Origin of the sequence: Arthrobacter ramosus (assembly GCF_039535095.1) — a bacterium.
In the GTDB taxonomy this organism is placed as follows: Bacteria; Actinomycetota; Actinomycetes; order Actinomycetales; family Micrococcaceae; genus Arthrobacter; species Arthrobacter ramosus.
The window spans coordinates 4,528,331-5,251,250 of the sequence record NZ_BAAAWN010000001.1 but is presented as its reverse complement, the minus strand read 5'-3'; the positions used below and the strand labels follow the sequence as shown (position 1 = coordinate 5,251,250).

Annotated in this window: 646 protein-coding genes, 5 tRNA genes, 9 rRNA genes, 21 pseudogenes and 1 riboswitch (1 of these 682 only partly in view); of the genes and pseudogenes, 356 read left to right on the top strand and 325 right to left on the bottom strand. The window is 63.8% G+C overall.

Annotated features, from left to right (window positions below):
• From ABD742_RS24255 to ABD742_RS24235, 5 genes and pseudogenes are all read right to left on the bottom strand, one after another.
• Nucleotides 1-500, bottom strand: a pseudogene (locus ABD742_RS24255) (glycosyltransferase); the annotation flags it as partial.
• A gap of 93 nt (nucleotides 501-593) precedes the next feature.
• Nucleotides 594-1,489, bottom strand: a pseudogene (locus tag ABD742_RS24250) (DMT family transporter).
• Nucleotides 1,489-2,106 (bottom strand): annotated as a pseudogene (locus tag ABD742_RS24245) (CDP-alcohol phosphatidyltransferase family protein). The pseudogenes ABD742_RS24250 and ABD742_RS24245 overlap by 1 nt, the downstream one beginning before the upstream one ends.
• 157 nt (nucleotides 2,107-2,263) lie before the next feature.
• Nucleotides 2,264-2,845 (bottom strand): phage holin family protein, encoded by a 582-nt coding sequence (locus tag ABD742_RS24240; protein ID WP_344789282.1) that lies wholly within the window; start codon nucleotides 2,843-2,845, stop codon nucleotides 2,264-2,266.
• A complete protein-coding gene (locus tag ABD742_RS24235) occupies nucleotides 2,809-2,991 on the bottom strand; it encodes a hypothetical protein (protein ID WP_344789280.1) in 183 nt (60 codons plus the stop codon). The genes ABD742_RS24240 and ABD742_RS24235 overlap by 37 nt, the downstream gene beginning before the upstream one ends.
• Before the next feature lie 174 nt (nucleotides 2,992-3,165).
• On the opposite strand from ABD742_RS24235, the pseudogene ABD742_RS24230 reads away from it, so the two are divergent.
• The 3 genes and pseudogenes from ABD742_RS24230 (at nucleotide 3,166) to ABD742_RS24220 (ending at nucleotide 5,091) form a co-directional block, all read left to right on the top strand.
• Nucleotides 3,166-4,388, top strand: a pseudogene (locus ABD742_RS24230) (multidrug effflux MFS transporter).
• A 59-nt stretch (nucleotides 4,389-4,447) separates the two neighbouring features.
• The gene (locus ABD742_RS24225; RefSeq protein ID WP_344789278.1) at nucleotides 4,448-4,627 is read left to right on the top strand and encodes a hypothetical protein; all 180 of its coding nucleotides are present in this window, start codon (nucleotides 4,448-4,450) and stop codon (nucleotides 4,625-4,627) included.
• Nucleotides 4,628-4,687: 60 nt separating this feature from the next.
• Nucleotides 4,688-5,091 (top strand): annotated as a pseudogene (locus tag ABD742_RS24220) (hypothetical protein).
• A 706-nt stretch (nucleotides 5,092-5,797) separates the two neighbouring features.
• Here ABD742_RS24220 and ABD742_RS24215 read toward each other — a convergent pair.
• A tRNA-Asn gene (locus ABD742_RS24215) sits at nucleotides 5,798-5,869 on the bottom strand.
• Nucleotides 5,870-6,029: 160 nt separating this feature from the next.
• A pseudogene (locus ABD742_RS24210) lies at nucleotides 6,030-6,507 on the bottom strand (amino acid ABC transporter permease); the annotation flags it as partial.
• 264 nt (nucleotides 6,508-6,771) lie between these two features.
• Here ABD742_RS24210 and ABD742_RS24205 point away from each other — a divergent pair.
• Both ABD742_RS24205 and ABD742_RS24200 read left to right on the top strand, forming a co-directional pair.
• Nucleotides 6,772-8,720: pseudogene (locus tag ABD742_RS24205) on the top strand (FAD/NAD(P)-binding protein).
• Between the two features lie 113 nt (nucleotides 8,721-8,833).
• On the top strand, nucleotides 8,834-9,355 hold the full coding sequence (locus tag ABD742_RS24200; protein WP_234750905.1) for a GNAT family N-acetyltransferase: 522 nt from the start codon (nucleotides 8,834-8,836) through the stop codon (nucleotides 9,353-9,355).
• Here ABD742_RS24200 and ABD742_RS24195 read toward each other — a convergent pair.
• Nucleotides 9,324-9,934, bottom strand: a pseudogene (locus ABD742_RS24195) (DinB family protein). The gene ABD742_RS24200 and the pseudogene ABD742_RS24195 overlap by 32 nt on opposite strands.
• A gap of 44 nt (nucleotides 9,935-9,978) precedes the next feature.
• Here ABD742_RS24195 and ABD742_RS24190 point away from each other — a divergent pair.
• Both ABD742_RS24190 and ABD742_RS24185 read left to right on the top strand, forming a co-directional pair.
• Nucleotides 9,979-10,536 (top strand): dihydrofolate reductase family protein, encoded by a 558-nt coding sequence (locus tag ABD742_RS24190; protein ID WP_234750903.1) that lies wholly within the window; start codon nucleotides 9,979-9,981, stop codon nucleotides 10,534-10,536.
• 174 nt (nucleotides 10,537-10,710) lie between these two features.
• Nucleotides 10,711-11,703, top strand: coding sequence for a zinc ribbon domain-containing protein (locus ABD742_RS24185; protein WP_234751064.1), 993 nt, complete (start codon nucleotides 10,711-10,713; stop codon nucleotides 11,701-11,703).
• A gap of 26 nt (nucleotides 11,704-11,729) precedes the next feature.
• On the opposite strand, the gene ABD742_RS24180 is transcribed toward ABD742_RS24185, so the two are convergent.
• The 9 genes from ABD742_RS24180 to rpmB form a co-directional block, all read right to left on the bottom strand.
• The gene (locus tag ABD742_RS24180) at nucleotides 11,730-13,703 is read right to left on the bottom strand and encodes an NHL domain-containing thioredoxin family protein (protein ID WP_234750902.1); all 1,974 of its coding nucleotides are present in this window, start codon (nucleotides 13,701-13,703) and stop codon (nucleotides 11,730-11,732) included.
• Nucleotides 13,703-15,868 carry a bifunctional copper resistance protein CopD/cytochrome c oxidase assembly protein gene (locus ABD742_RS24175; RefSeq protein ID WP_234750901.1) on the bottom strand — a complete coding sequence of 722 codons (2,166 nt, stop codon included), beginning with the start codon at nucleotides 15,866-15,868 and terminating at the stop codon, nucleotides 13,703-13,705. The genes ABD742_RS24180 and ABD742_RS24175 overlap by 1 nt, the downstream gene beginning before the upstream one ends.
• 105 nt (nucleotides 15,869-15,973) lie before the next feature.
• Nucleotides 15,974-16,258: an HU family DNA-binding protein gene (locus ABD742_RS24170; RefSeq protein WP_184739845.1), complete on the bottom strand. Its 285-nt coding sequence runs from the start codon at nucleotides 16,256-16,258 to the stop codon at nucleotides 15,974-15,976.
• Between the two features lie 608 nt (nucleotides 16,259-16,866).
• Nucleotides 16,867-16,983, bottom strand: a 5S ribosomal RNA gene (gene rrf / locus ABD742_RS24165).
• Between the two features lie 183 nt (nucleotides 16,984-17,166).
• Nucleotides 17,167-20,305 (bottom strand): 23S ribosomal RNA (locus ABD742_RS24160).
• Nucleotides 20,306-20,895: 590 nt separating this feature from the next.
• Nucleotides 20,896-22,417 (bottom strand): 16S ribosomal RNA (locus ABD742_RS24155).
• A gap of 669 nt (nucleotides 22,418-23,086) precedes the next feature.
• Entirely contained in the window at nucleotides 23,087-23,392 is a 306-nt protein-coding gene (rpsN, locus tag ABD742_RS24150; RefSeq protein WP_234754509.1) for a 30S ribosomal protein S14, read from the bottom strand.
• A gap of 2 nt (nucleotides 23,393-23,394) precedes the next feature.
• A complete protein-coding gene (gene rpmG, locus ABD742_RS24145) occupies nucleotides 23,395-23,562 on the bottom strand; it encodes a 50S ribosomal protein L33 (RefSeq protein WP_003798558.1) in 168 nt (55 codons plus the stop codon).
• Complete coding sequence (gene rpmB, locus ABD742_RS24140; protein ID WP_078107326.1) at nucleotides 23,562-23,798, bottom strand: 50S ribosomal protein L28; 237 nt, start codon at nucleotides 23,796-23,798, stop codon at nucleotides 23,562-23,564. Before rpmB ends, rpmG begins: the two co-directional genes overlap by 1 nt.
• Nucleotides 23,799-24,227: 429 nt before the next feature.
• On the opposite strand from rpmB, the gene ABD742_RS24135 reads away from it, so the two are divergent.
• Genes ABD742_RS24135 through ABD742_RS24125 form a run of 3 tightly spaced genes read left to right on the top strand, consistent with a single transcriptional unit; the run spans nucleotide 24,228 to nucleotide 27,104 of the window.
• Complete coding sequence (locus tag ABD742_RS24135) at nucleotides 24,228-25,697, top strand: ferredoxin reductase family protein (protein WP_234754506.1); 1,470 nt, start codon at nucleotides 24,228-24,230, stop codon at nucleotides 25,695-25,697.
• Complete coding sequence (locus ABD742_RS24130; RefSeq protein ID WP_234754505.1) at nucleotides 25,694-26,254, top strand: FMN-binding protein; 561 nt, start codon at nucleotides 25,694-25,696, stop codon at nucleotides 26,252-26,254. The genes ABD742_RS24135 and ABD742_RS24130 overlap by 4 nt, the downstream gene beginning before the upstream one ends.
• A complete protein-coding gene (locus tag ABD742_RS24125; protein WP_308193904.1) occupies nucleotides 26,238-27,104 on the top strand; it encodes an FAD:protein FMN transferase in 867 nt (288 codons plus the stop codon). The genes ABD742_RS24130 and ABD742_RS24125 overlap by 17 nt, the downstream gene beginning before the upstream one ends.
• On the opposite strand, the gene ABD742_RS24120 is transcribed toward ABD742_RS24125, so the two are convergent.
• The gene (locus tag ABD742_RS24120; protein ID WP_234754503.1) at nucleotides 27,101-27,862 is read right to left on the bottom strand and encodes an SGNH/GDSL hydrolase family protein; all 762 of its coding nucleotides are present in this window, start codon (nucleotides 27,860-27,862) and stop codon (nucleotides 27,101-27,103) included. The two genes, ABD742_RS24125 and ABD742_RS24120, sit on opposite strands and share 4 nt — an antisense overlap.
• 99 nt (nucleotides 27,863-27,961) lie before the next feature.
• Nucleotides 27,962-28,441, bottom strand: a complete 480-nt coding sequence (locus tag ABD742_RS24115; RefSeq protein WP_234754501.1) for a MarR family winged helix-turn-helix transcriptional regulator — start codon at nucleotides 28,439-28,441, stop codon at nucleotides 27,962-27,964.
• A gap of 121 nt (nucleotides 28,442-28,562) precedes the next feature.
• Between ABD742_RS24115 and ABD742_RS24110 the strand changes: the two genes are divergently transcribed.
• Together ABD742_RS24110 and ABD742_RS24105 are read left to right on the top strand one after the other, a co-directional pair.
• Nucleotides 28,563-29,195: an NADPH-dependent F420 reductase gene (locus tag ABD742_RS24110; RefSeq protein WP_234754499.1), complete on the top strand. Its 633-nt coding sequence runs from the start codon at nucleotides 28,563-28,565 to the stop codon at nucleotides 29,193-29,195.
• 58 nt (nucleotides 29,196-29,253) lie between these two features.
• A complete protein-coding gene (locus ABD742_RS24105; protein WP_234754497.1) occupies nucleotides 29,254-29,538 on the top strand; it encodes a YciI family protein in 285 nt (94 codons plus the stop codon).
• Nucleotides 29,539-29,559: 21 nt separating this feature from the next.
• On the opposite strand, the gene ABD742_RS24100 is transcribed toward ABD742_RS24105, so the two are convergent.
• Entirely contained in the window at nucleotides 29,560-30,420 is an 861-nt protein-coding gene (locus ABD742_RS24100; RefSeq protein ID WP_234754495.1) for an SGNH/GDSL hydrolase family protein, read from the bottom strand.
• 2 nt (nucleotides 30,421-30,422) lie between these two features.
• Nucleotides 30,423-31,319: an SGNH/GDSL hydrolase family protein gene (locus tag ABD742_RS24095; protein ID WP_234754493.1), complete on the bottom strand. Its 897-nt coding sequence runs from the start codon at nucleotides 31,317-31,319 to the stop codon at nucleotides 30,423-30,425.
• Between the two features lie 523 nt (nucleotides 31,320-31,842).
• On the opposite strand from ABD742_RS24095, the gene ABD742_RS24090 reads away from it, so the two are divergent.
• Nucleotides 31,843-32,337, top strand: a complete 495-nt coding sequence (locus tag ABD742_RS24090) for an FBP domain-containing protein (RefSeq protein ID WP_234754491.1) — start codon at nucleotides 31,843-31,845, stop codon at nucleotides 32,335-32,337.
• Between the two features lie 82 nt (nucleotides 32,338-32,419).
• Here ABD742_RS24090 and ABD742_RS24085 read toward each other — a convergent pair whose 3' ends face one another.
• From ABD742_RS24085 to ABD742_RS24075, 3 genes are read right to left on the bottom strand one after another with little or no spacing between them, the layout of a single operon-like run.
• Nucleotides 32,420-35,884: an ATP-binding protein gene (locus ABD742_RS24085; protein ID WP_234754489.1), complete on the bottom strand. Its 3,465-nt coding sequence runs from the start codon at nucleotides 35,882-35,884 to the stop codon at nucleotides 32,420-32,422.
• Nucleotides 35,881-36,849 carry a DUF4194 domain-containing protein gene (locus ABD742_RS24080; protein WP_234754486.1) on the bottom strand — a complete coding sequence of 323 codons (969 nt, stop codon included), beginning with the start codon at nucleotides 36,847-36,849 and terminating at the stop codon, nucleotides 35,881-35,883. Before ABD742_RS24080 ends, ABD742_RS24085 begins: the two co-directional genes overlap by 4 nt.
• Nucleotides 36,842-38,299: a DUF3375 family protein gene (locus ABD742_RS24075; protein WP_234754484.1), complete on the bottom strand. Its 1,458-nt coding sequence runs from the start codon at nucleotides 38,297-38,299 to the stop codon at nucleotides 36,842-36,844. The genes ABD742_RS24080 and ABD742_RS24075 overlap by 8 nt, the downstream gene beginning before the upstream one ends.
• 245 nt (nucleotides 38,300-38,544) lie before the next feature.
• Here ABD742_RS24075 and ABD742_RS24070 point away from each other — a divergent pair, with 245 nt between their 5' ends.
• Nucleotides 38,545-38,847 (top strand): hypothetical protein, encoded by a 303-nt coding sequence (locus tag ABD742_RS24070; protein WP_234754482.1) that lies wholly within the window; start codon nucleotides 38,545-38,547, stop codon nucleotides 38,845-38,847.
• A gap of 64 nt (nucleotides 38,848-38,911) precedes the next feature.
• Nucleotides 38,912-40,864: an acyl-CoA dehydrogenase family protein gene (locus tag ABD742_RS24065; RefSeq protein ID WP_344789272.1), complete on the top strand. Its 1,953-nt coding sequence runs from the start codon at nucleotides 38,912-38,914 to the stop codon at nucleotides 40,862-40,864.
• A gap of 33 nt (nucleotides 40,865-40,897) precedes the next feature.
• On the opposite strand, the gene ABD742_RS24060 is transcribed toward ABD742_RS24065, so the two are convergent.
• Nucleotides 40,898-41,302 (bottom strand): YchJ family protein, encoded by a 405-nt coding sequence (locus ABD742_RS24060; protein WP_234754480.1) that lies wholly within the window; start codon nucleotides 41,300-41,302, stop codon nucleotides 40,898-40,900.
• Between the two features lie 192 nt (nucleotides 41,303-41,494).
• Between ABD742_RS24060 and ABD742_RS24055 the strand changes: the two genes are divergently transcribed.
• Nucleotides 41,495-42,259 (top strand): hypothetical protein, encoded by a 765-nt coding sequence (locus ABD742_RS24055; RefSeq protein ID WP_234754478.1) that lies wholly within the window; start codon nucleotides 41,495-41,497, stop codon nucleotides 42,257-42,259.
• Nucleotides 42,260-42,268: 9 nt separating this feature from the next.
• Here ABD742_RS24055 and ABD742_RS24050 read toward each other — a convergent pair whose 3' ends face one another.
• Nucleotides 42,269-42,760 (bottom strand): flavin reductase family protein, encoded by a 492-nt coding sequence (locus ABD742_RS24050; RefSeq protein ID WP_234754477.1) that lies wholly within the window; start codon nucleotides 42,758-42,760, stop codon nucleotides 42,269-42,271.
• Nucleotides 42,761-43,005: 245 nt separating this feature from the next.
• On the opposite strand from ABD742_RS24050, the gene ABD742_RS24045 reads away from it, so the two are divergent.
• The 3 genes from ABD742_RS24045 (at nucleotide 43,006) to ABD742_RS24035 (ending at nucleotide 45,248) form a co-directional block, all read left to right on the top strand.
• Complete coding sequence (locus tag ABD742_RS24045; RefSeq protein WP_234754475.1) at nucleotides 43,006-44,040, top strand: aldo/keto reductase; 1,035 nt, start codon at nucleotides 43,006-43,008, stop codon at nucleotides 44,038-44,040.
• Nucleotides 44,041-44,094: 54 nt separating this feature from the next.
• A complete protein-coding gene (locus ABD742_RS24040; RefSeq protein ID WP_234754473.1) occupies nucleotides 44,095-44,490 on the top strand; it encodes an RNA-binding S4 domain-containing protein in 396 nt (131 codons plus the stop codon).
• 140 nt (nucleotides 44,491-44,630) lie between these two features.
• Nucleotides 44,631-45,248, top strand: a complete 618-nt coding sequence (locus ABD742_RS24035; protein ID WP_059388685.1) for a uracil-DNA glycosylase family protein — start codon at nucleotides 44,631-44,633, stop codon at nucleotides 45,246-45,248.
• Nucleotides 45,249-45,256: 8 nt separating this feature from the next.
• Here ABD742_RS24035 and ABD742_RS24030 read toward each other — a convergent pair whose 3' ends face one another.
• Entirely contained in the window at nucleotides 45,257-46,276 is a 1,020-nt protein-coding gene (locus ABD742_RS24030) for a glycosyltransferase family 4 protein (protein ID WP_234754471.1), read from the bottom strand.
• 336 nt (nucleotides 46,277-46,612) lie between these two features.
• Here ABD742_RS24030 and ABD742_RS24025 point away from each other — a divergent pair, with 336 nt between their 5' ends.
• Nucleotides 46,613-48,736, top strand: coding sequence for a phosphocholine-specific phospholipase C (locus ABD742_RS24025; RefSeq protein ID WP_234754470.1), 2,124 nt, complete (start codon nucleotides 46,613-46,615; stop codon nucleotides 48,734-48,736).
• Nucleotides 48,737-48,933: 197 nt separating this feature from the next.
• On the opposite strand, the gene ABD742_RS24020 is transcribed toward ABD742_RS24025, so the two are convergent.
• A complete protein-coding gene (locus ABD742_RS24020) occupies nucleotides 48,934-49,551 on the bottom strand; it encodes a hypothetical protein (protein WP_234754459.1) in 618 nt (205 codons plus the stop codon).
• A 263-nt stretch (nucleotides 49,552-49,814) separates the two neighbouring features.
• On the opposite strand from ABD742_RS24020, the gene ABD742_RS24015 reads away from it, so the two are divergent.
• From ABD742_RS24015 to ABD742_RS23995, 5 genes are all read left to right on the top strand, one after another.
• Nucleotides 49,815-50,501, top strand: coding sequence for a FadR/GntR family transcriptional regulator (locus ABD742_RS24015; RefSeq protein ID WP_344789370.1), 687 nt, complete (start codon nucleotides 49,815-49,817; stop codon nucleotides 50,499-50,501).
• Between the two features lie 20 nt (nucleotides 50,502-50,521).
• Complete coding sequence (locus ABD742_RS24010) at nucleotides 50,522-51,547, top strand: asparaginase (RefSeq protein ID WP_372460988.1); 1,026 nt, start codon at nucleotides 50,522-50,524, stop codon at nucleotides 51,545-51,547.
• Nucleotides 51,548-51,582: 35 nt separating this feature from the next.
• On the top strand, nucleotides 51,583-53,007 hold the full coding sequence (locus ABD742_RS24005) for an aspartate ammonia-lyase (RefSeq protein WP_234754457.1): 1,425 nt from the start codon (nucleotides 51,583-51,585) through the stop codon (nucleotides 53,005-53,007).
• 126 nt (nucleotides 53,008-53,133) lie between these two features.
• Nucleotides 53,134-54,651, top strand: coding sequence for an amino acid permease (locus ABD742_RS24000; protein ID WP_234754455.1), 1,518 nt, complete (start codon nucleotides 53,134-53,136; stop codon nucleotides 54,649-54,651).
• Between the two features lie 198 nt (nucleotides 54,652-54,849).
• Nucleotides 54,850-55,521 carry a FadR/GntR family transcriptional regulator gene (locus ABD742_RS23995; RefSeq protein ID WP_234754452.1) on the top strand — a complete coding sequence of 224 codons (672 nt, stop codon included), beginning with the start codon at nucleotides 54,850-54,852 and terminating at the stop codon, nucleotides 55,519-55,521.
• Here the strand turns inward: ABD742_RS23995 and ABD742_RS23990 are convergent.
• From ABD742_RS23990 to ABD742_RS23980, 3 genes and pseudogenes are all read right to left on the bottom strand, one after another.
• On the bottom strand, nucleotides 55,518-55,622 hold the full coding sequence (locus ABD742_RS23990) for an L-rhamnose mutarotase (RefSeq protein WP_234754450.1): 105 nt from the start codon (nucleotides 55,620-55,622) through the stop codon (nucleotides 55,518-55,520). The two genes, ABD742_RS23995 and ABD742_RS23990, sit on opposite strands and share 4 nt — an antisense overlap.
• 1 nt (nucleotide 55,623) lies before the next feature.
• A pseudogene (locus ABD742_RS23985) lies at nucleotides 55,624-56,908 on the bottom strand (alpha-L-fucosidase).
• Complete coding sequence (locus ABD742_RS23980) at nucleotides 56,905-57,084, bottom strand: hypothetical protein (protein WP_234754448.1); 180 nt, start codon at nucleotides 57,082-57,084, stop codon at nucleotides 56,905-56,907. Before ABD742_RS23980 ends, ABD742_RS23985 begins: the two are co-directional and overlap by 4 nt.
• Before the next feature lie 95 nt (nucleotides 57,085-57,179).
• Here ABD742_RS23980 and ABD742_RS23975 point away from each other — a divergent pair, with 95 nt between their 5' ends.
• From ABD742_RS23975 to ABD742_RS23940, 8 genes are all read left to right on the top strand, one after another.
• The gene (locus tag ABD742_RS23975) at nucleotides 57,180-58,091 is read left to right on the top strand and encodes a fumarylacetoacetate hydrolase family protein (RefSeq protein ID WP_234754446.1); all 912 of its coding nucleotides are present in this window, start codon (nucleotides 57,180-57,182) and stop codon (nucleotides 58,089-58,091) included.
• A gap of 207 nt (nucleotides 58,092-58,298) precedes the next feature.
• A complete protein-coding gene (locus ABD742_RS23970; RefSeq protein WP_234754444.1) occupies nucleotides 58,299-59,615 on the top strand; it encodes an ATP-binding protein in 1,317 nt (438 codons plus the stop codon).
• Nucleotides 59,616-59,697: 82 nt separating this feature from the next.
• Nucleotides 59,698-60,357 carry a transmembrane-type terpene cyclase gene (locus tag ABD742_RS23965; protein WP_234754442.1) on the top strand — a complete coding sequence of 220 codons (660 nt, stop codon included), beginning with the start codon at nucleotides 59,698-59,700 and terminating at the stop codon, nucleotides 60,355-60,357.
• A 3-nt stretch (nucleotides 60,358-60,360) separates the two neighbouring features.
• Nucleotides 60,361-61,608, top strand: coding sequence for a low temperature requirement protein A (locus ABD742_RS23960; protein WP_234754440.1), 1,248 nt, complete (start codon nucleotides 60,361-60,363; stop codon nucleotides 61,606-61,608).
• A 213-nt stretch (nucleotides 61,609-61,821) separates the two neighbouring features.
• Complete coding sequence (locus tag ABD742_RS23955) at nucleotides 61,822-62,061, top strand: type II toxin-antitoxin system Y4mF family antitoxin (RefSeq protein WP_234754438.1); 240 nt, start codon at nucleotides 61,822-61,824, stop codon at nucleotides 62,059-62,061.
• A complete protein-coding gene (locus tag ABD742_RS23950; RefSeq protein ID WP_234754436.1) occupies nucleotides 62,058-63,251 on the top strand; it encodes a type II toxin-antitoxin system HipA family toxin in 1,194 nt (397 codons plus the stop codon). The genes ABD742_RS23955 and ABD742_RS23950 overlap by 4 nt, the downstream gene beginning before the upstream one ends.
• Nucleotides 63,252-63,421: 170 nt before the next feature.
• Nucleotides 63,422-63,568, top strand: a complete 147-nt coding sequence (locus tag ABD742_RS23945; protein ID WP_234754433.1) for a lmo0937 family membrane protein — start codon at nucleotides 63,422-63,424, stop codon at nucleotides 63,566-63,568.
• Nucleotides 63,569-63,872: 304 nt separating this feature from the next.
• On the top strand, nucleotides 63,873-64,310 hold the full coding sequence (locus tag ABD742_RS23940) for a DUF1003 domain-containing protein (RefSeq protein ID WP_234754431.1): 438 nt from the start codon (nucleotides 63,873-63,875) through the stop codon (nucleotides 64,308-64,310).
• A 27-nt stretch (nucleotides 64,311-64,337) separates the two neighbouring features.
• Here the strand turns inward: ABD742_RS23940 and ABD742_RS23935 are convergent, their stop codons facing one another.
• From ABD742_RS23935 to ABD742_RS23880, 12 genes are all read right to left on the bottom strand, one after another.
• On the bottom strand, nucleotides 64,338-64,871 hold the full coding sequence (locus tag ABD742_RS23935) for a phosphohydrolase (RefSeq protein ID WP_234754429.1): 534 nt from the start codon (nucleotides 64,869-64,871) through the stop codon (nucleotides 64,338-64,340).
• An 8-nt stretch (nucleotides 64,872-64,879) separates the two neighbouring features.
• On the bottom strand, nucleotides 64,880-66,007 hold the full coding sequence (locus ABD742_RS23930) for a serine hydrolase domain-containing protein (protein WP_234754427.1): 1,128 nt from the start codon (nucleotides 66,005-66,007) through the stop codon (nucleotides 64,880-64,882).
• Between the two features lie 17 nt (nucleotides 66,008-66,024).
• Nucleotides 66,025-67,041 carry an NADP-dependent oxidoreductase gene (locus ABD742_RS23925; protein WP_234754423.1) on the bottom strand — a complete coding sequence of 339 codons (1,017 nt, stop codon included), beginning with the start codon at nucleotides 67,039-67,041 and terminating at the stop codon, nucleotides 66,025-66,027.
• Nucleotides 67,042-67,950, bottom strand: a complete 909-nt coding sequence (gluQRS, locus tag ABD742_RS23920; RefSeq protein ID WP_234754419.1) for a tRNA glutamyl-Q(34) synthetase GluQRS — start codon at nucleotides 67,948-67,950, stop codon at nucleotides 67,042-67,044.
• A 661-nt stretch (nucleotides 67,951-68,611) separates the two neighbouring features.
• Nucleotides 68,612-69,202, bottom strand: a complete 591-nt coding sequence (locus ABD742_RS23915; RefSeq protein ID WP_234754417.1) for a TetR/AcrR family transcriptional regulator — start codon at nucleotides 69,200-69,202, stop codon at nucleotides 68,612-68,614.
• Nucleotides 69,203-69,276: 74 nt separating this feature from the next.
• The gene (locus ABD742_RS23910; RefSeq protein ID WP_234754415.1) at nucleotides 69,277-70,446 is read right to left on the bottom strand and encodes a pyridoxal phosphate-dependent aminotransferase; all 1,170 of its coding nucleotides are present in this window, start codon (nucleotides 70,444-70,446) and stop codon (nucleotides 69,277-69,279) included.
• A gap of 92 nt (nucleotides 70,447-70,538) precedes the next feature.
• The gene (locus ABD742_RS23905) at nucleotides 70,539-71,366 is read right to left on the bottom strand and encodes an SDR family oxidoreductase (protein WP_234754413.1); all 828 of its coding nucleotides are present in this window, start codon (nucleotides 71,364-71,366) and stop codon (nucleotides 70,539-70,541) included.
• A gap of 111 nt (nucleotides 71,367-71,477) precedes the next feature.
• Nucleotides 71,478-72,518, bottom strand: coding sequence for a 5-oxoprolinase subunit C family protein (locus ABD742_RS23900; protein WP_234754411.1), 1,041 nt, complete (start codon nucleotides 72,516-72,518; stop codon nucleotides 71,478-71,480).
• Nucleotides 72,505-73,302 carry a carboxyltransferase domain-containing protein gene (locus ABD742_RS23895; protein ID WP_234754409.1) on the bottom strand — a complete coding sequence of 266 codons (798 nt, stop codon included), beginning with the start codon at nucleotides 73,300-73,302 and terminating at the stop codon, nucleotides 72,505-72,507. The genes ABD742_RS23900 and ABD742_RS23895 overlap by 14 nt, the downstream gene beginning before the upstream one ends.
• Before the next feature lie 47 nt (nucleotides 73,303-73,349).
• Nucleotides 73,350-74,153, bottom strand: a complete 804-nt coding sequence (locus ABD742_RS23890; RefSeq protein ID WP_234754407.1) for a LamB/YcsF family protein — start codon at nucleotides 74,151-74,153, stop codon at nucleotides 73,350-73,352.
• Between the two features lie 118 nt (nucleotides 74,154-74,271).
• Nucleotides 74,272-75,621, bottom strand: coding sequence for an MFS transporter (locus ABD742_RS23885; RefSeq protein ID WP_234754405.1), 1,350 nt, complete (start codon nucleotides 75,619-75,621; stop codon nucleotides 74,272-74,274).
• Nucleotides 75,622-75,727: 106 nt separating this feature from the next.
• Nucleotides 75,728-76,360 carry an RraA family protein gene (locus tag ABD742_RS23880; protein ID WP_184741514.1) on the bottom strand — a complete coding sequence of 211 codons (633 nt, stop codon included), beginning with the start codon at nucleotides 76,358-76,360 and terminating at the stop codon, nucleotides 75,728-75,730.
• A gap of 266 nt (nucleotides 76,361-76,626) precedes the next feature.
• On the opposite strand from ABD742_RS23880, the gene ABD742_RS23875 reads away from it, so the two are divergent.
• On the top strand, nucleotides 76,627-77,085 hold the full coding sequence (locus tag ABD742_RS23875; protein ID WP_078107285.1) for an Lrp/AsnC family transcriptional regulator: 459 nt from the start codon (nucleotides 76,627-76,629) through the stop codon (nucleotides 77,083-77,085).
• A gap of 2 nt (nucleotides 77,086-77,087) precedes the next feature.
• Here the strand turns inward: ABD742_RS23875 and ABD742_RS23870 are convergent, their stop codons facing one another.
• Nucleotides 77,088-78,911, bottom strand: a complete 1,824-nt coding sequence (locus ABD742_RS23870) for an HNH endonuclease signature motif containing protein (protein WP_344789242.1) — start codon at nucleotides 78,909-78,911, stop codon at nucleotides 77,088-77,090.
• A gap of 39 nt (nucleotides 78,912-78,950) precedes the next feature.
• Nucleotides 78,951-79,406, bottom strand: coding sequence for an Lrp/AsnC family transcriptional regulator (locus ABD742_RS23865; protein ID WP_234751876.1), 456 nt, complete (start codon nucleotides 79,404-79,406; stop codon nucleotides 78,951-78,953).
• 103 nt (nucleotides 79,407-79,509) lie between these two features.
• Between ABD742_RS23865 and ABD742_RS23860 the strand changes: the two genes are divergently transcribed.
• Together ABD742_RS23860 and ABD742_RS23855 are read left to right on the top strand one after the other, a co-directional pair.
• Complete coding sequence (locus ABD742_RS23860) at nucleotides 79,510-80,145, top strand: LysE family translocator (RefSeq protein WP_234751875.1); 636 nt, start codon at nucleotides 79,510-79,512, stop codon at nucleotides 80,143-80,145.
• Nucleotides 80,146-80,253: 108 nt separating this feature from the next.
• Entirely contained in the window at nucleotides 80,254-80,529 is a 276-nt protein-coding gene (locus ABD742_RS23855; protein ID WP_344789239.1) for a hypothetical protein, read from the top strand.
• Between the two features lie 22 nt (nucleotides 80,530-80,551).
• Here the strand turns inward: ABD742_RS23855 and ABD742_RS23850 are convergent, their stop codons facing one another.
• Entirely contained in the window at nucleotides 80,552-81,544 is a 993-nt protein-coding gene (locus ABD742_RS23850; protein WP_234751873.1) for a hypothetical protein, read from the bottom strand.
• A gap of 197 nt (nucleotides 81,545-81,741) precedes the next feature.
• Here ABD742_RS23850 and ABD742_RS23845 point away from each other — a divergent pair, with 197 nt between their 5' ends.
• Complete coding sequence (locus ABD742_RS23845) at nucleotides 81,742-82,212, top strand: DUF4383 domain-containing protein (RefSeq protein WP_234751872.1); 471 nt, start codon at nucleotides 81,742-81,744, stop codon at nucleotides 82,210-82,212.
• Between the two features lie 84 nt (nucleotides 82,213-82,296).
• On the opposite strand, the gene ABD742_RS23840 is transcribed toward ABD742_RS23845, so the two are convergent.
• The 5 genes from ABD742_RS23840 to ABD742_RS23820 form a co-directional block, all read right to left on the bottom strand.
• On the bottom strand, nucleotides 82,297-82,971 hold the full coding sequence (locus ABD742_RS23840; RefSeq protein ID WP_234751871.1) for a response regulator: 675 nt from the start codon (nucleotides 82,969-82,971) through the stop codon (nucleotides 82,297-82,299).
• Nucleotides 82,964-84,343 (bottom strand): histidine kinase, encoded by a 1,380-nt coding sequence (locus ABD742_RS23835; protein WP_234751870.1) that lies wholly within the window; start codon nucleotides 84,341-84,343, stop codon nucleotides 82,964-82,966. The genes ABD742_RS23840 and ABD742_RS23835 overlap by 8 nt, the downstream gene beginning before the upstream one ends.
• 348 nt (nucleotides 84,344-84,691) lie before the next feature.
• Nucleotides 84,692-85,885, bottom strand: a complete 1,194-nt coding sequence (locus ABD742_RS23830) for an NAD(P)-dependent malic enzyme (protein WP_234751869.1) — start codon at nucleotides 85,883-85,885, stop codon at nucleotides 84,692-84,694.
• A 239-nt stretch (nucleotides 85,886-86,124) separates the two neighbouring features.
• Entirely contained in the window at nucleotides 86,125-86,727 is a 603-nt protein-coding gene (locus tag ABD742_RS23825) for a TetR/AcrR family transcriptional regulator (RefSeq protein ID WP_234751868.1), read from the bottom strand.
• Between the two features lie 121 nt (nucleotides 86,728-86,848).
• Complete coding sequence (locus tag ABD742_RS23820; protein WP_234751866.1) at nucleotides 86,849-88,168, bottom strand: MFS transporter; 1,320 nt, start codon at nucleotides 88,166-88,168, stop codon at nucleotides 86,849-86,851.
• A gap of 162 nt (nucleotides 88,169-88,330) precedes the next feature.
• On the opposite strand from ABD742_RS23820, the gene rraA reads away from it, so the two are divergent.
• The 3 genes and pseudogenes from rraA to ABD742_RS23805 all read left to right on the top strand — a co-directional run.
• Nucleotides 88,331-88,813 carry a ribonuclease E activity regulator RraA gene (gene rraA, locus ABD742_RS23815; protein ID WP_234751864.1) on the top strand — a complete coding sequence of 161 codons (483 nt, stop codon included), beginning with the start codon at nucleotides 88,331-88,333 and terminating at the stop codon, nucleotides 88,811-88,813.
• Between the two features lie 108 nt (nucleotides 88,814-88,921).
• Nucleotides 88,922-90,574, top strand: a complete 1,653-nt coding sequence (locus ABD742_RS23810) for an MDR family MFS transporter (RefSeq protein ID WP_234751863.1) — start codon at nucleotides 88,922-88,924, stop codon at nucleotides 90,572-90,574.
• A gap of 123 nt (nucleotides 90,575-90,697) precedes the next feature.
• Nucleotides 90,698-91,193 (top strand): annotated as a pseudogene (locus tag ABD742_RS23805) (MFS transporter); the annotation flags it as partial.
• A 77-nt stretch (nucleotides 91,194-91,270) separates the two neighbouring features.
• On the opposite strand, the gene ABD742_RS23800 reads toward ABD742_RS23805, so the two are convergent.
• The 3 genes from ABD742_RS23800 to ABD742_RS23790 form a co-directional block, all read right to left on the bottom strand.
• The gene (locus ABD742_RS23800; protein WP_234751861.1) at nucleotides 91,271-92,497 is read right to left on the bottom strand and encodes an MFS transporter; all 1,227 of its coding nucleotides are present in this window, start codon (nucleotides 92,495-92,497) and stop codon (nucleotides 91,271-91,273) included.
• 25 nt (nucleotides 92,498-92,522) lie between these two features.
• Complete coding sequence (locus ABD742_RS23795) at nucleotides 92,523-92,969, bottom strand: MarR family winged helix-turn-helix transcriptional regulator (RefSeq protein WP_234751858.1); 447 nt, start codon at nucleotides 92,967-92,969, stop codon at nucleotides 92,523-92,525.
• Nucleotides 92,970-93,050: 81 nt separating this feature from the next.
• Nucleotides 93,051-93,554, bottom strand: coding sequence for a GNAT family N-acetyltransferase (locus tag ABD742_RS23790; RefSeq protein WP_059388716.1), 504 nt, complete (start codon nucleotides 93,552-93,554; stop codon nucleotides 93,051-93,053).
• 158 nt (nucleotides 93,555-93,712) lie between these two features.
• Here ABD742_RS23790 and cycA point away from each other — a divergent pair, with 158 nt between their 5' ends.
• Entirely contained in the window at nucleotides 93,713-95,185 is a 1,473-nt protein-coding gene (cycA, locus tag ABD742_RS23785; protein WP_234751855.1) for a D-serine/D-alanine/glycine transporter, read from the top strand.
• A gap of 117 nt (nucleotides 95,186-95,302) precedes the next feature.
• Here cycA and ABD742_RS23780 read toward each other — a convergent pair whose 3' ends face one another.
• On the bottom strand, nucleotides 95,303-96,034 hold the full coding sequence (locus tag ABD742_RS23780) for an NAD(P)-dependent oxidoreductase (protein WP_234751852.1): 732 nt from the start codon (nucleotides 96,032-96,034) through the stop codon (nucleotides 95,303-95,305).
• Nucleotides 96,035-96,094: 60 nt separating this feature from the next.
• Between ABD742_RS23780 and ABD742_RS23775 the strand changes: the two genes are divergently transcribed.
• The gene (locus tag ABD742_RS23775; RefSeq protein WP_234751849.1) at nucleotides 96,095-96,583 is read left to right on the top strand and encodes a MarR family winged helix-turn-helix transcriptional regulator; all 489 of its coding nucleotides are present in this window, start codon (nucleotides 96,095-96,097) and stop codon (nucleotides 96,581-96,583) included.
• A 113-nt stretch (nucleotides 96,584-96,696) separates the two neighbouring features.
• On the opposite strand, the gene ABD742_RS23770 is transcribed toward ABD742_RS23775, so the two are convergent.
• The 3 genes from ABD742_RS23770 to ABD742_RS23760 form a co-directional block, all read right to left on the bottom strand.
• A complete protein-coding gene (locus ABD742_RS23770) occupies nucleotides 96,697-97,845 on the bottom strand; it encodes a mannitol-1-phosphate 5-dehydrogenase (RefSeq protein WP_234751846.1) in 1,149 nt (382 codons plus the stop codon).
• On the bottom strand, nucleotides 97,845-99,800 hold the full coding sequence (locus ABD742_RS23765; protein WP_234751844.1) for a PTS mannitol transporter subunit IICBA: 1,956 nt from the start codon (nucleotides 99,798-99,800) through the stop codon (nucleotides 97,845-97,847). Before ABD742_RS23765 ends, ABD742_RS23770 begins: the two co-directional genes overlap by 1 nt.
• Nucleotides 99,801-99,869: 69 nt before the next feature.
• Nucleotides 99,870-100,592: a TetR/AcrR family transcriptional regulator gene (locus tag ABD742_RS23760; protein ID WP_234751842.1), complete on the bottom strand. Its 723-nt coding sequence runs from the start codon at nucleotides 100,590-100,592 to the stop codon at nucleotides 99,870-99,872.
• Between the two features lie 117 nt (nucleotides 100,593-100,709).
• Between ABD742_RS23760 and ptsP (ABD742_RS23755) the strand changes: the two genes are divergently transcribed.
• The 3 genes from ptsP (ABD742_RS23755) to ABD742_RS23745 are packed head-to-tail and all read left to right on the top strand — an operon-like array spanning nucleotide 100,710 to nucleotide 103,534.
• Complete coding sequence (ptsP, locus tag ABD742_RS23755) at nucleotides 100,710-102,398, top strand: phosphoenolpyruvate--protein phosphotransferase (protein WP_234751840.1); 1,689 nt, start codon at nucleotides 100,710-100,712, stop codon at nucleotides 102,396-102,398.
• A gap of 39 nt (nucleotides 102,399-102,437) precedes the next feature.
• The gene (locus tag ABD742_RS23750) at nucleotides 102,438-102,716 is read left to right on the top strand and encodes an HPr family phosphocarrier protein (protein WP_234751838.1); all 279 of its coding nucleotides are present in this window, start codon (nucleotides 102,438-102,440) and stop codon (nucleotides 102,714-102,716) included.
• A 53-nt stretch (nucleotides 102,717-102,769) separates the two neighbouring features.
• Entirely contained in the window at nucleotides 102,770-103,534 is a 765-nt protein-coding gene (locus ABD742_RS23745; RefSeq protein ID WP_234751835.1) for a class I SAM-dependent methyltransferase, read from the top strand.
• 135 nt (nucleotides 103,535-103,669) lie between these two features.
• Here ABD742_RS23745 and ABD742_RS23740 read toward each other — a convergent pair whose 3' ends face one another.
• Nucleotides 103,670-104,935, bottom strand: coding sequence for an acyl-CoA dehydrogenase family protein (locus ABD742_RS23740; protein ID WP_372460942.1), 1,266 nt, complete (start codon nucleotides 104,933-104,935; stop codon nucleotides 103,670-103,672).
• 106 nt (nucleotides 104,936-105,041) lie between these two features.
• The gene (locus ABD742_RS23735) at nucleotides 105,042-105,797 is read right to left on the bottom strand and encodes a TetR/AcrR family transcriptional regulator (protein ID WP_234751833.1); all 756 of its coding nucleotides are present in this window, start codon (nucleotides 105,795-105,797) and stop codon (nucleotides 105,042-105,044) included.
• A gap of 60 nt (nucleotides 105,798-105,857) precedes the next feature.
• Between ABD742_RS23735 and ABD742_RS23730 the strand changes: the two genes are divergently transcribed.
• Entirely contained in the window at nucleotides 105,858-106,256 is a 399-nt protein-coding gene (locus ABD742_RS23730; protein ID WP_234751832.1) for a helix-turn-helix domain-containing protein, read from the top strand.
• Nucleotides 106,257-106,262: 6 nt separating this feature from the next.
• On the opposite strand, the gene ABD742_RS23725 is transcribed toward ABD742_RS23730, so the two are convergent.
• Nucleotides 106,263-106,823 carry a TetR/AcrR family transcriptional regulator gene (locus ABD742_RS23725; protein ID WP_344789226.1) on the bottom strand — a complete coding sequence of 187 codons (561 nt, stop codon included), beginning with the start codon at nucleotides 106,821-106,823 and terminating at the stop codon, nucleotides 106,263-106,265.
• A gap of 100 nt (nucleotides 106,824-106,923) precedes the next feature.
• On the opposite strand from ABD742_RS23725, the gene ABD742_RS23720 reads away from it, so the two are divergent.
• Together ABD742_RS23720 and ABD742_RS23715 are read left to right on the top strand one after the other, a co-directional pair.
• Nucleotides 106,924-108,027 (top strand): flavin-containing monooxygenase, encoded by a 1,104-nt coding sequence (locus ABD742_RS23720; protein WP_234751830.1) that lies wholly within the window; start codon nucleotides 106,924-106,926, stop codon nucleotides 108,025-108,027.
• Between the two features lie 137 nt (nucleotides 108,028-108,164).
• Nucleotides 108,165-108,315: riboswitch (cyclic di-AMP (ydaO/yuaA leader) on the top strand.
• A 2-nt stretch (nucleotides 108,316-108,317) separates the two neighbouring features.
• Nucleotides 108,318-109,391, top strand: a complete 1,074-nt coding sequence (locus tag ABD742_RS23715; protein WP_234751829.1) for a hypothetical protein — start codon at nucleotides 108,318-108,320, stop codon at nucleotides 109,389-109,391.
• Nucleotides 109,392-109,550: 159 nt separating this feature from the next.
• Here ABD742_RS23715 and ABD742_RS23710 read toward each other — a convergent pair whose 3' ends face one another.
• On the bottom strand, nucleotides 109,551-110,765 hold the full coding sequence (locus tag ABD742_RS23710) for a PucR family transcriptional regulator (protein ID WP_234751828.1): 1,215 nt from the start codon (nucleotides 110,763-110,765) through the stop codon (nucleotides 109,551-109,553).
• 220 nt (nucleotides 110,766-110,985) lie between these two features.
• Here ABD742_RS23710 and ald point away from each other — a divergent pair, with 220 nt between their 5' ends.
• Nucleotides 110,986-112,104, top strand: coding sequence for an alanine dehydrogenase (ald, locus tag ABD742_RS23705; RefSeq protein ID WP_234751897.1), 1,119 nt, complete (start codon nucleotides 110,986-110,988; stop codon nucleotides 112,102-112,104).
• 223 nt (nucleotides 112,105-112,327) lie between these two features.
• Complete coding sequence (locus tag ABD742_RS23700; protein ID WP_234751827.1) at nucleotides 112,328-113,776, top strand: HNH endonuclease; 1,449 nt, start codon at nucleotides 112,328-112,330, stop codon at nucleotides 113,774-113,776.
• 25 nt (nucleotides 113,777-113,801) lie between these two features.
• On the opposite strand, the gene ABD742_RS23695 is transcribed toward ABD742_RS23700, so the two are convergent.
• The 5 genes from ABD742_RS23695 to ABD742_RS23675 form a co-directional block, all read right to left on the bottom strand.
• Nucleotides 113,802-114,527 (bottom strand): hypothetical protein, encoded by a 726-nt coding sequence (locus ABD742_RS23695; RefSeq protein WP_234751826.1) that lies wholly within the window; start codon nucleotides 114,525-114,527, stop codon nucleotides 113,802-113,804.
• Nucleotides 114,524-115,075 carry an RNA polymerase sigma factor gene (locus tag ABD742_RS23690; protein WP_234751894.1) on the bottom strand — a complete coding sequence of 184 codons (552 nt, stop codon included), beginning with the start codon at nucleotides 115,073-115,075 and terminating at the stop codon, nucleotides 114,524-114,526. Before ABD742_RS23690 ends, ABD742_RS23695 begins: the two co-directional genes overlap by 4 nt.
• 133 nt (nucleotides 115,076-115,208) lie before the next feature.
• Nucleotides 115,209-115,880, bottom strand: a complete 672-nt coding sequence (locus tag ABD742_RS23685) for a hypothetical protein (RefSeq protein ID WP_234751825.1) — start codon at nucleotides 115,878-115,880, stop codon at nucleotides 115,209-115,211.
• Nucleotides 115,881-116,016: 136 nt separating this feature from the next.
• Nucleotides 116,017-117,063: a Gfo/Idh/MocA family protein gene (locus tag ABD742_RS23680; protein WP_234751824.1), complete on the bottom strand. Its 1,047-nt coding sequence runs from the start codon at nucleotides 117,061-117,063 to the stop codon at nucleotides 116,017-116,019.
• A 42-nt stretch (nucleotides 117,064-117,105) separates the two neighbouring features.
• Entirely contained in the window at nucleotides 117,106-117,717 is a 612-nt protein-coding gene (locus ABD742_RS23675) for a TetR/AcrR family transcriptional regulator (protein ID WP_234751823.1), read from the bottom strand.
• A gap of 123 nt (nucleotides 117,718-117,840) precedes the next feature.
• Here ABD742_RS23675 and ABD742_RS23670 point away from each other — a divergent pair, with 123 nt between their 5' ends.
• The 3 genes from ABD742_RS23670 to ABD742_RS23660 all read left to right on the top strand — a co-directional run bounded on the left by ABD742_RS23670 (nucleotide 117,841) and on the right by ABD742_RS23660 (nucleotide 119,790).
• Entirely contained in the window at nucleotides 117,841-118,407 is a 567-nt protein-coding gene (locus tag ABD742_RS23670; protein WP_234751821.1) for an NAD(P)H-dependent oxidoreductase, read from the top strand.
• Nucleotides 118,408-118,497: 90 nt separating this feature from the next.
• On the top strand, nucleotides 118,498-118,896 hold the full coding sequence (locus ABD742_RS23665; protein ID WP_234751819.1) for a DUF1801 domain-containing protein: 399 nt from the start codon (nucleotides 118,498-118,500) through the stop codon (nucleotides 118,894-118,896).
• Between the two features lie 138 nt (nucleotides 118,897-119,034).
• Nucleotides 119,035-119,790 (top strand): GerMN domain-containing protein, encoded by a 756-nt coding sequence (locus tag ABD742_RS23660; protein ID WP_344789219.1) that lies wholly within the window; start codon nucleotides 119,035-119,037, stop codon nucleotides 119,788-119,790.
• Between the two features lie 9 nt (nucleotides 119,791-119,799).
• Here ABD742_RS23660 and ABD742_RS23655 read toward each other — a convergent pair whose 3' ends face one another.
• Nucleotides 119,800-120,627, bottom strand: coding sequence for an isocitrate lyase/PEP mutase family protein (locus ABD742_RS23655; RefSeq protein ID WP_234751816.1), 828 nt, complete (start codon nucleotides 120,625-120,627; stop codon nucleotides 119,800-119,802).
• Between the two features lie 114 nt (nucleotides 120,628-120,741).
• Between ABD742_RS23655 and ABD742_RS23650 the strand changes: the two genes are divergently transcribed.
• The 3 genes from ABD742_RS23650 (at nucleotide 120,742) to ABD742_RS23640 (ending at nucleotide 122,968) form a co-directional block, all read left to right on the top strand.
• Entirely contained in the window at nucleotides 120,742-122,049 is a 1,308-nt protein-coding gene (locus tag ABD742_RS23650; RefSeq protein ID WP_234751814.1) for an aminotransferase-like domain-containing protein, read from the top strand.
• Nucleotides 122,046-122,474 (top strand): universal stress protein, encoded by a 429-nt coding sequence (locus ABD742_RS23645; protein WP_234751811.1) that lies wholly within the window; start codon nucleotides 122,046-122,048, stop codon nucleotides 122,472-122,474. The genes ABD742_RS23650 and ABD742_RS23645 overlap by 4 nt, the downstream gene beginning before the upstream one ends.
• 155 nt (nucleotides 122,475-122,629) lie before the next feature.
• Entirely contained in the window at nucleotides 122,630-122,968 is a 339-nt protein-coding gene (locus ABD742_RS23640; RefSeq protein ID WP_234751808.1) for a hypothetical protein, read from the top strand.
• Here the strand turns inward: ABD742_RS23640 and ABD742_RS23635 are convergent.
• From ABD742_RS23635 to ABD742_RS23615, 5 genes are all read right to left on the bottom strand, one after another.
• Complete coding sequence (locus ABD742_RS23635; protein WP_234751891.1) at nucleotides 122,965-123,594, bottom strand: phosphatase PAP2 family protein; 630 nt, start codon at nucleotides 123,592-123,594, stop codon at nucleotides 122,965-122,967. The two genes, ABD742_RS23640 and ABD742_RS23635, sit on opposite strands and share 4 nt — an antisense overlap.
• Nucleotides 123,595-123,604: 10 nt before the next feature.
• Nucleotides 123,605-125,152, bottom strand: coding sequence for a 2-oxo acid dehydrogenase subunit E2 (locus ABD742_RS23630; RefSeq protein WP_234751805.1), 1,548 nt, complete (start codon nucleotides 125,150-125,152; stop codon nucleotides 123,605-123,607).
• A 57-nt stretch (nucleotides 125,153-125,209) separates the two neighbouring features.
• On the bottom strand, nucleotides 125,210-126,190 hold the full coding sequence (locus tag ABD742_RS23625; RefSeq protein ID WP_234751802.1) for an alpha-ketoacid dehydrogenase subunit beta: 981 nt from the start codon (nucleotides 126,188-126,190) through the stop codon (nucleotides 125,210-125,212).
• Nucleotides 126,190-127,398, bottom strand: a complete 1,209-nt coding sequence (gene pdhA, locus ABD742_RS23620; protein WP_234751800.1) for a pyruvate dehydrogenase (acetyl-transferring) E1 component subunit alpha — start codon at nucleotides 127,396-127,398, stop codon at nucleotides 126,190-126,192. The genes ABD742_RS23625 and pdhA overlap by 1 nt, the downstream gene beginning before the upstream one ends.
• Nucleotides 127,399-127,542: 144 nt before the next feature.
• Nucleotides 127,543-128,661, bottom strand: coding sequence for a histidinol-phosphate transaminase (locus ABD742_RS23615; protein WP_234751797.1), 1,119 nt, complete (start codon nucleotides 128,659-128,661; stop codon nucleotides 127,543-127,545).
• A 106-nt stretch (nucleotides 128,662-128,767) separates the two neighbouring features.
• Here ABD742_RS23615 and ABD742_RS23610 point away from each other — a divergent pair, with 106 nt between their 5' ends.
• The gene (locus tag ABD742_RS23610) at nucleotides 128,768-129,196 is read left to right on the top strand and encodes a phage holin family protein (RefSeq protein ID WP_234751795.1); all 429 of its coding nucleotides are present in this window, start codon (nucleotides 128,768-128,770) and stop codon (nucleotides 129,194-129,196) included.
• A gap of 33 nt (nucleotides 129,197-129,229) precedes the next feature.
• On the opposite strand, the gene ABD742_RS23605 is transcribed toward ABD742_RS23610, so the two are convergent.
• Together ABD742_RS23605 and ABD742_RS23600 are read right to left on the bottom strand one after the other, a co-directional pair.
• Nucleotides 129,230-130,600 (bottom strand): hypothetical protein, encoded by a 1,371-nt coding sequence (locus tag ABD742_RS23605; protein WP_234751792.1) that lies wholly within the window; start codon nucleotides 130,598-130,600, stop codon nucleotides 129,230-129,232.
• A complete protein-coding gene (locus ABD742_RS23600) occupies nucleotides 130,600-130,908 on the bottom strand; it encodes a hypothetical protein (protein ID WP_234751789.1) in 309 nt (102 codons plus the stop codon). The genes ABD742_RS23605 and ABD742_RS23600 overlap by 1 nt, the downstream gene beginning before the upstream one ends.
• Before the next feature lie 192 nt (nucleotides 130,909-131,100).
• Here ABD742_RS23600 and purB point away from each other — a divergent pair, with 192 nt between their 5' ends.
• The 3 genes from purB to ABD742_RS23585 all read left to right on the top strand — a co-directional run bounded on the left by purB (nucleotide 131,101) and on the right by ABD742_RS23585 (nucleotide 133,889).
• The gene (gene purB, locus ABD742_RS23595) at nucleotides 131,101-132,543 is read left to right on the top strand and encodes an adenylosuccinate lyase (protein ID WP_234751787.1); all 1,443 of its coding nucleotides are present in this window, start codon (nucleotides 131,101-131,103) and stop codon (nucleotides 132,541-132,543) included.
• Between the two features lie 58 nt (nucleotides 132,544-132,601).
• Nucleotides 132,602-133,261 (top strand): histidine phosphatase family protein, encoded by a 660-nt coding sequence (locus tag ABD742_RS23590; protein ID WP_234751785.1) that lies wholly within the window; start codon nucleotides 132,602-132,604, stop codon nucleotides 133,259-133,261.
• A gap of 124 nt (nucleotides 133,262-133,385) precedes the next feature.
• A complete protein-coding gene (locus tag ABD742_RS23585) occupies nucleotides 133,386-133,889 on the top strand; it encodes a GNAT family N-acetyltransferase (protein WP_234751783.1) in 504 nt (167 codons plus the stop codon).
• A 52-nt stretch (nucleotides 133,890-133,941) separates the two neighbouring features.
• On the opposite strand, the gene ABD742_RS23580 is transcribed toward ABD742_RS23585, so the two are convergent.
• A complete protein-coding gene (locus ABD742_RS23580) occupies nucleotides 133,942-134,799 on the bottom strand; it encodes a cytochrome c oxidase assembly protein (RefSeq protein WP_344789218.1) in 858 nt (285 codons plus the stop codon).
• 262 nt (nucleotides 134,800-135,061) lie between these two features.
• On the opposite strand from ABD742_RS23580, the gene ABD742_RS23575 reads away from it, so the two are divergent.
• Nucleotides 135,062-135,496 carry an acyl-CoA thioesterase gene (locus tag ABD742_RS23575; protein ID WP_084784486.1) on the top strand — a complete coding sequence of 145 codons (435 nt, stop codon included), beginning with the start codon at nucleotides 135,062-135,064 and terminating at the stop codon, nucleotides 135,494-135,496.
• Nucleotides 135,497-135,618: 122 nt separating this feature from the next.
• Here ABD742_RS23575 and ABD742_RS23570 read toward each other — a convergent pair whose 3' ends face one another.
• From ABD742_RS23570 to ABD742_RS23550, 5 genes are read right to left on the bottom strand one after another with little or no spacing between them, the layout of a single operon-like run.
• The gene (locus ABD742_RS23570; protein ID WP_234751778.1) at nucleotides 135,619-136,368 is read right to left on the bottom strand and encodes an SDR family oxidoreductase; all 750 of its coding nucleotides are present in this window, start codon (nucleotides 136,366-136,368) and stop codon (nucleotides 135,619-135,621) included.
• A 56-nt stretch (nucleotides 136,369-136,424) separates the two neighbouring features.
• Nucleotides 136,425-137,765, bottom strand: coding sequence for an MFS transporter (locus tag ABD742_RS23565; RefSeq protein WP_234751775.1), 1,341 nt, complete (start codon nucleotides 137,763-137,765; stop codon nucleotides 136,425-136,427).
• 57 nt (nucleotides 137,766-137,822) lie between these two features.
• Nucleotides 137,823-138,836, bottom strand: a complete 1,014-nt coding sequence (locus tag ABD742_RS23560) for a 5-oxoprolinase subunit C family protein (RefSeq protein WP_234751772.1) — start codon at nucleotides 138,834-138,836, stop codon at nucleotides 137,823-137,825.
• Nucleotides 138,833-139,555: a 5-oxoprolinase subunit B family protein gene (locus ABD742_RS23555; RefSeq protein ID WP_234751771.1), complete on the bottom strand. Its 723-nt coding sequence runs from the start codon at nucleotides 139,553-139,555 to the stop codon at nucleotides 138,833-138,835. The genes ABD742_RS23560 and ABD742_RS23555 overlap by 4 nt, the downstream gene beginning before the upstream one ends.
• 1 nt (nucleotide 139,556) lies before the next feature.
• Nucleotides 139,557-140,345 (bottom strand): LamB/YcsF family protein, encoded by a 789-nt coding sequence (locus ABD742_RS23550; protein ID WP_234751769.1) that lies wholly within the window; start codon nucleotides 140,343-140,345, stop codon nucleotides 139,557-139,559.
• Nucleotides 140,346-140,856: 511 nt separating this feature from the next.
• On the opposite strand from ABD742_RS23550, the gene ABD742_RS23545 reads away from it, so the two are divergent.
• The gene (locus tag ABD742_RS23545) at nucleotides 140,857-141,789 is read left to right on the top strand and encodes a LysR substrate-binding domain-containing protein (RefSeq protein ID WP_234751768.1); all 933 of its coding nucleotides are present in this window, start codon (nucleotides 140,857-140,859) and stop codon (nucleotides 141,787-141,789) included.
• A 134-nt stretch (nucleotides 141,790-141,923) separates the two neighbouring features.
• Entirely contained in the window at nucleotides 141,924-142,145 is a 222-nt protein-coding gene (locus tag ABD742_RS23540) for a hypothetical protein (RefSeq protein WP_234751766.1), read from the top strand.
• Nucleotides 142,146-142,274: 129 nt separating this feature from the next.
• Here ABD742_RS23540 and ABD742_RS23535 read toward each other — a convergent pair whose 3' ends face one another.
• The 9 genes from ABD742_RS23535 to ABD742_RS23495 form a co-directional block, all read right to left on the bottom strand.
• The gene (locus ABD742_RS23535; RefSeq protein WP_059388748.1) at nucleotides 142,275-142,949 is read right to left on the bottom strand and encodes a 4-carboxy-4-hydroxy-2-oxoadipate aldolase/oxaloacetate decarboxylase; all 675 of its coding nucleotides are present in this window, start codon (nucleotides 142,947-142,949) and stop codon (nucleotides 142,275-142,277) included.
• Between the two features lie 45 nt (nucleotides 142,950-142,994).
• Nucleotides 142,995-144,203 (bottom strand): aspartate transaminase, encoded by a 1,209-nt coding sequence (locus ABD742_RS23530; protein WP_234751763.1) that lies wholly within the window; start codon nucleotides 144,201-144,203, stop codon nucleotides 142,995-142,997.
• A 352-nt stretch (nucleotides 144,204-144,555) separates the two neighbouring features.
• Nucleotides 144,556-144,981 (bottom strand): hypothetical protein, encoded by a 426-nt coding sequence (locus ABD742_RS23525; RefSeq protein WP_344789209.1) that lies wholly within the window; start codon nucleotides 144,979-144,981, stop codon nucleotides 144,556-144,558.
• A 118-nt stretch (nucleotides 144,982-145,099) separates the two neighbouring features.
• Nucleotides 145,100-145,936, bottom strand: coding sequence for an HpcH/HpaI aldolase family protein (locus ABD742_RS23520; protein ID WP_234751760.1), 837 nt, complete (start codon nucleotides 145,934-145,936; stop codon nucleotides 145,100-145,102).
• Nucleotides 145,921-146,706 (bottom strand): 2-oxo-hept-4-ene-1,7-dioate hydratase, encoded by a 786-nt coding sequence (hpaH, locus tag ABD742_RS23515; protein WP_234751758.1) that lies wholly within the window; start codon nucleotides 146,704-146,706, stop codon nucleotides 145,921-145,923. The genes ABD742_RS23520 and hpaH overlap by 16 nt, the downstream gene beginning before the upstream one ends.
• 53 nt (nucleotides 146,707-146,759) lie before the next feature.
• A complete protein-coding gene (gene hpaD / locus ABD742_RS23510) occupies nucleotides 146,760-147,848 on the bottom strand; it encodes a 3,4-dihydroxyphenylacetate 2,3-dioxygenase (RefSeq protein WP_234751757.1) in 1,089 nt (362 codons plus the stop codon).
• A gap of 111 nt (nucleotides 147,849-147,959) precedes the next feature.
• Entirely contained in the window at nucleotides 147,960-149,486 is a 1,527-nt protein-coding gene (gene hpaE / locus ABD742_RS23505; protein ID WP_234751754.1) for a 5-carboxymethyl-2-hydroxymuconate semialdehyde dehydrogenase, read from the bottom strand.
• A gap of 58 nt (nucleotides 149,487-149,544) precedes the next feature.
• Nucleotides 149,545-150,219 carry a GntR family transcriptional regulator gene (locus ABD742_RS23500; RefSeq protein WP_234751752.1) on the bottom strand — a complete coding sequence of 225 codons (675 nt, stop codon included), beginning with the start codon at nucleotides 150,217-150,219 and terminating at the stop codon, nucleotides 149,545-149,547.
• Nucleotides 150,212-151,669: a fumarylacetoacetate hydrolase family protein gene (locus ABD742_RS23495; RefSeq protein ID WP_234751750.1), complete on the bottom strand. Its 1,458-nt coding sequence runs from the start codon at nucleotides 151,667-151,669 to the stop codon at nucleotides 150,212-150,214. Before ABD742_RS23495 ends, ABD742_RS23500 begins: the two co-directional genes overlap by 8 nt.
• A gap of 186 nt (nucleotides 151,670-151,855) precedes the next feature.
• Here ABD742_RS23495 and ABD742_RS23490 point away from each other — a divergent pair, with 186 nt between their 5' ends.
• Nucleotides 151,856-153,772 carry an FAD-binding monooxygenase gene (locus ABD742_RS23490; protein ID WP_234751748.1) on the top strand — a complete coding sequence of 639 codons (1,917 nt, stop codon included), beginning with the start codon at nucleotides 151,856-151,858 and terminating at the stop codon, nucleotides 153,770-153,772.
• Nucleotides 153,773-153,846: 74 nt separating this feature from the next.
• Entirely contained in the window at nucleotides 153,847-154,551 is a 705-nt protein-coding gene (locus ABD742_RS23485) for an alpha/beta fold hydrolase (protein WP_234751746.1), read from the top strand.
• Here ABD742_RS23485 and ppgK read toward each other — a convergent pair.
• The 8 genes from ppgK to ABD742_RS23445 all read right to left on the bottom strand — a co-directional run bounded on the left by ppgK (nucleotide 154,548) and on the right by ABD742_RS23445 (nucleotide 164,359).
• Nucleotides 154,548-155,384: a polyphosphate--glucose phosphotransferase gene (ppgK, locus tag ABD742_RS23480; protein ID WP_344789203.1), complete on the bottom strand. Its 837-nt coding sequence runs from the start codon at nucleotides 155,382-155,384 to the stop codon at nucleotides 154,548-154,550. The two genes, ABD742_RS23485 and ppgK, sit on opposite strands and share 4 nt — an antisense overlap.
• A 66-nt stretch (nucleotides 155,385-155,450) precedes the next feature.
• Nucleotides 155,451-156,449 (bottom strand): aldo/keto reductase family protein, encoded by a 999-nt coding sequence (locus ABD742_RS23475; RefSeq protein WP_234751743.1) that lies wholly within the window; start codon nucleotides 156,447-156,449, stop codon nucleotides 155,451-155,453.
• A 111-nt stretch (nucleotides 156,450-156,560) separates the two neighbouring features.
• Nucleotides 156,561-158,813 (bottom strand): glycoside hydrolase family 31 protein, encoded by a 2,253-nt coding sequence (locus ABD742_RS23470; protein WP_234751741.1) that lies wholly within the window; start codon nucleotides 158,811-158,813, stop codon nucleotides 156,561-156,563.
• Nucleotides 158,810-159,988, bottom strand: coding sequence for a glycoside hydrolase family 15 protein (locus ABD742_RS23465; RefSeq protein WP_344789201.1), 1,179 nt, complete (start codon nucleotides 159,986-159,988; stop codon nucleotides 158,810-158,812). Before ABD742_RS23465 ends, ABD742_RS23470 begins: the two co-directional genes overlap by 4 nt.
• Before the next feature lie 94 nt (nucleotides 159,989-160,082).
• Nucleotides 160,083-161,333, bottom strand: coding sequence for an ABC transporter substrate-binding protein (locus ABD742_RS23460; RefSeq protein ID WP_234751737.1), 1,251 nt, complete (start codon nucleotides 161,331-161,333; stop codon nucleotides 160,083-160,085).
• A gap of 41 nt (nucleotides 161,334-161,374) precedes the next feature.
• Nucleotides 161,375-162,190: a carbohydrate ABC transporter permease gene (locus ABD742_RS23455; RefSeq protein WP_234751734.1), complete on the bottom strand. Its 816-nt coding sequence runs from the start codon at nucleotides 162,188-162,190 to the stop codon at nucleotides 161,375-161,377.
• Nucleotides 162,183-163,148, bottom strand: a complete 966-nt coding sequence (locus ABD742_RS23450; RefSeq protein WP_234751731.1) for a carbohydrate ABC transporter permease — start codon at nucleotides 163,146-163,148, stop codon at nucleotides 162,183-162,185. Before ABD742_RS23450 ends, ABD742_RS23455 begins: the two co-directional genes overlap by 8 nt.
• Nucleotides 163,145-164,359 carry an ROK family transcriptional regulator gene (locus tag ABD742_RS23445; protein ID WP_234751729.1) on the bottom strand — a complete coding sequence of 405 codons (1,215 nt, stop codon included), beginning with the start codon at nucleotides 164,357-164,359 and terminating at the stop codon, nucleotides 163,145-163,147. Before ABD742_RS23445 ends, ABD742_RS23450 begins: the two co-directional genes overlap by 4 nt.
• Before the next feature lie 185 nt (nucleotides 164,360-164,544).
• On the opposite strand from ABD742_RS23445, the gene ABD742_RS23440 reads away from it, so the two are divergent.
• Genes ABD742_RS23440 through ABD742_RS23430 form a run of 3 tightly spaced genes read left to right on the top strand, consistent with a single transcriptional unit; the run spans nucleotide 164,545 to nucleotide 172,019 of the window.
• Nucleotides 164,545-165,747 (top strand): ROK family transcriptional regulator, encoded by a 1,203-nt coding sequence (locus tag ABD742_RS23440; protein ID WP_234751725.1) that lies wholly within the window; start codon nucleotides 164,545-164,547, stop codon nucleotides 165,745-165,747.
• Between the two features lie 30 nt (nucleotides 165,748-165,777).
• Entirely contained in the window at nucleotides 165,778-169,113 is a 3,336-nt protein-coding gene (locus ABD742_RS23435) for a TIM-barrel domain-containing protein (RefSeq protein WP_234751723.1), read from the top strand.
• Entirely contained in the window at nucleotides 169,110-172,019 is a 2,910-nt protein-coding gene (locus ABD742_RS23430) for a TIM-barrel domain-containing protein (protein WP_234751720.1), read from the top strand. The genes ABD742_RS23435 and ABD742_RS23430 overlap by 4 nt, the downstream gene beginning before the upstream one ends.
• Nucleotides 172,020-172,228: 209 nt before the next feature.
• Here the strand turns inward: ABD742_RS23430 and ABD742_RS23425 are convergent, their stop codons facing one another.
• On the bottom strand, nucleotides 172,229-173,161 hold the full coding sequence (locus ABD742_RS23425) for an NAD-dependent epimerase/dehydratase family protein (protein ID WP_234751718.1): 933 nt from the start codon (nucleotides 173,159-173,161) through the stop codon (nucleotides 172,229-172,231).
• A gap of 249 nt (nucleotides 173,162-173,410) precedes the next feature.
• On the opposite strand from ABD742_RS23425, the gene ABD742_RS23420 reads away from it, so the two are divergent.
• Nucleotides 173,411-174,499: a hypothetical protein gene (locus ABD742_RS23420; RefSeq protein ID WP_344789195.1), complete on the top strand. Its 1,089-nt coding sequence runs from the start codon at nucleotides 173,411-173,413 to the stop codon at nucleotides 174,497-174,499.
• A gap of 62 nt (nucleotides 174,500-174,561) precedes the next feature.
• Complete coding sequence (locus ABD742_RS23415; RefSeq protein ID WP_234751712.1) at nucleotides 174,562-175,005, top strand: hypothetical protein; 444 nt, start codon at nucleotides 174,562-174,564, stop codon at nucleotides 175,003-175,005.
• A gap of 54 nt (nucleotides 175,006-175,059) precedes the next feature.
• On the opposite strand, the gene ABD742_RS23410 is transcribed toward ABD742_RS23415, so the two are convergent.
• The 3 genes from ABD742_RS23410 to ABD742_RS23400 are packed head-to-tail and all read right to left on the bottom strand — an operon-like array spanning nucleotide 175,060 to nucleotide 176,208.
• Nucleotides 175,060-175,152, bottom strand: a complete 93-nt coding sequence (locus ABD742_RS23410) for a carboxymuconolactone decarboxylase family protein (protein WP_425547592.1) — start codon at nucleotides 175,150-175,152, stop codon at nucleotides 175,060-175,062.
• Between the two features lie 32 nt (nucleotides 175,153-175,184).
• Nucleotides 175,185-175,724, bottom strand: coding sequence for a hypothetical protein (locus tag ABD742_RS23405; RefSeq protein WP_234751709.1), 540 nt, complete (start codon nucleotides 175,722-175,724; stop codon nucleotides 175,185-175,187).
• A gap of 52 nt (nucleotides 175,725-175,776) precedes the next feature.
• Nucleotides 175,777-176,208, bottom strand: coding sequence for a MarR family winged helix-turn-helix transcriptional regulator (locus tag ABD742_RS23400; RefSeq protein ID WP_234751707.1), 432 nt, complete (start codon nucleotides 176,206-176,208; stop codon nucleotides 175,777-175,779).
• A 101-nt stretch (nucleotides 176,209-176,309) separates the two neighbouring features.
• Between ABD742_RS23400 and ABD742_RS23395 the strand changes: the two genes are divergently transcribed.
• The gene (locus ABD742_RS23395) at nucleotides 176,310-178,190 is read left to right on the top strand and encodes an ABC transporter ATP-binding protein (RefSeq protein WP_234751705.1); all 1,881 of its coding nucleotides are present in this window, start codon (nucleotides 176,310-176,312) and stop codon (nucleotides 178,188-178,190) included.
• Here the strand turns inward: ABD742_RS23395 and ABD742_RS23390 are convergent.
• Nucleotides 178,180-178,342: pseudogene (locus tag ABD742_RS23390) on the bottom strand (winged helix-turn-helix domain-containing protein); the annotation flags it as partial. The gene ABD742_RS23395 and the pseudogene ABD742_RS23390 overlap by 11 nt on opposite strands.
• A gap of 248 nt (nucleotides 178,343-178,590) precedes the next feature.
• On the opposite strand from ABD742_RS23390, the gene ABD742_RS23385 reads away from it, so the two are divergent.
• The 4 genes and pseudogenes from ABD742_RS23385 to ABD742_RS24435 form a co-directional block, all read left to right on the top strand.
• Nucleotides 178,591-179,817, top strand: a complete 1,227-nt coding sequence (locus ABD742_RS23385; protein WP_234751703.1) for a hypothetical protein — start codon at nucleotides 178,591-178,593, stop codon at nucleotides 179,815-179,817.
• A gap of 595 nt (nucleotides 179,818-180,412) precedes the next feature.
• Nucleotides 180,413-181,339, top strand: coding sequence for a hypothetical protein (locus tag ABD742_RS23380; protein WP_234751701.1), 927 nt, complete (start codon nucleotides 180,413-180,415; stop codon nucleotides 181,337-181,339).
• Entirely contained in the window at nucleotides 181,336-183,495 is a 2,160-nt protein-coding gene (locus ABD742_RS23375) for a hypothetical protein (protein WP_234751700.1), read from the top strand. Before ABD742_RS23380 ends, ABD742_RS23375 begins: the two co-directional genes overlap by 4 nt.
• Before the next feature lie 129 nt (nucleotides 183,496-183,624).
• Nucleotides 183,625-183,792, top strand: a pseudogene (locus ABD742_RS24435) (IS630 family transposase); the annotation flags it as partial.
• A 73-nt stretch (nucleotides 183,793-183,865) separates the two neighbouring features.
• On the opposite strand, the gene ABD742_RS23365 reads toward ABD742_RS24435, so the two are convergent.
• Nucleotides 183,866-184,267 (bottom strand): Fur family transcriptional regulator, encoded by a 402-nt coding sequence (locus tag ABD742_RS23365; RefSeq protein ID WP_234751699.1) that lies wholly within the window; start codon nucleotides 184,265-184,267, stop codon nucleotides 183,866-183,868.
• A gap of 138 nt (nucleotides 184,268-184,405) precedes the next feature.
• Here ABD742_RS23365 and ABD742_RS23360 point away from each other — a divergent pair, with 138 nt between their 5' ends.
• From ABD742_RS23360 to ABD742_RS23320, 9 genes are all read left to right on the top strand, one after another.
• Nucleotides 184,406-185,344 carry a metal ABC transporter solute-binding protein, Zn/Mn family gene (locus ABD742_RS23360; protein WP_234751698.1) on the top strand — a complete coding sequence of 313 codons (939 nt, stop codon included), beginning with the start codon at nucleotides 184,406-184,408 and terminating at the stop codon, nucleotides 185,342-185,344.
• Entirely contained in the window at nucleotides 185,341-186,174 is an 834-nt protein-coding gene (locus ABD742_RS23355) for a metal ABC transporter ATP-binding protein (RefSeq protein WP_234751697.1), read from the top strand. The genes ABD742_RS23360 and ABD742_RS23355 overlap by 4 nt, the downstream gene beginning before the upstream one ends.
• Complete coding sequence (locus ABD742_RS23350) at nucleotides 186,171-187,061, top strand: metal ABC transporter permease (protein ID WP_234751696.1); 891 nt, start codon at nucleotides 186,171-186,173, stop codon at nucleotides 187,059-187,061. The genes ABD742_RS23355 and ABD742_RS23350 overlap by 4 nt, the downstream gene beginning before the upstream one ends.
• Nucleotides 187,058-187,990: a metal ABC transporter permease gene (locus ABD742_RS23345; protein ID WP_234751695.1), complete on the top strand. Its 933-nt coding sequence runs from the start codon at nucleotides 187,058-187,060 to the stop codon at nucleotides 187,988-187,990. Before ABD742_RS23350 ends, ABD742_RS23345 begins: the two co-directional genes overlap by 4 nt.
• Nucleotides 187,991-188,080: 90 nt before the next feature.
• Nucleotides 188,081-188,371, top strand: coding sequence for an ArsR/SmtB family transcription factor (locus tag ABD742_RS23340; protein ID WP_234751694.1), 291 nt, complete (start codon nucleotides 188,081-188,083; stop codon nucleotides 188,369-188,371).
• Between the two features lie 37 nt (nucleotides 188,372-188,408).
• Entirely contained in the window at nucleotides 188,409-188,708 is a 300-nt protein-coding gene (locus ABD742_RS23335; protein ID WP_234751693.1) for a hypothetical protein, read from the top strand.
• Between the two features lie 215 nt (nucleotides 188,709-188,923).
• Nucleotides 188,924-189,250 (top strand): ArsR/SmtB family transcription factor, encoded by a 327-nt coding sequence (locus tag ABD742_RS23330; RefSeq protein ID WP_234751692.1) that lies wholly within the window; start codon nucleotides 188,924-188,926, stop codon nucleotides 189,248-189,250.
• Complete coding sequence (locus tag ABD742_RS23325; protein WP_234751691.1) at nucleotides 189,247-190,086, top strand: cation diffusion facilitator family transporter; 840 nt, start codon at nucleotides 189,247-189,249, stop codon at nucleotides 190,084-190,086. Before ABD742_RS23330 ends, ABD742_RS23325 begins: the two co-directional genes overlap by 4 nt.
• A 579-nt stretch (nucleotides 190,087-190,665) precedes the next feature.
• The gene (locus ABD742_RS23320; RefSeq protein WP_234751690.1) at nucleotides 190,666-191,034 is read left to right on the top strand and encodes a hypothetical protein; all 369 of its coding nucleotides are present in this window, start codon (nucleotides 190,666-190,668) and stop codon (nucleotides 191,032-191,034) included.
• Nucleotides 191,035-191,260: 226 nt separating this feature from the next.
• On the opposite strand, the gene ABD742_RS23315 is transcribed toward ABD742_RS23320, so the two are convergent.
• Nucleotides 191,261-191,899, bottom strand: a complete 639-nt coding sequence (locus ABD742_RS23315) for a TMEM175 family protein (RefSeq protein WP_234751689.1) — start codon at nucleotides 191,897-191,899, stop codon at nucleotides 191,261-191,263.
• Nucleotides 191,900-192,141: 242 nt separating this feature from the next.
• On the opposite strand from ABD742_RS23315, the gene ABD742_RS23310 reads away from it, so the two are divergent.
• From ABD742_RS23310 to ABD742_RS23275, 8 genes are all read left to right on the top strand, one after another.
• Nucleotides 192,142-193,074, top strand: a complete 933-nt coding sequence (locus ABD742_RS23310) for a pilus assembly protein TadG-related protein (protein ID WP_234751688.1) — start codon at nucleotides 192,142-192,144, stop codon at nucleotides 193,072-193,074.
• A 197-nt stretch (nucleotides 193,075-193,271) separates the two neighbouring features.
• Nucleotides 193,272-194,423, top strand: a complete 1,152-nt coding sequence (locus tag ABD742_RS23305; protein WP_234751687.1) for a GGDEF domain-containing protein — start codon at nucleotides 193,272-193,274, stop codon at nucleotides 194,421-194,423.
• A gap of 253 nt (nucleotides 194,424-194,676) precedes the next feature.
• Nucleotides 194,677-195,300, top strand: a complete 624-nt coding sequence (locus ABD742_RS23300) for a TasA family protein (RefSeq protein ID WP_234751686.1) — start codon at nucleotides 194,677-194,679, stop codon at nucleotides 195,298-195,300.
• Nucleotides 195,301-195,386: 86 nt separating this feature from the next.
• A complete protein-coding gene (locus tag ABD742_RS23295; protein WP_234751685.1) occupies nucleotides 195,387-196,412 on the top strand; it encodes a signal peptidase I in 1,026 nt (341 codons plus the stop codon).
• 97 nt (nucleotides 196,413-196,509) lie between these two features.
• Nucleotides 196,510-196,944: a hypothetical protein gene (locus ABD742_RS23290; RefSeq protein ID WP_234751684.1), complete on the top strand. Its 435-nt coding sequence runs from the start codon at nucleotides 196,510-196,512 to the stop codon at nucleotides 196,942-196,944.
• A 98-nt stretch (nucleotides 196,945-197,042) separates the two neighbouring features.
• Nucleotides 197,043-198,476, top strand: coding sequence for a glycosyltransferase family 2 protein (locus ABD742_RS23285; protein WP_234751683.1), 1,434 nt, complete (start codon nucleotides 197,043-197,045; stop codon nucleotides 198,474-198,476).
• 2 nt (nucleotides 198,477-198,478) lie between these two features.
• A complete protein-coding gene (locus ABD742_RS23280) occupies nucleotides 198,479-198,757 on the top strand; it encodes a hypothetical protein (RefSeq protein WP_234751682.1) in 279 nt (92 codons plus the stop codon).
• 367 nt (nucleotides 198,758-199,124) lie between these two features.
• Nucleotides 199,125-199,250: a hypothetical protein gene (locus tag ABD742_RS23275; RefSeq protein WP_268819250.1), complete on the top strand. Its 126-nt coding sequence runs from the start codon at nucleotides 199,125-199,127 to the stop codon at nucleotides 199,248-199,250.
• 435 nt (nucleotides 199,251-199,685) lie between these two features.
• Here ABD742_RS23275 and ABD742_RS23270 read toward each other — a convergent pair whose 3' ends face one another.
• From ABD742_RS23270 to ABD742_RS23250, 5 genes are all read right to left on the bottom strand, one after another.
• A complete protein-coding gene (locus tag ABD742_RS23270; protein WP_234751681.1) occupies nucleotides 199,686-200,144 on the bottom strand; it encodes a nuclear transport factor 2 family protein in 459 nt (152 codons plus the stop codon).
• A 252-nt stretch (nucleotides 200,145-200,396) separates the two neighbouring features.
• Nucleotides 200,397-201,146, bottom strand: a complete 750-nt coding sequence (locus tag ABD742_RS23265) for an SDR family NAD(P)-dependent oxidoreductase (RefSeq protein ID WP_234751680.1) — start codon at nucleotides 201,144-201,146, stop codon at nucleotides 200,397-200,399.
• A 77-nt stretch (nucleotides 201,147-201,223) separates the two neighbouring features.
• On the bottom strand, nucleotides 201,224-202,417 hold the full coding sequence (locus ABD742_RS23260) for an MFS transporter (RefSeq protein ID WP_234751679.1): 1,194 nt from the start codon (nucleotides 202,415-202,417) through the stop codon (nucleotides 201,224-201,226).
• Between the two features lie 354 nt (nucleotides 202,418-202,771).
• Nucleotides 202,772-203,137, bottom strand: a complete 366-nt coding sequence (locus ABD742_RS23255) for an EthD domain-containing protein (protein ID WP_234751678.1) — start codon at nucleotides 203,135-203,137, stop codon at nucleotides 202,772-202,774.
• 82 nt (nucleotides 203,138-203,219) lie between these two features.
• Nucleotides 203,220-203,549 carry a YciI family protein gene (locus tag ABD742_RS23250; RefSeq protein WP_234751677.1) on the bottom strand — a complete coding sequence of 110 codons (330 nt, stop codon included), beginning with the start codon at nucleotides 203,547-203,549 and terminating at the stop codon, nucleotides 203,220-203,222.
• Nucleotides 203,550-203,705: 156 nt separating this feature from the next.
• Between ABD742_RS23250 and ABD742_RS23245 the strand changes: the two genes are divergently transcribed.
• Nucleotides 203,706-204,350 (top strand): TetR/AcrR family transcriptional regulator, encoded by a 645-nt coding sequence (locus ABD742_RS23245; protein ID WP_234751676.1) that lies wholly within the window; start codon nucleotides 203,706-203,708, stop codon nucleotides 204,348-204,350.
• Here the strand turns inward: ABD742_RS23245 and ABD742_RS23240 are convergent.
• Nucleotides 204,304-205,302 carry a GlxA family transcriptional regulator gene (locus tag ABD742_RS23240; protein WP_234751675.1) on the bottom strand — a complete coding sequence of 333 codons (999 nt, stop codon included), beginning with the start codon at nucleotides 205,300-205,302 and terminating at the stop codon, nucleotides 204,304-204,306. The two genes, ABD742_RS23245 and ABD742_RS23240, sit on opposite strands and share 47 nt — an antisense overlap.
• Before the next feature lie 102 nt (nucleotides 205,303-205,404).
• On the opposite strand from ABD742_RS23240, the gene ABD742_RS23235 reads away from it, so the two are divergent.
• The 3 genes from ABD742_RS23235 (at nucleotide 205,405) to ABD742_RS23230 (ending at nucleotide 207,159) form a co-directional block, all read left to right on the top strand.
• Nucleotides 205,405-206,043, top strand: a complete 639-nt coding sequence (locus tag ABD742_RS23235; protein ID WP_234751674.1) for an HD domain-containing protein — start codon at nucleotides 205,405-205,407, stop codon at nucleotides 206,041-206,043.
• Nucleotides 206,044-206,411: 368 nt separating this feature from the next.
• Nucleotides 206,412-206,759, top strand: coding sequence for a tyrosine-type recombinase/integrase (locus tag ABD742_RS24430; RefSeq protein WP_372460941.1), 348 nt, complete (start codon nucleotides 206,412-206,414; stop codon nucleotides 206,757-206,759).
• Nucleotides 206,749-207,159 (top strand): hypothetical protein, encoded by a 411-nt coding sequence (locus ABD742_RS23230; protein WP_234751673.1) that lies wholly within the window; start codon nucleotides 206,749-206,751, stop codon nucleotides 207,157-207,159. Before ABD742_RS24430 ends, ABD742_RS23230 begins: the two co-directional genes overlap by 11 nt.
• Before the next feature lie 193 nt (nucleotides 207,160-207,352).
• On the opposite strand, the gene ABD742_RS23225 is transcribed toward ABD742_RS23230, so the two are convergent.
• A complete protein-coding gene (locus ABD742_RS23225) occupies nucleotides 207,353-207,772 on the bottom strand; it encodes a hypothetical protein (RefSeq protein ID WP_234751672.1) in 420 nt (139 codons plus the stop codon).
• A 114-nt stretch (nucleotides 207,773-207,886) separates the two neighbouring features.
• Here ABD742_RS23225 and ABD742_RS23220 point away from each other — a divergent pair.
• The 6 genes and pseudogenes from ABD742_RS23220 to ABD742_RS23195 all read left to right on the top strand — a co-directional run.
• Nucleotides 207,887-208,531: pseudogene (locus ABD742_RS23220) on the top strand (DDE-type integrase/transposase/recombinase); the annotation flags it as partial.
• Between the two features lie 204 nt (nucleotides 208,532-208,735).
• A complete protein-coding gene (locus ABD742_RS23215; protein ID WP_344789171.1) occupies nucleotides 208,736-209,827 on the top strand; it encodes a tyrosine-type recombinase/integrase in 1,092 nt (363 codons plus the stop codon).
• On the top strand, nucleotides 209,824-212,259 hold the full coding sequence (locus ABD742_RS23210) for a site-specific integrase (RefSeq protein WP_234751670.1): 2,436 nt from the start codon (nucleotides 209,824-209,826) through the stop codon (nucleotides 212,257-212,259). The genes ABD742_RS23215 and ABD742_RS23210 overlap by 4 nt, the downstream gene beginning before the upstream one ends.
• A 40-nt stretch (nucleotides 212,260-212,299) precedes the next feature.
• Nucleotides 212,300-213,193 (top strand): annotated as a pseudogene (locus ABD742_RS23205) (transposase); the annotation flags it as partial.
• Nucleotides 213,190-213,978: an IS21-like element helper ATPase IstB gene (gene istB / locus ABD742_RS23200; RefSeq protein ID WP_234751668.1), complete on the top strand. Its 789-nt coding sequence runs from the start codon at nucleotides 213,190-213,192 to the stop codon at nucleotides 213,976-213,978. The pseudogene ABD742_RS23205 and the gene istB, both read left to right, overlap by 4 nt.
• A gap of 1,225 nt (nucleotides 213,979-215,203) precedes the next feature.
• Complete coding sequence (locus ABD742_RS23195) at nucleotides 215,204-217,765, top strand: LuxR C-terminal-related transcriptional regulator (RefSeq protein WP_234751667.1); 2,562 nt, start codon at nucleotides 215,204-215,206, stop codon at nucleotides 217,763-217,765.
• A 781-nt stretch (nucleotides 217,766-218,546) separates the two neighbouring features.
• Here the strand turns inward: ABD742_RS23195 and ABD742_RS23190 are convergent.
• Nucleotides 218,547-219,869 (bottom strand): ISL3 family transposase, encoded by a 1,323-nt coding sequence (locus tag ABD742_RS23190; protein ID WP_234751666.1) that lies wholly within the window; start codon nucleotides 219,867-219,869, stop codon nucleotides 218,547-218,549.
• A gap of 183 nt (nucleotides 219,870-220,052) precedes the next feature.
• Here ABD742_RS23190 and ABD742_RS23185 point away from each other — a divergent pair, with 183 nt between their 5' ends.
• Nucleotides 220,053-221,183: a glycosyltransferase 87 family protein gene (locus ABD742_RS23185; RefSeq protein ID WP_308193862.1), complete on the top strand. Its 1,131-nt coding sequence runs from the start codon at nucleotides 220,053-220,055 to the stop codon at nucleotides 221,181-221,183.
• 339 nt (nucleotides 221,184-221,522) lie between these two features.
• Here ABD742_RS23185 and ABD742_RS23180 read toward each other — a convergent pair whose 3' ends face one another.
• The 6 genes from ABD742_RS23180 to ABD742_RS23155 are packed head-to-tail and all read right to left on the bottom strand — an operon-like array spanning nucleotide 221,523 to nucleotide 229,404.
• Nucleotides 221,523-222,200 (bottom strand): response regulator, encoded by a 678-nt coding sequence (locus tag ABD742_RS23180; protein WP_234751664.1) that lies wholly within the window; start codon nucleotides 222,198-222,200, stop codon nucleotides 221,523-221,525.
• A complete protein-coding gene (locus tag ABD742_RS23175) occupies nucleotides 222,197-224,839 on the bottom strand; it encodes a DUF4118 domain-containing protein (protein ID WP_234751663.1) in 2,643 nt (880 codons plus the stop codon). The genes ABD742_RS23180 and ABD742_RS23175 overlap by 4 nt, the downstream gene beginning before the upstream one ends.
• A 54-nt stretch (nucleotides 224,840-224,893) precedes the next feature.
• The gene (gene kdpC / locus ABD742_RS23170) at nucleotides 224,894-225,505 is read right to left on the bottom strand and encodes a K(+)-transporting ATPase subunit C (protein ID WP_234751662.1); all 612 of its coding nucleotides are present in this window, start codon (nucleotides 225,503-225,505) and stop codon (nucleotides 224,894-224,896) included.
• Nucleotides 225,506-225,514: 9 nt separating this feature from the next.
• Nucleotides 225,515-227,653, bottom strand: a complete 2,139-nt coding sequence (gene kdpB / locus ABD742_RS23165) for a potassium-transporting ATPase subunit KdpB (RefSeq protein WP_234751661.1) — start codon at nucleotides 227,651-227,653, stop codon at nucleotides 225,515-225,517.
• A complete protein-coding gene (gene kdpA, locus ABD742_RS23160) occupies nucleotides 227,650-229,317 on the bottom strand; it encodes a potassium-transporting ATPase subunit KdpA (RefSeq protein ID WP_234751660.1) in 1,668 nt (555 codons plus the stop codon). Before kdpA ends, kdpB begins: the two co-directional genes overlap by 4 nt.
• A gap of 6 nt (nucleotides 229,318-229,323) precedes the next feature.
• Nucleotides 229,324-229,404 carry a potassium-transporting ATPase subunit F gene (locus tag ABD742_RS23155; RefSeq protein ID WP_231497388.1) on the bottom strand — a complete coding sequence of 27 codons (81 nt, stop codon included), beginning with the start codon at nucleotides 229,402-229,404 and terminating at the stop codon, nucleotides 229,324-229,326.
• 388 nt (nucleotides 229,405-229,792) lie between these two features.
• Between ABD742_RS23155 and ABD742_RS23150 the strand changes: the two genes are divergently transcribed.
• A complete protein-coding gene (locus tag ABD742_RS23150; RefSeq protein ID WP_234751659.1) occupies nucleotides 229,793-231,769 on the top strand; it encodes an APC family permease in 1,977 nt (658 codons plus the stop codon).
• A gap of 33 nt (nucleotides 231,770-231,802) precedes the next feature.
• On the opposite strand, the gene ABD742_RS23145 is transcribed toward ABD742_RS23150, so the two are convergent.
• Nucleotides 231,803-232,039 carry a hypothetical protein gene (locus ABD742_RS23145; protein WP_234751658.1) on the bottom strand — a complete coding sequence of 79 codons (237 nt, stop codon included), beginning with the start codon at nucleotides 232,037-232,039 and terminating at the stop codon, nucleotides 231,803-231,805.
• Nucleotides 232,040-232,227: 188 nt separating this feature from the next.
• Between ABD742_RS23145 and ABD742_RS23140 the strand changes: the two genes are divergently transcribed.
• On the top strand, nucleotides 232,228-232,863 hold the full coding sequence (locus ABD742_RS23140) for a hypothetical protein (RefSeq protein ID WP_234751657.1): 636 nt from the start codon (nucleotides 232,228-232,230) through the stop codon (nucleotides 232,861-232,863).
• A 291-nt stretch (nucleotides 232,864-233,154) separates the two neighbouring features.
• Nucleotides 233,155-233,787 carry a hypothetical protein gene (locus tag ABD742_RS23135; protein ID WP_234751656.1) on the top strand — a complete coding sequence of 211 codons (633 nt, stop codon included), beginning with the start codon at nucleotides 233,155-233,157 and terminating at the stop codon, nucleotides 233,785-233,787.
• A gap of 33 nt (nucleotides 233,788-233,820) precedes the next feature.
• Here ABD742_RS23135 and ABD742_RS23130 read toward each other — a convergent pair whose 3' ends face one another.
• On the bottom strand, nucleotides 233,821-234,855 hold the full coding sequence (locus ABD742_RS23130; RefSeq protein ID WP_234751655.1) for a LacI family DNA-binding transcriptional regulator: 1,035 nt from the start codon (nucleotides 234,853-234,855) through the stop codon (nucleotides 233,821-233,823).
• Between the two features lie 287 nt (nucleotides 234,856-235,142).
• Here ABD742_RS23130 and ABD742_RS23125 point away from each other — a divergent pair, with 287 nt between their 5' ends.
• From ABD742_RS23125 to ABD742_RS23095, 7 genes and pseudogenes are all read left to right on the top strand, one after another.
• Nucleotides 235,143-236,462 carry an extracellular solute-binding protein gene (locus ABD742_RS23125; protein WP_234751654.1) on the top strand — a complete coding sequence of 440 codons (1,320 nt, stop codon included), beginning with the start codon at nucleotides 235,143-235,145 and terminating at the stop codon, nucleotides 236,460-236,462.
• Between the two features lie 3 nt (nucleotides 236,463-236,465).
• Entirely contained in the window at nucleotides 236,466-237,368 is a 903-nt protein-coding gene (locus tag ABD742_RS23120) for a carbohydrate ABC transporter permease (protein WP_234751653.1), read from the top strand.
• Nucleotides 237,368-238,291 (top strand): carbohydrate ABC transporter permease, encoded by a 924-nt coding sequence (locus ABD742_RS23115; protein ID WP_234751652.1) that lies wholly within the window; start codon nucleotides 237,368-237,370, stop codon nucleotides 238,289-238,291. The genes ABD742_RS23120 and ABD742_RS23115 overlap by 1 nt, the downstream gene beginning before the upstream one ends.
• Before the next feature lie 34 nt (nucleotides 238,292-238,325).
• Nucleotides 238,326-239,519, top strand: a complete 1,194-nt coding sequence (locus ABD742_RS23110) for a Gfo/Idh/MocA family protein (RefSeq protein ID WP_234751651.1) — start codon at nucleotides 238,326-238,328, stop codon at nucleotides 239,517-239,519.
• A gap of 78 nt (nucleotides 239,520-239,597) precedes the next feature.
• Nucleotides 239,598-239,975 (top strand): annotated as a pseudogene (locus tag ABD742_RS23105) (sugar phosphate isomerase/epimerase family protein); the annotation flags it as partial.
• Between the two features lie 41 nt (nucleotides 239,976-240,016).
• Complete coding sequence (locus ABD742_RS23100) at nucleotides 240,017-240,715, top strand: ThuA domain-containing protein (RefSeq protein ID WP_234751650.1); 699 nt, start codon at nucleotides 240,017-240,019, stop codon at nucleotides 240,713-240,715.
• A complete protein-coding gene (locus ABD742_RS23095) occupies nucleotides 240,700-241,821 on the top strand; it encodes a Gfo/Idh/MocA family protein (protein ID WP_234751649.1) in 1,122 nt (373 codons plus the stop codon). The genes ABD742_RS23100 and ABD742_RS23095 overlap by 16 nt, the downstream gene beginning before the upstream one ends.
• Here the strand turns inward: ABD742_RS23095 and ABD742_RS23090 are convergent.
• From ABD742_RS23090 to xylA, 4 genes are all read right to left on the bottom strand, one after another.
• Nucleotides 241,803-242,126, bottom strand: a complete 324-nt coding sequence (locus ABD742_RS23090; protein WP_234751648.1) for an ROK family protein — start codon at nucleotides 242,124-242,126, stop codon at nucleotides 241,803-241,805. The two genes, ABD742_RS23095 and ABD742_RS23090, sit on opposite strands and share 19 nt — an antisense overlap.
• Nucleotides 242,127-242,244: 118 nt before the next feature.
• On the bottom strand, nucleotides 242,245-243,321 hold the full coding sequence (locus ABD742_RS23085) for a Gfo/Idh/MocA family protein (RefSeq protein WP_234751888.1): 1,077 nt from the start codon (nucleotides 243,319-243,321) through the stop codon (nucleotides 242,245-242,247).
• A complete protein-coding gene (gene xylB / locus ABD742_RS23080; protein WP_234751885.1) occupies nucleotides 243,305-244,807 on the bottom strand; it encodes a xylulokinase in 1,503 nt (500 codons plus the stop codon). The genes ABD742_RS23085 and xylB overlap by 17 nt, the downstream gene beginning before the upstream one ends.
• A gap of 19 nt (nucleotides 244,808-244,826) precedes the next feature.
• Nucleotides 244,827-246,017: a xylose isomerase gene (gene xylA, locus ABD742_RS23075; protein ID WP_234751647.1), complete on the bottom strand. Its 1,191-nt coding sequence runs from the start codon at nucleotides 246,015-246,017 to the stop codon at nucleotides 244,827-244,829.
• Nucleotides 246,018-246,219: 202 nt separating this feature from the next.
• On the opposite strand from xylA, the gene ABD742_RS23070 reads away from it, so the two are divergent.
• From ABD742_RS23070 to ABD742_RS23060, 3 genes are all read left to right on the top strand, one after another.
• On the top strand, nucleotides 246,220-247,485 hold the full coding sequence (locus ABD742_RS23070) for an FAD-binding protein (protein ID WP_234751646.1): 1,266 nt from the start codon (nucleotides 246,220-246,222) through the stop codon (nucleotides 247,483-247,485).
• On the top strand, nucleotides 247,475-248,701 hold the full coding sequence (locus ABD742_RS23065; protein ID WP_344789162.1) for an ROK family transcriptional regulator: 1,227 nt from the start codon (nucleotides 247,475-247,477) through the stop codon (nucleotides 248,699-248,701). Before ABD742_RS23070 ends, ABD742_RS23065 begins: the two co-directional genes overlap by 11 nt.
• Before the next feature lie 86 nt (nucleotides 248,702-248,787).
• On the top strand, nucleotides 248,788-249,738 hold the full coding sequence (locus ABD742_RS23060; protein ID WP_234751644.1) for an aldose 1-epimerase family protein: 951 nt from the start codon (nucleotides 248,788-248,790) through the stop codon (nucleotides 249,736-249,738).
• A 30-nt stretch (nucleotides 249,739-249,768) separates the two neighbouring features.
• Here the strand turns inward: ABD742_RS23060 and ABD742_RS23055 are convergent, their stop codons facing one another.
• The 7 genes from ABD742_RS23055 to ABD742_RS23025 form a co-directional block, all read right to left on the bottom strand.
• Nucleotides 249,769-250,971: a 4-hydroxybenzoate 3-monooxygenase gene (locus ABD742_RS23055; RefSeq protein WP_234751643.1), complete on the bottom strand. Its 1,203-nt coding sequence runs from the start codon at nucleotides 250,969-250,971 to the stop codon at nucleotides 249,769-249,771.
• 114 nt (nucleotides 250,972-251,085) lie between these two features.
• Complete coding sequence (locus tag ABD742_RS23050; protein ID WP_234751642.1) at nucleotides 251,086-251,838, bottom strand: IclR family transcriptional regulator; 753 nt, start codon at nucleotides 251,836-251,838, stop codon at nucleotides 251,086-251,088.
• Nucleotides 251,839-251,884: 46 nt separating this feature from the next.
• Nucleotides 251,885-252,448, bottom strand: a complete 564-nt coding sequence (locus ABD742_RS23045) for a hypothetical protein (RefSeq protein WP_234751641.1) — start codon at nucleotides 252,446-252,448, stop codon at nucleotides 251,885-251,887.
• Nucleotides 252,449-252,635: 187 nt separating this feature from the next.
• Nucleotides 252,636-253,736, bottom strand: coding sequence for a COG4280 domain-containing protein (locus ABD742_RS23040; RefSeq protein ID WP_234751640.1), 1,101 nt, complete (start codon nucleotides 253,734-253,736; stop codon nucleotides 252,636-252,638).
• 52 nt (nucleotides 253,737-253,788) lie between these two features.
• Nucleotides 253,789-255,000 (bottom strand): ABC transporter ATP-binding protein, encoded by a 1,212-nt coding sequence (locus ABD742_RS23035; RefSeq protein WP_234751639.1) that lies wholly within the window; start codon nucleotides 254,998-255,000, stop codon nucleotides 253,789-253,791.
• Nucleotides 254,997-256,835, bottom strand: a complete 1,839-nt coding sequence (locus ABD742_RS23030) for an ABC transporter permease (protein WP_234751638.1) — start codon at nucleotides 256,833-256,835, stop codon at nucleotides 254,997-254,999. The genes ABD742_RS23035 and ABD742_RS23030 overlap by 4 nt, the downstream gene beginning before the upstream one ends.
• Nucleotides 256,836-257,927 carry an ABC transporter substrate-binding protein gene (locus tag ABD742_RS23025; RefSeq protein ID WP_344789159.1) on the bottom strand — a complete coding sequence of 364 codons (1,092 nt, stop codon included), beginning with the start codon at nucleotides 257,925-257,927 and terminating at the stop codon, nucleotides 256,836-256,838.
• A 209-nt stretch (nucleotides 257,928-258,136) separates the two neighbouring features.
• Between ABD742_RS23025 and ABD742_RS23020 the strand changes: the two genes are divergently transcribed.
• On the top strand, nucleotides 258,137-258,709 hold the full coding sequence (locus tag ABD742_RS23020) for a Chromate resistance protein ChrB (RefSeq protein WP_234751636.1): 573 nt from the start codon (nucleotides 258,137-258,139) through the stop codon (nucleotides 258,707-258,709).
• Nucleotides 258,710-258,794: 85 nt separating this feature from the next.
• Here the strand turns inward: ABD742_RS23020 and ABD742_RS23015 are convergent, their stop codons facing one another.
• From ABD742_RS23015 to ABD742_RS23000, 4 genes are all read right to left on the bottom strand, one after another.
• Entirely contained in the window at nucleotides 258,795-259,565 is a 771-nt protein-coding gene (locus ABD742_RS23015) for a GAF and ANTAR domain-containing protein (protein WP_234751882.1), read from the bottom strand.
• Between the two features lie 93 nt (nucleotides 259,566-259,658).
• The gene (locus ABD742_RS23010) at nucleotides 259,659-260,708 is read right to left on the bottom strand and encodes an FUSC family protein (RefSeq protein ID WP_234751635.1); all 1,050 of its coding nucleotides are present in this window, start codon (nucleotides 260,706-260,708) and stop codon (nucleotides 259,659-259,661) included.
• A 47-nt stretch (nucleotides 260,709-260,755) separates the two neighbouring features.
• Nucleotides 260,756-261,010, bottom strand: coding sequence for a hypothetical protein (locus ABD742_RS23005; protein WP_234751634.1), 255 nt, complete (start codon nucleotides 261,008-261,010; stop codon nucleotides 260,756-260,758).
• A gap of 27 nt (nucleotides 261,011-261,037) precedes the next feature.
• Nucleotides 261,038-262,531 (bottom strand): PucR family transcriptional regulator, encoded by a 1,494-nt coding sequence (locus ABD742_RS23000; RefSeq protein ID WP_234751633.1) that lies wholly within the window; start codon nucleotides 262,529-262,531, stop codon nucleotides 261,038-261,040.
• Between the two features lie 229 nt (nucleotides 262,532-262,760).
• On the opposite strand from ABD742_RS23000, the gene speB reads away from it, so the two are divergent.
• The 12 genes from speB to ABD742_RS22940 all read left to right on the top strand — a co-directional run bounded on the left by speB (nucleotide 262,761) and on the right by ABD742_RS22940 (nucleotide 276,291).
• The gene (gene speB, locus ABD742_RS22995) at nucleotides 262,761-263,765 is read left to right on the top strand and encodes an agmatinase (protein WP_234751632.1); all 1,005 of its coding nucleotides are present in this window, start codon (nucleotides 262,761-262,763) and stop codon (nucleotides 263,763-263,765) included.
• Nucleotides 263,762-265,219, top strand: coding sequence for a purine-cytosine permease family protein (locus ABD742_RS22990; RefSeq protein ID WP_234751631.1), 1,458 nt, complete (start codon nucleotides 263,762-263,764; stop codon nucleotides 265,217-265,219). Before speB ends, ABD742_RS22990 begins: the two co-directional genes overlap by 4 nt.
• 76 nt (nucleotides 265,220-265,295) lie before the next feature.
• The gene (locus ABD742_RS22985) at nucleotides 265,296-266,828 is read left to right on the top strand and encodes an aldehyde dehydrogenase family protein (RefSeq protein ID WP_234751630.1); all 1,533 of its coding nucleotides are present in this window, start codon (nucleotides 265,296-265,298) and stop codon (nucleotides 266,826-266,828) included.
• A 28-nt stretch (nucleotides 266,829-266,856) separates the two neighbouring features.
• The gene (locus ABD742_RS22980) at nucleotides 266,857-268,149 is read left to right on the top strand and encodes a D-arabinono-1,4-lactone oxidase (RefSeq protein WP_234751629.1); all 1,293 of its coding nucleotides are present in this window, start codon (nucleotides 266,857-266,859) and stop codon (nucleotides 268,147-268,149) included.
• Between the two features lie 97 nt (nucleotides 268,150-268,246).
• Nucleotides 268,247-268,678 (top strand): large conductance mechanosensitive channel protein MscL, encoded by a 432-nt coding sequence (gene mscL / locus ABD742_RS22975; protein ID WP_234751628.1) that lies wholly within the window; start codon nucleotides 268,247-268,249, stop codon nucleotides 268,676-268,678.
• A gap of 122 nt (nucleotides 268,679-268,800) precedes the next feature.
• Nucleotides 268,801-269,655, top strand: coding sequence for an ACT domain-containing protein (locus tag ABD742_RS22970; protein ID WP_234751627.1), 855 nt, complete (start codon nucleotides 268,801-268,803; stop codon nucleotides 269,653-269,655).
• Nucleotides 269,656-269,729: 74 nt separating this feature from the next.
• On the top strand, nucleotides 269,730-270,677 hold the full coding sequence (locus ABD742_RS22965; protein WP_234751626.1) for a proline dehydrogenase family protein: 948 nt from the start codon (nucleotides 269,730-269,732) through the stop codon (nucleotides 270,675-270,677).
• Between the two features lie 457 nt (nucleotides 270,678-271,134).
• Nucleotides 271,135-272,487, top strand: coding sequence for an MFS transporter (locus tag ABD742_RS22960; protein ID WP_234751625.1), 1,353 nt, complete (start codon nucleotides 271,135-271,137; stop codon nucleotides 272,485-272,487).
• 103 nt (nucleotides 272,488-272,590) lie between these two features.
• Nucleotides 272,591-273,274, top strand: a complete 684-nt coding sequence (locus tag ABD742_RS22955; protein ID WP_234751624.1) for a GntR family transcriptional regulator — start codon at nucleotides 272,591-272,593, stop codon at nucleotides 273,272-273,274.
• Nucleotides 273,271-274,092 (top strand): aspartate/glutamate racemase family protein, encoded by an 822-nt coding sequence (locus tag ABD742_RS22950; RefSeq protein WP_234751623.1) that lies wholly within the window; start codon nucleotides 273,271-273,273, stop codon nucleotides 274,090-274,092. The genes ABD742_RS22955 and ABD742_RS22950 overlap by 4 nt, the downstream gene beginning before the upstream one ends.
• An 8-nt stretch (nucleotides 274,093-274,100) precedes the next feature.
• On the top strand, nucleotides 274,101-275,549 hold the full coding sequence (locus tag ABD742_RS22945) for an amidohydrolase family protein (RefSeq protein ID WP_234751622.1): 1,449 nt from the start codon (nucleotides 274,101-274,103) through the stop codon (nucleotides 275,547-275,549).
• A 7-nt stretch (nucleotides 275,550-275,556) separates the two neighbouring features.
• On the top strand, nucleotides 275,557-276,291 hold the full coding sequence (locus ABD742_RS22940) for a maleate cis-trans isomerase family protein (protein WP_234751621.1): 735 nt from the start codon (nucleotides 275,557-275,559) through the stop codon (nucleotides 276,289-276,291).
• An 18-nt stretch (nucleotides 276,292-276,309) separates the two neighbouring features.
• Here the strand turns inward: ABD742_RS22940 and ABD742_RS22935 are convergent, their stop codons facing one another.
• Entirely contained in the window at nucleotides 276,310-276,513 is a 204-nt protein-coding gene (locus ABD742_RS22935; RefSeq protein WP_035743560.1) for a cold-shock protein, read from the bottom strand.
• Nucleotides 276,514-276,777: 264 nt separating this feature from the next.
• Between ABD742_RS22935 and ABD742_RS22930 the strand changes: the two genes are divergently transcribed.
• Both ABD742_RS22930 and ABD742_RS22925 read left to right on the top strand, forming a co-directional pair.
• On the top strand, nucleotides 276,778-277,452 hold the full coding sequence (locus tag ABD742_RS22930) for a response regulator (protein WP_234751620.1): 675 nt from the start codon (nucleotides 276,778-276,780) through the stop codon (nucleotides 277,450-277,452).
• Nucleotides 277,453-277,490: 38 nt separating this feature from the next.
• Nucleotides 277,491-278,183, top strand: a complete 693-nt coding sequence (locus tag ABD742_RS22925; protein WP_308193861.1) for an SDR family oxidoreductase — start codon at nucleotides 277,491-277,493, stop codon at nucleotides 278,181-278,183.
• 74 nt (nucleotides 278,184-278,257) lie between these two features.
• Here ABD742_RS22925 and ABD742_RS22920 read toward each other — a convergent pair whose 3' ends face one another.
• From ABD742_RS22920 to ABD742_RS22885, 8 genes are all read right to left on the bottom strand, one after another.
• Complete coding sequence (locus ABD742_RS22920) at nucleotides 278,258-279,310, bottom strand: iron ABC transporter substrate-binding protein (protein ID WP_234751619.1); 1,053 nt, start codon at nucleotides 279,308-279,310, stop codon at nucleotides 278,258-278,260.
• Nucleotides 279,311-279,359: 49 nt separating this feature from the next.
• Entirely contained in the window at nucleotides 279,360-279,782 is a 423-nt protein-coding gene (locus ABD742_RS22915) for a recombinase family protein (protein ID WP_425547597.1), read from the bottom strand.
• 442 nt (nucleotides 279,783-280,224) lie between these two features.
• Entirely contained in the window at nucleotides 280,225-280,515 is a 291-nt protein-coding gene (locus ABD742_RS22910) for a hypothetical protein (RefSeq protein ID WP_234751618.1), read from the bottom strand.
• Between the two features lies 1 nt (nucleotide 280,516).
• On the bottom strand, nucleotides 280,517-280,936 hold the full coding sequence (locus tag ABD742_RS22905; RefSeq protein WP_234751617.1) for a hypothetical protein: 420 nt from the start codon (nucleotides 280,934-280,936) through the stop codon (nucleotides 280,517-280,519).
• Between the two features lie 474 nt (nucleotides 280,937-281,410).
• Nucleotides 281,411-281,728, bottom strand: a complete 318-nt coding sequence (locus tag ABD742_RS22900; RefSeq protein WP_234751616.1) for a hypothetical protein — start codon at nucleotides 281,726-281,728, stop codon at nucleotides 281,411-281,413.
• Complete coding sequence (locus ABD742_RS22895; protein WP_268819241.1) at nucleotides 281,725-289,101, bottom strand: RHS repeat-associated core domain-containing protein; 7,377 nt, start codon at nucleotides 289,099-289,101, stop codon at nucleotides 281,725-281,727. Before ABD742_RS22895 ends, ABD742_RS22900 begins: the two co-directional genes overlap by 4 nt.
• Nucleotides 289,098-291,944: a LamG-like jellyroll fold domain-containing protein gene (locus ABD742_RS22890; protein WP_234751615.1), complete on the bottom strand. Its 2,847-nt coding sequence runs from the start codon at nucleotides 291,942-291,944 to the stop codon at nucleotides 289,098-289,100. Before ABD742_RS22890 ends, ABD742_RS22895 begins: the two co-directional genes overlap by 4 nt.
• A gap of 766 nt (nucleotides 291,945-292,710) precedes the next feature.
• Nucleotides 292,711-292,929 carry a hypothetical protein gene (locus tag ABD742_RS22885; RefSeq protein ID WP_234751614.1) on the bottom strand — a complete coding sequence of 73 codons (219 nt, stop codon included), beginning with the start codon at nucleotides 292,927-292,929 and terminating at the stop codon, nucleotides 292,711-292,713.
• Between the two features lie 170 nt (nucleotides 292,930-293,099).
• Here ABD742_RS22885 and ABD742_RS22880 point away from each other — a divergent pair, with 170 nt between their 5' ends.
• The 3 genes from ABD742_RS22880 (at nucleotide 293,100) to ABD742_RS22870 (ending at nucleotide 295,003) form a co-directional block, all read left to right on the top strand.
• Nucleotides 293,100-293,753: a hypothetical protein gene (locus tag ABD742_RS22880; protein WP_234751613.1), complete on the top strand. Its 654-nt coding sequence runs from the start codon at nucleotides 293,100-293,102 to the stop codon at nucleotides 293,751-293,753.
• A gap of 54 nt (nucleotides 293,754-293,807) precedes the next feature.
• Nucleotides 293,808-294,242 carry an SRPBCC family protein gene (locus ABD742_RS22875; protein WP_234751612.1) on the top strand — a complete coding sequence of 145 codons (435 nt, stop codon included), beginning with the start codon at nucleotides 293,808-293,810 and terminating at the stop codon, nucleotides 294,240-294,242.
• A 131-nt stretch (nucleotides 294,243-294,373) separates the two neighbouring features.
• Nucleotides 294,374-295,003 (top strand): DUF502 domain-containing protein, encoded by a 630-nt coding sequence (locus tag ABD742_RS22870; protein ID WP_234751611.1) that lies wholly within the window; start codon nucleotides 294,374-294,376, stop codon nucleotides 295,001-295,003.
• A 92-nt stretch (nucleotides 295,004-295,095) separates the two neighbouring features.
• Here the strand turns inward: ABD742_RS22870 and ABD742_RS22865 are convergent, their stop codons facing one another.
• The 4 genes from ABD742_RS22865 to ABD742_RS22850 form a co-directional block, all read right to left on the bottom strand.
• A complete protein-coding gene (locus ABD742_RS22865; RefSeq protein ID WP_344789137.1) occupies nucleotides 295,096-298,869 on the bottom strand; it encodes a fibronectin type III domain-containing protein in 3,774 nt (1,257 codons plus the stop codon).
• A gap of 230 nt (nucleotides 298,870-299,099) precedes the next feature.
• The gene (locus tag ABD742_RS22860; protein ID WP_234752835.1) at nucleotides 299,100-300,482 is read right to left on the bottom strand and encodes an NAD(P)(+) transhydrogenase (Re/Si-specific) subunit beta; all 1,383 of its coding nucleotides are present in this window, start codon (nucleotides 300,480-300,482) and stop codon (nucleotides 299,100-299,102) included.
• A complete protein-coding gene (locus tag ABD742_RS22855; protein WP_234752837.1) occupies nucleotides 300,479-300,835 on the bottom strand; it encodes an NAD(P) transhydrogenase subunit alpha part 2 in 357 nt (118 codons plus the stop codon). Before ABD742_RS22855 ends, ABD742_RS22860 begins: the two co-directional genes overlap by 4 nt.
• Nucleotides 300,835-302,025 (bottom strand): Re/Si-specific NAD(P)(+) transhydrogenase subunit alpha, encoded by a 1,191-nt coding sequence (locus ABD742_RS22850; RefSeq protein ID WP_234752839.1) that lies wholly within the window; start codon nucleotides 302,023-302,025, stop codon nucleotides 300,835-300,837. The genes ABD742_RS22855 and ABD742_RS22850 overlap by 1 nt, the downstream gene beginning before the upstream one ends.
• 227 nt (nucleotides 302,026-302,252) lie before the next feature.
• Between ABD742_RS22850 and ABD742_RS22845 the strand changes: the two genes are divergently transcribed.
• From ABD742_RS22845 to ABD742_RS22830, 4 genes are all read left to right on the top strand, one after another.
• Nucleotides 302,253-302,495: a helix-turn-helix transcriptional regulator gene (locus tag ABD742_RS22845; RefSeq protein WP_234752841.1), complete on the top strand. Its 243-nt coding sequence runs from the start codon at nucleotides 302,253-302,255 to the stop codon at nucleotides 302,493-302,495.
• Nucleotides 302,488-303,816 carry a type II toxin-antitoxin system HipA family toxin gene (locus ABD742_RS22840; RefSeq protein WP_234752842.1) on the top strand — a complete coding sequence of 443 codons (1,329 nt, stop codon included), beginning with the start codon at nucleotides 302,488-302,490 and terminating at the stop codon, nucleotides 303,814-303,816. Before ABD742_RS22845 ends, ABD742_RS22840 begins: the two co-directional genes overlap by 8 nt.
• Nucleotides 303,817-304,029: 213 nt before the next feature.
• Nucleotides 304,030-307,671: an RCC1 domain-containing protein gene (locus ABD742_RS22835; RefSeq protein ID WP_344789133.1), complete on the top strand. Its 3,642-nt coding sequence runs from the start codon at nucleotides 304,030-304,032 to the stop codon at nucleotides 307,669-307,671.
• 134 nt (nucleotides 307,672-307,805) lie between these two features.
• Complete coding sequence (locus ABD742_RS22830; protein WP_234752846.1) at nucleotides 307,806-311,495, top strand: RCC1 domain-containing protein; 3,690 nt, start codon at nucleotides 307,806-307,808, stop codon at nucleotides 311,493-311,495.
• A gap of 34 nt (nucleotides 311,496-311,529) precedes the next feature.
• Here the strand turns inward: ABD742_RS22830 and ABD742_RS22825 are convergent, their stop codons facing one another.
• The 12 genes from ABD742_RS22825 to ABD742_RS22770 form a co-directional block, all read right to left on the bottom strand.
• Nucleotides 311,530-312,351 (bottom strand): IclR family transcriptional regulator domain-containing protein, encoded by an 822-nt coding sequence (locus ABD742_RS22825; RefSeq protein ID WP_234752848.1) that lies wholly within the window; start codon nucleotides 312,349-312,351, stop codon nucleotides 311,530-311,532.
• A gap of 95 nt (nucleotides 312,352-312,446) precedes the next feature.
• Nucleotides 312,447-313,133, bottom strand: a complete 687-nt coding sequence (locus tag ABD742_RS22820; protein WP_234752850.1) for a 3-oxoacid CoA-transferase subunit B — start codon at nucleotides 313,131-313,133, stop codon at nucleotides 312,447-312,449.
• A gap of 1 nt (nucleotide 313,134) precedes the next feature.
• Nucleotides 313,135-313,794, bottom strand: coding sequence for a 3-oxoacid CoA-transferase subunit A (locus ABD742_RS22815; protein ID WP_234752852.1), 660 nt, complete (start codon nucleotides 313,792-313,794; stop codon nucleotides 313,135-313,137).
• A 4-nt stretch (nucleotides 313,795-313,798) separates the two neighbouring features.
• Complete coding sequence (locus ABD742_RS22810) at nucleotides 313,799-315,043, bottom strand: thiolase family protein (protein WP_234752854.1); 1,245 nt, start codon at nucleotides 315,041-315,043, stop codon at nucleotides 313,799-313,801.
• Nucleotides 315,044-315,125: 82 nt separating this feature from the next.
• Entirely contained in the window at nucleotides 315,126-315,587 is a 462-nt protein-coding gene (gene pcaC, locus ABD742_RS22805; protein ID WP_234752855.1) for a 4-carboxymuconolactone decarboxylase, read from the bottom strand.
• Nucleotides 315,584-316,399 (bottom strand): alpha/beta fold hydrolase, encoded by an 816-nt coding sequence (locus tag ABD742_RS22800; RefSeq protein WP_234752856.1) that lies wholly within the window; start codon nucleotides 316,397-316,399, stop codon nucleotides 315,584-315,586. The genes pcaC and ABD742_RS22800 overlap by 4 nt, the downstream gene beginning before the upstream one ends.
• A complete protein-coding gene (locus tag ABD742_RS22795; protein WP_234752857.1) occupies nucleotides 316,392-317,837 on the bottom strand; it encodes a lyase family protein in 1,446 nt (481 codons plus the stop codon). Before ABD742_RS22795 ends, ABD742_RS22800 begins: the two co-directional genes overlap by 8 nt.
• Nucleotides 317,834-318,400: a protocatechuate 3,4-dioxygenase subunit alpha gene (pcaG, locus tag ABD742_RS22790; RefSeq protein ID WP_234752858.1), complete on the bottom strand. Its 567-nt coding sequence runs from the start codon at nucleotides 318,398-318,400 to the stop codon at nucleotides 317,834-317,836. Before pcaG ends, ABD742_RS22795 begins: the two co-directional genes overlap by 4 nt.
• Before the next feature lie 3 nt (nucleotides 318,401-318,403).
• Nucleotides 318,404-319,279: a protocatechuate 3,4-dioxygenase subunit beta gene (pcaH, locus tag ABD742_RS22785; protein ID WP_234753033.1), complete on the bottom strand. Its 876-nt coding sequence runs from the start codon at nucleotides 319,277-319,279 to the stop codon at nucleotides 318,404-318,406.
• 54 nt (nucleotides 319,280-319,333) lie between these two features.
• Complete coding sequence (locus ABD742_RS22780; RefSeq protein ID WP_234752859.1) at nucleotides 319,334-321,286, bottom strand: bifunctional sugar phosphate isomerase/epimerase/4-hydroxyphenylpyruvate dioxygenase family protein; 1,953 nt, start codon at nucleotides 321,284-321,286, stop codon at nucleotides 319,334-319,336.
• Nucleotides 321,286-322,209 carry a shikimate dehydrogenase gene (locus ABD742_RS22775; protein ID WP_234752860.1) on the bottom strand — a complete coding sequence of 308 codons (924 nt, stop codon included), beginning with the start codon at nucleotides 322,207-322,209 and terminating at the stop codon, nucleotides 321,286-321,288. Before ABD742_RS22775 ends, ABD742_RS22780 begins: the two co-directional genes overlap by 1 nt.
• Nucleotides 322,210-322,376: 167 nt before the next feature.
• A complete protein-coding gene (locus ABD742_RS22770) occupies nucleotides 322,377-323,147 on the bottom strand; it encodes an IclR family transcriptional regulator (protein ID WP_234752861.1) in 771 nt (256 codons plus the stop codon).
• A gap of 207 nt (nucleotides 323,148-323,354) precedes the next feature.
• Here ABD742_RS22770 and ABD742_RS22765 point away from each other — a divergent pair, with 207 nt between their 5' ends.
• Nucleotides 323,355-324,671: an MFS transporter gene (locus tag ABD742_RS22765; protein WP_234752862.1), complete on the top strand. Its 1,317-nt coding sequence runs from the start codon at nucleotides 323,355-323,357 to the stop codon at nucleotides 324,669-324,671.
• A 176-nt stretch (nucleotides 324,672-324,847) separates the two neighbouring features.
• Nucleotides 324,848-325,084 carry a hypothetical protein gene (locus tag ABD742_RS22760; RefSeq protein ID WP_234752864.1) on the top strand — a complete coding sequence of 79 codons (237 nt, stop codon included), beginning with the start codon at nucleotides 324,848-324,850 and terminating at the stop codon, nucleotides 325,082-325,084.
• Nucleotides 325,085-325,100: 16 nt separating this feature from the next.
• On the opposite strand, the gene ABD742_RS22755 is transcribed toward ABD742_RS22760, so the two are convergent.
• From ABD742_RS22755 to ABD742_RS22745, 3 genes are read right to left on the bottom strand one after another with little or no spacing between them, the layout of a single operon-like run.
• Nucleotides 325,101-325,388 carry a MoaD/ThiS family protein gene (locus tag ABD742_RS22755; RefSeq protein WP_234752866.1) on the bottom strand — a complete coding sequence of 96 codons (288 nt, stop codon included), beginning with the start codon at nucleotides 325,386-325,388 and terminating at the stop codon, nucleotides 325,101-325,103.
• A gap of 8 nt (nucleotides 325,389-325,396) precedes the next feature.
• Nucleotides 325,397-326,560 (bottom strand): WD40/YVTN/BNR-like repeat-containing protein, encoded by a 1,164-nt coding sequence (locus tag ABD742_RS22750; RefSeq protein WP_234752868.1) that lies wholly within the window; start codon nucleotides 326,558-326,560, stop codon nucleotides 325,397-325,399.
• 57 nt (nucleotides 326,561-326,617) lie between these two features.
• Nucleotides 326,618-326,818: a hypothetical protein gene (locus ABD742_RS22745; protein ID WP_059388808.1), complete on the bottom strand. Its 201-nt coding sequence runs from the start codon at nucleotides 326,816-326,818 to the stop codon at nucleotides 326,618-326,620.
• 661 nt (nucleotides 326,819-327,479) lie between these two features.
• On the opposite strand from ABD742_RS22745, the gene ABD742_RS22740 reads away from it, so the two are divergent.
• From ABD742_RS22740 to ABD742_RS22725, 4 genes are all read left to right on the top strand, one after another.
• A complete protein-coding gene (locus tag ABD742_RS22740; RefSeq protein WP_234752870.1) occupies nucleotides 327,480-328,964 on the top strand; it encodes a sensor domain-containing phosphodiesterase in 1,485 nt (494 codons plus the stop codon).
• Nucleotides 328,965-329,037: 73 nt separating this feature from the next.
• On the top strand, nucleotides 329,038-329,388 hold the full coding sequence (locus ABD742_RS22735; RefSeq protein ID WP_234752872.1) for a metal-sensitive transcriptional regulator: 351 nt from the start codon (nucleotides 329,038-329,040) through the stop codon (nucleotides 329,386-329,388).
• Nucleotides 329,389-329,437: 49 nt separating this feature from the next.
• Entirely contained in the window at nucleotides 329,438-329,677 is a 240-nt protein-coding gene (locus tag ABD742_RS22730; protein ID WP_059388821.1) for a heavy-metal-associated domain-containing protein, read from the top strand.
• A 35-nt stretch (nucleotides 329,678-329,712) separates the two neighbouring features.
• A complete protein-coding gene (locus ABD742_RS22725) occupies nucleotides 329,713-332,316 on the top strand; it encodes a heavy metal translocating P-type ATPase (RefSeq protein WP_234753034.1) in 2,604 nt (867 codons plus the stop codon).
• A 95-nt stretch (nucleotides 332,317-332,411) separates the two neighbouring features.
• On the opposite strand, the gene ABD742_RS22720 is transcribed toward ABD742_RS22725, so the two are convergent.
• A complete protein-coding gene (locus ABD742_RS22720) occupies nucleotides 332,412-332,684 on the bottom strand; it encodes a DUF2277 domain-containing protein (RefSeq protein ID WP_234752874.1) in 273 nt (90 codons plus the stop codon).
• A gap of 40 nt (nucleotides 332,685-332,724) precedes the next feature.
• Nucleotides 332,725-333,756 carry an EamA family transporter gene (locus tag ABD742_RS22715; RefSeq protein ID WP_234752876.1) on the bottom strand — a complete coding sequence of 344 codons (1,032 nt, stop codon included), beginning with the start codon at nucleotides 333,754-333,756 and terminating at the stop codon, nucleotides 332,725-332,727.
• Nucleotides 333,757-333,826: 70 nt separating this feature from the next.
• Between ABD742_RS22715 and ABD742_RS22710 the strand changes: the two genes are divergently transcribed.
• A complete protein-coding gene (locus tag ABD742_RS22710; protein WP_234752878.1) occupies nucleotides 333,827-334,375 on the top strand; it encodes a CGNR zinc finger domain-containing protein in 549 nt (182 codons plus the stop codon).
• 132 nt (nucleotides 334,376-334,507) lie between these two features.
• Here ABD742_RS22710 and ABD742_RS22705 read toward each other — a convergent pair whose 3' ends face one another.
• The 3 genes from ABD742_RS22705 to ABD742_RS22695 all read right to left on the bottom strand — a co-directional run bounded on the left by ABD742_RS22705 (nucleotide 334,508) and on the right by ABD742_RS22695 (nucleotide 336,833).
• Nucleotides 334,508-334,858: a hypothetical protein gene (locus ABD742_RS22705; RefSeq protein WP_234752880.1), complete on the bottom strand. Its 351-nt coding sequence runs from the start codon at nucleotides 334,856-334,858 to the stop codon at nucleotides 334,508-334,510.
• A gap of 67 nt (nucleotides 334,859-334,925) precedes the next feature.
• The gene (locus tag ABD742_RS22700) at nucleotides 334,926-335,480 is read right to left on the bottom strand and encodes a DUF308 domain-containing protein (RefSeq protein WP_234752882.1); all 555 of its coding nucleotides are present in this window, start codon (nucleotides 335,478-335,480) and stop codon (nucleotides 334,926-334,928) included.
• Between the two features lie 9 nt (nucleotides 335,481-335,489).
• Complete coding sequence (locus ABD742_RS22695; protein WP_234752884.1) at nucleotides 335,490-336,833, bottom strand: MATE family efflux transporter; 1,344 nt, start codon at nucleotides 336,831-336,833, stop codon at nucleotides 335,490-335,492.
• Between the two features lie 40 nt (nucleotides 336,834-336,873).
• Between ABD742_RS22695 and ABD742_RS22690 the strand changes: the two genes are divergently transcribed.
• From ABD742_RS22690 to ABD742_RS22675, 4 genes are all read left to right on the top strand, one after another.
• Nucleotides 336,874-337,443: an antibiotic biosynthesis monooxygenase gene (locus ABD742_RS22690; protein ID WP_234752886.1), complete on the top strand. Its 570-nt coding sequence runs from the start codon at nucleotides 336,874-336,876 to the stop codon at nucleotides 337,441-337,443.
• A gap of 154 nt (nucleotides 337,444-337,597) precedes the next feature.
• Complete coding sequence (locus ABD742_RS22685; protein ID WP_234752888.1) at nucleotides 337,598-338,032, top strand: DoxX family protein; 435 nt, start codon at nucleotides 337,598-337,600, stop codon at nucleotides 338,030-338,032.
• Nucleotides 338,033-338,223: 191 nt separating this feature from the next.
• Nucleotides 338,224-339,192, top strand: coding sequence for an acyl-CoA thioesterase (locus tag ABD742_RS22680; RefSeq protein WP_234752889.1), 969 nt, complete (start codon nucleotides 338,224-338,226; stop codon nucleotides 339,190-339,192).
• Nucleotides 339,193-339,233: 41 nt separating this feature from the next.
• On the top strand, nucleotides 339,234-339,887 hold the full coding sequence (locus ABD742_RS22675) for a hypothetical protein (protein WP_234752890.1): 654 nt from the start codon (nucleotides 339,234-339,236) through the stop codon (nucleotides 339,885-339,887).
• 52 nt (nucleotides 339,888-339,939) lie between these two features.
• Here ABD742_RS22675 and dnaB read toward each other — a convergent pair whose 3' ends face one another.
• Nucleotides 339,940-341,322 (bottom strand): replicative DNA helicase, encoded by a 1,383-nt coding sequence (dnaB, locus tag ABD742_RS22670; RefSeq protein WP_234752892.1) that lies wholly within the window; start codon nucleotides 341,320-341,322, stop codon nucleotides 339,940-339,942.
• A gap of 626 nt (nucleotides 341,323-341,948) precedes the next feature.
• Here dnaB and ABD742_RS22665 point away from each other — a divergent pair.
• Together ABD742_RS22665 and ABD742_RS22660 are read left to right on the top strand one after the other, a co-directional pair.
• The gene (locus tag ABD742_RS22665; RefSeq protein WP_234752894.1) at nucleotides 341,949-342,428 is read left to right on the top strand and encodes a hypothetical protein; all 480 of its coding nucleotides are present in this window, start codon (nucleotides 341,949-341,951) and stop codon (nucleotides 342,426-342,428) included.
• Nucleotides 342,429-342,431: 3 nt separating this feature from the next.
• Nucleotides 342,432-343,007, top strand: coding sequence for a hypothetical protein (locus ABD742_RS22660; RefSeq protein ID WP_234752896.1), 576 nt, complete (start codon nucleotides 342,432-342,434; stop codon nucleotides 343,005-343,007).
• 28 nt (nucleotides 343,008-343,035) lie between these two features.
• Here ABD742_RS22660 and ABD742_RS22655 read toward each other — a convergent pair whose 3' ends face one another.
• The 6 genes from ABD742_RS22655 to rpsF form a co-directional block, all read right to left on the bottom strand.
• Entirely contained in the window at nucleotides 343,036-343,662 is a 627-nt protein-coding gene (locus ABD742_RS22655; RefSeq protein ID WP_234752898.1) for an FMN reductase, read from the bottom strand.
• 100 nt (nucleotides 343,663-343,762) lie between these two features.
• Nucleotides 343,763-344,599, bottom strand: coding sequence for a PhzF family phenazine biosynthesis protein (locus tag ABD742_RS22650; protein ID WP_234753035.1), 837 nt, complete (start codon nucleotides 344,597-344,599; stop codon nucleotides 343,763-343,765).
• 111 nt (nucleotides 344,600-344,710) lie between these two features.
• Nucleotides 344,711-345,163, bottom strand: a complete 453-nt coding sequence (rplI, locus tag ABD742_RS22645) for a 50S ribosomal protein L9 (protein ID WP_234752901.1) — start codon at nucleotides 345,161-345,163, stop codon at nucleotides 344,711-344,713.
• A gap of 17 nt (nucleotides 345,164-345,180) precedes the next feature.
• The gene (gene rpsR / locus ABD742_RS22640) at nucleotides 345,181-345,420 is read right to left on the bottom strand and encodes a 30S ribosomal protein S18 (protein ID WP_003800144.1); all 240 of its coding nucleotides are present in this window, start codon (nucleotides 345,418-345,420) and stop codon (nucleotides 345,181-345,183) included.
• 123 nt (nucleotides 345,421-345,543) lie between these two features.
• Nucleotides 345,544-346,122 (bottom strand): single-stranded DNA-binding protein, encoded by a 579-nt coding sequence (locus ABD742_RS22635; protein WP_234752903.1) that lies wholly within the window; start codon nucleotides 346,120-346,122, stop codon nucleotides 345,544-345,546.
• A 55-nt stretch (nucleotides 346,123-346,177) separates the two neighbouring features.
• Nucleotides 346,178-346,483, bottom strand: coding sequence for a 30S ribosomal protein S6 (gene rpsF, locus ABD742_RS22630; RefSeq protein ID WP_028267876.1), 306 nt, complete (start codon nucleotides 346,481-346,483; stop codon nucleotides 346,178-346,180).
• 260 nt (nucleotides 346,484-346,743) lie between these two features.
• Between rpsF and ABD742_RS22625 the strand changes: the two genes are divergently transcribed.
• Together ABD742_RS22625 and ABD742_RS22620 are read left to right on the top strand one after the other, a co-directional pair.
• Nucleotides 346,744-347,082, top strand: coding sequence for a YnfA family protein (locus ABD742_RS22625; protein ID WP_234752905.1), 339 nt, complete (start codon nucleotides 346,744-346,746; stop codon nucleotides 347,080-347,082).
• Between the two features lie 166 nt (nucleotides 347,083-347,248).
• On the top strand, nucleotides 347,249-347,920 hold the full coding sequence (locus ABD742_RS22620) for a DUF1345 domain-containing protein (RefSeq protein ID WP_234752906.1): 672 nt from the start codon (nucleotides 347,249-347,251) through the stop codon (nucleotides 347,918-347,920).
• Nucleotides 347,921-347,952: 32 nt separating this feature from the next.
• On the opposite strand, the gene ABD742_RS22615 is transcribed toward ABD742_RS22620, so the two are convergent.
• The 6 genes from ABD742_RS22615 to ABD742_RS22590 all read right to left on the bottom strand — a co-directional run bounded on the left by ABD742_RS22615 (nucleotide 347,953) and on the right by ABD742_RS22590 (nucleotide 354,901).
• A complete protein-coding gene (locus ABD742_RS22615; protein ID WP_234752908.1) occupies nucleotides 347,953-349,254 on the bottom strand; it encodes a M18 family aminopeptidase in 1,302 nt (433 codons plus the stop codon).
• Nucleotides 349,255-349,310: 56 nt separating this feature from the next.
• Complete coding sequence (locus tag ABD742_RS22610) at nucleotides 349,311-350,006, bottom strand: response regulator (protein WP_234752910.1); 696 nt, start codon at nucleotides 350,004-350,006, stop codon at nucleotides 349,311-349,313.
• A complete protein-coding gene (locus ABD742_RS22605) occupies nucleotides 350,003-351,289 on the bottom strand; it encodes a sensor histidine kinase (protein ID WP_234752912.1) in 1,287 nt (428 codons plus the stop codon). The genes ABD742_RS22610 and ABD742_RS22605 overlap by 4 nt, the downstream gene beginning before the upstream one ends.
• Before the next feature lie 64 nt (nucleotides 351,290-351,353).
• A complete protein-coding gene (locus ABD742_RS22600; protein WP_234752913.1) occupies nucleotides 351,354-352,244 on the bottom strand; it encodes an ABC transporter permease in 891 nt (296 codons plus the stop codon).
• Nucleotides 352,241-353,239, bottom strand: coding sequence for an ABC transporter ATP-binding protein (locus tag ABD742_RS22595; RefSeq protein ID WP_234752914.1), 999 nt, complete (start codon nucleotides 353,237-353,239; stop codon nucleotides 352,241-352,243). Before ABD742_RS22595 ends, ABD742_RS22600 begins: the two co-directional genes overlap by 4 nt.
• Nucleotides 353,240-353,404: 165 nt before the next feature.
• On the bottom strand, nucleotides 353,405-354,901 hold the full coding sequence (locus ABD742_RS22590) for a bifunctional phosphatase PAP2/diacylglycerol kinase family protein (RefSeq protein ID WP_234752915.1): 1,497 nt from the start codon (nucleotides 354,899-354,901) through the stop codon (nucleotides 353,405-353,407).
• A 159-nt stretch (nucleotides 354,902-355,060) separates the two neighbouring features.
• Between ABD742_RS22590 and ABD742_RS22585 the strand changes: the two genes are divergently transcribed.
• Genes ABD742_RS22585 through ABD742_RS22570 form a run of 4 tightly spaced genes read left to right on the top strand, consistent with a single transcriptional unit; the run spans nucleotide 355,061 to nucleotide 359,048 of the window.
• Entirely contained in the window at nucleotides 355,061-356,599 is a 1,539-nt protein-coding gene (locus ABD742_RS22585; protein WP_234752917.1) for an efflux RND transporter periplasmic adaptor subunit, read from the top strand.
• 6 nt (nucleotides 356,600-356,605) lie between these two features.
• Nucleotides 356,606-357,334, top strand: coding sequence for an ABC transporter ATP-binding protein (locus tag ABD742_RS22580; RefSeq protein WP_234752919.1), 729 nt, complete (start codon nucleotides 356,606-356,608; stop codon nucleotides 357,332-357,334).
• Nucleotides 357,331-358,578, top strand: a complete 1,248-nt coding sequence (locus tag ABD742_RS22575) for an ABC transporter permease (protein WP_234752921.1) — start codon at nucleotides 357,331-357,333, stop codon at nucleotides 358,576-358,578. The genes ABD742_RS22580 and ABD742_RS22575 overlap by 4 nt, the downstream gene beginning before the upstream one ends.
• A gap of 56 nt (nucleotides 358,579-358,634) precedes the next feature.
• Complete coding sequence (locus tag ABD742_RS22570) at nucleotides 358,635-359,048, top strand: hypothetical protein (RefSeq protein WP_234752924.1); 414 nt, start codon at nucleotides 358,635-358,637, stop codon at nucleotides 359,046-359,048.
• 60 nt (nucleotides 359,049-359,108) lie between these two features.
• Here ABD742_RS22570 and ABD742_RS22565 read toward each other — a convergent pair whose 3' ends face one another.
• From ABD742_RS22565 to ABD742_RS22530, 8 genes are all read right to left on the bottom strand, one after another.
• Nucleotides 359,109-360,302, bottom strand: coding sequence for an MFS transporter (locus ABD742_RS22565; protein ID WP_234752926.1), 1,194 nt, complete (start codon nucleotides 360,300-360,302; stop codon nucleotides 359,109-359,111).
• A 268-nt stretch (nucleotides 360,303-360,570) separates the two neighbouring features.
• Complete coding sequence (locus ABD742_RS22560) at nucleotides 360,571-362,253, bottom strand: ABC-F family ATP-binding cassette domain-containing protein (RefSeq protein ID WP_234752927.1); 1,683 nt, start codon at nucleotides 362,251-362,253, stop codon at nucleotides 360,571-360,573.
• A 45-nt stretch (nucleotides 362,254-362,298) separates the two neighbouring features.
• Nucleotides 362,299-362,901 carry a TetR/AcrR family transcriptional regulator gene (locus ABD742_RS22555; RefSeq protein ID WP_344789107.1) on the bottom strand — a complete coding sequence of 201 codons (603 nt, stop codon included), beginning with the start codon at nucleotides 362,899-362,901 and terminating at the stop codon, nucleotides 362,299-362,301.
• Nucleotides 362,898-364,178 (bottom strand): FAD-dependent oxidoreductase, encoded by a 1,281-nt coding sequence (locus tag ABD742_RS22550; protein WP_234752931.1) that lies wholly within the window; start codon nucleotides 364,176-364,178, stop codon nucleotides 362,898-362,900. The genes ABD742_RS22555 and ABD742_RS22550 overlap by 4 nt, the downstream gene beginning before the upstream one ends.
• A gap of 115 nt (nucleotides 364,179-364,293) precedes the next feature.
• On the bottom strand, nucleotides 364,294-364,584 hold the full coding sequence (locus tag ABD742_RS22545) for a hypothetical protein (protein WP_234752932.1): 291 nt from the start codon (nucleotides 364,582-364,584) through the stop codon (nucleotides 364,294-364,296).
• 178 nt (nucleotides 364,585-364,762) lie between these two features.
• A complete protein-coding gene (locus ABD742_RS22540) occupies nucleotides 364,763-366,757 on the bottom strand; it encodes a penicillin-binding transpeptidase domain-containing protein (RefSeq protein ID WP_234752934.1) in 1,995 nt (664 codons plus the stop codon).
• Nucleotides 366,758-366,853: 96 nt separating this feature from the next.
• The gene (locus ABD742_RS22535; RefSeq protein WP_234752935.1) at nucleotides 366,854-367,513 is read right to left on the bottom strand and encodes a response regulator; all 660 of its coding nucleotides are present in this window, start codon (nucleotides 367,511-367,513) and stop codon (nucleotides 366,854-366,856) included.
• A complete protein-coding gene (locus ABD742_RS22530) occupies nucleotides 367,510-368,817 on the bottom strand; it encodes a sensor histidine kinase (RefSeq protein ID WP_234752937.1) in 1,308 nt (435 codons plus the stop codon). Before ABD742_RS22530 ends, ABD742_RS22535 begins: the two co-directional genes overlap by 4 nt.
• Before the next feature lie 194 nt (nucleotides 368,818-369,011).
• Between ABD742_RS22530 and ABD742_RS22525 the strand changes: the two genes are divergently transcribed.
• Nucleotides 369,012-370,103, top strand: coding sequence for an ABC transporter permease (locus ABD742_RS22525; protein ID WP_234752939.1), 1,092 nt, complete (start codon nucleotides 369,012-369,014; stop codon nucleotides 370,101-370,103).
• A 40-nt stretch (nucleotides 370,104-370,143) separates the two neighbouring features.
• Nucleotides 370,144-370,914 carry an ABC transporter ATP-binding protein gene (locus ABD742_RS22520; protein WP_234752941.1) on the top strand — a complete coding sequence of 257 codons (771 nt, stop codon included), beginning with the start codon at nucleotides 370,144-370,146 and terminating at the stop codon, nucleotides 370,912-370,914.
• 49 nt (nucleotides 370,915-370,963) lie between these two features.
• Here the strand turns inward: ABD742_RS22520 and ABD742_RS22515 are convergent, their stop codons facing one another.
• The gene (locus ABD742_RS22515) at nucleotides 370,964-371,356 is read right to left on the bottom strand and encodes a winged helix-turn-helix transcriptional regulator (RefSeq protein WP_234752942.1); all 393 of its coding nucleotides are present in this window, start codon (nucleotides 371,354-371,356) and stop codon (nucleotides 370,964-370,966) included.
• 82 nt (nucleotides 371,357-371,438) lie between these two features.
• On the opposite strand from ABD742_RS22515, the gene ABD742_RS22510 reads away from it, so the two are divergent.
• A complete protein-coding gene (locus ABD742_RS22510; protein WP_234752943.1) occupies nucleotides 371,439-372,044 on the top strand; it encodes an NAD(P)-dependent oxidoreductase in 606 nt (201 codons plus the stop codon).
• Nucleotides 372,045-372,245: 201 nt separating this feature from the next.
• On the opposite strand, the gene ABD742_RS22505 is transcribed toward ABD742_RS22510, so the two are convergent.
• Together ABD742_RS22505 and ABD742_RS22500 are read right to left on the bottom strand one after the other, a co-directional pair.
• Nucleotides 372,246-373,691 (bottom strand): phytoene desaturase family protein, encoded by a 1,446-nt coding sequence (locus tag ABD742_RS22505; protein WP_234752944.1) that lies wholly within the window; start codon nucleotides 373,689-373,691, stop codon nucleotides 372,246-372,248.
• Entirely contained in the window at nucleotides 373,684-375,255 is a 1,572-nt protein-coding gene (locus tag ABD742_RS22500; protein ID WP_234752946.1) for a glycosyltransferase family 87 protein, read from the bottom strand. Before ABD742_RS22500 ends, ABD742_RS22505 begins: the two co-directional genes overlap by 8 nt.
• 202 nt (nucleotides 375,256-375,457) lie before the next feature.
• Here ABD742_RS22500 and ABD742_RS22495 point away from each other — a divergent pair, with 202 nt between their 5' ends.
• Nucleotides 375,458-375,772, top strand: a complete 315-nt coding sequence (locus tag ABD742_RS22495) for a glycoside hydrolase family 15 protein (protein ID WP_308193873.1) — start codon at nucleotides 375,458-375,460, stop codon at nucleotides 375,770-375,772.
• A 6-nt stretch (nucleotides 375,773-375,778) separates the two neighbouring features.
• Here ABD742_RS22495 and ABD742_RS22490 read toward each other — a convergent pair whose 3' ends face one another.
• Nucleotides 375,779-376,465, bottom strand: coding sequence for a glycoside hydrolase family 25 domain-containing protein (locus tag ABD742_RS22490; RefSeq protein WP_234752947.1), 687 nt, complete (start codon nucleotides 376,463-376,465; stop codon nucleotides 375,779-375,781).
• A gap of 354 nt (nucleotides 376,466-376,819) precedes the next feature.
• Between ABD742_RS22490 and ABD742_RS22485 the strand changes: the two are divergent.
• Nucleotides 376,820-377,113, top strand: a pseudogene (locus tag ABD742_RS22485) (IS1634 family transposase); the annotation flags it as partial.
• Nucleotides 377,114-377,228: 115 nt separating this feature from the next.
• On the opposite strand, the gene ABD742_RS22480 reads toward ABD742_RS22485, so the two are convergent.
• From ABD742_RS22480 to ABD742_RS22470, 3 genes are all read right to left on the bottom strand, one after another.
• The gene (locus tag ABD742_RS22480) at nucleotides 377,229-377,369 is read right to left on the bottom strand and encodes a hypothetical protein (protein ID WP_234752948.1); all 141 of its coding nucleotides are present in this window, start codon (nucleotides 377,367-377,369) and stop codon (nucleotides 377,229-377,231) included.
• 579 nt (nucleotides 377,370-377,948) lie between these two features.
• Nucleotides 377,949-378,533 (bottom strand): histidine phosphatase family protein, encoded by a 585-nt coding sequence (locus ABD742_RS22475; RefSeq protein ID WP_234752949.1) that lies wholly within the window; start codon nucleotides 378,531-378,533, stop codon nucleotides 377,949-377,951.
• Nucleotides 378,534-380,030 (bottom strand): CCA tRNA nucleotidyltransferase, encoded by a 1,497-nt coding sequence (locus tag ABD742_RS22470; RefSeq protein ID WP_234752951.1) that lies wholly within the window; start codon nucleotides 380,028-380,030, stop codon nucleotides 378,534-378,536.
• Nucleotides 380,031-380,246: 216 nt separating this feature from the next.
• Here ABD742_RS22470 and ABD742_RS22465 point away from each other — a divergent pair, with 216 nt between their 5' ends.
• From ABD742_RS22465 to trxA, 5 genes are all read left to right on the top strand, one after another.
• Nucleotides 380,247-380,747, top strand: a complete 501-nt coding sequence (locus ABD742_RS22465; RefSeq protein ID WP_234753036.1) for an NUDIX hydrolase — start codon at nucleotides 380,247-380,249, stop codon at nucleotides 380,745-380,747.
• A 60-nt stretch (nucleotides 380,748-380,807) separates the two neighbouring features.
• Complete coding sequence (gene murJ / locus ABD742_RS22460) at nucleotides 380,808-382,889, top strand: murein biosynthesis integral membrane protein MurJ (RefSeq protein ID WP_234752952.1); 2,082 nt, start codon at nucleotides 380,808-380,810, stop codon at nucleotides 382,887-382,889.
• A 143-nt stretch (nucleotides 382,890-383,032) separates the two neighbouring features.
• On the top strand, nucleotides 383,033-384,697 hold the full coding sequence (locus ABD742_RS22455) for an ABC transporter substrate-binding protein (protein ID WP_234752954.1): 1,665 nt from the start codon (nucleotides 383,033-383,035) through the stop codon (nucleotides 384,695-384,697).
• Nucleotides 384,698-384,973: 276 nt separating this feature from the next.
• On the top strand, nucleotides 384,974-385,930 hold the full coding sequence (gene trxB, locus ABD742_RS22450; protein ID WP_234752955.1) for a thioredoxin-disulfide reductase: 957 nt from the start codon (nucleotides 384,974-384,976) through the stop codon (nucleotides 385,928-385,930).
• Nucleotides 385,931-385,966: 36 nt separating this feature from the next.
• Nucleotides 385,967-386,293 carry a thioredoxin gene (trxA, locus tag ABD742_RS22445; protein ID WP_078107075.1) on the top strand — a complete coding sequence of 109 codons (327 nt, stop codon included), beginning with the start codon at nucleotides 385,967-385,969 and terminating at the stop codon, nucleotides 386,291-386,293.
• Between the two features lie 5,969 nt (nucleotides 386,294-392,262).
• Here the strand turns inward: trxA and ABD742_RS22440 are convergent.
• The 8 genes from ABD742_RS22440 to rpmH all read right to left on the bottom strand — a co-directional run bounded on the left by ABD742_RS22440 (nucleotide 392,263) and on the right by rpmH (nucleotide 397,863).
• Entirely contained in the window at nucleotides 392,263-393,450 is a 1,188-nt protein-coding gene (locus tag ABD742_RS22440; RefSeq protein WP_234752957.1) for a ParB/RepB/Spo0J family partition protein, read from the bottom strand.
• Nucleotides 393,451-393,517: 67 nt separating this feature from the next.
• Nucleotides 393,518-394,573, bottom strand: a complete 1,056-nt coding sequence (locus ABD742_RS22435) for a ParA family protein (protein WP_234752959.1) — start codon at nucleotides 394,571-394,573, stop codon at nucleotides 393,518-393,520.
• A gap of 86 nt (nucleotides 394,574-394,659) precedes the next feature.
• Complete coding sequence (rsmG, locus tag ABD742_RS22430) at nucleotides 394,660-395,310, bottom strand: 16S rRNA (guanine(527)-N(7))-methyltransferase RsmG (RefSeq protein WP_234752961.1); 651 nt, start codon at nucleotides 395,308-395,310, stop codon at nucleotides 394,660-394,662.
• Nucleotides 395,311-395,316: 6 nt separating this feature from the next.
• Nucleotides 395,317-395,892 (bottom strand): Jag family protein, encoded by a 576-nt coding sequence (locus ABD742_RS22425; RefSeq protein WP_234752962.1) that lies wholly within the window; start codon nucleotides 395,890-395,892, stop codon nucleotides 395,317-395,319.
• Nucleotides 395,892-396,869 carry a membrane protein insertase YidC gene (gene yidC, locus ABD742_RS22420; protein WP_234752963.1) on the bottom strand — a complete coding sequence of 326 codons (978 nt, stop codon included), beginning with the start codon at nucleotides 396,867-396,869 and terminating at the stop codon, nucleotides 395,892-395,894. Before yidC ends, ABD742_RS22425 begins: the two co-directional genes overlap by 1 nt.
• Before the next feature lie 17 nt (nucleotides 396,870-396,886).
• Nucleotides 396,887-397,285: a membrane protein insertion efficiency factor YidD gene (yidD, locus tag ABD742_RS22415; protein ID WP_372460961.1), complete on the bottom strand. Its 399-nt coding sequence runs from the start codon at nucleotides 397,283-397,285 to the stop codon at nucleotides 396,887-396,889.
• Nucleotides 397,278-397,685 carry a ribonuclease P protein component gene (gene rnpA, locus ABD742_RS22410; RefSeq protein WP_234752964.1) on the bottom strand — a complete coding sequence of 136 codons (408 nt, stop codon included), beginning with the start codon at nucleotides 397,683-397,685 and terminating at the stop codon, nucleotides 397,278-397,280. Before rnpA ends, yidD begins: the two co-directional genes overlap by 8 nt.
• Before the next feature lie 40 nt (nucleotides 397,686-397,725).
• A complete protein-coding gene (rpmH, locus tag ABD742_RS22405) occupies nucleotides 397,726-397,863 on the bottom strand; it encodes a 50S ribosomal protein L34 (protein ID WP_011776797.1) in 138 nt (45 codons plus the stop codon).
• Between the two features lie 465 nt (nucleotides 397,864-398,328).
• On the opposite strand from rpmH, the gene dnaA reads away from it, so the two are divergent.
• The 12 genes and pseudogenes from dnaA to ABD742_RS22345 all read left to right on the top strand — a co-directional run bounded on the left by dnaA (nucleotide 398,329) and on the right by ABD742_RS22345 (nucleotide 411,597).
• Nucleotides 398,329-399,750: a chromosomal replication initiator protein DnaA gene (gene dnaA, locus ABD742_RS22400; protein ID WP_234752965.1), complete on the top strand. Its 1,422-nt coding sequence runs from the start codon at nucleotides 398,329-398,331 to the stop codon at nucleotides 399,748-399,750.
• Between the two features lie 535 nt (nucleotides 399,751-400,285).
• Nucleotides 400,286-401,410, top strand: coding sequence for a DNA polymerase III subunit beta (gene dnaN, locus ABD742_RS22395; protein ID WP_234752966.1), 1,125 nt, complete (start codon nucleotides 400,286-400,288; stop codon nucleotides 401,408-401,410).
• A 72-nt stretch (nucleotides 401,411-401,482) separates the two neighbouring features.
• Nucleotides 401,483-402,391, top strand: a pseudogene (gene gnd, locus ABD742_RS22390) (phosphogluconate dehydrogenase (NAD(+)-dependent, decarboxylating)); the annotation flags it as partial.
• A 23-nt stretch (nucleotides 402,392-402,414) separates the two neighbouring features.
• Nucleotides 402,415-403,608 carry a DNA replication/repair protein RecF gene (gene recF / locus ABD742_RS22385; RefSeq protein ID WP_234752968.1) on the top strand — a complete coding sequence of 398 codons (1,194 nt, stop codon included), beginning with the start codon at nucleotides 402,415-402,417 and terminating at the stop codon, nucleotides 403,606-403,608.
• Nucleotides 403,595-404,149: a DciA family protein gene (locus tag ABD742_RS22380; RefSeq protein ID WP_234752970.1), complete on the top strand. Its 555-nt coding sequence runs from the start codon at nucleotides 403,595-403,597 to the stop codon at nucleotides 404,147-404,149. The genes recF and ABD742_RS22380 overlap by 14 nt, the downstream gene beginning before the upstream one ends.
• A 396-nt stretch (nucleotides 404,150-404,545) precedes the next feature.
• Entirely contained in the window at nucleotides 404,546-406,621 is a 2,076-nt protein-coding gene (gene gyrB, locus ABD742_RS22375; RefSeq protein WP_308193874.1) for a DNA topoisomerase (ATP-hydrolyzing) subunit B, read from the top strand.
• A 63-nt stretch (nucleotides 406,622-406,684) separates the two neighbouring features.
• Nucleotides 406,685-409,420 carry a DNA gyrase subunit A gene (gyrA, locus tag ABD742_RS22370; protein ID WP_234752972.1) on the top strand — a complete coding sequence of 912 codons (2,736 nt, stop codon included), beginning with the start codon at nucleotides 406,685-406,687 and terminating at the stop codon, nucleotides 409,418-409,420.
• Nucleotides 409,417-410,112: a DUF3566 domain-containing protein gene (locus ABD742_RS22365; RefSeq protein ID WP_234752974.1), complete on the top strand. Its 696-nt coding sequence runs from the start codon at nucleotides 409,417-409,419 to the stop codon at nucleotides 410,110-410,112. The genes gyrA and ABD742_RS22365 overlap by 4 nt, the downstream gene beginning before the upstream one ends.
• A 113-nt stretch (nucleotides 410,113-410,225) precedes the next feature.
• Nucleotides 410,226-410,299: transfer RNA gene (locus ABD742_RS22360), tRNA-Ile, on the top strand.
• A gap of 57 nt (nucleotides 410,300-410,356) precedes the next feature.
• On the top strand, nucleotides 410,357-410,473 hold the full coding sequence (locus tag ABD742_RS22355) for a DLW-39 family protein (RefSeq protein WP_234752975.1): 117 nt from the start codon (nucleotides 410,357-410,359) through the stop codon (nucleotides 410,471-410,473).
• A 72-nt stretch (nucleotides 410,474-410,545) separates the two neighbouring features.
• Nucleotides 410,546-410,621: transfer RNA gene (locus ABD742_RS22350), tRNA-Ala, on the top strand.
• A 67-nt stretch (nucleotides 410,622-410,688) separates the two neighbouring features.
• On the top strand, nucleotides 410,689-411,597 hold the full coding sequence (locus tag ABD742_RS22345; RefSeq protein WP_234752976.1) for a DMT family transporter: 909 nt from the start codon (nucleotides 410,689-410,691) through the stop codon (nucleotides 411,595-411,597).
• Nucleotides 411,598-411,612: 15 nt separating this feature from the next.
• Here ABD742_RS22345 and ABD742_RS22340 read toward each other — a convergent pair whose 3' ends face one another.
• Both ABD742_RS22340 and ABD742_RS22335 read right to left on the bottom strand, forming a co-directional pair.
• Nucleotides 411,613-412,497, bottom strand: a complete 885-nt coding sequence (locus tag ABD742_RS22340) for a glycosyltransferase family 2 protein (RefSeq protein ID WP_234752978.1) — start codon at nucleotides 412,495-412,497, stop codon at nucleotides 411,613-411,615.
• 122 nt (nucleotides 412,498-412,619) lie between these two features.
• A complete protein-coding gene (locus tag ABD742_RS22335; RefSeq protein ID WP_234752980.1) occupies nucleotides 412,620-413,600 on the bottom strand; it encodes a hypothetical protein in 981 nt (326 codons plus the stop codon).
• Nucleotides 413,601-413,753: 153 nt separating this feature from the next.
• Between ABD742_RS22335 and ABD742_RS22330 the strand changes: the two genes are divergently transcribed.
• Entirely contained in the window at nucleotides 413,754-414,296 is a 543-nt protein-coding gene (locus ABD742_RS22330) for a peptidylprolyl isomerase (protein WP_234752982.1), read from the top strand.
• Between the two features lie 21 nt (nucleotides 414,297-414,317).
• Nucleotides 414,318-415,187 (top strand): rhomboid family intramembrane serine protease, encoded by an 870-nt coding sequence (locus ABD742_RS22325; RefSeq protein WP_234752983.1) that lies wholly within the window; start codon nucleotides 414,318-414,320, stop codon nucleotides 415,185-415,187.
• Nucleotides 415,188-415,202: 15 nt separating this feature from the next.
• Here the strand turns inward: ABD742_RS22325 and ABD742_RS22320 are convergent, their stop codons facing one another.
• The 3 genes from ABD742_RS22320 to ABD742_RS22310 form a co-directional block, all read right to left on the bottom strand.
• On the bottom strand, nucleotides 415,203-415,673 hold the full coding sequence (locus ABD742_RS22320; protein WP_234752984.1) for an SRPBCC family protein: 471 nt from the start codon (nucleotides 415,671-415,673) through the stop codon (nucleotides 415,203-415,205).
• Nucleotides 415,648-416,052: an ArsR/SmtB family transcription factor gene (locus ABD742_RS22315; protein WP_344789090.1), complete on the bottom strand. Its 405-nt coding sequence runs from the start codon at nucleotides 416,050-416,052 to the stop codon at nucleotides 415,648-415,650. Before ABD742_RS22315 ends, ABD742_RS22320 begins: the two co-directional genes overlap by 26 nt.
• A 527-nt stretch (nucleotides 416,053-416,579) precedes the next feature.
• A complete protein-coding gene (locus ABD742_RS22310; RefSeq protein WP_234752986.1) occupies nucleotides 416,580-417,011 on the bottom strand; it encodes an FGGY-family carbohydrate kinase in 432 nt (143 codons plus the stop codon).
• Nucleotides 417,012-417,073: 62 nt separating this feature from the next.
• Here ABD742_RS22310 and ABD742_RS22305 point away from each other — a divergent pair, with 62 nt between their 5' ends.
• Entirely contained in the window at nucleotides 417,074-417,217 is a 144-nt protein-coding gene (locus ABD742_RS22305; RefSeq protein WP_234752987.1) for an SDR family oxidoreductase, read from the top strand.
• 46 nt (nucleotides 417,218-417,263) lie between these two features.
• Here ABD742_RS22305 and ABD742_RS22300 read toward each other — a convergent pair whose 3' ends face one another.
• The 9 genes from ABD742_RS22300 to ABD742_RS22260 all read right to left on the bottom strand — a co-directional run bounded on the left by ABD742_RS22300 (nucleotide 417,264) and on the right by ABD742_RS22260 (nucleotide 423,789).
• Nucleotides 417,264-418,619, bottom strand: coding sequence for an FtsW/RodA/SpoVE family cell cycle protein (locus ABD742_RS22300; protein WP_234752988.1), 1,356 nt, complete (start codon nucleotides 418,617-418,619; stop codon nucleotides 417,264-417,266).
• A gap of 141 nt (nucleotides 418,620-418,760) precedes the next feature.
• Nucleotides 418,761-419,843 (bottom strand): cation diffusion facilitator family transporter, encoded by a 1,083-nt coding sequence (locus ABD742_RS22295; RefSeq protein ID WP_234752989.1) that lies wholly within the window; start codon nucleotides 419,841-419,843, stop codon nucleotides 418,761-418,763.
• Nucleotides 419,840-420,202 (bottom strand): ArsR/SmtB family transcription factor, encoded by a 363-nt coding sequence (locus tag ABD742_RS22290; protein WP_234752990.1) that lies wholly within the window; start codon nucleotides 420,200-420,202, stop codon nucleotides 419,840-419,842. Before ABD742_RS22290 ends, ABD742_RS22295 begins: the two co-directional genes overlap by 4 nt.
• Before the next feature lie 309 nt (nucleotides 420,203-420,511).
• Nucleotides 420,512-421,114: a DNA-3-methyladenine glycosylase I gene (locus ABD742_RS22285; RefSeq protein ID WP_234752991.1), complete on the bottom strand. Its 603-nt coding sequence runs from the start codon at nucleotides 421,112-421,114 to the stop codon at nucleotides 420,512-420,514.
• A 56-nt stretch (nucleotides 421,115-421,170) separates the two neighbouring features.
• On the bottom strand, nucleotides 421,171-421,866 hold the full coding sequence (locus tag ABD742_RS22280; RefSeq protein WP_234752992.1) for an alpha-ketoglutarate-dependent dioxygenase AlkB family protein: 696 nt from the start codon (nucleotides 421,864-421,866) through the stop codon (nucleotides 421,171-421,173).
• On the bottom strand, nucleotides 421,863-422,483 hold the full coding sequence (locus tag ABD742_RS22275) for a methylated-DNA--[protein]-cysteine S-methyltransferase (RefSeq protein ID WP_234752993.1): 621 nt from the start codon (nucleotides 422,481-422,483) through the stop codon (nucleotides 421,863-421,865). The genes ABD742_RS22280 and ABD742_RS22275 overlap by 4 nt, the downstream gene beginning before the upstream one ends.
• The gene (locus ABD742_RS22270) at nucleotides 422,480-422,986 is read right to left on the bottom strand and encodes an RNA polymerase sigma factor (RefSeq protein WP_234752994.1); all 507 of its coding nucleotides are present in this window, start codon (nucleotides 422,984-422,986) and stop codon (nucleotides 422,480-422,482) included. Before ABD742_RS22270 ends, ABD742_RS22275 begins: the two co-directional genes overlap by 4 nt.
• Nucleotides 422,986-423,495 (bottom strand): methylated-DNA--[protein]-cysteine S-methyltransferase, encoded by a 510-nt coding sequence (locus tag ABD742_RS22265; RefSeq protein ID WP_234752995.1) that lies wholly within the window; start codon nucleotides 423,493-423,495, stop codon nucleotides 422,986-422,988. The genes ABD742_RS22270 and ABD742_RS22265 overlap by 1 nt, the downstream gene beginning before the upstream one ends.
• Nucleotides 423,496-423,537: 42 nt before the next feature.
• Entirely contained in the window at nucleotides 423,538-423,789 is a 252-nt protein-coding gene (locus ABD742_RS22260; RefSeq protein ID WP_234752996.1) for a cell division protein CrgA, read from the bottom strand.
• A 176-nt stretch (nucleotides 423,790-423,965) separates the two neighbouring features.
• On the opposite strand from ABD742_RS22260, the gene ABD742_RS22255 reads away from it, so the two are divergent.
• Entirely contained in the window at nucleotides 423,966-424,814 is an 849-nt protein-coding gene (locus tag ABD742_RS22255) for a class E sortase (RefSeq protein ID WP_372460962.1), read from the top strand.
• A gap of 170 nt (nucleotides 424,815-424,984) precedes the next feature.
• Nucleotides 424,985-425,626: an aminodeoxychorismate/anthranilate synthase component II gene (locus ABD742_RS22250; protein ID WP_234752997.1), complete on the top strand. Its 642-nt coding sequence runs from the start codon at nucleotides 424,985-424,987 to the stop codon at nucleotides 425,624-425,626.
• On the opposite strand, the gene pknB is transcribed toward ABD742_RS22250, so the two are convergent.
• The 7 genes from pknB to ABD742_RS22215 are packed head-to-tail and all read right to left on the bottom strand — an operon-like array spanning nucleotide 425,623 to nucleotide 435,185.
• Complete coding sequence (gene pknB, locus ABD742_RS22245; RefSeq protein WP_425547590.1) at nucleotides 425,623-427,593, bottom strand: Stk1 family PASTA domain-containing Ser/Thr kinase; 1,971 nt, start codon at nucleotides 427,591-427,593, stop codon at nucleotides 425,623-425,625. The two genes, ABD742_RS22250 and pknB, sit on opposite strands and share 4 nt — an antisense overlap.
• A gap of 6 nt (nucleotides 427,594-427,599) precedes the next feature.
• A complete protein-coding gene (locus ABD742_RS22240; RefSeq protein WP_234752999.1) occupies nucleotides 427,600-429,405 on the bottom strand; it encodes a protein kinase domain-containing protein in 1,806 nt (601 codons plus the stop codon).
• Nucleotides 429,402-430,859: a peptidoglycan D,D-transpeptidase FtsI family protein gene (locus ABD742_RS22235; RefSeq protein ID WP_234753000.1), complete on the bottom strand. Its 1,458-nt coding sequence runs from the start codon at nucleotides 430,857-430,859 to the stop codon at nucleotides 429,402-429,404. The genes ABD742_RS22240 and ABD742_RS22235 overlap by 4 nt, the downstream gene beginning before the upstream one ends.
• Nucleotides 430,856-432,223: an FtsW/RodA/SpoVE family cell cycle protein gene (locus ABD742_RS22230; protein WP_234753001.1), complete on the bottom strand. Its 1,368-nt coding sequence runs from the start codon at nucleotides 432,221-432,223 to the stop codon at nucleotides 430,856-430,858. Before ABD742_RS22230 ends, ABD742_RS22235 begins: the two co-directional genes overlap by 4 nt.
• Nucleotides 432,220-433,950 (bottom strand): PP2C family protein-serine/threonine phosphatase, encoded by a 1,731-nt coding sequence (locus tag ABD742_RS22225; protein WP_234753002.1) that lies wholly within the window; start codon nucleotides 433,948-433,950, stop codon nucleotides 432,220-432,222. Before ABD742_RS22225 ends, ABD742_RS22230 begins: the two co-directional genes overlap by 4 nt.
• A 3-nt stretch (nucleotides 433,951-433,953) precedes the next feature.
• Nucleotides 433,954-434,436: an FHA domain-containing protein FhaB/FipA gene (locus ABD742_RS22220; RefSeq protein WP_234753040.1), complete on the bottom strand. Its 483-nt coding sequence runs from the start codon at nucleotides 434,434-434,436 to the stop codon at nucleotides 433,954-433,956.
• A gap of 5 nt (nucleotides 434,437-434,441) precedes the next feature.
• The gene (locus tag ABD742_RS22215) at nucleotides 434,442-435,185 is read right to left on the bottom strand and encodes an FHA domain-containing protein (RefSeq protein ID WP_234753003.1); all 744 of its coding nucleotides are present in this window, start codon (nucleotides 435,183-435,185) and stop codon (nucleotides 434,442-434,444) included.
• A gap of 362 nt (nucleotides 435,186-435,547) precedes the next feature.
• Between ABD742_RS22215 and ABD742_RS22210 the strand changes: the two genes are divergently transcribed.
• Nucleotides 435,548-435,630: transfer RNA gene (locus tag ABD742_RS22210), tRNA-Leu, on the top strand.
• Between the two features lie 105 nt (nucleotides 435,631-435,735).
• On the opposite strand, the gene ABD742_RS22205 is transcribed toward ABD742_RS22210, so the two are convergent.
• Nucleotides 435,736-436,419, bottom strand: coding sequence for a TetR/AcrR family transcriptional regulator (locus ABD742_RS22205; protein WP_234753004.1), 684 nt, complete (start codon nucleotides 436,417-436,419; stop codon nucleotides 435,736-435,738).
• Between the two features lie 139 nt (nucleotides 436,420-436,558).
• Between ABD742_RS22205 and ABD742_RS22200 the strand changes: the two genes are divergently transcribed.
• From ABD742_RS22200 to ABD742_RS22180, 5 genes are all read left to right on the top strand, one after another.
• Nucleotides 436,559-437,950: a flavin monoamine oxidase family protein gene (locus ABD742_RS22200; RefSeq protein ID WP_234753005.1), complete on the top strand. Its 1,392-nt coding sequence runs from the start codon at nucleotides 436,559-436,561 to the stop codon at nucleotides 437,948-437,950.
• Between the two features lie 164 nt (nucleotides 437,951-438,114).
• A complete protein-coding gene (locus tag ABD742_RS22195) occupies nucleotides 438,115-438,873 on the top strand; it encodes a LamB/YcsF family protein (protein ID WP_234753006.1) in 759 nt (252 codons plus the stop codon).
• Entirely contained in the window at nucleotides 438,870-440,495 is a 1,626-nt protein-coding gene (locus ABD742_RS22190; protein WP_234753007.1) for a 5-oxoprolinase subunit B/C family protein, read from the top strand. The genes ABD742_RS22195 and ABD742_RS22190 overlap by 4 nt, the downstream gene beginning before the upstream one ends.
• Nucleotides 440,492-442,225 (top strand): acetyl/propionyl/methylcrotonyl-CoA carboxylase subunit alpha, encoded by a 1,734-nt coding sequence (locus ABD742_RS22185; protein ID WP_234753008.1) that lies wholly within the window; start codon nucleotides 440,492-440,494, stop codon nucleotides 442,223-442,225. Before ABD742_RS22190 ends, ABD742_RS22185 begins: the two co-directional genes overlap by 4 nt.
• A 35-nt stretch (nucleotides 442,226-442,260) precedes the next feature.
• Nucleotides 442,261-442,947, top strand: coding sequence for a GntR family transcriptional regulator (locus ABD742_RS22180; RefSeq protein ID WP_234753009.1), 687 nt, complete (start codon nucleotides 442,261-442,263; stop codon nucleotides 442,945-442,947).
• Nucleotides 442,948-442,975: 28 nt separating this feature from the next.
• On the opposite strand, the gene ABD742_RS22175 is transcribed toward ABD742_RS22180, so the two are convergent.
• Nucleotides 442,976-443,593 (bottom strand): hypothetical protein, encoded by a 618-nt coding sequence (locus tag ABD742_RS22175; protein WP_234753010.1) that lies wholly within the window; start codon nucleotides 443,591-443,593, stop codon nucleotides 442,976-442,978.
• A gap of 150 nt (nucleotides 443,594-443,743) precedes the next feature.
• Nucleotides 443,744-444,193, bottom strand: a complete 450-nt coding sequence (locus ABD742_RS22170; protein WP_234753011.1) for a DUF5997 family protein — start codon at nucleotides 444,191-444,193, stop codon at nucleotides 443,744-443,746.
• 133 nt (nucleotides 444,194-444,326) lie between these two features.
• Between ABD742_RS22170 and ABD742_RS22165 the strand changes: the two genes are divergently transcribed.
• The 4 genes from ABD742_RS22165 to ABD742_RS22150 are packed head-to-tail and all read left to right on the top strand — an operon-like array spanning nucleotide 444,327 to nucleotide 447,619.
• On the top strand, nucleotides 444,327-445,130 hold the full coding sequence (locus ABD742_RS22165; protein WP_234753012.1) for an ABC transporter permease: 804 nt from the start codon (nucleotides 444,327-444,329) through the stop codon (nucleotides 445,128-445,130).
• The gene (locus ABD742_RS22160; RefSeq protein ID WP_234753013.1) at nucleotides 445,127-446,191 is read left to right on the top strand and encodes a sulfate/molybdate ABC transporter ATP-binding protein; all 1,065 of its coding nucleotides are present in this window, start codon (nucleotides 445,127-445,129) and stop codon (nucleotides 446,189-446,191) included. The genes ABD742_RS22165 and ABD742_RS22160 overlap by 4 nt, the downstream gene beginning before the upstream one ends.
• A gap of 48 nt (nucleotides 446,192-446,239) precedes the next feature.
• Nucleotides 446,240-446,995 (top strand): LysR family transcriptional regulator substrate-binding protein, encoded by a 756-nt coding sequence (locus ABD742_RS22155; RefSeq protein ID WP_372460963.1) that lies wholly within the window; start codon nucleotides 446,240-446,242, stop codon nucleotides 446,993-446,995.
• Nucleotides 446,996-446,998: 3 nt separating this feature from the next.
• A complete protein-coding gene (locus ABD742_RS22150; protein WP_234753014.1) occupies nucleotides 446,999-447,619 on the top strand; it encodes a LacI family DNA-binding transcriptional regulator in 621 nt (206 codons plus the stop codon).
• A 95-nt stretch (nucleotides 447,620-447,714) separates the two neighbouring features.
• Here ABD742_RS22150 and ABD742_RS22145 read toward each other — a convergent pair whose 3' ends face one another.
• Genes ABD742_RS22145 through ABD742_RS22135 form a run of 3 tightly spaced genes read right to left on the bottom strand, consistent with a single transcriptional unit; the run spans nucleotide 447,715 to nucleotide 450,654 of the window.
• On the bottom strand, nucleotides 447,715-449,214 hold the full coding sequence (locus ABD742_RS22145) for a SulP family inorganic anion transporter (RefSeq protein WP_234753015.1): 1,500 nt from the start codon (nucleotides 449,212-449,214) through the stop codon (nucleotides 447,715-447,717).
• 6 nt (nucleotides 449,215-449,220) lie between these two features.
• Nucleotides 449,221-450,324 carry a GTP pyrophosphokinase gene (locus ABD742_RS22140; protein WP_234753016.1) on the bottom strand — a complete coding sequence of 368 codons (1,104 nt, stop codon included), beginning with the start codon at nucleotides 450,322-450,324 and terminating at the stop codon, nucleotides 449,221-449,223.
• 54 nt (nucleotides 450,325-450,378) lie between these two features.
• Complete coding sequence (locus tag ABD742_RS22135; protein ID WP_234753017.1) at nucleotides 450,379-450,654, bottom strand: hypothetical protein; 276 nt, start codon at nucleotides 450,652-450,654, stop codon at nucleotides 450,379-450,381.
• Nucleotides 450,655-450,835: 181 nt separating this feature from the next.
• Between ABD742_RS22135 and ABD742_RS22130 the strand changes: the two genes are divergently transcribed.
• The 4 genes from ABD742_RS22130 (at nucleotide 450,836) to ABD742_RS22115 (ending at nucleotide 454,060) form a co-directional block, all read left to right on the top strand.
• On the top strand, nucleotides 450,836-451,645 hold the full coding sequence (locus ABD742_RS22130; protein WP_234753018.1) for an alpha/beta hydrolase: 810 nt from the start codon (nucleotides 450,836-450,838) through the stop codon (nucleotides 451,643-451,645).
• A 69-nt stretch (nucleotides 451,646-451,714) separates the two neighbouring features.
• Nucleotides 451,715-452,683: a carbohydrate kinase family protein gene (locus ABD742_RS22125; protein ID WP_234753019.1), complete on the top strand. Its 969-nt coding sequence runs from the start codon at nucleotides 451,715-451,717 to the stop codon at nucleotides 452,681-452,683.
• On the top strand, nucleotides 452,680-453,204 hold the full coding sequence (locus ABD742_RS22120) for a YbhB/YbcL family Raf kinase inhibitor-like protein (RefSeq protein WP_234753020.1): 525 nt from the start codon (nucleotides 452,680-452,682) through the stop codon (nucleotides 453,202-453,204). Before ABD742_RS22125 ends, ABD742_RS22120 begins: the two co-directional genes overlap by 4 nt.
• A gap of 46 nt (nucleotides 453,205-453,250) precedes the next feature.
• Nucleotides 453,251-454,060, top strand: a complete 810-nt coding sequence (locus tag ABD742_RS22115; RefSeq protein WP_234753021.1) for an HAD family hydrolase — start codon at nucleotides 453,251-453,253, stop codon at nucleotides 454,058-454,060.
• A gap of 75 nt (nucleotides 454,061-454,135) precedes the next feature.
• On the opposite strand, the gene ABD742_RS22110 is transcribed toward ABD742_RS22115, so the two are convergent.
• Complete coding sequence (locus ABD742_RS22110) at nucleotides 454,136-455,410, bottom strand: helix-turn-helix transcriptional regulator (protein WP_234753022.1); 1,275 nt, start codon at nucleotides 455,408-455,410, stop codon at nucleotides 454,136-454,138.
• A 139-nt stretch (nucleotides 455,411-455,549) separates the two neighbouring features.
• On the opposite strand from ABD742_RS22110, the gene hxlB reads away from it, so the two are divergent.
• From hxlB to ABD742_RS22090, 4 genes are all read left to right on the top strand, one after another.
• Nucleotides 455,550-456,152: a 6-phospho-3-hexuloisomerase gene (hxlB, locus tag ABD742_RS22105; RefSeq protein ID WP_234753023.1), complete on the top strand. Its 603-nt coding sequence runs from the start codon at nucleotides 455,550-455,552 to the stop codon at nucleotides 456,150-456,152.
• A 54-nt stretch (nucleotides 456,153-456,206) separates the two neighbouring features.
• A complete protein-coding gene (hxlA, locus tag ABD742_RS22100) occupies nucleotides 456,207-456,830 on the top strand; it encodes a 3-hexulose-6-phosphate synthase (protein ID WP_234753024.1) in 624 nt (207 codons plus the stop codon).
• A 181-nt stretch (nucleotides 456,831-457,011) separates the two neighbouring features.
• The gene (locus ABD742_RS22095; RefSeq protein ID WP_284990232.1) at nucleotides 457,012-457,260 is read left to right on the top strand and encodes a hypothetical protein; all 249 of its coding nucleotides are present in this window, start codon (nucleotides 457,012-457,014) and stop codon (nucleotides 457,258-457,260) included.
• A gap of 38 nt (nucleotides 457,261-457,298) precedes the next feature.
• The gene (locus ABD742_RS22090) at nucleotides 457,299-458,084 is read left to right on the top strand and encodes a glycerophosphodiester phosphodiesterase family protein (protein WP_234753026.1); all 786 of its coding nucleotides are present in this window, start codon (nucleotides 457,299-457,301) and stop codon (nucleotides 458,082-458,084) included.
• On the opposite strand, the gene ABD742_RS22085 is transcribed toward ABD742_RS22090, so the two are convergent.
• Together ABD742_RS22085 and ABD742_RS22080 are read right to left on the bottom strand one after the other, a co-directional pair.
• Nucleotides 458,026-459,303, bottom strand: a complete 1,278-nt coding sequence (locus tag ABD742_RS22085) for an RNA polymerase sigma factor (RefSeq protein WP_234753027.1) — start codon at nucleotides 459,301-459,303, stop codon at nucleotides 458,026-458,028. The genes ABD742_RS22090 and ABD742_RS22085 overlap by 59 nt on opposite strands.
• A gap of 7 nt (nucleotides 459,304-459,310) precedes the next feature.
• Entirely contained in the window at nucleotides 459,311-459,661 is a 351-nt protein-coding gene (locus tag ABD742_RS22080; RefSeq protein ID WP_234753028.1) for a YciI family protein, read from the bottom strand.
• A 132-nt stretch (nucleotides 459,662-459,793) separates the two neighbouring features.
• Between ABD742_RS22080 and ABD742_RS22075 the strand changes: the two genes are divergently transcribed.
• On the top strand, nucleotides 459,794-460,936 hold the full coding sequence (locus ABD742_RS22075; RefSeq protein ID WP_234753029.1) for a glycerate kinase: 1,143 nt from the start codon (nucleotides 459,794-459,796) through the stop codon (nucleotides 460,934-460,936).
• Nucleotides 460,937-461,191: 255 nt separating this feature from the next.
• Nucleotides 461,192-461,656, top strand: a complete 465-nt coding sequence (locus ABD742_RS22070) for a GatB/YqeY domain-containing protein (RefSeq protein WP_234753030.1) — start codon at nucleotides 461,192-461,194, stop codon at nucleotides 461,654-461,656.
• A 51-nt stretch (nucleotides 461,657-461,707) separates the two neighbouring features.
• Here ABD742_RS22070 and ABD742_RS22065 read toward each other — a convergent pair whose 3' ends face one another.
• Entirely contained in the window at nucleotides 461,708-463,060 is a 1,353-nt protein-coding gene (locus ABD742_RS22065; RefSeq protein WP_234753031.1) for a uracil-xanthine permease family protein, read from the bottom strand.
• Between the two features lie 187 nt (nucleotides 463,061-463,247).
• Between ABD742_RS22065 and ABD742_RS22060 the strand changes: the two genes are divergently transcribed.
• Nucleotides 463,248-463,853: a malonic semialdehyde reductase gene (locus ABD742_RS22060; protein WP_234753032.1), complete on the top strand. Its 606-nt coding sequence runs from the start codon at nucleotides 463,248-463,250 to the stop codon at nucleotides 463,851-463,853.
• 68 nt (nucleotides 463,854-463,921) lie between these two features.
• Here ABD742_RS22060 and ABD742_RS22055 read toward each other — a convergent pair whose 3' ends face one another.
• Nucleotides 463,922-464,911 (bottom strand): DDE-type integrase/transposase/recombinase, encoded by a 990-nt coding sequence (locus ABD742_RS22055; protein WP_344789068.1) that lies wholly within the window; start codon nucleotides 464,909-464,911, stop codon nucleotides 463,922-463,924.
• Between the two features lie 32 nt (nucleotides 464,912-464,943).
• The gene (locus ABD742_RS22050; protein WP_344788531.1) at nucleotides 464,944-465,348 is read right to left on the bottom strand and encodes a coiled-coil domain-containing protein; all 405 of its coding nucleotides are present in this window, start codon (nucleotides 465,346-465,348) and stop codon (nucleotides 464,944-464,946) included.
• Nucleotides 465,349-465,594: 246 nt separating this feature from the next.
• Between ABD742_RS22050 and ABD742_RS22045 the strand changes: the two genes are divergently transcribed.
• On the top strand, nucleotides 465,595-466,098 hold the full coding sequence (locus ABD742_RS22045; protein ID WP_234754876.1) for a 2'-5' RNA ligase family protein: 504 nt from the start codon (nucleotides 465,595-465,597) through the stop codon (nucleotides 466,096-466,098).
• A gap of 6 nt (nucleotides 466,099-466,104) precedes the next feature.
• Here ABD742_RS22045 and pgm read toward each other — a convergent pair whose 3' ends face one another.
• Nucleotides 466,105-467,781, bottom strand: a complete 1,677-nt coding sequence (gene pgm / locus ABD742_RS22040; protein WP_234754877.1) for a phosphoglucomutase (alpha-D-glucose-1,6-bisphosphate-dependent) — start codon at nucleotides 467,779-467,781, stop codon at nucleotides 466,105-466,107.
• A gap of 207 nt (nucleotides 467,782-467,988) precedes the next feature.
• Here pgm and ABD742_RS22035 point away from each other — a divergent pair, with 207 nt between their 5' ends.
• Nucleotides 467,989-468,597 (top strand): DUF4190 domain-containing protein, encoded by a 609-nt coding sequence (locus tag ABD742_RS22035; RefSeq protein WP_234754878.1) that lies wholly within the window; start codon nucleotides 467,989-467,991, stop codon nucleotides 468,595-468,597.
• Nucleotides 468,598-468,678: 81 nt separating this feature from the next.
• Here ABD742_RS22035 and ABD742_RS22030 read toward each other — a convergent pair whose 3' ends face one another.
• The 3 genes from ABD742_RS22030 to ABD742_RS22020 are packed head-to-tail and all read right to left on the bottom strand — an operon-like array spanning nucleotide 468,679 to nucleotide 472,406.
• On the bottom strand, nucleotides 468,679-470,148 hold the full coding sequence (locus ABD742_RS22030; RefSeq protein WP_234754879.1) for a peptide MFS transporter: 1,470 nt from the start codon (nucleotides 470,146-470,148) through the stop codon (nucleotides 468,679-468,681).
• 58 nt (nucleotides 470,149-470,206) lie between these two features.
• Nucleotides 470,207-471,664 (bottom strand): amidase, encoded by a 1,458-nt coding sequence (locus ABD742_RS22025; RefSeq protein ID WP_234754880.1) that lies wholly within the window; start codon nucleotides 471,662-471,664, stop codon nucleotides 470,207-470,209.
• A complete protein-coding gene (locus tag ABD742_RS22020; protein ID WP_234754881.1) occupies nucleotides 471,657-472,406 on the bottom strand; it encodes a Type 1 glutamine amidotransferase-like domain-containing protein in 750 nt (249 codons plus the stop codon). The genes ABD742_RS22025 and ABD742_RS22020 overlap by 8 nt, the downstream gene beginning before the upstream one ends.
• Before the next feature lie 204 nt (nucleotides 472,407-472,610).
• Between ABD742_RS22020 and ABD742_RS22015 the strand changes: the two genes are divergently transcribed.
• From ABD742_RS22015 to ABD742_RS22005, 3 genes are all read left to right on the top strand, one after another.
• A complete protein-coding gene (locus ABD742_RS22015) occupies nucleotides 472,611-472,937 on the top strand; it encodes a rhodanese-like domain-containing protein (protein ID WP_234754882.1) in 327 nt (108 codons plus the stop codon).
• Between the two features lie 30 nt (nucleotides 472,938-472,967).
• On the top strand, nucleotides 472,968-473,915 hold the full coding sequence (gene pheA / locus ABD742_RS22010; protein ID WP_234754883.1) for a prephenate dehydratase: 948 nt from the start codon (nucleotides 472,968-472,970) through the stop codon (nucleotides 473,913-473,915).
• Between the two features lie 129 nt (nucleotides 473,916-474,044).
• Complete coding sequence (locus ABD742_RS22005; RefSeq protein WP_234754884.1) at nucleotides 474,045-474,293, top strand: hypothetical protein; 249 nt, start codon at nucleotides 474,045-474,047, stop codon at nucleotides 474,291-474,293.
• Nucleotides 474,294-474,320: 27 nt separating this feature from the next.
• Here the strand turns inward: ABD742_RS22005 and ABD742_RS22000 are convergent, their stop codons facing one another.
• Entirely contained in the window at nucleotides 474,321-475,367 is a 1,047-nt protein-coding gene (locus ABD742_RS22000) for a diacylglycerol kinase family protein (protein ID WP_234754885.1), read from the bottom strand.
• A 111-nt stretch (nucleotides 475,368-475,478) separates the two neighbouring features.
• On the opposite strand from ABD742_RS22000, the gene serS reads away from it, so the two are divergent.
• From serS to ABD742_RS21985, 3 genes are all read left to right on the top strand, one after another.
• Nucleotides 475,479-476,759 carry a serine--tRNA ligase gene (serS, locus tag ABD742_RS21995; protein ID WP_234754886.1) on the top strand — a complete coding sequence of 427 codons (1,281 nt, stop codon included), beginning with the start codon at nucleotides 475,479-475,481 and terminating at the stop codon, nucleotides 476,757-476,759.
• 86 nt (nucleotides 476,760-476,845) lie between these two features.
• The gene (locus ABD742_RS21990) at nucleotides 476,846-477,880 is read left to right on the top strand and encodes a hypothetical protein (RefSeq protein WP_234754887.1); all 1,035 of its coding nucleotides are present in this window, start codon (nucleotides 476,846-476,848) and stop codon (nucleotides 477,878-477,880) included.
• Between the two features lie 254 nt (nucleotides 477,881-478,134).
• Nucleotides 478,135-478,980, top strand: coding sequence for an HAD family hydrolase (locus ABD742_RS21985; RefSeq protein WP_234754888.1), 846 nt, complete (start codon nucleotides 478,135-478,137; stop codon nucleotides 478,978-478,980).
• Between the two features lie 39 nt (nucleotides 478,981-479,019).
• Here the strand turns inward: ABD742_RS21985 and ABD742_RS21980 are convergent, their stop codons facing one another.
• The 3 genes from ABD742_RS21980 to ABD742_RS21970 all read right to left on the bottom strand — a co-directional run bounded on the left by ABD742_RS21980 (nucleotide 479,020) and on the right by ABD742_RS21970 (nucleotide 481,452).
• Nucleotides 479,020-480,102 (bottom strand): FUSC family protein, encoded by a 1,083-nt coding sequence (locus ABD742_RS21980; protein ID WP_234754889.1) that lies wholly within the window; start codon nucleotides 480,100-480,102, stop codon nucleotides 479,020-479,022.
• 66 nt (nucleotides 480,103-480,168) lie between these two features.
• Nucleotides 480,169-480,768, bottom strand: a complete 600-nt coding sequence (locus tag ABD742_RS21975) for a hypothetical protein (protein ID WP_234754890.1) — start codon at nucleotides 480,766-480,768, stop codon at nucleotides 480,169-480,171.
• Nucleotides 480,769-480,963: 195 nt separating this feature from the next.
• Entirely contained in the window at nucleotides 480,964-481,452 is a 489-nt protein-coding gene (locus tag ABD742_RS21970) for an inorganic diphosphatase (RefSeq protein WP_344789058.1), read from the bottom strand.
• Between the two features lie 136 nt (nucleotides 481,453-481,588).
• Here ABD742_RS21970 and dacB point away from each other — a divergent pair, with 136 nt between their 5' ends.
• The 24 genes from dacB to rrf (ABD742_RS21850) all read left to right on the top strand — a co-directional run bounded on the left by dacB (nucleotide 481,589) and on the right by rrf (ABD742_RS21850) (nucleotide 512,480).
• The gene (gene dacB, locus ABD742_RS21965; RefSeq protein WP_372460990.1) at nucleotides 481,589-483,130 is read left to right on the top strand and encodes a D-alanyl-D-alanine carboxypeptidase/D-alanyl-D-alanine endopeptidase; all 1,542 of its coding nucleotides are present in this window, start codon (nucleotides 481,589-481,591) and stop codon (nucleotides 483,128-483,130) included.
• 76 nt (nucleotides 483,131-483,206) lie between these two features.
• Nucleotides 483,207-484,310, top strand: a complete 1,104-nt coding sequence (locus ABD742_RS21960) for a zinc-dependent metalloprotease (RefSeq protein WP_234754892.1) — start codon at nucleotides 483,207-483,209, stop codon at nucleotides 484,308-484,310.
• Nucleotides 484,311-484,414: 104 nt separating this feature from the next.
• The gene (tilS, locus tag ABD742_RS21955; protein ID WP_234754893.1) at nucleotides 484,415-485,452 is read left to right on the top strand and encodes a tRNA lysidine(34) synthetase TilS; all 1,038 of its coding nucleotides are present in this window, start codon (nucleotides 484,415-484,417) and stop codon (nucleotides 485,450-485,452) included.
• A gap of 31 nt (nucleotides 485,453-485,483) precedes the next feature.
• Nucleotides 485,484-486,035 (top strand): hypoxanthine phosphoribosyltransferase, encoded by a 552-nt coding sequence (gene hpt / locus ABD742_RS21950; RefSeq protein WP_059388924.1) that lies wholly within the window; start codon nucleotides 485,484-485,486, stop codon nucleotides 486,033-486,035.
• A gap of 289 nt (nucleotides 486,036-486,324) precedes the next feature.
• On the top strand, nucleotides 486,325-488,394 hold the full coding sequence (gene ftsH, locus ABD742_RS21945; protein WP_234754894.1) for an ATP-dependent zinc metalloprotease FtsH: 2,070 nt from the start codon (nucleotides 486,325-486,327) through the stop codon (nucleotides 488,392-488,394).
• A 10-nt stretch (nucleotides 488,395-488,404) separates the two neighbouring features.
• The gene (folE, locus tag ABD742_RS21940) at nucleotides 488,405-489,070 is read left to right on the top strand and encodes a GTP cyclohydrolase I FolE (protein WP_234754895.1); all 666 of its coding nucleotides are present in this window, start codon (nucleotides 488,405-488,407) and stop codon (nucleotides 489,068-489,070) included.
• A gap of 8 nt (nucleotides 489,071-489,078) precedes the next feature.
• A complete protein-coding gene (gene folP, locus ABD742_RS21935) occupies nucleotides 489,079-489,984 on the top strand; it encodes a dihydropteroate synthase (protein WP_234754896.1) in 906 nt (301 codons plus the stop codon).
• Nucleotides 489,985-490,013: 29 nt separating this feature from the next.
• Nucleotides 490,014-490,373: a dihydroneopterin aldolase gene (gene folB, locus ABD742_RS21930; RefSeq protein ID WP_234754897.1), complete on the top strand. Its 360-nt coding sequence runs from the start codon at nucleotides 490,014-490,016 to the stop codon at nucleotides 490,371-490,373.
• Nucleotides 490,370-490,909 (top strand): 2-amino-4-hydroxy-6-hydroxymethyldihydropteridine diphosphokinase, encoded by a 540-nt coding sequence (folK, locus tag ABD742_RS21925; RefSeq protein ID WP_234754898.1) that lies wholly within the window; start codon nucleotides 490,370-490,372, stop codon nucleotides 490,907-490,909. The genes folB and folK overlap by 4 nt, the downstream gene beginning before the upstream one ends.
• Nucleotides 490,910-490,912: 3 nt before the next feature.
• Complete coding sequence (locus ABD742_RS21920; protein ID WP_234754899.1) at nucleotides 490,913-491,434, top strand: DUF3180 domain-containing protein; 522 nt, start codon at nucleotides 490,913-490,915, stop codon at nucleotides 491,432-491,434.
• The gene (locus ABD742_RS21915; protein WP_234754900.1) at nucleotides 491,415-491,927 is read left to right on the top strand and encodes a PH domain-containing protein; all 513 of its coding nucleotides are present in this window, start codon (nucleotides 491,415-491,417) and stop codon (nucleotides 491,925-491,927) included. Before ABD742_RS21920 ends, ABD742_RS21915 begins: the two co-directional genes overlap by 20 nt.
• Nucleotides 491,924-493,423, top strand: coding sequence for a PH domain-containing protein (locus ABD742_RS21910; RefSeq protein WP_234754901.1), 1,500 nt, complete (start codon nucleotides 491,924-491,926; stop codon nucleotides 493,421-493,423). The genes ABD742_RS21915 and ABD742_RS21910 overlap by 4 nt, the downstream gene beginning before the upstream one ends.
• On the top strand, nucleotides 493,416-494,366 hold the full coding sequence (locus ABD742_RS21905; protein WP_234754902.1) for a Rossmann-like and DUF2520 domain-containing protein: 951 nt from the start codon (nucleotides 493,416-493,418) through the stop codon (nucleotides 494,364-494,366). Before ABD742_RS21910 ends, ABD742_RS21905 begins: the two co-directional genes overlap by 8 nt.
• A 2-nt stretch (nucleotides 494,367-494,368) precedes the next feature.
• Nucleotides 494,369-495,271, top strand: a complete 903-nt coding sequence (gene panC / locus ABD742_RS21900) for a pantoate--beta-alanine ligase (protein ID WP_234754903.1) — start codon at nucleotides 494,369-494,371, stop codon at nucleotides 495,269-495,271.
• Nucleotides 495,272-495,409: 138 nt separating this feature from the next.
• Nucleotides 495,410-496,858: a DHA2 family efflux MFS transporter permease subunit gene (locus ABD742_RS21895; protein WP_234754904.1), complete on the top strand. Its 1,449-nt coding sequence runs from the start codon at nucleotides 495,410-495,412 to the stop codon at nucleotides 496,856-496,858.
• 604 nt (nucleotides 496,859-497,462) lie between these two features.
• Nucleotides 497,463-498,984 (top strand): 16S ribosomal RNA (locus ABD742_RS21890).
• 590 nt (nucleotides 498,985-499,574) lie between these two features.
• Nucleotides 499,575-502,713 (top strand): 23S ribosomal RNA (locus tag ABD742_RS21885).
• Nucleotides 502,714-502,896: 183 nt separating this feature from the next.
• Nucleotides 502,897-503,013 (top strand): 5S ribosomal RNA (rrf, locus tag ABD742_RS21880).
• A gap of 171 nt (nucleotides 503,014-503,184) precedes the next feature.
• Nucleotides 503,185-503,904, top strand: coding sequence for a GntR family transcriptional regulator (locus tag ABD742_RS21875; RefSeq protein ID WP_344789039.1), 720 nt, complete (start codon nucleotides 503,185-503,187; stop codon nucleotides 503,902-503,904).
• A gap of 85 nt (nucleotides 503,905-503,989) precedes the next feature.
• Nucleotides 503,990-505,180 carry a CaiB/BaiF CoA transferase family protein gene (locus ABD742_RS21870; RefSeq protein WP_344789037.1) on the top strand — a complete coding sequence of 397 codons (1,191 nt, stop codon included), beginning with the start codon at nucleotides 503,990-503,992 and terminating at the stop codon, nucleotides 505,178-505,180.
• Nucleotides 505,181-506,341, top strand: coding sequence for an acyl-CoA dehydrogenase family protein (locus tag ABD742_RS21865; RefSeq protein ID WP_344789035.1), 1,161 nt, complete (start codon nucleotides 505,181-505,183; stop codon nucleotides 506,339-506,341).
• 588 nt (nucleotides 506,342-506,929) lie between these two features.
• Nucleotides 506,930-508,451, top strand: a 16S ribosomal RNA gene (locus tag ABD742_RS21860).
• 590 nt (nucleotides 508,452-509,041) lie between these two features.
• A 23S ribosomal RNA gene (locus tag ABD742_RS21855) occupies nucleotides 509,042-512,180 on the top strand.
• Between the two features lie 183 nt (nucleotides 512,181-512,363).
• Nucleotides 512,364-512,480 (top strand): 5S ribosomal RNA (gene rrf, locus ABD742_RS21850).
• Nucleotides 512,481-512,649: 169 nt separating this feature from the next.
• On the opposite strand, the pseudogene ABD742_RS21845 reads toward rrf (ABD742_RS21850), so the two are convergent.
• From ABD742_RS21845 to ABD742_RS21805, 9 genes and pseudogenes are all read right to left on the bottom strand, one after another.
• Nucleotides 512,650-512,967 (bottom strand): annotated as a pseudogene (locus ABD742_RS21845) (integrase core domain-containing protein); the annotation flags it as partial.
• A 62-nt stretch (nucleotides 512,968-513,029) separates the two neighbouring features.
• Nucleotides 513,030-513,329 carry a DUF6262 family protein gene (locus tag ABD742_RS21840; protein WP_234750898.1) on the bottom strand — a complete coding sequence of 100 codons (300 nt, stop codon included), beginning with the start codon at nucleotides 513,327-513,329 and terminating at the stop codon, nucleotides 513,030-513,032.
• Nucleotides 513,326-515,230, bottom strand: a complete 1,905-nt coding sequence (locus ABD742_RS21835; protein ID WP_234750899.1) for a tyrosine-type recombinase/integrase — start codon at nucleotides 515,228-515,230, stop codon at nucleotides 513,326-513,328. The genes ABD742_RS21840 and ABD742_RS21835 overlap by 4 nt, the downstream gene beginning before the upstream one ends.
• Nucleotides 515,196-516,281, bottom strand: a complete 1,086-nt coding sequence (locus tag ABD742_RS21830; protein WP_234750900.1) for a tyrosine-type recombinase/integrase — start codon at nucleotides 516,279-516,281, stop codon at nucleotides 515,196-515,198. Before ABD742_RS21830 ends, ABD742_RS21835 begins: the two co-directional genes overlap by 35 nt.
• An 84-nt stretch (nucleotides 516,282-516,365) precedes the next feature.
• Nucleotides 516,366-517,040: a DDE-type integrase/transposase/recombinase gene (locus ABD742_RS21825; RefSeq protein WP_344788530.1), complete on the bottom strand. Its 675-nt coding sequence runs from the start codon at nucleotides 517,038-517,040 to the stop codon at nucleotides 516,366-516,368.
• Nucleotides 517,041-517,072: 32 nt separating this feature from the next.
• Nucleotides 517,073-517,477: a coiled-coil domain-containing protein gene (locus ABD742_RS21820; protein ID WP_344788531.1), complete on the bottom strand. Its 405-nt coding sequence runs from the start codon at nucleotides 517,475-517,477 to the stop codon at nucleotides 517,073-517,075.
• A 188-nt stretch (nucleotides 517,478-517,665) separates the two neighbouring features.
• Entirely contained in the window at nucleotides 517,666-518,499 is an 834-nt protein-coding gene (locus ABD742_RS21815) for an alpha/beta fold hydrolase (RefSeq protein ID WP_234753896.1), read from the bottom strand.
• 31 nt (nucleotides 518,500-518,530) lie between these two features.
• A complete protein-coding gene (locus tag ABD742_RS21810; RefSeq protein WP_234753898.1) occupies nucleotides 518,531-519,385 on the bottom strand; it encodes an alpha/beta fold hydrolase in 855 nt (284 codons plus the stop codon).
• A gap of 4 nt (nucleotides 519,386-519,389) precedes the next feature.
• Nucleotides 519,390-520,271, bottom strand: a complete 882-nt coding sequence (locus ABD742_RS21805) for an alpha/beta fold hydrolase (RefSeq protein ID WP_234753899.1) — start codon at nucleotides 520,269-520,271, stop codon at nucleotides 519,390-519,392.
• 77 nt (nucleotides 520,272-520,348) lie between these two features.
• Between ABD742_RS21805 and lysS the strand changes: the two genes are divergently transcribed.
• From lysS to dhaM, 9 genes are all read left to right on the top strand, one after another.
• The gene (gene lysS, locus ABD742_RS21800) at nucleotides 520,349-521,878 is read left to right on the top strand and encodes a lysine--tRNA ligase (protein ID WP_234753901.1); all 1,530 of its coding nucleotides are present in this window, start codon (nucleotides 520,349-520,351) and stop codon (nucleotides 521,876-521,878) included.
• 2 nt (nucleotides 521,879-521,880) lie between these two features.
• The gene (locus ABD742_RS21795) at nucleotides 521,881-522,057 is read left to right on the top strand and encodes a hypothetical protein (protein ID WP_234753903.1); all 177 of its coding nucleotides are present in this window, start codon (nucleotides 521,881-521,883) and stop codon (nucleotides 522,055-522,057) included.
• A gap of 162 nt (nucleotides 522,058-522,219) precedes the next feature.
• A complete protein-coding gene (locus tag ABD742_RS21790; RefSeq protein ID WP_059390281.1) occupies nucleotides 522,220-522,546 on the top strand; it encodes a histone-like nucleoid-structuring protein Lsr2 in 327 nt (108 codons plus the stop codon).
• A 366-nt stretch (nucleotides 522,547-522,912) separates the two neighbouring features.
• Entirely contained in the window at nucleotides 522,913-525,405 is a 2,493-nt protein-coding gene (locus ABD742_RS21785; RefSeq protein WP_234753905.1) for an ATP-dependent Clp protease ATP-binding subunit, read from the top strand.
• 149 nt (nucleotides 525,406-525,554) lie between these two features.
• Nucleotides 525,555-527,657 carry a S9 family peptidase gene (locus tag ABD742_RS21780; RefSeq protein ID WP_234753907.1) on the top strand — a complete coding sequence of 701 codons (2,103 nt, stop codon included), beginning with the start codon at nucleotides 525,555-525,557 and terminating at the stop codon, nucleotides 527,655-527,657.
• Nucleotides 527,658-527,685: 28 nt separating this feature from the next.
• Nucleotides 527,686-528,195, top strand: coding sequence for an amino-acid N-acetyltransferase (locus ABD742_RS21775; protein WP_059388339.1), 510 nt, complete (start codon nucleotides 527,686-527,688; stop codon nucleotides 528,193-528,195).
• Nucleotides 528,196-528,686: 491 nt separating this feature from the next.
• Complete coding sequence (dhaK, locus tag ABD742_RS21770; RefSeq protein ID WP_059388341.1) at nucleotides 528,687-529,688, top strand: dihydroxyacetone kinase subunit DhaK; 1,002 nt, start codon at nucleotides 528,687-528,689, stop codon at nucleotides 529,686-529,688.
• 2 nt (nucleotides 529,689-529,690) lie between these two features.
• A complete protein-coding gene (gene dhaL / locus ABD742_RS21765) occupies nucleotides 529,691-530,341 on the top strand; it encodes a dihydroxyacetone kinase subunit DhaL (RefSeq protein WP_234753990.1) in 651 nt (216 codons plus the stop codon).
• Entirely contained in the window at nucleotides 530,338-531,033 is a 696-nt protein-coding gene (gene dhaM, locus ABD742_RS21760; protein ID WP_234753909.1) for a dihydroxyacetone kinase phosphoryl donor subunit DhaM, read from the top strand. The genes dhaL and dhaM overlap by 4 nt, the downstream gene beginning before the upstream one ends.
• Nucleotides 531,034-531,088: 55 nt before the next feature.
• Here the strand turns inward: dhaM and ABD742_RS21755 are convergent, their stop codons facing one another.
• Nucleotides 531,089-531,649 carry a hypothetical protein gene (locus ABD742_RS21755; protein ID WP_344789022.1) on the bottom strand — a complete coding sequence of 187 codons (561 nt, stop codon included), beginning with the start codon at nucleotides 531,647-531,649 and terminating at the stop codon, nucleotides 531,089-531,091.
• Between the two features lie 109 nt (nucleotides 531,650-531,758).
• Here ABD742_RS21755 and ABD742_RS21750 point away from each other — a divergent pair, with 109 nt between their 5' ends.
• A complete protein-coding gene (locus ABD742_RS21750) occupies nucleotides 531,759-532,427 on the top strand; it encodes a class I SAM-dependent methyltransferase (RefSeq protein ID WP_234753911.1) in 669 nt (222 codons plus the stop codon).
• Between the two features lie 36 nt (nucleotides 532,428-532,463).
• Here the strand turns inward: ABD742_RS21750 and ABD742_RS21745 are convergent, their stop codons facing one another.
• Nucleotides 532,464-533,432 carry an HhH-GPD family protein gene (locus tag ABD742_RS21745; protein WP_308193895.1) on the bottom strand — a complete coding sequence of 323 codons (969 nt, stop codon included), beginning with the start codon at nucleotides 533,430-533,432 and terminating at the stop codon, nucleotides 532,464-532,466.
• Between the two features lie 162 nt (nucleotides 533,433-533,594).
• On the opposite strand from ABD742_RS21745, the gene ABD742_RS21740 reads away from it, so the two are divergent.
• Nucleotides 533,595-534,314 (top strand): hypothetical protein, encoded by a 720-nt coding sequence (locus ABD742_RS21740; protein ID WP_234753912.1) that lies wholly within the window; start codon nucleotides 533,595-533,597, stop codon nucleotides 534,312-534,314.
• On the opposite strand, the gene disA is transcribed toward ABD742_RS21740, so the two are convergent.
• Nucleotides 534,311-535,387 (bottom strand): DNA integrity scanning diadenylate cyclase DisA, encoded by a 1,077-nt coding sequence (disA, locus tag ABD742_RS21735; RefSeq protein ID WP_059388344.1) that lies wholly within the window; start codon nucleotides 535,385-535,387, stop codon nucleotides 534,311-534,313. The two genes, ABD742_RS21740 and disA, sit on opposite strands and share 4 nt — an antisense overlap.
• 256 nt (nucleotides 535,388-535,643) lie before the next feature.
• Complete coding sequence (locus ABD742_RS21730; protein ID WP_234753913.1) at nucleotides 535,644-535,928, bottom strand: hypothetical protein; 285 nt, start codon at nucleotides 535,926-535,928, stop codon at nucleotides 535,644-535,646.
• Between the two features lie 337 nt (nucleotides 535,929-536,265).
• On the opposite strand from ABD742_RS21730, the gene ABD742_RS21725 reads away from it, so the two are divergent.
• Entirely contained in the window at nucleotides 536,266-537,879 is a 1,614-nt protein-coding gene (locus ABD742_RS21725) for a peptide chain release factor 3 (protein WP_234753914.1), read from the top strand.
• A 132-nt stretch (nucleotides 537,880-538,011) separates the two neighbouring features.
• On the opposite strand, the gene ABD742_RS21720 is transcribed toward ABD742_RS21725, so the two are convergent.
• From ABD742_RS21720 to ABD742_RS21710, 3 genes are read right to left on the bottom strand one after another with little or no spacing between them, the layout of a single operon-like run.
• Complete coding sequence (locus tag ABD742_RS21720; protein ID WP_234753915.1) at nucleotides 538,012-538,383, bottom strand: Pr6Pr family membrane protein; 372 nt, start codon at nucleotides 538,381-538,383, stop codon at nucleotides 538,012-538,014.
• Nucleotides 538,384-538,412: 29 nt separating this feature from the next.
• A complete protein-coding gene (gene radA, locus ABD742_RS21715) occupies nucleotides 538,413-539,786 on the bottom strand; it encodes a DNA repair protein RadA (RefSeq protein ID WP_234753916.1) in 1,374 nt (457 codons plus the stop codon).
• A gap of 41 nt (nucleotides 539,787-539,827) precedes the next feature.
• Nucleotides 539,828-540,958: an FUSC family protein gene (locus ABD742_RS21710; protein ID WP_234753917.1), complete on the bottom strand. Its 1,131-nt coding sequence runs from the start codon at nucleotides 540,956-540,958 to the stop codon at nucleotides 539,828-539,830.
• Nucleotides 540,959-541,240: 282 nt separating this feature from the next.
• Between ABD742_RS21710 and pstS the strand changes: the two genes are divergently transcribed.
• The 4 genes from pstS to pstB all read left to right on the top strand — a co-directional run bounded on the left by pstS (nucleotide 541,241) and on the right by pstB (nucleotide 545,371).
• Nucleotides 541,241-542,362, top strand: coding sequence for a phosphate ABC transporter substrate-binding protein PstS (gene pstS, locus ABD742_RS21705; RefSeq protein ID WP_234753918.1), 1,122 nt, complete (start codon nucleotides 541,241-541,243; stop codon nucleotides 542,360-542,362).
• 139 nt (nucleotides 542,363-542,501) lie between these two features.
• Entirely contained in the window at nucleotides 542,502-543,434 is a 933-nt protein-coding gene (gene pstC, locus ABD742_RS21700) for a phosphate ABC transporter permease subunit PstC (RefSeq protein ID WP_234753919.1), read from the top strand.
• Nucleotides 543,434-544,543, top strand: coding sequence for a phosphate ABC transporter permease PstA (gene pstA / locus ABD742_RS21695; RefSeq protein ID WP_234753920.1), 1,110 nt, complete (start codon nucleotides 543,434-543,436; stop codon nucleotides 544,541-544,543). The genes pstC and pstA overlap by 1 nt, the downstream gene beginning before the upstream one ends.
• 48 nt (nucleotides 544,544-544,591) lie before the next feature.
• Nucleotides 544,592-545,371 (top strand): phosphate ABC transporter ATP-binding protein PstB, encoded by a 780-nt coding sequence (gene pstB, locus ABD742_RS21690; protein ID WP_234753921.1) that lies wholly within the window; start codon nucleotides 544,592-544,594, stop codon nucleotides 545,369-545,371.
• Between the two features lie 143 nt (nucleotides 545,372-545,514).
• Here the strand turns inward: pstB and ABD742_RS21685 are convergent, their stop codons facing one another.
• The 3 genes from ABD742_RS21685 to ABD742_RS21675 all read right to left on the bottom strand — a co-directional run bounded on the left by ABD742_RS21685 (nucleotide 545,515) and on the right by ABD742_RS21675 (nucleotide 548,045).
• A complete protein-coding gene (locus ABD742_RS21685; protein WP_234753922.1) occupies nucleotides 545,515-546,528 on the bottom strand; it encodes an inorganic phosphate transporter in 1,014 nt (337 codons plus the stop codon).
• Between the two features lies 1 nt (nucleotide 546,529).
• The gene (locus ABD742_RS21680) at nucleotides 546,530-547,147 is read right to left on the bottom strand and encodes a DUF47 domain-containing protein (RefSeq protein ID WP_234753923.1); all 618 of its coding nucleotides are present in this window, start codon (nucleotides 547,145-547,147) and stop codon (nucleotides 546,530-546,532) included.
• Between the two features lie 238 nt (nucleotides 547,148-547,385).
• Complete coding sequence (locus ABD742_RS21675; protein ID WP_234753924.1) at nucleotides 547,386-548,045, bottom strand: hypothetical protein; 660 nt, start codon at nucleotides 548,043-548,045, stop codon at nucleotides 547,386-547,388.
• A gap of 268 nt (nucleotides 548,046-548,313) precedes the next feature.
• Here ABD742_RS21675 and ABD742_RS21670 point away from each other — a divergent pair.
• Nucleotides 548,314-548,386: transfer RNA gene (locus ABD742_RS21670), tRNA-Lys, on the top strand.
• Nucleotides 548,387-548,421: 35 nt separating this feature from the next.
• On the opposite strand, the gene ABD742_RS21665 is transcribed toward ABD742_RS21670, so the two are convergent.
• Nucleotides 548,422-549,816: a CoA transferase gene (locus ABD742_RS21665; protein ID WP_234753925.1), complete on the bottom strand. Its 1,395-nt coding sequence runs from the start codon at nucleotides 549,814-549,816 to the stop codon at nucleotides 548,422-548,424.
• Nucleotides 549,817-549,911: 95 nt separating this feature from the next.
• On the opposite strand from ABD742_RS21665, the gene ABD742_RS21660 reads away from it, so the two are divergent.
• From ABD742_RS21660 to ABD742_RS21620, 9 genes are all read left to right on the top strand, one after another.
• Nucleotides 549,912-550,520, top strand: a complete 609-nt coding sequence (locus ABD742_RS21660; RefSeq protein WP_234753926.1) for a DedA family protein — start codon at nucleotides 549,912-549,914, stop codon at nucleotides 550,518-550,520.
• A gap of 203 nt (nucleotides 550,521-550,723) precedes the next feature.
• Complete coding sequence (locus ABD742_RS21655) at nucleotides 550,724-551,026, top strand: urease subunit gamma (RefSeq protein ID WP_078106942.1); 303 nt, start codon at nucleotides 550,724-550,726, stop codon at nucleotides 551,024-551,026.
• A gap of 9 nt (nucleotides 551,027-551,035) precedes the next feature.
• Complete coding sequence (locus tag ABD742_RS21650; protein ID WP_234753927.1) at nucleotides 551,036-551,428, top strand: urease subunit beta; 393 nt, start codon at nucleotides 551,036-551,038, stop codon at nucleotides 551,426-551,428.
• Nucleotides 551,418-553,202, top strand: coding sequence for an urease subunit alpha (ureC, locus tag ABD742_RS21645; protein ID WP_234753928.1), 1,785 nt, complete (start codon nucleotides 551,418-551,420; stop codon nucleotides 553,200-553,202). Before ABD742_RS21650 ends, ureC begins: the two co-directional genes overlap by 11 nt.
• A gap of 19 nt (nucleotides 553,203-553,221) precedes the next feature.
• Nucleotides 553,222-553,701, top strand: coding sequence for an urease accessory protein UreE (gene ureE / locus ABD742_RS21640; RefSeq protein WP_234753929.1), 480 nt, complete (start codon nucleotides 553,222-553,224; stop codon nucleotides 553,699-553,701).
• A 207-nt stretch (nucleotides 553,702-553,908) separates the two neighbouring features.
• Entirely contained in the window at nucleotides 553,909-554,580 is a 672-nt protein-coding gene (locus ABD742_RS21635) for an urease accessory protein UreF (protein ID WP_234753930.1), read from the top strand.
• A 16-nt stretch (nucleotides 554,581-554,596) separates the two neighbouring features.
• Nucleotides 554,597-555,214 (top strand): urease accessory protein UreG, encoded by a 618-nt coding sequence (ureG, locus tag ABD742_RS21630; protein ID WP_078106937.1) that lies wholly within the window; start codon nucleotides 554,597-554,599, stop codon nucleotides 555,212-555,214.
• A gap of 71 nt (nucleotides 555,215-555,285) precedes the next feature.
• A complete protein-coding gene (locus ABD742_RS21625; RefSeq protein WP_372460980.1) occupies nucleotides 555,286-556,167 on the top strand; it encodes an urease accessory protein UreD in 882 nt (293 codons plus the stop codon).
• On the top strand, nucleotides 556,167-557,222 hold the full coding sequence (locus ABD742_RS21620) for a HoxN/HupN/NixA family nickel/cobalt transporter (RefSeq protein WP_234753932.1): 1,056 nt from the start codon (nucleotides 556,167-556,169) through the stop codon (nucleotides 557,220-557,222). The genes ABD742_RS21625 and ABD742_RS21620 overlap by 1 nt, the downstream gene beginning before the upstream one ends.
• A 165-nt stretch (nucleotides 557,223-557,387) precedes the next feature.
• Here ABD742_RS21620 and ABD742_RS21615 read toward each other — a convergent pair whose 3' ends face one another.
• Nucleotides 557,388-558,407 (bottom strand): PHP domain-containing protein, encoded by a 1,020-nt coding sequence (locus ABD742_RS21615; RefSeq protein WP_234753933.1) that lies wholly within the window; start codon nucleotides 558,405-558,407, stop codon nucleotides 557,388-557,390.
• Between the two features lie 251 nt (nucleotides 558,408-558,658).
• Between ABD742_RS21615 and malQ the strand changes: the two genes are divergently transcribed.
• A complete protein-coding gene (gene malQ / locus ABD742_RS21610) occupies nucleotides 558,659-560,863 on the top strand; it encodes a 4-alpha-glucanotransferase (protein ID WP_372460979.1) in 2,205 nt (734 codons plus the stop codon).
• A 75-nt stretch (nucleotides 560,864-560,938) separates the two neighbouring features.
• On the opposite strand, the gene ABD742_RS21605 is transcribed toward malQ, so the two are convergent.
• The 5 genes from ABD742_RS21605 to ABD742_RS21585 are packed head-to-tail and all read right to left on the bottom strand — an operon-like array spanning nucleotide 560,939 to nucleotide 565,740.
• Entirely contained in the window at nucleotides 560,939-562,009 is a 1,071-nt protein-coding gene (locus tag ABD742_RS21605; protein ID WP_234753934.1) for a lactonase family protein, read from the bottom strand.
• A 32-nt stretch (nucleotides 562,010-562,041) separates the two neighbouring features.
• Nucleotides 562,042-562,872: an aldo/keto reductase gene (locus ABD742_RS21600; protein ID WP_234753935.1), complete on the bottom strand. Its 831-nt coding sequence runs from the start codon at nucleotides 562,870-562,872 to the stop codon at nucleotides 562,042-562,044.
• 19 nt (nucleotides 562,873-562,891) lie between these two features.
• Nucleotides 562,892-563,896 (bottom strand): SDR family oxidoreductase, encoded by a 1,005-nt coding sequence (locus ABD742_RS21595; RefSeq protein ID WP_234753936.1) that lies wholly within the window; start codon nucleotides 563,894-563,896, stop codon nucleotides 562,892-562,894.
• Complete coding sequence (locus tag ABD742_RS21590; RefSeq protein ID WP_234753937.1) at nucleotides 563,893-564,864, bottom strand: aldo/keto reductase; 972 nt, start codon at nucleotides 564,862-564,864, stop codon at nucleotides 563,893-563,895. Before ABD742_RS21590 ends, ABD742_RS21595 begins: the two co-directional genes overlap by 4 nt.
• Nucleotides 564,865-564,894: 30 nt before the next feature.
• Complete coding sequence (locus tag ABD742_RS21585; protein ID WP_234753938.1) at nucleotides 564,895-565,740, bottom strand: aldo/keto reductase; 846 nt, start codon at nucleotides 565,738-565,740, stop codon at nucleotides 564,895-564,897.
• Between the two features lie 164 nt (nucleotides 565,741-565,904).
• Between ABD742_RS21585 and ABD742_RS21580 the strand changes: the two genes are divergently transcribed.
• From ABD742_RS21580 to ABD742_RS21570, 3 genes are all read left to right on the top strand, one after another.
• Nucleotides 565,905-566,810: a helix-turn-helix transcriptional regulator gene (locus ABD742_RS21580; protein WP_234753939.1), complete on the top strand. Its 906-nt coding sequence runs from the start codon at nucleotides 565,905-565,907 to the stop codon at nucleotides 566,808-566,810.
• A gap of 145 nt (nucleotides 566,811-566,955) precedes the next feature.
• The gene (locus ABD742_RS21575) at nucleotides 566,956-567,162 is read left to right on the top strand and encodes a hypothetical protein (RefSeq protein ID WP_234753940.1); all 207 of its coding nucleotides are present in this window, start codon (nucleotides 566,956-566,958) and stop codon (nucleotides 567,160-567,162) included.
• Nucleotides 567,159-567,431, top strand: a complete 273-nt coding sequence (locus ABD742_RS21570) for a hypothetical protein (RefSeq protein WP_234753941.1) — start codon at nucleotides 567,159-567,161, stop codon at nucleotides 567,429-567,431. The genes ABD742_RS21575 and ABD742_RS21570 overlap by 4 nt, the downstream gene beginning before the upstream one ends.
• 82 nt (nucleotides 567,432-567,513) lie before the next feature.
• On the opposite strand, the gene ABD742_RS21565 is transcribed toward ABD742_RS21570, so the two are convergent.
• The 3 genes from ABD742_RS21565 to ABD742_RS21555 form a co-directional block, all read right to left on the bottom strand.
• Nucleotides 567,514-567,723 carry a dodecin gene (locus ABD742_RS21565; RefSeq protein WP_234753942.1) on the bottom strand — a complete coding sequence of 70 codons (210 nt, stop codon included), beginning with the start codon at nucleotides 567,721-567,723 and terminating at the stop codon, nucleotides 567,514-567,516.
• A 343-nt stretch (nucleotides 567,724-568,066) separates the two neighbouring features.
• Complete coding sequence (locus tag ABD742_RS21560; RefSeq protein ID WP_234753943.1) at nucleotides 568,067-568,768, bottom strand: FadR/GntR family transcriptional regulator; 702 nt, start codon at nucleotides 568,766-568,768, stop codon at nucleotides 568,067-568,069.
• Between the two features lie 28 nt (nucleotides 568,769-568,796).
• A complete protein-coding gene (locus ABD742_RS21555; protein ID WP_234753944.1) occupies nucleotides 568,797-569,621 on the bottom strand; it encodes an alpha/beta fold hydrolase in 825 nt (274 codons plus the stop codon).
• A 119-nt stretch (nucleotides 569,622-569,740) separates the two neighbouring features.
• On the opposite strand from ABD742_RS21555, the gene ABD742_RS21550 reads away from it, so the two are divergent.
• The 3 genes from ABD742_RS21550 (at nucleotide 569,741) to ABD742_RS21540 (ending at nucleotide 572,652) form a co-directional block, all read left to right on the top strand.
• On the top strand, nucleotides 569,741-571,243 hold the full coding sequence (locus tag ABD742_RS21550; RefSeq protein WP_234753945.1) for a four-carbon acid sugar kinase family protein: 1,503 nt from the start codon (nucleotides 569,741-569,743) through the stop codon (nucleotides 571,241-571,243).
• A 24-nt stretch (nucleotides 571,244-571,267) separates the two neighbouring features.
• On the top strand, nucleotides 571,268-572,167 hold the full coding sequence (locus tag ABD742_RS21545; RefSeq protein WP_234753946.1) for an NAD(P)-dependent oxidoreductase: 900 nt from the start codon (nucleotides 571,268-571,270) through the stop codon (nucleotides 572,165-572,167).
• A 92-nt stretch (nucleotides 572,168-572,259) separates the two neighbouring features.
• Nucleotides 572,260-572,652: a DUF1304 domain-containing protein gene (locus ABD742_RS21540; RefSeq protein ID WP_234753947.1), complete on the top strand. Its 393-nt coding sequence runs from the start codon at nucleotides 572,260-572,262 to the stop codon at nucleotides 572,650-572,652.
• Between the two features lie 79 nt (nucleotides 572,653-572,731).
• Here the strand turns inward: ABD742_RS21540 and ABD742_RS21535 are convergent, their stop codons facing one another.
• Both ABD742_RS21535 and ABD742_RS21530 read right to left on the bottom strand, forming a co-directional pair.
• On the bottom strand, nucleotides 572,732-575,503 hold the full coding sequence (locus tag ABD742_RS21535; RefSeq protein WP_234753993.1) for an aminotransferase class I/II-fold pyridoxal phosphate-dependent enzyme: 2,772 nt from the start codon (nucleotides 575,501-575,503) through the stop codon (nucleotides 572,732-572,734).
• 370 nt (nucleotides 575,504-575,873) lie between these two features.
• Nucleotides 575,874-576,875 (bottom strand): Lrp/AsnC family transcriptional regulator, encoded by a 1,002-nt coding sequence (locus tag ABD742_RS21530; RefSeq protein ID WP_234753948.1) that lies wholly within the window; start codon nucleotides 576,873-576,875, stop codon nucleotides 575,874-575,876.
• Between the two features lie 148 nt (nucleotides 576,876-577,023).
• On the opposite strand from ABD742_RS21530, the gene ABD742_RS21525 reads away from it, so the two are divergent.
• The 4 genes from ABD742_RS21525 (at nucleotide 577,024) to ABD742_RS21510 (ending at nucleotide 581,508) form a co-directional block, all read left to right on the top strand.
• Nucleotides 577,024-578,442 carry an MFS transporter gene (locus ABD742_RS21525; RefSeq protein ID WP_234753949.1) on the top strand — a complete coding sequence of 473 codons (1,419 nt, stop codon included), beginning with the start codon at nucleotides 577,024-577,026 and terminating at the stop codon, nucleotides 578,440-578,442.
• An 11-nt stretch (nucleotides 578,443-578,453) separates the two neighbouring features.
• Complete coding sequence (locus tag ABD742_RS21520; protein ID WP_234753950.1) at nucleotides 578,454-579,665, top strand: amidohydrolase; 1,212 nt, start codon at nucleotides 578,454-578,456, stop codon at nucleotides 579,663-579,665.
• A 143-nt stretch (nucleotides 579,666-579,808) separates the two neighbouring features.
• Nucleotides 579,809-581,155 (top strand): acyltransferase family protein, encoded by a 1,347-nt coding sequence (locus tag ABD742_RS21515; RefSeq protein ID WP_234753951.1) that lies wholly within the window; start codon nucleotides 579,809-579,811, stop codon nucleotides 581,153-581,155.
• Nucleotides 581,152-581,508 carry a GNAT family N-acetyltransferase gene (locus ABD742_RS21510; protein ID WP_234753952.1) on the top strand — a complete coding sequence of 119 codons (357 nt, stop codon included), beginning with the start codon at nucleotides 581,152-581,154 and terminating at the stop codon, nucleotides 581,506-581,508. Before ABD742_RS21515 ends, ABD742_RS21510 begins: the two co-directional genes overlap by 4 nt.
• 115 nt (nucleotides 581,509-581,623) lie before the next feature.
• Here ABD742_RS21510 and ABD742_RS21505 read toward each other — a convergent pair whose 3' ends face one another.
• Complete coding sequence (locus tag ABD742_RS21505; protein WP_234753953.1) at nucleotides 581,624-582,040, bottom strand: hypothetical protein; 417 nt, start codon at nucleotides 582,038-582,040, stop codon at nucleotides 581,624-581,626.
• A gap of 121 nt (nucleotides 582,041-582,161) precedes the next feature.
• Here ABD742_RS21505 and ABD742_RS21500 point away from each other — a divergent pair, with 121 nt between their 5' ends.
• From ABD742_RS21500 to ABD742_RS21480, 5 genes are all read left to right on the top strand, one after another.
• A complete protein-coding gene (locus ABD742_RS21500) occupies nucleotides 582,162-584,780 on the top strand; it encodes a SpaH/EbpB family LPXTG-anchored major pilin (RefSeq protein ID WP_234753954.1) in 2,619 nt (872 codons plus the stop codon).
• 231 nt (nucleotides 584,781-585,011) lie between these two features.
• Nucleotides 585,012-588,395 (top strand): DUF7927 domain-containing protein, encoded by a 3,384-nt coding sequence (locus ABD742_RS21495; protein WP_234753955.1) that lies wholly within the window; start codon nucleotides 585,012-585,014, stop codon nucleotides 588,393-588,395.
• 44 nt (nucleotides 588,396-588,439) lie between these two features.
• Nucleotides 588,440-589,909 (top strand): SpaH/EbpB family LPXTG-anchored major pilin, encoded by a 1,470-nt coding sequence (locus ABD742_RS21490; RefSeq protein ID WP_268819559.1) that lies wholly within the window; start codon nucleotides 588,440-588,442, stop codon nucleotides 589,907-589,909.
• A gap of 101 nt (nucleotides 589,910-590,010) precedes the next feature.
• Nucleotides 590,011-590,967: a class C sortase gene (locus tag ABD742_RS21485; protein WP_344788992.1), complete on the top strand. Its 957-nt coding sequence runs from the start codon at nucleotides 590,011-590,013 to the stop codon at nucleotides 590,965-590,967.
• A 62-nt stretch (nucleotides 590,968-591,029) separates the two neighbouring features.
• Entirely contained in the window at nucleotides 591,030-591,239 is a 210-nt protein-coding gene (locus ABD742_RS21480) for a YegP family protein (protein WP_234753958.1), read from the top strand.
• A gap of 370 nt (nucleotides 591,240-591,609) precedes the next feature.
• On the opposite strand, the gene ABD742_RS21475 is transcribed toward ABD742_RS21480, so the two are convergent.
• The 4 genes from ABD742_RS21475 to ABD742_RS21460 all read right to left on the bottom strand — a co-directional run bounded on the left by ABD742_RS21475 (nucleotide 591,610) and on the right by ABD742_RS21460 (nucleotide 597,847).
• Complete coding sequence (locus ABD742_RS21475; protein WP_234753959.1) at nucleotides 591,610-594,600, bottom strand: alpha-mannosidase; 2,991 nt, start codon at nucleotides 594,598-594,600, stop codon at nucleotides 591,610-591,612.
• 68 nt (nucleotides 594,601-594,668) lie between these two features.
• Complete coding sequence (locus ABD742_RS21470) at nucleotides 594,669-595,574, bottom strand: carbohydrate ABC transporter permease (RefSeq protein ID WP_234753960.1); 906 nt, start codon at nucleotides 595,572-595,574, stop codon at nucleotides 594,669-594,671.
• Nucleotides 595,571-596,524: a carbohydrate ABC transporter permease gene (locus ABD742_RS21465; protein ID WP_234753961.1), complete on the bottom strand. Its 954-nt coding sequence runs from the start codon at nucleotides 596,522-596,524 to the stop codon at nucleotides 595,571-595,573. The genes ABD742_RS21470 and ABD742_RS21465 overlap by 4 nt, the downstream gene beginning before the upstream one ends.
• A 33-nt stretch (nucleotides 596,525-596,557) precedes the next feature.
• Nucleotides 596,558-597,847: an extracellular solute-binding protein gene (locus ABD742_RS21460; protein ID WP_234753962.1), complete on the bottom strand. Its 1,290-nt coding sequence runs from the start codon at nucleotides 597,845-597,847 to the stop codon at nucleotides 596,558-596,560.
• A gap of 163 nt (nucleotides 597,848-598,010) precedes the next feature.
• On the opposite strand from ABD742_RS21460, the gene ABD742_RS21455 reads away from it, so the two are divergent.
• Nucleotides 598,011-599,297, top strand: a complete 1,287-nt coding sequence (locus tag ABD742_RS21455; protein ID WP_234753963.1) for a glycoside hydrolase 5 family protein — start codon at nucleotides 598,011-598,013, stop codon at nucleotides 599,295-599,297.
• A gap of 4 nt (nucleotides 599,298-599,301) precedes the next feature.
• On the opposite strand, the gene ABD742_RS21450 is transcribed toward ABD742_RS21455, so the two are convergent.
• Nucleotides 599,302-600,303, bottom strand: a complete 1,002-nt coding sequence (locus ABD742_RS21450) for a LacI family DNA-binding transcriptional regulator (protein WP_344788986.1) — start codon at nucleotides 600,301-600,303, stop codon at nucleotides 599,302-599,304.
• Nucleotides 600,304-600,474: 171 nt separating this feature from the next.
• Here ABD742_RS21450 and ABD742_RS21445 point away from each other — a divergent pair, with 171 nt between their 5' ends.
• A complete protein-coding gene (locus ABD742_RS21445) occupies nucleotides 600,475-602,166 on the top strand; it encodes an EndoS/ChiA family endoglycosidase (protein ID WP_234753965.1) in 1,692 nt (563 codons plus the stop codon).
• Nucleotides 602,135-602,569 (top strand): hypothetical protein, encoded by a 435-nt coding sequence (locus ABD742_RS21440; protein ID WP_344788982.1) that lies wholly within the window; start codon nucleotides 602,135-602,137, stop codon nucleotides 602,567-602,569. Before ABD742_RS21445 ends, ABD742_RS21440 begins: the two co-directional genes overlap by 32 nt.
• A 49-nt stretch (nucleotides 602,570-602,618) precedes the next feature.
• Here ABD742_RS21440 and ABD742_RS21435 read toward each other — a convergent pair whose 3' ends face one another.
• Nucleotides 602,619-602,957 carry a hypothetical protein gene (locus tag ABD742_RS21435; protein WP_234753967.1) on the bottom strand — a complete coding sequence of 113 codons (339 nt, stop codon included), beginning with the start codon at nucleotides 602,955-602,957 and terminating at the stop codon, nucleotides 602,619-602,621.
• A 118-nt stretch (nucleotides 602,958-603,075) separates the two neighbouring features.
• Between ABD742_RS21435 and ABD742_RS21430 the strand changes: the two genes are divergently transcribed.
• Nucleotides 603,076-603,852, top strand: coding sequence for an SDR family NAD(P)-dependent oxidoreductase (locus ABD742_RS21430; protein WP_234753968.1), 777 nt, complete (start codon nucleotides 603,076-603,078; stop codon nucleotides 603,850-603,852).
• Here the strand turns inward: ABD742_RS21430 and ABD742_RS21425 are convergent.
• Nucleotides 603,818-604,900 (bottom strand): FUSC family protein, encoded by a 1,083-nt coding sequence (locus ABD742_RS21425; RefSeq protein ID WP_344788979.1) that lies wholly within the window; start codon nucleotides 604,898-604,900, stop codon nucleotides 603,818-603,820. The genes ABD742_RS21430 and ABD742_RS21425 overlap by 35 nt on opposite strands.
• Nucleotides 604,901-605,124: 224 nt before the next feature.
• On the bottom strand, nucleotides 605,125-605,988 hold the full coding sequence (locus ABD742_RS21420; RefSeq protein ID WP_234753970.1) for a sugar phosphate isomerase/epimerase family protein: 864 nt from the start codon (nucleotides 605,986-605,988) through the stop codon (nucleotides 605,125-605,127).
• Between the two features lie 240 nt (nucleotides 605,989-606,228).
• Between ABD742_RS21420 and ABD742_RS21415 the strand changes: the two genes are divergently transcribed.
• From ABD742_RS21415 to ABD742_RS21330, 19 genes and pseudogenes are all read left to right on the top strand, one after another.
• A complete protein-coding gene (locus tag ABD742_RS21415; protein WP_234753971.1) occupies nucleotides 606,229-607,224 on the top strand; it encodes a substrate-binding domain-containing protein in 996 nt (331 codons plus the stop codon).
• A gap of 70 nt (nucleotides 607,225-607,294) precedes the next feature.
• Nucleotides 607,295-608,344, top strand: a complete 1,050-nt coding sequence (locus ABD742_RS21410; protein ID WP_344788976.1) for an ABC transporter permease — start codon at nucleotides 607,295-607,297, stop codon at nucleotides 608,342-608,344.
• A gap of 13 nt (nucleotides 608,345-608,357) precedes the next feature.
• The gene (locus ABD742_RS21405) at nucleotides 608,358-609,284 is read left to right on the top strand and encodes an ATP-binding cassette domain-containing protein (RefSeq protein WP_344788974.1); all 927 of its coding nucleotides are present in this window, start codon (nucleotides 608,358-608,360) and stop codon (nucleotides 609,282-609,284) included.
• Nucleotides 609,285-609,315: 31 nt separating this feature from the next.
• Nucleotides 609,316-610,746 (top strand): aldehyde dehydrogenase family protein, encoded by a 1,431-nt coding sequence (locus ABD742_RS21400; RefSeq protein ID WP_234753975.1) that lies wholly within the window; start codon nucleotides 609,316-609,318, stop codon nucleotides 610,744-610,746.
• A 22-nt stretch (nucleotides 610,747-610,768) separates the two neighbouring features.
• Entirely contained in the window at nucleotides 610,769-612,718 is a 1,950-nt protein-coding gene (gene iolD / locus ABD742_RS21395; RefSeq protein ID WP_234753976.1) for a 3D-(3,5/4)-trihydroxycyclohexane-1,2-dione acylhydrolase (decyclizing), read from the top strand.
• Nucleotides 612,715-613,518 carry an HpcH/HpaI aldolase family protein gene (locus ABD742_RS21390; RefSeq protein WP_234753977.1) on the top strand — a complete coding sequence of 268 codons (804 nt, stop codon included), beginning with the start codon at nucleotides 612,715-612,717 and terminating at the stop codon, nucleotides 613,516-613,518. Before iolD ends, ABD742_RS21390 begins: the two co-directional genes overlap by 4 nt.
• 29 nt (nucleotides 613,519-613,547) lie before the next feature.
• Nucleotides 613,548-614,759 carry a Gfo/Idh/MocA family protein gene (locus ABD742_RS21385; RefSeq protein ID WP_234753978.1) on the top strand — a complete coding sequence of 404 codons (1,212 nt, stop codon included), beginning with the start codon at nucleotides 613,548-613,550 and terminating at the stop codon, nucleotides 614,757-614,759.
• Nucleotides 614,760-614,761: 2 nt separating this feature from the next.
• Nucleotides 614,762-615,778, top strand: coding sequence for a LacI family DNA-binding transcriptional regulator (locus ABD742_RS21380; RefSeq protein ID WP_234753979.1), 1,017 nt, complete (start codon nucleotides 614,762-614,764; stop codon nucleotides 615,776-615,778).
• Between the two features lie 88 nt (nucleotides 615,779-615,866).
• The gene (locus ABD742_RS21375) at nucleotides 615,867-616,799 is read left to right on the top strand and encodes a hydroxyacid dehydrogenase (protein ID WP_234753980.1); all 933 of its coding nucleotides are present in this window, start codon (nucleotides 615,867-615,869) and stop codon (nucleotides 616,797-616,799) included.
• A gap of 92 nt (nucleotides 616,800-616,891) precedes the next feature.
• Nucleotides 616,892-617,923 carry an inositol 2-dehydrogenase gene (gene iolG, locus ABD742_RS21370; RefSeq protein WP_234753981.1) on the top strand — a complete coding sequence of 344 codons (1,032 nt, stop codon included), beginning with the start codon at nucleotides 616,892-616,894 and terminating at the stop codon, nucleotides 617,921-617,923.
• A gap of 2 nt (nucleotides 617,924-617,925) precedes the next feature.
• Nucleotides 617,926-618,705: an SDR family oxidoreductase gene (locus ABD742_RS21365; RefSeq protein ID WP_234753982.1), complete on the top strand. Its 780-nt coding sequence runs from the start codon at nucleotides 617,926-617,928 to the stop codon at nucleotides 618,703-618,705.
• Nucleotides 618,702-619,589: a sugar phosphate isomerase/epimerase family protein gene (locus ABD742_RS21360; protein ID WP_234753983.1), complete on the top strand. Its 888-nt coding sequence runs from the start codon at nucleotides 618,702-618,704 to the stop codon at nucleotides 619,587-619,589. The genes ABD742_RS21365 and ABD742_RS21360 overlap by 4 nt, the downstream gene beginning before the upstream one ends.
• Nucleotides 619,586-620,611, top strand: coding sequence for a Gfo/Idh/MocA family protein (locus tag ABD742_RS21355; RefSeq protein ID WP_234753984.1), 1,026 nt, complete (start codon nucleotides 619,586-619,588; stop codon nucleotides 620,609-620,611). Before ABD742_RS21360 ends, ABD742_RS21355 begins: the two co-directional genes overlap by 4 nt.
• Nucleotides 620,611-620,793 (top strand): annotated as a pseudogene (locus ABD742_RS24425) (methylmalonate-semialdehyde dehydrogenase (CoA acylating)); the annotation flags it as partial. The gene ABD742_RS21355 and the pseudogene ABD742_RS24425, both read left to right, overlap by 1 nt.
• A 16-nt stretch (nucleotides 620,794-620,809) precedes the next feature.
• Nucleotides 620,810-621,403: pseudogene (locus tag ABD742_RS21350) on the top strand (aldehyde dehydrogenase family protein); the annotation flags it as partial.
• Between the two features lie 113 nt (nucleotides 621,404-621,516).
• Nucleotides 621,517-621,972 (top strand): SRPBCC family protein, encoded by a 456-nt coding sequence (locus ABD742_RS21345; RefSeq protein WP_234753986.1) that lies wholly within the window; start codon nucleotides 621,517-621,519, stop codon nucleotides 621,970-621,972.
• Nucleotides 621,969-622,511, top strand: coding sequence for a GNAT family N-acetyltransferase (locus tag ABD742_RS21340; RefSeq protein ID WP_234753987.1), 543 nt, complete (start codon nucleotides 621,969-621,971; stop codon nucleotides 622,509-622,511). The genes ABD742_RS21345 and ABD742_RS21340 overlap by 4 nt, the downstream gene beginning before the upstream one ends.
• A 31-nt stretch (nucleotides 622,512-622,542) precedes the next feature.
• Nucleotides 622,543-622,746: a hypothetical protein gene (locus ABD742_RS21335; protein ID WP_234753988.1), complete on the top strand. Its 204-nt coding sequence runs from the start codon at nucleotides 622,543-622,545 to the stop codon at nucleotides 622,744-622,746.
• Nucleotides 622,747-622,753: 7 nt separating this feature from the next.
• Complete coding sequence (locus tag ABD742_RS21330; protein WP_234753989.1) at nucleotides 622,754-623,227, top strand: Clp protease N-terminal domain-containing protein; 474 nt, start codon at nucleotides 622,754-622,756, stop codon at nucleotides 623,225-623,227.
• Between the two features lie 243 nt (nucleotides 623,228-623,470).
• On the opposite strand, the gene ABD742_RS21325 is transcribed toward ABD742_RS21330, so the two are convergent.
• Nucleotides 623,471-625,222 (bottom strand): IS1634 family transposase, encoded by a 1,752-nt coding sequence (locus ABD742_RS21325; protein WP_344788433.1) that lies wholly within the window; start codon nucleotides 625,220-625,222, stop codon nucleotides 623,471-623,473.
• 45 nt (nucleotides 625,223-625,267) lie between these two features.
• Between ABD742_RS21325 and ABD742_RS21320 the strand changes: the two genes are divergently transcribed.
• On the top strand, nucleotides 625,268-626,581 hold the full coding sequence (locus tag ABD742_RS21320) for an acyltransferase family protein (protein ID WP_308193897.1): 1,314 nt from the start codon (nucleotides 625,268-625,270) through the stop codon (nucleotides 626,579-626,581).
• Between the two features lie 142 nt (nucleotides 626,582-626,723).
• Nucleotides 626,724-628,037: a hypothetical protein gene (locus ABD742_RS21315; protein ID WP_234754076.1), complete on the top strand. Its 1,314-nt coding sequence runs from the start codon at nucleotides 626,724-626,726 to the stop codon at nucleotides 628,035-628,037.
• 21 nt (nucleotides 628,038-628,058) lie between these two features.
• On the opposite strand, the gene ABD742_RS21310 is transcribed toward ABD742_RS21315, so the two are convergent.
• Nucleotides 628,059-629,513 (bottom strand): DUF2142 domain-containing protein, encoded by a 1,455-nt coding sequence (locus tag ABD742_RS21310; RefSeq protein WP_344788964.1) that lies wholly within the window; start codon nucleotides 629,511-629,513, stop codon nucleotides 628,059-628,061.
• Between the two features lie 246 nt (nucleotides 629,514-629,759).
• Between ABD742_RS21310 and ABD742_RS21305 the strand changes: the two genes are divergently transcribed.
• Nucleotides 629,760-630,332, top strand: coding sequence for a GtrA family protein (locus ABD742_RS21305; protein WP_234754074.1), 573 nt, complete (start codon nucleotides 629,760-629,762; stop codon nucleotides 630,330-630,332).
• Here the strand turns inward: ABD742_RS21305 and ABD742_RS21300 are convergent, their stop codons facing one another.
• Complete coding sequence (locus tag ABD742_RS21300; protein ID WP_234754073.1) at nucleotides 630,333-630,734, bottom strand: VOC family protein; 402 nt, start codon at nucleotides 630,732-630,734, stop codon at nucleotides 630,333-630,335.
• A 487-nt stretch (nucleotides 630,735-631,221) separates the two neighbouring features.
• On the opposite strand from ABD742_RS21300, the pseudogene ABD742_RS24420 reads away from it, so the two are divergent.
• Nucleotides 631,222-631,710: pseudogene (locus tag ABD742_RS24420) on the top strand (transposase); the annotation flags it as partial.
• Nucleotides 631,711-631,814: 104 nt separating this feature from the next.
• On the opposite strand, the gene ABD742_RS21290 reads toward ABD742_RS24420, so the two are convergent.
• The 3 genes from ABD742_RS21290 to ABD742_RS21280 form a co-directional block, all read right to left on the bottom strand.
• Entirely contained in the window at nucleotides 631,815-633,767 is a 1,953-nt protein-coding gene (locus ABD742_RS21290; RefSeq protein WP_234754072.1) for a tyrosine-type recombinase/integrase, read from the bottom strand.
• Nucleotides 633,767-634,822: a tyrosine-type recombinase/integrase gene (locus ABD742_RS21285; RefSeq protein WP_234754071.1), complete on the bottom strand. Its 1,056-nt coding sequence runs from the start codon at nucleotides 634,820-634,822 to the stop codon at nucleotides 633,767-633,769. Before ABD742_RS21285 ends, ABD742_RS21290 begins: the two co-directional genes overlap by 1 nt.
• 239 nt (nucleotides 634,823-635,061) lie before the next feature.
• Complete coding sequence (locus tag ABD742_RS21280) at nucleotides 635,062-635,466, bottom strand: hypothetical protein (RefSeq protein WP_234754070.1); 405 nt, start codon at nucleotides 635,464-635,466, stop codon at nucleotides 635,062-635,064.
• A 580-nt stretch (nucleotides 635,467-636,046) separates the two neighbouring features.
• Between ABD742_RS21280 and ABD742_RS21275 the strand changes: the two genes are divergently transcribed.
• Entirely contained in the window at nucleotides 636,047-636,715 is a 669-nt protein-coding gene (locus ABD742_RS21275) for a vitamin K epoxide reductase family protein (RefSeq protein ID WP_234754069.1), read from the top strand.
• 268 nt (nucleotides 636,716-636,983) lie between these two features.
• Here ABD742_RS21275 and ABD742_RS21270 read toward each other — a convergent pair whose 3' ends face one another.
• The gene (locus tag ABD742_RS21270; RefSeq protein WP_234754068.1) at nucleotides 636,984-638,351 is read right to left on the bottom strand and encodes a sensor histidine kinase; all 1,368 of its coding nucleotides are present in this window, start codon (nucleotides 638,349-638,351) and stop codon (nucleotides 636,984-636,986) included.
• Nucleotides 638,348-639,067, bottom strand: a complete 720-nt coding sequence (locus ABD742_RS21265; protein WP_234754067.1) for a response regulator transcription factor — start codon at nucleotides 639,065-639,067, stop codon at nucleotides 638,348-638,350. The genes ABD742_RS21270 and ABD742_RS21265 overlap by 4 nt, the downstream gene beginning before the upstream one ends.
• Nucleotides 639,068-639,235: 168 nt before the next feature.
• On the opposite strand from ABD742_RS21265, the gene ABD742_RS21260 reads away from it, so the two are divergent.
• A complete protein-coding gene (locus tag ABD742_RS21260) occupies nucleotides 639,236-639,772 on the top strand; it encodes a hypothetical protein (RefSeq protein ID WP_234754066.1) in 537 nt (178 codons plus the stop codon).
• 97 nt (nucleotides 639,773-639,869) lie between these two features.
• Here the strand turns inward: ABD742_RS21260 and ABD742_RS21255 are convergent, their stop codons facing one another.
• Both ABD742_RS21255 and ABD742_RS21250 read right to left on the bottom strand, forming a co-directional pair.
• The gene (locus ABD742_RS21255) at nucleotides 639,870-641,456 is read right to left on the bottom strand and encodes an MFS transporter (RefSeq protein ID WP_234754065.1); all 1,587 of its coding nucleotides are present in this window, start codon (nucleotides 641,454-641,456) and stop codon (nucleotides 639,870-639,872) included.
• Nucleotides 641,457-641,709: 253 nt separating this feature from the next.
• Nucleotides 641,710-642,513 (bottom strand): putative protein N(5)-glutamine methyltransferase, encoded by an 804-nt coding sequence (locus ABD742_RS21250; protein WP_234754064.1) that lies wholly within the window; start codon nucleotides 642,511-642,513, stop codon nucleotides 641,710-641,712.
• Nucleotides 642,514-642,866: 353 nt separating this feature from the next.
• On the opposite strand from ABD742_RS21250, the gene ABD742_RS21245 reads away from it, so the two are divergent.
• Both ABD742_RS21245 and ABD742_RS21240 read left to right on the top strand, forming a co-directional pair.
• Nucleotides 642,867-643,094 (top strand): hypothetical protein, encoded by a 228-nt coding sequence (locus tag ABD742_RS21245; protein WP_234754063.1) that lies wholly within the window; start codon nucleotides 642,867-642,869, stop codon nucleotides 643,092-643,094.
• 72 nt (nucleotides 643,095-643,166) lie between these two features.
• A complete protein-coding gene (locus tag ABD742_RS21240; protein WP_234754062.1) occupies nucleotides 643,167-643,427 on the top strand; it encodes a hypothetical protein in 261 nt (86 codons plus the stop codon).
• 82 nt (nucleotides 643,428-643,509) lie between these two features.
• Here ABD742_RS21240 and ABD742_RS21235 read toward each other — a convergent pair whose 3' ends face one another.
• A complete protein-coding gene (locus ABD742_RS21235) occupies nucleotides 643,510-646,113 on the bottom strand; it encodes an ATP-dependent DNA ligase (protein ID WP_234754061.1) in 2,604 nt (867 codons plus the stop codon).
• 38 nt (nucleotides 646,114-646,151) lie between these two features.
• Between ABD742_RS21235 and ku the strand changes: the two genes are divergently transcribed.
• On the top strand, nucleotides 646,152-647,042 hold the full coding sequence (gene ku / locus ABD742_RS21230) for a non-homologous end joining protein Ku (protein WP_234754060.1): 891 nt from the start codon (nucleotides 646,152-646,154) through the stop codon (nucleotides 647,040-647,042).
• A gap of 152 nt (nucleotides 647,043-647,194) precedes the next feature.
• On the opposite strand, the gene ABD742_RS21225 is transcribed toward ku, so the two are convergent.
• The 4 genes from ABD742_RS21225 to ABD742_RS21210 all read right to left on the bottom strand — a co-directional run bounded on the left by ABD742_RS21225 (nucleotide 647,195) and on the right by ABD742_RS21210 (nucleotide 648,427).
• A complete protein-coding gene (locus tag ABD742_RS21225; protein ID WP_234754059.1) occupies nucleotides 647,195-647,461 on the bottom strand; it encodes a DUF7218 family protein in 267 nt (88 codons plus the stop codon).
• A gap of 27 nt (nucleotides 647,462-647,488) precedes the next feature.
• Entirely contained in the window at nucleotides 647,489-647,917 is a 429-nt protein-coding gene (locus ABD742_RS21220) for a hypothetical protein (RefSeq protein ID WP_234754058.1), read from the bottom strand.
• Between the two features lie 66 nt (nucleotides 647,918-647,983).
• Nucleotides 647,984-648,160, bottom strand: a complete 177-nt coding sequence (locus ABD742_RS21215; RefSeq protein WP_234754057.1) for a CsbD family protein — start codon at nucleotides 648,158-648,160, stop codon at nucleotides 647,984-647,986.
• Nucleotides 648,161-648,256: 96 nt separating this feature from the next.
• A complete protein-coding gene (locus ABD742_RS21210; protein WP_139359614.1) occupies nucleotides 648,257-648,427 on the bottom strand; it encodes a DUF2207 domain-containing protein in 171 nt (56 codons plus the stop codon).
• Nucleotides 648,428-648,756: 329 nt separating this feature from the next.
• Between ABD742_RS21210 and ABD742_RS21205 the strand changes: the two genes are divergently transcribed.
• Nucleotides 648,757-649,236: a Dps family protein gene (locus tag ABD742_RS21205; protein WP_234754056.1), complete on the top strand. Its 480-nt coding sequence runs from the start codon at nucleotides 648,757-648,759 to the stop codon at nucleotides 649,234-649,236.
• A 48-nt stretch (nucleotides 649,237-649,284) separates the two neighbouring features.
• The gene (locus tag ABD742_RS21200) at nucleotides 649,285-650,238 is read left to right on the top strand and encodes a DNA topoisomerase IB (protein WP_234754055.1); all 954 of its coding nucleotides are present in this window, start codon (nucleotides 649,285-649,287) and stop codon (nucleotides 650,236-650,238) included.
• A gap of 109 nt (nucleotides 650,239-650,347) precedes the next feature.
• On the opposite strand, the gene ABD742_RS21195 is transcribed toward ABD742_RS21200, so the two are convergent.
• From ABD742_RS21195 to ABD742_RS21170, 6 genes are all read right to left on the bottom strand, one after another.
• The gene (locus tag ABD742_RS21195; RefSeq protein ID WP_059388405.1) at nucleotides 650,348-650,626 is read right to left on the bottom strand and encodes an HPr family phosphocarrier protein; all 279 of its coding nucleotides are present in this window, start codon (nucleotides 650,624-650,626) and stop codon (nucleotides 650,348-650,350) included.
• Nucleotides 650,627-650,659: 33 nt separating this feature from the next.
• Nucleotides 650,660-652,369, bottom strand: coding sequence for a phosphoenolpyruvate--protein phosphotransferase (ptsP, locus tag ABD742_RS21190; RefSeq protein ID WP_234754054.1), 1,710 nt, complete (start codon nucleotides 652,367-652,369; stop codon nucleotides 650,660-650,662).
• Nucleotides 652,370-652,403: 34 nt separating this feature from the next.
• Nucleotides 652,404-654,440: a PTS fructose transporter subunit IIABC gene (locus ABD742_RS21185; RefSeq protein WP_234754053.1), complete on the bottom strand. Its 2,037-nt coding sequence runs from the start codon at nucleotides 654,438-654,440 to the stop codon at nucleotides 652,404-652,406.
• A gap of 2 nt (nucleotides 654,441-654,442) precedes the next feature.
• The gene (locus ABD742_RS21180; protein WP_234754052.1) at nucleotides 654,443-655,450 is read right to left on the bottom strand and encodes a 1-phosphofructokinase family hexose kinase; all 1,008 of its coding nucleotides are present in this window, start codon (nucleotides 655,448-655,450) and stop codon (nucleotides 654,443-654,445) included.
• Nucleotides 655,447-656,259, bottom strand: a complete 813-nt coding sequence (locus tag ABD742_RS21175) for a DeoR/GlpR family DNA-binding transcription regulator (RefSeq protein ID WP_234754051.1) — start codon at nucleotides 656,257-656,259, stop codon at nucleotides 655,447-655,449. Before ABD742_RS21175 ends, ABD742_RS21180 begins: the two co-directional genes overlap by 4 nt.
• Before the next feature lie 452 nt (nucleotides 656,260-656,711).
• A complete protein-coding gene (locus tag ABD742_RS21170) occupies nucleotides 656,712-656,903 on the bottom strand; it encodes a hypothetical protein (RefSeq protein ID WP_234754050.1) in 192 nt (63 codons plus the stop codon).
• 721 nt (nucleotides 656,904-657,624) lie between these two features.
• Between ABD742_RS21170 and ABD742_RS21165 the strand changes: the two genes are divergently transcribed.
• On the top strand, nucleotides 657,625-658,362 hold the full coding sequence (locus tag ABD742_RS21165) for a GAF and ANTAR domain-containing protein (RefSeq protein WP_234754049.1): 738 nt from the start codon (nucleotides 657,625-657,627) through the stop codon (nucleotides 658,360-658,362).
• Between the two features lie 9 nt (nucleotides 658,363-658,371).
• Here ABD742_RS21165 and ABD742_RS21160 read toward each other — a convergent pair whose 3' ends face one another.
• The gene (locus ABD742_RS21160) at nucleotides 658,372-658,803 is read right to left on the bottom strand and encodes an SRPBCC domain-containing protein (RefSeq protein ID WP_234754048.1); all 432 of its coding nucleotides are present in this window, start codon (nucleotides 658,801-658,803) and stop codon (nucleotides 658,372-658,374) included.
• A gap of 319 nt (nucleotides 658,804-659,122) precedes the next feature.
• Between ABD742_RS21160 and ABD742_RS21155 the strand changes: the two genes are divergently transcribed.
• From ABD742_RS21155 to ABD742_RS21085, 15 genes are all read left to right on the top strand, one after another.
• Complete coding sequence (locus ABD742_RS21155; RefSeq protein ID WP_234754047.1) at nucleotides 659,123-661,174, top strand: hydantoinase/oxoprolinase family protein; 2,052 nt, start codon at nucleotides 659,123-659,125, stop codon at nucleotides 661,172-661,174.
• A 10-nt stretch (nucleotides 661,175-661,184) separates the two neighbouring features.
• Complete coding sequence (locus ABD742_RS21150; protein ID WP_234754046.1) at nucleotides 661,185-662,858, top strand: hydantoinase B/oxoprolinase family protein; 1,674 nt, start codon at nucleotides 661,185-661,187, stop codon at nucleotides 662,856-662,858.
• A gap of 25 nt (nucleotides 662,859-662,883) precedes the next feature.
• Complete coding sequence (locus ABD742_RS21145) at nucleotides 662,884-663,906, top strand: sugar ABC transporter substrate-binding protein (RefSeq protein ID WP_234754045.1); 1,023 nt, start codon at nucleotides 662,884-662,886, stop codon at nucleotides 663,904-663,906.
• A 117-nt stretch (nucleotides 663,907-664,023) separates the two neighbouring features.
• Nucleotides 664,024-665,550, top strand: a complete 1,527-nt coding sequence (locus ABD742_RS21140) for a sugar ABC transporter ATP-binding protein (protein WP_234754044.1) — start codon at nucleotides 664,024-664,026, stop codon at nucleotides 665,548-665,550.
• 9 nt (nucleotides 665,551-665,559) lie between these two features.
• Nucleotides 665,560-666,543: an ABC transporter permease gene (locus ABD742_RS21135; RefSeq protein ID WP_234754043.1), complete on the top strand. Its 984-nt coding sequence runs from the start codon at nucleotides 665,560-665,562 to the stop codon at nucleotides 666,541-666,543.
• An 83-nt stretch (nucleotides 666,544-666,626) separates the two neighbouring features.
• Nucleotides 666,627-667,979 (top strand): hydantoinase/oxoprolinase family protein, encoded by a 1,353-nt coding sequence (locus ABD742_RS21130; RefSeq protein ID WP_234754042.1) that lies wholly within the window; start codon nucleotides 666,627-666,629, stop codon nucleotides 667,977-667,979.
• The gene (locus tag ABD742_RS21125; protein WP_234754041.1) at nucleotides 667,976-669,058 is read left to right on the top strand and encodes a DUF917 domain-containing protein; all 1,083 of its coding nucleotides are present in this window, start codon (nucleotides 667,976-667,978) and stop codon (nucleotides 669,056-669,058) included. Before ABD742_RS21130 ends, ABD742_RS21125 begins: the two co-directional genes overlap by 4 nt.
• Nucleotides 669,051-670,586 carry a helix-turn-helix domain-containing protein gene (locus ABD742_RS21120; protein ID WP_234754040.1) on the top strand — a complete coding sequence of 512 codons (1,536 nt, stop codon included), beginning with the start codon at nucleotides 669,051-669,053 and terminating at the stop codon, nucleotides 670,584-670,586. Before ABD742_RS21125 ends, ABD742_RS21120 begins: the two co-directional genes overlap by 8 nt.
• Nucleotides 670,583-671,038 carry a GAF domain-containing protein gene (locus ABD742_RS21115; protein WP_234754039.1) on the top strand — a complete coding sequence of 152 codons (456 nt, stop codon included), beginning with the start codon at nucleotides 670,583-670,585 and terminating at the stop codon, nucleotides 671,036-671,038. The genes ABD742_RS21120 and ABD742_RS21115 overlap by 4 nt, the downstream gene beginning before the upstream one ends.
• A gap of 67 nt (nucleotides 671,039-671,105) precedes the next feature.
• On the top strand, nucleotides 671,106-672,317 hold the full coding sequence (locus tag ABD742_RS21110; RefSeq protein WP_234754038.1) for a metal-dependent hydrolase family protein: 1,212 nt from the start codon (nucleotides 671,106-671,108) through the stop codon (nucleotides 672,315-672,317).
• 66 nt (nucleotides 672,318-672,383) lie between these two features.
• Nucleotides 672,384-673,001, top strand: coding sequence for an alpha/beta hydrolase (locus tag ABD742_RS21105; RefSeq protein WP_234754037.1), 618 nt, complete (start codon nucleotides 672,384-672,386; stop codon nucleotides 672,999-673,001).
• Between the two features lie 154 nt (nucleotides 673,002-673,155).
• Complete coding sequence (locus ABD742_RS21100; RefSeq protein ID WP_234754036.1) at nucleotides 673,156-674,166, top strand: LacI family DNA-binding transcriptional regulator; 1,011 nt, start codon at nucleotides 673,156-673,158, stop codon at nucleotides 674,164-674,166.
• Between the two features lie 17 nt (nucleotides 674,167-674,183).
• On the top strand, nucleotides 674,184-674,921 hold the full coding sequence (locus ABD742_RS21095) for an HAD family hydrolase (RefSeq protein ID WP_234754035.1): 738 nt from the start codon (nucleotides 674,184-674,186) through the stop codon (nucleotides 674,919-674,921).
• 39 nt (nucleotides 674,922-674,960) lie between these two features.
• Complete coding sequence (locus tag ABD742_RS21090) at nucleotides 674,961-677,351, top strand: glycoside hydrolase family 65 protein (protein ID WP_234754034.1); 2,391 nt, start codon at nucleotides 674,961-674,963, stop codon at nucleotides 677,349-677,351.
• Between the two features lie 184 nt (nucleotides 677,352-677,535).
• The gene (locus tag ABD742_RS21085) at nucleotides 677,536-678,309 is read left to right on the top strand and encodes a hypothetical protein (RefSeq protein WP_234754033.1); all 774 of its coding nucleotides are present in this window, start codon (nucleotides 677,536-677,538) and stop codon (nucleotides 678,307-678,309) included.
• A 39-nt stretch (nucleotides 678,310-678,348) separates the two neighbouring features.
• Here the strand turns inward: ABD742_RS21085 and ABD742_RS21080 are convergent, their stop codons facing one another.
• Nucleotides 678,349-679,572: an FAD-dependent oxidoreductase gene (locus tag ABD742_RS21080; RefSeq protein WP_234754032.1), complete on the bottom strand. Its 1,224-nt coding sequence runs from the start codon at nucleotides 679,570-679,572 to the stop codon at nucleotides 678,349-678,351.
• 108 nt (nucleotides 679,573-679,680) lie between these two features.
• Between ABD742_RS21080 and ABD742_RS21075 the strand changes: the two genes are divergently transcribed.
• A complete protein-coding gene (locus tag ABD742_RS21075; RefSeq protein WP_234754031.1) occupies nucleotides 679,681-680,214 on the top strand; it encodes a MarR family winged helix-turn-helix transcriptional regulator in 534 nt (177 codons plus the stop codon).
• Nucleotides 680,215-680,222: 8 nt separating this feature from the next.
• On the opposite strand, the gene ABD742_RS21070 is transcribed toward ABD742_RS21075, so the two are convergent.
• The 5 genes from ABD742_RS21070 to ABD742_RS21050 all read right to left on the bottom strand — a co-directional run bounded on the left by ABD742_RS21070 (nucleotide 680,223) and on the right by ABD742_RS21050 (nucleotide 683,782).
• Nucleotides 680,223-680,633, bottom strand: a complete 411-nt coding sequence (locus tag ABD742_RS21070) for a DUF6855 family protein (RefSeq protein ID WP_234754030.1) — start codon at nucleotides 680,631-680,633, stop codon at nucleotides 680,223-680,225.
• Between the two features lie 88 nt (nucleotides 680,634-680,721).
• Entirely contained in the window at nucleotides 680,722-681,360 is a 639-nt protein-coding gene (locus ABD742_RS21065; protein WP_234754029.1) for a hypothetical protein, read from the bottom strand.
• A 31-nt stretch (nucleotides 681,361-681,391) separates the two neighbouring features.
• Nucleotides 681,392-682,681 carry a macrolide family glycosyltransferase gene (locus tag ABD742_RS21060; RefSeq protein ID WP_234754028.1) on the bottom strand — a complete coding sequence of 430 codons (1,290 nt, stop codon included), beginning with the start codon at nucleotides 682,679-682,681 and terminating at the stop codon, nucleotides 681,392-681,394.
• Between the two features lie 207 nt (nucleotides 682,682-682,888).
• Nucleotides 682,889-683,602 carry a DNA alkylation repair protein gene (locus ABD742_RS21055; protein WP_234754027.1) on the bottom strand — a complete coding sequence of 238 codons (714 nt, stop codon included), beginning with the start codon at nucleotides 683,600-683,602 and terminating at the stop codon, nucleotides 682,889-682,891.
• A 33-nt stretch (nucleotides 683,603-683,635) separates the two neighbouring features.
• On the bottom strand, nucleotides 683,636-683,782 hold the full coding sequence (locus tag ABD742_RS21050) for a hypothetical protein (RefSeq protein WP_234754026.1): 147 nt from the start codon (nucleotides 683,780-683,782) through the stop codon (nucleotides 683,636-683,638).
• Nucleotides 683,783-683,915: 133 nt separating this feature from the next.
• Here ABD742_RS21050 and ABD742_RS21045 point away from each other — a divergent pair, with 133 nt between their 5' ends.
• Genes ABD742_RS21045 through ABD742_RS21030 form a run of 4 tightly spaced genes read left to right on the top strand, consistent with a single transcriptional unit; the run spans nucleotide 683,916 to nucleotide 687,030 of the window.
• On the top strand, nucleotides 683,916-684,719 hold the full coding sequence (locus ABD742_RS21045) for a hypothetical protein (RefSeq protein WP_234754025.1): 804 nt from the start codon (nucleotides 683,916-683,918) through the stop codon (nucleotides 684,717-684,719).
• On the top strand, nucleotides 684,703-685,452 hold the full coding sequence (locus ABD742_RS21040) for a LamB/YcsF family protein (RefSeq protein ID WP_234754024.1): 750 nt from the start codon (nucleotides 684,703-684,705) through the stop codon (nucleotides 685,450-685,452). Before ABD742_RS21045 ends, ABD742_RS21040 begins: the two co-directional genes overlap by 17 nt.
• Nucleotides 685,427-686,083 carry a 5-oxoprolinase subunit PxpB gene (gene pxpB, locus ABD742_RS21035; protein ID WP_344788927.1) on the top strand — a complete coding sequence of 219 codons (657 nt, stop codon included), beginning with the start codon at nucleotides 685,427-685,429 and terminating at the stop codon, nucleotides 686,081-686,083. Before ABD742_RS21040 ends, pxpB begins: the two co-directional genes overlap by 26 nt.
• A complete protein-coding gene (locus tag ABD742_RS21030; protein ID WP_234754022.1) occupies nucleotides 686,083-687,030 on the top strand; it encodes a 5-oxoprolinase subunit C family protein in 948 nt (315 codons plus the stop codon). Before pxpB ends, ABD742_RS21030 begins: the two co-directional genes overlap by 1 nt.
• Before the next feature lie 260 nt (nucleotides 687,031-687,290).
• On the opposite strand, the gene ABD742_RS21025 is transcribed toward ABD742_RS21030, so the two are convergent.
• Nucleotides 687,291-688,571 carry a DUF445 domain-containing protein gene (locus ABD742_RS21025; RefSeq protein ID WP_372460982.1) on the bottom strand — a complete coding sequence of 427 codons (1,281 nt, stop codon included), beginning with the start codon at nucleotides 688,569-688,571 and terminating at the stop codon, nucleotides 687,291-687,293.
• A gap of 188 nt (nucleotides 688,572-688,759) precedes the next feature.
• On the opposite strand from ABD742_RS21025, the gene ABD742_RS21020 reads away from it, so the two are divergent.
• Nucleotides 688,760-689,602: a glycerophosphodiester phosphodiesterase family protein gene (locus tag ABD742_RS21020; RefSeq protein WP_344788924.1), complete on the top strand. Its 843-nt coding sequence runs from the start codon at nucleotides 688,760-688,762 to the stop codon at nucleotides 689,600-689,602.
• 114 nt (nucleotides 689,603-689,716) lie between these two features.
• Here the strand turns inward: ABD742_RS21020 and ABD742_RS21015 are convergent, their stop codons facing one another.
• Nucleotides 689,717-690,454 (bottom strand): fumarylacetoacetate hydrolase family protein, encoded by a 738-nt coding sequence (locus ABD742_RS21015; RefSeq protein WP_234754019.1) that lies wholly within the window; start codon nucleotides 690,452-690,454, stop codon nucleotides 689,717-689,719.
• 184 nt (nucleotides 690,455-690,638) lie between these two features.
• Between ABD742_RS21015 and ABD742_RS21010 the strand changes: the two genes are divergently transcribed.
• From ABD742_RS21010 to ABD742_RS21000, 3 genes are read left to right on the top strand one after another with little or no spacing between them, the layout of a single operon-like run.
• The gene (locus tag ABD742_RS21010) at nucleotides 690,639-691,133 is read left to right on the top strand and encodes a DoxX family protein (RefSeq protein ID WP_234754018.1); all 495 of its coding nucleotides are present in this window, start codon (nucleotides 690,639-690,641) and stop codon (nucleotides 691,131-691,133) included.
• Nucleotides 691,130-691,882, top strand: coding sequence for an AzlC family ABC transporter permease (locus tag ABD742_RS21005; protein ID WP_234754017.1), 753 nt, complete (start codon nucleotides 691,130-691,132; stop codon nucleotides 691,880-691,882). The genes ABD742_RS21010 and ABD742_RS21005 overlap by 4 nt, the downstream gene beginning before the upstream one ends.
• Nucleotides 691,879-692,190, top strand: coding sequence for an AzlD domain-containing protein (locus tag ABD742_RS21000; RefSeq protein ID WP_234754016.1), 312 nt, complete (start codon nucleotides 691,879-691,881; stop codon nucleotides 692,188-692,190). The genes ABD742_RS21005 and ABD742_RS21000 overlap by 4 nt, the downstream gene beginning before the upstream one ends.
• A 55-nt stretch (nucleotides 692,191-692,245) precedes the next feature.
• Here ABD742_RS21000 and ABD742_RS20995 read toward each other — a convergent pair whose 3' ends face one another.
• Nucleotides 692,246-692,866 carry a TetR/AcrR family transcriptional regulator gene (locus ABD742_RS20995; RefSeq protein WP_234754015.1) on the bottom strand — a complete coding sequence of 207 codons (621 nt, stop codon included), beginning with the start codon at nucleotides 692,864-692,866 and terminating at the stop codon, nucleotides 692,246-692,248.
• Nucleotides 692,867-692,936: 70 nt separating this feature from the next.
• Here ABD742_RS20995 and ABD742_RS20990 point away from each other — a divergent pair, with 70 nt between their 5' ends.
• Nucleotides 692,937-693,263: a thiamine-binding protein gene (locus ABD742_RS20990; protein WP_234754014.1), complete on the top strand. Its 327-nt coding sequence runs from the start codon at nucleotides 692,937-692,939 to the stop codon at nucleotides 693,261-693,263.
• A 120-nt stretch (nucleotides 693,264-693,383) separates the two neighbouring features.
• On the opposite strand, the gene ABD742_RS20985 is transcribed toward ABD742_RS20990, so the two are convergent.
• Nucleotides 693,384-694,319 carry an Abi family protein gene (locus ABD742_RS20985; protein WP_344788919.1) on the bottom strand — a complete coding sequence of 312 codons (936 nt, stop codon included), beginning with the start codon at nucleotides 694,317-694,319 and terminating at the stop codon, nucleotides 693,384-693,386.
• Nucleotides 694,320-694,587: 268 nt separating this feature from the next.
• Between ABD742_RS20985 and ABD742_RS20980 the strand changes: the two genes are divergently transcribed.
• From ABD742_RS20980 to ABD742_RS20970, 3 genes are read left to right on the top strand one after another with little or no spacing between them, the layout of a single operon-like run.
• Nucleotides 694,588-695,271, top strand: coding sequence for an O-methyltransferase (locus ABD742_RS20980; RefSeq protein ID WP_234754012.1), 684 nt, complete (start codon nucleotides 694,588-694,590; stop codon nucleotides 695,269-695,271).
• A gap of 15 nt (nucleotides 695,272-695,286) precedes the next feature.
• Entirely contained in the window at nucleotides 695,287-695,790 is a 504-nt protein-coding gene (locus ABD742_RS20975; RefSeq protein WP_234754011.1) for a GNAT family N-acetyltransferase, read from the top strand.
• 56 nt (nucleotides 695,791-695,846) lie between these two features.
• Nucleotides 695,847-696,737 carry a spermidine synthase gene (locus tag ABD742_RS20970; RefSeq protein ID WP_234754010.1) on the top strand — a complete coding sequence of 297 codons (891 nt, stop codon included), beginning with the start codon at nucleotides 695,847-695,849 and terminating at the stop codon, nucleotides 696,735-696,737.
• A gap of 3 nt (nucleotides 696,738-696,740) precedes the next feature.
• On the opposite strand, the gene ABD742_RS20965 is transcribed toward ABD742_RS20970, so the two are convergent.
• Complete coding sequence (locus ABD742_RS20965) at nucleotides 696,741-697,637, bottom strand: LysR family transcriptional regulator (protein WP_234754009.1); 897 nt, start codon at nucleotides 697,635-697,637, stop codon at nucleotides 696,741-696,743.
• A gap of 129 nt (nucleotides 697,638-697,766) precedes the next feature.
• On the opposite strand from ABD742_RS20965, the gene ABD742_RS20960 reads away from it, so the two are divergent.
• From ABD742_RS20960 to ABD742_RS20925, 8 genes are all read left to right on the top strand, one after another.
• Entirely contained in the window at nucleotides 697,767-699,146 is a 1,380-nt protein-coding gene (locus ABD742_RS20960; RefSeq protein WP_234754008.1) for an MFS transporter, read from the top strand.
• Complete coding sequence (locus ABD742_RS20955; protein ID WP_234754007.1) at nucleotides 699,143-699,886, top strand: 3-hydroxybutyrate dehydrogenase; 744 nt, start codon at nucleotides 699,143-699,145, stop codon at nucleotides 699,884-699,886. The genes ABD742_RS20960 and ABD742_RS20955 overlap by 4 nt, the downstream gene beginning before the upstream one ends.
• 419 nt (nucleotides 699,887-700,305) lie before the next feature.
• Nucleotides 700,306-701,076: a GGDEF domain-containing protein gene (locus ABD742_RS20950; RefSeq protein WP_372460981.1), complete on the top strand. Its 771-nt coding sequence runs from the start codon at nucleotides 700,306-700,308 to the stop codon at nucleotides 701,074-701,076.
• A 162-nt stretch (nucleotides 701,077-701,238) separates the two neighbouring features.
• Nucleotides 701,239-702,675 (top strand): glycoside hydrolase family protein, encoded by a 1,437-nt coding sequence (locus ABD742_RS20945; RefSeq protein WP_234754005.1) that lies wholly within the window; start codon nucleotides 701,239-701,241, stop codon nucleotides 702,673-702,675.
• A gap of 46 nt (nucleotides 702,676-702,721) precedes the next feature.
• Nucleotides 702,722-704,056, top strand: a complete 1,335-nt coding sequence (locus ABD742_RS20940) for an ABC transporter substrate-binding protein (protein ID WP_234754004.1) — start codon at nucleotides 702,722-702,724, stop codon at nucleotides 704,054-704,056.
• A 46-nt stretch (nucleotides 704,057-704,102) separates the two neighbouring features.
• The gene (locus tag ABD742_RS20935) at nucleotides 704,103-704,984 is read left to right on the top strand and encodes a carbohydrate ABC transporter permease (RefSeq protein WP_059388447.1); all 882 of its coding nucleotides are present in this window, start codon (nucleotides 704,103-704,105) and stop codon (nucleotides 704,982-704,984) included.
• Nucleotides 704,981-705,886, top strand: a complete 906-nt coding sequence (locus tag ABD742_RS20930; RefSeq protein WP_234754003.1) for a carbohydrate ABC transporter permease — start codon at nucleotides 704,981-704,983, stop codon at nucleotides 705,884-705,886. Before ABD742_RS20935 ends, ABD742_RS20930 begins: the two co-directional genes overlap by 4 nt.
• A 121-nt stretch (nucleotides 705,887-706,007) precedes the next feature.
• Nucleotides 706,008-707,018: a LacI family DNA-binding transcriptional regulator gene (locus tag ABD742_RS20925; protein ID WP_234754002.1), complete on the top strand. Its 1,011-nt coding sequence runs from the start codon at nucleotides 706,008-706,010 to the stop codon at nucleotides 707,016-707,018.
• On the opposite strand, the gene ABD742_RS20920 is transcribed toward ABD742_RS20925, so the two are convergent.
• Entirely contained in the window at nucleotides 706,996-707,226 is a 231-nt protein-coding gene (locus tag ABD742_RS20920) for a helix-turn-helix domain-containing protein (RefSeq protein ID WP_234754078.1), read from the bottom strand. The genes ABD742_RS20925 and ABD742_RS20920 overlap by 23 nt on opposite strands.
• Nucleotides 707,227-707,228: 2 nt before the next feature.
• Nucleotides 707,229-707,513: a hypothetical protein gene (locus ABD742_RS20915; protein ID WP_344788911.1), complete on the bottom strand. Its 285-nt coding sequence runs from the start codon at nucleotides 707,511-707,513 to the stop codon at nucleotides 707,229-707,231.
• 312 nt (nucleotides 707,514-707,825) lie between these two features.
• On the opposite strand from ABD742_RS20915, the gene ABD742_RS20910 reads away from it, so the two are divergent.
• Entirely contained in the window at nucleotides 707,826-709,718 is a 1,893-nt protein-coding gene (locus ABD742_RS20910) for a polysaccharide deacetylase family protein (protein WP_234754000.1), read from the top strand.
• A gap of 73 nt (nucleotides 709,719-709,791) precedes the next feature.
• A complete protein-coding gene (locus ABD742_RS20905) occupies nucleotides 709,792-710,439 on the top strand; it encodes a hypothetical protein (RefSeq protein ID WP_234753999.1) in 648 nt (215 codons plus the stop codon).
• 28 nt (nucleotides 710,440-710,467) lie between these two features.
• On the opposite strand, the gene ABD742_RS20900 is transcribed toward ABD742_RS20905, so the two are convergent.
• Nucleotides 710,468-711,103: a LysE family translocator gene (locus ABD742_RS20900; RefSeq protein ID WP_234753998.1), complete on the bottom strand. Its 636-nt coding sequence runs from the start codon at nucleotides 711,101-711,103 to the stop codon at nucleotides 710,468-710,470.
• Nucleotides 711,104-711,141: 38 nt separating this feature from the next.
• Complete coding sequence (locus ABD742_RS20895; RefSeq protein ID WP_234753997.1) at nucleotides 711,142-712,647, bottom strand: amino acid permease; 1,506 nt, start codon at nucleotides 712,645-712,647, stop codon at nucleotides 711,142-711,144.
• Between the two features lie 299 nt (nucleotides 712,648-712,946).
• Between ABD742_RS20895 and ABD742_RS20890 the strand changes: the two genes are divergently transcribed.
• The 4 genes from ABD742_RS20890 (at nucleotide 712,947) to ABD742_RS20875 (ending at nucleotide 717,854) form a co-directional block, all read left to right on the top strand.
• Nucleotides 712,947-713,750 carry an IclR family transcriptional regulator gene (locus tag ABD742_RS20890; RefSeq protein WP_234753996.1) on the top strand — a complete coding sequence of 268 codons (804 nt, stop codon included), beginning with the start codon at nucleotides 712,947-712,949 and terminating at the stop codon, nucleotides 713,748-713,750.
• A 246-nt stretch (nucleotides 713,751-713,996) separates the two neighbouring features.
• Nucleotides 713,997-715,724: a urocanate hydratase gene (locus tag ABD742_RS20885; protein WP_344788906.1), complete on the top strand. Its 1,728-nt coding sequence runs from the start codon at nucleotides 713,997-713,999 to the stop codon at nucleotides 715,722-715,724.
• A gap of 94 nt (nucleotides 715,725-715,818) precedes the next feature.
• The gene (gene hutH, locus ABD742_RS20880; protein WP_234752815.1) at nucleotides 715,819-717,411 is read left to right on the top strand and encodes a histidine ammonia-lyase; all 1,593 of its coding nucleotides are present in this window, start codon (nucleotides 715,819-715,821) and stop codon (nucleotides 717,409-717,411) included.
• Between the two features lie 194 nt (nucleotides 717,412-717,605).
• Nucleotides 717,606-717,854, top strand: coding sequence for a hypothetical protein (locus ABD742_RS20875; RefSeq protein WP_059388455.1), 249 nt, complete (start codon nucleotides 717,606-717,608; stop codon nucleotides 717,852-717,854).
• Nucleotides 717,855-717,956: 102 nt separating this feature from the next.
• Here ABD742_RS20875 and ABD742_RS20870 read toward each other — a convergent pair whose 3' ends face one another.
• Nucleotides 717,957-718,178 carry a hypothetical protein gene (locus ABD742_RS20870; RefSeq protein WP_234752813.1) on the bottom strand — a complete coding sequence of 74 codons (222 nt, stop codon included), beginning with the start codon at nucleotides 718,176-718,178 and terminating at the stop codon, nucleotides 717,957-717,959.
• 99 nt (nucleotides 718,179-718,277) lie between these two features.
• Nucleotides 718,278-722,920: the 3' portion of an NAD-glutamate dehydrogenase gene (locus ABD742_RS20865; RefSeq protein WP_234752811.1), read on the bottom strand. 289 nt of this gene lie beyond the right edge of the window; only the last 4,643 of its 4,932 coding nucleotides appear in the window; its start codon lies off the right edge, out of view — the gene reads right to left on this strand; the stop codon is at nucleotides 718,278-718,280.

Sequence of the window (722,920 nt, the reverse complement as noted above, 5' to 3'; positions counted from 1 at the left end):
CTTTGCCCATGTCTTTCCACGACACCGCCCGATGATGTCCTTGAACCATTGCGGGAACGGCAGGAAGGGGTTCAGGTTTTCGGGCATGAAGTGGTTGGTGGCGATGATCCGAATGCCGCGTTCTTCGCCTCGTAGAGAACGTGTTCGCCGATCGAGTAGTGGCTCTGGATATGAACGACGTCGGGCTGGACCCTTGTCGAAGAGCAGCCGAATGTCGTTCTTGATTCCCAGGGGGTAGCAGATGCGGAAGTACTCGTGCGTGAAGACTCCGTGGGACTTCAGGCGGTGTACCGTGCCTTCATCCCGAATTCGGTGAAGCTCTTGCCGTTGTCCGCCCGGCAGGCCAGCACATGGACATTGTGTCCGCGCGCCTTCATGCCTTTGGCAAGCCGGTACCCGAACTGAGCAGCACCGTTGACCTGCGGGCGGTAGGTTTCCGCCGCAATCAGGATGGTGAGGGTTTGTTGGTTTCGGGAACGGTCACGTGGAGAACTCCTGATGGTCACGGTGCGAACATCGCAAAACGCCTGGCCCTGCGGTGTCTTCGCGGTTGCCTGCCGCGGGTGTGCGGGGCACGGTTGTCGAACTTTGCCCTAGGCCTTCCGGCTTGCAGCCGCCTTCGCGTCACGTTTTCGCTTGGTGACCTCCGGATGGTGCCGGCTCAGGGCAATAACCCCACGATAGCAAGGGAAGCGGCCACAGCCATGCCGATTGCAAGCACGGCGTGGACATCGGGACGAAGCTCACCCAAAATTGCGATCCCGATGGCAATTCCACAATGGGGTCCACCACAGTCAGCCCTGCGATCACCAAATCCGGCGGCCCACCCGAATAGCACTCTGCACGAACCAGAGCGAGCCCGCCTGCCGCGGCAATGGCGACTACGTGTACCACTGCACATTGAGCAGAAAGTGCCGTTGGGTCCAGCAGGTGCCGGCCGATGATACGTGTCAGGACCCGCGACGAATCCAACACACACCGGCTCCCAGGATGTACACGAAAGCACTCAAGCGGTGTCGGAACACCACGGCCAACGTTCCAAAGAGCCCGACGGCGAGGGTCAACAGGAGCACGATGGTTATTTCGTCCTCGCCGCTGACGTGGTGGTTTCTCCTGGGTGGCGTTGACGGCCAACAGGACGAACATCGCAGAGCCGGTCACGCAAGCGAGATCGCCACTACCGTGCCGCGATTGATTTTAAGTCCCTGGTCCTTGGCGTTGACCACCGGGTGATGACCAAGGCGATGGCTCCGATGGGCTGCACCACCGTCAGCGGTGCTGACACCAGGGCAATGGCGTTCATGCCCATGCCCAAGGCAAGCAACAGCAGGCCGAGCATCCACCGCGGATTTCGCAGAAGCCTCAGGAAACCGTGGAACTCAGGGCGAGGGCCACCGGTATCCGCTTTGACCGCGCTCCCCTGGCGCTGGGCGCCAATGGCAAGGCAAAAGGCGCCAAGCACCGCAAGAAGGACTGCGAACCAGACCATCAGCCGCGACCGCCGTCGTTGGCTTTGAGTTCTTTGCCCTTGCGGAGGATTGCCCAGAAATAGTTGTAGGCCGCCACCCAGTGCCCTAGCAGACCCAAGCCCAGGCAGACCCAGGCGATCACGAAGTAGACACGGGTGTGGGGAACCGCGAGCTTGGAGAGGACCAGAAGAGGCGTGCCCAGGAGCAGGAACGCCGTCGGATCTTGCCGATCCGGCTCACGGGGAGGTCGGGGTGGCTATGGAAATAGAACAATGAGGCTGTGGCAAGCACTGCGTCGGGCACCACCAGGGCGGCCAGGTACCACCAATCCACCACCCGGCGATGACGAGCGTGACAGCGACGGTGATGAGCGCCAGGCGATCCGCCACGGGATCGAGGATGCGGCCCAGTTTGGAGGTTTGGTTGAAACGCCGCGGACGTAGCCATCCACCCAGTCAGTGCCGCCCATGATGGCGAGAACCAACACGGCGAAACCATATTCCCTTTGCCACAGCACCAGCCCACGAACAGCGGGACGCCCATGAAGCGCAAAACAGTCAGAAATTGGGGACCGTGAAGATGAGTCATGGTCGATCTGTGGCTGGCCCGGGCGTGCGCCTGCACCGATGAACTTCACCTGTCCCCCTTTCCGTAGTCCGCAGCTGACGCTGCCGTCCCGATTACTTCTTGAACAGCTTCCGCAGTCCTACTGCGCCACCGTGGCGGAAGCGGCGAAGAGAAATAGCTCTTTCCAGCGTGCAGCGAGCCGCTCCGGCAACCCGGCCGGAACCTTCTCACTGAAATCTGCGAGTTTGTCGGCAGCGAACCGGCGTCCGTCGTCGAGCTTTTGCCCGCAGCGTCGCGGAGGACTTTTCCCTGGGTCTTGACGTCGAGCTCGACGCCGAGCTGATCGCGAACGTCGGCGAGGTGCTCGCGGCGCTGCTCCAGACGGCGGAGCAGCTCAGCTTCGCTTGGGGCGGGGGGTTGCTCGGCTTTGTGTGCTTCTGCCTTGGCGGCCTTTTCGCCTTGGCTTTCTCAGCTGCGGCGGCTTTCGCTGCCTCCGCTGCCTTGTAGGCTTCCGACGAGGGATCGAGGATACTGGCGTCGAAGGAAGTGCCCTCCTTGACTATGCCGAGATCGTGCTTGATGCCGCGGATGGTTTTCTCAGGCACAAGCGGCATGGCCCCCTTGAACGCACGGAAGGCGATGAGGGCTCCGATAAGAATGATCAAAAGGAACGCCGCCGCAACCACAAGCGCAGCCAACCACGGGGGCATGACCGTGGCCAGGCCCAAGATGGCAGCCACAACCAGGGCGATGACGAGCAAAGAGAAAAAGATCAGCGCAACGCCAACGAAAGCGCCGGCAATGCCCAACTGTTTGCTTTGCCCTTAAGTTCAAGCTTGGCAAGGCTGATTTCGTCGTTGAGCTGCCGCGGCGCGAGCCGGCTGCAAGTTTCAGGGTGTTCGGCAACGCCGAAATGCCCGGCCTTGGCCAACCGGCCGCTGTGACGTCCACTCATAGGTTCCGCCTCACTGCTTCCATCTTGCTCCTACCCGGCTCCGGCACGGAGACGAATACGACCGCCCGCGCACACCTGTCCACAAAACTACCATTCAGCTTCAGCCTCAACTTCCGGGACGGTCCTGCGGCGCGCCCCAGCCATCGCTGATAAATATGATCTGTCGCACATAGGATTGATAACCGTGAACACTCCCCTGTACCGGGCGATTCCCTCAGTCGACGCGAAAAACTCCTCTATATCCTGCTACTTGGCGCATTGACCGCCTTGGGTCAATTACCGTGGATCTCTATCTGCCGGCGTTTCCCGCGCTGGAGCATCATTTCGACGTGTCAGCGGCTGCGATCCAACTCACACTGACGGCACGACAGTGGGCTTCGCCATTGGCCAATTGGTGGTGGGTCCGTTCAGCGACAAGTTCGGGCGCCGCACGCCCTTGATCCTGCAACGCCCTGCATATCGGTTCCTCCCTCGGCGCAGCACTTTCCACGGACATCAGCACACTTGCCCTGTTCCGCGTCCTCATGGGCGTCGGTGCAGCGGCGGTGGCGTGGTGGCCATGGCGATGGTCCGGGACCTCTTCGCCGGTTACGCCATGGTGCGGATGTTCTCCCGCATGTCGCTGGTGAATGGCCTGGCGCCCATTCTGGCTCCGATCATCGGTTCACAACTGCTGTTGGTGATGCCATGGCCGGGATCTTCTACTTCCTGGCAAGCTACGGATTCCTCGTGATCATTGCTGCGGTGTTCCTCATCCGGGAAACGTATCCCGCCGAGCTCCGCCGGCAGACGACGTCGACGGCGGGCCAACGCTACAGGGCCGTGTTCGCCGACCGGATTTTTGTCGGGATGCTGCTGGTCGGCGGGTTCAACTTCGGCGGACTGTTTGCTTACCTTTCCGCGTCCACTTTCCTGTTCCAGCAGGTCTACAACTTCTCCCCGCAGGAATACGGCCGCTGTTCGGCGTCAACTCCCTGGCATCGTCGCCGGCGTCCAAATCAGCTCCAGGGTCATCAGGCGAGTGGCACCCCAATGGATCATGGCATTCGCCACGGCCTGGATGTTGCTGATGGCCCTTTTGATTGTGGTGTTCGATCTGCTCGCTTCGGCCTATGGGGCGTCATGGTCCCGCTGTGGTTCTACATCCTTGCCACCGGGTTCATGTTCCCCTGCGTCCAGGTGATTGCCCTGGCCAACCACGGCGCGCAGGCCGGAACCGCGGCTTCCTTGCTAGGTGCCTCGAACTTCCTGATGGCCGGCATCATCCCGCCCGTGGTTGGCTGGCTGGGCGTCAGCTCTGCCGTTCCCATGGGGCCGTCCAGGCAGTGTGTCTCGCAGGCGCCGTGTCGGCCCTCTGGCTCGTCGTGCGGCCGCGGTCCGTCCCGTCCATCCACTGATGCGCCCGTCCACTGATGCGCGTCGCCCGGCCGTCCGCAGGGAGAAGTAGGCTCAAGCCATGACGCGCAAACCGCACCGCAACGGCAGGGGCTTCTTCCTTGGAGCGATGCTTGGCGCCGGTCGTCGCTTCTTGCTGGGCCGCGGGGCCGGAAACCCTGTGCTCGGAGCCCTGCTGGGCGCCGTCGTCGGTTCCGCAATCCTTTACCGGATCAATCCCGGGCCATGGAAACGGGACTAAGCGGGCCTTCCGTTGCTTCGAGGCCTGTTGCCGGTCATGGCCCGGCGATAAAGTTGAGATGTGCCCCGTTGGCAGGAACTACAGCCTATTCCAGCCCCATGGCAGCGCAGGGATGATGGCATCCTGCCGCTGTGGTGGGATCGTCTGTGCACCGTGACAAGCCGCAATCCGCGGCCCTTTATGCGGCCGGGCTCTTCACGGAGGACCGCCGCCGCCCGATTGCGCAATGGTTCAATCCGACAAATGGCGCGGCCCTGCTCGTGGCTCCGGAGACTTCTCCCGAATGGCCTGTCCAACGCTTCGGAATCTTCTACGCACCCCCGGCGGCGGATTCACCCGCGTCCACTCCGCCGCCCACGAATGGCACCCGCGGGAGCCGAGGACGCGCCCACCGAGGACGACGCCTTCCAGTCCGCCGTGCCGAAGCGGCGAGATTCCTGCAAGTCGAAATGGACTTCGTTTGACGACTTGGCTATGGGATTCTGCGCATTCGAAATGATTGCGCAAATCAGGGTTATAGGACAAACGTGCGTATGGGAGGGGCTTGCTTCCCAGTGTTGACGGGTGAATTCCGGGATAGCTAAGCTTTGGAAGCCCAGGGTGGCCGGGGTGCTTGCATATCTCTGGAATGTCTGGTCTGCGGGGCCAGCCACGCCGGTGAACGCCGGACGTCGGCCGACGCTCAGAGCTCGAGGCGTTCCTTGGCTGGGATGGGCACCTCCAATCAGTCTTCGCTCACCTCGTTCGGCGCCGCCCGGTCATTCCGCCGCCGCATGGCCTAGTGCTGGAACGTTGCCCCGCGGATCCCGGTGCCGGGAGGTCCATGACCAGATCCAGGTCGACGGGATCTACGTCGGTTCGTGGTGCTGCCTGATCGCCGTTGTCGCCTTGCAATGGCTTCCCGTAAGCGAAGCTGGTTCGACGATCTATGGACACCGTCGGATTCTGCTGGATCATTCTCTTCGCCGAAGTTGCCGGTCCGTGATTCCGCGGGCCCGGAATTTATCCATTCGAATGATTGAGCAGAATCCGACATCCGAGCGAAGACGATCCCGGGACGAACATGACGCGCCCGGGATTTACGCACGTTTTGTCCTAATAACCGGCAAATCAGGCAAACCGAGGCAAAAAAACAGTCCCGCACCAATAAAATCGGGCGGGACCTTTGCGCTCCTCCGACTGGACTTGAACCAGTAACCTTCGATTAACAGTCGAATGCTCTGCCAATTGAGCTACGGAGGAATGAAGCGGTTATGACTTTAGCAAGGTTTTGCCTCAAGTGAAATCGAGCCCGGCACTGTGGGAAGGGCAGCAGAATACCCCTCCCGGGTATCACCAATGCTGCGGAGCCCACGCCTCACCGAGGATAGGATGGTCCGGCGCGCCTGAGGCGCGCACGTAACGTCCAGGACACCGAGAGCAGCAGCGGCGAGGCCGAGAGCCTCATGAGCGCCAGAATGAAGCGAGGACAAAGCCGAGCGCGCCGGAGTTGGCCGTCAGCTTCAGTGTCTCCACGAGGCCGTTCACCACGGATTGCGCGGTGAAACATTGCGCCACGACACCCCATTCCCAGCGCGGGTTAGTCGCGAGGGACCAGCCACGGCGACGACGCCAAGAGCGACCAGCACGGTGCCTACCCAGCGCCACGGATGCCGGGCAGGAACCATTTTGTAGCCGGAGTAGTCGGCTGCGGGCCGGGCGACGGCACTGTTGGCGTCGGCACTCTGGGCAGCGTCCGCCGTCGGGCTTTCCGCGAAGGCGCTGTGTTCCAAAAAGGCGCTGTGTTCCAAAAAGGCGCTGTGTTCCAAAAAGGCGCCGGGCGCCGGTTCCGGTGCAGATTGCTGTGCGGACTGCGCCACTGTGGTTGCTGCTGAACTCATGCGCCACCTCGCTTCGTATCGCTTGTTTTGTCGGATGGCTGCCAATCTAGGGGCGCTCTCGAAGGGGCTGCAAGGCGGATTTTTGCACTTCTTCATGGGGCTTCATGGCGCTTCGCGCGGCTTCATATGGAGCCACATGAGTCCGTTTTTTGCGCTTGTTGACGGGCCGTGACGCGGGGTGAACGGCCGTTACCTGCGCCTCGACCGAAGCCCCGCCGCGTCCCTAGGCTCGGGTACCACCAGCCACCGCCAACAGGAGTTGCCATGCCGTCCTTCGCCCCCACTATCGTGTTTATTGGCGGTGGTCCGCGCTCTGCCGGCATCCTCGAACGGCTCGCGGCCAACAAGCCCGGACTCTTCGACGGCCCACTCTCCATCCACGTCGTCGAACCGTACGAACCGGTTCCGGGAGGATCTGGCGCTATGACCAGAGCCGGGACTCCTGCTCAACTCGACTGCGGCGGACGTCACGATGTTCACCGACGGTTCCGTGGCCTGCGATGGTCCCTCGGTGGACGGTCCGGGTCTCGCAGCATGGGCGGCCGGCGTGCTGGACGGTTCCATCGGGACATCCCGCAGCTGGAGCCCCATCTCCTTGAGCAGCTCCGTGCGCTGACACCGGGGTCGTTTCCCAGCCGCCAGCTCCAGAGCAGATACCTTGAGTGGTTCTTCCGCAGGGCCGTCGCGGCACTCGGCCGGACGTCACGGTGACGGTCCACCGGGACACGGCTACCGCCGTCGAACATCTTGCTCCAGTGCCCGACGGCGGTGCGAAATACCGCGTGCGGCTCGCCTCCGACGGGGTGCTGGAGGCGGATCTCGTGGTGTACTCCCTGGGCCACACGGACTCCCGGGCCGATCCGGAATCAGCGCGGCTGGCCGATTTCGCCGCCCGCCACGGCGGATTCCACGCGGCGCCGTCGTACACCACCGACGTCGATTATTCGGCGATCGCACCCGGCCAGGACGTCCTGGTCTCGGGCATGGGACTCGCGTTCGTGGACCTTCTGGTGCTCTTGTTCGAGGGCCGCGGCGGCCGCTTCGAAGACAGGCCCGACGGCGGCCTGGACTATGTGCCGTCCGGCGCCGAACCGAGACTCTGGGCAGGCTCGCGGCGCGGAGTCCCCTACCACTCCAAGATCTCGTCGACCCTGCGAGGGGAACCCGTCGGCCTGCCCCGGTACTTAACCGCCGCCGCTGTGGAATCGCTGCTCGCCGCCCACGAGGAGCTGGATTTCCGGACCCAGCTCTGGCCGCTCATCGCCAAGGACGCCGGCTACGCCTATTACCGCGAGCTCTTCACCGGCTATCCGGAACGGGTCCACGGCGGCTGGGAGGAATTTTCGGCGCAATTCGATGCCCTGGATTGGTACAGCTGCGAACGCGAAGACCTCGTGGCCGCGGCCATCCCGGAACCCTCCCTCCGGCTCGACCTCGAAGCCCTGGACCAGCCTTTCAGCGGCTGCGCCTTCGCGGACCATGCAGCCGTGCAACGATCCGTGGTGAGCTACATCGAACGTGACCTCAACCTCCGTACCAGCCCGAACCATTCGGAAACCTTGGCCCTGTTCACGGCCTTGCTCCGCGTCTACATGGAACTCGGCCGGTTGGTCCCGCAGGAGCGGCTCAATTCGCGCTCCCAGCAAGCGGTGCACGGGTGGTGGCACGGTTTCTTCAGCTTCGTGGATTCCGGCCCGCCGCCCCACCGGCTGCGCGAAATCCTCGCCCTGCACCGGGCCGGATTGCTGCAGTTCCTGGGTTCGGGCATGTGGGTGCGCCCGGACGAGGCCAGCGGCCGTTTCGTGGCCGGTTCCTTCCAATCGCCCGTGGTGGTGGACGCAGCGGCGTACATCGAGGCACGGTTGCCGTCGCCGTCGGTGGTGCGATCGGCCAACCCCGCGCTGGCGGACCTGCACGACGCCGGTCGGGGCACCGAACAGTCGCTCCTCACCTCGGACGGCCCGCACTCCACCGGTAAGCTGTTGGTCTCGAGTTCGCACGAAGTCCTGGCTCCCGACGGCGGACGGCAGGCGGGCCTCTTCGCCGTCGGACCGTGGACCTCGGGTTGGGGCGCCGGTGCGTTCGCGCGGCCCGGAACGAACGCTGCATCGTTCCGGGAGAATGACGCCCTGGCCCGCCGCCTCCTGACCGAACTCTCCGCCCCTCACCCAAGCACCGGCCACCCAACTAGCTCGCAGTTGTTGTCGTTTTGACGCCTCAAAACGACAACAACTGCGAGGGCCCACGCCGCCAGGGTTCCCTGGCCGAGCTTGCGAGGCGAGGGTGGCGGTGGGGACTAGTTGGGGAAATTCACGAAAGGCATGTCATGAAAACAACGCCAACCCTGCCGTCGTCGGGCCTTTCCGTCCTGACCCTGCCCATGCGCGATCCACGGGTCAAGCCCCTTCTGGACGAACTCGCCGTCGAATACACCACGCGCTACGGGGACCTCTTCGGCAGCGGTGGCGCGGCCGAGGAGCTCAACAGGTACCCGGCCGGCGAGTTTGCCGCACCCCACGGCGCCCTGCTCATCCTGCAGGAGAGCGGCGAAACCGTAGCGGGCGGGGCATTCCGCCGCTACGACTCCGGTACGGCAGAGCTCAAGCGGATCTGGACGCATTCGGCCCACCGCCGTCGTGGGCTGGCCCGGGTGGTCCTCGCGGAACTGGAGGCCGAGGCGTCCCGGCGCGGCTACCGCCGGATCTACCTCACCACCGGTCCGCGGCAGCCCGAAGCCAAGAACCTGTACCTGGCCACGGGCTACACCCCGCTGTTCGACGTCGACGCGGATCCGGAAGAGATCAAGCACTTGGCGTTCACGAAGGATCTTGTGCCCGCTCAGGCGTGAGCCTACGCCCGGCCTGGCGCGCCGCGGCTTCGATCCGGGCCCGGTGATCGGCCCATTCTTCGGGGCTTCGCTGTGACAAATTCAGGTCCCCGGGGCCTTTCCCTGCCGAACCGTCGATAAGCTCACGAAGTATGTCGGCATGCCCCAAGTGCTGGGCCGTCTCGACGCACATGTGCACCAGGATCTGATGGAGCGTCACGTGTCGGCGTTCTTCCGGCCACCACGGCACTTCCCCGGGAGCGTCGAGTGGGAGCGACTCGATGGTTGCATCGCTGTGCTCGGCCGAGAACCGGTGCAATTCGATGATCTCGTCCCTGCTCTCTTCCGGGGGAACCCACAGGTCCGCGTCGGCTTCGGCATTGTCGGCGAACCACGGTAAGTCCCGGCCGCTGGGCCGGCCAAAGACTTCCCGAAGTACCCCAGCTCCACGCTGGCCACATGCTTGACCAGTCCCAGGAGGTTGGTGCCGGTGGGGGTCATGGGCCGGCGGACGTCGTACTCGTCGAGTCCGTCAAGCTTGGCGAGGAGCTCGGCGCGACGGGCGCGCAGGTATTTGAGCAGAACCGCTTTGTCATCCATCCGGGCACTATACCGTTGCCGTCGCGAGTGTGTACCGTCTGTGCATGACGAAACTGATCTACGCAGGGATCATGTCCCTGGACGGCTACACAGCCGATGCCGACGGAAAATTCGATTGGAGCATGCCGGACGAAGAAGTGCACAGCTTCGTCAACGACCTTGAGCGGCCCATCGGCACATACCTCTATGGCAGGCGAATGTACGAGGTCATGTCCGCATGGGAGGACATGTCCCTTTCCGAGGAGCCACCGGTCATGCGGGACTACGCGGAGATCTGGCGTGCCGCGGAGAAGATCGTGTACTCGACGAGTCTGGAGAGTCCGTCCACCGCGAAGACACGCCTCGAGCGGGAGTTCGACGCCGGAGCCATCCGCGCGCTCAAAGAGTCGTCAGAGCAGGACATGTCCATTGGTGGCACGGTTCTAGCCGCCCAAGCCATCAAGGCCGGACTGGTGGACGAGTTCTGTCTCTTCCTCACGCCGGTCGTCGTCGGAGGCGGCAAGCAATTCCTCCCCGACGGCGTGGGCCTGACCCTTGAACTGTTGGACGAACATCGCTTTGGCAACGGCGTCGTCTACCTCCGGTACGCCAAGCGGGCATAAGCAGTACGGCCCGGAATTGCTCCGCGGAGTGTTCGGAACCTCATCGCGCCGGCGCCGCTAAAAAGGAGCTGCCACCCGCCGTCGGGCCCTTCCCCAAAAGCATGTTCAGTTGTCACGTGAGGGGAGGGATGACGAGGTATTGCTGAACCGGCGGGTAACGTAAAGGGCGTGCAGTTGAGTCAAGCGTTGGTCAAGACCGCGGCCGGGTGGCTACTCGGCCTGATGCTTGCCGTGGCCGCTGCGATCGTTTCGATCAACCTGGTGAGCAACTCCATAGCCAGCCCGCAGCAGCAAGTTCGCGATTACCTCTCGGCCCTCCAGAAGGGGCACGGCGGGGAAGCCCTCGGGCTCCTGCACGCGTCCGTGCCCAACGCCAACGCCGCCATGCTGGACGGTACCGCCCTTCAGACGGCTGCGTCGAAGATCACCGATATCAAGCTCGGCAACGCCGAATCCCGTGGCGGCAACCGGGTGACGGTCCCCATGGACTATCAGATCGACGGCAAGGCGCTGCACTCGGACTTCCTGCTTGAACGGACGGGCACCGAGTGGCTGTTCTTCGGCAAGTGGTCGTTCGTGCCGTCATCCTTGCCGACGATCGAGGTCACCGTAGTGAACGCCAACGAGGCGACCCTGAACGGCGTCCCGGTGAACCTGCCCAATGGCCGAAACAGCTTTGCCGTGTTTTACCCCGGCCAGTACGAAGCCAGCCTCGCCGGCAAATACTTCTCGGCGCCGACTACGAGCACCTCGGTAACCACGGGCGCCCTGCCTCAGGCACCCCTCAACCTTCTGACCAAGCCCACCGACGCCATGATCAAGGTGGTGAGCGACAAGGTCAAGGAATTCCTGGACACCTGCGCCGCTGACGCCACCAAGCAGCAAAAGCTCCAGCCCGACTGCCCGTTCTACCACGTGACCAACAGCCGGGTGGTGGATGGCACCATCAAATGGCAGATCACGGAGTATCCCAAGGTCAGCATCGACCCCTTTAACGGACAGTGGGTCGTGGCGCCCCTCAACGGCAAAGCCAAGGTCACAGCCCGCGAAATCGACCTCTTCAGCGGGCAAGTCGGCGACCTCAGCGCCGTTCACGACTTCAGCTTCACCACACGTCTGGACATAGGGGCGGACACCATCACGGTCACCCCGCTGGTGAGCTTCTAGGCTGTGCCTCTGTTAACGGCCCCTGCCTAGTCCATCCCGCGCAGGTCAAGCACCAGCTCGGAGTCGCCGTCGGCCTGCAGGACCACGGGGATGCCCCAGTCCTGCTGGTAGAGGTGGCACGCCGCGTGATCGGGGATTTCGCCGTCCTCGGTCTCCGGGCCATCGCAGGCAGCCGCGCGGGCAGTGATGTGGAGGATCCCCTCAGGCACGTCGGCAGACAGCTCGAGGGTCCGCAGCAGCCCCACGGACGTGCCACCGCCGGAAAGCAGCAGTTCGGGCGGGGTCGACGAAATCTTCAGCTGAGTAGGGTCGCCCCAGCGGTCGTCGAGCTTCTGGCCGGTCGGGGCCGTGAAGCGCACGGTGAGCTCCAGGTTCCCCGGCGCCACGGGACTCTTTGGCCGCTGCGTCTGGGATGCTCCCTCGTCCACCTGCTGGGCTTCCTTGGGGATGGGAACCAGGACCAGTTGGTGCTTGTTGGATTCGACCACCACCAGCAGCGGTTCGCCGCCTTCCGGGTAGACCACGACGACGTCGCTCGGCTCGGCGAGCCCCCGCGCCAGGGTGGAAACCGTCTTAGTCGCGGGGTCGTAGCGCCGCACGGCACCGTTGTAGGTGTCTGCGATGGCGACGGAGCCATCGGGGAGCACTGTGACACCCAGGGGATGCTGCAGGCGAGCCGCGGTGGCCTCACCGTCCCGGAAGCCGAAATCGAACAGGCCCTTGCCCACTGCCGACTCAACGGTCACGCCGGTTTCGCCAAGGACCAGGCGGCGCAATGCCGAGGTCTCGGAGTCGGCCACCCAGATGTTGTCTTCCGCATCCACGGCCAGGCCGGAAGGTTGGGCGAACCAGGCTTCCTCGGCAGCTCCGTCAAGCAAACCTTCAAGGCCCGAGCCGGCCAGGATGGAGACCTCGCCGCTAAGAGGCTCGAAGGCAAAGATCTGGTGCGTGCCGGCCATCGCGATGACAACAAGCTGCAGCTTCTCGCTCCACACCACGTCCCACGGCGAGGACAGAGAGACCCCGGTCCCGACACCCAGTACCCCGACGTCGAGGGCGTCGGCCGCGAAGTCAGCCGGACCGGCGTCGTGGTGTTCAGCCCAAACGCCGGCACCGCTTTCCGTCACCCGGGCAGGGCCGGCGTCGAGCAGGCGCTGCACGCCGTTGCCGGCAACTGTTTGCACATAACCGGAGCTGAGCGTGACGCCGCGGAGGCGGTGGTTCACGGTGTCCGCGACAACTGCTTCGTACCCGAGCTGCCAGGCCAGCGACGACGGGAGCACCGCCACGCCCTGCGGCTCGTTGAACTGGGCAATTTCCGCCGCGCCGTCCAGGTAACCCTTCGTTCCGGAACCGATGACGCGCTCCACGGTCTCAAGGTCTGGACGAAGTTCCACCAAACGGTGGTGGCCCGAATCCACCACAAGGTAGTTGCCGTTGTCCAGCTGGGTCGCCTTGCCGGGGAAGCGCAGGGTGCCCGACGTCGGGACGGGAGCCACGTAGGGGCCGTCACCGCGGTGGAGGGTCCCCTTGGCTTCGTGCTCGGCAACCAGCTCTTCAAGAAGCACGGCGAGGCCGTCTGCGTGGCCCTCACCGGACAGGTGCGCCACGATGTAGCCCTCGGGATCAACCACCACCAGCGTCGGCCAGGCGCGGGCCGTGTAGGCCTTCCACGTGGCGAGCTCTGGGTCGTCCAGGACGGGGTGGTGGATTTCGTAGCGCTCCACGGCGGACGCGAGGGCCACGGGATCGGCTTCGTGTTCGAACTTGGGAGAGTGCACGCCGACCGTCACCAGGACATCGGAGTACTTTTCCTCGAGCGGGCGCAACTCATCGAGGACATGCAGGCAGTTGATGCAGCAGAACGTCCAGAAGTCGAGCAGCACGATCTTGCCGCGCAGGGCTTCCAGGTCCAGGGACTTCCCGCCCGTGTTGAGCCAGCCACGGCCCACCAGTTCAGAGGCGCGGACACGCAGTTGGGTGCGTACGGATTCGCTCATCAGCGTCCTTCCAGGTTGGTCTTGCTTTCGGGCTGCTTGAAATCCCGATCAGTCAGTTTCGCATCGCGGTCTGCAAGCCGCGCAAACATATCGTTGTAAGCATTAAGGTCGGCGTCGTTATTCCTGTCGGCCGCCCGGTCGGTGCGTTTGGTCTCCCGCGCGTCCGAACGCGACCACATGACCGCGACGCCGATCGCCACCAGCAAGGTGGGGACTTCGCCGATTCCCCAGGCCACGGCGCCGCCTGTCTGCTGGTCCAGCAAAGCCGATTGCCCCCAAGTCCGGCCGAGGTTGCCGAAGTAATCGGCAGCAAGCAGCCCGGTGCCTCCCATGATGGACACGCCGAAGAACGCGTGGAAGCCCATCGTGGCGAGCAAGAGGAGCAACCGCATGGGGTAAGGCGCCCGTCGGGGCAGCGGGTCGGTGCCGATCATGGTGAGGACAAAGATGTAGCCGGTCAGCAAGAAGTGCAGGTTCATCAGTTCATGGCCGACGTGCTCACGCATCGCCCAGCCGAACGCGTCCGAGAAGTAGAACAGGACGATCGAACCGGCAAAGTTCGCGGCGGCAAACAGCGGGTGGGTCACCACCTGGGAGAACTTCGAATGCACAAACACCAGAATCCACTCACGAAGACCACGTGAGCCGTCCCCGCGCGATCCCTCGCCGCGCGACGGCAGTGCCCGCAGCGCCAACGTGACGGGAGAACCCAGGACAAGGAACAGCGGGGCCACCATCGTCAACGCCATGTGGTCCACCATGTGCGCGGAGAACAGTACGCGACCATAGACCGACGGCGGTCCGGACGTGATGTACGTCAGGACTATCAGGCCGATCATCCAGTTCACGGCGCGGAACCATGACCAGGAGTCACCGCGGCGGCGGACCTTGACCACGCCAAGGATGTAGCTCGCCGCGCCGAAAAGGGCCACAGCCACCCAAAGCCAGTCGAAGCGCCACTCAGTCAGCCAGCGCGCGGGCGTCAGCTCGGGCGGCAGCTCGTAACCGGACAGGATAAATGCCGGCGAAGCGTCGGGCGCGTAAGTGGTGGGCAGCGGCGGTGCCGAACTAGCCAGCGCGACGGCGAGTCCCGACGTCGCGCCCATCACCAGAAGTTCAACCAACACCAGCTGCCACAGCACGCGACGCGTTGTCATGGACTTGCGGCCCAGCTGGGGGATCACCCACTGGCGATGCATGAAACCAATGCCGCCGAGGACAACAGTGGCCAACGCCTTCGCCAGGATGATCTGCCCATAGGGGGTGCCGACCAAGGCCGAAAAGCTGGTGACACGAATACTCGCGTTGACGACCCCCGAGGCGAAGACCAGCACGAAGGCAAAGCCTGCCAAAGCGGAGAACCGGCGGAGCGTCTGCTCGGTAATGTCCTTGGTGCCTGTTGCCTTGGAACCCCGCAGGAGGCTCGAGAGGACAGCAAGCATGATGATGCCGCCCACCCAGGTGGATACGCCCACCAAGTGAAGGCCAAGCGAATTGATGGCGCCCTCATGGTCGCTGGAACTCGCGGAGTGGCCGATCAGTGCGCTCGGCACCAGTCCGCCGAAGGCCAAGACAAGCGTCAGCGCCAGGCCCGCCAACGAGCGGACGCCGAACAGCGCCGTCGTGACAATCGCCGCGATGATCGTCACCGCGAGCCACGCCTGGCCCGTCTGGATGTCCGTCATGAAGTAGACGAGCGAAGCAGTGAACTGCGCGTCCCCGGAGAGGCTCTGCCCGGCCACATCCGCGTAGGTCAGCACAAGGACCGCGACAGCGGAGAGCGTCCAGACGGCGCCTGCTGCTGCCGCTACGGCCAAAGCACGGGTGAACGCGGGGTGTTCAGGGGCATCGTCGCCCCTGGATCGGGAGGTGTGCTTGGGAAGGATAATGACGGCGAAGATCAGCCCGCCGATCACAGTCGCCAAGGACACGTTGTGAATGGCTTTGGCGACGGGCAGCCCCCAGCGGACCAAGGCGCCTGGATCAGAGACCTGCCGCGCGGCCGAGGCGCCGGAGAAGATCAGAGCACCCGCGAGAGCCAGGAAGAGCGCAGCGAAGCCCGCCAGCTGCCACGGCAAGGAGATCCCTTCCACGGAAGCGCCTGCCTTGGTTCCCGGCTTGGAAGCGGGCGAAGGGGCAGTGGCGGGAGATTTGGCTGATGGCACCTATCCATTGTCCGCTAACGTCGGCGGCGCGGCGAATCGAGCGGATTAAAGCAGAAAGGCGGCAACCCGCAGGTTGCCGCCTTTCAGGGCGTTCGCCGAAGTGTCTTACTTCTTGGCGACAGCTGCCTTCAGCTTGGAGCCGGCGGTCAGCTTGACGCTGTGGCCAGCGGCGATCTGGATGGTCTCGCCGGTCTGCGGGTTGCGGCCCGTGCGGGCTGCGCGGTCGGTGCGCTCGATGGCGAGCCAGCCCGGAATGGTGATCTTCTCGCCAGCGGCGACGGAAGTCTCGAAAACTTCGAACAGGGCATCGAGCACGGAGTTGACTGCAGCCTGGCTGGTGCCAGCCTTGCCAGCTACCTCGGAAACCAGTTCGCTACGGTTCTTAGCCATTTGTGTCCTCCTGGACTTTACGATTTTGGAGCTCACACACGGCATGCGTGCGAGCCACTGTTCGAAAACTTACCAGCTTGGGAGGACGCAGCCAGCAAATTCCGCGTGTTTCCGCGCTTTTTTGACCAAATTCACCCTATTTCGGGCGCTTTTGGGGCTCAATTCCGCCGCGGGCGAACTCCCCGACCCTCGATCCTCGCTCACTTATAGGGGGTTCTGGGCGGACGCCCGCTCACATATGCCGGGTCCTGACCGGACGCCCGCTCACGTATAGGGGGTTCCGGCGGGACGCCGGCTCACATACAACCGGTCCCGGCCCGACGCCCGCTCACATACAACCGGTCCCGGCCCGACGCCCGCTCACTTCCGCTGAGGGCGGGTGGGGGCACTGGCCGGCCCGGCTCATGGGTGAGCCGGGGTTTGGGATTTCCGGGTCATACGTGAGCCGGGGTTTGGGTTTTCCGGCTCATGGGTGAGCCGGGGTTTGGGTTTTCCGGCACATACGTGAGCCGGGGTTTGCCCGTGAGGCCGGGTCCCTGGCCTGGGGTTGGGGTGTTAAATGGGTGCAGGCCCCGACACGTGGTGTCGGGGCCTGACCGTTAATGGTTGTCCGGCGGTGTCCTACTCTCCCACACCCTCCCGGGTGCAGTACCATCGGCGCTGTGGGTCTTAGCTTCCGGGTTCGGAATGGGACCGGGCGTTTCCCCCACGCTATGACCGCCGTAACCCTGTTACCCGGTCCGCCGCACGGGGTGCGGGGCGGGAAGACTGGTGGTTACAACTTGTCCAAACCCGTTTGAGGGGTTCGGTGGTGTTGTTATTCAGTTGTTCGGTTCCTGGAGCAACAAACCGGTGGCGGGTTGTTGTTCGGGAACCACATAGTGGACGCAAGCAGTGATCGTGTTTGTGTGGTGTAAGTTGTCGGCCTATTAGTACCGGTCAGCTTCAACAGTCTTTGGTCCTGTCTTCCACATCCGGCCTATCAACCCAGTGGTCTGGCTGGGGGCCTCTCACACACGAGGTGCATGGAAATCTCATCTTGAAGCGAGCTTCCCGCTTAGATGCTTTCAGCGGTTATCCCATCCGAACGTAGCTAATCAGCGGTGCACTTGGCAGTACAACTGACACACCAGAGGTTCGTCCGTCCCGGTCCTCTCGTACTAAGGACAGCCCTTCTCAAATTTCCTGCGCGCGCAGCGGATAGGGACCGAACTGTCTCACGACGTTCTAAACCCAGCTCGCGTACCGCTTTAATGGGCGAACAGCCCAACCCTTGGGACCTACTCCAGCCCCAGGATGCGACGAGCCGACATCGAGGTGCCAAACCATGCCGTCGATATGGACTCTTGGGCAAGATCAGCCTGTTATCCCCGAGGTACCTTTTATCCGTTGAGCGACGGCCATTCCACAATGTACCGCCGGATCACTAGTCCCGACTTTCGTCCCTGCTTGAGATGTCTCTCTCACAGTCAAGCTCCCTTGTGCACTTACACTCGACACCTGATTGCCAACCAGGCTGAGGGAACCTTTGGGCGCCTCCGTTACTTTTTAGGAGGCAACCGCCCCAGTTAAACTACCCATCAGGCACTGTCCCTGACCCGGATCACGGGCCGAAGTTAGATGTCCAAAGTGACCAGAGTGGTATTTCAACGATGACTCCACCCGAACTGGCGTCCGGGCTTCAACGTCTCCCACCTATCCTACACAAGCCACTCCGAACACCAATACCAAACTATAGTAAAGGTCTCGGGGTCTTTCCGTCCTGCTGCGCGTAACGAGCATCTTTACTCGTACTGCAATTTCGCCGAGTTTATGGTTGAGACAGCGGGGAAGTCGTTACTCCATTCGTGCAGGTCGGAACTTACCCGACAAGGAATTTCGCTACCTTAGGATGGTTATAGTTACCACCGCCGTTTACTGGGGCTTGAATTCTCAGCTTCGCCTTGCGGCTAACCGGTCCTCTTAACCTTCCAGCACCGGGCAGGAGTCAGTCCGTATACATCGTCTTGCGACTTCGCACGGACCTGTGTTTTTAGTAAACAGTCGCTTCCCCCTGGTCTCTGCGGCCCCGATCCCCTCCCACCAGCAAGTGGTGTTCAAGGTTGGGGCCCCCCTTCTCCCGAAGTTACGGGGGCATTTTGCCGAGTTCCTTAACCATAATTCTCTCGATCGCCTTGGTATTCTCTACCTGATCACCTGTGTCGGTTTGGGGTACGGGCGGCTAGAACCTCGCGCCGATGCTTTTCTAGGCAGCATAGGATCACCGGATCCCCCCATGACGGGGGTCCCATCAGATCTCAGGAACGTCATCAAAGACACAGCGACGGATTTGCCTATCGCTGACCCTACATCCTTAGACCGGGGCAACCATCGCCCGGCCCGGCTACCTTCCTGCGTCACACCTGTTAATACGCTTACCTCCCGGGATCAGGTCCCGCGCTCGGCCAAAACCCGCACACCACAAGGGTGATTGGGCAGGCTCCGGGCGGTTAGTATCCCCCGCTTGGCATGGGCGGTCCTTCGCCGGTACGGGAATATCAACCCGTTGTCCATCGACTACGCCTGTCGGCCTCGCCTTAGGTCCCGACTTACCCAGGGCAGATTAGCTTGACCCTGGAACCCTTGATCATTCGGCGGACGGGTTTCTCACCCGTCTTTCGCTACTCATGCCTGCATTCTCACTCGTGTAGGCTCCACCGCTGGTTTACACCGCGACTTCACCGCCCACACGACGCTCCCCTACCACTCCAGACGACTGAACCACGAAGGCTTGTCTACTATCTGAAATCCACAACTTCGGCGGTGTACTTGAGCCCCGCTACATTGTCGGCGCGGAATCACTTGACCAGTGAGCTATTACGCACTCTTTCAAGGATGGCTGCTTCTAAGCCAACCTCCTGGTTGTCTTCGCAACTCCACATCCTTTCCCACTTAGCACACGCTTAGGGGCCTTAGTTGGTGGTCTGGGCTGTTTCCCTCTCGACTATGAAGCTTATCCCCCACAGTCTCACTGCTGCGCTCTCACTTACCGGCATTCGGAGTTTGGCTGACGTCAGTAACCTTGTAGGGCCCATCGGCCATCCAGTAGCTCTACCTCCGGCAAGAAACACGCAACGCTGCACCTAAATGCATTTCGGGGAGAACCAGCTATCACGGAGTTTGATTGGCCTTTCACCCCTACCCACAGCTCATCCCCTCCATTTTCAACTGAAGTGGGTTCGGTCCTCCACGACGTCTTACCGTCGCTTCAACCTGGCCATGGGTAGATCACTCCGCTTCGGGTCTAGATCACGCCACTACACTCGCCCTGTTCAGACTCGCTTTCGCTACGGCTACCCCACACGGGTTAACCTCGCGACGTAACACTAACTCGCAGGCTCATTCTTCAAAAGGCACGCCGTCACAACTACAAGGTTGCTCCGACGGATTGTAAGCACACGGTTTCAGGTACTGTTTCACTCCCCTCCCGGGGTACTTTTCACCTTTCCCTCACGGTACTGGTCCGCTATCGGTCATTAGGAAGTATTTAGGCTTATCAGGTGGTCCTGACAGATTCACACGGGATTTCTCGGGCCCCGTGCTACTTGGGATCCTCTCCAGGCGGCACACAACATTACGGTTACGGGGCTAACACCCTCTCCGGCCGGCCTTTCAAGACCGTTCACCTATGTCTGCACTCTCACCCCACCGGTCCGGCAGAACCAGTACGGAAAGTCCCACAACCCCGCCCATGCAACGCCCGCCGGCTATCACACATGGAACGGTTTAGCCTCATCCGCGTTCGCTCGCCACTACTAACGGAATCACTCTTGTTTTCTCTTCCTGCGGGTACTGAGATGTTTCACTTCCCCGCGTTCCCCCCACGCACCCTATGTGTTCAGATGCGGGTCACCAGATCACGAAAAACGCGTCTGGCGGGGTTTCCCCATTCGGACATCCTGGGATCACCGTTCGGTTATCAACTCCCCCAGGCTTATCGCAGATTCCTACGTCCTTCTTCGGCTCCTAATGCCAAGGCATCCACCGTGTGCCCTTAAAAACTTGACCACACAAGATCAAAAAACTTCTCGAGAGAACCACGGAAACCACGCCACGCCACACACCCCGAAAGGATGCACCACGCGGCCGGATCCAGGTTCATAAAAAGAAATTGCTGTAAGACACACACACCCCACCACCCCCGAAAGGAAGCAATGACCATGCGCGTGCCTAGATGCTCGCGTCCACTATGTAGTTCTCAAACAACAACCCCGTACCACACCCCCCGCACCAACCACCCCCAAAAACAGGGACGGCCACCAACGCACGGACCATGCAGCCAGGAAACCAGAAACACCCAAACCCGCGACAAAAGACACGCAAACCCAAACAGGCCACGCACCCCACGCCACGGCCCTGTTGCCTCAGGACCCAACAGTGTGCCAAACACGAAAAACCGGCTCACCCCCACCCGCACCGTTCCAGGACACTCGAAAGCATCCGTACTAGGGGCGGGAAAGAACCAACCGGCCGCTATCTGCTGATATTCCACCCATGAGCACCCACCGCAGAACAGACGCCTGCGCAATGGGCTTTGCTTCCACACACCCCCACAGCCACCATGCGGCAACCACGGGAATGATAATGGTGCTCCTTAGAAAGGAGGTGATCCAGCCGCACCTTCCGGTACGGCTACCTTGTTACGACTTAGTCCCAATCGCCGGTCCCACCTTCGACGGCTCCCCCCACAAGGGTTAGGCCACCGGCTTCGGGTGTTACCAACTTTCGTGACTTGACGGGCGGTGTGTACAAGGCCCGGGAACGTATTCACCGCAGCGTTGCTGATCTGCGATTACTAGCGACTCCGACTTCATGGGGTCGAGTTGCAGACCCCAATCCGAACTGAGACCGGCTTTTTGGGATTAGCTCCACCTCACAGTATCGCAACCCTTTGTACCGGCCATTGTAGCATGCGTGAAGCCCAAGACATAAGGGGCATGATGATTTGACGTCGTCCCCACCTTCCTCCGAGTTGACCCCGGCAGTCTCCTATGAGTCCCCGGCCGAACCGCTGGCAACATAGAACGAGGGTTGCGCTCGTTGCGGGACTTAACCCAACATCTCACGACACGAGCTGACGACAACCATGCACCACCTGTAAACCGACCGCAAGCGGGGCACCTGTTTCCAGGCGTTACCGGTTCATGTCAAGCCTTGGTAAGGTTCTTCGCGTTGCATCGAATTAATCCGCATGCTCCGCCGCTTGTGCGGGCCCCCGTCAATTCCTTTGAGTTTTAGCCTTGCGGCCGTACTCCCCAGGCGGGGCACTTAATGCGTTAGCTACGGCGCGGAAAACGTGGAATGTCCCCCACACCTAGTGCCCAACGTTTACGGCATGGACTACCAGGGTATCTAATCCTGTTCGCTCCCCATGCTTTCGCTCCTCAGCGTCAGTTAATGCCCAGAGACCTGCCTTCGCCATCGGTGTTCCTCCTGATATCTGCGCATTTCACCGCTACACCAGGAATTCCAGTCTCCCCTACATCACTCTAGTCTGCCCGTACCCACTGCAGAACCGGAGTTGAGCCCCGGTCTTTCACAGCAGACGCGACAAACCGCCTACGAGCTCTTTACGCCCAATAATTCCGGATAACGCTTGCGCCCTACGTATTACCGCGGCTGCTGGCACGTAGTTAGCCGGCGCTTCTTCTGCAGGTACCGTCACTTTCGCTTCTTCCCTACTGAAAGAGGTTTACAACCCGAAGGCCGTCATCCCTCACGCGGCGTCGCTGCATCAGGCTTCCGCCCATTGTGCAATATTCCCCACTGCTGCCTCCCGTAGGAGTCTGGGCCGTGTCTCAGTCCCAGTGTGGCCGGTCACCCTCTCAGGCCGGCTACCCGTCGTCGCCTTGGTAGGCCATTACCCCACCAACAAGCTGATAGGCCGCGAGTCCATCCAAAACCGCAAAAGCTTTCCACCACCACCGCATGCGCGGAGCAGTCATATCCGGTATTAGACCCAGTTTCCCAGGCTTATCCCAGAGTCAAGGGCAGGTTACTCACGTGTTACTCACCCGTTCGCCACTAATCCCCGGCGCAAGCACCGGATCATCGTTCGACTTGCATGTGTTAAGCACGCCGCCAGCGTTCATCCTGAGCCAGGATCAAACTCTCCGTTGAAGTAAAACAAAAACAGACACAACCACAACCACCGGAAATAACGACGGAAGAGCTGCACAAAATTTGAAACCAGCTGTAAAAAACCAGCCCCGCACCACCGAAGCGACACAGAACCAGCCAAAACAACCAATTCATAAAAACAAATCGGTATCAACAAACTTGGCACACTATTGAGTTCTCAAACAACAGACACACCCGGCACCACCCACACCCACAACAGGGTCCAGGATCGCTCCGGAGCAACTTCCCAAACTTACCAGACCCGCCCTCTCCGCACAACTCCCGAACCGGGAACCGCGCCGGACAAAACACCATCCGAGACCCCCGGAAACCGCACCGGAACGCACAAAAGCGAACCAAGAATTTGGTTTCCATTTGGAAGGGAGTCTGTCGCAATTTTTCCGCATCAGCGGCGGCGACTCGAACTACTTTACACACCCACAAGACCCCACGCAAATCACCCCTCAGGCGACCAAGAACCGCGGTAATCCGGGACAAAACAGCCGGTTGCGCGCAAAAAGAAGCCACCGGCGTCGTAATTCGGCACTGTGTGCTGCACCACTTAATCGCAAAGCCGGAGACCCTCCGCATCAAAACCCGGAAACGGGCGCCTTAAACGCAAGAAGGGCCGGCAACCAAACGGTTGCCGGCCCTCCTAGTGCTTCTGGATTACCAGGAAGACTTGGTGATGCCCGGGAGCTCACCACGGTGAGCCATGTCGCGGAAGCGAACACGGGAGATACCGAACTTCTGGAAGGTACCGCGCGGGCGGCCGTCGATGATGTCGCGGTTACGCAGACGGATCGGGGAGGCGTTGCGGGGCAGCTTCTGCAGGCCGAGGCGAGCTTCTTCGCGTGCTTCGTCAGTCGCGTTGATGTCAACCAGGGTCTTCTTCAGTTCGAGACGCTTGGCAGCGTAACGCTCAACGATGACCTTGCGCTGCTCGTTGCGAGCAATCTTGGACTTCTTAGCCATGTTTAGCGCTCCTCTCGGAATTCGACGTGCTGGCGGATCTTGGGGTCGTACTTCTTCAGGACCAGACGGTCCGGGTCGTTACGACGGTTCTTGCGGGTTACGTAGGTGTAACCGGTTCCCGCAGTCGACTTCAGCTTGATGATCGGACGTACGTCCTTGTCTTTTGCCACTAGAGCTTCACCCCACGAGCCAGAACTTCGGCGACGACTGCGTCGATGCCGCGAACGTCGATGGTCTTGATGCCCTTGGCCGACAGGGTCAGCGTGACATTACGGCGCAGGGACGGAACCCAGTAGCGCTTCTTCTGGATGTTGGGGTCGAACCGACGCTTGTTGCGACGGTGCGAGTGCGAAATGCTGTGTCCAAAGCCCGGCTCGGCTCCGGTCACCTGGCAGTTTGCTGCCATGACGACTCTCCTAAAAAATAAAATGAAACGGCCAGCAGAGTTCCTGCTTCCCGTGCAATAGGCGACGTCCGCAACCAGTCCACACCGTTTTCGGTAGTTCCCGCAGGCTGGATCCCTCGACTGAAACCAGCCAATGATCACCGCTGCGGCGAAGGTAGTGGGTCCGGACAACAAGCCGGAATACTGGGCGAATACTGGAATGCACGCAACTTGAGCCCCTAACTACCGGCCCGCGGATATCCCGTTGTTACCAACAGTCACCGCCAACCGGAGCAATTGCACACGCTCCGCGCCACCTAGCGCCTAATAAGTCTAGGGGCTGGGGGAAATTAAGACCAATCGGGTGTATAAGAACCAACTCGCCCAACTCATAAGAGGGGGCTAGGCCCTTCACAGGAGAACGAAAGGTTGAGAGTTCAATCTTGAGACATGAAGTCACAACTCCTCGCCTCCCCAGGCCAACGTGTGGGTACGTCCCCGGGTCAGCCTCCAGTGCCCGCGCGGCGCAATCCCACCAGGGGAAGGTTCGCTGCGCAGCACCGCCGACGCATGTTCCGGACGGACATGCTCACGGTTGCGCTGTGGGCTTCCCTCGCAGCGGCGTTGGCTTTGTGGCTCGCCGACGGCGGGATGTCGTCCGTCGGGAACCTCACCCAGGCGGTCACCGCCGTCGGGATCCTGGCCGGGCTTGCCGGCATGGATCTGGTCTTCCTGATGCTTCTCCTCGCGGCACGCCTGCCGTTCGTGGACGGAGCGGTCGGGCATGACAGGGCGTTGGAGTTCCACCGGAAGCTAGGCAAACCGGCGCTCTACCTGTTGCTGGCACACGGACTTCTCCTGGCAACCGGCTACGGCATGGCCGAAGGACTGAACCCCGTGAGCGAGGCCGTCGCACTCTGGACCCTGGTACCCGATATGTGGCTGGCGTTCGTATCCATGGCTCTGTTCATTGCCGTGGTGGTCACCTCGCTTGTGGCTGTTCGGCACCGCTTTCCCTACGAATTCTGGTACTTCGTCCACCTGCTCACGTATTTGGCCGTAGCAGTAGCCCTTCCGCACCAGTTCAGTGTGGGCGGCTTGTTCGCCGAAGGCACTTGGCAGCGCTGGTACTGGCTGTTGCTCTACATCGGAACAGGCTCGGCGCTGGCTTGGTTCCGTATTGCCCGGCCGGTGATAGCCACCTACCGCCATCAGCTGACCGTGCGGCGGGTGGTGCCCCTTGTGCCCGGCGTCTTCAGCATCGAAATGAGCGGCCTGCGGTTGAACGAATTGTCGGGAAACGGCGGCCGGTTCTTCGTGTGGCGCTTCCTCGCTCCCGGCATGTGGTGGCAAGCGCATCCGTTCAGCCTGTCGGCGGAACCACAGGTCGGGAAATCATCGCGGCAGCCCACCTTGCGGATCACCGTCCGGAATCTGGGGGCCGGATCGGCCCGCCTCGCCTCCCTCAAACCGGGAACGAAAGTAGCCATCGAAGGTCCGTACGGGGTCTTCAGCACAGCAGCCCGAAGCCGGGAACACGTCGTGATGATCGGGGCTGGAATCGGGATCACCCCCCTCCGTGCGCTCCTGGAATCGACGCCGTTCGCGCCCGGCCAGGCGACCGTGCTGTTGCGCTGCAGCAGCACGGAAGAGCTGTTCCTAGGCGACGAGATCCTGGAATTGTGCCGGAAGCGGGGCGCCACGCTCTTCCATCTGACCGGCCCACGCTCCGCGAATACTCAAAGCGCCTGGCTGCCCGCTTCTGCCGGCACCTCGCGGCTGCGGGACTTCGTACCGGACATCACCGACGCGGATGTCTACATCTGCGGCCCGTCAGCTTGGGCCCGCCTAGTGCTGGCTGAGGCAAAAGCGTCCGGCGTGCGGGAGGAACAACTCCACTACGAAAGGTTTGACTGGTGAGACTCAGGGCAGGAATTTCAGCAGCGCTAGCGTCGGCGGCCATCCTCCTGGTCGGTTGGCAGGCGGGCGCGCAGGTGACGGAATCGAACGCATCGGCGGTCACGACCTCCGCAGCCGGAAACACAGCCGGAACCGCCGGCGGGACGGCCTCAGGTACGGGCTCGACGGCGAAGGGAACCACCGGGAGCAGCGCTTCCGGATCGTCCTCGGGAACCGGAGCCGGCTCGAGTTCCAGCACGGGCTCCAGTTCCAGTTCCACCCTGGGAGCTTCGGCCAAGGCGGGCGGCACCTACGCAGGAACCGCAGTGGAGACCCGCTTCGGAACAGTGCAGGTCCAGGTGACCATCAAGGCCGGAGTGATCACGGATGTCACAGCCCTGCATCTGACTGACCAAGAGCAACGATCCGTCCAGATCAGCGCCAGGGCAGCACCCCTTCTACGATCCGAGGTGCTGAGCGCCCAGTCGGCGAACGTGCAGACCATCGGCGGGGCCACCTTTACCAGCGAGGCCTATTTGACATCGCTCCAGGCGGCTCTCGATGCAGCCCATTTCTAAGCCCAACGGGCCCGGACAGGGCAGTGCGGAGCCCCGCCTTCGTTCCCGGACGTTCACCAGCATGGGCACTGTGGTGAGCCTCGCCATCCCAGCTGCTCCAGGGACCGCTCCCCAAGCTGCGGTGGAAGAACTCGAGGCGGCCACCGCCGTCGTCGAGCAGTTGTTCAACAGGCTGGACCGGACGTTCAGTCTCTACCGTCCCGACTCGGAGGCGATCGCGATGGCGCGGGGCGAGCTGACCCTGATGAATGCCTCGGCGGACATGCGCCGGCTGTATGTCGAGGCGGCAGAATGGCGCACCCTCACGGAAGGTGCGTTCACGGCGGAGCGGCCCGACGGTGTCGTGGACTTGGCGGGGATCGTCAAGGCACATGCCATACGGGAAGCCGGAACGTCACTGCTCGCGCTGGGCTTGAAGGATTGGTGCCTCAATGCGGGCGGGGACGTCCTCGTGGACGGTTCGCCGACGCCGGGCGGTACGCGGCCGTGGCTGGCGGGGATCGTTGATCCGGAGGACCGGACGACGCTCCTGACCGCGTTTCCGCTGGTCGGGCACAGCTTTGGCAACAGGGGAAAGCACGCGCTGGCGACCTCCGGGACCGGCGAACGCGGCCACCACATTTGGTCTGCGGGCCTCCCAGCCGCCCGGGATGAAGGGTTCCGCCAGGTTTCGGTGGCAGCGGCCGACATCATCACGGCTGATGTCCTGGCCACCGCCATCATGGCCGGCGGCGCCCGGACCCTCGAGCTGGCGACCTCCCACTGGGATGTGGACGTACTCGCTGTGAAGAACGACGGCGGACTGCTCGCCACGCAGGGCTTCCGGAACCTCGCTCCTCGGAACAGTTAGGGCCGGGTGAGCTGGGGGTACTTCGGGCTGAGGTTGTCACCTGAAGACTTGCCCGTAACGCGGCGGACGACCCACGGGGCGGCGTGTTCACGGGCCCAACGCGCGTTGGCCCACAAAGCTTCCACCCGCGCAAGCTGCGGTTGTGTGACGGGCGGCGGGACCTCAAGGGAACCTTCGTGCTCCAGGACGGCCAGGACCCGGTTGGCCATGTTGATATGACCAGCAGTGGACATGTGCATCCGGTCCTGCGCCCACATGTGCCAGTCGTGGTATTCGCTGAAGCGCCAATAGTCCACCAGCAGCGCACCGTGGTTTTCGGCGATTTCCCGCAACAATTCGTTGTAGATCGCGGTGCGTCCGCGCATGGTCCCGAAAACCTTGGAGCTGCGGGCGTCGAAACCCGTAAAGAGAAGCAACGTGGCTCCGGTGGCGCTTAGTTTCTCAATGCCGGCTTCGTATTCCGCCATGAGCCTGTCGATATCGACTTTGGGGCGGAAGATGTCATTCGCTCCCGCGTACAGGGTTACCAGCGTCGGTTGAAGCGCGACGGCGGCATCGACCTGCTCTGCCATGACTTGACGGAGCTTCTTGCCGCGGATGGCCAGATTGGCGTAACCGAAGTTGTCGTTGCTTTGAGCCAGTTGATGGGCAACGAGATCCGCCCATCCCCTCACTCCGTTGGGGCGCGAGGGGTCGGCGTCGCCAAGTCCTTCGGTGAACGAGTCACCCAATGCCACATACCGGGCAGAAAAATCCATGGCGTCAGTCTTTCATCAGTGCGGGGCGGCCGTCACGCGCGGCGCCGACTACGCAGCGGCACGGCTGTCGCCGCGGCCGTGCTCGTAGCCGGCCGCGGCTTAGCGTTCGCGCAGGATCCAGTGATCGTCGTCCAACCGGGCCACGATCTTCTCGCCGATCCGCGCGAGGTCCGCAACGTCGTCGTCGGTCATGGCGTCCAACATCAAGGCGCGAACGGCATCCACATGCCCCGGGGCGAGGGACACGATGGTGTCCATGCCGGCCTCCGTCAGGTGCGCCACAGTGACACGGGCATCGCCCGGATGGGCCTCGCGCTCCACCCAGCCGCGTCTCTGCAGCTTGGTGACGACGTGCGACAGCCTCGACAAGGAAGCGCTGGTGCGGGCGGCAAGCTCACTCATCGGCAGGAACCGCCCCTCCGCTTCGGACAACATGGCGAGCACGTTGTAGTCGAACAGCGACAATTTGCCGGCCGCTTGCAGTTGGGTGTCCAGAGCTGCTGGCAGCAGTGTGTTGATACTGAGGAGGGCCAGCCAGGCACGGCGTTCGTCGGCGTTGAGCCAGCGCGGTTCGGTCATGGGTTCATCTTAGAAGGAAATCAATGCTTGACACTTCAACTTAAGGTCATTATTATTTTAGTTGAAGCTTCAAGTAAATGAATGTGAATCAAACATGAGCACTCAAGCAAAGGAAACAACAATGACTGACATCACCATCATCGGCACCGGCAACATGGCGTCCGGCATTGCGGCCCGCGCGGCCGTGGCAGGCAAGAGCATCCAGGTCCTCAGCCGCGACGCAGGCTCCGCAGCTGCGCTTGCGGCGACGGTCAACGGAACCTCAGGCATCACGGGATCCCCGGTGGAAGGCAGCGTCGTGGTGCTGGCCACTCCGTTCGAAGCCTCCAAAACAGTCCTTTCTTCCTATGGCTCAGCGCTCAACGGCAAGACGATCGTGGACATCTCCAACCCCGTGAACTTCGAGACCTTCGATTCCCTCACCGTCCCCGCCGGAACCTCGGCAGCCGAAGAACTCCAGGCCCTGGTCCCGGGCGCGTCGGTGGTCAAGGCGTTCAACACCGTCTTCGCAGCCACTCTCGGTGACGGCGAAGTGGACGGCCAGACCCTCGACGTGCTGGTGGCGGGCGACGATGCCGAGGCGACTGCCGCCGTCGTCGACTTCGTCAAAGGCGCCGGGCTGCGCCCGGTGAACGTCGGGCCGCTGCGCCGCTCGCGTGAGCTCGAAGCCTTCCAACTGCTCGTCATGACCCTGCAGATCAGCGAAGCCCACCCCGACTACAACTGGAACTCCGCAATCAAGCTCCTGCCGTAACGCTTGCGGTTTCGGAGGGCGGCCCGTTGGCCGTCCTCCGCGTTGTAGGCTGGGCGGCATGTTCGTCGTTTCGCTGACATACAAAGTTCCCGACGAGATCGTCGATTTCCACCGCCCTGCACACATGGATTGGGTCAAAGAAGCGTTCGACGCCGGCACTTTCGTTGCGTCCGGACGTCGCGTTCCAGCCATCGGGGGCGTGCTGTTGTCCAACGTCGATCGTGCAACACTGGACGCTTCCCTGGCCACGGATCCGTTCTACGTCAACGGAGTGGCCGACTTCGAGATCATCGAATTCACGGTCACCACGGCATCCACGGGTTTCGAAAACCTGCTGGACTAGCCTCATTGCGGGTCCTGGGCGTCACGCAGAGCACATTTTTGGCGCCTCGCCTCGGCGAGAACCCCGGAAATTCGGCTGCTGCGATGCCCGTCCATCCCAAAAAGTTGTCAGGCGTGACGCTGGCAAGACCACCGGCCAGCGTGCGCTCAAGTGATCGCCGCTCGAAACTCCCCTGAAACGACGCGAAAGCCAGGGTGCCACATCGCGCCTGAGCCACGCGGCGTTGTCGGCCATGATCTCGGCGCGGCTCCGCGGTTGCAGGGCTCCAAGCACCGGTGAGCCCAGCGAGTGCGCGGCGCCCAACACCTCCAAGACCTTCTTCGCCATGTATTCGTGTCCGATGCCGGACATGTGCAGCCGGTCCGGAGCCCACATCCGGCGGTCCTGGTACTTTTCGAAGCACCAATGGTCCACCAGAAGTGTTCCGTAGGCTGCGGAAATGCGGCGGATGTGCTTGTTGAAAACGGCCGTGCGCAGCTTGAGCGGCTCCAACACCGGCGAGAGCGGCACGTTGTACTCAGTGAACAGCAGGACTTGGGCACCAGTTTGCACGATCCGGGCAACGGCGTCCTCGAATCCACGGACCAGTGTGCGCATGTCCAGTCGTGCGCCGAGGAGATCGTTGCCTCCGGCGTGGAAACTGACCAGAGTGGGAGCCATCGCGAGCGCCGGCTCAAGTTGTCCAACCACGATCTGCCTGAGCCGACGGCCGCGGAGGGCCAGATTGGCGTACTGCGTCCGCGGCCGATGCCTGGCCAGTTCCTCGGCCACACGGTCGGCCCAGCCGCGGCAATCGTTGGGAAGGCGAAGGTCGGTGTCGCCGACGCCTTCGGTGAAGGAATCTCCGACCGCGACGAATCGCAGCGGTGTATGCATGCCCATGGTCATGTCCCCCCGTTGTTTTGAGCTTGTCCTTGTGCCTTGCTTCCAGTACCGGCGGCGCCCGACCCCGCGGCTTGGCGTTCCGCGAGTTTTCGCAGCCCGGCTTTCCGCGGCACCTTCACGAGCTCCGGCCATCGGGGGCGCAGGCTGTCCCCGAGCGTGACGCCGCGAAGCTTCCGGCCGAACAAAGGCAGGACCCAGTCGTTCACCCAGCGGCGCTGGCGACGTTCCCAGTCGCGCAGCTTGAACCGCTGCGGCGGTTCCCAGTCCTTGGGCGAGAACTTGTGCGGTACGCCGAGGTGATCCAGGACCTGCGACGCCATGTATTTGTGTCCGGCTTTGGACATATGGAGGCGGTCCGAGGCCCACATCCGGCGGTCGTGGTAGGCGTCTAGACACCAATAGTCCACGAGCACGGCCCCGTATTTCGCGGCCAGTTCGCGGACGCGTTCGTTGTAAAGGGCGTTCCGCTTCTTGAAGGGTTCCAGCACGGCCGAGACCTTGACGTCATACCCCGTGAACAAGACCAACGTAGCTCCCGTGGCTGCGAGGCGGGCCACGAGCCTTTCGTACTCGGCCATGAGGAGGTCCATGTCCGTGCCGAAATCCAGGATGTCGTTTCCGCCGGCGTAGAGGGTGATGAGCGTGGGTTCCATGGCCAGGGCCCGGTCCAATTGTTCCTCGACGATATGGCGGAGCCGTTTGCTCCGCACGGCAAGATTGGCATACTCCCAGCCAGGTTCGGCCTTGGCCAGTTTCTCGGCGACGCGGTCGGCCCAGCCCCGGACGCCGTTCGGTAGGGCCTCGTTCCGGTCCCCCACGCCCTCGGTGAAGGAATCGCCCAAGGCAACAAACCGCCGTCGTCCGTTCTGGTCAGCATGAAGCACGTTCCCAGCCACCACGCCAGCCTAGCCCCACCCGGTTGCCCGCCGGCAAAGCCCAGGTTAATTCGACGCCCGCTCACTTATGGGGCATTTTGGCCAAACGCCCGCTCACATATGGTGCCTTTCGGCCAAACGCCCGCTCAGATGATCTGAACGGGCGTTCCGACTTTTAGCGAGCTTCGAGCTTCGGTGCTGCAGGGACTTCAACGCACGGGATTTTTGGACAGCGAGGACGCCGTTTGCAAAGATGACAGAGCCGGTTGATTCAACGAACCGCGCCAGGGCCGCGAAAGCGGCGAAGATCGAGAGGATGAGCATGCGCACTGCACACGTTGGCGCTGCCATGGTTGGCGAGGTGGCCGTGTTGGCCTACTTTGCATCCCCCTCTGCGTCGGCCATCCCGCTCGGCGGCCAGGGGAACTAACCCCACCACCGCCCCGCACGGGAAGCACACGAAGGGTTCCTTTGCTGTGCCCCTGATCGCCGGACGCCAGCGTCCTTCCTCTTCGGAGCCCAAACGATCTGAAAGAACTTCGCCGTGCAGAAAATCACCGCTCAACAAATCCGTTCCTCATTCATCAATGCGAGCCGCTCGGAGGCCTCCAAACTCAACCTCCCGAAGGACTTCCATTCCCTCGACTGGGACAAGCTCGAATTCCTAGGCTGGCGCGACGAAAAGATGCCGATGCGAGGCTACCTCGTCCTCCCGAACGATGGTTCGCTCACTGGCATCATGCTGCGTGCGCCCGAGGGAGGCTCCGGCAAGAAGCGCTCGGTCCTTTGCGAGCTGTGCCGCGACGTGTTTTCCAAGGACGATGTCTATCTTTGGGTTGCCAAGCGCGCAGGCCAATCGGGTCGCGACGGCAACACCGTGGGGACGTTGATCTGCGCAGAATTCGGCTGCTGCGCCAACGTCCGCAAGGAGCCCCCGGCGAATGAGATCAATCCGGACCCGGCCGCCGTCGTCGTTCGCCAAATCGCCGGACTGCAGTCCCGGACCGCCCAGTTCCTGGGGCGGGTCCAAGGAAAGTAGCCGCCCGCGGCGGCAAACGCCCGCTCACTTTTAGTGAGCGGGCGTCCGCCGAAAGTGCCACATAAGTGAGCGAGCGTCGGGGCTAGCGGAGCACGATGTCCACGGGGTTGGCTTCGGAACGCCATTCGCCAGGCACGCCCGGGGCGCCGATGACTGGAGCCGTGAGCACGCCGGAGCGGTTGGTCCGTTTGTCGCGCAGGATTTCCGTGACCGAACCAAGGTGCCTGGAGAGGTCGATGACGTTTTCGGGCGCGGCCAGCAACAACTGGAAGCCAAACTCGTGCAGGGCCTTGATGCCTGCACCGGCGAACTCCTCCGAGGCCAGGACGAACGCCTCGTCCATCATCACCGTTCCGTAGGTCGTGAACCCCTGCTCGGCGATACCCAACTGGTAGCTCAGGGCCGCTGCCATGATGAACGCCGTGAATCGCTGCCGCTCGCCGCCGGACATCGAGCCGGTGTCAGCGTGCATGTACACCTCGGTCTTCTTGCCACCCCTCGGGCCTTGGACGGAACGGTGCTCCTTGCACAGGATGAACAGATGTCCGCGGACATCCAGCACCTCGGCTCGCCACCGCCGGTCCTCGGGGGTCTGCGAACCGAGCCGCTTGACCAGGGTTTCGAGCGACTTGTAGCGGTTGGTGAGTTCGACGTCGTCGTCCGGCTCGGGCGAGGCCCCGGCACCCGAAGCTGCGCCAGCCGCGCGGGAAGGCCTCGAGTGACGCGTCTTCAACGCGTTGTGGATCGCGTCCTTGAACTGCTTCGCGGTGGCGGGCAGCGTCTGCTTGATGTCGAGTTCCAGGAAACTGCCCTCATGGAAATTGACCTCGGACAGGATGCCGTTGAGAGGCAGGATGCGGCTCGTGATGGCTCGGCGTTCCTCGTCGAGCAGGTGGAGCAGCGTGCTGAACGATTCGTGCGTGCGCTGGTTGAAGAACTGCCGGAATTCGGCTTCCTGGGCGGGCAACCCTTCGCTGACGATCTGGTGATAGCGGGACTCGAACTCCCCCGCGGCGCCGATGGAGGTGCCGTGGTCAGCGGAAATGGCGGTACCCCATTCGCGCACGAACCCTTCGAACATGCGCGTCAGCCGCTCGGCCAACGCCTGCCCGCGCGACTCGGTGGCGTGCAATTCCGCGAGGAGCGTGCTCCGGACTTCGGCAGCCAGGGTGTCGAGTTCGTGGAGCTCGCTCACCTCGCCGGATGCGCTGAAGTACGGTTCGAGGGCAGTGACAGTAGCGCCCGACGGCGGCGCCTGGTCAAGGCGGTTGCGCGCAGCATCCAGGAGGGCGTCAGCCGTGGTCATCTGGTGGTCGAGCGTCTTGTACTCGCTCTGTAACACCGCCGCCGACCCTGTGGAGGACTGGTGCTTTTCGCGCACGGCCTCGATGTTTGCGCGCAAAGGTTCCAAGTCGGCCTGCGCTGCCAAGGCATCCTTGAGCCGCTGTTCGATCTTCGCGAGCTCCTCGGCCGCCACCGCTGCAGAGACCTGTTCCCAGCCACGTTCGTCGTCGGCAATGCGGCGCAATGCTTCGAGCTGGCGCGTCATGCCTTGGTGCGAATCCTCGCGGCTTTGGGCGAGTTCGGCGGCCTTCAGAAGCTCGTTTTCGAGCTCGCCCACCTTCGCGGCCACGAGCTCCAGCTTGGAAGCATTGTCGAAACCGAGAACGTAGTCCTGCCGGCTCGTGAAGCGGTCGTCCTTCTCGACCGTGTGCCTGTTGCGCTTGACCACTCCGCCCAGGCTCAGGCCCTTGTCCAGCTTGGCGAGCTCGTCGAGGTCTTCCACGCACGGGTAGGCGAAATCGACGGCGATCCGCTCGCGGATCCACTCAGCCGCGTCGGCGTTCACCCCCAGCGTGAGGATGTTCAGCTTCGTCAGCAGATCGCCGTCAGACACGTCCTCCACAGCCAAAGCCCCACCCGCAAGCGGTTTGGAGACATCCACTGCCCGCAGCGCGCCGCGCACCGTGTTGTCGTTCAGGTAGCGCGTGACGGCGGCAAAGTGCTCGCCCGGAACCAACAGCGTCGTGGCGAGATTCCGCAGGGCACGCTCGGCCGCGGGCCGCCACTGTTCCTCCCCCTCGGCGAGGTCAATCAGCTCCCCTCCAAAGGGCATGCGGTCCTCGGGTACGCCCGTGGCTGCGGTGATCGCGGCGCGGTTTTCAATGCTCGACGGCGGCAGGAGCGACTTGCGCGTCTTCAGCGAGACCAGCTCCTGCTGGGCTGCGGCGAGCTCACGTTTCTTGGTGGCGTGGCCGTCGAACGCTTCGAACCGGAGTTCCCTCAGCGCTTCGGAATCGTCCTTGAGTTCGGCGGAGCGGCTCGCGGCCTGCTCGTGGGCCTGCTCCCAACCCTCAGCCGTCCACTCAAGGTCGAGTCCGGCGTCGGCCAATGCTTGGCGGGCCGCTTCCTCGACCTGCAGGCGGAGCTTGAGACCGACCCGGGCATTTTCGAGCGACTGCTCGATCGCCGAAATCGCATTGCCGCCCTGGTTGTTGTAATCCGATTCGAGCTGGCGAAGCTCCTTCGCGAGCCCATCCCGGACGCCTCGCTCAGCGCTGAGCTCCTTGGCTTTCGCCTGGGCAAGGTCCTTGAAACGGGCCAAGGTCTTGGCATGGACCGCAACCGAGAGCTGCTGCTTGTAGGCGTCGAATTCCTCGCCGCTAAGCTCCCGGAGCCGGTTGGCCTCCAGCAGCGACTGGGCATACTCCTTGTTCATCCCCGGAACGGGAGCGAGCTGATCGCGCTGCTGGCGGACGTCCTCCAGCCGCTGCCTGATGGACATGAGGTTACTGAATTCCTCGACGACGTCGTCGGCGGCAGTGAGCGTCGCGGGCGCGTCGAGCACCTGGTCGCGGAAGAACGTGTTGACGCTGCCGCCGAGTCCCTTACCGGCCTGGATAACACGCAAAAGCGGGAGTGCCTGGTCCGAGTTGATGCCGAGAAGCCGACGAAAACGCTCCGCAAAGGCCTTGTGGACATCGAAGATCTGGGCGTCCGGGAAGATGGTCTCCAGCGCGCCCTTGGTGAAGCGCTTCTCCGCGATGCCCTCGATCGCTCCGAGATTCAAGGGCTTGTTGTCAATCACGTAGAACCGGCCGACGCTGGACTCCGTGCCGTTCTTAGGCAGGTCAAAAAGGGCCGAGATAGTGATCTTGGTGCCGGCCGCGTTGTCGAACGTCAGCGCGACGGCGGACCATGTGGCACCGGGGCGCTGGAAGGCACTCGCCGACCCCTCGCCCACGGCCTTGTCGCCCACTTTTCCACGCATGTACGTGAACGTGGTCCTCTTGTCCTCCACAGCCCCGCCAGCCCGCTGTGCCGCAGCCTCGTTGGAGCGCGGACGGGCATCGAAGACGCGCAGCATGGCATCGAACAACGTCGACTTGCCGACGCCCGAATTGCCTGTAAGCAGCGTGCCGTTGCGGTCCACGTGCATCGTGTGGGCGCCATGGAACGTGCCCCAATTGACCACCTGGACCAAGGCAAGGCGCATCTGGCCCGGGTTCGTGAGTTCGCCGATCGGAAGCATGGTTGCGATGGTCACTTGGCTGCCTCCATTGTTTCGCTCTCGGTTGAGTCAGCTGTGGTTGCCTTTGCCTCCGCGGTGGATGCGTCACCATTTGTGTCGTCCACATCGGAGTCAGCGTCGTCGTTGGAGTTGGGGTCGTCGTCCGGTTCTGTTAGTTCGATGAGGGGTTCCGTGCCTGATTCGTCGGCTGCTACTGCGATCAGTGCTTCGATTTGGGCTGGGATGTCGCCGATGTTTTCGAAGGGGAGGGCTAGGGGGAGCGCTCTGGAGATCGCGAAGGTGTCTTCGATGCCCGTGGCCAGGAGGAGCTGGCGGGCAAGGAGCTTCGTGACTGTGCGGTTCACGACGTCGGTGTCGCGGAGGGCGTCTTGTTGGCCGGATGGCTGGTAGTGCGCCACGAGTTCGGCGATTTCTTCGCGAGTGATCACTGGGTCGGTCTGGGCCGTGACGTGGCGGTCGAGGAGGAGCCTCAAGCGCAGAAGCACGATGGTTTCCACCCGGCTCAACGCGCGTTGCTGGCGAAGGATGCTCGAGCGGGCGCTACCTCCAACGGCTTCTGGATCAACGGGTCGGAGCACCGCGATCTTGCGTTCGTGGTCCAGTTGCAGGTTCAGGAAAAGCTCCGAAAGCCGGCTGCGGAGAATCACTTGGTTGTCCAGAAGGGTGGTCCAGAGCTTTTCGTCGCGGTCGCCGTCGACATATGGGCCCTTGAGCAGCCGCACAAGGGCCTGACGGACCTTCATGGGCAGGACGCCGGTGTCGCCCGGGAATAGCGCCGCGCCGTCGACGAACGTGTCGCGGGGCGTGACTCGGAACGGATCCTGATGGACATGTCCATCCTCCGCCGCCGATGACGCCGCCGATTCCGCCGTCCAGGAATGCGCATGTCCATCCTGCGAAGCCTCGGACTGGACATGCTGCGTTATGTCCACTCCTTGCTCCGAAGAGGGGGCATGCTCGGTGGGGTGGGCGTCAGTCATCGGAATCCTTAGTCAGCGTCACGAGCGGCAGGTACGCGGTGCGTGTGCTGCCATCGATTTGTTCGAAGTCGATGTTTTCCCAGGCGGCCCGGTCGAACGCCGCGCCACCGTGCAGCGCTTCGGACAGGAGTGCCCGGACAGTGTTGATGTGCCGTTCTTCCTCCGGGAGGTTCGCCCAGGCCCCCGCCAGCGTGGAGGCGCCCGCCATTGCCGAGCGGACGACGTCGGGCCTTGCCTTCGCGGAGCGCAGCGAACGCACGCGGTCCGAATCGCTGAAGGCGATAGGGTCGGCGAGCTTTGGAGGAGCCGCGAACTCATCCGGATCGAAGAGCTTGACCATGGCGAGTGATTCGAATCCCGCATTGAACAACACCGGGCCGCGGACCAGGCCGGGACGGTCGCGTTCGTAGGGCATGGAGCGGATAGCCTGTTCGGCTTCGCGCAGGACCTGCCGGAGCCGGACGGACTGGCGGATGTCGTCGCTCTGGATGTAGTTGTTGAGACTTTCGGACAGCCGGCCGTAGATGCGCTGGATCTGGCTGTGCTGGGTACGCAATTCCGCCACGAGGTTCTTCAGGGTTTCCCGGTCCTCATGGCTGAGGTCGTCCGCGAATTGGCGGCTCAGCACATCACCGATCGCCGAACGGAAACGCAACTGTTGCTGCGGGTCCTCAAGGAACGCCGTGAAGGAACGGAACGTGCGGCCTTCTGGGCTCTGGCGCAGGCGTTTGTCCGCCTCAAGGACCTGTGCCATGGTGGCGCCCTTGCTGAGGGATTCCTCGATGATCTGGTTGCGGAGCTCGCCTACCAGTTCTTCGATGCGGTCGCGCATCTTCTTGTAGTCGGCAGGCAGGCTCGCCGCAAGGTCCAGGATGTTCCCGGCTGCCTCGACGGCTTCCTCATCGTCCAAGAGACCGTCGAAGTCGCCCGAGCTGATGTCCTCGATCAGCTGCTGGCGCTCCTGGATCTCCTCTTCAAGGGATTCCAAACGGGCGCTTTGATCCGGGTTCGTCTCGTTGGCGAGCTTTTCGACGTCGCCCAGCAACGTTCCGAGCCGGGAACCGTTGAGGGTGGAGCGTTCGCTGGAAAGGCTGTCCAGGAAAGCCAGGACGCGCGCGGCGGCCTCAGTGATTTCGTAGACGATCTGGCCGGACTGGCTGCGTCGGGTCAGGAACTGCTTGCGGGTCCATTCGTCGGCAAATGCCTTGCCGCTCCCCTGGCCGCCCAGCCCGGGATCCTGCCTGCGGAGCTGCTCAAGGAAAGCGTCGACGTCGGCATGGAACTCTTCGAGCGGAAGCTGCGGCCTTGTCCGGGTGAAGGATGCCTGGAGCACCGCGATAACCCAGGGAGCCGAGCGCGTGAGGGCCCACGCGGGGCCTTTGGTCAGGAGTTCGAGGTCTCTGAGCCGTGCACTGATGGCGTCGGCTGAGGACATTGCTGAGCGGGACACTTACTCTCCTTCAGCTGCCGCGGAACCTTCTGGCAGCGGAAATCCCGAAAACTGCCCCGTACAAGGTTAACGCAGGGTGCGCCGCAACCCTTCCGTGATCTACCTGCCGGTATGGTTTCGATCGCGTATCAACAGGGGCGACGCCGGTGTTGTTGCTGGCTGAACCATTGATGCCGCCCCTAGTGTCGACACCAACGACGTCGACACACCGACGTCGGCTTTGGCAGCGTTGCGGAGGGGACCCAATGCAGTTCGACTTGACGACCTTAGACAGCAGCACTTATGTCTTCGCGGGAACACTAATCCTTGGCCTGGTCCTGGCAGCCTTCATCGCGGTGGCGGCCATGGCCGCCCTTGCGTTGCTCGGAGCCGGGAGCCTTGCCTGGTACACCGTGAAGAACGTGCTGGGCGGGCTGGTCCACGGCATCAATTTTGCGTGGGACCAGCTGGTCCACCAGGCCGGAAAAGTGGAGCTGCCGGTGGAATTCCCATCGCAAACCGCCCCTAGCACAGGTACCTACCCGCGGGTAGCATTGAGGGACAGCTGAAGGGTCCCCCACCCGAGGCGGATCCTGGGCTCGAACCGGCACAACCGGCAAGAGGAGTCCTCCCATGACCTCCGCCACTGATAACAAGAGCAGCGGCGTCACGGCCGCAGAAGCCCGCGCCGTCGCCGAGGCCGCCCGCGACACCGAATGGAACCGCCCGAGTTTCGCCAAGGGACTGTATTTGGGAGACTTCGATCTGGGGCTGATCCATCCGTGGCCCCAGGCAAGAGCCGAAGACGTCGAGCGCGGCGAAGAGTTCATGGCGAAGCTGACGGAGTTCTGCGGCACCATGTCCGGCCGAGCCATCGAACGCGATGCCAAGATCCCGGACGAATACCTCGCAGGCCTCACCGAATTAGGCGTTTTCGGCATGAAGATTCCGCGCGAGTACGGCGGTTTGGGCCTGTCGCTGGTCTATTACGGCAGGGCGTTGGCACTATTGGGGTCAGTCCACCCGAGCCTTGGCGCGCTGCTTTCGGCCCACCAGTCCATCGGCGTCCCCGAGCCGGTCAAAGTCTTCGGCACCCCCGAACAAAAGCAGGAGTACTTGCCGCGTTGCGCGGCCGGCGCCATCACGGCCTTCCTGCTGACAGAGCCCGACGTCGGCAGCGACCCCGCCCGGATGGGCAGCACCGCAGTGCCAAGCGACGACGGCGAGTCTTACCTTTTGGACGGCGTCAAACTTTGGACCACCAACGGCGTGATCGCCGAACTGGTAGTGGTCATGGCGGTTGTTCCTGCCCGCACCGCCCCCGACGGCAGGGCACTCAAGGGCGGAATCACGGCGTTCGTCGTGGAAATGGACTCCCCCGGCATCACCGTGGAGAACCGCAACGCCTTCATGGGTCTGCGCGGCATCGAGAACGGCGTGACGCGGTTCCACCAAGTCCGCGTACCGGCAGCCAACCGGCTGGGCCGCGAAGGCCAGGGACTCAAGATCGCGCTCACCACGCTCAACACGGGCCGGCTGTCCATCCCCGGGCTGTGCGTGGCGGCGGGCAAGTGGTCATTGAAGATCGCCCGCGAATGGTCCAACGCCCGCACCCAATGGGGCCGGCCGGTCGGAAAACATGAGGCCGTCGGCAAGAAGATCGCCTTCATCGCCGCCACCACTTTTGCCCTTGAAGCTGTTTTTGAACTGTCTGCCGAGATGGCCGATGCCGGCCAGAAAGATGTGCGGATCGAGGCTGCGCTGGCCAAGCTTTGGTCCACTGAACTCAGCTACACGGTGGCTGATGAGTTGGTGCAGATCCGAGGTGGCCGTGGCTTTGAGACGGCGGATTCCTTGGAGGCCCGCGGGGAGCGCGCAGTGGCCGCCGAGCAGTTGCTGAGGGACATGCGCATCAACCGGATCTTCGAAGGCTCGTCCGAGATCATGCGCCTGCTCATCGCCCGGGAAGCCGTCGATGCCCACCTTTCTGCCGCGGGCGAGCTCGCCTCCGCGGACGCAACCCTGCAGGAGAAGGCGCGTGCCGCCGTCGGCGCCTCAGGTTTCTACGCCAAATGGCTCCCTAAGCTTGTGGCCGGCGCCGGCATGGACCCCCGGTCCTACGGTGAGTTCGGGCGCCTCGCGAAGCAACTGAGGTATGTGGAGCGGGCTTCACGCCGGCTCGCCCGGCAGACGTTCTACGGGATGGGCCGCTGGCAGGCAAGGCTTGAATACAAACAAGCGTTCCTCGGCAGGATCGTGGATATCGGGGCCGAGTTGTTTGCCATGGCAGCGTGCTGCTCGCGGGCCGAGATGCTGCTTCAGACCGCACCGGAGCAAGGCGGTGCGGCGTACGAACTCGCCGAGGCCTACTGCGAGCAGGCCAGGATTCGCGTGGACGGATACTTCGATCAGTTGTGGCGGAACACCGACGACGTCGATCATGAGTTGTCATCGAACGTCCTCGCGGGGGACTACGCCTGGCTTGAGGCCGGAATCCTTGACCAATCCGAAGGAACGGGTCCGTGGATCGCCGACGCCACCCCGGGCGCGTCGTCAAAGGAGAACCTGCACCGGAAGTACCGCTGAGGCCCACTGCAGATCGAAACAGCGAGGACAGGGCTAGCCGACGTCACCGTCGAGGTAGTACCAGCGCCGGTCGACTCGCAGGAAGCGGCTGTTTTCGCGCTGGACTCCGCGTTCGCCCTCGGAACGGTAGTGTGCCGCGAACTCGACCGTCCCTTCGGCGTCCAAGGGGCCGCCTCGGTGCGTCGCCAGGATGTCCAGCCGGCGCCATTCAATGTCCGGGTCCAGGTCCAGCGCGGCAGGCCTGGTGTCAGGGTGCCACGTGCGCAGAAGATAATCGCCGTCAAGAACCACAAAGGCCGAGTAGCGCGAACGCATGAGCTGTTCCGCCGTGGGCGCGTCGGCGTCTCCGCGGTGGAAGCGCCCACAGCACTCGGTGTACTGCTCTCCGGACAAACAAGGGCAAGCGCCTATGCGGAGGCGGGCCGGATCGAGTGGCATTGAAGCCCTATCTGGAAGAGAAGGTGAGAGCTAGGCAACAAATTCTGTCACAGCAGATAACAGCTTCGAAACAACCTCGGCGAGCCGGAGTTTGGCGGATGATTCATTCACATTTCGCCCTTAGGCTAGATGACATGCCCGCAGACCTTCGGTTGCGGCGCCCACCTCACAACTCTGGCTCGGGGAGGCTACGTGGAGGATCCAACAACACTCGGCCTCAATCTGACCTTTTTTGGAACGCTCGGGCTGGCTTTGCTGATGTTCCTTGGTTTGGCCTTCCTGATGGTTGTCACCTTGGTGCTGGCCGGCGTCGCGAAGCTGGTTTGGATCATCCTGCTCGCGATGGTGGGGATCTTCCCGAAGCGCGATGCTGTACCGGTTGTGCACTTGCCCCCGAGGCCTCGACGTGCTCCCGCCCCGCCGTCGGATTCCGAGGAATCGACGACGGCGGAAGACGGCTTGCCGGGCACGGGGCCATTCGTGCCCGGGAACCAGCGTCCTGGAATCGTTGGGACCACAAGGTTGCTATGGTCGGCGTCGTGGTCTGCCGTCCGGAACTTCCCGTGGAGGTCGCTCGTGAATCCACGGGCCTGGCCTAAACCCGCCGAGGTCAAGGCCGGAATCGCAGCCACGGCCACCGCCGTAGCCACAACCCAGGCCAAGGAACATCCCTTTGTGGTTGCGGTAAAGCAGGATCCTCCGGTCCTGAACAGCCAGTGGGCTGCCGCCGTCGCCGAGGCTGACGCCCGGGCCGCAGCGCGCGAGGCTGAACGGGCGCAGAAAGCGTCAGGCGATGAAGAAGCGCCTGCTTCTGACAAGGAACCCACCGAAGGGAACGCCGCGGAGTCGCCCGGGACTGCCGCGCCGGTCCGCGAACACCGGGGAGACCCCCATGGCGGCAAGCCTGTATCGTCCGGCCGTGTGACGGCCTCTGCCGGGGCCCGCCCCCGGGCATAGCGTCCAAGTTCAGGCAACCAGTTGCCTGAACCCGGCACCGTGGTAGATGAGGGGCTCGGCGTCGTGGTTGATCTCCACGGACTTCACTTCGAGGACGACGATCGCGTGGTCGCCTGCGGGCGTTTCGGACACCACTTCGCATTCAAGCACGAGCGCCGCGCCGTCGATCGACACCGCACCTGCGTCGCTCGTTGAGGTCGCAAGGCCGGCGAATCGGTCCTGCGTCCGCGAGGAGAGCTGCAGGCACACGGCTTCCTGGCCTTGGGCCAAGATGGAAACACCCAGACGAGGGGCGCGCCGGAGCTTGGGCCACGTCGTGGACGAATTCTGCACAGCAAACATGACCAGCGGGGGTTCGAGCGAGACTCCCACCGTGAAGCTCGATGCCACCAAGGCCTCCGGCGCGAAGCCGACCATGGCACTGAAGGCCGCCACGCCTGAGGGAAATTGCGCGAACGCCTGCTTGACCGACGCGGCTCCATCCACCGTTACCTGGGTCATGGCCGGTTCCTTTCTCTGTAGTTTCGTGTCTGCCTTTCTACTAATTCACTGGACGCCGATAACGGCAATATTTGTGTATTCGCGTGTCGATTCAAGTCAATTCTTAATTCGTCATGCGCTGTTTTCATTACCCCGCAATACGAAAAGCGAAGAATTTGTACGCTTTTCGAGTACCTCGGCCACGACATGTGTAGCGTCGTGTCAATCCATTGCACAGCCTTGATTCTTCACGGAGGAAGCCGGAGATGAGCCTCAGCGAGCTTCGAACCCTGGGACGCACAGGCGCCCTGATCAGCCCCCTTACCCTGGGAACCCTTAACCTTGGGACGGGCTCGGCGCCCACCGGCGCCGAAGAAAGCATCCGCATTGTCCATGCGGCCCTCGACGCCGGCATCACGAGCGTCGATACCGCAGACATCTATTCGCAGGGCGAGGCAGAGGCTATTGTGGGCCGGGCCCTCCATGGCAGGCGGGATGACGTTTTCCTTTCCACCAAGTTCCACGGACAAATGGGGCCGAATCCCGCCCACGCTGGGAATTCCCGGCGCTGGATCATGAAGGCCGTGGAAGGGAGCCTGCACCGCTTGCAGACGGACAGGATCGACCTTTACCAGGCACACCGTCCCGACTACAACACGGACGTCCTGGAAACCATCACGGCCCTCAACGACCTCATCCGGCAGGGCAAGATCCTCTATTACGGAACGTCTGTGTTCACGCCGTCGCAGCTTGTGGAGGCACAGTGGATCGCCACCACGAACCACCTCATACCGCCAGTGGTGGATCAGGTGCCCTATTCCTTGCTGGTCCGCGCGAATGAGCGCGACGTCTTCGCGATCACGCAGCAGTACAACCTTGGCGTGCTCAGTTATGGACCGCTCGACGGCGGCTGGCTCTCCGGGAACTACCGCGTAGGAGTTCCCCAGCCCGCAAGCTCCCGCGCGTCGGCCGTTCCCGGGCGCTTCGACGTCTCGGCACCTTGCAACAGGAACAAACTCCTGGCAGCCGATGCCTTGGCCCGCGTCGCCGAACGGCACGGGCTCACCCTCATCCAGCTTGCTGTCGGTTTCGCCCTGAATCATCCAGCCGTCAGCAGTGTGGTTATCGGTCCACGCACGGAGGACCATCTGGTCGATTACCTCAAGGCCGCGGATGTTGTCCTCAACGAAGCCGTCCTGAATGCCATTGACGACATCGTGGCGCCCGGCACCAACTTCCTGGAGCGGGACGCAGGGACCGTCGTCCCGCACCTTGAATACGCGGAACTTCGACGCCGGTAATCGGCTTTGCGGGGAACGGCCCAGGCCGCGCGCCGACTATACTCGTTCGCAATCATGACTAGCCTTCCGACTTCCGCCCAAACATCGAAAAGCGGCAATGTGCGCATTGACGCCTGGCTCTGGGCCATCCGTGCTTACAAGACCCGTTCCGCAGCCACAACCGCTTGCAGGGCGGGACATGTGCGAATCAACGGGAACCCGGTCAAGGCCTCGCAGTCCGTGATTATCGGCGACACCATCCGTGTACGGCAGCCCGGCTTCGAGCGCATCCTTGAGGTCCGGAGGCTCATTGCAAAAAGGGTAGGGGCTGAAGCAGCATCCCACTGCTTTACCGACCATACTCCGGAGCGCCCCGCCGCACCCGCCCTCGGGCTGCCGCAGCGCGATCGCGGTGCAGGACGGCCTACCAAAAAGGACCGGCGCGATATGCAGAAGCTGAAGGGACAGTAGCCCAAGGACAGTCGGGACGGGAAGCCCGCCGCAAGGCCCGGCGTCGGGCAGTTTTGCCTCTCGGCTCTGCAGGAGCGTGAGCGACGCGTAAAGTGACAAGAGACGCCGATTCTGGACGCCGCGCTGCCGAAGGAGAGAACGTGACCATTGACTGGGACGAAAAAAGGGCCTTGCTACAGGAGCCCAACATTGCTGCGGTGACGCAGCTGTGCGACGAACTGATGGCCAAAAGGCCAGGTTCTACCGTGCCTTACATCGATCCGGTGCATGACGAAGATGAGTGCCGGATCGTCACCCTCCAGACCAGCCCGGGGCGGGCTCCCACCTCGGGTTTCGTATCGCACCTCAACGACGACGACGCCGCCCGACGTGCGCAGCTGATCTATGACTCAGCCGACTTGGACGTCCGCTACGTGATGCCGTGGAACTGCTACCCGTGGGTCCGCGACCCGGAACTGCCGCCGGCACTGAGTGCACAGGAGAAGACCGACGGTCTCCGCCCGTTCCGCCAGTTCCTCAAGATCAACAAGCGCGTTTCCGCCGTCGTTGCTCACGGCGCGGAGGCCGCAGCTTTCCTGGCGCTCTTTGAGAAGACCTACCACTCGCCGCTCCGGCAGCACGGGATCAAGGTCTACAAGGCCAGCGCGCTCGGTGGACGGGCATTTGCCCTGTCCGAGGCGAAGCAACAGGAACTCCTGGCCAAAAACATCGAAACCTACCGGGACGCGATGCAGCGGGCAGGCATCCAGCACCTATAACTAAGCTCTTACGCCGCCGTGACGGCGCGAAGGACCGCCCGTGCGGTGTCTTCCCATCGCGGCAACACCCTGCTGGCTGCCTCGGCTGCTACCCGCCATCCCTCCCGCAGGGCAGGGTCGCCAAGCCATCTCCGCAGGAGATTCTCCAGCGATCCGATTCCTGCGGTGAGATCGATCGCTTCACCGGCACCGTGGGCCCCGAGCGCTTCGACGGCGCCGGTTCCCTTGCGGACGACTACCGGTATGCCGTGAGCCAAGGACTCCTGGACCACCATGCCGAAGGACTCCGAGTGTGAGATCAACAGACTGAGATCAGCACGGAGCCACTGCTCCTCCAAGGCCGGGCCGGAAAGCTCAGCTGTTGTTTCCGCCCGCTTTTCAAGTCCATTCCGGAGGATGCGCTCCCGCACGGCGGCGGCGTAGGAGGGGTTTGCTTTTGTGGAGCCCACAAGCGCTGCGGTCCACGCCAAGTCCTTGATCCTGGCCAGCGCGTCGACAAAGAAGATCTGGTCCTTATTGGGGAGTAGGGCGCCCACCATAATGAAATGCGGTGCCGCCGCAGCCCCTCGTGGACTTGGGCGGGCTCTCGACGGGAGATCTGCACCGGGGGTCGCCAGATGCACGTTGCTCAGGCCCAATCTTCTGGCCGCTTCAGCAGTACGGGAACCAGTGCAGAGAAGACCTGTTGCTGCGCGGAGCGCGCTCGTTTCCACTGGATCCTCACCGGAAGGGGGCACGTGGAGCAGCACCCAGACGCGGTGCCCGGCACCGGTTGCTGTCTCGATTTCCGTGGGCGCGCCCGAGGCAATCAGGCCGTCGACAATGTAGATGGGCGGGTCGCCTCCGGCAAGTGCATCGGCAAAGCGCCTCCGGTCTCCGGCAGTTCCGGAAGGCCAGTCGCCGTCGAGCTTACAGACCGAGACCTCTGCGCCCTGGGCGCGGAGGGCTTCCGCCAGCCTCGCGTTGTAGATATTTCCCCCGGAACGATGGCGCACATTTGCGGGCAAAATCATGCGGATCTCGACCAAGAGCTACTCCTCCATCACGCCGGTCGTTTGGCCTCACGGTCCTCAGACCATGGTGTTGACCATATAACCCGTCCAGCTGGCGTGGAAGGCAGCCGCTCGACGGGGCGCACCGCAAGCCCCTGTTGAAGCGGTGGTACAGGATCCACGTCCCCAGGCTCACAGCCAGCGCGGTTGCCCTGACCTCCGGAGACCCCTTAAAAGCTTGTCCGCGCGTTCGCTTTGCGCCACATATCTTTGATTTTTGTTCATTGTGTGTCAAGTGCTGGTTCATTGGCTGCCAGATGGGCGCTGACAAGATTCAGGGGGCAAACATCCAAAGCTAGGGAAGGTACGAACATGGTTACGGTGAACCGGAGGCAATTGCTCGGGGGCGTTGCGGCTGCCGCCGCATCAATGGCGCTGCCAGCATCGATCGGGAGAGCCTTGGCGGCTGAACCGGCCGTACGAAGCGGCACGATCGACGACGTCGAACATGTGGTCATCCTCATGCAGGAGAACCGGTCCTTCGATCACTACTTTGGCACCATGAGGGGGGTGCGTGGCTTCGGCGATCCACGCCCGTGGCGCCTTCCCAACGGCGACGACGTTTGGCATCAACCCCCTGCAACCGTTCAAACCGCTCGCTACCACGCACGCGGGTTGCCTGCAGACGCAAAATACGTCCTGCCGTTCTACATCGACTCAGCCAGGACATCCGAAAACATTGCCGGCACCGACCATGGCTGGAGCAGCGGCCACTTGGCTTGGAACGAGGGCCGCTGGGACCAGTGGGTAAACCAAAAACAAGACGTACTGACGATGGCCTATCTGTCCGAGAAAGAAAACAGCTTCCATCGCGCCCTCGCGGATTCATTCACCGTTTGCGATGCGTATTTTGCTTCCGTCCACGCCGATACCGCACCGAACCGCATCGCTCTGTGGACGGGCACAATCGACCCGCAAAACCGGCTCGGCTCGGCCAAGAACGGGCCCGGCATCGGGGAACGCAACGTCACTAACGGCTATACCTGGACCACGTACGCAGAACGGCTTCAGCAGAAGGGCATCAGCTGGCGCGTCTACCAGGGCGGAACGGGTGTTCCGGGACAACCGACGGACAACTACACCGACAATTCCCTTGAATTCTTCGCCAACTTCCAGAAAGCCCAGGGGGCCAGCGGGCCGCTCGTAGACAACGGCGCATCGACACACACCCTTGCCGAACTGAAACAGCACGTGCTCAACGGCACACTGCCCTCCGTATCGTGGATAGTTTCGCCCTACAAGTACAGCGAGCATCCCTCGGCTTCGCCCACGGACGGCGCGTACTACATCGACACGGTCCTGGACGCGCTTACCGCCGACCCTAAAGTCTGGGCAAAGACGGCGCTGATCCTGAATTATGACGAGAACGATGGCTTCTTCGACCACGTCGTGCCTCCCATGCCACCATTGAAGAACCGCCCGGGAACCGACGGCATGGTATCGGCGTCGCTGTCGGCTAGCTTGGCCGATGAATTCCTCGATCTGGACCTGCACCCGGGCGAAGCCCACCCCTTGGTGCCCGGCGCCGACCCCCACGGAAAACAACCCATTGGCCTCGGGCCCAGGGTTCCACTTGTGGTCATCTCACCCTGGAGCAAGGGCGGATGGGTGTGCTCGGAAGTATTCGACCACACCTCAGTCATCCGATTCCTGGAAAAGCGATTCCGCGTGCCAGAGCCGAACATCAGCGACTGGCGCCGTTCCGTCTGCGGAGACCTCACATCGGCGTTTGACTTCTCCAGGGCGCAGGCCGACTTCACGGCAATGAATCCGCCTGCTCCCATCCAAGGGCAGGGCCAGCCATTCTCGGTCCAGAATCCGCAGTCAATGCCGCAGCAAGCACCTGGAGTCCGGCCGGCGCGCCCGCTTCCGTATCTGTTCGGCGTCGAGTTCGTACGCTCCGGTAGCTCGGAACTCAGCCTGGAATTCGCAAATCAGGGAGAAGCCGGCGCCCACTTCTTGGTCCGGAACGGACGAACTCCGCAGGATGCGCCGCGCCGTTACCAGATTGCCGCGAAAGACACTGTCCGCGATTCATGGTCCGGCGACTCTGCCTACGACCTGGGGGTGTGGGGCGCAAACGGGTACCTTGCCGAATTCAAGGGCACTCTCACGGACCCGGACGAGCTCCAAGTCAAGGTGCAAGAGGACGTCGCTGGCACCCCGGTGCAGCTCGTGCTCAGCAATTCCGGAACGCGTCCCCGGAAAATCCGCATTTCCAATGCCTACGACCAAGGCAAAGCGCTCAAAGTGACGGTCCCGCCCAGGAAGACCGTTACCAGGGACATCGAACTGGAGTCCAGCCACGGCTGGTACGACGTGAGCGTTGCCGATGAAGACGCCCCGCAGTACCTGCGACGGTTCGCGGGCCACCATGAAAACGGGAAACCCAGCTACAGCGACCCCGCCGCAGCCGGCGCACTCAACCACCAGTAAAGACCCGTTGGCATCAGCCCTTCGGGTCCGCGGATGTAAGCGAGCCCGTGGACGTCCTGGTAGTCCAGGACGTCCACCGACCGTGCCGTACCCATTTCAAGCCCAGCACGGCGCATCACGGACGAACATCGCCTGGTGTGCAAGTTCGTCGAAACTGACGATGGCATCGAGGTGCTTATCGCCGCTTGCAGGTACCACTACGGCAATTGAGGGAAATGCTGGCGGTTCCGGATCCGCGATTCGCCGAACTCAACTCCGACCCGGCCAATCTCCCACGGTCCGCGACCCCTGTTCTTTGGCCTGCCCACAGCCACATGGGGTACCCAGCGAGGGGAGCGGAATCCAAGGGCAGGGGAGCTGAGGATGAAGTCGTCGATGTTGTCGACAAGCAGTTGATCCAGTAGTTCGTGAAGGGCGTGCACGAGGAAGACCTGATAGTCACGCACCGAGACGGGTACATCCACTTCCAGTCCGCAGACTCCGCCGCTGCCTAGGACGATCAGCCGTTCGGCGCTGCCGGAGAAAGCCTCCAGCACGGGCAGAGCCTCGAGCCACGCGACGATCCTGAGCAGGGCCGACTCGGCGCTGGTGTTGCCTTTGGTCCAATCGGCCACGTCCCGGCAAAAGTCATCCAGGACGCCTAGGTGCAACAGGGTCATGTGCAGTCCCCGCGGCCTGCGCAGCGCCACCGCGTAGCGCGCCAACTCCTCATAGTCCGAAGGCCCTGCACCGATCCCGAGGACCGGCACCTCGACCGTGATGGGCGGTGCTGTCTGTGTCGTTGAATCCCATCCCCCGCGCGGACGGTTGGCCATGGATGCAATTATGCTCCGGCAGGAGTTCGTTGGCCTCACAAATGCCGGTTCGACCGGCTGCCTATTCAGCATTTAAGTCGAGGGCTCACCCAGCAAGCCGGAGAATCTTGACACCACCCTGTGACCCGTGCCATATTCATAGCGTGAACCTGTCAGACAGCCGGACAGCCGGACAGGCCGCCACTGGACAGCCAGCCGTCAGCCAGAAAGCTGCGGCTGACCAGCGCACCGCCACAAGCGGCGCCGTCCCCCGGCCGGCCCAAGTGCCCGGGCCATCGAGCCCTCGGCCCCTCGCCCGCTTCAGTGCCGCGGAAGCCGTGTTCAGCTCCATCCGCCAGGACATCGAAGACGGAACCGTGGAAGTCGGGGCCAAACTCAGCTCTGAAGCCACCTTGGCCGCGCAGTACGGGGTGAGCCGCTCGGTTATCCGTGAGGCTCTCCGGTCCTGCACTGCGCTCGGGCTGACGGTCACCAAGACCGGAGAAGGCACGTTCGTCGTCGCGGACCGGGTGGCCAATGACCTCACACTCGGTCAGTACTCGGCACGGGACCTCAATGAGGCACGCCCGCATATCGAAGTCCCGGCAGCCGGCCTGGCGGCAAAACGCCGCAGCCCGGAAGAACTCGAACACCTCAAGGAAATCGTGAGTTCAATGGCAGCCGAGACCGACCCTGAGACCTGGGTCAGCCTCGACGCCAGTTTCCATTCTGCCATTGCCCGCGCAAGCGGCAACAAGGTCTTCGAAAGCGTTGTCGCAGACATCCGCGAAGCCCTGGCCCATCAATCAGAAACCTTGAACATGGTGGCCGACCGTCAGCATGTTTCAGACGATGAACACCTCCGCATCGTCGAAGCCATCGAAGCCGGTGACGCTCCCGCCGCCGAAGCCGCCATGGCCGACCATCTCAGCGCCGTCAGCGTTGCGTTGGACACCATCCTCAGCAAATGATCCACCAACTGAAGGAAGTCATGCCCACCCCGCATGCAACGCGCCCCGCTATGCCGCTAGACCCCCCGGCAGCAACCATTCCAACGACCCCGCGCCACGTCCCCCTCGCGGAACAGACCCGCGACGGCTTGGTCGAGAGCATCCACTACGGCTCCCTCATCGCCGTCGGGCCGGACGGCGAAACACTCCTCGAAGCGGGCGAGCCCGACGCCGCGTTCTACCCACGGTCCTCCCTCAAACCGCTGCAGGCGGTCGCCATGGTCCGGGCGGGGCTCAAGCTTCCGGAGAACCTCCTCGCCCTCACCGCGGCAAGCCACTCCGGCGCCGCGATGCACCTCGACGGCGCCGCACGGATCCTCGAAATGCATGGCCTGGACAAAAGCGCGTTGGAAAACAGCACCGACCTCCCCTACGGCACCGCCGAGCGCGAAGCATGGCTCCGCGCCGGCGGCCAGCCCACCCAGCTCGCCCAGAACTGTTCCGGCAAGCACGCGTCCATGGCCGCCACGTGCGTAATCAACGGCTGGCCCGTCCAGGGCTACCTGCATCCCGAGCATCCCCTCCAGGTGCTCGTGAAGGACACCATCACCGAACTCACGGGCGAAGAAGCAGCGGCCATCAGCACGGACGGTTGCGGCACCCCGCTCTTTGCCCACAGCCTGCACGGCATGGCCCGGGCCTATGGCCGTATGGCCGCGGCGGACAACACGGAAGCAGAAGGCCAGGTAGCCCACGCCATGCGCGCCTTCCCCGAGATGGTGGCCGGCGAGGGTCGCGACGTCGCAGCCATCATGCGTACGGTTCCCGGGCTGCTGGCCAAGGACGGCTTCGAAGGCCTCCAGCTCATCGGCCTGCGCAATGGCACCGGCATCGCCATCAAGATCTCCGACGGCGGCGACCGCGCACGCATGCCCGTCACCGTCCGCGTCCTTGAGGAACTAGGGCTCGACGGCGGCCAGCTCGCCACGCTCGCCAGTGCGCCCGTGTTGGGCGGCGGCCACCCTGTTGGCGTGCTGCGTGCCGCGAACTTCCTCGCATCCAACTGACGCAGTCAAACAAGCACAAAGACCAAAGGACAGCAATGACATCTGCCGTGCACTCCACGACAATTCCAGGGTTCCGCTCGGAACACGATCTCCTCGGCGACCGCGACGTCCCTGCTGATGCCTACTGGGGCGTGCACACGCTGCGTGCCATCGAGAACTTCCCCATCACGGGCCACCCGCTGGCCAGCAACGCCAACCTCGTCAAGGGCCTCGCCGCAGTCAAGCTCGCCGCCGCCCGCACCAACCGCGAGCTCGGCCTCCTGGACGACGAACGGGCGGACGCGATCGAGCAGGCCTGCCAGGACATCTTGGACGGCAAGCTCCACGAGGAGTTCATGGTGGATGTCATCCAGGGCGGTGCCGGCACGAGCTCCAACATGAACGCCAACGAGGTCATTGCCAACCGTGCCCTTGAAATCCTTGGCCACCCCAAGGGCGACTACGCCAGGCTGCACCCGAACGACCACGTCAACTTGAGCCAGTCCACCAACGACGTGTACCCCACCGCCGTCAACCTGGCCACCATTTTCTCCGTCCAGGGCCTTCTTTCGGCTCTTCAGGAACTTCAGGTCGCGTTCGCGGAAAAGGGCGAAGAATTCCGCACCGTGGTCAAGATGGGCCGCACGCAGTTGCAGGACGCCGTCCCCATGACCCTCGGTCAGGAATTCGGCGGTTACGCCGTGACTGTGGGCGAGGACCGGGCTCGACTGGCCGAGTCCCAGCTACTCATCCACGAGATCAACCTTGGCGCCACTGCCATCGGAACCGGCCTGAACGCCCCCGTTGGATACGCCGCAGCAGCCTGCAGGCACCTGGCTGAGATCACCGGCCTGCCCCTGGTCACGTCGGCCGACCTCATCGAGGCCACCCAGGATGTGGGCGCGTTCGTCCACCTCTCGGGCGTGCTCAAGCGCGTCGCCGTCAAGCTTTCCAAGATTTGCAACGATCTCCGCTTGCTGTCCTCCGGACCGCGTGCGGGACTGGGCGAGATCAACCTCCCGGCTGTGCAGTCGGGATCGTCCATCATGCCAGGCAAGATCAATCCGGTGATCCCGGAAGTGGTCAGCCAAGTGGCCTATGAAGTCATCGGCAACGATGTCACTGTCACCATGGCAGCCGAAGCGGGACAGCTGCAGCTGAACGCCTTCGAGCCGATTATCGTCCACAGCCTCCACAAGAGCATCTCCCACCTGGAAGCCGCGTGCCGCACACTCACGTCGCGCTGCATCCGGGGCATTACCGCGAACACCGAACGCCTGCGCCTCACGGTAGAGCAGTCGATCGGACTCGTCACGGCACTCAATCCGCACATCGGCTACGCCTCCGCCACTGCCATCGCCCAAGAGGCGCTGGCAAGCGGCAAAGGTGTCGCTGAGCTCGTTCTCGAACACGGCTTGCTGACCTCGGAGCAGCTCGATGAGCTCCTCCGTCCCGAACGCCTGGCCAACCTCAGCAACTAGGCTGAGCCGCGCAAAACGTCCGCCGACGGCGGCGCTCACTCGCCGCCGTCGGGCCTGAAATGCGCGAAAAGACAGGCCGGACGGCGAGATCCGGACCCCCAAACAGGACACCCCTTAAGGATTCCCATGACCAATGCACCCATCACGGACCACACGGTCCCGCCACAGGCGCACGCCACTGAAAAGCTCCTCCACGCCGAGGACAAGGGCTATCACAAAAGCCTGAAGCCGCGTCAGATCCAGATGATCGCGATCGGCGGTGCCATCGGCACCGGCCTGTTCCTGGGTGCCGGCGGCCGCCTCAACGCTGCGGGCCCCTCCCTCGTCATCGCATACGCGGTCTGCGGCTTCTTTGCCTTCCTGATCCTGCGCGCCCTCGGCGAACTCGTGCTGCACCGCCCGTCGTCGGGCTCGTTCGTCTCCTACGCCCGCGAGTTCTTCGGCGAGAAGGCTGCGTTTGTCTCCGGCTGGTTCTACTGGATCAACTGGGCCACCACCACCATCGTGGACATCACCGCCGCGGCCCTTTACATGAACTTCTTCGGCAAATACGTCCCCTGGATGGGCGTTGTTCCGCAGTGGGCATGGGCCTTGATCGCCCTGGTGGTAGTCCTGAGCCTGAACCTGGTTTCCGTCAAGGTGTTCGGCGAAATGGAGTTCTACTTCGCGCTCATCAAGGTGGCCGCGCTGGCGGCCTTCCTCGTGGTCGGCACCTTCTTCGTCATCTTCGGCACGCCGGTACCGGGCCAGGAGGTCGGATTCAGCCTCCTCACGGACCACGGCGGCATCTTCCCCAACGGCCTGCTGCCGATGATCATCCTCATGCAGGGTGTGCTGTTCGCCTACGCCTCGATCGAGCTCGTGGGCACGGCGGCCGGTGAGACCGAAAACCCCGAGAAGATCATGCCCAAGGCCATCAACTCCGTGGTCTTCCGCATCGCGGTCTTCTATGTCGGCTCCGTCATCCTGCTGGCCCTGCTGCTGCCGTACACCTCGTACGAGAAGGGCGTCAGCCCGTTCGTGACGTTCTTCGGCCACATCGGCATCCAGGGCGTGGACGTGATCATGAACCTCGTGGTCCTCACGGCGGCGTTGTCGTCCCTGAACGCCGGGCTGTACTCCACGGGCCGAATCCTGCGCTCCATGTCCGTGGCCGGTTCGGCTCCGAAGTTCGCCCAGCGCATGAACAAGGCCGGTGTCCCTTACGGCGGCATCGCGATCACCGCGGGCGTCTCCTTGCTCGGTGTTCCGCTGAACTACCTCGTCCCGGCGCAGGCGTTCGAAATCGTGCTCAACGTCGCTTCCGTGGGCATCGTCGTTACCTGGGCAACCATTGTCCTGTGCCAGATGCAGCTCAAGCGCTGGGCGGACAAGGGTTGGCTGAAGCGTCCGTCCTTCCGGATGTTCGGCGCCCCTTACACCGGTTACCTTTCGCTGCTGTTCCTGGCGGGCGTGCTGGTGATGGTGTTCATCGATTCCCCGCTCACCATGTTGGTCACGGCAATTGCCTGCGCCCTCATGGTGGTCGGCTGGTACCTGTGCCGCAAGCAGATCCACGAACTCGCCGCGGCTCGCGACGGCTTCACAGGCAGCTCTCCCGTGATCGCGAACCTGCCGGTTGCCGGTTCAGAGACCAAGATCTAGCCCTTTCAGCGCTCGCCCAAAAACTAAGTGCCCGACGGCGGCACCTGAGGTTCCGTTCGCGCGGAACCCGGGTGCCGCCGTCGTGCGTTAGGCCCCCCAACTGACTCGCATTTGTTGTCGTTTTGAGGCTCCTAAACGACAACAAATGCGAGTTAGTTGGGTGCCAGACATCGGATCATTCGCCGCTAGGATGTAGCCATGGCTGTCACAGATGAAGCGATCAGCAAGATCAAGGACATGCTGATCCGCGGCGAACTCAAGGCCGGGGACCGCCTCCCGCCGGAGAAGGAACTGAGCGAGCGGCTCGGCCTCTCGCGAAGCTCCCTGCGCGAGGCTGTCAAAGCCCTCGAACTCATCCGGGTTCTGGACGTCCGGCGTGGGGACGGCACTTACGTCACCAGCCTTGACGCCAAGTTGCTCAACGAGGCCGTGGCGTTCGTCGTCGATCTTCATCAGGACCGTTCCATCCTGGAACTCTTCGAGGTCCGACGAATCCTTGAGCCCGCCACCGCGTTCATCGCCACGGGCAAGATCACCCCCACGGCACTCACGGCCCTGCGCGCCACGATGGACGGAATCGACGAGAACACCGACGTCGAAGAACTCGTGGCCCACGACCTCGAATTCCACGGCATCATCACCCAGGCCGCCGGAAACGACTACCTCGCCGGCCTGCTCGAGGCGCTCTCCGGCAGCACTGTCCGGGCCCGCATTTGGCGGGGGCTGACCCAGGAAAAAGCCGTGGCGCACACCCTCGCCGAGCACAAGGCCATCGCGGACGCCTTGGAACGCGGCGACGCCGAGCTGGTCCGGGCGCTCGTGACGGTCCATATCAGCGGCGTCGAAAGCTGGTTGCGCCAGGCGCTCTAGCTCGCGCCGAAGAGCTCGGCGGGGATCCCGGCATGGGCATCCGCATAGTCCTGCTCGGCACCCGGTTTGAGCCGGGTGTGCAGGGCAAAGGTTTCCGGCACGCTACACCCCGGGCTTCAGGAAGAGTTCGACGACGGGCACCGCCACGTCCGGTCGCTGGACAGGCAGCTTCAGTGTCAGGGTACCTGCCGGTTGTCCTCCAGGGGTGGTGTTGATTGCCTCCCGGTCCGGTGAGATCTCAAGCATGGCGACTTCGGAGGCATCGTTGAGCAGCTGGGCGTATTCCACCTTGCCGGCTAGTTCGGGGAGGTGGACGTATTCGAACGGCCAAGCAAACAAATGCACGTAAAGGCGGTCACCGCGGCGCGTGTACCGGGCATCGGCTGGCGGGGTCCAGGCCGCAGGGCCTGCTCCGTAGATGGCCCGCGAATGCAGCTTCATCCAGTCGCCGATGCCGCGGAGGGACTCCACCGCCCGGGGATCGAAATTTCCGCGGCCAGTGGGGCCGACGTTGAGGAGCAGGTTTCCGTCCTTGGACACTCCATCTACAAGCATGCGCACCAGCAGATCCACAGACTTGTAGTCCAGGTTGTCCCGGTCATAGCCCCAGCTGCCGTTCAGGGTCTGGCATGCCTCCCAAGGCACCTCGGACGCCGTCCACCACCATGGGCCCGGAAGGCTGGTACTGCTCGGGCGTGGCAAAGTCGCCCGGAATGTCCAGGCGGTCGTTGACGATGATGCCCGGCTGGAGTTCCCGGACCATCTTCAAGAGTTCCACGGAACCCCACGCCTCTCGGCCTTTGCCGCCCCAGATGTGCCTGTGGTCCTCGCTGGTGTAGGAGAAATCGAAGAAGAGGTAGTCGATCTGGCCGTAGTTGCTGAGCAGCTCGCGCACCTGGCCATGGAGGTATTCGCGATAGCGGGCCATGTCGCGGCCCTCGTTGAGCTTTCCGGCGTCGGGGTTGTCCCGTTCGGGGTGGAACCCGTCGATGATGAAATCCGGATGGTGCCAGTCAATGAGTGAATGGTAGAAACCCACCTTCAGTCCGAATTCCCGCAGTGCCTCGACGTATTGGGTCACGAGGTCCTGGCCGGACGGCGTCTTGGTGGATTTGTAGTCGGTGAGTGCGGAATCCCAAAGGCAGAAGCCCTCGTGGTGCTTGGTGGTCAGCACCACGTACTTCATGCCGGCATCCTTCGCAGCACGGGCCCATTCCCGCGGATCGTAGAGATCCGGGTTGAAGTGCTGGAAGTACTCCTCATATTCCTCAGCAGGAATGCGTTCGCGGTTCATGACCCACTCATGCCGGGCCGGCAGGGCGTACAGGCCCCAGTGGACGAACATGCCGAACCGGGACTCCGTAAACCAAGGTGCTTGCTTTATCAACGGGATTCCTTCCTTGTATCCGCGGCCCACATCGGGCCGTCGGGAAAGCTGTAGTCGGTCAGCGAGCCGCCGACCATTTCACCGCCGGCCCCGGGTGCGGACGGAGGCCAGAGGCAGCCGTCGTGGACATACACCTTGCTTGGCAGCAGGTCGTTTGCTGGGACGAGCGTAAACATCCGATGTCTGCATTGTCAATGGGTCACATTTCCGTATTATGGAGAGCAACAGCAGACTAGAGCTCGGATGTTAGAGCCAGAGCACGGAGGAATACATGAACATGAAATTCGCCCGGCTGGGCACTGCCGGAAATGAAAAGCCGGTAGTCATCGCCCAAGACGCCAACGGCACCGAAAAATACTTCAGCCTTGACCCGCTGACGAAGGACATCAACGGAGAGTTCCTCGCCACGGACGGCATCGCACGCACCCGGGAAGCCCTTGCGGCCGGGAATCTGCCCGAGATTTCGGCCGAGGGACTCCGGATCGGTTCGCCCGTCGCCCGGCCTGGCAACATCGTCTGCATCGGCCTCAACTACACGGCCCACGCGGCCGAATCCGGCGCCACGCCACCGGAATCACCCGTAGTGTTCCTGAAGCCAAGCAACACCGTTAGTGGCCCTTTCGACGCCGCGCCCATCCCGCCGTCGTCGGAAAAGTACGACTGGGAGGTGGAACTCGGAATCGTCATCGGTCGCGAAGCGTCATACCTTTCCAGCACGGAGGAGGCCGCGGACTGCATCGCGGGCTACGTCGTCGCCAACGACCTCTCCGAACGCGACTACCAACTGCCCGGAGCCGCGGGCCAGTGGACCAAGGGCAAGTCCCTTCCGCAGTCCACTCCCCTGGGCCCGTGGCTGGTTCCGGCAGACCAGCTCGACGCCGGTCACCTCGGTTTGCGTACCTGGGTCAACGGCGGGATCCGCCAATCGTCGGACACTTCCGACATGATCTTCGACGTCCGCACCGTGGTCCACCACCTCAGCCAGTACATGGTCCTGGAGCCCGGCGATGTCATTCTCACCGGCACCCCGGAAGGCGTGGCGCTCTCCGGCCGCTTCCCGTACATCCAGCCCGGCGACGTGGTGGAGCTTGAGGTAGAAGGGCTCGGCCGCCAGAGGCAAGAGTTCTACCGGGCCCGTTCAGGTTCGCTTGCGGCAGTAGGCACGGACAAGGCCACGCGGTGAGCGCCGAGTTCGAAGGGAAGGGCTCGTAGCTCTGGTCACCGGTTCGACGTTCGGGCACGTCCCTGGCTATCGACGGCGGCACGCAGGGCTTGCGGTTGCGCCCGGTAGGGTAGCCGCGTAACGCAACGCCCGCGCAACCCCTCTCCACCACCAGTTCGCCTATGCTCAACACCAGGCAATCGATGGCGATCCACCAAGGAGCAGGGCATGAGCAATTGGCGTATCAGGGATTTCCATTCCTCGGACATGGACGGCATCCTGCACCTGTGGGAGTCGCTGAAGGCCGACAACGTGGAGCCGGTCTATGCGCTCTCCGAGGTCCTGGCCTCGTGCGAGAAGGACCACGCCGTGGTGGCGGTGCAGGGCGAGCAGGTCGTGGGCGCCGCCGTCGGACGCGCGGCCCATGACCAGGGCTGGATCGTCTTCCTGGCCACGCTGCCCGAGTTCCGCGGCCGCGGGATCGGCACCTCGCTGCTGGCCGCCGTCGAGAACCGGATGACCCCGCACGGGCTCAACAAGCTCTCGGCCCTCATGCCGGAGTCCGAAACCCGGGTTGAGGCGTTCCTGGGCCGGGGCTTCCTGCTCAAGCAAAACCTGCACTACTTCGAGCGGACCATCCCGGTCCAGCGCCAGGAACTCGAGCCGCTCAGCCAGCTCGGCGGCCGCATCCTGGCCCGGGACCTGTGGGAAAACGTCGCCGGCATGCGCCGCGAAAAGGAACTGCTGGAACGCCGCCTGGTCCTGCCCCTGGCCGAGGCCGACCTCGCCGACCAGTTCGGGGTGGTGCCGCCGCGCGCCGTCGTGCTCTTCGGCCCGCCCGGGACCGGCAAGACAACGTTCGCGAAGGCGATCGCGTCCCGGCTCGAGTGGCCGTTCGTGGAGGTCTTCCCCTCCCGGCTGGCTTCCGACCCCAAGGGCCTGGCCGGCGCCCTGCGCGAGACGTTCCTGGAAATCGCCGAACTGGAGCACGCCGTCGTCTTCATCGACGAGGTCGAAGAGATCGCGTCCCAGCGCTCCGGCGAGCCGCCGTCCCCGCTCCAGGGCGTCACCAACGAGCTCCTCAAGATCATCCCGGCCTTCCGCGAACAGCCCGGCCGCCTCCTGGTGTGCGCCACCAACTTCATCCGCGCCCTGGACACCGCCTTCCTGCGCCACGGCCGCTTCGACTACGTCATCCCCATCGGCCTGCCCGACATCCACGCCCGCGAGGCCATGTGGCAGCGCTTCATCCCCGCCAGCGTGGTGGACTCCGTGGACGTGCCGTTGCTCGTGTCGAGGACAGAGGGCTTCTCCCCCGCGGACATCGAGTACGCTGCACGCAGCGCCTCCCAACGCGCTTTGGAAAAAGCCGTGTACGACGACGGTGCCGGCGCCTCCGCCGGAGGCTCCGCACCGGCGTCGAACGGTCGCAAGGGACCGGTCACCCAGGACTACCTCGACGCCATCGCCGACACCCGCACCACCGTCAGCGACGAAGTCCACCAGGACTTCCTCGAGGACATCGACGCACTCGGCCGGGTTTAGTCATGCAACGCGGGGTCACTTACGGCCCATGTTCGGGCCCCGGATGGGCGCTAAGTGACCCCGCGTTGGAGAAGGAGGAACCATGAACCTGTTTCTGACCATCCTGAGCGGCGTTGCCTGGACGACGGTTTACATTTGCGCGATCCGGATCGGGTTTCGCGACAAGACGTACGCGATCCCCGCAGCGGCGCTTGGTCTGAACTTCGCGTGGGAGGTCATCTACTCGGTGCATTCGCTCAGCACGGGGCTCTCCGTGCAGGGCGTCATCAACATTGCCTGGGCGTTGGCCGACGTCGCGATTGTGTACACGTTCTTCGCGTTCGGCAGGCGCGAGCTTCCCGGGTTTCTCACCCGGCCGCTGTTCATCGGATGGGCGGTCCTGCTGGGCCTTGCATCCTTCGCCGTGCAGTGGCTGTTCATCGCCGAGTTCGACTGGGATCCCGCATCCCGGTACGCGGCGTTCCTGCAGAATCTCCTGATGTCCGGCTTGTTCATTGCCATGTTCGCGGCCCGCCGCAGCCTGCGGGGCCAATCCCTGGTGATCGCTGTGGCGAAGTGGATCGGGACCCTCGCGCCCACCATCACCTTTGGGGTCCTCGAGAGTTCACTGTTCATTCTGGGCATCGGCGTCCTGTGCAGCATCTTCGACCTGACGTACATCGGGCTGCTGTTGTGGTCCAAAAAGAACCCGGGCGCCCTCTCCAGGGATCGGGACTCGGGGGGCCTCCCGGCGGTACCCTGAACCATGTCCATGTATCCATTGCGCCATGCACTGTCGCGCATGGGCGGGCGCGATCCCCAGGAGCTGAATCGCACGGCCACGCCCTTGGAACTGTTCTTCGACTTGACGTTCGTCATCGCCTTCGGGGTTGCCGGCAGCCAGTTCGCGCATGAGCTGGCCGAGGCCCGTTTCGGCTCCGGTTTGATGGGCTTCACCTTCGCGATGTTCGCCGTCATGTGGGCCTGGATCAATTTCTCGTGGTTTGCCAGCGCCTACGACACTGACGACTGGGTCTTCCGGGTTGTCACCATGGTGCAGATGGTGGGCGTGCTCATCCTTGCCATGGGCATCGAACCGATGTTCCAATCGCTCGACGAGGGCCACCGTGTGGACAACTCCACCATGGTGCTGGGTTACATCATCATGCGGTTGGCGTTGGTGTTCCAGTGGCTGCGCGCGGCGAAGCAGGATCCGGAGCGCCGAAGCGCCTGCCTGACCTACGCGAAATTCCTGGTGGTGGCGCAAATTGGCTGGGTGGGGGTGCTGATCGTCCACGCCGACATCCTGACGAATTTCCTCATGGCTGCCCCGCTTTTCCTGCTGGAAATGGCGACGCCGACCATCGCCGAGCGCAAAGCCAAGACGCCGTGGCACGCGCACCACATCGCGGAACGCTACGGCCTCCTGGCCATCATCGCCCTGGGCGAGTGCCTGATCGGAGCCATCGAATCCCTTCGGGCAATTGTGGCCCTTCACGGCTGGTCCGTTGACGCCGCCCTCGTGGGTCTCGGCGGTACCGGGCTGGCCTTTGGAATGTGGTGGATCTACTTCATCCTCCCGTCCGGCCACGCCCTGCATCATCAACGGCACCGGGCATTCGCCTTCGGATACGGTCACATGTTCATCTTTGGGTCGATCGCCGCCACTGGTGGCGGACTTCACGTGGCCGCCCTCTTCATCGATCATGCCGCCCACATCAGCGCCACCGTTGTAGTAGCCACCATCGCCGTCCCGGTGGCCTTGTTCAAGGTAGCCCTGAGTTCGCTGTACGGCTACATGCTGGGTTTCGACCGCGGGCTCGTCGGAGTCACGGCCCTCGTGGTCGTGTTGCTCTGCGGCAGTGTGGGCTTGGCCGCGCTGGATGTATCTGTTCCTGTCTGCATGATGGTGATTGTGGCTGCGTTGGCGATCTCGATCGTGATCGACGAACGGCGCGGGTCCGCCCGCCGGGAAGCAGCGCTGGTAAGACTGAGGGCACGCCCGGCCACTTAGGCGGCTTCGTGGGTGTGGGCTCGGGACCGCTGTACCGGAACGCAGCGAACGGCCCGCACCCACGATGTCGACGCGGACACACCGGCACGAACGTACCGATTCTTCGCCACCAACCCTTGATTCGCTTCCCAAAGAGGCGGAAAATGGTGAAACCGGCACGAACGTACCGGACGCGCGCATGCGCATGCCCACAAAAGACTCAGAAGGGTGGACATGTCCCCCAGGGAATTCACCGAGTCCCTCGGCGCCAAGGTCCGTGCCCGCCGCAGCTCCCTGAGCCTGAGCCAGTCCGACCTCGCGGATCTCGCGGGAGTCTCGGAACGATTCGTCCGTTTCGTGGAGCAGGGGAAGACCACGGTCCAATTGGAACCACTCCTCGCGGTCCTCGGCACACTCGGCCTTGAGCTCATGGTGCAACCCGCGGGCAACCAGACTGCAAACAGCCGGCCATGACCTTCCACCGCATCGCCGACGTCTACAAGCAGGGAGTCCTGGCTGCGCGTATCGAGCGGCATGAAGGCGGCACCAAGTTCAGCTACTTGCCCCGGTATCTCGAATCCGGCGGTCCGGCCGTCGCCACGACGCTCCCGCTGACAAACGAAGCAGTGTTCACCCCTAGCGGCGCGGTTCCGCCCTACTTCACGGGCCTCCTCCCGGAAGGCCGCCGCCTGAATTCACTACGTCGGGCGGTCAAGGCCAGCGCCGACGACGAGCTCGCGCTCCTCATGGGCGCGGGCGGGGACGCCGTGGGCGATGTCCAGACGGTCCCCCACGGTGAGCCGCCCACGGAGGGAGGCTCCGCCGTCGTGCTCGATTCGAAACTGCCGCTCGACTTCGACGCGCTGCTCGGCGATTCAGACCTCATCGATCCTGTGGCATTGGCGGGTGTGCAGGACAAGTTGTCGGCCGGGATGATTTCGCTCCCGGTGGCGCAAGCGGGCAAGCGCTTCATCCTCAAACTGAATGCCCCCGAGTTCCCGTTCGTGGTGGAGAACGAGTTCCTGATGTTCCGTTATGCGCGCAAGCTCCGGATCCCGGTGAGCAGCGTGCGGTTGGTGCACGACGTCGGCGGGCGGGCCGGGCTGCTCGTGGAGCGTTTCGATCGCCTCACCGGAGCCGACGGCACCCCGCTGCGCCTCGCCGTCGAAGACGGAGCCCAAGTGCTGGGACTCTACCCTGCCGACAAGTACAGCGTGCCGTTCGGAGAGGTTTGTGCGGCTTTGGCGGCGCACTGTTCCGCGCCCCTCCCGGCCTTGCGTAACCTGGCGATTCAGCTGGCTTTCGCTTGGCTCAGCGGCAACGGCGACCTCCATGCCAAGAACGTGTCCATGGTTCAGTCGGCGCAGGGCGAGTACACCATCGCCCCGGTCTACGACATCCCCTCCACAGTGGTCTACGGGGACAAGACGCTCGCGCTGGGCATCGGCGGCAAGAAGAGCGGAATCTCCCGGAAGCACTTCCTCGCCTGGGCCGGCAAGCTCGGGCTGACGGAGCGAACAGCGGAGGGAGTCATAGGACTCGCGCTCAAGGCCTCGGGCCCGCTCATCGCAGAGCTCGACGCCGGCGCCTCACCTTTCGGGCCGCTGCAGACGAGGGACTGGGTCAAGGAGCTCAATCATCGGCGAAGGTTGATGAGCGGGTAGCTTTCCCAGCATTAAGCCACCAAATCGGAACCCGACTATCGATTATTGCTTGGCCGTTAACAGGAACCTGATACTGACATAAGGTGAGGGCACCACACGGTATCTGCGCGGGTCGCAGAGCGGCGGGGCGCAAATCAGCATTTCCATTTGTACACAAAAGGGAGACTCTTATGTTGCTTTGGATAGCCATCATTATCGCGGTTCTCTGGCTTCTCGGCTTTATCGGCAACATCGGTGGCGGGTTCATTCACCTGCTTTTGGTTGTTGCTGTGATCGTCCTGATCTTCCACTTCCTCCGTGGAAGATCCCGCGCCTAAATACAAACCGTCCTTCCGACCGGCGGGCGCCGGGACAGGGCAATGTCCTTGCCCCGCACTGCCCGGCCCCGCCCTAGCCTGCCCCGCCCCGCCCCGCCGGTTCTTGCACGAGCGTTCAATCCCAGGTCCACGCGCATGGCGACGCTAGGCTCGCACTCAGAGGCGAGATGGGCTCGCCGCGAGCCAAGGGATTGAACGTATGACGCAACAGGCCGGACACCAATCGACGTCCACGACGGGCACTTCTCCGCATTCACGCTCTTATTTGAGACCCACACGGTTGCTCTCTCAAAGCGAGCGGTCAATGCTCCACCCATCGGTCCTGGCAGAGGCGGAGCGCCGGGCCGCAAGCATTCAGCTTCGAGTCGCCGATGCAATTACGGCCTTCGCCGGATCGATGAACTTCGTCTACCTGCACATATTGCTTTTCGCCGTGTGGATGCTCGTATTCGAGCAGAGCCCGTGGCCGACGTTGACCTTGATCGTCTCGCTCGAAGCGATCTTCCTCTCGACCTTCGTCATGATCGGACAGAACCGTCAGGCGGCTTTCCAGCAGGTGAAGGCAGACCATGACTACAACGCCCAGGAGCATCTGCTCGAGGAGAACACCGACCTGACGCGTGCGATTCACGAGCTCACCGCCCAGATCCACCAACGGATTCTCGCGGACGTCACCGCATCCGCTACCCGGGAGGCGGCGGCCGCTGCCAACCCGATTCAGGACGAACCGACGAAACCGTAGACAGGCGAGACCTGCCGCGTCGAACTACTAGTCCGCCAGCCGGTCCATCTCGGACAGCAGATCAGGGTTGATGCGTTGCAGGACCAAGTGGATTTCACCCCGTGGCACCGCCTTGTAGAGCACTTCCCGGGCGTCTGCGTAGCGCGTGCTGGGTGCCTTGTCCGGCCACTTTTCGGCGAGCGCCCGCACGCGCTCCGGCACGGAGTTGTGGGCGTTGCAGGCGATCTTGACCAGGGTGGCGTCATGGTCCTGTGCGATATGCAGAACGACGGCTTCATCGTTGTCCGAATCATCCTGGAATCGGCGCGTCACGCGTTCGATGATGCCCACGGCACGCTCGGAAACACCCATGTCGAGCAGCGCCTGCTTGGTAATCGGCGTGTCCTTGGCGATGTCGTGCAGGTAACCTGCGATCCGGATGTCGTCGTCGAAGTCGGCGAGCGCATCCCCTACCGCCAGAACGTGCTCGCGGTACGGCCGCTTCAGCTTGTCCTTCTGGCGATTGTGCGCCACTTCGGCAAGGACCATGGCTGTTTCAACGGTGAATCTCGGTTCGGTCATGCTTCATCCTACTGAGCCAGTTCGGTGACTGCCTTCCGCACGGCGGCGCTCAGCTCAAGGTTGCGGCATCCCGCTCCGCCCGGCTCGGCCTGTTGCGGCACGTACCCGAAGGCGAGTTCATACACAGGGTCAGCGAACCCCAAAGATGCGCTGGCGCCGTCGTGCCCGAACGCCCGGTAGCTGCCATAAGGCGAGCGTGCATGCGATTTCATGAACACTGTCCCAAAGCAGCTCGTCTCGCCGAACACCCGGTCGATGCCGAAGACCTGCTCGGCCGTGACGGTTTGGATGGTCTCTTCGCTGAGGAGGGGCGCGACGGCGGCTCGGTCGCCGTTGGCGGCAAGTCCGGTGAGTGCCGCAGCGTAGACGCGGGCCATGCCTTCCGCGCTGGCGACTCCGGCGGCTGAACTCAGGCCGGCTGCGCGGACCTCGCGGAGGTTGGGCAGGTCAAGGATGTCCCCCACGGCCGAGTTTGCGGAAAGGCCGAAATGGCTGGCGGGATCAATCCACGGCTGGGAGGGGTCTGCAGCCCAACGGAGGGTGGCATAGCGGGGTTCCTCGGACTCAGGCAGTCCCAGGAAGAAGTGGGCGCCCGTGACCGAGCGGATCCGCTGTTCGTAGATTTCCTGGAGCGTGGACCCGGTGATCCGGCGGCAAAGCTCCTCCATGAAGACGCCGATGGTCAGGGCGTGGTACCCGAAGGCGGTCCCGGGCTTCCACAGCGGCCGCATCTGCGCGAGCTTGGCGGCGGCCAGTTCGGAGTTGTTGTATTCCGCGAGGGTGAGTCCGCCTTCGACTCCCAGAAGCCCGGCCTGGTGGGAGAGCAGCTGGGCCACGGTAATCGTGGCCTTTCCTTCGGCGCCGAATTCCGGCCAGTACTTGACCACTTCGGCGTCGAGGTCGAGGAAGCCGTCCTGGACCAAAAGTGCGATGACCAGCCCGGATACTCCCTTGGAGCAGGAGAAAACACCGGTCACGGAATCCGGGCGGCGGTGCGGCCCACCGCTGATGTCCAATACCTTGACTCCGCGGTGGTAGGCCGCGAGCTGGGCTGAATATTCCCGGTCTTCGCTCAGGAAACGGCCAAAGAGTTCGGCGACTGATTCGAATCCAGGGGCAATCGTCTGTGCATCCACCCGGACAGCCTAACTGCCTAACTGCCGCGCGTGTCCATGGTCACCACGATCTTGCCCTTGGCGCGTCCCTGCTCCAGCGCGGCGAAAGCGTCGCCGATCTTTTCGAGCGGATAGCTGCTGTCCACCACGGGTTGCAGTTTCCCCTCGGAAACCAGGCGTGACAGGAATTTCAGGTCCTCACCGCTGGGGTGCATGAAAAGGTAGCGGTACCGGACTTTGGCTTCACGGGCGCGGCTCCGGATTCCGAGGCTGATCGCCCAGAACAGCGCGGTCATCCAGGCCGAGGCACCAAGGTCTTTCAAGGCCGTCTGCGGTTCGGGCATCCCGGCGATGCTGACCACTTTCGCGCCCGGCTTGAGGATCTTGAACGTCTGGTCCAGCGTCTCCCCGCCCACGAGATCCAGCGCGGCGTCGAAGCCACTGAGCACTTCGGCCAGGTTTTCCTTCGTGTAGTCGACGACGGCGTCCGCCCCGAGCCGCCGCACCAACTCTTCTCCACGGGGAGACGCAGTGGTGGTCACCTCGGCGCCAAAGTATTTGGCCAGCTGGATGGCGAGGGTTCCCACTCCGCCCGCACCTCCGGAGATGAACAGCTTGGTCCCGGGTTTGACCTTGAGCTCGTCGCGCAGTGCCTGCAAGGCTGTGAGGCCCGCCAAGGGAAGGCTCGCGGCCTCGGTGTAGCTGAGCGACCTTGGCATGAGCGCGACGAGATCCTCGTGGACGGCGGCGTGCTCAGCAAAGGCTCCCAGCAGGGTCTTGTCCACGCGGGCAAACACCCGGTCTCCCGTTGAAAAGCGGGTGACACCCGGCCCTACGGCTTCCACGATCCCGGCCAGTTCGCTTCCGGCCACCAAGGGCAACCTTGGCCTGGTGATCACCCGGACTGCGCCTTCGCGTTGCTTGTAGTCCACCGGATTGAGCCCCGCGGCGAACACCCTGACCAGGACCTCGCCCGGACCGGCAATCGGCCTGGGGACGTCCTGCAGCTCCATTGCGTCGGCGCCGCCGTAGCGGGTCAGCACATAGGCGAGCACTTAGGCCCCTTTCCGGAGGGTTGATTGCTGAATGCCATTCCATATCCATGGCCCGCATGGCAATCGGGCCGGATCAAATCTATCCAAGGCCTCGCCAAGCGGCCCTCCCGGCAAGCCGAGCGATTCCAGGATCACGTCCCGCACCTCCCCGGCAGACAGCCCGACGGCGGCAAGGTCGCCGAGCGTCACCGCACCGTCGCGCTTGGCGAGGCGGGCGCCGTCGCGATTCAGTACCAACGGGACATGGGCGTATTCCGGAACGGCTAAGCCCAACAAGGAGGCCAAATAGGCTTGGCGGGGTGTGGAGGACAGGAGGTCGTCTCCGCGGACCACTTGGTCCACGCCCTGTTCCGCGTCATCCACCACCACGGCCAAATTGTAGGCCGTGACGCCATCGTTCCGTCGGAGTACAAAGTCATCCACGACGCCCGTGTATGGCCCGTGCAGCCTGTCCTCCACAGTCCATTCATGTGTTTCGGAGCGGAGTCGGATGGCGGCCGGGCGGGAAGCCCGTCGGATCTCAAGCTCCGCCGTCGAAAGGTTCCTGCACGTCCCCGGGTAGGCGCCTTGCGGCGCGTGCGGGGCCGACGGCGCGTCCTGGATCTCGCGTCGCGTGCAAAAGCATTCATACGTCAGTCCGGCGTCGGTGAGCTGCTTGATCGCGTCGTTGTACAGTCCGGCACGGTCCGTCTGGCGAACGACGGCGCCGTCCCACGTCACGCCGACAGCTTCCAAGTCGCGGAGCTGGACTTCCTCGGCACCGGCCCGCGCACGGTCGAGGTCCTCCACACGCAGCAGGAAGTCGCGGCCCGTGGAACGCGCGAAGAGCCACGCGAGCATGGCCGTGCGCAGATTGCCCACGTGGAGCTCGCCGGACGGGCTCGGAGCGAAGCGGCCAGCGGAAGTCATGGCACAAGACTATGCGCCGCCGGGCGCGCCTGCAGGATTCCGGCGAGGGTGCGGGACACGGGGAGAATTGCGTAAGTTCATTTTCCAAAGAGAGGACCCACGTTGAGCTCACCTCGAATGAAAGCGACGGTTTCCTTCTGGAAGGCCGAAGAAGGCTGGGGGGAACTTATTCTTCCCGACGGGAAGAAATGCTTCGGACATTTCTCGGTCATCGAGCAATCAGGCGGATACAGGTCCCTCGAGGCCGGTGATTCAGTGGAGGTCGAGTGGACGGCTGCCTCCCAAGATGAATACGACTATGTCGCGGTGTTGATTCAGCCTCTCTGAGAACACAACCAGGGCAGCACAAGAGCCCCTCAGCTACCGCAACGCGTTCGGTGGCTCAGGGGCTCTTATGGTGGTGCCGGCCGTTGTCATGACAGTGCCGGACGGGGTGCGGAAAGACGATGCGTGAACAAGAGTCAATCAGCGGCTGCGTCTTTGCGGGACGATGTTTCGGGTGGCCGGGTGGTGTGCCGGAGAATCCGTAGCCTGCGGGGTCCGGCGGTAGCCATTCCCTTCGTTGCCACTATTTCAACAGGAACACTACAACTGGCGCAACGGACTGAATCACCACTGGTCAATCTGACTAATTCCTCAACAGAAGACGAACAGCGGATGGTCACTTTGCCGAAGTCTGCTCCGCAGCGGCCCAAGCAGCCATCGCTCCTCGGAGCGCCGCACAAAGCTTGGTGGACACTTGGTCCTTGTCCAGGCCGACCGTGTTGAGCAGATCGAAAATTTCCCGGGGGTCAAAGAGGATGTTCCACAAGAACATTGCTTCGTCCCCGAGGGGCGGGAGGCCGAGTTCCTCACAGGCCTCGCGGAGTGGTCGCTCCAAAGCCTCGGCCTGGATGGTCAAGTAGTACGCGCCGGAGCGAAGACGGGCCAAGTACCCCTCGCCGGAACGGGTGTGGACCATGGAACCGCCATGCTTGATGACGAGGCCCACCCAATGCCGGCTGACTCTCTCCAGCAGTTCCACCCCGGACGTGGTCTGGGCAACGCTGAAATCGCGCAGCTTCTCGCCAACACCAAAACGGAACGCGGCCAGCACGTCATCCACCGAGGCGAAATGTCGATACGCGGTTGCAGGAGAGATCTCGGCTTCACGGGCGATGTCCGTCATGCTCACCGGGCCCTTGGCCTTGGCGAAGAGCTTCCCGGCGGCCCGTACCAGCTGGCGGCGGTTGCGTTGGGTGTCGCTGCGCATGGGCGCCCCCTTCCGTGTCAGATTCCAGCGTAGCGCCTGAGCGGCTTGCGCCACGCTGGCCACGTCCGCGGCACTCACCGGAGCTCGGCCAGCCCGGCCGCCAAGCGCTCCACACCGGCGGTAATTGCCTCGGAGCTGGCCGCGTAGGACAGGCGCAAGTGGAACTCTCCGTTCCGGCCGAACTCACTGCCGGGACGAACGGCCACGCCGTGGTTGCGAAGGTGAGCCACCATCGCGGCCGCCGGCAGCTCGACGTCGTACTTGGGGAAAAGGTAGAACGCGCCTTCCGGCGAGCTGACCGTGAGACCTGGAATCCGCTCGAGACCATTGGCCATGAGCTCCCTGCGCAACGCATAGGAGGCGTGCATGCGTTCGATGTCCGGTCCGCATGTCTTCAGGGCGGTCAACGCCGCGTATTGCACGGCCTGGTTCATGGAGCCGTTGAAGGTGTTGTGGACCCGGGCAGCTGAGGCGATGACGTCGGACGGGCCCCAGAGGTAACCCACCCGCCAGCCGGTCATGGCATAGCTCTTGGAGAAGGTCTGGCAGTAAATGGTCCGGCCGGCCAGGGCTTCGATTTCCAGCGCCGAGGTGAAGGGTTCGGGCGTGTAGACCAGATCGCTGTAAGCCTCGTCGGAAAGGATCAGGGTGTCGGTTCCGGCCACCATGTCTGCGAGGGCTTCGAGTTCGCGGCGGGAGTGCACGATGCCGGTCGGGTTGGAGGGGTTGCAGAAGACGAACATCCTGGCCCCTTCAAGCGCGGTGGCCAATGCCTCGAGGTCCCAGTGCAGGTCATCGGCCAGCGGCACGGGCACGGTGATACCCCCGGCCATGCTCACGAGGTCGGCGTACAGGGAATAAGTGGGGTCTGGAATGACCACTTTGTCGCCGGGGTTGACGATGCCAAGGATCGCCGCGGACAGGCCGGCCGTGCCGCCCTGCGTGATGAGCACGTCGCCGGGGCTGGCCACTCCGCGGAGGAGCTGGCCGATACGGGCAGCCAGCTCCTCGCGAAGCACCAGCTCGCCGAGCAACGGCGAGTAGTGGGTGAAGCCGTCCTCGAGGGCGCGGGCGGCTGCTGCTCGAACCTGGGCCGGGGTGTCGAAGTCCGGCTCGCCCATGGCCAAGGAGACAAGGTCCCCTTTGGATTGGGGCTGCTGCACCCGCAGCGACGTGCGCTGGATGCGCTGCACAGCTTCGGAGGGCTGGAAATCGGCGACGGCGGTGGCTGGCTCGAGTGTCATGAGGGTCCTGATCTGGGTGGTTGCTGAGGTTGTTTTGGCGGCGGCCGACTTGGTAGCTGCCCGCGAGGACTGAGCGTAGAGTCTGCGGGGTTTCATCGCTGCGGTGCCTGGTCTGCGGGTGCCTCGTCGGCAGGTGAATGCTCGGCGGGGGCTCCGGCCCAGCGGCTGATCTCGATGTCTCCGGAGGTGTCCCGCTGGATGGTGGGGGCGATGATGAGTTCCTGCACGACGGTGCGCTGGGGCAGCGTGGCCACGAGGTGGATGGCCCGGGCCACGTCCTCGGGCTGCACCATGGCATCGCGTTCCTCTGCGCGGGGCGGGCGTGCGCGGTTGTCCAGGATCGGCGTGGCGGTTTCACCGGGCAGGATGGTCACTGCGCGGAGTCCATCGTTGCGGAAGGTGTTGTGGAGATAGGTCATGAAATTCCGGACCGCGGCCTTGGCCGCACCGTACGCGGCGCCGCCGAGCAAGTTGGGGTTCACGGCGGCGAGCGAGGAGACCGTAATGATGGTTCCGGTCTTCCGGGCCAGCATGTCCGGAAGGACTGCCTGGCTGAGCAGGTAGACGGCGTTGAGGTTGACGTCCAGGACGTCATTCCATTCCTGCTGGCTGATCCAGCGGACGTTGAGGACCTTGCTGGAGCTGCCCGCATTGTTGACGAGGATGTCCACTTGGCCAAGATTCCCGTGGACCCAATCCAGCAGCGCGTCGACGTCGTCTTTGGAAGTGATGTCCGCGGCCCGGGCAACTGCGCGACCGCCCTCGGCAATGATTTCCGCGGCGAGTTCCTGCAGCACGTCTTCACGCCGTCCCACCAGCACCACCGCGGCACCCTCGGCTGCCAACAGGGCCGCCGTCGAGCGTCCCATGCCGGTACCGGCACCGGTGATGATCGCGAGCTTGCCGTCCAGAAGTCCCATGGTTTCAGTTCCTTGCGTTTTTAGTGTGAATCATTTGAGATGCTCATCACATATGAGAAGAGTTTCTCATTTCAGAAGATGATGGTCAAGTGTTTTCTTCGGGTGGGTGCGTCACGCCGCAGCGGGACTCGGCGAGGAGGCCGCTGCGGAGCTCGCGGAGACGGGGAGCCCGACGGCGGCAAACAGGGCGTGCACGCGCTCTTCCAGATGCGCCAAATGGCGTTGCTGTTCCCGGTACTGCTCCACTGCTTGGCCGTTGCCGATCCAGCGGAAGGTCATCTTTCGGCCGGGGCTGGCCTGGCCCAGCATGGAGAGGGAAGCTTTGGCTGCGACCGCCACAATCGGGTAGCCGGCGGTCAGCGTCCTTGAGCGGCCGAGGATGATGAGCTCATCGCCGTGCGGGATTTCGAATGCACCGATCGGCACACCATGGGACACGATTTCCCCGAGTCCCTCGGGATGCACCACGGGCCCGTCCAATCGCAGGCCCACGTGGTTGGATTTGGAACCGACGGTGTAATGGCTGGAGCTGAGCAGTTTCCGGATGCCGGGCGTCCGGTCCGTTTCAGGTCCGTCGACGACGTCGATAGTCCACACCTCGGGGCTGAAGTCCGGCACGGGAACAGGCAGCCGGAACAGGGGCTGGGTCAGGAACGGGTGCGTGAATCCGCGGTACCGGCTGTGGAGGGTGATCGTCTGCCCGGGAGCGAGCTGTTGCGGGAAGCCCATCCGGGATTCCGGTGCGGCGCTGCCCATGAAGCGGGCGGTTTCCAGTTCGCCGCTGAAGGCCAAGTAGTTCCGCATGCCGCCACTGGCCTTGGAAAGTACAACCCGGGCTCCGGCCGGGAGACATAACGGCTCCCACATGCTCACCCGATCCCCGTTGACCGTGACTTCCGCCGGGACTCCGGTCACGGCGCACATCACGTCGTGCGTGGCTGTGAACGCGAAACGTCCGCCCATGATTTCCAAGCACGTGGCCTTGCGGCTGTTGCCGACCAGGATGTTGGCCGCGGCCGCGGAGTGCTGGTCCGCCGCCCCTCCGCAAGGGACGCCCATGAACTCGGAATTCTCGCGGCCCAGGTCCTGGAAGGTGGACAGCCAGCCCGCTTCACTTACTTTGATGCCGATTGCGCGTTCAGGAAAGGTCACGGTTGCCCCCTTCAGGGCCGTCCGAGCTGGCGCCGGCGCTCGAGGCAGCCCTGAGGAACTGGCCTTCAAGCCGCGACCAATCGTGCTCCGGCACCACCTCGAAGCGCACCAAGTCCCCCGGCTTGTAGGAGGTGGCGGGATCTTCGCGGATGTCGCAAATAGTGAGCGGCGTCCGGCCGATCACTTTCCAGCCGCTCGGCCCCGGGAACGGCTGGATGATCGCGTTGGTGCCGGCCACCATGACAGACCCGGGTTCCACGTTGGTCCGCGGCTCGGCGCAGCGGCTGACCTGGCCCGGGAATCGGACGCCGCCCATCATGGGGGCCATGGCCGCGGCCAACAGGTTGATGGTCAGCACCGAGGACTGGAACTGCTGCAGCACTGCCTCAGGGCTCATGCCCAACTCCTCGGAAACACCCTGGAGGTCCGGGGAGAATTCCTCGCTCACGACCATCGGGATGACAAAAAGTGATTGCGAGGCGCCAGGGGCTCCCGGTTCCAGGGCGTTGCCGGCAACCGCCAAGCGAATGGTCTGGGCCAGTTGTTCGTGGGTCACGGCCAGGCAATCGAACTCGACCAATAGGGACTCAACGCCGGCCACGATGTCCAACACCCCGTACGGCCGCACCTCCAGCAGCACGTCGCGGAGCCGGCCGCCCGCCGCCCGGCGGAAGTCGGCGTCGTCGTTCTTCACCCGAAGCATGAGGGCTGAGTCGCCGAACGGCTCGGCTTCCAATTCGGGCGGGTGGTGCAGCCGCTCCGCGGGTGCTGTGTGCGTGGTCATGAGTCCTGCTCGGTGGTACGGGTGATGGATCCTGGGGTAGCTCAGCTTCAGACCGTGGCGAGCCGGGCCTTTTCGGCGAGGACTTCCTGGAGTCCGGTGGCCTTGATCCCTGCCTTGTCCAGGGCCGCACGGAGAGCCATACCGTTCTGAAGGACTTGCGGGTGGTCGCCGTGGAGGAGTACGACGTCGGCATCGTGGCCGAGCGGGACCACCTTGCCGGTGACGGCGCGGACAGTCCCCTCGGTCACTACCTGGACCACGCGGCGGCCGATCTCCTCGGGGTCGTGCAGGAGTGCGCCTTCGCTGTTGCGGGAGACGGGCATGCCGTCTTCGCCGTAGCCGCGGTCCGCCAGGAAGACGTAGCCAACCTGAAGGCCGCGCTTGCGGGATTCATCGGCCAGGAGGCCGTTCTGGCAGATCACAATGTAGGAGGGGTCGTAGGCCTTGATGGCATCCGTGATGGCCCGGGCGTGCTTGGCGTCGGTCTGGGCGATGCTGCCCATGCGGCCGTGCGGGGCCACGTGGCTGATCTTGCCGCCGTGGATGCGGGCGAACGCGTCCAGGGCGCCGATCTGGTAGAGCACATCGGTGCGGATTTCTTCTTCGCTGGCTTCGATGAGGCGGCGGCCGAAGCCAACCAGGTCCGGGTATCCCGGGTGTGCGCCGAGTTCGATGCCGCGCTCCACGCAGGCCTTGACGGTGGCATCCATGACCCGCGGATCGCCGGCGTGAAAACCGCAGGCGATGTTGGAAGCGGTGACGAGACCCAGGAGGGCGTCGTCGTCGCCGATCGTGTAGTTGCCGTAGCTTTCGCCGAGGTCTGCGACGACGGCGACTGAATTGATGCTCAAGGTGACTCCCGCTTCTGTTCCTGGTTAGGAGGTTCTGTTCGTTGCTTAGGGTTCGACGGCGGCGGCTGCCGTTTCGCTGGCTGGCGGCCGCCGCCGTCGGGGTTCTGGTGGTCCGTTACTAGTGCGTCTGCAGGGGCTGGCCCTTGGTTTCTTTCAGGAAGTAGACCGAGACAAGCGTGATGATGGCCGTGCCGATCGAGGCGTAGGCGGGAACCATGCTGTTGCCGGTGGCCTTGATGAGTTCGGTCATGACCAGCGGTGCGCTGCCGCCGAAGATGATGGTGCTGATGCTGAAGCCGATGCTGTACGCGCTGTAGCGGACCGTGGTGGGGAACATTTCGGTCAGCACGGTGTGGACGACGGCGGCGTGGCCGGAGAACGCGATGGCCATCACGACGGTGGCAACACAGGCCAGCGGCATGTTCCCGGTGGTGATCATGGCAAACATCGGGTAGGAAACCACGGCCATGAGCACGGAGGAGAGCGCCAACACGGGCTTGCGGCCGATACGGTCGGACAAGCGGGCCATGAGCGGGATCGCGATGATGATGGCCACCAGGCTGACGGCGGTCACGAGGAGTGCCTGGAGCATGGTGAAGTTGTTGCCTGCACCCAGCTGGGTCTTCAGGTACGTGGGCATGTATGCGAACAGGAGGTAGTAGCCGGGGCCGTTCAGTGCGGGGAGGAAGATGGTCAGCGCGATGGCCTTCAGGTGTCGCTTGGACGTGAAGACGGTGCGCAGGGGGTTGCGTTCCACCTCGTTGCGCTCACGGAGTGCCGCGAAGTGCGGGGTGTCTTCCATCTTGGAGCGGATGTAGAAGCCGACGTAGCCCAAGGGCAGGGCGAAGAGGAACGGGATGCGCCACGCCCAGGATTGCATGGTCGAGTCGCCGAGGGTGGTGATGAGGCCGGCGGAGAGGGCGCTACCGAAAAGCAGAGCGCAGAAGGAACCGACCGCGATGAAGCTCATGGAGTAGTTGCGGTGCTTGTTGTGGGCGTATTCGCCCACGAAGGCCATGGCGCCTGCCACTTCGCCGCCGGCGGAGAAGCCCTGAAGGATGCGGAACAGGATCAGCAAGGCCGGAGCGGCCCAGAAGATGACCGAGTACGACGGGATGAGGCCGATGCAGGCGGTGGCCCCGGAGATGAGGAGCAGGAGGACGGCGAGCAGGTTCTTGCGGCCCAGCCGGTCACCCAGGAAACCACAGATGACGCTGCCGAAGGGGCGGGCCAGGAAGCTCACCAGGAAGCCGACGTTGGTCAGGAGCAAGGAGCCGACGTCCTTGGAACCCATGATGTTCATGGCCAGGTACGTGGTCAGCAGGCCGTAAATGCCGTAGTCGTACCATTCCACGAAGGAACCCATGGTGCCGGCAAAGGTTGCCTTGCGCACCATCCTGCCGTCCGCGGTTACGACTTTGATTTGAGCGGTGTTCAGTTCCACTGAGTCCGTCGATTGCTTTGTCATGGTGGGTGCTTTCAGTCTATGAGGGGGCTGGGGTGGAAGAAAGCATGGGCCCCCGTCGGCAGGGTTCCCTGGCCGAAGCGGAGCGAGGCTAGGGGGCCGATGGGGACTAGCTGTATTCGCGGGTGATTTCCGCGGTCATCTCGGCCTCGTGCGCGGCCACAGCGATGACTCGTTCCAGGATTTCCGCTGCACGGGCCTGGGGGATGATGACGACTCCGTCGTCATCGGCGGCGACGATGTCGCCTGCCGAGCAGACGATGCCGCCGATTGCCACGGGCTCACCGATGACTCCCGGGCCGTTCTTGAACGGACCGGCAGGGGTGACACCGCGGGCAAAAACGGGGAACTTGATTTCCGTGATCGTGGCGCGGTCCCGGATGTAGCCGTCAATGACGGCTCCGGTGGCGCCGGCGGCTTCGAAGCGCTGGGACAGCTGCTCGCCCACCAAGGCGCGGTGTTCGTGGCCAAAGCCGTTGATCACCACCACGTCACCGGGCTGGATGTAATTCAGCGCCTCGATGACGGCGGCGTTGTCTCCAGCGGCGCCCAGGACGGGGAGGGCGGAGCCGACGCAGCGGGCGCCTTCCCAGACCGGGCTGATTCCGCCGTCGACGATTCCGAGCCGCTCCATGGCGTCACCGATGTTTGCCACGGGGAACGCTTCGAACGCCCGGACCAGTTCGCGGGGCGGCCGGGTCCAGGAAGCGGTGCGGACGGTCAGTTCGAGTGTTGTTGCCATTTTCTTCGCCTTTGGTTTCTTCCCAAGAGCCGGCGCTGTGGGCGTCGATCGTCTTGAGACGTCAATCACATATGAGAAGAGTTTCGCGTTTTAAATTCATGCCGTCAAGGGTTTCCCGTTACGGGCATGTAAATCATTCGCAACCATGGCTCGAGGGCGACCTGGTCCCGATGGCAGGCCGCTCGGCAGGGATTGTGCGGGAGAATAGCTTCGGTTGGACATTCTGACCAGTTAGATCTTCGGCGATTAGGCAGAAAGCGGCAGCGATGCAGGAATTGGATTCAACGGACAAGCGCATCCTGGCCGCGCTCGACGACGACCCCCGGGTGCCGATCATGGTCCTCGCCCAGCGCTTGGGCTTGGCGCGCGGGACCGTGCAGTCGCGCCTGGAGCGCATGTCGGCGTCGGGCGCTTTGCGTCCCAACAGCAGCCGGGTACTGCCCTCAGCTCTGGGCCGCGGCGTTGCGGCGGCGGTGAGTGCGGAGCTGGATCAGAGCCGGCTGAACGAGGCGATCGCTGCCCTGCGCGACATCCCCGAGGTACTCGAATGCCATGCGCCAGCCGGAGACACCGACCTCATCATCCGCGTGGTCGCCACGAGCCCCGACGATCTGTACCGGGTCTCGGAAGAGATCAGGCTGTGCCCGGGAATCGTGCGCACGTCCACGAGCATGTTCCTGCGCGAGGTGATTCCGTACCGAACGACAGGGCTGCTCGGGGCGTGAGCTCATATTTGGAAGTAGTGGTTTCTTCGGGGTGTCCGGTGCGGGTCGGTGTGGGGTGGCGGGATGAACCAAGGCACGCCTGCTTGGACTTGGATGTGCCAGTCTTCCTTGTGGATCAGGTGGTGGTGGTGGCTGCAGAGCAGGGTGCCGTTGGCGGTGCTGGTGGGTCCGCCCCGGGACCAGTACTCGATGTGGTGGGCCTCGCACCATGGTGCCGGCATGGTGCATCCGGGGAAGGCGCAGCCCTTGTCCCGCGCGGTGATGGCCTTGCGGATCTGCGGGGGGAAGATCCTTGAGGCCCGTCCGATGTCCAGGACCTGGCCCTCGCCGCCCAGGACCACGGGGATGATGTCCGCGTCGCAGGCGAGTTTGCGCAACGTCGCCGCCGGGACGGGCCCGGTGAACGTGAAGGACCCGGTGCCCGCGCCCTGCCGGGGTCGGTTGAACAGGGCGGGCTGCCCGGACTGCGAGGGCTGCCCGGACTGTGAGGCTTGCCCGGACCGTGAGGCTTGCCCGGATTGCGGGTCCTGGCTGTCGTGGGGGAAGAGTTCGCGGTGGTCGATGGTGGCCAGGATCTGCGGGCGGTGGCCGCCCGCGGCGGGCAGGGACCCCGTGGCCAGGGCGAGCCGGCAGGCGCCGATCAAACCGTCCAGGAGCTTCTGTGCCCTCGAACGCCGCTCCAGCGCCCCGGTACTCTCCGACGCCCCGGCATCGTCCGACGCCCCGCCCGGGGAATCGGCGGACGCATCGCCGGAAGGTTCCACGCAGGCAGGAACCGTGCCCTGGGGTGCCGTGCCTAGGGGTACTGTGCCTTGGGGGGTGCGGGGGTTGGCGGCGGTGTTCATGACCGTGAGCAGGTGTTCGTATTGCTCGGTGGTGGCGAAGATCTCCACATGCGCCAGCCCGTGCTTGGGACGGCGCAGGAACGCCCCTTGATAGTGGCGGAGGGATTCTTCGGACGGTTCCGGGCCGTCCTGGTCGATCGCCTCGACCCAGCGCCGGGCAACCCTGGCCAGGAAGTCCTGGTCGTTTTCCTCCGCGGTGCGGGCCAGGGCGTGTTCCATTTCCGCGGCCTTCTCCGGGCTGCACAGCGGACGCACCTTCGCCACGGCCATCGTGATGATCCCGGCCGAACCGGACCCGATCACCCCGGAGGCCAGCGCCGCGGCCGTTTCCCCGTGCCGGGCAGGGACGGTGTGTCCGGTGAGGCCGCGGCCCGGCAGCAGCTCCCGGGCCAGGGCGAGCCGGCGCCTGGCCTCGGCGGCACTGATCCGCAGCAACGACCGCAGATGCTCGGCCGTGGACCTGAACTCCCCGCCCCGGGCGCTCCCCGTCCCCATGGAAGAAGCCGCACCACCCTGCGCGTCCGTGTCGCCCGCCGTGGCCCCGGAGGTCCGGCCGGCGCCAGGGCCGGTATCCGCGTCAGCGGCCCAGCCCCCTGTCCACCCTGTCGTCCAGCCCGGCCCGGTGGCGGGTTCATCATTCCCGGTGGCGGGTTCATCGCTCCGGGCCTTGTCCAGCCCCGACGCGGCGAGCAGTTGGAGATAATCCAGGGTGCGGGAGAGTTCCTCCACCCCGGACGCGAACGCGACAGCCTCCTGGAAACCCGTGACTCCGACGTCGTCGGCCGCCTCTTCCGCCAGCGACCTCACTGCCGCCACCGCCCCGTCCAAAACGGCCAGCCGACCGCCCCCATCGTGCGGATCCACCAACGCCAGCCCGCCCGGGACCCCGGCAAAGCGCGGACCACGGGCATAACGGGACACGCCGAAGAACCCGCGGGACACGGGGCCCTGCCTGGTGTCGAAGTATCCGATCGCTTCCATGGAAACACTCTGCCAGGAGGCTACGACATTTAACCGAACTCAGACCGGCGGTCCCGCGTTCGGCTTCAGGTTCTTCATCACCAACGTCGAGTTGAGGCGCTCGACGGCGGGAAGTGCCGAGAGTTGGTCGTCGTAGAAGCGCTGGTAGGCCGGGAGATCGGCGGCGATCACGCGGAGGAGGTAGTCCGGCGAGCCGAACAGCCGCTGGGCCTCGACGATGTTCGGAATGGCCGCCACGCGGTCTTCGAACTCCGACATCGTGGCGCGGTCAGCCTGACGCAGGGTCACAAAGACTATCGCCTCGAATCCGAGGCCAATCGCACCCGGATCGATGTCTGCCCTGTACCCCCGAATGACGCCGGAAGCCTCGAGATCCCGCAGCCTTCGATGGCACGGAGCCACGGTCAATCCCACCTTGGCTGCGAGCGCGGTGGCAGTCATTCGGCCATCCTCTTTGAGGTGGCGCAAAATAGTTCTATCTATTCCATCAATCACGCAAATATCTTACCGAGATCCCGGCAAGTCTGGCTAAATATGGGAACACTTATGGGCCGATTTTCCATAAAGTTCATGGTGTAGACACCAACCAGGAGCCACCATGAATCCCCAGCTTTTCATCGCTTTCGTCATTGTCGCCGTCACCTTGGCGTGCACCCCGGGCGTCGACTGGGCGTATTCGATTGCCGCAGGCCTGCGGCAGCGCAGCTTTCTCCCCGCCGTGGCCGGCCTATGCAGCGGCTACGTGCTGCACACGGCCCTCCTGGTGGCCGGACTCGCGGCCCTTTTGACGGGAGTTCCGGGGCTTCTAGGCTGGCTGACGATCGCGGGCGCAGCGTACTTGCTCTGGCTCGGCGTGAGCACCATACGCTCGTGGCGAGGCGCAAGCTTCAGTGCGGATGACGCCGTCGGGCAGTCCCGAAACCAGTTGCGCACCTTCCTGCAAGGCATGGGCACGAGCGGCATCAACCCCAAGGGCCTGCTGTTCTTCCTGGCGCTGGTGCCCCAATTTGTGAGCCCGGAGGCGTCGTTGCCGGTGCCGGTGCAGTCAGGCGTGCTGGGCCTCACGTTCGTCGTGTTCGCGGGCATCATTTACACGGCGGTGGCACTGACCTCGCGAAAGCTGCTGCAGTCCCGGCCATCCGCGGCACGCGTAGTGACCCTTGGGAGCGGCATCATCATGATGGGGCTCGGGGCTGTTCTGTTGGGCGAACAGCTGCTTCCAATGCTCCGGTGACGTGGCCGTCGGGTGGGATCGCTCTGGCGCTCTTCGGCGGGGCAGCCTATCGTCGGCTTCATGTCCGATGACTTTTCAGCTCTCATAGAGGCCTTCAGGAAGGTCGGTGTGTCGAGGGCGTACGGTTCGCCCCTGCAGATCGGCGGAGAAGAACTGATCCCGGTGGCCCTGGTGTCCTTTGGATTCGGAGGAGGCAGCGATGGAGGCAATGCTGCCGGCGGTGGTGGGGGCGGTTTCGTGCTCCCTGTCGGCGTCTATGGCCGCAACGCCAGCGGACGCGTGACCTTCCAGCCGAACACCGTGGTTGTCTTGGCGATGCTGCTCCCGCTTGTCGGCGCCGTCGGGGTCTCCATTCGGGGAATCCTCCGCGCGCTTCGGGCCTAACCGGCCTGCTCCGGCCGTCGCCTCAGTCGCCCGGTTCGCCGAAATCCTTGTTCCACATCCGGCGCACCTCGATATCCTTACGGATGCCGTCGACGGCGTCCAACTCAGTCCCCTCCGGTCTGCCGCGCGGAACCCGCTTAGAGACAAGAGGCCGTGGGTTGGGTGTCCGCCGCCTGACCTCGAGCATCGACAGCGCCCGGTCCGTGAGCGCGTCATTGCGCAAGGCGAGGCTGGTCTTCTTCCTCCGGAGTACCTCCACGAGAGCGGCCTGTGCCGCTTCCCGCTCTCCCAGCACCCTGAGCGACTGTGCCCGAATCAGCAGCAGCGCAGCCGAAAGGTCGTCCGTGTTGCGGAGCCCCTCAGTCCAGGCGACGACGTCGGCGTGCCGCTCGAGTGCTGACGCCGCGGTGCAGCGAGCCAAGGCGGAGGGCAACGACGGCGGCAAGCCGGCCAGGATATCCAGCGCCTCCGCCGTCTGGCCCGTCTCCCGGAAGCAATGCGAGAGGGCAAGGTAGACGGATTCCTCGCTGAACAGGACGGGAACGTCAATCCGCTCCGCCACCTCGACCCGCGTGACCACCCTGCGAAGGTAGCTTGAGGAGAACTGGCTCGCGGCGTCGTCGATCCGTATGGACAAGCCGCGCTGCAGCAGTTCCGAAGCCCGGAGATATCCGGTGTGTTTGTACACAAGCAGCCCGGCGATCACGTAGCACAGGCCTGCCCAACCCGGGTAGGTGCGCGCCAGGGTGATGAGCCGGTCCGGTTCCGTGCTGGTGAAGACGGCGTCGTACACCGATTTGGCGGTCTTACCGGCCAGGCGTTTGAGTCTGGGAGCATCCCCGGCGACGTCGATCCGGCCAGCGGCCTTTCCTTTCAGGATGCCCCAAATCGCACCGCTCAAGCCCTCAGCCAGTCCACCCACCGACGTGCGGACATGTCCATTCCGGAACGGCGTGATGTCCCTGGGGTCCCCGAAAATCGCTCCGCGGACTCCGGGAGCCGATGGCTCACTCACGGTTGCCCTGCCATCGCAGGATAAAGCGTCGCAGAATTGGGCGTCACAGAACCATGCTAGCTGCGCTTTGTCCCACCCCCTCCCCTCTATTCCGGGGTTTTCGGGAGTAAGATATCCTCGTCGGCAGGGTTCCGACTCCTTGCCGCGATACGGCCCTCCATTTGAAGGGCCGATGGAAATCGTGATCGGGAGGAGCTATGACTACTGCTTCACACCCCGCGCAGCACCACGTGATGGGGCTGACGCTGCACAACACAGCACTGGTATTGGGCTGGGTTTTCCTGGCTGTTGGCGTCTTGGGATTTATCCCGGGCATCACCAGCAATTACGGCGCCATGACCTTTGCAGGACATGACTCGGGCGCCATGCTTCTTGGAGTCTTCCAAGTATCCGTCCTGCACAATATTGTCCATTTGCTATTCGGCGCGGCAGGCCTGTACTTCGCGAGGACTGGAAGGATGGCGCGCGGTTACCTCATCGGTGGCGGCGCAATCTACCTCGTCCTGTGGATCTACGGTCTCATCACCACGTCGAACATGAGCGCTGACTTCGTGCCCATGAACGCCGCGGACGACTGGCTGCACCTGGTTCTCGGTGTTGTCATGGTTGCCCTTGGCCTGTGGCTTGGACGCGACGCAAGAGAGGAGTCGAAGGGCCGCGCCATGTAGCGCACCCTGACTCTGCAGCACCCTGCAGTTGCACGACGGCGGCCGTCCCTTTCGAGGCGGCCGTCGCCTTTGCGTCCGGGTCGCCTACCCGAGGAGCCTGCGTTCGTAGGCGAAGGCCACCAGTTGAAGCCTTGTGCGCAGCCCGAGCTTGCTGAGCACACTGCGCAGATGGGATTTCACTGTCGCCTCGGAGACAAACAGGCTTTGCGCCATCTCCGCGTTCCCCAAGCCTTTGGCCGCCAGCAGGAACACATCCCGCTCGCGTGGAGACAGCTCGTCCATGACGGCGAGGTCCGGCCCGGCGACCGGCACCGTCCTCGCCGCGTGCTGGAAGAGTTCGTGAACCGAACCGGGGGCGATCACCGAGTATCCCGAATACACGGTCCGGATGGCAGCCAGCAGGAATTCCGGTTCCGCGCTCTTGAGCAGGTAGCCACTGGCGCCGGCCTGCACGGCTTCGACCACTGCTTGGTCCCTGTTGAAGGTGGTCAGGGCAATAATCTTTGGTTTGCCCACCCCGGCCGCATCTGCTTCCTCGGTGATGCGACGCGTGGCCTCGACTCCGTCCAGCACGGGCATCCGAAGATCCATCAGCATGACGTCCGGCCGCTGCTCGGCCGCGAGCGCCACGGCTTGTTCGCCGTCGTCGGCCTCCCAGGCCATGTCCATGTCCGGTTGGCTCTGCACCAGCATGCGGATGCCGGAGCGGAACAGTGGTTGGTCGTCCACTAAGGCAACCGTGATGGGCGTTTCAGCCACGTCCGACGCTTTCCCGCTCAGGGCCCGACGACGGCGAGGCGCCCTCGAGAGCCAGCGCCGGCTCCTGCTCCAGGCCCTTGCCGGACGGAACATCCTCCCGATCCGAGGCCACTTCCGGAAGGAGGGGTGCCGGGCGCGAGCCGTAAGGGATGAAGACCGTCACACGGAACTGCTCGCCGTCTGGCCCGGAACTGAGCCAGCCGCCGGCAAGGTGCGCACGCTCGCGCATTCCGGGAATGCCGCGCCCCACGCGCCCGGCGGCACCGCCGTCGTCCGTCCCCCCAATCGAAACGGACGCCGGCAATTCCGAAGCAACATGCATGGTCAGCCCTGGGCCGCTCCAGTCAAAGTGAAGGCGCACGGCCGTGCCACGTCCGCCGTGCTTGAGGGCGTTCGTAAGGCATTCCTGCACAATCCGGAATACTGCGAGCTGCTGGCCCGCGCCAAGCTCGACCGGGGTTCCGGTTTCGCTCTGCTGGACCTTGAGGCTCCCTTGACGCATCCGCTCGACAAGAGGCCCGACGTCGGTGAGCCGGGGCTGCGGTGCCACCAGGCCGTCGTCGCGCACTCCCTCAATGACGCGCTGTGCGTCCACGAGGGCATGGCGGGCGGATACCGCGATGTTCTCCAAGGCGTCGAGCACCGCTTTGGGTTGGTCCTGGCTGAGATAGCGCGTGCCGTCCGCTTGAGCGGCGATCACGGCGAGCGAGTGCGCCAGGACGTCGTGAAGGTCACGGGCGATCCGCGTGCGCTCCTGCTCCACCACGAGCTCGACCTCGGTCTCCTTGAGGCTTGCTTGGGCGAGTACCTTGGACTGGAATAGCTTGCCTCGGTCCTCATAAAGAGCCAAGGCAATGCCGACAGCGGCACAGCCGGCGGCGATCAAAATCAATGTGGAGAAGAGCTGCCAGCCGTAGTAGCTCATGGCGCCCCGGTCTCCCGAATATAGGGGCCTGAACCAGCCAACGCCATAGCCGTAACGCCATGACAACATCAAAAACGTTATGACAGCCGTGAACACGACGTTGGCTGCCCCCGCGATCGACCGCTGCCTGCGGGATCCGGTCCACAGAATGAATGCCAGTGCGATGAACGAGCCGATGTAGATTGCCCAATAATTGGGCCAAGGCGGCCGGATGAAATAGGTCAATTGGCCGAGCAAAAGGATGGCGGTCAGCCCCAGTGACGCATAAGGCTTCCAAACAGCCACTGCTATGGCCAAGGTCATCAGAACGAGCATCCACGTGCCGGGCCACGTGCTCAACCCCGACGGCCCCATTCTTCCAGCCTCGCCCACGCACCACAGCGCGAAGAAAATGACGGCCGCCACGGGGGCGCCCCAATGCCGTGCAAATTTCAGTGTCTGTTCCATGTCAGCCACCCTATCCACGGACAAGGACCCGGCGACGCCGATTCTGCCCTCCAGCGTCCGATCTCCACCTGGAAGCCAGCGGATTCATCCTCGGAGCCAACGCAAGATGTGAGCGAGCGTCGGCCAAAATGCCGATAAAGGTCGGCGAGCGTTTGCCTGCTCAAACCCTCGCTCACATATCGGGCCCAAATCCCAAACCCCCGCTCACATATCGGGCCCAAATCCCAAACCCGCGCTCACCAACGCTGAAGTTAGTCCCTGAGAACGACGACGGAACAAAAAACGACGGCGACGCTCCCCAGCACGGGAGCGTCGCCGTCGTCGGCTATTCGGGTTGGGCGCGCGGGATTATTCAGCCGCCGCGGCAACCGCCGCCGTGACCGCGGGAGCGACGCGGGGATCCAGCGGGCTGGGCACGATGTAATCGACGGAGAGTTCGTCCTCGGCCAGTGCGGCGATGGCACGGGCTGCGGCGATCTTCATGGCCGGGGTGATGCGGCGTGCGCCGGCGTCCAAGGCTCCGCGGAAAATTCCGGGGAACGCAAGGACGTTGTTGATCTGGTTAGGGAAGTCGCTGCGGCCAGTGGCCACGACGGCCGCGTACTTGACGGCGACCTCGGGCAGGACTTCCGGGTCCGGGTTGGACAGGGCGAAGACGATCGAATCCTGGTTCATGAGCTTCAAATGTTCCTCGGCCAGCTTGGACGAGGAAACGCCGATGAACACATCGGCGCCCTGCAGTGCCTCCGCGGGTCCGCCGGAAAGGGCGCGGGGGTTGGTGCGCTGGGCGAAGCGGGCCTTGACGCTGCCCGAATCGGCCACAAGGTCGGCGCGCTCGGCGTTGATGATGCCCTTGGAATCCAGAAGGACGACGTCCTCGACGCCCGCGGTCAGCAGGATCTCGGAGACGGCGATGCCCGCGGCACCCGCACCGGAGACCACAATTTTCAGTCCCTCAAGTTCACGGCCGGTCACCTTGGCGGCGTTCGTCAACGCTGCGAGAACCACGACGGCGGTGCCGTGCTGGTCATCGTGCATGACGGGGCAGTCGAGGGCTTCGATGAGACGCTCTTCGAGTTCGAAGCAGCGGGGTGCGGAGATATCTTCGAGGTTCACGGCACCGAAGCTCGGACGCAGGCGGACCAGGGTCTCGATGATTTCGTCCACGTTGGTGGTATTGAGGACCAAGGGAATGGAATTGAGATCGCCGAACGCCTTGAACAGCGCGGACTTTCCTTCCATGACAGGGAGGGAGGCGCTGGGTCCGATGTCGCCCAGGCCCAGGACCGCGGTGCCATCACTGACGACCACCACGAGACGCTCGGCCCAGGTATGCGTGCGTGCAAGCTCAGGGTTGGCGTGGATCGCGCGGCTCACCTCGGCGACACCGGGAGTGTAGGCAATGGAAAGGTCCCGCTTGTTCAAAAGCGGTACCGTGCTGGAAACGGAGAGCTTGCCGCCTTCGTGGGCGGTGAAGATTTCCTCTTCGCTCAGCGCCAGGGCAGTCAGATTCTGTTCAGGGGTGATGGTCTCGACGGACACGTCGTTGTCTCCTCAGGCTAGCCGTGAACCCACGGCACTATTCGGGCAGGTATAGAGGCTTCGGTGCCGGACCAAGGGTGGCTGGTCCGTGCGGTGAAACTCCTGCGGATATGGGCTGCTAGCCGCTTGGGTCCTGTCTTGGTAGACAGGGGCCTGATAGGAAGACTAGAGACATCCAGTCATAAACTCATACTTTTGGTCTTAGTGGTCTAGACCAATTACGGTGATTCCCGGAAAAGCTACGCGTCCGCAATCAGCTTGCAAGCGTTCTTCAGGTCCTTCTCTGCATCGAAAAGCGAGATCCGGCGGCAGTTGACCGACTGGACCAGACCACTGATCACGTGCAAGAGAATCCGGGCCCTCCCGGCGTCGCCGATCGCGGCCCCGACCATCTCGGCGGAGAGCACTTCGATATCGCGCAAGAGTACGGGGATGTCGCCGTCGCGGGTATCCCATGTGCGGGATAGACAGTGTTCGACGGCGGGCTGCATGACCCGCATGTGGAAAATCTCCATCCCGAGACCGGTGAGCTCCTGCTGGCTGCACCTCGAAGATGCCGGCTTGGCGTCATTGAGTTCCCGGAGCTGCTGCCGGTAGACCGCAAGCATCAGATGGACCGTGGACGGAAAGTAGCGGTAGAGCGTCCCAAGGGGAACGTGGGCCCTGGTGGATACGTCCGAAAGGCTCACGGTATCGAACTGCCGCTGGGCGAATCCCGCGGCAGTCTTCAGTATCCGGGCGTAGCGCAATAGCTGTCTCGGCGTGGTGGGAGCAGCCGCCATTTGGGGCAACCCCGCGGCCAGATCCAGCGAATACGGTTCCAAGGAGTTCGGTTCGGACATTTCCGGCGTTCTGTTGGTTTGGGCTTCGTTCTGGGAGATTGCGCGGCCCCCCAAAGACCGAGCGCGTCCTGACAATGATACGGCAGCAAGTTGTCAGTTCCCTGAGAACGGATTCGCAGGGCTACGCGACGCCCTTGATCTTCACCACGAATACCGCCCCCAGCAGACCGATCACAGCTGCGGCCACATACAGCGAGACGTAGCCACCCCAGAACGCCACAAAGGGGTACGCGATAAGAGGGGCGATCACCTGCGGCAAAGAGTTGGCCACGTTGATGACCCCAAGGTCCCTGCCCCGGTCCAGCGCAGAGGGCAGCACCTGGGTGATAAGGGCGAAGTCGACCGCCAGGTACGCACCAAAGCCGATACCGAGCACCGCCGCACCGGCAATGGCCCCCGTCCACGTGGGTTCGAACCCAAGGATCAGGGCAGCTATCGAAATGACGATGGACGAGACAATGACGAGGGGTTTGCGTTTGCCCATACGGTCGCTGATGGCACCGCCCACCACGCTGGTGATGATCACCATGACCGCATAGAAGCCTGTGAGGATCAGGACCCCGAGCTCTGGCTTGATCCCCTGCGCTTCCTCGAGGTGCACGGCATCCTTGAGGAAGAACAGCAAGTACAGCGTGACCATGTGGTTGCCGACATTGACCAGGAACCTCGTCAGCCAGGCCCACGCGAAGTCGGGATATTTGACGGGCGAGATCCAAAATCCCTTGACGAATGTCCAGAGTTTGAACGGCGGCCTGGCCTCCGGAACGAGAGGCACGTCGTCATTCTTGAAAAGATAGAGCACGACGCCGGCCAGCAGCGCGGCGGCACAGACAATGTAGCCGAGGGCAAAGTTCCCGGAAACCACGGAAGCGATCACCGCGCCCGCGAGAATGCCCACGGTCTGACCCATGGCCGCAAGGCCGCCGACCGCGCCGCGCTGCGGCACTGGCACTCGATCCGGAATAGCCGCTGTGATGGCGGCATAGGCTCCATTGCAACCGGCCTGGACCAGGCACCACAAAATGGCCATGACTGCCACGTTGGGAGCACCCGCCAGGGCCACAAGGGCTGCCGCGCCCAGGATGGCGCCGAAGAGCACCCAAGGTACCCGCCGTCCGAAGCGGGACGTGTTGCGATCGCTGAACGCACCGAAGATCGGGTTCGCCACGAGGGACACCGCAGCACCGCATCCCGTAACCAGCGCAAGGATGGCTTCCTTCTGGCCTTCGTCAAAGTGGATGGCTTGCTGCCCGAGCAAAACCTGAATCGGGCCGAAGAAGGCAGCGTTGATGCCCACATTGACGAGCACCACTCCGGTGACCCACAGCGAGCGGACGCGCTCCACGGGCTCGGCGAGCGCCGTCGTCGGGCCTGCCTGCATCCCCGCAGGATCCGTCGCCGGTCTTTCAGGCAATGAACCGGGCAGATCGGACAGGCTCATGGCGGTGCTCCCCTAGCGTCTGGACGTGTGGATTCAGCCTAGCGCCGTGGGAGTCTGTCCGGCTGTCATGAAGGCGCGCATGTGGACAACTGCCCTGTCCAGGACCGCCAAGGTAAGTCCGCACGCGTTAGGGTAACTCCAACGGACCGAGGAGGATCAACGATGAACAGCCCAGCGAACCCCATCAACACCGCCGATCTCTACGACGAGCGTGCCGAGGATGTTGAGTCGATATCACTGCAGTTCCAGGACCTCGGCGGCGTCTCGCACTTCAGCGGCACCGTTCGCACCATCAAGTGCTTTGAGGACAATGCCCTGGTGAAGACAATTCTGGCGACCCCTGGCGAAGGCGCCGTGCTGGTGGTGGACGGCTACGGCTCGCTGCGCACAGCCCTCATGGGGGACATGATCGCGGAGAGCGCCGTTGCGAACGGCTGGGCCGGCGTCGTGATCAATGGGGCCATCCGTGATCGCGTGGCGATCGCGAAGCTGCCTTTGGGCGTCAAAGCACTCGGGAGCAATCCCAAGAAGAGCTCCAAAGTGGGCCGTGGCGAAGTGGACATCCCTTTGGTGATTGACGGAGTGCACATCGAACCCGGCACCCTGATCTACTGCGATCCTGACGGGATTCTCGTGGAGCGGTGACATTTTTCCCGCCAATCGGGTAAGACAAGGAATACAGGAGCGATTAGGATAGTTACTGAAAGCAACTATCCCTGCTTAGTCCCCTTTTCATCCACCCTTGGAGAAGCAATGTCCAACGCCACGCCTGTGCGGGCCGCCGGAGAGGTCCTGACACACCGTCAGACGCTCACCGTCATGGTGGGCCTCATGCTCGGCATGTTCCTGTCCTCCCTGGACCAGACCATCGTGTCCACGTCCATTTACACCATCGCCAACGACCTGGACGGCCTGTCTCTGCAGGCGTGGGCCACTACGGCCTACCTCATCACCTCCACGGTGACCACCCCGCTGTACGGCAAGCTCAGTGACATCTTCGGCCGCCGCCCGCTGTACCTGGCCGCGATCCTGATCTTCCTCGCCGGCTCACTGTACGCCGGTTCCGTTCACTCCATGACCGAGCTCGCCATCGCCCGCGGCATACAAGGTATGGGCGCCGGCGGTCTGCTGGCCCTCGCGCTGACCATCATCGGCGACATCGTTGCCCTGAAGGATCGTGCCAAGTACCAGGGCTACTTCATGTCCGTCTTTGGCGTTTCCTCGGTCCTCGGGCCCGTGGTCGGCGGTGCTTTCGCAGGCTCGTCCAACATCCTTGGCTTCGACGGCTGGCGCTGGGTCTTCTTCATCAACCTGCCCATAGGCCTGGCTGCACTGGCCGTGGTGTTCTTCTACCTGCACCTGCCCGCGAAGCACGTCAAGCAGAAGATCGACTACTGGGGCGCGGGAGCCATTACGCTGGCAATCGTCCCGCTGCTGCTCGTGGCCGAGCAAGGCCGCAGCTGGGGCTGGACCTCCGGCAACTCGTGGATCTGCTACGGGCTTGGCGTCATCGGCATCATCGCGTTCCTGCTGGTTGAGCGGCGTGCCGGCGACTACGCGCTGATCCCCTTGCGGCTCTTCAGGAACATCACCTTCGGCTTGTCTTCCCTGCTGAACTTCATCATCGGTATCGGCATGTTCGGGGCCATCGCGATGCTCCCGATGTACCTGCAGCTGGTCAAGGGCCTCACCCCTACCGAAGCGGGCCTCATGATGATCACCTTCACAGTGGGCATCCTCTTCGGTTCCATTACAGCGGGACGGACCATCTCGGCGTCGGGCGTTTTCCGGATCTTCCCGATCCTCGGTACGGGCATCCTGACCGCCGCCGCCATCGTCATGGGCCTATCCCTCGGCGTCGACACCGGCCTCTGGGTTCCCGGTCTGATCGCCGTATTCTTCGGCATGGGCCTGGGCTTCTGCATGCAGCCGCTCACACTGGCCATGCAGGTCTCCGTGCCGCCGAAAGACATGGGTGTGGGCACGTCCACCGCTGCGTTCTTCCGTTCCATGGGTGGCGCGGTGGGAACCGCGGTGTTCATCTCGATGCTCTTCAGCCTGGCCGCCGACAAGATCGCCTCGGGCATGAAGGACGCCATGGGCAGCGCGGACTACCTCAAGGTGCTCAAGGATCCTGCGGTTGCCGCGGATCCCGCCAACGCCAAGCTGTACGACTTCTTCAAGAACGGCGCCACGAACGATTCGCTGAACGACACCAGCTGGCTGCACCACGCCAACCCGGCGCTCACACGGCCCATCGTTGAAGGCTTCGCGCAATCGATCGACACCGTGATGCTGACCGCCGCGGCGCTGACCGGCCTCGCGTTCCTCATCAGCTTCGCTTTGCCGAACAAGAAACTGATGGATCCGAAGGCGGCAGCAAAGGAATCCGTTTCCGCGCACTAGTTTCCGTCTCTTCGACCGCGTCACGGCAGGCAGTCTTTTGGACTGCCTGCCGTTGTCGTTTCCAGTGTTCGCGCCGGGGAGTGCCCGACGGCGGCGCAAAAGTTTGCGTGGCGTGACACGTCCGCCCTGTGGCTCGGAATTGAGGCCTGGCGTTGGATTGTTCATTGCCTGTGCCGTGCCCGCCGCGATATACGGCCTGATCGCGTTCCGGCTGCCTGAGTCGCCGCACTTCCTGGTCCTCAACGGTAAGGAAGACACCGCACGCAAGATCTTCGACGCCCTGATGCCCGGCGACGATACCGAACGCCACATCCGCGAAATCCGTGACTCCATCAAGCAGGACGAACTCTGCACCCAGAAGGGCTCGCTCCGCGCCCGCGCGCTCGGCCTGGCCGCCGTGGTGTGGAGCGCCAACTTCGCCATCACCTTGAGCTTCCCCATCATGGCGGCCGGTTCGCTGCCGCTGACTTACGGCATGTACGCGCTGTTCGCCGCGGCGTCGTTCTTCTTCGTCATGTTCAAGGTGCCGGAAACCAACGGCATGTCCCTTGAGCAGGCCGACACGTTGTTCGTCCCGAAGGGCGCCAATCCCGCAGAGCTCGCGATCACGCCCAAGTAATCCCCACCCAAGTAACTCGCAGTTGTTGTCGTTTTGAGCCCTCATAACGACAACAACTGCGAGTCAGTTGGGCCCTCCTACACGAGGTGCGGTTCGTGTGACTTCAGGTAGCGGCGGCCGCCGACGGCTACGAGGATCGCGAACGCGAGGGCAAGGGCCGCGGCGAAGAACGGGACCTGCGGGCCGAAGTGCTCACCGAGTTGTGCCGCGACAAACGGAGCCAGCGCGCCACCCATCCACCGCACAAAGTTGTAACCGGCCGAAGCCACGGTACGCGGCGAATCGGAGACTTCCATGGCCAGTTCGGTGTAGAGCGTGTTGTTGATGCCCAGCAGGGCGCCCGCCACAATGACGAGCACGACGACGGCAGTCACCGAGTGCCCCGCGGCCAGTCCCAGCCCGACGAGGTCCAGCAAAAGGGCCCCGAGGGTGCCGACCAGGACGTTGGTGGTACCGAAGCGACGCTGCAGCACGGGTGCCACGAAGACCGAGAACACGGCCACGGCCACGCCCCAACCAAAGAACACGGAGCCGATACCGTAGGCGTCCATCCCGAGAATGAAGGGCGTGAAAGCCAGGATTGTGAAGAAGCCGTAGTTGTAGAACAGGGCGCTGGCCGCGGTAGTGCGAAGGCCTTTGTGGCCCAGGGCGAGGAGCGGGTCACGCAAACGGGCCTTCGTGGCCGGCGTCGGGGTCTTGGGCAGCAGTGCCAGCAAGGCGATGAAGGAAATGGCCATGAGGACCGCGGTGCCAAAGAACGGTGCGCGCCATTGCCAGCCCCCAAGGAGTGCTCCGAGCAACGGGCCGAGGGAAATGCCCAGGCCAAGGGCGGCTTCGTAGAGAATGATCGCTGTGCCGGTTCCGCCGCTCGCGACGCCGACAATCACGGCAAGCGCGGTGGCCACGAAGAGGGCATTGCCAAGTCCCCAACCAGCGCGGAATCCGACCAGCTCACCCACGCTTCCGGACATGCCTGACAGCGAGGCGAACACGACAATCAGGGCCAGGCCGATCATGAGCGTCTTTTTGCCACCGATCCGCGAAGAGACGAACCCGGTCACGAGCATTGCGACCGCGGTCACCAGGAAGTAGCTCGTGAAGAGCAACGACACTTGGCTGGGGCTGGCTTGGAGGTTCTTGGCGATGGCCGGCAGGATCGGGTCCACCAGTCCGATACCCATGAAGGCGAAGACGGCGGCAATCGCCGTGGCCCACACAGCTTTGGGCTGCTTGAGGAACGAGGCCTTCTCGGCCTCGAGTGTTTCTTCCGCTGGCTGCAGTTGCTCTGCGAGCTGGCCTTTCATGGACTGCTCTCCTAGTTTTGGGTTATCAGATCTGGACTGAGTGGTTGATCTTGTCGAACACCGGAAGTGCGGCTTCGACGGCGTCGCGTTCCGCCTGGCTCAGCGTTCCGAGGATCCCGGCGATGAATTCGTTACGGCGGCGGTCTGCATTCTCGACGGCGGCTCGTCCCGCCGCGGTCGCGGCGACGCGTACGGCGCGGGAGTCGTCCGGGTCCGCTTCGCGTTTGACCAGGCCTGCGCGCTCAAGCTTGATGATCTGCTCCGTGGCGCTGGGGACCTTGACCCCAAGGTTCCGGGCGATCCCCCCGACGCGGGCACCGCCGTCGAGCGCCATCTTGAGGACCCCAAGCTGGGCCGAGCTGAGTTGCTCCTCGGAATCGAGGCGGCGCATCACGTAGACGCTCTGCCGCAAGGCTTCCCGGAATGATTGGGCGAGGGCGAGGAGCGCGTCGTCAGCTTGATTGGGGTTCATATTTAGGTATCCTAACAGTTAGGATACCTAAATATCAAGGCATGCGGGACTTTGTCTTGGGACCCCTCGAGGCTGCCAGAGCTACAGGGCCAGCTTCATTCCCTCGTGACTGGCCACGAAGCCAAGCCGCTCATAGAAGCGATGGGCATCCTTGCGGGACTTGTCGCTGGTGAGCTGGACCAGGGTGCAGCCCCGGTTCCGGGCCTCTTCGATGGCCCATTGCATCATTGCCGCACCGACGCCATGGTCCCGCAACTCTGCGGCGACGCGCACGGCCTCGATCTGGCAGCGCAGCGAGCCCTTACGAGCCAAGCCCGGGATGAAACTGAGCTGGAAAGTTGCCACGCAAGCACCGTTCAAGTGGCCTACCACCAACAACTGGGCGGGATCCTCGTTGATCTGCTGAAACGCCTGCAGATAGGGTCCGACGTCCTCGGCGTTTTCACGGGAACTACCCAATTGATCCGCGGCGAGCAATCTCAGAATGGCGGGCAGGTCCTCCCAGTGGGCCCGGCGGAGCGTGAAGACTCCTTCGTCCAGAACCATGCTCAATAGCGGCTTCACTCCTGGATTTGCGTGACTCATAACACTAGCCTGACACAAGCTGGCGGATTCGTTTTACGAGCCTTCATGAATTCTGGATGAAACGATCAATCACAAATTCTTGGACGGTTGGAGTTAGTTTGGACTAGCAGATTTGTTAGCCACGTCACCATGCGGCGAATCACCCGAAGGATGCAGATATGTCTCACCAGACAACAACGGGGCAACGCACTGCCTCCAGCAAAGACAGCGAGCCGCATCTGGCGCGCTCACTGAGCAACCGCCACATCCAATTGCTTGCCATCGGCGGCGCCATCGGCACAGGCCTGTTCATGGGCTCCGGAAAGACCATCTCCGTCGCCGGGCCGTCCGTGATCTTCGTGTACATGATCATCGGCTTCATGCTGTTCTTCGTCATGCGCGCCATGGGCCAGCTCCTGCTGTCCAACCTGAACTACAAGTCCTTCAGCGACTTCGCGGGCGACCTCCTTGGTCCCTGGGCAGGCTTCTTCACCGGCTGGACCTACTGGTTCTGTTGGGTAGTAACAGGGGTGGCCGATGTCATCGCCATCGCGGGCTACGCCAATGAGCTCTGGCCGGGGGTTCCGCTCTGGATTCCGGGCCTCGCGACCATCGCCATCCTGCTCCTCCTGAACCTCCCCACGGTGAAGGCTTTCGGCGAGACTGAGTTCTGGTTCGCCCTCATCAAGATCGTCGCCATTGCCGCTTTGATCATCGTGGGCATCGTGATGATCTCGACCGGCTTCAAGTCAGACGCCGGAGCCGCGAGCTTGACCAATCTCTGGAGCCACGGCGGCTTCTTCCCCAAGGAATTCATGGGCTTCGTTGCCGGTTTCCAGATCGCGGTCTTCGCCTTCGTGGGCATCGAACTCGTGGGCACAGCCGCGGCCGAGACCAAGAACCCGGAGCACAACCTGCCCCGCGCCATCAACGCCATCCCGGTCCGCGTCATGCTGTTCTACGTCGGCGCGCTCATCATCCTGATGTCCGTCATCCCATGGACGGAGTTCAAGGCCGGCCACAGCCCGTTCATCGCCATGTTCTCCCTGGCCGGGCTGGGCATCGCGGCAACCGTGGTGAACCTCGTGGTCCTGACCTCCGCCATGTCCTCGGCCAACTCCGGTATCTACTCGACCTCGCGCATGGTGTTCGGCCTGGCGAACGACGGCGATGCCCCCAAGATGTTCGGCCGCCTTTCCAGCCGCAAAGTCCCGCAGAACGCCCTGTTCCTGTCCTGCGTGCTTCTTCTCGGCGGCGTCGCACTGCTCTATGCGGGCAAGGACATCGGAGCAGCCTTCGACATGGTCACCACCGTGTCCGCCGTCTGCTTCATGTTCGTTTGGTCCATCATCCTGGCCAGCTACCTCGTTTTCCGGAAGCGCCGGCCCCACCTGCACGAGGCCTCGACGTTCAAGATGCCCGGCGGCATCGTGATGGTGTGGGTGGTCTTCGCCTTCTTCGCCTTCCTGGTCTGGGCCCTGACGACCCAACCGGACACCCTCACGGCTCTGCTCGTCACGCCGATCTGGTTCGCCGTCCTCGCCGTGGCTTACGCCTTGGTCCGGAAGTCGCCGCTGCACCAGGCCCGTGTGGCCGAGTGGAAAGCCATGGCCGAAACCGAAACGACCGCCGTCGAAACCGCCGCCCGCTAGGACGCCCGCTCACATATAGCGGCAATTCTTCCGACGCCCGCTCACATATAGCGGCGAAACCCGAAACCCTCCTTCACATCATCACGTGAAGGAGGGTTTCGTGTTTCCCACTGCGGTTCATGCCCGGTTACCCTCGGGGACGCTGTCCGGCGCGGCCTTCTTGCTGCTGGCCTCACGGAAAAGGAGCTGGATGAGGCTCGGCTTCTGCGAGAAAGTTGCGACCGCGACATTTTTGCGCACGAATTCGTCCGAGGTGAGTTGCCTCAGCATGGAGTCCGCAAGGTCGGCCCGCGACGTGAAAGTACCGGCTATGTAGTCAACGGCCATCTTGTATTCGGTGACGGACTCGGTCTCGAAAAGACCGGAGGGACGCATAATTGTCCAATCCAGGCCGCTGGCGGCGACGGCGGATTCCATCCGCCGCATGTCCTCATACAGCGTCTTTCCCAGCAGCTTGGTAACGAGGGGCTGCAGCACTTTGTCGAAGAGGAACCCGCCATGCGGGCCGGCGGTGATGTCGGTGGCGCTGGAGCTCACGCAGACCAGCCGGCGGACGCCGTGGTTGCCCATCGCCCGGATGATGTTGCTGGTTCCCACTGAATAGACCGTGATCGGCTGGCGGCTGTATGGAACACCAAGGGTTGAGAGAACGGCATCCTTTCCTTCGACGACGGCACTTACGTCCTCAAAGGTGTACACATCGCCGCCGACGACGCTTAGGCCGGGGGCGGAAAGCGGGAATTCGCGAGGCCTGCGCGTGACAGCAGTGACGACGTGTCCGGCGCCGAGCGCTTGCGCGGTCAGAATCCTTCCGGTGGGGCCGTTTGCCCCGAATACTGCGATCTTCATGTGATGCGGCCTCCGGTAGTCTTGTCCTAGGAAAACCATACAATACCGAAACGATATCATATGAGTTCCATATCAAATCGGGAAGCTGCGAATCCTCGCCTTCGGCGGCGTGCTGTTGCTGAGCTCAAGGCCGAGCTTCGCAGCGTACGAGTGCAACTATCCGTGCTCAATCACCAGGTCGGGGCCAAAGCCGAGCTGAAGGACGTTGACCTCGATTGTCTTGACCTGATCTCGAGCCGGGGGCCGCTTAGCCCGAGCATGTTGGCCAAACACGCCGGCCTGCACCCAGCCACCATGACCGGCATCCTCGACCGACTTGAACGCCGAGGCTGGATTGTCCGGGAACGCGATCCGTCCGACCGGCGCGCCGTGGTGATCCGGGTCCTTCCCGACAGTAACGCCGAGATGTTCCGGCTCTACTCGGGAATGAACAGCCTCATGGACACCATCTGTGCAGACTACGACGATGCTGAAATCGCCGTGATTACCGACTTTCTGCGGCGCGTCCAGGCCGCCGGACGAACGGCGTCGGAAGAACTCGGCAACTAATTGACGCCCGCTTACTTTTAGAGACCAAAGCGCTCACCCTCCTTCACATCAAGTGAAGGAGGGTGAGCTAGCGTTCGGCGAAAAACCCGTATATCTGAGCGAGCGTCCGGGGTTTAGGCCTCGGCCTTGCGGTCTTCGATCAGCTTCAGCACCTGGGGGAACAACGGGTGCGACGACGGCAGGTCAGTGATGCGCTCGACCGCCTCGGCGGCGTCCATCTCGGCAAGCATCCGGGCGAGTTCCACGGCTTCGTCGTCTGCTCCGTCGTCGAACCGCAGGGCAGCGGACATCGCGTCGAGCAAGGCAACGGGAGTGACTCCGCGCTCGGCGAGTTCCGCAGCCGGTCCGATGAACCGTTCGTGCCGGCCCAGCTTGCGGAGCGGAGCACGGCCTACCCGGTTCACAGTGTCCGGCAGGTACGGGTTGGTGAAGCGGGACAGGATCTTCTGCACGTACGCTTCCTGCTCAGCTTCGACGAAGCCGTGTTTGGCCACGAGAAGCTGCTTGGTCTCCTCCAACACGGCCCGCACCCGGGCGGCCACGGAGGCATCGGCCATCGCATCGGAGATCTTCTCGAGGCCGGCGCCGTAGCCGAAGTACGCCGCCGAAGCGTGTCCCGTGTTGACCGTGAACAGCTTCCGTTCGATATACGGACCGAGTTCGTCCACGAAGGTTGCGCCGGGGATCACCGGCGCCTTCCCCGCGAACGGCGTGCGGTCGATGACCCACTCGTAAAAGGTCTCCACAGTGACGTCCAGGCCTTGGCCTGGCGCCTGGTTGGGGACAATCCTGTCCACCGCCGTATTCGCAAACACAGCAGCGGAGGAAAGGTCACCGGCGGCACCGTCCCAAGCGGCTTCCACTTCGGAATGCAGGAGGTCCGTGGCGTTGATCGCGTTCTCGCAGGCCATGACTTGCAACGGAGCCAACGACGGCGAGCGGCCGGCGATCCCCCGCGCGATCACCGGCGCCACGAACTTGAGGATGTGCGGCCCCACCGCGGTGGTGACGAGGTCCGCCGTCGCGATTTCCGCGACGACGGCAACCTCTTCGGTGCCCGAATTCAGGGCCCGGAAACCGGACACGGTCTTGACCGCCGCGTTTTCGCCGACCTCGTGGACCTCGTAGGAGGTCGCGGAGGCGAGCTGGCTGATCAAGGCATCCGCAACATCGGCGAAGACCACCTCATATCCAGCCTCGTGCAGCAGCAAGCCGACGAATCCTCGTCCGATGTTCCCTGCCCCGAAATGGACTGCCTTCACTACGCGTTGACCTTTCCGAACAGATCCAGGACTTCCTGCACCGACGTGGCCTGCTCAAGCTGGGCCACTTGCGCCTTGTCCGTGAAGATCTTGGCGATGGAGGACAGGATGTGGAGGTGCTCGTTGTTGATGCCGGCGACGCCGACGACGAACTTGACCTGCTTGCCTCCCCAGTCGATGCCCTCGGGGTAGCGGACGATCGACACACCGGAGTGCAGGATGTGGTCCTTGGCAGCGTTCGTGCCGTGCGGGATGGCCAGGAAGCTGCCCATGTACGTGGACACGGATTCCTCGCGCTCATGCATGGCGCGAATGTAGCCCATGTCCACGGAGCCGCGGTCCAGCAGGAGCTTGCCGGCTTCGTCGATGGCCGAGTCACGGTCCGTCGCGGTGCCGTTGAGGATCACGCTTTCGGGGAGCAGGACACCCTTGCCCCCGACGGCGGCCGGCTGGGCGGCGTGGGCACCGGCGGCAGGTTCGGCAACCGTCGTCGAGCCCTCAGCGCCGGCTCCGGCGTTGCTGCTCTTGACCAGTTCCACAATCTCTTCGTACCGGGGACTGTTCATGAAGTTGTCCACGGAGACGTGCACGGCGCTGGAGGTGACCGGCCGGGCGCGTTCTGTCAGGTCCTGGTGCGTGACCACGACGTCGTAGGTGTCGCTGAGGTTGGCAATGGCCGAGTTCGTGACCTTGACGTCCGGGAAACCGGCTGCCTTGATCTTGTTGCGCAGCACCGAGGCACCCATGGCGCTGGAGCCCATGCCGGCGTCGCACGCAAACACGATGTTCTCGATGGGACGGGTCAGGACGGCGGTACCGCCACCGGCGCCCAGGAGGGCGGAGGAAACGGAACTCTTCTTGCCCTTGAGCTCTTCCATCCTGGACGTTGCCTGGCCCAGCGCGTCCACATCGGTGGTCTTGCTGGTCCGCAGGATCACGGAGGCGATCAGGAAGGACACTGTGGCTGCGAGGAGCACAGACAGTCCCACGCCAAAGTAGCTGTCCTTCGCCGTCGCGGCAAAGACCGCGATGATGCTGCCCGGGGCTGCCGGCGAACGCAAGCCCGCTCCGGTGACCACCAAGGTGAAGATGCCGGTCATGCCGCCTGCGATCGTGGCGAGGATGAGGATCGGCTTCATGAGAATGTACGGGAAGTAGATCTCGTGGATGCCGCCGACAAACTGGATGAGCGCGGCGCCGGGAGCGGATGCCCGTGCCAGGCCCTTGCCGAAGATCATGTACGCGAGCAGGACGCCGACGCCCGGGCCGGGGTTGGCCTCCAGCAGGAACAGGATGGACTTGCCGTTTTGCAACGCTTGTTCCGTACCGAGCGGCGTGAGGATGCCGTGGTTGACTGCGTTGTTGAGGAACAGGACCTTGGCTGGTTCGATGAAGATGCTGGTCAGCGGGAGAAGTCCGTTGTGGACCAGGAATTCGACGACGGCGCTCGCGCCGTCACTGAAGGCCTTCACCACCGGGCCGATGACCAACATGCCGAAGATGGCCAGGGCGGCACCGACGATGCCTGCGGAGAAGTTGTCGATCAGCATCTCGAAGCCCGGCTTGACCCGGCCTTCCCATACCTTGTCAAGCTTCTTCATGATCCAGGCCGTGAGTGGGCCCATGAGCATGGCACCGATGAACATCGGAATATCCGTACCCACAATCACACCCATGGTGGCGACGGCTCCCACCACGCCGCCGCGGATGCCATGGACCGCCCGGCCGCCGGTGTAGCCAATCAGGAGCGGCAACAGGTACGTGATCATGGGGCCCACGAGTTTGGCCAGGTCCGCGTTGGGCAAGAACCCGGCCGGGATGAACAGGGCGGTGATGATGCCCCATGCAATGAAGGCCCCGATATTGGGCATGATCATGCCCGAAAGGAACGTTCCGAACTTTTGGACACCAACGCGCACGCTGGTGCGCTGTTTCGCAACTGACGCTGTTGCCATTGTGTGAATTCCTAACGCGAGTCCCGCATCAGTGCGGGATCAGTCGATATCTATCGAAGGAGGACAGCTCTAGGAGCTGCTGGAGATTCGGTGAAGCCATTCAAGGAAAAGCTTCAGTTCCGAACTGGATAGCTGGTCTGAATGTGAGGCTTGGAGTGCCGCATTCAGCGCGATTGCCGCAACAACAACGGACGACTTGCCGGAGTCGTCTGCTGCGGCGCCACGGGCTGTTTCCGTGGACACGGCGAAAATCATGGAATCCCGGGTCATGGTGGAGAGCTCGAGGTTCCGGTCTTCCAAAGGCTCTGCAATGAGCATGAGCGTGACGCCAACGTTGGCCGCCAGGATGCTCCTGGCTGCCTCGCGCGGGGGTACGTTGATCTGCCCGGCAATGGCTGCCTTGCTCAGCATCTCCTCCAGAAGCGACTCGGCATCAGCCACGATGGCCGGCCTGCTTTCCGGACGGATGTTGCCGAACATCACCAGGTAAAGGTGCGGTTGGGTAAGTCCGAACTGGACGTGGTTGTCCCACATCCGGCGGACATCCTCCAGGGGTTCCCCAGAGGGTGCGAAGTCCCGCTCTCCCGCCACGTACTCCTCGAAGCCGGCTGCAACGACGGCGTCGAACAGCCCCTCCTTGTCGCCGAAGTGGTGGTAAAGCGTGGGCGCCGTGACGCCGGCAAGTTTGGTGATTTGGCGCGTAGAGACCGGTGACCCGTCCGAATTCGCCAGCAACTCGGCAGCTGCACGGAGCAGCCGAGTTTTGGGCGGAAGCTGGTCATCGAAACTCATAGCCGCTACCCTAGCACCTATAGCAACGCTATATGAAGTGAGTCACAGGAGATTTTTTCGGACCCCGAGGCGCCGCAGCCGGTGGGTCCGATCCGAGAGCAGGAACAGAGGATTTCAGTGCAGAATTTCCAAGGAGTAGGCGTCAGCCCCGGCCGTGTCATTGGCACTATCCGTCAGATGCCCAAACCAGTCAGCGAACCGCCTTCGGGCGAGCAGCTAGCCGTTTCCACCACAGCGGAAGAAGCCGTCGCCGGGCTGAAGGCTGCGGCCCAATCGGTCCACGACGAACTGAAAGCACGCGCGGACAAGGCCAGCGGAGACGGTAAGGCCGTGCTGGAAGCCACCGCGCTCATGGCTAAGGACACCATGCTCTTGAAGTCGGCCACGAAGCTCATCAACAACAACGGCAGCTCCGCCGAACGCGCCATCTGGGAAGCCGGCGCCTCCGTGTCCGAAATGCTCCACAACCTGGGCGGATACATGGCCGAGCGTGCCACCGATGTCTTGGACGTCCGCGCGCGGATCGTCGCCGAACTTCGCGGGGTCCCCGCCCCGGGGATCCCGGCGTCGGACACTCCGTTCATCCTGGTGGCCGAAGACCTCGCCCCGGCCGATACCGCAACGCTGGACCCAGCGATCGTGACAGCACTGGTCACCTCGGGTGGCGGACCGCAGTCCCACACGGCGATCATCGCGCGCTCACTCGGGCTGCCCGCAGTCGTCGCGGCCCGCGGAGTGGACGAAATTCCTGACGGCGCCGAAGCCTTTGTTGACGGCGCAGCCGGTTCACTCTCCCTCGAACCCACCGAAGAGCAGCGCGCGGCCGCCGTCGCGTGGGTCGAAAATGCCGCCACCCTGGCAGTTTTTGACGGAAACGGCACGACGGCGGACGGCCACTTGGTGCCCCTCCTCGCCAACGTCGGCGGGGCCAAGGACGCTGCCGCAGCCGCCGCGCTGGGCGCACAGGGCGTGGGCCTTTTCCGCACCGAATTCTGCTTCCTGGAACGCGACACCGAACCGACCGTTCTGGAACAAGCCGCCGCGTACAGAGGCGTGTTCGATGCCTTCCCGGGAAAGAAAGTGGTGCTCCGGACCCTCGACGCCGGCGCGGACAAGCCCCTTCCCTTCCTCACCGACGCCACCGAGCCCAACCCGGCCCTCGGTGTGCGCGGCTACCGTACCGACTTCACGACGCCTGGCGTTTTGGAGCGCCAGCTCGAGGCCATCGCCATCGCGGCCGGCGAATCAGAAGCTGAAGTGTGGGTCATGGCACCCATGATCTCGACTGCGGCCGAGGCTGCCCGTTTCGCCTCGCTGTGTGGCGCCGCGGGAATCAAGACACCCGGCGTGATGGTGGAAGTTCCCTCGGCGGCATTGACCTCGGCGTCGGTCCTGCGCCACGTGGGCTTCGCGTCGCTCGGCACCAACGACCTCACGCAGTACGCCATGGCCGCCGACCGGCAACTCGGACCCCTCGCCGAACTCAACACCCCCTGGCAGCCCGCGGTTCTCCGCCTCGTGCAGCTGACCGTCGCGGGCTCCGCCGAAGAGGGCAACGGCAAACCCGTTGGCGTCTGCGGCGAGGCTGCCGCGGACCCGGCCCTCGCCGTCGTGCTCGTTGGTCTGGGCGTATCGACACTGTCCATGACCGCCCGGTCTTTGGCCGCCGTCGGAACCGTGCTCAAGACGGTGACGTTGGAACAGGCGCAAGAGCTGGCACGGCTGGCGCTAAGCGCACCCGATGCGCTTGACGCAAAGGCCTGGGTCCGCGCCAAACTGCCGATCCTCGAGGAACTCGGGCTCTGAGCCCAGCCGTACCGTCCTACCTGAACACAAGGAGAAACCATGCCCGAACGCACCGCCACCATCGCCAGCCGCTCCGGACTGCACGCCCGCCCGGCTGCGATTTTTGCTGAAGCCGCGGGGGAATCCCCGGTTGAAGTGACCATCGCGATGGCCGGTTCGCCTGCCGACGACGCGCTCGACGCCGCGAGCATCCTTTCGCTCATGACGCTTGGTGCGGCGAAGGGCGACGTCGTGGTGCTTCGTGCGGAAGGCGACGGCGCCGACGCTGCCCTGGATTCCCTCGTGACACTGCTGGAAACGGACCTCGACGCGGAGTAGGCGGCCGGAAATGCGCAAGCCGGATGCCGCCGTCGCTTTCTATGCCCTGAACATTGCTGCCCGGCGTTCCTTGGCTGGGCAAGCGGCTGGCATTCTGGCCGACGATCTTCGCGCACCGCGTCACGGGCTTCGTCCCGAAGACCTTCCGGTACCCCTTTGACGGCGAGATACCTCCACAAGCCGAGGCGTCGGCCAGGGTCACGTTCTTCGACAACGCCGTAGAGCGCGCCCTTCCAGGGATCGATCAGTTGGTCATCCTCGGCGCCGGCTTCGACACACGCCCGTACCGCCTCCCGCGGGAGACCCCCGTCAACTCCTTCGAGGTAGATGCCCCAAAGACCCAGGCGGTCAAGCGCGAAATACTGGACAAGGCAGGAATCGACGTACACAAGGTCGCGTTCGTGCCCGCGGACTTCGAGAAGGATGATTGGCTCGCCAAACTCGTGGACGCCGGGTTCGACCTCGGGCGTCCGGCGCTTTTCCTCTGGGAAGGCGTCACGATGTACCTCGACCGGGAAGCGATCGAGGACACGCTGCGCAAGGTCGCGAGTTGCGCGAAGGGCAGTTTGCTCGCCTTCGACTACTTCACAACCGAGACTCTCGAGTCGGGCACGCTGTACTGGCGGTTCGGAAGGGCGGCGGCCAAAGCGGCCGGCCAACCGTTGAAGTTCGGCGTGGACAGGACACCGCCCGCGCGGGAGCGCCTATCGGGCCTTCTCCTATCCTCCGGGTTGGCGCTTCTCGAACAGCGTGGGCTTGGTCGCGAGACCAAGAAGAAACGTGCGTGGGGTGGCTTCGCGATCGCCGTGGTGGAGTAGTGCCCTGAGCGAGCGTTCCGTCGATTGGGCTCATATCTGAGCGAGCGTTCGGGATTTTGGCCACATAGGTGAGCGAGCGTCTCAGGGGGTGCGGCTGGGTCCGGGGTGCGGCTGGGTCCGGGGTGGGGGACCCCCTTAGGCGAAAGCGGAGATGCCCGTAATCGAGCGTCCGATAATCAACGCTTGAACAGTCTCTGTGCCTTCATACGTATGGATGCCCTCTATGTCGGCGAAGTGCCGGGCCACGCGGTTGGCCAACAAGATCCCGTTGCCACCGAGCAGGTCGCGTGCGTTCGAGGCGATGCCGCGGGCAGTCCGGGTGCACGTGAACTTCGCGAGCGCCGCCTGCGAGGGAGTCAGCACGCCCTCTTCGTCCAGCCTGGTCATCTGCATGACCATAAGCTGCATGGTGGCGAGCTCGGAATGCATACGGGCAAGACGCTCCTGCACAATCTGCGAGGCAGCCAGCGGCCGGCCGAACTGCCGGCGTTGAGCGGCGTATTGCACCGCGGTTTCGTAGCAGGCAGTGGCATGCCCGACGGCGGACCAGGCCACTCCCAGCCTGGTCGCCAAGAGCACCCGGGCCGTGTCCTTGAAACTCCGTGCACCCGGGAGCACGTTCTTCGACGGGACGAAGACATTCTCAAGGCGGATGTGCGCCTGCCAGATGGCCCGGAGTGACAGCTTGCCTTCGATGGTCGTGGCGGAGTACCCGGGGGAATCCTGCGGGACAAGGTATCCGTGAACCTGCCCGTCGTCACCACGGGCCCAGACGACGGTCAGGCCGCCGATCGAGCCGTTGCCGATCCATTTCTTTTCACCGTTGAGCACATAGCCGCCCTCGACGGGCGTCGCAGTCGTCTCGAGTCCCACCGAATCGGAGCCGTGTGCCGGCTCGGTCAGGGCGAAGGCGCCGTATTCCTCGGCTCGGGAAAGCGCTGGAAGCCAGCGGACCTGCTGCTCAGGGGAACCGCATTCGGCCACGGACCGCAAAGCCAAGCCGCCCTGGACCGCAACAACTGTACCGATGGATCCGTCCCCGCGGCTCAGTTCCATCGTGACCAGTCCGGCGGCGGTCTTACTCATGGCCGGGAACCCGTCGATGCCGATTCCGTCGCGCAGCAGATCAAGTTCGCCCAGGCGCTTCACCAGGTGCAGCGGGTACTCCGCGCGCTCCCAGTACCCCGTGATGACCGGGAGCACTTCGTCCTGGACAAAGGTCCGCGCACGGTCCCAGTAAGCGCGGTCTTCGCGGCTTATGTCCTTGAAAACGGAGGCCGGGTCCGGGTCCAGGGATTCGTTCAGGACGTACTCGGGCTCCATGGTCCCGGCCGGAAAAACAGTGCCCGCCGGGAAAACGGCATCCAGTTCTTCGGAAGTGCTATCGGACGTCGTCGTCATGGGAATCCTCGCTCTGGGTTTGCGATCTGCGACTCCCAGCATGCGCTGACACTCAGTTTCATGTCAAGGAACTCAATGTCAGCGAAGGATTCTGCTGAATCAAACGCTAAGCCAAGGCGTCCCGGACCGCCTGAAGGATCTGTTCCGTACCCGCTGCCGGATCCAGGACAGCAACCACGACGGCGGGACGGCTGCTTTTCTGACGAGGCTCACTACTCGGCTCGCCGGCTGAAACCCGGGCAAAAGTATCAGCCAGAGCTCCCAATTCACGCCCGAGCCGGGCGGCGAAACCTTGGGCTTCAGCTTCCCGCGCATCGCGTTCGCCACGTTCGACACCCTCGACGCGTTCGCCAGCAGCAACAGACCGCAGCCATTGGCGCAGGACGCTGTTGTGCACGGCGACTACCGATGCGGCGAAGGCCACGGCCGTAACCTCCCGACCCTCACCCTCGGGCAGCACAGAAAGGAGATGATTCCTAAATGCCCGCTGATAGCGATGCGTCATAACCAGTTCACGATCGCGAAGGGCCGGCACTTGATGCAGAAGTTCGTAGCGGGCAACGGAAGTCTTCCGGTTGCCCACGTGGTGGCCAAAGACCAAGAGCGCCGCCTCCACGACGGCGTGCAACGGATCCGCCGCCGTTCCCGCGAGGAACTCCTGAACCCGCGCCAGAATACGGTCGTGATCGGCGAAAACGATGTCCTCTTTGGATCCGAACTTGCGGAAAAACGTGCTTCGGCTGATTCCCGCGGCGTCGGCGAGGTCGTCCACGGAGGTCGCGTCGTAGCCTTGCCGCACCAGGAGCTCGATTGCCGCGGCCACGGCAGGGCCTGGATCCGGATTGGCGGGGTAGTTGACCATAGGCGTGAATCTAACACGACGGCGTAACCGCACAGCCTTGAGCGCGGCTAGGCTTCTGCCATGGCATTGATAGCTCCCCGCGTGACGCCTGGCTTGCCCGCGGACGACGCCCGGAACCTGGCGCGCTCACTCCAGGACAGCAACGACATCACCGTCTTCGTGGACGGCACGGTCCACCGGCTGCCGGATGAGGTGAGGGACGCCGTCGTCGACCTCCTTGGCAGGCTGGCCCGGGGCGAAGCGGTGACCGTGAGCAGCGTGGAGGAAATGCTCACGACGTCGAGGGCGGCCGAACTCGCGGGAATCTCGCACACCTACCTGCGGAACATGACCGACCGTGGCGAAATCCCGGTGGAATACCGCGGCACGCACCGCCGCATCAGGCTCGCGGACATCATGGCGTGGTTGGAGACCCAGAAAAAGTCGGCCGCGGGCAACGACGAAACCACGAGCGAGTAGCGAAAGCTAGGCGAGGGCCGCCTTGAGCGCCACGTGGACCCAATCCCGGTAGCGCTCCAGTCCCCAAGCGAAATCCAGCACGAGTGATCGGTAGGTGTCCGGGTGGCCGACCGACCAGATCACGGCCGCGGCTTGCTCGTCGCTCATGCCGGAAGTCAGTGCCCCGCGCCGCCTGAGCGCAGCCGCAGCTTCCGCATAGTTCCGCAGCCGGGTTTCGGCCCGGTCCCGCTCCACTTTTGCCGCTTCAGCGTCGACGGCGGAGGCCTGCCTCATGACGCTGAATAATTGGCTGCTTCTCGGATGCACCTCGGCGAACCAGTCGGCCAACAACGCTAGAACCGCCCCCGCGTCGGCGGCTGCGGCAGTCCGCTCGCGCATAGTCTCCGGGACGGTGCGGGGGGCATCCGGACCCGCGGCCGTCGCGTCAACCACGGCCGAGAGCAGCGCGGCCTTGTTGCCCACGGAGTTGTAGATGGTCTGGATAGCCACGCCTGCTTGCTCGGCAACGGCCCCGATGGTGGTGGCCACGTATCCCCTGCTCAGAAACAGCTGCCGAGCGGCTTCCACAACTGCAGCCTTGGTTGCGACAGCTTGAGCTACCCGCCTGTCATTGTGCCGGATTTCCACGAAAAAAGAATAGCATTCTAGTGACTGGAATGCTATTCTAATGACCTCGAACACCTCAGGAGGCTTCGCGATGGACAGCAATGAGCCAGTGAACACCGTGGTTGTGGGCGCCGGGCAGGCAGGGCTCGCCACCGGATTCCACCTGAAGAAACACCGGCAAGACTTCCTCATCCTGGACTCGCAGGCCCGCGTCGGCGACGTGTGGCGGAACCGATGGGATTCCTTGCGGCTCTTCACCCCGGCGCAGCACGATTCCCTGCCCGGCATGCCATTTCCCGCCGCCCGAGGCAGCTTTCCCGGAAAAGACGCCATGGCCGAATACCTTGAGGAGTACGCCAGGAACTGGGAACTCCCGGTACGCCATGGTGCCCACGTCACCGGCATCGAGCGGGAGGACGGCCGGTTCCGAGTGCAGTCAGGCTCCGGGTCGATCCTGGCCAAGAACGTTGTTGTTGCCACGGGCCCGAACGCGCAGCCAAGGATCCCGGCGTTCGCCGAGGATCTGGATCCCGGCATCCACCAACTCCACGGAGCGGAATACACCAACCCGGACTCGGTTCCACCCGGAGATGTCCTGGTGGTCGGCTCCGGCACCTCCGGCGTCGAAATCGCCCTGGAGCTCGCACCTACCCACCGCACCTACATTGCCGGAACCCCTCCCTTCCACATTCCAAGCCCCGTAACGCGATACGCCGGCGGGCTTTGGTGGCTCTTCATCCACAAGGTATTGAACAGATCCACCCCTATCGGCCGCAAAGTCGCGGTCGGGTTCACGAAGCACGGCGCGCCGCTGATCCGGGCCTCCACCCGAGAGCTCGACGCCGCGGGAGTCACCCGCCTGCCACGGCTGACGGGCACCCGCAAGGGCCAACCCCTGACCGACGAAGGCCACGCGATCCCCGTGTCCACGGTGATCTGGGCTACCGGTTACCAACCGGACTTTGGCTGGATCCGAGGACTTCCCGCGGATGAGGACGGCTGGCCGCTCACTTGCCGGGGCGCCGTTGAACAACTGCCAGGGCTGTTCTTCGTGGGCATGCCCTTCCAATACGGGCTGACCTCGGGCCTCGTGGGCGGGGTCGGCCGCGACGCCGAACACGTCGCAGGACTCATCGCCGGGCAGACTGAAGGTCCGCGGGACTAGGCTCGCGGAAGTTCTTGGCAAAACCGGTTACCCCGCCCGTTATTCAAATGTGACTTTGCATGCCGGCTGTTGTAGCGTCGAGGGGCGACCCAATCCCCAAATGGGCCGCTTCCGGGTTGACGCCGAGCTCTGCCGCAACCCGGAATCCGCCAGACCCGCGGCAGAGACGGGGGACCCAGAGTCTCCGGGCCTACTTCTCCACAGGCCCTCGGGGTGAAGCCGCCACGCGCGGCCGGACGGCCTCGTCCGAACCCGACAGCTAACCTCGAAGGCGTTGAGAGGCAATCACCATGTCCCCAATCATGGATCAGCCTCGCCGTGCCGAAGTGGCGGGCGAGAGCACCAAACCAACCGGACGTCGTCGGGCCAAAGACAGCGAACCGTTCATCGCGGCACCGGCTACTGAACCTTTGAGTTCGACAGCGGAACCCACCCCCGCGGCAACCCGGACGACGGCGGCGCCCACCACTCGCGCGGCCGCCCGCGCAGCCGAACGGAAGCGGGCTTCCCAAGCCAGCGAAACCGCCGCCATTCCGACGGTGCCTGCTGCGACGGTAGCTGCTGAACCAACAGAACCAGCGACCGCCGCCATTCCGACGGTGCCTGCTGCGACAGCTGAGCAAGCCAAACCTGAGAAGGCAGCCACAACGGCACTCCCGGCGGCACCCCGTGCCGCCGTCGGTCCGGCATCGTTCACCGGTTCGTCCTTCAGCCGTGAACCACACGCCGTCCTCAAGAAGGCCGCCAGCATCCGGACGATGAGCAATCGAATGGCAGTGGTTGCAGGTGCCCTAGGCATCTTGTTGACCGCCGGTTCCCTGGGCCAAGCCCTTGAGTTGCCCTTCTTCGGCCAGGAATCCCGCGCCCAGGACGCTGCGAGCGCGGACAACCAAGACTCCACGCAATCCGGCGCTCCTTCCGCGGTGGCAAGTACTTCCCCCAGCGCTGCTGCATCACCTTCGGCAGCTACCCCAAGCGCCAAGTCCGGCCAGACCTCCGCGGGCCCGGCGCAACATTCGCCGCAAGGACCCGCCGCTGTCGAACCGTCGAGTGTCTCGGCACCGTCGATCTCCGTCCAGGTTCCTGCCGTCCCGTCAGCACTGCCCCCAAGCCTTACCCCGGTGCCTGTTCCTTCCAATCCGGTTCCGACCGGGCCAACGACCCCCACCCCGGCTCCCACCCCGGGTCCGACGGGGCCAACCACCCCTACCCCGACTCCGCCCCAGACCGGCACGCCCTCCCCCGCGCCCACAGGTTCTTGGAAGCCGCGGACCCCGGCCAGTCCTAGTCCCACGCCACAGCCCACCCAACCGGGCGTGGATCTTGGGTCGGTTTTGGACGCAGCAACCAAGGCCCTGCAGTGAGGATGGGACAGCATCGAAAGTCTGCCGTCGAGTGGCACGGACGGTGCTGCCGACACACCCGGACACAGATGATTCAGCACCGCCCCGACCGCTGGCGCTGCAGCCTTCAGTTGCGGCAGTTCAACAAGTAAGCCAGCGCGGCTTCCGGTACCAGCGGCTTCAAATCCGCGGACGGCCCGCCCAGCGGCGCGCTTTGAGCGTTGCGTGGAGTTCGAGTCGGGTCGCGCCATTCAGCGGATCAGCACCGATAAGCTGGCGGACCCTGGCCAGCCGGTTGTAAATGCTGCTCCGATGCAGGTGGAGCTTCGCAGCCACGTCCTGCACGGAGCCGTCGCTGTCGTAGAGCAGTTCGAGCACGGGCAGCAGCTCGCCGTTGCGGTCCGCATCCTCGATCTCCTGGAAATGTGCCGAGCCCGAATCGTCCCAGCCACCGGGCGCCTGTAGCCGTTCGAACAATTGGTAAATCCCGGCCGAGCGGCTGTCCACGAGCTCTCCGAGTGGAGGATCGACGGCGGCAGCCTGGGCCGCGAGCTTCGATTGCCGGTACGCCCGGCTCAGCTGCCGGATGACTGAAAACGGCTCGCTGATGCCGAGAATGACGCGGTCCACCTTCCGTCCGGCGCGCTTGGCGAGTTCCAGCTGATAGTGGACCAAGACTTGGGCGTGCTCCGCCCGCCCGCCGGTTTCGCGGAACAACAGGACCGAGTGCGTCTCGGTGCCGGCGCTGAAAAGCACGGAATCGACCCCGATAGTTGCCTGCAGCGCGGCGGAACGGTGCGTCAGGGTCGCCGCGATCGGATCGGAGACGCCGCCACTGTCCTCCGCGTCGAGCACTGTAACCAGCTGCCACGGTCCCCGGCCTTGAATCTCCTTCCATCCCGCCACAGTTGCCACAGCATTGGACTCGCCCTGGCATGCAGCCAGGAATTCCTGCTCACGGCGGCGCCGGAACTCCGACTCGGCCGTATTGGAATCGAGCAACAACGCTGCGAGGAGGTCCAACTCGTCCCGGACGCCCGGCAACTCGGCGAGTATCGCCGTCGCGGTCTGCTCGTCAAGGTCTTGCTGGACCCACAGGTACCCGACGCGGAATCCGCGCACCAGCAGCGGGACGCAGACGCGCCCCACCATCCCGAGTTCCTCATTGGCGGGCACGACGACGGGACGCACGGCGGTGGCAATCCCGTGGGAGAGCTGCCACGCGCTGACGTCCACCGGGACCCGTTTGCTCAGGAGGAAATTCACTCGCACACGGTCGGCGTGGGACTGGTTGGAACTGTAGGCCAGCAGCACGCCGTCGAGGTCTTCCAGGGAGAGGCCGCGGCCCAACTTGAGTGCTACGTCCTCGACGATCTTCTCCACGTCTTGCTGCATGGAGAAAACACTACTTTGCCCCACGAACATCAGGCGACACCTGACGCTCTCAATATCGACAAATGTCGAGTCTTGAGCGGCAAAAACCCCGGAATTCCGGGGAAGCCAGCGACGGCGGCAATCGCCTTTCCTGTCGTCTGGCTCACAGCGGATTTATTCTGGAATCACAGTCCCCCGCAGAGAAAAAGGCCGTTGAAGCCTTTCGAACATGGAGCCCAAAATGATCATCGGTGTCCCCAAAGAGATCAAGAACAACGAATTCCGCGTTGCCATCACGGCCGCGGGCGTTAACGAGTTCCGCACCCACGGCCACACCGTGCTGGTGGAACGGGGCGCAGGCCTGGGCTCCGGTATCACGGACGAGGAATACGCCGTTGCCGGCGCGGAGATCGTGGCCGAAGCCGACGATGTCTGGGCACGCGCTGACATGGTCATGAAGGTCAAGGAACCCATCAAGGCCGAGTACCACCGCTTCCGCAAGGGCCTGATCCTCTTCACCTACCTGCACTTGGCCGCCGAGCCCGAGCTGACCCAGGAACTCATCAACTCCGGCGTCACGGCCATCGCCTACGAAACCGTCCAGGACGGCCGCACCCTGCCCCTCTTGGCACCCATGTCCGAGGTCGCCGGCCGCCTGTCGGTCGTCGTCGGCGCTTCCTCCCTCATGGCTCCGGCCGGTGGCAAGGGCGTGCTGCTGGGCGGCGTCCCGGGTGTCCGCCCGGCCAAGGTCGTTGTCCTCGGCGCCGGTGTTGCCGGTACCAACGCCGCCGCCATGGCCCTGGGCCTGGGCGCGGATGTCACCATCATGGACATCAACATCAACCGTCTCCGCGAACTGGATGCCCTCTACCAGGGCCGCCTGAAGACCGTCGCGTCCAACGCGTACGAGATCGAGAAGTCCGTAGTCGACGCCGACCTCGTCATCGGTTCTGTGCTGATCCCGGGCGCAAAGGCCCCCAAGCTCGTCACCAACGAGCTCGTCTCCCGCATGAAGCCTGGCTCCGTGCTGGTGGACATTGCGGTGGACCAGGGCGGCTGCTTCGAGGACACGCACCCCACCACGCACCAGGAACCCACGTACAAGGTCCACAACACGATCTTCTACTGCGTCGCCAACATGCCGGGCGCCGTTCCGAACACCTCCACCTACGCTCTGACCAACGTCACCCTGCGCTACGCGGTGTCACTGGCCAACCTGGGCGTGAAGGCCGCATTCGACCGCGACCCCGCCCTGGCAGCCGGCCTCAACATCGCCGCAGGCAAGGTCACGCACCGCTCGGTCTCCGAGGCGCACAACCTGCCCCTCGTCGCCGACTGGCACAACCTGGTTTCGGCCTAGTTTCTCTCCGCCTCTAGCGAGCGCGGTTTAACGAGCCCGACGGCGGGGTGCGGCTTCCATGGGAAGCGGCACCCCGCCGTCGGGGTTTTGGTGGAGACAGCGAGGGGTGCAGTTCACTATCGATGGCCTGTCTTATGTAGTTCTTCAATTTTTTTCTAAGTTCTTTCGATTGGACGGGTCTTTTCGGCCTAATAATGTCGTAGGTCCCTGAAATGCTTGGTTTATGGCCGGGATTCGGGGAACACAGCTGATCGGAGCGGGCGCGCTGTCGGGCGGCGCGGGTCCGGATGCTCCTGTGTCAGACGCCTGGGTGCGGGATCTGATCGATGCCGTTGCCTCGTTCCGGCCATACGCCGGCAGCACCGAACCGGGCGGGGGCACCGAACTGATAAGCCAGTTGCGTGCCCTGGAGGATTTGAAGTCCGCGGCCGCGGGTTTGCAGGCGAGGATTGCCGTCGCGTTCGATGCCGCCCAGCGCAGCGCCGAGGCGGCGGCCGGTGTACCGGCCGAGGAGCAGGGACGCGGGGTCGCGGCGCAGGTGGCCCTGGCCCGGCGGGAGTCCCCCGCCCGCGGAGCCCGGCTCCACGGCCTCGCCAAAGCCCTCGTGACCGAAATGCCGCACACCCTGGCCGCCCTGGACGCCGGACGGCTGAACGAATGGCGCGCGACCCTGTTGGTGAAGGAAACCGCCTGCCTGAGCGCCGAAGACCGCTGCGCCGTGGACGAGGAACTCGCCGCGGACACGGGGACCTTCGACGGCGCCGGCGACCGGGCCATCATCGCCGCGGCTAGGACCGCGGCCTACCGGCGGGACCCGCGCTCCGTCACCCAGCGCGCCGGCCACGCCGCGACCGAACGGCACGTCAGCCTGCGCCCGGCCCCGGACACCATGACCTACCTGACCGCCCTGCTTCCCGTCGCCCAGGGGGTGGCCGTGCACGCGGCCCTGTCCCGGCACGCCGACACCCTCCGCTCCTCCGGAGAGACCCGGAGCCGGGGGCAGATCATGGCAGACGCCCTGGTCGAACGCATCACCGGCACCCCAGGCGGGATCAGCGGGGTGGAGGTCCAGCTCGTCATGACCGACCGGACCCTGTTCCAGGGCGAGGCCGAGCCGGCACGCCTGCCCGGCTACGGGATCGTGCCGGCGGGCTGGGCCAGGACACTGCTCACCGGCTACCTTGAGGGCGGTCAAGAACTCAAGGTCTGGCTCCGGCGTCTCTTCACCGCCCCCGGATCCGGGGACCTTGTCGCCGCCGATTCGAGGACGCGGTTATTCCCAGCAGGCATGCGGCGATTCATCCAGGCCCGCGACGACACCTGCCGGACCCCCTACTGCGATGCACCGATCAGGCATTTCGACCATGTCGTCCCGTGGCACGACGGCGCCACAACGAGCCTGGACAACGGGGCGGGCCTGTGCGAATCCTGCAACCACACCAAAGAACTCACCGGCTGGAGAGCAAGAACCAGCCCAGGGACACGGCACGTCCTCGAAATCCGCACCCCCACCGGACATACCTACCGATCCACAGCCCCGCCCCTACCCGGAGTCGGGATACAAGGCACAGACCCACCCGATACCGCCCCGCATTCCAGACGCCGACGCAAGCTACGAAACCACGCCAAAGCACTGAGGTACGCCCGCGTCACCGAACTACAAGCCGCCTGAGCAACTCAGGCGAACACGACGCCGGTTACGGTTTGACCGGGTTTCCCGGGAGGATCTCCGAAGGAACGGGCTGGGGCAAGGGGAGGGTTGGCGTTGGGACCACCGGCGTCGGGATCGTGATAGGTCCCGGGCGGCCCTTGGCGATGTCTTGCAGTCCCTTACGCGGATCCGACTCGGACCCGGTAGTGCCGGGAGTGGCGTGCGGCGCTGGATGCGCGTTGTTTTTGGCCTCAGGGCTGGAGGACTCCGGAGAGGGCGATGCGGGAACGCTTGTTTCCCGGGTGGGCATCGGAACCGGCTCCGGGCGTGTTCCCTGCTGTCGCGGAGCGTTGCCGCCCGATCCAGGGGTGAGCTGGGAGACGACCGATCCCACCACGGCACCCAAGTGTTCAATCGTTCCTGGAATACCGCCGTCGGACGCGGCCGCAGCGGTAGCACCGGCGGCAAGGGAGGCGGCAACGGCAACAGCGGCGAAGGTCAAGCGGCCCTTTTTGCGGCGACGAGCGGCCAGTTCATCAACAGCGGTAACAACGGTAACAGCCTCAACAGGCGCAACAGTCTCAACAGGCGCAATCGCGACTCGGGCCGGTGCCATCAAGGCTTGCACAGCCGCCGAGGGCTGGGGTCGGGTGCTCGCAAGGGCGCGCAGTTCCAGCAACTCGGCCCGGATCTCGTACGCTTCGTCGAGCCCGGCATCAGCAAGCAGGCGGTCAATGCCTTGCTCGCCGAAGGATGCGGATTTTTCGCTCATGATGTGCCATTCCTTAGTAGTGCACGTTCTCTCAGTGCACTCAATGCCCTGCGCTGCAACTGCTTCACGGCTCCTTGGGACTTGCCCATGATGGCCGCTGTTTCTTCCAACGACAGGTCCGCCACGACCCGTAGTGCCAGGACCTCCCGGTAGTCGGGATTAAGGTCGGCCAACAGCTCGGTTACGCCCAGGCCTTCCCCATGCCCGAATGCCTGGTCCTCGGCCGAAGGCGCGCGCCGGGAATCCAGATCGGATTCGTAGGGCGCGGAATCAGGAGTGCGTTCCCGCTTTCGATAGTGATCCACCATTCGCGCGTGCGCTATGGAGAACAGCAGAGTCTTCGCCCCCTGGAGACCTCCCCGGAGGGAATCCAGTTTGGGATAGAGAGCCAGGAACACGTCCTGGGTAACTGCTTCCGGATCGTCTACGCCGCGGGCGCGTAGGTATCCAAACACCGGTCCGGAAAACTCGTTGTAGGCAGCCGTGAAGAGCAGAGCGGGATCTTCGTCGTCCGCCTGCAAATATTCATCAGCCAAAGGGTCAAGCACCCGCGACCCCTCCATCCCACGCAGCGCGGTCATCGTCCCTGGCCTGGGAAATGACCACTGCTGCAGTCTGTTGCGTCGCGGGGCTCCTTGTCATTTAGCCAAGGAGCCCCGCCGTTCAAGCGTAGCCGCAGTGTTACGGGCTAACTGAATCGGACGGCACGTGCACAGGTGCGGTCGGCACGTGGGACGGGACAGCCGGTACAGCAGGGACGGCCGGTGCGGACGGCACTGCGGGAACAGCCGGTACGGCAGGCGTAGCAGGCAGTGCGGCGGTTCCATCGGCGTCAGCCTTGGCGGAAGCGGATCCGTCAGCCTTCAAGCCGGCAGCCTTGCCTTCGGTCACTACAGTTGCGCAGTGCGCGTTGACGTTGGCCTCGCCGCCAGCGGCAACAACCAGTGAGGAGTAGCCGGGCACCTTGGCGTCAGCCTTCAGGCCGCCGTTGAGGAGAGCGGTGCAGAGGCCGAACGCCTCCGGTGAGGTGGCCTTGGCGGACGCGGCCGCTGCTGCGGCCTTGGACTTTGCGTCGTCGATGGCGTCCGTGGCCTTGGACTTAGCGTCGGCAGCGGCGTCAGTCGCCTTGGACGTGGCCGTCTGGGACGCCTCAGCCGTCTTGGACTGTGCAGACTCGGCCGCTTTGGAAGCGACCGGAGCCGGGGCTCCGAGCAGCTCGTGGGCGCTCTTCTGCAGATCGTTGGGAAGCGCTCCGTTGAAGGCCGCGACGCCGGTTCCGCCAACCGCTACAGCTCCGGCGGCAAGGACGCCGGCGGCGATTTTGCTGGTGGCAAGGACAGTGAACAAGGACATGAAACCCTCCGACAAACGTTTTGGGACTACTCCGGCAGCGGCTTTGTCGCTACCGGATGATCAGTGCGGACGTTGTCCACACTCCCCTTACATCGCTGGCGGTCCCGGCGAGGTTACGCCGATCCAAAAAAAACTTTCAGGCGAGCGCCCTGGCCTGCTCAATCAGCCTGAGTACCTCGACCGGCCCGGCCGGATCCACGGGGAGCGGCAAAGCGGAGGCGGCACCGCCGTCGGCGATCTTCTCACCAAGGATCCGGTAGAACTCCTGGTAGGCGCCGCGCTCGGTGGGTACCGAGGTCCGCACGCCGTCGATTTCCAGGGTGCCGTAGTGGTGCGGATCGTCGACGCCGTAGGCGCCGTCTGTGGGCAGCCCGCCCGCCAGGATGAACGGTTCCTGGGGATCGATCCCGAACTTCACGAAGCCGCCCTTGCTGCCCAGGACGCGGAAGCGCGGAGCGTGAAGCTGGCTGTTGACGTTCATGGCGACGTGGCTGGTCACACCGGAGGCGTGCTTTAGAACCAGGAAGACGTCGTCGTCGGCTTTTTCTTGCGGCCGGCGCGCCAGGATTTCAGCGTGGATAACTTCGGCGGGACCGAACATTTGCACGGCCAGGTCCAGCAGATGGGTTCCCAGATCGAAGAGCAGCCCACCGCCGTCGTCGGCCGTGGCGCCGGCCTTCCACGCCTTGCTGATTTCGGGCGCCCACCGCTCCATTGAAGCCTCGCAGCGCATGACCTCGCCCAGCGTCCCGGCGTCGAGCAGCTTCTTCACCGTGAGCGCGTCGCCGTCCCAGCGGCGGTTTTGGTAGACGGTAAGCACGCGGCCCAACCTCGTGGCCAGCTCGATCAGCTCCTGCCCCTGCGCGCTGCTCACGGCGAATGGCTTGTCCACGACGACGTCGACCCCGGCTTCCAGCGCGGCCTTCGCGAGCGGATGATGGGTCGCGGGTGGCGTGCCGAGCACCACGAGGTCCAGCTCCCCGGCAAGCGTCAAGACGTCTTCCGGACCGTCCACGATCCTCGTGCCCGGATACCGCTCCTGGGCTTTGGCCTTGCGGCCCGCGTCCGAAGTGGCTATGACGTCGAGGGAATACGCGGGATTGGCTGCGATGAACGGCGCGTGAAAGACGCTGCCTGAAAGGCCATAGCCGACGACGGCGGTGCGGATCGGTGTGAGGGTCATGCCGCTACGCTACCGGGCCAAGATACCCCTGCGTAGCTTATGTCAGCAGTCTTTCAGCAGGCGCGTAACGAGCTCGCGCCACGACGCCGCCAAGCGCTCCGGCGCGACTCCGTGGGCGCGAAGGGAATGGAGCATGCGCTCGGGATCCAGGGTGGCGCCGAGGGAAAGAGCCAGAAGCCAAGGATCGCGGTCAAGGCCCGCTTCCCGCAGCAGCATCTCGATGTGCCGATGCCACAACACGACCGGCGGGGCGTCGTGCCGGTTTTGCGGTGAATGCTCCGCCGCGGCGCGGGCCAGCTCGCCGTATTCTTCGACATATTTGATGCGCGCTTCGCCGAAGGCAATGAGGCGTTCAAGTGGGGGCGCTCCGGGACCCAGCGGCGGCGGACCGAAGATGAACTCGCGCTGGAATTCCGCTTCGGCGTCGCTCAGGAGGGTCATCATGAGTCCTGCCCTGCTGCCGAAACGGCGGAAAACCGTCCCCTTCCCGACGTCGGCCCGGCACGCGAGCATGTCCATGGTGACGGCGTCCACGCCATGTTCGGCCACGAGATCCCTGGCAGCTTGAAGGAGCCGTTCGCGGTTACGCGCGGCGTCGCTGCGCTCCGGCTGCGTCCCGAAAGGCAATCCGGGCCGGATGGGGATGAGGCTCACAAAAACATTCTAACCTTGGGAATATTAATCGGACCGCAGTCCGTTTAGAATCTACGAAGGCAGCAGAAGCCTCCAAAACCGAGCGCCTGCGGCACCGTCCGCGGCCAGACCCAAGGAGTTCCCATGTCCAAGAACACCGTCCTCGCCCTTGTTGGCAGCCTCCGCGCCGATTCCCACAACCGTAAGCTCGCCGAAGCCATCCAGCTCAACGCCCCGGAAAATGTCGAAGTACAGATCCACGGCTCGCTCGGCAACATCCCGTTCTACAACGAAGACATCGACGTCGAAGGCCAGGTTCCGGCCGAAGCCGCCGCCCTCCGCGCTGCCGCCGCCGCAGCCGACGCCATCCTGCTCGTCACGCCGGAACACAACGGCACCATGCCGGCATCCCTCAAGAACGCCATTGACTGGCTGTCCCGCCCGTTCGGCGCCGGTGCGCTGGCAGGCAAGCCGACCGCCGTCGTCGGTACCGCTTTTGGCCAGTTCGGTGGCGTCTGGGCGCAGGACGAGGCCCGCAAGGCAGCCGGCATCGCCGGCGCCAAGGTCCTCGAGGACGTCAAGCTCGCCGTTCCGGGCTCCATGATCCGCTTCGCCGAGCTGCACCCGAAGGACGACGCCGAAGTTGTTGAGCAGATCAAGGGCATCTTCGAGCCGCTGACCGCCTTCCAGGAAGCCGAAGTAGCAGCCTAGTCCCTGCGGTTCACCCCGCGCGCCGCGAGAATGCCCCTGTCCCGCCGTTGAGGCGTGGGCGGGGGCATTCTTTGTCGATACGATGGCGGCATGGCCGAATACAACCGCCATCCCGACGTCGACGCCTACCTTGAGGCCCTCCCGGGTTGGCAACAAGCCATCGCCGAGCAACTACGCGACCTCATCCATGAAGCCGAGCCTGAAATCGTCGAAACGATCAAGCGCCGCACACGGCCCTACTTCGTCCTCGACGGCAACGTCTGCGCATTGCTCGCGGCCAAGGACCACATCAACTTATTCCTTTACGACGGCGCGGTTGTCCCCGACCCGGACAACATCATCACATCGGGGCAAGGCAACAAGACCGCCCGAATGATCACCTTCCACGAGCACGAGCTGATTCCGCGGGCACCGCTCGTCACCATGCTGCGGCAGATCGCGGCGAACAACCGCGCCGGCGGCTGGCGGAAGATCAAGGGAACAGACTAGCCGGAACGCCCCTTCGAAGCGGTAGCAAGGCGTCACCGCACTGCTACCATTCCGTGACTGAGCTGAGGCCGAACCGTCATGGACGGAGCGGCCCACACCCGGGCGGCCAGCCGTAACGTTGAGTTACAGGCACCAGGGGTGATCAGGGCAGGAGCGGGGGCTGTCATGCGGGTCGGAGGCGGCGTGGAATGCACGACGGCGGCGGTCGCCGCGCTGTGCCTATCCCTCGCGCTCTGCCTGGCCGGCTGCGCCTCCCCCGGCGGCGGCGATCCCGGCAGCGGCGATCCCGGCGGGTCACCCGCCGCACAACCGGCCTCGACTGGTTTTGTCCAGGCGACGGAGGAGCCGGTAACCGGGCCGATTCCCATGCCCCTCCCGGCTCCTCCTCCGTATATCAATCCGTCACCGCCGGCATCGATTCCAACCAAGGCGAGCCCGCAGGCACCCGTAGCCGGGCCGGTTCCCACGCCCCTCCCAACCGCCGGCGGCGAATCGACTGGAACCACTGTGTATTTCGTGGCAATCGGCGACGGCGGCAGCCGCGGGGTGCGGTTCGGCTGTGACGACAGCCTCGTGGGCGTCCCCATCACTGCCCCCCCCGAGGGCGACCCGCTGGCCGTGGCAATGGGAGAACTGCTGGCGCCCGATGGAACCGCGTCGCGGGCAGGTTTGTACAACGCGCTCTCGGGCTCTGCGCTGCGCTACGTTTCGGGCTACCTCGACGGCACCACCGCCGTCGTGAACCTGAGCGGGTCACTTCGCCCTGGAGGCGTGTGCGACAAGCCGCGGATCGAAACTCAGCTGGCGCAGACTGCGGTGGCGGCTACGGGAGCATCCCAGGCCGCGATCTACATCGACGGGAACACCCTGGCAGACGTCCTGAGTTTGCGCTGAGGTGGCCGGTCACTCGAATAGCGCGTCCATGTCTGCGTAGCTCCGGGTTCCGGCGAGGCCCGACCAGTTTCCATCGCCAAGAACTTCCATGGCCAGCCTGGAGACCTTCGCGTAGGCGGCCCTGGCCGTGCTGCCGCCAATGCTGATTCGCCGCACACCGACGTCGTGCAATTCTCCGGGCGACGGCGAACCCAAGCCAGCCAGAGCATTGAGCGGTACGCCGATCCGCCGGGAGAGTTCGTGCAGAATATGGAGGTCTGTCAACCCCGGCACGAATATTCCGTCCGCCCCGGCCCGCTGATAGGCATCCGCACGGTGCAGCGTTTCCTCGTATGCGGTGTCCGGAAACTTTCCAGACCAATAAGTGTCCGTACGCGCATTGATGAACAGTCCGACGCCCGCATCCTCGGCCGTCTGTCTGATCAGGGTGATGCGCCTGGACTGTTCGGCGATCTCGCTCAGCGGTCGGTCCGCTGAGTCCTCGATGTTAATCCCGACGGCGCCCGCGTCCAGCACCGCTCGAACCGTGGCCTGGAGCTCTTCGTCAGTACGCCCGTATCCGGTCTCGATGTCCGCAGTTACCGGCAAGCGGGTGGCCTTTGCGATCCGCGACAGTGCTTCCATCGCGAGTTGGCGCGGAAGGTGGTCCCCGTCCCGGTACCCCAGACTCCAGGAGACTGCCGAGCTTGAGGTCGCCACCGCCGTCGCTCCCGCTTCCTCGACCATCCGCGCAGATGCCGCATCCCACGCATTCACCAGCACCAACGGCGCATGCGGCGCGGCATGGAGCTCGTGAAAGCGGAGGGCCTTGGACTCTAGTTCGGGATGCATCGTCATTGCTCTATTCCAGCCTTCCTGCGCCCGGACGTAAAGCGCTTCGCACCGCGAATCCCGAAATTGGGATGAAACATCCGTTGCTCAATTGGCAACTCCGGGGAGTATCCTTTCAATGTGACCCACGAAACATTGGACGCCGGGCCGGAGTTGCCCGCGGAAGCAATCGACGCAATAGAGCGAGCAGCAACTGCCGCCCACCGCCACGAGGAACTTTTCTCGGAGCGCGCCGCCAACATCAAGCAGTCCGCCGTGCGTGACGTCTTCGACATTTCAATGCGGCCCGGACTCGTGTCCCTCGCCGGCGGAAATCCCTACCTGCAGTCCCTGCCCCTCGAGAAGCTCGGCCAGACAGCCGCTCGCATCATCGCGGAAGAAGGCATGACGGCGCTGCAGTATGGCGGCGGTCAAGGCACCGAGGAACTGCGTACCCAGATTTGCGAGATCATGGCGGCGGAGGGCATCTTGGACGCCCGGCCGGAGAACGTGGTGATCACCGCCGGTTCCCAGTCCGCCCAGGACGTGGCCACAAAGGTATTCTGCAACCCGGGCGACGTCGTCCTCGTGGAAAACCCCACCTACGTGGGCGCACTGAACACCTTCGAGGCGTACCAGGTCCAAGTTGAGACGGTGGACATGGACGACGACGGCCTGGTCCCGGAACTCCTGGAAGCCAAGATCGCGGCGCTTCAGGCCGCGGGCAAGTCCATCAAGTTCCTCTACACGATCCCCAACTTCAACAACCCCTCCGGCATCACACTTGCTCCGGCGAGGCGTCAGCGCATCGTCGATATATGCCGCAGTGCGAATATCCTGGTCCTTGAGGACAACCCCTACGGTCTTTTGCGCTTCGACGGCAACCCGTTGGAACCAATGCGGGCCGCGAATGAGCATGACGTCATCTACATGGGCTCGTTCTCCAAGATCTTTGCCCCGGGACTGCGAATCGGATGGGCGCTTGTGCCCGAGCACCTGCAGCGGCGCTTCTACCTGGCCTCGGAAGCCGTGACCTTGTGCCCTCCCACCCTGAACCAGATGATCATCTCGGCATATCTTCGGGACTACGACTGGCGCGGCCAGATTGACACCTACCGGGCCCTGTACGAGGAACGCTGCAATGCCCTACTGGTGGCGTTGGAGGAGCACATGCCTTCCGGCCTCAGCTGGACCAAGCCCGAGGGTGGCTTCTTCGTCTGGGTCACCCTGCCCGACGGCGTCGACACGTATCCGCTGCTCAAGAAGGCAATCGAGGCAGGGGTCGTGTTCATCCCCGGCGCGGCGTTCACGCACTCTGACGAACCATCCAACAAACTGAGGTTGGCTTTCAGCGCAGTGCCACCGGAGTCCATCGCCGAAGGCGTCCGCCGATTGGCGCCGGTTTTGCAAGAAGCCATTGATGTCATCAGCAAAGGAGCAGTTATATGAGCGGAATAGTCCTCGTCGGAGTCGACGGCAGCGTAACAGCAAGGCGGGCCGCCGACTCGGCAAAGAATTTGGCAGCCGCACTGGGCGCGGAACTGCGCGTCATCACCGCTTTTGAAGGCGCCCACGTGGAGGTCGTCGAAAGCGGAGGCGACAAGTGGATTCTCTCCGACGCCGACGCCGCGGAGAAGGTAGCCAGCAAAGTAGCCGCGGAACTCGCCTCCGACCAGTTGACCACAAGCTATGGAGCCGTCTTCGGCAAAGCCGGAGAGGCCCTGGTCAAGGAAGCCGAACGTGTGGGTGCCAAAGTGATCGTGGTGGGCAACCGCCGCATGCAGGGACTGGCCAGGGTTCTCGGCAGCGTTGCCAACACGGTGGCGCACAAAGCGCCGTGCGACGTTTACATCGCCAAGACGGACGAACCTTGAGCGGCTCCCCGACCCCGGGACTTTGACGGGGATCACGCGTTGTGGTGGGCGGTCTCACCCCGATTTTGGCCGTGCGGCTGGGATGCCGCCGATAAAATTGAGGTGGCCCCCAAGGGCGCGAGCCGCCCATCACAACAACCCGTAGGGGATCCCTTTTGCTTACTCTGCAGCCGCGCCAACGCGTCGGACACGACATTCTGCTCGCCCGCCATGGCAACCACATCAGCTCCATGCGCTTCGACCGGGCAAATGACCGCATCGTGGCACTTCTCGACGACGGCTCAGTAGACAGCGCTCCGAATATGATCTCCCCGCTGCTCCAGATGCCGGAGACGTTCCGCAGCGTCCTTCGCTCGGACTGGAAATTGTTGCTTGTGGTTGCTTCCGCGATGCTCGCCGTCGGAGCCCTGGCCATGGTGTTGTCATTTGGAATGATCGGCAGCATGAGCGACCAGCAACTGCGCGACCTTGCGCTCAGCTACACGTCCTACTAGCTCAGCCAACCGCGCAGGACCCACCAAAGTCCTGCGATGACCACCCCGCCGAACAACGATCCGGCGATGACCTGGCCGCGGGTATGGTCCCGAAGGACGACGCGGGACCAGCCGACGGCCGGAACCAGAATCAGTAGCGGCAACCACGCCGGCCCGAACATGAGAGCCACTATGACTGCGGCCGCGGAAATTGCCGAGGCATGACCGCTGATCTTCCACACGAGGCTGACTGCGGCCAACACCGTGATGCCGCCCATCAGCGCAAGGATCATCGCCGAGACGCTCGTGGGGGCGTGGATGAGATTGAGAACCAACAACCCCACGACCACGGACACGAGCGCAAGCATCAGCAAGGGCGTACGCTCCCTGCGGTCGCTGACGTGGTGGTCCCTGAGTTTGCCGAGCCTCACCATGAGCAGGACGTAGGCCAGCGGCAGCACGCACACAAAGACCGCCCCCAGGACACCGAACCATATCGTCCCCGGGAAACCCGGTTGCACCGCAGGGCTGATGAGCAGCAAGACGGACACGACGGCGGGCGGCTGGAAGACTTCCGTCAGGACCCGGGCAGCGCGGTGCCGCCCCCCAACACCGCGCTGCTCTCCGAGGCCGCTCTGCTCTCCGATGCCGCTCCGCTCAGTCAAGCAGCAGAGCCGGCTCTTCGAGAATGGATGCGACGTCGGCCATGAAGCGGGCGGAGAGATCCCCGTCCACCACCCGGTGATCGAACGAACCGCCAAGCGTTGTGATCCAACGGGGGATGACCTCGCCGTCGAGCACCCAAGGCTTTTGCTTGATGGTGCCGAACGCGACGATGGCCACCTCACCGGGGTTGATGATGGGCGTTCCTGTGTCGATACCGAGGGCGCCGACGTTTGTGATGGTCAGCGAGCCGCCCTGCATCTGCGCGGGCTGGGTCTTGCCCGCGCGTGCCGTACTGGCGAGCTCGTTGAGCGCGAGGGCCAGTTCCTTGAGGGAAAGATCCTGGGCATCCTTGATGTTCGGCACCATGAGCCCTCGCGGCGTAGCTGCGGCAATACCCAGGTTCATGTAGTGCTTGACGTGGATCTCCGCGTTGCCGTTACCATCGGCGTTCTCCACCCAGGTCGCGTTAACGCTCGGGTTGCGTGCCGCGGCCCAAATCACGGCCTTGGAGAGAATCAGCAGCGGCGACACCTTGATGCCCTCAAAGTCCCTGGAGGCCTTGAGTCGCTTGACGAATTCCATCGTGCGGCTGGCATCCACGTCAACGAAGATACTCACATGCGGCGCCGTGAAGGCCGACTCCACCATGGCTTTGGCGGTGGCTTTGCGGACGCCCTTGACGGGGATCCGTTCCACTCGCTGATCCTGCGGTTTCTTGGACGCACCCCAGAACGTGTCTGCTTGGTCTACCTCGGCATCGCGCTGCGACTGGTAGCTGACCAAGTCCTCGCGGGTCACTTCGCCGCGGGCTCCCGTGGGAACGACGTCGGCCAGGTCAATCCCAAGTTCGCGGGCGATCTTGCGCACGGGAGGCTTGGCCAACACCCGGTTGACGAGGCCGCTGACCGTTGCGCCGAGGCCGGTGAGACCCGGCGCCTGGCTTGCGGTTCCCTGGCTTGCGGGCTGCTGTGCGGCAACGGGCGGCAGGGCCGAAGCAGCCGGCTCGACGACGGGTTCCACGGTGGGTTCGACGGCGGCGGGTGCCGTGCCCGGCGCGGCCGCGGGTACAGCGGTAGCGCCTTCCGGGCGCTTACGCGGGCGGCGCTTGACGGCGTCGGCCTTCGGACCGGAGCCAACCAGCGGACCGCCGGCGGGGCCGCCGTCGGACGTTCCGGCGTCGGCGGGCAACTTGCCGTACATCGAGGCTTCGAAGGCCTGTTCGGCTGCGGGCGCGGCGGAGGGTGCCTGTACGGCCGTAGGCGAGGCTGGCGCCGGCGTGGGCTCCAGCACTCCCGGCGCGTTGTCTGAAATACCGATAATCGCGGTTCCGACCTCAACCGTGATGCCTTCGTCGACGAGCAATTCCGCAACGGTACCGGCATACGGGGACGGCAATTCCACGAGGGACTTGGCGGTCTCGATCTCGCAGATGACGTCGTTGATGGCCACGGTGTCGCCGGGTTTGACCTTCCAGGAGACGATTTCCGCCTCGGTCAGGCCTTCGCCGACATCCGGCAGGTTGAATTTCTTAACAGTCACTTAGGTCCTCGATCTCGGCTGGCCCGTCGGCTTGGCGGCGGGTGCAATCAGGGGCGGCTAGTAGGCCAGGGAACGATCCAGAGCTTCGAGGATCTTGTCGATGTCCGGCAAGTAGTCCTCTTCCACCTTCGCCACGGGATACGGCATGTGGAAACCGCCCACGCGGATAACCGGAGCCTCAAGGTGCAGGAAGGCACGCTCACTGATCCGCGCAGCGATCTCGCCGCCGATCCCCCCGAACGTCGGGGCTTCGTGCGCAACGATCAAGCGGCCGGTCTTCTTGACGGAAGCAGTGACGGTGTCGAAGTCGATGGGGGAAATCGAGCGCAGGTCGATCACCTCGATGCTGCGCCCGTCCTCTTCCGCCGCCGCTGCGGCGGCCAGTGCGACCGGCACCAGCGGCCCGTAGGCCACGATTGTCGCGTCGGAACCTCCGCGCAGGACATGCGCCTGGAACGGGTCCGACGCCGGTCCTGGGTTTTCGGTGTCCACCTCGCCCTTGAGCCAGTAGCGGCGCTTGGGCTCGAAGAAGATAACCGGGTCCGTGCAGTCAACGGCCTGCTGGATCATCCAGTAGGCGTCGTGGGCATTGGACGGAGTGATGATGCGCAGACCGGCCGTGTGGGCGAACAGCGCTTCCGGCGACTCCGAGTGATGTTCGATCGAGCCGATGCCGCCACCATAGGGAATGCGGATGACTACGGGAACAGTCAGCTTGCCGCCGCTGCGGGAGTGCATCTTGGCCAGCTGTGTGGTGATCTGGTTGAAGCCGGGGAAGACAAAGCCATCGAACTGGATTTCGCAGATGGGACGGTAGCCGCGCAGGGCCAGGCCTATGGCGGTGCCGACGATGCCGGACTCAGCCAGCGGGGTATCCACCACCCGGTCTGCGCCGAACTCCTTGATAAGTCCGTCGGTCACCCGATAGACGCCACCCAGCGGCCCGATGTCTTCGCCCATGAGCAAGGACTTCGGATTGTTGGTGAGCGACGCCCGGAGGCCTTCGTTGATGGCCTTGGCAATGGTCATGGTGGTCATCAGTTGCCTGTCCCCTCTTCCTCGTCGCCTTCGAATCCGGCGGAGTATTCCTCGAACCAAGCAAGTTCCTCGGCCACCAGCGGGTGCGGCTCGGCATAGACCCCGGCGAATGACTCGCGGAAGTTCGGGCCCTGCAGACTTTGCGTGGTGCTACGGACATGGGCAGCGAGTTTGTCGCCGTCAACTCTGACTTGCTCAAAGAAAGCCTCGTCGGCCAAGCCCTCGTTGCGGAGGTACTTCTCCAGGCGGTCCAAGGGATCCTTGCCTCGCCATGCGGTTTCTTCGGCGGACTCGCGGTACTTGGTGGGGTCGTCCGCCGTGGTGTGGGCACCAACGCGGTAGGTATATGCCTCGATGAGCACCGGACCGCGGCCTTCGCGGGCGTGTTCAAGCGCCCACTCGGTGACCGCGTGGACCGCGATGACGTCGTTGCCGTCCACCCGGATGCCCGGGAAGCCGTATCCCTTGGCCCGGTTGAACAGCGGAACCTTGGTCTGCACCTCGGTGGGGACCGAGATGGCCCAGTGGTTGTTCTGGCAGAAGAACACCACGGGAGCGTTGTAGGACGCCGCGAAGACCATGGATTCGTGGACGTCGCCTTCGGAACTGGCACCGTCACCGAAGTAGGCCACAACAGCAGCCTTCGGATCGTTGGAACCATTGGCTTCCGCGAGCTTCTGGTCCCGCTGGATTCCCATGGCGTAACCAACGGAATGCAGCGTCTGCGCCGCAAGCACGAGAGTGTAGAGATGGAAGTTGTTCTCGGTGGGATCCCAGCCACCATTCGAAATTCCGCGGAAGAGCTTCAGGAGTTCCGCCAGATCCACATCACGGGTCAATGCAACGCCATGTTCCCGGTATGTGGGGAAGATGTAATCCTGCCGCTGGGTGGCGCGTCCGGAACCGATCTGGGCGGCCTCCTGGCCGGTGAGGGGAACCCAAAGAGCCAGCTCGCCTTGGCGCTGAAGGGCCGTGGCCTCCTGGTCGAAGCGCCGGACCTTGGCCATGTCGGCGTAGAAGCCCCGGAGCTGCTCAGGATCAAGGCGCTTGGCGTAGTCAGAGAAGACGGGATCCGTCCCTAGCTTGCCGTCCGGCCCCAGCAGCTGGATCATCTCGGCAGCGGGATCGCTTGAAGCGCCTGCCGCCGGAGACTGCTGATCCAGTCCCGTTCCGTTGATCCCGGGGGTGGGCAGTTTAGTTGCGCCCATTCCGTCTCCTTGCCTGCCGCAGCCCGATGCTGAGCAATATTCGCTGATATATGCCGATTCCGGAATGCATTCCGGAATCGGCATATCTTGGCTTTCGTCCCTTACTTTATCCGCAGTAAGGGACGCAGGGGCATTTGTTAACCGCTAGGAAGGCTGCGGCGCTTTTGTATAGGACGCACAGAGCTCGAGGAATCGGGTATTGGCCTCGACCTCTCCAATGCTGACCCGGACGCCTTCGTTGCCGAAGGCCCGCACGGACAACGCCCGCTCGCCTGCTAGTCCGGCAAATTCGGCGCTATTCTCGCCAAGATTCAGCCACACGAAGTTTCCTTGAGCCTCGGGCACGAACCATCCCAGCTCCCGGAGTCCTGCGGTAACCCGGTCCCGCTCGTCAACCAGGCTTTGTACCCTTTCCACAACTTGGTCGAAATTCTCCAACGAAGTAATGGCGGCGCGTTCGGCAATCTGCGAGACGGCAAACGGCGTGGCAGTGACGCGCAGGTGCTGGGTGAGATCCGGACCGGAAACGCTGTATCCAACGCGCAGCCCCGCAAGGCCGTGAGCCTTGGAAAAGGTGCGGAGGACCACGACATTGGGGTACTTGCGGTACAGCTTGATGCCCTCCACGGCGTTCTCGTTCCTGACGAACTCCTGGTAGGCCTCATCGATAACAACGACGACGCCTGCCGGCACTGACTGGATGAACCGTTCGGTTTCCTCGGCGGTGAGGATGGGGCCCGTGGGGTTGTTTGGCGTGCAAAGCAGAATCACCTTGGTGCGGACGGTCACAGCGGCCGCCATGGCCTCGAGATCGTGGCGTCCGTCGGGAAGCAACGGGATCTGGACACTCTCAGCCCCGGCCACCCCTACGCAGATGGGGTAGGCCTCGAAGGAGCGCCAGGCATAGATAACCTCATCAGCCTTGCCGTCGTGGTTCTGTCCGGCAAAAGTGGAAAGGATCTGATTCAAGGCCCCGAGGCTTCCGGCTCCAGTGACGACGTCGTCAGCGGGGACTCCCAGGAAGTCAGCGAGCGCCGTGCGCAGCTTGGTGGACAAAGGGTCCGGGTACCGGTTGATGTCCGACTGATCAGCGATTGCCTGGAGCACGGCGGGAATCGGGGGTAGCGGGTTTTCATTGGACGACAGTTTGTAACTGGTCAGGCCCTCTATGGCTACGGGAGGCTTGCCTGCAGCATATTTGGGGAGCCTGTCCACAACCGGGCGGGGACGCACGCCCTCCGGTGCGTTGTCAGAAGAATTCATGGCACCAGCCTACTTGCAGGGCTTCGGCCCATGCTGGCGAGCCCTCTGGTCAGTGCATGCGAAGAGCGGCGCAGGGGAAACCCAGCGCATGTGAAAGCATGGGCGTATGGGTTCATTCATTGTGCGTGTCCTGATCAACGGGCTGGCCCTCTGGGTTGCCAGCTGGATTCTGCCCGGGATGGGTATTTCCACTTCGGCTACCACCAACGCAGTAAGCAACGCGGGCGTCACACAAGGCGACGACACCTTGGGCCTGGTTCTTGCCTATCTCTTCATAGGGCTCATTTTTGGCATCGTCAATGCCTTTGTCCGGCCGCTGGTCAAGCTGCTCTCCCTTCCGATCACGATCCTCACCCTCGGCCTTTTCACGATTGTCATCAACGCGGCCATGTTGTCCCTGACAGCGTGGCTCAGTAGCTACACGCCGGTACACCTCACCATCGACCGTTTCTTCTGGACCGCAGTTCTCGCCGCGATCATCATCAGCCTGATCTCCATGGTGGCCAGCTGGATTCCGGGCGGTAACAGGCGTTAAGGAGCCTTGCGCCGGAATCTTCGTCCCTATTTCTCACCGCCCTCCCCGCGGGGCCGGGGGCGCTTCGCGGGTCAGCTTGAACCGGCTCACCTTGGCCACTCCACCAGCGCCCAGTATCCCGCCCAGAGTGGCTGTGGAAGCGGCCAGTGAAGGATCGGAACTGAGCTGCACCAGCTTTGCCCCTTCCTCGTAGCGTGAGAGCTTGTGCGCCGGCCCAATGCTTTGGTCTTCGCCGGGTTCCAGGATCACCGGATTGGTCATGGTCACCGTAACCCTGTCCTTGGTGTCCGGATTCGCTTTGCCTTCCGCACCGGGAACCCAATCCTGTTCGTGCTCCAGGTGCAGGCTCGCGATGCCGGTTTGCGGGGTGATCCCGCCGACGGGTGATCCAGCTGTCACCACAAACTTGAGGTCATACTCGGCGAGGAACGCTTTGTCCTTGCTCAAGTTCATGGCATGGATTCCCCCTTGGCTGTGGCCGACTGCCACCACCGTTTCGCCGGCTGCGGCACCTGCCTCGAGCAACGCCTGACGGATGGCCTTGCTGGTTTCCATTGAGTTGTAACCCAGCGCTTCGGCAATCCCGGCTTCGTCCAATGGATTGCTGCCTCCTGGCGGGTTGCCCGGCTGGGTGCCGGGAATCAAGACCACCCACGCCCGTTCTCCGTCCTTATCTACCTGCACCACTTCAATTTCGCCCTCTGAAGTGGCGCCGACGTGATCCAGTTCCCGGAGCATTCCTGCTGCCGAGAGGTCCACGCTCTTGGTGGCTGTCTCGCTCCGGCTGACCGAAATAGGACGTGGCCTGAGGAAAGCCAATGCGGGGACCGCCACGATCGCTCTCAGGACGGCGCCGACATCAGTTGGCCCGACCGTCGCCCCTGAAAGGTTGGCCGCTGCCGGGGGTAGCCCCATCATCAGCGCCAATATCCGGGTCAGATCCCGGACAGCTCCTTCTGTGGCACCCCTCAGGCCAGGGTCCAGGGGATTCGGACCAGTCGTGAGGACTGGCATTCCCATGCCCATCCGCAGCCTGATCGCCGCGTGTGATTCGGCAAACTCGTATTCACGGTGGCTTGCCCTGACATCGTTGCCAATCCGCTGAAGCTGTTCGCGGACCCGCCCAATGTCCCGGCCGCTATCGCCGACGGCTATGATGGCGTTGCTCCCACTCGTGTAGGACGAGGCCTGGTAAGGGAAGAGAGCCACCCTCACCGCTTCAGCTTCCACTTCAATGGCCTGCAGTTGGAGCACCAGTCCGTCAAGCGCGGCAGCGCCAGCAAGCAACTCTTCGAATTGGAAGCGGATTCCGCCGACTCCACCGCGTATCCGCAATGTGCCATCCGGCTCGGGTGTTCGAGGGTGGGGAGTTCCGCCCGCACCGATGGGAGCGACTTCGGCCATCAGAAGCCGGACTGGGGTTTCGATGCCACATTCCGGGCATGGCGGAGGGTCGCTGCAGCGGCCTCGCGCAACGCATCACGCCCCCTTCGAAGGGAGGCGGCGTGCAAAGCCAGCGTGGTCCGGTACGCACGGCCGGCCGACGACTCCCATTGCTCGAGTTGCAATTGCGCCAGCTTGGCGAGAACGGCGTCGGCTTGGTCGGCGCAGACGCTCATCCGCCATCCGAGCTTCTGGATCTCCGCGCCTCGTGGAATACATTGCTGAGAATCCAGATCCGGCCCTCCGGCCGCCATAAGAATGCCGCTCAAGACGTTGTCCTCCTCCATGTCCATTGATGTCGTGGCAGCGACGCTACGTTGTGCTCCGGTGGCGCGGAACCGCTGTGAGCGGCTATGTGGATAACCTGCCGAAAACACGGCCAGGAAGAGAGAGCCGCGATGTTATGCACATAGTGAAGTCCGGCTTAATGGCGCGAGCCGAGTTCATGAAAGAATTGCCTCATGCCTGAAACCGTCGCCGCCGCTGTTACCCGTACGCCCTCCGGACGCCTGGCTCTCGCCGCGTCGCCGGAGCCGATCGCCCTGGGCCCGCTGGACGGCCGGTACCAGTCCGCCGTCGCTCCCCTGGTCGACTACCTGTCCGAGGCCGCTCTCAACCGCGACCGCGTGGCCGTCGAGGTCGAGTGGCTCATCCACCTGACCAGCAACAACGTACTTCCCGGCGCCGGGCCCCTGACCACCGAACAGCAGGAGAAGCTGCGCGCCATCGTCACCGAGTTCGACTCCGCTTCGGTCGCGGAACTCGCTGAAATCGAAGCCGTCACGGTCCACGACGTCAAGGCCGTTGAGTACTACATCGGCCGCCGCCTCCCAGCGATCGGTATCGAGAACCTGACCGCCATGGTGCACTTCGGCTGCACGTCGGAAGACATCAACAACCTTTCCTACGCTTTGGGCGTCAAGGGTGCCGTGGAAGATGTCTGGCTCCCTGCTGCCAGCGCCTTGGTGAATCAGATCGAAGCGATGGCCGAGGAGAACCGCGCCGTCCCGATGCTTTCCCGCACGCACGGCCAGCCGGCCACTCCCACCACTCTTGGCAAGGAACTGGCAGTCATCACGCACCGCCTGAGCCGCCAGCTGGACCGCGTTTCCAAGACCCAGTACCTGGGCAAGATCAATGGCGCTACTGGCACGTATGCCGCACATGTCGCTTCCGTTCCCGGTGCCGATTGGGAGGCCGTAGCCCAGTCCTTCGTTGAAGGCCTGGGACTGACCTGGAACCCGTTGACCACCCAGATCGAGAGCCACGACTGGCAGGCCGAGCTCTATGCCGACGTCGCCCGCTTCAACCGCATTCTGCACAACGTCTGCACGGACATCTGGAGCTACATCTCGATTGGCTACTTCCGCCAGATCCCGGTTGCCGGCGCCACCGGCTCCTCCACCATGCCGCACAAGGTCAATCCGATCCGCTTCGAAAACGCCGAAGCCAACCTGGAGATTTCCAACGGATTGTTGGACACTCTGGGCGCGACGCTGGTTACCTCCCGTTGGCAGCGAGACCTCACTGATTCTTCCTCGCAACGCAACATCGGCGTCGCATTCGGGCACTCGCTCCTTGCAATCTCGAATGTTGCCAAGGGACTGAAGGCCCTTGACGTTGCCGAGGAAGTACTGGCATCCGACCTCGACACCAACTGGGAAGTCCTGGGTGAGGCGATCCAGATGGTCATGCGCGCCGAGGCCATCGCCGGCGTTGAGGGGATGGAGAACCCGTACGAGCGACTCAAGGACCTCACCCGCGGTCAGCGGGTCGATGCCGTCCGCATGCAGGAGTTCGTCTCGAGCCTGGGCTTGTCTTCCGAAGCCGAGGCACGCCTCCTGGCACTCACTCCGGGCAAGTACACCGGTATCGCGGACCAGTTGGTGGACCACTTGAAGTAGAACGCGGCGCTGCTCATGGACCCGGCGTTTCCGAATCGATGTAAGGAACTGTGTCAGCATGAGGCTCTTGCTTATCCGCCACGGGCAAACCCCCGGAAACGTCTTGGGGCAGTTGGACACGGCGTTTCCCGGTCCAGGACTGACTGAACTCGGTGAACGTCAGGCCGCTGCGCTCCCGGGGTCTCTTGCCAACGAGGACATCGCGGCCATCTATGCATCGACCCTGATCCGCACCCAGCTGACGGCTGCCCCGCTTGCAAAAGCCCTTGGGCTTGAGGCCACCGTATTGGACGGCCTGCAGGAGATTGAGGCCGGGGCCTTGGAGAAACTCACCGACCACGAGTCGCACCACCGGTACATGAGCACCGTTTTCGCCTGGACCGACGGTGAACTCGACGTCCGCATGCCGGGAGCGGGTGATGGCCACGAGTTCTTCGCCCGCTACGACGCTGCCATTGCCAAGGTGGCAGCGGCAGGCGACGAATCCGCCGTCGTGGTCAGCCATGGTGCTGCGATCCGCTGCTGGGCAGGTCGCCGTGCCGTGGATGTTGGCCGCGAGTTCGCCGCCACCCACCAGCTGCAGAACACCGGAATCGTGGTGCTCGAAGGCGATCCGGAGATCGGCTGGCGCCTGCTGCACTGGGACCAAAGCCCGGTAGGCGGACTTGCCTTGGCCGACCGGACGGTCGAAGATCCCACCGGTGACGCCGTCGAATGACGGCCGCGTGAGGCCAGCCCCAAAGCACCGGTATTTCTCCGGACGCTTACGCGTAGGAAACACCGTGGTAACCCCCGCTTCTTAGGCTTGATAGGCATAACCCCCTCCGGCGAAAGAGGTTCCGATGCAGACCAATCCGCGGCTCAACATCAGACAGGTCACTTGGGCTAACCCGGTGGGTGCAGACCTCCGCGCGGCGCAGCAAGCGGAACTGGACGCGCGTTTCGGCAACTCAGACCACGAGCCCGGACCCGCGCCATCGGAAGCTGATACTGCCGTTTTCGTCGTGGCCTACGAAAAGTGCTCCGGCCAGCCCCTGGGTTGCGGAGGGCTAAGGATTCTGGATGCCGAAACCGCGGAAATCAAGCGTCTATACGTCGTCCCTTACGCGAGGGGCTCAGGAGTGGCCAGCTCCATCCTTGCCGCGCTGGAAGCGCAGGCACATGCCCACGGTTTCAGCATGATCACAGCGGAAGCGGGGTCGGCCCAATCGGACGGCCGCAGCTTCTACGAGAGCGCCGGCTTCGCCGCAGTGCCCAACTTCGGTCCCTACATTGGTGTCAGCCACTCGCAGTGCTACGCCAAGCCGATCGATTCGCACAGCGCCTCGCACACGGCTATGGCCTAGGGAGCGGCGGCCACCGGCCACGGCCGCCCTCCGTCCGCGGCCGCCCTTCGGATCAATCCAGGCTGCGTCCGCCCTGCCCCAGATGTGCCCGATTCAGGGCTTCAATTTCTTCATCACTCAGGTCGTCGAAGCTCTTGGCCTCATGCTTGTCGCTCCGGGAGAACCGGACGAACATCAGGATGATGAGGGGAAGATCCACGATCTCCGCGAGGAACCACATCAGGTCTCCCGCGAGTTGCTGGTCCCGCAGCGGCGAGGGGAACCAGCCTGGCTGATTGCCCAAGACTGACGTGGCGCCGTCGAGAATTCCGGGGCTGAGCCGCATCAGGACCCCAGGCACCGCATCGGCGAGCAGCTCGATAAATACAAAGATGAATTCGACCACGATGAGCGATGAGGTGCGTCCCGCGCCGTCTTCCATGATCGGTACGGTCATGAGGAGTCCCATGACGGGCACCAGCAAAGTCAGGATGACGTCGGCGGCGGGGTTGGTCCGGAGCACGTAGAAGAACGGGGTCAGGAACACCGTGAACATGGCGAGCCCCAGAAGCGCCGCCACGAGCGTGTTGCTGAGCATCCGAACGAGCCGATGCCCGAGGACCGCTTCCACCCTCGCCGCGCCCACGGGGCCAAGGGTCTGCCTTGCAAGTGTTAGCGGCTTGCCCAGGCCAATCAACAGCGGGACCACAAACAGATAAGACGTCACTTTGAGGGTGAATGCCCACCGCAGATCGTGGCTGTAGGTTCCCGGGAATCCAAAGCTGAGGGCCGCGAAACTGCCCAGGCCAAGGAAGAAGAAGGCAAACGAGTTCCACAAGGGCCAGCGGATATCCCGGCGTTTAGCGGCAATCAGGCCCTTTGAATACAGGACGACTGCGGCAATAAGAATGACCAGGGCGGGCCAGTTCATTGACCAGGCGCCCAACACGGCGTCCAACGGCGGCATGGTCAGTGGTCCACGTCAGAAGACCGGGCGCTCAGCCCGGCGCTGTGGTCGGTTTTGTCGAGATTCATGGTGTTCCTCCAGCGCGTTCCCGGTGTGCCGCATGGTGCGCGAATCGGCGTGTCGTGTTGTGCCCTGAACCGGGTGCACCGTATCCATGTTACGGAGTCGCGCCGAGCATGGCACGTCGCATGAGACGCGGGCGCCCGGGCTCGGCTAATCTCGCATTATGGAAAAGGCCGACATCACATTCCGGACCCGCAAGTGGATACGCCCGGAGGACCTCAACGCCAACGGCACGCTGTTCGGTGGAAGCCTGCTGAAATGGATCGACGAGGAAGCGGCAATCTACGCAATCCTCCAACTTGGAAATGGCCGTGCCGTCACCAAGTACATCTCCGAAATCAACTTCGTCAGCTCGGCCGTCCAGGGCGATCTCGTGGAGATGGGCCTGACCGCAGTCCGCTTCGGCCGGACGTCGCTGACCATGCGCGCGGAGGTGCGCAACATGATCACCCGCGACAGCATCCTGACCATCGAGGAAATCGTGTTCGTCAACCTCGGGCACGACGGCCGGCCGGAACCGCACGGCTACACGGAAATCACCTATGACCGCGACCGCATCCCCACGCACCACTTAACGCAAGCGCTCCACGAGGACTAAGCGCCCGACGTCGGGCCCTCCTCAAGCGGCAGGCCCCCTAAAGCGGCGGCCCAGTCCAAAAGCCTTTCCCCCGGAAACGGGTGCTGGCGGCCGCGAAATTCGCGGCCGCCAGCTTGTTGCGGTCAGCGCCTGTCGAAGGTGAGACCGCCGGGGACCTGGAACGTCGGCATGAGTTCCAGCATGCCCACATTGACGTGGCGAGGGGTTTCGATGGCGTAGTCGAGGGCGTTGACGATGTCGTCAGTGGTCAGCGACTCGTAGCCTTCGTAGTAGGTCTTCCACGCTTCTTCCATGGCTTCAGGCGTGCCGCCCATGTTCCGGCCGAAGATCTCGGTTTCCACCCGGCCGGGGCAGATCTCGGTCACGCGGATGCGCTTGCCGACCGTGTCATTCCTTAGTTGCCGGGAGATCTGGTGCACGGCTGCCTTCGTGGCGTGGTACACCGTGTGGCCGTAGAAGTTGTAGACGCCTGCGATCGAGCTGATGTTGATGATGTGGCCGAGATCGCGCTCCACCATGCCCGGGAGGACCAGCCGCGTGAGCTGAAGCAGGCCGCGAAGGTTGACGTCGATGAGCTCGTCGATGTCCTGCTCGGACGAGTCCAGGAGGTTGCCGGGCCGGGAAACTCCGGCGCAGTTGACCAGGACGTCGACTTTCAGTTCGCTCACGACGGCGGTCAGGGCCGCTGTGTCGGTCAGGTCAACTACCTGCGGGATAGCACCCGTACGATCGGCCAGTTCGCTGAGGCGTTCCTCGTTGCGCGCCACGGCGTGAACGGTCAGGCCTCTTTTGGCCAGGCGCTCCGTGATCGCGGCACCCATACCGGTTGACGCTCCGGTGACGAGGGCGGTGTTGTAGTCGGAAAAAGACATCGGTTCTCCAAAGAGTGGAAATGGAAGGCACGAACTGTGCCCGAGGTCAGCGGCGCTTAAGCGTCGCGCAGGGGTTCGTGGGCCCGGTCCTTGACCGTGCTCACGGCTGCAAGCGTGCCGAGGGCCGTGATGACTGCGTAGAAGGCGGGCATGTAGATGTTGCCGGTGCTGCTGATGAGCCAGGTCATCAGCAACGGGGCCGTTCCGCCGAAGAGCGCGGAGGAGATGTTGTAGCCGAGACCGTAGGCGGAGTACCGAACCCGGGTGGGGAACAGCTCAACGATCAGGATGTGGATGACGGCCGTGTGGCCGGCGAAGACAACGGCCATGATCGAGGCGCCAAGGATGGCCAGGCCCATGTTTCCCGTTGCGATGAGGGAGTAGGACGGGATGCCCAGGATGGTCATGGCGATAGCGGAGCCGGCGATGACCTTCTTGCGGCCGATGCGGTCGGACAGGGCACCCATGAAAGGAATGGCGATGCAGATGACAACCAGGCTGCAGGCGGTAATGAACAGTGCCTCGCCGATGGTGAAGTTGAGCTGCTTCCCCTTGAGGAACGTAGGCATGTAGGAGAACAGGACGTAGTAGCCGGAGCCGTTCATGAGCGGGATGAAGAGGGCCAGAACCATGGCACGGCGGTGCTCAGCGGACTGGAAGGCCTCCTTGAGCGGGTTCTTGGAGAGACCGCCCTCTTCCTTGAGCTTTGTGAAGTTGGGGGTGTCCGCGATGGCCTTGCGGATGTACCAACCGATGACGCCCATGGGAATGGCGACCAGGAAAGGAATCCGCCATGCGAAGGAGCCGAAGCCACCGCCGTCGATCGCGGCCTGGGTGAGCCAAGGAGACATGGAGAACGCCACGAGGGTGCCGGTGAGCAGGGCTGCGAACGAAGCGATCTGTGCGTAGGAGGTGATGATGCCGCGCTTGCCTTCGGGGGCGTGTTCAGCGAGGAAGGTCATAGCGCCGGCGGCCTCGCCGCCAACCGAGAAGCCCTGCAGGAGCCGCAGGAGGACGAGCAGTATGGGCGCCGCGATGCCGATAGCCGCGTACGTGGGCAGGATTCCGATACCGGCAGTGGCGACGCTGATCAGCAGAATGACGAAGACCAGTAGCTTTTGCCTGCCGATCCGGTCACCCAAGTAGCCACAAACAACTGCGCCAAGGGGCCGGACGAAGAACGACACTGCGTAGCCGGCGAACACGAACAACAAGGCGTTGTCCGGGTTGCCCGGGGCAAGGAACACCAAGGCAAGTGTTCCGGCCATAAACGCGAAGATGCCGTTGTCATAGAGTTCCACGAAGATGCCAACGCAGCCTGCGGTGACAACCTTGCGCGTTTGACGGCCTGTGAGCCGTTCATGCTGCACTTGTGCAGCGTTGGTGTTAGCGGTCATGACATTTCCTTCTTGATGTTGAGCGTAGCAACGCCTATTGGTTTTGACGACAGGTTTTTAGCTGCATGCCGCAACCGGGAGGTCCTGCCACTGGGGTCGGCATCCAATGCCAAGGAGTCCGAAGACTGTGTTGACGGATTCGCGGAGGGTTTCAAGTTGCGCCCGCGAGCGCCGGTGGGCGGAAGTTGCCTCCGCCACCGTTGTTTTCCTGAAGTGGACCTTGTCGCCCGGGCGGGCTTGGGCAAGGACATCCAGGCCATTACTGGTGACCACAGCGAGGACCGGATATCCGGCGGTGACGCCGCGTCCCCGATGCAGTACCAGCAGTTCTTCCCGTGAGGGAACTTCGACGGCGCCCACCGGGACCCCGCGCGACAGCACTTCACCGCTTGAGGTTCTTTCCGGAAGTTGGCCGCCGAGCCTGAGGCCGATGTGGTTGCTCCGGCCACTCACGGCGTATTCCGACGTGAAGAGCAATTCGGCGGAATCGCCAAACTCGGCGACATCCGGACCGTCGGTCACATCGACCATCAGTTCCTGACCCATGTTCGGCCGTTCAAGGCCAAGGCGGAAGAGCGGAAGGTCGAAGTACGGTTGGCGAACAGGGCCCACGCTGCGGCGGGTCGGGAGTGTGGTTCCTTCCTTGAGTTGCAGGCCGAAGCCCACAACGGTGTCCGGGGCACAACTACCCAGCAGCGTTGGCGCCTCCACGGAGCCGTGGACGGCCAGGTAGGCACGGAGGCCCCGGTTGATTCCCCGGATGGCCACCGTCTCGCCCGCACGGACCGAAACCGGTTCCCACTGGCTGCACGGACGCCCACCGACGGTGAGCGCCAGCGGAGCGCCCGTAACTGCGATCAGGATGTCGGAGTCGGCCTTCATCCTGAAGTCGAGGGCCGTGATCTCCACCAGGGGATCGTTGTCCAGGTTGCCAGCCAGGATGTTGGCAGTCCGGGCCGAATACTGGTCCAGGGCGCCGTTGACCGGCAGTCCAAAGCGCGGTCCGCGGAAACGGCCAAGGTCTGTGACCACGGAGTTTCCCGGTTGCTGGATGAGGATGTGCCCGTTCATGGCCTTGGTTCCAATTCCATACCGACGTACGAGTCGAATTCTGCGGCCTCGATAGGACGGAACCGGAGAATGTCTCCTGGCTTGTAAGGGACCAGTGGTTCACGACGAATGTTCAGGACGGTCAAAGGGGTCTGACCGATAACGCACCAACCACCCGGCGCGGACGCGGGAGCGATGACGGCTTGGCGTCCTGCCACGGCCACGGCCCCTGCCGGGACGCTAAGCCGGGGATCCTTGAGACGCGGTACGGGCTTGGAGAACGCGGGGCCGTCCATCATGGGCGAGCCAGCCGGTGCACCCAGGCAGCGAACGGTGTAGGTCTTTTCGGTGTGGAGGCGGATGACTTCCTCGGTGGAGATGCCCTGGTATTCGGCTACCCGCTCCAGGTCGGGACCGAAGTCGCCGCCGTAGACCACCGGGACGTCAAACTCACGGGGTGCCGTGGCGGCGCCGGCGGAACGGCCCATTTCGAGGAGTCCCAGCTTGACGAACGCGCGCACCTGACGGGCCGACACGAGGACGGGGTCGAATTCCACCAACACGGAATCGTAGGTGGGTACCGCGCCGTGAAGGCCCTCGGCGCCACAGCTCTCCAGCCAGTCTGCTAGACGGTGGACTGTGAGCCAGTTGTCCTCGCTTGCTTCAGCAAGGGCGACAACGCGCAATGCGGAGTCTCCGGATTCATAGATCTCGGTGGGAGCCGCAGTGAGAACGGACATGTCAGGCCGCCTTCCTCTTGGCATCCATGACCTCTGCCAACGGGGCGATACGAACGCCGGCCGAGATGAGCTCCGAACGGATGAGCCGGGCGAGTTCGACAGCGCCGGGGTTGTCTCCGTGAAGCAGGACGGTGTCCGTGGAGATGTCGATGTCAGTGCCGTTGGCGCATCGGATCTTGCCCTCGCACACCATGCGGACCGTTCGCTCGACAATGGCCGAGGGATCGTGCAGTACCGCGCCGGGCTCGCTGCGCGGAACCAGCGTGCCGTCTTCCTGGTATGCGCGGTCGACGATGCCAACAATGGCCACGTCCAGGCCGGCGGAACGTGCCGCGTTGCCCAACTCGCCCTCCTGCGCTACCACGATGAGTTCGTTGTCCACGCGGGCGGCGGCCTCAGCCACGGCCTCAGCGTAGTCCGCACGGACAGCCACGAGATTCCCCAGCCGGCCGTGCGGCGCAATGTGGGTCACTTTGGTTCCGTGGAAGGCAGCGAAGCCGTTCAGGGCTCCCAACTGGTACAGCACGTCCGCACGTACCTCGTTGGCTGTCAGGCCCATGTCCCGGCGGCCGAAACCACGCAGGTCAGGGAAGCTGGGATGGGCCCCAATGCCCACCCCGCGGCGAACACATTCAGCAACGGTGGCGTCCATGATGTCGGGATCGCCCGCGTGGAACCCGCAAGCGATATTGGCGCTTGAAACGATCTCCAGAAGATCGGAGTCGCTGCCTATGGTGTAGGCACCGAATCCCTCTCCAAGATCCGCTACAAGATCAATTGTCGGGTTCACGTGGTTCTCTTTCCGTGGTTCTGCATTGGGGTCCGGAATTCCATACGAACGGCTGGAATATCGGAAGAATTCAGTTGCCTGTTCGATTGAAAGTGTTTGGCTAAAATTCGTCAATCAGAGGAACTGTCGGTAATTCTTTGGTGATAGAAGTCTCGCACCGACGAACTTCGGGCACAAAGACCTATTCGCTATCACGGGATAGCTCTCGGTTATGACCTACGGCACACATGCTGCTGGCAGGGACCGCATGCCGCCGAACCGCCGTCGTCGTCCTCCTTGTTGAAGGTTGACGACGGCAGGTCACCGAATGCGTCTATATTTGGGTATCGGGACAATTCGGTTGATGGGGAGTCAACGAACTGTCAGTAATGATTGGGAAACGCCACCATGGGGATGTGGATCTCAAATTAGTCGTTGAGAGACAGGTCACACAAAGACGGATTGTGTGTCCCTACATAGAATTTCCTTATGGTATCCAGGCCCCGATGAGGGCCTGGAGGAAGGCAGACCCATGGACACGCGGAAGCTCTCATACTTTGTCAAGATCGTTGATTCGGGGAGCATCACCAAGGCCGCCGCCGCGCTCCACGTCGCGCAACCTGCCCTCAGCCAGCAGGTGTCGGCGCTGGAAAGCGATTTGAAGCAACGCCTGCTGATCCGCAGTAAGCAAGGAGTCGAGCCGACCGCCGCGGGGCACACCCTCTATCGCCACGCCCAGACCATCCTGCGACTCGTCGAACAAGCACGGCAGGACGTAGCGACATCCGGGGCCGCGCCGTCGGGCAGGGTGTCCATTGCCATCGCCCCGTACAGCATGGCCTCGAGCCTGACGCCGCAGATCATCCGCGAGGTTGGCCGGCGATACCCGGACATTGTGGTGCACCTGACGGAAATCTTCGGCGGCGTGCTGAGCGAGGCAATCAAGAACGGCCGCCTCGACATGGCCCTGATCTATGAGCCGGGGAAGATCCGTGGAGTGCAGTTCACCACCATGATTGTGGAAGACCTGCACTTGGTGACCCACGAAGACGTCGACGTGGCCCAGGGTCGAACAACGGTCACCCTCGAAGAAGCCAGCGGCCTTGGACTATTCCTCCCCGAAAAGAACCACACCCTGCGCCAGATCATCGAGAAGGGACTGGCCGAGCAGGGGTTGCCCCTCCGGCTCGTAGGCGAAGTGGAATCGGTTCCGTCGCTTGTTCGGCTCATCCGCGCAAACCTCGGGGCCACCGTCCTTCCTAAGTCCGCCGCTGATGCGCTCTTCCCTGATGAGAACTTCAAGGTATTGCGGATCGTCGAACCGGCCCTGCAGAGCAAGATTGCCCTGTGCACCCCTGACCATGAGCCGCTGTCCGAGGCCGCCTCCGCCGTGCTCATCCTGGTCAAGGAGATGCTCCAGCAACAGTTGATCAGCAAGTACGCGGCCGATACACCCGAGGCTTGATCCATCCATAACATTGCCTTATCCGGACAGACATCTTTGGTCTTATTCACGGGCGTTTTAATTTCCTATTATCGAATTAGCAAGTAATTCGAAAGCGGCTCGCGGATTCCGTGAACCCAATCAAAGGAACAGCGGTGAAAAAGATCAGCCAGACCGGGTGGGCTTCGAATCCAACCCTCGGAGCCATCAGTGCACGGACCGGATTCCACTGCCCAAGGAACGGTTTCTGGCGGCCAGTGGGCGGCGTGGGCGAACCCCTCTTCGTCTTCGAAGGAAGCCTCATGCCGGCCCACGCGGGACACAGCATCGAGTGGTACCTGGTCGACGCACGGTCAGGACACCCCGGACTGGACTGACTCGGGGTTTCCTCAAACCCCTCGCACGACTCAAGGCGCCCTGCCCCCGGCAAGGCGCCTTTTGCGCGCCCGGAAACGGGCGCGCAAAAGGCCGGCCACCGCATTCGGTGACCGGCCCCAGCGAGACAATTAGTCTTCGACCAGAAGCCCCTTGGCCTTCAGCTTCTCCGTCAGCCCGCACAACTCGATGGTGGTGCCTCCCGCGTGGTAGGCCTTGATGAGCTCGCGTTCGGCGTCGTCCCGGGCCTGGGAGAGGGCAATGACCTCCTCGGCTTCCTCACGGCGCACTACCACGACGCCATCAGCGTCACCGCGCAGGATGTCGCCGGGGTAGATGATCTCATCGCCGAAGACGAGCGGGTGGTTGATCGGCCCAAGGGTTTCCTTGACCGTGCCCTTGATACAGACGCTGCCCGAGAACACCGGGAGGCCCAGTTCGATGAGGTCCTGGGTGTCCCGCACGCCCGAATCCGTCACCATCGCTGCAATGCCCTTGGCTTTCATGGCATTGCCCAAGACGTCGCCGAAGGTTCCGGCGTCGGAAAATTCCTGCGCACCGACCAGGACCACGTCGCCTGCCTGGGCGTAGTGGATGGCTACCTGCAGCATGAGGTTGTCCTGCGGGGCGCAAGCCACGGTCACGGCCGGGCCGCAGAACGACATGGAGCGGTCGATCGGCTTGATCTTCGAGCTCAGTGCGCCGCGGCGTCCCTGTGCTTCGTGGATGGTAGCGGAGGAAAACGCCGCAAGGCGACTGACGACGTCGGCGTCCGGCCTCTGGAACTTGGTCTTAACGTGGATCATTTCCTGAATCTTTCTCTTGGCTGGCTTCTGGGGTGCCCGTAGGGCTTAGTTGAGGACGCTGACTGCCTTGCGGATCGAGTCCACGCCGGCGTTGATGGTCTCCAGCGATGTGGCGAAGGAGATCCGGAAGTAGGGGCCAAGGCCATATGCCGAGCCCTGGATGACGGCGACCGCAGCCGCGTTGAGGAGGTACAGGGTGAAGTCCTGGTCGTTTTCGATGACCGTGCCGTCCGGAGTGGTCTTGCCGATGACGCCGCTGCAGTTCACGTACGCATAGAAGGCACCCTCGGCCGGGGCGACGGACAGTCCGTCAATGGCGTTGAGGCCTTCGACGGCGACGTCCCGGCGCTTGCGGTAGACCTCCACGCTGTCCCGGACGAACGACTGGTCACCGTTCAGCGCGGCTGCCGCGGCTGCCTGGCTGACCGAGGACGGGCACGAGGACGTCTGCGACTGCAGCTTGTTCATGGCCGCGATCAAAGGCGCCGGGCCCACGCCGTAGCCAAGGCGCCAACCGGTCATGGCGTAGGCCTTGGAGACGCCGTTGACCAGCAGGATGCGGTCGCGCAGGGAAGGAACCGCCGTGACGAGGCTCGTTACCCGGCCGTCGCCGAAGTGGATTTCGTCGTAGATCTCGTCGGTGAGGATGTAGACGTGCGGGAATTCCTCAAGGACGGCACCCAGCGCCTGCAGTTCTTCGCGTGAGTACACGGCTCCCGTCGGGTTGGACGGAGCGTTGAGGATGAGCCACTTGGTCTTGGGAGTGATGGCTTCTTTCAGAGCGGCCGGCGTGAGCTTGAAGCCGGTGTCTTCTCCACAAGCGACGATCACGGGCGTGCCGTCGTTGGCGAGGACCATGTCCGGGTAGGACACCCAGTACGGTGCCGGGACGACGACCTCGTCGCCCTCGTTGAGCGATGCCATGAGCGCAACGTAGAGGACTTGCTTGGCACCGCCGCCGATGGTCAGCTGGTTCGCTGCGTAGTGCACGCCGGTGTGGCTTTCAATCCGGCGGAGGATGGCGGTCTGCAGCTCGGGCGTTCCAGTCACCGAGGTGTATTTGGTCTCGCCGGCGTTGATCGCCTCGATAGCGGCCGCCTTGATGTGGTCGGGGGTGTCGAAGTCCGGCTCGCCGACGGTCAGGTCGATGATCGGGATGCCTTCGGCTCGTAGTTCACGGACGCGGGCGGCGGCCGCAACGCTCGCTGAGGACTTGATGCGTGTGACCCTCGACGCCGGCAGGTACTCGGACATTGTCTTCTCCAGAATCGTGAAACTCAGGATTCGGGTGTCGAATCCCCAATTTCGAGACTAGGCACTGCCGGGCGCCGTGGATAAGACCTAATGTGCGTGGATCAATAAGAGACCCTTATGACCGCCTGATCCATATGGGGGCTCTGTTGTCGTTTAGGGAAATTTCAAACACATATGGGAATCTTCCATGCACTTTCCGTATGGGTTCACGCGGTATTGGTATTTCCGCGGAGGAGCGCGCAGGCAGCAGGGTGTGCGACGACATCGAACTTGCATCGCTGACCGGCCTCACGCCGGACCACATCCGCAAGGCCACCCGCCGAATCCGACGGCCCGCCTAATCCTCGCGTCCTCACTCCTTCTTTGCCGGAGGCGTCCTGCAGCTAAACAGTTCCTGTGTTCCTGTTTTCCTGGCGATGAGCACTGTCAATGCGCGGGCTGACGTTGAAATCGGTTCAAAATGTTGGATCGATCGCGCGCCAACGTTCCAGATGCGCTTCACGCCCAGCACCCGGTCGTGCTCATCCGTGGCAACCAAGGGCGGACTTCCCTGCCCTGCCATGGGCCTGCGTTTCCAGCACAGACTGACTACCGTCGCGTGCTCCCAGAATTCCACGGCAGTGACGAAGAATTCGCGCCCCTCATCATCCAGAAACAGCCCGGACTGCGGGACGTAAACAGCCCGAAGATCGTACTCGACGGTGCCTGAACGGCTTGCACCCGGCGGTTGGGCGATGGCTGCAGCTTGTTGAGGATTGAGATCTGGTTGCGCGACCACGGCATGCTCCATTGAAGTTGCGGACGACCCCCTCCTCGACCGCCCCCGAGGGGCCTCGGGGATATCCAATGTAGCTCTGTCCAAGGACCTCCGGAAGAGTACCGACTACCTACCTACTTCAGTAGCTCGACGGCGTGTCACCTGTCCCGCCAACGGGCGCTCCGCCGTCGGGGGCTGTTGGGATGAACCTGTCGGCGAGGGCTTCCGTGCCGCGGGCGAGGAGCGCGACATCCGCGCCGACCAGCACGAACGACGCACCGGCGTCCATATACGCACGGGCCGTGGCCTCGTTGAAGGCGTTGACGCCGCCGGGCTTGCCCGCGGTCTTCGCCGCAGTAAGGCAGTGCTCGACGGCGGTGCGCACCTTCGGGTGTTCCTGCTGTCCCAGAAGGCCCATGGACGCCGCGAGGTCGGAGGGCCCGAGGAAGATGGCGTCGACGCCGTCGACCGCCAGGATCTCTTCCACGGCGGCGACGGCGGCCTCGGTTTCGATCTGAACCGTGACGCTGATGATTTCTCCGGCGCGGGCGAGGTAGTCCGGGATGCGGTTCCAGCGCGAGGCGCGGGCCAGGGCCGAGCCGACGCCCCGCATGCCATGCGGCGGGTAGCGGACGGCCGAGACTGCGGCCTTGGCTTCCGCGGCGGAGTTGACCATGGGGATGAGCAGGTCCTGCACGCCCAGGTCCAGGTATTGCTTGAGGAGCACGGTGTCGTTGACCGGAGGGCGGACCACGGCCTGGACGGGGTAGCCGCGGACGGCCTGGAGCTGGGCGAGGATGGATTCGAGGCCGTTGGGGCTGTGCTCGGCGTCGATCAGGAGCCAGTCCAGCCCGGCCCCGGCGCACAGTTCGGCGATCAGGGGGCTGCCGGAACACACCCACATCCCGACGAGGGGCCGGTCCGCTGCGGCCAGGGCTTCGCGGAACGTGCGGTCTGGTTCTACTCGAACCGGCATGTGACAACTCCCAAGGGTCCGTAGTCGGCGTGGACGGTATCGCCTTTGTACACCCACATGGGGCGGGTGAACGAGCCGGCGAGGATGATCTCCCCGGCCTTCAGTCCGTCGCCGTGCGGGGCGATCTTGTTAACGAGCCAATGAACGCCGTTAGCCGGGTGGTCCAGGACGCCCGCGGCGACCCCGGTCTCCTCCACGGTCTGGTTCTTGTACAGGATCGCCGAGACCCAGCGGAGGTCGACGGCGTCCGGGCGGACCGGGCGCCCGCCCACCACCATGGCGCCCATGGCCGCGTTGTCCGAGATGGTGTCCACGATGGTCCGGCCCTCCATCTCGATCCGCGAATCCAGGATCTCAAGGGCCGGAACCACGTAGTCGGTGGCGTTCAGGACGTCGAAGATCGTGCAACCGGGGCCGGAGAGGTCCTTCTTGAGCACGAACGCCAGCTCCACCTCCACCCGCGGGTGGGTGTACTGGTCCCACGGCACGGAGCAGCCGGTTTCCAGGACCATGTCGTCGAAGATGGCGCCATAGTCCGGTTCCGTGATGCCCGTGGCGTCCTGCATGGCCTTGGACGTCAGCCCGATCTTGCGGCCCACCAGCGTGCGGCCAGCCTCCTCGTTGCGGCGCCGCCACAACTGCTGCACGGCGTAGGAATCCTCGACCGTCATCTCCGGGTAGCGGGCAGTCAGGCGCGGAACCGGGGTCCGGCTCCGGCCCGCCTCCAGCAGTTCGTCCGCGATGGTTTCTATCGTCTTCGGGTCAAGCATCTCCACACTCCATTCGGCCATCCTGCGGTCAGCATACGTTGAGGGCTGTGGGCCTAGAGCTGCGAGCCGACCTTGAATCCCATCTTTTCTCCGGCGGGGCCGCCGTCGGGCTGGCGCGTGTAGGAGAAGCCGTCGGCACCGACGGTGACCGCCATTTCGCTCTTTTCCTCACGGATGATGACGGGCTGCGGGTTGCCGTCCAGGTCCAGGACGAGGGAGGCCTCGGTGTACCAGGACGGGACGACGGGATTGCCCCACCAGTCGCGGCGCTGGTTGTCGTGCACGTCCCAGGTGACGGTGGGGTTGTCCGGGTCACCCGTGTAGTAGTCCTGGGTGTAGATCTCGATGCGGTGCCCGTCCGGGTCCAGGATGTAGAGGTAGAAGGCGTTGGAGACGCCGTGCCGGCCGGGGCCGCGTTCGATCCGGTCGCTGATGCGCAGGGCGCCCATCTTGTCGCAGATCTGGATGATGTTGTGCTTCTCGTGCGTGGAGAACGCGATGTGATGCAGGCGCGGTCCGTTGCCGCCGGTCAGGGCGGTGTCGTGCACGGTCTGCTTGCGGTGCATCCACGCGGCGTAGGTGACGCCGTCGGAATCCTTGATGTCCTCCGAGACCCTGAAGCCCAGGTCCTCAAGGTACGCCCGGCCCCGGGGGACGTCGGGGGTGACCTGGTTGAAGTGGTCCAGGCGGACCAGTTCGCCGGCGGAATAGAGGTCGTAGCGCTGGGTCAGGCGTTCGACGTGCTCCACGTCGTAGAAGAACTCGTAGGGGAAGCCCAGCGGGTCCTCGACCCGGACGGAGTCGCCAACGCCCTTGGTGAAGCCGTCCTTGCGGCGCTCCACCCGGCAGCCGAGCTCCCGGTAGTAGGCCTCGGCGGCGTCCACTTCGGCGGGGGACTTCACCCGGTACGCGAAGGCGGCGGCCGCGGCGACGGGTCCCTTGCGCAGGACCAGGTTGTGGTGGATGAACTCCTCAAAGGAGCGCAAGTAGATGGTGTCCTCGTCTTCCTCGGTCACGTGCAGGCCCAGGAGATCCACGTAGAACTCACGGGATTTCGCAAGGTCCGTGACGACGAGTTCGAGGTAGGCGCAGCGGACGATATCCGGCGCCGGGACGGTGGGAGTGGGGACGAAGTTGGTCATGGGGTTCTCTCTTCTTTGAAAGGGGGGTCTTTGTTGAAAGTGCCACCCAACTGACTCGCAGTAAGTGTCGTTTTGGAGCCTCATAACGACAACAAGTGCGAGTTAGTTGGGTTAGGCGCCGAATTTAGGAGTATGAACAGCGCCGAGGGTGATGTGCACGGCCTGCTGGTCGGTGTAGAAATCGATCGAGCGGTAGCCGCCTTCGTGGCCCAGGCCGGAAGCCTTGACGCCGCCGAACGGCGTGCGCAGGTCCCGGACGTTATGGCTGTTGAGCCACACCATGCCGGCTTCGACGTTCTGGGCGAAGTTGTGGGCGCGGGTCAGGTTCTGGGTCCAGATGTAGGCCGCCAGGCCGTATTTGGTGTTGTTCGCGAGGGCGAGCGCTTCGTCGTCGTTCTCGAACGGGGTGATCGCGACGACGGGGCCGAAGATCTCCTCCTGGAAGATCCGCGCGTCGGGGGCGACGTCGGCGAACACCGTCGGAGCGATGTAGTTGCTGTTGTTGAGCCCTGCGGGCAGGTGTTCCGGGCGTCCGCCGCCAGCCAGCAGCCGGCCTTCGGACTTGCCGATCTCCACGTACGAGGCGACCTTGGCGTAGTGCTCGGGGTGGACGAGGGCGCCGACCTGGGTCCTGGGGTCGTGCGGGTCGCCGACGACGATGTTCTTCGCGCGGGCGGCGTACTTTTCGCAGAACTCGTCATAGATCGCGCGTTCGACGAGGATCCGGGAGCCGGCGGTGCAGCGTTCCCCGTTGAGGGAGAAGACCCCGAACAGGGCCGAATCGATCGCGGCGTCCAGGTCGGCGTCGGCGAACACGACGCACGGGGACTTGCCGCCCAGCTCCATGGACAGGCCCTTGAGGTTGGCTGCGGCGTTACGGAAGATCGTCTGGCCCGTGGTGGTCTCCCCGGTGAAGGAGATCAGCGGCACGTCCGGGTGCTTCACGAGGGCGTCGCCGGCTTCCTCGCCGAGCCCGTTGACCAGGTTGAACACGCCGTCGGGCAGGCCGGCGTCCTTGAAGATCTGGGCCCAGAGCGAGGCCGAGAGCGGGGTGAATTCGGCCGGCTTGAGGACCACGGTGTTGCCGGCGGCCAGGGCCGGGGCAAGCTTCCAGGACTCGAGCATGAACGGGGTGTTCCACGGCGTGATCAGGCCCGCGACGCCGATCGGCTTTCGGTTCACGTAGTTAATCTGGGCGCCGGGGACCTTCATGGCGTCGTCGAACTGTGCAACGATCAGGTCCGCGAAGAAACGGAAGTTCTCCGCCGCGCGCAGGGCCTGGCCCTTGGCCTGGGTGATCGGCAGGCCGGTATCGAAAGTTTCGAGTTCGGCGAGGCGCTCCTCCTGGGCTTCGACGGCGTCGGCGATCCTGTTCAAGACACGGGCACGCTCGCGCGGCTTCATCTTCGGCCACGGGCCGTTCACGAAGGCTTCGCGGGCTGCGGCGACGGCAAGGTCGATGTCTTCCTTCTGCCCGGCCGCGGCGGTGGCGTAGTTGCCGTTGGAGACCGGGTCCAGGACGTCGAAGGTCTTGCCGCTGACGGAGTCAACGAACTTGCCGTTGATGAAGTGCTGGATGTGGGTGGGAAGGTCCTTCGGGACGTAATGGGTGGTGGTTTCTGGTGCGGTGAACGTCATTGTTTCTCTTCCTTTACTTTTGGCAACGCGGGGTCACTTACGGCCCATGTTGGGCCGCTTAATGGGCGCTAAGTGACCCCGCGTTGCTTTGTGCGAGGTACGCGTCGAGGGTGGCGCTGCGGTGCCGGCGGGCGGCTTGTTCGATGGTGTCGGGGTCGGCGTTGCTTTCAATGAGCTGAAGCAGCGACTCGTGCTCTTTGACGGATTCCTGCGCACGGCCGGGGACGAAGCGGAACGTCGAGGCCCTGATCGAGGCGAGCCGGTTCCAGCCCCGATGCACGAGGTCCAGGATGTGCGGATTGGGGCAATGTTCAAAGAGCACGCTGTGGAAATCCTGGTTCAGCGCCGTGAAGCGGACCGGATCGAAATGCTCCAGGCAGTCGCGCATCTCGGCGTTCACCGCACGGGCCCGGGCGATATCCGCGGCGCCGATCAGGGGTGCGGACAACGCCGTCGCCGCTCCCTCGATGATGCTCAGGGTCTGCATCGTGTACAGGTATTCCGTGGGGTCGATCCCGGAGACCGTGGCGCCGACGTTGCGCTCGAACTTCACGAGCCCTTCGGCCTCGAGGCGGCGGATCGCCTCCCGGACCGGAACCACGCTCACACCCAGGTCCTCGGCGATCTTGGCCAGCACCAGCCGGTAACCCGGCGTGTAGATGCCCTCCACGATGCGGGCCTTCACGGCCGCATAAGCCTGCTCGGACTTGCTCCCGACGGCGGTTTCAGTCACCTTGGGCTCCTTCCCACTCCTCGTAACGGGCACGCCACTGCGCGTTCATCGGATACAAACCGTCCACGCTGTTGCCCTGCTTGACCATTTCGAAGATGAAGGATTCTTCCTTCTCCTGCTCGATGCACTCATCCACGAGTTCTTCGGCGATGGCCGGCGGGATCACCAGGATGCCGTCCGAGTCGGCCACGATGATGTCCCCGGGCTGGACCGTGGCCCCGCCGCAGGCGATGGTGATGTCGGTGTCCCAGGGGATGTGCCGGCGGCCCAGCACAGCGGGGTGCGGGTTGGCGAAGTAGGTGGGCATGTCCAGTCCTGCCACCGCGGTGTAGTCACGGACGCCGCCGTCGGTGATGATGGCCGCAGCGCCACGCATCTGGGCACGCAGCGCGAGGATGTCGCCGACCGTCCCGGTGCCCTTTTCGCCCCGGGCTTCCATGACCAGGATCTCGCCCTCGTTCACGGAGTCGATGGCACGTTTCTGGGCGTTGAAGCCTCCGCCGTGGGTCTTGAACAGGTCCTCGCGGTTGGGCACATAACGCAGCGTCCGGGCGAGCCCGACAACGCGGCGGTCCGGGCGCGTGGCCTGCAGCCCGTCGATGCTCACGTTGTTCAGCCCGCGCTTGCGCAACTGGCTGGACAACGTCGCGGTCGCGACGCTTTCGAGTTTCTTCTTCAGCTCCGGGGTCAGGACAGGCACGACGACGGCGAGGCCGGCGGCTTCGCGGGAACCGTACGCTTCCTCCCGCTGGATGTCATCGGCCTTGGGCCGGGCACCGAAGTCCGCGAACGGCGTCGTACCTTCCGTGACTGTTGTGGCCAGACGGCCGCTGCTGAGCCCGCCGGCGGTGACTTCAACCTCGACGACGTCGCCTGGCTGGGCGACCGAGGCGCCGGCCGGGGTGCCGGTCAGGATGATGTCGCCGGTTTCGAGCGTGAGGAGCTGGGAGAGATCGGCCACGAGGCGCGCGAACGGGAACAACAGGTCCTCGGTGGTGTCGTCCTGGACGAGTTCGCCGTTGTGCCAGGTGCGGATGCGCAGTTTGGAGGGGTCGACGTCGGCGGCCGGGATGAGCGCGGGGCCCACCGGGGTAAAGCCGTCGCCGCCCTTGGACCGGAGGTTGGAGCCCTTGTCCGCGTAGCGGAGGTCGTAGACGCCCAGGTCGTTGCTGGCCGTGATCCACTCAACGTGGCTCCACGCGTCCCCGGGGCCCACGCGGCGGGCAGGCTTGCCGATGACCAGCGCTATCTCGCCCTCGTACCCGAGGAGTTCACATCCGGCCGGACGTTCCACTGTCGAGCCACTGAGAGCAAGGGAAGTCGATGGCTTCAGGAAATACGACGGCTGCTCCGGCGTACGGCCACGCTGGGCCGCCCGGCTGGGGTAGTTGATATGCACCGCGATGACCTTGCGGGCCGCGGCCAGGATGTGGTCGGTGACCTTTTCCAAGATTTACTCCTCATCGAGTACGAAATCGTATACGATAACTATGACCCGGGAGCTTCGGGACGTCAACCCCTCTCACCCTTGTAACCCCCGCCACGCCTGCCGTACAGTTAGAATTCAATCCGGGGTTCAAATATAGAATTCACAGTTCCATAATTGAACAACCACACAATGAAGTGAGGAAAGCCCATGCAGTTCCACCACCACGGTTATGTATCCGGTGACCCGCGAGTCCAAGCGGCCGCCGGCGTTGGCATCGACAGGCCCGCTGATCTTCCCGACGAGGTCGACGTGCTCATCGTGGGCAGCGGCCCCGCCGGCATGCTCGCCGCCGCGCAGTTGTCCCAGTTCCCGGGCGTCACAACCCGGATCGTGGAGCGCCGCGCCGGGAGGCTCGCGATCGGCCAGGCCGACGGCATCCAGGCCCGGAGCGTTGAGACCTTCCAGGCCTTCGGATTCGCCGAGCGGATCATCGCCGAGGCGTACCGGATCACCGAGATGGCCTTCTGGAAGCCGGACCCCGCGGACCCCGCGTGCATTATCCGGACCGCCCGCGCCCTCGACGATCCGACCGGGGACATCAGCGAATTCCCGCACCTCATCGTCAACCAGGCGCGCGTGCTGGACTATTTCGCCGAGTTCATGGCGAACTCCCCTACCCGCATGACTCCCGACTACGGATACGAGTTCCGCAGCCTCGAGGTCAGCGGTGAGGGCGACTACCCCGTCACGGTTACCCTTCTCCACACCGCCGGACCCAACGAAGGCCAGGAGCGGATTGTCCAGGCCAAGTACGTCGTGGGGGCGGATGGCGCCCGGAGCAAGGTGCGGGAGTCGATCGGCTGCACGCTCGCCGGCGACCAAGCCAACCACGCCTGGGGCGTCATGGATGTCCTTGCCGTCACGGATTTCCCCGATATCCGCACGAAATGCGCCATCCAGTCCGGCACGGGCGGCAGCATCCTGCTGATCCCGCGCGAAGGCGGCCATCTCTTCCGCATGTACGTCGACCTGGGCGAGGTGGACCGGCATGACAACCGCTCCGTGCGCAGCACCACCATCGAGGAGATCATCGCCAAAGCGAACGACATCCTCCACCCCTACACGCTCGATGTGCGCAACGTCGCCTGGCACAGCGTCTACGAAGTGGGCCACCGCCTCACTGACAGGTTCGACGACGTCCTTCCGGACGAGCGCGGCACCCGCACGCCGCGCGTATTCATTACGGGCGATGCCTGCCACACCCACAGCGCAAAGGCCGGGCAAGGCATGAACGTCTCCATGCAGGACGGGTTCAACCTGGCCTGGAAGCTCGGGCACGTGCTCGAGGGCCGCAGCCCGGAGCACCTCCTGTCCACGTACTCGGCCGAGCGCCAAGTCGTTGCCAAGAACCTCATCGACTTCGACAAAGAGTGGTCCACGCTCATGGCGAAGAAGCCCGAGGAATTTGAGGACCCCACCGAGCTGGAGAACTTCTACGTGAGCACGGCAGAGTTCCCTGCCGGTTTCATGACCCATTACGCCCCCTCGCCGCTCATCGCCGGGCCCACACACCAAGGCCTGGCCACGGGATTCACCATCGGCAAGCGATTCAAGTCCGCGCCCGTGGTGCGCGTCTGCGACACCAACCCGGTGCAACTCGGCCACCAGGCCAAGGCGGACGGACGGTGGCGCATCTACGTCTTCGCGGACGCAAGCAAGGCCGGGACGGCACAAGGCGGAACGTCGCCGGTCGTCGACTTTGCCGAGTGGATCGCGAACTCGCCGGACTCGCCGCTGGCCGCAACGCCGTCGGGCGCTGACCGTGACGCGTGGTTCGACGTGAAGGTGATCTACCAGCAGGAGCACACTAGCGTCGACATCGGGGCCGTGCCGGAGGCATTCAAGCCGCAGGTCGGACCGTTCAAGCTCACGTACCTTGAGAACGTCTACGGCACCGACCCTTCCGCTGACATCTTCGAGTTGCGCGGCCTTGACCGCGGCGGCGTCGTTGTGGTAGTGCGGCCGGACCAGTACGTGGCGAACGTTTTGCCCTTGACCGCGACGGCGGAACTCGCCGCGTTCTTCGCGCCCCTCCTTCGATCGGGACGGACCGCGGCCGTGTGAGCTGTTGGGGAGGCCTGACCCGCCGAACCTGTCGAAGGGTTCATTCTGTCGGTGGCCCGTCGTAGGGTACCGGCATGGACATCATCATGGTTCCCGGATTCTGGTTGGACGCTTCTTCATGGTCGGAGGTCACGCCGCCGCTCGTTGCTGCGGGGCACACGGTTCACCCGCTCACACTGCCTGGGCTGGAGGCCGTTGACGCTCCACGGTCCGGCATCGGCCTCAGGGATCACATCGACGCCGTAGTGGCGGCTGTCGACGCTGTTGGCAATCCCGTTGTACTGGTCGGCCACTCCGGCGGAGGTGCCATCATCCACGGCGCCGTCGACGCCCGCCCGGACCGCGTGGTCCGGGCGGTGTACGTGGACAGCGGACCGCTTGGCGAGGGCGGCGTCATCAACGACGAACTGCCTGTTGAGGGCGACGCCGTGCCCTTGCCACCATGGGAGCTTTTCGAAAACGAGGACCTCGTGGACCTCAATGACGAGCTGCGGGCTGCCTTCCGCGCACGGGCCATCCCGGAACCAAAGAACGTCACCACAGATAAGCAGCGCTTGCACGATGTGCGCCGCTACGACGTCCCGGCCACCATCATCGCGTGCGAGTTCCCCTCCAGCCTGCTCGGAGAATGGATCGAATCCGGCCATCCCTTCGTGGCCGAGCTCGCGCGCATCAACGACGTCGAATTCATGGATCTGCCGACCGGTCACTGGCCCCAGTTCACCAAACCGATCGAACTCGGAAAAGCCATTCTTGCGGCGGTTGAGCGGACGGGCTAGGGCTGATTCGATCCAGTCGATCGCCTCGTGGGAGAAGTAGAACCCCGAAGGCCCGATGTGGCTGACGCAGCCTGGATGGCGGCGCCGACGATGCCGGCGTCGTTCCTGAGCTTCGCGGGAACGACGGGGGTCCTCAGGTTGAGGTGAGGCAGGTATTCGTCGGCTCGTTGGGAAATGCCTCCGCCCACAATGATGAGTTCAGGCGAGAACATGAACTCAAGTTCAGAAAGGTAACGTTGCAAGCGGACGCTGTATTCTTGCCAGCCCAATCCGTCACGTTCACGGGCGACGGCGGATGCCCTGGTTTCAGCGTCGTGACCGTCGATGGAAATGTGACCGAGCTCGACATTGGGCACTACGTTTCCGTCAAAAATCAGGGCTGATCCGATCCCGGTTCCTAGGGTAATGACCAAAACCGTGCCGCACGTTCCCTTTCCGGCGCCGTAGCGGGCTTCCGCGAGACCTGCGGCGTCGGCGTCGTTCAGGACGGCGACCGGTCGCCGAATGCGATCGGAGAAATGGGTGCCGATGTCGAAATCGATGAAGGTCCTGTCCATGTTTGCCGCTGATCGGGACGTGCCGTGCTGGACGATGCCCGGAAAGGTTACGCCAACGGTTGAATCACGTCCTGCTTCGCTTCCTGCGGTGAGCTCGTCCACGAGCTGCCGAACAACATCGCCGACGGATTCCGGATCAGCCGGTTGGGGCGTGGCTAGACGAACGCAGCCCCACAGGATCTCACCCTTTTCAAGGTTGACGATCCCGCCCTTGACGCCGGTTCCACCGATGTCAACGCCGATGAAATGGCCGGCACTTGTCATGTTTATAGACATATCGTTCCGATTCTTTGATCTGTTTAAGGGCGGCAGCTTTGTTGTCGCTGCTGCCCCTAATGGTCGTCAAGGCCTGCTGTGGCAGCTATCGACCTTGCGCGGGTCGCGTTCGATGACGGGTTCGAGGACTTCATCGATCTCTTTCAGGAGTGCGTCCTCCAGCGTGAGCCCGGCGGCCTTGGCGTTTTCCTTGATCTGCTCTGGTTTGGAGGCTCCGACGATGGCAGCAGATACATTCGGGTTCTGAAGCACCCACGCCAGACAGAGGGTACTAAGCGGAATCCCTGCGCTTGCTGCCAGGGGCTCAAGGCGCTGGACCCTGGCGAGAACGTCATCGCCCAGCCACTTACCCATCGTGTCTTTGCCTCCGTTTTGGTCGGTGGCGCGGGAACCGGCGGGGGCGCCCATTCCTGGTGAATATTTGCCCGTCAGTACTCCTTGGGCAAGGGGTGACCAGACAAGCTGGCTCATCCCGAGCTCTTCGCTGGCCGGGATGATTTCTGCTTCAACAACCCTCCATAGCATGTTGTACTGAGGTTGGTTGGAGACCAGCCCGACGTTGAGTTCCTTAGCCAAGGCAGCTGCTGACCGGATCTCATCCGCTGTCCATTCGGAGACGCCGATGTAGTGGGCTTTGCCGGCACGCACGACGTCGGCGAAAGCCTGCATCGTTTCCTCGAGGGGCGTTTCGTAGTCGAATCGGTGGGCCTGGTAAAGGTCTACGTAGTCTGTTTTGAGCCGGTGGAGGCTTCCATCGATGGCTTCCATGATGTGTTTCCGGGAGAGTCCGCGATCGTTCTTTCCCGACCCCGTGGGGAAATATACCTTGGTGAAGATCTCCACGCTTTCGCGCCGGACTCCGGCAAGCGCCGAGCCGAGTGCGGCTTCTGCGCGTGTCTCCGCGTATGCGTCTGCGGTGTCGAAAGTGCTGATGCCGGCGTCCAGGGCAGCATGTACGCATTGTCTTGCCAAGTCGTCATCAATCTGCGATCCGTGGGTCAGCCAGTTGCCGTAGGCGATCTCGCTGACATACATGCCGCTTCGGCCAAGTTTCCTGTATTCCAAGGACTTCCTTCGAGTTGGGTGTCCGGGGCGGATCCCGGCGAGTGTTCGCCCCTTCCGCGTCGAGGAACCATCATAATTCCCCAACGCGGAAGGGCTGACCGTCGGGTCTTGTTAGGCGGTCGGGGTGAAAATGTCCTTCATTTCGTCCCAGGCTTCCGCCCTGACGAAGACGGGAACGCGGTTCAACGGCGCAGGTACCTCGACGGTTCGCTGGCCGGCGTATATTTCTCCCGTCCAGGCATCGACCCAGTTGCCGCCCGGGAGGTAAGCCGTCCAGCTGCGGACTCCCTCGTCGACGACGGGAGATACAAGAAGGTCTTCGCCGAGCATCCATTGCAGTGGATGCTTCCATACCTCCTGGTCTTCGATGTGGTCGAAGTACAGCGGGCGCATGAGGGGGGCTCCGGTGTCGATAGCCCTGCGGGCCTGCTCTGCCAGGTAGGGCACGAGGCGTTCGCGCAGTTCGACGAGTTCCCGGAACACAGGGATGACAGTCTCATCCCCCGTCCGATCCTGAATGTTCCACGGAGTGCGATCCCTCGATGGCTTCCGGTGATGGTTGAACTCGGAGTGGTACTGCATGATGGGCACGAAAACCGCTGCTGCAGCCGACCGCAGGTATAGTTCCGAGGTCGGGACATCGCCTGAGAAGCCGGCGAAGTCCCAGCCCCAATACAAGACTCCGCTTGCTGACGCGGAGAGTCCGGCAAACAGGGACCAACGGAATGCGTCCCAAGTGGAATTCTCATCCCCGGCCCAGAAGGCTCCGTGGGCCTGGGAACCGGTGAACCCGGCGCGGCTGAAGGTGACGGGCGCCTTTCCTGCGGATTCAAGAAGGTCACCGTAGGCCTTGGCGTATGCGACCGGGAAGAGGTTGTTTCCTTCGTCTCCGCGCATTCCGTTCAGATACTGGAGTTCTTCGCCCCAGGCGTGTTCTCCGCCGTCGGTCTTGAACCCGTCGATGCCGATTTCTTCGACGAGGTAGCGTCGCTTCTCGGTCCACCATCGGGCGGCTTCCGGGTCGGTCAGGTCCGGCATCAGGCTGAGCGGGAACCACCATCCCCGGTTACGGTAGGGGCGCAGGCTGCCGTCCGGGGCCTCCTCCCGGATGAGCCGCCCCTCACGAACCGCAGCTTCAGCGTCGAAACGTGCTTGGCCATGTGGGTGCGGCCGCATTTTGATAAGAGGAATTTGCCACAAAACCACCCGGATGTCCCGGGAGTGAAGGCTATCAACCATGGCCTTCGGATCCGGCCAGGCACCATGATCCGGGAAGGTGAAGTCGCCGAGGCGGTGCGGTGAACCGTCGCGATTTGGTTCGTATTCTGCGTCGCGGAATGCCGTGAATGTAGACTCGTCGCTCCAGGCTTCGATGACGACGGACCCAACGGGAATACCTGTTTCCCTATGTAGATCCATCTGTCGCATGACCTCGGACTGGGTATTCCATTCGTTGCCGCTGGCCCAGAGCTTGAACACCCAGGCCGGAAGCTCCTTGGCGCTGCCGGCGACGGACAGGAAGGACTTCAGGACCGTCGTGGGCGTTCCTTCGAAGAACCTCAGGTTCAGAAGAGTGTCCCCGTTCAGGGGTTCTGGGCCGACTTCGGCTTCGATGACGAGGCGGTGTTCGTCGGAGGCACCGATGTCGTACCACGTGCGTCGGGAGGTTTCGACGTGAAATCCCCAGCCGTCTCCGCCTACTACATGGGCAAAGGGCATCGGCAGGTAGGTCTTCCGGTTCGCTCCTTGGCTCTTGTATTGCTCGAAGACGACCGCGTCCAGCTTGGTCCCGCGGTGGTCAAGGGCATCAAAGCGTTCTCCGAAGCCGGTGACACGCTCGTTAAGGGCCAACGGGAGAGCGAAACGAACACGCAAGGGCCGGACACCATCATGTAACACCTCGACGGAGTCGGCGATGACGCGGTCTGGTCCAATGATCTTTAGGGCCTGGCTGGCGGGAGCCCAGGTGGCGGCGCTGTAGTTGAACCACCGCGTCTTTTCCGTCCCGCCGTTCCGGGTCTGCGCCGTGAAACGGTACTTGTATGTTGTCTGGGGCTCCGCCGGCGCGAGGGTTACCTGCCAGCCGCTAGCTGAACGGGCGAGTTTGGCCTGGGCCGATGCCAGGTGGCCGCCATCGATGACCTGTCCGCGCGATGCCGCCGGTACACGTTGGAGGGTTTCGGTCAATTGCGTGACAGCGCCGCTGCGACGGGTGACTTCGAGTTCGCAGATCACGTCGGTCAGTTCCGGCGAGGTTCGTACGCCGAGGATGACGGGCTCCCCTGCGACGGGATGGGACGGGCTGCGCTGATCGGTGTCGGCGACGTAGGGGTGGCCGGAGCCGAATGGTTTGTGGCGGATCATTTAGCGTTCTCTTTCGCTGCTGGAGCCGGAGTCGGATCGGCGGTGTCGTAGGGGACGCCGAGGGCGATGGCGAGGCGGATGAACATGGCGTGGCTCCACAGCAGCGGGTTTGCAGAGGAACCCCAGCGCTCGTTCCAAGGTTGAAGATGATCGGGGTCAAGAAGGTGATGGTCAACCTGTTCGGGAAGTTCGTCGTTCGCGCCGGCGGTCGAGGCGGCCCATTCGAGGAGCTCGTGGGCTCTGGTTCGGTTTCCGGCAGCGGCCTGGGCCAGGCCGAGGAAGCAACTAAGTAAGGGCCATTGGCCGCCGCCGTAGTAGGTGTCGGCAAGATACCGGTGAACGCCGTTGTCGACGGTGAGCTGCTCTTCGATGACCGCGATGGTCCCTGCGCTCAGGGGACTGTGCGGGGGCAGGAAGTTCATCGGAGCAATCAGCGAGAGGAGGCTGGCGTCTACCGTGTCTGTTCCCAGCCATTTCGTCAGATGGATGTCCTGGACACCTTCGTCTTGGACTCGTCGGCGGATCTGGTCCGCGATCGAGGTGGCCTGTTCTGAGAGTGACTCCTCGATCAGCCCGGTTCGGGCGATGCTGGCCAATCCGGAGGCGACGCAACCCAAAGTGCTCACGTGCACGTGTTGGGCCGACTCTTCCCACCAGTCATAGCAGGGCCGTTCCCAGGAGGCCGATAGGTAGTCGATGGTGAGAGCCATGGCCTCGGTCCAGCGTTCCAGTGGCCGGTCATGGCGGGCGCTGTGTTCAGCCAGGGCCCAAAGCCAGGTGCCGTATCCGTCGAGCTGGAAATCCCACCAGTCGTCGTTTCCTTCGGCTCCGTCGAGAGTGAAACGCGTGGGCAGCATTTGGTCACCGGCCACCGGCCTGCCGGCGAGGCTTTCAGCCACGATATGGCGGATCCTTCCGGCGCGGGAAGTCAAGGCATTCGAGCACCAGTCGAAGAACAGTTCGGCGGATTCGATGTGTCCGGCGGCGGACATGGCGTCAGCGATGTACGAGCCGTCGCGGAACCAGCAGTACCCGGCGTAGGCGGAAAACGAGGGGCTTGCCGGGTAGGCGCCCCCGGAGGTCTGCTGTTCCAGGATGAGCCGGATGCCGGCTTCGACTATCGAACGGACCGCGGGATCTCCGTTGCGCATTACCGTTGAACCTTGCATTGTCATTGGCTTCTCTTTCAGATGGTGAGCGGGTCGCGGTGCCGGCAGCTCACGGTGTTACCGCGGCCCGCTCACCGGCTTTGTTCGGACTGTGCCCGGTTTACTTCAGCAGAGCGTTGATTTGGTCCGCGGCGCCCTTCAGGGCATCGGCCGCGCTGGAGCGTTTCGCTTCGACTTCGCCAAGAGCGTTGGTGATGATGTCGACCATTTTTTGCTGGTTGTCGCCGATGACCGGCGGGAGGGCGACGTTGTCAAGGGCGTCGAAGATGGCCTTGCGGTTTGCCGGCTTGTCCTTTGCGAGATAGGGCTTCAGGACTGAGTCATCGGAGGTGGCGGGGAGTTCCCATGCTGCGCTGATGCGGGTCTGTGCCATGACGTCTGAGCTGGTCATGTATTCGGCCCATTTCTGGGCTGCGGCCTTGTTCTTGGAGTTGGCGGATACCCCAATGGCGTTGGAGAACTCCGCGCTTGCCTTCTGTGTGTCTCCGGGTTCGACGACGATGTCCCAGCTCTTGGGTGAACCGGCGAAACTGCTGGCCACCCAGATGCCGCTGTGGAGCATGCCAAGTTTGCCGTCTTTGAACAGTTTCGTGTCGAAGTCCGGGGTTCCGGCGCCTTGCGCGGGTGTAGGCATGGTCGTTCCGCTCTTACCTGCCAGCCATTCGGCAGCTTTGATGCCCTGGGGCGAGTTGAAGGCGACCGATTTGCCGTCGTCGTTGAGGAATTTGCCGCCGGTTTGGGCCAGTGCTTTGTAGAACTCGTAGAAGCTCACGCTCTGGTAGTCCCCGTAGACACCCGCGGCGCTGTCCGTGATTTTCTTTGCAGCAGCCGTTTCATCAGCCCATGTCCAGCTGGACGTGGGGTAGGCGACCTTGGCAGCGTCGAAGAGCGCCTTGTTGTAGTAGAGGACAACGTCGGAGAAGGAACTGGGCAGCGCGTACTGCTTGCCGTCTGACTGGTAGGACTGCAGCAGGGACTGCTTGTACTTGGAACCGTCGACTCCGTCGAGGGGAGCGACAGCCCCACTGGCCACGTAGGAGCGCAGGTTCGCGTATTCGATATCGAAAGTATCGGCTTGGGTCCCAGCGGCCAGGTCTGTCTGGAGTGCCGTCGCGTAGTCCTTGTAAGGCAAGGTGGTGACCTGGACGGTGATGTTCGGGTTGGCCTTCTCGAAGGCCTGGACAATGGTGTCCAGATTCTTCTCGTTGCCTCCGTTCGAGATGAAGTTTGAGTATTTGATGGTTACTTTTTCGGTGCTTGAAACATTTGAGCTTGCCGCCGATCCACAGCCTGACATGGCCAGGATTGCGGTGAGAGCGAGACCCAGCGATGCCAGGGGTTTCTTGTTCATGTGTATCTCCATTGATAGGTGAGGAAACTGGCCGATCCGGTCTATTTGAGTCCGGTGCCCGCAACCCCTTGGATGATGTACTTCTGGGTGAAGATATAGAGGGCAAGCATTGGAAGGACGCTGACCACAGATCCGGCCATCACGATGTCCCACTGGGTTGTGTACTGGCCTTGCAGTCCCGCCAACGCCACGGGAAGGGTTTTCATTGCGGGGGTGCGCAGGATAATCAGCGGCCAAAGGAAGCTGTTCCAGCTATTCAGGAACGCGAACACCGTCAGTGTCGCCAGCGCCGGACGGACCAGGGGAAGCACAATGAGGCCGAAGATCCGGAAGTGGCCAGCACCATCCAATGTCGCGGCCTGATCCAGGTCCTGCGGCACAGAATTCATTGCCTGCCGCAGGAGGAACACTCCGAAGGCGCTGGCGATCCCCGGCATCAATACGCCGAGATAGGTATCGATAAGGCCCAGGCTTTTCATCTCGACAAACAACGGGACGACCAGCACCTGCATCGGGATCATCATGGTGGCCAGATACACGGCGAACACCGCATTTCGCCCCTTGAACGGCATCCGGGAAAAGACATAGGCGGCCAGTGAGCTGGTGACAAGCTGGAACACCGCGGTGAGGATGGCAAGGATCAGGCTGTTAAGGACGATCTGGGCAAACGGGAGCCGTTGGAGCAACTGAGCGTAGGCGGACAGTGAAGGATTCTCCGGGATAAGTTGCGGTGTCGCGGAGAGGCCTGCGCCGGGGCTGATGGACGTTACGAACGCCCAAAGAAAAGGGAAGACCATCATGAGGGCGCCAACGAGGACGAGGATGTTCAGGGTGATCGAGGGACGCTGCTTACGCATAGTGCACCCATTTCTTTTGACCGCGCACCTGAATCAGAGTGATGACCAGGATGAAAAGGAACAGTAGCCATGACAGAGCCGATGCTTCGCCGGCCCTGCCGTAGCGGAACGTGAGGTCGTAAATCTGCTCGACCACGACCTGGGAAGAGTTGTTGGGGCCGCCTCCGGTCATGGCATAGACCTGGTCAAAGACCTGGAATCCGTTGATCAGCGACAACACAACGACAAAGAATGTCGAGGGGGAAAGCATGGGAAGCGTAATGCTGAACAGCCGCCTCCACCGGCCGGCGCCGTCGACAGTCGCGGCTTCATAAAGGTCCTCCGGAATGGCTTGGAGGCCGGCGAGCAGAATCACCATGACAAAGCCAAGGTCCTTCCACGCCGAAGCCACGATGATCGAAGGCATGGACCATGCCGGATCTGTCCACCATCCCGGCCCTGTCACGCCGATGAGTCCAAGCAGCCAGTTGACGATTCCCGTGCTGGGATTCAGTAGCCAACGCCAGACGAGTGCAACGACGATCCAGCTGGTCACCACGGGGAGGAAGTAAAGGCCGCGCATCATGCTGCGTCCCCTGATCCGGGAATTGAGGGCAAGCGCTATGGCCAGCCCGCCGATGTACACAAGCGGCAGGTATCCGACGATGTAGTAGATGGTGTGCAGGAAGGCGCCCTGCGTGCCGGGGTCGCCGATGAGCTTGCCGTAGTTCCCAAGGCCAACCCATTTCATCGGACCGACTAGATTCCATTGGTTCAGGCTGATCCAGAACGCGGAAAACATGGGAATGATGGTGAAGAACAACAGTGGCAACGCGCTCGGCATGAGGAAAACGGCGACAGTCAGCCCGTATCTGAGACGATTGCCGGTTGCTTTACGCCGAATCCCGGGTCCTCGGTAGCGCTTCGTTGTTGCCGTGGGTCCGGGGCTGCCGGACCTCGAGTCTTGCAGAGCGGTCACAATCCTCCTACCTCCGCCGGTACGTGGGTGAGCCGGGCACGAACCCGTCTCCCCTGCTCACCTGAACTTTCTTCGCTGTAGAAGGGCGCAGACGCCACGAGCGCGGCGGCTCCGCGGGCCCAGGCCTCGTCGTCCCAGGACTCGACGATCACGGGGATGCTCCGGCGGTCTGCCGTCAGGGCACCCCGGAATGATCGTTCGAATCCTGCTGCCCAGTGGCGCCATCCACGGGTTCCTTCCCCGCTGACGATCACAATCTCCGGATCCAGGATCTGCACGAGACCAGCGACGATTCGCCCCAGCGGCTGACCGGCTCCCCTGAAAATATCTTGGGCGAGGGGGTCACCGTCGTTTGCGCGCTCTTGCAGATCTGCCATGGTCTCTGATGACGAAATGATTCCGGATTGCCGCGCATTCGCGACGAGTGTCTTTTCCCCAATCAGGGCCTCGATGCATCCGTGGTTACCGCAGGTGCAAAGAGGTCCATCCGCAACTGCGGGTATGTGACCGATTTCGCCGGCACCGCCTCTGCTGCCGCGCACGACCGCACCGCCGGTGACAAACCCCGCGCCGACGCCTTCGCCGATCGTCACAACCAGAAACTCGGCATGCTCGCGGCCTGACCCATAGAGCCGTTCGGCTACAGCGAGGGCGTTGACATTGTTCTCCACCAGGACCGGAACATGGAGTTCCCGGCTCAGAACCGCTCCAAGCGGTACCTGCCGCCACCCCAGGAGGCTTGAATCAACAACACCACTACCTTGCCCATCCACCGATCCGGGAACACCGACGCCTATTCCCAGGAGGGGGGTGACACGATCTTCGCCAACGAATGAATGGACCAGTGAGACGACGTCGGAAAGCGATGTGATCGAGGAAGCGTCGTATGCCCTATTGCCGGACCGGACTACATGCCCGCTAAGTTCCGTTTCAACGAAGGCAACATGATCCTTCGAGATCTTCATACCCACCACGCGCCCTGCAGCGGTGGCAAGGCCCAGCATCCGTGCAGGACGACCGCCGCTGGAGGGAGACATTGACAGCTCCCTCACGAGGCCGTCCGCGATGAGCTCTTTGATGAGCTGGGTCATAAGAGCCGGGGAGACTCCAAGTGCCCTTGCCAAGTCAGCCCGGGACGCACCACCGGAGGTACCAAGAAATGCCAGGATCGCAGACCGCGTAACGTCAGCGTTGCCGCTCGGCCGAACCATTGTATTCTCCTTTATTTACGACTAAATGAAGATTAGAACTATGACGCACCTCACGTCAAGGGGTCTCTTATGCTCAAAGGCTGCCTCCTGGTCCGAGCAGAAAATTCCTCTTGCGGAGCAGCCCGCTCTCCCCTAGCGTTTGTTCGGCGACTTAATTTAGTTACTTCGGAAAGGTTGGGTGCGCTGTGAGGATCGACCGTGCGGGCAACAAAGGGCTGATCAGGGAGATCAACGAGGCCCTCGTGCTCGCCGAGCTGCGCGGCGAGTCGCTCCATTCCCGCGCGGACATCGCCCGGAGTACCGGACTCAGCGGCCCGACGGTCACTGCCATCACGTCACGGCTCATAGACCGAGGCCTCGTCGAAGAGCGGGCCACCGGCGCATCGGCGGGAGGGCGGCCACCAGTGCTCCTTGGCCTGCGTCAACGCGCCGGCTACGTCGTCGGCATCAAACTGACCGAGAACCGGGCCATCGGCGTCCTGACGGACCTGGACGCCAACGTCGTGGCCCGAGCCGACGCCGCCCTGGCGCTACCGACGCCCGGCGCGGTAGTGGCAGGCATCGTCAGCACAGTCGAGGCGCTTGCTCCCGCCGGCCATGGCCGGATCCTCGGCGTTGGGCTGGGCATGGGCGGGGTGATCGACCGGGATGAGGGAAGTGTGCGCCACGCCACATACTTCGATTGGCACAACGAACCGCTCGCCAAACGGCTCTCAGATGCGATCGGGTTGCCGGTTCTCATCGACAACGACGTCAACGCCTTGGTGGCGAGCGAGCAGAGCTGGGGGGCCGGGCGGGGCGTGAAGAACTTCGCCGTCGTGACCATAGGACGCGGCGTCGGCATGGGCATGGTGCTCGACGGGCGCCTGTTCCGTGGCAGCCGCGGAGGTGCCGGCGAGCTCGGCCACATGAAGGTGGTGCCCGAAGGCCCGGAGTGCGAGTGCGGTGGCCGCGGCTGTCTGGAGGCCGTGATCGGCGAGCCGGCCCTCCTGGGATCCCTCGCGGGTGAGCTGGGACGGCGCGTCTCGGTCGACGAGGCCGGCACGATGGCCCGGGACGGGGACCAGCGTGCAGCACGGGTCTTCGCCGAGGCCGGCCAACATCTGGGGCGGGCTGTCGGCAACGTCGTGAACATCCTGAACCCTGACCGGCTCCTCCTGGCCGGCGAAGGTACGCATAATCTCGACCTCATCATGCCTGCGTTCCGCCGCGCTCTCAACGAGACCGTTTTTGACGGACTGCAGGACGGACTCTCGATCCACGCCGAGGCGTGGGACGACGAGGCCTGGGCACGCGGAGCCGCAAGCCTCCTGCTCAACGAGCTGTTCGAACCCAACCTCCGCTTGAACAGCGACGAGCCGACCCTCATCGGCCGCTCCGCTGGGTGAGCTTCACTCTCAAAAGAAAGCAGGGCAACGATGTCCGTTTCAGTCACGCCGACAATATCCCGCCGCACAGCCGTCCTCGGCATCCTGGGCGCGGTGCCCCTGGCCCTGCTACCGGCGGTCTTCGGCGCAGAATCGGCCAAAGCTGACACCCTCACCGGCGTCTTCCACGGGCCCACCGGCTACGACCAGCTGTACAGCACCACGCCGACCGAACGCGGTCCGCGCGACCCGATGTCCACCCAGACGGTCCAGCTGCACTCGACCACATGGCCAATCTCTCCCGGACAGACATGCTGGGTCTCCTGGACGAAGAACGGGGTCGCCCAGACCGACGTTGGCTGCTCCTTCGACTACAACAATGGCAACAACAGCTATTGGAAGGTCAACCTCGGCTCCTTCGCGAGGGGCGACCAGATCACCTACACCGTCCACGCCGACGTCGACGGCGCAGGCGCGATCACCAGCGGCCCGTTCAGCTTCGCCGTCACCGACTGGTCCGGCACCGGCAACGTCAGCGGCTACACCGACAACGGCACCTCGGTCGACGTCGCTGTCAGCGACACCTCCGGCAGCTTCTCCCCCAAGATCCGCTACACCTTCCCTGCGCCAGACCGCTTCCACGTCCAGATCGCACCCCACGGCACCGGCCTGAATATCACGGGCGCCACGGGCTACACCGTCACCGACACAGGCACCACGCTACAACTGGCCACCAGCGCGCTGAAGGTGAAGATCCAGAAGAGCCCCTACCGCGTTTCCGTCTACAAGGCCGACGGCACCACGCTGATTGCCCAACAGTACGACCCGGCCATATTCCGGAACACCGGATGGGCCAGCGACGGCGCCACCACAGTCACCAAGATCGAGGACCATTGGCTGACCCCCGCCGGAGAACGGTTCGAGGGCTTCGGCGAACGGTACGACTACCTGGACCAGCGCGGCCACGACGTCGACAACTACGTCTATAACCAGTACCAGGATCAAGGACCCACCCACCGCACCTACATGTCGGTCCCGTTCTTCACCAACTCCGCAGGCTACGGGGTGTACGTCCCCAGCACGCGCTACTCGCTGTTCAATGTGTGCACCTATCTCTCCGACATGGTCGGCTTCACCGTCGACACCGGCGGCGCGCTCGACTCCACCGTCGACTATCACTTCCTCACCGGTACCCAGGGAAACATCCTGGATGCCTACACCTCTCTCACCGGACGCCCATGGCTGCCCCCGAAATGGGCGTTCGGCCTGTGGATGTCCGCCAACGAGTGGAACACCCAGACCGAGGTCACGAACGAGCTCGCCAACGTCACAAGCAACAACATCCCTCACAGTGTCCTGGTCCTGGAGCAGTGGAGCGACGAGGCCACCTTCTACGTCTGGCACGGTGCGACTTACACCGCCAAGCCTGGCAGCGGCGCCCTGGCCTACACCGACCTCACCTTCCCGTCCGGCGGCGAGTGGAGCGACCCCAAGGCCATGGTCGCCGCCGCCCACGCCCAGAACATCAAAGTCGTCCTGTGGCAGATCCCCGTGCTCAAGCAGGACTTCAGCACCAACCCCGCCACCGCGCCCCAGCAGCACCTCAACGACCAGAGCTACGCCGCCGCCCAGGGCTACCTGATCGGAGACGGGGTCGGCGGGCAATACCGGATCCCCACCGGGGAATGGTTCGGGGACAGCACCATGCCGGACTTCACCAATGCCGCGGCGACGTCCTGGTGGATGAGCAAGCGCGCCTACCTCTTCGACGATGTCGGCATCGACGGGATGAAGACCGACGGCGGCGAGATGGTCTTCGGCCGCAACGCTTCCTTCTCCGACGGCCGCAAGGGCGACGAGATGCACAACGGGTATACCAACGCCTACACCGGCGCCTACGGCACCTATGTTCAGACCAAGAAGAACGGAGACGGGGTCCTGTTCAGCCGCGGCGGAACCGCGGGTGCGCAGGCACACTCCATCTACTGGGCCGGGGATCAGGCCTCGACGTTCTCGGCCTTCCAGCAGGCCCTGCGTGCAGGCCTGAGCGGCGGGGAGTCCGGCATTCCTTTCTGGGCGTGGGACATGGCCGGCTTCACCGGGACCTTCCCGAGCAGCGAGCTCTACCTGCGGGCCGCCGCCCAGCAGACCTACTCACCGATGATGCAGTACCACTCCGAGAAGTCCGATCCCAGTCCGTCAGAGGCCCGGACCCCCTGGAACGTCCAGGCCCGCACGGGCGACACAACGGTGGTCCCCACGTTCCGCAAGTTCGCCAACACGCGGATGAACCTGATCCCTTACATCTACACCGAGGCCAAGAACGCTTCCCTGACCGGGTTGCCCCTGCTGCAGACCATGCGGCTGGCCTTCCCCGGGGACGCCTCGGCGGCCCCCCTGGACATGCAGTACATGTTCGGCCGCCAGCTGCTCGTCGCCCCGATCACCACCCAAGGGGCGACCTCGGTCACGCTCTACCTCCCCGGCGGGGAATGGCACGACGTCACCAACGGCGGCAAGGCCTCCGGTCCCGGCAACAAGACCTACATCGCCGACACCTCCACCATCCCGGTGTACGCCCGCGACGGCGCCATCATCCCACTGAACCTCAACGCCAACTACGAATACGGCGGAAGCATCGGCAACGACGTTTACAACTACACGAACCTGGTCTTCCGGATCTACCCCGCAGGAACCACCTCGGCCGACTACTTCGACGACGCCGCCGGTACCGTCAAGCAGATCACCAGCACTGAGAACTGGAGCAGCCACCAGGTCATCGCCACCGTGCCGCCGCTCGCCACCACCGCAACCCTCCAGGTCAACACCACCGTCCCCAGCACCATCACAGTCGACGGAATCGCCCTGACCGCCTACAGCACGCTCAGCGGCCTCACCGCCGCGGCAACCGGCTGGTACTGGGATCCCGTCCAGCAGTTCACACTCATCAAGATCGCCTCCGGAACCACCACCCGCACCGTCATCCTCTCCGGGGTCAACAAGAGCGCATACGAAGCGGAATTCGCCACCGCAACAGGAACCACCACCAACACCAACCACCCCGGATTCACCGGCACCGGCTTCGTCGACGGCTTCACCGCCGCCGGTTCCTCCCTCACATTCGACGTCAGCGCCAACGCCACCGGAACCCACCAACTCACCTTCCGCTACGCCAACGCCACAGGCGGGCCAGCCACCCGGACCATCTACGTCGACGGAACCTCCGTCGGAACCCTCACACTGCCCACTCTGGCCAACTGGGACACATGGGGCACCGCAACCATCAGCACCACCCTCAGCTCAGGACGGCGCTCGGTGAAGATCTCCTACGACACGGCCAACACAGCCGCCATCAACCTCGACAACCTCACAGTGGGCAGGCCATGACCGCCCCGCGCCGAGACCGGCGCCGAAACCGCCTCAGCGGGATCCTCGTCGGAATGATGCTGCTGCTCTCCTCAACCGCCGGGGCCACCTTTGTGACCGCCGTCCCGGCCCACGCGGCAGGGATCCAACGCGTCCAGTTCACCGGAGCCGGCGACTACCTGGTCGCGGAGTTCCTCAGCGACGACCTGGTCCACTTCGAAATGGGCACCGGATCCGGGCCCGGCGCCGGAGTGGCCATCCCCACCACCGACCAAGTCGCATCGACCAGCTACGCAGGCCCCACCGCCTTCACCCAGACCGCCTCGACCGCCAGCAGCGCGCACATCCAGGTCAGCGTCAACACCACGACCATGTGCGCCGACGTCACGGATACGACCCGGACGCCGGCCCTGCTGCTGCACACAGTCTGCCCACGGAACCTGACGGCAGCGTGGAAGGGGCTGTCCTTCACCAAGTCCGCCATGCAGGACGCCTACGGCCTCGGCGAAGAATTCTTCACCGGCGGCAATGCCGATGGCGACAGGGTTGGAGTCGACCGCTCCTCCCCCGGCGCCTACGGCAACACCATGAACTACGACGTCGACAACGGCCCAGTCGGAAACACCCAGATCCCCGTCCTCTTCGCCGTCGGCGCCAACAATGCCAACTACGGCCTCTTCGTCGACCAGGTCTACAAGCAGGACTGGAACCTCACCGCAGACCCCTGGACCATGGACACCTACGGCGACCAGCTGCGCTGGTACGTCATGGCCGGTCCCAGCCTGCCGGACCTGCGCAAGAGCTACATGAACCTCACCGGCCACCCCCCGGTGCCACCGCAGAAGGCATTCGGGCTCTGGAACTCCGAATACGGGTACAAGAACTGGACCGAAATCGACAACACCTTGGCCGGCCTGCGCGCCGACAAGTTCCCCGTCGACGGATTCATGCTCGACCTGCAATGGTTCGGTGGCGTCACCGCAGGCTCGGACAACACCAAGATGGGTACCCTCCAGTTCGACCCGACCAACTTCCCCAACGCCGCGTCCAAGATCGCCGACTACCGCGACAACCAGGGCGTCGGCCTCATGACCATCGAAGAGTCCTACATCGGCAAAGGACTCCCCGAATACACCAACCTTGCCAACCAAGGCTTCCTGGCCCGCGCCGGCTGCCCCACCTGCGACCCCGTCTACCTCAGCGCCAACGACTGGTGGGGCCGCGGAAGCATGATCGACAGAACCCAGCCGGCCGCCGGCGCCTACTGGGCCGCCACCAAGGAACAGCCACTCGTCAACATGGGCATCCTCGGCCACTGGCTCGATCTCGGCGAACCCGAAATGTATGACTCCAACGACTGGACCTCCGGCCTGCTGCCCGGCAAACACGCCCACGCCGACTACCACAACCTGTATGCCCTGGAATGGGCCAACAGTGTCGCCAAGGGGTACACCGCCGCTTCGTCAACCCAGCGGCCCTTCCTGCTCTCCCGCTCCGGAGCCGCCGGTATCCAGCGCGACGGCGCAGCCATGTGGTCCGGTGACATCGCCACCCGCATGACCGCCCTTGCAGACCAAACCAACGTCCAGATGGAGATGTCGATGTCCGGCATCGACTACTTCGGCTCCGATATCGGCGGCTTCCACCGTGACGAGGCCATCGCCGGGTCCGACATCAACGAGATCTACACCCAATGGTTCGCGAATTCCGCATGGTTCGACGTCCCGATCCGCCCCCACACCGACAACACCTGCAACTGCCAGCAGACAGCCCCCGACAAGATCGGCGACGTCCCCAGCAACCTGGCCAACCTCCGCCAGCGCTACGAGCTCACCCCGTACTACTACTCCGTGGCGCACAACGCCTACAGCACCGGAGACCCCCTCGCCCCGCCGCTGGTGTACTACTACCAGAACGACCCCAACGTCCGCACCATGGGCAGCGAGAAGATGATCGGACCGAACATGCTTGTCGGCGTCGTCGCCGCATCAGGCGAACGGCAGAGGAACATGTACCTGCCCGCCGGCACCTGGTACGACTACCACACGAACAAGAAGTACGTCAGCACCGGCCAGTGGGTGAACAACCTGCCCGAATGGACCAACGGAGTCTTCCAGCTCCCCGCATTCGCCAAGGCCGGAGCGATCCTGCCCAAGATGTACGTCGATGACAAAACGATGAACGTCACCGGCGCCCGCACCGACGCCACCACCCGCAACGAGCTCGTCGCCCAGGTCTACCCCGACACCAACGCCTCCAACTTCACCCTTACCGAAGACGACGGCAAGTCGGTCAACTACCAGACCGGGGCGCAGCGCCTCACCGGCATCACCCAGCAACTGTCAGGGTCCACCGAAACCGTGAACATCGCCGCATCATCAGGCACCTACACCGGAGCGCCGGACAGCCGCCAGAACGTCGTCCAACTCGTCACCGACGAAACCCAGGCCTCCGCCGTAACGCTGAACGGAATGCCGCTGACCCAGTACGCGAACAAGGCAGCCTTCGATGCCGCCGCCAGCGGCTGGTACAACGCTGGAGGCAACCTCGTCGTCGCTAAATCCGACAGCACCGCGGTCGGGACCACGAAGTCTTTCCAGTTCACCCTCGGCCAGACCCCGGTATCAGCCAGCTTCACCTGCTCAAACGGCACCACCACGAGCGGGCAGTCGGTCTACGTCGTAGGCAACGTCCCCGGGTTGGGGAACTGGTCACCGGCCGGCGCCGTCAAGCTCGACCCCACCTCCTACCCCACCTGGACCGGAACGATCAGCGACCTCCCGCCGAACACTGCCATCGAATGGAAATGCATCAAGCGCCAGGAAGCCAACTACCCCGCATCCGCAGACGCCTGGCAACCAGGCTCCAACTCGACCTTAACGACCCCCTCGTTTGGGTCTGCCGGCGCGACGTCGGGAGGGTTCTAATGCCCGGGGACCGAAATGGTCCGTAGGGCCGCGGCGACCCCGAATGCATGACCATGAGGCCGTGAGCGCGTATCAACAATAGAAGACCGACAGGGCCAGAGAGGCCGCTCCTGTGATCGGAGTGGCCCTCTGGCAGGACGCGAAAATGCCCTGGCACTATGTGATGGTGCCGGGGCATTTATCGTGGATCACCGCGTGATCTAGGCGCTTTAGTTGCTTGTTAACGGCTTACGGTAGCTGTCCACCGTGACCTCCAGCGCTTCGTGCCATGGTGTTGCCGTGACACCCAGCATCTTCTGCGTCTCCGCGGAGTCGATCACGAAGGGCATCGTGAATTGGTAGCTTGAAGCCGAGATCTCGCGCAGGATGGGAATGACCGTGCCTGAAGCGCTGAGCAACCATTGCGGGATCCGCGCGACCCGACCATTGACGCCCCAGCGCTCGTTCACCTGCCGCACGATTTCCGAACGGGGGACGGATGCACTCGGCACATGCCAGGCGCGCCCCCATTCGCCCGTGTGGTCGGCAGCTGCGATCAATGTCGCGGCGATATCGGGAAGGAAGCTCCAACTGTGCTCTAGCGCAGGGTTCCCAACGACCCGCGCCGTTTTGGAAGCCAGGAGTGGTTCGAAGAAGCCACCGCCAAGGTGTGTCGACATCCCCGCAGCCCCGGGACCGAAGTAGTCGCTGGCACGAACCTCCACGGCCCGGATTTCACCGCGTTGGTGCGCGGCGAGCACTTTCTCCCAACCCGCCTTGCGTACCAGGCCCTTTTTCTCGGTGGTGGCGAGCTGTGAGTGCTCGGTCATCGGACCGGCCGGCGGTCCGTACGCATAGAGGTTGCCCATGAGTACAAGCGCGGCCCCGGAGTCACGGGCCGCAGTGATCACAGCGTCGAAGATCGGTGGCCAGTCGGCTACCCACTTGGTGTACGGCGGGTTGGTGCACACAAAGATCGCGCCGGCTCCGCACGCAGCCTGTGTCACATCGGCCGGGTTGCTGGCGTCCAGCTTCACGGGAGTCGCACCAGGGATCGTAGTGCCGCTGCGCGTGCCGAGTGTGACCTGGTCTCCACGGGCGGAGAGCTGCCTCGCGAGCGTCCCGCCTACCAGTCCCGCGCCGAGGATGAGATGGCTTACCACGATGGTTATCTCCTGAGCTGTCCGGCCACGCGTTGCTGGGTGACACGGCACACCCTACAACACGACGGAGCCCATCACCCTTGACAAGGTCCGACGGTGGAATGAATGATACGAGCCTCACCAGCTTTGTCCTTTCCGGTGGTCAATAGCTGAATTGGTGTCCAACAACGTCGAAAGAGCGCATTGACAGTAATCGTGTGGGCGTGTTTTTCAGTCGGGTTGGTTGGGTTGCTCCTGAACTGGATGAGTGTGATCGGAACGCTGATCGTGCCACGTCCGCTGCACAGCAACCTTTCACGGGTGACCCATTTGGTCACTGCGAAAATCTTCTTTGCCATCACAAAACCCGTCACCTCGTACGAAGCGCGTGATCGGATCCTTGCCTGGCAGTCTCCGATGGCGCTCTTCGTCCGCCTGCTGGTTTGGGTGATCCTGTTCGATCTGTCGTTCAGCCTCCTGCTCCTTCCCTTCGTCGACGGCGACTACTGGGCAGCTTCAAGCGAGGCCGGCTCCGCGATGTTCACCCTCGGCTACGCTGCGCCATCGAATGTCGGCAATACGGTGTTGGTTTACGTTGCCGCGTATACCGGGTTGATTGTCATCGCTTTGCAGATTGGTTACTTACCAACCCTCTATGCAGCCTTCAATAGGCGGGAGTCGGAGGTAACGCTCCTGGTATCGCGGGCAGGTTCACCTTCATGGGGACCGGAGCTTCTTGTGCGCACACGGTTTGGCATGGCCGCTCAAACCAGTACGAGCGAGCTCAGCGAGCTTTACCAAAGGTGGGAGCGATGGGCCGCGGATGTAGCCGAATCACACAGCACCTACCTCACCTTGGTGTGGTTCCGTTCACCTTCACCGCAATCCAACTGGCTCAACTCCCTCCTCAGCGTCATGGACGCGGCCGCGTTGCAGCTTTCCTTGAGTCCGGGGTCTGCCCCGAGCACCCGGGCGCGGCTGGTCCTTCGGATGGGTTTCACCTGCCTGAATCAAGTGGCGCGGGCTATTCGTATCCCGGTCGAGGAAGACCCAGATCCCGATTCCGAACTCGACGTGAAATTCGAAGACTTTCAAGCGGCCGTGGAGCTCATGCGGGCCGTCGACTACCCGGTTGAGGTGACGGCGGAACAAGCGTGGCCCCACTTCAGGGGCTGGCGCGTCAACTACGAGAAGGTCGCATACGCCCTTGCCTACGCGATCGACGCCCCGCCATCAATGTGGAGTGGCCCACGACGCTTCGCGTCCGAACCGATCATGCCGCACCGGCCAAAGAACCGCACTTCCAAGGACGTCAAGCCGGACGACCCGCAAATGATCGCCCAGAGGAAGACACGGTGACATCAAAGTGCAAGGATGGCACAAGAAATGACCGCTGACCCACATCGAAGAGGAGAAGCATCATGCCCATGATCGACGTGTACGCCACGACAGGAACCTTTGCCGACAAGCATCAGCTCGCCGTTGATCTGGCATCGACGGTGATGCGGGTGGAGCAGGTTCCGGATATCCCGATGTTCCGCAAGAACACGGCGGCATTTATCCACGAACTCCCGGAGGGGGATCTGTCGAATGTCGACGGCGACAGCAACTACGTGCGCGTCCAGGTGCTCACGAACGCGGGTGCACTGAACCGCGAAAAGCAGCTCGCTTTGGTCGAACAGCTCACCGCGCTCGTCGCGACGGCGGCCGCGGATCCGACACTGCCCGATCGAACCTGGGTCCTGCTCACGGAAGCCCCCGACGGCGGCTGGGGCCTCAACGGCCACGCCAACACTAACGAGGAGCTCATCGCAGCCGCGCGGGCACAGATTGCCTCCCTCCAAGGGCAGACCCCGCAGGCCTGACTTCGGCCAGCAACCGGGAAAGAGGGGGCCAAGCGCCCTCTGACGTGAACTTGGCTACTCGGCAAACACCTGCTTGGCGACCGCCATGGCGGACATCGCTTTCGGCCAGCCCGCGTAGAACGCCAAGTGCGTAATCGCCTCGCTCAATTCGGACTCGCTCAGTATCTCAGGGGCCGGGATTAGAGCGGCGGAAATCTTCTGAGGCCAACGACGCCGCCCGCGGCAATGAGGGTTCCGCCGAAGGCCACCAGGATTCCAGCCACCGAGACGGTTGGAGCGATGGGATGGTCGCTCTGGGCAGGGGCGCCGGGGTCAATGCGGGCGGCCGCCGCCGAGGCTGAATTTTGCGTCGAGGGGCTCGGATTGGAAACGATCGGCGACGGCACCGCAGCGGTGATCGTAGCGGGTGGCGCCACCTGGGTGGGTGCCGGTTCGGCGGTCACCGCCGGCGCGGTCGTTGAAGCGCCACCGGGAGGAACTGCGACGCCGGGATCCGGCTGGGGTTGCGGTTGTACCGGTGGGCTGGCCGTGGTGGACGGGGTTGCTTTGCCCGTCGGCCGGGGAGATGGGGAGCTGCCGGGAGAGCACATGCCAACTACCCCTAGAAGGCCTTGCGAATCGCAGGATGCGGCCCCTGCGGTCTCCGCTGGCGCAAGTGCGATAAGGCACAACGCGAAAGGGAGCGCGACGAGGGCAACTGGAACCTTCCGGCGAGTCATGGCTTCGACTCTACCTACTCTGCGGCAACTTGGGAGGGAAGCGGCGTTGGCTTCAATCCCTGAGCTGCCCCAGAATCCGGGCCAGCTCGTCGCGATCTTCTGCGCTGAGCCGGGCAAAGTACTCGGACGACTTGCCGCGACGTTCGGCGCTGATCTTCGCGAAGAGCTGCTGGCCGGCTGGGGTGGCGGCGACAAGGGTGGCCCGCCGGTCCGTGGGGTCCGGATCGCGACGGACGAGGCTTTTGACCTCCAGCTGGTCCACCACTTCCGTGGCCGAACGCGGCGCAATGCGCAGCCGTTCCGCCAGGTCTTTCAACCGCATCGGCTCCCCGGGCGCCGGGCGCATAAGCGTCATGAGCGCCCGCCACTGGTGCGGCGTCAGCTCCCAGGGCGACAGCTGCTCGGCCCAGGTCCGGCGCAGCCCTCGGAAAGCGGCATGGAAGAGATCGCCAAGGTCGGCAGAATCGGAGGGCTGTGAGTGCATTTTGCCAGTCTAGCAATTTGACCCGTAACCACATAGTGAGGTAGCCTCTGTATTAGAAAGGCGCGATTCCCGCGCCCCGCTCGCCACTGGAGGTGGTGCTTATGACGGAGAATATCCTCACCCAAAATCCCCATCGTCCGGGCGCTGGAGCCCGAAATCCCGGCCGCGGCCCCGCCCGCCTCAATCCTGCCGACCGCACCCAGCTAAAACAGCATCCCGTGAGCCTCAAACGGATCGCCGGGCTGTTCACACCGCACAAGGTGACCATTGCCGCCGTCGTGCTTCTCATCAGCGCGTCGAGCATCATCGGCTTGGCACAGCCGTTCCTCGTCCGCCACATCATCGACGTCGCGCTCCCCGGCAAGGATCTACCGCTTCTCGCGTGGCTGGCCGCCGGATTGATCGCCGTGGCAGCCGCAACCGCACTCATCGGCGTGCTGCAGACCTGGATGACTACGGGCATGGGCCAGAAGATCATGCACACGCTGCGCACGCGCTTGTTTACACACCTGCAGCAGCAATCACTGGGATTCTTCACCCGGACCCGCAGCGGCGAGGTGCAGTCGCGGTTGAACAACGACATTTCCGGCCTGCAGCAGGTCATCACCTCCACCGCGACCGGTGTTGCGTCCAACCTGACCACGGCAATTGCCACCGCCATCGCCATGGTCGCCATTTCGCCCGGGCTCTCGCTCCTGTCCCTGATAGTGATCCCGCCGGCAGTCTTGTTCACCCGCCGGGTGGCCCTGCTCCGGCGCAACATCACGTCCACGCTGCAGAGCGAACTGGCCACCATGAACACGCAGGTCGAGGAAGGACTGTCGGTCTCCGGCGTCCGGCTCTCCAAAACCCTCGGAACCACCAAGCGCGACGCACACCGCTACACGGAAAGCTCCAAACGGCTGATCGGACTGGAGATGCGCTCCCAGTTGGCCGGCCGCTGGCGGATGTCCACCATGGGCATCATCTTCTCGGCCATTCCGGCGCTCATCTACCTGGCCGCTGGACTGCCCGTCACGAGCGGAGGCATGACCATCGGGACGCTCGTGGCGTTCACTGCCCTGCAGGGTGCGATCTTCCGCCCCGTCATGAGCCTCCTGGACCTCGGCGTCCAATGGGTCACCGCGATGGCCCTTTTCAGCCGCATCTTTGAGTACCTGGACTTGGCTCCCGAGATCACTGCCCCGGCGCGGCCCGTCCCGGTGGATCCGGCCGCAGTGCGCGGCGAGGTCCGCTTCGAAGGCGTCCGTTTCGCGTACGACGGCGGCACTGAAGTCCTGCTCGGCATCGACCTTACGCTTCCGGCCGGCACCAGCACCGCAATCGTGGGCCCCACGGGCTCCGGGAAATCAACACTGGGCTCGCTGGTCCCCCGCTTGCATGACGCCACGGCCGGACGAATCACCATTGACGGTGTGGACGTCCGCGACATCGCCCCTGAGGACCTGACGAAAATCGTGGGTGTCGTGTCCCAGGAGACGTACTTGATTCACGACACCATCCGGGAAAACCTGCTGCTGGCCGCACCCGGTGCGGACGACGCAGTCCTGTGGAGCGCCCTGGCCTCCGCGCAGATCGCGGACCTGATCGCAAGCTTGCCCGACGGCCTGGACACCATGGTCGGCGCCCGCGGCCACCGGTTCTCCGGAGGAGAACAGCAACGCTTGGCCATTGCCCGAACCATCCTGCGCAATCCTAAAGTGCTGGTTCTCGACGAGGCCACTTCCGCCCTGGACAACGCCACCGAGGCCCAGGTCCAGGCGGCGCTCGACCGGCTGGCGGTTGGCCGGACTACGCTCACCATCGCCCACCGGCTCTCCACAGTGGAGAAAGCCGACCAGCTGGCAGTGCTGGCCCGGGGTGCCATCGTCGAGGCTGGAACGCCCGGACAGCTTCGCGATGCCGGCGGCGCGTACGCACGGCTTGTCGAGGCCGGAGGGACTGTGGAGTTCGCCGGCGCCGCAGCCCGCCTCACGGCATGAACCGGTATCCGATCCCCACCTCGGTGATCAAGTGGCGCGGGTTCCCGGGCTCCGCTTCCAGTTTCCGCCGGAGCTGCGCCATGTACACGCGCAGGTAGTTGGCTTCCTTGGCGTAGGCCAGGCCCCCAGACCTCGCTGAGGAGCTGCTGGCACGGGACTGGTCTGCCCCATTGAACCTCTCCCAGTGACCAAGGACCGGGAATTGCCGGTGTCCTGGTTCGAGGAAATGCCAGCTACCGGCATTGAAGGCCTTGTCTGCAAGGGGGCTTCCCAGGTTTACGTGGGCGGCAAGAAGCAGTGGTTAAGGTGAAGTACCGCCGGTCCGTGGACGTCGTGTGAACTCTCGCCATTTCGTACGTGTTGCAAGGAGGATTCATGAGATCGGTCGTACTGTCGGGCCATGGTCGAATCTGGCGGCGGGACGTGGTGGCTGCACTTCGCCAAGGACTCCGGCCCAGCACGGGATGACGGTCTCCTGGCCCGCGTTGGCCGGCTGGGTGTGCGGCTCGATGCAGGGCGCCCGTTGTTCCTGGATCACGAAGGCGTGCCGCATGACGCGGGCAACAAGTTCTTTGCCAGCGGGCGGATGCGGAATCTGACGGCGGGAACGAACCGACAGTACGCATTTGCCCTTCGGACCTGGTTCAACTTCCTCCAGACGCGGAGCAAGGAGTGGACAGGGGCAGCCGAAAACGATCTATTCGACTATCGCTTCTGGAGGACCTCGGCCTTGGATAATCCGCGTCGTATTTCCGGCGCGACATGGCAGGGCGACCTTGCCGCAATCCTTGCCTTCCACGACTGGGCCGCAGACCGGCTCGGCACGAACCGGCTCCTTCCCGCGGCTCAAAAGCAAGCGTGGGTAGGGAACCGGGTCGCGGTGCGAGACCCCCGCGCCAGAGCCTCGGCGATCCGTGCAGCAGACGTCAAATGGCTCTCTCCAGGAGCGTTCCGCCTGTGGCGTGACGTCGGGATCCACGGAAAGGAGCCCGGCGGGGCGGAGAAGACGCGCTGGAGGCCGCGGTCCCAGACCCGGGATGCGGCATTCGTTGACGGCCTCTACAGGACCGGACTGCGCATACAGGAGCTCGCCTCGATTTGCCTCATCGAGCTCCCTACCGACGGTGCCGCGAAAGCCTACGCCACGGCTCGCCTGGCGGGCAGCTGCGCAAAGGGCGGCCGGAGCCGACGGTACTGGATGGGCCGCGAGTCGCTCGACGGCATGTGGAACTACGTCCAGACCGACCGGGCCGCCGCGATCCTCCGCGGCCTCGAGAGCGGCTTGTACGAAAGCCTGGCCGGCAGGCGGATTGTCCAGGGGATAACCGACCGTGGCCTGGTGCGGATTGCCGAACCGGGTGGAAGTACCGTGCTCGCGAACCTGAATGACCTGTCCCCGGCCGACCGGAGCCTGCTGTTCATCAAGGGACCGGACGGTCTGGAGGACTTCCGGGAGCAGTTCGGCGACACATGGTCTCTGGTGCAGACGATGCTCGGGCATTCGGATGTGAACACGACCAGGAACATCTATCTTGAGCCTTTCATCGGACTGCGGGGACGAGGCGGACGATTCCGTCCGCCGACGGGCTCTTCGAAACCCTGCGTTCCTTCGCGAACCTCATCCTGACCAGGCCAAGACCGGCCGCATGCGTGGGCGAGCTGCGGGCCGGATATGTCCTCGAGCTGCGGATGCTGGGGACACGGGAAGGAAACGCGGTCGTGCTCGCCCTCACGACCGTGCTTCGAGGCGTCGACGGTGTCCCGAACGAGTTCCGCGATGCCCTCTACACCCCGGTCCGGGCGACGACCCCCCGCGCCGCTGTCCAGGCCTACACCGGGGCTGAGTTCCGCCAGATCCGGCGGGCGGCCAGGCGCATCGTCCGAGCCGGCGGTGACGCGTATCCGGGCTGCCCGGGCCGAGGCCGACTGATACCTGTCCGGGGACCCCCGGCCGGGAGACGCCTGTTTCCGGGCGGGAACGAGGGCAGCGAAGCTGGCATATATCGCAGTTCACGGGGGCGTCCCACGACGCGACAGCGGCAAGGTACGGTACTCGTCTTGCGCGGACCTGGTCTCGGAACTGCACCCTCTGAGGCACGAAGCCGAGGCCATGGCAATCCTGATGATGTGCATGACGGGCCTGAACGCATCGACGGTGCTGGGAATGAGTGCCGAGCATTCCGTGTCGACCGCCCTCGGTGAGGTTCCTGCCCTGGTCACACGTGGCAGCAAACCACGGCGCGGGACCGCTGCGGTCCGAGATGGACCTGACCCTCTCTGCCGCGCGGAGACCATTGGTGGACCGGGACGACTACGGCTCCGCCCACGGCGTTTACGAGATCGCCCTCGAGTTCGGCCGTGGCGCCCGGCAGTACCTCGCCTATCCCGATCTGATCGTCTACCACTCCTTCAGCTATCGGTTGGGAACCCCCGGGAATCTGGGCTACCGCACGCCGGCTGTGGGCCTCTTCGGGCCGCTGGAGGGTTTTTCAGATGGGGACGGCATGCCCCGGCGCGTGGATTCCCGTCGGATCCGGCGGACCTTCCTCGAGCTTCACCAGCGCCCGGTTGCCCAGGCCAGCGCCACGCTTGCCTCTGTCAACCTCGTCCGTGACCGAACGTCGCTCAGTAGCTATCAGGATGTCGTGGCAGTAGCTCTCAAAGGCGAGGTCGAGAGGATCCGCGCCGAGAACCTGGACCGCACCCTCAGCGATGAAGACTGCCGCGCAGCCCTTCACGACCCGGCAGAGGTAGCGGCGAGGTTCGGAGTCAGCGAGGAGATCCTTGGGAAAGTGCTCGCCGGGAGACTGGACACGGTCGGATCGGCCTGCGTGGACAACGAGCACAGCCCTTACAGCGAGCAGGGGCGGCCGTGCACGGCATCGTTCCTCCTTTGCCTCACCTGCCCGTGCTCGCGTTCCGAGCCCAGGCATGTGCCGGTCCAGGCCCTGATGCTCACTGAGCTCAGAGCCCGACGCACCGAGATAACGCCGTCCGAGTGGGATCGGCGTTTCGCCCCGGCGGCCGATCGGCTCGACGACGTCCTTCAGCTCCAGCGCGCAGATGTCCAGGCGGGGGCCGGGCGAGCCTCCGCCGAAGACGCCCGCCTTGTCCGAGCCCTCCTTGAAAATGAGTTGGAGATCCCATGAGCTTTTACGCCATCGACACCGGCCAGCCGGCACCGGTGTCCGGTACTCCGGTCCTGCTCGGCCGACCGATCCGGCCGGAGATCGCCCCGGAGACGCTGTCACGGTTCGGCGATGACCGTTGGGACCTCACTGCCGGGATCTTCGAGGACCACAGCGACTCCACGAGCATCAACTTCAAACGGCTTCCGCAACCATGGCGGGACGCGGTCAAAGGGTACCTGTGGCAGCTGATCAACGAAGACCATCCGCGCGCCCTGCCATCCGCCCGCGCCGGAATCCGCTGCTCCTTGCGATCGGTGTCGTTCGTGAAGGGACCTATCGAGCGGCTGATCATCTGGGCTGCGGGACGGGGTCTGGAATCTTTCGCGGAGCTGGACGCGGCGCGCCTCGATGAGTACTTGGCATTCCTGGGCGATTCGGGGGTCTCCTACGGGTCCAGGCGGCACTCCGTCGCGGAAGTGCGGCGGTTATGGGCTTACCGAGACGTGGTTCCGCCGCGGCTGGCGATGCCGGACGCTCCACCTTGGGACGATGCGCCCGCCAGAGAGCTGCTGGGCGCACGCACCGACGTCCAGCCGCACAACCGCATACCCCGGATCGGCGATGCAACGCTCGTCCCCCTGCTGGCATGGGCGATCCGGTTCATCGAAGAGATCTCGGCAGACATCGTCCCAAACTTCGACGAATACCGTAGGACCACCATGGGAGGACGCGGATACCGACAGGCCGGCCGAAGGCTGTATGAGAGGGACCGGCATCAAAAGCTGGTTCATGTCCTGGCCCTGCTGCGCGCGGCAGGCCTCGGGCTTCCCGGCCGCGTGCTGACCGACGGGACACACACCGCCTGCTACATCGTGATCGCCTACCTCTCGGGCATGCGACCGGGAGAGGTCCTGACCCTCACAACCGGGTGCCTCCACCACGATCCCGAGCGGGACCTGTGGACACTCACCGGCACGCGGTGGAAAAGAGCAACCGGATCCCACGGCGGCAAGGCAGAAGAAGGCGCAACGCGTGAGAACCCGTGGGTCATCCACCCCCTCGTCGCCCAAGCCTTCACCATCGCCGAGGAACTCGGTGACGGACGCTTTCTCTTCGGCAGGAGCATCCGACCCAAGGAAAACCGGCCGAGGACCCGCCGGTTAAGAACGCGGCCAGGCCAGGCCCGGACAGCCACGCAAATCGCAGGAGACATCGCTTCGTTCGCGGAATGGGTCAACGGCTTCTGCCGCGAGAACAGCCGTCCGGACACCATCCCGAATGACTCCGACGGGCGCATCGCCCCCAGCCGCTTCCGCCGAACCCTCGCCTGGCACATCGTGCGCCGGCCCCGCGGCTTGGTCGCCGCCGCAATCCAATACGGCCATATCAACGTCCACGTCACCCAGGGCTACGCCGGAAACCACGCCTCGGGCTTCCCGGACGACCTCGCCTTCGAACAATGGCTTGAACGGATCGACCAGGCCACAGACCTCGAAGCGTACCTCAACACCGGAGGACACCTCAGCGGACCGGCCGCCGGCGAACTCGAACAACGCGTCAGGGTAGCACGCGAGAAATTCGCTGGGAAGGTCCTCCTCACCGGCCGCCAAGCCCGAAAACTCCTCCAAGACCCCGTACTCCAGGTCTACCCCGGACGCGGGCTCCACTGCGTATTCGACCGCGCCAAAGCACGCTGCATCCCGGCCACGGATGGCGGCGGCCCGGTCCTGACCGGATGCCAACCCGACTGCGCCAACATCGCCCGCACCGGCTCTGACATCGACGAACTCCGCGCCCGGCTCGCCGGCATTCCGGACGACTCGCTGGCCCCGCTGATCCGTCACCAGCGCACGACCGCCATAAGAGAGTCCATCCAAAGCATCATCGAAACCCATCAGAACCATGACGACCCAGGAAAAAATCCGCCAAGCCCTCGAACGCAGCATGGACGATCTCCTGGACGGCCGCGTGCCCGGCCCCCTCACAAGCCTCCGCCTCGTCGAACTCGCCGGCGTCAAGCGCCACCGGCTCACCCACGACAACCCCGACATCAGCTCAAGGTTCCAGGAGCGGGCAAGAGAGCTGAACAGGACAAAACCCGAGGTCGAGAACCTGCGGAAGGCCCTAGCCGACGAAAAGGAGCGGAATGCCCGGCTCACCGCAGCCAACTGTGACTTGGACAAACGGCTCAAAACCTATGCGACTGCCCTCCTGGATGTGCTCGAGGAAAGAGACTCGCTCAGAGATACCCTCTCCCGCCGGGGGGCATTCCCATCCCAGCTGTGAATTAACCGCCCCTCCCAACTCACAGTCATACTTTTGCGACTTCGAGATTGGGGACCTGGCTGGAAAGACATCCAAGGTTCCACCCTGCATTTCACCCCACTTCATCTTCCTGGCTGAATCTGGGCTATCGGTGGTTCAGGGAACTGACAGCCAAGGCCCTGCGGCACGGCGCGTTCCGTTCCATGTCGCCGCCCTGGCCGTCGTCCGGTTTGAGGACGTGCAGGATCAGGGCGCGCGAGCGACTGAAGCCGCCTAAACTCATCGGTCGTCGTGCGTGCTGCAGGCTGCACACAGGCCGAAGACATCCCAGGCGGGGTCTGCCTGGACGAAACCCCGCTCTGCGGCCGCCGTGCGGAGGGCAGCGTCGGCTTCCGTCAGCTCCAGTTCGACGGTCCGGCCACAGGAGCGGCAGACGAGGTGGTGATGGATTCCCTGAGGCGAGTGGCAGGTGTGGTACAGGGTGGTGCCGTCGGGGCCGTGGAGCACGTCGGCAAGGCCTGCTTCGCAGAGTCCGGCGAGATTCCGGTAGACGGTGGAGAGGCCGATCGGTGTGCCCTGCTGCTCAAGGATCCGATGCAGGGCCTGGGCGCTCAGGTATCCTTCCCGGCCCTCCAGTGCCGCTCGCACGGCCTCCTGCTTGCGGGTCTTTCGTCTGTTCACAGCCGCGACGCCCCCTCGGTGCGCTCCAGCCCCCGACCGGAGGGCGGTTCAGTTTGATTGACAATGATAACCATTCTCATGTAACTATTTGAGTGTAAGGCACACACCGGCCCCCCAGCCCCGAAGAATGGACCCCTGATGTACCGTCGATTTCCCTCTGCCATTTTTGTTGCCGCCCTCGCGGCGATCGCCCTTGCCGGCTGCGGTACGGGAGCATCCGCTTCGTCTCCGGCCGCCGGAAGTTCTGCCGCATCGGTCCAGGTGATCCCCGTGGCGGCCAGCACGGACGCGTGGGGAAGCATCCTTTCGGAGCTCGGGGGGACCCACGTGCAGGCGACCTCGATCATCAACAACCCGGACACGGACCCGCACGCTTACGAGCCCACCCCGGCAGACGCTCGCACGATCGCGGCCTCCAAGGTGTTTGTTGAGAACGGGGTCGGCTATGACAGCTGGGCGGCAAAGGCCGTGGCCGCGAACCCGACCAGCGACCGGTCGGTGGTGGAGGTGGGGGCTGTGACCGGGACCCCGGATGACGGCAACCCGCACCAGTGGTACGCACCGGAGAGCGTGGGCAAAGTCGCGGACGCTATTACTGCGGCACTGAAGAAGGCCGATCCGTCGAGCGCGGCCTACTTCGACGCCCAGCGGGCCGAGTTCGATTCGAAGGCACTGGCGGATTACCACGCCACGATCGCCGAGATCAAGGCAAAGTACGCCGGAACGCCGGTCGGTGCGAGCGAGAGCATCTTTGCCCCGATGGCATCCGCGCTTGGCCTGAACCTCATCACACCGGCGAGCTTCCTGAAGGCCATCAGCGAGGGGACCGACCCGTCGCCGGCAGATCTGGCGACGATCAAGTCCCAGATCACGGGCAAGCAGCTGAAGGTCTACGTGTTCAACAGCCAGAACTCCACCCCCGACGTCGCCGCGCAGGTCGACGCAGCCAAGGCCGCCGGCATCCCTGTCAGCGCAGTCACCGAAACCTTGAGCCCCAAGGGCGCCACCTTCCAGGACTGGCAGACAACGCAACTCAAGTCCCTCGAGACGGCGCTGGCGCAGGCCACCGGGAAATGAAAAACGAACCGGCGGTCCGCTTCCGCAGCGCGGCCGCTGCGGTCGGGGGCCGAACCGTCTGGGCCGGCGTCGATTTCACGGTCGACGCCGGCCAGTTCGTGGCCGTCCTCGGACCCAACGGGGCCGGGAAGTCGACTTTGCTGAAGACCATCCTCGGCCTGGTTCCAGTCAGCTCCGGGACCGTCGCCGTTTTCGGCAGGAAGCCAGGGCAGGACCGGTCCACGATCGGCTACCTGCCCCAGCGGCACGCCTTCGGATCGTCCGTGCGCATCCGCGGGACCGATATCGTGCGCCTGGGCCTGGACGGCGAACGCTGGGGCACCCCTCTGCCAAGCTGGCTGCTAGGCCGGAAGGGCCGCGCGGCCACTGCGCGGGTGCGGGAAACTCTCCGGCTCGTCGGCGCCGAGGACTATGCCAACCGGCCGATCGGGCAGTGTTCCGGCGGCGAGCAGCAGCGGTTGCTCATCGCCCAGGCGCTCGTGCGCCGCCCAAAGCTGCTGGTCCTGGACGAGCCACTCGACTCCCTGGACGTGACCAACCAGAGATCCGTGAGCGCCCTCATCCAAGGCGTGTGCCGCAGCGAGGGTGTCACGGTGCTGATGGTCGCCCACGATGTGAACCCGATCCTTCCCTACCTCGACCAGGTGGTCTACCTCGGGCACGGCAGCGCAATCACCGGTCCCCCGGAGCAAGTGATCACACCCGAGGCCCTGACGGCCCTCTACAGCACACCGGTAGACGTCCTGCGCGACCGGGCGGGCAGGCTTGTCGTCATCGGCCAGCCCGACGCCCCTCCCGAACACCCCCACGGTCCTCAGGTGCACGCGTGAATCCCGCAGGCTTCCTCGCGGAGCTCTTCGCCTATCCCTTCATGGTAAATGCCTTCCAGGCCGGCACCATCGTGGCCGTTGCGGCCGGTGCGATCGGCTGGTTCATGGTCCAGAGGCGGCAATCATTCGCCGGCCACACCCTGGCCGTCATCGGATTCCCCGGAGCCGCGGGCGCGACGTTGCTTGGCCTGAGCCCTGCAGTTGGATACTTTGTGGCCTGCATCGGCGGCGCGCTGGTCATCGCTGCACTTCCCGCCACCGGCCGGGCAGGGGGCGAGCTCGGAGGCGCCAGCGAGGAATCAGCAGCCATCGGCACAGTCCAAGCCTTCGCCCTGGCCTGCGGGTTCCTGTTCGTCAGCCTCTACAAGGGCTTCCTGGGCGGCCTGAACAACCTCCTCTTCGGAACCATCACCGGGGTCACCACCGGCCAGGTGGCCCTGCTGGCCGTCGCCGGCCTGGTGAGCCTCGCAGCCCTGGCAAGCATCGCCCGGCCACTGCTCTTCTCCTCGATCGACCCAGCCATCGCCGGGTCACGCGGCGTCCCCGTCCGGGCGGTCTCGGCCGCCTTCCTCGTCCTCCTGGGAGTCGCCGCGGCCGGCACCAGCCAAGTCACCGGGAGCCTTCTCGTGTTTTCCCTGCTCGTCGCCCCCGCAGCCACCGCGACCCGGCTCACCGCCAGGCCGGTCCTGGGGATCGCCCTCTCGGTCGTGATCGCCCTGGCCGCGACCTGGGCCGGGGAAGCGATCGCATATTTCTCGCCATACCCCATCGGGTTCTGGGTTGCCTCCCTGGCCTTCGCCGCCTTCGTCGCCGCCACGGCCTGGCAGGCGGCCCGCGAGCACCACGGCCGCCGCCGGGCTCGCCCCAACGCGGGAGTGTGGGCATGACCGGCATCGCGGCCTTCGGCACCGGAGGGTGGATACTCTCCGAGCCCTTCATGCAGAACGCCTTCATCGCCGGGACCGCGGTGGCCCTGCTAGCCGGGCTCGTCGGCCATTTCGTGGTCCTCCGCGGACAGGTATTCGCCGGCGACGCACTCTCCCACGTCGCCTACACCGGAGCCCTCGCCGCCCTCGCCGCCGGCCTGGACCTACGCCTCGGGCTGTTCACCGCGACGATCGGAATCGGGTTCGCCCTCGGCCTCTTCGGCGGACGCGGAGCATCCGACGACGTCGTCATCGGCACGACCTTTGCCTGGATCCTCGGGCTCGGGGTGTTCTTTCTCTCGATCTACACCACCCGGAGCAGCACGAGCGACAGCACCGCCAACGTGAAGGTCCTCTTCGGCTCGATCCTGGGCATCAGCTCCGCCGCGGCCCAATCCGAGACATGGACAGCGGCAGGCCTGATCCTGGTGCTGCTCGCCATCGCCAGGCCCCTGCTCTTCGCCTCCCTCGATCCCGCCGGGGCCTCGGCCCGAGGGATCCCCGTGCGGTTCCTCGGCCCCTTCTTCCTGGCCCTCCTCGGCGCGACCGCGGCCACCGCCAGCCAGCTCGTCGGCGCGCTCCTGGTCTTCGGGCTCCTCGCCGCACCCCCCGCCGCGGCCCGCAAGCTGACCGACAGACCATGGACCGCCTTCTGGCTTTCCGGCGCCCTTGCCGTTGCCGCCGTCTGGGCCGGGCTGGCCCTCGCCTACTGGGTGCCCACCCTGCCCTCCAGCTTCACCATCACAGGCGCAGCCTCGCTCGAATACGCCACCGCGGCAACAGCATCCTGGATCCTCGCGCGCCGCGCACGCATCCCGGCGTCGCCGGATTCCTCCAACCCCGAAACCAGGCAGGGAGCGCGCGCGACCGCCGGTTCCCGGCACCGGTAGCGTGTCGCTTGGTGTTGGATTTTGGCGGGATTCCTCGAGCTTGCGCGGAAACCGTTGCCCTCTGGTATAAGAACATGCTTATATCTTTATGTGAGTCCAGACGAGGAGTCCCTTGCCGGGGCGGCAGAGCTGTTCAAAGCCCTGTCCGCCACCTCGCGGCTTCTCATCCTGTCCGCGCTTGCCCACGAGCCCTCGTCCGTAAGCGCACTGACTGAGGCGACGAAGTTGTCTCAGCCCTTGGTCTCCCAGCATCTGCGGTTGCTCCGGGGGCTCAATCTGGTCACGGCATCCAGGTCCGGGCGCGAAACGATCTACTCCCTGACCGACCATCACGTGGCCCACGTCATCCAAGACGCCATCACACACAGCCAGGAACGCTAGCGCCGGTCCACTCCCGGCGTAAGCGAAGGAGGACACCATGACCGAGGAAGTCAAGGCTGAACATACACTCGTCGAGCATCAGCACGGCGGCCCGGACTGCGAGCACGTCACGATCCAGCACGGGGACCACGTGGACTACATCCACGACGGTCACCGGCACGCCGAGCACGAAGGCCACTACGACGAACATGACGATCCGGCGGAGCACACCCCGGCCGAGCACCAGCACGGCGGACCGGACTGCACACATGAAGCCGTCCAGCACGGGGACCATGTGGACTACGTCCATGACGGCCACCGGCACGCCGAGCACGAGGGCCATTACGACGAACACTGATCCTGCACAGTGAAGGGCACGGTGGCAACGCTCCGTAGCCCTTCATTGTTGTTTGGCGTCCGATTTGGCTGCGGAATGGTGCTCCGGGCTCGCGGACCTTCCCCGCTCGTGGGCCAGGTTCGCATTGCGGCTCACCTAGGGCCTGTTGTCGCCGGAATTGGCGTGGCGATCAATACACAGTTGCGTGTATACATCGGTCGATGTACTTTTACTGCATGGAAACCCTCACGCATGCCCCGGTGCTGGCTCGCTTCGGCTACGCCGTCTCCGACCCGACCAGGGCGCGGATCCTTCTGGCCCTGGCGACGGAACCCGGCTACCCGTCCGATCTCGCAGACTCACTCGGGGTATCGCGGCAGAGCATGTCCAACCATCTGACGTGCCTTCGCGGGTGTGGGCTGGTGGTGGCCGTTCCTGACGGCCGGCGGACCCGGTATGAGCTCGCCGACGCCCGGCTGGGCCGCGCGATCACGGATCTGCTCGGCGTCGTGCTCGCCGTGGACCCGGCCTGCTGCGCCCCCGACGGCGAGTGCCTGGCATGACATCGAGCAGCCTTTCCTCGCCCTCCGTCGTCCGGCGCGCCGTGCTGAGCCGCCGCGTCCGCCTGTTCGCAGCAGCAACCATCACCTATAACGTGATCGAAGCCGTCGTGGCACTCTGGGCCGGTGGCATCGCGGACTCGTCTGCACTGATCGGCTTCGGACTCGATTCGGTGATCGAAGTGGCCTCTGCCGTTGCCTTGTCCTGGCAGTTTTCCGCCAGGGACCCCGAACGACGCGAGCACCTGACGCTGCGCATCATCGCGGTCTCCTTCTTCGCGCTGGCCGCGTTCGTCACCGTGGACTCGCTCCGCTCTCTTGCAGGCGGTGGCGAAGCGCAGCGCTCGGCACCGGGCATTGTCATCGCGGCCCTGAGCCTTGCCGTCATGCCCGTCCTGTCCTGGCTGCAACGCCGCACCGGCCGTGAACTCGGTTCACGGACTGCGGTAGCAGATTCCAAACAGACCCTGCTTTGCACCTATCTCTCCGCTGTTCTCCTCGCTGGTCTGGTGCTCAACAGCGCCCTGGGCTGGTGGTGGGCCGACGCGGGCGCCGCCATGGTCATCGCCCTGGCCGCCGCCCGCGAAGGCATCGATGCCTGGCGCGGAGAGGCCTGTTGCGTTGTTCCTCAACCCGGCAATCAGGGATCGGCGGTCGATCGGGACGCCGATGACGGTTGCGACGTCGTTCAGCCAGATACAGCGAAGTCAGCCGGAAACGATGTGGAACCAGGGACCAGCACCGGGACAACCGACGGGTGTTGCCCCGAATGTTCAACGGAAACGGCCCGCCGCGGCAGCCCGCCATCGCCCCGATTGGGCCTCCGGGAGATCCCGTAGACCGAGGTTCCGCAGTCCGGACTGCGGGGTGAGCCCCTGCTCAACAAATCCGTGGATCCCCGCCCTCAGCGATCAGGGGCGTCAATCCTGCCGCCTTAAGCGGTACACACGACCAGAAAGAGACCACTTCATGCCCGCCAGCAAAGTGCGCAAAAAAGCAAAGAACAAGCTAGCCGCGGAACGGGAACGCCGCCGCGAGCAAGAACTCTCCTGCACTTCTTCCTGCTGCCCACCCGCTGGGTCGGCCCCTGCCGCATCGACGCCGCGCCACGCACAAGCGGGAGCCGCACCCTCCCGAGGCCACAACGGGTCTACCTCGTCCACGCGTCCGGGGATGGAAGATTCCCTGCGAGCCTGACGGACACGGGGGCTTTCCACCGGACTGCCGTTAATGAGGCGAGGCCTGCGATCCAGTGTCCGACATTGATCACCCGCCCATTCCCCCAGGCATGAACGGCTGGCACCCGAGCGGCGCCGGAGCCCGGTAGCGGCTGAACCGACGCCTCACCGCGATTGTCACTTCCGAGCCGGAATCGACGGGGACGAATCAAAGCAACAACAGATTCCAGGGTACAGAACGTGTGTGCGGCGGTCATCGGCCCGCGAACACAGCCCACGGCTGCGGTGGTCGGCCTTCCGGTTGCCGGGCGGCTGCGGATTGTCGGCCGCTCCACTCCCCTGTCGGCGCATGCCGGCAGATCCCTTGCGATGCATTTGCGGGCATCTCGCGGGGATCATCCGTGGCCGGAAGAGATCACCGAGACGATGTTGGACAGGTTCAGCAAAGAACGGGGCACGGTGCGTCTGACGCTGGTGGAACCGCTTGTCGTGGAAGTCTCGGCGGACGTGGCGTGGTCCGGCCGCTCGTTCCGGCATCCAGTGCGCCTGCTGCGGGTCCGACCCGAGTTGCACCCGGATGAGGTTTCATCACCCTTCGATATCCCCTGAAATTCAAGGGACTCAGAATGACGATAAGAGTTTGATGTCAGACGCCACAAGTGAAGGCTTCCGCCATGTCTCAATGCTGTATTGAATGCAACAACGAGTGAGCCGACGTTTGGGAACGGATTGGCAGGCACCGGCACCACTCGCTCTAGTCAAGGACCTCAGTCTTCTGAATCCCGAGACTGCACAGCAACCCAACGGTGACACCAGAAAACGCCAGAACTCCGCCTTAAGATGATTGCGCGGCTGGCGCCAGCCGCGCGGCAGCTGATCGTCGATCGTAGACCCGCTGCAGTGGGACGGTCAGCAAAATAATCAACAGCGCGTAGAAGTTGACGGCCGGCACGAGCACTCCCACGATAAGGGCGATGAAGAACCCGATCGTCGAAACGGCGTTGGAGAACACTTCGCGGCCGGGCATGGGATTCTCTTCCATCTCAAGCCGCGGATGCTTCCGGATCAAGAGCGTCATGGCCGTGAGCGTGAGGCTGCTCGCTGCCATCGTCCCGATGTAGACGCCGACCGAGAGGGGCGAAGTCCTGAACTGGGACACCATTTCCGTCGGCAGCGGCAACACCACCACCGTGAACGCCCAAAACAAGTTGAGCAACAGGAGTGGACTGCTGTAGGACCTGACATGCTCGAACGTCGAATGGTGGGCAAGCCAGAGCCGGGCGATCACCACGAAACTCAAGGCGAAGCCAGAGATCGCCGCGTAATTGTTCCCGATGAATTGCTCAGCACTCAACCCGTCGTGGGCCGCCTGGGTGACGGAGTCGACCAGCGGCAGCACGAGCAGAGTGATGGCGATAGCCGTCACGGCATCCGTGAAGAAAACAAGCCTGTCCAAGCCGCGGGTTGTTTGCATTCATTCAGTATGTTCCGACAACCGTCCGAAGCGAACTCGGCGTCCGCCACCGCGACCGGAACCCTCACCGGAGTCCGGGGTGGTTGGTGCAGGTGACTAAAACGCAGGATTTGCGCAAGGCTTGCCAAGGACTTGCCTAGTACTTTCTCATCTTGGTCGGATCCAGCCGCGCGGCGGCTGCGGGCGGGGCATGATGGTTCCGGGCACCGTTCCTGCGCACGTTCATTGGGGGCTTTCTGTTGATGAGAGAGAAGGAACGTGGCGCGGTCGCGGTTATGGTGGCGCTGCTCATGGTCGTGCTGCTCGGGTTCGCGGCGATCGCCGTCGACGAAGGCATGCTTTATGCCCAGAAGGCCCAGATACAGAACGGTGCGGATGCGGCGGCATTGGCTATCGCCCAGGACTGCGCCAAACGGGGCACCGCACTGTGTGTGTCGGCAGCCTCCGGGACCGCCCTGCAGCTCGCGAAAGCCAATAGCAACAGCGGCATGGCCGACGCGCCGGCGCCGTCGTTTCCTTCACCCGGCACTGTCGTAGTGACATCGGCCGCCAGAGACGCTAACGGCAGCGGGGTAACGCTCTTGTTCGCGAGAATTTTCGGCATTCCGCGTGCCGACGTCCCGGCCTCCTCCACCGCGAAGTGGGGGTCCCCGTCCGGACTCACGACCGCACTGCCCGTGACCTTCTCCGAATGCCAGTTCGACCTCTCCGGCACGGTGCAGCTGCTGTCCCTCCACGGATCCACCACATGTATCAGCGACAGCCCGTCCGGACAGATCATTCCCGGCGGCTTCGGCTGGCTGACGCCGGACACCTCTGCCGTCTGCGGATCAACGGTGACCATCGCCAATCCGGCAGTTTCGTCGAAGAACGGCGATAGCATGCCGAACCAGCAGCTGTGCAAGCCGACGTTCACGTCCCTGGAAGGCCAGACGGTCCTTCTGCCGGTCTTCGACAGTATCGATGCCAGCGGAAATTTCCATATCAAGGGCTTCGCCGCGTTCCAGATCCTTGGATTCAACTTCCCGTCCCAGTCCTGGAACAACACTGGAACGCCAAGCTGCAGAGGCTCGTGCACGGGGATCATCGGTAAGTTCGTCAAATTCGTCTCACTCGCCAGCCTCCCCACGGGAGGAGCTGATCTTGGTGCGGAGACAGTGAAGCTCGGCCCGTAGGAGTCCGCGGCCATGACTTCCAGACCCGCAAGTCCCGTGGCGGAGACATGGACCTACCTGCCGGTCCGTCGCACACGGACGAAAGCGACCGCGGGGGTGCCGTCGTTTCGGTGCGTCACGCCCGGATTCCATCGCGGTGTGTGCGACAGTGACCACTCAACTGAAAACAGATTCCGGCGGACCGGCGGTACCTGGCAATGAACCTTGACACTGAAAGCCTCCGGGTGGCGTTCGCCGTGGTGGCATTCACGCTGGGCGTCCTGTTCTACTTCGCGGACTTCCGAAGCACCCGGTCCCCGTACAGTGCGTGGTGGTGCGTTTCAATGGCCCTGTTCCTGGCCGGATCCGCCACCTTCCTGCTCGAGGAGACCCCCAACCGCTGGCTGGCCAACCCTGTCGGGAACGCTCTGCTGGTGGGCGGGGCAGCCTCAATCTGGGCCAGCGCCCGCTCCCTGAGAGCAGTCCCGGCTTCTGCCTGGATACTGGCGGGAGGACCGGCATGCTCCGCGCTGGCCGCCGCCGTGGACAGCCCGGCCACCAATCCCTGGGCCGGTGATCTGGTGTTCCTGGTCACGATGTGCCTGATGATCGGGCTCGCAGCCCGGGAGCTGGCGTTGGGAGACACGGAAGTCTCAAGGCTCCGTATGGCCATGGCGATCGCCGCCGCTTCGGTCGCCGCGTTCTATTTCTGCCGCCTCCTCGCCTTCGTTCGCGACGGCCCCCGCGGATCCTGGTACAACGCCTATGTCGGCCCGGCGCCCACAACCCTGATGGGCATGGCCTTCCTGGCGGTCGCCTCGTTCAGCATGTTCGCGCTCAGCAGCGAGAACCAGACCAAAGTCCTCAGGACCGCCGCAACCCAGGACGGACTTACCGGGCTCCTCAACCGTGCCGGATTCCTTGACGCGGCCGGCGACAGGCTCCGAAGGTTCCGCGTGGACGGCAACCACGGCGCCCTGGTCCTGGCGGACCTTGACCACTTCAAATCCATCAACGACAACCACGGGCACGCGGCAGGGGACACAGCCTTGAAGGCCTTCGCTGGAGCGTGCAGGGCAGCAGTCCGTTCCGGGGACCTCGCCGGACGGATGGGAGGAGAGGAATTCGTTCTTCTCCTGCCCGGGGTCAGTGCCCTGAGGGCACAGGCGATCGCCGCCGACATCAGTGACCGCTTTGAAGCCGCGGGCGCGGCGGCCGGTTTCACGATGCCCACGGCCAGCTACGGCATCATCCCCATCGAGGAAGACGCCGCGGATCTGGAGCAACTCATCTCCGCCGCGGACATCGCCTTGTACATAGCCAAAAGCCTCGGCCGGAACCGCTCAATCATCGGGGCCTCCTACACCTAGCCTTGGGCGCGGGACTCATGGGCCGGCCGATCCCCGACGTCCACCGTGGCTAATGAGCCGGCTACTCGCTTCCACTACCCGGAAGGTACAGAGTGGCCGCCCCGACCACTCGAAAACTACTTGATCGAAAACTTAGCCAAACTTGAAGAATTCCTTGCGGGGTCCTTGCAGCTTCCTAAAACTCAACGTGGAAAGTAGAAATCAACGGACAGCAAAGTCCCGGTCTCACGGGCTTCAAGAAACGGAAAACATCATGGGTCTCAACCTGAAAACCACCACCGGCAAAGTCATTGCATCCCTGGCCCTGGTCGGCACTGCTGCCGGCGTGGCGGGACTGGGAACCTACGGTGCCTTCACCTCCAGCACCTCGGCCAGCAACACCGTCGCCTCCGGCACCGTCAACATCGCACTCGGCGCATCCAACACTGCGGGGAACCGGCTCAGCGTCGCCGCTTCGGGTCTGGTCCCCGGCGACACCGTGCAGCGCACAGCCACCCTGAGCAACGCCACCGGCAACCAGGGGCTCTCGGCGATCACCCTGACCACCTCGGCCCTGCCGACCTCGAAGCTGGACACTGACGCGACCAACGGACTGCAGATGGTTATCGACAACTGCTCCGTCCCGTGGACCGAGGCCGGCACCGCCCCCGCCTACACCTACACCTGCTCCGGCACCACCACCTCGGTACTGGCTTCCCACGCCGTCACCGGGTCGAACCTCGCCCTGAACAACCTCAGCACGGTCAACGCAGGCCAGACCGACAACCTGCGGGTCACGCTGACGCTGCCGTCAACGGCAGACAACACCTTCCAGGGCCTGAGCAGCACCGTCGCTTTCAACTTCACGGGCACCCAGCGCACCGCAACCAGCAAGTAAATAGCCATACCCCGGCCCTCCGCCGTCGCATCCAGCAGAAAGTACCGCGACGCGGAGGGCCACCCTTAGGAACGGAACCCCCAGCCATGACCGCATCACTGTTCCGCGACACGCCACCGGTCACCCGGGCTGACGCGACGACGGCGACGCCGGCCACCGAAAAGCCGGGCACCAGGGATAAGCACGGCACTGGCTCGAGGATAGCCCGGTCCTTCGTTCGGCTCATCACGACCACGTTGATGGTCGCGGCGGTTGTCGCGTTCCTGTTCCTCGCCGTCGGGCCCCGCGTCTTCGGCTACGAGACCAGCACCATGCTCACCGGCTCGATGTCGCCGCTGATCAACCCGGGAGACGTGGTCGTCACCGTTCCCGTGGCGGTCCGGGACCTGAAGGTCGGGGACATCATCACCTACCACATTCCGGTGGAGGACCAGCGGGTTGAGACCCACCGGATCATCGACTTGGCAGTGAACAGCCAAGGCACTGCCACCGTCCGCACCAAGGGCGACGCGAACAACGGCGCCGACCCCTTGACAGCAACCCTGGCAGGAGGCCACGTGGACCGGCAGGTATTCACGGTTCCCTACCTCGGCAACGCAATCCGGGCACTTCGTGATCCCGTCGTCTTGAAGGTCCTGATGTATGGCGCTCCGGCCGCCCTGGTGGTCATGGTGCTCGTCTCCATCTGGCGGAAAAAGCCCGAACACGACGACGCCGCCAGCCAAGCGCTACGGGTTGACCGCCGGGCGGAACGCCTCCTGCCGGCCTTTGATCGCCGCCCCCTCAAGCGCCTGGCACGGGAGCTGAGAAGCAAGGAGGCCGCCGGGAACTTTGCGGCCACCTACACCAGGATGCTGCCACAACGGGTGGACCGGATCAGCGATGCGTTGAGCACCGGGAACAGTGAACTGGCCATGAACGCAGTGCTCAGCCTGAAAACCAGCTCCTCGATGGTGGGGGCGCTCCGGATGGAACAGCACTGCGTCCGCCTGGAACGAGCCCTGGTGATGACCGATCACACCGCTGCGGTTGAAGCCGGCGAAGAAATACGGCGGCACCTGCCACAGTTGGAAAAAGCACTGGTCGCCACGAACGCCCGGCGCGCCGCCTGAGAATGTCCCGATAGAACCCAACCGGGCCCGCTGTTTTTGCCACATCAAAAGGTGAGAATGAGATCGGACCCCCGGGCCTGACAGAAAGCCGCTGACCTTGCGTAGAAGCCGGAGCACCGCCGACGTCGCGAAGACGCCTGCGTTGGGTCGGGTCGCGGCGGTCCTGGCGGCGGCTGCCATCCTGGTTTTCGCTCCCGGTATCGCCCAAGCTGCGTTCACTGGAATGGACTCCGATTCAACCAGCGTCGGGACGATGTCGCTGCCTGCACCGACCGGCGCAAGTGTGATGGCCACCTGCGTGGCACGCAGCCTCAGCATCGTTGTTGTTAGCTACGGAACGGTGCCACGCGCCACGTCCTACGATTTCACGGTGGCGAACCCCTGCGGTGGCAATACGAAGACGACCGCCGGAACGTTCACCAAACCCAATGCAACGCAGGGCACCTGGACCTACCAGATCCACGGGCTGTACCAGGTATCAACCGGCAATGTGTGGATAGGTCAACCCTTCACGGGCACCGTCGTGTGCTGACTCCGCGGCGTTCTAGGTCATGCCCTGACCAACCTTGCGGATCCGATGGCGGCGATTAATGAATCTTCCAGGTGAAGAAGCACTGTTAGCATTCGCGCATGGGTCAAGGTCTCTTTCAACGCATGGTCGGCATCGTCATCGCCGTCACGGTCGGCGGTGCGGCGGCCCTTTTGTGGTTCGCCATATCCGCGACGGGAAATTCAGCGGCCGAGTCGCGGGCCGAGGGCATCGTCCTGGGCGTCTGGAGGATTCTCTACGACTCGGAGGCGCCGCAACCCCGCGTGATTCTCGCGGCCATCGCCTTTGCACTTCTGCTCTCGGCCGGGGTGGCGTTGCTGGAGCGGCGCATCGCGAACAGATCACGCCGCTCCGCGAATCCCCGGACACCGCTTGCCCCGAAGATCGTCATGGCGGAAACCCGCGGCGTGTACGCCGGCCCGGTCACGGTGACCGTGCTGATCCCCGCACACAACGAAGAAGCTTCGTTGCCGGCCACCATTGCCTCCCTGATGTCTCAATCGCATCGCCCGGAACGCGTGATTGTGGTTGCCGACAACTGCACGGACGCAACTGCCGCCCTTGCCCGCGAGGCCGGGGTCGAGGTCTTCGAATCGGTGAACAACACGAAGAAGAAAGCCGGCGCACTCAACCAGGCACTGAAGTGGCTGCTCCCCGGCCAGGGCGATAACGACGTCGTGATGGTGATGGATGCCGACACAAGCCTTGACGATGGGTTCCTGGAGGCCGCGGTTGCGCGGCTGAGCAATGACAGGGCCCTGATGGCCGTGGGGGGCCTCTTTTACGGGGAAGAGGGACACGGAATTGTCGGCCAGTTCCAGCGCAACGAATACATCCGGTACTCCCGTGAAATCGGACGACGGCGCGGCCGCGTTTTTGTGCTGACCGGCACGGCCTCGATCTTCCGTCCCCGGGCACTGCGCACCGTAGCCCGGGGCCGGGGTGAATCGATCCCGGGAATTCGCGGAGACGTATATGACACCGCATCCCTGACCGAGGACAATGAACTCACGATTGCCCTGAAGTCCCTCGGTGGCCTGATGATTTCCCCCATGCAATGCACCGTCGTCACCGAGTTGATGCCGAACTTCCGCACCTTGTGGGCACAGCGGCTCCGTTGGCAGCGGGGCGCCCTGGAAAACCTCGGGGCTTACGGCGCCACGCCGCAGACACTTCGCTACTGGGCGCAGCAGTTCGGCATCGGCTATGGGGTCATTGCGCTCAGCGCCTACCTCCTGCTGGTCCTCTTGATGGTGCTGTCGCTCGATATCTGGGTCTGGTTCCCGTTCTGGCTGGGAATCGGCGTCGTTTTCTCGATCGAGCGGGTTGTCACGGCGTGGAAGGGCGGCTGGCGGGCACGCCTCCTGGCCGTCACGCTCTTTCCGGAGTTGTTCTTCGATATGTTTCTCAACGTTGTTTATGTCAGGGGAATCATCGACATCTCCCTGGGCCGGCAAGCCAAATGGAAACACCTCAACCATGCACAGACCGGCGAAACTTCGAAGGTGCAGTGATCATGGCTATTTCCGCTGCTCTTCCCGCCGGAATCCTGTTCCCCGAGGAACTCCTGCATTCCGACTGGTTCGCCGTCCTGGCGACCTTCGTTGCCATCAACACCCTGATGTACGGCGCGCTGACCATCGCCAAAATCCTCCCGAAACTGCACCCGGGCGACTGGATCCGCACCCGGAACCAGCGTTCGGAGACCCGGAGCATCCACCCCGATGCCCCGGCCGTGAACGAGGCCACGGACTTCGTCAACACCCGGTCAAGACAAGGACCCGGGTCCGGCTAAGCCCATTGGGTAGCTCCCGTGGCTGGAGACTGGAATATCGACGGCTCGGAATAACGGACTCCACCAGGAGCGCGCCCGGGGCTGGCTCCCACCGATGTCCGGTTTCCGGACCATCTGGCCCGCTAGGCCTGTCCCGTACCTGAGTTCTCCGGATCTGGGTGGACCGCAGCGGCGCGCCCGGGTTCCGGGGGCGCGCCGGGTCTTTTCTGTGGATGGTCGGGCCCGGGTTGTCCACAGTCTGTGGCTGGTTTGCCGCGGTGGTTGTGGGTATCGGGTGCACAACGCATCCGGGCTGCGGCGGCGGGCCGGTTGGGTGTCGTTCCTGGCTTCTAGGATGGTCTCCCCACTGGGTGAGGGAAGGGGAAGCATGGAGGATGGACGGCGGCCGCGGGCCAGTGCCTGGCAGATCGCCGGCGTCTGGATCGCGGCTGGGGCACTGCTGTTGACGGCGGCAAGGATGGGTCTGGAGCTGTGGCAGATGGCAGGGCATTGACCGGGGGGCTGGTTGGTGGTTAAGCAACCAGGGGCCGGCATGTGCCGGCCCCTGGGGTTTTCCCTCTGCAAAAGGAAATCTATGGATTCAGCTTAGCTGAACTGGTTGTTTCGTCCCTGACGACAATGCGGGTCCGGGTCGGTAGTGCCACCGGCCAGCTTCCTTAGGGCACTGGTGTGGGAGCTGATCGGGTCTGAAGTCCAGCATGAATGCTGTCTCTGACGTTGAGGTAGCGCGCGGCACTCCGGGGGCCGCGTTTGTTGGTGGCGGTGAACGGCGGGACGCCGCTGGTGACCAGCAGCGTTGGGTTCGCCGTGGTGCAGCGGCCCTCCCGACATTCGTTCGAGCCGGTTGGCCCGCGAAGAAAAGACCGGAGTGAAGAGAAAACCGGGGACGGGCCCGGGGAATCCGGTGCCGACGAGATAGGCCAGGTGGCTAGCGGCCCAGGAGAACGTTCACGTCTCCATCAACCCAGGCAGCGTCGGCGACGTTGCTCGTGACGAGCCAGACGCCGTCGACGCGCGCGACCCTCGACGTGTGTCGGTTCTTCATGAGGAAGTGGCGGCTGTGGTCGCCGGCCGGAAAATGAGCAGCCTCGATCAAGGTGGTGAGCACGACTTCACCATCCGTGACGGTGATTCGCGGGTTGGAGACCTGGTGGAAGGTGTCGAGGGCCCCCAGCGCGCCGATCAGGCCGCCAACGATCTGCTCGCGTCCCTCGAGCACCGGGAAGTCGATTCCGGAGAACCGGGCCGCGGGCCCGAAGTCGAACGTCGCGTCCTTGGCGAATGCGCTCGACAGCAGGTCGGAGTCGGCATTGTCCAGGCCGGCGCCGATACGGTAGAGAAGGTCCGCGATGTCGAGGCGATCCTCGGCTGTGAGTGTGGCTGTCATGGTGTGTCCTTTGTTTGCGTGATAGCGGATTGGAGGGGGCCTAGCTGTTGCGGAGGCCGCCGTCGACGGGAACGATCGCGCCTCAGGCGAGGAGTTCGGCGATTGCTCGCACGATGCCGCCGGTCGAGCCCGTGATGAGGGCGCTTTGTTCGGACGGCATCGTGTTCATTTCGGTGCCTTTCGGGTTGAGCGGGAGATGGTCGGGTGTCGGCGGCGGCCCCGACGCATGCCTGGGCCGCCGCCGCGGGTTGTTTAGACCGCGCCGTCGCCGCCGTCGACGGGGAGAATGACGCCGTGGATGTAGCGGGCGGCGTCGGAGACGAGGAACGCGACTCCGGATGCGATCTCGTCGGGCCGTCCGAGGCGTTCGGCCGGTGCGCCCGCGATCATGTCATTGAGGTTCGTGCCGAGGGGTGCGGTTCCTTCTGTTGCGATCGCACCCGGGCTGACCGCGTTGACGCGGACTCCGGCGGGGCCGAATTCCGCGGCCCAGGCTTTGGTGAGGAGTTCCACGGCTGCCTTGCTGGACCCGTAGAGCGCGGCGCCCCTCAGGCCTCGTGTGGCGAGGCCCGTCGAGATGTTGACGATTGCGCCGTGGCCGCGTTCTGCCATTTTTGGCGCGAGAACGCCGGAGAGGATGAACGGAGCCTTGACGTTGACGTCGTACACGGCGTCGAATTGATCGTCGGTGAAGTCGGCGGTGGGTCCGAAGGGGTAGATTCCGGCGTTGTTGATCAGGATGTCGATGTGTCCGCCGCTGATCGTGTGTGCTGTGTTCGCGAGTTCGCGGACGCTTGCGGGGTTGCCGAGGTCTGCGGCGAGGAAGTCAGCGTTTCCGCCGGTGGACCGGATCTCCTGCACGGCCGTGTTGCCCCGGTCGGTGTCGCGGCCGGAGATGATGACGTGCGCGCCGAGTGCGACGAGAGCGTCTGCTGTCGCGCGGCCGATGCCGCTCGTTGATCCAGTGATGAGGGCGGTTTTTCCTGCTAGCTCGGGAGCCATGGTGGTGCCTTTCGTTTGTGCTGTTGTGAGTGAATCGGTGTTGGACGTTCGCGACGGTGGCGCCGGCGAATTCTGGGTTAGAACTTGGCGGGGAAGGCGTGTGTCTTTCCGAGGGCGACCCAGATGAGGGTTGGGATCATGATGATGAACGCGAGCCAGGGGATCGAGATGACGCCGAAGCCGGCGAGGAAGATGCCGCCGATGAGGCCGCCGAGGGCGATGCCGATGTTGAAGACGGTGACGATCATGGCCTGGGCCACGTCCGCGGCCGCTCCGGCGGCGCGGGAGCCGGCGGTGAGGAACAGCGTCGTGGCCCCGCCGAAGGTCAGACCCCAGGCGGCGACGGCGACGTAGAGCAGGAGGGTGCTGACGTCGGAGAGTGCGATCGCGAGGGCGGCGAGGGCGAAGAGGGCCATGCTGGCCACGATCAGCTTCCGATGGTGCCGGTCGATGAAGGTGCCGATGATCCAGATGCTGAGAATGGAGGCGACACCGAAGGTGAAGAGCACCCACTGCAGCTGGTCGGCGATGCCGGCGTGGGCCACGAGCGGCCCGATGTAGGTGTAGAGGAGGTTGTGCGCGACGACGAAGCCTGCGAGGGTCCAGAGGATCGTGCGGATCCCGCGGAGCATAATGGCGTCTTTGAGCTTCACCCGGTCACCGAGTGCCTGGCCTTCGAAGTTGGGCAGTTTCCAGAGCACCCAACCAACGAGTAGCACCGAGATCGCGGTGACAATGCCGAAGACCCACCGCCAGTCGACGACCGTGCCGAGGAACGCCCCGGCGGGAAGTCCCAGCGAGAGCGCCACCGGTGTGCCTGCCATCGCGATGGCGATCCCGCGGCCCTGCAGTTTGCCGGGGACGAGGCGGGCAGCGTGGCCGCCGATGTTCGACCAGATCAGGCCGGCCGCGATCCCCGCGACGAAGCGGGCTCCGAAGGCGAAGCCGATCGTGGGGGCCAGCGCCGTTGCGGTGTTGGCGAGGATGAAGCCGATCAGCGCGGCCAGTACGACGTTGCGTCGCCCCCACCTGGTCATTGCGGTGCTCAACGGGATCGCGCTGACCGCGGAACCGACCGCGTAGATCGTGATCGTTTGGCCGGTGAGTGACTCACTTTGGCCGAAGGCGCTGCTCATTTGCGGGAGCAGCCCCGCGGGCAGCGTCTCCGTCAACACGGACACAAATCCCGCAGTGAAGAGCGCGAACAGCCCGGCCAGCGGCAACTTGTCCCTGACGGCGCTTTGCGTCTGCGGGGCGAGAGTGGAGGTCATTTCCGGCGACCTTTCATTTTGGCATGTTCCTTCCAATTGAAGGATGTGCCAACTCTGCGCCACTTATTTTAGAATGTAAAACCCAAAATAATGGAATGCACAAGCCATAAAGCTTGTCTCCGCGCCATCAATCGCGTGAACCCGACCCGGCGGCATGGCCTCGACGAGCGGGGTCGCATCGGTCGCAATGTTTCTCGAAGCCAAGCGCGCGCATGAGAAACGCCATTGCGCGGGTGGCATGCCACGCGCGCAGCGGCGTTGTTTCCGCGCAAGGCGCGACCCGGGGACTACTCGGCGGCCGTGGACGCGGCGATGTACTCCGGGGTGCCCGGAGCCGCTGCTCGATCCAACTCGCTACTCATGAGGCAACTCCTCCGCCGTCAGACGAACTATCGTCTGACCGGTGCGCCTTGTGAGCGCGTCGGTGTCAGTGAACGTCGCCGCTGAACCGGCGATGACCGTGTCGTAGTAGTCGTTGACGAAGAGTGCTTTGGCCCCGGCAAGGTCGTCGACCCAGACTTCGGCAATCCCGTCGTATGAGGCGGACGGCAGGCCAGGGATCTGCTCGCCGGTGCTGTGGAACTGTACGTATTTGCGGGCATTCTCGGCGTTCGCCGGCATCGCCGCGAGGAGCGGGGTGTGGGTGTTCGTCCAGTATTCGTTGAATTCCTCGCGCGTGAGGTCTGCTCGGCGGGTGAGGAACACGTTCATCTTGATCATGATTTTCCGTTCATTCGGTTGGCTGTGCCCTGGCACCGCGCGGTGTAGCGGCCCTGTCAGCACATCGGCCTCAGTGGAGCGATCACGAGTGAAAGGGCACCCAGATCATCTTCACGACCACGTTCAGCATGCCCGACTTCACACTCGGATCGTCCGCGCTGATTTTGGTCGCTTCATCGAGATCTGCGGCCTTGAAGATTGTCATGCCACCGTCCTCCAGCACGCCGTTGAGGCCGCCTGCCTTCTCCATAAACGGGCCGCTGAGGACGGTCCGGCCGCTCTCCTGCAACTTGGTCATGTAGCCGACATGATCCAGGAAGTCGGGCTGCCCGTTGTACTTCACTCCCTTGACCCATTTCGGGCCCGGCGTTTGGAACGAGACAAAATAGTGGGGGCCGTTTTCGTCAATCATTGTTCAGACTCCAGCAGATAAGCAAAGGGCGATTCCAGCCCGTCATTTTGGAAAACTCCTTCCAATTGAAGGGTGTGCCAACACTGCATCAGTTGTTTTGGAATGTCACACCCAAAATAATGGCATGCGTGATCCATAAGGTGTAGGGTGGTGACCATGGAAACAAAGACCCCGCGGGCGCCTGCGGTCTATTTCACGGCCAAAGGCCAGGCGACACGACAGAGAATCACCGAGGTGGCCGCGCGCCTGATGTTCGAGCGCGGCGTGGCAGGCACGAGCCTGGAGGATGTGTTTGCCGAGGCGGGCGTGAGCTCTTCCCAGATCTACCACTACTTCGGCGACAAGCACGGACTCATTCGCGCCGTCGTCCAATTCCAAGCGAAGGCGGCCCTGCTCTGCACCGATCCCCTGGCCAGCACACTCGATTCCTTCGAGGCGCTCCGGGCATGGGCTCGCTTTCACGTCGAGGTGCAGATAGAACGCCACTGCGTGGGGGGTTGCGCCTTTGGTTCACTCGTCAGCCAGGTCACCGAGATCGAGCCGGACACGCAGGCCGACTTCAGCGAAGGCTTCCAGACGTGGCAGGGCACCATCGCGTCCGGTCTGGCCGCCATGCGGGATCGCGGGGACCTTCCGGCAACGGCCGATCCCAACGACCTGGCCGTCTCGCTGTTCGCCGCTCTGCAAGGCGGATTGATCATGACCCAGGCGCAACGGAACCCGAGACTGCTCGAGATCGCGCTCGATACCGCGCTCAATCACATCGAGTCCCTCGCTCAAAGGACCCCGGAACTCGCATAGCCGGCTTGGTGGTGGCGAAGCGCGTCCGGTATTCGGTCGGCGTGATGCCCAGGTACCGGCCGAAAGCGCGGCGGAGGGTTTCGTCGCTGCCGAACCCGCTGCGCTCGGCCGCTGCGGTGATGCTGTGGCCATCGAGCACCAGTTGCCGGGCCCGGTCGAGGCGGACCCGTTCAACCCAGCGGGCCGGCGTGGTGCCCAGCTCCGCCTGGAACAGGCGGGTCAGGTGCCGGGCACTGACCGCTGCGGCCGCGGACATTGCCGGCAGCGTGTGCTCGGCCGTCGGATCGGCGTGCACTGCTGCGGTCAGCGACCGCAGCAGGCTGCTGCGGGCCGGAGGCATGGCAAGGGCCGTGGAAAACTGGGACTGCCCGCCCGGGCGCTGCATGAACACGACCAGCTCGCGGGCTATGTCCCGGGCTGACTCCGCCCCGTGGTCCTCCTCCACCAGCGACAGCGCCAGATCAATTCCCGCGGTGATGCCCGCCGAGGTGATGTACCGGCCGTCGCGGACATGGATGACATCCGGCTGCACGTGCACTCGGGGGTAGCGGCGGGCCAAGGTTTCGGTATGCCGCCAATGGGTGGTTGCCCGGCGGCCGTCGAGCAGGCCGAGCTCGGCAAGCACGAATGCACCGGTGCACACTGAAGCAACCCGTCCCGCCCGCTCAGCGAGCGTGCAGACGGTGGCCAGCAGCTCGTCGTCGAGGTCCGGTTCGGTGAGCCGGTCGGCGCCGACGACGACAACCGTGTCGAGGGGCCCGGCGTCGGCCGCCGCAGTGGTGCCCGCCATCACCAGCCCGGAGGATGCCGTGACACTGCCGCCGCGGGGGGAGACCAGGACCGACGTGTACGGGAGGCCGGCGCGGAGTGCCTGGTGCAGCACCTCGCCGGGACCGCTGACGTCGAGCATCGTCACGCCGTCGAAGACGATAAAGCCCACCCGCTGAGTCATGTCTGAAATTGTGGTTTTCGTGGCCGTATGGACATGGCACCACCCTACCCTGCCGGGCGAAGCTGGAGGAGACCACCAACCGAAGAGGAAAAGGAAAACAAGATGGCTGAATCGATCGTGGGCGTGGATATTCCCGACAGCGCTTTGGCGCGGGAGGCGACCGAACTGGTACGCGAGGTTGCATCGCCGCTGCTGTTCGACCACTCCCGCCGGGTCTTCGTGTTCGGGTCGCTGCGCGGCCGCGCGCAGGGCCTGGATTTCGACCCGGAACTGCTGTACGTCGGGGCAATGTTTCATGACCTCGGCCTGACCGAAAAGTACCGCCGCACCGACCAGCGATTCGAGATCGACGGCGCAGACGAGGCCCGTCGGTTCCTGCACTCCCACGGGATCACCGGCGAGGCGGCCGACAGGGTCTGGACGGGTATCGCGCTGCACACCACCCCGGAGATTCCGCTGCACATGGCCCCCGAGATTGCCCTGGTGACCCGCGGGGTCGAACTGGATGTCCTGGGCATCGGTTACGATGCCATCTCCGACGAACAGCGTGCCGCCGTGGTCGCGGCACACCCCCGGCCGGACTTCAAGAACCGCATCCTTGAAGCATTCACCGAGGGCATCAAGAACCGGCCGGAAACCACGTTCGGCAACGTCAAGGCAGACGTGCTCGCCCACTTCGTCCCCGGATTCCAGCGCGGCGACTTCGTGGAAGTCATCCAGGGCTCCGACTGGTCGGAATAAGCGCGGCGGCAGGCGCCCTGGAGGGCCTCCCCCAACTGGGGACGAGACACCAGGGCGTCTGCACGAACATTCATGGCCTCGCGTCTCCGTCCCCAGTACGAGCACGACCCCGATTCTCGACCTGACAGATCCATGGCAGGCCCTCGCGATCCTCTCCCCGCCATGTGGCGGCCGACGCCCGGCCAACATGTCCTCAACGTGCCATCAACACTTGCTATGAAAAGTCAGGGTCCTCTCGACCGGAGGACCAAGCAAGTAGCCCAAACCGAAATTTGACGCGTATAGGAGCATCGTCGTAGCCAAACAGGTGATGACGGGCAGGAGCTCTGCGACGGACCGTCAGCACCCAACAGCCGGCCACGGAGCTTGTGATCCGCCGGCACAAGGAAAGTCTTGGGACCATCCCCTTGATTCGCCGTTGGGACCCACAGGAGCGGGAACACAGCGAGCCGCTTCCTTTCCTTTTCCAGCATTCCCGCGGGCCGCTGCGCGGAGTGTTCAGCACCAGCCGGATCGCAAAACTCCTGCGCACAGCCTGCACCGCGGCCGCCGAAGACCGGCCCGAATTTGAAGGGCTTGCATTCACCCCGCACGACTTCAGACGGATCTTCGCGACCGACCTGGTCAACAACGGCCCTCCGATCCACATCGGAGCCGCCCTGTTGGGGCACGCGAACGTGCAGACCACCAAAGGGCTACGTTGCCGTGTTCGATGAAGACGTCGTCCGGCACTACCAGATGCACCTGGCCAACCGCAGGGCGATGCGTCCGGACCATGAATACGCCCGCGTCACCGATGCCGAGTGGCAAGAGTTCGAGGATCATTTTGATAAACGCAAAGTTGAACTGGGCGCCTGCGGCCGCCCTTACGGCACGCCCTGCGCGCACGAGCACGCCCGCGTTCGCTGCCCCATGCTCCATGTTGAACCCCGGATGATTCTTCGCTTGGACGAACTGGAAGCCGACCTGATCGCCAGAAGGGAACGAGCAGAGACGGAGGGGTGGAAAGGCGAGGTCGACGGGCTGGAACTTACCTTGGGACACCTGCGTGACAAACGTGACCGGGCCATCCGGCTGCAGAAGCAGACAACGGCCCCGTCCACTTCTGCACCCTGAACTCTGTTGTTGCGCGCGGCGGCAATATCAATCGCCTCCCCGCCGGACCCAGCCCTGGAGACTAGGGGACACCCCGGCGCCACCGAACCGTGGTGGTCCACGGCAAGGACCAAGCCGAGGGCGAGTGCCACAACGCCGAGTGCGGCGTAGGCCCATGGACTATAGGTCTCGACCATGGTCATAGAAGGAACCTCTACTTCTGGTGCCGGACCGGGTAGCCGAGCTCTTCGGCGGCTCCAACGACACCCTCAGGCCATTCGGCCAGAAATGTCCACGGCATGTTCTCCTTGGCGAGAAAGTTCACCCGTCCCCAGGAATAGAAGGGATGCGGACGGCCCGGATAAAGCTCGCGGACGGCGGAACGCTCGAGCCGCCAAGGGCCGAGGTGGCGCGCCCACCAACGGGATCTGGGTCGAAACTCAAGCTGCGAGGGGCTCATGGTGAGTATGACCCGCGGTCCTTGGATCCTGAACCGCCCGGGGATCTCAAACCCACCTCTAAAAACGTATTCCAACGGTCCCTCTTCGGATTTGTTAGCGGCCATGAAAAACTGCCCGTAGGCGGCCACGAAAATGCCCACTGACGGCCAGTAAAACTGCCCGACGGTGGCCATGAGATCTGCCCACTTCCTTACTGAACCTGCCGCGTCTTAAGCGGCGGGGGCCTCTCCCCGGGATTTGATGACGGTGTCTAGTCGCATCAAATGTCGCCCAGGAAGAGGCCCTGTATGAAGCATGACGGAGAAATCATGGAAATTCTTGCTGCCTACGATCTGACCGGATCGTTGCGCGCCACGGCGGAGCTCACTGGATGCTCGCACCACACTGTTGCCAGGCATGTCGCGGCCCGGGACGCCGGCCGGCCAATCGCCGAACCGGCGCTCCGGCCCCGCGTCACGGACGTATTCCTGCCCAAAATTGAGGAATGGATCGAGGCGTCCAAGGGGCGGATCCGGGCCGACAAGGCCCACGAGAAGCTCCTCGCCCTGGGCTATGCGGGGTCGGAGCGGTCCACCCGCCGTGCGATCGCGCAGGTCAAAGCCGCATGGCGGCTGGGCCACACCCGCGTTCACCGGCCATGGATCACAGAGCCAGGGATGTGGCTGCAGTATGACTTTGGCGACGGGCCACGCGTCGGCGGGGTGAAGACCATCCTGTTCGTGGCCTGGCTGGCGTTCTCCCGGTTCCGGATCGTGATCCCGTTGCGGGACAGGACCGCGCCGAGCGTGTTCGCCGCCTTGGACCGCTGCTTCCGCATCCTGGGCGGGGCACCGACCTATGTTCTGACGGACAACGAGAAAACCGTCACCACCGCGCATGTCGCCGGGGTCCCGGTGCGGAACCAGCAGACCCTGGACTTCGCCCGGCACTACCCGTTTACTGAACTACGACACGCGTTTGTGCTGGTTGACGCCTAGTTTCTGGTTCGCTGTCTACGGTTTTGTTTTGTGATGAGCGAAGACGTGGACAGAGACCTGGCTCGACTGTCGGTGCCGTTGGTAGGGGCGGTTGAGAGCACAGGGGACCCGGGTAGGCCGTGTCGGCTTGTTGATGCCGGAGGCGTACCGATCGCGGCGGTGTCGGCGTTCTTCGATGAATTGCAGGCGGCGGGCAGATCGGCCTCGACGCTGCGTTCGTACGGGATGGACCTGCTGCGGTGGTTCCGCTTCCTCTGGGCGATCGAGGTCGACTGGAACCGGGCGAGCCGGGTCGATGCCCGTGACTTCGCCCGCTGGATGCTGGTGGCGGGCAAGCCGCAACGATCTCATTGGCGCAGGCCCGATGAGTCGGTGCGGCGTTGGTCGAAGCCGGTCCCGTATTCGCCGGCGGTCCGGGCGCACAGCGAGACGGTGCTGCGCCGGTTCTACGACTTCCATCTCGAGACCGGGGCTGGGCCACTGCTCAACCCGTTCCCGTTGGAGCGTTCACGGCGCGGGGGTCGGGCGCATGCCCATCACAATCCAATGGAGCCCTACCGGAACGAGCGGAGCGGCCTGTTCCGGCCGCGACTTGCCTCGAGGATCCCGCGCAGCATTCCTGACGAGAAGTTCAACGAGATCTTTGCTCGCCTGCCCTCACACCGGGATCGCGCGATGGTCGCTTTCTATGTCTCGACCGGGGCCCGGGCCTCGGAGCTACTGTCGGCCCTGCGCAGCGGCGTTGATCCGGGCCGGCAGGTGATCACGGTGATCCGTAAGGGCTCGGGTTCGAGTCAGGAACTGCCGGCTTCACCTGATGCGTTCGTCTGGTTGCGGCTCTATGAGCTCGAGATGCAAGGACGCCTGCCAAAAGGACGGTCGCAGCCGGTCTGGTGGACGCTGCGTGAGCCCTATCGTCCCCTGACTTACCATGCGGTGCACCGAATGTTCGAACGGGCGGTCCGCGCGGCGGGGAGCGATGCGACGCTCCACGGACTGCGGCATACTGCGGCCTACCGGATGGCTGAGGACCCGAATCTGCCATTGACCGATGTCCAGTTCGTGCTCGGGCACGCGCTGCTGACGACCACGCAGATCTACCTGAGTCCGCGGAAGCAGGAAGTGATCCGGCGCGTCTTGGACCACCACGAGCAACAGACCCGCCAAGCCCCGCGGCGGGCGGCTCCAGTTCCAGCGCCGGGCTATGCTCCCGAGACCCTGCAAGTCCTGTTCGGAGGGTCACGATCATGACTGTCCTGATCATCGACGATCCCCAGACGCAAGGTGGTACGTCCGCCGCCACTGCGCCATTGCTGAGTGGGGCGCTTCGGGCCCGACCCGCCGATACCGACTGGCCCGCAACGATGCTGGACCGGGCGGCCGCCTTGACCCGCATGCGATCGCGGCATGCCGAGGCGAGCGATCACATGAGCGTCCCGCGTCAGGGCAGCCGATGGGTTCTCGACTGGCTCGGCGAACATCCGGGCGCGACCTGGCAGGAAAAGTGGTCGGCGACCGGCGTCGAAGCAGAGGGTCGATCCTGGCGGCAGATTCCCCTGGCCTGGCTGCGAAGCCTCGGCCGGGAGAGCCCATGGGATGAGGAGCAGTTCTTCCGTTCCCTCCACATCATGCTCGGCGCCGACCTGATCCGCCCCTCGCTTGCCTGGTTGAGCGTCGCGGCGTTCGGGGCGGGGTCACTGGCCCGGACGATGGCGGCCATGCGTGATCCCGACGGATTCGCCGAACTCCGGGCCCGGTGCTCAGCCGACCCGAAGGTCGCCCAGGCGGCGCTGACCCGTAACCTTTACCGCGCCGCGGCTTTGGTCTCGGCAAAGGGCGGGACGATCCGTGACGCCACCCCTGGTGACGTCTTGGAGGTGTTGGACGCCGAAGCCGCCGCGCGCGGCACCAATGTCGGCTCGACCGGCCTGTTCTACCGACTGCTGCACGAGATGGGGTCCTTCGGGCCCGCCGCACCAGCCACGTTGCGTCACTTGCGCGTCGCCGGACAGAAGACCCCTGAAGAGTTGATCGACCAGTACCAGCTCTCCTCCCGTCACATCCGCGATCTCTTGGTCGCCTACCTCAAGGAACGCCAGCCGACTCTCGACTACCGCAGCCTGACCTCGATCGCTTACCACCTGGCCGGCCTGTTCTGGGCCGACGTGGAGCGCCATCACCCCGGCGTTGACAGCCTGGTCCTCCCCACCGGGGTCGCCGGCGCCTGGAAGCGGCGGCTGCGCACCATCACCCGTACCGCCACCGGTCCCGACGGACGCAAGCGAAACATCGAAGTCGAGCGGGTCAACTACCGCGAATGCCTGACTCCTGTCCGTGCGCTCTACCTCGACTTGGCCCAGTGGGCCGTCGAGGACCCGGCCCGCTGGGCGCGCTGGGTTGCTCCCTGCCCGATCGGAAGGGAGGAGATCGACCGCCGCAAGTCCCAGCGGCACCGCAAGTCCCGCATGGACGCCCGCACGCGACAACGTCTGCCGGTACTGCCGGTCCTGGTCGAGAGCGTTAACCGGCACCGGAAGGACGCCGCCGCGCTGCTGGAATCGGCAAACCAGGCGGCCCCGGGAACGATGTTCACCGCGGCCGGTCAGACCCTGATGCGAGTGGCTCCATCACGATCGGCTGCCGCGAAGATCTGGGCAGTCGACCCCGACACTGGACAGCGGCGCGATCTGGGCCACGAGGAAGAGCACGCGTTCTGGGCCTTCGCCGCGGTCGAGGTCCTTCGTGCCACCGGGATCCGCGTCGAGGAACTAACCGAGTTGTCCCACCACAGCCTGGTCCAATACCGGCTGCCCACCAGCGGAGAGCTCGTTCCTTTGCTGCAGATCGCCCCATCCAAGACCGACACCGAGCGGCTGCTGGTGGTTAGTCCCGAACTGGCCGACGTCCTCAGCCTCATCATCCGCCGCGTCCAAGACCCCAAGACCGGAGCCGTTCCGCTAGTCGAGGCATACGACCAGAATGAGCGAATCTGGAGGCCAGCCGCACCAGTCCTGTTCCAGCGCAGCGTCGTGGGCGAGCAGCGGGCTATAAACCCAGGACTGATCCGCGATCTGCTCACCGAAGCCCTGGAGCAGTCGGGTCTGACGGACCCGGTCACGGGCGAGCCGCTGCACGTCACACCCCACGATTTCAGAAGGCTGTTCATCACGGACGCCGTCCTCAGTGGGCTGCCGCCGCACATCGCGCAGGTCATTGCCGGACACCGCGACATCAACACCACCATGGGCTACAAGGCTGTCTACCCCACCGAGGCAGTCGACGCCCACTTGGCGTTCCTCGCCCGCAGACGATCACTGCGGCCCAGCGAGGAGTACCGCACCCCCACCAACGAGGAATGGGAAGAGTTCCTCGGGCACTTCGAGAAACGCAAGGTCGCGACCGGGACCTGCGGGCGAGCCTTCGGAACCCCCTGCATCCACGAGCACGCCTGCATCCGCTGCCCGATGCTCTGGCCCGACCCTGCCCAACATGGCCGGCTCCTCGAGATCCGCGACAACCTCCTCGCCCGCATCGCCGAGGCCGAACGCGAAGGCTGGCTCGGCGAGATCGAGGGCCTACAAGTCAGTCTCGCCGGAGCCGAGGACAAACTCGCCCAAGCTCAACGGCGCCGCACCGGCCAACCGACCGTCTCGCTCGGATGGCCCTCCACCAAGAAAAGTTGAGCATCACCGGCACCAACGGGCACCCCTGTTGGGCGAGTTCAGAGAATACGGGATCACCGTGCTGACCTGCCAGCCCGCGGACCCTGCCACGAAGGGTGGAGTCGAAGCGTCCGTGAAACTGGCCAAGGCCGACCTCGTGCCGAAGGACACTAACCTCCGGCCTGAGTACGGTTCTTTCGCCGAGCTCGAGGCCGCCTGCCAGGCATTCATGGACGAAGTAAACAACCGTGAGCACCGTACCACTCGGCGTAAGCCGGCCGCGGTGCTGGCAGAGGAGGCATCCCGCCTGCACCGGATCCCGGAGACCGCGCACACGGTCGCGTTCGGACTGGCCCGCACCGTTCCGGAGAACACCCCGATGGTCACCTTCGAAAACGCCCAGTACTCCGTGCCCGCGCACCTGCTCGGAGCCCGGGTGTTCGTCCGCTGCCACGGCACCGGGCCCGACGAACAGATCGTCATCGTCCACCACGGCCCGTCCGGTCCGATCGAGGTCGCACGCCACGGCCGGGCCAGGCCCGGCAGCCCCGCGATCATCGATGAGCACTTCCCCGGGGCCAGGACCAGAATCCCGGGCGACTATGCCGTGAAGGCCCGCAGCGCCGGCGAGGCCGAGTTCCTGGCCATCGGTGAGGGCGCCAAGACCTGGCTTCTGGAGGCCGCGGCGGCCGGCACTGCCAGGATGAACGTGAAGATGGCCGAGGCCGTGACCCTGGCCAAAATCGCCGGGACCGCTGAAGTCGATAAAGCCCTGGGCAACGCAGCAGTCCACGGCCGATTCGCACACCCGGACCTCGCCTCGATACTGAACGCCAATATCCAACGCACCACCGCCCACTCCGCGGACGAGACCCGGTCCCTGACCCAGGGCACCGGCGCCTGGGCAGCTATGGGCGCCGGACCGTTCGCTACGCCGAAGGAGCAGAACCGATGAGCCCGGTCACCACCACGAACACCACCGCCCCGGCACTGCCGGCAGACCTCGAAGCGCTCATGCGCCAGCTGAAGATGCCCCACGCCCGGGCCCTCGCCCCGGAACTCATCGCCACCGCACGAGCCCAGCGCTGGGAACCGGCCGAGGTCATCAAGGCCCTGTTCACCGAAGAAACAGCCGGCCGGGCCCGGTCCATGCTCGCCACCCGCCGCAAAGCAGCAGGCTTCCCCACGGGTAAAACATTCGACGCCTGGGACCCCGCAGCCTCCTCGATCCCGGCCCCGACCCAGCAGGCACTGCGGACGCTGGAATGGATCACCCGGCGGGAAAACCTCGTCGTCTGCGGACCCTCCGGGACCGGGAAAACGTTCTTCCTCGAAGCCCTCGGCCAACAGGCCGTCGAAGCCGGGATGCGCGTGGCGTGGTTCCGGCTCGAGGACCTCGGAGCCCTGATCCGGGCCCACCGCACCGATGACAGCGTCACCCGCGCGGTCACCAGAATCCTCCGCGCCGAACTCGTGGTGATCGATGACATCGGCCTGCTACCCGTGGCCACCGACGCCGCCGAAGGCCTCTACCGGGTCGTGGACGCCGCCTACGAAAAACGCTCCGTCGCGATCAGCTCGAACCTGCACCCGGCCGGCTTCGACGAGCTCATGCCCAAAACCCTCGCCACGGCCACCGTGGACCGGCTCCTGCACCACGCCCACGTCTGCCAAACCAGCGGTGACTCCATCCGCCTCACCCAGGCCCTCGCCGGAAAAGGAGTCACCCAACTGAACTAACACGACCGAAGATGGCCAATCCCGCCGAACCATTCAGTGGGCAGATCTATTGGCCATCACCGGGCAGTTTTGCTGGCCACCAGCGGGCACATTCACTGGCCGCCGGTGGGCAGAAACTGATGGCCATTGACACGGATTGTTGTCGGTATGTCCCAGAGGTACCACGGGCGGACAGTGCAACGTCATTCCCGCTGACGGACGCGGCTGGGTCTAGAAACTGCGCCGTGGTGGCGGCAGGAATCTTCCCCTGCCACCACTGACGTCTATTGGCCGGCAAGTAGCTGCCCGGCAAACCAGTTTTCAAACCGCTTGGTGTCTCGGGCGAGATGTTTGGAAATGACAAATTGCCCTGGCTGCAGCTCCCATCCGATAGTGCCGGCGAGGGGCAGCACCAAGAAACTAATTGTGGTGAACCGACGCCGATCTTTACGTCGGAGTAACGCCCTAACAAGAGCCATGACCCTGAATGGCAAAAAGTTCTCGGCTCGCGGATCCTTCCAGCCATGAACCTCATCTACCTGGCCCCGATGCCAGGCTTCGGCGTCCTTGAGTATGGGCGCGGAAGCGTCCCGAAGGTCGGGCCGGGACTGAAGCCCCAAAGTCAACGCGACTGGATGATGCACTCCGGTGAGAGAGCGCAGGGTGCCTCCCATGAGTTCTGACCACCATGGGATCCATTGTGCAGAAACCAACTCCCCGGGCGCACAGACGGCCGAGCTAATTGGCACGCGACTGCGTTGTGCGTCGTCAGCTCTGCGGTGATGTGGATTGTTCGACCGGCAAGTGAGGCGAAGGCAGGCCTGCCGAGCGTGAACCGTGAACCGCACTGATAGGGCGTTGGAGCGCGGTGTCGATCTGGGCGATCTTTCCTTGGCTCGTGTCAGGCTGACTTTCAGTCCTTCCCGGTGGCATTGGAGTTGACGACGGCAGCCGGCACAATCACGGAATCTCACCGGTACGGTTGTGGATCGGTCCTGTCCGCCGACCAAAGCAGGGTGCGGGTCGCACCTACTCCGACGCAACTTCACCACTCACTTTCAGTGCAATGCACACTCATTTCCAGTGCTTCGCACACTCATTTTCAGTGCAATTCCCACTCAATGATCATTTTTGGCCGTAGCGTCGGATGTGTTGTCAGGCTAGCGCTTCGGGGCGCTCTCCTCAGATTTGAAGGGCCGCTAGGCTCACGCTTCAAAGCCTGGGTGTCTGCGTTAGGAGTTCGGAAGTGTTCGAAGAGGAAGCCCGACGGGCGCTTGCCTACGTGGCCCGCGGCGTCAGTGTTCGGATCGTCGGCGGCCCTGGTAGTGGAAAATCAACGGTCTTGGAGTCGATCGCCGCTGGCCTCGAAAAGGCCGGAGTCACTGTCTACAGCCTCTTGGGTTCGCGGCTCCTGAATGAGACCCCGTTCGCAGGGATTGGCGCACTCGGACTGGACGGGCGCGGGCAAGAGAATGGGCCGCTAGGAGTCGCGAACGTGCTCGCCGAACAGTTGGCGCAGCGAGGCCCGCGGGCCATCGTTGTTGACGATATCGATGAGCTCGACAAGGAATCAGCCGCGGTCGTTGACATTGTCCAGAGGCGGACCCAACGGCCGCTGGTGGTGACGATGGACGATGCCCCCCTGGGCTCAGGGGCCTCCGTGTTCACGCCTGCCCGATGGCCGGAGGCAACGATACGACTCAGTCCTCTTGATTACGATCAAGTCAACAAACTCCTGGCCCAGACGCTTGGGTCGCCGCCGGACGTGGATTTGACCACCGCCGTGCTCATGAAATCCGGAGGCAACCCGCGGCTCGTGGTCAGGATCGCCGAAAGCGCCGAGCTGAGCAAGCAGCTTATCCTCCGCGATGGACAGTGGACCATGTGCGGGAACACGCTCTGGAACGAATATCTCCAGAGCACCGTCCAGGCACTCCTTCATGGCCTCAGCGCCGATGAACGGACGGCTTTGCATACCCTGTCTGTGCTGGGTCCCCGGCCGCTGGGGTCCCTGAAGCCAGTAGTTGAGACAGATATCCTGGACAGGCTCGAAATGCGGGGGCTGGTTGCGCTCACCGAAGACAGCGGCGGAGCCATGTGGGTAGGAGTCAGTCCACACATTGTTGTCGACCATTTCCGTGACCCTCACGTGCGATCCTCCCGCAGGGTGCTGGCGGATCGGATTAGCCGGGAGATCGATTCCCCTGACCGGCCGGTAAAGACTTCCCCGCCTGAACTTCTGGCCGAACTGATCAGAGACCTGCGAAATGAAGCCGGCGCCGGTACGGCTGCGACGCAGCACTTCCAAGACCAGCTACGGGATCTGGAAGAGTCACAGTTCGACGTCTGGGACTCCGAAAAGACCATGTCCAACGCAGCAGCGTTCCTCAAGTTCTATTGGGGCGGCCCGATCGACCCCTCACGCATCGAACAAGTCTTCGGCGAAACTGAGACGGCCGGCGCTGATCCTGCCGACCATTTCTTCTTCGCCATGACCCGGGCGCTGTGGGCCATCGTCAGCGGCGGGCAATTAGCGGCCGCGACGGGCATACTCCAGGACATCGGCCAAGCTCACCCCGATTGGAAAGCAGAAGCCCAGGCGTTCGCGCTCTACCTCGAAGCGTCCTTCGACCGAATGCCCACAAACCTCGACGAAACCTTGGACGGGCTGGGCAGCCACCACCCCGAGAGCGGCGTTCTGCCGGTCATCCGGGGCATTCTGGAGCTCTACCGCTTCGATGCCCAGGCGGCCCTCCGGGCCCTTGACTCTGCGGACGGCTTCGAAATCGCCGCAAGCGTGGAACCCTTCGTCCGTGGACTCGCTCTCCATATTGCCGGCCACGGCGAGGAAGCACTGATCTTCTCCCTCAGCCAACGCGCTGCGGCGCGGCGCCGCCTTGATCAGTTCGGCTTCGTCGCGAGCAGCTACGTCGCGGTACTGGCCATGACGCAACAGGGACTCAGCAAGGAAGCTGACCGGGTGATGGCCAGTGTCTTCGCGCTCGGCCGGCCCGGCTTCCTGGTGAACTTCCTCCACGACGCCATGCTCAGAATCGCCGGCCTTCGCGTTTTGGCCAGCTCCGGTAAGAACGTCCCCTCGCTGGGGATTCAGGCACGCAAAGACGTCGCTGACATCGGCCCCCTGCCTGGAACCGGTAAAGCAGTCTATGAACTCGTTACCCGGAAATACGCCGATCCAGCCGACTTTGATCAAAACGCCGCGGACCTTCTGGAACAACAACTGGACCGCGGCTACATCACCGAAGCCGTGTATGCCTCATTGTTCATGTTGTCCCTCTATCCCGGATACAAGATCCTGGAGACCACCCAACGGCTACTGCAGGAAAACGGCGCGAACACCCATGCCCAGTTCCTCGCCATCGCCGGTGCCGTTCGTGACCGGGACCACCAACTACTGAAGATTCTCCTGGACCAATACGAAGCCGACTCCGACCTTCCCGCGATCACCAGGCTCCTGAAAAGCACATTAAGGCGCTTTCTCCACAAACGACACCATGGCTTGGCCAAGACCCTTCAGCGGATCACCTCAGTCTTCGAAGACCGCTTCCCGTCGCAAGGAGAACAACTGACCCTCGACACCGGAGGCCAACCCCAGGGCCTGACCGCCCGGGAAAGAGAAATCGCCATCCTGGCAGGCAGCCAACGCACCCCCGAAATCGCTGCCCTCCTGGGGATCAGCCCCCGGACCGTGGAAAACCACATCTCCAGGGCCCTTGGCAAGACCGGAACCACCACGCGCCAGTCCCTTTATGAGCACGCTCGAAACGCCCAAACAAATGACGGATGACTGAACCAGGGCGTAACGTCCTGCGATGGGGCCGGCGGAACCGGGCGCATCGCTGCTGATGCACCCCTTTCGGCCATGCCTTCTTCGATTTGATGAAAGTACTTAGACCACTTCCCACCCATCGGTGTCAAGAATTTTGCTCCCATTGAGTGGCCATTGCCCAAAATTGAGTATAGAAAGATCTCAAATTGAGTGGTTTATAAATAAGGACTGAGTAAGTGTCGAAACCTGACGCGCGGTCGATCGATTATGATTTCGAACCCTTAAATTAAAGTCTCCTGACCTGTTATTAAAAGGTCTTGACTAATACATCAGGCCTGCATACTTTCATCGTGAAGCCTCTGCTTCGCCGGGCGCCCTACCCGCCATCACTCGCAGGAGGACATTGTGAATGTGAAGTCAAAGACCTTGAAGAGGGTAGGTGCAGTCGGCGCCGCCACCATGTTGGGGGTCGCCGCTTTTGCGGTAGCGGCACCGGCGGCATCGGCCGCCTGGAGACTATGGCATTTGGGAGATCACGAATGCCTTCTACTTGCGAGGCTGCTAACCATCATCAAGACCATCAGCATTGACGGGCGTGGTCGGCGCCGCTCAGAGACGCCGGCCACGTAGTCGGCTGTAAAGCACCTGAATGGATTGGCAGAATGCATACTAAGATCCCTCGGAAACGTTATTTCACATCAGCCGAAACTTTGAGCATTGTTGGTCGGATGTGGCCAATAATGACAATTGTCCTGGTGTTGGGGATCCTCTTTGCCAGCCTGTATCTGGCTCTTCGCATTTAGGCATGGTTGGTCTGTTTGATCCGGTAGGGGCGGTGGCCGCCGGCGGCGAGTAGGCATCTGAGTCGGTAGTTGGTGAAGTTGCGGAAGCCGCGGGCGATTCTGCGGGTGGTTTCGATGACGCCGTTGATCGCTTCAGTGGGCCCGTTGGCCGCGTCGTGGGTGTCGAAGTAGGCCAGGATCGCTGCCTTCCATTGTTTGAGTGTCCGGCCCAGTCGGGAGACTTCCGGTATCGGGCAGGACGGGAAGGAGGAGATCACCTCGTTGACGAGTTCCCTGCCCCGCTCCGGCCGGGCGTGGTAGATGTTGCGGAGCTTCTGGTAGCACTGCCAGGCCAGGGTGACTTCGTGGTCCGGGTCCCCGAGGGTGAGTTTCGCGTCGAGCCGGGCGGATTGTTTGTCGGTGAGGTGTTCGGCGCCGATCTGCAGGGTCCGGCGGATCCCGTAGAGCGGGTCGCCCTTGCGTCCGCGGTGCCCGAGGGTGTCCTGCTGGACCCGGCGGCGGACCTCATCGACCATGGCTGATCCCAGTTTCACGACATGGAAGGCATCCAGGACGGTGATGGCTTCGGGCAGTTCGTCTCGGATCGCGTTCGCGTAACCGCGGAACGGATCCAGCGCCGCCGTTTTGATGCCGGCGGTGAATTCCTCCCCGCGGTCTTTGAGCCAGTCGGCGTAGGCCTTCCCGGACCGCCCCGGAACAAGGTCCAGCAACCGGGCATGCACCACACCGTTCGCGTCGCGGGTGTGGTCCACGATCCCGGTGACCATGCCGGAACCCGGCGGCCCGGTATGGGACCAGACATGCTCATCCACGCCTAGCGCGTTCACCCCTGCCAGCCGGCCGGCCGCTGCGATCCGCCGGGCGGCCTCTGCCTTGATGGCGTCCCAGGCCGTGTGCCAGGAGACGCCGAGCTGGTGGGCCAGGGCGGAGACGGAGGTGTCGAAACGCTGCAGGCCGTCGGTCGCCCACGCAACGGCCCGGGCAGTCAGTTTTGCCCGGGGCCCGGCCAACGCATGTTCTTCGGTGAACGTGGTTCTGGGGCAGTCAGGGTCCGGGCAGCGCCAGACACACTTGGCCCACAGCAGCCGCACCGGCCGCCCGAAACACGGGGTGTCATGGAGCCGGACCTGCCGGCGGCCGTGGCCAACCGCGACGACACCGCAGTCCGGACAACCGCTGACGGTTTCGGCTGTCTCAACGTGCAGAACCAGGCCGGAACCGGCCGCCGTGACAGAGCAGACGTGGATGCCGTCGACACCAAGAAGCGCGTCGGCCCGCTCGCACCAGCGACCGCCCGGACAGGAAGTAGCATTGGCCATATCAGGGTCTCTTTTTTATTTGGAAGCTTGGTCGCTACCAATTCAAAGAGGCCCTGACCTCTCTCCTCCCGCACCACGCCGCAGCGGCATCAGGACACGCTCCTGCCCTCGGCGGCAGACGGCCCTAACCACGCTCATCTGCGAAGGGCCCTGTATCTGCTTGGCCTCGGCGTCTACCCTCCGGTGGATTTCCTGGTTTATCGGTACGCCTCGGTGGCATCTTGGCCGGGGGAAGACGTTTATGCCCGCAACCTTTTTGGGGAACTTCTGCCCTCCGAGGGCCTGCCTTTCGTCTACACGCCGTTCTCAGCCGCGCTCTTATCCGTCACGAGCTTGCTTCCTGCCCAGACGTCCTTCGTGCTGTGGACCACCGGCTGCGTGGCAACCTTGGCGTTCATCATTGGTGTTTGCCTGCCGCGGTCCTTGCCCCGGCGACGGACGATATGGCTCACGCTTCTTCTTCTGGGCTGCTGTACCACGATCGTTGCGCAGCACTTGGTGTGGGGTCAGATCAATTTGTTCCTCGCCGGACTCTGTCTCGCGGATTTCGTTCGTCACACGAATGGACGGTGGTCCCGGTTCGTTCCGAAAGGGGTGTTGATCGGGATCGCGGCCGGTATCAAGCTGACCCCGGCCATCTTCATTCCATATCTCTTGATAACAAGACAATGGCGTATGGCGGTCTCGGCGGTTGCGGGTTTCGCCGGGACGGTCATTATCGGCGGGATCCTGTTTCCCACCATGTCGGTCACCTACTGGTTCTCAGACGTGTGGCAGCTCAGCTCAAAGGTTGATCTCGGCACCCAGTTTGCCAGCGCGGGTAACAACTCCATACAGGGGGCGGCCGCAGCGATCGGGCATTGGGCAGTCTCACCGTCCAAGGTGATCGTCATCGTTGTGGCCGTTCTCGGCCTGTTCGCGGGCGCGAAGATCTTCCGTGCGGGACAAATGCTGGCGGCAGTTCTGGCCGTTGGAATGACTGCCAGCCTTGTCTCACCTGTGAGTTGGTTGCACCACTGGGTATATCTGATCCCGGCTCTCGTCGTGCTTTGGTTCCTGGGCCGGAAGCCCACTCGCGTATTCGTAGCAGCTGCCGCGCTCGTTCTGCTGATCCATGGAACGGATCTGGGCGAGCACATGCTGCAGAACGGCCCGACCCTGCTCGCACCCTTGGGCATACTCCTTCGGGAGTCTCTGCTGCTCATTTCAGTCTCAACGATTGGCTTGTTCCTCGCGTTAAGAAGCCGTCCATCGCCTCCCGCGGCAGCAATCCTTGACCATCGTCCTGTGGAAGGTATCCCCGCCAGGACCTGAGGACTTCCGTTCTCGCTCCCAGCCGCCCGCTGCTGACTGATTGCCCTGCGGCGCACCCGGGCAGGGCGAAGAGCAGCCAGGGAACTGTCGCTGCGACCGTCAGGCCGGCAACCAGCGTTGGCGACTGCGTGACTTGAACGGCCTGCAGCGGCAGCGCAGTCTTGAAGACACCATCCGCGAGGTTGGACAGCCCGGATGAGGTCCACAGATTCCTGTCCGGTTGTGCTCAGCGCGCGTAGGCGAGGTTGCGCATGAGTATGATGTCCTCGGTCTTGCCGGCACGCCGGGCGAGCGATACTGCCGGAGGGACTGTGGAGTTCGCCGGCGCCGCGGCCCGCCTCACGGCATGAACCGGTACCCGATCCCCACCTCGGTGATCAAGTGGCGCGGGTTCCCTGGCTCCGGTTCGAGTTTCCGCCGGAGCTGCGCCATGTACACGCGCAAGTAATTGGCTTCCTTGGCGTAGGCCGGGCCCCAGACCTCGCTGAGGAGCTGCTGCTGGGTGATCAGCTTCTCGGGATTGCGCACGAAGAGATCCAGGATCCTCCACTCCGTCGGTGTCAGCCGAACGTCCTCGCCGTCGCGCGTCACGCGTCTCATGGCAAGGTCCGCAGTGAACGATTCCGTGACCAGCACGGGCGCTTCTTCGCCCGGATCCGCGGTGCGCCGCAGGATCGCCCGGAGACGCGCCAGCAGCTCATCGAGCCCGAAGGGCTTGGTGATGTAGTCGTCTGCGCCGGCGTCCAGGGCTTCAACTTTGTCGTCGGAGCCGTGCCGTGCGGAGAGGACCAGGATGGGCACACTGCTCCATTCACGCAAGCGGGTGATGACCGTGGTTCCGTCGATGTCCGGCAGCCCGAGGTCGAGGATCAAGACGCCCACCGGATGTTGGGCGGCAGAGCGCAAGGCCGATTCGCCGTCGGACGCGGTGGCTACGGTGTAACCGTGGGCTTGGAGCGTGATCCGCAGCGCCTTGACGATATGGGGATCGTCGTCCACCACCAGGACGTTGCTCATCTTGCCTCCCCGGATGCACTATCTGAGCTGCACGACGGCGGCACATGGCGGCGCTCCAAAAGAACCGATTGCGCTTCCATGGGAGCTTGCGCCTCCTCGTTCGGGAACGCGACCCCTGTGGACAGCGGAAGCCGAATGACCATGGTCAGGCCGCCACCTGGAGTCTCCTCGGCGGTGAGGGTGCCTCCCATCGCTTCCGTGAATCCCTTGGCCACGGCGAGCCCCAAACCAACCCCGGTGGAGGAAGGGACGTCGTTGAGCCGCTGGAACGGCTGGAACATCCTGACCACGTTTTCGGCGGGGACTCCTTGGCCGTGGTCGATGATGCGCAGCTCCCCGGACGGCCTACCGTCCAGGGTGGACGAACTGAAGCCACCCGCGGCTCCCACCAGTACAACATCGGAATCCGGTGCGTACTTAATGGCGTTCTCCACGATGTTTGCAATGACGCGTTCCAGCATCCCGGCGTCGGCGTCGATCTCCGGCATGTTTCCGGGCAGGTCGACGCGCACCCGTCCCGGCGGTATGCCATGCAGGGCGGTCGGGATCACTTCGTACCAGCGCAACGGGCGAATGAGGGCGTTCACCGAATCCGAGGTTATGCGGGACATGTCCAGGAGATTTCCCACGAGGACGTCCAGCCTGTCCGAACATTCCTCGATGGTTGCCAGCAGCTCCTGTTCCTCCTCGGGTGTGTAATGGACGTTGCTTTGCCGCAAGCCGCCCACGGCCAATTTGATCCCGGCCAACGGAGTCCGCAGGTCGTGGGAGACGGCGCGCAGGATGGAAGTGCGCATGGTGTTGCTCTCGGCCAAGCGCATGACCTCCCGTCGGCTCGCTGCCAGTTGTCGCCGCTCGAGCTGGGCCGAAAGGTGTGCCCCGAAGGCGCCGAGCAACCGGCGGTCGCTGGCTGGCAGGATGCGGCCGGACAGGACCAGCCGGGTTCCGGCGTCGATCTGTTCGGTGTTTTCGCCGCCGTCGGGAGGGAGTGGTGCGGCCTCTCCGGCCTTCGCGACGAGGCGCCAGCCGCCGGCCGCCCCGCCAGTGGAACCCGCGGCTCTGTAGAGTGCCGCCCCGCGCATCTGGAATACGTCCAGCGCTTGCTTCAAGAGTTCTTCGACGGTGTCCTCGGCGCTCGATGCCCCACGCGTGAGATCACCCAGGGTGGTGGCCTCGGCACGGGCCCGGGCGGCTTCCTTGGAGCGTCTGGCCGAGACGTCCACGACGGCGGCCACTGCGGCTGAAACGCCCACGAAGACCAGCAAGGCAAGGATGTTCTCGGGGTCGCTGATGGTCAGGGTTCCCACGGGCGGTATGGAGAAGAAGTTCACCAACAGGCTGCTCCACAGGGCACCAAGCAGGGCGGGCCACAACCCGCCGACCAGGGCAACGGCAACCGAGCCCGTGAGCTGGAGGAGCACCGCCGTCGCAATGCTGTGCGAAGGGCTCGCGGCCAGCAGGAGCTGCAACAGAACCGGAAGGACCACCGCCATTGCAAACCCGACGATCACCCTGGTGCGGCCAAGGTCCCGCTGCCGCGGACGGTCGACACCCCGGCCACCCAGAGGATGCGAAACCATGTGCACGTCAATATCGCCGGAGTCACGCACCACCCGGTTGCCGATCCCCTGGCCGGTCAGCCTCCCCACCAGGGACCGGCGCCGCGAAATCCCGACGACGATCTGCGTCGCGTTCACGCTGCGGGCAAAGTCAAGCAAAGCCTTGGCCGGATCCTCCCCCGCCACCGTATGGTAGCTGCCGCCCAAATCCCGGACCAACAGGCGCTGGGCCTCCAACGCTTGCGGAGATTCCGCGGCCACTCCATCGGCCGCGCGGACGTGCACGGCGAGCAAGTCGCCGCCGTTGACGCGCTTGAGGATCCGTGCTGCGCGGCGGACGAGGACTTCTCCTTCGGGCCCGCCGGTGAGGCCGATGACGATCCGTTCCCGGGCGGGCCAGCTCGCCTCGATCCCCTGTTCCGAACGGTACTTCGCGAGCCCTTCGTCCACGCGGTCAGCCAGCCACAGCAGTGCCAGTTCCCGCAATGCCGTCAGGTTGCCCATCCGGAAATAGTTGGACAGCGCGGCGTCGATCTTGTCCGCCGAATAGATCTTGCCGTCGCCCAGCCGTTGCCGCAACAGCTCCGGCGAGATGTCAACAAGGTGGATTTGATCGGCACGCCGCACGACGTCGTCGGGCACAGTCTCCGCCTGCCGGACGTCGGTGATTGCGCTCACGACGTCACCGAGGGATGCCAGATGCTGCACGTTGACCGTAGAGAGGACGTTGATGCCGGCGTCGAGCAGTTCCTCGACGTCTTGCCAGCGCTTGGCGTTGCGGCTTCCGGGGATATTCGAGTGGGCGTATTCATCGACGACGGCGGTGCTCGGCTTGCGTGCCAGGACCGCGTCGACGTCCATCTCTTCAAAGCTGGTGTCCCGATACGCGATGGTGTGCGGTGGAATGACTTCCAAGCCGTCCAACAAGGCACGGGTATCGCTGCGCCCATGGTCCATGGCGAAAGCCACCACCACGTCTTCACCGCGTCCGCTCAACCGGTGGGCCTCTTCAAGCATGGCGTAGGTCTTCCCTACCCCCGGGGCTGCCCCGAGGAAAATGCGCAGCGTTGCCCGTGCCATGTGGTCATTCTTTCACTTGTTGAACGCGGCAGTTGCCCGCGGGCCCGGCAACGCTCACTTAGCCGGCGCCGCTGCGGCCACGTCCAGGTTCAGCTCCGTGACGTTCACGGACGGCTGCCCCAGGAAGGCCTCAAGTCCCGTGACTGTGCGGCGGTCCACCATGGCCTGCACCGTTTCGGGACTCAGCCCGTGAGCCTTGGCCACCCTGGGCACCTGGAGCCGGGCGTAAGCCACCGAGATCTGCGGGTCCAGCCCGGAACCGCTCGCCGTCACGGCGTCGGCGGGGACGTCGGACTCCTTGACCCCCTCTGCGGCGGCGACGGCGGCACGGTTGGCTTTGACGGCGTCGAGCAGTTTGGAATCGTTGGGTCCCAGGTTGCTGGCGGTTGACGCCCCCGGGTCCCACTTGGCAGCCGAGGGGCGGGCGTGGAACCACAACGGGTTCTGGTTGCCAGCGTCGTTGGCAGAGACTTGCGCGATCAGGGCGGAAGCGGCGGGCTTTCCGGCCGAGTCTTTCACGATGGAACCATTGGCCTGGAACGGCGCAACAGCCTGGCCGACCCCGAAAATCGCCAGCGGGTAGATCAATCCAAGGACAACGGTGGCCAGGAGCAGGAACCGCAGCGCCGTTCCTGCTTGCCGAAGATAGCCGGGAAGGGTGTTCATGGTGGGCTCCTAGCCGATGCCGGGGATGAGGGAAATGAGCAGGTCGATGAGTTTGATCCCGATGAAGGGAGCTATGAGACCGCCCAGGCCGTAGATCGCGAGGTTCCTGGCCAGCGCCTGGTTTGCCGAGACTGCACGGTATTTGACGCCGCGCAAGGCGAGCGGAACCAGTGCGATGATGATCAGGGCGTTGAAGATCACCGCGGACAGGATGGCCGAGGACGGCGTGGACAAGCCCATGATGTTCAAGAGGCCGAGCCCCGGAAACGCGGCTGTGAACAGCGCCGGAACGATCGCGAAGTACTTCGCGACGTCGTTCGCCACCGAGAACGTGGTCAGGGCGCCGCGGGTGATGAGCAGCTGTTTGCCGATGCCCACGATGTTGATGAGCTTGGTGGGATCAGAGTCCAGGTCCACCATGTTGGCGGCTTCCTTGGCCGCCGGCGTACCGGAGTTCATGGCGACGCCGACATCCGCCGCTGCCAGGGCCGGGGCATCGTTGGTGCCGTCGCCGGTCATGGCCACCAGCCGCCCTTCGGCCTGTTCTTCCTTGATGACGGCCATCTTGTCTTCCGGGGTGGCTTCGGCAACGAAGTGATCCACCCCGGCTTCGGCGGCAATCGCCTTGGCCGTGATGGGGTTGTCCCCCGTGATCATCACAGTCCGGATGCCCATCCGGCGCAGTTCGGCGAAGCGGGCGTGCATGCCCGGCTTGACCACATCGGCCAGGTGGATGGTGCCCAGGACCCGGGCTCCGCCGTCGTTCCCGACGCCGGCCACCAACAGCGGGGTGCCGCCCTGGGCCGAGATTTCCTGCACCTTCAAGTCCACCTCGGCAGGCGTGTGGCCGCCGGCATCCGCGACGAACTTGGCGACCGCGGCTGCGGCCCCCTTGCGGATCTTAGTCCCGTCGAGGTCCAGGCCGCTCATGCGGGTGCTGGCGCTGAACTCGACAACGGCGAAGTCTTCCGAGCCCTTCAGGAGAGCAGCCAGGTCTGGGCCGCCGACACCCTTTTCTGCGGCGAGATCCACGATCGAGCGTCCTTCCGGGGTCTCGTCGGCCAAGCTGGAGAGCCGGGCCGCTTCGATGAGTTCCGTGCGGTCGACGTCGTTGGCGGGGAAGAAGTTGACCGCGCGCCGATTGCCGTAGGTGATGGTGCCGGTCTTGTCGAGCAGCAGCGTGGTGATGTCTCCTGCGGTTTCGACCGCGCGGCCGGAAGTGGCCAGGACATTGTGTTGCACCAGGCGGTCCATGCCTGCGATGCCGATGGCGGGCACGAGCGCCCCGATAGTCGTGGGGATCAGGCAGACCAGGAGCGCCACGAGGACAATCGGCGACGGGGTTGCGCCCGCCAGGGAAGCGAACGGGGCCAGGCTCATGGTGACTGCCAGGAACACGATGGTCAGGGAGACCAGGAGGACGTGGAGTGCGATTTCGTTGGGCGTCTTTTGCCGGACGGCGCCTTCCACGAGCTTGATCATCCGGTCGATGAACGTCTCGCCTGCCTCGGCCGTGATCCGGACGGCGATCCGGTCCGAGAGCACCTTGGTTCCTCCGGTCACCGAGGAACGGTCGCCGCCGGATTCGCGGATGACGGGCGCCGATTCACCTGTGATGGTGGATTCGTCCACGCTCGCCAGGCCCTCGATGATTTCGCCGTCGGAGGGGATAACGTCCCCGGCTTCGCAGATGACGACGTCGTTCTTCCGCAGTTCCGTTCCCGGTACCTCTTTGAGGGTGCCGTCCTCGAGCCGACGCCTGGCAACAACGCCTTTCCGGCTGGCCCGGAGGCTGTCTGCCTGGGCCTTGCCCCGTCCCTCGGCGATGGCCTCCGACAAGGTACCGAAGAGCACCGTCAGCCAAAGCCAGACGGTCACCGAGATGCCGAACACGGCCGGCTTGAAGATACAGATGGCCGTGCAAAGAGCCGCGCCGACCAGCACGGTGAACATCACCGGAGAATGAATCATCTGGCGCGGCGCGAGCTTCCGCACCGCAACCGGCAAGGCAGACCGGAGGCTGGCAAGGTCCAGCTTGGCCGGCGCCTTGGTGTGGTGCTTGTGCTCCCCCGGTGTACCCAGGGGATTGCCGTCGGCGTATGTCTGGGCGGCGGTGTCCGAGGCTAATGCCGTGTTGGACCGGGTCATTTGAGGAGTCCTTCTGCGAGGGGGCCCAGGGAAAGGGCCGGGAAGTAGCTCAACGCGGTCATGATCACCGTGACGCCGAGCAAGAGAGAACCGAAGAGCCAACCGTGGGTCGGAACCGTCCCGGATGACGCCGGGATCTTGGGTTGTTTCGCCAGGGAACCAGCCAAGGCAAGCACCAGCACGATGGGCAGATAGCGGCCCAGCAGCATGGCGAGGCTCATCATCACCGACAGGTACGGTCCGGAGGTGGTGATCCCGCCGAACGCCGAGCCGTTGTTGTTCGCGCCGGAGGTGAAGGCATAGAGCACTTCACTGAACTGGTGCGGTCCGGAGGCAGGTGCATTGGCCACGGCGTCCGGAAGAAGGACGGTGACCCCGGCCAGGGCCAGAACCACGGTAGGTGTCACGAGGATATACATGGCCGCGAGCTTCATTTCCCGGGGTCCGATCTTCTTGCCCAGGAATTCCGGGGTGCGGCCCACCATCAGCCCGGCAATGAACACGGAGACGATCGCGAGGATGAGCAGGCCATAGAGCCCGGATCCCGTGCCGCCGGGGGCCACTTCGCCGAGCATCATGTTCACCATGGCGACTCCGCCCGCCAACGGCGGCAGGGAATCGTGGGCGACGTTGACCGCACCGGTAGACGTCAAGGTGGTGGCCGTGGCAAAGATGGCGCTTTGGGCCGCGCCGAAGCGCTGCTCGAAGCCTTCCCCCAAACCTCCGGCAGCAGCGGTCGCCGTCCCCTGTGCGCCGGCAACGGCCCAGCCCATCAGGGCCGTGGAGCCCAACCAGAGCGTGCCCATGACCCCGGCTACCGTGTAGCCCTGCCGCTGGTCCCCCACCATGCGCCCATAGGCGTACGGCAAAGCAAAGGGGATGAGCAGGATCAGGAAGACTTCGAACATGCTGATGAAGACGTTCGGGTTCTCGAACGGGTGCGCCGAGTTGGCATTGAAATAGCCGCCGCCGTTGGTTCCCAGGATCTTGATGGCTTCCTGGGAGGCCACCGGGCCACCGGGGATCGTCTGGGTCACGCCCGTCGCCTGGTTGACGACGTCGGTGGACCAGAAATTCTGCACCACACCGCCGATCACCATCACGATGGCCGCGAGGACAGCCATCGGGAGCAGCACGCGGAAGGAGGTGCGGGCCAGATCGACCCAGAAGTTCCCTAGCTTGTCCGTCCGGGTTCTGGCGATGCCGCGGATCAGGGCGACCACCACCACGATTCCAACCGCGGCTGACAGGAAGTTCTGCACGGCAAGCAGACACATCTGCGCGAAGATGCCCATGGTGGTCTCAGGGGTGTACACCTGCCAGTTGGTGTTCGTCGCGAAGGAAATGGCCGTGTTCATGGCCGTCCACGGATCTACGCCAGGCAATGAATTGCTTCCGGGCAGCACGCCTTGGAGCCGCTGGAGCAGGAACACCACCAGGATGGACACGGCGGAGAAGACCAGCACGCTGCGCAGGTAGATGGACCATCTCTGCTCGGTGTTTGGGTCCACCCCGGATAGCCGGTAGAACAACCGCTCCACACGGGTCGATTTCTTGCCCTCAAACACGCGGGCAAGGTAGACGCCCAACGGCTTGTGCACCAAGATCAGCAACAAAAGCAGAACGGCCACCTGGGTGACGAAGGAGGCAATACTGAAAACCATCCGTCATCACCACTTTTCCGGGTGGATCAACACGGCCAACAGGTAGCCGAACAGACACAGCCCTGCGATGAACAGGACCAACCACATCACGGCGTCCGCGCTCACTGCCCGTTCACCGGCCCATCATCGCCGTCGACAATTTTGCCCAGAAGGTGGGCAATCCACATCACGATCCCCATGGACACCACAAAGATCCCCACAACAGCCACGTCGGCCACTGGAACGTCCTTTCATCCGCGCCCCGTTTGCGGGGCTGCTGCCAGTCAACTCCTTGGCAGGCGGCGAAAATCGGTTCCTGATGGTTCCTTAACACCCCAGGGCCGAATCTTGACGGCTTCTTAACGGGTGGGGGGTGGATTCCGGGAAGTCGACGTTAAGGATTCATCAAGATCGGATTCAACCAGCGAAAACATCTGTAGTCGGTGCTATGTTCAGCAATGATCGCGGTGCCTGCGCGTCGCGCGGAAAGGACACCATGACTACCTTGAGCAGGCCCCCGGCTGATCCTTCGGCGCCACGGCCCGGCGGTATGGCCTCCTTGCGGACATGGCTGTTGTTCGGACTGCAGGACTCCAAAGGATCGCACCAAGGCCCCGGCGCGGTGGGCGATCCCCATCTGAAGAAGCATTCGTGGTGGCAGGTCATGTGCCTCACCGGCGTCGACTATTTCTCCACCCTCGGCTACCAGCCGGCCATCGCAGCCTTGGCTGCGGGAGTGATCTCCCCCTTGGCCACCATCGTCCTGGTGGCCGTCACGCTGCTGGGCGCCCTGCCCGTGTACCACCGCGTCGCCGGGGAAAGCCACCGCGGCGAGGGATCCATTGCCATGCTTGAGCGCCTCTTGCCACGCTGGGGAGGGAAGATCCTCGTCCTCGTTCTCCTCGGGTTCGCCGCAACGGACTTCATGATCACCATGACCCTCTCGGCCGCGGATGCCACGGCCCACGCGATCCAGAATCCGCTCGCCCCGGGCTGGCTGCAGGGACAGAACATCCTGGTTACTTTGTTCCTGCTCGCCCTGCTGGCCGCCGTATTCCTGCGTGGATTCAAGGAAGCCATCGGCGTGGCCGTGGTCCTCGTCATCGTCTATCTGAGCCTCAACGTCGTGGTCGTCCTCTCAACCTTTGTCGAGGTGTTCGCCCATCCGGTCGCAGTAGGCGACTGGTGGCATGCCCTGTCGACGTCGCACGGAAACCCGCTCATGGTGGTCGGCATCGCCCTGCTCGTTTTTCCCAAACTCGCCCTGGGCCTGTCCGGATTCGAGACCGGAGTCGCAGTGATGCCCCAGATCCGCGGACGCGCTTCGGACACCGAGGAAAACCCTGCCGGACGGATCAAGGGAACCCGCCGCCTCCTGACCACGGCAGCAGTCATCATGAGTTCATTCCTGATCGCTACCAGTTTCACCACCGTGGTGCTAATTCCGGAGAAGGAATTCCAGCCCGGCGGCCAGGCCGATGGACGCGCCCTGGCATTCCTGGCGCACCAATATCTCGGCGTGGGGTTCGGCACTGTCTACGACCTCAGCACCATCGCCATTCTGTGGTTCGCAGGCGCCTCCGCCATGGCCGGGCTGCTGAACCTGGTCCCGCGGTACCTGCCGCGATATGGAATGGCACCGGGATGGGCCCGGGCGGTACGCCCACTGGTGTTGGTGTTCACCCTCATCGGGTTCCTGATCACGTTCCTTTTCAATGCCGACGTCGACGCCCAGGGTGGCGCGTACGCGACCGGCGTGTTGGTGCTGATGACATCGGCAGCCGTGGCGGTGACCCTCTCCGCGCGCCGCTTGAGGCAGCGCAAGCGCACGGTCGGATTCGGCATCATCGCCATAGTGTTTATTTACACCACCATTGCCAACATCTTCGAACGTCCGGAAGGCATCCGGATCGCCGCGATCTTTATCGTGGGGATCATTGTAATCTCCCTGCTTTCCAGGATCCGGCGCTCCTTTGAACTGCACGCCACCCACGTCCATCTGGACCGCCAGGCACTGGAATTCATGTCCACCAACCTGAGCGGCCCGATCGCGCTCATCGCCCACGAACCTCTCCGCCTCACCGCGGAGGCCTACCGGGACAAACTCACCTCAGCCATCGAGGTCAGCCACATTCCGGTGGATTACCAGGCGCTCTTCCTGGAAGTGATCGTGGACGATTCCTCCGACTTCGAAACGGCACTCGAAGTCCGTGGCGTGGTTCGGCACGGACACCAGATCCTCGAAGTCCACGGCCCCGTGGTCCCCAACACCATCGCCTCAGTGCTGCTGCACATCCGCGACGTGACCGGCCTCATGCCGCACATCTACTTCCGCTGGACCGAAGGCAACCCGGTCATCAATCTCCTTCGCTTCCTGTTCCTCGGCGAAGGAGAGATCGCCCCGGTCACCAGGGAAGTCCTGCGTGAAGCCGAACCCGACGTCAGCCGGCGCCCGTGGGTCCACGTTGGCTAACCACGGCGGCGAGGTGACCTCACGGCGGTGTTGTCAGGGCCGCTCGGGCACCTCGCCGTTCGCTACCGCCTCGATCCAGTCGACTGCCTCGTCCGAGAGGTAGAGCCCCGAAGGCCCACTCTCACCAACCCACCACGCATCGGAAGTAATGACGCCTCCAACTTGGGTGATCTCGGCGACCACATCGGAGGACACCGCGTCGCCGTTGTTCTCGATCAGCCATTTTTGGGTGGACCGCTTCAGCTTCGGCCACCAGTGCTCGATACTCATGGCCGAAGTCTGCCATGCCCGCCGCCAATGCTCGAGCCCTGCCCGTTAAGAGAGTGCTAAATCTGTGACTGCCGGCATATGGAACCCATTAAGACCCGGGAGGACGCCTCGTTTGGTGATGTGATGAAAGGGAGGAATTCACGGCCAACGGGGCCGTGGACGGGTCCTCCGCAGGAGATGAATTCACCATGAAGCGGATTGCCCTGATCAAGGGAACGGCATCCAATGCCACGGTCCCGGGCGCGCGTCCAAAAGATTACGTTGTAGTCGATGACATCGGAGAGTTCATCTACTACCCGTCCGAGGCGGCGATGCTGGAAGACCTTGAGTACGTGGACGAGGCGGCCTGCGTCCTTGACCGGGAAGGCAATGAGTGCCGCCTCACCTTGGATAAGGACAGGAACCTCTGCCTTGGCCGATCGTTCGGGCCGGTGGAATTCAGCTGGCTCCGCCAGGCATGGATGAACAACCGGCACCGGAATCTGCAGGCGCATCGTTTGCAACGCTTCTTCCCGGCAACCCGCGAGGCCCTCGTGGCCGAACTGTTCGAAACCCTTGCCCTCGAACGCGCCCGGAATGCCAACGGGACACCGTGGGTGCTGAATCTAGGTGGAGAAGAAACGCACCCGGCCACGCTGAATGACGTCGATGCGCTCCTCGCGGGGCTGGATCACCTTGAAAAGGCCACGGTGCGGGACCCCTCCGGCCATGAATACCGGCCAGTCCGCCACCAGACCCACCGGCACCTCGCCCCAGGTGCGGGCTCGATCTACTACGTCGAGATCACCCCTCGCGGGCGAGAGCTCCAGCACTCGGGCGCGTAACGCTGAGGCCCCACTCGCGATAATGGCCGGCGCCACTTTGAGGGCTTCGACGCTACAGCCGCTGCGGGTCAATTCCGCCATCGCCTGACGCAGAACCCCCGGTGCCTTGTCTGTACGTCAAGGAGTCCTCGCCGAAAGCGTCCAGCTGTTAAGAGAGTGCTAAATCTCAGCCCTGCCGCATATGGAAACCATAAAGACCGCCGGTGGCGGGTCCTTTCGGTGATCTGATCGAGGGAAGAATTCACGGCCACCCGGGCTGTGGACTGGTCCTCCGCAGGAGCTGACGTAATCATGAAGCGCATTGGCTTTACCAACGGAACGGCACCCGACACTACGGTTCCGGGCACGCGTCCAAACGACTATGTGGTGGTCGATGAGGGCGGTGACTTCTCGTACTATCCGTCCGAGGCCGCCATGCTCAAAGACTTGGAATACGTTGACGAAGCGGCATGCATTCTTGACCGAGCCGGAAACAACTACCGCCTGACCATGGATAAGGATAGGCACCTGCGTCTAGGCCCCTCATTGGGAACGGTGGAATTCAACTGGCTCCGCCAAGCATGGACGAACAACCAGCATAGGAACATGCAGACCCATCCCCTGCAGCGGTTCTACCCGACAACGCTGGAAGCCCTCCTTGCTGGACTATTTGAAATGCTCTACCTCGAACATGCCGGCAGGACCACGGACGCACCGTGGGTCTTGGAGGTGGACGGCGAAGTAACCCACCCGGCGACGCTCCAGGAAGTCAATAACCTCCTCACCCGCGTGGATCACCTCGAACGAGTCACGGTGCATGACCCCTTCGGCCACGACTACCAGCCAATCCGACACGCAGGGCACCGCTTCTTCTTTCCTGCCGCGGGGTCTGTCTACTACGTCGAGGTTCCTGGAAGATTCAAGCGGAGCGGCACACACCACTGACCCCCTCGCAACGTCCACGCCGATCCAGTGCGCCTACGCCAGCGGCGCCGTGGATTCGCGGACTACGAGGTGCGTAGCGAGTTCCACCCGCCGAGAGTCCACCGCGTCACCCCGCATTTGGCGCAGGACAAATCGCAGGGCGGCGCGGCCCATCTCCTGCAGCGGCTGGGATACGGACGTCAGTGGCGGGACCGATTCCTCCGCTTGGTAGGTCCCGTCGAATCCCACCACGCTGATGTCCTCCGGGATGCGGATCTTTTGCCGACGCGCCTCGGCGAGCACGCCCAAGGCGATGCTGTCGCTTGCGGCGAAGATTGCCGTTGGGCGCTCTTCGAGTTGAAGCAGGGTTTTCATTCCCGCCACACCATTCTCGGAGCGGAAGGGTCCCGACAGGATGTAGCGCTCCTCGACGGGCACCCCTTTCGCCATCAGCGCGGCCATGTAGCCGTGCAGCCGGGCCTGGTTGCACTCGGCCGCTTCCGGCCCGCCCAGGTAGGCAATCCTGCGGTGCCCTAGATCCAGCAGGTGGGCCGTGGCGGCCTTGCCCCCGGCCCAATTGCTGGCGCCGACGCTGACCACGTCACCCGGCGGGGGGTTGAGCGGGTCGATGACAACGATAGGTATCTGCCGCCGTCGAAATGGATCCAACTGGGCCGAACTGAACGCCGAGGTCACCACGATCATGCCACTGCGGCCTTCGTCGACGATTCGCTGCGCCCTCTGCTCGGGGCTCAGCGTCGACGCCGATTGCTGGCCGGTGATGTTGAGCAGTACTTCGACGTCGGAGGCGGCCGCGTGCTCCAGCACGCCATTGAGCACTTCCACCCCATACGCCGAGTTCAAGGTGTCGAGCACAACCTCCACCACGGGCCGGCGGTCGGCGACGTTCTTTCGCTGAAGCGGGGACTTATATCCCGTCCGCTCCAGCGCGGTAAGAACTTTGGCACGCGTGCCGGCGGCAACGTCCTCGCGCCCATTGACGACCTTCGAGACTGTCGGCATCGAGACTCCCGCCTCCCGGGCAATGGCAGCCAATGTCACCTTGGCGGGACGTTCATTGCTAGCCATGGATCCTCAACTCTTTCGAAATATTTCGTTGTCACAAGTCTGGGCGGCAAGGCAGACAGAGTCAATCTCTATTTCGTAAAAGAGTTGAACTTTATGTCCAAATCGCCTTGACGGTGACCCACGCCACAGCTAAATTTGCCTAACGGACCGAAAAGTTTATCGAAATATTTCGAAGATTCGGCTCAAGCATATTCAGCGGCAGTGCAGCCTCGCTCCCCGAAGGCCGGACTCCCGAAACCAATAGCCGGGCAATCAGCGTCGAGCCCGGAGGACGAATGGAATTGCAAATGGTAAAACTCGCGTTGCGTTCAGCAGCGATCGCCGTCACTGCTGCGGCCGTATCGATCTCCCTCGCAGCTTGCGGATCAAGTGGACCGGCAAGTTCGGCAGGAAACGCCGATTCGGCCACCATGTGGGGCCTTACGGGCGGTAACCAGCCCGTACTCCAGAAGTCCATCGACGCATGGAACAAAGCCCACCCGGACGAGGCCGTCAAGCTCGACTTCTTCGCGAACGACGCGTACAAGACCAAGGTGCGCACCGCCGTCGGCGCCGGGCAAGGACCCACCTTCGTTTACGGTTGGGGCGGCGGCGTCCTGAAATCCTATGTCGACGCCGGCCAAGTGGCCGACCTTTCGGACTTCGTAGCGTCAAACCCCGATGTCAAGAACCGCTACCTGCCGTCCGTGCTCAAGAACGGCGTGATCGACGGCAAGACGTATGCCCTGCCCAACAACAACGTGCAGCCCGTCGTCCTGTACTACAACAAGGAAGTCTTCGATAAGATCGGCGCCCAGGCTCCGAAGACCTGGGATGAACTGATGGCCCTGGTACCGAAGTTCAAGGCAGCAGGCATCGCTCCCTTCTCCCTGGGTGGCCAGTCCAAGTGGCCAGACCTGATGTGGCTTGAATACCTGGTGGAGCGCATCGGCGGACCCGACGTCTTCGCGAACATCGCCGCCAACAAGCCCGGCGCCTGGTCCGATCCCGCGGTCAAGGAAGCCCTGAGCAAGATCCAGAACCTGGTGGACGCCGGCGGATTCGCCAATGGCTTCTCCTCCATCGCCGCCGACAGTAACGCGGACCAGGCCCTCCTCTACACCGGCAAGGCCGCGATGATCCTGCAGGGTGGCTGGATCTACCAGAGCATGAAGAAGGACGCCGCGGACTTCGTCAAGAACGGCAAGCTTGGCTACGTCACTTTCCCCGCCGTTTCCGGCGGCAAGGGCGATCCGGCCAACGTCGTGGGCAACCCCTCCAACTTCTGGTCGATCTCTTCGAAGGCAACTGACAGCCAGAAGAAGGCAGCGCTCGACTACGTCAAGAGCGGAATGTTCACCGACGCCGACACGCAGGCATTGATCGATTCCGGAGCCGTTCCCGTGACCACGGGCATCGAAAGCAAGCTGGCCGCATCGCCGGACAAGGACTTCCTGAGCTACGTGTACGGCATGGCCAAGAACGCACCCAGCTTCACCCTCTCGTGGGACCAGGCCCTCAGCCCTGCCCAGGGAGACGCCATGTTGGCGAACCTGGACCAGATCTTCCTGAAGAAGATCAGCCCCGATCAGTTCGTCTCAACCATGAACGCCACGATCGGAAAGTAACCAGTGTCTACCTCAACCGGTTCTTCCCGGCGGGTCCTTGAAAAGGGCCCGTCGGGGTGGCTGGCCGCACCAGCCCTCGTCTTCTTCCTCCTCTTCGCCATCATCCCGCTCTTCGGCGTGCTCTTCCTCAGCTTCACCAAATGGGACGGGCTGGGCGAAATCAAGCTGGACGGCTTGTCGAGCTGGACCACGGTCCTCACTGATCCCGTCACCGGCAATGCGTTGTGGGTCACCGCCAAGATCATGTTCTTCTCGTTCATCGTCCAGGCTCCCCTCAGCTTGCTCCTCGGGGTCTTCACGTCCGCATCCCAGAAATACCGCGCTGCCCTCGCCGTCCTCTACTTCGTGCCGCTGCTGCTGTCCTCCGCGGCCGTCGCCATCGCCTACAAGGCCCTCTTGGACCCGAACTTCGGCCTTGGCCCGGGCTTGGGCCTTCCATTCCTGGCCCAGGACTGGCTCGGCAACTCGGATCTGGTGCTGTTCGTCGTCGTCTTCGTCATCGCCTGGCAGTTTGTCCCGTTCCACACGCTCATCTACCAAGGCGGCGTACGCCAGATCCCGGCGTCGCTGTATGAAGCGGCCCAAATCGATGGCGCCGGGCGCGTCCAGCAGTTCTTCGCCATCACCTTGCCCCAGTTGAAGTACACCATCATCACGTCCTCCACCCTCATGGTGGTCGGCTCACTGGCCTACTTCGATCTCGTCTTCGTCCTCACCGGCGGAGGCCCCGGCTACTCCACGCGGCTGCTACCGCTGCACATGTACCTGACCGGCTTCAAGGCCAACGACATGGGAGCGGCGAGCGCCCTGGGCGTCATCCTCGTGGTGATCGGCCTTGCCCTGGCCCTCCTCCTGCAAAGACTCGGTGGCAAGAACCGCAACGCAAGCCAATTGGAAGGTGCCTGATGGCTTCCACAACCCAGATTCCCGCACCGCCGGCAAGGCGCACCGCGCTAAGCAACAAGCAAGGCCACAAGCATGGCCCCCGAGCAAAACGGACCAAGGGGCCAGGACGCTTCCGTCCCAACTACCTCGGTGGCCTGGGCGGCTGGCTTTGGCTGGCGATCATCATCGTTCCTATCTACTACGTGGTGGTGACCAGCCTGAAGAACCAAGCCGGGTTCTTCACCTCGAACCCGATGATGCCGCCCACCGAGCCGACGTTGGACAACTACAAGTTGGTCCTGGACAACGACTTCGCCATGTACTTCGCCAACAGCCTGATCGTCACAGTGGGCAGCGTTGTACCGGCACTCTTCGTCTCGTTCATGGCCGCCTACGCGATCGTTCGGGGCAAGGGCCGCTTCCTGACGTGGACGAACAACACGTTCCTCCTGGGCCTGGCGATCCCCTTGCACGCCACGATCATCCCCATCTATTGGATGATCACCAAAGCCCATCTCTATGACACCTTGTTGGCGCTGATCCTCCCCTCCATCGCGTTCGCCATTCCCATTTCCGTCCTCATCCTGAGCAACTTCATGCGCGATGTCCCCAACGAGCTGTTCGAGTCCATGCGACTCGACGGCTGCTCGGACTGGGCCATGATGTGGCGACTCGCGCTGCCCATGACGCGGCCCGCCGTCGTGACCGTAGGCATCTACAACGCGCTCGGCGTCTGGAACGGCTTCCTCTTCCCGCTGATCCTGACCCAGAGCCCGTCCACCCGCGTGCTTCCGCTGTCCTTGTGGACCTTCCAAGGCGAATTCAGCGTGAACATCCCCGCCGTGCTGGCTTCCGTGGTGCTCGCCACCTTGCCGCTCCTGGTCATCTATGTGATGGCCCGCCGCCAACTGCTCAGCGGGTTGACTGCCGGATTCAGCAAATAGCCATCGCTCTCTTGAAATTCACGAAAGGAACACAATGACCACCGCAAAGCCCTTGCGCGTCGGCATGGTCGGCTACGCATTCATGGGTGCCGCCCACTCCCACGCCTGGCGGACAGCGCCGCGGTTCTTCGATCTCCCGTTGGACCCCCAGCTCACCGCGCTTTGCGGCCGGAACGATGACGGCGTCCGGGCCGTCGCGGGCAAGCTCGGCTGGGGATCGGTGGAAACTGACTGGCGCCGGCTCCTCGAACGAGACGACATCGACCTCATCGACATCTGCACCCCGGGCAACACGCACGCCGAGATCGCGATCGCAGCCCTCGAAGCCGGCAAGCACGTGCTCTGCGAAAAACCCCTGGCCAATTCGGTCGCGGAAGCGGAGCGCATGACCGAAGCCGCCCAGGCCGCAGCGCAACGCGGAGTGTTCTCGATGTGCGGCTTCAGCTACCGCCGCACCCCCGCGTTGGCCCTCGCCAAGCGGATGGTCGACGACGGCCGGCTGGGAAACATCCGGCACGTGCGGGCGCAGTACCTGCAGGATTGGCTCAGCGACGAAACCGCGCCCATGACCTGGCGGCTGGACAAGTCCAAGTCCGGGTCCGGTTCCTTGGGCGACATCGGAGCGCACAGCATCGACGCCGCGCAGTGGGTCACCGGGCAGCAGATCACGGGCGTTTCCGCGCTCCTGGAAACTTTCGTCCACGAGCGGCCGTTGACCGGTGACCTCGTGGGACTCGGCGGCCATGGCGACGTCGGCGCGGATGCGCCACGCGGCACGGTCACCGTCGATGACGCCGCCATTTTCACCGCAAGGTTCGACGGCGGCGCTACTTCCGCGGGCGCCGTCGGGGTTTTCGAAGCGACGCGTTTCGCGTTGGGACGGAAGAACGCCATGCGCCTCGAGGTCAATGGCACCAAGGCATCCCTCGCGTTCGACTTCGAAGAGATGAACGTCTTGTCCTTCTACGACGCCGCGGAATCCCCCGACGCCGGATTCCGCCGGATCTTCGTCACCGAACCCGAACACCCCTACGCAGGCAACTGGTGGCCTACCGGACATGGCCTCGGATACGAACACGGTTTCACGCACCAAGTGGTGGACCTCGTAACGGCGATCGGCGCAGGCGAGCAGCCCTCGCCGTCGTTCGCGGACGCCTTGCAAGTGCAAAAGGTCCTTGCCGCCGTGGAAGGCAGCGCCGCAGAATCCAGCCGCTGGCAGAAAGTCTAGGAGGGAACCCCGATGAAAAGGCCCATCACACTATTCACCGGCCAGTGGGCCGATCTGCCCTTCGAAGAGGTCGCCCTCGATCCATCCCACTTCATCTGGCAGGACCTGGATCCGCTGATGTTCCTCCAGGATTTCGCGCCGAAGATCTTCCATATGCACGTCAAGGAATCTATCCGCCAGCTCAATGGCCGCAATGGCCGGCTCGGATCCCATTTGCCATGGGCGGATCCGCGCCGTGGCTGGGACTTCGTCACCGCAGGCCATGGGGACGTGAAGTGGGAGCCGATCTTCCGGACCCTCAATGCCATCGGCTACGAGGGGCCAACCAGCGTCGAGTGGGAAGACGCCGGCATGGACCGACTCGCGGGAGCGCCGCAATCCTTGGCCATGGTCCGGGAACTCGCCGCTATCGCCCCGCCGGCCGCCGCATTCGACGCAGCATTCTCAAGCCGCTGACCATTCGTTTTATCCGGCCGTATTTCTAAGCAAAGGAAACCATGACTAACAAGAAGACCTCCCTCGTGGTCCGTGGCGGCTGGGATGGCCATCAGCCATTCGAGGCCACAGAACTATTTATCCCCTTCCTCAAGGACAACGGCTATGACGTCCGTGTGGAGGAATCCCCCAAGGTATATGCCGATTCGGCATATATGGCGGGCGTGGACTTGATCGTGCAATGCATGACGATGTCCACCATCGAGAAGGACGAATTCGAGGGACTCCGTGCCGCGGTCGAAAACGGCACGGGTCTAGCCGGCTGGCACGGCGGGATCGCCGATTCGTACCGGAACAACTCGGACTACCTGCACATGATCGGCGGCCAGTTCGCCTGCCATCCCGGCAAACATCCGGACGAACGCATCGGCGAGCAGTCGGACAACTACGTGCCGTACACGGTGAACATGCTCCCGGCTGCCGCCAGCCATCCCATCACGCAGGGGATCAGCGACTTTGAATTGGTCACCGAGCAGTACTGGGTCCTCTCGGACGACTACATCGACGTCCTCGCCACCACCACCCAGCAGGTCCGCGAATGGGACCAATGGAACCGGGAAGTCACCTCACCCGCCATCTGGACGCGGCAGTGGGCCGAAGGCCGGATCTTCGTCTGCACCCCCGGACACCGGGTGGAAATCCTCCAGGACAGCAACGTCCGCACGATCATCGAAAGGGGCATGCTTTGGGCAAGCCGTTAAGAGTAGGAATCATTGGCTGCGGCGCCATCATCGCCCAGTACCTCACAAACTTCCGCCGGCTGGAGGCCATCGACTTGGTGGCCGTGGCCGATCTCGATCCCGCACGCGCGCAAGCGGTGGCAGACTCCTACGACGGCGTCCGCGCGGTGACCGTCGACGAGCTCCTGGCGGCTGACGACGTCGAGCTCGTCCTTAACCTCACCATCCCGGCCGCGCATGCGCCGGTCGCTTTGAAGGCGATCGCCGCCGGCAAGAGTGTGTATGGGGAAAAGCCGCTCGCAGCGACGACCGCCGAGGCACGGCAAGTGCTCGACGCGGCGCGGGAGGCCGGCGTCCTTGTCGGCTGCGCGCCGGATACGGTGCTCGGCACCGGGATCCAGACCGCCCGCAAAGCGATCGACGACGGCCTGATCGGTGCGCCGATCTCGGCCACGGCAACCATGGTGACGCCGGGACACGAGCGCTGGCACCCCAACCCGGATTTCTACTACCAACCCGGCGGCGGACCGCTGCTGGACATGGGCCCCTATTACGTGAGTGCACTCGTCACGCTGCTGGGTCCGGTGGTCTCGGTCATCGGAGCCGCAAGCCACACACGGAACGCGCGCATCATCGGTTCGGGCCCGCGCGAGGGCGAGGTGATTCCGGTGACCATCGATTCGCACGTGACGGGGGTCCTGGTCCATGCCTCCGGCGCCCTGTCCACCCTTGTGATGAGCTTTGATGCGGTGAAAACCAAGTCGGCCAACATCGAGATCCACGGTGCGGCAGGGTCCCTCGTGGTTCCTGACCCGAACCACTTTGACGGCGACGTTGAGCTTTTCACGCTCGGCGCCGACTCCTGGCAGACCCTTCCGGTCTCGGCCGGCTATATCGATTCGGGCCGGGGCTTCGGCATCGCCGATCTCGCCGCAACCCCGGCCGGAGCCGAACCACGTGCTGGCGGCCAATTGGCGTTCCATGCGCTGGAGGTCATGGAATCTGTGTTGGCATCTGCCCACAGCGGCTCAGCGGTGTCGATCGAAAGCACGGTTGCACGGCCGGAACTCGTGGAACTGACCGCGTTGGCAGTCCCGGTTGCGGAGGTTCAGGGAATCAGTTCGTAGGCCTGGCCCAATATTCTCCGGACTGAGGTTGCCGCGGCGCCCCTGAGGGCCCCGGTCGGCCCCAGTCCGGAGAAGGCCAGGTTTCCTTCCGGAATTAGTCCTGGTGCGTGGTGGTCCAAGCTCCGGCGCAGCGCGGGAGCGATCCATTGCTCAAGTACAGAGAAATGACCCCCGAGCACGACGGCGGAAATGTTCGCCACCCGCGCCGTCGAGGCAACCGCGATTCCGAGGTAGTGCCCCGCCTGTTCCACCGCGGACACGGCCCGCTCATCGCAGTCGGCAACGCGGCTCAGCAACTGGTTCATCTGGGATCCTGTTTGGCAAGGTGATCTCCATCATCATTCAGGCATCCACGGTTGCGGGCCATTTGGACCGTGCCGTGCGGGCTGGCGATGATCCTGCGCCGCCAAGGCCCTGCCGCCCCTAGTCCGTTGGGTACCTGATTCCCGCTTGGGCACGCGCCGTATCCAGCAGGGACATGGTGGTCAAGGTATCTGCCAAAGGCATCGTGGGGCTCTCGAGAAGGCCCTGCTGCAGGCAGCGGATCACTTCACGCAACTGGTATGTGTAGCCACGGCCGACCGGGGTGAATTTCTCCAGCCGCTGCTCGCCGGAGCTGGAGATAATGGTCAGCTCGCTTGGATTGAACAGCGGTGCGTTGCAGCGGAGCATGCCCTTCGTGCCGCATACGATGGCCGTTTGCGGGGTTGCCGCGGTCAACGACGTCATGGCCTGGACTTGTGCACCGGAGGAATAGGACAGCGTCAGTGCAGTCTCGGAATCCACTCCGCCATCGGTGAGATGGGCCGTAGCCGTGATCGACTGGGGACCCTCAAGGCTAAAGAGCGCCCACGTCAGGGGATAGACACCCACATCCATCAGGGCGCCTCCCCCGTCTTCGCGCCTCCACAGCCGGGATTCTGGATTGTATGGCGCCGGAAATCCGAGGTCAGCCTGCACCCACCGGATCTCGCCGAGTTCGCCGGATGCGATGATTTCCGCCGCCCGTTGCACGCTGGGCAGGAACCGGGTCCACACTGCCTCCATCAGGAAGAGGCTTCTATCCTTCGCCAGCCGGACCAATTCGGCCGCCTCACGGGCATTGATGGTCAACGGTTTCTCGCACAACACATGCTTCCCAGCTTCGAGTGCCGCCTTCGCCACCACGTAGTGGCTCGTATGCGGCGTTGCCACATAGACGACGTCCACCGCGGGGTCCCGGAGCAGACGCTGGTAACCCGGAAGCCCGCCGTCGTCACCGTAGGCGCTCTGGAAGCCGTGCTCGGCGGCAAACGCCTCTGCGTTTTCCTGGGTCCGGGAACTGACGGACTGCAGAACGGCGTCGGGCAGGAGCGCGAGGTCGCTGACGACGGTGGAGGCGATCCGTCCGGTGGAAATGACTCCCCACCGGACGGGATCGCCCGATGCAGGTACCGGATCCTGGTTCAGGGAATCAACAAGCGGTGTCCTGACGAGCAGTGGTTCAGTTGCCGGTATCAACGCGAGCACTTACCTTCCGGTAGTTCTGGCCGATCGAAGCCCGGAAGTCCGGCTCGGGTGAGGCGTCCAGGGCCACGGGCCAGTCCGGGCGGAACCCGGCGAGCGCCCACGCCGCCTGCACGGCCGCCCCGCGGGCAACGTATTCGCCTGGACTCGGAACCACCACAGGCAGGTCGAACACCTGGGCCGCAATCCGTTGCACGGCAGGATTCTGCACTGCGCCGCCGATCAACAGCAATCGCTCCGCACGAACACCCTGGTCACGCAACGCGTCCAGGCCTCCAGCGAGTCCGCACAGCATGCCTTCGATGGCCGCCCGTGCGATGTTCGGCCGGGTCGTGGCGGCGATGCTGAGACCGTGGAAACTAGCCTTCGCATGAGGCAGGTTGGGAGTCCGTTCCCCCTCGAAATACGGCACCAGCACCACACCTCCCGAGCCCGACTCGGCCTCGAGGGCGAGCCGGGACAGCTCGTCAAAGTCGACGTCGAGCACTGCCGCAACCGAACTGAGCACACGGGCGGCGTTCAGCGTCACGGCGATCGGCAAGTACACCCCGCTCGCATCCGCGAAGCCCGCCACGGTCCCGCTCGCATCATGTCCGGGTGAAGAGTCGACGGCGAACACGGTGCCGCTGGTTCCCACGGACACGACGACGTCGCCGGGTTTGGCTCCGAGCCCAAGCGCCGCTGCGGCGTTGTCGCCCGCCCCGACACCGAGCAGGATCCCGTTCTCGGAAGCGTTGCTTGCGCCGGTGCCGCCGAAACACGCCGGGTGCACGCGGCCTGCGGTTTCGCCCGGACCCAGCACTCGGGGAAGAACGACGACGCCGGGCGCCGCCGTCGCCATCCCGCCCGAGGCTTCCCGTGCGTCCTGGCCGAACGCCAGTTTGAACAAGTCCAGGTCGTAGCGTCCGGTCAACGGGCTCCAGTAGCCGGTGCCGCTGGCATCCGAACGGTCAGTGGTCAGCTCGTCCAGGTCCGGCCCCAACGGGCTGGACCCCGCCGGGCCGTACCCGCGGAGACGCCACGTGAGCCAGTCGTGAGGGAGCGCGACGGCGGCCACCCTGGCCATGCTTTCTGGTTCGTGGTCCCTGATCCAGCGGATCTTCGTGATCGTGAACGAAGCCACTGGCACCAGCCCGGTCCGCCGGGCGAAGTCCTCCGCCCCTACTTCTGCGGTGAGATCTTCCGCGGAGCCGGCCGAGCGTGTGTCGTTCCACAGCAAGGCCGGCCGCACCACGTTGCCGTCGCGGTCCAGCAGCACCATCCCGTGTTGCTGGCCCGCCACGGACAGTGCGCTGACATCGGCGAGGCCGCCGGCGTCGTCGAACGCTTCGGAAAGCGCCCGCCACCACTCGTCCGGATGGACTTCTGTTCCGTCCGGGTGGCTTGCCCGGCCTGAACGGACCAGTGCACCGTTTTCCGCGTCGAGGACCACCACTTTGCAGCTTTGAGTAGAGGAATCAACCCCGGCTACCAGGTTCAAGGAAGCAGCGGCCACGGGATCAGCGCGCTCCGAGGAGGTGTTCGATGAAGAGCTGCTGGAGCTTCACGAATCCGAAGCCCTTGCCGCCAAAGTAGGCATCGGCGTCGAAGTCCTCATAGGCGGACTTGTCCGCACGCAACTGCTCGTACCCTTCGCCCGGGTTCAGGGTGGGCTCGTTGATTACAGCCACGCGTGAGGCTTGGAGAGCTTCCTGGACCTCGGGGTCGGCACGGAATGCCTTGGCGCGCTCCTTGAGGAGCAGGTAGGTCTGCATGTTCGCGGCCGCAGAGTCCCACACGCCGTCGATGTCCTCGGTGCGGCTGGGCTTGTAGTCGAAGTGGCGCGGACCGTCGTAGGCCGGGCCGCCGTCGGGACCGCCGTTTTCGAGCAGGTCCACCAGGGAAAAGGCGTTCTGCAGGTCGCCGTGGCCGAATACCAGGTCCTGATCGAACTTGATGCTTCGCTGGCCGTTGAGGTCGATGTGGAAGAGCTTTCCCTGGTACAGGGCCTGGGCGATGCCGTGCGTGAAGTTCAGGCCTGCCATCTGCTCGTGGCCGGTCTCGGGGTTGATGCCCACGAGCTCCGGACGCTCCAGGGTTTCGATGAATGCCAGGGCATGGCCCAGGGTGGGGAGCAGGATGTCGCCACGGGGTTCGTTCGGCTTCGGTTCGATCGCGAAGCGGATGTTGTAGCCCTTGTCCGTGACGTAGTCGCTCAGCAGGTTCACGGCCTCGCGATAGCGCTCCAGCGCGCCGCGGATGTCCTTGGCGGCGTCGTATTCGCTGCCTTCACGGCCGCCCCACATGACGAAGGTTTCGGCGCCGAGTTCAGCAGCGAGATCGATGTTGTCGAGCACCTTGCGCAGGGCGAAGCGGCGGACGCCGCGGTCGTTGCTCGTGAAACCGCCGTCCTTGAAGACGGGGTGGCTGAACAGGTTGGTGGTGACCATGGGAACGATCATCCCCGTGGCCTTGAGGGCCCCTTGCAGACGGTCGATTTCGCGCTGGCGATCGGCAGCCGAGCAACCGAAGGGGAACAGGTCGTTGTCATGGAAAGTGATGCCGTAGGCGCCAAGATCGCTGAGCCGGTTGATGGCTTCCACGGTGTCCAGCGGCGGGCGGGTGGCCGAACCGAACTGGTCCTGCGCCTCCCATCCCACGGTCCAAAGGCCGAACGAGAACTTGTCTTCACGGGTGGGCTGAATCGTCATTGAGTGCTCCGGGTAGTCGATGTGGAGTTTGTTTCGCTATCCAACATATTATGAATCTCTGTGATGTCAACCACTTGGAGTTAACAAGATCTTTCATCCAGACACCAAATAATTCGCAAAAGATCTGGCCCAGCGACTATCCAGACGTTATGTTGTTGTGGACATCAAATAGGCCGCGAGGCTCTCGAACGAAGGATTCACCGTGACTGATCAGCTGGTGGCGGAACGCAACTGGGCAGGAAACTACAGCTACCAGGCACCGCAGCTCGCCCATCCCGCCAGCGTGGAGGAGCTCCAAGGGCTCGTGGCAGGCGCCAAGAAGATCCGCGCGCTCGGGTCCCGCCATTCCTTCAACTCCATCGCGGACACGGCCGGCACACTCGTAGTGCTGGACCAGCTGGATCCTGGCATCAATGTGGATGCGGCCAACATGACCGTCACCGTGAGCGGTGGTACGCGGTACGGAACGCTCGCGGCAGAGCTCCAGCGCCAGGGCTTCGCCCTCCACAACCTCGCATCGCTCCCCCACATTTCGGTGGCAGGAGCTGTCGCCACCGCCACGCATGGGTCCGGTGACGCGAACGGCAACCTGGCCACCGCCGTCGCGGGCCTCGAACTGGTCACGGCGGGCGGAAGTATTCTCAGCGCGCGCCGCGGCGACGAGGATTTCGAGGGCATGGTGGTGGGGCTCGGCGCGCTGGGCATCGTCACCAAACTGACCCTGGACATCCAGCCAAGCTTCGACGTCGCCCAGAGCGTCTTCGAAAATCTCAACTGGGACCTCGTCCTGGAAAATTTCGACCGGATAACCTCCTCTGCGTATAGCGTCAGCCTCTTTACTGATTGGAGCGGAGAGACAGTGGGCCAAGCGTGGCTCAAGCGGCGCAGCGGCGATCCCGCACCGGAAACTTCAGATTTCTTCGGCGGCACCCCGGCAACGGAAGCCCGGCACCCCCTTCCCGGCGTGTCAGGCAGTAACTGCACGCAGCAGCTCGGCCTTGCCGGGCCGTGGTCCGACCGGCTGGCCCATTTCAGGATGGAATTCACTCCGAGCCAAGGCGACGAACTGCAGAGCGAGTACCTCATCCCCCGCGAACACGCCGTGGACGCCCTCCGCACCATGCGCAGGCTCTCCGACGTCGTGACGCCACTGCTGCTGATTGGCGAAATCCGCACGGTGGCTGCCGACGAGCTCTGGCTCAGTGCCAACTACGGCCGAGACGGCATCGGCTTGCACTTCACCTGGCGCCAGGACCAGCCCGCGGTCGAAGCCATCCTGCCGCTGCTAGAGGCGGAACTGGCTCCGTTCGCGGCGAGGCCGCACTGGGGCAAGCTGTTCGACGCCGGTGCCGCCGCCGTCGCGCCTTTGTACCCGCGCTTCGGCGACTTCATCGCCCTGGCTGAGCGCCTGGACCCTTCCGGAAAGTTCCGCAACGACTTCCTGGACCGAACGGTGTTTGGGAGCTGATATTGTCGCGATGATGCCCTCCCCCACCCCAAATCCCGTCACCGCCAGCGAGCCCGATCCGTCGCGGCGAAACAACCTGGCACTGCTGACCTCCCTTGTCCATCACAACGGTGGTCTCAGCCGCGCGCAGCTGACCAAGCGGACTGGCCTGAACCGGTCCACGGTAGGGACGCTGATAGGGCAACTCGTGAACTTGGAAGTGGTCTACGAGACGGCGCCTTCCGGTGAAGCCCAGGTGGGCAGGCCCAGCCCGATCGTCCATCCGCGGCCATCCATAGCCGCCCTTGCGGTCAACCCGGAGATCGATGCCGTCACCATCGGCCTTGTCGGCCTTGGGGGGAAGGTCCAGAAGAAGATCCGTTTCGACACCGAGCGGATACCGACGGCCAAAGAAGCCGTGAACATCGCCGCCGCAGTGATTGCCGGAATGCGGTCCGAGCTCGACACTTCGTACCGGGTCATGGGCGTGGGCATCGCAGTGCCCGGGCTCGTCAACCGCGACGACGGCGTGGTCCGGCACGCCCCGCACCTGGGCTGGCGCGATGAGCCCGTGGCCCGCATGCTCGGCGAGGCCACCGGATACCCCTGCCACGCGGCCAACGACGCATCGCTTGGCGCTGAGGGCGAGCTCCTTTTCGGGGTCGGCGCCGGCCAGAAGAACCTGATCTTCCTCAACGGCGGCGCCAGCGGCATCGGCGGCGGGATCATCGCCGACGGGGAGTTGCTTCGCGGAACATCCGGCTACGCCGGGGAACTTGGACACACGTTTGTCCGCTCGTCCGGCAAACCTTGCCACTGCGGAGCCACGGGCTGCCTTGAAACCGAAGTCTCCCAGTCATCGCTTTTCGAACTCGCCGGGTTGGGTGGCGGCGACGCGGGTCAACTCGAGCAAGCGCTTCGCGCGAACAGCAGCGAAACCGTTGGCGCGGAAGTAGCTCGCCAGCTCGAGTACCTTGGCATCGCCTTGCGGAATGCGGTGAACACTTTCAACCCGGAAGCGATCGTCCTGGATGGTTTCCTCGGCGTCTTGCACGCATTGTCTCCAGGGACACTGGACAGCTTGCTCCGATCCCAGGCGATGGACGGACCGGCAGGCCAGGTAAAGATCTACCGGGCTGCCCTCGGCTCGGATCTGATGATGATCGGAGCCGCGGAGCTGGCCTTCGCGCAGTTCCTGGCGGACCCCGCCGGCGCTTTCCCTATCCCTACTCCTTAGTCAGGCCGACCATGCTGAATCAGGCGCCCTCGCCCAATCAGGAACCCTCGCTTATTCGGGAACCGCGGCACCGCGCGGCATCGCCCATGGGCGAACACTTTGAACTCACGGCCAGCATCGGCGGCCACCACCAGCGCGTTGTGGTGACGGAAGTCGCCGCGAGCTTGCGGGAGCTCGACGTCGACGGCGTCGCCCTGGTCCAGGACTATCCCGCCGATGCCCAACCACCGTGGTGCGCGGGCTGGGTCCTCGTTCCGTGGCCCAATCGGGTGGCTGGCGGCACGTGGAGCTACGACGGCGTCGCCCAGCAACTGGACATCACCGAACCGGACAACGGCAATGCCTTGCACGGATTGCTGACTCACACTCCCTACGGGGTCAGTGCCCACACCGCTGACAGCATGACGCTCGACGCCAGTGTCTCACCACAGCCGGGATACCCCTTCGAGCTGTCGACGTCGGTCCGTTATCAGCTCGTGGAGGACGGCCTATTTGTCACGCACCGCCTGGAAAATACCGGATCCCGATCCGCGCCGGTCGCGCTCGGTGCGCATCCTTTCCTCAGACTGGGCAGCGTGCCAACGGAAGAACTCACGCTTTACATCAACGCCGATACCCACATCGAGGTGGATGAACGCCTGAACCCGAGCGGAATCACCACGGACGTCAGCGGTACCGGGAACGATTTCCGCACGGGACAGCTGGTTGGCGCTGTTGACCTCGACGATGCCTGGGGCGATGTCCGTCGCGAGGACGATGGAAGCTCCCTGCACTATCTCGAGGCGCCCGATGGCAGCCAAGTGCAGCTTTTTATGGATGCCTCCTTCGGCTACGTCCAAGCCTTCACCACCACGGAGTTCGCCACCGACGGCGGAATGGTCACCGCCGTCGCGCTTGAACCGATGACGGCGCCGGCCGATGCCTTCAACAGCGGCGAAGGCCTTCGCTGGCTGGAACCCGGCGCGGTCTGGGAAGCCAGTTGGGGCATCCGGTACCGGCCGACGCGCGAATTTCTCGCCGACACGGAGAATGCCTGACGACACGCGAATACTCGCCGCGCCAGGCATTCAGGGTGTCGCCAGGCCTCCGCGAACGGGCCACCCCGTGTACGACTCCGCAAGGTAGGCCCGCGCGTGCCGGGAGGAGACCACGGAATGGAGTTCGCCGAGCTGCCGGGCACGGCCGAAATCGTCCGAACCGGGAACGGTGTGCAGCATGGACGTCATCCAGTAGGAGAAGTGCTGGGCCTTCCAGACGCGTTCCAGGGCGCGGTCGCTGTAGGACTCGAGCAAGCCTGTGGAACCGTTTGAGTAGAAGGATTCGAGGCCTTCGAAGAGCACCTTGACGTCGTGCAGAGCCAAATTGAGGCCCTTGGCACCCGTCGGCGGGACGGTGTGGGCGGCGTCGCCGGCGAGGAACAGGTTTCCGTGGCGCATCGGGGTGTGGACGAAGCTGCGGAACGGCAGGACCATCTTCTCAAGGACCGGCCCCTCCTCGAGCTCAAAGCCGTTCCCGTTGACGCGCTTGCGGAATTCGGACCAGATGCGCTCGTCGTCCCAGTCGGCCACGTTTTCCTTGGGGTCGCACTGGAAGTACATGCGTTGCACATTCTCCGTGCGTTGGCTGATCAGGGCGAAGCCGTTCTCGGAATTGGCGTAGATCAGTTCGTCCGAACTGCGCGGGGCTTGGGCGAGGATGCCGAACCAGGCGAAAGGGTATTCGTGGAAGTACCACTTGCGGTTGGACTCGGGGATCTGGAAGCGGCAGTGGCTGCGGGAACCATCGGCACCCACGAGGAACTCCGCTTGGATTTCGAATTCCTGGCCCTCGGCGTCGGTGAACCACACTTTCGGTTTGCCTTCGAGGTCGTGGACGGTGGTGTCCGTGACGCTGTACCGGACGTCGCCGCCGTCGTCGTTGCGCCGTGCGGCGAGGTCGAGGAAGACGTCGGTCTGCGGGTAGAGCCACACCGACTCCCCCACGAGCTCCTTGAAGTCGATCCGGTGGCTTTCGCCGTTGAAGCGCAGTTCGATCCCGTCATGCCTGTCGCCGTCGCGCAGCACGCGGTCGGAAACGCCGCTTTCCACGAGCAGGTTCACGGAGCCGTGTTCCAGGATGCCCGCACGGACAGTTTCGGCGATCTGCTGATGGCTGCGGACCTCTACGACGGTGGATTCGATCCCCGACTTCGCCAGCAGGTGGGAAAGCATGAGGCCGGCCGGGCCTGCGCCCATGATGGCCACTTGGGTGGTGATGATCTTACGTGCCATGGTGTGCCTCGCTTCATTGCGGAACCGCGCCTGAGCGGCTGCGGTGGGTTCTGTTGATCAGTGTGACCCCCACCGCATGGTCGGTGTTATATGAATTCCGTTCAACGGAAACACTTAGGCGTTTCGCTGATCCCCGAGCTGGCGAGCGATGCCGCGGGCCGCCGTCTGCAGGGCGGGCACCAACGCCTGCAGGCGCATTTCGGCGAGGGGAACCACGACGCCGAGCGCAGCTACCGTACGCCGCTTGCCGTCCGTGACCGGCACCGCGATGCCCCATGTGTCCGGATCCACCACGCCGGCCAGCTGCGCGTACCCTTGCTGGACGGTTTCGGCCAAAAGGTGGCGGACGACGTCGGCCGTCACCTTTCCGGCGGGGTCGCTGAACTGCTTGAGGTACTCGGCCTGCAGTTCCCGCGGTTGGCTGGCCATCAACGCCAACCCGGCCGAGGAGATGTGAACCGGCATGCGGCCGGCAACGCGGGCGCGGTTGGCGACGGATCCCCGGCGGGACAGCCGCTCCACGAACAACGCCTCCCAACCGTCGAGCACGGCAAGGTTCACGTTCTGGTTCAGGACCTGCTGGATGTCTTCCATGAACGGGAGTGCCGCTTGCCGGAGGGCCAGGGTGGGTGAATTCCGATTGACCAGCTCCCACAACCGCAGGCCCAGGCCCACATTTCCGCCAACTCCGAGTTCCAGGAGTCCATGTTCGGCGAGCTGCCTGACCAGGCGATGGGCGCTTGTGAGCGGCAAGCCGGCGGTCTCGGCGAGTTCGGAAAGCCGCAGGGAACTAGAGCCTTCGGGGAAGGATTCGATGATCCGGACGATGCGATCCACCACGGAATCACCGGATGCCGAGTTGGCCATTGCGCTTCACCACTTCCACGAATTCCATTGAATGGTGGGCTCAAGCTTACTTCGGCTCAGCGGGATCCGCCGTGGCGTCCTTTGTTTCCCGCCGCGAGATCTCCAAGCCGATCGCGTCGTAGTGCGCCAGCACTACCGGAGAGGCAGAGGTGCCGGGCTGGTCCAGCAGGCCAAAGGCGAAATCACTGGCAGCAAGAAGTTCTTCATCCGAGCACTTGTCCAGCGGTTGGAATCCCGCCGCATCGATCGAGGCTCCGAATTCGCCCGTGATCTCGACCGATTTCGATCCCGTTGCGGTCCCGAACAGGAGACTTGCAGGCTTGTCCGTGAATTCCAGGGAAACTCCGGATCCCTTGGCGAGGCCCACTTCCGTGGTTCCGCCGTCGATCGCGTTGAGGTCGTTGCGGAGTCCCGCCAGGGCCTGCGATTCGACAATTGCGGCGTGGGAAAAGCCCACCCTGATGTGTGAGGTGACGCCCATTCGCCGAATCCGGCGAACGATGTGAACGAGCGCGGGCCTCGAATCTTGATTCAGGCTCCCCCGCACGTCGATTTCGACTGCGTCGGTGGAAACATCGAATTTTACGAGGGCGTGCAATCTACGGTCCATAGGTACTCCAAAAGAGGTGTCTATGGCCGGCGGCTCAACCTTGAAAAGCCTATCCTCTGGAACCGTGACTTGTACACCCCGCGACGACTTCAGAGTTCAGCCTTCCGGCGTTCGGCATAGGTGCCGGTGGAGGGATCTGTCCTGATCGGCGGGTTGTCCAGGCCAGGACAGATCCTTGGTCACCAGGTCAGGGCCTGCGGACGATTCGGGAGAGCGCCATGGGCAGGGTCAGGACTGCGACGGCCGGGACTATCCACCAGGTTCCGTTGCCCCCCGCGGTGTTCAGTGCGGCGGTGAGGGCGAAGGATGCGACGATCGCCAGGGCTACCCTCCAGTCGTCACCGACAATGAAGTCGTACCAGAACAGGCCAAACTTTTTCAGGGAGTTGCCAGCCGACGGTTCGCGGGGCGCATCGGGGGCCGTGTCGACGGCCACCGAGCGGGCGTGCACACCGGGATCGGTTTCTTGCGCGGAAGGCTCAATCGTTTGCGAATCGGGAAGATTGCCGGCGAATCCCATCGCGAATTCGCTTGGTTCAGAGGTGGCAGCGGTCGAGGCCACCGACGGATGGCGTCGAAGGACAGCGACTATTGCAAGTGCGATCACGGCCAGGGCGGGGATGATGACAAGCAGGGAGAGGTCGGCGGCAGGCCAAACGGCGCCGGCACCCTCGGCACCCCAGAAGATGCCGAAGCCTGTCAGCATGATGCCGACGATGAACTTCATGGTGTTCTCGGGTACCCGTGAGAGAGGCCCGCGCACAACGATGCCGGCGATGGCCACGAGAACGACGGCCGCGACCGCAGTCCAGGCGGCGAGGCTGAGTTGGCCCTGGATATTGCCGAAGGTGACCACGATAAACGCGACTTCTAGTCCTTCGAGCAGGACGCCTTTGAAGGAAAGGGTGAAGGCGTACCAGTCGCTGACTCCGAGGCGCGACTCCTCGGACGCGGATTGTGCCGCTGCGACTTCACGCTGATAGATCTCGTCCTCGTCATGGAGGGCTTTGTGGCCGCTGGCGCGGAGGATGGCCTTGCGCATCCACTGCAGCCCGAAAATGAGGAGCAATCCGCCGACGACCAGGCGAAGGACATCCATGGGAATCAGGGCAATCGCGGGGCCGAAGACGATGATGACGGCGGCCAGCACTACTAGGCCTGCGCCGACTCCGGTAAGGGCCGAGCGCCAGTCGCGGGCCGTTCCCGCCGCCAGAACGATGGTGGTGGCTTCCACGGCTTCGACCAGACAGGCCAGGAAGACGGATAGGAGCAACGCGGTGGTATTCAAGGGTGTTCTCTTTCAGTGGTGGACTGTCGTGACAAAAATTCGCTGAGCTTGGCTAGTGCGCGCCCGGCGTGGTCCCGAACGCGATCGCGGCTTCCGGGTCCACCGTGACGAGGCAGTCGGCGCCGCGCGGAAGTCCCGCCGGGGCAGACACTGAGGTGAGCCGCCCCCAGGGACCTTCCACCACGTGGTCATAGGTCCGCCCCCGGTAAGCGACGTCAAGGACGCGCCCGGCCAGTGTGCCGGCGGATCCCGGAAGGGACGCGTGGTTCGGTGCCTGGCCGGGGCGGGAATGTTCGGGAAGGCTGAGTCGGGTCGCCGCAGGCCGGACTTGGACGATGGCTTCGTCTCCGGGCTTCAGGTTCCCGGCGGGGCGGCAGTACACTTCGGAGTCTCCGAGCCGGACGGTGACCCTGTCGCCGTGGCCCTGGGTGACGATCCCTGCGAGGGTCCCTCCCACGCCGGTGAACCGGGCGACGAACGGGGTCGCCGGGTTGTTATAAATCTCCTCGGGCCGCCCGTATTGTTCCAGGGTGCCTTCTCGCAACACCCCGATCTCGTCGGCCAGCGCGAATGCCTCACTTTGGTCGTGGGTGATGTAGAGGGCGGACGCTCCCGTCTCGCGGGTGAGCGTGGATATTTCCAGCCGCAGCCGCTCACGCAGATCGGCGTCAAGATTCGACAGTGGTTCGTCAAAGAGGATCAGCGACGGACGTCCAACAAGGGCCCTCGCCAAGGAAACGCGCTGCTGCTGGCCTCCGGAGAGTTCGGGTGGATAGCTGGAGGCTTTACCCGTGAGCCCGACCCGTTCGAGCATTTCCGTGATCAGCATGGTTGCCGCGGCCGAGCGCAGTTTGCGGCGCCGCAGCGCGTAGCCAACATTCTGTGCCACCGTCATATGCGGCCAGAGGGCGTAGTCCTGGAAGACCATGCCCAGATCCCTCCGTTCCGGGGGCACGTTCATGCTCGCGCTGCTGACGGTTGTTCCGTTCAGGGAAATGCTTCCGCTGTCGAGCCGCTCAATGCCCGCGATAGACCGCAGGAGCGTTGATTTGCCCGATCCCGACGGTCCGAGCAGAACCGCGAACCGGCCCGGCTCGATCCTGAGATCAACCCCGGTCAGAGCGGGCGTGCTGCCGTAGGACTTGGCGGCTCCTTTGACCTCAATGAGACCCCCTGACATCCCCGGGTGTTCTGCGGGGCCGTCCGGGTTCGCCGGGGGCACGGCAGTACGGGGGCTGTTGCGTCCGAAGACCGTGGTGATCATGATTGTGGTCCTGTCTTTCGCCACCCGGCAGGGGTGGCCAATCGGAATATGAGCGAAGCCAGTCCTATGACGGCCAGCGAAAACGCGACGGCGAGAACCTCCACGGCCGTTCCGCCGCCGAAGTCGTACGTGCCCAAGGCCTGATTGATCCCTACCGCCACCGGCGGAGAACCCGGCGGATACAGGAGCTGGGAAATGGGCAGCTCAAGGATCGTTCCCGAGAAGGTCAGCAGCCAGGCCGAGAGGATAGGCCGGGCCAACACCGGAAGAACGACGGAAAGCCAGGTCCATACCGGTCCGCTGCCGTGTGCACGGGAGGCCTCACGCATCGATTCCTGCAGCTGGCTCATGCTTCCTGCCAGAAGGCGGGTGGTGGAAGGAAGCGCCGAGGCAACGTAGGCGAGTACGAGCAGCGACGCCGTGCCGTAAAGATGAATATTCAGTGCGGCCGTCACGGGAAGGTTGTAGGTGAAGATATACCCGGCGGCGAAGACGATGCCGGGAAGAGCGATGGCTGCCAGCAGGATGAAGTCCAGCACCTTGGCACTGACGGTGAGTGAGCGAGCCGCCAACATTCTGGCGCACAGCAACGCAAGCACCGCGGCCGCGGTGGCGGTGATCAGAGCCATCTGGGTGGAAAAGACCAGCGGTCCGAGAAGGTTCGGGCTGTGGAGGGCGTGGTCGTAGTTGGTCAGGGAAAGGGGGTGGTCGCTTTGCAGCGATCCCAGACCATCAATCATCGACGCCGACACGGCGCCGAAGGCCGGAACACCCAGTGCGATGAGGATCAGAACAGTCAGGAACCCTCCGGCCGCCGCTTTCCACGGGCGCGTAAGGCTCAACGTACGCCCGGACCGGCTCCGGCCGCCCAGCACGCGGTAGCTGCGTCCCTTCAACGCCATGGACTGGAGCAGCAGGGCTACCGCGATCAGGCCCAACAGCATCCAGCTGACAGCCGCAGCAACCGGAAATCGCACCGGGAACGCTTCCACGGCGTCGAAGATCGCGTACGTCGCCACAGGGAAGTGCGAAGTGCTGGACAGCGTGGAGGCCACTCCGTAGTCACTGACCGACTCGGCGAAAACGATGGCAAGAGCGGCCCAGACGGCCGGCCCCAGAAGCGAGACTGTCACGCGCAGCGAATCGATGAAGGTGCCGCCGTGGACCCGGACGGCATCGTCGAACTCGCTGCCCAACCCGCGCATGGCGGCGGAGATAGCCAGGAAACCGAACGGGATCCCCTTGATGCTGAGGATAAGGGCGATACCGACGGGGCCGTAGTAGATGTCGCGCGCCCAGGAGCAATCGATGCCGGCCACGGCCAGGACTCCGGAGGGTTCGAGCAGGCGCTGCCAGCCCATGGACAGCAGGTAGGAGGGTGTCAACAGCAGGGCAAAGACAGCACCCGTCCAGATTTTCCGTCCCGGGGCGTCAGTGCGGACAACGAGCCACGCCAGAGCAAGGCTGACTCCCACGGCCACGGCCGCCGCAACCAGTCCCAAGGCGGTCGAATCAGCCAGCGCCTGAAGCAGTGTGCCTTTGAATGCGGCACTGAAGGCTGAGAGGGTAAACCATTCATCGCCCTGACCGAGCAGACGGGGGCTGAAAGCAGCGAGCAGGAAAGCGCCGATAGGCAGAATCAGGACCATGACAATAGCGAGCCAGAACGCCAGAACGGGCGAGAACCTGACGGACCACGTCTTGCGGCCCTCCGGCGAACGCCACCGACGCGAGGACCCGGCAGACGCGAGACCGGGAACCCCAGTCCCGGCTACGGGAACGGCACCCGGTCCCGCCTTGAAGGGCGGAACCGGTTGCCTTAGCTGCTCGGTCATCTATTTGATGTTCGAGTCAAACCAGCTGACAATGTCGGCCTGCCGCGGGCCCCATGCGAAGGGGTCGATGTGCTGGTACCCGGCGGGGAACGACGGAACCCCGGCAGCCGGAGTGATTCCGGAAATGATGGGCCAGAACAACGAGTCACCGTCGGGGTTGCCGTTCTTCATGGCCTCCTGACCGGCCGGAGAAAGAACGAAATCCGCGAACTTTTTCGCCTGCTCCTGGGCCGTGGCCGGCGCGTTCTTGTCTATGCCGAAGACGCCGGGAAGCAGGGTCGAGGCTGAGAGACTGGCAACCTTGGGCTGAAAGTCTGCAGTCGGCTTGACCTTGAGAACTTCAGCCAGGGCCGCCGAGCTTTGGATCATGCCGTACTGGATCTGCCCGGTTTCCAGGGCATGCAGGGTGTCTCCGTTGGTGGGGTAAACCTTCATGCCGTTGGACTTCAGGTCCGAGAACATTTTCTTTCCCTGGTCAACTCCGCCCAGTTGGTTCATTACCCCGGCGATCAGCGGATAAGTCGGACCTGACTGGGAGGGATCGTTCATTCCCACCTTGCCCGTGTACTCGGACCCGGAGAGGTCGGCCAAGCTGGTGGGCACCGCACTGGTTTTCGCAGCGTTGTAAATCACCGCCGGGACCGTCGTCACGCCGGTGGGGATGTAGCTGTGGTCCCCGGGCACTACAGACTGTCCGGCCGGGGTGTACGGGGCGGCAGGAGTGTAGGGAAGCAACTGGCCCTGCTGGTCCAGGGAAGCGAAGGCCGTGTCGCCGTCGGCCCAGAAAGCGGTCCACTGAGGGTTGTTCTTCTCAGCGGCGATCTTCGTCAAAAGCGGTCCCGTGCTGTCATCCACCAGCTTGACCTGAATACCGGTCGCAGCGGTGAAGGCCTTCACCACGGGGGCGTCGTACCCCATCGCCGAATAGAGGACGAAAGGCGCCTGGTCGGAGCCTGCGGCACCAGTCGCCGTTGAGGAAGCTTGGCCAACCGCGGTTCCAGCCGCCTGGCCCCCGCACGCGGACAAAGTCAGGGCCGCGCCAGCTGCCATGGCAGTAACCGCAATCATCGCGGATTTGTTCTTCAGTTTCATCACAGGGTGCTCTCTTCGGAATATGCGCCGTTGGAAGACAAAGCTAACGGCCGTTAGCTTGATGCCGTAATGATCGTGACTTCAGAGGGCTAACACAGCGTCGTGCTTTGGTGAACGAGGGGTTAAGGCTGCTAAACGCTTCGCCAGCTGACAGGCACCCGGGAGTCCGTCCGGAGGGTAGTCAGTCATGCTCCGGATACAATCCGAAGATGTGCCCTCCCGAATCGACAGACGGTCCGGATGCGGCCGGGGCGGCCGAATGGCTGATCTTGGTCTACCGTGTCCCCTCCGAACCCACCCGGCTACGCGCGACAGTGTGGCGTCGTCTGAAAGGACTGGGCGCCGTCTACCTGCAAAACTCGATCGCAGCCCTCCCCAAGGCGCCCGCAGCCGAACGTGCCCTTCAGAAGCTCCGCCATGAAATCCTGCAAATGTCTGGAACAGCCGTCCTCATGTCCTCCACGGTCCTTGCCGGAGAATCTCACGTACTGAACCTCTACCAAAAGGCCCGCACCGACGAATACGAGGAGATCATCGACCGCTGCACCGATTTCCTTGCAGGAATCGAGAAGGAACACAACGCCCAGCACTTCACGTACGCCGAACTCGAAGAAAACGAGGTCGACCACACCAAGCTCATCAACTGGCTCGCCAAAATACGGGCTCGCGACACCTTCCAGGCACCCGGCTCGAACGAAGTAGACAACGCCCTGGCCAAATGCGCACAGGCCTTGGAAGACTACGCGGCACGCGTCTATACGGAAGAATCCGAAGCACACTGACGGCTCTGGTCTGCTGCGCGAAATGGCACAGCATGGGCCCTCGAAGGCATTACACCCCGTGCGCTGACCCATCAGGGGGCCGGACTCACCCCGCCCGGCTGCGGCCCGGCTCCTGGACCGGCTCTTCGAAGTGGGTCAGGGTGCCCGCTGAGTCAACGGAATCCACCAAGGACTTGGCGATATCGCGCAATTTCACGTTGCGATTGCTCGAGGTCTCCGTCAGGATCCGGACCGCGTCCTCCTGGCTGCAGCGGCTCTGTGCCATGACAATTCCAACGGCGATGTCAATGGCCGTGCGGGACTCCATCGCCGCCCGGAGATTCTTTGCGCTGTCCGCATGGAGGGCGATCCTGATGGCAAGACGCAGGGCCTGGGATACCTCACGGGTGTATCCGCGGGCCCTGTCTGCGGCCCTTTCGTCGAACTTGTGCGCAGCCTCGGAGTACAGGTTGAGCGCTGCTTTGGCCTCTCCCTCAAGGTTGAAAGGCAACGACAACACCGACCTCAGGCCGTGCGACGCAACGGCAGCCGCATAGTCGGGGCCCCAACGGTTCTCCTCAAGAAGATCCGGGACGTGGACTTCCCGATCTTCTTCGGCGGCCGTCAAACATGGCCCCTGGGCCAAGGAATACTGAATCTCGTCCACTTCGCGGGCCGCGTCACTGCTCCAACCAATCGTGAGTGCCTTCCGCTCGCGCAGCAGCGTGATCCCGCAGAGGGCATCATCGCCGTTGCCCGCCACCTGGTGGGCAGAAAACCGCGCGAGCTCGTTGAGGAAGTCCTCGAAGTCGGCACTCTCCAGGATCAGGTTCTGGATTCGGTCGATGGTGGTCCAAGTGGAATCTGTAGGAAGCATGGCACGTTCTCCCGGTGAATATGCTGATTGGGGCATGTGGAAATAATAAGTCCCCTTACATAAGGTCCCACACGGTTGGCAATTGGGAAACGCCTAGCCGGGCGCGAGTTCCCGGAACCGGGACCATGCCGCGGGCGCCAATACCACCGCGACGCCGACGGCGGCCCCGATCACGGTCTCGACGATGCGGTCCCGCAGCAACAGCCCGGGCGGGACGTTGGCGACCAGCAGAGTGGAAATGAGAGCCAGTGGCGTGACAAATATCTGTGCCACAAGATATTGGCGCGCAATGAAGAGCTCGGCCCCGAACTGGCATAAGGCAATTACCAACACCATCTGCCAGGGCGCCGGGCCGAGCCACAGGATTCCGGCCAACACCAGCAAACCGAGCAGGGTCCCAACGATCCTCTGGATTCCCCGTTGCACCCGATGCCGGGTACTGCGGCCCACCAAGGGAACCACTGCCGCCACCATGGCCCAATAGCTGTGTCCGAACCCGAGCCATTGCCCGGCCAAGGTAGCCAGCGTTCCGGCCAGCCCGGCAGCCACGAAGTAGCCCAAGCCTTCCAGCCACGCTGCCCGGACTTCCTGCGGCAATAACCGGTCCGACGGCGGTCGCTTCCAGGGCGTCCGGTGGCTCGGGACCACCCGTGCCGACATTCCGATCAGCAACGCCAGCACCGCAGTCAAAACGGCGGCCAACATCCCTTCCCAGAGCGGCGGCTGCTGAGGCACGGACGCGATCGCGGCGAAAGCGAAAATATGGAAGAGGGAACCTGCCGGGCGAAGCCGCCACAGCGCAGTCACCACGGAGCAAAATGCAGCAACCAAGGTGGTGCCGAGCGTGAGGATCCACACGTACACGTCCGAGCCCTGTCCAACCCTGGCCGTCAGGGTGGCGAGCAGGATGATGCCAAGCAGCAGCGAACCGGCCCGGAGTTGGCTTCGAAAACGGTGGCTGTGGGGCTCGTTGCGGCCAAAGATGTTGGTGAACGCAGCAAAGCTGGCGAAAACCACGAGGTCCAGGCGTCCGAACAAAACGAGGGTGATCAATGGCAGGAAGACGCCCACAGCGCAGCGCACAGCCGGGTGATGGTCCTTGTTGCCGGGACCGATCCTGAACATCTCTGCCAGGGCGTTCAATGGATTGCCTGCCTCTGCTTGCTTCTCTTGAGCGGCGTACTGCTCAACTAATACTGCCCGACGGCGGCACTGGCATCCGTTATGAGCTTACGTCGGGCGGCTCCAGGCTGCCCGACCGCCTTCCGTTGAATGGTAAACCCCGGGCGTCGGCATTCGACGACGTTGACGGCGAGCCCGCCCATGGCGGTTTCCTGCGCCGCCGTCCAGCCCGCCTGGCCCGCTACGCGAGGTTCCAGGAAGAGCTCCAGGCGGACCAGGATGCCGCAGACGTGTCCATCCGCGCGGATGCCCGGGGCGGACAACGACAGCCACCTCCCCGGGGCCGGGGTCTACTGATGCATCGCCTCATGAATCTGGAGCGCAAACCAGAGCTGGGCCAACGTAGACGTTTCGGTCATGTCGAGCCCCGTCAACTCGCTGATTTTCCGGATGCGGTAGATGATGGTTTGGCGATGGGCGAAGAGCGCCGCGGCGGTCTTTTGCCACGACCTCTGGGTGTCCAAGTAGGTCTTCAAAGTCACGATGAGATCGCCTTCCTCGCTCTGTTCATACGTGAAGATCGGGCCGAGCAGCCGCTGAACCAACGCCGTCCCCTCCTCGAAACTCGTGAGCCCCAGCCACGAGGGACCCTCGGCGTAACGGGACAGGTTTACGGCATTGCCTTTCGCTGAACCGAGCGCCCACAGCGATTCCTGCAGTGCACGTTGGACTCCCCCGGCAGACGTAGGCGAGCTGATGCCAATCCGGACCTCGGGCCCCGCGCAATGGATCAAAACGTCATCGGTCACTGCCGCGGATACCGCCACATGAAGTGTATTTAGACGCCGCAGGCAAGCGGCCTGAAGTCCGTGGCGCCACAGTTCGACGTGCATGTTCGCCAGCCGCTCGCCGTCGTCGGCCCCTATCGAAACCACCACGAAATTCTGCGCCGAAATCTCAAAAGCGGTGAGCCTGATCTCCAGTTCAGCGATCCCCAGGCGTCCATCGAACGCCTGCAGGAGGAATTCGCCCGCCAGGCGGTGCCGGCCCTCCAGAGACAGGGCCGTTCGCGAGAGTTCCAACCCCAGCACCGTCGCCGCATGCAGAAGCACGACGGCGTCAGGGTGCGGATCGCTTTTCGGCAGCACCACCAGCACCGCATTGGCGTGGGTGGGGATGTCCATCATCAACACGTGCCGGTCCCGCAGCCGATGCCATTGGAACTTCTTCCCGGTCATGGGTATATGCCCTGTCAGGGGGGCCAATTCCGCCTGCAGGAAGTCCGGCAGCGGCTCACCATCCGGATGCCAGGGATGAAGGCAGCGCCGGTCCACAACGAACAGATCCGCATCGAGCTCGGCCTCAAGGCTTTGGAGAAGGCCCTGCCAATGGTCCTCGGATGTTCCCGCCGTACGGAGCAGGTCATAGACCCGGGCGGTCTGACGCAAGCGCCGCGATTCCTCCAGCAAGGAGGCCTCAGCTACCGCTCGCGCGATAGCGATGAAGGGCAATGGATACGGAACGCTGATCAGCGGCAGCGGCAACTGTTCGCATGCCGCGAGGAACTCCGGCAACAGCTCAGGGGCATGCATCTTTTCCCCGATGGCAAGGGCACTGGCACCTGCATCGACGAGCGCCTCGGCGAGCGCTACTTGGCCTTGGGCGTCGGCCGGGATGGACAGGCCGTTGGTCATCATCAGTTCGCCGCCGGTGACCCATTCCCACAGCCTCGGCAGGTCGGAAGTGTGTGCCCACGTGATCCGGTTGTCCCTGCCCGCGGATCCGGCCAAAAGCGTGAGTCCGAGCTGAGGTTCCGCCACGAGCTCAGCCACAGTAATCGCCATGAAATATGCTCCCAGCGCGTTGGTTTCGGGCCAACTCAGGACCCTTAGACAAATGTATAAGAGCCTCGTCCATTTGTAGTCAATCGACCGCTATACGCCGTGATGCACGCCACTAAGAATTGGATTACCTACTTCCCGCTCAAAGGCGAGCACCCCCATCCCAACACCGAACGCTGCGGCATCGCCGCCCGGCAGCACTGAACAGCAGCACTGAACAAAGGACACCGGAATGACAACGCACAAGCCCATCGGCCCCGTCGACGCTACAAAAGTCCCCCGGTATGCAGGCCTCGGCACTTTCGCCCGGCTCCCCCAAATCGACCGCGTTCCGGACTACGACATTGCGATCGTCGGCGTACCGTTCGACGGCGGAACGTCCTTCCGGCCAGGCGCCCGGTTCGGTCCTGCCGCAGTCCGCGAAGCCTCCCGGCTGCTGCGTCCCGGCTACCATCCCGAACTGGACGTCGAGCCCGTCAACGAAGTCCAGGTTGTCGACGCCGGCGACATCGCCTACACCCCCTACGACATCGCCCGGGCCGTCCGCGAAATCGAGGAGCAGGCACTGCCCCTGATCGGTGAGGACAAGAAGCTCATCTCGATCGGTGGCGACCACACCATCGCCCTCCCGATGCTCAGGGCCCTGAACAAGGTCCACGGACCGGTCGCGTTGCTGCACTTCGACGCCCACCTGGACACCTGGGACACCTACTTCGACCAGCCGGTCACCCACGGAACCATCTTCCGGCGGGCTTTCGAGGAAGGCCTCCTCGTGGAAGACAGGTCCATGCACGTCGGCATCCGCGGGCCGGTCTACGATCGCAACGATTTCCTCCGCGACCACGAATTCGGATTCCAGATCATCCGCTGCTCGGACCTGGACGTCATAGGCGTTCCGGCGGCCATCGCACAGGTCAAGGAGCGGCTCGGCGACACCCCGGTGTACGTCTCCATCGACATCGACGTCCTGGATCCGGCCTACGCGCCGGGCACCGGCACCCCGGAGATGGGCGGGCTCCACTCGCGCGAACTTCTGGCCCTGCTCCGCGGCCTGAACGGCATCAACATCGTCGGAGCAGACGTCGTCGAGGTCGCTCCGGCCTACGACCACGCAGACATCACCACGCTGGCCGCGGCCACCCTCGTCTTCGACCTCCTCGCGCTGATGGTGAACCGCGGCAAAGCCTCCGCCAACGCCGTCCGCGAATTGCAAGCAGCCTCCTGGACCGCATCATGAACACCCGAAGCAATCCCGCCGCAGTCACCGAAGTGCCCCGGCTCGAAGACAAGACCATTCAACCCATCCCGTTGAACGAACGCCACGGAAAGGCGCGGGACCTCTTCACCATCTGGTTCGGTTCCAACATCATGATCATGACCATCGTGACCGGCGGACTCGCCACCACGGTGTTCGGGCTCAGCTTTGTGCCCGCCACCGTGGGAATCATCCTTGGCAACGTCATCGGCGCCATCTTCATGGCGCTCCACTCCGCCCAGGGACCGCAATTGGGCGTGGCACAGATGATCCAGACCCGCGGCCAGTTCGGCTCCTTCGGGGCGCTGCTGATCGTGGTCATCGTGGTGATCATGTACGTCGGATTCTTCGCCGCGAACCTGGTCTTTGGCGGCGAAGCAATGGCCGCGGTCAGCCCGGACATCAGTGTTGACGCAGGCATCATCATCATCGGCGTCGTGAGCGTTGTTGCCACGATTTTCGGCTACCGGCTCATCCACGCCTACGCACGCTTCCTCAGCATCGTGGCTGGTTTGGCGCTGCTGCTGGCCTTCGTCTGGATCATGTTCGTCCACGGGCTGCCTGCCACTTTCCTGTACCAGGGAAACTTCAACTGGGTTGGCTTCATGGCCACCGTCTCCGTATCCGCCTTGTGGCAACTCGCCTACGCTCCCTACGTCTCGGACTACTCCCGCTACATGCCGCAAGGCACCGGCTCGGGCCCGGCGTTCTGGGCCTCCTACTCAGGCTGCGTCCTAGGGACCCTCTTCCCGATGATCCTGGGTGCCTTGGTGGGAACCCTCGCGGTCACGATGGGCGCAGACGCCGGCAACGTCGAAATCGTCGGCAGCATGGGAGCGTTGCTCCAGCCATGGACACTGGCAGTCGTGGGAATCTTCTGCCTCGGCGTTGCAGCGTCGAACGCCATGAATCTCTACTGCGGCGTCCTGTGCAGCCTCACTATTGGGCAGACGTTCAAGCCGAACTGGTTGCCTCGCGCCAAGACCCGAAGCGTTGCGGCAATCATCCTCTTTACATTCGCACTCCTGATCTCTCTGTTCGCACGCGACAACTTCATCCTCTTCTACACCAACTTCCTCTCCTTCCTGATGTACGTCCTGGTTCCCTGGACAGCCATCAACCTGGTGGACTACTACCTCCTCCGGCACGGCGATTACAGGGTTGAGGACTTCTTCAAACGCGACGGCGGAGTGTACGGCCGCTTCAACTGGGTCGCCATCGGTTCCTACGTGGCAGGTGCCCTGGTCCAGCTTCCGTTCTCGGCAACAGCGATCTACACCGGACCCGTCGCGGCAGCCATGGGCGGCGTAGACCTCTCCTGGATTGTCGGACTCGTGGTAGTTGCTCCGCTCTACTACGTCGCGGCACGCACCTTCCGGAAGAAGACCGAGGCCACCCCGCTTCAGGCCCCCGCACTCGCAAGCGAATTGGTCTAACGCACCGCGGGCTTGGGCCCGTACTTCCCATAAACTCCCGACGCCACGACCGGCGCCAGAAAACAAAGGCAAAATCATGACACTCATCGACACCGAACAGTTCACCGTCCGTCGCGTCAGCGAAGACAACAACTCCCCTGCGGCCCACAACGCCCCGGGCATCTTGCCACTGCCTCTGCCTCCCGGCGGGCACTTTATTGGCGGATCGTTTGTTCCGGGCTCTTCCACCCACCTCATCGACGTCGTAGACCCCACCACTGAGCAGGTCATCGCGTCCGTGCTGGCCGGCACAGCTGCCGACGTCGATGCTGCTGTTGAAGCCGCGGTGGCGGCCCAGAAGTCCTGGGGCGCCACGACCCCGAAGGAACGCTCCGAGGTGTTGAACCTGATCGCCAACATCATCGAAGCCAATCGTGAAGCCTTCGAAATCATCGAGTCCGCCAACACCGGCAAGCCGCGAACCGTTGCCGAGGACGATGTCTCCAGCACTATTGATACTTTCCGTTTCATGGCCGGAGCGTCCCGTACGCTGACGTCCATGGCTGGCGGGGACTATGCAACCGGGCACACCTCGGTGATCCTCAGGGAGCCCGTGGGCGTCGTCGGCGTCATCACCCCGTGGAACTACCCGCTGCTGATGGCTGCCTGGAAGATCGCGCCTATCCTGGCCGCCGGAAACAGCATCGTCCTCAAGCCGTCCGAGCAGACACCACTCTCGACGCTCAAGCTTGCGGAACTCCTCGCCGGACGCATTCCGGACGGAATCCTCAATGTCGTGACGGGACAGGGCCGGACCGTCGGACAGCGGATTTCCGAACACCCTGACGTTGCCCTCGTCGCCTTGACAGGGAGTGTCGTTAGCGGACAGGCCGTGGCGGAGACTGCGGCCAAATCGGTCAAGCGCGTCCATCTCGAACTCGGCGGCAAGGCTCCGGTTGTTGTGTTTGCCGACGCCGACCTCCGTGCTGCCGCCGCCGGCGTGCGAAACGCCGGGTACTGGAATGCCGGCCAGGACTGTGGCGCTGCATGCCGCGTACTTGTGCACGAGTCGGTGGCTGCCGAGTTCACGGAACACTTGGTGCGCGAAGTCAGCACCCTAGTGGTCGGCGCTCCGGGGGCAGGGGACGACGTGGAAATCGGACCCATGATTTCCCGCCCACACTTCGAACGCGTCAAGGAATCGCTGGCCGAGGCAAAAGCTGCTGGCCTGCACATGGCCATCGGCGGTTCTGCGTTGGAAGGCCCGGGTTACTTCATCGAACCCACGGTCATCGGCAACGTCCCGGCCGGGGCGCATGTTGCCACCCACGAGATCTTTGGGCCCGTGGTCACGGTCGAGACTTTCAGTTCCACCGAAGAGGCCATCACACGGGCGAATGAGAGCCCTTATGGACTATCTGCCTCGGTATGGACCCGGGATTCAAGCCTCTCGTTGAGCGTTCCAAAGCAACTCGACTTCGGCACCGTCTGGGTCAATTCACACTTGGTGCTGGCTTGCGAGGTACCGTGGGGCGGATTCAAGGGATCCGGCTACGGCCGGGACCTCTCGCTTTACGCCCTGGACGATTACTCCCGCACCAAGCACCTCATGATCAACCACGGCGCATGAGCCTTCAGACAAGCAACGGAGCTTAGCAATGACCACCGCGCACCTTCCCCACACATCATCCTCGGCACGCTCAGCCACCCCGCCGGCCCCTTTCGGAACAGACGTCACCTGGACCAATTGGGGCGGGAACCAGAGCGCCACGCCGGCCTTCACCGTCCGGCCGCGCACTGAACAAGAAGCGCTCGACGCCGTTCGTTTCGCGATCCGCGAAGGCTTGCCCGTGCGGGCGGTCGGCTCAGGGCATTCATCCTCGCCGCTGGTCCAGACCGGGGGCGTCCTGATGGACATGTCCGCACTATCGGGGATCACCGGAACCGACCCTGTCCGGCGTCGTGCCAGAGCCCTTGCCGGCACCACCATCAATGCCTTCGGCGATCCGTTGTGGGAGCAAGGCCTCGCGCTGGCCAACCAAGGCGACATTGACAAGCAGCAGATTGCGGGCGCACTCTCAACCAGCACCCACGGCTCCGGGAAGGATCTGGGGAGCTTCTCGTCAAGCCTCCGTTGGGTGAAGCTGATCAATGGTTACGGCGAGATCGTCGAAATCGGCGAGGGGCAGCTCCGCGAACTCAGGGCCGCACAGGTGGCTTTGGGTACGCTCGGGATTTTCCTCGAGGTGGAGTTGGCCGTTGAGGACCGCTACTACTTGCAAGAACAAATCACGTATCCCACTTGGGACGAGACCACCGCAACCTGGCAGTCCGACATCGACGCGAACAGGCATTACTCGTTCCTCTGGTGCCCGGAGGAAGGCTCGTGCGAGCTCCTGGACCTCCCGGGCGCGCCAGGCCTGAGCATGGCAAACCGCAGCTACACCAAGCGCTACAACATCGCGCAGATCCAGGACGAGCAAATTTCGGGTACGGAAGGTGCCCGGCTGGACCGTTCGTACCGTATTTACCCGGGCGGATTCACCACGCCGTTCCATGAACTCGAGTACTTTGTGCCGAACGAGGTTGGACTGTCCGCCGTTGAGGCCGTCCAGGACCTGATCCGCACCAAGCACCCTGACCAGAAATACCCCGTAGAGGTTCGCTGGGTGAAGGCCGACGAAGGCTACATGTCCCAGTTCCCGGGACGCGACACCACAGTGATCACCCTGACTACCGAACCCGGGACCGACTACTGGCAGTTCTTCCGTGATGCCGATTCGGTGCTGCAGGACTTCGAGCCACGTGCGCACTGGGGAAAGATCCATTTCATGACGAGGAGCCGTTTGGAACGCCTCTACCCGGAGTTGGACACCTTTATCCAAGTACGGCGCGAGTTCGATCCGCGCGGAATATTCCTCAACGACCACACCCGCGCCCTTCTGGGTTGACCGAGCGAAATTGGGTCCGATACACCCGTTTGAAACTTTGGAGTGGTAGTTTGATCTCTGATTTAGCCAGAGACTCGTACCCACCGGAGGATATTCCATGCTCAAAGGTTTCAAGGACTTCGTTCTTCGCGGCAACATCATCGAGCTGTCCATCGCAGTCGTCATCGGCACCGCGTTCACGGCCCTGGTCGCAGCCTTCACCACCAACATCATCAACCCGATCATCGCCGCGGCCGGGGGAGTCAACGCACAGGGACTGGGCTTCTCCATTTGGCCGGACAACGCGAAGACCTTCGTCAACTTCGGCGCCGTCATCACCGCGTTCGTGACCTTCCTGATCACGGCCGCCGTGGTGTACTTCATCTTCGTTGCGCCCATGAACAAGATCAACGAACTGACCAAGCGCCGTGCCTCCATCGAAGAACCCGAGGACGAACCGCTGCCGGCTGACACCGCCCTGCTTGTTGAGATCCGCGACCTCCTGACCGATCTCGCCGCCGCCAACAAGAGCGACGAAAACGCCCGCTAGGTTCCGGGCATTACGGCCAGTTCGGCGCGTCCGGTCGGCGCCGAACTGGCCCACATCAGTGCTGCCTCAGATCGTGACGCAGGCGCAATCCACCTGAAACAGGGCTCGGGCACGATAGTGCCATGAAGCCGAACAAGAGGACTTCCGCTACAGCCGAGCTCTCCTGCGAAGTATGCGGCCAGATGCCCGAGGCTCCGAAGGCCCGGGTCACCGTGGCCCAAATCGCCGTGATGCTGCCCATCGAACTCCTTGTCCACGCCGCGGTGGTTGAAACGCAACTGCCTTACCTGGCCAAGGTGCTCCTCCTGACCGTCACCGCAACGGTCCTGGTCATTTGGGTCGCCGAGCCCTCCGCGGCCAGGATTCTGCGGCGCTGGATCCACGCACCTGCCCTCCGCCACCGCAGGAAGCTCCATTCGGCCCCGGCCCTTTGGCGGGCGAGGACCGTGCTCCGCGACCAGCCGGGTTCCCTCCAACGCATCACCCAATCCCTGGCGCGGACCGACATCAACATCCTCAGCATCCATGTCCACCCCATGGATGGAGCCGTCATGGACGAATTCGTACTTTCCGCTCCGGGCCACCTCGGCGAGCAGGAGCTACTGACAGCGCTCGACGACGGCGGCGGCCGGGATTCGCACGTTTGGCCTACCACTGCACTCGCCATGGCGGACGGCCAGACCAAGGCCCTGAGCCTGGCTGCCCGGATCGCCGACAACCCGCACGAACTGCCGCTGGCGGTTGCGGAACTCCTTTCGGCGAAAATCGTCACCCCGGAACCGGAAGGTCCGGCTGTCGAGGCGGGCGCCGCCGTCGGGCCCTCCACGACGCTCCTCAAGATTCCCACCGCCTGGCACGGGCCGCTCCTGTTCTCCCGGCCGGGCGAGCCGTTCACGCCGGCGGAATCAGCACGTGCACACCGGCTCGCCGAGCTTGCGGAAATCCTGGCGCACACCCGAAGGGGTACCCGATCCTGACCAGCCCAGCGCTGAGATTTCACATCGCGAACCCGACATCGTGGCCTGCAAACTCCGCAGGTACAGTTTGTCGGGTGACTACCAAGATTGATCTCGAGCGTGCTGCCGATACCCTCCGGGCGTGGGCATTGGATGAAGGCCTGAAGCAACGTGTCATGTCCACACCGGCCTTGGCGACAATGGCTTCGCGCGTGGCAAGGCGATACTCGGCCGGGGACACTGCCGCCGACGCCATCGAGGTAGCCGCAGCGGCGGTAGCCCGCGGGCATGCCGCCAGTATCGAATACGCCGGCGAGAGCGTGCGCGACGCCGACCTGGCACGCTCGGAAGCCGGGGTGTTCCTCGAGGTGGGCGCTGCACTCGGGAAGACCGGCCTGCCGAGCACGATCTCTTTCGACCTCTCCCACCTCGGCGCTCTCGTGGACCGCGATCTGGCGCTCAACCACGTACGCCGGCTTGCCGCGATAACTGAACCGTACGGGACGGGACTTATGATCTCGGCCGAAGGTTCCGATCGGACCGATCTGGTCCTCGACCTGTACGACGAACTCGCTGTCGAAGTCCCCCGCGTCGGCATCACACTCCAAGCCCGCCTGCACCGCACCCCGGGAGACCTCGAACGGGTCCTCCGCCACCCGGGTACCGTTCGCTTAGTCAAAGGCGCGTTCCTCGAACCCGAGTCCGTCGCCTACCCCCGCAACAGCGTCGAACTGACTGCTGCCTACCTCGATCTGGCAAGCAAGCTCATCCGCTCCGGCCACCCGCTTTCCCTCGCGACGCACGACGACGAGCTCGTCAACACGCTCATCACCAGGCACGGCGAGGCGCTGAAGACCGACGCGATCGAATTCGAGATGCTCCTCGGACTGGGGACCGATCTTCTCGACCGGCTCCAAAGGGACGGCTACCGGACGCGCGAGTACGTCATCTTCGGTGGCGAGTGGTGGTTGTACGTCCTCAACCGCATCGCGGAACATCCGGACCGGGCGCTGACGGCTCTCGCCGACCTCAACCCGAGCTAAGCGCTCCACGATCCGGCCCTAAACGCCTGACGACACGGAAAATCCATGGCGACACCGGAATTCCAGCGTCGCCGGACTTTCTCCGCGCCCCGTAGCCAGTTGCGCGTCTTGAGGTAGGAAGCGCGTCGGCAAGAAGGCACGCCCCAAGCCGAGCCTCCGGTATCCCATCCGTCGCCCCGTCACCGAGCAACACCGCCAATCCGGGCCTCACAACCCCCGGTCACATTCCGCTTCTTCGCTTTGTATACCAAAACCCTTGACAGTGCGCCGGGTCACATCTAATTTTGATTTTGGGATCCCAAAACGGACTCAACGAACCGGCAGCGTCCCTCCTCCCGGAAGAAGGACAGGGCCGCTACTGCTGCCGCAGGCGCGAGTCCGGCTGCCGCGGCAACCCGCACCCAGCGCAGCAATTCAAGTCTTTCCCCGCTCCTCAAACTCCCCTGAAGGAGAAACTGTGTCTCTCCAAAACACCGAAACAGAAGCGCATGCCTTCGAAGGAAAAGCAGAAGAAAAAGCCGGCAAGGACGGCGTGCAGCGACGCACGGGTGTCCGTTGGAGGCTCTTCGTCCTACTGCTGATCCTGGTAGCCGTCAACTACATCGACCGCGGCTCCATCTCCGTGGCATTGCCCATCATCCAGAAAGAATTCAACCTCGCGCCGGAGCTCGTCGGGCTCCTGCTTTCCGCATTCTTCTGGACCTATGCCCTCATGCAGATCCCCGTCGGCTTGCTCATCGACAAGTTCGGCCCCCGCAAGGTCGTCACGGCGTCGTGCATCGGCTGGGGTGCCGCAACGGCCGCATCCGGCCTGGCCGGCGGCTTCCTCAGCATGTTCATCGCGCGCCTGGGTATCGGCGTCGCCGAGGCCGGAGTCATGCCGGCCGGCGGCAAGCTCAACGCCATCTGGATGCACAAGAAGGAGCGCGGCCGCGGCGCCACGATCCTTGATGCAGGCGCCCCGCTCGGCGCCGGCCTGGGCGGCATCCTCATCACCTGGCTCATCGCCTCAACAGGCAGCTGGCGCTACTCGTTCATCATCGCCGGCGCCGCCACCGTCCTCATGGGCCTGGCCGTCTGGTGGTACGTCCGCGACAATCCCCGCAACCACAAGCGAGTCAACGACGCCGAGGCCAGCTACATCGAGGCCTCCCACGCCGAGGAAGACGCCGAGGCCAAGAAGGACGGCGTCAAGGGCAAGCGCGCTCTCCTCCCCTACCTGAAATTCCGTTCCTTCTGGGCCATGTGCTTCGGCTGGCTTGGCTTCAACGGCGTGTTCTACGGCCTGCTGACCTGGGGCCCGCTGTACCTGGCCCAGGCCAAGCACTTCAACCTGAACACCATCGGCTGGTCCACCTTCGTGATCTTCGGCGCCGGTTTTGTCGGCGAAATCCTGGGCGGCACCATCGCGGACAAATGGCGTGCAGCCGGCGCGTCGGCAAACAAGGTCATGCGCACCCTGCTGGGCATCTCCAGCATCGTGGTGATTGGCGGCCTGGTAGGCGTCACCATCGTGGCAGACCCGACGACGGCGGTTGTCCTGCTGTCCGTGGTCATGTTCTTCCTCCGCTGGGTTGGCCTGTTCTGGAGCATCCCCTCCATTCTTGGCGGGCGCACCAACTCGGGCGTCCTGGGCGGCGCCATGAACTTCAGCGGCAACATCTCAGGCTTCGTCACCCCGATTGTGGTAGGTCTGATTGTCGGGGCCACAGGCTCCTACACCTGGGCCCTCCTATACTTTGTCGGATCCGCGATCATCATGGGCGTATCCGTGCTGACGCTGGACTACGGCAAACGACTTCCGGTCTAACTCGCCTGACCGGTCTGGCCGGACGGTCCTGAACCACCAAAAGGCCAGACGCCCGCCGGGAATGCCGGGCGCAATGACCCAAGAGAACACGAATGGAGCAAAGATGCTGATTGCAGATGAAACCCCCACCACGGACCGCCCCCTCCGGGAATCCGTGCGGGACGCCATCCGTTCGCGAATCTTCGAGGGTCATTACGCGCCCGGCACCCGGCTGGTGGAGCGGGACCTCGCCGCCGAATTCAACGTGTCGCGACTCCCCATCCGCGAAGCCCTCCGCATGCTGCGGCAGGAAGGCCTCATCCAGGACCGCGCCTCCCGCGGTTCCGAAGTGGCAGGATTGAGCCCCAAAGACGTCGAGGACCTCTTCGACGTCCGTCAGTCGCTCGAAGTCCTGGCATGCCGCCTGGCAGCGGCCCGCGCCACCGACAAAGACCTCAAGCACTTGGCCGGACTCCTCCATGAGGCCGATCGCTTCCTCGCGAAAGGCTCAATCCTCGAGGCCCACCGCGCCAACAGCGAATTCCACGATGCCATCACGGCCATCGCCAACAACGATTTTCTGCGCACCGCGCTGGAACCGCTCCAAGGCCGCATGCACTGGCTCTTCCGCCACGTTGACGACCTGCCCGAACTGATCCAGGAACACCGCGATCTCTACGCCGCCATCGCCAGCGGCGATCCCGAGCGGGCCGCAACCCAATCGGCGTCGCACATTGGAAAGTACCGCGAGCAGTTCCCTCAGGACGCGCCCGCCACCGAACTCACGTTGCAAGGCAAACGAACATGAAATTGCTAGTCATCAATCCCAACATCAGCTCCGATGTCACTGCGTTGATCGCCGCCGAAGCGCACCGCTCCGCGGGGACTGACACCGAGCTGATCGTCCGGACCGCAGGACATGGCGTCGAATACATCGAGACCCGTTTTGAAGCCCTCATCGCAGCCGGCGCGGTCGCCGAAATCATCGCCGAGCACTGCGGCGGAGATCCGGCAACGGACCACATAGACGGCGTCGTGGTGGCAGCATTCGGCGACCCCGGAATGCCTGCGCTCAAGGAACTCACGGACGTGCCGGTCATCGGCATCACGGAGGCCGCCCTCTGCGCCGCGGCCCTGCAGGGCCAACGCTTCTCCATCATCGCCATTTCGGACCGCATCACCGCTTGGTACCGGGACTGCGTGGAGCATTTCGGACTTGGCAGCCGTCTTGCCTCGATCCGGTCCATCAACCAAAGCCTCAACGGCATCGGCACCGTGCAACAGGATTTCAAGGAAACCCTCCTGGCACTAAGCCGGCAGGCCGTCGCGGAGGACGGCGCCGACGTCGTCATCCTCGCAGGTGCCCCGCTTGCCGGACTCGCGCGCGAGCTCGAAGGACAGATCCCCGTGCCCGTGGTGGACGGAATCTCCGCCGGGATCCGCATGATCGAAGCGGTCGTGGCGCTGCATTCCGGTTTCCACCGCCAAGGCGCTTTTGCCCCGCCGCCCGTCAAGCACCGCCGGGGGTTGTCCGAAAACCTCGACGCCGCCCTGACCGCTATCCAGGCCGCCGCCAGCACTTCCGTTGCTGCCAACGCGACTGCCGCCGTCCCAGCCGGAAAGTAGGAGCCACCGTGACCATTCCCGATCTCGTCATCGCCCACGGCACCGTGGTCAACAGCCGTCAATCCACTGGGCCGGCCCGGCAAGCAGCCCACGTCGTGGTCGACGACGGCCGCATCACCCAGCTCATCGACGCCGCGGAACCGGTCCCCGCCGCCTCCCGCATGATCGACGCGTCCGGCAAGTTGGTCATCCCTGGCGGCGTGGACGGCCATTGCCACGTGGCCCAAGTGACCGGCCGCTTCCGCACCCTGGACGACTACCGCGCCACCTCCACCGCGGACCTGTGGGGCGGCACCACAACCATCATCGATTTCGGTATTCCGCGTGACGCCCAGGAATCCCCGCTGGACGCGGTCCTGAACAAGAAACGATTGGCGGCCGAGTCCCGCTGCGATGTCGCGCTGCACGGCTCAGTGATCTGCTGGGACGAGACCGTGCCCTGGCAGCTGGAGCAGCTCGCCGCCGAGGGCGTCCGTTCGGTGAAGATGTACACCACCAATCGCGGCTCCACCATGGCCGACGGTGACACCATCCTGAAGGTCATGCGCGAAATGGTGCGCCTGGACGGACTCACGTACATCCACGCCGAGCACGATCCCATCATTGCCGACTGCACCGAACAACACGCCGCGGACGGCCGGATCGGCATCGAGCACCTGCATTCCACGCGGCCCGAACTCGCCGAGGAAATCTCCGTCAAAGAGACTCTCGCCATGGCCGAGTACACCGGAGCGCCCGTCTACTTCGTGCACCAGTCGACCCCCGGCGCGGTGGATCTTGTCACTGAGGCCCGCGGGCGCGGCCAGGAAGCCTACTCCGAGACGTGCCCGCACTACTTGACGCTGGATGACACCGTCTACGGCAGCGATTTTCCCGAATGGTATGCGTGCTGCCCGCCCATGCGCAGCGCTGAAACAGTAGAAGCGCTGAAGGAACGCCTCGCAGCCGGAGCCATCCACACCGTGTCCTCGGACCACTCCTGCTACGACCTCTCGCAGAAGCGCGAGCGCACCGACGACGTCCGCTTCATGCCGCACGGATTGCCCGGCGTCGAAACCCGGATGCCCGTGACGTTCACCGCGATGGCGGCCAACAGCACAGTGGAGGACTTCGTCGAGGTCTTCTCGGCCGGTCCGGCGCGGATCAATGCCGTGCCCGACAAGGGCACTATCGCGGCAGGGTTCGACGCCGACCTGGTCATCTTCGATCCCGCCGAGGAACGCGAGGTCGACGGCGGCGCCCTCCACATGGGAACTGACTTCTCGCCTTTCGAAGGGAAGACGCTGAGCGGCTGGCCCGCCGTCGTCGTGTCCGCCGGACGCGTGGTGGTCGACGACGGCGGTTTCCACGATCCCGGACCGGTTGGCCGTTTCGTTGCCCGCAACGGCTTCGCCGCCCACCGCGACGCGCTGTCCGTTCGAAAACCGCCGTCCGTTGCCGCCACCGTTTCTGCTTAGGAGAACCATGCCTTCCGCACACCGCCCCACCCGCATCGGCATGATCGTGCCGTCGTCCAACACCTGCCTGGAGCCGCAGAGCTACCGGATCCTGGGTGACCGCCAGGACGTCACCATCCACTTCACGCGGATTCCGGTCACCCGGATTGCGCTGGATGATTCTTCGGACAAACAGTTTGATTCGGCCGTCATGCGGGAGGCCGCCGCATTGCTCGCGACGGCGGACGTGGACGTCATCGCGTGGAACGGAACTTCGGGTTCCTGGCTCGGTTCAGCGCACGACGAAGCCCTGGTCCGGGAAATCACGGAGGCCACCGGGATCCCGGCCACCACCTCCACGTTGGCCTACCTGGAGGCCTTCAAGACGTTCGGCACCGAAAGGATCGGCATGTTCACGCCCTATACAGGGGACGTGAACCAAGCCGTCATTGAGTCATATGCGCGCGAAGGAATCAAGACGGTGGACCACCGTCACCTGGACCTGAGCAACAATGAATCCTTCGCCCGGGTCACGGACGCGGAAATGCTGCCCGGGTCCTTGGAACTTGCCGCCTCGAACCCGGACGCGCTCATTTATTTGTGCACGAACCTTTACGGCGCCAACATCACCGCGGAAGTGGAGGAAACCACCGGAGTACCGGTGCTTGATTCCGTGGCGGTGACGCTGTGGCATTGCCTCAAGCTTGCCGGAGCGCCGTTACTGGCACCCAAGTGGGGCCGGCTGCTTGCAGAACTGCCTTGATTCGTAAGTGGTCCCCTCTTAAAGAGGCTGGATGTTCTCCGCCTGGGGGCCTTTCGGGCCCTGCACGACGTCGAACTGGACCCGCTGATTCTCGTCCAGTGATCGGTACCCACTCGAGGCGATCGCCGAGTAGTGGGCAAAGACGTCCGCCGAACCGTCGTCGGGGGCAATGAAGCCGAAACCCTTTTCGGCGTTGAACCACTTGACAATACCTGTTGCCACGGCCATGTTCCTTCTCTGAATCTGACTGACCATCGGCTTCAAACCCGATGCCCCCGGACGCATACGTCCGCTTCCTCAAACCTACGGTGCGGGGTTCAGGGGCGCAAGGATCCGCGTGGACTCATTGAAAACCTCCGCGTAGCCGCTGTCCTTGCGGGCGCCCGAATCTTGAGGATTTCTTGCTCCTCTGCAGTGCGGGATCTTGAAATTGGGACGGCAGAGTGGTTGACGATTAGCGTCGTCGGCCATGAAGGAGAACACCAAGTGGGGCTGTTCCGGCGCCGGTTCGAAGCGGCAACGCCAAAGATCCACGTGGACATCCTCGAAGACCACGCACTGCTCCGGGAGAGTCTTGCTTCCTGGCTTGAGGCCAACGCCGCGACCGTGAAGGTGGTGGGCAGGTTCAGTTCCTGGTCCGAGCTCGCCGCCTCGCTGGGAAAGTTGTCTGACGTTGTCCTGTTGGACATCATCCTTGGTGACCGGATCCCGCTGCGCTCCAAAATCCAGGCCATTCTCTCAACCGGCTCACAAGTGGTGGTCTGCAGTTCCCTCGCGACGCCCCTGGTGATCCGCCAAGCGTTCGACGCCGGCGCCCTGGCCTACATACCCAAGACGGCGGGGGCCGAAGTGCTCACCACAGCCGTTCTCGCCGCGGCGCGCGGCGAGAAGTTCGTCCTGCCCGAGCTTGCCGGCGTCTTTGACGTCCCCGGGCCGCGGATCCGCCTCACCCCACGCGAACACGAAGCCGTCACGCTGTACCTAGGCGGCTCGGGCGGGACAATGGCCGATGTCGGCGCGAGCCTGGGCATCAGCGCCGACGGCGTGAAGAAGCTCCTCGTCTCAGTCCGCCGCAAAGCCCATAACGGACCGGAACCCCTCAGCCGGCCCGCGCTCCGGGAACTGCTGATCGCCGACGGCTGGCTGCTCCCTGATCAGTGACGGGCTGTGCCGCGCGGCGACTCACCGGGGAACGCGGCGTGGCCGTCGACGGGGACCTCGCCCTCAACTATTGGCGGCCGTACGACGATCGCGTCGGACTGGAGCGCAATCCCGACGACCCGGAGTCGATCGCCAGCGAATGCCGCGCGTTGGGAGTCGCCGTCGAACTCGTCCCGGGCGACTTGAGCGATCCAGCGGTACCGGCTGAGGTCATCAGGGCTGCCGGGACCCTTGGGCCGGTGACCGGTTTGGTGATGTCGCACTGCGAATCAGTGGACAGTGCCATCCTGACGACCGACCTTGAGAGTTGGGACCGCCACTTCGCTGTCAACGCCCGCGCGACGTGGCTCCTCATCAAGGCGTTCGCGGAGCAACTACGGGAACCCGTTGTTGCGGGCGACGTCGGCGGCCGGATTGTCGCCTTGACGAGCGATCACACTGTTCACAATCTGCCGTACGGCGCGAGCAAGGGGGCCCTCGACCGCATCGTCACAGCAGCCGCCGTGGAGCTGGCAGGCCGGGGTGTGCGTGCGAATGTGGTGAACCCGGGCCCGATCGATACGGGGTGGATGGACGACGCGACGCGGCGCTCGGGCATTGACGCGACGCCGGCCGGTCGACTCGGCACGGCCGAGGACACGACGGACCTGGTGAGGTTCCTGTTTTCCGAGCAGGGCTCGTGGATGAATGGCCAGATTCTTTACAGCAACGGGGGCTTCAAGGTCGGCTGAGGACTGACGGACCGCCGCCCCCGCCCCTTTGCGGGACAGGAGTGGCGGTCGGCAGCAGCAAGGCGACGCTGGGGCTAGAGAAGCCCGACCTTGGTCATCAGCTCGGTGACCTTCTCGCTGTTGAGCTTGGCGGGGTCCACCGAAGGTGCCTGGAGGTCCTTGAGAGGCACAAGCTTGGAGTTCGCCGGCACGTCGGAGCCAACCGTGTATTCAAAGGAGTCGCCGTTCTGGAGGACCTGCTGACCCGCTTTGCCCGTGATGAACTTCAGGAACTGCTGGGCTTGGGCCTGCTTCTTGCTGGATGCCAGAACAGCCCCGCCGGAGACGCTGACGAACGCACCCGGGTCCTGGTTCTTGAAGTAGTGGAGGTCAACGTTCTTGCTGTTTTCTCCGGTCTGGGCCTGATCGACGAAGGAGTAGTAGTGGTACAGGACTCCCGCGTCGACCTCTCCGGCGTTCACGGCCGCGAGTACCGGGGTGTCGTCCTTGTACGACTTGAAGTTGGTTTTGGCCGCCTCGAGCCATTTCTGGGTGGCGTCCTCTCCCTTGAGCGCAAGCATCGCGCTGACAATGGCCTGGAAATCAGCTCCGCCCGTGGACGCACCGATGCGTCCCTTCCATGACGGGTCCGCGAGGTCCATCAAGGACTTGGGAAGCTGGTCTGCGCTGAGCTTGGTCTTGTTGTAGGCCAGAACGGTGGAGCGGGCCGCGATGCCCGTCCAGTCGCCGGTGGAGGGCCGGTACTGGGCAGGGACTTGGCTGAGGGTTGCCTGGTCCACGGGGGCGACCAATCCGGCACTCGCGATGCGGACCATGGCCGGGGAGTTTTCCGTGAGGAAGACGTCCGCTGGGGAGTTCTTGCCTTCCTCGCTGAGCTGGTTGCTCATTTCAAGGTCGTCACCATTACGGAGCGTAACCTTGATTCCCGTCTCCTTGGTGAAGGCGTCCACCCATGCGCCGGTGAGGTTTTCATGCTGCGCGTTGTATACGACGATGCCCTCGCCGGACGCGCCGGCCGTGGAACCACCGCTTGCGGTACCGCTTGGTGCGCCGCTGCACGCCGAAAGTGCCAGCAGCGTGGCCGTGGCGGAGGCAAGGGCCGTAGCGGGTTTGATGCCGAATTTCATAGGGGCCTTTCAAGGGTTCCGGCTGGGACCGGACTGGTCGGGGGTAGCCCTACCCTTCATGCAGAGCGAGCCCGAGGAGTCGGGGGAACGGTAGCGAGATAGGCAAGGCAATCCTTACTGTAATAACAACATGCCGTTGTTGCGTAATTCTGGGCACGCTGAGGCCGACTGTTACAAACGTTCTCCTGCGGCGGCGCGTCTTGCCAGTTCTGCCGCCTGAGCCGTTGAAAGGGCATTTTTGCGTCCTCGGTGGGCTCCGCGTTTTTTGGCCAGGGCGATGCCCTCGGTTGGCGTTCGCCGATGAGGGAACGCTCGAATTCTGCAGATTCTCTACGACGGAGCGCAGGTCGTCGAGGTTTCTCACCAGTCGGTCCATGCCGTGCACGATGACGGGGTCACCGTCGCAGGCGAACTTCAAGAGTTCCTCCAGTTGGGGACGATTGGTGTTGCCGGACGCTTTGTCCGTGAACACCTTGCCCACCTCGACGCCCTCCCGCTGGCGCTGGCCGTTCTAGTCCAAGCCGCTGACCCTCACGTATCCGACACGTTAGCCGACCATGTTCCACTCCTAACGAAGAGTGTCAGGTTGAAATCCAAGACTTCGGGCAACTTGCGTCAAGAAAACGCTAAAGCCACTCTAATCTGACAGTATTTCCGGCTGTTTCCTGACGTCCAATTGGGGTGTACCCCAAACTGACACTCAAGGCTTAGCGTTCAATTTCACGCCGCTACCAGCCTGCCGAGAGCGCTCGGTTGCTTCGGTTGGTGCGTTGGTAAGGATCCGGACCCCGGTGGTTGTCGGCACGCACGGGGTGCGTGATCACGACCTCGCCCGAGTCGGCTGATGAGGACCTGTCCGCACGAGCGACCGCGGGTGAGCGTTCGGATCGCTTCGAGAACTGGCGCCGCCCCGATCACGTAACCCGCGTCATCTCGAACAGTTGATCTGCCAGTACATCCAGCCTCGTCCGGGCTGACTCCGCAGCCTCCTTTGAGGTCGCCGTGAGTGGGAGATCAAAAAGCCCGCCCATACCCAAGACAATTGAGTGAAGCTCCGCGATCGTTAGCTTCACCGTCTCCGGGGACTCGGCGGCTTCGAGCGCCTGCTCGCGGTCAGCAAGCCAAGCTGCCTTCGACGCTTGACCATGAGCGTCAAGGAGCTCTCGAATAGCGGCGAGGACGCGCATCAATTCCACGGTGGTCATCCTAGCGGCCTCGCGGCGATTTGTCGGAGAACTGCGCTGGGGTCGACCCCACGAGGAGCGCCTGGTTACCCTCACCACCGGCAACTCGGCCGTAATACATAGTGACATCCTCCGTCAGTTGGTAGGTGCGCATGACTTGCGTGGGGTTGCCCCACATGGCGATGTTGTACGCCGCCTCGGCTTCGGCACCCGTCGATACCGCATCGGTTCCGAGGAAGCGACCGGGTGCTGAAGCACCCCAACCTTCGGCACGGTAGAATTCGGTGCCTGCTTTGAAGGTCCTGGTGGAGTAGCTGCTGCCCTCGAACGACTCGGCGATGGAGCCCGTTAGCTTCGGCAGAGCTGCGGCTCCGGTTTCTGCGGCGGCAGCGGCTTGGCGGGCTGCGAGTTGCTCTGCGGCCTCTCGTTGATCTGGAAACACATTCAGTCTCGGCCCTCGGGAATAAGCGGAATACCAAACCTGTGCTGAAAGCGTCGTCGATGCTCCTGAAGCCTTGAAGACCTAATTCCCGGACCGGCTCCACGGGGCCCGAAAGGGCCTTGCCCAGATCGTCAACGTACTTCCGGAAGAAAGAGTCGTAGAAGCAAATGCTGGGAAGGATGTCACCGAGTTCAAAAGGCAGGGGTGCGACCGTTTCAGGGAACCTCGTGACCATGGCAAGAGATTGGTCATCATCGGGGCCAACAAGCGGTCTATCCGTAGTTCCGAACGCTCGGGAAGATCCTTCGAAGCTGACCAGACCTTGAAGACGTAAATCAGCTGTGACTGAATCCAGCCCCCGACCATTGCCGAAGTATTGACTACCCGACCGAAGGAATACTTCTCGTCAGGACTTTTTGGAGGTAGGTCGGTGGCGGTGTGTAGTCGGTCGTATTTGGAGGATGTTGGGCGGCACTACTGTACGGTTTCAAATCGGTAGCGTTCTGTGCCGGAGGCCGGCCCTTTGTCTTGTTTGAGGTTCTCCAACTGGATCAGCGGATCCCAATGTTCAGGAGGATTGGTCCAAGAACTGTTCCAGCGCATGCCCTGATTAATCCAAGCGTCCCGGGCTTCCGCAATCCAAAGCTGCAGGTCCTCTCCGTGCCGACCGCCGTCATCAAAACCGTACTCGACGTAGCAACAAGGGCAGATGTTGTAGCTGCCGGCCTCATTTTCCAGGTACGGGGGCTCGTCGAGGCCAGAGTAACCGCAGACTGGACAAAAGTACATCATCTGCTGCCTTCCTGGATGAAATAGTCCATGTTCGACATGCCGGTCCTAGCCGGGTCAGGAATGTAATAGGTCCGGATAACTCCGCTATTGCTGAGCACGCCAAATTCTCCTGATTTCGGGTCGTAGCGGACTATATCTCCATTTCCTCTGATCTTCTGCAGCGTACCGTTGCCGCGTAGTGGTGAAATCAGGAACTCTGAAGCCATTTTTTCATACTGCTCAGCGGAGGTAGCTCTGAAGTCACTTCCATGCCTATTGAAATGGTCGCCGAGTTTGGCTTCTGAACCGAACTTGACGTTGAAGTTTCCTTCCACTGAGGACATCTCGGCGCTGCGGGCCCCGCTGCGGATACCAATCTCACCGGCGGCGCCCATCTCTTCGCCTGCGCCGGCCATCCCTTCGCCGGCCATCCCTTCGCTTCCGACGATCATAGCTAGATCCGCGATGGGGCGGAGTGCGGTGGCCCAGGAGCTGTTTTCGTCTGGCGGGAGTCCTTGGCTCACCAATAGCGTTTGTTTGAGGCTCGATGGCCCTGTCGCGTTCTCCGAGGCAGCTGTGGGCGCCGGGGTTGTTCTGGGTCGGGTCCATGAGGGGGCGATGTAGAACTGCCAGGAGCCCGGTACCGGTGATGTGTAGCCGGGAGCCAATGGACCGGTCGGACGCGAGGGTACAGCGACGTCAGGTACGGCATCTGGCGCATGCCATCCCCCGTTGATTGGACCGTCCGTGACGGCCCAACTCAGGATCATGAGTCCGGAGGGGTCGGCATTGTTAATGGCGTCGGCTTCGCCGTAGACGTACGGGGAGAAGTTGTTCGCGTCGTCGCGTTTCAGGATCGGGTCTGGGCTTGTGAAGGTTCCCAGGACGGGGTCGAGGTCTCGGGCGCCGAGGTGGGTGAGGGTGCTGATGGTGTCGGCGAGTCCGCCGATGTACCCGTTCACGGCGCCGTACCCGGCTACGTTGGCGGCGTTGGACCCCACACCTGTGGTGGCACCCGCGGCGGTCGCGTACGCGCCGGCTCCGGCCGCTGTCTGGGTGGGTCCGCGGGCCAGGCCGATCGGGTCGGTGTAGCGGGTTTGGGCGGTGACCGGCGTGGTCCCGCTGCTGGGTTGGAGGATGGTCTGGGTGGTGTCGACGCCGTCGCTGATGATGAAGGCGAGTTTCACGGTCCCGCCGGCGGCGGTGCGCTGGGCGACGGTCTTGCCTGCGAAACCGTAGGTCTTGGTCGCGGTCTTCACCCCTGCCGGGGTGGAGTGGGCGGTAATCGAGCCGATGGTGGCGGTGGTGCCGGTGCCGTCGGTGATCCCGACGAGGTTCCCTCCGGCGTCGTAGTACCGGGTCCCGGTACTGCCCGCGGTTCCTGACAGGGGTGCCGGCGGGGTGCCTGCCGTTGCGGAGGGGTTCGGGTTCGCCGGCAGGGTGGGGCTGCCGGTGGTGGTGGCAAGTTTCCCGTCCGCTGTGTAGGCCAGGGTTTCCCCGGCACGGCCGGTCATCCGCCCTGCCGCGTCCCAGGTGAAGGTGCTGGTGGCGGGTGTTCCGGTTGCCGGGGTGCTGGTCATGGACTGGAGCTGGTGCGCCCCGGGCAGGCCGCCGGTCACGGGGCCGTTGAAGTAGCCCATGGTGTCGGCGATGAGCTGTACCGTGCCGGGGGAATCGTTCGTGAAGGAAATCGTCCCGTCCGCCCCGACCGCGGTGATGGCGAAGTTGGGGATGATCTGCCCGGCCGTGTAGTTCAGGTTCGAGGTACCCGGTTTAGGGGTCCCGCCCGCGTACGCGGTGATGACCCCGGAGGAGGTGGAGTTGGCGACGGTGATGTTCATCGCGATCGCGGAGACACCGGTGGCCGGGAGGCCGCCGCGGCCGGTGACCTTGACGCTGATCGTCTGTCCCGGTCCGACGGGGCCGGTGACCCCGCCGGTGCCGTTGCGGGTGTCGAGCTGCCGGAACGGGGTCTGGGCCGAAAACGCCCCAGGGACCGTGGCCGTGCCGCCAAGGAAGTACCCGGAGGTGTCGGCGATGATCTGTACCGTGCCGGAGGAGTTGTTCGTGAAGGCGATCGTGCCGTCCGAGCCGACCGGGGTGATGGCGAAGTTCGGGACGATCTGCCCGGTCGCGTAGTTCAGGTTGGAGGTGCCGGGATTGTTGGTCCCGCCCGCGTAGGCCGTGATGGCCCCGAACGAGGTGGAGTTGGCGACGGTGATGTTCATTGCGACGGCGGAGACGCCGGTGGCGGGGATGCCTCCCTGGCCGGTGACCTTGACCCTGATGGTCTGGTTGGGGCCGACGGGGCCGGACACCCCTCCGGTGCCGTTGCGGGTGTCGAGCTGCCGGAACGGGGTCTGGGCCGAGAACGCGCCCGGGGTGGTGGCTGCGCCGCCGAGGTAGTAGCCGGAGGTGTCGGCCAGGAGATCGACCGTCCCGGAGGAGTTGTTCGTGAACGCGATGGTTCCGTCTGCGCCGACCGGGGTAACGGCGAAGTTCGCGACGGTCTGCCCTGTTGCGTAGTTCAGGTTGGAGGTGCCGGGGTTGTTGGTCCCGCCCGCGTAGGCGGTGATGGCTCCGAACGAGCTGGGGTTGGTCACGGTGATGTTCATCGCCACAGCGGACACACCGGTCGCGGGGATGCCTCCCTGGCCGGTGACTTTGACCCTGATGGTCTGTCCGGGGCCGACGGTTCCGTGGATCCCGCCGGTGCCGTTGCGGGTGTCGAGCTGCCTGAACGGTGCCTGGGCGGAAAACGCGCCCGGCGCGGTGACGGCCGCGCCGGGGTAGGCGTAGTTTTCCGTGGCGGCGAGGTTCCCGGCGTTGTCGAAGCGTTTGACCTGGGACCGGTCCCCGGCGGGCGTGTAGGCGTAGGTCTGGGCGTAGGGTGCCGGTCCGCCGAGGCCGGGCACCGATGTCGAGGCCGGGGTCGGTGCGGTGTTGCAGTTCTTTGCTGCTGCGGTCCAGGCAGCGGAGAGCCGGGAGGCGTAGTCGTAGCTGTAGCACTGGTAGTCATCCGGTGCGCCGGGGCGTGAGGGGTATAGCTGTTCCCGGGAGCTGAGCTTCCCGGAAGCCGTGTAGGTGTAGTTCGTTACTCCGAGGTCGGCTATGGCGCCTTTGGATTGGTTGGTTGAAGATTGTCTGGCCAACCGTCCGGTGGTTGCATCCCAGTTGAATTGGGTTTTGTTCAATCCGGTGGTGTCGGCGGTGTTGCTGGTGTAGTTGGCGTCGAATTGCTGGAATCCGGCGAGCTGGTTGAACTCGGTGTAATCGAATGCCCCGGCGATCGTGTCGGTTCCGGTTGTGATGGCGGACGGGTTTTCGAAATCGTCGAAGTTGTTGGTGATGGTTTCGGCGCTGAGCCCGCCGATTGCCGGGGTCGCTTCGGTGGCGATGTTGCCGGTGCTGGTGTAGGCGCGGGTTGTCGTGTAGTCCCCGGCGTATCCGGTCAGCCCGCCGGGCAGTGTCGTGGTGGTTGTCGCGGGTTGGTAGGCGGCGTTATATCCGGAGACAGCGGTGGTGACCTGCTGGTCGTAGTTCGGTCCGTTGAACCGGGTCGCGGAACTGGGCTGGCCCTTCTTCTCCCCGTCGTAGGTGCTGGTGGTGAGGGTGTGCGCGGTGCCGCCTTGCGGGGTCACGCTGGTGCCGGTCGTCCGGTCCAGAGCGTCGTAGGCGTAGCTGGTGAGGTTCCCTGCGCCGTCCGTGGTGGCCGCGACACGGCCGGACGCGTCGTAGCTGGTGGTGGTGGTTCCGGTGTCGGGGTCGTTGGCTGTGGTTTGCCGGCCGGCGGTATCGAAGGCCCAGGACCATTGGTTCCCGGCGGTGTCCGTCATCGATGTCATCCGGCCCAGGGCGTCATAGCTGTAGCTGGTGGTGTCGGGTGTGCCGGTCGGGGTGGTGCCGTGGAAGAGCTGGCGGGAGACGGTTTTGCCGGCGGCGTTCACGATGGTGGCGGTTGCGGAGTCATTGCCTGCGATTGTGCCGGGTGTGGTCGTGGTCGTGGTGGTGTCGGCTCCGGTGTAGGTGATGTTGGTGGTCCAGAGCGGCGCGTTGCTGTTGCCGTAGGCGAGGGCGGCGTCGGTGGTGAGGCGTCCGGCGCCGTCGTAGCCGTACCTGTCCGAGGACGGCACGGCTGTTCCGTCGGGGAGCATGAGGGCGGCGCTGGGGTTGGCAGCGAACTGGTAGTTGTTGTTGGCGATGAGTTTGGCGCCGATGCTGTTGTACGTCGTGTCGGTGGCCATCGTGCCGCTCCGCGGGGAGGGCTTCTGGGTTTGCCGGAGCCGTCCGAGGCCGTCGTAGATCTCATAGCTGGTGGTCGCGTGGCCGAGGCCGTTGATGCTGGTCCGGGCGATGGATGAGGGCACATCCTTGGAGATTGTGTACGCGGTGGCCTGGGTCGGGGTCGCATTGCTGGCTTTGGGGCGCATCGGGTCCCAGACTCCGGTGATCCGGCCGGAGGCATCGTACTGGTAGCTGGTGACGTTGAGGTTCTCGTCCGTGGACGTGGTTTTGTTGCCCCGGATGGAATCAAACGCGGTGGTCGTGGTCCAGCCCAGCGGGTTGGTGGTGGTCACCGAGGCGGGCAGCCCGGTGGCGGGGGCGTAGGCGATCTGGGTGGTGCGGGCCGTGCCGGTGGTGTTGTCCGTGGAGGACTGGACCCGACCCAGGGCGTCGTAGGCCAGGGTGGGGCCGGTCTTCCAGGTCGTGACGGTGGTGCCGTTGACTGCGGTGGCGGTGTCGGTGCGTGACGGGTTGCCCAGGGTCGGAGCCTGGTAGGTGGGCGCGCCGGGGATGGCGGCCATCGAGGAGTCATACAGTGTGCCGGTGGCGGCGATGATGTTCCCGGCCGGTGCCCCGTTTCCGGTGCAGGGCCCGGCGTAGGTCGTGGTGGTGGCGGGCAGGGCCAGCAGGTTCAGACCGGTGTTGTCCGCGCCGGCGCTGTCTGCGTATGCGGTTACGGTGCAGCTGCCGGGAGTTCCGCCGGTTTCCCCGGAATTGGACACGGCCGTGATGCGCCCATAGTTCGGGTTGCCGGTGCCGTTGTCGAACGTGTTGGACGTGGTCGTGGTACGGGTGCCTGCCCCGGTGCTGCTGGCGATGATGTTCTTCACGGACGCGGTGCCGGTGTGCCGGGCTGTCGGGGCTCCGGTCCCGCCTCCGGTAGCGGTCACGGGGGATGCCCAGGGGACGGTGATGGCGGTGCTTAGTTGCGGGCCGGTCTCGCCGACGAATTTCTGCGTTTCAACAGAGGATCCGGCGAACCACGGGGAGTCGGTGATGGTCGTACCGTCCGAGGCGGTGACGGTCGCGGAGATCTTTCCTCCGCTGCTGTTTGAAGGTGTTCCGTCCAGGCCGCGCAGGTAGGTGGTCATGCTGGAGGGGTTGAGTCCGGGGACGCCGGTGTTGCCGGTGATGGTCTTGACTTTGGACCATCCGGCGTTCACGGACCAGGTCAACTGGGATCCGCCCGAACCCGCCACGAATGCGGGAGCGGCGTATTTCCAGGCAGGGGTTCCTTGGTATTCGTAGCGGGTGGACATGTCGACCGAGCCGTTCGCCCCGGGCCCGGCATTGGTTGAAATGGCGGCCACCGGGTAGATGTGGAAGTAGTCCATGCGCGCGGGCTGGGCGATCGGCGTCGTCGGTGTCCACCACTGGGGGAAGCAGCGTTTGGTGTTCGTCTCCGGAGCTGCGGGAAGGTTCGTCTGGGAGCATTCGGTGCCGAGGTAGGAGACGGTGATAGAGGCACCCGTGACGGTCCTGATCGTGGAGATCCGGTACCGGTCCAGCGGCGCGATGCCGGCGGCGTAGACCCAGACCCTGTTCTGCAGGGCCTGGCCTTCGAAGGTGACCGCCGGGTCAGAGATCGCCCCGCCGACACCAGTGGCCGTGTTGGCTCCCTGATGGGCAACGGATCCCAGCCACAGGGCCGGTTTGGTTCCGTCGCCGGGGTCCGGCATGGAGTGGCCCAGGGTCCAGACGTCCACGTCCTGGTATGCGCCGGGGCCGGTGTTGGTCCGGGTCGAAACGGTCTGCAGTCGCTGGTCGTTGTAGAAGGTGGGTGAGTAGACCGCGCAGGTGCCTGTGGGCTGGCAGGCGAATCCGGTGGGGATATCGTTGCCTTTGCTGCAGTCCACCCCGGTGCAGCGGCCGGTGTAGCCGAGCTCGATGCGCAGCGGCGAGGAGGCACTCAGTTCGGTGCCGGCGCGCATGCCGTAGTCGACCCGGGCCAGGCGGCTGGATCGCACGTAGTTCATCAGCGGGCCTGTTCCCTGCTGGGTGGAGTAGGTGTTGGTGTCCTGGGTGTAGTAGAACGCCTCGGAGTTGTTGTTGACGTCAACGACGTAGTCCAGGTTCCAGGCGTAGGCCTGCTGGCACACGGAAGCAGCGAAGCTTGCGGCGGCGCAGGGCTGGGACGGGGTTGCTGCCCCGACCGGGACCGTGTCCGCGGAATTCGTACTCGCCTTGGTGCCGTCCCAGCCCGGGAGGTGGTTGCGGCCGAAGAAATACTGGGTCCCTGAGGTGTCGGTCAGTTTCCAGTATCCGCCGTCGAAGGTGCCGTTCGAGTTGGTGTTGTCGGTCAGGTATTCGACGCGGGTGTTGTCATCGTTCTGCAGCTTGTATTTTGCCGGGACGGCATCTTTGTCTTTGATGACCTGCCCGGAGCGGCCGCCGAAAGAGATGCTGAACTGCTGGCCCTCGGCTGCACCGCAGAGGTCATAGGAACCGGTCACCCCCTGATCCATGCACGGGGCGAACTTCTGCCGGATCGACCCGGCTCCGGCGAGCGACCATCCGTCACCGACGACGGAGGCCTGGTTGTTAGTCGAGCTGGTCAGCCCGTCGATCGAGGAGGAATCGTAGGCCAACCCCAGGGCCGGGGTCGGACCGGCGGGGGCTTTCCGGGCACTGAAAGGGTAGCTCCACGTGAAGGCGCCGGTCTGGCCGGTGACACCCCAGCTGCCGGAGGACACCCCGGGCAGTGCGGTGAAGTTCCCGCCGCCGTTGTCATTGACCGGCACGGGTGCCGGCGGCGACGTCAAAGGCACGGTGCGGGTGAGCCCCGCGGGCACCACGGTCAGCCCCGCCCCCAGCGCATGAGGAGTTCTCGCGGCCCCGGTGACGGTGGCCGGCGAGGTTCCCCGGACGGTTGCCCGGACAGCGGCAAGATTGATGCCTTCCACGAATGGTCGCTGCCCCGCCGGTTCCTGGGTTGCGGCGCTCCACGGGGTGACCTGGACCGAGGACACCGGATCAGGTGCCTCCGGTGTCCATCCGAGGGAGTGGTCGACGGTGATCGCGAACAGGCCCGCGGAGGCAGTCACCACAGCGGAGGCAACCGCGAGAACGGCGGCGTTGCCGAGGCCATTCCGGTTCCGGACGTTTCTCATTTCAGGACTCCCTGGGTGGTGGCGGTGAACTGTGCCTGAATGCCGTGGAACTGGTCCTTCGTGAGGACGCCCTGGGTCATGACGGGGTTGAGGATCTGCCCGGTGAATCCCTCCCCGAGCCGCACCGGCTGGGTCGTGGCGGAAAGATGGGTTTGCGGCGAGGTGGCCGTGGTCCAGTTGCCCGTAAAGGACGCGGAATTCACGTTGATGCGCAGCTGCTGGTTGAGCTGGTCATACACCGCCGAGACGAAGAACCACTGGTTGGGCGTCTGAGCTGTCGGGGTCTGGACCTGCTCGAGGGCGTTGCCCGTGGTCCAGGTGTCCAGTTCGGGCAATCCGCCCGAACTCAGCCGCACAGCGCCGCCCGGGACGCCGGTGTCGGCGATCTGGGCGATCAGCGACTGGATGGTGCTTCCACCCGGTGCCGGATTCGTCGGACAGAACCACCCCGAGACGCTGAAGCTCTTGGAGGTGTCCACGGCGGTGGTGGTCGTGCCGAACTGCCCGGGCGCGCCGTTGAGTTGGAGGGCGTTGAACTTCGCGCTCCCGGGGTACCCGGAACTCGTGTCGCCCTGGCAGGAATTGGTGGCATAGGGCGTGCCGTTGCTCTGCACGGCGACAGGAACCCAGCTTCCCTGGCTCGGTGCAGCGATCGGCAACGGTGTCAACGCCGTGTATGCCGGGGGTGCCACGTCGAAATGGTAGGAGGCCGGAGTCTTGGATGCGGTCTGGGCACTGACGTTCCCGGCATAGTCGAAGGCCCACACCGTCAGCACGGTTGAGGTATCCACCGGTGTGACGGTTGCGGTTGCTGTCCGGCCATCCGCCGGGCAGACCACCACATACTCCTTCACCCGGGTATCGCAGCTGAGATTGACCGGCACCGAGGTGGGCCCGGGGGCATTGGTGACCGAATACACGAAACCCCGGACCGGATACGTACCCTGCTCGTTGAGGGAAAACGCGTAACTGCCGGCACCGGCAGCACCCCCGCCGTTTACCGTTCCGTAGCCGGGGAGGCTGGGGTTGGTCTTGATGGTGTCCGGTGGGGTGATGAGCGGCGCGTCCGGGGCGGTCGTTTTCACCTCGAAGAAGAACTGCATGACACCTGAGTTCACGCCCTTGTCGTCCTGGGCCTGGGCCTGCAACTGGTACACCCCGTCGTTCAGCTTCGTGGGGCCCTGCCAGGACGGGTACCCTCCGGACCCTGGTATCGGACCCAGCGGACCGGCGCCGAAGACGTACTGGTTGTTGCTGTCGAAGACCGACATCCAGACGTTGATAGGTCCGCCGGCGGCGCCGTCCGGGTCACCGACCGTCAGGGTATAGATCGGGTGGTCCATCCTCGTCACGTAGGTGGACGCGAACGGAGCGCCCGTCCAGCGGGCGTTGTCGATCGTCCACAGCCCCGGGGTGTAGGGCGGGGTGTCGTAGGTGACGATGATCGAGGCGTCATTGTTGAACCGCTTCCACCCCAGGGGGTCGCCCTCGTTCCCGGCCCGCAGCGACACGGTCCACTGGCTCACAGTCTGCAGAGTGCTCTTGATCGAGGACAGGTCAAAGCCCACGGTCCCGGCCGGGCAAGCCGAAGAATACCCCTTCGCGACCGTCCTGGAATCCGTCTTGGCGACCAGGCCGGGCTGGGCGTTCCACGTCGTGCCCGGGCTGATGCCGCCGGTCACCCACGCGTCCACCGGCGTCGCGGTGCACGAAGATGACCACGTCTCGGTCGCGTTCATCACGGCCGCGAGAATGATCTTGCCGGACATGGGCGTGGTGTCGAACTGGTAGTAACCACGCGTGGTGTGGGAGACCCCGTCCGGCGCCCAGTACGAAGGGAGGTATCCCACGTGCACGGTGGAGTCGGTGTACTGGCCGTTCCAGTACGGAGTGCCCGGGTAGGCGCTGTCCACGTACAAGTACGAAGCCCTGACCGTGGACCAGTCCGGATCCACAAACAACGGGTAGCGCAGGTTCGGCAGGCTCAAAATCTCGCTCATCCCCAGGACCTGGGTCTGCTTGCCGTTCTCGGACCCCAGGCTCAGGGAGAACGGCCGGGTGATCCCCGGCCCTCCCGGGTCCGACGCCGACACCCCGGACTGGGAGGAATCCCACCACTGCCCCATCGCCGTGCGCATTTCCGCCTTCCCCGTGTCCGTCCCCGTCGCCGAGAGACCGCCGCCGGGCTCCGCCGTGACGGTGGCGTTCTGCGCGTCCAGGAAGATCCGCATCTGAACCACCCGCGGATCCTTCGCAGCCTCCGCGGTGGCGATCTTGAGCACCTGGGACACGCCGGTCTTGTGGCTGACCTGGATCAGATCCACCCCCGGCAACACCGACGCGTACGTGGCCGTGTTGCCCGAAACCACCGGCTCGGGCAGCGGATCGAACGGCCAGGACTGCTTCACCACGTGCCCGCGCTTGTCATCGACGCTGGCCATCTGGGTGCTGCCGCCCCGGGCCAGGGTGACATCGACCGGTGTCATCCTCGGTTTGAGGACCGGCTGCCCGTTCACGGTCGCCTGGACCAGATCCGTGGAAATATCCTGCCAACCGGTCGCGGTCTGCATCCGTGCCGGTTCCGCGTTCACCGTCCGGGTGAACGTCCCGTCAGGATGCGCCACGGTCTGCTCCGTCGGGGTCGTCAGCGCATCGACCACCACATCGGTCTTGTTCTGGGCCGCCTGGGTCGTCGCCACGTTCTCCGTCACCGGGCCGGTGATTCCAGCGCCGGTGCTCCCGGGCGGAGGACCGGCCCACGCCGGGCCAGGTGCCGCCAACAACCCTGCAACAACCGACAAACCGGAAAGAGCACGCAACAGCACAGAGGAACGAGAACCCACGGGACAACTTTCACGAGAAGCCAAGTGCGCGGGATCCCCAAATAGGCCGTTCCCCAAAGCACGGATATCTGAGAGCAAACTACATGCCAGCTGGATAAACACGCAACAAGCACGGCAACCGGCTGATTTATGACGAAAAAGCATGCCGCTCGGCAGAGGAACCCGTGCTTCAAAGTCGGGTCAACATGGCGGAGTACGCGACATGCCAGTCGCCACAAGCACCTTGGACCCTCGGACGCCGCCCGCGTGAAGATTCTGGCCCAAGCTTGAGCATCGAAGGAATGCGCCGGCGACCCCGATGGGGCACGCTGACACCGCACCCGTTGGGCAGGCAGAAGGAGTTCCAAACCAACACGGACGTCCGCCCAGGACAAGGGCAGCGATCAGCTGGAAACGCGCTTGGCCTGCTTCGACGTTTCGACCCACGCAGCGCAGGGCATCAGTCGACGGAACATGGTGTCAGCTTGCGGAAGACTTGCACTTCTCTACGCCTGCCCACCGATCATTTCTAAGCCATAGGACGAAAGAGCCAGCATTCTCGTCGTCTCCACATCCCGCAATCTGAACACTTTTTCACCACCTGCGGACCTGAATTGATCTCACGCCAAGGTCTTCATTGGCAAGGTAGTCGGCGGCGAGGACTGTCCGGACGGGCGATGATCGCCCAGTTGATCGGCCTGCCCAGCCCTGGGTTAATAACCTGCGTCGGCGTCGTGGCGCACGATTCCTTCGATCATGACAGGAACCTCGGACGAGGACCAGCTCTTCAGCTGCCTGACCAGACTGTCAGCGATCTCTGCCGTCCGCAGAAGTCCCAGGCGCTCCATTGGACCGAGCCGACTTCCAGGAGCATCACGGCGGCGGCCCCTATGCTTGCCACTCCGGCGACGAGGACTGCCGCAGTGGCAATCATGGTCACCAAACCTAGGACCACCATGACCACCAGCCGCGTACTTTCACCGGTAAACGCGGGAAGCGTGGCCACTGTTCTCCATGACTCAATCGTCCCACTGCGGTACGCGAACGCGGGCGCTAAATCTTCACTGTCCGCGTAAGGAAACCATTAAGGACCGACGACGGCCGCTCGGTTTGGTGGTCTGATGAAGATAGTCAATTCGGGCTTTGGGCTGTCCCTCCTTAGGAGCTGAATCCACCATGAAACGCACTCCCCTCAACCAAGGAGCGGCACACGCTTCCGAGCTTGCCGGCGCGGCTCCGGAAGACTACGTCGTTGTCGATGAGCTCGGTGATTTCACGTATTATCCGTCCAAAACAGCCATGCTCGAAGACCTTGAGTACGTTGACGAAGCAGCCAGCATTTTGGACCGGGCGGGCAACAACTTCCACTTGACGTTGGAGGGGGACCGGAAGCTGACCCTGGGGTCCTCGTTCGGCCGGGTCGAATTCACGTGGCTCCGCCAGACCTGGATCAACGATCGACGCCGCGAACCGAAAGCGCATCGATTGCTCCGTCTCTACCCCACAACGCTCGATGCCCTTCTGGCTGGAATATTTGAAACCCTGAGCCTGGAACTCGCCAGCAGCGCCACCAGTTCGCCATGGGTATTGGATGTAGCGGGAGAAGAGACCCATCCCGCGACGCTCCGGGACGTCGATGGCCTCCTCGCGCGGCTGGATCACCTTGAACGTGTCACCGTGCGCGATCCCTTCGGACACGAATACCGGCCAACCCGTCATGCAACACACCGCCTCCATGCCCCGGGCGCAGGGGCGATCTACTACGTGGAGATGGAACCCCACCCCGGAGAGGCCGAGCAGCATCCCAACGTATCTGACAATCTGCCGTGAATACCTTCAGGGTGGGTTACCGCCCGGTAGGCGCGTTCTGCGATAGTTGGGGACATGGTGAACGTCCAGACCGAAATACTGATCCAGCGGCCCCGCGAGATCGTGGCAAGTTATGCTTCCGACCCGGACAACGCGCCGGTCTGGTACGCGAACATACGATCTGCACAGTGGCAGACGCCGCGGCCCCTGGCGGTCGGATCCCGGGTTGCCTTCGCCGCGCGATTCCTGGGCCGGAATCTGGACTATGTCTACGAATTCACCGAGCTTGTCCCCCGCGAGAAACTCACCATGCGCACAAGCCAAGGTCCTTTCCCGATGCGGACTACCTACACCTGGTCCGATGAGGATGGCGCGACCCGCATGACCCTCCGCAACACAGGTGAACCCTCCGGGTTCTCCGCGCTTGCAGGCATCGTCATGGCGCCGATGATGCGCACGGCCATGCGCAAGGACCTGGAGAACCTCAAGAAGATCCTCGAAGCCAGCTAGAAACGACAATCCCAGGCTCTCCCCTCGGCTGCGAATCGCCGACGCAGTTATTCGCTGCAAACGCTGGCGAATTTCCGCTGGCGCGTGCAAGGATGTTCCGTACGCTTGCACCGGTCCACATTGGGGGAAACATGACCGAAAGCACCAACCTGCCGGAAAACACGCAGCCCGGCAGCAACGAATACGGCGCGTCGCAGCGTCCCCAGCCTGAGTTCGAAATGAACGCGCCGGATGCCTCCGGCGCGCAGATTCCCCCTTGGCATCCGGAAGCAAACCAGGCCCAGGCAACAGCATGGCCCCCCGCTCCCTCGATCCGAAGCCGCGAAAACGTGGGCCGAGGCGCCCTGTTCGCCCTGGCGGCCCTCCCGATCGCCGTCGTTCTGTGGCTCGTCATCTGGAGTTTTGGCTGGATGTCCTCGCTCGTCACCTTCGCCGCTGCGGCGATGGCGGCCCGTTTCTATGTGATGGGAGCTGGCGGGCTGAGCCGAAAAGGCGTGTGGGTGATAGCGGGTATCACAGCTGCCACTGCGCTTTTGTCTTTCGTAGCAGGAGTCTGGCTGGACGCTGCCAAATACATCAATAGCCAACCCTTGTCTTTGATCACCAGCTCCGAGCCGTGGGACCTGATGAACTACAACCTGGCGAACAACCCGAATTTCGTGAAGGGGTACATGGGCGACTTCCTCATGGCGCTGCTCTTCGGCGCCTTGGGTTGCTTCTTCACGCTTCGCCGCATGTTCGCCGCCACAAAGAACTCCTAACACTCACCGGGAAGCGGCGGCTGCGAACCAAGTTCGCAGCCGCCGCTCGCGTAAGGGCGCGGGCACGACGGAGACCACGTCGATCTGTGCTTTTAGCTGTTGGTGAGGGTGATGTCGTCGAGGTACATCCAGGTGTCGTCGGCGGGGGTGGAGCCGTCGAGGTGGACGTTGAACCAGAGGGTGATGGTCTGGCCTTTGTAGGCGGTGAGGTCGGCGGTGAGCTGGGTCCAGGTGCCGTTGTTGTTGCAGAGTTTGAAGAGGCTTCCCAGGGTGGTGCCGGTGGTGGTGCGGACTTGTGCTTCCATCCAGTCGTACGGGCAGGCATTGCCGGTGCAGGGGTCTTCCTGGCTGTGGGGCTGGTACCAGAAGGACAGCGTCGATGTCCCGGTGGCGGGGACGGTGATGGTCTGGGACAGGCTGCTGTCGCCGAGGGGTTCGGCCCCTGAGGCCAGGCCCAGGAGCGCGGAGCCGGTGCCGGTGTGGGCGATGGTGGAGGCCACGGGTGCCTTGACGCCGCCGGTGATCCAGGAGCTGAGCCCGGATTCGAAGCCGCCGTTGGTGATGGTCGAGGTGGTGGTTCCCGTGGGGGTGACCGGCGCCGAGGCCGTGGAGGCCGGTGAGGTGCCGATGGCGTTGGTGGCGGTGACGGTGAAGGTGTAGGCGGTGCCGTTGCTGAGTCCGGTGATGTTCGCGGTCGTGGCGGGCGGGTTCCCGGTGACGGTGACCGGGGCCAGGGTGGTGGCGCCGGCGTGCGGGGTGATGGCGTAGGAGGTGATCGGGGAGCCGCCGTTGGCCGGGGCGGTCCAGGACACGGTGGCGGAGGCGTTGCCCGCCGTCGCGGTGACCCCGGTGGGGGCGGCGGGTGCCGTCGCGGCCGCCGTGGGGGTGACCGGCGCCGAGGCCGCGGAGGCAACGGAAGTTCCCACAGCGTTGGTGGCGGTGACGGTGAAGGTGTAGGCGGTGCCGTTGGTCAGTCCGGTGATGTTCGCGGTCGTGGCGGGCGGGTTCCCGGTGACGGTGACCGGGGCCAGGGTGGTGGCGCCGGCGTGCGGGGTGACCGTGTAGGAGGTGATCGGGGAGCCGCCGTTGGCCGGGGCCGTCCAGGACACGGTCGCGGAGGCGTTCCCGGCCGTCGCGGTGACCCCGGTGGGGGCGGCGGGTGCCGTCGCGGCCGCGGTGGGGGTGACCGGTGCCGAGGCCGCGGAGGCCGGTGAGGTGCCGATGGCGTTGGTGGCGGTGACGGTGAAGGTGTAGGCGGTGCCGTTGCTCAGCCCGGTGATGTTCGCCGAGGTAGCGGGCGGGTTCCCGGTGACGGTGACCGGGGCCAGGGTCGTGGCGCCGGCGTGCGGGGTGATGGCGTAGGAGGTGATCGGGGAGCCGCCGTTATTCGGGGCGGTCCAGGACACGGTGGCGGAGGCGTTGCCGGCGGTCGCGGTGACCCCGGTGGGTGCGGCGGGTGCCGTGGGGGTTGTCTGGCTGTTGGTGAGGGTGACGTCGTCGAGGTACATCCAGGTGTCGTCCGCCGGGCTGGAACCGTCGAGGTGGACGTTGAACCAGAGCACGATGGCCTGCCCGTTGTAGGCGGAGAGGTTGGCGCTGAGCTGGGTCCAGGTGCCGTTGTTGTTGCAGAGTTTGAACAGGCTGGCCAGGACCGTGCCGCTGGTGGTGCGGACTTGTGCTTCCATCCAGTCGTAGCGGCAGGCGGTGCTGGTGCAGGTCTCGTCGGCGGTGTGGGGCTGGTACCAGAAGGACAGGGTGGAGGTCCCGGCGGCGGGCATGGTGATGGTCTGGGCCAGGCTGCTGTCCCCGAGGGGTTCGGCCCCGGATGCCAGGCCCAGGAGCGCGGAGCCGGTGCCGGTGTGCGCGGTGGTGGAGGCCACGGGGGCCTTGATCCCGCCGGTGGTCCAGGACGTGAGCCCGGATTCGAACCCGCCGTTGGTGACGCCGGGAACCGGCGCCGTGGGCGTGACCGGGGCCGACGCGGCGGACGGCGCAGACGTCCCCACAGCGTTGGTGGCCGTGACGGTGAAGGTGTAGGCCGTGCCGTTGCTCAGTCCGGTGACGGTCGCCGTCGTCGAGGGCGGATTTCCGGAGACCGTCACCGGAGCCAAAGCCGTGCCACCGGACGAAGGCGTCACGGCGTAGGAGGTGATCGGGGAACCGCCGTTGGCCGGAGCCGTCCAGGACACCACCGCGGACGCGTTGCCCGCCGTCGCGGTGACGCCCGTGGGAGTCCCCGGAACTGTTGGGGCCGTCGGGGTGACGGGAGGCGACGCGGCCGAAGCAACGGACGTTCCCACGGCGTTCGAGGCCGTCACTGTGAACGTGTAGGCCGTGCCGTTGCTCAGCCCGGTGACCGTCGCCGTCGTCGCAGGCGGATTACCGGACACCGTCACCGGGGCCAGGGCCGTGCCGCCGGTGGAAGGCGTCACGGCATACGAGGTGATCGGGGACCCGCCGTTGGCCGGAGCCGTCCACGACACCACCGCCGACGCGTTCCCCGCCGTCGCGGTCACCCCGGTCGGTGCCGCCGGCGCCGTCGCCGCGGCCTGGGTGACGTCGATCATCGAATAGTCGTCCGTGGTGATCGAACCGTTGGATTGGATGTTCAGTCCGTAACTGATACCCGAGGCGCCTGCCGGAAGAGCCGGCGTGGTCCAGGTTATCTGGGTCCAGTTGCTGCTCGCGTTGAACAGCGGGCTCGCCGTCCAGTAGATCCAATACCCCGTTCCCGTCCGGTAGTAAACCTCGAATTGGGTGATGACATTGGATTTATACCAGGCGCTGAGCTGATAGATATGGCCTGGAGTGCCCGTCGGTGAGCAGCCGCCAAGATCCAAGGCCGGCAGGAGCTTCGCGTCACCGCTGACGTAGCCGCTCATTGTCAGGAGTTCGGCGTTGTTGCCTGTGTGGCCCGGCGAGACCACTGAAAAGCTGGGGGTGTTGGTGCCGTATCCACCCGCGGCCCAGCACAGCGGAATCCCGCTGGTGAGCGTCTCCAGGCTCGGGTTCTGGATCATATTGGTGCCCTGTGGAGGCGGCGGCGGTACCGGCGGCCCGGAGACGAGGGGCTGGACGGCGCCACCGATTACCTGGTCAACCGTCTTCACGGCGACGCTGCCCGCCGTCTGTTGTTGCGCTAACCAGGAGGCGAATTGGCTGAACAGATCGGGGCTGATGGTGAGCGTCGGGTCGGTTCCCACCGCGATGTGGTGGAAGGTCAACTGAACCCAGCCACCGCCAGCCGCCTGGGCCCTGGTCACGGAGTCTTCAAGGTTGGACAGCGTCCACGTGCTGTCCACTTCCTCCGGCGCCGCGGTGTCATACGGGTTGGCGGGCGGGATGGTTTCGGCAGCCGGGAGTCCAGGATCGTCCTTGCTGTAAAGGTCCCCGAGCCCGCGTGCGCTGTTAAAACCGCAGTTCTTCACGATGGTCTGCACCGCAGGATCCGTGGAAGCAAAAGGATAGGCGAAGCTTGTGACTTTGAAGCCCATGTTTGCCAGGGCGACCCTTCCGTTGCACACCTGTCGCGTCACTTCATCCGAGGTCAAGGTGACCAGGTCGGGGTGGGTGACGGTGTGCCCGGCAATCTCGTTGCCGTCTGTGAAGAGCTGATGCAAGTTCGCAGACGTGAAATAGCTCGGCTGATCGACCCATCCGGAGGGGACGAAGAAGGTACCGTGCAAACCTAGGTTCTTCATCGTGGCTTCGGCGGTCATTTGATCGGCGTTCCCGTCATCGAAGGTCAGCGTGATGACGGTGTTTGCAGCCGCATGCGCCGGCACAGCAAAGCCACTGAGGAGTGCCAGGACCATTGCCGCGCACGCTCCAACTGCGGCCCAACGGACGCCGAAGCGCCGCGTCACCTTGTGCTCCTGCGTCGAGAGTCTAGGCACTCCACTCACCGTCCATTCGATGCCGGGGCAAACGTCAAGGATGGGAGCATTCCCACCCTAGGTCTTTGGCCGATGATAGGGCGTTGAATCCAGCCGCGTCTTGAGTGGGCTCACCCGGCTGGGCAGCAGCAGCTCGCCACGATCCTGAGTGTGCTCACCCGATTTGGCAGCATAGAGGCCCGCGAGCACCCCAGAGTTGGTTAACTAAGCTTGAGCGCCTTGACCGCACTCAACACTTTGGTGAGGGATTCCTTGGCATCGCCAAACAGCAGAGTGGTCTGCGGTTCGTACATGAGTTCGTTCTCGATTCCCGCGAATCCCGGCCGCATGGAGCGCTTCAGGAACACTACTTGGCGCGCGTCGGCCACTTCAAGGATCGGCATGCCGTAGATCGGCGAACCTGGGGTGGTTTTCGCGGCCGGATTGACGACGTCGTTCGCGCCGACAACGAGCGCGACGTCGGCTGTCCGGAATTCCGAGTTGATTTCGCCCATTTCCTTGAGGGACTCATAGGGCACATTGGCTTCGGCAAGCAGGACGTTCATGTGCCCGGGCATGCGGCCGGCCACCGGATGGATGGCGAAATCCACGTCGATGCCCCTCGCCTCCAGTGCAAGGGCCAGCTCCGCTGCCGTGTGCTGCCCTTGCGCTACCGCGAGCCCATAGCCAGGAACGATGATGACCCGTTGCGCGTAGCCAAGGAGCACGGCCACGTCTTCCGGGCTGGAGGAGCGGACGGGGCGGTCGCTCACCGCCGTCGACCCCGCCGTCGAGCCTCCCTTGAACGCGCCGAAGAGGATTCCCGCAACACTGCGGCCCATGGCCGTGGCCATGGCCCGGGTGAGGATGGTGCCCGAGGCGCCTACCAACGTGCCGGCCACCACCAAGAGCACGTTGCCAAGCACCAGGCCGGAGGCCGCCACGGCCAGGCCAGTAAAGGCATTCAGGAGCGAAATAACGATCGGCACGTCCGCGCCGCCTACCGGCAGCACCAGCAGCATGCCTGCCGCCAGCCCCAGCACCAAGAGCAGCAGCGCGAGCGCTAGGGAACCACTGAAGACGACGGCGACGGCGACACCCACCGCCGCGAGCAGCACCGCTCCCATGAGGGTCGGTAGGCCAGGGAACACCACCGGGCGGGTGGTCATGAGCTCCTGGAGCTTGGAGAACGTGATGCCGGAACCCGCGAACGACACCGCCCCCACCAGCAGCGTGAAGACGATGGCCACACGCACCCAGTGGTCCTCCGTGTGCGCGAGTTCCAGGAGTGCAACGAGCGCCGCGGCACCACCGCCCACGCCATTGAATAGCGCGACGAGCTGCGGCATCTGGGTCATCTTCACCTGGCGCGCTATCGGCGCGGCCACGCCCGAACCGACCACCATCGCGCCTAGGATCCATGGAACGTTGTCCATTTTGACGGACATAAAGACCGTGGCGACGGCGAGCGCCGCACCGAATGCGCCTACCAAGTTGCCTCGTCGGGCAGTACGTGGCGAATTGAGTCCCTTGAGCGCGAGGATGAAACACACGGCAGCCGCGAGGTAGAGGAGCGAAGTCCACACCGGATCGATGAGGCTCATCGCGTGCGCTCCTTGGACTCGGATGCGCTGCCCTCGGGCTTTATGGCCTCAGGTTTCGCGCCCGGGGGCACAAGGCGTTTACGGCCGCGGAACATCTCCAGCATGCGGTCGGTCACTACGAAACCGCCCACCAAATTGGCGGTGGCGAGGACCACGGCGAGCAAGGCGACCGCGAGGACCCAAGGGTCCGAGGCCTGCCCGGCGACGATGATCGCGCCCACGAGGATGATTCCGTGAATGGCGTTGGCCCCGGACATCAAGGGCGTGTGAAGCGTGCTTGAGACCTTGGAGACTACTTCGAAGCCCACGAAGATCGCCAAGACAGTGATGGTGAGCAGGGCGATGCCGTCCATCAGGAGACCCCCTCGTTGGCGGAGCTTACGGATTCCGCCGTCTCGGCGGAGAGCGCCGCAAGGGCGTCGGCCGTCGGACCGTGCCGCACCTCGCCGTCGTGCGTCAGGCACGCGCCCGCCACTACTTCATCGCCGAAGTCCGGGACGACGGCGCCATCACAAGTCATCAGGGCCAGCAGGTTCGCGACGTTCTTCGCGTAGAGGCGCGAGGCGTCCGCGGGCATGGCAGAGGCGACATCCTTCATCCCCACCAGGGTGACCGTGCCCTGGCCGTCCGCCGTCGGTATTTGAAGATCCAAGCCAGGCACCGAGCCTTCCACGTTGCCGCCGGACTCCGCGGCGAGGTCGACAATCACCGAGCCCGGGCGCATGTGCTGAACCATTTCGCGGCTCACCAGGAGAGGGGCCCGCCGTCCGGGGACCGCCGCCGTCGTGATGAGCACGTCTGCCTGGGCCACATGCGGGGCGAGCAGCTCACGCTGCAGGGCGCCGCGGTCGGCGCTGAGCTCGCGCGCATAGCCGCCGGACGATTCCGCCGTCTCCACGTCCAGCTTGATGAAGGTGCCGCCCATGGACGCGACCTCGTCCGCCGACGCCGGCCGGATGTCGTTGGCGGAGACGCGTGCACCCAGCCTCTTCGCAGTACCGATGGCCTGCAGGCCGGCCACACCCGCACCCAACACCAGCACGCGGGCCGGGGGAATGGTTCCGGCGGCCGTCATGTAGAGCGGGAAGAAGCGCGGGAGGCGCATTGCCGCCTCGAGCACGCAGCGGTATCCGGCCACGAGGGCCTGGGACGTGAGCGCGTCCATGGATTGTGCCCGGGAAATGCGCGGCACCAACTCAAGCGCGAAGGAGGTCACGCCCGCTTCGGCGAGCGCGCGGACGGTGGGAAGTTCCGACGACGGCGAGGCCAGGCCCACGGTGACAGCGCCCCGGCGCAGCACGGCCGCCGTCGCGGGTTCGAGGGGGCGGACGTGCGCGTAGACGTCCAATCGGGCAAGATCCAAGGCGGGGACGATGAGGGCTCCTGCCTGGCGGTAGTCCTCGTCGCTGTGGCCCGCGGCGGTTCCAGCTCCGCTTTCGATGACGACGTCCAGTCCCAGTCCGGCCAACTGCTTGACGGTCTCCGGCGTCGCGGCCACACGACGTTCACCCTCCAGGCGTTCCCGCGCTATGCCAAGTTTCACCCGCGCTCCCTTTCTGAAACCCCAGTGTCCCTCTGAACATCATTGTCCTGAGCCGTTGTTGGCTTGAGTCTAGGACGCGGAAGGCCTTGGCGGGAGTAGGGATGACGACCCCGGGCTCGATGTATGAATATCCAGACTCTGTGCAGTGTTGTTATATCCATACATCGGACAATGTTGTAATATTCATACAACGCACGGTGTCGCGATATTCATACAAGGGATTTTCAATGCCAAGCTTCGAAGCACGCAACCCCAAGAACCTCGGCGCAGCCATAAAGCACGCACGAACCGCACGTGGAATGACCCAAGAACAGCTCGCGGAAGATCTCGGGATCTCCCGCCTGTACCTGGTCAACCTTGAAAAGGGAACGTCGAACCTCTGGGCTACCAGAATGTTCCGAACACTGCGGCGGCTCGGTATCAAGGTAACCGTGAGCTTTGATTTGCCGGCGGGAGCTCCACATGGCTGAGCATCTCGATGTCTTCCTGCACGACGACCACATCGGCGTCATCACCCCCACCCGCAGGGACAGGCGGCAGGTGACCTTCGCAATCGAGCCCACATACGCCGGAGCGCCCAGCATGCTCACGGAAGGCTTCTCCCTGGTTCCTGGAACCAAAGCCGACACCCGGCACGCCTCCAATTTCTTCGGCGGATACGCGCCTGAGGGCAACCACCGAATTCGACTTGCCAGCACCGCGCGCATTGATGAGAGTGACCTGTTTGCTTTGCTGAAGCACTACGGCCTAACTATGGCTGGCGCGCTCTCGATCCGCACTGAAAAGCCAAGCGATCATGTGTCTGGCAAGTGTCGACCCCTAAGCACCCGCGAAGTCATCCGCAAGCTCGAGAAGGCCCAGCGAGACTTTGATCTCGGCAACGAACCAGACAGCGGCCGCTCCATGCTCCCCGGCTTCCAGCCGAAACTACTACTGGCACGATTTGGGGAGGACTGGGCCTACCCTGAAAATTTGGCTCATTCCACTCATATCCTCAAACCATCACCCTCCCACCGGCCCGCCATGATCTTCGACGAGTACTTCTCGCACAAGATCGCACGCCATATGGGCCTGACTGGCTTTCACAGCGAACTGATCACCTACAACCAGACGACGTTCCTCTCCATCGAACGGTACGACCGGGTTGTGGAAGGCAATAAGGTTCGCCCTATCCATCAGGAAGACGCTGCGCAAGCCCTTGGTTTGGACTGGACAGACTCGGCCGCAAAATTCCAGAATCCCCAGCAGCCACGCTCTCCATCCCGACCCACCGCACAGCGGATCGCCGAACTCCTCGGCTCATTTGGTGATGGCACCGATGTGGAGACCTGGCTGCGCCATCTGCTCTACAACGTGATCATCGGTAACCACGACGCACACGCAAAAAACGTGTCAATCCTCCACAAAACCAACGAGGAATCAACGATCGCCGACCTCTACGATGCAGTACCGATCCTCCATATCAACGACGACCCTTCGAGAGTCGGATCGAAAAAGATCGGCGATGAACTCTCCCTGGCAATTGGCGGCGAATTCAACCATCACAGGGTCACGCTGGACCACTTCCGCGCGGAGGTTGCAGGCTGGGGAGGTCTCAGCGGCCGTCGCGCGGATTCGATCATCGCCGATACTCTCTCCAGATTCGGGGCTGCACTCGAAGAGACTCCAAGCGTTCCCGGCGGCAGCCCTGCGCTCCGCGATCGGCTTGGGTACAACCTCGATCGAATCAGTTCAGGCCGCGCGATCGGAAAACCAAAGATGCCGCTCATTGCCTGGCCTAAAGGCAACTGAAACCGTTTCCACTCGAACGGCCGTAGCCGTGCCCGGCCATTCCCATCTTCGGGCTGCTCTAATAGGCTCGCATCCTGTTCGCACCAGGGCACATCGGCGACCACCATCCGGACCACGCCAAGCTGACGCGGTAATGCGGCCTATGTGGTAGTTTTCGCCAAGACCAGTTTTTGGCTTACCCGCACTGGGAGCCATGTTTTTTGGGGGGGAATCATGGTTGCTTTCAGCGTGCCATCTGTGCGTGGATACGCCCGCGTGGCCGCCGCCTTGGGTGTTTTGCTCGTCTTGTCGGGCGTCGCCGCGCCTGCGGCCGTGGGCTCGACAATCACGCCGGTCGCGGTGGCCGAAACTTATACGAAGCCAACTGCGCCAGGGGCCTTGGTCCCGGTCGCTCCATTCCGAGCTCTGGATACGCGTAACAGCGCCCCAGTTGGCCCTGACAAGACCGTGTCGTTTCAGGTCGGTGGCGTCAACGGAATACCGGCAGACGCCGCCGCCGTGGTCTTCAACCTCACCGTCAACGAACCGCAGTCCTTCGGGTTCATCACCGCTTACCCTTCCGGAACCACACGTCCTGATTCTTCCAACCTGAACTTCGCTGTCGGCCAGACGGTCCCGAATTCCGTCACAGTCCCCGTCGGGATGGATGGCAAGATCACCCTGTTCAATCGTTCCGCCGGCACCAGCCAGCTCATCGCCGACGTCTCCGGCTACTACCTCCCGGGTGCGCCCTCCTTGCCAGGTGCTTTTGTTCCGGTAGCCCCCTCGCGATTCCTGGATACCCGCGATTCATCCGCGGTGGGATCGGACCGGACAGTATCTTTCCAAGTCGGCGGCGTGAAGGGCATTCCTGCCACCGTCTCGTCGGTTACCTTCAACCTCACCGTGGCCAACCCCACCTCGTTCGGTTTCATCACTGCCTACGCGTCCGGAACAACCCGCCCTAATGCCTCCAACCTCAACTTCGCAAAAGACCAAACGGTTCCGAACTCCGTCACCGTCCCCGTTGGGACGGACGGCAAAGTCACCCTCTTCAACCGATCCGCCGGTACCGCCCAGCTCATCGCCGACGTCGCCGGCTACTACCTCCCAGGGACGCCGACCATTCCGGGTTCCCTTGTCCCGGTAGATCCTTCGCGTTTCCTCGACACCCGCGGCTCGTCCCCTATCGGCTCAGACGGGATCGTCTCCTTCCAAGTTGGCGGAGTGAACGGGATTCCGGCAAAGGTCGCGGCGGTAACCTTCAACCTCACGGTTGCTAATCCCACCTCCTTCGGATTCATCACTGCCTATGCCTCCGGGACCGCCCGCCCCAACTCCTCGAACGTGAACTTCGCCAGCGGCCAGACGGTTCCAAACTCCGTCACGGTCCCGGTCGGGATGGACGGCAAAGTCACCCTCTTCAACCGATCCGACGGGGCCACTCACCTGATCGCCGACGTCGCCGGCTACTATCTTCCAGGAGCATCCGCGAGTTCGGCTTTCACCTGGGGCGACAACCAATTCAGCCAGCTCGGGAACGGCACAACGCCGTACCAAGCCACGGCAGCTACCGCTAATGGCCTCAGAGGAGTCAAATCGCTAGTAAGCGGTGTCCGAACCAGCTACGCGTTGTTAACCGACGGGACCGTCCGCGCTTGGGGTTATGGCGGATACGGCGAGCTCGGCAACGGCACTAACGAGAACAGCAGCATTCCGGTCCAAATCCGAGGGCTCATCGGAGTCACTTCGATCGCGGCGGATTACTACACCGCCTATGCACTTCTGGCAGACGGGACTGTTCGCAGCTGGGGGCGTAACGCATCCGGCGAGCTCGGTAACGGAAACACCTTTGGAAGCAACACGCCCACCCAAGTCCAAGGCCTCACGGCGGTCGCTGCCATCATGACCGGCGGATCCACCGCCTACGCACTTCTTAAAGATGGGACCGTGCGGGCTTGGGGCGACAACTTCGGCGGCAAGTTAGGCAACGGCACCACCGCCAACAGCAGCACACCCGTCCAAGTCAGCGGACTCGTCGGGGTCAAGTCGATTACTACTAGTGACGTCAACGCTTACGCGCTCTTGGGAGACGGGACTGTTAGAGCCTGGGGTTTCAACGTGGTCGGCCAATTGGGCGACGGCACGACCGCTTTCAGAAGCACCCCCGTTCAGGTCACTGGCCTCATCGGTGTCGCATCGCTCGCCACCGACGGAGACACGACGCATGCGCTCCTGAAGGACGGGACTGTTCGCGCCTGGGGTACCAACTCACGCGGCCAACTCGGTAACGGCACCACTACCGACAGCAGCGCGCCGGTCCAGGTCCAAGGCCTCACCGGCGTTGCCTCCATAGCTGACGGTAAAACCGTAGCCTACGCACTGCTCACGGATGGAACAGTCCGCTCCTGGGGCAGCAACGTATACGGCGCGCTTGGCAACGCGACAACCACCGACAGCAGCATCCCCGTCCAAGTCACCGGTCTCACAGGCGTCACTGCCGTAACGGCCAGCTACGGAACCACTTACGCATTGCTGGCGGACCGAACCGTCCGAGCTTGGGGTTACAACGGATACGGCCAGCTCGGCAACGGCTCTAACGTGGACGGCAACACTCCCGTCCGAGTCCAAGGCCTCACAGGTGTGGCCTCGATCATGGCAAACGGACACTCGGTCTTTTCGCTGCAGACGGACGCAACCGCCCGCGCTTGGGGAGACAACTACGACCGTCAGCTCGGCGTCGGCGGTACGGTGCCGTTCAGCAGCGTGGCTGTAGGCGTTTCGGGTTTGACCGGGGTGTCCATGGTCGCGGGCCTGGGCACCAGGTATGCCGTTCTGGCTGACGGAACGGTTTGGACTTGGGGCGGAATTGGGATCGGCGGTGCCGGCGATGGCATCAGCGTCACACCCAGCAGCACCCCTGTCCAAGTCAGCGGCCTCACGGGGGTCGCGTCGATCACCGTCAACGGGACCACCACATACGCGCTGCTCAAGGACGGGACGGTGCGTGCCTGGGGTAACAACGATTGTGGCCAGCTCGGCGATGGCAGTAGGACCTTTTCCCAGGGCAGCCCGCCAACCCCGATCACAGGCCTCAACGGAGTCCGATCAATCACAGCAAGCAACGGCACCGCATACGCGCTGCTTGAGGACGGGACGGTGCGTGCGTGGGGTTACGGCCTCAGTGGCCAACTTGGCAACGGCGCCAACAACTACTGCGACGCGCCCGTCCAGGTCATGGGTCTCAGCGGCGTGAAATCAGTCATGGCGAGCAATCGCACGGCATATGCGCTGCTGAGCGATGGAACCATCCGTGCTTGGGGCTTCGGAGGGTATGGCCAGCTCGGCAACGGCACCAACAACGACAGCAACACCCCCGTCCAAGTCCAGGGCCTCACCGGAGTCACCTCCGTCACCACAAGCGGCTTCAGCGCCTATGCACTGTTGTCGGATGGGACCGTCCGCGCCTGGGGCATCGGTGGATATGGCGAGCTCGGCAACGGCACCAACAACGACAGCAACACCCCCGTCCAAGTCCAGGGCCTCACCGGAGTCACCTCGATCGCGGCCTGCGACACGAACGGCTACGCCCTGCTGAGGGACGGAACGGTCCGCGCCTGGGGATCCGGAGGATACGGTCAACTCGGCAACAGCACCAACAGCAGCAGCAACACCCCCGTCCAAGTCCGGGGCCTCACTGGAGTCACATCGATCGCGGTTGGCGGAGTCACGGTGTTCGCGCTCCTCGGTGACGGGACTGTCCGCACTTGGGGTGCCAGTTCGAAAGGATCCCTCGGCAATGGCACAAATTCCGACAGCAACACCATCACCCAAGTCAGCGGGCTCAGCGGTGTGAGCAAACTGTGGCTTTACTAAGGCAGTCCTTGAAGCCATACGGAGGTACCCAAGGATCCTTAACAGCCGCGAACTCCGCGCCGCAGCCGGAACCTGCTCTGCCCATGTGGTAATTTTCGCGAGGATCAATAGCGGCTTGCCCGTCATCGGGAGCCATGTCTTTCGAGGATTTCATGGTGTCTTTGCGTGCGCGGCTAAGGCGGGGTGCCACCGGCGTGGCTGCGGTATTGGGCGTCCTGCTTATGTTGTCCGGTCTTGCGGCTCCCGGCGCCGGGGCTGCCGGTACAGGCGGTTCCGCGACAGCACCGGTCGCTGTCGTGGGGACCTCGGCGAGGCCGACGGCGGCCGGCGCCTTCATTCCGATCTCACCCGCACGGCTCCTGGACACCCGCACCAGCACGCCCGTGGGCCCGGACGGGACCGTATCCTTCCAGGTCGGCGGGGTCAACGGGATCCCGGCCTCGGTTTCGACGGTGGTCTTCAATCTCACCGTCACCAGCCCGCAGTCCTTCGGATTCATCACCGCCTACGCCTCCGGAGCTACACGGCCGAACTCCTCCAACGTGAACTTCGCCGCCGGCCAGACAGTGCCGAACTCCGTGACAGTACCGGTCGGCGGCGACGGCAAAGTCACCCTCTTCAACCGCTCCTCCGGCAGCACCCAGCTGATCGCCGACGTCGCCGGCTACTACCTGGCTGGGACGCCGACCGTACCCGGCGCCTTCGTCCCGATAGCCCCCGCCAGGTTGCTGGACACCCGCGGCAGCACGCCCGCAGGCCCCGACGGGACGGTGTCTTTCCAGGTGGGAGGCGTGGGTGGGATTCCGGCTATGGTCTCCGCGGTGAGTTTCAACCTGACCGTGGCGAATCCGACGTCGTTCGGGTTCATCACGGCCTACGCCTCCGGAACCACGCGGCCGAACTCCTCAAACATCAACTTCGCGACAGACCAAACGGTTCCGAACTCCGTGACGGTTCCAGTCGGCGTCGACGGCAAAGTCATCCTCTTCAACCGCTCCTCCGGCAGCACCCAGCTGATCGCCGACGTCGCCGGCTATTTCCTCGCCGGGACCCCGAGCGCTCCCGGCGCTTTCGTCCCGGTGACTCCGGCGCGACTCCTGGATACGCGCAGCAGCGCGCCTGCGGGGCCGGACGGGACGGTGTCCTTCCGGGTGGGCGGCGTGGGCGGGATTCCCCCCAACGTCGCGGCCGCTGTTTTCAACCTCACCGTCACCGGCCCGCAATCGTTCGGATTCATCACCGCCTACGCTTCGGGGAGCATCCGGCCGAATGCGTCCAATGTGAACTTCGCGAGCGGCCAGACTGTTCCGAGCTCCGTCACCGTCCCCGTGGGGGCCGACGGCAAGGTCACCCTCTTCAACCGTTCCGACGGCGCCACCCAGCTGATCGCCGACGTCGCGGGCTACTACCTTCCCTCCGCGTCAAGCAGTTCAGCGGTCACCTGGGGCAATAACCAATCCAGCCAACTGGGCAACGGGACCACCCCTTACCTCGCCAGTCCTGCCGGCGTCGCCGGCCTCTCCGGAGTCAAGTCGTTCGCCGGCGATGGATCCACCAGTTACGCGCTGCTGGCCGACGGGACCGTCCGCGCCTGGGGCAGCAACCAATCCGGCCAGCTCGGCAACGGAACCACCAACGACAGCAGCACTCCCGTGCAAGTCCAAGGCCTCACCGGAGTCACATCGATCGCGATCAACGGACGCACGGCGTACGCACTCCTCGGTGACGGGACCGTGCGCGCTTGGGGCGAAAGTTCCAGCGGACAACTCGGGGGCGGGATCACCTTCAGCAGCACGCCCCTCCAGGTCCAAGGCCTCACCGGCGTCACCGCGGTCACGGCCACCTATTACGGTGCATACGCCTTGCTCAATGACGGAACTGTCCGTGCTTGGGGTTCCAACTTCGTGGGTCAACTCGGCAACGGCACCACAGGCAGCGGAAGCAGCACACCGGTCCAGGTCGTCGGCCTCACGGGGGTCGCCGCCGTCATAGCGAGCGACTTCAGCGCCTACGCCCTGTTGTCCGACGGAACCGTCCGCACGTGGGGCGACAATTCGAGCGGGCAGCTTGGCAGCGGAACCTCCGCCAACAGCAGCAACACCCCGGTTCAAGTCCAAGGCCTCAGCGGAGTCACCTCCATCGTGGCCAACAACTACAACGCATACGCGCTGGTGGCCGACCGGACCGTGCGTTCCTGGGGCGCCAACGGGAGCGGCCAGCTCGGAAACGGGACGACATCAGAGAGCTACACCCCGGTCCGTGTGCAGGGCATCAGCAACGTCTCGTCCATGGCGGCTGGCAAAGGCAGTGCCTACGCCGTGCTGGGCGACGGGACAGCCCGGGCGTGGGGCCTCAACCAGTCCGGCCAACTGGGCAACGGGACCACCACCAACAGCACCACTGCCGTACAGCTAAGCGGTCTCACGGCGGCCGCGTCCATCACTGCCGACAAAGGGGATTCCAACAATCCGGTGGCGTATGCCGTGCTGCGTGACGGGACGGTCCGCGCCTGGGGAGTCAACCCGACAGGACAACTCGGAAACGGCGCTACCGCTAACAGCAACGTCCCCACCCAAGTCACGGGTCTCACCGGTCTCGCGGGAGCAGCATCGATCTCGGCGGCACGAGGGACCGCGTTCGCAGTGCTGGCAGACGGAACCATCCGCGCATGGGGTGACAACTACAACCACCAACTCGGCGTTACCGGCACAACATCGTTCAGCAGCGTGCCGCTTGGCATAACTGGACTGTCCGGGGTCGTCATGGGAGCCCAAAGCCCCGGCACCAAGTACGCGGCGCTGATCAACGGAACAGTGTGGGCCTGGGGTGGAAACAGTTTTGGCCAGCTCGGGAACGGCACAACGACCGACAGCAGCGTGCCCGTCCAAGTCAGCGGACTCTCCGGAGTCGTATCCATCACTGCCAGCGGAGGCACTGCCTACGCCCTGCTGGGCAATGGAACGGTGTGGGCGTGGGGCGACAATTCCTCAGGCCAGCTCGGCAACGCAACCACCAGCAACAGCAGCATCCCCGTTCAGGTCCTCGGGGTCGCCAAGGCCAGCTCCATCACAGCCAATGGGGACTCCGCCTACGCGGTACTGAATGACGGGACCGTCCGCGCCTGGGGCAGCAACCAGTCCGGGCAACTCGGCAACGGCACCAATGCGGTCAGCAATACCCCGGTCCAGGTCAGCGGTCTCGCAGGCGTCTCCGCCATCACGGCCAGTTACGGCACGGCCTACGCACTCCTGACTGACGGGACAGTCCGTGCCTGGGGTTACAACGGCTATGGCCAGCTGGGCAACGGCACCAACGCCAACGGCAACACGCCGGTCCAGGTCCAAGGCCTCACCGGCGCCGTGTCCCTCACAGCCAACGGCGGCACCGCCTACGCGGTGGTGGGGAACGGGACAGTCTTCGCTTGGGGGTTCGGCGCGTACGGCGAGCTAGGCAACGGCACCGCCAACAGCAGCACGCCGGTCCAAGTCCAGGGTCTCACCGCAGTAACCAGCGTCACCGCGAGTGAAATCTCGGCGTACGCGGTTCTCAGCGATGGAACGGTCCGCGCCTGGGGTGCCAATTGGTATGGGCAGCTCGGGAACGGCACCGCCACCGACAGCCGCACCCCGGTCCAGGTCCAAGGTCTCACCGGCGTGAGCTCGATGGCGTGCAACCTCCACGACGCATTCGCTGTGCTCAATGACGGAACCGTCCGCGCCTGGGGAGACAACCTGCAGGGTCAACTCGGCAACAGCACCACGAGCAGCGGCAATATTCCGGTCCAGGTCCAAGGCCTCACCGGCGTGACGAGCTTGTGGCTCTAGACTCCGCCTCCGGGCGCCGAAACTTCTTGGCGGCTCAGTGCCTGGCAGCAATATCCGCCGAAATCAGCCCTGCAGTGTGCACGATTTCTTCCCGGATCGACTCGATATAGGCTCGCGGATCAGGCTGCGCGGCGACATTTTGAGCCTGGAGCGAGACGTTGACGGCGGCCACCACCTTGCCGGCAGCGTTGCGGACGGGCGCTGCAACGGACATAAGCCCGAGTTCAAGCTCCTGGTCCAAGACGCACCAGTCCTGCCTGCGCACCCGGTCCAGCTCGGCCACCAGCTCTTCGCGCGAGGTGATGGTCCGTGGCGTCAGGGCCTTGAACTCCACCGAAGACAGGTACTCGTCCAGTTTCTGCTGCGGCAGGCCGGCCAGGAGCACCCTACCCATGGACGTGGCGTAGGCGGGGAAGCGGGTGCCCACCGAGATGCCGACCGTCATGATCCGCCGTGTGGTCACGCGGGCCACGTAGAAGATGTCCGCGCCATCCAGCACTGCGGCCGACGTCGACTCCCCCAGTTTCAGGGAGAGCTCCTCAAGGTGCGGCTGCGCAAGCTGGGGCAAGGACAACGCCGACAAATACGAATAGCCAAGCTGCAGCACCATCGCCGTGAGCGCGAAGGTCTTACCGTCCGTGCGGACATACCCCAGCTCCACCAGGGTATGCAGGAACCGACGGGCCGTGGCACGCGTCAGGTTGGTGCGTGCCGCCACCTCGCTGAGCGTCATGACGGGGTTGGCCGCGTCGAAAGCACGGATCACGGACAATCCGCGTGCCAGCGATTGCACATACTGGTCACTCGCTTGGGGAGCACCTGCCTGCGGCACCCCGGCTACTGCTGCGTCGGTCATGGTTACCAATCTTATTGGCGCGAACTGGCAACACGTGCCCCTTGGATTGCTTCCAAAGGGCATTTGCTGCCAGTTCGCGCTCGACTTTAGGCGCGCTAGACGCCGACGACGGCGCCGGCCGCCTTCTCGTCGAACGGCACCAGCGGGACCGGCACCATGGCTTGGAGCTCTTCGAAGGTGCAGCCGAACGTCTCACGCACGGTCACGCCGTCGGGCCCTATCAGGAAGACCGCTTTGTCCGTGTACACGCGGGTCACGCAGCCCACGCCCGTAAGCGGGTAGCTGCAGTGCTCCACGAGTTTGGACCCGCCCTCGCGGGTCAGGAGCGTCATCATGACGAACACGTCCTTCGCGCCCGTGGCCAGGTCCATCGCACCGCCGACGGCCGGGATGGCGTCCGGTGCTCCGGTGTGCCAATTGGCGAGGTCGCCCTTGGCGGACACCTGGAAAGCGCCGAGCACACAGATATCCAAATGGCCGCCGCGCATGATCGCGAAGGAATCGGCATGGTGGAAATACGAAGCGCCGGGGAGCTCGGTGACGGGGATCTTGCCGGCGTTGATGAGGTCGCCGTCGATCTCGTCCCCCTTGGCCTCAGGGCCCATCCCGAGCATCCCGTTCTCCGTGTGGAGAGTGATGTTCTGCTCTTCTGTGAGGTAGTTGGAGACGAGCGTAGGCTGACCTATGCCGAGGTTCACGAACGAGCCCGGAGCGATGTCCCGCGCCACGAGCCGCGCCAAATCGTCACGGCCCAAGGGTGTTGTTGAGGTTTGGTTGCTCATGTCAGGCCACCTTCACGATGCTGTTGACGTAGATTCCGGGGGTCACCACGTTCTCCGGGTCCAGGGCACCGGTCGGAACGATCTCGGACACCTGGACGATGGTGTGCTTCGCCGCTGCGGCCATGATGGGGCCGAAATTCCGGGCGGTTTTCCGGTACACGAGGTTGCCCTTCCCGTCTGCCTTGAGCGCCTTGATGAGTGCGACGTCGGCGTGGATGGGCGTCTCGAACACTTGCCATTTTCCGTCGAGGAAGCGCGTGTGCTTCCCTTCGGCGAGCATGGTGCCGTAGCCGGTGGGCGTGAAGAACCCGCCAATCCCTGCGCCCGCCGCCCGGATGCGCTCGGCCAGGTTGCCTTGCGGCACGAGTTCCAGTTCGATTTCCCCGGCCTTGTACTTGGCGTCGAAGTGCCAGGAATCGGACTGGCGCGGGAAGGAGCAGATCATTTTGCGGACCCGTCCTTCCTTGATGAGCAGTGCAAGGCCCTGGTCCCCCTGGCCCGCGTTGTTGTTCACCACGGTGAGGTCGGTGGCGCCGGAATCGAGCAGCGCGTCGATGAGTTCGAACGGCTGGCCCGCGTTTCCGAAGCCTCCGATCATGACGGTGGAGCCGTCCTTGATGCCGGCGACTGCTTCGCCGACCGTGTCAATGAATTTCAGCATTGCCCTAGCCCTTCACCGATTGTGCCGTAACTCCGGCACTGACGTTCTCAAGCACGACGGCCAGGCCCTGCCCGACACCGATGCAGATCGCCGCGACACCCCAACGCTCACCGGAAGCCTGAAGGCTGCGGGCCAAGGTCCCCAGGATCCGGGTGCCGGAGGCGCCCAGCGGGTGGCCCATCGCGATCGCGCCGCCGTGCCGGTTCACGATGGACGGGTCGATCCCCCACGCATCGATGCAGGCCAGGGACTGCGCGGCGAACGCTTCGTTAAGTTCGACGGTGCCCACCTGGTCCCAGCCGATGCCCGCCTTCGCGAGCGCCTTCTTGGCGGCCTCCACCGGGGCGTAGCCGAAGAACTGGGGATCGTTTCCGTGGGCCCCACGGCCGGCGATGCGGGCGAGCGGCTCCAGCCCGAGCAGCCCCGCGGCGCTTTCGCTGCCGATCCAGGCCGCGGAGGCGCCGTCGGACAGCGGAGAAGCGTTTCCCGCCGTGACCGTGCCGCCTGTTGTCTTACCTGCGGCAGCGTCGCTGGATTCCGGACGGAACACCGTCTTGAGCCCGCCGAGCTTCTCCGCCGTCGAACCCGCCCGGATGCCTTCGTCGCGGACCAACTCCGTGCCCGGAACCTGGGTGACCAACTGGTCGTAGAAGCCTTCGTCCCACGCCGCGGCGGCAAGGTTGTGCGAGGCCGCTGCGAACTCGTCCTGCCGCTCCCGGGTGATTCCGTACTTCTCGCGCAGGCGCTCCGTGGCCTCGCCGAGGGAAATGGTCCAGTCCTTGGGCATCGCCGGGTTCACCAGGCGCCAGCCCAGGGTAGTGGAGGCCAGGGTCATGTCGCCGGCCGGGTACGGCTTGGAGGTCTTGGGCAGCACCCAGGGTGCACGGGACATGGACTCGGCGCCGCCCACCAACATGAGCTCGGCGTCGCCGGCGTTGATCTGGCGGGAGGCGATGATCGCGGCGTCCAAGGAAGAGCCGCACAAGCGGTTGACCGTGGTGCCCGGGATCGACGTCGGGAGTCCGGCCAGGAGGGTGGCCATGCGGGCGATATTGCGGTTCTCCTCGCCGGCGCCGTTGGCGTTGCCGAACACCACCTCGTCGATCCGCTCGACGTCCAAATCCGGCGCGCGCTTCACGGCCTCGCGCACCACGTGGGCCGCGAGGTCATCCGGCCGCACCCCGGCAAGGCCGGAACCGAACTTTCCAAAAGGTGTGCGCACGGCGTCGTACACATACGCCTGGTTCATGGGGTCTCCTCTAAGTGTCAGTAGTCCCAACTAGCTCGCAGTTAATGTCGTTATGAGGGCTCAAAACGACATCTAATGCGAGTCAGTTGGGTGGGGTGGGGCTCGCGGGTTCGGGGGATTCGGAGGTCTCGTCGAGTTCCGCGAAAACGCCTTGCGCGGTCTTGAATGCGGTGTTGGCGGAGGGAACTCCGCAATAGATGGCGGTCTGCAGCAGGATTTCCTTGATTTCGACCCTGCTCAGCCCGTTCGTGATGGCCGCGCGGATGTGCATGGCCAGTTCTTCCCAATGCCCGTGCGCCACCATCGCGGTGATGGTGACGGCCGAGCGCATCTGCCGCGTCAGGCCCGGGCGGGTCCAAATGCCGCCCCAGGCGATGCGGGTGATCATGTCCTGGAAGTCCTCGGTGAATTCGTCCTTCTTGGCGTTGGCGCGGTCCACGTGCGCGTCGCCGAGCACTTCACGGCGGACCACCATGCCGGCGTCGTAGATTTCCTGCGAGGTGGCGTCGCGCTGAACGGCGCCGCGCGAAGAATCAGTGCTCATTTTCCGGCCTCCGTCATGAACGTCCGCATGAGGTCCGCGACGACGGCGGGCGCCTCCGCGGGCGCAAGGTGCCCGACGCCGTCGAGCGCAATAGCGACAGCAGTGCCGCCGGCTCTGTTGAATCCGGCGTTGATGCCGTCCGCAATTTCTTCAGCGAACGACGGCGGCGCAACAGTGTCCTCGACGCCGGCCAGCGCCTGCGTGGGGACGGTGATGCTGCCGAGCTCGGAGCGGACGTCGAATCCGGCAAGCGCCTCGCAGCAGAAGGCGTAGCTGAAGCGGTCGGCGTCCCGCAGTGTGTTCAGGAGACGGCTGCTGACCACGGGCTGGCGATCCATGAAACCCGGAGCGAACCAGCGCAGCGCGGAACCCTGGATCATCACCGCGGTGCCTTGCGCACGAACGGTTTCGGCGCGTTCCAGCCATCCCTCCGGCGTACCGAGTTTCGCTCCGGTGCACTGCACGGACAAGGTTTTGAGCCGCTCTGCGTGTTTGATGCCGAGCTGCAGGCCGGTGGCGCCGCCAAGGGAATCCCCGGCGTAGTGGAACACAGCGCCGGGCGCGATCGAGTCCACGAGGTCCACCACAGCGTCGGCGAGCTCGGCGACGCTGAACGTTTCGGAGGCCACGGGTGAGACTCCATGGCCGGGAAGGTCCCAGCCGATGACGTCGAACTCACCGCCGAGCAGGGCTGCCGTCTCGCTCCACAGCACCGTGGACGTTCCGAGCGAGGGCCCCACCACCAGGAGCGGCTTCTCCCCGAGGGTGCGCTGCGGGGACAGCAACACCGCCTTGACGATGGGCTTAGCCACGATCGGCTCCCTTCGGATTGGTGTGTGTGAATTCGGGGTACGCGGCGAGGATGCGACGGCCGATCTCGGCGGCCTCTCCGACGTAGTTCGCAGGGTCCAAAAGTGCCTTCAGTTCCTCGTCGGACAGCTTGCTGGCCGGCACGGCTTCGCGGAGGAGCTTGGTGTAGATGCGGGCCTGCTCCACCACCGGAGCTTGCAGGGTCTCGTCGACGACGGCTTGCAGTCGCGCCTTTGCGTCGCTCCTGTCCGCGCCGAGGAGCGGAGCAACGGAGGATGCAACAGCTTCGCTGAGCAGCAATGGCCCGGAGATGTCCAGGTTGCGGCGCATCGCCTCGGGAAAGATGCGGAGCCCTTCGGCAAGTTCGCGCAAGTGGGTGGCGGCGCCAAGTGCGAGCCGGAGTAAGCCCCGCAAGGCCTGCCATTCGCTGTGCCAGGCACCGTCCGGGCGTTCGTCGTTGAAGTTCGCTGCCGCAAGGTGCAACTGCGCTGCCAGCCCGGGAGCCTGGAGAGCTGCGCTGCGGATCAGCACGGACAACACCGGGTTCTGCTTTTGCGGCATGGCAGAGGAAACGCCCCGACCCGCGGCAAGGGGCTCGCCCAGCTCGGCAACCTCGGGGCGGCTGAGGAACAGCAGGTCCGAGGCGATCTTGCCGAAGGAGTCCGTGAGGGAAGCCACGGCGTCGCCGAGTCCAGTGACAGCCAGGCGGTTCGTGTGCCACGGCGCGGGAGCGGGAGCCAGTCCCAGCTTCCCGGCCAAGGCATCGGCAAGCGCAAAGGGGCTCGACGACGAGCCTTCCGTGAGTAAAGTACCGGCCGCCAGGGTGCCGCCGGCCCCGCCGAACTGCACGGGCAACTCCAGGGATTCAAGGCGACGGGCCGCGGCGGCCACTCCATGGAACCACTGCGCCGCCCTGAGTCCGAAGGTGAACGGAAGCGCATGCTGCGTCAGACTCCTGCCCACGCACAGCGTGTCCGCATGCTGTGCCGCAAGGGCGGCGAGCGCCGTCGTCGTGCCTTGTACTTCGGCGAGAAGCGCGGAAACCACGCGGTGCGCGAGCAGCATCAGGGCCGAATCCAGGACGTCTTGGCTGGTCAGGGAGGTGTGCACAGCGGCAAGCGCGCCGATGGACCCGCCGGGATGCCCGGCGTCGAGCTGCCTGACCCTGCCCCGGAGATCGGCCAGCAGCGGAATGACCGGGTTCGCGCCGCCTTGTGCGCGTTCGGCGATGGAAGCGGCGTCGTAGGCCCAGGATTCCGCGGCCTCGGTGACGACGGCGGCGGAACCGGCGGGCGCGAAGCCCGCCTCTTCGAGCACGGATGCCCAGGCGGTCTCGACGTCGAGGATGGCCGCGATCACCGCACGGTCACCCGTCAGCGCCACCACGGCGGGCGATGCCGAAACCGGGCTGAGCAGCCCGAAATCGCCGTCGCCACTCACTGGGAGGCGCCTTCGAAATCGAGAAAGACAGTCTCGTTCCCGCCTTGCAGGCGCAGGTCCCAGGTGAGTCCGCCATCCGCGTCGCGGCGTGCGATCAGGGTGCTCCGGCGCTCGGGATCGAGGGAGCTGAGCAGCGGATCCGCCGCGAGCGCTTCCTCGTTTTCCGGCAAGTAGATGCGGGTGAACAGGCGGTTCATGAGGCCACGGGCGAAGACGGCAACCGAGATAAACGGAGCCGCTCCCGCTTCCGTGGGTCCGGGGTTGACCGTGGTGAAGGAGAAGACGCCGGAGTTGCCTACCGCGGCGCGGCCCCAGCCGGTGAACGTGTAGCCATCGCGGACCAGGGAACCGGTTCGCTGGACCACCTTGCCTTCGGCGTCGGGCTGCCAGATCTCCAGGATGGCGTCCGGGATGGCGTCTCCGGCGCCGTCGTACACGGTGCCTTGCAGGCGGATGCTTCCGGCGCTGCCCGGAGCGAGGAGCTCGTTGTCCTTATTAAAGGGGAGGGCATAGCCGTAGAACGGGCCAACAGTCTGGCCGGGTGTGGGTGTCAGCTTGCTCATGGTCTACTCCTCATCCCCGGCGTCGCCAAAGGCTTCGTTTTCGGTCCAGGTCCGCTTCGACCCGCTCAGGACAATGTCCCAGTTGTAGCCGAGGGCCCACTCGGGGCTCGTCAGCTCGTGGTCGTACTTGGCGACGAGGCGGTCGCGGGCGTCCTGGTCCACGATCGATTGGTAAATGGGGTCCAGGGGGAACAACTGGTCACCCGGGAAGTACATCTGGGTGACGATGCGCTGCGTGAAATCCGTGCCGAACATCGAGAAGTGGATGTGCGCCGGCCGCCAGGCGTTGAGGTGGTTCTTCCACGGGTAGGCGCCGGGCTTGATGGTGGTGAAGCGGTAGGAGCCGTCCGGTCCGGTGATGCAGCGTCCGACGCCGGTGAAGTTCGGGTCGAGCGGGGCGGGGTGCTGGTCGCGCTTGTGGATGTAGCGGCCGGCGGCGTTGGCCTGCCAGATCTCCACAAGCTGGCCGGCAACCGGGCGGCCGTCGCCGTCGAGCACTTTGCCTTGCACGATGATCCGCTCGCCCTGGGGTTCGCCGTTGTGCTGGATGGTGAGGTCGGATTCCAAGGCGTGCACGTCCTGATGCCCGAACGCCGGCGAGTACAGCTCGATGGTCTCCGGATCGGCGTGGTGCAGGCTCTTGGTGGGGTGGCGCAGGATGCTGCTGCGGTACGGCGCGAAGTCAAGGCGGGGCTGGGTCTCCGGCGCACCACCGTCCTTGAGCGCCCGGGCGTACGCTTCGCCGATGGCCTTGATCTCGGCGCTGAGATCCGCTTGGGTTTCGACGGCGGCGTCCGACGGCGCGTGGGCGGCATGCGGTTCGGCCGCCGGTACGAGCTCGTCGTCGTCTTGGTAGTGCCCGGCATTTGCGTCTAGCAGCACGGCCGGCTCCTTTCGGGTGGTTGCTTTCCTGGTTTCTGCTTGCGTTTCTGTTCAGCGGTGCAGGTTGTGCGCGTGAACCGAGTCGTATTGGACGGCGTGCCGCACGGGGGCGTTGGGGGCGCCGTACCCGTCGTAGTTGCCGCGGCGTTCCACCATTTCGAAGAACACGTTGCCCACCGTGGCGGTGTAGAAGTGAAGGAATTCACCGTTGGCATCCCTGTCGTAGAGAAGGTTCAGTTCCTTGAGGGTGGCCAGGAAGGCAGGATCCAGCGCGAAGCGCGCATCCAGGTCCTCGTAGTAATTCGCCGGAATCTGCAGGAAGTCGAGTCCGCGTGCCTGCGCCGCCCGGGCCGTGGCCACGAGGTCATCCACTGCGAAGGCGATGTGTTCCTGGTAGCTCTTGCGGGCGCCGTTGCCTTGCTGGCCGGGTCCCTGCTGGCCGGGTTCCTGCTGGCCGGGTTCCTGCTGAAGCACGGGAGCGAGGTTCAGGACCAGGCGCACGGCTCGGTCCGACGTCACCATGACCTGCGAGCGCACCAGGCCGCTGGGGCTCGCCACTTCGGCGAACGGCTGAGGTTCCAGTGCGAGGGCACTCGTGTAGAAGAGGACTGCTTCGTCGAAGTGCTGCCAGGGCTGGGCGAGGTTCACGTGGTCGATCACCGCTTGCGCTCCCGCCGAAGGGTGCTCGAGGCCTTCGCCGAACTCATGCGTCCATGCCGCCGTCCCGTCCGGGCTGCCTTGGCACAGGAAGATCTCGGTGGAGTCCGGGGCGGCGATGCCTTGGAACACTTCCTCGTCCGCCTGGACTTTGCGTGGCACCACGGGGGCCTTGAGTTGCTGGGCCCGGGCCGAGGCAATCACGGGAGAGTCGACGTCGAACCCCAGCGCCGCGATGGCGGGTTCACTGTGCGAGGGCGCCTGTTCGTTGATGATGACGCGCGCCTGCCCCATGGACCACAACTGCACGTCCTTGGTCCGGTGCCGGCCGTCGAATTCGAAGCCGAGCTGGCCCAAAAGCGTTTCGAGTTGCGCGGGCTCATCGGTTTTGACCTCGGCGAAGTTGAAGCCTGCCGGTTCGGCCACCTTGGGCAGCGTGGCCAGTTCCATGGGATAACGACGGCGGCCGGCAGCGTTGGCGGGCGAGTCACCGCTGGCGGCTCCCGCCGCGAGGGACGCCGCGTTCGCATCGAGCCACTTGGCGCTTTGTTCCTCAAGCCAGATCAGCGAGCGCATCGCGTCGACGGCGGTGCGCTCCACATCGGATTGGCGGAAGACGTCGTTGAAGACCTCCAGCGAGACCGGGCCGGAGTAGCCCGCGCGGGCCACGTGGCCCATGAACTTGGCCAGTTCGAACTGTCCTTCGCCCGGGAAGACGCGGTAATGGCGGCTCCAGGACAACACATCCATGGAGAGCTTCGGGGCGTCGGCCACCTGGACGAAGAAGATCTTCTCGGGCTTGATGGCCTCGATGGGCGCGGTATCCCAGTCACGGGAAAGGATGTGGAAGGAGTCCAGGCACGTGCCCAGGTTGGGGTGGTCCACCGTGTCCACCAAGCGGTGCGCGTGCTCGTAATCGTTGACGTATTTGCCCCAGGCCAGGGCCTCGTACGCTACTTTGACGCCGTGGTCCCCGGCCAATTCCGCCAGTCGGGAGAGCTGCTCGGCCCGGAGGTCGTCGTCGTCGATCGTGGCGGTTCCCACATTGGTGCACACCAGGATGGTGTCCATGCCGAGGCGGGACATGAGCTTGAACTTGGCATCCGCCCGGCGCAGGTTTTCCTGCAGGATGTCTTCGGAGACGCTGTCGAAGTCGCGGAACGGCTGGTAGAGGTCCAGGCCGAGTCCAAGGTCCGCGGCCATCTTCCGCACATCCTCCGGGCTGAGCGGCGAGGTGACGAGATCCTGTTCGAAGATCTCGATGCCGTCGAAGCCGGCGATGGCACAGGCCTGCATCTTTTCCTTGAGCGTGCCGGAGAGGCAGACCGTGGCGATTCCCGTGCGCATCAGTGCCCCGCTCCGGCGAGTGCCTTGTCGGACTTCGACCCTTCAGCTGTGGACTCTTCGGCGCTCACCAGCTCCAGGAAATGTGCCCGCATCCGTTCCGGATCGGCGTCGCGGCCGGTGAAAATGCGGAAAGCGTCTGCGGCTTGGCCCACGGCCATGCGTCCGCCGTCGAGCACGCGGCAGCCCTTGGCGCGGGCCTCGAGCACCAACTGGGTCTCGATCGGCCGGTAGACGATGTCAGCCACCCAGTGCCTGGGTTCCACAAGGGACATGTCCAGTGGGAGGCCTGGATGAGCGGCCATGCCCACCGGGGTGCAGTGCACCAAACCGTCGGCCAGCGGCATGAGTTGCGGCAGCTCCGCCGTCGTACGCGCCGTGACGGTGCTGCCCGGGAACAGGGCGGCGAGTTCCGCCGCCCGTTCGGCGCAGCGCGCGGGGTCGACGTCCACCAGGTCCAGTGTCCTGACCCCCGCAGACAGGAGTGCATAGGCGACGGCGGAGCCGGCACCGCCGGCTCCGAGCTGGACGACGCGGTCCAGACCGGCGTCGGGAAGCCCGCTGGCCAAAGCGGAACCGAAACCGGAGAAGTCTGTGTTGTGGCCGATGAAGCGGCCTTCCTTGATCAGCACGGTGTTCACAGCGGCGAGCCGCCTTGCGTCCTCGGACACCTCGTCCAGGAACGGCAGCACCAGTTGCTTGCACGGATGCGTGATGTTGAGGCCGTTGTAGCCAAGCCGGGAAGCTGCGGTCAGCAAATCGCCGACGGCGGAGCCGGGCAGGGAGAGCTCCAGCAGGTCGATGGGCCGGTACAGGTAGCGCAGCCCCTGGACGTCGGCCTCCTTCTCATGCATGGGCGGCGTCAGCGAGGGCGATACGCCTTCACCGATAAGGCCCACCAGGAAGGATTCGGCTCGGTTGCTCATGCTCATTGCTCCTTTGACAACTGCACCCGCGGATGGGCTCTCTCTGGATCCTCTTGAGTCATCCAGAGTCTGCTGCTCCGCCGGGCGGTATGAATCAGACTACACAAAATGTTCATATATTGCACTAGTGTTCTTATCGCGAACAAAAGTGCCAGCCGCTAACGCCTTTAGCGCTGCGGCAGGCGGTCGGCAAGCTCGGATGCCGCGCTTTTCAGCAAGGGGACCACCGCCACCAGCTGCTCCACGCTCATCCGGAAAACAGGGACCGCGGTGGCAAGGGATGCGAAGGCAACGCCCTGGGAATTGAGGACAGGGACAGCGACGGCGCGCATGCCCACCTCGTTTTCCTCGTCCATGATCGCGTAGCCCTGGCGCCGGATCTTCTCGATTTCCAGGCGGAAGGCGTCGCGGTCGGTAATGGAGAACTCGGTGAGCGGCTCCAACTCAAGCTCTTCCACCAACTGCTGCCGCTCGTCGTCGTCCGCGAAGGCAACAAGCACCTTGCCCACCGCAGTGGTGTGCAGCATTCCAAGATGCCCCGGATCGCTCGTGACCCGGAACATTTGGGGACCGTCCACCTTGTTGACCGTGAGGTGGTGGTGGCCATCCCTGACCGAAAGGATGGTGGCTTCGCCGGTCCCCTCCGTCACGCGTTGCAGGATGGGCCGCGCGGTGCCGGCGAAGCCGTGGTGGTTTGATACCCGTTGACCGAGCTGGAAGACACGAAGTCCCAGGTGGTAGCGGCGGCCATCGGCCTCGTAGTCAACGAATCCGTCGCGGGTCAGGGATCCGAGCAGCCGGTAAGTAGTGCTGAACGGCAGCTCCGCCTGACGGGCGAGCTCCGAAGCACTGGCCCCCTTCGGCTCATTGCCCAGCAATACGAGGAGGCCGAGGGCCTTGCCGATCATGTCGGTTTTTGTGTCTTCCTTCACATCCATAACTAAAGATTGCCACATCGTGAGAGCTATATCTAGATGGTGAGTAAATATCTTGACAAGTGACTGCGCTCACAGTCATCATTGCTATATCGCACAAGTAGCTCTCACAATGTGGCTACAGTGTGAGGCCGCTGCCGGACCCACATCGACGTTCCAGGTACGCAAATTTCAGCCAGATGCGACATCGCCGTCACACAAAGGAACACCATGAGTCACACGATCCCGTCTACGACGCCGGGCACCGCAACTGCGGGAACGCCGAAGAAGGCCGCCCTCGCCAGCTTCCTCGGCAGCGCCGTCGAATACTACGACTTCTTCATTTTCGGTTCGGCCGCGGCCCTGATTTTCCCGCACGTGTTCTTCCCCAGCGCCGACGCCAACGCAGCCATCATGTCCTTCGCGACATTCGGCTTCGCCTACGTGGCAAGGCCCGTTGGAGCCATCATTCTGGGGCACTTCGGTGACCGTATCGGCCGCCAGCGGGTGCTGATGTTTACCCTGGTGCTCATGGGCGGTGCGACGTTCATCATCGGTTGCCTCCCCGATTTCAATTCCATCGGATGGTGGGCTCCGACGCTGCTGGTCTTCGCACGCCTCTGCCAGGGCCTCTCGGCTGCCGGTGAACAAGCCGGCGCTTCGTCCATGACGCTGGAACACGCTCCGGACAACCGCCGCTCCTTCTTTACTTCCTGGACCCTCACGGGAACCCAGGGCGGCCAGATCCTCGCAGCGTTGGTCTTCATCCCCGTGGTCGCCCTCCCCGACGAGATCAAGTACGGCATCGGCTGGCGCATCCCGTTCTGGCTCAGCGCCGTGGTGGTCCTGGTAGCGTTCTTCATCCGTCGCACCCTGCACGAGCCGCCGGCGTTTGCCGAGGCCAAGAAGAACAACCAGATCGCCAAGCTTCCCGTGGCCGACCTCCTCCGGCTGCACTGGGCCGACGTCCTGCGCGTTATCTGCTGCGCCTTCATCTCGGCCGTGAGCACCGTCTTCGGCACCTTGGCCATTGCCTACGCCAAGGACGTGGCCCACGTCAACAGCACGATCACCCTGTGGCTCGTCGTGGCGGCAAACGTCGTCGCGCTCGGCACCCAGCCGGTCTTCGGCCGGATGGCTGACCGGATCGGCCGCAAACCCGTCTTTATCTACGGTGCCGTAGCCAGCGCCATCATGACGCCCGTGTTCCTCTTGACGCTTGAATCCGGAAACGTGCCGCTCATGTTCCTGGTGTCCGTGGTGTACTTCGCCTTCGGATACGCCGCTGCAAACGCAGTGTGGCCCTCCTTCTACGGCGAAATGTTCAGCACTAAAGTCCGTTTCTCCGGCTTGGCCATCGGCACGCAGATCGGCTTCCTCATGGCAGGCTTCGCCCCAACGATCGTCACCGCAATCGGCGGCACCAAGGCCGGCGGCTGGGTCCAGATCAGCATCTTCACCGGCGTCATCTGCGTCATCGCAGCTGTCTCCGCGATGACCGCCCGTGAATCCTTCAAGACCCCGACGGCGGAGCTCGGCCTGAAGTAGGGCCCAACCCCGATTCCCCCTTGGTCCATTGGCCCCACCCACCGGGTGGGGCCAATGGATTTTTTTGCTAACGGAAGTCTTACCCACGGCTAACCCGTACGAAACCACCCTGCAACATTGGCCCGTCACACTGGAATAGCCGGCAAACGCTGGCAGCTCCAGCCAGGGAGGCCACCATGTTGAAGGAAGTATCAACCCACTCCACAAGAATCCGCGCACTTGACCAGTTGCACCGTGGCGACCAGATCGAAGCCCGCCTCTCCGTCGGACCCTCCTACGATGACGTTGTCATCCGCAGGGGCAGCGTCCAGGAAACGGCCCCGGGCATCGGCGTCGTCTGGATCATGGATCAGCTGACGGGCCTTCGCAAGGCCATCAACACCGACGAATGCACAGTCTGGCGAGTGGCCTGACCTGGCCCCGAACCGCTCAGCCGCCAGCCACGGACTGGATGATCAAGACCTCCTGGCCGGCCGCAACTTCAGTATCCAGACCCTTCAGGCGCCGGACCTCTTCGCCGTTCACGTAAATATTCACGTAGCGGCGGAGCGAACCGGTTTCATCCCGGAGCCTCCGGGCCAGCACCGGGTAATTACCGGTCACAGCGTCAAGCAAGCTTTCCACGGTCACAGCTCCGTCGGCGGGCGTAGTCAGGTAGGACTGCCCGCCGGCGAGGGGCTGGAGAACGCTAGGCAAAACCACGGTGATGTCGGGCAAGATCCGTCCTAAGCCGGAAGACCGGATGCTACGGCGGCGGATGATTCGGCGGCCACACCTGTGGAAACAACGCCGGAGACAACGGCAGCCCGGACGCACAAAACATCAGGTAGATGCGAGGCAACTTCAACGAAGGACTCGCCTTCATCGGCGCTGGCGTAGACCGAGCCGCCGCGTGTTCCGAAGTACACCCCGGTAGGTTCAGCAGTGTCCACCGCGGCTGCGTCACGGAGCACGGCGTTGTATTCGTGGTCCGGGAGGCCCACATCCAAGCGCTTCCACGACTCACCGGCGTCGTCCGTGCGGTGCACTGCAAGCCGGCCGTCCGGCGGAATGCGCTCACTATCTGCCTTGATCGGAATCACCCAGGCCGTCCCTTCGCGGCGGGGGTGGGTGAGCATAACGAAGCCGAAATCTGCCGGGAGACCATCCGCGATGGAGATCCAGTTCTCACCGTTGTCATCCGTGCGGTACACGCCGTGGTGGTTCTGCGCATACAAGCGGCCTTCGACGGCGGCATCCGCAGCGATCTTATGCACGCACTGGCCGAACTCCGGGTTGGGATCAGGCATGAAGTAGGCCGAAATCCCCTTGTTGCGGGCCTCCCAGGAGGCTCCGCCGTCGAGAGATCGGTAGACGCCTCCGGTGCTCATGGCGACGTGGACCTTCTCCCCGGAAGGGTTGACCACAATCGAGTGCGCGGCAGCGCCACCATAACCCGCTCCCCATTCGCTGCGGTGCGGGTGGTCCCACAGGCCGCGGTTCAGCTCGAAGTGCTCGCCGCCGTCGGTCGATTTCCAGACGGAGATCGGTTCGCAGCCGGCCCAGACGACCCCGGGCCGGGCGGCGGAGTCCGGGTAGATTTGCCAGATCCGTTCCAGTGCGGCCTCAGTGCCCTCCGGGAATTTGATGGCGCCTTGTTCGGGCTCGGTCCATGTGGCGCCCAGGTCATCCGAGTGGGCCACGGTGGGACCCCAGTGTTCGGAGCGCACGCCCACCATGATCCGGGGGTTGTCCCCGCGCGTATCGATCCCGATGCTGGGGATCTCGCTCATGAGGAAGTGCGGACCGGAGAGGGACCATTCCTTGCGGTCTGTGCTGCGTGCCAGCCACAGTCCTTTTTTGGTCCCGATCGCCAAGACATAACTCTCTGCGGTAGCCATGATCCCCATGCAACCATCCCGGCGCGGGAGCCGCAACGGTTTAATGAACCGGTCTAGGAAACCGTCTCAGTCCACGAACTCGGACTGCGTCTCAATGAAGTCCCAGTCTGCGTCGCTCAACCCGCCAGCCAGCTCCTCAAGGCGCGGGCCGCCGACATCCGCAATGCGTTGCAGAACTTCCAGCGGAAGCTCCGTGGCACGCAGGTTTTCCCGCAGCCATTCCTTGCTCTTGAGGTCTATGTCCAGCCACCACATGAAGATCTCCACGTGGACCACCCCTTCCTGTGCAAGTTAACGCTAGGCCTGCGCATGGTGCTCTACAAGGGGCCGGGGACCCTGATCAAACGCCGGATTTCGCCCTGAATTCGCGGCCGGAAAAAGTAAAGTGAAAGTAGTTATTCAGACTGGTAGCGGAGTGCAGTTGGGGCACGTAAGCTAATTGACAGCAGGAACCCAAAGACCTGCTCCAAAGTCCGCTCCGGAGTGCGTATCCCCCAATAACGCACTCCGGAGCTCTTTGTTTAAGGCAGGACGCGCAACGACCGTCCCGCCCGGGATCGTCTTCGCTCGGATGTCGGATTCTGCTCAATCATTCGAATGGAAAAATTCCGGGGCCGCGGAATCACGGGACCGGCAACTTCGGCGAAGAGAATGATCCAGCAGAATCCGACGGAGTCCAGGGATCGTCGAACCCCCGTCGACCTGGATCTGGCCTCGGACCTCCCCGGTCACCGGGATCCGCGGGGCAGCGTTCCATCACCGGGGCGGCTGGCCCCGCAGCCCAGACACCGGTAGCGCTGCTCACCCACGGCCGTCGTTCCGTTCCGTCTCCCAAGCACCCCAGCCACCCTAAGCTTCCAAAGATAGCTATCCCCGAATTCACTGCCAACACTCGGAAGCAACCCCCTCCCATACACACGTTTGTCCCATGACCCGGGGCAGGCGGCCACGCGCCGTCGTCGTGCTTCCGGATCGACGCACTGGCGGTTACGGCGTAATCCCCGGCTGGGTGGCACTATTGGGTATGCCCTTCATGCGCGTTCCCAGGCTCAAGAGGGCGTCTGCCCGAACGGGACGCGATGCGAACCAGCTAGCATCTGCCTCGACCGGATGGTGGCTCCTGGTTGTCGTATTCATCGAGGCTGCGGTCGCCTTGTCTATCCGCCTGCCACTGGCTTTCGGATTTCCACCCTGGGCCGGCATCGATGGATCAACCGGATTCCCCGCTCTTCTCGCGCTGCTGATGGTGCCGCTGGTGGTGTTGGCGGCGTGGCGCCTCATGCGGCAGCAGCAGCGGGAGCGAAGCCAGGCGTTCCGGACGTCGCGCTTGATGGACACCGTGCTGCATACAAGCTTGGACTGGCTGTGGGCCACGGGGCCCGATGGACGATTTACGTTCTGCAGCCCGGCTTGCAAGGACATCACAGGGTACGAACCTTCCGAACTGCTGGGACGGCACATCACTCGGATCATCGACCCCGGGGATCTGGCGGACGCGCGGGTGGACTGGAAAGCCAGGGAAAGCGGTGACTCCTCGTGGTCACGGGTGGTCACCGTGTGCCGCCACCGGGACGGCAGCCGCGTCTTGATTGATGTAGCCGGAAGGCCAATGCGCGACAGGGAAGGCAGGGACTGCGGTTTCGAGGGCACCTGCCGTGTCTTGAATCCGGAGACAGCACATTCGCATGCAGAAGTCACCGCCCGCGTCCAGGAAGTGCTCTCTGACGGTTCACTCATTACAGCATTCCAGCCGATCCGGCGCCTGGGGACGGGCTGCGTCATTGGAGCGGAAGCCTTGACAAGGTTCAACGGTTTGCAGGGGTCGTCCCCGGAGGTGCGGTTCATGGAAGCCGCCTCGATCGGCCTTGATATAGAGCTTGAACTCCTTGCGCTCCGGACCGCACTGACCACCGCTGCCGGGCTCCCGCCGGAACTGTACATCGCGGCAAATCTCTCACCCCGAGCATGCCTTGACCCCCGGTTGGCAGCTGCGATTGTGGAGTCGGCCATCCCTCCCCGACGCATCGTGCTTGAGGTCACTGAACGCCACGAGGTCGCCAACTACGAACCGCTCGCGGAAGCACTTGCACCGTTGCGGCGTGCCGGAATGAGAATCGCGGTCGACGACGCCGGTGCCGGCTTTGCTTCCATGCGCCACATCCTGCAGCTCAAGCCGGACCTCATCAAGCTCGATCGCGAGATCATCGCCGGCATCGACACAGATCCGGCACAGCGGGCACTGGGAGCTGCGATGGTCGGTTTTTCCTCCGAAATCGGTGCTGCCCTGGTGGCCGAAGGGATCGAGACCGAGGCCGAGCTGGCTGCGGTCACCAAGCTCGGGATGACCGCGGCCCAGGGCTACCTGCTTGGCCGGCCCTCGCTCAGGCCGGAGGACTGGGCGAGCTGGGGGTAGTGTCGGCCGGTCCACGGGGCATACCCCCTGGGGGTACTTGATTTAATACCCCCAGGGGGTATACCTTTGCAGCATGAGCACGATCGATGTGAACCCCACAGATTTGAACCCGGTTGACTTGAACGTTGGCCAACACGGCTACTCTCCCAACAAGGACGCATACTTGCGGCGCCTCAAGCGGATCGAGGGCCAAGTACGCGGTATTGCGCGCATGGTGGAAGAGGACAAATACTGCATCGACATCCTCACGCAAGTCTCGGCAGTCACGAAGGCGCTGCATGCCGTGAGCCTCGGGCTCGTGGAGGAGCACATCGGGCACTGCGTCGTCGGAGCCGCCTCCGAGTCCGATCCCGTCGTGCGCGCTGAGCAAATCGACATCAAGGTCAAGGAGGCTGCCGATGCCATCGGGCGCCTGCTGCGGTAACCCCGCAAGCACTCACCACACGATTCAACTCACCACCAAGGAGCACGCCATGGGCCACACCGCCACCATCCAGACGAACGTCAGCGTTTCCGGCATGACCTGCGGGCACTGCGTTTCAGCAGTCAGCGAGGAAATCGAGTCCTTGGCGGGAGTGGAGAATGTCGAGATCGATCTGAATGCCGGCGGAATCTCCACCGTCACCATCACCTCCACCCAGGAATTGTCGCCGTCCGAAATCGGCGAAGCCGTCGCCGAAGCCGGCTACCTGGTAGTCGCCAACGAGGCCTAGGGGCCAATGTGAGCAATCACGACATCCTTCACCAAATGGGCACGCGCATCATCGAACTCGACATCGAGGGCATGACATGCGCATCATGCGTGGCGCGCTTAGAGCGGAAACTGGGCAAGCTCGACGGCGTGGAGGCTTCAGTCAACCTCCCCCTCGAATCAGCCCAGGTAACAGTCCCGGATAACGTCACGGACCAACAAATCGTGGACACAGTGAACGCAACGGGCTACAAAGCCTGGATCCGCGAATCCAGGCCCGGCCCTACATCCCAGACCCACGAGCACGCCCACGATCGCGAAACCGATATGCTCGGCGCGCTCGCTCCTCCGTCGCTTAGACGCGCGCTGCCGCATACCGGCCCCGCGATCGAGTCCGGCACCGAAGGCAGCCCGGGTGACCACGGCGGACCTGAACATAACCACAGCGATAGCGACCACAACGAGTGGCTCCATGACCACAGTGGCGACGCGGGGGGCATGCGGCAGCGTGCGTCTAAGGGAGGAACGACCGAGCACGCAGAGCATGTGGCCCGTGGCGCCGCGGCAGGCGACCACGCTAACCATGGCGCCGCTGGCGCGCAAGGCGACCACGGCGCGCAAGGCGGCCACGATGCGCGCACCCACGCCGACCACATGCACCACGGACCAGCTGCATCGAAATTGCGTCCAAGACTCATCGCTGCTGCCATACTGACGGTCCCGGTCTTCGCCATCTCGATGATTCCGGCACTGCAATTCCCCCAGTGGGGTTGGGTCGCCGCGTTGCTGGCCCTTCCTGTTGTGACGTGGGCTGCCTGGCCCTTCCACCGGGCCGCCGCCATCAACGCGCGCCATTTCGCCTCGACCATGGACACGCTGGTCTCCATTGGTGTCCTGGCCGCGTACCTCTACTCTGCGTGGCAGCTCTTTGCCAACCCCATGATGACTGAACACCCCGGCATGGAGACCATGGGAGGCGTGAGCGGCGGGCTGTACTTCGAAGTTGCGGCCGTGGTCACCACGTTCCTGCTTCTGGGCCGCTATCTAGAGGCCAACGCCAAAGCGAAGGCCGGCGATGCCCTCAAGGCCCTGCTGAATCTTGGAGCCAAGGACGCAACGGTGCTGCGCGACGGCGTCGAGCACAAGATCCCGGCCGAGCAACTCGTGGCGGGGGACGTCTTCGTGGTTCGACCGGGAGAGAAGATCGCCACTGACGGCCTGGTGACGAGCGGTTCATCTGCTGTGGATGCCTCATTGGTCACCGGTGAATCCGTGCCGGTGGAGGTCGGACCGGGAAACCAGGTCACGGGCGCCACCATCAATACTTCGGGCCGCCTGCTGGTCCGCGCGACACGAGTCGGTTCCGACACTACGCTGGCGCAAATGGGGCGTTTGGTCAGCCAGGCGCAGACGGGCAAAGCCCCGATTGCACGGCTCGCTGATCGCATCAGCGCCGTCTTCGTTCCGGTCGTACTGGTCATCGCCGTCGTTACCTTCGTACTCTGGCTCGCCCTGGGCGGGGACCTCAATGCCTCGTTCACGGCTGCCGTGGCGGTGCTCGTGATTGCCTGCCCGTGTGCGCTTGGGCTCGCGACTCCCGTTGGCCTCTTGACCGGGACCGGTCGGGGCGCGCAGCTCGGCATCCTCATCAAGGGCCCCCAGGTGCTTGAAGATACGCGCACGGTGGACGCCATCCTGCTGGACAAGACCGGAACCGTCACCAGCGGCAAGCTCGCCGTTGGACACACCTTGGCTTTGAACGGCCACTCCCCCGCCGACGTCCTGTCCCTCGCCGGCGCCGTCGAGGCAGCGTCGGAGCACCCCATCGCCCACGCCATTGCCGCTGCCGCCAAGTCCGCAATGCCCGACGCCGGCCCGCTCCCCGCTGTGAAGGACTTCAGTTCCGCCCCGGGCGGCGGAGTCCGGGGGATGGTTGCGCTGAACGGAGCCGGAAACGGAGCTGAGCGAACGGTCGTGGCCGGCAGGACCGGCTGGTTGGAACACAACGGGATCTTCCCTGACGACGCACAACGCCAGGCACTGGCCACTGAGGAAGCTGGTGGCGCTACTGCCATCTGGGTTGCTGTGGACGGGAATCCCGCTGGAATAGTCACGCTAAGGGACACCGTCAAACCCGGTTCGGCCGCAGCCATCGCGAAGCTCAAGGAACTCGGGATTCGCCCTCTGCTGCTGACCGGAGACAACGCCGCCGTCGCCGCCCAGGTGGCCGCCGCCGTCGGGATCGCCCCGGAAGACGTTTTCGCGGGGGTCCTGCCGGAAGGCAAAGTGGACGCGGTGCGGAAGCTTCAGTCCCGGGGCTCCACCGTGGCCATGGCCGGGGACGGGGTCAACGACGCCGCAGCGCTGGCGCAAGCCGACCTTGGCATCGCAATGGGATCGGGCACGGATGTGGCCATCGAGGCCTCGGATCTGACCGTGATGGGCAGCGACCTCGGCCAGCTGGTGCAAGCCATCGAGCTGTCCCGGAAGACGCTCTCCACCATCAAGACAAACTTGTTCTGGGCGTTCTTCTACAACGCCATCGGTATCCCCGTGGCAGCCCTTGGTTTGCTCAACCCGATGATCGCCGGTGCGGCCATGGCTGCGAGCTCGGTCCTGGTGGTCGCGAATTCGCTGCGGTTGCGCTCGTTCGCAAAGTAGTCCCCACCGCCACCCAACTGCCCACCCAACTAGCTAGCAGTTGTTGTCGTTATCCGGCGTGAGAACGGCAACAACTGCCAGTCAGTTTGCGGAGGCTAGGCCGTTCCGAAACGAACGGCCGCCCGGGCCCTGGCCTTGGCCGCCTCCTCGTCGCGGTTGCGCGCTGGCGCATGGGTCACGAGGGAATCGAGCAGATGCTGGGTGATATGCGCGATCTCATGGACAGCCTCGGCGAAGGCCTCCTCGTTTACCTTGGACGGCTTGGTGGTGCCACTGATCTTTCGTACGTATTGCAGGGCTGCGGCTTCCACCTCCGCCGAGGTGGCTCGTGGCTCGAAGTTGTGGAGGGTGTGAATATTCCGGCACATATCAACATGCTAGGCCCCGGCCCCCCATTAAGGGTCGGGTTTAGAGGACCCTCTCGGAAGGAACCGGCTCGACGTCGTTCGCGTGGTCAAGCTCCAGGGCAGCATGGTCTTTACCGGGCTCCAGGGCATCACGCTTGTCGGCGCGCAGCTCGTCGATTCGCACCAAGACCACTCCGCACACGATGAGTGCCCCGCCCACGAGTTGGATGGCTCCGGGCAATTCGGCCAGCAACAGCCAGGCCCACACTACGGCGAACAACACTTCCGTGAGCGAGACAAAGGATGCCACCTTGGAACCGAGGCTTCGTGCTGCCATGATCCCCGTGACGTAGGACAGCACGGTGGACAGGATGACGAGGCCGGCGATCGAGACCCACCACGGCGTGGTCCACGGCCCTAGCTGTGTGTCCGCGGTGGCGAAGGTCATGGACACCAGGCCGGTTCCGCCGGCAATCCAGATGAGGACTGAACCAGCCATGAGACCGCCGGAAGCCAGCACTATGGGCGGCAGCGTCTCGTTCTGTTTGGCTGTGATAAAGAAGTAGATGACCAGGCAGACGGCCGCGGCCATGCCCCACAGGACCCCGACGAAGTCCACCTTCACGGAGCCGGTGAGATCAAGCACCAGGACGAGTCCGCCGAGGGAAAGCAGCGTTCCGATGGCGGTGAGGGCCCGGGGCCGGCGTCGACTCGCGGCCCACAGCCACAGGACGATCATGGTTGGCGCGAGGTATTCGAGCAGGAGCGCGACCCCCACGGACAGCCTTGACACCGCATTGAAGTAGAAAAGCTGGCATGCTGCAACGCCGATCACACCGAATAGCAGGATGGTGAGCCAGTTGTCCTTGAGCTGGTGCCAACGGCCCCGGAGAGCGACGACGGCCGGGATCGCCAAGATAAGTGCAGCACCGCTCAACCGGATGGCAACTGCCGCGCCGGGGGTCCACCCGGTCTCCAGGAGGGACTTGGCGAACGAGCCGGACAAGCCGAAGACCGCTGAGGAAAAGAGCGCGAGCCCCAAGCCCGACGCCATGAAGCCCGCAGCACCAGCCCGGTTTGTTGCAGCTGACACAGCAGCCTCCTGTCAGGAGTAAAATGGGTTACGCTGCTGACACTACTCCCGAGAGATGTAAGGAGTCAAAGTGCTTTTTGCACCTGACACTGAAGTGGCGCTTCGAAGCGTGGTCAATTTGATCAATTCGGCCGCCAACGGCACCGAATCGCTCACGAGTGTCGCCGAGCTCCACGCCTTCCTCGACGCGGAAGAATTCACGGGGACGAGGGAGGGAACCGAGGCCGAATTGACCAGCGTGAAGCGACTGCGGAGCCAGCTGGCTTCCCTGTGGACATCCGACGAGGACGCGGCCGCAAAGGCCGTCAACCAGCTCCTCACCGACGCACGCGCACTCCCCCAATTGGTCAAGCACGATCATTGGGATTGGCACTTGCACGCAACCACCCCTGAAGCGCCCCTTGCGGAACGCATGGGCACCGAAGCTGCCATGGCACTCGTGGACGTCATCCGTAGCAAGGAAATGGATCGCCTGCGGGTGTGCGCGGCGGACGATTGCGACGCCGTCGTGTTGGACCTGAGCCGCAACCGTTCCAAGCTCTATTGCGACACCGGCAACTGTGCCAACCGAACACACGTCGCGGCCTACCGGGCCCGGAAAGCCTCAGGTACGGAGTGAGTCGGGCGAGGGTGTCACGCCGTGCAACTTTTCAGAGCGCACGACGGCGGCCTGCCGCGAGTTTCCGGGGTTGCTGCGGTGGCCAGCCGGCAAAAAGTTGCGTGGCGTGACACGAAAAAAGACTACGACGGCCTAGTCGGCGTCCGGCGTTTCCGTTTCGCTGACCGCATGGGGGGCCGCAGAACCGTGACCCTGGCCCGGCTTCCTGGAGCTCAGGTTGACGCCTGAGCCCTTGCCGAGGTGTTCGGCGTTTTCCTTGTGGCTCATGGAAAGCATCGCAGCGAGGACGAGGCTCACAATGAAGGCGATGCCGGCACCGGTAAAGGCGAGGTCAAAGCGCGGAGTGCGGGCGCTGCCGCCGGAGGCGAAGATCAGCACGGCGAAGAAGATCACGACGCCCCAAAACGCGGAGAACATCAGCGGTCCCTTCACCGAGGTCCGCATCTTGCGCGGCTCTCTTGGTTTCTGGTCAGCCAAGGTCATTCCTCCAATGTGGGTGCTGGCGCCGTGCGCGCCTTGAGAGTTCTACGCAGGGTAGAACGTACGACTACTAGTTTACGGCCTCGGCGGAGGGGGTTCGCCCATCGTGCCGCAGGCTCAGCCCGGACAGCATCCACAAGACTCCCGAGATGATGGCGCCGCCACCGGCAACACCGAGAAGCGCGTGCGCTCCAAGGCCGATGAAGAACGGCAAGGCAACGGCGGTGCCGATGCCCACCACACCGGAAATGATCCAGTCTCGGGCGAGCACGTGCCGTCTGCGCTGCCGGAATCCCTGGACCAGTTCAAACGCCCCGAGCACCAGCAATCCTACGAGCGCGGAAACGGCGGCACCTGTGTCGGACTGCGTAATCAAGGCGCCCACTCCTGCCAGGCCAACGACGGCGGCCGCGGCCGCGGGAACACTCGCAGCCAGGAACGCGGCGCCCGCGGTTGCGAGCAGGTAGAGCCCGGTGGCCCAGGCCAGAACGTGAACGGATGGCGAGCCCCAGAAGACGGTCACGGCTCCAAACACCAGCGCAGCACCGGCGCGGAGAAGTACGGGCTTCCAGAGACCGGCTGCTGTAGGCGTGGATGAAGTCGCTGAAGAGGTGGGGAGAGTCACCAGTCCAGTTTAGTGCGAACCGAGGACCATCCATTTGTCAGAGCGGGCCCGCAGCCCCAGAGTGACCCCGCGCGCCATCATGTACCCCAGCCCGAACGCGACCCAGAGCCACACGAGCCCCGCCGCGCCGTCGGGCCTGGTCAAGTAGACTGCCACCAAAAGCGGCAGATATACCGCGAGGTTCACGACGCCGGCAATCGCCAGGTAGCGGGCATCGCCCGCGCCGATCAGGACCCCGTCAAGAACGAAGATGTAACCCGCGAGCGGCTGCCCGACGGCGAGTACCCACAGTGCCGCTGTGAGCGCGGACTGAACGCCGGCGTCGGAGGTAAAGAGGAAGCCGGCCCACGGAGCGGCCACTGCCAGGAGCACGCCGGTCACCACACCGAAGCCCACGCCCCAGCGGATCATCGTGCGGGTGAGTTCGCGCGCCCTCGCCGGATGGGAAGCTCCGAGTTCCTTGCCGATGAGGGCCTGCGCAGCAATCGCCAAGGCGTCCAGGGCGAAGGCGAGGAAGGAGAAAATGGTCATCGCGAGCTGGTGCGCGGCGAGGTTCACGGACCCTTGGGAAGTAACCACCAGGACCGTGGCCAGGATCGCCAAACGCAGGCTGAGGGTGCGGAGCATGAGCCATGACCCCACGGTGGTCATCGCTCGGATTCCACGCCAGTCCGGGCGCAGCGAAACGCCGTGGCGGCGGGCATTCCGTCCCACCATCACCAGATACACGGCGGCCATGGCCCATTGAGCAATGCTGGTGCCGATTGCTGACCCCGCCACGGACAAGTGCAGCCCGTAGACCAGGACCACGTTGAGGCCAATGTTCACGGCGAACCCCGCCGTTGCGACCACCAAGGGGGTGCGGGTGTCCTGCAGTCCGCGCAAGACGCCGGTGCCAGCGAAGATCAGCAGCATGGCGACGAGTCCCGGCATGGACCAGCGCAGATAGTCGACGGCGTATGCCCGCACCTCGCCGCTGGCTCCAAACAACCCGACCAGCGGCTCAGCAGCGAAGAAGCCAGCCACCGCGAGGACGGTGCCCAGCAGCAAGGCCAGCCAGACGCCGTCGCGCCCTGCGGCCAGCGCTTTGGCGAGCTTCCCGTCCCCGATGGCCCGTGCCACAGCGGGAGTTGTCGAATATGCCAGAAACACCATAAGTCCGACGGCGGTGTACAGCAGGGTGGAGGCCAGTCCCACGCCCGCGAGCTGGGGGACGCCAAGGTGGCCCACAATGGCGGAGTCGGCCAAAAGGAAGAGGGGTTCGGCGATGAGCGCCCCAAAGGCGGGGACAGCCAGGCGCAGGATCTCGCGGGCAGTGGAGGGCGCGGTGGGACGGATCACTGTTTGAGGCACTTTCCCAGCCTAGCGGGGCGCCGGCATGTAGCTTGGTGAGGTGTCACTCGAGCATCCCATCACCGTTTCCGTCGCCCGCACCATCATTCCCGGTTACACCCGCCAAGCCAACGCATGGGCCCACGCGGGCCAGGAACTTGCCCGGGAATGGCCCGGCTATTTGGGCTCAGGGTGGGTGCGCACGGCGGCCGATTCCGATGAATGGCACATGCTTTACCGCTTCGCGGACGCTGAAACCCTGCAGGCTTGGGAGGAATCCGAAGAGCGCCGATGGTGGATCGAAAGCGCCACCGAGCTCATGGAGGTCACACGTGTGGAGCGCCGATCCGGCATCGAAGGATGGTTCTCGCAACCCGGCGACGTGAACCTCGTCGTCCCGGAGACGGTGGTGCCGCCACGATGGAAGCAGGCCGTCAGCATCTTTCTGCCGTTCTTTCCCTTGAGCTTGCTGGCCAATTTCCTGCTGCACCCCCTGGTCCTGGGCTGGCCGCTGGTCTTCCAGGTTCTGTTGAACATCTGCATCCTGACGCCGCTCATGGTCTACATTTTCCTGCCCGTTACCACCCGGCTCCTGAAACCCTGGCTGGAAGCAAAGCGGAAGGGCCAGTAGCCTCAGCCGGGACTGCGGAGGCGGCCTCGCCGCGTCACGTTTGTTTGACACTTCAAGCAAAGTCCGAAAGTCTTGAGTTGAAGCTTCAATGAATTGGGCCTTGCCTCTGGGAGCTTCACAACCGCCAACCGCTACCCGAAAACGGTGCAATTACATGAACCAGTCCACCCTGACCAACACAGCCCTTACCGTCCTGCGCGTCATTGTCGGCTTCATCTTCGCCGCGCATGGCTGGCAGAAATTCACCGAGTTCACCATCGCCGGCACCCAGGCAGCCTTCGGCAAGATGGGCGTACCCGCCGCCGACGTCGTGGCCCCGATCGTGGCAACCATCGAACTTGTCGGAGGCATTGCCCTCATCGCGGGCGTGCTTACCCGGGTCTTCGCCGCCCTCCTTGCACTGGACATGCTCGGCGCCCTGTTCCTGGTCCACGCCCCGGCCGGCCTGTTTGCCGACAAGGGCGGGTACGAACTCGTCCTGGCCCTCGCCGCCGCAGCGGCAGCCGTGGCCCTGACCGGCGCCGGACAGATCTCCATCGATGCCGCAGTCTTCGGGCGGAAGGGTTCCAAGCTGGGCATCCTCGCCTAAGATCGCGTGCGCTTCCCCGCTGGCGACACCCAAGTGCGCTGGCGACACGCAAACGGGCTGTCGACTCCCGAATCCGGGCGTCGACAGCCAGTTTGCGTGACACAGATCGCCCTGGGAGTCGCTGGTCCGCTTCGGCGTCGCCAGCCCGTCATACAGCGCATCAGTATCTACGCCGTCGATACACTCACGTCATGAGCGAGCTCCCCTCCCATTCCGTCACGCTGCGGTTCCTTGCCTCCCCCACCGACGTCGGACACAGCGGGTCCGTCGACGCCGGCACTGTCCTTGAGTGGGTGGACAAGGCCGCCTACGCGGCAGCTGTTGGCTGGGCGAAGTCCTATTGCGTCACGGCATACGTAGGCAACATCCATTTCGCCGACCCCGTGAACAGCGGAGACATGGTCGAGGTCGAAGCGACCATCGTCTACACGGGCCGCTCTTCCATGCACATCCGGACCATCGTGTCCTCCGGCGACCCCAAGGGCGGGCCAGCCACGATGCGCAGCCAGTGCCTGGTGATCTTCGTTGCGGTCGGTCCCGACGGCCGCCCGGTTCCAGTCCCCCAGTTCGAGCCCTCGACGCCGGAGGAAATCGAGCAGCGTCACAACGCCCTCGCGCGGATCGCCGTGCGGGAAAAGATCGTCGAAGCCATGAACGCACAGGAATATACCGACGCCGGCACGGCCGAGCGCGTCGTTCTCCGCTTCATGGCGGCCCCCACTGACGTGAACTGGGGCGGGAAAGTCCACGGCGGAATCGTCATGAAGTGGATCGATGAGGCCGCCTACGTCTGCGCTTCCCGTTATTGCGGCAAGGACACCGTGGCCGTGTTCTCCGGAGGCGTGCGCTTCTACCGCCCGCTCTTGATCGGCGACGTGGTGGAAGTAGAAGCCCGTCTCGTCTACACAGGCCACAAAGGCATGCATATTGCCGTCCACGTCCGCTCCGGCAACCCCAAGAGCCGTGAGATGAACCTGACCACCTACTGCCTCACGGTCATGGTGGCGAGGGACGAAACCGGCACGTCCGTTCCGATCCCGCCCTGGGTGCCGGAAACCGACGAGGATCGACGCCTTCACGCCCACGCCCGCGAACTGCTGGAGATCCGGGGACGGGCTCCCGGAACCCGGATGCCCGATCATTTGCTCAACGGCCGGTAGGCAGTGCGACGATTGGCGTCCCCCCATACCGAAGGATCCCCATGAAAACGCCGAGTCCATTCCGCAGACCGTTCGCAGCGCTTTTGCCAGCGGTCATTGCCACAGCTGCGCTCGGCGGCTGCGCCGTCGGCGCTCCGGCTCAAGTCAGCCCGTCCGGAGCTGCGGCGTCAAGGCTCGACCCGACCACGGAGAATCTCTCTTGGGACAACGGAAACAGGATCCTCGGAGACGAAAACGGTGGACACACGCCCGACGTCGGCACCTCCCTCGGGGATCCGACGTCCGGATGGCAGACCGACAATAGCAGTGTCGCGACAGACGGGGTAACGACATTCACCGCGCAGAAGACTCAATGCAAAGTCAGGACGACCCAGATGCGCAATCAGCCCTCCGAGCTGGTCGCCGGGGACGATAGGGCATCGACCCTGAAGGTTCTCTCCATCCTCGCCCCTGGAGAGAAGGACCTCGTCGCAAGCGCCAAGGACACCACCCTGGGCTACGGTGCTGCCGGCATCCATGACGTGGCCATGCTGTCTGTCAGCTTTCAGTCGGGGAGTACCTACGACTTCACGGCTATCCGGACGTTCAACAAGCCGGCGGTCACCATCGAGGTCGAAGCAATCTGCCCGACCCTCGACACACTCAAATCAACCTGGTCCGAGATCCACAAGAGCACCACGATCAACGCACTGTAGTGCACGGACCGGACGAACGGGCCTCGTCTGCGCACCACCGACCAGCCGGAAGCTAGAACCCGCCGCCGCCTGTCTCGCCCGCCATATTGGCGAAGCGGGAGTAATGCCCTTGGAAGGCAACCACGATGTCCTTGGTGGGACCGTTACGGTGCTTGGCGATGAGGATGTCAGCCTCGCCGGCGCGGGGGGACTCTTTGTCGTAGACGTCTTCGCGGTGAAGCAGGATGACCATGTCGGCGTCCTGCTCGATGGAACCCGATTCGCGGAGGTCCGAGACCATGGGCCGCTTGTCCTGGCGCTGTTCGGATCCACGGTTGAGCTGCGAGAGCGCGATGACCGGAACCTGGAGCTCCTTGGCCAACAGCTTAAGGGCACGCGAGAATTCGGAGACTTCCTGCTGGCGGGATTCCACCTTCTTGCCGGAGCTCATGAGCTGGAGGTAGTCGAGAATCACCAGTTTGAGGTCGTGCTGCTGCTTCAGGCGACGGCACTTGGCCCTGATTTCCATGAGGGACATATTGGGGCTGTCATCGATGAACAAAGGAGCGTCGTTCATGCGGCCCATGGTGGTGGCGATCTTGGACCACTGCTCGTCCTTGATGGTGCCCTTACGCAGGTCCTGAAGGCCAATGGTGGCTTCCGCGGACAGCAGGCGCATCGCGATTTCGTTGCGTCCCATTTCCAGCGAGAACATCACGGTGGCGAGGTTGTGCTTGATGGCAGCGGAACGGGCGAAGTCCAGCGCGAACGTGGACTTACCGACGGCTGGGCGCGCGGCGATGACGATCATCTGGCCCGGGTGCAGACCATGGGTGAGCTCATCGAGTTCGTAGAATCCTGTGGGGACGCCCGTCATGCCTTCCCCGCGGTGACCGGATGCCTCGATCTCGTCAACGGTGGACTCCATGACGTCCTTGAGCGCCACGTAGTCTTCCGCGGTGCGGCGTTCGGCCACGGCATAGATCTCGGCCTGGGCCTGGTTGACGAGGTCTTCCACCTCGCCGTCCTGGCCGTAGCCCATCTGGACGATCTTGGTGCCGGCGTTGACGAGTCGGCGCAGGACGGCCCGCTCAGCCACGATTTCGGCATAGTAGCCGGCGTTGGCCGCCGTGGGCACGGTCTGGATGAGCTCGTGCAGGTAGGCAGGGCCGCCGATCCTGTTGATCTCGCCGCGCTTGGTCAGCTCGTCGGACACCGTGACGGCATCGGCAGGTTCGCCGCGGCCGTAGAGGTCGATGATGGACTCGTAGATGGTCTCGTGGGCCGGGCGGTAGAAGTCATGGCCACGGACTAGTTCCACGACGTCGGCAATGGCGTCCTTGGACAGCATCATGCCGCCGAGAACCGATTGCTCAGCGGGGATGTCCTGCGGAGGTTTGCGGCTGGCGTCCGATGTCCGGCCGCCCTCGATCGAATCCAAGTGCGTAACTGACAAGCCGTCCTCCATTGTGTACCGCGCAGATAACTGTTCCCGGCGGTGCGGTAGGCCAATGCCCCGGTGAGGGTTGCTCCGACCGCGCCGTTTATGCCGGCTGGTCCAAACTGTTCCGTAGGGCACCGACAATTTTGGTTCCCCGAGATTTCCACAACTTATCCACAGACAGGTCCGCGGGCACGCTGCTTACCGACGGCACCAACGCGCCGTCCACCAGAAACAGGGGTTTTCCAAGTACCTAAAGCAGGTACTCAGTCACGTTAGCCCTGCTTTTCCGAGGCACCAAGCCGGGCCTGTGGATAAAGTGTGGAATACACACCCCTACTTGTGCACAGTCTGTGCATGACCCTGTGGAAAGAGAAATTCTTTTTGCGGTAAATAGCCTCTGAACTGGGAAAACGTTCTTCCCGCCATGTGGATCAAAAGTATTTTCTTCGGCGGATCATCCACAGGCCGATTCGCTCAATCCACACCCCGTCCCTCGTCCAATGGCCCAGAGAGGGATAAATATGCCAAAAATGTGATGCTCCCCACAATCCATCCCGGAATTTGACAGACGGCTCCCAGAAGCTATGCCAAAGCAGGAATGTGCTGTGGATAACTGCGTTCTGACATAAGCTCTAGGTATGGGTTTCACTGTTGGGGATGTACTGCTGGTCGCAATGCCCGTTGTCATCCTTGTGGCTGTGATTTGGGCCCTGACGGCCGCATTCAAGCCACGCAACTCGGGGTTGTCCGACGCCGAGCGCTATCAACGGGAGCTGGCCGCCCGCTCGGCAGCCCACCAGGCCGCCCAAGTGCAGGCGGCAACGGCGGCAAGGGCCCGCATCGATGCATCCACAAGGCCGAGTCAAAACGCGCAGCAACAGTCGCAACAGGACAGCCAGTCGCGGGCCGCGCTGAGGGCGCAGGTCGCAGCCAGCCCGGGGGTCGGCCAGGCCGGCTACAACGGTCCCATCCTGCCCAACGGGCAGTTGAATCCACAGTTCGCCCTGCAATTGCAGGGCATGGTCCGCAGTGGGCAGAAGATTCAGGCCATCAAGCTCCTGCGCCAGCAAACCCACTCGGACTTGTTGACCGCCAAGAACTACATAGATCGGCTTTAGCGCATGTCATCCCTACTCGTCCCGGTCTTGATCCTGGCCGCCGTCGCCGTCGGCGTGCTGCTGATCAGCCGCATGCTCTCCCGCCGCTCTGCGGAACTTCGCAGTAATGCTGCCACGGGCAAAGCGGGCGTGGATCCCGTGGAACTGGCCCGCAGGGCCGCCGCAAAGCTGAACGAGGATCAGCACCGGCAGCTGTATTCCCTGATCGCCCAGGGTCAGGCCATGGCGGCCATCAAGCTGTACCTCAGCGCCACCGGAGAAGGCCTGCGCGCCTCACGGGACGCCGTCGGCGCCCTTGCAGCGCACCCGCAGCCCTTCCGCAAGCCCGAGCCTGCCCCACAGGACCTCATGCCCGACGACGACGAGCCGGAGCGCTTCCCGTACCGTTACCGGGCAATCGCCAGCAAGGGCGACGTCACGCGTGAGGTGAGCAGCAACATGCTCAATGACGAGATCTACGGACGGATCCGCACCTTGGCCAAGAGCGGCGATGTCGAGGCCGCGGCGTTGGCGCTGACCAAGCATTCCGACATTAGCATGAAGCAGGCCCGCGAGTTCATCGAGCTGCTGGACGACTAGTGCCAGGAGCTGGGCAGCCGAGGCTCCCCTAGCGTCCCGCCGTGATCCCCGCGAGTAGTTGCTCAAAAGGCAGGGATTCCATCGCGTCCACCTTGCGGTGCGGCTGTTCGCCGCTCAGAAGCCGGGCCAGCTCGCCCGCCGCCCGGTCCACGCGGACCGATAGTGGCGACGCGCCGTCGTCGGCGTTTCCCCAATCCTGGGGCCCGGCGAAAACGGACGTCTGGGTTATCCGGGTGCGAAGGTAGGTGAAGAGCGGACGCATGGCGTAGTCGAGCACCATTTGGTGCCGGTCCGTGCCGCCCGTGGCGCCGAGAAGAACTGCCTTGCCGTCCAGGGACTTCGGGTCCAGAACGTCGATGAAGGACTTGAACAGCCCGCTATAGGAGGCGCTGAAGACGGGCGTGACGGCGATGATGCCATCAGAATCCTCGACGCCGGCGATCACCTCCGCGAGGCGCGGTGCGGCATAACCGGTGACGAAGTTGTTGGCGATATCCACGGCCAGGTCCCGGAGCTCGACAACGTCCACACGCACCTCATACCCGGCATCGCCCAGCTGGCGCTTGGCCGAGGCGGCGAGCTGGTCTGCAAGAAGCCTGCTCGACGACGGTACGCCAAGTCCGGCGGAAAGGACGGTTATGCGGCGGGTCTCCATGGCAATCTCCTGTTGCTGGGCGGTTTGACGGCTTCAAACCAGAGTACATGCGTTTGCATCTATACTCCCAAACTGTGCCCCCGCCCCTTTTATTCCCCTGCTACAGCCGCACGGTTCCCTGGATGCACATCACCGAACTTCCACCCACCCAGATGTCGCCGTCTTCCGTCTTGACGTGGATGCGTCCCGCCCGGCCCAGCACCGTACCCTGCGCGGCGACGTATTGCTCCGGAGCCCGGCCACTGCCGATCAGCCACTGGGCCGCCCCCGCATTGAAGCTTCCCGTCACGGGATCCTCCACCATGGCGTCGCCCGGAATGAACGTCCGGACCTCGAAATCGACGCCGGCACCCGGTTCATGGGGACCGATCACGCCAACCTTCAGATCCCCCAACGCCGCGAGGTCCGGCTCGAGGCCAAGGACCTGCTCGGCCGACTCAAGCAGTACACCGATCCACTGCGGGCCATTGACCAGCCACGAGGCATCCAAGAGCGCGGTTCGGGGGAGTCGGAGTCCTGCGGCCAACTGTTCCATGATTGCCTCGTCGACAGGCCCGAAGCGCGTCAGCGGCGGGGCAGCGAAGGCGAGGCGTCCGCCGTCGAGCTTCACCTTGACCAAGCCTGCGCCGCATTCCTGAACCAGCATCCCGTCCTGCTTCGGCACTCCACCGGACGCCAGCCACGCATGCGCCGAGCCGAGTGTCGGATGTCCCGCGAAAGGAAATTCCTCGCTGCCGGTGAAGATCCGCACCCGGTAATCGGCCGCAGGATCGCTGGGCGGCAGCAGGAAGGTGGTCTCAGACAAGTTGGTCCAGTTGGCAAAATGCTGCATCCGCTCCGTGCTGAGCCCCTCAGCGTCGACGACGACGGCAAGCGGATTGCCGAGGTACGGCACGTCAGTGAAGACATCCACTTGCGAGAAGGGCCTGGTGCGCATCGTTTCAAGGTTCACCGATGCAGGCTATCACCGGGGGGTGCGCGCAAAGCAAAGGACCCCCGCCTCCGGAAACCGGAGACGGGGGTCCTTCGAGCTGCGTCAGAGCTTACGCTACTTACTTGCAACGACCTCGAGGTCGATGACAGCAGAAACGTCCTCGTGCAGGCGGACGTTGGCCTGGTACGAACCAAGGGACTTGATGTGGTTCGGCAGTTCAACGTTGCGCTTGTCGATGGAGCCGAGGCCAGCGGCCTCAACTGCAGCAGCGACATCAGCCGGCTTGACGGTGCCGAAGAGACGACCGGACTCGCCGGCCTTCACTACGAGCTTGACCTTCTTGGAAGAAAGCGCAGAAGCCTGGGCCTGTGCAGCTTCAACCGAAGCGTGGGCACGAGCAGCGCGGGCAGCCTTGATGGACTCAACCTGCTTCTCGCCACCCTTGGTCCAGGTCAGAGCGAAGCCGCGGGGCAGCAGGAAGTTACGTGCGTAACCGTCCTTGACCTCGACAACATCGCCAGCAGCACCGAGACCGGTTACTTCGTGGGTCAGAATGAGCTTTGCCATGTTAGTTAATCCCTTCCTTAGCCGCGGCCAGCGCCGGAGTAAGGCAGCAGAGCAACTTCGCGGGCGTTCTTGATTGCCTGGGCGATTTTGCGCTGTTCCTGCACCGTGACGCCAGTGACGCGACGGGCACGGATCTTTCCGCGGTCGGAGATGAACTTGCGCAGCAATGCTACGTCCTTGTAGTCGATGACGGTGATGTCAGCGGCCTTCAAGGGGTTGGACTTTGGTTTGGGCTTACGGAGTTCAGCCTTAGCCATCGTGGAGCTCCTTTTCTATGGAGCCCGTGGAATGGATCCACGGGATGGTGGTGCTCGACGGCGGTCGCCACCCGGGTGCCTCGCGGCACGTCCGGCGGGTTCCGGCGTCGAACTTGTGAGTGTTTAGAAGGGAGGTTCCGAATCCGGGCCGTTGCCCCATCCGCCCGCGTTGCTGACGCCCGGGGTAGCCCAGGGGTCTTCCTGCGGTGCGGATTGGCCGCCGCCCCATGTTCCGGCGGAGTTGCCGCCCTGGTTTGCACCAGCGCCGCCACCTCCGAAGCCGCCGCTGTTGTTGCCGCCGCCGCCGAAGCCGCCCTGACCACCCTGACCGCCGGAGCGCTGGGTGCGGTTGACCTTGGCGTTGGCGTAACGCAGGCTCGGGCCGATTTCATCGACTTCGAGCTCGATAACGGTGCGCTTCTCGCCTTCCTTGGTTTCGTAGGAACGGCTCTTCAGGCGGCCGGAAACGATCACGCGCATGCCCTTGGTGAGGGATTCGGCGACGTTTTCGGCTGCTTCGCGCCATACCGATGCGCGGAGGAACAGGGTTTCCCCGTCCTTCCACTCATTGGACTGGCGGTCGAAGGTCCGGGGAGTAGACGCGATGGTGAAGTTCGCTACCGCCGAGCCTGACGGTGTGAACCGCAGTTCGGGGTCATTGGTGAGATTACCTATGACCGTAATAGTGGTTTCGCCTGCCATCTACTGCCTCCTTGTTCGTTCCTGCGGGGTAAAGAATGAAAGCCTGGAGCTGAAATTACTCAGCGACGACCTTCTGCTCTTCGGGGCGGGTGATCTTGGTGCGCATGATGGTCTCGTTGAGACTCAGCTGGCGGTCAAGTTCCTTGGCGGTTTCCGGCTTGGCGGTGAAGTTCACCACAGCGTAGATACCTTCGGACTTCTTCTTGATGTCGTAAGCGAGGCGACGGCGGCCCCAGATGTCAACCTTTTCGATGGTTCCACCATCAGTGGTGATGACATTGAGGAACTTCTGAAGCGACGGCTCTACGGTACGCTCTTCGACCTCGGGGTCGATGATTACCATCAATTCGTAAGGACGCATATGTGAACCCACCTCCTTTGGGCTAAGCGGTTACGGCATTTCCGTAACAGGAGGTTCATTTGCGATGAACAGTGCTGCTGACCGCTTCCAGAAGCGGAAGCATGGCGCAGCACAGACTTCAATATCTTAGTCCATTTCCCGCCTCTAAGCCTATTCGGCGTGTCGGCAAGGTGGAATGCGCGGCGTCGCGTATGTGGATAACCCAGGTATGTGGATAACCGGCGTGGAACCGCCACGCCAGGCTCAGGCAGACTGAACCCATGACCACCCTCAAATCCACCGCCCTCTTTGTCCTCGCGGCCATCGCCGAGATCGGCGGGGCCTGGCTGGTATGGCAATCGGTCAAGGAGGCCAAGCCCTGGTGGTGGGCAGGCCTTGGGATCGTGGCCCTCGGCATCTACGGGTTCGTGGCGGCGTTCCAGCCAGACGCGCATTTCGGCCGCGTGCTTGCCGCTTACGGAGGCGTGTTCATCGCCGGATCTTTGGCCTGGGGGATGCTCATGGACGGATTCCGCCCGGACCGTTGGGATGTCATCGGCGCCATGATCTGCCTTCTGGGCGTCGCGGTGATCATGTTCGCGCCGCGATCGGGAAGCTGAGCCGCCAAGGCAGCAAACCCGTCGAAGCGGCCGTCACGCAGTGCAACTTTCTGGACCGTCCAACGTCGGGATCCCCCGGTTTTCCGGGGTGCCGCTCCACGCGTGACGCTAAAAGTCTGCGTGGCGTGACGCCGGGGCCGGCCGGCCCCCGTGCCATGATCTGACTATGAACGCCGCAGCAAAGAGCCAAGGTCCGAAGTCTGTCCGTGCCAAACGTTCCCGGTTGCGATTCGGGCTGATGATCGTCGCCGGCATCGCTGCGGCCGTAGCGACCGGAATATGGGGTCAGTGGATCTACGCACCCGCCGCCGGCTGGGCAGTGGCAGCGGCGGTCTACAACGTTTTCGTGTGGACAGTCATCACCCCGATGAAGGCCGATCAGACGAGGAGCCATGCCACGGAAGAAGATCCACGGCGCTCCACGGCCGACCTCCTCATCCTGTGTGCCGCCGTCGGTTCGCTCGCCGCCGTCGTGCTGGTGATGATCGGCGCCAAGGACGCGCACGGATTCGACAAATTCATGCTCGCACTGCTTGCCCTCGGCGGTGCGGTGGCGTCGTGGCTCCTAGTGCACACCCTCTTCACATTGCGCTATGCCGAGGTGTACTACACGTCCGATCCGCCCGGCGGCATCGAATTCAACCAAAAAGCACCGCCGCAATACACGGATTTCGCCTATATGGCATTCAGTCTCGGGATGACCTACCAAGTCTCGGACACGTCGATCACCACCAGGGCAATGCGGTCTGCCGCTTTGCGGCACAGCCTGCTCGCCTACGTTTTCGGCGTCGGGATCCTGGCGACCACCATCAACCTCGTGGTGAGCCTCGCCTCCTGAGCCGGGCCGCCTTAGCCGGAGCTGCAATAAAGCTAGATCGCTGTCCGGAAGAACAACTCCGCCACCGTCGCCAGGTGGCGCGGGTCTTCAACGCCGCATAGCTCGCGTGCCGAGTGCATCGACAGAAGGGGCACGCCGACGTCGACCGTCCGGATCCCCAGGCGGGTAGCCGTCAGCGGACCGATGGTAGAGCCGCAAGGGACGTCGTTGTTAGAGACGAACTCCTGGTAGGGGACGGCCGCCTCGCCGCAGAGCCGGGCCCAGAATGCTGCTCCGGTAGCGTCCGTGGCGTAGCGCTGGTTGGCGTTGATCTTGAGGAGCGGTCCGCCATTGAGGACGGGCCGGTTGGCGGGATCGTGCCGCTCGGGGTAGTTGGGGTGGACGGCGTGGCCGGCATCCGCAGAAACGCAGAACGACGCCGACAACGCCTGGCGCCGTTCGCTCACTGTGGCGCCGAATCCGTCGGAGATCCGGGTGAGGATGTCTTCGAGGATGGGTCCGCAGGCGCCGGAGCGCGAGGCAGAGCCGATTTCTTCGTGGTCGAAGGCGGCCAGGACCGCGATGGGGCCCCCGGCTGGCGCACCCGCGGCTGCGTGCGCAATGAGTGCCGCAAGCCCGGCGTGGGTCGAAGAGAGGTTGTCGAGCCGTCCTGAAGCGAAGAACTCGCCCTTGGCACCGAACTGCTCAGGCGCCTGGGTGTCCGCGACCACGATGTCGTAGCCGCCGATCTGGGCGGGATCCACGGAAGCCCCTGCCACGGAGTCCGCCAGTATTGCCAAGACGTCCGCGGAACCGGGATCGCCGAGGCCGAACACCGGGTTCATGTGCTGTTGCTTGTCCAGCGTGAGGCCGTCATTGACAGCCCGGTCCAGGTGGATGGCCAACTGCGGGAAACGCAGGAGCGGTCCGGTAGCTGTGAGGTGCTGGGTGCCGTCCAGCATCACGAGCCGCCCCGCGAGCCGAAGCTCGCGGTCCAGCCAGGAGTTCAACAAAGGGCCGCCGTAGACCTCAACGCCGGCCTGGAGCCAGCCGAACTTGCCTGTCGTCGGCTTGGGCTTGAGCTTGAAGGACGGAGAATCCGTGTGGGCGCCGAGGATGTTGAACGCCGTGGTCGGAGTTGCGCCTTCCGGCGTCACCCAAGCAATGAGGGCGCCATCCCGGATCACGTAGAAACCGCCGGCCCCGCCCTCCCATGGCTGAAGCTCATCAAGGGCCGTGAAACCGGCCGCATCGAGCCGGCGTGCCGCCTCGTTGACGGCGTGGAAGCTCGACGGCGATGCGCTCACGTACGCGCCAAGGTCCTGGATGTGTTCTGCAGCGGAGTTCGAAGGCATGGCTCCGAGTCTAGTTCCCTGGTCCGTTTGCGCGACGCGAGGCAGAATCAGCGTCGCTAGTAATCCGGGTTGCTCGGGATCACGAGTCCTGTTTCGTACGCGTAAACCACCACTTGGACCCTGTCGCGCAAGTGCAGCTTGGTGAGGATCCGCCGGACGTGGGTTTTGACCGTGGCCTCGGACAGGAAGAACTTGTGGGCGATTTCCGCGTTGGACAGCCCGGCGGCGATAGCCTCCAGCATCTCGGTTTCGCGGGGGGTCAATTCTTCGAGCAGCGGATCGCGGGGCTGGGCTGTGGCCTGGCCGGGCACGCGACCCCCGCGGACGTAGGTCTCCAGGAGCCGCTGGGTGACCCGCGGAGCCACCACTGCGTCGCCGCTGGCCACGAGCCGGACGCCTTGGACCAACTCGGCAGGCGCAACATCCTTCAGCAGGAAGGCGGAAGCCCCTGCCTGCAGGCCGGAGAAGGCATATTCATCGAGGTCGAAAGTTGTCAGGATGATGATCCTCGCGTTGGATGCCGAGGCCGTGATCCGCCGTGTGGCTTCGATTCCATCCACGGCAGGCATCCGGACGTCCATGAGCACCACGTCCGGTTCCAGTTCCTCGACCTTCCGGACTGCTTCGGCGCCGTCTGAGGCTTCGCCCACCACCTCGAGGTCGTCTTCGCCTTCCAGGATGAGCCGAAATCCCATGCGCAGCAGGGGTTGGTCGTCCACCAGCAGAACCCTGATGGGAGCATTGTCCGTCATGATTTCCCCTTGTCGCCATTCCAATTCAGTTCCGCATGGACACGCCACCCGCCGTGTATTCCAGGACCGGCATCCACGGTTCCAGCATAAATTCCCGCACGTTCACGCATCCCCGCTATGCCCTGACCCGTTCCCAGGGCCGCCTCTTCGGTGCCCGGATCCCGGGAGCCCCGGCCGTCGTCGAGCACTTCAATGGTGACCGAGTCGCCGTCCCGCACGATCCGCACATCCACTTGGCTCAAGGAGCGCCCGTACCTGAGCACGTTGGTCAGGGACTCCTGCACGATCCGGTAGACGGTGAGCTGGAACGCCGGGTCTTCAGGAAGGGCAGGTCCCGTGTGCGAGTAGTGCAACGGCAGCCCTGCCGTCCGGAATCCATCCAGCAGCTTGCTCAGGTCGTGCCCGGAAACCAACGGCTCCAAAGGCGCCGGGCGGGCTGAGTCGTCCCGCAGCACGCCGAGGACGCGGCGCATGTCGGCCAGCGCGGTCCTGCCGGTGCGGGAGAGTTCGCCAAGCACCTCACCCGCGCGCTCCGGATCCTTCTTGACCACGACGGCGGCGCCGTCCGAGAGGCTGATCATGACCGTGAGGGAGTGGGCCACGACGTCGTGCATCTCCCGGGCGATCCGGTTGCGTTCGGTGACGGAACCCAAGCGGGCCGTGCGTGCTGCCCAGGCCCTGATTTCGCTCTCATGCTCGCGGCGCTGCCGCACCGAAATGCCGATGCCGGTGGCGATCAGGTTGGACAACAAAATGCTGGCCGCGGCGGCGATGTTGCTGATGAGGTGGAAGTTCTCCGGAATCGCCTCGCCGTTGGATGGGGTCGCCGGGCTGGTCCACATGAACAGGTATACGAGGGTCAGCGGCAGGCTCGCCGCGCCAAACACCGTCAACGCGAACGTCCGGGCCCTCGCCACGGCCACTGCATACAGCGCAAACCACAGTCCTGCGGAGACGTTCGAACCCCAGGGATTCAGCAGCGTCACGGCAACTTCGAGGACCGCAACGGCCGCAGTGACACTGAGCGGATTGCGGCGTCGAAGGAACACGATGGCAGCAATGGCGACGAGCAGCAGGGCGGCGAACCACTTGCCGTCCACGATGGAGCTGATGAACGTCGGCAGTGCCAGCAGCGAATAGCAAAGCACCACCACCGCGTCCATGACCCGCGGGTGCTCAAAGAGATAGCGGCGGAACCTGCCACGGCGGCGCAGCGTGATTTCAGCAAAGGACGCGTCGGCCACGTGGGCCGACGCGTCCTTTGCTGGCAACTCTTCACTCATGGCTTGAGCCTAGTGGCCTTGCCTGGAGTGGATGTCCCTGGATTGCGAATCAGTCGACCGCGAATCAGACGTCGCGCTTCTTGAGAACAATGAGGGCAGGAACCATGAACAAGATGACGTAGCCAAGGAACACGAGGCCGCCCGCCCATGGATCCAGGGTGCCGTCTACGTGGCCGATCGACAAGAAACGGCCACCGGCCTCACTGGGCAGGTACTGCGGGACGTACTTCCAAAATTCTCCCGGTGCGAGGCCGAGGAACTGGCCGGCGAACGGGAGGACGAACATGATGCCCACCAGGACAGTGATGCCGCCGGCCGGGTTCTTCAGCAGTGTTCCGAGCGAGAGGCCGATCAGCGCGACCCCGGAGACATAAAGGCCGCCGGTGAAGACGCTGTAGAGGACACCGTCCGTGTTCCAGCCGAGGTCAAGGGCAAAGTTGGCAAACATGGGTGACGCCACCAGGAAGGTCACGACGCCGGCCACAACCGAAAGGACGTAGGAGACCACAACCAGGACCACGGCTTTGGCGCCGAAGGTGGAGAGCCTGCCCGGAGCCGCGTTCATGGTTGACCGGATCATGCCGGTGGCGTACTCGGAGGCAATGAAGAGTACGGCCAGGGAACCCATGACGAGGATGCCGATGTTGAGTCCGGCGTTCGGCAGGTTGTAGAGGTTGAATCCCGAACCTGGCGGGAAGGAGTCAACGGCTTGCTGCACCGTTTCCTTGTGACCCTGCCGGCCGACTTCGACCATCTGGTTGATGAAGTTCCAGCGGACAAGGGCGGACAGCAGGCCGATGCCGACAATCGCCACGAAGGTTAGGACCAACAGGAGCTTGGTGCTCATGAGGGTCCGGAACTTGATGGATTCGGAGTTCAGTACCCGGAGGAAAGTGACGCCACCGGTCCCGGCCGACGGGATCGCATGTTTCTTGCTGACGGTGGTGGTGCTCATGACTGGATCCCTTCCATGGTGGCAGCAGATGTGGCGCCGACGCCGGCGGGGCTTCCGTCCAGGGGCCCGCCTGGTGCTGCCGGTCCGCCGGTGATGTGCGAGTGGTATTCCACTTCGTCCTTGGTCAGCTGGAAGTAGGCCTCTTCCAGCGACGACGTAAGCGGAGTGAGCTCGTAAACAAGTACCCGGTTGTCGAGGGCGAGCTCGGCGATGCGGAGCGGCTCCACCCCGTACACTTCCAGGGTTTCACGTTCGTTCTGCTCCACCCGGACACCGTCGCGGGCCAGCAACTCGGTCAGGCGCGTTGTCTCCGCGGTACGGACCAAAGTGCGTTTGCGGGACTGGCTCTCAATCAGCGCATCCACCGTGGTGTCTGCAATGATTTTGCCGCGACCGATCACAATGAGGTGGTCCGCGGTCTGGGCCATCTCGGACATGAGGTGGCTGGAAATGAAGATGGTCTTGCCCTGGCTTGCCAGGTAGCGTGCAAGGTTCCTGACCCACTGGACGCCCTCGGGATCGAGTCCGTTGACCGGTTCGTCGAGGATGAGCGTTTGGGGGTCACCCAGGAGTGCGTTGGCGATGCCAAGCCGCTGGCCCATGCCGAGGGAGAACCCTCCGGCCTTCTTCTTGGCAACTGCGGTGAGGCCCGTCATCTCGATGACTTCCTCAACGCGCGAGTTCGGAATCCCGTGGGTGGCGGCCATGGCTCGCAGGTGGTTGTACGCGCTGCGGCTGGTGTGCACCGCCTTTGCATCGAGCAGCGCTCCCACTTGGTGGAGCGGGTCTTTGTGCTGGGAGTAATGCTTGCCGTTGACGATGACGTCGCCCGACGTCGGGCGGTCGAGACCCATGATCATGCGCATGGTGGTGGACTTGCCGGCGCCGTTCGGGCCAAGGAAGCCCGTGACTTTCCCGGGCTGTACGGTGAAGCTGATTCCGTCCACGGCTGTCTTTGCGCCGTAGACCTTCCTCAAGCCTGTTGCCTCAATCATGGAAGCGTTCCCTCCGCTTGCTGCAGCTGTGTGGTGACTGTAGGTACAACGCTAGCCACCGGTAGATCGGAATTCGCCGGTCTCAGGGATGATTCAGGGGCCGCTCAGGGTAGTCCCTATGGATGATGCCGGCAGCGGCCAGGTCTTCCCGACACCAGGAGCGCACTAGGAAAGCGGCGAATACACCCGCAGCGCCCGGCGCTTCACAGTGAACTCCGCGGTCCGCACACCAGGCAACGGCTCGCCGTCGACCGCTATCACTAGCGGTTCTCCGATCGCTTCGATGCTGAGCTCCGCAGCCTCACTAAGGTGGGTCACCTTGGAGGTACCCACGGTTCCGGTGAGGACCGCCCACAGCAGACGCAGCCGCGCAAAAGGCTCATCGGCCGTGACCATGCGGATGTCCAGCACGCCGTCGTCAAGCACGGGACGGGTCAACGGCGCCAGGTCCCGCGGGTAGTAGCGGCCGCGGCCCAAGTAGAGGATCCACAACTTGTGGGGGACACCATTGATCCGGAGGGTCGTGGGCCTTGCCGCGCCGAAGGTGCGCAGGCCTGCGACGAGTCCCGCAAGGGGCTTCCCCAGAGCGGGTTGCAGCCGTTCGCGTCGCCGCACCAGGTTGGGGTAGACACCAACGCTTGCCGTATTGAGCATGATGAGCTCTGTGGTCTCGTCCTTGCCATCGACGCCGCGGCCCGCGCTCACATGACCCACGTCCGTCCATGCTGCTGCTCCCGTTTTGGCGGCTTTGAGGGCCCCTTCGAGGGACCGGGCGTCCACGTCACGTGCGAAATGGTTCAGCGTTCCGCCGGGCAGCACCAGCAAAGGCAGCGAGTGCTCGACGGCGGCCGCCGCGGCAGTGCCGACAGTTCCGTCGCCGCCCCACACGCCCAAAGCCTTCGTCCCGGGCCGCCCTGCTGCGGCCTGGATTTCGGCAACCACGTCATCGCCCTCAGAAATCAGGCGAATATGCGCCTTGGGGAATATTTCCCGAAGCTGCAGCTGCGTCTCCGGCGAGTAGGAACCGCCGAGGGTGTTGACCGCAATACTCAGCCCCTCGCCGGCGCCGACTGCGGGGGCATCGGCCGGTGAACGGTCCGTGGCCGGAACGGGAGGCCGGGCCGGCCACCATTTTCGCGTCACGAGGGCCGCTCCGGCGCCGATCGCCGAGCCGAGAACCACGTCGGAAGGCCAGTGGGCACCGGTATGAACCCGGGAGTACGCCACACCTGCCGCAACCGGAGCCAGGACTGCACCGAGCCGGGGACTCACCAGCCCGACGCCAAGTGTGAATGCGACGGCAGACGCCGAATGGCCCGAAGGCATCGAGGAGCTTGTGGGTTGCGGGTTGACAAAGCGGAAAGCCGGCAGGAGTTCGGGCAATGGCCGTGTCCGCGGAAGAAGCGTCTTGAAAGCGAGATTGGTGACGGCCGACGCAACGCCAAGGGCAAGGAGTCCGTGGATCGCTGCATTGCGGGGCTTACCGGGAAATGCCGCGCAAACTACGGCTACGGCAAACCAGAGCTTGCCCTTGGTGGCAGCCTCCGAAAGGTTTTTCAGAATGAGGTCGTGCTGGCCTTCCGGCCACCTCGAGACCGCTCGGACCGCTGCCCGATCGAGCCGCGCCATCCGCCCTGAACCCCATCGCAGCATGCTTCGCATCCCACCAGACTATCGGCGGGCTGCTTAGGATGTGGAGATGGTGAGGGTCGTTCTTCCCCGCATGCCCGAGGAGAGCGGCACGCCGAGCAGAACGTCACATAGGGTAAACCATCAGGTAGCACTCGGCATGCTCCAAGACAGCGACCATAGTCTTCGGGCATGCTCTCAAAGCCTCAACTCATCAACAGCGGCATCGGGGTGGCCGTCATCGGCATTGCCGCCGGCGCCTTCTTCGTGCTGAACGGTGTGCCGCAAACGGCCGCCGACACCACCGCCCGCACCGTCGCCGTCAGCGCAGCGGACCTTGCCGCGGTCTCAACGGCGAGCGGAAACGTCTCGCCCGCAAGCACCACCGTCATCAACGCGCAGAACTGCACCGGACCCATCGCCACGGTCTCCGCCGTGACCGGTCAGCAAGTCACGGCCGGGCAGGTGCTGGTCACGATTGATCCGACGAACGCCCAGAACGCCCTGGCAGTTGCCCAGGCCCAACTGGATTCCGCCGCGGCGCAGGCTAACCAACAGCAGGCCTCAGCCAACAACCAGGTAGCTTCGGCGAGCCAGAGCCTGGCCAACGCCCAACAAACGGCAAACCTGGACGCGAGCCAGCAAGCCAGTGCCGTAGCCGCCGCGCAGACGGCCGTGAACAATGACAATGCGACTGTCGCCGCGGCTCAGACCGCTGCCAGTGCCCAGCCCAGCAGCCAGCCGGCGCAGAACGCGCTCAGCACGGCACAGGCCCAGCTGGCGAAGGACAACCAAGCACTGACCCAGGCAGCTAACCAGCAAGCCAGCTCGGCCCTCAAGGACAAAGAGCAGATCGCCTCGGCTTCGACGGCCCTCAATTCCGCCCAGAGCGGTGGCGGCGCCACGTCCAACACCACGTCTGCCCAGATAGCAGTCGACACTGCAACAAAGAACCTGGCGTCCTGCTCCCTCGCGGCCCCGGTTTCAGGAACGGTCACCGCCGTGAACGCTGTCGTCGGAGGCAACGCCGGCAGCAGCTCCGGCTCTTCCGGGTCCTCGGGTTCCGGCTCTTCTGGAGCATCCGGTTCCTCGAGCAGCACTTCCACGAGTGCCGCGAGCACATCGTCCTCCGGACTGATCACGATTAGCGACACCGCGCACCTGCAGGTGATCGCCAACTTCGCCGAATCGGACATTGCCGCCATGAAGACCGGCGACTCAGCCACCTTCACCTTCCCGGCACTCAAGACCGACCCCTCCGCGGCACCCGTCACCGGTACCATCACGGCGATCGCCCAGAACGCCACAACCACCAACAACGTGGTCAGCTACCCCGTGACGATCTCCATCAAGAACCCCCCGGCTGCCCTCCGGCTCGGCCAGAGCGCAAACATCTCCGTAACCACGGCGACCGCCAAGAACGCGTTGACGGTGCCTTCGCTGGCCATCACCACCACGGGAACCAAGCAGACCGTCAACGTGATGAAGAACGGGACCACGACGGCGGTGGCCATCACCACCGGGATCACGGACAACGGCCGCACCCAGGTGCTCACCGGACTCAACGCGGGCGATCAGATTGAACTCCCGGCCATCTCCTCCACCTTGGACACCACCGGCACCACCGGACGAACCGGGGCGGGCGGACTTGGCGGTACGGGCGGATTCGGTGGCACAGGCGGCGCCGGAGTTACGGGCGGTACCGGTGGCACACGCGGAAATGGCGGGTAAGCAGCCGTGAACGACGCTGTCATCCAACTGGATTCCGTGAGCAAGATCTATGGCAAAGGCGAGGCCGAAGTACGGGCTCTTGATTCCGTCAGCATCTCGATTGACCGAGGCGACTTCGTGGCCATCATCGGCGCCTCGGGCTCCGGAAAGTCCACGATGATGAACATCATCGGCTGCCTCGACGGCGCCACCCAGGGGACTTATCACCTGGACGGCATCGATACCGGGACCCTGGACGAATTCCAGCTCGCGCAGATCCGCAACCGGAAAATCGGCTTCGTCTTCCAGAACTTCAACCTGATACCGCGCACGCGGGCCGTGGACAACGTCTCCATGCCGCTCGCCTACGCAAAAGTGCACCGCAAGGAACGGCGCGAGCGGGCCTTGGAAGTGCTCGATTCAGTGGGTTTGGCGGAGCGGGCCGACCACAAGCCGTCACAGCTCTCCGGTGGACAGCAGCAGCGTGTTGCCATCGCCCGGGCACTCGTGACCAACCCCGTGCTGCTGTTGGCCGACGAGCCTACGGGTGCCTTGGACACCAAGTCCTCGCATGAAATCCTGGATCTCTTCGAGTCGTTGCACGCCAACGGCCGGACCATTGTGATGATCACCCACGAGGCCGACGTCGCGGCGCGGGCCAACCGCGTTGTGCGGTTCCAGGACGGGCACATCATTGAGGACCACCGGATCCGCGCCGTTAACGCGCACCCCGTAGCGACGGCGGTGCCGGCATGATGATCGCCGAATCCGTTCGCTTCGCCCTGACCGGGGTGATGGCCAACAAGATGCGCTCCATCCTCACCACCCTGGGCATCTTGATCGGCATCGCATCCGTCATCATCCTGCTGGCCGTGGGCGCCGGAACTTCAAACGCCATCAAGGCCCAGATCGGCAAGCTGGGAACCAACGTTCTCACCGTGAGCCGCCAGACGACGGCGGGCGGCCGCGCCGCAGGCGGCGGACAAGCGGTCACCGGTCCGCGGTCCCGCGGCACCAACCTCACGCTCCAGGACATGGCCGCGCTGACAGATCCCGTCATGGCCCCCGACGTCGCCGCGACGGCGCCGGTGGTCACGGCACAGAACGTCACGGGTACTTACCAGGACGCAACCCACGCGGTCGCAACGTTCGTGGGGACCACGCCGTCGTACTTTTCCATTTCGAACGACACGCTCGCGGCGGGGTCCTACTTCAGCGACGGTGACGCCAGCAGCGGCACCGCAGTGGCGGTGATCGGCAATACCGTGGCGCAGGATCTGGTGGGCAGTTCGGTGGCCTCGGCTGTGGGGCAGACGATCGCCCTCAACGGCCAGAACTTCGTGGTCTCCGGCGTCCTGGCCCAAAAGGGGTCCTCGGGTCTCAACGATCCAGACGACATTGTGGTGATCCCCTACAGTGCGGCCCAGGACAAGTTCACCGGATACTCGCCGTCGCTCGCCTCCATCACTGTCCAGGCGAAGTCAGCGGACGTGATGAACCAGGCCCAGAACGAGGTTCAGATGATCCTCGATGCCAGGCACAACGTCACCTCCGCCAACCGTGACTATCAAGTGCGGAACCAGGCGCAGATCCTCACGACGGCCACCACCACCACGGCCACACTGACCATCCTCTTGGGCGCCGTGGCCGGCATTTCGCTCCTGGTGGGCGGAATCGGCGTCATGAACATCATGCTCGTCACGGTCACCGAACGTACACGCGAAATCGGCATCCGCAAGGCGATCGGAGCCTCGCGGGGCAGCATCGTGAGCCAGTTCCTGATCGAATCGCTCATCATTTCGCTGATCGGCGGAGTGCTGGGAATTGCCGCGGGCTACATCGGAAGCGCCTTTCCCTTGCTGGGAACGCAACCCGAAGTCCAGTGGTGGACCGTGTGGCTGTCGTTCCTGGTATCCGCGGCGATCGGCCTGGTTTTCGGAATCTACCCGGCCAACAAGGCGGCGAAGCTACGGCCGATCGACGCCCTGCGGTACGAATAACCGCCCACAGTTCCACCTCCAGCAACTAAAAGAAACAGCCAACAGGAGATCCAAAAATGTCCTATTCAGCACCGGAGCCCGGTCCCATGAACCAGCCGGAGCCCCAGCCGCCCTACACCCAACAGCCCCACGCCGGACAGCCGACCGCGGTCCTGCAAGCCACCGGCCAGGAACCCACCGGGCAGGGTTGGGGCCAACCCCAGACGCCGGAGCCGTTCGTGCCCAAGAAGCGCTTCAAGATGGGCCGCCTGACGCAGATCCTCCTTGCCGTGCTGCTGGTCGCAGTGGGCTTCTTCGCAGGCGTCGGCGTCACCAAGCTCATGGACGCCGGCCAGGCCCGTCCCGGCCGCGGCCAGTTCCAGAACTTCAACGGCCAGGGCGGCCAAGGCCGGAACCGGCAGAGCGGCGCTCCCACCAACGGGGCCTCGCCGAGCGCTGTTCCTTCGGCACCCGCCACCTCAGCGCCGTAACCACCCAACTCACTCGCAGTTGTTGTCGTTCTGAGCCTTCATAACGACAACGACTGCGAGTCAGTTGCTTTTCGGCAGGGGTTTCGCGGCGCTGGCCAGCCACAGGGCAATCAGGATCGGCGCCCCGATGGCAAGCAGGGCCAGGTGAATGCCGGTGTGATCGCCCAGGTATCCCAGAAGCGGCGGGCCGGCTAGAAACGCCACATAGCCGATTGTCGAAACCACCGAGACGCGTGCGGCTGCGTGTTTCGGATCATCAGCAGCAGCGGACATGCCCATGGGGAAGGCCAAGGCTGCGCCTATACCCCAAAGGGCCGCACCCACGCCGGCAAGGATGAGGTTGCCCGCGAAAACGAAGAGAGCCAGGCCCACTGCTGCGGCGGCCATGCTGACCCGTAGCACGGCTACACGTCCGAACCTGTCGATCGCGCGGCCGCCAAGGAAACGCATCAAGGTCATCGCCGCCACGAAGAGCGCAAACAAAAGAGCTCCAGTCGATTCGGAAGTATTCAAGCCATCCACCGAGGCCTTGGCGATCCAGTCGTTTCCGGCGCCTTCCGTGAGGGTCGCTCCGAGCACCACCACGCCGATCAAGAGGGTGCGGGAGTCCCGCCAGGCCGACGGACCCTTGACAGCGGGCGCGCCGCCGTCGGGCGTTGTTCCTGTGGTTTCGTGGGGCATGAAGTAACGCGGCGCCGTCAACGCGAGAACAACCACGACGCCGGCAATGACGAGCAAGTGCCCCGGAAGTCCAACGCCGATCTCGGAAAGCCACGCACCAATCAGCGCACCCACAAAGGCGCCCCCGCTAAAAGCGGCGTGGAACTGCGGCATGATGGTGCGCCCGAGCCGGTGTTCGACGTCGGCCCCTTCGATATTCTGCGACACATCCCACAGACCGACCCCCACACCGAAGAAAAACAGCGCCAGCGCGGTGGCGGCCACGGAACCGGCCATCAAGGAGAAGGCAATAGCCGCTCCGGCCGAGGCGGCCAGCAGCCCGGCAGCGCGAACGGTATTGGCCGTACCGATCCTGCCCACAACCCATCCCGCGGAGGGCAGCGCCACAAGGGACCCGACGGCGGTGCACAGCAGGAGGGTGCCCATCTGTCCGGACGTCAGGTGCAGGGTTTGGGTGACGGCGGGTATCCGGGCAGCCCAGCTGGCAAAAACCAGCCCGTTCATGCCGAAGACCAGGAAAGTGGCGATTGCAGCGGCTTTGACGTTCGGAGCGGTTCGGGTGCTGGTGGTCATACGATCACAACTTCCACGGAGAGATTTTCAAGTAGGGTGCGTTCTTCAGTGCTTGGTTTCCGGTCCGTCACAATGACATCTACCGCGTCCATGGCTGCAACCAGGGCCACAGCCTGTGCATTCCATTTACTTCGCGTGCAGGCCACTATCACCCGTCCGGCCGAACGGCTCAGACGCTCGCTCTCTTTTGAGGCGTTTCAGGCCGACCCTCGCTCACTAAAAAGGTGAGCGAGGGTTTCCGGGCTCGGCGGCCGGAGCCGGCTGGAAGTCAGCGGGCCCGCTCTACCCGGGACTCGTCCCAGACGGGCTCGGCGGACTCGTAGACTTTGCCGTCGGATCCGAAGACGAGGAAACGGTCGAAGGACCTCGCGAACCAGCGATCGTGCGTGACGGCCAGGACGGTGCCTTCGAACGCGTCGATGGCACGCTCCAAGGCCTCGCCCGAGTGCAGGTCCAGGTTATCCGTGGGCTCGTCCAGGAGCAGAAGCGTGGCACCCGACAGCTGGAGCAACAGGATCTGGAAGCGCGCCTGCTGTCCCCCGGAGAGCGACTCGTACTTCTGCTCGGCCGAACCCACCAGCCCGTAGGAGTCGAGCGCGCCGGAAGCGGCCTCGCGGCCCAGCCCGGAACGGTGTTCGTCACCGCGGTGCAGGATGTCCAGGAGCGTCCGGCCCAGGAGATCCGGACGGGAATGGGTCTGCGCGAAGAATCCGGGACGGATCCTGGCACCCAGTTTGACGGTGCCCTCGTGCGGAACTTCAGCGATTTCGACGTCCGAAACGGGCAAATGCTCGCGCTCCGGGTCGGTGCCGCCGGCAGCGAGGAGCCGCAGGAAGTGGCTCTTGCCCGAGCCATTGGAACCGAGCACGCCCACGCGGTCCCCGAACCAGATCTCGGTGGAGAACGGCTTCATCAGGCCCGTGAGTTCAAGCTTTTCAGCCACCACGGCGCGTTTGGCCGTGCGGCCTCCCTTGAGGCGCATGTGCACGTTCTGCTCCAGCGGCAGGGCTTCGGGCGGTCCGGCCTCCAGGAACTTGGCGAGCCGCGTCTGCGCGGCCTGGTACTTGTTGGCCATGTCCGAGCGGAATGCAGCCTTGGTCTTGTACATGATGACGAGTTCCTTGAGCTTCAGGTGCTCCTCGTCCCAGCGCTTGCGCAGTTCCTCGAATCGCGCGTTGCGGTCGATACGCGCGTCCACATAGGTACCGAATCCGCCGCCGTGCACCCAGGCGCCGGCACCGTTGATGCCGGGTTCAAGCGTCACGATGCGCCCCGCGGCGTTGTTGAGCAGCTCGCGGTCGTGGCTGATGAAGAAGACCGTCTTCTTGGATTCGTTGAGCTTGCTTTCGAGCCAACGCTTTCCCGGAACATCGAGATAGTTGTCCGGTTCGTCGAGGAGCAGCAGCTGATCCGGTCCGGAGAACAGTGCCTCAAGCACCAGCCGCTTCTGCTCGCCGCCCGAAAGGCTCGACGCCGGGCGGTGCTGTGCGCGGTCAAAGGGGATGCCGAGCGCGGCCATGCAGACCTCGTCCCAGACGGTCTCAACGTCGTACCCTCCGGCGTCTCCCCAGTCCACGATCGCTTGGGCGTACCGCATCTGGGTTGGCTCGTCGTCGTGCTCCATCATGGCTAGCTCGGCGTCCTCGACCGCCTTGGCAGCCGCGGCGAGGGCCGGCGGCGCGGCGGAAACCAGCAGGTCGCGCACGGTGGATTCATCGCGGACCTGCCCGACGAATTGCCGCATGATGCCCATGGTGCCGGAACGGCCCACTACGCCTTCGTCAGGCGTGAGATCGCCGGCGATGATCTTGAACAGGGTGGTCTTTCCCGTTCCGTTGGGCCCGATCAGGGCCGTTTTGCTGCCGTCCGGGACCTTGAAAGTCACACCGTTGAGCAGCTGGGTGCCGTCGGAGAGGAAGTAGTCGATGCCTGAAACGTCAATATGGGCCACTGCCCAATCTTCCCACGGACCGCGGGGGACTCCTCAGCCGCCCACTCAGGCCGACAGTTCGCCGCTTACCGCGCCGGTGAGATACCGCTGGATTGTCGGCCCCAGCGCCTGAACTACGACCGCGTGCGGCGCCGAAGCGATCGGCTCCAGTTTGATCAGGTAACGGGTCAGGATGAGTCCGGAAAGCTGCGATCCCACCAGGTTTCCGCGCCACGATGCCTCTTCCGCGGGCACCCCAAGGCCAGCCAGAAGCGGATTGATGGCGCGGTTCAGGATGAACTCGCGGACCAGCGCGGCACTCCACTCGTGTTGCATCGCCGTCCGCAGGACCGCGACGCCGGCTGCCCCAGCGGGCGAGTCCCACACGGTCAGGAAGCGCGTCACCAGCCTCTCCCCAACGTCCTCCCTCGGCCCGCTCAGAACAGCCGATACGTGGTCCTTGGGGTCCACGGGTGACTCGAGCGCAGCCATGAACAGCTGTTCCTTCGTGCCGAAATGATGGTTGATCATGGATGGATCCACGCCCGCCTCGGCCGCGATGGCCCGGACTGTTGCGGCGTCATATCCTTTGCGACTGAACTGTTCACGGGCCGCACGGAGAACCTCGTCCCGGCTGCTCACTTGTCCCGGGCGGCGACCCCTGTTCACGCCGGTTTCCGGTTCACGGTGGGCTTCCGGCGCGCAAAGTCCGGGGCGTGCTCCGGCCGCGGCCCGAAGGCGATCATGAGGGCTGGAAGTTTCCCGAAACCGGGTACGTGGCGGGAGATAAAGACCACCGGACCCGGCGGGCCCACCAACTGGCCTCTCACTGCGGGGCCGAAGACCGCTTTTTGGATGAGGAGCTGCATACTCTGGATCACCACGGTGGGGAACCAGCGCCGCTTCTGCACCGAAGCGAGATCTGCCTCGCCAAGCGTGCCCTGAAGCAACGGGCGGGCGATGCGCTGGGCCGCGGCAACGGCGTCCTGGATAGCCAGGTTGATCCCCACACCGCCTGCTGGAGACATCGCGTGGGCGGCGTCTCCGATGAGGAGGAGGCCCGGTTTGTGCCATGGCTTGATCCGGTTGAGCTTCACATCGAGCAAATGGAGATCGTCCATGGACCTGATTTCGTCCACGCGGTCCGCCAGATCCGGGCGGATGCGGGCCACACGTGCACGGAAACTCTCCACCCCTTCGGCGCGCATTTGCGGGTCCTTGCCCTTCTCCGCGATGTAGGCGATCTGGTAGAAGTCCTTGCGGGTCAGGCTAAGGAGCACATCGGTGCCGGAGAAGCGGGGCATGATCGAGGCCAACTGTCCCTGTTCGTCCGCGCGCCGGGAGAGCCTGAACCACCAAGTGTCGAACGGCACGGGAAACTCGCGGGGGACCAGTCCTGCCTTCTGCCGGAGCACCGAGCTGCGGCCGTCGCACGCCACCGTCAACGTCGCGCGAAGCTCCCCCGTCCCGGTTTCCTCTCCGGACGCCGCGTCCCGGCTGCGGTACGCCACCCCGGCGACCTTCCCGCCGTCGTCGTACAGCAGATCGGTGGCCTCAGTGTTCATCCGGAGCGTGAACTGCGGCTCTTGCTGTGCGGCGTCCACCAGGAAATTCAGCAGGTCCCATTGCGGAACCATGGCTACGTAATCGTAGGGCGGCTTGAGGCGATCGAAGTCGACCAGGGTCACTTCCTTGCCGCCCGCGGGGAGTTTGAAATTGCCGAGCTTGCTTTGGGGCAAAGCCCGGAATCCCTCGCCCAGCCCAAGCTCATCCAAGAGTCGGATGGTGGACGGGTGAACCGTGTCGCCGCGGAAATCGCGCAGGAAGTCGGCATGCTTTTCGAGGACGGTGACGTCGACGCCGGACCGGGCCAGAAGGAGTCCGAGCATCACCCCCGCCGGGCCCCCGCCCGCGATGACGCATGTCGTGCTTTCAGGCTGGTCCATGGCCACTCCCACCGTTGCAACTAATTCAACAAGCGTTGAATTAATTGTGCACCCGCCGGGAAGTCGTGTCCAGAGGGACTGTGCAGCTCAGCCTGCCGCGGTCAGGAATGTTCCGTTACGGGCCGGTGCGGCCCGGGTACGGGGTGTGTGGCAAGTTCGCGATGATCGCTGCGAACAGGACAATGTAGGCAACGAAAAACAGGACCCATAAGATGAACAGGCCGATCCCGACCCAACCGAGGATCTTTCCTTCCTGAGCCGCTACCCCGAATCCCTCGGCTTTCTTCGCCTGCATAATGGCCAAGGGTCCGAAAACAACGCCCAATGAGAAGATTCCGATCACGCCGAACACAGCCGCCAGGCGCGCGTGCCTCATGCCCTCGATGTACCACTGCAACTGACCCATGCTCACAGGGCGTTGATCGGACGGTGGTGGGTAAGCGGACTGAAATCCTTGCTGCGGCGTCGACATGGGTTCCCCTCGTTGCTGTTGCTCTCTAGCGTTACCTTCCAGCAGAAGGCGCGGCGTGACAGCCTGAGAATACGTCCATCCAGAGAACAAACACCAGCGGTCTGCGGCCGGCTCAGCCTGCCGCGGTGAGGAACGATTTGAGCAGAGGGCCGCTGGTTGTCGCACCGAGCCCACCGTCTTCCACGAACACTGCCACCGCCAGGTCTCCGTGCACTGCAACGATCCAGGCGTGCGTCTTGGGCGGGTTGTCGTTTCCGAATTCGGCCGTCCCGGTCTTCGCGCCCACAGGCGCCCCCGGCACCGACGCGAGGAAACCGGCGTGGCCGGAGGTCACCACGGCCCTCATCATGTCGCTAAGCGCGGCTGCCTCCGCCGGCGTAACCGGCTTGTCGGACGCCGGCGGGGCGGGAGACACTGGCGCGGCGGGGGACGCCGACGACGACGGCGCGCCGGACGCCGTCGGGGTGGCACCCGCGGAGGGTGAGACTGCGCCGGGGTTCAGGACGAGCTGCGGCGACACGGGCGCGCCGTGGGCCACCGAGGCGGCCATAATGGCCGCGGCGAGCGGGGAAAGCAGCACTTTGCCCTGGCCGATCATCGAAGCTGCGTGCTCGGTGCCGTCAGCATTTCCCGGCACGGAGCCCAGGAACGCGTCGGCCCCCAGCTTCGGGGCTTGGACCGCCAATCCCAATGAAGTTGCCGCAGATTCGAGCTGGACCTGGCTGACCTTGTCCCGGGAACTGATGAAGGCAGTGTTGCACGAATGCGCAAAAGCGTCCCGCAAAGCAACAGAGCCGAGGGACGACACCGGATAACCTTCGGCGTTCTTGAAGGTCCGGCCGTCGACCGTAATTGTTGGCGTGCATTCCACCTTGGAATCGGGCGTCATTCCATTGCGGATCAAGGCGAGGGAATCAACGATCTTGAACGTGGAACCCGGAGCGTACTGGCCCAGCATTGCCGTGTTGTAGCCGTTGCTTCCAGGGCCGGAGGCCGCTGCGAGGACGGCGCCGGTGGAGGGGCGCAGCGCCACAATGGCCGAGGCCGGGCCGACGCCCGCCAAGGTGTCTTCGGCGAGCTGCTGCAAGCGCGGATCCAGGGTGGTCTTCAACGGATCGCCGGGCTTCGCATTGACGGCAAAAAGCACTCGGCGGGGATCCGGATTTGCTGCCTTGATCTGGTCGTCGGTCATGCCTTGCGGCCGGGTCTTGATGGAGACCCCGTCCTGGCCTCGGAGCTGGGCGTCATATTGTTCCTGCAGGCCGCCGGTTCCGACGGTGTCTCCCACCTTAAGGGCACCCCCGGCCTTTTGGATCTGTTCGGCGCTTGCCTCAGCCGCGGTACCCAACACGGCCCGGGCGAAGGCGCGGGTCGGTGCCAAGGGCAGAAAATCGTGGATGGCACGGGCGCCCGGAATCGCCGCAATCTGCTGGTCCGTCACCGTCCGGTTTCCGTCCTCGCGCAGGGTGATGGCGCTGACGAATGCCTGCGGGCCGGACGCCTGGACCTGTTTCACATACGCGGCTTCGTCCACGCCGACCAGTTGTGCGAGCTTCGCCGCAGAAGCTGCAGGATCAGCCGATCCGATCGTTGTCTTGTCGATTCCCACGTGAACCACCGGACGGTAGCTGACCAATTTGGCGTCCCCCGCTCCGAGGATATCGGCTCTGGAGGGCGAGTTGACGGTCTTGTCGAGGACTTCGCCGTCCTTCAGGTCCGGCTCCAGGAGTGTCGTGGTCCATTGGACGGCCCATTTGTCGCCGGATTTCTTCAGTGCGGCCTGGGAGGTGTATTTCCACTCCGCGGTTCCGATCTTCCACGTGAAGTTGAGCGGGACCGACGCTTTGTCGCCGTCGAGCTTCACAGGGCCGCTTTCAACGGAAGGCTTGGCCGGATCGAGGGCCGCAAACACGGCCTTGAGCTGCTCGTTCGCCGCTGCGGCGTCTTTGCCGTCGACGGCGAGCGATCCGACGTCAAGCGCTGCCAGGGACGACGCGAGCTGCTTGGCCGCGCCCTCCGCCCCCGAGCGGCCGTCATCACAAGCGGTCAGCGAGCCGGCAATCATCAGGGCGGCAAGCCCCAGGACAAGATTCTTGGTTTTCCCCATTTGCGCCATTATGCCTTCTTGGAGCGACAGGAATGATCCAAAGCGCAGCACGTTGCGCTTTTGTGATGGTTCAGGCGCTCGGTTACGCGCGAATCCCTATTGGCTCCGGATGATCCTGCGCTGGGTTGCCGCTGCGATGGCCGCCGTCCGGTTGTCGACGCCCAGCTTGCCGTAAATGTGCACTAAATGGGTCTTGACTGTGGCCTCGGAAATGAAGAGTTGCTTCGCCATCGCACGGTTGCTCATGCCAGTGGCAAGGAGCTCCACGAGTTGGACTTCACGTGCACTCAGGGCGTGCACTGGATTGCGGATCCGTCCCATGAGCCGGGCGGCAACCTCGGGTGCAAGGGCCGTCTGACCCGCTGCGGCAGACACCACGGCCTGTCGGATTTGCTCGGGTGGCGCGTCTTTGAGCATGTATCCGCTGGCACCGGCTTCTACTGCGGCGAGGATGTCGGCGTCGTTGTCGTACGTGGTCAGGATCAGGACCGGCGGCGGGGGAGTCCCGGCTTCACCGGCCTTGATCTTGCCCGTGGCGGTGACGCCGTCCATCCCCGAGCCCATTTGCAGATCCATGAGGACCACGTCCACGGGCTCGCCGAGCGTATGGAGCTTCGAAAGTTCTGCCAACGCGGCGCCGCCGTCGCCCGCTTCCGCCACCACTTGGACGCCTTCGAAGTCGGCAAGCATGGCGCGGAGCCCCGCGCGGACCACGGGATGATCGTCAACCAGCAAAACCCTGATGTTGTCGGTCATGGGGATGCCTCCAAAGCCGGGTTGCCAGTACCCAGCGGCAGCCGGATTGCCATCACAGTCCCCTCACCGGGAGCCGACTCGACGTCGAGGGTTCCATCCAGTGCTGTAAGGCGCTCGCGCAGGCTCTTGAGCCCGACGCCGGTTCCGTCACCGCGGGTATCCGCGGCCGCGGCCGCTGCGGGATCGAAGCCAGCACCGTCGTCGAACACGTCCATGGTCACCTCGCCGTCCAGGAAGGACAAGGTGACGACGGCGGTGCTCGCCTGGGCATGCGCCCACACGTTCGCCAAGGAAGACTGAGCCGCGCGCAACAAAGTGGTCTGGTAAGGGTTGGGAAGCGCCACCGGCGTGCCCTGGAGCTCGAATCGGCAGTGCAACGTGGCTCCGCGGGCGGCGGCCTCGGTCTCGGTCTTGGCGCAGAGGCGCCGCAAAGTGTCAGCCAAGGTGGACTCGTCCAACTCCGGTGACCCGAGTCCGCGGACAAAATTGCGGGCCTCAGCAAGGTTACCGGCAGCTGTCTCCCGGACCGTCCTGAGTCGGTCGCGGGCCGCGGCGTTGTCACCGGCGTCGAGGGCTTTCTCCGCCGAGCGCCCCATCAGGACGATGCTCGAGAATCCCTGCGCCAGAGTGTCGTGGATCTCGCGGGCAAGTCTTTCGCGCTCAGCCAGCACACCGGCGTCGTGCTGGCTGCGTGCCAGCTCGGCCCGGGTGCGGCGCAATTCCTCAGCGGCGAGGCGCTGGTTCTCTGCCTCGACGTAGAGCGCCCGATACGCCAGGCCGGTGACAACCGCGAAGGCCGCCCCGAAAACAGGACCGAGGACCATGGCAAGTTGAAAGGCATCCGCCCCGGCACCACGGTTATGGAACCACATGGCCGCGATCAGCAGTGCGGTGCTGGCAGCTATGGCGGGGAGGGCCAAGCGCCGCGGCAAGATATGCAGTTGCAGGAAGAACAACGGGAAAGCTATCCAAGCGAAATCCGGACTGATGAGCATGAGCAGCAGCCACAGGAAACCAACGACGGCGAGCCACCAGCGCGCGTAAGGCTTCGGATCGAAGCGCTCGGGATTGCCGGCGCGTCTTTTCTCGAGAACCGTCCCCACGAGGTAGACGGCAGCCAGTAGCAGCGCAAGGCCGAGGCCGGACCCGGTGGCAAAAGGGGAAAGTCCCGCGGCCGCAAGCCTGACGACTGCCACGAACAAAAGCACCGCGAAACCGACGTGCAGGCTGACGCGCAGGACACGCAAAATCACGGCGGAGCCACTGGGCTGCTGCGTGGCTTGCGGCGAATCGTCTCCCTGCATGCCCTCCAGCGTAGCCTCGTCCGCCGACACTTTTGCCCCGATTCCGCGGTATTCGGGCCCAATCAACCAAACGGTTGATCCGCGGGTCAACCAAGGCGATCGGATGAGTCCATCCACTTCCCGATGTTGTACGCGCCCCCTGCCCTGAGAGTTGAAGCAGGACCAGAAGATCGCCTCCGAACCAAAGGAATTCCATGTTTCTCGCCGTGCGCGACATCCGCTTCGCCAAGGGCCGCTTCGCCCTCATGGGAAGCGTCGTCGCCCTCATCACACTCCTTCTCGTCATGCTCTCCGGGCTGACCGCGGGCCTCGGCAACCAGTCGACGTCGGCCATTGCAGCCCTTCCGGCGCAGCAAATCGCCTTCGGCGCGCCCGCCGGGGGCGAGGCCAAGGCGTCTTATACGGAATCGGAGGTCTCCACCAAACAGCTCCAAGCGTGGCGGAACCGGCCGGGTGTTGTTTCTGCCGAAGCCGTGGGTATCAGCCAGACGCGGTTCCAGTCCCTCGATTCCTCCAACAATGCCGCGGGCACTGCCAACGTCGCGGTCTTCGGGACCGACGGCGGCATCTCGCCGGTGGCGGTCAAGGAGGGCGAGGTGGTGGTCGGGGAGTCCTTGGCGAAGGAACTCTCGCTGAGTACCGGGAGCCGGGTGACCGCGGGCGGTACCATCCTGACGGTTTCCGCGGTTACCCGGGACGAGTGGTATTCGCACACCGGAGTCGTGTGGACCTCCCTGGCTACATGGCAGAAGCTGGCACATATTCCTTCCGGGGAATCCATCGGGACGGTTCTCGCGGTGACGTACGACGCCGGTACCTCCGTGGACCTCGACGCCGCCAATGCGGTGGCGGGCACTGTTAGTGCCACCCCCAGCGGCTCGTTCCAGGCCCTCGGCTCCTACAAGAGCGAAAACGGCTCCCTGATGCTGATGCAGGCTTTCCTCTACGGCATCTCGGCGCTTGTCATCGTGGCCTTCCTGACCGTCTGGACTGTTCAGCGCACACGCGACATCGCCGTGCTCAAGGCCATGGGTGCCTCCTCCGGCCATGTGGTGCGGGACGCACTGGTCCAAGCGGGAATCGTCCTGCTCGCCGGCGCGGGACTGGGTGGGGGCCTTGGCGTGCTGGGCGGCTTCTTCGCTGCCAGGGCGGCACCGTTCCTGGTAACTCCGCTGACAACGCTCGTCCCGATTGCCGGGATCGTGATTCTCGGCCTTGGCGGTGCAGCGGTTGCCGTACGCAGCATCACCCGAGTGGATCCGCTGATCGCCCTCGGCGGCAACTAGGCCATTTCCGAACACCTAATATTCCACGAAAGGCATATCAATGAATCCCGTCCTCAACCTGGTCAACGTCACCCTGGAGTACCCCGACGGAGACTCCACCCTCAAGGCCCTGGACGCCGTGGATCTCCGCGTGGACGCCGGCGAATTCTTTTCCCTCGTAGGCCCGTCCGGCTCAGGGAAGTCCTCGCTTCTGGCCGTGGCAGCAACATTGGTCCGGCCGAGTTCCGGGCTCGTCCTCATCGACGGCATGGATGCCACCGGACTCAAGGACACCGAACTCACTTCCCTGCGCCGGGAAAAAGTCGGCATCATCTTCCAGCAACCCAATCTCCTGCCTTCACTGACCGCCGTCGAGCAGCTGATCCTCGGCGACCACCTCCGGGGGAAGCCCGCTGTTAGGGCACGCAAGCGCGCTACGGAACTGCTCGACGTCGTCGGGCTCGGGACGTCGCTCAACAAGCGACCACACCAGCTCTCCGGAGGACAGCGGCAGCGCGTGAACATCGCGAGGGCGCTCATGGGCCAGCCTCGGGTGCTGCTTGTCGACGAGCCGACGGCAGCCTTGGATCACGAGCGCAGTGAATCGATCGTGCGGCTACTGCGACAGGTCACGGACGAATTCGCGACGGCGACCGTCATGGTCACCCACGATACCGAGTTCCTGCCGCTCACCGACTCCGTCGCAACCATGCGGGACGGGCGCCTCGGTTTGGCCGTACCAGCCAGCCCAACTAGTCCCCACCGCCACCCTCGCCTCGCAAGCTCGGCCAGGGAACCCTGGCGGCGTGGGCCCACGCAGATGTCGTTCTGAGCCCTCAAAACGACACTTACTGCGAGTCAGTTGGCGAAGGCCCGAAGGGTCAGCCCCCTATGACCGCCTCGTCCCGGGCGTCGTCATAGGCATCGCGGGCCTTGAGAATACTGGGCACGTGGTCCTCCGCCCAGAGACGCAGAAGGGTCAATGGCTCCAGCAGGGAAGCGCCAAGCTCGGTCAGTTCATAGTCGACGCGCGGGGGCACCTGCGCGTGGACAGTCCGGGTGATGAGACCGTCGCGCTCCAGGGTGCGAAGAGTCTGGGTGAGCACCTTGGGCGTCACCACGTGGACCATCTTGCGAAGCTCGGAGAAACGGATAGGGCCGTCCGCGAGGACCTGGACCACCAACGAGGCCCATTTGTCGCCGATGCGCTGAAAGATCACTCGAGACGGGCAATCAGGGTCGAGGATGTTTGCCGGCAGATCCTTGGTATCCATAAGGTAACTAAGTTCCTTTGAAGCTATCAGTATCAAATAGATACTGTATTGATATTGCAAGGATAGCAACCCAAGGAGAGTCATGAAAATCGCAGTTTACGGCGCAACAGGCATGGTCGGAAGCCAGATCGTCAACGAATCCCTCACCCGCGGCCACGAAGTCACCGCCATCTCCCGCAAGGGCTCAGAGGTTGCCGGAGCGAAGGCCGTCGCTGCCGATCTCGCTGATGGCCAGAGCTTCGCGGAAATCGCCAAAGAGCACGACGCCGTCATCCTCGCCACCGGCCCGAGCCGCACCGGCGGAGACCACGGAGAATGGCTTGCGGCAATGGACGCCGCCTACAGCAACGCCGAAGGCACACGCCTCATGATCGTCGGCGGTGCAGGCACGCTGGAGATCGACGGCGTCCGCCTCCTCGATTCGCCGGACTTCCCTGAGGCCTACAAGGCCGAGGCAACCACCGCGGCCGCAGCTTTCGCCGCCGTCAAGCAAGCTCCCGAGAGCCTGGACTGGACCGTACTCGCACCCGCGCCTGTCATCCAGCCTGGTGAGCGCACGGGAATCTACTCCACTGCCAAGGATTCTCCAGCCGGCAACACCATCTCCACCCAGGACTACGCCGTCGCCATGCTGGACGAAATCGAAACTCCGGCCCACCGCCGCGCGCGCTTCACCGCAGCCAACTAAGCCAACGCCCGCTCACATCTGACGGCCCAATTCCCAACGCCCGCTCACATCTGAGGGAAAATAACGGATCGCTCGTGCAGATCATCTGCAGGGGCGATCCGTCGGTTGGGCACAGAGGTGAGCGAGCGTCCGGGATTTTGGCGACATAAGTGAGCGGGCGTCGGGCGAAATCGGCACATAGGTGAGCGAGCGTCCGGGGTGTTATGTGCCCAACCCAAGCCCGGGTACCTTCAGCCCAAACATGTCCTTCAAGGCATATTTAGCAGCATGGTACCCGGGCATTCCTGTCACTCCGGGCCCGGGGGGCGTGGACGAGGAGCACAGGTAAACCCCCGGAATCGGGGTCCGCCATGGCACAAGTGAAAGCACGGGACGCTGCACCAATCCCCGAAGGTCCATCAGTCCTGCACTGAAGTCTCCGCCAACATAGTTCGCGTTGTAGTCCGCCAGGCCTGCCGCAGTCGTCGTCTTCCAGCCCACCACCACGTCGCGGAAGCCCGGGGCAAATTCCTCGATCCTGGACATGACCGCCTCGGCCATGTCCACAGTCGATCCTTTGGGCACGTGGCAATAGGACCAGAGAATGTGCCGCCCAGCGGGAGCCCGCCCGGGATCCACAATGGATGGCTGGGCCACCAGGACGTACGGCTTCGCGGGATGCCGGCCCGCAGCTACCAGGTTCTCGGCCTCGCCCATGGCGGCACGCGTGCCACCCACGTGCACTGTCCCGGCGGCGGCTAGCCGTGGAGCTGCCCAGGGCACCGGCCCGGACAGGATGAAATCCACCTTGCATGCTGCATTCCCGAAACGGAATGTTTCCAGCGACCGCCTATAGCGATCGGGAAGCGCCGCAGCCGCCATGCGCAGCAGTCCCGGAGGCGCAACGTCCAGCAGGATCGCCTTAGCCGGACGCAGCTCTTCCAACGAATCGATCTGCACGCCGGTCTCAATCACCCCACCGTGGGCCTCGATGTCCCGGGCCATGGCCTCCGCCATTGCCACAGAGCCACCAACGGGAATGGGCCACCCGCCGGCATGAGCCAACGCACCCAGAAGGAGTCCCGCCCCCGCCGCGGCGAGCGAAGGTAGGGGAGCCACAGCGTGCGCCGCGGCCCCGGTCAGGAGTGCCGGAGCCGCGTCCCCGGAGAATCGCCGGTTCCACCACGGCGAACCCTGCTCCAGGGTCGCCAAGCCAAGTCGTAACGCCGCCACCGGATCGGCCGGGATCCTCAGCAGTTGGTTCTGTGTCACGTCCAGCACCCCGCCCAGCCGCTCCACCAACGGTCCCATCAAGCGGGTAAACGCAGCTCCGTCGGCCCCGAGTTCAGAAGCGGTCCGCTCCAGCGAGCGATACGCAAGGGCTGCCCTGCCGCCGTCGAGCGGCGTTCCGTATTGGACTTCCGGCAAGCGCAGCTCCACGCGCCGCTCGAGTTCAAAATCCCGGAAGAAGCGCGAAGCCAAGGCCATCGGATGGACCGCGGAACAGACGTCGTAGACGTGCCCCGGTTCCAGCAGTTCGGCCGTCCGTGTTCCCCCACCGATAGTCGCGGCGGCTTCATACACCCGCACGGCCAGGCCCGCGCGGGCCATGACTACCGCGGCGGCCAAGCCGTTCGGTCCGGAGCCGACGACGGCGACCTCAGCCATCGCGTTCGGCCTCGCAGTCCGTAGAGGGCACTGAGTCGTGGGAAGGTTTGGGCGTATCGAGCCCGGATGGCGCGTCGAGCCCGGACTGCTCCTCCACGGAGTTCAAGGCAACGCGCCGCCAGGGCAGCACTGATGCCGCCGGACTCTTGAGGTCTATCCGGAACCAATCCTTGGCCCCGTTGAACACACCACCGTGGGGGTCGTCCACACCCTGGACCCGGAGGGGATCCAGGTCGGGTTCCCAAATGTCCCACGCAACCCTCAACATCAAATATGCCGTTGCGGCCATATGTAGCATCACGGCCATGACGTAGTACGGCATATCGATGTTGTTCTGTGCAGCCCCGCCGCTGCTCGTCTGGCCCAGGTACATCCACGTGGCGGTCCAATGCAACGCCTCGGCGGCCTGCCAGAGCAGGAAGTCGCGCCAGCCGGGCCTGGCCAAAGCGAGCAGTGGCACTAGCCAGAGCACATATTGGGGCGAATAGACCTTATTGCTCAGGATGAAGGCCGCCACAATCAGAAACGTCAACTGGGCCAGCCGCGGGCGCCGTGGCGCTGTCAACGCCAATCCAGCAATCAAAGCGCAGGCAACGAGGAACATGTCCATCGCCAGGGCATTGATGGCTTCGGGGCCAAGCTGGACCAGTTGAAGCCGTTCTGCAACGAGGTTGTAGGCGAACCACGGCGAGCTGTATCCAGCGGGGCGATCACGTGTGTAGTCGAAAAAGTAGCGCCAGCCGGCCGGGTTGACGGCTGCGATCGGGACATTGACTGCCAGCCAGGCTACCGTGGCGGACAAGGTGGTCACAAAGAGGACCCGCAGCCGGCCGCTGCGTAGCGCGAGTAGAAAGACTGCGCCCAGTATGAGCAGCGGATAGAGCTTGGTGGCCGTCCCCAAACCGATGAACAGACCGGCCAGGACGGGACGTTCCTTTGCGAAGAAGTACATCCCCACCGCGAGCATCGCCACGGCCCACATGTCCCAATTGATGACTCCGGCCAGCACAATCCCGGGCGCTAGCGCCACCATGGCCGCGTCCCAAGGCCGGCGCCGATTGATGCGCGCGGTGGCCAGAACCACCACGATCCACATGGCCGCAATCAGGGTGGCATTCACATCGAAATAGCCAAGGATCCGTTCGGGGCTGGCACCGTGCCCTGGTACGAGCCACGCAGTGACACCCGCTATGAGACCCGTGATCACGGGATATTCGAAGAGGGCTTTCTGGTCGAAGAGCGGAAACACTCCATCCGCAAGGCCGCGGCTGCTGAAAAGTTCGGGGAAATCCGAGTAGCAGGTGGCGTAGAACTGCTGGGGAGTGTGCCAGCCGTTGACGCGGCAATAGCCCTTGATCATGATCGACAGGAGTGCCGCAACGATCGTGAGGATGATCAGGACCCGGTCAACGGTGAAGAATCCCGGGGAGATCGTCCCGGGGGAGGACCGCTGGCCGAGGGGTCCTCCGATCAACTCGGTGACGTTCCTGAGCAAGGAATCACTACGGCTGGGGACCACAAAGCGAGCACGCTTTTCCCGGCTGTGCGGCTTCGTCTCCTGCATGAATCGAGCTTACCTTCAGGCGCGGCAGACAGCCCCGCGCCTAACTCCCGCATTAAAAGGCGGAAGCCCACGCATAGCCGCGTGGGCCCTGACTTGGCTCACGGGTCGCGGCATCGCGGTCGGCCGGGGCTCTGACCTGCGGTGATGTGTTCGGATTGGTGCTTTTTCACGCACTAATGGGATTTGTTCTAGTGTCACCGGTGTGGCATTCATCAGAAGGGTGCGGACGGCTTCGGGAGCGACAGGCGTGCAGATCGCCGAGTACGTGCACGGGCGTCAGCGGATCGTGGAGGCAGTGATCGGCGTGGGCCAGCGGCGCGAACCCAAGGAACTTTTCGAGCGGCTGCTGGCGCTGCGCAACGACGTCGGCCTGCTGAGCGAGGAGTGGGAGGTGGAAACCGGCCGGCAACTGGGCAAAACACCGCAGGCGTTCAACCACTTTGCCCGGGTCATGAGCCCGCTGGACCTGCACGAGGGCAGCGTGCACCGCAGCGACGTACCGGTGTGGGGACGCTGAGAGCGACTAGCGCAAGAAGTCCGGGCTGAAGGAGTTGAGGTCGACGTAGATTCCGCCGATGTCCTGGCCGAGTTTTTGCTGGACACCGACACGCATGTTCCCCGGCACGTTCCAGCCGCCGTAGGAAACCGGCGCGGGCGAAAGAAGGTCCGGAGTCCAATGCGCGTAGTCGAAGTCATGGAAATCCCCGTCCCACAGCGGAAGATCCGAGAACTCGCTGCTGTCGCCCATTATCAAGGGCCAGTGGGTATGAATGCCGTAAACAATGGGCCGCACGCCCATGGCCCGGACACCGTCAACCATGTTCCCGGTAATGGGCGGTTCGCCTAGCTCGACGTCCAGTGCAAAGAACTCCAGCTGCCCACGGTACGGACCGGTGGCCTCAATGCCGCCCTCCCAGCATTCCGCGTTGCGGGTGTAGACGGCAATCCTGAGTCCGGCGTCCAGCGCCATCTTGAGCTGCGTTTGTGTCCGGTCCCATGGAGTGCAGGTCCCCCACGCGGTTGAATGCATCACGTACAGCCGGAAGCCCGCGTTGTAGGCACTGACGAACCAGCCCGGGTCGGTGATGGTGGCAGTGGTGTCCAGGACTTTCACCGACGGTTCGGCCGAATGCGCCGCAGGGGCAGCGAGGGCGCCGGCCACGGCCAGGAGCGAGGTCAGCACCACCGTCAGTATCTTCCTGTATTTCATCGGGTCTCCCGGGTGGTCCTCTCGCACAGTGTAGGACTCCCAGGGCTGAAGAGGAATAGCCCGCCGTTTGGCGGGATTCGAGGCCCGCGCCGCCCCCCGCACAGTCACATTAGGTTCAACTGGAAGCCGCCGGGCGCGGCGTGCTTCCATGGTTACGGAACCAAATTGCCGTCGCTTTGCTCAACAGGCGTTTGACGGGCGGACAACATGGAGGGCGCGTCACGACCAGTTGGAATTACCCAACCGGCGTCTGTCATTGGCGTGGTGCTCATGCTCTGGTTCTTCGCGGTCGCTCTTCAGTTGACCACATGGGGTCAACTGAAACTCGACACCGAATCAATTTCCGCGGGCACTCACGTGGAACAGTCTTTGCGGATGAGCAAGACAGCCCTGCGCGCCAGGCCCATGTTCCACCGCACCCGCGACGCGATCGAAGCACACCTGACCATCGTGTTCAGCGCCCTCGCCGTCTCCCGGACTGTCCAGAACAGGACAGGGCTCGCGGTGGCCAACGTCATCAAACAGCTCCGGCCCCTGCGCTCAGCGACCATCGCGATCAACGGCACCACACAGACGTTCGCCCCCGACATCCCCGCCGAACAGCAAACCATCCTCGAGGCCATCAACCACCGAAAATTCACTCACTAAGCAAATGAGCCAAGTCAGGTTAAAAGGCGGAAGCCCACGCATGGCCGCGTGGGCTTCCGAGGCGAACGGTCCGATGTGTGCCATCAGTCCCTCCCGAATTGCGTGGTGGGGACACTTAGCGGATGATGCCCATTTGGTGCAGGACGACGTATACGTCTTCCCGGCGTTGGTCCAGCAGTTGTCCGTTGAAGAGGGTCTTGTCTTTGACGACGGGCTTGCTGTTGAAGACCATCAGGTCCTTGAGGCGCTTGGCCAAGGTTTCACCTCCTTTCGCATTGAGAGAATTGCCGGAATTCGGACATGACAATTAATCCCCCTGAATTCGAAGAAAACAGCGGCGGAATTAGGCGTGTGAATTCCGGGCATTGATGGGCGGATTAAGCGGATTTCTCGAACACCGCGTGAGTACCGGAGCATGGAGTTCCGGTACGTGGTATCCAGGGGCAGACGTCCCCAACAAGAAGCTGGTTCCGAACTATGAGGAAACTGCGCACCACGTCAATCGCGTGATACCGCTCAATGGCAGGCCCAACTCGGAGCCTGATTGCACCGTGAACCGCCCCAAATAATCAGGGGAGGAAGTACATCAGGGGGAGTTAGGCCGCAAAACGGCGTCGAGCAGCGAAGGCCGGGGTGCCAGCAACGGTCATCTTCCATCCGCTAGTCAAAGTAATCATTTTCCCAACCTCCTTTTCTGCTTTGGCACTACCGCAGCTGACTGACTGGGTAGTGCACGCCTCAATCCCGGCAGATCGCTCTGGGATCAAAAATAAAGTTACACCATGAATCGCGCTATTGGCCAGCCAATTACAAAGAATTTAGAAAATAATTCTTCCTACAGTCCCCATCGAAGAATGGCAGGCGTCCGCTTGTCCCATCCCAAGGTACAAACTTTGGCTGTTCCCAGGACAAAGTGACGTCCTTCCCTGGCATCCAATTCAAGCCAGCGGGCCGTGAGGATGCGGGAGAAATGGCCGTGGGCCACAATCAGGACGTTGTCCATTCCAGACTCGAGGACGCGGGCAATGATCTTGTCGGCACGGGCTGCCACAGAGTCGAGCGTCTCGCCGTTGGGAACGCCGTCGGTCCAGATGAGATAGTCCGGGTTGTCCTTGCGGATGAGGTCCGAGCTGATGCCTTCGTAGTCGCCGTAGTTCCACTCCACAGCGAGCGGTTCATGAACGGCGTCGGGGAAACCCGCCAACTCCGCGGTACGCCGGGCTCGGCGCAGCGGCGACGTCAGGACCAGGTCGAAGTCGATGCCTTCCAAGATCTTGCGAGCTTCCACGGCCTGCTGCTCGCCTTCCACCGTCAAGGGAAGGTCCGTCAAACCGGTGTACTGGCCACTCTTGGACCATTCCGTCTCCCCGTGACGCATGATCCAGAGCTGTGGCCGGGAGGGCCTGGCTGCAGGGTTCACTTAGGACTCCTCTGGTTCGGCGGTGCCTGCGTTGGCATCGACGGCTGGTTCCGATGAAAGTTCGACGACGGACTCGGGTTGCACAGTCCACCACGCCAGGAGCTTGGACTCGGCCTCCTCCTGGGACAGCGGGCCGTTTTCCATGCGCTCCTCCAGGAGGAACTTGTAGGCGCGGCCAACCACGGGTCCGGGCTTGAGTCCCAGCAAAGCCATGATCTGCGCTCCGTCCATGTCCGGCCGGATGGCATTGAGCGATTCCTGCTCGGCCAGGACCTCAATCCGTTGCTCAAGGTCATCGTAGGCAAAGGAGAGCCGCTCCGCCTTGCGCTGGTTACGTGTAGTGACGTCGGACCGGGTCAGTCGGTGCAGGCGCTCCAACAAGGGGCCAGCGTCTGCCACGTAGCGGCGGACCGCGGAATCCGTCCAACCCGCGTCTCCGTAGCCGTAAAAACGCATGTGAAGCTCTACAAGCCGCGCCACGGCTTTGATGGTGTCGTTGTCGAAGCGCAGGGCCTTCATGCGTTTTGCGGTCAGCTTGGAGCCCACCATGTCGTGGTGGCGGAAGCTCACCGCGCCGCCCGGTTCGAATCGGCGCGTCGCCGGCTTCCCGACGTCGTGCATTAGCGCGGCGAAGCGCAACACAAAGTCCGGACCCGGCACCGGGCCGTCCGGGCCCGTCTCGAGCGACGCGGCCTGCTCCAGGACCTGCAGGGAATGCTGGTAGACATCCTTGTGCCGGTGGTGCTCATCGGCTTCAAGGCGCAGCGCAGAAACCTCGGGCAGGACGAATTCGGCCAGTCCGGTATCCACGAGGAGGTCGATGCCCGCGCGCGGATGCGCACCAGTAATGAGCTTGACAAGCTCCTCGCGCACGCGCTCGGCGGAAATGATCTTGATCCGCTCGGCCATCCCGGACATGGCGAGGCGCACGTCGTCGTGCACTGCAACACCAAGTTGCGCCGCGAACCGGGCAGCGCGCATCATGCGAAGGGGATCGTCGGAGAACGACGATTCGGGTGCTCCCGGGGTGGCGAGGACCGAGGCGTGAAGATCGCGGACCCCGCCGAACGGATCCACGAGCTCCAGGGACGGCAGCCGGAGCGCCATGGCGTTGATGGTGAAGTCGCGGCGGAGGAGGTCGTCCAGCAGCGAGGAGCCGAAGGCCACCGCGGGCTTGCGGGAATCGGCGTCGTAGGCTTCGGCGCGGTACGTCGTGATCTCAATCTGGAAGCCGGATTTCTTCATCCCGATCGTTCCAAAGGCACGGCCGATCTCCCAGAAATTGTCAGCCCACCTCTTGATGATGGAAAGGGTCTGGTCCGGAGTGGCGTCGGTGGTGAAATCCAGGTCCGGCGAGACACGGCCCAGGAAGAGGTCCCGCACCGGCCCGCCAACCAGCGACAGTTCGAATCCGGCGTCCACAAACCGCTGTCCGAGGTCCAGGACCACTGGATCCATCTGGAAATTAACTGAAGAACTGTCCAATACTTGCGCCATAGTTCCTTAAGCTTGTCAGATTTCGCAGCGCCATCCCACCGGATCCTTGTCATTGCGCTGCGATTGCGTAGCGACGGCCCCGGGATCACCGCCGAACGCCATCCGCACGTCACCCTGAGTCCATGTCCCGGTCATCACCAACGGGCAAGAGTCGTTAGAGTGGACTTCATGGCCAACCCGATCCCGAGTGCTCCTGGCAGGAGGACGAACGCACCATTGCCGTCGGCAATTGGTGCCCACGTCGCGCCCGCTCCGCACTCGGCACAGGCTGCCCTTCCGACGGTGGAAGAAGTCTCCGCCGGCGGCGTCGTAGTAGACACGTCCGACGGCGAACTGAGGGTTGCGATCATCGCCCGCCTTAATAGGGGTGGCCGGCTCGAGTGGTGCCTGCCGAAGGGGCATCCGGAGGGCAAGGAAAACAACGAGGAAGCAGCCGTCCGCGAGATTGCTGAAGAGACCGGAATCGAAGGCAACGTCCTCGCTCCTCTCGGCAGCATCGACTACTGGTTCACCGTGAGCGGGCACCGAGTCCACAAAACCGTGCACCATTTCCTGCTGCGCGCCACGGGCGGAGAGCTGACCATCGAGAACGATCCCGACCAAGAGGCAATCGACGCCGCTTGGGTTCCACTTCAGGAATTGGCCCGCAAGTTGTCCTTTCCCAATGAGCGGCGCATCGCCGATCTTGCCCGGGAAGTCCTGCCCGAACACCTCTAACGCGGCCCTTTATACAGTCTTGACGCAACAGGCAGCCCGGCTCATGGGACGATAATGACAATGTCTGCCGCCAAAACAACCCAGTCAGTCCAGTCCGGAGAAACCCGTTCCAGCGCCGTCATGGCCGCCGGGACGCTCGTTTCACGGTTCCTCGGCTTTGCCAAAACCTGGATGCTTGGCGCCGCACTGGGCCTGGGATCGACGGTCAACGACACCTTCATCAATGCCAACAACCTGCCCAACCTGATCTTCCTCCTGGTGGCGGGCGGTGTGTTCAACGCCGTACTTGTCCCGCAAATCATCAAGGCCAGCAAGGGCCCGGACCGCGGTGCGGACTACATCAGCCGGCTCCTGACCCTGGCCGTGCTGGTTCTCTTGACGCTGACGGCGCTGGTTACGCTGGCCGCGCCAATGGTCATCGACCTCACTACCCAGGGCTATTCACCCCAGCAGAAATCGCTGGCCGTAACGTTCGCGTTCTATTGCCTACCGCAGATCTTCTTCTACGGTTTGTACGCTCTGCTGACCCAGATCCTCAACGCCAACGGCGCCTTCGGCCCCGCCATGTGGGCGCCGATCCTGAACAATGTGGTGGCCATCGCTGGACTGGGCATGTTCATCTGGATCCTCGGTGCCAACAACACCAACCCCCACACCTTGGACAATTGGGGACCCTTCCAGACCTTCCTGATCGCCGGATTCTCCACAGTCGGCGTGCTCGCGCAGACCGCCATACTCCTCGTCCCGGTGATCCGCTTGCGGCTCGGGCTCCGGCCGCGCTTCGGCTGGCGGGGCGTGGGACTGGGCCAGGCAGCAAAACTGAGCGTCTGGACGCTCCTGACCGCCGCCGTCGGGCAGCTCGCTTTCCTTTACGTCATGAGGATCGCCACGATTCCCGGCTCCGAGCGGCTCCGCCTGGAGCACGCACAGGACCCGGCGGCCGCCACTCTCCCCGGTAACGCGGTCCTGGAAGTCGCCAGCCAGCTCTACCTGCTGCCACACTCAATCATTGCCTTGTCCCTCGCCACGGTGCTTTTCAACCGCATGGCCCATGCCTCCCAGGCCGGCAACAAAGCCGAACTGCGCGAAGCCCTTTCGCACGGACTACGGACCATGGCCGTCGCCACCGTCTTCGGGGCCCTGGCCCTCTTTGCCCTCGCCGGACCGCTGGGCATGTTCTTCTCCGGCGGGAAACCCCAGGACGGCGTCATGCTCGCCCAGACGCTGACGATCCTCGCGCTGAGCACGCCGTTCATGAGCGCCAACTTCATGATGTCCCGCGTCTTCTACGCCAACGAAGACGCCCGGACCCCTTTCTACATCCAGCTCATGTTGGCCCTGCTCAACGTTGTGGGCGCGTTCATCATCCAGTTCCTGCCGGTGGGCCGGATCATCTTCGCGATCGCCGTCCTGTACACACTCGGCAACATCCTGTCCGTGGTCATCAGCGTCTGGTTCCTGCGACGCCTCCTCGGCCATGTGGACGGCCCCCGGATCGCAAACTCGTACATCCGCATGGGCTACGCCGCCTTGGGCTCGGCGATCGCCGGCGCCTTGGCTCTTTGGCTCCTGGGCAGCTATCACGCTGACGGCTTCGCCTGGAGCAGCAGGCCCGCCGCCTTGGTGACGGTGGTCGTCGTCGGGCCCGTCATGCTTCTTGCGTATCTGTTCCTGCTGCGCGTCTTCCACGTCAGCGAGCTGCGCGATTTGCTCCGGCCGGTGCTCGGCCGGCTCGGCCGGGGCGTTCCGGTTGCCAAAACACCGTCCGCGAGCGGAAAGCAGACCCCGACGGCGGTCCGTGCCACAGTGTCCGACGACACCGGGCTCATTCCGCGCATCTCGGGCGAGTTCGACGCCGCATCCTTCCGCGCCGGCCCCGCCTTGCAAACCATCCCGTCCAAGGACGGGTGGGATGGCAGCCACGATCCCGGCCACCTCGCCGATGGGGGCATTGCGGAAGGGAAGGATAGAGTGGACGCTTGGTCCGACATCGAGAAGTCATATCTGCCGGATGAAGACATCCCGAGCACTGCGCAAGGAGCCGCCGGCCGCCCGGGCATCCCGTTGCCGGGCCGCCGCACCTATCAGGGGACGCTGGGAAACAACCCGTATTTCCGCGGTGGACCCCGCCGCAAACGGTGACGCATCCTCGCAAACCCGGAGTCGGAACGGCCCAATCAGCTAGGATCAGAAACTAATACAGGTAGTTGCAGACCACGGGTCACCCGGCTGGCCGGATCCCGTATTCAGGACCCGCAGCTTCCGGACAGTCATAGGAGGAACCCGTGTCCCACCCGATCGATGTCGGATCAGTGCTTGGCGGCCGCTACAAAGTCACAGCCACCGTGTTGACTTCGCACGACCAAGATCTGGTGCTCGACGGCGTGGACCAGGTCCTCAACAGACCTGTCAGCATCCTCGTGGCCGGCCCCGGAAACGCCGATCAGGTTGCCAAGAGCGCCCGCGAGGTAGCCACCGGCGAACGGCCCGGGCATGTCCAGATCCTCGATCTCGGCGTCAGCGACAGCACCACGTACCTCATCACCAACCACAGCAGCGCTCCTGACCTGCTGGACCTCGTTGTGGCGACCAACCCGCCCTACGTCGAACCGTTCTTCACGGACACGCTCGGCAGCGAGATCTTCGGCCAGGCCCGGTCCCACGAGCCCGAGACCTACGACGGACTGTACGACGACGAAGAGCACGACGCCGAGTACATCAGCTACGACGAGGTCGAGCCCAGTCCCGCCGGCGAATCACTGCCAGGTGCCGCGGCACCGGCGGACCCGCGCCGCCCGGTGGTTCCTCCCATGCCCGCCAGCCGGCCGGCGTCGGCTCCTGGGGGCATCGGTTCCCGCATCGCTGCTGCGGCGGCGGGAGCAGGGGCGGCTGCCGCCGCGGCCGCGGCCACCGTAAAGGGTGCCGGCAAGGCAAATAGCGACGACGGCGAAGCCGCACCTTCCGGGAGGCCCGGATCCGCTTCGGCCGCCGAGTCCAACCGGACCGCTGAGTCGAGCCGGACCGCTCCGCAGCAAATCCAAGCGGCGCCCGCCACGCAGGCTGTTCCGGCGTCCACCCCTCCGGCGCCTACCTCCGCGAACCCCGCCCAGGAATCCAAAGTCTCTCTCTGGTCTGAAGACGATTACGGCTTCGTTAACGACGACGCCGGCTCCCGCGGTGCGGCCGCTTCCCGCGGTGCGGCCGCCGCTACCGGCGGATACAGCCGCGGGGCATCGAGCTTCCCGTCGACTGCGCGTGAGCAGGCAGAGCCCCTTGACGAAGACGAATACTACGACGAGGAGCCGGTCCGCGAGCCCCGTTCCTTCCGTTGGCTCGTGGGTGGGGTCCTCGCCGCTGTCTTGATCGTGGGTTTGATTCTGGCTGTCACCAACCTCGGCAACCTCATCCCCGGCGGGACTCCGGCAGCCAAGCAGTCCTCCACAGCGTCCCAATCTGTAACTGGACAGCCGAGTAGCAGTACGTCAGCACCTGCGGTCGCAGCGCCGCCGGTCATTGACGGAGTCACTCGCATGGGCGATTTCGAATTCGCCGCGAGCTACGACAAGGACCTGGTCAAGGCCTACGACGGCAATGCCGCAAGTTACTGGTCGGACATGGAGTTCGCCACAGCGGATTGGGGTGGACTCGCTCCTGATGGAGTTTCGCTGCTCGTCAAGCTCAAGGCACCCTCGCAAGTGACATCCGTCACTTTGAGTCAATTGGGTGCTTCCGGTGGAAACATCAGCGTTTACACCAATGATCGTCCGGCCATGGACGGCGCAAAATTGGTCGGCACCAACAGCTTCACCTCACCGGAGCTCACCATGCCGCTCAGTGCCCCTGTAACGGCACAGTACGTAATCATCTCCATCAAGTCCCTGCCCAAGCTGACCGCGCCCAAGACACGCTATGGGTTCGGCCTACGCCTTGCGGAGATCAAGGTCCAGTAGTCGACGGCGGGAGGCCCTTCGGGCGCAGGTGACCGTTTCGGGCGCTTGCGTTTGTTGGGGGAGTTTGCGTCCACGGGTGATTGCGTCCAGGGGACCGTCAACTCCGGTAACGGAGCCCTCGTCCTTCCATGCCCTGCGCTACCGGAAGGTACCCTGAATGGTGGCGGATATTAGGGTCCCCGGGAACATCGGAATATTCCGCGCCGACAGAGGGTTGTGCCATGTGGCCGGCCGCAAGGATCCGGTGCATCGACTAAGGAAGAGGTTCACCCACCAGTGAGCAACGCAGAAAACACCGCGTCCAACGTACGTGATGTCATCATCGTAGGCTCAGGGCCTGCCGGTTATACGGCGGCTGTCTACACGGCACGCGCCAACATGAACCCGCTGCTCATCGCCGGTTCCGTGACTGCCGGTGGCGAACTGATGAACACAACAGACGTCGAGAACTACCCCGGTTTCCCCGAGGGCGTCATGGGACCTGATCTCATGGAGAACTTCGAAAAGCAGGCGGCACGCTTCGGCACTGAAATTCAGTTCGAGGATGTCACCGAACTGGACCTCGACGGCGACATCAAGTCCGTGACTATCGGAAATGGGGAGACCTTCAAGGCACGCGCCATCATTCTGTCCACGGGTTCCGCATACCGTGAGCTCGGCCTCGAGAACGAAAAGCGTCTCTCCGGCCACGGCGTGAGCTGGTGTGCAACCTGTGACGGTTTCTTCTTCAAGGACCAGGACATCGCAGTGATCGGCGGCGGCGACTCTGCCATGGAGGAAGCACTCTTCCTCACCAAGTTCGCCAAGTCCGTCACCGTGGTACACCGCCGCGATACCCTCAAGGCTTCGAAAATCATGGGTGACCGTGCCCAGGCCCACGAGAAGATCAACTTCGTGTGGAACACCGCCGTCGAAGACGTCATCGGTGGGGACAAGGTGACTGGCCTGAAGCTGAAGAGCCTCGTCGACGGCACCGAGTCCGAACTTGCCGTCACCGGCGTTTTCGTGGCCATCGGCAACGATCCCCGCACGGAACTCGTAAAGGGAAAGCTGGAGCTCGCCCCTGAAGGCACCATCGCCGTCGACGGCCGGAGCTCCAAGACCAGCATCAAGGGCGTCTTCGCCGCCGGCGACGTCGTGGACCCCACCTACCGCCAGGCCATCACGGCCGCCGGTTCCGGTTGTGTCGCGGCCTTGGACGTCGAGCACTATCTTGCAGACCTGCACGCCTAATCGGCACAGCAGCCATCCATTCGAAGGGAAAGAATTATGAGCAACGCTAAAAACGTTACCGACGCCAGTTTCAGCACCGACGTCCTGGCCGCTGAAAAGCCGGTCATTGTGGACTTCTGGGCGGAGTGGTGCGGCCCGTGCCGCAAGTTGGGTCCCATCCTCGACGAGATCTCAGTTGAATACGGAGACAAGGTCGACGTCGTCAAGCTGAATGTCGACGACAACCCGGCCATCGCCGCTGAGTACGGCATCACGTCTATTCCGGCGGTCTACCTCTTCAGTGGGGGAGAAGTGAAGAGCACAGTTATCGGTGCCAAGCCGAAGCAGTTCTTCGAAAAGGAATTTGAATCCGTCCTGTCCTAGGACGTCCGCCGCCCCTTTAGCGGTCGCTTCTGATTCAGCCGGTGGTTTTCGCTATTGAGCGAGGACCACCGGCTTTTTCGTGCCTTCGGGTACACGGTCCTGGGGTTCGTGGTCTCGCCGCTAGTGGTGCTAGTGGTGATTGACGGGGGTATTGGCAGGCAGATGGGAAGGCTGCTCTGCTGGTTGTGGCCTGATGGTGCCGCTTGTGAACCCTTTTCAATTTCAAAATTGATTGCCTTTCCGGGGAACGGCCTGGACTGACGTGAGATCTATTGCGCGACCCGACCCGGGCTGGGATGAGGGCGACTGCAGGCGGGCCTGACTTGGACCAGGGACTAGGGGACACCTGCGCCCTGTCGATTCTTTTGAGCCGTGGTTGATGCCGGGGAGTCCATTCGATTGCAGCGTTTCCCTGTCTGATGTCAACGACGAAGTAGTCGATTCGGCTGTTTCACGTGAAACAGTTTTGGCGGTTCGTGGAATGCCGCGGAGATCCAGTTTCGAAATCGGTTCCAAGTGGATCCCCGCCTGCGCCGAGCGTATGCACCGTTTCACGTGAAACATAGCTCATCGCTCGAGAACCGTCGAAATGCACTTTGGTGTTCGAGTTGGATGCGGACAAACAGCGTGACCGTTGGCGCTCGTGCGGTTTCACGTGAAACCTAGTCGCTGATCGTTGCGGGGGTTACAAGCACTGGCCACGCTGCCAGTCGGTTTTGATGGTGTACTCAACTTCGACTGGATTCCCACCACTGGCTCCGGAGACTGCAACTTCTTGCCGGCGACTTGGGAGTCATCTCCTGGGCGGGGGATGTCGGGTCACTCTTCGTTGAAGGTGTGGGGCGTCCTGGGGGAACCCTTCCATGTTTCACGTGAAACACCGTGCCAGCCTGAAGATCATGGACTTGCTTTGCCCGACGCAGCCTCGGTACGACTCGGCTGCCAGGGTTCTTCGCGAAGGGCCAACATCGGCCGGCCTGGTGCAGCGGCTTTGCACTGCACAGAACCCAGCCAGTCCCCTTCGGGGATTCGAATCCGTCAGGAAACCTCGCTACGTATCGGCGATGCAAGAGCAATTCGCCTTAGTACTCGCTTCCGTGACTGCACCTTTCAAAACGTATACAGACAGCGACCACGTTGACGCCCAGTTTACCTAGCCGCGCCCACCTTCGGCGCCGCCGAACGAAGAATTCACTTCTGCAACTGGTGTGAGTTATTTCACATCCCATGAGTCACCTTCCGCACTCGAGAACCCAGTCCGTCATCGGTGCGGTGACATCCGTACCTTTCGGACGCATTTCGACACTCCGGATACAGACAGAGTAGGTAGAAGCCCGCTGACTGGGGTTGAGCGCGGATGAGCCGCCCGCAGCTCTACGGCACAATGCTAATGCGAGGATTTACCCCCTGGCAGCTTGTTGACCCTTGCGGGCGGGCGCTGCGCCGATACATCAGGCCCAGTAGACCCAGGGGAGTGACAATTGGCGGTGCCAGCACCCACACGGGATGGATTGCGGCGTGGCGTAATCGACAACCCCACGCAAATCTGTCGGGCAGCCCCGGATTGTGGGGTCCACACGAAATAGATCGGCGCGCGGCCCAGAGGGCCGCCTAACGCGCGTTCGCAGGGCAGCTCGGATTGTGAGGCCAGCGAGAGGGCACCGGTACTGCATTCACTGCCCGCACGGCGACGCCCGGGAAAGAGGCAGGACTTCATCACCTCCCAATTCCCTCAGGGCGGCGATTCGGCGATTGAATCGCGATTGAGGGCGCGAACCAAGTCTGATCCTGGCGGTCAAGCTCACAAATACCGCGACCGATAGGCGGGTCATGTTCGCGAACCATCAAGCGGTCCGGCCCGAGTTGGCCCAGGCCACGTCCCCTTGAACCCATGGATACAGCGTCTAGCCGTAGCTCCTACGCCCGGAACTAGCTTGGAGCCGAGTTCGGGACGGCAGCCGACGCGATTCTGCACCGATGAGCATTGGCATGATATTTGACCCGGAATCACCGCACTGTAGCCGGCGCCCAGCTCACTCCGATCGAGCTACTGACCCGGACTTCGACAGGCCCCATTCCTACCTCCCCTTCGCGAGCCCCACTCTCCGGCTCTGACAAGAGCTGGCGCTAGAAGATTCGAACGCGGGGATGGGTGGACGGAGGCAGGTGATGGAGCTTCCCGGTTTGGTCCTGAGCGCAGGCTCACCCACACGTACCGAAGGGCGAGTTCGTATATGGGGGTGCGGGGCCCGATCATTCGTCACGCTGAAAATCGGGACGGCAATTCCAATGAGCGAGGAGTTCGCCGGCCGTGCGCCTGCGGATCGCCCACAGGTCTTTGCCCCTCTATGCACTGACGAAATCTCGACTCGGCACAGGCGTCCGCAGCTTCCATATCAATTGAAAGGGCGAGCCATTGCGCACTGGTCCTGCGGTCCGGGCACCCAGGTCGGCGACATACCCCTGTCACCATGTACAGAGTAGGCGAGCGTGTGGTCCGTTGGATGTCAGCACTGGGGCCTCGTCGTCCCAACGGCTACTTCCGCCTCAGTCTTGTATTGGTGTGCCTCTGCCGCTGGGTGGCCGCAGCGCGTCGTTCTCATCAGGTTAGAAAATATCTCTGCCATCGGCGGGCGCCGGGGCGGTCGCCGTTTCACGTGAAACATGACGAGACCACGGTGCCCAAACTCGATCACGCTGAGCTCGGGAGGCGCCAGAAATCCGGAGGCTGCTGACCAAGATACGGGCACTAGCACACAGCATGAGGCCGCCCTTCCGGGGAAGTCGCATCGGGGCCGCGAAGGATATCCACCGACGGGCCCAAAGTTATGCACATAGTTATCCACAGCGATATCCACCGTCAAAAATGACCGGTCCGAACATTTCCCCGAGCGTGGTACTGAGCACGTCCAGTCGGAACCAAGGCGGCGCCCAGACCTTCACATGGAATCAGACTTACCTTGGGGTCGCGAGTGCGCCCGAAAGCCTAGGAATCGTCCAAAATCAGTTCAAATCTTGGTGAGAGCGGCCAGTTTGAAGACGATGGCTATGTTTCACGTGAAACAGAGCCATCTAAGACAACGAGCACCACGCGAGTACCACCGCCGGCCGGATCGATCCTCGCTGAGTCCACACCGTCGACCCCTCAACCCGACCGACTTATCAACAAAGTTATCCACAGCGATATCCACCGTTGCTCTGCGACTTTTCAACAGCGGTTAGTCAGGGTCAAGAAGGTGTGGGCATCGCGCGAGCGGAGGAAATTTGTTTCTTCGCATGCCGAGAAGGCGCTCACACCGAGACTCGATTTTCCGCGACCGTCGGCGTCGAGGATCGTCGATAGTCCGAAGCGGCCTTCGGGACGTAGTGACTCGCGTAGTCTCAATGCTCCGACGATGACCAATCTAGAGCCTCATGCGGCCGCTTCCATGCCTCCAGAATTTGGATACCGATGTGAACAAGCAGGAGGTTCGCACGGACAGTTTGCACCAAGCGTGCCGCAGATCCGCCCGGCCAGATTCTGCCAGGCACGAGCGTCCCGGGTCGAGGCCAAATCCATATACGCCACGGACTGCGGTGTTGATGTCGCGTTCCCTACGAGTGGGTCGCCATTCAGCTTGCTTCGGATCAATCACATCGCAGACACACACGGGCGAAGCAAAGTGCAGTCGCGGCGGGAACGCGATCACGCGGGAGAGGGTACGACCGCTCAAAGCTCGAGGGGAGATGCAGGTATAACGCACCTGGCGGGCTAGCTGCTCTCAGCTTCATCCCAAACAATCTCGGCAACTGCCACCAATGACACAATCGACCTGTCCTCTTACCGGCGTGGCCGCCGGTCTCGGCTCCAACACCGACACCGCCACACGTTAGCCCCCGAGTCGCTCAGGACTAGAGGGGGACTGCGATCACGTTGTCTCTTGAACCGCTGGCAATACTGACCATCGATTCATGACGCCCGGCTGACTGAACAGGCTGGACGATTCCCCCACCGGTTCCGGACGGGCAGGAACGATCATCGACATGATGACGGAACACTTTGGTTCGTGCCAATCTAATGTTCAAGCCAATAGGGGATTAGTACCCGAGCGCTGGCCCCGGCCTCATGCCGCAGATGTCAGCGTCCAAAGGGAGGTCGGCGTCAGCTAGATCCGGACGCTGCAGTGGCGATCACCCGCAGTCCCGGACACGCATCAGCAACCAGGGGTGTGCAACCAGCAAGCACCCCACCTAGGGCTGCCTTGTCGCGGTTAGTTCCCGCCCCTCACTGTTCCCACCGGTCGGCGCCGGGTCGTGGGTATCCCCAGTTCCAGACGGCCAGGACGCCCTCTAACGCTGCACACAGTCGCGCGTACCCGCCACCGGAGCGACCCCGAGCACCGTTAGCGCCCGACACGAACAGGCGGTGGCTGGACCCCGGCTCACGCTGGAGCCAATTCGCCCTCAAGAAGGCTCGCCGAAAGTTCGATTCTCAATGTCAGGCACGTCAACTAGGATTACTTCCTGCCCTGCCGCTCGCATCGAATTGCTCCTATCGCCGAGTCTGGTACCAGTCCACCAAGAGGGAGATCAGGGCGAAGAATGGTGATTTCGAAGCTCGGGGAACAGAGGTGGCAAGACCTAGCCGTGCCTATCGCTACTAGGAGGACTCTCCTCCGTGTCTCGAACCGTAGGCGCCGCATTCCTTAAGATGCCTGATGGGGGCGTGGCAGAATGCCTGAGATCCCCTTCTAGGCGCTGAGTGGATAGAAGCAAGCCGAGAAACCATCAGCTTCTGAGCCGTCACGCAAAGCAGCGTCGCTGATCATTCACCTCGTACTGCGAGTCAACTACCAATTATCGAAGCATGTGCTGGTGAGTCGATCCCGGCCCGGCCTGCGGCGCACCGTTTCACGTGAAACAAGCCGAGTCGACCGTCCAGCCCAGAGTGACTGACAGACTGACTGACGTGTCCACGCCCTGGCCCAGCTCAGGCTCGACGGGCCCGGACGGCTGAGTCAGCTGTTTCACGTGAAACATCCGGCGCCTCCATTAGGTACAGGAGGCACTGATTTCCTTGGTCCAGCATGCTTGGGCAGTTACGTCGACCCTGGCTGAAGTTGAGGAACAGGGTCTGGACCTGTGCGGGTGAGAAGTGCGATTCGAACCTTCCTTAGGCGCTGTCCGCCAAACCCGCCTTTCGACGGCACGACACAAAAGAAGGAGAGTGGAAATCATCCGGGCGCCCAAACCAGATCCGCCAAGGATGGGAGATGCCCGTGTCGACCAGGAAGAATCTAGCGAGACCGCCGAAGTTCGAACGTTGGAGATCCAGGCGAACGTCAATTGAAGGCAGGCGAGCCTTGTTGTTTCACGTGAAACGCGAACACACATGCTCGCAAAGGAAGCGGGCAGCCTGCATCCCACGCTCAGCGTAGCTCGAAGTTGCACGCCACGGAGGCATGGTCCAGTCAGCTCGAACGGAAGCATTCGAGAGGGCCTTCAAGTGTCCTATCGCCGAAAGGAGAGCAAAAATAGGCCAATTTCATTGTGCGAACGAGAGGCTGGACTCCAATCTTCCTACCCTCCAAATCTTGTTCGCTTCACGTGAAACGCCTGATTTGATCCGCGACATCCCCGGTCGTTCCAAGCGCGAGAGTCATCGGACGCGACGTCCGGCGAGGAGCTCTCATAAAAGGATGGAGGCCACACCCCGCGTGAAGGCTTACGGACTCTTCAGGGCTAAGCGTGCCGGAGCGCTCCAGCTGCAGGAGAAGGGCCGCAACCGGCCACACGTGCAGTACAAGCAATCGATCTCAGATAGCTACCCACAGCCACGCACAGCCCCCGAGAGCGTCTGCACGGCGCTCCCTCAACGATAGACCTCGGTCGTGAATCGAACGATTTCCGCACACCCCTCGAGCAACTCCTAAATGAAAATGGGGCCTGCCTCCGCAGAAGCAAACCCCAATTCCGTAGAAATCGAGCGACTAGCCTTCATCTCCGGGAGACAAAACATCCATGATGCGGTTCAGATCTTCAACACTGGCAAACTCAATGCTGACTCGACCTTTTCGGGCACCCAGCGTGATCTTCACGTTCGTGTCCAGTCGATCGGAAAGAGAAGAAGCAAGATAGTCGAGGCGCTCATGGCGTGCATTGGGGCGCGGGATACTGTTCTTCGGCGGCACCGTAGGATCCTGGTACAACGCCACCGCTTCTTCAGTGGCCCGTACGGACATCCCCTCGGAGACGATCTTCTGCGCGAGGCGCTCCATCGCGGCTGCGTCCGGAAGAGCGAGCAATGCACGTGCGTGGCCGGCCGAGAGCACACTGGCCGCGACGCGCCGCTGCACGAGGGGAGGAAGTTTAAGGAGACGAAGAGTGTTAGACACCTGCGGCCGGGAACGTCCGATCCGATCGGCCAGCTGCTCGTGGGTGGTACCGAAGTCCTCCAGGAGTTGCTGGTAGGCAGCTGCTTCTTCCAGGGGGTTCAGTTGGCTGCGGTGGAGGTTCTCCAGCAAAGCATCGCGCAGGAGGTCGTCATCGTTGGTATCGCGAACAATCGCGGGGATGGTTTCGAGCCCGGCGGCCTGTACAGCCCTCCATCGCCGCTCACCCATCACCAGTTCGTACGGTTCTCCACCCTTTTCGGTTGAAGTACGTACAACAATTGGCTGGAGGACGCCTATTTCCTTGACGGAGTGAACCAGCTCCGCCATGTCGTCCTCATCGAAGACGCTGCGCGGTTGCTTGCGGTTGGGATGGATGTCCCCGACAGGGATTTCGGCGAAGCGCGCCCCGGGAACCTCGACTAGTTGGACCTCGGGCGATTCCGAGGGAAGCGACTCAGAAAAACCGTCATCGGTGGTAGCCTCGGCCCGCTCAGACGCGGTCGCGCCGTCATCGGCGGTGACCTTCGAGGCGGGCGACTTCGCAGCAGGAGTCTTTGCCGCCGTCGTACTATTGGACGAAGAGCCTCGTGAAGGCGAGCTCTTCGCTACTTCGGTTTCAGGCACCTCGGGGGTATCCACCGTCTCCTGGGCCTTGCGCGCCTCAGGGAAGAAGAGGTCCACTGGGCGGGACGTCGGAACGCCATTGCCCGATGCACCAGCCGAAGCGGAGCTGGGAATGAGAGCCCCAAGACCCCTACCCAGGCCTCGTCGCTTTTCGCTCATTAGTATGTCCCTCCGGTGGAATGGCAAGAATAGAGCCCGCCAAGGATATTGCAGTGATTAAGGAAGTCTAGCGCTCGGCGATTTCCGCGGCGGCTTCCATGTAGGACAACGCGCCGCTGGATGACGGATCGTAGGTCATCACCGTCTGTTGATAGCTCGGAGCTTCCGAGATGCGCACGGAGCGTGGAACCACGGCGCCGAGAACCTGCTCCGGAAAATGTTGGCGGACTTCGGAAGCCACCTGCGCGGCCAGATTGGTGCGGCCGTCATACATAGTGAGGAGGATGGTGGAAACGACCAGATCAGCATTGAGGTGCTTCTGGATCATTTCGATGTTCTTGAGCAGCTGGCTCAGGCCTTCCAATGCGTAGTACTCACACTGGATGGGAATGAGTACCTCGCTGGCCGCGCAGAAGGCGTTGACGGTCAGCAGGCCCAGGCTGGGCGGGCAGTCGATGAAGATGAAGTCCAGGCGAGCTTCACCGTTCTTCGCGCGTTCTTTCGAATACACATCGATTGCGCGGCGCAGGCGCTGCTCGCGTGCAACGAGGGAAACCAGTTCAATCTCAGCGCCCGCGAGGTGAATGGTTGCCGGCGCGCAGATGAGATTGGGAATATCAGGGCAAGGAGCCACAACGTCACGCAGCGGAAGGTCGTTGATCAGCACATCGTAAATACTGTCGACGTCGGCGTGGTGTTCAATACCAAGAGCCGTAGATGCATTGCCTTGGGGATCGATGTCGATCACCAGGACATTGAGTCCAGCGGAAGCCAAGGCGGCCGCAATGTTGACCGTCGTGGTGGTCTTTCCGACGCCGCCCTTTTGATTGGACACGGTAAAAATACGGGTTTTCTCCGGCTTGGGAAGCTCGCGTCCCACCAGCCGTTCGCGACGTCGGGTCTCGTTGGCGAGCTGGCGCGCAATGGGGCTGGAGTCGTCGATGGAGTCCATGACGTTGTCGTGTCCGACAATCAGCGTTTCACGTGAAACAGCGGCGTTTGCAACCGAATTCGTGCGCATCAGCGCAGATTCAAAGGACGCCGAGGGTGCAGCCATGGCCCGAGCCGACCCCAAGGAAATAAATGGCGGGATCCGCTGGGTGGAGGTTTCGCTACTGCCCACTGTCACACTCTCACTCTCATTCGGCTCTAGCTGCCGTTCTCTAGCTTAACCGCTCAGTTGCGGACACGCGGGACACAGCGCCGAAACTAAGTGATCTTCCGCTGTTTGTTAACGACGATCCTCACCACTGTGGTGGGTTCTTCCAAGAGCTCCTGCCCGCAAACCACAACAGACGTTTCCACGCCGCCGAGCCTGCGGATGACTTTCGCAGCTTGCTCAATCTCCTCGGCAGCACTGCGGCCCTTGATCGCAACCACTTCACCCTTGCCGTTAAGCAAGGGAATGGTCAAACCAGCGAGCTTGGAGAGGGCAGAGACAGCCCTGGCCGTGACGACGTCCGCGTCGACCATTCCCACTGCGAGCTCTGCCCGGGTGCGCATGACGGTGACATTGCCCAGCCCGAGGTCGTCCACCACTTCCTGAAGCCAAATGACGCGTCGCTCCAGGGGTTCGATCAGCGTGAGTTCAAGATCGGGACGTGCAATCGCCAAGCACAAGCCGGGAAGCCCGGCACCCGAACCGACGTCTGCAACGTGGCTGCCATGGGCTATTGCCGACTCGATGACGGCGCAATTGAGAACGTGCCGGCTCCACAGGCGGGGAACCTCGCGCGGGCCAATCAGCCCGCGCTCGGTTCCTGATGTCGCCAAATGTTCTACGTACCGCTGGGCGAGACCAAGCCGGTCACCGAAGATCTTCTCTGCCGCCTGGAGTTCGGCTGCCGTGATTTCAACCATGATCCGTTAGTCGGCCGAAACCACGATGTGGCGGCCAGCGCCTTCGCCCTCGGACTCGGATACGAAACCGAGGTCCGCAACAGCATCGTGCACAATCTTGCGCTCGTAGGCGCTCATAGGTGCAAGCGCAACAGAGGCGCCGGTCTCCTTGACCTTCGCGACGGCGTCTTCGGCAATCTGCTGCAGATCGCCGGCACGTTCCTTGCGGTAACCGTTGATGTCGAGCACCAGGCGGGAACGGCTCTCGGTCGCCGACAGCACGGACAGGCGAGCAAGTTCCTGAAGGGCTTCGAGCACTTCACCGTCGCGGCCTACCAGGCTCTCAAGCCCCTCGGAGTCGTCTTCGGCCGCGATGGAGATGTAGGTGCGGCCGTTGCGAACCTCAATGTCGATGTCGCCGTCGATATCGGCAATGTCGAGGAGTTCCTCAAGGTAGTCTGCGGCGATATCGCCCTCTTCCTCGAGGCGGCTCACGGAAGTGCCCCTGCCGGCAGCAGCGCCTTCTTCGGAAGTTTCTTCTGTGGCTTCTACCAGTTCCCCGGCGGCAGCGGCCGTTGCCTCTTCGGTGCTTTCAACAGACATTACTTCTTCTTCCTGTTCTTACGTTGTGGCTGGATGCGCTGCTGTGCCTTGACCTCGACGGCGGCCACTTCGGCAGCGACGTCTGCGTCCTTCTTACCGCCCAAGAGGGAGTGGGACGGCAAGCCCTTGGCGGCGCGACGCTCAGCAAGCGCCCTCGCCGCGGGGGAACCCGGCGTCGGCATGCGGCGGATGACAAAGAACTGCTGGCCCATGGTCCAAAGGTTGGTGGTGGTCCAGTAGATGAGCACACCAATCGGGAAGTTGATGCCACCCACACCGAAAACGAGCGGCAGGATGTAGAGCATCATCTTCTGCTGGCGCATGAACGGGCTGGCCATCGCCTCTTCGGACATGTTCTTGGCCATGATCTGTTTCTGGGTGATGAACTGCGACGCCGTCATGGCCAGGATCATCACGATGGAGAGGACCCACACGATCGTCTGATCGGATCCGGGGAGACCACCGCCGTGAAGCAAGGAAGCCGAGAGCGGTGCGCCGAAGATGCTGGATTCGTCGAACTGCACCACCTGGTCGTGGCTCAGGGCGCCGATGCCGATACCGCTCTGGCGGGCCTGGGTGATACCGGAAAGCACCTGGAACAGCGCGAAGAAGAACGGCATCTGGATCAGCATGGGCAAACAAGCGGAGAACGGGTTGGTTCCGTGCTTCTTGTACAGCGCCATCTGTTCCTGCGCCATCGCCTGGCGGGAGAGCTGGTCGGTCTTGCCCTTGTACTTCGCCTGCATCTTCTTCAGGTCAGGCTGAAGCAGCTGCATGCCCCGCTGTGCCTTGATCTGCTTCACGAAGACAGGGATCAGGGCGGCACGGATCACCAGCACCAAGCCGATGATGGACAGCGTCCAGGTCCAGCCGTTCTCCGGCGGCAGGCCAATGAAACTCAGCCCGTCGTGGAACCCCAGCATGATCGCGGACACTAGCCACTTGAACGGGGCCAGAATTGTTCCAAAGATGTCCATACGTTTTCCCTATTTCCTCAGGCCGCTGTGCGGCGACCGTCTTCATCAGACCACACAGCCAGGAACTGGTCCGGGTTGTTCAGTACAACAATTGTGGGCGTCTGGCCTTCGGGCCAGTGACGATGTCCGGCGGGGACGTGGTCCACGCCGCCGGCGTTCCAGGGGTGGCAACGCGCAAGGCGCCGCACTGCGAGCCAACTTCCCTTGACGGCACCATGTACCGTCACCGCTTCGAGGGCATACGCCGAGCAGGATGGGAAGAATCGGCACACCTGGCCGTACAAGGGAGAGATGATCCTGCGATACGTCTTCAACAAGATGATGAGGACGTTGCGCGGCAGCTCCCACAGAAATTTTCCGAGGATCCCCGGAGCGACTCTAAAGAAGCGGACGACGGCGGCGTTCAGCTCATGCACGCGGTGTCCCTTCCGTTGTGGTGCCCTGGGTGGGCGAAACAACTCGCGGAGAGGATCCGCCGAGCCGTTTCGTGGTTGCCGCCAAGGCGGCGTTGTAATCCGTCAGCAGCTGGTCCCAGCTCGCTGTCGCAGCCGCGGGCAACGCCCGGACCACAACAGCAAGACCCGTGCCATGCCTATTCAAAGACAAAGCACCTGCTTCTCTCAGTCTCCTCTTAACGAGGTTCCTGGTCACAGCGTTCCCGACAGCTTTGGAAACGATGAAGCCGATGCGGCTCGGTTCTCCGGCACCAATAGATGCCGTATATAACACTAAGTTCCGGCGTCCATTGCGGACGCCGGAACGTACAGTTGTTGAAAAGTCGGTAGAAGTCCGTAGACGGTTACGGGCGGCTAGCACCTATTAACTCGCTTGGAAGGCTGACCGACGAGTCAGTTATTTAGGCCGACAGTTCGACGCGGCCCTTGCCACGACGGGCGGCCAGGATGGCACGGCCGGCACGGGTGCGCATACGAAGGCGGAAGCCATGCTTCTTGGCCCGACGGCGGTTATTCGGCTGAAAAGTCCGCTTGCTCACGTTAGTTACTCCAGTGGATCAAAGGTGCGCCCACCCGATCAAAAGGGGAAGAACTGGCCGACGCTAAGTTTATTGAGTATCCGCCGCCGCCCAACGCCGGATTTACCGGAGATGCGGGCGGTCAAAAAGCGGACACATAGGACTTCACAACGTTAGGGCAAAAAGACCCTCCAGGTCAAACCGGGAGCCGCAGTGCCCGCTATCCCCAGCTGTGGCTAACTACCCCCGCCAGCCTGTGGATGAAGTGGCTCACAGACCCCGTTTCAGAACCACAACGGTGTAATTATCCACAAGCTTCTTCCCAGCTATCTTCTGGAGTTTCCATCCCCTAGAGTGTCTCAGTAGCCGATTATCCACGGACTGTGCATAACCCTGTGGATTCGGTTCGGAATCCACGCCCTTTGATCGGCCACGGACCTTCGGCTGCCGCAGTCCAGGCAAGCAAGCACTCGAGGGAACCAATTGATGACGGTAGACGAAGCCAACCACGCCAACACGGTCGGAAGTTCCTGGCGGCGGGTGCTGAGCCTGCTGGAACAAGACGATCGCGTCACACCCCGGCAGCGTGGTTTCGTCATCCTTGCGCAGGCGCAAGGCCTCATCGGCTCCACCCTTCTGGTGGCCGTACCCAACGAGCTCACCCGCGAGGTTCTCCAGACGCAAGTCAAGGACGCCCTCGATGACGCCCTCCGCAGCGTGTTTTCCGACGACATCCGGTGCGCGATCGACGTCGACACGGATCTGGTGCCCATCCACGAAGAGCCGGTGCCCGCCGTCGAACTCTCTTCCGCGAACGACCTGGCCGTCGAACTGAAGCCGCAGCCCACACCGCCGAGTACTTCGCACGAATTCGGCCGGCTCAACCCGAAGTACGTCTTTGACACCTTCGTGATCGGTTCTTCCAACCGCTTTGCCCATGCTGCGGCGGTCGCGGTCGCGGAAGCACCGGCCAAGGCTTACAACCCGCTGTTCATCTACGGTGATTCCGGGCTCGGCAAGACGCACTTGCTGCACGCGATCGGCCACTATGCCCGCCGTCTCTACAGCGGCATCCGGGTACGCTACGTGAATTCCGAAGAGTTCACCAACGACTTCATCAACTCCATCCGCGACGACGAAGGCGCCAGCTTCAAGACCACGTACCGCAACGTCGACGTGCTCCTGATTGACGACATCCAGTTCCTGGCGGGCAAGGACCGGACGCTCGAGGAGTTCTTCCACACCTTCAACGCCCTGCACAACAACAACAAGCAGGTGGTCATCACCTCGGACCTCCCGCCCAAGCAACTGGCCGGCTTCGAGGACCGCATGAAGTCCCGTTTCGAATGGGGCCTGCTGACCGATATCCAGCCGCCAGAACTCGAAACCCGCATTGCGATCCTCCGCAAGAAGGCCCAGAGCGAGGGATTGTCCGCCCCCGACGACGCCTTGGAGTACATCGCTTCCAAGATCTCCAGCAACATCCGCGAGCTCGAAGGCGCGCTGATCCGCGTCACTGCGTTCGCCAGCCTCAACCGCCAGCCCGTCGATGTGGCCCTCGCCGAAATGGTGCTGAAGGACCTGATCACCGACGACGGCGCCCAGGAGATCACGGCCGACCAGATCCTGAAGCAGACGGCCGAGTACTTCAAGCTCAGCATGGAAGAGCTTTGCAGCAAGTCCCGCACGCGCACCTTGGTGACCGCGCGGCAGATCGCCATGTACCTGTGCCGCGAGCTCACGGACATGTCCCTGCCGAAGATCGGCCAGGAGCTTGGCGGCCGCGACCACACCACAGTGATCCACGCCGACCGCAAGATTCGCGAACTGATGGCCGAGCGCCGTGTGATCTACAACCAAGTGACTGAGCTAACCAACCGCATCAAGCAGCAACAACGCGATTCCTGACTCACTCCCTCGAGGTACTACATACCTTATTAACAGGCACATGTGGATAAGCCTGTGGATACTTAAGGGGACAAGCACGGTTAATGGGCTTAAAACCCTTAAGCCGTCTGTGGATCGTTAAAAACGGGCCTGGGGGTTATCCACGTCCACACCCTGTTTAAAACCCCTGTCACCCACATATGGTGAACAGGGCTTAACCGCGGAACTGCGGGTCCAGGGGCGGTTATCCACAGTTTCCACAGGGGTTATTAACACTACTAATCCCAAAAAAATGAATTCCCTCAAATAACAATCTCCTTCCGCCCACCCAACGCCGCAGCCCGTGGCTGCTTCGAACCACAAGCCAGCAGGCCGGGGATGGGTTAATGCCCGAAGTTCCGGCTAAGCTGTCTGCATCGCGTCCATCCTTGGCGCTGCTTTGTAGTTCGCTCGCTGCGGACCATGCAGCTTTCGGGTTCCGGGCGCTGGTTTTCGGGGCTCCTGGGGGAGTTTCCGGTGGAACACTGGCAGCAGCAATGAAAGGCGGCACCCTTCCGTGAAGTTCAGAGTCGAGCGGGATGTCCTGGCAGAAGCCGTCACATGGACAGCCCGGTCCTTGTCTCCGCGGCCGCCCGTCCCGGTACTCTCAGGTCTCCTGCTCAAGGCAGAAGCCGGAACAGTGAGTCTCTCGAGCTTTGACTACGAGACCTCCGCGCGCCTTGAGATTCCAGCTGACATCACCACCGAGGGAACCATCCTGGTTTCCGGGCGCCTTTTGGCAGATATCTGCCGCAGCCTCCCATCGGCTCCTGTCGAAATCGAAACCGATGGCAGCAAGGTCACCCTCACGTGCCGTCGAAGCAGCTTCCATCTCGCCACAATGCCGGAATCCGAATACCCGCCGCTTCCGGCGCTTCCCGCCATCAGTGGAACCTTGCCCGGCGACGCCTTCGCCCAGGCTGTTTCGCAGGTCATCATCGCCGCAAGCCGGGATGACACCCTGCCGATCCTCACCGGTGTCCGGATGGAGATCGAGGATGACATGATCACCCTCCTCGCCACGGACCGTTACCGCCTCGCCATGCGAGAAGTACCGTGGAAGCCCGTCACCCCGGGAATTTCCACGAGTGCCCTGGTGAAATCCAAGACCCTCAACGAGGTAGCCAAGACCCTCGGTAGCAGCGGCGACATCCATCTCGCCCTCGCCGATGACGACAGCCGGCTCATTGGCTTCGAAAGCGGCGGGCGCACCACCACTTCCTTGCTCGTCGACGGCGACTACCCCAAAATCCGGTCCTTGTTCCCGGATTCCACGCCGATCCACGCAACGGTCCAAACGCAGGAACTCGTTGAAGCCGTTCGTCGCGTGTCCCTGGTCGCCGAACGAAACACGCCGGTTCGCCTGGCGTTCACGCAGGGCCAACTGAGTCTCGACGCCGGTACCGGCGAAGACGCGCAGGCATCCGAGGAACTGGAAGCCCAGCTCAGCGGTGAAGACATCACGGTGGCGTTCAACCCGCATTACCTCGTGGAAGGCCTGAGCGTGATCGAGACCAAGTTCGTGCGCTTCTCCTTCACCACGGCGCCCAAGCCGGCCATGATCACCGCGCAGGTTGACGCCGACGGCGATGACAAGGGCGACTACCGCTACCTCGTCATGCCCGTCCGCCTCCCCAACTGACTGGCAGTAGTTGTCGTTCCGGGCTCCCAAAACGACAACAACTGCGAGTCAGTCGGGTCACTACCAAAACAACCAACGCAGAAAAGAGTTCACACGGTGCACATCGGACTGATCGGCCTTGGAAAAATGGGTTTCAACATGCGCGAACGCATGCGCAAGGGCGGAATCGAGGTCACTGGTTTTGACCGCAATCAGGACATCGCCGACGTCGCATCCGTTGACGAACTGATTGCTGCCCTTCCGACGCCGCGCCTGGTCTGGGTCATGGTTCCCTCCGGCGACATCACCGATGCCGTGATCAGCGAACTCGGCGAGAAGCTTTCTGCCGGTGACATGGTGATCGACGGCGGCAACTCACGCTTCACCGAAGACCAGAAACACGCCGCTTTCCTGGACTCCAAGGACATCCGCTTCGCCGATTGCGGCGTGTCGGGAGGCGTCTGGGGCCTGCAGAACGGCTACGGACTCATGGCAGGCGGCGCGGACGAAGACATCGAACTGGCCATGCCGGTGTTCGACGCCCTCCGCCCCGAAGGCGAACGCGCCGACAGCTTCGTCCACGTCGGCGGCGTGGGAGCAGGCCACTACGCCAAGATGGTCCACAACGGCATCGAATACGGCCTGATGCAGGCCTACGCCGAAGGCTACGAGCTGCTCGCGGCCAAGGACATCATCAAGGACCTGCCCGGCACCTTCCGGGCCTGGCAAAAAGGCACCGTGGTCCGTTCCTGGCTGTTGGACCTCATGGTCAAAGCCTTGGACGAAGATCCGGGCCTGGCCTCCATCGGGGACTACGTCGAGGACTCCGGCGAAGGCCGATGGACCGTTGAGGAAGCCATTGCCAACGCGATCCCCGCCCCGGCAATCACCGCCGCGCTCTTCGCCCGCTTCTCCTCCCGCGAGGACAACTCGCCGGCCATGAAGATGGTGTCTGCGCTGCGCAACCAGTTCGGCGGACACGCCACCCGTCCGGCCAACTAGGCCCCGGTCGACCAGCAGTACGCGTGTACCTCGAACATCTTTCGCTGACCGATTTCCGCAGCTACGCGCAGGTTGACCTCAAGCTCGGCCCCGGTGTCACGGTCCTGGTGGGGTTCAACGGCATCGGCAAGACGAACCTCGTGGAGGCCATCGGATACCTGGCCACCCTGAGTTCACACCGTGTCAGCACGGATGCGCCCCTCCTGCGCTTCGGGACGGACCGCGCGTTGATCCGGGCGAAGCTAGTCCGCGGGGAACAATCGACGGTGGTCGAGCTCGAAATCAATGCCGGCCGTGCCAACCGTGGCCGGATCAACCGCGGAAATCCTGTACGTGCCCGAGACATCCTGGGCATTTGCCAGACGGTGCTTTTCGCCCCTGAGGACCTCGCCTTGGTCAAGGGCGATCCGTCCAACCGCCGGCGCTTCCTCGACGAACTGCTGGTGAGCCTGATGCCGGTGCACGCGGCGACCCGCAGCGACTACGACCGCGTGCTCAAACAGCGCAACGCCCTGCTGAAATCGGCCCGCACCGGCAAATTCACCTCGGGCCACGAAGCAACGCTCGATGTTTGGGACCAACACATGGCGCGGGCCGGCGCGGAACTTCTGCATGCACGGCTGGAACTCGTGGAACGGCTCCGACCCCACCTCAAGAGTGCTTACGCGCAGCTGACGGATGGATCCAAAGAAGCGGGCGCGGTCTACCGCTCCACCATCCAGGGCGTGTTGGACGACGACGGCGGTCCCGCCGACGGTCTCCCTGACGGTTCGGAGGGGGTTGAGGACCTTCGCTTGCTGTCCGTGGAGCAACTTACCGAGCGCTACGTCCAGGCCTTCGCTGCCTCGCGCCGCAGGGAGTTGGAACGCGGGATTTCCCTGGTCGGACCCCACCGCGACGAACTCGAACTGGTTCTGGGCCAGGCTCCGGCCAAGGGCTATGCCTCCCATGGTGAAACTTGGTCCATGTGCCTCTCCCTGCGCTTGGCCTCGTACTACGTCATGCTCGATGACACCCGCACCGGCGGTTCCGCCCCGATCCTCATCCTCGACGATGTGTTCGCCGAACTGGACGTCCAGCGCAGGCGTAAACTGGCTGCAATAGTGGCCGGCGCCGAACAGGTTTTGGTGACGGCCGCCGTCGACGCCGACATTCCCGAGGAATTGGCGGGGCGACGCGTGAAGGTTGTGCCCGGAGGCATTGATGGAGAAGGATAGCCCCGGCGGACGCCAGCCGGGCAGGGACCCTGACGAGATTGACGCTGCCCAATCAGCTTTGAATCGGATGCGCGAAGCGGCGGCCGCGCGGGGCGAAATCCGCCGCGCTGCCCCGCGGACGGGCGCCGCTCCTAAACGCAAGGGCGTCCGCGATACCCGCGGATTCAGCCAATTCCACGGCACCGGCCGGGATCCGCTTGGCTTGGGGAAAGTCGTCGGGAGGCTCGTGGCCGAACGGGGCTGGACGTCTCCGGTGGCCGTGGGTTCCGTGATGGCCGAGTGGGATGCCTTGGTGGGACCGGAGATTTCCGCGCATTGCACCCCGGAGAGCTTCACCGACACCACGCTCCATGTCCGCTGCGATTCCACCGCCTGGGCAACGCAGCTCAGGCTCCTGAGCACCAGCCTCCTGGACATGTTCCGAAGGGAACTCGGAGACGGAGTGGTGACGTCCATTCAAGTGCTCGCGCCCACCGCACCGAGCTGGCGCAAGGGCGGCCGAAGCGTCAATGGGCGGGGCCCCCGGGATACCTACGGGTAACTTCCTCGGCACCCGCGTCAGCGGATTTGCTTGAACGGCGCACAGGGGCGAGAAACCTCCCCGGACCGTACAGCTCCCTAGAGGTGCCGTTTTGGCGGCTTGCAGATGGGGCCAGCGGCCTCCCAGAGCTAGTTTCCTGAGCATATGGGCCGGGTTTTGCAAGGAACTGCGCCCAGTCACGATAGAATCGGCATAGACAACTGGGCGCCGGTGAACGTTGATTGGCTCCGCTGAACAGCACTTGTAAAAGCGGATCCGCCAATGACGAAGTAGCCGGCGTTAGCAGTGACGTCCCTGTTGGCGGCTGCCGTATCCCTGTGGTGTGTCCTGACGGACGTGCTTTCTTGGTGCGGTGACGGCTGGCGACCATCGAACACGGAGGAGTCGAAAGCGCCTGTGGCTAACGACAATGCAGAGACCTTGGCAGTAGATCCCGCGAAGGAGAACGCCCATAAGCCTGACACACCCTCGGGGTCCAAGGAGTACGGTGCGAGCGACATTACCGTTCTTGAGGGTCTCGAAGCGGTGCGTAAGCGCCCGGGTATGTACATCGGATCCACAGGCCCGCGTGGCCTCCACCACTTGGTGTACGAAGTGGTGGACAACTCGGTGGACGAGGCCCTTGCCGGGTACTGCAGCCACATTGAAGTGACTCTCCAGGCCGACGGCGGCGTCAAGGTCGTGGACGACGGCCGTGGCATCCCGGTGGATATGCACCCCACGGAGAAGAAGCCTACCGTCGAAGTTGTCATGACGATCCTGCACGCCGGCGGCAAGTTCGGCGGCAGCGGCTATGCCGTGTCCGGTGGCCTCCACGGCGTCGGTATTTCCGTTGTCAACGCACTTTCGCGCAGGGTCGACACCGAGGTGCGTCGCCAGGGACACGTTTGGCGGATGACCTTCGCCGACGGCGGCAAGCCACAGGGTGGGCTCGTCCAGGGCGAAGCAACGGACCAGACCGGAACGTCCCAGACGTTCTACCCGGACGGCACCATCTTCGAGAGCACCGATTTCGATTTCGAAACCCTCCGCGCGCGATTCCAGCAGATGGCCTTCCTCAACAAGGGCTTGCGCATTACCCTCACGGACGAGCGCCCTGTCGCAGGAGCAGGCGACGATGACCTGGATCTTGACGCAGTTGTCACCGACGGCGAAGTGGCGGCAGAACACCGGACGGTGGTTTACCAGTACAACGACGGTCTGCTCGACTACGTGAAACACCTGAACTCGAACAAGAAGGTGGACATCGTCCACGAGGACGTCATTGCCTTTGAAACCGAAGACACTGAGCGGCACATCGCCGTCGAGGTCGCGATGCAGTGGACCACGGCCTATTCCGAGAGCGTCCACACTTACGCCAACACCATCAACACCCACGAGGGCGGCACCCACGAAGAAGGTTTCCGTGCCGCGATGACTTCCCTCATCAACCGCTACGCGCGCGAGAAAACCATCATCAAGGAAAAGGATGACAACCTCACCGGTGACGACATCCGGGAGGGCCTCACAGCCGTCATCTCGGTGAAGTTGTCTGAACCCCAGTTCGAGGGCCAGACCAAGACCAAACTGGGTAACTCCGAGGTCAAGGGCTTCGTCCAACGGGTGGTCACCGACCAGCTTGGCGACTGGTTGGAACGAAACCCCGGCCCGGCCCGCGACGTCATCCGCAAGGCTGTCCAGGCCGCCCAGGCCCGTATGGCGGCCCGCAAGGCACGCGACAACGCTCGTCGCAAGAGCCCGCTGGAATCCTTCGGCATGCCGGGCAAACTGTCCGATTGCTCCTCAAAGGACCCCGCACGCTGCGAGGTCTACCTCGTGGAGGGCGACTCCGCCGGCGGTTCGGCCAAGCGCGGACGCAACCCCGAGACCCAGGCCATCCTGCCGCTGCGCGGCAAGATCCTGAACGTGGAGCGGGCACGCCTGGACAAGGCCCTCGGCAACAACGAAGTCCAGTCCATGATCACGGCCTTCGGAACCGGGATCGGTGAGGACTTCGACATCTCCAAGCTGCGGTACCACAAGATCGTCCTGATGGCCGATGCCGACGTGGACGGCCAGCACATCACCACGCTGCTCATGACGTTGCTGTTCCGCTACATGCGTCCGCTGATCGAGAACGGCTACGTCTACCTCGCCCAGCCGCCGCTGTACCGCATCAAGTGGTCGAACGCCCCTCACGACTACGTCTACAGCGACCGTGAACGCGACGCCAAGCTGGTCTCCGGCCAGGCCGCCGGCCGCCGGATCCCGAAAGACAACGGCATCCAGCGCTACAAGGGACTCGGCGAAATGGACTACACCGAACTCTGGGACACCACCATGGACCCGGACCACCGCACGCTCCTGCAAGTCACCATGGACGATGCCCTGGCGGCGGACCAGACCTTCTCCGTGCTGATGGGTGAGGACGTTGAATCGCGCCGGAACTTCATTCAGCAGAACGCCAAGGACGTCAGGTTCCTGGATATCTAGAGACTTCAAAGCCCCTAGGAATATTCCAGTACTGACATATACCTGAAACGGAAATCATAAACTATGAGTGAAGAAACACCCGAGGTTCCCGCCGAGTCGGCCGGCATTCCGGAACCCGTACTTGAGGGCGATGTGCTGACCGACCGCGTGGACCAGGTCGATCTGCAGACGGAAATGCAGCGTTCCTACCTGGACTATGCCATGGCGGTTATCGTTGGCCGTGCGCTTCCGGATGTCCGCGACGGCCTGAAGCCCGTCCACCGCCGAGTGCTCTACGCGATGTTCGACGGCGGTTACCGCCCGGACCGCTCCTTCAACAAATGCGCCCGCGTGGTGGGCGAGGTCATGGGCCAGTACCACCCGCACGGTGACACCGCGATCTACGACGCCCTGGTCCGCCTCATCCAGGACTGGACGATGCGCTATCCGCTGGCGCTGGGCCAGGGCAACTTCGGTTCCCCGGGCAACGACGGCGCCGCGGCTCCGCGATACACCGAGACCAAGATGGCCCAGCTGGCCATGGAGATGGTCCGCGACATCGACGAGGAAACCGTCGACTTCCAGGACAACTACGACGGCAAGAACCAGGAACCCACCATCCTGCCGGCGCGTTTCCCCAACCTGTTGGTCAACGGCTCCTCCGGCATCGCCGTCGGCATGGCCACCAACATCCCGCCGCACAACCTGCGCGAAGTCGCCGAGGGCGTGCAGTGGTATCTGGCCAACCCGACGGCCAGCCGTGAAGAGCTGCTTGAGGCGTTGCTCGTGCGCATCAAGGGTCCGGACTTCCCGACCGGTGCCACCATCCTCGGCCACAAGGGCATCGAGGACGCGTACCGGACGGGCCGCGGCTCCATCACCATGCGTGCCGTTGTGAACGTCGAGGAACTCCAGGGCCGCACGTGCCTGGTGGTCACCGAACTTCCGTACCAGGCAAACCCGGACAACCTGGCGATCAAGATCGCCGAACTGGTCAAGGACGGCAAGATCCAGGGCATCGCGGACCTCCGCGACGAGACGTCCGGCCGCACCGGACAGCGACTGGTGATCGTGCTCAAGCGGGACGCCGTGGCCAAGGTGGTGCTCAACAACCTCTACAAGCACACCCAGCTGCAGGACAATTTCGGTGCCAACATGCTGGCGATCGTCGACGGAGTACCCCGTACCCTGAGCCTGGACGCCTTCATCCGGCACTGGGTGGCCCACCAGGTGAGCGTCATTGTCCGGCGGACACGCTACCGCCTGCGCAAGGCCGAGGAAGAGGCGCACATCCTGCGCGCACTTCTCAAGGCCCTGGACATGCTGGACGAGGTTATCGCGCTCATTCGCGCCTCCAACACCACCGAGGCTGCCCGGGATGGCCTGATGGGGCTGCTGGACATTGACGAGCTGCAGGCGCGCGCCATCCTCGACATGCAGCTCCGCCGCCTTGCCGCGTTGGAACGGCAGAAGATCCAGGACCGGCACTCCGAGCTTGAGGCCATGATTACGGAGTTCAACTCGATCCTGGCCTCCGAGCAGCGCCAGCGCGACATCATCAGCCAGGAGCTGGCTGAGATCGTGGCCAAGCATGGTGATGACCGCCGGACCCACATCCTCATGGGCTTCGACGGTGACATGTCCATGGAAGACCTCATCCCCGAGGAAGAAGTGGTGGTCACCATCACCCGCGGCGGATACGTCAAGCGCACCCGCAGCGACAACTATCGTTCGCAGCAGCGAGGCGGCAAGGGCGTCAAGGGTGCCCAGCTTCGCGGCGACGATGTCGTCGAGCACTTCTTCGTCACAACCACGCACCACTGGTTGCTTTTCTTCACCAACCTGGGCCGCGTGTACCGGGCCAAGGCGTACGAGCTTGCCGAGGCCGGCCGTGACGCCAAGGGACAGCACGTGGCAAACCTGTTGGCCTTCCAGCCGGACGAGCACATCGCCCAGGTCCTTGACTTGCGCGACTATGAGCAGGCCCCGTACTTGGTGCTCGCCACCAAGAACGGCCTTGTGAAGAAGACGCGCCTGGAAGACTACGACACCAACCGCACGGCCGGCGTTATCGCCATCAACCTTCGGGATGAGGACGAGCTTGTCTCGGCGCAGCTTGTGTCCGAAACCGACGATCTTCTCCTGGTTTCCCGCAAGGGCCAGTCGATCCGCTTCACGGCCACCGACGAGGCACTGCGTCCCATGGGGCGCGCCACCTCGGGTGTGACCGGCATGAAGTTCCGTGAAGACGACGAACTCCTCGCGGCCGACGTGGTCCAGGACGGCTCGTTCGTGTTCGTGGTGACCGAAGGCGGATACGCCAAGCGCACCGCCGTCGAGGAGTACCGGCTCCAGGGCCGAGGCGGCCTGGGCATCAAGGTGGCCAAGCTTCAGGAAGAGCGAGGCGACCTTGTCGGTGCGTTGATCGTCAACGAAGAAGACGAAGTCCTGGTGGTCATGGAGGGTGGCAAGATTGTCCGCTCCGCCGTGGCCGGTGTTCCTGCGAAGGGCCGTGACACCATGGGCGTCATCTTCGCGAAGCCTGACAAGAACGACCGCATCATCGAGGTGGCCCGCAACAGCGAACGCGGCCTCGAGGAGTCCGACGACGATCAGGGCGAGGGCACAGACGACGCCTCAAGCGTCAATAGTGTCGAAAATCCCGCCGGAGGAACGTCCGAGGCGGACGATGACGTAACGTTGGCTGCAAACGGCGGCGCCGATCAGGCGACCGCGACGGCCGAATCGGGATCGGCCGCAGGATCCGGTAATGGGTCCGGCGTCGAGCTGAACGAAGACAACACCGGAGGTAACGAGTGAGCAATTCGGACTCATATCCCAAGCCGAGTACGGGTGTCCCTGGAGGATTGCGGCAGCCGTCGGCTACTCCGCGGGTAGACGCACCGGCCCGTCCCCAGCAGCGCCCTGTGGCATCCGCTTCGGGTGCGGCAGGAACTGGCGCGGAGAGGGTCCCGGGTCAGCGCCCGGCCGTTCCCGGTCAGCGCCCGGCCGTCCCAGGCCAGCGTCCCGCAGGAACGCAGCGCCCGGCGGGTCAGCGTCCCGCCGCGCCCGGCCAGAGGCCCGTGCAGGGCCAGCAGCGCCCCGCCCCCGGGGCTCCAGGGCTTGTGAAGCCGGCACCCAAGGCGAAGGTTCGCCGCGCCCGCCTGCTCGTCAGCAAGGTTGATCCGTGGTCTGTCCTGAAGATGGCGTTCCTGTTGTCCGTTGCCTTGGGCATCGTGACTGTGATTGCCGCAATCGTGCTTTGGACGGTTCTGGACCTCACGGGCATCTTCAACCAGGTGGACAGCCTTCTGGGCACCCTGGCAGGCTCGGAAAGCGGTGGCTTCGAACTCAAGAAGGTCGCTTCGCTCGGACAGGTCGCCTCTTTCGCCACCATCATTGCCGTGGTGAATGTTGTGTTGCTGACTGCCCTGTCCATGCTGAGCGCCGTGCTTTATAACATTGCCGCAACACTCGTGGGCGGCATTGGCGTGACCCTCACCGACGACTAACCCAAACGGTCGGAAATTGAGGGAAACTGCTGGAAAACAGTGGTGAAAATACCTCGATTTGAGATCGGGCCGGGATGTGCTGTAAAGTCATGTCTCGGCCCGAAGAGGTATCGGGGCGTATAGCTCAGGCGGTTAGAGCGCTTCGCTGATAACGAAGAGGTCCCAGGTTCAAGTCCTGGTACGCCCACGGAACCTGCACAGGTTTTGCTAAAGGTTCAGGAAACTGAACCGGAACGGGGTGCATGTGAAGAAGTTGCTCGTAGTTGCAGCTGCGATCGCAGGCGTCCTGCTCTACAGGAAAGTGCAGGAATCCGAAGCCCGGAAGACAGTCTGGAGCAAGGCAACCGACACGGTTGACTAGCAAAGACGCCCGGTCTGGAGATGGTGCAAACCATCGAAGGAACTAGGGTATTATGGACGGGTTGCTTCTTATGGGGGCATGGCGCAATTGGTAGCGCACCTGCTTTGCAAGCAGGGGGTTCGGGGTTCGAGTCCCCGTGCCTCCACCATAAGAAAGAGTCCCGGTCAGAAATGACCGGGACTCTTTGCGTTAAGCCGCCCCACTAAGGTTGAAATGTGAACTTCATTGTTGCTGCTTTGGGTGTGCTCGGCGTCGCATCATCCGGACCCCTCATCGCCGGAACGCTTGGAGCTACCTCCGTCACGGCACTGGCTATCGCCTTCTGGCGCAACGCAATCGCCGCCGTCGTCATGGCCTCGCCGGTCCTGATCCGCGAGCCGCGCCAGTTCCGCAAGATCACCCGCAACGAGTTCACTTGGTCCGCTGTCGCAGCAGTGGCGCTGGCCTTCCACTTCGCTTGCTTCATCACCGCGCTCCAGCTCACTTCGGTCGCGGCCGCTACCGCCCTGGTGTGCCTGCAGTCGGCGTGGATCGCCGTTTTCCAGCTTCTCCGCGGCACCAGGCACCGTTGGCCGGTTCTGGTTGGCCTGGGTATCGCGCTGGGCGGCGTCGCGGCCATTACGGGCTTTGATATGGGAACTTCCCCTAAAGCCCTCATTGGTGACATCCTGGCCCTCGCCGGAGGTGCCCTGGCCGGCCTGTATACCTTGGCCGGAGGCAAAGCCCGCCAGAGCATGGGCATTGGAACGTACACGACGCTTTGCTACGGGATCTGCGCGGCCATCGTCGCCGTGCTGGCCCTCACGAGCGGCCAGCCGCTTGTAGGGTTCGACGCCGGCGGCTGGCTGGGGATCGTGGCCATCACCGTGTGCGCGCAACTAGTCGGGCACACCGCGTTCAACCATCTCCTGGCGACCATGAGCCCGCTGCTGGTGTCCATGATCATCCTGTTGGAGATTCCGGGCGCAGCCCTTCTCGCTGCGGTCTTCCTGCACGAAACCTTGCCGGCCGGTACCTACGGGGGACTCGCCTTGATCCTGGTTGGACTCGCCGTCGTCGTCGCTGGTCAGCGGCGGGGCAAGGGCGACGCTGAGGGCAAGATCGCCGAGCTCGGTGCTGACTGAGCTGTATTCGCGCGGCTACAGGCCGCCGCGGCGGACGCCTTGGCCGGCATTGGCCGTGTGGATGGCCCGGAGAAGCTTGGCCGGGAAGTAGACGGAGAAGAACACCACCATGGGGGCCTTCAGGGCCATCTTCTTGACGTTGTGGGCCTTGTAGGTGCGGTCGAAGCGGGTCACGTAATAGCGGTAGTCGCGCGGTGAATCCTCGAGCCTGCGGGCAGACATGCCCGAAACCATCTGCGGCCAGTACTGCACCCTGAGATCGTGGTCGGCAAGATGCAGGGAAAGATCGATGTCCTCATGCATCTCGTCCTTTTCATCCAGGCAGGTTTCGTCGCGGACGGTTTCCCAGGCGGAACGGCGAAGGGCCATGTTGGATCCAAAAAGGAAGTGGTACTGGTGCTTCGCAAGCCGAAGCATGAGCTGGCGCATTTTGTCGTCGGCTTTCAGTCCGAATCGACGCATGGGCATGTCGTAGTAGACCACCGGTCCCGTGGCCGCCTGCACCGAGGGATCGGCGAAGGCCTTTTGCACCTGCTCAACCCAATCAGGTTCCACAACCGAGTCGGCATCGATCCGGCCGAGGATATCCGACGTGGCGCTATTGAGGCCAAAGTTGCGTGTGGGGATGAGTCCCTGCGCCTTGTCCTGGCTCAGCAGGATGATGGGGCTCTCCGGGTATTCCTGCTGCATCTGCTGGACAATCTGCGCAGTGCGGTCCGAGGACCTGTTGTCCACGACGATGATCTCGTCCGCAGGTACTGACTGGTAAATGGCCGCGATCAGGCATTGCCGTATCACGCTTTCCTCGTTGTACGCCGGGATGATGATTGAAACGCTCGGCTTCACGGGTGCGACGGCTGCGTTGGTGGCTGCATCTACGAAAGATCTATCGGCTGGCATCCCCATAAATCTAACATCAGGGCGGTAATCCTAGAGGAAGCCTTCGGTGACAAGTGGCCAAACAATTGAAGGGACCCCGGCGAACCGGAATCCCTTCAACGCGGAGCGAAGATGGCCTTCGTCTAGGCCTCGTGTTTGCCGGCTTCGTCCGTGTCTGCCTGCTCCTTGGCCCCTTCGTCCTTGTGGAGGCTGGCGGCGATGTTCTTTACGGCGGTCTTGGCGTCGGTTGCCACCTTGGCTGCGGTGTCCGTAGCGTCCTCGACAACGTGCTTTGCCTTCTCGGCTACGGTTTCGGCTTTATCAGCTACGTTGAGTTTCACGTCGTCAACCGTGTCAGCTACCTTGGTGGCGGCCTCGTTGGCCTTGTCAGCGACTTTCTCGGCTGCCGCTGCGGCCGGGACAGGTGATGGCGTAACCGGAACCGGAGTCTTCCACGGGTCCTCCACCGGGCGGCTGGCCTTCCACGCGGCGACGCCGGCCGCAGCTGCTGCTGCCACAATCGTGAAGATCAGGAAGCCCCGCTTTTTGGGCTTCCGGGTCCTGGCGAGTTCTTTAGAGACTGTTTTGGATGCTTCCCCGGCCGCGGCTTTCAGCTGGGCCCCTGTCGCTTGTGCTTGCTCCTGCAGATTGTGAACCACTCCCGAGTCCACCAGCTTCTGGGCGACGGCGTCCACCTGCGCGGGTGCATTCTCAAGGGCTTGGTGGACGACCACCGAGGCTTGCCCGAGCTGCTCTGAGAGCTTGGGCAGGTACTCCTCAACAACTTTGTCCCGGGCGTGGCTGAGCGCCGGAGTGGCTTTGTTAAGGGCTTCCTGGATCTTGGGGGAGGCGTCCTCGACGACGTCGTGGATCTTCGGTGCGAGGTTCGCCAGGCCTTCCTGGAGCTTCGGCGTGACGGTTGCAACGCCGTCGGCGAGGTTGTACGCCGCCGACTTCAGGCCTTCCTGAAGCTTCGGCGAGGCGGTGTCGATTCCGTGCTGGATGCGGGGAACCGCCCAGTTCACAGCTGCTTCGACGCGCGGTGTCGCCCAGTCCTTGGCATTTTCGACGCCACTCACAACGGTGTGTTCAAGTTCGCGGGCAATCCGGTCCGATTTCTTCACAACTACCTCCCGATCAACATGCTCGTTTGTTGTTAGCCTACGTCGCTTGTTCGGCACCGGCTATTCATCCAGCGGATTCATGGAAGATTTCACCGAGCGCGGAACCGCCTTCCTGGCCGCCTCGGCGTTGACCCTGCGTGAAACAATGGCGATATGACCATCGCAACCGCAAAAGCAACTTTCCACACGAGCCTCGGTGACATCGTGGTTGACCTCTTCGGCAACCACGCGCCCAAGACGGTCGCCAACTTCGTTGGCCTGGCCACAGGAGAAAAGTCCTGGACGCACCCGGAGACCGGTGAAGACAAGACCGGTACCCCGCTGTACGACGGCACAATTTTCCACCGCATCATCAAAGACTTCATGATCCAGGGCGGCGATCCCCTTGGTCGCGGCATCGGCGGACCGGGCTACAAGTTCGACGACGAGATCCACCCGGAACTCAACTTCAACGCCCCTTACAAGCTGGCCATGGCCAACGCCGGCGTCCAGATGGGCAAGGGCACCAACGGTTCCCAGTTCTTCATCACCACGGTCAACACCGACTGGCTTTTCGGCAAGCACTCCATCTTCGGTGAGGTTGCAGACGAAGAGTCCAAGAAGGTTGTAGACGCCATCGAGGCTGTCCGCACGGGTATGGGCGACCGCCCTGTTGAAGACGTCGTCATCAACAGCATTGACATCGTCCAGCTCTGATCCCCGGAACCTGAGCAGCATATGAGTTACGGAATCCCGGCGGCAGAGCCGTCAGCTGACATTCCGGTGTGCCCCAGGCACCCGGACAGGCCCTCCTATGTGCGGTGCCAGCGTTGCGGGCGTCCTGCATGCCCCGAGTGCCAGCGGGCGGCCGCCGTCGGGTTCCAATGCATTGACTGCGTCAATGAAATGAAGCGTTCGACGCCGGCAGTGCGTTCCGCCTATGGCGGCGCCGTTGCGACCGGACGTCCTTTGGCGACGTACCTGCTTATCGGGCTGTGCGCCCTGGTGTACGTGCTGCAATGGCTGATTCCCGGTGATGTCGTGGAGGGTCAGCTTGCCTTCGCGTCCGCCTATGCCTCCCCCCAATACGGGGCCTTCGAGCCATGGCGGATGCTGACGAGCGCTTTTGTCCACTCACAGGGCTTTGTCCTGCACATCGTGCTCAATATGTACATGCTCTGGATCTTCGGCCAGGTGCTGGAGCCCGTTCTCGGACGCATCCGCTTCCTCGCCGTCTACCTCCTGTCCGCCATTGGCGGCTCTGTCGGTTTCCTGCTGCTGACGCCTGTCTTCCCTGTAACCGCTGTTGAAGGTGCGTCAGGTGCGATCTTCGGTCTCTTTGGCGCACTGTTGGTGATCCAAAGCCGGCGCGGCGGAGACACCCGGCAGCTGTGGATCCTTATCGTCATCAACGGCGTGATTGGCTTTGTTGTCCCGGGAATCGCCTGGCAGGCCCACTTGGGCGGCCTTATCACGGGAGGCCTGTGTGCCGCCGTGATTGCCTTTGCTCCGCGTGGACCCCGCCAGGCGCTGTTGCAGACTGCCGGGATGGCCCTGGTGGCCGGAATCCTGGTCCTGGCCACCGTCCTTCGGGCCACTGCGGGCTAACAACTCCTTAGCTTTTTACGCTAGGAGTTCCTCTAAGCGGTCCATCGACTCTTTGATGCCCGAATCCATGCCGCTGGCTACTGCCATGTCACGGGCCTCCACCGAGGGAAACACGGAATGCTGCACCACGCGTGTGCGGCCTCCGAGGTCTTCAAACCTGGTGGTGTCCAACGTGACTTGCCCCGGGGCGCCGTCGAACTCGAAGGTCTGGATGATCCGGAATGGCTCCTGGACCTCGTGGAAGACCCCGCGGAAACCGAACTCATTGCCCTGGCCGTCCAAATGTGTGTAGCGGTAGCTGCCGCCCGTGTGTGCGTCGTAGGACTCGAGGCGCATTTCCAGGCGACGCGGACCCAACCATTTGACGACGAGTTCGGGATCCGTGAAAGCCTGGAATACGCGCTCCGGTGCGGCGTCGAAGTCGCGGCTCGTGTCGATGAACGGCGTGCCCGCCGCGACGTCAATGGTTGTTGTGTTGGTGCTCATTGTTCTTCTCCTTTTCCGGATTGTCCTGATGGGCTGTTCTGGCCAATAGTTCGTCCAACCGGGCGAAACGCTCCTCGGCCTGAAGACGGTAGTTCTCGATCCACTCGGCCAAGGGGCCCAGCGCCGTCGTGTTCAAGTGGCAGGGACGGCGCTGCGCTTCCCTGCTCCTCGTGATGAGCCCTGCGCCCTCGAGCACTTGAAGATGCTTGGAGATGGCTTGGAGGGTAACGGTGAAGGGCTGGGCGATCTCATTGACGGTGGCATCGCCCAAGGCCAACCGCGCCAGGATCTTGCGGCGGACAGGATCGGCGAGGGCCATGAACGCCCGGTTGAGCTGGTCTTCCGGATCCAGCACTGCTGTACCCATTGTGTCCGGCATACGTCTCCCCTGCCCGGCTCCAGGCTCAAGTGTTTCGGATTTCCGAGTCTTCCGCAGTACTCAAGCAAGTGGTTTATCAACTAATTCATTGAATAAAACCATGCTAAAACTGTGCACTGAGTCCGTCAAGACCCCTTGGATATGTTTTCCACAGGGGTTATCCACAATGTGCGTAACTTACAAGGGTGTAGTTCGATGATGAATGGACTCTGTGGAGCGAGATGGCAGGGGCTGCGCTTTTCTCTGGGGATTAACGTCCACACCTGTGGATAACTTTTGCTCACACGCCTGTGGGTATGTGGATAAGGAGTGCGTTTTCCGGGTGCGTGTGGACAACCTCACCCTTGGCAGCCGCAAGAGCGCAATATCAACAGAGTTATCAACATTGTTAATAACTCACAAGACTGTAGTTCGGCGTCCTTGCTGCCCCTTGAGGCCCGCCGTTCTGGGAGTTTTCCACGTTGTGGGCACAGTTTTTCCCCAACTGTGGATAACTTGTGGGTAGCTGCCTGTTGTTAAGTGTGTAACTACGGTGCTACGGCCAGGATGGGCTCGCTATGTAAGTTCAGCGCCCATGCTGCTTGGCGGGCGGCTCCCAGTGCGGCATATTCCCGGGATTCCGGCCATGCCACGGTGCATCCCGTGAGGTCGGCTACTGCTTGGCGAAGCGCCGCAGACCGCGATCCGCCGCCCACCAGAGTGACCCTTTCAATCTCAAGGCCGGCCCGGGACAAATCATCGATGGCATCAGCGATCGCGCATGCCAAGCCGAGTATGGCGGCGCGCCCGAGGTTTTGGGGCGTCATCGAGAACCTCGTGAGACCGATCAGTGCTCCTTGGGACGCGGGCAATAGCGGGGTACGTTCCCCGTCCAGGTATGGGAGGAAGCAGAGCCCTTGGGCGTCAGGCGGCCCTTGGGACGCAAGTTCGTCGAGCTCGCCGAGGCTGAGGCGCAGCATATGGGCCGCTGAGTTGAGGATTCGGGCGCCGTTGACTATAGGTAGCTGGGCACCGATAGCTGATGGCTGAAAGCCGCGACATTCCCGTTGGCCGCTTCGCCCAGCCGGAAGAAGTGGCGTCGCTCATCGCCTACCTTTGCGGTGACACGGCCGCTATGATCACCGGTACGAACGTCCTGATCGACGGCGGGTTTACGACCGTCTGAGTGCCCTGGATTGGTGGCTCGGAAACCGGAACAGCGCCCGGGATCGTCAGACCGGAACGTGTTCGGTCTGCGAAGCAACTGTTTGGGGCCTGCGGGCTGCGTCACTGATCCGCAACAGCAGGGCGACGATGATCCAGTTGGCAAGGAGGGAGGATCCGCCCGCGGAGAGGAACGGCGTCGTCAGCCCAGTGAGGGGAATAAGGCGGGTGACGCCGCCGATAATGATGAAGCACTGAAGGGCCATGGAGAAGGCCAGCCCGCAGGCAAGGAGCTTCCCGAAGGCATCCCGGATGCCCAGGGCGGCCCGGAATCCCCTGGTGAAAAGCAGCAAATAGAGGAGAACGATCGCGAACAGCCCGATCAGGCCGAGTTCTTCACCGAGGGAAGCGATGATCATGTCGCTGTTCGCGAAAGGCACAAGGTCCGGGCTTCCGAGCCCCAGGCCTTTGCCGATCAGGCCGCCGTCGGCCATTCCGAAGAGGCCCTGGACGATCTGGGCGCTACCTCCGGGGAAGCGGGTGAAGACCTGGGGGTCGAATGCGTTGATCCACGCGTCAATGCGCAAGCCGACATGGGAAAAGATCTTGGCTGCGGCGTATCCGCCTAAAAGCATGAGCACGACGCCGAGGACGAGCCAGCTGGCCCGGCTCGTGGCAACGTAGATCATCACGATGAACAGGCCGAACAGCAGTATGGACATGCCGAGATCGTGCTGGAAGACCAGTACGCCCACGCTCGCGGCCCAGGCAGTGATCATCGGCCCTGTGTCCTTGATCCTGGGGAACTGAAGGCGCCCGAATTTCCTGCCGGCCAGCAGGATCAAGTCCCGATTGGAGGACAAGTAGCCCGCGAAGAAGACGGCGAGTGTAATCTTCACGATCTCGCCAGGCTGGAACTGCAGGGAACCGAGGCGTATCCAGACATTCGCGCCGTTGATGTCTCCGGCGGAAATGCCCGGAATGAGGGGAAGGATGAGGAGGGCGGCGCTGACTGCGAGTGCGATGAAGGTGTACCGGCGTAAGAGCCGGTGGTCCTTCAAAAGCCACAGCACGGCGGCCGCGACCAGGACCGAGACGATCGTCCATGTGAGCTGATTAGTCCCGGCAGTAGTGCCGTTTGACGCGTCCAGGCGTCGGATCATGGCGATGCCGAGGCCGTTCAAAGCCACCACAATCGGGAGGATCACCGGATCCGCATACCTTGCCTTGAACCGCAGGACAACGTGGAAGATCCCGGCCAGCGCGGTCAGGGTACCGGCCTGAAGCCAGAATCCAACGTCAAGGGCCTCTTTCTTGTCCACGCTGGTCATTGCAAGGGCACCAATGCCTACGCCAAGTGCCAGCACCAACAGCACCATCTCCACGTTTCGGCGAGGCTTCGCCAGAATCGCTTGCTGGCTCATGGGCATCTTCTTTCGTGGATCCCGGACGGCCGGACGGGTCCGGTTCGGTGGCTCAAGATCGGGTCAGTGGCTCAACATAAGGTTCAGTGGGCCATCATAGCCGCAGCGGCTGGGCAGCGGTTGGGAACAGGATCCGGTCGATCAGCGGCCAGCTTCCGTAACGGCCTGTATCACCATGTCGTCGAGCTTAGGGAGCGCATGCTCAAGCCGATGCCTGGCCTCGCCGACAGTTTCTTCCACCGCTGACAGTGGCGCGTTGGCGACGACGATGGTGGTGGCGCCCTGCAGGCGATGGCCGACCCAACGCAGTTGCAGCTTCGGCACGAAGAGCACGCCCGGTGTCGTTTCCAACGCCGCCTGGGCGCCGTCGAGCAGTTCGGGTTCTATGCCGTCCATCAGGCGTCGTCCGATGCTGCGAACCGTGCCCCAGAGCAGGACGATGATGGCCGCCGAAATCAGCAGGCCGACAATCGGGTCCGCCAAAGGGAAACCGAGCAGCACACCGCCGGCGCCAAGCACCACCGCGAGGGACGTGAATCCGTCAATGCGCGCATGCACGCCGTCCGCGACGAGCGCAGCGGACCCGATCTGCCGGCCGACCCTGATCCTGTACACGGCCACAATTTCATTGCCCGCAAAGCCGATGAGTCCGGCCGCAAGGACCCACCACAGATTGTGCAGGGGTTGCGGATGGAACAGGCGATCGATGGATTGCCACGCGGCCACCACTGCCGAAAGCGCGACCACGCCGACAATGAACAGTCCGGCAAGGTCCTCCGCCCGGCCGTATCCATAGTTGTAGCGTCGAGTCGCCGCACGACGTCCCAGAATGAACGCAATCCACAGCGGCACTGCAGTGAGTGCGTCCGAGAAGTTGTGGATGGTGTCGGCCAGCAATGCGACGGAGCCGCTGATGAGGACCACCATGAACTGCAGGACGGTGGTGCCGAGGAGGATGAAAAGACTGATCTTCAGTGCCCGGACGCCCTGTGTACTGGACTCAAGGGCATCGTCGATTGAATCGGCGGCATCGTGGGTGTGCGGGACGAAAAGCTCATACAGCCACCCCTTGAGACCCTTGTGATGCTCGTGGGAGTGTCCGTCATGGTCATGGTCATGGTCATGGTCGTGGTCGTGGTCGTGGTCGTGGTCGTGGTCGTGGTCGTGGTCGTGCACGTGCACGTGCACGTGGTGCTCGTGACCAACTTGCTGGTGACCGCTCATGCCGATTCCTGTTCTGCGCGGTGGTGTGCAGGGGTACCGCCCAAGGCGTGTTCTGCTTGGAATATTGCATCCGCGACCAACTGGCGGGCATGCTCGTTCTCGAGACGGTACATGACTCTGGTTCCGTCCTGCCGCGTGGAAACCATTCTCGCCAAGCGCATTTTGGCAAGGTGCTGCGATACTGCCGCCGGGGATTTCCCAACGAGTTCCGCCAACGCTCCGACGGCCATTTCGCCGTTCCGGAGCGCGAGGACGATCCGGACCCTCGTGGCATCGGCGAGCATCGCGAACACTTCCACAGCCAATTCAACGTATTGGCTGTCGACCCCCAGTGCGCAGGCCTTCTTATCTGCATTCATACGCAGATTCTTTCACAGATCCGGGCCAAACACACATCGAGGACTCGGGATAGTGAACTGGAATTCGATCAGGCGCCACGATCAGTGGGGGCCTGAATGAAGTTCTCAATGCCCCGGGAGTGAACTCTCAGTGAACCCGCGGACACTATCCACAGCCTTGTGCACATTGGGTAAAACCACGGGTCCAGGGCGCGAGGTCCTGATTATCACCTGAATGTCGGGGATCCCGGCTTCATGTACGTGGATGTCCACATGAATTGTCCACAGCTGTGGATAAAGTTACGCACTTCTGTGGAAAGAGGGTTGGTATCAGAGCCAAACTCCGGAGCTGCCCCGACGATGGCTGTCAAGAAGATGGGTATCGATCATCCCGATCGCCTCCATCAGCGCGTACATGGTGGTGGGGCCCACGAAAGCGAAGCCCTTCTTCCGCAGGGCTTTGGACAGAGCAATCGACTCCGGCGATTGGGTAGCGACGTCGGCAAACGTACGCGGTTCCGGCGTCGACTCCGGTTGGAACGACCACACGAAGTCCACCAATCCGCCTTCGCTCCGCAATGCGATCGTGGCTTTGGCGTTGGTGATGGTTGCGCGGATCTTGAGGCGGTTGCGCACAATTCCCGAATCCTGCATCAGCCGTTCGACGTCCGCCTCCGTGAAAGCCGCGACGCTTTCAGGGTGGAAGTCCAGGAAAGCGGACCGGAACGCGTCGCGCTTGCGCAAGATGGTGGCCCAGGACAAGCCCGCTTGGAATCCCTCGAGGCTGATGCGCTCATACAAGCCCCGTTCGTCCCGTACAGGCATGCCCCACTCGTGGTCGTAGTACTCGCGCATGAGCGGGTCAACGGATGCCCAGGGCGGACGCGCAAGGCCGTCGTCGCCGATGATGGTGCCGTTCTCGGGCGGGTTCATAGGTGTTCCTCCACAGGGAGCCGGGCAGAAGCTGTTGTTGACATTGTGCCCCGGTGCTACGACATTCCAGTGACGCGCATGGTGATGTTGATCCGCCCCCTCGGCAGCCCGTAGCCTTCAGGAGCCGTTCCGGGGAGCACTTTGGTGATGCCGTGGTACGCAAAACGGGATGCGCCTCCGAAGACGAACAGGTCCCCTGAAGACAGTTCGACGTCGGTATACGGCTTGGTGCGCGTCTCCGTGTTTCCGAAGCGGAAGACGCAACTGTCTCCGATGCTGAGCGACACCACAGGGGCCCGGGACTTTTCGTCCCTGTCCTGGTGCATCCCCATCTTGGCGGCTTCGTCGTAGAAATTCACCAGCGCAGTGTCCGGCGTGTAGCCGGCGGCTTCGGTGGCGTCACCGTACGCCTCGAACAGTGCTTTGCGGCCCAGCCGAACCATCCAGTCAGGAAAGTCGAGCACCCGCCGCCCATTGACGTCAAAGGCCTCGCGCGTGTACCTATAGGGCTGCCAGTGCCAGCCAAGGCACACTGTCCGGACGGACATCGGGTGCCCGCCCGGAAGGACGGCGGCGCGCAAGGGGACGGGACCGCGCGTCCACTCTTCGAAACGGGCCGCGATCCACTGCTGCTGCTCAAGGCTTAACCAGCCCGGAACGTGCACCGCGCCGGGCGCGATCTCCCGTGGACCGGCGTCGGGCGCGTGCGGCAACTCAAGCGGAAACAGCGGTTCCGTCCATCCTGAGCTCATGCTGCCTCGAGAGCCAACAAGGTTCGTTTGGCTTCCGTGCCGCCGAGGTAGTTGCCAAACGATCCATCGGATTTCACCACCCGGTGGCAAGGAACAATCACCGGCAGTGGGTTGGTGGCGCAAGCAGTGCCGACGGCGCGCACGGCTCCAGGGCTTCCAGCCGCCAAGGCCACTTGCGCGTAGCTTTCCGTATGGCCGTAGGCGATCTGCGGTAAATGTTCCAGGACGCTGAGCCGGAACCCGCGTGAAAGGCTGAAATCCAGGGGCAGGTCGAACCGGTGCCGGGTCCCGGAAAAGTATTCGTCCAGTTCGCGGGCCGCGGGATCGAGGCGGCTCGTTGAGAAGAGGATCCGCGGACTGAGCTTTTCCGCGAGCAGCTGCAATACGGCGTCGTGGTTTTCCACTTCGAATGCCACGCGCACTATGCCGCGTTCCGTGGCCGCAAGCAGCAGTTTGCCTATCGGGGAATCCACCGTGCGGTAGGCAATATCGAGGGTGTGCTGCTGCGCGGCCGCCGTTGCGAGGCGGTCGTGGAGCCGCTGCATGACAGCCGGTTCCACGGAGTCGAGGGGTGCGAGGAGTTCGGAGACGTCCGGTTCGTGGTGGTCGACGGTCATCGGGTTTCTTCTTTCACGTAGCTCAAGGAGCTGTCGAGGAGAATGGTGCGCAGCGCCTTGACGCCGTCGGCTCCCGCTCGACGCGCGGCGTCGGGGGTCCCGCCGAGAAGCCCGGCGACGTCCTTGTAGGGGAGCCCGGCGAGGTAGTGGTAAGCCACCGCCTGGCGCTGCTTCGGCGGAAGCTGCCCGACGGCGTCGAGCACCTCCCGGTGACCGTCGCCGGGGATTCCGATTCCGGAAGGCCGCACAGGCAGTTCGTCCACGGGAAGCGGCTGGCGGCTCCTGGCGCGGACAATGTCGATGGATTTGCGGTGGGCGATGGTGACGAGCCAGGCCTGGACGTTGGCACCGGCCGGAAGTTCGGGGTAGGCCTTCAGTGCGGAGAGGAAGGTCTCGGACCAGCCGTCTTCCGCGTCGTGGGCGCCGAGAACCGCGCGGCACACGCGCAGAACCGTGGGTCCGTGCTCCCGGACGACCAGCTCGAACGGCTTCTTGGGCTCCATTAGAAGAGCTTGCTTTCCTTCGCCGCCACTGGTTCTTCGAGTTCCAGGAGGAATCGCTTGTTATCGAGGCCGCCGGCGTATCCGGTGAGCTTCCCGTCGCGCCCCACAACCCGATGGCACGGGATGACGATACTCAGTGGATTGCGGCCAACTGCCGAGCCGACGGCCTGGGAAAGGTTGCGATCGCCCAGTTCGGTGGCCAGTTCTCCGTAGCTGACGGTTTCCCCGTACGGAATTTCTTTCAGTCTTGCCCAGACCCGCTGCTGGAACGGATTCCCTGAAGCTTTGAAAGGGACGTCGAACACCGTTCGCTCGCCAGCCAGGTATTCGCCGAGTTCAACGGCAGTTTGCTGGAACAAGGGATCCTCGGCGGTGACGGCTTCACCGAAGAATTCCGAAGGTGGCATATGCCAATGACCCTCGAAGAAAATGCCCGTGAGAAGCTCCTCCCGGGCAGTCAGCGTGAGCCGGCCCAGCGGGGAATCAATGGTTGTGTGCCTGGTGGTCATGTCTAGTAGACGCTGCAGGCGGCCGAAATGTGAGGTCGCCGCTCAGGAGCGCCAGCGGGTAGTCATAAGGAAGCCGATAATCGCGATGCCGAAGCCTGCCACGATGTTCCAGGACGCCCATGCGGGCACGGGAAGCTGGCCGCTCGTGATGTAGAACGTGATGATCCACAGCAGGCCGATGATCATGAGACCGAACATGACTGGCTTGTACCAGATGGGGTTCGGCTTGTACTGCTGTGCGGTGGCCGCTTCGGTGGGGCGGGCGGCCCTCTTGCGGGGCTTGGACTCGGGCACGGATCCTCCTTGGCCGGCTGAATGAAAGGCCACGCGCCAGCTTGATATCCTGCAGGAAGGAAAATTCCAGCGGTCAACGCGCGCGGCAATTCCGGGGTTCGTTCTAGCAGTCAAGTCTAGCCGGATTTCGGAGACTGCTCGTCGTCGGGCATCCGCGCCTGTAAAGAGGAGATCCAGTGGCGCAGCAGCAGACGCAGCAAGCCGCTGCCGTGCCGGACGACGGCACAGGAACCGGCGCGGAGGGTCCCCGCCGGCCGCGCTCGGCGAGGCGCACGGGGCGGCCCAGCACGGGCGACATAGTGCGCAAGGTCGTCCAGATCGTGGGCGAGCTGCTCCTCACCGCGGGACTCATCCTGTTGCTCTTCGTGGCCTGGGAGCTGTGGTGGACCAACGTCGAAGCCGATGCCAAGCAAAGCCAGGCCGTCCAGGGTTTTGCGAAGAGTTTTGCGGGACCTGTGGCGCCGGTTGCCCCTGCCAACCCTGCTGCACCGCCCGACTACGGGAAGCCCGTGGTTGCCGAGGCTCCCGAGCACGGCGGCATGATCGGCATCATGTACATTCCGCGGTTCGGCCCGGACTATTCGCGGCCCATCATCGAGGGAACCGGCTCAGACATTCTGGACACGCTGGGCCTCGGCCACTACGGGACCACCAGCATGCCCGGAGCCCCGGGCAACTTCGCCGTCGCGGGACACCGCCAGACCCATGGCGCGGTGCTGGACAACATCCATCTCCTGGTACCGGGCGACAAGATCTATGTGCAGACCAAAGACGGTTACTACACGTACGTTTTCCGTAACAACCAGATCGTGCTGCCTTCGCGGACGGACGTCCTTCTTCCGGTCCCCACACAGCCCGGCGCGACGCCTACCGAAAGCTACCTGACCATGACCAGCTGCAATCCGCGCTTCGGTGCGGAAGAACGCATCATCGCGTACTCCTTGCTGGAAAGCTGGCAACCCGCCTCCGCCGGCCCACCGCAGGAGATCGCCAAGCAAGTCGCCCAGACGCGCGGGAAGGGTTAAGCCATGTACGGATGGATTTTTCGCCACCTTCCGGGACCCCTTTGGGTGCGTATCCTGACATCAGCGGCCCTCGTGGCATGCGCGCTTGTCCTGATGGTCCAGTTCCTCTTCCCCTGGATGTCACAGTTCACTACCTTCACCGACTCAACGATTGGTTCAGCAAAGCAGCCATGAGCACAACAAAAATCCTCGTCGTGGACAACTACGACAGCTTCGTCTACACCCTGGTCGGCTACTTGCAGGAACTCGGTGCGGAAACCACAGTGGTCCGGAACGACGACGTCACCCTCGCCGAGGCGATCGAACTGGCGGACGCGCGCGACGGCGTGCTGATCTCCCCCGGCCCAGGCACCCCAGCCGAAGCCGGCGTCTGCATTGAGCTGATCAAGTGGTGCGGAGACAACAACAAGCCGATGTTCGGGGTCTGCCTCGGACACCAGGCGCTGGCCGAAGCCTACGGCGGGACTGTCACCCACGCACCAGAGCTGATGCACGGCAAGACATCACCTGTGCAGCATGACGGCAAGAGCGTTTTCGCCGGTCTGCCCTCGCCGATGACGGCCACCCGCTACCACTCCCTGGCGGCTGTCCGGGAAAGCATTCCCGACGTTCTGGAAATCACGGCCGAAACCGCCAGCGGGGTTGTCATGGGCCTGCAGCACCGTTCGGCTCCGCTGTGCGGTGTGCAGTTCCACCCGGAATCGGTGCTCACCGAAGGTGGCTACCTCATGCTCGGCAACTGGCTCGAATCACTCGGGATGTCCGGGGCGGCCGCCCGTGCAGCCACCCTGAGCCCCCTGATCCAGCGCTAGCCGCCTAATCCGCCCAAGCCTCCGCCGCCCTTGGTGTCGCTCGGAGACGGCGTAGGCGTCGGAGTGGGACTCGGTGACGGGACGGGAGCCTTCGCGACAATCACGCTGATGGTCTTGCCCTGCTCCACGAGGGAATTGAAAGCATCGCCCTGGCTCGTCACCTTGCCTGGGGTTACTTGCGAATTCTCCTGTTCGGTGACCGCGATGGCCAGACCGTTCGTTTTGAGCAGCGCTTCGGCATCGGCCTCGCTCAAACCAACGAGTTGAGGCACGGATACCTTGCCCGTGGACACCACCAAGTCAACCGTGCTGCCCACCCCAACCACAGCCCCGGAAGCCGGTTTGGTGCTGATGACGGAGCCCGCGGGAACCGTCGCACTATTGGCCAAGGTACTTGACCCGCCTACGAGGCCGGCCTGACGCAGGAGGTCGCGGGCCGCGGCTTCGGTGAGGCCGCTCAGGCCTGCCGGGACAGTCGCCGAGAGCGGCCCGTCTGAAACGTTCAGCATGACTTGCGATTTCGGCGCCACTTGGGACCCCACGCCGGGGTCGGTGCTGATCACCGCCCCCTTGGGGACCTTGTCATCCGGGACATGGTGCGACTCCGGGCTGAGATTGGCGCCGTAAAGCGTCTGCAATGCCGTGGCCTCGCTCATACCGACGACCTGCGGTACCGCGATCAACGCGGGCGGAGCCGGCTTCTGGTTCACCGTGCTGTAGACCCAGAATCCGCCGCCGGCCAAGACCAGCAGCACCAAAATAACCACCACCGCGGTCCACGCACGACGGCGGGACTTCTGCCGGGCGGTCCGCTCGCGTTCAGGGGCGAAACCAAGCGGCATGGCGCCGTCGTGGTCTGCTTCAGGTTCCGGTTCGCCGGCCTGGAGGGCCAGCATGTCCTGGTCGCCGGCGGCCTGGCCGTTGCCCGATCCTAGGCTCAGAGTGCTGTCCAGGAATTCGGCGCCCGTCAGGCCGCGCACCAAGCCATGTTCGGGAATCTGCCGTGTCGACGGCACCACGTCCTGGACGTCCGTGGGCGTTCCGGAAGCAAGGGCCGGGACTGCAATGCCGTTCTTGGCCGCACGCAAGGCACGCCGGAAGGCGGCCGCATCCTGGAAACGATCGGCCCGATTCTTCTGCAGGCCCTTGGCCAGGACACTGTCCAGTGCCTCCGAAACGGCCGGATTGAAGGTGCTGGCGGGCTCCGGGATCTCGCGGACGTGCTGGTAGGCCACCGAGACAGGGCTGTCGCCCGTGAACGGGGGGCGGGACGTCAGCATTTCAAACAGGAGGCACGCCGCAGAGTACAGATCGCTGCGGGCATCCACGGTCTCGCCGAGGGCCTGCTCGGGCGACAGGTACTGGGCAGTACCAACGACGGCCTGCGTCTGGGTCATGGTTGCCGCGGAATCGGCCATCGCCCGGGCGATTCCGAAGTCCATGACCTTCACATCGTTTGACTCCCCGGTCACCATGACGTTGGCCGGTTTGATGTCGCGATGCACGATCCCGGCCTTGTGGCTGTACTCCAGCGCGGCAAGGACGCCAAGGATGAACTCGATGGCTTGATCGATGTCCAGTTCCTTGGCACGGATCAGGTCGCGGACAGTCCGGCCGGACACGTATTCCATCACGATGTACGGGACGCGGACGTCCTCGCCCGGTCCACCGGACACCGTGTACTCGCCGGTGTCATAGATGGCAACGATCGAGGAGTGGTTCAGGGCCGCCACTGCCTGTGCCTCGCGCTTGAAGCGGGCATGGAACTGCGGATCGCGGGCAAGATCGGCACGGAGCAGCTTCACCGCTACGGTTCGTCCGAGCACCGTGTCGATGCCCTTGTAGACATCGGCCATGCCGCCACGACCGAGCAATTCACCGAGTTCGTACCGCCCGTTGAGGACGCGCTGGGATGTCATTGGAGTGCTGTCCTCTCTGTGGGCGGGGGTGGAGCGTCCGGTTGGCATGGTGTCCTACGGTGTCTTAGGAGAAGCAGACGGGTTCGTGGCCGACTTGGACAGGTGATAGGTCACGACGGACCCGGCGGGGATCTTCTGCCCGGCCGCAGGATCGGAACTGACGAATGTTCCCGGGGCCTGGCCCGTTGCTCCGTCAACGGGGGCTCCGGTCACCCAGCGCAGGCCCGCACCTTCGATGGCAGCCTGCACTTGTGATTCGGTGGCTCCCTTGCCGATGGTCGGCACTGTGACCATCTGCGGTCCCTTGGAGTAGCTCACCGTGATGGTCGATCCCTTGGCCACGGGGCCCGAAGGATTGATGTCGATGACAGTCCCGGGCGTGGATGGATCGAAGACCTGGACACCGCTGACCACGAGGCCGAGTGCATTGAGGTCCGAGCGCACCTTGTCGTACGGCTGTCCCTTGTACTGCTCCGGGATCAGGTTGATGGTCTCGGGGGTGGGCGTGGTGGGCGTCGGGGTGGCCGAGGTCTCCGTGGGGCTCGGACTTGCCGAGGTTGGCGGCGCGCTTGAGACCTGGGACGGAGAAGTGCTGCTCGCCGGCGCTGGACTGCTGGGTGAGAACAGCCCGGACTGGGTCAGGATCGCCCCCACGACGGCGAGCAGCACGAGCACGATCAGCGCAATGAGCGGCCATCTCCACGGGCTGCGTTTCTTCCGCTGCGGCTCCTCCTGGTACTCCTCTTCTTCATGGATGTACTGGTTGTGCTCGTCGGCCTGATCCAAACTGCGTTCGGCGGCCAGGGCATTGGCACGGGACAGCGGATTTCCACCCTCGGCTGCGGCCCCTACAGCAGCGGCTCCCGCAGCGGCGGCGCCGATCACCGGGAGCGCCGACGTCGACGTCGACCGTGCTTCCCTGCCGTACGGCGAGGTGACAATGCCAGTGGGCGCGGTGGCAATGTCCGTAGGCGCAGTGATGGGGCCCGTGGTGGATTCGAACAGCAACATCCCCGGCACGGCCGCGTGTGCCGTCGCGATATCGCCGGCGCGGATCGCTTCCGCGGCTTCAGCCAGCTTGATGGCACTTGCAGGACGGTTCTTCGGATCCTTGGCCAGCATGGACATCAGCAGGGCGCGTATCGGGGTGGGCAGGGTTTCAGGCAGCGGCGGCGGGGCGTCGTTGACCTGGGCCAGCGCAATGGCGATCTGGGATTCACCGGAGAACGGACGATGCCCTGTAAGGCACTCGTAGCCGATAATCCCCAGGGAATATATGTCCGAGGCGCCTGTGGCCGTTTGTCCCGTGGCCTGCTCCGGAGCCAGGTACTGGGCCGTGCCCATGACCTGGCCGGTCTGCGTGAGCGGAACTTGGTCCGCGAGGCGGGCGATACCGAAGTCGGTGATCTTGACACGGAAGTCCGGCGTGATCAGGAGGTTGCCCGGTTTGATGTCCCGGTGCACCAGGCCCTGGGCATGCGCGGGGGCCAGCGCCCGGGCGGTCTGGGAAATGATGGACAGGGTGCGGTCCGGGGAAAGGACCTGCTCGTGTTCCAGGATGCTGCTCAGCGGCTGACCTGGCACCAATTCCATGACCAGGTAGGCGGAGCCGTCTTCCTCTCCGTAGTCGAAGACGTTGGCGATCCCCACGTGATTAAGCAACGCGGTGTGGCGGGCTTCGGCGCGGAACCGCTGGAGGAACCCGGGGTCACCCGTGTATTCCTCTTTGAGTACCTTGATGGCGACGATCCGGCCAAGGATCTGGTCCTTGGCCCTCCAGACCTCTCCCATGCCGCCAATCGCAATGCGACTGGTCAGCTGGAACCTGCCGCCGAGGGTGATTCCTGACGTAGGCCTCACTTGTTCAACACCGCCTCAAAAATCTTCTTCGCGTTCGGACTGGTTAGCTTTGCGCCGGTAGACACATCAACGCCTTCCATGACAATGGTGACGGCTACCTGCGGGTCGTCGGCCGGGGCGAACCCGGTAAACCATGAGTTGTTCAAACCTGAATCGCCGAGTTGCGCCGTGCCGGTCTTGCCTGCCACCTGGACTCCCGGTACCGCGGCGCCGCTCGCAATGCCTTTGGATACGACGTCGGTCATCCATTGTGTGATCTGGCTGGCGATATCAGGGCTGGTGGAAGTACGCAGCGCCTCGGCCTTGGGCTCGCTGATGACACGCAGGTCAGGTGCCCGCACAGTCTTGATGAGGTTCGGCTTCATCTGGACGCCCTTATTGGCAATAGCGGCGGTCATCATGGCGATTTGCAGCGGAGTGGCCCTGACATCACGCTGCCCGACGGCGGACTGGGCCAGCGCTGCCTGGTCCAGATTCTTGGGGAAGATACTGACCGCGGATTGAAGCTTGAGCTGGTCCCCGAAATCCTGTCCGAAGCCAAACTTGCTGGCCTGGTCCGCGATGGCTTGCTGGCCCAGGTCCAGGGCGATGCTGGCGAAGGGCGTGTTGCACGACTGCTCCAAGGCAAAAGGGAAATCGGCGGTGTTGCGGGTTGAGCAGTTGCCGCCGGCATAGTTGGGCAGCGAGGCGCTCGAACCGGGCAAGGGCAGGCTGTCCGGGTTCGGCAAGACACTGTCCTTGTTGTACTTCCCGGAGCTCAAGGCAGCCGCGGTATCGACGAGCTTGAACACGGAACCGGGCGCCAACAGCTCGCCGGTGGGTCCGCTCACGGACTGGTTGAGGTTGATGCCGGGGACCTGGTTGATTTGGTCGTAACCGGCCTTTTCCTTGGCGGGATCATGCGTGGCGATCAGGTTGGGATTATAGGACGGCTTGGAAACCATGGCGATGATAGCGCCCGTCTTCGGGTTGGTGACGACAATCGAGCCACGCTGACCGTCGGGAATGAGGTCGTAGGCGAGCTTCTGGATCACGGGATCGAGGGTCAGTTCCACCGAGGCGCCCTTCGGCTGGCTGCCGAGGAAAATCTGGCTCACACGGTCCAGGAAGAGTTGGTCGGAGCTGCCGGCCAACTCATCCCGGAGCTGCTGCTCAAGCCCGGTGGACCCGTAGGTCCTGGAGAAGTAGCCCGTGATCCCCGCATAGAGCTCCGGCTGGGCATAACTGCGCTGGTACTTGCAGGTTTCGTCTCCGGCAACGGATTCGGCAATTGGCTTGCCGCCCACGATGATGGCACCGCGGTCGTTGCAGTAGTTCGCCAGGACGGCGCGCTGGTTCCACGGATTGTCATTGAGGTCGCCGGCGCCGATGACCTGGACATAGCTGATCGCGCCAAAGAGTAGGGCGAACATGGCAACTGCGGCCATCCACGAATTGCGTATGGAATGGTTCATGAGGTCTGCACCGCCTCTGTGGGGGCATGGGTACTGGGCGTAGTGTCCACCGGGCCGCGCGCGGTGTTCGAGATCATGAGCAGCAAGCCCACGATGATCCAGTTGGCAAGCAAGGAAGAACCGCCTGCCGCAAGGAACGGAGTGGTGAGCCCCGTCAACGGGATCAGCCGCGTGACGCCGCCGATCACCACGAAGCACTGCAACGCTATGGCAAAGGAAAGGCCACAAGCCAAGAGCTTGCCGAACGCGTCCCGCGCGCCAAGAGCCGCCCGGAACCCGCGGGTGAAAAGCAGCATGTAGAGCATCACGACGGCAAAGAGACCGATCAGTCCCAGTTCCTCACCGATGAGGGCTACGATCATGTCGCTGTTGGCGAACGGCACCAGATCCGGCCTGCCTTGTCCGAGCCCTGTGCCTCCGAGGCCGCCGTCGGCCATGCCGAAGAGGCCTTGGACGATCTGTCCGCTGCCGCCCGGGGACCGGTCGAAGACTTCCGGGGTGAAGGCGTTCCACCAACTGTCCAGGCGGAATGCGACGTGCGAGAAGAACCTGGACGCCAGGAATCCGCCACCAAGGATCAGTATGACGCCGATGACCACCCAGCTGATTCGGCTTGTTGCCACGTAAATGATCACGATGAACAAGCCGAAGAAAAGGATCGAGGTGCCAAGGTCCCGCTGGAACACGAGGATGCCGATGCTCACGAGCCAAGCGGTGATCATGGGGCCAAGATCCTTGAAGCGCGGCAATTGCATGGGGCCGATTTTGCGGCCGGCAAGCAGGATGAGGTCCCGGTTGGAGGAAAGATAACCTGCGAAGAATATAGCCAGGGTGATCTTGGCGATTTCGCCTGGCTGGAAAGTCATGGGACCGATCCGGATCCAGACGCTGGCACCCAGCACCTCGCCGGCGGAGATACCGGGAACGATCGGCAGTACAAGGAGGACTGCGCTGGCCGCCAGCGAGATAAAAGTGAAGCGGCGAAGGAGGCGGTGGTCCTTGAGGAACCAGATCACGACAATTGAGACGGCCATGGCCAGGAGGGTCCAGCGCAACTGGTTATTACCCGTATCCTCGCCTGGCTGGTCCATGCGATGGATGAGGGCCAGTCCCAAGCCGTTGAGGGCAACGACGATCGGAAGGATGATCGGATCGGCATATTTTGCGCGGAACCTGAGGATCATGTGGAAAGCGAATGCCGCCACGATCAAGAGACTCGACTGGAACCAGAAATCGCCGTCGAAAGCAGCCGGACTGTTGAGCCCGACCATGGCGCTGGCGCCGATTCCCACGGCAAGGGCAAGGACCAGCAGGACGAGCTCGACGTTCCGGCGCGGCTTGGGTGTGGTTATGGCCAGAATCATGGGGACACCGCGCACGTAGGGACCGCCGTTGACGTGGGTGACGATGTTGGCGGGTTCGAAGGGGTCGCGCTTGCCGGCGTGGGGCTTGCCGTGGGGCTGGCGCTTGCCGTCGGCTTGGCTGAGCCTGTGGGGCAATTTGCCGGCAGCCCGGTGGTGCCGTTCTCCTGCAGGCTTTTCACGATCTGCTGGGCATCGGCGAGATCCCGTGCCGGAACGGTCTGGCGAAGGGTTTGTTGCGTGTATTGAGGCAAAGAGTCCATGCGGATGTTCGTCGTGGCCTCTACCTTCGAGAGCTGGAACGGGCCAAGGCTCTGGGAAATGCCGTTGAAAATTGCGACGTGCTGGTCGGACTCACCGACGTAGTAGCGTGTCTGGGTCCACGCATAGCCGAGCCACAGCCCGGCAACCACGAAAATGGCCAGGACGGCAGCAATGGCCGGCGTCAACCAGCGCCGCTTCCGCGCGACAAGCGGTTGTGTATCCTGGCGGTCCTGTTCAGCCTTGTGGGTCAGCACCGTGGCAGCCCGGCGCGCAACGCTGCGTCCGGCTATGGTCGGGATCGAACCCGTATCGGCCGCGGTCGCGGCCGCGCCGACCAGTTCGTGCGGACGGCTTGCGAGTTCTTCGCGAAGGATCTCCGCCGACAAGTGCTCGCCAAGGTGCGGGTCTGTCGCCGTCGGAGGCTCAGTAGTCCCGGCGGGTTTTCCAGGACCCGCCGCTGCGGGCTCGGTGGCGGCAGTGGGTCTTGCCGCGGCGGCGGAAGGCCGGGCGTCGGACGGTGTTTCCGGCCGCGTGACCCGGCCCGCTGTGGGGCCGTTGGATCCGGACTCTTTGGCCGGGGCGTTCGCTTCGCTGCCGTGATCGTCCGTGCCCGGCGCGGCCGTTCCCGCCTCGGCCGCTTTCGGCAGCGCTGGCGCTTCCTGGACGACGTCGACGGCGGCCGTGCTGAGGTTGTCGCCGGTATCTTCGACGATTTCCAACAGCACCACGGTGACGTTATCCGGAGCGCCGTTGGCGAGCGTGAGCTCAACGAGGAGCTCTGCGCATTCGGCAAGGTCCTTGGTTTCGCGGACTACTTGCTCAACGACCGCCCCTTGGACGTAGTTCAGGCCATCGGAGCAGAGGAGCCAGCGTTCGCCCGGTTCGACGTCGAGCTCGTCCAGGTCCAGTTCGGGGCTGGCGTCCACGTCGCCCAGAACGCGCATGAGGACGTTCTTGTGCGGATGTGTTTCGGCTTCTTCCGGGCGCAGCCGGCCTTCATCGATCAGCCTCTGGACGAAAGTGTGGTCCACGCTGATTTGCTCGAATTTGCCATTGCGCAGGCGGTAGGCGCGGGAATCGCCGATGTGCGCGAAGTGCAGCCGCCTGCCTTCGAGCAGCAGGGCCGTGACCGTGGTGCCCATGCCTGCGAGCTTCGGGTCTACGTGGACGAGCTCGGAGAGGAGGGAATTGGCGGTCTGGATTTCGTCTGCCAGGACTGTTTCCGCGCCGTCCGGGTAGGAATCGTGATCGAGGTGGATCATGTCCAGCACGGTGGAGGCTGAGGCGACGTCCCCGCCCGCGTGCCCGCCCATGCCGTCCGCGACGACGGCAAGGTGCCGGCCGGCATACGCGGAGTCGTCGTTCTTCGAGCGGACACGCCCGACGTCGGACCGCGCCGCGTAACGCATGATGAGGGGGAGTTCCGGAGGCAGGGCCTTGCCCTCGGAAGCCTGGGGGGAAGCCATGGGCTACGCCCTCAATTCGATGACCGTCTTGCCGATCCTCACGGGGACACCAAGCTCCACCGGCAGGGCGCGGGTCAACTGCTGATCGGCGAGGTAGGTGCCGTTGGTGGAGCCAAGATCTTCGATGAACCATCGGCTGCCCTGGGGGAACAAGCGCGCGTGCCTGCCCGAAGCATAATCATCCTCGAGGACCAACGTGGCCTCTTGTGCGCGGCCCAGCAGAATGGGGCTCGCGGCCAAAGGAAGCGTGGTCCCCTTGAGCGGCCCTTCGACGACGACGAGCTGGTGCGCCTGCTGCTTCACGGGCTGGGGTGGCGCGGGGGCGAGTTCCGGATGCTTGCGTACTTCGCGCGCCGTCGGAGTTCCCATGGCTGCTTTGCGGCCGACCACCAGATCGCGACGCATGGTCGAGACGATGCTGAAGATCAGTATCCACAGCAACAGCAGGAAGCCGAAGCGGAGCGCGGTGATGGTCAGTTCGCTGATGTCGCTCACGGGCGCCCACCAGAGGGCTGGGGGAGAAGTCTGAAGATGATCTTGGTCCGTCCCATGGTGATGGTGGATCCGTCAGTAAGTTCCACACTGCCGTCCACTTTGTGGCCGTTGACGTAGCTTCCGTTGGTGGAACCGAGGTCGACGGCGCGGATGACTCCGTCCGCCGTCTGGATTTCCAAGTGCTTGCGAGAGACGCCGGTATCGTCGACCAGGATGTCGGCCTCGGATGACCTGCCCAGCACGATGGAAGGCGCGTTGAGGGAATAGCGTTGTCCGGCAATGTCCAGGACAGGCTGGAGCCGTGTGGGCTCGCGGCTCGGTGCGGCGGGGACAACGGGCCGAGGAGCCGCAGGCGCGGCAGCCCCGTCGGATTTCTCCGTGCGGGACGTGATTTCGAAATGGCCTTCGCGTTGGGCATCGTCGTGACGGAAGGAGATCCGTACCGGACCCTGCAGGATATAACCCTGGCTGCGCACGTGCTGGATGACGACGTCGCACAATTCTTCGGCCAGGGGAGTTCCCCAGTCTTGGGCGCGCGCGAAGTCTTCATCGCTCAAGAGCACATCGAAGACGTTGGGTGCCAAGGTACGGCCGGCCGAAATAGTGATGGACTTGTTGTCCAGTTCACGGCGAAGCTTACTGGCTATCTCCACCGGCTCCACCCGTGCCCTCGACCCTGTAGAGAAGACGCCGCGGACGGCCTTTTCGATGCCACGCTCAACCCTGTCAAGCAAGCCCATGGTCCTTCTCCTTCCGTTTCGTTGACCCTGCAGTATCAGTAGCCAAGACGAATCCCCGCAGTGGCTGGAGCGCACGCGAGAAGCCTGTCTTCAACCCCGATACTACTGGGCAAGACTGTGAATGGCCTTATTCCACAACGGCTGGAACGCCGGAAAAGTTCGCCGGCCTGCATCATTTCGGGACGCTTCTCGCGTGATTTCCGCATCATGTGGGGGACCGGCAATCCATGGCGCCCCGGGGTTTTACGGCCCCGTCCTTGGTCGATTGGTGTTTTCAACAGGTTGTCCGTTATGCTTGATCTCGCTGCTTTCGCAGGGGTGAGGCCGGGGAAACCTGGTACGGCCCGGGCGAAAGAAGTTGCGCGCGAGTGGCGGAACGGCAGACGCGCTGGCTTCAGGTGCCAGTATCCGAAAGGGTGTGGGGGTTCAAATCCCCCCTCGCGCACGCAATTCAAGGAACCCCGGTCTCTGACCGGGGTTCCTTTGTTTAACACCCAACTAGCTCGCATTTGTTGTCGCTATGACGGCTCATAACGACAACAAATGCGAGTCAGTTGGGCTGGGTCCGGAGCGCCCCGAGCCCGGTGATCAGTGCATCCAAGCCCATGCTGAACGCGAGATCGGACGGGTAGTTGTTCCGTTCGGGTCCCAGGCTGCGGACCGCCGAAGTAAAGTGCGGCGTGGAGTCGGCCAGGCGGCCGGAATCGAAAATGTCCGCCGGCGCGTTCGCGTCGAAAGCGGCGCCGAAAATGTAGGCCTCGAGGGCCACGATGCTCGGGATGATCTGCTTCTCCGGGAAACCCGCGCGGAGGAATCCCTCCGTGACGGCTTCGTACATGGCGAGCGTTTGTGGGGCGTCCGTCACGGGAAGGACCGCGATCACCGAGATCAGCGGGGTGTGCCTTGCGAAGATGCCGCGGTAGGAATATGCCCATTGCCGGACGGCCTCCTCCCAGGCGAGCTTGCTGAAACCGCCGAAGTCGACCTTGGACATCAGATCCTCTTCCACAAGCTTGAGGACTTCATCCTTGGAGGACACATGGTTGTAAAGGGCCGACGGCGCCACACCCAGGGAGCGCGCGAGTGCGGCCATCGTGAGCCCGTCGTAGCCCTTCTTGCTGATCAATTCCAGCGCCGCTGCAGTGATGCCGTCCTGGTCCAGGACCGCCGCCATTGGCCGACCTGCCCTGCGACGCGCTTTAGTCTCGCCGGGAGCGGGGGTGGGTTCAGGCATCGCTGACCTTTCTGGAGGCTGTGTCAAAGCATTATTCCATTCGGGTCTTCACAGCCGGGGCCAAGACAGCTACAGTTGAGATAAATGAACGTCATTCATTTATTGGTCAGCCAACGGGGACGGCCACAGAAAGGACATCATGTTGAATCTTGATCGCGACGTCGTAATTGTCGGTGCTGGTCCGTCAGGGTTGACGGCCGCCCGCGAATTGAAGAAGGCCGGACTCAGCGTTGCCGTGCTCGAAGCACGCGACCGCGTCGGTGGGCGCACGTGGACCGACACCATTGACGGGGCCATGCTGGAAATCGGCGGACAGTGGGTGTCGCCCGACCAGACCGCCCTCATGGGGCTCCTCGATGAACTCGGCCTCAAGATGTACTCCCGCTACCGCGCCGGAGAATCTGTGTACTTGGCGCCGGACGGCAGCCGTACCCGCTATACCGGGGCTTCCTTCCCGGTGAGCGAAACCACCGCAGCCGAAATGGACAAGCTCACTGCCATCCTGGACGGCCTCGCCGCCGAGATCGGCCCGGAGGAGCCCTGGGCCCACCCCAAGGCCCGCGAACTGGACACCATCTCCTTCCACCACTGGCTGCGCCAGAACTCGACGGACGAGGAGGCCTGCAATAACATCGGCCTCTTCATCGCCGGCGGCATGCTGACCAAGCCGGCCCATGCATTCTCCGCGCTGCAAGCGGTGCTGATGGCAGCTTCGGCAGGCTCCTTCTCCAACCTGACGGACGAAGACTTCATCCTGGACAAGCGGGTTATCGGCGGCATGCAGCAGGTCTCCCTGCTGATCGCCGCGGAACTGGGTGACGACGTCGTACTTAACAGCCCGGTCCGCACCATTAATTGGGAGCCGGCCGGCGAAGGCCATCGCGTCACCGTTGAATCCGAGCGTGCAACAGTCAATGCACGATTCGTGATCATGGCTGTCCCGCCGAACCTGTACTCCCGCGTGTCCTTCAATCCGCCGCTGCCACGCCGCCAGCACCAGATGCACCAGCACCAGTCCCTGGGCTTGGTCATCAAGGTCCACGCTGTCTACAGCACGCCGTTCTGGCGCGAAGACGGACTGTCCGGCACTGGCTTCGGCGCCGACGCCCTGGTCCAGGAGGTCTACGACAACACCAACCACGGAGACACCCGCGGGACCCTGGTGGGCTTCATCTCGGACGAGAAGGCAGACGCCGTCTTCGAGCTCAGCGCGGAGGACCGCAAGAAGAAGGTCCTTGAGTCCATCGCGAGCTTCCTGGGCGAAAAGGCCCTGGATGCCGAGGTCTACTACGAATCCGACTGGGGTTCCGAGGAATGGACCCGTGGCGCCTACGCGTCCAGCTACGACCTGGGTGGTCTGCACCGCTACGGCAAGGACCAGCACGCCAACGTAGGACCCATCTACTGGTCCTCCTCCGATTTGGCTGCGGAAGGCTACCAGCACGTTGACGGAGCAGTCCGGATGGGCCAGGCAACGGCCGCCCGGATCGTCACCGCCAACAACCGCGTCGCTGCGGTACCGGTGGCCTAAGAACAGGTACTAATCCACACGTGAGGTCTCGGCTCTTTCACTCGGCGAAAGAGCCGAGACCTCACTTTTGGAATCCGGGCGGCTGGTCCCATCAGCAGGATTGTTGAACAATCTTGGCGTTTCAGGCATGATGGTGAGGTATTCAACCTGAGACGGGGATCACAATGCCTTCTATTGACCTCAACAGCGACGTCGGAGAATCGTTCGGCAACTGGACCATGGGCGACGACGCTGCCGTCTTCCGCTACGTGTCGAGTGCCAATGTCGCCTGCGGATTCCACGCCGGAGATCCCAGCACCATCGCCGGCACGTGCCGCGAAGCCGTCGCCGCAGGAGTGACCATCGGTGCCCACGTGGGTTATCGGGACCTCGCGGGATTCGGCCGCCGCTTCTTGGACTGCTCCGCAACAGAACTGGCCGACGACGTTCTCTACCAACTCGGCGCGCTCCAGGCGTTGGCCCACGCGGCCGGCTCCGAGATCAAGTACGTCAAGCCGCACGGCGCCCTTTACAACACGATCGTCCACCACGAGGTCCACGCCCAGGCAGTGGTCGACGCCGTCCATGCCTTCAGTCCCGGACTCCCGCTCCTTCTCCTGCCGGGCTCCGTCGCGCTCGCCAAAGCCGAGGCGAAGGGGCTCCGCGGAGTAGTCGAGGCGTTCGCCGACCGGGCCTACAACGCGGACGGCACCCTCGTATCGCGCCGCGAAGAAGGCGCTGTGCTGCACGATCACGCTGCCATCACCGAGAACATGGTCCGCCTTGCAACCGAGGGCAAAATCGTGGCCCGCGACGGTTCCGTCCTGAACGTCCACGCCGAAAGCATCTGCGTCCACGGAGACACTCCCGGCGCCGTGGCCATGGCAGCCGCCGTCCGCGCGGGGCTCGAAGCCGCCGGCGTCACCGTACGGAGCTTCGCGTGAGCCTCACGGGAGTACGCTGGGTGGGCCCGCGTGCACTGCTGGTGGAACTTTCCGACCTCCCTTCCGTGCTGGCGTTTCATTCCCGTCTCTTGGCCGAGCCCCTGCCCGGCCAGCTCGATGCGGTCGCCGCGGCAGCCACCGTACTCCTTAAGTTCGGCACGCACGCCGAGGCACTCGCGGCACGCACCGCCGTCGGGCATGTTGACCTGGGTGCCGTTCCACGCGACGTTTCCCGCCACGTCACCATCGAAGTGGTGTACGACGGCGAGGACCTCGCCGAGGTGGGCATGCTCACCGGTCTGGGCCGGGACGGCGTCGTGGCCGCCCACACTGGACAGCTCTGGACCGCGGCTTTCGGCGGCTTCGCCCCGGGCTTCACGTATTTGCTCGGCGAGAACCACAGCCTCGACGTTCCGCGCCGCAGCTCGCCACGCACCGCCGTTCCGGACGGTTCCGTCGCGCTCGGCGGGACGTTCTCCGCCGTCTACCCGCGGCAATCCCCGGGTGGTTGGCAACTGATCGGACGCACGACGGCGGTCCTCTGGGATCTCGAGCGGGAGTCACCGGCGCTGGTTCGACCGGGAGACAAGGTCCGGTATGTGGCCGCCCGCGAGGCCGTTGCCCTGACGTCAGCACTGCCCGCGGCCCGCGAGGTCACCGGTCCGGCCTTGGTGGTGGACTCACCCGGACTGCAATCGCTGGTCCAGGACCTCGGCCGCCCCGGACTGGGGGACCTGGGAGTGTCGGCCGCGGGCGCCGTGGACCAGCAATCGGCCCGCCAGGCAAACCGTTTGGTGGGCAACGAACCCGGTGCCGCGGTTGTGGAAACGGTGCTGGGCGGACTCTCGGTTCAGGCCGTCGGCGACCAGGTGCTCGCTCTCGCCGGAGCGGTGGTCCCCTTGGAAATCCGCGATGCATCGGGGGCTCCAGCCCGCCGCGCTGCGATGTGCGCGCCCTTCGCTCTCCTCGACGGTGAAACCCTCAGCCTGCGGGAACCGACGCTCGGAGCCCGAAGCTACCTTGCCGTCCGCGGCGGAATTGATGTGCATCCGGTGCTCGGCAGCCGCTCGAGCGACTCGATGTCCGGAATCGGGCCCGCACCGTTGTCCGCCGGGACCCGCCTCCCCGTGGGAAAGGCGCCGCTGTTCCAGATGGTCGGCGCTCCCGAGGAATCCACGCTGCGGCTAGGAGTGGCGTCCGCGGAACTCCGCATCACCTTGGGCCCGCGGGACGACTGGTTCGTCGCCGGAGCCCTGGATGCGCTCACGGGGGAGGAATGGGTCACTACCGAGCAGTCCAACAGGATCGGTGTGCGGCTCAGGCCTGGAAGCGACCGTGCACTCGAACGAAACCCCGACCGCGGCGCCGGCGAGCTCCCCAGCGAAGGTGCCGTTGCCGGCGCACTCCAAGTGCCACCCAGCGGCCACCCCGTCCTTTTCCTGGCCGACCACCCGGTGACGGGCGGGTATCCGGTGATTGCCGTCGTCGTACCCGAAGACCTGCCGACGGCGGCGCAATTGCCGCCCGGCCACCGCGTGCGGTTCACGATCGTGGACCCCGCAACCCTTGAACCCCTTGAACCTGCCGCTACCGGCGCTGTCCCCGAAGGAACCCAGCCATGAAAAAGGTCCTGATCGCCAACCGCGGCGAGATCGCCGTGCGGATTGCCCGCGCCTGCTCCGATGAGGGCCTGGAGTCTGTTGCCGTGTACTCGGACCCCGACGCCGATTCCCTCCACGTGCGGTTTGCCGACGAAGCCTACGCACTGGGCGGTTCCACCGGCGCCGAGACATACCTGGACATCGCCAAGCTGATCGACGTCGCCCGCCGTGCCGGTGCCGACGCCGTACATCCCGGATACGGCTTCCTGTCGGAGAACGCCGACTTCGCGCAGGCCGTGATTGACGCGGGCCTCACATGGATCGGGCCCGCGCCGCAGTCCATACGGGAGCTGGGCAATAAGGTGACGGCTCGCGAGATCGCCGTCCGCGCCGGAGCTCCGCTCGTTCCTGGCAGCGACGGTCCCGTGGCCAACGCCGCTGAAGTACTTGCCTTCGCCTTGGAATACGGCATGCCAGTGGCGATCAAGGCTGCTTTCGGCGGGGGAGGCCGCGGGCTCAAGATTGCGCGGCGCCTGGAGGACATCGAGGACGCGTTCGAATCGGCCGTGCGTGAATCCAAGGCGGCCTTCGGACGCGACGAATGCTTCGTGGAACGTTTCCTGGACCAGCCACGGCACGTCGAGGCCCAGATCCTGGCGGATATGCACGGCAACGTCGTGGTCCTCGGAACCCGCGATTGCTCCTTGCAGCGTCGCAACCAGAAGCTCGTGGAAGAGGCCCCCGCACCCTTCCTGAGCCCTGAACAGCGCACCCTCATCCACGAATCGGCCAAGGCTATTTGCCGCGAGGCCGGATACTACGGTGCCGGAACCGTCGAATACCTCGTGGCTGTAGATGGCAACATCTCCTTCCTGGAGGTCAACACACGGCTGCAGGTGGAGCATCCCGTCACCGAAGAAACCTCCGGGGTGGACCTGGTCCGCGAACAATTCCGGATTGCCGCAGGCGGCACCCTCTCCCTCACGGAAGACCCTGAGCCCAACGGACACGCATTCGAGTTCCGCCTCAACTCCGAGGATCCCGCGCGCGGCTTCCTGCCGGGCCCTGGCACGGTGGATGTCTTCGAAGCGCCCACAGGTCCCGGTATCCGCGTTGACTCCGGGGTTCGCTCCGGCTCAGTGGTTCCCGGAGAATACGACTCCCTCCTGGCCAAGCTGATCGTCCGGGGCGAGGACCGGCAGCAGGCCCTGCGCCGCGCAAGGGTTGCCCTGGACGAGATGCAGATCAAGGGTTTGCCCACCGTCCTGCCCTTCCACCGGGCCGTGGTCCGCCACGAGGCTTTCACCTCGGAGGACAAGCTCGGCGTGTACACCACGTGGATCGAGACTGAGTTCGCCGAAGAGCTGGCCGCGTCTCCGGAGATCGCCCGCGTGGCCCCCGGCTCCGAACGCAGTACGTTCACGGTGGAGCTGGATGGCAAGGCAGTACAACTTGGCCTCCCCCTTCGCTTGTTCGAGGCGCTGATGAGCGGAGGCGGCGGTTCCGAGGTTGCTGTTTCGGCTCGGGTAGTGGCCGACGACGCCGGGCTGGCCTCGCCGATGTCCGGCTCGCTGGTGAAGTGGCTCGTTGAGGACGGTGCCGTCGTGGAAGTTGGACAGCCCGTGGCCGTACTGGAGGCCATGAAGATGGAAACCACCGTCCCTGCCCACCGTTCCGGCACCCTGGCGCTTGGTCCGCACGGGCCGGGCACCGCCGTCGGGCGCGGAGACGTGCTCGCGAGCATCGGCTGAGGTCCGAGGGTATCGCCGTTCGGTAGATTTGGGGCATGCCCATGAACGCTGCGCTTCAAGGAATCGCCGACGCCGGCCACGCCACCCACGCCCATACTGGAGCGTGGGTTGCCGCCCAGCTTCGCCAGCGCATCTCCGATGGCCTGTTGCCGCCAGGCACGAAGCTCTCCGAGCAGGCCTTGTCCGAGGCGCTTGGCGTTTCCAGGAACACCCTGCGGGAGGCGTTCACCGTGCTTGCTGGTGAATCCGTGGTCCAGCGCATCCCCAACCGCGGCGTGTTCGTAGCCGCCCCCGGAGCCGACGACGTCCGCGAAATCTACCGGGTGCGCCGCCTGATCGAGCCGGCGGCCGTGTTGTGGGGCGATGTCCCGGCCGGAGCCCTCGACGCCATGGACGTCATCGTCGACAAAGCCAGGGCTGCCCTCGCCGAGGGATCGGTGGCCGGCATGGCGGACGCCAACCAGGAGCTGCACAAGGCGTTGGTGTCGTTGTCCGGAAGCGCCTCCCTGGACGCATTGATGGAGAAAGTGCTGGCCGAGATGCGATTGGTCTTCCACGCGATGGCCACGACCCCCGACTTCCACGGACATTACGTGGAACGCAACGCCGCCTTGGTCGCCCAGATCCGTCACGGACAGCGCGAAGAGGCCGCAGCCGAGTTGCGCCGCTACCTCGACGGTGCCGAACACGAACTCCTGGTGCACATCGGGGCAATTCCGTAGGGCGTGGGCATGCAGGGGTGTGATCCAGCTACGGAGCAGAAATGCCCGCCGCGGCTTCGGCTTCGGCCATCGCAACACCCAACTGCTCGACGGCGCGGGCGTAGTCCGTCCCCGCGGTGACGCGGCAGCGCTGTGCTTCCTGCAGCGCGCGGACCAAGGCGGCGGTTTGCGGAACGTTGACGTCGCTCATGCCGGGGAAGTCGATGCCCTTGGCGGGATCCAGTTCATACCTTTGCCAGCGAGCCAGGAGGGCGTCGTGACGGGCTGCAGCTTCCGTGAAACCGCTGCGGTTTTGACGCCTCTGCTCCAGTCTCCGGCCGACGGCGAATGCGGCAACGGCGGCACCTATGCCGAGGAACAGCATCAAGAGCCCGACGGCGGGTGAGGCCAACGCGGGGATGACGACTGCCGGGACAATCACCACGAGTCCGGCGAAGATGTTCCAGAAGATGGCGTCCGGCTCTTTGACGAAGTCCCGGTCGCGGTGCCCGAGGGGCCCCTGCAAGGCGAGGTGGCCGCCGTCGGGGGCTCCGTGGATGACCCCTTTGCGTACGGCATTGACCGTAAAGGCCACCGCGCACATGAGCAAAATCGCCCACAGCCCGATCTCCCAGACCGTCAGCTGGATTCCAGTTGTGGCGGGCAATCGGACCACCTCCACGCGAATGCGCACCGCTTTGAATTCAGTATGCGCCGAGGAAGACCTGGAGGCGAGAGCCCGATTTGCGCTTAAAAGCGGGAAGGCAGGACACCCCGGCCGGGGTGACCTGCCTCCCTGCGGAAGTCCGGTTGCTGCTTAAGCGTGGTCCCGCTTGGATGCCTTGGGCGCGTCCCGCTTGGCAGTGGCGTTGGTCTTGGCTTCCTTCGTAGCTTCCTTCTTGACAGCTTCTTCCTTGATGCGCTTTGCCTCGGAGCGTACGGCCGCGTGCGTGGCGCGCTCGACGACGAGCCACTGCGGGGGAGCTGCCAGCAGTTCGGTGATTTCCGCCGTCGTCAGGGCTTCCGTGATTCCGCCGCGGGCGAGGCCGCTGATGGAGATATTCAGCTTCTGTGCCACCACGGGACGCGGGTGCGGACCCGTCCGGCGGAGCTCGGCGAGCCACTCCGGGGCATTGGCCAGGAGCTCGGCGAAATCGGCGCGGGTGATTTCCGAATCCTGGAACTCCTGGGGTGTTGCAGGCAGGTAGATGCCAAGTTTCTTGGCAACGGTGGCCGGCTTCATGGACTGGGAGTTTGCAGAGGTCATGGTTCAAGGGTATCCGCCACCGCAGGGAAGTGGCACAGCCGCTGTTCTAGGATGAATCCATGCCGCACATAAGAGTCGCCGGGGCCGCCCGGAAAGTCCTGGTGACGCAAGCCCTGGCGTACCGTAGGCGTTGATGAACTTCAGCGGGATTCCACGGTGGGTTTATGGCCTTGCGGTAGTTGGCGGTTTGTTCGTCCTGTTGCCGCTGGCCGCCATGGTCGCAAAGGTCAATTGGGCACAGTTCATCCCGCTTGTGACCTCCGATTCCTCGCTGACGGCGCTCGGGCTGAGCCTCCGTACCTCCGCCGCGAGCACCGCGCTCTGCGTTCTCCTGGGCATCCCCCTGGCGCTTGTCCTTGCCCGCCAGCCCTTCCGCGGGCAGCGGCTCCTCCGCGCCTTCGTCCTCCTGCCGTTGGTGTTGCCGCCGGTGGTGGGCGGCATCGCGCTGCTCTACACGTTCGGGCGGCAGGGTCTTCTGGGGAAGAGCCTTGAGCTCGCAGGCATCCAGATCGCCTTTTCGACGACGGCGGTCGTCCTGGCCCAGACATTCGTCGCCCTGCCGTTCCTGGTAGTCAGCCTCGAAGGCGCCTTGCGGACGGCCGGCAACCGCTACGAAGCTGTTGCCGCGACGCTCGGCGCCCGCCCCACCACCATCCTGCGGCGCGTGACCGTACCCATGGTCCTCCCCGGGCTCGCGTCCGGGGCGGTGCTGTCCTTTGCCCGAAGCCTGGGCGAGTTCGGGGCGACACTGACTTTCGCAGGGAGCCTGCAAGGTGTCACTCGGACCCTGCCCCTGGAAATCTACCTGCAGCGCGAAACCGACGCGGACGCCGCCGTCGCCCTTTCACTCGTGCTCGTCGCCGTGGCCGTGATTGTCGTCGGGCTGTCCTACCGGCGTCCGCACCGCGCGGACATTCCCGCGGAAGCGGCCGCATGAGTTTCCACATCGACGCCACAGTCCGCGCCCGCAACCTGGACGTGTCATTGAGCCTCGGACAGGCGGAAACCGTGGCGATCCTCGGACCCAACGGGGCCGGAAAGTCGACGCTGCTTTCCGTCGCGGCGGGACTCGTGCGGCCGGACGCCGGCTCTGCCCGCCTGGGTGAGCAGATCCTCTTCAACCTCGACGGCGGCAGCCGGGTATGGACTCCTCCGCACCTTCGCGGTACGGCACTGTTGGCTCAGGAGCCGCTGCTTTTCCCGCACCTGAGCGTCCTCGACAACGTGGCTTTCGGCCCGCGCAGCGCAGGGGCTTCCCGGGCGGAATCACGCGAAACTGCGCGGCACTGGCTCGCCGAAGTCGACGCCACGGAGTTCGCCGGGCGGAAGCCCGGGCAGTTGTCCGGGGGACAGGCCCAGCGTGTTGCGGTGGCCCGCGCGCTGGCGGCCAGTCCCGAGTTGCTGCTCCTTGACGAGCCGATGTCCGCGCTGGACATCCACGCCGCCCCGCACTTGCGCCGGCTCCTCAAACGCGTCTTGTCCGGACGTCGCGCCCTGATCATTACCCACGATGTCCTGGATGCCCTCATGCTCGCGGACCGCGTGATCGTCATGGACAAGGGCAGGATTGTGGAGGAAGGCGCCACCCGTGAGGTGTTCCGGCGTCCGCGAAGCCAGTTCGCCGCCGGCCTGGCCGGGGTGAACCTCATGGCTGGCACGGTCACGGAGGACGGACTCAGGACGTTCGCCACCGACGAGCTTCCCGGCCTGCACGTGGCGGGACACCTCGATGACGAAGCGGAACCGGGCGAACCCGGCGTCGCCGCCTTCCCGCCGTCGGCCGTTTCCATCTTCCTGAACGCCGCCCACGGCAGCCCGCGCAACTCTTTCCCGGTTGCAATCACGGATCTTGAACCGCACGGGGACCACATCAGGGTCCGGGCCGGCGATCTGGCAGCGGACATCACGCCCTCTGCCTCCGCCGAGCTGGGACTGGAACCCGGCTCCCGCGTCTACTTCGTGGTCAAGGCCACGGCGGTCCAGGTGTACGCGTCGTAGCTTGGTCCGGCGCTGCGTTGGCTATCGGGTGCGCGGTACTGTGAACTGGTGCCATCCGATCAAGAATCCCTGCCCGCCGTCGGCGCCCCCGACCCCTCCGACGCTGAAAACAGCGGTCCCCGGGAGCTCACTTTCGCCTATGTCGCCGGCGTGACGCCCGGGAAATGGATCCGGCGCTGGGAAGAGCGCATGCCCGATGTTCCGCTGCACTCGTTCATGTCCGACGACGGCGCGCAGCTGGACGTTCTGCGCGATGGTTCCGCGGATCTCAGCTTTGTGCGCTTGCCGGTGGATCGCGATGGACTCCACGTCATTCCGCTCTACGAAGAGCAGCCAGCGGTGGTGGCCCCGAAGGGTCACGAAATCTCGGTGTTCGAAGAGGTGGCGCTGGACGATCTCGCGGAGGAGAACTTCCTGGATGTCGCCGGTATGGGCGGGCCGGAGATGGCCATGCAGGTGGTGGCCTCGGGTGCCGGTCTCGTGATCCTGCCGATGTCTGTTGCCCGGCATTTCAACGTCAAGGACACCGTGGCGCGGCGCCTGACAGGGGCCGAAGGGACGCAGATCGCGCTTGCCTGGCCGAGCGACTCCACCAGCGAGGTCATCGAGGAATTCATTGGCATTGTCCGTGGCCGGACCGCGCAGAGCTCGCGGCAGCCTTCGGCACAGCAAGAGAAGCCCAAGAAGGCACCCAAGCCGGACCGGCGCGGCACCGGCGCCAAAAAGCCGGCGGTGGCTCAGCGCTACGCTCCGAACCCCGACAAGGGCCGGGGCAAGGGCTCCCGCAAGAAAGGGAAGCGGTAGGCAATGGGACTTGGAGCGAAGCCGACCATCCGGGACGTCGCCAAGAGCGCCGGCGTTTCCCTCACTACCGTGTCCTATGTCTTGTCCGGGCGACTCGGTGGCACCACCCGCATCAGCGAAGCAACACAAGAGCGCGTCCAGGCCGCGGCCAAGGAACTTGGTTACGTACCGAACCAGGCGGCCCGCGGAATGCGCCGCGGCAAGACCGACCTCGTGGCGATTGCCATCGGAGACCTGGAATGGCCGTGGGACCGGGCCCTGGCAACGGCCGCCGCACGCATTTTGCCCCAGCATGGCTACCAGCCCGTGATCCTCATCGGCGAAGGGTGGCGGCGGTTCATGCTCTCCGGCGGTGCCGACGGCGCCATCATCGGGGCTCTCCCGCCCGGCACCCTTCTTGACCTCACGGTGGGCGAGCTGGCCCGGCGCGGAGTAGCACAAGTCATCATTTCGGACACCATGCAGCCTGCCGGATTCGATGTCCTGGCCCCCGGATCCGCGGGCGGTACCCCGGAGCCCGAAGCCCTCGAAGGCGCTGTCACCCTGCTTCTGGACCGGCTCGCCGGACGCACCATTGGAACGGGGACCACGATGGCCGCGCCTTGGGAGTTCAAGACTCCGTAGCGCCCAACTAGCTCGCACTTGTTGTCGTTTTGGCGGCTCATAACGACAACAAATGCGAGTCAGTTGGGGGGCGGAGCTGGTTGGGCTCGGGGACGTTAGCCTGCGTTGAGCTTGCCCGCGAGCCGTTCGCGCATCCGGACGCTCGCGGCGTTGAGGCCAATCAGCTCCACCTCCCGGCCGTGCCGGCGGTATTTTTCGGTAACGGAATCCAGTACGGCAACGGTGGAGGCATCCCAGATATGCGAAGCGTGCAGATCGATGACCACGCGATCGATTCCCTCCAAGGAATCCTTCGCATAGTCGAACTGCGTGTAGAGGTCGTTGGAGGAAGCGAAGAACAACTCGCCATCAACCGTGTAGCTCGCCACGGTCCTGCCGTTGAGCTCGACTTCGCTCCGTTCCACCGTGGCGAAATGCGCCACTCGGCGGGCAAACAGCACCATGGCCGTGAGAACGCCGGCTCCTACTCCGATGGCCAGGTTGTGCGTCGCCACCACCACAATCACCGTCACGAGCATGACGCCGGTCTCGGACTTCGGGAGTCGCCTGAACGTCGTGGGCCGGATCGAATGCCAGTCAAAGGTGATGAGGGAAACGAAGATCATCACAGCCACCAGAGCGGCCATGGGAATCATGCCGACCACGTCCCCGAGTACCACCACAAGCACCAGCAGGAACGCTCCGGCCAGGAACGTCGACAGCCGGCTGCGGGCACCCGAACCCTTCACGTTGATCATGGTCTGGCCAATCACGGCGCAGCCGCCCAAACCACCCAGGAAACCAGTGACGATGTTGGCAATGCCCTGGCCCCATGAGACCCGGGTCTTGTTGGAGCGGGTGTCCGTGATGTCGTCCACGAGCTTGGCCGTCATGAGGGACTCCAGGAGGCCCACGAGCGCCATGGACAAAGCGAACGGGGCAATCGTCTGGAAGGTCTCCCAGGTCAAAGGCACGTTAGGCAGGAAGAAACCGGGAAGGCTGTTCGGGAGTTCGCCCTTGTCATGCACCGTCGGGACGCGGATCCCGGACAGCGCCGTGACGAGGGTGAGGGCGACGACCGCCACCAACGGCGCGGGCACCGCCGTCGTGATTCTGGGCAGACCGAAGACGATCAGTAGCCCCACAGCCACAATCGGGTAGACCATCCAGGGAACCCCGATCAGCTCGGGCAACTGGGCCATGAACACCAGAATGGCCAAGGCGTTCACGAATCCGACCATGACCGAACGCGGAATGAAGCGCATGAGCCGCGTGACACCCAGGACTGCCAGGACGATTTGGAAGACCCCGGCCAGGATGACCGTTGCGATCAAGTAGTTGATCCCGTGATCCTTCATGACCGGGGCAATCACGAGCGCGACGGCGCCGGTGGCCGCGGAAATCATGGCGGGCCGGCCACCTACGATCGCCGTGGTGACTCCCATGGTGAAAGACGCGAAGAGCCCGATCCGTGGATCCACGCCGGCGATCACGGAGAACGCGATGGCCTCTGGAATGAGCGCAAGTGCCACCACTAAGCCGGCCAGTGCTTCCGTCTTGAGCCTCCGGGGCGAGCGCAGGGTGTAACGGAGGGACTGGAGCTGCTCGGGTGTCATGGGTCCTTAGCTGTTGGTCAGGCGGTACCGCTCAATCTGCTTGAGACGCCGCTGGAGGCTGTCCCGCCGGGGGTGGGGGGCGACGTCGGGCGCCTCAGCGGTGAGGTCGATGTGTTCAGTGCCGTACTGCCACAGCAGGAGGTCATCCAGGAGGCGGTCCGGTCCAGGGGAGTAACGGTGGTCCAGGGCTTTGCGGACCTCGGTGATCCGGTTGGCGCTGAGGAGTCCGGCGAGTTCCACGGTCTTGTTCAGTCCGTGGGCCGCAAGGAGCTCCGCAGCCCAACCCCAGTCGTCATCAACTTTACGGTCAACGTGGGGAAGCAGCGTCCGCCAAACGTCCCGCACGCGATTTGGGGTGAGGGGCATGGAACCCTCGCCATCGAGATCCCAGTAGCCGCGGACTTCCTCGTAGCGCTCGTGGAGGTCGGCGAAGGCGCTCTCCACGGTTTCGAGCATTGCCGCCGTGGCGGTGAACTGGCGGTCGAAATGCGGCGTCCAGGCGCGCGGATCCTCAGCCTTGAAGCGGATGTCGTGTTCGATCTCGCTCCAGGCGTGCGCAAAGACCGTACGGATCTGGCATTCGAAGAAGTAGCTGCCGTTTGGCGGAATGTCCGGATTGAAGACCTGCTGGTATGCCTTCACGGACTCGTTCTGGATGGTGCGGAGGATAAGGTGGCGGCTCGAGTATCCGTAGGTGCCGGACTCGATGGAGCCGATGTCCTTCTCAAGGTCGCCGCGGCAATCGAAAAGCTGGCGCTGGCGCTTGATCAGGTTGGCAACCGCGGCGTTCTCGGCCGGAAGCTTGGTGATGACGCGCAGCCCCACCATGTCGTTCAGGGTCCGGAACGGGTCGGGGAACTTCAGCACCCGCGGACCCCCCTCCAGGGGCACCTCGGTGCGGGAAATCTTCTCTCGGAAAGATTCGACCGTCTTGGTGCGTCCCGTGACGAAGAGGGGCACGGACTCGCTGTTCTTGAGCATGTCCCGCAGGGTCAACAGGACGTCGCGGGTGACGAGTTTCAGCGCAGGACGGACGCGCTCGTAAAGCTCAACGTTTGCCTGTACTGATTCGCGCAGCTGAGGATCCAAGCTGTCCCAATTGCTAGCCATGCCTCCAGCTTACGGGGGAGGGCCGACAGTGAAGCGGAGCCGGACCCGCTGGCGTTATCGCTGCGACACCTGGAAGCAGGCAACATCGTATTGGGAAGTGGGAGAGTAGTGCTGTCCTCCCACGCCGCCGTTGACGCTGTTGATGCCCGGCTCGTTGAAGGGCGATCCTGTGCTGTTGGCGGCGTTGCCGGGCGTGTTCGGTTCGAGGGATTGACAGGACTGATTAGGCTTTCCAGTTCCAGGCGGGTTTGCCGCCGAAGCCGGCGAAGCCACAGCCAGCACGCTCAAAGTCAATGCCACAAGAACCGACGCGGAGATACGACGGATCATTGAAATCACCTCCGGGTAAAGAAGCGTTCCCGCAAAAATACAGGAATGAAGCGCGGGTAGCGCTTCACCCCTGAGGGTACGCTCGGGCAGCGGCTTCAGGAAGGCTCCGCGTTGACCCTCAGACCATTGCTCCCGCTCCGCGGCGCTCCTCCGCGATAGGCTCGGCACAAAGGAGGACACGATGAAGCGGCACAAGTACTACTACGGCCAGCACTCCAGCCAATGGGGCGAGCTGTTCGTACCAGATTCGCTGCAGCCACACCGCACTCGACCCGACGGAGTGGTGGTGGTGATCCACGGAGGCTATTGGCGCTCCCAGTACGGCGCGGAACTCGGTGAGCCGATTGCCAGGGACCTCGCTGCGCATGGAATAGCCGCCTGGAACCTTGAATACCGGAGGGCAGGAAACGGTGGCGGCTGGCCGCATACGTTCGAAGATGTCCTCGACGGGATCGACCATCTGGGCGAGATTGCCGGCAAGCATGAACTCAATCTGAACAAAGTGGTGGCGCTGGGACACTCCGCAGGCGGCCATCTCGCGGTCTGGGCAGCGGGGCGGGAAAAACTCTCCAAGATCGGCGCCCCGGACGCCGACCGGCAGCTCCATCGGCATGACAACGGCGCGGCAGTCCGGCTGACCGGCGTCGTGAGCCAATCCGGTCTGCTGAACCTGGCCGACGCCGAGCGGCTCAACCTGAGCAACGGCGCCGTCGACAACCTCATGGGTGGCGACTCGGTGAGATACCCCAAACGGCATATCTATGCGGACCCCATGAGGTCGCTGCCTCTCGCCGTTCCCGTCTTCGCAGTCCACGCCGCATCGGACGAGGATGTCCCGTGCAGCCAGTCCGAGGCTTATGTTGCCGCAGCCACGGCTTCCGGGGGCGCGGCCCAGTTCCTCAAGGTGCCCGGCGACCATTTCGACCTGATCGACCCCAGGGCCGTTGCGTACAAGAAGTGCCGGGAGTTGGTGCAGCGGCTGCTGGTGTGACGGATTGCCGACAAAGTCACCGGCTGTCACCGCGAGACGCGCACCACATCCGCGTGGCAGAGTTGTCCCATGCTGACAGTCATAGGTGAAGCGCTGGTTGATGTCGTCCAGCGTTCCTCGGGAGTCGAAGCCCACGTGGGCGGAAGTCCGCTAAACGTTGCCGTGGGTCTGGCCAGGCTGGACCACGCAGTCCAGTTCATCGGCCGCTTCGGCAAGGACGCCTACGGGGAATCGATAGCGGCCCATCTGCGCTCCAGTTCCGTCATGGTTCCGCTGCCGCCGGACGAGAGTCCCACCAGCGTGGCCACCGCCCTGATCGACGACGACGGCGCGGCCAGCTACACCTTCGACCTCGCCTGGGAGCTCCCCGGCCTCGCCGATCACCTCCCGTTCATGCTTCAGGGGACGTCACTCCTGCACACGGGCTCCATTGCCACCATGTTGGAGCCGGGCGCAGCGGACGTCCTTGCCGCCGTCGAGCATGCCCATCCGAACGCGACCGTTAGCTTCGATCCCAACTGCCGGCCCAGCATCATCAAGGATCGCGACTATGCGCGCGCCCAAGTAGAGCGTTTCGTGGCGCTTGCCGACGTGGTCAAGGCATCCGACGAGGACCTCGAGTGGCTCTATCCCGGCGTCGACGTCTTGGAATCGGCCAGGCGTTGGCTGGGCCTGGGCGGCAGTGGGGGACCCGCCGTCGTGGTGGTCACGCGGGGTGCAGACGGCCCCTGGGGCGTCACGGCCGCGGGCGAGGCCCAGGTGGACGCCCCAAAGGTAGACGTGGCGGATACGGTGGGTGCGGGCGATTCCTTCATGGCCGCGCTGCTCTCGGGGATCGTTGACCGCGGACTGGCAGGGGCCCAAAACCGGGAAGAGCTGCACGCCATGCCCGCCGAAGTGCTCGAAGGGATCCTCAACCATGCAGCGCGCGCCGCGGCAATCACGGTCTCCCGGCCGGGCGCGAACCCGCCCACGCGCGCGGAACTCAATGCCCTGGGCGTCCCGGAGTCCAGGGCAAGCGTCGAAAGGCAGCCATGAGTTACGCCGACCTTCCGCAGGTCCCTTCCTTCGAGGTCACCAGCGAGTCGCTCAAGGACGGTGAAGCGCTCAGCAGCGCCCAGACGAGCAAGCGCTTTGGCGTGGCGGGCGGCAAGGACGAATCCCCACAGTTGAGCTGGAACGGAGCCCCGGCGGGCACCAAGGGTTACGTCGTCACCGTCTTCGACCCCGATGCCCCCAGGGCCGGTGGCTACTGGCACTGGGCCGTGGTCAACATACCGGCCGGTACGAACTCCTTGCCGGCCGGCGCCGGCGTTCAGGGTGGCTCGCACTTGCCGGCGGGCGCGTTTCAACTAAAGAACGACGGCGGGTTCCCTGGATATCTGGGTGCGGCGCCTCCGCCTGGGCATGGCCCGCACCGGTACATCGTGGCCGTGCACGCCGTCGACGTCGAAGAGCTGGGTCTCGACGCCGGTGCCTCCACGGATGCGCTCGTCCGCAAGCTGGCAGCACACACGTTGGGCCGGGCCGTCATCACGGGCCACTTCGAGCGGCGCTAGCTTTGGGGCGAGGTCGACGGCGGTTGCCCCCACGTAGACTGACATAATGCGGCTCGTAGCAAGTGACATTGACGGCACCATCCTCGGCCATGACGGCAAGATCAGCAGCCGCACCATCCGCGCTTTCCATGCCTGCCGTGACGCGGGCATCGAGGTGGTGTTCGTGACAGGGCGGCCGCCGCGCTGGCTTTACCCCCTCCGCGAGCAGATCGGCCACAGCGGGATCGTTATTTGCTCCAACGGGGCCGTGGTGTGGGACCTTGAGGCGGACAAGCTGATTTCGGCCAATGCCTTGAGCATCGACTCCGTGCTGGAGGCCCGCCGGATCATCAAGCAGCTCCGGCCCGACGCCTTGTTCGCGGCCGAAACCCTCACGGGATTCCACCTTGAGCCGGGTTTCGTCGAGAACCCAACCAGTGAGCTCCTGGCCGAGTTCACGCCCGCTCGGTTGGATGAAACGCTCACCGCGGATGACGCCGTCGTGAAGTTCCTTGCGGTGACGCGCAGCGGCACGCCGGATGATTTCCTGGCAAAGGTCCAGCCCGCGGTCGCGCATCTCGTGGAGACCACCCACTCGGCGCCGCGGACCGCACTCCTGGAAATGTCTGCGCCCGGTATCAATAAGGCCGTCACGCTCGCTGAATATGCGGCGTCCCGGGGCATCGAGGCCGCTGAGGTGGTGGCTTTCGGTGACATGCCCAACGACGTCGAGATGCTGCGCTGGGCGGGCGACGGGTACGCGATGGCCAGTGGCCACCCTGAGGCGATCAGCGCCGCCGGCCAGCAAGCCCCCCATTTCGACGACGACGGCGTGGCCCAGATCCTCGAGGCAAAGCTCGCTTCCCTGCGGGTCTAGTCAGTCCTGTACCGGGCCGTCGCGCACCGGCCGTCGCGCACCGGCCGGCGCGCACCGGCCGGCGCGCGACGGCCGCTAGTTCGGCGCCCGTAGCCCGTGGCTGTGCGCCAGTGCAATGGCCTCTGTTCGTGAACCGACGCCGAGCTTCCTGAAGATATTCCTGACATGGAATTTAACGGTGTTTTCGCTGATGTGTAGCTTGGCGGAGATGGCACGGTTGCGCTGTCCGGCCGCCAACAGTTGAAGAACTTCCATTTCGCGCTCGGCCAGGCCCCATCCACCGATATCGCCCACGGGGGCTGATGGTGGGTCCAGCGGCATGACCACCTGCACGTCCGCTCCCCAGCCGGCCATGACCTCGACGTTCATCCGGCCGTCCAGCGCTGCCACTCTGCTGTTGAGCCGGGCAATGTTGGGCGAATCCGCAGTCAGTTCACCCAGGCCGTCGTCGCGCACATTGATGAGCAGGTTCACGCCGTCACAATCCCACTGCACCCGGACGCGCCTCACCGCAGGCTGGTCCACGATGGCCAGTACCAGACCCCGCACGATCGCCCGGGCGGCGTGCGCGACTTCGCCGGGCAAGGCGCGCCCGTTCACCGGCGGTTCGATGAACTGGACGTCGAGTCCGCTGAAGTGCATGAGTGGCCGCAGGTCCTCCCGCAGCCTTTCAAACGCCGTGGCCACAGGCTCTTCCACGAGATCCGATGTGCGGTCGCTGAAGGTCCGCAGATTGACGAGCGAGGTCGCGGCAAGATCCGTGACGGTCTTGCGGGCCGCGGCGTCGTCGAGGGAGCTTGATCGTAGCGCCGCCAACATCGTCTCGAGCGTGGTGGAATGCCTGTCCACGAGTTCGGCAGTGACGCGGAGCCGCTCGGCGGACGCCGCCCGGGATTCCAAGAGGTACGACGGCGGAGCGTCCGCCACCTTCTCCTGGATGCGCCGCGCCGCCAGTTGCCACAGGTAGTCAAGCATCCGCAGCGCCGACTCACGCTCCAGCGGTTCCTCGGGCAGGACCGGCTCAGTCAGGGTCAGCAGCGCACTGGTCTCGGACGTCAAGGCAAGAACCGGAAGCTGGCCTCCGGCGATGGTCGCTTCTCCCTGCCAGGCCTCGCCTTCCGCCACATGGGAGCGCAACTGGTCCAGTTCGGGAATGGAGACACGGCTGATGATGCCTTCCGCCCCGGCCTTCTTCTGGGGCCGGCCAGTGCAGTCTTCGGTGAAAATGACGAGCGCGCTGCTGCCCACGTAGGGCAGCGACGCTTCACGAAGTCGCTCGGCGATACTCATCAACGGGGCGTTCGCGAGTGCGGCAACCGCTTCGAGGAGTGTCCAGGTGCTTGGAGTCATCCCGCCACTGTAGCGCCCCACGTCCCGCGCCTACTACCCAAACGAGTAGCTAAGACTGCCCATGCACAGCGTTACGCCTATCCGTTCAGTCCTGAACGATTGATTCAAACGGAGCATTCACCTGAGCAGGAGGTAACGCATGACCACCACCGCCGAGACTGTCCACGCCGCATCGGATGTCGAGCTAAGCCTGGCCCTCGTGGGCAGCGAGATCGCGGAAACGGCCGCTGAAGTGGACCTGCGGCAACTGTCCCGCTTGGCCACGGAAGTCCAGACCGCTGGGAACTCGGCCACCGGCCGGATCTTTGTTGCAGGAGTAGGCCGCAGCGGCCTTGTCCTGCGGATGGCCGCGATGCGGCTGATGCACCTCGGCTTCGACGTGCACATCGCGGGGGACACCACGACGCCGGCCATCCGCTCGGGCGACCTCCTGCTGCTTGCCTCGGGCTCCGGGACGACCTCCGGTGTCGTGCGCGCCGCTGAGACGGCGTCCAAAGCCGGCGCCAGGATCGCCGTTTACACCACGAACGCAACGTCCCGGCTCGCGGAACTGGCCGACGTCGTCGTCATCATTCCTGCGGCGCAGAAGACAGACCACGGGTCCACAGTGTCCCGCCAGTACTCCGGCAGTCTATTCGAGCAGGTCCTCTTCCTCGTTGCCGAAGCAGTGTTCCAGACCCTGTGGGACAACGACGCAACCCCGGCCGAGGAACTCTGGCTCCGCCACGCCAACCTCGAATAGCCCCTGATTCCATCGCACCGACAGCACAACAAATTACGGAAAGAGAACCCCTCCATGAAGCTGCAAGTCGCCATCGACGTCCTCACCACCGAAGCTGCCCTCGAAATTGCGGGCAAGGTGGCCGAATACGTTGACATCATCGAACTCGGCACTCCGCTCGTGAAAAGCGAAGGCCTGTCCGCCGTGACCGCCATCAAGGAAGCCCACCCGGACAAGATCGTGTTCGCCGACCTCAAGACCATGGATGCCGGCGAACTCGAAGCCGACATCGCTTTCAAAGCCGGCGCGGACCTCGTCTCAGTGCTCGGCGGCGCAGACGACTCCACCATCGCGGGTGCAGTCAAGGCAGCCAAGGCCCACAACAAGGGCATCGTGGTGGACCTGATCGGCGTGGCGGACAAAGTGACCCGTGCCAAGGAGGCCCGCGCCCTCGGTGCCAAGTTCATCGAGTTCCACGCCGGCCTCGACGAGCAGGCAAAGCCGGGCTACAACCTGGATGTCCTGCTGAGCGCCGGCGAGGAAGCCCGCGTGCCGTTCTCCGTGGCCGGCGGCGTGAACCTGTCCACCATCGGAGCCGTCCAGCGCGCCGGAGCGGATGTCGCCGTCGTCGGCGGCTCCATTTACGGAGCCGACGACCCCGCGCTGGCCGCGAAGCAACTCCGCGCCGCGATCATCTAGGGATCCCTTTCCGACCGGGCGCTCCCAACTAGCCAACAGTTAATGTCGTTTTCAGGCCTCTAAACGACAACAATTGCTGGTTAGTTGGGAGCGCTCACCCATTACACAGCTTCAGTCCAACTGCCGTTCAACTAGTCCCCGTATGCTCTTGCCGTATTCGATGCCGATCACAGGGGACATGATGGCCAAGAGAAAGACGACGGGGTGGCCCGAGGCCCCCGTTCGCCGCGCAGTGCCGGCCGAACATTGGAAGCAGTTGCGCCGCGGAGACCGCGTGAGCGTCAAGCTCGCGCCGGGGTTTGAGAACCCCGGCCAAGTGGACGCCGTTTCGAGCGACCACAGCGTGGTCTGGGTAAACCTCGACGGCGGCCGCGGCCGCACGCTGGTGCACTGCGGCGACGGCGTGGAGATCGTCCGGCAGGAATCCTGACGGGGTCGCGGGCGGCACGGCCGGGTTACGCTACCCGTGTGAGCTCGCATTTGCCCTTCTTCAGTCGCCCGGACGGACAATCCGCTCCGCTTGCCTTCGCGCACCGCGGGTTTTCGCCGGATGGCTTTGAGAACTCGGCCGCAGCATTCAGGGCCGCGCTTGAGCTTGGCATCACGCATCTTGAAACCGATGCCCGCACCACTGCCGACGGCGTGGTGCTCCTTTTTCACGACGACACCCTCGACCGTGTCACCGATGCCCACGGCCCCATCTCCAGCCTCAGCGCTGCCGAGATTGCCAAGGCCCGCATCGGGGGCCGCGAAGCAATTCCCCACTTGGCAGACGTCCTGACGGAATTCCCCGAGGCGCGGCTGAACGTCGACGTCAAGGATTGGCATACCGTCAAACCCCTCGCCGGAGTCATTGAACAACTCGATGCCCATGACCGGGTGCTGATCGCGAGCTTCTCCGACCGACGTCGTCGGGCGGTCCTGCGCCTGCTCAGCCGCCGCACGGCGTCTTCAGCTGGAATCGCCTGCAACGCTGCCTTTACTCTTTTGGGACCGCTTCTTCCGGACCGCTGGCTGCGGAAGATCCTGCACGACGTCGATGCCCTCCAGGTGCCGGTCCGCTACGGCCCCGTGACGGTAGTGACGCCCGGTTTCCTGCGGCGCGCGCATCGGTTTGGGCTGCAGGTTCACGTCTGGACAGTCAACGATCCCGCCGAGATGGCCAGGCTGCTGGAGATGGGCGTGGACGGCCTGGTCACCGACCGGGCGGATCATCTGAAGTCGGTGCTGCAGCGCCGGGGCCAATGGTGGTGAGCGCCCGGGCGCGTGCCGCCAGGAAGTCCCGCTCGGCGTCGTTATCGGTGCGCTCCCGCGCTGCCCGGTAGGCGGCGACAGCTTCGTCGTCACGGCCCAAGCGTCGGAGGAGATCCGCCCGCACGGCGTGGAACAGGTAGTAGTTGCCCAGTTCAAGCACGTCGACGGCGGCAAGCCCCGCGGCGGGTCCTTCCACCTCCGCGAGGGCAATGGCCCTGTTCAAGGCGATCACCGGGGTCGGCTCCATGGCCAGGAGTTGCCCGTACAGCGCCAGGATTTGGCGCCAATCCGTGTCCGCGGGTTGTGCGGTATCGCTGTGCACAGCGTTGATGGCAGCTTGCAATTGGTACGGTCCGGGCTGGTTCCTCTTCAGGCATTGCCGCACCAGCAGTTGCCCTTCCGCTATTAGGTCGGAATCCCAGAGGCTGCGGTCCTGGTCCGCGAGGAGCACCATGCCGCCGTCGGAACTTGTCCGTGCTGTGCGGCGGGCATTTAGCAGAAGCATGAGTGCCAGGAGCCCTTTGGCTTCGGGCTCATCAGGCATGAGTTCCATGATGAGCCGGCCGAGGCGTATAGCCTCGCGGCAGAGGTCTTCGCGCACCAGCCCGGCCCCTGAACTTGCCGCGTAGCCCTCGTTGAAGACCAGGTAGACCACCGCCAGCACCGACTTCAACCGCTCCGGCAGCTCGGCCCCGCTCGGTACCCGGTAGGGGATATGGGCGTCGCGGATCTTTCCTTTCGCCCGCACCAGGCGCTGTGCCATGGTTGGCTCGGGGACGAGGAAAGCGTGGGCGATTTCGGCGGTGCTGAGCCCGCCCAGGAGCTTGAGTGTCAGGGCCACCTGCGCGGCCCCGTTGAGTGCGGGGTGGCAACACGTAAAGATCAGCCGGAGCTGGTCGTCTTCCACGGTGTCCACCTCGATTCCTTCGGGTTCATCGCCGCGTTCATCGCCGTGCAGGAGCGCGGCCTGGGCGAGTTTCTCCCTGCCGGAGGCCTCGCGGCGGAGCCGGTCGATGGCGCGGTTGCGGGCCGTGGTGATGATCCAGCCCGCGGGGCTTGGCGGCAGCCCGGCGTCGGGCCAACGTGCAACGGCTTCGGTGAAGGCGTCCTGGACCGCGTCTTCGGCGGCATCGATGCTGCCCAAAACGCGGACCAGGACAGCCACGGAGCGTCCATACTCTTCGCGGAATATTTGTCCGATCTCAGAAATATGGACCATGGGGAAACTATTCCCGGTAGCCCGCGAACGGCCGGACCTCGATTGGCAGCGTGGTGGCTTGGGCGGCTTTGCGCCCCCAGCCAAGTGCCACGTCCAGGTCCGGGGCTTCGATCACCCACAGGCCGCCCACGTGTTCCTTGGCCTCGGCGAAGGGGCCGTCGGTGGTGAGTACTTCGCCGTCGTTCACACGTACCACCGTGGAGGTGCTGGCGGGGTGCAGGCCGCCCGTGAAAACCCAGGCGCCGGCGTCTCGCATTTCCTGGTTCAGGACGTCAAGATCGGCCATGATTTTGTTGAGGACTTCGGGCTCCGGGGCGGGGCCGTCGGGCTGGTAGATGCTGAGCAGATAGCGTGACATGACTGTTCCTCCTTGGGATGTGGCGCCGGCACCTTGCCCGCGTCTCACCCTCTACACGAACGGCGTGAGCTGTTTTCGACATCTCCACGTACGAATCTGCGAAAAGCTTAGCCCCGCTGGCAGGATGGGAGCATGCGCATCCTGATTGCCCCGGACAAGTTCAAAGGTTCCCTCACCGCCGCAGAAGCGGCTTCGGCGATGGCCGAAGGGGCATTGCGCGTGTATCCGGATGCCGTGGTGACGCAATTTCCCATAGCCGACGGGGGCGAAGGAACACTGGAAGCAGCTGTGGCGGCAGGCTACGAAGAGCGGATCAATGCCGTCGTCGGCCCCATTCTCAAACCGGTGGGCGCTGCGTGGGCCATCCGGCAAAATGCTTTCGGCGGAGCCATCGCGGTGATCGAAACCGCACAGGCGTCCGGATTGGCACACATGGAGCCGACGCCGGAGAACGCCTTGCGCGCCCACAGCTACGGTTGCGGCCAGCTCATCGCCGCGGCGCTCGACGCCGGAGCCACCGAGATTGTGCTCGGTGTGGGCGGTTCCGCGATGTCCGACGGCGGCAGCGGCGCGTTGCGTGCGCTCGGACTCAAGCCCCTGGACGCGGCCGGAAATGTGGTTCCGCTCGGCGGTGGCTCGCTCGCCGACGTCGTGTCCCTCGACGTCTCCGGGCTGGATCCGCGCCTGACCGCGGTGAGGTTCCGGATCGCCGTCGACGTCCAGAATCCCCTCTTCGGCAGCGACGGCGCCGCGCATGTTTTCGGCCCGCAAAAGGGCGCGGACGAGGAGGCGGTGGAACTGCTCGACGCCGGCCTGCGCAACTGGGCTTCCCTGCTGCGGGAGGCGGGCGGACAGGACGTCAACGTTCCCGGTGCCGGAGCGGCCGGCGGATTCCCGGCGTCGTTCTTGGCCTTCACCCAGGCGACGCTGGAAGGCGGGTTCGCCCTCGTAGCGGGACTGACGGGGCTTCCCGAACAGCTCGGCGGCGCGGACCTGGTGATCACCGGCGAAGGATCCATGGACTCGCAGTCGCTGACAGGCAAGGCACCCATTGCTCTCGCGGATTCGGCCCACGGGCAAGGCATTCCGGTGATTGTGGTGGCCGGCAGGATCCTGGTGACCCCCGAGGAACTAGCCGGCCACGGCGTGGTGGCCGCGGCGCAGTTGCTCGACATTGCACAACGTCGGGATGGCGTGCCCGACGCCGCGGACGCCATAGCGAACGCCGCCAAGTACCTTGCATGGGCTACGAGTCAGGTGCTTGAAGGGGTCTAAGTTCCGGTCCATCAAGGGACATGCCCCCCGTTGGCAACGAGGAATGGACATAGTGCGAATATGTCCATTCCTGAGTGCCAAGAGGGGGCATGTTCAACTGGGTTACTCGGCGTCACCGGGCAGATAATTAACGTACAAAAGCATGGCTCTGACTTTTGCCATGCACCTACGATGCGACGGCCCCGCCCGGGACGCCGTCACCGCCTGCCGGGCTGGCAGCCGGCCAGCATGGTAAATCGAATCGAGGAGCACACCATGTCCACCTTGAAAGAGCGGCTGCACGCAGACGTCGTCAGCCATATGAAGGATGGCAACCGCGTCGCCCTGAACGCCACGCGCAACGTCCTGAGTGAGATCGACACCCGTGAGAAGGCCGGACAGGCGCCGATCCACCTGGACGACACCCAGATCACGGCCATGCTGCAAAAGGAGGCTTCCCAGTATCACGAGGTCGCCCGCCTCTACGAGGAGGCCGGAGAGTCCGAGCGGGCAGCCACGGAGATCGCGGACGCCGAGGTAATCGAGGCCTACCTGCCGGAACCACTGACCGCCGAAGAAGTCGAGTCCATTGTTGACGAGACCATCGCCTCACTGAAGGCCGACGGCGTGGAGTTGAGCCTGATGCACATGGGCTACGTCATGAAGCCGGTCACCGAAAAAGTCGCTGGCCGCTTCGACGGCAAGGCTGTCAGTGAGATTGTCCGCGCGCGCCTGTCATAGCTAAGTGTTCGGCGGGGAGGGCTACCCTCCCCGCCGAACTTATGGAAGCCCCTACTTCTTCTTCCCGCTCCTCTTTGCCGCCGCGTTCATCGCTGCCTTCGCCGCCGGCGGCAGCCCTGCCATCTCCATCTCCGGCTCGGCGACCGTCCCGCGCCAACGGGCTATGCCCTTCATGCCGTGGTAGACCACCAAAGCAGCGGCCGAGCCCAGTGCGATGCCCGTGAACTTGAGTTCGCCGATGGTCCACGTGTAATCCGCGATCCCGACAATCAAAGCAACCGCGGCCGTGGTCAGGTTGATGGGGTTGGAAAAGTTGACCTTGTTCTGCACCCAGATCTTCACGCCCAGGACGCCGATCATCCCGTAGAGCATGGTCGCGGCACCGCCGAGCACCCCAGCGGGAACGGTGGCAATCAGTTCGCCGAACTTGGGCGAGAAACTCAGGAGGATGGCGAAGGCACCGGCAACCCAGTAGGCCGCCGTCGAGTAGACCTTCGTGGCCGCCATGACGCCGATGTTCTCGGCATAGGTGGTGGTGCCTGAGCCGCCGCCGAATCCGGCGAGGACCGTCGCGACACCGTCTGCGATCAACGCGCGGCCGGAGACGTCATCGAGGTTTCGGCCAGTCATCGCGGCCACGGACTTCACGTGCCCCACGTTCTCGGCCACGAGCACCAAGACAACCGGCACGAACAAGCCCACGACGCCGAGGTGGAACTCGGGAGTCTGGAAGTGCGGCAGGCCGATCCACGAGGCCGAGTCCATCTTGGAGTAGTCCACTTCGCCGCCCGCCATGGCGGTAAGGTAACCCACCACCACGCCAACCAGGATGCTCAAACGGCCCAGAATGCCGCGGAACAAGACGCTCACCAGGATGATCGTCACCAGCGTCACGAGGGCGGTGACCGGGGCCTTGTCGAAGTTCGCCTTTGCGGCCGGCGCCAAATTCAGGCCGATCAGGGCGACGATTGCGCCCGTGACAATAGGCGGCATCGTCCGGTTGATCCACTCAGCGCCGAACTTCTGCACCACCGCGCCGACAAGCGCCAGTACGACGCCGGCAAGCACCACTCCGCCCAGCGCGCCGGGAACGCCGAACTGCTGCTGGGACGCCAGGATAGGGGCGATGAAAGCAAAGCTCGAACCAAGGTAGCTGGGTACCCGGCCCTTGGTGATGATCAGGAACAACAGAGTGCCGATGCCGGAAAAGAGCAGTGTGGTGGCCGGTGGCATGCCCGTGATGATGGGCACCAGGAAGGTGGCTCCGAACATCGCGACGACGTGCTGCATGCCGACGCCGATGGTCAACGGCCACGCCAGCCGCTCCTCGGGTGCCACCACGTGTCCCGGCCGGATCGTCTTGCCGTTGCCGTGCAGCTTCCATTTGGTTCCGAGCATGCTCATCGACGGGAGCCTTCCCTGAAGTTGTGATTGTCCGGGTGCAACCTTACCGCCCGGACGACCTGCCGATTCCGCTGTGTGGAACGTCACGTGGCTTCACGGGAAGAGGCGCGGCGAAGTTGAAGTTGCAACCATGGAAAGCATAAGCGCCCGGCCGTCCACGGCTGCGGGCACAGCGAAAGGTACGCGAATGACGATCGCCCACGAAGAAGCAGTGATTGACGCCGCAGCAGTCGACGCCATCTTTGCCGAAGCCCGCACTGCCAACTCCTTTGCCGGTGAGGTCTCCGAGGAGCAGGCACGGGCCATTTACGAACTGACCAAGTTCGGACCGACGGCGTTCAACTCCCAGCCGCTGCGCGTCACTTACGTCCGTTCGGACGAGGCCCGCGCCAAGCTCGTCGAGACCCTCTCTCCGGGCAACAAGGCCAAGACCGCTTCTGCTCCGCTCGTTGCCGTGCTCTCCTACGACACCGCTTGGCACGAGCAGTGGGACAAGTTCCTCCCGGTCTACTCCGCCCCGAAGGCCATGTACGACGCCAACCCCGAGTTCACCGCAACCACGGGCAACAACAACGCCCACCTGCAGGCCGGCTACTTCATCATCGCCGTCCGCTCGCTCGGCTTCGCTGCCGGCCCCATGACCGGTGCCGACTTCGCTGCGATCGACACCGAGTTCTTCCCGGCCGGGGACCAGAAGAGCTTCCTCGTGGTCAACATCGGCCAGCCGGGTCCGGACGCCTTCGGCGAAGCCAAGCCGAAGTTCGCCTACGAGGACGTCGTCCGCACCGTCTAACCCTCGCTCACTTTTGACGTCCTTTTCGCCAACGCCCGAGAATTGTCAAGCTGTGTGGAGTCACTGGGCTATTTTGTGGGGTGTTTGGTCTGGGGGAGGTTGATCCCGACGTATGTGGCGGGGGCCGGTGTGGTGGGTCGTTGGCGGAACCTTCCTGGGTGTCGTTCGTAGTAGTCCTGGTGGACTTTGTCGCGTTTGTCCCAGAGCTCTTTCCACGAGCCGTCGTGGACTTGTGATGGTGAGAACAGCGCGATACCGGAGTGTTTGTGATCGGTGCTGTACCAGTGCACATAGCCGGTGAGGTATTCCCTGGCGGTATCGAGATCGTCAAAGATCCGGGGGTAGCGGGGCCGGTATTTCATCGTGCGAAAGCCTGACTCCGAGAAGGGATTGTCGTTGGAGACGTAGGGGCGGTTATGGCTGAGTTCCACGCCGTGGACGGTGAGGGTGTCACGGAGCAGGTTTGATCTCATGGCCGGGCCTGAATCGGCATGCACGATGAGCGGGGCGCCGTGCCGGGCGATGGCTGTCGTGAACATCTCCGCGGCGAGGTGGTCGGACTCGCGTTCCTCCGCCCGCCAGCCGACGATCTCCCGGGAGAAGATGTCCATGATGGAGTACACCTTGAAAACCTTCCCCTGCCACTTTGAATAGATGTCCGTGATGTCCCAGGACCAGACCTGGCAGGGTCCGGTGGCCTTGACCACCGGCATCTCAGAGGAGCCGCGCTTGACCCCACGCTTGCGCGGGATGATGGGGCGGGCCTGCTGATCCTCGTGCCCTGCCGCGATCCGCCACCACGTGCGGTTGGAGGCGAGCAGCACGCCGTTGTCCCAAGCGGTGGCGAAGGCATGGTCGACGGAGTTGCCCTTCTCCCAGCCGGCCAGGATGAGCCCCAGGATCCGGTCGTGATGCGCGGTGCTGATCCGGCATTCGTAGGCCCGGTCGGCCTGGTGGATCGGGTCCTGCACCGCCGGACGGGGATTGGACCGGTAATGCCAGGTCCCGCGCGACACGCCCGCCAGCTCGAGCGCTGTCCGCTGGGAGCCGATGATCACACGCAACTCCAGGACCAGGCTGTTCTCGGCCGCTACGAACCGTTCTGAGCGCTCGTCGGGGTTGTATCGGGCTCTGGCACGCTCAAGTCGTGCAAGAGCCCGATAGCTTTTCCCAGCGCGGAATTCGTATCCTCCAGCTCCCGCACCCGCTTCTGGAGTCTTTCGACTTCGGCACGGTGGGCAGCCATTTCCTTCGCGCGTGCTTTTTCAAACGCGGAGAGCTCACGATTTGTAGGGACCATGCCTCCATGCTCCCGCGGAATCAGGCCACGGTCGATATCGCCCTGGACCATCATCTTGCGCCACCGGCGGAACGTCCACTCGGAAACAGACGTCGAGGCAAGCCACACCTTCCTCGACCCGTGCGGCTGCAAATAGTACTCATGCATGAACTCACGGATCTCTTCACGCGTGAAACCCTTGTTATCAACGGCCATCGCCGGCTCCTTCAATCAACAGGTCATGAATGACTCACAACCAGCTTGACGATGAGGGGCCCGCTCACTCTTGTGAGCGGGCGTTCGCGCTTATGGCGGTATATCTGAGCGAGCGTCGGTCCGTGAGGCCGTATATCTGAGCGAGCGTTTTCCTCGACCGACCCTCGCTCACTTTTAGGGCCTTTTCCGACAACGCTCGCTCACGTCTGGTGAGTGGGAGTGGCGCTGCGGTGGCAAAATTTCCTTATGCGGAACCTGATTCTGGTGGCGTTCGTCGAAGCCGTGGCTGACGGGCTGGTCTTCCCGCGTAGTGACTGGCCGCTGCACATCACATTGTTGAGGTTCGACGTCGATCCCTCCGATGATGATGACGACGTCGCCGCGCGCCTCGGCGAGCTCGTCACGGCGCCCGCGATGGGCGCCTTAGGGGCGGATCTCACGGTAGGGCCCGACGCCGGATTCGGTCACCAAGGGTCCATCCCGGTCAGCCTCGTGGAACACCATCCCGTTTTGCAGGGCCTGCACGAGGAGTTGTTCGACGCTGTGGCAAGCGTCGGAGGGCGCGTGGCAACCCCGCGCTACGTCATGGAGCACTACCGCCCGCATATTTCGCATCACGACGGCAAGCGCCCCAAGCCGGGTGACGCCGTCGTGCTCGACCAGATCGCGCTGGTGGACATGGCGCCGGAAGGCAACCACACCATTCGCCGAATCCTCAAGCTGTGGCGCCTCCCGGCGGAGCCAAACTAGCGAGGGCTAGGAGATCACGCCGTCCACGAGCGCCTTGGCCTCTTCCTGGACCTGCTTGAGGTGCTCGGCACCCTTGAAGGACTCGGCGTAGATCTTGTAGACGTCCTCGGTTCCCGACGGGCGGGCCGCGAACCAGGCGTTCTCCGTGACAACCTTGAGGCCGCCGATTGGGGCACCATTGCCCGGAGCCTCGGTCAGCTTGGCGGTGATTTCCTCGCCCGCAAGCGTGGTGGCCGTGACATCCGCGGCGGAGAGCTTGCCGAGCTTGGCCTTCTGCTCACGCGTGGCAGCGGCGTCGATCCGGGCATAGACGGGCGCGCCGAACTGGTCCGTGAGGCCCTTGTACAGCTGGGACGGCGACTTGCCGGTGACCGCCGTGATCTCCGATGCCAGGAGAGCCAGCAGGATGCCGTCCTTGTCGGTGGTCCAGACGCTTCCGTCGCGCTTGTTGAACGAGGCGCCCGCGGATTCTTCGCCACCGAAGGCGCCCTCGCCGGAGAGCAGGCCGGGGACGAACCACTTGAAGCCCACGGGAACTTCCACGAGCTTGCGGCCCAGTCCAGCGGCTACGCGGTCAATGATGGACGATGAGACGAGGGTCTTGCCGACCACGGACTCCGGGTTCCAGCCTGTGCGGTTGCGGTAAAGGTAGTCGATCGCGACGGCGAGGTAGTGGTTCGGGTTCATCAAGCCGCCCTGCCCATCAACAAAGGGCGTCACGATGCCGTGGCGGTCGGCGTCGGCGTCGTTTCCGGTAGCGACGTCGAAGGCACCGGTGCCGGCCGAAGCGCTGTCGGACATGCGCTTGATGAGTGAGGCCATGGCCGACGGCGAGGAGCAGTCCATGCGGATCTTCTCATCCCAGTCGAGGGTCATGAAAGCCCACTGCGGGTCCACGGTGGGGTTGACCACGGTCAGGTCGAGCTGGTGACGCTCGCCGATTTCACCCCAGTAGTCCACGGAGGCGCCGCCCATGGGGTCCGCGCCGATGCGGACGCCCGCCGTGCGGATCGCATCGAGGTCCAGGACGGATGGGAGGTCGTCCACGTAGCTGCTCAGGAAATCGAACTTGCCCGTGCCATCCGCTTTGAGAGCGTCGTTCAAAGGAATCCGCTTGACGCCGCGCAGGCCGTTTTCCAGGAGCTCGTTGGCGCGGTTGGCGATCCAGCCGGTGGCGTCCGTGTCAGCAGGGCCGCCGTGCGGGGGGTTGTACTTGAAACCGCCGTCGGCCGGAGGGTTGTGGCTCGGGGTGACCACGATGCCGTCCGCCTGGGGCTGGCCGGGGCCGGCTTCGTTGTTGTACTTGAGGATCGCGTGGCTCAGGGCCGGGGTGGGTGTGTAGCCGTGCCGCGCGTCGATCAGTACGTTGACGCCGTTGGCGGCGAGGACTTCAAGTGCGGAATTCTGCGCTGGTTCGCTGAGTCCGTGGGTGTCCTTGGCCAGGAAGAGAGGGCCGGTAATGCCCTGCCCGGTGCGGTATTCCACGATCGCCTGGGTGATGGCGAGGATATGCCCTTCATTGAATGAGGCCCTGAGGCTCGACCCCCGGTGCCCGGAGGTGCCGAAGGCAACGCGCTGCGCGGGATCACTCAGATCCGGCGTCACGTCGTAGTACGCGTCAAGAAGAGCGGTGATGTCTACAAGGTCCTGGGGAAGGGCAACAGTGCCCGCACGGCTAGCCATTGACCCAGCATGCCAGACCGTCCGGTGCGCATGAAGAGAAAACCCACTATTGCGGTACCTGTGACTTCGTATTTCCGCTTGACCGACGAAGATTCACTGCCCGTTTACCGGAGTGCGGCATGGGCTTGGGGAGCTGGGGCACCGGAGCTTATGTGCGCCTTCGCTCGGCGGTAGGCTGGGCACAAAGACTCGCAAGGGGGATTTACCATGACCGACCAGCCAGCCAAACCCGAGAGCGCTCCCGAGGGCGACGAACCGCCGTCGTACATTCCGCCCGCACCCCAACCCGGCGAAATCCCGTACGGCGAGCAGCCGTTTGCCTCGCCGGCGGCTTCTGGACCCTACGGCCAGCCCCAGCCCCAGCCGCAAGCGCAGCAGCCGCAGGAACCGTACGGCCAGCCCCAGGGCGGTCCGGCTCAATTTGGCCAGCCCGCCTACGGACAGCAGCCGGCCAGCCCCTACGGACAGCCCGCTTCGCCGTATGGGCAACCTCCCCAAGGGCCGCCCGCGTACGGGCAGCCGGCCAGCCCTTACGGGCAGCCGGCTTACTATGGCATGCCCGTCGAGCCCAAGGGCCTGAGTATTGCGAGCATGTGCTGCGGGATCGCGGTATTCGTGGGCCTTGGCATCTTCGTCCTGCCCCAGATTGCCGCCGTGATCCTCGGCCACATGGCCCTCAAGAAGGAACCGGCCGGCAAAGGCATGGCCATTGCGGGCCTAGTCATGGGGTACCTCGGCATTGTTGGCGTGATCATATTCTGGGTCTTTATCGCGATTTTTGCTGCGACCGCTTCGCGTTACAACTACAACTACTAGCAAAAACGACGGCGGCCGGTGCGTCTGGCGGTAACCCGCCCAACGCACCGGCCGCCGTCGCGGTTTAAGTCGGCTACGTGACTAACGCACGCCGCCCATCAATTTCTTGATGGCGGGCGAGCCGGCTGCCAAGGCCACGGCGATGACCACGGCCGTGCCGCCGACGCCCAGGAAGTACGGCAGTTCGTTGTCGGGGTTGTACAGTCCGGCCAGGATGCCGGCCAGCGCGGTGCCGAGAGACACCGAGAGGAAGAACAGGGCCACCATCTGGGTGTGGAAGGCCTTGGGGGCCAGCTTGGTGCTCACGGACAAGCCGATGGGGGACAGGAACAACTCGGCCAAGGTGAAGAGGAAGAGGATTCCCACAAGCACCAGCAGCGGGGTCTTTCCGGCCCCGGTCAGGGGGATGAAGGCCAGGAACGCCAGGCCCATGACGAAGAGTCCGGCGGCGAACTTGATGGCGGATCCTGGCTGCTTCGGACCAAGTTTTGTCCACAGGGCAGCCATGACGCCTGCGAAGACGATGATGAATACGGGGTTGATGGACTGTACCCAGGCTGCCGGCATTTCCCAGCCGAAGAGGTTGCGGTCCAGTTTTTCCTCCGAGTACACGGCAATGAAGGTGAACTGCTGCTGGAAGAGTGCCCAGAACGCTGCCGACGCGATGTACAGGGGAATGAACGCGACAACACGCTTGCGCTCAAACGGCTTGACCTTCTTGCTCCTGAAGATCAGCGTGAAATAGATCAGCGAGGCGACAATGGCTGCGTAAGCCATGCTGCGGGCCAGGTTGCCGGGGTTCACCACACCGGTCACGAGCAGCACGGCGATCACGACGGCGATGCCGAGGAAGATGAGCCCGTAACGGCTCCGCTGTGCGGAGGGAAGGGGGTTCGGGACGCGGCGGGCTTCTTCCGGGAGTTTGTTTCGGCCCAGTGCATAGATGACGAGGCCGATCGCCATGCCGATTGCGGCTGCGCCGAAGCCCCAGTGGAAGCCGTTGCTTTCCTGCAGCCAGCCGGTGACGAGCGGTCCGATGAGGGCGCCGAGGTTGATGCCCATGTAGAAGATGGAGAAGCCGGCGTCACGCCGTTCGTCCTTCTCCCCATAAAGCGTGCCGACCAGTGCTGTTGCGTTGGCTTTGAGGCCGCCGGATCCGATGCCCACGAGCACCAGGCCTGCCACCAGGCCCGGGATCCCGGGCAGGAGGGCAAGCGCGATGTGGCCGGCCATTATCATGATGGCGGAACCGAAAAGTACCCGTTCGGAGCCGAAAAGCCGGTCCGCCAACCATGCGCCCAGGATCGTGGAGAGGTATACACCTCCGCCGTACGCGCCAACCAGTCCGGCGGCGAGCGATTTGTCGATCGAGAGTCCGCCGTGGTCCGCGGTGAAGTACATGTAGTAAAGCAGGATGCCCTGCATGCCGTAGAACGAGAATCGTTCCCACATTTCTACGGAGAAGAGGCTGGCCAGCATCTTTGGGTGGCCGAAAAATGACGTATCGCCCGCGTTTTTGGCGGGCTTCCGCGTGTCTAGAGTTGTGCTCATCTAATCCATGGTGACATTGACTGGGCGCATTGTCATATCATTTAGGTGCCTAGGGCAACTATTCGCCGGGGTGGAGCGCTGGTTTTTGCTGCCGCTCAAGCTGCCTCGCGAGCCGCAGGAGCAGGAGCTCGGATCCCTGTTTTCCGATGAGCTGGATTCCCATCGGAAACCCCGTTCCAGGGGTTGGGCCGGTCCAATGAACGGGCACGGTGATCGCCGGCAGTCCGCACACGTTCACCATGGAGGACCAGGGCGCAAACTCGCATTGCTTGCGGTAGTCGTCGTCTGCGTCGCCGGGCCAATCGGGGGCCGGCCATTGCTCGCCTCCGGGCATTGTCCCGGTGAACCAGCCCACGGGCCGTGGCGTCTGTGCCAGCGACGGCGTCAGGATGAGGTCCCACTGGGCGTACTGGGCGACGGTGTCGTGGGTGAACTGCCGCAGGAAGCCGAGCGCTTCGTTGACCTTACCCGCGCTCCGCTGTTGCGCCCGACGCCGGAAGGTCCGGGTCAGCGGGGTAAGCAGGGCTTCGCGCTGGGGCAGGATCCGGGCGCTCCCGACGCCGGCGGTCCAGGCGGTCGTGAACGCTTCCGGATAGCGATTGTCGTAGCGGATCTCGGCGTCGAGCACTGAATGGCCCGCTTCCGTCAGCAGTTCGATGCCCTTGGCGAGGGCACCCAGGGCTTCTTGCTCCGGGGCGAAGGGGAAGGTTGCGGACCACGGGCTGTCCAGGCTCGCGCCGATGCGCAAGGCCGCGGGCGCTTCCTCAAGGCCCGCGAGGTAGCCCCCTTCCGGCCGGATTCCGTGCGGGACGAGGGCATCCATCATGAGCGCGGCGTCGGCGGCGGAGCGCGCCAAGGGACCGGCCACCACGAGTCGTGCCGCGTCCCCGACGCTTTCCCCGGCCGGCACCAAGCCCCGGCCCGGCTTCAGCCCCAGCAGCCCACATGCCGCAGCGGGAATACGTATCGACCCGCCGCCGTCGCTCCCGGGCGCGAAGGGAACCAAGCCCGCGGCAACTGCAGCAGCGCTGCCTCCCGAAGACCCGCCGGAGCTGCGGCTTAATGCGTGTGGGTTGCGCGACGGCGGTGCGATGCGGTTTTCGCTATAAGCCGTGAGTCCGAACTCCGGAACCTGAGTCTTGCCCAGTGAGATGGCACCGGCGCCTTTAAGTGTCGCGGCAAGGGCTCCGTCCTCCGGAGCAGGCTTACGGTCCAGGGCACCACTGCCGTGAGTGGTCACGACTCCCGCAACATCGCTGAGGTCTTTGAAAGCCAGCGGCACACCGTGCAGGAGGGGAAGCTCGGGACCTCCGTTGCGCCGGCGAACGTACGCTGCGTCAGCGGCTCGGGCATCGAGCATGGCTTGGTCTGGCGTCACCGTGACGAAGGCGCCCAGCGTATGGTTCAGCTGGCCGATCCTCGCAAGGAAGTGTTCCGCCACCTCAGCTGCAGAGAGCTGACCGGCGGCCAGGGCTTGGCGCAACTCGACCGCGCCGAGTTCGTGGATATCAGCCAAGGAAGCGGGACTCCAAACGCTCCTCCACGGCAACGGGAACGGCGTCGGCCGAATCGCCGGGTGCCGCGGTGACGCGATAAGCAGCCTTGCCCCTGACTTCGGCAACCACGTCCACAAGTTCCGTGCCCTTGTAAACGAGCCCGACGCCGTCGTCGGTGCAGTGCGTTTCGCCCAGCACACCCTCTGCCACCAACCGGTGAACCAGCGGGCGGCGGCCCGGTTCGGAGTCATAGTGGACACCATTGGCGTAGGGGAGGAAGCCCAGTCCGTTGGTCACTGCGCGCAACTCAGGGCCGTAGGAATCCGTGGTGCCGCCTTCGAACCAACAAATCGAGCCCGCGGACACTCCGGCCAGCACCACACCCTGTTCCCAGACGCGCCTCAGAATTCCGTCCAGTCCATGCGCACGCCATACGGCCAGCATATTGACCACGGAGCCACCGTTGACCCACACCACGTCCTGTTCCAAAAGGTACGCCTCGGGATCGCTGTAATTAGGCATAGTGAAAAGGTTGAGGTGGCTGAAATCGAAGCCCGAAACCCGTGCGGCTTGGTCCAATTCCGCGGCGAACCAACGCTGGTCACCGGAAGCTGTGCCGATATGCGCAACTCGCGGCGCGCGTCCGGCGACTCCGGAGAGTTCGACGGCATGGTGAACCAGGAGGTCGAACTCCATCCTGGTGCGATGACCGGACTTATAGCCGCCGGAGGTTGCCAGGATAGTGGTCTCGCGAGCAGCCATGGTGCCTCCTCCCTGCCTTGAGTGGTCTCGATATCCCACAACGGCGAACATTTAGCGCCAACACTAGTGCCGCGGCGGCGGAGTGAGGAAGTAGCGGTGGCTGGGCCCACGCCGCGAGGGTTCCCTTGCCGTAGCGAAGCGAGGTAAGGGTAGCGGCGGGGACTAGGCTTGATTGGAGATCTGAATCAACTGGAAGGGACCCACGTGAGCGATTTCGAGACCGTGCCTGTCGGCGATGTTCCGGCGGACGCGAAAATCCTGGATGTCCGGGAGGATTACGAATGGGTAGCGGGCCACGCCGAGGGTGCATTGCATATTCCCCTTGACCAGATCCCGGCCCGGCTTGACGAACTTGACCCTGACGATGACCTGTATGTCATCTGCCGTACGGGCGGACGGTCCTACCGGGCGGTTCAGTGGCTGGTGGGGCAGGGCTACACCGCCACCAACATCGCCGGAGGCATGGACATGTGGTTCGAGTCCGGCCGCCCGATGGTTTCGGAGAACGGCCTCAAGCCGGTTGTCCTCTAGTCACGACGCATAATACCTAAGGAATATTCAATGTCGGCGTCCGCGCTCACCTACACCTTCCTCGGTCCGGAAGGCACCTTCACCGAGGCTGCCCTCCTGCAGGTCCCCGGCGCGGCCGATGCCAACAGGGTGCCTTGCACCAATGTGAACACGGCATTGGAAAGGGTTCGCCGAGGCGAGGCGGATGCGGCCATGGTGCCGATCGAGAATTCGGTGGAGGGCGGCGTGACCGCCACCCTGGATGCTATTGCCACCGGAACCGAACTGCGGATCATCCGTGAAGCCCTCGTTCCCATCACGTTCGTGCTGGTTGCCCGGCCTGGAGTTAAGATCTCGGACATCCGCCGGATATCCACCCACGGCCATGCCTGGGCCCAGTGCCGGCTGTGGGTCGACGAAAATATCCCGAATGCGGAATACGTGCCGGGCTCCTCCACGGCGGCTGCCGCCGTCGGCCTTCTCGAAGGCGAGGCGCACTATGACGCCGCCATCTGCGCCCCCCTTGTCGCGGCTGAACGGCCCGGCCTGAATATCCTCGCAGAGAACATCGGCGACAACCCCGGCGCAGTTACCCGCTTCGTCCTCGTCAGCCGTCCCGGTGCACTGACTGAACGCACCGGCGCGGACAAGACCACCGTCGTCGTGCCCCTTCCCGAAGACCGTCCAGGCGCCCTGATGGAAATCCTGGACCAGTTTGCCACCCGCGGAGTCAACCTCAGCCGCATCGAGTCCCGGCCCACCGGCCAGTATCTGGGTCACTACTTCTTCAGTATCGACGCCGACGGCCATGCCTCGGACGCCCGGGTAGCCGATGCTTTGGCGGGCTTGCACCGGATCAGCCCGGCCACCCGCTTCCTGGGGTCCTATGCACGGGCGGACGAGCAGAAAGCCTTGGTTGCTCCGCATACCTCCGACGCCGCGTTCGCATCCGCCCATGCCTGGGTTCGGGGCATTCTGGGTGGGGAACCGGGCGCTTGACCGGCCCGAATCCGCTCCGCAAAGCGTTGGATAATTGACTCTTCAACCCCTATCGCGTGGATAAAACTGTGCGTATGCTTGCTTGATCCACAATTGATGGACGCATGCCCCTAACGGAGGGAGCGGGCCATGTCAGGAAATAGCAATGACACCAGCGGCCAGGGAATGATCGTCAACCCCAAGCCCAAGGCGGACAACCAGGACTGGGACGGCGACGACGCCGACCGGGCCGATCGGCTGCGCTTTGAGGAAGAACAGGCTATGATTCGCGAGCAATCGGAAGCGCGCGCGGCCGCCAAAGCCTTGGCAGAACACAAGTTGGCAGAACGCAAGTTGGCAGAACAAAAAGCAACGGAAGCGGCGAAGAACGCCAAATAGCGCGTTGCGCTATCGCACGCGCACCGCTTATTGCACGCGTACCAAGAGAGAACGCGGCTCCACCTTGACGGTGACTTTTGTGGCTTCGCCCGAGGGATCACCGTCAAGTTGCGTGGCCATCGGTTCGCTGCTGCTGATGACCACCTTGCCCGAACGGTAGTAATTCATGACCGGCAGGTTCCGGTTGTGCTTGAACAAGATTTTGGCGTACACCGCGATCCAGCCGATGGCGCTGCGGGGGCTCATGACCACAACGTCCAGGACGCCGTCGTCGATCATCGCCCCGGGGATGAAGTCGATGCCCCCTGGAATCAGGCCGCAGTTGGCGAACAGGACGCTTCGGATTTTCCGGGATTGCTCGGGCTCGTCGTCCATTGCAATGGAGACCCTTTTGCGCCGACCCGGTAGGTGGCGGACGCCCGCCTCGGTGTAGGCCAGCCAGCCGACTGCCTTCTTGAGGCCGTCATTGGTATCGCCCACAACCTCGGCATCCAGTCCCATGCCCGCGATCACCAGGAAAGCATGCTCGGAAGAGGCGCCTGTCCGCTCGTTGTGGATCGCCATTCGGGCGGTGTCGATGTAGCGCTGGTGACCGAAGAGCGCTGTGTGGACGTTGCCCCGCAGATCGTTGACATCCAGATTCACGTTGCGTGCCAGCAGGTTTCCGGTTCCGAGGGGAATCAAGCCCATCGCGACATCGGTGTGCGCGAGGGTCTCTGCCACGACGCGCACGGTACCGTCGCCGCCGCCGACGAGTACGACGTCGGGCTTATATGCGAGTGCCGCCTTGGTCTGCGAATGGCCGGGGTCCTCCGCGGTGGTGTCGAAGAAACGGGGTTCGTCCCAGCCCGCAAGATGGCAGGCTCCCCGGATGATCCTCCGCGCGTCCTCGGCCTTCGCCTTCACCGGGTTGAGGATCACGGCCACCCTTTGCAAGCCGGCTTCGGGCTTGTGAGCGTCTTCGCGTACAGCGCTGCGGGTATGCCTGGCCCTGAGGCGGCGCACGCCCCACCAACTGGAGACGGCGAAGACCACGCCCCCAGCCAGAATCACGTACAGGATCCAGTCGCTCATGGTGCTTCAACCCTATCCCGCTACAGGTGCGGCCGTGCACGGCGGCAGGGGGTGCCTGCCGCCGTCGGGCGCTGGCCGCGGAGCTGCTCGCTCATTCGATACTCTTGTCTGGTGATCGACGTAAAAGACCTCAGCGAAAACCCGGACAAGTTCCGTGCCAGCCAGCGCGCCCGCGGCGCCGACGAGTCCGTGGTGGACGCGATCATTTCCGCCGACGCAGACCGCCGCGCGGCACTGATCCGCTACGAGAACCTCCGTGCGGAGCAGAACGTCTTCGGCAAGAAGGTGGCACAGGCCAAGGGCGAGGAAAAGCAGGCGCTGTTGGCCGAGGTCAAGGAACTGGCCAACTCGGTCAAGGCCGCCTCTGCCGAAGCCGACGCCGCGCAGGCCAAGCAGGAAGAGCTGCTCCGTGTCATCCCCAACCTGATTGTGGACGGTGTGCCCGAGGGTGGCGAGGACGACTTCGTGGTGGTCAAGACGGTCGGCACCCCACGCGAATTCCCTGATTTCGAGCCACGGGACCACCTGGAAATCGGCGAACTCATCGGCGCGATCGACATGGAACGCGGCGCCAAGGTGTCCGGTGCGCGCTTCTACTTCCTCCGCGGCGTCGGTGCCCGCCTGGAGATGGCACTGCTGCAGATGGCCATGGACCAAGCCATCGAGGCCGGCTTCGTACCGATGATCACCCCCACTTTGGTGCGTCCGGAGATCATGCAGGGCACCGGTTTCGATGTAAAGCACGACGCCGAGATCTACCGTCTCGCCGAAGACGACCTCTACCTCGTGGGAACCTCGGAAGTGGCCCTCGCCGGCTACCACTCGGACGAGATCCTGGACCTTTCCGCCGGCCCCATCCGCTACGCCGGGCAGAGTTCCTGCTACCGCCGCGAAGCCGGTTCGCACGGCAAGGACACCCGCGGCATCATCCGCGTCCACCAGTTCAACAAGGTGGAGATGTTCAGCTACACCACGGTTGAAGAAGCCGCTGCCGAGCACGAGCGACTCCTGGCCTGGGAAGAGGAAATGCTGGCCAAGGTCGAGCTCCCGTACCGCGTGATCGACACCGCGGCGGGCGATCTCGGCATGTCCGCGGCCCGGAAGTTCGACTGCGAAGCCTGGGTCCCCACCCAGAACGCATACCGCGAACTCACCTCTACGTCCAACTGCACCACCTTCCAGGCCCGCCGCCTCAACATCCGTGAGCGGGCGGTCAATGAGGACGGCGTAGCAAAAGGCACCCGCGCCGTCGCGACCCTGAATGGCACGCTGGCCACTACCCGCTGGATCGTGGCCATCCTGGAGCACCACCAGAACCCCGATGGCTCGGTCAACGTCCCCAAGGCACTCCAGAAGTACATCGGCGGCCTTGAGGTCCTGCCCGTTCTGTAGCCCCGGAATGCCGGGGCGCACTCGTCCTCCACAGCCCGGCTTTGTCCACATAGAGCCAAAGCACGGCTGACTCTGCGGAACGATCCATGGATAGTAATTCCATGGACATCCCTCCGCAGCTCATTGTCTCCGCCGAGCGGCTGGCTCTCACCGGCTCCACAGCTGTGATTCACCGGCCGTTCAGGGCAGGCCGCCTCGTCCGGCTGAGGCGCGGGTACTACGTGAAAACCTCCACCTGGGTGGAAGCGACACCTGCCCAGAGGTTCGAGTGGTCCGCAGCGGCGGTCGGTCTGGCATTCGACCAGCCGGTCTTTTGCGGTGAGTCCGCGGCTGTCGTGCTCGGCGTCCCGACACTTCGCCCCCCGGAGTTCGTCGATCTAGCTACTTCCTCGGAGCGAATCACGGGACGGCGGCCAGCAACGTTTGTGGTCCACGGAAACAGCGCGCTTGCCGAAAAGGCCCGGAATGCAGGCAACCATCCCATGCGGTACGTCCTTCGACGCGACGCGCAGGCCGTGGTTTCCGGCCATTTTTCGTGCACGAGTCCGGTGCAGACTGCCATGGATGTCATGTGTACCTCGTCCTTCAGCCGCGCGCTGGTTGTAGCTGACGGAATCGCACGAATGCTGTGGGAACAGGGTTTGCTGGGGCAAGGTGCCTGCTTGATCGAACACCCTGGGATCGCCTTGACACTGGACGGCATTGTGGCTGATGCCACCAAGCACCGGGCAGTCCGCATCGCGAGCTTGGCTAACACGAAGGCCGAATCGGTCGGGGAGTCGTTCAGCAGGGCTGTCATTGAACTGTTGGGCTTTGAGCAACCGCTCCAACAGCACACGATTGTAGACTCCGGCCAGTTCGTTGCCAGAACCGATTTCTGGTGGCCGGAGGAATTGATCGCGGGCGAATTCGATGGCAAGCAAAAGTACGCGGACGAGGACATGCGGGGGGATTGGAGCGCGGAAGAGGTCGTGTATCGGGAGAAGCTACGTGAGGACAGCATCCGTGCCTTGGGGTTCACCGTCGTCAGGTGGAATTGGGCGGATCTGGAGCAGCCAGGCCGTCTTCGGCAGAAGCTCCTCCGCGCCGGACTACGGCCTCGGAGCCGACCCCGGCTCTAGTTTCAGATCCCCTGTCCACAAGCGCCCGAATGGGAAACAGGCCGCGGGATGGGGCTGCGGAATGGAAAACCGGCCGCGGGATGGGGCTGCGGGATGGGAAATGGGCCGCGTGCCAGGTACCGCCCAGGCCTCGCGCCAGAGCCTCAGGTTAACACTCACACTGTGGACAAACCTGGGAGTATTCACCGCGTGTTAATCCGTTGCTGTGTCCTGCGTCCTAGCTGGTGCCGGGTGAGGTCTGCTTCACTGGAGGCATGACTATTTTGACTGGTACCTCAGTCGCTGGCATCGATGACCAGCGGAATTTGAATCACAAACTCATGATCGCGTTGGACGTCGACGGAACCCTCGTGGATCACGATGGCCACATGTCGCCAAGTGTCCGCGACGCCGCAAGGGCAGTCGTCGCCCACGGACATGACGTCCTGATCGCCACCGGCCGCTCGTTGAACGCCACCTTGCCCATCATTGAGCAGATCGGACTGGATCGCGGGTATGCCGTGTGCTGCAACGGCGGCGTCACGTTGCGGCTCGACCCCCAGCTGGACACAGGCTACGAGATCATTCACAAAGCCACTTTCGATCCCGCCCCGGCGCTGATGGCTCTTCGCGAGCAGCTTCCGTCCGCCAAGTACGCGCTCGAGGACGAGGACGGGAACTTCCTCTCCACCGAGCGGTTCCAGGACGCCAGCTTCGGCGTTGAGGCAATCGGCGTCGACTTCCAGACGATGCTCGATGCCACTGCGGTGCGTGTCGTGGTGTTCAGCAGCGAGAACACGGCTGAAGAATTTTCCACGGCCATTCGCAAGATCGGGCTGTCCGGGGTCACCTATTCAGTGGGCTGGACGGCCTGGCTGGATATCGCCGCCGCCGGGGTGACCAAGGCCAGCGCTTTGGAGCAGTTGCGCCAGCGGCTCGGCACCCACCCCCGCCACACGGTGGCAGTGGGGGACGGCCGCAATGACATCGAGATGCTCAGCTGGGCCGGGCGCGGTGTCGCCATGGGCCAGGCGCCTGAGGAAGTCATCGCCGTCGCGGATGAGGTTACCGCTTCGGTGTACGACGACGGTGCGGCCCTCATCCTGCGTCGCTTGGTGTAACAGCCCCCAGCGGGGCCGGCCGCGGACGCTCACCGCAGCTCAGGCGGCGTCGGAGACCACGGTGATGATACGCCGCAGGCTCATCGCGACCGACGCGGTGGCGTTAACGGGCGCGTGGCCGGCGGCGGCTTCGGTGACGGTTTCACTCAGTGCTGCCACCCTCTCCCGGGCTTCTTCCAGCGCATTCTTGATGTCTTCGGAGTCTCCATGCCGCCATTGCCGGATCGCTGTTGCAACCTCCTCCAGGGCATCAGCCAAATTTGGCGGGACACCCTCCGGAATGACCGTTCCCGCGTCCTCTTCCCAGATGACGCTTGCCAGGACGTCCGTGATGTCCTGGACGTGAAAGGTAAGCCGTTCCAGCGCGCGCAAACCGGCCAGGTCGGCGGGCAGGCGCCGAGCCCGACGGTGGGACCTCGGGTTCGCCTTTGCGCTCAACTTCGCCGCCTGGACAGCTGTCCGCACCGCGGTCGCGGTACGTGCGAGCTCGCCGCTGCGGCTTGCCCATTCTTCATGGTTCGGTGGCCAGGATTCCGTCATGGCGCTGGCCATGTCCCTGAGTTGCTTGGACAGTGCCCGTTGGTGTCCGTCGATGGCAGGATCGATGCCTTCGAGATGCAGGGGCGGGAAGACCAGCCAGTTCACGGCGAAACCGACTGCCACTCCCATGCCCATTTGCAGGACGTATGCGAAAGAGAATCCCTGCGCATTCGAATAACCCAGGACCAGCACGAACAACGCCGCCATGGGAACCCACTCGGAGGCGCTTCCAAGCCTTGGCAGGCCGCCGATAACCACGCCCAGGCCGACGACGACGGCCACCGCCATTACGTTCGGGGCCGTGACTGTGGTCACTGCGAAGGCCATGGCAATGCCCAATGCGAGTCCCAGCAGGCTTTGCAGCCCGTGCTTGGCGGAAGCCGCAACGGTGGGGTGCATGCTGACCAAGACGCCCAAGGGCGCGTAGTAGGGATAGGAGGCGGCCGTCCCAGGCATGAACGGCGCGAGGTACCAAGCCAACCCGGCCGCGACGGCCGTCTTTGCGGCAAACAGGAGTCGGTGGCCTGTGACGGCCTGCCTGGGCGCGGGAAGAAGCCGCCCAAGCTTTGGCTTGGAGATCATGGACTCAAGGTAGGCCGGGAGGAATGGTGTGTCGAGGACGATATGGCCGAAGGCGTGCCGACGCAGTCAGTAAACCTCGAGGATCAACTGCAGCAAGCGGGCTGCGGCCGGCCTGGCGGCGTGCTCCTCCACCCATTGGGCGCGGGCCAGGGCCTTACTTACGGCTTGGGTGCTGATCCCCAGTTCCTGGGCCACGGCCTTCTGTTGTCCACGCACGCCCGGCGTCAGCAAGTCCAGGACGCGCCACTCAGCAACGCTCCGATGCTGCACAATGTGCCCTAGGAGCCGCAGTACTGCCTCCGATTCGGCAGCGAGGGCAGCGATCGGCCCCTCGACGGCCACAGGGACCCGCTCTTTGCCATTCCGCAAGCGGTCCACGGCGCGGCGTGCATAGACCAGGCCGTGTCCGGAGGCGTCTTTGATTTGCTTGGGCAGGGGTTCGTTGACGGGTCCGACGCCGATTCCCACATACCACTGTCCGCTCCGCAGGGCGATGAGCGCTGAATCCACGGCCTGATGCGGGAATTCCACGATGCCCTGGACTTCGTCCTCCACCGAGCGGTCAAAGTCCAAGCACGCAGGGATATGGCGCAAGTCTTTGAGCAGCTGCGGTACGAGGTCCCCGTTGCCGCGGCTGTCGCGTTGGTTGATGGTCAGCGTGAACATGGTGGATCAAACATTACCGGCAGGTAGTTGACTTTCAAGCGGTTAATTCAGAGCGAACTGCTCGTTACGACGGCGGGTGCCCGGCGATTGCGAGCCGATCCGTTCCGCGTCGGGGCCAACCGATTAACGAACGACGGCGGCGGGTGCGGTTCGCATGGAACCGCACCCGCCGCCGTCGGGCAGGTGAAACTAGCCTTAGTGGGAGACCGGAACGTAACGCTTGATCGAAGCTTCCAGCTCGGCTTCGGCGGCTGCGCGGTCGGCCCAGCCTTCAGCCTTGACCCACTTACCCGGCTCAAGGTCCTTGTAACGGGTGAAGAAGTGCTCGATTTCCTTGATCAGGAATTCGCTGACATCGGTGATTTCCTGGATGTGGTCGAAACGCGGGTCCGCCGGAACGCACAGGACCTTGGCGTCTCCGCCGCCGTCGTCGGTCATGTTGAAAACGCCGATGGGGCGGGACTCAACGATCACGCCGGGGTACAGGTCGAAGTCCTGCAGGAGCACCAGTGCGTCCAGCGGGTCGCCGTCCTCGCCAAGGGTGTTCTCGAAGAACCCGTAGTGGGTGGGGTACTGCATGGAGGTGAACAGGACGCGGTCCAGGCGGACGCGGCCGGTCTCGTGGTCAACTTCGTACTTGACGCGCGACCCCTTGGGGATCTCGATCGTGACGTCGTGCTTCATGGAATGCTCCTTGACGGTATTGGCATGGGCGCGGCAACAGAGCAGCCGACGCCGCCGACTACTATTGAGGATATAGCGAGAGGCCCAAGTTTCTTGAAACGGTGGGGACATTCAAGACTTTGAGGACTAAAGCCGCATGAAGGGCGTTGACGAGGCGGGGGCTGAAAAGCAGGCTCCGGAACAGCAGGAGACTCCCGTTCTCAGACCCAGGAAGCCCGCGAAGCCTGCGTCGAAGCGCGTCGTCCGCTTTCTACCACTGGTTTTGTTGACGTTGGTCATCGCGGCCTTGGCCGTGCCGATGGGCCTCGGAGTCGCACCCGGATTCCTCGGTCCTGGATTCATGGGGGCAGCCGGTACGCCCGCCCCCAAGGTGCCGGCCTGGCAACAGGTCCCCAAGCAGCTGAGCCGCACCCAGATCGTTGCGCCCTTGGACGCTTCCGCCCCGGTACCGCTGCCGGCCGATGTCACAAACCAGCTCAACGCCCTCCTGACGCCCGACGGCGGGGGAGACTTCACCGGCGTCGTTGAGGACGCGTTGACCGGACTTCCGCTTTACGATCGCGACGGCGCCAAGAACCGGGTGCCGGCGTCCAACATGAAGCTGCTCACGGCAGTCGCGGCGCTGCGGGCGATCGGCCCGGAGACACGCTTCAGCACGCGGGTCCTCGCGGGACCTTCGGCGTCGACCATCATCCTGAGCGCCGGAGGTGACGTCCTGCTCGGCGACGGCCCCTCCCAGCCAAGCGAGGTGCTTGGCCATGCCGGCTTGGAGACGCTCGCAAGCGATGCGGCAAAAGCGCTCCAGGGCCGCGGCGTGAAAGGCCCGGTCACGGTGCAATTGGACGATGGACTATTCACCGGTCCGGCTTTGAATCCGGCGTGGAGCCTCGACGACGTCGCTGCCGGCGAAACTGCGCCAATCTTTCCGATCGCCCTGAACTCGGCCCGGACAAGCCCGGGGGCAACCACCGGTGCGCGTCCGCAAGACGCCGCGCTCACCGCCGCCGAGGCTTTCGCAGAGAAGCTCCAGGCCGCGGGCGCCGCTGCCGGATTCACGGTGGTCCCCGGCGTGGAACGCGCCTCCGCTCCGGCCGGAAAGCAGGACGTCCTCGCCAGCGTGGTGTCTGCGACCGTCCGCGAGCAAGTGGACTTGATGCTCGAAACCTCGGACAACTACCTTGCCGAGGTATTCGGCCGGATGGCTGCTCTGTCCGCTGGAAAGCCGGGATCGAACGACGGCGCGACGGCGGCAGTAAGCGCCCAGGTGGCGGAACTGGGGATCGCCACGGACTCCATGCATTTGGCAGACGTGTCCGGCCTTGCCTTGGGCAACCAGGTGTCGGCGCGGCAGTTCGCGGATGTGGTGCGTGCAATCACCTCGGGACCGGACACTCGTCTCCGAGCCGCCCTCGCCGGGTTCCCGGTGGCCGGACTGACCGGGACGCTCGGCGACCGCTACGGAGACGCCAGCACCTCCCAAGGGGCGGGACTGGTACGGGCCAAGACCGGCACCTTGAATTCGGTGATCGCTTTGAGCGGCTATGTAGTGGACGCGAACGGCCGTCTTCTGGTCTTTTCTTTTATCGGCAACGGCCTGACGCCGGGCGCAGCGGGGAACAAGGTGGCGCTGGACAGGTCCGCCACGGCACTCGCGTCATGTGGTTGCACCGGTGGTTGACGTTCAAGCTGCCTGACGTTCGCCGCTGAGCGAACTTAAGGGTGCAGATTCAGACTGTTGTGTTCTGATGGTTCGTATGGAGTCTCAGCAGCAAGCCCAGTCCCTCATCAACTGGGAGCTGGCCGCCTCCACGGCCGCCCGGCTCGCTCCCCCCGGCCCGGTACTGAGTCCGGCCCAGATCGGCAAAGCCGTGGACAGCCTGCGTCTCAGCGCGGACATCTCGGTACCGCACGTGCATGACATCACCGGTTTGGAAGCCGCACGCGATCTCCGCGATTCCCACGTGCTGGTAGTTGACCGGGCGTCGTGGGCGAAGGCCAATACCCAAAGTTTTGCCGTGATGCTCCAGCCGGCCCTTAAGCAAATGCTGGATTCCCGGCGGGGCCCGGCGATGACACCGGCTGCGGCGGCCGCGAGCGGCGCCATCACCGGCAGCCAGCTCGGGGCTGTGCTTGCCTTCTTGTCGAGCAAGGTCCTGGGCCAATACGATCCCTTCGCCGCGCTCGCCCCGGACTCGAAAGCGCCGCCTGCCGGCCGGCTCTTGCTTGTCGCTCCGAACATCATCTCCGTGGAGCGCGAGCTCAACGTTGATCCTGAAGATTTCCGGCTCTGGGTCTGCCTTCACGAACAGACCCACAGGGTGCAGTTCGCCGCGGCACCCTGGCTCCGGACCCACATGCTTGAGGAAATCGAACGCCTCAGCGCCAATCTGATCGGCAATGTGGACTCCATCATGGACCGCGCCACGGCTGCCGCCCGGTCCCTGCGCGACCGCTCCACCGGTGCCGTGCCCGGCCGCGGGGCCATCCTGGACCTGCTGCAAAACCCCGAGGAAAAGGCCTCCCTTTCGCACCTCACAGCCGTCATGAGTTTGCTGGAAGGCCACGCCAACGTGGTGATGGACGCCGTCGATTCCTCCCTGATCCCCTCGGTGAAGACCATCCGGCAGCGCTTCAGCGCGCGGGGCAAGGACCGCGGAATGATCGAGAAATTCATCCGCAACATCCTCGGCCTGGATGCCAAGATGCGCCAGTACAGCGACGGAGCCAAGTTCGTCCGTGAAGTGGTTGCGGTGGCTGGCATGGAGGGCTTGAACCAGGTCTGGGAATCGGCCGAAAAACTGCCCACAGAGACCGAAATCCACGACTCCAAGCTGTGGCTTGAGCGGATGGGGCTGTGACCGCAGGTACCACATCGGGCCCGGGCGCAAGCAGTGGAAGCGCACCAAGCAGCGGACGACGGCGTCCCGGGCGTTTGGCGCCGGTCGTCGGCAAAGCGCGGAACATGTTGCAGGACGCGCTGGCCTCCGCAGGCTATCCCGAGCGAATCCTCGTGGCCTGCAGCGGTGGGCCGGACTCCTTGGCGCTTGCCTCAGTGGCAGCCTACTTCGCCCGCCGAGGCCATGTGCACGGCCGCCCCGTGAGTGTGGCCGCCGTCGTGGTTGACCACCAGCTGCAGGAAGGCTCGGGTGAGGTCGCGGCACGAACCGTGTCGATCCTGGAGGGGCTGGGCCTCTCGCCCGTCCAGCTACGGACCGTGGAGGTGGCCGCTACCGGCTTCGGGCCCGAGGCGGCAGCCCGGGACGCCCGGCACGCGGCCCTCGAAGCAGCAGCCACGGAACTCGATTGTGGGGCAATCCTGCTCGGGCACACCCTGGACGACCAAGCCGAACAGGTACTCCTGGGCCTGTCCCGGGGCTCGGGAACCCGCTCCCTCGCCGGAATGCGGCCCGCCCGCGGCAAGCTGCTTCGTCCCTTCCTCGGCCTTCGCCGCGCGGAAACGCTCGAAATCTGCGAGGTCGAGGAACTCGAAACCTGGCACGATCCCAGCAATGCGGACCCCGCCTTCGCCCGCTCGCGGACCCGGGTTGAGGTGATGCCCTTGCTTGAAGACAAGCTGGGGCCCGGTGTTGCCGAATCACTCGCCCGCACCGCCGCGATCCTCCAACAGGATGCTGACTTCCTGGAGCAGCTTGCCGCAGAGAGCTATGCGGGCCTCGTGAACCGGACCGACGATGGAGTCTGGCTCCCCGAAGACCCGTTGAGGGAATTGTCTCCCGCGCTGAGGTTCCGGGTAATCGCCAAAGCAGCGGCCGACGTCGGGGGCCAACAGCCCGGCTACTGGCGGCTTCAGGCGGCCGAAGCGCTGCTGCGCCGGCAGGGATCGGCGGGTCCCGTGCAGCTTCCCGGAAGCGTCAGCGTCTACCGCGTATCACTGAGCGAATTGGAGCGGGAGGCCTCGGCAGGGGGAACTGCCGTTCCCCGCGAAGGCGGCGGCTGTGGGAAGCTAGTATTCCGGCATCAAAGATCGCCCCAACAGTAGCCGCACCCACGCATCAACACAGGAGCCATTGGTGGATTCAAACGACGTCCAGGCAGACCTCAAACACGTTCTCTACACCAAGGAGCAGATCCAGCAACGGATCGCCGAACTTGCTGCACAGATTGACAAGGACTACGAGGGCCGTGAGCTGCTGATCGTCGGCGTGCTCAAGGGCGCCGTCATGGTCATGGCAGACCTCGCGCGTGCGCTGCACAGCCACGTCAGCATGGACTGGATGGCGGTGTCTTCGTACGGCTCCGGTACCCAGTCCTCCGGCGTCGTGCGCATCCTCAAGGACCTTGATACCGACCTCATGGGCAAGGATGTCCTGATTGTCGAAGACATTATCGATTCCGGCCTGACCCTCTCCTGGCTCAAGACCAACCTCGAATCGCGAGGCACCGCTTCCGTGGAAATCTGCACGGCATTCCGTAAGCCTACGGCCGCCAAGGTCGAGATCGACGTCAAGTATGTCGGCTATGACATCCCCAACGAATTCGTCGTCGGCTACGGACTGGATTACGCCGAGAAATACCGCAACCTGGACTTTGTGGGAACCCTCGCCCCGCACGTTTACGAATAGCTCTTCCGAAGCGAACCACCGCGGCGCGGTTCGCGGAGTGAAAAGCGGCCTCCTGTTGGGGAGGCCGCTTTCGCTTTTTGCAGTGACGTTGGATCCTGAAAGAACCATGGATTTCCCCCGAGAGTTTCCGGAATTCCGCGTTCATGTACGCCTAGAGGGAACTTTTGCCCCTCACTATGCGTGAATCACTCCGAACGGTGTAAAGCTAGAAACTGACGCAGCACCACACGCGCGCAGAAGCTGCGCCGTGCAGCACTACCAGGAGGGACGGGGCGGAGCCCCCGAACAGATGAAAGCTAAGAGTTTCTTCAAGGGCCCGGGCATCTGGATTGTTGTCGTAGTCGGCTTGCTCCTGGTGGCATTTGCAACCCTTGCCCCCGGTGGATCCACCCGTATCGACACCGACAAGGGCCTCGCGATCCTCGCCCAGAGCGGCAAAGTGGACCAGGCCAAAATCTACGATGCCGAGAACCGCGTTGACCTGACGCTGAAAGACAACCTCGTCATCGATGGCCAGGACAAGGGCAAGAACGTCCAGTTCTTCTACGTCACCGCGCGAGCCGGGGATGTCGTCAAGGCCGTCACCAACGCCCAACCATCCGGCGGCTTCACGGACCAGCCTGTCGAGAACAACTGGTTCTCCGGACTGTTCTCGCTCCTCATCCCCGTACTCCTGCTGGGTGTGCTTTTCTGGTTCTTGCTCTCGCGCATGCAAGGCGGCGGTTCCAAGGTGATGCAGTTCGGCAAGTCGAAGGCCAAGTTGGTCAACAAGGACATGCCGCAGGTCACCTTCTCGGATGTCGCCGGTGCCGATGAAGCCGTCGAAGAGCTCCAGGAGATCAAGGAATTCCTCGCGGAACCGGCAAAGTTCCAGGCTGTTGGCGCAAAGATCCCCAAGGGTGTGCTGTTGTACGGGCCTCCGGGCACCGGCAAGACCCTCCTGGCCCGCGCCGTCGCAGGCGAGGCCGGCGTCCCGTTCTTCTCCATCTCCGGCTCGGACTTCGTTGAAATGTTCGTAGGTGTCGGCGCTTCCCGCGTCCGCGACCTCTTCGAACAAGCCAAGGCAAATGCGCCCGCCATCATTTTCGTTGACGAGATCGACGCCGTCGGACGTCACCGTGGCGCCGGTATTGGCGGTGGCAACGACGAGCGCGAGCAGACCCTCAACCAGCTCCTGGTCGAAATGGACGGCTTCGACGTCAAGACCAACGTCATCCTGATCGCGGCAACCAACCGTCCGGACGTCCTGGATCCCGCCCTGCTCCGTCCTGGCCGCTTCGACCGCCAGATCACTGTTGAAGCACCAGACCTGATTGGTCGCGAACAGATCCTGAATGTCCATGCCAAAGGCAAGCCGATGGCCCACGGCGTCGACCTCAAGGGCGTCGCGAAGAAGACCCCGGGCTACACCGGTGCGGACCTTGCCAACGTGCTCAACGAGGCCGCCCTCCTGACTGCCAGGTCCAATGCCAACCTGATTGACGACCGCGCCCTGGACGAGGCAATCGACCGCGTCATGGCCGGCCCGCAGAAGCGTAGCCGCGTCATGAAGGAAATGGAGCGGAAGATCACCGCCTACCACGAGGGCGGCCACGCCCTGGTGGCGGCAGCACTGCGCAATTCCGCCCCTGTCACGAAGATCACCATCCTGCCCCGAGGCCGCGCCCTCGGCTACACCATGGTTGTCCCGGAGGACGACAAGTACTCGATCACGCGCAACGAACTCCTGGACCAAATGGCCTATGCCATGGGTGGGCGCGTTGCAGAGGAAATCGTCTTCCACGACCCCTCGACGGGCGCCTCGAACGATATCGAAAAGGCCACCGGAACTGCGCGCAAGATGGTCACCCAGTTCGGCATGAGCGAGCGCATCGGCGCCGTGAAGCTTGGCGCAGGCGGCGGCGAGCCGTTCCTGGGTCGAGACATGGCACAAGAACGCAACTACTCGGACTCGGTGGCGTACATCGTTGACGAGGAAGTGCGCCGCCTGATCGATCAGGCCCACGACGAGGCCTATGCCATCCTGACCGAGAACCGGGACGTCCTGGATCAGTTGGCCCTCGAACTGCTTGAGCGTGAAACGCTGAATCAGGCCGAGATCGCCTACATCTTCCGCGACATCCGCAAGCGTGACTTCCGCGAGGTGTGGCTCTCCAAGGAGTCCCGTCCGGTCCAGACCATCCCGCCGGTGGAATCCCGCGCAGAGAAGGCTGAACGCGAGGCACAGGAAGAGGCCAAGGCCGCGCGTCTCGAAGAGCCCTTGGACGCTCAGTCCCCGCACCCGCAGGGAGTCGGCAGCCAGGAGTCATTCACCGGCCAAGGACCTGACGCGGGCACCGACGTTTCGCATCAAGGCTAAGCTTTCTGCTGTGACTCACATCGACGACGACGACTTCAGCGGTGCCGCCAGTGATGACTTCGGCGGCACTTCCGGGGGGAAATCAGGCGGCCACGGCCGCGGACACCACTATAAGGTCGACCGCCCCCGCATCGAGGCGGCCGTCCGCGAGATCCTCATTGCCGTGGGCGAGGACCCGGACCGTGGCGGACTGGTGGATACGCCGAAGCGCGTTGCCAAAGCCTACGCCGAGGTCTTCGCGGGCCTGCACCAGGATCCCGAAGACGTCCTGTCCACCACGTTCGACCTCGACCATGAGGAACTCGTGCTGGTCAAGGACATCCCGTTCTATTCCACGTGCGAGCACCATTTGGTACCGTTCCACGGCGTCGCGCACGTTGGATACATCCCTTCCCACGATGGCAAAGTGACGGGGCTGAGCAAGCTGGCCCGTCTCGTGGACATTTATGCCCGCCGTCCCCAGGTGCAGGAACGCCTGACCACCCAGATCGTCGAAGCGCTCGTGACCTACCTCAAGCCACGGGGCGCGATCGTCGTCGTCGAATGCGAACACATGTGCATGTCGATGCGTGGCATCCGCAAGCCCGGTGCCAAGACCGTCACCAGCGCAGTGCGCGGGCAACTTCATGACCCGGCCACCCGCGCCGAAGCCATGAGCCTCATACTCGGAAGGTAATAAAGACCATGGATTCCCTCGCAGCCGCACCAGGAACGGGCCCGGCTACCAGCCCCCTGCCCATTCTCCGCAAACCCCGTCCGGCCGCCCGCTTCGCGGACCTGCCGGCCGACCGCACGCTCGTCATGGGAATTCTGAACGTCACGCCGGACTCATTCAGCGACGGCGGCAAGCACCCCACGGCGGACACCGCCATCGCCCACGCTTTGCGCATGTTGTACGCCGGAGCGGACATCATCGACGTCGGGGGCGAATCGACCCGCCCGGGCGCCGAACCCGTCTCCCCGGAAGAAGAACAACGGCGGGTCTTGCCGGTGATCCAGGCACTCGTGAAGGCCGGGGCGCTTGTCAGCATCGACACGACGCACGCGTCGACGGCCGCTGCGGCTGTGGAGGCCGGCGCCGCGATCATCAACGACGTCTCCGGGCTGAGCATCGAACCTGAGATGGCCGAACTCGTCGCTCGTACCAAGGTGCCCTACGTCCTGACGCATCGCCGGGGCGACGCGGAGACCATGAACAGCCTTGCCGACTACGGGAATGTCGTGGAAGAAGTCATTGAGGAGCTCAAGGGCGTCCGCGACAAGCTTTACGCGGCAGGCGTCACAGCGGAGCAAATCATTGTGGATCCCGGCCTGGGTTTCTCCAAGGATGAGGACCAGAACTGGCAACTCCTCAAGTACATCGGCAAGCTGGATGAGCTTGGCCACAAGGTCCTGATCGGAGCTTCCCGCAAGCGCTTCCTCGGGACGCTCCTGACCGTGGCCGGCAAGTCGGCGGCACCGGAGGAGCGGGACCATGCCACTGCGGCCATCACGGCAATCAGTGCCGCGAACGGCGCCTGGGCTGTGCGCGTCCACGACGTCGGCCCCAGCCTTGACGCCGTCAAGGTTGCTGCGCGCATCAGACGCTAAGCTTCGTGAACAGAGGGGGAGGAACCGGCTTGGACAGGATCACACTGACCGGCGTGACCGCCGTCGGGCATCACGGCGTCTTCGACTTCGAGCGCCGGGACGGACAGCCGTTCGTCGTCGACGCGGTGCTGTACACCGATTTCAGCAAGGCCGCGGAAACGGATGACCTGCAGTTCACGGCCCACTACGGTGAAGTGGCCGAGTACATTACGTCCCTCGTTACGGGCGAGCCACTCAACCTGATCGAGGCCCTCGCCGTGCGGATCGCCGAGGGGATTCTGGCGGGCTTCAACGTCGCCGCCGTCGATGTCACGGTCCACAAACCCAAGGCTCCCATCGAAGTGCCCTTCGGTGACGTCACTGTCAGTGTCCACAGGGAGCGTGCATGAGCTCCCGTTTCACGAAAGCCATCCTGGCCCTTGGCAGCAACCTGGGCGAGCGGAACGACACCCTGTCCACCGCCGTTGCCGACCTCGTTGACCGCCCGGAAATCCGCCTGCTCGGCGTCTCTCCCGTGGTGCAGACCAAAGCCGTGGGCGGGCCCGTGGGGCAACCGGATTTCCTCAACATGGTGATCGCCATTGAGACCACCCTTGCGCCGCTGGAACTCTTGCAGCACTGCCACGACGTCGAACAAATGCACCACCGGGTCCGCGAGGTCCGCTGGGGCCCCCGCACGTTGGACGTGGACATCATCGTCTACGGCGAACTCACGAGCGACGACGAAACACTGACCCTGCCGCATCCGCGGGCTGCGGAGCGTGCCTTCGTGCTCTATCCATGGGCCCTCCTGGATCCTGCAGCGCGGCTCAACGGTGAAAGCGTCGCCGAGCTGGCCACCAAGGCCGAGGACTTTCCCGGGCTTCGGCCTTTCGACGGTTTCGACGGATCCGGCAGCGTCGCTGCCGCGGGAGCGGTGGAGTAGCCCATGAAGGCCATGCGTCCGCTCTTGTTGGCGATCATCGCCGTCGTTCTTGCCGCAATTGGCTGGCTGACCACTGTGCTCACCACGCGCTACAGCATGGCGACGCCGGTGCTTCCCCCTTCCGCGTTGGTGACCATGGGCTTCATCGCGGTGCTCACGTTGATCATGGGCATCCGTGTCCTGCGCTGGCGCAACGGCAAGAAGAAGACCATGCTCAACCCCATCCTGGCCGCGCGAACCCTGATCCTGGCCCAGGCCTGCGCCTATGCGGGCACGGTGCTGCTGGGCTGGCATGCGGGAATCGTGATTGAGCAACTCCGGCTTTGGAGCCTCCGCAGCGACCAAGGCATCTTGTGGCTCGCGCTCATCATGGGCGGCGGCGGTCTGATCATGACCATCGTGGGGCTCGTGGTGGAGCGGTTCTGCCGAATCCCTCCGGAAGACCTGGAAGGCGGCCCCGACGTCAGGGATTCACGCCGTGGCGAGGCCAAGGGCGAAGGCGAATATGCATACCGCGGCGATTGATCCTCCTGGCATCCAGTGGCTGCGCGTTTCGCCGAAATACGTGACGGTGCGGCTCGTCGAGTGGGCCATCGGCAACGTGATCACGATAGGCCTGTTCAGCCTGCCCTTGCTCTTCGTGGAACTGGGATGGTGGAAGTGGCCACCGCTGTGGCTCGCCGTCGCCGTTCCCGCGGCCTTTCTGCTTCTTGCCCTGTGGCGGCTCGTGTTGATCCCGAGGCAAGTGAGGGCCATCGGCTATGCGGAACGCGACGACGACCTGCTGATCCGCCGCGGCATCTTCTTCCAGCGGACCATGGTGGTTCCCTATGGCCGGATGCAGTTCGTCGATGTAGCGGTTGGACCCGTCGAGCGGCTCTTGGGGCTGTGCACCCTCAAACTCCACACCGCCTCGGCTGGAACCAACGCACACCTTCCCGGACTTCCCGCCGCTGAAGGCGCACGGCTGCGAGAGCAGCTTTCGGCCCGCGGCGAAGCGAGGCTGGCCGGGCTGTGACCCAGGAACAGACCGTGGTCGACGGCGGCTGGCACCGCGTCCACCCGGCGTCGCCATTCGTGCGGGGATGGGTGGCGCTAGCGGCGATCGTCTATTTCTTCGGCCGCGATACCTTTGAACGAGCCCTCCAAGGCCGCGGGACCATCGGCGACAACTTCAACGAACGCACGCTTTGGCTCCTGGCCGGGGGCGGCGTCGTGCTGTTGCTGGCTTTGGGGTCCTTCGTCCTCAGCTGGTATTTCACCCGGTACCAGCTTGCCGAAGGCTATGTCAGGGTCAACACCGGCTTCCTGTTCAAACAGCAGCGCCAGGCGCGGCTTGACCGGGTGCAGGCCATCGACATCGTGCAGCCCCTGCTTGCCCGTATTTTCGGGCTCGCGGAGCTGAAGTTCGAGGTGGCCGACGCCGGCCACTCGGCGGTGCGGCTCTCGTACCTCAGGCTCGCTCAGGCCAAACAGCTCCGTGCCACCATCCTGGGCCGGGCCGCCGGTATTGCCGACGGGAGCGAAACGGTCGAGGTGCCCGAGGCACCCGAACAGGTGGTGCTCTACGTGCCGCCTGGGAGGCTTGTCGGTTCGCTGATCTTGAGCGAGCAGAGCTTCTTCATTGTGCTCAGCGCCATCGCGTCCGTGCTGGTTTCAGTGCTGACCGAGTCCCGGGCCTTCATCCTCTACTTGATTCCAGCAATCCTCGGCCTGGGTACCGCCTACTGGCGCTCGTTCAACACGGGCTACAACTTCACGGCGGCAATTTCCCCGGACGGCATCCGTGTGCGCTACGGACTCCTGGATACCCGGGCCCAGACCGTGCCTCCCGGCCGCATCCAGGCCGTCAAGGTCACGCAGCCGCCGCTGTGGCGCATTCTCGGCTGGTATCGGATCCACGTGAACGTTGCCGGCTATGGTGAACACCACCGCAGCGAAGGCGAGCACCGGACCATGCTGCTTCCAGTCGGCCGGAAGGCCGAGGTGATGACGATGCTCTCACTCGTCTTGCCCGACCCCGGTATCGCCGACCCGGAGCGCGTGTTCACAGCCGGGTTGACCGGCCTGGATTCCGGCGCCGGCTTTGTCACCACCCCGAAGCGTGCCTGGATTCTTTCCCCGTTGGGCTGGCGACGCAACGGCTTCCTCTCAACGGACACGGCCCTGCTGCTGCGCTCCGGCCGTTTGTGGCGGAAGTTGGTGATGGTCCCGCATCAACGAACCCAGTCGATCGCCCTCCACCAAGGTCCGTTGGCCCGGCTGTTCGGCGTGGCCGACCTCGTGTTGCATACGACGCCAGGGCCGGTGGCGCCCCGGCTCATCCAGGCAGCCACCGAGGAAGCAGTCGGCTTGTTCGACCAGCAGGCGGCCCGAGCCCGGAAGGCCCGCAAACTGCAGAGTAGCGAGCAATGGCTGGCTCAACTTCCGCCCGTGGCGATGCCCGCCCCGGCCCCGCCGACCACGCATGCCATGCAGCGTGCATCAACCCAGGAGGACCCCGACCATGGCTAGGCCAGGACGACTCGGCGTAGGAATCGTTGGCGCCGGCAAGGTGGGTGCCGTGTTGGGTGCGGCCCTGCGCGGAGCCGAGCACGCCGTCGTCGGGGTTTCCGCAGTGTCGGAGGCGAGCCGGGAGCGGGCGGAGACGCTGCTGCCGGGGGTCCCGATCCTCGAAATCCAGGAAATCGTGGAGCGGTCCGAGTTGGTGCTCCTTGCTGTTCCGGACGATGCCCTCGGCGAACTCGTGGCGGGACTGGCCAAGCTCGGAGCATGGCAGCCCGGTCAACTTGTGGCGCACACTTCCGGCCGCTTCGGCGTCGGAATACTGAAGCCGGTCCGCGCGGCAGGCGCCATTCCGCTCGCCCTCCACCCGGCCATGACGTTCACGGGCATGAGCCTGGACCTGACCCGGCTCATGGACTGCACCTTCGGGGTCACCGCCGACGCCGCGATGTTGCCCATCGCCCAAGCCCTCGTGGTGGAGATGGGTGCCGAACCGGTGGCCATCGCCGAGGCCGATCGCACGCTCTATCACGCAGCCCTCGCGCACAGCTCGAACCACATGGTCACCCTCGTGGCCCAGTCATCCCAGCTGCTTCGGGACATCGGCGTCGACGCTCCGGAACGCATGCTCGGTCCCTTGCTCCGCGCCACCTTGGAGAACGCACTGGCCTCAGGCGAGTCCGCGTTGACCGGGCCCGTGGCCCGTGGGGATGTGGGAACCGTGGCCGCCCATGCGGAGGCCCTCCAGGAGTACGACGGCGGTGCCGGCGGCGATGTCCTCGCCGCCTACCGGGCCATGGCCCGCGCCACGGCCCGCCGCGCGGTCAACCGTGGCCTGCTCAAAGAGGGCCAGCTTGGTGACATCAACAACGCCTTGGACGGCTCAGGTACGCCGGACAACGGTGAGGACTGTCCAGGCAACGACGCTGCCGGGACGCAGGAAGGAAACTGAGAATGGCCATCAAACTTGTGACCACGGCAGCGGAACTGCGGGCCGAAAGCGCGCGGTTGCTCGCGGAAAAGCGCGGCAGCTCGCAAGGCCTCGTCCCCACGATGGGAGCGCTGCACACCGGTCACGCAGCGCTGGCCCGCACCGCCGTCGAGCAGAACGACGTCGTGGTGGCGTCCATCTTCGTGAATCCCCTGCAGTTCGGCGAGGCCGCGGACCTCGAACGCTACCCGCGTACGCTCGATGCCGATATGGCCCTCCTGGACGCCGAGGGCGTGGATCTCGTCTTCGCCCCTTCCGTTGACGAGGTTTACCCCGGTGGAGAGCCGCTGGTCCGGGTGACGTCGGGACCGCTGGGCGAGAAATGGGAGGGCGCCTCGCGTCCCGGCCACTTCGACGGCGCCCTCACGGTGGTCGCCAAACTGCTGCACTACGGCATGCCTGGCGGTCCAGCCGTCGACGGCGGTGCTGCCGCGTACCGCGCGTACTTCGGCCAGAAGGATGCCCAGCAGTTGGCCCTCGTGAAGAGGATGGTGGCCGATCTCAGCTTTCCGGTGGACATCGTGGCCGTGCCGACCGTGCGCAACACTGAAGGGCTGGCGCTTTCCAGCCGGAACCGTTTCCTTTCCGAAGAAGAGCGGGAGGCTGCGCTGGTGCTGTCCCGTGCCCTCCGCCTCATCGAGTCCCGCGCCCTGGCAAACGAACCGCTCGAGCTGGACTCCGCCGTCGCGCTCGTTGAATCCCAGCCCCTCGTGAAGCTGGACTATTTCGACGTCGTCGATCCCCGCACGCTGGAACCGCTCGCCGAAAACTGCAAGGAAACTCCTTTCCGCGGTGAAGGGCTTGCGATCATTGCGGCGAAGGTCGGACCCGTGCGGTTGATCGACAACGTGCCGCTGAGTTCCTGACCACTCTTAACATTCGGATGCCCGTACGCAAACGTTTGGATTAAGCTGCTGACGGGAATGCGGTTGAGGCTTAGACTGTTGCAATCTTCACCGGTGCCGAGCGCCGGAAACCATCGCACCCAAAGCTGAGGGATCCTCATGTCTACCGACGTCACATCAGACGCGTCCGGCAGCCCCGTGCCGGAAGCGGGGACACAGCAAGCCAGCGACAGGATGTCGCGCGAGTCTGTCACCGTCATCGTCACGCTACTTGTGGCCACCTTCGTGGTGATCCTCAACGAGACCATCATGAACGTTGCCTTGCAGCGGCTCATGACGGACCTCAACGTTGACGCGCCCACAGTCCAGTGGCTCTCCACCGGATTCATGCTGACCATGGCCGTGGTCATACCCACCACCGGTTTCATCCTCCAGAGGCTCACCACCCGAGCTGCGTTCCTCCTGGCAATCGGACTCTTCAGCAGCGGCACCCTGCTCGCGGCACTAGCCCCGGGTTTTGGAGTGCTCTTGTTGGCGCGCATCGTCCAAGCGGGCGGCACGGCAATCATGCTCCCGCTGCTGATGACAACCATCTTGACGTTGGTGCCCCTGTCCCGCCGGGGTGCGGTGATGGGCAACGTGACCATTGCGATTTCGGTTGCGCCGGCCTTGGGCCCCACGGTTTCCGGCATCATCCTTGACCACTTCTCGTGGCGATTCATGTTCGTCTTCGTGCTCCCGGTGGCCTTGCTGGCCATGGGCATCGGCGCCAAGTTCCTCACAAACGTCGGCGAGCGAGGGAGCGTGCGGCTGGACTTCGCCTCGGTGGTCCTGACCGTTCCTGCCTTCGGCGGGCTGGTCTATGGACTGAGCCAGATCGGCGGCCATGGCGGAGCGACTGCCGTGCCGATAGCTGCGCTGGTGATCGGGGTCTTGTGCATGGTGGCGTTCGTTTTCCGCCAGCTCAAGTTGCAGAAGTCCGACGCGCCCCTGCTGGACCTCAGGGCCTTCAACTTCCGCATGTTCACGGTGTCGGTCCTGCTCATGGTGGTTGCCATGATGGCCCTGTTCGGCGGAGTGATCCTGCTGCCGCTCTACCTGCAGAACGTCCTCCACCTGCAGCCGATGGAGACTGGACTGGCGCTCCTTCCGGGCGGCTTGGCGATGGGCCTGCTCGGGCCGGTTGTCGGCAGGTTGTTTGACAAGATAGGTCCGCTCCCGCTCACTGTGACAGGTTCCATCGTGCTGGTACTCACGCTGTGGCAGTTCTCGATGCTCACCGCGGATAGCCACTTGTGGTGGGTCGTGGTCCTGTACGCAGTCCTTAGCCTGGGCTTGGCGCTGCTGTTCACGCCGGCGTTTACCACTGGCCTCAACCCGCTCCCGCCCCACCTCTATTCGCACGGCTCGGCCATCATGAGCACGCTGCAGCAGGTGGCAGGAGCCGCAGGGACCGCACTCCTGGTTTCGATCTTCGCTGTGGTGTCTGCCGCGTCCGGCCTTGTCGCCGGGATGCAGGCCGCCTTCCTGACAGCCACTTTGATTGCGGTGGTTGCCGTCGTGCTGTCCACTATGATGCGCAAGACCAAGGGAGCAGCCGGGCACTAGCCCGCTCTGGTTGCTTCGCTGGTTCTTGTGTGACGCACGGCATGTTTTATGGCTTGCGGCCCGAAAGGCATTCATTCTGGTGGTGCTGGACCTGAAATCGCTGTGTCGAAGCGGGTTTTGGAGTGCAGGACGGTGGTGCGGGGGTGATTTGCGTGGGGTCTTGTGGGTGTGTAAAGTAGTTCGAGTCGCCGCCGCTGATGCGGAAAAATTGCGACAGACTCCCTTCCAAATGGAAACCAAATTCCTGGTTCGCTTTTGTGCGTTCCGGTGCGGTTTCCGGGGGTCTCGGATGGTGTTTTGTCCGGCGCGGTTCCCGGTTCGGGAGTTGTGCGGAGAGGGCGGGTCTGGTAGGTTTGGGAAGTTGCTCCGGAGCGATCCTGGACCCTGTTGTGGGTGTGGGTGGTGCCGGGTGTGTCTGTTGTTTGAGAACTCAATAGTGTGCCAAGTTTGTTGATACCGATTTGTTTTTATGAATTGGTTGTTTTGGCTGGTTCTGTGTCGCTTCGGTGGTGCGGGGCTGGTTTTTTACAGCTGGTTTCAAATTTTGTGCAGCTCTTCCGCCGTTATTTCCGGTGGTTGTGGTTGTGTCTGTTTTTGTTTTACTTCAACGGAGAGTTTGATCCTGGCTCAGGATGAACGCTGGCGGCGTGCTTAACACATGCAAGTCGAACGATGATCCGGTGCTTGCGCCGGGGATTAGTGGCGAACGGGTGAGTAACACGTGAGTAACCTGCCCTTGACTCTGGGATAAGCCTGGGAAACTGGGTCTAATACCGGATATGACTGCTCCGCGCATGCGGTGGTGGTGGAAAGCTTTTGCGGTTTTGGATGGACTCGCGGCCTATCAGCTTGTTGGTGGGGTAATGGCCTACCAAGGCGACGACGGGTAGCCGGCCTGAGAGGGTGACCGGCCACACTGGGACTGAGACACGGCCCAGACTCCTACGGGAGGCAGCAGTGGGGAATATTGCACAATGGGCGGAAGCCTGATGCAGCGACGCCGCGTGAGGGATGACGGCCTTCGGGTTGTAAACCTCTTTCAGTAGGGAAGAAGCGAAAGTGACGGTACCTGCAGAAGAAGCGCCGGCTAACTACGTGCCAGCAGCCGCGGTAATACGTAGGGCGCAAGCGTTATCCGGAATTATTGGGCGTAAAGAGCTCGTAGGCGGTTTGTCGCGTCTGCTGTGAAAGACCGGGGCTCAACTCCGGTTCTGCAGTGGGTACGGGCAGACTAGAGTGATGTAGGGGAGACTGGAATTCCTGGTGTAGCGGTGAAATGCGCAGATATCAGGAGGAACACCGATGGCGAAGGCAGGTCTCTGGGCATTAACTGACGCTGAGGAGCGAAAGCATGGGGAGCGAACAGGATTAGATACCCTGGTAGTCCATGCCGTAAACGTTGGGCACTAGGTGTGGGGGACATTCCACGTTTTCCGCGCCGTAGCTAACGCATTAAGTGCCCCGCCTGGGGAGTACGGCCGCAAGGCTAAAACTCAAAGGAATTGACGGGGGCCCGCACAAGCGGCGGAGCATGCGGATTAATTCGATGCAACGCGAAGAACCTTACCAAGGCTTGACATGAACCGGTAACGCCTGGAAACAGGTGCCCCGCTTGCGGTCGGTTTACAGGTGGTGCATGGTTGTCGTCAGCTCGTGTCGTGAGATGTTGGGTTAAGTCCCGCAACGAGCGCAACCCTCGTTCTATGTTGCCAGCGGTTCGGCCGGGGACTCATAGGAGACTGCCGGGGTCAACTCGGAGGAAGGTGGGGACGACGTCAAATCATCATGCCCCTTATGTCTTGGGCTTCACGCATGCTACAATGGCCGGTACAAAGGGTTGCGATACTGTGAGGTGGAGCTAATCCCAAAAAGCCGGTCTCAGTTCGGATTGGGGTCTGCAACTCGACCCCATGAAGTCGGAGTCGCTAGTAATCGCAGATCAGCAACGCTGCGGTGAATACGTTCCCGGGCCTTGTACACACCGCCCGTCAAGTCACGAAAGTTGGTAACACCCGAAGCCGGTGGCCTAACCCTTGTGGGGGGAGCCGTCGAAGGTGGGACCGGCGATTGGGACTAAGTCGTAACAAGGTAGCCGTACCGGAAGGTGCGGCTGGATCACCTCCTTTCTAAGGAGCACCATTATCATTCCCGTGGTTGCCGCATGGTGGCTGTGGGGGTGTGTGGAAGCAAAGCCCATTGCGCAGGCGTCTGTTCTGCGGTGGGTGCTCATGGGTGGAATATCAGCAGATAGCGGCCGGTTGGTTCTTTCCCGCCCCTAGTACGGATGCTTTCGAGTGTCCTGGAACGGTGCGGGTGGGGGTGAGCCGGTTTTTCGTGTTTGGCACACTGTTGGGTCCTGAGGCAACAGGGCCGTGGCGTGGGGTGCGTGGCCTGTTTGGGTTTGCGTGTCTTTTGTCGCGGGTTTGGGTGTTTCTGGTTTCCTGGCTGCATGGTCCGTGCGTTGGTGGCCGTCCCCGTTTTTGGGGGTGGTTGGTGCGGGGGGTGTGGTACGGGGTTGTTGTTTGAGAACTACATAGTGGACGCGAGCATCTAGGCACGCGCATGGTCATTGCTTCCTTTCGGGGGTGGTGGGGTGTGTGTGTCTTACAGCAATTTCTTTTTATGAACCTGGATCCGGCCGCGTGGTGCATCCTTTCGGGGTGTGTGGCGTGGCGTGGTTTCCGTGGTTCTCTCGAGAAGTTTTTTGATCTTGTGTGGTCAAGTTTTTAAGGGCACACGGTGGATGCCTTGGCATTAGGAGCCGAAGAAGGACGTAGGAATCTGCGATAAGCCTGGGGGAGTTGATAACCGAACGGTGATCCCAGGATGTCCGAATGGGGAAACCCCGCCAGACGCGTTTTTCGTGATCTGGTGACCCGCATCTGAACACATAGGGTGCGTGGGGGGAACGCGGGGAAGTGAAACATCTCAGTACCCGCAGGAAGAGAAAACAAGAGTGATTCCGTTAGTAGTGGCGAGCGAACGCGGATGAGGCTAAACCGTTCCATGTGTGATAGCCGGCGGGCGTTGCATGGGCGGGGTTGTGGGACTTTCCGTACTGGTTCTGCCGGACCGGTGGGGTGAGAGTGCAGACATAGGTGAACGGTCTTGAAAGGCCGGCCGGAGAGGGTGTTAGCCCCGTAACCGTAATGTTGTGTGCCGCCTGGAGAGGATCCCAAGTAGCACGGGGCCCGAGAAATCCCGTGTGAATCTGTCAGGACCACCTGATAAGCCTAAATACTTCCTAATGACCGATAGCGGACCAGTACCGTGAGGGAAAGGTGAAAAGTACCCCGGGAGGGGAGTGAAACAGTACCTGAAACCGTGTGCTTACAATCCGTCGGAGCAACCTTGTAGTTGTGACGGCGTGCCTTTTGAAGAATGAGCCTGCGAGTTAGTGTTACGTCGCGAGGTTAACCCGTGTGGGGTAGCCGTAGCGAAAGCGAGTCTGAACAGGGCGAGTGTAGTGGCGTGATCTAGACCCGAAGCGGAGTGATCTACCCATGGCCAGGTTGAAGCGACGGTAAGACGTCGTGGAGGACCGAACCCACTTCAGTTGAAAATGGAGGGGATGAGCTGTGGGTAGGGGTGAAAGGCCAATCAAACTCCGTGATAGCTGGTTCTCCCCGAAATGCATTTAGGTGCAGCGTTGCGTGTTTCTTGCCGGAGGTAGAGCTACTGGATGGCCGATGGGCCCTACAAGGTTACTGACGTCAGCCAAACTCCGAATGCCGGTAAGTGAGAGCGCAGCAGTGAGACTGTGGGGGATAAGCTTCATAGTCGAGAGGGAAACAGCCCAGACCACCAACTAAGGCCCCTAAGCGTGTGCTAAGTGGGAAAGGATGTGGAGTTGCGAAGACAACCAGGAGGTTGGCTTAGAAGCAGCCATCCTTGAAAGAGTGCGTAATAGCTCACTGGTCAAGTGATTCCGCGCCGACAATGTAGCGGGGCTCAAGTACACCGCCGAAGTTGTGGATTTCAGATAGTAGACAAGCCTTCGTGGTTCAGTCGTCTGGAGTGGTAGGGGAGCGTCGTGTGGGCGGTGAAGTCGCGGTGTAAACCAGCGGTGGAGCCTACACGAGTGAGAATGCAGGCATGAGTAGCGAAAGACGGGTGAGAAACCCGTCCGCCGAATGATCAAGGGTTCCAGGGTCAAGCTAATCTGCCCTGGGTAAGTCGGGACCTAAGGCGAGGCCGACAGGCGTAGTCGATGGACAACGGGTTGATATTCCCGTACCGGCGAAGGACCGCCCATGCCAAGCGGGGGATACTAACCGCCCGGAGCCTGCCCAATCACCCTTGTGGTGTGCGGGTTTTGGCCGAGCGCGGGACCTGATCCCGGGAGGTAAGCGTATTAACAGGTGTGACGCAGGAAGGTAGCCGGGCCGGGCGATGGTTGCCCCGGTCTAAGGATGTAGGGTCAGCGATAGGCAAATCCGTCGCTGTGTCTTTGATGACGTTCCTGAGATCTGATGGGACCCCCGTCATGGGGGGATCCGGTGATCCTATGCTGCCTAGAAAAGCATCGGCGCGAGGTTCTAGCCGCCCGTACCCCAAACCGACACAGGTGATCAGGTAGAGAATACCAAGGCGATCGAGAGAATTATGGTTAAGGAACTCGGCAAAATGCCCCCGTAACTTCGGGAGAAGGGGGGCCCCAACCTTGAACACCACTTGCTGGTGGGAGGGGATCGGGGCCGCAGAGACCAGGGGGAAGCGACTGTTTACTAAAAACACAGGTCCGTGCGAAGTCGCAAGACGATGTATACGGACTGACTCCTGCCCGGTGCTGGAAGGTTAAGAGGACCGGTTAGCCGCAAGGCGAAGCTGAGAATTCAAGCCCCAGTAAACGGCGGTGGTAACTATAACCATCCTAAGGTAGCGAAATTCCTTGTCGGGTAAGTTCCGACCTGCACGAATGGAGTAACGACTTCCCCGCTGTCTCAACCATAAACTCGGCGAAATTGCAGTACGAGTAAAGATGCTCGTTACGCGCAGCAGGACGGAAAGACCCCGAGACCTTTACTATAGTTTGGTATTGGTGTTCGGAGTGGCTTGTGTAGGATAGGTGGGAGACGTTGAAGCCCGGACGCCAGTTCGGGTGGAGTCATCGTTGAAATACCACTCTGGTCACTTTGGACATCTAACTTCGGCCCGTGATCCGGGTCAGGGACAGTGCCTGATGGGTAGTTTAACTGGGGCGGTTGCCTCCTAAAAAGTAACGGAGGCGCCCAAAGGTTCCCTCAGCCTGGTTGGCAATCAGGTGTCGAGTGTAAGTGCACAAGGGAGCTTGACTGTGAGAGAGACATCTCAAGCAGGGACGAAAGTCGGGACTAGTGATCCGGCGGTACATTGTGGAATGGCCGTCGCTCAACGGATAAAAGGTACCTCGGGGATAACAGGCTGATCTTGCCCAAGAGTCCATATCGACGGCATGGTTTGGCACCTCGATGTCGGCTCGTCGCATCCTGGGGCTGGAGTAGGTCCCAAGGGTTGGGCTGTTCGCCCATTAAAGCGGTACGCGAGCTGGGTTTAGAACGTCGTGAGACAGTTCGGTCCCTATCCGCTGCGCGCGCAGGAAATTTGAGAAGGGCTGTCCTTAGTACGAGAGGACCGGGACGGACGAACCTCTGGTGTGTCAGTTGTACTGCCAAGTGCACCGCTGATTAGCTACGTTCGGATGGGATAACCGCTGAAAGCATCTAAGCGGGAAGCTCGCTTCAAGATGAGATTTCCATGCACCTCGTGTGTGAGAGGCCCCCAGCCAGACCACTGGGTTGATAGGCCGGATGTGGAAGACAGGACCAAAGACTGTTGAAGCTGACCGGTACTAATAGGCCGACAACTTACACCACACAAACACGATCACTGCTTGCGTCCACTATGTGGTTCCCGAACAACAACCCGCCACCGGTTTGTTGCTCCAGGAACCGAACAACTGAATAACAACACCACCGAACCCCTCAAACGGGTTTGGACAAGTTGTAACCACCAGTCTTCCCGCCCCGCACCCCGTGCGGCGGACCGGGTAACAGGGTTACGGCGGTCATAGCGTGGGGGAAACGCCCGGTCCCATTCCGAACCCGGAAGCTAAGACCCACAGCGCCGATGGTACTGCACCCGGGAGGGTGTGGGAGAGTAGGACACCGCCGGACAACCATTAACGGTCCAGGCCCCGACACCACGTGTCGGGGCCTGCACCATTTAACCCACCACCCCCGCCAACGCCCGCTCACCTATAAGCCGGAAATCCGAAACCCTCGCTCACCTATGGACCCCTCCGAGATGCAGGTTCGCGTCACCCGTACAATGTCAGGATGAGTAGCATGCAACAGGTTACTCCCGGAGTGTCGCTGACAGCGCAGGCCACAGACATGCTGCGGGCGGCAATCACCTCCGGCGAGATGACGCCCGGGGAGCACTATTCCGCGATCGGGCTAGCCGAGAGACTCGGCGTGTCCAGGACACCGGTACGTGAGGCCCTGCAGCTGCTCGAAAAGGAGGGCATTGTCCGGATCGAGAAGAACCGTGGTGTCCGGGTGCTGCAGATTTCACTTGATGAGATTGTGCAGATCTTCCAGATCCGAATTCTTCTTGAGCCCCAGGCAGCGGCTCGGGCCGCCGAGGTTGTCACCAAGGATGACCTGGAGCATTTCCGGGTGCTGCACGGTCGCATCCTGGATGCTGCAGCCGGCGATGATGGTCCCGGAACCCTGCAGGCGGACAAGGAATTCCACTTGTTTCTCATGGGCTTGGCGGGCAATCCCCGGTTAACGGCGCTGGATGGTGAACTCCGCAATCTGGTTCTTGCGCAAGGGTTGGTAACCATCCCTTCAATCCGAAGTAGCCAGGACTTGGCCGACGACCGTCGAGGCATTCTCGAGGCATTGGAGCGACAGGACCCGCAGGCTGCATGGGCTGCGGTTCGAGAACATGTCACCCGCACCGCCCGGCTTCTCATTACAGGTGTTTGCGCGAAGACGCCTGGACTGTCCGCCGATGCATATCTTGCAAAGCTGGATCAGCTGACGAAATTCCGCGGCTGACTCCGATACGACGAAGAATTGTTTACACGCCGGGAACGTTACCCTAGAGTTGCATGCAACATACAACCATCGAAGGAGATGTGTCGTGACGTCCATAGTGGGCAGCCCAAGCGGTCTGCCGCAGCCTTTGGCGGGGATTCGGATCGCGGACTTTTCGCGGGTTCTTGCAGGTCCGTTGTGCTCCATGATGTTGGCCGACTACGGTGCCGAGGTCATCAAGATCGAAGGTCCTGGCGGCGACGATACCCGGGCGTGGATCCCGCCTGTGGACGCCGATGGGACCGGTACCTATTTCGCAAGCGTCAACCGGAACAAGAAATCCGTCGTCGCAGATCTCAAGTCCGATGAGGGGTTGAGCTATGCCCGCGCCCTCGTGGCCGGCTGCGACGTCGTCATCGAAAACTTCCGTCCTGGGGTCATGGCGAAATTCGGTCTGGATTATCAGGCCGTTTCCGAGGGCCGGCCGGACATCGTCTATTGTTCGATCTCAGGCTTCGGGGCCGGCGCCGGCGCAAATCTGCCAGGCTATGACCTGCTCGTGCAGGCGCTAGGCGGCCTGATGAGCATCACTGGCCACCCCGAAGGAGAACCCAGCAAGGTCGGGGTTGCCCTGGTCGACGTCCTGACAGGACAGAATGCCCTAGCGGGGATCCTAATGGCGCTGCGGGTACGCGATGCCACGGGGACCGGCCAGCAGGTGGAGGTCAACCTCCTCTCCTCGCTCCTGGCAGCATTGGTGAACCAAGGCGCGGCCACCTTGGCCACGGGCAATTCGCCTGGCAGACTCGGCAATGCACACCCCAGCATCGCCCCATATGAGACATTCCGCACTGGCGGCGGCACGCTCGCCATCGCGGTCGGCAACGATCGGCAATTTGCGGCGCTGGCGTCAGTCCTAGGGCTCGAGGGTTTGCCAGAGCAAGCGAGATTCCTCACTAACGAACGCAGACTAGCATCCCGTGAGGAGCTTCGGACTGTGATCGAGGCTGCGCTCCATGCTGACAATGCTGCGAGTTGGCAAGGGAAATTGCTCGCTGCAGGTGTTCCTGCGGGCAGGGTCAACACCGTTGGCGAGGCTTTCGAACTGGCTGAGAGCCTGGGGCTGGAGCCGTCAATCGTTATCACTGATCCCGCCACAGGCCGGGAGTCCCGGCAGCTTACCAACCCCATCCGGCTGTCCGCAGCAGCACCGAACTACCGGCAAGTTCCCCCGGCCCTCGGTGAGCACCAAGGGTCCACCTTCCAGTCCCCAAACACTTCCGTGAAAGGCGCATAAATGTCCGATATCAGCGATCTGATTGGTTTTGATTCCCTCCTTAGCGCGGATGAACGTGCGCTGCGCGATTCGGTGCGCGCCTTCGTGGATAGCGAGATCAAGCCACACATCGCAACCTGGTATGAAAAGGCCATTTTTCCGCTGGAACTTGTCCCCGAACTCGCCAAAATGGGCCTACTCGGCATGCACCTGAAAGGCTACGGATGCGCCGGGCGATCCGCCGTCGAGTACGGCCTGGCCGGAGCGGAACTTGAGGCCGGCGATTCCGGGTTGCGCACCTTCGTCTCGGTGCAGGGCTCATTGGCGATGAGCGCCATCTACAAGCACGGTTCGGATGAACAAAAAGCCGAGTGGCTGCCGGCGATGGCCGCGGGGGAAGCGATCGGCTGCTTCGGACTAACGGAACCCACGGCGGGATCGGATCCGGGTGGCATGACTACCTTTGCGCACCGCGACGGAGGCGACTGGATCCTCAACGGATCAAAACGCTGGATCGGCCTGGCGTCGGTGGCCAAGGTCGCCATCATCTGGGCCCAGACCGACGGCGGCGTCCGCGGCTTCGTGGTCCCGACCGAGACCCCTGGATTCGCGGCTACGCCGATTGAGCCGAAACTGTCTATGCGTGCCTCCATCCAATGCGACATCGAATTGTCCGATCTGCGACTACCCGAGAGTGCGGTGCTGCCGAACGTCGTCGGGCTCAAGGGCCCCTTCTCCTGCCTGAACGAGGCGCGCTACGGAATCATCTGGGGCGCCATGGGTGCCGCCCGCGATGCGTTCGAGGTAGCCCTCGACTACTCCAAGGAACGCCTGCAGTTTGGCAGACCGCTGGCCGGCTACCAGCTGACCCAGCAGAAGTTGGTTGACATGGCTCTGGAGATCAACAAGGGATTCCTCCTCGCCTTGCACCTCGGGCGCAAAAAGGACGCCGGCACTTTGCAACCGGACCAGATCTCGGTCGGCAAACTGAACAACTGCCGCGAAGCCATCAAAATTGCACGCGAAGCCAGGACGATCCTCGGCGGCAACGGAATCACGCTGGACCACTCACCCTTGCGGCACGCCAACAACCTGGAATCCGTGCGCACCTACGAAGGCACCGACGAAATCCACACCCTTATCTTGGGTAGCAAGCTCAGCGGTATCGCTGCCTTCGGTTAGGCGGGGCCCGACGGCGGAGCCCGCGTTCCGCCGTCGACGTCGCCGCGGCGTACCGATCAGGCTTGTCGGTCAGCTCGACGAATACTGTCTCGAACCGTTGAAACTGCAGGGAACAGCGGGGCGTCAATGCTGGATTTGCGCGGGGTACGGAAGCCGTGTAATGTCTTCTAAGTCGCCGCGGGAGACAGCCTAGAGCTGGGAACCACGGGTGGCCACCCCTTCGAATTGAGCCTGGAACGGCTGGTGTTTTATGCGCCGCAATTTGAGGGGAATTCGAATTGTTATCCTGAAATTGGTTGAGATACCGATTTGCAAAGCGGTAATGATTCGGGTAACTTTGGGACGTTGCTCCGGAGCGATCCTGGACCCTGTTGTGGGTGTGGGTGGTGCCGGGTGTGTCTGTTGTTTGAGAACTCAATAGTGTGCCAAGTTTGTTGATACCGATTTGTTTTTATGAATTGGTTGTTTTGGCTGGTTCTGTGTCGCTTCGGTGGTGCGGGGCTGGTTTTTTACAGCTGGTTTCAAATTTTGTGCAGCTCTTCCGCCGTTATTTCCGGTGGTTGTGGTTGTGTCTGTTTTTGTTTTACTTCAACGGAGAGTTTGATCCTGGCTCAGGATGAACGCTGGCGGCGTGCTTAACACATGCAAGTCGAACGATGATCCGGTGCTTGCGCCGGGGATTAGTGGCGAACGGGTGAGTAACACGTGAGTAACCTGCCCTTGACTCTGGGATAAGCCTGGGAAACTGGGTCTAATACCGGATATGACTGCTCCGCGCATGCGGTGGTGGTGGAAAGCTTTTGCGGTTTTGGATGGACTCGCGGCCTATCAGCTTGTTGGTGGGGTAATGGCCTACCAAGGCGACGACGGGTAGCCGGCCTGAGAGGGTGACCGGCCACACTGGGACTGAGACACGGCCCAGACTCCTACGGGAGGCAGCAGTGGGGAATATTGCACAATGGGCGGAAGCCTGATGCAGCGACGCCGCGTGAGGGATGACGGCCTTCGGGTTGTAAACCTCTTTCAGTAGGGAAGAAGCGAAAGTGACGGTACCTGCAGAAGAAGCGCCGGCTAACTACGTGCCAGCAGCCGCGGTAATACGTAGGGCGCAAGCGTTATCCGGAATTATTGGGCGTAAAGAGCTCGTAGGCGGTTTGTCGCGTCTGCTGTGAAAGACCGGGGCTCAACTCCGGTTCTGCAGTGGGTACGGGCAGACTAGAGTGATGTAGGGGAGACTGGAATTCCTGGTGTAGCGGTGAAATGCGCAGATATCAGGAGGAACACCGATGGCGAAGGCAGGTCTCTGGGCATTAACTGACGCTGAGGAGCGAAAGCATGGGGAGCGAACAGGATTAGATACCCTGGTAGTCCATGCCGTAAACGTTGGGCACTAGGTGTGGGGGACATTCCACGTTTTCCGCGCCGTAGCTAACGCATTAAGTGCCCCGCCTGGGGAGTACGGCCGCAAGGCTAAAACTCAAAGGAATTGACGGGGGCCCGCACAAGCGGCGGAGCATGCGGATTAATTCGATGCAACGCGAAGAACCTTACCAAGGCTTGACATGAACCGGTAACGCCTGGAAACAGGTGCCCCGCTTGCGGTCGGTTTACAGGTGGTGCATGGTTGTCGTCAGCTCGTGTCGTGAGATGTTGGGTTAAGTCCCGCAACGAGCGCAACCCTCGTTCTATGTTGCCAGCGGTTCGGCCGGGGACTCATAGGAGACTGCCGGGGTCAACTCGGAGGAAGGTGGGGACGACGTCAAATCATCATGCCCCTTATGTCTTGGGCTTCACGCATGCTACAATGGCCGGTACAAAGGGTTGCGATACTGTGAGGTGGAGCTAATCCCAAAAAGCCGGTCTCAGTTCGGATTGGGGTCTGCAACTCGACCCCATGAAGTCGGAGTCGCTAGTAATCGCAGATCAGCAACGCTGCGGTGAATACGTTCCCGGGCCTTGTACACACCGCCCGTCAAGTCACGAAAGTTGGTAACACCCGAAGCCGGTGGCCTAACCCTTGTGGGGGGAGCCGTCGAAGGTGGGACCGGCGATTGGGACTAAGTCGTAACAAGGTAGCCGTACCGGAAGGTGCGGCTGGATCACCTCCTTTCTAAGGAGCACCATTATCATTCCCGTGGTTGCCGCATGGTGGCTGTGGGGGTGTGTGGAAGCAAAGCCCATTGCGCAGGCGTCTGTTCTGCGGTGGGTGCTCATGGGTGGAATATCAGCAGATAGCGGCCGGTTGGTTCTTTCCCGCCCCTAGTACGGATGCTTTCGAGTGTCCTGGAACGGTGCGGGTGGGGGTGAGCCGGTTTTTCGTGTTTGGCACACTGTTGGGTCCTGAGGCAACAGGGCCGTGGCGTGGGGTGCGTGGCCTGTTTGGGTTTGCGTGTCTTTTGTCGCGGGTTTGGGTGTTTCTGGTTTCCTGGCTGCATGGTCCGTGCGTTGGTGGCCGTCCCCGTTTTTGGGGGTGGTTGGTGCGGGGGGTGTGGTACGGGGTTGTTGTTTGAGAACTACATAGTGGACGCGAGCATCTAGGCACGCGCATGGTCATTGCTTCCTTTCGGGGGTGGTGGGGTGTGTGTGTCTTACAGCAATTTCTTTTTATGAACCTGGATCCGGCCGCGTGGTGCATCCTTTCGGGGTGTGTGGCGTGGCGTGGTTTCCGTGGTTCTCTCGAGAAGTTTTTTGATCTTGTGTGGTCAAGTTTTTAAGGGCACACGGTGGATGCCTTGGCATTAGGAGCCGAAGAAGGACGTAGGAATCTGCGATAAGCCTGGGGGAGTTGATAACCGAACGGTGATCCCAGGATGTCCGAATGGGGAAACCCCGCCAGACGCGTTTTTCGTGATCTGGTGACCCGCATCTGAACACATAGGGTGCGTGGGGGGAACGCGGGGAAGTGAAACATCTCAGTACCCGCAGGAAGAGAAAACAAGAGTGATTCCGTTAGTAGTGGCGAGCGAACGCGGATGAGGCTAAACCGTTCCATGTGTGATAGCCGGCGGGCGTTGCATGGGCGGGGTTGTGGGACTTTCCGTACTGGTTCTGCCGGACCGGTGGGGTGAGAGTGCAGACATAGGTGAACGGTCTTGAAAGGCCGGCCGGAGAGGGTGTTAGCCCCGTAACCGTAATGTTGTGTGCCGCCTGGAGAGGATCCCAAGTAGCACGGGGCCCGAGAAATCCCGTGTGAATCTGTCAGGACCACCTGATAAGCCTAAATACTTCCTAATGACCGATAGCGGACCAGTACCGTGAGGGAAAGGTGAAAAGTACCCCGGGAGGGGAGTGAAACAGTACCTGAAACCGTGTGCTTACAATCCGTCGGAGCAACCTTGTAGTTGTGACGGCGTGCCTTTTGAAGAATGAGCCTGCGAGTTAGTGTTACGTCGCGAGGTTAACCCGTGTGGGGTAGCCGTAGCGAAAGCGAGTCTGAACAGGGCGAGTGTAGTGGCGTGATCTAGACCCGAAGCGGAGTGATCTACCCATGGCCAGGTTGAAGCGACGGTAAGACGTCGTGGAGGACCGAACCCACTTCAGTTGAAAATGGAGGGGATGAGCTGTGGGTAGGGGTGAAAGGCCAATCAAACTCCGTGATAGCTGGTTCTCCCCGAAATGCATTTAGGTGCAGCGTTGCGTGTTTCTTGCCGGAGGTAGAGCTACTGGATGGCCGATGGGCCCTACAAGGTTACTGACGTCAGCCAAACTCCGAATGCCGGTAAGTGAGAGCGCAGCAGTGAGACTGTGGGGGATAAGCTTCATAGTCGAGAGGGAAACAGCCCAGACCACCAACTAAGGCCCCTAAGCGTGTGCTAAGTGGGAAAGGATGTGGAGTTGCGAAGACAACCAGGAGGTTGGCTTAGAAGCAGCCATCCTTGAAAGAGTGCGTAATAGCTCACTGGTCAAGTGATTCCGCGCCGACAATGTAGCGGGGCTCAAGTACACCGCCGAAGTTGTGGATTTCAGATAGTAGACAAGCCTTCGTGGTTCAGTCGTCTGGAGTGGTAGGGGAGCGTCGTGTGGGCGGTGAAGTCGCGGTGTAAACCAGCGGTGGAGCCTACACGAGTGAGAATGCAGGCATGAGTAGCGAAAGACGGGTGAGAAACCCGTCCGCCGAATGATCAAGGGTTCCAGGGTCAAGCTAATCTGCCCTGGGTAAGTCGGGACCTAAGGCGAGGCCGACAGGCGTAGTCGATGGACAACGGGTTGATATTCCCGTACCGGCGAAGGACCGCCCATGCCAAGCGGGGGATACTAACCGCCCGGAGCCTGCCCAATCACCCTTGTGGTGTGCGGGTTTTGGCCGAGCGCGGGACCTGATCCCGGGAGGTAAGCGTATTAACAGGTGTGACGCAGGAAGGTAGCCGGGCCGGGCGATGGTTGCCCCGGTCTAAGGATGTAGGGTCAGCGATAGGCAAATCCGTCGCTGTGTCTTTGATGACGTTCCTGAGATCTGATGGGACCCCCGTCATGGGGGGATCCGGTGATCCTATGCTGCCTAGAAAAGCATCGGCGCGAGGTTCTAGCCGCCCGTACCCCAAACCGACACAGGTGATCAGGTAGAGAATACCAAGGCGATCGAGAGAATTATGGTTAAGGAACTCGGCAAAATGCCCCCGTAACTTCGGGAGAAGGGGGGCCCCAACCTTGAACACCACTTGCTGGTGGGAGGGGATCGGGGCCGCAGAGACCAGGGGGAAGCGACTGTTTACTAAAAACACAGGTCCGTGCGAAGTCGCAAGACGATGTATACGGACTGACTCCTGCCCGGTGCTGGAAGGTTAAGAGGACCGGTTAGCCGCAAGGCGAAGCTGAGAATTCAAGCCCCAGTAAACGGCGGTGGTAACTATAACCATCCTAAGGTAGCGAAATTCCTTGTCGGGTAAGTTCCGACCTGCACGAATGGAGTAACGACTTCCCCGCTGTCTCAACCATAAACTCGGCGAAATTGCAGTACGAGTAAAGATGCTCGTTACGCGCAGCAGGACGGAAAGACCCCGAGACCTTTACTATAGTTTGGTATTGGTGTTCGGAGTGGCTTGTGTAGGATAGGTGGGAGACGTTGAAGCCCGGACGCCAGTTCGGGTGGAGTCATCGTTGAAATACCACTCTGGTCACTTTGGACATCTAACTTCGGCCCGTGATCCGGGTCAGGGACAGTGCCTGATGGGTAGTTTAACTGGGGCGGTTGCCTCCTAAAAAGTAACGGAGGCGCCCAAAGGTTCCCTCAGCCTGGTTGGCAATCAGGTGTCGAGTGTAAGTGCACAAGGGAGCTTGACTGTGAGAGAGACATCTCAAGCAGGGACGAAAGTCGGGACTAGTGATCCGGCGGTACATTGTGGAATGGCCGTCGCTCAACGGATAAAAGGTACCTCGGGGATAACAGGCTGATCTTGCCCAAGAGTCCATATCGACGGCATGGTTTGGCACCTCGATGTCGGCTCGTCGCATCCTGGGGCTGGAGTAGGTCCCAAGGGTTGGGCTGTTCGCCCATTAAAGCGGTACGCGAGCTGGGTTTAGAACGTCGTGAGACAGTTCGGTCCCTATCCGCTGCGCGCGCAGGAAATTTGAGAAGGGCTGTCCTTAGTACGAGAGGACCGGGACGGACGAACCTCTGGTGTGTCAGTTGTACTGCCAAGTGCACCGCTGATTAGCTACGTTCGGATGGGATAACCGCTGAAAGCATCTAAGCGGGAAGCTCGCTTCAAGATGAGATTTCCATGCACCTCGTGTGTGAGAGGCCCCCAGCCAGACCACTGGGTTGATAGGCCGGATGTGGAAGACAGGACCAAAGACTGTTGAAGCTGACCGGTACTAATAGGCCGACAACTTACACCACACAAACACGATCACTGCTTGCGTCCACTATGTGGTTCCCGAACAACAACCCGCCACCGGTTTGTTGCTCCAGGAACCGAACAACTGAATAACAACACCACCGAACCCCTCAAACGGGTTTGGACAAGTTGTAACCACCAGTCTTCCCGCCCCGCACCCCGTGCGGCGGACCGGGTAACAGGGTTACGGCGGTCATAGCGTGGGGGAAACGCCCGGTCCCATTCCGAACCCGGAAGCTAAGACCCACAGCGCCGATGGTACTGCACCCGGGAGGGTGTGGGAGAGTAGGACACCGCCGGACAACCATTAACGGTCAGGCCCCGACACCACGTGTCGGGGCCTGAACCATTTAACACCCAAACCCCCCCAACCCCCGCTCACCTATGAGCCGGAAATCCCAAACCCCGGCTCACCTATGAGCCGGAAATCCCAAACCCCCGAGAATTGTCAAGCTGTGTGGAGTCACTGGGCTATTTTTTGGGGTGTTTGGTCTGGGGGAGGTTGATCCCGACGTATGTGGCGGGGGCCGGTGTGGTGGGTCGTTGGCGGAACCTTCCTGGGTGTCGTTCGTAGTAGTCCTGGTGGACTTTGTCGCGTTTGTCCCAGAGCTCTGTCCACGAGCCGTCGTGGACTTGTGATGGTGAGAACAGTGCGATACCGGAGTGTTTGTGATCGGTGCTGTACCAGTGCACATAGCCGGTGAGGTATTCCCTGGCGGTATCGAGATCGTCAAAGATCCGGGGGTAGCGGGGCCGGTATTTCATCGTGCGAAAGCCTGACTCCGAGAAGGGATTGTCGTTGGATTATCCGGCTAATAGCCCTGTATGCCGGGGATTGGCCGGTTAAGGATTCAGCTTTTTCGGGCGGTCAGTTTCCGGAGTTGTTCTTCGTGGCGCCTCACGCTGGCAGCGAGGGTGTCGAGTGCGGCGCGGAGGGTGGCGATCTCGTCGGTGAGGCCGGTGAGGGTGCCGCTGGCGGCGGCGCGGTGACGGTTTTCCTCGATGACGGCCCGGATCATTGGGTCCCGATAGAGGGTGGTCCGGCCCAGGCCGGTGTGGGCGGCAACGGCGGTGAAGGTGACTGCCTGTCCGTTCCGGAGGAGATCGGCGCAGGCGCGCTCGACGCGGTTGAGAGTGCTCGTGTTGGTCATCCCGTGGTGGCCTCGTTGATCAGTTTGTCGAGTCGCGTGATGAGCTGTTTGTGACGGTCGGCTTCGGCGATCCAGCCTCGTTGTTCGGCGTCGCGGGCGAGTGCGTCCGCGTCAACGCGCTGCGCGGCGAGGATCGGCAGTGAGCTGGGCTCGGCGTGGAAGCTGGGGCAGTGCTCACAAATATTTGCGTAAGCGCAAGCCCCCTGGGCGGGTGCCCGCAGGCAGAACCCTCCGGCCATGCGGGACTTCAGCAAAGGGGTGTCCTTCCAGTCTTTTCCGCCGGTGATGTCTCTGAGCGGCAGGCTGGTCCTGCCGCTGTGAGGTGTGAGTGCCTGTTGTTTGGCCAGATCAAGGGCCCGTTCGTACTCGGTGCGCACGGTGGCGTCGAACAGCCGTCCGTAGCGCAGGCTCATCTCTGCGGACATGTGGCCCAGCAGCGCCATCAGGGCCTGCAGCGAGACACCGGCGTTGACCAGGGCGGTGGCGTAGGTATGCCGTAGCTGGTGCGGGGTGATGTGTTCGAGCCCGGCGAGACCGGCGGCGCGGTCGAGTTCGGCGCGGACCGCTTGTTGCCCGAGCCGGCGTCCGTGGTGGGTGAACAGGAACTGGGCCGGGCGTCGGTAACGAGGGTGTGGCAGCGGCCGGCCGTGCGATCTGGTGCGGGTTATGTGGTCGATCAGCTCCATGATCTCTCCATCGAGAGGGATCATCCGCTCGGTGTCCAGCTTGCCGAGGGGGACCTTCAGCCAGCTGCCGTGGCCGGGGACTTCGTGGACGCAGTCCAGTTCAAGATCGAGCAGTTCCCCGATCCGCAACCCGCAGGCGCGTTGGAGCCGCAGGGCGGCAGCGGCCAGCTCATTTCCCGGGGACTCGGTCAGGACCTGGGTGAGGCGCCGGTCGATATCGACGGGCAAATAACGCGGCAGTGTTTGCGGGAGCTTGGGAATGTCGTCACGGAACAACAGCCTGCGCGGCGGCGCTTCGGGCCAGTCCCACTCGGTGATGTCGGTCAGGAACCCCATCAGCGCGAGCACCCGCCGGGACCGGTCAGCGACGGTGATCACCTCACCGTTCTTGGTGTTGACGGCATCGACCATGCTGCTCAGGTAAGGCTCGATGTGCTTGCCTCGGTCGAGGGCAGCGACGGAGTCCAGATCCGGGTCGATGCCGGCCAGGAACTCACCGAAGTGCTTGAGCCGGGTCGCGATCGTTGACACGGTCTTCGGCCGGCAGGTCGCGCGCTTGCGGTCCAGATAGGCGATCATCGCTGCCCGGATCGGCGGACGCACCTGGGCCAGCCGGACGGCGAACGGGACCGGGCCGCCGGCGCGGGGAAGTTCATCAAGGACTCCGAGGTGGAACAGCACCCGTTGGGCGTTGCTTGCCGCCGCCAGATAGTGGCCGTGTCCCTTGCCGGTCCGCCCCTGCCTGTCCCGGCAGGCCGCGGTGAACTCGGCCAGATCGGCCAGGGTGAGCCGTTCCAGGCGCCGGCCGGTTTGAATAAGGAGCCTAACCGGCACCTGGGAGCCGGTGGCGAACCGGACCCGTTCGGTGAATCCCAGGTCGGCGGCCGCGGTCATGAACCGGTCCAGGTCGGTTGCCAGCGGGCAGTCTTGGATCTCGCGCCAGATGCTGGAGAGCTTGCGTTCCAGCAGGTAGTCATAGCCTGGCCGCAGGCCTTGGTGCAGCATCAGGAACGTGATGATCGGCCGGGTAGCTGACCCGGCGGACAAGCGCACCTGCAGCGGCTCGGCCGCCCATTGCCGGGGGTCCGGCCACCGCTGGAAGAACGTCCTGGCCGCTGATGAGTACGCGGTGTTTCCCCGGCCGGTCCGCCTCAGGTAGTCCAGATACGCGGTGTGCGGGTCACTGCTGGGAACGGATGCGATCGCGAGCGGCATCGAACTCTGCTTTCACGTGGGCTGGAGCCAGATGGATGTAGCGGGCAGTGGTATCGACGTGCGCGTGGCCGAGCAAAGCCTGCATCACCGCCAGATCGACGCCCGCCTCGGCCAGCGCGGTCCCGAACGTGTGCCGCAAGGCGTGCGGGTGACCGCCAACGATTCCGGTCACGCCGCGGTGATAACGGAACACCGTGCGCAGCCCGGCCGCGGTCAACGGCTGGCCCCGGTTCGGCCCCTTGGCCACGAGAAACAGGCCTGTGCTGCCGGATTCGGGCCGCTCGGCCAGCAGATACACCTGGATGACGGAAGCCACGTCCGCGTCAAGGGGCACCCGTCGCTCCCGCCGTCCCTTGCCGAGCACCTGCAGCCACCGGCCGCCGATATCGACGTCCGCGACGTCCAGGGCCAGCACCTCGGCCGAACGCAACCCGCAATAAAGCATCAAACCCGCGATCGCCCGGTCCCGCCAGGTGTGAAAACTGGCCAGCAGCTCGGCCGCATCAGGCTGAGACAACGCCTTGGGCAACCGACGTGGTTCGCGCAGCCGAAGCGAGGAACGGTTCTTTGGCCGCCGGACCGTATGCGCCAGCATCCCGCTCCGCTCACCGGATGCGACCCAACGCGCCTCCCGGCCCTTGGGGACCGGGTTCTTCATCTCCGGGTCCCGCATCGCGGCGAAGGCGAACAAACCTGAGATCGCGGCCAGCCGACGGTTGATCGTCGTCGCGGCGTACTGATCCAACCGGCGCCCCGACAGCCTGATCACGTTCGGTCCCGCCCTGCCCGGAACCCGGGCATCGCGGCAGGCACGCAGGAACCGAAGCAGCACCTCCGTGCTCACCTCCGCCAGCGGATGCCCGGCGATCAGAAGCCACCGGCAAAACGCCAGCAGGTCATACCCGTAGGAACGCACCGTCTTCGGCGAGTAGTTCCTGTCCGTCAGATACCCAAGGTACTCATCCACGAGCTTGAACTGGGGCGCGTCCTGACCGGCCAACGCCCAGCCGCCGTCACGCTCCTCAAGCGAAAGACCGCAATCACTGCTCATGAAGAACAGGTGTACCAGCAGTGATCCGGATCACAAGGCAGGTCCCGTGGCATGGCGTGTCGCTGGCCTGCAGAGACAACCGCATTAGCCGGTTAAGAGGGAGACGTAGGGGCGGTTATGGCTGAGTTCCACGCCGTGGACGGTGAGGGTGTCACGGAGCAGGTTTGATCTCATGGCCGGGCCTGAATCGGCATGCACGATGAGCGGGGCGCCGTGCCGGGCGATGGCTGTCTCGAACATCTCCGCGGCGAGGTGGTCGGACTCGCGTTCCTCCGCCCGCCAGCCGACGATCTCCCGGGAGAAGATGTCCATGATGGAGTACACCTTGAAAACCTTCCCCTGCCACTTTGAATAGATGTCCGTGATGTCCCAGGACCAGACCTGGCAGGGGCCGGTGGCCTTGACCACCGGCATCTCAGAGGAACCACGCTTGACCCCACGCTTGCGCGGGATGATGGGGCGGGCCTGCTGATCCTCGTGCCCTGCCGCGATCCGCCACCACGTGCGGTTGGAGGCGAGCAGCACGCCGTTGTCCCAAGCGGTGGCGAAGGCATGGTCGACGGAGTTGCCCTTCTCCCAGCCGGCCAGGATGAGCCCCAGGATCCGGTCGTGATGCGCGGTGCTGATCCGGCATTCGTAGGCCCGGTCGGCCTGGTGGATCGGGTCCTGCACCGCCGGACGGGGATTGGACCGGTAATGCCAGGTCCCGCGCGACACGCCCGCCAGCTCGAGCGCTGTCCGCTGGGAGCCGATGATCACACGCAACTCCAGGACCAGGCTGTTCTCGGCCGCTACGAACCGTTCTGAGCGCTCGTCGGGGTTGTATCGGGCTCTGGCACGCTCAAGTCGTGCAAGAGCCCGATAGCTTTTCCCAGCGCGGAATTCGTATCCTCCAGCTCCCGCACCCGCTTCTGGAGTCTTTCGACTTCGGCACGGTGGGCAGCCATTTCCTTCGCGCGTGCTTTTTCAAACGCGGAGAGCTCACGATTTGTAGGGACCATGCCTCCATGCTCCCGCGGAATCAGGCCACGGTCGATATCGCCCTGGACCATCATCTTGCGCCACCGGCGGAACGTCCACTCGGAAACGGACGTCGAGGCAAGCCACACCTTCCTCGACCCGTGCGGCTGCAAATAGTACTCATGCATGAACTCACGGATCTCTTCACGCGTGAAACCCTTGTTATCAACGGCCATCGCCGGCTCCTTCAATCAACAGGTCATGAATGACTCACAACCAGCTTGACGATGAGGGCCCCGCTCACCCATGAGCCGGGCCGGCCCCAGCCCCCACCCGCCCTCAGCAGAAGTGAGCGGGCGTCCGGTCAGGACCCGGTATATGTGAGCTAGCGTCCGGCCGGGACCCGGCATATGTGAGCGGGCGTTTAGCCCGAGAAGAAGTCGGAGAGCTCGGCGATGAGCTTGTCCGGTGCTCGGATCACTCCGTCGTGGCCGTGGCCTGGCAGGATGGTGTAGCTCGATCCGGACAAGACGTCGTGGATCTGGCCACACGCCACACCGAAGTAGGCAGGGCTCTTTTCCCCGACCACAATGAGTGTCTCCAGCGGCAGCTCAAGGAACGGCTCGGCCGGCATGTCCGCGGCGATGACTGCCTTGATCTCACGCACGCCGGCCTGCATGAGCTCACGCATCTGCTTGCCCATGTGAGTGCCCGACGTGAGCTTGGTGACGAGTGTCAGCATGGACAGCGGCATCCGCGCGAAGGCGCCCTCCGTTTCGACACCCTTCACAAGCACAGCGAGCCCGCGGTCAAAGTCTCCAGCCGCCGTCGCGCGCTCGTATTCGCCCGTCCACTCGGCCTTCACGCTGTGGTTGACGGATACGGCGGGGTCGTAGACCGCCAGGCGTTCCACCGGCAGCGTGCGTGCCGCGTGCAGGGCCACTGCGCCTCCGAAGCTGTGGCCGAAGACATCGGTGCTCGCCGTGTGCTTCATGACTTCGGAAAGATCCCGGATGTCGACGTCGAGGGTGTAGTCCACGGGCTGGGGCGATGATTCACCACGGCCGCGGCGGTTGAAGGTGTGGACCGGGCGGCCAAGGGCAGCACTGAGTTTCTGGGCAAACTTGGAGTAGTCTGCGGCGGTCACCATGGAGGCGGGCACGACGACGACGCCTGAGCCGCCAGCGGCAAGCTCACCGCCCGTCGTGAAGAGCTCGAGGGTTCCGCCGTCGGCCGTTGTGATGTTCTCGCGCGTCATGCTTCGAGCCTAACGGAGCCGCAGGGTTCCGTCAGTCCTTGAAATAGCTGGAAAGGTCCATGACAAGTTCCTTGACCGCGGCAGGAATGGATCCGTGGAAGCCTTTTGGCGATACCACCAGCGTGCTTCCGGGGACGGCTGCGTACAGCCGCTCGGCAGTGACCTTGTAGTATTCGGGGCTTTTGCTGCCCACCATGAACCTCGTGCTTCGGGGGAGGACGGAGTAGTCCCGGGGGCGCGCAGATTCGTCGTAGGCAGCTTTGAGTTCGGCCACGCCCGTTGGCATGAGTCCCCTGAGGACCTTGTTGACCTTCGTGTGGGAAACGAGGGCCATGAGTCCGGCCAAGATGGGTTCCGGGATCCGCGCCAAAGCGGTGCCAGGCTGCATGCCCCGCTTCAGCCTGGCCATGGCACGTCCCACATTCCCGCTATCCACGGATTGGGCAAAGCCGTCCACCCAGCCCGTGTCCACGCTCCCGTCGATGTTCACGGCGGCGTCGTACACAGCAAGTTTGTCCGGCTCGTAGCTCGTTCCCGCAAACTCCTGCACGGCGTTCAATGCCACGGATCCGCCAAGGCTGTGGCCAAGGAGGTTCCTGGCGCCGGTAGCGTCCATGATGCTCCGCACGTCCGCAATCTCCGTGGCCATGGAGTAGTTTGCGGGTAGTTCCGTCGAGCTGCCCCGGCCCCTGCGATCGTAGACATCGACTGCCCAGCCCTCGCCGAGTCCCGTGGATAGCGCCATCGAAAATGGCCGGTAGATGAGCGCGGTCAAGAATGCGCCGCCAATGAGCACCACGCGGCGCTCTCCCGGCGCGTCCACCGAGCCGTAACTGTACAAGGCGAGCTTGCCGCCGTCGGGCGTGGGGACCTCACGTTCTATCACCGCTTCATCCTAGGGTGACGGCGCCTTGTGCCAGGTAGCGGGCAATTCTCACCGCGAGCTGCTTCCCCGGCCGGAGGGGACCCTCGTGGAACTGCAATGGGACCACCGCGAAGTCCACCAACGGAATGGCAGCCGCAAGCTGCCGACCGGTTTCGGCAAAGTACGCCGGACTCCACCCCCCACTAAGCATCAGGGTCGGCGTTTTCAACTCCGCATAGTCCTGGATATGCGAATCGGCGTCGATGATCGCGCGCATCTCCAACACCGCCGTCGGCAGCAGTTCCCTCATCTCGGATCCCAACCTCGTCTTGGCCGAGAGGATGCTGATCACCCGCAGCGCCCCGAGCGGCAAATAGGAAATCGGGCCCGCCGTGCCCAGCCCCTGGACCAAATGCGCCCATGCGTTATCGAGCTGGCCCGCGGTGACGGCCTCTTCCAATTGCGGCCGCCAGCGCCCGTTCAAGTTCCCGGAGAGGGAAACCGCGGCGTCGTAAGTGACGAGGCGGGAAATGGGTGCGCGCAACGCCGCCTGGAGCGCGACGAATCCGCCGTAGCTGTGCCCGACAACATCGGTGGATCCGCTCGCCTCCATTACGGAAAGCAAGTCGCTTGTCTCCGTCGCGGCGGAGTAGTCGGGCGGTTGCGGTGCTGATCGGCCGCGGCCGCGCCGGTTGTAGGAATGCACCGGCCGGCCAAGCAGGACGCTTAGGTTCCGGGCGAATGGCCAGTAAAGGGAATCGGTCACCAGGGTGCCGTGAACAAGCACGACGCCGGGCTCCTCCGCAGCGCTCGAAGCGCCGGGAATGGACGCGCCGGCGGCCGGCCGAAAGGAGTGCACCTCGAGGTGGCCGCCGTCGTCGTCCGTTTCAACTGTCCATGTCTCCACAGCCCGAGTCTATGTTGCCGCAGGGACGGGAGGGGAAGATAGGGAACTCCAAGGAATCCCCGGTAAACTTGTGGATTGTGACTTCCGCAAACACCCCATCCCCGCACACCGCCGCCGAGCCAGCCGACGCCAGCGAACAGATGCGCATCCGCATGGAAAAGCGCAGCAAGCTGATTGAGCGTGGCACCGAGGCCTACCCGGTGGGTGTTGAGCGGACGCATTCCCTCGCCGAGATCCGCGAAAAGTACGCCCATCTCCAGGCTGACGAAACCACGGGCGACATTGTGGGCATCACTGGCCGCGTCGTTTTCGTGCGCAATACCGGCAAGCTCTGCTTCGCCACCCTCCAGGAGGGCGGTGTAGACGGGAAGGGCGTGCGCCTGCAGGCGATGCTCAGCCTGGCGAACGTCGGCGAGGAAACCCTCGCGGACTGGAAAGCGCTGGTGGACCTCGGAGACCACGTTTTCATCAAGGGCGAAGTCATTTCCTCCAGGCGTGGCGAGCTGTCCGTCATGGCCGACTCCTGGTCCATGGCCTCCAAGGCCTTGCGCCCGTTGCCGGTACTGCACGCCGAACTCAATGAGGAAACACGTGTCAGGCAGCGCTACGTGGACCTCATGGTCCGCGACGAAGCCCGGGAAATGGTCTACACCCGCGCAGCGATTACCCGCTCGGTTCGCGACACCCTGGACCGCCGCGGCTATGTGGAGGTGGAGACCCCCATCCTGCAGCTCATCCACGGTGGTGCCACGGCCCGCCCGTTCGAGACCCACATGAATGCCTTCGACCAGAAGATGACGCTGCGTATCGCCACCGAGCTCTTCCTCAAGCGCGCCGTGGTTGGCGGAATCGACCGCGTCTACGACATGGGCCGCGTCTTCCGCAACGAAGGCGTCGACTCCACACACAGCCCCGAATTCACCACGTTGGAATGCTACGAGGCGTGGGCGGACCAGTTCGTCATGGCCGAGCGCATGAAGGAAATCATCCTGAACGTCGCCGACGTCGTGGGCACCCGCACCATCCAGACTGACGCCGGAGAGATCGACCTCGACGGCGAATGGGCCTGGGTTGCCGTCTACCCAGGGCTCTCCGAGGCGATCGGCGAAGAGATCACACCGGACACCACCGTGGCGGAACTTCAGGCGATTGCCGCCAAGCACGAGGTCAAGGTGGACCCCAAGTGGGACGCCGAGAAGCTTGTAGTAGAACTGTTCGGCGAGATCGTCGAACCCACCCTTCTCAACCCGACTTTTGTCTACAACTACCCGCCCTCCGCGCAGCCCCTTGCCCGCCCGCATCGGGAGGACGACCGCCTGATCGAGGCCTGGGACCTCATCATCGGCGGAATGGAACGCGGCACGGCCTTCTCCGAGCTGATCGACCCCGTCATCCAGCGCGAACGCCTCACGGAGCAGTCGCGTCGTTCGGCCGCCGGCGATGTCGAGGCGATGCAGCTGGATGAAGACTTCCTGCGCGCCCTTGAATACGGTGCTCCGCCCATGGGCGGCATCGGCCTAGGCATCGACCGCTTGGTCATGCTGTTCACCGGAGCAGGCATCCGGGAAACCATCCTGTTCCCACTCCTCAAGCCCGAAGGGCACTGACCATGGAATACATTGCCGTTCTTGCACCGTCCGTCGTTGTCGGACTTCTCTTTTGGTTTGCCATGAAGGCTATCTTCAACGCGGACAAATCAGAGCGCCAAGCAGAAGCCCGCGCCCAGGAAGAAGCCGGATTCGGAATTGCCAAGCCGACGGGCGACGGCTCAACGCCTGCCAAATAGCTCTTTCTCCGGCCGCTCCCGAAGATTTAATAGTGTCTTTGACGATCCCTTTGAGGATGCCTTTGGCCGAGCCTTTGACGGGGTGCCATCCACTGGACGATAATCATTAATTAGTAGTCTAGCTATTCTGCATATCCGACCCCTCCAAAAGAGAGTCTTTTCATGGCACAGAAAGTCAAAATTATCCTCGTTGACGACCTGGATGAGGGCTCTGCGGACGAAACTGTCCGCTTTGGCCTTGATGGAGTCAGTTACGAAATGGATCTGTCCAGTGCCAACGCTGCGAAGCTGCGGGACGCTCTTGGGCCATTTGTAGCTAAGGCGCGCAAGACATCGACCGGCCGTGCAACGCGTAGCCGCGTTGCTGCAGGGAGAAACCAGGACTCCGCACAGATCCGTCAATGGGCGCGCGAGAACGGTTATACCGTAAACAGCCGTGGCCGCATTCAGGCCGAAATTCAGGAAGCCTACCAGAAGGCCAATTCCTGACACCAAGTATCAATACCCCGGCCCAACGGCCGGGGTATTGTCTTTTAACCGCCCGGTTCGCCGGGATAACGGTGTCCTGCTCCGCTATTCCCCGGAAGGCTTGGAGCCGACTGGGCGTATCCGGTAGACAGCCACCACGTTTGCCGGGAAGAACGACGGCGGCCGGCCGGCTCGCGGGGGCGTCGGCGGAAGCACGGCGTGATCGTGGAAGCCCTGGATTCGGTCTCCGCCGTGATCCCGAGGTCCACGGACGAGTTGAGTGAACCTATTCCCGGTGCGGCCATGTTTCCCCTGTGGCGAACACGCCCCAAAATTCCAGCGTTGCCACGTAGCATCAAAGTACGTCGTAGCTAGGAGTGTGGCGAAATGTTTGAGAGATTTACGGACCGTGCCCGTCGCGTTGTTGTGCTTGCCCAAGAAGAGGCACGCATGCTCAACCACAACTACATCGGTACCGAGCACATCCTCTTGGGTCTGATCCACGAGGGTGAAGGCGTTGCCGCCAAGGCGCTTGAGTCCCTGAGCATTTCGCTCGATGGCGTCCGCGAGCAGGTACAGGAGATCATCGGCCAGGGCCAGCAAGCCCCGTCCGGTCACATCCCCTTCACCCCGCGCGCCAAAAAGGTGCTTGAGCTCTCGCTCCGCGAAGCCCTGCAGCTCGGCCACAACTACATCGGTACCGAGCACATCCTGCTCGGCCTCATCCGCGAGGGTGAAGGCGTTGCCGCGCAGGTCCTCGTCAAGCTTGGCGCCGACCTCAACCGCGTCCGCCAGCAGGTCATCCAGCTGCTTTCCGGCTACCAGGGCAAAGAAACTGCGGGTCCCGGCTCAGGTCCGGGCCAACAGGAAGGCACCCCTGCCGGTTCGGTGGTGCTGGACCAGTTCGGCCGCAACCTTACCCAGGCCGCACGGGAAAACAAGCTTGATCCTGTGATCGGCCGCGAGCTGGAGATGGAACGCGTCATGCAGGTCCTCTCCCGCAGGACCAAGAACAACCCCGTGCTGATCGGTGAGCCCGGCGTCGGCAAGACCGCCGTCGTCGAAGGCCTCGCCCAGGCGATTGTCCGCGGAGACGTGCCGGAGACCATCAAGGACAAGCAGCTCTACACGCTTGACCTCGGTTCCCTTGTGGCCGGTTCCCGTTACCGTGGTGACTTCGAAGAGCGCCTGAAGAAGGTCCTCAAGGAAATCCGGACCCGCGGCGACATCATCCTCTTCATCGACGAAATCCACACGCTCGTGGGTGCCGGCGCTGCCGAGGGTGCCATCGATGCCGCGTCCATCCTCAAGCCGATGCTGGCCCGAGGTGAACTCCAGACCATCGGAGCCACCACTTTGGACGAGTACCGCAAGCACATTGAGAAAGACGCCGCGTTGGAGCGCCGCTTCCAGCCGATCCAAGTCAAGGAGCCTTCCGTCGCGCACGCGATCGAGATCCTCAAGGGCCTGCGTGACCGTTACGAGGCGCACCACCGGGTGACCATCACCGACGGCGCCCTTGCCTCTGCCGCAACGCTGGCCGAACGCTACATCTCGGACCGCTTCCTGCCGGACAAGGCGATCGACCTGATCGACGAAGCAGGTGCCCGGCTTCGCATCCGTCGCATGACTGCGCCGCCGGAGCTCAAGGCCATGGATGAGCGCATTGCCGAAGTGAAGATGGAGAAGGAATCGGCCATCGACGCCCAGGACTTCGAAGGCGCCGCCTCGCTGCGCGACAAGGAGCAGAAGCTCATTGCCGAGCGTGCCGAGAAGGAACGCAACTGGAAGTCCGGCGGCATGGACGATATTTCCGAGGTAGACGAGGAGCTGATTGCCGAAGTTCTCGCGAATTCCACCGGCATCCCGGTCTTCAAACTCACCGAGGAAGAATCCAGCCGCCTCCTCAAGATGGAAGACGAGCTGCACAAGCGGGTCGTCGGCCAGGACGAGGCCATCCGTGCCCTCTCCCAGGCGATCCGCCGCACACGTGCAGGCCTGAAGGACCCCAAGCGTCCCGGTGGCTCGTTCATCTTCGCCGGCCCTACCGGTGTCGGCAAGACCGAGCTCGCCAAGGCGTTGGCGGAATTCCTCTTCGGTGAAGAGGACGCCCTCATCACTCTGGACATGTCCGAGTACTCCGAGAAGCACACGGTTTCGCGTCTCTTCGGTGCCCCTCCGGGCTACGTCGGCTACGAAGAAGGCGGGCAGCTGACCGAGAAGGTCCGCCGTCGTCCGTTCTCCGTGGTGCTGTTCGACGAAGTGGAGAAGGCTCACGCCGATCTCTTCAACTCGCTGCTGCAGATCCTGGAAGACGGCCGCCTGACCGACTCCCAGGGCCGCGTGGTGGACTTCAAGAACACGGTGATCATCATGACCACCAACCTGGGCACCCGCGACATCTCCAAGAGCGTGGCGACCGGCTTCCAGTCCGGCACGGACACCACCACCGGTTACAACCGGATGCGGGCACGGGTCACCGAAGAGCTCAAGCAGCACTTCCGCCCCGAGTTCCTCAACCGTGTTGACGACGTCGTGGTGTTCCCGCAGCTCACGCAGGACGAGATCATCGAGATCGTGGACCTGTTCGTCACGCGCCTCGAGGGCCGCCTCAAGGACAAGGACATGGGCATCGAGCTCACCACGGCCGCCAAGGTCCTCCTGGCGACCCGGGGTTACGATCCGGCCATGGGTGCCCGGCCGCTGCGCCGGACCATCCAGCGCGAGATCGAGGACCAGCTCTCCGAGAAGATCCTCTTCGGCGAGCTGCACTCCGGTGACATCGTGGTGGTCGACGTGGACGGCGAAGGCGATGACGCCAAGTTCACGTTTGCCGGCAATGCCAAGCCGCGCATCCCGGAAATCGCTCCGAGCGCCTAGTTCCGGTTCCGCCGACTCAAAGGCCCCGCCCGCTCCCGAAAGGAGCGGGCGGGGTTTTTGCGTTCCCCAGGTTCGTAATATCTGAAATAAGTGTTTCACTCTTAGTGAACCTTTTGTGATCTGCGGCACATTGCGTGTTGAATCAGAGCATGGATTCGAATGCCTCAGAGACCCCGAGCACACAACCCGAAACTCCTTTCCACGATCTAGACCACTACCTGGCCATCCCCCGGGTCGGCGGCCTGGCTCTCAGCACGGACGGAAGCCGCCTGGTCACTACGGTGTCCACGCTCAACGCCAAGGGCACTGAGTACGTCACTGCCCTTTGGGAGCTTGATCCTGCGGGAAAGAAGCACGCCCGCCGCATCACACGCAGCGCCAAGGGAGAAACCGGCGCGGTGTTTGCTGCCAACGGTGACCTCTACTTCACCTCAGCCCGGCCCGATCCGGACAGCCCCGAAGCGGATCCCGTGAGCGCGTTGTGGCTCCTGCCTGCCGACGGCGGTGAGGCCCGGGTGGTGCACTCCCGCGCGGGCGGAGTCGGGGGCGTCATGACCGCGTCGGCCGCGGATGCCACTTTCGTGACGGCCCCGGTCCTTGCCGGTTCCACCGATGAGGAAAATGACGAGGAGCGGCGCAAGAGCCGCAAGGACAACAAGGTAGCGGCCATTCTGCATACCGGCTACCCGGTCCGCTACTGGGACGCGGATCTGGGGCCGGCCCAGCCCAGGCTGTTCGCCGTGGACAACGGAGATACGGCTGAGTCGGGCAAGCCCGCTACCGTGGACGCTACCGCACCCCTGAAACTGCGCAATCTGACGCCCGACGTTGGCGGCAACCTCCGCAATACCCGCGCGGTGGTCAGCCCGGACGGGAAGACGATCTATACGAGCCTGGCCAAGCCGCTCGCGAAGGCCGACACGCGCTTTGTGCTCGCCGCCGTCGATGTCGCTTCCGGCTCGGTCAAGGTGCTCCTTGACCGTGAAGGAATGAGCTATTTCCCGGGCCCGGTCAGCCCTGACAACAAGATGCTCTCGGTAGTCAGCGAAAGCGACAGTACCCCCGCCCGGGCACCCCAGGTCAAACTCCACCTCTTGAACGTCGGTGCGGGAGAAACCCTTGACCTCGAGCCGCTCGCACCCGCCTGGGACCGCTGGGGCAGCCCGGCGGCCTGGCTTCCGGACGGGCGCTCGCTCCTCGTCACAGCCGACGACGACGGCGCCACGCCGGTCTTCCGGGTCGCCGTCGCCGACGGTACGGTCAACCGGGTGACGCAGGACGCGGCCGCGTACACCGACGTCGTGGCTTCCCCGGACGGGCTGAGTGCGTTCGCGCTGCGCAGCTCCTACGAATTCCCGGCGGAAGCCGTCCGGATCGACCTCGCCTCGGGCGACGTCGAGCGGCTCCCGGCACCCGCTGAGCGCCCCAGGATCAAAGGCTCGTTGGAGCGGGTAGAGACGAGCGCGGCTGACGGCTCGAGGGTTCCGGCTTACCTCGCGCTCCCGGAAGGCGCGTCCGAGGCGAACCCGGCCCCCCTGCTGTTGTGGATCCACGGCGGGCCGTTGGGCTCGTGGAATGCCTGGACCTGGCGATGGAATCCATGGCTGCTCGTGTCGAAGGGGTATGCCGTGCTTCTGCCGGACCCGGCACTGTCCACCGGGTACGGCCAGCAATTCATCCAACGCGGCTGGGGCGAATGGGGCAAGGCGCCGTTTACGGACCTCATGTCCATCACCGACGCAGTGGTCCAGCGGTCCGACGTTGACCAGACGCGGACTGCCGCCATGGGTGGGTCATTCGGCGGATACATGGCCAACTGGGTGGCCGGGCAAACGGACCGTTTCAAGGCGATCGTGACGCACGCCAGTTTGTGGGCCATGGACCAGTTCGGGCCCACTACGGACGCTTCGCAGTATTGGCTCAAGGAAATGACCGCAGAGATGGCACTGGACAACTCGCCCCATCTCCATGTCGCAAAAATCAAGACGCCCATGCTGGTGATCCACGGTGACAAGGACTACCGGGTGCCGATCGGCGAGGGCCTGAGGCTTTGGTACGAACTTCTTTCCAGTTCCGGGCTGCCCGCCGATGAGAACGGTGAGACCCAGCACCGCTTCCTGTACTTCCCTGACGAGAACCATTGGATCCTGCAGCCGCAGCATGCCAAGGTCTGGTACGGCGTCGTGGAGCACTTCCTGGCCAGGCAGGTACTCGGTCAGGAGGTTCCTGTTCCTCAGGACCTGGGGCTTTAGGCGCCTTTCGCCTCGTAAGATTGGGGCTGTGACTTCGACGTTCAGTATCCGCCCTGCCCGCACCGGCGATGTTGCCGCGATCAAGAGGCTCGTAGCGCCACTGGCAGAGCAGCGAATCCTGATGGCCAAAGAGACCGTGGCCTACTACGAGAGCCTTCAGGAGTTCCGGATTGCCGAATCGTCCGACGGCGAGGTGATCGGTTGCGGCGCCTTGCACGTCATGTGGGAGGATCTGGCCGAGGTGCGCACTTTGGCGGCGGACGACAATTGGCGGGGCAAGGGCGTGGGCCACGTCCTTGTCCAGCAACTCCTGGAGGACGCCCGCGCGTTGGGCGTTGCGCGGGTCTTCTGCCTGACGTTCGAAGTGGACTTCTTCAAGCGCCACGGATTCGAAGTCATGGCGGACCAAACCGCCGTCGACCCGCAGGTCTATTCGGAATTGCTGCGTTCCCATGACGAAGGCGTGGCCGAGTTCCTCGATCTCGCCCGCGTGAAGCCCAATACCCTGGGCAACACCCGCATGATCAAGGTCCTTTAGCTCCGAGTTCTTCTCCTCGCCGCCCGGATGTGCTGATGCCAAGTCTTTACGTATATCAACTTGATGGATAAACTAGTTGAGGCTCGGTTGCGGCGGGCCAACCATACTGTGGAGGCGAGAAATGAAGTACCACGTTATGTTTCCGGACTTTTCAGGTTTCCAGATTGAGATGCCGCGTCCTGGCTCCACGCCGGAGTCGCGCAAGCGGGGGACCGGGGGTTGCATGCGGTCCGCGTGCAAGGATCTTTGGCCGGACTCAATGGCCAAAGACGCAACAGCCCAAGACTTCAGCGTCGGTCGTTTGACGGTGGGCGGGCCGCCGCATTGACCGGACGCATGCCGGTAGGTCTTTCAGGAGGGACAGCCATTGGGGGCTGTCCCTTCTGCGTTTCCGGGTTCCGGACTTTCCACATACGGACCATTCCCCTACCGTGCCCGGGGCGCTGGTAGTAGGGTCAAATCACCTACCAGCAACGCCCCAGGAGCGCGCCATGAAAAAGCTCATCAACGATCCCCGCTCGGTGGTGGACGAGTCTGTCGAGGGTTTCGGCATGGCCCATGCCGATCTCGTGGACGTCCACACGGACCCCATTTTCGTCGTTCGAAAAGGAGCGCCCGTAGCCGGCAAAGTGGCGCTTGTGTCGGGAGGAGGGAGCGGCCACGAGCCGCTCCATGCCGGCTTTGTGGGGCACGGAATGCTCGACGCCGCCGTGCCGGGTGCCGTCTTCACCTCGCCCACGCCTGACCAGATCATTCCGGCTACCGCAGCAGTCGATTCAGGAGCCGGCGTCATACACATCGTGAAGAACTACACCGGCGACGTGCTGAACTTCGAGACCGCGGCAGAGATGGCCCAGGCTGAAGGAATCAGCGTCCGCTCGGTTCTCGTCAACGACGACGTCGCCGTGGAGGATTCGCTGTACACGGCGGGCCGTCGCGGCGTGGGTGGCACCGTGCTGGTCGAAAAGATTGCCGGCGCCGCAGCTGAGCGTGGGGATTCTCTGGAAGCCGTCGCGGGGGTAGCGGAGGGAGTCGTCCGCAACGTGCGCACCATGGGCGTCGCCCTGTCCGGCTGTACTGTGCCGCATGCCGGGGTGCCCAGCTTTGAGCTTGCGGAGGATGAAATCGAAATCGGCATAGGCATTCACGGTGAACCCGGCAGGCATCGGATCGCCATGGAGGGCGCCGACGCCATCACCAGCCGCCTATTGGACCCTGTCCTGGAAGACCTCGGGATCAAGGCCGGTGAAGAAGTGCTGCTGTTCGTCAACGGCATGGGCGGTACGCCCCTCAGCGAGCTGTACATTGTCTACCGCCGGGCGGCCCAGATCCTCGCGGAAAGAGGAGCCAAAGTGGAACGCTCACTGGTGGGCAACTATGTCACTTCGCTCGAGATGCAGGGCTGCTCCATTTCGGTACTGCGTCTTGATGACGAACTCACCGCACTTTGGGACGCACCCGTCCACACTCCGGCCCTGCGTTGGGGGATGTGACAGTGGGCCTGGGGGTCGAATGGGCGGTCCAATGGTTGACACTCTCCGCTCGGCTCATGTCCGAGCACCGGGAGGAATTGATTGCCTTGGACCGTGCGATAGGCGACTCCGACCACGGCGAAAACATGGACCGGGGATTCCAGGCCGTCATGGAGAAACTTGCCCAGACTCCACCGGAGACACCCGGTGCAGCACTCAAGCTGGCCGCGATGGCCCTGATGTCCAAGGTGGGCGGGGCAGCCGGACCGCTGTATGGAACCGCGTATCTTCGGGCGGCCACGGCGCTGGGAGAAAGCGCGGACGTTGACGCAGCGGCGCTCGCCGGAGCACTGACTGCGGCACGGGACGGAATCGTTGCCAGGGGCAAGGCGGAGTTGGGCGACAAAACCATGGTGGATGCCTGGTCTCCGGCTGTGGAAGCGGCGGACGAGGTCCTGGTGGCCGGTGGAGATGCTGTGGCGGTGCTGGCTGCGGCGGCCGAAGCCGCCGAGGTTGGGGCCGTCACGACTGATCCGTTGGTAGCCCGCAAGGGTCGCGCCAGTTACCTCGGTGAACGCAGCGCCGGTCACCGCGATCCCGGGGCTGCGTCTTCTGCCCTGTTGTTGCGCGCAGCCGCTACCGCTGCGGGATTCCCCGAAGGGGCCGCTGAATGACGGTGGGCTTGGTGGTGGTCTCGCACAGCCGGAAGATCGCGGAAGGTGCCGTGGAATTGGCCGCTCAGATGGCCCCCGATGTGAGGTTCTACGGCGTCGGCGGCACGGATGATGGCCGGATTGGCACGGACCTGGAAAAAACGATCGCCGCATTCGAGGCAGGACTTGGGGACGCCGCAGGCGATGGCGTGGTGGTTCTGACGGACCTTGGTTCCGCGGTCATGACGGCAGAATCAGCGGCGGAGTTCTGCAGCGAGCCGGACAAAGTCCACATTGCCGACGCTCCCTTGGTGGAGGGCCTGGTCGCCGCCGCCGTGGCCACCCAGGGTGGCGCCTTGGCGGCCGCAGTGAAGGCCGCCGCGGAGGCGGTTCGATTCGGTCCGGAGCCCGCTTTTGATGGCGCGGCGTCCGCTGAATCCCAAGGCAGGGGCGAGCCGGCGGAAAGCGGCGAGTTCGAGCTCATCAACCCCATGGGAATGCATGCCAGGCCTGCGGCGAAAATTGCGGGCGGACTCGCCGGCCTGGATGTCGAGGCAACCGTAAACGGCGTCGATGGCACCTCCATTATGGAACTCATGAGCCTCGCCGTGGGAAAGGGCGGCAAGCTCAGAGTCGAGGCTTGGGGCAAAGATTCATCGAAGGCCGTGGACTACGTCAGGCGGCTGGTGGAACAGGGATTCGGCGAGATCTGACGCCGCGGAGAGATTTGGTGCGGCGCCGGGATCTCGCCGCACGCGGCCTTTGGGTTCAGGACTGCCGCAGACCGTGGGCATCGAGCAAGAGGCTTGCCGTGATGGTGGTCTGGCACTGCTCGCCCCACGGTTTGGCGCTTATGGGCGTGAAGTTGAGTGTCCTGACCGGCAAGGTCCCGCCGTTTGTGTCGGCGCCGGTCACTTCGGCATCGATGGGTGAGGACGTCAGTGTTCCCATGTTCAGGAAGCCGTAGCGGGTGCCGTCCGGTGACGCGACGGCAGAGCATGACCCGTCGGGTTCAGGGCCGCAGGATTGAGGTACCGACGCGCTGCCCGGGCGCAAATCCAAGTCGGCCTCGCGGCATTTCCCGTCTTGGCACGCCTTCAAATGGACGGTTTTGATGGTTGGCGCGTATTCTGCCGTGATTGTCAGGGACACCACGGGGGCCATCGCAATTGCCGGACAAACGGTGACTTGAGGTTCGCATCCCGACCAGAGCGCCGCCGTCGTGGTCAATGCAATGGCGGCCCACAACCTGCGCATAATTGAGAATAATCCCGCAGCCGGGGCCCGGAACGGGATGCCGGCAACTGGCAGGCACATCGTTACCGACATCTACGGATCGTTGCGGCTCCGCGACCTCAAGCCCAAGCCACGGCCGGTTCGGCAGGGTTTTCTGCTGAGCGCAGGGAATAAGCCGGCCGCAAAGAATAGGGTTCTTTGCATGACTCTACCCTCGGATGTGCATGCCACTTGCGCCGCCTACAACACGGTAGCTGCCGATTACGCTGAACTCCTGCGCAACGAACTCGACACCAAACCCTTTGACCGGGCCATGCTCGGCACGTTTGCCGAGCTCGTGCAGTCCTCTGGAGGCGGGACGGTTGCCGACCTCGGTTGCGGCCCCGGACGGATTACGGCGCACCTGGACTCCCTCGGCTTGGCGGCTTTCGGCGTCGACCTGTCGCCGGTGATGGTGGCAGTAGCCCGCAAGGACCACCCCAGACTGCGGTTTGATGAAGGGTCGATTGAGGCCCTGGAGTTGGCGGACAGCAGCTTGGGTGGCATCGTCGCTTGGTATTCGATCATCCATACGCCGCCGGCCCGTTTGCCGGGGGTGTTCGCCGAATTCCACCGGACCCTCCTGGCCGGCGGCTTGCTGCTGCTCGCGTTCCAGGCCGGCGACGAGCCCAGGCACCTGGGCTTCGCGTATGGCCACGAGATCGACCTCGATGCCTACCGCTTGCCGCCTGAACGCATCACGGAACTCCTCCTTCAAGCCGGCTTTGTTGTCGAAGCGCAGCTTCTCCGTGAACCGGACGACAGGTACGAGAAAACCCGGCAGGCGTATCTTTTAGCCCGTAAGCCAGCGCGCAAACCGGCCGCGTCGTGAAGGAAGCACCGTGACGGAGACAGCGCAAACGCAAGCCTAGGCCGGGAGCCGCAGCCCGCCGTCGTGCATCTCGGCCAAGCCGTCGCGCAGGAGCCCCTCGAGAGCCCGTTCCAGCTGCTCCGGGGCCGAATTCAAGCGATGCAGGGCAGCCAGCGGTACGGCCGCGCCATCGGCGGCGAAACCGAGGTCGGCCGCGGGGCGTTCGAACAGTTCCGGGGCTACCGGCGAATCGGCCACGCGCAAGACGGCCATGACGGCACCCCGCAGCTGCCGGTCTGTGCCGTGCCACGCCTGGCCTTTGGGCGTGTACGTCGGCGGCGGTTCACCTGCGGCAAGCCACCCGCAGGAATCGCGGACAGGGCAGTCTGAGCACTTGGGGGAGCGGGCGGTGCACACCAGCGCTCCGAGTTCCATGACGGAAGCGTTCCAGCGGACGGAGAGCTCGACGTCGTCGGGCATGAGTGATTCGGCGAGGCGCATCTCCGACGCGGTGAGCGACGGTGCCGGCAGCGCAAGTCCCGAAACGAGCCGGGCATGCACTCGCCGGATGTTCGTGTCCACCACGGTTTCGCGGCGCCCGAACGCAAAAGCAGCCACGGCCGCGGCCGTATAGTCGCCGACGCCCGGAAGGCTCAACAGCGATGCGTGCGTGTCCGGCACCCTGCCGCCATGCTGTTTCACGATCGCGACGGCGGCCGCGTGGAGCCTGAGCGCACGGCGGGGATAACCGAGCCTGCCCCAATGTCGCACGGCCTCGCCTGCGGGTTGCGTTGCGAGATCCGCAGGTTCCGGCCAGCGTTCCATCCAGTCTTCCCACACCGGCAGGACGCGAACCACCGGAGTCTGTTGCAGCATCACCTCGCTGACCAGGATTCCCCACGGGCTGCAGTCGGGTGATCTCCACGGCAATACGCGGGCCACCTCGGAGAACCAGCGGTCCATGGACCGGTGCAAGTCCGTGAGGTGATGGGTGCCGGCAAGTTCAGCGGCGCCTGGCAGTGACATGGAGATCCTTGCTGCGGTTCGTGGCGGGCCCTGTTGGCGGCCGATTCCTGCCATCCACTGTAGTGGAGCCAGCCGGGAATGACGTAGGTCATACTGGCTCCGATCAGGCCCGGGCGGCGTGGTGCGGCGTCATCCCGGCCTTGCGTTGCCTAGCCTAGAAGCATGGTCAACAAGGGCAAGCAACCGCCGAGGGCGCGCACGTCGCCGTCGGCAAAAAGCCCTGCCCGGACCGCAGGCGCGAACCGTTCGACGAATGGGACCCGGCCCCAAAGGCGACGGACGAGCCCTGCCGTCTACCGGCGTCGGAGGCTGGTTGTTTTCGGGGCCCTCCTGGTGGTCCTGGCGATGCTCGTGGCCGGGGTCGTTGCTATGAGTTCCTCCCTTGCAGGCAAGGCTGATCCCGGCGCAGCCCAGACCCAAGCGGTCGGAGCCGCTCCTGCGAGCCAGACCCCTTCGACGGATCCCATCGCGGCCACCACAACGCCTACGGCCACGCCGGTGTGCGACCTCAATCTGGTGACGGTAACGGCGTCCACGGACCAGCCTGCCTATGCGGCCGGGCAGAACCCCGTGCTGAGCATGAAGATCACCAACGGCGGGGCGGCACCGTGCCAGGTCAACGTCGGCACGTCCCAGATGGAGTTCCTGGTGATGAGCGGCGAGGACCGGATTTTCTCCTCCAAGGACTGCCAAGCGAAGGGCGATGACCTCGTCAAGCAGATCGATCCGGGCAAGAGCGAGGTCGCCAACTTCCCGTGGCAGCGTAACCGGACGACGGAGGGCTGTGGTGTAATTTCGGCCAAGCCTGCCACCGGCACATACACCTTCAAGGCTGTACTGGGAAACAAGGCCAGCACCAAAGCGGTCTTCCAGCTTGGCTAGAGGAACCGGTCCAGCAGGCTGGCTTCGGCCATGCGGCTGAGCCCTTCGCGGACGGTCCGGGCGCGCTGGTCGCCGATGCCGTCCACGGTCATGAGATCGTCGATAGTGGCGGCCATAAGGTACTGGAGTCCGCCGAAGTGCTCCACCAAGCGGTCGGCCACGGCTTTCGGAACTGACTTCAGCCCGGACAAGAGACGGTATCCGCGCGGCTGCACACCGGCGTCGAGCACGTCCATGCCACCGGCGAAACCGATGATCCCGGCGATCTTGCCCAGATCAATCAGCTCTGCCGGGCCAAGATCCAAAAGGGCCTGCACCGCGCCGTCGATGTCCTCCGGCGAGGCGTCGGCACCGGCGTAGTCCCGGATGATCACATCGCTGCCCGGGCCGCGGCCGGTGGTGAGCTCTTCCAACTGCAGCGAGAGCAACCTGCCGTCCTCACCCAGCTCCAGGACATACTGTGCGATTTCCTCGGCGATACGCCGGACCATTTCCTGGCGCTGGAGGGTGACAGCCACATCCCGGACGGTGACCATGGCCTCGATTTCGAGGGCCGACAGGGCACTGGTGACCTGGTCCAAGCGGGCGCTGTAGCGTTCGAGGGTTGCGAGAGCCTGGTTGGCGCGGGCGAGGACCTTCTCTGAGCCCTCCAGCACGTGCCGCAGTCCGTTGACGTAGAGGGCGATGATCTGCATGGACTGGCTGACCGAAATCACCGGAACTCCGGTCTGGATGGCCACGCGCTCGGCCGTCCTGTGACGCGTTCCTGATTCCTGGGTCTCGATGCTGGAGTCCGGCACAAGCTGCACTGCGGCACGAAGGATGTTCCCGGCGTCCTTGTCGCAGATGATGGCACCGTCCATCTTCGCTAGCTCTCGCAGCCGGGTCGGGGAGAAATCGATGCCGATTTCAAAGCCGCCGGAACAGATGGACTCGATGGTCCGGTCCGTTCCCAGCACAATCAGGGCGCCGGTGCGCCCACGGAGGATGCGTTCCAAGCCGTCCCGCAACGGTGTTCCGGGGGCCACCCTGCCCAGAGTCGCCTTGAGCGAATCTTCGGGGCTCCGAGCCATAGGTGTTCCCTTCAAAGGTGCAGGCAGGCGCGCCCGCAATTGTGCCGGTTTTCAGCAATGAGTCGGCGGGACCAAAATGCCAGGTTTCCCGCAAGCTCAATGATAGAGGTATAGACCGGCAACAACCGCACGGGCAAGCCTTAAAGTGCCCCAAAGAAGGTCATGTGGCGAGTGCTTCGAAACGCGTTCGACGGCGGCCGCCAGACCGCCACTTTCAGCCCGGTCCCCGGGGCCCTCAGCTCGGTCCCCGGGACCCTCAGGGAGCCGTCCGAAGGCGCGCGAGTCGCTCAAGGTCGCGTCGCACACTCTGCAGCGCGGCTTCCCGGGCGGCAGCCCTTCCGGTGTCCGGATGCGTTTGCCTCGCAGGAGAGTGGATTCCACCTGCGCTTGCGTCCGGGCGGTGTCCTTGCCGGGGCCAGCTCCTGGCCGCGGCGGAGTTCGCTTCCGTAAACCCCGCAGGGTTCGCCGCGGGGTTCGCCGCGAAGTTCGCAACGGGGGAGGGGCCGAGGGGATCGTAGAACAAGTCATTCCCTGGTTTCATTGATGCCCAGTTCCTTTCATGCCATCGTCGGCTGCTCGGGTGTTTCCTGGCGGATGGCTCCAATCGAGGGCCGGAGTGTCCGCCACTGATTCAAACTATCGGCAAGTGATTTCGGAGGTTTGTGCACCTCGTTTCGATCCTGTTAAGCGGGGGCCCCGGGGCCCTGCCTCCGGCGGGGTCCCGGGCTGCGATAAACTTGATATCTTGGCTGGCGCGCAAATCGTGCGTCTCCCTGAGTTGGCCCCCGGCCGGCACGGGGCCCGTATCCAGCCTCCATTCCACGTTTGGCCCGTCGTTCCAGTGCGGGCAACGCCCAGATCGCAGCGAAAGTAGCACCGTGTCCCAAGAAGTCCTGAGCCCCGCCCGAGTCCAGGAAATTCACCATGAGGCCTCCCGGCGTCGGACTTTCGCGGTCATTTCGCACCCTGACGCCGGCAAGTCCACGCTCACGGAAGCCCTCGCCCTGCACGCCAAGGTCATCGGCACCGCCGGTGCGTCGAGCGGCAAGGCCAACCGCAAGGAAACTGTTTCCGATTGGATGCAGATGGAAAAGGACCGCGGTATTTCCATCAGCTCCGCGGCGTTGCAGTTCTCCTACCGGGACACAGTGATCAACCTGCTGGACACCCCGGGCCACGCCGACTTCTCCGAGGATACCTACCGCGTCCTGGCTGCCGTCGACTGCGCAGTGATGCTTGTGGACGCCGCCAAGGGACTGGAAACGCAGACCATGAAGCTCTTCGAGGTCTGCAAGCAGCGGAACCTGCCCATCATCACGGTCATCAACAAATGGGACCGCCCGGGCCTGGACGCCCTCGCGCTGATTGATGAGATCACGGAACGCACCGGACTCCAGCCCATGCCCTTGACGTGGGCCGTCGGCATTTCGGGCGACTTCCGCGGAGTCTGGGACCTTCGCAATGACCGCTTCGCACGGTTCGCGCGCAACAACGCCGGCGCCAACATCGCCATCACCGAGTACTTCACTCCGGAAGAAGCAGCCGAAACCCAGGGCAACAACTGGAGCGACGCCGTCGACGAAGCCGGACTCGTGATCGAATCAAACCTCGAGTTCAACGTGGAGCGCTTCCACGCCGGAACGGCGACACCCATTCTCTTCAGCTCGGCGGCATTGAACTTCGGCGTCAAGGAGATCTTGGATGCCCTGGTAGACTTCGCGCCTCCGGCCGCACCCCGCCCGGACGTCGACGGCGAGCCCCGTTCCGTTGACGCTCCCTTCGCGGGGTTCGTCTTCAAGGTCCAGGCCGGCATGAACAAGGCCCACCGCGACCACGTTGCGTTCATCCGTGTGTGCTCCGGGGTCTTCGAGCGCGGAATGGTGGTCACGCAGACACGCACTGGGAAGTCCTTCGCCACCAAGTACGCCCAGCAGGTGTTCGGACGCGAACGGGAAGTCATCGACGAGGCCTACCCGGGCGACGTCGTTGGCCTGGTCAACGCGTCCTCACTCCGCGTAGGGGACAGTCTGTTCCTGGACGAACCCGTGGAATTCCCCGCTATTCCGCTCTTTGCCCCCGAGCATTTCCAGGTGGCCAGGTCCCAGGACCCCAGCCGCTTCAAGCAGTTCCGCCGCGGCATTGAGCAGCTTGAGCACGAGGGCGTCATCCAGGTGCTCCGTTCCGACGTGCGAGGCGACCAGGCACCCGTGCTCGCCGCCGTCGGGCCCATGCAGTTCGAAGTAGTGGAAGACCGCATGGCCCACGACTTCAACGCCCCGATGCGCTTGGAGCGCCTGCCGTACTCAATGGCAAGGATCTCGACGGCGGAGGCCATGCCGGCGCTCGCCAACGTCCCGGGCGCTGAGGTGCTGCTGAGGTCCGACGGCGAATACCTCGCGTTGTTCAACGACGTCTGGGCTCTGCGCCGGATCGAGAAGAACCACCCGAAGCTCACGCTGGTCCCGATCGGCACGCACAACCCCGCGAAATAGTCCTCCAAAGGCGAAGCAATCCGCTGGACATGCCCCTTGTAGCAGTCGAGGGCTGGACATAGTGCTGTTATGTCCAATCCTTGGTTCGAACAGGGGGCATGTCCGGTGGGGGACGTGCGCTTGGGGGAGTGGTCAGTAGCTCACTTGGCGTTCGAGCTTGTTTCCCAGCGCGAGCATGGCGAGGCTCACCACGAGGAATCCTACGGAGATCGCTACTGCGAAAACCGCCACTCCGCCCCAACCGCCTGCGCGCATGGGGTCGATGAACCAATAGGCGTACCAGTTGACGAAAGAGCCGCGGATCAGGCTGTAGACGAGGTAGGCAACCGGGTAGAGCAGCCAGTACCAGAGGTGCTTGATGGTCAGCTTGGAGCGCGGAGGCTGGAACAGCCAATCGGCCACCATGACAACCGGCATGAGGTAGTGGACCACGAAGTTGACCCAGGGGAGCAGGGAGCCGAGGTCCTGTCCCGCGAGGAGTGCGCCGAAGACGAGTCCCACCACGGCCCGACACTCCGAGGCCAACCCGGCTGCTAGCTGATCAGCAACTCCAAGGCCTCGGCCAGGTGTGCCACTTCGCGGACCGAGAACCCCTCCGGGACAGGTCCCGGTCCGTTGGGACTCGCGGGCACCACGGCGTGGGTGAATCCAAGCCGCTGCGCCTCGTGGATGCGCTGGTTGATCCCGGGAACGGGGCGGACCTCGCCGGCCAGGCCAACCTCGCCGAAGGCAATGAGCCTCTGAGGCAGTGCCTTGCGCGCCTTCGCTGAGGCCACGGCAAGCGCCACCGCCAGGTCGGTGGCCGGTTCGCTCAATTTCACCCCTCCGACAGTGGCCACGTAGGAGTCGTCCTTGTGCAGGATGCACCCGGCCCGTTGTTGGAGGACGGCAAGGAGCATGGCGACGCGCGAGCTGTCCAGGCCGCTCGTGGCCCTGCGCGGCTGTGAGCTGGTACTTTCGGCGAGGAGCGACTGCACCTCGGCCAGCAGCGGACGCCGGCCTTCCATGGTCACGGTGATGCAGGTGCCGGACACCGGCTCCCGTGTCCGCGATACAAAAAGCCCGCTCGGATCGGCGAGGCCTTCGATGCCGGTTTCATTCAGGTCGAAACAGCCGACATCGTCCGTGGCCCCGTAGCGGTTCTTGACCGCTCTCAACAAGCGCAAGCGCGAATGGCGCTCGCCTTCGAACTGGCACACAACGTCCACCAAGTGTTCCAGGAGACGCGGACCGGCAATGGAGCCGTCCTTCGTCACGTGGCCGACCAGAAGGGTGGTCATGTTGCGGCGCTTCGCGGCGGCGATGATCGATGCCGCGACTTCCCGGACCTGAGACACGCCGCCCGCGCTGCCTTCGACATCGGCGCTGCTGAGGGTCTGTACCGAGTCCACAATCAGCAGCTTCGGCTCGAGCTTCTCCACTTGCCCCAGCGCCTGCCCGAGGTCCGTTTCCGCCGACAGATAGAGGGTATGCGCGACCGCGTCAATGCGCTCCGCGCGGAGTTTGACCTGGGCCGCAGACTCCTCGCCCGTGACGTACAAGACGTCCTGGCCCGTCCGGGCGAACTTCGCAGCGACATCCAGCAGAAGGGTGGATTTCCCGACGCCGGGTTCCCCGGCGAGCAGGATCACCGCGCCGGGAACCAGCCCTCCGCCCAGGACGCGGTCCAGTTCGTCGACGCCGGTGGGCAGGAAAGCGGCCGTGGTCCCGTCTACCTCGGCAATCCGGCGGGCCGGTTCCAAAACTGTTGTTGCCGCCGTCGTACGCGCTACGGTGGCTCCGGTTTCCTCCACGGTGCCCCACGCCTGGCACTCACCGCAGCGGCCCACCCACTTGACCGTGGTCCACCCGCATTCGGCACATTTGTACGCGGGTGTCTTGGACGTGCGTGAGGTCTTGGAAGCCATGCGTACAAGGCTAGTGGAGGGGTAGGACAGTCAGGTGCGACTCACTGCAAGGGAGGAAGCACGTCGCGGGCTTCCCGGGGGTCCATACCCGCGGCTTCGAGTAGATCCACCATGAGCGGGCGGAAGAGCATCACGACTGTTTCGCCCTCGAGCTTCTCGACGTGCAGCATTTTGGGGTGCAGCCGGGTGGCAATGTCGGCCAAGTCCTGCCGCGCACCGCGCAGGTGGGCGCGGCGGGCGCCGTCGTGCACTTCCGCGAGCCCGAGCGACAGCTCCTCGACGGCGGCAGAAGTGTCCTGCAGAACCTCCGAAATGCTGTCCGTCGCCTCGTCCGTCAATGCTGCATGGTTGATGGCGCTCGTGAGCCTCCGCGCGAACACCCGTCCGTTGCGAAGGGCGAGGTCGATGGAATCCAGCGATTCCTCCAGCATGGTCAGCTCGTCGCGGTGCCGACGGTACGCCGGGGCGAGCGTGGCCACCTCACCGGACGCTTTGAGGGATTGGCGCATCCGGTCCACGAGGGGCTGGCAATTCCGTCCCCGGATGAGGGCGTGCCAGGCCTGGGTCGAGTCGCTGTTGATCAATGCGTCGGCACACTCACGGAGGACCTCCGAGAGTTCGTGCAGGAGCTTGCGGACGTCCTGGCGCGGCTCCCGGCGCGGGTCCTTGGGAACCAGCATGGTGACGAGGAGCGCGAAAACCCCGCCCACGACGGCGTCGATGCTCCGGGTGAAAGGCCCCCCGGCCGGCGCGGGCAGCAAGACCACGAGCAGCGACTGCAGGCCGAGTTGGGTGGTGAAAATGGAGCCACCGTCCAGGAAACGTGCCAACAGGATGGAGAAAAGAAGGACGACGGCGGCCTGCCAGATCCCCGAACCCAGCCAGTGGAGGAGCAGATCACCGACGACGATCCCGAGGGTGCAGCCAAACCCGACTTCCACAACCCGGCGAAGCCGTGGATCCCGCGAGAAGCCGAGCGCGATCAGTGACGAGGTCGCGGCGAAAAGGGGTCCCGAGTGCCCCAGGATATATTCAGCGAACGCGTAGGCGCCTACGGCGCACACGGTCATCTGGACGGCCGGAACCAACGAGTTCCGGCTGCGGATGAAGCCGGTGCGCAGCCGCGCCCGCAGGAATTTCTTGCTTGCTGAAAGTCCTTGGGGGGCGGTCATGGTTCAAGTCTATTCAGCAGCGGCTGACGGAGTGGGGCTCACTGAGGGAACCGTAAAGTGAGGGGCGTCACTTAATCCCTCATGACACGCCAAGCGCAAGTGCGACGCTGCACTTGTAAGCCAATGGTCCACAGTCGTTCACCTTCTGTTCACTTTGGACCGCCGATCCCGTTACCTGTGGCTCCTACCGTCAATAAAGGTACAAACACGTACGCAAATCTTTCGTATGCCGACTTTCTCCCTCGGCACGCATCAGAGAATCCCTGGAAGGGGTACATCCCAGTGAAGGCAACTCGCTTCGGCCGCAACGCGGCAATCGCGGTCCTCGCAGTCGGCGCCCTTGCGCTGACCGCTTGTGGTTCAGACAACGCAACTGGCGCCACACCGGCAGCCACCCCGAGCGCCGCAGCCGTCAAGGTCACCGGCACCCTGACCGGTATCGGTTCCTCGGCGCAGGGCGCCGCAATGGACGCTTGGAAGACCAACTTCGCTTCCGCGAACCCGGGTGCCACGGTCCAGTACTCCCCGGACGGCTCGGGCGCGGGCCGTAAGGCCATCCTCGACGGCTCCGCACAGTTCGCAGGCTCTGACGCCTACCTGACTGACGCCGAGCTGGCCAGCTCCAAGACCAAGTGCGGCACCGACGGTGCCATCAACATCCCGGTCTACATCTCCCCGATCGCCGTTGCCTTCAACATTCCGAACGTCAAGGACTTGAAGTTCGACGCCGACACCGTTGCGAAGATCTTCCGCGGCCAGATCACCAACTGGAACGACCCGGCAATCGCCGCCCTGAACGCAGGCGTCACGCTTCCGGACCTCAAGGTCACCCCGGTCAACCGCTCTGACGACTCCGGCACCACCCAGAACTTCACGGACTACCTGGCATCTGCTGCTCCCTCGGTCTGGACCGACAAGGCTGCTGGCCTGTGGCCTGCATCCTTGAAGGGCGAGAACGCCAAGGGCACCTCCGGCGTCGTCAAGACCGTCACCGACACCCCGGGTGCCGTGACCTACGCTGACGACTCCGCAGTCTCCGGCAAGCTCGGCACCGCAGAGATCAAGGTTGGCTCGGACTTCGTCAAGATCTCCCCGGCCGCTGCTGCGAAGGCTGTTGAACTGGGCAAGGCCGTTGCCGGCCGCCCGACCGGCGACCTTTCCATCAAGCTCGACCGCACCACCACGGATTCCTCGGCCTACCCGGTAGTCCTGGTTTCCTACCACGTCGTCTGCACCACCTACGACAAGCAGGCAACCGCTGACCTGGTCAAGGCATTCGAGAGCTACGTAGTCTCCGACGCCGGCCAGCAGGCTGCTGCCGGCTCCGCCAAGTCCGCTCCGCTCTCCAAGGCGCTGCAGGACAAGGCAAAGGCCGCTCTTGACTCCATCAAGGCCAAGGCCTAAGGACCACAATGGAGTAGTGGTGCTGCGGACCGCGGCGCCACTACCCTGGATATCGAGGTTCCCCGTCCCGCGCTGGTGAAACATCACCGGTCGGGGCGGGGAACTTGGCCATTTTTGAGTGAATCTGAAGGATCGTGAAGTGACCACCAACTCCTTGACCACTTCCCAAGGTGCCGGACGCGCTGGGGACAAGGTCTTCTCCGGAGCCACCCTGGCCGCGGGATGCCTGATCCTCGTGGTTCTCTTCGGCGTCGCACTTTTCCTTGTAGTCCAGGCCATTCCGGCGCTTGTGGCCCCACCCGCGGACATCCAGGGCGGCCACGGCTTCTTCGCCTACATTGGGCCGATCGTGGTGGGAACCCTGATTGCCGCCGCCATCGCGCTTGTGATCGCTACTCCCGTAGCCATCGGCGTCGCCCTGTTCATCTCGCACTACGCGCCCCGCAGGCTCGCCTCGGGCCTTGGCTACGTGGTGGACCTCCTCGCTGCCATTCCTTCTGTGGTCTACGGCGCATGGGGCGCGGCATTCCTTGCCCCCCAGATTTCGCCCGCCTACGGCTGGCTCGCCACCAACATGGGCTGGTTGCCGATTTTCCAAGGCCCGGCCTCCGCTACCGGCAAGACCATCCTGACCGCGAGCATCGTCCTCTCCGTCATGGTTTTGCCGATCATCACTTCCCTGTCGCGTGAAATCTTCCTGCAGACCCCGAAGCTCCACGAGGAAGCCGCCCTGGCCCTCGGCGCGACCCGCTGGGAAATGATCAAGATGGCTGTCTTGCCGTTCGGTCGCCCGGGTATCGTGAGCGCCATCATGCTGGGCCTCGGCCGCGCACTTGGCGAGACCATGGCCGTCGCGCTGGTCCTGTCCTCCGGCGTCCTGACCGCAAGCCTGATCCAGACCGGCAACCAGACCATCGCCGCGGAAATCGCCTTGAACTTCCCTGAAGCCAGCGGACTCAAGGTCAGCACGTTGATCGCGGCCGGCTTGGTATTGTTCGTCATCACCCTGGGTGTCAACATGATTGCACGCTGGATCATCTCCAGGCACAAAGAATTCTCGGGAGCCAACTAATGACTGTCACAGCCCCCGTGGCGCGCAAACGCTCCGCACTGACCAAGGGCCAGTTGCCCGCTTTCGCGCCGTACGTCGTCCTGGCCGTTGCCCTGGTGCTCGGCGCAGCGATCCTTGCACTGATCGGCTTCAACGCCTTCGGCTGGGGCCTCGTCTCCGCCATCCTCTTCGCGATCGGCCTGGTCGGCTGGAGCGCCGCCGTCGAAGGCGGCCGCAAGGCGAGCGACAAGCTTGCCACGTGCCTGATCGTCGGCTCTTTCCTTGTGGCGCTGCTGCCCCTGATTTCGGTGATCTGGACCGTCCTCGTGAACGGCATCCCGGGCATCATCACCCCCGGCTTCCTGACGACTTCCATGAACGGCGTCACGGGTTCCCTCGACAACAAGAGCGTCGATGAAGGCACGAAGGTCCTCGGCGGCATCTACCACGCGCTCCTGGGCACCGTGCAGATCACCTTGCTTGCCACTGTCATCTCGGTTCCGGTTGGCCTGCTGACCGCAATCTACCTGGTGGAATACGGCAACGACCGGGCCCTCGCCCGTGCCATCACGTTCTTCGTCGACGTCATGACCGGCATCCCGTCGATCGTGGCAGGTCTTTTTTCCGCAGCCTTCTTCTTCGCCGTGGTCGGCCCGGGCACCAAGACCGGTGCGGTTGCCGCCGTCGCGCTTTCAGTCCTGATGATCCCGGTGGTGGTTCGCTCCAGCGAGGAAATGCTCAAGATCGTCCCGAACGAGCTCCGTGAGGCGGCTTACGCGCTGGGTGTCCGCAAGTGGCGCACCATCATCAAGGTGGTCATCCCGACCGCGATTTCCGGTATCGCGTCCGGCGTCACCTTGGCGATCGCCCGTGTGATTGGCGAGACGGCTCCGATCCTGGTCACCGCCGGTTTCGCGACCACCATCAACAACAACGTGTTCGGCGGCTGGATGGCTTCGCTGCCGACGTTCATCTACACGCAGATCCTGAACCCGACCTCGCCGTCCAACCCGGACCCGTCGAGCCAGCGGGCATGGGGTGCCGCGCTGGTCCTGATCATCCTGGTGATGCTCCTGAACCTCGGCGCCAGGCTGATCGCCCGGATCTTCGCCCCCAAGGCCGGCCGTTGAGCCACAAGGCCACCAGCAAACTTCCAACCACAGCACCGAAGGAACACCATGTCTAAGCGGATCGACGTCAAGGATCTGAACGTCTACTACGGCAGCTTCCTCGCCGTTGAAGGCGTCAACATCAACATTGAAGCCAAATCGGTCACGGCATTCATCGGCCCGTCCGGTTGCGGCAAGTCCACCTTCCTGCGCACGCTGAACCGCATGCACGAAGTGCTGCCCGGTGCACGCGTTGAAGGCGAAGTCCTGCTCGACGGCGACAACCTCTACGGACCCGGCGTGGACCCCGTGACGGTCCGCACCCAGGTTGGCATGGTCTTCCAGCGGCCCAACCCGTTCCCCACCATGTCCATCCGCGACAACGTGCTGGCCGGCGTGAAGCTGAACAACAGGAGAATCAGCAAGGGTGCGGCCGACGCGCTCGTGGAGAAGTCCCTGCGCGGCGCCAACCTGTGGAACGAGGTCAAGGACCGCCTCGAGAAGCCGGGCTCCGGACTCTCCGGCGGCCAGCAGCAGCGGCTCTGCATTGCCCGTGCCATCGCTGTGGAACCGCAGGTCATCCTCATGGACGAGCCCTGCTCCGCGCTGGACCCCATCTCCACTTTGGCCGTCGAAGACCTCATCAATGAGCTCAAGGACGAGTACACCGTGGTGATCGTGACCCACAACATGCAGCAGGCCGCACGCGTTTCCGACAAGACCGCGTTCTTCAACATCGCCGGCACCGGGAAGCCGGGCAAGCTCATCGAGTTCGCGGACACCACCACCATCTTCAACAACCCGTCCCAGAAGGCCACGGAAGACTACGTCTCCGGCAGGTTCGGGTAAGTCCCCACCGGCTCCCAGCCTTCGCAAGCTCAGGCCGGGGCCCTCGCCGGCGTGGGCCCACTGCGAAAAGCCCGAAGGCGACGGTCGCCTTTCCAGGTGACTGCCGGCGTCGGGCTTTTGCGTGCCTGGAGGAACTGCTGAACTCAGCGGGATAAGGGCGAGAGCGCCAGCCCAAGGACGAACGCCACGGCGGCGGTGACGATCGGCGTCGCGACCCAGAACCCCAGGATCCGCAGCACCATCCGACGGTTCGTGACGGAGAAATTCTGGTTGGTTCCCGCGCCGAGCACTGCCGACGTCACGGTGTGGGTGGTGGAAAGGGGCAAATGGAAGCCGATGGCGCCGACGAACAACATCAGCGAGGTCAGGCTCTGGGCGATAAATCCCCGCATCGGGTCTATCCGCGTCAGCTTGTAACCCAAGGTGTACGAGATGCGCCAGCCACCACAAAGCGTTCCCGCCGTGAGCATGACAGCCACCAGTAGGATGACCCAGAACGGGAGGTCATTGGAGTCGGACACCCCGGCCGCCACGGCGCCCAACAGGATCACCGCTACGGATCTCTGCCCGTCCTGCAGGCCATGGCCGAACGCAACGGCAGCGGCCGAGACAGACTGGGCATGGCGGAAGCGGCCATGTACGACATCGGGCTGGGTGTAGCGCGCTGCCCACGTGACCGGCCACACGAGAAGATAGGCGCCGAGGAAGGCAATCACGGGGGACAGTAGCAACGGCAGGACCACTTGCACCAGCAGAATGCCGTCTACTCTGTTGATGGAGCTGCCTCCCATCACTGCGCTTGCAGCTCCGGCGCCCACCAGGCCTCCCACCAAGGCATGGGTTGACGAGAGCGGCACACCGCGCCACCAGGCGTAGATTCCCCAAAGGATGGCGCTGCACAGCCCCGCGGCGAGCACAGTCAGCCCGCTCATTCCCGAAGGGAGAACCACCCATGACTGGCTGAAAACCAGCGCGAAACCGCCACTGAGCAGCACGCCGGCAAAGTTGAAGACAGCCGCCAACACGACGGCAACTGACGGAGTGAGGGCACGGGTCCGCACGGAGAGCGCGACGGCGGTGGAGACGTCGCGGAAGCCATTCACGAATGCGAAACCAGCCGCCAGCACCACCACAAGGGCGAAGAACGCGACCGCCACCTCATGCTTCCTTGACGATGATGCTGCCTACCTGGGTCGCGACACGGCGCATGTCCTTGGTGACCTCAACTAGCTGGTTGGCTACGTCGCGGTTCCTCGAAAACTGGGTGGACTTCATGTCGCGGAGCATCTCGGCCACCCAGGTCCGGTGGCTGCGCTCCGCGCGCTTGGCCAGCCGCAGGACCTCGATCCAGTAATCCTCGAGCTCGTCCAGATCGTCCAGCTGACGCATGGCATCAACCGTGAGTTCCGCTTGGCGGCTGATGATCTCCAACTGGTCCGCCGCGCGCTTGGGCACCCTGTCCAGTTTGTAGAGGGCTACGAGCTCACCCGCGGCATCCAGCTTTTCCATCGCCTCGTTGAGGAAACGGGAGAGGGCGTACATGTCCTCGCGGGGGAGCGGGTTCACGAAACTCGTCCGCATGTGGGTCAAGAGGGCGAAATGCAGATCCGTGGATTTGGCCTCATGTTCGTGCATCTCTTCCACAAGCCGTTCGTGCTCCGCGACAGGGGCTCCGAAGATCTCAGAAAGCGTCCCGGTTGCCTCAAGAATCTGGCGGGCCATTTGCGACAACAATTGCAGACCGGCGGGTTCTTGGGGGAACAGACGCAGCTTCATTTGGCTTCCGGTAGGCGGGAGGGATGGGGGTGGGGCGGCGTCTTCGCCGAAGGGCATAAAAATGGTGCCGAACCGGATACGCCTCTCGGCGGTAGGCCGCTCGAAGCGGCTATAAGTTGAAGCCCGGGGGTTTCGCGGTTCGACACCAGTTTCAGTTTTCTACGTCGTCCGAGCTAAGTCAACATTGACAGCTGGCGCCCGAGGTGGTTGTGACTGCCCCCCGCCCTTATATTTCACGTCAATCCAGCTCTCCGAGGCGCCACGCATTGGCCGCGTGCTCAAGATCTTCCGCGGTTTTCACGAGCTGGTGGGAGTTCCGGGTCAGCTTGCTGGCGTGGCCTTCGTTGGAATGCTCTGCGCTGTCGGCCAGGGTGGCTTGGCCGAGCGCGACGACGCGGCAAAACGCGGCCGAGCGTTCCAGCGCGACGTCGAAATCGCCGTCGAACGCTCCCGAAAGGATAGCGTCCGCCATCTGCTTCATTTCATCGGCGCCCGGCGGCTCGGCGGCTCCCGCCACAACGTGGGAAACCTGGGCGGTGTCCCGGCCGGCCTTGAAGTACACGGAGATGCGCTCGGAGTCCTGCATGGTGGCCGCGCGCAATGCATAGAGCCGCCACAAGGCGCCGGGCAAGGACCTGGCGGGGCTCTCGGCCCACATTTCGGCGATAGCCTCCAGGCCTTGCTCGTCAGCGAGCTTCACGAGGCGCCTGGTGATCTTGGGATCATCGCTATCGCGGCCTCGCCGGACGAGGGCCTGGGCGGCAAGGTGCGCGGCCTCGGACACACGCGCGGGGTCCGCTCCGCCGGCAAACGGCTCGAAGTCAACCGGCGCGAAGGGTTTCGGCTTGTGGTGCCTATTTGCTCCGCCGTAAACAGGAGGTCCCGATTGTTCGCTCATGCCCCAACGCTACTCCTGTGTTTTCGCTCGTGCACTCTTGACTGGCGCTTGTCGCATCCTCCCCATGTTTGGATCCGCGAGCGCCCCGACACGCCGATGTGGCCGCGCGTCGTCGTCGGGCTTTGGTTCAAAAGCGGGGAGAACGCTGCTGGAGCCGGCTTCTCTTCGAGTTTGCGCCAAAAGAGGTCACGACGGCGCGGGTGCTGCGCGTGTCAAAACGGCCTTGAGCTTGAGGTACAGTATTTATGGCTGTTTCTACAGTCGGCAGGGGCCTTTAGCTCAGTTGGTAGAGCATCGGACTTTTAATCCGTGGGTCGTGGGTTCGATCCCCACAGGGCCCACCCAAAAACCCCCGGAACCGTGCGGTTCCGGGGGTTTACTTGTGCGTGGCCCACATCGCTGGGTGACGGCCGAGCGGTCCGGCTTGCTGCGACCAGTGCGCGGCGACGCCGTCGATTCGCCCTGGAAGAGGCACATGTCGCGCCGGCCCCCAGTCAGTGGTGGTTTCCACGAGAGTGAAGTCTTTCGGTGCAGCTGCGGATAAGTGGCCGTTTGGCGGGGTCAGCGAGTACAACAGGTTGGCCGTGCCGATGAGTGAGCCCTGGATACGGGCCGCTACCGAATGGGTGAGGCGCCGGGTCAGGGCCCGGGCGACGGCGGCGGCCAATAGCCAGCCGGTCGCGTGGTCGAGAGCCTGAACGGGAAGCGGGGTCGGCTCCGCTTGGCCAGTCGCGGTGGCTCCGTCGTCAGCGATCCCGCAGCTCATCTGGACCAGGCTGTCGAACCCGCGGCGATTGCGCCAAGGGCCATCCCAGCCGTAGGCGTCCAGGCTGGCGATGATCAGGTCGGGGTTCACCGCGATCAGGGCATCGTCGTCGTAGCCCAAGCGTTTCAGGGCGTCGCCTCGCAGTCCCGACACGATCACATCGGCACCCGCGAGCAGTTCCTCGAACATCGCGCGGTCGCTTGAGGCAGTGAGATCCAAAGCGGCGGTACGTTTGCCGAGCGTGGTCTCAGGCAGTAGTGACGGCACCTCGTCAAAGCCTGGGGGATCGATCCGCAGGACGTCGGCACCGTAGCCGGCAAGGAATTTGGTGCACACCGGTCCTGCGATCACCCGGGTTAAGTCGAGCACTCGCACCCCGTCGAAGGGTAGTTGCCCGATGGCGTTCGGCGTGCGGGCGCCGGGTGAGCGGCGCTCGACGACGGTCAGCGGCAGCGCGTCCGCGGTCGCCGCCCCCGCAGGCGAGGCGAGCCACTGGCCGCGGTTGTGCATGACAGCGGCGCATCCGCCCGCTTCCACGATCGCCGTCTCCAATTCCTCGGCATGCAACCCGGCCACCGCGGCCTGAACAGCTTCGCGGTCATGGGCGCCCAGCACCCGCTCGACGGCGGCGCGGTGGCTGGCGTAGTTGGTGTGCAGCCTGATCCAGGCGTCCGACGCACGATAGTTGCCGGCGATGGGGTCCCACAGCGGTGGCCGGGTCCAGCCGATCGGGGTGAACAGCCTCTCGGACGCGAACGCGGCGCACGACTCCCGACTGTCTACCGTCACCGCCGGCTGCCCTGACTGGCGGAGAGCTGCAAGAAACTGCGCTGCGGTCACCGTTGCGGCGGCAACCGCCCCCGTCGCAAGTCCTGTCACGTCGAAAGCGGCCGGGAGGACCGCCCTTGGCCCGGTCGTCGTTAGCTGAGTGGCTGGCCAATCCGCATCATCGGCGCCGATTGCATGCCACACGCGGGAGGTCACATCAGCGAAGGTGTCATTCACACTCACCATTCTCGACGGGCCAACACGGAACGAGCAACGGCGGCCGGATCTGACGCCTCCTGCCCAAGGAGGCCTTCAACTGCCAGACTGTCTTCATGCAAGCGCTTTTGGACGGACTCCTGAACACCAGCCCGCTCGTGATCGCGTGCATCGTGTTCGCCCTCGTGTTCGCTGAGGATGCAATCTTTGTGGGCTTTGTGATTCCTGGTGAAACGGCGGCGGTGGTCGGCGGGGTGATTGCGAGCCGCGGGCTGTTCGAATTGTGGGCCATGATCGCCATTGTGGTGACTGCCGCGATCACGGGAGACACCGTGGGCTATGAAATAGGCAAGCACTTCGGCCCACGGGTGATGGCCTTGAAAATCCTGGACAAAAGACGCGCCCAATTGCAGAAGGCCGAAGACTTCCTCAAAGACAAAGGAGGCGTCGCGGTGCTTCTGGGTCGGTTTACGGCTTTCTTTCGTGCCGTCATGCCCGCGCTCGCGGGACTCAGCCGCATGCCTTACCGGCGCTTCGCGTTTTGGAATTTCAGCGGCGGCATTATCTGGGGATCGTTGTTCGTGACCCTCGGCTTTGTGGCCGGAAATTCGTACGAAGAAGTGGCGCGCGTAGTGGGCCGGGGTGCCGCGGCTGTGGTGGCAGTCATTGTGGTGGCGATTCTGGTGGTTTGGCAGGTCAGGAAACACCGCGCGAGGAAGGCTTGATGCCGCAAGAGCACGGAAACCTTGCGGAAATCTCAAGGCTTTAGGCTGGTCACAATTCGTTCGGGAGGGGCAGTGAAGGGTCGAACTGGATATGTCTGATGTTTGGCGTTATAACCGTAGTAGCTGCCCCGACGTCCTCGGCTTTTCTGAGCCTCGAGTGGTCTGATGTCCGCTTCTGCAGCACGCAACTTTAAGGAGAACCGATGCATCTTTTGCCCCGTGAGCAGGAAAAGCTCATGATCGTGGTCGCGGCCGACCTCGCCCGCCGTCGGCAATCCCGCGGCCTGAAGCTCAACTTCCCCGAAGCCGTGGCGATCATCAGCTACGAATTGATTGAGGGCGCACGTGACGGGAAAACCGTCGCTGAACTCATGAGCTACGGGACCACCCTGCTTCGCCGTGAGGATGTGATGGAGGGCGTGCCTGAGATGATCCATGACGTCCAGATTGAGGCCACATTCCCTGACGGCACCAAGCTCGTCACCGTCCACGACCCGATCCGCTAGGAGGCCAACATGATCCCCGGTGAGTACCGTCTCCAAGCAGAGCCCATCGCTTGCAACAGCGGACGCGAGGCAATCGCCGTCGACGTCGTCAACCGTGGCGACCGCCCGGTTCAGGTGGGTTCCCACTACCACTTTGCGGAGGCGAATCCGGCCCTCGATTTTGACCGCGAAGCAGCCTACGGCCGCCGCCTCGACATCCCCGCCGGAACCGCCGCACGCTTCGAGCCGGGCGATTCCAAGACCGTCAAACTCGTTGCGCTTGCGGGCAGCCGCGAAGTCTACGGCCTGCGGAACGCCGTCAACGGTCCCCTTGACGCGGACGCAGGAAAGAACGACGGCGGCGCTGCCGCCGGCACCGAAGGGCCCGGAGCCAGCAAGGAAGGACAGCCCAGTGAGCTTTGAAATTTCGCGCAAGCAGTACGCAGACCTTTACGGCCCGACGACGGGCGACTCCATCCGCTTGGCGGACACCGAACTTTTCCTCGAGATCGAGAAGGACTGCACGGTCTACGGCGAAGAGGTCATGTTCGGCGGCGGCAAAGTGGTCCGCGACGGCATGGGGCAGAACGGCCAAGTGACCCGCGACGGCCGCCGACCTGAATGGAACGCGGCATCGGACCAGACGTTTGACGTCCCGGACACCGTCATTTCGAACGTCGTGGTCCTCGACTACACAGGAATCTACAAGGCCGATGTGGCGCTCAAAGACGGCCACATCTTCAAGATCGGCAAGGCCGGCAACCCCCAGATCGCCGACGGCGTGGACATCGTGATCGGGGCCAGCACCGAGATGATCGCGGGAGAGGGCAAGATCCTCACCGCAGGCGGGGTGGACACCCACATCCACTACATTTCCCCGGACCAAGTCCCCACGGCTCTGTGCAGCGGGATCACCACTATGGTGGGCGGTGGCACGGGACCGGCCGAAGGTACCAAGGCCACCACCATCACTCCCGGCAAATGGCACATTTCACGGATGCTGCAAGCCGCGGAAGGGCTGCCGATCAACATCGGCCTCCTCGGCAAAGGCCACGCGTCCGCCATCGAGCCGCTTGCCGAACAGATCCGCGCAGGCGCGGTGGGCCTCAAAGTCCACGAGGACTGGGGCGCCACGACGTCGTCGATCGACATGTCCCTGCGCGTTGCCGATGAATACGACGTGCAGGTAGCCATCCACACGGACACGCTCAACGAGTGCGGATTCGTGGAGGACACCATCAAGGCCATCGACGGCCGCGTGATCCACACCTTCCACACCGAAGGCGCCGGCGGCGGGCACGCTCCGGACATCATCAAGATCGCCGGATTGCCCAATGTGCTCCCGGCATCCACCAACCCGACGCTCCCGTACACGCGGAACACCATCGAAGAGCACCTGGACATGCTCATGGTGTGCCACCACCTCAACCCGGACATCCCGGAAGACGTGGCGTTCGCCGATTCCCGCATCCGGGCCGAAACCATCGCCGCCGAAGACGTGCTCCAGGACCTGGGCATCTTCTCCATGACCTCCTCGGATTCCCAGGCCATGGGCCGCGTGGGTGAAGTCGTCATCCGCACGTGGCAAGTGGCCGATGCCATGAAACGGCAGCGGGGTGTCCTCAAGGACCCGTCCGGCGCAAGCCACGGTGCTGCAAACGGCTTGGGCGAGGACAGCGACAACTTCCGGATCAAGCGCTACATCTCCAAATACACCATCAACCCGGCGATCGCGCAGGGCATGGCGGACTCCATCGGCTCGGTGGAAGTGGGCAAATTCGCCGACCTCGTCCTCTGGAATCCGGCCTTCTTCGGTGTGAAGCCGGAACTGGTCCTCAAAGGCGGTCAGATCGCCTACGCACTCATGGGCGACTCCAACGGTTCCATCCCCACCCCGCAGCCACGCACCATGCGCCCGATGTTCGCCGCCCACGGCAAGGCGTTGCAGCAGTCCTCCATCACCTTCCTGTCCAAGGCGGCCATCGACGCCGGTGTCCCGGAAGAGCTTGGGCTGGAACGGGTCATCCGGCCGGTGTCCGGCATCCGGAACCTGAGCAAAGCGGACCTAAAGTTCAACGGCGAGACGCCCGACATCGCCGTCGATCCCGAAACGTACAAAGTGACGGTCGACGGCGAAGAGGTCACCTGCGAGCCTTCCGACGTGCTGCCCATGGCCCAGCGCTACTTCCTTTTCTAGATCGCCGGAGGAGAACCACATGATCATCGAAAGGATCCTGGGCAACCTGCACGAACTGCCCGACCCCGAACAGTACGCCGGCCTCCACAAGGAGAAAGTCGTGCTGCCCAGCGCCCAGCTGGTCAAACGCATCCAACGCGTCACCACGGACCATGGGAAGGAGCTCGGCATCCGCCTCCCGGCCGGCTCCGGAGACCTGCGCGACGGCGACATCCTCGCCGTCGAGGATGCGAACCTGATCGTGGTGTCCGTGCTGCCGAGCGACGTCCTGGTCATCGCCGCGCGCAGCATCTACGAAATGGGTGTTGTGGCGCACTCCCTCGGCAACCGGCACCTGCAGGCCCAGTTCTTCGACGCGGCGTCCGAGTACGGGGCCGAAGTCATGGTGTGCCAGTACGACCACACGGTCGAGGACTACCTCAAGCACGTCGGTGTGCCGTACGACCGCCAGGAACGCGTAATGCCGGTGCCTTTCCGCCATGCTGAACACACGCACTAGTCTCCTGGGCCGATGGTCGGGTTGGGGCGCCAGCCCTTCGGTCGCCGCAGCTTCGGCGGGTGATAGGGGCCGTGCCCGTCCCCAGCCGCTCCCAACCCTCGCAAGCTCGGGTCGGGGCCCTCGCGGCAGTGGGCCCCCCGCGGTGCCCTCCACACCGCGGCCCCTATCACCCGCCTTCGCCTTGTACGTCACCTTGCGAGGCGCCCGATGAGCGGGTCGTACCAGCTCGCGTTGCAGCAGCTGACTGACTCCGCGTTGCCTACCGGGGCGTTTGCTCATTCTTTGGGGTTTGAGACGTACATTGACCGCGGGTTGGTTCACGATGAAGCGTCATTCGGCACTTGGCTGTCCGCGTTTGTGGGGCAGCAGTTGACATATTCCGACGGCTTGGCCATTCGGTTCCTGTACGAGGGAGTGTCTGTGGGGGAATTGGATGAGCATCTCAGTGCTCAGCTCTTGCCGCGGCAGTTGCGGGAGGCCAGTACCAAAATGGGCGGGCGGCTGATCGAGATCGGGACGGAGGTCTTTCCTTCGGCCGAGCTGGAGGCCTACCGGACTCTCGTGACCACGGGCCGGGCTGCCGGTCATCAGCCGCTGGCGTTCGCCGTCGTCGCGCGCTCGCTGGGCGTACCGTTCGAAGAAGCGCTCGCCGCTTACCTTTTCGCGGCGGTCACCTCACTGACGCAGAACGCCGTGCGCGCCATCCCGCTCGGGCAGAACTCCGGGCAGCGGCTGTTGCGCAAGGCGCACGACGACGTCGCTGCCGCCGTCGAACATGTCCGGCACCTCAGCTGGGACGACTTCGGAGCCGTCAGCCCCGGGCTGGAAATTTCGCAGATGCGGCACGAATGGCAACGTGCGCGCATGTTCATGAGCTAGAACCATAGGAGGACACATGTCTGAACCCATCAAGATCGGCATCGGCGGCCCGGTAGGTGCCGGCAAAACGCAGCTCGTGGAGCGCCTGACCCGCCACATGAGCCGGGAAATTTCCATGGCCGCCATCACCAACGACATTTACACGATCGAAGACGCCAAAATCCTCGCAGCCAACGGCATCCTGCCTGAGGACCGCATCATCGGCGTCGAAACCGGCGGCTGTCCCCACACCGCCATCCGCGAAGACACCTCCATGAACACGGCGGCCATCGAGGAACTCAAGAAACGCCACCCCGACCTGCAGGTCATCTTCGTCGAATCCGGCGGCGACAACCTCTCCGCGACGTTCAGCCCCGAACTCGTGGACTTCTCGATCTACATCATCGACGTCGCCCAGGGAGAGAAAATCCCCCGCAAGGCCGGTCAAGGCATGATCAAGTCGGACCTCTTCATCATCAATAAGACGGACCTCGCCCCTTTCGTCGGCGCGGACCTATCAGTGATGGAACGGGACTCCAAGGAATTCCGGGGCGACAAGCCGTTCTGCTTCACCAACCTCAAAACTGACGAAGGGCTCGACAAGGTCATCGCATGGATGCGGCACGACGTCCTGATGCTCGACCTGGCGCAATGAGTTCACTCGCGAACGCTCTCATCTCACCTGGGCCTGCGCCCGCGGATGAAGGGGGCCGTGCCCGCTCCGCGATGCCCGCCACGCCGCGGCCCCCTTCATCCGCGTCCGCTGATCGGCCCGAGATGGGTCGCCTTGCGCTCGTCATAGGGAAACGTGCTGGTCGATCCGTGGCAGTGCAGCAGTTTCATCAGGGTGCCTTGCGGGTTTTGAGGCCGCACTACTTGGATCAGAGCGGTCAGGTTTGTTATGTCATGGTCAATCCGGGCGGGGCGTATTTGGGGGCGGATCTCTATGTTGTGGATGTGGAGGTCGAGCCCGGGGCTTCGTTGCTTTTGACGACGCAGTCGGCCACGAAGATCTATCGGACGCCGGGGTCGTTTGCTGAGCAGCGGATGACTATCCGCCTGGGGGAGGGGGCGGAACTGGAGTTGGCTCCCGACCAGCTCATCGCCTACCGGGAGGCCAGCTATCGGCAGAATACGCACATCAATGTGCATCCGACGTCGAGCCTCATCATGGCGGAAGTCATCACTCCCGGCTGGTCGCCGGACGGCGCCTCCTTCCGGTACCGGGAACTCCGGCTCCGGAACGAGATCCAGGTGGAGGGCGACGACGGCGCGGCGCTGCTTGCGCTCGACAACCTCCTGATCCGGCCGCCCCTGGGCGAAGTGACCGGAGTGGGCTTCATGGAGGGGTACAGCCACCTGGGATCGCTCATTGTGGTGGATCCGCGGGTTGACCAGGCGCTCGCCGACGAACTGCACCGGCTGGCGGCGGGGTATGAGGCGTACTCGGGCTTGTCGCTGACCCGAAGCCTTGCGGGCACAACGGGCCTGATCCTGCGGTCCCTGTCGAACAGCACCGAGGAACTGAATCGATTGCTTGGTGCCTGTACCGGCCTTTTGCGCGAACGCTGGTACGGCAGGGCGCCGCTGAACCTCAGGAAGTACTGATGACCTCACTCGCGGAGTTCGCCTCGATGTACCGCCAGCGCGAGCATCTCCCGATGAAGTCGCGACTCGCGTTCATGTTCGGCTCGGTCGTCCTCTTGCACCTTGCCGCCGTCGTTCTCCTGCTGGTGGGTGGCGCCGGTGGTGGGCAGCCGCTGGCGCTCGGCCTCGTGCTGACGGCATATGTGGCCGGTATCAAGCACAGCTACGACTGGGACCACATCGCCGCGATCGACAATTCCACACGAAAATTCGTGGCACAGCGCAAGGACCCCGTGAGCGTCGGCTTTGCCTTCAGCCTGGGCCACAGCTCTGTGGTGGTTCTGGCCGGTGTGATGGTGGTTGGCGGCGCCAGCCTGGTGGGCCAGCTCATGGAGGACGGCACCACCGGACACCTCGTGCTGGGGCTGATCGGCAGCGGCGTCTCCGGGCTCTTCCTCCTGGCCATGGGCGTTTTCAACGGGTCTGCATTCCTCCGCACGATGCAGCTGTACCGCGCCGCCCAGGCTGGCGGCGCGATCGCCGTCGACGACCTCGAAACCAAAGGGCTCATCGCGCGGCTCTTGGCCAAGCCGCTATCCAAGGTCCAGCGTCCCCGGAACATCTATGTGATCGGGTTCTTGTTCGGGCTCGGCTTCGACACCGCCACCACCATCGGGCTGCTGGTGCTCACGACGGCGGCGTCGCTCGCGGGCGTGTCCGTTCTTGCCCTCCTGGCGTTGCCGCTGGCCTTCACCGCGGCCATGACGCTCTGCGATTCCGTCAACGGAGTGGCAATGATGCGAATGTACAAGTCCGCCATCCATGATCCTCAGCGCAAGCTGGGATTCAACGCCATCATCACCGGCATCTCGGCCTTCTCGGCGCTCTTCATCTCGGTCATCACGCTGGGCGGCTTCCTCAACGCGGCCTTCGGGCTGAGCGATCCTGTCACCACGTGGCTCGGCGAAATAGACCTCGGCGATGCCGGGCTGGTGCTGATTGCGCTGTTCGCCGTTGTTTGGGCGGTCGCGGCCGTGCGGTTGCGGGTCCGCTCAGCGCTCCGTAAGAAGCCCTGACGACGCTCGCTCACTTATGGCGGGAAATTCGACGACGCTCGCTCACTTATGAAGCCATTTTGGTGAACCCTCCCGCAGTCGCATCGGCAGGGTCCGACGGCGGGCGTCGGCGCTGGGTGCGGAAGTCGCCGTCGGGCATTAAACAGTTGGCGGCGACGGCGGGGACTATTGCCTGGGCTGGAGCCACTCCAGTAGGCGATCCAATGGCCACGTCGTGATGATCTGGTCGGCGGGTACACCGTTCGCTTCTGCCCGCTCCGCTCCGTATTGCAGGAAGTCGAGCTGGCCGGGGGCATGGGCGTCACTGTCGATGCTGAAGAGGCAGCCGGCGTCGAGGGCCATCCGAATCAATTCGTCAGGCGGGTCCTGGCGTTCCGGCCTCGAATTGATCTCGACGGCGACGGAATGTTCCGCGCACGACGCGAATACCTTTTCGGCGTCGAACTCCGATGGGGGCCGTGTTCCGCGAGATCCCTTGACCAGTCGGCCGGTGCAATGACCGAGGACGTTCGTGTGCGGGTTTTCGATTGCGCCGAGCATACGCCGGGTCATGGACCGTTTGTCGGATCGGAGCTTCGAGTGGACACTGGCAACCACAACGTCGAGTTGGCTCAGCAGCTCCGCGGACTGGTCCAGCCCTCCGTCCTCCAGGATGTCCACTTCGATTCCGGTTAATAATCGAAAGCTGGACTGCCCGTTGTTGATTCCATCCACAACCATGAGTTGCTCCATCAAGCGCTCGGGGCTGAGTCCGTTGGCGATGGTGAGGTTGGGGGAGTGATCGGTAAGCGCGAGATATTCCCGTCCGAGAATATTCGCAGCGGTGACCATGACCTCGATCGGTGAGCCGCCGTCCGACCAGTTGCTGTGGCTGTGCAGATCGCCCCGGAGCTTGGCGTGAAGCGTGTGTCCACCGTTGACCAAGGGTTCGGCGCCACGACGGCGGAGGTTCTCAAGGTAGTCCGGAACAGCACCGCTCAGGGCCTGGTTGATCACTTCGAAGGTCCGGTTGCCGATTCCCTTGGTTCGCTTGAGCCGGCCATCCCTGACCCGGGCAATCAGTTCCTCTTGGCTCAGGCCGGCGATGATGCCCGCAGCCCGTCGGAACGCCTGGACCTTGAAGCCGTCCGCGAGTTCCCGTTCCAGCCAGAAGGCGGTTTCGTTGAGCGCGTCTACGGCCTCCATGGCTCAATCATGTACCACGCCGCCCCCAGGCGTATGTGAGCGAGGGTTTCGAGTTTGGGGCCCATACGTGAGCGAGGGTTTGGATTGTGGCGGTTGTTTGTGAGCGAGGGTTTCGGGTTGGGGGCGTCATGCTGTCGGAATAACTGGGACGGCCCCCACCGCCCTGCAATAATCGGAACCAGTTGCCTCGCCCGAGTTGCACGCGGGGCGGTATGCACCTTCGGACGAATCACATCGCAGACGAGGCGGACATGACCAACACTCCCATCCAGCAGGACACCGACCCCACGGCGATGCCACCCGCCCCGAACATCGCCATTGACGAGGACCTGCTTCACCGGCTCGCAGACGCTCATGGCGTCGGGACGTCGTTCCACGGCTGGGATGGGCTGCAACACGATGTTTCACCCACCACGCTGATCCAGGTACTCGGTGCCCTGGGAGTCGCCGCCCATTCCGACGAGCAGATCGAGGCTGCCCTCGCGGACGCGGAAGTGGCGCCGTGGCGACGGATGCTGCCGCCCGCCGTCGTCGTCCAGGAGGGAACGACGACGGCTGTTCACGTCCATGTCCGCGACGGTTCGCCGGCCCGTCTGACGATCTCACTCGAGGACGGAACGGAACTCGAAGCCATTCAACAGGAGGACTGGGCGTCGCCGCGCGACGTGGATGGAGTGCCCACAGGCCGTGCCACCTTTGAGGTGCCGGCCGGGTTGCCGCTCGGCTGGCACTCGCTGACGGCCGAGTCCGACGGCGTGACGGCCACCGCCGCGCTGGCCGTGGTTCCAGCCAAGTTGCAGACGGCAGCGCAGCTCGAGGAACGGCGCGGCTGGGGACTCGCAACGCAGCTGTATTCGGTGCGCTCGAAGCGCTCATGGGGTATTGGGGATTTCGCGGACTTGGCCGATTTGGCGTCGTTGGCCGGCGCACGCGGTGCCGACTATGTCCTGGTGAACCCCCTGCATGCCGCGGATCCGGTGCCTCCGGTTCAGGCGTCGCCGTATTCTCCGTCAACCAGGCGATTCTTCAACCCCCTTTACATTCGGGTCGAATCCATTCCCGAATTGGCATATGTGAAGCCCCGGAAGCGCGCCACGGTGGACCGGCTGTTGGATGACGTCCACGCGCTCAACAAGGACGCGGAACGGCTGGACCGGGACCAGATCTTCGCCGCCAAGCTCGCTGCCCTGGAACTCCTTCACACGGTCAAGCTTTCTCCGGCCCGGCAGCGCGCCTTCGAGGAATTCTGCCGTGAGTCAGGTCCGGGCTTGGACGATTTCGCCCTTTGGTGCGCCATCCGCGAGGACCGGTCGCCGGACGACCCCTTCTGGCAGGACCCCGCGGCCACCCTCGGTTCGCCCAAGGTTGAGTCGATGCGCCGGGCTTTGGCCGACCGGATTGGTTTCCACCGTTGGCTTCAGTGGATCTGCGATGAGCAGCTCGAGTCAGCCCAGGCCGCCGCGAAGCGTTCCGGCATGCGGCTAGGAGTGGTGCACGATCTCGCCGTCGGGGCGGACCTCAGCAGCGCCGACGCCTGGACCCTGCGCAGCAGCTTCGCGCCGGGTGTCAGCGTGGGCGCACCACCGGACATGTACAACCAGCTCGGCCAGAACTGGAACCAGCCGCCGTGGCACCCGATCCGTTTGGCCGAGGCGGGCTACGCCCCGTTACGCGCGATGCTCTCCACCGTCCTTCGCCACGCCGGCGGAATCCGCGTGGACCACATTTTGGGGCTGTTCCGGTTGTGGTGGGTGCCCGCTGGCAACTCCGCCCGCGACGGCGCCTATGTCCGCTACGACCACGAGGCCCTCATCGGCATCCTCGCTTTGGAAGCGCACCGCGCGGGTGCCGTGGTCATCGGCGAAGACCTGGGCGTCTTCGAGCCTTGGGTGCGGGACTACCTTGCGGCCCGTGGCATCCTGGGCACGTCGATCCTCTGGTTTGAGTACGACGGCGACTCGCCCCTGCCGCCCGAACGTTACCGAACGCAGGCCCTCGCCAGCGTCAACACCCACGACCTCCCGCCGACCGCCGGGTACCTCGCAGGCGATCATGTGGAACTCCGGAGCCAACTGGGCTTGCTTGAACGAAGCGTGGCCGAGGAACGGGCCGAGCACGAGGCGAGCCTGGACAAGATGATGGGGTTGCTGCGGGAACGGGGCCTGCTGCCGGCCGGATTCGACGGCAGCGGCCAGGAGCTTAGCGAGGAGCAGGTCATTGAGGCGCTGCATCGGTTTCTCGCCCTTGCGCCGTCGGTCTTGCTTGGCGTTGCGCTGGTGGATGCCGTGGGGGAGCGGAGGGTGCAGAACCAGCCCGGTACGACGTCGGAGGTCTACCCGAACTGGCAAGTCCCGCTAGCCGACGAACGCGGACGCGCAGTCCTCATCGATGACCTCGATACCAACCCTCGATTCAACTCCCTGCTGGCGGCTGTGGACGAGGCTGTACGGGGTTAGGCACCGCATCGAGACGTGAGATCTCGCCTCTTTGGAGCTGGCAAAGCGGCGAGATCTCACGCATGGATTAGCCGCTCAGGGAGCTACGACCAAAGCGGTGGGGGAACCCAAGTTCAGCTGGTTGAGGACATCGCCCGGGATGCCGGTGGAAGGGTCCAATGCGAACGTAGTGACTTGGTTGGAACGCTCGTGCGCCACGTGGAGCCAGCCGTCGCGGACCAGGTGGTGGCGGGGCCTGTCTCCTCCGCTGGGCACGTCAGCCACGGGTCGGAGGCGGGTTCCGCTGCCTTCGACGGCCAGTACCGAGATCCGGTTGGAGCCGCGGATGCCCGTATAGACGAAGCGATTGTCCGGCGACAGTGCGATTTCGGCGGCTGTGTCGCCGTCGGCGGCCCCACCGGCCGTCGCGGGACCGAGCCGGTGGAGCACAAAGCGGCCGTCCGCTCCGGGCAGGAGCACCACCACTTCGATGGAATATTCGGTCAGGACGAAGACGGCGTCGACGGAGGGGTGCTGGACCAAGTGCCGGGGGCCGCTGCCCATGGGGAGTGCGACTTGGTGGTCAGGAAGCAGGCCGGTGTCGGGGAAATAGTTCCACACCCGTACGAGGTCGAAGCCGAGGTCGGTGGTCATGATCCGGCCGTCCTCGAGCATGAGGCTTGCGTGGGCGCGGCTCACCCGGGGGCCGCCCGTGGCGATGTCGATTCCGCCGTCGACGCCCGCGTGTGGATCCTTCGCCGGCGGCGCGGCAAAGCGCGAGGTGATGCCGCCGTCGTCGTCGAGCCCGTACAGCAATACGTTGCCGTCGCCCCAACAGTTGACCACGATGAAACGGGCGGAAGGGTCGACGGCGACGTGGCAGGCCGCAGCTCCAGCCGGCCAGGCCTCGCCCAGGGGTTCAAGGCCGAACAGCCCGGTCCGTCGGTATGCCCGGACCGTCTGGGCGGCCTCAGCTACCGCATACACCACTGGCAGCGTGGGGTGAACGGCAAGGAACGACGGCGACGGTGCTTCGACGGCGGTGCCCAGCCAAGCAATGCTGCCATCTTCACGTGCCGCAACTGCGCCAATGCCTGTTCCGTTCCCGTCGCTGTCCGCGGTGTACGCGCCTGCCCAGATGAGCGTTCCGTCGATGTTCTCTGCCATGCCGTCCTCAGTGTTGGTGATGGAATGCTGCCTCAGTGGCCTTGTACGTCCGAGTCGACACCGGCATCGGCACCCGCGTCCAAGGTGGCGATCGCGGACAGGTCGTCGTGGTCCAAAGCGAAGTCGAAGACGTCCAGGTTTTCCTTCATGCGCAGCGGATTGGCCGACTTTGGGATGGCCACGAGCCCCTCCTGCACGTGCCAGCGCAGCACGACCTGACCTGGCGTCTTTCCGTGTTTTTTCGCGATGGCCGCCAAGACCGGGGCATTCAGGAGATCGCGACCGGCCCCCAACGGACTATACGATTCCGTGGCGATGCCATGGCTGCCGTTGAAGGCACGCTGATCGATCCGGGTGATGGACGGCGAGATCTGGATTTGGTTGACGGCCGGCACCACTGAGGTTTCCTCCAGAAGCCGTTCGAGGTGCGTGGGCTTGAAGTTGGACACGCCGATCGAGCGCACCTTCCCCTCAGCCTGGAGTCGCTCGAAAGTCTCCCAAGTGGACACGAATTCATTCCGTTGGGGGAGCGGCCAATGGATCAACAAGAGGTCCACGTAATCCAGCCCGAGGCGCTTGAGGGAGCCCTCAAGGCCGTCGACGGCGCGATCACGGCCCTGGTGGGTGCCGTCCAGTTTGGTGGTGATGAACAGTTCCTCGCGCGGGACGCCGCAGTCCCGCACGCCTTGCCCGACGCCGGCCTCGTTACCGTAGCGGTACGCCGTGTCGACGTGCCGGTAGCCAAGCTCGACGGCGGACACCACCGCCGTGGCGACCTGGGCGTCGTCGAGCGGCCAGGTTCCGAGGCCGATCTGCGGAATGGCATTACCGTCATTGAGCCTGACGGTCGGAGCAAGTGCCATGGTCCTGTCCTTTCAGTTGCTAGATCGGCCTTCGTGCCCATTGGACCAGTTGCTCGCTGAGTTTCATGAAGTCCTGGTCCACGTGCTTGATGCCTGGATGTTCATCATGCCACCGGACGATCTCACGTGCGCCTGCCGCGAACGGAATTTCTGCCCGATACCACGGCACCAGCGTCTTGATCTTGGTGTTGTCGAAGACCACGGAGTGGGACCTGTCCCCGAGAAGCGCGGGACCAAGCTCCGGGGAGTGCGCGGCAATGGTCTCCGAGGCGATGTGCACCAGTTCGGGTTCCGGCACCCCTGCCGCCGTGGCGAAGAGCCGGTAAACCTGGTCCCACGGGAGCGCTTCGTCCGAGGTGATGGTGTAGCTTTCACCCAAAGCCTGCGGCCGGCCGAGGAGGCCGACGAAGGCCACCGCAAAATCGTCCGTATGGGTGAGGGTCCACAGCGAGGTACCGTCCCCGTGGACTATCACAGGCAGGCCTTCCCGCATCCGATGGATGTCCGTCCAGCCACCCAGAAGGGCGATCCGCGTGCGGTCATAGGTGTGCGAAGGCCGAACGATAGTGACGGGGAAACCCTCGTCGCGGTAAGCCCGCACGAGAAGGTCTTCGCACGCGATCTTGTCCTGGGAGTACTTCCAAAAAGGATTTCTTAAGGGGGTCGACTCAAGGATCGGCAAGTGTGCGGGCGGCTTCTGGTAGGCCGAAGCCGAACTGATGAACACGTACTGGCCGGTCCGGCCGCGGAACAGCTCCACCGCGGCGGCCACATGCTCCGGCGTGAAAGAGATGAAGTCCGCGACGACGTCGAACTCGCGGCCGTTCAGCACCTCCGCCACCTCGGCGGCGTTGCGGATATCTGCCTGCAACAATTCCGTGCCCGGAGGGACCGGCCTTTCCGAGCTCAGTCCCCGATTGAGCACGGTGAGCCGGTGACCCAGCGCGACGGCGCGCTCCGCCGCCGCCGCGCTGATGGTCCCGGTCCCGCCGATGAACAGCAGGCGCAACGGTGCAGAAGTCACCACGCATAGTCTTCCGGTGCGGTCCGGTGGCCCGGGAAGATGTCGTCGAGCCGCTTGAGTGCATCGGCGTCGAGGGTGACATCCAAAGCCCTGATGGCAGCGTCCAACTGCTCCTGCGTGCGCGGACCCACGATCGGTGCGGTCACGGCCGGCTGGTGCAGCAACCAGGCCAAGGCCACGTCGCCGGGCTCGTGGCCAAGGTCGTCGGCGAGGTCCTCGTACTGGCGGATCTGGTCTTCGTGCTTCTTCAGGGTCTCGGCCGCGCGGCCCTCAAGGCGACGGACGCCGTCGCGCTCCTTCTTGAGCACCCCGCCCAGAAGGCCGCCGTGAAGCGGCGACCACGGGATCAGCCCGAGGCCGTACTGCTGGGCCGCCGGGATGACTTCCAGTTCGACGTTGCGGGTGAGCAGGTTGTAGATGGACTGCTCGCTCACGAGTCCGTTGTAATTGCGTCGCGCGGCCACCTCCTGGGCCTGGGCGATGTGCCAGCCCGCGAAGTTGCTGCTTCCGGAATACAGGACCTTGCCCTGCTGGACGGCAACCTCGATGGCCTGCCAGATCTCATCCCACGGCGTGTTCCGGTCCACGTGATGGAACTGGTAGACGTCGATGTAGTCGGTCTGCAGCCGCTTGAGGCTGGCGTCCAAGGCGCGCCGGATGTTGAGGGCGGAGAGCTTGGACTCGTTGGGGCGGTCCGTCATGGATCCGTAGAGCTTGGTCGCCAGCACCACGCGTTCGCGGCGCTCGCCGCCCTTGGCGAACCAGCGGCCCAGGATTTCCTCGGTCCATCCCCGGTTGTCATGGCCGCCGTACACGTTGGCGGTGTCGAAGAAGTTGATGCCGGCATCTAGTGCGGAATCCATGATGGAGTGCGCTACGGATTCCTCCGTCTGCGGGCCGAAGTTCATGGTTCCGAGGCACAAGCGCGAGACGCTGAGGCCTGAGCGGCCCAAGTGGGTGTACTGCATGGTTTCGGGTTCCTTACGCTGCGGTGGTTTCTACATCTGGCTGAAGGACGCGACGGCGGGGTCGGCGCCGAGGCGGGCACCGGCGTCGAGCGCGCTGATGGCTGCCAGTTCGTCCGGGGTGAGCTGCAACGACGCCGCCGCGAGGTTCTGGCGGATCCGCTCCGGGTGGACGGACTTGGGGATGACGAGGTTGCCGGTTCCGAGGTGCCAGGCCAGCACGATCTGGGCGGGAGTGGCATCGTGCGTTTCGGCAAGTTCGGTGACCGTTGCCGACCCCAGGTCCGCTCCCTGCCCCAGCGGGCTGTAGGCCTCGACGGCGATCCCGTGCGAGCGGCTCTTCGCTGCCAGTTCCCGCTGTTGGAAGGTCGGGTGCAGTTCGATCTGGTTCACGGCGGGAACGACGTCGGCCGACGCCAGGAGCGTGTCGAGGTGGGCCGGCAGGAAGTTGGAGACCCCGATTGCCCGGGCGCCGCCGTCGGCATGGATCTTTTCCAGTGCCTTCCACGCGTCGACGAACAGGCCCTGCGATGGCACGGGCCAGTGGATCAGGTAGAGATCGATGACGTCGAGGCCGAGTTCGCGGCGGCTGTGGTTGAATGCCGCCGCGGCCCGGCCTTGTTCGCCGTTGCGGAGTTTGGTGGTGATGAAGAGTTCCTCCCGGGCGATTCCGGAAGCCTTGATTGCCGCACCGACACCGGATTCGTTCCGGTACGCCGCGGCGGTGTCGATGTGCCGGTACCCGGCTTCAAGCGCGTCTTCCACGGCTTTCTGGGTCTCGGCAGGTGGGACCTGGAAGACGCCGAAGCCGAGCTGGGGGATGGTGACCGAGTTGTTCAGGACGAGCCCGGGAACGGTTGAATTCTGAGCGTTGGACATGTCCGGCCCTTTCGTCGCTGGTGGGTGGTTTGCCTGACTGGCTTTTTCGAGCCTATGCACTTTCGAAGCAACAATCATTAGTTTTGACGCCCCCTGTTTTTCCTAGGACTCGCAGTCCTACCTTGGCCATAGAAACAGGCCCTTGGGAGGGGAAGAATGGGGACATGGGTCAAAGCGCCGAGTTCGGAAAATTCCTCAAAGCCATGCGTGCCCGGATGTCGCCGGAGGATGCAGGGTTGCCAGACGGGTCCGGCGCGCGCCGTGTGCCAGGGCTGCGCAGGGAAGAGATTGCCCGCTTGGCCGATGTCAGCACGGACTACTACACGCGCCTCGAACAGGGCCGCCATATCCATCCGTCCCGGGCGGTCCTTGAATCGGTGTCGCGGGCGCTTCGCCTGGACTCAAGCGAGCACACCCACATGATGGACCTCCTAGGGCACTGCGCGTCGAGCGCCAAAGCCCCGACTCCCACGCCACGAGTGCGGCCGGCCATGCGCCAACTCCTCGATGCCGTGGGTGACGTTCCGGCGCTCCTGCTTGGCCGGCGCAGTGACGTGCTCGGAGCCAATCGCATGGCAGTCTTGCTGTTTGCCGACTTCCCGTCCATGCCTCCCGCCGAGCGAAACCTCACCCGTTGGCTGATCCTGGACCCCCAGGCGCGCGAACTGTTCCGGGACTGGAAAACCGTCGCCGCGGAAGCCGCCGGTTCCCTGCGTGCGGATACCGGGCGGCACCCCGACGATCCCCAGGCCAACCAGCTCGTGGGCGAACTCGCCGTGAACAGCGAACATTTCCGCCAATGGTGGGCTGGGCATCGAGTGGCGGCACGCTCGGCTGGCACGGTCCGCCTGCACCACCCCGCGGTGGGGGACGTGGAACTTAACTTCGAGAATCTGGCCCTGCCGGAGGACCCGGACCAGGTCTTGCGGGTCTACTCCGCGAAGGCAGGTTCGCCGTCGGACGATGCGCTGAAGTTGCTGGGCAGCTTTGGTGCGGGAACCGCATTTGGTGCGGGAACGGCGACGACGAGCCCGGAGCTGTCCGAGCGTCATGCAATGGGCGAGAGCTGAGGGAGTTTCAGCCAAAAGTGCTCCACGTCACTGTGCTGCTGCATAGTGAATCGGCGTGATTTTGTCTATGTGCCCATTGGGCGGCTTTTGAATCGCGTTTACGCTGAATTCAGACCTTTTCGCATATCAAGGATGGAATTCAACGATGAAACGCATCGCGCTGCTGAGGGAGCGGGCAACTACCGCCGGGTCCGCGGGATCCACGGGTTCGCACTGCCCGGCATCCGGTCAGTGGAGCCCTGAGGGCGAACCCCACGTGGTGCGCACGTTCTTCGAAGGCCACGTCTTCCCGTCCCACAACGGCGCGGCAACTGTCTGGCACCGCGAGTACTTGGTCGCTGAGTCCCGATGAGTCCCGAAACCTTGGGTGTGTGGGGCCCCAGCCACTTCACGACGTCGGCCCAACGGCCCGCTGGAGCGGCACTTCACCTGCCGCCGTCGAAGTGGTCGGAACTCAGCCGCGGCGAAACCGTCTGGATCCAGGAGGACAAATGGGGCTTCGACGCCGGCCTTGTGGACGAAGTTTCCTCTGACCACGAATTCCTGTGGATCGAATTTGCCGGCCGTGGCCGGCGACTCCTCTGTGGCGGTGACCCCGTCCAAGTCTGGACCCGCGGGTGAGTCCAGCCTCGCAACTGATGGCCGCCAGCCTTTCCACAGAAAGGCTGACGGCCATCGTCGTTTTCGGGGTTTTGAGGGCTTCTTAACGCTCCAGACGGAATCCGAGCTTGATGGTTACCTGCCAGTCGGCAACGGCGCCCTCGCTGAGGTGGCCGCGGATTTCCTTGACTTCGAACCAGTCGAGGTTCCGAAGAGTCTGGCTCGCGGCCGAAATCCCGTTCCTGATCGCGGCGTCGACGCCCTCGGACGAGGTTCCAACAATTTCGGAAACGCTATATGTGTGGTCAGCCATTCTTGCTCCTCATGATCGTCCTTGATGCCTGAACTGCGGGCCTGGCAGGCCGTGAAAGCAGACTAGCCGACGCAAGGCCGGGGGAACAGGGGTGGTCCCCGCCGACGCTCGCTCACCTATGGCGCCAAATGGCCGAACGCTCGCTCACTTATGCCTGGTGCCCTTCCGACGCTCGCTCACCTATGGTGCCTTTCGGCCGAACGCTCGCTCACACGTGAGGCCAAATGGCGGAGCCCTACTGCAGATGATCTGAGCGAGGGTCCGGGGATTGGCCTATATATGTGAGCGAGGGTCCGTGGAATGGCCCGTTTATGTGAGCGGGCGTCCCAGGGCGTCCTGAAAGCTAGGCGTCCAGGACGTACGTCCTGAGATCGTCGAGGGTCTGCTGCATGTGCGCGTCCATGGCCTCGCGGGCGCGGGGGGCGTCGCTGGCTTCGAGTGCCTTCAGGATGGCCCGGTGATGTCCGATCGCGTGCCGCTGGATATCGGGGATTTGCGAGGTCTGAGTGCGCCGGGTTTCCAGGACGCGGTGCAGTGGTTCGAAGAGCACGGCCACGAAGACGTTGCCGGAGGCGCGCAGGATGACATCGTGGAAGCCGAGGTCCGCTTCGACGAATGCGCTCAGGTCGTTGGAATCGTGGGCCTTCTGCATGGCGGAAACATGAACCTGCAGCTGGTCGATTTCCTCGGGGGAAATCCGTGAAGCGGCGAGTTCGCAGGCCCCCGTCTCGAGCATGCGGCGCAGCTCGATGAGCTGGACGGCCGCTGCGGCGTCGTTCTTTCCCTCCGAAGCCGCACGCAATACAGCTTCAAGGGACGCCCATCGGTTCAAGGGGTTGACGAACGTTCCCCGGCCGCGCTCCACGCTGAGGATTCGCTGGGCCTCGAGGGTCTTCATGGCCTCCCGGACAGTCATGCGGCTGACTTCATGCTTGGCGCTCAACTCGAGTTCGCCGGGAACCACTGTTCCCGGCAGAAATTCACCCGCGATGATGCGGTCCAGCAGCTCGTCAGCGACAATGCCGACCAGCGACTTACGTGCCATGATGCTCCGTTCCTAGATGTCTGACATCTTACGCTGGCGGTTGCCGGCTTTCGTTCCAAAACGCGCCGAGCGCCAGTGCGCAAGCATGTGGCAGCTCCCAATGCACGCTGTGCCCGGCGTCCGGGACCGCCACGAGCTTCCGCAGCGGACTGGCCGCCACGTAGGCTTCCGCCTGGCCCAGCGAGCGTAGACGGTCGCCGACGCCGGCAATCACCAACGTCGGTGCCGTCACCTTTCCGGGAACGTCCTCAGCCACTCCCGCCATCGCGGCGAGGCCGCTTGGGCCCAGGACCTCAAAGGGCAGTTCGAATGCCTGGCCAAGCAATCGTTCGTCCTCCCCGGACAGCCTTTCAAACCAGGCCTTCATGCACTTGGCGCGCGTCGCGTCGTCAATGAAGCCATGCCCTAGCTGGGATTCGAGCATCGATTTGAAGCCTTCGTTCGGCGGAGCCGGAACCATGCCGACCAGCGCCACGCTGGCCACGAGCTCCGGATGCGCGGCCGCCAACGTCAGCGCTACGCTGCCGCCCATTGAGTGGCCCACAATGTGGACCGGCGATGCGTTCCGGACAGCAACGGCAGCCACGGAATCGGCCGCTGATTCCAGGGTCCACTGGAAGCCCGGAGGCAGTATGTCCCCGCGGTGATACCCGGGCAAATCGACGATCCAGACGGATCGCCCGGCGTCGAGCAGTTCGGCGGCGAGCGGCTCCCAATAGGCGGACGTCGACGCCCAGCCGTGCAGCAGCAGGACCGGAGGCTGGGACGGTCGTCCCGGCGTCGTGTTGGCGGCAGTCGCTGGAAGGCGCATGTCCACATGTAGTGCCGCGACGGCGGGAGGCTCTTGAAGCATGCGTCAAGCATAGTGACGACCGACACTTGCACAGCCGAAAGCGGGTGTGTCACACTAGCATTCAAATATTAGATGTCTGACATCTTACATTTACTTTCAAAACCACGATGGAGTGCACAGTGACCCTTGAAGCCGATGTTCTGGCCGCCTTCCCGGCTGAAGTCCAGATCCCCGCTCAGCTGGTTGCAGACGCCGTAGCAGCGTCTTCCGGAGCCTCGCCCCGCGTCCTGGTAGTCCTCGACGACGACCCCACGGGCACCCAATCAGTCGCCAACCTGCCGGTACTCACCCGCTGGGAGGCCGCCGATTTCACATGGGCGTTCGCCCACATTGTGGAAAGCCAGTCCCAGCCCGCGGTCTATGTGCTGACCAACACGCGCAGCCTGGACACGGTTGAGGCCGCCGCCCGCAACGAGGAAATCGTGCGCAACGCCCTTGCCGCAGCGGGCGACGATGTTCGCCTGGGGTTCGTCAGCCGCTCCGACTCCACCCTCCGCGGCCACTACCCGCTGGAACCGGACGTCATTGCCGCCACGATCGCTGACGTGACCGGCGAAGCGACCGACGGCGTCGTGATGGTCCCGGCGTTTCCCGACGCCGGTCGCGTCACCATCGGCGGCGTGCACTACATGCGCGGCACCGGGGACGACGCCGGCAAGCTCACCCCGGTTGCCGAGACCGAATTCGCCAAGGATGCGAGCTTCGGGTTCGCCAATTCCGAGCTGGCCAAGTATGTGGAGGAGAAGTCGCAGGGCCGTTTCGCCGCGGATTCCGTGATCGTCCTCGACCTGAACATCATCCGCGCCGGCGCTGCTGCCGCGAATGGATCCGCCGGAGATCCCGACCTCTCCGCCAAGGCCATCGCCGACGCGATCGAACCCGCTGCGAACTCCACGCCAATCGTCGCGGACGTCGTCACCGAGAACGATTTCCGCGCGCTGGCCCTCGGACTGGAAGAAGCCGAACGCCGCGGAAAGAAGCTGCTCTACCGCGTGGGCCCGCCCTTCGTCCGCGGCCGCATCGGCCAGGAAATCCGCGAAGCGCTCAGCGGCGAGGAAGCATACGAAGGCAACGCTCCCTCCACAGCCGGTGGCTTGATCGTGGTTGGCTCGCATGTCGGCCTCACCACGCGCCAGCTCAACACCCTGACGACCCAGCACAGCGCCGCCCGCATCATCGAGATCGACGTCGAGGGACTTTTCGTTAGCGGCGCGGACGAGTACATCGGAACTGTGGTCGCCGCCGTCGTCGACGCCCTCCGCGACGGCGACGTCATCGTCCACACGAGCCGACTGCTCATCAAGACGGACGACGCCGCGGCGAGCCTGAAGATTGCCCGCACCGTCTCTGCCGCCGTCGTCGCGATCGTGAACCGGACGCTCAAGACCTTCCCGCCGCGCTTCGTCATCGCCAAGGGCGGCATCACGTCCTCGGACGTGGCCGCACACGGCCTGGAAATCCGCCACGCGATTGTCCGCGGCCCGATGCTGCCCGGCATCGTCTCGCTGTGGGAGCCGGTGGACGGACCCGCGAAGGGCATCCCGTACATCGTCTTCGCCGGCAACGTGGGCGACGACGAATCCCTGGCGCAAGTCACACGCAAGCTCAGCAGTACCTTTTAGCCACCGCATTCAATGGAGAACACCATGACCAGCAACTACACCGTCGCCGTCCTCGGCCTGGGCGCCATGGGCCTGCCGATGGCCACCCGCCTGGCAACCCAGCTCACCGTCCACGGCTTCGACATCGCCGAACCGCGCCTGAAGCTCGCCGCCGACGCCGGGATCCGCACCTTCGCTTCGGCGCGTCAAGCCTCCGAAGGCGCCGACGCCCTGCTCCTTGCCGTGCGCAACGGCGAACAACTCGATGACGTTCTCTTCGGCGAGAGCGGCGTCGCCCCTGTGCTCAAGCCGGGCGCCGTCGTGATCCTCGGCAGCACGGTCGGTACCGAAGCCATTCCGGCCACCGTTGCCCGCCTGGCCGAGTACGGCGTCGAACTCGTTGACGCGCCGCTTTCCGGCGGCCCGAAGCGCGCCGGCGAAGGCGACCTCCTGATCGTGGTGGGCGCGACGCCGGCCGCCCAGGAAAAGGCCCGGCCCGCGCTGGAACTGCTGGCCTCCACGCTAAGCATCGTGGGCGACAAGCCCGGCGACGGCCAGGCCCTCAAGACCGTCAACCAGCTGCTGTGCGGCGTGCACATCGCCGCTGCCGCCGAGGCCATGGCACTCGCGGACGCCCTCGGACTTGACCAGGCGAAGACGCTCGCGGCCCTGGAAGCAGGTGCCGCAGGCTCGTTCATGCTGTCCAACCGCGGCCCCCGCATCCTCGAGGCATACAACGAGGAAGGCGCCGAGGTCCTCAGCCGCTTGGACATCTTCGTCAAGGACATGGGCATCGTCGGCAAGGCCACCCGCGCCGCCGGCCTGGCCGCACCCGTCGCCGCCGCTGCCGAACAGCTCTACCTCCTCGGCCAGGCCCAGGGCCTGGCCGCCGCCGACGACTCCGCCGTCATCAAGGTCGTCGCGCCCGTCAGGCGCACAAACTAGCCCCTCGCACAACGTGCGACGACGGCGGGTCCCCCTTCCGTCGTCGTCCGCAATTGAGGCTCCGTGCAACACAGGGAGGCTAGGATCAGCACATGATCCTGGCCTCCCTGATTTTCGCCCTCATTGCCGGCTTGTTGCACGTCTACATCTTCAGCATGGAGTCCATCACCTGGACCCGTCCGGCCACGTGGAGGCGGTTCAGCGTCGCTTCCCAGTCCGACGCCGAAACCACCAAGCCCCTCGCGTACAACCAGGGTTTCTACAACCTCTTCCTTGCCATCGGGGCGCTCGCCGGGATCGTCTTTGTCGCACTTGGTCATCCGCAGGTGGGCTGGACCCTCGTCTTCAGTTCGTGCGGCTCCATGCTGCTGGCGGCAATCGTGCTCGCCTTGAGCGGCAAAAAGTACCTCCGCGCTGCGGTTCTTCAGAGCACGACGCCGCTACTCGCCGTCGTGCTCGGCATCCTCGCCGTGGCGCTCGGCTAAGCGCGGAACCCTCGCTCACGTATGTGCCCTCCAAGCCCGTCGCTCGCTCACTTATATGGGCTTTTGGGGTGACCCTAGCTCACCCCGTCAACACCCTGAACCCCAATTCCGCATTGAAGCCGTGGATTTCCCGCGTGTCCAGAGCCGACATGAAGGACAGGATTTCCTCCGTGATCACCTGCCCGGGAACCAAGACCGGGAACCCCGGCGGGTAGGGGGTGACGAAGGAGGCAGACACCATTTCCTCGCCCGCGGCGATCCTTCGCGCAAGTTCGGCCGCACTGAAGTATTCGCAGGATCCAGCTTTGTAGCTCTCGAAGTAGGCCGCGCGCATGTTGCCATCGGGAGTTTCCGCGTCCTTGCGGAATCGTTCTGCGAAGCGGCTGAAATCCGGCAAGGGTGGCGGCGTGCTGGTCAGCGCCGCGACACGCGTACGGCGGGCCCGCTGGCCCAGGCCACTCAGACCGGATTGCTCGTCTTCGAAGGTCTCGGCCAGCTTGACCAGGACCTCGACGAGGTACGCGACGGCACTCCGGGAGGTACCAATGTTGGTCATGAAGAGCACGCTGTTCCTTGACGTCTTGTTGACTTGGATCCCGTACTTGTCCATCAGATAGTCGTGCTTGAAGGTATCGCCGTCCACGCCGGTGAGGCCGATGTGCAGGGTCAAACGGCTCGGATCAACAACGAATTCGTCGCGCTCCCAAGCTTCCGACATGGCTGCCAGCCCGTCGCGGAGCGGCATTTGCCGGTTGGTTTCGCGATACTGCGCAGGTATGAGGTCCTTGGTGCCGAGGACGCGGAAGTACTTCTTCAGCAAGGGATGCCTCGCCACGGCCTGGGCGATGCTGACCGCGAGATCTGCCTGCCTTTGCACGAGCTCGTAGCCTTCGAACTCGACCTGCCGCCGTCCCATGTCCAGGGAAGCCAGGATCTGATAGTTGGGTGACGTGGAGGTGTGCGTCATGTACGCCTCCCGGAAGCTCTCCTCGTTCAACTGGCCAAAGTCCTGGTCATGGATGTGGATCATGGACCCCTGCCGGAGCGACGTCAGGGTCTTGTGGGTCGACTGCGTTGAGTAGACCCTCAAGCGTGCCTTCGCCGGATCGGGCACCAGCCTCGTCTTCAGGAGCAGCTCATCGTTGACGGGCCCGACGCCGGAACCCGGGCCGCCGTCGTCGGGCCCGCCGCCCGCTTGGCCGCCGCCCGCTGGGTCGCCTGCCGCCCCAAGCTCGCGCAATTGCTCGGCGTGGCGCCGGGCGTAGGCCGGATCGGCGAAGGACTTTTCAAGCGATCGGGTCGAAGCCATGGCCGTGCGACGGCGGTAGATGTGGTGGAAGCCCGCGAACGCGAACCAGGCCTCGTCCCACAGGAAAACCAGGTCAGGTTTGATGGCGAGGCACTCCTCCATCACTCGTTCGACGTCGTACACAATGCCGTCGAACGTGCAGTTGGTGAGGGCAAGCATCTTGACCTCGTGGAGCCTGCCTGCCCGGCGGTAATCCAGGAGCATCCGTTTGATGCTTTCCAAGGGAACCGCGCCATAGAAGGAGAAATCGTTCAAGGGGTAGGCGTCCAAATACGAGACCTGCGCGCCGGCCAGCATGAGGGCGTAGTGGTGCGATTTGTGGCAGTTCCGGTCGACCAGGACCACATCGCCGGGAGCCAGGATCGATTGGTGCACGATCTTGTTGGCTGTTGACGTCCCGTTGGTGACAAAGAGCGATTTTTGGGCACCAAATGCCCGGGCCGCCAGCTTCTGGGCCTGTTTGAGGGAGCCACGGGGGTCCAAGAGTGAATCGAGCCCGCCGGACGTGGCGGAGGTTTCGGCAAGGAGCAGGTTGAGGCCGTAGAACTCGCCGAGATCGTTGATCCACTTGGAATGGATGACCGATCCACCCCGGGACACCGGCAGGGCATGGAAAACACCGGCGGGTTTGCGGCTGTATTGCTGGACCGCGTGGAAGAACGGCGCTTCATATCGTTCCGCGATGCCGGCCAGCAAGGACAAATGGAGCTCCAGCCCATCCTGGCGGCGGAAAATCCGGCGGAATTGGCGGGTCAAGGAACCGGCGAGTTCTTCGATCCCCACTCCGGCCACCAGGTAGAGATCAAGTTCGGGGCGGAGTTGGCCCAGTTTCTCCGCCAAGCTCAGGATGCGGTCCAACGGTCGCTGGGGGAGCGACTTCCCCAAGAACCGGTCCAGGAAGCTGCGCACATCCCGGCTCAGGCGCTGCCTGCTGTTCGGGACGAATCCCGGCCGCAGCACACACGCCTGGATGTCGGGGTTGAGCAGGATGGCCACGATGGCGTCCTCGAAGCTCGGCACGCACACGAGCTCGTAGTTGAAGGCGTCGGCGGGGCGGCGCTGGCTGAAAAGTTCCGCTTGAAGGGCTTCGCGGTCGGCGCTGGAGATGTCATCGATCACGAGGACCTCGAACCGCTTGCGCGCTTCGGCGGGTTCTTCAACCCGGTCCGCTTCGCGTTCGGGATCCGGTGAGGGTTCCTGGGCGTGTTGGTTGTGGCCGGCAACGCGTCGCGCGACCGGTTCGATGAGGCTTAGCGCCTCAGGGTATTCTGCAGCTTCCAGGACCCGCCGCAATTCCATGACATATTGCTGCCCCGGAGACGCCCAATACATTTCGAGGGATTCCAGCAGCGGCAACAACCTTCTGACATCCCGCGGCAGTTCCCGCGGCGGGCGGACCCCGCCGGAACGCGATGTGGCGGCGGCCAGCTGTTTGACGGCGTAGCCAAGGAACTCCCAGGCGTCGGCGCGCACCCGCCAGGCGCTGCTGGGGACCTCGCCGCCGGACCCGGAATCGTCGTCCGCGTTTGGCCTCGCCGCCAAACCGAGGCCAAGCGATGCGCCACTGGCCAGGGCGGCTGGAGCGAGGGGAAGTGGGGCTGACTGCACTGTCGCGAAATCGGCGCGTGCCACGATGACTCCTTTGTCATGGATTGATAGCACTCTCTACTAAACGCCGCGAGTCGTCGCGCCGCACGGTAAATGTTCGTGTTGCCGTCTGGGTGTCCAGATGGGAGCGGCACTTCCCGTCATTGGTGAGCGAGCGTTGTGGGATTTGGCGTCATTGGTGAGCGAGCGTTGTGGGATTTGGCGTCATTGGTGAGCGAGCGTTGTGGGATTTGGCGTCATTGGTGAGCGAGCGTTGTGGGATTTGGCGTCATAGGTGAGCGAGCGTCGGGGACGGGGCGGGCAGCTAGGCTTCACGCCACAGCGGCAACGGGACCACGCTGCGGCTGCGTCCGGACTCGTCCAGCACGTGCCCGAGGCGTTTGTAGTTTCGCACCACGGCTTGCCGGGAGATCACGGCGCTCCCTGGCGCGCGCTCCGCCAGTTCGCACTCGTGGCCCTGGACCTCCAAGTAGTCGCGGACCCAAAGTGTCACGAGCAGATTCTGGGCGCCCAGAACCTGGGCGCTGAGCCGGCAGTTCGGCAGCGCAGCGAAATAGCGCCCGACGGCGTCAACATGGTGGGCGGGCACGTTGAGGATCAGGCTCACTTCCCTTAGTCCTTGTTGGGCGGAAACGGACGTATCGCACCTCAGCGTCATGTAGCCGGACGCGAGGAACCGCTCCACCCGCCGTCGTGCCGTTTGGGGAGAGACGCCGCAGGCGGCTCCCAGTTCCGCCCAACTGGCCCGCCCGTCCTTGGCCAGTTCCTCCAAGAGGGACGCATCCAGCCGGTCGGGAGCGTAGGCGGCCGGGGCGGGCAGGGGTTCTACCGACATGAGCCGGGCCCGCGCCGGTTCGAGGGTGCCGCTGCGCCAGTCGGAAGCCTGCCGGTACAGCTTGGTGACGAAAACGACTTCCCGGTGGGTCACTCCGGGGAGGCCTGCGAAGGAGCCGGTGACGATGTCCATTAGCTCTTCGTGGCTGGAGGCGAAGCAGTCCACGAAGAGATCGTGCGAGCCGGACACCAGCGAAACGGTGCCGAATGCCGGCTCCGCACACAGCTTTTGGACCAGGGCTTCGTTCTCGCTTGGAAGGGAAGAAAGGCTGATGAACGCCGACCAGCCAGCACTCAGATAGCGCGGACCCGGGGCCGGGGTGATCCACGCCAGTCCCTGCTCGGCAAGGGAGTTCCAGCGGCGCGCGACGGTAGGCCCGGACAAGCCCAGGACATCCCCCACCCGGCTCCAGTCGGCACGGGGATTGATCTGCAGGGCATTGACGATTTCGAGGTCAGTTTCGGAGATCATGGCTGATTCCTTCAAAATTCACGATTCTCAGAGGATTTCAAACAAATTCCTAGCCAGTGTAGACGGCGGACCTAACGTTGTGACTCGCATCACCCCCACTTGCATCCCAACGCCCAGGCAACGACGCCCCCAACACTCAAGGAAGCACATGGCAAGCAAGACAGCACCTCCGGCGACGGCAGCCGTCGCACGCCGGACCATCACCGGAATGATCGTGGCGATGGCCCTGATCGAATCACTCAGTGGAGCCACCCAGGGTTACCTCAACCCCATCCTCCCCGCCCTCGGGCCGAGCTTTTCGATCGATGACCCCACCATCAACGGCATTTTCCTGATCTCAAACGTGAGCTTTGCCGTGCTCACGCCGATCATCTCGCGACTCGGCGACAGCTATGGCTACAGGCTCGTGCTCCGCTGGTCGACGGCGGTAGTCGCGGCCGGCGTCCTCATGATGGCGTTGTGGCCCTCGCTGTGGACGGTGACAATCGGCGTCGTCATGCTCACGTGCGTGGTTGGCTTCATTCCGCTGATGATGGGCATCCTGCGGGTGAGCAGCCCGGCGCAGACCCGCACCGGCGTGAGCGTGATGATCGGCATGCTCATGATCATGGTTGGCGCAGGCGGCCTGCTTGCCGGGATCATCGGCGTCGACGATCCCACCCTCGGTTTCTGGGTAGCGGTGCCGTTCGCGGTTGTGGGGCTGCTTTGTTCCTTCGTCCTGCCCGACGCCGGGACCCCCACCCGCGAAGGACTAGCCTTGGTGCCGCTCCTGGCATGTTCCCTCGGCCTGATCGGCTTCGTGGTGGCCCTTTCGATGGGCCCGGACTGGGGTTGGTTGGATGCCAAGACCCTGGGATCCGGAATCATCGGCCTCGCGCTGTTGGCCTACTGGGTGGTCCTGGACGCTCGAGGCGTGAACGGGAAGCGCTTCATGGACCTGCGGATGCTCGCCATCCCGCGCATCCGGACGGTCTCGCTGGCCACCTTCTTCTTCGGTTTCGCCTCCATCAGCTACTTCGGCACCAACGGGATCTTCCTGTATTCGAACCCTGACAAGACCGGCTACGGCTTCGCGCTGAGCCCGCTCATGATCGCCATCGTCCTGGCCGCCGCATCGGTGCTCTCGCTGCTTTCCTCGCTCCTGACCTCAAGGGCTCTTAGCCTGTTCGGCGAGCGTGCGACCCTGGTATTCGCCGGTCTCCTGCTGGCGGGCGGCTTCCTGGTCATGGCAGCTGCGCACGGCTCCCTGGCCGGCTACTGCGCCGGTTTCGCCATGTTCAACCTGAGCCTTGGCATGTATCAGGCGGGAACCCGGGCACTGTCTGTGGAGGGCGTTCCGCTGGAGGAAACCTCGACGGCGGCCGGCCTCAACGAACTGGCGCTGTCCGTTGGCATTGCGGTGGGTGCCGCCGTCGTGAAGCTCATCTCCTCGTCTTCAGTCCAGTCAGGGCATATCAGCGAGGGGGGCCTCCTGTCGATCTGGATTGCCCTGGCCATCGCGGCCTTTATCGCTGCGGCAGCAGCCGCCCGTTACCCGAAGCGGCACGCAGCGGCGACAGCCGCATGAAAGCCGCCGCCATGAAAGCTGCTGCCTTGAAGGCCGGGTCCCCGGAAACCGCAACGCCCACCACGACGTCACCGGCCGCCGTCGAGCGCTCCGTCTCTGCCGCGCTGGAACGGTGGGAGCCGGAAGTCGTTGGCCTGAGCCACGCGATCCACGCCGATCCCGAGCTCAGCGGGCAGGAGTTCCGTGCCGCGAAGCGGGTTAGCCGGCTGCTCCGGAGCGCTGGCTTCAGCTTTGACGGTCCGCAGCCACTGCTCCCTGCTTCCTTCAGCGCGAGGTTCGGGGCCGGTGAGCTGGTGGTCGCACTGTGCGTTGAATACGATGCTTTGCCGACCATTGGCCACGCGTGCGGACACAACGTGAACGCCGCCTGTGCTGTGGGCGCGGCACTCGCGCTCGCCTCCGTCGCCGACGGGCTCGGGATCACTGTCAAGGTCCTCGGCACTCCGGCGGAAGAGACAAGCGGCGGCAAGGTCGATCTCATCGGCGAGGGCTTCTTCGAAGACGTCTCCCTGGCGATGATGGCCCATGCAGGCGCCGAGGACGTCATCGGCGGCTCGTCCCTGGCCATGGGTATGTGGGACGTGCTCTATGAAGGGCGCCCCGCGCATGCTGCGGCCGCTCCATCCGAGGGGGTCAATGCCCTCGATGCGCTCGTGATTGCACAGACGGCCATTGCCTTGGCACGGCAGCAACTTCCGCCCGCCTCGGTTGTTTCGTTGATCGTGACGGAAGGCGGGAGCGCCGTCAACGTCATACCGGAGCGTGCCCGGGCGAGCGTGGAAATGCGTTCACCGAGCCTCAAGAACCTGCGAACCATCGAGGAACGCGTGCGGCGCTGCCTGGAGGCGGGCGCACTTGCCAGCGGGAGCGCCCTCAAGGTCACGCCCACGGGTAACGCCTACGCCGAACTCAGGCAGGACCGGTACCTTTCCGAGGCCTACCGGGAAGCGATGTCCGCCCGAGGGAGGGCTGTCGCGTTCAACGAAGATCCAGTAGCTTCCACGGATATGGGCAACGTCTCGCAACTGGTCCCAAGCATCCATCCGCTGCTCGGCTACGACGTGGGCGGGGCCGCCCACCACACCGCCGAGTTTGCTGCCCACGGCTCGTCCGCTTCCGCGGACCGGGCGGTCCTGGACGGCGCCTTCGGCCTGGCCCTGGCGGCGTGCGCGGCGGCCAAGGATCCGCGGCAACGGGAACGGCTGCTGAACGTCCGTCGCTAAACGCCGCGACCGTGGGTGCGGTTCCACAGCTGCGTTCCGGAACGCAGCTCGCGGGCCGCACCCACGAATTCGCACGTTCGCCCGCTCTGGTTCCCACCGTCGAGCGGGCGGACAATGATCTCAGCAGTTCGCGAGGGAGTGTAATGGGATTCTCGAGGCAACAAAAGACGTCCGTGGCCATGGCCGCATTTGGCCGCTCACGTGATCCCGTGATCGATCTCGCCCGGTTCTTCTGCCTCATCCTGGTGGTGCTCTCGCACTGCATGATGGTCAGCCCGGTCCTGCACCCGGACGGCACCGTCACCACTGAAAACACGCTCATGGAGCAGCACTGGTTCGAGCCCGTCCTGTGGGTGTTCCAAGTGATGCCGCTGTTCTTCGTCCTCGGCGGCATCACGGGACTGGAATCGTGGCGTCGCTTGCGTGCGCGCGGCGGCTCCGGCGTCGATTATGCGCAACTGAGGCTTTTGCGTCTCATCCGTCCGGCAACTGCGCTGCTGGCCTCGATGTTCGTGGGGTTGTGGGCCGCAAGCCTGCTTGGCGTCGACCCGGAAGTGGTCCAGCTCATCGCGACTGGGGCGGGCATGCCCTTGTGGTTCCTGGCCGCGTACCTCGCAACTCAACTCAGCGTTCCCTTGCTGGCCCGGCTGCACGGACATTCCCCGTGGTTGACCCTCGGCGGGCTCGTGGCCGCCGTGATCACCCTTGACTCCCTGCGCGGGGCGTTTCCGATGCTCGCCTTCGTCAACATGCTCTTTGTGTGGTGCGCGGTCCAGCAATTCGGCTTCTTCATCGCCGACGGCATCTTCGCGGGGCGCAGCCGGGGCTGGTTCGCGGGGTTGATCGTGGGCAGCAACCTGCTGCTGGGGTTCGTGACCGGGATCGGGGTCTACTCCGGAAACATGATCGTGGACCTGAATCCGCCCAACTTCTGCATGCTGCTCTTGGGCCTGTCCCAGGCAGCAACGCTCCAGCTGCTGCGCCCCGGCCTTGCCTGGGTGGCTGGCGTGCGCTGGATCCGTTGGGTGGTGGCCGTGGCGGGCCGGCGGTCCATGACGGTCTATCTGTGGCATTTGCCCCTGCTCGCAGCAATGTCGGGGCTGCTTCTGCTCACTGGCTTCCCCAAACCGGCGGCCGGTACGGCCGAATGGTGGTGGGCCCGCCCACTGGTGCTGTTCGGCGTCCTCCTGCTCTTGCTCCCGGTCCTGCTGCTGTGCGGCAGGCTTGAGGAGCGCCCGACGGCGGCCAGCCACGCGCGCGGCAGGACGCACGTCGCGGTGGTGACTGCCGGCGTCGTGGTCTTCATTCCGGTGGTGGACGCCGCCTTCAACGGACTCACGCTGACCCTTCTCGCTGGGGGAGCGGCGTGCTTCGCGCTGGGAGTGTTACTACTGGGACGGGTGCCGGCCGGAGTCCTTTCCGTCGCGGTTCCCGATGCCCCTACGGTGCCATTGCCAGAGCCCGGTTTACGTGCGAATCTCGACTCATGACTGAGTTCACGGATTCAACCGCAGAGTCGTTCAGCCCGGACGTCACAACGGTCAGGAACGACAAATTCCACCGCTACGAGCTTCTGGTTGACGGTGAAGTAGCCGTGATCTCGCAGTTTATGGACAAACCCGGCCACATCGACTTCCTCCACACCGAGACGCGCTCGCAGTTCAAAGGCCGCGGGCTGGCCAAGGTCCTGGCGCACTTTGCCTTGGACGACGTCGTCGCCTCCGGCAAGCGGATCATTCCGCATTGCCCGTTCATTGCGGCCTATCTGCGCAAGCATGAGGGTTACGAGCTCGACGTTGATTGGCCACCGGAACCGCCGGTGGGGGAACCGGACAACGAGTAGTCATTCGGCCGCGGAGTGAGTTGAATCATCTGAACTTCCCGTCGACTGCGATGAGTGGTCGTGTCACTAATGAGTGGGTGCGGACTCGGGATCGTGACGCAGTTTTGCTTAAGGTCTATTGTTTGAGGGCCACAATGGCGTCGTGTTCGTCGCGGATTACCCGGCCTCGGGACATTCCGGCGACCCCCATAGCGCTGACAAGCTCGCCGCCGTGCCGGTGATCGGAGGCACTGACCACGTACGAAAAGCTCAACATCGCTGATTCTCCGGAGGACAACGTCCCGATATCCAGGTCCCAATCGTGGGGCTTGGACGTGTAATCAAGGCTCTCCATTCCTTCATTGGTGAAGGAGCCAGGAATGAGGCACACGTTGCGGAGTAGGACCTTGGAATCATTGATGATCCATGCGGTGAAAATAATGGTCTCGCCCGGGCCTGCCGCCGACTTGTCTGCCCCGTAAACGAGGACAATATTCCCGACATGTTTCTTTCGGGCAAGCGGTGCTGAGCGGAGTGGGCGGCGTCGGGTCATGCCAGTTGAGTGTGGCTCGCGGCGGAATCGTGTTGCCGCGGGCCAAACTCGCTGCCGTCGAATAACCGGGCCTGCGTAAGATTCAAGTCACATGCAATTTCGGCTGTCACACTGGATGGTTATGGGGCAGGTTTCAGAGGACGGTTCGAATGGCGGAGACGCGTCGATTGCCGTCGGGCACAGCGACCCTCAAATCATGGCCATGGTGCGTGACGGCGATGCTTCCGCCTTCGATGTGCTGTTTCAGCGGCATTTGGCAGCGGCCAAGTTTGTCGCCCGTGCCCAGACGGACAATGTCAGTGACGCCGACGACGTCGTGTCCGAGGCGTTTGCTTCGATTTTCCAAGCCCTCACTGAGGGCAAGGGACCGGACCATTTCTTCCGCTCCTATCTTCTGACTGCCGTGCGGCGAATTGCCCATGACCGGAACCGGAAGTCCAGGCGTACCCAGGTCGTGGGCGACGTCGACGTCCTAGATACCGTTGTCGTCGACGCGGACACCGTTCTGGACGCCTTTGAGTCCAGCACGATGGCGAAGGCGTTCAAGTCGCTTCCGGAACGCTGGCAAGCGGCCCTCTGGCACGTGGACATCGAAGGCCTGAAACCTGCCGCGGCCGCACCCTTCATCGGATTGAGCCCCAACGGCGTCTCCTCGCTCGTGATCCGGGCGCGTGAGGGGCTCCGGCAGGCCTACTTGCAAAACCACGTCAATGTGGCCAGCGACGACTCATGCGTTGAATTTTCGAGCTTGCTCGGAAAGTACGTCCGCAACGGCCTGAAACGTGCGTCACAGGAAAAGGTCAAGGCCCACCTGGAGGAGTGTTCGAAGTGCACGGCTGTGCTGGTGGAACTCAACGATGTCCAGGCGGGCATGAGGGCGCTTGTCTTCCCCTTGGTGGTCGGGGTGGTCTTTACACCGGCAGTGACCGCCGGATTTTTCCCCGGAACCGTACTCCTGGAGTCGCTTCTTCCCGGAGGGGTTCTCCCGGAGCCATTCCTTCCCGAGCCGTTCCTTCGGGAGTCGTTCCTTCGGGGAGGGGTCGAACCGGCCGCCGCGGGACTGCGGTCGGTGGGTGGATTCTGGAAGATGGCAGTCGCCGCCATGGTCCTGGGAGGCCTCGCGATTGCAGGCATTCTCATGTGGCTTGGACAGACTAGCCCGACGCCCATGGCTGAAGCCGATGTTCCGAGCATCGCCCCGTCAGCCCCGCAGTCCGCGCCGGAACGTGGCCCGACGGCGCCCCCGCCAAGCCCGGCGCCGACGTCGGACCCGCCCGCCATTGCGGTGCCGCAACCCCCGGCGCCCGCGCCAATCGTGCCCGAAGCGGTTCCTGCGCCGCGGGAGACAGCCAGGGTGGTTGATTCCGGAACCGGCATCACGAACCCCGTTCGTGAGACGGGTTCGTTGACCATCCACAAGTACGAGAGGCCGGCCTCGCCGACCAACCTGCCCAACGACGGAACGGTTCTGACTGCCGCCCAGTTGCAGGGACTGACGCCGATGGCCGGGGTGACGTTCGCGGTCCAGAAGGTCAACAATATTGATCTGACGACGAATGCGGGCTGGGCTGCGGCGGCAGCGCTGACGCCGGACCAGGCCGTGACGCAGGCGGCGACCCCGGGTTCGAAGGTCACGACCGGCGCGGCCGGAACGGCGACCTTGGGGAATCTTCCGCTGGGCCTGTATCTGGTGACCGAGACCGGCTACCCGGCCGGTGTGACTCCTGCGGCCCCGTTCCTGGTGACGGTTCCCATGACGGACCCGGCCGGCGGGAACAGCTGGCTGTATGACGTGAACGTCTATCCCAAGAACGCGGTGACCGGGGCCACGAAGAGCGTGAATGATGTGTCGGTGGTCAAGCTCGGTGACAACGTGCAGTGGACCATCAGCAGCGACATTCCCAACGTCAACCCGATTGATGGGTACCGGATCGTCGACAAGCTCGATTCGAAGCTGAGCTACACCAACTCGACCGTGGCGCTCTCCAACAATGCCGCGCTGGCGCTGAACACGGACTACAGCATCGCGTTCGACACGGCCACGAACACCCTCACAGTCGACTTCACCGCAAGCGGCCGGGCGATTCTGGCTGCCAACCCCACCGCGAAGGTCGTGGTCACGGTGAACACGACCGTGAACACGGTCGGTGAGGTCACGAACACGGCTCTTGTCTACCCGAACGCGGCCAGCTTCAACATCACTCCGGGCCAGCCCGGCGGTCCCGTGGTCACGCCTCCGGTGGCGGTGACGAAGTGGGGCAACATCGTGCTGCACAAGAAGGATTCCCAGAGTTCGGCCGCCCTGGCCGGTGCCGGGTTCTCGGTGTATCCGAGCCGGGCTGATGCGCTGGCCGGTACCAACGCGATCAGCGTCGGAGGTTCCAATTCCTGGACCACCGATGCCAGCGGCAACCTGGTGATCTCGGGGCTGCGTTACTCCAACAAGGCGAACGGAAAGCCCGTCAGCCCCGGTCAGCCCGGTTACCAGTCGTACTGGCTGGTGGAGACCAAGGCCCCGTCCGGGTACGCGCTGCTCGCCCAGCCGGTCGAGACCACGGTCACCAGCAACGACCCCTCGGCTGTGACGGTGACGATCGGCAACATCAAGCAGAACGCTGGATTCCAGCTGCCGCTCACCGGCGTAGGAACCTGGGCCCTGCCTGCGGGCGGAATCCTCGTGCTGGCAGGCGCAGGCCTGTTCATGGTCACCGGCCGCAGGAAGCCCACCGAAGTAAAATAGGCGGCTGCGGCGCCCGGAACCTGATCCGGCCGATGTTTCGCTCCGAAAATACTTTCCAACTTTCGCGTCACGATCCGCGAATTGCTCCCACTGTTCCAGTGGGTGGCCGTTTCTCCCCCCACTTCATTCAAAAATTCAACCTGTTTTCTGCGACACGAATCGCGGGAAGCGCGCACTTGATGGCTAGAGACCACCTGTGCGCCCGCTCCCGAAAGTGAAGCAAGAAAGCCTATGAAGCAGTCCCTTCCAGCCAAGCTACTGGCAATTCTCCTCACAGCAACGATTGTCGGCCTTGGTTTGGGCGGTACCTTGCCTTCACCCGCATATGCGACGACGCCGGGAACCCCGGGAGTGCCTCAGGCGGGTACTCCGGTCTACACCGAGGATTTTTCCAATCAGGATGCTTCCGCGGCTGCCATCAACATCCTGAACTACACCGGCGGTGCGGCAGCCGCGTTCTCGACGTACACGGCGGACCCGCAGTGGACTCCGGCCGGGAACCAGTGCAATGGGTGGATCATGAGTTGGACCACGCCTAACCCTCCGGCCTCCGACGCTGGCTGCCAGCGGAACCTCGGCACGACGTGGCCCTCACTTCGGAGCATGGCCCAAGCACTCGGCGTGGCGCAGGGGCAGAGCCCGGCGCAGGCGCAAACGAACCAGGCTCTGACGGAGTACACGAATGCGTCGAGCGGTTCCATCACCGCCGGCACGGAGTTCCGCACAGTGAAGACCATTCCCGCGATCGCCGGGCACTACTACGCGGTGTCGGCCTATTTCGCCGCCGTGAACTGTCCTGCCCAGGGCGGCGCCAGTCAGCCGCAGGAGACGTTCAGTCTTCTTGTGAATGGGACTCCGATCGTGCTGAGCTCAGGGCTGAACCCATGCACGAGTTCCACTGACTGGTCGACTCAGGTGACCAAACTGCAGTCAGCGGCGTACATGGTTCCGGCCGGGACGACTGCGAACCTCGGGCTGTCGCTGTACAACGCGCAGACCAATGGCTCGGGTAACGACGTGGCGTTCGACCTGCCCCAGATCGTCGACGTCACCCCGCAGTTGGACAAATCGTTCGGTCCGGCGCTCATTGCCCCCGGCCAGACGTCCATGGTGACGCTCACGGTGACCAACACCAGCGACCTGAAGGCGAAGAACGACTGGAGTATCACCGACACGCTGCCTGCCGGCGTCGTGATCGCGCCGACTCCCGTGATCGGCGGAACATGTGCACAGGTGACCGGCGCAGGGTTCGTCCGCACGGCGACTGCCGGAGCGAACACCTTCACTGCGACGGGCGGTGATCTTGCCGCGGGGCAGGCATCCTGCACCATCACGTTCAACGTGACCGCCGCGGCGGAGGGGACGTATGTCAACGGCCCGGCCAACATCGTGACCAATCTCAACCCGCCGTCGAACGCCACCCTGACCGTCCGGGCGCCGCGGATTACCCTGACCAAGGCGCTCGGAGCACCGCGCGGGGCGGCAACGGACCAGTTCACCGTGCAGATCCGCACCGGCGGGGCGACGGGCACGGTGGTTAACAACACCACCAACTCAACCACGACAGGTACGGGATCCTCAGTAACTGCGGGAACCGGCACCACCGGCGCCTACGTGGCCACGGCTGGAACCGTTTATGCCCTGACCGAAGCGGCCGCCGGTACGGCCAACCTTGCGAACTATGCCGGCACCATTACCTGTACGGACTCGTTCGGCCTACAGGCCGGTTTGCCCGTCGGGGCCGGGTTCAGCGGTTCGCTGGCCATCACGCCGGTGGCCGGGGCGAACATTACCTGCACCTTGTCAAACACCGCCCAGCCGATCATCAACGTAGCCAAGCAGGCCGGCACGGTCACCGGTCCGGATGCGAACGGCAACTTTGTCGCCAACTACACCGTCACCGTCTCCAACACCGGCTCGGCGGCCGGCACTTACGGTACCCTGGCCGACACTCCGGCGTTCGCCCCGAACCTGGCTGCAACGAGTGCTGTTTGGACGACTACCGGGACCGGGGCTCCTGCTGGTGGGTCGTCGCCGACACCCGGTCCATACGCGCTGGCCCAGCCGGGAATCGCCATCGGCCCGGGAGCCACGCAGACCTTCAATCTCGCCGTGACGTTCCACTACACGAACACCAGCCAACCAGCGGCGTGCGCGGGCCCCGGCACCGGCCTGTTCAACTCGGTTGCGTTGCCGGCTGGCCAGGAGCAGGGCCCGACGACGGACAACTCCGCCTGCGCCACCCTCCTGCCCAATCTGGTGGCCTCCAAGAGCGTGGATCCGGCGGCCGGGACCGTAGTCCAGCCCGGGCAGGTTCTGAGCTACTCGCTGGCTTTCGACAACACGAGCGGCACTGCCCCGGCCACTGTCAGTTACACCGACTGGCTCGGGGACGTTCTGGATGCCTCGAGCTTCCTGGCCAACTCCATCACCACGACCTCCACGAGCGGGACTCCCTTGGTTGTCACGAACAACTCGGGGGCGGCGCCTAAAACCTTGGCCGTCACGGGCATAGTGGCTGCCGGCGCGAAAAGCGTCGTCACGTATCAGGTGAAGGTCAATAGCGTTGGCAACCTGGGTGATGCGTCGCTCGAGAATTACCTGACACCGTCAGCCACCATCATCCCGCCATCGAGCTGCCCGGACGGCAGCATTACCTGCACTGTCAACCCCGTGGGCTCGTGGACCCTGGGCAAGACCGCCTTCCCGGCCTCCGGAACTTACCTCAACCCGGGCGACCCCAGCGCAAACAGGGTGATCACGTATACGGTGACCGCCACCAACTCCACCGTCACCCCCGTCACCGGTGTCATCCTCAGCGATGACCTGAGCCAGGTACTGAACAACTCCACGTTCACGCCCGGCTCGGCGACGCTGACCGTCAATGGCGGTACACCACTCGTAGTCCCGGACCCCGGTCCTGACATGAAGCTGGCCACGCTTCCATTCACTCTCCCAGGCAACGGCGCGGCGGTGTTGACCTACTCGGTGACTGTCAACACGAATGCATGGCTCGTCACAGTGAAGAACGGGGCAACCGGCAACGGGATCCTCCCTCCGGCACGATGCGTCACCGGAGGCTCGGCGCCACTTGACCCTGCATGTTTCACCACGAATCCCACTACCGGCCACCTGTTCCTGCAAAAGGCAGGACCCGGGACAATCCAGGGTTCCACCGTCCCGCTGATCGGCTCGACGTTTGAGATCCACAATGATGCTGCCGGGCAAATGGGCCCCACCGTCGTCGGAGTGAACAGCCCGGTATCCGGGTCGCCCGGACTGGTCGAGGTCAGGAATTTGCTTCCGGGGACCTACTGGCTGCTCGAAACCAAAGCCCCGGACGGCTACTCGCTTCTGGCCACCCCCGTGAAGTTCACCATTGCGCCGAACGGCAGCATCGCCTTGGACCCGGCCACCGCAGGAACGTCGGTAACGGCAAACAACCAGACCATCACCGTTCTGGATATGGCGTCCGTCAAGCTTCCATTCGCCGGTGGGCCAGGCACTGCCGGCATCTTCGGCGGAACGGTTCTCGGGATCCTCGCCCTCATGATTTCCCTCGCCCTCATCGTCTTCAGGCGAGCGAATAAGTCCCCACAAACCCAAACTCCTTAGCGCAGCTCCGCGCAAATCAATGGGGGAAACAAGAAAGGAACACGATGAAATCATCGAAGGTGAGGCGCGGCATAATAGCCTCTTTGGCCGCAATAGCCTCAGCTGGGATGCTCGCCCTCGGAGCCGGAGGTGCACACGCGGCGAACACCGCGAACATCGATCCGTCCAAGACAGGTTCGTTGACCATCCATAAGTACGAGAAGCCGGCGACGCCGACGAACCTGCCTAACGATGGAACGGCACTGACCCCGGCCCAGACCGCGGCACTGACCCCGATGGCGGGGGTGACGTTCACGGTGCAGAAGGTCAACAACATTGACCTGACCACCAACGCGGGATGGACTGCCGCTGCTGCCTTGACGCCGGCCCAGGCCGCGGCGCAGGCGGCCACCCCGGGCTCCACGACCACGACGGACGCGAGTGGAACGGCGAGCCTGGGGAACCTTCCCCTGGGCCTGTACCTGGTGACTGAGACCGGCTATCCCGCTGGTGTCACTCCCTCGGCCCCGTTCCTGGTGACCCTTCCGATGACGGACCCCGCGGGCGGGAACGGCTGGCTGTATGACGTGAACGTCTACCCCAAGAACGCCGTGACTACAGCGACGAAGACCGTGAACGACGCCTCCGCGATCAAGCTCGGTGACGCGGTAACGTGGACCATCACGTCCGACATTCCCAACGTCAACCCGATCGATGGGTACCGGATTGTCGACAAGCTCGATCCGAAGCTGAGCTACACCAGCTCGACAGTGGCGCTTTCGAACAACGCGGCACTGGTGTTGAACACCGATTACACGGTCGCGTTCGATACGGCCACGAATACCCTCACGGTCGACTTCACCGCCACCGGCCGGGCCGTGCTCGCGGCCAACCCCACGGCCAAGGTCCTGGTGACGGTGAACTCCACCGTCAGTACGGTCGGTGAGATCGCGAACACGGCTCTTGTCTACCCGAACGCGGCCAGCTTCACCATCACTCCGGGCCAGCCCAACGGTCCGGTCGTCACTCCTCCAGTTATTACCAAGTGGGGCGACATCGTGCTCCACAAGAAGGATTCCCAGAGCTCCGCGGCCCTGGCCGGGGCCTTGTTCTCGGTCTACACGAGCCGGGCCGATGCCCTGGCCGGCACGAACGCGATCAGCGTCGGAGGTGTCAGTTCCTGGACCACCGATGCCAGCGGCAACCTGGTGATCTCCGGTCTGCGCTACTCCAACTGGGCCAACGGGGCAACAGTGACCTCGGGCCAGCCCGGCTACCAGAGCTACTGGCTCGTGGAGACCAAAGCCCCGTCGGGCTACGAGCTGCTCGCCCAGCCGGTCGAGACCACGGTCACCAGCAACGACCCGTCAGTGGTCACAGTGACGATCAACAACGTCCCGCACAACGCCGGGTTCCAGCTGCCCCTCACCGGTGGTGTGGGAACCTGGGCCCTGACCGCCGGCGGGATCCTCGTGCTGGCAGGCGCCGGTCTCTTCATGGTCACCGGCCGACGGAAGCGTAACGAGGCAAAGTAAACACCCCTCGGTGACCCGCATCCCTTGATGCAGGGTATGGGGCATCCACCACTGCGGTGGATGCCCCATGCCGCTCCCGTCCATCAAAGCAAGAGGCCCCAATGACCCAAATCCTCAAAGAATTCATGGAGGGTTCCGAACCCGGACCGGAAGGCCCTCCCCGGCGCCATAGGGCCCGGAGGCCGGCGGCGGGAAGCAAGCGCATCCGATCGGGTCTTGCTGACCGCAGACTTGTCACGATGATGGTCATCGCCGCATTCGGCCTGGGCCTGGTCCTTTACCCCCAGGCAGCTGACTGGTTCAGCTCGATATCCCACAGCAGCCAACTTTCCGGCTATGCGCAGGAAGTCGAACAGCTTGAACCCTCGGCCCGGACGAAAGTGTTGGACCGGACACGCGAATACAACTCCCGGATCCCTGCCGGACAGCTGCGGGACCCGTACTCCGCCCAAGCCCCGATGCCGGCATTGGAAGGGCAGCTGCGGGATTATAAGAGCCAGTTGAACGTAGCCAACGACGACGTGATCGGAAGATTCCGCTACCCGTCCCTGAACATTGATCTGCCGATCTTCCACGGAACCAGCGACGACGTTCTAGCCAAAGGCGTGGGCCACCTCTATGGCTCCTCCCTTCCCGTAGGCGGCCCAGGCACGCACAGCGTCCTCACATCGCACTCGGGGATCCCGAATGCGGAACTCTTCAATCCCCTCCACAGCGCGAAAACTGGTGACATCTTCTCCACCGAAGTCATGGACCACACGTTCCTCTACAAGGTCGACAGGATCGAAGTGGTCAAACCGGATGACATTTCCTCACTGAAAATCACCGCGGGGGACTCCATCACTTTGGTAACGTGTACCCCCATCGGAGTGAACTCACACCGGCTCCTAGTTCACGCCTCCCGGATCGCAGACATCCCCAAAGGCGCCCCGGAACAGAAAACCCTGGCAGGGCGCCAAGCCAACATTGGATTCCCGTACTGGATCGTCTACTTCGTTTGCGGCTTGCTGGCCTTCTACCTGGCTTTTCTTGCCTGGAACCGTCGACGAAGCCGATGATCCAAACGCTTGGGCGCGCAAAGGCCCGGGGCGCATCTACCCCCAGACAAGGAAGCACCACAATGGCCTCACAATTCAATCTCTACGTTGACGCGGATGCCTGTCTGCGGTTCCAACTTGTTACCGGAAATGGCGACGTGCTCCTCACCTCCGAGGCTTTTAAGGACGAGGACGCGGCAATCGCAGCGATCTGGTCAGTGCGCGAGGCCGCGGCCAACGGGCGCATCGTGGATCTCACCGGTTCGATGCCGGAAAACCACTCCACCAACTAAGTCATGGCCCCGGCATTTCGACGGACTTCCACCGATATCTTGCGAAGTTCGCGACACGATTCACACCCGGGCGACACAAAGTTAGTGCCTGACATGCGAAGGAGTGAGACTCCTCGCGGACCTGTTGGGGGCCGCTATGAAGGCGTCCATTCTCGATGGACCGCATGTCAGGCCGTGCCCTATGCGGTCGTGCGCCCCCATGCGACTCATGGCCTGGGGCACGTGTAGGGATCTAAGGATCCCTACACGGCGTGCGGCTGGATCTGAGACCCCAGCCGCACGCCACTTCCGTCTCTGCCGTAAGCAAGGAGAACTGCCGCCGCGCCTGGTCGGCCAGTCCTCGTGCTCCGGGCGTCGGGCCGGGGGACCCTTAGCGCACGATGCGCAGAGTGCGCACCTCGAACGGCCGCATTCGCAGCTCGCCACCGAGGCGCGCATCGTCCAGGGCGTCCTCGATGAGGCTCACCTCCCGCACCTCGCGGTGCGGAAAGTCGACCGTCAGCTCGCCGTTCGTGCGACGACCAAGCGACTCGTAGACGCGCACGATAAGGTCGCCCGAGCTATCGTCGGCGAGCTTCACGCCGGAAACGACGATCCCTTCGCCCCGGACCGAGACCAGCGGCGCGACGTCGTGATCGCCTCGGACTACGGTCCCTGGGGCGTTCAGCTCGATGCCCGCCTGGGTGGCCTCGGCAGGACCAGCGCCGATCACCATGCCGACCGTGATGACGTGCCGTCCGTGGTCGGCATCGGGGTCAGGGAAGCGCGGTGCCCGAAGCAGCGAGAGCCGTACGGTTGTCGTCACGGAATCGTCCGCCACCTCGCGGGAGGTGTCGTAGCCGTAGATCGAGTCGTTCACGAGGGCGACGCCGAAGTCGGCCTCGCGCACCAGCACGAAGCGGTGCATCGACGTCTCGAACTTCGCTGCCTCCCAGCTCGTGTTCGTGTGCGTGACGCGCGACTGATAGCCGAACTGGGTCTCGGCCTCGGAGTGTGCCGACTGCACGTCGAGTGGGAACGCGAGCTTGAGCAGCTTCTCGGTCTCGTTCCAGTCGATGTCGTTGACGATCTGCAGCGTCCGCGAGCCGGGTGCCAGCGTGATCGTCTGGGTGATGGCCGACTTGGAGAATGTGCGATCGATGACCACTTCGGCTCCCGCCTCGGTGAGCCGGGAGCAGATGCAGGTGACATCGCGCAGCTCGGTGGCGCTGTTCCGGTAGTAGCGGTCAATGTCCCAGGCGTCCCACATGTTCGGGAAGTCCTGGTGCAGCTGCAGCAGGTTCGCCGCGCGGCCATCGGCGACGGCGTCACGTCCGGTCCGGAGATCAACCGCGGAGACCACGAGGCCCTCTTTGGAGATGCGCACACGCACGAGCGCGTTCTCCAGCACGATGTCCTCGCCTGAATCGTCCAGCATGACCCGGTCTTCCGAGGCGACGGCCAAGGTGGCGCCGAGCGGCAGCGGACCGGCGACCGACGTCGGCGAGAACACGAGCTCATGGTCTCCGTCGCCGGCGAGCGATCGGCGCGCGGCATTCGAGATTGCTTGTGCCCGGGCAATCACGTCGTCGAGGACGGCGACCGCCTCGCGGTGCACCCAGGCGATGGACGTGCCGGGAAGGATGTCGTGGAACTCATGCAGGAGCACCTGCTGCCACAGCTCGTCGAGTTCAGCCTGCGGGTACGCGTTCGCGGCACGGACTGCATCCGTCGCCGCCCACAGCTCGGCCTCGACGAGCGCGTGCTCAGCCCGGCGGTGACGTGACTTGGTGCCGTGCTGGCTGGTGAGGGTACCACGGTGCAACTCGAGGTACAGCTCGCCAACCCAGACGGCCGGGTGCGGCAGCTCGGCCTTGGCGGCGTCGAAGAAAAGGTCGGGATGTTCCCAGACCACTTGGGCGCTTCCCTCAAGGTTCCGCAAACGTCGGGCGCGGCCCGTCATCTCGCGCGTCGTGCCGCCGCCGCCGTCACCCCAGCCCACGGGCGCGATCGACCGGGAGCTGACCCGGTTCTCTTTGAACTGGCGCGACGCCTTGGCGACCTCCATCCCGCTCAGCTGCGAGTTGTAGGTGTCCATAGACGGGAAGTGCGTGAAGATCCGCGAGCCGTCGATGCCCTCCCACAGGAACGTGTGGTGCGGGAAGACGTTCTGCTGGTTCCAGGAGATCTTCTGTGTGAAGAACCACTCGAAGCCGGCGCGGCGCATAAGCTGCGGGAGTGCCGACGAGTAGCCGAAGCTGTCGGGCAACCAGACGCCCTTCGAGCGGATACCGAACTCCCGCTCGAAGAACCGCTGACCGTGCGAGAACTGCCGCACCAGCGACTCACCCGTCGGCATCACCGTGTCCGACTCGACCCACATGCCGCCGAGGGGCAGGAAGCGACCCTCGGCCACAGCGGTCTTCACTCCTTCGAACACCCCGGGGCGGTGCTCCTTGAGCCACGCGTAATGCTGCGCGCTGGACATGCCGAACTGGAACTCCGGTTGCTCTTCCAGCAGCGCCGTCATCGACGACGAAGTACGGGCGACCTTGCGGATCGTCTCACGGACCGGCCACAGCCAGGCGGAGTCGATGTGTGCGTGGCCGATGGCCGAGAGGCGATGGGCGCTGGCCTCGGCGGGAGCCGCGAGCACGTCGGCAAGCTTCGAACGGGCGACTGTAGCGGTGGCGGCGATGCGCTGAAGGTCGAGCACATCGAGCGCATCATCCATGGCCTGCAGGATGCGCATGCGCCGTGGCGACGTGGGCGGAAGCTCGGCCTGCAGCTCGAACAGGACGTCGACGTCGAGCGAGAGCTCGAAGACCTCCTGCTCGAAGACAACGAGATCCATCCTGCGTGAGCGGTAGAGCGGCTCCGCAGACGAGGTGAGGATGTCACCCTCCTGCGTCGGGAGGAACGGATGGTAATCGAGCAGCACGGGGTTGGATGCCGCTTCGAGGTACAGCTCGACGGCCTCGTCGCCGTCGGCCGCCGCGGTGATCGGCAGCCACTGGTTGCGCGGATTGATGCTCTTCACCGGAGTGCCGTCGGCACGATAGACGAGCGCCTCGCACTGGAAGCCTGGCATGTTGATATCGAACCCGAGATCGACCACGGCTTCAACCGTGCGCCCTGCCCACTCGGCCGGCACGCGACCGGTGATCCGGAACCAGGTGGTACCCCAGGCGGGACCCCATGGCATTCCGACGGACCACGGGGCGTAGTCGAGCCCGAACCCGTCGGCAGGGCTGATCGGCTCGCCGGCGAGCTCGTGGATCTCGACGCCCAGAGGCACGGATGCCGAGTGGATCGCCGGTCGGATGCGCTCCTCGAGGACGCGCTTGACGCGACCGATGGTGAGCGAGGTGTCATCATGCATGGGCTGTTCTCCGGGCTCGACGCCGATGGTTCACTAAAACGCTCCAGAAGGCTAGATCATCGGGTCGGTCATCCCTTGACGCTTCCCTCTTCGACGCCCTTGAAGAACCACTTCTGCAAGACCGCGAAGAGCAGGATGATCGGTACGAGCGCGATCATCGTTCCCGCTGCGATCACGCGTGGGTTCGCCGCGAAATTGGAGCTGAGATATTGCATTCCGACGGTCAGCGTGTAGTTCGCAGGATCTGAGAGCACAACGAGGGGCCAGAGGAAGTCGTCCCACGCGCCGATGAACGCGAAGAGCGCGACGACGGAGACCATGCCCCGCACGTTCGGCCAGACGATGTGGCGCAGGCGCTGCATCGTGTTCGCGCCGTCGATGGTTGCCGCATCCAGCGTGTCCGACGGGATCATGCGGCAGGCGGCCGTCATCAGCAGCACGTTGATCGCCGCAACGGCCCCGGGGAGGAACACGCCCCACAGCGTGTTCGCCAGTCCCAATGACTTGACCGTGAGGTACTGGCTGGTCAGGGTGACCTCGCCCGGGACCAGCAGCGTAGAGAAGAAGATCGCCAACACGACCCACTTGAAGCGGAACTTCATCGTGCCCAGCGCGTAACCTCCGAGTGTCGCGAACACGACATTGGTGATCACCGTGCCGATGCCGACGAGCAGGGAGTGCCAAGCGTAGTCGACCACCGGAATCGTGCGGAACACCTCGGCGTAATTGTCGAGGGTCGGCGCCGCCGGGATCAGCGACGGCGGGAAGTCGTAGATGTTCTCCGACGCCCCTTTGAGCGAGGTCGACATCTGCCAGAGGAAGGGGAACACCATGAGCGCCAGCACGCCGAGAAGCAGCGCGTACTTGCCGATCAGGCCGCCGAGCGAGGGTTTCATGATGTCCGCCGAACCGCGCGTGCGGTAGGGATTCTCCCGCGGTGGCTTCACCGTTCTACCCGTCTGGGTCGCAGTCATCGCGGGGCCTCCTGTACTGTCGCTCCGCGTTTAGTCTTCGCGGCCTTGGCCCCGCGCCTGCTCGCCAACGCTTCGCGGATAGTGTCACTGTTGTTCACGATCCCGACGATCAGCAGGGGAACGAGGGTCAGCAGGAACAGCACCAGCGAGATCGCGGACGCGTAGCCGATCTGGCCGTTCAGTCCTTTGCCCATCGACTGGATGAGCATCACCATACTCATCGCCCGCCCGCCGGGTCCCCCCGAGCCATTGGAGAGCACGTAGAGCTCGGTGAAGACGCGCGTCGCCCCCACGCACACGAGCACCGACACGAGCATCATGGGTCCGCGTACTCCAGGGACGGTCACCGACCAGAACCGGCGCAAGCGGCCGGCGCCGTCCATCGCCGCCGCTTCGTGCAGCTCACGGCCGACGTTCCCGAGGGCCGCCAGGTAGACGACCATGTAATAGCCGAGCCCCTTCCACACCGTCAACCCGATGGCACATCCGATCAGCAACCAGCGGTCGGAGAGGAACTCGACCGGACGGTCGATGAGGCCGAAAAAGCTCAGTGCGGAGTTGATCGTGCCGCTGCCGGAGAAGAGGAATTCCCAGACGATCGCCACGACCACGGCGGAGGCGATGACCGGAAAGTAGAAGGTCGTTCGGAAGAACCCTATCGCCGGCACCTTGTTGTGCACGAGCAGTGCGAGCAGCAGCGGGAGGAACGTCAGCAGCGGCACGCACACGACGACATAGATCAGCGAGGTTGTCAGCGCGTAGCCGAAGCGGTCGTCCTCGAGTAGCTTCTCGAAGTTGGCGAAGCCGACGAACTCCGCCGGGCGAAGGGGGCGGGCATTCGTGAACGCGAGTACGACTGTGTTCAGGAATGGCCAGAGCGCGAACACGGCCATCCAGATCACGCCGGGTAGGACCAGTAGATACGGTGTGTACCAGCGCTGTCGTCTCACGGCGACCGCCCCCTTCGTCTCGTCGTCGCCGGCTCAGCTGGCGACGTTCTGCTTCGCGTACTCGACGGCCTTGTCCAGCGACTCCTGGGCAGAGATTTCCCCCTTGACCGCGAGGGCGATCTGCTGTTTGGCGTAGGTCTCCATCGCCTCGGTGAACTTCGGGGCTCCCATCATCCGGGCCTTGTTCATTTGCGAAGCGGCCAGGTCGGTGGCGACGCCCTGCATCTTGTTCTTCGCCGTCTCGGTGAACGCGGAGGGGTCTTCATTGGCGGCCCTTGTTCCGGGGAAGAATCCGGGGGCGAGCTTGACGAAAGCGATCTGGTTCTTGGTGTTTGTGAGGAACTCTGCGAAGGCAAGCGCCGTGGCGGAGTTCTTCGACTTCGCCGAGACGCTGATGCCCTGCACGAACAGCGGCGGGTTGCCGAAGCCGTTGGTCGCCTCGACGCTGGGCAGGATCGACGGGGCGTTCACTGAGACATCCTTGTCGATGTAGTTCGGACCCGAGGTTGTCCAGGCCACGGTGCCCTTGTTGAAGTTGTTGACGTTGGCATTGGCGGTTCCGGCGTTCTGCAGCGCCTCGGGTGTGATCGCCCCCAGCTTGTAGAGTTCGGCGTAACGCTGGATGATCGCCGCGGCTTCGGGGGTGTTGAAGACGAACTTGCCGTCCTTGTAGATATCGAGCTTCCCGCCGCGATCGGATACCATGATTTGCAGCGACTTGGGGCCGGGCACATCCGAGATCGTGTGCACGCCGCCCGCCGCGAGCGTAGCCGCGGCGTCCAAGGTTGCGGCGTGCGTCTTGGGCGGCTCGGTCACTCCGCCCTTGGCGAGCAGGTCTTTGTTCCAGTAGTTCAGTTCGGTGCCCAGGTACCAAGGGAAGCCGAACGAACCGTCGATGCCGTCGAACTTGTAGGCGCCGACGCCGCCGTCGACGTAGTCGCCGAGGATCTTCGACCCTTTCTTCAAGTCGACGAGTTGCCCGGCCGAAGCGAGCGAGTATGCGTACTCCGGCGGAAGGTTGACCACGTCCGGGAGTTCACCGGACCCGGCCTGCTGCAGGATCTTGTCCTCGTAGCCATCAGCGGGCTGGTCAATCCACTTGACCGTGACGCCCGGGTGCTCCTTCTCAAACGCCTTGACGACGTCCTCGAAGTAAGGGGTGAATTTGTCGTTCTTCAGCGACCAGGTCTGGAAAGAAATGTTTCCGCTGATCTTTCCGTCGCTGGCGGAATCGCCAGGCGAGGAAGTGCCGCCCGTACAAGCGGTGAGGGCGAGTGCTGTGGCCACCGCGATGCCTGCGGCGGCAGTCGTTCGGATCTTCATGGACAGTCTCCTTCGAAGGGTCCAGGCTGCTACGTCTCGGGATGGGTCGCAGTCGCAACCTATTACTAAAACGGTATAGTGGCGATAGCTTGCCACACCGAGCGCCGAACCGTCCAGTGCCGGACGACACCGGCCAGACACTGATTTCCCGGAAAGGACCGCGATGACCTGCCCCGTGGCCCCGCTGCGCTTCGGCGCCAACTACACCCCGTCGTCCGAGTGGATGCACGCGTGGATGTCGCTGGATCTCGACGAGGTGCGCAGGGATTTCGCCTCGCTAGCAGCGATCGGCCTCGACCATGTGCGGATCTTCCCGCTGTGGACGTTGCTCCAGCCCAACCGCACGCTGATCCGCGAGAAGGCCGTGGACGACGTCCGCGCCGTAGTTGACGCGGCTGGGGAATTCGGACTGGATGTCAGCGTGGACGTCATCCAAGGGCACCTATCGAGCTTCGACTTCATCCCTTCCTGGCTGTCCACCTGGCACGACAAGAACATGTTCACGCACCCCGATGCACTGAGCGGACAGGCTGAGCTGGTCACCCGCCTCGGCGAGCGGCTCGGGGACGCCACCAATTTCCTCGGTTTTACCCTCGGCAATGAGACCAACCAGTTCTCGGCCCCGACCCACCCATCCCCCTGGCCGGTCACCGAGGCTGAGGCCGCGAACTGGATCACGACGCTCCTCGATGCCGCCCATACCTCCGCCACTGCGCAGCAGCATGTGCACAGTGAGTACGACGCCGCTTGGTACATGGACGGGCACGGCTTCACGCCCGCCCTCGCCTCCCGGCTCGGCGACATGACCACCGTGCACTCGTGGATCTTCAACGGCACGGCGGAACGTTATGGCGGTCGCTCGGTGGCCTCCGACCGCCATGCCGAGTACATGATCGAACTCGCCCGCGGGTTCGCCACCGACCCCGGCCGTGCGATCTGGCTCCAGGAGGTAGGCGCCCCATCGAACTGCCTGACTCCTGCGCAGACCCCGGGCTTCCTGGAGGCGACGCTGCGCTCCGTCGCGCGCACCGAGAACCTCTGGGGAGTCACCTGGTGGTGCTCGCACGACGTAAGCCGCAGCCTCGCGGATTTCCCCGAGCTGGAGTACACCCTCGGCCTCGTCGACCAGGACGGCGCGGTGAAGCCGATCGGACGCCGCTTCGCCGAACTCATCCCGGAGCTTCGCGAGCGGCAGCCCGTCCCCGCCCGCACCCTCGGCATCGTCGTCGAGGTCGACGAGAACGAGACGCCGATCAGCCGCGGCGCGATGAGCCCGGGCGGCGCGATATTCCAGGCCTGGGTCGACGCCTGCACGGCAGGCGCCGACCCGGCCATCGTCACTTCGATCGATGCGGCGAAGCCCGCGGTCCTCGCCGCGCGCGGCATCACCGAGCTCATCCGCCCCGCGGTCAGCCGGACCGCTTACGCCTCTCGGAACACCGTCGTCTGAGACCTTAGCGCGGGACGGCGGTGCTCTCGCGGACAGTGAGCTGCGGCATGGCGCCGATGCGGTCCGCAAGTACGTCGGGTGCATCGATCTGCTCAAGGAGGAACGCCGCTGCCGCCGCCCCGAGCCCGAACGTATCGCGGGTGATGCAGGTGATCGACGGGTGCACGAGCCCAGCGACGACCGAGTCGTCGAAGGAGGCGATGGAGAGATCCACCGGCACTGACAGCCCCATCTCTTGCGCGACCCGAAGGCCGGCAATCGCCATGACGTCGTTATCGAAGACCACGGCTGTCGGCCGCTCCCGTCGACTTAGGAGGCGGCGCATGGTCATGGATGCCGCGGCTGGCGAGAAGTCGGTGGCGATCACCTCTCCGCTCACCCCGCGTTCGAGACCGGCGAGCACCTCGGTGCGCAGGCGCGTGTGTTGGAACTCCGCAGGACCGGCGACGTACGCGATCGAGCGATGTCCAAGGGCGCTGAGATAGTCGAAAAGAGAGTGCGCCACCTGACTGTCGTCGAGCCAGATCGTCGCAGGGTGGCCCTCCTCGGACGCATGGCTGCCGAGCACGACTGCGGGGAGGGCGAGATCGCGCAGCACCGGGAAACGCGGGTCGTCGTCACGGGGATCGATGACGATGACTCCATCGACCTGGTTGGCGCTGTGCCAGCGGCGGTAGGTCGCCACTTCCTCCTCGATCGAGGAGACGAGCACCATCTGCATCGCGATGCGGTTCTTTGCGAGGGCCGACTGGACACCGGCGATGAGGTCGGTGAAGAACGCCTCCGCACCGAGGGTGCCTGCCGAGCGGTTGACGGCGAAGCCGATGACCCCGGCGCCCGCGCCGCCGAGCGCCCGCGCCGCCGAGCTCGGAAGCCACTGGTGCTCCTCGGCGATGGTGAGGATGCGCTTTCGTGTCTGCTCACTGACACCCGGCCGCCCGTTCAGTGCGAACGACACCGCGCCCGGTGACACCCCGGCCAGGCGGGCGATGTCCGTGATGGTCACACGCTTCGCTTTGTACATGCTTCAACTGTAGCGATACAGAGTGGTCTCAAAACTAGGTCTGTGCAGAGCGGTTGCCACCTGCTACCGTTTTACTAAATCGCTATAGTTGCAGATTGCCGGGTATCTTCGCGGTGATTCTCGAAGATGCCTCCTCAAACAAGAGAGAGAGCAATGAGACGAAAAACAGCATTCGGCGCAGGGGTACTACTCGCTGGACTCGCCGCCTTCGGTCCGCAGCCGGCGGTCGCCGATGACGCCGCCAAGGCATCCATAGGCAATACCGCGCACTGCGAGGCGGAGCCCCTCACAATGGCGTACTACCGGACCTGGCGCGACGTCACCGTGCCGCATAACGCCAACTCGAATTTGCCCCACCCGAACGTCACACGCATGAGCGACCTCCCACCGGAGATCGATGTGGCGATGGTCTTCGACGCCGGCGCCACGGCCAACACCGACTATTGGCGCACTCTGCGCGACACCTACGTGCCTGCATTGCACGCGCAGGGCACGAAGGTGGTCTACACCCTGTGGCTCGAGCGCCTCGCCGACGCTGACATCCCGCTGACCGAGGACGCGTACCGCGCCTACGCGCAGGAGCTCGTCGACACCTTCGTCACCCCCTACGGCCTCGACGGGATTGATATCGACGTCGAGTCCTATCCGCAGGGCGACAAACTCACCCGCGCGATCGGCGTGTTCAACGCCCTCGGCAAACTGATCGGCCCGAAGTCCGGCACCGACAAGATCTTCATCTACGACACCAACCAGGACGGCAACACTCCGCTGTTCAAGGCCGTGCACGAGAACGTCTCCTTTGTACTCCTGCAGGCCTACGGCCGGGGCGGGTGGGGGATGCAGAGGACCTGGAACACGTTCGCGGATAAGATCGCCTCCTGCCAGTTCCTGCCCGGCTTCTCTTTCCCTGAGGAGCAGGATCGGACGCGCTGGGGTGACGCCGAAGGCATCTACGATCCCGCGACGGCACCGCGGAGTACGGCGTACCAGTACGCGACCTGGCAGCCCGAGGGTGGCTCCTCGAAGGGCGGGTTCTTCGCATACGCCGTCGACCGCGACGGAAAGGCCTGGGGCGATGACACCATCACGCCCACCGCGTTCTCTTGGATGAAGAACCTGTCCGCAGTGCAGGACAAGGCCGCCGGCGTCGTGCCCAAGGGCACCTGGTCGCTGGCGGTAGCGTCCACTCCGGCGCACGGGAGCAAAGTGAGTCCGGGTGACACGGTCGTCTGGACGATGTCGGCGACCGCCGGATCCGTCGACGTGGCCGGCGCGGCCGTGGCTGTGGACCTCAGGGACCTCGTTGACGACGCGACAATCGAAGGCCTCACAGCGTCGACCGGTACGACCGAGCGATATGGCGGGGCCGTCGGGTGGAGGACGGATCTGCCCGCCGGCAAGAGCGCGACCCTGACGGTTTCGGCGCGCATCAGCGGTTCCGGTCCTGGAGCCGACGCCGTGTTGGCCGCTGCCGAGGGGCCTGTTCCGGGCCGGGTCTCGGTGGCGGTCGCCGGCTTTGCGCCGCAAGCCGATTTGGCCGCCTGCGACGGCTGCACGGGCATTTCCCTCAAGGTGGCGGGTCCGACGCCAACAGTCACGCCCACCCCGACGCCGACAGTCGCGCCCACCCCGACGCCGACTGCGACCGGGACCGCCACACCGACGCCGTCGGTCACGCCCAGCGTGACGGCGACCGGGGCCGGGGTCACGCTGGGCGCGGGGCCAGGTTCTCCCCTCGCCTTCACCGGCGGGCTTGATCCGTTCCGCTGGCTGGGCGTCGGCGCACTGCTCGCCGCGATCGGCGGGGGGATGGTTGTCTGGCACCGCAGGGCTCGCCGCGGCTGACACGGAGGGAGTCTTCATGACCTGCCCGCTGCTCTGCGCCGGCGTTCGTCTGGTTCACTACGCAGACAAGGCCAGCGCAGCTCCGCACGACACCTTGGCCTACTCCGCCTGGATCATTAACGATTCAGGCGAAGAGCTCACTGATGTCGCGCTCGTCTTGCGATCGTTCACCAACGCGGGCATGGAGGATCTGAAGTACGCGAGCGGTCCGTCCATCTTGACCTTCGGCCCGGTGCCGCCCGGAGGGGAAACTGAGCTGGTCTTCACGTATGTCGTCACCGAAAACGACCAGCGGCATGCAGGGGAGCTCATCAGCGCCATGGCCGTTCAGGCCGTGACAGCCTCGGGGGCGAGACTTTGGGATGAGCACGACGCGATCACGCCCATTTCCTTGCCCTCATAGCCCGCCCACTGTCCGGGGGAGTCACTCGCCTTCATCGCGGGGCAGGTGCCTACTTTTGCGCTTTCCTTTTCTGCCATTGCCAGGCGTGCCAGAACAGCAGCGTCGCCAGGATCAGAGCGGCGGCCTGGAGAAGCTGCGGGGTCATGTTCATCAGGATGTACGGGAACGGCATCGTATTTCCCGGGCTGGGGGTGAACGGGGTCATCGCCTCATTGATGATTACCATGATGGCTATGACGAGCCCCAGCTCCAGCACCCACAGCCCGATGATGAACGGATTCACCGCAGCCCTGCGCTGAGCCACCTCAACCGCGCCTAGGTGATGCTCCAGCGAATTACCGTGCTCGTCGATTTCGCGGAATTCGATCCTGCCCTGAGCCTCATCCATTGTCTGTTCCCCCGGTTTGGCGCGCCGCGGCCCCTCCAAAGACTCGAAAGGCGCACTTTTGAGGCACTCTACCGCGTGCGCCAGGAACACACGAGAGTCAACGGGCTAGTCTGGGCGCATGACAACTCGTGCCAACGAACTCACCGCCTTGGTCACCGGGGCTACTGCCGGACTCGGTGCTCAATTCGCCCGCCAGCTGGCCGAATCCGGCCACCACCTCGTCCTCGTGGCCCGCGATGAAAGCCGGCTGCGGGCAAGCGCTGAGGTGCTTGAACGGGACTTCAGTATCTCGGTGGAGGTCCTCCCCGCGGACTTGACCTCCGACGTCGGGGTTGCGGCTGTCGCGGCCAGGCTGCGGGACGCTTCGCGGCCGGTGGACGTGCTGGTCAACAATGCCGGGATCGGTTTGCTGGACTCTTTCGAGAAGAACGATCTGGAAGACGAAAAGCGGCATTTGCGGCTGCATGTCCAGACGCCCATGGAGTTGTGCCACGCGGCCTTGGAGGTCATGTTGGCGCGCAAGTCGGGCCGGATCATCAACGTCGCCAGCGTTGCGGCGTTCGCTAACCGTGGAAGCTATTCGGCAGCCAAGGCTTGGCAAGTCAGCTTCAGCCGTTGGGCGAACACTGCCTATGCCGGCAGCGGAGTGAAAGTCACCGCGGTGTGCCCGGGCTTCACCCACACGGAATTCCACGATCGCATGGGCATGGACAAGTCGGTGGCTCCGCGCTTTTTGTGGCTGAAGGCCGAGCGCGTTGTCCGGGAAGGGCTGGAAGACAACGCCAAGGGCAAAGGGGTATCCATCCCGACGAAACGCTACAAAGCGATCACCGCCGCCATGCGCTTCCTGCCGGCGAAGCTTACGTCAGGTCCGCCCCGCCGCCCCGCGAAGTAAACCGGACCCGCGAAGTAAGCCGGGGCACCTGGACCAGCACCGCCACCGCAATCCCGATCACGGCTCCCACGAACGTCTCCACCCCGCGTTCCAGGACGAGCACGCCAGGGTCCGCGGGCGCCGCCAACTGGGTCATGAGCAGAATGACCGGGGTGAAGAACACCATGGCCCAGCCGTAGTGCCGAGCCATGAACAACTCGGTGGGGAACTGGAAAGCGATCACCAGCAGGGCCAGGATAATGGTGGTTTGCCCGGGGAAATAGTGCAGCGGGGACAGCGGCCCTGGAAAGAGCACGACGGCGACAATCGCCAAGCCGAGAAACGTCCCCACGATGCGGTGGATGCCGCGGTGTAGCCGGCTGGGCATGTCGGCTCCGGCCAGCGGAACAGCGGCTGCAGCCATGGCCCAGTGCGGATGCCCGCTGCCCGTGAGCACTCCGCAAGCACCTGCCGCGCCGACGGCGAGCACATACCGGGCCGCGTGAAGGCCGGCTGCTTGGCGCAACCGTGCCGAGGACGCCGGAATGTCCCGGATGGCGCCGCGTGTCCAGGTCCGGTACCGAAGCCATCCGGCAAAACCCACCACCATCGAGAACGTTGCCGATGCCGCGCAGATCAGGACCGCAGCAAAAAGTGGAATGTGCGCCGGGACGGAGGCGCAGGCCCCCAAGGCCAGGATTCCGAAGAACGGGCCGTTGGGCTTGAGCCCTACCTTGTCTGAGAACAGCGAACCCACGCCCGCCAGGAGCGCCTCGACTACTACCAATCCCCATGAATGGATGTGGGAGACGGACAAGAACGTGCCCACCGAGACACCGGCCAGGAGCACTGCTGCGGCCTGGGCCTGGTGCCTGAGCCGAAGTTGGTGCGATTCGGCACGGCCGTACATGCCGGTCAGGGCGCCGAACACGGCGTAGATAATGAGGTCCGCCCGGCCGACCGCGAGAAGCACAAGCGCCGGCACGGCGACGCTCAGTGCGACGCGGACGGCAGCCAGGTGATCGTTGCTTGCCGGTGGAACGGTATTAAGCGCACGGAAATGGGCCAAGATTGATCGCAACGGGACACCACCAATCACTTCAGCCGATCATTGGGAAGCTATCAGCACCCCAAGATCCGCGCCATTAGCTGGGTCACAACGTTTCCTTGTGCGTCGCCACCCAACTAGCTCCCCACCCAACTAGCTCCCCACCCAACTAGCTCGCATTTGTTGTCGTTATGAGGCCGCATAACGACAACAAATGCGAGTCAGTTGGGTTGGCGGGAGGCGCGTCAGGCCGGGAAGCATTGCAACGCCGTCGAGCGGGCGGATTCCAGCGCTTCGCGAACGGGACGTGAGCGGTGTTGTTCGGAGAGGATTTCCACGCCCCACGGCCCGTTGAATCCGATCGCCTGGAGCGTTTTGATAAACCCGGTGACGTCTTGGTCTCCTTCTCCACAAAGGCGGCGATTGTCCCGAGTGTCCTCGAAGAGCGTCCCCTTTATTTCCGCGTCCGCGTCATTGAGTTCCACCCCGAAAATCTGTTCGGCGGTGAGGCTTCGGGATAGCTCCTCCAAGCTCGTTCCGGCCCGGAAGACATGCCAGTAGTCAACCACCAGGCCGCATTCGGGCATGTCAACTGATCGCATGAGCTCGGCGGCCGCCGGCATAGAGCCGACCATCGAAAACGGCATGGGCTCGAGGGCGATGCGCGTCCCTCCTTTGGAGGCTTCCTTTGTCAGGTGCCGCAGCGGCTCCACCAGGAAATCGAGATCATCCAAAGGCTCGCCGAACGCCGTTCCTACCTTGATGAATCGGGCCCCGAGTGTTTCGGCCGCATCAAGGAGCAGTTCGAGCTGCGGCTTCCATTCGTGGGAGCGGGACTCGTCCCACCAGTTACTGAGCAGCTCGACCTCGACGTGGCGGAAGCCTGCTTGGTCGATGAGTTTCCGGAGTCCGGAGAAACCGATGGTGTCCTTCGCCGCGACGAGATCGTCGTGCGCCAGTCCGAACCCCGCCCATCCGGTAGAAGCGATGGCTTCCAAGCGCTCGCCGATGGGGACGGGGCTTGTCTCGGGGTTGTTCAAGGGCGCGATGTCTCCTGCGCTGGTCCAGCAGGTCGCGATCAGTTCGGGGGTGCTTGTTGAGTACGTCATCGTTCTCCTCGCGACGGGGCGCGGCTAGTTATGGCAAATGAGGGTGTGGAACCCAGTCGATAATCTAATTGGAACGCTCCATTGACAATTGGTCAAGCCTTGATTTAGCGTTGGAGCGTTCCACGAAGCGATGTGGATCACATCCGTTCACAGCTAGATGGTTCCGTCCTCCCACCATGTTTTTGAAGGCACAGCAACGGGGTCGACGGTCGAAGTACGCGACATCAAAGGAGATCTCACGTGGCAAAGTTCAATTGGCGGCGGGGCGCAGTCGCCCTTGCCGTAGTACCGCTTCTCGCACTGGCAGCATGCTCAAGCGGGGGCGGGAAGCCGGCCGACACCGCCAACGCCGCGGGTGGTGGGCAGGCGGCAAGCACTCCGCGGATCAAGGTTGCGCTCATCACCCACGCCGAGGCTGGCGATACGTTCTGGGACATCGTGCGCAAGGGTGCGGAGGCCGCGGCAGCGAAAGACAATGTCGAGGTTCTTTACACGAGTGATGCCGATGCGGGGCGCCAGTCCCAGCTGGTGCAGCAGGCCATCGACCAGAAGGTCGATGGCATCGCGGTCACGATCGCCAACCCGGGCGCCATGAAGGATGTGCTGAAGAAGGCCACCGACGCGGGCATCCCGGTGGTGAGCTTCAACGCTGGTGGGGACGTCTCCGCGCAGATGGGGGCGTTCACCCACTTCGGTTCCAATGAGACCCTGGCTGGCGAAGCGGTCGGCGCCAAGCTGGCGGACCAAGGCTACAAGCACCCCATCTGCGTGATCCAGTCACAGGGACAGGTGCAACTCGAACAGCGGTGCGCGGGTGTGAAGACGAAGGTGCCCGGCACTGAGATCCTTTATGTCAACGGGGCCGATATGACGGCGGTACAGTCCACTGCGACGGCGAAGCTCCAGGCCAGCAAGGATGCTGACGTGATCATCGGGCTGGGCGCCCCCATCACCTTGACCGTTATCAAAGCCGTGGCAGATGCCAACAGCCCGATCAAGGTGGCCAGCTTCGACCTGAACCCTGCGCTGGCGCAGGCGATCAACGATGGCAAGGTCCTGTTCACTGTGGACCAGCAGCCGTGGCTCCAGGGCTACATGTCCATCGACGCGATCTGGCAGAACAAGCTTGGTGGTTTCAAGATCGGTGGCGGGCAACCTGTCCTCACGGGCCCGACGATCGTCGACAAGTCCAACATTTCCGATGTTCTGAAGTTCGTTCAGCAGGGCATCCGCTAATCCGATGACCTCTCAGCTCGCGCGGCATAACTTCCTTGCCGCGCGAGCTGATGGAGAAGAAAGGTATTTCATGGCATTAGTTATTGCCCCGGCACCCAAAACTGCCGCGGATGAGCGGGTGGCCAAGCGGAGCCCGTTGAGCCAGTTGATGGCCCGTCCTGAAGTCGGCGCCCTGGTGGGGGCCGTTGTCCTCTTCATCTTCTTCGCTTCGGTGTCCGGGACGTTCACGCAGCCGAATGCTTTGGCGACGATCCTGTATGGTTCCTCGACGATCGGGATCATGGCGGTAGGGGTGTCCCTGCTGATGATCGGCGGCGAGTTCGACCTCTCCACCGGCGTGGCCGTGATTTCCTCGGCGCTGACCGCGTCCTTGTTCAGCTGGTATTTCTCAATGAACGCGTGGGTGGGGGTGGTCATCGCCCTGCTGGTTTCCCTGTCGATCGGTTTCATCAACGGCTGGATCCTGGTCAAGACGAAACTGCCGTCCTTCATCGTGACCCTGGCGACGTTCCTGATGCTCACGGGCCTGAACCTGGCCCTGACCCGCCTGATCGGGGGGTCCGTGTCTTCCCCGTCGATTTCCAAGCTGGACGGCTTCGATTCGGCCCACGCGGTGTTCGCTTCCTCGATCAGCATCGGCGGGGTCGAGGTGAAGATCACGGTGTTCTTCTGGATCATCCTGGTCGCGATCGCCTCCTGGGTGCTGCTGCGCACGAAGGTGGGCAACTGGATCTTCGCCGTGGGCGGGGACGCGAACGCGGCCCGCGCCGTGGGTGTTCCGGTGACCAAGACCAAGATCGGTTTGTTCATGGCGGTCGGTTTCTGCGGCTGGATCCTGGGCATGCACAACCTCTTCGCCTTCGACGCGGTCCAGTCCGGCGAGGGCGTGGGCAACGAATTCCTCTACATCATCGCCGCGGTCATCGGCGGCTGCCTGCTCACGGGCGGCTACGGTTCGGCGGTGGGCGGGGCGATCGGTGCGTTCATCTTCGGCATGGCGAACAAGGGCATCGTGTACGCGCAATGGAACCCGGACTGGTTCAAGTTCTTCCTGGGCCTGATGCTGCTGCTGGCCACCATCGTGAACCTCATCGTCAAACGCCGCGCAGAGCTCAAGTAAAGGGGCGGACCAAATGAATGCCAAACAGATCGACCAGCAGACCCTGCTCAAGGACGAGAAAGACCCGCTGACCCACACCCCCGTGCACCTGCTCTCCCTGGACGGGGTGGGCAAGCACTACGGGAACATCATCGCCCTGCGCGATGTGACCATGGCCGTAGACAACGGACGCGTCACCTGCGTCCTGGGGGACAACGGCGCGGGCAAGTCCACGCTGATCAAGATCATCGCCGGCCTCCACCAGCACGACGCCGGGACGCTGCACGTCATGGGCGATGAGCGGAAGTTCAATTCCCCCCGCGACGCCCTGGACGCCGGCATCGCCACGGTCTACCAGGACCTGGCGGTGGTCCCGTTGATGCCGATCTGGCGGAACTTCTTCCTCGGCTCGGAACTGACCACCGGGTTCGGGCCGTTCAAGTCCATGGACGTCCAGAAAATGAAGGACATCACCCTGAAGGAACTGGCCGCGATGGGCATCGACCTGCGCGATGTGGAACAGCCCATCGGCCAGCTCTCCGGCGGTGAACGCCAGTGCGTCGCGATCGCCAGGGCCGTGTACTTCGGCGCGAAGGTGCTGATCCTGGACGAACCGACCGCCGCGCTGGGCGTCAAGCAGTCCGGCGTCGTGCTCCGCTACATCCTGCAGGCCCGCGACCGCGGGCTGGGCGTCATCTTCATCACCCACAACCCGCACCACGCCTTCCCCGTGGGTGACCGGTTCCTGCTGCTCAAGCGCGGCAAGTCCATCGGCTACTACGACAAGAAGGACATCACCCTGGACGAGCTCACCGCCCAGATGGCCGGCGGCGCGGAACTGGCCGAACTCGCCCACGAACTCGAACAACTCGGCGGACACACCGAAGCCCTCAAGGAAGTCCAAGCCGAAGTCGCCGAAGTCACCGACGCGGCATACGAAAGCAACACCAAGCGCCACTAAGCGCGAACGTTTACAACCTGATGGAGCCACCATGGAAATGCTAATAGCCGGAAAATGGCGCGGTGCTGCCGACGGAAGGACCGAGGAAGTCCGCTCGCCCTTCGACGGCCGGACGATCGACACAGTCCCCGTTGCGACGGTCCAGGACGCCCAAGCCGCACTTGACCGGGCCGAAATCGGCGCCCACCTGCAAAGGACAACCCCGGCCCACGTGCGAGTCGATATCCTCCTGCGCGCGGCCGCACTGGCGGATGAACGTGCCGAGGACATCGCCCAGACTATTAGCGCCGAATCCGGCAAGCCCATCACGGAGGCCCGGGGTGAGGCCAGCCGCTCCGGGAACATCATCCGCCTCGCCGCCTACGAAGGAAGCCAACTGTACGGCTCCACCCTTCCGCTGGACGCAAATTCCGGGACAGGTTTGGACAAGATCGGCTTCACGTTGCGGCAGCCGGTGGGCATCGTCGTCGCCATCACCCCGTTCAACTACCCCGCCCTGCTGGTCTTGCACAAAATTGCACCCGCGCTGGCGGCCGGTAACGCCGTCGTACTTAAACCCGCCCGCGCAACGCCGCTGACGGCGTTGAAGCTGGCACAGTGCTTCGTCGACGCCGGCCTGCCGCCTGAAGCTCTGTCCGTAATCACCGGACCCGGCAGCTCCCTTGGCGACGTCCTGGTGACGGACCCGCGGGTCCGCAAGGTGTCCTTCACCGGATCCACCAGCACCGGGACGCACATCAGTTCGATCGCGGGAGTGAAGAAACTGTCCCTCGAGTTGGGGGCCTCATGCCCGGTGATCATCCTGCCGGACGCGGACCTCGAACTCGCCGCGACCGCAGTGGCTGCTGGCGGCTACGTCAACGCTGGCCAAGTGTGCATTTCGGTGCAGCGGGTCATCGTTGACCGTCGCGTCGAGAAAGACTTCCTGGACGCGCTGGTCCCGAAGGTCGAAGCGATCGCCGTGGGCAACCCCAAGGAAGAGGACACCCGGCTTGGCTCGCTGATTTCCGTGGAGGAAGCCTCACGCGTCCACGCATCGATCCTAGAGGCCCGCCATTCGGGCGCCCGGGTCCTCACCGGCGGTGACCGTGACGGCGCCGTGGTGACTCCCGCCGTCGTCGCCGGGGTCGACCCCCGGTCGCCGATGAGCCGGAACGAACTGTTCGGGCCCGCCGTCGCCGTCTCGTCCGCGCAGGACATGGAAAGCGCCATCGCGATGGCGAACGACAACGAATACGGCCTGGGCGCCGGCATTTTCACGAGCGACGTCGCCGGAGCGGTCCAGGCCATGCGGCAGATCGACGCCGGCAACATCCACATCAACTGGTCGCCGCTGTGGCGGGCCGACCTCATGCCCTACGGCGGCTTGAAAGGCAGCGGGATCGGCAAGGAAGGCGTCCGCTCTGCTGTCCAGGAAATGACCGAAGAGAAGACGGTCGTCCTGCACGGGCGCCCCTGGTAACCACGACAACGGGAATAAGGCAATGACCACACCATCGCAGACCATCAGGCTCACCACGGCCCAAGCGGTCGTCAAGTACCTCTCGGCACAGTATTCGCTGGCCGACGGCATCCGCCGCCGCCTGGTCCCCGCAGCCCTCGGCATCTTCGGCCACGGCAACGTGGCTGGCCTGGGACAGGCACTGGACGAACTGGCCGACGACATGCCGTTCATCCAAGGCCGGCATGAGCAGTATCTGGCCCATATCTCCACCGCGTATGCCAAGGCGAGCCGTCGCCAGGCAGTCCTCGCCGTCACGGCCTCCATCGGCCCGGGCGCGCTCAACCTCGTCACCGCCGCCGGCCTGGCAACGGTCAACCGGATCCCCCTGCTGCTCCTGCCCGGTGACACCTACGCCACGCGGCACCAGGGCCCGGTGCTGCAGCAACTCGAACACCCCACCGAAGCTGATGCCACGGTCAACGACGCGTTCCGCCCGGTATCGCGCTTCTTCGACAGGATCAACCGCCCGGAGCAGCTCCTGACCGCCCTTCCGCAGGCAATGCGCGTGCTCACGAGCCCCACTGACACCGGGGCCGTGGTCATTTCGCTCCCCCAGGACGTGCAGTCCCACGCCTACGACTTCCCGGCCGAATTCTTCGAGCCGCGCGATTGGAAGATCCGGCGTCCGCTGCCGGACCTGGAAGAGGTCGACGACGTCGCCCGGCTCATCCGCTCAGCCGAGCGTCCGGTGATCATCGCCGGCGGTGGCATCCACTACTCCGACGCGCACGCCGCCCTTGAGGCACTCGCGGGACAGACGGGAATTCCTGTCGTCGAGACCTTCGGCGGCAAGGGCGCCGTGACCAAGGACGAATGGTGGCAAGTGGGCGGTGTCGGGCTGGAGGGCAACTTCGCGTCCAACACCGTGGTCAAGCAAGCCGACCTGGTCCTGAGCGTCGGCACGCGCCTCACCGACTTCGCCACCGGCTCCCAGTCGATCTTCGAAAACCCGGACGTCCGATTCGCGTCCTTGAACATCGTGGATGCCGATACCCGCAAGCAAGGTGCCACCGGCATCCTCGCGGACGCACGCCTCGGCCTGGAAGCACTTGCCCGGGCCTTGGAGGGCCACGGCACCAGCGAAAAGTGGCAGGAGACGGTCCATTCCGAGAAGGCGAAGTGGGCCCCCATCCGGTCCCAGTGGCTCGACGCCGACACTGCCTACCGCCCGGAAGACCACCCGGACGCGCCGGTCACCGGAGCCGTCCTGACCCAGCCACAGCTGATCGGACTGATGCAGGAGCACGCCCGCTCCGGCGACACCATCATCGCCGCAGCCGGAGGACCTCCCGGTGACCTGCAAAAAGTCTGGGATGCCACGGGCAACCGCAATTGCCACCTGGAATTTGGGTTTTCCTGCATGGGCTATGAAATCGCGGCCGGCATGGGCGTCCGCTTGGCCGAGGGCAACAGCGACAACCGCGTGGTCACCTTCATCGGTGACGGCACCTTCCTCATGGCACCTACGGAAATCCTCACCGCGGCCCAGGAAGGACTCAACGTCACGGTTGTCGTCTCCGAGAACCACGGCTACCAGGTCATCCACCGCCTGCAGATGAACCGCATGGGACGCGAATTCGGCAACGAATTCCGCTACCGCACCACCGGCGGAAGCGTCGCCGTCGACGATGCCCCCAAGGCGCGGCTGCACGGCGACTACCTCAAGGTGGACCTCCGGCAGATCGCCGAAGGTCTGGGCGCGCTCGCCATCCGGGCGACCACGGCGGCTGAGGTCCGGGAGGCACTGGCCTCCACGCGCGACACGCAAGGACCCGTCGTGATCGTGGTGCCAACTGTTCCCCACGTGGACCTGCCCGGCGGAGACGTCTGGTGGGACGTGGCTCCGGCCGAGGTTTCCGAACAGGCATGGGTCCGCACCCTCCGCGCTGATTACGACCAGTCAAAGAGCCGCCAGCGGTGGTTCGGATGAGCGCGACAGCGGTAAATGGCGGAAACCACGACGGCGGGCCGCTCGACGGCGGTCGGCTGCGGCGCCGCTTGGCCGCCGGAGAGGTGACCCTGGGAACCTTCGTTGGCATGGCCTCAGCCACCGCGGTGGAAGTGTGCGCCGCCGCCGGCGCGGACTGGGTGCTGATCGATCTTGAACACGGTTCCGGCGGTGAGGATGCCGTCCGCGACGGTGTCCTTGCGGCCGGAAGCTACGGCGTCCCCACCCTGGTTCGCGTGGAGAGCGGGGAACGGATCCGCATCGGGCGCGTGCTGGATCAAGGCGCGGCAGGCATCATGGTGCCCCGACTGAACACCGTTGAAGAAGCTGGCCAAACCGTGAAGCACATGCTCTATCCGCCCTACGGCGACCGCGGCGTGGCAACCTACAACCGCTCCTGCCGCTGGGGCATGGACAGGGCTCCGTTGAGCGCGGACCAGCAGTCAACCGTGGGAATCATCCAGATCGAAACCCTCGACGCACTGGAGCACGTGGAGGAGATCGCGGCTCAGGATGGCGTGGATGTCCTCTTCGTCGGACCGATGGACATGTCCTTCGCCCTGGGTGTACCGATGCAATTGGATAGCAGTGCCTTCCAGGAGGCATTGCAGCGGGTGGCCGCTGCCGCGCAGCTGCACAACAAAGCGGCCGGGATCCTTGCTGTGGACGGCATGGCGGCAGCCAAGTATGTCCGCCAAGGCTTCCGGTTCGTGGCCATCGGCTCAGACTCCACCATCATGGCGGCGGCGTTCCGCGACGCTTTTGACACCGCCCGCAACTGACGAGAATTTTCAACGAGAAAGGCAATAACGTGAGCCAAGAATCCCGCACAGTCGGTGTAGGCCTTATCAGCGTTGGATGGATGGGCAAGCTCCACTCGCGCGCCTACCAGACGGTCCCATACGCCTACCCCGAGCTCGGCCTGACCACCAAGCTGGTCATCGCGGCGGACACGGCACCGGACCGGGTGGACTACGCCCGCGACGTCCTTGGCTTCGCGGAAGGCACCACCGACTACCACGATGTCCTGAACCACCCGGACGTGGACGTCGTTTCCATCTGCGCCCCCAACTTCCTGCACGCCGAAATCGGCATCGCAGCGGCCAAAGCCGGCAAGCACTTCTGGATCGAAAAGCCCGTAGGACGCGGCTACGAAGAAACCGCAGCCGTGCAGGAAGCCGCTGTGGAGGCCGGCGTCGTGACCTCCATCGGCTACAACTACCGCCACGCCCCGGCGGTGGAGCACGCCAGGAAGCTCATCGCGGACGGGCGCCTCGGCCGTATCACCAACGTCCGCGCGGTGTTCTTCTCCGGGTACGCGTCGGAGCCCAACGGCGCCCTGTCCTGGCGCTTTGACCGGAAACTAGCCGGCACCGGCGTGCTGGCGGACCTGTTCAGCCACGCAACGGACCTGTGCCAATATGTAGTTGGGCCCATCGCCGAGGTAACCGCGCTCACAAGCACGGTCTACACGCAGCGACCCAAGCTGGCGATGGGGTCAGGGACGCACTTCGCGGTGATCGAAAACGGTGAAATGGGAGAGGTCGAGAATGAGGACTACGCTGCAGCGCTGGTCCGCTTCGGCCCGTCCGCCCGCGGGGCAGGCGCCGTCGGCACCATCGAATCCTCGCGCGTTGCCGTTGGACCCGAATGCGGTTACCAGATCGAGGTCTACGGGACCGAAGGCTCGCTCAAATGGGACTTCGAGCGCATGAACGAACTCAAGGTCTGCCTCGGCCGCAACAACGACGAACAGGGCTACACCACGGTCAACGCCAGCCCACGCCACGGCGACTACGCACACTTCCAACCCGGGCCCGGCAACAGCATGGGCTTTGACGACCTCAAGGTCATCGAGGCCAAGAAGTTCCTCGTCGCCGTCACCGGAGGAGTACAGGAAAACTCCAACATCCACGACGCCGCTTCAGCCGCAGCCATTGTCAGCGCCGCGGAGGCATCCTCGCTGTCCGGTCAATGGCAGAAGATCGAGGAAATCCACGGCACCACGGCAGCGCGGGCGTAACCATGGCAGCCCCATCCGACCGGCGGCCAACGATCATGGACGTGGCAGAACGCGCCGGCGTTTCCAAGTCGTTGGTCTCACTCGTGCTGCGCGACTCACCGCGCGTCAGTGACGAACGCCGCCAGCGGGTGCTCAAGGCTGTTGAAGAGATGGGCTTCGAGTTGAACCTCGCGGCCCGGTCACTGGCAACACGGGACAGCGGAACCATCGGTGTGCTGGTCAGCGATATGCACAACCCTTGGGCCTTCGACGTCGCCGACGCCGCGCGGACCGTACTTGAAGAGGCCGGGCATACCGTCCTCTTCAGTGCGGTCACGGCGGCGGGCAGGGGAGTGGACCAGTCCATCCTGCAGGCCTTCCGGGACTTGCGGGTCGCGGGCCTGCTCGTCGTCGGAACGGTGCCTGACAAAGCACCGTTCAGCCGTGCCGTTTCCGGCGGGGCTGTGGTCTTTGCCGGCGGGGGACCGGACTACATCGATACGGCCGATATCGTCCGAAGCGACGATGCCCTTGGCATGTCCATGGTTGTTGAGCACTTGATCGCCCAGGGACACGAAAACATCGTGCACCTCGGCGGCCTTGGTGGCTCGGTCGGCCGGGAACGCGTGGACGGGTATTCGGCAGCAATGGAAGAGCACGGGTTGGCCCGCTATATCCGCGTGGTCGATGCCGACTTCTTCCAGGAGTCCGGCTATGTTGCCGCCCAAAGGGCCCTGGGCTCCCGCTCCAAGCACCAGCGCCCCACCGCGCTGGCCTGCATCAACGACCTCGCCGCTTTTGGTGCCATGACAGCTGCCGATGAACGCGGCGTCGAAATAGCCGTCACCGGTTATGACAACATCGCGCTGGGTGCCATGCCGCGCCTCGGACTGACCACCGTCGATCCGGACAGCTCCACCATTGGCGTCACAGGGGCCAAAACCCTCCTGGAACGCATCCATGGTGAAGGCAGCGGGTTCGTCCACCATTCCGTCACGCCTCACTTGGTCGTGCGGAAGTCCAGCCTCCTCGGTCTCTAGAACACAGGCCTTTAGAACACCAGGCTTCTAGACGTACCAGCGGCGCCATACCTGGCGCAGCCCCATACCCACATCTTCAAGGATGACGATGGCTTCCATAACCACACCCCAAATCTTTGTCGCTCTCGGCAGCGTCGAACCCGCCTTGGTGGAACCGCTCCTCTCCGAACACCAGCGGCTCATCCAGGACCCCACCGATGAGGACCTGGCCAACGCCGATGCCGCCATCGTCAGGGCTGCCTACCGCGTGGACCGGGAACTGTTGGACCGCATGCCCGCCCTCAAAGTCATCGCCAGAACCGGCGTCGGAACCGACCTCGTGGACGTCGCCGAAGCCAGCCGACGCGGAATCCCGGTGGTCATCACGCCCGGAAGCAACACCGCCTCGGTGGCCGAAGGCGTGTTCGCCCACCTGCTGGCGCTCGTCAAGAAGCTCTCTCCACTGACCGCGCTGGTCCGCGAGGGACGCTGGGAGCAGCGTGCCGCCGTCGGCGTCGGAGACCTCGAGGGATTCACGCTCGGCATCATCGGTTACGGCCGCATTGGCCGCCGGGTGGCGCGTATCGCCGAGGCCTTCGAGCTGAAGGTCCTGGCCTACGATCCTTTCGCCGAAATCCCCGCCGAGATCCGCTGTGACACCGTGGACGAACTCCTTGGAGGCAGCGACTTCGTCACCCTCCACGCGCCCCTGACACCCGAGAACCAGAACCTCATCAATTCGGACCGGCTCAAGGCCATGCGTCGCGGAGCGATCCTCATCAACTGCAGCCGCGGCGGACTCATCGACCTTGACGCCGTCCACGAGGCACTGCAGTCGGGCCGGCTTTCCGGGCTCGGCCTGGATGTGTACGATCCCGAGCCGCCCGCCCACCACCCGTTGTTCGACCATGAAAACGTCGTCCTGACTCCGCACCTAATGGGATTCACTCGGCAAGGCATGGCCCACACCGTCAGGGATGCCGCCCAGGGGGCGGTTGACGTCCTCGCTGGCCGCACGCCCGCGGCGGTCGCGACGCCATGACCGGTCCGAAGTTGGGCACGACCCCGTCAAACCGCCAAAACCAAGCCAAGCCCGGCTTTTCCCGGGCAACCCGCTAGAAAGGACCACTCCACATGTCCATTGATCGACCGCTCAAAGTTGCGCTATTCGGTTCCGGCCGTATCGGTCAAGTCCACGCCCGGAACATCGCCGAGCACCGGGACCTGGAACTGGCATGGATCGCCGACCCCTTCATCGAGGGCGCCCGCACGTTGGCGGCCGGGACCGGTGCTGTCGCCGTCGAGTCGGCCGACGAAGTTTTCGCGAACGGTGACCTTGACGCCGTCGTGATCGGCTCGCCCACCAGCACGCACGTGGACCTGATTTCGCGCGCCATGGCGCAAGGCGTGGCGGCTCTTTGCGAGAAGCCGATCGACCTCGACATCGAGCGTGCGCTCGCCTGCCGCGACGCGATCAAGGGCAACAACACGCCCCTCATGCTTGGGTTCAACCGACGCTTCGATCCGCACTTCGCAGCCATCCAGTCGCGCGTCGCGGCAGGTGAAATCGGCCGCCTCGAACAACTCACCATCATCAGCCGCGATCCGGCACCCGCCCCGGCTGCCTACATTGCCACCTCCGGCGGGATCTTCCGGGACCAGAGCATCCACGACCTGGACATGGCCCGGTTCTTCGTGCCGGACATCATCGAAGTGTCAGCCACGGGCGCCAACGTGTTCTGCGACTACATCGAGGAAGCCGGGGACTTCGACTCGGTGGTCATCACCCTCAAGGGCCGCGACGGCGAACTTGTCACCATCACCAACTCCCGCCACAGCGCTTTCGGCCACGACCAGCGCCTGGAAGCGTTCGGCAGCGAGGGGATGCTCAGCGCAGGCAACGTCACCCCGACGACGGTGCGCAAGTATGGCGCCGCGGGCACCGAAGAGTCCGATGCCTACTTGCCGTTCTTCCTGGAGCGTTACGCCGAGGCTTACCGGAACGAGCTGGACAGCTTCGCCAAGGCCATCCGCTCAGGCACTGCCTGCAGTCCGGGATTCGACGACGGCCTGCAAGCACTCGCTTTGGCCAATGCGGCCGAAGAGTCCGCCCGGTCAGGCCGCGCCGTCAGGATCGAAAATTCGGTCAAGATCGGGCAGCCGTAGCCATGCCACTTCTCCAAGACAAAGTGATCCTCATCAGCGGAGGTACCCAAGGTTTGGGGGCCGGCGTCGCGAGACGCGCAGCTGCCGAAGGTGCGGCCGGCATCGCGGTCACCGGGCGGAACGCGGACTCGGGTGAACGACTCGCCGCAGAGATCACGGCATCGGGCGTCGAAACCCGGTTCATCAAGACCGATCTTGCCGACGTCGAACAGGCCCGGAACTCGGTGCTTGAGACGATCAGCCTCTTCGGCCAACTCGACTGTGCGGTCAATGCGGCCGGCCTGACCACCCGCGGCACCATGCTGGACACGACGCCCGAGCTCTTCGACGCGCACATTGCGGTGAACCTGAAATCGCCGTTCTTCATCATGGCCGAAACCATCAAGCATCTTTGTAGCAGGGGCGTGCCAGGAAGCATTGTGAACGTCATCTCCATCGCCGAACTCGGCGGGCAGCCGTACTTGGCGCCGTATGTGGCAGCCAAGGCCGGCCTGGCCGGAGCAACCCGCAACGCCGCACATGCGCACCGTTGGGACAAGATCCGCATCAACGGGCTCGACATCGGCTGGACCGCCACGGACGGCGAAGCCGAAACCCAGAAAAAATTCCACGGCGCAGGGGACGACTGGCTGGAGAAAGCCAACGCGTCCGTCCCCATGGGAAAGCTCGGACAAGTGGACGAGATCGCCGAATTCATTGTCTTTCTCCTCTCCGACCGGAGCGGTGTTGTCACAGGTTCGGTCATCGACTGGGACCAGAACGTATACGGAGGATCAGATTGAGCGCCATCACCAAGCGCCTTGCCGCAGCACCCATTTCCTGGGGCGTCTGTGAAGTCCCCGGATGGGGCCACCAGCTCGAGGCCGACAGGGTCCTGTCCGAAATGACCGCGCTGGGTATCAGCGCCACCGAGTTCGGCCCCGCCGGGTTCCTCCCCGAACAGGCCGCCCAACGCGCGGAGGTGCTCAAGCGGCACAACCTCCAGGCCATCGGCGGATTCTTCCCCGTCATCCTGCACGATCCGTCCAAGAGCCCCTTGGATGTTGTGTCGGCGGAGCTGGACGCGTACGAAGCTGCCGGGGCCAGCGTCATGGTCCTCGCGGCGGAGACCGGCGTTGCAGGTTACGACCAGCGCCACGAGCTCGACGCCGAAGGCTGGGAATTGTTCGGCAGGAACCTTGACGCAGTGGTCAAAGCAGCCGCGGACAAGGGCATCCAGGCAGTGGTCCATCCGCACGTGGGAACCATGATCGAAAGCACCTCGGACGTGAACCGGGTCCTGAACGACACCGCCGCAAACCTGTGCCTGGACACGGGCCACCTGCTCATCGGCGGAACCGACCCTGCCCTTCTGGTTCGCGACTACGCCTCACGAATCGGCCACACCCACCTGAAGGACGTGCGCAAGGCCGTCGCGCAGCGGGTCCAGGCCGGCGAAATTTCCTACACGGACGGCGTCAAGGCAGGCATGTACGTGCCGTTGGGACAAGGCGACGTCGGCATCGCCGGAATCGTCCGCGACCTGCTGGGCGCCGGTTACGAGGGCTGGTTCACCATGGAGCAGGACACCATCTTCGAAGCCGAACCTACCGACGACGGCCCGGTCCAGGATGTCCGTCAGTCCGTGGCCTTCCTGCGTCAACTCGAAACGGAAATCGACCGATGAGCGCGGTCCGCTGGGGAGTGCTGACCACGGCACGGATCGCCCAAGGCCGGTTCCTGCCAGCCATGAGCCGGGCCCGGAATGCGGTTGCGTCGGCCATCAGCAGTCCGAACGGAAGGGCAGCCGAAGTTGCAGAGCGCTTCGGCATCCCTGCCGCCTATTCTTCACACGAGGAATTGCTGGCCGATCCAAGCATCGAAGCCGTCTACCTTCCTTTCCCCAACTCGTTGCACGCCGACTGGATTGTTGCGGCCGCAGAGGCTGGAAAGGACATCCTCTGCGAAAAGCCGCTCGTCGCCAACACCCACGACTATCGCCGGGTGCTGGAAGCCTGCGAACGCAACGGGGTGAACCTGATGGAAGCGTTCATGTACCGCTTCCATCCCCAGCACCAGAAAGTCCGCGAGTTCATCGACTCGGGCAAGATCGGCGAGTTGGTGTCCATGCACGCCCGCTTCCACTTCGTGATGGACCGAAGCGAAGGCGAGGTCCGCCTCCAGCCGGGAATGGACGGAGGTGCGCTCAACGACGTCGGATGCTACGCCGTCGACATCATGAACATGGTCATGGGCCGCGCGCCGCAAACCGTCTTCGGCAAAGGCACAAGCCGCACGGACGCGGTGGAAACCACTATGGCCGCGATCCTGGACTATGGAGACGTCCTGGGAACGCTGGACTGCGGTTTCGAGGGCCCGCGCACCAACACGTTCCAGATCATCGGTACGCAAGGCCAGATCACCCTGGACAAGGCCTTCGACCCGGATCCGGGCGAAATTGCCCGCGTTACTGTGTCCTTCCGCGACGGCCGGACTGAGTCTGTCGACATCGGGGAAGACCCGTTCAAGACCGAAATCGAACGGTTCAGCGCGTGGGTGCGCAACTCCGGACCCGAACTCGTCCAGAGGGAATTGACCGAACAGAACCTGGCTGTGCGCCTGGCGCTCCAGGAATCACTCGCCACCGGCTTGCCGCGGGATGTCAACGACGTACATGCCGTGGAGCACCACCTACTACAGGAGCAGTAATGACCATCATCAACCACTTCATCAGCGGAGCCGAAGCTGCCGGTAGCGGAACGGGCACTAAGCCCGTCTACAACCCGGCCACGGGTGCCGTGACTGCACAGCTTCGCCTGGCCAACCGCTCGGATTTGGACGCGACGGTTGCCATCGCCAAGGAGGCCGCGGTGTCCTGGGGTGACATTTCGCTGGCCAAGCGCATAGGTCGAAGAGCGCGCCCTCGACGTCAAGGTCAAGAACGGCACGGAGGCCGACGCCGACATGGGTCCTGTGATCAGTCCCGAGTCCCGGGAGTTCATCGTCAAGACGGTGACCGAGGCGGAGCAGGCCGGCGCCGCGATGGTCGTGGACGGCCGCGAACTCGTGGTCCCCGGCCACGAAGACGGCTTCTGGTTCGGGCCCACCGTGATCGACCACGTCAAGACCGAAATGACCGCCTACCGGGAGGAGATTTTCGGACCTGTCCTCGTGGTGGTGCGGGTGGAGGACCTGGATGAAGGCATCAGGCTGATCAACGCCAATCCCTACGGCAACGGCACCGCGATTTTCACCTCCTCCGGAGCGAACGCCCGGAAGTTCCAGCGTTCCGTGGACGTCGGCATGATTGGCATCAACGTGCCCCTACCGGTTCCCGTGGCTTACTACTCCTTTGGCGGCTGGAAGGCCTCGCTGTTCGGGGACAAGCACATCTACGGTCCCGAGGGTGTGTCTTTCTACACCCGAGGCAAGGTCGTCACCTCCCGCTGGCCTGAGTCGACACACGCTTCAGGAGCGTCGTACAACTTCCCGTCCAACTAAGTCCCCTCCCACCCAACTGGCTCGCAGTTGTTGTCGTTTTGGGCTCGCATAACGACAACTACTGCGAGTCAGTTGGGTCGACGGCTGTTTCGAAACGGTGGCAGGATCGAAGCATGACTGTGTCGTTCACATGCCATACGCATATCGGAATGGAACCAGGGGAACTCTTCGACCTCTCGCGCAACGTCGACGCGCACGTGGGCTCCATGGCCAAGTCCCGGGAACGTGCGGTTGCCGGCGTCGTGTCCGGACTGCTCTCTGAAGGCGACGAGGTCACCTGGCAAGCCTGGCATTTCGCTGTACCCCTGCGGATGAGCAGCCGCATCACCCGGTTTCGTTTCCCTGATTCATTTACGGACGAGCAGGTGCGGGGTCCCTTCCGTTTCTTCAGGCACGTGCACGAGTTCCTTCCCGACGACGGCGGCACGCTCATGATCGATCGCGTCGAGTTCGCGGCGCCCTTCGGCGTCGTGGGCCGGTTTGCGGAGAAAGCTTTCCTCGGGCGATACCTACAGAACCTCATCGAACAGCGCAACGAATACCTTGCCCGCAACGGTGCCGCCGCATGATCAGGGCGGCCCGCGTGGACGAACTGGAGCGGCTTCGCAGGATCGAATTCGCCGCGGGCGAGATTTTCCGCTCGTGTGGAATGGACGCCATCGCAGAGGACGAGCCGTTGACCGTCACGGAGCTGGCTCTCTACCAGGCGCGCGGCGGTGTTTTGGTCTTTGCCGACGCGTCAGACGTTCCCGTGGCCTATCTCCTGCTTGAACACCTCGACGGAAATGCGCACGTGGAGCAGCTGAGTGTCCACCCATCGCATGCGCGGCAAGGTCTCGGGAGCGAGCTGCTCGATGTTGCCGAAAAGTGGGCACTGGCCGAGGGTTTGGAGTGGCTGACCCTGACCACTTTCCGTGATGTTCCGTGGAATGCGCCTTACTATCGCAGGCTCGGTTTCGAGGAGCTGGAGCCGGAGAGGTTGGACGACGGACTCCGGGGCATCCTGGAATGCGAGGCGTTGGTGGGCCTGAGCCGTTGGCCAAGGATCGCCATGCGGCGTCGCGTCAGGTCAATCCTTGCCCAGGAGGATTCTGTCAGTCTGTATTGACAGACGACTGCTGTCAGTTCAAACTGACAGCATGAATGGTGATGAGCTGACGTCCCACATCCCGGCGACGGACCCGGCCATCGGCCTCCGCGCCGTCGGTGCCCTGCATCGCCTGGCCGAAAAAGTCGAGGCCACCAACGTGGCCCTCGCGCGTCAGCAAGGCTGGTCCTGGGAGCAAATCGGTGATGCCTTGGGCGTCTCCAAGCAGTCGGCCCACGCCAAATACGGAAAGTGAGTCTGCCATGTTTGAACGATTTGCCGGCGAAGCCAGAACCGCTGTCCACTCCGGCGCCGAGGAAGCCAAACGCCGTGGAGACCGGCGAATCGGCACGGACCATTTGCTTCTGGGATTGCTCCACGACCCCGAGAGTTGCCGGACTTTGGAGACGGACCTCGAATCCGCCCGCGCCCAGCTCGACACCCTCGACCAACAGGCGCTTGAAGCCGTCGGCATCATGCTGGGGGATTTCGGCCCCCTGAACGCCCCGAAGGGAAGCAGCCGTACGACCTTCACCTCGGCCGCCCGCTCAGTCATTCAGGACTCCCTGATACTGACCACCCGCGAGAAGGCCCGCAGGATCACCACGCGGCACCTCTTGCTCGCACTGCTGGAGCGGCACGAACCCGATCCGGCCGCCGTCCTGCTCCATAAGCTGGGCGTGGATACGGCGGCGCTGAAGGCCCGGCTCCAGAACCCGGGTCCTGGCGCTGAGTGAAACGGCCAAACGAACCTGATTATTTACGCTGCAAAATTCCGCCGGAGTGAACGGACAGCTGAGTGAATCCTGTAAGCTCCCACAGGATCACACAGCCGCCTTTTGAGGGGAACCACCCGTGCAGGACACCACTACCGTACGTCCATCGTGGGGTCGTCGCCTAGCCCGAAGTTACGTCCGTGATGACGTGCGAAATCCCCGCCTCGGCGGGGATTTCGCTGTTTTCGGGGGCTGGGGTTCTGTCTACTTGATGTGGATGGGGATGGGCTCTCCGATGAGGTCGAAGGCTTGGCGTTGGATGGGGGTCGGGATCGCGAGGGTTGGAATGACCGGGAGGTCCTGGGCGGTGCCGTAGCGGATGTCGTTTCGGGTCAGTGTTCCGAGGTGCTCGAGCAGAGCGCGGAAGCTGTAGGCAGGGTGTCCGTCGCTGGATGTGCGGGTGGATGCTTTCTTGTCCGCCGCTTCCGAGCGGTTGGCCGGGGCGACGGGGTCAGCCGGTGCCGGGCGGTCTTCGTCGGTGAAGGTCAGGGGCGCCCAGGCCCGGCGCAGGTGCCAGACGAGGTAGGCGGCGAGCATGCAGATGAACACGTGGGCGCGGACCCTGGTTTCGGTCCAGTGGTGGATCGGGCGCAGGGACAGGTCGATGGACTTGATCGAGCGGAAGTCGCGTTCGACGCCGGCCAGCGACTTGTAGGTCGCCACGACCCTTGCCGCGTCCATTGCGGCAGCGCCGACGGACGTGCGGATGATGTAGATCCCGTCCAGGGCGGCCTCGGCTCTGATCTGCTCCTCGTTGCGGGCATAGCCGAAGGCGTTGTCCTCGATGGTGAGGGTGTAGTGCTTTTCCATGTTGTACTTGCCGATGACCTTGCCCGCCCTGACCCCGATTTTCCCGGCTCCGCGGATCCGGCCGGCCTCGGCAGCGGCGGCGATTTTCGCCAGCTCGGCGTCGGTGGCCTCGAGCAGCTCGCGGCGTTTGCGGGTTCGTTCGGCGGCCAGGGCCGGGTTGCGGCAGGCGATGAGCCGTTCGCCGGGATAGTCCGGGTGGGTGATCTCGGCCAGGTTCGTTTCATCGAACAGGGACATCTGCAGGGGCCCGTCATCGGCGGCCAGGGCCTTGATAGACGGGGCCCGCAGCGCCGTGACCCAGCCGAGGCCGCCGAGTTCCTTCAGCGCGGCGATACGGGCCGAGGTGATCATTCCGCGGTCCCCGACCATGACCATTTCCTGAAGCCCGAAGGTCGTCTTCATTTCCTGGGCGATAGCTTCGAACGCGGCCGGGTCCGCGGTGTTCCCGGCCACGACCCGGACCGCGACGGGCCGGCCGTCCGGCTCGGTGAGCAGCCCGTATTCGATCTGCGGCAGGCCCTTCTTCCCGTCGCGGGAATAGCCCCGGGCGGCCAGCTCGCAGTGGTGCCCGGTGACCCAGGAGGAGGACAGGTCGAACAACGCCAGCTTCTTCGGGTTCGCCTCCGGGGACAGGTGCCTGGTGGCCAGGGTCTTTTCGATGCCCTGCTGCCGGGCCGCCAGCCAGTCCATCGCCGCGTAGACCTCGTCCGTGCCGGCACCGTCCACCCCGAGGTCCTGGGCCAATGTCGTGTCCGCCCACCACCGGGTCGTGGCCAGCTTCGAACCAGGACGGCACACCCTGGCGATGATCAGGGCCAGGGCCAGGTCCCGCTGCTTCGAGGCCGGGCCCAGCAGTCCCGGGAACCCCAGCGCCCCGGCCTGCGCGGCCACCGCGGCGACGTGCCCGTGCGGCAGGGACCGTGTCACCGTGGCAGCGCTGCCGGCCGGAACGAGCTGTTCGCCCTTGAGCCCGGCCTCGATCAGATCGACCACGTGCTCGGGCAGGGCAGAGAGGTTGGCCACGGTCTCATTGCGGACCTTGCCTTCCTGGCGGAAGGTCCGGCGCAGGTAGGCCGACCGGTAGTCACGGACCTGGCCGTGCTTGTCCGTGTGGGACTTCCGAACTCTGACTACGTGAACAGGCATGTCTCGCTGAGTCATACCAAGACAATAGCGTGATTTTCCTCAAGTATCGGGTATGACTCGCCCAATATTCTGTCTACACATTCCGGCAGAAAAGAGGCCTTCCGCCCGGAAACACAACAAATCCGGGCAGAAGGCCTTCGTAACTTCGGCCTAGCCGGAATTGAAGGCCTTCGAGGCGTTGCGGCCCTATCGGTGTTGGTTTACCACCTTGCTTTGACGACATCATTCCAAGTGCAGACCGGGCCCTTGGAAATTCTCTTTTCGCTTTGCAACCAGGGCCTCACCTTGTTCTTCGTTCTCTCCGGCTTTCTCTTGTACAGGCCCTTCGTTTCCGCGATCGTGCAGGGCAGACAGCTACCGTCCTTCCGTCGCTATGCCTACAACAGGCTGCTGAGAATATATCCCGCGTACATCGTGATTTTCGTTGTCACCGGACTCTTCGTCGGTTCCGTTTACCTTCACGGCAGCACGCACGGGTTCGGCCCGGAAAACATCGGCAGGCTCACAGATCCTCTCAAGATCGCAGCCAACGTGCTTCTCGTTCAAATGTTTGTTCCGGAGTACGTCATGAGTGGCCTGCCCGTGTCGTGGTCATTGACTGCTGAGATCACATTTTATTTTGTCCTGCCATTGGTGGCGGTTCTCGCGCTGTGGAGGATTCGAAAAGGATCGAGAAAGACTTCCGCCCTGGTTTGCGCGCCGCTTGCCATGGTCATTGTCGGCCTTGGAATTACGGTTTGGGCCAGTGACGCAGCAAGCCGGATGAGCCCAATCGATGCTGCGAACTTCGGCTTCGGGCAGACTGGCAGTGCGGTCTTCCTTCGGAGCTTCCTGGCCCAAGCGGATCTCTTTGGATACGGAATGCTCGCCGCTGTCGCAGTGGTCATGCTCCACGAACGCGGTGTGGAGCGTGTGCAGACCCGGGTTAAGGCAGCGCTTGTCCTGGCCGCGGCACTGATCGAGATCCTGGCCCTCGAATTTGCCCGACCTGTAATTTCCACGGTCTCAGGGGTGGCTGCGGCGTTGGTATTGGTCGCTGTCGTCTTACCGTCATCCAGGGGAGATGACCTCAATAGAACGGCCCGTGTTCTCGAATGGTTGCCATTCCGCTTCACGGGGGTCATGAGTTACAGCATCTATCTTTGGCATCTGTCCGTAATTTTTTGGCTGATGGCGCATCACTGGACATTCGGTCAAAACACTCTCTCCTTGCCGCTGAACGGGCTCCTTGTCCTGGCGATCACACTGTCCTTGTCCACTTTGACTTACTACTTTGTGGAACGCCCGGCGATGAAGTTGAAGAGGCCGACGATGAAGGCACAACAACCCGTGCCTGAACAAGAACTCAGCGTTAAGTGAACGGGCGCGAACGTCGCCCATGACGCGCTGGCCGGAAGCGAACCGCGTGTCTGCCCACGAGAGGGTGTACTAGCGGGCCCCGGGGTTCGATGACGATGTAGAATCAGCCTTCTGTCTGCAATTTTCTCTTGGGGGTCCCCGCTTGGCTGTCCTGACTGTGCGCCGTCGCGCCTTTTTCGCTCCTACTGTCCACTGGCGGAACCCTGTGGTGTACGCGTCGATCGTCCTGGTCTCGGCCCTGCTCTCGCTCGCGCGGCTCCCGGCCCCGGCTATCGGAACCCTGTGGGCGGAGGATGGCGGGATCTTCATCAACGACGTGCTCAAGGACGCCGGCCTCCGGGGCATCTTCGCCCCGTACCAGGGGTACCTTCACGTGGTGCCTCGCGGCGTCGCGTGGTTGGTCGTGAGGCTGCTCCCTGTGGATGCGTGGGCGATCGCAGTGACCGTGGCGGCGTGCCTGATCGTGGGCGGTGTCGCGGCGCTCGTGTTCCACTGCTCGTCCGTGCTGTCCAGGAATGTCTGGGTCCGGCTCGGATTCGCGGCGGTGCCTGTCCTGGTTGCCGCCAGCCCGGAGGAGGCACTCGGAAACCTCGCGAACCTGCATTGGTACTTCCTGTACCTGGCGCCGTGGCTCCTTATGAAACGGCCCCGGACATGGGCCGAGGGTGCCCTCCTAACAGTTGCGGCGCTGCTCGTCGGCCTGACGGAGATACAGGCCGCGGTTTTCGTCCCCCTGTTTGTATACCGACTGCGGGACGCGCGGCTTTGGGGTCCGCGGCTAGCCCTCCTTGTCGGCGTGGGGGCGCAGGTCTTCACGACGCTGGCGTACCCGCGCGAAAACCCGGCCGCGCCGCCCATGAACTGGCTATCGGTCGTATACGGGTGGTTCGTCGACGGCCCGTCCGCCGTATTGTTCGGAACGGCCGGGCAGATATCCCGCGTGGTAGTCCGTTTCGGTTGGGTGCCGGTTGCGCTGGCGGCGGTCCTCTTCCTCGCGGCGTCCGCTGTCATCCTTGTGCGAGGCCGGATCCGGGAGAGGGTAGCCGCAGGCGCGTTCCTTGGCGGGTCGATCGTGATAGCGTGCGCGGCCGTGGCCCTGAACTTCCGCCCGTTCCTCGACTACGCCGCATTCGACGACGCCGGATGGAACGCCTTGCACCTCGGGCGTTATGCTGTGGCGCCGTCCATGTTCCTGCTCGCACTCTTGCCGCTTCTGGGGGAAGTTCTGGGGCGCTCGGCCCGGCCAGCGTCGCTCGGCATTCTGGCCGTGCTGATGCTCGTCTACTTCTTCCCGGTGGCCGTGGGGCGCGAGTTCGGACCAATCTGGACGGACCACCTTGAGCAGGCCCGCGCGGCATGCCGGACGCCTGGCGCCGAACCGGAGCAGATCGTCCCGATAGCCCCGACGGACTGGTCCATCAAGGGTGTCAAGGTGCCCTGTCGCATCCTCGACTGACCCGTACGAGTGTTCCGTGGGCTAGCTAACGATGAGTTCAGCCTCGGGTCGTTCAACATTCCGGGGAAGACGCCGGGTGCGCGGAAAGAGGATCCTGTGTGCGATGACTGCCCCGACAATAAGTACCAGGAGGTATGCAATTGTCAGCCCCTGCCAGCTGAGGGGCGGCTGCCACAGGGGATCGAACATTTCCGTCCAGTTCGTATGCGTTTGGAGACCTACCGTGTACCGCCGAAGGACAAACACGAAGAGGTAAACGTGTACGCCTACGGCTCCGGCAAATAGCCACGGAGACAAGGAACGCGCCCATGGTCCCCTGGGTGTCGGGCGCATACGCATGGCCACTCCACATGCGAGCAGAAGCAGGACAAACAGGGCCAGCAAGTATCTGCCCTGCCAGATGTATCCAATTTGCTGTATTACTTGGGCCTGAAGGATCGGCGGCAGGATCAGCACCGCGACAAGCAGGATCCACACCGCGGGCCGGGCCCGAAGAGGCCGTGCGGTGAGGCCGCCTATGATGATGGCTGCAAAGGCGAAATGCCAAAAGGCGTAGACGGCGGCGGGCGCGCCGGTGTCGAGCCAACCCATGATTCCGATATAGCCGGACGCATAGTCGAATGAGCGGTCGAGCATCGTGACGAAAGCCTGATCCGGTGTCACATCACTGGGGGTACCCGTCAGGCTGCTAAGGCTATTGGCCGCGACCAGCCAGGCGAGACTGGCAGCGCAACCAAGGCCGATGAGCGCGGTCATTGCCAGGCCCAATCGATTCTTCACGACGGCAACTATCGGCTTTATTCCGAAAATCAAGACGGCTGAAACTACTGCCAATGCCAGCCAGAGCAGCGAAAGTGCGCGGGTATTGGCCAAAACGGCACCGGAAATTCCGACAATAACTATGCTGGTGCGAACGGTTTCGAGGCGTCGGTGATACTGGAGAACAACGCAAAGATTTAGAAATAAAGCAGAAGTTGTAACTATTTCAAGTGCATTGGGATTTATCGAGCCGTTGAGAAAAAGCACCATCGGCGTGATGGAAACCAGGCAGCTTGCCATTGGCCAGAACCGACGGCGCAATGAAGCCGCAGCGCCGATGGTCGCGGCAAGGAACACCGAGCAGATCAGGGCGCTGATCAGGCGCATCAAGTAGATCGCGGGCTCACCCGCCATGAACCGTGAGGGAAGGCCGACCATGGCGTAGTACATCGGATTGTAGTTGCCGGCGCTCGTTTGAGCTTGCACGAGGTCTCGCGCTGTGGCGTCGATTGGAGGGGCGCAGGCAGGCGTCGCGGCAATTTTGAAAGCGAAGCAACCTTGAGCGCTAATCATGGCGATGTATCTCGGAACTATGACAATAGTCTGCTCGCCCTGCTTGCCGGTTGAGCTTCCAGTGAGCTCGCCACGGGCTACTGCGGCGGCTTTGATGGTGTGAGCCGGCTCATCGGGAACTGACATCAGAGGTGAGGCGAACACCCAAATCATGGAAAGTACGGCAATTATGGGTAACGCAATGAGTGTGAACCGCAGTGTCGGAAGCGCCCCCGGCCTGCGCGCTGCGCTAGACAGGGTTGGAGAAATGGTAACCATCGTGCTGATACGTTATCGCACCTGATCGTCAAAAATCGGGCTGTCGGGGAGAGTGCCTGAAGCCGGCCAAAACAGGTCAACGGCATTGTTTGAGGGTTCGATGCGCGGCGTTTCGCTGGAACCGGAGCAGCTATGATTGATCGAGCCCTGCGGTCGCTGAGGCGAGGCTGTCTCCGCCGGAAGCCGCAGTTATATGACATTGACGATTTTGGGGTGCTAACAGTGGCGCTAGACCCGCGTGCTCAAGTGACGCGCTTGGTGGGCTTTGTTCAGCGCAGCCACCTCCTTAAATTCTTGATTGTCGGAGGGCTCTCCTTTGCCATTGATCTTGGTCTGCTAGTTCTGCTGCACGAAGGCCTGGGGGTGGACCTGTGGTTTGCCACGCCAGCAGCTTTCCTCTCGAGTCTCGTCTTTAATTATTTCGTCCAGCGCTCATATACCTTCCAGTCCAATAACCGGGCGCACATTAGCATGTTCCGTTACGGCCTTCTGGTCGTTTTCAACGTTTTTGCGACGGACGTTATTGTCAATTTTTTTGATACCCTCGCGCTCACCTATGCCGGTGGGAAAGTCGTCTCCACGGTTTCGACAATGACGTGGAATTTCTTCCTCTACAAATATTGGATCTTCCGAAGCGATTCCCGCACGTCCGGGAAAGATCAACAGGACGATCCAGAATTCAGTCCCACTACCGCCGACGGCTGATCAGCCGGCCACCAGCTCAACCTCGTAGCCATCGGTATTCACCAGATAGGCGGCGTAGTGGTCGGCCCCGCCGGCGTGCGGATATTTGCTCTCGAACATCTCGTACCAGCCCGAGTCCGCGCCGAGCTCCCGGAGCCGGTCCACGTTCTCCCTGGCGCCAGCATGGAAGGCGAGGTGGTTGAGCCCGGGCTCCGTCCTGCGGTGCGTGCTTCCCGTGAGCGCAGTGGACTGTTCGATCACGATGTACGTGGCTCCGAGTTTCCAACTGCAGCCATCGGGCCACTCCTGGAATTGTTCGTAGCCCAGTTCGGCGAGCAGCCAGCCCCACTCCTCCTGAGCCCGGCTGATGTGGGGTACCCAAATTTCTACGTGGTGCAGCGAACCCACTGGAACATCAGCCATGCGCAGAGTCTACGTTTGCCGGGAGCCCGCGGGAATGCCGGGCAACTCCAGCACGAATGCCGCGCCGCCCTCAGGCCTGATTTGGCTCACTTGCTTAGCTGCGTGACTGAGGTCCTCGCGTTCGGGCAGCGGCGGGTCCGCGTCGAAGCCACCGCCGAGGCCGGCTGCCCGTCCTGTGGAGTCATCAGCACCCGCATGCATTCACGCCGGCCCCGGCGCCTGCGCGACATCCCCGTCGCGGGCCCGGTCGAAGTGGTCTGGGCCAAGCGGAGATTCTTCTGCGATGAGTTTTTGCCCCCGCGGCGGACCTTCGCCGAAGAGACCGGCCAGGTCCCGCGCCGCGCCCGGTCCAACCGCCGGCTCCGCGACGCCCTCGTGGCCGCCGTCATTGGATCCGGACGGGCCGCCGCGGAAGCCGCCTCCTCGTTCGGCGTCTCATGGTGGCTGGTCCAGCGGGCCCTCGATTCCGCGGCGCTGACACTGCCCGATGTCGACGCCCTGGCGCCTGGGCGTGCAGGTCGTCGCGATCGACCCGTCAGCGGCATTCCGCAAGGCCCTGCGAATGTGGCTCCCTCGCACGGCAGTCTCGGTCGACGCGTTCCACCTGGTCAAGCTCGGCAAGGACATGCTCACCGAAGTCCGGCAACGGCTCACCCAGCAGGTCCACGGCCGCCGGGGACGTTCCATCGACCCGGTCTGGGCCAACCGGCGGCTGCTCCTGCGCGGGCGGCGATACACTCTCGGACCGGGCCCGGAACATGCTCAGCACCGTGTTCGCCACCGGGAAGCTACAGGCTCCTGGCAGGTCAAAGAACAGCTCCGGGCACTGCTCGCCACCGGGTCACTCGCCGACGCGGCCGCGGCGAAAGACCGCCTGCAGAATCTGGTCGAACGAGCCTCGCAGCCGGAAACGAACCGTCTCTGGCGCACGATCTGCCGGTGGTGGAAAGAAATCGAAGTCCTCATCGTCACCGGTGCGACAACAGCGAAAGTAGAAGCCAACAACACAGCTATCAAACACATCAAACGAGCGGGCCTTAACCGGCCTTCGCGTCTGGGTCAAGCTTGGGTTTATTGCTGTCAGGCCTTTAGCCGGTCCAGGTGTTTCTGGAGGCTGGTGATGACGCGGGCGTGTCTGGCCACTTCGCTGTCCCAACCGCGCTCGAGCGCGTCTTCTCTGAGTTCGGTTTCATCGTGTATTTGCGCCTCGATCTGGGGAAGGAATTCGGTGCTGGTGGTGTAGTTGTCGCATTGTTCGCAGATGTTGGCGTAGGGGCAGGCTTCGGCAGCGAGGTGGCGCGAGCAGTACCCGTGGGCGACGCGGGTCTTGAGCATTTCGCTGTGGAGCCATTCGATGCGTTCGGGCACGACCGGCCGGTCGCTGACCACCAGGGGAAGTTGCCGGCTTTCGCGGATCCTGGCCATCGCCGAGTCGTATGAGGCCCGGACGGTGGTGTCGGCGAGGTGGGCGTAGCGGGTTGTCATCTCTGGGGTGACGTGGCCCAGCAGCGCCATGAGGGCCTGTAGGGTCATTCCGGCGTTGACTAGTTCGGTGGCATAGGTGTGGCGGAGCTGGTGCGGGGTGACGTGTTCGGGTGTTCCGCCGGGGCGGACGAGTCCGGCAGCCCGCACCGCGTCGTCAAGGCCGCGGCGGATCCGGGTTGCTCCGATTCGGCTGCCGCGCAGGGTGAACAGGAAGTCTGCTGGGCGGCCGGTGCGCGGATGGGGCAGTGCCCGCTGGGAGCCCCGCTCGCCCATCCATTGGTCCAGGGCCGCCAGGGTCGCGTCATCGAGAGGGACCACGCGCTCGGTGTTCAGCTTGCCCAGCGGGACCTTGAGCCAGGTGCCGTGACCGGGCAGGTCCCAGAGACAGTCGAGCTCGAGATCAAGCAGTTCCCCGAGCCGCAGGCCGCCGCCTCGCAGCAGTGTGATCCCGGCCCGGGCGGCGGTGTCGGGGAGCTTCGCGACGGCTTTCATCAGGGCGCTGTCTGTTTGTGGGGCCAGCGCCCTGGGCAACGGCGCTGGCGGCCGCGGGATGTCCGCGCGGTGGACAACGGTCTCGGCTGGCCGGTCGGCCCATCCCCAGGCGGTGAGGTCATCGAAGAAGCTGCGCAGGTTGATCACGGCGTGCATATGGTGGGTGACCGAGATCCGTTCCCCGCGTCCCCGCCGTCCTTGGGAAAGCCGGGTTGCATCCCAGGCCAGGAATTCTTCGAGGTGCGCCCGGGTGAGGCCCGTCAGTTCGCGGCATTCGGGGTGTTTCCCGGAAAGCCAGACTGTCAGCAGGGTCAGGTGTTCGGCCCGGGAGGTAACAGTGGCAGGGCGCAGTGTCGCGGCGATGGTCGTGAGGTAGCGGGCGATGACGGGGCGGATCAGTGGTTGCGGCACCGTCTCAGCCCGTTGCGCCGGCGTCCGTTCCCGGCGGTTGGGGTGAACGGGCGGAATGTCCGTGACTCCTAGCTGATAGCAGAGCTTTCGCAGGCAGCGGTGCTGACCGCCAAGGACTCGCCGCGTGCGCGGCGCCAGCAGCGTCGATGCCGAGATAGCCTGCTCCACTGCATCCAGATCGGCCTCCGTCATGGATTGCAGGTCGACGCCGCGGGTCATGCAAAGCAGCGGAAACGCGTTGCCGATGACGCGTTGTTCCCATTCCGCGCTCCAGTCGAACGTCGTGGCCGCCCGGCTAACCGCGGTGTCGTCGTCTGGATGCAGCCGGGACCAGAGCGAGAAATGAGTGCCCTTGCCTTTGAGTGTGAGCAGTTCCAGATCGGGGACAAGCCGGCCGGTGGCAAAGCACCAGGACAGGAAGGGCCAGGCGTCGAGGCGTTTGATCTGTAGCAGGCGTTCGGCGACGGGACGACGCATCCACTCCATGGGATTCGGGTAATTGTTCAGAAAGGCGGCCGCATGCCGGCGGCGCAGGTATTTTGCCTGCGGACCGCAGGAAAGTTCCGCGACGAACCCGAAGTAGTCCTCGCACAGATCTGTATCACCGGGCGCCGGCCGGAGGAGGGGTTTCGTGACAGTAGACATCATGACTCCAATCGTGATCTGGCAGCCGCGTACTCCTCGGCCAGCGTTGTTGCCGACAGATGGACATAGCCGGCGGTCGTCTCCGGGCTGGCGTGGCCCATGAGGTCGCGCAGCACCAGCAGGTCGATTCCGGCAGCGGCGAGTTCCGTTCCATAGGTATGGCGCAGCCGATGCGGACGCACCAGCGGGGTGCCTGGCCGCAGCCGGTGGGTGCGGAAGATCCGCCGTAGACCGGCTTCAGTCAGGGCACGGCCGGTGGTCGGTCCGCGCAACACCACGAAGCATTCCCGGGCAGTGCAGCCGGCCGGGCGCTCGGTGCGCAGGTAGGAGGCCAGTTCGGTGAAGAATGACGGGTCGACCGGCACGACACGTTCCTTTCCTCCCTTGCCCTTAACCCTGACCCTGCGCAGACCAAAATCAACGTTGGCCAGCGGCAGCAGTCGTACCTCTGACGCGCGCAGTCCGCCCAGCAGCATCAACAGTGCCATCGAACGATCGCGGGCGGTCAGCAGATCGGCGATGAAAACGGCGACCTGCGCAGGATCCAGGGCAAAGGGAAGCCTCTTCGCTTCACGCACCAGCTGGCCCCCGCCCCGCTCACGGCCCTTGCCTAGATGCCCGAGTAGCCCGCGCCGCATGGCCCGGAAACCGGAAGAACGCCGCGCCGCGGGGACCGGGTTCTCGTTCACGGCACCGGCTATCACGGCGTAGTCGTACAGGCTCCGAACTGCGGCAATCCGCCGGTTCATCGTCGCCGGTGCCGCGCCCGTGCGTGAAGTGAGCCGGACAACCGTGCCGCCGGAATTCTTCTGCGGCTGCTGCTGCCAATCGAGGTAATCGAACAGATCAGTCGGGGCGACATCTGCCAGTCCGAGCCGTCGCTCCATGAGAAAACGCAGGAAGTTCAACAGGTCGAACGCATACGCCCGGCGCGTTGCGGGCGAGAAATTCCTTGTCGTCAGATGGGCCAGGAATCCGTTGACCAATTCCCCGGTGGCGTCAGCGGCGCCTGTGAGAATGTGCCCGTCCTCTGACGTGGCAACCTGTAGTCCCATTCGTCCTCCTCCGGGCAGGACTGTTTCCAGTCTCCTACCCGCACGACGGCATCCGAGGCTTCTGGAAATTCGTGGCGTGTCCGGTCATCGAAGGCCGGTTAACTGATTGGGGATTCACCAACGCACGCAACTACAAAACGCGTATCCTGTTGCGCAATGCCGCCAGAACAGCGGCATGAACATCCATCACGGCAGAACAATCACCACGAACCGTGAAGAGCCGCGAACTTGGCGCGACCTCAGTCGGAGTATTGACGAAGTCTGTCCTTAAAATCATTCAACTCTTGAGCATTTTCGGTTATGTATCTATTGTCATAGGCCGACTGAACGGCTGCACCCAACCAAACGAGGTTGGTTTCTACTTTGCACCGCACATCCGCGGTTGCCACAGCGACTTCTAATGCGGTCGCTTCTTCTGTCCCGCGCCACTTTACGTCATCAATTGCAGCGATTGGGTCTCTGTACTCAAATCCTTCAGCCTTCATGCAAGCAGACCACTGATTTGAAACACGAACATATCGAGTATCGGCAAGGGCGGTCACAGGCCCCCCTCGGATCAATGCCTTATCTTCCGCGAAGGTGAACGCCACCGTCCCCAAGTGGCTCTTTACTGCCTCGTCCAAACAGCGGTCTGCAAGATCCATGGGTGCACCTTCCGCGGATGACTCAATCGCACCTGAGCCATCGCCACGCTTGTAACCATGTATGGGGGCATTTGCGACGTCAAAGTACCCCCATAGGTCTGACCTAATAGTGCGGTCTCTGACCAGGCCGTCAATAAAGTGAGTCAACTCCGCGTCCGAAGATGACCATTGGAAGTGCCCTTTCGACCCATGCGCCTGGAGGCATTCGTTTACGTCGCGTTGCTGTGCTTTCGCCAAAGCAAGAATCTGCATACTAGACGGAAGGAAATGGTCGATCGGTCTGGAGACGGCGTCCCCGCTTGCTGGATTGGGGACGACAGCGATGGCAGGCTCCTGCTGTGTGGGGATCTTGTCCCCCGGCGCGTCACCACACGAGGTAACGAATTGTCCCAAAAGCAGGGCCGAAATAGTCAGTGCCGCGCGGCTGCTCCGACGGCGGATTTTCGACAATTCGCTTCTTAGTAGATGGAGATTTGCGAGACGGTGGTGTTTGCAAATCGCAACCAGGCGTTCTTCCCAAAGTACTTCGCTCCGGCCATTACACTGGCAGGAAGTACCAGGTGAAAAGGACACCCCAGGAATGCCCACTATGTCATCAGCCACCGGCATTCGTACCGATGGACAGACGTTATCTTCGGACAAGCGAACCGCAACTAGCCCTCCTATGACGAGCAATCGGCACCTTGGTTGGCTCATGGTGGTAGCCGGCGTTGTCGGATGGTTCGCCTCCGGCATCCTTGTCCTAGAAAAGCTCGAGGTGCTCAAGGACCCCAACCACATCACCGTCTGCGACGTAAACCCTTGGATTTCATGCGGCCAAGTGATGCAACGATGGCAAAGCTCCGTTTTCGGCTTCCCCAACATGTTCATCGGAATCGTGGCTTTCGCCATCATCATTACCGTAGGAATGGCGCTTCTGTCCGGGGCCAAGTTTGCACGGTGGTACTGGCTAGGACTGCAAACAGGAGTCACTCTCGGCTTCATCTTCGCAGTATGGCTATGGTCCCAGGCCCTCTACGACATCCACATACTCTGTCCATTCTGCATGATCGTCTGGGCCGCGATGATTCCACTCTTCGTATGGTTGACCATCCGGAACATCACCGCCGGGATAATACCGGTACCGGACAAGGCCGCGCAGATCCTGGGCGACTATGGATGGATCATCACTGCGCTGCTGTACGTGACCGTAATCGCGACAATCTTCTTCGCGTTCATCCAAGTTTTCGTGGGAACCTCGGGGTTCTGAGCCCTTGGTTCTGTTGCAAAAGCATAAGGGAAACGTCCCCGCTGGTGCTCGGACGCCGTTCGAACCCGCCTGATAAACAGCACTTCGGCGACATTAGGTCACGCCGTTAGTGCGTGATAAGGCACCGGCTGGAACTCATCACCGCTGGTCAACCCCTGGCTTTCCACGAACTGAAGACGCGTGCGCCAAGTCACGCACTGCTGATGTGGGGTACCCAAATTTCTACGTGGTGCAGCGAACCCACTGGAACATCAGCCATGCGCAGAGTCTACGTTTGCCGGGAGCCCGCGGGAATGCCGGGCAACTCCACCACGAATGCCGCGCCGCCCTCAGGCGCAGAGCGCACACTGATGCGGCCGCCCATGCGCTGCACGATCCTTGCGGCGATGGACAAACCCAGTCCGCTTCCAACAGGCCGTTCTCCGCTGTATCTGGCAAAGAGCGCACCGCGTTCAAACGCGACGGCGGCATCCGCCTCCGTGAGGCCCGGCCCGCCGTCGCGCACTTCCACGGTGAGCCCGCTGCCGGTGAGATACGCCGCGAGCACAACGGGAGAGCCTTCAGGCGTCACGCGCAGGGCGTTCTCCAGCAAGCCGTCCACCACTTGCCGCAGCCGCTGGCCATCGCCGCGGACCGGCAATGGCCCAAGAGGCAGTTCGAGCCGCCCCGCGATCCCGTTCTGGACGCAGATCGCTTGCCAGGCCTGCCAGCTCTCGCGCAGGATCAAGGATGCGTCCACGGGCTGCAGTTCCAAGCGGAATTCGTCGGACTCGAGCCGTGCCAATTCCAGGAGATCGCGGACAAACCGGTCCAGGCGGTTGGTTTCGGCCACGAGGGTCCGGCCGACCCCGCTCACGTCGTCTCCGCTGACCACGCCATCGGCAAGCGCCTCGGCGTAGCCCCGCAGCGCGGTCAGGGGTGTCCGGATTTCATGTGAAATGGAGAGGAGGAACTCGCGTTGGCGCCCCTCGCTGGTCCGGAGTGCGGCGTCGAGGGCCGCCAGCGCCTGCGAAACCTCCACCACTTCGGCCGGCCCGCCTGGCGCCACAGCCACGGATCGTTCTCCGGCTGCGAGACGATGGGCCGAATGGGCCGTGCGCACCAAGGGCCGGCTCAACCACTGCGCCAACAGGCCGCCGGCCACGATGGCGAACGCGAGGCAAACTGCGAGGGCAATCAGCATGCGGCTCAGCAGTGGAGCGGCGGCCGCGCGGATTTCGGACACGGGCTGCGCCAGTACCACGCCGCCGCCGGCCGCCAAGGGCCGCGCCTCAAGGACCACGGTGTTCTGTGGACCGTTCACCGACGTCGAGACCGACTTTCCGGCCAATACATCCGCCACGGTCTTCGCATCCACCAGCCTGGCGCCGCCGCCTGTCACGCGGCCGTCGGTGCTGATTTGCGCTAGCCTCGCCCCGTGCGTGAGCAGATCTGCGCGAAGGTCCTGCAGGCCGCCAATGCTCGTTTGTTTGCTGAGGGAATCAGCCTCAACCGCGAGATACTTCTTGGCTTCGTCCACCGCCGTGGCGTTGACCAGCTGCGCCGCCAGAAGGCCGGCAAGCACGACGGCGACAGTCGCGACGGCGGCGATCACCGCCGTCGTGCGCCCGGCCAGTGTGCCGAACCAGCGCCTCACGTGGCTCCCCCGGCGGCGGGGCGGGGTCCGGACGTTTGGGGAGCTGCGGCCGAATAGCCGACGCCGCGGCTCGTCGCGATGGGGGAGTGCCTTCCGAGCTTGGCGCGGAGTTGCGCTACGTGCACATCAACTGTCCGCCCGGCGGCGTAACTGGCCTGCCCCCACACGGCGGACAGGAGCTGCTCACGGGAAAAGACACGGCCAGGCTGGGCCATGAGGTACGCGAGGAGGTCGAATTCGGTGGCGGTTAGAGTGAGTTCCTCGGTGCCGGCGCGTGCGGTCCTGTTCAGCGGATCCAGTTCGACGCTGCCCAGCACGAGTGGTTTGGACCGCGGGGTTCCTTCGGTCCGGCGCAGCACTGCCTTGACCCGGGCGACCAGTTCGGAGGGCGAAAACGGCTTGGTGAGATAGTCGTCGGCGCCCAATTCCAGGCCAAGGACACGGTCCACCTCCTCATCGCGGGCCGTGACGAACAGTACCGGCGTCCAGTCCTCTGCTTGCCGCAGTTGCCTGCAGAGCTCGATTCCGTCCATGCCGGGCAGCCCGACGTCGAGAATCACCGCGACCGGTCTGAGCCGCTTGATCTGTGCCAGTGCGGAAATCCCGTCCCGCTCAACGTGTACGCCGAAACCCGCGCGGCCCAGATAGAGGCGCTGGATATCGGCAATTGCCTGTTCATCCTCGGCAATCAGCACCAATCCGCGGCTGTCTTCCATGCGTCCATTCAACAGCAAGGACGGAGCCCTTGGAGCGTCGTCGCGAGCCAGCGGGGACGGTTTTACATTCCTCGAACATTGGCCGAACAGTCAGTTCATGCGGCCGGACCAGAGTGTCGTGAAGAGCGCCGGCGGAGCGACCACCGGCCGGAACAAAGGACACGGACCATGAACAACAGCACCCCGACCTCCAGTACCTCGAACTCCAGTACCCCAGCCCAGGGCCGCAAGCGCACCAAGGCCCGCACCGCCGTCGTCGGCGTCCTCGCAGCGGGCCTCCTGCTGGGCGGTGGCGTGATCGCCGCCAACGCGGCTACTTCAAGCAGTCCAAGCACGACGGCGGCAGCCAGCTCCCAGCCCACCGCGACGGCCGCGACGGCTACCGCCGCGGCCAAGAAGGCACTGGCGCGGCACCCGCTGGCGGCCGGCCTGCGTTTCTTCGTGAACGGTGACAGTACCAAGCCGAACTACGGCCAGCGCGCCGCGAAGATCGCCACCTTCATCCTGGACAAGCGTCCGAAACTCGCCGCAAAGCTTCCAGCCGCCCTGCAGGCGGACCTGAAAGCGCTGAAGGATGCGGCGGACGGTGACCGGGTCGCGAAAGCCACCCACATCAGGGACACCGCACTGAACGGCGGCTACGGCCCGAAGATCCAGGCACAGGCAAAGCGGATGCAAGAGCAGAAAGCCAACCGTAAGGCCTGAACGACAAGCAAGGCTGGTTATTTGCAGCGATCCCGCTACAAATAACCAGCCTTGTTCTGCCGATACGGGCCGCCCGCAGCCCGCGCCCGCACTGTGCCTAGGCCGGGACGTGCTCCCGGTCCGGCTCCGTAGCTACCAGGGTGCCGTCGTCGAACGGCATTTCGTCCAAGTCGATCAACGGGTTGGTGTCCTGAGTGGCCACCAGCTCGCGGGCCTCGGCCTGGGTGTCCACGCTGGGCATGGAGCCCGGGAGCGGGCGTTGCGCGGATTCACGCAGGAAGTAGATGGCGATTGCGCCAACCACGGACGTGCCCATGAGGTAATACGCAGGCATCATGTCGTTGCCGGTGCCCTGGATCAAGGCAGCGACAATGAACGGCGTGGTGCCGCCGAAGATCGCTACGGAGAAGTTGTAGGCGATGCCCATTCCCCCATAGCGGCTCGAGGTCGGGAACAGTGCCGGCAGCGCGGAGGCGAGGTTTGCCACGTAGAACGTGACCGGGAAGGCGATCAGGGCCAGACCGGCAAGCGTAGACCAAATATCGCCGATTCCAATCAGCAGGAAGGCCGGAACGGCGAACACGACGGTGCTGATGGCGCCGATCCACAGCACGGGCCGGCGGCCGATCCGGTCGGAGAGCTTGCCCGTCAGCGGGATGCAGACTGCCATGATGACCAGCACGGGGATGGTCAGCAGGGTGCCGTGAACGGGGTCGTAGCCCTTGGACTCGGTCAGGTACGTGGGCATGTAGGAAGTCAACATATAGCCCACGGTGTTGGCGGCTGCGGCAAGGATCATGGCGAGGATGATCTGGCGCCAGTAAGCCTTGACGATGCCGATGGGGCCCTTGGCTACCGCGGCATCGCCCGCTGCGGCGTCCGCGGCGAGGGCTTCCTGGGCATCCAAAGTGGCTTGGAACTGAGGGGATTCCTCGATCTTGCTACGGAAGTACACGGCGATGATGCCGAGGGGACCCGCGAGGAGGAACGGCAGGCGCCAGCCCCAGTCCTCCATGGCCGATTGGCCGATGGTGAGCTGCAGGATGGACACGAGGGCCGCGCCTAGGGCGAAGCCGATGTAGGAGCCCATATCCAGGAAGCTCGCGAAGAAGCCGCGGCGCTTGTCCGGAGCGTATTCGCTCACGAACGTGGTGGCCCCGGCGTATTCGCCGCCGGTCGAGAAACCCTGGACGAGTTTCAGGACGACGAGCAGCACGGCTGCCCAGATGCCGATTTGTGCGTATCCAGGCAGGAGTCCGACGGCGAAGGTGCTTGCCGCCATCAGCAAGAGTGTTGTGGCGAGCACCTTCTGGCGGCCCACCTTGTCACCGAGCCAGCCGAAGACGACGCCGCCGAGCGGCCGTGCCACGAAGGTTGCGGCGAAGGTTCCCAGGAGGAACAGGGTCTGCACGGACTTATCGGCCTCGGGCAGGAAGACTGGACCCATGGTGGTGATGAGGTAGCCGAACACGCCGACGTCGTACCATTCCATGGTGTTGCCGACGATCGTGCCGCCGAGTGCTTTTTTCAGCATTGGCTGGTCAACGACGTTGACGTCGGATACCTTGAGTCGACGGCGTGTTGGAAGTTTCAATTTTGAGGCACCGCGTGGTGCGGTCTTGCTCGTTGCAGCAGCGTTCCTAGCGCCTGCTGAAGAGTCGGTAATGCTTCGGTCTGTGGGCATTTGGGTTTCTCCTAGGGAGATCATTTGCTTGCGACATACAGCTGCTCCGCTCTGGGCAGGGTTTCAATTTTACGGGGTTTGGGCTCAAACTAAGAGTCGAGCACTGATTTTTGGGCGCTCGAAGGGGCCTTTGGTGCCCGCATGTCTGATATTTTTCCGGTCCTATAGCCCCGGAATCACGCGGATTTTGGTGTGCTCCGGGGTGGGTTAGCAAATTGTTTGGTTCAGGGCCTCGAAACGCACAGTTTGCTGATCATTTCCGGTGGATTTCCTGCCGTTTTCCCAGCACCACCGTGGCTTCGAATTCCTCAGAATGGACCACCCGCGTCGACAGCCCGGCGTGCCCGAACAGGGCCGCCGTCGTCGGGGCCTGCCGGACGCTCGTTTCGATCAGCAGCCGGCCCCCGGGAGCCAGCCACAACGGAGCCTCCTCCGCGATGCTGCGCTGTACGTCCAAACCATCCGCGCCGCCGTCGAGCGCTACCCGCGGTTCATGCAGCCGGGCCTCGGGCGGCATCAGCCCGATCGAGTCCGTAGGGACGTATGGGGCGTTGGCCACGAGAACGTCTATCCGGCCGCGAAGAGTGTCAGGCAGGGCCGAAAAGAGATCGCCTTCATGCACCTGTCCGCCCGCCGGCCCGATGTTGCGGCGGGAGCAGCGGACCGCAGCGGGGTCGACGTCGGCCGCGTGAAGCTCGATCCCGCCCACCGCGGCGGCCAAGGCGGCACCCACGGCACCCGAACCGCAGCAAAGATCGACGACGACGGCGCCCGGCCGGGCGAGGCGGGCCGCCTGCTGAACGAGGTACTCCGTGCGGCGGCGGGGGACGAACACGCCCGGGTCCACTGCTATGTGCTGGCCGCAGAAGTCAGCCCAGCCCAGGAGGTATTCAAGGGGCAATCCCGAGGCGCGTTGTCCGACCAAGCGGTCGAGGTCCTCGGGGGCGTGCGCCGCGGCGATGAGGAGCCAGGCCTCGTCTTCGGCGAAGACGCAACCGGCCGAGCGGAGCCGTGCTGTGACGGCGGAATGGGAAGGCTGGAACGTGGGTGCTGACATGGGAGAGCCTTTCGGGGTACCGAGGGGTGCTCTCCGGGCCATGCTAGCCGAGAGCGGACGCGGAGGCCACGCGCGAAAAGGCTCCGACAAAAGCCGGGGTTCACAAACACGGCCGGGAGTGTCTAGGGTGGGTGCATGGGAACACTGATTTTTGAATAGACCAGCGGGTCCTGGTTCGTCGCAGATGCCGATCTGCAGGCTTTACCGATGCCGCTGAGTTTGATCCGACAAAAATCCACGCCTGTTGAGGCTTCGCCTCCGCGCCGTTCCTGCTATGAGGCCCAGGGTCTCGCAGCGGACGTCGCGTCCCGATACCTCCTCCGGCAAATCAAGAGCTTTAAGGAGTCCACTGCATGACACCGAACACACCCGAAACCGACGCCGGGCAGGAACCAGTAGCGCAGGAAACCGAAGCCCCGGCTGCCGGTGTCAGATCGAAACTGACTGACGCGCAGAAGGAGATGCTGGCCAGCAAGTCCCGCGGCGGGGCAGCGAACAGCTGGCAGAGCACCGGAAAAGGACACAAGCCCACTCAAGCGAGTGGCAAGCTGGCCAAGTCCGAGAAGAAGGTCCGCTGGTAGATCCTGCAGACAAGCGGACCGCTCCCACCTAGTATGGAAAATCCCTTCGTTTCAATGCAGAAAGGAAGAACAATGGCTGCGAAGCACGTTGAGCAACAAATCAACTCCGAGGTGGCCAGCCACTTGGTCGAGTCCATGGATAAGGCGCCCATGCCGGCCCCGGCAACGGTGGCGATGGCAGTGGGCTCGACCCAAGGACCGGCATGGCCAGATGTTAGCGGCAAGACCGGGCACCCCAAGGATCGCGGCGCCAGCCACGGCCGCGTAGGCCAGCAGGCGGCGGTCACCGCGGTCCACCGCACCGGCCGTCCCCAGATGCCGCACTCCTCTTAATAATATTTCGACACGGAAAATGCCTTGCGACACCGGAATTCTGGTGGCGTAGGGCATTTTCCGTGTCGCTGGACCGTTCGGGTTAGGCGCGCTCGACGTCGGCCGGGGACTTGTCGGGGCGCCAGCCACGCCAGACGGGATGCCGCATCCTTTCGGTGCCGGTCCAGTCGCCGAACGTCACCTCTCCCACGAGCTCCGGGGAAACCCAGTGCGCGGTGGCGGCGTCCTCGGCGGGGATGTCGTGGAAGGGGGAGTCCGGGCGATCGAGCCCCTCCATGCGCTTCAGGATGTCGCGCAGCTGCCAGTCCTTGAACCCGGTGCCCACCCGGCCCGCGTAGCGCAGCTTGTCGCCGTCGGGAATCCCCACCAGCAACGCTCCAATGGTCCCGAGCCTCGCCCCGGCGCCGGGCCGCCAGCCACCCACCACCACTTCCTGCGTGCGTTCAAACTTGAGCTTGATCCAGGACCTGCTGCGCCGCCCAGGCTGGTAGCGGCTATCCGCACGCTTGGCCATCACGCCCTCCAAGCCAAGCTCGCCGGCGCTGGCAAGGATGTCGTCGAGGTCATGTTCCAGGATCTCGGATACATGAACAGGGGAGCCCTGGACCGGCAGCTTGGCATGGAACGCCGCCAGCCTGTTCCGGCGCTCGCTGAGTGGCAGGGAGGTGAGGTCGGGGCTGGCGCCTTCTTCGGCGCTGGCGCGGGATCCGGCGTCGTACAGGAGATCGAAAACCATGAGCTGAACGGGGACCGCGGCCCGGGCGCGTTCGACGTCGCCGGGTTTGAAGAGGTTCATCCGCTTCTGGAGCAACTCGAAGCTGGGCCGGCCGTTCTTGCTGAGTGCGACGATTTCGCCATCTGCCACGAAGTCGTGATCAGGCCAGTAGCGCGCATCCGCCAGTTCGGGATACGTGGGAGTCATGTCGATCCCGGAGCGGCTGGTCAACTTGATCTTGCCGCCCGAACCCGAAACGATGGCCCGGAATCCGTCCCACTTGAGCTCAAACAGCCAGTCGCCGGAGGCGACATCGGCCGTGGTTCCGGATGTTGCGAGCATGGGCGCGTAGCTGGGGGCCCCGTTCGGCTGCGGCTGGGCGTCAGGCAACAGCACCGCCCGATGGCCCGGTTTGTCCTTCATCAGGTGGATCAGCCACTGCGACGGCGACTCCCCGGTGTGGATGAGCGCGAAACGGCGGGTGCCGTGCAATCCGCCGCCGGGCTTGCCGGTGAGAGTGGCGATGACTTCCTTGCCGTCGCGCCATTTTTCGCACTCGAACTCGCCGCTGTCCCAAATGCTGACCGTCCCGGCACCGTATTCGCCCTTCGGAATGATGCCCGCGAATTGCGCATACTCCATCGGATGGTCCTCCGTGCGCACCGCGAGATGGTTCTTGGCCGGAGTGTCCGGCACGCCCCGCGGCAAGGCCCAGGACGCCAGGACGCCGTTGTGTTCCAGCCGGAAATCGAGGTGGAAACTTCGGGCATGGTGTTCCTGGATGACGAAGATTCCGCCGGGCGGATTGGGTTCCGCGTCGGCCTGGAGTGGGCGTCCCGGTTGGTGTTCGACGGCGGGAAACGGTTCGGGCGTCCGCTGCGGGTCGCGCTTGTCCACGTAGCTGGCCAGCCGCGGGTTCACGGTGGTGCCGGCGACGGCGGCGGTGGGCGCGACGGCGGTGCTGACGCCCCCAGTGCTGACGCCGTGCGCGCCGGGCAGGCCGCCGTCGTGGTTCTTGCTTTCCGGGCCGCCGGAGCTCTTGGTGCGGCTGCCCGCGTGCACGGGCGTATGCCCGGACCGCCCGGCAGTCACCGCGGCGAAGGGGTCCTTTCCCTCTTTGACACGTTTCATGACGACCGTGAAGTCCAGATGCTCGAGCGCGGGGGAGGCGAGTTCACGCCACGTCCTGGGTGCGGCCACCATGGGGTGGGCCCGTCCGCGGAGGGAGTACGGGACGATGGTGGTCTTGTTCCCGCTGTTCTGGCTCCAGTCCACCAGCACCTTGCCGTTGCGCAGGGTCTTCTTCATGTCGCTGACCACGAGGTCCGGGTGGTCGGCCTCGAGCGAGCGCGCCAATTCGTGCGCGAACGCAGAGACCTGCTCCCATTTGCGGGTGCCATCCAGCCCGGCGTAGAGATGGATCCCCTTGCTGCCGCTCGTCACAGGAACGGGATCCAGCCCGACGTCCCGCAGGATGCTGCGCGCCAGCTTGGCGACCTCGACGCATTCGGGAAGGCCCGTGCCGGGACCCGGATCGAGGTCCAGGACAAGGCGGTCCGGCGGCAACATGGTTCCGTCGGCGTCCACTTGCCATTGCGGCACGTGGATTTCCAAGGCCGCAATCTGGGCCAGCCAGGTGAGCGTAGCGAGGTTGTTGACCAGCGGGTAGACGTTGCTGTGCTCCCTGTGCTGGATGGTGACCCTGGGAACCCACGCCGGCGTCGAGTCGTCCAGGTTCTTCTGGAAGAACATCTGCCCGGGATCCTCGGTGGTCCCTACTCCATGCACCCAACGCTTCCGGGTGGCGGGCCGGTTGGCGGCAGCCGGGATCAGGAACGGGGCCACGGCGGCGTAGTATTCGAGCACTTCGGCCTTGGTGGTGCCAGTTTCCGGGTAGATGATTTTGCCCAGGTTGGTGAGCGTCAGTTCATGGCCTTCAACGTTGACGCGTTCCTTCTGGCTGGTTGCCACCTCTTCACCTCCGCCGGGTTGTGATGTTCACTTAGTGCATGAGGGCCATATGGAAGGGTTCTATCGCGTTCGGGCTGGTCAACGTACCCGTCAAGCTCTACAGCGCCACCGAGGACCACGACGTCAGTCTCCACCAGGTCCACAACAAGGACGGAGGCCGCATCCGTTACCAGCGGAAGTGCGAAATCTGCGCCTCTGTTGTGGATTACGAGGATATCGACAAGGCCTACGAAGAGGAAGGCCGTACCGTGGTGCTGTCCGCGGCCGATTTGAAGTCGCTGCCCGCGGAGAACAGCCGCGAAATTGAAGTGGTGGAGTTCGTTCCGGCTGAGCAGTTGGATCCCATCATGTACGAGCGGCCCTACTACCTTGAGCCGGATTCCAAGTCGCCCAAGGCCTACATGCTGCTTCTGCGCACCTTGCAGGACACCGAGCGCGTGGCCATTGTGCAGTACGCCCTCCGGCAGAAGACCAGGCTGGGCGCGCTCCGGGTACGTGGTGACGCGCTGATGCTGCAATCCCTGCTCTGGGACGACGAGGTCCGCGAGGCCAACTTCCCCTCGCTGGAAACCGACGTCAAGATCTCGGACAAGGAGCTCGAGATGTCCTCGGCCCTGGTGGACTCCATGGCGCGCGACTTCGAGCCCGAGCAATACACCGACAACTACCAAGTTCAATTGCGCCAACTCATTGCCGCCAAATTCGAAAAGGGCGACTCCATCGACACCGAGGAGACTTTCGGTCTCGCAGCCAGCGAAGGGGAAGGCGGCGAGGTCATCGACCTCATGGAAGCCCTCAAACGAAGTCTCGACAAGAAGCGTGGCAAGGCGTCCGCCGAGTCGTCCGCTGCGTCGTCCACCGAAGAGTCCGACGACGGCGCCACGGCCAAAGCGGCCAGCAAGCCCAGGGCGAGGGTCAAGAAAGCCTGACGCGCCGCCGTCGTGCGCTCCGCGAAAACTGGACATGTCCCTCCGGGCGCGGACAGGAACAAGGCACATGTCCCTCGTGTGAGGCGAGGGATGGACATAGTGCGAATATGTCCATTCCTGGGTCCGGGCGGAGAGCATGTCCCTTGGATGGCCTAGTGGTTTCGCAACGCCGAGATCAGCTCGGATTTCTTCTTGCCTGAGTATCCTGTGAGCCCGAGTTCCTTGGCTCGGGATTTCAGTTGGGGCACGGTCCAGTCCTCATAGTCGCCCGAGGTGCCGCCACGGCGGCCGATTTCCTTGCGGCCTTCCTTGGCAGCGGCATTCGAGATTCTGGCGGCCTTTTCCTTCGAGGCGCCATCCTCCCGGAGGGTTTCGTACAGGTCCGGATCCTTGAGGCTGGGATTCTTCTTGCTTGGCATGCGTTCCTCCCGCGGTCAAGATCCTGGCTAAGACGGAAGCTCCATCCGGAACCCGCAGCGGCACTGCAACACTTTTGTCGCCAGGTACACGTCGAGAAGATCGACGGCGGGGTCCTCAGTGGACATTGGCGCATACACGCTGTGGAATCCGGTTCCCGAAATCTGCATGGGTTCGCCGCAATGGATGAATTCGCCGCCGAATTGAAGCATGCCCGATACCGTGCCTCGTTGGTTCAGGATGGCTGCGACATCCTGGAACGTCGCAGCATGGGCGTAGAACATATCGCATTCCACGCAGGTGTAAGCGACATCCACGAGCTCTGCCACCGGTGGTTTGAGTGGCTCGATGGAATCCAGGATGACGTGCTCGGCAGTGCGGCAAGTGCCGCACCAGATTCGTTCCGCTCTGGGGTGAGGTGCGCCGTTGGGAACGATCGGGTCAGAGATAGTCGGCATCGACTTAACTCCTTGAAGCGGGAAGTGCGGCTCCCGCGCGAGGCGGAAGCCGCACTTCGAGCGGATTTAGTCCTTCTTGAAAGCGTCCTTGACCTTTTCGCCGGCCGATTTCAGGTCGCTCTTGCTTTGATCCATCTTGCCTTCGGCTTCGAGCTTCTCGTTACCCGTCAGCTTTCCAGCCGCTTCCTTGGATTTGCCTGCGAGCTTTTCTCCGGCGTTCTGGATCTTGTCATCTGCACCCATGGACGTACTCCTTTTGCTGGTAAATGGATTGCTTCATTCCGCCAAGCGGTGTGGGGCCCGGCCGATGCGGCCAGGCGTCCTAAATGCTGTTGTCGGTCAAACGCCGTGTGACCTACGGCCGGACATGAAGCTGAGAAGCCAGCCGATGGCCGCGACGATCAGGAGGACCACGCCGACCCAGAGGAGCCAGCTCACGGCCTGCGAGAAACCGCCGACGAGCAGAAGAACGATTGCCACAACGCCTGCAATGATCAGAAGAGTGTTCACAATGACATATTCCTTACTTCAGGGGGACCGCCGGCAAGCGCCCGGTCCCTTGCGATGTATTCGATTGTCAGTTCGCTTGCGAACCGTGGTTCCCCACCAGGCCCCCAGACCCCGTACGAGGTCTTGCTATAGCGGATGCCGCCCCGGTTTCCGGGGTTTTCATCCGGAAGGGACCGGCACCGACTTCCTCCATGGTACTACTAAGCACCCTTATCAAATCAAGTACTAAGTACACTGATAAAAGTTTTTGGATATCGTCGTAGGGTAAACGGAAGGTCGTGCGCCGGTTTCCAGCGCACGCATCGGATGGTCGTCTAGGAGGAGAAAACGTGAAAGCATCGCAAACCCTGGCAGATCATCTCCAGCTGGTCCTCACGGATCTGATTGAACTCCAGCTCCAAGGAAAACAGGCCCATTGGAACATCGTGGGCGCCAATTTCCGGGATCTGCATCTGCAACTTGACGAACTCGTCGCGGCGGCCCGGGAGTTCGCCGACGAAACCGCCGAAAGAATGCGGGCGCTCCATGCCCTTCCCGATGGCCGGAGCAGCACCATCGCCGCCTCAACCAGGCTGGAGCAATTTCCCGCGGGATTGACCAAAACCAAGGACGCCGTGAAGCTGATCACCGACCGCCTGGAACGGACGGTCCAGACCATGCGTGATGTCCACGACGAAGTAGACGAAGAAGACCCCACGACGGCGGACCTCCTCCACGCGTTCATAGCCCGTTTGGAGCAGCTCGCCTGGATGGTCAGTGCCGAGATCATGTCAGCCAGTGCGTCAGTGGCAGACCCACAGGAAGCCTAGGAACCCGGGAACCCTAGGAACCCGGGAACCAGGCAAACGGCGCCGGGCATGCCACGGCTCCGCCGCAGCAAACCCGGCACGCCGGGCATTTCCCGGCGAAGGTCCGGCCGCGGATTCAGCTATCACCATCCGGACGGATCGCTTATCGCGGGTGGGGAGCGCAAGCGCCTTGACGCGCTGGCGATTCCTCCTGCCTGGGCCGACGTCTGGATATGCCCGTTCGCGAACGGGCATATCCAGGCAATGGGAGTGGACGACGCCGGCCGGAGCCAATACATCTACCATCCGGAGTGGCGGGCCCGCCAGGATACTGAAAAGTTCGCCCGGGCTGCGCGGCTCGGAGCCCTACTGCCGCAGGCGCGCCGTCTCGTCTCCCGCCATCTGCGGGAGTCAGCTTCGGAGAAGACCAAAACCTTGGCCGCGGCCGTGCGGCTCATGGATCTCGGTGCGTTGCGCGTTGGATCCGATGGCTACGCGCGCCGCAACGGCTCGTACGGGCTCACCACGCTGAGGTGCAAGCACGTAAAGGTCAACGGGGATACGGTTTCCCTGCATTTCCCGGGGAAAAGCGGTCAAACCTGGGATTCCACCATCGAGGACCCTGTGCTGGCCCGATTCCTCGGACCCTTGGCAGGCAGGACCGGCAAGGAAACCCTGTTGGTCTTCCAGGACGGTGAGGGCAGGGTCTCCCTGAATGCCGCGATGGTCAACGAGTACCTTCGCCACATCACAGGCGGCGACTACACGGCCAAGGACTTCCGCACCTGGAAAGGGACCGCGGCCGCCGGCATGGCGCTCGCAGGCCCTGCTTCGAAAGTGCCAGCCCGCCAACGAGTCCTCGAGGCGATCAAGCAAACCGCCGAACTGCTCGGCAACACGCCGACGGTGGCGAGGGCAGCCTACGTCGATCCGCGCGTCGTGGAGGGTTTCCTGGCCGGTGATCTCGAGCAGCTCAAGGCCACCGAGTCGGATATTGCGGCCTACCTGGGGTCATTGCCCTGAAAAATCTGCCCTGAATTAACAAGGAGCATGCTCCCCGTTGGCTGCGAGAGAGGGACATATCAGGAATATGTCCATCCCCGAGTGCCAAGGGAGAGCATGCTCAGTGGGGCTACTCGGCGTCGTGGTCCGTTTCGAGGATCTTCACGAGGCGGTCCAAGGCTTCGTCGGCTCCGGCACCCTCGGCGCGCAGCACGACGACGTCGCCGAATGAAGCTCCGAGGCTCATCAAGGACAGGATGCTGGCGGCGTCCATGGCGTCGTCGGCGGGCTCGCCCTCGCGGGCGATAGTGACCTCGATGTCCAGCTCGCCGGCGGCTTCGGCGAAGATGGCTGCGGGGCGTGCGTGCAGGCCGACGCGGCTGGCGATGGTGGCGGTACGTTCGGACATTGTTGCTCCTTCGATTGTGGGCTTGGGGAAAGTCTAGAGACCCAGCTCGTCCAGGATAGGAAGCTGGGCGCGAACGGCTTGGCGCGCGGCGGATGCACTCGGTGCGGCCAGCGCCGCCGTCGCGAGCTTTTGGGCTTGTGCCACGGTAATAGTTGCCAGGACAGCGGAAACGGCAGCCAAGGCGCGTGCACTCATGGAAAGCGTCGCGACGCCCAGTCCAACGAGTACGACGGCGAGGGCGGGGTCCGCAGCTGCCTCGCCGCACACTCCCACGGGCCGGGCGGCGCCGCCCGCGCTGGCGGCAGCAGCGCCGTCGGCGGTCAACTTCACGAGCTGCAGCACGGCTGGCTGCCAGGGATCGTTGAGCGTGGCGAGCGGGCCGAGTTGGCGGTCCGCGGCCATGGCGTACTGGGTGAGGTCGTTGGTTCCGAGCGACGCGAAGCTGACTTCGCGCAGCACGGAAGCGGCGGTCAGGGCAGCCGACGGGACTTCAACCATGACGCCGGGGGTGTTCAGTCCGGCGGCGGAGCAAAGGGAAGCGAAATGCGCGGCTTCATCGGCCGTCGAGATCATGGGTGCCATGACCCAGACTTCGGCCTGGTTGGCGGCCTCTGCCGCGGCGATCGCCGCCAGTTGACGTTCGAGGACTCCGGGGGAGGTGAGGTCGGTGCGGTACCCGCGGACGCCCAGCGCAGGGTTGGGCTCGTCCGCGTTGGTGAGGAAAGGCAGGGGCTTGTCCGCGCCGGCGTCGAGGGTTCGGACCACCACCTTTTTGCCCGGGAACGCGGCGAAGACGGCGCCGTAGGCGGCGATCTGTTCCTCGACTGTAGGTTCGTCGTCGCGATCGAGGAAACAGAATTCGGTGCGCAGCAAACCGACGCCCTCGGCACCGGCGTCGGCGGCTTTGACCGCGTCGGCGCCCGTACCGACGTTGGCGAGCAGCGGAACCCGGAAACCGTCGGCCATGACGTTGCTCCCGCTGAACGCGGCAATCGTAGACGCCTGGTTTGCCCAAGCCTTGGCAGCAAGCCGGAGTTCCTCGCCGGGGTCAACCGTGATGGTGCCGGCAGCACCGTCGAGGTAGACCTCGATACCGTCTCCAATCTCGTCGACTCCCGGGGCCGCGACGATCGCGGGCAGGCCGAGGGCACGGGCCAGGATGGCGGTGTGGGACTGCGGGCCGCCGCTCGAGGTGATCAATGCGATCACCTTGGCGGGGTCCAGGGTGGCGGTGTCTGCCGGGGCGAGGTCCTCGGCGGCCAGGATGAACGGAACGTCCGACGCCGGGATGCCCGGCGCGGGCAGCCCCCGCAGTTCGGAGACGATGCGGGCGCGGACGTCCAGGACGTCGGCCACGCGCTCTGCCATGTAGCCGCCGAGGGCCTTCAACGAGTCGGCAACCGTTGCAGCTGCCTCCCAGATGGCCCGTTCGGCGGTACGTGCGCCGCCTGGGGCCTCGGGGGAGAGGAGCCTGATGGCCGATTTCACCAGCATGGGATCGGCGGCCATCAGGGCTGTTGCTTCCAGGACCTCTTTGCCTTCGCCGGACGCTGTGGCGGCTCGGGCACGGAGCTCCGCCTGCACGGCCTTGGCGGCATCCTTGATGCGCTGGCCCTGCGATTCGACGGTAACGTCCGCAGGAATATTGACGTTCTCGTGGGGCTCTTGAACCGGCTTCGGCATCTGCCGCACCGGCCCCAGAACACGCCCGGGGGCAACGCCTACACCTGAAAAGGTCTGCATGGATTAGTCCTCTATTTGCTTGCTGACGGTGGGGTCAGGCTGCGACCGGAACCGGAGCCTGCTCGGCTTCGACCGGCTTCCGGACCGCCCAACGCTTCAGCGCGAGCAAGACCAAAGCGGTGATAACCATGCCAATGATGATCGAGATGACGAACATGGCCAGGTTTCCGATGGCGAAGAAGACGAAGATGCCACCGTGGGGAGCCTGAGAGGTAACGCCGAAGGCCATGCACATCGCACCGGTCACAGCGCCGCCCACCATACTGGCGGGGATGACGCGGAGCGGGTCGGCAGCTGCGAACGGGATGGCGCCTTCGGAGATGAAGGACGCGCCCAGCAACCAGGCCGCCTTGCCGTTCTCGCGCTCGGCCAGGCTGAAGCCCTTCTTGTTGAGCACGGTTGCCAGTGCCATTGCGAGCGGGGGAACCATGCCGGCCGCCATGACCGCAGCCATGATCTGCAGCGGGGCAGGGTTGGCCAGGCTACCGGCACCCAGGCCGGCTACGGCGAAGGAGTAGGCAACCTTGTTGACCGGGCCGCCCAGGTCGAAGCACATCATGAGGCCGAGAATGATGCCGAGAGCGACGGCGGACGCACCGGTCATGCCGGTCAACCACGTGTTGAGCTGCAGGGTCAGCCATGCGATGGGACCGCCGAGAACCAGGAACATCAAACCGGAGGCGACGATGGAGGCCAGGAGCGGGATGATCACCACCGGCATGAGGCCGCGCAACCAGCGCGGGACGCTGAACGTGCCGATCCAGTGCGCCGTGAGGCCGGCCAGCAGGCCGCCAACCAGGCCGCCCAGGAAGCCTGCGCCCATGAAGCCGGCAACAGCACCGGCCACGAAGCCGGGGGCGATGCCGGGCCGGTCTGCGATGCCGAAGGCGATGTAACCTGCCAGGGCGGGGACCAGGAAGCCGAGGGACAGTCCGCCGATCTTGAAGGCAACGGTGCCCAAGTACAGGGCGAGGTTACCGTTTGGAAGATCGAGCAACGTGTTGTGGGCCAGAATGTCATTGGCCTTTGTCCCTAGGGCAATGTCGTAGCCCGCCAGGAGGAAGCCCAAGGCGATGAGCAAGCCGCCACCGGCGACGAACGGGATCATGTAGCTGACACCGGTCAGCAGGACCTTCTTGACCTTGGTGCCGAGGTGCTCGCTGGCAGCCTCTGATGCATGTTCGGCGTTTTCTTCGGCGCCGAAATGCGGAACGCGATGGGCATGGGGGTCGGACGCGGCGGCGATGGCTTCCTGCACCATCTTGGCCGGCTCGTCGATACCGCGCTTAACGGGCGCGTTGATGACGGGCTTGCCGGCGAAGCGCTCCTTGCCGCGGACATCGACGTCTACTGCGAAGATCACGGCGTCAGCTGCGGCAATGACAGCCGGGTCCAACGCGGTGAATCCGCCCGAGCCCTGGGTTTCCACCTGAAGGTCGACGCCCATTTCCTTGGCCGCGGCCACGAGGGAATCGGCTGCCATGTAGGTGTGGGCGATGCCGGTGGGGCAGGCCGTGACGGCGACAACGCGCTTGGGTCCAGCCGGCGAAGCGGCACTCGCCGACGCCGGGGCGGCCTCGGCGACCGGTGCTGCCGACCCTGCCGCATGCGCAGCCGGCTTGTCGGCCAACGCGCCTTCAACCAGGTCAACGATGTCCTGCTCCGTGGCAGCCGCGCGGAGGGCCGCCGTGAAGTCCTTCTTGATGAGGGAACGGGCCAGTTTGGAGAGCAGTTTCAGGTGCTCCTGGTCCGCTCCTTCCGGGGCAGCGATGAAGAAGATGATGTCCGCGGGGCCGTCCTTGGCACCGAAGTCCACTTTCTGGGAGAGCCGGGCCATCGCCAGGGCGGGTTCGGTCACTGCGATTGAGCGGCAGTGCGGGATGGCGATGCCGCCGGGTACGCCTGTGGCAGTCTTCTGCTCGCGGGCGAAGGCGTCCGCGAAGAGCCCTTCAACCTCGGAGGCGCGCCCGGCTGCGGCAACTTTGCCCGCCAGGAAGCGGATGACATCGGCGGGAGAATCGCCGAGGTTCTGGTCAAGGGAGACCAGTTGGGGGGTGATGAGCTGGGTCACTGTTAGTCCTTCTGAAGGGCCGTGATGGTTACGGCGTCGGGAGTTGTTTGGTGGACCGCCGGGACAGTGGAGCCCGGCAGCGAAGCAGCGGCGGCACCATGTGCCACAGCCTGACGGAGGCAGTCCTGCGAGGTTCCGCCATTGGTGGCGGCCAGCAGATAGCCAGCAAGGGATGAATCGCCGGCACCAACTGTGCTGACGGCTTGGATCGGCGGATGCGTGGCGAACCACGCGCCGTCGGCGGTTACCAGGACGGCGCCCTTGGAACCGAGTGTTGCCAGTACTGCACCCACACCGCTGCCGACGACGGCGGCGGCAGCCCTGGCGGCAAGGCCCGGGTCCGATTCCAGTTCGTCAGCCGTGTGGACGTCTGTGAGGCCCGCTGCGGCGGCCAGTTCGGCCAGTTCTTCCGCGTTGGGCTTCAAGAGATCGGGCTTGCCGCTGATGTTGCCGAATGAATCGCCACTGATGGCGGCAACCAGCGGGGCCCCGGAGGAATCGATTGCGATAAGCGGCGGTCCGCCGTTTGCAGGATCGTCGTGCATGGAACGGATCCGGCGGGCGACCGTGGCGTAAAAATCCGCCGGAACTCCTGGTGGGAGCGATCCGGCGAGTACCACCCAGCTCGCGCCACGGGAGCGGTCCAGCAGCAGCCCGATCAGGGCTTCCTGCTCGTCCAGGCTCAACTCCGGGCCGGGTTCGTTGATCTTGGTGGTGACGCCGTCCGGTTCGGTGAGCGTCACGTTGCTGCGCAGCGGTGCACTGATGGGAAGCGCCGCGTAGGGGACGCCGTCGTCGAGCAGTCCAGCGAGGACGGGATCGGAATCCCCGCCCGGCAGGACCGCAACGGTGTCCAGGCCCGAGGCGACCAGCGCCCGGGAGACATTGACGCCCTTGCCGCCGGAATGCTGGTGGACGGCGACGGCGCGTTGGACCTCGCCGCGGGCCAAGGGGGCCGGGAGTTCCACGGTGCGGTCCAGGCTCGGGTTGGCGGTCAGGGTGACGATCATGCGATCACCACGTCGACGCCGGCCTCGGCCAAAGCGGCGGAAAGCTCTTCAGAGGGTTCGTGGTCAGTAATCACGGTGTCCACATCTTTCAGTGCAGCGAACTGGACCAGGGTTTCCGCGTCCAGCTTGGAGGAATCCGCGAGGACGACGACGCGCCGTGCGGACGTGACGAAGGCGGCCTTGACGGCGGCTTCTTCGGGGTCAGGGGTGCTGAGTCCGAACGTTGCGTGGATACCGTTGGCGCCGACGAAGGCGATGTCCGGGCGGAGCCGGGAAGCGGCCTCGACCGTGGACTGCCCGACGGCGGCCTGGGTGAGTCCGCGAACGCGGCCGCCCAGGATCTGGAGGGCGATGCGCGGATTGCCGGAGAGCCGTCCGGCGATGGGGATGGCGTGGGTGATAACCACCAGTTCTTCACGCGGGGCGTTCCCGTTGGAGGACGCCGTGCGCTGCGCGGTGCGCTGGTCCAGCAAGCGGGCGAGGGCCTCGGTAGTGGAGCCTGCGTCGATCAGGATGCTGCCGGCCGCGTTCTCGGGGATGAGGGCAAGAGCAGCCTCAGCGATGCGGAGCTTTTCCGGTTGGCGCTGGATGGCCCGCTCAACCACGCTTTCCTCACGGGTGCTGAGGCGGTCCGACGGGACTGCCCCACCGTGGACGCGGCGAAGGTTACCGGCGGATTCGAGGGCGGCGAGGTCACGGCGGACGGTCTCCGTCGTGATGCTGAATCGATCCGCAAGGTCCGTGACGCTGACCCGTCCACGCTCGGCGACGAGCTCGGAGATCAGCTGTTGGCGCTCCTCGGCAAACACATACCCTCCATTGCGTACAAGCTCTAGGTACACCAGTGACTGTGATCACATGATGTGGAATTGCTTGACTCTATCTTTGTTCATGTTGGTCTGTCAACAGAAAACAACATAAACAAAGATTTTGGGTTGGTTGGGGTTTGGCGAGGGGCGGTTGGGATGTGCTTTGAGGGCGCTCAAGGGCGGGGGCGTTGGATTCTGCTGGATCATTCGAAGGCGACGGCTCGCCAGCCCCGGAATGGCGGGGGCCGCGAGCCTGGATGCCGGAATGATCCAGCAGAATCCGACACGCGACGACGGATTCGACGACGGATTCGACGTCGGGCGGGCGCAAGGCCTGACGGGCGCGACCTCCGGCGGGCGCGACGATATAACCGGTCCGGCGCAGGCCTGGCCAGCCTGGATGGGTTGGTCAAGTAAAGGCTGGCTGCTCTATCGCCGGACCGGAAGGTGTCCTACGGCCACTCGATTTCCCGTGGACCGGGGTACTCGATGGGGAGGTTGTCCGGGTCGGGCGGATCGGGCAAGCGGGAATCGGGATAGGAACCCGTTTCTTGCCGATGCTTGTTCCTCTGTTGGCCCAGCTCATCAGACTCTTGCCGGGAGTCGTCCTCGGGTTGTCGCTGCTGCGTACTTTCAAGCTTCATGGTGCTTCTTTCGGGTAATGCTGCAAGTCGTTGGCTAAGCAGGTATTTCCAACTCGAACCCGCACCTGCATCTCAAGATCTTGGTGTGGAGATGGGCTTCCGGGGGAGAGCTGCGCGATCGGGGCGTGCCCGTCTGCTGTGCCCTGAAGCTTCGCAGTGCGGTTTTTACCTCACGGAGGGGTTCGCCGCAGTGGAAATAGTGGCTTCCGAACTCCAGGAGGCCATCCTGAATCCCCCGACGATTCAGGATGGCCCCCGCCTGCTGGACGGTGGCTGCGTGGCTGTAGGAAAACCCGCAGGAAGTGCACGTGTAGAACACGGCAAGCTGTTGGGAAGACCTTGGAGTCCGGGCCTGGATGGATTCGATGATCAGGTGCTTGTCTGTTCCACACCCGGCACACCAGAGGGGTGCAGCCCCGGGCTGAAGTGGTTCGTGAGGGATGGCGGATTCGGAGAGGGCCGACATCGGCTAGCTCCGCGCCGGTAACAGGCATTTGCTCATCAGGCAGCACCTTCACGTTGAGTGACATGGCGCCCGGCTGCTTGAGCGAAAACAGGCCGAAGGCTCGGCCTTTGTCCGGAGTTCTGCACGGACTGTAGAAGAATTGTGCACTCTGTGCCCTCGGCGCGCAAGACCGGCGGAGCGTTTGTCCAGGTGGTGGACGTTGTATCGGGACGCCCTTTTTCCTCCATTGCCAGTCTGCTGCTCGTAGACTGAGCCATGGACGAAATGGGCCTGAATGCCTCGGTAGTGGGACAACTCCAGGATTTGGTCATCGACAGTGAAGACGTCAGCGGCTTCCTCGAAGACCTTGCGGTATTCACGGCGTCGTCAGTGTCCGCTGCGCGCGGCCAGGACGTCCTGTGCGGGGTCACGTTGAGCCGACGCCGCCGATCGATGACGGTCGCCGGCAGCAGCCACGAAGCCCGCCTCATTGACGAAGTGCAGCAAGCCTACGGAGAAGGGCCGTGCTTGGAAGCGATGAGAACCGGGAAATCCGTACTCGTTTCGGACACGTCCACGGACTCGCAGTGGCCTGAGTACTGCTCCACCATCGCGGAGCGCGGGCACCTGGCCGTGCTCTGCGTCCCCCTGCGCCTGGAAGAGGGCGCGACGGCGGCGATCAACCTGTTCGCCCGGCAGCGCGATGCCTTCGACGAGGCCTCCATCCGCAGCTGCGAGCAATTCGCAGGCCAGGCAGAAAAAGCTTTGCGGCTGGCGGTCCGGATCGGTGCCAGGCAACAACGTGCAGAGGACCTTGAGCAGGCCATGCGTTCCCGGACCGCCATCGATCTGGCAACGGGCGTCATCATGGGCCAGAACAGGTGCAGCCAAGAGGAGGCCTTCCGGATTCTAAGCAAGGCCTCGAATGGCAGGAACCAGAAGCTGAGGGAGGTTGCGGAATCCCTTCTCCAATCCTTGACTAACGAAACGCCGGCCTCGCACTTCGAGCCTTAAGCGACTCCGCTAGCTGCGCTCCGCGATATTTTTGACGCTCTCCACGAGGCTGTCCCACATGCCCTTCGAATGCGCGGCTTCATCCGGGCTGGCGTTGTTGTCTTGCGCTAAGGTCAGCTTGGTCATCCCGTCTTCAGGCTCCAGCGTCCACGTCAGCGTGTGGTAGTTCTCCGGGGCATCGTCTTGGCCGGACAGCGGACTGAAATGGGTGTTTACCAGCCGCTTCCCGGGCTCGAATTCCAGGACGGTGCCCTTGTCCTCGTATTCCTTGCCTTGCCAAGTGCCGCGCCAAGCAATGGGTCCGCCGACCGTCCAGTCGGTGAGGACATCCGTCCCGAACATGAACTCCTTAATGGCCTGGGGGTCGGTGATCACCGACCACACGCGATCGGCGCTTGCATGGATCGTGATGGTTGAACTCGCGATGAAATTACCCGTCATGTCCTTCTCCTTCTGCAGCCTGCCCGGCGTCCTGAAGCTGGCGCAACAGAGTCTACGCCCCGGGGCGAGGGCCGGCGGAGCCGGGCTTGGTTGTGCTCGCGATCGCGTCAAGAGATTGAGGGTGTTTTCTCTTAGGCTCGCAGTGCGCCTCAGAATTGTGCCTCTGAACTGGGGCGATATCCGGCCTGTGACGATCGTTATGCATTCCGCCCTCGGAGTGTCTGCAGCAACGTGCAGTTTGCCCACATCCGAAAAAGCCACGTCCGTAGCGTGATGTCTCACACACAAAGTTCCTCTTCAGAACCATCAGGAGACATACATGCCGAACTACAGGGTGTCCATGGACATCGGTGGAACGTTTACCGACATTGTCGCGTATGACCAGCACGCCGGAACCTACGCGGCCACGAAAGCGTCCACTACGCCGGGGAATCTGAGCGCGGGTGTCATCGCAGGCCTCGAATCCATTGTCGAGGACCTGTCCGACATCGAGTTCCTGGTCCATGGCACCACACAGGGATTGAACGCCTTCCTGGAGCGCCGCGGCGTGCCTGTGATGCTGCTTGCCACGGCCGGCGTCGAAGATACTTACCACATCGCCCGCGGACCGCGCCTCGAACTCTACAACGCCCAGTACCGCAAGCCTTCCCCGTTGCTTGAGCGCAAGGACGTGATCGGCGTCGGAGGACGTCTGGACGGGCAGGGAACCGAGATCCGCCCCTTGGACGAGGTTGCAGTCCGCCAGGCAGGCCGCCGGGCAGTTGCCGAGGGGTACGGTGCCGTCGCCGTCGCATTCCTGTTCAGCTACAAGAACCCCGCACACGAACTCCGGGCCCGGGAAATCCTGCTCGAAGAGCTGGGCGAGGACTTCACTGTCTCGCTTTCCCACGAGGCCGCGAAGGAGTGGCGCGAATATGAGCGCACCTCATCCGCCGTCGTCGAGGCCTACACCGGACCGGTGGTCCGCAACTACCTCCTGGACTTGGAAGAGAAGCTCGCTGACCGCGGCGTGGAAGCCCCACTGCACATCATGCAATCCTCCGGTGGCGTGCTCACTGCCGAATCGGCGCGGAAGCGCCCGTTGCAGACGCTGCTCTCGGGACCCGTCGGCGGTGCCATGGGCGACGTCGAACTGTCCGGCGTCTCCGGACGCCGGAACCTGATCGGCGTCGACATGGGTGGAACATCGTTCGATGTCTCCCTGGTGGTCGACGGGAAGCCCGACGTCTCCACCGAGGCACACCTCGAAGGCCTTCCGATGCTCATGAGCGTGGTCAACATCCACACCGTGGGCGCAGGCGGCGGCTCCGTGGCTTGGCTGGAAGCGGGCGGTCTCCGTGTCGGTCCGCGTTCCGCGGGAGCCACGCCCGGACCTGCCTGCTACGGACGGGGAGGCACGGAACCCACCGTCACCGATGCCAACCTGGTGCTTGGCCGCGTGGACCCGGGCTGGTTCGCGGGCGGACAGGTTGCCCTTGATCGCGAAGCCGCGGTCACCGCCCTGAAGACCGTAGGTGACCAGCTAGGACTGGACCCCATTGCCATGGCCGAAGGTATCTGCGACGTGGCCAACTCCCAGATGGCCCAGGCGATCCGGACCATCACGATCTCCCGCGGCATCGAGCCCCGAGACTTCGCCCTCGTGGCATTCGGCGGCGCGGGCCCCATGCACGCCGTCTTCCTGGCCAAGGAACTGGGCATCCCGGAAACGATTGTTCCCCGGTTCCCGGGCGCTTTCTCGGCGTGGGGGATGCTACAGACCAACATCCGCAAGGATTTCTCCGAGCCCTACTTCTACCTTGACGAGGACATCGACGTTGCCCATATGGCCGGTGTGCTGCGGTCCATGGAAGTCGAAGGCCTGGGTTCGCTGGTCTCCGAGGGTGTTCCGGAGGACAGCCGCCTCACCAATGCCTCAGTAGATGTCCGTTACCAATCGCAGGAATTCTCCCTGAACGTTCCCCTGGCCTCCGCGGACGAACCAGAGTCCGCCGACTTTCTTGCCAAGCTGGCCACTCGTTTCTCCTCGATGTACCACGAACGTTACGGACACTCCAACCTCGGAGCGCCTATCGAAATCGTCGCGCTTCGGACGCAGGCCGTCGGCGAGCTGGGCCGCCTTGATGCACCACACTTCGCCACCGCCCAGAGCGCCGAGTTCAAGCACGAAATCCGCCCGGTGGTCTTCGAGCAGATCGAGCACGAGACCACCGTGGTCCGCCGTGACGACTTGGCCGCCGGCCATGCATTCGAAGGTCCCGCCATCATCGTGGAACAGACCGCCACAACCGTGGTGCCCCCCGGCTTCGACGTCATCGTCGACGAATTCGGCTCCCTGATCATCCGCACTCAAGACGTCGAAGGAAACTGAGGTACCACCAATGACAATCACTGCAGTCAAGACCCTGGATCCAGTCACCGTGGAGATCATCCGCAACGCTCTCACCAGCGCCGCGGACGACATGAACGCCACCCTCATCCGCTCCGCCTACTCACCGATCCTTTACGAAGGAGGGGACTGCGTCGTAGCGCTCCTGGACACCGAGCACCGCGTGCTCGGACAGTCCGCTGGCCTGCCGTTGTTCCTGGGCAACCTGGAAACCTGTTCCATCGCGGTGGAAGAACTGTACGGCCGCGAGGTGTGGAAGGAAGGGGACGTCTGGATCCTCAACGATTCCTATCTTGGCGGAACCCACCTGAACGACGTCACCATTTTTGCCCCGATCTTCGACGACGGCGCGGTGGTCGGCTTCGCAGCCACCCGTGCGCACTGGATGGACATGGGCTCGAAGGACGTCGGCGGTTCCATGGACGCGACGGACATCTTCCAGGAGGGCTTCCGGATGGGCCCGGTCAAACTGATCGAGGCAGGTATTGAAACCTCCGTGGTGGATCTGATCCGAACCAATGTTCGCTTCCCCTACCAGACCATCGGTGACATGCACGCGATGATCGCCGCCCTCCGGATGGGTACCACCCGGATGAAGGAACTCGTGGGCCGTTACGGCATGGACCAACTGGATGCTGCCCGGGATGAGATCTTCCGTCAGACGGAGGAAATCGAGCGCGAGACCGTCCGCAACATTCCCGACGGCGTCTACGAAGCCGAAGGCGTGCTGGACAACGACGGCATCAACCTCGACACTCCGATTCCGATCAAGCTAAAGATCACCGTCTCGGGCGATACCGTTGATTTCGACGTCACCGGATCGGCTGACCAGACCATGGGCCCGGTCAACTGCGGCGCCGCCCAGGCCGTCTCCGCACTGCGGGTCGGCTACAAACTCCTTGTCAGCCCCGACTCCAACTCGAACGGCGGATCCTTCCGGCCGTTGACCACCCAGGTGCGTTCAGGTTCGGTCCTTGGCGCGGTGGCGCCAGCGCCGTGCCAGTGGTACTTCTCCCACCTCGGACTATTGATCGACCTGGTTTCCAAGGCCATGGCGCCGGCCATGCCCGATCGCGTTGCCAGCGCTAGCCACGGCGACTCGATGATCATCACCGCAGCCGGTTTCGATCCGCGCTTCGGCCGGAATTTCGTGACCATGGAGGCCACGCTGGGCGGTTGGGGAGCCTGGCAAGGCACCGACGGCGAGTCCGCCATGATCAACAACGTCAACGGCTCCCTCAAGGACCTGCCCATCGAAATGATGGAGACCCGCTACCCATTCCGCATCAACGAGTACTCCATCCGCCCCAACTCCGGGGGCCCCGGCCAGTGGCGCGGCGGCAACGGAGTCGTCCGTGAATACGAGTTCCTGGCCGACTGCGTCGTGGGGCTCTGGTTCGAAAGGTCCAAGACCCCGGCCTGGGGACTCTTCGGCGGCTCAGACGCCCAAGGGCCCGAGGTTGTGTTCAACCCAGGCCGCAGCGATGAGGTCCGCACCCTCAAAGCCAACGCCCGCAAGGTCAAGGCCGGCGACATCGTCCGGCTCGCCGTCGGTGGCGGCGGCGGCTTCGGGGACGTCTCCCAACGCTCCCGGGACGAGATCACCTACGACATCGTCAACGGCTTCATCACCGAGGACTTCGCCAAGACCCACTACGGATACTAAGCCCTGCCCACAGAAAGACACCCCAATGAAAAGCATCAAGCAATCAGCCGCAGCCGCGGCGCTCATCGGGCTAGCCCTCCTGACGTCAGCCTGCACCCCACCCACGCAAGCGGCCGCAGGACCAGCTTCGACGGCGGACGCCGGCAAACCGCTCAACGTCGGATTCTTCGGCTTCGCCAAGTCCAACGGCTTCGCCCAAGGAACCTTCCTCGGCGTCCAGCAGGCGGCCAAGGCCAACAACGCAACCGCCACGTTCGTAGACCCCAACTTCAACGCCCAGACCCAGGTCCAGCAGATCCAGGACGCCGTCACCTCCAAACAATTCGAGGTGATCGTTGTCCAGGCGAACGACAACCAGGCCCTGATTGCGCCACTGCAGCAGGCCGTCCAAGCTGGCATAACGGTGGTGGTCGAGTTCTCCGTTATCGGCCCGAAGTTCGACACCATCCAGCCCCAGGTCCCGGGTGCAATCAGCATCGTTGACCTTCCCACCAGCAACGGCAAGATGCTCGGCCAAATGGGCAAGGATGCCTGCGCCAAAGTCTCCAAAGACACCTGCAAGGTGGCCTACCTCGAGGGATTCAAGTCCCTGCCGCTGGATAACGCCCGGACCGAAGCAGTGAAAGCTGAGCTGGCCACTGATCCGAAGATCAAGCTGGTGGCCAGTGTCGAAGGCGGATACACCCAGGACAGCGGCCGGCAGGCGTTCCAGAACGTTTCCCAGGCTAACCCGGACGTCGATGTCGTCATCGGCGCATCCCAGGCGATCACGGGTGCTGCGGCGGTCGCAGGCAATAGCAACATCAAGTTCATTGGCAACGGCGCATCCACCTCGAATGTCGAGGCCGTCCGATCCGGTAAATGGTTCTCCATCTACGTCAGCGACGTGGTGGCGAACGGCGCCAAGGCCACGGAACTCGGCCTTGCGAAGGCCCGGGGACAGCAGGTGGAAACGGCAGTGGATGAGGCGAGCTTGGCTCCCAACAAGGCCAAGGGCACGAAGGAAGCCCTCGATGCCGTGAACTACGTCTCCAAGTACTCGGACTAGCCGACTTATCCCCCTCGTGGTCCTGCCCTGCCGGGGCTGAGGTCCTGCCGGGACCGGAGCCCCCCCTCGGTCCCGGCAGGACCGGCCAAAACTTCCATTCCATCTCCCGAGGTCAAAATGGCTATACAACAGTTGGATTCACCAGAGCGCGTCAATCGGAGTGCCGCTCCGGAAATCACCATCTCCGGAATCGGAAAGCGGTACGGTGCCAGCACTGTGCTGCGCGATATCACGTTGTCGGTGGCTCCGGGGGAAATCCACGGCATCATGGGGGAAAACGGTGCTGGCAAGAGCACGCTGCTGAAGATCCTCGGCGGCGCCATCGCGGCAGATTTCGGCGTGGTCAAGCTTGACGACCGGGAGGTGAAGATCACCGAGCCCCGGGACGCCATCGCACACGGAATATCCCTTATATCCCAAGAGCTGGCACTCATTCCTGGCCTTTCAGTGCTGGAGAACGTCTTCCTGGGCCGATGGGCCAACACGGGAAGCCTGCTCCGTTCGCGGCGGGACGCCGATCATTTGGAGCGCCTCCTGGCCGAGACCGGCTTTGAGCTTGACCCCCGGGCGATGGCAGGGGACCTCCCCATCGGTCAGCAGCAGCAGGTCGAAATCCTGAAGGCGCTGGCCCGTGGCGCCAAGGTGCTGTGCATGGACGAGCCGACGGCGGTCCTGAACGAGGCAGAGAAAGCACAGCTGTTAAAGGTGATCAGGAACCTTGCCAGCTCAGGCACCACCGTCATCCTCGTATCGCACTATCTGGAGGAAGTCCTGGGTTTAGTGGACCGCGTGACCATCCTCCGTGACGGACAGCACATCACCACTGAAGACGCCTCGGGGCACACGCCGGAGTCGCTCGTCGGCCTCATGGTCGGCAGGGAGGTCGATTTCCTCATTCCGGAGGTTCCTCCGGTGTCTCCGGAAGCAAAAACGGTGGTCCAGGTGGCAGGACTGAGCAGCTCAAAAGTGCAAGACGTCTCCTTCACGGTCCGCCAAGGCGAAATCCTGGGTATCGCCGGCCTGGTGGGCAGTGGCCGCAGCGAGACCCTGCTCGCCATGTTCGGTGCTGATCGAACCACCAGTGGACATGTCCAGATCAACGGCCGACGCCTCCGAGCCAACTCCATCCGGGAAGCCATCAAAGCCGGAATGGCCCTCGTCCCCGAGTCGCGGAAAGAACAGGGCCTGGTCATGTCCCGGCCGGTGGACGAAAACATCGCCCTTTCCACCTTGTCAGGCCGATCACTGGGCGGTTTCGTCAGGGTAGCCCGGGAAAAGGCAGCCGTGTCCGAGATCAGCCATTCCGTCGACCTGCGCGGCGCCCGCCGCGGCTCGCTGATTGCCGATTTGTCCGGAGGAAACCAGCAAAAGGCGCTCTTCGCCAAGTGGCTGCTCAACCCTCCGGCGGTGCTGCTGGTGGACGAACCCACGCGTGGTGTCGACATCGCGGCCAAAGCCCGCATCCACGGCATGATCGCCGACCTCGCAGCAAAGGGCACGGCCGTCGTCGTCGTCAGCTCCGAACTCGAGGAAGTGATCGGGCTGTCCCACCGTATCCATGTCATGAGGCAAGGCCGCATCGTTGCTGAATTCGACCGGAACGCCTCCCGCGACGAAGTCATGACTTCCGCATTTCTGAAATAGGTGAATCAAATGACCACAGCTACCGTTGCCGTGTCCGCGCCGGCCGACAAGAAATTCAAGCTCAATGTCCGGGATTTCGGGATCGTCTTCGGACTGATCGCCATCATGCTGTTCCTGACCCTCAACACCGGAACGTTCCTGACGGGCCGAAATTTCATCAACCTGTTCGACCAAGCTGCCATCGTGGGACTGTTGGCCGCTGCCGCCACACTGTGTATCGTCAGCGGTGTCTTCGATCTCTCCTCCACCGCAAACTTGGCTGTTTCCGCCATCGCCGGAGTGATGATCACCCAGCACTTAGGGGTGATCGCGGGATTCGTCGGCGCATTGTTGGTGGGGGCCGCCCTGGGAACCGTCACCGGCCTGATCGTGGTCAGTACCAAGGTGAATTCCTTCATAGGCACGCTGGCGGTGAGCATCATTTATCGCGGCCTGGCCATCGTGATCACGGGCGGAGCCATCGTCGCGCCGCTGCCCGAGCAGCTTGCCGCCTTCCAGACGTGGACCTGGCCCAGCCTCTTCGGCCTCACTGCCGGCTCTGTGCTCATGGTTGCCGTTACCATCGTGCTGGGAATCGTCCTATGGCGCACTACCTTTGGACGCCGGATTTACGCTGTGGGCGGCAATAAGGAAGCGGCGCGCCTCAGCGGTATCCGTACCGGTTCCATCCAGGTGGCGGTGTTTGCCATCAGCGGCCTTTGCTCAGCGATGGCAGGCATGATCCTTGCTTCGCGCGCCGGCTCAGCCCAGCCCGCCATGGCCATCGGCGTCGAACTCACGGCCATTGCCGCCGTCGTCATCGGAGGGACGAGCATTCTCGGCGGACAGGGCGCCATGTGGCGGGCCTTCGTGGGGGTCATGATCCTGACCGTCATCGGCAACGGCTTCAACCTGCTCCACTGGGACACCACCTACCAGCAGGTTGTCACCGGCGTCCTCATTCTGCTTGCAGTCGCCGCGGACGGATTGTTCTTCCGCAAGCGCACCGGATAGGCCCTCTTGGGGGACGCTATATACATGGAACATCGTCATGACCTGGTGAGGGAACTGGAGCAGGCTGAACAGGAGGCCGAACAATGCGCATAGGGCTGCGGTTGCAGGGAACAAGCTGCCGGACCTTGGTGTTGGACGGGCACACCGTGGTGTCCGCGCCGGCCGAAGTGCACGGCAGCAACCTTGCGGAGGCAGTCGACACCACCTTCGAAGAGCTTCGCCACGAGCTTGGTGCGGAAATTACGAAAGTAACGGACATTACCGCCGACGTCGGACGCGTCCTGGCAGCACGGAAACTCGCCCCGGTCATCGCGATCCGGATTTCGCCGCGACCGCCTGCGGACGCGTTCCACGTGACTGGGTTGCCGGCACTCGTCGAACCAGTGGTGGCCCGGACCGTCCACGTCGGCGGAGGCCACGACCTGCGGGGACGCCCGCTCGCTCCGCTCGGGTTGGAGGCTTTCCTGGCCGAACTTCCGGACATCCTCTCCGGAGAGGTACGGAACATTGCAATCACCTCCGTGGGGTCGACAGCGTCGAAGGATCACGAAACGCGCATTGCCGATGCCATCTTGTCCAGTGACAGCGAAATGCGCATCAGCATCTCCAGCGACTTCTATTCCAGTGTTTTCCGCGACCGTGACTACACAGCCATCCTGAACAGCGCCCTCATGGAAACAGGGGAGGACCTGGCCGCGATGCTGGAAGCGTCGGGACGGCGGTATTTTCCCTCCGCCACGATGTGGTTCGCCAAGAACGACGGCGGCCGTGCGCCGCTTGCGCGGCTGGCAGTGATTCCGATTCACGGCTTGCGCCCCGAACCCGCTATGCAGATCCTCGGCGCGGCTACCTTGGCCGGCGCTCCGGATGGGGAGGTCGTCATCTGCACGGACTCCGGGGTCACTGTGGGCCAAATCCGTGGCGGCCTCCCTGCTACGCGAAGCGTCATCCGCCAAGGGTACGAGGCGAGCCTCGCCAGCAACGCCGCCGTCGTCGAACCGTACACGGCCGACCATCCGGTCCGCCCTGCGGTCCCCTCGGTGATTGCCGATCTCCGAAGCGGGCAGGACACCCCGCTTCCGTTCGGGCTGGTTCCCACGCTGGCAGCAGCGCACGACGCCGCACAGGTGGGGTCCGCCGTCGCGCCCCTGACCGCCTGGATCGACAGGTTGGAGACGGTTAGCGGGCGGGCGGACCTCCAGTTGGTGCAGCGTCGCGCGGAAGAAGATGCCGAGTCGGCAGCCGTTCAGTCGGGGGCGAGCCCCGGGCTCACGCGGATCATTGAATCGAATGTCTATGCCATGCCCTATGGCAACCCCGGCATCGTGCGGATCAGGGTCCAAGCGGCTGGTGAAGTCTCCGGGGACACCTTTGAAGATGCCGCCGAAATTCAAGTACGGGCACCTTTCAGGGTGGAAGAGGGGGCCATCCGATGAACGCCCTGCTGACGGTGGAAGATGTCCGGCACCTGCGAACCGGCGCCCACTTCCTGGCCTGCACCATCGACCCGACAGCCATCTACGTTTACGCGGAGATGATCGAAAAGGCCATGGAAAACCGTGCGTTGGAACTCATCTCGATTGACGAGCTGGCCCCCGATGACCTCGTGGTTGCGATCGGAATGGTTACTCAGGGTCTCTTCATCGCGGATATGCCTCCTGTAGGCGATGAGTTCATCGGCTGCATCCGTGCCATCGAGGCCAACCTCGGCCGACAGGTGCGGGCGATCTATTCGCTCGCCGCCGCCAACATCAACGGAATTGTTCCCCTCATGGTCGGGCTGCAGTCTTCGCTGCCGGTTATTGATTCCGACCCCATGGGCCGTGTCTTTCCCTTGATCAGCCAAACAACGCTGAACATCGGCCACGTCCCCATCAGTCCGATCGCCCTCATGGGAGTCACCGGCGAACGGGCTGTGGTGGAGGCTGAGAACCCGCAGCGGGCCGAAACCCTGGTGCGGGCCCTCGTCACGGAGATGGGTGGGTGGGCCGCTACAGCCATGTATCCGTGCTCAGCGGGCCAAATGCGCGAGCACGGAGTCCACGGCTCCATCAGCCGGATGATCCGGATCGGGGAGATTCTCGACGCTGAAACCTCGGTTGACCGCAAGTTCCAGCAGCTCGCTGAATTTCTGGGTGCCACCCGGATTGCTCGGGCCCGGGTGAGTCACGTCGAAGGCCTGTCGCGCCCTTCGGACCTAGGCCTTCCGGCGCTGCCGTCCAGCGTGACGCTCATCGACGAACGATCCGGGCAGATCATCCGCTTGGAGATCCAGAACGAAATCTTGCTGGTCCTCGTCGACGGCGCCATCGCTGCGGCCGTCCCGGACATCGTCTCGCTCCTCAACTCCGAGCACGGCACGGTGGTCAACATCGACGATGTGCGGGTGGGCGATGTCATTGACGTCCTGAAGATCACGGCTGCGGCGCAGTGGTACTCGCAGGCGGGCCTTGATCTTGCTGAACCAAAGGCCTTTGGTATTCCGATTGAGCACCCAAGGCGGCAACATGCGTAGATCGAAAAGCGAGAACCATCTGGATGTCGCCGGGCTCCTGGCGCACGGCTCCCTCCGCGGCACCACCCCGCTGTATCTCACGCCGTCCAGCGCGGCAATCGACGGCGTCGTCCTTGTCTCCCAGCTTGATGCCATCCAGCGGGTGCGGCCCAACACCGTCATCGTCCTGTCTGCGGAGATGGGCTCCGGCGGATGGCTGGTTTCCGCAGCCCTGCGGCACGCCTGGGAGCGGAAGGCCAGCGCCGTCGTCGTCGCTGGAAGTACCTACTCCAGCGCGGTGATCGGCCTCGCCGAGCGGCTGGGTATCACCTTGCTGGCCGCCGAGGGCGACACGTCGGGCATCGCCCTCGCACTGGCTGCTGAAATCGGCGCTGCTCTGTCTGTGGTGGACGCTGAGCTGGCGCGGTTTGCCCGAGCGGTCGCGAAGGACACTACCTTGGGAGCTGTCCTGAAGACCATCTCCAGGGAGCTGGACGGTATTGAAATCTTGCTGGAGTACGACGGCGTGAGCCTGGCGTCCGCGGGAATGCCCACGCGGGAAGCAGTCGAAATCATCACCGTGGATGTTCGCGGGTCGAATACCTCCATCCCGTCCAGGCTCACCGCGCGGGTGCCGAGATCCGGAGTCCACAACCTGCAGCTCGTCCGGTCGATCCTCGAGGTGGCCACGCCGTCGGTAAACGCTGCGTGGCTGTTGGGAGATGCCCTCGACACCGCGCGTGCAGTACCCACGGCGGCCCTGGTCAGTTTGAACCACGACCCCGACTCCTCCTGGACCACGTTCGCGGAACGTCACCGGCACTTGCTCTCCCAGCTGGGCTGGCGTGGGGAGGAGCAATATGTGGCCGTGTGGATCCGCAGGGCGTCGTTGGAAGCTCATCGTCCGGAGCTTACAGCGGTGCTGCGGCTGCTCTGGCGGAAAGTCACAGTCCGCAGCCCCCTGGCTGAAGTCCACGGCGGCTGGCTCGCCCTTGTTCCCGCCGGATACCAGGAGGCAGCGGATCAGCTCGAGGCGCGGATCAGGGTCCGTCTGGGGAAGTCTTTGGGGGAAATGGGTCTGGGCGCAGGACTCTCCCGCTGGCGAGAGGAACCTACGGCACTGCCCAATATCGTCCGTGAATCCCGTTTGGCCGCTGAATCCGCCCTCTCGACGGGACCCGGCACGGTGGCAGGCTTTGCCAATCTTGACGTTGCGGCGGCCGCGACGTTCGTCGATGAGGACTCGGTCCTGCTCGTGGCGGAACTGACGCTGCCGCTGCTCATGGCCAGCCCGGACAGAGACCTTGTCATTGCGGCTGCAGGGGCTTTCCTCGACCACCACGGCTCCGTCAGCCTTGCGGCAAGCTCCCTTGACCTGCACCGGAACACCCTGCAGACCCGACTCAACCGTGCCCGCGAACTGGGCCTCCCCCTCGACGTCCCAGCCAAACTCCTGTCCGTCCATCTCATCCTCAGCACACTTCGCCGCTCAATCCACAGCAAGGCGAGTTCCGCCAATCCCGGCTCAAACCAGAAAGGACTCCCATGAGTTCCCAGTTCGACAACTTTGACGATGTCTATGCCGCCGCACAGGAAACGCCCGGCGTCATCCTGTTCACTGCTTCCGTCGTCGCCGACGCAGGCACCAGCATGGCGCGCATCTATACGAGCCACCCGGGGGTCTACCCCGTCGGCGGAAGGAAGACCCTGGGCGGGGACACCAACCCGGTGTGGCTCGAGCAGGTCCTCAAGGGCCAGCAGCCGTTCCTTGGGGCGGACAAGGAAGCAGTCCGGGCATTCTTCTTCGACTCCGCAACCATTGAGTCGCTGGGTTGCGGTGCCATCGTCAACGTTCCAGTGGTAAGCAATGGTGAGACCATCGGATCCATGAACTTCCTTGCCCCTGAGGGTAGCTATGGGCAGACATCGGTGGATGCGGCCGTGGACATCGCCCAGCGCTCCGTCCCGCTGTTCGAACAAGCGATTGCCACCGCCAACTAGCTCGCCGTCTTTCAACAGCGGTCGCCAAGGGACCGCCCGCGAAAACAGCAGAAAGGAACCCCCGCACGTGACCACCACGACACCGGGAACACTGACCATCCGGAACGCCCTCATCTTCGACGGCGAGACCCCGAACCTGCTCGAAGGCTCCATCGTCGTCCGCGAAGGCCGCATCACGGAAGTGAGGCGAGACGTGGAAGAGGCCGGAACAATCGTTAACGCCGACGGCCGTACCGTGATTCCCGGGCTCATCGATGCGCATTTCCATGCCTACGCGCTCAGCTTGACTGCCGCCAAGAACGAAACGGGGCCATTGAGCTACTCTGCGCTCGCAGGGGCCCGGCGACTTAAGGCGGCCTTGAACCGGGGCTTCACGAGCGTCCGTGACGTGGCCGGGGGAGACATAGGCCTTGCCAATGCCATCGACGAAGGCTTGTACGCAGGTCCGAGGTATTTCTTTACCGGACCGGCGCTGAGCCAGACAGGTGGCCACGGTGACATCCGGGCCGCGGACGACGGTTGCTTCCATGGCGGGCACATGTGCGAAGTGGTGGACGGCGCGGATGAGTTGCTGCGGGCCGTGCGCCGCCGCTTCCGCACTGGGGCCACGGCCATCAAGATCATGACATCCGGCGGGGTCATTTCGCCCGTAGACCCCATCAGGGTTCCGCAGTACAGCGCGGCTGAAATCCGCGCGGTAACGGAAGAGGCGTCCCGCCGGGGCAGCTATGCCACGGCCCACGCTTACTCGCCCGAGGCCATCCGTCATTCGGTACTCAACGGGGTTCGCTGTATTGAGCACGGCAATCTATTGGACGCTGAAACTGCCCGCTTGATGGCTGACAATGAGGTCTACCTTGTACCAACTTTGGCGACCTACGACGCGATGGCCCGGCGCGGCGAAGAAATCGGTCTCACGGAGGTAGGGGCGGCCAAGAACCGGCAAGTGCTGGATGCCGGCCGGAACGCCGTCGAGTTGACCCGCGACGCGGGAGTCCGGATTGGATTTGGTACGGACCTCATGGGGGAGCTGGAGGACGAGCAACTGGCCGGGCTCCGCCTGCAATGCGAAGCACTGGGTGTCTACGATGCCCTCCGCTCGGCAACATCGACCAACGCGGCTTTGTTGCGTCGCGATGACCTTGGGCGCATAGCCGAAGGAGCCTGTGGAGACCTGGTCATCCTGGACGGAAACCCCGTCGAAGAACCGTCGGTGCTCTGGGACGAAAGTCGCATGCGTACAGTCATCAAGGCTGGGCAGGTCATCGCCAATCAGTAGCCGCCCGCGCAGCGGGCTCGAGAGGCCGCCGCCCGCTGCCAAGCCGCCCCCACTAAGCTGTGGCCCATGGAAACAGTCGTCTGGTCCAAGCCGGAAAATGAGCGCGCTGGGACGCCGCTCCTCGTGATGATGCACGGGTACGGCACGGACGAGCAGCGAATGGTGAATCTCTTTCCCCAGATTCCCCGGGAATTCAGTTGCGCCGCGCTCCGCGGACCTATGCCGATCGGGGACCACTACGGTTGGTTCCTGCTTGACTACTTCCTCGCCAACGACTTTGCGGACGTTATCACCGCCACCAACAAGGTTTTCGCCTGGATTGACTCGGTCAAGCGCAACCACAGCAGCGTGAGCCTCCTGGGCTATTCCCAGGGCATGGCCATGGCCAGTACGCTTCTGCGGCTTCGTCCGGAAGGCTTCAAAGCCACCGTGGGCCTCTCCGGATTCGTGCTGGAAAACGACCTTCTGGCGCTCAGCGAATCCTTCGACTCACCGCCGCCGTTCTTCTGGGGGAGGGACAAGGCCGATCCCGTGATCTTCAGTGATGCCATTGAGCACACCGAGGAATGGCTCAACAAGAACATGGCTCTCACCGCGAGAACCTACCCGGGCATGGGCCACCGGATCGAGGCCCGGGAAATGATGGATGTCAACGCGTTTCTGCGGTTTTACGTCCTCCGCTGAGGTGAGGTCCGCGTCACATTCGAGGGTGCTGGAAAACAACTCTTGATTGCCAAAATTGTAAGCGCTTACACTCTTCTTCGGCGGTGCAAGGATGTGGCGCTAAATCCAGAAGATGAAAGGGTTGAGGCCGTGTTGAATGGTTAAGGCTCACCGCGTGACAATCCAGGACGTTGCCGTCCTCTCCGGCTTGTCCATCTGCACCGTTTCACGCGCTCTGCGGAACCTGCCGAACGTGTCCGAAAAAGCGCAAGCCAAAGTGGCCGACGCCGCCGCCAAGCTCGGTTACAAGGCATCCTCCGCGGCAGCCCGGCTGGCCGGCGGAAATACCGGTTCCATCGCCATCATTGCTCCCACCGCCACCGCCTGGTTCTTCGCCCAGGCCGTTGAAGCGGCCGAGGAAGTGTTCGGAGACAGCGGTTTCGACACCGTCCTGATAAGCCTGCGCGGCAAGTCGAGCGTCAAGCGGAAGATCTTCGGCGATCTCCTTGGACTCTCCCAACGCGTGGACGGCGTGCTGCTCCTCAACGTCGATTTGAGCGAATCCGAGGTTGCCCTCCTGGCCGCGTCCGGCCTTGCAGTTGCCAGCGTAGGGATGACTTCCGTACCGTGGGACAACGTAGGGATCGACGACGAACTCGCGGCTTGGCAGGCCACCTCACACCTGTTGGGGCTGGGTCATTGGGATCTGGCGGTGCTTTCCGGCCGCGAAACGCAAGAGAACTCGGTGCTGACGTCGAGCGACCGGCTCAAGGGATTCAGCCGGGCATTGAAAGACCATCACCTGACCGTTCATCCGGACTTGGTCATCAACTCGGATTCCACGATCGACGGCGGACGCAAAGCCATGAATGAACTCATTGCCCACCGAAGCCTTCCAACGGCAGTCTTTGCGGACTGCGACGAGGCGGCTTTCGGAGCCTTGATGGCCATGCGCGAGCATGGCTTGTCCGCACCGAAGAGTGTCTCCGTCATTGGAATCGACGACCACCCCATGAGTTGGTTCCTTGGCCTGAGCACAGTGGCGCAGCCCGTGGCTGACCAGGGCGCCTTCGCCGCCAACCTGCTGGTGGACCGGCTCCAGAACACCGACGCCCCCAACGAACCCTCCAACCACTTCCTTGACACCAAGCTGATCGAACGCAAAACCACGCGCCGCCAGCGCTGAACGGACCACGCCACACCATGACTGATACCCGAGCCACCCAGAAGACTGCCTGGACGGGCGCTACCGCGCTCCTTTTCGACCTCGACGGCGTGCTCACGCCAACCGCCGTCGTGCATGAGCAGGCCTGGCAGGAGCTCTTCGACGGCTACCTGGCTGAAACAGGCCATCCGGACGGCTACCAGGAGAGCGACTACTTCGACCACATCGACGGCAAGCCGCGCTTCGATGGAGTGCGGGATTTCCTCACCTCCCGTGGAATCACGTTGCCGGAAGGACCCACCGACGACGATCCCGCCAACACCAGCGTGCAGGGCCTGGGCAACCGCAAGAACCGGATCTTCAACGAGATCGTGGATTCGCGTGGCGTCGAGCCGTACGCGGGCTCTGTCCGCTTCATCCACGCAGCCTTGGAGCTGGGACTCAAGCTCGCCGTCGTGTCCTCTTCGCGCAACGCGCCCGCCGTCCTGAAGGCGGCTGGACTGGAAGGCTACTTCCCGGTGGTGGTCGACGGCCAGGTGGCCGCCGCCGTCGGGCTTCCCGGCAAGCCGGATCCCGCCACCTTCCGCTACGCCGCCGAGCTGTTGGACGTTCCCGCCGAGGGCTGCGTCGTCGTCGAGGATGCAGTGTCCGGCGTGCAGGCCGGCAGCGCCGGGAACTTCCGCGCGGTGATCGGGGTGGACCGGGGCGCCGGCCACCAGACCCTGCTCGACGCCGGCGCAACGTTCGTGGTTGACGACCTCGATGATCTCCTCTAATCAAGCCGTTTCACCAGAAACAGAAGGAACCAACAGTCCATGGCACTCATCAGCTCCGACCGGCTGCGATTCCCCTGCGAACCGTGGAAGCTCGTGGAGAGCATCCACGTTCCCGGTGACGCCGGTCCGCTCGAAACCCTCTTCAGCCTCGGCAACGGCCACCTGGGCATCCGCGGCGCCCACTCGGCGGGGGCGGACGCCGAACTTCCCGGCACGTTCATCAACGGTTTCCACGAAACGTGGGACATCAAGCACGCCGAGAACGCCTACGGTTTTGCACGCATAGGACAAAGGATCGTTTACGTCCCGGATGCCAACAACTTCAACATTGTCATCGACGGCGAACAACTGGGCCTCGCCGAGTCAACGGTGCAGAACTACCGCCGCAGCATCGACTTTGCCACGGGCGTGTACGAGTGCGCTGTCACGTGGGAATGCCGTTCAGGCGCCACCGTCACCACGCTGGAGCGCCGCGCCGTGGGAATCGAATCCAGGGGTTCCCTCGGCATCGAGCTGAGCCTCACCGCAGACCGCCAGGTGACTGCGGACATCACGTCCTTGGTGATCAATCGGCAGGACCAGCCTGTGGAGGACCACTCGGCCCACGACCCCCGCCGCTCCGGCCGCCACGCCGGCCGGGTGCTGCTCCCGCTCCACCTCCAGGGTTCCGACGGATCCCTGCGCATGGCCTGGGAAACCGCCGAATCCAGGCAGCGCATCGGCATGGCCGTGGACCACTGGATTTCCGCGGAAGGCCAGCCCTTCGAAACCGTGGTGGGGGAGGACGAGTCCACGGTCCGCTACGTCATGGCAGTGAATGAGGGCGAGACGTTCCGCTTGGAGAAGAGCGTCAGCTACGTCGTGAACAGCGCCGACGGAAGCGCAGCAGAGGCCGGCGAGATCCTGGCGTCCGACGCCGAATTGGGACTCGTGCCGTTCGACGCGCTCCTGGCCGAAGGTGCGGCCCATTACCGCGATTATTGGTCCACAGCGGACATCACCATTGGCGGCCAGCCCGAACAGCAGCAGGCCGTGCGCTGGAGCCTGTTCCAGCTTGCCCAGGCCACCGCGCGTGCCGGAGTCGCGGGCATTCCGGCGAAGGGCGTCAGCGGCTCGGGCTATGAGGGCCACTACTTCTGGGACCAGGAGGTGTACCTGCTGCCGTACCTGACGTACACCAACCCGGCCGCCGCCCGCCAGGTGCTGGAATCGCGCCATGCCATGCTTCCCGACGCCCGGATCCGGGCCAAGGAACTGAGCGTGGATGGTGCCCTGTTCCCGTGGCGCACCATCAACGGGCACGAGGCCAGCGCGTACTACGCTGCCGGCACCGCGCAGTTCCACATTGCCGCCGCGATCTCCTTCGCCGCCAACCGCTACCAATGGGCAAGCGGCGACGCCAGCTTCCGCTCCGAAGTGGGCGCCGATCTGTTGATCGAGACGGCCCGCATGTGGGCTTCGCTGGGCTTCTTCGGCAAGGACGGTTTGTTCCACATCCACGGCGTCACCGGCCCGGATGAATACACGGCCGTGGTCAACGACAACCTCTACACGAACGTCATGGCCCGCTTTAACCTGCGAGCCGCTGCGGCACTGGAACACCCGGACGTCCCGGAAACCGAGCGGATGGTGTGGCAACAGGCCGCCGCGCGCATGTCCCTTCCCTACGATCCGGACATGGAGATCTACAGCCAGGACAACGACTTCATGACCCTGGAGCCGTGGGACTGGTCCACGCCGCGGTCCAAGTACCCGCTGCTGCTCAACTTCCACCCGCTGGTGATCTACCGGCACCAGGTCCTCAAGCAGGCGGACACGGTGCTCGCGATGTTCCTGCAGTGGCAGGACTTCACGGCCGAGGAAAAGCAGCGCGCGTTCGACTTCTACGATCCCATCACCACCGGCGACTCCACCTTGTCCGCGTGCGTCCAGGGCATCATGGCGGCCGAGGTGGGCTACTCCGACGTCGCGCTCAAGCATTTCACCGAGGCCTTGTTCATCGACCTGGACAACACGCACAACAACACGGTTGACGGCGTGCACATCGCGTCCACCGGCGGCATCTGGAGTTCCTTGGTGTGCGGCTTCGCGGGCATGCGGGATCAGGGCGAGGTCCCGCACTTCGATCCGCGGCTGCCGGCCGAGTGGGACAGCCTGTCCTTCCGGCTCAAGATCCGCGGGCGGCTGTTGTCCGTCGAGCTGCACCCGGGGTCCATCAGCCTTGCGCTGGTTCCGGACGCAGGTGCTCCCGGTTCAGCGCCCGACGCCGGTGTCGCACCTTTGGAGGTCAGCGTGCGCGGGCAGCGGGTCGTCGTCGGCATCGAGATGGTGGCTGTGCCCCTCGACGAAGTGCCGGTCCCCGCGCCGTCGGTCTTCCCGAGCCTCTTCCCGACGGCGGGACTTCCGGTGATCGGGAGCGCGCGGGTCTAGCCGGCCCATCGATTGCTGAGTAACTGTCGTTTTGAAACCCGAAAACGGCAGTTACTCAGCAGTGGATTCATCAGGGACGGCCGGTGGGGAGCTGCGGTTTCGGAGTTATTCGGGAACGGTTCATTCCTGATTCATGGGACGCCGATACGGTCTCCGGAGACCTCTCTGGAAAAGGACTCTACCCATGGATCGACGGACATTCGCCTCCGCTGCCTTGCTGACCGCGGCGGCACCGCTGCTCACCACTACTCCGGCCCTCGCGGACTCTTCCGAGCGGGGAAAGGATGCAAAGCTCACACGCACCATGTTGGACGCGTTGGAACGTGAACTTGACGACCATGCCACCGCCTCCGTCGTGGAACCCGACATTGAAGACATCGGATTCAACTGGCATCCGCCAACCAAGCCGGTCGAGAGCATTGATTTCATCATTGCCTATGGTTTCGGCAACCGACGACCGGCAGGAGGCGGAGATCCCAGCCGCGTGCTCTACGAGCCTGGCCCGGTCAACGAAGCCCTCGCCGACACGGTTGCGAAGCTGCGGGCGACGCGCAACGTTCCCGTCTACGCCCAGTGGGAAATCGCCAGGTTCCTCGAGTCCAAGTACCACATGAGCGGAGTGACCTCGATTGAACCGGTCATATCGGCGGACGGCACCATTGTGTATCTGAGCACGGACGGCGTTGCGGCCCAGGTCAAGGAGCTGCGCGGATCTCAGCCTTCGGGGATCGCCGGCATTGTTGGATTCCGGGACCACATCAAGCGCTGTGTCCAGACCACCCAAGACCGCGGGATGGACGCTTTCGCTCCCCAAGGTATCGACCTGCCCGGCACCTATGATCCGCAGTCGGGACAGCCGTGGACCCGGCGTCGTGATCTCTATTTGGTGCACGACATGTATGCCCAGATCGCCGTGCTCCGCGGGAAACTGATCGCACAGGCCTATCCCAACGGCTGATTCCCGGATGGCGCAGGGGACGCTTTACTTGAGCGAACTTCAGCGCGCCGGCACCGTCTCCGATGCATCCCAGTCGATGTGGTGGCGATAGACCCAATCGAAGTTGTCGGCCGTCTTCCGGGCGAGTGAGCGGAAGACGGCCTTCAGCACAAGGTCTTCGAAGACGCGCTTGAATTGGCCGCGGATCTTCGGGGCGGCGTTCCGGCGGCCCCATTCGACCACCGATTCCGCCCGGTTCCGGCGTTCCTTTTCGTAGCGGGACAGGGCGCCGGGGATGTCGGATGACGAGATGCCCCGGAGCGATCGGCCCAGCGTGATGGCGTCTTCGATGGCCATGGAGGCGCCTTGTCCGGACGATGGCGATGCAGCGTGGGCGGCGTCTCCCACCAGCACGAGCCTGCCGCGGTGCCAACTGGGAATGCTCGGAAAATCGGAGGTCGTGTACGGCCGGATGATGCCGTCAGTAGCGGCGATGATCTTGGCCATGGGCGTGCGGTCCCCGGCTACCAGATGCGTCAGCCAGGACTTGCGGGCCCGGTGATCCAGCGCGGCCGGATCCTCCGATGACCGTTGCAGCGGGTTGGCAAACCACCAGATCCTGCCCTCCGGATCCTGCATGTAGCAATAGAAGCAGCGCTTGCCGAAGACCATCTTCATGCGTCCCGGTTCGACGTCCAGCAGCCTGGGCGGGAGCAACCCGGACTCGACGATCCCGCCGGTGTTGAGCAGGGGGATATTGCGGGGTGCCGGGGATGAGGGGTCAATCAGGGGCCGAACGGCCGAGTGTAGCCCATCGGCGCCCACCACCAGGTCTCCGTGCGCGGAGGTGCCGTCCGCGAAAACGGCCGTGACGCCGTCGGGCGCTTCCTTCACCGTAGCGAGCCGCTTTCCGTACTCGACGCGGATTCCGCGGGCGCCTGCCGCCTCGCGGAACATGCCATACAGCTCGGAACGCGTCATGGTGCGGGCGGTGGTGCCATCGGGGAGGGATCCGCCGTAGTCGAAGTCGATGAGGTGTTTTCCGGTGCTGCCCAGATACATGGACATCTTTGGGGTGCTGAAGCCCAGATTGGCAGCTGCATCCTTGAGTTCGAGGGTTTTCAGGGCATCGAAGCCATTGACGGCGACGGTGAGGAAGCCGCCCACGCCGTTCGAGGGCCCATTGTAGGCCTCGAACACGGTGGCGTGATGGCCGGCTTTCTGCAGTGAGATGGCCGTGGCGAGTCCGGCGATCCCGGATCCGATAACAAGGCAGTTCAACATGGCGGAGTCCTTTGCAAATTTATTTCGTTCGGTTGAAAGAAATATATGACTCGCACCGAGGGTCGTCAATCCTTTCGGTGAGACGAAATAGTTTGCTAGCCTCGGAGGATGGAGAACCAACCGGGCGTCAGTACGCAGCGCCAAGACTTGCTTGAGGCGGTCTTTGCCTCGGGACGGGAGCTTTCGACGGCGGCCGTCATGTTCCACACAAAGCTCTCCGAGCTGCGCGGACTGTCGGCGACGGAGGGCAAGGCGATCGACATCCTGCTGCGCTTCGGACCCATGACGGCGGGGGAATTCGGCGAACATTCCGGGCTGGCTCCGGCCTCGGTCACCGGATTGATGCAACGGCTCGAGAGCAAGGGTGTGGCGCGCAGGGTCCGGTACGAAGGGGACAAACGGAAGGTCCTGATCGAGCTCGTGGGGGACCAGGTGACTGCCGCAATGCCCCATTTCGTCGACTTCATGGGCGGCCTCGCGAGCCTGCTGGAGGGCTACAGCGACGAAGAACTCCGCGTCATCGCGGACTACTCCTCCAAAGCCGCACGGATCCAGCAGGACGCAGCCGGGCGGTTGGGTGCCGCATCCGGCGGTGACGCGCACGACGACGGCGGCCCCGCGCCGTCGTCGAACCCCGCCTGAGTTGCTCCCTACTTCGGCGCGATGCCCCGCATGCTGTTGTTCCGCTTCTCATGGGTGAGTTCGGCGAGCCCAAGTGCTTCCATGAGCGGTGGCATGTACATACCGAAGCGACCGCGGTATCCCTTGCGCAGGCCGTACCAACCGCCCACCGGATTACCGTCGTCGCGACCCCAGGCCTCAACCGTGCCTTCGGCGGCGGGCTTGTTCTCGTCGGCGGCCCAGAGCGGCACCCAATCGCCTTGCTGGAGTAGCCACGCATGCAGGTCCTCGATGGCGCTCAGATGGTATTTGAGGGTCGTGGAGCCCACCTGGCAAACGATCGCGGGCGGATCACCTGCTTCATCCCGATACATCGTGTAGTCGGAGGAGCCAGGCGGGGTGGTGAGCTTCCAGGGGTCTTCCTTGGATCCAGCGGCCATGTCACGGTGTCCTTCCTGGGGGCGTCGCGCGGGTGTTGGCTACACGCTACACAGGGCCTGGCCGAATGTCTGCGGGGCCAGCCCGGGCTTAGCCGCCCTCGGCTAGCCGAACCACCAATGCCCGGTTGTAGCTCGCGGGCTCGCTCCGCGTCGTCGCCGAAACAACTAGTTGCCGCCGGCTGATGCGTTTGGCATAGAAGCCGGCGTAGGGGAGAACGATGATTTCTTCCAGCCCGCTCTCCCAGGCCGGAATCAAAGCCTGCAGGCTATCGCGTTCCGCAGTCGGCGGAACGGCAGGGACCAGGGAATTGTGCCAAGCATGGAAAGCCGCCTGGTCCACGCCCTCGTTGCCGTATTCAGAACTCCACAATGGTGGAATGAACGGATGGAGCGGTTGACCCGGGCGGGTGACCTGCCGGATCGCCTCGGGTGTGGGCCTGTTTTCCGCGGTCCGTTCCCTCATCTCGTACCAGTCCCAGGCACGCTTCCAGGCAGTCTGCCACCTTTCCTCCCACTCCGCGACGCTCGCCGAACCAGGGGTCCGTGAGGTCCCCGCATCTGGACGGGGTGAGAGTGCGGGAATGTCGGCGTCGGGGGCCAAGCCCCAAGCGTGCCGGATGAACAGAAGCTCGTTCAGCGGCAGCGAGCGGTCCTCGACGCTGATCACCATGTCGTGCGGCCATGGGTTGTTCCAGGGCGTACCGGCGGGAGCGTTCATCCAGCGCATGAGGCCCTCCCGTCGTGGTGTTGGCTACACGCTACAGAGCATCGGGCGGCACTGGAAGGCGGACGGCGAGGCCGCGCAGGAAGTCCTCGATGGCGTCGGCGGCTGCGGAGGATCCGCCGGCACCGCGCACCCGTGCACTCATCGCCTCGAGGTTGCCGCGGATCGCCTTGTCGCCGCTGACTGCAATGACGGTTTCCCGGATCAGCTCGGGGGAGAGCCCTTCCTGTGGGAGCCGGCGCCCGAGTCCCAGGTCCTCCACCCGGCGTGCATTGGCTCCCTGTTCGGGCTGCAGCGGGAAAGCTACCAACGGAACCCCGAAATAAAGCGCCTCCATGGTCGAATTCATCCCGGTGTGGGAAAGGAAAGCGTTGGCGTGCGGTAGGACTTCCAGCTGCGGAAAGAAGGGCCGTACCTCAAAGTTTTCCGGGATCTCCCCAAGCTCGGACTCCTCGACGCGCTCTCCGATTGCCATGGCAACCTGCCAGTGGGTGCCCGCAAATCCTTCCAGGCACATCCTGAAGAAATCCGGCCGGTCATTCAACGGTGTGGTGCCAAGCGAGACGAACAACAGCGGCCTGTCCCTCGTCCGGGGCTGCCAGGCCTCCTCGTTGCCCCGCAGGCCGAGGCATGGGCCCACAAAGTGGAACCTGGCATCGAATGTCTCTCCCGAGGGCTGGAATTCCCTCGGGATGAAGGAGATGTTCAGCGTTGCAGGAGGGCCTCCCATGAATTGCAGATGGCCAACGCCATGCTCCGCAGCGAAATCATTGATCCGCTGACTGGCCTGTTTCCAGGCCTCGACCATGCCTGGCGGCGGCGGGCCAGGCATGAGATCCCGCATCGAGAAATGTTCATTGGTGGCATAGCTCGGAAGCAACGCAATATCGGGCAAGTCCAGCTTCGCGGCAGCCATCTTCCCCGAGAGCGTCATCGCGTCGTAGCACACCCCGTCCGGCGGATCCTCGGCTAGCCGAGCCAGCAGCGCCGGGAATTCCTCCCTTGCGCCCTTGAGAATCCGTTCAAGCAGTCCCGACATCATTCCGGACGCCATCCCGGCGAACATCCCCGCCATCGGTGACGGCGCCGGGCCGCCATCTGCCGGCGCCGGGGCGCCATCAGCGGAATGTTCGCGCGGGGGAAGGAAGGCCGCCAGGTCCTCTCCACTGGGAAAGAATACGGCGCCGGCAGATTCGACCGCCTTCGAGTACTTCGCCGAGGTCGCATACGTGACCCGGTGGCCCCGGCGAACCAGCTCTGCGACCACTGGCAACGTCGGGTTCACATGGCCCGCTGCAGGCAAACAGATGAAGGCTATGTGCACAGCGCCACTCCCTTCCGGCTCCCAACCTTCGCAAGCTCAGGCCGGGGCCCTCGCCGGAGGGGGCCCACCTTCCGGCTCCCAACCTTCGCAAGCTCAGGCCGGGGCCCTCGCCGGAGGGGGCCCACCTTCCGGCTCCCAACCTTCGCAAGCTCAGGCCGGGGCCCTCGCCGGAGGGGGCCCACCTTCCGGTCACAGAACAGTAGATGCTCAGTTCGAAAGGTCAGTGGCATGAACGCTGCGCCGGCGCGATTTCAGCCCGGTCTCCAACTTGGTCCGCACCTCGCGCTTCACGCGGGCGGCAAGCTCCGTCTCATGCATTTCAAGGAAGGTCCGGACCGCTCGCGGATCCCACGGCACCAAGGACCGCAACGCCCAGCTAACTGCCTTGACCACGCTGTCGTCGCGATCATTGATCAAGATGCCGACGACGCCGAGCGTCCGTTGCGTATCGCCGGTTCCCCATCGTGATCTCGTGTTGAGCACGGTAGTGGAGACAAGCGCTATGCGCCGCCACCAATGGTCCGGGTTCCGCGCCCAGCGGTCGACATCGGCGTCCGAGATGAGCCCTTCGCGCCACGCGGGTCCGACTAAGTCGGTCGCGAAGGCATCGGCCTGGCCCCAAGTAGCGATGCCTTCTCCTAAGTGTTCAAGCCGGGCTGGCGTCAGCTCAGCGAAAGCCGCTCGATGGGAATTGATGAATTCCCATCCCTCCCAGTCAAAGCCAGCTGCTACAAGCCCTTCGGCGAGACTGAAGACGACGGCGGCGTCCATCGTGGCGATTTCCGCGGAAACCCTGCGGCGGACGGTGCGGAAGCTCGCGGCGTCGTGCTTCTCCAAAGCGCGCAGTTCGTCGAGGACGCGCGCCAACAGTTGCCCCGGTTGAGTATCCCCCGGAGGGACGAGCACTCCGTGCGAAGCCACTTTCGGGCCCCCGATTTCGCAGGCTGAACGCTACTATGCGGGGGCGTCGTCGGTATCCGGCCCTTCGGCAGGTTCCTGGCTATGAAGGCCGGTATCGTGGGACACCCAGCCCTCGGTTTCCCCTTCAGCAGGGGCGTCACTGTGGTGCCGGACGTCGTTGGACTCTGCTGCTTTTTCCATTCCGGATACTTCCTGTCCTTCGTTGGACTGTTCCCGCGAACGCCTTAAAGTCTACGCCGGGGAGGGTGCGTGTGGCCTAGGCTAGGCCAAGGAACTACCGAACGAATCCAACGGCTGAATGCAGAGGTGAAAAATGGCAAAGCGACCCAACCAGGCAGTAAAGATTGCGCAGGAAACGGCGCACAACGCCATGTTCGACGCCAGCGGCAAAGCCAAGCCCGGTGTCCACAATGTGCTGCTTCGGGCCGTCGAGGTCCAACGTCCCCTTGTCTTGGCAAACCTGCGCCGCCTGCAGCGCAAACACCCGCAGGCCACGGCGGCGCAGCTGGCCGCCAAACTGGAGCGCGACTACCTCGCCGCAGTCACCGGCGGGGGTGCCGCCGTCGGGGCAACCGCCGTCGTGCCCGGTATCGGCACCGCAGCCTCGCTGGGCCTGTCCGCGCTTGCCACCATCGGCTTCCTGGAAGGAACCGCGCTTTACGCCGCTTCCCTGGCCGAGCTCCACGGCATCCGCCTGACCGATCCGGACCGTGCTCGAACGATGGTCATGGCCATCATGCTCGGCGAGGAAGGCACCGCCCTGCTGGGTGCGCTGAGCGGACAATCGCTCGGCAAAGGCAAAGGCGTCACGCAGGCCTGGGGCAAGACCCTCACCAAAAAGCTGCCTGGCGGAGGATTCGGGGTCATTCGCGACGCCATCCAGCGTGCCTTCCTCAAGCGCCTCGTCAGGCGCCAAGGCGCCGCTTTCCTCGGCCGTGCCCTGCCTTTCGGCGTGGGGGCCGTGGTGGGCGGAGTCGGGAACCGTGTCATGGGGCGTGCCGTAGCGGCCTCGGCGAGGGAAGCATTCGGTCCCATGCCGGACATCATTCCGGGCGAGCTGGTTCCAGCCGCCCGCCGGAACGCGCTGGAAGGCGGAAATAGTGGATCTCAACGCTGATTCGGGTGAGTCGTTCGGCTCCTGGACCATGGGGAACGACGCTTCAATGTTCCGGATTGTCAGCAGTGCCAACGTTGCCTGCGGCTTCCACGCCGGGGACCCGGTGACCATGCTGGACACCTGCCGTGCCGCCTTCGAGCTCGACGTCCGGGTCGGCGCCCACGTGGGCTACCGGGACCTGCACGGCTTCGGGCGCCGAGCGATGGACATGTCCTTCGATGAGCTCTTCGGCGACGTCCTTTACCAGCTTGGCGCCCTGGACGGCATGGCGCACGCGGTGGGCGCCTCCGTGGACTACGTCAAGCCCCACGGTGCCCTGTACAACAGGATCGTCAACGACGTCGAGCAGGCCGAAGCCGTAGTGGCCGCGATTCACGCCTACGATCCCGGGCTACCTGTCCTTGGCCTGCCGGGCTCGGCGCTGCTGCGCCTCGCCGAGGAATCCGGGCACCCGGTGTTCCGGGAGGCTTTCGTGGACCGCGGCTACATGCCGGACGGAACGTTGGTGCCGCGCTCGCAGGAAGGCGCGCTGGTGCACGACGCCGCCGCGGTAGTTGAGCGGGCCGTGCGCTTTGCCGAGCGGGGCGAGGTGCTGGCCGTGGACGGCACGGTGGTCCGGGTGAAGCCCGATTCCTTGTGCATCCATGGCGACACCCCGGGTGCTGTTGAGCTGGCTGCGGCGGTGCGCGCTGGTCTTGAGGAAGCTGGTGTGGAGATTGAATCGTTCGCCTGACCGGACGCTTCTGCCCTGCGGCGACAGCGCCTTCTTGGTGGAACTGCCCGGACTCGCCGCCGTCGTCGCGTACTACCGCGGGCTGACCGGGGCCGGCACGTCGGCCGGCGTTTCAGCGCCGCCGGGGATCATCGACGTCGTGCCCGCCGCCCGAACCGTCCTCGTCACCTTCGATCCCGAGACGATCCGCCCCTCCGAAGTCCGCAACTGGCTGGAGTCCGCGGAACCGGCAGCGGGGGTCTCGGGCTCGGGCCGCGAAGTGACCATCGAGGTCTCCTACGGCGGCCCCGACCTTGCCGAGACGGCACAGCTCCTCGGCATGAGCGAGGCCGAAATGGTCACGCTTCACACGGGCTCGGAGTGGACGGCCGCCTTCTCCGGCTTCGCGCCCGGCTTCGTGTACCTGGTCACCACGCATGAGCGGCTCCGCGTACCGCGTCGAAACACTCCGCGCACGGCCGTGCCGGCCGGCTCGGTTGGCCTCGCAGGCGAGTTCAGCGGCGTCTACCCGCGGTCCTCTCCCGGGGGTTGGCAATTGATCGGAACCACGACGGCGGCACTTTGGGACGCGTCCAAAGCCGAGCCCGCGGCGATCCGGCCGGGTGACCTGGTCCGGTTCGTGGAGGCCTGATGGGGATCGTAGTGGTGAACCCCGGCCCACTCACCTTGGTGGAGGACCTTGGCCGGCACGGCTGGGCTTCGCTGGGACTGAGCCCTTCCGGCGCCCTCGACCGGCAATCACTCCGGCTTGCCAATCTGCTGGTGGGGAATCCTGCGGAAGCTGCCGGTCTGGAAATATTGCTGGGCGGGCTTCGCCTGAGGTTCGTCACGGCGTCGACGGTCGCCGTGGCAGGCGCGGAAGGAATCGTGACGCTCAACGGCGCCGAGATTCCGCTGAACCAAGCCGTGCGGGTGGCTCCGGGTGCGGTGCTGGATTTCGGTGCTCCGCTGTTCGGACTGCGGTATTACCTTGCAGCGCAGGGCGGCATCGATGTGCCCAAGCTCCTCGGCTCAAGAAGCACGGACATGCTCTCCGGTGAAGGCCCCGCGCCGTTGAAACCGGGCGGGCAGTTGGGAATCGGGCGTGTTTCCGTGGGCAACGGCCTGGTTTCCGGAACGGATTCCGTTCCCGGGCACGGGTCCGGACCTGGGGCCGGATCTGGGGCCGGCGCGGGCATTGGGACCATCAACAGTGCGCATGCTCTACCTGCCATCCGCCGCGCTCCTGATCCTGGGCGGGCCATCACAGCCCGCGTGGACCGCGGCCCCCGGGCAGACTGGTTCGACGACGACTCCTGGCGCCGCCTTGTCAGTCAGGAATGGACCCTGTCGCCTGATTCCAACAGGATCGGTGCCCGGCTGGTGGGCCGTCCGCTCACCCAGACCCGCCTCGAGGAACTGCCCAGCGAAGGCATGGTGCTCGGCGCACTGCAGGTTCCGCCTTCGGGACTTCCAACGGTATTCCTGGCAGATCATCCCGTGACGGGTGGCTACCCCGTGATTGCCGTGGTGCGTCGCGCGGATCTGGACTTGTTAGGCCAAGCCCGCCCCGGCCAGCGGATCCGTTTCCTGGGCTGAGGGTTCCCCCTCCACTGGACATGCGCCTCGCTGGTACGCACGCCGCGTTGGACATGCGCCTTCCTGGGTATCTGGAGTGGACATGATGGGATTATATCCGTTGGTCTGGGGCAGGGCTGGGCATGTCCCGTGCTGCCTGCCGGGTACCCACATTGGACATGCGCCTTCCTGGGTACGTGGAGTGGACATATTGGGATTATGTCCAATGCTTGCTGCGAGCGGTGGGCATGTCCCCTTGTTGCTGGCGGGCTAAACCCGCGTCAGCCGAACACCAAGTGCGCCACCGCGAAGATCGCGAGTCCGGCCAGCGATCCCACCACGGTGCCGTTGATGCGGATGTACTGCAGGTCCTTGCCGACCTGGAGTTCGATCTTTTGCGAGGTTTCCTCAGCATCCCAGCGCGCGACGGTGTCCGTGATGACCCCCGCGATGTCGGAGCGGTACGTTTTGACGAGGTACCCGGCAGCATCACCGATCCAGGCATTGACCTTGCCGGCCAGCTCGTCATCGCTGACCAGCCGTGAACCGAAGTCCCGGACGGCGCTCTTGAAACGCTGTGTCAGTTCGCTGTCGGGATCGTCGACGGCGGTGAGCAGGGCGTCCTTGATGGTGCCCCACGTGCGGGAAGCGAGTTCGCGGACCTCGGGATCACCAAGCACCTGGGTCTTGATCGCCTCGGCCCGCGCAATCATTGCAGGATCATGCTGAAGATCCTGGGCAAGATCGCCGAGGTATGTATCGATCGATTGGCGGACTTGATGATCGGGATCCTGCTGCACCGCCCGGATGAACTTGGCGATTTCGTTGTAGACCCGGTCGCCCACGATGTCGTCCACGAAGGACGGAACCCAGAGGGGCGAACGGTCGGACACAAGCCGGTTTACCGTGGAGTGGTTCGCTTCCACCCAATCCGCCGCGCGGTCAACCAGCAGATCGACGAGCTTGTGGTGGTGGCCGTCGGCAAAGATCCGTTCGGCCATCCGGCCCACGGGTGGTCCCCATGGCGGAGTGAGCAGGTGCTTGCGGACCATGCCCTCGATCACTGCCTGGACGTCGTCGTCGTTCAGCACGGTGAACGCTCCGCGGATCAGTGCTGAACCTTCCTTTGCGATACGCTCCGGGCCGCCCGGGGAAGCAAGCCACTTGCCGGCTTTCCGGGCGATGTCCACGCTCGCGAGCTTCTCCTGGACCACCTGCTCGGACAGGAAGTTGGTCTCCACGAATTCCCCAAGCGAAGCGCCGATCTGATCCTTGCGTCGCGGAATGATGGCCGTGTGCGGGATTTTCAGGCCCATGGGGTATTTGAACAGGGCCGTGACGGCGAACCAGTCGGCCAACGCTCCCACCATGCCGCCCTCGGCAGCGGCCCGCACATATTCCATCCATGGATATTGCCTCTGCAACGCGAAAGCAGCAGTGAAAACCACGGCCATCGCAATCAGGAGCGCCAGCGCCACCGACTTCATCCGACGCAGGGCAGCGGCCTTTTCGGCGTCACCGTTTCGTTGCCCGACGCCGGCCGCAACCGTGGAGCTGTTCATGGCACCTGGGCGCCGGGTGGCCTCCACGGCCGGGTCACTATTGCTGTCCGTCACCGGGATTTGTTCAGAGTTCACCTGCATGTGCCCAGCGTAGCCCCGTCGCTGTCATGGGCGTGGGCTACCGTATCCCCATGACGAATGACGAGCCCGGTCGCCCAGACCAAAGCACGGAGCAAAACACGCGGCCCATGGTCTACGCCCACCGCGGAGCCAGCGCCGCATTTGCGGAGCACACGCGTGCCGCATACCTGAAGGCAATCGCCGACGGGGCCGACGGCGTCGAGTGCGACGTTCACCTGACCAGGGACCAGCACGTGGTCCTGCTTCACGACGCAAACCTGGACCGTACCTCGGACGGCACCGGTCCCGTGGCCGAGAAGACGCTCGAAGAGTTGCGGCAGTTGGATTTCTCCTCCTGGAAGGGCGCCCGGATTCCGGACCAGTACGGCGCAAAGTCGGACCAGCTCCTGACGCTCCCGGAGTTGCTGGACATCCTGCGCGATGCCGGCAGGGCCATCGGCCTGGCCATTGAGCTCAAGCACCCCAGCCCGTACCAGCTCAAGCTTGAAGACCGCGTGCTCGAGCTTCTGAGCAGCGAAGGATGGAACGCAGAGACCTCCATTCTGGACAACATCCAGGTTTCCTTCATGAGTTTCAGCCCGGATTCCGTCAAGCACCTGCTCCAGTTCGTTCCCGCGGAGCACATCTGCCAGCTGGTGGACGACGTCACGGTGGAGGAAATCCGCGATGAACTCGGCCTGGGCGTCATCACCGGGGGAGCGGTGGCCAACGTGATGAAGGCAGCCCAGCAGGAAGGCGAACGGATCCTGGACGACTGTGAGGTCGGACTGGCCGGCCCGGGCATCGACTACGTCCGCAAGCACGCCCGCACCGTCCAGCGCTGGCTTGAATCAGGCCGCCGCTTCCGGGTGTGGACCGTCGATTCGGAGAACGATGTAGCCCTCTGCCAAGGCCTGGGCATCCACGAGATCACCACGAACAAGCCGGCGCAGGTCCTGGCCCAGCTTTAGGGCCCACTGGTCCCCACCGCCACCCTCGCCTCGCAAGCTCGGCCAGGGAACCCTGGCGGCGTGGGCCCCGCAGTTGTTGTCGTTATCGGGCGTGATAACGACAACAACTGCTGGTCAGATGACCGTGTTGCTGAGGGTTCCGATGCCGCCCAGCGTGATGTCCACCCGGTCGCCGGGCTGAACAGCCACGAAGGTGTTCGGAGCTCCCGTCATGACGATGTCTCCCGGCTCCAGGGTCAGCCATTCGGTGACGTAGACGAGGCAATCCGTGATGGAGGACGGCAGGTTGAAGGAGCCGGACCGGGCCTTGACCTCGCCATTGACTACAACCTCGGTACTGACGTTGTCCGGGTTCTCGATCTCGGTCTCGATCCACGGTCCCAGTGGCGTGTAGTTGGTGCCGGACTTGCCTTGGAAGAGCTTTTCGTCGACCTGGTTTTGATCCACGTTGGTGACGTCGTTGACCACGGTGTAGCCCAGGACGTGGCCCAGGGCGTTTTCAGCCGTGAGCTTGTCCGCCCGCTTTCCGATGACGGCGGCCAACTCGCCTTCCACGTTCACCGTGCCCGCGTTGCGGGCGGCCACGATGTCGTCACCGGGGCCGGCGATGCTGTGCACGGACTTATGCCAGGCCTGGATGGGCAGCGCGTGGTTGTTGTTGCCCAGGTTGTGCCCGATTCCGAGCACCACGGATGGCCGGACCGGGGCGAGGAGCTCGGCTTCCTCCGCGGAACTGGATTCTCCGGTGAAAGAAAGAACTTCGGCAAAGGGATCCTCGATGTGGTCCCAGCTTCCATTGCGCAGGACGGCGTGCGTCGGGCCGGAAGGGGTCTGTAGTCGGGCGATGCGCATGGAACTCCTCGTTGAATTTCTTGTTGCGGGGGGACGATGGCTGTGGCGGTGCCAGCCACGGCCTAAAGAAAAAGATACACCATACTGAACTTAGTCCAGTATTTTGAACGGCAAGGAGTTGCCTACGCTCTGCCCAGCAGTACTCCGGTTACCGCGCCGGGCAGGGCTGTGGTTGCATGAATACATGCCTTTTTCATGGTCCGCCCGGACAACCCAGACAATCTCCGCGGCGGCCATGAGTGCACTGTTACTCGTGAGCGCCAGGAAGCACTTTCAGCAGCCGGAATTCTTCGCTCCGGTCGTCCCGGACTATCTCTGCCGCGAGGACTATGCGGTCGGAGACGCCGAACTCGACGTCCGCCAAGACAAGGCCAAGGCAGCCGCACCGCGGAACGGCGCTTTGGCGGTCATGTCCCGGGAGGAATGGATCGCGGTGAGCGGACTGCTTGAGGCGGCTGCCGCCGTCGGGCTCCTCATTCCCGCCACGCGCAAAGCCGCAGCCCGCGGCACCGCGCTGATGTTCACGGCATTCCTGGCCGGACACGTGGATGCGCTCCGCCGCGCATATTCTCCCGCCGGGACTGCATCCGCGCGGCGGATTCATACCGTGCGCCTACCTTTGCAGATCCCCTTGATCCTGTGGGCATGGAGCTTGGCTGGAGCGAAACGGGGCGTATGAAACTCCTCGAATCCCCGGCGGTGAAGGTGGGCCTCTCCATCAGCATCGCAACGGGCCTCTACGGCATCTCATTCGGGGCGTTGGCCTCCGCCTCCGGGTTCAGTTTCTGGCAGACCATGGCGTTCAGCCTGCTCATGTTCAGCGGCGGCTCGCAGTTCGCCTTCATCGGCGTCGTGGCCGGCGGCGGTTCCGGCATTGCGGCCATGACCGCGGCCGCGCTGTTGGGCTTGCGCAATGGCATCTACGGGATGCAGATGAATGCACTATTGCGCCCCAGCGGTTGGCTCAAGTACCCGCAAGCCCACATCACCATCGACGAATCGACGGCCACTGCCTCGGGACAAAGTGATCCCTACGAACAGCGCCGTGGCTTCTGGACCGCCGGACTCGGCATTTTCGTGCTGTGGAACATTTTCACGGCTGTCGGCGCCCTGGCCGGCGACGCCTTGGGCGATCCCAAGCAGTGGGGGCTCGACGGCGCCGCCGTGGCAGCGTTCCTGGGCCTGCTCTGGCCTCGGCTCAAGGGCCGTGAACCCTGGGCGATCGCCGCAGCAGCTGCTCTGGCAACCATCATTGCGGTCCCGTTCGTTCCAGCGGGCGTGCCCATCCTCGTGGCCGCCGTCGTGGCCGGGGCCATCGGCTGGTTCAGCCACGGACGCAGTGACGAAGGCATGGAGCCCGATGTCGATCCCTACCCGCACGGTCATTCAAACGCGGACCGTGCCAGCCGCGAAAGGAACGCCGAATGAACCTCTGGCTCTGGATCCTCATCGCCTGCGGACTGGCGTACCTCACCAAGCTTTCTGGATATTTCGTGCCGGCGAAACTGCTGCGGAGTCCCCGGATGATGCGCGTGGCCGGCACGATGACCATCGGCCTGCTGGCGTCTTTGACCGTCGTCAACGCGGTGGCATCCGGTCAGTCCCTGGCCTTCGACGCCCGGCTCGGTGCGCTGGCATCGGGGGCCGTCGCGCTGTGGCTCCGAGCCCCGTTCCTTGTGGTGGTCATCGTCGGATCGGCGGCTGCCGCCTGCCTGCGGCTGCTCGGCTGGCGCTGAACCACCACGCGCGGTTCCAACCGTCGCCGCGGCGACCAACGCCGTCGTGCGCTGGTTACTGGAAAGTCATCCCGGGGATGGGGGTCTGCTGTGGCAGCGGGCGCGACGGTCGTTCGGTGCGGATGGCGTCCTCAAGCAAGGCAACCGGCCGTTCCCAAGCGCGGGACCCCGGCTCCATGGTGTCCACGGCGCCGATCAGCATGGCAACAAGGCGCACCATGTCCTCAATGGAGATGTCCCGCCGCAGCGAACCCTGGCCCTGGCCGCGGGTGAGCAGTTCAGCCATGGAATCGATCAAGCCGCCTGTGATGCCCACCAGGAGTCCGCGGCGGCCGGCGACGGCGCCCAACAGGTTCGCGTCTTCGCTGGCAACCTGCACCACGGCGTCGATCACGTTGATGAGCCCGACGGCGGCATCCATCCCAGCGAGGGCATCTTCCACGACCGGGTCCACATGAAGCCTGAGTTGCCGCGACAGGGCGGCCAAAACGAGTTGTTCCTTGTCAGCGAAGTTCCGGAACAAGGTAGCCGGGCCAACACCTGCGGTGGTGGCGATCGTCTGCAGGGGAACCTCCGGGCCCAGCTCACGGAAGCACTGGCGGGCTGCCGTGATGATCTTGTCTACATTGCGCGCAGCATCAGCTCTAAGTGGCTTGCGTTCCAAGGGCCGGTCCATGCTGCTCACAGTAGCAACGGAGGGGCTCCAATCACTTTTGTGACATTCTTGCCCGTGAAAGACTGGATTCATGTTGCTTGCCTTTTCAGTTGCCCCGTCCGGCCAGCCCGCTGCTGGCGCCGTATCCGTTGATGGCTCGGTGCACGACGCCGTTGCCGAGGCCGTGAAGATCGTCCGCGATTCCGGGCTCCCCAACCAGACGGACTCGATGTTCACCACCATCGAGGGCGAGTGGGATGAGGTGTTCGACGTCGTCAAGCGCGCCACCGAGGCCGTGGGTAAGTACGGGAACCGCGTTTCCTTGGTGATCAAGGCGGATATCCGGCCGGGATACACAGGGGAACTCACAGGTAAAGTCGAGCGGCTGGAGCGTGCGATCGATGAGGCGGGCGAATAGTCCCTGACGTGCTTGGAGATCTGGACGCCACCGCAAACCAAACAGATGCGCGGTAGACATCGTCGCTAGCAAGGTGCAGTCCGTCACGGGTCCACGACGTTCTGCACGTCGGTCTCCGCGTTAGGAAATGTGCCGGGACCAGAAGGCGTCCTGCGCCCAGTTTTCGGGCACGCCCATCCCCGCGAGGTTCATCCGCGGGCGGGCGCTGACGAGACTGTGGAGGCGTCGCGCCCAGCTGCTGCGCGGTGATACCGCGTCGAGCACGGACTGCAGCGAGACGAGGACGGGATAGAGGCGCTTCCTCGACCGCTCCGGCAGGGCGTCCTCACCCCTCAGCCACGAGACTGCGGGCGAGGTCGGGATCGCGGGGTAGACACCGAGGCCGACGTTCCACAGCCGCCCGTGGTGCGCGCAGATGTTCCGGAGGCGGACATAGCTCTGCAGCCAAGACTCCAGCACCGGTGCAGTTAGGCCCATGCTCCTCGCGACTGCGGTCCGATCAGAGCGCAGACCCAGGTTGCGGTACACACTGGTCAGTTGGCCGATGGTCAGCGCCTCCACCATGAGCCAGGAGGGCGGCAGGTCGGGCGAGCCGTAGGTTGTCAGGTAGTGCTCGAGAGCCGAGCGATGGACAAGCGAGTCCTCGCCCGCATCCGGCGATCCGCGCAGCCGCTCCGCGCACGTGTCTCTGACGATCCGCAGCAGCCCCGGGTGCCTGTCGCGGTGCTGGAACCGCGCTGGGTCCACGTACCAGTGCGGATCCCCGTACGCTGTCGACATGTGGTCAGTGAGCGCCGCCCGCACGGCGACCTCGACGCGCTCCAGCGCATCCATGACCAGCAGCCGGAGCGCGCGGTCGAAGACGTAGAGGTCGAGCACGTCGTCGAACGCAGTCTCTTCGCGGAAGAGGTGATCGGGCCGCCCCTGCTGGAAGGGAATCGTGTATGGCGAGAGCCGGTAGTAGCCGATATGCCGCAGGTACCTGGCGGCCCTGCTGGCATCGGGGATCCGCAGCCCCCGCTCGGAGAGTCGGCCGACGAGCTCGTCGAGCGTCATCGGCGGCTTGTTGTAGCTGAACCGGCCGCGTGGACGCGGTGGTCGGGACATCGGCACTCCTCTTGGCCCGTGGCAAAGAAAATCCCCCAAGTGCGCATCGTGGAGAGGCGTGGGGGATGTAGTGCGGCAAGTGTAGCACGGTCACCGAGCCAACAAGATGTACCTCCGTATAACAAATGTTGTTATAGCCCCGGCGCGGAACCAGCGAGTAGCTCTCCCTGTGAGCCGGTCCTTCCCTCCGCCCCGTGCCCGGTGCCAGACTGGGGCCATGTTTGAACACAAGGCCCAGCCTGACTGGGTGGCCGTCGAGGAATACTTGTCCAGCGCCGTCGTCCGCCCGAACGCCGCGCTCAAACACGCGGTGCAGTCCGCCCTCGACGCCGGGATGCCGCCTATCGAAGTTGCACCCAACGCCGGCAAGCTGCTCAAGATGCTCGTGCAGCTGTCCGGTGCGCGGCACGTGCTGGAAATCGGTACCTTGGCCGGCTTCAGCGCGATCTGGATGGCCCAGGGACTGCCCGACGACGGCCGGCTGGTCACGTGCGAATACCTCCCGAAACACGCTGAAATCGCCCGGGCGAACGTGGACATGGCCGGGATCGGCCACAAAGTAGACATCCGGATCGGCCCGGCATTGGAGACACTTGCGGCGCTGGCCGACGAGCCCATGCGGGACGGCCCGTTCGACTTCGTCTTCATTGATGCCGACAAGGAGAACGATTCAAACTACCTGGACTGGGCCATCCGGCTCGGGAGGCCGGGCACGGTGATCGTGATGGACAACGTCATCTGGGAGGGCGCCATCCTGGATCCTTCCATGGACGAGGCAAACGCTCCGGGCATCGTGGGGGCACTGGAGATGATGGGCAAGGATCCGCGCCTCGACGCGACGGCAATCCAGACAGTTGGATCCAAAGGATGGGACGGCTTCGCGATAGCCCGGGTGGTGTGACGCTAGGCTGTGCGCATGGAATTTACCCTCCGCCCGGCAACGGTGGACGACGTCGAGCCCCTGACACGCATGCACTTGGCTGCCTGGCGGGAAAGCTACGGGCACCTCTTGCCCGAGGAGTTCTTCGCCTCCCGCGAGGCCACCATCAACACGCGGATCGAGAGGCAGCGGGAAGGGTTGGCGGGCTCGTACAGGCCGATCCTCGCCCATGATGCTGACGGTTCCTTGGTGGGCATCGCTTCTGCCGGTCAGGCCCGCGATGAGGACCGGCCATGCGAGCTGGAATTGCAGATGATCTACACCTTGCGGCGCGTGCACGGTTTGGGCGTGGGGCAAGCATTGGTCGACGCCGTTATCGGCAACGCTGCCGCCTACCTGTGGGTGCTTGAAGACAATCCGCGGGCCCAGGCTTTCTATCGCAAGAATGGATTCCGGGCTGACGGTACACGCCAGCTATTGCCGCCGGACTGGTACGAACTGCCGGAGATCCGGATGGTGCGTGCCGCCGTCGGGGGCTGACCGCAAGGCAGTGGCGTCAACTAGGGTTGAAGCATGACCGGAAGAGGGCGGCTGTAGTGGCGAAGCGTGGCAAGGGCAGGGGCGCCGGGCAAGCTGCCGGGGTTATTGAGGTGCCCGCGGGCACGAAGCCGAACGGCCCCGTGGAGGGCGTCTACTACATCGATACCGGCGACTGCGAACTCGTTGCCGACCCGGACAACTCCAACGGCTGGCTCCTGAAGATCAACGGCGTCATGAGCTCGCACATCGATGTGGCAGAGCCGTTGTTCCTGGACTTCGAGTACATGCGCTGGATTGCGGCCCTGGTGGAATCCAAGTGGCCGCCCGAGTCCAAGCCGAAGCTTCGTGCCTTGCACCTCGGCGGCGGAGCATGTTCCCTCGCCCGGTACTTCCACTCCGCCTACCCGGATGCACGCCAAGTGGTGGTGGAGCTCGACGGCAAGCTGGCCGAATACGTGCGCGGCTGGTTCGATCTCCCGAAGGCCCCGTTGCTTCGAATCCGTGTGGGAGAAGCCAGGGAAGTCACGGAAGGCCTCACTCCGGACACCCGCGACCTCATCATCCGGGACGTCTTTGCCGGCGCTTTCACTCCGAGGGCGCTCACAACCCGCGAATTCAACGATCACGCGCAAAGGGTGCTGGCTCCGGGCGGGCTCTACGTCGTGAATTCCGGAGATGCTCCGGACCTCAAGAACGCCCGCGAAGACGCCGCCACCATCGCAGACACCTTCGCGCACACCATGATCATTGCCGACCCCGCGATGCTCAAGGGTCGGCGATACGGAAACATGATCATGGCCGGCAGCCACGAGCCGTTCGGCGACGATCCCCAACTGGCCCGGAAGCTCCTCGGCGGGGCAGTGCCCGCGCATATCTGGAACGACGCCAAGGTCCGGGCATTCGCCGTCGGCGCCCAGATCCGGCACGACCCCCGGCCAGCCGCCTGACGCTCAGCGGCGCGCCAGCAGTAGCTCGCGGTGGGCGGCAGTCTCCTCCTGCAAGGCGTGCACGACGGCGGCAACAGCGGGGCGGCGCATCGAGTCTGGCCGCAGGACCATCCAGTAGGGGAGCAGCTCCGCGAAATCCGACGGCAGCAGCCGCACCAGGTCCGGGTGCCGGTCCGCCATGAAGCACGGCAGGAAGCCGATGCCGGCGCCGGCGCGCGTCGCTTCTACATGGACGAAGACGTTGGTGGAACTCAAGCCGTCTCGCATGGAAGGGACCAGCCGGCGAGGGGCATCGAGGTCGTCCACTTGCAGCATGGAGTCCACGAAATAGACCAACTGATGCCTTGTCAGCTCTTCCACGGTGCCGGGTACGCCGTGAAAAGCCAGGTACTCGCGCGAGGCATACATTCCCAGCATGTACTCGCCCAGCAGCACAGCCTCGGCCCGGTGCACCTGGGGTTCGCCCACCACCACCTCGACGTCCAGGCCGGAACGCTGCTGGAGCGCCCGGCGGGTCACGGTGATGATCTCCACGGTGAGGCCGGGATGCGATCGCCGCAAGCGCGCCACGGCCGGTGCCGCGATGTACGCGCTGAAACCGTCAGTTGCGGTCATGCGCACGACGCCGGCAATCGGGTCCGGCGCGCGGTCTTCCGGTCCCAGCGCGCCCACCGCCGCTTCGATCCGTTCCGCCACTGCCACGGCCTCGGCTCCCAGCTCCGTGACTTCCCAGCCGCCTGCCGCCCGCGCGAGGACCCGGCCGCCGAGCGCCTTCTCGAGTGCGGCGATCCTGCGGGAAACGGTGGTGTGGTTCAGCCCCAAGGCTTGGGCCGCCGTCGTGAACTTACCTGAGCGCGATACCGCGAGGAGGACCAGGAGGTCATCGGGATTCGGATTCATATCTGCAATTCTGCACACACTTGGTGCCTTTTTGGTTATTGAAGCAGAAGTAATGTGCAGCAATACTCATTGGAGCATTTCGTGTTGTGGATCACAGCACGTGTCAGTGTGGACACTAAGGAGATGGACATGAGCGTAGGACAACGCTCCGCAGCAGGGGCCGCCGCGACCGGTAAAGGCACGGGACTCAAGAAAATCGTCGCAGCCTCGATGGTGGGCACCGTGGTGGAATGGTACGAATTCTTCCTCTACGCCACCGCCGCAACGCTGGTTTTCGGCAAGTACTTCTTCCCGCCCACCGGCAACGACCTTGACGGCATCATCCAGGCATTCCTGACCTACGCGGTAGGCTTCGTGGCCCGGCCCCTGGGCGGCATCGTCTTCGGCCAGATCGGTGACAGGCTCGGCCGTAAACCCACGCTGCAGCTCACCATCGTGATTGTCGGCGTGTCCACCTTCCTCATGGGCTGCCTCCCCGGCTTCGCCGACCTCGGTTACTGGGCGCCAGCCATGCTCGTGGCGCTCCGCTTCATCCAGGGCTTCGCACTGGGTGGCGAATGGGGTGGCGCGGTGCTGCTGGTGGCGGAACACAGCCCCAAGGAGTCCCGCGGATTCTGGTCAAGCTGGCCGCAGGCGGCGGTTCCCGTCGGCAACCTCCTCGCCACGCTCGTCCTGTTTATCATGTCCACCACCCTCAGCAGCGCAGCATTCCTCGGCTGGGGATGGCGTGTGGCCTTCTGGCTCTCCGCAGTGATCGTCTTCGTGGGCTACTACATCCGCACCCACGTGACCGAGGCCCCGATCTTCCTCAAGGCGAAGGCCCAGGTGGAGAAGGAACAAGCCATCAGCTACGGCGTCGGCGAGGTCGTCCGCAAGTACCCCAAGGGCATCCTCCAGGCCATGGGACTGAGGTTGGCCGAGAACATCATGTACTACCTCGTGGTCAGCTTCTCCATTGTCTACCTCAAGAGCGTGGACAAGTACGACACCTCCTCATTGCTGCTCGCCCTGCTGATCGCGCACGTTGTCCACTTCATCGTCATACCGCAGATCGGCCGGCTGGCAGACACCTGGGGGCGCAAACCGGTTTACCTGATCGGCGCCATAAGCGGTGCCACCTGGCCGTTCTTCGCCTTCCCCATGTTCGACACCAAGAACCCCGTGGTGATCGTTGCCGCCGTCACCATAGGCCTCTGCCTGCACGCCTTCATGTACGCAGGGCAGCCGGCCATCATGACCGAGCTCTTCCCCACCCGCATGCGCTACTCGGGCGTCTCCCTTGGCTCGCAGGTCACCTCGATCTTCGCCGGTTCGCTGGCCCCGCTGCTGGCGACCCAGTGGCTCAAGGACACCGGATCCTGGATGCCCACCGCCATCTACCTGGTGATCGCTTGCGCCATCACCGCCGTCGTCGTCCTGACGCTCAGGGAGACCCGCGGGGTGGCGCTGGAAGACGTTGACAACGCCGACGCCGTTCGCCACGGCCTCCCCATGGGTGCCCGCGCATGACCCTCGAGGGCCGCAAGGCCCTGGTCACCGGCGGGGCGAGCGGCATCGGGGCAGCATGTGCCACGGCCCTCGCCGCGCGGGGCGCGAAAGTTGTGGTGGCCGACGTCGATGCTGCCGGAGCTGCGGCGCTCGCCGACAAGCTGGGCGGCACCGCCTGGGCCGTCGACTTGCTCGACACGGAGGCGCTCGCCGGACTCAGCCTGGATTGCGACATCCTCGTCAACAATGCCGGCATCCAGAAGGTTGCCCCCATCGAGGAGTTCGAACCGGCGGACTTCCGCCGCATCCTGACCCTCATGCTCGAGGCCCCTTTCCTGCTCATCCGGGCCGCACTCCCGCACATGTACGCCAACGGATTCGGCCGGATCATCAACATTTCCTCGGTCCACGGGCTGCGGGCGTCGGCATTCAAGAGCGCGTATGTCTCGGCCAAGCATGGGCTCGAGGGGCTCAGCAAAGTGACGGCCCTCGAGGGCGGCCAGCACGGGGTCACCTCCAACTGCATCAATCCGGGGTACGTGCGTACGCCCCTTGTCGAGAAGCAGATCGCGGACCAGGCACTGCTGCACGGCATCCCCGAATCGGAGGTCCTGGCGAAGGTCATGCTGACGGAGTCCGCGGTGAAGCGCCTCGTGGAGCCGGAGGAAGTCGCGTCGCTGGCCGCGTGGATAGCGTCCGACGACGCCGGTATGGTCACCGGGGCCAGCTACACGATGGACGGGGGCTGGTCCGCCCGCTAATTACCCCCCCTCGATGTCGTAGGCTGGTGCGCACGAGAGGAGCGAATATGGGTCTCGATCCGGCCAGCTTGAAGATAGCTTTGGGCATCGTCGCGTTTACGCTCTGCCTGCTGTTTTTCGGATCGTTCCGCCGGACCCGCTCCGCGTACAGCGGGTGGTGGTGCCTCGCCCTCGTTTTCCTGCTCTCGGGGAACATGGCGTACCTGCTCACGGGGACTTCCCAGCAAGTCTGGGCGGGTCCCCTCGGCAACGCTTTGCTGGTGGCCGGGGCGTTCAGCGTGTGGGCGGGCTCGCGTTCTTTGCGCTTGCTTCCGACACCGCGATGGCAGCTCGTCGCCGGACCCGTCGCCACAGCTGTAGCCGCCTCGCTGGAGAGTCCGGCCACCAACGCATGGTCCGGTGGCCTGGTGTATTTGGCCATGATGTCCTTGGGCATGGGTTTGGCAACAGTTGAACTCTGGCGGTTGAAGCCCAGCGTTTCACAGGCCCACCGCTCCTTGGCGCTCGCCGCAGGAGTGCTGGCGTCGTTCTTCTTCTGCCGGGGGATCGCCTACGTCGTGGAGGGACCCGACGGTCCGGATTTCGGTACCTATCTCAGCTCAGCAACCACCAGTGTGGTCACTATCGTGCTTCTCGTCACCGTGTCCTTCAGCATGACTGCGCTGAGTAACGAGCAGCTCATCAACGGGCTCAACGAACGCGCCACCCGGGACGGCCTGACGGGGCTCCTCAACCGCACCGCCTTCATGGAGCTGGCCACCCAGGAAATGAGCAGGCTGCACTCTGCGGGATCGATCTGCACCTTGATCCTCGCCGACCTCGACCATTTCAAGGCCCTCAATGACAGTCATGGCCACGCCGCGGGCGACACGGCCATCCAGGCCTTCGCCGCCGCGTGTCAGGCCTCGGTCCGCCACACAGACCTCGTCGGGAGGTACGGCGGAGAGGAATTCACCATCCTGCTTCCAGGGGCCGACCTGGAGAGTGCAGAAATCATTGCCAACGAAATCAGCCGCCGTTTGGCCTCGGCAGAACCACCGGACGGCGTCACCTTCCCCACGGTGAGCTATGGCATCGCCCCCAGCACCCTCGCCAACGCGGAGGTGGCCCACATGATCGTGGCCGCCGACAAAGCCCTGTACCAGGCCAAGTCCCTTGGACGGAACCGCGCGGTCTGCGCTACTGCCTAGCTGTGTACCCAGTCGTGTGCGTTAACTCCCGCACCGCTGAGCCGATTCCGCAGCGTTCGGACCAGCCCGTTAAAACAATCTGCTTAAACGCTTGATCAAAAGTGTGACCTCGGTTACGCTTGCAGTGATCAAACGCTTTAGCAGAAATGGACATCAACGCCGATGACTTACTCAGTCTTCTTCCAACCCGCCGATGGCTGGGTCGGAGACGTGATCCCGTTCCAGAAAGACGGGGAGTTCTGGCTTTTCTATCTGCACGAGGTGCGGAGCGACCCGAAGCCGGGAACGTCCTGGAACCTCGTGACCACCAAGGACCTCACCCGGTTCGAGGACCATGGGGTCTCGCTGCGTCATGGGGGGGAGGGCGAGGCGGACTTCAATGCATACACGGGAAGCGTTGTGCGCGACGAGTCCGGAATACACCACCTGTTCTACACGGGACAGAATCCTCGGCACCTCGGCTCCGACGGGGCCCCGCTGCAACTCGTCATGCATGCCACGAGCACGGACGGAATGCTGACGTGGGTCAAGCATCCGGAGCTGACCTTCGGCGCCCCGGCCGGCTACGAATCCGGCGACTGGCGAGATCCGTTCGTCTTCAAGGACGAGGCAAGCGGTTTGTGGCGGATGCTGCTCGCAGCTCGGCACGCGGACGGTCCGGAGCGCCGGCGCGGAGTGATCGCCCAATGCGTCTCCCCGAACTTGATGGATTGGGGGCATGCCGAGCCGTTCTGGGATCCCCGCCGGTACATCACGCACGAATGCCCGGACGTTTTCGCCTGGGGTGACTGGTGGTACCTGGTCTATTCGGAATTCTCCGAGTCCTTCACCACCCGCTACCGCATGGCGAAAAGTCCCGATGGGCCATGGATCGTGCCGACTCGGGACACCGTTGACGGCCGCGCCTTCTATGCATCGAAGACGGCCGAGCGGGATGGCCGCCGGTTCTTCTTCGGCTGGATCGCCAGCAAGGAGGACAACCGCGACGACGGCGCCTGGCAGTGGGCGGGTACGATGTCCGTCCTCGAGGCCCGCCAGAACGACGACGGCACCCTCGCGTTTTCCTTCGCCGACGAGCTTGTCGAGAGCTTCTGGGACGACATCCCGGTAACCTTCGGCAGCGCCCTTCCGGTGGCGCTGCATGCTCCCGACGGGTACACGGCCATGGTGTCCGATGAGGTGCTCCCTCGGCAGTTCTACGCCCGGGCGGTGTTGCAGATAGAACCCGATACCACCGAATGCGGCTTGCTGCTCCGCTCAAGCGCGGACGGAGACGAGTCCTACATCATCCGCCTGGAACCGAAGCGCGGCCGCCTGGTGTTTGACCGATGGCCCCGCGAAATCAGCGGCGACGCGCAATGGCACGTCTCAGGGGACGTCCCCTTCGAGATCGAACTGGAACGCCCCTGCGAGCTCGTCCCCGGAGAACACACCCTCGAACTTGTCGTGGACGGGGACCTCTGTGTCGCCGTCGTCGACCGGCAGGTCGCCTTGAGCGCCCGGATCTACGGGCTACCGGACGGCCGGATCGGCGTTTTCGCCGGTGAAGGCACCATCGCTCTCACGGACCTTGAGATACGTAAGCGCACAGACAACTAAATACCCAGCGCCAGACCTCCGTTCAAATCAAAGGAGATTTTCCCCCATGAAGAAACTCATGCGAACAGCCGCCGTAGCAGCGGCCGTCACCCTCGCCCTCGCCGCATGTGGCAGCGGCGGCGGAAATCCCGCAGCCAACGTCAGCCCCACCGGTGACATCAAACCGCGGCAAATCTCGTGGCTTCTGTCCCGGCCTGCTGACGGTGCGGTCATCAACATCATGAAAAAGATCGCCGATGAGTACGCACAGACCCATCCGGGCTTTTCCCTCAACCTGATCACGACCCCTGACCGGCCCTCGTACATCCAGAAGTACGAAACCCTCGCCGCGGCAAACAAGCTTCCGGAGCTGTTCGACACGGACGCTACCCCCTTCGCCCAGCAACTCGCCAAGAAAGGCACGATGGTCGATGCCGAGAAGCTGCTCAAAGACCTCGGTGTCTACGACACGTACCGGACGAACGCCCTGAATTACCAACGCTTCGACGACGGATCCCTCTACATGATCCCGTTCCAGTTCGAGCTCGAGTACTTTTGGTACAACAAGGCTCTCTTCCAGCAGGCTGGAGTATCAGTGCCGAAATCACTCGACGACATCCCCGCGATGTGCACGGCCCTCCGCAAGGCCGGCATTACGCCCCTCGCTCTTGACGGCCAGGACCAGTGGCCGCTTGAGCGCTACGTCTCCTACCAGCCCTTCCGCGACGCCGGACCCGACTTCGTGCAGAAGCTCAAGAAGGGTGACGCGAAGTTCAGCGACGCCACCGGCCAAAAGACAGTCAACTGGATAAGCCAGCTCGGAGGGGCTGGTTGCTTCCAGGACGGATTCTCGTCTCAGGGCTACTCTGACGCCCAGAACCTCTTCACCTCCGGCAAGGCCGCCATGTACAACATCGGCACCTGGGAACTGCCCAGCCTTGCGACCGACAAGCTGAATCCGGCGGTGCGTAACGACGTCGACTACTTCACGCTTCCGGCCACGCCAAGTTCCGCGACGGCCGCCAACGAGTACGTCGCAACCTCCGGGATCGGCATGGCGGTCAACTCAAAGACCTTTGACCCGCTCGTGAGCGACTTCCTGAAGTTCGCCCTCGCCAAGTACCCCTCGGAGTACGCGGCCACGGGCGCGCTCTCGCCGACGACGAACGTCCAGACGACGATTCCAGCCAACGCCACGCCACTGTACAAGAAGGCGATCGACCAGGCGAAGGATCTCGGATCGAAGCTCGCGATGCCGTGGGACACGCAGCTTGATCCGACCACCAACAGCAGGCTGCAACAAGAGCTCGTGCTTTTGGCCCAGGGCAATGTCAAGCCTGACGAGTTCACCAGCACGATGGATAGCACCATCGCGCAGAACGCTCCCAAGTTCTTCAAATAACACGCAGCGGTGGGGGGCCCAGGCCCCCCACCCGAAAGGCACTCCCATGCTTCCCAATCGATCACGACTCTCGGTCTTGGTCTTCCTGCTCCCGCCGCTGCTTCTCTACGGCGTCGCGGTGCTGTTCCCGATATTGCAATCGCTGTTCCTCAGCTTCTTCTCTTGGAACGGCATCAGTGACATGGAGTTCGTGGGCTTCGCGAATTACGTGCACATGCTCACTGGTGACGGCGTGTTCTGGCGTTCCTTCTTCAACGCCCTCGGCTATCTCGCCATCTGCCTCGTCCTCCAATTGGGCGGCGCATTGTTCGTCGCCAGCCTCCTGACCTCGCTGCGAAGAGGCCGCGAGCTCGTCAAAACCCTGTATCTCCTGCCCGCGGTGATCTCGACGGTGGCCATCGCCTTCCTCTTCGTACGCATCTACTCGATCGATCCGGTGGGGCTCCTCAACCAAGTCCTCGGCTGGATCGGTCTAGGCAGCCTTGAGCGCCCCTGGCTTTCGGACGTCAATACTGTCCTCGCGGCAGTATCGGCACCCGAAGGTTGGCGGTTCACGGGGCTCTACATGCTCATCATCTACGCCGCGCTGCTTGCCGTACCGCAGGAACTTGAAGAGGCCGCACGCCTGGACGGCGCCAACCGATGGCAGCTGTTCACCAAGATCAGGTTCCCCCACATCCGGCCCGTGTGGATCACCACCACCATCATGGCCACAACCTACGGCCTGCGCGGATTCGACATCCCCTACCTCATGACCAACGGCGGCCCCGGACAGTCCTCGGAGCTCCTGACGACCTACATGTACAAAACCGCGTTCACCAGCACCGACTTCGGCTACGCCAGCACCATCTCGGTGTTCATCGTGGTCGAGTGCCTCGTCGCCGTCGGATTCATCTTGCTCATGCTCAAACGAAAGGCTGACGCATGACCGCGCAAACAGCCCCTGTTACCCGGCCGATCCCTGCACCGCCAAGCAGCCCGGCTCCCCGACGTCGGCGGCGCAAGCCAAACGTCTTCCGAAGCTTGTCCAGGGTGCTGATCGTCCTCATCGTCGTCGTGCAGGTCTACCCCCTGGCCTGGCTGTTCCTCACGAGCCTGCGCAACGAGCACGACTTCGCCACGGGTGATCCCTTCGCGCTGCCGAGCTCCATCAGCTTCGACAACTACGCCCGCGCGTTCCAGACCGGCAACCTCGGACAGAACATCCTGAACAGCTTCATCGTCACGATGGGTGCCAACCTCCTGATCGTCCTGCTGGGGATGATGGCGGCGTATGCGTTGCAGGTCCTCGGATTCCGGTTCAGCAAATTCGTCCGTGGCCTCTTCCTGATCGGCATCATCGTGCCGGTGCAGATCGCGCTGGTGCCGCTTTTCATCGACTACTCGTCCGTGAACCTGCTGGACACCTACCAATCGATGATCATCCCCTTGGCGGGGTTCGCCCTTCCCATGTCGATCTACCTCTTCTCGTCATTCTTTGAATACATTCCCCGCGAGACCTATGAGGCAGCCTCCCTGGACGGCGCCGGCCCGTACCGGATCTTCGGACTGATCACCCTTCCGCTCTCCACCAACACGGTAGTGACAGTGGTCCTGGTGAACAGCATCTTCATCTGGAACGACTTCATCTTCGCGAACACCTTCGTACTTTCCGAAGGGCTCAAGACCATCCCCTTGGGGCTGCAGAACTATATCGGAGCAATGGGCAAGGTCGACTGGACCGCGACGTTCGCCGCTGTCTGCATCACCATCACTCCTTTGCTGCTCGTGTTCCTTGTCCTCAACAAGGCGATGATCCAAGGCCTCGAGAGCGGGGCCACGAAGGGATGAGGACGCGGCCACTGGATAGACTGTGGGGGGAGGGCCAATGACGTCTGAAAAAAGCTTGAGAGAACCCGAGGTTAACCCCTCGCATCCACCGGCGACTCCGAGGACGAGTCATCCGGTCACGATGCGGGAGGTGGCGGAAGGGGCTGGAGTCTCCGTTGCTACGGTTTCCCTCGTCGTCAACAACAAGAAAGACGCCAGGATCGGCGCCGGGACCCGCAAACGCGTCCTGGACACCATCCGCGAACTGGGGTACCGCCCGAACGCCCTCGCGAAGAACCTCGTGAGCGGCAGTTCACGGTTCATTGGCCTCGTCGCTGACGCGATCGCCACGACCCCCTTTGCGGGGCAAATCATCCACGGCGCCCAGGACGAAGCTTGGAAACACGGATTCGTGCTCCTGGTCGCCAACACCGAGGGCGACGAGCCCGTGGAAAAAGACGCTATCTCAATGATGCTCGAACACAAGGTTCGCGGCATCCTGTACTCCACCTGGTTCCACCGCCCAACTGAGATCCCCGCTGCCTTGCAAGAGACAGACTTCGTGCTGGTGAACTGCTTCTCTCCGGACTCCAACGCCTTGGCCGTGGTGCCGGATGAAGTCCACGGCGGACGGGAAGCCACCGAAATACTTTTGCGGAAGGGTCACCGGCGGATCGCCTTCATCAACGCAACGATTCCTGCCCCGGCGAAGGACGGACGCCTCCAGGGCTATCGGGAAGCGCTCGAATCTGCAGGAATCGCATTCGATCCGCACCTCGTGTTCGACGCGTATCCTGACCAGGAAGGCGGCTACGGCGCAGTCGAGGAACTCCTCAAACGGGACGTCACGGCAGTCTTCTGCTACAACGACCGTATGGCCATGGGTCTCTACGACGGGCTGAAGCAACAGGGGCTGTCCATTCCCGATGACATGGCCGTGGTGGGTTTCGACAACCAGGAAGTCATCGCCGCCCACATGCGGCCGCCGCTGTCCACCGTCGCGCTGCCGCACTACGAGCTCGGCGCCGCGGGTGTGCGCTTGCTCCTCGGCGTCGACGAACCGGCCGGCAGCCCGGTGGTAAAGCTTGAATGCCCGCCGGTTGAACGCGATTCTGTTGGACCTAATACGCTCACGGGTTCCCGGCTGCCTTAGCGTGATTCTGCTCAGCCTCGTCCACGGCGGAATGCTCAATGTAGGACTCCACCGCCGACTCCGGAACGCGGTATGACCGCCCGAACCGCACCGCATGGATGGCGTGCGAGTTGACGAGGCGGTAGACGGTCATTCTGGATACCCGCAGGGCCTCGGCAACCTCGGCGATTGTCATGAAGCGGTTGGCTGGAATGCCGGCAGCGGACATATTCACCACGGCCTCCTCAATTGGCGGTAGTCGTAGTAGACCACGTCGCCACCCTTTGGCACGACGGTCCGCAAGCCAATCGATGAGCCTTTGATGACCGTCACCACGCCTTCCTGGCACCCGTTGAAGGGATCGTCTCCAGCCACGTAGTCGCCCACTTTGAAAGGTGAAGCAGTCGTTGTGGCCTGCTTGGCTGCCCGCGAAAATACCTGGCAAAGTCGCGAAGCCAGCGCGTGGCGGCGCTGCTTGCGCATCCGAGCAGCGTGCCTCGAGTAAGGATCGAACATCGGAATCACTCCTTTGCAGTCGCGATCTTCCAACGGTAGGCGCCGACCTCACAAGACACATGAGTGACTTTTACCCGTTATGCCACATGGGCCACTCAGGTCCCATGGCCCACTACTCGGACAAAGACCTCAGGGCAAGCAAGTGGTCACCCGAGTAGTCCGCGCAAAAGACGGGTAGGGGCTACGCATGCCAGGCCGGGTGAACAGTCCCTACGCTCAAAGCAAATGTTCCGTCAGTTCCGGGGGCTGCTCGGTGTCCCCGTTCTGCGTGCCGTTAAGGCTCCATGAGCCGCAGCCAGATGGGGTCTTTCCATGAGCATTTCCAGTCCGTCCACTCAGGAGAAGCCCAAGCAATGGACCATTCCGACGGCGGGTGCCCGCCGTCGTCGTTCCCGCGGGATCGCGGCCATTGCGGCGATCGCCATGGCCGGCGTCGCATTGGTGTTTGCCGCCCCCGCAGCGCAAGCAGCCAATCCCACGGTTGTTTCCCTGACGTTCGACGACGGGAACGCGGACCAGCTTAACGCGGCCCAAATCATGAAGGCCCAAGGCGTGGCGGGCACGTTCTTCATCGTTTCGGGGTTCACCGATAATCCTGGCTATATGTCGCAGGCGGACTTGCACGGGCTCGTTGCGGATGGCAACGAGATCGGCGGCCACACCGTAACCCACCCCGACCTGATCACCCTGCCCGCAGACGAAGCCAAGCGTCAGATCTGCAACGACAGGGTCAACCTGAGCAACTGGGGCTTCTCGGTCACCGATTTCGCGTACCCTTTTGCCTCGGAAAATGCAGCAGCCGAGACCATTGCACAGGGTTGCGGCTACAACAGTGCCCGCGGCCTGGGTGATATCAAGACCCGCTTCAGCTGCCCAACATGCAGCCTGGCTGAAACGATGCCGCCGGCCAACCCCTACAACACGGCGGCGCCCGATGAGGTGGATTCCACCTGGACGCTGGCTGATTTGCAGAATTCGGTCACCCAGGCGGAAGCAGCCGGCGGCTGGGTGCAGCTGACCTTCCACCACATTGATGCGAACAGCACGGACCCCCTGAACATCCAGCCAGCCCTTTTTGAGCAGTTCCTGGTATGGCTCAAGGCGCGTCCCGCGACGACCACGGTGAAAACCGTCAACCAAGTGATCGGCGGAACGGTCCAGCCATTGGTCACCGGCCCGGCAGTACCTCCCCAGGCTCCCAGCGGCAACCTTGTGCAGAATCCCGGGCTCGAGACCTTGGTGAGCGGAATGCCCCAGTGCTGGTTCGCAGGCGGCTATGGCACCAATACCCCCACTTACTCCGTGGTCAGTCCCGGCCGGACAGGCACAGTTGCCGAGAAGCTCGTGATGACCGGCTACGTGGACGGCGACGCGAAATTGCTGCCGGCCCTGGACCTTGGCGGGTGCTCGCCAACGGCAACTGAGGGGCATCAATACAACATCGGAGCCTGGTACACGTCTACGGTGCCTACACAATTCACCCTGTACTACCGAACTGGACTGGGCTCGTGGAAGTACTGGACATCCAGCCCATGGTTTGCCGCGGCAACGAGCTACCAAAAGGCGGCGTGGACCACCCCAGCACTACCCTCCGGGGCAAACGGAATCAGCTTTGGATTGAACCTCTTCAGCAACGGCACCCTCATCACCGATGACTATGAAATGTTCGACACCGCCACGGCGCCGGCCCCGGCCCCCCCGGCTCCGGGTACTAACCTGGTGCAAAACGCGGGCCTTGAGACGGCGGGAATCGGCTGGGCACCGCAGTGCTGGCAGGCCGGAGGCTACGGAACGAACAGTGCGGCCTTCAGCACCGTGCCCGCGGCCCACGGCGGCACAACGGCGGCCCAACTTGTTGTCAGCGGTTACACCGACGGCGACGCGAAGCTGCTCCAGACCATGGACAGCGGCAGTTGCGCTCCGCCGGCCATCGCTGGACATAGCTATTCGCTCCGGGCCTGGTACACCTCGACGGCGCCGACCCAGTTTACGGCGTACTACCGGGACGCTACGGGCAGCTGGGTCTACTGGACATCGAGTCCCTGGCTGGCGGCGTCGGACACGTATACCCAGGCCAGCTTCACCACTCCGGTGCTGCCGGACGGCGCCACAGCCGTGAGTTTCGGCTTGAATCTCTTCAGCAACGGCACGCTGACTACTGACGACTACGCCATGTACGACACGGTCGGGGCGCCGCCACTGTGACACATCGGGGGCTTCACGAAGGGGAAGGTGCGGCCGCTGGCCGCGCAAGGGTCAGGGAAGTGAGCGGGGAGCAATGAAGCGAGCGGCAAAAGCAGGAATCGTCGTTGCGGGCGTGGTGGCGGTCGGACTGGCGGGGGCGATCACCCTCAACGCTACGCAGACATCATCAAACCCCGTTGCCGGCGCCGCGCCGTCGGCCACCGTCAGCGCGGCGGCTTCGGCGGCTTCGGCGCCTGGTGCCACCAAGACGCCGGCAGCGACGCCGAGTGCCACCGCTTCAGCACAAGCCGCCAGCGCTTCCGCCAGCGCTGCTTCTGCCAGCGCTGCGCCTTCAAATCAGGCCCCGGTCCCTGCCCCGGCGAGCACTGCCAAGCCCGATGCCCCGGTGCCGGCGCCAGCTGCGCCAGCTCCGGCCCCCGCGGCGCCTCCTGGAGCACAGGGCCTCGACGCGGCCGGGATCCAACGCATCAAGGACAGCTGCACCGCCCGGCTGCAAAGCGATGCCGCCCACTCCTCAATTGTGACCGGAACGGTGGTGCCCCGGCCATTCACTGTGGTCTCCATCGCCTTCTCCGGGAACCCCGTGCAGTCAACGGCGGCGTCGTACGACATCCTCATGAAGATCACCACCAAGCTTGTTGATGGTCCTGCCCAGGACAGTGTGCGGGTTTGCCGGGTCTACGACTCGGACTCGCACGTGGATTGGCTTCCTGCCGGCTGAGTCCGCGGTTGCTTCCGATTCTGAGGCGCTAAGTCTTGGTGCCTGTAAGCGCCAGGGTTCCGCCGAGCCCGATCATCATGACCCCGCCCGTGGCACCCAGGGTGGAGATCCGCCGCGGGGAGCGGGCAAACCAGTGGCGTGCCGTGCCCGCTGCGAGGGCCCAGATACTGTCGGAGATCAGGGCGATCACCAGGAAAACAGCTCCGAGTTCGGCGAGCTGCAACGGAATGCTGCCGTTGGAGTATTCAACGAACTGGGGCAGCACAGCTACGAAGAACACGATCGACTTCGGGTTGCTCGCACCCACGATGAAGCCTTCGCGGATGAGCCGCCACATAGACCGCGACGGCGCCGGTCCGGCCGCCGTCGAACGCCCGCCGCGGTGACGGATCGCCTGCACCCCGAGGTAGACCAGATAAGCTGCGCCGCCGAACTTAATGATGGTGAACAGCACTATCGACTGCGCCAGGACCGCACCAAGCCCCAACGCCACTGCCGTGATCTGCGGAACCATCCCCAAGGCGTTTCCGAGCACGCTGAGGAGTCCGCCTTTGCGGCCGAGGGCGAGCGAACGTCCAATCACAAACAGGACGCTGGGACCGGGGACTGCGATGAGGACCAGTGCGGCCAGCGCAAACGCCAGGAGGTTGGTGAACGGAACCATGCCTGATGATAGCGCTGGCCTGCGGTGACGGTCGATGGTTAGTGGCGGGCCGCCGTCGTCGGGGGTTTCCGATAGTAGCGGTCGGCGACCACGGGGATCGAGGCTGTTTCGTCGACGAGCTCGGCGCGCACCCGGCCGCCACCTCGAACCCACAGCTTGTAGGCCAGCACCAGCAGTCCGAGCCACACGGCGCCTACGTACAAAGCCACGCGGGTGTCCTCGAAGACGCCAAGGATGACGATCACCAAGGCCATGAAGGCGATGGTCAACACGGATGCCGCCGGCCACCACGGCGACGCGAATTCCGACGCCGGGAGCCCCTTGCGCTTGATCTCGCGCTTCATGGCGACGTGCGAGGCGAGGATCATGACCCACACCCACACTGTCGCGAAGGTGGCGATGGACGCGATCACGAGGAACACGTCCTCGGGGATTACCGCGTTGAGCACAACGCCCACAAGCAGGATGCCGCCCATGAGGACCACGGTCATCCAGGGAACACCGTGCCTTGAGATCTTGCCGAAACTCCTCGGAGCATGTCCTTGCTGGGAAAGCCCGAAGAGGATGCGTCCGGCGCCGAAAATGTCGCTGTTGATGGCTGACAGTGCAGAGGTGATGACCACGGCGTTGAGGATGTGGGGCGCCGCGGGGATGCCGAGGCCGCTGAAGATCTGCACAAACGGGCTGCCGTTGTTCCCGATTTCATTCCAGGGGAACAAACTCATAAGCACGCCGAGCGTCAGGACGTAGAACAGCAGTACGCGCACCGGGACAGTGTTGACGGCCTGCGGAATGACTTTCTTGGGGTCGGCGGCTTCGCCTGCGGTGATGCCGATCGTTTCGATCCCGCCGAAGGCGAACATGACGACGGCGAACGAGGCCAAGAGCCCGCCGAAACCGTTCGGGAACAGGCCGCCGTGGTCAACGAGGTTCCCCAGCCCCGGTGCCGCGCCGCCATTGCCGGAGTGGAAGCCGAACACGATGATCGCAGCGCCGCCCGCAATCATGGCGATGATCGCCACGACCTTGATGAGCGAGAACCAAAACTCAAGTTCCCCGAAGACCTTCACGCTGAGGAGGTTCATGGCGCCAAGGACGAGGATGATCGCCAGGACCCAGATCCATCGGTCCACCTGTGGGAACCAGAAGCCCATGTAGATACTGAACGCCGTCACGTCCGCGATCGCCACGATGGCCATTTCGAAGACGTAGGTCCACCCGGTGATGAACCCTGCCAGCGGTCCGAGGTAGCGGCTGGCGTACTGGCCGAACGAGCCGGAGACGGGGTGGCGGACGGCCATTTCGCCGAGGGCACGCATCACCATGAAGACGGCGGCGCCACCGATCATGTATGCGAAGAGAACCGACGGGCCGGCCTTTTGGATCGCAGACGCGGAACCGTAGAAGAGGCCTGTCCCGATGGCCGAACCGAGGGCCATGAAGCGGATGTGGCGGACATTGAGGCCACGGCTGAGAACGGTGGTTACCGCGCCTTCGACGACTTTGGCGGCTGGCGTCCTGACGGCTGTTGGGGCTTGCTGCATACGAATACCTTCTCGTCATTGGGAGGGGGGACTGTTAACCAGCAGACCATTCCGGAGCGGGCTGTGATGGGTCTCACGGCACATCGTTGTCTCGGTTCTCAGACGCTGTGCCACCAGGCGGTTGATCACTCGGCGTCTTATTCGCAAATGTCTGGTATTCCAGACAGCTTAATGTTCTGATTGGCTTTCCGATCCACTCCAGGGGGCGCACGCTTAAATACGGGATCCCGGACACCGGCCCAGGCGCCTTTGTGGCAGAAGGGGCCAGCCGGGCATTATCGTGCACTCGAAGAGGAGCCATGACCATACAGCCGTCCACTCAAGGCCGGGCCGCTTCCAAGGTCCCGGCCGCCGAGAACACCCTACGCATCCTGAAGTTGCTTGCTTCCCGGCGTGGCCCGATGGCAGCGTCCAACATCGCCACGGCGCTGGGCCTGCCACGGTCCAGTGTCTATCACCTGCTCGGCGTCATGGAGGCCAACGGCTTCGTCCTGCACCTTCATGAGGAGCAGCGCTACGGGCTGGGCATCAGTGCCTTTGAACTCAGTTCGGCGTACTCGCGGCAAGAGCCCTTGTCGCGGCTCGGCCGGCCCATGCTTGCCGCCCTTGTGGATGCGATCGGCGAGAGCGCACACTTGGCCGTCCTGCACGGCCGCGATGTGCTCTACATCGTGGAGGAGAGGGCCAAGAACCGCCCGTCCCTCGTGACCGACGTCGGGGTCCGGCTTCCCAGCCACCTCACCGCCAGCGGGCGCGCGATCCTGGCCGCACTGCCGAAATCGCAGGTCAGGGCCCTGTACCCGAATGCTGCCGCCTTTACGGCCCGGCACGAGATGGAATCGCCCATCATGAAGTACTCGGCCCTGTCCTCGCACTTGGACCAGGTCCGGCAGCGCGGCTACGCCACCGAACACGGCGAAGTCACGCCAGGCTTCGGCTCGGTGGCCGCCGCCGTCACCGACCATCTGGGATGGCCGACGGCGGCAGTCGCCGTGACATTCCTCGAGGACAAGGTGCCGGTTGAGGAATGGCCCGCACTGGCCGCCCGAATCCAGAAAACAGCGGACGAATTGTCGATCCGCATCCACGGCCGCCCCTCCTAAGCCGCTCCCGCCCAAGTAACTCGCAGTTGTTGTCGTTTTGGGCGCTTATAACGACAACAACTGCGCGGGCCCACGCCGCCAGGGTTCCCTGGCCGAGCTTGCGAGGCGAGGGTGGCGGTGGGGATCAGTTGAGTCTGGTATTCCGGACAGCACCCTCCATAAAGCCATTCCAAGAGGGTTGCGGAGGGGCTCTACTGGATACAGAAGGACTTCCACCTAGCAACCTCCAGAGACGAAGGAGTCACCATGGCACCCGCCGATTTCACTACCGGAGCCCGTCCTGTCCGGGCCGCCCGCGGCACCGAGCTGACCGCCAAGAGCTGGCAGACCGAAGCGCCGTTGCGCATGTTGATGAACAACCTGGACCCGGAGGTCGCCGAGCGCCCGGATGATCTGGTCGTGTACGGCGGCACGGGCCGGGCCGCCCGGTCCTGGGCCGCGTTCGACGCGATCACCCGGACCCTGGAGACCCTGGAGAAGGACGAAACCCTGCTGGTCCAGTCGGGCAAGCCCGTCGGGGTGTTCCGCACGAACGAATGGGCGCCGCGGGTGTTGCTGGCCAACTCGAACCTCGTGGGTGACTGGGCGACGTGGCCCGAGTTCCGCCGCCTCGAGGCCGAGGGCCTGATGATGTACGGGCAGATGACCGCCGGGTCCTGGATCTACATCGGCACCCAGGGCATCCTGCAGGGCACCTACGAGACCTTCGCCGCGGTCGGGAACAAACTCCGGGCCGAAGGCCGCCTGGCAGCCGCCGCGGAAGGTTCCGCGGAGGGGCCGTTGGCCGGGACGCTGACCCTGACCGGCGGGTGCGGGGGCATGGGCGGGGCGCAGCCTTTGGCCGTGACCCTGAACGATGGGGCCTGCCTGATCGTGGACGTGGACGAGTCCCGGCTGCGCCGCCGCGTCGGCAAACGCTACCTGGACGAGGTCGAAACCGACCTGGACGCCGCGATCGCCAAGGTCCAGGCCGCCAAGGACGAGCGCCGCGGCTGGTCCGTCGGCTATGTCGGCAACGCCGCCGAGGTGTTCCCGGAACTGCTGGCCCGCCACCGGGCCGGGGAAATCAGCATCGACGTCGTGACCGACCAGACCTCCGCGCACGACCCGTTGTCCTACCTGCCCGAGGGCATCACCGTGGCCGAGTGGCACACCGAGGCCGGAGCCGACCCGGAAGGGTTCACGAAGAAGGCCCAGGCCTCCATGGCCAAGCACGTCCAGGCCATGGTCGAGTTCCAGGACGCCGGCGCCGAGGTCTTCGACTACGGCAACTCCATCCGCGACGAAGCCCGCAAGGGCGGCTACGACCGGGCCTTCGAGTTCCCCGGCTTCGTCCCGGCCTACATCCGGCCGCTGTTCTGCGAGGGCCTGGGCCCGTTCCGCTGGGTCGCGCTTTCCGGTGACCCCGAAGACATCGCCGTGACCGACAAGGCCATCAAGGAACTCTTCCCGGAGAACACCCACCTGCACAAATGGCTCGACGCGGCACAGGAACGGGTCGAATTCGAAGGCCTCCCGGCGAGGATCTGCTGGCTGGGCTACGGCGAACGCGCCAAGGCCGGGCTGCTCTTCAACCAGCTCGTGGCCGAAGGCAAGGTCAAGGCCCCCATCGTGATCGGCCGGGACCACCTGGACTCCGGCTCCGTGGCCTCCCCCTACCGGGAAACCGAGTCCATGAAGGACGGCTCCGACGCGATCGCCGACTGGCCCCTGCTGAACGCCCTGACCGCCGCCTCCTCCGGCGCCACCTGGGTCTCCATCCACCACGGCGGCGGCGTGGGCATCGGCCGCTCCATCCACACCGGACAGGTCTCCGTCGCCGACGGCACCGAGCTCGCCGCCCGGAAACTCGAACGCCTCCTCACCAACGACCCCGGCATGGGCGTCATCCGCCACGCCGACGCCGGCTACGACCGCGCCATCGAAGTCGCCCACGAACGCGGCGTCCGCATCCCCATGGAAGAAACCCGCTAACCAGACCCGACAACCCCAACTAGCTCGCAGTTGTTGTCGTTATGGGACCCCAAAACGACATCAACTGCGAGCTAGTTGGGAAGAACGAGGAAAAATGACAACCATTACCCACGAACCGCTGACCGTCACCCTCGGCTCCAGCGGAGTCACGCCGGAGGAGGTCGTCGCCGTCGCACGCTACGACGCCAAGGTGACCATCTCCCAGGAAGCCCTGGACACGGTCGCCAAGGTCCGCGCCCACATCGACGGCCTCGCCCACAGCGAAGTTCCGGCGTACGGCGTCTCCACAGGCTTCGGTGCCCTGGCCAACCGCCACATCCCCAACGAACTCCGCACCCAGTTGCAGAAGTCGCTCATCCGCAGCCACGCCGCCGGCATGGGCCCTGCAGTGGAGCGCGAAGTGGTCCGCGGCATCATGTTCCTGCGCGCCAAGACCCTGGCCTCGGGCCGCACGGGCGTACGCCCCGTGGTCCTGCAGACCATGGTGGACGTCCTCAACGCGGGCATCACCCCCGTTGTCCGTGAATTCGGCTCCTTGGGTTGCTCGGGCGACCTCGCCCCGCTGTCCCACTGCGCCCTGGTCCTGATGGGCGAAGGCGAAGCCACCGGGCCCGACGGCGAGCTGTACGGCGCCGCCGGAAAGAAGCCGGTTGGCGAGCTCCTCGCCGTGCACGGCATCGAGCCGGTCGTCCTCGCGGAAAAGGAAGGCCTTGCCCTCGTCAACGGCACCGAAGGCATGCTCGGCATGCTCCTGATGGCCATCGCCGACCTGCACTTGCTGCTCACGACGGCGGACATCACCGCTGCGCTCAGCGTCGAGGCGCTGCTCGGCACTGACCAGGTGTTCCTGCCGGAGCTGCATGCGGCCCTGCGTCCCCACCCGGGCCAGGCCGCAAGCGCGGACAACATGCTGCGCGTGCTTTCCAACTCGCCGATCGTTGCTTCGCACCGCGTCAATGACACCAAGGTCCAGGACGCGTACTCGCTCCGCTGCGCACCCCAGGTTGCGGGCGCGGTCCGCGATACCGTGACGCACGCTGAACTCGTGGCCTCCCGCGAGTTGGCTGCAGCCATCGACAACCCCGTGGTGCTCCCGGACGGCCGCGTGTCCTCCAACGGCAACTTCCATGGTGCCCCGGTGGCCTACGTGCTGGACTTCCTGGCCATCGCCGTGGCGGACCTGTCCTCCATCGCAGAGCGCCGCACGGACCGCATGCTGGACCCGGCCCGCTCACACGGACTCCCGGCCTTCCTTGCCGACGATCCCGGCGTGGACTCGGGCCTCATGATCGCCCAGTACACCCAGGCCGGACTCGTCTCGGACAACAAGCGATTGGCCGTCCCGGCGTCGGTTGACTCCATCCCGAGCTCCGCCATGCAGGAAGACCACGTCTCCATGGGTTGGCACGCTGCCCGCAAGCTACGCAAGGCCATCGAGAACCTGCGCCGCGTCCTGGCTGTGGAACTCGTCACGAGCGCCCGTGCCCTCGACATCCGCACCAAACTGTCCGGCGGCGAACTCACTCCGGGGCCAGCTGGCACCGCCGTGATCGAGGTGCTGCGCGGCGTCGTCGACGGCCCCGGAACTGACCGTTTCCTCTCACCTGAGCTGGAAGCCGCGGACCGTCTTGTAGGCGCTGGCGACGTGCGAGCGGCCGCCGAATCCGCCGTCGGAATTCTCGCCTGACGCCGAACAAAATACTGTTCGAGTGAACAATAGGAAGCGCCCCGGAAATGTTTGGCAATACGCGCCCCGGGGCGCTTTCTGTGTAGTAGAACTTATGGGGTACGGCATGTCCACGCCGACGATGTCGTGGGCCTGCCGGGGAAAATCCGTTTACAACTGAAAACAACGAACATCCACAAAGGGGTAGAAGTTCAATGAAGGCACGCGGGACAGTCCTGTCCAGGCGAATCGCACAGTCCGCCGTCGTTTCCAACTGGGGAACGTTGAAGGTGGGGGAGCGGATCGAAGTCGTAAGGCACGCACATGTGGTCGCGGCGGGGGAGGTGCAGGAAGTCTCGGGCAGCGGCAACGTTGTCTGGCTTGAACCCGCAGGGCCTGGCGCCGACGAAGCCGCCAAACAGCTTTTCATGAAGTCCGACGGCGTGGAGCTGCGCCGGGTGTAGTGACCGTATAAAAAACCGGGGCTTGTTTCCCATTCCGCGCCTTCTTGGCGTGGTCTGGAAAACAAGCCCCGGTTTTGTTGTCCGTACCTGTTCCTAGGCTTCCTAGGCGGCGAGGACTTCGCGGGTCTGGCCGAACGGGACCGACTCGTCCAAGGCAACCGTGTAGCTTCCAGGCTCCCGGCGGGTCACCAGGATCCCGCAGCGGCCGTTGTCGGCTGCGGCTTCGATGAGCGTGCTGACAGCTTCGTCAAGTCCTGCATGGACTTCGTCGACGGACGCAAAGGACAAATGGATTTCGTTGCGTTCTATTGTTGCGGTGTTCATTTGGGGGCTCCTTCTGCAGGGTGCCGCAGGGGGGAGCGGCAATTCCTGCATAAAAAGATAGCAAAGTGTCATGGGATGTCCGGCATTTTGGGAGCTGGATCACCGGCGGACCATGGCGCGCAGCAGCTTCACGGCCACGGAGAGTGCCGCGATGTCTACCGGGCCGGGCTTGATGGCTTCCTTGATGGTGTCCTGGATGCGGGCGAGTTGTTCGATGTTTCCGCGTTCCCAATCCTCGATCCTCGCTACGGGGTCGGCGACTGCCTCGGAGGAGCGGGGAGTGTGCCGGACCACGGCCTTGGTCATGTCGGCAAGGACCAGGTACATGTCGTCACGGAGGGCTGCCCGGGCCAAGGCCTCCCAGTGGGTGTCCCGCGGCAACAGCGTGATGTGTTCCAACAGGGGGATAGCCGAGATCCGTTCGAACACGGCGAAGTAGACCTCCGCCACGTCCTCAACGGGCTCCTGCAATTCCTCGGCAATCGCGGAAATGTCCAAAAGGCCGTAGCTGACGAGGAGTTCGGAGGCTCGAAGGCCCAGTTCGTGTGGCAAGCCCACCGAATCCGAATGGGCAAGGCGCGTCAACGAGTGTTGCAGGTTGATCCCGTGCAGGAAGCGCGTGAAATTTGCCCGCATCAGCGACATGGGCCGTTCGAGCCGCGCGAAGGCGTCGGCAATGGGCTTGTCCCGGAAATCGTGGGTGACGTACCAACGGGTGGACCGGTCGAGGAGGCGGCGCATGTCCAGTGCCACGGCGCATCCGTGCTCGCGCGGGATGCTTGCCGGCACCCGGGCGATGGCTTCAGTGACCGAATCGAAATCCCAGATTCGGCGCATGACCACGAATCCACGCGCCACCGCGGCCGCCGAAACCGTGGTTTCCTCCATGGCGCGGAATGCAAACGCTATGCCGCCGAGGTTGATCATGTCGTTGGCCACCACCGTGGCGACGATTTGGCGGCGCAAGGGATGCGTGGAGAGGTCATCGCCGAACCGTTCCGAAAGTTGGCGGGGGAAATACTCGCGCAGCGTTTGCGAGAACCACGGATCGTCCGCGAGCCCGCCCTCCGTCAGTTCCCGGGCGAGCTCGATCTTGGCATAAGCCGCCAGCACAGCCAGCTCGGGCGAGGTCAGTCCGACTCCGGTCCCCACGCGGGCGTGGATTTCCTCCGTAGTCGGGAGGCATTCGAGCTGCCGGTCCAGGTCCGTGGCTGATTCGAGCCAGTCCATGGTCCGTTCGAAGCTCGGGCTCCACTCAAGGACCAGCTGTTTGTCATTGAGGAGGAGGACGTTTTGGTCAACGTTGGTTTTCAGCACGAGCCGCCCCACCTCGTCCTGGAGCGAGTGCAGGAATTTCGTTCTTTCATCCGGGGACATCTTGCCCGCGGCGATCATCCGGTCCAGGAAGATCTTGATGTTTACCTCGTGGTCTGAGCAGTCGACGCCGGCGGAATTGTCGATGGCATCGGTGTTCACGAGGATTCCGGCCAGAGCAGCCTCGATCCTGCCGCGTTGGGTGATGCCGAGATTACCGCCCTCAGCGATGATCCGGGTACGCACTTGGGCGGCGTCCACCCTGATGGCATCGTTTGACTTGTCTCCGACCTCGGCATGCGTCTCGCTGGAGGCCTTGACGTAGGTGCCGATTCCGCCGTTGTAGAGCAGGTCGACGGGGGCCATGAGGACGGCCCTGAGCAGCTCAGGCGGGCTCATCGCCGTCGTGCCCTCATCCAATCCCAAGGCGAGGCGGACCGGTTCGGTGATGCTGATTGACTTATCGGTCCGGGAGAACACCCCTCCGCCCGGACTGAGCTTCGCGGGGTTGTAGTCGGCCCAGGACGAGCGGGGTAGCTTGAAGAGCCGTTTCCGCTCGGCGAAGGAAGTGGCTGGGTCAGGGGTGGGATCCAGGAAGATGTGCCGGTGATCGAAGGCTGCCACCAGCTTGATGTGGTTCGAGAGCAGCATGCCGTTGCCGAACACATCGCCGCTCATGTCGCCGACGCCCACCACGGTGAAATCCTCGGCCCGGGAGTCGATGAGCAGTTCGCTGAAATGGTGCCGCACGGACTCCCAGGCACCTCGGGCCGTGATGCCCATCTGCTTGTGGTCATAACCCGCCGAACCGCCGGACGCGAACGCATCGCCCAGCCAGAATCCATACTCTGCGGCCAGGGAGTTGGCGATGTCGGAGAACGTGGCCGTGCCCTTGTCCGCGGCGACCACGAGGTAGTAGTCGTCGCCGTCGTGCCTCACAACGCGGGCCCGCGGAACCACGCGCTGCGGTGGAACAGTGCGTTGCGGCGGAACGATGCGGCCGTGCGAACCGCCGTCGGGTTCGGCAACCAGGTTGTCCGTGATGTCCAGTAGTCCGCGAACGAAGATCCGGTAGCTTTCCTGTCCCTCGGCCAGCCACGCCGCGCGGTCTTCGGCCGGGTCCGGGAGCTGTTTGGGGTAGAAACCTCCCTTGGCTCCGGTGGGAACGATGACGGCGTTTTTCACCGTTTGGGCTTTCACGAGTCCCAGGACTTCCGTGCGGAAGTCCTCACGACGGTCGGACCAGCGCAAGCCTCCGCGGGCAATCGGGCCGAAACGCAAGTGGACGCCTTCCACCCGCGGCGAGTAGACCCAGATTTCGAACTGTGGCCGGGGTGCCGGTGCGGCGGCGATGGAGGAAGGATTGAGCTTGAAACTCAAATACGGCTTGTTGAGGTAGAAGTTGGTGCGGAGGGTTGCCTCCACAAGGCTCGCCAGAGAACGCAACAGGCGGTCAGCGTCGAGGACGGGTACGGCGTCGATCGCTTCCGCCAGTTCCTTGCGGGCGGCGTTCGTGGCTTGTGTCCGCGAGCTGTACTTGCCGCGGTCCGTTTCGAACAGATCGCTTCCAGCCGGAATCTGCCCAGTCGGCGTCGGCTCAGCAGGCGTCGGCTCGCGCAGTTCAGGATCGAACAGATCGGGTTCGAACCGGTCCGGATCGAACTTCGCCTCGAAGAGCGAAAGCAAAGCGTGGGTTGCACGCACATTCTCACGGAGGGTATCCGCGATGAACCCGTAGGAATTGGTGCTCCCCAACTGCCGAAGGTACTTCGCATACGCGCGCAGGATGGCTGTCCGCCGCCAGTCGATCCCCTCCCGGATGACCAAGGCATCGAAGGCGTCGGACTCCGCATCTCCCCGCATCGCGGCACAGAACGAAGCGGCCAGCAGATCGCCGGTTCCCACGGGATCAACTCCGCGCGGATACACGAGGCCGAGGTCGTAAAGGAAAAAGGACCGCCCGTCGGCACGCTGCACATCGAACGGTCGCTGGTCCAGCACGCGCAGGCCCAGGTTGTGGAAGAGCGGCAAAATCTGGCTCAGGCTCTGCGGGCGGGTCAAATAGAGCCGAATCCGCGCATCCTCAGCGAGGACGGCAGTTCCCGGGCGCTTGTAGACAGTGAGCAGCGGGTCCGCGGTGTCGCCGTCGGGCGGGTCCGCTTCCGGGGGCGGGAAACTCTCGAACCGGACGACGTCCTGAACCGCGTCTTCCACCTCGTAGTCTGCTTTGTAGCTGGCCGGAAAGGCGGTGGCCCATTGCCGGGACAGCCGGGCGGCCTCGTCCGCGGGGAACCTCGCCCGCAGGGCTTCGTCCAGGCCTTCGGCCCAGGACCTTGTGGCGGCGATGATCCGCTGCTCCAGTACCGCAGGGTCGACGACGACGGGCGCCCCCTCGCGTGGCAACAGAACCCGGAAGAACACGCGGGCCATGGCGGATTCGCCCAGGCGGAGCTCGAACTCGATGGCGTCGGAGACGAAGGCCTCGCGAAGTTCGCGTTCAATGTTGAGCCGGACGGCCGTGCTGTAGCGTTGCCGCGGCAGGAAGACCAGGGCTGTCATGAAGCGGTTGTGCGAGTCCGGGCGAAGGAACAACCGTGTGCTGTGCCGTTCTTGGAGGCGCAGGATGTCCCGCGCGTGCTCCGCCAACTGCCGTGCGTCGATGTGGAAGAGTTCGTCGCGCGGATAGGCCTCCACCACCGCCAGGAGTTCCTTGCCTCGGTGTGATGCGGGCGCGTAGCCGAACGTGCGCAGCACCTCGTCCACGGTGTCCCGGATGACGGGAATCTGGAGCGCCGAGCGGGACGCCGAGCTGGGAGCGAAAAGGCCAACGAAGGTGCGCTCCCCGATTCCATCAGCCCCGCCGAGGCTGATTTCGTCGAGGTAGGCGCGCCGAAGCACCGTCGAGCGGAGCGTCGATTTGGTGAGTGTCAGGAGGGACACCGCGGACGACCCGCCTTCGGACGCGGTGACCGCCACATTCCTGAGCAGGCCGAGACCCTTCCGGCCGCGGTAGCCGAGGAAGACGAAATTCCCGTCGTCCAGCCAGCGCAGCAACTCCTGGACCTCCCGCGCCGCGGGGGCGGCTTGCGTGAGCCCGTCCAAGCCCCTGACCTCGTTGGCAAGTTCCTGATGGATGGCAGCCGCGTCTTCTGCGGCGGCCCGGACATCGTCAAGGACGGTCTGCAGCCGTTCAACGAGGTGTTCGGCACTCGTTTCGTCTGGAAGCCGGGAGATCTCGACGGCGATCCAAGCCTCCGTGAGCGGCCCGCCGTCGTCGTGGTCCATAGGGGTGACCGAGGCGGAAGGTTCGACGCCGGACGGCAGTCCCGTCCGCAGGGGACCGCGGCGGACGTCGATCAGGCGATGGGTGGCTGGATCCCGGGTGACTGTAAAAATGGGGTGGACCAGGAGCCGGATGGAGGCGTTGT

Excerpts from the sequence above, each read along its gene's own strand:
- ABD742_RS24235 (WP_344789280.1), bottom strand. The coding sequence starts at position 2,991 with ATGAGTGGACGTCACAGCGGCCGGTTGGCCAAGGCCGGGCATTTCGGC.
- ABD742_RS24225 (WP_344789278.1), top strand. The coding sequence starts at position 4,448 with ATGACGCGCAAACCGCACCGCAACGGCAGGGGCTTCTTCCTTGGAGCG.
- ABD742_RS24200 (WP_234750905.1), top strand. The coding sequence starts at position 8,834 with ATGAAAACAACGCCAACCCTGCCGTCGTCGGGCCTTTCCGTCCTGACC.
- ABD742_RS24190 (WP_234750903.1), top strand. The coding sequence starts at position 9,979 with ATGACGAAACTGATCTACGCAGGGATCATGTCCCTGGACGGCTACACA.
- ABD742_RS24180 (WP_234750902.1), bottom strand. The coding sequence starts at position 13,703 with ATGAGCGAATCCGTACGCACCCAACTGCGTGTCCGCGCCTCTGAACTG.
- ABD742_RS24170 (WP_184739845.1), bottom strand. The coding sequence starts at position 16,258 with ATGGCTAAGAACCGTAGCGAACTGGTTTCCGAGGTAGCTGGCAAGGCT.
- rpsN (WP_234754509.1), bottom strand. The coding sequence starts at position 23,392 with ATGGCTAAGAAGTCCAAGATTGCTCGCAACGAGCAGCGCAAGGTCATC.
- rpmB (WP_078107326.1), bottom strand. The coding sequence starts at position 23,798 with ATGGCAGCAAACTGCCAGGTGACCGGAGCCGAGCCGGGCTTTGGACAC.
- ABD742_RS24135 (WP_234754506.1), top strand. The coding sequence starts at position 24,228 with ATGAAGTCACAACTCCTCGCCTCCCCAGGCCAACGTGTGGGTACGTCC.
- ABD742_RS24125 (WP_308193904.1), top strand. The coding sequence starts at position 26,238 with ATGCAGCCCATTTCTAAGCCCAACGGGCCCGGACAGGGCAGTGCGGAG.
- ABD742_RS24120 (WP_234754503.1), bottom strand. The coding sequence starts at position 27,862 with ATGGATTTTTCTGCCCGGTATGTGGCATTGGGTGACTCGTTCACCGAA.
- ABD742_RS24115 (WP_234754501.1), bottom strand. The coding sequence starts at position 28,441 with ATGACCGAACCGCGCTGGCTCAACGCCGACGAACGCCGTGCCTGGCTG.
- ABD742_RS24110 (WP_234754499.1), top strand. The coding sequence starts at position 28,563 with ATGACTGACATCACCATCATCGGCACCGGCAACATGGCGTCCGGCATT.
- ABD742_RS24105 (WP_234754497.1), top strand. The coding sequence starts at position 29,254 with ATGTTCGTCGTTTCGCTGACATACAAAGTTCCCGACGAGATCGTCGAT.
- ABD742_RS24100 (WP_234754495.1), bottom strand. The coding sequence starts at position 30,420 with ATGGGCATGCATACACCGCTGCGATTCGTCGCGGTCGGAGATTCCTTC.
- ABD742_RS24080 (WP_234754486.1), bottom strand. The coding sequence starts at position 36,849 with ATGACTGACGCCCACCCCACCGAGCATGCCCCCTCTTCGGAGCAAGGA.
- ABD742_RS24070 (WP_234754482.1), top strand. The coding sequence starts at position 38,545 with ATGCAGTTCGACTTGACGACCTTAGACAGCAGCACTTATGTCTTCGCG.
- ABD742_RS24065 (WP_344789272.1), top strand. The coding sequence starts at position 38,912 with ATGACCTCCGCCACTGATAACAAGAGCAGCGGCGTCACGGCCGCAGAA.
- ABD742_RS24060 (WP_234754480.1), bottom strand. The coding sequence starts at position 41,302 with ATGCCACTCGATCCGGCCCGCCTCCGCATAGGCGCTTGCCCTTGTTTG.
- ABD742_RS24050 (WP_234754477.1), bottom strand. The coding sequence starts at position 42,760 with ATGACCCAGGTAACGGTGGATGGAGCCGCGTCGGTCAAGCAGGCGTTC.
- ABD742_RS24045 (WP_234754475.1), top strand. The coding sequence starts at position 43,006 with ATGAGCCTCAGCGAGCTTCGAACCCTGGGACGCACAGGCGCCCTGATC.
- ABD742_RS24040 (WP_234754473.1), top strand. The coding sequence starts at position 44,095 with ATGACTAGCCTTCCGACTTCCGCCCAAACATCGAAAAGCGGCAATGTG.
- ABD742_RS24025 (WP_234754470.1), top strand. The coding sequence starts at position 46,613 with ATGGTTACGGTGAACCGGAGGCAATTGCTCGGGGGCGTTGCGGCTGCC.
- ABD742_RS24020 (WP_234754459.1), bottom strand. The coding sequence starts at position 49,551 with ATGGCCAACCGTCCGCGCGGGGGATGGGATTCAACGACACAGACAGCA.
- ABD742_RS24010 (WP_372460988.1), top strand. The coding sequence starts at position 50,522 with ATGCCCACCCCGCATGCAACGCGCCCCGCTATGCCGCTAGACCCCCCG.
- ABD742_RS24005 (WP_234754457.1), top strand. The coding sequence starts at position 51,583 with ATGACATCTGCCGTGCACTCCACGACAATTCCAGGGTTCCGCTCGGAA.
- ABD742_RS24000 (WP_234754455.1), top strand. The coding sequence starts at position 53,134 with ATGACCAATGCACCCATCACGGACCACACGGTCCCGCCACAGGCGCAC.
- ABD742_RS23995 (WP_234754452.1), top strand. The coding sequence starts at position 54,850 with ATGGCTGTCACAGATGAAGCGATCAGCAAGATCAAGGACATGCTGATC.
- ABD742_RS23980 (WP_234754448.1), bottom strand. The coding sequence starts at position 57,084 with ATGTTTACGCTCGTCCCAGCAAACGACCTGCTGCCAAGCAAGGTGTAT.
- ABD742_RS23975 (WP_234754446.1), top strand. The coding sequence starts at position 57,180 with ATGAACATGAAATTCGCCCGGCTGGGCACTGCCGGAAATGAAAAGCCG.
- ABD742_RS23970 (WP_234754444.1), top strand. The coding sequence starts at position 58,299 with ATGAGCAATTGGCGTATCAGGGATTTCCATTCCTCGGACATGGACGGC.
- ABD742_RS23965 (WP_234754442.1), top strand. The coding sequence starts at position 59,698 with ATGAACCTGTTTCTGACCATCCTGAGCGGCGTTGCCTGGACGACGGTT.
- ABD742_RS23960 (WP_234754440.1), top strand. The coding sequence starts at position 60,361 with ATGTCCATGTATCCATTGCGCCATGCACTGTCGCGCATGGGCGGGCGC.
- ABD742_RS23955 (WP_234754438.1), top strand. The coding sequence starts at position 61,822 with ATGTCCCCCAGGGAATTCACCGAGTCCCTCGGCGCCAAGGTCCGTGCC.
- ABD742_RS23950 (WP_234754436.1), top strand. The coding sequence starts at position 62,058 with ATGACCTTCCACCGCATCGCCGACGTCTACAAGCAGGGAGTCCTGGCT.
- ABD742_RS23945 (WP_234754433.1), top strand. The coding sequence starts at position 63,422 with ATGTTGCTTTGGATAGCCATCATTATCGCGGTTCTCTGGCTTCTCGGC.
- ABD742_RS23940 (WP_234754431.1), top strand. The coding sequence starts at position 63,873 with ATGCTCCACCCATCGGTCCTGGCAGAGGCGGAGCGCCGGGCCGCAAGC.
- ABD742_RS23935 (WP_234754429.1), bottom strand. The coding sequence starts at position 64,871 with ATGACCGAACCGAGATTCACCGTTGAAACAGCCATGGTCCTTGCCGAA.
- gluQRS (WP_234754419.1), bottom strand. The coding sequence starts at position 67,950 with ATGACTTCCGCTGGCCGCTTCGCTCCGAGCCCGTCCGGCGAGCTCCAC.
- ABD742_RS23915 (WP_234754417.1), bottom strand. The coding sequence starts at position 69,202 with ATGCGCAGCGACACCCAACGCAACCGCCGCCAGCTGGTACGGGCCGCC.
- ABD742_RS23910 (WP_234754415.1), bottom strand. The coding sequence starts at position 70,446 with ATGACACTCGAGCCAGCCACCGCCGTCGCCGATTTCCAGCCCTCCGAA.
- ABD742_RS23905 (WP_234754413.1), bottom strand. The coding sequence starts at position 71,366 with ATGGGACTTCTGGACGGCAAGCTCGCGATCATCACCGGTGCCGGTACC.
- ABD742_RS23895 (WP_234754409.1), bottom strand. The coding sequence starts at position 73,302 with ATGACCACGCACACAGCACCCGCGGAGCGGCTGCACCACCCGCCCGAA.
- ABD742_RS23885 (WP_234754405.1), bottom strand. The coding sequence starts at position 75,621 with ATGACAAAGCAATCGACGGACTCAGTGGAACTGAACACCGCTCAAATC.
- ABD742_RS23880 (WP_184741514.1), bottom strand. The coding sequence starts at position 76,360 with ATGGCAACAACACTCGAACTGACCGTCCGCACCGCTTCCTGGACCCGG.
- ABD742_RS23875 (WP_078107285.1), top strand. The coding sequence starts at position 76,627 with ATGCAGGAATTGGATTCAACGGACAAGCGCATCCTGGCCGCGCTCGAC.
- ABD742_RS23870 (WP_344789242.1), bottom strand. The coding sequence starts at position 78,911 with ATGGAAGCGATCGGATACTTCGACACCAGGCAGGGCCCCGTGTCCCGC.
- ABD742_RS23860 (WP_234751875.1), top strand. The coding sequence starts at position 79,510 with ATGAATCCCCAGCTTTTCATCGCTTTCGTCATTGTCGCCGTCACCTTG.
- ABD742_RS23845 (WP_234751872.1), top strand. The coding sequence starts at position 81,742 with ATGACTACTGCTTCACACCCCGCGCAGCACCACGTGATGGGGCTGACG.
- ABD742_RS23835 (WP_234751870.1), bottom strand. The coding sequence starts at position 84,343 with ATGGAACAGACACTGAAATTTGCACGGCATTGGGGCGCCCCCGTGGCG.
- ABD742_RS23825 (WP_234751868.1), bottom strand. The coding sequence starts at position 86,727 with ATGTCCGAACCGAACTCCTTGGAACCGTATTCGCTGGATCTGGCCGCG.
- ABD742_RS23820 (WP_234751866.1), bottom strand. The coding sequence starts at position 88,168 with ATGAGCCTGTCCGATCTGCCCGGTTCATTGCCTGAAAGACCGGCGACG.
- rraA (WP_234751864.1), top strand. The coding sequence starts at position 88,331 with ATGAACAGCCCAGCGAACCCCATCAACACCGCCGATCTCTACGACGAG.
- ABD742_RS23810 (WP_234751863.1), top strand. The coding sequence starts at position 88,922 with ATGTCCAACGCCACGCCTGTGCGGGCCGCCGGAGAGGTCCTGACACAC.
- ABD742_RS23800 (WP_234751861.1), bottom strand. The coding sequence starts at position 92,497 with ATGAAAGGCCAGCTCGCAGAGCAACTGCAGCCAGCGGAAGAAACACTC.
- ABD742_RS23795 (WP_234751858.1), bottom strand. The coding sequence starts at position 92,969 with ATGAACCCCAATCAAGCTGACGACGCGCTCCTCGCCCTCGCCCAATCA.
- ABD742_RS23790 (WP_059388716.1), bottom strand. The coding sequence starts at position 93,554 with ATGAGTCACGCAAATCCAGGAGTGAAGCCGCTATTGAGCATGGTTCTG.
- cycA (WP_234751855.1), top strand. The coding sequence starts at position 93,713 with ATGTCTCACCAGACAACAACGGGGCAACGCACTGCCTCCAGCAAAGAC.
- ABD742_RS23780 (WP_234751852.1), bottom strand. The coding sequence starts at position 96,034 with ATGAAGATCGCAGTATTCGGGGCAAACGGCCCCACCGGAAGGATTCTG.
- ABD742_RS23775 (WP_234751849.1), top strand. The coding sequence starts at position 96,095 with ATGAGTTCCATATCAAATCGGGAAGCTGCGAATCCTCGCCTTCGGCGG.
- ABD742_RS23765 (WP_234751844.1), bottom strand. The coding sequence starts at position 99,800 with ATGGCAACAGCGTCAGTTGCGAAACAGCGCACCAGCGTGCGCGTTGGT.
- ABD742_RS23760 (WP_234751842.1), bottom strand. The coding sequence starts at position 100,592 with ATGAGTTTCGATGACCAGCTTCCGCCCAAAACTCGGCTGCTCCGTGCA.
- ABD742_RS23750 (WP_234751838.1), top strand. The coding sequence starts at position 102,438 with ATGCCCGAACGCACCGCCACCATCGCCAGCCGCTCCGGACTGCACGCC.
- ABD742_RS23740 (WP_372460942.1), bottom strand. The coding sequence starts at position 104,935 with ATGACGACGACGTCCGATAGCACTTCCGAAGAACTGGATGCCGTTTTC.
- ABD742_RS23735 (WP_234751833.1), bottom strand. The coding sequence starts at position 105,797 with ATGGTCAACTACCCCGCCAATCCGGATCCAGGCCCTGCCGTGGCCGCG.
- ABD742_RS23730 (WP_234751832.1), top strand. The coding sequence starts at position 105,858 with ATGGCATTGATAGCTCCCCGCGTGACGCCTGGCTTGCCCGCGGACGAC.
- ABD742_RS23720 (WP_234751830.1), top strand. The coding sequence starts at position 106,924 with ATGACCTCGAACACCTCAGGAGGCTTCGCGATGGACAGCAATGAGCCA.
- ABD742_RS23715 (WP_234751829.1), top strand. The coding sequence starts at position 108,318 with ATGTCCCCAATCATGGATCAGCCTCGCCGTGCCGAAGTGGCGGGCGAG.
- ABD742_RS23710 (WP_234751828.1), bottom strand. The coding sequence starts at position 110,765 with ATGCAGCAAGACGTGGAGAAGATCGTCGAGGACGTAGCACTCAAGTTG.
- ald (WP_234751897.1), top strand. The coding sequence starts at position 110,986 with ATGATCATCGGTGTCCCCAAAGAGATCAAGAACAACGAATTCCGCGTT.
- ABD742_RS23700 (WP_234751827.1), top strand. The coding sequence starts at position 112,328 with ATGGCCGGGATTCGGGGAACACAGCTGATCGGAGCGGGCGCGCTGTCG.
- ABD742_RS23695 (WP_234751826.1), bottom strand. The coding sequence starts at position 114,527 with ATGAGCGAAAAATCCGCATCCTTCGGCGAGCAAGGCATTGACCGCCTG.
- ABD742_RS23685 (WP_234751825.1), bottom strand. The coding sequence starts at position 115,880 with ATGTCCTTGTTCACTGTCCTTGCCACCAGCAAAATCGCCGCCGGCGTC.
- ABD742_RS23680 (WP_234751824.1), bottom strand. The coding sequence starts at position 117,063 with ATGACCCTCACACCGATCCGCACCGCCGTCGTCGGCTATGGCCTTTCA.
- ABD742_RS23670 (WP_234751821.1), top strand. The coding sequence starts at position 117,841 with ATGTCCAAGAACACCGTCCTCGCCCTTGTTGGCAGCCTCCGCGCCGAT.
- ABD742_RS23665 (WP_234751819.1), top strand. The coding sequence starts at position 118,498 with ATGGCCGAATACAACCGCCATCCCGACGTCGACGCCTACCTTGAGGCC.
- ABD742_RS23655 (WP_234751816.1), bottom strand. The coding sequence starts at position 120,627 with ATGACGATGCATCCCGAACTAGAGTCCAAGGCCCTCCGCTTTCACGAG.
- ABD742_RS23645 (WP_234751811.1), top strand. The coding sequence starts at position 122,046 with ATGAGCGGAATAGTCCTCGTCGGAGTCGACGGCAGCGTAACAGCAAGG.
- ABD742_RS23625 (WP_234751802.1), bottom strand. The coding sequence starts at position 126,190 with ATGACCACCATGACCATTGCCAAGGCCATCAACGAAGGCCTCCGGGCG.
- pdhA (WP_234751800.1), bottom strand. The coding sequence starts at position 127,398 with ATGGGCGCAACTAAACTGCCCACCCCCGGGATCAACGGAACGGGACTG.
- ABD742_RS23615 (WP_234751797.1), bottom strand. The coding sequence starts at position 128,661 with ATGAATTCTTCTGACAACGCACCGGAGGGCGTGCGTCCCCGCCCGGTT.
- ABD742_RS23610 (WP_234751795.1), top strand. The coding sequence starts at position 128,768 with ATGGGTTCATTCATTGTGCGTGTCCTGATCAACGGGCTGGCCCTCTGG.
- ABD742_RS23605 (WP_234751792.1), bottom strand. The coding sequence starts at position 130,600 with ATGGCCGAAGTCGCTCCCATCGGTGCGGGCGGAACTCCCCACCCTCGA.
- purB (WP_234751787.1), top strand. The coding sequence starts at position 131,101 with ATGCCTGAAACCGTCGCCGCCGCTGTTACCCGTACGCCCTCCGGACGC.
- ABD742_RS23590 (WP_234751785.1), top strand. The coding sequence starts at position 132,602 with ATGAGGCTCTTGCTTATCCGCCACGGGCAAACCCCCGGAAACGTCTTG.
- ABD742_RS23585 (WP_234751783.1), top strand. The coding sequence starts at position 133,386 with ATGCAGACCAATCCGCGGCTCAACATCAGACAGGTCACTTGGGCTAAC.
- ABD742_RS23580 (WP_344789218.1), bottom strand. The coding sequence starts at position 134,799 with ATGAACTGGCCCGCCCTGGTCATTCTTATTGCCGCAGTCGTCCTGTAT.
- ABD742_RS23575 (WP_084784486.1), top strand. The coding sequence starts at position 135,062 with ATGGAAAAGGCCGACATCACATTCCGGACCCGCAAGTGGATACGCCCG.
- ABD742_RS23570 (WP_234751778.1), bottom strand. The coding sequence starts at position 136,368 with ATGTCTTTTTCCGACTACAACACCGCCCTCGTCACCGGAGCGTCAACC.
- ABD742_RS23565 (WP_234751775.1), bottom strand. The coding sequence starts at position 137,765 with ATGACCGCTAACACCAACGCTGCACAAGTGCAGCATGAACGGCTCACA.
- ABD742_RS23560 (WP_234751772.1), bottom strand. The coding sequence starts at position 138,836 with ATGAACGGGCACATCCTCATCCAGCAACCGGGAAACTCCGTGGTCACA.
- ABD742_RS23555 (WP_234751771.1), bottom strand. The coding sequence starts at position 139,555 with ATGTCCGTTCTCACTGCGGCTCCCACCGAGATCTATGAATCCGGAGAC.
- ABD742_RS23545 (WP_234751768.1), top strand. The coding sequence starts at position 140,857 with ATGGACACGCGGAAGCTCTCATACTTTGTCAAGATCGTTGATTCGGGG.
- ABD742_RS23535 (WP_059388748.1), bottom strand. The coding sequence starts at position 142,949 with ATGATCCACGTTAAGACCAAGTTCCAGAGGCCGGACGCCGACGTCGTC.
- ABD742_RS23530 (WP_234751763.1), bottom strand. The coding sequence starts at position 144,203 with ATGTCCGAGTACCTGCCGGCGTCGAGGGTCACACGCATCAAGTCCTCA.
- ABD742_RS23520 (WP_234751760.1), bottom strand. The coding sequence starts at position 145,936 with ATGCCGGTTCGAGTAGAACCAGACCGCACGTTCCGCGAAGCCCTGGCC.
- hpaH (WP_234751758.1), bottom strand. The coding sequence starts at position 146,706 with ATGCTTGACCCGAAGACGATAGAAACCATCGCGGACGAACTGCTGGAG.
- hpaD (WP_234751757.1), bottom strand. The coding sequence starts at position 147,848 with ATGACCAACTTCGTCCCCACTCCCACCGTCCCGGCGCCGGATATCGTC.
- hpaE (WP_234751754.1), bottom strand. The coding sequence starts at position 149,486 with ATGACGTTCACCGCACCAGAAACCACCACCCATTACGTCCCGAAGGAC.
- ABD742_RS23490 (WP_234751748.1), top strand. The coding sequence starts at position 151,856 with ATGCAGTTCCACCACCACGGTTATGTATCCGGTGACCCGCGAGTCCAA.
- ABD742_RS23485 (WP_234751746.1), top strand. The coding sequence starts at position 153,847 with ATGGACATCATCATGGTTCCCGGATTCTGGTTGGACGCTTCTTCATGG.
- ppgK (WP_344789203.1), bottom strand. The coding sequence starts at position 155,384 with ATGTCTATAAACATGACAAGTGCCGGCCATTTCATCGGCGTTGACATC.
- ABD742_RS23470 (WP_234751741.1), bottom strand. The coding sequence starts at position 158,813 with ATGATCCGCCACAAACCATTCGGCTCCGGCCACCCCTACGTCGCCGAC.
- ABD742_RS23465 (WP_344789201.1), bottom strand. The coding sequence starts at position 159,988 with ATGACAATGCAAGGTTCAACGGTAATGCGCAACGGAGATCCCGCGGTC.
- ABD742_RS23460 (WP_234751737.1), bottom strand. The coding sequence starts at position 161,333 with ATGAACAAGAAACCCCTGGCATCGCTGGGTCTCGCTCTCACCGCAATC.
- ABD742_RS23455 (WP_234751734.1), bottom strand. The coding sequence starts at position 162,190 with ATGCGTAAGCAGCGTCCCTCGATCACCCTGAACATCCTCGTCCTCGTT.
- ABD742_RS23445 (WP_234751729.1), bottom strand. The coding sequence starts at position 164,359 with ATGGTTCGGCCGAGCGGCAACGCTGACGTTACGCGGTCTGCGATCCTG.
- ABD742_RS23435 (WP_234751723.1), top strand. The coding sequence starts at position 165,778 with ATGTCCGTTTCAGTCACGCCGACAATATCCCGCCGCACAGCCGTCCTC.
- ABD742_RS23430 (WP_234751720.1), top strand. The coding sequence starts at position 169,110 with ATGACCGCCCCGCGCCGAGACCGGCGCCGAAACCGCCTCAGCGGGATC.
- ABD742_RS23415 (WP_234751712.1), top strand. The coding sequence starts at position 174,562 with ATGCCCATGATCGACGTGTACGCCACGACAGGAACCTTTGCCGACAAG.
- ABD742_RS23405 (WP_234751709.1), bottom strand. The coding sequence starts at position 175,724 with ATGACTCGCCGGAAGGTTCCAGTTGCCCTCGTCGCGCTCCCTTTCGCG.
- ABD742_RS23400 (WP_234751707.1), bottom strand. The coding sequence starts at position 176,208 with ATGCACTCACAGCCCTCCGATTCTGCCGACCTTGGCGATCTCTTCCAT.
- ABD742_RS23395 (WP_234751705.1), top strand. The coding sequence starts at position 176,310 with ATGACGGAGAATATCCTCACCCAAAATCCCCATCGTCCGGGCGCTGGA.
- ABD742_RS23385 (WP_234751703.1), top strand. The coding sequence starts at position 178,591 with ATGGTCGAATCTGGCGGCGGGACGTGGTGGCTGCACTTCGCCAAGGAC.
- ABD742_RS23375 (WP_234751700.1), top strand. The coding sequence starts at position 181,336 with ATGAGCTTTTACGCCATCGACACCGGCCAGCCGGCACCGGTGTCCGGT.
- ABD742_RS23360 (WP_234751698.1), top strand. The coding sequence starts at position 184,406 with ATGTACCGTCGATTTCCCTCTGCCATTTTTGTTGCCGCCCTCGCGGCG.
- ABD742_RS23355 (WP_234751697.1), top strand. The coding sequence starts at position 185,341 with ATGAAAAACGAACCGGCGGTCCGCTTCCGCAGCGCGGCCGCTGCGGTC.
- ABD742_RS23345 (WP_234751695.1), top strand. The coding sequence starts at position 187,058 with ATGACCGGCATCGCGGCCTTCGGCACCGGAGGGTGGATACTCTCCGAG.
- ABD742_RS23335 (WP_234751693.1), top strand. The coding sequence starts at position 188,409 with ATGACCGAGGAAGTCAAGGCTGAACATACACTCGTCGAGCATCAGCAC.
- ABD742_RS23330 (WP_234751692.1), top strand. The coding sequence starts at position 188,924 with ATGGAAACCCTCACGCATGCCCCGGTGCTGGCTCGCTTCGGCTACGCC.
- ABD742_RS23325 (WP_234751691.1), top strand. The coding sequence starts at position 189,247 with ATGACATCGAGCAGCCTTTCCTCGCCCTCCGTCGTCCGGCGCGCCGTG.
- ABD742_RS23315 (WP_234751689.1), bottom strand. The coding sequence starts at position 191,899 with ATGCAAACAACCCGCGGCTTGGACAGGCTTGTTTTCTTCACGGATGCC.
- ABD742_RS23310 (WP_234751688.1), top strand. The coding sequence starts at position 192,142 with ATGAGAGAGAAGGAACGTGGCGCGGTCGCGGTTATGGTGGCGCTGCTC.
- ABD742_RS23305 (WP_234751687.1), top strand. The coding sequence starts at position 193,272 with ATGAACCTTGACACTGAAAGCCTCCGGGTGGCGTTCGCCGTGGTGGCA.
- ABD742_RS23300 (WP_234751686.1), top strand. The coding sequence starts at position 194,677 with ATGGGTCTCAACCTGAAAACCACCACCGGCAAAGTCATTGCATCCCTG.
- ABD742_RS23295 (WP_234751685.1), top strand. The coding sequence starts at position 195,387 with ATGACCGCATCACTGTTCCGCGACACGCCACCGGTCACCCGGGCTGAC.
- ABD742_RS23285 (WP_234751683.1), top strand. The coding sequence starts at position 197,043 with ATGGGTCAAGGTCTCTTTCAACGCATGGTCGGCATCGTCATCGCCGTC.
- ABD742_RS23280 (WP_234751682.1), top strand. The coding sequence starts at position 198,479 with ATGGCTATTTCCGCTGCTCTTCCCGCCGGAATCCTGTTCCCCGAGGAA.
- ABD742_RS23275 (WP_268819250.1), top strand. The coding sequence starts at position 199,125 with ATGGAGGATGGACGGCGGCCGCGGGCCAGTGCCTGGCAGATCGCCGGC.
- ABD742_RS23270 (WP_234751681.1), bottom strand. The coding sequence starts at position 200,144 with ATGACAGCCACACTCACAGCCGAGGATCGCCTCGACATCGCGGACCTT.
- ABD742_RS23265 (WP_234751680.1), bottom strand. The coding sequence starts at position 201,146 with ATGGCTCCCGAGCTAGCAGGAAAAACCGCCCTCATCACTGGATCAACG.
- ABD742_RS23260 (WP_234751679.1), bottom strand. The coding sequence starts at position 202,417 with ATGACCTCCACTCTCGCCCCGCAGACGCAAAGCGCCGTCAGGGACAAG.
- ABD742_RS23255 (WP_234751678.1), bottom strand. The coding sequence starts at position 203,137 with ATGATCAAGATGAACGTGTTCCTCACCCGCCGAGCAGACCTCACGCGC.
- ABD742_RS23250 (WP_234751677.1), bottom strand. The coding sequence starts at position 203,549 with ATGATTGACGAAAACGGCCCCCACTATTTTGTCTCGTTCCAAACGCCG.
- ABD742_RS23245 (WP_234751676.1), top strand. The coding sequence starts at position 203,706 with ATGGAAACAAAGACCCCGCGGGCGCCTGCGGTCTATTTCACGGCCAAA.
- ABD742_RS23240 (WP_234751675.1), bottom strand. The coding sequence starts at position 205,302 with ATGACTCAGCGGGTGGGCTTTATCGTCTTCGACGGCGTGACGATGCTC.
- ABD742_RS23235 (WP_234751674.1), top strand. The coding sequence starts at position 205,405 with ATGGCTGAATCGATCGTGGGCGTGGATATTCCCGACAGCGCTTTGGCG.
- ABD742_RS23225 (WP_234751672.1), bottom strand. The coding sequence starts at position 207,772 with ATGGCCACCGTCGGGCAGTTTTACTGGCCGTCAGTGGGCATTTTCGTG.
- ABD742_RS23210 (WP_234751670.1), top strand. The coding sequence starts at position 209,824 with ATGACTGTCCTGATCATCGACGATCCCCAGACGCAAGGTGGTACGTCC.
- istB (WP_234751668.1), top strand. The coding sequence starts at position 213,190 with ATGAGCCCGGTCACCACCACGAACACCACCGCCCCGGCACTGCCGGCA.
- ABD742_RS23190 (WP_234751666.1), bottom strand. The coding sequence starts at position 219,869 with ATGGCCAATGCTACTTCCTGTCCGGGCGGTCGCTGGTGCGAGCGGGCC.
- ABD742_RS23180 (WP_234751664.1), bottom strand. The coding sequence starts at position 222,200 with ATGAGCAACGTCCTGGTGGTGGACGACGATCCCCATATCGTCAAGGCG.
- ABD742_RS23175 (WP_234751663.1), bottom strand. The coding sequence starts at position 224,839 with ATGGCACGGGCAACGCTGCGCATTTTCCTCGGGGCAGCCCCGGGGGTA.
- kdpC (WP_234751662.1), bottom strand. The coding sequence starts at position 225,505 with ATGAACACCCTTCCCGGCTATCTTCGGCAAGCAGGAACGGCGCTGCGG.
- kdpB (WP_234751661.1), bottom strand. The coding sequence starts at position 227,653 with ATGACCCGGTCCAACACGGCATTAGCCTCGGACACCGCCGCCCAGACA.
- kdpA (WP_234751660.1), bottom strand. The coding sequence starts at position 229,317 with ATGGTTTTCAGTATTGCCTCCTTCGTCACCCAGGTGGCCGTTCTGCTT.
- ABD742_RS23155 (WP_231497388.1), bottom strand. The coding sequence starts at position 229,404 with ATGTGGTTGGTCCTGTTCATCGCAGGGCTGTGTCTGTTCGGCTACCTG.
- ABD742_RS23150 (WP_234751659.1), top strand. The coding sequence starts at position 229,793 with ATGACTACCTTGAGCAGGCCCCCGGCTGATCCTTCGGCGCCACGGCCC.
- ABD742_RS23145 (WP_234751658.1), bottom strand. The coding sequence starts at position 232,039 with ATGAGTATCGAGCACTGGTGGCCGAAGCTGAAGCGGTCCACCCAAAAA.
- ABD742_RS23140 (WP_234751657.1), top strand. The coding sequence starts at position 232,228 with ATGAAGCGGATTGCCCTGATCAAGGGAACGGCATCCAATGCCACGGTC.
- ABD742_RS23135 (WP_234751656.1), top strand. The coding sequence starts at position 233,155 with ATGAAGCGCATTGGCTTTACCAACGGAACGGCACCCGACACTACGGTT.
- ABD742_RS23130 (WP_234751655.1), bottom strand. The coding sequence starts at position 234,855 with ATGGCTAGCAATGAACGTCCCGCCAAGGTGACATTGGCTGCCATTGCC.
- ABD742_RS23125 (WP_234751654.1), top strand. The coding sequence starts at position 235,143 with ATGGTAAAACTCGCGTTGCGTTCAGCAGCGATCGCCGTCACTGCTGCG.
- ABD742_RS23115 (WP_234751652.1), top strand. The coding sequence starts at position 237,368 with ATGGCTTCCACAACCCAGATTCCCGCACCGCCGGCAAGGCGCACCGCG.
- ABD742_RS23110 (WP_234751651.1), top strand. The coding sequence starts at position 238,326 with ATGACCACCGCAAAGCCCTTGCGCGTCGGCATGGTCGGCTACGCATTC.
- ABD742_RS23100 (WP_234751650.1), top strand. The coding sequence starts at position 240,017 with ATGACTAACAAGAAGACCTCCCTCGTGGTCCGTGGCGGCTGGGATGGC.
- ABD742_RS23090 (WP_234751648.1), bottom strand. The coding sequence starts at position 242,126 with ATGAACCAGTTGCTGAGCCGCGTTGCCGACTGCGATGAGCGGGCCGTG.
- xylA (WP_234751647.1), bottom strand. The coding sequence starts at position 246,017 with ATGACGATTCAGCCCACCCGTGAAGACAAGTTCTCGTTCGGCCTTTGG.
- ABD742_RS23060 (WP_234751644.1), top strand. The coding sequence starts at position 248,788 with ATGGGCGAACACTTTGAACTCACGGCCAGCATCGGCGGCCACCACCAG.
- ABD742_RS23055 (WP_234751643.1), bottom strand. The coding sequence starts at position 250,971 with ATGGCACGTAAGATCATCACCACCCAAGTGGCCATCATGGGCGCAGGC.
- ABD742_RS23050 (WP_234751642.1), bottom strand. The coding sequence starts at position 251,838 with ATGGCCAACTCGGCATCCGGTGATTCCGTGGTGGATCGCATCGTCCGG.
- ABD742_RS23045 (WP_234751641.1), bottom strand. The coding sequence starts at position 252,448 with ATGGACCGTAGATTGCACGCCCTCGTAAAATTCGATGTTTCCACCGAC.
- ABD742_RS23035 (WP_234751639.1), bottom strand. The coding sequence starts at position 255,000 with ATGATCACCACGGTCTTCGGACGCAACAGCCCCCGTACTGCCGTGCCC.
- ABD742_RS23030 (WP_234751638.1), bottom strand. The coding sequence starts at position 256,835 with ATGACCGAGCAGCTAAGGCAACCGGTTCCGCCCTTCAAGGCGGGACCG.
- ABD742_RS23025 (WP_344789159.1), bottom strand. The coding sequence starts at position 257,927 with ATGAAACTGAAGAACAAATCCGCGATGATTGCGGTTACTGCCATGGCA.
- ABD742_RS23020 (WP_234751636.1), top strand. The coding sequence starts at position 258,137 with ATGTGCCCTCCCGAATCGACAGACGGTCCGGATGCGGCCGGGGCGGCC.
- ABD742_RS23015 (WP_234751882.1), bottom strand. The coding sequence starts at position 259,565 with ATGCTTCCTACAGATTCCACTTGGACCACCATCGACCGAATCCAGAAC.
- ABD742_RS23000 (WP_234751633.1), bottom strand. The coding sequence starts at position 262,531 with ATGGCGATTACTGTGGCTGAGCTCGTGGCGGAACCTCAGCTCGGACTC.
- speB (WP_234751632.1), top strand. The coding sequence starts at position 262,761 with ATGACAACGCACAAGCCCATCGGCCCCGTCGACGCTACAAAAGTCCCC.
- ABD742_RS22990 (WP_234751631.1), top strand. The coding sequence starts at position 263,762 with ATGAACACCCGAAGCAATCCCGCCGCAGTCACCGAAGTGCCCCGGCTC.
- ABD742_RS22985 (WP_234751630.1), top strand. The coding sequence starts at position 265,296 with ATGACACTCATCGACACCGAACAGTTCACCGTCCGTCGCGTCAGCGAA.
- ABD742_RS22980 (WP_234751629.1), top strand. The coding sequence starts at position 266,857 with ATGACCACCGCGCACCTTCCCCACACATCATCCTCGGCACGCTCAGCC.
- mscL (WP_234751628.1), top strand. The coding sequence starts at position 268,247 with ATGCTCAAAGGTTTCAAGGACTTCGTTCTTCGCGGCAACATCATCGAG.
- ABD742_RS22970 (WP_234751627.1), top strand. The coding sequence starts at position 268,801 with ATGAAGCCGAACAAGAGGACTTCCGCTACAGCCGAGCTCTCCTGCGAA.
- ABD742_RS22955 (WP_234751624.1), top strand. The coding sequence starts at position 272,591 with ATGCTGATTGCAGATGAAACCCCCACCACGGACCGCCCCCTCCGGGAA.
- ABD742_RS22950 (WP_234751623.1), top strand. The coding sequence starts at position 273,271 with ATGAAATTGCTAGTCATCAATCCCAACATCAGCTCCGATGTCACTGCG.
- ABD742_RS22940 (WP_234751621.1), top strand. The coding sequence starts at position 275,557 with ATGCCTTCCGCACACCGCCCCACCCGCATCGGCATGATCGTGCCGTCG.
- ABD742_RS22920 (WP_234751619.1), bottom strand. The coding sequence starts at position 279,310 with ATGAAATTCGGCATCAAACCCGCTACGGCCCTTGCCTCCGCCACGGCC.
- ABD742_RS22910 (WP_234751618.1), bottom strand. The coding sequence starts at position 280,515 with ATGACCACCGTGGAATTGATGCGCGTCCTCGCCGCTATTCGAGAGCTC.
- ABD742_RS22900 (WP_234751616.1), bottom strand. The coding sequence starts at position 281,728 with ATGATGTACTTTTGTCCAGTCTGCGGTTACTCTGGCCTCGACGAGCCC.
- ABD742_RS22895 (WP_268819241.1), bottom strand. The coding sequence starts at position 289,101 with ATGAGAAACGTCCGGAACCGGAATGGCCTCGGCAACGCCGCCGTTCTC.
- ABD742_RS22880 (WP_234751613.1), top strand. The coding sequence starts at position 293,100 with ATGAAACGCACTCCCCTCAACCAAGGAGCGGCACACGCTTCCGAGCTT.
- ABD742_RS22875 (WP_234751612.1), top strand. The coding sequence starts at position 293,808 with ATGGTGAACGTCCAGACCGAAATACTGATCCAGCGGCCCCGCGAGATC.
- ABD742_RS22870 (WP_234751611.1), top strand. The coding sequence starts at position 294,374 with ATGACCGAAAGCACCAACCTGCCGGAAAACACGCAGCCCGGCAGCAAC.
- ABD742_RS22860 (WP_234752835.1), bottom strand. The coding sequence starts at position 300,482 with ATGAGCCTCATCGATCCGGTGTGGACTTCGCTCCTCTACCTCGCGGCT.
- ABD742_RS22855 (WP_234752837.1), bottom strand. The coding sequence starts at position 300,835 with ATGGACGGCATCGCCCTGCTCACCATCACTGTCTTGGCGATCTTCGTG.
- ABD742_RS22845 (WP_234752841.1), top strand. The coding sequence starts at position 302,253 with ATGCCAAGCTTCGAAGCACGCAACCCCAAGAACCTCGGCGCAGCCATA.
- ABD742_RS22840 (WP_234752842.1), top strand. The coding sequence starts at position 302,488 with ATGGCTGAGCATCTCGATGTCTTCCTGCACGACGACCACATCGGCGTC.
- ABD742_RS22835 (WP_344789133.1), top strand. The coding sequence starts at position 304,030 with ATGGTTGCTTTCAGCGTGCCATCTGTGCGTGGATACGCCCGCGTGGCC.
- ABD742_RS22830 (WP_234752846.1), top strand. The coding sequence starts at position 307,806 with ATGTCTTTCGAGGATTTCATGGTGTCTTTGCGTGCGCGGCTAAGGCGG.
- ABD742_RS22825 (WP_234752848.1), bottom strand. The coding sequence starts at position 312,351 with ATGACCGACGCAGCAGTAGCCGGGGTGCCGCAGGCAGGTGCTCCCCAA.
- ABD742_RS22820 (WP_234752850.1), bottom strand. The coding sequence starts at position 313,133 with ATGAGCAACCAAACCTCAACAACACCCTTGGGCCGTGACGATTTGGCG.
- ABD742_RS22815 (WP_234752852.1), bottom strand. The coding sequence starts at position 313,794 with ATGCTGAAATTCATTGACACGGTCGGCGAAGCAGTCGCCGGCATCAAG.
- ABD742_RS22810 (WP_234752854.1), bottom strand. The coding sequence starts at position 315,043 with ATGAACCAGGCGTATGTGTACGACGCCGTGCGCACACCTTTTGGAAAG.
- pcaC (WP_234752855.1), bottom strand. The coding sequence starts at position 315,587 with ATGAGCACTGATTCTTCGCGCGGCGCCGTTCAGCGCGACGCCACCTCG.
- pcaG (WP_234752858.1), bottom strand. The coding sequence starts at position 318,400 with ATGAGCAAGCTGACACCCACACCCGGCCAGACTGTTGGCCCGTTCTAC.
- ABD742_RS22780 (WP_234752859.1), bottom strand. The coding sequence starts at position 321,286 with ATGCGCACGGGAATCGCCACGGTCTGCCTCTCCGGCACGCTCAAGGAA.
- ABD742_RS22775 (WP_234752860.1), bottom strand. The coding sequence starts at position 322,209 with ATGAGCAACCGAGCCGAATCCTTCCTGGTGGGCCTTATCGGTGAAGGC.
- ABD742_RS22770 (WP_234752861.1), bottom strand. The coding sequence starts at position 323,147 with ATGGATGTGAAGGAAGACACAAAAACCGACATGATCGGCAAGGCCCTC.
- ABD742_RS22765 (WP_234752862.1), top strand. The coding sequence starts at position 323,355 with ATGAGTCACACGATCCCGTCTACGACGCCGGGCACCGCAACTGCGGGA.
- ABD742_RS22760 (WP_234752864.1), top strand. The coding sequence starts at position 324,848 with ATGTTGAAGGAAGTATCAACCCACTCCACAAGAATCCGCGCACTTGAC.
- ABD742_RS22750 (WP_234752868.1), bottom strand. The coding sequence starts at position 326,560 with ATGGGGATCATGGCTACCGCAGAGAGTTATGTCTTGGCGATCGGGACC.
- ABD742_RS22740 (WP_234752870.1), top strand. The coding sequence starts at position 327,480 with ATGACCCGGGGCAGGCGGCCACGCGCCGTCGTCGTGCTTCCGGATCGA.
- ABD742_RS22735 (WP_234752872.1), top strand. The coding sequence starts at position 329,038 with ATGAGCACGATCGATGTGAACCCCACAGATTTGAACCCGGTTGACTTG.
- ABD742_RS22730 (WP_059388821.1), top strand. The coding sequence starts at position 329,438 with ATGGGCCACACCGCCACCATCCAGACGAACGTCAGCGTTTCCGGCATG.
- ABD742_RS22725 (WP_234753034.1), top strand. The coding sequence starts at position 329,713 with ATGGGCACGCGCATCATCGAACTCGACATCGAGGGCATGACATGCGCA.
- ABD742_RS22720 (WP_234752874.1), bottom strand. The coding sequence starts at position 332,684 with ATGTGCCGGAATATTCACACCCTCCACAACTTCGAGCCACGAGCCACC.
- ABD742_RS22705 (WP_234752880.1), bottom strand. The coding sequence starts at position 334,858 with ATGACCTTGGCTGACCAGAAACCAAGAGAGCCGCGCAAGATGCGGACC.
- ABD742_RS22685 (WP_234752888.1), top strand. The coding sequence starts at position 337,598 with ATGAACCAGTCCACCCTGACCAACACAGCCCTTACCGTCCTGCGCGTC.
- ABD742_RS22680 (WP_234752889.1), top strand. The coding sequence starts at position 338,224 with ATGAGCGAGCTCCCCTCCCATTCCGTCACGCTGCGGTTCCTTGCCTCC.
- ABD742_RS22675 (WP_234752890.1), top strand. The coding sequence starts at position 339,234 with ATGAAAACGCCGAGTCCATTCCGCAGACCGTTCGCAGCGCTTTTGCCA.
- ABD742_RS22665 (WP_234752894.1), top strand. The coding sequence starts at position 341,949 with ATGGGTTTCACTGTTGGGGATGTACTGCTGGTCGCAATGCCCGTTGTC.
- ABD742_RS22660 (WP_234752896.1), top strand. The coding sequence starts at position 342,432 with ATGTCATCCCTACTCGTCCCGGTCTTGATCCTGGCCGCCGTCGCCGTC.
- ABD742_RS22655 (WP_234752898.1), bottom strand. The coding sequence starts at position 343,662 with ATGGAGACCCGCCGCATAACCGTCCTTTCCGCCGGACTTGGCGTACCG.
- ABD742_RS22650 (WP_234753035.1), bottom strand. The coding sequence starts at position 344,599 with ATGCGCACCAGGCCCTTCTCGCAAGTGGATGTCTTCACTGACGTGCCG.
- rplI (WP_234752901.1), bottom strand. The coding sequence starts at position 345,163 with ATGGCAAAGCTCATTCTGACCCACGAAGTAACCGGTCTCGGTGCTGCT.
- rpsR (WP_003800144.1), bottom strand. The coding sequence starts at position 345,420 with ATGGCTAAGGCTGAACTCCGTAAGCCCAAACCAAAGTCCAACCCCTTG.
- ABD742_RS22635 (WP_234752903.1), bottom strand. The coding sequence starts at position 346,122 with ATGGCAGGCGAAACCACTATTACGGTCATAGGTAATCTCACCAATGAC.
- rpsF (WP_028267876.1), bottom strand. The coding sequence starts at position 346,483 with ATGCGTCCTTACGAATTGATGGTAATCATCGACCCCGAGGTCGAAGAG.
- ABD742_RS22625 (WP_234752905.1), top strand. The coding sequence starts at position 346,744 with ATGACCACCCTCAAATCCACCGCCCTCTTTGTCCTCGCGGCCATCGCC.
- ABD742_RS22620 (WP_234752906.1), top strand. The coding sequence starts at position 347,249 with ATGAACGCCGCAGCAAAGAGCCAAGGTCCGAAGTCTGTCCGTGCCAAA.
- ABD742_RS22615 (WP_234752908.1), bottom strand. The coding sequence starts at position 349,254 with ATGCCTTCGAACTCCGCTGCAGAACACATCCAGGACCTTGGCGCGTAC.
- ABD742_RS22610 (WP_234752910.1), bottom strand. The coding sequence starts at position 350,006 with ATGACGGACAATGCTCCCATCAGGGTTCTGCTGGTGGACGACCAACCC.
- ABD742_RS22605 (WP_234752912.1), bottom strand. The coding sequence starts at position 351,289 with ATGAGTGAAGAGTTGCCAGCAAAGGACGCGTCGGCCCACGTGGCCGAC.
- ABD742_RS22600 (WP_234752913.1), bottom strand. The coding sequence starts at position 352,244 with ATGAGCACCACCACCGTCAGCAAGAAACATGCGATCCCGTCGGCCGGG.
- ABD742_RS22595 (WP_234752914.1), bottom strand. The coding sequence starts at position 353,239 with ATGATTGAGGCAACAGGCTTGAGGAAGGTCTACGGCGCAAAGACAGCC.
- ABD742_RS22590 (WP_234752915.1), bottom strand. The coding sequence starts at position 354,901 with ATGCGAAGCATGCTGCGATGGGGTTCAGGGCGGATGGCGCGGCTCGAT.
- ABD742_RS22585 (WP_234752917.1), top strand. The coding sequence starts at position 355,061 with ATGCTCTCAAAGCCTCAACTCATCAACAGCGGCATCGGGGTGGCCGTC.
- ABD742_RS22575 (WP_234752921.1), top strand. The coding sequence starts at position 357,331 with ATGATGATCGCCGAATCCGTTCGCTTCGCCCTGACCGGGGTGATGGCC.
- ABD742_RS22570 (WP_234752924.1), top strand. The coding sequence starts at position 358,635 with ATGTCCTATTCAGCACCGGAGCCCGGTCCCATGAACCAGCCGGAGCCC.
- ABD742_RS22565 (WP_234752926.1), bottom strand. The coding sequence starts at position 360,302 with ATGACCACCAGCACCCGAACCGCTCCGAACGTCAAAGCCGCTGCAATC.
- ABD742_RS22550 (WP_234752931.1), bottom strand. The coding sequence starts at position 364,178 with ATGGACCAGCCTGAAAGCACGACATGCGTCATCGCGGGCGGGGGCCCG.
- ABD742_RS22545 (WP_234752932.1), bottom strand. The coding sequence starts at position 364,584 with ATGGGTCAGTTGCAGTGGTACATCGAGGGCATGAGGCACGCGCGCCTG.
- ABD742_RS22540 (WP_234752934.1), bottom strand. The coding sequence starts at position 366,757 with ATGGGGAAAACCAAGAATCTTGTCCTGGGGCTTGCCGCCCTGATGATT.
- ABD742_RS22535 (WP_234752935.1), bottom strand. The coding sequence starts at position 367,513 with ATGACCGACAACATCAGGGTTTTGCTGGTTGACGATCATCCCGTGGTC.
- ABD742_RS22530 (WP_234752937.1), bottom strand. The coding sequence starts at position 368,817 with ATGCAGGGAGACGATTCGCCGCAAGCCACGCAGCAGCCCAGTGGCTCC.
- ABD742_RS22525 (WP_234752939.1), top strand. The coding sequence starts at position 369,012 with ATGTTTCTCGCCGTGCGCGACATCCGCTTCGCCAAGGGCCGCTTCGCC.
- ABD742_RS22520 (WP_234752941.1), top strand. The coding sequence starts at position 370,144 with ATGAATCCCGTCCTCAACCTGGTCAACGTCACCCTGGAGTACCCCGAC.
- ABD742_RS22515 (WP_234752942.1), bottom strand. The coding sequence starts at position 371,356 with ATGGATACCAAGGATCTGCCGGCAAACATCCTCGACCCTGATTGCCCG.
- ABD742_RS22510 (WP_234752943.1), top strand. The coding sequence starts at position 371,439 with ATGAAAATCGCAGTTTACGGCGCAACAGGCATGGTCGGAAGCCAGATC.
- ABD742_RS22505 (WP_234752944.1), bottom strand. The coding sequence starts at position 373,691 with ATGGCTGAGGTCGCCGTCGTCGGCTCCGGACCGAACGGCTTGGCCGCC.
- ABD742_RS22500 (WP_234752946.1), bottom strand. The coding sequence starts at position 375,255 with ATGCAGGAGACGAAGCCGCACAGCCGGGAAAAGCGTGCTCGCTTTGTG.
- ABD742_RS22490 (WP_234752947.1), bottom strand. The coding sequence starts at position 376,465 with ATGAAATACAGGAAGATACTGACGGTGGTGCTGACCTCGCTCCTGGCC.
- ABD742_RS22470 (WP_234752951.1), bottom strand. The coding sequence starts at position 380,030 with ATGGCGCAAGTATTGGACAGTTCTTCAGTTAATTTCCAGATGGATCCA.
- murJ (WP_234752952.1), top strand. The coding sequence starts at position 380,808 with ATGTCTGCCGCCAAAACAACCCAGTCAGTCCAGTCCGGAGAAACCCGT.
- trxA (WP_078107075.1), top strand. The coding sequence starts at position 385,967 with ATGAGCAACGCTAAAAACGTTACCGACGCCAGTTTCAGCACCGACGTC.
- ABD742_RS22440 (WP_234752957.1), bottom strand. The coding sequence starts at position 393,450 with ATGAGCGAAAAGCGACGAGGCCTGGGTAGGGGTCTTGGGGCTCTCATT.
- rsmG (WP_234752961.1), bottom strand. The coding sequence starts at position 395,310 with ATGGTTGAAATCACGGCAGCCGAACTCCAGGCGGCAGAGAAGATCTTC.
- ABD742_RS22425 (WP_234752962.1), bottom strand. The coding sequence starts at position 395,892 with ATGTCTGTTGAAAGCACCGAAGAGGCAACGGCCGCTGCCGCCGGGGAA.
- yidC (WP_234752963.1), bottom strand. The coding sequence starts at position 396,869 with ATGGACATCTTTGGAACAATTCTGGCCCCGTTCAAGTGGCTAGTGTCC.
- dnaA (WP_234752965.1), top strand. The coding sequence starts at position 398,329 with ATGACGGTAGACGAAGCCAACCACGCCAACACGGTCGGAAGTTCCTGG.
- ABD742_RS22380 (WP_234752970.1), top strand. The coding sequence starts at position 403,595 with ATGGAGAAGGATAGCCCCGGCGGACGCCAGCCGGGCAGGGACCCTGAC.
- gyrA (WP_234752972.1), top strand. The coding sequence starts at position 406,685 with ATGAGTGAAGAAACACCCGAGGTTCCCGCCGAGTCGGCCGGCATTCCG.
- ABD742_RS22340 (WP_234752978.1), bottom strand. The coding sequence starts at position 412,497 with ATGCCAGCCGATAGATCTTTCGTAGATGCAGCCACCAACGCAGCCGTC.
- ABD742_RS22330 (WP_234752982.1), top strand. The coding sequence starts at position 413,754 with ATGACCATCGCAACCGCAAAAGCAACTTTCCACACGAGCCTCGGTGAC.
- ABD742_RS22325 (WP_234752983.1), top strand. The coding sequence starts at position 414,318 with ATGAGTTACGGAATCCCGGCGGCAGAGCCGTCAGCTGACATTCCGGTG.
- ABD742_RS22320 (WP_234752984.1), bottom strand. The coding sequence starts at position 415,673 with ATGAGCACCAACACAACAACCATTGACGTCGCGGCGGGCACGCCGTTC.
- ABD742_RS22315 (WP_344789090.1), bottom strand. The coding sequence starts at position 416,052 with ATGCCGGACACAATGGGTACAGCAGTGCTGGATCCGGAAGACCAGCTC.
- ABD742_RS22310 (WP_234752986.1), bottom strand. The coding sequence starts at position 417,011 with ATGCTGCGCCTCAGCCTCGGCGAGCTCGACGAACTTGCGTCCCAAGGG.
- ABD742_RS22305 (WP_234752987.1), top strand. The coding sequence starts at position 417,074 with ATGGCTGAAAGCCGCGACATTCCCGTTGGCCGCTTCGCCCAGCCGGAA.
- ABD742_RS22300 (WP_234752988.1), bottom strand. The coding sequence starts at position 418,619 with ATGAGCCAGCAAGCGATTCTGGCGAAGCCTCGCCGAAACGTGGAGATG.
- ABD742_RS22295 (WP_234752989.1), bottom strand. The coding sequence starts at position 419,843 with ATGAGCGGTCACCAGCAAGTTGGTCACGAGCACCACGTGCACGTGCAC.
- ABD742_RS22290 (WP_234752990.1), bottom strand. The coding sequence starts at position 420,202 with ATGAATGCAGATAAGAAGGCCTGCGCACTGGGGGTCGACAGCCAATAC.
- ABD742_RS22285 (WP_234752991.1), bottom strand. The coding sequence starts at position 421,114 with ATGAACCCGCCCGAGAACGGCACCATCATCGGCGACGACGGCCTTGCG.
- ABD742_RS22280 (WP_234752992.1), bottom strand. The coding sequence starts at position 421,866 with ATGAGCTCAGGATGGACGGAACCGCTGTTTCCGCTTGAGTTGCCGCAC.
- ABD742_RS22275 (WP_234752993.1), bottom strand. The coding sequence starts at position 422,483 with ATGACCGTCGACCACCACGAACCGGACGTCTCCGAACTCCTCGCACCC.
- ABD742_RS22270 (WP_234752994.1), bottom strand. The coding sequence starts at position 422,986 with ATGGAGCCCAAGAAGCCGTTCGAGCTGGTCGTCCGGGAGCACGGACCC.
- ABD742_RS22265 (WP_234752995.1), bottom strand. The coding sequence starts at position 423,495 with ATGACCACCAGGCACACAACCATTGATTCCCCGCTGGGCCGGCTCACG.
- ABD742_RS22250 (WP_234752997.1), top strand. The coding sequence starts at position 424,985 with ATGAGCACAACAAAAATCCTCGTCGTGGACAACTACGACAGCTTCGTC.
- pknB (WP_425547590.1), bottom strand. The coding sequence starts at position 427,593 with ATGCCAACCGGACGCTCCACCCCCGCCCACAGAGAGGACAGCACTCCA.
- ABD742_RS22235 (WP_234753000.1), bottom strand. The coding sequence starts at position 430,859 with ATGAACCATTCCATACGCAATTCGTGGATGGCCGCAGTTGCCATGTTC.
- ABD742_RS22230 (WP_234753001.1), bottom strand. The coding sequence starts at position 432,223 with ATGATTCTGGCCATAACCACACCCAAGCCGCGCCGGAACGTCGAGCTC.
- ABD742_RS22225 (WP_234753002.1), bottom strand. The coding sequence starts at position 433,950 with ATGGCTTCCCCCCAGGCTTCCGAGGGCAAGGCCCTGCCTCCGGAACTC.
- ABD742_RS22215 (WP_234753003.1), bottom strand. The coding sequence starts at position 435,185 with ATGGGCTTGCTTGACAGGGTTGAGCGTGGCATCGAAAAGGCCGTCCGC.
- ABD742_RS22205 (WP_234753004.1), bottom strand. The coding sequence starts at position 436,419 with ATGCCTGAACCCACCCCCGCTCCCGGCGAGACTAAAGCGCGTCGCAGG.
- ABD742_RS22200 (WP_234753005.1), top strand. The coding sequence starts at position 436,559 with ATGTTGAATCTTGATCGCGACGTCGTAATTGTCGGTGCTGGTCCGTCA.
- ABD742_RS22195 (WP_234753006.1), top strand. The coding sequence starts at position 438,115 with ATGCCTTCTATTGACCTCAACAGCGACGTCGGAGAATCGTTCGGCAAC.
- ABD742_RS22185 (WP_234753008.1), top strand. The coding sequence starts at position 440,492 with ATGAAAAAGGTCCTGATCGCCAACCGCGGCGAGATCGCCGTGCGGATT.
- ABD742_RS22180 (WP_234753009.1), top strand. The coding sequence starts at position 442,261 with ATGCCCATGAACGCTGCGCTTCAAGGAATCGCCGACGCCGGCCACGCC.
- ABD742_RS22170 (WP_234753011.1), bottom strand. The coding sequence starts at position 444,193 with ATGACCTCTGCAAACTCCCAGTCCATGAAGCCGGCCACCGTTGCCAAG.
- ABD742_RS22165 (WP_234753012.1), top strand. The coding sequence starts at position 444,327 with ATGAACTTCAGCGGGATTCCACGGTGGGTTTATGGCCTTGCGGTAGTT.
- ABD742_RS22160 (WP_234753013.1), top strand. The coding sequence starts at position 445,127 with ATGAGTTTCCACATCGACGCCACAGTCCGCGCCCGCAACCTGGACGTG.
- ABD742_RS22150 (WP_234753014.1), top strand. The coding sequence starts at position 446,999 with ATGGGACTTGGAGCGAAGCCGACCATCCGGGACGTCGCCAAGAGCGCC.
- ABD742_RS22145 (WP_234753015.1), bottom strand. The coding sequence starts at position 449,214 with ATGACACCCGAGCAGCTCCAGTCCCTCCGTTACACCCTGCGCTCGCCC.
- ABD742_RS22140 (WP_234753016.1), bottom strand. The coding sequence starts at position 450,324 with ATGGCTAGCAATTGGGACAGCTTGGATCCTCAGCTGCGCGAATCAGTA.
- ABD742_RS22135 (WP_234753017.1), bottom strand. The coding sequence starts at position 450,654 with ATGATCCGTCGTATCTCCGCGTCGGTTCTTGTGGCATTGACTTTGAGC.
- ABD742_RS22130 (WP_234753018.1), top strand. The coding sequence starts at position 450,836 with ATGAAGCGGCACAAGTACTACTACGGCCAGCACTCCAGCCAATGGGGC.
- ABD742_RS22125 (WP_234753019.1), top strand. The coding sequence starts at position 451,715 with ATGCTGACAGTCATAGGTGAAGCGCTGGTTGATGTCGTCCAGCGTTCC.
- ABD742_RS22120 (WP_234753020.1), top strand. The coding sequence starts at position 452,680 with ATGAGTTACGCCGACCTTCCGCAGGTCCCTTCCTTCGAGGTCACCAGC.
- ABD742_RS22115 (WP_234753021.1), top strand. The coding sequence starts at position 453,251 with ATGCGGCTCGTAGCAAGTGACATTGACGGCACCATCCTCGGCCATGAC.
- ABD742_RS22110 (WP_234753022.1), bottom strand. The coding sequence starts at position 455,410 with ATGACTCCAAGCACCTGGACACTCCTCGAAGCGGTTGCCGCACTCGCG.
- hxlB (WP_234753023.1), top strand. The coding sequence starts at position 455,550 with ATGACCACCACCGCCGAGACTGTCCACGCCGCATCGGATGTCGAGCTA.
- hxlA (WP_234753024.1), top strand. The coding sequence starts at position 456,207 with ATGAAGCTGCAAGTCGCCATCGACGTCCTCACCACCGAAGCTGCCCTC.
- ABD742_RS22095 (WP_284990232.1), top strand. The coding sequence starts at position 457,012 with ATGGCCAAGAGAAAGACGACGGGGTGGCCCGAGGCCCCCGTTCGCCGC.
- ABD742_RS22085 (WP_234753027.1), bottom strand. The coding sequence starts at position 459,303 with ATGGTCCATATTTCTGAGATCGGACAAATATTCCGCGAAGAGTATGGA.
- ABD742_RS22080 (WP_234753028.1), bottom strand. The coding sequence starts at position 459,661 with ATGTCACGCTATCTGCTCAGCATCTACCAGCCCGACGGCCCCGCCCCG.
- ABD742_RS22075 (WP_234753029.1), top strand. The coding sequence starts at position 459,794 with ATGCGCATCCTGATTGCCCCGGACAAGTTCAAAGGTTCCCTCACCGCC.
- ABD742_RS22070 (WP_234753030.1), top strand. The coding sequence starts at position 461,192 with ATGTCCACCTTGAAAGAGCGGCTGCACGCAGACGTCGTCAGCCATATG.
- ABD742_RS22065 (WP_234753031.1), bottom strand. The coding sequence starts at position 463,060 with ATGAGCATGCTCGGAACCAAATGGAAGCTGCACGGCAACGGCAAGACG.
- ABD742_RS22060 (WP_234753032.1), top strand. The coding sequence starts at position 463,248 with ATGACGATCGCCCACGAAGAAGCAGTGATTGACGCCGCAGCAGTCGAC.
- ABD742_RS22050 (WP_344788531.1), bottom strand. The coding sequence starts at position 465,348 with ATGGCCGTTGATAACAAGGGTTTCACGCGTGAAGAGATCCGTGAGTTC.
- ABD742_RS22045 (WP_234754876.1), top strand. The coding sequence starts at position 465,595 with ATGCGGAACCTGATTCTGGTGGCGTTCGTCGAAGCCGTGGCTGACGGG.
- pgm (WP_234754877.1), bottom strand. The coding sequence starts at position 467,781 with ATGGCTAGCCGTGCGGGCACTGTTGCCCTTCCCCAGGACCTTGTAGAC.
- ABD742_RS22035 (WP_234754878.1), top strand. The coding sequence starts at position 467,989 with ATGACCGACCAGCCAGCCAAACCCGAGAGCGCTCCCGAGGGCGACGAA.
- ABD742_RS22030 (WP_234754879.1), bottom strand. The coding sequence starts at position 470,148 with ATGAGCACAACTCTAGACACGCGGAAGCCCGCCAAAAACGCGGGCGAT.
- ABD742_RS22020 (WP_234754881.1), bottom strand. The coding sequence starts at position 472,406 with ATGGCTGCTCGCGAGACCACTATCCTGGCAACCTCCGGCGGCTATAAG.
- pheA (WP_234754883.1), top strand. The coding sequence starts at position 472,968 with ATGTCGGCGTCCGCGCTCACCTACACCTTCCTCGGTCCGGAAGGCACC.
- ABD742_RS22005 (WP_234754884.1), top strand. The coding sequence starts at position 474,045 with ATGTCAGGAAATAGCAATGACACCAGCGGCCAGGGAATGATCGTCAAC.
- ABD742_RS22000 (WP_234754885.1), bottom strand. The coding sequence starts at position 475,367 with ATGAGCGACTGGATCCTGTACGTGATTCTGGCTGGGGGCGTGGTCTTC.
- ABD742_RS21990 (WP_234754887.1), top strand. The coding sequence starts at position 476,846 with ATGGATAGTAATTCCATGGACATCCCTCCGCAGCTCATTGTCTCCGCC.
- ABD742_RS21985 (WP_234754888.1), top strand. The coding sequence starts at position 478,135 with ATGACTATTTTGACTGGTACCTCAGTCGCTGGCATCGATGACCAGCGG.
- ABD742_RS21980 (WP_234754889.1), bottom strand. The coding sequence starts at position 480,102 with ATGATCTCCAAGCCAAAGCTTGGGCGGCTTCTTCCCGCGCCCAGGCAG.
- ABD742_RS21975 (WP_234754890.1), bottom strand. The coding sequence starts at position 480,768 with ATGTTCACGCTGACCATCAACCAACGCGACAGCCGCGGCAACGGGGAC.
- ABD742_RS21970 (WP_344789058.1), bottom strand. The coding sequence starts at position 481,452 with ATGAAGCACGACGTCACGATCGAGATCCCCAAGGGGTCGCGCGTCAAG.
- dacB (WP_372460990.1), top strand. The coding sequence starts at position 481,589 with ATGAAGGGCGTTGACGAGGCGGGGGCTGAAAAGCAGGCTCCGGAACAG.
- ABD742_RS21960 (WP_234754892.1), top strand. The coding sequence starts at position 483,207 with ATGGAGTCTCAGCAGCAAGCCCAGTCCCTCATCAACTGGGAGCTGGCC.
- tilS (WP_234754893.1), top strand. The coding sequence starts at position 484,415 with ATGTTGCAGGACGCGCTGGCCTCCGCAGGCTATCCCGAGCGAATCCTC.
- ftsH (WP_234754894.1), top strand. The coding sequence starts at position 486,325 with ATGAAAGCTAAGAGTTTCTTCAAGGGCCCGGGCATCTGGATTGTTGTC.
- folP (WP_234754896.1), top strand. The coding sequence starts at position 489,079 with ATGGATTCCCTCGCAGCCGCACCAGGAACGGGCCCGGCTACCAGCCCC.
- folK (WP_234754898.1), top strand. The coding sequence starts at position 490,370 with ATGAGCTCCCGTTTCACGAAAGCCATCCTGGCCCTTGGCAGCAACCTG.
- ABD742_RS21920 (WP_234754899.1), top strand. The coding sequence starts at position 490,913 with ATGAAGGCCATGCGTCCGCTCTTGTTGGCGATCATCGCCGTCGTTCTT.
- ABD742_RS21915 (WP_234754900.1), top strand. The coding sequence starts at position 491,415 with ATGCATACCGCGGCGATTGATCCTCCTGGCATCCAGTGGCTGCGCGTT.
- ABD742_RS21905 (WP_234754902.1), top strand. The coding sequence starts at position 493,416 with ATGGCTAGGCCAGGACGACTCGGCGTAGGAATCGTTGGCGCCGGCAAG.
- panC (WP_234754903.1), top strand. The coding sequence starts at position 494,369 with ATGGCCATCAAACTTGTGACCACGGCAGCGGAACTGCGGGCCGAAAGC.
- ABD742_RS21895 (WP_234754904.1), top strand. The coding sequence starts at position 495,410 with ATGTCTACCGACGTCACATCAGACGCGTCCGGCAGCCCCGTGCCGGAA.
- ABD742_RS21875 (WP_344789039.1), top strand. The coding sequence starts at position 503,185 with ATGCAACAGGTTACTCCCGGAGTGTCGCTGACAGCGCAGGCCACAGAC.
- ABD742_RS21865 (WP_344789035.1), top strand. The coding sequence starts at position 505,181 with ATGTCCGATATCAGCGATCTGATTGGTTTTGATTCCCTCCTTAGCGCG.
- ABD742_RS21840 (WP_234750898.1), bottom strand. The coding sequence starts at position 513,329 with ATGACCAACACGAGCACTCTCAACCGCGTCGAGCGCGCCTGCGCCGAT.
- ABD742_RS21835 (WP_234750899.1), bottom strand. The coding sequence starts at position 515,230 with ATGCCGCTCGCGATCGCATCCGTTCCCAGCAGTGACCCGCACACCGCG.
- ABD742_RS21830 (WP_234750900.1), bottom strand. The coding sequence starts at position 516,281 with ATGAGCAGTGATTGCGGTCTTTCGCTTGAGGAGCGTGACGGCGGCTGG.
- ABD742_RS21820 (WP_344788531.1), bottom strand. The coding sequence starts at position 517,477 with ATGGCCGTTGATAACAAGGGTTTCACGCGTGAAGAGATCCGTGAGTTC.
- ABD742_RS21815 (WP_234753896.1), bottom strand. The coding sequence starts at position 518,499 with ATGACGCGCGAGAACATCACAACGGCCGACGGCGGAACCCTCGAGCTC.
- ABD742_RS21795 (WP_234753903.1), top strand. The coding sequence starts at position 521,881 with ATGGAATACATTGCCGTTCTTGCACCGTCCGTCGTTGTCGGACTTCTC.
- ABD742_RS21790 (WP_059390281.1), top strand. The coding sequence starts at position 522,220 with ATGGCACAGAAAGTCAAAATTATCCTCGTTGACGACCTGGATGAGGGC.
- ABD742_RS21785 (WP_234753905.1), top strand. The coding sequence starts at position 522,913 with ATGTTTGAGAGATTTACGGACCGTGCCCGTCGCGTTGTTGTGCTTGCC.
- ABD742_RS21780 (WP_234753907.1), top strand. The coding sequence starts at position 525,555 with ATGGATTCGAATGCCTCAGAGACCCCGAGCACACAACCCGAAACTCCT.
- dhaK (WP_059388341.1), top strand. The coding sequence starts at position 528,687 with ATGAAAAAGCTCATCAACGATCCCCGCTCGGTGGTGGACGAGTCTGTC.
- dhaM (WP_234753909.1), top strand. The coding sequence starts at position 530,338 with ATGACGGTGGGCTTGGTGGTGGTCTCGCACAGCCGGAAGATCGCGGAA.
- ABD742_RS21755 (WP_344789022.1), bottom strand. The coding sequence starts at position 531,649 with ATGTCGGTAACGATGTGCCTGCCAGTTGCCGGCATCCCGTTCCGGGCC.
- ABD742_RS21750 (WP_234753911.1), top strand. The coding sequence starts at position 531,759 with ATGACTCTACCCTCGGATGTGCATGCCACTTGCGCCGCCTACAACACG.
- ABD742_RS21745 (WP_308193895.1), bottom strand. The coding sequence starts at position 533,432 with ATGTCACTGCCAGGCGCCGCTGAACTTGCCGGCACCCATCACCTCACG.
- ABD742_RS21740 (WP_234753912.1), top strand. The coding sequence starts at position 533,595 with ATGGTCAACAAGGGCAAGCAACCGCCGAGGGCGCGCACGTCGCCGTCG.
- disA (WP_059388344.1), bottom strand. The coding sequence starts at position 535,387 with ATGGCTCGGAGCCCCGAAGATTCGCTCAAGGCGACTCTGGGCAGGGTG.
- ABD742_RS21730 (WP_234753913.1), bottom strand. The coding sequence starts at position 535,928 with ATGAAACCAGGGAATGACTTGTTCTACGATCCCCTCGGCCCCTCCCCC.
- radA (WP_234753916.1), bottom strand. The coding sequence starts at position 539,786 with ATGGCTTCCAAGACCTCACGCACGTCCAAGACACCCGCGTACAAATGT.
- ABD742_RS21710 (WP_234753917.1), bottom strand. The coding sequence starts at position 540,958 with ATGACCGCCCCCCAAGGACTTTCAGCAAGCAAGAAATTCCTGCGGGCG.
- pstA (WP_234753920.1), top strand. The coding sequence starts at position 543,434 with ATGACTGTCACAGCCCCCGTGGCGCGCAAACGCTCCGCACTGACCAAG.
- pstB (WP_234753921.1), top strand. The coding sequence starts at position 544,592 with ATGTCTAAGCGGATCGACGTCAAGGATCTGAACGTCTACTACGGCAGC.
- ABD742_RS21680 (WP_234753923.1), bottom strand. The coding sequence starts at position 547,147 with ATGAAGCTGCGTCTGTTCCCCCAAGAACCCGCCGGTCTGCAATTGTTG.
- ABD742_RS21675 (WP_234753924.1), bottom strand. The coding sequence starts at position 548,045 with ATGAGCGAACAATCGGGACCTCCTGTTTACGGCGGAGCAAATAGGCAC.
- ABD742_RS21660 (WP_234753926.1), top strand. The coding sequence starts at position 549,912 with ATGCAAGCGCTTTTGGACGGACTCCTGAACACCAGCCCGCTCGTGATC.
- ABD742_RS21655 (WP_078106942.1), top strand. The coding sequence starts at position 550,724 with ATGCATCTTTTGCCCCGTGAGCAGGAAAAGCTCATGATCGTGGTCGCG.
- ABD742_RS21650 (WP_234753927.1), top strand. The coding sequence starts at position 551,036 with ATGATCCCCGGTGAGTACCGTCTCCAAGCAGAGCCCATCGCTTGCAAC.
- ureE (WP_234753929.1), top strand. The coding sequence starts at position 553,222 with ATGATCATCGAAAGGATCCTGGGCAACCTGCACGAACTGCCCGACCCC.
- ABD742_RS21635 (WP_234753930.1), top strand. The coding sequence starts at position 553,909 with ATGAGCGGGTCGTACCAGCTCGCGTTGCAGCAGCTGACTGACTCCGCG.
- ureG (WP_078106937.1), top strand. The coding sequence starts at position 554,597 with ATGTCTGAACCCATCAAGATCGGCATCGGCGGCCCGGTAGGTGCCGGC.
- ABD742_RS21625 (WP_372460980.1), top strand. The coding sequence starts at position 555,286 with ATGCCCGCCACGCCGCGGCCCCCTTCATCCGCGTCCGCTGATCGGCCC.
- ABD742_RS21620 (WP_234753932.1), top strand. The coding sequence starts at position 556,167 with ATGACCTCACTCGCGGAGTTCGCCTCGATGTACCGCCAGCGCGAGCAT.
- ABD742_RS21615 (WP_234753933.1), bottom strand. The coding sequence starts at position 558,407 with ATGGAGGCCGTAGACGCGCTCAACGAAACCGCCTTCTGGCTGGAACGG.
- malQ (WP_372460979.1), top strand. The coding sequence starts at position 558,659 with ATGACCAACACTCCCATCCAGCAGGACACCGACCCCACGGCGATGCCA.
- ABD742_RS21605 (WP_234753934.1), bottom strand. The coding sequence starts at position 562,009 with ATGGCAGAGAACATCGACGGAACGCTCATCTGGGCAGGCGCGTACACC.
- ABD742_RS21600 (WP_234753935.1), bottom strand. The coding sequence starts at position 562,872 with ATGGCACTTGCTCCGACCGTCAGGCTCAATGACGGTAATGCCATTCCG.
- ABD742_RS21590 (WP_234753937.1), bottom strand. The coding sequence starts at position 564,864 with ATGCAGTACACCCACTTGGGCCGCTCAGGCCTCAGCGTCTCGCGCTTG.
- ABD742_RS21585 (WP_234753938.1), bottom strand. The coding sequence starts at position 565,740 with ATGTCCAACGCTCAGAATTCAACCGTTCCCGGGCTCGTCCTGAACAAC.
- ABD742_RS21580 (WP_234753939.1), top strand. The coding sequence starts at position 565,905 with ATGGGTCAAAGCGCCGAGTTCGGAAAATTCCTCAAAGCCATGCGTGCC.
- ABD742_RS21575 (WP_234753940.1), top strand. The coding sequence starts at position 566,956 with ATGAAACGCATCGCGCTGCTGAGGGAGCGGGCAACTACCGCCGGGTCC.
- ABD742_RS21570 (WP_234753941.1), top strand. The coding sequence starts at position 567,159 with ATGAGTCCCGAAACCTTGGGTGTGTGGGGCCCCAGCCACTTCACGACG.
- ABD742_RS21565 (WP_234753942.1), bottom strand. The coding sequence starts at position 567,723 with ATGGCTGACCACACATATAGCGTTTCCGAAATTGTTGGAACCTCGTCC.
- ABD742_RS21560 (WP_234753943.1), bottom strand. The coding sequence starts at position 568,768 with ATGGCACGTAAGTCGCTGGTCGGCATTGTCGCTGACGAGCTGCTGGAC.
- ABD742_RS21555 (WP_234753944.1), bottom strand. The coding sequence starts at position 569,621 with ATGCTTCAAGAGCCTCCCGCCGTCGCGGCACTACATGTGGACATGCGC.
- ABD742_RS21545 (WP_234753946.1), top strand. The coding sequence starts at position 571,268 with ATGACCAGCAACTACACCGTCGCCGTCCTCGGCCTGGGCGCCATGGGC.
- ABD742_RS21540 (WP_234753947.1), top strand. The coding sequence starts at position 572,260 with ATGATCCTGGCCTCCCTGATTTTCGCCCTCATTGCCGGCTTGTTGCAC.
- ABD742_RS21530 (WP_234753948.1), bottom strand. The coding sequence starts at position 576,875 with ATGATCTCCGAAACTGACCTCGAAATCGTCAATGCCCTGCAGATCAAT.
- ABD742_RS21525 (WP_234753949.1), top strand. The coding sequence starts at position 577,024 with ATGGCAAGCAAGACAGCACCTCCGGCGACGGCAGCCGTCGCACGCCGG.
- ABD742_RS21520 (WP_234753950.1), top strand. The coding sequence starts at position 578,454 with ATGAAAGCTGCTGCCTTGAAGGCCGGGTCCCCGGAAACCGCAACGCCC.
- ABD742_RS21515 (WP_234753951.1), top strand. The coding sequence starts at position 579,809 with ATGGGATTCTCGAGGCAACAAAAGACGTCCGTGGCCATGGCCGCATTT.
- ABD742_RS21510 (WP_234753952.1), top strand. The coding sequence starts at position 581,152 with ATGACTGAGTTCACGGATTCAACCGCAGAGTCGTTCAGCCCGGACGTC.
- ABD742_RS21505 (WP_234753953.1), bottom strand. The coding sequence starts at position 582,040 with ATGACCCGACGCCGCCCACTCCGCTCAGCACCGCTTGCCCGAAAGAAA.
- ABD742_RS21500 (WP_234753954.1), top strand. The coding sequence starts at position 582,162 with ATGGGGCAGGTTTCAGAGGACGGTTCGAATGGCGGAGACGCGTCGATT.
- ABD742_RS21495 (WP_234753955.1), top strand. The coding sequence starts at position 585,012 with ATGAAGCAGTCCCTTCCAGCCAAGCTACTGGCAATTCTCCTCACAGCA.
- ABD742_RS21490 (WP_268819559.1), top strand. The coding sequence starts at position 588,440 with ATGAAATCATCGAAGGTGAGGCGCGGCATAATAGCCTCTTTGGCCGCA.
- ABD742_RS21485 (WP_344788992.1), top strand. The coding sequence starts at position 590,011 with ATGACCCAAATCCTCAAAGAATTCATGGAGGGTTCCGAACCCGGACCG.
- ABD742_RS21480 (WP_234753958.1), top strand. The coding sequence starts at position 591,030 with ATGGCCTCACAATTCAATCTCTACGTTGACGCGGATGCCTGTCTGCGG.
- ABD742_RS21475 (WP_234753959.1), bottom strand. The coding sequence starts at position 594,600 with ATGCATGATGACACCTCGCTCACCATCGGTCGCGTCAAGCGCGTCCTC.
- ABD742_RS21470 (WP_234753960.1), bottom strand. The coding sequence starts at position 595,574 with ATGACTGCGACCCAGACGGGTAGAACGGTGAAGCCACCGCGGGAGAAT.
- ABD742_RS21460 (WP_234753962.1), bottom strand. The coding sequence starts at position 597,847 with ATGAAGATCCGAACGACTGCCGCCGCAGGCATCGCGGTGGCCACAGCA.
- ABD742_RS21455 (WP_234753963.1), top strand. The coding sequence starts at position 598,011 with ATGACCTGCCCCGTGGCCCCGCTGCGCTTCGGCGCCAACTACACCCCG.
- ABD742_RS21445 (WP_234753965.1), top strand. The coding sequence starts at position 600,475 with ATGAGACGAAAAACAGCATTCGGCGCAGGGGTACTACTCGCTGGACTC.
- ABD742_RS21435 (WP_234753967.1), bottom strand. The coding sequence starts at position 602,957 with ATGGATGAGGCTCAGGGCAGGATCGAATTCCGCGAAATCGACGAGCAC.
- ABD742_RS21430 (WP_234753968.1), top strand. The coding sequence starts at position 603,076 with ATGACAACTCGTGCCAACGAACTCACCGCCTTGGTCACCGGGGCTACT.
- ABD742_RS21420 (WP_234753970.1), bottom strand. The coding sequence starts at position 605,988 with ATGACGTACTCAACAAGCACCCCCGAACTGATCGCGACCTGCTGGACC.
- ABD742_RS21410 (WP_344788976.1), top strand. The coding sequence starts at position 607,295 with ATGGCATTAGTTATTGCCCCGGCACCCAAAACTGCCGCGGATGAGCGG.
- ABD742_RS21405 (WP_344788974.1), top strand. The coding sequence starts at position 608,358 with ATGAATGCCAAACAGATCGACCAGCAGACCCTGCTCAAGGACGAGAAA.
- ABD742_RS21400 (WP_234753975.1), top strand. The coding sequence starts at position 609,316 with ATGGAAATGCTAATAGCCGGAAAATGGCGCGGTGCTGCCGACGGAAGG.
- iolD (WP_234753976.1), top strand. The coding sequence starts at position 610,769 with ATGACCACACCATCGCAGACCATCAGGCTCACCACGGCCCAAGCGGTC.
- ABD742_RS21390 (WP_234753977.1), top strand. The coding sequence starts at position 612,715 with ATGAGCGCGACAGCGGTAAATGGCGGAAACCACGACGGCGGGCCGCTC.
- ABD742_RS21380 (WP_234753979.1), top strand. The coding sequence starts at position 614,762 with ATGGCAGCCCCATCCGACCGGCGGCCAACGATCATGGACGTGGCAGAA.
- ABD742_RS21375 (WP_234753980.1), top strand. The coding sequence starts at position 615,867 with ATGGCTTCCATAACCACACCCCAAATCTTTGTCGCTCTCGGCAGCGTC.
- iolG (WP_234753981.1), top strand. The coding sequence starts at position 616,892 with ATGTCCATTGATCGACCGCTCAAAGTTGCGCTATTCGGTTCCGGCCGT.
- ABD742_RS21365 (WP_234753982.1), top strand. The coding sequence starts at position 617,926 with ATGCCACTTCTCCAAGACAAAGTGATCCTCATCAGCGGAGGTACCCAA.
- ABD742_RS21355 (WP_234753984.1), top strand. The coding sequence starts at position 619,586 with ATGAGCGCGGTCCGCTGGGGAGTGCTGACCACGGCACGGATCGCCCAA.
- ABD742_RS21345 (WP_234753986.1), top strand. The coding sequence starts at position 621,517 with ATGACTGTGTCGTTCACATGCCATACGCATATCGGAATGGAACCAGGG.
- ABD742_RS21340 (WP_234753987.1), top strand. The coding sequence starts at position 621,969 with ATGATCAGGGCGGCCCGCGTGGACGAACTGGAGCGGCTTCGCAGGATC.
- ABD742_RS21335 (WP_234753988.1), top strand. The coding sequence starts at position 622,543 with ATGAATGGTGATGAGCTGACGTCCCACATCCCGGCGACGGACCCGGCC.
- ABD742_RS21330 (WP_234753989.1), top strand. The coding sequence starts at position 622,754 with ATGTTTGAACGATTTGCCGGCGAAGCCAGAACCGCTGTCCACTCCGGC.
- ABD742_RS21325 (WP_344788433.1), bottom strand. The coding sequence starts at position 625,222 with ATGCCTGTTCACGTAGTCAGAGTTCGGAAGTCCCACACGGACAAGCAC.
- ABD742_RS21305 (WP_234754074.1), top strand. The coding sequence starts at position 629,760 with ATGATTGATCGAGCCCTGCGGTCGCTGAGGCGAGGCTGTCTCCGCCGG.
- ABD742_RS21300 (WP_234754073.1), bottom strand. The coding sequence starts at position 630,734 with ATGGCTGATGTTCCAGTGGGTTCGCTGCACCACGTAGAAATTTGGGTA.
- ABD742_RS21290 (WP_234754072.1), bottom strand. The coding sequence starts at position 633,767 with ATGTCTACTGTCACGAAACCCCTCCTCCGGCCGGCGCCCGGTGATACA.
- ABD742_RS21285 (WP_234754071.1), bottom strand. The coding sequence starts at position 634,822 with ATGGGACTACAGGTTGCCACGTCAGAGGACGGGCACATTCTCACAGGC.
- ABD742_RS21280 (WP_234754070.1), bottom strand. The coding sequence starts at position 635,466 with ATGGATCTTGCAGACCGCTGTTTGGACGAGGCAGTAAAGAGCCACTTG.
- ABD742_RS21275 (WP_234754069.1), top strand. The coding sequence starts at position 636,047 with ATGCCCACTATGTCATCAGCCACCGGCATTCGTACCGATGGACAGACG.
- ABD742_RS21265 (WP_234754067.1), bottom strand. The coding sequence starts at position 639,067 with ATGGAAGACAGCCGCGGATTGGTGCTGATTGCCGAGGATGAACAGGCA.
- ABD742_RS21260 (WP_234754066.1), top strand. The coding sequence starts at position 639,236 with ATGAACAACAGCACCCCGACCTCCAGTACCTCGAACTCCAGTACCCCA.
- ABD742_RS21255 (WP_234754065.1), bottom strand. The coding sequence starts at position 641,456 with ATGCCCACAGACCGAAGCATTACCGACTCTTCAGCAGGCGCTAGGAAC.
- ABD742_RS21250 (WP_234754064.1), bottom strand. The coding sequence starts at position 642,513 with ATGTCAGCACCCACGTTCCAGCCTTCCCATTCCGCCGTCACAGCACGG.
- ABD742_RS21245 (WP_234754063.1), top strand. The coding sequence starts at position 642,867 with ATGACACCGAACACACCCGAAACCGACGCCGGGCAGGAACCAGTAGCG.
- ABD742_RS21240 (WP_234754062.1), top strand. The coding sequence starts at position 643,167 with ATGGCTGCGAAGCACGTTGAGCAACAAATCAACTCCGAGGTGGCCAGC.
- ku (WP_234754060.1), top strand. The coding sequence starts at position 646,152 with ATGAGGGCCATATGGAAGGGTTCTATCGCGTTCGGGCTGGTCAACGTA.
- ABD742_RS21225 (WP_234754059.1), bottom strand. The coding sequence starts at position 647,461 with ATGCCAAGCAAGAAGAATCCCAGCCTCAAGGATCCGGACCTGTACGAA.
- ABD742_RS21220 (WP_234754058.1), bottom strand. The coding sequence starts at position 647,917 with ATGCCGACTATCTCTGACCCGATCGTTCCCAACGGCGCACCTCACCCC.
- ABD742_RS21215 (WP_234754057.1), bottom strand. The coding sequence starts at position 648,160 with ATGGGTGCAGATGACAAGATCCAGAACGCCGGAGAAAAGCTCGCAGGC.
- ABD742_RS21200 (WP_234754055.1), top strand. The coding sequence starts at position 649,285 with ATGCCACGGCTCCGCCGCAGCAAACCCGGCACGCCGGGCATTTCCCGG.
- ABD742_RS21195 (WP_059388405.1), bottom strand. The coding sequence starts at position 650,626 with ATGTCCGAACGTACCGCCACCATCGCCAGCCGCGTCGGCCTGCACGCA.
- ptsP (WP_234754054.1), bottom strand. The coding sequence starts at position 652,369 with ATGCAGACCTTTTCAGGTGTAGGCGTTGCCCCCGGGCGTGTTCTGGGG.
- ABD742_RS21180 (WP_234754052.1), bottom strand. The coding sequence starts at position 655,450 with ATGATCGTCACCCTGACCGCCAACCCGAGCCTGGACCGCACCGTGGAA.
- ABD742_RS21170 (WP_234754050.1), bottom strand. The coding sequence starts at position 656,903 with ATGAAGCTTGAAAGTACGCAGCAGCGACAACCCGAGGACGACTCCCGG.
- ABD742_RS21165 (WP_234754049.1), top strand. The coding sequence starts at position 657,625 with ATGGACGAAATGGGCCTGAATGCCTCGGTAGTGGGACAACTCCAGGAT.
- ABD742_RS21160 (WP_234754048.1), bottom strand. The coding sequence starts at position 658,803 with ATGACGGGTAATTTCATCGCGAGTTCAACCATCACGATCCATGCAAGC.
- ABD742_RS21155 (WP_234754047.1), top strand. The coding sequence starts at position 659,123 with ATGCCGAACTACAGGGTGTCCATGGACATCGGTGGAACGTTTACCGAC.
- ABD742_RS21150 (WP_234754046.1), top strand. The coding sequence starts at position 661,185 with ATGACAATCACTGCAGTCAAGACCCTGGATCCAGTCACCGTGGAGATC.
- ABD742_RS21145 (WP_234754045.1), top strand. The coding sequence starts at position 662,884 with ATGAAAAGCATCAAGCAATCAGCCGCAGCCGCGGCGCTCATCGGGCTA.
- ABD742_RS21140 (WP_234754044.1), top strand. The coding sequence starts at position 664,024 with ATGGCTATACAACAGTTGGATTCACCAGAGCGCGTCAATCGGAGTGCC.
- ABD742_RS21135 (WP_234754043.1), top strand. The coding sequence starts at position 665,560 with ATGACCACAGCTACCGTTGCCGTGTCCGCGCCGGCCGACAAGAAATTC.
- ABD742_RS21130 (WP_234754042.1), top strand. The coding sequence starts at position 666,627 with ATGCGCATAGGGCTGCGGTTGCAGGGAACAAGCTGCCGGACCTTGGTG.
- ABD742_RS21125 (WP_234754041.1), top strand. The coding sequence starts at position 667,976 with ATGAACGCCCTGCTGACGGTGGAAGATGTCCGGCACCTGCGAACCGGC.
- ABD742_RS21120 (WP_234754040.1), top strand. The coding sequence starts at position 669,051 with ATGCGTAGATCGAAAAGCGAGAACCATCTGGATGTCGCCGGGCTCCTG.
- ABD742_RS21115 (WP_234754039.1), top strand. The coding sequence starts at position 670,583 with ATGAGTTCCCAGTTCGACAACTTTGACGATGTCTATGCCGCCGCACAG.
- ABD742_RS21105 (WP_234754037.1), top strand. The coding sequence starts at position 672,384 with ATGGAAACAGTCGTCTGGTCCAAGCCGGAAAATGAGCGCGCTGGGACG.
- ABD742_RS21095 (WP_234754035.1), top strand. The coding sequence starts at position 674,184 with ATGACTGATACCCGAGCCACCCAGAAGACTGCCTGGACGGGCGCTACC.
- ABD742_RS21090 (WP_234754034.1), top strand. The coding sequence starts at position 674,961 with ATGGCACTCATCAGCTCCGACCGGCTGCGATTCCCCTGCGAACCGTGG.
- ABD742_RS21085 (WP_234754033.1), top strand. The coding sequence starts at position 677,536 with ATGGATCGACGGACATTCGCCTCCGCTGCCTTGCTGACCGCGGCGGCA.
- ABD742_RS21080 (WP_234754032.1), bottom strand. The coding sequence starts at position 679,572 with ATGTTGAACTGCCTTGTTATCGGATCCGGGATCGCCGGACTCGCCACG.
- ABD742_RS21075 (WP_234754031.1), top strand. The coding sequence starts at position 679,681 with ATGGAGAACCAACCGGGCGTCAGTACGCAGCGCCAAGACTTGCTTGAG.
- ABD742_RS21070 (WP_234754030.1), bottom strand. The coding sequence starts at position 680,633 with ATGGCCGCTGGATCCAAGGAAGACCCCTGGAAGCTCACCACCCCGCCT.
- ABD742_RS21065 (WP_234754029.1), bottom strand. The coding sequence starts at position 681,360 with ATGCGCTGGATGAACGCTCCCGCCGGTACGCCCTGGAACAACCCATGG.
- ABD742_RS21050 (WP_234754026.1), bottom strand. The coding sequence starts at position 683,782 with ATGGAAAAAGCAGCAGAGTCCAACGACGTCCGGCACCACAGTGACGCC.
- ABD742_RS21045 (WP_234754025.1), top strand. The coding sequence starts at position 683,916 with ATGGCAAAGCGACCCAACCAGGCAGTAAAGATTGCGCAGGAAACGGCG.
- ABD742_RS21030 (WP_234754022.1), top strand. The coding sequence starts at position 686,083 with ATGGGGATCGTAGTGGTGAACCCCGGCCCACTCACCTTGGTGGAGGAC.
- ABD742_RS21025 (WP_372460982.1), bottom strand. The coding sequence starts at position 688,571 with ATGAACAGCTCCACGGTTGCGGCCGGCGTCGGGCAACGAAACGGTGAC.
- ABD742_RS21020 (WP_344788924.1), top strand. The coding sequence starts at position 688,760 with ATGGTCTACGCCCACCGCGGAGCCAGCGCCGCATTTGCGGAGCACACG.
- ABD742_RS21015 (WP_234754019.1), bottom strand. The coding sequence starts at position 690,454 with ATGCGCATCGCCCGACTACAGACCCCTTCCGGCCCGACGCACGCCGTC.
- ABD742_RS21010 (WP_234754018.1), top strand. The coding sequence starts at position 690,639 with ATGCCTTTTTCATGGTCCGCCCGGACAACCCAGACAATCTCCGCGGCG.
- ABD742_RS21005 (WP_234754017.1), top strand. The coding sequence starts at position 691,130 with ATGAAACTCCTCGAATCCCCGGCGGTGAAGGTGGGCCTCTCCATCAGC.
- ABD742_RS21000 (WP_234754016.1), top strand. The coding sequence starts at position 691,879 with ATGAACCTCTGGCTCTGGATCCTCATCGCCTGCGGACTGGCGTACCTC.
- ABD742_RS20995 (WP_234754015.1), bottom strand. The coding sequence starts at position 692,866 with ATGGACCGGCCCTTGGAACGCAAGCCACTTAGAGCTGATGCTGCGCGC.
- ABD742_RS20990 (WP_234754014.1), top strand. The coding sequence starts at position 692,937 with ATGTTGCTTGCCTTTTCAGTTGCCCCGTCCGGCCAGCCCGCTGCTGGC.
- ABD742_RS20985 (WP_344788919.1), bottom strand. The coding sequence starts at position 694,319 with ATGACGCTCGACGAGCTCGTCGGCCGACTCTCCGAGCGGGGGCTGCGG.
- ABD742_RS20980 (WP_234754012.1), top strand. The coding sequence starts at position 694,588 with ATGTTTGAACACAAGGCCCAGCCTGACTGGGTGGCCGTCGAGGAATAC.
- ABD742_RS20975 (WP_234754011.1), top strand. The coding sequence starts at position 695,287 with ATGGAATTTACCCTCCGCCCGGCAACGGTGGACGACGTCGAGCCCCTG.
- ABD742_RS20965 (WP_234754009.1), bottom strand. The coding sequence starts at position 697,637 with ATGAATCCGAATCCCGATGACCTCCTGGTCCTCCTCGCGGTATCGCGC.
- ABD742_RS20960 (WP_234754008.1), top strand. The coding sequence starts at position 697,767 with ATGAGCGTAGGACAACGCTCCGCAGCAGGGGCCGCCGCGACCGGTAAA.
- ABD742_RS20955 (WP_234754007.1), top strand. The coding sequence starts at position 699,143 with ATGACCCTCGAGGGCCGCAAGGCCCTGGTCACCGGCGGGGCGAGCGGC.
- ABD742_RS20950 (WP_372460981.1), top strand. The coding sequence starts at position 700,306 with ATGATGTCCTTGGGCATGGGTTTGGCAACAGTTGAACTCTGGCGGTTG.
- ABD742_RS20945 (WP_234754005.1), top strand. The coding sequence starts at position 701,239 with ATGACTTACTCAGTCTTCTTCCAACCCGCCGATGGCTGGGTCGGAGAC.
- ABD742_RS20940 (WP_234754004.1), top strand. The coding sequence starts at position 702,722 with ATGAAGAAACTCATGCGAACAGCCGCCGTAGCAGCGGCCGTCACCCTC.
- ABD742_RS20935 (WP_059388447.1), top strand. The coding sequence starts at position 704,103 with ATGCTTCCCAATCGATCACGACTCTCGGTCTTGGTCTTCCTGCTCCCG.
- ABD742_RS20930 (WP_234754003.1), top strand. The coding sequence starts at position 704,981 with ATGACCGCGCAAACAGCCCCTGTTACCCGGCCGATCCCTGCACCGCCA.
- ABD742_RS20925 (WP_234754002.1), top strand. The coding sequence starts at position 706,008 with ATGCGGGAGGTGGCGGAAGGGGCTGGAGTCTCCGTTGCTACGGTTTCC.
- ABD742_RS20920 (WP_234754078.1), bottom strand. The coding sequence starts at position 707,226 with ATGTCCGCTGCCGGCATTCCAGCCAACCGCTTCATGACAATCGCCGAG.
- ABD742_RS20915 (WP_344788911.1), bottom strand. The coding sequence starts at position 707,513 with ATGTTCGATCCTTACTCGAGGCACGCTGCTCGGATGCGCAAGCAGCGC.
- ABD742_RS20910 (WP_234754000.1), top strand. The coding sequence starts at position 707,826 with ATGAGCATTTCCAGTCCGTCCACTCAGGAGAAGCCCAAGCAATGGACC.
- ABD742_RS20905 (WP_234753999.1), top strand. The coding sequence starts at position 709,792 with ATGAAGCGAGCGGCAAAAGCAGGAATCGTCGTTGCGGGCGTGGTGGCG.
- ABD742_RS20900 (WP_234753998.1), bottom strand. The coding sequence starts at position 711,103 with ATGGTTCCGTTCACCAACCTCCTGGCGTTTGCGCTGGCCGCACTGGTC.
- ABD742_RS20895 (WP_234753997.1), bottom strand. The coding sequence starts at position 712,647 with ATGCAGCAAGCCCCAACAGCCGTCAGGACGCCAGCCGCCAAAGTCGTC.
- ABD742_RS20890 (WP_234753996.1), top strand. The coding sequence starts at position 712,947 with ATGACCATACAGCCGTCCACTCAAGGCCGGGCCGCTTCCAAGGTCCCG.
- ABD742_RS20885 (WP_344788906.1), top strand. The coding sequence starts at position 713,997 with ATGGCACCCGCCGATTTCACTACCGGAGCCCGTCCTGTCCGGGCCGCC.
- hutH (WP_234752815.1), top strand. The coding sequence starts at position 715,819 with ATGACAACCATTACCCACGAACCGCTGACCGTCACCCTCGGCTCCAGC.
- ABD742_RS20875 (WP_059388455.1), top strand. The coding sequence starts at position 717,606 with ATGAAGGCACGCGGGACAGTCCTGTCCAGGCGAATCGCACAGTCCGCC.
- ABD742_RS20870 (WP_234752813.1), bottom strand. The coding sequence starts at position 718,178 with ATGAACACCGCAACAATAGAACGCAACGAAATCCATTTGTCCTTTGCG.